Origin of the sequence: Mycobacterium sp. 3519A, assembly GCF_900240945.1 — a bacterium.
Taxonomy (GTDB): domain Bacteria; phylum Actinomycetota; class Actinomycetes; order Mycobacteriales; family Mycobacteriaceae; genus Mycobacterium.
Genome location: NZ_OESG01000013.1, coordinates 1,541,552 through 2,455,677 on the forward strand (window position 1 = coordinate 1,541,552; position 914,126 = coordinate 2,455,677).

A 914,126-nucleotide genomic window follows, 5' to 3' on the forward strand; every position below is an offset into this window, starting at 1 on the left:
ATTCCAGCAGTACGAAGGCCTCAAGGGGCAGCAACGCCGCGACACCTTGCTCAAGGATGCGAAGGCCGAAGGCGAAGTGTCGGTGTACACGTCGATGACGAGTGACGTTGCCAACGCGGTCACGAAGGCGTTCTCCGACCAGACCGGCGTCAAGGTCAACCTGTACCGCGCCGACTCGGAAACCGTGCTGCAACGCATCCTGCAGGAGGCCAGGGCCAACCACGCAGGCGCCGACGTCGTCGAAACCGACGCGCTGGAGATGGCGTCGCTGGGTAAGGAGCAACTGGTGGAGCCCTACACCGGCGAACGTCGCGACCTGGTGGGCCAGGAGGGCAAGTTCGACAACTGGACGGCCGACCGTTACAACCTGTTCGCCCCCAGCTGGAACACTACGAAAGTGCCCGCGGGCGACCAGCCGAAGTCGTGGGAAGACCTGGCCAGCCCGAAGTGGGACGGTGCGCTCGCGATGGAGCTCAACGACTACGACTGGTATCTGACGCTCTACGAGTACTGGCAGCAACACGGTAAGAGCGACGCTGACATCGACAAGATCTTCGCCGATATGGCCAATGGCGCGAAGGTGGTCAAGGGCCACACCGTGATGGGCGAAATGCTTTCGGCCGGACAGTATTCGGTGGCCGCGTCAAACTACAGCTACATCGTGCAGAAGGCGGTGAACAAGGGCGCGCCGGTGGCCTACCAACCGTTCGTGCAACCGGTGATCGCCCGTCCGCAGGGTGCCGCCCCGCTGAAATCCGCCCCGCATCCCGCCGCTGCATTGCTTTTCCAGGACTGGCTGTTCACCGAGGGCCAGCAAGTGTTCGTCGATCAGGGCCTGACCCCGTCGATCGAGCCGGCGAACCTGAAGGACCCGTTGGAAGGCATCGAGGTCATTCCCGTCGACGTCAAACAGCTTCTGGACAAGCAGAAGGAGTGGAGCGACCGCTACGAGGCCCTGCTGTCCCGAAGCGACAAGATCGGCGGCTGAGCGCCGCCCGACCCGGCCAGCCCGACGCATTGAGGTGAATACATGACGACTGCCACACCGACTCGGCCGGCCGCCCCGGCACCCTCGGTCGGTCCCGTGCCGACCGAGCCCGGCCGCTGGCGGCGCTTCCTGCCCAACACGAAGTTCCTGACTCTCGGCGTGGTGACACTCGTCATCGCATATCTGGCGCTCGTGCCGCTGTACTACCTGTTCTGGGGAACGTTCTTCGACGCAACGGGGTTCACGTTCTCGGGTTTCGAACGCGCATACGGCAACCACCAGATCTTCGACCTGGTCGGCAACTCCTTGTTGTTCGCAGTGGGGGCGGCGGCGGTGTCGCTGGTGCTCGGCACCGGGCTGGCGTATCTGAACGTTCGCACCGACGTACCGTTCAAGGCGCTGTTCTTCGCGGCATCGATCATCCCCCTGGTGATACCGGGCATCCTCTACACGATCGCGTGGATCCTGTTGGGCAGCCCCGATATTGGACTGATCAACCACTACCTGGAGCCGGTTTTCGGGCGCGCGGTGATCGACGTGTTCAGCATCTGGGGGATGATCTGGGTCGAGGGCCTGCAACTGTCGCCGATCGTCTTCCTGCTCATGGTCGCCTCGTTCCGCTCGATGGACCCGTCACTTGAAGAGTCGGCGTTGATGTCGGGCGCAGGCCGGTGGACCGTCTTCCGTAAGGTCACCGTGCCGCTGGCCCGCCCCGCGATCGTGGCCGCGATCCTGATCATGGTGGTGCGCAGCCTGGAGAGCTTCGAGGTGCCGGCACTGTTGGGTCTGCAGAATGGCACCTATGTGTTCACCAGCCGGATCTATTTCGTGCTGCGGGATTATCCGCCGGACCTGTCGGCGGCGGGCGCATTGGCGATCGGCCTGCTGATCATCGCCGTGCTCGGCGTCGCGATCTCCAACTTCGCCGGACGCGCCAGCAAGAACTACCAGACGGTGACGGGCAAGGGATTTCGGCCCCGGCCAATGGAACTCGGCAAGTGGCGGCCGGTGGCAGGCGTGCTGATCGTCGGCTATTTCCTACTGACCGTCATCGCGCCGCTGCTGGTGCTGCTGTACACCTCGCTGCTGAAGTTCTACGCGCCGCCGTCGAAGGACACGTTCAAGTCCATGACGCTGGAGAACTACCGGGCGCTGGCACACACCGCGGACGCCGTCACGGCGCTGAAGAACTCGCTGATCCTCGGGCTGTCGTCGGCGACGCTGGTGATGGCGGTGATGGCGGTGGCCGCGTGGATCGTGGTGCGCTCGAAGATCCGCGGTCGAAAGATCTTGGACGGGTTGGCTTTCATGCCGCTGGTGGTGCCCGGCCTCGTGATGGGTCTTGCGCTGAGCTTCGTCTACCTGCGCAGCCCCATCCCGATCTACGGAACGCTGTTCATCCTGCTGATCTCCTACTGCACCCGGTACCTGCCGTACGGCATGCGGTACTCGGTGACCTCGATGCAGCAGATCTCCAACGAACTGGAGGAGTCGGCGATGGTGAACGGCGCCAGTTGGTGGCAGACGTTCCGCCGGGTGCTGCTTCCGCTGCTGATGCCGGGACTGGTTGCGGGCTGGATCTACATCCTCGTCGTTTCGTTCCGCGAGCTGTCCAGTTCAATCCTGTTGTACAGCCCAGGAAACGAAGTGCTGTCCATCCTGATCTTCGAGCAGTTCGAGAACGGCCAATTCACCGTCTTGTCCGCGCTCGGTGTCGTCATGGTGCTGACGCTGGTCGTGTTGGTCACCGTCGCTTACAAGCTCGGGGCCAAGGTCGGCCTCAAGCAGGATTGATCTGGTTGGAAAGGAACTACCGACGTGCTCGAAGTCCAGAACTTGGTCAAGACGTTCGACGGTGAACGGCAGAAACGCCGGACCCGCGGGTCGGCCCCCGCCACCAACGCGGAGCCGGCAAGGGTTTTCGCTGTCAACGACGTCAGCTTCAAGGTCGAACCCGGTGAGTTGTTCACCCTGCTTGGGCCGTCGGGTTGCGGCAAGTCGACGACGCTGCGGTCCATCGCAGGCCTCGAACAACCGGATGCCGGCGTCGTCTCGGTGGGCGGCAACGTGTTGTTCGCGGCGGGTGCGGTGACACAGAAGCGGGTGAATGTGCCTGCCAACAAGCGCGGACTGGGAATGGTCTTCCAGTCGTACGCGATCTGGCCGCACATGAGCGTCTTCGAGAATGTCGCCTTCCCACTGCGGGTGCGGCCGCGGCGGCAGCGTCCCGCCAAGCGCGAGATCACCGAACGCGTGGAACGGGTGCTCGAGACCATGGAACTGCTGCAGTACGCCGACCGGCATGCCACCAAGTTGTCCGGTGGACAGCAGCAGCGGCTCGCGTTGGCGCGTGCGATCGTGATCGAGCCGTCGCTACTGCTGCTCGACGAGCCGTTGTCCAACCTGGACGCCAAACTCCGTGAGTCGCTTCGCTTCGAACTCAAACGACTGCAGCGCGAACTCGGCATCACGTCGATCTACGTCACCCACGACCAGATCGAGGCCCTGTCGCTGTCGTCGAGCATCGCCGTGATGAAGGCCGGCGAGGTGGTGCAGCTGGGCAAGCCGCGCGCCATCTACGAGAACCCGCAGAGCAAGTTCGTCGCGGAGTTCATCGGGACGTCGAACTTCATCGACGGCACCGTCGCGTCGCGAAGCGGTGACCGGCACGTCGTCGAGACGCGCGACGGCCGCCTGACACTCGAGTCGGGTGCGCACGTCGAACCGGGAACCGAGGTGGTGGTGTCCATCCGGCCGGAGGCGGTCATGCTGACCACCGACCATCCGGCAGGCGCGGAGAACGTGTGGGAAGGCAACGTCACCACCCGCGCGTTCCTCGGCGATGCGGTCGACCACGTGGTGGCTGTCGGCAAGCACGAGATCCGCGCGCGCTGCCTGCCGCACATCTCGCACGCGCCGGGAACGACGGTGTATCTGGACATGCAGCCAGGCAAGCTGTCGCTCGTCCCCGTCGACTGACCGCGAGTATGCGTGTTGCGGAAGTACTGAAAAACCGCGATTTCAACCTCTACTGGGCGGGCGTGGTGTTCTCCCAGATCGGCACCAGGGGGACCGTCGCGGCGAACCTCTACCACGTCTACCAACTGACCGGATCGGTCACCCAGACCGGGTTGGTCGGTGCCGCACAGGCCGTCGCGCTTCTGGTCTTGAGCCCGCTCGGCGGCGTGTTCGCCGACCGGTGGGACCGCCGCAGGCTGCTGCAGTGGTCCCAGGCGGTGGCGATGGTGGTGGCCGGCGGCCTCGCGGCGCTGACGCTCACCGGCCACATCGTGGCATGGCAGGTGTTGGTGTCTGTCGTGTTGACCACCGCCGCAGCGACTTTCGACCAGCCGGCCAGGCAGGCGCTGATCCCTGCGCTGGTGCCGCGCACACAGTTGCCGCAGGCGTTTGCGTTGCTCAATCCGTCGCGCGAGATCGCGGTGCTGCTGGGTCCCGCCCTGGCGGGCATCTTCATCGGCATGGCAGGCCCGGGCCTGATGTACGCGGTCGATGCGGGCACCTACGCGGTGCTGGTCGTCATCCTGCAGGTGCTGCGCGTCGCGAAACTCGAAGGAGCCGGATCGCATACCTCGGTGTGGTGGCAACTGGTCGAGGGTGCGCGATTCGTCAAGGGCCGCAAAATCATCTGGATGCTGATGTCGCTGGACCTTTCGGCGACGCTGTTCGGCGCGTACCGCGTCGTACTGCCAGCGTTGTGCGCCACGGTCTTTCATGTGGGTCCGCAGGGCTACGGTGCGCTGTCCGCCGCCCCGTCGGCGGGCGCACTGCTCGCCACGTACACGGTGTTCCGAGTGGTCGACAGGACGCAGCGGCTGGGCAGGGTGCTGCTGGTGTCGACGGTGCTGTACGGACTCTCCAATGTCGCGCTGGCACAGGCGCACCTGTTTGTGATCGCCGTCGCGGCGGGCCTGATGATCGGAGCCTTCGACGCGATGGCCACCACGATCCGCCATGCCGCCGTGCAACTCGAGACGCCCGACGAATTGCGCGGAAGGGTTTCGGCGATCTATCAGATGTCCTCGCGCGGCGGTCCGGCCCTCGGCGACACACTTGTCGGCGCGGTAGCAGGTGCACTCGGCCCCGTGACGGCGCTGACCGTCGGCGGCGCGCTCGCGGCGGTCTATGCGGGCGTCTTCGTCGCAAGGCCGAACCCGGTTCGCGCGTACCAGGGCGTCAACCAAGACGAGGACGCGACCGTGCCGACCTGACCTTGACACTCACCCAATTGGTAATACCATTAGGTCAAACTGCTTATGGAGGATGCACGTGGCCAAAGACGCAATCGTTTCCGACGCTCTGGCGAAAAAGTTCGCCACCGAAAAGGATTCGCCCTACGTGCGATGGGTTCGCGACGAGGGCCTCGACATCATCAGCGCCCACTACGTCCCCGACCTCAACACCGTTGAGCTGAAGCCGTGGGCACGCCGCGGCGGGCGCGGAGTCTTCATCAACCACGAAGCCTCGCGCACCTCCAACGACTGCTACGTGTGCGAGATCCCGGCAGGTCGCGAACTGGCACCGCAGCGGCAGCTGTTCGAAGAGATGATCCTGGTGCTGTCCGGTCACGGCTCCACGTCGGTGTGGAACGACGCCGGAGCGAAGGTGACCTTCGAGTGGGGGCCCGGCGCGATGTTCGCGATTCCGCTCAACACCTGGCACCAACACTTCAACGGGTCCGGCACCACCGCTGCCCGGTTCGTGTCGTCGACCAACCTGCCTCCGGTGATCAACCTCTACGACGAAGCCGACTTCGTGTTCAACACCGCACACGACTTCGTCGGGCGATTCGCCGGTGAGCCGGACTATTTCGCACCGAAGGACGAGCAAGACGGTCTGCTGCTGAAGACCAACTTCGTGGCCAACACCATTGACCTGCCGTTGATTTCGGCCAAGGAACGCGGCGCCGGCGGCGGACACATCCGCTTCTCGATGGCCAAGGGGTCGATGAACAGCCACATCTCGCAGTTCGGCACCGCCACCTACAAGAAGGGCCACCGGCACGGACCCGGTGCCCACGTGATCATTCTGAGCGGCCAGGGTTTCTCGCTGATGTGGCCGGAGGGCGAAGAGCCCCGTCGCTACGACTGGCAGCCGGGCACGCTGATCGTGCCGCCGAACATGTGGTTCCATCAGCACTTCAACACGGGCGCAACGCCCGCGCGCTACCTCGCCTTCAAGCACGAGGTGGTGTCGGTGCGCAACGCGCAAGGGGTTCCGAAGGCGTGGATAAGCCAGCGCATCGGCGGCGATCAGATCGATTACGCCGACGAGTCGCCGGTCGTCCGCGACACATTCGCCAAGGCGCTCGCGGAGAACGGCCTGGTGCCGAAGATGGATGAGGCCTACGCCGCCGAACTGGCCGATCTGCCGCCGAAGCCGGGCGAGCAGGTGCCGGTGGCGTCGCCGGCATGACCCACGATCCCGACCACGAACACGACGAACCCGATCTGTCGCTCGCCGACAACCCGATCTGGCAGCAGGACAACGTCACTCTGCACAGCGTCGGCATCGACATCGGCAGTTCGGGCACGCAGGTGGTGTTCTCGAGGCTGGCGCTGCGCAGACGCGGCGAGGACCTCACCAGCCGGTACGTCGTGGTGTCGAGGGACACCCTGTTCGAGTCGGAATTGGAGTTGACGCCGTACACCGACGATCTGCAGATCGACGCGGCGGCGCTGGGTCGCATGCTCGACGCGGCCTACGACGGAGCGGGACGACAACCGGAGGACGTCGACACCGGCGTGGTGATCCTGACCGGCGAGGCGCTACGCCGCCGTAATGCGGAACGGATCGCAGCGGTGGTCGCCGAGCGGGCGGGTGACCTGGTGTGCGCGACGGCCGGCCACCACATGGAGGCCATGCTCGCGGCGTACGGGTCAGGTGCGGTGCGCGCCTCGCATGACGGCTGGGAGCGCATCCTGAACATCGACATAGGCGGCGGCACAACCAAGCTCGCGATCACCGATCGCGGACGGGTACTTGCCACCGCCGCCATCCATGTCGGCGGGCGGCTGATCGCGGTCGACGGTGACACCGTCACGCGCATCGAACCGGGCGGTCGCAGGCACGCCGCCGCGGTCGGCCTCGATCTCGATCTCGGCAGCCGGGTGTCGTCGGCCGACCTGGACGCGATCGCCTCCGAAATGGCCGACCAGGTCATCGCGGCGGTGCGGGGCGAGCCGTCGGCGGGGCCGCTGTTCCTGACCGACCCCATCGCGGTGCAGGGCGTGGATGGCATCATCTTCTCCGGCGGAGTCGCGGAGTATGTGTACCACACCGAGACAAGGGATTTCGGTGACCTGGGCCGTCGGCTAGGGCTGGCGCTCGCCGAGCGCACCGACGAACTGCCCGCGCCCGTGCTGGTCGCGGCGCAACGTATTCGCGCGACAGTGCTCGGCGCGTCGGAGTACACCGTTCAACTCAGCGGGATCACCAGCTTCATCCCGGCGCCGGACAGCACGCTGCCGAGACGCAACCTGCAAGTGGCGCGGCCGGAATATACACTCGGCGAGGTGGTCGACCGCGACGCGGTGGCGTCGGCGATCGAACATCATCTGTCGATGTTCGGCCTGCACGACGCGGCGGCCGATGTGGCGCTGGCGCTGCGCTGGACCGGTACGCCGAACTACCGCCGGTTGCGTTCGTTCGCCGAAGGTGTGGTGGCGGGACTGCGCTGGCGGATGGCCAACGGGCACCCGGTCTATCTGATGATCGACGGTGATATCGCGCTTACCCTCGGCACTATCCTGCATGACGAGCTCGAGGTATCCAACGATCTGCTCATCCTCGACGGAATCGATTTACGTGACTTCGATTTCGTCGATCTGGGTCGGATACGGCATCCGTCGAACACTGTGCCGGTGACCATCAAATCGCTGGTGTTCTCGGCAAGCGAGAATCCGGCGGACCGGGCTGCCGTACTGACATGAGCGATTTGTCAACCACCGTCGCCACGGCCTGCCGCATCCTGGCCCAGCAGGGATTGGCCGCCGATGTCCTCGGCCACGTCAGCGTCCGGTTGGACGAGGACCGAATCCTGTTGCGCTGCCGCGGTCCTCGGGATCGGGGGCTGTTGTTCACCGAAACCGACGACGTTCGCGTCGTCGACCTGAACGGCCGTGGCGAGCTCGACGGCGGGTACGCGGTGCCCAACGAGTTCCACATCCACACCGAACTCTTCCGGGCCAGGCCCGACGTGCAGGCAGTGGTGCACGCCCACCCACGTGAGGTGATGGTCGCCGACCTGGCCGGGATCGGACTGCGACAGGTGTTCGGCGCCTACAACATTCCGGCGTCCCGACTGGCGCATGACGGCATCCCGGTGTACCCGCGCTCGGTGCTGGTCCGCACGCCCGAGCTGGGCAGGGCTGTCGCGGCGGCCGTTGGCAGCGCCACGGTGTGCCTGTTACGCGGACACGGCATCGTGACCGTGGGGGAGTCGGTGGAGCAGGCGACGTTGCGCGCCCTCGACCTCGTCGAGTTGGCCCGCATCACGACCGAGGTGGCAGTGCTCGGCGGTCGCCCTGCGGTGCTATCCGAGGACGACCGCCGCGAGCTGCCCGATCTGGGCTCGGTGTTCAACGACTTGTCGCGCTGGCGGCACTACGCCGGCCGGCTGGAAGTCGCCGGGCTGTCGCTATAACCCGCCGTCGGCCTTGGCCAGCGGCGCGACCCGGCGGCCCAGATAGCTGCATTCCGGCCCGTACAACAAATCGGCGACATCCGCTGCGGTCAGCGTCTTGATCAGCTGGTCGATCTGACCGGTCAGCGGCAATACCAGTCCGCCGTTCTGGGCGAGGTCGAGGACGAAATCCATGTCCTTCTCCTGCCACGTGAACCGGGTGCTGTCCCACCGGCGCAGTGTGCCGTTGTCGCCTGGACACTTCAGCAGGACCTCGCGCATACGCTGCGCGTCGACGCCGTATCGCTTTGCGATGGCCAGCGTTTCGAAGTTCGCGACGCAGTGCACCCAGTGCAGCAGGTTGTTGCAGGTCTTGGCGAGTTGGCCTGCGCCGAGCGGTCCGACATGTTCGACGCCCCGGCTGTAGCTCATCATCACCGGTCGCGCCCGCTCCACATCGGCGGCGTCACCGCCGCACAGCGACAGCAGGTTGCCGTCTTTGGCGCCCTGCGCGCCGAACACCACCGGTGCGTCGATCAGCCGGATCTCCTTCGGCTTGAAGATCGCGGCCAGCCGCTGCATGAAGTCCAGACTGTGTGTGCCCGCGACGACGACGAGTTGACCTGCCTTGCCGTGCAGCGTCAATTCCTCTGCGACGGATTCCATCTGGTCGTCGGTGCGCAGGCATGCGACGACGATGTCGCTACTGGTCGCCAGTTCGGCGAGGCCGGACGCCGGAGTCGCACCTGCGGCGGCGGCCGTCGCCAACCGGTCGGCGTCGATGTCGTAGGCGATCACGTCGAAGCCGTTGGCGACCATGTGGCCCGCCATCGGCTGCCCCATATCGCCGACGCCGATGATTCCGATCATGTAGCTGCCTTTCTGATTTGTGTCTCGTTGTGACGGGCGCTATTTGGCGGCGCCCTGCACCAATCGGGTGTAGCGGTCGTTCCATTTGTTGGCCTGATCGAGATAGGCGGGCACGTCGACGGTCACGGTCTCCACGCCCTGCAGCGGGTCGTGGTCCGTGACGACTGAGCCCAGCTGATGGCTGTCTGCGATGATCTGCTGACCTTCCGGTGAGAGCAGGAAGTCCATGAACAGCACGGCCGCCGCGGGATGCGGTGCGTTTGCGATCACGCCCGCACCGTTGGGACGCAAGACGACCGGTTGGATCGGCTTGCCCGACGGCAGCTTCCATGCGATGGGCGCGCCGTCGTCCGCCGCGGTGTCGACGTTGTGCGAGTACGCCGACGTCGTCACGTCGAACTGTCCGGCGCCGAGCAACTGCACCTGGGTGGTGTGCCCGTTGACCACCTTCGCGTTCGCCGCGATCGCCGCGAACATCTTGTCGACGTCGGCTTGCGGCATCCCCTTCTGCCGGTAGTACTGGTACATGGTGGCGTACCAGTCGTTGTCACCGACTTCGAGGCTCACCTTGCCTTTCCACGCCGGATCGGCAAGCGCCTGCACCGATGCAGGCTGCTGGCCATCGTGAACCTTGTTGGTGTTCCACGCGATCACGAACATGTTGAAGCGCGTCGCGGTCCACTTGTCGAACCTGCCTTCGGGCCGCACCTTCTCGCTCAGCGCACTCTGGTACGGATACAACGCGCCGTCACGACTCAGGCCGGTCAGCTCGGTGCCGTTGGTCTCGACGATGTCGGCGCCCTGGTGATTGGCCTTGGTCTCCTGCCCCACGCGCTGCAGGATCGACTCCGAGGTGGCCTGATAGACCTTAACGGGGATGCCGAACTTGGCGGTGAACGCGTCGACGAACTTCTGCAGCGACACGTTCGAGGTGTACAGCGACAGTTCGCCTTCCTCCTTGGCCATCTTCACCACGGCGTCGTCGAATTGCGCCCTGGTCGGCGAATTGAACTGGTCGTAAACCTTGGCCGCCTCCGTGCTGTGCGGCGGACTCCCGTCGGAGGCCGAGGGATTGCTGCCGCACGCCGCTAGCAGGCAGGCCATCGTGACAAGCGCGAGAACGGTCCGGAACATCGAGCGCCTCCCGTCTGGAATGCCGCCCGTGGCAGCACTGCGGTGTGGGCCATACGGTAATACCATTATGTGATTGCTATCACGTCCATGCCGCTCGAACAAGGCTTCGTTGACATTGGACTAACTAAAAAATAAATTGCCCATTAGGTGTCCTGAGTCACAGCGCTGATCGAGAAGGGATCCTGAAATGTCTACTCGCAAGGTCGCAATCGTCACCGGAGCGGGACGAAACATCGGGCGCGACATCGCATTGGCGCTGGGGGAGCACGGCATCGCGGTGGCCGTTGTCGACCGCGACGCCGGCCTCGCGAAAGAGGTCGCCGACGAACTCGTCGGCCTGCATGGTGACGGTTCCGCGGTGCCCGTCGCGTGCGACGTGACCGACGAGGCACAGGTGGTATCGATGGTGGCCGAAGCCGCCGAAAGCCTTGGCGGAGTGCACTATCTGGTCAACAATGTGGCCGCGACCGATCGGGGCGCCACCGTGCTCGACCTGTCGCTGCCCGAGTGGAACACGATCTTCGAAATCTGTGTCACCAGCACCTTCCTGTGCACGAAATGGGCCGCGCGGCGGATGGTCGATCAGAAGTCGGGCGGGGCGATCGTGAACATCGGTTCGACGTCGGGCTACTACGGCCGGGCCAACGCGCTGGCATACCCGATGGCAAAGAGCGCCCTGTTCGGGTTGACCAAATCGATGGCGATCCAGCTTGGCCCACATGGCATCAGGGTCAATCTGGTGGCGCCCAACCGGGCGGGCTCACCGGTCGGACAGAGCGAAATCAACCCTGCGCGTAAGACTCCCAACCTGATCGGCAGGGCCGCCGAACCCGCCGATGTGGCGCGGGTGGTTCGCTTCCTGCTCTCGGACGAGGCCGGTTTCGTCACAGGAGCCGACCTGCTGGTCGACGGTGGCGCGCTGCTCGTCGGCACCGGAAACTGAGCGGACACATCGTGACTCGACAAGCGCGGTACCGGGTGGCCACCGACACCGGCGGCACATTCACCGACTTCGTCATATACGACGCGCAGCGCAACGACTACCACATCATGAAAGTGCCGTCGACACCGGACGATCCGTCCCGCGCGGTGGTCAACGGTTTGGCGACGATGCGCAAGCGCGGCATTGCGCCCGAGCGCGTCGAGGTGTTCATGCACGGCACCACGGTCGGCACCAACGCGCTGCTCGAGGAACGTGGAGCCAAGGCCGGGCTCGCGATCACCCGGGGCTTCCGCGGCGTGTACGAGACGATGGAGCAGAGCAGACCGTACGGGCCCGCCGTCTTCGACCTCGGTTATACCAAACCCGCGATGCTGACCCCGCAGTCGCGAACGGTCGAATTGGCCGAGCGGGTGTCGTTCGACGGAGAGGTGAGCCGACCGCTGGCCGAGGAAGACATTCAGGCGGCGATCGTCGAACTCGAAGCCGCCGACGTGGAATCCGTCGCAGTGTGCTTCCTGTTCTCGTTCATGCACCCCGACCACGAGCAGCGGTTCGCCGACGCCGTACGCTTGGCGCATCCGGAGTGGTTCGTCACCACATCCAGCGACCTGCTGCCGCAGATGCGCGAGTACTACCGGTTGAGCACCACGGTGATCAACGCATACGTGTCACCTGTGCTGGCCCGGTACGTGGCTCGGCTCTCCGATGAGCTCGACAAGCTCCAGGTGGCCCCCGGCCGGCGGTTCACCATGCAGTCCAACGGGGGATCGGCCCCGTTCGCGAAGACCGGCGAACGCGGCGTGTCGACCATTTTGTCCGGCCCGGCGGGTGGAGTGACCGCCGCCATCGGCCTCGGCAGGCTCACCAGTGCCGACAACATCATCACCTTCGACATGGGTGGCACGAGTTGCGATGTCGCGCTGATCCGCGGCGGTAGCGCACTGGTCAGCGACCACAACACCGTCGACGGCCGACACCTCGCGGTGCCCATGCTGGATATCAACACCGTCAGCGCGGGCGGGGGCACGATCGCCCGCGTCGACGCTGGCGGCGGTCTGCGGGTTGGGCCGCGCAGCGCGGGCGCGGTACCTGGGCCCGCGGCGTACGGCAACGGCGGCACCGAGGCCACGGTCACTGACGCAGACGTCGTGCTCGGCTATCTGAACCCCGACTGGCTGCTCGACGGCGATCTGCGAGTCGATTCGGCCGCGGCGCACCGCGTGATCGACCGACTGGCGCAGGGTCTCGGTGTGGATCCGCTACGCGCGGCCGACGGCATAGTGCGCGTGGTCAACATCAAGATGGCGGAAGCGATCCGGGCGATCTCGACCGAGCGCGGGTTCGATCTGCGCGACTTCTGCCTCGTCCCTTTCGGCGGAGCGGGGCCGCTGCACGCCTGCCAGATCGCGATCGACCTCGGCATCCCCACCGTGCTGGTACCACCGGCGCCGGGCGCCACGTCGGCACTCGGGTTGCTGATGTCCGACGTCAAGCACGACTTCGTGCGCAGTCGGCTGTCGCCGCTGGCCGACCTGTCGGTCGGTGCCGCGAACCAGATCTTCGGCGAGATGACCGCCGAGGCGCGCAAACAGCTTGCAGCCGAGGGCTTTCCGACCGACGCCGTGCGGCTGGAGTACTTCCTCGACCTGCGCTACGCCGGGCAGGGGTACGAAAATGCGGTGCCCGTCGACAAACTGCCGATCGCACCCGGTCACCTGGCCGGCTATCGTGACGCCTTCGACGAAGTGCATCGCCAGTTCCACGGCCACGCGGCACCCGATCAACCGGTCGAGGTGGTCAGTTATCGCACGGTCGCAACCGGATTGCTGCCCGATGTCACACTGAAGGAGATGACGGTCGTCGACACACCGGTCGAAGACGCCATCGTCGGCATCCGCGCCGCTTACTTCCCGTCCGCCTCGAAGGAACCGGTCGAAGTGGATGTCTACGCGCGCAGACGATTACAACCGGGACACCGGTTCGACGGCCCGGCGATCGTCGAGCAGTACGACGCCACCACGGTGGTGTGCCCCGAGCAGACGGCGCGGGTCGACGAGTACGGCAACCTGATCATCACACGCCCGGGGAGTCGATGATGAGCACGGTCGACGCGATCGAGATCGAAGTCATCAGCCAGAGCCTGGTCGGGGTCGTCCAGCAGATGCAGAACTCACTGTTCCGCACCGGATACTCGACCATCATCCGCGAGTCGCGTGACGCCAGTTGCGCCATCCTGGACACCGCAGGCCGGGTGGTCGCCCAGCACACCGTGCTCCCACTGCATCTCGGTGCGTTCCCCGCCTCGCTGGAAGCGGTGCTCGCGGCCTATCCGATCGACCAGATGCGCGACGGCGACGCGTTCATCGTCAACCACCCCTATTTCGGCGGCAGCCCGCACGCCAGCGACATGGCGGTGATCGCCCCGATCATGCTGGCGGGCAAGGTATTCGCGTTCAGCGGCAGCATCGCGCACAAGAGCGATATCGGGGGACTGGTACCAGGCACCAACTCCGGACAAGCCAAGGAGATCTTCCACGAAGGTCTGCTGCTGCCGCCGGTGCGCTACTGCACGGCATTCGAACCCAGCACCGAAATCGAGGCGATCCTGCAGGCCAACAGCCGCACACCGCGACTGGTCCTCGGCGACCTGCGCGGGCAGGTGGGCGCCGCCCGGCTCGCGACCGAAAGGATCCGCGGTCTGTGCGCCAAGTACGGCGCGCAGACCGTCGAGGCCGCGTCCGACGGGCTGCTCACCATGACCGAGCGGCGGGTGCGCGCGGCGGTAACCGGCTGGCCCGACGGGGTGTACACAGGCAGTCGAACCTTGCACACCAAGGGAATCGAGAACGGCAGGCCCGTCACCATCAGGGTGGTCGTCACCATCGACGGCGATTCAATTCGCTTCGATTTCCGCCGCTCCGACGACCAGGTTTCCGGGCCGTACAACATCCGGCCGCCGTTGGTGCGGGCCGTCTGCTACTACGCGCTGAAGTGCCTCGTCGATCCAGATATCCCGGCCAACGGCGGTTTCGCCGCGGCGATCGACGCCGACTTCCGTCCCGGCTCCCTGCTCAGTCCGGAACTGCCCGCGCCGGTGAACACCTACATGACCGTTGCGGTGGCCACCGCAGATGCGCTGTTCGACGCGCTCGGCCAGGCGTTGCCAGCCGCCCGGATCGCCGAGAGCAGCAAGGGCACGAATGGGACGTTGTCCCATCTGATTTCGCGGCACGGCCAGCCGCAGGTGCAATACGAGTTGCCTGCAGGCGCCATCGGCGCCCGGCACGACAAAGACGGGGTGTCGGCGTCGAAGGCACACGTCGCCAACGGCACGCTGACGCCGATCGAAGTCGTCGAGAGCGAATTCCCGGTCCAACTCGAACGATTCGAGTTGGTGGTGGACTCGGGTGGGCCCGGCAGATACCGGGGCGGGTTGGGCTATGTGCGGGACTACCGCTTGCTCGGCGAGGCCCGGTTCAGCTCACGCACAGGCAAGGACCTGACGCCGCCCGCCGGGCGCGCGGGCGGCCTGCCCGGCGGCGGGTCGGCGATCCTTGTCAACCCGGGCCGTCCTGACGAGTATGAGGTGACGGTCGACGGCGGCCCAGTGGCGCTGCGGGCAGGCGATGTTCTTCGGTTAGCTCAGGCCGGTGGTGGCGGCTACGGCGACCCGTTGACGCGCCCGGTCGAGGACGTGCTGACCGACGTGCGCGAGGGTTATGTCAGCGCCGTGGCGGCCCGCTCAGACTATGGTGTCGCACTCGACATGGTCGACGGAGATATGCAGGTCAACGACGTCGAAACCCAACGGCTGCGCTTCAGCCCGACAGGGAGCCGGCCGGTTCCTATTGGCTGAGAAGTCTAATGGTATTACAATTATATTGATTGGCTTGATTGTCGACCGACGCCTTGCCGCATCCGGCGAGGACGAGGACAGCTGAGAGGGTGGACGGTGCTTAGGGCAGAGATCAATGAGCTTTTGACCCGTACAGGTCCGGGCACGCCGATGGGCGAGATGTTCCGGCAGTATTGGATTCCGGCGATGCTCGCCGAGGAGCTCCCCGAGAACGACTGCCCTCCGGTTCGGGTGAAACTGCTGAGCGAGCGGATGGTCGCATTCCGCGACAGCGACGGCCGGTACGGCTTGATCGACGAATTCTGCGCACACCGCGGCGCGTCACTGTGGTTCGGCCGCAACGAGGGCTCGGGTCTGCGCTGCCCTTACCATGGTTGGAAATACGACGTCACCGGTCAGGCCGTGGAGGTGCCATCGGAACCGGAGAACAGCAACTTCTGCGCGCACGTGAAGCTGACGTCGTACCCGTTGGTCAAGATCGGTGACGTGCTCTGGACGTACATGGGCGATCCGGAGAAACAGCCACCGCTGCCGGAGTTCGAGTTCGCACTCGTCCCGCCCGAGCAGACCTACACGTCCAAGCGCTGGCAGGAATGCAACTGGCTGCAGGCGTTCGAGGGCGGCATCGACTCCAGCCATGTGTCGTTCCTGCACGCCGGCGGGCTGAAGAGCGACCCGTTGTTCAAGGGCGCCAAGGGCAACGAGTACAACATGGGTGATCTCAAGCCCTACTTCGAGGTGGCCGACTTCGACGGTGGGCTGTTCGTCGGTGCCAGGCGCAACGCCGAGGACGACACCTACTACTGGCGTATCACGCCGTGGGTGATGCCGTGCTTCACCATGGTGCCGCCCCGCGGGGATCACCCGATGCACGGCCACTTCTGGATCCCGATCGACGACGAGAACTGCTGGGCGTACTCGTTCGACTACCACCCGGTGCGTGCGTTGACCGCCTCCGAGGTGCAAGCGATGCGCGACGGCCACGGCGTGCACAGCGAGAACATTCCCGGCACCTATCGCCCGAAGGCCAACAAGGACAACGACTACCTGATCGATCGCGAAGCGCAGAAGCGCGGGGACACGTATTCCGGTGTGAAGGGCATCGCGATGCAGGATGCGTCGCTGCAGGAGAGCATGGGTCCGATCGTCGACCGCACCAAGGAGATGCTGGTGTCGGCAGACACCGGCATCATCAAGGCCAGGCAGAAGCTGAAGAAGGCCGTCGAGGCGTTGCGGGACAACGGAACCACCCCTCCCGGTGTGGACCCGGCCCATCACAGGGTGCGGTCCGCCGCGGTGGTGTTGCCGCGGGACGCATCGTTCATCGAGGCCTGTCGCGAGGACCTGTCGGTACGCGAGGGCGTTCGGCAGTCGTCGGTATGACCGCGCGGCCGATCCTCGGCAGCAGTTGCGCCAGGGCGACCACGGCCGCCGAGATGCGCTACCGCATCGACCGGCCCATCCGCGGGCGCCAGGGCGCGCGCATCGTCGGACTGGACGCCGGTGCGGACGCAATCGTCACCCGCATCGCCGGTGAGCAGTGGGGACACGCGCGGTTCTTCTCACTGGCCGAGCCGGCTGGGCCGGTCGGCGACGCGGGTTCGGAATCGGTGGTGCTGCGGTCCGCCGACGGCGCGGTGTCCAGCCTGCTCGCCGAACTCGAAGACGCCGATGTGGTGATCATGGTGGCCACCACCGAAAGTGACACCGTGGCAGCCACCATCATCGGCGCGGCGTGCACCGTGCGCGGAATCATGACCGCAGGCTTGGTGATTGGCGAGCAGACGCTCGTCAGCGCCACGGTCGCGGCCATCCGCCCGCACGCACGCGTGCTGATGGTCAGTACCGACGAGCGCGACGTGATCGACGTGCTCACCGCTCTGCGGGCCTAGGAGGCGGCATGACCGACAAGGTGCAACTGAGCGACCTGCAGGCGATGAAGCGCGCCGGCCGCAAGATCGTCGGCGTGGTCGCGTGGGATTACCAGATGGCGCGCATCGTGGACCGCGCTGGCGTCGATCTGGTCTCGGTGGGCGACACCGTCGGCGTCAACCTGTGGGGTCAGGCCAACCCGCTGGAGATCACCGTCGAACAGATGATGGTGGTCTGCCAGGCGGTGCGCCGAGGCGTCACACGTGCGCTGGTCAGCTGCGACTTCCCGTTCGGGCCTGTGCAGGAGGGCACGAAAAGCGCTGTGCGGGCGGCGATCCGGTTCGTCAAGGAAGCCGGCGTCGACATGGTCAAGCTCGACGGCGCGTCTGAACACCTGGACGCCGTTACCGCGGTGACGCGCGCAGGCATTCCGGTGTTCGCGCAGTTCGGCATCACCCCGCAGACGTCGCTGAAGTACGGCGTCACCTACAGCGCGACGCCGAAGCCCGGCGACGTGGTGCCTGACGAGATGCTCGACGAGATCGTCGGCGAGGCAAAGCGTCTCGAGGACGCTGGAGCTGCGCTGCTGAACTTCACCAACTCCGGGCCGACCGTCGGCGCCGCTGTCGCCGAGGCCGTTTCGATACCCGTGGTGGGCGGGTTCGGCGGCGGGCCGTGGTTGGACGGCCGGATGCGGATGGTCACCGCCGCGATCGGCTACAGCGCCGACGCGCTGGATTCACCGCCGGACACCTACGCCAACGTCGCGCAGATCGTGCACGACGCGATCACCGCGTACTCCAGCGACGTGCGGTCCGCGCGCCAGATCGCGGGCGGGCTGAAGCGATGACCGCCGCCACGACCGTCGCCGACGGCATCGTGACCCGCTACGAGGAGGCGGGATCAGGTCCGCCGCTGCTGATGTTCTCACCCGGCGGATTCAACGCCAGCATGGACAGCTGGGAGACCCACGGACTGTACCGCCGCACGCGCATGCTGGCACAGCTGCGCGAGCGGTTCACCTGCATCACCTTCGACAAGCGGGAGGCGGGCCGCTCCGGCGGCCGGGTGGAACGGGTGAGCTGGACCGACTACGTCAACCAGGGCGTCGGGTTGCTCGACCACCTCGGCTACGGCCGGGTCCACATCATGGGTGCGTGTGTGGGTTGTTCCATCGCAACGCTTTTCGCGACGACGCACCGCGATCGGGTGGCGGGCATGGTGTTGTACTCGCCCGCGGGCGGCCCGCAGTACCGCCGCAAACAGCACGCCCGGTTCACGGCCCATCTTGCCTACGTCGCCGAGCACGGGCTTGCCGGCGTGGTCGCGTTGGCGGGTGCGACGGAGGCGGGGTTCTCCGACGACGGGCGGGTCGGGCCGTGGGTGTCGGTGCTGCGTAGCGACCCGGACTTCGCCGCCCGCTACGCGCAGTTCGACGCGGGCCGATACCAGACGATCGTCGCGGGCATGAGCAGGCTGCTGTTCGACCGCGACACCGTGCCGGGTGCTGAGCCGGAAGACCTTCTGGCGTCAGACGTTCCGGCGCTGATCGTGCCGGGGGAGGACACCTCGCACGCGCCGTCTGCGGCGCGTTACCTGCAGGAGTGCCTGCCCGCCGCGCAGTACTGGGACGTGCCGGTAGCCGAGCAGACCGCCGACACCGCGCCTGCGCGCGTCATCGACTTCCTTTCCTCACTTGCTCTTTGAGACATGCCGCGCGGTGCGGCCGATGTGGGTGCGCATCACGGCGGTGGCCTTCTCGACATCGCGTTTCTTGATCGCAGCGACGAACTGACGGTGTTCGCGGTTGCCGCGGATACCCATTTCGGGGTGGTCGTCCTTGACGTGCTGCAGCGACCGCAGTGTCGGGCCGTGGAACGATTCGGCCAGCATGACGATCGCCGCGTTGTGACTGGCGCGGGCGACGCGGGTGTGGAACTCCGCCGACAGCGACATCGGATAGGACCCCTTCGCCGCCGCTTCGTCGCCGCGGTCACAGATCTCGATCAGATCCGCGATGTCTTCCTCGGTGGCCCGCTCGCACACCAGCGGGATGATGCCGAGTTCGAGGATCTGCCGCGCCTCGGTGACTTCCTTGTCGGTCAGTTCGGAGAGCGCAAGCAGGTCGATGATGCCCTCGCTGAGGCGGGCGCTGGTGGGGGCGGTGACGAATGCGCCGCCGCGGGCGCCGACCTTGATGGTGACCATGCCGTTGGCCTCGAGTCCGCGCAAGGCCTCGCGCACCGTCACCCGGCTGACGCCGAACTTCTCGCCGAGTTCACGCTCGGCGGGCAACCGGTCGCCGGGTTTGAGCGAACCGTCGCGAATCAACAGACGGATCTGGTCGACGATCATCTCGGAGGCCCGCCCCGGGTTCACCCGGCTGAAGAGGCCATCTGTTGTCGCCCTGGCCGCGCTTCCCTCTGTCGTCATGGACCAATGATAAAGCCATCAGAGCAAATAGTGGGGACCTCGTATCGCCCGGCAGACGCAAACTCGCACAAATTCGCGCCGTTTGGGCGATTATGTGTCTGCTCGCCATCTCATGATTACCCGTGACGGACTGCCGACCCCGCTGCGGCACGCCATCGACCAGACGTTGGCCGCCGAACGCCTGGAAGGCTGGCGGCCGACCGACGCGCATATCGACGCGCTGACGCGGTTGGCATGCGACGAGGTGTCCTTCGACGACTACCTCGCGGCCTACCGGGACCGGCACCCGAAGGCGGCGCGGCCGGCGCGGGACTACCGGCAGATCTTCCGGCGCAACCGGAGGTACTTGATTCCGGGAACCACGGTGCTGCGCAACAATTTCGAAGTCGACTCGCAGACCGCGCTGGCCGAACTCGAATTCGTCGCCACCGCGGGCCGGATGATCGCCTGGCATCGGATGCTCGCCGACGGCGGCATCGGCATCGACGGTGTGAATGTCCGGGTCATTCACCAACACCTGTTCTCCGACGTCTACCCGTGGGCAGGCAACTACCGGGTGACCGAATTGCGGCACGGCGATTCGCTTTTCGCGTGGCAGTCGCACCTCGCGCGGCTGATGGCACTACTGGACGAAACCACCCGCGCGCTGGCGGCCAACGGCGCCGGACTCGAACCCGCCGGGCTGGCGTACCGGCTGGCCCGGCTCTACGCCGACTACAACCACATCCACCCGTTCCGCGAGGGCAACGGCAGGGCGGGCACGCTGCTGCTGCACACCATCGCGGCGCTGTGTGGCCGCACGCTCGATCTGACCGCGATCACCCGCGACGCCTGGTACGCGGCGTCGCGGGACAGCATGCCGCTTCGTCGTGACGGCAGGGCCAACCACCGTCCGTTCCTGCCGTTGTGCACCGGGGCGGTGCGCTAGCAGGCGTCGCTGCGCGATCCACGCCGTGACAGCGGTGGCCGCACCCGCTTGTGCGCGGTCAGCAGCAGGTGATCTGCCCGCTCGCGGATGCCTGCAGGTACCTGCAATTCGGAGGTCAGATCGTGAAGGAGTTGGGTCGCCAGCGTGCGGAGTCTGGTGTTGGTCTCCTGTGAGCGCCACACCAGAATGTCGAACGCACGGTCCGCCGAGATGCCGTACGTCAGCATCAACGCGCCCTTGGCCTGTTCGATGATCGCCCGGTGCTCGGTGAAATCCGCTATCGCGTCCTCGACCATGCCGGCATCGTCGACATCGCTGAGATCCACATACAGGCCCTGGCTGCCGATCACGTTGCCCATGTCGTCGATCAGCCGTTCGCCGATCACCGCCACCGGATGGATGCGGCCGCGCGTGTCGACGATCCGGTGCCGACTGGAGAACGGCCGGCCCTCGCGCGTCATCGCCTCGATGAGCCGCCGCACATGTTCGGCATCCTCCGGATGCTTGTGCGACATCACCAACGGGGTAGACGGTTGCACCTGTCCGGCCCGGTACCCGTGGATCTGCGCGACGGCGTCCGACCACTCCCAGCGATCCCCGGCGCGCAGATACCGAAACGAACCGACTCGTTCTCCCATCGGGATCATGTCGTCACGGTGACGAGGATTCTGACTGTTCAATAGTGGTCCCCCACCGTTTACGCAGGACATCGCCCACCCTCCAGGGTCCTATGAGAATCCCACCGGTGATCACCCGGAGACAGCCGATAGGCGAACAATTGCTCAGGGTTTCGTCCCGAACGCGAAGGAAAAGCCGTTGCACAGGGTCGGCTCGACCGCCTAACATCGCGGACGTGCCAAGGCGACTCGTAGTAGCAACCCGCAGCGGGGTCTGATCCTGACCGACCCCTCGCTGTGGGTCGAGCTACTACGTCGGTCACTCAATTCGATCGAGAAGACCGGCACACATGACAATCTCTTCCTCAATCTCTTCGGCAACCAACTCGTTCGCGGCCCGGGTGACCGGCCTGCTGCCACGCGGCCTGCGCCAGGAGGCCGACACGATGACTTTCGAGGCGTTCCACAACGAGTACGCGTCCAGCCAGGGACCGCTGCGGCTCGGCAATTGGCACTGCACCGATGCCGAGCGGCCGTCGTCCCGGCTGGGCCCGCACCCCCGCCACTACCAAGCCACGCTGGCGGTCGGTGACCGCATCAGCACGTCGTCGGCCGCGGCCTACGGCCCGGTCGCGGCGCTGACCGAGATGCTCTACGAACGAGGCATCGCGGTGGAAATGACGGCGTTCCACCAAGTTCCGGCCGACGGGCACACCGCGACGTTCGTGCAGGGTTCCGACGGCGCCCGGTCCGAGTGGGCGATGGGTTGGTCCGACGATCCGACGCAGTCGGCGCTGCGCGCGGTCATCGCCTGCGCGAACCGCCTTCTGACGGACGCCTAGTTTTTCCGCGCAGCCCGTCAGCGGATTGGGCGCAGCACGATCGGCATGCCGTCCAGCGGTACCGGCATCCCGCCGTAGTCGTAGCGCGGCTTGTAGCCCGGGTGCGGAAGCTCCAACCGGTACTGGCGCAAGAGGCGGTGCATGACGGTCTTGATCTCCAACTGACCGAAGACCATGCCGATGCATTTGTGCGCACCGCCGCCGAACGGCGCGAACGCGTACCGATGCTTCTTGTGCTCGGAGCGGGGTTCGGCGAAGCGCTCGGGATCGAACTTGTCCGGATTGGTCCACAGTTCGGGCAGGCGGTGGTTGAGCGACGGCCACGTCACCACATCGGTGCCTGCCGGGATGAAGTAGCCGAGCAGGTCGATGTCGCGCACCGCCCGCCGGAAGTTCATCGGCAGCGGCGTGACCATCCGCAACGCCTCGTTGATCACCAGGTCGTAGGTTTCCAGCTTCTCCAGCGCCTCGATGTCCAGCGGGCCGTCGCCGATCCGGGCCGACTCGTCGCGGCAGCGGTCCTGCCACTCCGGGTTGGCGGCCAGGTGGTAGGCCATGGTCGTCATCGTCGACGTCGACGTGTCGTGGGCCGCCATCATCAAGAAGATCATGTGCGCGACGATGGCGTCGTCGCTGAACCGCTGGCCGTCCTCGTCTTCGGCCTGGCACAGCACGCTGAGCATGTCCGTGCGCTCGTGGCCGCGCGTCTCGGCGAGGCGGGCGGAGAAGTAATTCTCCAGCGTCTTACGGGCCTCGATGCCGCGCCACCAGGTCAGCGGCTTCACCGGCTTGCGGATGATCGCGTTGCCTGCCCGCGTGGTGGTGGTGAAGGCCTGGTTGATGGTGGTGACCAGTTCCTTGTCGGTGCCTGGCTCGTGGCCCATGAACACCACGGACGCGATGTCGAGGGTGAGTTCCTTGGCGGCCGGATGGAAGAGGAATCGCGAGTCGTTGGCAACCCAGTCGTTGCCCACCACATGGCTGGCCACCGAGTCGATGTGCTCGACATAGCCGGACAGCCGTGTGCGGGTGAACGCCTCCTGCATGATCCGGCGGTGGAACATGTGCTCGTCGAAGTCGAGCAGCATCAGGCCGCGGTCGAAGAATGGTCCGATGACGGGATCCCAGGCGCGCTGAGAGAACTCTTTGTTGCGGTTGGAGAAGACGGCCTGCGTGGCGTCGGGGCCAAGCGCGGCCACCGCGGAGAGCGCCGGCGAATGGTTGTAGTGGATCGGACCGTACTTGCGGTAGATCTCCAGTGCGTAGTCGGGTCCAAGGCGGAAGAACTCGATCAGGTGGCCGATGATCGGCAAACCCGAATCGCCGGTGACCGCCTTGAGGCCGCTGCCCGCGGGTGGCTGTGCCAGCGCGAACTGTTTGAATTCGTGCTTGCGGAGCCGCTTCTCGGCCAGACCCATGCCCGGGATCGTGACGGGCGTCGGCTTCAATCGGCGCTTGGCCTGGTCAAGCAGGTAATCCTTGGTGCTGATCGTCGCCATGATTCTCCTGTCGGCAAAAAGACTGTGGCCGTTGTCACTCCGATCTTCATCCTGAATGGCAGACTTGACGCATGTCAAGTTTGAATCCGGCGCGCCGCGGATGCGAAGGTCTAGGGCGATGAGCGCCCAACCCGCCCCGCAGCAGGTCCGCCGCACCCGCGGCGACCGGCAACGTGAGGCGATCGTGACAGCCGTTCGCGAGCTACTGCAGGAGCGCTCGTTCGCCGATCTGTCGGTCAGCACGATCAGCGAACGGGCCGGTGTCGCCCGATCCGGCTTCTACTTCTACTTCGACTCCAAGTACGCGGTGCTCGCGGCGATCCTCGCCGACGCCGGCGAACTGCTCGACGAACTGACGCACCACTTCGCGCCGCGCGAGCCGGGGGAGACGCCCGCCGCGTTCGCAAAGCGCATGGTCGGGAGCGCGGCGGCGGTGTACGCCAACGACGATCCGGTGTTGTCGGCCTGCGAGGTCGCCCGCTATACCGACGCGCAGATCCGCGAGATGATGGACGACTTCTACGACAGCGTGATCGAGAAGCTCATCACCCTGCTCGAACAGGATCCCGACGCCCGCCCGATCTCCGACGACGTGCCCGCGCTGGTGCGCACGATGGCCGCGGTGACGACGATGACGCTGACGCACGACAGCACCTTCATCGGCCGCGGTCAGGATCCGGCGCGCGCCATCGACATCGTGGAGCGACTGTGGCTCAGTGCGTTCTGGCCTGACCGGTAGTCTCAGCGCCATGGCTGGCGTCTTCCGGGAAAGCGGCTTTGCGGGTAAGCGTTGTTTCATCACCGGAGCCGCCAGCGGCATCGGCCGGGCGACTGCGCTGAAGCTGGCCGCCGAGGGTGCCGAGTTGTACCTCACCGACCGTGACGCCGAGGGCTTGGAGAAGACGGTCGCCGACGCACGGGCGCTTGGCGCCGAGGTGCCCGAGTACCGGGTCCTCGACATCGCAAGCTATGACGACGTAGCCGCCTTCGCTGACCACATTCACGCAAACCACGCGCCGATGGACGTGGTGATGAACATCGCGGGCGTATCCGCTTGGGGCACAGTCGACAAGCTCACCCATCAGCACTGGAAGTCGATGATCGACATCAACCTGATGGGGCCGATTCACGTCATCGAGGCGTTCATTCCGCCGATGCTGGCCGCGCGCACCGGCGGGCACCTGGTCAACGTGTCGTCGGCGGCCGGCCTGGTCGCATTGCCGTGGCATGCGGCCTACAGCGCGAGCAAGTACGGCCTGCGCGGGTTGTCCGAAGTGCTCCGCTTCGACCTGGCCCGATACGGCATCGGGGTGTCGGTGGTGGTGCCCGGCGCGGTGAAAACGCCTCTGGTGCAGACGGTTCAGATCGCAGGGGTGGATCGCGAAGACCCGAACGTCAAGCGGTGGACCGACCGGTTCAGCGGGCACGCGGTGTCACCCGAACGCGCCGCCGACAAGATCCTCGCCGGCGTGCGTCGCAACCGCTTCCTGATCTACACCTCGGCGGACATCCGTGCGCTGTATCTGTTCAAGCGAACGGCGTGGTGGCCCTACAGCGTTGCGATGCGGCAGGCCAACGTGCTGTTCAGTCGTGCGCTGCGGCCATCCCGCGTCTAGCGCTTACCCCAGTCCCATGGCGGCGCGGTCAGCAGGCCAAGGCCTTTGACCCGCGTCTCACCGAGTTCCTTGTACAACTCGATCTCGACCACGCTGTCCCCGTCGGCGTCGGCGACCGGCACAGTGTTCAGGAACTCCAGCATCGCCCGCGAATGGGTGACCACCAGCACCTGCGTGTGCGCCGCCGCCGCGGCGATCAGCGCGGCCAACGGCCGCACCAGATCCGGATGCAGTGAGGTCTCGGGCTCGTTGAGCACCATGAGAGAAGGCGGCTGTGGGCTCGACAACGCGGCGGCCCACAACAGGAAACGCAATGTGCCATCGGATAATTCGGCGGCGCGTAGCGGACGTAACATGCCGCGCTGCTGCAACTGCAGATCGAACAGCCCGTCGCGAACCGCCACCGACAGTGTGGCACCGTCGAACGCGTCGGCCACTGCGCGCGCGAGGTCGTCGAAGCCGGCCTCGATGATGGTCTGCACCGCAGCGGCCAGGTCGCTGCCGTCGTCGGAGAGCACGGGCGTGCGGGTGCCGACGTGGGGGTGGCGCGACGGCGCGGCCGCATCGACCCGGAAACCGTCGTAGAACCGCCAGCTGCGCAACCGGTGCCGGACGGCGGCGAGTTCGGGATGTGCGCCGGGGTGCGCGTATTCGGCGAGCACGCTGCGGTACGCGGGCAGCGACCGCGTCATCTCATCGAAGCCCCTGCCGGATTCCGCACTGGCCTCCGCGTAGTCGCGGGTTCGGCGCACCAGTGTGGTGCTTGTTCGCATCACCGGACCGGCGAACACCGCTTCGCGCTTGATCTCGGGGTCGAGTGCGAACAACGATCTGTGCCCCGCCATCTGCGGCAGCCCGAGGTCCACCAGATAGCCGAAATCGTCTGAGGCGAAACCGAGTTCGAGCGACACCGGGCCGGTGCGCGTCGTGCCCTCGACCCGTCCGGTCCGGCGCGCACCGCGCAGTTGCTCCGGGCCCGCCCACAACACCGACTCCAGGCCGCCTTCGCGGGCCAGCGAGCCGATCACCTCACCGCGGCCGCAGTCGGCGAGCAATCGCAACGCCCGGTACAGCGACGACTTCCCGGTGCCGTTGGCTCCGGTGATGACCGTCAGGCCGGAAAGCGGCAGCACGATCTCGCGCAGGGAGCGGTACCCGCGAATGGCGACCGTCTGCAGCATGGGTGTTCAGTACCCGCCTTCCGGGGCATCGAGTTCCAGTCGCACGCCGAGCAGTCGGACAGGCCGGTCGAGTTCGAACTGCGCCAGCAGTTCCTGCGCGGTCCGCTTGATCGGCTCGGCGTCGGTGGTCGGTGCGGGAAGCTTGCGGATCTTCGTCCTGGTGTAAAAGGTGTTGGTGCGCACGGTGACTGCGACCCGGGTGACGACACGGCCCTGTTCGACGATCTCATCGAGCGTCTGCTGCGCCAGATCGTCCACCGCGCAAGCCATTTCGGCGCGGTCGGTGAGATCCTGTGCAAAGGTGACGACGTGGCTGCGTGAGCGGGGGACCCACGGCTCGGCGCTGACGTTCGTGTCGCCGCCGCCCTTTGCCAGTAGCAGTATCCACAGTCCGGTGGTCGGCCCGAACGTCGACGTCAGCAGCGTGGCATCGGTCGCGGCGAGGTCAGCGACGGTGGTGATGCCCAGTCCCGCAAGTTTTTTGGCGGTTTTCGGGCCGACGCCCCACAGCGCGTCGACCTCGCGGTCGCCCATCACCGCCATCCAGTTCTCATCGGTGAGTTGGTAGATTCCCGCGGGTTTGCCGAAGCCGGTGGCCACCTTCGCGCGCTGCTTGTTGTCACTGATGCCCACCGAACAGGACAACTCCGTCTGGCCGACGGCCTGCCGGATCTGTTCGGCCAGTCGCACCGGGTTCTCGACGTCGGCGCCGACGTAGGCCTCGTCCCAGCCCCACACTTCGACGGGGTGGCCGAGGTCGCGCAGCAGGTTCATCACTTCTTCGGAGGCCTCGTCATAGGCCGCGGTGTCGAGCGGCAGAAACGTCGCGTCGGGGCACTTGCGGGCCGCGGTGCGAAGCGGCATACCCGCGTGCACGCCGAACGCACGGGCTGGGTACGACGCGCACGTGACCACCTTGCGCGGTTCGTCGGGATCGCCGTTGCCGCCGACGATGATCGGCAGCCCGGCCAGTTCGGGCCTGCGACGCACCTCCACGGCGGCCTGGAACTGATCGAGGTCGACGTGCAGGATCCATCGAGGCGTCATCGGCCGCAGAGCTTGCGCGCCACGCTTTCCCACGCGTCGCCCAGTTGGTCGAGCGTCCGGCCGCGTTCGTTCAATTGGAAATGCACATAGTCGACGTCGAGCAGGGCGTGCAGTGCGTACGCCTGGGCGTCGAGGTCGCCGGTGGTGCCTGCCTGTTCGAGCAAAACCTGAATGTGCCGATGATGCAGCATCATCGGTTCGTTGAACCGCGTCAGCGGGTCGCGGTTGGCATCCGACAGCAGCGCCCGGTGGGCCACCACGAACCGCAACCGTTCCCGGCCGTAGGCAAGCAGCCGATCCAATGGGGGCGCACCGGGGCCCAGCGGCGGCGGCCCGAACAGGAAGGCCTGCTGCTGGGCCTTCTCGTCCTCGTCGAGCAGCACGATCATCAGACCGGCCCGGCTGCCGAAGCGCCGGAACAGCGTGCCCTTGCCGACGCCTGCCGCCGTGGCGATGTCATCGGTGGTGACCGCCTCGGCGCCGTGCTCGGCTATCAGGCGGCGAGCGGCGTCGAGCAGTAACGTTCGGTTGCGGGCAGCATCGCCCCGCTCCTGCGGCGCTTGATCGGTGACCGGCAACTCGCGCAGCGGGGGAGAAGCGGTCATGTTTGCAGTTTAGTTCAGGCGGAATAAATCGGACCATGGTCCGGTTGGCGCGTGCGATGATCTCCGAACTACCGAAGGGAACGTAGAGATGTCCGACGCCAAGGTGTTGGTGCTGCTGGGAAGCCTGCGCGCCGCCTCGATCAACCGTCAGTTGGCCGAGCTCGCGACCGAATCCGCCCCCGATGGCGTGCACCTGCAGCTGTTCGACCGGCTTGGTGAGCTGCCGTTCTACAACGAGGACATCGACACCGAAGACGTTGCCGAGCCGGTGCAGGCGCTGCGCGCCGCGGCCGCTGACGCCGACGCGGCGCTCGTCGTCACCCCCGAATACAACGGCACCATCCCCGGTGTGCTGAAGAACGCGATCGACTGGCTGTCGCGGCCGTTCGGCAACGGCGCGCTGAAGGGCAAACCGGTCGCGGTGATCGGAACGGCGCATGGCCGCTACGGCGGCGTGTGGGCGCACGACGAGGCGCGTAAGTCGTTCGGCATCGCCGGTGTGCAGGTGGTGGAGGATCTCAAGCTGTCGGTGCAGACGACGGCGTTCGACGGCAGACATCCCAGGGAGAACGCTCAGATCGCCGCAAATCTGCGCGATGTCGTGGGGAAGCTGGCCGCCGAGGTCGGGTAGTGCACTACTCGTGACGGCGCTGGTCCGCGCGCCGCAGCATTCGGGTATGTGCGGATTCACTCGGACTCTGTCGCTGCTGGTGCTGACGGCGACGGCCGTCTCGGGCGTCGGCAGGGCCAAGCCGGCCCCGCCCGCCCGCGCCCCGCAGACCCTTCCGCCCGGTACCCGGATCTGTGAGCCCGCCAAGGCGCGCTGTTGATTTTCGCCTTTGCTGTTACGTCACCGTGACAGTTCGCGCCGCCGGGCCTGTCGGTGGTCGGTGGTAGACCAGGGTGAGCAGCCGCGACATGACCCGAATGTGACATGCGACACGCCGGGTCAAAAGCTGGCTGACAGCTTACGACCAGGGAATTTCAAAAATGTTATTCAGAACATCTTGTATCCCTTCGCAATGTCGGACACTAGGTGTAGTGTTTCGAGCACCGACAGACCCCCACCGGTACTTGTACCTTCCAGGGTCGGCCGGAGGCCAGAAGTCCGGCGGTGTCGGTTCCCAGACGCACCGGGCAGCAGCCCCGGACGCCTGGAATTTTGGGGGCCCGAGGGCCGCTGAATTTTCAGCGACAAGCAGTAACCGACCAGTTGCCAGTCCGTCCGCAGAGGAGCCGTACCGAAGATGACGCAACCTTCGATCACCGTGTACACCAAGCCCGCTTGCGTGCAGTGCAACGCCACCTACAAGGCGCTGGACAAGCAGGGCATCGCCTACGAGAAGGTTGACATCACCCTGGACAGCGAGGCCCGCGACTACGTCATGGCGCTGGGCTACCTGCAGGCGCCCGTGGTGGTCGCAGGCAACGAGCACTGGTCGGGGTTCCGACCGGACCGCATCAAGGCCCTGTCCGGGGCGGTCGCGGCGACGGCATAAAGAAGGGGTACTCCGAGAGGCGGAAAGGAGAGGACGTCGAGATGACACCGTGCAACCTCGTCTACTTCTCCAGCGTGTCGGAGAACACCCACCGCTTCGTCGAGAAGCTGGGATTGCCCGCCATCCGGATCCCGCTGCACGGACGCATCGAGGTCGATGAGCCGTACGTGCTGGTGCTGCCCACCTACGGCGGCGGGCGCGCCACCCCGGACATCAACGACGGCGGCTACGTGCCCAAGCAGGTCATCGCGTTTCTGAACAACGAACACAACCGGTCGTTGATCCGCGGCGTCATCGCCGCGGGCAACAACAACTTCGGCGCCGAGTTCGCCTATGCGGGCAACGTGGTTTCCCGCAAGTGCGGCGTGCCGTATCTGTATCGCTTCGAACTCATGGGAACCCCCGACGACGTGGAAGCCGTCCGCGCGGGCTTGGAAGACTTTTGGAAGGACCAGACGTGCCACCAACCGTCACAGCTGCAGAGCCTGTAACGACCGACGCGCCGGGCGCGCTGCCAGGCGAGACGGACTACCACGCGCTCAACGCGATGCTGAATCTGTACGACGCCGAGGGCAGGATTCAGTTCGAGAAGGACCGCGAGGCCGCGCATCAGTACTTCCTGCAACACGTCAACCAGAACACGGTCTTCTTCCACAACTACGACGAGAAGCTGGATTACCTGATCCAGAAGGAGTACTACGAGCGCGAGGTGCTCGACCAGTACTCGCGTAACTTCGTCAAGACGCTGCTGGACCGGGCCTATGCCAAGAAGTTCCGGTTCCCGACCTTCCTCGGCGCGTTCAAGTACTACACCAGCTACACGCTGAAGACCTTCGACGGCAAACGGTATCTGGAGCGGTTCGAGGACCGCGTCGTCATGGTGGCACTGACGCTGGCTGCGGGGGACACGTCGCTGGCGGAGAAGCTGGTTGACGAGATCATGGACGGTCGCTTCCAGCCGGCCACCCCGACGTTTTTGAACTCGGGCAAGAAGCAGCGCGGTGAGCCGGTGTCCTGCTTCCTGCTGCGCATCGAGGACAACATGGAGTCGATCGGACGCTCCATCAACTCCGCGCTGCAGCTGTCCAAGCGCGGCGGCGGAGTTGCGTTGCTGCTGTCCAACATTCGCGAACACGGTGCGCCGATCAAGAACATCGAGAACCAGAGCTCCGGCGTCATCCCGATCATGAAGCTGCTTGAGGACTCGTTCTCCTACGCCAACCAGTTGGGCGCACGTCAGGGCGCAGGCGCGGTGTATCTGCACGCGCACCATCCGGACATCTACCGCTTCCTGGACACCAAGCGGGAGAACGCAGACGAGAAGATCCGGATCAAGACGCTCTCGCTGGGCGTGGTGATCCCGGACATCACGTTCGAGTTGGCGAAGAAGAACGAGGACATGTACCTGTTCTCGCCGTACGACGTCGAGCGGGTGTACGGCGTTCCGTTCGCGGACATCTCGGTGACCGAGAAGTACTACGAGATGGTCGACGACGCACGGATCCGCAAGACGAAGATCAAGGCGCGCGAGTTCTTCCAGACGCTGGCCGAGTTGCAGTTCGAGTCGGGCTACCCGTACATCATGTTCGAGGACACGGTGAACCGGGCCAACCCGATCGACGGCAAGATCACCCACTCCAATCTGTGCTCGGAGATCCTGCAGGTGTCGACGCCGTCGGTGTTCAACGAGGATCTGAGCTATGCCCAGGTGGGCAAGGACATCTCGTGCAACCTCGGCTCGCTGAACATCGCCAAGACGATGGATTCCCCGGACTTCGCGCAGACCATCGAGGTCGCCATCCGTGCGTTGACCGCGGTGAGCGATCAGACCCACATCTGGTCGGTGCCGTCGATCGAGCAGGGCAACAACGACTCTCACGCGATCGGGCTCGGGCAGATGAACCTGCACGGGTACCTGGCGCGTGAGCACATCTTCTACGGGTCCGAAGAGGGCATCGACTTCACGAACATCTACTTCTACACGGTGCTGTATCACGCGCTGCGGGCGTCGAACAAGATCGCGATCGAGCGCGGCACACACTTCAAGGGCTTCGAGAAGTCGAAGTACGCGACGGGCGAGTTCTTCGACAAGTACACCGCACAGGTGTGGGAGCCGAAGACCGACAAGGTGAAGCAGTTGTTCGCCGATGCGGGCATTCGCATTCCGACGCAAGAGGATTGGACTCGGCTGAAGGAGTCGGTGGGCAAGCACGGCATCTACAACCAGAACCTGCAGGCGGTTCCGCCGACGGGGTCGATCAGCTACATCAACCATTCGACCAGCTCGATCCACCCGATCGCGTCGAAGGTGGAGATCCGCAAGGAAGGCAAGATCGGGCGGGTGTACTACCCGGCGCCGTACATGACCAACGACAACCTGGAGTACTACCAGGATGCCTACGAGATCGGCTACGAGAAGGTCATCGACACTTATGCCGCGGCGACGCAGCACGTCGATCAGGGTCTGAGCCTGACCCTGTTCTTCAAGGACACCGCGACCACCCGTGATGTGAACAAGGCGCAGATCTACGCTTGGCGCAAGGGAATCAAGACGCTGTACTACATCCGGTTGCGTCAGATGGCCCTCGAGGGCACTGAGGTGGAGGGTTGCGTCAGCTGCATGCTGTGAGGCCGAGCTGACGTATCTCTAATTGCGAGGGAGGCTTTTAGTAATGCCTGATCTTGAAAACAATCGTGAGAGCGTTGTGTTCCGACTAACCGTTCCCGATCTGCGAAAGCGTCTGCGGCTGGCTGGGTTTCGCGGCAGTGTGCGAGCGCTCAGTGCTATAGGCGAAGTGGCGCATGCGGATCTTCTCTGCGCCGCGCTCTTCTGCTCGCATCGTGGCCCCCACGAGGTCTTCATCAATACAAACGTGACTTGCAACCATCATCACTTGACGGTCGATGTCATGGACCTCGTTAACGCTTTTGAAGAGGGGAACCTCGACCATGGATGGGACCGTAAACCTAACGGAGATGCGATGACCGGCATATTGACGCGCACTAACGCCGCTCGGGCTGGGATACCTCACAGCCAGTGGGCTTGTAACCCGTACCGCACGGGCAGTTGAGATACAGTCCCGCTGGAGCGAAGCTTCATCGGCAGCGACCCTGCGCTCGAGTTGGCCGCACGGCCGTGAGTGAAGGGGAAGCATTCCGGCGAACGACTTGACCGCGCCGAATTATTTGAACGACATGTCGAAACAACCGGGCACAACTCGTGATCATCACGTGCCACAGATGTACCTCAAGCGGTTCGCGGTGCCCCGGGGCACTTCGTCTCGCATCATTGTGGCCGACGTCTGGGACGCAACCAAAAAATTCACCACCGATGTAAAGAATGTTGGAGTTGAAACGGGGTTCTATTGGGGAACGGACCAAGAAGGTATCCCCCACCACGATATGGAGAAGTTCCTAACGGCAATAGAAGCGCTCGCAGCGCGGGCATTTCGATTCGTCCTTGATACGGGACGGTTGCCGGGCGAAGATGCTTTGCCGCCTTGGCCTTTACGCCGGGATCACCGCCGATCCCTGTCGTGGTGGATCGCTGCTCAGATTCTCAGGACGACTCGGCAACGGACTCGACTGGAACTTGGGTCTAGTTCATACATCGAGCCTCCTCGACACCTCGGCCGCGCGAATCGGCACATCAAGTTCATAGCGCAGTGGGTTGAGCCTCTGGCATCCGCCATATTTCACCGGCCGTGGGGAGTGGGTTTTAGTGATTTCTGCCTGCTCACTGGTGATGTTCCCGTCCTCGTGCTTAACGGCCAAGACGCTCATGACCAAGCGCTCGCTGCTGAATATTGGGACATTTACGTGCCTCTTGACCCACATAGATGCTTGTTCCTACCTGGAATACCGATACGTCAACTGTTCGCGCCATCGGTCGACCATCGTCTCAAACTGCACCCCGGCATTGGATTGGCTTTGAACAACGCAGTAGCGGATACCGCAGTGAAGCACATCTTTTGGCACCCCCAGCATGACCCGACTGCGCACCTTCACCTCCGCAGTCGCCGCTCTCTTGAAAAAGAGTTAGAAGCCGACTGGCTCCCGCGCTATGTCGTGAGTTACGAAGTGTTGCCGGCAGGCTCTGGAGTCGAACGAAGATGGCTTGATCAGCATCCACCGGTGCGGACAAACGACGGAAGCCAGTGCGGAGACGGATCGAAACCTGAAATCACCGAGATAGTCCAGAGGATGTCAGGCCATCTTGATCAGGCTGAGGAAGTATTTCGCCAGCTGCAAGCTCAGCGTCCGGCACCTTGAATTCGCATGTTTCCCTCGTTCGTCGCGCCGTCGCAAGTAAACCCGGCGCAACGTCAGGTGGCTAATTCTGACCCACGCTCCCGACGAGTGTGGGCTTGATACACGCAAAGCGGTCAGTATCCGTGCAAAATGTCCACACTCGCCAGTCAGCCGAACCTTCACACGTGCGGTTTGAACGTATAGGTCTCGCCATGCGCGAGGTAGACGAATTCGGTGCTGGCCGTTGAGGTCTGGGCGGCCTTCTTGAAGTCGTCGAGTCCCGACAGGAAGACCGAGAAGTCGTTGTAGTGGATCGGGATGGCGGTCTTCGGTTTCGTGATCTCGACAGCCTTGACTCCCTGCTCGCCGGTCATCGTGACAACGGTGACCAGGAAAGTGGTGCCACCGGTGTGAACCAGACCGAGGTCGATGTCGGGGTACCGGCGCGGGATCTCCTCGAGGCTGTCGACGAGCATCGTGTCACCGGTGATGTAGAGCCGGTACAGCTGATCGGAGCCCCTGCTGAAGTCGAGCAGGTGCCCGTTGACGGGCATCAACAGCCCGTCGACTTCCTCCTCGGTGGCGTGCTTGGCCGGCATGGCGGTGATGGTCAACGTGGCGTCGCCCTTGTGCACCACGAGCGATTCCCAGGTGCCGAGGGCATGGCCCTGTTCGAAGCCGAGACCGCTGAGCTTCTCCACTGCGTCGGCCGTCGAGACGATCGGCAGGTTCTTGTCGAGCTCCTGCGCGGCGACGTCGTCGAAATGATCGCCGTGGTAGTGCGACAAGACGACCAGATCGATCGGCGGCAGGTCAGCGATCTGGCAGGCGGGCTCGACCTCGCGTCGAGCCCAGACGCCGTGACCGAGATAGACGTGTTCGCCCTTGTGGAGGAACGCGGGATCGGTCAGGATCGTCAGTCCGCCGAACCGGATCAAGGTGGTGGCGTTACCGATGAAATACACCTCGCCCTGATCGAAATCCGCTGCTGCACTGCCTGTTAGCTCTAGAACATTCATCTTCGGCTCTCCTTGAGGGTGGCGCGCGACCGTTACGCGTTTTCCGGTTCGGGATCGAGATGCCGCGACCCCGATGTGGTCCCGACGGTCAGTTCGATGCGGGCCCAGGCATGGTTGCCGTACCCGCGCGGATTCCACAACGAGGCCGCGGACTCCGGCTGAAGCAGGCCGGTGTCGTCCCAGGCCCGCGCGATGACGCTCAATGGTCCGGGCTTCGCGTCCACGGTGAGCGACCAGGGCCGCCACGCCCACTGGCTTGGCGCGCGATGAAGGTTGGCCTGCTGCCAGCTTTGCCCGCCGTCAATGGAGACGTCGACTCGTGCGACGCTGTGGCCGTCGCTGGCGATCCCGTACCCCCGGATGGTCAGCGGACCGGGCGCGACCTGATCACCGTCGTCGGGAACCAGGATGTCGCAGTTGAGTTCGAGCGTGGACAGCGAAATACCCTCGCCCGGTCCCGCGGTATCGGCGTCCGCCTCGGGTGGCAGGATCCGGTAATCGAGGGCCTGAAAGTAGTTCTGCGACGGGATGGATTGCACCGTGATCGCGGTGACCCATTTGACGCTGCGGGCGCCGATGTATCCGGGGACGACGACGCGCACAGGTCCGCCGTGGGCGCGCGGTAGCGCTTGGCCATTCATCTGCCAGGCCAGCAGCACCTCGTCGGACATCGCCTTCCGCAGCGGGATGGAGCCGCCAAAGGACTGCACGGGCCGGGCCTCCTGCGCGACGTCCGGCGCTTCGAACGCCACATGCAGGCCGTCATCGTGATGGACGCCGGCCGCACGCAGGATGTCCGACAGCCGGACGCCGCGCCACTCGGCGGTGGAGATCGCACCGCGATCCCAGGGCGCCTTGCCGGGTATCGGCCGCACGCGCAGCAGCTCCGCGCGCCGGTTGCCCGCACACGCCAGCGTGGCTATCACCCAGTGTTGAGCAAATCGGGTGGTCAGGTCCTGGTAGTCCAAAGTCAGCGGCTTGTCGACCAGGCCGTCGACGGTCAGCTGCCACTCATCGATGGCGATGTCTGGAAAGGGGCCGTGATTGCGGCCGTAGAACGCGTCCACCGGAGTGATCTCACTGCTCGCCAACGCCGAGGGTGGCGGCTCGGCGTTGTACGGCAGTTGGCTGCGCACAATCATGTCGTCGCGCTTATTCCACATCTGCGCACCCCGCGTCCGGAGTGCTTGCAACCACAAGGAATTCGCTCAACATCGCGCACCGTGCCCGGCAGCTTGGTGGGAATTCCCCGCACCGCGCAGGGGAGGGGACGCGGTAGGCGGGCTTCCCACCATTGCCGGAAATCGGGTGTTCATCTCGGAGGACCTTTCTTGTTTGTCGATCTGACGGTCGGACGGCTATTCAGGCCAGGAGCTGTTGAGGATGACGTCGACGAAGTCGTCGGGGACGAAGGCTGGGTCGTAGTGCTGCAGTACGTCAGCGTTCATGACGCCAAAGGTGGTGTGCGGCCGGTGTTTTAGCCCATTGTTCAAGGCAGCGAGGAAGCTGCGTTTGAAATCCGGGCGCGGGTGCGCAGTGGTGATGGCTGCGATCGCGTCTGAAGAAAGCTGGTCGCGGCCGACGCCGACCACGTCGGTCTCGACGCCGGCCTTGACCAGAGCGATTTCGGGTTCCAGGAACTGCGTCACCCCGGGGGTGGTGTGCAACGCGATACTCAGCCACACCTTGTGGACGGCAGCGCTGTCGACGCCGCGGTGCAGCAGGAAGTCCCGCGCCGCGTTGGCGCCGTCGACTTCGAAGCGCAGCATGGAGGAGCGGTAGCGCCGGGTGAGGCCGAAGTCGTGGAACATCGCCCCGGCGTAGAGCAGTTCGGCATCTGGCTGCAGGCCGAGGCGACGGGCCTGCAGCGCGGCGAACAGATACACCCTGCGGGAGTGGTCGAACAGCACGTCGTCTTCGGAGTTGCGAATGAACTCAGTCACTTCGCGCGCCAGTGCGGTGTCGGGGATCGCCACGCCTGCAATGGTTTGGGGCGACTGAGGGGCCATGGTCAACTCTCCTTGGGTGGGGCTACATCTACAACTCTGTGCCGATTCAGCTTCACGGACCCACGGCTATTGGGACCTCTTGCCCTCAAAAAGGGACACAATGGGATACGTGGTGCAAGCCGATGCGCGTTCGCGGGTAGTGGTGGTCGTCGTTTTCGACGGGGTGACGCTGTTGGACGTCGCGGGAGCGGCGGAAGTTTTCGCCGAAGCCAACCGCTTCGGCGCGGACTATCAGCTCAGGATCGCGTCGGTGGATGGCCGCGATGTGACGACGTCGATCGGAACCCGGCTTGGTGTCACAGACAGCCTGTGGTCCATAGAAATTGCCGATACCGTGCTGGTCGCCGGCAGTGACAATCTGCCCGCGCGGGCGATCGATCCCACGCTGGTCGCTGCCGTCAAAGCGGTGGCCGGTCGGACCCGGCGTCTGGCGTCCGTCTGCACGGGGTCGTTCATCCTCGCGCAGGCCGGTCTGCTGAATGGTCGGCGTGCCACGACGCACTGGCACGAAACCCGGATACTCGCCAGGGCCTTTCCCGAAATCACCGTCGAGCCAGACGCGATCTTCGTCCGTGACGGTGATGTCTTCACGTCGGCCGGGGTGTCGTCGGGGATTGACCTCGCGCTCGCTCTGGTCGAACAGGATTGCGGCACCGACCTCGTCCGCGACGTGGCCCGCTGGTTGGTCGTATATCTGAAACGCGCAGGGGGACAATCACAATTCTCGACGCTGGTCGAGGCAAGTCCGCCGCCACAGTCCGCGCTGCGGGCGATCACCGATGCGATCGCGTGCGACCCTGCGGCGGACCACAGTGTGAAAAACCTTGCCGCGCGGGCATCTCTGAGCACGCGTCAGTTGACACGGTTGTTTCGATCCGAACTCGGAACAACCCCAGCCAGTTACGTCGAACTGGCCCGAATCGACGCCGCCCGCTCCGCGCTTGACGCAGGCCGCACCGTCTCTGAGACCGCGCATCTCGCAGGCTTCGGCAGCACCGAGAGCCTCCGGCGCGCATTCATCGCCCACCTCGGCCTCTCGCCAAGGGCCTATCGGGACAGATTCCGCACCGCCGCCCGCGACGGCGAGTCCGGCAGTCTGACGGAATCTGGGAACGAAACCGTCTGAAGTGACCGAGATCTCGTCGATTAGTTCTGCTGCTGGGTGCGGATGAGGTCCGCGGCGCGTTCGGCGATGCCGTAGACGGTTGCGGCGGTGTTGGCCGTGACTATCGAGGGCATCACCGAAGCGTCGGCCACCCGCAAGCTTGTAATGCCACGCACCCGCAACTGCGGATCGACGACAGCCATCTCGTCGCCGCCTATCCGGCACGTGCCCACGTAGTGGAAGTAGCACCGCAAGCTGAGCCGAAGGTATTCGTCCAATGCGTCGTCGGCGTCGTCGACGTGCGGTCCTGGATGGACTTCTGTGCCGCGCCACGAACCAAGAGCAGCGCCTTCGCCGATTCGGCGGGCCAACCGTAGGCCCTCGCGCATGGTCGCGACATCACGCGCGTCGGCCAGGTAATTGGGGTCCACGTGCGGCAGCGTGTCGGCGTCTGGGCCTGCGAGCCGTACGTTGCCGCGGCTGTGCGGGTTGATGGCCGAGAACAGGATGGAGTAGCCATGCTCGGGTGTCGGCAGCGTCGGCACAGGCACCGGCAGGCTGTGGAGCACGAATTGCAGGTCGGGGCTGTCCATCTCGACGCTGGTGCGGATGAAACCCATTGCTTCACCCGATGCGTTGGCCGGAATCGACGGAACGGGCCGACTGGACTGGTAGGTCACGGAAGCCAGCGGGTGGTCCTGCAGGTTGGCACCGACTCCGGGTAGCTCGAGCACGGGTTCCACACCCACTGCACGCAGGTGCTCGCTCGCGCCGATGCCGGACAACAGAAGCAACTGTGCCGACCCGATAGCTCCCGCCGCGAGCACGATTTCGCCGGTGCAGTCCACCGTTGCCGTGGTCGCACCGGCGCTGAACTCAACACGGGCGGCACGTCCGTCGACCACCACCACACGGCGCACCAACGCGTCGGTTACCACCTCGAGGTTCGACCGCTCCGTTGCCGGGGCGAGGTATGCGTCGGCGGCGCTCTGGCGCGCACCGTTCACGATGTTGAAATCCGGCCAGCCGAAGCCGATTTCAAGACCACTGCTGAGGTCGCCGGCCCGTCGGCAACCGGCTTCGACGGCGGCCTCCACCGCGGCGGCGATCATCGGATTAGGGGTAGGCGGGGTGCCTACGATCAGCGGGCCGTCGACTCCGCGGACAGCCGGGTCACCGTTCGTGGCAGTCTCCGAGCGCCGGAAGTAAGGCAACAGATCGTCGAAGCCCCACCCCAGTGCGCCGCGTCGCGTCCACGCGTCGTAGCCGGCGTGGTGACCGCGCACGAAGACGAGGCCGTTGATGCACGACGAACCACCAAGGCCACGACCGCGAGGTGTTGCGACTCGCGTACCGGTGAAGGCATTGACCGCACCACTGTCACCCCAGACAGCAACGCTTTCAAGCAATGACAACCACGCCGCAGGCACTGCCATGGCTTCCAATGGCTCTCGGGGGCCTGCCTCGATCAATAGGACATGAACGGTCGGGTCTTCGGACAGCCGCGCTGCCAATACGCAACCCGCCGTTCCGCCGCCCACCACGATGTAGTCATAACTCTGCCGTGTCGGCTCCACAGGAGGCGCTCCGTCTCTGATCGTTCGTGGCCCTGGTTTCCGGGCATATTTCACCTGTATGGAAGTAACGCGAATATGTCGGTACCCCATCTGTTGGGGACCGTGTTCCTCGTCACTGTTTCCGGCCAGCGACATGCCGTTGTCGATGGCGGAGCGCGGCCCTCATGGTTCGCTGGGCACCCTTGAATCGACCGCGGGTGGGTTCACGGATATCGCATGAAATGCAGTGATGGGCGGCGTGATTCGGTTCGATCGTCGGACCCGTGGGCTATCCGACAGGTCCTGTCGTGCCCCTTCGCGGTGGATCTGAAAGCGATGGGCGCCGCAGGGCTTTGACCGCCAATCGATGTTCGCAGCCGCCCCATTTTCGCGTTAGTCTCGGTAACGTGAAAGTCTCGGCCGCCGCCGTGCTCCGGACGTGCCGGGGAACCAGAAGATGCTTGCGCACACGACATTCCATGAGTCGGAGGGGTTCGTCCCTGCTCCGGCCTATCTCCCTTGAAAGAAGGACGTCCCCATGTCTTTCAACGATTCGTCCCTTCCACCGGTACAGCGAGAGGAGGCCGACGCCCTCGCGGCGGCAGTGGCAGGCCAGGTTCTGCTGCCGGGTGACGCGGGATACGACGACGAACGCGCCGTCTTCAACCTGAATCACGAACTGGCGCCCGCGGTAATCGTGGTCGCACAGAACACCTCCGACGTCCAGGCGGCGGTCACGTTCGCGGCGGCACAACACCGGCCGGTCCTGGTGAAGACCACCGGCCACCAGATCGTCGGCACAGCGCGCGGCGCCGTGCTGATCACGACGCACCGGATGAGTGAGGTCACCATCGACACCGTCCGTCGTACGGCCAGAGTTGGCGCCGGAACGATCTGGGCGGATGTGGTGCAGAAGGCGGCCGAAGTGGGGCTGGCACCGCTGAACGGGTCGAATCCCACGGTAGGGGTCATCGGGTACACCCTGGGCGGCGGTCTCAGCCCCACCCTTGGCCGCTCTCACGGGTACGCCGCAGATCACGTGCGCGCAGTCGACTTGGTGACCGCGGACGGCGAACTGCGGCATATCGACGCGGATTCGGACCTCGAATTGTTCTGGGCGCTGCGCGGCGGCAAGGGCAACTTCGGAGTCGTCACGGCGCTGGAATTCGACCTGTTCGCGGTGCCCCGCCTCTACGGTGGCGCGCTCTACTTCCCAGGGGAGCGCATGGCGGACGTCCTGCGAGTCTGGACCGCGTGGCACCCGACCACGCCGGAGACCATGATCTCTTCGTTCGCCGCGCTGCGCCTTCCGCCGCTGCCCGAAATACCCGAACCGCTGCGCGATGCGTTCACCGTGTCGCTACGGATCGCCTACACGGGAACGGTCGAGGATGGCGAACGGATGATTGCGCCGCTGCGGGCGATAGGTCCGGCGGTCCTGGACACCGTCGCGGACATGCCGTACGCCGACGTCGCGTCGATCCACAGCGAGCCGACCGACCCATTGCCTTACTACGAGCGCAGCATCACGCTGCGGGAGTTCCCCGAGAAGGCACAGGACAAATTGGTCGATCTCGTCGGCGCGGACTCCGACACCACTCTGTGGATCGCCGAGCTGCGTGCCCTTGGCGGCGCCTGGGACCGGCAGCCGGCGGTGCCCAACGCGGTGGCGACAAGGGGGCTGCCGTACGTCCTGCTTGGCGTCGAAGTCGGTCCACTGTCAGAGGAGCAGCGGCTCAAAGAGTCGATCGCCGGGCTGCTCGACGGCATGGCGCCGTGGCAGGGCGACCGGCGGGTGGTCAACAACCTCGCCCCCGAAGAGGCGGCCGATGCCATCGCCATCTACGGGCCGCAACGCTATGCGCGGCTCGCCGCCGTCAAGAAGACGTACGACCCGACGAATATGTTCCGCCTCAACCACAACGTCGTGCCCGCATAGCTGTTTTCAGTTGCGGTACATACGGGTTGAGTCACGGGTGCTGCGGCATTGGATGGCCCTGGCGGCGGTGCTGGTCGTCGCGGTGGCGGGATTCGCGGTGTATCGGCTGAACGGGATTTTCGGCTCGAAGGACGTCACCTCTACCCCGAGCGGGGCGGCCAATGAGATTCACCCGTTCAACCCCAAGCATGTGGTGATGGAGGTGTTCGGTCCGCCGGGCGCGGTCGCGACCATCACGTATACCGATGTCAACGCCCAACCGCAGCGGGTCGACAATGCGACGCTGCCGTGGGCCTATGACACGACCACCACCCAGCCGGCGGTGTTCGTCAACGTGTCTGCCCAGGGCGACAGTGACTCGTTGGGCTGCCGGATCAAGATTGACGACGTCGTCAAGGACGAGAGAACGGTCAACGCGTTGAACGCCTTCACTTACTGCTTGGACAAGTCCGGATGAGCCGGTGGGTGCGCCGCCTGTGTGTGCCGATCGCGTTGTTCTGGCTGGCGATCGCGGCGATCACGAACGTGTTCGTGCCGCAGTTGGAGGTGGTCGGCGAAGAGCACAACGTGGCGCTCAGTTCGCCGAGTTCGCCGTCGCTGCAGGCATTTCAGCGGATCGGCAAGGTGTTCGGTGAGTTCGACTCCGACAGTGCGGCGATGGTGGTGCTCGAGGGTGACCAGCCGTTGGGGGCCGAGGCGCACCGCTACTACGACGAGTTGGTCAAGAGGTTCAACGAAGACACCAAACACGTTCAGCATGTGCAGGATTTCTGGGGTGATCCGCTGACTGCGGCGGGTTCGCAGAGCCCGGACGGTAAAGCCGCCTATGTGCAGGTGTTCTTGGCAGGCAATCAGGGTGAGGCGTTGTCGCTGGAGTCGGTGGACGCGCTGCATCAGATCATCGCCAAAACACCTGCCCCACCGGGCATTCACGCCTACGTCGCCGGTTCGGCCGCGCAGATCGCCGACCAGTTCGAGATCGGCAACGCGAGTACTGTGCCGGTTACTCTGCTGACCGTCGCGGTGATCGCGGTGATGCTGCTGATCGTCTACCGATCCCCGGTGACGATGATCCTGGCGCTGATCACGGTGCTGGTCGAGATGTCCGCCGCGCGCGGGATCGTCTCGTTTCTGGCGAACGTGGGACTCATTGGGCTGTCAACGTATTCGACGAACATCCTGACACTGTTGGTCATCGCCGCCAGCACCGACTACGTCATCTTCCTACTTGGCCGCTACCACGAGCAGCGCAACGAGGGGGTGGACCGACAGGCCGCGTTCCACAGTATGTACCGGTCGACCTCACACGTGATCCTTGGTTCCGGTTTGACGATCGCGGGTGCGGCGTTCTGCTTGTACTTCACCCGGTTGCCGTACTTCCAGAGCCTCGGCATCCCGGCCGCGATCGGCGTGCTCGTGTCACTGGTGGCCTCCCTGACCCTTGCGCCGGCGGTGGTGGCGATAGGCAGCCGCTTCGGGCTGCTGGAGCCGAAACGCAAGACCGCCACGCGCACTTCCCGGCGGATCGGGACGGCGGTCGTGCGGTGGCCGGGACTGATTCTGGTCGGCACGCTGATGTTGGCGTTCATCGGACTGGCGGCGCTGTCGGGCTACACGGTGAGCTACGACATCGGCCAGTACATGCCGGCCAGTGCGCCGTCGAATGTGGGGTATGCCGCGGGGGAGCGGCATTTCTCGAAGGCGCGGTTGAATCCTGAATTGTTGATGATCGAGGCCGACCACGATCTGCGCAACCCGACCGACATGATCCTGTTGGAGCGGGTGGCCAAGGCGGTGTTCCACACCGACGGCATCGCCCAGGTGCAGTCGATCACCCGCCCACTCGGCACACCGCTGGACAACACCTCGATCCCGTTTCAGCTCAGCGCCAATAGTGCCGCGCAGATCAACAACCTGCCGTTCCAACAGGATCGGGCAACAGACCTGCTCAAGCAGGTTCAGGTCATCAACGACTCGATCGATGTCCTACGCCAGCAGTATGCCTTGCAGCAGCAGTCCAGCGCGATCACCCACGAGCAGAGTCAGGCGTTCGCCGACACGGTGGCCACTGCGCAAAACCTGCGCGACAAGATCGCTGACTTCGACGACTTCTTCCGGCCGCTGCGCAACTACTTCTATTGGGAGCCACACTGTTTCGACATCCCGGCGTGTTGGGCGCTGCGGTCGTTGTTCGACGCGCTCGACGGCATCAACGAGTTGACCGATCAACTGGCCAATGTCTCGGGCAGCATCGCCAAACTCGACGACTTACAGCCGAAGTTGCTGGCGCTGATTCCGCCACAGATCGCCAACCAGGAAACCAACCGCGACCTGACAATGACGAATCATGCCACGACGTCCGGGATCTACGGCCAGACCGCCAAGGCGCTGGAGAACTCCACCCAGTTGGGGGCGGCCTACAACGCCTCGAAGACCGATGATTCGTTCTACCTGCCGCCGGAGGCGTTCAGTAACCCGGAGTTCCTGCGCGGGTTGAAGCTGTTCTTGTCGCCGGATGGCAAGGCGGCACGGATGATCATCACCCACGACGTCGATCCCGCAACGTCCCAGGGCATTTCGCATATCGATCCAATCAGGCACGCAGCCCAGGAAGCGGTCAAAGGCACGCCGTTGGCGGGGTCGAAGATCTACATCGGCGGCACTGCGTCGACGTACAAGGACATCGCCGAGATGGCGCACTACGACCTGATGATCGCCGGCATCGCATCGCTGAGCCTGATCCTGCTGATCATGCTGTTCATCACCCGAAGCCTGATGGCGGCGTTGGTGATCGTCGGCACGGTGGCGCTGTCACTGGGCGCCTCCGTCGGCGTGTCGGTACTGGTCTGGCAATACCTCCTGGGTATCCAGTTGTATTGGGTGATCCTGCCGTTGTCCATCATACTGCTGTTGGCGGTGGGCTCGGACTACAACCTGCTGCTGGTGTCCCGGTTCAAAGAAGAGATCCACGCAGGCATCAACACCGGCATCATCCGGTCCATGGCGGGCACCGGGTCGGTGGTGACCGCGGCGGGACTGGTGTTCGCCGTCACCATGGCAGCTTTCATCTACAGCGATCTGCGGGCGCTCGGCCAGATCGGGACGACAATTGCGCTGGGCGTGCTGTTCGACACCCTGATCGTGCGGTCGTTCATGACACCGTCGATCGCCGCACTGCTGGGGCGGTGGTTCTGGTGGCCGCTACCGGTGCGCCAACGACCGACGCGAACGGTTACTCACCGCGGTCCACCACAAGCGGCGCGAGCATCTCGATGAGCGCCACCTTGGTCGCGCGCTTGCTGAGTCCCGAGTTGACCCGTAGCACCTCCCAGGTGTGCACGTCGCAGATGGCGACCAGTTGCGCCAGTCGGCGATTGCGCTCGGCTCTGGGCAGGCCGGCGAGAGTGTCGGAGAAAGCCTGCTCACACCATTTGCGGTGGCCCGTCCGGCCAGCGGCGAGGACATCGCGAACCGCCGGGGTGGTGGCCTCTTCGGCGAGCATCTTCAGCGTGAGTCGGCCTGAGAGTTCGTAGTTGTCAACCAGTTTGGCAACCACGTCGTCGAGGACATTGGGACGGACCCTGCCGCGGCGTTCGACCACTTCGGTGCCCAGTTCGGCGAACATGGCGGCGAACACCGCATCCTTGTCACCGAACCGGCGCAACACCGTTTGCGTCCGCACACCGGAACGGTCGGCAATGTCGGCGAGGGTGATCTCAGCGAAGGGCCTGTCGGCGAACAGTTCCCACGCGGCTTGCAGTATCGCGGTGGCAGTACGCGCCGTGCTGACGGCGCGCGCGGTCATCCGGTACGGCCGCGTGGCTCCTTTCATATAGGTGACCGTAACGCGAAAACGGGACCGACACGAACGCGCCCGACGAGTGTGGAGTCGGTACACGCGGAGCGGACAGTGACCGTGCAATGAGTCCACACTCGTCGGGGTCGCGCTAGCCCATCGCGAAGACGGGCAGGCGATCCACCCGCGTCAGCACCGAGTGCTTCGGCGGAACGCTGGGGCCGGGGCCGGCCTCCTCTAGCTTCGCCTCGTGGTCGATCCAGCATTCGCCGGTCCGTTCGTCGTAGTCGCCTCCGTAGAAGACGCAGCACACCCCGATGCCGTCGGTGTCCTGATGATCGGCGACGCATTCCCAGAAGTCGTCGCTCACCGGAGCGGCGGCCGCGTTCGCGGCGAGTCCGATGGCCAGGCCGCTCATCATCGCGGCGGCGACCAACGCTCCTCTGAAGTTCATCGCGCTATTTCCGTGAGACGTCCCGGCGTCACCCTGGGACCCTTGGGCGGGGTGACCGGGCCCGGGTTGACCGTCAGATCGGGCAGGGCGGCGGCGTCGTCAGGGACGCTTCGGAGCGGCTTGGGCTGCTCGCCACGATCCAAGCTGCACTCGTACAGGTACTGGCTGGGATCCCAGGTGCCGCCGTAGAGGATGCAGCACGTCTCCTGACCGACCTTGTCCGGATGCTCCGAAACGCAATCCGCATAGTCACTCCACGGATTGTTGTTCGGTTGCGCCTGCGCGGCCGTCGCGAATCCGACGGCGAGTCCTGTGGCAAGGGTGGCTGAAACCATCAGCCGCCGCATTGTGGTGGCGTTCATTGCTTTCTCTTTTCATGGGCGGGACCGCCTGTTTGCACTGCCGGCGGCCTGGTGCAGCCAATTTTCGGGAGATGCACCGCTCGCCGGAACGGGGCGCGCGCCGCTACCGGTCGTCCACCGGTCGGGGAAACGACGCGAAACGTGAATAGGGGATTAGGGAGCCGACGAATGGCCTGTTGTTGTACGGAAAGCGAACTCGCCTGATGCGGTCAGCGACTCGATCAGGTTCGCCCGCCACCCGGCCGACATTTGCCTGCGGCCTGAAAGCTAACAGTCAAAGGGTTAGACCAACGTTGCCTGCAGCGCGGCCGGCAACAGGAATTGCCGGAATATGCTTGCACGACAATAACTTTCGTGAATCACGTTGAGGTGTCAGCAGGTCTCCAACCGTGATACACCACTGGTGTGAATGCGCCATTTTTCAGTCGGGAACGAATCATCGCGCCACCAGGCTGGAGTCGCTGGTTGGTGCCGCCCGCCGCGTTGTCGATCCACCTGTCGATCGGCGCCGCGTACTCGTGGAGCGTGTTCAAGAAGCCACTGGAAGGCGCGCTGCACATCTCGGGCACCCTCAGCGCCCTCCCGTTCACCGTCGGCATCGTCATGCTCGGCCTTTCCGCCGCGGTCTTCGGGACCTGGGTGGACCGCAGAGGCCCGCGCGCCGCCATGTTCGTCGCGATGTGCTGCTTCTGCGGCGGGTGGCTGGTCGGCTCCGCCGGCCTGGCGCTGCACACGTACTGGTTGGTGCTGCTCGGCTACGGCCTACTGGGCGGAATCGGCTGGGGCATCGGGTACATCTCCCCGGTTTCGACCTTGATGAAGTGGTTCCCCGACAAGCCAGGGATGGCCACCGGGTTGGCGATCATGGGGTTCGGTGGTGGTGCGTTGATCGCGTCGCCGTGGTCGACGGCGATGCTCGGCCTGTTCGGCACCGCCGCGGCCGGCATCTCGAAAACCTTCCTGGTACACGGATTGGTGTACGCGGTGTTCATGTCGCTGGGGTGGTTGTTGGTGCGGGTGCCGCGATCGGACTGGAAGCCACACGGATGGACACCGGCGCCCCCGACCGTGGGCACGATGGTCTCGGTCGGCCAGGTGTCGGCCAACAACGCGCTCAAGACGCCGCAGTTCTGGCTGCTGTGGGTGGTGTTGTGCTTCAACGTGACTGCGGGCATCGGCATCCTGGAGAAAGCGTCGCCGATCTATCAGGACTTCTTCCCCGGCGGTGCCGCCGCCGCCGCGCTCGCCGCCGCCGCTGCCGGTTATGTGGCCCTGCTGTCGCTGTCGAACATGTTGGGCCGCATCGGTTGGTCAAGCCTGTCCGATGTGATCGGCCGCAAGAACGCCTACCGGATGTACCTCGGCGTGGGTGCGCTGTTGTATCTCACGCTCACGGTGATGCAGAACTCGAACAAGGTCGTGTTCCTGATCGCCACCATGCTGATCCTGTCGTTCTACGGCGCCGGTTTCGCGACCGTTCCCGCTTACCTGCGCGACCTGTTCGGCACCTACCAGGTCGGCGCGATCCACGGACGCCTGCTGACGGCCTGGTCGGTGGCGGGCATTCTGGGGCCGATCATCGTCAACGCGATCGCCGACAGCCAGGAGGCCGCAGGCAAATCCGGTCCGGCGCTGTACACGCTGTCGTTCTCGATCATGATCGCGCTGCTGGTCGTCGGCCTGGTCTGCAACGAACTGATCAGGCCCGTCAACCAGAAGTGGCATGAGCCAACCGAATCCGTTGAACCCGACGTGGCAGTCGAGGAGGCATTGCGATGACCGAGGGTGAACTCCACGAATACCAGCCCACCGTGCCCAAGGTGTACATCGCCCTGGCGTGGGCGTGGGCTGGTATCCCGTTCCTCTACGGCGTCTATGAACTGCTGATCAAGGTCACGCAGCTGTTCAAGACGGGGTAAGCGCGCCACTCGGGTAGCCAGTTATGGCACGCGACAAGCGGGCGGTTTCACGCTGTGATTGCAACAGCGGGTGGTTTTGACGGGTTTGAGAGTAGTTCGTCGAGGGTTTCGGCTGGGGTCTTCCAGCTCAGGGTTTGCCGGGGCCGGTTGTTGAGCTTGGCGGCGACGTAGTCCAGATAGTCTGCCGGGAAGATCGACAAGTCGGTGCCTTTAGCAAAGTATTGGCGCAGCAGTCCGTTGGTGTTCTCGTTGGTCCCGCGCTGCCATGGTGAGTGCGGATCACAGAAGTAGATATCTAATTCCGTCGCTGCGGCGATAGCGGCGTGATTGGCCATCTCTTTGCCTTGATCCCAGGTCAGTGTCTTACGCAGAATCGCCGGCAGCTGAGCCATTTTCGCGACGATGGCCTCTTGCACTGCCAGGGCACCGTGGTCGTCAGGCAGATGCAGCAGCAGCACGAACCGAGTCATGCGTTCGACCACGGTGCCGATCGCCGAACCCGATGCGGTGCTACCCATGATCAGGTCACCTTCCCAGTGGCCGGGTACGGCACGGTCTTCGACCTCCGGTGGACGCTCGCTGATGTTGACCATGTCGCGGATTTGCCCTCGGCGCTGGTTACCGCGTCGTTGAGGCTTGCGCAACGCCCGCCCAGTGCGTAGACATTTGTGCAGCTCACGGCGCAGATTTCCTTTACCCTGCACGTAGATCGACTGATAGATGGTCTCGTGGGACACCCGCATCTCCGCATCGTCGGGAAATTCGATCGGCAGCCGGTTGGCGATCTGTTGAGGACTGTGGTCGTCTAGCAGCCGATTCTGCACCTCAAGGTGCAACCGTTCATTGGTGGCCAGCTTGCGCGGTTTCGGGCGTCGAGCCCGCGCGTGAGCACGCGCCTGTGCGACGCCGGCCCGATACCTCGGCGTGGCATCCCAGCCGCCGTGCCGTTGCGCCCCGAACCGGTACCGCGAACGATATCGTCCACGGCAGAACGCGTTTCGGTCGATCTCACGCATGACCGTCGAGGCCGGGCGGCCCAGCCGCCTGCCGATCTGCCGAATGCTTTCCCCTCTGGCAATGCCGTCTTGAATTTCGTTACGTTCGTCTTCGCCCAGCCGCGACCACTTCCGCACACCGGTCTCATCAGGAAATTTGGGTCTCACCCCGCCAGCATCGGCAAACCAGCGCCAGCCGGTGCGCACCGACACACCGACTGCCTGCGCCGCCTCCACCACCGACGTGCCATCGCCGACATGACCCCAGAACTGACGACCAACACAGGCATAACGCGACGGACGCATCAACAACTCCTCAGCTAGGAGCCGTTGCAATCACCCCTTGAACCTGAGCCGANGCCGGGCGGCCCAGCCGCCTGCCGATCTGCCGAATGCTTTCCCCTCTGGCAATGCCGTCTTGAATTTCGTTACGTTCGTCTTCGCCCAGCCGCGACCACTTCCGCACACCGGTCTCATCAGGAAATTTGGGTCTCACCCCGCCAGCATCGGCAAACCAGCGCCAGCCGGTGCGCACCGACACACCGACTGCCTGCGCGCCCTCCACCACCGACGTGCCATCGCCGACATGACCCCAGAACTGACGACCAACACAGGCATAACGCGACGGACGCATCAACAACTCCTCAGCTAGGAGCCGTTGCAATCACCCCTTGAACCTGAGCCGATTTCGCGTGCCATAAGTGGCCGCTCGGGCGACAACGCTACTTCTTGACGGTGTGCTTCGGGCCCTGCGCCTTCTTGTACAACGCCTTGAGCATCCGGTCCCGGAACGCCGCGTTGTCGATCATCTTGATGCCCGCGTTCGCGAACTTCGGGTAGCCCAGCAGCTTGTGGAAGTAGCGGCCACGCCGGTACTCCTTGCCCCAGGCGGCTTCCATCCGCTGCGCGTAGTTGGTGAAGTCGTCGGGGCCGCCGTTCTGCAGCGCGGCGATCGCGCATTCGCCTGCGGCCAAACCGGATTCCAGCGCCTTGGAGATGCCGGCACCGGATGCGGGCTTACCCGCGCCAAGCGAGTCGCCCGTGAACAGGACGCCTGGCCGCCACGGCGGCCACGCGGTGAAGCCCATCGGCAGCCGCCACGCCCGCACGCTCTTGTTCTTCTTCAGCTCCTCGATCGGCGGCAGCTCCCAGTCCTGCGGCAGCGTGCGCAGGAACTCGCCGAGGAACTGCGTGGCGTTGATGGACTGCCAGTTCTTGTAGCTGTTGACGTAACCCAGCCCAATGTTGAACAGGCCGTTGCCCATTGGAAACACCCAGCCGTAGCCGGGCAACTGATCGCCCTGGAACGCCAGCTTCAGGTAGATGTCGAGGCTGTCGGAATCCGGCCGGTTGGCGTGCATCTCGGAGCGGATCGCGATCGCCGAGTAGCCGTTGTACTCCGAGTCGATCTTCAGCGCCCGCTTGATGGGGGAGTAGGCGCCGTCGGCCGCGATCACCGCGTCGCCGTAGACCTTCTCGCCGCTCTTGCACGTCACACCCACCACGCGGCCGTTCTCCACGATCGGCCCGGTCACCTCCGACGACTGACGCACCTCGGCGCCCGCGGACTCCGCGTGCTTGAGCAACAGCGTGTCCAGGTGCTCGCGGCTGACGGTGTGGCCGTGATCCGGCATGCCGGGCCGCTTCGGGAAGGACAGCTCCCACTGGCTCGGGCTGAACACCGTGACGCGGTTGACGCGGTGAAACTCGGCGACCTCGTGGGCCAGGCCCATCTTCTGCAGATAGCTGACCGCGCGGGCGGTCAGGCCGTCACCACACGGCTTGGCCCGCGGGAACTCGGCCTTGTCCAGAACCACCACTTTGGCGCCGGTCTGCGCGGCCTGCCACGCCGCGGCCGAGCCCGAGGGCCCACCACCTGCGATGACCAGGTCGTAACGCTGCGTCATACGTCTCTCTCGTTCTTGGGATGTCGCACGAATATTACCCAGGGTGACGGGTCGGTGTTTGGCAAGCAAATTCGGCTGGCCAGCGCGGCGGAAGCCCGTGTTGCCGGTCGGTCTGAGCAGGTCAGCGACCCTCGGGCGGTACAGTAGGCGGGTGCGACGAGGGTCCAGGTCACATTCGGCCGAGCCGGGTGTCAAGGTGGACGCCCGCAGCGAGCGCTGGCGCGAACACCGCAAGAAGGTGCGGTCCGAGATCGTCGACGCCGCTTTCAGGGCGATCGACCGGCTCGGACCGGAATTGAGCCTGCGTGAGATCGCCGAAGAGGCGGGCACCGCGAAACCGAAGATCTACCGGCACTTCACCGACAAGTCAGACCTGTTCCAGGCCGTCGGGGAACGCCTGCGCGACATGCTGTGGGCGGCGATCTTCCCGTCGATCAATCTGTCCACCGATCCCGCGCGTGAGGTGATCCGGCGCAGCGTCGAGCAGTACGTCCGGCTGGTCGACGAGCACCCGAACGTGCTGCGGTTCCTGATTCAGGGCCGCTTCGCCGAGCAGAGCGAGTCGACCATGCGTGCGCTCAACGAGGGCCGCGAGATCACGTTGGCGATGGCCAACATGTTCGACAACGAGCTGCGGGACATGGAGCTCGACGCGACCGCGCTGGAGTTGGCCGCGTACTCCGCGTTCGGCTCCATCGCCTCGGCCACCGACTGGTGGCTGGGCACCGAACAGGACAGCCCCCGCCGGATGCCGCCCGACGAGTTCGTCGCGCACCTCACCACGATCATGGTCGGGTCCATCAACGGCACCTGCGAACTGCTCGGCATCAAGATCGACGCCGACCTGCCGCTGCACGAGGGTGTGCGCCGCCGCGAGCACGTCGCCTGACGAAATTTGGGGCAGACGCCTCATGTGGTGTGGCCGTGCCGCGGCTGACCATCGGTGCATGACGAAACAACTCACCCCACAAGACACCGTTGCTGCCGTGCTGGCCAACCCGATGCTGCCCGCCGGCGACGGCGAGCGATTCGTCGGGTTCGGCATCATGGGCCTGCCGTTCGACAACGGCCACTACCTGGCTATGCGCCACATTCCCGCGACTTCGTTTGCGCCGCCCTATGTTTCGGTGTGGCATCGCGACCCGTCGTGCAACTGGACGTTCTATGCGACGACGCCGGGACAGCACAGCTGCGCCCGCTACTTCAGCGCGGCCACACCCAACCCCACCGTTCAGTGCGACATCGAGATCGACTGGCTGGGACCGTGGTCGGCGGTCATCCGGATCCCTGGCGTGCTGCACTGGACCGTCGACCTCGAGACATCGCGGGCCACCCGGGTGATGAGCAGGATCGGCGCCCGGTTGCCCGACGCGAAGTGGGCCGACCCGAACGTGTCCAGGCGGCTGAGCCGCGTCGCGCGCCGCACGTTGGGCGTTGGCGATGTCCGACTGACCGGCCGCGCCCCGAACGGGCAGTGCTACACGATGGCGCCCAAACAATTGTGGCTCGTCAAGAAGTCGACCGCAGTGCTGCACGGCCGCGACCTCGGCATCACCGGGCCGTTGCTGCGCCAGGCCCGCCTCGGCGACTTCCGGTTGCCGCAGCGGGGCATCGGGATGGTCGGCTCGGGTCACTTCGAGACGTTCGACCCTGACCGGCACCTGTCGGCCGACCGCGCCGTCTCGTTGGCCTGATCAGCACCGTTGGCGACAGCGGCGGCAACCGCTAACCTGGGAGCCGGAAATACCCGGTACCGGCGTTCCCAGGAAGGATGGGCCCAATGACGGTTGCCCCGGAGCGCGCTGCGGACACCACGCAGCAGCCCGTGCACACCCGCGCGCTGATCATCGGCACCGGCTTCTCGGGCCTCGGCATGGCCATCGAGTTGCAGCGCCGGGGCGTCGAGTTCCTGATCCTGGAGAAGGCCGACGAGATCGGCGGCACCTGGCGCGACAACACCTATCCCGGTTGCGCCTGCGACATCCCGTCGCACATGTACTCGTTCTCGTTCGAGCCGAAGCCGGACTGGAAGCACATGTGGTCCTTCCAGCCGGAGATCTTCGACTACCTCAAGGGGGTGACCGAGAAGTACGGGCTGCGCCGCTACATCTCGTTTCACTCCCACGTCGACCGTGCGCACTGGGACGACGACGAGTTGCGCTGGCACGTGTTCACCAAAGACGGCCGCGAGTTCGTCGCGCAGTTCGTCGTCTCCGGCGTCGGCGGGCTGCACATCCCGCTGATCCCCGAATTCGAGGGACTCGACGAATTCACCGGCGCTGCTTTCCATTCCGCGCAGTGGGACCACAGCGTCGACCTGACCGGTAAGCGGGTCGCGGTGATCGGCACCGGCGCCAGTGCCATCCAGATCGTGCCCGAGATCGTCAAAGACGTCGGCGCGCTGCATCTGTACCAGCGCACCCCGGCGTGGGTGATGCCGCGGCCCAACAACCCGATCCCGCAGTGGATGCGCGATGCGTTCACCAACGTACCCGGCACCAGGGCTGCCATGCGGGCGGGCATCTACTGGATCCACGAGGCCGTCGGCTTCGCGATGACCAAACAGCCCAGGCTGCTCAAAATCGGTGAGCTGATGGGCAAATGGAACATCCGGCGGTCGATCGAGGACCCCGAGTTGCGCCGCAAGCTGACGCCGAACTACCGCGCCGGATGCAAGCGCATCCTCAACTCCGACACCTACTACGTCGGCATCGCCAACCCCAAGACCGAGGTGATCACCGACAAGATCGCCCGGTTCACGCCGCGCGGCATCGTCACCGCCGACGGGGTCGAGCGCGACGTCGACGTCGTCGTCTTCGCCACCGGATTCCACGTCACCGACTCGTATACCTACGTCGACATCAAGGGGCCCGGCGGTGAGGACCTGGGGGACCGGTGGACCCGCGAAGGGGTGTCCGCGCTGCACGGCATCACGATCGCCGACATGCCGAACCTGTTCTTCCTGCTCGGCCCCAACACCGCGCTGGGGCACAACTCGGTGGTGTTCATGATCGAGTCGCAGATCCGCTACGCCGCGCATGCGATCGCCGCCGTCGACAAGGCCGGCGCGCAGGCGCTAGCGCCGACGCGGGAAGCCGCCGACGCCTACAACGCCGAACTGCAACGGCAGTTGGCGGGCACGGTGTGGAGCACCGGCGGTTGCCAGAGTTGGTACCTCGACGAGCACGGGGTGAACCGGACGCTGTGGAGTGGGATGACCTGGCAGTACTGGCTGTCGACCCGCAAGTTCAAGGCCTCGGAGTACAAGTTCCTCGGGGTCGGCAAGAGAAACTGAGGCGACACGCCAACACAAGATGTCGCGGTTCCATCTGTTGTCGCACCCCAGGGGTAGTGTCGGAAGCGCCCGGAGCCGCTGCGGCCGGCGACATCGGGCCTGAGGGGCAAATGACTTTCTGGGCGAAAAGGGGTTCTCGTGAGCGATGGCATGAAGCTGATCGACCGTGTTTCGGCCATCAACTGGAACCGTCTGCAGGACGAAAAAGACGCCGAGGTGTGGGACCGGCTGACCGGTAATTTCTGGTTGCCGGAGAAGGTGCCGGTGTCCAACGACATCCCGTCCTGGAACACCCTGACCGCGCACGAGAAGCAGTTGACCATGCGGGTGTTCACCGGCCTGACGCTGCTCGACACCATCCAGGGCACCGTCGGCGCGGTCAGCCTGATCCCGGATGCGCTGACCCCGCACGAGGAAGCGGTGTACACGAACATCGCGTTCATGGAGTCGGTGCACGCGCGCAGCTACAGCAACATCTTCTCGACGCTGTGTTCGACCGCTGAGATCGACGATGCGTTCCGCTGGTCGGAGGAGAACCCCAACCTTCAGCGCAAGGCCGAGATCGTCATGCAGTACTACAAGGGCGACGAGCCGCTCAAGCGCAAGGTGGCTTCCACGCTGCTGGAGAGCTTCCTGTTCTACTCCGGCTTCTATCTGCCGATGTACTGGTCCAGCCGGGCGAAGCTGACCAACACCGCCGACATGATCCGGCTGATCATCCGTGACGAGGCCGTGCACGGCTACTACATCGGCTACAAGTACCAGCGCGGCCTGGCGCTCGAGGACGAGGCGCGCAAGCAGGAGCTCAAGGACTACACCTACGAGCTGTTGTTCGAGCTCTACGACAATGAGGTCGAGTACACCCAGGACCTCTACGACGAGGTCGGGCTGACCGAGGACGTCAAGAAGTTCTTGCGCTACAACGCAAACAAGGCGTTGATGAACCTCGGCTACGAGGCACTGTTCCCGCGCGACGAGACCGACGTGAACCCGGCGATCCTGTCGGCGCTGTCACCGAACGCCGACGAGAACCACGACTTCTTCTCGGGTTCGGGGTCGAGCTATGTGATCGGCAAGGCCGTCAACACCGAAGACGAGGACTGGGACTTCTAGCCGGATGCCGGTGGGACACCGATCGTCTCGTCGAACAGGTCAAGCACTGCCCGCCAGGCTCGCACCGTGTGCTCCGGGTGGTAGCTGACGCCTGGCACGGTGGCCGTCTGGTGAGTGCTTCCCCCGGTGGGCAACCCGTCGGGGCCTGTTGGCTGAGCCCAGAAGGCATGCTCAGCTCCGCCGTACACGTTCACGCGCCAGTCGACCCCTGCTTCCTGGAGCGCTTGGGTAAACGTCAGGAGCTTCTCGGGGCTGCAGATCGGGTCTTCGGAGCCGGTGCACAGCAGGAACGAACCGGTCACATTCATCCAGTCCTCAGATCGGGCTGCCGGCAAGCCAGGATGTATGACGGCGACGGCCTCGAACGGCGCTCCGCTGCGAGCGAGTTCCAGCACGATACTGCCGCCTGCACCGTAGCCGAGCGCGGCGAGGTGATTGCGGTCAGCACCGGGCTCCGCGAGTAGGACGTCGAGTGCGGCGGAGCCGATGGCCCGCATCCGGTCTGCGTCTGCGAGCAGCGGCATCACCCGCGCCAGCATCGCATCCGGGTCACCGAAGAACACCCGGCCGCCGTGATAATCCATCGCCAGCGCGATGTAACCGCGCTGCGCCAAATCGTCGGCGCGGCGACGTTGGTAGTCGAGAAGACCAATTCCGTCGTGTCCGATGAGCACCGCGGGCCGGAGTTCGTCGTCCTGCGGTCGCGCCAGGTAGGCGGCCATGGTGAGACCGACTGCGTCGTAGGTGACTTCGCGCGTCGTGATCATTCACCAGACGCTATCGGGTACGCGCCTGCGCTTGCTGGGCAGCCCGACGTGAAACGCCTTCTCCTCCCGGTGTATTCGCAGCCGCAGTCGAGTGTCGGCGGGCGGGTGCGCCGAATCGCGGACAGTGCTGGCCAGCGGTGACACGATATTGACGTGGACGCAGACCTCGACAGTCGGGCGACCGCGCTGACCTGCGGGACCTGCGGCGCGCCGCATGGCCCTGCGGCGAAGTTCTGCGCCGACTGCGGGGCCCGGCTGCCGCTGGTCCGGCGTTCGGCGGAGTACAAGCAAGTCACGGTGCTGTTCGCCGACGTGGTGCACTCCATGGACATCGCCGCGGCGGTGGGAGCCGAGCGACTGCGCGAGATCATGGCGGAGGTCGCCGACCGGTCCGCGCGCTGCGTCGCGCGGTTCGGAGGCACGGTCGGCAGTTTCACCGGTGACGGCATCATGGCCATTTTCGGCGCGCCCGTGGCGTTGGAAGATCACGCGGTGCGCGCCTGCCTCGCAGGGCTGGCGATCCAAGACGATGCCAAACAGTTGGCCGTCGACGTCCGGAACCGCGACGGCATCGAGCTGAGGCTGCGGGTCGGGTTGAACTCGGGTCAGGTGATCGCCGGCGACATCGGCACCGGACCGTTTGGCTACACCACCATCGGTGAGCAAGTGGGTATGGCCCAGCGGATGGAGTCCGTCGCACCACCGGGTGGCGTGATGCTCAGCGCGTCCACCGCACGGCTGGTCGAGCACTCGGCAACGCTGAGCGAACAGGAGTTCGTAAAGATCAAGGGCGCAGGCGATCCGGTCCCCGCCCACCGGCTGCTGGGGATGGCAGACCATCACGCAACCGTCAGACGCGCGGAATCCAATCTCGTCGGCAGGCAGGCGGAATTGAAAGCGGTCGAGGAGTTGTTGGCCCGCGCGCGCGAGGGCCACGGCTCCGTGGTGCAGGTGGTCGGTCCGCCCGGCATCGGGAAAAGCCGTCTGGCACGTGAGGTTTCGGCCTTGGCGACGGCGCGCGGCGTCGACGTGTTCACCGCGCACTGCGAATCGCACACCAGCCACGTCCCGTTCTACGCGGTGGGTCAACTGCTGCGGGCCGCCAACGGAATAGCGGGGCTGGACCCGCAGACCGCCCGAGCGTCCCTGCGCAACAAGGTCACTGAGGCGGATGACGAGAGCATGCTGCTACTCGACGACCTGCTCGGCATCGCCGACCCGGCCGCCCAACTGCCCGCCATCGACCCGGATGCGCGGCGACGGCGGCTGACGGCTCTCGTCACCGCGACGTCGCTGCAGCGGGAACATGCGGCCGTCTATGTGGTCGAGGACGCGCATTGGCTCGACGTGGTCAGCGAGTCGATGCTCGTCGACCTGTTCGCCGTGATCTCGCAGACCCCGTCGCTGGTGGTCGTCACCTACCGACCCGAATACCGGGGCGCGCTGGCGACGACATCGGGCGCGCGAAGGATTGCCCTCGAGCCTCTGAGCGACGACGAAGCCGCCACCCTGATCGCCGAGTTGCTCGGCACGGATCCGACCGTCGCAGCGGTCGGCACGATGATCGCCGAAAGAGCAGCGGGCACACCGTATTTCGCCGAAGAGATCGTGCGCGATCTGGCGGAGCGAAAAGTGTTGCGCGGCAAGCCGGGCGCCTACACGTCCACGACGGAGATCGCCGACGTCAGCGTTCCCCCGACGCTGCAGGCGACGATCGCCGCGCGCATCGACCGCCTTGAGCAGTCGGCCAAGCGCACGTTGAGTGCCGCGGCGGTGATCGGCGCGCGTTTCCGCGTGGACCTGGTCACCGCCTTGGGTGTCGAGCCCGCCGTCGATGCACTGGTCACGGGCCAATTGATCGATCCTGTCGGGTCGACCGGCGAAGAGTACGCATTCCACCATCCGCTGATCCGTGCGGTGGCCTACGAATCACAGCTGAAGTCCGATCGCGCCGAACTGCACCGCCGGGTGGCCGCCGCCATTGCGGCTCGCGACCCGGAATCGGTGGAGGAGACAGCCGCCTTGATCGCAGACCATCTGGAGGCTGCGGACGATCTGCACGCGGCGTTCGAATGGCATATGCGAGCGGGAGACTGGTTGCGGCACCGCGACATTGCTGGCGCGCGGATGAGTTGGGAGCGCGCGCGGGCCGTCGCCGACCGACTGCCCGACGACGCCGACGGCCGGATGGCCATGCGCATCGCCCCACGCACCTGGTTGTGCGCGACGATATGGCGGGCCGGCGGAAGCCTGGACGACGCCTGTTTCGACGAATTGCGAGAACTGACGACCGCCGCGGGCGACAAACGGTCCCTTGTCATCGGGACCACGGGACGCGTCACGTTGCTGCAGTTCCACGGAAAGTACCGGGAGGCTTCGCGGTTGGCCTCAGAACACGTGCAGCTCCTCGATTCCATTGGTGACCGCGAGCTGACGGTCGGCCTGTTGATGACCGCGATGATCGTCAAGTGGGCGGTCGGCGAGGTGACCGAAGCCATGCAGTTGAGCCAGCGTGCCATCGACATGGCCCGTGGAGATCCGATGATGGGTAACTTCATCGTCGGCTCACCGCTGGCATTCGCGCTCGTGATGCGTGCATCGGCGCGGTGTGCGCTGGGTGTTCCCGGCTGGCGCGAAGACTTCGATGACGCGGTCAGTCTGGCCCGCGACACCGACAAGTTCACGTTCTGCGCGGTCGTCATGTTCAAGTACATCGCCACTCAGAGCTGGGCGCTGCTGGCCGATGAGGAGGCGCTGCGAGATACGGCGCAGGCACTGGAGATCGCCAGCCAGTTCGGGGACGACTTCACGCTCACCAACGCGGAATTCACCCGCGGGCTCGTCCTGGTGCGGTGCGACGGCGCCGACCGAACGCTCGGGTTCGAGCTGCTCGACAGGGCTCGTCGGGTGGCTCGCGAACACCGCAACCTCATCGTCGCCGCCTGGTGCGTCGACATCGACGTCGCGACGGAGAAGACCCGCCTCGGCGATCACGACGGTGCGATCGCGCTGTGTCGCGCCGTGCTGCAGGACGAAATCCAGGCCGGGGAGATGACGAATCGCGGATGGTGCACCGCCGTCCTTGTCCAGGCACTGCTCGGCCGAGGTGACATCGACGCGGCGCAGATCGCCATCGACGAGTTGGCGGCGATGCCTGCCGAGCCTGGATTCCTGTATCACGAGCTGCCGTTGTTGCGGTGCAACGCACTGCTGGCCAAGGCCCGCGGCGACGAGGAGCGCTACCGCGACTTCCGCGATCGGTACCGCGCTCGCGCGCAGTGGTCCGGCTTCGAGGGGCACATCGCGTTGGCCCGCGCGATGCGTTAGGCCTTACCCGTACGCTCGCGGTGTTTGCAGCCGGGCCAGCAGCACGGCCTGCGCATGCCCTCCTCCAACTCCTCCTGTGTGCGGCGGATGCGCCGCTCGCGGGTCTTCTCCTGTTTGGCGTCCTCGACCCAGCAGATGAACTCGTTGCGGGCCAACGGCGTGATGTCCTTCCACGCGGCCAGTGCCGTGGCGTTGCCGATCAGCGCCGTGCGCAGGTCCGCGGGCAGCTTGTGCACCACCCCGCCGGGTACTCGCTGGCTACTCATGCGGCCAGAGTCGAGACGGTGGCGACGATCAGTTGTTCGGCTGTCGGTGGCCGCAGACCGTCGATGCGGCCGACGAAGTAGCGCGCCGTGAGATCGTCGGGACTGACGTGCTCGGCCTCGGAAAACCCGGCCGCGCGGCACATTTCGACCATCTCCGCAGGCGCGTAGTGACTGATGAACGGCGTCCCCGAGGCAGCCGCGGCGGCCTCCACCGACTGCTGCATCTGGCGCTCGGCAGCGTCGGTCAGATCCAGCGGCAGCATGAACGTCATCGTCAGCACCGATCCGGGCGCGAACGCGGCGATCTGCCGAAGCGTGGTCTCCGTCGCCTCCCTGGTCAGGTACATGCTGACGCCCATCGACGACACCACCGCAGGGTGGTCGGTTTCGAAGCCGTTGGCCCGCAACGCATCCGGGAACGCCTCGCCGCGCTCGAAGTCGACGGGCACGAACTGCAGGTTCGGTCCCGGCGGGTAGCCGAGCTCGTTGAGCCTGCGCCGTTTCCAGTCCTGCGTGCCGGGTTGGTCGACCTCGAAGATCCGCACCGCGATATCGGGATGACGTTGCGCGAAGCTGTCCAGGCCGGCGCCGAGTATGACGTACTGTCCGACACCGGCGGCGGCGCGATCGATCACGAGGTCGTCCAGATACCGTGCGCGCGCCACGATCGAGGCGCGGAACGCGCGGGTCCCTTCCGGATCCATATCGCCGCGCGACCGCCAATCCGGATCGGGATCGGCAAGGCGCAACCCGACGGTGTCGTCGAGCACATGGGGTGGCGCGTCGAGTTCTACGTGCAGTGCGCGCCACAGCGCGGTGCGGACCGCGGTGCTGTCGGGTGCGGACGTGGTGCTCACTTCGGCGCCTGCAGCTTCCACTCGCGGCCGTCGGGGTCGCGGACGGTCATCAACCGTGTGCCCCAATGGGTGTCCTCCCACGGGCTGACCACCTCGACGGAGTCGTCGAGTTCGAATGCGTCGGCATCGGGCACCCCGAACACGAGATGTCTTCTGGTGGGCTCGGTCTCGGGCACCTCGGCGATGAACAGGTAGGGGCCGTCGCCGCAACGCAGTTGACCGGAGTTGTGGTCGGTCGCGAACTCGATCTCGCAGCCCAGCAGCTGGAAGAACTTCACCGACTTGCCCCAGTTGTGCGTCTCCAGGAACACGGCCTCGATGCCGTCAGTCGTCATTGCGCCTCCTTTGTCGGATCCGTATCGCCGGCATCGAGGTAGGTCCGCAGCGCATCGGCCACCAATGCGGACAGAGAGGACTCCGTCTCGATCGCATGGTGTTTGACCCGCCTGATCAGGCTGACCGGCAGGTACACGTTGAACTGCTTGACGTCCTCGTCGCCCACACCGATGAGGCTAGCATGCTAGTAAGCTAGGGTGGGGAGCACTTTCCCGCGGGCCACTGCCAGACGTCGCGCACCGACTGGGGTATCGGGCAGGGTGCTTCACCCGCGGCGATGGGCCCGAAGCCGGTGGCAATCGGAACCCATGTCGCTGCGGCATCCCCGCCCTTGCGGAACATCATGTAACTGTTCTCGTCTTGCAGGTTGATCTTGGCCGCCTCGGTTTTCGGCCCGGCCAACCCCGCGGCCGCGAAGTATCTGTCCTGACCGGGCACATACGCGTAGAAGGACTTCCCGGGCTGCAAACCGGTGAACTCCGACGCCGGCCGTCCGGTGAGGACCGCAGCTGCCTGGATGAGCTCAGCGCGGACATCGTCCGTCAGCGGCAGGTTCACTGCGGCGTCGTCGGCGTGGGCGGGGGAGGCAAGACTGACTGTTGCTGCGGCGGAAGCAAGCAGGACCGCGGCGAGCTGTGAGCCGTACGTCATGTCTTACAGATTGTGCCGTGCACTTTCCATGGTGAGAAGACGCAAATTGCCCCGACACGCCGAGCGTGCGGGGCAATTTGCGTCTTGTCGCGCTTAGGCGCGCTCGTGCGCGTCTTCGATGACGGTGCGGCCGATCTCCGCGTAGGCCTCCGGTTTGGCGTACCGCATCCACACCGCATATGCCAGGCCGACAACGAACACCGCCAGGATGAGGTAGGGGGCCGACTTGAACACCAGCGAGTTGGCCGCATACCCGGCGGCGAACGCGCGGTTGTCCCACAGCAGCCACACCACGTACAGCATCGCGACACCACCGATCAGCGGAGCGATCAGCGTGGTGATCACGTTGCCGGAGTGCGTCTTTCGCACCCAGAAGTACCAGATCACCGCCGCGGAGCAGATCGCCTGCACCAGCAGGATGGCGGCCGTGCCGATCAGGGCAAGCAGACCGTAGATGTTCGTGTAGGGCACCAGCGACGGCGTGTCCACCGGAACACCGTTGGCGTCAGGCACCTGCACCGCGGTGAACCCGGCGAACAGCAGCACGATCACCAACGTGATGACGGCCTGCACCGCCGAGGCGATGTGCGGCGACCCGTGCTTGCGGTGGGTGCTGCCGATGGTGGAACGCGCTGCCTTGGACGGGATTTCGCGTCCGAGGGCGTAGTGGTACCGCGACGCCGCGTTGTGGAACGCCAACGCGCACGCGAACGATCCGATGACGAGCAGGATCTTGTAGATGTCGAGCAGCACGCTGCCGAGGTTGGCCTTGACCAGCCCGAAGAACAGGTCGAGCGGCGTCGCGCTGATCGACGTGTCGACGGAGGTCTTGGCGCCGTTGCCCGCGATCACCATCGCGGAGATGAACGTGTAGAACAGCCCGAGGCCGATCACGGCGATCAGCGTGGCCCGCGGGATGATCTTCTTGGGATTGCGCGACTCCTCGCCGTAGACGGCCGTGGTCTCGAAACCGACCCACGACCAGAACGCGAAGAACAAACCGATCGCCATCGAACCCGCCGCCGCCGCGGTGCCGAACGCACCCGCGGGCAGGCTCTCGAACGCGTTGTTCAGCAGCACAGTCTGATTGAGCATGAGCCCGTCCGGGCCGCCGCCCTTGAAGATCACCGAGAACGCCAGCGCGAACAGCACGATCACCTCACTCACCAGCGTGACGCCGAGGATCGCCGCGGTCAGCGTGATGTGGAAGTGGCAGAGTGCCGCGATGATCAGGATCGCGGCGATGGCGAACACCAGCCACGGGATGTTCACTCCCAGAAGGGTGTTCACCGCGTCGTTGGCGAAGTAGGCGCAGCCGCCGATCAGCGAGCCCTCGAAGATCACGTAGGCGAACGTCGCGAGCAGGCCGCTGGCCATGCCCCAGACCTGACCGAGGCCGTGCGAGATGAAGCCGTAGAACGCACCGGTGGTGGTGATGTACTTGGCCATCGCGACATATCCGAGCGCGAACACCGTCAAGACGATGGTGGCGAACAGGAAGCCGGCGGGGGCGCCCAGTCCGTTGCCGAAGCCGACCGCGATCGGCACGTTGCCGGTCATCGCGGTGATCGGCGCCGCGTTGGCGACGGCCATGAAGATGACCGCGACGATGCCGACGGCGCCCTTCTTGAGCCCTGCGGCGGGCGCAGATGTGGTTTCGACGGCTGCGGATTCAGTTGTCACCGCGGGCCTCCTGGTTCGGATCAAGGTGCATGAGTGGCCCGCGACGCTGCAGACCGCAGAGAGCCTCGCATCCCGTCGGCGTCCCGACAACCGGAGGACACAAGCTCGTAACACAACTCCCAGCTACGGCCAAGCCCGGCCGCGACCGGGGTGGTCGCTGGCCGGGCTTGGCGAGGATCGCAATTAGCTGCGCAACGCGGCGGTGTCGATGACGAAGCGGTACCGCACGTCGCTGGCGAGCACCCGCTCGTAGGCCTCGTTGATGTAGTCGGGTGTGATCACCTCGATCTCGGGCAGCACATCGTGCTCGGCGCAGAAGTCAAGCATCTCTTGGGTTTCGGCGATGCCGCCGATCATCGAACCCGAGAGGCTGCGACGGCCCTGAGCCAGCGGGAAGACCGGCACCGGCATGGGCTTCTCGGGGATGCCGAGTTCGACCAGGGTGCCGTCGGTGGCGAGCAGGTCGAGGTAGTCGCCCATGTCGAGGTTGGCCGACACGGTGTTGAGGATCACGTCGAACCTGCCCGCCAGCTTGGTGAAAGTATCGGGGTCGCTGGTCGCGTAGTACTCGTCGGCGCCAAGACGCAGGCCGTCCTCCATCTTCTTCAGCGACTGGCTGAGCACGGTGACGTGTGCACCCAACGCGTGGGCGAGCTTGACGCCCATGTGGCCGAGGCCGCCGAGGCCGATCACCGCGACGCGCTTGCCCGGGCCCGCATTCCAGTGCCGCAGCGGCGAATACAGCGTGATACCCGCGCACAGCAGCGGTGCGGCGGCGTCGAGCGAGATGCTGTCGGGAATGCGCAACACGTAGTTCTCGTCGACGACGATGGCGCCGCTGTAGCCGCCGTAGGTCTTCTCCCCGTCCCTGCCGACCGCGTTGTAGGTGCCGGTCATGCCTTCGGCGCAGTACTGCTCCAGGCCGGCCTTGCAGTTGTCGCACTCACGACAGGAGTCGACGAAGCAGCCGACGCCGACGCGGTCGCCGACCTTGTACTTGGTCACCTCGGCGCCGACTTCGGTGACCACACCGGCGATTTCGTGCCCCGGGACCACCGGATACAGCGGTTCACCCCACTCGGACTTCACGGTGTGGATGTCCGAGTGACAGATGCCCGCGAAATGGATGTCGAACGCGACGTCGTGCGGGCCTACCTCCCGGCGCGTGATCGTGGTCTTGGTCAGCGGCTCCGTGGCTGACGTCGCGGCGTAGGCGAAAACAGTGCTCATCACAAACCCTCTTCTGGTTTCTTCACAGCCGGCGCTAAGCAGATAGCAAAGCTATGTGGGAAGTGCCGCAACAATGCGGCCCAGAGAGACCAACGGACGATTCCGGGACTGTAATCCCGGTTTTGGCTGTGAGTTAGCTCTTAAAGTCCCGGCGCGCGGAACGCCCCGTTGAACGAGGTCCGTTCATAGCGCGCTGCGCCCGCGGGTGTGTAGGGGTCGCGGTCGACGATGTCCTGCACGGCCTCGTCGGTCATGTCGCCGGTGATCAGGACCGCCCCGGACCCGTCGTCCAGCCTGCCTGCGAGCAGGATGCGACCGGCGGCCACTTCGCCTTTGAGCCATTCCAGATGGGCCGGACGGGTCTGCTCGACAACGTCGGGCGGTTGCAGATAGGTCGACCTCAATACGTGAAACACCTGCGCGACATTAGTTGATCGGAGCGTTGACCCACCTCAGGTCGGCCAGGATGCCGCGCGCGGCGACGATGCCTTCGCCCGTCTGCCACACCTCGTTGTTGACCGCGAAGACCCGGTTGTCGCGGTTGGCCGACAGCTTCTTCCACGCATCGCTGTCGAGCACCTTCGGCGCGCGGTCTTTCGCCGAGGCCGATGCGAACGAGATGTAGACGATGTCGCCGTCGGCGGCCGAGAAGTCGGGCGAATGCTCCAAATCGGTGTCGGAGATACCGATCTCCAGATATGGCTTGTCCGTAAAGCGTTGTGCCGCAGGGCGATCGACGCCGACGGCGGCGAGCACGCTGCCGGGGAAGTTGTCGGCACCGTAGACGCGCATCGTGGTGTCGGTGAACTGGACGACCGACGCCTGGAAATGCGTGGCGTCGTTGTCGGCGCCGGTCTTGTCGGCGTCCTTCTCGAAGCCGTCGACCAGTCCGTTGGCGGCGTCCAGCCGTCCGGTCGCGGCGCCCACGGTGCGCAGGTTGTCTTCCCACGTGGCGCCGGGCGGCCCGGTGAACACCGTCGGGGCGATCGCGGCCAACTGCGGATAGGCGTCCGGGGTCAGCGCCACCGACCCCAGGATCAGGTCGGGGTTCGCCGCTTTGATCGCTTCCATGTCCGGTTCGCTGCGGCTGCCCGCCGCGGGCACGTTGTGCACGACGGTGCCCAGATACGACGGCTGACTGGTGGAGCCGTCCGGCAGGGCCGCGGCCACAATCCGCGACTGCAGCCCCAGCGCGCACAGCGCGTCCAGCTGATCACCGGACAACACGACGATGCGTAGCGGATCGGCGCGCACGGTGGTGGTGCCCGCCGCGTGGCGAACCTCGCGGTCCGGTGGACCCGGGTCGAGCGGCGCGGGATCGGGCGCGCAGGACTCGTCGGGCCTGCGCTGATTGCCAAGCACCCCGGCGCTGGCGATCTTGGTGGTGCTGGTGATCACGGACTGCTCTGCCGCCGTCGTCTGCTGGTTGCCGGCCGGGGCGCTGCATCCGCTGGCCAGCGTCACCACCACGGCGGTGAGCGCAGCGGTGGCGGCGCCGACGAGGCCCATGCTCCGCCCGCTGATCAGCACGCCGCCGACCGTAACATCTGAGCCGCTCTCGGCTGGTCAGCGCGCCAGCCTCGGATCTCGCTGTGCATTTACGACAGTTTGTAGGACCCATGCCGACACGACGCCCGTCGGGGGATAGGATTCGGTCAAGACTGCGGGGATGTCCCGATCAGATGTTTGGAGGACCTGTTGGTAGCCGAAGCGCCCCCAATCGGAGAACTTGAGGCTCGCCGTCCGTTCCCGGCCCGGCTCGGCCCCAAGGGCAACCTGGTCTACAAGCTCATCACGACGACCGATCACAAGATGATCGGCATCATGTACTGCGTCGCCTGCTTCATCTTCTTCTTCATCGGCGGGCTGATGGCGCTGTTCATGCGTACCGAGCTGGCGCTGCCGGGGTTGCAGTTCCTGTCCAACGAGCAGTTCAACCAGCTGTTCACCATGCACGGCACGGTGATGCTGCTGTTCTACGCGACCCCGATCGTGTTCGGGTTCGCCAACCTGGTGCTGCCGCTGCAGATCGGCGCCCCCGATGTGGCGTTTCCGCGGCTGAACGCGTTCAGCTTCTGGCTGTTCCTGTTCGGCGCGATGATCGCGATCGCCGGGTTCATCACCCCCGGCGGCGCCGCGGACTTCGGCTGGACCGCCTACACGCCGCTGACCGACGCGATCCACTCGCCGGGCGCTGGCGGTGACCTGTGGATCATGGGTCTGGCCGTCGGTGGTCTTGGCACCATTCTCGGTGGCGTCAACATGATCACCACCGTGGTCTGCATGCGCGCCCCCGGCATGACCATGTTCCGGATGCCGATCTTCACCTGGAACATCCTGGTGACCTCGATCCTGGTGCTGCTGGCCTTCCCGCTGCTGACCGCCGCGCTGTTCGGCCTGGCCGCCGACCGCCACCTCGGTGCGCACATCTACGACCCGGCCAACGGCGGTGTGCTGTTGTGGCAGCACCTGTTCTGGTTCTTCGGCCACCCCGAGGTGTACATCATCGCGTTGCCGTTCTTCGGCATCGTCACCGAGATCTTCCCGGTGTTCTCCCGCAAGCCGCTATTCGGCTACACCACGCTGATCTACGCGACGCTGTCGATCGCCGCGCTGTCGGTCGCGGTGTGGGCCCACCACATGTTCGCCACCGGCGCGGTGCTGCTGCCGTTCTTCAGCTTCATGACGTTTTTGATCGCGGTGCCGACCGGTATCAAGTTCTTCAACTGGATCGGCACGATGTGGAAGGGCCAGTTGACGTTCGAGACACCGATGCTGTTCTCGGTCGGCTTCCTGATCACCTTCCTGCTCGGGGGTCTTTCCGGTGTGCTGCTGGCCAGCCCGCCGCTGGACTTCCACGTCACCGACTCCTACTTCGTGGTGGCGCACTTCCACTACGTGCTGTTCGGCACCATCGTGTTCGCCACCTACGCGGGCATCTACTTCTGGTTCCCGAAGATGACCGGCCGCCTGCTCGACGAGCGGCTGGGCAAGCTGCATTTCTGGCTGACCTTCATCGGCTTTCACACCACGTTTTTGGTGCAGCACTGGCTCGGCGACGAAGGCATGCCGCGCCGGTATGCCGACTACCTGCCCACCGACGGGTTCACCACGCTCAACGTCGTGTCGACGATCGGCGCGTTCATCCTCGGCGTTTCGACCATCCCGTTCGTGTGGAACGTGTTCAAGAGCTGGCGTTACGGCGAGCCGGTCATGGTCGACGACCCCTGGGGTTACGGCAACTCGCTGGAATGGGCCACCAGCTGCCCGCCACCGCGACACAACTTCACCGAGCTGCCCCGCATCCGCTCCGAACGTCCGGCATTCGAACTGCACTACCCGCACATGGTGGACCGGATGCGCGCCGAGGCGCACGTCGGCCGTGCGCACGGTCCGGAGGACGGCGACGTGACGCGGCTCGACGACGAGAACGTCCGCACCTGACCCTCTCGGGTCGTCGGGGGTAGAGGTCGAAAGGTGTCGGTGTGACCGGCTCTTCGCGCGAGCGCTCATCGCAGCCCGTTGGCTCTTCGCGCGAGCGCTCATCGCAGCCCGTTGGCTCTTCCCGCGAGCGCTCATCGCTCTTGATCACCGTCACCGGACACGATCAACCGGGTGTCACGTCGGCGTTGTTCGAGGTGCTGTCGCGCCACAAGGTCGAGTTGCTCAACGTCGAACAGGTCGTTATCCGCGGCCGGCTGACGCTGGGCGTGCTCGTGGTGGGTGCATCCGACGTGGCCGGGGGAGCGGACCTTCGCCGCGAGGTGGAGGACGCCATTCACGGTGTCGGTCTCGACGTCACGATCGAGCGCAGCGACTCCATGCCGGTGATGCGCGAACCGTCCACCCACACCATCGTCGTGCTGGGCAGGCCGATCACCGCCGAGTCGTTCGGCGTTGTGGCGCGTGAACTGGCTGCGCTCGGCGTCAACATCGACTTCATCCGCGGTGTATCCGACTATCCCGTAACGGGTTTGGAACTACGGGTGTCGGTGCCGCCGAACGGCGTGTACGAACAGTTGCAGGCCGCGATGGCGCGGGTGGCTGTAGACGAGGGCGTCGACATCGCGCTGGAGGACTACAGCCTGTCGCGGCGGGCCAAGCGGCTGATCGTGTTCGACGTCGATTCGACTCTGATCCAGGGGGAGGTCATCGAGATGCTGGCCGCCCGCGCCGGCGCGGAGGCCGCTGTCGCCGCGGTCACCGAAGCCGCCATGCGCGGGGAACTCGACTTCGCGGAATCGTTGCACCGCAGGGTCGCAACGCTGGAAGGGCTGCCCGCCGAAGTGCTCGACGACGTCGCCGACCAGATCGAGCTGACCCCTGGCGCACGCACCACGCTGCGCACGCTGCGGCGGCTCGGGTACCACTGCGGCATCGTGTCCGGCGGGTTCCGCCAGGTCATCGATCCGCTGGCACACGAGCTGAAGATGGATTTCGTCGCAGCCAACGAATTGGAGATCGTCGGCGGGAAACTGACCGGGCGGGTGATCGGCCCGGTCATCGACCGTGCCGGAAAAGCGAAGGCGCTGAGGGACTTTGCCGCTCAAGCCGGGGTTCCGATGGAGCAGACCGTCGCGGTAGGGGACGGCGCCAACGACATCGACATGTTGTCAGCGGCGGGGCTGGGGGTGGCTTTCAACGCCAAACCCGCGTTGCGGGAGGTGGCCGACGCGTCGCTGAGCCACCCGTATCTGGACACCGTGTTGTTCATCCTCGGCGTCACCCGCGGCGAGATCGAGGCCGCCGACTCGCGCGACGGTGTGGTGCGGCGCGTCGAGATTCCCGAGTAGTCCTTCCGGCGCGGTCTCGACGTGCGCTAGGCTCTGCATACAGTATTCGACGAGGAACTGAGCGCCATGACCACGCTGCTTCTGCACCATTCGTGCTTCGCCAATCATCAGACCGCACACGGGCACCCGGAACGGCCCGACCGGTACCGGGTGGTCGAGTCGGTGCTCGGTAGGCCCGAATTCGATCCGCTGGTCCGCGAAGAGGCCGAGTTGGCCGACCTGGACACCACGCGCTACGTGCACAGCAACCGGTACGTCGACGGCCTCGAGGCGGCGCGCCCCGACGCCGGCTACGTCTACCTCGACGGCGGCGACACCATGATGGAGCCGTCGACGTGGGAGGTCGTGCTGCGCGGCGTCGGTGCGACGGTGCAAGCGGTCGACAAGGTGCTGCGCGGGGAGGCGCAGAACGCGTTCGTCGCGTGTCGGCCGCCGGGCCATCACGCGGAAACCGAACGGGCGATGGGGTTTTGCCTGTTCAACAACATCAGCATCGGCGCGCGGCACGCGCAGCGACAGCATGGCCTGCAGCGGGTGGCGATCGTCGATTTCGACGTTCACCACGGCAACGGCACCCAGGAGATCATCTACAACGACCCGACCGTCCTGTACGCCTCCACGCATCAGATGCCGCTGTTCCCCGGCACCGGCGCGACCCAGGAGACCGGTGTGGGCAACATCTTCAACTCGCCGTTGGCCGCCGGCGACGGCGGCGTCGAGCTGCGCGAGGCCTTCGAAGACCGAATCCTGCCTGCGCTGGACGCATTTCACCCGGAGCTGATCATCGTGTCCGCGGGCTTTGACGCCCACGAACGCGACCCGCTCGGCTCACTGCAGATGACGGCCGACGACTTCGCCTGGGTGACGCGCGCAATCATGGAGTCGGCGGAGAAGAACTGCGACGGGCGCATCGTCGCGGTGCTCGAGGGCGGTTATGACCTTGTCGGCCTTGCGGATTCGGTGAGCGCGCACGTCGGCGAACTCATGAAGGGTTAGACCACTACCGCGCGGGACCCTGCGGCCGACGTGCCTGTCACGCTGTGCCACGCACGGGCGAGCAACTCGACGGCTTCGGCGAGTTGATCCTCCGGCAGTGTGTAGGGCACCCGGATGAACCGCTCCAATGTGCCGTCGACACCGAATCGCGGCCCCGGCGGTATCACCAGTCCGAGACGCGACGCGGCTGCCGACAATGCCGAGCTGGTGGGTGCGGGCAGCCGCACCCACAAGGACATGCCGCCGTGACTCTCGCTGGCGGTCCAATCCGGAAGATGTTGGCGCAGAAGCCTTCTCAACAACTCCCGGCGATGGCGCAGGATCTCACGTCGCTCGGAGAGCAACTCGTCTGCCTTGGCGAACATCCGCGCCGCGGCCAACTGCTCGACGATCGGCGTGCCCATGTCGACGGACGGTCGGACGGTCGCGATGGTCGCGAGCGTGGCGCGTTCGGCCCGGATCCAGCCGATGCGTAAGCCGCCCCAGAACGACTTCGACACCGACCCAACGGTGATCAGCAGGTCACGTCGCGAAGGCATGTAGGCCGCCACCGGCGGCGGCACGGGCCGGTCCAACCACATGTCGGCGATGGTCTCGTCGATGATTGTGCGCGTACGGGTTTCGGCGATGATGCCGCCCAGGCGCCGACGGTCGATCTCCGACATCGTCATGCCGGTCGGATTGTGGTTGTCGACGACGAAATAGGCCAGATTGGGCGCGAGTTGACGGACCGCCGCGTGAATCGCGTCCAGGTCCCAGCCGTCGTCGCCCAACGCGACCGGCACCGGACGCGCGCCGGACGTCGTGATCGCCGACAGCGCCCCGTGATAGGTCGGCTGCTCGACCAGCACCCGGTCGCCGGGTTGGGTGTAGGTCGCCAGGGCAAGCCCGATGGCGTGCAGCGCCCCGGTGGTCACCATGATCTCGTCGGGTTCGGTGGGTAGCCCTCTGGCGCAATATCTTTCGGCGATCGCCTCGCGCAGCGGGGCGACTCCGGTGAGTTCGACGCCGATGTCGTGCAGATATGGCATCACCTCGCGGGCGGCGTCGGCGAAGGCGTCCATCATCGCGCTCGCCGGAGCGGCCAGACAGGCCTCGGCGAGGCTGGCGGCGGGCAGGGCCACGCGGGAGACCGGCGTGCCCGCAGAGACGGGCAGCGCGGTGGTGCTCCGCGCACCGCGCCGGGCGTTGAGGTAGCCGTCGTCGCGCAACTGTGTGTAGGCGGCGGTGACGGTGGTGCGCGAGACCCGCAGCGAGTCCGCGAGTGCGCGTTCGCTGGGCAGTTGCGCTCCGACCGGAAGTCGACCGTCGATGATCAGCATGCGGATGCCGTCGGCGAGGCCCTGGTAGGCCGGCCCGCTCTGACTGGACGTGCGCCAGTTGCCCAGTTCACGGGCCAAAAGGTCCACATCGAGCGCTCTTGCGTGCATTTCTATCGACATTGCAGACCAGTCTGCCTCAACTGGCTATTGAAAAGCAAGCCAGTTGGTCGTGATCATCGGGTCATGAGGACTGATTGGATATCTCGACTGGGCTGGAAACTGGCCCGCCTTTTTGATCCGGCGGAATCCCTGCCTGCGGAATTCGTCGACCGCGACGCCGAACGCGTCCGGCAGGAATTGGATCTGATCCGGATTCGTTTCCCCCACCATGCGTAAGGCCACTCTGCGCGGCGCGGCGCTGCTGGTCGGGCTGTGCGGTTACGGCTTTTCGATGGCGGTGATGGTCCGGTCGGGCCTGGGCCTGGATCCGTGGGACGTGTTCCACCAGGGCCTGGCCCGGCACACCGGCGTGACCATCGGTGTGGCATGCGCGGTGGTCGGAGTGGTCGTGCTGCTGGCATGGATTCCGCTGCGGACCCGGCCGGGCATCGGCACTATCGCCAACGTCATCGTCATCTCGGTGACCGTCGACGCCGGGCTGTGGCTGCTGCCCGTGCCGACGTCGCTTCCGGTGCGCATCGCGATGATGGTGGGCGCGGTCGTCCTCAACGCGTTCAGCACGGTGTTGTACATCGGCGCGGCGCTCGGCCCCGGTCCACGCGACGGCCTGATGACGGGTTTGGTTGTGCGCACTGGTCTTTCGGTGCGGCTGGTCCGCACGTCGATCGAGGCGACGGTGCTGGCGGTCGGTTGGCTGCTCGGCGGCACCGTCGGCGTCGGCACGGTGTTGTACGCGATCGGGATCGGCCCGCTGGTGCAACTGTTCCTGCGCATCACGCCGAAGCGGGTGTTGGCGGTGAGCGGATGGGAGTCCGTCGCCGAGGCTGGCCGCAGGCGCGTGACAGACTCCGTCGCCGAGGCTGGCCGCAGGCGCGTGACAGACTCCGTCGCCGAGGCGTCAGGCGAACTGCGCGTCGACCCTGCGGATGTCGAAGATGTAGTCGGTCAGCATGCTGGTGAGTCCGACGGTGCCCGCCCTGTCGCCGAGACGCGCGGGAACGATCTGCAGCTTGCGGGTTGCCAGCGGGAGCGACCGGGCATACACGCTCTCGCGGATCCCGGCGATCACGTAGTCACTGCCTGCGGCGAGTTCGCCGCCGATCACCACGACGGCCGGATTGAATAGGCTGACCACGTCGGACAGGGTGTTGCCGATCAACCGGCCCGCCCGCCGGACCAGGTTCACGGCCAGCGGATCGCCCGCCACGATCAACTTGACGACGTCGGAGATCGTCGCGACCTCGCGGCCCGCACTGCGCAGGTCGCGAAGCAACGCCCAGCCGCCGGCGTACGCCTCGAGGCAGCCCGCGTTGCCGCATCGGCACACCGGCGGACCCGCATCGGCCAGCGCATCGTCGGCCGGGTTGATCTGGATGTGGCCGATGTCGCCCGCCGCGCCGTCGGCACCTCGGTAGATGGACCCGTGCGCGATGATCCCGGCGCCGATGCCGGTGGCGATCTTGACCATCACCATCGAATCGTGGTCGGCGAACTCGCTGTGATGCTCGCCGAGCGCCATCGCGTTCGCGTCGTTGTCGACCAGCGTCGGGCAGTCGAATCGCGACGCGAACCACGATCGGATCGGGAAGGCGTCCCATCCGGTCATGATCGGCGGGCTCACCACGGACGCGCTTGCGAAATCGACAGGCCCCGGCAGCGCGAGGCCGATGCCGCGGACGAAATCCGATGACAGCCTTGCTTTTTCGAGCAGCTGATCCAGCATGTCGGAGACCGAGCGCAGCCAGTTCTCGGGTCCGATGGTGATGTCGACGGGCGCGCGACGTTCGTCGCGGATCCGACCACCGAGATCGGTCAGCGCGGTGCGCACACCCGTCGCGCCCGCGTCGGCCACCAACAGCACGCCCTGGTCGTTGCGGAAGTGGAAATGGCTGGGCGGCCGACCACGCGCCGACGTCGTCTGGCCGCTGGAGATCAGCCCGGCGGTGATCAGCGTGTCCAGTCGGGTGGCGACGGTCGACCGGGACAGTCCGGTCTTCTCGATGATCTCCGCACGGGTCAGCCCACCGGCACGCCGGATCACGTCGAGCACGTGGCCGACCGACCCGCCGCCCTCGTCATCCATGCCGTACTCCCTTCGGACCATCTTTTTACCAGAACCGAGCCTCTTTTTGCTTGACACTACGCATATAGCTGGACTTGACTAGGCAGAAATCGCTGGACCTGCTCAATGAGGAGAGCCGTCATGACGTTTTCGAAAGTCACCGTCGCCCTGGTAGGTGGAGTCGCCCTGGCGCTCGCCGGATGCTCGGGCTCGTCCTCGTCGGGCGAGGCCAGCGTGGCCGCCGTCGTCAAAGGCCTCGACAATCCGTTCTTTCAGTCCATGCAGTCCGGCATCGAAAGCCAGGCGTCGGCCGACAAGACGAAAGTGACTGTGCAGGCGGCGAACTCCATCACGGACACCACGGGTCAGGCCGACAAGCTCAGCGGACTGGCAGGCCAGGACTTCAAGTGCTTCATCGTCAACCCGATCACCGGCACCAACCTGATCCAGGGCATCGCCGCGGTGTCGGCGAAGAACATCCCGATCGTCAACATCGACAGCCCGGTCGAGGAGGCCGCCGCGCAAGCGGCGAACGCCAAGATCGCGACGTACATCGGCACCGACAACTCCGACGCCGGATCGAAGGCCGCCCAGCAGATGGCCAAACTGCTACCGCAGGGCGGCACCGTCGCAATGATCGGCGGCACGGCGGGCGACGTGACCAGTGCGGCCCGCCTCGACGGGTTCAAGGCGGGCATACCGGCCAACGTGAAGATCACCACCACCGTGGCCGCGGACTGGGATCGCCAGATGGCGCTCACCAAGGCGACCGACATCATCACCGCCAACCCGGCGATCAACGGCTTCTTCGTCGCGAACGACGACATGGGGCTTGGCGTCGCGCAAGCCGTCGCCAACAAGGGCAGGACCGGCCAGATCAAGGTCATCAGCGTCGACGGCAACAAGGATGCGTTCGACGCGGTCAAAGCCGGCGGCATCGACGCTGTCGTCGCGCAGTTCCCGTATGTCATCGGCGCGATGGGGGTGGAGGCCTGTACGGCGGCAATCAACGGTAAGTCGTTGCCCGCCAAGGTGAATGCGCCCGTTCAGGTGGTGACCAAGGAGAACGTCGACGGTGCGCTGTCCTCGGCGCCGAAGCCGTCCGCGCCCTACGAGGATCCGTTCGTGGAGTTGGCGAAGTGACGGTCGCCCCGTCGATGCCGGACGTGGACGTCTCCGAGTCCGGACAACCGGCGTGGCGGCGCGTGCTCGACCCGGCGAACCTCGCGACCTGGGCTGCGCCCATCGCACTGGTCGTGCTCGCGATCGTGTTCCAGGTGCTCAATCCGACATTCCTCAGTGTCGGCAACATCGCGTCGATGCTGACGTCGGCGGCGATCCTGATCGTGCTGACGATCGGGCAGACGTTCGTGGTGGCGACGGCGGGGATCGACCTGTCGATCGCCTCGGCCATGACGCTGGCCGCCGTCGTCTTCGGGGTGGTGTTCGACGTCGGGTTGTGGCCCGCGATTCTCGCGGCGCTAGCCACGGGTCTGGTCGTCGGACTGGTCAACGGCCTGATCATCTCGCGTGGCCGCATCACCGACTTCATCGTGACGCTCGGCATGCTGTCGGCCGCCTCCGGGGCCGCGCTGATCTTCGCCGACGGCAAGCCGAAGACGATCATCAGCGCACCGCTGCTGAAACTGTCGACGGGGACGGTCGGCGTCGTCGGTTACATGTTCCTGATCGCGATTGCGCTCGCCGTCGTCGCACACATCGTGTTGTTCCACACCCGGTTCGGGACCTACGTGCTGGCCACCGGCGGCAATGCGGAAGCCGCTGCGGCGACCGGGGTTTCGACGGATCGGGTGAAGGCGGCGGTGTACACGATCGCGGGCGTGACCGCAGGCATCGCGGCGGTTCTGCTCGTCGCACGCGTCGGCGCCGCGGAACCCGCGGCCAATACCTCCTTTCTGCTCAACTCTGTCGCCGCCGTGGTGCTCGGCGGGGTGAGCCTGTTCGGCGGCCGGGCCACGATCGCGGGTCCGGTGGTCGGCGCGCTGCTGCTGACCGCTCTTGTCAACGGCTTGACGTTGCTAGGGGTTTCGCAGTTCTACCAGCCGCTGTCGGTCGGGGTCGTCGTCGTGCTCGCGGCCTTCCTCACGAGGTATCAGAAATGACTCAGCCAGACGCGCTGCTGCGCGTCACCGGTGCCACCCTGTCGTTCGGTCAGGTCCGCGCGCTGCGCGACGTGTCCATGCATGCACGCCGTGGCGAGGTCACCGCGATCGTCGGAGACAACGGTGCGGGCAAGTCGACACTGATCCGCAGCATCAGCGGGGTACATACGCTCGATGCGGGTTCGATCGAATTCGACGGCACGCCAGTGCAATTCAAGTCGCCGCACGATGCGCGCGACGCCGGCATCGAGACGGTGCACCAGAACCTGGCCCTCGTCGAGGACCTCACCGTGTGGCAGAACCTGTTCCTGAACCGCGAGATCGTGCACCAGTTGGGTCCCGTCGCCGTGTTGAACCGCAGGGCCATGCGGGCGAAGGCCGAAGAGATGGTCTCGACGTTGGCGATCAACGTGCCCGCCGTCGGGTCCCGCGTGCGCCGACTCAGCGGCGGTCAACGGCAGGCGGTATCCATCTGCCGGGCAGCGGGATTCACCTCCAAGCTGATCATCATGGATGAGCCGACCGCAGCGCTCGGTGTGCAGGAGACGGCCCGCGTCGAGGAACTGATCACCCGACTGCGCGGGGAGGGCCACGCGATCGTCCTCATCAGTCACAACTTCTCGCAGGTGTTACGACTCAGCGACGCGGTGTGGGTGATGCGCGCCGGTCGATGCGTCGCGGGCAGGCGCACCAGCGATACCGACGGCGACGAGATCGTCGCGCTGATCACCGGTGCCCGTCCCGGCGATCACCCCGAGCCATCGAAGGAGCACTCCGCATGACCAATCCCGTCGGCATCCACGCCTTGGTCTGGGTCGGTGACACCGACCCGGCCAGCGTCGACACCGCGATCTCGCAGACCGTTGCGGCAGGTTACGACCTGTTGGAGTTCTCGCTGCACGATTCAGTCAACCTCAACCGGGAGAAGGCGCGAGAGTTGTTGACCACCAACGGTCTTCAGGCCGCATGCTCGCGCGGCCTGGCCCGGGACGCCGACATCTCCAGCGAGGATCCCGCCGTCGTCGCGCGCGGCGCGGCGCTGCTGCACGAGTCGCTGCGCGTCACCCATGACATCGGCGCGACCTTGCTCACGGGTGCGCTGTACAGCGCGTTCGGAAAGGCGCCCTACCCGTTGACCGCGACCGGACGCGACAACGTGGTGGGCGTGCTGCGGGAACTGGCCGCCGAGGCCGCGCCGCTGGGAGTGACGCTCGGACTGGAGATCTGCAACCGCTACGAGACCAACGTCGTCAACACCGCACGCGACTGCCTGCGGTTGGCCGACGACATCGGCGCGGACAACGTGATCATCCATCTGGACACCTACCACATGAACATCGAAGAGGACGATCTCGTGGCCCCGGTGCACGAAGTCGGCGAGCGCCTCGGCTACGTGCACATCGGCGAGAACCATCGCGGGTATCTGGGGTCCGGGCACATCGACTTCGGAGCCTTCTTCGGCGCCCTCGTCGACATCGACTACCAAGGCCCGCTGACGTTCGAATCGTTCTCGTCGGCGGTGGTGGCGCCGGGTCTGTCCAACGACTTGGCCATCTGGCGCAATCTGTGGGACGACGGTGCAGACCTCGCGACCCACGCCCGTCGATTCATCGACGACGGTCTGCGCACCGCGCGGCAACCCCGCGCCTCGTGACGCAGACTCAGCAAGTGGAGACGGCCGATCTGCTGGCTCGCGACGCGATCGCGCTGGCGTCTGCATCGGCGCGTGCGATCCTCGGCATCGCGGGCAGCCCCGGCGCGGGGAAGTCGACACTGGTGGACGAACTTCTCGTGCGCATCCGCGCCGAGATGGGCGACGACTGGGTCGCCCACGTGCCGATGGACGGCTTCCACCTCGCCGATGCGCAACTGGACCGGATCGGTGCGCGCGACCGCAAGGGCGCGCCGGACACTTTCGATGTGGCCGGCTATGCGCATGCGCTGGAGCGGGTGCAGACCGAGGCCGACGATCCGGTGTACGTGCCCGGCTTCGACCGCACTCTCGAACAGCCGTTGGCGGCCGCACTGGTCGTGCTGCCGACCGCGCGGCTGGTCGTCACCGAGGGCAACTATCTACTGCTGGACGAGCCGCGCTGGCAGCGGGCGCGCCGCGCAATGGACGCTGTCTGGTTCGTCGCGTGCGAGGAGACCACCCGGGTCGAGCGTCTGGTCGCCCGGCACATCGAATTCGGCAAGAGCGCGCAGGCCGCCCGTGATTGGGTGGCGCGCACCGACCAGCGCAACGCGGAACTGGTCGAGGCCACCGCGGGCAGGGCGGACCGCGTCATCGCGGGAGTGACCCGCGGCTAGCGACACCCGTCGAATACGGCACGATGGTGCACGTGGCCGACGAAGTAGATGCAGCCGACCCCGACCTGCTGATCGACTTCGCCAAAGTCTCGTTACGTCGTGGCGGCCAGACCCTGGTCGGACCGATCACCTGGGCGGTGGAACTCGACGAGCGCTGGGTGGTCATCGGGCCGAACGGCGCAGGGAAGACGTCGTTGCTGCGCATCGCGGCCGCCCAGGATCACCCGTCCTCGGGCACCGCCTTCGTGCTCGGCGAGCGGCTCGGCCGCACCGACATGTCCGAGTTGCGGTCGCGGGTCGGGCTGTCGAGCTCGGCGTTGTCGCAGCGCATCCCCGACGGTGAGGTGGTGCGCGACCTCGTCGTCTCCGCCGGTTACGCGGTGCTGGGCCGCTGGCGCGAGCAGTATGACGACGTCGACTATCACCAGGCCATCGACATGCTGGAAAGCGTCGGGGCTGAGCACCTCGCCGAGCGCACCTACGGCACCCTGTCCGAGGGGGAGCGCAAGCGGGTGCTGATCGCCCGGTCGATGATGACCGATCCCGAACTGCTGCTGCTCGACGAGCCCGCGGCGGGCCTCGACCTCGGCGGGCGCGAGGAACTGCTCGCCCGACTCGAAGACCTCGCCGAGGATCCCGACTCGCCTGCGCTGGTGCTCGTCACCCACCACGTCGAGGAGATCCCACGCGGGTTCTCACACTGCCTGATCTTGTCGGAGGGCAAGATCGTCGATTCCGGTCTGCTGCCGGACACGTTGACGTCGGAGAACCTGTCAAAGGCGTTCGGGCAGTCGATCGCCCTCGACATCGTCGACGGCCGCTACTTCGCGCGTCGCACCCGCAGCAGGGCGGCGCACAGGAGAAGAGAATGACAGATCCGTTGGTGCCGCGGCCCGCGGCGACCGTGATGCTGGTGCGCGACCGGGGCCCGGGCCTCGCCCGGGGAATTGAAGTCTTTTTGATGAGGCGCCCCTCCGCGATGGATTTCGTGGCGGGCGTAATGGTTTTCCCCGGCGGCGGCGTCGACGACCGCGACCGCAACGCCGACATCGCCTGGTTCGGGCCGGAACCCGGTTGGTGGGCAGAGCGGTTCGGCGTCGAACCGGATCTGGCCGAGGCGCTGGTGTGCGCCGCCGCCCGCGAGACGTTCGAAGAGTCGGGTGTGCTGTTCGCCGGGCCCGCCGACGATCCGGACGGGATTGTCAGCGATGCGTCCGTGTACCGCGCTGAGCGGGCCGCGCTTGAGGACAGGTCGCTGTCGTTCGGCGAGTTCCTGCGCAAGGAGAACCTGGTGCTGCGCGCGGATCTGCTACGGCCATGGGCGAATTGGGTGACGCCGAAAGAGGAGCGCACCCGCCGCTACGACACGTACTTCTTCGTCGGCGCGCTGCCGGAGGGACAGCGGGCAGACGGCGACAACACCGAAACCGACCGTGCGTTCTGGACCACGCCGCAGGCCGCGCTCGACGAATTCGCCGACGGTAAGACGTTTCTGCTGCCGCCGACCTGGACGCAACTGGATTCGCTCAACGGCCGGACAGTCGCCGAGGTGCTTGCCGTCGAACGTCAGATCGTCGCGGTAGAACCGCATCTGGCCGCCGACAAGGACACCGGCAACTGGGAGATCGAGTTCTTCAACAGCGACCGCTACAACGCCGCCCGCAACCGTCGGGCACCCGACGGATACGCCTGATGAACGAGTTCGTCTCCATCCACACCAGCGATACGCAACCCGGCATCGCGACACTGTTGCTGTCCCGACCGCCCGGCAACGCGCTGACCCGCCAACTGTATCGCGAGATCGTTTCCGCGGCAGCCGATCTCGGGCAGCGCGAGGACATCAACGCGGTCATCGTGTTCGGCGGCCACGAAATCTTCTCGTCCGGTGACGATCTGCCCGAGTTGAGCACGCTGAGCGCCGACGAAGCCGAGGTCGCCGCAACGGTGTGCCGGGAGGCGGTCGATGCGCTGGCCGCCGTGCCGAAGCCGACGGTCGCGGCGATCACCGGCTACGCGCTCGGCGGTGGCCTTAACCTCGCGCTGGCCGCGGACTGGCGGGTGGCGGGGGACAACGCGAAGTTCGGCGCGACGGAGATCCTCACCGGCCGGGTACCGCAGGGCGGCACCGCCCGCCTGGCGCGCACCGCCGGCGACAGCAAGGCCAAGGACCTGGTGTTCACCGGCCGGTTCGTCGACGCCAAGGAGGCCCTGGCGATGGGTCTCATCGACGAGATGGTGGCCCCCGACGGCGTCTTCGACGCCGCGCTGGCCTGGGCGAAGCGGTTCCTGGACCATCCGCCGCAGGTACTGGCCGCCGCCAAGGCAACGTTCGACGTTTAGGCTGCCCTGTTATGACGACTATCGACCCGGTCCCCAACCCGCACGCCACCGCGGAGCAGGTCGAGGCCGCCCGACACGACTCCAAGCTGGCCCAGGTGCTGTATCACGACTGGGAGGCCGAGAGCTACGACGAGAAGTGGTCGATCAGCTACGACAAGCGCTGCGTGGACTACGCCCGCGATCTGTTCGACGCGACCGTGCCCGAAGAGGAACTGCGCAAGCTGCCGTATGACCGGGCGCTGGAGTTGGGCTGCGGCAGCGGGTTCTTTCTGCTCAACCTGATCCAGGCCGGTGTGGCGCGGCGTGGTTCGGTGACCGACCTGTCGCCGGGCATGGTGAAGGTGGCCACCCGCAACGGGGAGAACCTCGGCCTGGAGATCGACGGCCGCGTCGCCGACGCCGAGGGCATCCCGTACGACGACAACACCTTCGATCTGGTTGTCGGCCACGCGGTGCTACACCACATCCCTGACGTGGAACTGTCGCTGCGTGAGGTGGTTCGGGTGCTGAAGCCGGGCGGCCGCTTCGTGTTCGCCGGTGAGCCGACGAACGCGGGGGAGAACTACGCGCGTCCGCTCTCGACACTGACGTGGCGGGCGGTGACCAATGTGACGCGGCTGCCGGGACTCGGTGGTTGGCGTAGGCCGCAGGCCGAACTCGACGAGTCCTCACGCGCGGCCGCGCTGGAGGCGATCGTCGACCTGCATACGTTCTCGCCGGACGATCTGGAACGCATGGCCCGCAACGCAGGTGCCGTCGACGTGTCAACCGCGACGACCGAGTTCACCGCCGCGATGCTGGGCTGGCCGCTGCGCACCTTCGAGGCCGCGGTGCCGCCCGGCCGATTGGGTTGGGGCTACGCGAAATTCGCGTTCCACAGCTGGATCACGCTGAGCTGGATCGACCACAATCTGTGGCGTCGGGTGGTGCCGAAGAGCTGGTACTACAACGTGATGGTGACCGGGGTCAAGCCGTCGTAGCGTTTCGTCTCGCCGATGTCGGCTACCTGAGTTCCGACGCCGGTGCGCGGGACTTGGCGGCGGTCAGTTCGCTGCCGTTGACCGACGCGTCGTTGGTTGCCGATATCGCCTCGGCGCGAAAGCGTTTCGGCGACCGCGCCGCGGTGCTGGTGGAGACCACGCTGTTGCGGCGCAGGGCGGCCGCCAAGTTCGACGACCCGTCGCGCTGGCTGTTCACCGACGAGGCGCTGCAGCAGGCCACCGCGGAAAAGGTGGCGGTGCACCGGGCGCAACGGCTGGTCGGGTTGACCGTCCACGACGCGACGTGCTCGATCGGCACCGAGCTTGCCGCACTGCGTGATTCGGCGGCATACGTCGTCGGCAGCGACATCGATGCTGTCCGGCTGGCAATGGCCGCGCACAATGTCCCCGGCGTCGACCTGTGTCGCGCCGATGCGCTGCGACCCGTCACCCGCGACGCCGTCGTGATCGTCGACCCGGCCAGGCGCAGCGGCGGACGGCGCCGCTTCAATCCGGCCGACTACACGCCGCCCCTCGATGCGCTGCTCGACGTCTACCGAAATCGTGAACTGGTCGTAAAGTGCGCGCCCGGAATCGATTTCGACGCGCTGGCTGGACTGGGATTCCGCGGCGAGGTCGAGGTGACCTCGCTGACGGGCAGTGTGCGAGAGGCGTGCCTGTGGTCGGCAGGCCTGGCCGAAGCGACCCGCCGCGCGACGATGCTCGACACCAGCGAAACCATCACCGACGCCGACCCCGACGACTGCGAGGTGGCGGCGGCGGGCCGGTGGATCGTCGACCCCGACGGCGCGGTGGTGCGCGCAGGTCTGGTGCGCCACTACGCCGCCCGGCACGGGCTGTGGCAGCTCGACCCGGACATCGCCTACCTGTCCGGTGATCGACTGCCCGACAACGTGCGAGGGTTCGAGGTGCTCGCGGAACTGACCTACAGCGAACGGCGACTGCGCCAGGCGCTTTCGGCGCGCGACGTCGGCGCCGTCGAGATCCTGGTGCGTGGCGTCGACGTCGACCCTGACACGCTGCGGACGCGTCTGCGGTTGCGCGGCAGCAACTCCGTGTCGGTCGTCATCGCCCGGCTCGGGTCCGGGGCCGCAAGCCGGGCAACGGCATTCATTTGTCGCGCGTCCCGGTAGGCGGCCACGTACCCTGGTAGCAATGCGCCGGTGCCGAAGCCGGTGCCGGCTCGCGAGGACGTCGACGATGCGCATTCTCAGGGTGGCCGCGATTCTCGCGGCCGCTGTCCTGCCTGCCGTGCTCTGCGCCTCGCCGGTCGCGGCGCAGACCGCCTGCGCCGACCTGAACGGCACGGTCGGACCGGACGGTGTCTGCACGGTGCACGCCTCGAACGCCACCTACACGCTGGACATGACGTTCCCCAACGACTATCCCGATCAGCAAGCGCTGACGGCATATCTCACCCAGGCGCGCGACGGCTTCGTCAACGTCTCGGAGATGCCGGGGTCCTACAACCTGCCCTACGAACTCGACGCCAAGGGAACCGGATACCGCTCGGGTTCCCCGACGGCCGGAACGCAGAGCGTGGTGTTCACCATGTGGCAGAACGTCGGCGGTGTGCATCCGCAGACCTGGTACAAGTCCTTCAACTGGGACCTCGGCAAGAACGCGCCGATCACCTTCGACACCCTGTTCAAGCCGGACGCCAAGCCGCTGAACGTGATCTATCCGGCCGTCGAGCAGTATCTGCAGAAGCAGCAGGGCCTGATCGACGGCATCCCCGCCAGCGTCGGACTCGATCCCGCGAAGTATCAGAACTTCGCGCTGACCGACGATGCGCTGCTGTTCTTCTTCGGCCAGGGCGAATTGTTCGCGGAGTCGGCGGGTCCCGTCGAGGCGTCGGTGCCGCGCGCGACGGTCGCGTCGCTGTTGGCCTAACGCTCCGGCACGAAGCCGTACACCTGGCCGTCGCTGGTGGCGGTGACGACACGGCCGTCGTGGTTGACGGAGACGCCGACCGGCCAACCCGTCGCCTGGGGCAGGGGATAGGAGTTCACGGTGTGGCCGTCGGCGGGGTCGAAGACCACGAGCGCCTGGCCGGTGTCGCCCTCCTTGGCCACGGTGTAGGCGACCGCGCCGCCTGCCCGACTCGACGTGGTCAGCGGTGCGACGTCGTCGCGTGTCCACACCACCTCGGCCTTGTCGCCGCCGTCGCGGACCGCGATCAGCTTGGCGCCGGGCCCGCCGCCCGCGACGATCAGCCCGTCGGGTGACACCGACGGTGGCGTCTGCGCCAGATAGCCAAGCGGGACAGACCATTTCGCCTTGCCGTCGGCGGCGTTGAGCGCCCACAGGTGTTGGTCGCGGCCGTTGACGTACACGGTCTTGCCGTCGGCGGACAGCACCGGACTCGCGATCGGGCCCTCTCCCACCGCGTCGCTGGACCATTCGCGGCTCAGCGACGCCGGATCACCGGATCGGTAGCGAAGGCCGACCAGCACCGGAGCAGCGGCGTTCGGTTCCCACAGGTTGACGACGATGATGCCGGTGTCCAGCGAGAAAGCGGGCGCCGCGGCGACCGGGCAGCCGCGTCGCGCCGGTTGGCAATCGGCCAGCCCGCGTGCGGAATCGGTCGGATCCAGACCGGTCAGCAGGTCCAGCGTGCCGACGACCTCCCCCTTGTGCGCGTCGAACACCAGCACCTGGCCCAGATGCGTCACCACCAGCAGTTGGCCTGGCGCGAGAATCCTTGGGGTGGTGGGCATTCCGATGACCGGCCGCCGCCACCGGATCCACTGCGTCGGCGGGAAGGACAGCATGGCGCCTGGCTGGCCGACGTAGACGTTGTCGAACCCGTCGAACAGGGGACTGGACATTCCGCCGCCCTGCCACAGCCGGGTGCACCAGCGTTGCCTGCCCTTGTTGTCGGTTTCCCACACCATCAACGAACACCCGGCGGGCGATTGCGCGTTGACGGCCAGGTAGCTGCCCGAGCCGAGCGCCGCTTGCGCGCCCAGGGTGCCCTTGACCGAGCGGCGCCATTCCAGGCGCAGTCGCTCGGCGCCGGCGACCGGCGTGTAGCTGCTGTTGGCGGCGTTACCGAACTGGGCGGGCCAGCCGTCGGCGGCATGCGCCTCGACCCAGGAATCGGTGGTCCCGCAACCGGCCAGTACGCCCGTGATCAGCGCCGTTGACGCCAGCACGATCAATCGCCGGAACACTCGATCCTTCCCGTTCCTATCGTTGGGTCCACGTGAGGGTAACCGCTCGACCCGAGAGTGCTCGCGTAGGCTTTCCGGCCATGACGACGATGTGGGGCGCGCCGCTGCACAAGCGCTGGCGCGGGTCCCGGTTGCGTGACCCACGTCAGGCCAAGTTCCTGACCATCGCTTCGCTGAAATGGGTGATCGCCAACAAGGCGTACACACCGTGGTATCTGGTGCGCTACTGGCGGCTGCTGAAGTTCAAGCTGGCCAACCCGCACATCATCACCAGGGGCATGGTCTTCCTCGGCAAGGGCGTGGAGATCCAGGCGACGCCCGAATTGTCGACGATGGAGATCGGCCGGTGGGTGCACATCGGCGACAAGAACACGATCCGCTGCCACGAGGGCTCGCTGCGATTCGGCGACAAGGTGGTGCTCGGCCGCGACAACGTCATCAACACCTACCTCGACATCGAACTGGGTGATTCGGTGCTGATGGCCGACTGGGTCTACGTCTGCGACTTCGACCACAAGATGGACGACATCAACGTGCCGATCAAGGACCAGGGCATCGTCAAGGGTCCCGTGCGCATCGGGCCGGACACGTGGATCGCCACCAAGGTCACCATCCTGCGCAACACCACGATCGGCCGCGGCTGCGTGCTCGGTTCGCACGCGGTGGTCAAGGGCGACATCCCGGACTTCTCGATCGCCGTGGGCGCCCCCGCGAAGGTGGTCAAGAACCGCAAGCTGTCGTGGGAGACGTCGGCTGCCGAGCGCGCCGAGTTGGCCGCCGCGCTGGCCGACATCGAACGCAAGAAGGCCTCCCGCTAGCGTCGGCCGCGTTCACTCTGCACCTAGGCCGGCAATGTTCGAGTCGTATGCGCCCTGAGCGCAGATTCAAACGACGTCCGCCCAGTCGATGCCGAACCAGTCGGCCAGCGTGGTGCGGCCGTCGTCGGTGACCGTCAGGGCGCGTCCGCGCGGGACCCGCTTGACCCAGCCCGCATCGAGGAACCGGTCGAACATCGCGCGGCCGAGGCCGCCGGACAGGTGATGGCGCTGTTCGGTCCAGTCGACGCAGTAGCGCACGAGAGGCCGCTTCCCCGTTGGCATTTCGACGCCGATGCCGGTGAGGAACTGTCGACCGGGATCAGTCAGCTCATACGTCAGGTCGCGGCCCGGCTTGCTCAGCGCGTCGTGGCCGTCACGGTCCGGGTCATACCGCCCGTCGCCGCCGACCAGCGCCCCGCGATCCAGCAGGCTGCCCATCACCGCGACGCCGAGGCGACCCGCGACGTGGTCGTAGCAGGTGCGGGCCGCGCGCAGGCGGGCTGCTCGGGTGCCGTCACGCAGCGAGCGGACCGGCCGCGACGGCGCCAGCCGTGCCAGGTGCTCGAGCAGCGCGCCGACGTCGGGACCACAGAGCCGGTAGTAGCGGTGCCTGCCGTGCGTCTCGACGGTCAGCAGGCCTGCGGCGGTCAGCTTGTGGAGATGGCTGCTGGCCGTCGGCCTGCTGATGCCGGCCTCGTCGGCGAGCACGCTCGCAGGCAGCGCCCGGCCGTCGTCGAGGGCGAGCAGCACCTTGCACCGGGCCGGGTCGGCCAGCAGCGAGGCCACGGCGGCGATGTCGGCGTCGCCGGTGGCCGGAAGTTCGGCGGCCTCACGCATGGCTGAGCTCCTTCCGTTTCGGTGTTTCGGCCCGCGCCCAGCGCAGCGCCACCGCGGCGCCGATCAACTGCACCACGCCGCCGATCGCGACGGCTGCCTGTGCGCCTAAGGCGGCCATGGCGCTACCCAACACCGCGACACCGACAGTGATACCCACCAGACGCGCGAGGTTCACCACGCCGGAGGCCAGCCCGGCCCGCTGCAGCGGCACCGCCGCCATTGCCAGCCCGACTGCCGGGCCGGTGGTCAGTGCCAGGCCCGCGCCGGCCAGCACGAAGGACAGTTCGATCAGCCACACGTCGGCGTGCGGTCCCACCGCTGCGTACACCGCCAACCCGGACGCCATACAGGCCAGCCCGCCCGCGATCGGCAGGCGCGGCCCGGTGCGGTGCGCCAACGCATTCACGGCAGGGATGAACACCAGGTAGGTGACCGGAAGCGGCACGAACCACAACGCGGTCGCCAACGCGCTGGCGCCCCGTTGTTGTTGGAACGCAAAGCTGTTGACCAACAGCAGGCCGTAGATGCCGAAGGTCATCGTGAACGTGGCGATCAGCGCGGCGACGAGGCCGCTGCTGCGGAACAGGTCCAGCGGCAGCATCGGATGGACCACCCTTCGTTGGCTCGCGATGAACGCGGCGATGCCTGCGGCGGCGACGACAGCCAGTGCGACGGTCCACCCGGGCGTCATCGTCCGGCCTTCGACCAGCACGATGGTCAGCACGCCGAGGCCGAGCATCGCCAGCGTCTGACCGGGGACGTCGAATCGCGCCGCGTCCGGATCGCGTGATTCGGGTAGGTGGCGGTACGTCATCAGCAATGCGACGACGCCGACGGGCGCGTTCAGCCAGAAGATGTAGCGCCAACCGAGGCTGTCGGTCAGCACGCCGCCGAGGACCGGCCCGACCGCGCTGCTCAACGCGGCCGCCATCGCCCACGCCGCGGTCGCGCGTGCGCGTTCGACGGGGTCGGGGAACGCGGCGGCGGCGATGGCCAGGCCCTGCGGCAGCATCACCGCCGCGCCGACGCCCTGGACGGCGCGGGCCGCCAACAGCAGCGGCAGAGACGGTGCGAGCGCGCACATCAGCGACGCGGCGACGAACGTCGCCAGTCCGATCCGCAGCAGCGTGCGTCGGCCGAACTTGTCACCAAGCGATCCGGCGGTCAACAGGACCGCAGCGAAGGTGACGTTGTAGGCGTCGACGGTCCACTGCGCGCCGGTGATGCCGCCGCCGAGATCGTCGCGGATGGCGGGCAGGGCGAGGTTGACCGCGTTGGCGTCGATCAGGCCGACGAAAAGTCCGAGGTAGGCGGCGATCAGGGTCAACGCGCTGTCGAGGTTGAACCTTGTCGGGTGCATATCCGCACGCTAGGTGCGGAATGATTCGATGCCCGTCGAACTGTCAGCGGTGGGGCAGCGGGCGCTCGACGATGATGCGTCGCCGGTGCGGTTCGCGTTCGCGCCGTTTGGCGGCGAGGTAGACCTGGGCGGTTTCGTCGGCGACGGTGTGCCAGTCGAAGTCGTTGCTGAGCCGTTCGCGGGCGGCAATCGCCATGCGCTGCGCGGCTTCTGGATCGTCGAGCACCGCCCGCACGGCCTTGGCCAGGCCTGCGACGTCGCGTGGCGCGAACGACATGCCGGTCTGCCCGTTGATCACCGCCTCGCCGAGTCCGCCGACGTTGGAGGTGACCAGCGGGATGCCGGTGGCGGCGGCCTCCAGCGCGGCGATTCCGAACGGTTCGTAGTGGCTGGGCAGCACGCACGCGTCGGCGGTGTGCAGCAGCTGCACCAGCCCGTCGTGGTCGAGTCTGCCGACGAACGTTGTCGCCTTGGCCACCTTGTGTTTTCGCGCCTGCTCGACCAGCCAGGCCAGCTGCGTGCCGTCGCCGGCGATGGTCAACGTGGTGCCGGGGTGGGTGCGCCTGATCCGGGGCAGCGCGGCGATCGCGTCGTGAATGCCCTTCTCGTACTCGAGTCGGCCCAGATACATCAGATGCGCTGGCCCGCTTCGGGTTTGGCGACGCGCGAACGGCCACAGCGCCGCGTCGATTCCGTTGCGGATCACCCGTGTTTCGACCAGTCCCGGGCCGAACAGTTCGGTGATCTCGTCGCTCATGGACGCCGAACACGTGATCAGCGAATCGGATTCGTGTACAAGCCACGATTCGACGGCGTGTACCTGGCGGCTGATCGGACCCGACACCCAGCCCGAATGTCTGCCCGCCTCGGTCGCGTGAATCGTGGAAACCAGTGGCACGTCGAAGTATTCGGCGAGCGTGATGGCCGGGTGGGCGACCAGCCAGTCGTGGGCGTGTACGACGTCGGGGCGCCACGGCCGCTTGCGCCTGTCCTTGATGACAAGGCCTGCGCGGACCATCGAATGCCCCATCGCCAGCGTCCATGCCATCATGTCGGTGCCGAAGTCGAACTCGTGCGGATCCTGTGCGGCGGCGATAACCCGTACGCCCTCGGCGATTTCGTCGGTCGACGGGTGTGTGCTCGGGTCGGTGCCGGTCGGTCGGCGGCTCAGCACGACGACCTCGTGGCCAGCCGCGGCGAGTGCCGTCGCCAAGTTGTGGACGTGTCGACCGAGTCCGCCGACGACCACCGGCGGGTACTCCCACGACACCATCAGAACTTTCATGCGCGGCTCGCGGGGGTCATCGGGGTAACCGCCTGGCGTCGAGGGCGCCGAACAATCCGTCGGCGCGGTTCCAGCCGTCGGCGAGCCGCCGGGCATGCTCGCTGCGGCCTGATGCCAGCGCGTCGGCGATCTCGCGGGTGGCGTGCGCGTGCAGGTGCGCCCGGTAGCGGGCGTAGTCGGCGGCCGAATCCTTGCTGACCATGAAGGGCCAGTCGCTGGACACCGTCAGCAACGTCTCGCGCAGAATCTGGTCGGCGACGAAATTGCGGGCGGGCGGCGTGTCGGTCTCGCCGAGCGCCTTGTCGACGGTGGTCAACGCGGTGTCGACGACCTCACCGTTCAACTGCACCAGGTCGGCGACCTGCTCGCCCGCCCAGACCTGCCAGTCCTTGCCGGAACCCCAAGAGCTGGGCGGCAATTCGACCGGTGTGCCGACGAACCCGTCGGCGACGGCGTCGGACAGCGTGCCGACGCGCACCCCGGCCGCGGGCAGCGCGCGCAGCACCCGCTCCAGCCAGACCGGGCCCTCGTACCACCAGTGCCCGAACAGTTCGGTGTCGAACGCCGCGATCACATGCGCGGGTCTGCCGATCCGTTCCGATTCGCTGATCAGCCGGTCGCGCACCAACGCGACGAAGTCGGCGACGTGCGCGTCGACGGCGTGGTCCGCCCGCACGGGGTCATACGGCGCCTTGGCGTCCGACGGCACATTGCGGCCGGTGACGCGGGCGGGTTTGAGCCCGGTGACGTGGTCGTAGGTGTGGAAGTCGCGATACGCGGCGTGGCCGGGATAGCCGGACTTCGGCGACCAGACCCGGTAGCTGACCTGCAGATCGCGGCCGAACGCCACGACATCCGATTCGCCGACCGGGCGGCCCAGCGCCGTATCGCCGTGCAGCGACGGCCCGTCGACCATGAAGTGGCCGACACCCGCTGCGGCGTAATCGGTTTCCATGCCGGGCGCGTAGGCGCACTCCGGCGCCCAGATGCCCTTGGGCGTGTGCGCGAAGCGCTGACCGGCGTCGGCCAAACCCTCCCGCAACGCGAACTCGCGCAACCGCGGATTGAGCAACGGCTGGAACGGGTGCGACAGCGGGCCGCCGAGCAACTCGATGGTGTCGGCGTCGATCAGCGAACGCAGCAGCGGGCTGCCGCCGTGCCGCCACAGCGTGGCGAATTCGTCGAGTTCGCGTTCCGCCTCGGCGTGCTCGCGAATGCCGAACGTGCGCAACGGCTCACGCAGCGTCGTGGCCTCCAGCGCACGCAACCGCCAGTTGGCCAGCCAGTGGTGCATGCCGGACAGGCAGTACGGGTCGTCGAGTTGCGCGGTGACCACCGGCGTCATCCCCAGCGTCACCAGGTGCCGTCGGTTTTCGTCGGCGAGCGTGCGCAGCACCCGCATCAACGGCAGATAGGCCGCCGACCACGACTGGTAGAGCCACTCCTCGCCGACCGGCCAGCGGCCGTGGTGCGCCAGCCACGGTAGGTGGGTGTGCAGGACGAGGGTGAAAAGGCCCGGAGCCGGAGGGCCGGCGACATCGGAGCCCGGAGCCGGAGGGCCGGCGACATCGGATCGGGGAGCCGGAGGGCCGGCGACATCGGATCGGGGAGCCGGAGGGCCGGCGACATCAAATCGGGGCACTGAACGCGTCACGGGCGCACCGCGATTGCGACCAGGTCCAGGCTGTCGTCGATGTTCCCGTCGGCTGTCAGGTCGAAGTCGTCGATGGTCACCGACGCGACGTCGGCGAGTAGATCCGCCGGCCACGGTGCGTCGGCCAGCGCCCTGGCGATCTGGGCGTCGATGATCGACCCGCCGTGCCGGGCGTCGAGTTCGGCCAGGCCGGGACCGTGGAAGACGCCGAGCATCGACTCCATCGAAAAGCCGCCCGCCGTCAACAGTTCGGTCAATTCGGCGGCGTTGAGTTCGCGGGTGTGGAACGGGTTGATCGGGGTGTCGCGGCCGGGGGAGAAGGTGATCCGGTTGGGCGTCGACATCAGCAGCACACCGCCGGGCCGCAGCACCCGGTGACACTCGGCAACGAATTGCGCCTGATCCCACAGGTGTTCGATCACCTGGAAGTTGACCACGACGTCGACCGCGCCGTTCTCCAATGGCAGCTCGGCGAGGTTGCCGTGCCGCATCTCGACGCGCGGATAGCGGGTGCGCACGTGCGCGACCGCCGACTCGTCGTAGTCCAGCCCGATGACCCGTCGCGCCTGCTGCGCGATCAGGTCCGCGCCGTAGCCCTCGCCGCAGCCGGCCTCGAGCACGTCGCGGCCGGCGCACCGGTCGGCCAACCGGGCATAGACCACCTCATGGCGGCGGAACCAATAGTTCTCCTCCGCCAGCCCGGGAATCGTGCGTTCGCCGGTCAGGGGCAACGCAGCCCCTTTGTCCGGGGACCCAAGCGGCGGGGCCGATTCCCCGGTCGCGTTGCTTTTGCCCGCCGAACCGGTAACGAATGAGGCGCTCATTGCAAGGCAGGCTAACGCGGATCGGCCCGATGGCGAACGGTTCGCCGACTACGGGCTGCTAGAACGCAAACTTCGACCAGCTATGGTGTTCGTGCGAACCACCACAAGTTACCGGCGGGTAACATGGTGGCTGTTGCTTCAAACGTGGTAAAGCAGGCCGGTCGCCCGGTCTCTCCGAGGAGGACGAACCAGAGTCATGACGAACATCGTGGTCCTGATCAAACAGGTCCCTGACACATGGTCGGAGCGCAAGCTGTCCGACGGCGACTTCACTCTCGACCGGGATGCGGCCGACGCTGTGCTCGACGAGATCAATGAGCGTGCCGTCGAAGAGGCGCTGCTGATCAAGGAGAAGGAAGCCGCCAACGGCACCGAGTCCACTGTGACAGTGCTCACAGCCGGACCGGAGCGTGCCACCGAGGCCATCCGCAAAGCCCTGTCGATGGGTGCGGACAAGGCGGTGCACCTGCTCGACGACGGCATGCACGGCTCGGACATGGTGCAGACCGGCTGGGCGTTGGCCCGCGCGCTGGGCACCATCGAGGGCACCGAACTGGTGATCGCCGGTAACGAGGCCACCGACGGTGTCGGCGGCGCGGTTCCCGCGATCATCGCCGAGTACCTGGGCCTCCCGCAGCTCACCCACCTGCGCAAGGTGTCCGTCGAAGGCGGCAAGGTCACCGGCGAGCGCGAGACCGACGATGGTGTGTTCACCGTCGAGGCGCCGCTGCCCGCGGTGGTGTCGGTCAACGAGAAGATCAACGAGCCACGCTTCCCGTCCTTCAAGGGCATCATGGCCGCCAAGAAGAAGGAAGTGACGACGCTGACGCTGGCCGAGATCGGTGTCGAGGCCGATGAGGTCGGCGTCGACAACGCCGGCTCCAAGGTCACCGCGTCGACCCCGAAGCCGCCGAAGACGGCCGGCGAGAAGGTCACCGACGAGGGCGACGGCGGCACCAAGGTCGCCGAGTACCTGGTTGCTCAAAAGATCATCTAGCCGATAGCCCCACAGACCGAGAAAGACTCAGAAGACACATGGCTGAAGTACTTGTGCTCGTCGAGCACGCTGACGGCGCGGTGAAGAAGATCACCGCCGAACTGATCACCGCCGCCCGCAGGCTGGGTGAGCCCTCCGCGGTCGTGGTGGGCAAGCCGGGCACCGCTGCGGCGCTGACCGACGCGTTGAAGGAGGCGGGCGCCGCGAAGATCTACGTCGCCGAGTCCGACGACGCGGAGAACTATCTGATCACCCCGTACGTGGATGTGCTTGCCGCGCTTGCCGAGTCGGCCACCCCGGCCGCTGTGCTGCTGGCGGCCAGCGCGGACGGCAAGGAGATCGGCGGCCGCCTGGCCGCCCGCACCGGTGCCGGCATCCTGACCGACGTCGTCGACGTCAAGGAGGGCGGCAAGGCCGTTCACTCGATCTTCGGTGGTGCGTACACCGTCGAGGCCGAGGCCACCGGCGACACCCCGGTGATCACCGTGCGCCCCGGCGCCGTCGAGGCCGAGCCCGCCGCGGGCGCCGGTGAGGTGGTCAACGTCGAGGTGCCCGCGCAGGCCGAGAATGCGACGAAGATCACCAAGCGTGAGCCCGCCGTCGCAGGCGATCGTCCAGAGCTCACCGAGGCCACCGTCGTGGTGTCTGGTGGCCGCGGCGTCGGCAGCGCCGAGAACTTCAGCGTGGTCGAGGAATTGGCCGACTCGCTGGGTGCGGCCGTGGGTGCGTCGCGCGCCGCGGTCGACTCCGGCTACTACCCGGGCCAGTTCCAGGTGGGCCAGACCGGTAAGACCGTGTCGCCGCAGCTGTACATCGCGCTGGGCATCTCCGGTGCCATCCAGCACCGCGCAGGCATGCAGACGAGCAAGACGATCATCGCGGTGAACAAGGACGAAGAGGCGCCGATCTTCGAGATCGCCGACCTCGGCATCGTCGGCGACCTGTTCAAGGTCGCACCGCAGCTGACCGAGGCGATCAAGGCCCGCAAGGGTTAGCTTTTTCGCGCAGAGCCCCTGGACACGTCGGTGTTCGGGGGCTTTTGCGTATGCGGACCAAGACTACGGACTTTCAAGGGTTCGACCGCGGCCCCGGGAGCGTCACTGTTGACGCATGAAGATCGCAGTCATCGGGGCCACGGGCCTGATCGGTTCGAAGGTGGTCACCCTCCTCGAGGGTGACGGACAAGACGTCGTCGCGGCATCCCGCGCGTCCGGTGCGGACGTACTCACCGGCGAAGGACTGGCCGAGGCGCTCGCGGGCGCTGACGTCCTCGTCGACCTCACCAACTCGCCGTCGTTCGACGATGACCCGGTGATGGACTTCTTCACCCGGTCGTCGACAAACCTGGTCAACGCCGCCAAGCAGTCCGGCGTCGGCCATTACGTCGCGCTGTCGATCGTCGGCGTCGACGGGCTGCCCGACAGCGGCTACATGCGGGCGAAAGTGGTGCAGGAGAAGACGATCGTCGACTCCGGGCTGCCGTACACGATCGTGCGCGCCACCCAGTTCGAGGAGTTCGCCGCGGCCATCGTCGGTTCGATGGACGCCGGCGACGAGGTGCACACGCCGGACGCGTTGATCCAGCCGATCGCCGCCGACGACGTCGCCGCCGAGGTGGCCCGCGCCGCGGTCGCCGGGCCGGCGGACAGCGTCGTCAACATCGGTGGACCGCACAAGATCTCATTCGCCGACCTGGCCCGGCGGGTGCTCACCGAGCAGGGCGTCGACAAGCCCGTCGTGGTCGACCCGGACGCCACCTACTTCGGCACTCCGTTGCACCGCGACAGCCTCGTCACCGCCTGATCACATCGAATTCGACTGGAGGACAAAATGTTCGACACCGCTGAGCTGATGAACGCCATCACGACGATCCAGACCGTCAAGCCGCCCTTCATCCCCGACGACGCCGAGGTGATGACGTCGATCATCGAATGGCCTGCAGGTAGCGCGGGAGCGCCGCCGCACCGCCACCCGGGCGGCCCCTCGTTCGGCTATGTGCTGGAAGGCGAGATGCTCTTCGAGTTGGAGGGCGAGGCGCCACGGGTGATCAAAGCCGGAGAGGCGTTCTGGGAGCCGGGTGGCGACGTCATCCACTATTCCGATGCCAACAACCGCACCGATGTGGCGCTGCGGTTCCTGGTCACGATGGTCTGCACGCCGGGTGTGCCGATGCTCGTCGTCGTCGACGACGACGAACTCGAACAGCGCAAGGACCGGCGCGTCCCACGATCATGACCGAGTTCGACGATGTCGTGCGGCAACGCCGGTCCATCCGAATGTTCCTGCGCGACAAGCCCGTTCCCCGCGAACTGCTCGACGAGGCGTTCGCCCTGGCGATGCGCGCACCGTCGAACTCCAACGTGCAGCCATGGCGGGTGTTCGTCGCGTCGGGGAAGCGGCGGGACCGGCTGGTCGAGGCGCTTCTCGAGCAGGCGGCCGTCGAGTTGCCGGTGACCACCGGCATCCCGGAGAGCTACCTGCCGCTGCGCAGGGAACTCGGCGCGTTGGTCTACGGCTCGATGGGGATCTCGCGGGACGACATGGCGGGCCGGCGAGTTGCCCAGCTGCGCAACTGGGAGTTCTTCCGAGCCCCGGTGGGTGCCGTGGTGTGCATGCACCGCGACCTGGGCACGGTCGACGGCGTCGGGGTCGGCATGTTCCTGCAGACCCTGGTGCTCGCGCTGACCGAGCGCGGGCTTGGCACCTGCGTCCAGGTGTCGATCGCGGCATACCCGGAGATCCTGCGGGCGCATCTGGACATCCCCGAGGAGCTGAATGTGCTGTGCGGCCTGTCGATCGGGTATCCGGACCCGGCGTTCCCGGCCAACAGCCTCGACACCCCGCGCAATCCGGTCGAGTCGAACGTGGTGTTCCTGGATAGCTGACGACCCACGGGTCAAGTCGTCACCCAGCGCTCACGGACACGTCACCGCCGCGATGCCGTCCGGAGAGGCGGCTAAGCGAGCGTGCAGCGTATGAGCACAGCTTCCGTACTCATCGCCGCAGATCCGCCGACCTGGGCCCACACCGAAGGTAGGAGAGCAGCCGATACCCCCCGCTACACCCTGCTGTTGTCCACCGAGCCCGCCCTGATCGAGGCCGCGCAGCGGCTCCGCCACGATGTGTTCACCTCCGAGCCCGGTTTCGCGTTGGCCGGTGCCGAAGACGGCCGCGACGCCGATCGCTTCGACGAGCACTGCGATCACCTGCTGGTCCGCGAGGACAACTCCGGCGAACTGGTCGGCTGCTACCGGATGCTGCCGCCCGCGGGCGCGACCGCCGCCGGCGGGCTGTACACCGCAACGGAATTCGACGTGCGAGGACTCGACCCGCTGCGGCCGTCCCTGGTGGAGATGGGCCGCGCCGTGGTGCGCGAGGATCACCGCAACGGCGCCGTGGTGCTGCTGATGTGGGCTGGCATCCTCGCCTACCTGGACCGCTGCGGCTACGACTACGTCACCGGCTGCGTGTCCGTGCCCGTCGCGGGTCCCGCCGACGAGGCGCCGGGCAGTCGCATCCGCGGGGTGCGCGACTTCGTGCGGCGCCGCCACGCCGCACCCGCGGAGTACACCGTGCATCCCTACCTGCCGGTGACCGTGGGCGGACGCCGCCTCGACGACATCGACCCGCCGCGCCGGGTCGACGTCCCGCCGCTGATGCGCGGCTACCTGCGGCTCGGCGCGCAAGTCTGCGGGGAACCGGCGCACGACCCCGACTTCGGGGTCGGCGACTTCCCGGCGTTGCTCGACAAGCGCAACGCCGACACCCGCTACCTCAAGCGGCTGCGATCGGTAGGCGCCGCGACGGGGATGTCGGCATGACCACCGAACATCCCTGGGTGCCGCGGGCGACCTGCGACGCCAGTTGCGTGCTTGGCGACGCCACGGCCGGTCATTCGGTGGTGGTGGCGTGGCGTATCGCGGTGCGCGCGACGCTGGCGGTGCTGCTGCTGTCCGCATCGCCCCTGCTGGCCGTCCCGATGCCAGGCCGCTCACACCTGCAGCGCGGCTACTGCCGGTTGATGCTGCGCTGCCTCGGCATGCGAATCACGGTGTCCGGCGGACCCATTCGCAACCTGCGCGGCGTGCTGGTGGTCAGCGGACACGTGTCGTGGGTGGACATCTTCGCCATCGGTGCCGTCATGCCGGGCTCCTTCGTCGCCCGCGCCGACCTCATCGACTGGCCCGCTCTCGGCGTGCTGGCCCGCATCATGAAGGTCATTCCGATCGACCGGGCCAGCCTGCGGCGGCTGCCCAACGTGGTGAGCACCGTCGCGACCAGGCTGCGCGCGGGCCACACCGTCGTCGCGTTCCCGGAGGGCACCACCTGGTGCGGCCTGGCGTACGGCCCGTTCCGGCCCGCGATGTTTCAGGCCGCCGTCGACGCGGCCAGGCCGGTGCAGCCGCTGCGGCTGAGCTACCAGGATCGCGCCGGCAGCCCGTCGACGCTGGCCGCGTACGTCGGCGACGACACGCTGACGGCCTCGATCCGGCGGCTGGTCAGGGCCCGCCGCACGGTCGTCCACGTGCAGGTCGAGTCGTTGCAGCTGCCAGGAGCCTCCCGGCGGGACCTGGCGGCACGGTGCGAAGCTGCGGTGCGCGGCGACGCCTCGCGCCGCGGTCACGGCCACGCCCTGGTGGCCTGACCTCCGATTCGGGCAGGCCGGCCGATGGCCGTAGCATGGTCTGGTTATGACCTCGCCTAGGACGGTCTACCTGGATCACGCCGCCACCACCCCGATGCACCCGTCTGCCATCGAGGCGATGACGGCGGTGTTGGCGACGGTCGGCAACGCGTCGTCACTGCACGGCACGGGCCGGGTGGCGCGCAGGCGCATGGAGGAGGCCCGCGAGTCGCTGGCTCACCTGCTGGGCGCCCGGCCGTCGGAGGTGATCTTCACCGCGGGCGGCACCGAGAGCGACAACCTGGCCGTCAAGGGCATCTACTGGGCCCGCCGGGACGCCGATCAGCGGCGCAGACGCATCGTCACCACGCCTGTCGAGCACCACGCCGTGCTCGACGCGGTGCAGTGGCTCGCCGAGCACGAAGGCGCCGAGGTGACGTGGCTACCCGTCGGTGACGACGGCGCCGTCACGCCTGCCGCCCTGCGGGATGTGTTGCAGGCCAACGACGATGTCGCTCTGGTGTCGATCATGTGGGCCAACAACGAGGTCGGCACCATCATGCCGATTGCCGAACTAGCAAGTGTCGCAGCGGAATTCGACGTCCCGATGCACAGCGACGCCGTGCAGGCGGTCGGGCAGATCCCGGTGGACTTCGCGGCCAGCGGGCTGTCGGCGATGAGCATCGCGGCACACAAGTTCGGCGGTCCGATGGGTGTCGGCGCGCTGCTGCTGCGCCGCGACACCGGCTGCGTGCCGCTGCTGCACGGCGGCGGTCAGGAGCGCGACGTCCGCTCCGGCACACCGGATGTGGCAGGCGCGGTCGCGATGGCTGCCGCCGCGAAGGTGGCGATCGAGGGACTGACGGCGAACAGCGCACGGGTGCAGGCCTTGCGGGACAGGCTGATCGACGGTGTGTACTCCGAAATCGACGACGTGTACCTCAACGGCGCCACCGGTGACGGGCGGTTGCCGGGCAACACACACTTCACGTTCCGCGGCTGCGAGGGCGATTCGCTGCTGATGCTGCTCGACGCCAAGGGCGTCGAATGTTCGACGGGTTCGGCGTGCACGGCAGGCGTCGCGCAGCCGTCGCACGTCCTGCTGGCCATGGGCGCCGACCCGGCCAGCGCGCGGGGCTCGCTGCGTTTCTCGTTGGGACACACCAGCACCGAAGCCGACGTCGACGCCGTGCTGGCGGTACTGCCCGCGGCCGTCGACCGTGCGCGCCAGGCGGCGCTGGCCAGCGCGGGGGCGGCGGAACAATGAGGGTGCTCGTCGCGATGAGCGGCGGGGTCGACTCGTCGGTGGCCGCGGCGCGCATGGTCGACGCCGGGCACGACGTGGTGGGCGTGCATCTGGCGTTGTCGGCAGCGCCCGGCACGCTGCGCACCGGATCGCGTGGCTGCTGCTCGAAGGAGGATGCGGGCGACGCCCGCCGCGTCGCCGACGTGCTCGACATCCCGTTCTACGTATGGGATTTCGCGGACCGCTTCAAGGAAGACGTGATCGACGACTTCGTCTCGTCGTATGCGCGGGGCGAGACGCCGAACCCCTGCGTGCGCTGCAATGAGCGAATCAAGTTCTCCGCGTTGTCCGCTCGCGCGCTGGCGCTCGGCTTCGACGCCGTGGCCACCGGTCACTACGCCAGGCTCGCCGACGGTCGGCTGCGCCGCGCCGTCGACGCGGACAAGGATCAGTCGTATGTGCTGGGCGTGTTGACGGCCGAGCAGTTGCGGCATGCGGTGTTTCCGGTCGGCGACACCCCCAAGCCGCAGATCCGCGAGGAGGCCGCGCGCCGCGGCCTCGCCGTCGCCGAGAAACCCGACAGCCACGACATCTGCTTCATCCCGTCGGGGGACACCCGCGCGTTTCTCGGCGCGCGGATCGGTGTGCGTCCGGGAGCCGTCGTCGACGCGCGCGGCACGGTGCTCGCCGAACACGACGGCGTCCACGGGTTCACCATCGGCCAGCGCAAGGGCCTCGGCATCGCGGGCCCCGGCCCGGATGGGCAGCCGCGCTACGTGACAGGTATCGACGCGGAGACCGGCACCGTTCAGGTGGGCGACAGGTCCGCGCTGGACGTCTGGACGCTGACCGGCGACAAGCCGGTGTTCACCGCGGGTGGTGCGCCGGACGGACCGGTGGAATGCGACGTGCAGGTGCGCGCACACGGCGGTATCGCCGACGGTGTCGCCGAACTTCGCGACGGCCAATTGGTGGTCGACCTGCGCACCCCGCTCAGCGGGGTGGCGCCGGGCCAGACGATGGTGCTCTACCACCCCGATCCCGACGGCGACGAGGTCATCGCCAGCGCGACCATCACCCGCTGACCCTGGTGCCGAACGTTCCGTACCGCTCGAAAAATCGCAAGATTTTCGAGCGGTACGGAACGTTCGCGCGAAATCAGCCGGGCACGTTCGCCAGCAGGTTCGTCATCACGATGTCGGGGACGGAGTCCGGGAACGCGCACGACGTCACTTCCACCAGGACGACACTCTTCACGCGATAGTCGCGCCCGCAGCCGTTGCCCGTCCGCATCTGCAGCGAATCCGGCGTCGAACTCCAGTCGCCGACGAACATCGGGCCCAACGGCGTCGCACTGCAGCCGTCGACGAGGGCGACAAGCCCGTCGAACGCGCGCCGCGCAGTCGCCGCGTCGCGATACGCCGCGGCGCCTTCGGAGATCAGCCCACCCTCTGGCGGATACTGAAACGTCGTCTTGTGGAACTCCTCGACCTCGTGGCCGAACGTCTGCGTCTCCTCGAACACCCATTTGCATTGCGCGGGAGTGGTTTCCGCGAGCTGATCGATGTCGACGGGCAGCTTGCCGTCCATGCTCGGGACGATGGTCAGCTCGTCGCCCGCTCCGGTGATCGCGCGCATCCGTGACTGGTCGAGCATCACCGTCTCGACGTCGACCGGTGACAGCGACTCGTCGTCGATGCCGCCAATGGCCTTCACCGCGGTACCGCCGACGGTCTGGGAGCAACCCGACACGAGCAGAGCCGCCGCGCACCCGACCGCCAACGCTCTCATGCCGTGGTCCCCTTCCCGGTCGAGACTAACCGGATCGCATATCGTCAGCCGAGTGAGTGTTTTCGCCGCAGCGACCGGGATCGGGTCGTGGCCGGGCTCGTCACCGCGCGAAGCCGCCGAGATCGTGGTCGGCGAATTGCACACGCTGCCCCACCTGGTCGAGTTGCCCGCGCGCGGCGTCGGAGCCGACATGATCGGGCGTGCCGGCGCACTGCTGGTCGACATCGGCATCGACACCGTGCCCCGCGGCTATCGCGTCGCGGGCGGTCGCAGTTCCGTTGTGCGCCGCGCGGTCAGCCTGCTCGACGAGGACATCGACGCGTTCGAGGAGGCGTGGGAGAAGGCGGGCCTGCGCGGCGGGACCCGCACGGTGAAGGTGCAGGCGCCCGGGCCGATCACGCTGGCCGCGCAGCTCGAGCTGGCGGGCGGCCACCGCGCGATCACCGATGCAGGTGCGCTGCGCGACCTGGCCGGCTCGCTGGCGGAGGGCGTGGCCACGCACCGCGCCCAGCTGGAGAAGCGCCTGGAGACCCCGGTGGTGGTGCAGTTCGACGAACCGTTGCTGCCCGCGGCCCTGGCGGGCAGGCTCGCCGGGGTCACCAGTTTGACGCCGGTGCACCCAGTCGACGAGCCGGTGGCCATTGGCCTGCTCGACGACTGCGTCTCCGTGGTGGGCGGCGAGGTGGTGCTGCACAGCTGCGCGCCCGCATTGCCGTGGAAAGCGGTGCAACGCAGCGGTATTCACGCGATCTCCGTCGACGCGTCGACGCTGACCGCTGCCGATCTGGACGGGGTGGGCGACTTCGTCGACTCCGGGCGCACCGTCATGCTGGGCGTCGTCACGGCGACGGCACCCGCGACGCGACCGTCGGCGGAGGAGATCGCCAAGGCCGCGGCGGCGGTGACCGACCGCCTCGGGTTCGCGCGCTCGGTACTTCGTGACCGCATCGGCATCACGCCGGCGTGCGGGCTCGCGGGCGCCACGCCGCAGTGGGCTCGGATCGCCGTCGAACTGGCGCAGAAGGCCGCCGACGGCTTCGCCGAGGATCCCGACGCGATCTGATGCAACCAAAAGGTTGCGCATACGGGTCCGCGCCGCTAACGTGAAACGCAACCAGGAGGTTGCACATGAGTATGGATCGGATCGAAAAGGAAGTACTCCTGCGGGCCCCGCTCGAGCGGGTGTGGCGGGCCATCAGCGACGCCGACCAGTTCGGCCAGTGGTTCGGCGTCCGCTTCGACGGCCCGTTCGTCGAGGGCAGGTCGGTGACCGGGGTGATCACCCCGACGACCGTCGACGAGGACGTCGCCAGGATGCAGGAACCGCACGCGGGCACGGCGGACACGTGGCAGATCGTCGCGATCGAACCGCACCGGCGGTTGGCGTTCCGCTGGCATCCCTACCCGAGTGGCGACCAGGGGCCGACCTCGTTGGTGGAGTTCACGCTCACCGATACCGACGACGGCGTGCTGTTGCGCATCGTGGAATCCGGCTTCGACCAGATTCCCGCCGAGCGTCGGGCGGCCGCGTTCGAGGGCAACAGCGAAGGCTGGGCCAAGCAGACCGAACTGGTGAGCAAGTATCTGGCGCTCAGCGAGAAGGTGTGAGTACGTCGGCCGCAGCGATCGACAAGGCGCCGGTGTTCGACGCCCTTGGCGATCCCAACCGGCTACGCATCGTCGTCAAGCTGTGCGAGGGCGGACCCTGCTCGACGTCGCAAGTCACCGAAGTGATTCCGGTGAGCAGACAAGCGGCCACCAAGCATCTGCTGTTGCTCGCGGCGGTGGGGCTGGTCAGCAGCGAACGCAATGGCAGAGAACGCATCTGGCGGATCGAGACCGAACCGCTCGCCGAGGCCAGCGAGTACCTGACCGCGCTGTCGAAGCGCTGGGACGACGCGATCGAGCGGTTGCGCGCTTACGTCGAAAGCGAATAGTGGCGCTAACGTAAATTTGCGTTGTTTCGTCGAACGGATGGTTAGACCGGACACCGGCATGCAAGAATGCAAATCGCACGTCTGTCCAAGTCTTTGCCACTCGCGGGAGAGGAACTGTGGCCCAAGCCAACCTCCGCATTGCGGCAGGTGCCGGCCTTGTGGCCGCGTGTCTCATGGTCACCGCCCCGTGCGCGGCCATCGCCGTCGGTGACCCGGGTTCTCGGCACGGCAGCCACCGGGACAACGACAGCAGCAGCAGCAAGCGCGGCGCGGAGAGCGTCAACCCCCGCGGCAGCGGTTCTGACTACAGCGACGACAACATCAACAACGGGGCCAATTCCAGCAATGGCAGTCGCCCCTCGAGCAGGGTCGGATCGGGTCGCGAAACCGGCACGTCGCAGGAGCGACAAAGCAAGGACTTCAGTCCCAGCGCGAGCGGGCAGACCCCCAGCGCCGGACCGCAGACCAAGGCTCCGAAGGTGACGTTCGGCGACGGGCGCAGTCCCGGAATCCAGACCCGTGATCCCGGGCCGCGATGGGGTTGGCGCGCGCCCAAGCCCGCGCCGCCGCCACCGCCCCCGCCGCAGGTCATTACGATTCCGCTGAACCCGCCGACGGCACCTCCCGCGCCGCCGCACCCAGGCGTCGTCGAACAGTTGGTGGTGTCGCCGACCGCGGGAATCGCCGATCCGCTTTGGGGCCTGGCGGGGCTGCTGCTGATTCCCGCCGCGGGGGCCATCCTCGGTTACCGGCAGGCGCGCGGCGCGCACGCGGCAGCGGAACTAAGTCGCCACACGTAGATCCTTGCGCAGGATCTTGCCCGACGCGGACTTCGGGATCGCGTCGATGAACTCGACCTGACGCACCTTCTTATAGGGAGCGACCTGGCCTGCGACGAACTCCATCACCTCGTCGGCCGTCAGTTCGGCGCCGGATTGCTTGACCACGAACGCTTTCGGCACTTCCTCGCCTTCGTCGTCGTTGACCCCGACGACCGCCGCGTCGGCGATCGCGGGGTGTGACAGCAACAGGGCCTCGAGTTCGGCGGGCGGCACCTGGTAGCCCTTGTACTTGATCAGCTCCTTGAGCCGGTCGACGATGTACACGCAACCGCAGGCGTCGACCTGAGCCAAATCGCCTGTGTGCAACCAGCCTTCGTCGTCGATGGTCTCCCGGGTGGCCTCCTCGTTGCCGAGATACCCCGCCATCACGTTGGGGCCCTTGAACCACAGCTCCCCGGTCCGGCTGAGACCCTCTGCGGGAGGATCGATTTCGTCGCCGGTTTCCGGGTCGATGAGTTTGGATGCGGCGTTGGACACCGTCCAGCCGACCGAGCTCAGCGGCGCGACGGTACCCATGTTCGCCGCGCCGCCGTCGAACGGCGTGATGTGGCTGACCGGGCTCAATTCGCTCATGCCGTAGCCCTGCACCACCCGGCAGCCAAGCCGCTCGGCGACCGCGTGGCCCAAGTCGGCGTCCAGCGGCGCGGCACCGGACATCACCACCTTGAGCGACGACAGGTCGTACTCGTCGACCAGCGGATGCTTGGCCAGCGCGACGGCGACCGGCGGTGCGATGAACGCGATCGTGCACTTGTGATTCGCGATGTTGCCGAGGAATTCGCCGAGGTCGAAGCTCGGCATCACCACCAGCCGGGCGCGCGTGTGCAGCGCCGCGTTGAGCAGCACCGTCATCCCGTAGATGTGGAAGAAGGGCAGCACCGCCAACACCACGTCGTCGGCGACCATCCCGTGCAGCGGCCGGATCTGCGCGACGTTGGCCACCAGGTTGCGGTGCGTGAGCATCACACCCTTGGGGTTGCCGGTGGTTCCCGAGCTGTAGGGCAGCGCCGCCAGATGCGACGACGGCGCGAAACTCACCTCGGGGGCAGGCGCCCCGCCGGCCATCAGTTCGGCGGCGTTGGGATGGCCGGTGGTCTCCTGCCCCTCGCCGTCGAGCACCACCAGATCGGTGTCGGCCAACCCGACCGCCGCGGCGGCTTCCTTCGCCTGCGTCAACAGCGGGGTGACCGTCACCAGCATCCTGGCCTTCGAGTCGGTCAACTGCTTGGCGATGTCTTTGGCGGTGAACAGCGCGTTGATGGTGCTGGCCGTCGCGCCCGCCCGCAGGATGCCGTGGAACGCCACCGCAAAACCTGAACTGTTCGGCGACAGCAGGCCGACCACATCGCCCACCCCGATGCCGCGGCTTGCCAGCGCACCGGCGAACGCGTCGATGCGCCCGATCATTTCGCGGTAGGTGGTCTCCCGGCCCGACTTGGCGTCGACCAACGCGACGCGGTCGAGATCGGCGTCGTCGATGTCGCCGAACAGGAACTCGTAGACGCTGGTGGACGGGATGTCGACCTCGGGGAAGGGGCTGGCGAAAATCATTGGCCTCCGATCAGACTTTCGTCGAGTTGTTTGATGAGCTTCTTCGGCGCGATCAACCGGAACGACGCGTCGATGAGTTCGGCGACTTCGTCCCAGTCGATCTTCTTGCGCGCCATGAAATCCAGGCCGAGCCAGCCGAACGGACCCATGTAAGCCGGGAAGAAGAACCGAGTGTCGGCTTCGAGCGCCCTGCGGTCGCTCTCGTCGACCTTGACCAGGATCGAGTGCGGGTACTGCCGGTATTCGCCCTTGATCTCTGTCTTGGCGCTGCCGCCGTACATGACGAACATCTTCGGCGCGCAGAACACCGGCCTGCCCCACGAGATCTTCTCGTAGGCGCCCGGGAAAGCCAGGCAGATCTTGCGCACTTCCGCCAGCCCCAGGTCGTCCTCGCGGAACATGATCGGGTGCGGCATGCCGCCAGCGTAACGGCCTTGTCTGGGCACTCGGATAGCCTCACCAGAGTGAGCCCAAAGGCAACCCCGGATCCCGCGCCGGACTCGGGCGCAATCGACGTCGCGCCGGACCCGGGCGCAATCGACGTCGCGCCGGACTCGGGCGCAATCGACGCCGAGACGGTACTGGCCGAGCAAGCCGACGAAGCTCCGGACGCCGATGTGCGCCGCCGCTGGCAAGAACTCGCCGACGAGGTGCGTGAGCACCAATTCCGCTACTACGTCCGCGACGCGCCGATCATCTCCGACGCTGAGTTCGACAAGCTGCTGCGCGAACTACAGGCGCTCGAGGACGAGCACCCCGAACTGCGCACCCCTGACTCGCCGACGCAACTGGTCGGCGGTGCGGGGTTCGCCACCGACTTCACCCCCGCCGAGCACCTCGAGCGGATGCTGTCGCTGGACAACGTCTTCGCGCCGGACGAGTTGGCGGCATGGGCCGCGCGCACCAAGAGTGAGATCGGTGAGGCGGCGCACTACCTGTGCGAGCTGAAGATCGACGGCGTGGCGCTGGCGTTGGTCTACCGCGACGGCCGGCTGGAGCGCGCCGCCACCCGCGGCGACGGCCGCACCGGCGAGGACGTCACGCTCAACGCCCGCACCATCGAGGACGTGCCGGAAAAACTCAAGGCCTCCAAGGAATTTCCGCTACCCGCGGTGCTGGAGGTCCGCGGCGAGGTGTTCTTCCGGGTCGCCGACTTCGAAGACCTCAACGCCGGCCTGGTCGCCGAGGGCAAACCACCCTTCGCCAATCCGCGTAACAGCGCGGCGGGTTCGCTGCGGCAGAAGAACCCCGCGGTCACCGCGCGCCGCAAGCTGCGGATGATCTGCCACGGCCTCGGGCATGCCGAGGGCTTCAAACCCAAGACGCTGCACGACGCCTACCGAGCCCTGGCGGCGTGGGGACTGCCGGTTTCTGAGCACACCGCGCGTGTGCAGGGCATCGACGCGGTCACCGAACACATCGCGTACTGGGGTGAGCACCGGCACGACGTCGAACACGAAATCGACGGTGTGGTGGTCAAAGTCGACGAGATCGCGCTGCAGCGCAGGCTCGGTTCGACGTCGCGGGCGCCCCGCTGGGCCGTGGCCTACAAATACCCGCCGGAGGAAGCCACCACCAAGCTGCTCGACATCAAGGTCAACGTCGGGCGCACCGGGCGCGTCACGCCGTTCGCGTTCATGGAACCGGTCAAGGTCGCCGGATCCACGGTCAGCCAGGCCACCCTGCACAACGCGTCCGAGGTCAAACGCAAGGGCGTGCTGATCGGCGACACGGTGGTGATCCGCAAGGCGGGCGACGTGATCCCCGAGGTGCTCGGGCCCGTCGTCGACCTGCGGGACGGTTCTGAACGCGAATTCGTCATGCCCACAACATGTCCCGAGTGTGGCACCACGCTGGCACCGGCCAAGGAGGGCGACGCCGACATTCGCTGCCCGAACACCAGATCCTGCCCGGCGCAGTTGCGGGAGCGGGTCTTTCACGTCGCGGGCCGCGGTGCGTTCGACATCGAGGGTCTTGGCTACGAGGCGGCGACGGCGCTGCTACAGGCGGGCGTCATCACCGACGAGGGCGACCTGTTCACGCTGGGCAGTGAGGATCTACTGCGCACCGACCTGTTCAAAACCAAGAGTGGCGAACTGTCCGCCAACGGGAAGCGGTTGCTCGTCAATCTGCACGAGGCGAAAGCCCAGCCGTTGTGGCGGGTGCTGGTCGCGCTGTCGATCCGGCACGTCGGGCCCACCGCGGCGCGCGCGTTGGCCACCGAGTACGGCAGCCTCGACGCGATCATGGCGGCGTCGGAGGAGGAACTGTCCGTCGTCGAAGGTGTCGGACCGACTATCGCCGCAGCCGTCGTCGAGTGGTTCAGCGTCGACTGGCACCGCGCGATCGTCGACAAGTGGCGCGCGGCGGGCGTGCGGATGGAAGACGAGCGCGACGAAAGCATCGAACGCACGCTGGAGGGCATGTCGATCGTCGTCACCGGTTCACTGAGCGGGTTTTCCCGCGACGACGCCAAGGAGGCCATTGTCGCGCGCGGCGGGAAGGCGGCCAGTTCGGTGTCGAAGAAGACCGCCTATGTGGTGGCCGGTGATTCGCCCGGCTCGAAGTACGACAAGGCCGTCGAACTCGGGGTGCCGATCCTCGACGAGGACGGCTTCCGCCGGCTGCTGGACGCCGGCCCCGACGGCGTTTAGGCGACAGCCCTGCCGATGGCGTCGCGCGCCCGGTCGAGCAGCGATACGAACGGGCCCAACGCGAAGTTGGCCACGCCTAGTTCCACCCCTGGATGCGGATGGGTGGGGGCGATGCGCTCGGCTGCCTGCACCGCGACGGTCAGCTTCTGCAGCTCGGCCTCGTCGAGCTGCTCCTCGAGCAGTGGAAACTCTTCTGTCTCTTCGTTTTCCGCATGTGCGAGCACCGCTGCCTGCAGATGGATCAGCGCCTTGGTGAACTCGGCGGTGCCGATATCCATCTTCTCCAGTTGTGCGAGAGCCTCTTTCGCGTCGTGCTCTTCGGCGAGCCGCGCGTCGACCACCGCGTCGCCGTTCTCGATCTTGCGGCGCACACGCGGGTGAACCATCATCTCCTCGGCCGTCTCATGCACCGCGAGCAGCGTCCTCAGTCGGGTGAACGCGCGCTCGCGCTCGGCGGTGTCCGCTGCGTCGAGCGTCTCGACGAACAACTCCTTGATCGTCTCGTGTTGCGCCTTCAGATACTCGACCACGTCCTGGGCCGACGAAATCGACTGTGTCACGCGAAGAACCTCCGCTTCCAAGGTTTTTGGCTGTCCGGCGCAAGGGCTGCGCGCCGACGCAACCGATACCCGGCGCGGCGTCGCGCCAAACCGCGGCGTTTGCCGTCTGACGCATCGGGAACACAGCGGGCGAGGAAAGGGGAGCGCGATGGGAACCTGCGATACCTGCGGCAACCACTACGACAAGTCGTTCACTGTGACTTTCCATGACGGCCGCACCGCCACGTTCGACAGCGTCGAATGTGCCGCGGTGCAGTTGGCGCCCGAGTGCCAGCATTGCGGCTGCCGGATCCTGGGACACGGGATCGAGACACCCGACGGCGTGTTCTGCTGCGCGCATTGCGCGCGCAAGGACACCAACGCCGACGTCAACGACCGCTATCCGGTGCCCGCGGGCGGATAGTCAGCGCAGGATGGTCGCGATGATGCCGGCCAGATAGCCGAGCCGGGCCACCTCCGACGGCCGGAAGTGCGGGCCGCCCGGTCTGCCCAGCACCACCGCGACGCGCGGGTCACCCAGCGGCGCGGCCGCCAGGGTGGTGTTCATATCGCGCCACAGTTGCGGCACCCACTCGTCGTCGAGCGCCTTCGCGTGATCGAGCGGCAACCAGGGTGTCTCGGCTGCCTGCGTCTCGGGGGCGCCTGGGCTGCCGACCACCCGCTCCGGCCCCGATTCGGTGAGTTCGATCACCGTGCACCAGCCGACCCGAAGCACCCGAGGTGCCTCGTCGACGAGGACCTGCAGCCGCTTCTGCCTGCCGTCGGCGGCAGCGACGTGATCGATGAGCTCGAGCTCGCGATGCGCCTCGAGCAGGCCGGTGTGCGGACGGATCGCGTCGACGTAGACACCCTTGAGGTTCTCCGCCGCGGTGATCAGCATGTCCGGCATCGAACCTGCAGGTAGCTCGACCACGAGGTCGTCGATCGCGTATCCCGCGGAGCGCTCCACGACGTCGAGGGACAGGATGTCGGCCCCAACCGAGCCGAGCGCCACGGCCAGCGAGCCGAGGCTGCCCGGTCGATCCTCCAGCTGGACCCGCAGCAGATACGAAGGCACGCGGACACTGTTCCACAGCGCCGTCGGGTCAGCATTTTGGGTGATGACTAGGCTTGGCAGCCGTGTCCCAGATCTCGAGAGATGAGGTAGCCCACCTGGCGCGCCTCGCGCGCCTGGCGCTGACCGACGACGAACTCGACAGTTACGCCGGTCAGCTGGACGCCATCCTCGGCCACGTCAGCCAGATCCAGGCCGTCGACGTCACCGGAGTCGAACCCACCGGCAACCCGCTCAAGGACGTCAACGTGTTCCGACCCGACTTGGTCGAGCCGTGCCTGACTCAGGAGCAGGCGCTGGCCGAGGCGCCGAAGGCGGCCGAGGGCCGGTTCGCGGTGCCGCGGATTCTGGGGGAGGCGGAATGACCGGCATGAGTTCCGACATCGTCCGGCTCGACGCCGCCACGTTAGGCGCGAAGATCGCCGCCAAGGAGTTGTCGTCGGTCGAGGTGACCCGCGCCTGCCTGGACCAGATCGCCGAGACCGACGAGAAGTACCACGCGTTTCTGCACGTCGCGGCCGACGAGGCGTTGGGCAGGGCGGCGCGCATCGATTCGGCCGTCGCCGCGGGTGAGACGCTGCCGTCCGCGCTCGCCGGGGTGCCGCTGGCGCTCAAGGATGTCTTCACCACCACCAACATGCCGACCACCTGCGGGTCGAAGATCCTCGAGGGCTGGACGTCGCCGTACGACGCCACCGTCACCGTGCGGTTGCGCGCGGCGGGCATCCCGATCCTCGGCAAGACGAACATGGACGAATTCGCGATGGGGTCGTCCACCGAGAACTCGGCGTACGGGCCGACCCGCAATCCGTGGAACGTCGACCGGGTGCCGGGCGGATCGGGCGGTGGCAGCGCGGCGGCGCTGGCCGCATTCCAGGCGCCGCTGGCGATCGGATCGGACACCGGCGGGTCGATCCGCCAGCCCGCGGCGTTGACCGCGACGGTCGGCGTGAAGCCGACCTACGGCACCGTGTCGCGGTACGGGCTGATCGCCTGCGCGTCCTCACTGGACCAGGGCGGCCCGTGCGCGCGCACCGTGCTCGACACCGCGCTGCTGCACCAGGTCATCGCGGGCCACGACGCGAAGGACTCCACTTCGGTGGAGGCCGAGGTGCCCGATGTGGTTGCCGCGGCGCGGGCGGGGGCGTCCGGTGACCTCAAGGGCGTGCGGATCGGCATCGTCAAGCAACTCCGCGGCGAGGGGTACCAGGCCGGGGTGCTCGCATCGTTCAACGCCGCGGTCGAGGTGTTGACGAAGCTGGGCGCGGAGGTCAGCGAGGTCGACTGCCCGCACTTCGACTATTCGTTGCCGGCCTACTACCTGATCCTGCCGTCGGAGGTGTCGTCGAACCTGGCGCGGTTCGACGCGATGCGGTACGGGCTGCGCCTCGGCGACGACGGCACACACAGCGCCGAAGAGGTGATGGCGATGACGCGGGCCGCGGGGTTCGGGCCAGAAGTCAAGCGCCGCATCATGATTGGCACGTATGCGTTGTCCGCGGGTTACTACGACGCGTACTACAACCAGGCGCAGAAGGTACGCACGCTGATAGCGCGGGACCTCGACGAGGCGTACAAGAAGGTCGACGTGTTGATCTCGCCTGCGACCCCGACCACCGCGTTCCCGTTGGGGGAGAAGGTCGACGATCCGCTGGCGATGTATCTGTTCGACCTGTGCACGTTGCCGCTGAACCTGGCCGGACACTGCGGCATGTCGGTGCCCTCGGGGCTGTCGCCGGACGACAACCTGCCGGTGGGCCTGCAGATCATGGCGCCGGCGCTGGCCGACGATCGGCTGTATCGCGTCGGTGCGGCGTATGAAGTTGCCCGGGGTCCGCTGCCAACCGCGATCTGACGGGGGAGGATGGACTCATGCGAATCGGAGTTCTCACCGGTGGGGGTGACTGTCCAGGACTGAACGCGGTGATCCGGGCGGTGGTTCGCACCTGCGATGTGCGCTACGGCTCGTCGGTCGTCGGTTTCCAGGACGGCTGGCGTGGTCTGCTGGAAAACCGGCGGATCCAGCTTGCGAACGACGACCGTAACGACCGGCTGCTCGCCAAGGGCGGCACCATGCTCGGCACCGCGCGGGTGCATCCCGAGAAACTGCGCGCCGGGCTCGACCAGATCAAGCAGACCCTCGACGACAACGGCATCGACGTGCTGATCCCGATCGGCGGCGAAGGCACTCTCACCGCTGCGCACTGGTTGTCCGAGGAGAACGTGCCCGTCGTCGGGGTGCCGAAGACCATCGACAACGACATCGACTGCACCGACGTCACGTTCGGCCACGACACCGCGCTCGGCGTCGCCAGCGAGGCCATCGACCGGCTGCACAGCACGGCCGAGTCCCATCAGCGGGTGATGCTGGTGGAGGTGATGGGCCGCCACGCCGGGTGGATCGCGCTGAACGCGGGTCTGGCGTCCGGCGCGCACATGACGTTGATTCCCGAGCAGCCCTACGACGTCGAAGAGGTCTGCCGACTGATCAAGGCGCGCTTCGTCCGTGGCGATTCGCACTTCATCTGCGTGGTCGCCGAAGGCGCCAAACCCGCCGCGGGCACCATGCAATTGCGCGAGGGCGGCATCGACGAGTTCGGCCATGAGAGGTTCACCGGCGTCGCGCAGCAACTGGCCGTCGAGGTCGAGAAGCGGATCAACAAAGAGGTGCGCGTCACCGTGCTCGGGCATGTGCAGCGTGGCGGCACGCCGACGCCCTACGACCGCGTGCTCGCCACCCGGTTCGGGGTGAATGCCGCCGACGCGGCCCACGCGGGCGAATACGGGATGATGGTGTCGCTGCGCGGCCAGGAGATCGGCCGGGTGCCGCTGGCCGACGCCACGCGCCAGTTGAAGCTGGTGCCGCAGTCCCGCTACGACGACGCCGCCGAATTCTTCGGCTGAGTCCCCCTGCGCGAACAGACGCAAAGTGTGCGTTTTTTCCGGCGTGTCGGGACACTTTGCGTCTGTTCGCGCTTGGGAATCACGCGCTCTTGAAGGCTTCGCGGCGGACCATCTGCCACATCGTCGGCGTGCGCTCCGTCGTCGAGACGACCACGGTTTTGCCCGCGGCTGACGGATCGCCTGCCAACGCGATCATGTAGTCGGCCAGGTCGCTGCGGGCGGTGCAGCCGCCGATCGGATTCACCTCGCCCGCAACATAATTCGTCGGCTCCGGCAGATCGAACAGGCCCGACGGCCGGACCACGGTCCAATCCAGACCGCTGGCCCGAACGATGTCCTCCATGCGGCGTTGATCGTCGTAGGTGCTCTTGCCGATGGTGCGGGTGATCACCGGTTCGACGATGCGCAGCGACAGGGGCGTGTCGATGCGGTTCGGGTAGTGGTACGCGCCCGTCGAACTCACGACGACCAACCGTCGCACACCCGTGGCGTGCATTGCGTCGGCGATGTTGCGCACACCCACCGAATAGGTGTCGATGGGGCGGGTGCTGAACGGCACACCGAGTGTGGAGACGACGGCGTCGGCGCCGCGCACGACGTCGGCCAGTGACGAGGGTTCGCGCACATCGGCGCGGGCGACCGTCAGATGTGGATCGGCGAACGGAAAGTCGTCGGGTCGCCGGGTGACCGCCGCGACGGAATGCCCCTTGTCGAGCGCAAGGCGCGTCAGCAACCTGCCGGTCTGTCCGTTCGCCCCGAAGACGACGATGCGCATGAGTCCTCCTAATTGATCACCTGCATTTGATTATCATAATACGTGACTATCACCTGAGGGTGCTAATGTAGGGCCATGGCCGACCGCGACGCCGGAATCGCCGCGCTTCACCAGCGCATCCCGTTCCTGCTCTCGCAGCTCGGCGTGTACCTCGCCGAGGATTTCGTCCGTCGACTGGAACCGTTCGGGGTGGCGCCGCGTGCATATGCGGTGCTCAAGGCGCTCAGCGAAGACGACGGCCGGTCCCAGCGCGAGTTGTCGACGCAGCTCGGCATCCACCGCAACGTGATGGTCACGATCGTCGACAACCTGGAACGTGACGGCCTGGTCAAGCGCATGCCGCACCCCGCCGACCGGCGCGCGTTCGCCGTGACCTTGACCGACAAGGCCCGTGACCTGCTGCCTGAACTGGATGCACAGGGCAGCGCCCAGGAGGACGAGATCACCGCAGCGCTCAGCGACGCCGAGCGCAAAGCGGTGCTGCAGTACCTGCAACGGATGTCGACGGCGGCCGGGCTCACCCCTGGCGTGCACCCGAAACTGAGCTAGGCCGCTCCCACTACGATCGAGTCATGACGATCGCCGCTGCTGAACTGCTCGATTACGACGACGTCGTCGCGCGCTACGAACCGGTACTCGGCCTCGAGGTGCACGTCGAACTGTCCACCGCGACCAAGATGTTCTGCGGCTGCGCCAACAAGTTCGGCGCCGAGCCCAACACCCAGGTATGCCCGGTCTGCCTCGGCCTGCCCGGCTCGCTGCCGGTGCTCAACCAGAAGGCGGTGGAGTCGGCCATCCGCATCGGGCTGGCGCTCAATTGCGAGATCGTGCCGTGGTGCCGGTTCGCCAGGAAGAACTACTTCTACCCGGACATGCCGAAGAACTACCAGATCTCGCAATACGACGAACCGATCGCGATCAACGGCTATCTCGACGTCCCGCTCGACGACGGCACCACCTGGCGCGTCGAGATCGAGCGGGCGCACATGGAGGAGGACACCGGCAAGCTCACCCACCTCGGCAGTGAGACCGGCCGCATCGCGGGCGCCACGACGTCGCTGATCGACTACAACCGGTCCGGCGTGCCGCTGATCGAGATCGTCACCAAGCCGATCGAAGGCACCGGCGACCGCGCGCCAGAGATCGCCCGCGCCTACGTGACAGCGCTGCGTGACCTGCTGCGCGGTTTGGGCGTCTCCGATGTCCGCATGGATCAGGGCTCGATGCGCTGTGACTCCAACGTGTCGCTCAAGCCGATCGGCCAGCAGGAGTTCGGCACCCGCACCGAGACCAAGAACGTGAACTCGCTGAAGAGTGTCGAGGTGGCGGTGCGCTACGAGATGCGCCGCCAGGCAGCGGTTCTCGAGTCGGGGGGCCGGGTGGTGCAGGAGACCCGGCACTTCCACGAAGACGGCTACACCTCGCCGGGCCGCAGCAAGGAGACCGCGCAGGATTACCGCTACTTCCCCGAACCGGATCTCGAACCGGTGGCGCCCGACGCGGACTGGGTGCAGCAGTTGCGCCAGACCATTCCCGAGCTGCCGTGGTTGCAGCGCAAGCGAATCCAAGAGGATTGGGGCATCTCCGACGAGGTGATGCGCGACCTGGTCAACATCGGCGCCATCGACTTGATCACCGCCACCGTCGAACACGGCGCCTCGAGTGAGCAGGCTCGCGCGTGGTGGGGAAATTTCTTGGTGCAGAAAGCAAATGAATCAGGCGTCGAACTCGACGCGCTGCCGATCACCCCGGCGCAGGTGGCCGCGGTGGTCAAGCTGGTCGACGACGGCAAGCTGTCCAACAAGCTGGCCCGTCAGGTGGTCGAAGGCGTGCTGGCAGGCGAAGGCGAACCCGAACAGGTGATGAAGGACCGCGGCCTGGAAGTCGTGCGCGACGACTCCGCACTGCAAGCCGCCGTCGACGAAGCGCTGGCCGCAAATCCCGACGTCGTCGAGAAGATCCGCGGTGGCAAGGTGCAGGCCGCGGGCGCCATCGTCGGCGCGGTGATGAAAGCGACCAAGGGTCAGGCCGACGCCGCTCGCGTGCGCGAACTGGTGTTGGCCGCCTGCAGCTAGACGGTATGGAGGCGACTTGAGGCCGAAGGCCTCGGGCTGCAATCGGACGTGGGTTGCCGACGATGAGTGAACACTCGCATCGGTAGAGCCACAGTTGCAGATCAGGAGGCCTCCGGTGAGTTTCAACGGTACGAGTGTCGGGTTGGACGTGCATGCGCTTTCGGTGGTTGCCCATGCCGTCGATGAAGAAACGGGGCGGGTTGAGCGGGCACGGTTGTGTCCCGATCACGGCGAGATCCTGGCGTGGCTAGACCGGCTGCGAGGTCCGGTACGGGTGGCCTATGAGGCTGGGCCGACGGGGTTCGGGCTCGCGCGGGCTTTGGCCGCCGCCGAGATCGACTGCGTGGTTGCCGCGCCGTCGAAGTTGATCCGTCCTGCCGGGGATCGGGTCAAGACCGATGCCCGCGATGCCGCGCATCTGACCCGGTTACTGCGTCTGGGCGAGATCACCGCGGTCACCGTGCCCGAGGCCGACGTGGAGGCGGTGCGCGATCTGGTGCGTGCGCGTGAAGACGCGCGCGCTGATCTGATGCGAGTCCGGCACCGGTTGTCCAAACTATTGCTGCGCCACGGCCGGGTGTACTGCGGTGGGCAGGCATGGAACGGGGTGCACGAAACCTGGCTTCGTCGACAACGATTTGACGATTCCCACACCATGGCGGCATTCGACCATCACTTCGACGCCGTCTTGACGGCCACCGCCGCCAGAGCTCGTCTCGACCAGCAGATCGTCACCGTGGCAGCCTCGCCGCGCTGGGCTGACCCGGTCAATCGATTGGGGTGTCTACGGGGGATTTCGGCGCTGACCGGGCTGGCGTTGAGCGTCGAGATCGGTGACTGGACCCGGTTCACTGGCGCCTCGATCGGCGCCTACGTCGGCTTGGTCCCCACCGAGTACTCCTCGGGTGCATCCCGGGTGCAGGGCTCGATCACCAAGGCCGGCAACGCCCATGTGCGGCGATTGTTGATCGAGGCGGCGTGGCATCACCGGGCGGCCTACCGCAATCCTGGACCGACGATGCGGGCACGCTGGGCCAAGGTCGACCCGGCGCTCAAGGATCGCGGGCATGCCGGAAACCGGCGCCTGCACCAGCAGTGGTGCCGGTTCAACGAACGTAAGAAACACCACGTGGTGGCCAATGTCGCGATCGCCCGTGAACTGGCCGGCTGGTGCTGGTCACTTGCCACGCTGAACTAACAACCGCCACCGAACTTGATCGGAGTCAGCCGGTCGACGGCGAGGTAGGCGAACTGGATCTGCGTTACAGCTATGAGCCACAACAGCATTCCCCGAAGTACTGGTGTGACGCCCGTCCCTAGAGAGCAGCCACCGTTCGCACCGAACCATCGTCTTGCGGTACCCAACCCGCGCATATCAGTCTGACACCACCGTCGTTGACCAACGACCGCCGCGACACCGACTAACCCCGATCAAACGAAAGCCGCCCCGACGCAAAACCGGGGCGGCTTTCACCTGCCTATTGACAAACGGTGCCTACATATCAGCTGTACTGCCCAGGGAGGTTGGTTGGGGAAGTGTGACGACACGCTGTAGCGGTCGTTGATGGCGAAGGCCTCCTGTCGTGGGGTGGAGCTGCTACCACTTCACCGCAACTATCAGGAGGCCTTCGTGGTCCACGCTAATGCTGTTTTGACTCCTCGTGGACGCCTACTACTGGCGCGTCGCGTCGTCGAGGAGGGCTGGCCGATTGTTCGGGCCGCCGAGCACTTCCACGTGTCCTGGCCGACCGCCAAGCGATGGGCCGCGCGGTATGCGGCCATGGGCCCACAAGGCATGACCGACCGATCCAGCCGGCCGCACCGCAGCCCCACGCGCACACCCTCGACATTGGTACGAAAGATTGTGCATCTACGGTGGCGGCATCGACTCTCACCCTTAGCGATCGCCTCCCGGTTGTCGATGCCAGCCTCCACGGTGCACGCGGTGCTAGTGCGGTGTCGACTGAATCGCCTGTCGCACATTGACATTCGAACTGGTGAGATTATTAGACGCTACGAGCACGATCATCCGGGTTCGCTGATGCACATCGACGTTAAAAAGCTTGGCAACATCCCCGTGGGCGGTGGGTGGCGCTTTGTCGGCCGCGCCCAGGGCACGAAGAATCGAACTACGACTCCCGGCGCCACCCGCAACCATCGATGGCAACCGATCATGGGGCATGCCTACGTGCACACCGTCATCGACGACCACTCGCGCGTGGCCTACGCCGAAATCCACGACAACGAAACCGCCCAGACCGCCATTGGTGTCCTGCGCCGGGCAGCAGGCTGGTTCCGTATGCGCGGAGTCACCATCGAACGCGTCCTCACCGACAACGGCCCCTGCTACAAGTCCCACGCATGGCGCGACTCGTGCGCTGAACTGCAGATCGAGCACAAACGCACCCGGCCGTACCGCCCACAGACCAACGGCAAGATCGAGCGGTTCAACCGCACCATGGCCCAAGAATGGGCCTTCGCGCGCCACTACCCCAACGAACTAGCCCGACGATCCGCACTTCCAGCCTGGCTCCATACCTACAATCACCACCGGCAACACTCGGCGATCGGCAAGGTCCCGCCCATCACACGGTTGACCAACCTCCCTGGGCAGTACAGCTAGCCGCGGCCGCCAAGTAGCCGCTGTTCGACGAGGTCCGCACCGCGGGCGACGCCGCCGGTCGCCGTGAATCCCTCGGCCACCCGCCGCGCACCGGATGCCATCGACATCGCCGTCAGCACTTTGGCTTTCAACCTGCGCGCGGTCAGTCGTTTCGCGGGCAGGCGGGTGCCCGCGCCTGCCACCTCGACGCGCCTGGCGACCTCGAACTGGTCGCGGCCGTGCGGCACCACGCAGACGGGAACACCGCGTGCCAGCGCCTTCTGGGTGGCGCCCATGCCACCGTGGGTGATGGCGCAGACGGCGCGATCAAGGACCATGCCGTGCGGCACGAACTCCCGTACGACGGCGTTGGGGGGCGCGACGATTCCGTCGGGCACACCGGACGGATAGGTGGCCACCACGCACACCTGCTGGTCCGCCAGCGCCGCCATCGTGACGACCGGCAGTTGGAGGTCGTTTTGGGGATCAGACGATGTGGTGACCAACACGATCGGCTTGTCGATGTCGGTGAGCCACTGCGGCACAGCGGCCGGCGGGTCGAAGTCGCAGTGCCCGATCAGTTCGACAGCCTCACCCCAGTCCCGGTGCGGGTACTCGAACGGTTCAGCGGTCGCCACCAAGATCAGCGGTGGCCGCCTTATCCATTCATCGACGTTGCGGACCGGCTTGGCACCCGCGAGTTCCCGAACGGCGTTCACCGGCGGGAGCAAGGCCTTGTCCAGCGCCCCGGCGACGACGGGCCGCAGCGCGGTGTCGCGCAGTCGACCGAGCAGACCGGGCCAAGGCGACAGTCCTGGGCCGAATGGCGGCATGCCGCGCGAGCGCAGAAACGGTGTGAAGGGCCAAAACGACAACCACGGCACTGAGGACGTATCCGCCACAGCCGCTGCGCCCCAACAGTTTGCGTCGACAACTATCACGTCGGGCTGCACGGCGGCGATGCTGTCGCCAAGGTCGTCGACTTCATAGGTGGCCCGTTGCCCGAATCCGCCGAAGGCCGCCTGCAATGCTGCGCGGCCATTCGGCGCCATCCAATCGGTCATCGCCGTCGCTTCGATGCGCCGATCGATACCCGACGACTCGATACCGAGGCCACTTGCCACGCCGACGCCATCGGCCAAGGTCTTCAGCACGATTCGATGTCCACGGCGCTGCAGTTCTTTGAGCAGCGCAAGGATCGGAAAGAGGTTCCCGAACGCCGGCGAGGTGTACGCCAGGATCGTCGCCACGGGCTAGAGACCCTGCGCGTCGAACATGACCGTGAAGCTTATCGACCACGGGCGTCGCATTCGGGTCTTACGCTTGACGAGCACACATTTCACGACGCGGGAATCCACACATGACAGGGTCGGCGTGCCGCAGGTGCGGTAGTGAGCCACGCGCGGGCGCCCGGTTCTGCGATGCCTGCGGATCTCCGATCGCGGCGCCGGTCGACAACCACGCCGAGCACAAGCAGGTGACAGTGCTTTTCGTGGACGTGCAGCGGTCCATGGATCTGGCGGCAGCCCTGGGCCCCGAACGGCTCCGTGAGGTGATGGGCGACATCTTCAACAGGTGTGGCGCCGTCATCCAGCGGTACGGGGGCGCTGTCGAGCAATTCACCGGCGACGGGGTCATGGCATTGTTCGGTGCCCCGATTGCATTGGAAGATCACGCGATTCGTGCCTGCGTGGCCGCACTGGAGATACAGAAGGAAGCCGGTCGCCTCGCCGAGGAGGTCATGCGTCGCGACCGCATGCCGGTGGCACTGCGGGTCGGATTGAACTCCGGCGACGTGGTGTTCGGCCAAATCGGTTCGGACTCCGACAGTTACACCGCCTTCGGCAGTCCGGTCGGGATGGCGCAACGAATGGAATCGATTGCACCCGCCGGTGGCGTGATGATCAGCGAATCCACCGCTCGGCTGGTCGAACACATCGCCGTGCTCGACGAGCCCACATTGGTCAACATCAAGAACGTGGCCAAGCCGGTTCCCACCCGGCGACTGCGGGGGATGCTCGCCAGCAGGGCGGTGGCGGGCCGACGTGAGTCCACCCTCGTCGGACGCGACGACGAGATCCGATCGGTCACCAGGATCGTCGGCGAAACCATCCGAGGCAACGGATCCGTCGTCAACCTCGTCGGTCCGGCCGGGATCGGTAAGAGCCGCTTCTGTCGCGAGCTGGTGAAGATCGCGCAGGCCTCGGGGATGGAAACGTTTTCGACCTTCTGTGAATCGCATACCAGCGAAGCGCCGTTCGGCGTGGTGACGAAGCTGCTTCGCGAGATCATGCAGATCGGTGACGACGAGCGGGAATCAGGTCGAAGGTTGCTGCGCAACCGTTTTCGGGACGCCGATCGCGATGACCTGCTCCTACTGGAGGACCTCGTCGGTGTGCGCGAAGCCGCTGTCGCAGTGCCGAACGTTTCGGCGGAGGCGCGCAGGCGACGGCTGGCAGCGCTCATCGGTGCATCGGTGATGTCGCCCGATACGCCAACGGTTTATGTGATCGAAGACGTGCATTGGATCGATCCCGCCAGTGAGGCGCTCCTGGCCGACCTGCTGGCGAGCAGCCCTGCGCGCCGGGCGATGGTAGTGATCACCTACCGGCCCGAGTATGGCGGTATGCTTTCGCGGCTGCCGTCAGCGGTGGCGATCGAACTTGCCGCGCTTGACAACTCAGCTGCGTGGGAGATGACGACCGAGCTCATCGGCTCGCATCCTTCAGTAGCCGAGCTGGCGGCCAACATCATCGAGCACTCGGCCGGAAATCCCTTCTATGTGCAGGAAATCGTCAGGGAATTCGCCGAACGGAAAGTGATCGTCGGGGACCGCGGTGCATACCGCCGCCAACTCGACATCGCCGACATCAGCGTGCCTCCGACGCTGCAAGCCACGATCGGTGCCCGCATCGACCGGCTCACCCCTTCGGCGAAGCGCACGCTCAACGCGGCGGCCATCATCGGATCCCGCTTCGCCGTCGACCTGCTCGACGCCGTGCTCGGTGACACCGACGAATCCGGCCCGGCCGAACTGGCCGAGTTGGTCCACTCCGAGCTGATCGATCAGGTGGTGTTCACACCGCCTGCGGAGTATGTGTTCCGCCATCCGCTGGTCAGGACCGTCGCATATGAATCACAGCTGAAAAGCGCACGCGCACAACTGCACCGTCGCCTTGCCGCGGCGCTCGCGCATCGCCACGAGGCGGCCGCAGACGCCATCGCCGCGGTGATCGCCGGGCATCTGGAAGCGGGAGGTGACATCCGCGAAGCCTTCAATTGGCATATGCGCGCGGGGAATTGGTTCACCAACCGCGACATCGGCGCGGCCCGCGGCAGTTGGCAACGTGCGAAGGCGCTGGCCGAGGAATTGGCGGCGGAGGACACTGATCGCCGCTGGATGCGGACCGTCCCCCGCGCCCTGCTCTGCGGAAGCACCTGGCGCGCGGGTGGTGGGCTCGCCGATACGGGCTTCGAGGAGTTGCGGGCGTTGTGCACCCGAGCCGAGGACCAGGTTCCGCTCGCGATGGGGATGGCCGGATATCTGTCCCAGCTCGCGGTCGTCGGTCGCATTCGCGAGGCATCAAGTGCCGCAGCGGAATACGTCGACCTCATCGATGCGATCGACCAGCCCGGCCTCACCGTCGGCATGCTCTATCCGGCGATTCACGCCAAGTACGAAGCGGCGGAGATGGCTGACGTCGAGCGACTGGCGCGGCGCGTCATCGATCTGGCGCAGGGTGATCCCACCAGGGGCAACTTCCTGACCGGGTCTCCGTTGGCATATGCCACCGGCATGGTCGCCTCGGCCAGATGCGCTCTAGGGCGATCAGGGTGGCGGGAAGGCTTCGACCAGGCGATCGAGATCTCGCGAGTCGACCCCACCACATACGTCACGATGGTGATGTTCAAGTACGTCCTCGGCATCCCCTGCGGTGCGTTGCTCGCCGATGCGGTGGCACAACGGGATTCAGCGGAAGCACTGCACATCGCGGAACGGTGCAGTGAAGACTTCGCGCTGCACAGTGCCCAGTTGACGCGCGGCATTGTCCTGCTGGCGGCATCCGACGGCGATCGTGCGCTCGGCCTCGACCTGCTCGAGGAAGCCCGGTCCGCCGCGGTGAGCGAAGGTTTCATGATGGCGAAGGTTCCGACCATCGATGTGCAATTGGCCGCGCAGAAGGCTCGCGCCAACGATTTGGCTGGTGCCATCGAGATCTCCCGGCGGGTCATCGCCAGCCAGCAGGAAACTGGGGGAGCGCTCGATCTCCCAACGGCGACAAGCGTTCTGGTCGAGTCGCTGCTTGCCAGGGACGGGCCTGCAGACCTGGACGAGGCGTGCACGGCAGTCGAGCGGCTGGCGGCGGCGAAGGGGCCCGGCTTCACGCTGTACGAATTGCAAGTACTGCGTATGCGGGCGATGCTCGCATCGGCGCAGGGCGACGAGCAGCGGTACCGCATCCATGCCGAGCGCTACCTCGCCGCAGCGCAGGACGCACAGTTCCGCGGCCACGAAGCGTGCGCTCGTCGGATGCTCAGCTAGCCCCGGCCGTTCGCCGCAAAGCCAAGCCGCGCTAAGTGTTGTCGGCGTTGCTGCGCGGGAATCCGCCGCCCTGCGGGAACAGCGGGAAGACGACGTCGTCGAGCTTCTCCGCGTCGCCGGAGGTCTTGTTCACTGTTGCGCCCCAGACGTTGCCGTCGGGCGCCAACTGCAACGCCCACGCGTGTCCGTGCTGGTCTTGGCGGACCACCTCGGGTTCACCGGTGACCGCGCCGGTGTCCGGCGCCAACCGCACCGCCACGGTCTGTTTGGTGTTGACGAGGTTGACCAGCACTGTGCCGTCCAGCGCGGCGCAGCCCGCCACCCCCGGCCGGTCGGGCCACGTCCACACCGTGGACACCTTGGAGTCCTTGGTGATCCGCTGCAGACGGTCGGCGGTCGGGGTGCGGTCGGTGATGTACAGCGCGTCGTCCGACGGGTCGATGCACATGCCGCCGCCGGCACCCATCCCTGACAGCGCGGTCGTCGGCGGCGCCGGGTTGACCGTGGTCGGCTGTTCCAGGCGCAGCACCTTGCCCGCCAGCGAAGCGGGATCGGCGGCCTGGGCGGGATTGCCCGCGTCGCCGGTCTGCACGACCAGCGTCGTCGGGCTGGTGAAGATCAGCGCACCGGTGTTGCCGGTCGGACCTTTCGGGATGCCGGTCAGGATCGGCTTGGGGATGTCGCCGTCGGCGATGCGGATCACGCGGTTGTCGGTCGGCGTGCTGACGTAGGCATACATCAGCCGATCCTGCGAGTAGGTCGGCGACAGCACGATGTCCATCAACCCCCCGTCCCCTGACGGATCGACCGGGATGGTCAACTTGACCTTGGGTTCGGCCCTGGTGGACACCTCTTTCACGGCGCCGGTGGTCCGCTCCGCGACCAGTGCCGACTGGCTGTCGGGAAGCATGATCAACCCGCTCGTGCTCTCCAGACACCCCTGCATGACGCCGGGCGCCGGGCAGGCCTTCGGGAACGGCTTGGGCGGCAGCGGCGGCGGGGGAGGCGGTGACGACGACGGACCGGGCTTCAGTTCGGGTTCGGTCGTGAAGGGCTGCGACTGGGCCTGGTCGAAACGCGCGCAGCCGGACCCGACGAGCAACGCCGCACACAGCAGCACAATCACACCCCGCACGGGTCGGCGCTGTCTCATGCGAGCCAGGTTACGGATTGTTCGGCGATACGCGCCACGCGCGGCCGGTGAGCCGCGAATCGGGCAGCCAAAGCGCCGCGCCAATCCTCCATTCTCCGGTGACGAGCACTTACCCTGGCAATCGTGACCAGTCAACCTGATCCGCACACGTGGCAGCGCCCGGCGTCTGCGAGCCTGGTCGACCCCGAGGACGATCTTCCGACCTCGAACTACGCCGGCGACTTCGAGACCACCGCGATCCCGCGTTACGACTCGGCCAAGTCGTCATCCGGCGAGCCGTTTGGCCTGATCAGCGACCCGGAACCGCTGCCGTACGTGCAGCCGGGTGGCCGACATTCGCTCGGGGCCTACGGTGCAGAACCCGTCGAGATCGAACCCGATCTCAGCGACCGCGCGCGTGACCGGCGCGGCACCCAGGACCTCGGCCTCCTACTTCTCCGTCTCGCGGTCGGCGTGCTGTTCATCGGGCACGGGCTGCAGAAGGCGTTCGGCCTGTGGGGCGGACCCGGCTTCGACGGACTCGAACAACAACTTTCCGACACCGGCTTCAAGTACGCCGACATCCTGACCTATGTGGCGACCGGCGGTCAGATCGCCGCCGGGGTGCTGCTGGTCCTCGGGCTGTTCACGCCGGTGGCGGCCGCGGGCGCGCTGGCGTACCTGGTGACGGGTGTTCTCGCCGACGCGATGACCGCGCACGAGCAGGCCAGGTTGGGGTCGTTCCTCACCGACGGCCATGAATACAAGGTCATCCTGCTCGCGGTGGTCGCGGCGATCATCTTGATCGGGCCCGGCCGCTACGGGTTCGACGCCGGTCGCGGGTGGTCCCGCCGCCCGTTCGTGGGGTCGTTCGTCGCCCTGGTGCTGGGCATCGGCGGCGGTGTGGCGGTGTGGGTGCTGCTCAACGGCGGCAATCCGCTGTCTTAGTCGTACGGATTGGGCACCCTGCCGCCGCTGGCCTCCGTCAGCAGGGGCAGCGTCGAGAAGGTCACCGCAGGCAGTCGCAGTTCGCCGCCGTCCTTCAACTGGGCGTAGGCCCATGAACTCTTGCCGAACCGCAGGCCGGCGATGTCGTTCCATCCGACCGTCTGGCTGCCCAGCAGCGTGCGGGCGGTGACGGTGTCTCGGTCGGCCGTCGTGCGGTAGCGGACGATGAGCGCCGACAAGCCGATCGGGATGATCAGCAGCAGCACCGACCAGGACGGCAAGGCCAGGATCACGGCCAGCAGGGCCAGCGCCAGGAATCCGACGGCGAAGTGCGCCATCGGCGAGATCTTGATGACGGCCTTGGCGGTGGCGGGCGAACTCACGCCCTCAATCCTCCCATTCCGAGGCAATTTGACCAGTGACCAGTGCAGGGGCTACCGTCGACGGTTATGCAGACCCCGGCATTGCTCGTAGTAATTGGGAAGCGCGTTGATGCCGCGCTTGCCTTCTGCCGGGCATAGCAACCAGCATCGACGCGCGACCCTCGTACAGCGACCCAGCTGACGGGGGTTTTTTCTTGCCCCAACACCGATTTGAGATCCTAGAGACGACGACGGAGATAACGAGGACACCGTGAGCGCACCCACCACGCGACCGCCGGAGCAGACAAATGGCGGACACCCCGCGTCTGCTGCCGCCAAGCCAGCCCACAAGGCCGGCCCCGCGCAACCGAAACGCGTTGCACCGCATCAACTCACCGGTGCGCAAGCCGTAATCCGGTCACTCGAGGAACTCGAGGTCGACGTCATCTTCGGCATCCCCGGCGGCGCCGTGTTGCCGGTCTACGACCCGCTTTTCGACTCGCAGAAGCTGCGGCACGTGCTGGTCCGCCACGAGCAGGGCGCAGGCCATGCGGCCAGTGGCTACGCACACGCCACCGGCAAGGTCGGGGTGTGCATGGCGACGTCGGGACCCGGCGCCACCAACCTGGTCACCCCGTTGGCCGATGCGCACATGGACTCGATCCCGATGGTGGCCATCACCGGTCAGGTCGGACGCGGTCTGATCGGTACCGACGCCTTCCAGGAAGCCGACATCTCCGGTATCACGATGCCGATCACCAAGCACAACTTCCTGGTGCGCAACGGCGACGACATCCCGAGGGCGATCGCCGAGGCGTTCCACATCGCCTCGTCGGGTCGGCCGGGGCCGGTGCTCGTCGACATCCCGAAGGACGTGCTGCAGGGGCAGTGCACCTTCAGTTGGCCGCCACAGATGGACCTGCCCGGCTACAAGCCGAACACCAAACCGCACAACCGCCAGATCCGTGAGGCGGCCAAGCTGATCGCAGCGGCCCGCAAGCCGGTGCTCTACGTCGGCGGCGGCGTGATCCGCGGTGAGGCCACCGAGGAACTGCTGAACCTGGCGGAGTTGACCGGCATCCCCGTCGTGACCACGCTGATGGCCCGCGGCGCGTTCCCGGACAGCCATCCGCAACACATGGGCATGCCGGGCATGCACGGCACGGTGAGTGCGGTGGCCGCGTTGCAGCGCAGCGACCTGCTGATCGCGCTCGGCACCCGCTTCGATGACCGCGTGACCGGCAAGCTGGACTCCTTCGCCCCTGAGGCCAAGGTGATCCACGCCGACATCGACCCCGCCGAGATCGGCAAGAACCGGCACGCCGACGTCCCGATCGTGGGCGACGTCAAGGCCGTCATCACCGATCTGATCGAGGCGCTGCGCAAGGACGGCACCATCGGATCGATCAACATCGACAACTGGTGGGAGTACCTGCGCGGTGTGCAGGCCACCTACCCGCTGAGCTACGGCCCGCAGAGCGACGGCAGCCTCTCACCGGAGTACGTCATCGAAACACTGGGCAAGATGGCCGGTCCCGACGCGGTGTACGTCGCAGGCGTTGGTCAGCACCAGATGTGGGCCGCGCAGTTCATCAAATACGAGAACCCGAAGACGTGGCTCAACTCCGGCGGGCTCGGCACCATGGGCTTCGCGGTTCCCGCCGCGATGGGCGCCAAGTTCGGCCGTCCGGAGGCCGAGGTGTGGGCCATCGACGGCGACGGTTGCTTCCAGATGACCAACCAGGAACTGGCCACCTGCGCCGTCGAGGGCGCACCGATCAAGGTGGCCATCATCAACAACGGCAACCTCGGCATGGTGCGCCAGTGGCAGACGCTGTTCTACGAAGAGCGGTACAGCCAAACCGATCTCGCCACGCACAGCCACCGCATCCCCGATTTCGTGATGCTGGCCGAGGCGCTGGGCTGCGTCGGATTGCGTTGTGAGCGTGCCGAAGACGTCGAAGACGTGATCAAGCAGGCGCGGGAGATCAACGACCGCCCCGTCGTGATCGACTTCATCGTCGGCGCCGACGCGCAGGTGTGGCCCATGGTGGCCGCGGGCACCAGCAACGACGAGATCCAGGCAGCACGCGGCATCCGCCCGCTGTTCGACGATCCCCAAGAAGGACACGCCTGATGACGATGAAGACGCACACACTGTCGGTGCTCGTCGAGGACAAACCCGGCGTGCTCGCCCGCGTCGCGTCGCTGTTCTCACGGCGTGGCTACAACATCTGTTCGCTGGCCGTCGGGGCCACCGAACAAAAGGACATGTCCCGGATGACCATCGTGGTCAACGTCGAGGACTCGCCGCTGGAGCAGATCACCAAGCAGTTGAACAAGCTGGTCAACGTGATCAAGATCGTCGAACAGGAACCCGACAACTCGGTCGACAGGGAACTGGCGCTGATCAAGGTGCGGGCTGACGCCACCACGCGCAGCCAGGTCATCGAGGCAGTGAATCTTTTCCGTGCCAAAGTCGTTGATGTGTCTACGGAGTCGCTGACGATCGAGGCCACCGGTACCCCCGAGAAACTGGAGGCGTTGCTGCGAGTTCTGGAGCCCTACGGCATCCGTGAACTCGTGCAGTCCGGCGTGGTCTCGTTGTCGCGCGGCCCACGCGGTATCGGCACCGTCAAGTAAGCCCCGAATTAGAGAAGGAAAACACAGTGGCAGTTGAGATGTTCTATGACGACGACGCGGACCTGTCGATCATTCAGGGACGCAAGGTCGGCGTCATCGGGTACGGCAGCCAGGGCCATGCGCATTCGCTTTCGCTGCGCGACTCCGGTGTACAGGTGAAAGTTGGCCTCAAGGAAGGGTCCAAGTCTCGCGACAAGGTCACCGAGCAGGGCCTCGAGGTGGATACGCCCGCCGAGGTCGCCAAGTGGGCCGACGTGATCATGCTGCTGGCGCCCGACACCGCGCAGGCCGAGATCTTCAAGAACGACATCGAGCCGAATCTGGAAGACGGCAATGCGCTGTTCTTCGGCCACGGCCTCAACATCCACTTCAACCTGATCAAGCCGCCCGCCAACGTCACGATCGGCATGGTCGCGCCGAAGGGCCCCGGGCATCTGGTGCGCCGCCAGTTCGTCGACGGCAAGGGTGTGCCCTGCCTGATCGCCGTGGACCAGGACCCCAAGGGTGAGGGCGAGGCGCTCGCGCTGTCCTACGCCAAGGCCATCGGCGGCACCCGCGCTGGCGTCATCAAGACCGACTTCAAGGAAGAGACCGAGACCGACCTCTTCGGTGAGCAGGCCGTGCTGTGCGGTGGCACCGAGGAACTGGTCAAGGCGGGCTTCGACATCATGGTCGAGGCCGGCTACGCACCGGAGATGGCGTACTTCGAGGTGTTGCACGAGCTCAAGCTGATCGTCGACCTGATGTACGAGGGCGGCATCGCGCGGATGAACTACTCGGTGTCTGACACCGCGGAGTTCGGCGGCTACATCTCGGGCCCGCGCGTCATCGACGAGGGCACCAAGGAGCGGATGCGCGCAATTCTGAAGGACATTCAGGACGGCAGCTTCGTCAAGCGGCTGGTCGCCAACGTCGAGGGTGGCAACAAGGAACTCGAGGCGCTGCGCAAGCAGAACGCCGAACATCCGATCGAGGTGACCGGTAAGAAGCTGCGCGACCTGATGAGCTGGGTCGACCGCCCGATCACCGAAACCGCTTAATCAGCGATTTGTGTGCGTCCCGGAGCGCTCACCGCTCGGAAACGCACACAAGCCGCAATCAGGGGCGGCGCTCGTGGCCAGCTTTACCGTGGCTGCGGCGCCGCTCCTTCATTTCCGCTTCGAAGATGTGCCTGCGGCCCTGCTGCAACTCGTCGCGCACCCGGCGCTCGTGGTCGCGGAACACCGACCAGTAGTTGTCGTCGAAGTCCTCGACGATTTGAAACGTCCAGCGCCCGTAGAGCACGTTTCGGCCGACCACCTCTTCTTCCAGCCGGTCGGCGACGGCCTGGTGTCCGGCGTCGCGCAGCAGATCGCACGCGTCCCCGAGCAGTAGGTCCGCGCGGCCCATCAACTGGTGGAACGAGTACAGCTCACCGCGTGCCCGCTCGACCCATTCCAGGGCTTCGGACACCTTTCCCACCGCCTCGACCGTTGCATCGTCCAACCCGTCGGGACGGCTGTGCTTGTCATCTACGGATGCGCTCATGCGGTCAGGGGTACCCCCTTCGCAGAAAATGTTGCATCGATCGTGCATTGGATGGTTACAGGGCGGTCGTCGGGCTTTATCCTGTCGAGGTTGGAGAATCAGTGAGCCAGAGACCCACACGCAAGGGCGGCCGCGCGCACGACGATGCGGAGCTGCCCCGGTACACCGTCGGTGCGGTGGCCGACCGTGTCGGTGTGCCCGTGCCGACGCTGCGCAGTTGGAATCTGCGTTACGGTGTCGGTCCTGCCGGTCACAGTCCCGGCAGGCACCGCCTCTACAGCGAAGCCGACATCGCGGTGGTCGATCGCATGCGCGAAATGATCGATGCGGGCGTGAATCCCGGCAGTGCGGCACGCGCGGCGCTGGACGCGGTGGCGCCCGCCGGGCCGGACGCGGCGTCGTTGATCACCTCCGCCTTCAACCTCGATGTCGTTGCCGCGGGCCGACAGTTGGATCGCTACCTGCGTCACTTCGGGGTGGTCGAAGCGTGGGAACAGTTGGTCAGGCCCGCATTCGCCGCCATCGAAGCGCGGCAATCCGAAGGCGAGGGGTGTATCGACGTCGAACACGCGCTGTCGTGGACGGTTTCGCGATCACTGCAGCGGTTGCCCATCGTTGCCGACGACGCCCCGACGATCATCCTGGCGTGCGCCGAGAACGAAACCCACACCCTGGCGCTGGAGGCGTTGCGCGCCGCGCTTGGCGATCACGGTCGCGGTGCGCTGATGCTCGGCGCTGACGTGCCGAGCGCAGCGTTGATCGACGCCGTTGAGCGCCATAGTGAGGCGGTCACGGTGGTGCTGTGGTCGCAGACGCCGCAAACCGCGGACATGGCAACGGTGAAGGCCGTCATCGGAGCAGGCGCCCGGCTGATAATGGGCGGACCCGGTTGGGCGTCTGCGAGATTGCCGAAACAGGCGGTGCGGGTCGACAGCCTGGCGGCCGCGGTCGACCATCTGACGGGGTAGCCTGATCGCATCGATTACGCGTCGGTTGAATGGGTATATCTGCATCGTGTCTGTGACGACTGTGCGCACCGATGACGAGCAGGTGGTGTTGGTGGACGACGACGGGCGGGCGATCGGTGCCGCCGCCAAAGCCGCCGTCCACCACCGGGATACCCCGCTGCACCTGGCGTTTTCGTGTTACGTGTTCGACCCCGACGGGCGGGTGTTGTTGACGCGCCGCGCGCTTGGCAAGCGGACGTGGCCAGGGGTGTGGACGAATTCGTTCTGTGGGCACCCGTCGCCGGGGGAGAGCGTCGCGGCCGCGGTGCATCGACGCGCTCAGCAGGAACTCGGGCTGTCGCTGCACTCGGTCGAGTGTGTGTTGCCTGACTTCCGGTACCGGGCGATCGCCGCCGACGGCACCGTGGAGAACGAGATCTGCCCGGTGTTCCTTGCACACGCCGACGGCCCCGTCCGGCCGATGCCCGACGAGGTGATGGAGCACCGCTGGGTGCCGTGGGATGACCTGCGCTCGGCGGCCGGATTGCCGTGGGCCATCAGTCCGTGGGCCGTACAGCAGATTCCGCTGCTGGAGCCGTTCACTTACACGGATCGTGACCCCAGTTCATCAGCGAGTAGCGCCACGCCGACTCGTTGATGTCACCGGACGGCCGTTGCGCCAGGTGCCGATGTGCGTAGCCGACGACTTTGCGCATATGGGAATAGTCGTCGTCGGACAGATCGGACTTCTTCGACCGCAACAGTTCGATGATGCGGCGACCGCTGGCGTGCCCGGTCGACTCGTCGTTGCCGGACTTCTGCCCGACCTTCTTGGATTCCTCAGTGTCCAGCCATTTTTCGAGTTCCGCCGCGGTCATGTTCACGACGTCGTTGAAGTCTTTGTAAGTGGTCGACTTGTCGTCGGACATGATGCCTACTTGGCTCGCCGTAGTGCGCCGGGCTTGTGCACGGCGTCGCGACCGCTCTTGTCGCTGCGGACCCGGTACTGCGGCTCGTCTTTGGATGCGCGCACCGAGCGACCGGCGCTTTCGGTGTCAGAGGTGATCTTCTCTTCGACGGTTCCGGTGACGGTGCTGCCGTGACTGCGCCACTGCACCTTGTCGCCCTTCTTCAAGTTTTCGGTCATGGTGGCGGGATACCCGGCGACGCGGAAACGATTCACGGACGAGTGCGTAGCTGGAAAAGCCGCTCGGCGTATTCGAGATCGTCGCGCCACAACCTGCCGGCCGCGCGCCGCATCAGCGGAGTGATCAACGCCGCGCCGCGTAAGGCGTGCACGAATCCCGGTCTGTCCGAGTGTGCGATCACCGCCTCGAGTACCGCCGCTCTCGGCAGCCCGTCGGCACCGGGGCCCAGGGGAGTGGCATGGGTTTCCACCACACTGCCTGACCCTTCGCCGTCGATGATCCGCATGAGAATGGTGCGCGGTTCGGGGCTGGTGAATTCGGCGATCACCGGAATGCCAAGCCTGCCGATCCGGAACGTGACGGCCACCAGGAAGCGGTCGAGGTCCTCGGGCAGGTCGTCGCCCGACGGTGGGCTGCTGAGCACGTCCAGTCGCGTGAATGAGTAGGGGTGGAACCATGATCCGTGCCAGGGATCCATCCGGTTGGCGATGATGTCGCGTGGTTCGCAGGTGCCGACCAGACGCGTCACGGCGTGGATGCGATTGCCGTCGGGCCGCGCAGGCACCACCGGCATATCGGTGGGCTGCTCGCCGCCGACGTCGTCGAGTCGCACCCATGCCAGTACCCCGTCGTCGTGCGACGGTCGCGGCCGCCAGCCGAATTGGCGGCTGCCGTCGAGTCGAAGTCCGTGCCATGGGCAGATCAACGCGCCGCAGTCGATCTTGCCCGTGCTGAGATCGGCGCCGAGATGCGGACATTCGCCGGGACCGACGTGTAATGCGCCGTCTTCGCCGCGCCACGCGACAAGGTCCTTGCCCGCGACGCGAAGGCTGACGGGGTGGTTCCGGATGCTGTCGCTGTCGGCCACCGCGTACCAGTTACCGCTCGGCCGTCGCTGCGAGCGCTCCAGCGCCGCCGTGATGACGGCGGGTTGTGCGTCGCGATACGTGGGTTGCTGATGCGACCATTGCATCCGTGGCAACAGCTCGAACGGGGATGTCTTCGCCCACCGCTGCGCGAACTTGTCGACCATTTTCATTGCAGCACTCGCCTTTCCCGGCCGGCCAGGCGCCGCAGCGTGGCCGACCGACCCCGCACCGGCACCGTCTGGATGTCGTGCCCCGTCACCCCGAACCGCCGCAACAGTTCGTTGGCCGCGGCCCACCCCGTGGTCGCCGCCCGTTCCATCAGCGCCACGGGCAGATCGATCCGGATCCCGTCTCCGGCCAGCACGAGTCCGTCCCGCGGGGTGACGACGCGTGGACGGTTGGCGAAATCGCCAGGGGCGAAGCGGGGACAGTCGTTGCGGCACAGCGCCTTTTCATCCAGGATCCTGGCCGCGCGCGTTTCCGGGTAGATCTCGTGCAGCCGGGCCAGCAGCCGCTCGCCGAGACCGTCGCTCGACGTTGTCGCATAGGAATGCAGTTCGATGACAGAGCCACCCGTGCGGCGGGTCCACTCCGCGGCCTGCCGCTCGTAGCGTTCCAGCACGCTGACGTTGTCCAGGGGCGATCGCCCGCCCGTGCCGAGGAACGCAGGCCGCTCAGCACGCACCGCGCTGTCGAGCCACAGCCGGTGCACGACGAACGGTGCGGCAGTCCGCAGGTCGGCGACCTGCCGCCGCCATGCGTCGTCGCCGAGGCCCGGCGACTGCTCGACGATGCGTTGCAGGGCCGCCGTATCGGTCGCCAGCACGACGCCGTCCGCGTCGTAGGTGTGCCCGGAATCTGACTCCACCGAGAACCGGGTTCCTGCATCGACAGCGGTCACCGATTGGCCGGTATGAAACTGCACGCCAAGAGAACTCAGGTATCCCCGCAGCGGGTTCCACAGTGCGACGTCGAAGTTGTCGTTCGCGACATCGAACACCAGGCCCTCGCTGGAACCGAGAAAATAGATGTGGAACATGGTCGCGAGTTCGGCCGCGGACAGATCGCGGGGTTCGGCGAAGAAGCTCCGGGAGAACACCTCGAAGGCGAGATGGCGCGCGGCTTCCGGGAAGTTGATGTCGCGCAGAAACGACTCGGCGTCCTGGTGGTCGAGCAGGTGGTAGGTGGCGGGCACCGAGACCGCGGCCAGCGGCGCGGCGGCACGGGCGTTGAGGCGCGCCATGTCCCTGAGCCGAAAGGTCGGACTGCGCAAGGCGAAAGCGAGCGCATTGAACGGCGGGGTCTGCGGTAGGCCGCGAAACGTGTCGCGCCTGCCGTGCGCGTCGACCAACGGGTAGTCGTCGACGGGGGTCAGCATCCGCAGCGCGGGATCGACCCGGCGCAGCAGGGAACGCAGGTTGTAGTACTGCCGGAAGAACGCGTGGAATCCGCGGTTCATCGCGCCGGAGGTGCCGTCGGACAGCGGTTCGGGCCAGCCGCCGACCCGTCCGCCGAGATAGGTTTCGCGCTCGATGACCTCGACCGTGACACCGCGTTCGGCCAGTCCGGTCGCCGCCGCGAGCCCGGCGATGCCCGCGCCGACCACGACCACGCGCGGCCTGGGTGCCAGCCCAGCCGCGTCGGGGAGTCCATGGTGGGTCCGGTGGGTCACCCGGCGGGGGTCGGTCATCGCGGCGCTTCCGCGAGGAAGGTGTGCACGATGTTGCGTTGCCAGCCGGGCATCGACGCACTGCGCACGTTGACGAAGCCGTTGTCCCGCAACCGGTTTCGGAATACGGATGCGCCGTCGAATTCGTTGACGCTGCGGCGCAGGTATCGGTAGAGCGCGGCGTCGCCGGTGCGCAGGCGTCCGCTCGGGATGATGATCGCGGCGCACACCGCGTTCCATATCGCGGTGGCGACGCGCGAATCGCGCACCGAGTACTCGTGGATGGCCAGTGTGGCACCTGGCTGCAGCAGCGAACCGAACGACCGCAACTGCGCGTCGCGGTCGTCGATGTTGCGGATCAGGTAAGCGGCGAAGATGCCGTCGAACGGGCCGACGACGCCGGTATCGGTGAGGTGTTCGATGCGACTGTGCACGAAACGCACCGATTCAGGCCATGTCTTGGACCTGGCCTGAGCGAGCATGCCCGCCGAACCGTCGACCGCGACGATCTGCGCGTGCGGCGCCGCCGCCAGCAGCGCGGCCGTGGAAGCGCCGGTGCCACAACCGGCGTCGAGCAGGCGTAACCCGCGGCCGCCGTTCGGTATCCGCATCCGCTGCGCGGAAATCCGAAGGTGCGCATGGTAGCCGGGGTTGGCGCCGACCAGTTTGTCGTAGCTTGCCGCGCCTGCGTCGAACGCGCCGGGCACATCGTGGTGGGTGAGATTCATCGTGCGTCCTTCCGCGTCTGGCGTCTGCGCTGGCGTTCCCACAGCAGCAGCACCGCGGTGACCATCGCCCACCCGAACAGGAAATCCTCGACCGGGATGTCGAGCGGAAACCGAAGCCCACTGGTGTGACGGTCGTCGTAGATGACGATCGGTGCGGACAGTTTGGTCAACCACCCGTCGACGAGAATCTGGAAGCCGAACACGATCGCCATCGAGATCCAGTAGCCCGGGCGGCGGAACAATCCGGTACGCAGTAGGGCGAATTCGATGACGCACACCACGATGACCGCCAGCACGGCGGGCAACGTGTAGCCGAGTCCGGTCACGGTACGTGTTCCTCCAGTCGCTCGCTGCGCCGAGCCCAGCACAGGATCGTCTCCACCGCGTTGTAGGTGAGCAACCCGCACAGCGGTATCACCACGAAGAAGAGCAGTTCCTCGATCGGCAGGGCGCCGGGCAACTCGAGACCCGTGACGTAGCGCGGGTTGTACGTCCAGACGTGCGCAGCGATCGCCACCGCGTCCCACAGCACGAAGATCGCCGTGACCGGCAGCACCGCGGTTGCGACGCGCCGCCGCCTGCGGTAGACGCCTTGACCGAAGAACTCCAGCGGAGCCGTTATCGCCAGGCAGGCCGCCAACACGAGCAGGTACTGCCATCTGTCCATCGCTACAACCCTGCCGCCCTTGGAGTCCGCAGCCCAGCCGTCCACGCCTTGGCCAACCCGTTGGCGGCCACTTGGATTCGCCTGCCGGTGCCCACGCTGGCCCGATGGTTGAAGACGGCGAAGTCGAGTTCCTCGATGCGGTCGAGGATCTCGGAGTACAGCGTCAACGCCGCCGCGATGCAGGGCCGCGAGCGACGGGCGAGCAGCGGTATGCCCTTCTTCGCGACGTCGTAGATGCGTCGTGTCTCGGCGTGCTGCTCGGCCAGCGCCACCCGGACCCGCTTGTCGGTGCGTTGATTCCAGTGGCACCACATCAACACGTCGCGGTCGACCTGATGCGCGGCCAGTTCGTCGGCTGGGAGGTAGACGCGCCCGCGCACCAGGTCTTCGTCGACATCGCGCAGGAAGTTGGTCAGCTGGAACGCCTTGCCGAGCGCCGCGGCGTACGGTGCGGCTTCCTCGCGCGGGCACACGGTGCCGAGAACCGGAAGCATCTGCAGTCCGATCACCTCCGCCGAGCCGTACATGTACCGGTTCAACGCGTCGCGGTCGGGGTAGTCGGTCACCGTCAGATCCATCCGCATCGAGGCGAGGAAATCGTCGAACAGCCCCCACGGTATGTCATATCTGTGGGCGGTGTGTACGACTGCGGCGAGCGCGGGGTCGCCGTCGGTGGTGTCGTCCTGCACCAGCCGATTGAACAGCTGGGTGGTGAGCTGCTCCAGCCGAGCCGCCCGCTCGGCGACGGGCACCGACGGGTCGAGATCGTCGAGGATGTCGTCGGCCCGCCTGGCGAATCCGTACAGTGCGTGCACCGCCGGACGTTGGTGCGGCGCAAGCAATCTCGTCGCGAGGAAGAACGTGCGACCGTGCTCGGCGTTGAGGGTGCGACAGCGCCGATAGGCGTCCCGCAGTGCCGGATCGCGGACTCCCGCGGCATCGAGTTCGGAACTGATCATTTTCCTACCACCTGTGCTGGCCGGCGGCCGCTGACGACGCCGGTGATTCGGTCGGCAGCCAGCCGCCCGGAGATGAGAGCTGTCGGCACCCCGACACCGGGCACCGTCGAAGAACCCGCGAGCACCACGTTGTCGATGCCACGGATGGTGTTGGCGGGCCGGAACGGCCCGGTCTGGCCGAACGTGTGCGCCAGCGCGAACGGGGTGCCGCCCGCCATGCCTTGCCGCGCCCACCCTGCCGGGTCGACGACATGCAGCAGTTCGGCATCGACGCCCAACTGCGGCAGCCTGCGGGCGGCGACGTCGACGATCTGCTGCGCGTACGCCGCGCCGGTCACACCCCAATCAACTGTTCCGACAGCGGTATTGGGCGCCGGCGCCAGGATGTAAAGCAGGTCGCGGCCCGCCGGCGCGAGGCTGGGGTCGCCCGCGGTGGGCCTGGTGACCAACAACGACGGATCACCCATCACCCGTCCGTCGTCGATGATGTCGCGGAACGTCTGCTGCCATGCGTCGCCGAAAACGATCGTGTGGTGCCCGATCTCGGCGCCGGTGGCGCGACAGCCGACGTGCGCGACGACCGCCGAAGGCGCGGGCCGCAGCGGCAGCACGCGCCGCGGCACCCGCCCCAGCATGCGATATGTCTGGGGCAGTTCGGTGGTCAGCACGACCGCATCGGCGGATATCCGCTCGCCGGTATCGGTGCACACCGCACTGACCCGGCCCTGGCTGTGCTCCAGGGCCGAAACCGTTGCGCCGTAGCGGATGTCGACCCCCGCATCGGACGCCGCGGCGGCCAGCGCATCGGGAAGCGCTCGCACGCCGCCCCGCGGGAAGTACACGCCGGAGACGGTGTCCATGTACGCGATCACGGCGTACACCGCCAGCGCCCGCTGCGGCGGTACACCGGCGTAGAGCGCCTGGAACGTGAACACGCGCAGCAGACGTTCGTCGCTGATGAACCGTCGCACCATCCGGTCCCAGCGCCTGAACCCGCCGATGGCCGCCAGCCTGGCCAGCTGCGGGGTGAGCAACGACAACGGTGAATCGAAGTTGGCCCCGATGAACCCGTCGAACTCGGTCCGGTACAACCGGGCCAGCCACGACCGCAGCCGCAGATAGCCTTCCGCCTGCTGTCTGCCCGCGAAGCGTTCGATCTCCGCGGCCATGGCGTCGCGGTCGGCGTGCACGTTCAACGCGCTGCCGTCGGCGAACGACGCCCGGTACGCGGGCTCGACGGGCATCAGCGCAAGCCGCTCCGACGTGGACTCGCCGACCGCGGCGAAGGTGTCGTCGATGATGTCCGGCATCGTCAGCACGGTGGGGCCGGTGTCGAGGCGGTAGCCGTCGATGTCGAGACGGCCGACCCTGCCACCCGGATAGGGGTGCCGTTCGACGATCGTGACGGCGCGTCCGCGGCCCGCGAGGTGCAGCGCGGCCGACAAGCCGGACAACCCGGCTCCAACCACCACCACCCGATCGGTACTGCCCCCGACGGTGCGCATCAGGCTGCCCGCTCGGCGCACGCGGCGGCCATATCGGCGAGCGCAGCCCGCACCGCCACGTCGATCTGCCGGGTGTCGATCCAGTCCAGCGCCCGGTCGATACGCGAATCGATCTGCTGCTCAACCCATTCCAGCGCGCCGGACGACGCGATCAGCGACCGCCACCGCCGCACGTCGTTCTCGTCGAGCGCGTCGGCGCTCATCAGTTCGCAGAGTTGGCGGCGGGTGGTTGCGTCGGCGAGATGATGGGCGGCGACCACGACGCTGGTGGCCTTCTGTTCGGTGAGGTCTCCGCCTGCCGGCTTGCCGGTGACCGTCGACACGCCGAACACGCCCAACACGTCGTCGCGCAGCTGAAATGCCTCGCCGACTGCTTCGCCGTAGTGGCCGAGCAGCGTCACGACGGCCGATCCGCAGCCGGACAGCACCGCGCCGATCTCCAGCGGACGCCGAACGGTGTAGTTGCCCGATTTGCGGCGCGCGACGTCGAGCACGTGCGCGAGCGTCGGAAAGGCGCTGCTGTGATTGGTGAGGTCGGCGAACTGGCCGACCGCGAGCTCGGTGCGCATCGCGTCGTAGTGCGGCCACACCCGCGCCAGTGCGTCCTGACCGAGTCCGCTCTCCCGGAGCATCTGCTCCGCCCAGACCAGGCACAGATCGCCGAGTAGCACGGCCGCCGATTCGCCGAAACGCGCCGGGGAGCCCGGTAACCCGCGCTGCTGGTGCCACTGTGCGAACGCGACGTGGGCGGCCGGTCGGCCGCGACGCATGGTGGAACCGTCCATCACGTCGTCCTGCAACAAGGCGAACGCGTGCAACAACTCGAAGCTCGCGGCCGCCTGCAACGCGGTTTCGTCGTCTGCGGCGCCGCACAGCCAGCCGAGGTAGGCGAACGTCGAGCGCAGGCACTTGCCCCCGCCGACGAACTCAGCCAGCACGTCAACGGCCACGTCGATACCCGCCTGGCCGAGGTCGGTGGCGCACCGGGTGGCGACGAAATCCGCGACTGAGGCCAACACGTCGGCACGCAGTCGGTTGCGCCAGTCCGCGGCGGTACTTCCTATATGGGCTTCTTGTCGCGGTGCGGTCGGTGCAAAGTCGAGCACCTCACCCCGCGCGGAACCATCATTGCCGCCCAACGAGCCTCCTTCGACACCCCGCGGTTGATCTACCCGCCTTGCGGCGAACCAATCGGGCTGTGGGTGCTATACCCACTTTTCACCGCATCGATGCATCGGTTGTGCATCGAAAAAGTGAGGTGTCGGGTGGCTGTTAGCGCGCGAGGCGCTGGGCGACCGTGACGACGCGTTTCGCCAGGTGATCGAGCGCGTCGGTGGTGGCCTCGTCGAATGCGCTGATGTTGTCGTGGCCCGCGGTGAGGCTGACGCCATAGGGGTTGCCGTCGACGAACTTCACCGCATCGGTGTAGCCGGGCGGCACGATGATGCCGCCGAAGTGCATCAGCGTGATGTAGAGCGTGAGCAGCGTGGTCTCCTGCCCGCCGTGCGCGGTGTTGGTCGACGTGAACGCGGCGTACACCTTGTCCGCGAGCTCGCCCTGCGACCACAGGCCGCCGAGCGAGTCGAGGAAGTCGCGCAATTGCGATGCCACCGAACCGAACCGCGTCGGCGATCCGAAGATCACCGCGTCGGCCCAGACGACGTCGTCGCCAGTTGCGTGCGGGAGGTCCTTGGTGGCCTCGTAGTTCGCCGTCCACGCGGGATTGTCGGCAAATGACGCGGGATCACGCGTTTCGGCGACCGGTCGGATGCGCACCTCGGCGCCTGCGGCCTCGGCGGCCGCCGCGACGCGTTGCGCCATCGTGGTGCCATGCCCAGTGGCGGAGTAGTAGATCACGGCGAGTTTTGTCACGACACCACCCTAGGCAGGTTCGGGGCGGACCAGGGGAAGTCGATCCACCGATCGGTGCGACGCCAGACGTATTCACAGTCAACTGTCGAATGCGGCTTCTGGTACACCACAGCGCACCGGGCTTCGGCGACGTGTGCGGCGCAGAAGTCGCGCACCAACCGCAACGTCTCGCCGGTGTCGGCGACATCGTCGGCGACCAGCACCCGCGCCCCGCCGATGTCGACGGAACTGGGTACGGGCGGCAACATCACGGGCATCGGCAGTCGCTCGTTCTCGCCGGTGTAGAACTCGACGTTGGTGAGGTGGACGTTCTTGACTTCCAGCGCGTAGCCCAACGCGCCCGCCACGAACAGGCCGCCGCGCGCGATCGCGAGAATCAGATCGGGGTCGAATCCGTCAGCGGCGACGTCGGCTGCCAATTGTCTTGTCGCCGTGCCGAATTGCTGCCACGACAGCACCTCCCGAGGCGTCACGGTGACAGCCTTGGCAGCGTTTTGATACCGAACTCGCGGCGCAGCACGGTGCGCGCCGCGTAGTAACCGGCCATCCCGTGCACTCCGCCGCCGGGCGGTGTGGCCGATGAGCACAAATACACCTTGGGGATCGGTGTGCTCCACGGGTTGAGCCGCGGTGTCGGACCGGCCAGCGCGTGGAACAACGTGTTGCCGCCGACGCCGATATCACCGCCGACGAGGTTGGCGTTGTGGTCGGCCAGTCGCGCTGCGGGTACCGACCGGACCGCCACCACGACGTCCCGGAAACCGGGCGCGAACCGCTCGAAAATTCTTGTGACGGTTTCACTCTGGTCGATCGTGGAACCCGAAGGCACGTGCGCGTACGTCCATAGTGGGCGTCTGCCTTCGGCGTCGATGCGGCCGGGGTCGGCGAGGTGCGGCAACGCCGCAAGCACCATCGGCCATTCCGGCTGGCGGCCCGCGGCGACTTCCCGTTCGGCGTGCGCCATCTGCTCGCGAGTACCGCCCATATGCAGCGTCGGCGCCTCGGCCAGTCTTGGGTCGGACCACGGGATTTCGCCGGACAGCACGAAATCGACCTTCGCGACTCCCGGCCCGAACCGGTAGCGTCGCAGCGCCTTTGCGTAGCGGGCGGGTAGCCGGTCTGCGTAGATCGACAGCAGCGCAGTGGGTGCGGTGTCGAAAAGTACGACGCCCGAGGGGGGTTCGGTGATCTCCCGGCCAGACGTCAGTGTGCCGCCGTGGGCCTTCAGGTCCGCAATCAGTGCGTCGGGAATCGCCTGGCTGCCGCCGACGGGTATCGGCCAGCCGACCGTGTGCGCCAGCGTGGCCAGCATCAGCCCGGCGCCTGCCGACACCAGCGACGGCATCCGCGAAACGGTATGTGCCGCAACGCCGGTGAACAGCGCCTGAGCGTCGGCACCGGCCAGTGCCCGCCAGGCGGGCGTGCCCTGCTCGAGTAGCCGCCGGGCCACCTGGACAGCGGCGATCGGATCGGTCGGGATCGACCGTTTGTCGCCGAGCAGCAGCGCGAGAACGGCGTCGTCACGCTCGACGAGCGGGCCGAGCAGTCGCCGCCACGATGCGCCGTTGGACAATTCCGCGCAGGTGCGGTCCAGGTCGTGATAGCCCACAGCCGAGGGCTGGCCGACAAGCGGGTTCGCATACGCCACTGGTGGCACCTGGAGGGTCACCCCGCGGCCGGGCAGGTCGAACTCGGCGAGAAACGGTGAGGCCAGCGCCAGCGGATGCACCGCAGAACAGATGTCGTGCGCGACGCCGGCGAACTCCCGGTCGGGTAGCGTGCGCGCCCCGCCTCCGAGCGTGGGTTGGGCCTCGAACACCTGCACCGACAGCCCCGCCCTGGCGCAGATGACGGCGGCCGCCAGGCCGTTGGGTCCACTGCCGACGACGGTGACGTCCACCCTCGTATCTAAGCCCACTACGCTGTGTGAACGTGAGTCTTCCCGTTGTGCTGATTGCCGACAAACTGGCTGAATCGACGGTCGCCGCGCTCGGTGACCAGGTAGAGGTCCGCTGGGTCGACGGACCGGACCGACCCAAGCTGCTGGCGGCGGTGCCGGACGCCGACGCGCTGCTGGTCCGCTCGGCGACCACCGTCGACGCCGAGGTGCTGGCCGCCGCCCCCAAGCTGAAGATCGTCGCCCGCGCGGGCGTCGGACTGGACAACGTCGACGTCGACGCGGCCACCGCCCGCGGTGTGCTGGTGGTCAACGCGCCGACGTCCAACATCCACAGCGCCGCCGAGCACGCTCTGGCGCTGATGCTGGCCGCCGCGCGGGAGATCCCCGCTGCCGACGCGTCGCTGCGCGAGCGCACCTGGAAGCGGTCGAAGTTCTCCGGCACCGAGATCTACGGCAAGACGGTCGGCGTCGTGGGACTGGGCCGCATCGGCCAACTGGTGGCGCAGCGCCTCGCGGCGTTCGGCACCCACGTCGTCGCGTACGACCCGTATGTCTCGGCGGCGCGCGCCGCGCAGTTGGGCATCGAACTGCTGACGCTCGACGAGTTGCTGGCGCGGGCCGACTTCATCTCGGTGCACCTGCCGAAGACCCCGGAGACCGCCGGGCTGATCGGCAAGGAGGCGCTGGCCAAGACCAAGCCAGGGGTGATCATCGTCAACGCCGCGCGCGGGGGATTGGTCGACGAGGAGGCGCTGGCCGACGCCGTCCGGTCCGGACAGGTCCGGGCTGCGGGCATCGACGTGTTCGCGACCGAGCCGACCACCGACAGCCCGTTGTTCGAACTGCGCCAAGTCGTCGTCACGCCGCACCTGGGCGCATCGACCGCCGAGGCGCAGGACCGGGCGGGCACCGACGTCGCCGAGAGCGTGCGGCTGGCACTTGCCGGTGAGTTCGTTCCCGACGCGGTCAACGTCGGCGGCGGCGTTGTCGGTGAAGAGGTCGCGCCGTGGCTCGATCTGGTCCGCAAACTCGGCGTGCTCGTCGGTGTGCTGTCCAGTGAGCTGCCCGTGTCGCTCTCAGTTCAGGTGCGCGGCGAGTTGGCCTCGGAAGAGGTTGAGGTGCTGCGACTTTCGGCGCTGCGGGGACTGTTCTCGGCCGTCATCGAGGACCCGGTGACGTTCGTCAACGCGCCCGCGTTGGCCGCCGAACGCGGTGTGCAGGCCGAGATCAGCACGGCCACCGAGAGTCCCAACCACCGCAGCGTCGTCGATGTGCGGGCGGTGTACGCCGACGGCTCGACGGCCAACGTCGCGGGCACGCTGTCGGGGCCGCAGCAGGTCGAGAAGATCGTCCAGATCAACGGCCGCAACTTCGATCTGCGCGCTGAGGGCGTTTACCTGATCGTGAACTACGTCGATCAGCCCGGCACGCTCGGCAAGATCGGCACCCTGCTCGGCGGCGCCGACATCAACATTCACGCGGCTCAGCTCAGCGAGGACGCCGAAGGGCCCGGCGCAACCATCCTGCTGCGTGTCGACCGTGACGTACCCGCCGACGTTCGCGCCGCGATCAAAGATGCCGTCGGCGCCAAACTCCTGGAAGTGGTGGACCTGTAATGAAACTGGCGATCATTGCCGGCGACGGCATCGGCCCCGAGGTCATCGGCGAGGCGCTCAAGGTGCTCGACGCGGTGGTGCCCGGCGTCGAGAAGACGAACTACGACCTCGGCGCGCGGCGCTATCACGCCACCGGCGAGGTGCTGCCCGATTCGGTGATCGGCGAACTCCGCGGGCACGACGCGATCCTGCTCGGCGCCATCGGCGACCCGTCGGTGCCCAGCGGTGTGCTGGAACGTGGCCTGCTGCTGCGCATCCGGTTCGAACTCGACCACCATGTCAACCTGCGTCCGTCGCGGTTGTACCCGGGCGTCGAGAGCCCGCTGGCCGGCAACCCCGACATCGACTTCGTCGTCGTAAGGGAGGGCACCGAGGGTCCGTACACCGGCAACGGCGGCGCGATCCGGGTCGGCACGCCACACGAGATCGCCACCGAGGTCAGCGTCAACACCGCGTTCGGCGTCCAGCGCGTGGTGCACGACGCGTTCCGCCGCGCGCAGCAGCGCCGCAAGCATCTGACCCTGGTGCACAAGAACAACGTGCTGACCTACGCGGGCGCGTTGTGGTGGCGGACCGTGCAGGAGATCGCCGCCGAATACCCCGACGTGGAAATCGCCTACCAACACGTGGATGCCGCCACCATCCATCTGGTGACCGATCCCGGCCGGTTCGACGTCATCGTCAGCGACAACCTGTTCGGCGACATCATCACCGACCTGGCGGCCGCCGTGTGTGGCGGCATCGGGCTCGCCGCGAGCGGCAACATCGATGCCACCCGGACCAATCCGTCGATGTTCGAACCGGTGCACGGCAGCGCGCCGGACATCGCGGGTCAGGGCATCGCCGATCCGACCGCGGCGATCATGTCGGTGGCGCTGTTGCTGTCCCACGTCGGTGAACACGACGCCGCGGCCAGGGTGGACAAGGCCGTCGAGCAGCATCTCGCCACCCGGGGCGACGAAAAGCTGACCACCGCACAGATCGGCGAGCGGATCGCGGCCAGCCTCTAGACGTGGCGACGCTGTCTCGGCAGTGCTGGTTGTTCGCGATCGGGTCGACGTTGTTCGCGATCGCGACGATGCCGGGGGTGTCCGCGGTCGCAGGTGCCGGGTTGGCCAACCTGTTGTGTTTCATCGGCTCCTGGTTCTTCACCACCGCGGGCTGGATGCAGTTGGTGTTGGCCGGTCCTGTGCTGCGGATCGGCTGGCTCTCTGCGGCTACGCAATTCGCGGGCACGATCTTGTTCAACGTCAGCACCGGCGCCGCGCTGTGGGCTCACGCGGTCAAGCCGGAGCGACGCCTGGTGTGGGCGCCCGATTTCGTCGGCTCGTTGGCGTTCCTGGTGAGCGGCGCGCTCGGCGTCGTCGCGGTGACCGCCGTCGTCGGGCTCTTCGAGTTGAAAAACCGTGACTGGCAGGCCGAGTGGATCAACATGATCGGCTGCGTCGCGTTCGGCGTGTCCGCGCTGGGTGCGTTCGTCACGACGTCGGGCATCACCGAGGACGCGCTGCTCGCCAACACCGGCACGTTCGTCGGTGCCTTGTGTTTCCTGGTGGCGGCCGTGCTGATTCTTCCGCGGCGGTCTAGAAGTGCCAGTGCCGGTGATGTGTGCCCCAGTGATGCTTGACGCCACCACCGGATGCGGTGTCATCGGAGCCCGACACGAACGCCTTCGACGTGGGTGTCGACCCTTCGGTGGTCGACGCGGTACCGGTCCGCGACGAGGAGGTTGCCGACTTGTGTGACACCGACCTGGACGTGCTCGCCGCCGAAGAACGCTTGCTGTAGCCACCGTTCGGCGTCGCCTTCGCCGAGTTGCGGACGATGTGTTGCGTCGAGGCGTGGGTGTTTGCGGACGCCGACGGCGCGGCGGCAGCGGGGCCTGCCAGTGCGATGCTGAGTCCCGCGGTGGCCACCCCGATGGCGAAAAATGCTGGAACAGGCCTGCCCATACCGATCGTCTCCTTACATATGCGTCAAATAGCCTTGCGGCACAACGAATCCAACCAGCAGCCTAGAACGCTGATTTGAATTCCCTTATGCCCGAAGCGACGAAATACGTATTGGCAGTCAACTCGCAGGAGACGTTCAGCGAGCCTTCACGCGGCGTTGAATCTCTTTGATTGCAGGCCAATTGACGGTCGGCCGGGTGAGTCCGCGCTTGTCGAGATACTTCTGGGCGGACGCGCTGTTGCTTCTGAGGAATTGGACGAACGTCAATTTCGCTGGGGCATCGAATTTCGTACTCTGGAAAACCCAGTCGTCGTTCCGGCGCTCGAGGCGGCCTTTGACCTGGACCATTTTCAGGTTCCACATCTTGTCGTCGTGGCTGTGGCACAACAGGTTGGCGGGTCCCTCGACGACGCGTAGCTCCGGCGGAAAGTGCACCGGCAGCGCGCCGGTCGCGGTGTCGTAGCCGGACGTTGCGGCGCGGACGCTGACCGCGTACCCGTCCTCGTCGACACCCGTCACCACGGTCTCGGCGAATTTGGCCAACCATTTCGCGGCCTCAGCCCACATGGCGCACCCCACTGAGGTCGAGGTCCTGCGGAGCGCTCGCGAAATCACGGGTGGGCCAGAACCATCCCCGACGTGGCGTCACGTAGATCAGGATGCGCATGTAATACGACCACCACATCCGCTTGCCCAGCCACGTGCTCCACAGCGCCCCCGAGGGCTGCCGGGCGACCAAGGTTTCGGCGAGGCGCACGAAGTCCTCGTGCTCTGAGATATCGGTGACGATGCGGTCTTCGGCGGTGGCGTCACCTTGGATCAGCACCGCCGCGGGCGCGGTGACACCACTTCCGGTCGGCTCGGAAAACAACATGCTGACCTTCGGGTTGCGCCGGATGTTGAACGCCTTCTGTGGCAGTCCGATGCTGGTCGTCAGCAGAAAGCGGCCGTCGTCGAGCAATATCGGAGTCACCGGCCAGGTGACCGGCGAACCGTCACGCGAGAACGTGGTGAATTCGCACGTGAAGTACTTGTTGATGACGTCCATCGGTGACGTGGCCACGTGCGGAGCGTAACCCCGTGAAGTTGCTCAATGGTCGTTATCGACAGGAACGAGCGGCAATGCGACGAGCGGGAACAACGCGCAGACGGCAAACGCGACGGGGTAGCCGGCGGCGGTGATCAGCGCGCCGAACAACGGCGGCGCCACTCCAGCAGTGAACAACTGGCTGGTGTTCTGGGTGCCCAGCGCGCGGCCGCTCCAGAACGGTCCCGCGATCTCGGCGATGGCCGTGAACGCTAACCCGTTGTCGGACACGGTGATCACCGAGGCGATCATCATCACCGCGACGCTGATGGGTGAGTTGAGCCAGTCGGTCAGCGCCAGCAGTCCCATCGAGGCCGCAGCGCCGACCGCGATGGTGCGTATCGGACGCAGGCGCGAGCCCACCATGTCCGACCAGCGGCCCGCCGCGATTCGCCCAGCGGCGCCCAGTAATTGGGCGGCGGTCACCATCGCACCCGCCGACGCGGCCGACCAACCGCGGTCACTCATCAGCCACACCAGCGTGAACGTCCACACCAACACCTGCGGTGCCACCAGCAAGCACGACACCGCGTGGATGCGCCACAACACCGACGATCCGCGGTAGGGGTTGGCCAGGTCGGCTTCGTCGGCCTCGTGTCGTGGCGGCCGCGGCGGGTCGAGCACGGCGATCGCGCACACCACCGCCGACACCGCACAGACCACGGCCGGAAAGAGCAGCGCCACCGACACGCTGTGGCTCTCCGCCAGCCGCGGAATCACCAACGCGCCCAGCCCGACTCCCAGCGGCTGCGCGGTCTGCCGAATGCCCATCACGAGGCCGCGTTGTTGCGGCGGAAACCATCCGACGACCAACCGGCCGCTGGCCGAATTGCTGCTGGCCGCCGCCATACCGCCGAGCAACAGGAACGCGCCGACTGCGACGAGTGAGTGCACCGACGCCGCCGCGAACGCTGCGGCCGCGGTCAGCGCCGAACCCACCGCCAACACGATGCGTTCACCCACCCGGTCGACGATGTAGCCCCACGCGATCAGCGTGAGCACCATGCCGAAGCTGGGCATCGAGGACAGCAGGCCGGCTTTGGCCAGATCGAGGCCGCGTTCGGTGTGCAAGGTGGGAATGAGGAACGCCGCGCCGTTGATGAAAACGTTGGCGCACAGTGTCGCGCTGAGTGCGATGACCAACATCGACCAGCGGCGCACGGAGCTGATCGTCTCGGTGGACACCCGGACATCGTCGCACAACGTCTCAGGATGCTGAATTTGTATTCCAAATGGTGAGACGTCGGACAGGACGGGGGCGTCGCGTCAACGGCCACTAGGCTGAGGCCATGCGCCTTGGTCGAATCGCCAGTCCAGACGGAGTGGCCTTTGTCAGCATTGAGGGAAACACCGACGATCCGGCGGAGGCCGTCGCCAGGGAGATCGCCGAGCATCCCTTCGGGACGCCCGACTTCACGGGCCGCCAATGGCCGCTCGCCGACGTGCGACTGCTGGCACCGATACTCGCGAGCAAGGTGGTCTGCATCGGCAAGAACTACGCCGCGCACATCGCCGAGATGGGGGGCGGCGATTTCCCGGACCCGGTCATCTTCCTGAAGCCCAACACCGCAATCATCGGGCCGAACGTGCCGATCCAGCTGCCCGCCGACGCCAACCCGGTGCACTTCGAAGGTGAACTGGCGGTGGTGATCGGACGCCCGTGCAAGGACGTGCCCGCCGCGCGGGCGGCCGAGAACATCCTCGGCTACACCATCGGCAACGACGTGACTGCACGCGATCAACAGAAGAAGGACGGTCAGTGGACCAGGGCGAAGGGGTACGACACCTTTTGTCCCGTCGGCCCGTGGATCGTCACCGACCTCGACCCGACCGATCTGCGCCTGAGCACCGAGGTCAACGGTGAGGTCAAGCAGGACAGTCGAACGTCGCTGTTAATCCACGACATCGGCGCCATCGTCGAGTGGATCTCGGCGGTGATGACGCTGCTGCCCGGCGACCTGATTCTCACCGGCACCCCCGAGGGCGTCGGGCCCATCGAGGACGGCGACACCGTCAGCATCACCGTCGAGGGTATCGGCACGTTGAGCAATCCTGTTGTGCGCAAAGGAAAGCGATGACCGCCGCGGAAGTGAGGAGCGAAGAGAAAGTTCGAGTCAGGTTCTGTCCGTCACCCACCGGCACGCCGCACGTCGGGCTGATCCGCACCGCGCTGTTCAACTGGGCCTACGCCCGACACACCGGCGGCACCTTCGTGTTCCGGCTGGAGAACACCGACCCGCAACGCGACAGCGAGGAAAGCTATCTGGCGCTGCTGGATGCGCTGAACTGGCTCGGGCTGAACTACGACGAGGGCCCCGACATCGGTGGGCCGTACGCGCCGTACCGGCAATCCGAACGCTTCGAGATCTACCGCGACGTCGTCCAGCGGTTGCTGGACGCCGGTGAGGCATACGAGGCGTTCTCGACGCCGGAAGAGGTGGAGGCCAGGCACATCGCCGCGGGCCGTAATCCCAAGCTCGGCTACGACAACTTCGATCGCGACCTCACCGAGGAGCAGCGTGCGGCGTATGTCGCCGAGGGGCGTAAGCCTGTCGTGCGATTGCGGATGCCGGACACGGATATCTCGTGGCGCGATCTCGTCCGCGGCGACACCACTTTCGCGGCGGGCACCGTGCCCGATTTCGCGTTGACGCGCGCCAACGGAGATCCGTTGTACACGTTGGTCAATCCGGTCGACGACGCGCTGATGAAGATCACCCACGTGCTGCGCGGCGAGGACATCCTGCCGTCGACACCTCGCCAGATCGCCCTGTACCAGGCGTTGATGCGCATCGGCATCGCCGAGCGTGTCCCCGAATTCGCCCATCTGCCAAGCGTTCTCGGTGACGGGAACAAGAAGCTGTCCAAGCGCGATCCGCAGTCCAATCTGTTTCTGCACCGCGAACGCGGCTTCATCCCGGAGGGGTTGCTCAACTACCTGGCGTTGCTCGGCTGGGGTATCGCCGAGGACCGCGACGTCTTCAGCCTCGACGAGATGGTGGCCGCGTTCGACGTCGCCGACGTCAACTCCAACCCCGCCCGCTTCGACCAGAAAAAGGCCGACGCCCTCAACGCCGAGCACATCCGGCTGTTGAGCGAAGACGATTTCACCGAGCGACTGCGGGCCTACTTCGCGGAGCACGGTCACGACACCGGCCTGGACGCCGCGCAGTTCGCCGTGGCCGCGAAGCTGGTGCAGACCCGCATCGTGGTGCTGGGCGACGCCTGGGATCTGCTCAAGTTCCTCAATGACAACGACTTCGCTCTCGACGAAAAGGCGGCCGCCAAGGAACTGCGCGGCGACGCGGCCCCCGTGCTGGATGCGGCCATCGCTGCCCTCGAAGAGGTGGGGGACTGGACCACGGCCAAGATCGAAATAGCGCTGAAGGTGGCGCTGTTGGAAAATCTGGCACTCAAGCCCCGGAAAGCGTTCGGGCCGATTCGGGTGGCCGCCACCGGTGCCTCGATCAGTCCGCCGCTGTTCGAGTCGCTGGAACTGCTCGGCCGCGACCGCGCGTTGAGCCGACTGCGCGCGGGGCGGGAGCGGGCCGCCGCGGCGGCGGCGGAGGCGTGAAAAACGAGGGCAGAATCTTTGGTAGTCTGCACGTCGGCCCGATAAACAACCGGTGGCAGCCCGCCACCGATTGATCGGGTCGAAAACAGCTTATGACCTGCGGTTATAGGCGGCCAATGGGGTATGGTGTAATTGGCAACACAGCTGATTCTGGTTCAGCCATTCTAGGTTCGAGTCCTGGTACCCCAGCTGCAGTTACGGATTAGGTCGGCATGAACGCGTGCGCTATGCTGGCAATCCGGTTCTGGCCCCGTCGTCTAGCGGCCTAGGACGCCGCCCTCTCACGGCGGTAGCGTGGGTTCGAATCCCATCGGGGCTACAAAACCGGTTCTCTCCTCTTCATTCAGAGGCGGCGGGTCAACGCATCAGCGGCCGCCAACAAGTCGGCCGCCCAGCGTGCGCCGGGCCGACGGCCCATCCGATCAATCGGTCCCGAAACGGACACCGCGGCGACCACCGCACCGCCCGCGTCGCGCACCGGAGCCGACACACTGGCCACCCCTGGTTCGCGTTCCGCGGCGCTCTGCGCCCACCCGCGTTTGCGAACCTCGGCCAGCGCCCGATCGGTGAACAACGCGCCAGGCAACACCGCCTGCTGCGTCGCCGCGTCGGCGTACGCCAACAGCACCTTCGCGCCGGACCCGGCCGTCATCGGCAACCGGGTGCCCACCGGCACCGTATCCCGAAGCCCCGCAGGTGGTTCCAGCGCGGCGACACAGATCCGCGTGGTGCCTTCGCGCCGGTAGAGCTGGACACTTTCGCCGGTGATCTCGCGCAACCGCGGCAGCACCACCGCGCCAGCGGCCAGCAGCGGATCGTTGACATGCCCGGCGAGCTCCGTGAGCGCGGGGCCCAGATGCCATCGACCGTCGCCGTTGCGGCTCAGCAGCCGGTGCACCTCCAGCCCCGCGGCCAGCCGGTGGGCGGTGGCGCGCGGCAGCCCGGTGCGTTCGCACAGTTCGGCCAGCCCGCAGGGCGAGCCGGCCACCGCGTGCAGCACGCCCACCGCTTTGTCCAGCACGCCGATACCGCTATCCTGTCTCACAAGGAGATACTAGCTTCCCAGATTGTGAGATAGTCAAGTATGACCACGCCGCGCACCATGGCAGAGAAGGTGTGGGCCGACCACGTCGTCGCCCACGGCACAGGCGAGGGCGCCTCGCGCCAGCCGGACCTGATCTACATCGACCTGCACCTCATCCACGAGGTGACCAGCCCGCAGGCCTTCGACGGGCTCCGGCTCAACAACCGGACCGTGCGCAGGCCGGACCTGACCATCGCCACCGAAGACCACAACGTGCCGACCGTCGACATCGACAAGCCGATCGCCGACCCGATCTCCCGTACACAGGTCGAGACGCTGCGACGCAATTGCGAAGAGTTCGGCATCCGGTTGCACCCGATGGGCGACGCCGAGCAGGGCATCGTGCACATCATCGGGCCGCAGTTGGGATTGACGCAGCCCGGCATGACGGTGGTGTGCGGTGACAGCCACACTTCGACGCACGGTGCGTTCGGTGCACTTGCGATGGGCATCGGCACATCGGAGGTCGAGCACGTCTTCGCAACACAGACGCTTGCGCTGCGTCCGTTCAAGACGATGGCGGTCAACGTCGACGGTGAGTTGCCGCCCGGTGTCAGCGCGAAGGACATCATCCTTGCGGTGATCGCGAAAATCGGCACCGGCGGGGGCCAGGGCCATGTCATCGAATACCGCGGCAGCGCCATCGAATCGCTGTCGATGGAGGGTCGGATGACGATCTGCAACATGAGCATCGAGGCCGGTGCGCGCGCCGGCATGGTGGCGCCGGACGAAACGACGTTCGAGTTCTTGCGCGGTCGTCCGCACGCTCCGAAGGGTGCGGACTGGGATGCGGCCGTCGCCGCGTGGAGCGCGTTGCGCACCGACGAAGGCGCCGAATTCGACACCGAGGTGTATCTCGACGCCTCCACGCTGAGCCCGTTCGTGACGTGGGGGACCAACCCGGGCCAGGGCGTGCCGCTGTCGGAATCGGTGCCCGACCCCGAGCTGATGTTCGACGACGCCGAACGGCAATCGGCCGAGAAAGCGTTGGCGTACATGGATCTTCGGCCCGGTACCGCGATGCGCGACATCGCCGTTGACGCAGTCTTCGTCGGGTCGTGCACCAACGGCAGGATCGAGGACTTGCGGGTCGTGGCCGACGTCCTGCGCGGCCGCAAGGTCGCCGACGATGTGCGGATGCTCATCGTGCCGGGGTCGATGCGAGTGCGCGCGCAGGCCGAATCCGAGGGTCTCGGCGAGATCTTCACTGCCGCCGGGGCGCAGTGGCGCCAAGCCGGTTGCTCGATGTGTCTCGGCATGAACCCGGACCAGTTGGCGCCCGGCGAGCGTTGCGCGTCGACCTCGAACCGCAATTTCGAGGGCAGGCAAGGCAAGGGCGGCCGCACTCATTTGGTGTCACCCGCCGTCGCCGCTGCCACCGCTGTGCGCGGCACGCTGTCCTCGCCCGCCGACCTGACCCAGTAAGAGGAGATCGGAATGCAAGCTTTTCGCACCCACAAGGGCATCGGAGTTCCGCTGCGCCGGTCCAATGTGGATACCGACCAAATCATTCCCGCCGTCTATTTGAAGCGGGTCACCCGAACAGGTTTCGAGGATGGTCTGTTCGCCGCCTGGCGCACCGATCCGTCCTTCGTGCTGAATCTGCCGCCCTTCGACAAGGGATCTGTGTTGGTGGCGGGTCCCGATTTCGGCACCGGCTCGTCGCGTGAGCATGCCGTCTGGGCGTTGATGGACTTCGGCTTCAGGGTCGTCATCTCGTCTCGATTCGCCGATATTTTTCGCGGCAATGCGGGCAAGGCGGGCCTCCTGGCGGCGGAAGTCGCGCAAGATGATGTGGAACTCCTGTGGAAGCTCATCGAGGAGCAGCCGGGGGTGGAAATCACTGTGAATCTTCAAGATCGGAATATCGTCGCCGGAACGGTCATGGTGCCGTTCAAGATTGACGATTACACGGCCTGGCGACTGCTCGAGGGACTCGACGATATAGGCCTTACGCTGCGAAAACTCGATGAAATCGAGGCGTACGAGGCGAGCAGGCCGAGCTGGAAGCCACGCACTCTGCAGGCGTGAGGATTCGGCCGCGGCGAGCCGAAATCGCCACCTTCACCCCAGTTCTCGGAGCCCTCGGCTTCAGACCAAGGGGGGCAAGAAAGTTCGCTAGTTTCGCTTGAAATTGCGCGTGGCTCTTGGAAATCAATGGTCAATGGGTTTACCGTGTCCACTAGTCGGTCCAAAGAGGACCACTGGTTTCGGAGGTTTTGGATGAACAAAGCGGAGCTCATCGACGTACTCACGGAGAAACTGGGCTCGGATCGTCGGCAAGCAACGGCGGCGGTGGAGAACGTTGTCGACACCATCGTGCGTGCGGTGCACAAGGGTGACAGCGTCACCATTACCGGCTTCGGCGTGTTCGAGCAGCGCCGTCGTGCCGCCCGTGTCGCGCGGAACCCGCGCACCGGCGAGACGGTGAAAGTAAAGCCCACCTCCGTGCCGGCATTCAGGCCCGGCGCTCAATTCAAAGCGGTTGTCTCTGGCGCACAAAAGCTCCCGGCGGAAGGACCAGCAGTGAAGCGTGGCGTGACTGCGGGCGGAGGCGCTCGCAAGGCCGTGAAGAGAGCGGCCGTCAAGAAGGCCGTGAAGAGAGCGGCCGTCAAGAAGGCAGTGAAGAAGGCGGCCGTCAAGAAGGCTGTCAAGCGCACCGCCGCGAAGAAGGCAGTGAAGCGCGCCGCCGTCAAGAAGGCAGTGAAGCGCACCGCGGCCAAGAAAGCGGTGAAGAAGGCCGCCGCCAAGAAGGCAGTGAAGAAGGCTGCCGCCAAGAAGGTAGTGGCCAAGAGGGCCGCCGCCAAGAAGACGGCTCGGAAGGCTCCGGCACGCAAGGCTCCGGCCAAGCGTGGTGGTCGTCGCTGAATTTCGTCATCAGACACGCCGTGGGTTCTCGTGACCCACGGCGTGTCTGCGTGCGGTGAGTTCGGCGGCGCCCCGCGCACTTTGGATTCAATGGCCCGGCACCTGCCTCGAGTCGCCGCCAGACCGGCCCGACGTCAGCTTTTGACCGCGAGCGGGCTGCCGATGTGGTCGGCGGCTATCAAGTGATCGTCCGCTAAGGACAGCACCCAAACGCTGCCCTTGCGGTTGCGCGATTTGTCCGGGCGCACCCCGTCGCGCGCCGACCACCACGCGATGAGATCGGGTATCACCTTGCCCTGCGTGCAGATGACGGGCGTGCCTGACGCGGCGGCGATTTCAAGGAACCGGTGCCTGGCTGCCTTGCGGTTGTTGGCGTAGGCCTCCTCGGTCAACAACGGCTCGTCTGCGATGGTGACGCCGAGTTCCTCCGCGAGCGGTTCAAGCGTCTGATGGCAGCGCACCCTGTCCGCGGCGTAGAGCGTATCGGCACCGAACGCCAACAGCACGCCCACGAGGGACTCGGCCTGTGCACGGCCGCGCTTGTCCAGTGGTCGCTTGCGGTCGTCGCCCTTGTACCGTGACTTGCTGCCCGCGGTCCCGTGCCGCACGATCAACACGGTCTTGGTGTCGACGGGATGTTTTGCAAAGCGGCGCAACACTTTTCGGTCGTGCGGGTACTCCAGTTGCTTCATCGCCTCGGCCATCGGAAGCCACTTGAGTTCGTCGACTTCCGCGTTCGGGTTGAACTCGCCATCGCCGGCGCGGGCCGCCCAGTAGCGCACCTTCTTGACGCCTTGCTCGACGGGGTAGCTGACCGCGGCGAGTCGCCTGCCGAGGGTCGACGAGTAGCCGGTCTCCTCACGGATTTCGCGTACGGCGGTCACCGGTTCGGTTTCACCGGGGTCGACCTTGCCCTTGGGCAGTGACCAATCGTCGTAGCGCGGGCGGTGGATGATCGCGACTTCGGGCACCGACAGGTCGTCGTTGTGCCGCCAGAGCACGGCACCTGCCGCGAGTACAGCCTTGGTCGTCGGGACCGCGTCCGGGGCAACTTCCTTCGGCACCTCAACTCCTGCAGGTCATCCGACCGCCACGGGTCGCGTCGTCACGGTTACGGATGTCGGTGGCGTTCCATCAGCGACACCTGGTGGTCGCGTACGGTTGCGCCCGCGCTCGGCAACGCCGTCCAGCGCCCGTCGGTACCCAACTCCCAGCAGCGGGTCGCAGGATCCATCGTGGACTCGAACACGTCGTTCAACTGCGCGGTCAACCGCGGATCCTTCACTTGCGCCATCACTTCTACCCGGCGGTCGAGATTACGGTGCATCATGTCGGCGCTACCGATCCAGAACTCGTCGATGGCATTGAAGTGGATTATCCGCGAGTGCTCCAGGAACCGGCCGAGAATCGAACGTACGACAATGTTGTCGGAGTAGCCGGGCGCACCCGGTTTCAGCGCGCAGATGCCGCGCACCACCACCTCGACCCGCACTCCGGATTGAGAGGCGCGGTACAGAGCGTCGATCACCTGTTCGTCGACCAACGCGTTGGCCTTCATCCGGATCCGGCCCTGCGCACCGTCGCGGGTAGCGGCGATTTCGCGCTCGATGCGCTCGATGATGCCCTTGCGCACCCCGTACGGCGCCACCAGCAGATTGCGGTACGACTCCTTGCGTGAGTAGCCCGTCAGCGAGTTGAACAGATCGGTCAGGTCCGCACCGATGTCCGGCGCCGCGGTGAGCAGGCCGACATCTTCATACAGACGGGCGGTTTTCGGGTTGTAGTTGCCCGTGCCGATATGGCAGTAGCGACGAATCATCGAGCCTTCGCGGCGCACCACCAGGCAGGTCTTGCAGTGCGTCTTCAAACCGATCAGCCCGTAGACCACGTGCACACCTGCCTGTTCCAGTGCACGCGCCCACTTGATGTTGGCCTGTTCGTCGAAGCGTGCCTTGATCTCGACGAGCGCGACCACCTGCTTGCCCGCCTCGGCTGCGTCGATGAGCGCGTTGACAATCGGTGAATCACCGGAGGTGCGGTAGAGCGTCTGCTTGATCGCCAGCACGTTCGGGTCGGCGGCGGCCTGCTCGATGAACCGCTGCACGGTGGTGGAGAACGAATCGTAGGGGTGATGGACCAGCACGTCGCCGTCGCGCAGCGTGGCGAAGATGCTCTTCGGGGTCTCACGTTCACCGAACGCGGGCGGTGTCGCCGGCACGAACGGCGGATCCTTGAGTGCCGGACGGTCGACACCATAGATCTGCCACAGCGACGACAAATCCAGCAGGCCCGGCACTTCGATCACATCGCCGGGGGCGACGTCGAGTTCGCGCAACAACAATTCGAGCATGCTCTCGGTCATGTCGTCGGACACCTCGAGACGTACGGGCGAGCCGAAGCGGCGCCGCGCGAGTTCCCGTTCGAGTGCCTGCAGCAGATCCTCGTCGCGATCCTCTTCGACCTCGAAATCCGCGTTGCGCGTGATACGAAAGGCGTGATGTTCGACGACTTCGAGACCGGGGAACAGCACCGAGAGGAATGCCGCGATCAACTCCTCCATCGGAAGGAACCGCACGACATCCGAGCTGCCTTCGCGGGGAGCGAGTTCCACGAAGCGATCGACGTTGTCGGGCACCTTGACGCGAGCGAAGTGCTGGCCGCCGTCGTCGGGATGTTTTACGGTGATCGCCAAGTTGAGGCTCAAGCCGCTCACGAACGGGAACGGATGGGCCGGGTCGACCGCCAGCGGCGTCAACACCGGGAACACCTGTTCGTGAAAGTACGTCGACAGCCGCGCGCGTTCGTCGTCGTCGAGTTCGGCCCATGTGACGATGACAATGCCTTCGTCGGCCAGTGCCGGACGCACCGAGTCGAGAAAGACATGCGCGTGCCGGTCGGCGATCTGCTGGGTGCGCTCGTTGATCCGGCGCAACTGCTCACGCGGCGACAAACCGTCGGCCGACCGCACCGACAAACCCATCTCGTCGCGACGCTTCAGGCCCGCAACGCGCACCATGTAGAACTCGTCGAGGTTCGACGCGAAGATCGCGAGGAACTTCGCTCGTTCCAGCAGAGGTAATGACGTGTCGGCGGCCAGCGCCAGCACCCGGGCGTTGAAGTCCAACCAGCTCAGCTCGCGGTTGAGGTAGCGATCCTCGGGCAGCGCGTTGTCCACCGCCGGTGACGTCGCGGCGGGCGGCGACTCGGGCGCCGAGGCGACCAAGTCCGAGCTAGTGGGTCGGATCTGGGCTTCGGCTTCGGTCATGGTGTCGATAATCCCTTATCGACCAGTCACCCGGCTACCGCGATGCCCGATCCCTTCGCCAGCTGTTCACCTTGTGCGGCCGATAGCCTGCGCGGTTGCTGCGCCGACACCGAGTCGACGCGCGACGAGCAAGTCGTCGGGGGTGTCGATGTCACACCGCAGCCCAGGCCACGGCCCGGTCAGCTCGATGGCGCCTGAATGTCGATGGCGCTGAGCCGAATCAGATCCGAAGCGAGGGTCGAGCGGCACACCGAAGGCAAACAACGCCGAGGTTCCGGTGCCGTGCCGGTCGCCGACGAAGCTGCGCGGGTATTGGCGGGCGGCGGTGATCGCCTCGTCCAGTTCCTGCGGTTGCAGAGCCGGCAAATCACCCTGCAGCGCAATGATATTGGTGGTCTCCTCGCGGGTTGCGGCCTCAGCGGCGGCGATTGCGTTGTTCAGGGGGTCGCGGTGGCCCTGCGGTGTCGGGTCGACCAGCACGCGCGCCCCCAGCGAGCGCGTCGCGTCGGCGGCAACCTCGTCGGGGGTGACCACGGTGACGAAGCGCAGCGCCGAGACGGCGGATGCCGCGGTGATGGTGTCGATCAGCATGGCCAGCACCACGCTCTCCCGGGTCGCCGCCGAGAAAACAGGTGCCAGCCTGGTCTTGGCGGCGGACAACCGCTTCACGGCGATGACCAGTCCCACGTCGGCGGCGTCGCCTGTCCTGGTGCCGCTCATGAGGGCCATCCTGCCAGGAGGGGCCACCCGGGTTCAGAGGTGACGGCCGAGGCCAAAACCGACCATCGCGCTACTGTGGAGCGGTGGTCGAGGCGGCGGTGATGGGGGCCGGTGCGTGGGGGACGGCACTGGCGAAGGTCTTGGCTGATGCCGGTAACAACGTCGTTTTGTGGGCGCGTCGTCCCGAACTGGCGAATGAGATCAACGACACCCAGCGCAACACCTCCTACCTGGGCGATGTCGAACTGCCGAAGTCGATCCGCGCGACCAGCGACCCGGCCGAGGCGCTGGCAGGCGCCTGCACGGTGCTGCTGGCGGTGCCGTCGCAGACGCTGCGGGCCAACCTCGAGCAGTGGACGGGCCTGATCGGCGACGACGTCACCCTGGTGAGCCTGGCCAAGGGCATCGAGTTGGACACGTTGATGCGTATGAGCCAAGTCGTGGTTCAGGTGACCGGTGCCGACCCGTCCCGGGTGGCGGTCGTCACCGGGCCGAATCTGGCCAGTGAGATCGCCGACGAACAGCCCGCGGCCACCGTTGTGGCATGCAGTGACTCCGGCAGGGCGGTCACCCTGCAACGGGCGCTGTCGACCGGATACCTGCGGCCCTACACCAACGCCGACGTGATCGGCGCGGAAGTCGGCGGGGCCTGCAAGAACGTCATCGCATTGGCGTGCGGCATGGCGGCGGGCGTCGGACTGGGGGAGAACACCGCGGCGGCGATCATCACCAGGGGCCTCGCCGAGATCATGCGGCTGGGAATCGCGTTGGGCGCTAAACCCGCAACCATGGCTGGGCTCGCCGGCGTCGGTGATCTCGTCGCGACATGCACCTCCCCGCACTCGCGTAATCGGTCGTTCGGCGAGCGACTCGGCAAGGGCGGCACCATGGAGTCGGCCCTGCAGGCCGCAGGCGGACATGTCGCCGAGGGCGTCGCATCGTGTGAATCGATACTCGCGCTCGCGGCCAGCTACGACGTCGAGATGCCGCTCACCGATGCGGTCCAGCGGGTCTGCCACAAGGGCTTGTCGGTCGACGAGGCCGTCGCACTGCTGCTGGGGCGCAGCACAAAGCCGGAGTAGAGCCAGATGGACGGCACCTACGGCGATTCCACACGTAGCGTCAAAGCCGTTGGCTCGGAAGCGATTCCGGGTAGGCCGGTGGCGCCGCCACCGGTTCCGGCGTCGACGTACCACTTGTCGCCCGACGAGACCGAGCCGCTGGACAGCTACGGTCGCAGCTCCAACCCCACGTGGCGGCAACTGGAATCGGCGCTCGCGGAACTCGAAGGGGCCGCGACGGCGCTGACGTTCGCGTCCGGTATGGCTGCGATCACGTCGGCGCTGCGGGTGCTGGTCAAGCCGAACAGCAAGCTCGTCGTTCCGGCCGATGGTTATTACCAGGTACGCCGCTATGCCGTGGAATACCTTGCCCCGCAAGGGGTTACTGTCGTCGAAGCGCGCAGTGCCGACATGTGTGCGGCCTCCGCGGACGCCGATGTGGTGCTCGCCGAGACACCGGCCAACCCTGGACTCGACGTCGTCGATCTGCATCAGCTCGCGATGGGCTGCCGCGGCCGAGGCGCCATCCTTATCGTTGACAACACCACCGCGACGCCGCTCGGACAGCAGCCGTTGTCGCTGGGTGCCGATCTGGTGGTGGCCAGCGCGACGAAAGCCCTTTCGGGACACAGCGATCTGCTCGCCGGCTATGTGGCGGGCAGCCAGCCCGACCTGATGGCCGCGATCGAACGTGACCGGTTGTTGGCCGGACCCATCCTCGGTGCGTTCGAGGCGTGGCTCGTGCTGCGCAGCCTCGGCAGTGCCGGATTGCGATTCGAGCGACAGTGTCAGAACGCGCAGGCGCTCGCCATGATGCTGCGCGGGCATCCCGCGGTGAAGTCGGTGCGCTATCCCGGTCTGCCCGAGGACCCGTCGCATCAGATCGCCACCCTGCAGATGCGGCGCTACGGCGGACTGGTCGCCGTCGAGTTGAAAGACGCCGCCGCGGTGCGCGCACTGGTGGAACGCAGCGCGCTGCTGATCGCGTCGACCAGCTTCGGCGGCATTCACACCTCGGTGGACCGACGTGCCCGCTGGGGCGATCCGGTCAGCGACGGCTTCGCCCGGATCTCACTGGGCATCGAGGACACCGACGATCTGATCGCCGATTTCGAAGAGGCGCTGTCCGGCGATGGATGACTTCTCCGGGCGCGACGTCACATTCGCCGACCTGGAGATGTTGCTGGCGTTCGCACGTACCGAACACTTCGGCCACACCGCCGAAGAACTCGGAGTCAGTGTCGCCACGGTGCAACGGGCGATCCGGTCGCTGGAGCGCAAACTCGGCATCCCGCTGATCGAACAGACCGGCCGTCGGGTGCGGATGGTGCATGCGGGAACCGTCTTGGTCCGGGAGGCCCGTGCCGTGCTGCGAGCGAGGCAGGATGCCATTGACAGCACATTGGCAGATGCCGGCCACCCGCAGCGGCTGCTGCGGATCGCGCACACCTTCTCGCTCGGGCTGGGATTCGTCCCCGGCGTGCTCGCCGATGTGCTCGCCCTGCATCCGGGTCTGCGCTTCCGGTCTTGGCAAGGGTCGGCGACAGAAGTGGTGGCCGCGCTTTTGCGTGGAGAGGCCGACTTCGCGTTCACCTCGGTGTCGCCCAGTGAAGAAGACTTCATCGTCGAACCGCTGTTCTCCGAGTCGCTGCTGCTGGCGGTGCCTGCGGACGACCCGTTGGCGACGCTGGACAACGTATCGCTCGGCGCGGTGCGGGACCGGCCCTTCGTCGCGATGGAACTCGGGTCGAGCAGCCGCGCGCACATGGTGAACGCCTGTGCCAGAGCGGGCTTCGTGCCGCGCATCACCATCGAGGGCAACGACTTGTTCGTCGTCGAATCCATGGTGGGTGCGGGAATCGGGGTGTCCGTGGTGCCCGAGGGGATGACCGACCACCAGCACCCGCGGGTCGCGCGCATCCGGATCGTCGATCCGGCGCCCGCGGCGCGCATCGTGTTCGTGGCCTACCCGCGGGCGGGCGCCCAATATCAGAGCGTGCGTGATCTCGCCAGAATCGCGCACGAGCACGGCCGCAGGCGACAGGAATCGTTGCAGCAATTGCAATGATCTCGACGGTGAACGTCGTTGTTCGCCGGTGGCGTCGTTCATAGCGTCGATCACATGTCACCTACCGCTGTCATGCGGACCACTGAGTTCGCCGATGCGTTACTCGACGCGGCCGCCGGGCCGCTGCCCCCCGATGCGACGATTGCGGCCAAGAGGTCGATGTTCAACGTGCTGGGCACGGCGGTCGGCGCCGCGAACTCGCCCGCGGCCGAGGCGATCATCGCTGCGGCACGAGAATTGTCGGCACCTGGGCGGTCCCGAATACTCGGCCGTTCCGAGATCCTCGATGAGCACTGGGCGGCACTGTTCAGCGGAACCGCAAGCCACTACGACGATTTCGACGACACCCATCTGGCCACGGTCATTCACCCTGGCGCGGCGACGCTGGCGGTGCTTGTCGCGCTGCATGATTCAACCGGGGCGTCTGGCGAACAGTGCCTGAGGGCGTTTGCGTTCGGATGTGAGGTGCAACTGCGGATCGGCAACGCCATCTCACCGAATCACTACGACCGTGGCTGGCACATCACAGGAACATGTGGTGTCTTCGGTGCATGCGTGGCTGCTGCTTTACTGATGGGCTTGAACCGCGACCAATTGCGGGCCGCGCTTGCCGCCGCGTCGACGATGACGCTCGGCCAGCGGGAAGCGTTCGGATCGATGACCAAGCCGTATCACGCCGGAAAGGCGGCGGCCAACGGGATTCTGGCTGCGCGGCTGGGATCGCGTGGGTACACCGGCGACGCTGATCCGCTCGGTGACACCGGCGTGCTGACGATCCTCGCCGACTCGGTGGACGAGAGCCAGCTGCTCGGGTCGTGGGCCGACGGCTGGGAACTCGAACGCAACGCGTTCAAACCGTATCCGTGCGGCATCGTTGCGCATCCGGCGATCGATGCCGCGATCGACGCGTGCGGGCGCCTCACCGACCCGTCGGCGATCGAATCGGTAAAGGTGAGCTGCCATCCGCTGGTTCCCGAACTGATGGGCATCGTGCAACCCGAGGACGGGCTGCAGGCACGGTTCAGCGCGCGCCACGGGGTGGCCGTCGGATTGCTCGACGGCAAGGTTGGGCTGCGCGAGTTCTCCGACACCCGCGCCACGGCGCCCGACGTGCAACGCGTCCGCGGTGTGACCGAATTGATCCCGTCGGCCGAGATCGCCCGTGACGAAGCGAAAATCACCGTCCTGCTTTGCGACGGCGCGCAGATCGTCGCGCACGTGCCGCATGCCCGCGGCAGCCTGGCCAGGCCGCTGACCGACGCTGAACTACTCGGCAAGGTCGATGCGCTGATGGTCCCGGTACTGGGGGCCGGAATCGCCGCGAGGATCAGCCAACTCGTGGAGACCGTCGACGTATCGACGAGTTTCGCCGACATCGTCGCCGCCGCGCGGCCTCAACAGGACGGACCGGCACAGTGACGTTCACCGACCTCATCGTTGACATCGCCGTCACCGCAACACCTCCCGATCAGGCCGTGGATTCGGCGCAAAGCCAGCTCGAGCAGATCCTGGCCACGTTGCGACATGACGCCGTCGCGATCGACGATGCTCACCCCGCCGGAGGACCGTCGGCGATGAACCGCGCATGGCGGACGGTGTTTGCCACCGCGCCGATCGCCGAGGGTTGGCGCTGGCATGCGATCGGCGCCACCGTCGCAGCGCTACAGGATGTTTCAGCCCGGGACACCGCGTCGCCTGCGGCGGTGAAGGCCTTCGCAACCGGAACGGTGATCGCCGACCGGATCGCGGCGGTGCTGGAGTCGACGACCGCAGCGGACCGGTGGAGCCACCGCACCGTCGCGGGTCTGGTCGGTGCGGGCGTCGCAGCCGGACTGTTGCTGAATCTCGACGAGGCCCAACTGCGCAACACCGTCGGGTTGTGCGCGACCCAGGCGGCCGGCTTGCGCGCCGTCGACGAATCCGCGACGGCCGTCGTGCAGGTCGCCAAGGTGGCCGCCGATGCCGTCGAAGCCGCCGTGCTCGCGCGGCACGGGTTCACCTCGGCTGCCGATTCAATGAGCGGACGCAGGGGCCTCTTTGCGTTGCTGTCGCCCGATGCCGCGCCGCAGGGCGACATCGGCGTGGCCTGAACGACTTCGGCCACGAAAAGCGTTAGGAGCTCAACGATGACTCAAGCGGACAGCGGTGTCGAGTCGCCGCCCGTGGATTTGCCGCCCGATGAGCACGACCCCGCCGAATCCGAACGCTCCGTGCTGGCCACGGCGCCGCTGGCGCAGGCCGCTTTGGGGCTTGCGGCGACGGTGGTCGGCGTGGTGGCGTTCCTCGACGCGTCCGGGCTGGCGATGTTCGGCAAGCATGGCGTGCCCGGCCCGGGGATGTTTCCGACCGCACTGTCGGTCGCGGTGCTGGGACTCGGCCTGGCGCTCGTGGCGACGTCGATCGTGCGCCGCATCCGGCAAGGCCCCGCACCTGCCGGCCAACTGACTGGCGTCGGACGCCAATTCCTGCGCGCCGGAAGCGTATGGCTGGGATTGACGGTGAGCATCCCGCTGATGGGTCTGCTCGGATTCGTGCCTGCGACCATCCTGCTGATCGGCTACCTGGTACTTGTCATCGAGCGCATCCGCAGTCTGAAGGCCGTTCTGGTGATCGTGCTGGTGCCGGTCCTGGCCTATGCACTGTTCGTGCTCGTGCTGGGCGTCGAACTGCCGACTTCTGCACTGTTCGAGGGCAATTGAGGCCCCAGCGCGGCGCCATGGCGGCGCGGCGGAAAGGGAGATGATGGACGCGCTGCACAATCTGCTGGCCGGGTTCGGTTCGGCGTTCACCCCGATGAACCTGTGCTGGGTGGCCGTCGGTGTGGTGATCGGGACGTTGGTCGGCATCCTGCCCGGTCTCGGTCCGCCCGCCACGCTGGCGATCCTGTTGCCGGTGACCACCAGCCTGCCCCCGACCACCGGGCTGATCATGATGGCGGGCATCTATCACGGCGCCAAGTTCGCGGGCGCCACCACCTCGATCCTGCTGAACATTCCCGGCGAAACCTCTTCGGTGGTGCTGTGTCTGGACGGACATCCGCTCGCGCGCAAAGGACGGGCAGGACCCGCGATGGGCATGTCGGCGATCGCCGGCTTCATCGCGAGCACGTTCGGTGTCATCGCGTTGACCTTCACCGCCCCCATCGTCGCGCACGTGGCCCTTGGTTTCGGCCCGCCGGAATACGCCGCGCTGATGGCCTTCGGTCTGCTGCTGGTGATCCTGATGGCCACCGACTCGCCGTTGAAGGGATTCCTGGCGATGACCATCGGGTTGTTGATCTCGACGATCGGCATCGACATCTTCACCGGTCAGCAGCGACTGACCTTCGGGATGCCCGCGCTCTACGACGGCATCGAGTTCATCGCGATCAGCGTCGGTTTGTTCGCGGTGGGTGAGGTGCTGCTCAACGCCGAGAAGAAGATGAGCACACCGCTGTTCACGGTGCCGAAGGGCATTCGTAACCTGCTTCCCACTCGGCAGGATCTCAAGCAGTCGCGGCTGGCGATCGCGATGGGGTCGGTCTTCGGGTTCTTCATCGGCGCGCTGCCGGGCGGCGGCTCCACGGTGGCGTCCTTCCTGTCGTATGCGTTGGTGAAGCGAACCTCCAAGCATCCGGAGCGATTCGGTAAGGGCGCCATCGAGGGTGTCGCCGGTCCGGAGGCCGCCAACAACTCCGAATCCGGCGGCGCTATGATCCCGCTGCTGTCACTGGGCCTGCCCGGCACCGCAAGCACGGCGGTGATGCTGGCGGCGCTGCTGCTCTACGGGCTGCAACCCGGTCCGCTGCTGTTCACCGATCACCCCGAAATCGGGTGGCCGGTGATCGCCAGCCTCTACATCGGCAACGTCATGCTGCTGATCCTGAATCTGCCGATGATCCCGGTGTGGGTGCGGATCCTCAAGATCCCGTACTGGGCGCTGTATCCCGCGATCCTGGTGCTCGCCGCCGTCGGTGTCTACAGCGTGCGCAGCTCGATGACCGATGTGTACCTGATGGCGTTCTTCGGTCTGCTCGGTTACCTGTTCGGCAAGCTCGGTGTGCCTGCAGCGCCACTGTTGATGGCGTTCGTGCTGGGGCCGATGGCCGAGAACGCGGTGCGGCAATCACTTGTGCTGTCCGACAACGATCCGTTGATCTTCGTCGAACGGCCGATCTCGGCGACCATCTTCGCCGCCGCGATCGTCGTGGGGGTGGCGCTGCTGATCACCGGCCGCCGCCGAAAGGCGTTGCAGAACAAGGTGCTTTCCGCCGAACCAGCCGAACTCGTCGGGACGTAGGGGCGATGATGGAAGCTACGCAGTTCTCCCGTCGAAGCGTGCTGATCGGCGGTGTGGCGGCCACGTTCGCACTGGCCGGGTGCGGCCTTCAGCGCGCAGGCCTGCAGAACGGGGTACCCGGCAGGACGCAGGTCGTGGTGCACACCGGCCCGGGTGGCGGCAGTGACGTGTTCGCCCGCCAGGTCATCAAGTTGATGCAGACCGACAAGCTGATCGACAGCGCATGGCCGGTGCGCAACCAGACGGAGGGATCGGGTATCGGTGCGATGTCCTATGTCAGGGGTCGCAAGGGCCGCTCCGACACCATCGCCGCGGTGACGCCGACGTGGTTGGTGACACCGCTGACCCTGTCCGGCACGTCGGTGTCGATCTCCGAACTGCAACCCATCGCCGCGCTGCTCGTCGAACCGCAGATCGTCGCCGTGCGCGCCGACTCGCCTTATCACACCGTGAAGGACTTCATCGCCGATGCGGGGCGCAGGCCCGACGGTTTAGTCCAGGTCGGCGGCTCGATCACCGCGACGGACTCGCTGACAGGAAAAGCGCTGCAGGCGAAGACGAATACGAGTTGGAAGTTCCTGTCGTTCGCCGACAGCGGCCAGCGCATCGGGGCACTGTTGCGCAACGACGCGCAGATGATGATCGGGGCTACCACCGATTTCCTCGATCAGGTCAAGGTGGGGGCGCTGCGGTTGATCGCCACCGTGGCCGACCGCAAGGTGTCCGCGTTTCCCGAGTTGACGTCGATCAAGGAACAAGGGGTGGACGTCGGCCCACTGCCCGAGGAGTTCCGCGGTTTCGTCGGTCCGCCGGGCATGCCACAGCAGGCGCTCGCGTACTACCAAGACCGGTTCCGCACGCTGGTGAGCGCGCCCGGCTGGAATGACTTCGTGGACCAAACTGGTTCTGTCACTGAGTTTTTGGCGGCAGACAAGTTCGGTCCGTTCCTGAAACAGCAGAACGACGCGGTGGCGGCACTGGTCAGTAGCATCGGCTTGGCGGACCAATGACGGCCGTGACGCAACGGGTTGGCGGATTGACCAGCAGGCTGGCGGATTTCGCCGCGTCGCTGCGGTTCGCCGACCTGCCCGCGGACATCGTCCACGAGGCCAAACGCGCGCTGATCGACCACATCGGGGTCGCGATGGCGGCCGCCGAGCATCCCGCGGTGCATGCGATGGTCCGGGTGTCACAACGCGCGGCGGGTGCTGGCTCGCACACCGTCATCGGCCGAACGGAGAAGGCCCCGATGGCATTCGCGGCGCTGATCAACGGCTTCGCCGCGCACCTTCTCGACTACGACGACACCTTCAATCCCGGCGACACCACGGTGCACGGCAGCGCGCCGGTGTGGCCGGCGCTGTTCACCCTGGCCGAACGTGAACCGGTTTCGGGTGCCGACGTGTTGACGGCATTCGTGGCGGGCTTCGAAACCGAGTGTCGAGTCGGCAGGGCTGCCGGCGACGCCCACTACGAAATCGGCTGGCACGTCACAGGAACCGTGGGCCACCTGGGGGCCGCCGCTGCGGCGGGTCGGGTGCTCGGGTTGACGCCGCCCGTGCTCAGTCAAGCGCTCGGCAGCGCAGGCACCCAGTCCGCCGGCTTGAAGGCGGTCTACGGCAGCGACGGCAAGGCGCTACACGCAGGCAAGGCGGCGATGGACGGCCTGCTCGCGGCGATCATGGCTGACGAGGGCATCACCTCATGTGTCGACATCATCGAAGGCACACGCGGATTCCTCGACGTGATGTCCACCGGCGCTGACCCGGACAAGCTCGTCGTCGAACTCGGCACACAGTGGAATCTGCTGGCGAACGGCTACAAGGCCTACCCGAGCGGTTCGTTGACCCATCCGGCCGTGGATGTGGTGCTGGCGCTGCGCGCCGAACACGGGTTCAGCGCAAGCGATGTCGTCGGAGTGCAGGCCGCGGTGAACTCCAAGGCCGCCACGGTGACCGGAAAGGTGAACCCACGCACCGGTTTGGAAGCCAAGTTCAGCATCACCCATGCTGTTGCGGTGGCGTTGGCCGCGGCGCGGCCGCGGTTGGATCATTTCACCGACGCGGCGGCCATCGATCCCGAAATCTGTTCTCTTCGTGAACTTGTCGACGTACGCGCTGACGACTCCGTCGGGAAGCGGGCCGCCATGGTGACCGTGAACCTGTCCGATGGCCGGTCACTGGCCGGTCGCGTCGACAACAACATCGGCACACCGGACAACCCGATGACAGACGCGGAGCTGGCCGCGAAGTTCACCGACAACGCCGCCCCGCTGATCGGTACGGCGGGAGCAGCTGAATTGTTGACGACGTGTTGGAACGTCGAGAATGTGGAGGATTTCTCAGAATTGGTGCACATGACGGGTATTCGGTCGTGAACGGTGTCGCCGTTGTCACCGGCGGCGCCCGAAATCTGGGGCGGGCGATCGTGCTGGCGCTCGCCAGGGCCGGCCACGACGTCGTCGTCAACGCGCGCACGGACGTCGAGGGCGCCGAGAAGGTCGCCGCCGAGGCTCGCGAGATCGGCGTGCGGGCAATGCACGCCATGGCCGACGTCGCAGTCCCCGAACAGGTCGCGCGGATGTTCGCCGCCGCCGAGGAACTGGGACCGGTGCGGGTTCTGGTCAACAACGCCGCTGTGCGCACGCGCGTCTCCGCCTACGACGTCACCACCGCGGACTGGGAGGTGGCCCGCAGGGTGACCCTCGACGGCGCGATGCACTGTGTGTTCGAGGCGCTGCCCCGGTTGCGGTCCGCGGGGGGCGGCGCGATCGTCTCGGTCATCGGCGGCAACGCGCTGCGCGGGGACCCGCACCGGTTCCACGTGTCGGCGGCCAAATATGGGCTCGTCGGCATGACGAAGGGGTTGGCGGCCGCGTGCGCGGCCGACGGCATCACCGCCAACGCCGTCTCGCCCAGCAATATGGAACCCGGCCCGGATGCGGCCGCAGGGGAGACGCAGCGCCGCCGTGACGCCGTGGCCGCCGCCGTCGCTTTCCTGGCCTCGCCCTGCGGAGCCGACGTCACCGGCCAACTGATCGAGGTCGGCGCCCACCGATGATGCTGGCGAAAGCCCAGGTCGCCGGTGTGCGGCATGCGCCGTCCGGCCGGGCCGGTAGCCTCTCTAGGTTGTGACTGCCCAACAGCCAGCAGCTTCCGGACGCATCCGCGTCGCAGTTGTCTACGGTGGGCGCAGCTCCGAACATGCCATTTCGTGCGTTTCCGCTGGCAGCATCCTGCGCAATCTGGACCCGCAGCGCTTCGAGGTGGTCGCCGTCGGCATCACCCCCGGCGGTTCGTGGATGCTGACCGATGCCCGTCCTGAGGCACTGGCCATCACCGACGGGCGACTGCCCGAGGTCAGCGGGCAGTCGGGCACCGAATTGGCGTTACCCGCCGACCCCGGACGCGGCGGTCAACTGCTGTCCCTCGGGCAGGGCGGCGAGGTGCTCGCCGCCGTCGACGTCGTGTTTCCCGTGCTGCACGGCCCGTACGGCGAGGACGGCACCATCCAGGGCCTGCTCGAACTCGCCGGGGTGCCGTACGTCGGGGCGGGCGTGTTGGCCAGCGCCACCGGCATGGACAAGGAATTCACCAAGAAGCTGCTGATGGCCGACGGGCTGCCGGTCGGCGACCACGTCGTGTTGCGGCCGCGGCAGGACACCGTCGCACTCGACGATCGCGAACGGCTCGGCCTGCCGGTGTTCGTCAAACCCGCGCGGGGCGGATCGTCGATCGGCGTCAGCCGGGTGACCGCATGGGACCAGCTGCCCGCCGCCATCGAATTGGCCCGCAGACACGACCCGAAGGTGATCGTCGAGGCGGCGATTCCAGGACGCGAATTGGAGTGCGGCGTACTGGAATTCCCCGACGGCCGGATCGAGGCGAGCACCGTCGGCGAGATCCGGGTCGCGGGGGTGCGCGGCCGCGAGGACGGGTTCTACGACTTCGAGACCAAGTATCTCGACGACGCCGCTGAACTCGACGTTCCTGCCAAGATCGACGATGACGTCGCAGAAGCCGTGCAGCAGTTGGCCATTCGGGCGTTCAACGCCGTCGACTGCCAGGGGTTGGCTCGCGTCGACTTCTTCCTCACCGAGGACGGGCCGGTGATCAACGAGATCAACACGATGCCCGGCTTCACCACCATCTCGATGTATCCGCGGATGTGGGCGGCCAGCGGTGTCGACTACCCGACGTTGTTGGCGACCATGGTGGAAACCGCGCTCGAGCGGGGCACCGGACTGCGCTAGCCCACCGGCGCGGGATCAATCTGCTTGGCGGGCAACGATTTCGCGATGACGTCCGACACCTCTTGAATCGGTGTTGGCCCGGACCCCTGCGGCAACGTCAACGCGATATACACGGCGCGGTCGACCGCCAGCCAGGTGCTGCGGCCTTCGCCGGTGAGCTGAAACCACTGCACCTCGTCGACCACCTGCAACGCCGACCCGACGACGAACTCGGCGGGCCGGTCCAGACCGCACCGCAGGATGACCGGCTCGTCGCCCGACGTCCAGGCCGCCGTGCCGGGAGGCGCAGGCTGGACCACGGGCGCGCGATGGTAGTCACCCAGCTGTTGCGGAAGCGCGGCCAAAAGCGTCTTGCATTCGGCGCTGTCGGCTTGCGGCGCAGGCACGGGCGGAATGGGCACCGCCTGCTGTGCGGGTGGCGACTGTCGCAGCGCGGCGACGACGAGGATCGCGATGATGGCCGCGGCCGCGACGACGACCGCGGCGATCAGCAAGGCCTTCGGGGGTCCGTCGCGGGTCTCGGCGTTCACCGCCCAAACTCTAGGGGCCCGTCGAATCGGCGACCGGGCAGGTCAAGGTGCGGGTGATGCCGGCGACCTGCTGCACCTTGGGTACGACGTTGGCCTGCAGATCGGCCAGGTTGTCGGCGCCGATGCGGACCACCACGTCGTACGGTCCTGTGACGTACTCCGAGGACAACACGCCCGGTAGGCCGGCGATCTGCTTGGCGACGACCTCGGCGCGGCCCACCTCGGTCTGGATCAGCATGAAAGCCTCGACCACCCGCTGTGCCCTCCGTTTCGCTGCATAGACTCCTGGCCGCAGGGCCCAAACGTACCGCAGCCCGGGGAAGGTGACATGGCGAGCGACGACGCCGACACATTGGCCGGGGTAGGCGAGTTCGCCGTGATCGACCGGCTGGTCACCAACCGGGAGCAGCCCGCCGCGGTGGTGCTGGGGCCGGGTGACGATGCCGCGGTGGTGGTCGCCGGGGACGGCAGGACGGTGGTGTCCACCGACATGCTCGTCGAAGGACGGCACTTCCGGCTGGACTGGTCCACACCGCACGACATCGGCCGCAAGGCGATCGCGCAGAACGCCGCCGACATCGAGGCGATGGGGGCGCGGCCCACCGCCTTCGTCGTCGCGTTCGGGGCGCCCGCCGACACCGCGACGGCCAAGGCGCTCGAACTGGCGGACGGCATGTGGCACGAGGCCGGTTTGTTCGGCGCCGGAATCGTGGGCGGTGACCTGGTCAGCGCGCCGCACTGGGTGATCTCGGTGACGGTGCTCGGCGACCTCGGCGGCCGCGACCCGGTGCGCCGCGGCGGCGCGCGGCCAGGTGACACGGTGGCCGTCGCGGGGGAACTCGGTCGGTCGGCCGCCGGATACGCGCTGTGGCGCAAGGGAATTGATCGGTTCGAGCCGCTGCGCCGGCGGCACCTGACTCCGGAGCCGCCGTACGGACAGGGACGCATTGCGGCCGAGTCGGGCGTCACCGCGATGACCGATGTGTCTGACGGCTTGATGGCCGATCTGGGGCATGTGGCCGCGGCCTCGCAGGTGGGCATCGACGTGTCGAGCGCGGCGCTGTCCGCGGACCGCGATGCGGTGGCCGACGCGGCCGAGGCAGTCGCGGAGGACGCGTTGGCGTGGGTGCTCGGCGGCGGCGAGGACCACGCGCTGGTCGCGACGTTCCCCGGCGCGCCGCCCACCGGGTGGCGCCCGATCGGTCGGGTGGTCGAGGGACCTGCACGGGTACTGGTCGACGGCGACACGTGGGCCGGAAATCCCGGATGGCAGTCGTTCTGACCGGCATCGCCCGCTAGGTTGGCTACCCGTGACTGCACGTCCCCTGCATGAACTCGTCGAAGCTGGTTGGGCCGCCGCGCTGGAGCCGGTGAGCGCGCAGATCACTGCGATGGGGGAGTTCCTGCGCGCCGAGATCGCCGCAGGCAACCGCTATCTGCCCGCAGGGCCGAACGTGTTGCGCGCCTTCACGTTTCCGTTCGACCAGGTGCGGGTGCTGATCGTCGGGCAGGATCCCTACCCGACACCGGGACACGCGGTGGGGTTGAGCTTCTCGGTGGCGCCCGAGGTGCGACCGCTGCCGCGCAGCCTGGACAACATCTTCGCCGAATACGGCAAGGATCTGGGGTTGCCGCCGCCTGCCACCGGTGACCTGTCGCCGTGGGCCGAGCGGGGCGTGATGCTGCTGAACAGGGTCCTGACGGTGCGTCCGGGTAACCCGGCGTCACATCGCGGCAAGGGTTGGGAGGCCGTGACCGAATGCGCGATCCGCGCGCTGGTGGCGCGCAAGCAACCGTTGGTGGCCGTGCTGTGGGGTCGCGACGCGTCGACGCTGAAGCCGTGGCTGGAGGGCGAGGACTGCGTGTCGATCGAATCGCCGCATCCGTCGCCGCTGTCGGCGTCGCGCGGATTCTTCGGATCGCGACCGTTCAGCCGGGCCAACGAACTGCTGGAGAAGATGGGCGCCGACCCGATCGACTGGCGCCTTCCCTAGGGCGGGGTTTAGCCGCGGGTGACCTTGCCTGCCTTGATGCAGGAGGTGCACACGTTGACACGCTTCTTGTTGCCGCCCGGGTGCGTCACCGCGCGGACGGTCTGGATGTTCGGGTCCCAGCGACGGCTGGTCCGGCGATGGGAGTGCGACACCGACTTGCCGAAGCCGGGGCCTTTTCCGCAGATCTCGCAGACGGCAGCCATATCTAGAACTCCTCGAATCAGTACTTGGGGTCTGGGCCTATCGCCGAAAACCGGCGTGGGTGATCCCGACAACCTGACCAGGATACCGGCCCGACCAGGGAACACCAAAAACGCATCCACCGGCAGCAACGTTGCGCCGGGACTGTCAGCCAAGGTAGCTAGGCTGACGCGCGGGCGCCACATTTGATGGAGGTTTGCGGATGTCGGCTCGGCGGCTCGATGCCTCCGCGCTACGGGACTGGGCGCATGCCGCCGTCGGCGACCTGATTTCGCACACCGACGAGATCAACCGGCTCAACGTGTTCCCGGTCGCTGACGCCGATACCGGGACAAACATGCTGTTCACGATGCGTTCGGCGTGGGCGCAGGCCGATGCGCACGCCGACAGCGACGACGTCGTGGCGGTCGCCGCGGCGCTGGCCGCCGGCGCGCTGCACGGCGCCAGGGGCAACTCCGGGGTCATCCTGAGCCAGATCCTGCGCGGCCTCGCCGACGTGGTTGTCTCGGTCGCGGCCGACCGCGGCGCGCTGGCCGACGTCGACGGCCACATCTTCGGGGCGGCCCTGCGTCACGCGGTCGGTCTGGTGGTCGCGTCGATGGGCGAACCCGTGCCCGGCACCATCGTCTCGGTGCTGCAGGACGCGGCGGGCGCGGCCGAACATGCGGGCGGTGACGGCGCCGACCTCGCCGAGGTGGTGTCGGCGGCCGCCGACGCCGCGGCCGTCGCACTGGACAAGACGACGACGCAACTCGATGTGCTGGCCGAGGCCGGCGTGGTGGACGCCGGCGGCCGCGGGCTGCTGGTACTGCTTGACGCGATGAGCAGGACCTTGACCGGGCGGGCGCCGCAGCGACACGAATACGTGCCGTCGCCTCGCACGGCCACCGTCACGACGGCCACCGTCGCCGCGCCGCAATTCGAGGTGATGTACCTGCTGAACGGCTGCGACGCCCGCGGCGTCGAGACGCTCCGCGAGCGGCTGGATCAGCTTGGCGAATCCGTGGCCATCGCGGCGTCGGCGGGCGGTGACGGCCACTACTCGGTGCATGTGCACGCCGACGACGCCGGTGCCGCCGTGGAAGCGGCGCTGTCGGTCGGGATTCCGAGCCGCATCCAGATCACCTCACTGTCGGCCGGTTCCACCGCGCGGCCTGCCGGTGGGTGGAGTCGCGAGCGCGCGGTGCTCGCGGTCGTCGATGGTGACGGCGCCGCGGACCTGTTCGCAGGCGAGGGCGCGCACGTGCTGCGCCAGGAACCCGACGCGCCGGTGAGCGCCAAGCAACTGCTGCACGCGCTGGTCAACACCGGCGCCGCGCAGATCATGGTGTTGCCCAACGGGTACGTCGCCGCGGAAGAACTCGTCGCGGGATGCACCGCGGCGATCGGCTGGGGCATCGACGTCGTCCCGGTGCCCGCCGGGTCGATGGTGCAGGGGCTGGCCGCACTCGCGGTGCACGACGCCGAGCGGCAGGCAGTCGACGACGGCTACACCATGGCGCGCGCCGCCGCGAGCGCCCGGCACGGGTCGGTGCGGGTGGCCACCGAGGAGGCGCTGACGTGGGCTGGCACCTGTAAACCGGGCGACGGGTTGGCCATCGCGGGCGACGAGGTGCTGATCGTCGGCGCCGATATCGCCGAGGCGGCCGCGGGCCTGATCGACCTGCTGCTGGCGTCGGGCGGCGAACTGGTGACAGTGCTGACGGGTGTGGGCGTCGACGCCAGTGTCGGCGACGCCCTGCAGCTGCACGCGCACCACAGGCATCCGGGCACCGAACTGGTCACCTATCACACCGACCACCGCGGCGACGCGCTGCTGATCGGGGTGGAATAGCCGTGGCCACGCTCACCGATCGGCTGGAGTATGTCCTCGGCAAGAAGGCGGCGGGACCGCTCGAAGAGCACTTCGGCATCCGCACGGTCAACGATCTGCTGCGGCACTATCCACGGAAATACAGCGACGGGTTGACGGTGCTCGACGAGTTCGAGGAACTCGAAGAGGGTGACCACGTCACGTTCGTCGACGTCATCACCAAAGCGGAAACCAGGTGGACCAACCGCACGCCCAAGCGGGAGTACCTCGTCGTCACAATCGGTGACCGGCGCCCCAAAGTGACAGCGACGTTCTTCAACGCCAGATTCCTCAAGAAACAACTCGTCAAGGACACCCGGCTGATGCTCTCCGGCGAAGTCGGGTACTTCAAGGGCACACTGCAGCTCACGCATCCGGCGTTCTACGTTCTCGAATCACCCACTGGTGGCAGGAGCATCGGCACCAAGTCGCTGCGGACCATCGCCGACGCATCGGGTGCCAGTGGCGACGACGTTTTGTCGGTGTTCGAGCGCGAGTTCTTTCCGATCTACCCGGCCAACAGCAAGGTGCAGAGCTGGGACATCTACGCCTGTGTGCGACAGGTGCTTGCCGTGCTCGACCCCATCGCCGAGCCGCTGCCGAAATCGATTCTGCAGCAACGCAATCTGATATCCGAAGACGAGGCGTTGCGTGCCATCCACACTGCGGAGAACGCCTTGGAGCGCGAGCGTGCCGAAGCGCGGCTGACTTTCGACGAAGCGGTCGGCTTGCAGTGGGCGTTGGTGGAGCGGCGGCACGGCGAACTGGGCGAAACCGGTCCGGTCGCCGAACCGGTCAGCGGCGGACTGCTGGCCGCCATGCGTGAGCGGATGCCGTTCGAATTGACGCAGGGCCAAAACGAAGTGCTCGAGGTGCTGTCGGCCGAAATGTCGGACAGCAGACCGATGAACCGCATGCTGCAGGGGGAGGTCGGTTCTGGCAAGACCATCGTGTCGGTGCTAGCCATGCTGCAGATGGTCGACGCGGGATACCAGTGCGCGCTGCTGGCGCCGACGGAAGTCCTTGCCGCCCAACACGCCCGGTCCATCCGCGATGTGCTCGGCCCGCTGGCGATGGCCGGTCAGTTGGGTGGCGCCGAGCGCGCCACCCGCGTCGCGCTGTTGACCGGGTCGATGTCGGCCCCGCAGAAGCGGGCGGTGCGCGACGAGATCGCCGCGGGGGAGGCCGGCATCGTGATCGGGACGCACGCACTGCTCCAGGAGGCGGTGGAGTTCCAGCGGCTGGGCATGGTCGTCGTCGACGAACAACACCGGTTCGGGGTGGAGCAACGAGATCGGTTACGCGCCAAGGCTCCCGAGGGTTTGACACCGCACCTGCTGGTGATGACGGCGACGCCGATCCCGCGTACCGTCGCGCTGACCTACTTCGGTGATCTCGAAACGTCGACATTGCGTGAGTTGCCGCGCGGACGTCAGCCGATCGCGACCAACGCCATCTTCGTCAGAGAGAAGCCTGCGTGGCTGGAACGGGCCTGGCAGCGGGTCATCGAAGAAGTTCGCGCGGGTCGACAGGCCTACGTGGTGGCATCGCGTATCGACGACACCGACAAACCCGCGAAGAACGAGCAGGGTCCGCCCGCCACCACGGTGGTCAAGTTGTTCGACCAACTGCGCCACGGCCAACTGTCCGGCCTTCGCCTCGGCTTGATGCACGGCCGACTGCCCAGCGACGAGAAGGACGCGGTGATGGCCGACTTCCGGGCAGGCAACATCGATGTGCTGGTCTGCACCACCGTCATCGAAGTCGGCGTGGACGTGCCGAATGCGACGGCGATGGTCGTCGTCGACGCCGACCGGTTCGGCATCAGCCAACTGCACCAGCTTCGCGGCCGCATCGGCCGCGGTCAGCATCCGAGCCTTTGCCTGCTGGCCACCCAGCTGCCGGAATCGTCGAAAGCCGGGGCCCGGCTGAAGGCGGTGGCGGGCACGTTGGACGGCTTCAAGCTCGCCGACCTCGACCTCGAGGAGCGCCAGGAAGGAGATGTGTTGGGCTACAGCCAATCCGGGCGGCCCATCACGCTGCGTTTCCTGTCGTTGTCCAAACATCTGGAGATCATTCTCGCCGCGCGCGAGTTCTGCTTGCAGTTCTACGAACAACAGCCGGCGCATCCTGGGATGGCGGTGCTGGCCGCGCCGTTCACCAACGCCGACCGGGTCGAGTTCCTGGACAAGACGTGAGTCGGGGCAGGCTGGTCTGGCTGGCGCTCGTCGTCGTGTTGGCGGTGGTGGTCGCCGTCCAGACGGTGACGGCCACCGACCGGAGCTCGTTCGTCGCGGAGGCCGACATACCCACCGTGGCACCGGGTGTCGACGTGCTTGCCGGCATCCCGGTCGTGCCGATACGGATCCGCAGCCACGACTACCGCCGCGACGCGTTCGGCGACTCCTGGACCGACGACAACTCCGCACCCGGCGGGCACAACGGCTGTGACACCCGCAACGACATCCTCGACCGCGATCTGACCGACAAGACGTATGTGTCGATCAAGCGGTGCCCCACCGCCGTCGCCACCGGCACGCTGCACGACCCGTACACCAACGACACCATCGCGTTCACGCGTGGCGCGCAGGTCGGCGCGGCGGTGCAGATCGACCACATCGTCCCGTTGGCGTTCGCGTGGGACCTCGGCGCCCGCGCCTGGACACCGGACGTGCGGTTGCGCTTCGCCAACGACCCCGCGAATCTGCTTGCGGTCGAAGGGCAGGCCAATCAGGACAAGGGCGACAAGGAACCGGCGGTGTGGATGCCGCCGAACGTCGCGTTTCGCTGCCAGTACGCGATGCAGTTCATCGCGGTGTTGCGCGGCTACGCGCTGCCGATCGATGCGCCGTCCGCGCAGGCGCTGCGGCAGGCCGCGGACACCTGCCCCAAGGGCTGACCCTTTTCCGGCGAGCAGACGCAAAATTGCCCAATTTCGCCGAAAAATAGGCGATTTTGCGTCTGCTCGCGGTGCACAGACTAGGGCACCTTGGGTTTGATCTCCTCGATCACCCACTGCAGGTAGTCCAGGTAGGCGTCGACGTCGGGCACCGGCGGAATCGGCACACCGGTGATCGTGACACCCAATTCGGAGAACCAGCCGAGTTGGTCGACGATCTCGTCGGCGCTCATGCCCGGCCGCTGGGTGGGGTCGTCGACGACGACGTGGCCCTCACCGATCTGCGACACCCCGAGGCCGTACAGCACCTCGAACGGCCTGCCGTCGTAGCCGGGTTGCGACTTGATGAAGTCGAGCTTCGCCGGTATCTCGGCGGGCGGCGTCAGCCACGGGAACCACCCCGACGCATACTTGGCCGCTCGTTTCAGCATCGGCTCGGCGTCACCGCCGATCCAGATCGGCACATGCGGCTTCTGAACCGGCTTCGGTTCGAAGGTCACGTCTTTGAAAGAGACGTACTTGCCGTCGAATTCCGGGGTGTCGCTGGTCCACAACTCGATGATCGCCGCGAGGTATTCGTCGGCCATCCGGCCCCGCTCACGGAACGGCACGCCGAGGACCTTGAATTCCTCGGCGTCCCAACCCACCCCGAACGTGACACCGATGCGACCATTGCTCATCCAGTCGGCAGTGGAGATGGCCTTGGCCATCACCACCGGGTGCTGCACCGGCAGCAACGTGACGCTGGAGACGAGCCGAATGCGTTGCGTCGCACCGGCCAGGAAGGCCTGCGCGACGGTGGAGTGGAAGTAGTGCGGCCCGGACAGTTCGACGTGGGAGTTCGACACCACGAAGTGTTCCGGGATCGGGATCATGTCGTAGCCGAGTTCTTCCGCGCGCCTGGCGACCCTGATCTGATCGGCGCCTGTCACGTCGGCCTCGAAGGGTTGCGCCAGCGCCATGACGCGGGCGGTGTTGGGCATCGTCAGGGAAAACTTCATGGCGCACTGTGCCTTTCGATCGACGCGACCTTGTCAGCCAATCGGCCTGCCTTCTTGCGGGGGAGGTGTCCGGCCTCGACCATCCAGCGGATGGTGTCGGTGAACGTGTCGTCGGGGCAGCGGAACCGCAGGCCCGACGTTGCGTAGAAGCGGCTGGAATCCGCAGGCGGCCACTGCGTGTTGATGGCCATCGCTTCGGCGGAGATCTGAGTGTCGAAGGGCACCAACGTCTTCACCGCGTCCGCGGCGACGCCCACCGCACGCAGCACCCGCGCAGGAACGCGGGGACTGAACAGCCGCCTGCCCAGCACCGCCTCGAGGTGCCGCCGCAGATCGTCCCAGGGCAAGAAGTGGCCGCCGACGATATAGCGCGCGTCCTCGAAATCAGCGGCGAGCGGATGTTCCAGCAGCCACACGTGCGCGGCGGCGAGGTCGCGCACATCTACACATTGAAATCCGGTTGTGCTGCGCGGCAGCGCCTTTCCGACGAACGTCGGCAACGCCCGGTTGGCCGCACTCAGTTTGGGATCGTCAGGGCCGATGACTGCCGTCGGATAGGTGATCTGCAGCGGCGTGCCGCGGCGCTGGAATCCGCGGGCGACGACTTCGCTGTCGCGCTTCGACCTCGCATAGGGGTCGCACACGTCGGCCAGCGGAGTGTCCTCGTCGACGCGCGGTGCCCCCGGGTGGAAGAACACCATGACGCTGGAGACGTAGACGAGGTTGCGGATGCCCGCCTCGCACGCCGCGCAGAGCACCGCCGTGGTCCCCCCGACGTTGGTGTCGTACATCTCGCGCGCCCTGCGGGGGTCGACGGACACCGTTGCGGCGGCGTGCAAGACGGCGTCGCAACCGGCCATCGCGCGGGTCAGCGCGCCGGTGTCACCGAGACTCGCAGTGACGCAACACGAGATATGGCGCCCGCGCGCATCGAACCAGGCGCGCGCGGCCCCCTCGTCACGGACCAACAACCGCAATTCGTGGCCCGCTGCGAGCAGCGCCAGCGCGCTGTGGGCGCCCACGAAACCCGTCGCTCCGGTGCAGAAGACCTTCATGCGGTGCCGATCCGTAAAGCTGCTTCAGATGCCTCCTCAGCAATCGTGATCGCGCGCAGAAGCGCCGAATAGAGTAAGCGCGTACTCGTATTCGGGGCCGGGAAAACCGGTTACGTACCCGTGTAGGTCTCGGGGTCCGGACGGAAGCGGGTGCCGTCGTCGAGGCCGTTCAGCGTGGCCATCTGCTCCTCGGTCAATTCGAAGTCGAACACCTCGAGATTCGACTTGATGCGCTCCGGGTTCGACGAGCGGGGGATGACGACGTTGCCGAGCTGAATGCTCCAGCGGATCAACACCTGTGCGGGAGTCTTGCCGTGTGCCTCGGCGACGCCTGCGATGGTCGGATTGTCCAGCAGCTTGCCGACGCCCAGCGGACCGTAGGCCTCGGTCACGATGCCGTATTCGGCGTTGATCCTCCGCAGCTCCGCCTGGTTGAGCAGCGGGTGCAATTCGATCTGGTTGATCGCCGGGGTGAAGAAGGACAGGTCGATGACGTTGGACAGATGCTCTTCGTGGAAGTTGGCCACGCCGATCGACCGGGTGTCGCCGTCCTCCCTGCGCTTCATCATCCCGCCCCAGCTGTCGACGTACTTGCCCTGCTCGCCTGCGGGCCAATGGATGAGGTAGAGGTCGACGTAGTCCAGGCCGAGCCGCTCGAGGCTGGCCGTGAGCGCGTCCTGCGACGACTGGAAGCCCAGATCAGGCGTGGCCAGCTTCGTCGTGACGAACAGCTCCTCACGCGGCACGCCCGAGGAGGCGATGGCCCGGCCGACGGCTTCCTCGTTGCCGTAGGCCGCCGCGGTGTCGATCAGCCGGTAGCCGGCCTCCAGCGCCGCCGTCACCGCCTGCTCGGTCTGCGCATCCGATAATTCGCCGACCCCGAGGCCGATCACCGGCATCGTGTTGTCGTCGTTGAGCGTGACAGTGGGAATCGCAGCCGGCGTCATAACACCTATCCTGTGAAGTTGAATGTCCTTGGATCGGGACCCAGTCGCGTTCCGTCGCCGAGCGAAGAGATGGACGCCATGTCCTGCTCGCTCAGCTCGAAATCGAACACGTCGAAGTTACTCACAATTCGCTCGGGGGTCACCGACTTCGGGATGACTATATTGCCGAGTTGGATATGCCACCTAATCAGTACCTGGGCTGGCGTTTTGCGGTGGCTGTCGGCGACGCCCGTCACCGTCGCGTTGCTCAACAGCGATCCCTGCCCGAGAGGGCTCCACGCTTCGGTCGCGATGCCCAGTTGAGCATGCACCTCACGCAACTCCTGTTGCTGCAGCAGCGGATGCAGTTCGATCTGGTTGACCGAGGGCACGATCCCGGTGGCGTCGATCAGGATCCGCAGGTGTTCGGGCTCGAAGTTGCTCACCCCGATCGACCGGATGCGGCCCTGGTCGCGGAGGTGGGCGAAGGCCTTGAAGGTGTCGACGAACGCGTTCTTCGCGGGCATCGGCCAGTGGATCAGGTACAGATCCAGGTAGTCCATCCCGAGGCGTTCCATGCTGGCGTCGAACGCGGCAAGCGTGCTGTCGTAGCCCTGGTCGGCGTTCCACAGCTTGGTGGTGACGAAGACGTCTGCTCGCGGCAGACCGGATGCCGCGACCGCCTTACCGACCTCGCGCTCGTTGAAGTAACCTGCGGCCGTGTCCACGTGGCGATACCCGGCCTCCAGCGCGGTCGCGACGGCACGCTCCGTTTCTTCCGGCGGCGTCTGCCAGACACCAAGCCCCACCTGAGGCATCGAAGTTCCGTCGTTGAGCGTGATCAAGGGAGCAGCCATGACTCAAAGTCTGCCAGCACCGGCGACGGCCCGCGTCGCGGCGCGGCCCGCCAAGCCGCCGATCGTCAACGCGGTCGCCGCCGCCACGTTGCGGGCACTGCCCCGGACCCCGGATGCGGTGAAACGCGTTCTGCTGGGCGGGCGTTCGATCACGATCGACGGCAACACGCTGGACACGACGCTGCAGTTGTTGCTCGCCGGGATGACGGTCACCGGCCTCAACCGTCTCATCGCCGACCCGGACGTCGCGGTGGCGAGGGCACAGTTGCGCGTCACCGCCGCCGGCTTCAAGCAGAACATCCCCGTCGCGTCGGTGACCAATCTCTCGATTCCCGGGCCTGCCTGCCCGATCGGCGCGCGGCATTACCGGCCCGTCGACGGTGACGGCGAACCGTTGCTGGTCTTCTATCACGGCGGCGGTCAGGTCATCGGCGACCTCGACGTGTACGACGACGTGTGCCGGCTCATCTGCCGCGACGGCCGGCTGCACGTGTTGTCGGTGGATTACCGCCTCGCGCCCGAGCACAAGGCGCCCGCCGGATCCGACGACGCCTACGCCGCGTTTCGATGGGCCCTCGATCACGCCGGCGCACTGGGCGCCGACCCGGGCCGGGTGGCCGTCGGTGGTGACAGCGCAGGAGGCAACCTCGCCGCCCTGGTGTCGCTGCGGGCGCGCGACGAGGGCGCCCCGTTGCCGGCGTTGCAGTTCCTGCTCTATCCGGTGACCGATTACAGCGGCGACACCCGCTCCAAGACACTGTTCGCCGACGGGTTCTTCCTGACCAAGCACGATCTGGACTTCTGCAGGAAGCAATTCCTGGACGGCGCCGCCGTCGACGCCACCGATCCGCGGGTCTCTCCGCTGCTCGCCGACGACTTCTCCGGTCTGCCGCCCGCACTGCTGCTGACCGCGGGCTTCGACCCGCTGCGCGACGAGGGCAGGCAGTACGCGGACGCGCTGCGTCAGGCTGGTGTGCCGGTCGATTTCCGCGAGTTCGGTTCCCTCGTTCACGCATTCGCCAATTTCTTCCCGCTCGGCGGCGGCAGCGCGGCGGCGATGACCGAAACCGTCTCTGCCCTGCGGGCTCATCTCGCCCGCGCCTGAAATCCCCGCTGTACGCCGCCGGTACTCTTGACCCGTGGCGACCAAACCCAAGAAACAAGCCAGCTACGACCTGAAGGCGGCCGACCGCAAGCGCAACCTGGCGATCCAGATCGGGCTGACCTCGATCGTGGTGATCTTCGCCGTCGTGCTGGTGGGCTACATCGTCTTGTCCAACGACAAGAAGCCCCAGTCCGGTGAGACCAAGGCCGTCCGCGTGGCGTCGAGCAACGTCATCAAGAAGGAAGGCAGCGACGATCCCAAGGTCGTGCTGTCCATGTACGAAGACTTCCTCTGCCCGCACTGCGGCGTGTTCGAGCAGCAGTTCGGGCCGACGGTGAACAAGCTCATCGACACCGGTGCGGTGGCCGCCGACTACTACATGGTCGCGATCCTCGACCGCCAGGGTGACGGCTATTCGTCCCGCGCCGCGAACGCCGCCTATTGCGTCGCCGACGAATCCAACGAAGCCTTCCGCCGGTTCCACGCCGCGCTGTTCGCCCAGCAGCCCCAGGAGGGCGCGGCCTCGTATCCGGACAACGCGCGGCTGATCGAGATCGCCCGTCAGGCCGGTGTCACAGGCAAGGTGCCGGACTGCATCAACAAGGGCCGCTACACCGAGATGGCGCAGGGCCTGGCCCAGGCCGCGGGGATCCAGGCGACGCCGACCATCAAGATCAACGGGGAGGAATACTCGCCGACGACGCCCGATGCGTTGGTCGCCAAGGTCAAGGAGATCGTCGGCAACGTGCCCGGTCTCGACGGCGCCGCACCGCCCGCCCAGGCTCCCGCACCAGCACAGGCTCCGGCACCCGCGCCATGACCGCGACCGCGCCTAGCGACGTCGAGCCGACCCCGGCCGCGGCGGATCCGCCGAACCGGGTGCCGGTGCGCAGGGCGAGTGCGGTCTGGATCCTGATCGCGGGCGTGGTCGGCCTCGCCGCAGCGCTCACGCTGACGGTCGAGAAGATCGAAATCCTGATCAACCCGGCCTACGTCCCGTCGTGCAGCATCAACCCCGTCCTGTCGTGCGGTTCGGTGATGGTCACCCCGCAGGCGTCGGCGTTCGGCTTCCCCAACCCGCTGATCGGCATCGTCGCCTTCACGGTCGTGGTGGTGACCGGGGTGCTCGCGCTGGCGAATGTGCGGCTGCCGCGCTGGTACTGGGCGGGCCTGGCGGGCTGCACGCTGCTGGGCGTGGTGTTCGTGCATTGGCTGATCTTCCAGAGCCTGTACCGCATCGGCGCGCTGTGCCCGTACTGCATGGCGGTGTGGGCGGTGACCATCACGCTGTTCTGCGTGGTCGCCTCGATCGCGCTGCAACCGCTGCAGTCGAATGCGGTCGCCAGGGTGGTCTACACGTGGCGGTGGTCGCTGGTCGCGCTGTGGTTCACCGCGCTGATCCTGATGATTCTGGTGCGCTTCTGGGACTACTGGTCCACCCTGCTCTGACCGCGGGACATCACAGCGCCGCAGGGCGATAGGGTCAGCAGGTGATTTCGAAGGTCTTGGTTGCCAACCGCGGGGAGATCGCGATCCGCGCGTTCCGGGCGGCCTACGAGATGGGCATCGCGACGGTAGCGGTATATCCGTACGAGGATCGCAATTCGCTGCATCGGCTCAAGGCCGACGAGTCGTATCAGATCGGTGAGAAGGGCCACCCGGTCCGGGCGTATCTGTCGGTCGACGAGATCGTCCGGGTGGCCCGCGAGGCCGGCGCCGACGCGATCTATCCGGGCTACGGCTTCCTGTCCGAGAATCCCGACCTCGCCGCCGCATGCGCCGCCGAGGGCATCACGTTCGTCGGGCCCGGCGCCGAGATCCTGGAGTTGGCGGGCAATAAGGCGCGGGCGATCGCGGCGGCCAGGGCGGCGGGGTTGCCGGTGCTGAATTCGTCGGCGCCGTCCGGGTCGGCCGACGAGTTGATGGCGGCCGCGCAGGACATGGACTTCCCGCTGTTCGTCAAGGCGGTGTCGGGTGGCGGTGGGCGCGGGATGCGGCGCGTCGCCGACCCGGCGTCGCTGCCGGAGGCGATCGAGGCCGCCTCGCGGGAAGCCGAGTCGGCGTTCGGCGACCCGACGTTGTATCTCGAGCAGGCGGTGATCAACCCGCGGCACATCGAGGTGCAGATCCTGGCCGACACGCACGGCAACGTGATGCACCTGTTCGAACGCGACTGCAGCGTGCAGCGTCGGCACCAGAAGGTCATCGAACTCGCGCCAGCGCCGAACCTGCCCGACGAGTTGCGCACCCGGATATGCGCCGACGCGGTGGCGTTCGCCCGCCAGATCGACTACACCTACGCGGGCACCGTCGAGTTCCTGCTCGACGAGCGCGGCCACTACGTGTTCATCGAGATGAACCCCCGGATCCAGGTCGAGCACACCGTGACCGAGGAGATCACCGACGTCGACCTGGTCGCCAGCCAGATGCGTATCGCCGACGGTGAGTCGTTGGAAAGCCTTGGGCTGAGCCAAGATTCGCTGCAGCTGCACGGTGCTGCGATGCAGTGCCGGATCACCACCGAGGATCCCGCCAACGGTTTCCGGCCCGACACCGGCCGGATCACCGGCTACCGGACGCCGGGCGGGGCGGGGATCCGACTGGACGGCGGCACGCATCTGGGCGCCGAGATCAGCGCGCACTTCGACTCGATGCTGGTCAAGCTGACCTGCCGGGGCCGGGATTTCTCCACCGCGGTGGCCAGGGCGCGCCGCGCGCTGGCCGAGTTCCGGATCCGCGGGGTGTCGACGAACATCCCGTTCCTGCAGGCGGTGGTCAACGACGCCGACTTCCGCGCAGGCCGCGTCACGACGTCGTTCATCGACGAGCGGCCCTATCTGCTGACTGCGCGCACACCGGCCGACCGCGGTACCAAGATCCTGAACTATCTCGCCGATGTCACGGTCAACCAGCCGCACGGCGCGCGGCCGTCGACGATCTACCCGCACGACAAGCTGCCGCAGACCGATCTGGACGCGGCGCCGCAGCGCGGCAGCAAGCAATTGCTCACCGAACTCGGGCCCGACGGCTTCGCCCGGTGGATGCGTGACTCGAAATCCGTCGGCCTCACCGACACGACGTTCCGCGACGCGCACCAGTCGCTGCTGGCCACCCGGCTGCGCACCACCGGCCTGCTGATGGTCGCGCCCTACGTCGCAAGGATGACCCCGCAGCTGTTGAGCATCGAGTGCTGGGGTGGCGCGACTTACGATGTGGCGCTTCGGTTTTTGAAGGAAGACCCGTGGGAGCGGCTGGCCGCGCTGCGCGAAGCGGTGCCCAACATCTGCCTGCAGATGCTGTTGCGGGGGCGCAACACCGTCGGCTACACGCCGTACCCGGAGACGGTCACGCACGCGTTCGTCCAGGAGGCCACCGCCACCGGCATCGACATCTACCGCATCTTCGACGCGTTGAACAACGTCGACTCGATGCGGCCCGCGATCGACGCGGTGCGCGAAACCGGAACTGCGGTAGCCGAAGTCGCGATGAGCTACACCGGCGATCTGTCCGACCCCGGCGAGAATCTCTACACGCTGGACTACTACCTCAAGCTGGCCGACCAGATCGTCGAGGCGGGCGCGCACGTGCTGGCGATCAAGGACATGGCGGGGCTGCTGCGGCCACAGGCCGCCCATCAGTTGGTCACCGCGCTGCGCAGCCGTTTCGATCTGCCGGTGCACGTGCACACCCACGACACCCCCGGCGGACAGTTGGCCACGTATCTGGCGGCATGGCAGGCCGGTGCGAACGCCGTCGACGGCGCCTCGGGACCGCTGGCGGGCACCACCAGCCAGCCGTCGCTGTCGTCGATCGTGGCGGCCACCGCGCACACCGAATACGACACCGGGGTGTCGCTGTCGGCGGTCTGCGATCTGGAGCCGTACTGGGAGGCGCTGCGAAAGGTGTACGCGCCGTTCGAATCCGGGATTCCGGGGCCGACGGGGCGGGTGTACACCCACGAGATCCCCGGCGGGCAGCTGTCGAATCTGCGGCAGCAGGCCATCGCGCTCGGGCTCGGTGACCGGTTCGAGGAGATCGAGGCCAGCTACGCCGCCGCCGACCGTCTGCTGGGCAGGCTGGTCAAGGTGACTCCGTCGTCGAAGGTGGTCGGTGATCTTGCGTTGGCGTTGGTCGGGGCGGGGGTCACCGCCGACGAATTCGCCGCCGACCCAGCGAAATTCGACATTCCGGATTCGGTCATCGGTTTCCTGCGCGGTGAGCTCGGGGATCCGCCGGGCGGCTGGCCGGAGCCGCTGCGCACCAAGGCGTTGGCCGGGCGGCCACCGGCCAAGCCGACCGAGGAACTGTCCGCCGAGGACGAGGCGGCGCTCAACCAGGCGGGCCCGACGCGGCAGGCCGCGCTGAACCGGTTGTTGTTCCCCGGCCCGACAAAGGAATTCGAGGCGCACCGGGAAACCTACGGCGACACCACGAGCCTGTCGGCCAACCAGTTCTTCTACGGCCTGCGCCAGGGTGACGAGCATCGGGTCAAGCTGGAACGCGGCGTCGAGTTGTTGATCGGACTCGAGGCCGTTTCCGAAGCCGACGAACGCGGGATGCGCACCGTGATGTGCCTTCTCAACGGCCAGTTGCGGCCGGTGGTCGTGCGCGACCGCAGCATCGCCAGCGACATCCCGGCCGCGGAGAAGGCCGACCGCGCCAACCCCGACCACGTCGCGGCGCCGTTCGCCGGTGTGGTCACCGTCGGCGTGTCCGACGGCGATCAGGTCGAAGCCGGGCAGACCATCGCCACCATCGAGGCGATGAAGATGGAGGCCGCGATCACCGCACCCAAGGCAGGCAAGGTGAGTCGGGTCGCGGTGTCGGCCACCGCGCAGGTCGAAGGCGGTGACCTGCTGGTGGTGGTCAGCTGACCCGCATTGTCGCCGGCGCGTTCGGCGGTCGGCGAATCACCGTGCCGCGCACGGGAACTCGGCCGACCGCCGACCGGGTGCGCGAGTCGCTGTTCAACGTGCTCACGTCGCGCATCGATTTCTCGGGCGCCGCGGTGCTCGACCTCTACGCGGGCTCAGGTGCGCTCGGACTCGAGGCGCTGTCCAGGGGCGCGGCGTCGGCGGTGTTCGTCGAATCCGACGCCCGCGCCGCGGCGGTCATCGCTGCGAACATCGCCGCGCTCGGCGCGCAGTCCGCGGACGTGCGCCGAGGACCGGTCGCATCCGTGTTGGCAGGCGGCGCACCGCGGGCGGTGGATCTGGTGTTCGCCGACCCGCCGTACGACGTGCCTGCCGCCGACATCGAGGCGATCCTGACCGGACTGGACACCGGGGGATGGGTGCGCGGCGGCACCGTCGTCGTCGTGGAACGCGCCACGTCGGGCCCGGAGCTGGTCTGGCCCGACGGGTGGCAGCCGTGGCCGTCGCGTCGCTACGGCGACACCCGCATCGAGTTGGCCGAGCGCAGCTAGCCGACCCCTGTAGCGTCTTCGAGCATGAGTGGCGCCGTCTGCCCAGGCTCGTTCGACCCCGTCACCCTCGGTCATGTCGACATCTTCGAGCGCGCGGCCGCTCAGTTCGACGAGGTCGTGGTCGCGGTGCTGGTCAATCCCAACAAACAGGGCATGTTCAGCCTCGACGAGCGCATCGCGATGATCGAAGAGTCGACGTCGCACTTGCCCAACCTGCGGGTCGAGTCGGGCCAGGGATTGGTGGTCGACTTCGTCAAGGCCCGCGGACTGACCGCGATCGTCAAGGGTCTGCGCACCGGCACCGACTTCGAATACGAACTGCAGATGGCCCAGATGAACAAGCACATCGCAGGCGTGGACACGTTTTTCGTCGCGACCACGCCGCGGTACTCGTTCGTGTCGTCGTCGCTGGCCAAAGAGGTGGCCACGCTCGGCGGCGACGTCTCCGCGCTGCTGCCCGAGCCGGTCAACGTGCGCCTGCAGGACAAGCTGAACGCGCAACGCAAGGGTTAATTTCGGTCCTCCGCGGGTACGTGTGAGGTGGCGCTCAGCCCCTTTGCGCCCAGTCAAACCCACGAATAGCGGAGGTGTATCGCCGTGGTCGAAACATTCGTTCAGTCGACGGACGACGTCGTGAAGTTCCTCAAGGACCAGCACAACCTGATCAAGGACATGTTCGAGGAGGTCTTCTCGGCATCCGAGCCGAAGGCCCGCGAGAAGGCGTTCATGGACTTGCGGCAATTGTTGGCGGTGCATGAGACGGCCGAGGAAATGGTGGTGCACCCGCGGGCGCGGCGCGAAGTCACCAACGGCGACGAGATCGTCGACGCCCGGTTGGCAGAGGAGCACGAGGCCAAGAAACAGCTGTCCAAACTGGAGAGCATGGACGTCTCGTCCAAGGAGTTCATCGACGAACTGACGAAGTTCCGCGACGCCGTGGTCGACCACGCCGAACACGAAGAGAACGAGGAGTTCAACAAGCTTCAGCGCGAGTTGGACAAAGACGACCTCGGCAGGCTGGCCAAGGCGGTGCAGGCAGCCGAGGCAATTGCGCCGACCCGCCCGCACGCCGGTGTCGAGTCGGCGAAGATGAACTTTGCTGCGGGGCCGTTCGCCTCGATGCTCGACCGGGCCCGTGACGTGATCAAACAGGCCACTTCATAGTGTGCTGAACCCGACCGAAACCGTCCGCCACCTCGGGGGTGCGGGCGGTTTCGGCTTTGCCGGGCGCCTGCGGGGAAGCGCGATCGCCGCATGTTGACATAATGTCGGCAAAGCAATTCAGACGGGAGTTGCGGCCTGGGGGAGCGCAGGCGCAGCAAAAGGGTCGAGCACGACACACCGGCCCGGAAGCTGAGTCACACGGGTAACACCAGGCACACTAGTAACTGTCAACTACGCCTGGAGGGTGTTGCCGTGTACCGAGTGTTTGAAGCGCTGGATGAACTGGGCGCGATTGTCGAAGAAGCCCGCGGCGTGCCGATGACGGCCGGCTGCGTGGTGCCCCGCGGCGATGTCCTCGAACTGATCGACGACATCAAGGACGCAATACCCGGCGAACTCGACGACGCGCAGGACGTGCTCGACGCCCGCGACGGGATGCTGCGCGAAGCCAAGGAGCACTCCGACCAGATGGTGGCCACGGCCACCGCCGAGGCGGATTCGTTGATCAACCATTCGCGCGCCGAAGCCGACCGGCTGCTCGCCGACGCGAAGGCGCAGGCCGACCGGATGGTGGCGGAGGCCCGTCAGCACAGCGAGCGGATGGTGGCCGAAGCCCGCGACGAGGCCCAACGCGTTCTCGCGACCGCCAAGCGCGAGTACGAAGCCAGCACCGGGCGCGCGAAGACCGAGGCCGACCGGCTGATCGAGAACGGCAACCTCGCCTACGAGAAGGCCGTCCAGGAAGGCATCAAGGAGCAGCAGCGGCTGGTGTCGCAGACCGAGATCGTGCAGACCGCGACGGCGGAGGCCACCCGACTGGTCGATTCGGCCCACGCCGAGGCCGACCGGTTGCGCGGTGAATGCGATATCTACGTCGACAGCAAGCTCGCAGAGTTCGAGGACTTCCTCAACGGCACCATCCGGTCGGTGGGTCGCGGACGGCATCAGCTGCGCACCGCGGCGGGCACACACGACTACGCCGCACGTTAGCCGGCCGTCGTCGCCGTAGAATCCACATCCATGGCGACGCATGCGAAGGCGAAGGCGCGCCGCGCCTCACGGTCGCCGCTGGTCATCAACATCTCTCGGCTCGGCCGCCGGCCCGGTTCGATGATGACGTTCAACGAATCGGTGCCCAGCCCCTCGCGCATCGGTCTGGACTTGATCGGGATCGACGAGGGCGCCCCGCTGACGCTGGAGCTACGCATCGAATCGGTGTCCGAAGGGGTGCTGGTCAGCGGGACGGTGTCGGCGCCGACGGCCGGTGAGTGCGCGCGCTGCCTGACCGCGATCACCGGCGACGTGGAAATCCAGCTCACCGAGCTGTTCGCCTACCCCGACAGCACCACCGACGAGACCACCGAGTCCGACGAGGTCGGGCGCGTCGGCGCGTCGGGTGAGCCCGACACCGTGGATCTCGAGCAGCCGATCATCGATGCGATCGGGCTGGCGCTGCCGTTCTCACCGCTGTGCGGACCCGACTGTGTGGGGCTGTGCCCGCAGTGCGGGGTGCCGCTGGCCACCGCGGAGCCGGGTCATCACCACGAGCAGATCGACCCACGGTGGGCCAAGCTGGCCGGGCTGCTGGACCAGGACGAGCCGTGACGGACCGGGGACCGCTGCTCAAAGCCTTGGGTGTGGACCTGCCCGCCGAATTGCTGACCATCGCGCTGACGCACCGCAGCTACTCATACGAGAACGGCGGACTGCCCACCAACGAACGCCTCGAGTTCCTCGGCGATGCCGTGCTCGGCCTGACCATCACCGAGGAGCTCTACCACCGCCATCCGGACCGCTCGGAGGGCGATCTGGCCAAGCTGCGCGCCAGCATCGTCAACACCCAGGCCCTGGCCGACGTCGGACGCCAGCTCTCCGACGACGGCCTTGGCGCGTACCTGTTGTTGGGCAAGGGCGAGGAACATTCCGGCGGGGCCGACAAGTCGAGCATCCTGGCCGACGGTGTCGAATCCCTTTTGGGCGCAATCTATTTGGAGCACGGCATCACCGTCGCGCGGGAAGTGATCATGCGGCTGTTCAGCACGCTGCTCGACACCGCCCCGACGCTGGGCGCTGGCCTGGACTGGAAGAGCAGCCTGCAGGAGCTGACCGCGTCGCGGGGCATGGGAGCGCCGTCGTACGTGGTGACCTCCACCGGCCCCGACCACGACAAGGAGTTCACCGCGACGGTGGTGGTCGCCGACGTCGAATACGGCAAGGGCGTCGGGCGGACGAAGAAGGAGGCGGAGTTGAAGGCCGCCGCCGCGGCGTGGACCGCGCTGTCCGCCTCCGGTGTCGATGCCTGAGCTGCCCGAGGTCGAGGTCGTCCGGCGCGGTTTGGCGGCCCACGTGACGGGCCGGACCATCACCGCGGTGCGGGTGCACCATCCGCGCGCGGTGCGCAGGCACGAGGCGGGCCCCGCTGACCTGACTGCTCGACTGCTCGACGCCCAGATCACCGGCACCGGGCGGCGCGGTAAGTACATGTGGCTGACGCTGGAGGACGGGACGGACGAGCCTCTCGGGCGAGGAGAATTGGGCACGGCGTTGGTGGTGCATCTCGGCATGAGCGGGCAAATGCTGTTGGGGGAGGTGCCCAACGAGAACCACTTGCGGATCGCGACACTGCTCGACGACGGCACCGCGCTGAGCTTCGTCGACCAACGCACATTCGGCGGCTGGATGCTCGCCGACCTCGTCACCGTCGACGGCACCGACGTGCCGGTGCCCGTCGCGCACCTGGCCCGCGATCCGCTCGACCCTCGGTTCAACCGCGACGGTGTCGTTACGGTGTTGCGCCGCAAGCATTCTGAGATCAAGCGTCAGCTGCTGGACCAGACTGTGGTGTCGGGCATCGGCAACATCTACGCCGACGAGGCGCTGTGGCGCGCGCGGGTCAACGGTGCGCGACTGGCGTCGTCGTTGTCACGGGCGAAGCTGGGCGAACTGCTCGACGCCGCTGCGGAGGTGATGACCGACGCGCTCGGTGAGGGTGGTACGTCGTTCGATTCGCTGTACGTCAACGTCAACGGCGAATCCGGCTACTTCGACCGGTCGCTGGATGCCTACGGCCGCGAGGGTGAGCCGTGCCGGCGCTGTGGCGCGGTGATGCGGCGGGAGAAGTTCATGAACCGGTCGTCGTTCTACTGCCCGAAATGCCAACCGCGCCCGCGGGTCCGCCGGGAATAAGCTGCCGCGACAGACCGTGTTTGTACGTAGACACGCCGTGAATGCGTGGCATTTTGCGGTCTTTCGCGAGGAAGAGGAGACATGACGGAACTGTGGGTTGAGCGCACCGGCGTGCGCAGCTACACCGGGCGCAGCACGCGCGGCGCGGAGGTGCTCGTCGGCAACGAGGACGTCGACGGCGTCTTCACGCCCGGCGAGCTGATGAAGATCGCGCTGGCCGCGTGCAGCGGGATGGCCAGTGACGCGCCGCTGCGTCGACGCCTCGGCGACGACTACAAGACGACGATCAAGGTGTCCGGCGCCGCCGACCGCGACCAGGAGCGCTACCCGCTGCTCGAGGAGCGCATGGAACTCGACCTGTCCGGATTGTCTGCCGACGAGGTGGCGCGGGTACTCACGGTCGTCGAGCGGGCGATCGATCAGGTGTGCACGGTCGGCCGCACGCTGAAGTCTGGGACCAAAGTGACGTTTGAGGTCGGTGATGCAGGAGTTAGCTGAGGTACGGCTGACGGCATGGGTGCACGGCTATGTCCAAGGGGTCGGGTTCCGGTGGTGGACCCGCGCCCGGGCATTGGAACTCGGCCTGGTCGGATACGCCTCGAACAGGCCCGATGGCCGCGTCCAGGTGGTCGCCCAGGGCCCTCGGGAGGCCTGCGAACGGCTGCTTGACCTGCTGCAAAGCGGCAACACCCCCGGTCGCGTCGACAAAGTCATCGCCGACTGGTCAGAACCTGGCGACTCGCTTCAGGGGTTCACCGAACGTTAGCCTCCGCGGCGGTAGTGTGGCGCGTTGTGCACCTCAAGAGTCTGACGCTGAAGGGCTTCAAGTCCTTTGCCGCACCCACGACTCTGCGCTTCGAGCCCGGGATCACCTGCGTGGTCGGTCCGAACGGGTCGGGCAAGTCGAATGTCGTCGACGCGCTCACCTGGGTGATGGGTGAGCACAGCGCCAAGACGCTACGTGGCGGCAAGATGGAAGACGTCATCTTCGCCGGGACGTCGTCGCGTGCCCCGCTGGGCCGCGCCGAAGTCACCGTGACGATCGACAACTCCGACAACTCTCTGCCGATCGAGTACTCCGAGGTGTCGATCACCCGCCGGATGTTCCGCGACGGTGGAAGCGAGTACGAAATCAACGGCAGCAGTTGCCGTTTGATGGATGTGCAGGAGTTGCTCTCCGACTCGGGCATCGGCCGCGAGATGCACGTCATCGTCGGGCAGGGCAAGCTCTCGGAGATCCTCGAGTCGCGGCCGGAGGACCGGCGGGCGTTCATCGAAGAGGCCGCGGGCGTGCTCAAGCACCGCAAGCGCAAGGAAAAGGCGGTCCGCAAGCTGGATTCGATGTCGGCCAACCTGGCCCGGTTGACCGACCTGACGACGGAGTTGCGCCGCCAGCTCAAGCCGCTCGGCAGGCAGGCCGAGATGGCCCGGCGCGCCCAGACCATCCAGGCCGATCTGCGCGACGCCAGGCTCCGGTTGGCCGCCGACGACCTGGTCACCCGCAAGGCCGAGTTCGACAACACCGACCAGGCCGAGACCACTCTGCGCCGCGAACACGACGAGGCCGCGGCGCTGCTCGACGCCAAGACCGTCGAACTCAATGCGCACGAGGCGGCGGTCACCTCGCTCAGCGAGCGCGCCGATGCGGCGCAGCAGACGTGGTTCCGGCTGTCGGCGCTCGCCGAACGGGTCAGCGCGACCGTGCGCATTGCCACCGAGCGCGCGCAACACCTCGAGGGCGAGCCGGACGTGTCCACCGGTCCCGACCCCGACGAGCTCGAGGCGCAGGCCGATGAGGTCGCCGAACAGGAGCGGCGGCTGCTCGCCGAGCTGACCGAATCGCGGGCACACCTGGAGTCGGCGCGCGCCGAGCTCACCGAATGCGAGCGCGTGGCCGCCGAGGCCGAACGGGCCCATCTGGCCGCCGCCCGTGCAGAAGCCGACCGCCGAGAAGGCTTGGCGCGCTTGGCAGGACAGGTCGACACCATGCGCACCCGCGTCGAGTCGATCGACGAGACGGTGGCGCGGTTGACGGGCGGCATCGAGGAGGCCGCGGCCAAGGCGCAGCAGATGCAGGCCGAATTCGAGACCGTGCAGAGCCGCGTCGGTGAACTCGACGCCGGCGAGGTGGGCCTCGACGAACACCACGACCGCACGGTGGCCGCGCTGCGACTCGCCGACGAGCGTGTCGCCGAACTGCAGGCCGCTGAACGCGCCGCCGAACGGCAGGTCGCCTCGCTGCGGGCCCGCATCGAAGCGTTGTCGGTCGGGCTGGACCGCAAGGACGGCGCCGCCTGGTTGCAGCAGAACCACAGTGGCGCAGGCATTTTCGGGTCGATCGCCGACCTGGTGAAGGTGCGCTCCGGCTACGAGGCGGCGGTGGCCGCCGTGCTGGGCGCCGCCGCGGACGCCCTCGCCGCGGAGAACTTCGGCGCGGCGCGGTCAGCCGTCGCGGCGCTGAAGGAATCCGACGGCGGCCGGGCGGCCATCGTGCTGAGTGACTGGCCGCATCACCCGACCCCGCGCGACCCGTTGCCGTACGGCGCGTCGTGGGCCGTCGACCTGGTCGAGGCGCCGTACCGGCTGCAGGGCGCGATCACCGCGATGCTGTCCGGTGTGGCGGTGGTGGCCGACCTCGCCGCCGCACTGGACCTGGTCGCGTCGCGGCCGCAACTGCGCGCTGTCACCAGCGACGGCGATCTCGTCGGCGCAGGCTGGGTCAGCGGCGGCTCGGACCGCAAACCCAGCACGCTGGAGATCACCTCCGAGGTGGAGAAGGCCCGCGCCGACCTGGCCGACGCCGAGCGCCAGTCGGCCGAGTTGTCCGCCGCGCTGTCGGGCGCGCTGACCGAACAGGCCGCCCGCCAGGACGCGGCCGAGCAGGCGTTGGCCGCGCTCAACGAATCCGACGCTGCGATCTCGGCGATCTACGAACAACTCGGCAGGCTCGGGCAGGACGCCCGCGCGGCCGACGACGAGTGGCAGCGGCTGATCCAGCAGCGCGACGAGTTGGAGGCGGGTCGCAACCGCACCGTCGAGGAACTCGCCGAACTCGAGCAGCGGCTGCACAACGCGCAGCAGGAGCCGACTTTCGAAGCCGAGCCCGTCGACCGGCAGGCGTCGATGGCGGCGGCGGAGCATGCACGCGCATTCGAGGTGGAGGCGCGGCTGGCGGTGCGCACCGCCGAGGAGCGCGCGAACGCTGTTCGGGGGCGGGCGGATTCGCTGCGCCGGGCGGCGGCGGCCGAACGCGAGGCGCGGCTGCGGGCCCAGCGTGCACGCGAAGCCCGCGAGCACGCCGCGGCGGTCGCGGCCGCGGTCGCGGAGTCGGGACGCCTTGTCGCGCAACGCTTGAGCGCGGCGGTCGGTGTCGCGTCCCGCGCCCGCGACGAGGTCGCCGCCGAACGTCAGCACCGCGCCGGCGCGCTGACCAAGACGCGGGAAGAAGTCAACGAGCTGTCCGCGAAGATCGCCTCGATCACCGACGCGCTGCACCGCGACGAGGTGGCCAAAGCCCAAGCGGCGCTTCGCATCGAGCAACTCGAGGCCACCGTCCTCGAACAGTTCGGGATGGCGACCGCCGACCTGATCGCCGAGTACGGGCCCGACGTCCCGCTGCCGCCGTCCGAGCTGGAGATGGCGGAGTACGAGCAGGCGCGTGAACGCGGCGAGCAGGTGACCGCGCCCGCGCCGATGCCGTTCGACCGGCCCACCCAGGAGCGGCGCGCCAAGAAAGCCGAACGTGAGCTCAACGAACTGGGTCGCGTCAATCCTCTTGCGCTGGAAGAGTTTGCGGCGCTGGAGGAGCGCTACAACTTCCTGTCGACTCAGCTCGAGGACGTCAAGGCGGCGCGTAAGGACCTGCTCGACGTCATCGCCGACGTCGACGAGCGCATCCTGCAGGTGTTCGCCGAGGCCTACGCCGACGTGGAGCGCGAGTTCCAGACGGTGTTCGCCTCGCTGTTCCCCGGCGGCGAGGGACGGCTGCTGCTGACCGATCCCGACGACATGCTGACCACCGGCATCGAGGTCGAGGCGCGGCCGCCCGGTAAGAAGATCAAGCGGCTGTCGCTGCTGTCCGGCGGCGAGAAATCGTTGACCGCGGTGGCGATGCTGGTGGCGATCTTCCGGGCCCGGCCTTCACCGTTCTACGTGATGGACGAGGTCGAGGCGGCGCTCGACGACGTGAACCTGCGCCGGCTGCTCGGGCTGTTCGAACAGCTGCGGTCGCAGTCGCAGCTGATCGTCATCACGCACCAGAAGCCGACGATGGAGGTGGCCGACGCGCTGTACGGCGTCACGATGCGCGACGACGGCATCACCCAGGTGATCAGTCAGCGCATGCGCGGGCAGGAGCTGGTCGGCGCCGCCGCGTCCGCCAACTGATCACTGGATTTTGGTGACCCCGCGGCGGCGTAGCGCGGCCAGATTCGCCGCGCCGCACCCGTGCAGGCACACCAGCAGTTCGTCGATGAACCGCTGCAGCCAATCAGCAACGGCCGCAGGCGATTCGATGGCAGGCGCCAGCAGTGGCCTGGCCACCGCGACCGCGTCGGCGCCCATGGCCAACGCCTTCGCCGCGTCCATTCCGGTGCGGATGCCGCCGGACGCGACGATCGACACGTCGGGCAGCATGTGGCGCACCTCGACCAGTGCCTCGGCGGTGGGGATGCCCCACTCGGCCAGTGCGGGGTAGCGGATTTCGCCGTACCGGACGAACTGCTCGACCCGCGCCCACGACGTGCCGCCCGCGCCTGCCACGTCGACGGCGGCGATGGGGGAGTCGACCAACTCCGCGGCCGCGGCCGCCCCGATGCCGTGGCCGACCTCCTTGAGCATCACGGGGAAGCCGATCGAGCCCGCGATGTCACGCAACCGCGCCACCGATCCGGAGAAGTCGGTATCGCCCTCGTGCTGCATCGCCTCTTGAAGTGGATTGGTGTGCACCGCAAGGGCATTGGCGCCGACGTGATCCAGCGCCGTTACGAGATCCGGCGCCATCACCGCGTTCAGCTGAGCCAGCCCGATGTTGCCGATCAGCAACACATCCGGGGCCACGTCGCGCACCCGGAACGACGACGACGCCGCGCCCTTGTCGAGCATGATGCGCTGCGACCCGAGCATCATGCCGACGCCGAGTTGCTGCGCCGCCACCGCCAGATTGCGGTTGATGGTTTCGGACAGCTCGGCACCGCCGGTCATCGCGCCGATCAACACCGGCGCGCGCAACGGCACACCGAGGAATTCGGTGGACAGATCGACGCTGCCGAGATCCGTCTGGGTCAACGCGTTGTACGGCAACCGGTAGCGCTCCAGGCCGGTGGTGACCGACTGGAAATCGACCGCCTCGGACAGGCACACGTCGATGTGCCGTCGTTTGCGGGTTTCCATCCCGCCGGGGTCGACGGTCACCGGCTGTGCCCCCTGAGACAATGGCGTCGTGTCTGAAGCTGTGTGGATCGCAATCGCGGTCGTTGCCGTTCTGCTCGTGGTCGCGCTGGTCGTCGGGCTGGTGCGGTACCGGCGCCGACGCATCAATCTGTCGTCTGCAGACACTGCCACGCCCATCGACCGCTCCGGCGGATATACCGCGTCTTCGGGTATCACGTTCACCCAGTCGGCACCGGCGGAGCCTGCCGAGCGCATCGACACCAGCGGCTTGCCCGCCGTCGGCGATGATGCCACCGTTCCGCGGGATGCGCCGAAGCGGCCCATCGCCGACGTCAAGCTGCCTGAGCCGGCCGTAGAGCCGGTAGCGCCCGCCGAGCCTGCCCCCGCCCCGGCCGAGGAGATCGCCCCGATTGACGGGCGCCTGGACCGGCTGCGCGGTCGGCTCGCCAAGTCGCAGAACACGCTGGGCCGCGGCATGCTCGGCCTGCTCGGCGGCGGCGACCTCGACGAGGAGTCCTGGGAGGCCGTCGAGGACACCCTGCTGATCGCGGACCTGGGGCCCGTCGTCACCGAATCGGTGGTGTCGGCCCTGCGGTCGCGGATGGCCAGCAGCCGGGTACGCACCGAGGCCGACGCCAAGGCCGTCGTGCGCGAGGTCCTCATCGAACAGCTCCAGCCGCAGCTGGACCGGTCGATCAAGGCGCTGCCGCACCACAACAAGCCGTCGGTACTGCTGGTCGTCGGCGTCAACGGCACGGGCAAGACGACGACGGTCGGCAAGCTGGCCCGTGTGCTGGTCGCCGACGGCCGCCGCGTGGTGCTCGGCGCCGCCGACACGTTCCGCGCGGCGGCGGCCGATCAGCTGCAGACCTGGGCTTCCCGGGTGGGTGCGGAGGTGGTGCGCGGCGCCGAGGGCGCCGATCCCGCGTCGGTGGCGTTCGACGCCGTCGACAAGGGCATCGACACCGGCGCGGACGTCGTCGTCATCGACACCGCGGGCCGGCTGCACACCAAGACCGGTCTGATGGACGAACTGGGCAAGGTCAAGCGCGTCGTGGGTAAGCGAGCAGAGGTCGACGAGGTGCTGCTGGTGCTCGACGCGACGATCGGCCAGAACAGCCTGCCGCAGGCGCGGGTGTTTGCCGAAGTCGTCGACATCACCGGCGTGGTGCTGACCAAACTCGACGGCACCGCCAAGGGCGGCATCGTGTTCCGCGTGCAGCAGGAATTGGGCGTGCCCGTCAAACTCGTCGGTCTCGGCGAAGGCCCCGACGATCTTGCTCCTTTCGAGCCCGCCGCCTTCGTCGACGCGCTGCTCGGTTAACGCGCAGCCGCGAAAACCGCACGACGTAACACCGGTGAAACGTCGTCGGCCAATCCGTTCACACGAGCGAAACACCGCGGCGTCTTAAACGAAACAACCACTCAGCAAAGTCTTGGACCAGGTCAACGGTCGCAAAAAACGTTGCGGCCGTGGCATGTCGAAGGAGGGAACTGCGAGTGGATGGATTTCCGATCCTCGGTATACCGGACACCGGTGATACCGCATGGATGCTGGCAAGCGCAGCGCTTGTCTTGCTGATGACGCCGGGACTGGCCTTCTTTTACGGAGGCATGGTCCGAGCACGAGGCGTCCTCAACATGATCATGATGAGCGTCAGCGCCATGGGTGTCGTCACGGTGTTGTGGTCGCTGTACGGGTACTCGGTGGCCTTCGGCAACGACGTCGCCAACCTGTTCGGCAACCCGACCCAGTACTGGGGTCTCAAGGGCCTGATCGGCGGCACCTACCTGCAGTTGGACTCTGCTGATCCCGCCGTGTCGATTCCGCTGGCAGGGACCATCCCGCAGACCGTCTTCGTCGCGTTCCAGTTGATGTTCGCGATCATCACGGTCGCGCTGGTCTCCGGCGCGGTGGCCGACCGGATGAAGTTCGGCGGCTGGCTGTTGTTCGTGGCGCTGTGGGTCACGGTGGTGTACTTCCCGGTGGCGCACTGGGTGTTCGCGTTCGACGGCTCCACCGCCGAGCACGGTGGCTGGATTGCCAACAAGCTCAAAGCAGTTGACTTCGCGGGTGGTACCGCGGTGCACATCAACTCCGGCACCGCCGGCCTGGTGCTCGCCATCATCCTCGGCAAGCGCCTCGGCTGGCCGAAGACGCCGATGCGGCCGCACAACCTGCCGTTCGTGATGTTGGGCGCCGGTCTGCTGTGGTTCGGCTGGTACGGCTTCAACGCCGGTTCGGCCGTCGGCTCGAACGGCATTGCCGGGGCGACGTTCATCACTACCACCATCGCGACAGGGACGGCGATGCTTGGCTGGCTGCTCACCGAGCGCATCCGTGACGGCAAGGCCACCTCGCTGGGCGCCGCGTCCGGCATCGTGGCGGGCCTCGTCGCGATCACGCCGTCCTGCTCGTCGGTCAACGTGGTCGGTGCGATCGTGGTCGGGTTGTGCGCAGGTGTGATCTGCGCGCTGGCCGTCGGCCTGAAATACAAACTGGGATATGACGATTCGCTCGACGTGGTCGGCGTGCACCTGGTTGGTGGTCTGGTCGGCACACTGCTGGTGGGTCTGGTCGCGACGGCTGAGGCACCCGCGGCGGTGAAGGGCCTGTTCTACGGCGGCGGTTTCGACCAGTTGTGGCGTCAGGCCGTCGGTGCCGGGGCGGTTCTGCTCTATTCCGCCGTGGGTACCGCTATCGTGGCCTTGATCGTGAAATACACCATCGGGCTGCGGATTAGCGAGGAGGACGAGTCGTCAGGCATCGATGAGGCCGAACACGCGGAAACCGGATACGACCTCGCCGCGGTCAGTGGTGGCAGCTCGGTACTGGCCCGTCACGGCGCGGAGGGATGAGGAACATGAAGCTGATTACTGCGATCGTCAAACCGTTCACGCTTGAAGACGTCAAGACCGGCCTCGAACAGACGGGTATTCTCGGAATGACCGTCAGCGAGGTTCAGGGCTACGGCCGCCAGAAGGGTCACACCGAGGTGTACCGCGGCGCCGAGTACTCGGTCGACTTCGTGCCAAAGGTGCGGGTCGAGGTCGTCGTCGACGACTCCGCCGTCGACAAGGTGGTGGACGTCATCGTCCAAGCCGCTCGGACCGGGAAGATCGGTGACGGCAAGGTGTGGGTCAGCCCCGTCGACACCGTGGTCCGGGTGCGCACCGGGGAGCGGGGGGCCGACGCCCTTTGAGCCGCATGTGAAATGAGTCGTCGTCTCCCGGAACTACACCGTGAGCGTTGATGGGTAAAGCCGGGAGAGGACTCTAAATGGCAAGTCAGACACCAGGTCCCGCCGCCGGTGCGCCCAGATGGGTGGCACCGGCGGCGGGCTCGTCTCGTCCGGCGACCGATCTGGTGGCCGCCTGCGAGAAGCTGCTCTCCGGTAAAGCGCGGCAACTCGATTCGGCCGCACTCCGTGACGCCCTGTTGGACCTGCACGATTTCTGGCTGACCACCAAGGCCACCGAGATCGGGATCACCGCAACGAGCGGGTTCGCGATCGTCGCGACGGGCGGGCTCGGCCGCGGCGAATTGTTGCCGTTCTCCGACCTCGACCTGATGCTGCTGCACGACAACATGCCGCGCGAAACCGTCAGCCAGGTCGCCGAGCTGTTGTGGTATCCGTTCTGGGACGCCAACATTCGCATCGACCACAGTGTGCGCACGGTGCCCGAGGCGCTGAAGGTCGCGGGCGAGGACATCTCCGCGGGCCTCGCGATGCTGGAGGCGCGCCACATCGCGGGCGACTCGGACCTGTCGTCGCTGTTGATCAGCGGGGCCCGTCGGCAGTGGCGCACGGGAATCGCCTCGCGTTTCGACGAACTCGTCGCCCACACCGAGCAACGGTGGGAACGCAGTGGGCAGATTGCCCACCGCGCCGAGCCCGACCTCAAATGTGGCCGCGGTGGTCTGCGCGACGTGCAACTGCTCAACGCGCTGGCCATCGCGCAACTCGCTGACGTGTATCCCAGTCGCTCGCTGGCCTCACCGACGGGCACGCTGGGCGAGGCGCATCTCGCGCTGCTCAACGTGCGCACCGAACTGCACCGGGTATCCGGTCGCGGTCGCGAACTGCTGTTGGCCCAGCATGCCGACGAGATCGGCGCCGCGCTGCACATCGGGGACCGATTCGACTTGGCGCGCACACTGTCTGATGCCGCGCGCACCGTCAGCTACTACGTCGACGCGGGGTTGCGCACGGCCGCGAATGCGTTGCCGCGCCGCGGGTTGGCGGCGTTCAAGCGTCCGGTGCGCCGTCCGCTCGACGAGGGAGTGATCGAGTACGCGGGCGAGGTCATCCTGGCCCGCGACGCGCGCCCGGAGCGCGATCCCGGCCTGATCCTGCGGGTCGCCGCCGCATCGGCGACGACCGGGCTGCCGATCGCGGCGTCGACGCTGGCTCGGCTCACCGAGACCGCGCCGGAGTTGCGCACGCCGTGGCCGAGGCAGGCGCTCAAGGATCTGCTGGTGATGCTGGCCGCGGGCCCGAACGCGGTGGCTACCATCGAGGCGCTGGACCGAACCGGGTTGTGGGGCAGGCTCTTCCCGGAGTGGGGTGCTGTGCGTGACCTGCCGCCCCGCGACGTGGTGCACATCTGGACTGTCGACCGTCATCTGGTCGAAACAGTCTCGCGGGCAAGCGCTTTCACCACCCGGGTGTCGAGGCCGGATATGTTGGTGCTCGGCGCGCTGTGCCACGACATCGGTAAGGGTCGCGGCGGGGACCACAGCATCATCGGTGCCGAACTGGCCACGCAGATCGGCACCAGGCTGGGGCTGTGGCCGTCTGATGTCGAACTGCTGTCGAAGGTGGTGCGCCACCACCTGTTGCTTCCCCACACCGCGACGCGGCGAGACCTACAGGATCCGAAGACCATCGAGGCCGTGGTGGAGGCGCTCGACGGCGACCCGGTGTTGCTGGAACTCCTGCACGTACTTGCCGAGGCGGATTCGCTTGCCACCGGACCCGGTGTGTGGGGCGACTGGAAGGCGTCGCTGATCGGCGATCTGGTTCGGCGCTGCCGGATGGTGATGGCGGGCGAACCGCTGCCAACGCCGGATCCCATTGAGCCGCGGTTCATTTCGCTGGCCGCCGACGGCGGCGTGCACGTCGAGATGACGCCAGGCGACAGCCCGCACATCTACAACCTGACGATGGTCGCGCCGGATGTCCGGGGTCTGCTGTCGAAGGCCGCGGGTGTGCTGGCGCTCAATTCGCTTCGCGTGCACTCCGCGTCGGTGAACGGGCACGAGGGTTCGGCGATCAACACGTTCGTGGTGTCACCGCATTTCGGTTCGCCGCCCGCCGCCGAACTGTTGCGCCAGCAGTTCATCCTGGCGTTGGAGGGTGAACTCGACGTGCTGGCGTCCTTGGACAAGCGGGACAGGGACGCGGTGCAGCACGGCACCACCCGGGCGGGACAGGTGCCCGACGCGGTGCCGATCAACCATGCGACCGCGCCGCCGAAGATCCTGTGGTCCGACGGCCCGCAGGCGGGGGAGTCGGTTGTGCAGATCCGTGCCACCGACCGGGCCGGGCTGCTGGCGAGGTTGACCGCGATCTTCGAGCGCGACGGGGTCGACATCGCATGGGCGAAGGTGACCACGCTGGGCTCGTCGGTGGTCGACGTCTTCGCGATCACCGTTGCGGGCTCGATGCGCGAGGAACTGGAGCGGGACCTCTACGCGGTGCTGCCGGCACCGGCGCCGGCGAAACCGGTATCGGAAGCCAGTTAGGCTTGACAGCGTGTTTGAATCGCTGTCCGACCGGTTGACCGGCGCCCTGCAGGGGCTGCGTGGCAAGGGCAGGCTGACCGACGCCGACATCGACGCGACCACCAGAGAGATCCGGCTGGCGCTGCTCGAGGCCGACGTCTCGCTGCCTGTGGTGCGCGCGTTCGTGGCCCGCATCAAAGACCGCGCCAAGGGCGCCGAGGTCTCCGGTGCGCTGAACCCGGCCCAGCAGGTCGTCAAGATCGTCAACGACGAGCTGATCGGCATCCTCGGCGGCGAGACCCGTCAACTCGCGTTCGCGAAGACGCCGCCGACGGTGATCATGCTCGCCGGTCTGCAAGGTTCCGGTAAGACCACGCTGGCCGGCAAGCTGGCGAAATGGCTACGGGACCAAGGAAATACGCCGCTGCTCGTGGCGTGCGACCTGCAGCGGCCCGGCGCGGTCAACCAGCTGCAGATCGTCGGTGAGCGCGCCGGTGTTCAGGTGTTCGCACCGCATCCCGGGGTGTCGACGGAGGGCTCCGAAGCGGCCGGCCACGGCGATCCGGTGGCGGTGGCTGCCGCGGGCCTGGCCGAGGCCAAGGCCAAGCTTTTCGACGTCGTCATCATCGATACCGCGGGCCGGTTGGGCATCGACGACGAGCTGATGAGCCAGGCCGCCGCCATCCGCGACGCCGTCGACCCCGACGAAGTGATCTTCGTGCTCGACGCCATGATCGGCCAGGACGCCGTCACCACGGCAGAGGCGTTCCGCGAAGGCGTCGGCTTCACCGGCGTGGTGCTGACCAAGCTCGACGGCGACGCCCGCGGTGGCGCCGCGTTGTCGGTGCGCGACATCACCGGGGTGCCCATCCTGTTCGCGTCCGCGGGCGAGAAGCTCGAGGACTTCGACGTCTTCCACCCCGATCGGATGGCCAGCCGCATCCTGGGCATGGGCGACGTGCTCACCCTGATCGAGCAGGCCGAACAGCATTTCGACGCGCAGAAAGCCGAGGAGGCCGCGGCCAAGATCGGCTCGGGCGAGCTGACCCTCGAAGACTTCCTCGAGCAGATGCTCGCGATCCGCAAGATGGGCCCGATCGGCAACCTGCTCGGCATGCTGCCAGGAGCGGGCCAGATGAAGGATGCGCTGGCCGCGGTCGACGACAGCCAACTCGACCGGGTGCAGGCGATCATCCGCGGGATGACGCCCGCCGAGCGTGCCGACCCGAAGATCATCAACGCCTCCCGTCGGCTGCGCATCGCCAACGGATCCGGCGTCACCGTGTCGGAGGTCAACCAGCTCGTCGACCGGTTCTTCGAAGCGCGCAAGATGATGTCGCAGATGGCCGGTCAGATGGGAATGCCGTTCGGCCGCAAGGGTTCTTCGCGTAAGGCGGCGAAGAACAAGAAGAAGGGGCAAAAGGGCCGCAAAAAGGTGGGTGGTCCGACGCCGCCGAAGGCGCGCAATCCGTTGGGCGCCGCAGGCATGCCTGCCGGGTTCCCCGACCTGTCGAACATGCCCAAGGGTCTCGACGAGCTGCCGCCGGGTCTTGCCGACATCGACCTGTCGAAGTTGAAGTTCCCGAAGAACTGAGTGCGGGCGAGGTCATCGCGATGGACGACGCATTGTTGCTGCAGCACCGCGACGAGCGCGGCGTCGTCACGCTGACGCTCAATCGGCCGAAGGCTCTCAACGCGCTGTCGGAGTCGATGCTCGCGGCGCTCGGTGAGGCTTTCGACGGGCTCGCCGACGACGAGTCGGTACGAGCCGTGGTGCTCGGCGCGTCAGGCCGGGCCTTCAGCGCAGGCCACGACCTGAAGGAAATGCGCGCCGAGCCGTCGCTCGAGTACTACCAGCGGCTGTTCGCGCAGTGCTCGGCCGTGATGCTCGGGATCCGTCGCCTACCGGTGCCGGTGATCGCCAGGGTGCAAGGTCTTGCCACCGCAGCGGGCTGCCAGCTCGTCGCCATGTGCGATCTGGCGATCGCGAGCAGCGACGCGCGCTTCGCCGTCAACGGCGTCGACGTCGGATTGTTCTGTTCGACGCCGGGCGTCGCGTTGTCCCGCAACGTGCCGGCCAAGGCCGCCTTCGAGATGCTGGTCACCGGCGACTTCATCTCGGCCGAGGAGGCCTGCGCGAAGGGTCTGGTGAACCGTGTCGTGACGCCCGACGCGCTCGACGATGAAATCGAGGCACTGGTCACGCGAATCGTCGCGAAGCCGCGCGTCGCGCTCGCGCTGGGTAAGAGCCTGTTCTACCGCCAACGTGAAGAAACGATCGAGTCTGCGTATGAGGATGCCGGTGCGACGATGGCCTGCAACATGATGGACCCGAGCGCGCTGGAAGGCGTGCAGGCTTTCATCGAGAAGCGTCCGCCGAACTGGTCAACCACCTAGCGTGCGGCTACATGTGCGCGGCCGCGGGCTCCCGGACGGGGAGCCGGTCGAGTGGTGGATCGTCGACGGCGTATTGAGCGCCGAACCGGTCAGTGACGCGGAGACCATCTTCGGTGCTGACGGGGCTGGTGGATGGGTGCTGCCCGGGCTGGTCGACGCGCACTGCCACGTCGGCCTGGGCCAGGACGGCGAGGTCCCGCTGGACGAGGCCGTCGCGCATGCCGAGACCGAACGTGACGTCGGCGCGCTGCTGCTGCGTGACGCCGGGTCGCCGACCGACACCCGCGGCTTCGACGACCGCGACGACCTGCCCCGCATCATCCGTGCCGGCAGGCACCTGGCCACGCCGAAGCGCTATCAGCGCGGATTCGCCCTCGAGTTGGAGGACGAATCGCAGTTGCCCGACGCGGTCGCCGAGCAGGCCCGCTGGGGCGACGGCTGGGTCAAGCTGGTGGGCGACTGGATCGACCGGGAGACCGGCGACCTGGCGCCGCTGTGGTCCGACGACATCCTCAAGCAGGCAATCGACGCCGCCCACGACAACGGCGCCAGGGTCACCGCCCACGTGTTCAGCGAGGACGCGCTGCCCGGCCTGATCAACGCGGGCATCGACTGCATCGAGCACGGCACCGGACTGACCGACGAAACCATCGAGTTGATGGTCGAGCACGGCACCGCGCTGGTGCCGACGCTGATCAACGTCGAGAACTTCCCCGGCATCGCCGCCGCGGCGCAGAAGTACCCGACCTACGCTCGGCACATGCGCGACCTCTACGCCAGTTGCTATCCGCGGACCAGCGCCGCGCTTGACGCAGGGATTCCGATCTACGCGGGCACCGACGCAGGCAGCACGGTGGCGCACGGCCGGATCGCGGACGAGATCGAGGCGCTCAAGCGCATCGGGATGAGCCCGACCGAGGCGCTGGGCGCCGCATGCTGGACAGCTCGAGAGTGGTTGGGGCGTCCCGGAATTCAGCACGGCGCGTCGGCCGATCTGGTGTGTTACGACGACGATCCGCGCTCCGGCGCCGAAGTGATCAACAATCCCGCCCGCGTCATCCTGCGGGGCCGCGTTTTCTAACGCTCACCGGTATTGGCTGAAGCCCCAATCCAGCAGGCCGATCGCCTGGCCGTACATGTCGCCGTCGCCGTACATCTGCACGACGACGAGACGGTGGCCGTTGCGCTGGGCGGCCCCGACGAACGTCTGTTGCGCGAGGTTGGTGAACCCGGTCTTGCCAACGAGGGTGCCGGGGTAGCGCTTGAGCAACTGGTTCTGGTTGGCGATGGTCTTCGGCCCGTCGTCGGTCGGGAACAGCGACGACGGTTGACGCACGATCGCGGCGAAGGCCGGATAGCGCAGGGCGGCGCGGTAGATGAGGGCCAGGTCGTACGGCGTCGTGATCGACTCCATCCCCGGGCCGTCGAGGCCCGACGGCGAGGATGCGTCCGTGTTCCGAGCGCCCAGCGCGGCGGCCTTGGCGTTCATCCGCGCAACGGCGGACTGGTAGCCGCCGAGGCCCTCGGCGAGCGTGTTGGCGGCGTCGTTGCCCGACACCAGCAGCAGGCCGTCGAGCAACTGCCGCACGGTGTACGGCCTGCCCGCCTTGACCCCGACGCACGAACACTCCACGTCGGTGTTCGCGGGCGCCGCAGTGATCACCGCGTTGAGCGGGAGCTGGTCCAGCACCACCATCGCGAGCAACGCCTTGATGGTGCTGGCCGGTGCGTGCGGCTGATATGGGTTGCGGGAGGCCAGGATTCGACCGTTGTCGAGGTCGGCCAGCAGCCATGCCTGCGCGGGTCCCTGGGGAAGATCGACCGCGCCTGCCGGTTGGATACCCGGCTCAGAGGCTGCCGGGGCGGCGACCAGTACGGCCGCGGACAGCGCGATGCTCCACGCGGCCAATAACTTTCGCACGGCCGCCGAGCGTACTCAGCTCGTTCGCCGGTGAGGTCTCGGATGCGTTGCGATTGCGCAACTCAAAGCGTGCCGATGCCTGCGCCTGGGCTCTGGGCGAAGCCCCAGTCCAGAAGCCACGACGCTTGATCCCAATACGTCGGACCGCCTTCTTTGATCAGCCCGTACATCATCGCGATCACCAGTCGTCGACCGCCGCGGTCGGCGGCCGCGACGAACGTCTTCTTGGCCGCATCGGTGAACCCGGTCTTTCCGCCGATCGCGCCGGGGTAGCGGTGCAGCAGTTCGTCCTCGTTGACCAGTTGCTTGTCGCCCGCACCGGAGGGGAACATCGCCGTCGGCTGCGCAGTGATCTGAGCGAACGTCGGGTTGGCCATCGCGGCGCGGAAGATGATCGCAAGGTCACGCGGGGTGGTGGCACCCGATCCGGCGGGCCCGTCCAACCCGGACGGTGTCGTGGCGTGGGTGTTCACCGCGCCGAGCGACGCGGCCTTGGCGTTCATCTTCGCGACGGCCGCGTCGTAACCGCCGATCATGTCGGCCAGCGCGTTGGCGGCGTCGTTACCCGACGCCAGCAGCACCGCGTCGAGCAGTTGGCGCGCCGTGTAGGTGCCGCCCGGCTTGATGCCCACGCAGTTGCACTCGACCTGCGTGTCGGCCGCGGTGCCGACCACCGTCGCCTCGAGGTTGGGCAACTCCTCCAGCGCGGTCAGCGCCAGCAGCGTCTTGATCGTGCTCGCGGGCGGGTGCGCGACGTCCATGTCGCGGCCTGCCAGCACCTGTCCGGTGTCCATGTCGGCCACGATCCAGGCAGGCGCGGGACCGTCGGGGATCGGCACGCTGCCCACCGGTTGGATGTCCGCGTCGGCCGCGGCAACCGGCATGACCGACAGCGTGACCAGACTCAGGCAGGCGGCCAGCGCCGTGACGAATCTCCCCATGGAGTCTGCAGCCTAACCGGGCCGCTTCATCGTGTTCAATCGACGCATGCTGAGCCTGGAGGAGATCTCGGACCGGTTCGAGATCCAGCAGTTGCTGATCGATTATTCGACGGCGATCGACAGCCGACGCTTCGACGATCTCGACCGGGTGTTCACCCCGGACGCCTACATCGACTACCGGGCGATGGGCGGCATCGACGGTCATTTCCCCGAGGTGAAGGCGTGGCTGGCGGACACGCTGCCGAAGATCTTCGCCTCGCATGCGCACATGCTCGGCAACTTCGACGTGCGCATCTCCGGTGATACCGCGTCCTCGCGCACCTTCTGCTTCAACCCGATGGTGTTCGCGGGAGACAACAATCAGGTGATGTTCTGCGGGCTGTGGTACGTCGACGACTTCGTCCGCACCCCCCAGGGCTGGCGCATGAGCCGGCGCGTCGAGGAGAAGTGCTTCGACAACGTGGTCTAGTCACCCCTCTGGCGTGCTAGGGCCGCTTTCGACATCACGGCTGTGGAATCGGGCATTCCGGTGTCAGCCACGACCCTGGTGTCGATTTCGGCCATGGGACCGCGGGTCGGTGTTCCTAGGTGGGTCGCCTGCCGATGAGCAGATAGCGCGGTATTGGCTTGTCCTCGATCCGGCGCTCCTCGACCTGCAGGCCTGATTCTGCAAGTGCCGCGGCGATTTCGGCGACTGGGCGGATGGTGAACCCGTGCTTGACGAACGGTAGTCGCGCCATCACGTCCGGATCACCGATGCCGACCACCGCGCGGCCACCGGGCCTCAGTACACGGGCGAGCTCGGCGCACGCCACGTCGAGCTCGGAGATGAAGTACACGGTGTTGACGGTGATCAGCGCGTCGAGGACACCGTCCTCGAGCGGAAGCTCGATCAGCGACCCGTGCGCCAACCGCAGCCGACTGTCACCGCCGAACGCCGACCTGGCTCTGCGCAACATGTCGTCGGCGATCTCGATACCGTGCACGACGCCGTCCTCGCCGACTGCGGTCAACAACAGTTGCAGGCCGGCGCCGCCGCCGAAACCGATGTCCGCGGCGACGTTTCCGCGCTGGATCTCGGCCGCATCCACAGCCGCGGCGATGGCTTTCGAATTGCCGCGGTTGAGCGATCGCGCGACGAACGGACTCAGGATGCCGTGTGGGCGGCCCAACTGTCCGGCCACCACCGCCAACATTCGCTCATGTAAGGACGTCATGGTTTGTCATCTCAGCACTCGGTGCATCGCCCTCTTGATCGGATCCGACAGATACACGGAGACGAACACGTTGAAGATGTCTTCGCGTCCAGTCCTTGGTGTCCAGGTAGCGGCAGCACCGCGCCTTCAACTGCTTGATCGCCTCGATCTCCATCAGGGCGGTGGCATCGTCCATAGCCGAAGCGTGACACGATTTCCGCTGGGAGCGGCTGTTCTGGCACAATGAGCGGCTGTCTGCCATGCGACTACGGCTGCATGGCGGTCACACACGTAAGGCAAAACCGGATCCGGGCATCCCGCCCGCGATCGCCGAATTGCAGCGTGGCAACCACAGGAGATCGTTTCATCATGGCTGTCAAGATCAAGCTCACCCGGCTTGGCAAGATCCGCAACCCCCAGTACCGCATCGCCGTCGCCGACGCGCGCACCCGCCGCGATGGCCGCGCCATCGAGATCATCGGCCGCTACCACCCGAAGGAAGAGCCGAGCCTGATCGAGATCAACTCGGAGCGGGCCCAGTACTGGCTCGGCGTCGGCGCCCAGCCCACCGAACCGGTGTTGCAGCTGCTGAAGATCACCGGCGACTGGCAGAAGTTCAAGGGTCTGCCCGGCGCGGAGGGCACGCTGAAGGTCAAGGAGCCCAAGCCGTCCAAGTTGGATCTGTTCAACGCCGCGCTCGCCGAGGCTGAGGGCGGACCGTCCACCGAGGCCACCACGCCCAAGAAGAAAAAGGCTCCGGCCAAGAAGGCCGCCGAGAAGGCCGAGGCCGCTGAGGCTGAGGCCCCCGCTGAGGCTGAGGCGCCGGCCGAGGCTGCCGCTGAGACCACCGAAAGCTGACCGCGGCCATGAGCTCTGTCGTCGTTGACGCCGTCGAGCATCTGGTCCGCGGGATCGTCGACAATCCCGACGATGTCCGGGTCGACATGGTGACCAGTCGTCGCGGCCGCACCGTCGAGGTGCATGTGCATCCCGACGACCTCGGCAAGGTCATCGGCCGCGGTGGTCGCACCGCGACCGCGCTGCGCACGCTGGTCGCCGGGATCGGCGGCCGAGGCATCCGCGTCGACGTGGTGGACACCGACCAGTAAGGGTCGTATGGACCTGGTAGTCGGGCGGGTCGTCAAAGCGCACGGCGTCACCGGCGAAGTGGTCGTCGAGATTCGCACCGACGACCCCGATACCCGCTTCGCGCCTGGTTCGACGCTGCGCGGCAGGCCATCTCGCGGTGGTCGCGAAAGCCGGTACGTCATCGAGTCGGTCCGCGACCACGCCGGACGGCTGCTGGTGCGGCTGGCCGGGGTGACCGATCGCGATACCGCGGATTCCTTGCGGGGCACCGTATTTCTCGTCGACTCCGCCGACCTGCCGCCGATCGACGATCCCGACGAGTTCTACGACCACCAACTCGAAGGGCTGCACGTGGTGACCACCGCAGGCGTGGCCGTCGGCTCGGTGGCAGAGGTATTGCACACCGCGGCAGGCGAATTGCTGTCGGTGCGAAACGACGACGGTGAGGTGCTGGTGCCGTTCGTCAGCGCCATCGTGACGTCGGTGTCGCTGGCCGACCAGACGATCGTGATCGACCCGCCCGAGGGCCTGCTGGAGCTGGGCTGACATGCGAATTGACGTCGTCACGATCTTCCCGGGTTATCTGGATCCGCTGCGACAGTCGTTGCCCGGCAAGGCGATTGAGGCGGGCATCGTCGACGTCGCGGTACACGATCTGCGCCGGTGGACACACGACGTGCACAAGTCCGTCGACGACTCGCCGTACGGCGGCGGTCCAGGCATGGTGATGAAGGCACCGGTGTGGGGCGAGGCGCTGGACGAAATCTGTTCGGACGAAACGCTGTTGATCGTTCCGACCCCGGCGGGACGACTGTTCACACAGGCCGACGCGCACCGCTGGAGCACGGAGAAGCATCTGGTGTTCGCATGCGGCCGATACGAGGGCATCGACCAGCGGGTCATCGACGACGCGGCACGCCGGATGCGTGTCGAGGAGGTGTCGATCGGCGACTACGTGCTGCCTGGCGGTGAATCGGCCACGCTCGTGATGATCGAGGCGGTGGTGCGCCTGCTGCCCGACGTGCTCGGCAATCCCGCGTCGCACCAACAGGATTCGCATTCGAACGGGTTGCTGGAGGGGCCGAGCTACACCAGGCCGCCGAGTTGGCGCGGCCTTGACGTGCCCGAGGTGCTGCTGTCGGGTGACCACGCGAAGATCGCGGCGTGGCGCCACGAGCAGGGACTGCAGCGGACGCGGGAGCGCCGCCCCGACCTGCTGGACTAGATGTACTGACCACGGACGTTGGTGACGGCGTGGTGAGGTGACAAGACGAAGACCTCCGAGTGGAGTGCGAGCTGTCTAGGAACGCTCACCGATCTCGGAGGTCTTCGTGGTTCACCGTAATGCCCCTCTGTCCGAAACCGGTCGTCTGCGGCTGGCTCAATGCGTCGTCGATGACGGGTGGTCGCGTCGTCGCGCGGCTGAACGCTTCCAGGTGTCGGTGACCACCGTCTGTCGGTGGGTGGATCGCTATCTCGAGCTGGGCGAGGCCGGGATGGCCGACCGCAGCTCACGGCCGCATCACAGCCCCAATCGCACGCCGGTACGGACAGAGCGGCGCGTCATCGGGGTGCGTGTCACCCGACGGTGGGGGCCGGCCCGGATCGCCTACCTGCTGCGGTTGAACGTCTCCACGGTGCACAACGTGCTGCGCCGTTACGGCATTGCCAAACTGCGTTGGCTCGACCGCGCGACCGGGCGCGTGGTGCGGCGCATGGAATCGGCCGCATGTGGTGATCTCGTGCACGTCGATGTCAAGAAGCTGGGCAAGATCCCCGCCGGCGGCGGTTGGCGCATGCTGGGCCGGCAGGCAGGTAAGCACAACACGCAAGCCGATAAGAGTTCGGGACGGCGCAGTAAGTACCGCAATCCGGTGCGGGGCTACCACTTCCTGCACACGGCTCTGGACGCGCATTCGCGGCTGGCCTACTCCGAGATGCTGGCCGACGAACGCAAGGAGACCGCGTCCGAGTTCTGGGGACGCGCCAACGCATGGTTCATCGAGCAAGGAATCATTGTTCAAAAGGTGTTGACCGACAACGGATCCTGCTACCGGTCACACGCCTTCCGCAAGGCGCTGGGCGACGACATCGAGCATCGCCGCACACGGCCGTATCGGCCGCAGACCAACGGGAAGGTGGAGCGATTCCACCGGACCCTCGCCGATGAGTGGGCCTACGCCCGGTTGTACACCAGCGACGAACAGCGCTGCCAGGAGTACCCACGGTGGCTGCACAACTACAATCACCACCGCGGCCACACAGCACTCGGGGGTCAACCACCAGCCAGCCGTGTACCTAACCTCTCAGGTCAGTACAACTAGATCCGGCCGCCCGGGAACATCGTCTTGACGGCCTGGGTGATCGTGTTGCGCGCGGTGACGTCGTCGACGGGCTGCATCGAGGCGATGGCCATCACGTACCGACGGTCGGGTCCGACCACGCCGGTCGACCAGTGCACCCAATTGGCGCCGTTCCAACAGCAGAACCAGCCCTGCTTGACGGCCACCGGCTCGGCGAACAGCCCCTCGGGGATCCCGAACCGCTGCGGATAGATCCCGCCTGGCTGAGTGCCGTCCGGCGCAGTGGGCGTCGACGCTGCCAGGTTGGCCATGATGAGGTTGGCCCGCTCCGGGGGCAACCCGCCCTTACCGGACAGCAGCTTGTCGTAGTACTCGACGAGGTCGGCTGTCGTGCTCGTGGTGTTGAACCACCGCCCGTTGTACGGCGTCGAGGTCGACGCCAAGCCGTAGCGCGCGGTGACCCGCGAGACGATCGCGCTGCCGCCGCTGCGATTCCAGAAGACCTCGGCGGCGCTGTCGTCGGAAGACCGCAGCATCGCGTCGAACGCCTGCCGGTCGGCGGGGGAGAGCTGGGTCTGGCCCTGAGCCTCCTGCAGCAAGAGGTCGTCGGCGATGAACAGCTTGACCACCGACGCGATCGGCATCGCCTCGCCGTTGCCGTTGGACAGGATCTGCCCGGTGTTGCGGTCGAGAACGGTGATCGTGATGTCGGCGCCGGCCTTCGAGGCCTCGGCGGTGGCCTGCCGGATGCGGTCATCCAGGCCGGTGAACGTCGCGGCGGGCTCGTCGGGCGGCGACTCCGGCAGCGGCGCCCTGGTGCCCATCGGCGCGACGACCGTCAGTTGCGGCGGCGCGGACTCGGCGGAGTCGCCGTACACCTTTGCTTCACAACCAGCGATCAGGGGGACCGCAACGACGACAGCTGCGGTCGCCGTGACCAGTTTCGGCGGCCGCCCTCGCATGGTCCTCCTTGCCGATTTGTCACCCCCTGACGGTGGTCAAGCCTAGCCGCTGACCGTACTCAGCGTATGGTTAGTTGGCCTTGGCGTTTCGGGGGTCGGCCGTGACGATTTCAGGGATCGACGCCGATCTGGCACAATTGAGCAGTTGTCCGCGCAGGCCCAGTTTGCCCGCCGCGCGACGCCCCAGATAGGCCCGACAGACCGGCTCGGCGACGCGTCACCTCGTGACCCACTGTCCGCAGCCGCCAACAACAAGGAAGTGTCTCCGATGAACACGCTGGACTTCGTCGATCAGACGTCGCTGCGCGACGACATTCCGGACTTCGGCCCCGGCGACACCGTCAACGTGCACGTCAAGGTCATCGAGGGCTCCAAGGAACGCATCCAGGTGTTCAAGGGTGTCGTTCTTCGCCGCCAGGGCGGCGGCGTCCGCGAGACCTTCACCGTGCGCAAGGAAAGCTACGGCGTCGGCGTCGAGCGCACCTTCCCCGTGCATTCGCCCAACATCGACCACATCGATGTCGTCACCCGTGGTGACGTGCGCCGCGCCAAGCTGTACTACCTGCGCGAGCTGCGTGGCAAGAAGGCCAAGATCAAGGAGAAGCGCTGACTTCGCGCATCGGAGTCTGATCCTTGGAAAGCGACGAGCGCGGCGGTGAGCGCCGTGCTGGCTACCCTGATGCGGTGACCGACTCTACGGACCCTCAGGACTTGACTTCTGATCCTTCGCCCGAGACCGCCGAATCGGTCACCGACGAAACAACGGAAGAACCCAAGAAGCGCGGCGCGCTGCGCGAAGCGGCGATCCTGATCACCATCGCGGTGGTCCTCTACTACGTCATGCTGACGTTCGTCGCGCGGCCGTACCTGATTCCGTCCGAGTCGATGGAGCCCACGCTGCACGGCTGCACAGGCTGCACGGGCGACCGGATCATGGTCGACAAGGTCACCTACCGGTTCAGCACGCCGGAGCCCGGCGATGTGATCGTGTTCAAGGGCCCGCCGAACTGGAACATCGGCTACAAGTCGATCCGCTCCAAGAACACCGCGGTGCGCTGGGTGCAGAACGCGTTGTCGTTCGTCGGTTTTGTGCCGCCCGACGAGAACGATCTCGTCAAACGGGTCATCGCGGTGGGCGGGCAGACCGTGCAGTGCCGCGCCGACACCGGACTGACCGTCGACGGCAAGCGGCTCGACGAGCCGTACCTGGATCCGACGACGATGATGGCCGACCCCAAGCTGTATCCGTGTCTGGGTCCCGAATTCGGCCCGGTGCACGTGCCGGAGGGCAGGCTGTGGGTGATGGGTGACAACCGCACGCACTCGGCCGATTCGCGTGCGCATTGCGGCAATACGCCCGAAGCCGCCCAACAGGGCCTCATCTGCACGGGCGACCCGATGCCGGGCACCGTGCCGGTGGACAATGTCATTGGAAAGGCACGGTTCATCGCCTGGCCACCGTCGCGGTGGGGTGGAGTCCATGCGGTGAACCCGCAGACTCAGTAGCTCACTAGGGGGAACCTGCTCTTGCCGGCGACATGGCCTCCGCGAACGGTGATCCGGAAGTCCTCGGGCCTGCGCACCCTGGAGTCCGCGCTGTACCGTGGCGGGCTCGGCCCGGTGGCGGGTGTCGACGAGGTCGGCCGCGGCGCATGCGCGGGCCCGCTGGTGGTCGCCGCGTGTGTGCTGGGACCCAACCGGTTGGAGAGCCTATCGGCGCTCGACGACTCCAAGAAGCTCAACGAGAAGGAACGTGAGCGGCTTTTCCCGCTGATTAGCCGCTACGCGCTGGCGTATCACGTGGTGTTCATCCCGTCGGTCGAGGTCGACCGACGCGGAGTGCACGTCGCCAACATCGAGGGCATGCGCAGGGCGGTGGCGGGCCTGTCGGTGCGGCCCGGGTATGTGCTTTCCGACGGGTTCCGGGTACCCGGTCTGCCGATGCCGTCGCTGCCGGTGGTCGGTGGTGACGCGGCCGCGGCGTGCATCGCGGCGGCCAGCGTGTTGGCGAAGGTGAGCAGGGACCGGCTGATGGTGAAGATGGAATCAGAGCATCCCGGCTATGGATTCGCCGACCACAAGGGCTACAGCACCCCGGCCCACAGCGCCGCATTGGCCGAACTCGGACCGTGCAGCGAACACCGCTATTCGTTCATCAACGTGCGGCGGCTGGTGGCGGTCGAAGGCGAGCTGGTACCGGACGATGCGCTCGACTGGGAACCCGAGCAGCAGAGCCAACTGGGGTAGGGGAGAATGGACTCGATCGATATGAAGGACAGCTGAGCAGATGAGTGCCGAAGATCTCGAGAAATATGAAACCGAGATGGAGCTCTCGCTCTACCGCGAATACAAGGACATCGTCGGGCAGTTCAGCTACGTCGTTGAGACCGAGCGGCGGTTCTACCTGGCCAACAGCGTGGAGCTCGTGCCACGCAACTCCGACGGCGAGGTCTACTTCGAGCTCCGGCTGGCCGATGCCTGGGTGTGGGATATGTACCGGCCCGCCCGCTTCGTCAAGCAGGTGCGGGTGATCACGTTCAAGGACGTCAACATCGAAGAGGTCGAGAAGCCCGAACTGCGGCTGCCCGAATAGTCACCCGAATGCGCCGCTGGGGATGGTCAGCGGCAGGTCGACCGAGCTGAGCAGGCCGGGCCGGGCCGCCACCACGTACGGGATGGCGTTGACGACGCGCATCGCGGTCGCCACCATGGCGCCGGCCCCCGACGTCATGCTCTCGATGCCCGCGCTCCTGCGGTCGCGCACGGTGGCCGTCATCGTGCAGTCGATGTCGGGTTGGCCGGTGATCACCACCCGGTAGCCGAGGGCGCCCGGCAGGGTGGGCCAGTCCGGGGCGACGTCGGGTGCGAGCCGGGTGACGTGTTCGATGACGATCGCCTCGCGTCCGTCGACCACGCCGATCGCCTGCATGCGCAGTGCACCGCAGGTGCCCGCTTCGACGGTGCCCATCGACACCTGAAGCGTCCGATCCGTCACCGCGCGGTCCAACGTCTCGCGCACCTGAAGCACCTGCACGCCCAAGGCGTCTGCCACCATGCGGATCTGGCCCTGCCACTCGCCTGCGATGGCGCCGGGGAAGCCGATCCACGGCTGATAGTCGAGTGGGCGGCCGAATCCGAGTGCGTCGCTCATGATGTCGGGCACCCCGTAGTCGTCGTACAGGCCGATCTCGTACGCGTGGATCTTCTCGATCCGCGACGACTGGGTCGTCAGCACGAGTGGCAGGTAGTCGGCGGCGAATCCCGGTTCGATGCCCGACGCGTACAGCGACACCTGGCCGTCCGCGGCGGCCTGGGCGAGTTGGTCGCGCCATTCGGCGGGTTCGTAGGCGTGCGGATTCACCAACCGGGTGGTGCTGGTGGTGACCACGTTGATGCCTGCGCGCAACAGTTTGACGTAGTCGGGTATCGCGAGCGCGTCGCGTTCGGGTCCGCTGGCCGCATACACCACGCAGTCGGGTCGCAGCGCGATCAGCGCATCGGCGTCGGTGGTGACCGCGAGACCGATCGGCTCACCGTTGGCAAGCTCGCCTGCGTCCTTGCCGTTCTTTTCGGGGGAATGCACCCAGACGCCGACCAGATCGAGGTTCGGCCGTTGATGGATGGCGCGGATGGCGATCGATCCGATGCCGCCCGTGGCCCACACGACGACGCGATGGCGTTGCGCCATGGCTCCTCCTCCGAGCGCTGATAAAAGCAATCACTATTAAACCAGAACAAATTTTAGGTTAGAGTGCGCTTTGATGTTCACGCTGCGTTTCGACATGCGGCTGTCCCAGACTGCCGCGACCGAGCTCTACGCCGCCGCCGTCGACATGTGTGCGTGGGCCGAGACGCGAGGCGCGGTGATCGCGGTGCTGTCAGAGCATCACGCGACCGAGGACGGGCACCTGCCCGCACCGCATCTGATGGCTGCGGCTTTGGCGGCCCGCACAAGGCATCTGGCGATCCTGCTGGCCGCCGTGCCGATCACCTTCTGGGACCCGGTTCGACTCGCCGAGGAGATGGCCGTGCTGGACATCCTCAGCAACGGCCGCATCTCCTTCGCGTTCGGCATCGGCCACCGCCCCGAAGAGTACGAACACTTCGGCATCGAGATGCATCAGCGCGGCAAGCTCGCCGACGAATCCCTGGCACTGCTGCTGCGACTGCTGCGCGGCGACCCGGTCGACCACTGCGGCAGGCGAATTCACGTCGCGCCGGCACCAGTGACACCCGGCGGTCCCGCCATTCTGATCGCCGGAGGCAGCAGGGCGGCGGCGCGGCGGGCGGCGAGGTTCGGCCTCGGGTTCATCTCGCAGACGGATGCGCCGGGCCTTTCGGAGTACTACGAGTCGCAGTGCCGAACCTTCGGGAATGCGCCGGGGCCGGCCCAGTTCCCCGTCTCCGGCGCTCCCACAGTGGTTTTCGTCGCCGACGACGTGGACGCCGCGTGGCATGAGCTGGGCCCCTACCTTCTGCGTGACGCGGTGATGGCGGCGTCGTACCGGCCCGGCGACGACTCGGTGGCCAGCATCTCGCGTGCGGACAGCGTGTCGGCTCTGCGTGAGGCGCAGGGGCCGTACCGCATCTTCACCATCGACGAGGCGGCCGCCTACGTCCGCGGCGGCTGGCCGCTTCCGCTGCACCCGCTGTGCGGCGGTGTACCGCCCGAGGTGGCGTGGCCCTACCTCGAACGTGCGGTGATGGCGAGCGAGCGCGCGTGACGCCGCTGCGCACCGTGGTGTGGTCGACCGGTGGTGTCGGGTCGATCGCGGTGGACGCGATCCTGCGACGACCGGACCTCGACCTTGTCGGCGTCTGGGTGCATTCTGCCGACAAAATCGGCAGGGACGCAGGCGAACTGATCGGTGCTGCGCCGGTCGGCGTTACGGCCACCAACGACGCCGACCAACTCATCGCCTCCAAACCGGATTGCGTCGTGTATGCCGCCAGCGGACCGGAACGGGACGCCGCCGCAATACCCGACTACCTGAGGCTGCTGTCAGCCGGAATCAACGTGGTGTCAACGAGTTCCACCAGCCTGGTGTACCCGCCCGCGTTCTACTCGCCGGCCTGGCGTGACCAGTTGGACGAGGCCGCGCAGGCGGGAAACGCATCGTTCTACGCATCGGGTGTGTTCCCTGGCTTCGGATCGGATCAGTTGGCGCTGCTGCTGACCACCCAGTCCAAGTCGATCCGAACGCTCAAGGTGACCGAGGTGGCGCTGAACGACCACTATCCGGTGGCGGACGTGATGCGCAACGGCATGGGTTTCGGTCATCCGCTCGACTTCGAGCCGATGCTGCAGACCCCGGGCTTCATCGAAATGGCCTGGAGTGCACCGATCCATCTCATGGCCGCCGGGCTTTCAGTCCACGTCGACGAGGTGCGCGGGTCGCTGGACCGTCGTCTCACCGACAGGGACATCGAGGTGGCCTTCGGGACGATCGAAGCTGGGACGTGCGGTGCGGTGTGCACGCGCGCGGCTGGTGTGGTCAACGGCCGTGAGGCGATCGTCGTCGAACACATCATCAGGATGGCCCGCGACGTCGCACCCGACTGGCTGTCCTCGGAGTTCGATGCCACGTACCGGGTCGACATCGAGGGGGATCCCGACATTCACTGCTCGATGAACCTCGGCGAGGCCGAGGGCCACGGGGCGGGCCGTGCTGCGATGGCCGCCACCGCGATGCGCGTCGTCAACGCGATCCCCTACGTGGTCGAGGCACCCGCGGGGCTGCTCAGCAGCCTCGACATGCCGAACACGTTGCCCCGCTACGCATTCGACTGAGCCAGGAGGAGCGAATGTATTCGATCAGGTTCGCGTGGCCGTATCGGAAACGCGTCGGTGCGGTCGTCCTTCCCGCAGCCGCGACGAAAGGGAACTGATGTGACGGATACCAACGCGGTCGAGGTATATTACGACCCTTTCGATTTCGACATCGACGACAACCCGCATCCGACGTGGAAGCGGATGCGCGACGAAGCCCCGCTGTATCACAACGAGAAGTTCAACTTCTATGCCATGAGCCGCTATGAGGACGTTGCCCGCGAACTTCCGAACTTCCATACCTACCGCTCGGGCCGCGGCACCACCATCGACGTGATCATGAGCGGCATCGAGGTGCCGCCGGGGGTGATCCTGTTCGAGGACCCGCCGTTGCATGACCTGCACAGGCGTCTGCTCTCGAGGGTTTTCACACCGCGCCGGATGGAGGCGATCGAACCGCTGGTGCGCCAGTACTGCGTCCGTGCGCTGGACCCGCTGATCGGTTCGGGCCGATTTGATTTCATCGAGGATCTCGGTGCGCAGATCCCGATGCGCACCATCGGTTATCTGCTCGGCATTCCCGAGAGCGATCAGGAGCAGATTCGGGACTCAACCGGTCGGGCGCTCGGGCTGAAGGACGGAACGTTTCGGACGGTCGCCGCGGAGGCGTTCGAGAACAGCTATCAACTGTTCGCCGAGTACATCGACTGGCGTGCCGACCACCCGTCGGACGACCTGATGACGCAATTGCTGAACGCCGAGATCGAAGACGACGGCACACTTCGGCCGTTGACCCGCACCGAGGTGCTCACCTACACCAGCATGATCGCCGGCGCGGGCAACGAGACGACCACGCGGCTGATCGGCTTCATCGGCCAACTGCTGGCCGAACACCCCGACCAACGCCGCCAACTGATCGACGACTTCGCGTTGATACCCCGGGCCATCGAGGAGGTGCTGCGCTACGAGGCGCCCTCGCCTGTGCAGGCCCGCTACGTCGCCCACGACACGCAATGCCGCGGCGAAACCATCCCAGAAGGCTCGGTCATGTTGTTGCTCAACGGATCTGCCAACCGGGACGAGCGACACTTCCCGGACGCCGACCGCTTCGACATCCACCGCGTCGGTGCGCACCTGTCGTTCGGGCAGGGCCTGCACTTCTGCCTGGGATCGGCGCTGGCACGGATGCAGGCGCGGGTGGCGACGGAGGAGATCCTCACCCGCTGGCCGGAATGGCAGGTCGACTACGACAACGCGGCGATGGCGCACACGTCGAGTGTGCGTGGCTGGGGAAAGCTACCCGTCACGATCGGATAGTCATCTGCCGCGGTCGACAACGCCACGCAGAGAGGTGTCGCGGACGTGAATCAACGACGCCCGCGTGCCGAGTTCGTGCAGGATGTTTTCCGGGATCCATCCGACGCCGATGACCGACCGCGACAGCATTTCGTTCGACGGGCTGTCGATGGTGATCTCACCCGCTTTGATGCCCTGAGCCAGCAGGGATTTCATCTGCTTGACCCGTTTGGAGAACAGCCAGCCGATGTTCGGGGTGTTCGGCGGCGACTGCCGCATCCACGCCAGCTGGATACGGAATTCGTCACCGAATCGAGCCAACACGTTGGTGTTCACCCAGGACAGCGCGTCCAACTTCTCGATCGCCGATGAATCGGAGCGCAACACATTCGTCCAGCCAAGTGCCACCTTCTCGCCGAAGGACTGCATGATCGAGGCGAGCAGTTCCTCCTTCGAACCGATGAGTCGGTAGACGGTGCCGGTGCCCAACCCCGCCGCGGCGGCGATGTCGCGAATCGTCGTGACCTCGTAGCCCTTACGACCGAACTCCGCGCGAGCCACCGCGCGGATGTGCGCGCCCTTGTCGTCGGCGTCGTCGTCGGTGTCGTGCCAGGACTGCACCACTTCGTCGGCGGCCACGAACGCCTTCGAGGAGTCGAGTTGTTCGTCGGTCGGTGGGACGGTGGCCAGGCCCTCCAGCAGGATTCGGCACAGCAGCGCGGCGGCCTTCGGCGCGCTGGCGTTGTAGCGGATCACGTCGAGGCCGACCTGCAGCATGGTCTGGACGATTCGATCCGCCAGCACCGGCAGTTCGACGTCGGGCCGCAGATAGCCGCTCCACCTGGCGGCGCGCAGCGTCTGCACCATCGCCTGTAACACGGCGGTGGGCCGTTGCTGGGCGAGTGCCGTCAGTTCCGGGTTGGATCGGGGGCCTTCGTAGAAGGTCATCTGCATGGCGGCGCCGTGTGTCACCGCGCACTGAGCGATCGCCGAACCGAGGTCGACGATGCGGTCGAAGGCGGACAGCGAGGTCGGGTCGTCCAACCTGCTCTGCGCCTGCTCGGCGATCCGGTCGAGGTCGGCGTGGTAGCGCCGGAGCAACTCGACGAGGATGGCCTCCTTGGATTCGAAGTGGTGATAGAGGCTGCCCGGCAGGATGCCTGCCGCGTCCGCGATCTCCTGCAGTGACGTGCGCAGCCCGGAACTGGCGATCAACGAGGCTGCGGTTTGGAGGATTTCGGTGCGCCGGGTGCCGTCATCGTACGAGTGCCCGGCGTGGGCCGCGAGGTCAGCTTTCGGCGTCATGCGACGGCGCCCCACAGCACCCTCAAGCCCCGGCTCCCGTCCATCGGTTTGGTCGAACCGACCCAATGTTTGGTTAAACGCTACCAGAACGGGCCATGCTGGCAGCCCCTCCGAGTTGCCGTATGCGCCGGTAGATGGCCTGCGCACGCGAGTCATGGACCGACGGCCGCCCGTTCTGCCATACGTCGTTCACGGCGTGCCGCCTTCCCAGGTGTCGAAGGCGACGACTTCCTCGATGGGCCGACGGGCGGCGGGTGTGAAAGTCACGCCGGGCCGCAACCGGCCTACGGGAAGTAGACAGCCTTGAACGTACGTCTCGGGGATGTGGAGCATGTCTCGGACGGTCTTCTCGTGCGTCAGGTGCAGTGTCGTCACACAGGTTCCGTATCCGCGGGAGTGGAGGGCCAGCGCGAAGTTCCACACCGCCGGGAATATCGATCCGTACACCGTGGCCTGGAAAAACGACTCGTCACCGTCGACACGTGGCAGATAGGGCTCGTAGCAGGGGATCACCAGCACAGGCACGTTCGCCATGTTTTCCACCAGCCATTCGGTGGACGACATGATTTTGGCGCCGGGCATATCCGGGGGGATCTGGTCGGCGATCAGGGAGCCGCCAACCCGCTGCAGGTAGGCGTCGCGGTAGAGCGCAGCGAGTTCTGCGCGACGCGACTCATCGGTGATTACCAGCCACCGCCAGCTCTGTTGGTTGGAACCGTTGGCCGCCTGCATCCCGATCCGCAGGCACTCCATGAGGTCCCCGCGGTCCACCGCGGCGTCAAGGTCGAGGCTCTTGCGTGCCGACCGTGTCGAGGTCAGGAGTTGGTCGATGTTCACGCGAGGATCCCAAGGCGCTCGGTGACGGAGAAAACCTCTTCGTAGATGGAGCCGGGAACGGTGAACGGTTGCGTCGCAGAGATTTCACGCATGTGCGTCGCGATGTCGTCCGGGGTGGGGACGTCGTGGGAGTCCGCCAGCCAGCCATGGCCCAAACCGACGAACACCCGCGCGAACCGGCCTGCGCACGCCGAGAAGTTCTGGTGGCTTGAGTGACAGGCGCTGCTGGCCAGATACACCACAAGAGGCGCGACCAGTTCGGGTCGGATCGCCTTGAAGAATCCGTTTTCCTCGAGCACTTTAGGGTCGCCGAGCGTCTCGGTCACCATTCGGGAGATGCCGAACGGCAGCACTGTGTTGGCGAGAATTCCGTGCGGTTCACCTTCGAGTGCGATCACGTTCGTCATCCCCACCAGGCCGGCCTTCGCCGCGGCGTAATGCGCCTCGAGGTGTTGCCCGAACATGCCTGCCGACGAGGCGATGAACACGAAGCGGCCGTAGCCCTGCGCCTTCATCGTCCGGTACGCGGGTTGCGATAGATAGAAGCCGCCGTCCAGATGCACCCGCAGCATCCGGCGCCAATCGTCCGCGGACAGTTCGTCGAACGGCACGCTCGTGAAGATGCCGGCGTTGCTCACCACGGCGTCGAGGCGGCCGAACGCATCGAGTGCGGTCTGCACGATGGCCTGCCCGCCCGCCGCGCTGTCGACCGAGTCGTGCGAAGCCACCGCGGTGCCCCCCGCGGCGGTGATCTCGTCGACGACCAGTTGGGCGACGCCCGCGTCGGCACCGTCGCCTGCCATTGAGCCACCGAGGTCGTTGACCACGACAGAGGCACCGCGCCTTGCCAACTCGAGCGCGTATTCGCGGCCGAGTCCGCGGCCTGCGCCCGTGACGACAGCAACCTGCCCGGTGAAGTCGATCATGTCCCCTCCAATGATTGACGGGCGGTGGTGCCGGACTCTACGTTGGAACAGATATTTGGTCAACGATGAAGGAGGCCGGTGCAGGGCCTGGGCACGGTCGACGAGGATGACGGCCCGCAGCGGCTGGCGATGCTGGCGTCTGCGCTGGCAGGCCGCACCGTCGTCGTGGCGCCTGCCGCGCCGGGCGAACCGGCGTGGACCGACGGCGTCACGGTGTTCGTCGACGCGGCGGCGGATGCCCGGGCGCAACTCGAGTCGGTGACTGTGCAGGCGTCCCTGCTCGCGAGCGGGGGACTGGACTCTGATGTGGTGCGCAGACTGGTCAGGCATCGGGCCCTGACCCGGCGGTACCTCGCGGTCGAGGGTCAACGCGCACTAGCGGTGAACGACGACCTGCTGCCGTATTCCGTCCGAACGATGATCGATTTCGACCTCGCGCTGCGGGCCGATTCACCCGCCGGATCGCTGGAACTCGCCCGCGGGAAGAACATCGCCGATCCGCCCGCGAGCTTCGGCGTCATCAAGCCCCGCAATCTGCTTGGCGCGCATGCCGGCGTCGCGCAAGCAGACGGTGGTGCCATACATCAAGCGCGCCGCAACCCGACAAAAGATCTCGCCGACCTCGACGACGAATCCGACGACGCGGACGACGACTACCAGGATCCATTCTCCAGTCCGGTCGGCGGCGGTGGCGCGATCGGAAAACTGTTGCAAGGCATGTTGAACCGGGTCAGACAGCTGAACGGCAGCGGCCCTCCCGGCGCCGACACGCCAACGCATCGTTCGCACAACGGCATTCGTGGCGCTGGAATCGTGACCTCGACCTCGAGGCTGACGGAAGCCGACGACACCGGCGACAGCGAGGCCGACGGCAGGAAGTATCCCGAGTGGGACGTACACCGCAGGCGCTACAAGCGCGACTGGTGCACGGTCAACGAGGTCGATGCTCCGGTCGACGGACATCCGTTGGCGCACCCCGATGTCCACGCGCTGCGCCGTCCGCTGACCCGTCTCGGGATCGGGTTGGATCGCTGTCACCGCCAGGCGCAGGGTGACGATATCGACGTCGATGCGGCGGTCGAGGCACGGGTCGAGTTGCTGGCCGGATCGGCCCCCGACGAAGCCGTCTACGTCGACAGCCTGCGACGCCGACGCGACCTTGCGGTGCTCGTGCTGCTCGACGTGTCCGGATCATCCTCCGAGGCAGGAACTTTCGGTCAAACAGTGCACGAACAGCAGCGAGAAGCCGCTGCTGCCCTGACGGTCGCGCTGCACGAACTCGGCGATCGCGTCGCGCTGTACGCCTATCAGTCACAGGGCCGGGATGCGGTGCACATGCTGCCGGTGAAGCGGTTCGACGACAACATCAACGCACTCGTGATGCAACGCCTCGGCAGCCTCGTGCCAGGCTCGTACTCCCGGCTTGGCGCCGCGATCCGTCATGGCACCGCGATCATCACCGAAAAGGCGGGCACCTCGCGCCGGCTGCTGGTGGTGCTGTCCGACGGGTTGGCCTACGACCACGGATACGAACGTGACTACGGCGCCGCCGACGCGCGACGCGCGCTTGGCGAGGCCCGTCGCCGCGGAATCGGTTGCCTGTGCCTCACGATCGGCGCGGCCACCGACAGCGGCGAGTTGGGCAAGGTGTTCGGCAGCGCCGCGCACGCGTCGATACCGAAGCCGCGGCAACTGGCCGACGTCATCGGGCCGCTGTTCCGCGCCGCGCTGCGCAGCGCGGACCTGCGACGCAGGGTGTTATGAGACGGTCAGTCTTGAACCAAACATCTGTTCCGCGTTACTGTGCTGGGAAGCGAATCCACGGAGAGGATGCGATGCCGGTGAAGCCGCCGCGCCCGTATTACGTGCCAGTTGGCAACGAGGAGCAGGTCTTCAAGGCCGCGTACCGGCAGGGGTTGTCCATCGCGCTGAAGGGTCCGACCGGCTGTGGGAAGACGCGGTTCGTCGAGGCGATGGCGCACGATCTGGACCGCCCGCTTGTCACCGTCTCCTGTCACGACGATCTGACCACCGCCGACCTCGTCGGGCGCTTCCTGTTGCGTGGCGGCGACACCGAATGGGTCGACGGTCCGCTGACGCGTGCCGTGCGCGACGGTGCGATCTGCTACCTCGACGAGGTGGTGGAAGCCCGTCAGGACACCACGGTGGTGCTGCATCCACTGTCCGACCACCGACGGCAACTGCCGATCGAGCGGTTGGGGGAGACGCTCGAGGCGGCACCCGGCTTCTGCCTCGTGGTGTCGTACAACCCCGGCTATCAGAGCGTGCTCAAGGACCTCAAGGACTCGACTCGGCAACGGATGGTCGCCATCGAATTCGGTTTCCCCACACCGGATGTCGAGGAGAAGATCCTCGTCAACGAGGCGGGTATCGGACATGAGCGGGCCGCCGAACTGGTCCGGCTCGGACAGGCCATCCGTCGGCTTCAAACCGGTGGCCTGCGTGAAGTGGCCTCGACGCGTGTGCTGATCGCCGCGGGCCAACTGATCGCCGAGGGGTTGAGCCCGCGCGACGCCGCCCGTGCGGCCATCGCAGGCCCGCTCACCGACGACGCAGGCGTCACACGTGGACTTCTCGAAATGATCGACGCCTACCTGTCCGCCGACTCACCCACCGACTGACGCAGCCCACCCACGGAGGCCGGATGTCCTACGAGAGCACAGCCGAACCGATCAAGGTCGGATACCTGATGGATTTCACACTGCCACCGGGTTTCCCGGAGGAACTGTCGGCGTCCTTCACCCAGACCTTCGACCTGGTCTTCGAGGAGGCGCACTCCGAGGGTCTGATGGACCGCCCTGTGCAGATGATCTACCGCGAAGTGGAAGGCCTGCCCAAGGGTTCGGTCAAGGCGGTGATCGACGCGTACGGCGAACTCGTCGACGAGGGCTGCCTGGTCGTCTTCGGTCCCAACATCACCGACAACTGTGTCGCGGTGCGCGAAGCCATCGAAGAACGTTTCAAGGTGCCCGCCATCAGCGTCACCGGCACCGACGACTGGCTGGGCGAATGGACGTTCGCCTTCCCGCAGGGCTCGATGACCGACGAGCCGATCTTCCTGGCGGATCTGGTGGCCAAGCGCGGGCTCAACGAGATCGGCGCGCTGGTCGAACAGAATCTGATCGGCGAAAGCTACCTGAGGAACCTGCGAAGTGCGTGTGCGCGCAAGGGTATTCGGATCGTCGCCGAGGCCGCCATTGCGCAGACGGCGCAGGACATCAGCGAGGCCGTGAGCACACTGCACGAGGCCAAGGCGCAGGCGATCGTGCACCTGGGCTTCGGCTTCGGCATCGTGTTCATCAACCCGGCCCTGGAGGCCGTCGGTTGGGATCCGCCGCGGTTCACCACCACCGCCTTCCAGAACGCATGGGTGAACCCGATCATGTGGAACGCGTTTCTCGGCTGGATCGGAGTCGACCAGTACGACGAGAACAACCCGGTTGGCCAGGCCTGGCTGGACCGGTATGCGAAGCGGTACAACGGCAGTCGGCCCGAATACTGCGTGTCCGTCGTTAACCACGACGTCGCCGCCACGCTGGTGCGGGCCTTCACCGACGCACATCCGCTCAGCCCGCGCGGCGTCAAGGAGGCGCTGGAGCGGGTCAAGATGATGCCCGCCGCATCGGGGGCGCCGGGAACCCGTGTGTCGCTGGGTAAGTGGACCCGGCGGGCGTGGATGGGATCCGGCTACCTGGTGGCGAGGACGCTCGACCCGGACGGCATCAATTCCCACTTGGTCGACCGCTTCGGGGAGGACTGAGAATGACCACACAGGGCGAACTGGAGACCACTACCGCCCCGTCAAAGCCGAAGACCGGCCCGAACTGGGGCCGCGTCATCGCGCTGCTCGCGTGGCTGGGCTTCCTCGGACTGTTCGCCGCGGTGGGACGTACCGACGTCGATCCGCGGGTGGCCAATCCGAACGTCGAAGGGCGCCCCCGTCCGGTGGGGTTCCTGACGTCGTTCGACCACTGGCAGATCATTCCTCAGGTGGGCGCCGTGATCATCGTCGTGGTGTTCACCGTCGCCTTCATCCGCGGTTGGCGGAAGAACCCGGGCAGTCCGGTGCTGCTGATGGTGCTGTGCACCACGCTGATCGTGTGGCAGGACCCGATCATGAACTGGTCGCCCTACGCGGTGTACAACCCGATGCTGCTGCACTGGCCGGAGAACTGGCCGCTGATCATGATGTCGCCTACCGTCGAACCCTTCATCGTGTTCGGCTACGTCCTGTTCTACTTCGGGCCATACTTTCCCGGCATCTGGATCCTGCGCAAGTTGCAGGCCAAACGCGGGCCCGAAGCGTTCGTCTCCCGCCACCCGCTGATCAGTTTGGGCGCGCTGGTGCTGGTGATCGGCTTCATCTTCGACGCCATCCTGGAAGTCAGCCTGGTGCGCACCGGGCTGTACATCTATTCGCAGACGATTCCGTTCGGAACCTTGTTCCCGGGCAGCACCTTCCAATTCCCGTTGATCTGGGAGTCGCTCTCGGTGACCTTCGTGATGATCCCGGCCGCCATCCTCGTCTACCGCGACGACACGGGAAAGTCGGTGGCGGAGAAGCTTGCCGCGAAAGCCAAGTTGTTCCCGACGAAGCCGGTGTTCGGCACCTTCCTGGTGATGTTCGCGATCATCAACGTGTCGTACTTCGCCTACGGCGGTTGGTTCTGGGCGATCAAGGCCAGCGGCCTGGCGACCTCGGTCGCATGCCCGTGGCCCTATCCGGAGGCCAAAGTGTATGACCCGCAGGGCTATTACCGGGCGAATGGAGCCGAGGGGCCGTACTCGGTGGGCAAATGGGCCACCTGGCAGCAGGGCCCGTTCCGCAACACCGACGTGGAAGTCGGTTCGAAGAGCAATCGCTGCGCCAGCGAAGGCACCAATGGCTGACGGTCGTACCGTCGTCATCACCGGCGCGTCACGTGGCCTCGGCTTCGCGTCCGCTTGCCACTTGTACAGGCAGGGGTGGCGCGTCGTCGCCGCGATGCGGTCCGTCGATGCGGGCATGGAGCGTCTGCGTGAGGCGATCGGCGCCGGCACCGGTGACCCACGGCTGATCGGGGTTGCGCTCGACCTCACCGATTCCGCATCGGTCACCGCGGCCGCCAAGACGATCGACGAGTCGATCGGCGCGCCCTACGCGCTGGTGCACAATGCAGGCATCTCGGCGGCCGGGATGCTCGAGGAGACTCCGCTGAGCGTGTGGGAACGCATGTTCGCGACGAACATCTTCGGCCCGGTCGCGCTGACCAGAGCACTTCTGCCGGGTTTGCGGGAGGCGGGCCGCGGCCGTATCGTGCTCATCTCGAGCGCTGCCGGTGTGCGCGGAATGCCTGCCACCGCACCCTATTCCGCGGTCAAGGGCGCGCTCGAACGCTGGGGCGAAGCGATGGCAGGCGAAGTCGCCCCGTTCGGTATCGGTGTCACCGTCCTGGTCACCGGCACCTACGACACCGAGATCATCACCGATGCAGGCACCACGGACACCCGTGAACTGGACGGCCCGTACGCCGCTCATCACCGCACCATGGACAAGCGCGGTCGGGCGATGATGAAACGCGCCGCCAAATCACCGGACGAATTCGCCGCGGGCCTCGCCAAGGCCCTCGACGACAAGGCGCCCTATGCCAAGCACGCGGTCGGCGTTGATGCGCGAATGCTGTTGGTCGCCAATCGGTTGTTGCCGAGTTCCGGTCTGCATCACATGACGCGGTTACTGATGGGGATTCCGCGCTTCGGCGCGCTGCGAGGAAGCGAGAAGCATGTCTGACGTCGCATTCGAGACCAAGATGATGATCGACGGCAAGCTCGTCGACGGTGAGGCGGGCACCTTCACCAACATCAACCCGGCGACCGAAGAGGTGCTCGGTGAGGTCGCCGACGCGTCGAAGGCCGATATGCACCGCGCCATCGACGCCGCCCGCCGCGCGTTCGACGAGACCGACTGGTCGACCAACCACGCGTTCCGGCAGCGCTGTCTGCTGCAACTGCACGACGCCATCGAGGCCGAGAAGGAACAGTTGCGTGAGGAACTCATCCTCGAGGTGGGCTGCCCACGCGCGGTCACCTACGGCCCGCAGTTGGACGCCCCGCTGGCGGACGGGCTGAGGTATCCGGCCCGGCTCATCGACGAATACCCTTGGGAGACCTCACTTGGCGACACGGTGGTGTCGCTCACCGGGGTGAACACCACGCGCAAGGTCTGGCGCGAACCCGTCGGTGTGGTCGGTGCGATCGTGCCGTGGAACTTCCCGTTCGAGGTCACCATCCAGAAACTCGGGCAGGCACTCGGGACAGGCAACACCGTCGTGTTGAAACCGGCGCCGAACACGCCGTACAACGCGACCAGGTTGGGCCGGTTGATCGCCGAGCAGACCGATATCCCTGCGGGCGTGGTGAATGTGGTGACCGCGTCGGACCATTTCGTCGGCGAAGAGTTGACGTTGTCGCCGAAAGTGGACCTGATCTCGTTCACCGGGTCGACCGTCGTCGGCAAGCGGATCATGGAAAAAGGCGCGGCGACCATGAAGCGCCTGTTCCTCGAATTGGGCGGTAAATCGGCAACGATCGTCCTGGAAGACGCCGACTTCGCGATGGGCTGCATGATCGGCATCGGGGCCTGCATGCACGCGGGCCAAGGCTGCGCGATGCCCACCAGGATGCTGCTGCCGCGGTCACGCTACGACGAAGGTGTCGAGATCCTGAAGGGCATCTACCAGGGCATCGCCCCCGGCGACCCGCAGGACCCCGCGGTGATCTGCGGGCCGGTCATTTCTGACAAGCAGCGCAGTCGAATTCGGGGCTACATCGCCAAGGGCGTCGAGGAAGGCGCCAAACTCGTCGTCGGCGGGGCGGAGACGCCGGACGGCATGGACAAGGGCTACTTCGTCAAGCCGACGCTGTTCGTCGACGTCGACAACTCGATGACCATCGCGCAGGAGGAGATCTTCGGTCCGGTGCTCGTCGTGATCCCGTACACCGACGAGGACGACGCCGTGCGAATCGCGAACGACAGCCAGTACGGGCTGGCAGGCAACGTCATGGCGGGAACCCTCGATCGCGCGCTGGCCGTCGCAAAACGGTTGCGCGCCGGGTTCATCGGTCTCAACGGCACCGCCGGATACGGCGCCGACACGCCGTTCGGTGGTTACAAGGCAAGCGGTGTCGGGCGCCAGAACGGTGTCGCCGGGTTCGACCAGTACACCGAAGTCAAGTCCGTCGCTTACCCCGCTCAGTGAAGGAGTAGTTCGTGCAGTTGTTCGATGATCTCGAGGACTTCGGAGAATTCGACGATTTCGTGTCCGGCGATGTGCGGGATCCGTACACCGAGCTTGCCCGACTGCGGCGCGAGGAACCCGTGCAGAAGATCGAGATCCCCGGCATCCCCGGCCAGGAGGGCAAGCCGATCTTCATGGTGTACCGCTACGAGGAAGCCCAGCAGATGCTGCGGGACAACGAGACGTTCTCGTCGTCGATCATCATCCAGGCGTTCGGCGATGTCTTCGGTAAGCACGTGATGCTCGGCATGGACGAACCCGAGCACGGCAGGCACCGGGCGCTGGTGTCGAAGGCGTTCTCGCAGAAGGCGTTGGCGCGCTGGGAGGACGACCTGGTCGGCAAGGTGGGCAACGCGCTCATCGACCGCTTCGTCGACCGCGGTAGCGCAGATCTGGTGAAAGAGTTCAACTTTCCCTATCCCACGCTGATCATCGCAGGCCTGCTTGGCCTGCCGCAGGAGGACTACGCGCAGTTCCAGAAGTGGTCGATTTCGCTGCTGTCGTTCACCGTCAACGCCGAGCGGGGGCGGCAGGCATCGCAGGCACTGGCGGAATATTTCACGCCGATCCTGGCGGCGCGCCGTGAGGATCCGCGCGACGATCTGATCAGCGGGCTGGCCGCGGCCGAGATCGACGGGGAGAAGCTGTCCGACGAGGAGATCTTCTCGTTCTTGCGGCTGCTGCTGCCCGCCGGCGTCGAAACCACCTACCGGGCGCTGGGCAACCTGTTGTTCGGGCTGCTGTCCAGCCCCGATCAGCTCGCCGCGGTCCGCGCCGACCGGTCGCTGTTGCCGCAGGCGATCGAGGAGGCGGTGCGGTGGGAGCCGCCGCTGATCATGATCACCCGGGTAGCCACCAGGGACACCGAACTCGGCGGGGTGAAGATCCCGGAGGGCTGTTCGGTGATGCCGGTGCTGGGCGCCGCCAACCGGCAGGACGAGCGTTACGCCGACCCGGACAAGTTCGACATCTTCCGTGACGTCAAACCGAATATCGGTTGGGGACACGGTGTTCACGTCTGCCTCGGCATGCACCTGGCACGGCTGGAGATGCGGGTGGCGCTGAACCTGCTGCTCGACCGTCTGCCGAACATGCGGCTCGATCCCGCGGGCGACGATCCCTACATCCGCGGTCAGGCATTCCGCTCGCCGACATCGGTGCCCATCCTGTTCGACCCAGTCCCCGCGCGAGCAGACGCAAAACTGCCCTGAAAGCGGGAAATTCAGGCAGGTTTGCGTCTGCTCGCGCAAGAAGGAGAGTGCTTCGTGACCGACTTCGACACCGTCGATTTCTTCACCGATGAGTCCCTCGTCGGCGACCCGTACCCGTACTTCGACCACCTGCGGTCGAAATGCCCTGTCACACAGGCGACACCGTTCAACGTCCTGACGGTCACCGGCTACGACGAGGCGCTGGCGGTCTACAAGGATCCGGCGTTCTCGTCGTGCGTGTCGGTGGCGGGCCCGTTCTCCGGCATGCCATTCGGACCTGGCGAGAGCGACGACGTCACCGAGCTGATCGAGCAGCACCGGGCGAACGTCCCGATGGCCGAACACATCACGTCGCAGGACCCGCCTCTGCACACCAGGACGCGCGGTCTGCTGAACAAGCTGATCACGCCCAAGCGCCTCAAGGAGAACGAGGACTTCATGTGGCGGCTGGCCGATCAGCAGCTCGACACCTTCATCGACCGGGGGTCGTGTGAGTTCCTCGAGGATTACGCGAAACCGTTCTCCCTCCTGGTGATCGCGGATCTGCTCGGCGTGCCGGCCGAGGACCACGAGGAGTTCCGCGCTGTGTTCGCAGGTGAACTCGTGGGCCAACTCGGTGAAGAGGCGCCGACGACGCACAACCCCCTGCAGTGGCTGAACGAGAGGTTCTACGGCTACATCGAGGAGCGTCGGCGCGAACCGCGGGCGGACGTGCTGACCGAACTCGCGCAGGCCAAACACGAAGACGGGTCGACCCCCGACATCGAGGACGTGATGAACCTGTCGACGTTCCTGTTCGCCGCGGGCACCGAGACGACCACCAAGCTGGTCAGTTCGGCGGTGCGGATCATCGCTGAGAATCCCGACTTCGAGAAGACGTTGCGCGAGGACCGCGGCCGGATTCCGGCGTTCCTCGAAGAGACGCTGCGGGTGGAAAGCCCTGTCAAATCACACTTCCGGATGGCGCGCACCACCACCACAGTGGGCGACGTCGAGGTGCCTGCGGGCAGCACCGTCATGGTGCTGCCGGGCGCGTGCAATCGCGACGAGCGAAAGTTCGCCGATCCCAACGTGTTCAACCCGGACCGGCCGAACGTGCGCGAGCAGATCGCGTTCATCCGCGGTGTGCACTCCTGTCCGGGCGCCCCGCTGGCGCGCGCAGAAGGCCGGATCTCGCTGAACCGGATTCTCGACCGGATGGCCGACATCACGGTCTCCGAGGAGCATCACGGCCCGGCCGACGACCGTCGCTACACCTACGAGCCGACGTTCATCATGCGCGGGCTCGCCGAACTACACATCACGTTCACACCGGTCACCTAGGCCGGCGAGCAGACGCAAAATGTCCCGACACGCCGACGAAAAAGGACACTTTGCGTCTGCTCGCGAGGGAACGCGAGAGAGGAAATCCAGCACATGACCGGACGACTCGAGGGGAAGGTCGCGTTCATCACGGGTGCGGCGCGGGGCCAGGGCCGCGCGCACGCGATCGCGATGGCCAAAGAGGGCGCCGACATCATCGCCGTCGACATCTGTCGCGACATTCCGTCCAACCCGTATCCGTTGGCGACGCCCGACGACCTCGCGGAAACCGAGCGTTCGGTGAAAGAGGTCGGGCGCCGCGTGGTGGCCAGAATCGCCGACGTGCGCGAGCGCCACGAGTTGCGTGACGCCGTCGAGGCGGGACTCGCCGACCTCGGCAAAATCGACATCGTGCTGGCGAACGCCGGCATCCTGCCGATGGCCATGGGGCGGCCGCATGACGCGATGTCATTCGTCGACGCCAGCGACGTCGACCTGCTCGGCGTGATGAACACCGTCGCGGTCACCATCCCGCATCTGCCCGACGGGGCGTCGGTCATCATCACCGGTTCGACCGCAGGAATGATCCGCGGCACCACCGACAACCCGAACATGGGTCCCGGCGGCCGGGGTTACGGCTGGAGCAAACGGGTGCTGATCGAATACGTCGAAGAGATGTCGATGGCGTTGGCCGACAGGATGATTCGGGTCAACGCGATCCACCCGACCAACTGCAACACCCACCTGCTGCAGAACGACGGCATGTACAGCATGTTCCGGCCCGACCTGACCCAGGCGGGTAAGCAGGCCACCCGGGAAGACGCCGAGCCGTTGTTCACGCTCTTCCAGGCGATGCCCATCCCGTACATCGAGCCGCAGGACGTGGCCAACCTCGCGGTGTTCCTGGCCAGCGAGGAGAGCCGGTACGTCACGGGTCAGCAGATTCGCGTCGACGGCGGGTCACTTCTCAAGTGGCCCAACGGGCCTGGGGGATAGCCGCCCGCTCAGTCGGGGCGGTGCAGGAACCCGTACAGCGTCGCCTGGACGAGTTCGTCGACGATCGCCTTGCGTGACGGCTGCTTGGCGCCGAAGAACGTCGACCGCATCGCCACCATGCCGACGATCATCGCCACGGTGGAGTGCGCGGGCAGGTCCGGGTGGCTCGAGTGCATCCCGCGAATCTGCATGCCCTCCGCGCTGATCCGGCTGAGCACGGTGAGCGCCCGCCGGATGTCGGCGATGCCCGCGCTCTCGATCTCCTCGTCGCTGAGACTGTCGGATGCGACGAGGGTCAGCAGTAGGCCGCGATGCTCGACGAGCACGTCGTAGAGTCGGCCGACGAACTGACGCGCCAATTCCTCCTCATCGGTTTCCTCGGGGACGACCGCCTGCCACGTCTGCCCGAACTCGTCGACGAAGGTCGTGAACGGCAGCACCAGGGCCTCGCGGAACAGTCCTGCCTTCGAGCCGAAGTGCCGGAACAGCAGGTATTCGCTGACGCCGGCCGCCTCGGCGATCTCCCGTGTGGTGGTGCTGCGGTAGTCAAGACGCGCGAAGAGCTCGCGGGCGGCGTCGAGCAGCAGTCTGCGCGGCTCGCCGCGGGGCCTGCGGGCCTGCGAACGTCGCGGGGGCATGGACATTGACGATAGCCGTCGCGCTTGACCTGGCACTTAGAATAGTGTGCACTATTAGACGCCGGATGGCCGGAAGGAACGTCGTGGGTCAACTCATCATGCTCGGCGCCCTGTTCGGGCTGATCGGGCTGATCTTCGCTGCGGTCATCTATTTCGACCCCGAAGCGCGGGGTGGCGACGACCGGTGAACACCGAGTTGACGCCGCTGCTGGCGGCGGCCGTCACCTTCGGGTGGCTCAGCGGCATCGTCTTCGTCGTCGCAGGGATCTATCTGAGCGTTCGGCGTGGCCGCCTGCACCCACTGCTGCTGCTGTGCATCTCGGCGATCTCGTTCTCCTGGATCGAGGCGCCGTATGACTGGGCGATGTACGCACAGTTTCCGCCCGCGCTGCCGCGCATGCCGTCGTGGTGGCCGCTGAACATGACGTGGGGCGGGCTGCCCTCATCGGTGCCGTTGGGCTACATCGGCTACTTCTGCATTCCAGCGGTCGTCGGCGCGGCGTTGGGGCGTCGGCTCAGCGCGCGATTCCACTGGCGTAGGCCGATCACCCTGCTGATCGTGGGCCTGCTCGTCGGCTTCTGCTGGGCGCTGCTGTTCAACGGCGGCCTCGGGGCGCGACTCGGAGTCTTCTACTACGCCTACGTGATTCCCGGTCTGGGACTCTTCGAGGGCACCCTGCACCAGTACCCGATCTACGACGCGATAGCGATGGGCATCCAGATGATGGTGTTCACGTATCTGCTGGGCAGGACGGACTCCCAGGGCCGCAACGTCATCGAGATGTGGTCCGACAGGGTCGGCAAGACCAGGGTCCGGTCGTCGATCCTGTCGGTCGTCGCCGTGATCGTCATCGGAAACCTGCTCTACGCCGCTGTTTTCGCGCCACATCTGGTGACAAAACAGCTGGGTTTGGTGACCTCAGGGCCGGATGTGCAACTGTTCCCCGGGGTGCCGAACCAGCCGCGCTGAGCCGTCAGGGCCGAACGTGAGCTTGTGATTGATATTTCGCGAAAAACTCGAACACAACTTCACGTTCGACGCCGCGGAGATGTGACGGCGGCCGCGATCGCCGCCGCAGAGCGGTCGATGTCCTCGTCAGTGGTTGCCCAGTTCGAGATCGACACGCGCAGAACATATTCGCCGTTCCAGGTGGTGCCGCCGAGCCAGCACGTCCCGTCACGCTGAACCGCGGCGACGGCGGCACGGTTGGCGTCGTCGCGGCCGGGCAGTCGGACCAGCACCTGATTGAGCACCACGTCGTTGAGCACCGCTGCGCCGGGAACAGCGGCCAGCAGGCCGGCCATTCGACGGGCCTGCGCACAGTTGCGCTCCACCATCTCCGCGATGCCCGCGCGTCCCAACGAGCGGATCGCCGCGTAGATAGGGATCGCCCTGGCACGACGCGAACTCTCCGGCACGAAATTGGTGCCGTCACGCTGGCCCGGATCGGCGACGAGGTAGGGCCCCGCCAGGCTCATCGCGGCCACGTGCGCGTCCTGATCCGCGACGATCGCCATCGCGCTGTCGTAGGGCACGTTGAGCCACTTGTGCGCGTCGACGGCCCATGAGTCGGCGCGCTCGACGCCGACGGTCAGCGGCCTGACGGCCGGCGCGGCGGCGGCCCACAGGCCGAACGCGCCGTCGATGTGCAGCCACGCGCCCTGTTCGGCGCACGCGTCGGCGATCGGCCCGAACGCGTCGAACGCGCCGGTGGCCACATTGCCTGCCTGTGCGCACACGATCGTCGGTACGTCGTTGGCCGCCAATGCTTTTGCCAACGCCTCCGGATCCATCCGGCCCTGCTCGTCGGCGGGTAGCCGGATCGCGGTGTCGGCACCCAAACCCAGCAGGCGCAGCGCCGTGTAGATGGTCGCGTGCGCCTGCTCACCGCACAGCACGCGGACGGCCGGTGCGCCAATCAGCCCGTCGCGCTCCACATCCCAACCGTGCCGGGACAGGACGGCGTTGCGCGCGGCGGCCAGACACGTCGTGTTCGCGCCCTGCCCACCGGTGACGAATCCGACGCTGGCAGTGCCGGGGAGTCCGAGCAACTCGAGCGTCCACGCCGACGTGATCTCCTCGATGGCGGCGGCGGCAGGCGACAGCGAATGGAATGCGGCGTTCTGGTCCCAGGCCGACGCCAGCCAGTCGGCGGCCAACGCGGCGGGCAGTGTGCCGCCGATGACGAACCCGAAATGTCGCGGACCCGCGGTCGCCACCAGGCCCGGTTCCGCGCCGACAGCCAGCGCGTCGATGACCGCGTCAGGGTCCTCGCCGCGGTCCGGCAGCGGTCCGCCGAGACGGTCGCGGACGGCCGACGCGTCGGCACTGGCGGCCACCGGTCGGTCGTCGAGTGTGCTCAGGAACGACTCCGCGTGTGCTGCGGCGGCGCGGAGGCCGGCGGTGCGGTCGGGCATGGGCAAAACCTACCCCGCACCGATGTATAGCCCGGAATATGTAGTTTGACGGTGCCTTCAATTTCCGGAAGCGCGACGGAACACTGGTCATCCAGGGTGGGAACTCCAGATCTGTTGCCACACAGAACTATTGGCGACAAGTGCACGGGACGCCCGAGCATGTCGAGATCGCCAACGAGCCGGCGGGCTACCTGTGAATTTGCTGTCAGGCACTTCGGATTGCCGCTATATAGGGCACATGATATAGATACCGTGTGCAACAACAGCCTGGTCAGGCAGACGCCGGCGATTGCGTCGGCGAGCTGTTGGATCAGGCGATGGATCTCACCGCGCGATTTCTCAGCGACCGCGCCGAGTTGAGCGCATCGGCGGCATTCGTGTTGAACAGGGTCTGTCGGGAAGGCCCGGTACGGCTCACCGCCCTCGCAGCCAGGGAAGGCGTCAGCCAGCCGTCGATGACACAGCTGGTCCAGCGGCTCGAAAAGCTGGGGCTGGTGGCCAGGCTCGCGGATCCCGACGACGGGCGCGCCGCGCTCATCGGAATAACCGAGGACGGTCAGGCGCTGCTGACTGATCGGAAGCAATTGCGCCGTGAGCGCCTCAAGGCGTTGATGGCGACGCTCACCCCGGAAGAGGAGTCTGCTTTGTGGCTTGCCGCCCGCGTAGCGCTTCCCACGCTGCACCGGCTGGCCGCTAACGCGGGCTGTCCGGCAGACGATGCTGCGGTGGACTCGGCGGCCACACGAAAGGTGTTCGGGTGAAGGTTGTTCCGGCCGGGCGCGTGCTGAAACGCGCGTGGCTCCCGATACTCCTGATCGTGGTGCTGGCCGTGTCGGGGCTGGTCGTGTCGCGGCTGCACAAGATGTTCGCGTCGCAGGATCTGAACGCCGGCGCGGGCGCTGGTATCGAGATCGTCCAGTTCAACCCGAAGATCATGGTCTACGACGTCTACGGCTCACCCGGAACGACCGCCCAGATCAGTTATTTCGACCCGGACGCGAACGTGCACACGATCACCGCGTCGCTGCCGTGGTCCGTCACGCTCTCGACCACGTTGCCGACGGTCAGCGCCAATCTGATGGCACGCACCGACGGCGACCAGATTGGATGCCGCGTCACCGTGAATGGAGTCGTCCGTGAGGAGCAGTCCGCCGATGGCATCAACGCCCAGACGTACTGTCTGGTGAAGTCCGCATGACCGGCCTGACAACCAGGCACGAGAAGCGGCCAGTGCTCGCGCACAGCCTGCGGGTCCTGGCGGTGCCGATCATCCTGTTCTGGGTCGTGGTCGCCGTCCTGGTGAACGTGCTTGCGCCGCAACTGGAAATCGTCGGCGAGCTGCACTCGGCGCCGATGGCTCCGGAAGACGCGCCGTCGATGGTCGCGATGAAACGGATGGGCGCCAACTTCAAGGAGTTCGACTCCAACAGCACCATCATGGTGGTGGTCGAGGGGCAGAAGCCGCTCGGTCCGGATGCGCACGCCTACTACGACGAGATCATCCGCAAGCTGCGCCAGGATCCCGTGCACATCCAGCACATTCAGGATTTCTGGGGCGACACCCTGACCGCGGCCGGCGCGCAAAGCGCCGACGGCAAGGCCTCCTACGTAATGCTCAACCTCGCCGGCGAGCAGGGCCAAACCCTGGCCAACGAAGGTGTGGAAGCCGTCCGCAAGGTCATCGAGGAGACGAAAGCGCCGCCGGGAGTACAGGCTTACGTCGCGGGCCCGGCAGCGCTGACCGACGACCTGCACGTGATCGGCAACGCCAGCCTTGCGCAGATCACGTTGTTCACGTTGGTCGCGATCGCGTTGATGCTGCTGATCGTCTACCGGTCGATCGTCACCACGCTGATCCAGCTGTTCCTGACGTTCATCGGGCTGCTGACCGCTCGTGGCGTGATCTCCGTGCTCGCCATGCACGGCGCATTCGGGCTGACGACGTTCGCGGGAAACATATTGACGATGCTGGCGATTGCCGCGGCGACCGACTACGGCATCTTCATCTTCGGACGTTATCGCGAGGCGCGGGCCTCCGGTCTCGACCGGGAAGACGCGTACTACACCACATTCAAATCCGTCGCACCCGTCATCGTGGGTTCGGGCCTGACCATCGCCGGGGCAACGTACTGCCTGAGTTTCGCGCGGTTGCCGTATTTTTCGACGATGGGGGCGCCCGTCGCGATCGGCATGGTCGTGGTGGTGGCGTCGGCGGTCACCTTAGGGCCTGCGGTGCTGTTCCTCGGCAGCCGCGTCGGTCTGTACGAATGGAAACGCCCGCCGAAGGGCCGATTCTGGCGACGCGTCGGCACCATCGTGGTGCGTTGGCCCGCACCGGTGCTGGTGGCCAGCGGCTTCGTGGTGCTGATCGGGTTGGTCGCCGTCCCGGGTTACAAGCCGGCGTACAACGACCGCTATTACCTGCCCGCCGACGCCCCGACCAACATCGGATTCGCCGCAGCCGACCGGCATTTCACCGAAGCGCGGATGAACCCCGACATTCTGATGGTCGAAGCCGACCACGATATGCGCAACCCGGCCGACATGCTGGTGTTGAACAAGATCGCCAGCAATGTGATGCACACCGAAGGCATCGCGATGGTGCAGAGCATCACCCGGCCGTTGGGAATCCCGATCCAGCACAGCTCGATTCCGTTCCAGACGAGCATCTCGGGACAGACCAACAACATGAACCTGCCGTTCCAGCGGCAACAGTTGGCCGATCAGCTCAGGACGATCGACGAGACGAACAAATCGATCGCCATTCTCGAGCAGCAGTACCAGCTCTCGCTCGAGCAGACCAGGCTCACCCAGGACTCGGCGGCCAAATCGCAAGACCTGCTTGCCACTACCGAGAAATTGCGCGACAACATCGCCAACTTCGACGACCAGTTCCGGCCGATCCGCAACTACTTCTACTGGGAACCGCACTGTTTCGACATCCCGTTGTGCGCCGCGACCAGGTCGCTGTTCGAATCCCTCGACGGGATCGACGAAGTGACCGACCAGACGGGTGCGGTGCAGGTCAACACCGACCAACTCGCGGACCTCGCACCGAAACTGACTGCGCTGCTTCCGCAGACGATCGCCTCGATGAAGGCCAGCAGGGACCTGTCGTTGGCGTCGTACAACTCGCAGAAGGCCCTGCTCGACCAGTTGGAGGCCTCCAACGACACCGCGCTGGCGATGGGCCAGGCCTTCGACGGGGCGAAGAACGACGACCTGTTCTTCCTGCCACCCGAGGCGTTCGACAACCCGGACTTCAAACGCGGTCTGGTGATGTTCCTTGCGCCGGACGGCAAGTCGGCGCGGATGTTCATCACGCACGAGAGCGATCCCGCGACCGTCGACGGCATCAAACGGGTGGAAGGCGAGCGCAAATCCGCCCAAGAGGCGCTGAAGATGTCGTCGTTGTCGAACGCGAAGATCTATCTCGGTGGCGTGGCCGCCACGTACAAGGACATGGCCGACGGCGCCAGGTACGACTTGATGATCGCGGTGGTGTCCTCGCTGACGCTGATCTTCATGATCATGCTGATCCTGACCCGAAGCGCGGTGGCGGCACTCGTGATCGTCGGCACCGCAGCCAGTTCCATCGCCGCGTCCTTCGGCATCTCGGTGCTGCTCTGGCAGGACCTGTTCGGCATCCAGGTGCAGTGGCTGGTGATGCTGATGTCGGTCATCATCCTGTTGGCTGTCGGGTCGGACTACAACCTGTTGCTGGTGTCGCGGTTCAAAGACGAGATCCACGCGGGCCTGAAGACCGGCATCATCCGCTCGATGGCGGGCACCGGTGGTGTGGTCACGTCGGCGGGTCTGGTGTTCGCGGCCACCATGGCGGCGATGATGGGCAGCAAGCTGATCGTGTTGGCGCAGATGGGTTCGACCATCGCCATCGGTCTGCTGGTCGACACGTTCGTCGTCCGCTCGTTCTTGATGCCGTCGATCGCGACGCTGCTGGGCCGGTGGTTCTGGTGGCCGCAGGTGGTGTACCCGCGCGGCGACTACCACTTCCTGCCGCCGCAGCCGCGACGCACGGCCAAGGACGATCCGGACACCGTGGCGCTGCCGGCGCAGGGTTAGCCGAGGCGTTCGGTGATGGCGGCCGCTACGGCCAACAGACGGTCGTCCTCACCGTGTGGCAGCGAGGCCATCAACCCGACGGTGGATCGCCCGTCGGGTCCGGACAGCGGCAGGCTGATGCTGCACATACCCAGGTAGCTCGTCACCATGGTGGTCCGCAGGGTGCTCGCATTGCGGGCGTCGTAGCGGTCGTTCGAGCCGAGCACCTCGTCGAGTCGCGGCGGTTCATGACGCACGGTCGGGCAGAGCAGGACAGCGCCTGCGAGTTCGGCACTGAACAACCGACGCAGTGACGTCATCCCCGAGCGGACCGCGGTCACCGTTGTCGAGGTGGCGGCGTTTTGCGCGAGTCGGCGCCTGGTCGCCGACGAAAGCTCGGCGGCGATGCGGCCGTAGTTCGCGTATGCGTCCGCGCCGACGATGGTGCCGTGCGCGTCCATGAGTCGTTGGGCCTCTGAGAGGCTCGTCAGCGGCGCGGTGTCGATGGCGAATCCGTTGTCGCGCAACACGTCGACGGCGGCGTCGAACGATTGTCGTACGCCGGTGGCGCATTCGTCGACCCATTCGCCGGCAGGTACGACGGCGCGCATCTGGGCGTGCCCGATGTCGTTACGCGGCGCTACGGCAAGCAGTCGATCCAGCGCCGCAACGCGCTCGACCGTATCGGCCAGGATCCCGACACAGTCCAGCGTTGGGGACAGCGGCACGAAATCGTGGGGGCCGTACCGATGTTTACTCGCCCGGAACCCCACGCAACCGCAGAACGCTGCCGGCACTCGAACCGACCCGGACGTATCGGTGCCGACCGCGAGCGGAACCACGCCTGCCGCAACGGTCACCGCCGCGCCCGCCGAGGAGCCACCAGGTACCAGCGCCGCGTCGTTGGGGTTGAGCGGCGTGCCGAAGTGCTCGTTGACACCGAGGCCGGAGAATGCGAACTCGCTCAGGTTGGTTTTCCCGACGCAGACCAGGCCGAGGTCGCGTCCGCGTCGCACCAACCTGCTGTCCCGTGCCGCAACCGGGTGGGCGCGGCGGGACGCGGATCCGGCCGTGGTGACGGTGCCCTCGACGTCGAACACGTCCTTCCATGTGATCGGCACGCCATCCAAATCGCTTCGGGCGCAGCGGTAGTGATCGCTGGTCGCGGCGTCGGCGCGGGCGCGTTCGGCGGTGACCATGATCATGGCCGAGCGCACGGCAGGATCGCGCGACCGCAGCAATGCTTGCTCGCAGCGCTCTTCCGCCGTCGTCATCGCGGCAGCTCGTCGGCGAGCAGCGTGCCCGCGACCGCCGCGCTTGGCGCCGGAGCGGACGTCTCGGACAGGGAGCGTCCGCGGGTCTCTTCGCCGAGCAACACGGTCACCGCGAGGCCGACGATGTTCACGCCTGCGAGCAACCACATCACCCCGGGTAGGCCGCTTCCTGTCAACACCATCGGCAGCACAAATGTACTCACCGCGGATCCGACACGGCTGATCGCGACCACGGTGCCGGTCGCGGTGGCGCGAACGGCCGTCGGGAACAGCTCGTTGGGATAGATGATCTCGATGAAATTGCATGCGCCGGAGGTGATTGCGTACACGGCAAGCGCCGCGAACAGCACGCCGGCGGGTGCGCCGGGAACGACGGCCATCAGGGTGAACGCCGCGCTCATGACCACGAAGGTCCAGATCAGCAGGGGCTTGCGGCCGATCTTGTCGACGAGCAGGAGGCCGGGGATCCCGCCGACCAGGAACAGCGCGCTGATGATCAACTCGGCCAGGTAGATGTTGTCGTGACCGATGCCGATTTCGCCGATGATGTCCGGGCCGAACGTGTAGATCGCGAACAGCGGTATGACATGTGCGGTGAAAAACACTCCGACAAAGACGACGCGGCGTAGATAGGTGCCCCGAAAGATCGTCGCGTAGCGCGTCGGCGCCTGTTCGTCGGGGAGGTCGGCGATGCTGGCCGACGGGCCCCAAACACGTTGACATACCTGCTGTGCTTCCGCTGTTCTGCCCTTGCTCAGCAGCCACCGCGGCGACTCCGGCGTGCCCGCGCGCATCAACAGGGTGATGATGCCGAACACCGCTGGGCTTGCGAGCATCCACCGCCACGCGCCGGGTCCCAGTGCGCAGAGCGCCCACCCGACTGCTGCCGCCGCGGCGGCGCCGCCCGCCCACACCACGAACAACGAGCCCAGCAGCCGGCCGCGGTATCTGCTGGGAATGAACTCGGCCAGCAGCGAACTGGCGATCGGATAGTCGGCGCCGATGGCAACTCCGAGCAGGAACCGCAACACCACCAGTTGCCACGCCTCGGCGGCGAAAGCCGACAGAACCGAAACGATCACCAACGCGGACAGATCAGCGACATACATGACCTTGCGGCCCACCCGGTCGGTGACGTAGCCGAAGACAAGTCCTCCGATGAAGATGCCCACCAGCGCCGCGGCGCCGATCAGCCCCACATCGACTGTGCCGAGCGCCAATTGAGGCTTCATCGTGACCAGCGCGATCCCGATGATGGTCAGGGCGTAACCGTCCAGGAATGGACCGCCCGCGGAGAAGAACGTCAAACGTTTGTGGAATCCGGTGAGGGGGCTGTCGTCGATCAACGAGGTGCTCGCCATGATGGCTCCTATCGGTTGGGCAACGGACTGATACGAGCGAACTGGGCCGCTATCCGGCCAAGCGGATCCACCAACGCGACGTCGATGCGACCGTCTTGTCCCAGGACGCGGCGTGCGACGTGGAATGCCAGGACTTCGCCGACGACCAGCCGGTCGGTGCCGGGCTGAGATGTGCTGTGCAGACGGCATTCCAGGCTGATCGGCGCTTCGGCGACACGGCAGGGTCGGACGCGCCGGGATGCGACGGCGGTGAGGCCGGCGAGCGCGAACTCGTCGACATCCGCGTCGAACGACTCACTGGTCAGATCTACGGCGGTGGCCTGTGCCGACGGGGCGATGTTGACGACGAACTCGCCGGTGGCCTCGATGTTGGCAGCGCTGTCCTTCAGCACGCCGCCGTCGAGGTACTCGAGGCTGAGCAGCACCATCGGCGGCTCGGAGGAGACCACGGTGAAGAAGCTGAACGGGGCGAGGTTGTTCACGCCGTCGGCGCTCACCGTCGAGGTCCATGCGATGGGTCGCGGGACAACGCTGGCTTTCAGCAGGCCGAAGGCCTTAGCCGCGGTGACGTCACGGGCGTCGAGGTAGAGCTCGTCAAGGGGCATGGCGGTCTTTCGACGTGGGGTTGTGACCGCGAACACTATGGCGTCCGAAACGCTGCGGAAATAGAGAAACGCCCATCGAATTGCCCATCTCGATGTAGGAAGCTCCATTGCCTCGGTCTGCCGCGCTCCGTTGAATACAGGGCATGGAGATGACGAACAGCACCAACGGCCGGACCGTGGTACCGGCGAGCGAGGGCCGCGCGGTAGCCCTGCGCGCAGGTCAACAGGTCCGCGTGGTCGACGTCGAGGGCGGACAGGTCGGCGATGTCTTCGCGTTCGCCGCCGACGCTCCCGCCGAGCATCTCAGCGCCTCGCACACCCGCACCCATACGAGTCGACTCTTTCCACGCATCGGGGAAGGGTTCGTGACCAATCTGCGCAGGCCCATCCTCACGCTGGTCGACGACACCTCACCAGGCGTGCATGACATGTTGATCGCGGCGTGCGATCCGCAACGCTACGCGGGTCTCGGCGCGCCGGGACACGCCTCGTGTGCGGACAACCTGCGAACTGCGCTGGCGGACATCGGGTTACACACCGACGTCGTTCCGCAGCCTGTCAATGTCTTCATGGCCATCCCGGTGGCGGCGGACGGCGCGCTGAACTGGTTGCCTGCCGCCAGCCGGCCAGGGGACGCGATCACCTTCGCCGCCGCGATGGACTGCGTATTCGTTCTCTCGGCATGCCCACAAGACCTCAACACCATCAACGGTGCGCATCCAACTGCAATGGAGATCGAGATCCTATGAAAACCACTGCCACTCAAACACATTCCGCCCTCTCGGCGTACCGGATCGGGCACCTGCAGCTGACCAATCGGTTGGCGGTGGCGCCGATGACCCGCGTCTCGGCGGCGCCCGGCGGCACACCGACCGCCGAGATGGCGCAGTACTACCGCGAATTCGCCGTCGGCGGGTTCGGCCTCGTCATCAGCGAGGGTACATACACAGACATCGCCCATAGCCAGGGCTATCTGAATCAGCCGGGCCTGGCCACCGATCGGCACATCGGCGGGTGGCGCACGGTCACCGAGGCGGTGCACGCGGCGGGCACCCCGATTATCGCCCAGCTCATGCACGCCGGGGCGCTCTCCCAAGGGAATCCGTATTCGACGGAAACGATTGCTCCGTCAGCCGTGGTGCCGACCGGACAGATGCTCGAGGAGTACGGGGGAGCGGGGCGGTGGCCGCTTCCGCGTGAAATGACCGCAACCGACATCGATTCGGTCGCCAGCGGGTTTGCAGCCGCGGCGCAACGGGCGCAGTCGGCGGGGTTCGACGGCGTGGAGGTGCACGCCGCCAACGGATACCTGCTCGACCAGTTCCTGACGCTGTACACGAACACGAGAACCGATTCGTACGGCGGCAACCTGGCGAACCGGCTTCGGTTGACGGCGCGCATCGTGGCCGAGATCCGCCGCCGAACCGGCCGTGACTTCGTGACCGGGGTGCGGCTGTCGCAGACCAAGGTCAACGACGTGAGCTACCGGTGGCCCGGCGGCGCCGACGACGCGCGGGAGATATTCTCGACGGTCGCCGAAGCCGGTGCCGATTATCTCCACATCGCCAGTGAGGGACGGAATTTCATCGACACCGCCCGCTTCCCCGACGGGCGCACCATCACCGCGGTGGCCAGGCAGGCGACCGGGCTACCGGTGATCGCCAACGGCGGTATGCACGCCCTCGAGCAGGCCGCCGAGGTGCTCGACGGCGGCCACGCTGACGTGCTTTCGATCGGGCGCGGCGCGTTGGCGAACCCCGATCTGCCCAACCGGATGGCCAACGGGCTCCCGTTCGACGAGTTCGACCACGCGATGCTCACGCCGATGGCCACCATCTCGAACGTGCGGGCCTGGCGCGCCGGACGCTGACTAGCCGAGGGCGTCGGCCTCCAGGGCCAGGAAGAGGTCGACCCGGTCTTCGAGTCTGGTGACGTCGCGTCCGGTGAGATCAGCGATTCGACTGACCCTGTTACGCAACGTATTCACGTGAATGTAGAGCTCGGCGGCGGTGCTGGACCAGTGGCCGTCGTTCGCCATGAAGGTACGCAACGTGCGTTCGAGTTCGGACGCGTTCTGCTCGTCGTGCGCTCGCAGCGGGCCGAGGACGTCGTCTGCGAAGCGGCGCAACACCCCTCGGTCGTGCAGCCCGAGCAGCATGCGGTGAGTGCTGACATCTGCGAACGTGGCGACGCGTGATTCCCGTGACGGGTGCCGCCGCAGCGCGTGGCACGCCTCCCGCGATCGGATGAGTGGTTCGCGAAGCGCGCCGGAGTTGGCCGCGGGTTCGCCGACACCGATGACGGTGCGATCGCCCGGATAGCGTTTTGCGAGCACGCCGACGAGTTGCTCGGCCAAGCCGACGACATCGGGCGCCTTGTAGCCGAACACGACCACGGTATCGCGGCTGCCCGCGGCGACCACGGCCGGGATTCCGCGATCAGAGAAGAACCGTTCGATTTCGTCGGTCGAACCCGGCGGACGGATCCGGTCCTGCCCGACGATCAACGTGATGACCGCCAGTTGACCGGACGGATCAATCCCGAAGGCGCGCAACCGCTCAGGCACTTCCGCGGCACGCGCTCCGCCTGACAGGATCATCTCCAGCAGCTCGCTGGAGAACCGCGACTCGATGGCTTGCAGCGCTTGTTGTTTCGCGACCTCCATGCTAAGGAAGCGGGCCGCCTGTTCGAGCGCTTCACGCTCGGTCGGGCGGAGCTGGTTGTACGGCCGCAGGCAGAACAGACCAGCGTCGATGTCACCCATCGCACCCTCGACCAGGAACAGGCAGGCCGCGCCTGCCGAGGGCAACTCGAGCTCCAGCGGAGGTGGTCGGCGTGCGAGCGCGTCGGAAGCGACCCGAAGTTGGTCGGCGTCGACGTGCGCCACGGTGCCCGCCAGGCGACGCCCCATCCGGTCGGTCACCAGCAGCGGCAGATCATGGTCGCGCCGCAACACCTCGATGACGCCGTCGGCGCCGCCGCCGCGAGATATCGACGTCGCGAGCGCGTTGCCGCGGCGAACCAGCCCGACGAGGGCCTCCTGGCGCGCTTCACCCTGAATCTTGGCCGCCGCCTGAGTGATCGCGGTGAAGGGCACAGTGATCGACACCGACGCAAGCGGAAGATCGGCGGCCTTGCAGGCGTCGACGAGATCTGTTGGGACGGTAGGGGTTTGCTCGGTCAAACCGAAGATGACACCGGCGGCACGGGCCCGCAACAGTGACGTGACAAATGAGTCGGCATCGACGGTGCTCCGCCACAAACCGTTGGTGAGAACCAACTCGGTTTCCCGGATGTACGGCGACGGGTCGGGAAGCTCGGTGTTGTGCAGCCACAACACCTCTTTCTGCGCGGCGTCGGACGACCCCGGTACCAGCAGGGTCAGCTCGAGGGTTTCGTCGCTGATCAGCGCCGCCAAGCTCAGCATCGGCGCACTGTCTTTGCGAAGTAGACCCGCCGAAACCCGTCCTCGACGCCGCGGCCCGTTTCCCGATAGCCGTGGCGCGGATAGAACGTGAGGTTCTCGGTCATCGCCTCGTTGGTGTACAACCGCACCTCCGGCCGCCCTAGTTCGGCGGCGTCGCGTTCGGCGCGGTCGAGCAGCAGCTTGCCGTAGCCGCTGCCCTGGGCACCCGGCGCCACGGCGATCATCTCCAGCAACAGGTGGTCGCCGCGGTCTTCGGTCACGAGTGCACCGACAACGGCGCCGTCGTCTTCGAGCGCCCACACCCGCGCCGTGTCGAGAACCGCGGCGTAGTCGGTGGTCATCGGTGCCGGCGTCCTGCCGATGCGCTCGACGTACTTGACGTACGCGTCGGCGATCAGTTGTGCAACGGCCGCCATGTCGGCCGCGGTGGCTCGCCGTATCGACGTCCCACTCATGCGCGTCAGCATAGGGTGGACCCGTGCGCTCAACGCCGAAGTGCTGGCTCACCGACATGGACGGCGTGCTCGTCCGCGAAGAACACGCCCTTCCCGGCGCCGCCGAGTTCTTGCAGCGCCTGGTCGAGCGGGAGCGGCCGTTTCTCGTCCTCACCAACAACTCGATCTTCACGCCGCGCGACCTGTCCGCCCGGCTGAAGCGCTCCGGGCTGACGGTGCCCGAGGAGTCGATCTGGACCTCCGGCCTGGCCACCGCGGCGTTTCTCGACGCCCAACAGCCGGGCGGGTCGGCCTACGTGATCGGCGAGGCCGGGCTCACCACTCCGCTGCACCAGGTGGGCTACACGCTGACCGACATCGAACCCGACTACGTCGTGCTCGGCGAGACGCGGACGTACTCCTTCACCGCGATCACCAAGGCGATCCGGCTGGTCCTCGGCGGCGCGCGGTTCATCGCCACGAACCCCGACGTCACCGGGCCGTCCACAGAGGGGCCGCTGCCCGCCACCGGTTCGGTGGCCGCGATGATCACCAAGGCCACCGGCCGCGAGCCGTACTTCGTCGGCAAGCCGAACCCGATGATGTTCCGCAGCGCGCTCAACCGCATCGAGGCGCACTCCGAGAGCACCATGATGATCGGCGACCGGATGGACACCGACGTCGTCGCCGGAATCGAAGCTGGCCTGGACACGATCCTGGTGCTCACCGGATCGACCACCGTCGCCGACATCGAGCGCTATCCGTTCCGGCCCGGTCGGGTGCTGGACTCGATCGCCGACTGCATCGAACTGGTTTGATACCCGTCGAACTCGCGCCCGAGGTGCATGCGTCGTTGCGTGCCATGCCCGACCGCGGCACGGCGCTGCCCCGATCTCACAAAGGGGTGCTCAAGAATTCGATCGCCGGCGCGGTGCGGCGACTGTTCGACGGCACCCTGCCCGCGGGCGTCCGGCCGTGGGACCTGCCCGCGCTGCAGCGGCGGGCAGCCGAACTGGGTGAGGTGTCGGCCGCGCGTGCGGTCTCCGTCGACGAGAACGCGTTGGTCGCTGAATTGCTGCCTGCCGGTCAGCGGATCGTGTTGCGCGGCGTCGACGACGGCTGGCGGCTGGTGCGGTTCGTCGACGGCGATGACGTCAGCCTCCGGCCCGAAACCACGTTGCGCGTCGACCTGTGCGGTTCGGCTCCCGATTCGGTGCTCATCGCGATGGGTGTCAACAAGCCGGCCGACGTCGGACTGGAAGTGGTGTCCGAATACCTGGGCCAGGGGGAGACCGAGACGCGGCATCGCTACCAATGGACCGACGGCGGCAGGTCGATCCTGGCCGAAGAGATCAAGAACGAGATTTACGACGGCGCCACACCTTCGACGTCCTATGTTCGGGGAGTGATCGTGGAAGGCGACCGCGGCGTGCTCCTGACGGGCAGGGGTGACACCGCCGTGCTGATCGAGGGCTGACGTCGTGGCCGATATCGAACTGATCGGAGTGCCGTTCGACGGTTACGGGCGGCCCGGTCATCAGGCGCGCGCAGCCCAGGCGCTGCGTGCGGCGGGGCTTCGCGACGCCTTCGACCACCACCATGTCATCGACGACGACGACCTCGTGCTGCCCGGCCCGGATCCGGCCCGCGGCGAGGCGACCAGCCTGATCAACGAACGCGCGCTGCTCGCCATGACCGATGCCCTCAACCGCAAGGTCTCCGAAGTGGTGAACGCGGGCCGGTTCCCGTTCGTCTACGGCGGCGACTGTTCGACGCTGCTGGGGATCGTGACAGGCCTGCGCGATCACGTCGGCGACGTCGGCCTGGTGTTCATCGACGGCCACGAAGACACCATGCCGCTGGATGTTTCGGAGGACGGCGAAGCGGCCAACGCCGAAATCGGGCTGCTGCTGGGGCTGACCGGTCGGCTGCTCGCCGGTGAACTCGGCGACCGGCTACCCGCACTGCGGCCCGAGCAGTTGGTCATCCTGGGCCCACGCGACGACGACTGGCGACGACAGTTCAACGTCGGCAGTCTCGCGGATTCGGACGTGTGGCTGGCCCCTCTGGCCGAGGTCGCCGACGATCCAGTCGCGGCGGGTCGCCAGGCGATCGCGCAGTTGTCGAACCGCGTCGACAAGTGGTGGCTGCACATCGACCTCGACGTGCTCGATCCCGTCGAGTTCACAGCGCAGGGTTTGCCGGACGTCGACGACGAACCCGGCGGCCTGACCTGGGATCAGCTCACCGACCTGGTCTCGGCGCTGTTCACCGGGTCCGCGCTATGCGTGGGCGGCAGCCTCGCGATCTACGATCCCGACCAGGACCCCGACGGTTCGGGTGCGTCGCAGATCGTGTCGTTCATCCGGAATGTGTTGGTACGCCCGACGATTAGTCCCTAGGAGCCCGGTTGGCTGAGCCGATCGATGAGTATTTCACCACGACCATCTCCGCACTCACCGCACAGGAGCGGTCGCCGGGCGATGTTGCGCGCGCGGACGAAATCCTGAGCCTGTTCGACGCGCAACTCGGCAGCAGGCACCTCGATCTGGCTGCTCGGTGGCTGCGGTCAAAAGGCAAGGGCTACTACACCATCGGCTCGTCGGGGCACGAGGGCAACGCGGCAGTCGCCGCGGCGCTTCGTCCGACCGATCCGGCGTTGCTGCATTACCGCTCCGGTGCTTTCTTCCTGGCCCGTGCCGCTCAGGTCGAGGGGTCGGATCCGTTGCGAGACGTGCTGCTCGGCGTGGTGGCGGCCACCGAGGAACCGATTGCGGGCGGCAGGCACAAGGTGTTCGGCCGCCACGACCTGAACATCATTCCGCAGACCTCGACGATTGCGTCGCACCTGCCGCGGGCAGTCGGCGTCGCGTTCTCCATTGCGAGGACAAGGAAACTCGGCGTCTCCTGCGCGTGGCCCGGCGACGCCGTGACAGTGTGCAGCTTCGGTGACGCCTCGGTGAACCACTCGACCGCGGTCGGAGCCATCAACACCGCACTGCATTCGGCGTATCAAGGGGTGCCGATGCCGCTGCTGTTCGTCGGCGAGGACAACGGCATTGGGATCAGCGTCAAGACACCTCGGCGGTGGATCGAGCACACCTACGGAAACCGCGACGGGCTACAGTATTTCGCCGCCGACGGGTGGGATGTGACGGCGACGCTCGACGCCGCGGCTGCGGCCGCCGCCTGGGCACGCGCCCACCGCCGCCCCGCTTTCCTGCATTTGCGGATGGTGCGGCTGATGGGTCATGCAGGCTCCGACTACGAACCGGCCTACCGCAAGCCCGAGGAGGTGGCCGCTGACTTCGAGCGAGATCCGGTGCTGTGCACCGCGTTGGCTTTGATCGATGCCGGGGTGCTGACGCCGCAGCAGGCGCTCGACCGCTACGAAGCCAAACGGGCCGAGGTGGCCGACATCGCCGGCGAGGTCGCGGACCTGCCCCAGCTCGACAGCGCGGCGGCGGTGATGAAGCCGCTGCAGGACAGCCTCGACGAGGCCGCGGCCGCGTCGCCTGCCTCACTGGTGGCGACGGTGCGCTCAGGTGAGCCGGATGCGCCGCTGACCCTTGCGTTGGCGATAAACCGTGCGCTGCACGACATCCTGGACCGCTATCCGGAGGCGATCATCTTCGGCGAGGACGTCGCCCGTAAGGGCGGGGTGTACGGGGTGACGCGCGGACTTCTCGGCAAGACGAGTTCCGCGCGGGTGTTCGACACGCTCCTCGACGAACAGTCCATCCTCGGCCTCGCGCTGGGCGGCGGGGTGTCAGGGCTGCTGCCGATCCCGGAGATCCAATACCTCGCCTACCTACACAACGCCGCCGACCAGATACGCGGCGAAGGTGCGACGCTGCAATTCTTTTCCAATCGGCAGTACCGCAACCCGATGGTGGTGCGGGTGGCCGGCTACGGATATCAGAAGGGATTCGGCGGGCACTTCCACAACGACGACTCCATCGCGGCGATCCGTGACATCCCCGGTGTGGTCATCGCGTCACCGGCGCGCCCCGACGACGCCGCGGCGATGCTGCACACCTGTGCCGCTGCGGCGAAGGCGGCCGGTGCGGTGTGCGTCTACCTCGAACCGATCGCGCTGTACCACACCAGGGATTTGTATCGAGACGGTGACGACGGATGGCTCGCGCCGTATCCCGAGGCGGGGGTGCCGATCGGCCGCGCCCGCACCTACGGCGACGGCACGGACCTGACGATCCTGACGTTCGGCAACGGGTTGCGGATGAGCCTGCGGGTGGCACGCAAGCTGGACGTGCTGCGCATCCGCGCGAGGGTCGTCGACCTGCGGTGGCTGGCGCCGCTGCCGGTCGGCGACATGATGCGCGAGGCCAACGCCACCGGGCGGGTGCTGATCGTCGACGAGACCCGCGCGGCCGGCGGCGTCGGCGAAGGTGTGCTGGCGACGTTGCTGCAACAGGGCTATGCCGGTGCTGTCGACCGGGTGGCCAGCAAGGACAGCTTCATTCCGTTGGGCGACGCGGCCCTTGAGGTGTTGCTGTCAGAGGACGAAATCGAGGCTGCGGCGGTCAAATTGGCCCGCTAACCGCCACTGTCAATACCCCTCGCCGGGGCTGGTGCGGTCATATGCTTGCCGAATAAGTGCGCCGGGACCTACGGGGAGGACTCGGGTGACGGCTACGGGGGTGGTGTGCGCGGCGTGTGGTGCGGAAGCATCCCGGGCCGGCGCCCGGTTCTGCGACGCCTGCGGGTCTGCGCTCAACCCGCCCGATGCGCACGCTGAGTACAAACAGGTGACGGTGCTGTTCGCCGACGTGGTGCGCTCGATGGATCTGGCGGCGGCGCTGGGCGCGGAACGGTTGCGCGAGGTCATGACGGCGCTCGTCGAGAGTTGCGCGGCGGTGGTCCAGAACTACGGCGGCACGGTCGACAAATTCACCGGCGACGGCATCATGGCGGTGTTCGGGGCACCGATCGCACTCGAAGACCATGCGGTCAGGGCGTGTCTGGCCGCGCAGGACATGCAGAGGACCACCCAGGTGCTCGCCGCGGAAGTCGACCGACGTGACGGAGTCACGCTGCAGATACGCATCGGGCTGAACTCGGGCGAGGTCATCGTCGGCGAAATCGGTTCCGGCGCTTTGGGTTACACCGCCATTGGCGACCAGGTGGGGATGGCTCAGCGGATGGAATCCGTCGCTCCGCCCGGCGGCGTGATGGTCAGTGAGTCGACCGCACGGCTGGTGGCCAGTTCCGTCGTCCTCGATGCACCGGAGACCGTGCACATCAGGGGTTTCGACGAACCGGTGGCGGCGCGAAAGCTGTTGCAGACCGGGCCGCAACAAGAGTTGGGTCCGCGAGCCGTCACAAGCTTCGTCGGCCGACGCTGGGAGATGGCGGCGATCGAAGGTGTGCTGGACCGCTCCGTCGAGGGGCACGGCAGCATCATCAACATCGTGGGACCGGCGGGCATCGGTAAGAGCCGGATCGTCGCCGAGACGTCGGCGCTCGCCTCCAGCCGTGGCATTCCGGTGTTCTTCACGTTTTGCGAATCACATGCGAGGGAGGTCCCGTTCCAGGCGGTCAGCCGGTTGTTGAGGGCCGCCTTCGGGATCGAGCAGTTCGCAGACGACGAGGCGGCGCGTTCGAGCCTGCGCGCCCGAGTCGCCGGTGCACAGGACGAGGACCTGGTCCTCCTCGAGGATCTGCTCGCGATACGCGAACCGGGCCGGCCGCCACCCGATATCGACCCCGACGCCCGTCGGCGACGGCTGACAGCGTTGGTGAACGCCGCCTATCTCGCGCAGTCGACACCGTCGGTGTACGTCGTCGAAAACGCACACTGGATCGACCCGGCGAGCGAATCATTGCTCTCCGAATTCCTTTCGGTCGCACCGCAAACCTCCTCGCTGGTGGTGATCACGCACCGACCCGAATATGTCGGCACGCTGAGCAAGACGCCTGGGGCGCAGACGATTGCCCTTGCGCCGCTCAATGATTCCGAGTCCACGACGCTGATCGGCGAACTGTTGGGTACTGACCCGTCGGTGGCCCGGCTGACCAAGCAGATCGCCGAGCGGGCGGGTGGCAACCCGTTTTTCGCCCAGGAGATCGTGCGCGATCTCGCCGAGCGGCGCGTACTGCTCGGCGAGCGGGGCGCGTACGTATGCCCCGATCCCGCAACGGAAGTCAGTGTGCCCGCCTCATTGCAGGCGGCTATCGCGGCCCGCATCGACCGGCTTGACGACGTCGCCAAACAGACGTTGAACGCGGCCGCCGTCATCGGCCTGCGCTTCGACGCCGACATGCTCGCGGCGTTGGTCGACGAAACAGCGCTCGGCGACCTGGTGCGAATGGAATTCATCGATCAAGTGCGGTTCACCCCACGTCCCGAGTACGCGTTCCACCATCCGCTGATTCGCACCGTCGCCTACGAGTCGCAGCTCAAGGCGGACCGCGCAGTGTTGCACCGGCGGCTGGCCACCGCCATCGAACAACGCGATCCCGACGCCGCGGACGAGAACGCGGCCCTGATCGCCGAACATGTGGAAGCGGCCGACGATCTTGTCGGTGCATATCGCTGGCACATGCGTGCGGGCGGGTGGCTGACCATCCGCGACACCTTGGCCGCCGACGCCTGTTGGCGCAAAGCGCGACAGGTGGCCGACCGATTGCCCGCCGACCATCCGGACCGAACGGCGATGCGGATTGCGCCCCGCACCTTGTTGACCGGCGGTGCCTGGCGTGTCAGAGGCAGCGGCGCCGAAGTCAACTTCGACGAGTTGCGGGACCTGTGCGAGGAAGCGGGCGACAAGCGGTCATTGGCCATCGGGATGACAGGTGTGGTGATGAAGCACGCCCTCAACTCCCAATATGAGGATGCGTCGCGTCTGGCTGCCGAGCACACCCGGCTGTTGGACGCGATCGACGATCCGGAGCTGATCGTCTCGCTGTCGATCGCGGCGGCCGTGGCCAAGTACGGGGCGGGTGAACCCGACGAGGCGTTGCGGTTGGCGCAGCGCGTCATCGACCTGGCCGGCGGCGATGCGGCCATGGGCAGTCTGTTCTTCGGGTCGCCGTTGGCGCTCGCGATCATGCTTCGCGGGTGCATCCGAAGTGGACTCGGCATACCCGGTTGGCGTGCTGATTTCGACGAGTCGATGGCGATGGCGCGGGGCACCGACGCCGCGACACGCGCCATCGTGCTCTTCTACATCTGTCTGATCGGCATTCCGTACGGAGCGATGCGATCCGACAAGACTCTGTTGACCGAAACCGCCGAGACGCTCGACCTTGCCGGGCGGTCGGGCGCGGAGACCACGCTCAGCTGCGCCAGGGGGGCGCACGGTATGGCCCTGGTGCATCGCGAGTCCCCTGAGCGCGAAGAGGGCCTCGGGCTGCTCGAGCAGGTTCGGGAAGAGACGCTTCGTGAGCGCTTCAGCCTTCCGGTGTTGTCGTACATCGACGTCGAAGTCGCGCGGGTGAAGGCGGAGTGCGGCGAACTCGACGAAGCCATCGACATCGTTCGCCCCTACGCACGGCGGGAACGGGGCGAGGTCGGGATATTCGGATTGGCCGTGTGGGTTCTGGTGGAGTCACTCCTTCGCCGTGATGGCAGCGCCGGGGTGGACGAAGCCGAGCACGCGGTGACAGATCTGGCGTCCATGGCGGCCGGCCCTGGCTTCGCGATATTCGAGGTTCTGGTGGTGCGTCTGCGCGCGTTGCTCGCGCTGGCGCGTGGCGACGAGCCCGCCTACCGGGACCTCGTGGCTCGCTACCAGGCGATGTCGAAATCGCACGGTTACGAGGGCCACCTGGCAATGGCCGCGACGATGTAGATCAGCCAGTCCTTACACTTGGCCCGGTGACTGGCACACCCTCTCCGACCCAGCCGCTGGCCGGGGTCCGGATCGTCGAGATCTCCAGCTTCGTCGCGGTGCCGCTGGCGGGGATGACACTGGGTCAACTGGGCGCCGAGGTGATCCGCGTCGACCCGATCGGCGGCGCCGCCGACTATCACCGCTGGCCGGTCACCCGCGACGGCGACAGCATCTACTGGGCCGGGTTGAACAAGGGCAAGCGTTCGGTGGCCGCCGACTTCCGTTCGGCCGAAGGCCAGGACCTGGTGCAGCGGCTGATCTCGGACGCAGGCGTGTTGATCACGAACGTCGCTGGGCGGGAATGGCATTCGTACGACACGTTGACCCGGTTGCGGCCAGACCTGATACACGTCGAGGTGTCCGGCCGCGCCGACGGCGGCACCGGCGTCGACTACACCGTCAACGCGGGCATCGGCTTCCCGATGGTGACCGGGCCCGCCGAACTCGCCACCCCGGTCAATCACGTGCTGCCTGCCTGGGACGTCTCGTGCGGGCTCTACGTGGCGTTGGCCGTCGTGACCGCGTTGCGTCACCGCGACGCGACCGGGCACGGGCAACGGGTCAGCATTCCTCTGGAGAACGTCGCACTGGCGACGGCAGGCAACCTCAGCCTGTTCACCGAGGTGATGGTGAACGGCACCGCCCGCGAGCGCATCGGCAACTCGGTGTACGGCCAGTACGGCCAGGACTTCCTCAGCAGCGACGGGGTGTCGTTCATGATCGTCGCGCTCACCAATCGGCATTTCCGCGATCTGTCCGAACTCACCGGCACCACCAAAGCCGTTGCCGCGCTGGCCGACACGCTCGGCGCCGACTTCACCGACGAGGGCGAGCGGTACCGCCACCGCGACGCGCTGTCCGGTCTGTTCAGCGAGTGGTTCGCCCGGCACACCGCAGAGGAGGTCACCGCCGCCTTGTCCGCGACTTCGGTGTTGTGGGAGCGCTACCGCACGTTCGCCGAGACCGCCGTCGACGCCAAGGTGACCGCCAACCCGCTGTTCAACCGCGTCGAGCAACCGCGCATCGGTGCGTATCTGGCGCCGGGTCTGCCGGTGGAGATCGACGGTGCCTATCCGCCCGCGGTGCCCGCACCGGCACTCGGCGACGACACCGCCGCGGTGCTCGGCGAATGGCTGGGGATGACCGCCGACGAGATCGACGGGCTGACCGCCTCGGGCACCGTCGCATGAGCGCGCTGTCCGAACTCCTCGACGTCGCCGCGGGCGCCACCGCCGACACCTGGATCGGGCCCGCCAGCGGACCGGCCGGAAAGCGGTCCTATGGCGGGCAATTCGCCGCGCAGAGCCTGGCCGCCGCGTGGCGCACCGTGGCCGACGACCGGCCACCGACCAACATGCATCTGCAGTTTCTGCGCGGCGGCGAGGCCGGTGACCCCGTCGAGTACACCGTGACCCGGGTGTTCGACGGCAGGACCGCGGCGGCCCGGCGCGTCGACTCCCATCAGAACGGTCGCCTGTTGACCACGACGACGGTGTCGTTCGCCGCGGAGCTACCGGGCCCGGAGCACGGACAGCGTCCGCAGCTGCCGGGCGATCCGGAGACGTTGCCGCGGACCGGGCCTGCCGGGCCCGCACCGTCGATGCCGCTCGACGAACTCGACATCCGCATCGCCGACGACACCGTCGACGGCGAGTTCGTCCGTCGATTGTGGTGGCGCGCAACCGTTGCGCTTCCCGACGAGCCCGCCGTGCACACGTTGGTCGCGGTGTACGTCACCGACGTCTACATGATCGACCCCGCGCTCCAGGTGCATGGGCATTCGATGCAGGCCCGCACGCACCGCAGCGGCACCACCGACTCGTCGATCTGGTTTCATCGGCACGTCCGCGCCGACGAATGGAATCTGCTGGAGTGCCGGTCACCCGCCGCGGCGCGCGGACGCGGTGTCGTGACCGCCAGCTGGGTCCGATCCGACGGCGCCATCGCGGCCACCATGACCCAGGAGGGTCTGATCGCGGAGCGTTAGTCCTCTACCGGTGCGGCGAGACTACGGTTTCTGACGGAAATCGGGCCGGAATCCGTCATAAAGCGTAGTTTCGGCGAGATTTGGGCTCGCAGCCTCGTCACCAGATACGTGGCCGCGATCCCGACGACGATGGATGCGACGACGCCGAGCAGGCGGTGCTCACCGAACAACGGGTACACCTGGAAGTGCGTCAGGTAGATGTACAGCGACGCCTCCGCGACGACACCGGCGAGGGCCGTGGCGACCGGGGGACAGCGCAGCGCGGGCAACCAGATCAACAGGGCAAACCCGGCCAGCACCAACAGCTCTCGTTCGGTGCGGTCGAAGTAGCCGTACATGCTGATCGCCAGCACCACGCTCACCGCCGCGCGTTGCGCGATGGTCGTCGCCTTCGAGGCGGCCCAGCCGACCGCGAAGAACCAGAACGTCAGCACGGTGAACCACGCGTCGTTGCCCAGGTGCAGGCCGAGGACGTCGTAGCGCAGCGCCAGGCCGGCGGCCAGGAACGTCACCGCGACGGCGAAGGGCCGCTGTCGCTCCCACCGGTCGACCGCGGGCAGCCAGCACAGCACCGCGAGCGCCACCAGGATCCACACCAGCACTTCGACGAACCACAGTCGGCCCGCGGTCATGCTGTCGTGCGGGCCGAGGAACTTGTTGGCCAGCAACAGGTTTGTGGGGGTGTAGTCGTCGGTGATCATCAACGCGATCACGATCCAGGCCAACGCAGGGCCCGCGATCCAGGCAATCGTGTTGCGCAGATGCCGAACCCGGTCGGCGCGCGGCACCGGCGTCAGGCAGAACCGGCCGAAGTTGTAGCCCGCGATGCCGAGCAACAGATGCGCGCCGCCCCACAGTTCGAAAAGTCCGGCGTGCGAGCCGACGATGAGCAGTATCGCGACCGCGCGCAGCGCGACGGTGGTCTCAAGGGTGGCCCCCCACCACGGCCGCCTGCGCTGCGTCTGCGTCGGCGTGGCCTCGAGTTCGCGCAGCGGAAGCCGTTGCCAATCGGCGGGCAGCCGACCAAGCGTGCGTTCCAGCCGCACCGACATCGTCACGTAGGACAGCGAGTTCCCGCCGAGGTCGACGAAGCTGGCGTCGGGGTCGATACGGTCGGCGTCGACGTGCAGCACGTCGGCGAACACCTCGCGCAGGCTGGTGGGATGCCCGGTGTCCGACGGGCGGGCGAGTTGGCGCACCGCCTGATAGTCGGGCTTGCCGGACGGCAGCATCGGCAGTTCGTCGACGGCGACGACCTTGACGGTGCCTGCGGGGACACCAGCCGCCGCGGCCGCCACCTGCTGCACCTGCGTGCGGTCGCCGCCCGCGACGGCCACCGCGAGAACGTCGTCGACGTCGGTGCAGAACGCCGTCACGCCGTGCTCGGACAGCGCCGCCTCGATGCGTTGCAGGTCGATGCGCAGCCCGAACATCTTCACGAATCGGCTGGTGCGGCCGATCACTTCGTACAGCCCGTCGGCGTTGCGCCGGGCGAGGTCGCCGGTGTGCAACGCCTCGACGGTCTTGCCGAGCGCGAGGTCGGCGGGCCGGTGCGCGTAACCCAACATGACGTTGGGCCCCCGGTACACCAGCTCACCGGACGGCTCGATGGAGAACGTGCCGCCGGGAATCGGCTGCCCGATCGCCGCGGGGTGGGTGGCGGCGAGTTGCGGTGGCAGATAAGCCATTCGGGCGGTGGCCTCCGTCGCCCCGTACATCACGTACAGGTCCCAGCCCATCGACCGCCCGAGTTCGGCGAAGAAGCGGACACGCTCGGGCGGCATCCGGCCACCGGCCTGGGTGAGGTAGCGCAGATGCGGCAGATCCAACGTCTGCGTGCCGACGTGTTCGAGTAACTCGAACGTGTAGGGCACACCCGCGAGCGACGTGCCGCGGTGCCTGCGGAACAGTTGCCAGAACTCGTCGTCGACGACCGAGCGATCCGTCAGGATCAGCCCGGCGCCGCGCAGTAGGTGGCTGTGGATCACCGACAGTCCATAGCAGTAGGACATCGGCAGAGTAGTTGCCGCCCTGTCGGTTTCGGTGATGTCAAGGTAGTCGGCGATGGCCTCGGCGTTGCTGATCAGGTTTCGGTGGGAGAGCCGGACCAGCTTGGGTGAGCCGGTGGTGCCGGACGTGGACAGCAACAGCGCGAGGTCGTCGTGCAGGCGATGAGGTCCGCCGCGATGGTGGATTCCGTGAGCGTCGATGACGATGCCGGGCTCATATGTGCGCAGTATCGCGGTGTTCTCGCGCCGCGCATCGACCGGCAGTACCACGTGCCCGGCTGCCATCGCCGCCAGGTAGTGAACCAAAGTGGCTGTCTCGTTGCGGGCTTCGAGCATGACCACCTGACGCGGGCGGTCCAGGTCTGCGGCGGTGTCCTCGACCGCGTCGGCGAGTTGCCGATAGGACAGCTGCTGGGTTTCGGTGAGCACGGCGGCGTTGTCGCCGTGGGCGCGAAGGTGGTCGAGGAGTCGGCTCATGTGAGCACGATCCCGGTGCCGACCACCTCGATCCGCACCTTGGCGTCGATGGCGGGCGGGCTGAGGCTGTGCTGCCTGACGATGAGCGGTGCGGTGTCGCCTGCCGGGTCGATGGTCAACAGCACGTCGTGGCCGAGGAATTCGGTGGCGATCACCGTGCCGACACCGTCAATCCCTTCGCTGTCCGAAACCACTGTTGCGACAAGCTGTTCGGGCCGCAGCATCAGGGTGCCAGCGCCGTCCTCGGCGTCTACCGGCACACGGCCGAGAGCACACTCGGCGATCCGCGACGACACCGTGCACGGCAGCGCGATGCAGTCGCCGAGGAATTCTGCGGTGAACCGGTCGGCGGGTTGCCGGTACACCTGTTGCGGGCTGCCGACCTGGGTGAAAAGCCCGTCGCGCATGACCGCGACCTGGTCAGCGATCGACAGCGCCTCCTCCTGGTCGTGGGTGACCAACAGCGTCGTCACACCGGCGTCGGTGAGCAGTCCGGCGACCGCCTTGCGAGTCGACGCGCGCAGGCCGGTGTCCAGCGCGCTGAACGGTTCGTCCAGCAGCATCAGCACGGGGCGGCGGGCCAGCGCACGCGCCAGTGCGACACGCTGTTGTTGACCCCCGGACAGTTGATGCGGGCGCCGCGACGCGTACGACGCATCGAGCGACACGGTCTCGAGGAGTTCGTCGACGCGTCGACGCGCGGCGGCGCGCCCGGTGCCGCGCAGTCCGTACGCGATGTTCTGCCCGACGGTCAGGTGCGGGAACAGCGCGCCATCCTGCGCGACGTAGCCGACGCTGCGACGGTGCGGCGCCACCGCATTGCGCTCGCCCGCCACCTGGCGTCCGTCGATGGCGATCGTTCCCGCGTCGGGTGTTTCGAATCCCGCGATCAGCCGCAACAGCGTGGTTTTACCGCAGCCCGATGCACCGACCACGGCGGTGGTGCTGCCCGGTTCGACGTCGAGATCGACGCCGTGCAGCACCGTGTGACCGTTGAAGGTCTTGGCGAGTCCGGTGATCTGCAGGACGGGGGTCACAGCGCGGCCACCTTCGTCGACTGGCGAAACAGCACGATGGTCACCGGGATGGCGAGCACCACCAGGACAAGCGCGTATGGGGCAGCGGCCGCGAAGTCCAACTCGCTGGCGAACGACCAGAACCGCATCGACAGCGTGTTGGTCCCGGTCGGGGCGAGCAGCAGTGTCGCCGTCAATTCCGTTGCCACAGCAACGAATACCAGTGAGGCGGCGGCCGCGGCCGCTGGTGCGGTGAGCCGCAGTGTGACGCGCAGGAAGGTGGCCGTCGGTGAGCTGCCGAGCGACCGTGATGCCTCTTCGAGGCTGGGCGGCACCTGGGCGAGTCCGGCGCGCACGTTCACCAGCGCGCGCGGCATGAACAGCAGCACGTAGGCGAACACGATCAGCGCGACGCTCTGGTACAGCGGGCGGGCCAGGTGGATGGTGACGGTGACGAGGGCCAGCGCGGTGACGATGCCCGGCAGCGAACCGGTGACGTAGTTGGCGCCCTCGACGATGCGGGCGAGCGCACCGCGCGACCGCACGGCCACCCATGCGACGGGAAACGCCAGCACCGTGGTCAACACGGCCGCCAGCGCCGCCAGTCCGACGGTTTGCCCGAGCGCAGTGGCGATGTCGTCGACCACCCAGACCTGCCCACCGCCGATCCACAGCCAGCGCACGATCGTCCACACCGGCACCCCGAGCGCGAGGACGGCCACCGCCGCGAGGGCGGCTTGGGCGGCTAACATGCTGCGGCCCAACCGGATCGGCGTGGCCAGGCGTGGCGCACCGGCGCCGACGCGGGAAAACCGGGCGGAGCCGCGGGCCAACGCTTCGGCCACCAGCAGCACCAGGCACAGCAACACCAACACACCGGCGAGCATGCTGCCTGCCGCGCCGTCGAACGTCACCTGGAACTGCTGGAAGATCGCGACGGTGAAGGTGTCGAACCGCACCATCGCGAATGCGCCGAACTCGGCGAGCAGATGGATACCGATCAACAAGCCGCCGCCGAGAATCGCAAGCCGCAACTGCGGCAGCACGACCCGGAAGAAGACTCCCGTCGAGTCGGAGCCGAGCGCCCTCGCCGACTCCTCGATAGCGGGGTCGAGTCGCCGCAGCGTCGCGGCCACCGGCAGGTACATGAACGGAAAGTACGACAACGTCGACACCAACACCCCGGCCCACACCCCGTGCGCCGACGGGATGACACCCACCCACGCGTAGCTGTTGATGAACGCGGGGACCGCGAGGGGCGCGACGAACAGCGGACGCCAGAACATTCGGCCCGGCAGATCGGTGCGTTCCACCAGCCACGCGACGCCGACCCCGATTACCACGCACAGTGGCACGGTGATCGCCACCAGCGCCACGGTGTTGAACAGCAGTTCACCGACCCTGGGCCGGACGACCAGGTCGTAGGCCTTCGTCGGCCCGATCGACAGCGCGGCCCACCCGACGTACCCCAGCGGGATCAGGGTCGCGGCCACCAGCACCGCGACCGTCGCGGTGACCAGCGGCCCCGGCCGCGAAGCCTTGTCAGGCCGCGCGGCGGGCGCCGTAGGGCGCGACAGGGTCTGGGGAGCGACCACCTATAGCAAACCAGCCTTCGTCATCAGGTCCGTCACCTTCTGGGCGTCAAGCGTGGTCGGGTCCACAACCGGTGCCTGCAGGTCGGCCAGCGGCACCAGCGCGGGGTTCGCGGGCACACCGGAGGCCACCGGATACTCGAAGGACGTACCCTTCTCCAGCACCTCCTGGCCCTCCTTACCGGTGATGAACTTGAGGAACTGTTGCGCCTCCTGCGCCTTCTTGCTCGACTTCAGCACACCGCCGCCGGACAGGCTGACGAACGCGCCGGGATCGGTGTTCTTGAAGTAGTACAGCGACGTATTGCCGCTCTGTTCTTTGGTTTTCGCCTGGTCGCGGAACCAGTAGTAGTGGTAGATGATGCCGCCGTCCACCTCGCCGGCGTTGACGGCCTTCATCGTCGCGATGTTGTCGTTGTAGGTCACCGCGTTGGCTTTCATCCCGGCCAGCCATTGCGCGGTGGCGGCTTCGCCCTTGAGTTGCAGCAGCGCGGCGACGATGGCCTGGAAGTCGGCCTTGGTCGGCGCTCCGCCCCAGCGGCCCTTCCACGCGGGCTGCTGCAGGTCGAGCATCGACTTGGGCAGTTGGTCGGGCTTCAGCTTGGCCGTGTTGTAGACGAACACCGTGGAACGCGCGGCGACACCGGTCCACTTGCCGCTGGCCGGGCGGTATTGCGGCGGCACCTGCTTGATGGTCTCCGGATCCAGGTCGGCGAACAGGCCCGCCTTTTCGACGGCGGCCATCGCGGGGGAGTTCTCGGTGAGGAAGACATCGGCGGGCGACTTGTCGCCCTCGGCCACCAACTGGTTGCCCAGTTCGGTGTCGCCGCCCTGACGGTAGGTGACCTTGATGCCGGTCGCCTTGGTGAACGCGTCGATCCACTCCTTGGTCAGCGACTCGTGCTGGGCGTTGTACACCAGCAACTCGTCCTTCTGATCCGATCCCGAGCAGGCGGTCGAGCCCAGCACGAGGGCGAGGGCTGCTGCCGCTGCCGCGATCCGGCCCCAACGTCGTCGCATCCAGCAGGTCCTTCCGTAGGTAAGTGGAGCTTTACCTAAGGAACCTACCCTGCATCGACATCCGATCCGACGCTGTGGTGTCAGGTTTCTGCGACGCTGTCCGGTGCTGCGCACAGCTGTTGCTCGTCGACGCCGAAAATGCATCACAGCAGACTTCGAGGAATTCTTACGGTTCGCCTGACCAGGCATGGTGTCGCCGCGCCGGGGGTAACACTGCCTACATGAGGTTGTCAGCTACTGCCGTGCGCCGCGGCCTGTTCGGCGCATTCACCACATGCGCGCTCGCGGCCGCGACGGTTGGCATCCCGGCCGCAGGCGCACAGCCCGACTGCACCGCGAGCGGTTTCGCCCATGTCGCCTCCGGGGTGCTCAACAACGCGGGCGGGTGGCTCGATGTCCACCCGGACGCCAACAACGTGCTGACGGCGGCGGGCATGCAGGGAGCCGGCGCCGAGCAGTCGGTGCGTGATTACTTCGTCGCACATCCACAGGAGTTTCAGGAGCTACGCGGGATCGCGGCGCCGCTGATCGATATGCAGCACGGCTGCGGCGCGGCGATTCAGCCGATGCAGATCGCCGCGCTGTATCAGGCGCTGTCCCAATCGGGTGCGCCGATGTAGCGCTCACATTCGGCCGTAACGGCTGCGCACAAAGCTGTAGGCGCCGAAGGCGGCGATGCCGAGTGCGGCGACGATCAACAGCACCTTCCCGAACGGGGCGTGGCCCAGCGTCTTGACGGCCGCGTCGAAGCCCGTGGCCTTCGACGGGTCGGCCTGCAGGGTGGCCACGATGACAAGAACCCCCGCGCCCGCCAGCACGATGCCCTTGGCGACGTAACCGGCGACGCCGACGGTGGTGACCGCGGTCCCGCCGTGCACGCGTAGATCTTTGAAGAACTTCTTGGTCGCTCCCTTGTAGACGTGGTAGCCGCCGACGACAATGAGCCCCACCGCGACGGCGATGAGAACCGCTTTGCCCCAACCGGATTGCATCATCTGCGCGCTCAACCCGGCATTCTGCTCACTGCTCTGCTGGCCGCGGCCCATCGCAAAACGCGCCGCGGAGAACGCGATTGCGAAGTTCACGGCGGCAAGGCCGAGGGATTTCGCGCGCTTCCAGGCGGGGGTGTCGTCCTGGTACGGCCCAGCGCCCTCGCCGGGTTTGGCGCCGACGATCGACTCGGCGACGCGCCACAAGCCGAGCGCTACCAGTCCTGCCGCGGCACACCAGAGGATCACCGCGCCGCCCGTATGGCCGGCCAGGGTGGCCAGTGCACCGGACTGGTCGGCGTTGCCGCCTGAGCCGAACGCGATCTGGGCGATGATGAACGCGACGATGAGGTGAAGCACCCCGCTGACGGCGAATCCGGCGCGGGCCGCGTACTCGAAGGCGTCGCTGTTGGTTGCCCTGTGGACCGCGCCGTGCACGGAGTTGTCGACCATGGCGCCTCGTATACCCCAATTTTTACGCCGCCGAAACGGCACGCCGGGCAACTGTGGATGAGTTTGCGTCGGGGGATGAGCGTCCGCAGTTGTCGGTGCCGGCACAGAAAGTGGCGATATGACGACGTTGACACGTGCCGAACTCGGCGCACTCGGCGAGCAACTGGCCGTCGACCACTTGACCGCGCTGGGGCTGCGCGTGCTGTGCCGCAACTGGCGGTGCCGATATGGCGAGCTGGACGTGGTCGCTGCTGACGATGCCGCCCGCACCGTGGTGTTCGTCGAGGTGAAGACGCGCACCAGCGACCAGTTCGGCGGCGTGTCCGAAGCCGTGACGCCGACGAAGCTGCGCAGGCTGCGGCGCCTCGCCGGGCTGTGGCTCGCCGCCCAGGATCGGCATTGGGCTGCGGTGCGCATCGACGTGATCGGTGTGCGCATCGGCCGCACCAGAACCCCGGAGATCACCCACCTCCAGGCGGTGGGCTGATTGCGCTGACGGGCTGCGAGTAACCGAATAGCCTCATCGGACTCGCCCCGCACAACCGAAGACGAGGAGCCGCGGTGTCCGACGCGATCGAGCGACTGATGGAGAGCAATCTGCTGCGTGTCTTCAACGAGCGTGACGCCGATCGCCGCAGGGCCGCGATCGCGCAGACCTACTCGCCTGACGTCCGGTGGACCGACGATGAGGGCGTGTCCGTCGGCCACGAGGCGCTCGACGCGAAGGCGCAGGCGCTGCAGGACGGGCAGTTGGCCGGGTTGTCGTTCGTCAAGGCCGGGCCGGTCTATCAGACCCGTGGATTCGGTTATCTCGCATGGAATGTCGTGGCGCCGGGAACCGATGCCCCGATAGTGACGGGCTTCGACGTCGCGCTCGTGCACGACGAGCTCATCACCGATCTGTTCACCATCGTCACCGCAGCCCCGCACTGACGCGACGGCTCGGCTTGGCGGTTGTGGATAACCACGATCCGAGCAGCCGCCCCGCCCCGAAATTGTCGGTGGCCCGGCCGAGCCTGAGGCCATGGACAGCGATAGGGAACCAGAGCCGTCGACACGCACCGAGACGCGCACGGGAGTGGGCTGATGGCACTCGGGCGCGCCTACTCGGTGGCAATGCGGGGCCTCGACGGCCAGATCGTCGAGATCGAAGCGGACATCAGCTCCGGGCTGCCCGGTGTGCATCTCGTCGGTCTGGCCGATGCCGCGTTGCAGGAGTCGCGGGACCGGGTCCGCGCCGCGATCACCAACTGTGATCACGAATGGCCGAAGACGCGGCTGACGCTGGCGCTCTCGCCTGCGACGCTGCCGAAAATGGGTTCGGTCTACGACCTGGCGCTGGCGTGCGCGGTGTTGTCGGCCAACGGCAAGAAGGCGTGGGGGCGGCTCGAAAAGACCGTGCTGCTGGGTGAATTGGCGCTCGACGGCCGGGTGCGGCCGATCAATGGCGTGCTGCCTGCGGTGCTGGCGGCCAAGCGGGAAGGCTGGCCCACCGTCGTCGTTCCGGTCGAGAACCTCGCCGAGGCCAGCCTGATCGACGGCGTCGACGTGTGGGGTGTGCGCACGCTGAAGCAGCTGTACAACTGGTTGCGCGGCGCCACCGTCCTCGAGGGCAGGATCGATGCGGTGTCGCCGGTCCCGGAACCCGCCGTCGACCTGGCCGATGTGGTCGGGCAGACGCACGCCAGGTACGCCGTCGAGGTGGCCGCGGCGGGTGCCCATCACCTGATGATGACCGGCCCACCCGGGGTGGGGAAAACGATGCTGGCGCAACGCCTTCCGGGTCTGCTGCCGCCACTGTCGGAAGGTGAGTCGCTGGAGGTGACGGCCATCCACTCGGTGGCGGGCGTGCTGCCGGGAAGCACGCCGCTGATCACCCAGGCACCGTTCGTGGCGCCGCATCACACCTCCAGCGTCGCCGCGCTGGTCGGCGGCGGGTCGGGGCTGGCGCGGCCCGGCGCGGTCAGTCGCGCGCATCGGGGTGTCTTGTTTCTCGACGAGTGCGCCGAGATCGGGGTCAGTGCGATGGAAGCGCTGCGGACTCCGTTGGAGGAAGGCGAAGTTCGGCTTGCCCGCCGGGACGGTGTCGCATGCTATCCGGCGCGTTTCCAGCTGGTGCTCGCCGCCAACCCGTGTCCGTGCGCGCCAGCGGATCCGAAGGACTGCGTGTGCCCGTCGACGGTCAAACGCCGGTATTTGGGCAAGCTGTCCGGGCCGATGCTGGATCGGGTGGACCTGCGAGTCGAGATGCACATGGCGCGGGCGGGAGCGTTCGCCGCCGGGGACGGTGAGTCGACGACAGTGGTCCGCCAGCGAGTCGCGGCCGCGCGCGCGGTTGCCGCAGAACGGTGGCGGCCGTATGGGATTCGGACCAATGCGGAAGTCAGCGGTGCGCTGCTGCGAAGGAACTTTCGGCTCGGCTCAAACGCGATGAAACCGCTGCAGATTGCGCTCGATCGTGGCTCGCTGAGCATCCGCGGCGCGGACAGGACGCTGAGAGTCGCGTGGACACTTGCCGATCTGGATGGGCTGACGTCACCGGGACCCGATCAGGTCAGCACGGCGCTGAGTTTCCGACGAGGTGGGGGGATGCGATGACCGATCCGAGGCTGCGTGCCGTGGCGTATCTGTCCCGGGTGGTCGAACCGCCGTGCCCGCAACTCGCCGCGTTGGTGGCCGGCGTCGGGCCGGTCGAGGCCGCCGAGCGGGTGAAGCGGCGGGTCGTGGGTGACGACCTGTTGCGGCTCACCGAGGCGCGCTATGAGATTGATTGTGCTGCAGAAGATCTCGAGGTGTTGGACCGCTTGGGTGGTCGGCTGATCACCGAGGAAGACGACGAATGGCCGCTGCTGGCGTTCACGGCGTTCAACGGCATCGATACGACGAAGCGGCCGGAGGGTCGCCCGCCGCTGGCGTTGTGGGTGCTGGGTCCTGCGCGGCTCGACACTGTGGCCGAGCGCGCCGCCGGCATCGTCGGCACCCGTGCGTCCAGTGCGTACGGTGAGCATGTCGCAGGGGAGTTGGCGGCCGGTCTCGCGGAGCGCGATGTAGTGGTGGTGTCCGGCGGCGCCTACGGCATCGACGGGTCGGCCCACCGCGCCGCGCTGGCCGCCGACGGATTCACCGTCGCGGTGTTGGCCGGCGGCATCGACGTGCCCTACCCGGCGGGCCACGCGGACCTGTTGCGGCGGATCGGCCAGGAGGGCCTGTTGGTCACGGAGTATCCGCCGGGCCTGCGCCCGCAGCGGCACAGGTTCTTGACTCGCAACCGGCTTGTCGCAGCGTTGTCGGGGGCGACGGTGGTGGTCGAGGCCGGGGCGCGAAGTGGCGCGGCCAACACCGCGGCGTGGGCGACGGCGCTGGGTCGCGGCGTGTGCGCGGTGCCGGGGCCGATCACGTCGTCGACGTCCGTCGGATGCCACGTGCTGTTGCGCGGCGGCGCCATTTTGGTCACCCGCGCTGACGAGGTGCTCGAACTGGTCGGCCGGGTGGGTGAATTGGCGGCCGACCCGCAGCGGCCGACGTCGCGTCTGGACGGGCTGGCGCCCAACGAACTGCGGGTCTACGACGCGTTTCCGGCCCGCGGCGCGCGCACCGTCGAGCAACTTTCCGTCGCATCGGGTTTGCCACCGACACAGTTGCTGGGCCCGCTTTCGATGCTTGAGATCTCAGGTCTGGTCGTCAGCCAAGGTGGACGGTGGAAACGGGCTCTCCGGTAAGTTGACTCCATGCACAGCGCGACGAGCAGGATCGTTGCCCGCATAGCCACCGTCGTCCTGCTCGTTGCGGCGATGACGGTCGTCGGAGGACGGGCGGTGACCGCTGGGGCGGTCACCCCGCCTGCGGACGGGTACGGATTCGGCGTCGGCGCACCGATGACCTACATGAGCAACGCCGATGCCGACCGCGAACTCGACGCCGTCGCCAAGACCAGCGCCACCTGGCTGCGGGTGCTCATCGACTGGCATCTCGTCGAACCGATGCCGGGCGCCTACAACTGGGGCTACGTCGATCACTGGGTCGACGGCGCGCGGCAGCGCGGCCTCAACGTGCTCGGGTTGATCGCCTACACCCCCGATTGGGCGAGGGCGCCGGGAAGTTATTTCAGCGCACCGCCCGTCGATCCCAACACGTTCGCCGCATTCGCCGAGAAGGTGGTGCAGCGCTACCGCGACCGGATCTCCAACTGGGAGGTCTGGAACGAGCCGAACGTGCCGTTGTTCTTCGGGCAGGTGCCCGACCGCGCGGCCCGCTACACCGAACTGCTCAAGACCGCCTATCCGGCGATCAAGGCGTCGCAACCGAACAGCACGGTGATCGCCGCGGGTCTGAGCCGCGCGTGGGCGCCCGACGATCCGCCTGCCTTCGTCAAGGCGATGTACGAACTCGGCGCGAAGGGATCCTTCGACGCCATGGCGATGCATCCCTACGTGTATCCCAATGGGCTGGGTGTCGACGACCACAACGGGTGGTCCGACGTGCAACGGGTGCACCAGTTGATGGTCGCCAACGGCGACGGCGGCAAGAAGATCTGGATGACCGAGATCGGTGCGCCCACCAGTGCGCCGTCGGCGGCGGGTGTGAGCCAGGACGAGCAGGCTCGGCAGATCACCGATGTGTTGTGGAAGGCGGCCGAGTCGGGGTTCAGCGGTCCGGCGTTCATCTTCTCGATCCGCGACATCGACACCGCCGACCGGGACAACGAGCAGGACAACTTCGGTGCGCTGTTGACCTCCGATTGGCAACCCAAGGCCGCGGCGGCGGTGCTGGCCAGGTAGGACACCGCAGGCTCGGCCGCCCTCGTATCCTCGGTGAGGTTGGCTAACGAGTCTGGAGGAACAGTGGCAGGGCGACCGTTGAACACGTTCGAAGTGGTGCGCACCGAGCAGTTGACCCCGCACCTGATCCGCGTCGTCCTCGGCGGTGCCGGCTTCGACACGTTCGTCCCCAACGAATTCACCGACTCCTATGTCAAGATCGTGTTCGTCAACGACAACGTCGACGTCGCCGCGCTGCCGCACCCACTGACAATGGACAGCTTCAACGACCTGCCCGCCGAACTACGGCCGACGGTGCGCACCTACACGGTGCGCCGGGTCGACCCAGAGCGCAGGGAGATCGCCATCGACTTCGTCGTGCACGGCGAGCACGGCGTGGCGGGGCCGTGGGCGGCATCGGCCACCCCGGGCCAAGCCGCCTACGTGACGAACGCCAACGGCGCGTACTCGCCCGACCCCGCGGCCGACTGGCACCTGTTCGCGGGCGACGAGGCGGCTGTCCCGGCCATCAGCGCCGCGCTGGAAGCGTTGCCCGACAACGCGATTGGGCAGGTGTTCATCGAGGTCGCCGGACCCGAGGACGAGATCGCGCTGAAAGCGCCGTCCGGTGTCGAGGTGCGGTGGATCTACCGCGGCGGCCGGGCCGACCTGGTGCCCGAGGACGTCGCGGGCGACAACGCGCCGTTGATCACGGCGGTCAAGGAAGCCGCCTGGCTGCCTGGGCAGGTGCAGGTCTTCATCCACGGCGAGGCGCAGGCCGTCATGCACAACCTGCGGCCCTACATCCGCAAGGAACGCGGCGTCGAGGCCAAGTGGGCCGCGTCGATCTCCGGCTACTGGCGGCGCGGCCGCACCGAGGAGACGTTCCGGCAGTGGAAGCGCGAGCTGGCCGCGGCGGAAGCGTCCGCCTAGAACCAACCGGCCTTCGCGTCCACCGTGGTGCGGTCCAGGCTGGCCAGCAGGTCGAACTGCGGACCGGTCTTCGGTAGCTCGTAGGCGTAAAAGTATTGCGCCGCAGCACGTTTGCCGTCATAGAAGTCGCCATGATGATCGCTCGCGGCGATCAACTGCTCCAGCCACATCCACGCCACCACCACATGTCCTGCCGCCTCCAGATAGGCGGTCGAGTTCGCGAGCGTGACGGCGACGTCGCCGGCGGCCCACAGCGTCGCGGTCACGTCGACCAACCGCTGCACCGCCCGGCGCAACTGCTCGGCGTAGCCCGCGGTGCTGTCGGACTGCAGTGCGCGGTCGACGGTGGCGGTGATCCGCTCGGCCAGCAGCGTCAGACCCGCACCGTCCTGCATGACCACCTTGCGGCCCAACAGATCCAAGCCGTGAATGCCGTGCGTGCCTTCGTGGATCGCGTTGAGCCGATTGTCGCGGTAGCACTGCTCGACGTCGAACTCCTTGGTATAGCCGTAGCCGCCGTGCACCTGGATGGCCAGGCTGTTGGCTTCCAGGCACCACTGCGACGGCCAACTCTTCGCGATCGGCGTCAGCACCTCGAGCAGTAACCGGGCGCGGTCGCGATCGGCCCCGACGCTGGTGCGCCCCTCATCCACCAGCATCGCGCAATACAGGCCGAGCGCGAACGCGCCCTCGACATAAGACTTCTGCGCCAACAACATTCGCTTGACGTCGGCGTGCTCGATCAACGCCACCGGCGCCCGCGCCGGATCCTTGTCACCGACCGGACGGCCCTGGACGCGCTCCTTGGCGTACTCGACCGAGGCCAGGTAGCCCGCGTAGCCGGTGGCCATCGCCTGCAGTCCCACCGCCATTCGCGCCTCGTTCATCATGTGGAACATGTAGGCCAGGCCCTTGTGCACCTCGCCGACCAGATAGCCGACCGCGCCTGCCTCTTCGGCGGGTTGGTGCGTGCCGTCGCCGAAGTTCAGCAGCGCGTTGGTGGTGGCGTGGTTGCCCATCTTGTGGTTCAGGCTGACCAGCGCGACGTCGTTGCGGGTGCCGTCGGGCAGGAACTTCGGGACGACGAACAGCGAGATGCCCTTGACACCCGGTCCGCCGCCCGGCGCCTTCGCCAGCACGAGGTGCACGATGTTCTCGGTCAGTTCGTGATCACCGCCGGTGATCCACATCTTGGTTCCGGTGATCCGGTAGGTGCCGTCGGCGGCGGGAACGGCCTTGGTGGTGATGTCGGCCAGCGACGAACCCGCGTCGGGTTCCGACAGGCACATGGTGCCGAAGTAGCGGCCCTCGAGCATCGGGCGGACCCAGGTGTCGATCTGCTCCTCGGTGCCGTACTCCACCAACAGGTTGGCGTTTCCGACGGTCAGGAAGGCGTACGACGTCGTGCTCGGGTTCGCGGCACGGAAGAACGCCATGGACGCCTGCGCGACCACCATCGGAAGCTGCATGCCGCCGACCGCCTCGTCGAAGGAGCCCGCGATCAGGCCGGCTTCGCCGAAAGTGTCGAGTGCGTCCTTGATCTCGTCGATCAACACGACCTTGCCGTCGGGCCCGACCGTCGGCTGGCTCTGGTCGCCCTTCTTGTTGTGTGGCGCAAAGCATTTCGTCGCGATGTCGGCCGAAAGATCGAGTACGGCGTCGAAGGTGTCGCGGGAGTGTTCGGCGAAGTGGTCGCGCTTGGTCAGTTCGACGACGTCGAGCCACTCGTAGAGCAGGAAGTCGACGTCACGTCGCGAGAGGAACTCCGCCATGTCGGGGACAGCCTTTCGTCACATTAGCGATCGCTCATTTTATGAGCGCTCGCTAATAATGCGCCGACCGTGGTCGGAAGTCAAATACGTGTAGGATCCCGACCGTCATGACCATCGATCGAGCTGCGGATTCAGCTGCGGCGGAACGTATGCGGCGCGCCGCGATAGAAGCCTTCGCGGAATCCGGCTACGGCGGCAGCTCGACCAGGCAGATCGCCAAGCGGCTCAACATGAGCGCGACGGCGATGTATCCGCACTACCGCTCCAAAGAAGAGCTGCTCTACGCCATTGCGCTGGAGGGCCACAGCAGCCTGTTGGCCGCGCTGAAACGGGCCGACGATCCCGCCGCCGCCTTCACCGAACGACTGCGGGCGGTGGTGGCGGCGTTCGCGTCGTGGCACGCCGAAAACCACAAGCAGGCACGCGTCGTGCAGTACGAACTGCACGGCCTGACCCCGCCGCACTACCGGACCATCGCGCCGCTGCGCCACCAGGCCACCGACGTCATCACCGAAATCGTGGCGGGCGGTGTGGCCGCGGGCGAATTCGACGTCGACAACGTCGACGAGGTGGTGATGGCGATCTCCTCGCTGTGCGTGGACGTGTGCCGGTGGTTCCCGTCGCGCCAGCACCGCGACGCGCAGAAGCTGGGTCAGGTGTACGCGGGAGTGGCGCAGCGGATGGTTCGGTGACCGGATCCTGGCGCGGGCTGGCACGCTAGGCCCATGGCATTCGGCGATTACCAGTTCGAGATCTACCTGCAGGGCCTGTCGGGCATCGTGCCGTCGTTTCCGATGTCGTTCGCGGAGTGGGAGGCCAAGGCGCAAGCGGCGATGCCGCCGTCGATCTGGTCGTACGTGGCGGGCGGCGCCGGGGACGAGCGCACCCAGCGGGTGAATCGGACGGCGTTCGACAACTGGGGTCTGATGCCGCGGATGTTCAATGCGCAGCGCGAGCGCGACCTGTCGGTGGAGGTGTTCGGCCTGACCCTGCCGTCACCGGTGTTCATGGCGCCGATCGGGGTGACCGGCATCTGCTCACAGGACGGCCACGGCGATCTCGCGACCGCGCGGGCCGCCGCGCGCACCGGTGTGCCGATGGTCGTCTCGACGTTGACCGAGGATCCGCTCGAAGACGTTGCGGCCGAATTCGGCGACACCCCAGGCTTTTTCCAGCTGTACACGCCGACCGACCACGACCTGGCGGCCAGCTTCGTGCAGCGCGCCGAGGCGGCCGGCTACAAGGGCATCATCGTCACGCTGGACACCTGGGTGCCGGGTTGGCGGCCGCGAGACCTGTCGACGTCGAACTTCCCGCAACTGCGCGGCCGCTGCCTGGCGAACTACACCAGCGACCCGGTGTTCCTGGCCGGCCTGCCGCAGACACCGCAGGAGAATCCGCAAGCCGCGGTGCTGCGCTGGGTGTCGCTGTTCGGCAATCCACTGACGTGGGACGACCTGCCGTGGCTGCGGTCGCTGACCGAACTGCCGCTGATCGTCAAGGGCATCTGTCACCCCGACGACGCCCGCCGTGCCCGCGACGCGGGCGTCGACGGCATCTACTGCTCCAACCACGGCGGGCGTCAGGCCAACGGCGGGATACCCGCCATCGACTGCCTGCCCGGCGTGGTGGCCGCCGCCGACGGACTGCCCGTGCTGTTCGATTCCGGCATCCGCAGCGGCGCCGACATCGTCAAGGCATTGGCGCTTGGCGCGACGGCCGTCGGCGTCGGCAGGCCGTACGCCTATGGGTTGGCCATCGGCGGCGAGGACGGCGTGGTGCACGTGCTGCGCTCGCTGTTGGCCGAGACCGACCTGATCATGGCCGTCGACGGCTATCCCACGCGCAAGGATCTGACACCGGAGGCGCTGCGGCGCGTCACCTGAGGCTGCGCGCCCAGGTCTGCGAGGGTGGGGGAGTGGACGCAGTGCTCGAGGAGTTCGACGAGTACCTCGCGCTGCAGCGTGGCCGCTCGGAGCACACGCGTCGGGCATATCTGGGCGACCTGCGGTCGTTGTTCGACTTCCTCGCCGAGCAGGTGCCCGGCGGCGGTTTGGACAGGTTGAGCCTGCCGCTGCTGCGGTCCTGGCTCGCCACGCAGGCGTCGGCGGGCGCGGCGCGCACCACGCTGGCGCGGCGCACGTCGGCGGTGAAGACCTTCACGGCGTGGGCGATGCGACGCGGCCTGTTGGCCACCGATCCCGCCACCCGGTTGCAGATGCCGAAGGCGCGACGGACCCTGCCGTCGGTGTTACGCCAGGATCAGGCTCTCGACGCCATGACGGCCGCGAAATCCGGTGCGCAGCAAGGCGATCCGCTCGCCCTGCGGGACCAGCTGATCGTTGAGTTGTTGTACGCCACAGGTATTCGCGTCAGCGAACTCTGCGGGCTCGACTTCGACGACGTCGATGAGTCCCGGCGGCTGCTGCGCGTCCTCGGTAAGGGCAACAAGCAGCGGACGGTCCCGTTCGGTGAACCGGCGCAGGCGGCGCTGACCGCCTGGCTGCGGGACGGACGACCGGCGCTGGCCACCGCGGATTCGGGGCCTGCGCTGCTGCTCGGCGCGCGCGGCCGTCGGCTCGATCCGCGGCAGGCCCGCACCGTCGTGCATCAGACCGTCGCCGCGGTCGACGGCGCGCCCGATATCGGCCCACACGGGTTGCGGCACAGCGCCGCAACCCATCTGCTCGAAGGCGGCGCCGACTTGCGGGTGGTGCAGGAACTGCTCGGCCACTCGACGCTGGCCACCACGCAGTTGTACACACACGTCACCGTCGCCCGGTTACGGGCCGTCCACGACCAGGCCCACCCCCGCGCCTAGGGCGCGGCCGAACGTGAACTTGTGTGCGAGATTTCCGCGGATTTTCGAGCACAAGCTCACGTTCAGCGAAGGAGGGCGATGACTTTGGCGATGTCCGGCATCGCTGACTCGCGGCCGACCCACTCGTCGAACACCGTCCAATAGCTCACCCCGAACTGCTGCCGGCGCGCGACGAGCGCCTCGGCCATCTGCTCGTGGGTGCCGAGCAGGACGAACGGCGAGTCGAGCACGAACTCCGGCGAGACGCCGCCGAACAACGCGGCCAGTTCTGCCGCCGAGGCCTCGCGGTCGTCGGTGTGCACCACGAACTGAATCAGCGCGTTCAGTTCGACGGCGTCGAACCTGTCGCCCGCGGCGTCGCGGACCACCGCGACGCGGTCCTTCAACCCGGCCGCGTCGAAGTGGGTGAGGTTGACTTTCGTCGCGTCCCGGTTGTGGCTGAAGCCCGCGAGCCCGGCGATGTCGGCGACCCGTCCCGCCAACTGCAGCACCCGGGTTCCGTTGCCGCCGATCAGCAGTGGCACCTGCACGTCCGGTGCGGCGACCAGTGCACCGGCCGCGGCGCGCACACAGTAATGCGCGCCGTCGACGTCGACAGCCTCACCAGCCAGCAACGGCCGAATCACGTCGACCGCCTCGATGAGCCGGTCGACGCGTGTGCCGGCGGGGTCGAATCGCAGTCCGGCGGCGTCGTATTCGGACTTCATGTGGCCTGCGCCGAGGCCCAATTCGAAACGCCCACCGGAAACGGCGGCGACGGTCGCGGCTTCGCGCGCGGTCTCGACAGGATGGCGCAGGTCGTTGTTGAGCACGAGCGTGCCCGTGTGCAGACGGTCGGTGGCCGCCGCAGCGGCCGTCGCACCCGCAAACGGCGAGATCGATGCCACGAGGTGATCGGGGATGGTCAGCACGTCGAATCCGGCGTCCTGCACCGACTTTGCGAACGCGCCGAATTCCGTGCCGCGGGGCAGCGCGGTGTGCAGACCGAAGCGAAGCGGGCGGGAGCGGTGAGCGTCGGAGGTCATGTGTCCGACGGTAGGCCCGTCAGCCGTGCAGAGGCTTGAGCCGGACCGGCGTGCTGATCACCAGGCCCAGCGGGTCGACGTAGTCCGCCCGCGACGCCGCGCCCCACATCGCGCCCCAGTGCAGACACGCGGGCGCGCATCCGGCATGGCCGGTATCGAGCCTGCCGATCACCGTGCCCGCCTCGACCCGTTGGCCCGGCCGCACCGACGGCCGCACCGGCTCGTAGGTGGTTCGCAGGCCGCCGGGATGCCCGATCGACACCAGCGGCCTGCCTGCCAGCTCACCGGCGAACACGACCGTGCCCGCCGCGGCCGCATAGACGGGCTGGCCCGGCGTCGCCGCCAGGTCGACGCCGCGATGGCCGGGGTTCCAGTTCGGTGAGGGCGCGTCAAACGCCCGCAGCACCGCCGGTCGGGGCCGCAGCGGCCACTGCAGCCTGCCGCCCTCGGCCGAGGCCGAAACCGGGGCGGACACGAGCAACGTGACGACCATCGGGACGATCCATCGCATTCGACCAGCTCAGCCGGTCGCAGGCGACGTCCGCCAGGGCGTAGTCGCGATCTGTGGACCGCAGGCCCGCTGTGGAAAAAGCACCCCTGTCCAGCGTGTAAACTGCTAACCGCAGCTCGCAGAGCGGGCTGACTTCGCGTGTCTACACATGACCCGGTTCCACAAGGTCATATCCGGATGCCGTCGGTCCCTCTCCGGAGGGTTCGGCATCTGAGCAGGCACCAGGGCTCGGCGTCACCCGGCGCCGCGCGGCAACCGACAACAAAAGGAAATGGCAACTCATGGCTGTTGTGACCATGAAACAGCTGCTCGACAGCGGCACCCACTTCGGGCACCAGACCCGTCGCTGGAATCCCAAGATGAAGCGGTTCATCTTCACCGACCGCAACGGCATCTACATCATCGATCTGCAGCAGACGCTGACCTACATCGACAAGGCGTACGAGTTCGTCAAGGAAACCGTCGCCCACGGCGGCAGCATCATGTTCGTCGGCACCAAGAAGCAGGCGCAGGAGTCCATCGCCGAGGAGGCGACCCGCGTCGGCATGCCATACGTGAACCAGCGCTGGCTCGGCGGCATGCTCACCAACTTCTCCACCGTGCACAAGCGGCTGCAGCGCCTCAAGGAACTCGAGGCGATGGAGCAGACCGGTGGCTTCGAGGGTCGCACCAAGAAGGAAATCCTGATGCTGACCCGCGAGAAGAACAAGCTGGAGCGGTCGCTCGGCGGTATCCGCGACATGCAGAAGGTGCCGTCGGCCATCTGGGTCGTCGACACCAACAAGGAGCACATCGCCGTCGGTGAAGCGCGCAAGCTGGGCATCCCGGTCATCGCGATCCTCGACACCAACTGCGACCCCGATCAGGTCGACTACCCGATTCCGGGTAACGACGACGCGATCCGGTCGGCCGCGCTGCTGACCAAGGTCGTCGCCTCCGCGGTCGCCGAGGGCCTGCAGGCCCGCGCCAACGTGGGCCGCGACGGCGACAAGGCCGAGGCCGAAGCGGCCGAGCCGCTCGCCGAGTGGGAGCAGGAGCTGCTGGCCGGTGCCACGGCGTCGACGGAGACGGCTGGTGGCGAAACCCAAACCGAACCCACCGAGTCTTCCTAGAAAGGCTGAACATTGGCGAACTACACCGCTGCCGACGTCAAGCGGCTTCGGGAGCTGACCGGCGCCGGCATGCTCGACTCCAAGAACGCTCTGGTCGAGGCCGACGGCGACTTCGACAAGGCCGTCGAACTGCTGCGCATCAAGGGGGCCAAGGACGTCGGTAAGCGCGCCGAGCGCGCGACCGCCGAGGGCCTGGTGGCCGCCAAGGACGGTGCGCTGATCGAACTGAACTCCGAGACCGACTTCGTCGCGAAGAACGCCGAATTCCAGGCGGTCGCGGATCAGATCGTCGCGGCGGCCGCCGCCGCCAAAGCCACCGACCTCGAAGCGCTCAAGGCCGCCAAAGTCGGTGACACGACCGTCGAGCAGGTCATCGCGGATCTGTCCGCGAAGATCGGCGAGAAGCTGGAACTGCGCCGGGTGGCCTACTTCGACGGCACCGTCGAGACCTACCTGCACAAGCGGGCCTCGGACCTGCCGCCCGCGGTCGGTGTGCTCGTCGAGTACCAGGGCCCCGACAAGGAGGCCGCGCACTCGGTCGCCCTGCAGATCTCAGCGCTGAAGGCCAAGTACCTGACGCGTGAGGATGTGCCGGAGGACATCGTCGCCAACGAGCGCCGCATCGCCGAGGAGACGGCCCGTAACGAGGGCAAGCCCGAGCAGGCGCTGCCCAAGATCGTCGAGGGCCGCGTGACCGGCTTCTACAAGGACGTCGTGCTGCTCGATCAGCCGTCGGTGTTCGACAACAAGAAGACGGTCAAGGCGCTGCTCGACGAGGCGGGCGTGACCGTCACCCGGTTCGTCCGGTTCGAGGTCGGTCAGGCGTAGCCAGGCGAACCACGCGCGAAGGCCCTCGGGAAACCGGGGGCCGTTTGCGTTGGCAACCGCAGAAGCGGTACGACTTGGTACCGTCGGTGCATGAATCGCATCCATGCCTTCGGCGGCCAATTCTCCTCGGATGCCCTTGGCGACCACGACGCCGTCGGACTTGTCGAGAAACTGCGGGCGGGCGAGGTGTCGCCACGGGAGTTGGTCGAGGCCGCGATCGCCCGCACCGAGGCCGTCAACCCGACCTTGAACGGGCTGGCGTTCGAGGCGTACGACCGGGCACGGGCCAGGGCCGACGTGCGGCGACCGCACGGCGGCTACTTCGACGGCGTGCCGTCGTTCATCAAGGACAACGTGGCCGTCGAGGGCATGCCGACGATGCAGGGCTCCGACGCGTGGGAGCCTCGCCCGCTGCCTGCCAACGGTGCATGGGCCAAGCTGTTCCTCGGCACCGGCCTTGTCCCGCTGGGTAAGACGCAGATGTCGGAGTTCGGGTTCAGTGCGGCGGCCGAGCATCCGCGCATCGGTCCGGTGCGCAATCCGTGGAATCCGGAGCGCACCGCCGGTGCCTCGTCGTCGGGATCCGCAGCGTTCGTCGCGGCGGGCGTGGTGCCGATGGCGCACGCGAACGACGGGGGCGGCTCCATTCGAATCCCGGCGTCCTGCAACGGATTAGTCGGCCTGAAACCGACACGCGGGCGGCTGCCGCTGGACAAGGAGACCGCCCAAATGCCGCTGCACCTCGTTGCGAACGGCGTGGTGACCCGCTCGGTGCGCGACACCGCCGCGTTCCTGCGCGAGGCCGAACGCATCTATCGCCACCCCAAGTTGCCCGCGATCGGTAATGTCACCGGACCTGGCTCGCAGCGGCTGCGCATTGCGTTCTGCACGAAATCGATTGTCCGCGACGTCAGTCCGGAGATGCGCGAACTCACGTTGAAGACGGCGTCGCTGCTGGAGGAACTCGGGCACACGCTCACCGAGATCGACAACCCGGTACCCCGCCGCTTCAAGGACGAATTCCTCACGTACTGGGCGTTTTTGGCGTTCTCCATTGTCCGAGGCGGACGGCGGATGTTCGGCCCCAGCTTCGACCGCAGCAAGCTGGACAACCTGACGCTCGGCCTGGACCGGCTGGCGGCCAGGAATCTGCACAAGGTTCCGCTGGCGATCGCGCGGTTGTCGCGCTCGCGCCGGCTCACCCAGCGGCTGTCCGGCGAGTTCGACATGGTGCTGATGCCGACGCTGGCCGAGGACACCCCGCCCGTCGGCTACCTCGACCCCACCGCCGACTACGACCAGATCATGGACCGGCTGCTGGAATGGGTGGCCTTCACCCCGTTGCAGAACGCCACCGGCGATCCCGCGATCTCGCTGCCGCTCGGCGAATCCGCGTCAGGGATGCCCGTCGGCATGATGCTGTCGACGGTGTGGGGCGGGGAATCCCGGCTGCTGGAACTGGCATATGAGCTCGAGGAGGCGCGGCCCTGGGCCAAAATCCAGTCATGACCCGCGACTACGTCCTCGACCAGGGTTTCACCCAGGAGCGCGCCAGGCTGGCCGGCATGGAAGCGCTGTGGGATCCCGGCAGTCAGGCACTGCTCGACGAACTCGGCATCGGCGCGGGCACCGAGTGCCTCGAGGTCGGTGCGGGCGGCGGGTCGATGGTCGAGTGGATGGCTGCTCGCGGCGCCCACGTGACGGCGATCGACATCGACACCCGGTATATCGACCACCTGGCGTCGGATTCGATCACCGTGCGCCGCATCGATCTTCGCTCCGATGAGCTGCCGCAGTCCGAATACGATCTGATCCACGCCCGGCTGGTCCTCGAGCACCTCGCCGATCGCGAACGCATTCTCGGCCGATTGGTCGCCGCGCTGAAACCCGGTGGCTGGATGGTGGTCGAGGACTACGACTGGACCAGCTACGGATTCGAGGACGGCACCCGCGGGCACAGCGAGATCGGCGACGCGATATTCGATTTCATGACGTCGGCGGGGTTCGAACGTGACTACGGCCGCCGGGTGGTCAGTGACTTGGAAGCCGCCGGGCTCACCGAGCTCCGCGGCGAGGGGCGCGCAAGGCTGATCGACTCGACCTCACCCGGCTTCGCTTTCTTCCGGTTGACGTTCGAAAGCCTGCGGGAAGCCCTTGTGAAGTCCGGACGGCTGTCCGCCGAACAAGCCAAGGCCGCGGACAGCGTCTTCGCGGAAAATCGGCGGATGCTCACGCCGATGATGATCGCCGGGATCGGCAGGCGGCCCTGACGGCGCAATAGCGCCGTAACGACAACGCGGCTGTCTTAACGCTGTGGACATGCTGCGCAGCTTTGAGTGAAACTTTTCGGCACGACCATCCCTGCTGTGGAGACCATCCAGGTCGGTTCACCGGCGATCGCCACCGCCCCCGGTAACACCTTCGTGTGCCTCGTCCGGTTCGCGTTGGCGAACATCCGTCGCAGGCCAGAACGGTTCGCGCTTGCCGTGCTCGGCATCGCACTGGCGATCGCATGCGTGACGGTGGTGCGCACCATCTCGGCCAGTTTCGCGATCACCGGGGCGGATTCGGTGACCGACGTGTTGGACGGCGCGCAGTTGTGGGCGGTGCCCGCCGCGGGCATCCACTACGACAGCAACGCGCAGGCTCTGGTCGCCGACGGTGCCGCGCCCGCCATCACCGTGCCGCCGGGATGGACCGCGACCCGGGTCATCTCCGGGGTCACCGAGATCAACGGCAGCACGGTCTCGCTGCGCGGCAACGACGAAATACCCAGTGGCCAAGCGAGGTTCGGCACAGCAGTAGCCGATCGACTGGATCTGCAACCAGGCGACCGGGTGGCAGTCGGCGGGCGGGATCTGGTCGTCGGCGTCGAAGGCAGCGGGCAGTCGGTGACCGTGGCGACGCCGCTTGCCCGGTCGGTGGTCGGTGACAACGCCTGGTGGACGATCGTCGCCCCGCCCGGCGACGAGAAGCGGCGCGACCTGGGGCAGACCTTCGGTGACGCGGTCGATGTGCCGTCGACGTCGGACCCGTCGGTCAAACCGGACCCGACCGGCCGCGGCCTGATCTACGACACCGTCGGCGGTTCCGGGCCGTTGACGTTCGAGCAGAAGTTCTCCGCGCTGTTCTCCGGCAAGGTGACCAGTTCGACGCTCGGCCTCATCTCGACGATCGGGTTGGGCCTCGGATTCGTCATCGCGGTGTCGTCGTTCTTGGCGGCCGTGCAGGAGCGACGGCGCGAGTTCGGCATCATGTCCAGCATCGGGCTCGCCGACGAAGTGCTCTACTTCTTCCTCGTCGAATCGGGCATCGTGTTCCTGGCGGCCTACCTGGTCGGTGTGCTCGGCGCTGGAGCTGCTGTGGCGCTGGTGATTCCGGGGATCGCGACACCGACGGCCTGGCTGCAGGCCGCAGGTATGGTCGCGGCTTTCCTGCCCGCGATGGCGATCGTCGGCGCGCTGGTGCCCGTGCACCGGCTACTGCAACAACGGCCCGTCTCACTATTGGGAGACAGGTGATGATGCGACACGGCTTGTCCTACGGGTGGTTGGCTGCGCGACGGCGCATCGCCGAAATGGTGCTACCCGTCATCACGACGGCGACGGGCGCCTTCCTCGTGGTGATCGTGTTCGGCATGTCCGACGGGATTCGCGCGCAGTCGGCGTCACTGGGGCACGCCGACGAGATCGGCCGCGCCGTCGTGCTGATCGCCGTCACCGTGCTGCTGGTGGGCGTGGTCGAGGTGGCGGTGGCGACCACCCGCACCGTCGCCCATCGCACACGTGAACTCGGCGTGCTCGGCGCCAACGGTGTGCCGCGCGCGCCGGTGGTCGCGGCGTTGCTGGTCGAGCCGGTGATCGCTGCGGTGCTCGGCGCGGCGGTCGGGGCGTTGCTCGCCGCGGTGACCGGGTTATTGCTCGGCACGGTCGGTTTGGCGGCCACCGGAGTGTCGGTTGAGGGGTTGACGCTCGGCGCGGCGATCGCGTTCGTCGTGAGCGTCGTCGCGGCACTGGCCACCAGCATCGTGCCCACCTGGCGCGCCGCGTCGCGGCCGCCGATCCGATCGCTGACCGCAGGAGTCTGACGATGACCGCTATCGACGAAACCGCCGACACCACCGCCGCGGCGCAGGACCGCGCGCCCGTCATCGAGATCTCGGACGTATGGAAGCTGCACAAGCTCGGCGACGAAGTGGTTCGCGCGCTGGTGGCCGCCGAGTTGAAAGTCATGCCAGGAGAATTCGTCTGTCTGATGGGGCCGAGCGGCAGCGGGAAGTCGACGCTGCTCAACATCATCGGTGGACTCGACCGGCCCACCAAGGGCAGCGTCAGGCTGGCGGGTCGTGACACGTCGCTGCTGACCGAGAGCCAGTTCGCCGCGTTGCGTCACGACACCATCGGGTTCATCTTCCAGAGCTACAACCTGATCCCGTTCCTGTCGGCGGTGGAAAACGTCGAACTGCCACTGATGTTCGAGCCGTACGACCGCAAATCGCTGCGCAAGCGGGCGCTGGAACTGCTCGAACTCGTCGGTCTCGGGCACCGGGTGCACCACCAGCCGACCAAGATGTCAGGCGGCGAACAGCAGCGCACGGCGATCGCGCGCTCGCTGATCAGCAACCCGACGCTTGTGCTTGCCGACGAACCGACTGCCAATCTGGACCACCGCACCGGGGAGACGGTGGTGCGCATGCTGCGCGACCTGTGTTCCACGCTGGGCGTCACCGTGGTCGCCAGCACGCACGACCCCACGGTGGCCGACGAAGCGAGCCGTGTCGTCCGCATGAAAGACGGACAAATCGTCAACTGATCCAACGGCATTGGAAAGAGATTCGCATGACCCAAGAACTGGAAGCGGCGCCGGCGCGCGACAAGCTCCTGACCACCGAACTCGTTCCCGAACAAGTACTGCCGAAGGTGATGACGACCTTCGGTTTGGTCGCCACCTACGTGTTCATCATCTGCTGGCTCACCGGTTCGTCGGTGATGGCGGCGGGCGGTTGGACCGCGATCCCGATGTGGGTGCTGGGCATCATCACCTTCCTGGTGCCCGCCGGCATGGCGGTCGCCGAACTGGGCAACCTGTGGCCCGGTGAAGGCGGCGTGTACATCTGGGCCACCCGCACCATGGGCGAAACCTGGGGCTTCGTCGGCGGCTACCTGTCGTGGATACCGGTGATCCTCAACGCGGCGTCGTCGCCGGCGATCGTCCTGCAGTTCGTGCTGCTGGCATTCCACGCGCAGCTGGGTCTGACGTTGAGCATCATCCTGCAGTTGGTGATCCTCTGGGGCGTGATCGGCCTGGCACTGGCGAAACTCGCTGCCAATCAACGCATCATGAACGTCGTGTTCGTGGTGTACGGGGCGCTGACCCTCGTCATCTTCGTCGCAGGCCTGACATATGCGCTGAAGAACGGATCGGCGACACCGTTCACCGCACACGCCGCGCTGGTGCCCGACTTCGCAGGCGCCGGATTCCTGTACGGCACCGTGCTGCTGTACCTGCTGGGCGTCGAGACGCCCTACAACATGGGTGCGGAGTTCCTCTCGGTGCGCAAGAGCGGCCCGAAGATGGTGGTGTGGGGTTCGGCCGCGCTGGTGGTGATCTACCTGCTGACCACCCTGGGCACGATGATGGTGCTGCCCGGTGACCAGATCGACCCGGTGACCGGTGTGATCGGCATGCTGGGCACGGCAGCACCAAAGGGTGTGATGGAAGTCTGCGCAATCGTGTTGGCCGGCATCATCTTTGTCGCGCTGATGACCTACCAGGTCACCTACTCGAGGCTGATCTTCGTCTCCGGTCTCGAGCGTCACCTGCCGCGCATCTTCACCCACCTGAACCCGCGCACCCGCAACCCGGTGACCGCCGTGCTGATCCAGGGTGTGCTGTCGTCGCTGATCCTGGTCGGGTTGTACTCGCAGAGCAGCATGGCCAATGTCACGATCTTCATCCAGGGCGGGCTTTCCACGGTCTGGCTGATCTCAGGATTCTTCTTCCTGTTCCCGGTGATCATCGCCAGGAAGAAGTACGCCGATCGCTATGCCAGCGAACAGTTCTGGCGGATTCCCGGCGGCGCCGTCGGTGTCTGGATCACCGTCATCGTTGGCACGCTGGGCACCATCGGCGGCGTGTACTACTCGTTCGCCAAGTCGTGGATTCACGATGTGCCGGACAGTACCTGGATGATGTGGACCGGCAGCATCTCGGTCGGCATGTGCGTCCTCGGTGCGCTCGTCTACATCTTCGGTCGCCGCTCGGCGGCCAAGGTCAGCCAGGAAGACGCCCTGGCCCATCTGGCGGTATTGGAATTGAAGGACGAAGCCAAATGACAATGGAAAGCACCGTGCCAGGCACGGACGCGACCGACTGCCCGTCCCGGTATCCGCTCGACCCGTTGACCGGCGCCGAGATTCAATCCGCGGCCGCGGTGATCACCGACTCCGAATACGCCACGCCCACATTGAAATTCGTGATGATCCAGTTGGCGGAACCGGGCAAGCCCGCCGACCTGACGTTCGACGGCGACGTCGAGGTGCCGCGGCGGGCGTTCGTGACGATGTACGACGGCGCAGCCAAGCTGGTGTACGAGGCGGTCGTCGACCTCACCGCGCGGGTCATCGACTCGTGGAACGCCGTGCCCGGCAGGTTCCCGTCGTATCTGGTCGAGCACATGGCCGGCGTCGAAGAGGTGGTGCGGGCCGACCCGCGGTGGCAGGAGGCGATGCGCAAGCGCGGTGTCACCGATTTCAGCCTGGCCATGATCGACCCGTGGCCGGCAGGTTATTACGGCGCAGGCGATCACTACGACAACTCACCGCTGATCTGCCGGCCGTTGACGTTCGTGCGTGCCGCGCCCTCCGAGCACGGCTATGCGCGACCGGTGGAGGGTCTGATCGTCACCTTCGACCTCGACGCCATGAAGGTGATCGACATCGAGGATCACGGGGTGGTGCCGCTGCCGCCGACCGCGGGCAATTACGCCGAGAAGTTCATGTTCGACGCGAACAACCGCCCGGCGTTCACGCACTTCCGCGACGACGTCAAACCCATCGAGATCACCCAACCCGACGGACCCAGCTTCACCGTCGACGGCTGGAAGGTGCAGTGGCAGAAGTGGTCGATGCGGGTGGGCTTCAACCCGCGTGAAGGCATCACGCTGCATGAGATCACCTACACCGACCGCGGGCAGACCCGCCCGATCATCTACCGGGCGTCGCTTTCGGAAATGGTGGTGCCGTACGGCGATACCGCGCCGACGCACTGGAACAAGAACGTCTTCGACATGGGTGAGGTCGGCATGGGGTTCTCGGCGAACCCGCTGACGCTCGGCTGCGACTGCCTCGGTGAGATCTACTACTTCGACGGCACGGTCAACGACTCGTCGGGCAACGCGGTCACCATTCCGAACGCGATCTGCATGCACGAGGAGGACTACGGGATCTCCTGGAAGCACACCGATTTCCGGACCGGTGAGGTCGAGGTGCGGCGGGCCCGGCGGCTGGTGATCTCGATGATCTGCACCGTCGGCAACTACGAGTACGGGTTCTTCTGGTACTTCTACAACGACGCGTCGATGGAGGTCGAGGTCAAGCTCTCCGGCGTGCTGACCACCGGTGCGGTGCAGGACGGTGAGGAGCCGCGGTGGGGAAAGCTGGTGGCGCCCAACATCTACGGCCCGAACCATCAACACTTCTTCAGCTTCCGGCTGGACATGAGCGTCGACGGCGCGAACAACAGCGTCTACGAGGTCGACTCGATCCCCGAACCCGATCCGGAACTGAACCCGCATCACAACGCGTGGGTCACCCGCGACACCCTGGTCGCGTCGGAGGCCGAGGGGGCGCGGGACTGGGATTGGTCGAAGGGCCGCCACTGGAAGATCGCCAACCCGTCGAAGCGCAACGAATTGGGCAGTCCAGTGGCGTACAAGCTGACGCCGCGAGACGTCGTGCCGGTGATGGTGCAGGAAGGTTCCTACATCTACGACCGCGCCCGGTTCGTGCAGCACAACCTGTGGGTGACCCGCTACGACCCGGCGGAGAAGTTCGCGGCGGGCGACTACATGTACCAGTCGCCCGATGCTCAGGGCCTGCCGCAGTACATCGCCGACGACGCGCCGTTGGAGGACACCGACGTGGTGCTCTGGTACACCGTCGGCGCGCACCACGTGGTGCGGCCTGAGGATTGGCCGGTGATGCCGTGTGCGTACACAGGATTCCATCTGAAGCCCGTCGGCTTCTTCGACGGGAATCCGGCGCTCGACATTCCGCCGTCACCGCCGGCGGCGTGCCACCACCACTAGCGCACCGGGGTCAGCGGCGGGTTGCCCGCCAGCACCGCTGCGGCGTTGTCGATGGCCAGAATGCCCATCGCGTCGCGTGTCGCCTCACCGGCGCTGGCGATATGCGGCGTGACAACGAGGTTCGGCGCGTCGAGTAGTGCAGGGTTGACGTCTGGTTCGCCTTCGAAGACGTCCAGTGCGGCGCCCGCGATACGGCCCGCGGTGAGTGCCTCGACGAGCGCGGCTTCGTCGACGACACCGCCGCGTGCGGTATTGATCAGGTAGGCAGTGGGTTTCATGGCTGCCAGGGCCGCGGCGTCGATCAGGTGTCGGGTTTCAGGCGTGAGCGGGGTGAGCACGCTGACGACGTCGCTTTCGGCCAGCAGGGTCGGGTTGTCGACGAACGCGACACCGTCCTCCGCGGTCCCGGGTTCACGGCTGCGCGCCGACGCGATGACCGTCATGTCGAATGCCTTGGCGCGCTTGGCGACTGCGCGTCCGATGCGGCCGTAGCCGAGGATGCCCAGCGTCGCGCCTGCACTGATGTCGAGGCCGACGAGCATGCGCGGCCCCCACACCCACGACTGTCCCGAGCGCAGGAACCGGTCACCCTCGGCAACCCGCCGAGTGGCGGCGAGGATGAGCGCGAAGGTGAAATCGGCGGTCGCGCGATCGAGTACGCCAGGGGTGTTCGTGACGACGACACCGGCGGCCCGTGCGGCGGCGATGTCGATGTTGTCGTAGCCAACAGCCACATTCGCGATGACCTTCAACTGGTCGCCCGCAGCGGCCAGCAGCGCGGCATCCGCGCGCTCGGTGAGCGTGATGACGGCGGCATCGGCCCCGGCGATGCCCGCCTCCAGTTCGGCGCGGCTCGGCGGATCCTCGTCGCCCACCCGCACGTCGATGCCGAGCGAGTGCAGATGCGCCATCGCGCGGTCAGTCAGCAGCCGGGAGACGTAGATCATCGCTGTCCTAGATCGGGTCGGTGCCGAGCGCGACGAGGATGCGCTTGAACTCGCGCCGTTCCTCGTCGCTCAGGTTGGTCATCAGTCGACGCTCCGCGGCGCGCACCCCGTCGTCGGTGCGCTCGAGCAGTTGCTCCCCGTCGCGGGTCAGTTGCGCGGGCAGCGAGCGCCCCGACGACACGCTGGCCGGCCGAACCACCAGGCCGCGGTCCTCGAGGCCGCGCAGCACCATGTTCATCGCCTGCGGCGAGACGTTCAGTGCGCGGGCCAACTCGGCGTTGGAATGCCCGGGATACTTCGACAGCACCCGCATGCACAGGTACTCCGGAAACGCCACGTTCAACGGTTCGAGGACGCTCGCCGTCACGTCGGCTTTCAACGGAAGCAGCACGCGGTGCAGCAGATAACCCAGTGGCTCGTCCTCGAGGCTGTCGCTCATATCAACCATATTGACACATATCAAGCCGGTTGATATACCGGACGCATGACGCAACCGACGCAAGATCTCTTCGAAAACGCATACAAGGGCGAGGCCGAGCAGCTCGGATTCGGCGCCAAGCCACCGTGGAGCATCGGTGAACCGCAGCCGGAGATCGCGGCCCTGATCGAGCAGGGCAAGTTCCATGGCGACGTGCTCGACGTCGGCTGCGGCGAGGCCGCCGTCGACCTGTATCTGGCGGAGCGCGGGTTCACCACGGTCGGACTGGACCTCTCGCCGACGGCGATCGAACTCGCCAAGGCCGAGGCGGCCAAGCGCGGCCTGACCAACGCCAGCTTCGCGGTCGCCGACATCAGCGCGTTCGGCGGCTACGACGGCCGGTTCGGCACCATCGTCGACTCGACGCTGTTCCACTCCATTCCGGTCGAGGCGCGCGAGGGCTATCAGGAGTCCATCGTGCGCGCCGCCGCACCGGGAGCGTCGTACTTCGTGCTGGTGTTCGACCGTGCCGGCCTGCCCGAGGGTCCCGCCAACCCGGTCACCGAGGACGAACTGCGTGCGGTGGTGTCGAAGTACTGGACGATCGATGAGATCCGACCCGCCCGTATCCACGCCAACTTCCCAGGCAGCATCGAGGGCACACCGCTGCCGTTCGGCGACGTCCGCGACGAGGGCAACGGCCGCAAGTCGGTGCCCGCCCACCTGTTGACCGCGCACCTGCCCGAAAGCTGATCCGCCACGCGCCGCCGACCCCATAGCGGCTTTTGGGCCGCTATGGGGCAGGATTAGGTGCGATCACAGCCGAGGATTTCGAAGGAGTCGGATGGCGGACCCGACTAGCCCCAACGGCAACGAACCATCACTGATCCGGCCGATGTACTCCCGCGTGCTGCTCAAGCTCGGCGGCGAGATGTTCGGCGGCGGGGAAGTGGGCCTGGACCCGGACGTCGTGCACCAGGTGGCCCGGCAGATCGCCGAAGTGGTCCGCAGCGGGGTGCAGGTCGCGGTCGTCATCGGCGGCGGCAACTTCTTCCGCGGCGCGCAGTTGCAGCAGCGCGGCATGGAGCGCAGCCGCAGCGACTACATGGGCATGCTCGGCACCGTGATGAACAGCCTTGCGCTGCAAGACTTCTTGGAGAAGGAAGGCATCGCGACGCGGGTGCAGACCGCGATCACCATGGGTCAGGTCGCCGAGCCGTACATCCCGCTGCGGGCCCGCAGGCACCTGGAGAAGGGTCGCGTGGTGATATTCGGGGCCGGCATGGGCCTGCCGTACTTCTCCACCGACACCACCGCCGCGCAGCGGGCGCTGGAGATCGGCGCCGAGGTGGTGCTGATGGCCAAGGCGGTCGACGGCGTCTTCACCGCGGACCCCCGCGTCGACCCCGACGCGCAGTTGCTCACCGCGATCAGCCACCGCGAGGTCATCGACCGCGGCCTGAAGGTCGCCGACGCCACCGCCTTCAGTCTGTGCATGGACAACGGCATGCCGATCCTGGTGTTCAACCTGCTCACCGACGGCAATATCGCCAGGGCGGTGGCAGGTGAGAAGATCGGAACACTGGTCACCACCTGACAAGGAGTCACCTTGATCGACGAAACCCTCTTCGACGCCGAGGAGAAGATGGAGAAGGCGGTGTCGGTGGCGCGCGACGACCTGGCGTCGATCCGCACCGGACGGGCCAACCCCGGCATGTTCGCCCGCGTCAACGTCGACTACTACGGCTCGATGACACCCATCACCCAGCTGTCGAGCATCAACGTTCCCGAAGCCCGCCTCGTCGTGATAAAGCCCTATGAGGCCAACCAGTTGCGCAACATCGAGGACGCGATCCGCAACTCGGATCTCGGGGTCAATCCGACCAACGACGGCAACGTCATCCGGGTCGCGATCCCGCAGTTGACGGAGGAGCGTCGCCGCGACCTCGTCAAGCAGGCCAAGGCCAAGGGCGAGGACGCGCGAGTCACCGTCCGCAACATCCGTCGCAAGGCGATGGAGGAACTGCACCGCATCAAGAAGGACGGCGAGGCAGGCGAGGATGAGGTGGCCCGCGCCGAGAAGGACCTCGACAAGACCACGCACACTTACACCGCTCAGATCGACGAGTTGGTCAAGCACAAAGAAGGCGAGCTGCTGGAGGTCTAGTGACCGAACAGCACGCGACTCCCGTGGCAGACACTGACGCCGGCCCGACCGAGCCGCCCAAAAAGACATCCCGCGCAGGCCGAGACCTACCCGCGGCGATCGGCGTCGGCGTCGTGCTCGGCGGCATGGCGATCGCGGTGCTGTTGTTCGCGCCGATCGGCTGGCTGCCCGTGCTGTCGGTGTTCATTCCGATCGCCACGCACGAGGTCATCCGGCGGCTGCGGGAGGCGGGCTACGACCTGCCCGCGATACCGCTGTTGCTCGGCGGGCTGGCGATGATCTGGGGGACGTGGTTCGGCCCGGCTGGGCTGCTGGGCGCCTACGGCGGGACGCTCGTCGTTTGCATGGTGTGGCGGCTGCTCGGCCAGGGGCTGCGCGAGCAGCCGGTGAACTATTTGCGCGACATGTCGGCCACCGTGCTGCTCGCGACGTGGGTGCCGCTGTTCGCCAGCTTCAGCGCGCTGTTGATCTTCCAGGACCACGGCGGCGTCAGGACGTTCACCGTGATCGCGACGGTGGTGTTCGCCGATATCGGCGGCTATGTGGCCGGCGTGCTGTTCGGCAAGCATCTGATGGCGCCGGCCATCAGCCCGAAGAAGTCGTGGGAGGGGCTGGGCGGGTCGTTGGTGTTCGGTATCGCCGCCGCGGTCCTTTCGGTGACGTTCCTGCTGGATCGGCCGGCGTGGGTCGGCGTGCCGCTTGGGCTGATGTTGGTGATCACCGGGGTGCTCGGCGATCTGGTGGAGTCGCAGGTCAAGCGCGATCTCGGCATCAAGGACATGGGCACGCTGTTACCTGGTCACGGGGGCATCATGGACCGGATCGACGCGATGCTGCCGTCCGCTGTCGCCGGTTGGATCGTCCTGACGCTGCTGGCGTGACACCCGGGCGTTGAGCCAGCAGGCGGCCGCGCCGACCACGAGGCCGACCGCGATTCCGATGTCCGGTCGTTGCCCCAGCATCAGCCACGACAGCAGGCCGGCGACAGCGGGAATGACCGCGAACAGCATCGCGACCGCCGCGGCGCCGTAGTTGTTGATCGCGCGCACGTAGAGCGTCATGCAGAGCGTGGCGTTGAGGAGGACGACGGCCGCGACCGCGCCTGCCGCCTTCCACGGGTCGGTCACGGTGAAGGGCGTGACGGTGGCGAGCACCGCGACGGGCAGCAGGGCGATGCCGTTCTGGAGTGCCGAGGTGGCACGGAAGTCCACCCCGGAGCAGAACCGCTGCTGGTAGACCCCGCCGGCCGCGAGGCTGAGCAGCGCGACGAGGAGCAGCAGCACGACGGTGTCGACGCCGCCGATGGTGATCAGCCGTCCCGCGCAGGCGGCCAGCACCGCGAGGACGCCGAGGACCAGAGCGCCTGTTCGCGCCCAGGTCAGGCCTTCGCCGAGGAACAGCGTCGCGAGCACGGCGGTGACGACGGGATTCATCGAGATGACGACGGCGCCGAGCACCGCGGGCGCGCCGTGCATCAGAGCCAGGTACAGGCAGATGAACTGCAGCGCGTTGGTGAGCAATCCGGCGATCAGGACGTGGACGAGGGTGCGGCCAGTGGGCCAGGTCACACGGGAGAGCAGGGCCCATGCCGAGAGGATGGCGCCCGCGAGCGCGAACCGGAAGAGCAGTACCGCCATCGGCGACATCGCTGAAACAGCAAGTGCGCCAATGGGATAGCCGAGCGCATAGAAGAACGTCAGGTTCGACGCGGAGCGCAGCGGCATCGGGGGCAGGGGCATGGTTCCCATGGTTGCGATCAACGCCTGTCATCGCCAATCAATTTCGGTCCGCTGCTGATGCGATACTGGCTGTACATGTCTTTACCTCTCGTCTTTGATGCCCCGCGACGTGCGATGCCGCCGCGGCACCTTGCTGACCTCGACGAAGCGGGCCGGGCGGCCGCCGTCGCGGAGCTGGGCCTGCCCGCGTTTCGCGGCAAGCAGCTGGCGAATCAGTACTACGGGAGGTTGATCGCCGATCCGCAGCAGATGACCGACCTGCCTGCGGGGGTGCGCGATCAGGTAACGTCGGCGTTGTTCCCGCGGCTGTTGACTGCGGTGCGGGAGATCGAGTGCGACGCAGGCGAGACGCGAAAAATGCTGTGGCGGGCGCTGGACGGCACGACGTTCGAATCGGTGCTGATGCGGTATCCGCAGCGCAACACGGTGTGCATCTCGTCGCAGGCGGGCTGCGGTATGGCGTGCCCGTTCTGCGCGACGGGGCAGGGCGGGTTGACGCGGAATCTGTCGACGGCGGAGATCCTGGAGCAGGTGCGTGCTGCGGCGGTGGAGTTGCGGGACCGCGACGGGGACGGGATCGCGCGCCCCGCGCGCAGCGGCAGGTTGTCGAACATCGTGTTCATGGGCATGGGGGAACCGCTTGCCAACTACAACCGGGTGGTGGCGGCGGTGCGCAGGATCACCGAGGCGCCGCCGCATGGTTTCGGGATTTCCGCGCGGTCGGTGACGGTGTCCACGGTGGGCTTGGCGCCCGCGATCCGCAAGCTGGCCGACGAACGACTGGGTGTGACGTTGGCGTTGTCGCTACATGCGCCGGATGATGAACTGCGGGACACGCTGGTGCCGGTGAACAATCGGTGGAAGGTTGCCGAAGCGCTCGAGGCGGCACGGTATTACGCGGACGTGACGGGGCGGCGGGTGTCGATCGAGTACGCGTTGATCCGCGACGTCAACGACCAGCCTTGGCGCGCAGATCTGTTGGGCAAGCGTCTGCACGGGGCGCTGGGGCCGCTGGCGCATGTGAACGTGATTCCGCTGAACCCGACGCCAGGCAGTGAGTGGGACGCCAGCCCGAAGCCGGCGGAACGAGAGTTCGTGAAGCGGGTGCGGGAGCACGGGGTGTCGTGCACGGTGCGCGATACGCGGGGCCGCGAAATCGCCGCGGCCTGTGGACAGTTGGCGGCCGAGGGCTGAGCGTCGGGCCGTCCGGAGCCACTTGTGAAAGTGCCCACGTACTGAGCGACAGTTGCGGCCGGTTTCCGGACCCACTTGTGAAAGTGCCCACGTACTGAGCGACAACTCGAGCTCATAGCCGGAAACCGCGAAACCACAGGGGTTTCGCCGCGGCACGCATGGTGATCACACGCGTGTAGATCCGGTGCTCGGTGCCGCGTGGTACGAACCCCGGGCCATAGAGCCCCCGCGCGATCCGACGGACCCTGCCGCGCCGCCGCTCCCACCGCAGCGCGTCCGACACTTGCTTCGATGCACGTCCCGGAATCTCGAATCCCTGCCACTCCAAGGCTTCGATGAGCTCGTCGACCGTAGTAGGGCCGTGCTGCAACAAATACATCGTCAGCGCATACCGAAGTTCTATGCCCCGCAGAACGTGCCTGGTTTCCATTGCCGAACCGTGGCACGCACATCCGACAGATCCGGCGTTGTCGCTCGGTACGTGGGCATTTTTACATGTGGGTTTGCGCAGCGTTGGGTGTCGATGTGTGTGGCAGCGGGCGTTGTCGCTCGGTACGTGGGCATTTTTACATGTGGGTTTGCGCAGCCTCCGCCGGCGCATTCAGAAACCACACATTCTCCTCACGCAACCGTCGACTGCGCCACCCGTCCGGCGTCCGCACCAACTCATGGTGGCAGTAACCACCGCACGAACTCAGCGACGCCATCTCCGGTAACTGCATCGGGTTGTAGAACATCGTCCGCACCGTCGCCGTATCACCGTCGACAACGCTTTCGATGTTCGTGATGTAGTGCCGTGAACCAGTCCACGACCTCGTCTCGGCTTCCCACGACCGCACCCGCGGACGCATAGTCGATCTCCGCCTCGTCGGTCAATCCGGCATTCCGATCGTCTTGGCCTCCAGGTACTCCTTGTACCCTTCCTCGCCGTTGCGATAGCCCAGCCCGCTCTGCTTCGTCCCACCGAACGGGCTGCCAATACCGAAGTGGCTCTTGCCATTGATCGTCACATTGCCGGTCCGCATCCGCTTGGCCACCTCGAACGCCCTGTCCACGTCGGCACTGCTGACCTCACCCGACAGCCCATAGATCGTGTTGTTCGCGATCGCGACCGCCTCGTCGTCGCTGCCGTACGGCGTCACCGTCAGCACCGGCCCGAAGATCTCCTCCTGCGCCACCTTCGAATCCGGGTCGACGTCAGCCAACAGCGTCGGCTGCACGTAGTAACCCGTCGGCAAATGCTCCGGCACACCGCCGCCCGTCACCAGTCGCGCCCCCGCGTCGATGCCGCTCCGGATCAGCCCGAGCACCTTCTGCCGTTGCGTCTCGCTGATCTGCGGCCCTTGCATATTCCCCGGCGTCCACGGATCGCCCATCGGGAAGTTCTCCATCGCGCTCTTCAGTATCGCCAGACCTTCGTCATAGCGGCTGCGCGGCAACAAGATTCGGCTCGGCAAGATACAGCTCTGGCCCGACATCACGCACGCCATCATCGCCGCCAACGGCAGCGCCGAATTGAAGTCCGCATCGTCGAGCACGATGTGCGCCGACTTTCCGCCCAACTCCAGCAGCGTCTTCTTCACCGTCGACGCCCCCGCCGCCAGGATCGCCCGCCCCGTCGCCGTCGAACCCGTGAACGTGATCATGTCGACCCGCGGGTCCGCCGACAAGGCCGCGCCCACCTCGTTCGCATTCGACACCACGACGTTGAACACCCCGGCCGGAATATCGGTCTCCTCCGCGACGATCCGGCCGTACTCGCTGCCCGACCACGGGGTCAGTTGCGCCGGCTTCAACACCACCGTGTTGCCCGCCATCAGCGCAGGCACCGTCTCGGCCACGTTGAGATAGAACGGCACATTCCACGGCGTTATCGCCCCGATCACCCCGACGGGCTCATAGTGGATCTTGCGCCGCGCCGGACCCAGCGGCGTCTCGTGCAGCCCGTTGTCGACCAGGTACTCGAACGCACGACCGTGCTCGGCCCAGTGCTTGACCTCCTCGATCGGGCTCTCGATCTGACTGCCCGTGACGGTGACCGGACAGCCCACCTCGGTGATCAGGACCCGGCGCAGTCGCTCCTTGTTGCGCTCCAGCGCCTCGTGCAACTGCGTCAGGCAGTGATAGCGGAACTCCAGATCTCGCGACCAGTCCGTCTCGTCGAAGGCGCGCCTGGCCGCTCCGACGGCCCGTGCCATGTCCGCGACCGTCCCATCGGTCGCCTGGCCGACCACCTGCTCAGACGCTGGATGAACGACGTCGAATGTCGCCTTGCTGCTTGTGATCTGCAATTCGCCGTCAATGAGCATCCGCTCGTCGCCTGCCAGCACGCCGGATTCCGTCTGCACTCCCGTCATGGCAGACAGCTTTACAAACTATCGGCGAAGTGTCACCCGTTCTGTTTGATTCCGGCCGCATGCCGCAGCTGCGCCAGGAACTGATCGCCGTCGTCGCTGCGCACGATGTAGTGCGATACCGCGACCCGGATCGCCGTCGCCGCCTTCACCGCCCCGTTCGGGCCAGGCATCAGCTTCTGCAGGCGGGCCCGCATCACCGGGATGATCCTGCTCAACTGGGCGATGACGACCTCGGGTTCGATGTCGACCAACCGCACCCCTGAGTACGACTGCTGATACTCGACGATGAACCGCAGCGCCGCGTCCAGCTTCTCGGTGCCCCGCAGCCCCGACGTGGCCCGGCTGATGCCCCCGTCGAACATCTCGCGCTCGAAGACGCCGAACGCGTCGAGCAACTCACCCTTGGACGCGAACCACCTGTACAAGGTGGGCCGCGACACGCCGGCCTGCAGCGCGACCTCCGAAAGACTCAGCTTGGTCTGACCGCTGCGGCCGAGCACTTCCGCGGTCGCGACAAGGATCCGGTGCCGCGTCGAAGTGTCCTCGACGGCGCCGGATGCGTCGGGTAGCGGTTCGTTCACGTCCGAGACCTCACTCGTGTGGTGTGCACATCCTAAATGGTGCACCGGTTGCGATAAGCGAACCCGGCCGACAAGCGCCACGGCGGCGATACGTTGTACACCGTGTCCGGACCGCTGGATGGTGTCAAGGTCGTCGAACTCGGCGTCTGGGTCGCCGGTCCCGCCGCGGCAGGAATTCTCGCCGACTGGGGTGCCGACGTCGTCAAGATCGAACCACCCGACGGCGATCCCGCACGCACATTCGGTCGCATGCTCGGCATCGAAGACGGCAGCAGCCCGCCGTTCGAGATGGACAACCGCAACAAGCGCGGCGTCATGCTCGACCTCGGCAGCGACGACGGTCGCGCCACCGCATTCGAATTGCTCAGCGGCGCAGATGTTTTCCTGACCAACATCCGCCCCGGCGCACTGACGCGGATCGGGTTGGACTTCGACACCGTCGCTGCCAGCAACCCCGGACTGGTCTACGGGTTGATCACCGGATACGGCCAAGACGGGCCCGATGCCGACCGGGCTGCCTACGACGTCGCCGCGTTCTGGGCGCGAGCGGGGTTGGCGCACTTGCTGACTCGCCCAGGTGACACGCCGCCCTTTCAACGCGGCGGCATGGGCGACCACTCGGCGGGCATGACGCTGGCCGCCGCGGTGTGCGCTGCGCTGGTCGCGCGAACGCGAACCGGCAAAGGCCAACTGGTCAGCACGTCGCTGTATAGGCAGGGCGCGTACACGATCAGCTTCGACCTCAACACCTTCCTGATGACCGGCCATGCCATCGCCATCGGCCAGCGCGAGAACATGGCCAATCCCTGCATGAACAACTACACGGCAGGCGACGGGCGGCGGTTCTGGATCGTCGGCCTGCAGGGCAGTCGGCACTGGCCGTCGCTGTGCCGCGTCGTCGGCCGACCCGACTGGTTGACCGATCCCCGGTTCGAATCGGCACACGCACGCGCCGCCAACGCAGGCGAACTCGTCACCGCGCTCGACGAGATCTTCGCGACCAAACCGCTCGAGGAATGGGCGAAAGTCTTTGCCGCAGAACCCGAATTCTTCTGGTCACCGATCAACTCCATCGAAGACGTGGTGGCCGACGAGCAGTTCCACGCAGCGGGCGGGATCGTCTACGTACCCGACGGGCAAGCCGGTGTGCCGATGGTGGCGACGCCCGCCGACTTCCACGGCACCCCGTGCGCACCGCGTTCTGCGGCGCCTCGACTCGGTGAACACACCGACGAGGTGCTCGCCGAACTCAAGGCGCGTGATGCTTGACGCCCGCGGCGTGTCGAAGCTGGGCCAGGAAGTCGGCGTCGTCGTCGCTGCGCACCAGGTAGTGCGAGACCGCCACCCGCACGGCGGTCGCGACCGCAAGCGCTGGATCCGGGTCGGTCGCCAGTCGTTCCAGCCGCGCCCGCATCAACGGAATGACCCGCGCCAGCCGCCTGATGACCTGCGCGGGTTCGATGTCGATCATCCGCAGCCCGGGATAGGACTGCTGGTACTCGACGATGATTCGCAGCGCCGCATCCAGTCGCTCCGACGCGGGCAGGTCGGCGGTGGCTTTGGTAACGGCGCTCTCGTAAAACTGCCGCTCCCACACCACGAACGCGTCGAGCAGATCTCGCTTCGAAGCGAACCAGCGGTACAGCGTCGGCCGTGACACGCGCGCCTGCAGCGCCACCTCCGACAGGCTCAGCTTCGACATGCCGTGGCTGCCGAGCACCTCGGCGGTGGCGGCCAGGATCCGCTCGCGGCTGGAGTTGTCCGCCGACGGCATCGTCATAGCTTTACAAAATTTCACCGAAGTGTCACGCTGTTTCCGTGACAGCTGCAGCGGTGCAGGCGCGTGAGTACAGCCCGATCGACATCACATCACACGACTTCTGGAGTCAGCCCTTCGCGCAGCGTGACGAGTCGTTCGCCCGGCTTCGCGCCGGCCACGGCCTGTCCTGGCACCGGCCGTTTCCGTCGATGTTCCCGATGGAGGAGCCGGGCTACTGGGCGCTGACGCGACGCGCCGATATCGCCTACGTCAGCCAGCACCCGGAATTGTTCACGTCGGCCCAGGGCGTGGCGCTGGATCCGATGCCCGCCGAGATCCAGCACTTCGCGTCGTTCTTCCTGACCATGGATCCGCCGCAACACACCACCTATCGGCGCCTCATCAGCTCGGCGTTCACCCCACGCAATGTGCGCCAGATCGAGGAGCAGATCCACCGCAACGCGGTCAGCATCGTCGACGACCTTGTCGGTGCGGGCGACGTCGACTTCGTCGAGGCGTGCTCGGCACGACTGCCGATGGTGACCATCATGGAGATGGTGGGCGTTCCGAAGGCCGACCAGCCTGCCGTGGCGAAGGCCGCCGAGAAGCTGTTCGGACTCAGCGACGACGAGTACAGCTCGCTCGAGGAACGCGCGCAGGACACCGTCAACGAGATCATGCTGCTCAACACCACGGGACAGGAGTTGGCCAAGTTTCGGCGCAACAACCCCGGCGACGACTTGATGACCAGCATCGTCAACGCCGAAGTGGACGGCCACCGGTTGACCGACGAAGAGATCGGCGCCTTCATGCTCCTGCTGGTGTCCGCGGGTAACGACACCACCAAACAGGCGACCACGCACGCGATGATGGCGCTGGCCGAGAATCCCGACCAACGCGATTGGCTGACGGACGATTTCGACAACCGGATCGGGCAGGCCGTCGAGGAGTTCGTCCGGTACGCCTCGCCGGTCCTGCAGTTCGCGCGCTTCGTCACCCAGGACACCGAGATCAACGGGCAGCCGGTCAGTGCCGGCGACAAGGTCGGCTTGTTCTACTGTTCGGCGAACCGCGATGAGGCGGTGTTCGACGAGCCACACCGATTCAACGTGCAGCGTTCGCCGAATCCGCATCTCGGCTTCGGCGGCGGCGGCCCCCATTTCTGTCTTGGCAATCAACTCGCGAGGACCGAACTGCGAAACCTGTTCCGCGAGTTGCTCACCCGCCTCACGACGGTCGAGTTCGGTGAGCCCGACCTGCTGCACAGCAGCTTCGTGCACGGCGTCAAGCGTGTTCCTGCGTTCGTCCAATAGGAGACATCATGCGGGTCGAAGTCGACCTCGATAAGTGCACAGGACACGGCATCTGCGAGTCGATCGCCGACGACGTGTTCGAGGTGCAGGACGACGGCACCGTGCTGATCCACGACCATGACCGCCCGGCGTCGGATCGTGAACGAATGCAGCGGGCGGTCACGCAATGCCCTGCAGCGGCTTTGCGGTTGGTCGATTAGCGACCAGGCATCGGGCGCACCAGCACGGACTGCTGGATCCCGCCGACCGCTCCTGTCTCGTCGAACAGTGTGCCGATCGTCGTGCCGATGCCGTCGGGTCCGTAGTTGGTCTCCGCGCGGAAGCCGGTCCACTCGCCCTCGGGGATTCGGTGCAGGTGGACGACGAGGTCGGTGTTCATGAATGTCCAGCGTCTGATGTCGATCTTCGTGCCAATTCCGTTGGCGCAGTCCGCCACAGCGAACAGCCGTTCCAGCGATGTCATCGCCTCGCCCTTGACCAGGTCGACCTGCGGACGGATCCAGGATTCGCCGGGGCCCTCGCTCATCGGCTTGGTCAGCCACCGCCAATCCAGGCTGTGCACGTAGTTGGGGTCCCAGTCCTTCTTCATGTCCCGGCTCCACGCGTCCGCGATCGGGCGTAGCGGTGGTGCCGGTGCATCGACCAGCCCCGCGGTGTCCAGTGTCTTCAGCCGCCATCCGCTGGCCTTCGCGACGGGCCGCGGCTCACCGTCGGGGCCTGTCGCCAGCATGTCCGCGCTGACCAATTCAATCTGCTTGCCGGACCGCTCGATTCGTGAGCGCACCCACAGGTCGCCGTCGGTGGGAACACCGCCGAGCAGGTCGACCAGCACCCGGCTCAACCGGGTGTCGTCGCGCTGCTCGCAGCGTTCCAAACCCCGTACCAGTAACGCCGATACCGGCGCCGCGTGCTGGATCGCCGCCGACCACGTACTGCGGACCATGTCCGTCGCTACGAATTTTTCCCCGAGTTTGTCTGTCGCATCGATCAATTCGTAGTACGAGTCGCTCACGGCAGGCCGGCTCCTGGGATGTCGACGGTGGTGGCGTCCAGCCGCGCGAGTTTCGTCCCCACCAATCGGTCCGGATAGGCGCTCGTGGTGGACAGCATGAACAGCGTGCGACGTTCCGGCCCGCCGAGCATGCACGCGATCGCGGTCCGGTCACCGATTGGGACGCGATCGGTTACGGTGCCGCCCTCGACGATCCGATCGAACTGGTGCGCCAACGTCATCGAGGTCCACACTCCGCCCTCGGCGTCCAGGCAGATGCCGTCGGGTGGCCCGTCCAGGCTGTCGGCGAAAACCTTTCGGCCCGACAGCGAACCGTCGGCGCCGATCGTGAACGCCGTCAAGCGCCTGCCGATCGACTCGGCCACGATCAGCGTCGTGCCGTCCGGGGTGATGACCATTCCGTTGGGGAAATCGAGGTCGTCGGCGACGACGGTCGCGGTGTCATCGGGGTCGACGCGCACAATGACGCCGCCCTCGTAGGCCTGCGATCCGACGTACGCGCGTCCGATGCCGTCGATCACCATGTCGCCGAGGTTCGCGGGCACGATGTCGGACAGGTCGATGACGGTCGATACGGTGTCGCCGTCGTAGCGCAGCACCTGGCGGCGCTCGGTCGACGCGATCATGAGCGACCCGTCCGGCCGGAAGCCGAGACCCGACGGGGCATGCCCGGCCAACGGCAGCTTGGTCATGTCCCCATGCAGGTTGACCGTGTGCACCGCCTCGCCGAGCATGTCGGAGAACCACAGCAGTCCCTCGAACCACCTGGGCCCCTCGCCGAAGCAGAAACCATTGGCCAGCGGCGTCAGCGTCGTACCTTTACAAATCACGCCATAAGTGTCACGCTCGCAATGTGCCACTGTCAACCACCTGCGGCCTTTGGTGAGCATGAAGCGCTACCACGGCCACACCCTCCTCTACCTTCACGAGACCATCGACCTGGGCTCGGGGCGCAGTGATCGCTTCACCGAAGTGTTCAGCGACGTCTACCACCCGATGATGGAAGATCTTGGCGCGCGACTGTTCGCGATCTGGGAGACGACGCCGTACAACGGGCACTGGCCTCAGGTGACGATCATCTGGGAGATCGACGCGTTCGCCGACTACTCACGCATCGGCAAGGCGCAAGCGCGCGGTGGCAGCCACGAGGCGTCCGCTGAGAAGTGGGCGGCATTCCTGTCGGAGATCGGCGCTTCCGGCGAGGGGCGAATCATGTACGCCGGTGCGAGCAACAAAACCCTCGCCCAACTCACGGAGTTGAAGTTCGGGGCCGGCCTGGTGATCCAGGAGATCATGCAGACCAAGCCAGGCCGGCAGGACGACTACATCCGCGAACTCGAGCGGCTCTACGTGCCGTGGTCGGAGCGGACCGGAAAGCGCTGGCTAGGCTCGTTCATCACGACGTTCCGCTTCAACGAGGTGATCCACTACTGGGCGCTCGATGGTGACTGGGACTGCTTCGCCAACCACTACCCGTCGTGGAAAGACAGCCCACCCGCCGAGATCGTCACCTGGATGAGCGTCGCCCCGGCGCTGCGCGACGGCTGGGAGGATTCGATCCTGCAGGCCCTACCTCCATCGCCGCTGCAGTGAACTCACCTGTGATGCAGGAGTTTTCGTACGATCCGTTCGATCCGGCGGTGATGGCGGATCCGCTGTCGTACTACCGGGCGTTGCGAGACGACTATCCGGTGTACTACATCGATAAGTGGGACACGTATGCGTTGTCGCGGTTCGCCGACATCTGGGGTGTCCTCGAGATCAACGACGGCACCTTCGTCGCGTCGGAGGGGACCCTGCCGGCCGCTACGGTTTTGGGTCAGCGCAACGACGGTCCCGTACCCGATCCGCCGCTGCACCCGATGCCGTTCCACGCGAACTTCGATACCCCGATCTATGACGGTGTGCGGCGGTGCACTTCGGGCCCGTTCCGGCCGAAGTCCGTTTCGCAGCTGGCCGACCGGATCCGCACTCTGGCCAACGAACGGCTCGACGAGTTGCTGCCGCGCGGGTCGTTCGACCTGACGCAGGAGTATGGCGGGATCGTCGCCGCATCAATCGTGTGCGAGTTGCTCGGCCTGCCAGTCGATCTGGCGCCAGAGGTGTTGGCGTCTGTCAATGCTGGCAGCCTGGCGCAGCCCGGCAGTGGGGTGGAGGTCGCCAACGCCCGGCCCGGTTACCTGTCGTACTTGATCCCGTTGGTGGAGCAGCGACGTGCCAACCCGGAGCAGACGATTGTCGACAACCTGATCGGCTACCGACTGCCCGACGGTTCGGCGTTCAACGATGTCGAAGCGGCCACCCAGATGCTCGGCGTGTTCATCGGCGGGACGGAAACCGTGCCGAAGATCGTCGCGCACGGACTGTGGGAACTCGGCCGCTGGCCGGATCAACTCGCCGCGGTGCGTGCCGACCTCGACGCGAACGTGCCTGTCGCTCGTGAAGAGATGATCCGCTATTGCGCGCCCGCGCAGTGGTTCGCCCGCACGGTCCGCAAGCCATTCACCATTCACGGCACCACGATCCAACCGGGCCAACGGATCATCACGCTGCTCGGGTCGGCCAACCGCGACGAGCGTGAGTACGTCGATCCCGACGAGTTTGTCTGGAACCGCAAGATCGAACGCCTGTTGGCCTTCGGCCGCGGCCAGCATTTCTGCCTCGGCGTCCATCTCGCGCGCATGGAGATCGCGATCATGGTCGCCGAATGGCTCAACCGCGTCGACGACTGGCAGATAGACGAGGACGCCGCGTCGCGGCCGCCGTCGAGTTTCCAGTGGGGCTGGAATAACCTTCCGGTGGAGGTCTGACGGTGTGGTCATACCGGCTCGTCGCACCGTACACCTTTGAGCGATCGGATATTCCGGACAAGACGCCGGAAAGCCTTGACGACGGTCAGGTCCTGCTGCGGTTCGTCGCCGCAGGTGTGTGCGGCAGCGACCTGCCCGGCTTCCGCGGCGCCAAGGGCAGGCTGCCCGGCGACACCGGGGTCAGCGCCGCTGAGCTGGACGGCTTCCCGATCCACGAGGTGGTCGGCGAGGTCATCGCCAGTAGGCACTGCAACCATGCTGTCGGTGATCGCGTCGTCGGGTGGGCGTCGGGTTTCGACGGGCTGATGGAATATGTCGTGACCGACGGCGACGGCCTGGCTCCGTTCGAGCCGGAACTGCTCCCGCAGCACGCCGTCGCACTGCAGCCACTGGCATGTGTGCTCTACGCGCTGGAACAACTGCCTGCCCTCGACGGCAGTCATGTCGCGGTGATCGGGCAGGGCTCGATCGGGCTGTTGTTCTCCTATGCGGCAAAGACTCTCGGGGCCCGGCATGTGACGGGCGTGGATCCGGTGGACCGCGACGAGATCGGCAAGCAGTTCGGTGTCGACACCATCGTGCGCGCCACCAGCGACCGCTGGGTGAGCCACCTCGACACCAGCGACCGCCCCGACATCGTGATCGAGGCGGTCGGCCATCAGGTCGCGACGCTGGGTCATGCCGTGGCGGCAGCGGCGTTCGGCGGCACCGTCTTCTACTTCGGCGTGCCCGACGACGACAGCTACCCGATCAGCATGCGGACTATGTTGCGCAACAACCTTACGCTGAAATCCGGTGTGACGCTGGACCGCAGGCGCATGCTGGAGTCGGCGAACGAGTTCGCGCGTATGCACCCCGAGTTGCTCGGCGCGTATGTCAGCCACACCTTCGGCGTCGACGAGGTACAGGCCGCGTTCGAGTTGGCCTGCAAGCCGGATCCCGAACGCATCAAGATCGCGATCGTCGCATGACACCGAGCAGACTGCAGCACGCGCTGGCCGCCAAACCACAGGTGTGGGGTGGCTGGGTGGTCGGCCCGACCCTCATCGGGCCGGAGGAATTCGCCGCCGCGGGATACGACTATGTCGGATTCGACGTCCAGCACGGCTATCTCGATGATGCCGATGTCGCCGTGACCCTGCGCCGGTTGGAGCACGTCCCGATCGCCACGGCAGTGCGGTTGCCGTCGGCAGACCCCGCGCCGATCGGCCGAGTGCTCGACGCCGGCGCCGACGCGGTCATCGTCGCGATGGTCGAATCCGCCGATCAGGCCGCGGCCGCGGTCGCCGCCACCCGATACGCCCCGGCCGGGGTGCGCAGCTTCGGTCCGCTACGAGCCAGCCTCGGCCTCGACCCCTCCGCACTCGAATCGCGGGTGAGCGTGTTCGCGATGATCGAAACCACACCGGGATTGGCCGCGGCGGCCGAGATCTGCGCTGTGCCAGGGCTGACCGGCGTCTATGTCGGGCCCGCCGACCTCGCGCTCTCGCTCGGTGTCGGACCGGCCGACATGTGGACCGACGCCGAGGTCAGCGCCGCGATCACAGACATCGGAAGAACCGCAACGGCGGCGGGATTGGTGGCCGGCATCCATGCCAGCACCGGCACTCGCGGCAAAGCCTTGGGGGACGCGGGCTTTCAGATGATCACCCTGGCATCCGAATCGCAGGCACTGCGGCGCGGCGCCGCCGCTCACCTCGGCGAAGCGACAGGGCAGTCATGACAACGGATCGGATCGCGTTGGTGACGGGTGCGGCGCGCGGCCAGGGCGCGGCGATCGTGACCCGCTTGCGCACAGACGGATTCCGCGTCGCGGCGTGCGACGTGCTGGAGAGCGAGGCCGGTGACGACGACGTCATCGCGCTACCGCTCGACGTGACCGACCCCGAGCAGTGGGCCGCGGCCGTCGCCGCGACCGTCGAGCGGTTCGGCGCCCTGACCACGTTGGTGAACAACGCCGGCGTGTTGCACCGCGCCTCGCTCGCCGACGAGACGCCCGCCGGGTTCGAAGGCAGTTGGCGGGTCAACTGCCTCGGACCGTTCCTCGGGATCCGCGCCGCGCTACCGCATCTGCGTGACGCTGAGGGTGCCGCCATCGTGAACACCTGCAGCACCGGCGCCATTCGCGCTTTTGCGAACCATGCTGCCTACGGGTCGGCGAAGTGGGCGCTGCGCGGTTTGACGCAGGTCGCCGCGGCCGAGTTGGCGGCATCGGGCATCCGGGTGAACGCGGTGTTCCCCGGGCCCGTCGCGACGCCGATGCTCGATGACGCGACGCAGACGCGACTCGCCGAGCGGTCGGTGCTGGGACGGTTGGGAAAGCCGACGGAGATCGCCGACGCCGTCGCGTTCCTGGTGTCCGAGCAGGCGTCCTTCATCACCGGATCCGAACTCGTCGTGGACGGAGGCCAATGCCTTCAGATCGGATGAGCTTGTCGGTGGGCATCATCGGCGCGGGCCCCGGCGGCCTGGCGCTCGGAATTCTGTTGCGCAGGGCTGGCTTTCGTGACTTCACCATCTTCGACCGCGAGGACGGCGTCGGCGGGACCTGGCGCATCAACACCTATCCCGGCCTGGCCTGCGATGTGAAATCGCACCTGTATTCCTATTCGTTCGACCTGAACGCCGACTGGTCGCGGCTGTGGTCGGCGCAGCCGGAGATCTTGGCGTACTTCGAGCGCTGCGCAGAGCGGTATCGGCTCGGCCCGCACCTGCGCCTGGCCACCGAGATCACCGCCGCGCGGTGGAACGGCACGGAGTGGCAGCTGACGGCGAGCAGCGGCGAGCAGTTCACCTTCGATGTCGTGGTGTCGGCCATCGGCCTGTTCACCCAGCCGGTGCTGCCGGATCTCGTTGAGGCCGAACCGTTCACCGGCACGCTGATGCATACGGCGCGTTGGGACCACAGCGTCGACCTGCGCGGTGCCAGGGTCGCGGTCCTCGGCACCGGGTCGACCGCCGCGCAGTTGGTGCCCGAGGTGGCCAAGGTGGCCAAGCAGGTGTACTCCGTGCAGCGCTCACCCACGTGGATCCTTCCGAAACCCGACCGGCCCTACACCGACCGGGAGAAGTGGATCTTCGCCCACGTGCCGTTCGCGAAGAGGATCTACCGCACGCGATTGTGGCTGCGCAGCGAGTCCAACATCGCCGTGATCGAGAACGGCAGCGACAAGACGCACGAGTTCAAGAGCATCGCGCTGCGGACGCTGGAATCGACGGTGCCCGACGAGACGTTGCGCCGCAAGCTGACTCCTGATCATCCGTTCGGCTGCAAGCGACTGGTCTTCGCAACGGACTATCTGCAGGCGTTGACACAACCGCACGTCGAGGTGGTGTCGAGCCCGGCCCGGACATTGCGGGCCAGGTCGCTGGTGACCGAGGACGGCACCGAACTCGACGTCGACGTCGTGTTGTGCGCCACCGGTTATGCGGCGGCCGACTACCTCGGCCAGATCGACGTCGTCGGCGAACGCGGGGTGACCCTGCGGGAGACGTGGCGCGACGGCGCATACGCCTATCTGGGCATGGCGGTGCCCGGATTTCCCAACTTCTTCATGCTCTATGGACCGAACACCAACGTCGGGTCGAACAGCGTGATCTTCATGCTCGAAGCGCAGGCCCGCTACATCATGCGGGCTCTGAAAAAGCTGCGCCGCAGTCGTAAGTCGTACATCGCGGTGCGGCCCGCGGTGATGTCAGCCTTCCTCGCCAAGGTCGACGGATGGATGCAGGGCACCGTGTGGCTGACGCGGTGCAGCAACTACTTCCGCGCCGCCAACGGTCGGGTGGTCACGCAGTGGCCGCGCAGTGCCCGCGTCTTCTGGGCGATGACGCGCAGGTTCAAACCGGCCGACTACACGTTCGACGCCGCGATCGGGGACGTGGCACCGAGTCAGGTGGATGCCGCATGGTCGAAGAGCGTCTAGACCCCGCGCTGCGGCAGTTCGCGGCGGCCCGCACCGATCTGTCCGCCGGTGTGTTGGGCGTCGTGCGTGATTCGCTCAACCAGCGCCGGGCGGAGGCCGCCAGGCACGTCAACACCGTGGGTGTCGAAATCGAAGAACGGCAGGTCGGATCGATCGGCGTGCGCATCTACCGTGGGGGAGCGGCGCCCGCGCCTGCGGTGATCTATTGCCACGCAGGGGCATTCGTCCTCGGTAACCTCGACACCGACCATCGGCAGTGCGTCGAGTTCGCTAGGCGCGGGCGGTGCACGGTGATTTCCGTGAACTACCGGTTGGCACCCGAGGAGCCGTATCCCGCCGGACTCGACGACGCGGCCGCCGTGCTGGCGTGGGCGGCCGACAACGGAACGAACCTCGGCATCGACCCGAGCCGCCTCGCGGTCGCGGGCAGCAGCGCCGGTGGCGCGTTGGCGGCGTTGCTGGCACAACGCGGGGCGGTCCCCGTGGTGTTCCAACTGCTGCACCAGCCGGTGCTCGACGACCGGCCGACGCCGTCGAAGGACGAATTCGTCACCACACCGGGCTTCGATGGTCCCGCGGTGACCCAGATGTGGCGGCACTACCTTGCCGGGGCCGCGGTGCCCGATGCAGCCCCTGCGCGCACCGATGAATTGACCGGGGTGGCAAGCGCCTTCATCAGCTGCTCGGAGCTGGACCCGTTGCGCGACGAGGCCGTCGACTATGCGCTGCGGCTGATGTGGGCGAGCGTCGCGACCGAGTTGCATGTCTTCGGCGGAACATGCCACGGATTCGACTCGCTGCTACCAGACTGGGAAACGAGTCAGCGGCTATTCGAACTACAGGGTGTCGCGCTGCGACGAGCACTCCACGAAAGGGAGCCGAGTTGGATTTCGCGCGCGTAGAACTGTCCGACGAAGACCAGGCCTTTCGGGATGAGCTCCGGGCATTCCTGGCCGCCATCGTGGCCGACGACGTCATCGCCCGCGACCGGGAGACCGGCGAGAACTTCGACGAGGGCGTACATCTCGCGCTGGGCGACGCCGGATATCTGGCTGCCGATTTCAAGGACGAAGCCGACGGCGGCTTCAACAGGCTGCGTCGTCGCATCTGGAGCCTCGAGATCGGGCGTGCGCACACCCCATGGTTCCACTGGGGCACCACGGCGATGGTGGCGCGGGCGGTCGAGGGGTACGGCTCACCAGAACTGAAGGCGGAGGTGTTGCCGAGAGTGCTGTCCGGCCACGTCCGGCTGTGCCTTGGCTATACCGAACCCGAGGGCGGATCGGATGTCGCGACCTGTAAGACACGCGCGGTGCGCGACGGTGAGGGCTGGATCATCAACGGCTCCAAGATGTTCACGTCGAACGCGCACAACGCGCAGTACGTCTACCTGATCACCAACACCGACCCGGATGCGCCAAAACACAAGAGCCTGACGATGTTCCTCGTCCCACTCGACAGGGCGGGCGTGGAGATCCAACCGATCCGCACGGTCGACGGCGACCGCACCAACATCACCTACTACAGCGATGTCCGCATCGAGGACAAATATCGCATCGGCGACGTCAACAGCGGGTGGAGTGTGCTGCGGGACGCGCTGAACGACGAGCACGGCACTGTCGAGCGCGGCGACGACGGCCTGCAGAAGCTCGCCGCGATGACCGAACACCTGCTGTTGTTGGCCGAGGCCGTCGACCACGTGGCGGCCCGTGTCGGCGACGACGACGCGGTGCGATATCGACTGGGCCGCAGCATCGCCAGGATGGAAGCGGCGATGAGCACACCCGACATGTTCGGCCGGGTGGCGATCGCGCAGACCATGCGCGACGTCGCGCCGGAACTGATGGACATCATGGGCACGGCCGCGGCGCTGTCACACGAGCCTGCCGAATACATCTTCCGCCTCGCCGGGCCGACGGGCATCTACGGCGGCACGTTGGAGGTGTTCCGCAACATGATCGCCCAGCACGCGCTCGGGTTGGGCAGGCCGCGTTACAGCTGAGCGATCACGTCGGAGGCCAGCAGTTCGAGTGTTTCGTCAGATCCGCGGTCGTGGGTGAACAACACGATCTGGCCGAAGCCCATGCGGTGCAGCTGGTGTAGGCGGTCGACGATCGCGGGCGGCGTGCCGATCAGCCCGCCCTCGCGAAGGCCGAATGCCGGTACGCCGAACCGCTTTTCGGCCAGCTCGCGAACCGCTGGCAGCGATGCGTCATCGGGGGCAAGCGCCATCACCGCCTCGACCGACAGCACGATGCTCGCCGGGTCGCGGCCGATGTCGTCGCACAGCGCGCGCAGCACCGACACCTTGTGCTCGAGTTCACCCAACGCGTACGTGGGGACGTTCCACACGTCGGCGTAACGCGCCACCAGCGGCAGCGTGTACTTCTCGCCGACCCCGCCGACGACGATCGGCGGCCGCGGTTGCTGCACCGCGCCGGGTTTGACCGGCATGTCGCGAACGGTGAAATGCTCGCCGGTGAAGTCGATTACCTCGTTCGCGAAGGCCTGATGCAGGATTTCCAGCGTCTCGCCGAGCTTCTCCGAGCGTTCGCGAAACGATCCCCAGTGCAGTCCGGCCCTGTCGTGCTCGTCCTCGATGGACCCGCTGCCGATGCCGAGTCGAAGCCGGCCGCCCGAGATCTGGTCGAGTGTGGTCGCCATCTTCGCCAGCACCACCGGATGGCGAAACTGGTTGCACAACACCATGTGCCCGACACCGATGCGGTCGGTCCTGCTGAGCAGCGCGGTGGCCAACGTCCACGCTTCCATCGACGGGTAGCCGGGCGCGCCGGGCCCGTACAGGTGGTCGTATAGCCACAGCGAGTCGACGCCGAGCGCGTCGCAGCGTTGCGCCCGGTGCAGGATCTGCTCGTAGGTGAAACCCATCTGCGGCAGGTAGACGCCGATCTCCGGCTTGGTCATGGGCCTGTCACCTCTTCCGGTACCTGCACTCTGTACATTCGGTGATCCGCATGGTAACGACATTCTCAGGAATCGAGAAGACTGTTCTAGGGCGGAGCACCCGGATGAAGTTCACGTTCACGCACCCGATGCACAGCCATCCGTACAACCCGGAGCTGGTCACCGGGTCAGGGATCGCGACCGTGGCCGCTGCGGCGGAGGCGGCGGGGTTCGACGGGTTCGGGTTCACCGATCACCCGGCGCCGACGCAGCGGTGGTTGGAGTCGGGCGGGCACGACGCGGTCGACCCGTTCGTGGCGATGGGTTTCGCGGCGGCGCACACGTCGACGCTGCGGTTGATTCCGAACATCGTGGTGTTGCCGTACCGCAACCCGTTCGTGGTGGCGAAATCGGGCGCGACGCTGGATCTGCTGTCGGGCGGCCGGTTCACCCTCGGCGTCGGCGTTGGATACCTCAAGCGGGAGTTCGCCGCGCTCGGTGTCGATTTCGACGAGCGTGCGCAGTTGTTCGACGAGGCGTTGGAGGTGATCCGCGGCATCTGGACCACCGATGACTATGCGTACGAGGGGAAGCATTTCACCGCAACGGGAATCACCGCGCATCCGCGGCCGGTGAGCGATCCGCACCCGCCGATCTGGATCGGCGGCAACACCGCTGCCGCGCGCAGGCGGGTGACCACCCACGGCGACGGTTGGTGCCCGTTCCCGGCGCCCGCCGTGCTGGCGCGGACGGCGCGCACCGCCCCGATGGATTCGGAGACGCTCGGCGGCGGCATCGACGATCTGCGCCGTCGCCTGGAGGCGGCGGGCCGGGATCCCGTGACGGTCGATGTCTGCTTCACCAATGCCGAGGGCGGAAGTCCCGGCGCCGACGACTTCAACGCCGACGCCTATCTCGGCGGAGTGGAAAAGCTTGCCGCACTGGGGGTTACCTGGCTGCAAGTCGGTTTGCCGGGGGACAGCCTGGCACATGTGCTCGAGACCATCGAACGGTTCGGCAAGTCGGTCATCGCCGCGGGCGGGTGAACGTAGCCCGGCGTCACTGGATCCGAACACGCCCTGCACAATCAAAGGAGAGTGCCCAGCACGTCCGCGATAGATCGGGGTTGACCTTGAAACTGGCGTTGAGGAGCGAAGATGCTGCCTTCCGCGAGGAACTGCGCGAACTGTTCACCACCGAGATACCGGCCGAGATCCGGGACCGGGTGCGGGCAGGCCACCCGCGGTTTCCCGACGACATGGTGACCAGCCAGCGGATCCTCAATGCCCACGGGCTGGCTGTGCCGAACTGGCCGGTGGAGTGGGGCGGCAAGGACTGGACGCCGTTGCAGCGGCAGATCTGGATGGACGAGCTGCAACTGGCTTGTGTGCCGGAACCGCTGGCGTTCAACGCCAAGATGGTCGGCCCGGTGATCGCCCAGTTCGGCTCGCAAGAACTCAAACAGCGGTTCCTGCCGCCGACCGCCAACCTGGACATCTGGTGGTGCCAAGGCTTTTCCGAGCCGGAGGCGGGGTCCGACCTTGCCTCACTGCGCACCACCGCGGTGCGCGACGGCGACACCTACGTCGTCAACGGCCAGAAAACGTGGACGACGCTCGGCCAGTACGCGAACTGGATCTTCCTGCTCGCCAGGACCGACCCGAATGCCCCCAAGAAGCAGGCAGGCATCTCGTTCCTGCTGGCCGACATGTCGACGCCGGGCATCACGCTGCGACCGATCAAGCTGATCGACGGCAGTTACGAGGTCAACGAGGTGTTCTTCGAAGACGTCCGGGTGCCTGCGGACCAACTCGTCGGCGAGGAGAACCAGGGCTGGACGTATGCGAAGTTCCTGCTCGGCAACGAGCGCACCGGCATCGCCCGGATCGGCACCACCAAGGTGTGGCTGGCGCAGGTGAAGGAACGGGCCGGCGCCCTGCTCGAAGACCCGCTTTTCGCGGCCCGGGTCGCCGAGGTGGAGAACCAACTGCTGGCGCTGGAGTTGACGCAGATGCGCGTCACCCGCACCTCGGATGACGGCACGCCGAACCCCGCATCGTCGATCCTGAAACTGTGCGGCAGTCAACTGCAGCAGGCGGTGATGGAGCTTCTCGTCGAGGTGGCCGGGCCCGATGCGCTGCCGTTCGGGGCCGGCGACGACATCGACACGCCGGTGTGGGCGCAGGAAGCCGCGCCGAGGTATCTCAACTTCCGCAAGACGTCGATCTACGGCGGCACCAACGAGGTGCAACGCAGCATCATCGCGTCGACGATTCTGGGATTGTGAGCGAGAGCATGGACTTCGACCTGACCGAAGAGCAGCAGCTGTTGCGGGACACGACTCGTGAATTGCTGTCGCGCAGTTACGATATCGAGCGCCTCAACAAGGTGGCCGACACCGATCTCGGCTGGAGCCGTGAGGTGTGGAACCAACTCGCCGAGGTGGGGATTCTCGGCCTCGGTTTCGATCCGAGTGAATCCGGTCAGATCGAGATCATGGTCGTCGCCACCGAGATCGGTAGGCGGTTGGCCCCGGAACCGGTGTCGCACGCCGCGCTCGTCCCCGGTGCACTCGTTGCCGAACTGGGCAACGAGCAGCAGAGGCAGATGCTCGACGACGTCGCGTCGGGCGGCACGTTGTTGGCGTTCGCGCATCTGGAACCGGGCATGCGCCGCCCGTCGGACAAGATCGGCAGCACGGCGCAGCTTTCCGACCGGTGGACCGTCACAGGGCGCAAAAACCCTGTGCTGGCAGGTGATTGCGCCGACGTCCTGGTCGTCAGCGCGAAGTTGCCCGACGGCGGCGTCGGGCTGTTCCTCGTCGAGGGGGTGAACGCGCAGCGGCGGGCCTATCGAACGTTCGACGGCCAGCGGGGCGCCGACATCCACCTCGATTCCACCGCCGCCGAACCGCTCGGCGATGGTGGGAACGCAGGCGAACACATCGTGCGGGCGGTGATCCGTTACCAGTCGGTGCTGTGCGCAGAAGCTGTCGGGGCGATGGAGGAGGCGCTGCGGCTGACCACCGAATACCTCACCAGCCGAAAGCAATTCGGGGTGACCCTGAACAAGTTCCAGACGCTGACGCAACGCGCTGCGGACATGTACGTGTCACTCGAGTTGGCGCGCAGCATGAACTTCTACGCCGCGATGTCGATAGCCGACGGCACCTTCGACCCGGTGATCGCCGCACGCGCGAAACTGCAGATCGGGCGGTCGGGACGACACATCGCGCAGGAGGCGATCCAGATGCACGGCGGTATCGGGATGACGGCCGAATACCCGGTCGGCCATTACGCCGCCCGGCTCACCGCGATCGGCAACACGCTGGGCACCACCGACGACCAACTGCGCACGCTGATCGGCAACATGCGCTGACCTTTGCGGCGCGAACGTTCCGTACCGCTCGAAAAATCGGCAAAATTTCGAGCGGTAAGGAACGTTCGGCGGCAACGCCGATATGCGACTTGCAGGATCAGCACGGGCGCGGGATCGGGTCGGCGGCGTTCCAGGCGACCGAAGACGATCCCCAGTGCGTCAACTCGGTTGCTTGTTCGTTCACGTGCAGATGTCGAGGCGGCGTCGCGAACGTCGCATACGGGCGACAGCGGATTACCAGGCGGTCCTCACGTTCGGCCATTCCTTGGACGAATGGCCGGGCTTCTTCACCAGCCTGCTGTCCGGACATCCGCCAGCCAACGCCCATCATCACGTCGGTGGTGAGCTCGGGATCACGATCGATGACGGCGTCGGCATATACCTGCAGAAAGGAGAATGGCCAGCGCTCGTCAAGCACACACAGACTCACTTTTCCGTCCCGCGCAACGGCGTTCGCTTTCGCCCGTCCGGCCATGGTGGAGACGAGGAGCTCGTCGTCATCGGTGGGTACGTAGTAGACGATCGACATCGCCGGTCCGTCGTGGCGACGGCGGTAGCCGAACACGCACGTCCGGTGCGTGCGGACGAACTCGCGCCGCTCCGAGGGAAGCATGTCGCGAATCGCCAGGCGGAGTGAAGGCTTCGGAAGCCGGTGGTAACAGGTTCAATTGGGTTCCTTTCAACTGCGATTGAAGATTTAGAGGTTGAGCGACAGCGGCGTAGGTGGCCCGGCGGCCAACACGACAACGGCGATGGCGAGCGCCGCCGTGAGGACGGCCGGCGCCATGGCCAGGACGTTGTCCCGTGCCCTGACGTGGTAGCCGATAGCGCCAGCCATCAGCAGACACACGGCGGCACCGGTGACGACCGAAAGCGCTGGAATGGCTATGCCGAGCAAGAGGCCGACGGCGGCTCCCACCTGAGCTAGGCCGATCATCCGTTCCAAGGCGACGCTGACGCCCAGATGCTCGGAGCTGGCGCGGACAAAGCTGAGCTGTAACGCCTTTGGTGCTCCAGTGACGGCCATCTCCACTGCCAGTAGAACAGAGAAAACGATGAAAGCGATATGCATGGCACTCCTATGCGGCGATCAGCTTGAGTGGCAGGTGCTGATGGCGATGGATGACGTTGTTGATCGCCCATGTCGGCGACCCGGTGACCTCGATGCGGTCCACCCGGTCGATGAGCGCGCGCAGCATGGCCGTCGTTTCCAACCGGGCCAATGCCTGACCGGCGCAGGCATGGGCGCCCTGCCCAAAGCCGATGTGCCGGCCGGCGTCGCGACGGATATCAAACACGGCAGGTTTGTCCCACTCGCGTTCATCGCGGTTTGCCGACGCGTACATCACCAGGACGCGGGCACCGGCCTCTATTGTCACGCCGCCGATTTCGGTCCTCTGGCTGGCGCGACGTGCGAACGCCCGCAATGGCGGTTCGTACCGGACGACTTCATTGACAGCGTTCGGCATCAGTCCAGGGTCATCTTTGAGCAGTTGCCATTGGTCGGGGTGGTTGGCGAACAAGTACAACGCATTGCTGATGGCGCTCATTGTGGTGTCAATGGACGGGGCGAGATAGTCGACCATCAGTGGCGGGCACTCGCGATGCGCCAGCTTTCCTTCATCGGCGGCGATCAGCAGTTCATGTGCCATGCTGCCTTCGAGGACGGTGCGTTCGCGCACGATGCGGCGCGCGAAACGCAGCATCCGCAACGCGCCGGGGATCGCTTTGATCGCTTGCCAGTTGAGCGGACCGAGCACGTCGAAGGTCGCCCCGGCCCATTCGATGAGGTGATCGCGTTGGTCACGGGGCCAACCGATCAGATCGGGCACCACAGCCAGCGGGAGCGCAGCTGCCAGGTCATTGACGCCGTCGATCTCTCCGCCCTTCAGTGCAGCATCGACGACGGCGGCTGCCATCGAGTCCACGCCGTCGCTTACGGCGCGCAGCGCTCGCGGCAGCATCCCGTGTGCGAGGAGCCTGCGTCGCTGATCGTGTTCTGCGCCATCGCTATTGAGTGTCGTGCCGCGGGACAAGCGGTTGGAGATGCGATTGAGGGCTACCCCCTCACCTGACAGGAAGGTTTTGTCATCGCGCAGCACTGACTTGCACTCGCTGTAGCGCGGCAGCGCGTACACCTTGTGCCGCGCCAACCACACCACCGGGCCGAGATCGCGCAGCCGCTGATAGTGCGGGTAAGGATCCACAATGGTCTCGACTGAGTAGATGTCTGCTCTGTAGACCGGAACACCGGCCGGCGTGCGACGCATCCGTACTCCTTTGTTGGTGTGGAAGGAAGACATCAGAACCTGCCTGAGGTTTGGAACCGGGGCACGGCTGCGCACAGCGCGCTCAAATCTCTGTCCGCACGCATGACGGTGCGATCGGGTCGGATGATCGCAGCGGTGGCACGCCCACGGCGCAGCCAACGAGCCAGCTCGCTGCCGGGTGGGGCGACGTGAAGGACAACGCCCATTTCGTTGAGCGCGGCCTGCTGAAATGCGAGCGGTCGCGTCGTGGTGACAATCGCGAAGCCGATTCCCAACACGGTGTCGAGCCGGTCTCCATCCACTACAACGGGATTCGGGCACAAGCTGCCGGCTAGTTGCCAGGGGCGTCGCGCTCCACGGACCAACGAGGATCGGCGCAGCGGGGGCGTTCGACTCTCGACGAGCTTGTCGCGCAATCCAGGGACCAAGTGCAGACGCGGGACGACCAATCGGCGGATCACATTGCCGACGTCACCGCCAGCGGTCATGGCCCAACCCATGCTCAACGCCATGCCGATCATGAAGCGGGTGTGCGGTTTTCGTTCCTGCTCGTAGGTCTCGAGGGCGCTGGATAGCAGCTCGCCGTTCAGCACCCCTGCAAGCTTCCACGCCAGGTTCATTGCGTCGCGCAGCCCGGCACCCATGCCCTGTCCGATGAACGGCGGCGTGAGGTGGGCGGCGTCACCCAGGAGGAAAACGTTGCCCCGGCGCCACTGCTCAGCGAATTTGGCGCGGAAGGTGTACTCGGCGACGCGGAGCAGCGTCAGATCCGCGGGTAAGACCCGGCCGGTCCACGGTGTGATGAGCGGGCGCAGTCCATCGAGAGTGCCGAAGCCGTCTGCGGTTTCGCCCGGCAGCAATTGAAATTCCCACCGGTAGCGGGTCTCGCCGATGCGCATGTAGGTCGCCGCGCGGACCGGATTGCATACCTGGTGGACACCTTCCCACTGCCCGAGGTCGGCGCTCGTTTCGATATCGGCGACCAGCCAGCGCTGGTCGAACTCCAAGTCGCGCATGCGGGCGCCGATACGAGACCGCACCACGCTGTTGGCACCGTCACACCCGAGCACGTAGGCCGTTTCGACGACATGCGTCGCCCCGTTCGAGCGATCGTTGTACGTCACCAAAACTCGGCCGTGCCCATTGTCGACGATGTCGGTGACCTCGACATCGCCGCGCAGCTCCGCGCATGGGTAGTGCTTGAGATTCGAACGTAACAGCGCTTCGAGGTCAGGCTGGTCGAACATGTTCGCCTGCGGGAACCCGTGGACGCTGTGTGCCGGGTTGCGCTGGAATTCAGCCAGTACCCGCGTTGTGTTGTCGAGCAATCGCAACCCGAGGGCGGGCCGCGAGATGGCGGCGAACTCGTCGGCGATGCCGAGACGCGCCAGGATCCGGTAGATCTCGTCATCCAAATGCACCGCACGCGGCTGTGGATACACGGAGGTCCAGCGGTCGAGGACCAGGCATCGGATGCCATACTGCGCCAGCAGGGTAGCCGCGGTGACGCCCGTCGGCCCGGCGCCGACGATGACGACGGGAAAGGTGGTCACGACGTCTGCTCGAGGCGGGTTGACATCGGGTACCGGCCGAGAGTGTCCTCGACTGCCGCGCGGTCGGCGCAAAGATTGAGGGTGACAGTGACCACGGGGGACCCGTCTTCGACCACCGTCGCGATCGATTCGATTCCGGCGTGGTCGGCCAGGGCGTCGGTAGCGGCGGCGTATGCGGCGTCGGCGCGCAGCGGCAGTTTGTAGAGCTTGCCGACGGCCGTGACCGGCAACGTATCAATGATGGTGACACTCTTGGGCGCTGCGGCCTTGTCGGCGACATGCTCACTGGCCCAGATGCGTAACTGGTCACCGGTGATCGTGCACTCCGGCGCGAGGGTCACGTATGCGACCGGGATTTCGCCCGCATGGCTGTCGGGGCGGCCTACCGCTGCCGCACCCGTGACATAGGGATGTCGGAGCAGGGCGTCCTCGATGGTGGCTGGGTCGATGTTGTGACCACCGCGGATGATCAGATCCTTCGCCCGGCCGTTCAGATGGATGAAGCCCTCGGAGTCGATCCACGCGAGATCCCCGGTGTCAAGCCATCCGTCGACGAGTTTGCCTTGCCCGTCGATTGCGAAACCGTCACTACCGCAAGCGGCTACATATCCGGGAAATACAGTCGGCCCGCTGATGAGAAGGCTTCCGACCTCGCCGACGGGAAGGTCATGCCAAGATCCGTCGGCGTCGATGCGCACGGTCTTGACTTGTTGGTAGGGGAGCCGCTGACCGACCGATCCTTGGCGCTGGACATCGGGGAAGCTGCGTGCGCTGGCGCACGTCGCCTCGGTCAGGCCATAACCCTCGAGCAGTCGAATACCGGTGTGCGCTTCGAAATCCCGTCGCACGGAGACGGGTAGCACGGAGGCGCCGACCAAGGCAAAGCGCAGGCTGGAGATATCTGCGTCGACAGCGCACTGCGCCAAGACACCGTAGACGGTTGGCACGGCACTCATCGAGGTGATGGCGTAGCGCTGCACGATCTTCCAGAAGTAGGCATACAGCGCCGGGTCCCGATACCCGAGTGGGCCTGCCCAGATCACCTCCTGACCGCGCAGCATCGGCGCAAGCAGGGTGACGACGAGCGCGTTGACGTGAAACAGCGGCAATGCCGCGAAGATCTTTGCGTTCTCGTCGAGGACGGAGTTGGCCGCGATCATCCACGCGTCGGCTACCTCGTTGGCGTGGGTGTGCGCGGCCAGCTTCGGCGCACCCGTCGTGCCACCAGTGTGAAACAGCGCGGCCAAATCGTCTGTCGCAGGCGGCTTCCCATAGAACGCTGACCCGTCATAAGTTGCCGCCATCGCGATTCCGCCGGTTCGAGGAAGAGGCAGGACCCTGTCAACGACCCCGGCGCTGGCGAGATGTTGCGCGGTTTCCCAGCTGTCGGCATCCAGTTCGGGTGACGCGGCGATCAGCACCCGCGCACCGGAGCGCCTCAGAAGTTCCGTGATGTGGTCCGCGGACAGGCCACTATTGAGCGGCGCGGCGATGCCGGCCAGCTGGGCCGCCAACGTGGCGGTGATCAGTGCATCACAGTTGGGAGCGAGCAGTGCGACGGCATCGTTACGCCCTACGCCGATGTCTCGCAACAGATTCGCAGCCTTGTGCACGTCGGAAAGCAGCACACCGAAGGTACGATGCGTCGCGTCCTCCCAGTTGGTCGCGTCACGAAGGACTGTCACTGCGGTTTGGTCTGGCCAGAGTGTCGCTGCTCGTGATAGCAGAGCGTAGGTCGATTCAGGTAAGCCTCTCTGCGCCAAAGGAATCGACTCGATCTCTTTGAGATCGGACGGGGTGATGTAGCGGGGCCAGAGCAGGTCGGTCACGCGTACCTCACGACCGTGCGCTGCGTGCCGAGATCGACGGTGCCGTCGTCGGTGGCCACGGACAGTTCGACCACGTCGCCGTGCTGCAGGTACTTGTCGTTCTTGGCTTGCTGCTTGAAGAACGCGTTCCACTTGACCGTCGGCGGCAGCAGCGAGCTGATCGTCTGGACGATCTTCGGAGGCGCGCTGAGCGCAGTACCGACTGGCGTTCCGGTCATGATGAGATCGCCGGCGCGGAGGTCCTGGAACCGTGCGAGTGATCGCAGTGTTTCCAGAGGCTGGTAGATCATATCGCCGTCGACGAGCATGTCCTGCCGCAGTTCTCCGCTCACCCGCGTTTGCAGTCGCAGATCGCCGAAGCGCTTCAGCTCGTCGGCATCGAGTAGTACCAGAGCAGGACCGACGGGGGTGAACGTCGGGTACGACTTCGCTTCGTAGAACTGGGTTTGCGGGAGCTGGATATCCCGGGCCGAAACATCGTTGGTGACAACAAGGCCCGCGATGTAGTCGTTGAGGTTCGACTCGCCGATCTCGGTCCCGACAGGGATGTCGCGGCCTATCACCAGACCGATCTCCACCTCGTAGTCCAGGAACTTGACGTGGGACGGCTTGACGATGTCGTCGAACGGTCCGCTGATGGACGCGGACGCTTTGCGAAAGAAGGTCAGTGGAATGGTCTTCGGGTCCATGCCTGCGTCGGTGACATGAGAGACGAAGTTGGTCATCTGCGCGACGACGCGACACGGCGCCGTCACGGGGGAGAGCAGGTCGAGGCTGTCGACGGCCACGGTGTCCGAATCGTGGGTGGCCGCTTCAATGGCTGCCCGGTCGGCCAACAGCTCGCCGGTCGTGGCTGCGGTGGTCTTGATTTTCGCTGCGCCGACGGGTGTTTGGACCCACCAGGCGTCGACGGTACGCAGGACGGAAATGGTCATGAGGTGGCTACTTTCAGGAGGCCGATGAGGCGGTTGATGTTGAATTCGTTGTCATCCCGTAGCGCCGCGATCATCGACCGGGCTTCGTGAGGGATCGATCGTGGATCGGTGCCGAGGAAATCCTTGCTCGCCCGTGGGCCCCACTGGGCGAGGCCCGAGGCGGTGAACGGTGCCCACCCCGGTTCTAGGGTCGAGTCGAACCTGTCGCCGTCGGCGAAGTGCTCGACCATGAAGCCGTCTGGGTCGCGCCAGTAGTCGAACAACTGGCTGCCCTGGATGTGGCGGCCGATTCCCCAGGAGCGGAAATACCCTCGCTCTCTGAGGTATTCGCCACCGGCGGCCAACGCGTCGAGATCGCATACCTGATACGCGGAATGCACGTACCGGTTCGCCGGTCCGAGTGCGAGCGCCAAAGTGTGGTGGTCGGTCGGCGTCGCCCCGCGATCACAACGCATGAAGCTCATCGTCGGCCCACGGTCGCGTTGGCCCGGGTAGTAGAGAAAGTCGCTGACGATCATGCCGAGGTTGTCGAGATACCAGTCCAGCGTTTCGATGTACCGCGTGGTTTGCAGTACGAGGTGCCCGAGTCGCTGCACCTTGGTGGGTTCACGAGGCGGACGCTGTGTGGTGTTGACCCGCCGTATGTCGTGTCCGACGTTGAAGATTTGCGGGGTTTGGGCGGGCAATGCATCGAGCGGATGCATGCCCGCGACCACGTGCACAGGAACGCCACTCGGGTCGAGCAGGTCGACCGTCACCCCGCCGATCGCGTCTGGCAGTGGCGCGACGCGCGCGCCAGTCGCGTTAGCCAGGCGCAGCAGGTCCGCCTCGTCCTCGGCCGTGTAGGCGGCTCCCAGGAATCGGGTGCTGGAGCCGCGTCGAACAATCACGCAAGGCGCGCCGGCGTCCGTGCCGCGGAGCAGTAACTGGTTCGAGGTCCGCAGCACGGTCGCGAACCCGAACGCGTGGGCAAAGGCCTCTGCCCGGTCCAGGTTGGGCTTCTCGAACACCAGCCAGGCGATGTCGGCAACCTTGATCACCGGGTTCGGTGACCGGCCGCGATGCTCGCCCTTGCGGCCACCGTCCTCGCTGTGCAGCTGATTATGAGCTCCGACCAGGTCATTCACCGAGGGCTCCTCTCTGACTGACGAAATCGTCACATACGACACAACGCTCAGTCAATACATTCTGACGAAATCCTCAAAACTGAGAAGATCTGCTATGGTGTCGTCGTGACCCCGGGGGACGAACCGGTCAACCGGCTGGAACGGCGCAAGCAGCGCACCCGCGCAGCGCTGATCCGTGCGGCGCAGGCATTGATCGCGGCGGGGAAACTCAACGTGCCGGTGCTCGAGATCACCCAGGCGGCGGACGTCGGAATGGGGTCGTTCTACAACCATTTCGACAGCAAGGAAGAACTGTTCGAGGCGGCGGTCGCCGATGTGCTCGACAACCACGGCGCACTGCTTGATCAGCTCACTGAAGCGATCGATGATCCCGCAGAGACATTCGCCTGTAGCTTTCGGTTGACCGGCAGGCTGTTTCGGCGCAGGCCTCAGGAGAGTCAGATCCTGCTCGTCAACGGTCTCAACCTGATGTGGTCAGAGCGGGGTCTTGCTCCGCGCGCGTTGCGGGACATCGAATTGGCCACCGCGGCAGGGCGATTCACGGTCGATGACCCCAAACTGGCGTTGGCGGTCGCCGCAGGCGCCTTGTTGGGACTCGGCAAGCTGCTGAAAGAGGAACCGGAGCGCGACGATGCCGCAGCGGCCGACCGGGTGACCGAAAATGTGCTGCGGCTGTTCGGGCTCCCCGCCGATGAGGCACACGAGATCTGTCAGCGCCCACTTCCCGACATCGCCACGTCCTGACTCGCGGAGGCGCGAACGTTCCTTACCGCTCGAAAAATCGGCAAAATTTCGAGCGGTAAGGAACGTTCGGCGACGGGGGCGAGGCTAGAACGCGGCCTCGGGCAACGTCATGATGTCGTTGTCCAGATGCTCGATGATGCCGCGGACCGCCGCGAGGTTCGGCAGCATGTTGGCGGCGAAGAACGACGCGGTCGCGATCTTGCCCCGATAGAACGCATCGTCACCCTTGGCGGCCGCCAGTGCGGCGCGGGCCACGTTGGCCTGCACCAGCAGACGCCACCCGATGATCAGGTCGCCGACGGCGAGCAGATACCGCACCGAAGCGAGGCCGACTTTGTAGATCTCCGTTGGCTGTTCGGCCGCCGCCATCAGATAGCCGGTCATGATCGCCGTCATCGCCTGGACATGCTCCAGTGCGGTGCGCAGTTGTGCGGCCTGCGTTTTCAGCTCGGCGTCGCAAGTGTCGATCGTCTTGGTGATCTGCGCCGCCACGTGGGCCAGCGACTCGCCACGGTCGCGAACGATCTTGCGGAAAAACAGGTCCAGCGCCTGAATTGCGGTGGTGCCCTCGTACAGCGAGTCGATCTTGGCGTCGCGGATGTACTGCTCGATCGGGTAGTCCTGAAGGAAACCCGATCCGCCGAGGGTCTGCAGCGACTCGGTCAGCAGCTCGTAGGCCCGTTCGGAACCCACACCCTTGACGATCGGCAACAGCAGATCGTCGACACGGTGGGCCATCTCCGGGCTGGCACCCGAAACCAGGTGCGCCACATCGTCGTCCTGATGCGCGGCGGCGTAGAAGTACAGTGCCCGCAAGCCCTCGGCGTACGCCTTCTGGGCCATCAGGCTGCGACGTACGTCCGGGTGGTGGAGGATCGTCACCCGCGGCGCCGACTTGTCGGTCATCTGGGTCAGGTCAGCGCCTTGGACCCGCTCTTTCGCGAACGCCAGCGCGTTGAGATAGCCGGTCGACAGTGTGCCCGCCGCTTTGACGCCGATCGTCATCCTGGCGTTCTCGATGACGGTGAACATCTGCGCGATGCCGTTGTGGACGTCCCCAACCAGATAGCCGACAGCCGGAACGCCGTGCGCGCCGAACGTCAATTCGCATGTGGGGGAGGACTTCAGCCCCATCTTGTGCTCGAGCCCTGTCGCGAAGACACCGTTGCGCGGACCGAGTTCGAACGTCTCGGGGTCGAACAGGTACTTCGGCACGTAAAACAGGCTCAGGCCCTTGGTCCCCGGGCCCGCGCTCTCGGGGCGGGCCAGCACCAGATGGAAGATGTTTTCGGCGGTATCGCCGACGTCACCACCGGAGATGAACCGCTTGACGCCTTCGATGTGCCAGGTGCCGTCGGGTTGCGCGATGGCTTTCGCCCGGCCCGCGCCGACGTCGGACCCCGCGTCGGGCTCGGTCAACACCATGGTCGCCGACCAGCCACGCTCGATACCCGCTGCTGCCCAGCGCTTCTGCTCGTCGTTGCCCTCGACGTACAACGCCCGCGCCATCGCCGGACCCAACGCCCACCAGAACGCGACGGACGGGTTGGCGCACAGCAGCATCTCGTTGATCGCCCACACCAGGGGTGCGGGTGCGTGCACTCCGCCGATCTCCTCGGGAATGCTGACCCGCCACCACTCCGAGTCCTTGATGGCCTGAACCGATTTCGCCAACTCACCCGGCACGCTGATGGTGTGGTGCTCCGGATCGAAGACGGGCGGGTTCCGGTCGGCTGCGGCGAAGGATTCCGCCACCGGACCCTCCGCGAGCCGAGCGACCTCGTCGAGCATCGTGCGTACCGTGTCCGCATCGAGATCGCCGTAGCCGCCACCGGCGAGTACCTCGTCGATGTTCAGCACCTCGAACAGGTTGAACTCGATGTCACGGACATTGGCGATGTAGTGGCCCAACGCAGTTCCTTCCGGTTTAGCAAACTGCAAAAAGTGTGGCTGAGCGGGGAAAACGTACGCAACCGTAACCAGGCGCAACCTACGGTGACGGAACCGTAGGGTCTGAGGTCGCCGACGACGATGTGACCGGTGTCACACCTGGCCGGGCAGCTCGGCGGCCACCTCCGCGCGCGTGTCGTCGAAGCTGAGAAAGTCCTTGATGGGCATGCACTCCGGCGGCGGATCCTGATAGCTCCACGCCACGTCTTCCACGACGGTGTCGCCGACCGCGGCCGCCCAGTACGTCGCGTAGCCCTTGTAGTTGCAATAACTGCTTGTCCCGGTCCGTCGCAGCAAGTCGGTGCGGACGAGAGCTGGATCAACATAGAGCCGAGGGGTCAGCGCGGTTTCGAAGACGACCGTGGTGTCTGCGGTGTCGACGAGTGTCACGCCTCCGACGATGACCCGGAGCCGCCGCCGGGACGGGCGGCAATCGACCCGGTGGTACGGGTTCGGCGGGTAGTGGACGAGCTGACGCCCCTCCTCGAACCAGGTGTCGACGGCGTCCCACGGCACGTGGACATATCCCGGCGCGTGCGGTTCGGGCCGGCCCGCGAGGTGGCCGACTTCTGCTGCGGGAAACACGTAGCTGAGCGGGTGGCCGCGTCGGTGCACCAGCAACGCCCGCTCGGTATCGATGACCGTCTGTCCGGCGCGGATGGCCTGTACACGTCGCGGATGCGGTTCGACGAACACCACATCCTCGGGCAGCGGCGAGGAGAACCATCCTGCGGGATCTTCGCTGAGCGGACCACGGCCTGCCACGAGACTCATGCCCTCAAAATACGTGACTACGAGTGTGGTGGTGTTGCTGGGCGCGATCAATACCCGCCAGTCATGGCTCCTAACCCGAATATGCGATGCCGAACTGTTCGGTCGTTGATGAACGTCGAACCCGCACAGTCCATTTCAATTCATGTCAGTTTGCTTCACGGAAGATCTACGCAAAGCGGTGCGTATTAGTAAGTACCGTTCCCCGGCCTGTATCCGTCAACTGCAAGCCGGGGACGGCACAAATACTCGGTGTACCAATATTGTTCGGATCTCGACGACGAATTGAGAGCGTTATCCAAGAAATAGACGAAGGTCTTCTCGGACATTACGAGCAGCGACGCCTCACAAATAGAGTCAGGGCCGAGAATGCGCCACGAGATCTGCGGATGCCGGAGCCGATCATCGCTGCGACGACAAATGACGTTGTGGGGCTGCGCCTTACCGTGTATGGCACCTGTGCCGTGGTCGTACTCGGGTGCCTCGCCCTGGTAGCAGTCGTCCTCCGCTGAGAGCCAGTCAATCCTTGTGCTTACCTGATATCGAGATGTCAGTGTTCTGGAGATTGTCGATCACTCACTGCGGAGGTGTGTGATATACCTCGTTTTCCGACGCGTGACTGAAGCGTTTGGTTGTGCCGTGCGTTAGCCCCGTTATGACGAGCGCATTGGTGTTGGGGGCGAGCATGAGCGGATTGCTTGCCGCCCGAGTACTTTCCGACTTCTACGAAACGGTCTCGGTGGTAGAACGCGATGCGCTTCCCGCGGGTCCGAAGATGCGAAAGGGTGTACCCCAAGCCAGTCATGCCCACGTCCTGCTTACCCGAGGCGCCGATACTCTGGCCGAGCTGTTCCCGGGGCTGCTCGACGAGCTCGATGCAGCCGGTGTGCCGAAGTGGGATGACGGGGATCTGTCGCGGCGCGATATTCGGGTAGGAGCTCGCCAGCTGAGCAGGCACGGGCGAATGCGCCGTCCGTTGCGCGATTATCGGCCGAGTCGTCCGCTGTTGGACGACGTCGTTCGTCGACGTGTCCGTGCCATCGCGAATGTCAGGTTTTTCGAGCGCCACGAAGTCGTTTCGTTGACCTCGAGCACAGACAACGGTCGTGTGACCGGCGCCGTCGTCGCCAACCGCGCGGCCAACGAAACGTCGAGAATTGCAGCAGACCTGGTTGTCGATGCGACGGGGCGCGGGTCGCGGACACCGGTGCTCCTTGAACAACTCGGTTATCGGCGACCCGCCGAGGATGAGTTGATGATCCGACTCACCTACACCAGTCAATGGTTTCAAATCCCGCAGGGAACCATGCCCGTCGACGTCGCCGGTGTCTTCCCGGAGGCCGGCCATACCAGCGGGTTCGCCCTGCTGGAAAACGAGGGGGACCGGTGGGGCCTCTCTGTCGGCTCGACGGGGGGCAACGAGCCGGCCGAGGATTGCGCCGCCCTCCTGTCGTTCATCGAGGACATCGCGCCGCCCGACGTGCTGGATGCGCTTCGGGCGGCGAAGCCGGTCGGCAGCGTCAGCAAGCACCGCGTGCCGTCGAACCGGTGGCGGCGGTACGACAAGATGCGGAGAATCCCGGACGGGTTCGTCGTGATCGGGGACGCGTTCTGCAGTTTCAACCCCGTCTATGGCCAAGGCATGACCATCGCCGCGTTGGAAGCCGTCACGCTCAGGGACTGTCTGCGGCGGGGGCGATCGCAATTGCCGCAACGGTATTTTCGTGCGACTGGGAAGCTGGTCGGTGCCGCCTGGCGGACCGCCGTGTCGTCGGATTTGAGTCTGCCCGGAGTGACCGGCCCCCGACCACTCTCGGTGCGGTTGGCAAACGCGTACCTCGAGCGCCTGCTGACCGCGGCCGAATCCGACCCGGCGGTCACCGAACAGTTCCTGAGGGTCGCCGGGATGGTCGACTCCCCGGTGCGGTTACTGCACCCAGTGATGATCCTGCGTCTGCTGATGGGTCAACGCCGACCCGTTGAGCGCCGGCCTGACTGCCGCCCGGTGACATTTGTCACGCAACCATGAACACGTGCGACGGCGTTTGAGATGAGGTGGGACCTATCGTTGCGTCGTCAAAATTGGCTGTTTGCCAGTGGGATTCAAACCGAAGACGGAGCGCTGTGAGGCGGTAGCGGCTCGTCATCCACCACCATCAGGCCCGAATGAGAGAGACATGCAGGCGCAGGAATCGCAAACCCCACCAAACTCTGTGGCCGATGTACTGGCCCGCGCCGCAAGGCGCCACGGCGACAAGACCGCGTTCGTTTACAGCCGCGATGGTGAATCCGAATCCGCGCACATCACGTATCGCCAGCTCGACGACAGGGCGCGCGCGATCGGATCTGCGCTTCGGCAGCGCGATACGGTCACCGGCACTGCGCTGGTTCTGTGCCCCTCGGGCCTCGACTTCATCGCCGCCATCTTCGGCTGCTTCTACGCGGGAACCGTTGCGATACCGTTGCATCCGCCGATTCACAGCCGGCTGATGTCCCGGGTCGCGTCCATCATGGCTGACGCCAACGCCGGCTTCGTGCTCACGACGGCGGAGGTGCAAAGTGAACTGAAGCCCGTCATCGACGAAATGCCCGATGGCGCTTCTCTGCAATGGTGCGCGGTCGACACCGATGTGACATACGGCACCGCTGAGGAACTGGTCCTACCTGAGATTGACGCGCAGGCAACGGCGTTCATCCAGTACACGTCGGGCTCGACGGGCACACCCAAGGGTGTCCAGCTGACTCACGGCAATCTGCTCGCCAACCTCAAGGACATGCACAGACTGGTGCGCGGCGACGATGTGCGGTTGGTGAGTTGGCTGCCAATGCATCACGACATGGGCCTCATCGGCGCAACGTTCGAAGTCCTCTACGCCGGGGGCACCGGCTTCCTCATGCCGCCGTCGGCGTTCATCCAACGCCCGATGCGTTGGCTCGAGATGATCGCCCGCTATCGCGCCGACGTCAGCGTGGCCCCCAACTTCGCTTATGACCTGTGCGTTGAACGCAGCACTGCCGAGGAGCGGGCCGAGCTCGACCTGTCCCACTGGACCGCCGCGCTCAGTGGCGCGGAACCGGTCCGCGCGGCGACCATGCAGCGCTTCGCGGAGGCCTTCGCCCCTGCGGGTTTCCGGCAGCAGGCGTTCTGCCCGGTCTACGGCCTGGCGGAGGCGACCCTGCTGGTGTCCGGCGAATCAGACCGTGCCACGGCACCGACCGTTCGGCACATCGACAAAACCGCGCTGCGGGACAACCGAATCACTTCGGTGCCATCCGATCACGTGAACGCCACGTCGATCGTGGGTTGTGGCCCCGCGGATGCAAGCCAAGAGATCATCGTCGTCGACCCGGTCACCCGCACCCGCTGTGCCCCAGACGAAGTCGGGGAGATCTGGGTCGCAGGGCCGAATGTCGCATACGGCTACTGGGGCAAGGCCGCCGAGACAGAGGAGTCGTTCAAAGCGCATACGGCCGACACAGATGACGGGCCTTATCTGCGCACCGGAGACCTGGGGTTCCTCGCCGCCGATGCGGAGCTGTTCGTCACAGGCCGGCTCAAAGACGTGGTGATCATCCGGGGGCGTAACTACCATCCCACCGACATCGAACTCACTGTGCAGCAGACACATCCGGGCCTGATGAACGGACGCGGCGCCGTGTTCTCGGTCGCTCCGGAGTCGGGACCCGAGCAGCTTGTCGTCGTACAGGAGGTCGATCGCCAACAGATCGCCGATGCCGACACCGACAAGGTGATCGCCGCGATCCGCACCGCCATCACCGCCGAGCATCAAATTCAGCCGCACACGGTACTTTTGGTGGACGTGCTGAAGATCCCGACCACATCGAGCGGGAAGATTCGCCGTAGCACCTGCAAACAGGAATTCGTCGATGGCCGGCTCGTGCCCTTCGCGTCGTGGCGGGCGCCGGAGCCCGGTCACCGCCCGAGTGTCACGGCACCAGCGGCTGAGTCGCTCGAACAGACCGGGCGCAGTGCCGAGGAGATCCAGGCCTGGTTCGTAACGCAACTCGCCGCGGACTTCGGGCTCACACCGACCGAGATCGACATCACCCAACCATTCGCGGCGTACGGCCTCGACTCGGTGCGGTCGATTCAACTGATGAAGGCACTGGAAACATGGATCGGGCGCGAGTTGTCGCCGACTCTGGCCTACTCCTATCCGACGATCGAGACACTCGCCGATCACCTGGCATCCGATGCGCCGCGCGCCGAACAGGCGCCCATCGAGCCTGCGCGCCCCTTCGACGCCGACGAACCCATCGCGATCATCGGAATCGGTTGCCGCTTCCCAGGAGCGTACGGGCCATCGGCGTATTGGCGGATGCTGTGCGAAGGTGTGGACGCGGTAGGGAAAGCCTCTGAAAGCCGTTGGGAAGAAACCGGTCTCGCGGCTGAGACCCGGGGCGGCTTCCTCGATCAGGTCGACCAGTTCGACGCCGCATTCTTCGGCATCTCGCCGCGGGAAGCCGCCCGCATGGACCCGCAGCAGCGGCTGCTACTGGAAGTGGCATGGGAGGCGCTCGAGGACGCCGGGCAGGTGCCGGACGAATTGGCAGGGAGTCGCGTCGGCGTGTTCACCGGCATCTCCGCCAACGAATACCAGCACCTGTCGATGCTCCGTCCGGATCTCACTGACGCCTACAGCGGGACCGGCACCTCGATGAGCATCGCCGCCAACCGACTCTCCTACAGCTTCGACTTCCGCGGGCCGAGTATGTCGGTCGACACCGCGTGTTCGTCATCGCTGGTCGCCGTTCATCTCGCATGCCGCAGTCTGCGCGACGGCGAATCCACTATCGCGCTCGCCTGCGGCGTGAACGTCATGCTGACGCGTGAACCGCACGCCAGCTTGTCGAAGGCCGGGGTATTGGCGGCGGACGGGCGCTGTAAGACGTTCGACTCCCGCGCCGACGGCTGGGTCCGTGGCGAAGGCGCAGGCGTCGTCGTCCTCAAGCGGTTGAGTTCCGCTCTGGCCGATGGAGATTCGATCTACGCGGTGATACGCGGTAGCGCGGTCAACCAGGACGGGCGGACGAACGGTTTGATGGCGCCCAGCGGGCAGTCGCAGGAAAGCGTCCTCGCCGACGCCTACCGACGCGCAGGCCTGTCGCCCAGCGTGGTGCAGTACGTGGAGGCACAGGGCACGGGCACCCTCGTCGGTGACGCCGTCGAGGCGGATGCCCTCGGCGCAGTGTTGGCCGAGGACCGGGCACCCGACGAGCCCTGCATGATCGGCTCGGTCAAGACGAACATCGGCCACCTGGAGGCCGCCTCGGGCATTGCGGGATTCATCAAAGTCGCTCTGGCCCTGCAGCATCGAACAATTCCGCCGACACTGAACTACTCGCAGCCCAATCCGAACATCCCCTTCGACCGGCTGAAATTGCGGGTTGCAGCGCGCCTCACGCCGTGGCAGGGCAGCGGCCGGGCAGTCGCGGGCATCAGCGCGTTCGGCTTCGGTGGCACCAATGCACACGTCGTGCTGGCCGAGGCGCCGCAGCTCTCAGTGACGAACACGGCCGACGACAGCACGGATGACCACGTCCAGGTGCTGCCGCTGTCCGCCCGCTCACCCGAGGCCCTCGTCGAACTAGCGAAGCGGTACGCAACGGCTCTCGCCGATGGAGCTCCGATCGCTGACCTCTGCTACACCGCAGGCGTTCGACGCGCCCACCACGATCACCGGTTGGCTGTGGTCGGCGGGACGCGCGACGAAATGCTGGCAGCACTGACCGCGTACGGAAACGGGCTACCTCATGCCGGTGTGTCGACCGGGCGACGTCGTCCGGACCGGCGACCGAACGCGGTCTTCGTGTTCAGCGGCGAGGGATCGCACTGGTGCGGCATGGGCAGGCAGCTCTACGCGCAGGAGCCCGCCTTCAAAGATGCGCTGACGTCGGCTGACCGCGCGTTGCGGCCACACCTCACGCGCTCCGTGCTCACCGAGCTGCTCGCCGATCGCCGCGACGGCTTTCTCGACGACGTGGATACCGCCGGGGCGGCCGTCTTCGCGTTTCAGGTGGCGCTGACGGGTCTGTGGCGGTCATGGGGGATCGAGCCCTCAGCGGTGATCGGTCACAGCATGGGCGAGGTAGCTGCGGCACACGCGGCAGGCGTGTTGAGTCTGGAGGACGCCGCCCGGTTGATCTGCGTGCGCACGCGCCTTGTCCGGCGCACGAGTGATCGGGCGGCGCGCGCTGAACTCAACGAGGTACTGGACGACCTTTCGGTGCGGCCCGCGAAGGTTCCTGTGTACTCCAGCGTGACCGGAGACGCACTGGCCGGTCAGCTGCGCGACGACACCCATTGGATGGCGAACCTCAGTGCGCCCGTGCGCATCTCGACAGCCGTCCGCGGGCTGGCCGAACGCGGCCATGACACGTTCGTGGAGATCAGCCCGCACCCGTCGATCGGCGACGCGCTGCCGTCTGTTCGCCTCGGCGAATCCGAACGCGCGACCATGCTGACATCGCTTGCCAACCTGTACACCGCCGGACACTCGGTGGCCTGGGAGCCGCTACACCCATCGGGCTGCCGACCGGTCGCTGCACCGACCTACCCGTGGCAGCGCCAACGGTTCTGGCTGGGCGGCACCGACGCGACCACCGCGACAATCGAACAACCGGATGTGGAGGTCCCGGAGCCGGAAGTCGGCCTGGTCGCCGCACTGGGCTGCGCCAACGAGCGTGAACGCCAACGACTCCTGACGGAATACCTGCGTGACCACGTCGCGGCCAGAATCGATACGGCGCCGTCACGCCTCGACGTCGAGCTGCCGCTGATCAGCTTCGGGATCGACTCTCTGATCGCTGCGGAACTGCGCGCACAAGTCGAGTGCGACACCGGCGTCGTGGTGCCTCTCGCCACGCTGCTGGACGGGCCAAGCATCGCCGGGTTGGCCAACTGGCTCGCCGCCGCTTTTCCCGAGGCGGGCCGACGGCAGGCGACCGCTGACTTGACAACCGGGACAGAGGATTTCAGCGATACACGGTGGAGCGATTTGCTCACGCAGGTGGAAGAAGTATCAGACGACGACGTCGATGCCCTACTCCGCGAGATATTGAATGTTGGTGAGGTTGATAATGACAGAGACTATCGGGCGTGACGTCGACATCGCGGACCTGTCCGCTGATGAAAAGCGGGCCCTGCTGTCGCGGTTGTTGCGGGAACGTGTCGAGTCGTCCGCGGCAACGCATCCGCTGTCTTTCGGGCAGCGTTCGTTGTGGCTGCTCGAGAACCTCTCGCCGGGCAGCCCCGCACACATCATCACGTATACGGGTCTGATCAGCGGCCGACTTGACGTAGCTGCGCTGGAACGTGCCGCTCAGGCCCTGGTCGATCGAAATGCCATCTTGCGCACCACTTATGGCGTGCGTGGCGGGCAACCGGTACAGCGAGTGCACCCACGTTGGCGGTTGACGATGGCTCGACAGGACCTCGACCCCGGCGAGTACGGGCTGCAAGACTGGCTGCGTCGGGAAGCATACCGCCCCTTCGACCTCGAAACCGGGCCGGTGTTCCGGCTCACCCTGCTCAGGCGAGGGCCGCAGGACCACATCCTGGTCCTGGCCATCCATCACATCGCAGTCGACTTCTGGTCGCTCGATATCCTGCTCGACGAGCTTCGCCTGCTCTACGCCGCGCAGTTCGGCGCAGAGGCACCCGACGCGTGTGCGCAGAGTTACGCCGAGCATGCCCGCAGGCAGAACCGCGCGCTAGAAGGTGAATACGGGGACCGCCTTTGGAAGTATTGGCGTGAGCAGCTTTCCGGTGAACTGCCGGTCACCAACCTGCCGACCGACCGACCGCGGCGGCAGGCGCAGACCTATCGCGGCGCGGTACACCATTTCACGATCGACGCCGAACTCACCGCCGCGGTGAAGGAGATCGGCCGCCGCACGGGAGCGACGCCGTACATGACCCTGCTCGCCGCGTACGCCACTCTGCTGCACCGCTACAACGGCCAAACCGACCTGCCGATCGGATCCCCGTTCGCCTGCCGGGAATCCGCAGCGATCCAGGAACTCGTCGGCTACCTTGCCAACCCGTTGGTCTTGCGCGCCGATATGAGCGGCGACCCGACATTCGCCGCCCTTCTTGCCCGCATCAAGCAGACGGTGCTGGGCGCGCTGGAACATCAGGAGTATCCGTTCAGCTTGCTGTTGGAGCGGCTGCACCCGGTCCGGGATCCGAGTCATGCACCGCTGTTTCAGGTCAGCTTCGCGTGGGAGCAGATCCGTCGTTTCCGGGGTGCGGATCAATCCGCCGGTGCGAATTCGCTGAGCCTGACGTCGATCCAGATCGGCCAGGGCGGTGCGCTGAGCGATCTGATGATGATGATGGGCGAGTTGGACGGACACCTGATCGGCGCGTTGCAGTACAACACCGACCTCTTCGACGACGCCACCATCGAGCGCATGTCCGGACACTTCACCACACTGCTGCGCGGTGTCGTGGCCGACCCCGACAAGCGGTTGTCGGAGCTGCCACTGCTCACCGACGCCGAGTCGCGGGACCAGCAGGCATGGAATCAGACACAAGTCACTTACGATGCCCCTGAGTGCCTACACGAGTTGGTCGCGCAAGCGGCCAACCGCCATCCGGCTGCGGTGGCGGTGTCGTTCGAGGACCGTCAACTGACTTACCGCGAACTCGACCGGCGCGCCGACGCGCTGGCGCACCGGCTGCAGAGCCTTGGCGTCGGCCCGGACACCCTCGTCCCGGTCCTCGTCGACCGCTCGGAGGATCTCGTCATCGCCCTGCTCGCCGCGCTCAAGGCCGGTGGCGCGTTCATGCCCCTCGACCCGGCGCAGCCGGCGAATCGCATTGCGACCATGCTGTCGGGTGCGCCGGGTGCGCCCGTCTGCCTCACCCAGCAACGCCATCTCGACAGGCTGGCCGGCTTCACCGGTGAACCGGTATGCCTCGACGCCCTGTCACCGTCGCTGTCCGAACAGGCCAGCCCGTCTTCGGTTGGCGTGACGGGGCGCAACCTGGCCTACGTCGTTCACACATCGGGGTCCACCGGCACGCCCAAGGGTGCGTTGATCACCCACGGCGGCATCCGGAATCGGCTGCTGTGGATGCAGCAGGCCGACCCGCTCGGCGTCGGCGACCGCGTGTTCCACCAGACGCCGGTGGCCTTCGACGTGTCGTTGTTGGAGATCTTCTGGCCTCTGATCGCGGGCGCGCAGATCGTCATCGCAAAACCCGACGGACACACAGACGTCGAGTACGTCGCCAACAGCATCGCTGAAAAGCAGATCACCGCGGCCTTTTTCGTACCCACTATGTTGCGGTCGTTCCTCGCCCAACCGGCGGCGAAAGAATGCGTCGCGCTGCGTCACGTGTCGTGCGGCGGCGACATAGTGCCCTACGAGCTCACGCAGCGATTCCACGCCACCGTGAACGCCGAGTTGTGGAACGAATACGGTCCCGCCGAGGCGGCCGTCACGGCCACCTATTACCACTGCAAGCGGGGCGCGGCGGGGCCATCGGTCCCGATCGGCAAGCCAATCGCCAACGTGCACGTTTATCTCCTTGACGCACAACGGCAACCGGTGCCCGTCGGCGTCATCGGCGAGCTCTACATCGGCGGCGCCGGCGTCGGGCGCGGCTATCTCAACCGGCCCGACGCGACGACCGCGAACTTTTCGCCCGATCCGTTCGCCGGAGGAGACGGTCAGCTGATGTACCGCACCGGCGACCTGGCGCGGTACCTGCCCGACGGCAACATCGAGTACGTCGGACGCCGCGACGACCAGGTGAAGGTCCGCGGCGTACGAATCGAATTGGGGGAGATCGAGGCCGCACTGGCCAAGCACCCCGCTATCCGGGACAACGCGGTGGTGGCCGGGCCTGACGACCGTGGGAACACGCGGCTGATCGCACATCTGGTCGCGGGCGACCAGGATCGACCCAGCACCACTGACATGCGCCTGTTCCTGCGCGACCAGTTGCCCGCATCCATGGTGCCTGCGGTGTTCTGCTACACCGAGGCGCTGCCAAAGACGCCGGGCGGCAAAGTGGATCGCCGCGCCTTGGTGGCGGCGGCCGCCGCCGCGCCGACCCCCGACCGCGAGTTCGTCGCGCCACGTACACCCGCGGAGACGATCCTGGCGGGAATCTGGTCCGAGGTGCTCGACGTGGAAAACGTTGGCATACACGACGATTTCTTCGCGCTCGGCGGATGCTCGACCCACAGCATGGAGGTCACCGTCAAGGCCAAGGCGGCAGGCATCCCGTTGACGCCGGAAGCGGTGTTCGTGTGCGGCACGATCGCCGAACTTGCCGCCCAACACGGCGGCGGCTCAGACGAAGCCGCCGCAGAAGCCGCCGCAGAGCCGGTCACGACGCTGGGCGGCAGCACGGTGATCGAGAGCATCGGCACGTACCTACCCGCCGAAATCGTCTCCACAGAGGCAGTTGTCGCCGGATGCACGGCAGAGGTCGGGATCCCGCTCGGGCGCCTGACCGGCATCCTGAACAGGCGCGTCGTCGGGCCGGGCGAATACGCGAGCGACCTTGCCCGGCAGGCGATCGACGACTGCCTGGCGCGTTCGAGCCACGAACCGGAGGACATCGATCTGATCATCGCGTGCAACACCTCTCGACACGACGGACCGGAATTCCGGGCCGTGTTCGAGCCGGGAATCGCAGTGCGACTGCGAGACCGCTGCGGCCTGACCAACGCGCTTGCCTTCGACATCAGCAACGCCTGTGCCGGGATGTGGACCGGCATCACCGTCGCCGACGCCTACCTGAAGACCGGTCAGATCCGGCGCGCGATGGTGGTCAGCGGCGAGTACATCAGCCATCTTGCCGAGACGGCGCAGAAGGAGATCGAAGGCCCGATGGACCCGCGGCTGGCATGCCTGACCCTCGGCGACGCCGGTGCCGCGGTGATCTTGGAGCGCAGCGCCAACGACCGCATCGGTTTTCACGACATCGACATGGCCACGCTGGGCGCGTACAGCAGGCTGTGCGTGGCCAAACCCAGCGAGGGGCTGCACGGCGGCGCGGTGATGGTCACCGATTCCATCGCGGCGACCGTCGTCGCGGTCAAGGCGGCGGTACCGTACGTCGCCGAGGTGATGCGGCGGCATGGGTGGCGGCCGCAGAGTGCCGACCACCTGCTGATCCACCAGACATCTGAATCGTCGCTCAGGGATGCGATGCTCGCGATCAACCGGGAGTTCGGGAAGAGCGCCGCCCATCCGGGTAACACGATCTTCAACCTGGCTGAGCGGGGCAATACCGCAAGCACATCGCACTGGGTGGCGCTGAAAGATCACATCCTCAACAACCGCATCCAATCAGGAGATCGCACGGTGTTCGGTATCAGCGGATCCGGGCAGACTGTCGGCGCGGCACTGTACACATTTGACGATCTACCCGACCGGCTGCGCCAAGGCCGCAAAAGCCGTAGGACACAAAGTGTTACGGCACCACGAAATGCGGATCTTCCCGCGACGCCACGGGTGCGGATCGCAGGTGTGGGCAGGGTTCCCGCCGACACGGCGGAAACTGGATCGGTGGCGAACGCCGTACACGCCGCCAAGTCGTGCCTCGAGAACGCCCGACTCGAGCCGGCACAGCTCGGCCTGCTGATACACGCCGGGGTGTACCGGGACGAGTTCATCGGCGAACCGGCGATCGCTACGTTCATCGCCGGCGACATCGGCGCCAATGACGACATCCAATCCGCCGAAGGCGCAAAGACTCTGGCTTTCGACGTGTTCAACGGTGCAGTCGGTTTCCTCAACGCCTGCCAGGTCGCCGCTCAGATGGTCGGCGGAGGGAAAGTCGAGAACGCGATGGTGGTGACCTCGGAGACGGAGAACAACGCCGCAGACGGTGAACACCAACTGCTTGGCGTCCAACAGACCGGATCCGCCGTTGTGCTCAGCAGGAGCGACGATGCGGTCGGGTTCGGCAGATTCGTGTTCCGTTACGATCCCGAACACGCCGACGCGCTGACCACGTACACCCGGCAGGCCGGCGGCCGAACCTGGCTGCAGATCGACCGCGAACCCAAACTCGCTACCCACTATTTGGACCTGGTGCCCGCCGCCGTCGAAGAACTGCTGGAGCTGGAGAACCTGGACCGCTCGGATATCAAGGTGGTGGTTCCGCCGTTCCTGCCGGTCGACGACCGCACGGAGCTGGCCCACCGCATCGGCATCGACAGCGCGCGGTTCGTTGAATTCGACGGTGAGGGCGATCCTTTCACGTCATCGGTGCCCCAGGGCATCGAGCGTGCGGTGCGCGAGGGCCTGGCGGAACCGGGCGACATCGGCCTGATCGTGACAGTCGGTTCGGGCCTGCAGGTCGGTGCCACCACGTACCGGTTCTGAGGTTCTTGTGACGCTATCCACTCCAACAGGCACCTCGCCGCCGGGACCAAACGGAAACGGCGTATCTGCAGGTGCTGTCATCGAGGTACGCGACCTGCGAAAGTCGTTCGGCCGCAGCGACACCGAGACACAGATCCTCAAAGGCATCGACCTGCAGATTCTCCCGGGGGAGTTCGTGGTGTTGATCGGCCCGTCCGGGTCGGGGAAGTCGACTCTGCTCAGCATCCTCGGCCTGCTCGAACCACCGTCCAGCGGCGACGTTCTGGTGAACGGGCGCAGTGTGAGCCAGCTTTCGCGACGGCAGCTGGCCCGCCTGCGGGGCACCAAGCTCGGATACGTCTTTCAGTCGTTCAACCTTCTTGCAGGTCTGTCCGTTGCCGAGAACGTGATGCTGAGCGGTCTGCTCACCGGCCGCTCCGGGTCCGCGCAACACCGGCGTGCGATCGAACTGCTGGATCAATTCGGGTTGGCAGGCAAGGCGAAACGGGTGCCCGCCGAGCTGTCCGGAGGGGAGCAGCAGCGGGTGGCGATCGCGCGGGCGTTGTTCTCCAAGCCCGACGTCATCCTCGCCGACGAGCCCACAGGGAACCTGGACACCCGAAACGGACAAAACGTCATCGAGGTTCTCGAGCAGTTGAACCGCGAGGGGCAGACCATCATTCTGGTCACCCACGACCTGTCGATTGCCGAGAAGGCGCCCCGGCTCATCTCGTTTCGGGACGGTCGCATCGAAAGCGATATCGCGTCGCGCAACGGCGCCCCGATCGTGGTGACCGAGCGGATCGGGCCCTAGCGTGGCGGGTCGACAGCTGGCTGCGGCGCTGAGCGTCCTTCGGATCATCAATCTGCGGGCGCTGCGCCGACACAGCTTTCGCGCGCTGTTGGCCGCCGTGTCGCTGGGCGGCGGTGTGGCCGTCGTCGTCGCCGTGATGATCGAGGCCACCAGCGTCAGCGACGCCGTCCACGATGTGGGCTACCGGATCGCCGGGCCGGCCCCGCTGCGGGTCGTCGGTGCCGCCGCGCAAGGCGGCATCGACGCGCAGGCGATCGCGAAGGTACGCGGGATACCCGGCGTATCGGCGGCGGCTCCCGTCATTCGCGCGGTGACGCTGGCGCGGACCGGGAACCGCGACGACTACGTGCTGACCCTCGGAATCGACTGCACCGCACGGTGGATCATCGACCCCGCCGTCTGTCCGCCCGGCCGATCAGAACCGCCGGTGCCCGCCACCTCGACGACATTCGCGACAGCGGCCGATCACCCGACGACATTGGTGACCGACCAGGGCCAGCTGCGGCTGACCGGTGTACTGCACACTTCTCAACTCGACACCGTCAACAACGGTCTCGCGGTGGTGCTACCGCTGAGCGCCGCGAAAGCACAATTCGCCAGGGGCGACCGGGTCGATCTGCTCTATGTCACCCTGGTCGACGATTCGAAGGCAGCACAGATTCAGGCGCAGATTCGCACCGCGCTGGGACCGGGTTACAGCGTGCTCACCCGAAGCGACCCCGACGCCGGAATCGACGTGAACGCCGCGCTGCTTCCGTTGCTGGCGATCTTCGCGCTGATCGCGGTGGGAGTGGGCGTCATCCTGATCGCGCAGATCACCCGGCTTTCGGTCGAGGAGCGCCGGCATGAGGTCGCAGTGGCCGCGGCGCTCGGCGCCTCGCCGCTGGCCACGGTGACGGGATTCCTCGCCGAAGCCGCCCTGCTCGGGGCGCTCGGGTCGGCTGTCGGGGTGCTCGCAGGCATCGGCATCGCCTATCCCGTCGTCGCGCATGCCAGCGCACTGACGCAGGTCTTCCTCGGGGTGAACGTGTCGGTGGTGATCCACCCGTGGATCCCCGCGGTCGGGGTGGCGATGGGCGTGCTGTTGGCCGTCCTTGCCGCCACCCTACCCGGCCTGTCGGTGTTGAAAACCGCGATCGCGTCTGAACTTTCCGGTCGTGCGCCGCAGCTGAACATGGACTCCCGCAGCATCTGGCCCAAGGCGGCGGGACTGCTGATCGTCGGGGGCGCCGGAGTCGCCGCTACCGAGATCACGACGCGGTCGGGTGGCCTGCAGCAATGGCAGGCTGGCGTCGCCAGCGCCGCGGTCGTCTTGGCCATCGTCGGATTACTCTCGGCTGCAGCGTATTTGAGCGCCCAGCTGATAACCCTGCTGCGCGTGCCGCAGAACCGGGCGGGGGGCGCCACGCTGCGGGTGGCGCTCACCGGCCTTCGCGCTGATGCGTCACGCACGACGGCGATGGCCGGCGCGGTCGCCGTGCCGGTCGTGGTCGCGTCGGTACTGTCCTCGTTTCTCGTCGGAATCAGCAGCAGCTCCGAGGTCCTCGCCAAGTCGCAGGCCACCGGTCGGCTGGTCGCCACCACCTCCCGATTCAACAATTGGCAGGGACTGGACTCGGGGTTCTCCCCGGAGACGATCACCAAACTGGCTTCACTGCCGGGAGTCGGGCATGTCGAGCGGATGGAGGAGATCCAGGTATCGCTGGCCGACGGAGCATCGGCGTATGTGCGCGCCGAAGATGATCCGGCGCTGCCGTTCCCCACGGTGGCGGGAAAGCCTCAGCAAGACGCGATGCACGCCGACGAGCTCATCGTGGGCAGCACCCTCGCCCGCGACGAACACCTTCGCGTAGGTGACTCGATGCGTCTCGGGACGGGAACCAGTGCGCACACCATGGTCGTCGGCTCCATCGTCGCCACCCCCGAACTGGGTGGTCGGCGCATCTATATGCCGTTCGCGACCGCGCAGGAGATCTACGGCTCGCACCCGGCGGGCCTGGTTCGCGTCGTGCCGGACAACGGCGTCCCGGTCCAGCAGATCGCCGACGAGATCCACTCCGCTGCCTTCAATCAGCCTGTCAAAGTGGTGAATTCGGCCGGCTACCGCGATGAGATCGCCGACGGCGCCAACAATTTCCTGGTGCCGCTGAATGCGCTCGAGTACGGGCTTCTCGCCATCGCGTTCATCTCGGTGTCGGCCACGCTGCTGCTCGTCGGACTGCGCAGGCAGCGTGAAATGGCCCTCATCCAAGCGCTTGGCGCGACCAAATCGAAGGTCTTCGCCATCACCACTGTCGAAGCGATTGTCGCTGGCGCGGTAGGTGCCGGCTTCGGTGCGGTGCTCTCCGTCGCCATCACCGAGGCGGTGCGGCGGGCGGCCGTCGTCGTCGTGGGTTCATTGAGCCCGTTGAGCTTTCCGTGGCCGGAAGCGATCAAGTATTCCGTGTTCGCCGCGGCCGCCGCAGTCGTCGCGGCGGTCGTACCCGCCTGGAAGAACACTCAGGCGGCGCCCGCGACAGCGCTGCGCGATGAGTGAGCTGACCCCATGAAACTTCCTGACAGCGACCACTTTTCGCACCATTGGCTGATCCACGACTTCACACGGGATTTTCGATTCGAGGGGGTGTGGGCCCTGCCAACGCCTGGCGGCCATGACGACTTCCCGCGATTGGTTCGGATCTTGACCGGCTTCGACGAGGCCCGCAGACCGGGTTCACTGGTCGGCGCACTGTTCGCGATACGCGAGGCTGTCGGCCGAATGTTCGGCTGGGACGGCAAGCTCGACGGCAGCGGCAGGCCGAGTCTGCGTCGACGGCTGCCCGCGGAGTTGGCCGCCGATCCGCAGGCAGTGACCCTGCCGATGGGTTTCGTGCCGCTGTACCAGACGGACAGCGAATGGGCGGCCGAGCTGATCAACAAAACCGTGCACGGCGTCGTCCACGTCGGCTGGACACAGCGCGGGCCGGGGGACTACCGCGGTCAGATCGCGATGTTGGTCAAGCCCAACGGATTTCTCGGCCGCGCTTATCTCGCAGCGATCGCGCCATTTCGGTACCTGATCATCTACCCGCGGCTGCTGAGCTGGGTGGGCCGGAAATGGTCGACCGCTGCCGCATGAATCACAAGGAGACGCAATGGTTTCGCCCACGCCGCTTCGGGTCCTGGTCGTCGGCGCAGGCGTCGGCGGTGTTTCCGTCGCGCGAGCACTGTTGAGCGACGGGCACGACGTCACCGTCGTCGAACGGCGCAAAGACATGCGGCCCGGCGGCGGCTCGGTGACGATCTGGCCCACCGGGTCGACGGTGCTCGCACAGCTCGGCGTCGACATGGACGGGGTTGGTCAGCGGCTGTCGTCGGCTGAGATCGCCACATCGACCGGTCGGAGCGTGATGACCATCGACCTGGCGTCGGTGGCGGATCGGCTCGGCGGGGCCGTCCGGCAGGTGCCCCGGCGCGTGCTGCTCGACCGCCTGCTGGACGGCTTTCCCGGCGACCGCATCCGCTGCAATGCCCGAGTCGTCGAAGTGCTGGACCACGCCGCCGGGGTGCAGGTGCGCTTCGAGGACGGCGGCAGGGCCGACGCGGATCTGGTGATCGGCGCCGACGGGCTGCATTCGATGGTGCGGGACGTCATCGGTGCGCGAACTGCGAAGCCGACCGGCTGGTGCAGCTGGCAGGGGATGAGCACGCTGCCGGGCGTGGTCGAACAGGACGTCGCCGTGCAGATGATCGGCGCGTGCGGCAACGTCGGCCTGTGGCCGGCGGGCGGCTCGGATGTGCAGTGGTGGTTCGAGATGCCCTGGTCGCGGGATTTCGTCAGACCGGCCCGCCCCATCGAGATGATTCGCGCGAACTTCGGCGGATGGTCCGATGCCGTCGACCGGGTACTCGCCACGTTGACCGACGATGACCTCGCCGATTCCCCCTTCCCCCATTTCCGGCACCGGATACCGCGTCCGACGCGTCGCGGGGCTGTGACGCTGCTCGGCGACGCGGCGCACACGATGCCGCCCATCCTCGCGCAGGGCACCAATCAGGCGCTGCTCGACACGATGGTGTTGCGCAAGGCGCTGTCGACCACCCGCAGGGACGATTTGTGTCGCGCATTGCGGTGGTATGAGCGGACCCGGCGGCGCCCACTCAATGCGGTGTCCTGGGTGACGTCGCGTCAGCAGCCGCAGAGTGAACCCGTGCTGCGGCTGGCAGCGCGGATTCCGGATTCCCTTGCGACGCGGGCGATGACGAAGTTCCTCCAGCTGACAAGCCACCGTGACGTCGCCGCCGAACTCAGCCACCCGCCCGCGTCCCATTCGCGCGCCAGCTGAACGGGCCCCGTTCGCGCTGCAAAATCGAACCTTTACAGATCATGGCAAAACTGTCACGCTCTACGGATGGCAACCCGCTCCTACATCGCTGACGGCAAGACCACCGCGGGTGGCAGGGTGCTGCGGTATCAACTCGACGTCGTCGCCAACACCGCCCAAGACGTGCTCCAGTCCGCGGGCGGATGGTTGTGCGACCGCGCGCGCGCCGGATGGGATGTCAACGTGATGGTGGCGACGGGGGACACCCGATGCCTGACGATCCTCGGAGCCACGGCACTCGAGTGGACCGACGGTGTTCTGTCGACGGCGGCCGGCGGGACGCTGGCCGTCAGCGCCGACCTGCTGGCCGCCGACCCGGGTGTGCGCGCCGAGGTGAGCCGCGTGTTGAAGCGGGGAGACACCGAGGTGATCGTGTGGGGTGCGCGGTGGCCGACCGAATTGGGCAGGGCGGCGGACGCGGTGATGCACCGGGTCAGCACGGCCGCACGGGCCTTCAAATCGCATGCGCTGCTGGCCGCGGGCCTTGTCGCCACGGACGGCGGCGCGACCGAGGAGCTGTTTCGGGTCGAGACGAAATCAGTCCGCGCGCTGCACTCCGTCTGAGGTAGCTCTACCGGATCCAGCCCCGGCGGCGCAGCCACCAGTCACGTGCGACCACGACGAGAATCAGGATCGCAAACCCGATGAGGAACCCGTCCTCGACGTGGCCGACATGATTGCCGCGCAGCATCGCCAGCATGAACACGGCCGACAACAGCCCACCGATCTGGATGGCCTTGTGGTTCTCCTTCGACCAGCCCCACTCCGCGGAGGGCACATCTTCGACGTCGACGCCGGTGTGTCGGTCCACCTCGGTGCTGGCCACGGTTGCTCCTCACGGTCTTGGGCGAATCTGCAGACATTCTGGCACAGGGCTCGGGTGACTATCCGACCTGGCTGTAGCGCCGCAGCGCCTCCTTGCGTTCGGCGGCGTGATCGACGATCGGGTCGGGGTAGTCGCCGTCGTCGATCTCAGGCACCCACCGTCGAACGTAGGCACCCTCCGGGTCGAACTTGGCTGCCTGCGTCGTCGGATTGAAGACCCGGAAGTACGGCGCGGCGTCGGTGCCGCAGCCTGCCGCCCATTGCCACCCGTGTTGGTTGTTGGCCATGTCGCCGTCGACCAACTGCTCGAGAAACCACCGGGCGCCCCATTGCCAGGGCAGGTGCAGATCCTTGACCAGAAACGACGCCACGATCATGCGCACCCGGTTGTGCATCCATCCCGTCGCGGCCAGCTGGCGCATACCGGCGTCGACGATCGGATAGCCCGTCCTGCCTTCTTTCCACGCGGTGAACAGCGTGTTGTCCTCGTCGACTTCGATGCGGTCGAACGCCTTGTTCCAGTTCCACCACGCGCTGTCGGGCCGTTCGCCAAGCACGGTGGCGTAGAAGTCACGGAACGCCAATTCGCGAAGGTAGGCCTGTGCGCCCTTGCCGCGACCCAGATCGACGACCATGGTGCGGGGGTGGATGGTGCCGAACTTCAGGTGTGCCGACATCCGGCTGGTGCCGTCGAGGTCGGGCCGGTTGCGGTCCTCGGCGTAGGTATTCAACGCGCCCGCAACGAATTTCGCCCACTGTGCGCGGGCCGCCGTCTCGCCGGCGGGCAGGTCCAACGTCGTCCCTGGATCGGGGATGTCGACGCCGCCGGCCACGTCGGTCGGGTCGATCCAACGCGCGGAGTCGGCACCGGAGTTGGCGGGCTTGCGCCAACCGTGTCGCCGCCAGGCCTCGTAGAACGGGCTGAAGACCCGGTACGGCGAGCCGTCGCCCTTGGTCACCCGCCCCGGCGACACGAGGTACGGCGAACCCGACTCCTCCAACGCGATATCGCCAAGCGCGTCGCGGACCGCGTCGTCGCGGCGTCGGCCGAACGGTGTGTACTCCGCCGACACATGTGCCGACGTTGCGCCGATCTCGTTGGCCAGCTGAGGAATTCGTTGTTCGGGGCGGCCGCGGGTGACCAGCAGTCTGCCGTCGAGGCGGTCCCGAATGTCGCGCAGCGCGTCGTACAGGTACTGCAAGCGGCGCGGGCCGGACGACGCCTCGAGCCGTGGATCCAGCACGTAGCAGGCCAGCACCTCGCCGTCGACGGCCGCGGCGTCGAGCAGCGCGGGCAGATCGGACAGCCGCAGATCGCGTCGAAACCACAACAGTGCGGGCATCCATTGAAGCTGCCCGAATTTCGGGTTGAAGAAACAAGATGCAGTTTTGGAGCGGCACCCCGTTCATGCAGACGACGGAGATTCTCGGGTGGTGCGGATGTTCGACGAGGCCGGCTACGACGGGCTGATCTGCTCTGACCACTTGATATATCCCCGCCAGCTGTCCTCGCCTCATCCCGATTCGCCGACGGGGCGGCCTGGGTGGGCACCCGAAACGCCGTGGCCGGACAGCTGGGTGCTGATCGGCGCGATGGCGGCGGTGACGCGGCGGCTGGAACCGCCGACGCCCGATCTGTACAAACGCGCCGAAGACGCAGGCATCACCGCGGTGATGGCTGCGCCGTGGATGGGCGCGGAACTGCCCGCCGGAGGTGTGGAGCGCTATCGCGAACCCATCGAGCGGTTCGCCGAAACGGTCATCGCCAAGGTGCGCGGGTAAATATCGTTGGCTTCGTGGCTAATTCGTCAGATGAGGCGGTTCGGGAACTCGTGCAGTGCCTGTACGCAGCGGTCGACAGGCGCGACTGGTCGACGGTCGAGGCGTTGGTGTCGCCCCGGTTGGTGGTTGAGGTGGATAGCTCGGAGCCGTCGAGTTGGCAGGCGTGGCGCGCCGATCTGGAAGAGTTCACCCGCGCATTCCCGGATGGCCATCACGCCATCGAAGAAGTGCTCGTCGACGGCTCCCACGGCATATCGCGATTCCGGTTCACCGGCACGCACACCGAAGAGTTCCGCGGGATCGCGCCGACCGGGGTCAAGGTGTCGGTCGCGGGCATTCACATCGACCGCTTCCAGGGCGACATGCTGGTCGCCCACCGCGGCCAACTCGACCTGTACGGCTTGCTGGAGCAGCTGAAAGCCACCTCTGCGTCAGACTGACACTTGATGTGACGTCAAAATGATGTCACCATGACGTCATGGATCTTCAGCCGTACGTGGACGGCGTACGCCACGAGTTGTCGGTGGCGGCCGCCGTAGGGGGACCGGATGCCGAAGCGCTCGCCGAGCGGCTGACCGCACCGCTGGAGTCGGCCATCCGGCTGGCCCTGCTGGAGGCGTTGTCCGAGGCGGCCGAGCAGATCACCCGCGAACTGGCGCCGGGGTCGGTCGATGTCCGGTTGCGTGGACGCGACCCGGAGTTCACGGTGTCGTCGGGCACGGTTCAGGAGACGCCTGCGGTCGTGGTGCCGGAATCCGACGACGACGGCGGCACGTGGCGGGTGACGCTGCGGCTGCCGGAGCACTTGCGAACCCGCGTCGACACGGCCGCGCGCGGCGACGGGCTGTCGGTCAACGCGTGGCTCGTTCGTGCCGTCACCGCCGCCCTCGGCGGACCACGACGGCCGCGCGGCGAGTCCGGTAAGCACTTCAGCGGCTGGGTCCGCTGATCCAACACCACCGATCAGGAGGAGCTATGCCGAAATTCGAAACCCCACAACCGATCACCGCGACGGTGGAGATCTCGGCCGGGTCGGTGCACCTGGTCGCCAGTGAGCGCGACGACACGGTTGTCGAGGTGCGACCCCGTGACGAATCGCGCAGTCACGACGTCAAGGCCGCCGAACAGGTGCGCGTCGACTTCACCAACGGCGCCCTGCTGGTGTCGAGTCGGCGCGGATTCTCGTTCCCGCGCAGGGGCGCGGTGATCGTCGACATCGCGTTGCCGTCCGGTTCGCGGCTCAATGCGGCGGTGGCGGCGGCGGACATCACGGCCGACGGCGCGTATGCCGACTGCAAGTTCGCGTCCGCGAGCGGGGACGTCGAGGTCGGCACGGTGCTGGGAAATCTCAAGGCGGACAGCGCGTCCGGCAGCGTCACAGCGGCCGACGTCACCGGGTCGGTATCGGTGTCGACGGCGTCCGGCGACGCCGTGATCGGGAGACTCGACGGCGACATGAAGTTCCGCGCAGCCAGCGGATCGCTGGCGGTCACGCTACTGCGCGGACAACTCAGCCCGCAGACCGCGTCCGGGGACGTCAATGTCGCACACGCCGTCAGCGGCGGCGTTTCGGCGCAAACCGCCAGCGGCGACGTCGTCGTCGGGATCGCCGAAGGCACCGCGGCCAAACTCGACGTGCACACCCGATCGGGTGAGGTCCGCAACGCGCTGACGCAGTCGGACGGCCCGGCGGCGGGCGACGAGACGCTCATCGTGCATGCGCAGACCGCATCCGGTGACGTCGTGGTGCAGCGCGCCTCTCAGGCGGGGCCGGTCACGATCAGCTGATGTCCCGCGGCCAGCCGGATGACGAATTCCCGCATGCCCCAAGGCTGCTCAACCGGGGCGGACACGACATCCGCGTCCGCTTCGGTCGCGCGGCGGCACCCCGCGTTCCATCGACGTCGATACCGACGTCGATGGACCCACCGAGGCTAGTCGCTGGCGTCGAACCGAAACACCTTCAGCCGCCCCGCCAGTGCCGCGAATTCTTCGGGGGCGCCGTCGCGGACCAGGCCCGCGCGTTTGGCGAACCCGACGCCGACGGGCACCTTGACCGCGAAAGCCCGCAGCACAGGACGGGATTGCGCGGCGTCGAGTTCGACGATCTTCACGCGCCGCGATCTGCGTCCGCGTGACAGCGTGCCCTCGCCGGCCGCTCGGGCGTTGGACGCCCAGTCGGCGCCCGGATAACCGGCCACCACATAAAGATCACCGTCGTGCTCGAACGGCGTCATCGGGGTGCTGCGCGGCTTTCCGGTCTTGCGGCCGGGCACGGTCAGCACCATCGCAGGGCCGGTGGGGATGCCGAGCTTCTGCACAGCCATCATGAATTTGTTCATCGGCTTGAGGTAGCGCGGCGGATGCAACTCCGACATTCTCTGTCTCCCTTTCTATTTGAAGAGTTCCCTATGCGCGGACACGGCATCGGCGAACGTCGAGGGCGGCCTGCCGAGGATCTTCTCCACGTCGTGCGTGACCAACGCCGGCTTGTCGACGGTCGCTTCGAGGAACGCCAGGTAGGCGTCGGCGAACTCGGGTGAGAAGCCGATCGCCGTGAACCGTTGCCGCACCAGGTCGGCGGGCACTTCCCGGTAGCGCAGCGGTCGTGACAGCACCGACCCGATCACGTCGACGAGTTCGGCGTTGGTGAACGCCTGCGGGCCGGTCAACAGAATCCGCTGCCCGACAAGGTCGTCGGTGAGCAACGCCGTGGCGGCAACGGCAGAAATGTCTTTCTCGACGATCGGTGCGGTCGACGCGGTCGCGTACGGCCCGTTGACCACGTCGCCCGCCTGGATCTGCGGCGCCCACATGCCGAAGAAGTTGGTGGCGAAAACCGTTGGGCGAAGGCTCACCCACTCGAGTCCGGAGCCGACAGCGAGCTGCTCGACTTCCTTGTTGCGGTCGCCGCGAAAACGTGACGGTTGGCGCGCGAAGTCGTCGTCGGCGTTGATGGCCGACAGGGCAACCAGGCGGGTGACACCGTGATCGCGCGCCTGCTCGACGAACGACTCGAGGTGATCACCGAGCGCACGCGAGTTGAGGAACACGGCCGTCGCACCCGCAAGACCCTCGGCCGCGGTGCGCACCGCCGCGACGCCGTCGGGCAAGCGCGCGCCCGACTGCCGGGTGACGGCGCGCACCTCGACGCCTGCTGCTGCGAGTTCATGGACCAGAGGGCGGCCGACGTTGCCGGTTGCGCCCGTGACGAGAATTGCGTTCATGAAGACAAGGACGACGTCGCGCGACGGAAAGTTACACAGCCGCCGCTGTAACTTTTCCGGCCCGCGTTTCGTCACTACTTCATGGGCCCGATAGACGCCGCGGTGCGCAGCCACCGCCCGTACCTGGTGAACCTCGCGTATCAGATGCTCGGCGACGTGGGCGAGGCGGAGGACGTCGCGCAGGAGGCGCTGCTTCGGCTCTCGCGCGCGTCGCAGGTCGACGATGTGCGTGCCTGGCTGACCGTCGTCGCGGGGCGGCTCTGCCTGGACCAGATGCGGTCAGCGCGGGCCCGTCACGAACAACCCGACGAGGTGGGTTTGCGTGTGCCCGTGGCACGCGACGCCGACCCGGCCGATCGGGTCACGCTCGACGATGAGGTCCGCGGCGCGCTGCTGGAAGTGCTACGCCGGCTGAGTCCCGCTGAGCGGGTGGCGTTCATCCTGCACGACGTTTTTCAGATGCCGTTCGAGGAGATCGCCGCGACGGTGGGCAGGCCTGTCGGCACCTGCCGGCAACTGGCGCGGCGGGCCAGGGCCAAGTTCGCGGACTCGTCGCTGCGGCCGTCCGACGTCACCGCCGTCGAGCACAGGATCGTCACCGAGAAGTTCATCACCGCGTGCGCCAACGGCGATCTGGAATCGCTGACCGCGGTGCTGGATCCGACGGTATGGGGCGTGGCGACGTTCGTCGGCGGCGGGCCGCCGCAAATCAACCACGGCCGGGATGCGGTGGCGCCCAACCTCCTTCGGTTCCTGGGCACCGGCTTGACTCTGGTCACCGGGCCTGCCGGGGAGGTGCTCGGCTACGCGGGCCGCGCGCTGTCGGTGGTGTTGATGTTGACCGTGCGCGACGGTCTTGTGGTCAAGATCGAGGCGACCGTCGATCCGTCGGCGGCTACCCGGCGTTGACCGGGTGCACCAGCACGGGCTGATCGCGATACAACTGCGGAAACTGTTGGCGCAGTTGGTCGAGCTTCGGCATGTCGTAGGTCGCGATGTACAGCGCCGTCGGATGTTCGCTCAGGTAGTCCTGGTGGTAGTCCTCGGCGGGAAAGAAGCCCGAGTCGCGCGTCGTCTGGGTGACCACTGGTGCGTCGAAGACCTTCGCCTGGTTGAGTTGCGCGATGTAGGCGTCGGCAACCCGCTGCTGCACGTCGTTCTGCGGGAAGATCGCCGACCGGTACTGCGGTCCGGTGTCGGGGCCTTGCCGGTTCATCTGCGTCGGATCGTGCACGGCCGCGAAGAAGATGTGCAACAGCTGGCCGAACGTCACCTGGCTGGGATCGTAGGTAATGCGCACGGATTCGGCGTGGCCGGTGGTGCCCGTCCCCACCGTTTCGTAGTGGGCCGTCGACGCGTCGCCGCCCGCGTAGCCGGAGGCCGCGGCCGACACCCCCTTCACGTGCTGGAAGACTCCCTGAACGCCCCAGAAGCAGCCGCCCGCCAACACCGCGGTCTCGTTGGCGCCCGGCTGGCCCACAGGCTCATCGACGGTGGGGCCGGGAACGTCGACCGATGCGTTCGCGCGCAGCGAGGGCTCCACGCCGATCTGCAAGGCCAGCAGCGCCGCGCCGAACGCGACGACCAGCGTCAGGACTGCGAGGCCGCGCGCTTTGGAGCTCACATGTCGAGGCTAGTGTCGACGGCGGCCGGAGACCGGCGGGATTTCCTTACTGAAGTGTGACAGTGCCGCTCACCCATAGGTGAACGAGAAGGCCTGCAGCCCTTCGCTCAACTGGACCTCGACCGTCGCCCGGTGCACCTCGTCGTCGCCGACCAGCTGGCGCAATGTGGGCGGACCACTGACCGGGATCTGCCTGGACTCGCCGTCGCGGGTCACGGTCACCGTGCCTGTGCCGCCGACGACCAGGTACACATTGCGGGCGCGGTAGTTCAGTGTGATGCCTGCACCCGATCCGTCGGCCGTCGCGCCCTGGTAGTCCAGTTTCCAGCCGCCCGTGAGTGCGAACGTGTCGTCGGGCAGTCGGGCCGGGTACTCGAATGTGGCCTCGCCCTCGTCGTAGCTGCCGGTGCCTCCGTAGTTGACCACCTTGCCGACGCCCAGGTAGGTCTCCGGGGTCAGACCGGTTGGGGGAGTGGTGTCGGCAGCCTCGGTCGGGGCGGGCAGCGTGACATCCGGACGGGCATCCGAAAGTAGTTGCCGGATCAGCGTTTCGGTCTGCGCGTAGTCGCCCTCGCCGAATTTGATGTGGCGGACGGTGCCGGTGGCGTCGATCAGATACTTGGCCGGCCAGTAACGGTTGCGGTAGTTGGTCCATGTCGCATAGTTGGTGTCCAGCGCGACCGGATAGGTGATGTTCAGGTCGCGGGCGCCGCTGGCGACGTTGCGCGGTTCACGCTCGAATGCGTACTCGGGTGTGTGCACGCCGATCACCTCGAGGCCGGCGTCCTTATAGGCCCGGTACCAGTCGACGATGTGCGGGATCGCGCGCTGGCAGTTGATGCACGAGTAGGCCCAGAAATCGACGATGACCACTTTGCCGCGAAGCGTTTTCAGGTCGACGGCCGCACCGTTGGGGGTATTGAGCCAACCGGTGATGCCTTTGATGTCGGGCGCGGTGCCACAGCTCTCCAATCCCGGTGCACCATTGGTGCAGTTGGCCAAGTCCTTGTTCTGGTCGTTGACCAGACCGCCGAGGTTCAGTTTCTCGCGGAGTTGCTCGTCGCCGCCGACGGTCTCCTGCAGCTTGGCGGTGTAGTCGGGGATGGTGCGTTGCAGCGCGGCAGGCAGGTTGAACACCAGCGCCACCGCCAGCAGGATCGTGACAACGCCTGCGGCGACGCGGATTTCGCGTTGGCGCTCGCGGAATGCCGCGACCCGTTCAGCGACGCGACGGCCTGCTAGCGCGAAGAACAGCAGCGGCAGCGCCGCGCCCACCGCGAACGACACCGTCAACGCCACCGTCGGCAGCCCGATCGTGTCCGTCGCACCGGCGATAACGATGGCCGCGAGCACCGGGCCCGCGCACGGCACGTACAGCACGCCCAACGCCAGACCGAGCCCGAAACCGCTACTGCCGGAACCGAACTGCTTCTGCGGCAGCCGTGAGAACGGTTTCTCCAGCAGCGCTTCGAATTTCGGGAAGATCAGCCCGACGCCGATGGCCACCAGTGCCGCCAGCGCCACCCAGCGGATCGCGTCCTGCGGCAGCCGCAGCAGCGACAGAAGTGCCGAACCGATCAGGGTGACAACCGAGAAGCTCAGCACCAGACCGGCGATCACGCGGTACGGCCTGGCCTTCGCGCCGTCGCTTTGAGTTCCGGAGAAGAAGATCACCGGTAGCACGGGAAGGATGCACGGCGAGATGCCGGTGATCAAGCCGCCGAGAAAGCCGATCAGGATGAGGGTGAACATGGCGGGGCACTCGCTTTCCATGGCGCGAGCAGACGCAGAAACGGGTAAATCTGGGGCGGATCGTACGTTTCTGCGTCTGCTCGCGGGGCTGGGTGACCGGTAGGCCTAGGCGGCCGGGGGCATCAGGACCGTGTCGATCAGGTACACGGTCGCGTTGGCGGTGCGGACGCCGCCGCACACCACGCCTGCGTTGTTGACCTTCAGGGTGTTACCCATGCCGCTGACGTCGACCTGACCGCCCTGCACGGTCTTGTGCATGCCGACGACCTGGGTGGGGCTGGCCTGACCAGGCACCACGTGATAGGTGAGGATGCTGCTCAGCAGGTTCGAGTCGGTCTTCAGCTTCTCGATGGTGGCCGGGTCGATCTTGGCGAACGCGGCGTCGGTCGGGGCGAACACCGTGAACTGACCACCGTTGAGGGTGTCGACCAGGTTCACGTCGGGGTTGAGCTTGCCCGACACCGCTGCGGTCAACGTGGTGAGCAGCGGATTGTTGCTCGCCGCCACCGCCACCGGATCCTGCGCCATACCGGTCACCGAGCCGGGGCCGGTGGGGTTCTGCGCGGCGTAGTCGGCGCAGCCCGGTCCGACCAGGCCGGCGCCGGGATCGACGGGCTGATCCATCGGCGCCGCCATCGCGGACGACGACGGGTTCGCCGGTTCGGCGGGTGCCGCGGTGGAAGTGTCGTTCGAACACGCCGACAAACCGAAAACCGCGACCGCGGCCAGGCCCGCCACCGATAGTGCTTGACGGTGAATAACATTCATGACGCTCTCGCTCCCTTGTCGTGACGGGCGTGGTGCCCGCGCTCTGCACTGACACCAAGGATTCGGAGCGCGCCCCGGCACGGATGGGTCACGTCACATTTGCGTCCCTTTTCCACTGCGACCAGACGCAAAGTGTTCCGTTTCTTCGGCGTGTCGGGACACTTTGCGTCTGCTCGCGGGGAGAAGTCGCCGCTGAGAAAGGGCGGCGCGGCACAATGAACCAGTGAGCAGAACCCGCGTGCTGATCCTCGGCAGCACCGGCTCGATCGGCACCCAGGCGCTGGAGGTCATCGCCGCCAACCCCGACCGCTTCGAGGTCGTCGGGCTGGCGGCGGGCGGCGGCAACCCCGGCCTGCTGGCCCAGCAGCGCGCGCAGACCGGGGTGACCAACATCGCCGTGGCGGACGCGGCCGCCGAGGTCGGCGACGTCACCTACGCCGGAGCGGACGCCGCCACGCGACTCGTCGAGAACACCGAAGCCGACGTCGTGCTGAACGGCCTCGTCGGCGCCCTCGGGCTGGCGCCCACGCTGGCGGCGCTGGCCTCCGGCGCCCGGCTCGCGCTGGCCAACAAGGAGTCGCTGGTCGCGGGCGGCCCGCTGGTCCTCAAGGCGGCCAAGCCTGGCCAGATCGTGCCGGTCGACTCGGAGCACTCCGCGATGGCGCAGTGCCTGCGCGGCGGCACCCCCGACGAGGTGGCCAAGATCGTGCTGACCGCGTCCGGCGGACCGTTCCGCGGCTGGCCCGCCCACAAGCTCGAGGACGTCACCCCCGAGCAGGCCGGCGCGCACCCCACCTGGTCGATGGGCCCGATGAACACGCTGAACTCCGCGTCGCTGGTCAACAAGGGGTTGGAGCTGATCGAGACCCACCTGCTGTTCGGCATCCCGTACGACCGGATCGACGTCGTCGTGCACCCGCAGTCGATCGTGCACTCGATGGTGACGTTCACCGACGGCTCGACGCTGGCCCAGGCCAGCCCGCCGGATATGAAACTGCCGATCGCGCTGGCGCTGGGCTGGCCCGCGCGCGTCGCCGATGCCGCCCTGGCCTGCGATTTCTCGACCGCGTCGAGCTGGGATTTCGAGCCGCTCGACAGCACCGTGTTCCCGGCCGTCGACCTGGCGAAAGAGGCGGGCACGAGGGGCGGCTGCCTGACCGCGGTCTACAACGCCGCCAACGAGGAAGCCGCCGCAGCCTTCCTCGACGGCCGGATCCGCTTCCCGTCGATTGTGCGAACGATTGCCGAGGTCCTGCGCGCTGCCGACCAGTGGGCCGCCGAACCCGCTACCGTGGAAGACGTACTCGATGCGCAACGCTGGGCCCGCGACCGGGCAAAGAGCGTAGTTTCCCGGGAGGTCGTCACCACCAAATGATCATGTGGATCATCGGCGTCGCGCTGTTCGCGCTCTTCATCCTGGTGTCGGTGGCGCTGCACGAATGCGGGCACATGTGGGCCGCGCGCGCCACGGGGATGAAGGTGCGCCGCTATTTCGTCGGGTTCGGCCCGACGCTGTGGTCGACGCGTCGGCCCAACAAGCTCGGCCACACCGAATACGGCGTGAAGGCCGTGCCGCTCGGCGGCTTCTGCGATATCGCGGGCATGACCGCGATCGACGAGATCGCCCCCGAGGACGAGCGCTACGCGATGTACCGGCAGAAGACCTGGAAGCGGGTGCTGGTGCTGTTCGCAGGGCCGGGCATGAACTTCGTCATCGGCCTGGTGCTCATCTACGGGATGGCGCTGATCTGGGGGCTGCCGAACCTGCATCCGCAGCCGGCGGCCTACGTTGCCGAAACGTCTTGTGTGGCACCGCAACTCAGTAAAGACCAGATGGGCAAGTGCGAGGGCATCGGGCCCGCCGCCGCCGCCGGGATCAAGGCAGGCGACATCATCGTCAAGGTCGGCGACAAGGACGTCAGCAATCCCGACGAGATGGTCGACGCGGTGCGCGCGCTGACCGGTCCGACGCAGTTCGTGATCGAACGCGACGGCAAGAAGTTCACCACCATGGTCGACGTAACCCGCACCCAGCGTTGGACGTCGAAAGACGCGCAGGGCCCGACCACCGTGGCCGCGGTCGGCGTCTCGGCCTCCGAGTTCGGTCCCGTCAAATACCAGCACTTCAACCCGGTGACCGCCGTGCCGGGCACGGTCGCGTTCACCGGTGACCTCGCGGTGGAACTGGGCAAGTCGCTGGCGAAGATCCCCACCAAGATCGGCGCGCTGGTGCACAGCATCGGCGGCGGGCAGCGCGATCCCGACACCCCGATCAGCGTGGTGGGCGCGTCGATCATCGGCGGCGACGCCTTCGAACACGGCTACTTCATGGCGTTCTGGTTCTTCCTCGCCCAGTTGAACTTCGTGCTCGGCGCCATCAACCTGGTGCCGCTGTTGCCGTTCGACGGCGGCCACATCGCGATTGCCGTGTTCGAGAAGATCCGCAATATGATCCGTAGAGCGCGCCGCATCGACGCGGCGCCGCCGGTCAACTACCTCAAACTGATGCCGGCCACGTACGTGATCCTCGTCTTCGTCATCGGCTACATGGCGCTCACGGTGACCGCTGACTTCGTCAACCCGATCAGACCTTTCCAGTAGGAGAACCCAAATGTCGTCCGGCCCCACAATCGGATTAGGCATGCCGGCACCCCCGGCGCCGACGTTGGCGCCGCGCCGCAAGACCCGCCAGTTGATGGTCGGCAATGTCGGCATCGGCAGCGAGCATCCGATCGCGGTGCAGTCCATGTGCACCACCAAGACCCACGACGTCAACTCCACGCTTCAGCAGATCGCCGAACTGACCGCATCGGGCTGCGACATCGTCCGGGTGGCCTGCCCGCGCCAGGAGGACGCCGACGCGCTGAGAGAGATCGCCAGGCACAGCCAGATCCCGGTGATCGCCGACATCCACTTCCAGCCGAAGTACATCTTCGCCGCCATCGACGCAGGCTGCGCCGCGGTGCGGGTAAACCCGGGCAACATCAAGGAATTCGACGGCCGGGTGAAAGAAGTCGCCAAGGCGGCGGGTGACGCGGGCATCCCGATCCGCATCGGTGTCAACGCGGGCTCGCTGGACAAGCGGTTCATGGAGAAGTACGGCAAGGCCACCCCCGAAGCACTGGTCGAGTCGGCGTTGTGGGAGGCGTCGCTGTTCGAGGAGCACGGCTTCGGCGACATCAAGATCAGCGTCAAGCACAACGATCCGGTGATGATGGTCGCGGCCTACGAGCAGTTGGCCGCGCAGTGCGACTATCCGCTGCACCTCGGCGTCACCGAAGCGGGCCCGGCGTTTCAGGGCACCATCAAATCGGCGGTCGCGTTCGGTGCGTTGTTGTCGCGGGGCATCGGCGACACCATCCGGGTGTCGCTGTCGGCGCCGCCGATCGAAGAGGTCAAGGTCGGCAACCAGATCCTGGAATCGCTGAACCTTCGGCCGCGCTCGCTGGAGATCGTGTCCTGCCCGTCCTGCGGGCGCGCGCAGGTCGACGTCTACACGCTGGCCAACGAGGTCAGCGCGGGCCTGGAGGGCATGGACGTTCCGCTGCGCGTCGCGGTGATGGGCTGCGTCGTCAACGGTCCCGGCGAAGCGCGCGAGGCGGACCTCGGCGTCGCATCCGGAAATGGCAAGGGGCAGATCTTCGTCAAGGGTGAGGTCATCAAGACCGTGCCCGAGGCGCAGATCGTCGAGACGTTGATCGAAGAGGCCATGCGAATCGCGGAGGAGCGTGGTGACGAAACATCTGCCAGCGGTACGCCGGTTGTGACCGTAAGCTGAGCATGACCCTGTGAGGAGGGTCACCAGCCCCAGGATCGGTTAGAAAGAGCGCCCATGTCGGCTCCGCCGCTATTCCGCCTCGTCGACGACCGTCGGGTGTCGGTGGTTCATGACGCCGCGGCCGTGCGCCAGGTGCTCGACGACGATCCCGTCGGTTCCTGCATGGTGGCGTCGCGGGTCGCCGAACACGGTGTGGAGCCGTCGGCCATCGGCGGTGAACTCTGGACGCGTCGGCGGGTCAGCGAGTCGCTGTGCTTCGCAGGGGCGAACCTGATCCCGCTGCGCGGTGAGCTCACCGATCTGAACGCGTTCGCGGACAAGGCCATGAGCACCGCGCGGCGCTGCTCGTCGCTGGTGGGCCGCGCCGAATACGTGATGCCGATGTGGCGGCGACTGGAGCAAGCCTGGGGTCCGGCGCGCGATGTGCGCGAACAACAACCGTTGATGGCGTTGGCCACCGCGCCGCAGTCGCCGATCGACCCGGCGGTGCGCCCGGTGCGCGTCGACGAGCTCGACGCCTATCTGGTGGCGGCCATCGACATGTTCATCGGCGAGGTCGGCGTCGATCCGCGGATCGGCGACGGCGGGCGCGGCTACCGGCGTCGCGTCGCGGGCCTGATCGCCGCGGGCCGGGCGTGGGCCCGGTTCGAGCGCGGTCAGGTGGTGTTCAAGGCCGAGGTCGGCTCGCAGTCGCCGTCGGTGGGCCAGATCCAGGGTGTCTGGGTGCATCCCGATTACCGCGGTCGCGGGCTTGGCACCGCGGGCACCGCGACGCTGGCTTCGGCGGTGGTGCGCGGCGGCCGCGTCGCAAGCCTGTACGTCAACGACTTCAACACCGTCGCCCGCGCCACCTACGCGCGCATCGGTTTCCAACAGGTCGGCACCTTCGCGACCGTCCTTCTGGACTAGCGTCTGGCGGTATGACCGAGCACGACAACAAGATCGAACGCAGAGAGATCGCTCGTGCGATGGTTCGCGCGCTCGACCGCCGCCACGAGTTGCTCGATGCGGTCGTCGAATCGCAGGACTACGACGCCGCCATCGAGGCGATCGCGCGGCTGGTGGGCACGACGCCGGTGGCTGCCGAGGCGGTGCTGCGGCTGTCGTTCGACAGGCTGACGAAGGTGTCGCGGGACAGGATCGCCGCAGAACTGGAGGATCTGAACAGTCAGCTGACGTTCATCGCAGAACCGCCGGCCGTGCCGGGCCAGAACCTGGTGCTGCGGCCGTTCGCAGCGGACAAGGACCGCGACATCTTCGCCGCCCGCACCGACGACGTGCGCGCGGCAGGCGACGGCTCCGGTGCGCCGCCCGGTGATCTCGACGACGAGATCCGCGCCGCGCTGCGTCGCGTCGACGCCGAAGAAGCGGCGTGGCTGGTGGCCATCGACGGCTCGGAGAAGGTCGGCATGGTGTTCGGCGAGCTGTCCGGCGGTGAGGTCAACGTCCGGATCTGGATCCACCCCTCTTACCGCAAGCAGGGGTACGGCACGGCGACGCTGCGCAAGTCGCGCTCGGAGATGGCCGCGTACTTCCCCGCGGTGCCTCTGGTGGTCCGCGCACCCGCCGCGGGGCCCTGACCCAGCAACTGCTGTTGCCTTTGCAAGCAGCCGGCGCGGCCGCACGAGAGGGTCGTCGAACCGGTTGGTGATCGCCTACGCTGGGCGCAGCGACGGGTCGGTCATCGCCTCCGCAGACTTAGCCGACTGACCCGTCAGCGACTGGGGGTCAGGTATGTCGGCGCAGTCACCACAGTGGATCGCCACTGCGCGTCTGTTGCGACGAACGGGGTTCGGCACGTCGGGGCCGCGCGTCGACGCGGTCGTCGGGCAGGACTGGTCGACCTACCTCGACACGCTGCTCGACGCGGACCCGGATTCCGATCCAGGGGCCGTCGCCACACCGATGCCCGTCTTTCCGCCGGCGCCCGGCTGGCCGGATCAGTTGGTCGGCGACGAGTTGTCGGCGGCATTGCTGGCGCGTGACAACCTGATCTCCTCCCAGGCGACGGAACTGGCGCACTGGTGGGTGCGCCGCATCGCTGCGGTGCACGAACCGATCCACGAGAAGCTGACGCTGGTCTGGCACAACCACTTCGCCACGTCGACGGCCAAGGTCCGCTACGCCACGTACATGGCTGCCCAGAACCAGAAGTTGCGCACTCTGAAGCTCGGTGACTTCCGCACGCTGGCCTACGCGATGCTGACCGACGCCGCCATGCTGTCCTGGCTGGACGGTAAGGACAATGTCGCGGAGTCGCCGAACGAGAACCTGTCGCGCGAATTCATGGAGCTCTTCACCCTCGGCGAGGGCAACGGGTACACCGAGTCGGACGTCAAAGAGGGCGCCAGAGCGTTGACCGGCTGGACCGTCGCACCGGACGGACAGACCAAAGTGGTTGCTGACAAACATGATTCGCAGACGAAGACGGTGCTGGGGCAGACCGGGAACCTGGACGCCGAGGGGTTCTGCGATGCGGTGCTGAACCATCCGGCGTCGGCCAGCTACGTCGCGACCAGGCTGTGGAAACAGTTGGCATCGGACTCCCCGCCGTCGCCGCAGACACTCGCCCGCCTCGTCAGCGCGTACGGCCCCGACCGCAATCTCAAGGCGCTGACCAAGGCGATCCTGCTCGACCCGGAATTCGTCACCGCCTCGTCGGTGAACAATCCGATGGAGTGGCTGCTCGGCGTGGTCCGCACGCTCGAACTGACGCTGGACAGCGACGCAGAGGCAGGCACGGCCTTCGACATCTTGACCGTGCTCGGCCAAAAGCCGCTCTACCCACCGGATGTCGCGGGATGGCCGCAGGGCCGCGCATGGGTGTCGACCGCGAGCATCACGTCCCAGACCTGGGCGGTCGGGAAACTCGCCGACCGCGGCGACCTCTCGGTGATCGAAGAGGCGGGCAAGAACGACCGCATCGACGCCGCGGGCTATCTGATCGGCGTCGGCGCGTGGACGGATCAGACGGTCGCGGGGCTGAAACCCTTCGCCAAGAACCCGAGAGCGCTCTTCATGGCATCAGTCAACACACCCGAATACCTGACGACGTAACGGATTCACATGGCAGAGATCAATCGTCGAAAGTTCTTGACCGCCAGCATCGGGGTGGGCGCGGCGGGCCTGCTTGCCGGCGCGGCGTCGTGTAGCTGGTTGGATCTGCAGCGGGCCGCCGAGCGGGCCCAGCTGCCCGACGGGGCGGGCGTGCTGGTGATCGTCACGCTCTACGGTGGCAACGACGGGCTGAGCACCGTTATCCCATTCGCAGACAACGCTTATCACGATGCGCGGCCTGACTTGGCTTATGCCCCAGAGGAAGTGATACCGATCGACGATCAGCTGGGCTTCAACCCGGTGCTGAAGGGCCTGCACAAGCTGTGGGACGAGCAGAAGCTGGCGATCGTGCGCGGCGTGACGTATCCGAAGCCGTCGCGCAGTCATTTCCGGTCGATGGACATCTGGCAGTCGGCGTCGCCGCTGGAATCGGTGCCCACCGGTTGGATAGGCCGCTGGCTGGACGCCACCGGCGATGACCCGGTCAGGGCGATCAACATCGGCGCCGTGCTACCGCCGATGGCGGTGGGGGAGAAGTACACCGCTTCGGCGTTGGCCCGCGACATGTCACCGCTGCCCGCGGAGGTGGTGGCCGCGCTGGACACCGTTGGCGTCGACGACCCACGCGACACCGCGGCGATGACCGCGATTCGTACCGCCTACCGCTCCAGCCGGGCCTTCGGCTCGGCGCTCGAACCCGTCATCGTCAGCGGCGACACCGCCGTATCGGGCGGCACCAACGTGGGCGGTCTCACCAGTGCCGACCTCTACGGCAAGAACACGCTGGCGGCCCAACTCAACGTCGTGAGCAGATGCGTCAAAGCGGCGGTGCCCAGCCGGGTCTACATGGTCTCGCTCGGCGGTTTCGACCTGCACACCGACGAACGCGAGTCACAGCAGCAGCTGCTGAGCGTCGTCGACGAGGCGCTGACCCCGTTCCTGCGCGAGATGCGCACCGATCCGCACGGCAAGGACGTCGTCGTCATGGTGTATTCGGAGTTCGGCCGCCGAGTCAGGGCCAACGCGTCGTACGGCACGGACCACGGCACGGCGGGCCCGGTGTTCATCTGCGGTCAGCCGGTCAAGGGCGGCTTCTACGGGGAGCAACCCAGCCTCACCGACTTGGACGACGGCGACCTCAAGGGCGACACCGATTTCCGCGACATCTACCACGAACTGCTGGTGCACACGATCGGCACCGACCCGGAGCCGGTGATCGGTCCCGGCCGCCGGGATATCGGTTTCCTCGGCTGAGACGCACGGTGCGCCTCCGCCGCTTTGAGGTCTCGGATTCGTAACATCAGCCTCAATGGCAACTTGGCTCTCAACTGCAACACGGGCGGCGAGTCTGCTCACCGCCGCCGCGCTGGTCGCCTCGCTCAACGCGTGCACCCCGAAACCGAACGGACCCGAACCGACCGCGCAGAAGTTCTTCGCTGCGCTGGCGACCGGCGACACCGCGACCGCCGCCGAGTTGGCCGATAAACCGGCCGACGCGCGCGCCGCGTTGAACGAGGCCTGGGCCGGGCTGCAGGCGCAGCACCTGGACGCCCAGATCCTCGGCTCGAAGTGGGCCGACGACACCGGCAGCATCACCTACCGCTACACCTGGCATCTGCCGAAGAACCGGACGTGGACCTACGACGGGCAGCTGAACATGGTCCGCGACGAGGGCAAGTGGGAGGTCCGGTGGAGCGCCACCGGCCTGCATCCCCGACTCGGCGAGCACCAGACCTTCGCGCTACGCGCCGACCCGCCGCGCAGGGCGTCGGTCAACGAGCGCGGCGGCACCGACGTGCTGGTGCCCGGCAACCTGTATCACTATGCGCTGGACGCGAAATCGGCAGGCGCCGCGCTGATGCCGACGGCGAGGGCCGTGGTCGACGCGTTGCGGCCGTTCGACAACACCTTGGACCCGCAGCGGTTGGCGGAGCAGGCCAGTTCGTCGAAGGAACCGATGAGCCTGATCACGCTGCGGCAGGCCGACCACGATCGCGTTGCAGCCGCGATCGGGTCGCTGCCTGGTGTGGTGATCACCCCGCAGGCTGAACTGTTGCCGACCGACGACACGTTCGCACCCGAGATCGTCAGCGAGGTCAAGAAGGCGGTGGTCGACGAACTCGACGGCGAGGCCGGCTGGCGGGTGGTCAGCGTCAACCAGAACGGGGTGGACGTCGACGTGCTCAACGAGGTGCCGGGGGCTCCGGCGCCGTCAGTCACCATCAGCCTGGACCGGTCGGTGCAGAACGCGGCGCAGAACGCGGTCAACACCACCGGTAAGAAGGCGATGATCGTCGTGATCAAACCGTCGACCGGCGAGATCCTGGCCGTCGCGCAGAACGGCGCCGCCAACGCCGAGGGGCCACTGGCCACCACCGGCCTGTATCCGCCCGGCTCGACGTTCAAGATCGTCACCGCCGGGGCGGCGATCGAGCGCGATATGGCGACGCCGAACACCCTGCTGGGCTGTCCCGGCACCTTGGACATCGGCCACCGCACCGTGCCCAACTACGGCGGCTTCGACCTCGGCGTCGTGCCGATGTCACGGGCGTTCGCCAGTTCGTGCAACACCACGTTCGCGGAGTTGGCGAGCAGGATGCCGCCGCGCGGTTTGACGATGGCCGCCGCACAGTACGGGCTTGGTGCCGACTATCAAATCGAGGGCATCAACACGCTGACCGGGTCGGTGCCGCCGACGGTCAACCTCGCCGAGCGCACCGAGGACGGCTTCGGCCAGGGCAAGGTCCTGGTCACCCCGTTCGGGATGGCGTTGGCGGCCGCGACGGTCGCGGCGGGCAAAACCCCTGTGCCGCAACTGATCGAGGGCAGGCCGACGGTGGTCACCGGCGACCAGGGCCAGATTACGCAGAAGATGCTCGACGGGCTGCGGCCGATGATGCGGTTGGTGGTCACCAACGGCACCGCCAAGGATCTCGCCGGTTCGGGCGACGTGCGCGGCAAGACCGGTGAGGCCGAGTTCGACGGCGGTTCGCATTCGTGGTTCGCCGGCTACCGCGGCGATATGGCGTTCGCGGCGTTGATCGTCGGCGGCGGGTCCTCGGAATACGCGGTGCGGATGCTGCGGGGCATGTTCGACCAACTGCCGCCTGACTACTTGGCATGACACGACGGTCCATTCGTGCGCCGAGACTGCGGCCAGATCGCAAAACCGAAGCGATCCGCGATCTCTGCGCAGTCTCGGCGGGCTGTTTGGCGCGCACGCCGCAGCGGTACCGTTGGTAGCGGCTATGGCGGAGATCAACGGCGAATACACGATGCGCATCTCGGACGCGGATCGCAACGGCACGCTGCGCCGACTGCACAACGCCGTGGCGCTGGGCCTGATCGACATCGAGGAGTTCGAGGAACGCTCCGCGCTGGTGTCGCAGGCACGGCTGCGGACCGACCTCGACGCGCTCGTCGGCGACCTACCGGGGCCTGGCGCCATCGTCACCACCGCCACCGACCGCGTCGAGTTGCGCGGCGTGCTCGGCTCGCTGAAGCGCCAGGGCGAGTGGATCGTGCCCACCCGGCTGGCTTTGCACCGGCGGATGGGCTCGGTCGACCTGGACCTGACGCGGGCCCGCTTCGCAGGCCCGATCGTGGTCATCGAACTGGATTTGAAGTTCGGCGGCTTGGACATCCGGCTGCCCGACGGCGCCAGCGCCTCGATCGACGACGTCGAGGTCAACGTCGGCAGCGCACACGACCACCGCAAGGACGCTCCGGCCGAGGGCAATCCGCACGTGATCCTCACCGGCAAGGTGGTCTGCGGGTCCGTCGACGTCCGCGGGCCGCGCCGGTCGTTGCGGCTGGGCCGCTTCGACCGTCGTTAATGCCGAAACAGCTGCGACCCGATGCGGGCCAGCCGGTCCCAGCCGGCGGGGCGGCCGACCAGCTTGCCGATCAGCGGTGTGGAGTCGAAGTACGAGAACCGCTCGGCGATCAGGCCGTTGGCGAAGGTGAAGCGGTCGATGGCATCCCACGCGATCGGCTTGCCGCCGTACGTTCCGCTCAACGTGAATTCGATGAACACCTCGTGTTTGCCGTGCCCGACCCGGTGCACGTCGGCGTGCAGGTCGGGGATCAGCGCGAACAGCCGCTGAAACGACTCGCGGCAGGCAGCCTTGCCGCGCAGTGTGCCCATCATCGGCTGGACCAGCACGATGTCGTCGCTCCACAACGCCTCGTGCTTGGCCAGATCCGGAGTCCGCCAGGTGTCGGCGAACCGCTCGGCGAATTCCGTCGCGAACTGCTGGTCAACCTCGTCGTTGGTCATGGCATCCGAATCTAGCGAGACGACCCCGCTACGCTGGCGTCATGCCTGTTCGCACTGCACTTCGCCCTGGTGTGCTGTCACCGACGCTGCCGGTGCCGCGCTCGATCGAGCCGCCGGAGTATGTGTGGAAGCCGACGGTACAAGAGGGCAGCGAACCCTGGGTGCAGACGCCCGAGGTGATCGAGAAGATGCGCGTCGCGGGCCGCATCGCGGCGGGTGCGCTGGCCGAGGCGGGCAAGGCCGTCGCCCCCGGCGTCACCACCGACGAACTGGACCGCATCGCGCACGAGTACATGATCGACCACGGCGCCTACCCGTCGACGCTGGGCTACAAGGACTTCCCGAAGTCGTGTTGCACCTCGCTGAACGAGATCATCTGCCACGGCATTCCGGACTCGACGGTGATCGAGGACGGCGACATCGTCAACATCGACGTCACCGCCTACATCGACGGCGTGCACGGCGACACCAACGCGACGTTTTTGGCGGGCGACGTCTCCGAGGAGCACCGGCTACTCGTCGAGCGCACCCATGAAGCGACGATGCGCGCGATCAAGGCCGTCAAGCCGGGCAGGCAGCTTTCGGTGATCGGGCGGGTCATCGAGTCGTATGCAAACCGGTTCGGCTACAACGTCGTTCGCGATTTCACCGGGCACGGCATCGGCACCACGTTCCACAACGGTCTGGTGGTGCTGCACTACGACCAGCCCGCCGTCGAGACCGAGCTGGAGCCCGGGATGACGTTCACCATCGAGCCGATGATCAACCTCGGCTCGCTGGACTACGAGATCTGGGACGACGGTTGGACCGTCGCCACCAAGGACAAGAAGTGGACCGCGCAGTTCGAACACACGCTGGTGGTCACCGACGACGGCGCGGAAATTCTGACGGTCGCCTAATGGCGCGAGCAGACGGAAACTCGCATGATTGCGCTTCAAAATGTGCGAGTTTGCGTCTGCTCGCCGGAGAAAAGTGACCGGCGCGCTGCTGGTGGCCGGCACCACGTCGGACGCCGGCAAGTCCATGGTCGTCGCGGGGCTGTGCCGGCTGTTGGCGCGCAAGGGCATTCGCGTCGCGCCGTTCAAGGCGCAGAACATGTCGAACAACTCGGCGGTCACTGTCGAGGGCGGCGAGATCGGCCGCGCGCAGGCCATGCAGGCCCGCGCCGCGGGCCTGGCGCCGAGCGTGCGGTTCAACCCGATCCTGCTCAAGCCGGGCAGCGACCGCACGTCGCAACTGGTGCTGCGCGGTCAGGTGGTCGACACGGTCGGCGCGGGCGACTACTTCCGGCACCGGGACCGGCTGGCCGGGGTGGTGTCCGACGAATTGCAGTCGCTGCGAAGCGAATTCGATGCTGTCATCTGCGAAGGCGCCGGCTCGCCCGCGGAGATCAACCTGCGTGCAACCGATCTGGCCAACATGGGCTTGGCGCGCGCCGCGGAACTGCCCGTCGTCCTGGTCGGCGACATCGACCGCGGCGGACTGCTGGCCCACCTGTACGGCACCGTCGCCGTCCTGGAACCCGACGACCAACGGCTCATCGCCGGCTTCCTGGTCAACAAGTTCCGCGGCGAGGAGGCCCTGCTCGCCCCCGGCCTCGACCAGTTGCAGCAGTTGACGGGCAGGCCGACCTACGGCGTCATTCCGTACGCCGACGGGCTGTGGTTGGACACCGAGGACTCGCTGTCGGTGCACGGCGTGCTGGGCGTGCCGCAACCGCCGCGGGGCAGCGACTGGCTGCGGGTGGCCGCGCTCCGGTTACCGCGCATCTCCAACTCCACCGACGTCGAGGCGCTGGCCTGCGAGCCCGGCGTGCTGGTGCGGTGGGTGACCGAGGCCGCCGACCTGGCCGACGCCGACGTGGTGGTGCTGCCCGGCAGCAAGGCCACCGTCTCCGATCTGCAGTGGCTGACGCAGCGCGGTCTGGCCGACGGGATCCGCGCGCACGCCGCACACGGTAAGGCGGTGCTCGGCATCTGCGGCGGCTTCCAGATGCTCTGCACACAGATCGACGACCTGGTGGAATCCAAGGCAGGTGTGGTCGAAGGACTCGGCCTGCTCGACGCCGACATCGCGTTCGCCCCCGATAAGACGTTGCGGCACTGGGAATCTCCGCTGCGCGGCTACGAAATCCACCACGGCCAACTGCAGCGGCACACCGAGCAGGACTGGCTGTCGGTCGGCATCCGGCGCGGCCACGTCTACGGCACGCACTGGCACGGGTTGATGGACAACGACGCGGTGCGACGTGAGTGGCTGGCCGACGTCGGAAAGCCCGGATTCGTCGTCGCCGACGACGTCGACGTGGCGGCCCGCCGCGATGCGCAACTGGACCTGATGGCCGACCTGCTCACCGCGCACACCGACGTCGACGCGATCCTCGCACTGCTCGACCACGGTCCGCCGCGGCGACCGACCGTCGTCACGACGCTGCAGGGCTGACCACGTCGCCGTGCCCGGCGCGCACCTTCTCACCTGGCATCGCGCACGACGCCCGCGTCACCAGCGACACCGGCAGCACCGTGCGCCTGCGCAGCCGCTTGGCCGGCTGGTCCAGGCGCGTGAAGAGCCGGTCTGCGGCGAACCGACCCATCTCGTCGCCGTCCTGATGGATGACCGTGACGGCCGGGTTCAGCGCAGCGGCTGTCGGGAAGTCGCCGAAGCCGACCAGCCCGATGTCCTTGCGGCGCAACGTCTGCAACGCCGTCACCACGGCGATCGTGACACGCGCATTGGAGGAGAACACCGCGCTCGGCGGGTCGCCGACCGCGAGCATCCGACGCAGTTCGGCCGTCAGCGTCGCTTCGTCGATGGACCCGACGTGCACCAGTTCGGCACGTTGCGGCAGCCCGGCTTCGTCGAGCGCCTGCGCTAAACCCTTGAGCCGCAGCAGCCCGGTCACGGTGTCGTCGCCCATGAACGCGATGGTGCGGTGGCCGTGCGAAATCAGGTGCCGCGTCGCGTCGTATCCTCCGCCGACGTCGTCCTGCAACACCGTGTCGGCTGACAGTCTGCCTGGTTCCCGGTCGACGAACACCAGCGGTGTGCGCTGCTGCCACGGCCGCAGATAGGACATGTCGCGGCCGACCGGGCAGATGATCATGCCGGCCACCTGTCGCTTCAACACGGCCTCGATCGACTGCTGTTCGTGCGACGGTTCCCACCCTGCGCCGGTCACGATGACCGCGACACCGCGGCGACTGGCCTCGCGCTCGACGGCGCCGATGATGCTGGCGAAGAACGGGTCCGCCACACCGGGCACCGCGACACCGATCGCGGCGTCGCGCCCGCTGCGGAACGTGACGGCAAGCATGTTGGGCACGTACTGGAGGTCGGCGATGGCGCGCTCGACACGATCCCGGACGTCGGCGGAGACATAGCGGTCGTTGTTGACCACGCGCGAGACCGTCTTGGTGCTCACGCCTGCCCGCTCGGCAACGTCGCGCATGGTCGCCATCGCGCATCCTTTCGCGGTCGGTCAGCGGCCAGTATGTCACCGATGTCAGACCGGAGGGCACGGATTCTCTGACACCGGTGACATAGCCGGGAATATGGCGTACTGTCCGGCGTGACCCAGGTAACAGACCCGAAGAGGCCACGACGACCGTGCAACCACAACTGCTGCCGCCCAACGTGGTACGGCATTGGTACGCGGGCGGCCCCGCGCTGGCGGCGTGGCGGGGGCTGCCGCCGGTCGGCGACCATTCGCCGGAGGAGTGGATCGGCGCGACGGTGTCTCGCTTCGGCGAACCCGACCTGGGACCGGCTCGGTTGGCCGACGGCACGCTACTGCGCGACGCGGTGTGCGCGGACCCGCTCGGCTGGGTGGGCCGCGACGACGGCGACCCCGGCGACGTCGGTGTCCTGGTGAAGCTGTTGGACGCGGGCCAGCGGCTCCCGGTGCACGTGCACCCCACCCGCGACTACGCCACCCACCATCTGGGCTGTGTGTACGGAAAGACCGAGGCCTGGTACATCCTGGAGGCCGCCGCCGACGCCGCGGTGTGGGTCGGCTGGCGCGAAACCGTCAGCCCGCAGCGGCTCGGCGAGTTGGTCGAGGCCCAGGACTCCGACGCGATGCTCGAGCTCATGCACCGGGTGCCGGTGCGGCCCGGTGACGGTGTGCTGGTGCCGGGCGGTACGCCGCACGCGATCGGGGCAGGCATCCTCCTGGTCGAGGCGCAGGAGCCGACCGACCAGTCAATCCTGTTGGAACGCAACAACACCACCGCTTCGGACGACGAGGTGTTCCTCGGCCTGCCCCGCGACGTCGCGTTGTCGGCAGTGGACAGCACGGCCGTCACCGATGTCGACACACTGCGACGGCACACCGGCTCACACGTCGCCGGACTCGCCGAGGTGCTACCCGAAGCGGCGACACCGTTCTTCCGGATGCAGCTACTCACCGCCGGTGTCGAGATGCCCGCCGGATTCGCCGTCGCCGTGGCGCTCTCCGGATCGGGGTCAGTCGTCCCCACCGCCGGTGAGGCCGTCGCGGTGCGCGCGGGCAACACGCTCGTCGTACCCGCCTGCTCGGGCGTCTGGCACACCGAGGGGGGCGTCCGACTGCTGGTCTGCCGGCCGGGCGAGTCATGGCCCCCCCAACGCACACCGAACGCCTCGGAGGACACGGCATGACCGCACTGTTGGAAGCGCGCGGCCTGTCGCGCAGCTTCGGCCACGTCCGCGCGCTGGATGGCGCGGATTTCGACGTGACGCCCGGCGAGATCGTCGGCCTCATCGGCGACAACGGTGCGGGCAAGTCGACGCTCATCAAGGCGCTGTCGGGCAACCTGGATCTCGATGACGGCCAGATCTTCTTCGAGGGCAATCGAGTCCGGCTGTCGGGGCCCCGGCACGCCGAGGAGCTCGGCATCGAGGTGGTGTACCAGGATCTGGCTCTCGCACCGCATCTGAACCCCGTGCAGAACGTGTTTCTCGGCAGGGAGATCGCGCGTCGGGGACTCCTCGGATACCTCGGCTTCATGGACGAGAAGGAGATGCGTCGCCGCGCGACCGAATCGTTCGCTGAACTCGGCGCGACGGTGAAATCACTGTCCTCGGCGGTCGGTTCGATGTCGGGCGGCCAGCGACAGGGGATCGCGATCGCCAGGGCGATGGCATGGGCCAGAAAGGTGCTGATTCTCGACGAGCCCACCGCGGCGCTGGGCGTCGTCCAGACCAAGAACGTGCTCGAGTCCATGAAACGGGTGCGCGACAAGGGGATTGCAGTGGTGTTCATCAGCCATTCGATGCCCCATGTGCTCGAGGTGTGCGACCGTATTCAGGTGCTGCGGCTCGGCAAACGGGTGGCCACGTATCCGGGTCGACAGACCACCGTCGAGGAACTGGTCGGGGCGATGACCGGCGCGCTCGACGCCCGGGAAGGTGTCGCATGAGCGCGCGGCGAGGAGCGGAGGCGGACCGCAAATGAGCACGGTCGAGAAACCGGTCGTGCGCAACGATGCCGACGACCCGGACCGCGAGCAGTCAATCCTGAAGCGGGTGGCCGGATTACAGGCCTTCTGGATCCTCGGCGTGCTGATCGTGATCTGCCTGGTTTTCACCGTGCTGGCCGGTGACCGCTTCCTGTCCACCGGCAACTTCTCGCTGATCTCCCAGAACGTCGCCGTGTGGGCGGTGCTCGGGGTCGGCATGACGTTCGTGATCATCACGTCGGGCATCGACCTGTCGGTCGGCTCGGTGCTGGTCTTCGCGTCCGTTGTGTCGGCGAAGGTGATGGAGGCGATGGGCGAGGCTGGACCCGGCGTCGCGGCCGCCGGCCTCGTCGTTGCCGTCGTCGGCGGTATGGCGTGGGGCATCATCAACGGCATCCTGGTCGCCGTGGCCAAAGTGCCCGCGCTGATCGTGACCCTCGGTACCTTGTCGGTCGCACTCGGTCTGGCGCAGGTCCTCACCGGCGGCATCGACATCCGGTCGGTGCCAACCGAACTGACCGACTTCAGCGCCTACACCAAAATTCTCGGCATCCCGGGCTTGCCGTTCGTCGCCCTGGTGGTCGTCGTGCTCGGCGGAATCTTGTTGCACAAGACCAGGTTCGGCCGCTACACCTACGCAATCGGGTCGAACCAGGAGGCGGCGCGGCGCACCGGCATCAAGGTCACCCGCCACCTCGTGCTGGTCTACGCGCTGGCGGGCACGTTGGCCGGTGTCGGCGCGATTCTCACTCTCGCCCAGTTCGGCACCACCACGATCGCCGGGCAGTCGCTGACCAACCTCAACGTGATCGCGGCGGTGGTCATCGGCGGCACCTCGATCTTCGGCGGTGAGGGCAGCATCTTCGGCACGGTCGTCGGCCTGTTCATCCCTGCGGTGTTGCAGTCGGGGTTCGTGATCATCGGGGTGCAGCCGTTCTGGCAGGGAGTCGCCGTCGGCACGGTGCTCATCGCCGCGGTGTACGTCGACCAGTCCCGGCGTGCGGCCGCGATGCGCGGCGCCCGCTCCCGAAGTTTCGTCACACGCAGAACGCAACGAAAGGAACGCCAGTGAACCGAAAGCGAGCGTTGGTGGTCGCAGGAACATTCGGGGCGGTTGTCCTCGCGCTGTCGTCCTGCACATCGTCCAAACCGGAATCCTCGAATTCGGGCGAGGCAGCCGACGGCGCGCAAGAGGCGGCGGCGACCACCGTGACCGCACCGGCGAAGGCCGGTCGCGAGTACAACATCGCGCTCCTGCAAGGTGTTTCCGGCGACCAGTTCTACATCACGATGCAGTGTGGCGCGCAGGAGGAGGCGGCCAAGCTGGGTGTGAAGGTCACGACACAAGGCCCCCAGAAGTTCGACCCGACGTTGCAGAAGCCGATTCTCGACTCGATCGTGGCCGCAAAGCCGGACGCGCTACTGGTCGCACCCACCGACGTGCAGGCCATGCAACAGCCGCTGCAGCAGGCGGCCGCCGCCGGCGTCAAGGTGGTACTCGTCGACACCACCACCACCGACCCGTCGTATGCGGTGTCCGAGATCGCCAGCGACAACGAGGGCGGCGGCCGAGCGGCTTTCGAGGCGATCAAGAAGTTGCGCCCGGAGGGCGGCAAGGTGATGGTGATGAACATCGATCCCGGGGTCTCGACGACCGACGCCCGCGCCAAGGGATTCGAGGACGCGGTCAAGGCTGACAGCAAGTTTCAATATGTCGGCGTGCAGTACAGCCACAACGATCCGGCGACCGCCGCGCAGTTGATCGGCGCTCAGTTGCAGAAGGATCCCGACCTCGTGGGCGTCTTCGCCACCAACCTCTTCTCGGCCGAGGGCTCGGCAACCGGCGTGCGGCAGGCGGGTAAGAGCGGCCAGGTGCAGGTGGTCGGATTCGATGCCGGGCCTAATCAGATGCAGGCCCTGCGAGAGGGCACTGTGCAGGCGCTCGTCGCGCAGGATCCCGGGCTCATCGGCAAATTCGGCGTCGACGAGGCGGTGACGGCGCTGGAGGGCGGCAAGAACACCAAGAAGGTGCAGACCGGCTTCACGATCATCACGCGGGAGAATCTCGACGGCGAAGGCGGTTCAGCGGCGTACAAGTCCAACTGCTAAGCGGCGGTGACGACGTCGAGCAGATGTGAAACCACATCGGCGACAGCATCGCGGGCGGCACGCAGCGGCTTACGCGGATCGACTCCGTCGGCCAGCGCCGCCCGCAATCCGCCGGTGTACGCGACGTTGAGCGCGGTGCCGATATTGACCTTGACGATGCCGGCTCGCACTGCCGCGCGCAGCGTGTCGTCGGGAACACCCGAGGAGCCGTGCAGCACAAGCGGAATCGACAGGGCGTCGCGCAGCACCGCGATCAACTCGAGGTCCAGCGTCGCCGTCTGGTCGGTCATCGCGTGTGAACTGCCGACCGCGACGGCGAGCGCGTCCACCTGGGTGGCGGCGACGAAGTCGACCGCCTGCTGCGGGTCGGTGCGTATGCCGGGTGCGTGCGCGCTGCTGACCTGAGTGCTCTTGCCGCCGACGTAGCCGAGTTCGGCTTCCACCGCGAGGCCGTCTCCGTGCAGCCGGTGGGTGGCCTCGGCGGTGATCGCGACGTTGCGGTCGTAGGAAAGCGCGCCGGCGTCGACCATCACCGACGAGAACCCGGTTCGTGGGGCGTCCTGCCACAGGGCGGCGGACTCGACATGGTCGAGGTGCAGGCCGACCGGCACGGCGGCTTCGCCGGCCAACGCGGCCAACGCCGCCGCCAACGGTGCGACGCGGTTGCCGTGGAACTTCACGGTGTTCTCGCTGACTTGCAGGATCACCGGTTCACCGCCTCGCTCGGCACCGGCGATGATGCCCTCCGCGTGTTCGAGTGTGATCACGTTGAAGGCGGCGACGCCGATCCCCCGCGAGCGGGCGCCGTCGACGAGGGCGGCAGTGCGGGCCAGCGGCATGGCGCTCCTACTTGACGGTTCTCCAATCAGACGCAACCATATCCATGCAAATCCAACACCGCAATGTCACCGACGATCGGAGCGTCATGACAGCCTTCGCCGGTCTCGACGTCGGCACCACGGCGGTCAAGGCGGTGGTGTACAGCGACGATGGCGCGGTGCTGGGCGCCGGACGTGCGGCGACGCAGTGGGACGTCGGCCCGCACGGCACCCAAACCGATGCCGAGGTGCTGTGGCGCAGCGCGCTGACCGCGCTGTGTGACGCAGCGACGGCCGCGCAGGTGCCGGTGGCCGCCGTCGGCATCACGAGCATGGGTGAGTCCGGCGTCCTCACGGACGCGCGTGAGCGGCCGCTGGCCCCGGTGATCGCCTGGCATGACGACCGCGACGGCGAGCAGGTCGCCGACCTCGTCGCGCAGATCGGGGCACAGGCCTTCGGCGGTATCGCGGGAAAGCCTGCGCGCGGGCAGTTTTCGTTGACCAAGCACCGTTGGCTGCTCGAACACGAGCCGTCCGCGCGCACCGCGACGAGACGATTCGACATCGCCGGCTGGGTCGTGCGCCGCCTCGGCGGCGACGCCGTCATCGAGTTGTCGCTGGCCGGACGCACCGGCTGGCTCGACGTCGCCGCCCGCGACTGGTGGGACGACGCGCTCGCGTGGTCCTGGGCCACCCGCGCGCTGATGCCGCCGCTCGTCGCGGCGGGTGAGCCGGTCGGCAGCGTCACGACCGACGAGGTGACCCCGTTACTGCGCGGCGCCGTGCTCACCCTCGCGGGCCACGACCACCAGGCGTCCGCGCTCGGCGCGCGCGCGACCGGTCCTGGCCACGAACTCGATTCGTCGGGCACCGCAGAAGCGTTGGTGCGCACCATTTCTCACCCACCAAGCCGAGCCGATGCGGCTCGCCTCGCCGCCGCCGGCATCACCACCGACCCGAGCATCGAACCCGATCACTGGACGTTGCTCGGCGGCACGGAGGGCGGGTTGGCGCAGAACCGCGCGCTGGAGTTGCTCGGTACGCCCGTCGACGGCCTGGCGGCACTGGACGCCGACGCCGAACACGCTCCGCTCGGGAGGGTTGTCGTCGGCGGCCTTGGCGCCGAGGCGCTGACCCTCGGCGGGATCGCGGGCGGAGTAGGGCCGGGCGAGGTGTGGAAGGCGGTCGTCGCCGCCGCCGCGGACGAGGCGCTGGCGCTGCACCGCGCCATGGACGACGTCGTCGGGTCCGCGGTGCGTGTCGTCGTCACCGGCGGGTGGCGGCACAGCGCAGAAGTCATGCGCGCCAAGCGCGCCCGCTGGCCCGCGCTCGAGGTGTCGAGCCTCGACGAAGCCGGCACACTGGGCGCCGCGACGCTCGCCGCACGGGCCGTGGGCGCGATCGAACGCGACGACCATCTGGGCGCGCCGTGACCCCGCCCGGACGGACGTGGTTCGCCGACGAACGGCACGCCGAGGTGCTGCGGATGCTCGCCGCCGAGCGGCGCGTCGAAAGTTCCGAGCTGGCACGGCGTTTCAACGTCAGCGCCGAGAGCGTCAGGAAGGACTTGGCTCTGCTCGAAGCCCGCGGGCTGCTGCGTCGGGTGCATGGTGGTGCCGTTCCCCACCGCCGCCACAGCGAAGAACCTGCCGTCGGCACCCGCACCGAGAACGCCACGCAGAAGTCGGCGATCGCGAAACACGCACTGCGTCTGGTGCCCGACGGTGGCTCACTTCTGCTCGACGCCGGGTCGACCACGCTGCGGCTCGCGGAGATCCTGCCCGCCGACCGCGACCTCGCCGTCTACACGAACGCGCTTCCGCTGGCGTCGGTCCTACTGCAGCGCGGCATCGCCGTCGTCAGCCTCGGCGGACGGTTGCGGCCGCAGACCGGGGCCGCTGTCGGACCACTGACCATAGCGGCTCTCGGCGACATCAACGTCGACGTCGCGTTCCTTGGCACCAACGCGCTGTCATTGGAGCGCGGGCTCACCACGCCGGACGCCGACGAGGCTTTGATCAAGCGCGCGATGCTCGCCGCCGCCCGACAACGCGTATTTCTGGTCGACTCAAGCAAATTCGGCCGCGAAAGCCTCGCCAAGCACGCCGATCTCGACGACGTCGACGTCCTGGTGACCGACGCGGCCCTCGACGCCGTGCATCGCGAGCGACTGCTGCGCCTCGAGGTGACGGTCGAGGTGGCCCGATGATCACCACCGTCACCGCCAATCCGAGTCTGGACCGGACCCTGCATCTGTCGCGGTTGCAGCCCGGACAGGTCAACCGCGCCGCTTCGACGATGCTGGAACCCAGCGGCAAGGGCGTCAACGTCGCACTCGCCCTGCACGGCGCCGGCGTGCCGGTGCGCGCGGTGCTTCCGGTCGGCGGCAGCGCGGGCGACGAGATCGTCACGCTGCTCGACGGTCTCGGCCTCGACCACCTCGACGTGCCGATCGCCGGGTCGTTGCGCTCGAACGTCACCCTGGTGGAAGCCGACGGGCGGACCACCAAGGTAAACGAGCCGGGTCCGCGGCTGTCCGACGCCGAGGCCGAAGCGTTGTGCACGACGTCATTGGCGACACCGGGGGACTGGGTGGTGTGGGCAGGCAGCCTTCCCGACGGCTTCACTGTGCAGCGGCTCGCCACCGCGATCGCGGCGGCCAGGGCAGCAGGCCGACGAGTCGCGCTCGACTGCTCCGGTCCGCCGCTGGCACAGGTGCTGGCGCACGCAGGTGGCGGATTGCCGGATCTGGTGAAACCGAACGCCGAGGAACTCGCCGAGGTGACGCATCGAACGCTGCGCACGCTCGGCGAAGCGGTCGACGCGGCCCGCGCGCTGCATGCGCGCGGCGTGCGGACCGTCCTTGTCAGCCTCGGGGCGGACGGGGCGCTGCTGGTCGACGCGGACCTGCCCCGCCCGCTGCACGGCACCGCACCCGTGCGGCGGGTCGTCAACACCGTCGGTGCGGGCGACGCGTTGTTGGCCGGCTGGCTGGCCGCCGCGCACGCCGGGGCGTCGAGCGAGGACGCGTTTGCCAACGCGCTTCGCTTCGGCGCCACCGCCGTCGAACACGAGGGCACGCTGCTCGGTGTGCCCGACCCGCACCGAACCGTGTCGATCGCGCAGGCGCAGGCGCACACGCCACTCAGCTGACGGCGGGCCGCCCGAGCTGCGTATCATCAACGCCGACAAGCACTTTGACGTGTTCGCCGCTGGACGACAACGCATATGCCTCCGCGGCACTGGCCAGCGGCACCTGGGCGGTGACGATCTCGTCGACGTTCACCGCGCCCCCGGCGAGCAGGCGGATCGACTCGGCGTAATCCCGTGGTAGGTAGGTGGCGCTGCCCTGGATGCGGATCTGGTGATCCTGAACGATCGCCAGTGGGATCGCGACGTCGCCGGTCGGCACACCGACGATCACGACGGTGCCGCCCTTGCTCGCCATTTCGACGGCGGCGCGCACTGTGGACGCGACCGCGACGCAGTCGAACACCACGTCTGCACTTTCGCCGAGGGCGTAGCGGGCCTGTGTCACGACGTCGGCGGCCGCCGCGTCGAGCGCGACGTCGGCGCCGAGACGCGTCGCGCGGTCTCGCTTCGACGGCAGCGGATCGGTGATCACGACGCGTCTGGCGCCGTGTGCGCGTACGACGGCCAGCACTAGCAGACCGATGGTGCCTGCCCCGAGGATGACGACGGCTTTGTCGCGCACGTCGCCCGCGATCCGCACGGCGTGCACCGGCGTGGACAACGGTTCGATCAGCGCGGCGGCCCGGTAGTCGAGGCTGTCGGGGATGACGTGGACGCGGTCGGCAGGGATGGTGAAGAAGTCGGCCATGCCGCCCTGCTCGTACCCGCACCCGAAGAAACGCAGGTTCTCGCAGAGGTTCTCGGCGCCGTTGCGGCACTGCTTGCACGCCCAGCACGGCAGGTCGGGCTCGACGGTCACCCGCGCCCCGACGTTGACGCTGTCGACGTCCTCACCGCGTGCGGCGACCACGCCGACGACTTCGTGACCCGGGTGGTAAGGCAACGCGATGAACGGGTGGCGGCCGTGTGCGGCGTGGGTGTCGGAGCCGCACACCCCCGAGACCACCGAGCGCACGAGCACCTCGGCGGGCAGCGGGCTTGGTGTCGGGGAGTCGACGACGTCGATGGAATCCGCCGAGACGACTACGCGGCGCATCCGCTCTGGGACATCCATGACTTCAGAAATTACCCGTCGGCCCGGACAGCAGGCCGTCGGCGGCGACGTGAAGCCGGGTGCCGTCGAAGCGGACGCCGCGCAGGTCGGCGACCGCGAGCGTCACGGGCGCTTCCACCGCGGCGGACCCGACACCGATAACGGTGGGCACGCCCGCGCTCCGCGCCGAAGCGATGCCGGCGGGTGCGTCCTCGACGACCGCGCATCGCGCGGGAGCGATCCGCAGGCGCTGCGCGGCGGCGAGATACGGGTCGGGGAACGGCTTGCCCTTGTTGACGTCCTCACCGGTGATCAACACGGCGGCGGTCGGAAGTTCCGCCGAGGCCATCCGGGCGGTGGCCAGTGCGCGATTGCCCGACGTGACGACGGCCCAACGCCCGCCGGGGCACGAGGCTAGTAGCTCACGCGCACCTGGGATCGCGCGGACGTCGGTGGCGGTGTCCAGTTCCAGCTGCTTGAGTTCGGCTGCCGCCTTGGCGACTTCACTTGCGTCGCCGATCAATTCGGCGACGAGGTCGTTGATGCGCCGGCCGTGCTCGATGTCACGATGGAAGTCGAACCCTGGCGCCCAGCGGGTGGCCCACTGGTTCCAGGCGACCGCCGCGGCGTCGTGCGAGTCGACCAGCACGCCGTCGCAGTCGAGGAGAAGCCCGTCGACGTCGAAGCTCACTTGGCTCGCCACGGAGGCAGGCTATCCGACACCGTGTGATGATGAGGCGTGGCTGATATGACCGGCCGTGCGGTGCTGGTCACCGGCGCCAGCGGCGGCATCGGCGCCGCGACGGTGCGCAGGCTCACCGGTCGCGGCGCGACGGTGTACGCCGCAGGACGCGACGAGGCGAAGCTGACCGTGCTGGCCGCCGAGACGGGTGCCCTGCCGGTGGTGTTCGACCTGACGAGTGAGGACGAGATCCGGGCCGCGGTATCGGGCCTGCAGTTGTGGGGCGTGGTGAACTGCGGCGGTTTCGGCGGTGAGATCGCCACCCCGCAGGACACCGATATCGTGGTGTTCGACAAGGTGATCGCGATCAACGCGCGCGGCAGCCTGCTGGTGATCAAGCACGCGACGCCGGGGATGATCGCGCGCGGCGCAGGCGGGTCGATCGTGAACGTGTCCAGCCAGGCCGGCCTGGTGGCGTTGCCGGGCCACGTCTCGTACGGCTCGTCGAAGGCGGCGCTGGACAACATCACCCGGGTGGCTGCCCTGGAGTTGGGCAAACACCGCATCCGCGTCAACTCCGTCAACCCCACCGTGGTGATGACCGACATGTCGGCGTCGTACTGGGGGCGTGCAGACGTCGGACCACCGTTCTTGGCGCAGATGCCGCTGGGCCGATGGGCCACCGAAGACGAGATCGCTGCGCCGATCTGCTTCCTGCTCAGCGACGACGCCTCGATGATCACCGGCGCCTGCCTGCCGGTCGACGGCGGGTACAGCTGTCGTTAGCGCCGGTAGCCTGGCCGTATGACCAGGCGGCACGCGGCAGCGGTGTTGGCGCTGCTGCTCGGCGCCGTGCTGACCGGCTGCGGGCACACCGTCACCGGGACGGCGACATGGCCCGGCGCCCGGCTGGAGAAGGTGGTGCTGACCGCGGCGGATTTCCCGCCCGGCGTCCAGTTCGACCGCATCATCCGTCCGGCGGGGCAGCCCGACGGCGCAGGCGGGCCGCCCGCCATGCTGTCGAATCCCGAAGGTTGCTCGGACGGGCTCACCCGCGCCATCGCCGACTCGGCCGAACGCGGGCCGGGCAGCGCGGCCGAGTACGTGGTCGGCTACGACGGGGCGCGGATCGTGATGACGGTGTTGACGTGGCCGCTGGACCTCGACCGGCTGGCCGCCACCGCGGAGCGCTGCGCGCACTTCCAGACTTTCTTCGACACCGCGATGCCCGGCATCCCGATGACCACACTGCGGCTGGACACCCCGCGCCACGATGCGCTGGTCTACGAGCAGACCATGCGGCTGGGCGACGAATCCACCAGCGCGTACTTCTCGTTCGAAAACATCGGGCGGATGGGCGTGTTCGGCGTCGCGTTCCCCACACCGAACCCGTCGATCGCCGTCAAAGCCGCGCTGCCGCAGACGTTTCTGGAGATCACGGCGAAACAGGCCGAGCGCGCCGAGGCCAGCTAACAGGGCGAAAATCGGCCCGCTGGGCGGTCCTGTCGCTGTAGCGTGGCCCAATGCCCTCCACCATGGTCACCGTCGACGGCTTCGGGGTGCCGATCGACGTCGCAGGCCCGGACAAGGGGTCCGTCGTGGTGGTTCTCGGCGCCGCGCATCACGCGCCGTCGGCCTATGACGCGGTGTGTCAGCGACTGCACACCGCATCGCTGCGGACCGTTGTGATCGGCCCGGATCCGCGGCTGACCGCCAAGTCGGTGGTCGGCATCCTCGACGCCCTCGACGTCCGGTGGGCGCTGCTGGTCGGCGACCGCATTGGCGGCGAGCTGGCGTGGGAGCTGGCCGCCACCCGGCTGGACCGGTTCATCGGGCTGGTGGTGATCGACCGAGGACATCCGCGCGTCGCCGACCCCACCGGGGTGATCCGCGACGAGCACTGCCCGCCGGTCGAGATGAACACCACCGCGCTGGTCAGCACGCCCGCCGCGCGGGCCGTCGCGAAGGCCAGCCAGCGCTATGTGTACGGCGACTTCCGGCTCGTCGACCTGCTCGGCAGGCGCAACGCGCAGGAGTCCACGGCGCAGCTGGCCGCCGAGATCGTGATGCGCACCAGCGTCTGGTAGCCGGCTACTGCTGCGGCTGATCCGGCGTCCACGCCTGCGGCAACGCCGGACTCTGCGGGAACAGGAAGTCGATGAACGCCTGCGCGGTCGGCTGCGGCTCGTGGTTGGCCAGGCCCGGCCGCTCGTTGGCCTCGATGAACACGTACTCGGCGCCGGTGACGTCGGGCACGAGCAGGTCGATGCCGGTCACCGGTATCCCGATGGCCTCCGCGGCGGTCACCGCGACCGCGCACAGCTCGGGGTTCACCTCCGCGGTGACGTCGTGGATGGTGCCGCCCTGATGCAGGTTCGCGGTGCGCCGAACACGCAACCGGGTGCCTTCCGGCAGCACGTCGGAAAACGACCAGCCCGCTTCGGCCACCGTCGCCTCGGTCACCTCGTCCAGCGGGATGCGGGACTCGCCGCCGGTGGCCGCGGCGCGGCGCCTGCTCTGCGCCTCGATCAACTCGCGCACGGTGTGATGCCCGGTGCCGATCACTTCGGCCGGCCGACGCAGCGCCGCGGCGACCACCTTGTGGTCGATCACCACCAACCGCAGATCGTCGCCCAGCGCGCGCTGCTCGATCAGCACGTCGGGATGTTGTTCACGTGCGCGTGCCAGCGCCGCGTCGAGTTCCGCACGGCCGTCGATGCCGACGGTGATGCCCTTGCCCTGCTCACCGCGGGTGGGCTTGACCACGACGTCGCCCACCTCCTCGAGGAACACGTAATCCTCCTCGTCAAAGGTGGCCAGCCTGCCCTTGGCAACGGCGATGCCAGCCTCGGCGACCAGGCGACGGGTCAGCCGTTTGTCGTCACAACGCGCCATCGCCACCGCGGAGGTGAACTCCGACAACGACTCTCGCGTCACCACGCTGCGGCCGCCGTGCGTCAGCCGCATCTCACCGGCCTCCGCGTCGAGCACCTCGACCCAGATGCCGCGGCGCATGGCCTCGTCGGCGATGATGCGGGCGTACGGGTTGAGGTCGTCGACGGTCTCCGGCGGATGTGTGAACAGCGGCTCGTTGATCGCGTTCTTACGCTTGACCGCCATCACGGGCACGCGGGTGAATCCGAGCTTCTCGTAGAGCGAGATCGCAGCGGTATTGTCATGTGCCACCGACAGATCCATGTAGGCGCGGCCGCGGTCGCGGTAGATCTCAGCCAGCGCGCCGGTCAGCGCCGCGCCGACGCCGGGCAGGCTCGACGTGGGGTCGACGGCCAGCGTCCACAGGCTCGAACCGTTCTCCGGGTCGGAGAACAACCGCTTGTGGTCGACGCCGGTGACGGTACCGACGATAGTGCCGTCGTCGTCGCGGACGGCGACCAGATAGTCGACCGCATCGCGGTGCAGGTGGTTGTCCCAGATGACGTCGACGGGCGCCGACACCATTCCGCAGCGCAGGTATACGCGGTTCATCGCGTCGGCGTCCTCGGCACGCTCGAGGCTGCGCACCGTGAACCCGGTGGGCGAAACCGGTTGCTGCTCTTCGGTGAACCGCAGCCGGTAGGTGTGGCTCGGGTCGATGAACAGTTCGGCGGGGGCCAGCGCGACGAGCACCTGCGGTTCGCGGGCGTACATGCAGATGTCGCGCCTGCCGCGGCCCTCCTGCCGCAGCACCTCGGCGAGTTTCTCCGGGTCGGCGAAGGTCTGACCGAAAACCAGACGGCCCCAACCCAATTCGACGACGACATCGTCTGCCATCGCGTCGACCATGTGCTGCGGCGACGCGTCGTGCAACCCGAGGGTGATGGCTTCGGAATGGTTGGGATCCAGCGCGGTCATGCTGCTGCCCCCGTGATGCCGTGCCGCTGCAACCACAGTTCCAGCAGCGCGATCTGCCACAACTCGTTACCGCGCAACGGGGTCAGCCTGCCGTTGGGGTCGGCGAGCAGGCGCTCGACGGCCTCGGGACGGAATAGGCCGCGCTCCTTGGCGGCGGGCGCGTACAGCGCGTCACGGACCAGATCCAGGTACGGGCCCTCCAGGTGCGTCAGCGCAGGCACCGGGAAGTAGCCCTTCGGTCGGTCGATCACGTCGGCCGGAATCACCTTGCGCGCAGCCTGTTTCAGCACGCCCTTGCCGTCGTGCGCGGTCTTCAGTTCGGGCGGGCAGGTGGCGGCCAGTTCGACGAGTTCGTGGTCGAGGAACGGCACCCTGCCTTCGAGTCCCCACGCCATGGTCATGTTGTCGACACGCTTGACCGGGTCGTCGACCAGCATCACAGTGGTGTCCAGTCGCAGCGCCCGGTCGACACCGGTCGCCGCGCCCGCCCGCGCGAAGTGTTCGGTGACGAACTCCTCGCTGGGATCGCCGTAGGTGCCGTCTGGTCGGCGACGTATCGCCTCAGTCAGATAGCTTGGCGCCACGATCTTCTCGTAGCCCGACCGGTCGCGGTCGAAGAACGCCGCGCGGTAGCTGGCCACCGACTCCGGCACCGAGGTGGCGTGTGCCATCGGGGGATACCAGTGGTAGCCGGCGAACACCTCGTCGGCGCCCTGCCCGGACTGGACGACCTTGACGTGCTTGGCGACTTCCTGGCTGAGCAGGTAGAACGCCACGCAGTCGTGGCTGACCATCGGTTCGCTCATCGCGCCGATGGCCCCGTCGAGCGCAGGCAACATCCGGTCGGTGCCGATTCGGATCTGGTGATGATCGGTGTCGAACCGCTCGGCGATGATGTCGGAGTACTTGAACTCGTCGCCCTGCACGCCGCCGACGGATTCGAACCCGATCGAGAACGTCGCCAGGCCGTGCTGGCCCGCCTCCGCCAGCAACCCGACGATCAGGCTGGAGTCCACGCCGCCCGACAGCAGGCAGCCCACGGGCACATCGGCCACCAGGCGACGGTCCACGGCCACCCGCAGCGATTCCAGAACCGCATCTTCCCAGTCACGTTCGGACCAGTCGGCACGGTCGTCGCGCCTGCTGAAGTCGGGTTCCCAGTAGGTAGTGGTGGTGCAGCGGCCATCGGGCTCGATCGCCACCAGCGTCGCGGGCGGCACCTTGGTCACCCCGCGCAGGATGGTGCGCGGTGCCGGCACGACCGAGTGGAACGTCATGTAGTGGTGCAGCGCGACCGGGTCGATGCGGGTGTCGACATCACCGCCGGCCACCAGCGCGGGCAGTGCGGACGCGAACCGGATGCGCTTGGCGTCCTGGGTCAGATACAGGGGCTTGATGCCGAGCCGGTCGCGCCCCAGCAGCACCCGGCCGCTGTCGCGCTCGACGATCGCGAACGCGAACATGCCGTAGAGGCGGTCGACGAACCGGTCACCCCAGTGGTGGTAGGCCTTGAGCAGCACCTCGGTGTCACTGTGCGAGAAGAACCGGTAACCGTGGTCGGTCAGCTCGCGCCGCAGCTGCTGGTAGTTGTAGATGCAGCCGTTCCACGCGACGGCCAGCCCCAGGTCGGAGTCGACCATGGGCTGCGCGCCCGCTTCGGACAGGTCGATGATCTTCAGGCGTCGATGGCCGAGGGCCACTCGGCCCTGCGACCACACGCCTGCCGCGTCGGGACCCCGTGCCGTCATCGCCTCGGCCATGGCCGAGACCGCGCTGACGTCCGGTGTCAAGCCATCAAGACGCACTTCGCCGGTGGCACCACACACTCAGCCCAACCTACCCCGTTCCCGGTGGGGCTAAACGTGCGCCTGTGAATCGGCTAGGAGACGCCTTCCAATTCGTCGCCGGTTTCGTCGACCTGCTTGATCGGCCCGGTGAACCAGTTCTTCACCGAGGCGTGCCAGTAGATCCACAGCAGGATCAGCACACCGCCGACCAGCAGCGGGGTGTAGTTGACGAACTTCCATTCGAACGCGTCACCCCAGGGCACACCGCCGGATGAGGTGGGGAACATCGCGACCACGGAGGTGATCAGGATCTCGATGATCGCAACCGGCGCCATCCACTTCCAGTGCCTGCCCAGGTTCCAGCTGCCCTGCTCGAACGAGTCGCCCGCCTTCCACCGGTAATAGATCGGCACCGCGAAGCAGAGGTAGAGCCCGACCACGCCGATGGACACCACCGCGAAGAACGCGACCGGGACGGGGGCGCCGTTGATGTCGACCTCGACCAGGGCGGGCAGGGTGATGACGGCCGCGAGCACCGCGGTCACGATCACGCCGTTGGCGGGCACCCTGTTTTTGTTGACCGCTGACCACAGCTGATGGCCGGGCACCGCGCGGTCGCGGCTGAACGCGAACAACATCCGCGACGCGCTGGTCTGGCACGCGGTGGTGCAGAAGAACTGGCCCGCCGTGGAGATGAGCAGGATCAGTGCCACCCACTTGGAACTCATCGCCTGGGTGAAGATCGTCACCACGGCGCCGCCGCCCTTGGACACGCCGTCGGCGTCCTGCACCGCGAATAGGAAGGACAGCAACAGGATCCAGCCGCCGATCGCCGAGTAGAAGATCGACTGCCAGATGCCCTTGGCCGCCGCATTCGCCGCGCTCTTGGTCTCCTCGGACAGGTGCGCGGACGCGTCGTAGCCGGTGATCGTGTACTGCGTCAGAATCGCCGCGATCGGCAGCACGAACAGCAGGAAACCCCACCCGGACGTCGAGCCGCCGAACATGCCGCTGTTGTTGATGGTCTTGGCGAACACATCACCGAAGCTGGCGTGTTGCGGGGGCAACGCCCACAGCAGCGCGATCACCACCGCCGCGCCCGCGACGTGCCACCACACCGAGATGTTGTTGATGATGGCCAGCAGGTGGCTGGAGAAGATGTTGATCAGCGCGGAGATCGCCAGGATCACCACGAACAGCAGGAACGTGCGCCGCAGGCTGTAGCCGGCCAGCCAGGTCTCGCTGAACGTGCCCAACGTGAGGTCCAAAAACGTCGCGCAGCCGTAGGCCACGGACGCCAGGATCGCGATCAACCCGATCAGGTTCAGCCAGCCGGTGTAGAACCCGGCCTTGACTCCGCCGAGTTTGCTTGCCCACCAATAGATTCCGCCGGAAGTCGGGAAGGCCGAAACGAGCTCGGACATGCACAGGCCGATGATCAGGATGAAGACCGAGATGAGCGGCCAGCCCCAGGCGATCGCGGCGGGGCCGCCGTTGTTCCAGCCCAGTCCGAATGACGTGAAGCAGCCGGCCAGGATCGAGATGATCGAGAACGAAATGGCGAAGTTGGAGAAGCCCGACCAGGACCGCTGCAACTCCTGCACGTAGCCGAGCTTGGCGAGGTGCCGCTCGTCGTCATTCAAATGCTCATGGCCCTCTGGCACGACGGTTCTCCTTCAGGGATCTGAGGCGAGCAGGTTCCCTAGGGACAATAGGCCGCTATTGGTCTGGCGTCCTACCTTTGGAGATGACGGCCGCGTAAAACTTGCCCACGAGAGCAATCGCAGGTCGACTAGCTGGCGTTTTGGGTGTTTCCGAACTGTCTCCCTGTCGATATTGACGTGCGCATTCGCCCTCATTATTGTCCAAGTTGTCTGACAACTTGCGCCAAATTGCCAAGGAGGGCGCCATGGCGGAGAACAAGCGGGCAGTCGGATCGGTCACCTATCGGGACGCAGAACACGGTTATTTCGAGCGGCGCAAGCTGCGCAGGCACGCCGCGTTCTGGTCGCTGTGGGCGCTCGGCGTCGGCGCAGTGATCTCGGGGGATTTCTACGGCTGGAATGTCGGCCTGGACGCCGGCGGCTTCGGCGGCCTGCTGATCGCGGGCGTGATCATCACGGTGATGTATTACGGCCTGTGCTACAGCATCGCCGAGATGTCGCCTGCGTTGCCGCACACGGGCGGCGCGTACTCGTTCTCGCGGTCCGCGATGGGGCCGTGGGGCGGTTTCATCACCGGTCTCGCCGAGAACATGGAATACGTCATCACCCCCGCGGTGGTGGTGAGTGCGATGGGATTCCTGTCCCACGACATCGTCGTCGAGCTCGTCGCGACCGACGGATGGTGGAACAGCCCCGTGTTGTGGGCCGCGGTGTTCTACATCATCTTCGTCGGCATCAACATCATGGGCATAGAGATCACCATGCGCTTCACCGTGGTGATCACGGTGTCGGCGCTCGCCATCCTCGGATTCTTCTATCTCGCAGTACTTTTCTCCGGCAAGTTCGACTTCAGCCTGCTGACCAACATCCCGCCGGAGGAGGGCGGCAGCAGTTTCCTGCCGAAGGGCATCGCGGGTATCTTCCCCGCCCTGCCGTTCGCGATCTGGTTTTATCTGGCGATCGAGGAACTGCCGCTGGCCGCTGAGGAATCGCACGATCCGAAGCGCGACATCCCACGTGCGACGATCTGGGGTCTGAACACGCTGGTGCTGTTTGCGATACTGACCCTGTTCCTGAACACCGGTGTCGGGGGCGGCGCGGCGGCCATCGGCACCTCGGCGACGCCGTTGTTCGACGGGTTCAAGGCGGTGTTCGGCGACGGCACCGGTGCCGCGGTGCTGGCCACCATCGGATTGATCGGGCTGATCGCGAGCTTCTTCACGATCATCTACGCCTACGGGCGCAACACCTATTCGCTTTCTCGCGCAGGCTATTTCCCGCAGGTGTTGTCGATCACCCATCCGAAACGGCACACCCCGTACGTCGCGCTGATCGCAGGCGCGATCGTCGGGTTCCTGCTCGTGTGGCTGATGTACCTGCTCGGCCAGAGCGAGAATGCGCTCGCCGGCAAGATCGTCGGTGCGCTGCTGTACATGGCCGTGTTCGGCGCGGTGATCTCCTACTTCATGCAGTGCATGTCGTTCATCATGTTGCGGCGCAAACTGCCGAACATCGAACGGCCGTACCGCAGTCCGTGGGGCGTCGGCGGTGCCGCCGTCGCGGGATTCATCGCGCTCGTCGCACTGATTTCGCTGTTCTTCAACGCCGACTACCGGCCCGGCGTGGTCGGCACGCTGGTCTACTTCGTGATCGGCCTGCTCTACTTCGCGATCGTGGGCAGGCACAAGCTGGTGCTCTCACCTGAAGAGGAGTTCGCGCTGTCGCACGGGCAGTACGGCGTGAATCTCGACAAGGAGGGCTACGGCGCGATGTCGGCGACCGAGATCAAGACCGACGACACGAAGTCCACGTCAGCGTGAGCTGAGGCGTGCCGTGTCCCTGGTCCTGGGAGTCGACGTCGGCTCGCAGAGCATCAAGGTCGTCCTCGTCGACGAGAGTGGCGACGTGATCTCCACCGGCGCGGCCGCCCTGAGCATGACCCATGCGCACGACGGCTGGGCCGAGCAGGACCCGCAAAGGTATTGCACCGCACTGCGAGACGCCGTGTGCGCGGCGACGGCCGAGGTCGATTCGTCGCGGGTGACGGCGATCGGCCTCGGCAGCCAGGTCGACGGTGTGGTCGCCTGCGATGCCGACGGCGCGCCGCTGCGAGGCGCGATCATCTGGCTGGACAAGCGGGCCACCGAGCAGTGTGACCAACTGGTGGCCGCGGTCGGCGAGGAGGCGTTGGCCGAGCGGACGGGCCTGGTCGCCGACGCCTCACACAGCGCACCGAAGATGATGTGGATCCGCGACCACGAACCCTCGGTGTGGCAGCGCACGGCGACGCTGGCGCCCGTCGGGTCGTATCTGCTGCATCACCTGACCGGTATCCACGCCCAGGACGCCGCCAACGCGTCGTCGACCATGGTGTATGACGTCAGCCGCGGTGACTTCGACGAAATGCTGTGCACCGCAGCAGGTCTGGATTCGTCGATGTTCGCGCCGGTGCGCCGGTCCACCGATGTGGCAGGCACGCTGCTGCCGGACGTGGCTGCGGATTTCGGGCTGTCCCCGGCATGCGAGGTCGTCGTCGGCACCGGTGACGAGCACGCCGCGTCGGTGGGTGCAGGCGCGATCGAGTCCGGTGTGGTCGTCGACGTCACCGGCACCGCCGAACCGGTGACCACGGCGTCCGACGCTCCGGTGCGCGACCCGCTGGGCCTCGTCGAGACGCACGGTCATGCGGTGCCCGGTGCCTGGCTGATCGAGAATCCCGGATTCGTCAGCGGCGGAAGCACTCTCTGGCTGGCCGGGCTGCTCGGGGTGCCGCAGGCCGACGTCTTCCCGTTGGCCTGCACCGCGCCCGCGGCCAGTGCAGGGGTGCTGTTCCTGCCCGCGCTGTCCGGGGCGACGGCGCCGCGGTGGAACGACAAGATGCGGGGTGGGCTGCTCGGCCTTGCGATGAACCACACCCCGGCGCATATCGCCAGGGCGGTGCTCGAGGGATGCGCATACGCGTTGCGCGACATCGTCGAACGCCCCGACGCGATGGGGCTGGGCCGTGGCGAGGTCCGCATCGTCGGCGGCGGTGCGCGCGACAACCTGTGGGCGATGATCAAAGCCAGCGTGCTGGGCAGGCCGGTGCGCCGGGTGCTGACCGAGGAGGCCACCGCGGTCGGGGCCGCGATGGTCGCCGGCGTCGGCACCGGGTTCTTCGCCGACTTCACCGCGGCGTCGAGCGCTGTCCGACTCGCCCCAACCGCGATCGAACCCGACCCGGAGGCGTGCAAGACCTACGCGGAGGCCTACCAGCGCTACCTGGCCGCGTTCGACGCTGTCGAATCGGCGCTGGGATGATCACTGTTCCCGACCCGGCGAAGCTGCTGGCTGATCTGCGCACCGCCGGTCACGACGGGCTGCCCGAGGTCGACGTCCGGATCGGAAAGTCGGTGTTGAACACCGCAATCGCCGACAGCATCGACAGGTTCGTCGGCAGGGAGCCGTTGATCCTCAGCGACGGCGGACCCTACCGCACACCGGACGGGCCGGTGGTGGATCGGCTCGCGAACCACCTCGGCTGCCGCGTGGTGCAACTCGGCACCGGGACGGTGAAGGCCGACGAGGAGACCGTCGACCGGGCCGTCGGCGAGGTGGGCGAACACCGGCTGCTGATCTCCGTCGGATCGGGGACGCTCACCGACATCGCGAAGGTCGCCGCGCAACGCACCGGCAACCACCACGTCGCGGTCCAAACCGCGTGCAGCATCAACGGTTTCATCGCCGACCGCAGCGTGCTGGTGATCGCGGGTGCCAAGCGCACCGTGCGGTCGCGGTGGCCCGACGTGCTGGTCGCCGACACCGACATTCTGGTTGCGGCGCCATGGCAATTGAATCTGGCTGGGGTGGGCGACCTTTCGACGGTGCCCAACGCGGTGGCCGAGTGGCGGCTGGCCGCCCGGCTGGGGCACGGCCCGCCGTACACCGCGGCCGTCGTCGACGACGTGCTCGCGGCGGGCCCGACCCTGCCCGCGCTGGCCCGCGCGGCACGCGACGGCGAACCTGACGGAATCGCCGATCTGGCAAGGCTGCTGGCGGTCAGCGGCCTTTCGATGGGCATCGTCGGGTCGACGGCGCCCGCGTCGGGCACCGAGCACGCGGTGTCGCATCTGATGGAGATGGCGCGCGGCCGCCAGGGCAGGCCTGCCGCGGCGCACGGGATGCAGGTCACGGTCGCGACCAGGTTGGCGGTGCGGGTCTGGCAGTTGGTGGACGCCACGATCCGCTCCGGAGACGCGAAGGTGCAGGTTCCCGACGAGGCGACAAGCCGCGATGCCGTCGCACGCGCATTCGCCGACTTCGACCAGCAGACCGCCGAGGAATGCTGGACGGCGTACTCGGCCAAGCGCGAATGGTTGCTGGCGCACCAATCCGCGGTCGAGACGGTGATTTCCGAGTGGGACGAGTTCTCGCGGTCGCTGGTGCTGGCCTCGCCGGAGGAGTTCGACGAGATCGGCAGGGCCAGCGGGTTGCCCAGCCGGGCGCAGGACCTCGGCGACGGCTACGACGACGAGCTGTTGTGGTGGGCGTTGCGGAATTCGCATCTGCTGCGGGAACGGATTTCGATCACCGACCTCGCCGACCTTCTCGGCGTGTGGTCGGACGACACGGCGCGGTCGATCGTGGCCGACGCCGCCAACGCAACCGGATAGGAGCGCTGCCGTGTCCAACTTCGTGTTCATGCTGACCCACGGCGACAGGACCGTCGAACACGCCGCCGATGTGGTGCCGCAACTGGCAGACACCGGACTGCGGTACATCGGGTTCAAAGATGTCGGCGCCGACGCACCGCGACAGCGGGCGTTGACGGCACTGGCCCACGACGCCGGGTTCGAGGTGATGCTGGAAGTGGTGTCGACCAGTAAGGAGGAGGAGTTGGCGTCGCTGCGTGCGGCGGCCGCGGCAGGCGTCGACTGGGTGCTCGGCGGCACGCACGCCGCCGAGGGGGCCGACATCGTGCCCGACACCGTGCGCTACTGCCCGTTCCCAGGAAGGGTCGTCGACCATCCGAGCGTGCTGCTGGGCAGCATCGACGAAATCGCGTCAGACGCCGAAAGGCTCACGGCGATGGACCATGTCAGCGGACTGGATCTGTTGGCGTACCGTCATCCGACCGCCGATCACGAGGCGTTGATCCGTGCGGTGGTCGCGCGTTCGCGCGGCACGGTGATCGTGGCCGGGTCGATCGCGAGCATCGACCGTGTGCTGGCCGTGCGCGAGGCAGGCGCGTGGGGCTTCACCATCGGCAGTGCGATATTCGACGGCATGCTGCCCGGCGCACCGTCGGTGCCCGATCAGGTGCGCGGTGTGCTCGCGGCGGCCACCGCCGACGCCGCCGGGACGAGCCGGACGTAGGCTTTTGCCCGTGTCCGGCCGAACCCTGCTTGCCGACCGGTTGCGTGATGAGCTGCTGGCGGAGATCTCCGGTGCGCAGTTGCAGCCGGGGGCGAAGCTGCCGACCGAGGGCGAACTGGCCAAGCGGTTCAAGGTATCTCGCGCGACGGTGCGAGAAGCGGTCCGCGGACTGGTGGAAGCCGGGTACGTCACCCGGCGTCGTGGTTCGGGCAGTTACGTCACCGAGCGTCGCAGGATGCCGCACGGCTTGGACTCGACGCTGAGCTACCTCGCGATGATCGAGACGGCGGGCGCGCACGCCGGGATGCGTGTTCTCGCGGCCGCCTTCGAACAGAGCTGTGGGGACGACGCGCCGCTGCAACTGCGACCCGGTGAAACTGTGCTGGCGGTCGAACGGGTGCGTACCGCCGACGACCAACCGGTGATCTACTCGCTTGATCGCATCCCGGCCCGGCTGTTGCGCCCCGGCCTCGATCTGACCGAGCTGGACCCGTCGCTGTTCGCGTTGCTCAGCTCCTGCGGCCACGCCGCCGACCACGCAACCGCGACGCTGCGGGCGGTCGCCAGCACCAGCCACACCGCGAAGGTGCTCGGGATCCGGCGGGGCAGGCCGCTGCTGTACATCGAGGAGATCGACTACGGCCGCGACGGCACGCCGGTGATGCTGTCGCGGGAGTGGCACGTGTCCGAAGCCTTCGACGTGCGGATCAACCGCAGGGCGACCAGTGTCCGCGCATCCACGGCATAGGCAGAAATCTATTGGTCGGGTAACCTACCTTTAGCGTGAGAATTCGGTAAATCTCCAAGGTCAGGCAGGCGGGAGGCGGTTTCCAATGGTTGACTTCTCGTCATGACTGGCATGCTGTCGCAATCAGAGCTCGAGTCGCTGGTCGCAGCGGGCGACATCGACACCGTCATCGTGGCGTTCTGCGATATGCAGGGCAGGCTGACCGGTAAGCGGGTGTCGGCCCGGCTGTTCGTCGAGGACGTCGCCGCCCATGGGTGCGAGTGTTGTAACTATCTGCTGGCGGTCGACGTCGACATGAACACCGTCGACGGATATGCGATCTCGAGCTGGGAGACCGGCTACGGCGACATGGTGATGACGCCGGACTTCGCCACGCTGCGGCTGATTCCGTGGCTGCCCGGCACCGCGCTGGTGATGGCGGACCTGTCGTGGACCGACGGCACGCCGGTGACGCAGGCGCCGCGCAGCATCCTGAACCGTCAGATCGACCGGCTCGCGGAGAAGGGCCTGGTGCCCTACGTCGGCACCGAACTGGAGTTCATGGTGTTCGACGACGGCTTCCGCGAAGCATGGGCGAAGGGATACCGCGGGCTGACCCCTGCCACCGACTACAACGTCGACTACGCGATGTTGGCGTCGACGCGAATGGAGCCGCTGCTGCGCGACATCCGGCTCGGCATGGAGGGCGCCGGAATGTACTGCGAGGGCGTCAAAGGCGAATGCAACTACGGCCAGCAGGAGATCGCGTTCCGCTACGACCATGCCCGGCTGACGTGTGACAACCACACCATCTACAAGAACGGTGCCAAGGAGATCGCCGACAAGCACGGCAAGAGCCTGACGTTCATGGCGAAATTCGATGAGCGCGAGGGCAACAGCTGCCACATCCACATCTCGCTGCGCGGCATTGACAACGAGGGCCGGCCTGGTGTTCCTGTGTTCGCCGACGACCAGGATGAACTCGGGATGTCGCCGATGTTCCGCAGCTTCATCGCGGGACAGTTGGCCACCATGCGGGAGCTGACGCTGTTCTACGCGCCGAACATCAACTCCTACAAGCGGTTCGTCGAGGGCAGCTTCGCGCCGACGGCGATCGCGTGGGGTCTTGACAACCGCACGTGTGCGCTGCGCGTCGTCGGCCACGGACACGGGATGCGGATGGAGAACAGGGCGCCTGGCGGCGATGTGAACCAGTACCTCGCCGTGTCGGCGCTGATCGCGGGTGGACTGTACGGTATCGAACGCGAGTTGGAGCTGCCGGAAGCGTTGGAGGGCAACGCCTATACATCCGGTGCGGAGCGGCTGCCGACCACGTTGGCCGAAGCGGCGGCGCTGTTCGCCAAGTCCGAGGTGGCGCGGGAGGCGTTCGGCGACGACGTGGTCGAGCACTACTTGAACAACGCGCGGGTGGAACTCAACGCGTACAACAGCGCGGTGACGGATTGGGAAAGGGTGCGCGGCTTTGAACGCCTTTGACGCGAGAAGCGAAGGCGGATCGCGCAGATACAGACCTGTCATCGGTCTCACCACCTATCTGCAGCAGGCACAGACCGGCGTGTGGGATGTGCGGGCCAGCTTCCTGCCCGCGATCTACTTCGAAGGGGTCAACCTGGCCGGGGGAGTCGCCACGCTGCTACCGCCACAGCCGGTCGATGCCGACATCGCCTCGCGGATCCTCGACGGGCTGGACGGGCTGATCATCACCGGCGGCCGGGACGTCACCCCGGAAAGCTATGGCCAGCAACCGCATCCGGCCACCGACGAGGCGGTGGCGGACAACCGGCAGCGCGACGCGCTGGAGTTCGCGTTGGCCGAGGGGGCCATCCGGCGCGGCATGCCGCTGCTGGGCATCTGCCGCGGCGCGCAGGTGATCAACGTCGCGCTCGGCGGCACGCTGCATCAGCACCTGCCCGACGTCATCGGCCACACGCATCACCAGCAGGGCAACGCGGTGTTCTCGACGTCGGCGGTGCGCACCGTGCCGGGCACCCGGTTGGCGTCGCTGATCGGCGAGTCGTCGGATGCGCAGTGCTATCACCATCAGGCGATCGACCGGCTCGGCGAGGGACTGGTCATCAGCGCACAGGACAGCGACGGCGTGATCGAGGCCGTCGAGATCCCCGGTGACAACTTCGTTTTGGCGGTGCAGTGGCATCCCGAGGAACGGCTTGATGATCTACGGCTGTTCGCCGCGGTGGTGGAGGCGGCGGCGGCATATGCAAAGGAGAAAGTGGACGCGTGACTTCATCTGACGTGATCAACCCGGCGACCGAGGAGGTGCTGCGCACGGTCGAGCAGACTTCTGAGGCGGAAGTCGACGACGCGGTCGCGCGCGCCAAGGCGGCACAGCGAAAGTGGGCGGCGCTCGCCCCCGCCGAGCGGGCGGCGGCGCTGCGGGCGTTCGCCGCGACGGTGGACGCGCATGTGGGTGAGCTCGCGGAGTTGGAGGTCGCCAACTCCGGGCATCCGATCAGCAACGCGGAATGGGAGGCGGGCCACGTCCGCGATGTGCTGCAGTACTACTCAGCGGCACCGGAACGGTTGTCCGGCAAGCAAATTCCGGTCGCGGGCGGGCTGGACGTCACGTTCAACGAACCGCTCGGTGTCGTCGGCGTCATCACGCCGTGGAACTTCCCGATGACGATCGCATCATGGGGTTTCGCGCCGGCGCTGGCGGCGGGCAACGCGGTGCTGGTCAAACCGGCCGAGTGGACGCCGTTGACCACTATCCGGCTCGGTGAACTCGCGGTGGACGCCGGCCTGCCCGCCGACCTGTTCCAGGTGCTGCCCGGTAAGGGCTCGGTGGTGGGGGAGCGTTTCGTCAGCCATCCCGACGTCCGCAAGATCGTGTTCACCGGGTCCACCGAGGTCGGCACCCGCGTGATGGCGGGCGCGGCCGCGCAAGTCAAGCGCGTCACCCTGGAGTTGGGCGGCAAGAGCGCGAACATCGTGTTCGACGACTGCGACCTGGAGAAGGCCGCGGCGACCGCGCCGTACGGTGTGTTCGACAACGCCGGGCAGGACTGCTGCGCGCGCAGCCGGATCCTGGTGCAGCGCAATGTCTACGACCGGTTCATGGAACTTCTCGAACCGGCCGTCAAGGGCGTGGTGGTCGGTGACCCGAGGAACAAGGACACCGAGATGGGGCCACTGGTGTCGAAGCCGCACTGGGAGACGGTCGCGTCCTACGTGCCCGACGATGCACCAGTGGCGTTCCGCGGTGAGGCCCCGTCAGGCGCGGGCTACTGGTTCCCGCCGACGGTGCTGACCCCGTCGCGCACCGACCGCACCGTCACCGAGGAGATCTTCGGCCCGGTGGTGACGGTGCTGCCGTTCGACGACGAGGCCGACGCGATCGCGCTGGCCAACGACACCCCGTACGGGCTGTCGGGGTCGATCTGGACCGACAATCTGTCGCGGGCGTTGCGCGTCTCGCGTGCGGTGGAATCCGGCAACCTGTCGGTGAATTCGCATTCGTCGGTGCGCTACAACACGCCGTTCGGCGGTTTCAAACAGTCGGGACTGGGCCGCGAACTCGGCCCCGACGCGCCGCTGTCCTTCACCGAAACTAAGAACGTCTTCTACGCGATCGGAGATGCCTGATGGACCTGACCCAACGACTGGCCGGCAAGGTCGCGGTCATCACCGGCGGCGCCAGCGGTATCGGATTGGCCACCGGGCGGCGCATGCACGCCGAGGGCGCGACGATCGTAGTCGGGGACATCGATCCGACGGCGGGTAAGGCCGCGGCGGACGAACTCGACGGATTGTTTGTCCCCGTTGACGTTTCCGACGAAGCGGCGGTCGACAACCTGTTCGACACGGCCGCCGACACCTACGGCTCCGTCGACATCGCGTTCAACAACGCGGGCATCTCCCCGCCCGAGGACGACGTCATCGAGACGACCGAATTGCCTGCCTGGCAGAAGGTGCAGGACATCAACCTCAAGTCGGTGTACCTGTCCTGCCGGGCGGCGCTGCGGCACATGGTGCCCGCCAAGAAGGGTTCGATCATCAACACCGCGTCGTTCGTGGCGGTGATGGGCTCGGCGACATCGCAAATCTCCTATACGGCGTCCAAGGGCGGCGTGCTGGCGATGTCACGTGAGCTCGGAGTCCAGTACGCGCGCAGCGGTATTCGCGTCAACGCGCTGTGCCCGGGGCCGGTCAACACCCCGCTGCTGCAGGAGTTGTTCGCCAAGGATCCCGAGCGCGCCGCACGACGTCTGGTGCACGTGCCGATGGGCCGGTTCGCTGAACCCGAGGAACTCGCCGCGGCGGTGGCGTTTTTGGCAAGCGACGACTCGTCGTTCATCACCGGTGCCACCTTCCTGGTCGACGGCGGCATCAGTGGCCACTACGTGACGCCGATGTGATGTCGGTCGACCCGGACGTTCCGCTGGCGAGTGAGGCATTGCTGCGTCCGGTGCGGCCCGGGAATCCGTTCGAGGACACCGTGGAACGGCTGCTGCAGACCATCAGGCTCGGTGTGCTGCAGCCCGGCGAATCGCTGCCGCCCGAACGGGAACTGGCGGCCAAGCTCGGCGTCAGTCGCGACACGGTGCGCGAAGCCATCAAATCGCTGGCCGACGCCGGGTACCTGGTGTCGCGGCGCGGCCGATATGGCGGCACGTTTTTGGCCGACGAACTGCCACGGCACACCGACGCCCCGCGCGTCTCCCGCGAGGAGATCGACGACGCGCTGCGCCTGCGCGAGATCCTCGAGGTGGGCGCCGCGCGGATGGCGGCCAGTCGCACGCTGACCGCCGCGGAACGGGAGGTGCTGTGGTCGCGGCTGTCCGATGTGCGCGGCGCGCCGCCGGACGACTATCGGCGGCTGGACTCTCGGCTGCATCTGGCCATCGCTGAGGCGGCCGGTTCGCCGTCGCTGGTTCCGCTGGTGGCCGAGAACCGGATGCGGCTCAACGCGTTGCTCGACCAGATTCCGTTGTTGCCGCGCAACATCGCGCACTCCGACGAACAGCATGAGGCCATCGTGGTCGCAATCCTCGCCGCCGATGCCGACGGTGCGGCTGCGGCGATGCGGGCACACGTCGCGGGTTCGGCCGCGCTGCTGCACGGCTTCCTGGACTGACTGGGCGCGAGCCCGGTCTGCTCGCGAGGGACGGGGGTCAGGCCTCGCTTGCTGTTCGCCGCACGACGCGGTCGAAGACCAGATCCCATGCGGAGTCCTTGGCCGATGCGATGGCGCCGACAAGCACGGCGTCCTCGCCGAGATGCCCGCCGACGATATCGGGCACGACCGGAATGGTGGTTGCCAATTCGCGGCGGATCGGCTCGGCCAGCAGGTCTGCATTGAGTCCGATGCCGCCTGCCAACACGATCACGCCAGGGTCCAGCACGGCGGTGACGATCGAAACCACCTGTGCGAGTTTGGCAGCCTCGTCAGCGACGACGCGCAGAGCCAGCTCATCGCCTCGTCTTGCAAGGTCGAAGACCGCCTTCGCCGACCGCACGTCGCGCAGTCCGGCGTCGTTGGCGGCCGAAACCACCGCCTCGGCGGCCGCCGCGGTCTCCACAGGCCCCGGGCGGTGTTGGGCTACTCCGGCGGGCACCCGGTCGAACGGCAGATCGGCGATCTCGCCCGCCGCGCCGTGCGCACCGCGGAAGAGGTTGCCGTTGAGCAGCACACCCATCCCGATGCCGGTGCCGACGGTCAGACACGCGACCACGTCGACGCCCTGTGCCGCACCGCGGGCGTGCTCGCCGACCACGGTGAGATTCGCGTCGTTCTCGACAATCACTTCCGAACCACCGGCGCTCAGTGCTTCGACCAACTCACCGAGCAACCCCCTGCGCTCCCAGCCTGGCAGGTTCGGCGCGCGGTGTACCGAACCTGTCGCAGGATCCGGAATCCCTGGTGTACCAACCACACTCACCACGATGTCGCCCGGTTTCAGCCCGGCTTCGGTGATGGCGTGTTCGACCGATGTGCACGCGGTGCGCAGCAGCGCGGTGCCTGAGCGACTCCTGTTCGGCTGGTCGACGCGGCTCACGACGGACCCGTCGAGGTCTGCGACCGCAACGCGGATCATCCGGCGTCCGATGTCGACACCGACGATGTGCCCCGCGTCAGGGGCGGTTCGATAGATGACCGCGGCGCGGCCAGGCCCTGATGCGCTCCGACCGATCGCGCGCACCAGGCCGTGCTGCTCCAAGTCCAGCAACGCTTGGCCCACTGTGGGTTTCGACAGTCCGGTGTCGTTGGCGATCTGAGGTCGGGTGGCCTCGCCGTACATACGGAGCCGCTCCAGCACCAGTCGCTGGTTCAGCGCGCGCATGCTCGCCGGTGTCCCCGCCTGCGGCGCTACGTGACCCACCACCGTGTCCGTCTCCGTTCCAGTCGCAGGGAATTTACACACCGACGCTTCCAGACGCGGCGATTCTATGTTAAGAAACTTTCCTAACAAACCAAGGAGGCGTCGTGAGTTCCCCATCCCTCAGCTCAGCGGCGGTGTCCGGGCAGCCCGCGCTCGAACGCAAGATCGGCCCGGTGCAGGCCACAGCCATCAACATGACGCAGATGTGTGGCATCGGCCCGTTCGTCACCATTCCCGCAATGGTCGCGACGTTCGGTGGACCCGAGGCGATGTTCGGATGGATCATCGGCGCGATCCTGGCGCTCGCCGACGGCCTGATCTGGGCCGAACTCGGCGCGGCCATGCCCGGTGCCGGCGGTACCTACATCTACCTGCGCGAGGCGTTTCAGTACCGCACTGGTCGGCTGATGCCTTTCCTCTTCGTCTGGAGCGCAGTGCTTTTCATCCCGCTGATCATGTCGACAGGCGTGATCGGGTTGGTGCAGTACCTGGGCTACCTCATCCCTGGCGTGACCGACGCCGACGGCAACACCGGTCTGGGGAAGATCATCGGAATCGGCATCACGCTGGTGATCATGGTGGCGTTGTTCCGCAAGATCGGGCAGATCGGCAAGCTGACCACGGTGCTGTTCGTCATCATGCTGATCGCGGTGCTCAGCACGATCGTCGCCGCGTTCACCCACTTCGACGGCGCGCAGGCGTTCGCGTTCACGCCGGGGGCGTTCGGGAGTCACGGCACGTTCTGGGCGGGTCTCGGCGCGGGCCTGATCATCGCGATCTACGACTACCTCGGGTACAACACCACGGCGTATCTCGGTGCCGAGGTGCGCGATCCGGGCCGCACCATCCCGCGCTCGATTGTGTTCTCGATCGTCGGCATCATGAGCCTGTATTTCCTGCTGCAGGTCGGCGTGCTGGGTTCCGTTCCGCTCGAGGAGTTGAAGACCGCGACCTCGGTCGCGTCCACGGTGCTGGAGCAGGCCTGGGGATCGGGCACCGCGCAGGTGATCACCGTGCTGATCGTGGTGGCTGCCATCGGTTCTGTGTTCGCCGGACTGCTCGGCGGGTCGCGCGTCCCGTTGGAAGCCGCCCGCGACAAGGTGTTCCTGCCGGTCTATGGCGAACTGCACGCCAAACTGAAGCTACCGACCGCCGGCGTGCTGACGATGGGCGTGATCACGATGATCGGCTCGCTGTTCACATTGACCACCATCATCAACGCGGCGGTGGCGACGCTGGTCATCATTCAGTCGTTGGCGCAGGTGGCGGCAATCATCGTGTTGCGTCGTCGGCAGCCGAATCTCGTACGCCCGTACCGCCAATGGCTGTACCCGGTGCCGACCGTCGTCGCGCTGATCGGGTGGGTGTACATCTATGTGTCGGCCAGCTGGCTGTCGATCGGCCTGTCCGTAGGCTGGATTGCTCTGGGCGCCATCGCATTCCTCATCTACGCCAGGGCCGAGCACACGTGGCCGTTCGGGCCGAAGGAGATCAAGGAAGCCTTCGCCTCGTAGCGGTGTGCTAGGGCGCAGCGGAGAGGCTGCCGTCGGGCTCGACATGCACGGTGCCGGTCTCGTGGCTGCCCGGCGTCTCCGGCATCACATGTCGCCCTTCTGGGGCGCGGCGCCGCAGGACGTACAGCAGACCCCCGAGCGCCAGCACACCGGAGACGATCGCCGCAGGCCACATCAGAACCTCGGCCAGCCAGACGCGCCGCTGAATCCTGACCATCCGCCGTGGCGCATCTCGCAGCCGGGCCAACTTGTTCATGCACCTGATATGCCCGGCCAGGGGTCGGTGAAAACGCGAACACCGTCGCGAATCCGACGTTCCGCGGCGTTGTCCAGTGAATGGATTCCGGGCCGCTTCGGCGTTAATCAAGATGTGGGTGAGTCGCAACGCCCCGACGTTCCTTCTCCGGAAGGCAGTTCGCCCTGGCTGGTCAGCCTGTTCGAGCTTTCGCCAGATCTGATGTGCCTTGGTATCGATGGCTACTTCAGATTGGTGAATCCGGCATTCGAGCGAACGTTGGGGCACAGGATGGAGGACTTCCTCTCGCGCCCGATGCTCGATTTCGTCCACCCCGACGACGTGGAGCGCACACGCGCTGCGTTCACGGTGCTTGCGCGCGGGGATGAATTGCGCCAGTTCGAGAATCGCTGCATCTGCCGGGACGGTTCCGTTCGTTGGCTGCAGTGGAACTGCCGCCCTCAGCCCGACGCAAACGGTCTCATCGCCGCAGCGGCCCGGGACATCACGGACAGTGTGCGACGAGTGGAGCAGGCCGCGTTGCGCAAGGTCGCGACGGTCGTGGCGCATGGCGCCGCCCCGGGCGAGGTATTCATCACCGTGGCGGCCGAGATCGCGGACTTGCTAGGCGCCGACTTGACACTGGTAGGCCGCTACGAACTCGACGCATCATTCACCTACCTCGCCGCCGGCGGAAGCGTGCAGGCGCCGTCGCTGCTGAAGGATCGGCTGAAGTTGGGAGGCGAGAACCTCGCGACGAAGATCAGAGATAGCGGCAGGCCGGAGTGGATGAGCTACGCCAACGCGAGCGGGCCGATCGCGGGGTTCGCCCACCGAAACGGGTTGCGAAGCGCAGTGGGGACGCCGATCCTCGTGGACGGCCGGATTTGGGGCGCGATGTTCGCCTGCTGGACACAACACCGTGAAATCCCGACGGAGACGATGGAACGGCTGTCCCAGATCACCGAGTTGGTCGCCGCAGCTATCGTGAACGCCCAGACGCGCGCTGCCCTGATCGAATCCCGGGCGCGCGTAGTCGCTGCAGGAGATGCCAGTAGGCGTCGGATCGAGCGCGACCTTCACGACGGTGCACAGCAACGGCTGGTGGCCCTGGCCCTCAAGATGCGCTCGCACGAAGCCGAGGTCCCACCAGAGCTCACAGACTTGTTCCGCGACGTGGCGTCCGGGCTCGAAGACGTCCTCAACGAGATCCGTGAACTATCCCGCGGTATCCACCCCGTCGCGCTGTCACGTGCGGGGCTGGCATCGGCGTTGCGGACGCTCGGAGACCGCGCCCCGCTGCCAGTCGAAGTCGCCGTGCGGATCTCCAAACGTCCTGCGGAGCGAATTGAGATCGCGGTCTATTACGTTGTCGCTGAAGCGCTGACGAACGTCGCCAAACATGCGCAGGCTGCGCGCGCCGTCGTCGAGGTGGACGGGACTGATGGACTCATCCGCGCCGTCGTATCAGACGACGGCATCGGCGGAGCCGATTTATCCCGAGGCTCAGGACTTCTCGGCCTCCGCGATCGCGTCGAGGCACTGAACGGGACCATGACGGTGAGCAGTTCGCCATCGGGTACGACGCTGGTCGTCGAACTTCCGACGGCCGGCGACTGATCGCGGTGGGACCGATGACGGGCGAGAGGGCCTAGGCACCGCTCCGCCGTCCGATTCCCATCGCTGCAACGCGGTTACCTCGGGCACCTAGTTCACCTCCGCGCTGTGCATGCCGTACGGCACGGCGCGCAGCAACGTGACGGTCAGCGTGACGCCGCTGGGCAACGTGTAGGAACACCGCTGGCCGACCCGGGCGCCCGCGATGGCCGCGCCGAGCGGCGACTGCACGGAGTACACCTCCATATCGCCGTATTCGGCGCCGCGGACACCGAGCAGGAACGTCTCGGTATCGCCGGTGTCGTCGTAGCGGATGGTGACGACCATGCCGGGTTCGGCGACCCCGTCGTCGGGTGGATCCTCACCGACGACCGCGTTGAGCAGCAGATCGTGAATCTGTTGGATGCGGGACTGCCAACTGCGCTTCACCGCGGCGGCGTTCTCGTCGGTGTCATCGTCGACCGATCCCGCTGACAGTTGCCGAAGGGTCGCCAGCTCGCGATGCAGGCGCTCGTAGGCCTGCGGTGAAATCCAAACACGTTGTGTCGCAGTCATTGATGACTCCTTTCCAAGATGAGAGGTTGTCGCCAGGGGCGGGCCCAGCCATCAGCGCCGCCCCTGACGACTCGCGAGCCCCTCAATGGGGGCCAGGTTCGAAATGCTCAGCGGCCGACCCGGCGCAGCGGGTCGAATTCGCGCAAGCTCTCGGGTTGTTTTCCGGTGGAAATCTGTTCTGCCAGTAGGCGTCCGGTTACCGGGCCGTGTGCCAGCCCCCACATGCCGTGCCCGCCTGCGACGTAGACTCCGCGCGACACTTCGCCGATCAGCGGCCTGCCGTCGGGGGTGACCGGGCGGGAACCCACCCAGATGTCGCTGCGCTCGTCCCACCGCACGCCGTCCAGCAACGGGCTGGCCGAGGCGACGATCGCGCCCACCCGGTCCGGTATCACCGGCGCGACGGGGTCGCGGAACTCCATGGTGCCCGCCACCCGCAGCGCACCGTTATATGGCGTGCACGCCACCCGCACGTCCGGCAGATAGATCGGGCCGAGGACGGGGCGGTCGACGGGCACGGTGAACGAATAGCCGCGACCCGCCTGCACGGGCACGCGGACTCGACCCCCCGCCAATCTCGGAAGCCATGCGCCAGTGGCGATCACGGCCGCGTCGGCGGTCAACGGCGCGCCGCCGCGCGGGTACACCTTGACACCGTTGCCCGAACTGAACACCCCGTTGACTTCCAGCGTCCGTATCGGCGCTCCGCGCTCCGTGACCGCGCGGCCGAGGGCGTGAACGAAGCGGCCGGGGTCGACGAATCGTTGCCCGTTGACGTTCAGCGCGGCGGTGATCGCCCGCGACGCGAGCGGCACGTGGTCGCGCAGTGCTGCACCGGACAGGGCCGTGACATCGATTGTCTGGCCTGCCTTCTCGAGCTGACGAAGCTCTCGCAGCATGTGCTCGGCTTCGTCTGTAGTGCGGAACAAGGCGGTGATCGGGGCATCGGTCACCGGCGCGTCGACACCGTTGGCGACGAGGACGTCGAACGCTTCTACGCAATCCTCGTTGAGTGGGACACCCGCCCGTACCGCCCGATTCCACGACGACCGCCTGCAGTTCAGGGCGAACTGCATCAAGAAGACCGCTAGTGACGAGTCGGTGGTGAGAGGGATGTGCAGCGGGGACGACGAATCCAGCAGCGCACGCAGTCCGTAACGCAGCACCGCGGGCGAGTTCAACGGAATCGTCAAGGCCGGCGAAACCCATCCGGCGTTGCCCCACGACGCGCCCGCCGCCACTCCGCTGCGGTCGACGACCGTCACCTCGATCCCGCGCTCCTGCAGGAACCACGCCGTCGACAACCCGACGATGCCCGCGCCGATCACGATCACCGATCGCGGCCCGCCGTCGATGCGTTCGGCGCCGGCCATCACAAACCTCCCTCGTTGAAACTTCATTGCTCCCGACCTACCAGCGAGCCAGGCGAAACCGCGTGTCGTACCGCGAAGCCGCATCGCTTGGCCCGGTCTCCGTCAGGCCGATGTGCTCGCGTCGTCGGTAACCGATCACACCGAGCGCCGTGATCAACGCGCCGACGACCCAGGCCGTCATGGCCAGGTCGTGGGTGACGAATCCACCGACCCATGGCGAGACGAACAACGCGGCTCCGATGATCGCCAGCGTGACGAAGTCGTAGGTCGGATCGACCGCGAGCAACGACCATAGCGCGACCACAGCTGCCAGTCCGCCAAGACCGATCAGCACCGCTGTCCCTGTCGTCGGGACCGGCATCGCAACTCCGCGAAGAACACCGACAAGGCCGACTGCCAGTGCCGCCCGCCCGATCCACGACTTGCCTCGATCCACCACCGTCATCTCCCATCACACTTCGTCTTGATTCCAGGGTGGGGGAGACGCAGACAGGCAGGCTTGCCCGGGCCGGACAATGACACCCGCGCGCTTTGTTCGGTTCCGACAACCGTCGACAGGGACCGTCAGGGGGTGTCGACGGCCGCCAGTTCGATCATCATCGCCAACCGTTTTTTGGCGTCGTCCAGTGGAAGGCTGGTGATCTCGCTCATCTTGCGCAACCGGTACCGCACGGTGTTTTCGTGCACCCCCAACCGCTTGCCTGCCGCGACAGGATCGCCCTGAGCCTCGAGCCATGCCCGAAGGGTCACGACGTAATCGGTGGCGTTCTCGCGGTCGTGGCGGCGCAACTCGGCGACGGGGCCACGGTCCGGTGCGCGACCCGACCGGGCCGCCGTACGCAACCGTTGCAAGAGGATGTCGTCCCAGGACTCGTCATACGCGGGCGGCGGTGTGCCCGTCGCGCACCCAACATGTAGGGCCAAGCACTCGTCGGCCTCCTGGCGCGCCGCGACGAGGTCGGCGATTCCGGTAGGGCCACTGATTCCGGCCAGCGTCGTCGCGCCGTCTGGCAGCGCCGCGTGCAGACCCGCGACCCACCGCCGGGCCGTCTCCGACTGTTCGCCAGGCAACACGGTGTACACCGTGTTGCCTGCCAGCGCGCTGCGTCCGGGTCGAGACCAGCCGAAACCGGCGGTGGCACGGTCGAATGCCAGCAGCAGGGCGGCATCCCGGTCGGCTCCGATGACCGCCTGCAGCGCGATCACGCGCAACAGACCCCGCGGCAGCCCCAGTCGGCTGGCCGCGGTGGCCGCATCCGCGCTGCCCTCCAGCAACCGGATCACCAGGTCGGACTCCACTTGGCGTTCCAAATCGGCACTCGCGCGTGACCGCAACAGATGCAGCGCCACGGTGCGCGCCCCGTCGGCCAACGCGGTGAGCGCGTCGCCCTGCAGCGGCGCGCCGCACGCCACCCACACCGACCCGATCAGTTCACGACCGGAGCGCACCGCCACCACCATCCGCCCGGTCACACCGTGATCGGAGTCGGGTCCGACGAACAGCGGTTGATCAGAGGCGGCCAGATGCGCGGAAACCCCTTGGGCATCGAAGAATTCGCGCAGCCGTGCAGGCGCCTGACGATCCAGGATGGTCTGCACTCGCGCCGGGTCGGCGTGTCGTTGCATCCGTGAATACGCGAGAACCCTCGTCAGCCTGTCCTCGATGGTCACTGCGCCGCCGGTGGCCTCCGCGAGGCTGTCGGCGAGCGCGAACAAGTCTGTTGGGCCGCGGCCGGATTCGGTTTCCCGGCCCTCCAGCACCAATCCGTAGACGACGGCGGCCAACTCGCTCCACGACATCGCGGGGTCCACCACCATCACAGCCACACCCTCGGCCAGGCCTTCGAAGGCGCTGTCCTCGTCGTCGCCGCGGAACAACACCACCACCGCATGCGCTGCGGCCGCCCACCGCACCGCCTCCTTCACGGTGCGGGCGCCGACACCCAGCAGCACGTCGCCGACATCGACGCGATTCTCGGTGCGTTCGTGCAGGATGACACTGCGCAATTCCGTGCTGCGCGGTATCGGGCAGAACCTCAGCCGAACACCGAAGTTCCCCAGCACGTTGACCAGGCGGTCCAAGGTGACCACAAGCTTCGAGCCTAGCCACCTGAGTAGTTGCGCCGTCTGATCCGGTCGAGGGATTAGCCTTGACGAATGACGCACTCCGGTGATCAGACGACGGTGCGGCGGGCATCGACGGCCCTCGCCGACGTCGACACCTCCGGTTGGGCGCAACGGTTCGACCTGCTCTCCGATCCGAACCGGCTGGAAATTCTGCTGGTCCTGCACCGCGCTCCCGGCATCTGCGTCGGCGACCTCGCGGCGGTGCTCGGCCGGTCGGAGAACGCCGTCTCCCAGGCGTTGCGGGTGCTCAGGCAGCAGGGGTGGGTATCCTCGACGCGCGTCGGCCGGCTGGTCAGCTACCGGCTCGAGGACGAAATCGTGCACGACCTGCTGCACCGGATCGGCGCCCGGCACGGCTGAGGCCTTAGGTTATGCGCGTGTTGACGATGGCTGATCCGCTGCTCGCGGATCGCCCCGACTTGGCCGATTCCGGAGAGCCCGCCCATACCAGGATCGGCGGCTGGCTCGAGAAGCTGATCGTGTCGCGCCGGTTGGCGCCCGGCGACAAGCTTCCCGCCGAGGTGGAGATCGCCAACGCGCTCGGCGTCAGCCGGATGACGTTGCGCCAGGCGCTCAGTGCCATCGAAGCCAAGGGGCTCATCGACCGCAGGCGCGGCCGGTTCGGCGGAAACTTCGTCGCCGCACCGAGATTCGAGTTCGACCATGCCAGCCTGCCCGGCTTCACCGAGCAGATGCGCCGCATCCACGTCCAGGCGGGCGCCCAGGTGCTGCGGGCGACGACCCGCCGCGCAGGCACCGACGTCCGGCAGGCACTGGGCCTCGCGCGCGGCGCACAGGTGCACGAGATCCTGCGCGCCCGACTGGCCAACGGTGAGCCGATCGTGCTGGAGGAGGCGTATCTGCCCGCCGCGGTCTTTCCCGGCCTGCTGTCCGCCGACCTCACCGGCTCGCTGTACGCGGCGATGCGTGACTATGGCGCATCCCCGTACTCGGCCGACGAGGAACTCGAGGCGACACAGGCCAACGACCAGCAGGCCGAGATTCTGGGCGTCGCACCGGGCAGCCCGCTGTTGTTGATCACCAGAACGTCGTTCACCGACGACGGTGTCGCGGTCGAATTCTCCCGCGACTACCACCGCTCCGACCGGGCCCGCATCCGCATCAAGTCGCGGGTGGAACCGGGTTCGCCTGCCCGCGACGCCAGCGGATGAGCGGCGTTTCGATCAGCGCGGGGGACAGCGCGGTGACGATGGCGGGCGCCGCGGCGGTCAACTCGGAGCCGGGATCGGCCGCGCACACCGCGATACAGTGCATGCCCGCCGCCACCGCCGCCCGCACGCCGGGCACCGAGTCCTCGAACACCAGCACATCGCCGGGGCTGCGGCCGAGTTCGGCCGCCGCGGAAAGGAAGCCCTCCGGATGCGGTTTGCCGTTGGCGACGTCTTCTTCCGCGATCACAAAGCTGATCCACTCGCCGGTGGGGCTGGCGGCGAGCACCGCCTCGACGTCGTCACGCTGCGCGCCGGTGACAATGCCCACCGGTATGCCGTTGTCCACCAACAGTTTCACCAAATCGGCCGCGGCAGGTCCGATCGGGTTGTGGTCGGCCACCTGCTGCTTGTACGCGCCCTGCCGCAGCCGCAGCAGCTCGGCCACCTCGGCGTCGGTGCCGCGGCCGTGCAACCGCACCGCGTGCTCGATGATCTCCCTGTCGCTGCGCCCGAGCAGGTCGCGGCGGTAGTCCTGCGCCGTCATCGCCCAGCCGAGGTGGGCCCGAAACAGCTCGCGGAAGATGTCGAACAGGATGTGCTCGTCGTCGGACAGCGTGCCGTTGAAGTCGAACACCACCGCGGGCCGGTCACTGCGCAACCACGTGTCGATGACTACAGAGGCCGGCGGCATGGCAATAGTCTAGACCTTTAACCGAGCCGGCGTTACAGTGAACCGATGCCGTTCCCGTCGACCGACGCGCAACTCGACGCGCTGCTGGACGAGATCCCGGCGCTGGCCGGTCGGCCGCGGCAACTGCAGGAACTGTCCGGCGGGCTGACGAACTGCAACGTCAAGGTCACCACGCCGGGCGGCGTCTACGTCGCCCGGTGCGTCGACACCTCCAACAACTTCCTGGCCATCGACCGCGATGACGAGTACCACAACTCCGTTGCCGCCGAGCGGGCGGGCGTCGGCGCCCCGGTGATCGACTACCGCCCCGACCTCGGCATCCTGCTGCTGGGCTACCTGAACGGAAAGACGTTGTCCAACGCGGACTTTCAGCGCCCTGAGGTGCTCGCGAAAGTGGCCGCGGGTTGTCGCGCACTGCACTCGGGACCGCGGTTCCGCAACCGCTTCGACATGTTCGAGCGGCAACCGTCGTATCTGAAGACCGTGCTCGACAACGGGTTCAAGATGCCGTCTGACTATCTGGAGTACGCGGACACCTTCTGCCGGATCCGCGACGCGCTGAGGGCCATCGATCAGACCACCGTCCCGTGCAACAACGACCTGCTCGCGGAGAACTTCATCGAAGACGGCGAGCGGGTGTGGATCATCGACTACGAGTACTCCGGAAACAACGATCCGTGCTTCGAACTCGGCAACACCTGGGCGGAATGCGGGCTGACCACCGATCAGCTCGACGACCTCGTCGCCACGTACTACGGCCGCAGGCTGCGGCACAAGACCGCGCGGGCCCACTTGCAGGGCATTGTCGGCAGGTACGGCTGGACATTGTGGGGCTGCATCCAAAGTGCCACCAGCGCACTCGACTTCGACTTCTGGAGTTGGGGGATGCAGCGCTACGAGGCCGCCGTCGCCGAATTCACGAGCCCGCACATCGACCGCCTGCTCGAAGACGCCCACGCAGAAGACTGAGGATCACATGGCCACCCCTTCGGTTCCCGACCGCGCCCACGTCGTCATCATCGGCGGCGGCGTCATCGGCACCAGCGTCGCCTATCATCTGACCAAGCTCGGCATCACCGACGTTGTGCTGCTCGAACAGGGCCAATTGTCGTGCGGCACAACGTGGCACGCCGCGGGGCTGGTGGGTCAACTGCGCGCGTCGGAAAGCGCGACCCGGTTGGTGCAGTACTCCACGCAGCTCTACGCCGAACTTGAAGCCGAGACCGGGCTTTCGGCGGGCTACAAGCAGTGTGGGGGAGTGACGGTCGCGCGCACCGAGGACCGGATGATCCAGTTGCGGCGCACCGCCGCCAACGCCGCCGCGTTCGACATGGAATGCGAGCTGCTCACCGGTGAAGAGGCGCTCGAGCACTATCCGGTGATGCGCGTCGACGATCTCGTCGGAGCGATCTGGCTGCCCGGCGACGGCAAGGCCAACCCCACCGACCTGACCTTCGCGCTGGCCAAAGGCGCCAGGATGCGTGGCGCTCGCATCATCGAAAAAGTCAGAGTCACAGACGTTCTCACCGCCGGCGGCCGTGCCACCGGCGTCCGCACCGAGCACGGCGACATCGAGGCGGAAATCGTCGTCAACTGCGCCGGCCAGTGGGCCAAACAGGTGGGCGCGATGGCCGGCGTCAACGTGCCCCTGCATTCGGCCGAGCACTTCTACGTGGTCAGCGAGCACATCGACGGTGTGCACCCCGATCTGCCGATCCTGCGTGACCCGGACGGCTACACGTACTTCAAGGAGGAGGTCGGCGGCCTGGTCGTCGGCGGCTTCGAACCGGAAGCCAAGCCGTGGGTGGCGCCCGACGCGATTCCCTACCCGTTCGAATTCCAACTCCTGGACGAAGATTGGGACCACTTCGAGGTTCTGATGAACAGCGCACTGCTGCGCATTCCCGCCCTCGAGGCGACGGGTATCAAGAAGTTCTACAACGGACCGGAGAGTTTCACCCCCGACAACCAGTTCATCCTCGGCGAAGCGCCCGAGGTCGCCAACTTCTTCGTCGGCGCCGGGTTCAACTCCGTCGGGATCGCGACCGCAGGCGGTGCCGGCCGTGCCTTGGCGGAGTGGATCGTCAACGGCGCGGCGACCAGCGATCTGACGGGCGTCGACATCCGCCGGTTCGCGCCGTTCAACGGCAACAACCGGTGGCTGCGTGACCGGGTCGCCGAGGTGCTCGGCATCCACTACGAAATCCCGTGGCCCAACCGCGAAATGACCACCGCCAGACCGTTCCGCCGGTCACCGGTACATCACCTGCTGCAAGCCGCGGGCGCGAACTTCGGCAGCAAGATGGGCTGGGAGCGGGCCAACTTCTTCGCGCCCGACGGCGTGGAGCCCACGATCGAATACACCTGGGGCAAGCCGAACTGGCTGCCGTGGTCGGCCGCCGAGCAGGCCACCACCCGCACGGGCGTCACGGTGTTCGACCAGACCTCGTTCTCGAAGTACCTGCTCGTCGGGCGCGACGCCGAGACGGCGCTGCAGTGGCTGTGCACTGCCGACGTGGCCGTCGACATCGGCACGTCGGTCTACACCGGAATGCTCAACGCGCGGGGCACCTACGAGTCCGACGTCACCGTCACTCGCACCGGCGCCGAGGAATACCTGATCGTGGCCAGCGCGGCTACCACCGAACGCGATAAGGACCACATCCGAAAAAGCCTGCCCGACGGTGCGAACGCCGCACTGGTCGACGTGACCTCGGCGTACGCGGTGTTCGGCGTGATGGGGCCGAAGTCCCGGGATCTGTTGTCCTCGCTCACGTCGGCTGACCTCTCCGACGACGGGTTTCCGTTCGGCACCAGCCGACTGATCTCGCTCGGCTACGCCACCGTGCGGGCCACCCGGATCACGTACGTCGGCGAATTGGGTTGGGAGCTCTATGTTCCCGCGGAGTTCGCCGTCGGCGTGTACGAAGACCTGATCGAAGCGGGCGCGGGCCGCGGCGGCTACTACACGATCGAGTCGCTGCGCCTGGAGAAGGGGTACCGCGCGTTCGGCAGGGAGCTGACCCCGAGCGAGAACCCGGTCGAGGCCGGTTTGTTGTTCGCGTGCAAGCTGAAATCGGATATCGGGTTCCTCGGCCGTGAAGCCGTCGAGAAGGCCAAGGCCGAAGGCCCGCGCAAGAAACTGGTGGGCTTCAAGGTGGATTCGCCCGACGCCATGCTGTGGGGCGGCGAGTTGGTCATCCGTGACGGCGAGGTCGCCGGCCAGGTGACGTCCGCGGCGTGGGGCGAGACGACCGGGTCCTGCGTCGGGCTGGCGTATCTACGCGCGTCCGACAATTCGGTCGTTACCATCGACTGGATCAACGCGGGCAGCTACCAGGTGAACGTGGGCGGCCAGTTGTATCTGATCTCGGTGTCGACCAAGCCGCTCTACGACCCCACCAACGCGCGCATTCGCCCATAACAAGACGGCAGCTTCGGTAAAGCTATAGCGTGTGACGACCGAATTTCGCGACGGTGCCGCCGATAACGCGCATGCGTTGCATCGCACACTGCTCGCGGCGGGAAACCTTCTTTACTGCAGAACGGCTGCCAACGCTTGCGTGTCGGGCAAAATGCGCTCCTCGACAAGCTTGCCCCAAACGACACGAGCGAATGTCGTGCTGCGATAGACCACCCGCTCGTCCTGCATCGCGACGTAGCGAGTGGCTACCCGCGTAGACCACGGGGGGCCCTCGACAACCATGTCTTCCACTTCGAAGCGCAGTCGTGGTAAGCGGTGGAAAAGTTGGTTGCGCAGCCATGCGCGGAGCTCGTCGGAACCCCGTAGATCAGCTGCGAGGGGATGGTCGCCTAAGAAGACGAAGTGGACGTTTTCCGCGAGTGGTAGTTCATCAATACGCTGATCAGATAGTCGCTGCCAACTTGCGGGGGCCTGCTTGCGTACCAACCACTGGTAGATCATTGAGCGACCGTACGTTGACTTGCGAAGTGTTGACCGCGCATCAATGGATTTGTGCCAGGACCTCAGTTGCGGGTACAAGCCCATACCGGCTGGCAGCTATGTTCGGGGCGCCCACAGGCCTACCCCGCCTACCTTCTCGATTGTGATGCGAGTCAGGTATCCGGGCGGTGCGTCGGGCGGCGGGAAATCAGTGTCGGGGCCGAATATCGTTGTGGCGATATCGTCGAGCAGTTCTGGAGCACCGCCCTCCTCGACGCGCGCCGTGCCCTTGATCGACAGGTAGGGCGTCTGCGGCCCACTGCGGTCGGTGGAGACGATGGTCACCGCGACGCGGGGATCACGTCGGATGTTGCGGATCTTCTGATGCTCCAGCAGGTGAGCGGTGACAAGCTCATCGCCGCCGTCGGCTGTACGCTGCACCGCCACCCAGACCACGCTGACTTGCGGGCTGCCGTTGCGATTGATCGTCACCAGTGTTGCCGGGCCGGACCCGAGGAGTTGGCGTGCGCTGTCGTCGAGTTTCATGATGTTCATTGCGTTCTCCTGATTCACGTTTTTGGGCATCTGCTTTTCATCCATAGGACGAAGAGGCAGTGCGTAATCCGACAGCCTGACCGTGTCGACGCCCTGGATCGCGACTCACTTGCTTTGCTGACAGAGTGGCGTGTGGAACGTCGAGTATCTGTTGGTCACGGCCACCAAGCGCCGACCCGTTGGCATGATCATCTGAACATCTAGACAGATGAACGGACGACGGCATAGGCTCGCCCCATGACCGTCGTCGAACAGCCTGAAATCAAGCGATTCGACCGTACGGACTGGACCACGATCACCGCGATGGGCGGCGTGGTCTCCGCGCTGCACCTGTTCGGCTGGGGTGTGCTGGTCTTCGGGGTGGCGCCGCAGCACATCACCCTGGGATCGGCCGGGGTGTTCGGCGTCGGACTCGGTGTGACCGCGTACCTGCTCGGGGTGCGCCACGCCTTCGACGCCGATCACATCGCCGTCATCGACAACACCACACGCAAGTTGGTGGGCGAGGGCACCAGGTCGCTGTCGGCGGGATTCTGGTTCTCGCTGGGGCATTCCAGCGTCGTGTTCGGGCTGGCGTTCCTGTTGGCCATCGGCGTGCGCGCGGTGGTGGGGCCGGTGCAGGACGAGGGTTCGCCACTGCTGCAGACGCTCGGCCTCATCGGCTCACTGGTGGCAGGCACCTTCCTGATCCTGATCGGGCTGTCGAACCTGTTCGCGGCGGTGGGCATCGCCAAGGTGTTCCGCCGGATGCGCAGCGGCGACCTCGACGAGGCCGAACTCGAGCGGCAACTCGCCAGCCGCGGGTTTCTGGCCAGGATCTTCGCCCGGGTGATGCGCCGGGTCAGCAAGCCGTGGCACCTGTACCCGGTCGGCCTGCTGATGGGCCTCGGCTTCGACACCGCAACGCAGGTGGCGCTGCTGGTGCTCGCCGCGGGAACGGCGGCGTTCACGCTGCCCTGGTACGCCATCCTGGTGTTGCCGGTGCTGTTCGCCGCGGGCATGAGCCTGTTCGACGCGGTCGACGGCATCCTGATGTCGCGGGCCTACGGGTGGGCGTTCCTGCAGCCTGTCCGCAAGGTGTACTACAACCTCACCGTGACGGTGCTGTCGGTGATCGTCGCGCTGGTGATCGGCGTCATCCTGCTCTCGGGTCTGGTGGCCGAGCGGTTCGGCATCCACTCGGGTCCGCTGGCCGCGATCGCGTCGGCGAACCTCGAGTTCGTCGGCTTCATGATCGTCGGGCTGTTCCTCGCGGCATGGTTGATCGCCGTGGCGGTGTGGCGCTTCGGGCAGGTCGAAAAGCGTTGGGCCGCAGCCCTGGACTAGTGGCGTTTCGACGGCGGCCACGGCGGCTCGCCGCATAGCGCCAGCAACGCGTTCTCGACCACCTCGGGCAACGCCGGGTGGATCCAGTACTGGCCGCGGGCCATGTCCTGAGCCGGCAGGTCGAACGCCATCGCCTGGACGAGGGGCTGAATCAGCGACGACGCCTGGTGTCCCATGATGTGCGCGCCGAGTAGCAGCCCGGTGTCATCGTCGACGATGATCTTCGCGATGCCGGTGGTGTCCTCCATCGCCCAGCCGTACGCCACGTCACCGAAGTCCTGGACCTTCACCTTGATGTTGAAACCCTTTGCCCTGGCCTCGTTTTCGGTGAGCCCGACGCTGGCGATCTGCGGTTCGGTGAACACCGCTGACGGCACATACCGGTGGTTCGACGGCATCAGCGCCTCGGTGTCGTCCCAGCCCTGCAACAGGTTGTGCTTGACGACGCGGGCCTCGTGGTTGGCTACGTGCTTGAGTTGATAGTCCGACGACACGTCGCCAAGCGCGAAGATGTTGCGTGCCGAGGTGCGTTGGAACTGATCTACCACCACCTGACCGCCCGCGTTCACCTTCACACCCGCGTGTTCGGCGTCCAGCAGATCGCCGTTGGGCACCCGGCCAGTCGCCACCAGCAGCACGTCGCCGCGCACCGTCGAGCCGTCCGTGCACCGGATCTCCACCCCCTCGCCGACTGCGCGGGCGTCGGCCAGCTCATGGTGGTTGCGGATCTCCCACTTGCGGCTGGCGAGGTCGGTGAAGCGCATCGTGATGTCGTCGTCGTGCCCGCGCAGCAGCGAACTGCCGCGGATCAACATCGTCACCCGGCTGCCGAGCGACGAAAAGACATGGGCGAACTCACAAGCCACGAATCCGCCGCCGATGATGACGAGGTGTTCAGGCACCTCGGCGATGCGCATGATCGTGTCGCTGGTGTGGTGCGGTACCCCGCATTCGGCCACCGCGTCGGGCACCACGGCGCGGGACCCGGCGGCGATCACCACCTGATCGGCGGTGAACTCGTCGCCGTCGTCGGTGCGCAACGCGTAGCGGCCGTCGGGCAGCGTCGGCCGGAACCTGGTGTGGCTGGCGAACACCTGCACGTTCGGTGAGGACCGGCGGTAGTTCTCGCCGCCGAGCGCGATCGGGTCGATGCGGCCGAACACCCGCGAGACGATGTCCGTCCACCGCACCGCGTCGACGTGTGCGTCGACGCCGAATCGCGCTGACTCCCTGGCGCTTCCCGCGACATCGGCGGCGTAGACGAACATCTTCGTCGGGATGCAGCCGACGTTGAGGCAGGTGCCGCCGAAGGTGCCCTGTTCGCAAATCGCCACCCGCTTGTCGGCGTAGCGCTCGTCGAGAATCGAGTTACCCGAGCCGGTGCCGATGATCGCGATGTCGAAATGGCTCATATGATCACCCTCGTTCGGATCGGGTTGGTGCATCGGTGGTTTCGGCCAGATACCAATCCAGCCACTGGTCGAGTGCCCGGTACGCCGCTTGCCGCGACTCGGGCACCGACAGGAAGACGTCGTGCTTGGCGTCGGCGATCGGCACGATCGTCGAGTGGTTGCCGATGCAGCCCGCCCAGCGCGCGATCTGCCTGACGTCGAGCACCGCGTCGCCGCGCTGGATCTTGTCCGGATCCCTGGCTTCGCGCACGCTGCGGTCGGACCGCAGGATCAGGTTGGGCACGCCGACGTCGAGACCGCGATGCAACCTGGCGTGCGCCCGGCGGATCGCGTGCAGCCAGCCGAACGTGACGGGGAACCCGCCGATCGGCTTCCACGCCAGGTTGTAGTCGAATTCGCCGCCGTACTCCCGGTGCAGCGTCGCGCCGTAACCGCCCTCTGTCGGCGACCTCAGCACCCGCGTCTTGCGGACCCGGGAGATGGCGCCGATCACGGCGCCGGTGGGCGCGGCGCGCAGGATCGCGGGGCCCTGCAGATCCAGCCACGGACTGTTGAGGACCAGACCGGCGATGTGCCGCCTGGCGGTGTCACCGCGGCGCCGCACCCGGTCCAGCCACAGCGCGACGACGAGGCCGCCGGTGGAGTGCCCGTTGACCAGGATGGCGGCCTTGGGCGACTCCCGCGCGATCACGTCGAGCGCCTGCTCGAGTTCGTCGTCGTAGCGGGCCAGGTCGGTGGTGAAGTGCGGCGTCTGGCCCTCGCGCCACGACCGCCCGCACTTGTTCAGGTCGAGCGCGTAGACGGCGAAGCCTCTGGCGGCGGCGTGGTCGGCCTGGTCGGTGTTGAAGAAGTAGTCGGTGAACCCGTGCACCAGCAGCACGGCGTGTTTCGCGGACGGGTCGGCCTCGCCGCGGCGCACCAACGTGGCGACCAGGTGGCCCTCGCCGTCCGGATCCGGGCCGAGCTGAAACGTCTGCTGCCAATAGCCAGGCAGCACGTCGGGCTCCCATCCAGGCACAACAGCCACCTTAACGGCGCGCCCGGATCGACCCGGGCCGACTCCGGCGGGATAGCCTGAACAGCGATGTCTGACCCGAAGACCGCACAGACCGACGTCGTGCTGGTAGGCGCTGGCATCATGAGCGCCACGCTGGGCGCGCTGTTGCGGCAGGTGGCGCCGGATTGGTCGATCACCCTGGTCGAGCGGTTGGACGCGGCGGCGGCCGAGAGCAGCTACGCGTGGAACAACGCGGGCACCGGGCACGCCGGGCTATGCGAGCTGAATTACACGCCGGAACGCCCGGACGGTTCGATCGAGATCAGCAAGGCGGTCCAGGTCAACGAGCAGTTCCAGGTGACCCGGCAGTTCTGGGCGTACGCCGTGGAAAACGGGCTGCTGCCCGACGCCCGCAGCTTTCTGCACCCGATCCCACACGTCAGTTTCGTGCGCGGCGCAGGACCCGTCGGCTACCTGAAACGGCGGCACGACGCGCTCGTCGGCAATCCGCTGTTCGCCTCACTGGAGCTGATCGAGGACCGCGACGAATTCGGCAGGCGGCTACCGCTGATGGCCCAGGGCCGCTGTGCTGCCGAGCCGATCGCGCTGGCCTGGGCGCAGGACGGCACCGACGTCGACTTCGGGGCGCTGTCGCGACAGCTCATCAGCCACGGCGCCGTACAGGGCATGGCCACTCTGTTCGGCCACGAAGTGCGACGTCTGGAACAGCAGTCCGACGGCAGCTGGACACTTACGGTCGCCAACCGCCGTACCGGGGAGACGCGAAAGTGCAACGCCAAGTTCGTGTTCGTCGGCGCGGGTGGCGGCACGATAGGGCTGTTGCAGAAGTCGGGCATCGCCGAATCCGCCGGGTTCGGGGGTTTTCCGGTCGGGGGGGCGTTCCTGCGCAGCGACCGGCGCGCGCTGACCGCCGCGCACCGCGCCAAGGTGTACGGCATGCCGCCGCCGGGGGCGCCGCCGATGGCCGGCTCCCATCTGGACGCCCGGGTGATCAACGGCAAGCCGTGGCTGGTGTTCGGGCCGTTCGCCACCTGGTCACCGAAGTTCTTGAAGCACGGCAACCCGACCGATCTGCCGCTGTCGGTGCGGCCGAACAACCTGATGCCGATGGTTACCGCGGCCGCGTCGCAGACCAAGTTCGTCAAGTATCTGATCGCCCAGCTGGTGCAGCCGGATTCCGAACGGGTGCATGCGCTGCACGAATTCATGCCCGGCGCAGTCGATTCCGACTGGCAGCTGGAGGTGGCCGGACAGCGGGTGCAGGTGATCCGTCGGGTCAAGGGCGGGCGCGGCGTGTTGGATTTCGGCACCTCGGTGTTGGCTGCCGCCGACGGCACGATCGCCGGGCTGCTGGGTGCCTCGCCGGGCGCGTCGACGGCGGTGCCTGCGATGCTCGACGTCATGGCGCGCTGTTTTCCCGACCGCTATCCGACGTGGTTGCCCAAGCTCAAGGAGATGGTGCCGTCGCTCGGCACCGCATTGTCGAATGAACCGGCGCTGTTCGAGGAGGTCTGGTCGTGGGGCACCAAGGTACTGAAATTGAATGAGTCGGTGACGGCCCGATGACGGTTGCGCTGCGCCGCAGTTGGGCCAAGGACCTGGACGCCGCGACGCTCTACGAGCTGCTCAAGCTGCGCGTCGAGGTGTTCGTCGTCGAGCAGGCCACCCCGTATCCCGAGTTGGACGGCCGCGACCTGGACGCCGAAACCCGGCACTTCTGGTTGGAAACGCCCGACGGCGAGGTCATCTCGACGCTGCGGCTGATGGAGGAGCATCCGGGCGGGCACAAGGGCTTCCGCATCGGGCGGGTCTGCACCAAACGCGGCGCCCGCGGCCACGGCCACACCAACCGGCTGCTCCAAGCCGCTTTGGCGGAGGTCGGCGACTATCCGTGCCGCATCAACTCGCAGACCTATCTCGAGGAGATGTACGGCAGGCACGGTTTCGTCCGCGACGGTGAGGAGTTCCTCGACGACGGCATCCCGCACGTGCCGATGATCAAGGCGGGCGTGCACACGTGACTCCGGGCTATCCGTTCAGTGCGATCGTCGGCCATGAGCGGCTGCGGTTGGCGCTGCTGTTGTGCGCGGTGCGACCGGAAATCGGCGGTGTGCTGATCCGCGGCGAGAAGGGCACCGCGAAGTCGACGGCGGTCCGCGCGTTGGCGCATGTGCTGGCCGACATCGACGGCGCGGCATTGGTCGAATTGCCGATCGGCGCGACCGAGGACCGGGTGGTCGGGTCGCTGGATCTGCAAAAGGTGCTGCGCGACGGGGAGCACGCGTTCTCCCCGGGGCTGCTGGCCCGCGCGCACGGCGGCGTGTTGTACGTCGACGAGGTCAACCTGCTGCACGACCATCTGGTCGACGTGATTCTCGATGCCGCCGCGATGGGGCGGGTTCACGTTGAGCGCGACGGCGTTTCGCACAACTACGAGGCCCGGTTCGTGCTCATCGGCACGATGAACCCCGAAGAAGGCGAACTGCGACCGCAGCTTCTCGACAGGTTCGGGTTGACCGTCGATGTGCATGCCTCCCGCGACGTGGAGGTGCGCGCCGAGGTGATCCGGCAGCGGATGGCGTTCGAGGCCGACCCCTTGGGATTCGCCGAGCGCTATGCGGGCGCGGACGCCGAGTTGGCCAGCCGCGTCGCCGATGCGCGTGCGCGGGTGGCGTCAGTGTCGTTGCCGGACAGCGAATTACGCCGCATCGCGGCGCTGTGCGCGGCGTTCGACGTCGACGGCATGCGCGCCGATTTGGTGGTGGCGCGCACGGCCGTCGCGCACGCGGCCTGGCGGGGCGCCGATACGGTGGGCGAAGAGGACATCCGGGTGGCGGCCGAACTGGCGCTGCCGCACCGGCGGCGGCGTGACCCGTTCGACGACCCGGGACTGGATCAGGGCCAACTCGACGACGCGATGGCCCAGGCCAGTGAAGCGGCGGACGAGCCGGAGCCTGACCCGGATCCTTCTCCCGGCGGGGGCGAGTCGATTTCTGGTCCCGAAGATTCTGCGCCGCAAGGTAATTCGAATTCCGTCACCCGGCCGAGCGGCGCGCCGTCGGCGGTGTTCCGGACCAGGGCGCTGGTGGTGCCCGGCGTCGGCGACGGTGCGCCAGGCCGTCGGTCGCGGGCGCGCAACCGCACCGGTAAAGCGGTCTCGGCGACGGCGGATTGGGATGCGGGGCACGGCGTGCACGTGTTCGGAACGCTGTTGGCCGCGGCGGGTCGCCAACGGGCGCCGGGCAGACTGCGACCGCAAGCACAGGATGTGCGACGGTCGATACGGGAAGGCCGCGAAGGCAATCTCGTCATCTTCGTCGTGGACGCGTCGGGGTCGATGGCGGCGCGCGACCGGATGTCGGCCGTCGGCGGGGCGACGCTGTCGCTGTTGCGCGATGCGTACCAGCGCCGCGACAAGGTCGCGGTGATCACGTTCCGGCAGCAGGACGCCAAGTTGTTGCTGCCGCCGACGTCGTCGGTGCACATCGCGAGCAGGCGACTGGCACGGTTCGACACCGGCGGGAAAACGCCGCTGGCGCAAGGCCTGCTGGCCGCCCGCGACGTGGTCGTGCGGGAGAAGGCCCGCGACAGGGCGAGGCGCAGCCTTGTCGTCGTACTCACCGACGGGCGCGCGACGGGTGGACCCGATCCGCTGGGCCGCGCGCGGACCGCCGCAGACCTGCTGGTCGCTGAGGGAGCGGCAGCCGTCGTGGTGGACTGTGAAACCTCCTATGTGCGACTGGGTTTGGCGGAGCAGCTGGCCCGCCAGCTCGGTGCGCCTGCGGTGCGGTTGGCGCACCTGCGCGCCGACGCACTCACCGACGTCGTGCGCACTGCCGCGTAAGGAGACCGCGATGCCACAGGGTCAACCGCTCACCGTCCCCGACGACGGCCTGACGACACGCGTCCGTCGCAATGCGCCGCTGCTGGCGGTGCACACCGGCGCGGGCAAGGGCAAGTCGACCGCGGCGTTCGGCATGGCGCTGCGGGCCTGGAACCAGGGCTTTGACGTCGCGGTGTTCCAGTTCGTCAAGAGCGCGAAGTGGAAAGTCGGCGAGGAGGCCGCATTCCGGGAGTTGGGCCGGTTGCACGACGAGCACGGGGTCGGCGGGCCGGTCGAGTGGCACAAGATGGGCTCGGGGTGGTCGTGGTCGCGGAAACACGGCAGCGACGTCGACCACGCCGCGGCCGCCGCCGACGGGTGGGCCGAGATCGCGCGCCGGCTCGCCGAGCAGCGGCACGATTTCTATGTGCTCGACGAGTTCACCTATCCACTGAAGTGGGGCTGGGTGTCCGTCGACGAGGTGGTTTCCACGCTGACGTCGCGGCCAGGCACCCAGCACGTGGTGATCACCGGTCGCGATGCGCCGCAGCAGTTGCTCGACGCCGCCGATCTGGTGACCGAGATGACCAAGGTGAAGCACCCGATGGACGTCGGCCGCAAGGGTCAGAAGGGCATCGAGTGGTGAGTTCGGCCTGCGCGTTTCCCTGCGCGAGCAGACGCAAAATGTCCCGACACGCCGAGAAAATGGGACACTTTGCGTCTGCTCGCGAGAAGAAGGTGACGTGAGTACGCCTGCGGTGGTCATCGCCGCGCCCGCGTCGGGCAGCGGAAAGACCACTGTCGCAACGGGTTTGATGGGCGCGCTGCGGCGCGCCGGGCGCCGCGTCGCGCCGTTCAAGGTGGGCCCGGACTTCATCGACCCCGGCTACCACGCGCTGGCTGCGCTGCGACCCGGGCGCAACCTGGACCCGGTGCTGGTGGGGGAGCAGCTGATCGGCCCGCTGTACCGGCACGGCAGTGCGGATGCCGACATCGCCGTCGTCGAGGGCGTGATGGGCCTGTTCGACGGCCGCATCACCGACAGCGCGACGGCCCAGGGGTCCACCGCGCACGTCGCCGCGCTGCTGGGCGCGCCGGTGGTGCTGGTGGTCGACGCCAGAGGCCAGAGCCACAGCATCGCGGCGCTGCTGCACGGCTTTTCGACGTTCGACCAGTCAATCCGCATCGCGGGGGTGATCCTCAACCGCGTCGGCTCGGCGCGCCACGAGGAGGTGCTGCGGCAGGCGTGCGAGCACGCAGGCGCGCCAGTGCTGGGCGCGATTCCGCGCGCCGACGAACTGGCTGTCCCGTCGCGACACCTGGGCCTGGTCACCGCCGTCGAACACGGCGAGCAGGCGCGGGCCGCGGTCGACGCGATGACCGAACTCGTGGGCAGACACGTCGACCTCGCGGGCATCGCCGCGGTGGCGGCGAGCAGGGTGACCGATGCGCCGTGGCAGCCCGATGTCGCCGATCCGGTGGCCACGGTCGTCACCGTCGCGCTGGCGGCGGGCAGGGCATTCTCCTTCGGCTACACCGAACACGGCGAACTGTTGCGGGCCGCAGGCGCCGACGTCGTCGAATTCGACCCGTTGGCCGATCCGCTGCCGCCGTCGACCGACGCGCTGGTCATTCCTGGCGGATTTCCCGAGCAGTTCGGCACGGACCTGTCGGCCAACGATGTTGTCCGCCAACAGATCCATCACCTGGCCGCGAGCGGCGCCCCGATCCAGGCGGAATGCGCGGGCCTGACGTATCTGATCGACGACCTCGACGGGCACCCGATGTGCGGCGTGCTGGCGGGGTCGGCGCGGTTCACCGATCGGCTGACCCTGGGCTACCGGGAGGCCGTCGCGGTCACCGACTCGGCGCTGCACGCTGTCGGCGAGCGTGCCATGGGGCACGAATTCCACCGCACCACAGTCACATTCGACGACAGCTACCCGCCGGCGTGGGTTTTTGCCGGCGGTGTCCGCGACGGCGCCGTCGACCGCGGCGTGCACGCGTCGTATCTGCACACCCACCCGGCAGCGCATCCGCATGCGATATCCCGCTTCGTGGCCACGGCGGCAACCTCTAAGCTCGCCGGGTGAGTTCCGCGCACGCGAGGGGCGAGATGACCTCGGAGAACGCCTACCTCGTCGGCCTGCGCCTGGCCGGCAAGAAGGTCGTGGTCGTCGGGGGTGGCACGGTGGCGCAGCGCCGCCTGCCGCTGCTGATCGCCAACGGCGCCGACGTGCACGTCGTCACCCGCACCGCGACCCCGGCCGTCGAGGGTATGCCCGGAATCACGTTGACGCTGCGGGAGTTTCGCGATGGCGACCTCGACGACGCGTGGTATGTGATCGCGGCCACCGACGATCCGGCCGTCAACGCCGCCGTCGTCGCCGAGGCCGACCGCAGGCACATCTTCTGCGTCCGCGCCGACATCGCCCGTGGGGGCACCGCCGTTACACCCGCATCATTCGAATACGAGGGGTTGTCCGTCGGGGTGCTGGCCGGCGGTGAGCACCGCCGCTCGGCGGCCATCCGGTCGGCCATCCACGAGGCGCTGCAACAGGGGGTCATCACCGCCGAGGCGCCCGGGGCCGTGCACGGCGGCGTCGCGCTGGTCGGCGGCGGACCCGGTGACCCGGAGTTGATCACCGTGCGGGGCAGGCGACTGCTGGCGCACGCGGACGTCGTCGTCGCCGACCGGCTTGCCCCGCAGGAACTGCTGGCCGAACTGCCGCCGCAGGTCGAGGTCATCGATGCCGCGAAGATCCCGTACGGCCGGGCGATGGCGCAGGACGCGATCAACGAGGTGATGATCGAGCGGGCCAAGGAGGGCAAGTTCGTCGTCCGGCTCAAGGGCGGGGACCCGTTCGTGTTCGCGCGCGGCTACGAGGAAGTGATCGCGTGCGCAGAAGCCGGGATTCCGGTCACCGTCGTGCCGGGTGTGACGAGTGCCATAGCGGTTCCCGCGCTGGCCGGCGTTCCGGTCACACATCGGCACGTCACGCATGAATTCGTGGTGGTCAGCGGCCATGTTGCGCCCGACCACCCCGAATCGTTAGTGAATTGGAATGCGCTGGCCGCGCTGTCCGGGACGATCGTGTTGCTGATGGCCGTCGAGCGCATCGAGTTGTTCGCCAAGGTGTTGTTGGAAGGCGGTCGACCTGCGGATACGCCGGTGCTCGTGGTGCAGCACGGCAGCACGTCCGCTCAGCGAACTTTGCGTGCCACGCTTTCCGACGCCCCGGAGCGGATCCGCGAGGAGGGCATCAGGCCCCCGGCGATCATCGTGATCGGCTCCGTCGCGGCCTTCGCCGGATAAAGGATTCTTAAGATTACTGTAAGGTAACCAGCTATGACGGCTCTCAATGACGCAGAGCGAGCTGCCATCCGTCGTGATGCCGAAGGTGGGGCTAACAGGGGGCTTCCGATAAACGTGGACCACTCTGGGCTCGAGCAAACAGGCAGGTCCCCGGCTTGGCTACCCTCGCGGCGGTTCGTCGCCGCGGTGATCGCGATCGGCGGCATGCAACTGCTCGCCACCATGGACAGCACCGTCGCGATCGTCGCGCTTCCTAAGATTCAGGACGAGCTGAGCCTGTCCGACGCCGGACGCAGCTGGGTGATCACCGCCTACGTGCTGACCTTCGGCGGGCTGATGCTGCTCGGCGGCCGACTGGGCGACACCATCGGCCGCAAGCGCACGTTCATCGCAGGCGTCGCGCTGTTCACCATCGCCTCGATCCTGTGCGGGCTGGCGTGGAACGAGGCCACCCTGGTCACCGCCCGACTGCTGCAGGGCGTCGGCGCGGCGATCGCGTCGCCGACGGCGCTGGCACTGATCGCGACCACGTTCCCGAAGGGGCCCGCGCGCAACGCCGCCACCGCGATCTTCGCCGCAATGACCGGCGTCGGCTCGGTGATGGGACTGATCGTCGGCGGCGCGCTGACCGAGGTGTCCTGGCGGTGGGCGTTCCTGATCAACATCCCGATCGGCCTGCTGATGATCCAGTTGGCCCGCACCACGCTTCGCGAGACGCACCGCGAGCGGCTGAAGCTCGACGCCGCAGGCGCCATCCTGGCGACGCTGGCGTGCACGTTCGCGGTGTTCGGCTTCTCGATGGGCCCCGAACACGGCTGGCTCAAGCCGTTGACGGTGGGCTCCGGACTCGCCGCGCTGACCTTCTTCGTCGCGTTCCTCTACGTCGAGCGCACCGCCGAAAACCCGGTCGTGCCTTTCGAACTGTTCAAGGAGCGCAACCGGGTGGCGACGTTCGCCGCCGTCTTCCTCGCAGGCGGCGTGATGTTCACGCTGACCGTGCTGATCGGCCTGTACGTGCAGGACATCATGGGCTACAGCGCATTACGCGCAGGCGTCGGCTTCATCCCGTTCGTGATCGCGCTCGGCATCGGGCTGGGCCTGTCGTCGCATCTGGTGTCGCTGTTCCCGCCGCGGGTGCTCGTGATCGCTGGCGGCGTGCTGGTGCTCGGCGCGATGATCTACGGCTCGACGCTCAACGGCGGCATCCCGTACTTCCCGAACCTGGTGGTGCCCATCGTGGTCGGCGGGTTCGGCATCGGCATGATCGTCGTCCCGTTGACCGTGTCGGCCATCGCCGGAGTGGGCTTCGACCAGATCGGCCCGGTGTCGGCGATCGCGTTGATGCTGCAGAACCTCGGCGGGCCGGTCGTGCTGGCAGTGATCCAGGCGGTCATCACATCGCGCACGCTGTATCTCGGCGGCACCACCGGACCGGTGAAGAACATGGACAGCACGCAACTGCACGCCCTGGATCAGGGCTACACCTATGGTCTGCTGTGGGTGGCCGCGGTCGCGGTGATCGTCGGCGCGGTGGCACTGTTCATCGGCTACACCTCCGAGCAGGTGGCGCATGCGCAAGAGGTCAAGGACGCGATCGATTCCGGAGAGCTCTAGCGGCTTGTGCGCGTTTTCGAGCGCTGAGCGCGCCTGAAGGTGCTCAAATCGCCAATCGGTAGGCTGGCAAGCCATGTCTGCCGGGGAGTCAACTGAACGCTCCACGGCGCCCCTGTCCTCTTCGGTGCTGGGCATCGCGATCATCGCGATCACCGGCATGCAGCTCATGTCGACGCTCGACGGCACCATCGTCATCGTCGCGCTGCCGCGGATGCAGGCCGAGTTGGACCTCTCCGACGCCGCCAAAAGCTGGGTCATCACCTCCTACGTCTTGGCGTTCGGCGGACTGCTGCTGCTTGGCGGGCGGGTCGGCGACGCTATCGGACACAAGCGGGCATTCCTGTCCGGTGTCGGCGTGTTCACGATCGCCTCGCTGGTGTGCGGGCTGGCCACCGAACCCGTCACGCTGATCGTGGCCCGCGCGGTGCAGGGCGCAGGCGCCGCGGTGGCCGCCCCGACCGGCCTTGCGCTGATCGCCACGACCTACGCCGTCGGCCAGGCCCGCAACAGAGCGCTCGCGATCTCGGCGGCGATGCAGGGCATCGGGTCGGTGCTCGGCCTGGTACTCGGCGGGGCGCTCACGGTGATCTCGTGGCGGTTGGCGTTCCTGATCAACGTGCCGATCGGCATCGCGATCATCACCATCGCGGTGCTGCGGTTGGGCGAGACGCATCACGAACGACTCAAGCTCGACGTCACGGGCGCGCTGCTGGCCACCCTGGGCTGCACGTCGGCGGTGTTCGTGTTCACGCAGGGGCCGCCGCGCGCGTGGGTCGACCCGTGGGTGATCGGCGCAGGCATCGCGTCGGCGGCGTTCTTCATCGCGTTCCTGATCGTCGAACGCACCGCCGAGCATCCGATCGTGCCGTTCTCGGTGTTCGACAACCGCAACCGGGTGATGACGTTCGTCTCGCTGTTCCTGGCCGGCGGGGTCCTGCTGACGCTGACCGTGATGATCGGCCTACTGGTGCAGGACGTGCTCGGCTACTCGGCGCTCAAAGCAGGTATCGGCTTCATCCCGTTCGCGATCGCGTTCGGCATCGGCAGCGCGGTGGCGGCCCGACTTGCGCCGCGGATCGCACCGCGCTGGCTGATCATCGGCGGCGGCGTGTTCGTGCTCGCCGCGATGCTCTACGGTTCGACGCTCGACCGCAGCATCCCGTACTTCCCTGACCTGTTCGCGCCGATCGTCGTCGGCGGATTCGGCATCGGGATGATCGCGGTCATCCTGCCGCTGTGCGCGGTGGCGGAGGTGGGTCCGCGGGAGATCGGACCGGTGTCGTCGATCACGCTGATGGTGCAGAACCTCGGCGGCCCGCTGGTATTGGTGGTGATCCAGGCCGTACAGACGTCGCGCACGCTGTGGCTGGGCGGCACCACCGGACCGGTCAACGACATGACGCCCGCGCAGTTGGACGCCCTGGGCCACGGCTACACCTATTCGCTGCTGTGGGTCGCGGGCATCGCGGTGATCGTCGGTGTGGCCGCATTCTGGATCGGCTTCTCCGCGCGCCAGATCGCCACCGCGCAGCACACCCGCGACGCGGTAGAGGCCGGCGAGCTGTGAGCGACGACGACGCACGGCCGACACGGCAGCAGATCTCCGATGCCGTCGACCCGGCAGGCTGGTGTCTGATCCTCGGCGCGCTGTACACCGAGGTGCCTGCGCCGACACTCGCCGAGGCCAGCGACATTGCCGCACTTGCGGTTTCGACGACGGGCGCCGACGGCCAAGGGCATCTGAGCATCGACATCCGCGCCGACCGCACCGTGCTGCGGTTGCAGTCCGCCGACGACTGCCGGGTCACCGGCCGCGATATCCGGTTGGCCCGTGAGGTGTCGACGGCCCTGGCCTCGCGCGGGTGGCAGGCAGCGCCCGGCGCCGTGCAGGCGTTCGAAATCGCGATCGACGCGTTGGACATCGAACGGCTGCGACCGTTCTGGAAGGCGGTCACCGGCTACGTCGACGAACCCGGTTCCGAACTGAACGCGGCGCTGATCGATCCCGCGGGCCGGGCACCGGCCATCTGGTTCCAGCAGATGGATTCGCCTCGGCCGCAACGCAATCGGATCCACCTCGACATCGACGTCCCGCACCGGGCCGCCCAAACGCGCATCGACGCGGCGATCGCCGCGGGCGGCAGGCTGCTCTCCGACGCGGCGGCGCCGGCGTTCTGGGTGCTCGCCGACGCGGAAGGCAATGAAGCATGCATCTGCACCTGGCAGGGACGTGACTGACACGGCAGCGCGCCGCGCACTTCTGCTCGGGCTCGGCGTGCTGGTGTTGCAGTTGGCGTTCATCCTGTCCTGCATCGGCGCGCTGCACGCGCCACGGCCGCACCGGATCCCGGTGATCGTGGTCGCGCCGCAGGACGTGAGCCGCCAGGTCGCCGACCAGTTGAACGCGATACCGGGGCAACCGCTGCAGGCCAGCGCCTCCGACGACGTGCGGGTCGCGCTTGCGTCGCTGCGCGCAGGCCAGGCCGCGGGGGTGTACGTGGTCAGTGCCGCCGACATCCACGACTTCGCGGCGGTGGCCTCCGCCGCAGGACCGTCGGTGGCGTCGGCGGTGGAAGACCTGTTCGACACCGCGGCCAAAGTCCACGGCCGGACGGTGTCGGTGCACGACGCCGTGCCACTCGATGCGGGCGATGCGGGCGGTCTCACCGGCTTCTATCTGGTCATCGGCTGGGTGGTCGGCGGCTGCCTGTTCGCGGTGGTGGTCGGCGCCGCGGTGTGGCGGCTGGCCGCGGCGCTCGGCTACGCGCTGGCGTCCGGGATCGGCGGTGCGGTGATCGCCGACATCCTGGTGGGCGCGATCGACGGCCACTTCTGGCAGGTCGCAGGAATCGGTGTGCTGGTGACACTTTCGGCCGCGACGGCGACGCTGGCGCTGCAGACGCGGTTCCGGCTCGTCGGCATCGGGCTGGCCGCGGTGATTTTCGTGATCCTCGGTGTTCCTTCGGCGGGCGGTGCGTCCCCGCCGCCGCTGCTGCCGCCGTTCTGGCGGGCGATCGGCGGTGTGCTGCCCAACGGCGCGGGCACCGACGCGATCCGGCGGATCGTGTACTTCGACGCGAACGGCCTCACTCACCCGATCGTCGTGCTGGCAGTGTGGATCGTCGCGGGTGTCGTCCTTGAGGTCGTGTTGCGCAACTCGAAAGCTGTTGCGACACAGGGGTGATCACGACTCCTGGTCGACCAGGTCGAACACCGTGACGGCATGGCTGAACGGTTCCGGCGTGACGCCCATCGGGCCGAACGGATGATCGAGCACATAGACGAGATACAGCAGCAACCCGAGCAGGACCGTGACTGCACTCACCAGGAGCATATGAGCGCGATCGTTCGTGAGCCGCATGAAGCTGGTGAGCGTGATCAGCAGCGCACTGCCGAAGAGCAGGGAACACCACAGCAGCGGAGGTATTCGCGGTTTGGAGTTCAGGATTCGTGCGCTGCGGTCGCTCGCCAGCACGGACAGCTCGCTGAGGAACTGCGAATTGATCGGGCTCGCTGTCGAACCGGTTTGCGGTCCGCCCACGATGCGATACATCTCCGTGAGCGCGGTGCGCGCCGAGTTGTTGATCTCGCTGAACTGCTCCTTGCCCCACCTCGGGCCCTGCAGCCCCTCGGCGTAGGTGCGCAGTTGTTCGCGCACTTGCGACTGCTCCGGCTGCGGCATCGCGACGGTCTGGCGGTACAGGGTCGTCAACGCCGACGCCTCGTTGGAGACGTTCACCTGTGCGGTGAGGAACTGCTGCCATCCGACGACGACGGTGAAGCCGAGCAGTGCACCGTAGACGAGGCCGGTGACCGTCAGGAACGGGGACAGCACTGAGTTGTGCTCCGGTCCGGTGCCACGGGCCAGCACGCGGTCGGACAACCGCACGCCGAGGATCGCGATCAGCACCGCGACGGCGAGAACCGCCACCAACAACAGCCATGCGCCGAGCAGTCCGAAGTCGCCCATCGGTGCAGAATCCCCCAGATAGTGCCGTGCCACACCCGAATGTGCCGAAAGGCTGGGGTCAGTAAGGTGATCGGCTGTGATCACCCGCATGTCCGAGCTGTTCCTGCGCACCCTGCGTGACGACCCCGCCGACGCCGAGGTGCCCAGCCACAAGCTGCTGATCCGGGCCGGCTACGTCCGCCCGGTCGGCCCAGGGCTCTACAGCTGGCTGCCGCTCGGCCTGCGCGTCCTGCGCAAGATCGAGAACATCGTGCGCGCCGAGATGAACGCCATCGGCGGACAGGAGATTCTGTTCCCCGCGCTGCTGCCCAAGGGGCCCTACGAGGTCACCAACCGGTGGACCGAGTACGGCGACGGCGTGTTCCGGCTTCAGGACCGGCGCAAGAACGACTACCTGCTCGGCCCGACGCACGAAGAGTTGTTCGCGCTGACGGTCAAGGGGGAGTACAGCAGCTACAAGGACTTTCCGGTGCTGCTGTACCAGATCCAGACGAAGTACCGCGACGAAGCCAGGCCGCGCGCGGGCATCCTGCGCGGGCGCGAGTTCCTGATGAAGGACTCGTACTCCTTCGACGTCGACGACGCCGGACTCGAGGCCGCCTATCAGCGGCACCGCGACGCATACCAGCGGATCTTCGCCGAACTGGGCGTGCGCTACGTGATCGTCTCCGCGGTGTCCGGGGCGATGGGCGGCAGCGCATCGGAGGAATTCCTGGCCGAAAGCGAGATCGGCGAGGACACCTTCGTGCGGTGCCTGGAATCGGGCTACGCCGCCAACGTCGAAGCCGTGGTGACCGCGGCGCCCGACCCGCTGCCGATCGAGGGCCAGCCCGAGGCCAAGGTGTACGACACCCCGAACACCCCGACCATCGCCACGCTCGTCGAGTGGGCCAACACCGCGCTGGACCGCGAGGTGACCGCCGCCGACACCCTGAAGAACGTCGTCCTCAAGACGCGCCAACCCGGCGGCGACTGGGAACTGCTCGCGATCGGGGTGCCCGGCGACCGGGAGGTCGACGAGAAACGGCTCGGGGCCGCGCTTGATCCCGCCGAGTACGCGCTGCTCGAAGACGCCGACTGGCCCAAGTACCCGTTCTTGGCCAAGGGCTACATCGGCCCGAAAGGGTTGCTGGCCAACGGAGTTCGCTATCTCGTCGACCCGCGGGTGACCGACGGCACGTCGTGGATCACCGGTGCCGACGAACCCGGCAAGCACGTGGTGGGCCTGGTCGCCGGACGCGACTTCGTCGCCGACGGCACCATCGAGGCGGCCGAGGTGCGCGACGGCGACCCGTCACCGGACGGGGCGGGCCCGCTGGTGTCGGCCCGCGGCATCGAGATCGGCCACATCTTCCAGCTCGGCCGCAAGTACACCAACGCGTTCGAGGTCGACGTGCTCGGCGAGGACGGCAAGCCGGTCCGGTTGACCATGGGGTCCTACGGCATCGGGGTGTCGCGGCTGGTGGCCGTGATCGCCGAACAGCACCACGACGAGCTGGGCTTGCGGTGGCCGTCGTCGGTGTCGCCGTTCGACACGCACGTGGTGATCGCGAACAAGGACGAGGCCGCGCGGGCAGGCGCCGCCGAACTGGCCGAGGCGTTGGACGGGCTGGGCGTCGAGGTGTTGCTCGACGACCGGCAGGCCTCGCCCGGGGTGAAGTTCAAGGACGCCGAACTGCTCGGCGTGCCGTGGATCGTCGTGGTGGGCCGCGGCTGGGCCGACGGTGTCGTCGAGTTGCGCAACCGGTTCACCGGCGAGACGCAGCAGATCCCGGTCACCAGCGCGGCGGCCGACATCGCGGCGGCGTTGGCGTCGTAACTACTCGCTGCCGCCGGGGAACGCCACGGTGATCGGCGAGATGCCGAGCACCTTGCTCCACTGGGCGGCCCGCACCGCGCACTGCGTCAGCGCGGTCACCCCGAAGGATCGGGTCTTCTCGTCGGTCGCCTGCTCCACCACGGCGCGCCACGCGACCGCGGCGTCCTCTTCCATCCGCACCGCGAGATTGGCGGCGGCAGTGGGGTTGTCGACTTCGGTCGGCAGCTGGTAGCCGGCGGCAGGCAGCGGCGGATCGATCGAGCGGGCCTCGAGTATCGCGATGGCAGCCTCGCGGCGGTCCCGGTGCTCGGCCATCGCGTCGGAGACCAGGTCGTTGACGTCGGGCGTGGAATGCGCCGACACCAACCCGTAGCCGTAGATCGTCGCGTGCTCGGTGGCGATCGCGTCGAACAGCGCACCGTCCGCCGCGTTGGACGGCCGCCCCGGTGCGGCGGGCTCGGCGGCCCGCGATGAGGTCGTCGTGGTCGTGGTGGTGGGCGTGGTGGTGGTGGGCTCCGGAGACGTCATTGCGCTGCCTTCGCCGGGGCCAGTGCGACGGTGTAGGCCGCGGTGCAGGAAGCGGCGATCGAGGCCAGCAGACCGGCGCGATAGCCGGATTGTTTGGCCGCCAATTCGGTGGCGGCGTCCGCCGACTGACGCAGCGCCGCGATCACATCCGCGGTCGTGGGCGCTTTCGCGTCGGCCGCTGCGGTGGTGGTCGTGGTCGTCGTCGCGGTCGGCGCCTTGCTGCCTGCCATCCGGACCAGCTCGTCGGACAACGCCTGCGCATGCGCGGCGCGCTCGGAAGCGACCGCTGTCAGCGCCTGCGCAGCCGGGGGCGGCGGTGTGGCCGACGCGGCGTCGGTGGCCAGTTGACTGTCGGCGCGCGCCCGGTCGACTTGCGCGGCGAGTTCGGCGACCTCAGCAGGCGGCGGCGGCTCGCCGCACGCGGCGACGGCGCCGCCAAGCAACGCCAGCATCACGGCCCCGAACAACATCTGACGTCTGCTCACGGTCGGCGGCGGGCTCGGCACGTGCAACATCCTGCCATTTCCCGCGGTCTGTGCATTCGCTGCACGCCGCTGCGCGTTTGCCGCGTGCGGCCGCTGCGCTGGCGTATCGTTGATAGACGGTTCCAAGCTGCGCCGCGCGGAATCGTGTCCGGACAACTCAAGATGAGGAGCTCGCCGTGACGGAGCGGTCTGCGGGATTACCGTCGCAGAAACAGGTGATCGAGCTACTCGACGGAGAGTTCGCGCAAGCGGGCTACGAGATCGAAGACGTGGTGATCGACACCGCCGCGCGCCCGCCAAGGATCACCGTCGTCGCCGACGGCGATGAACCCCTCGATCTCGATTCGATCGCCGCGCTGTCGCGCTCGGCGTCCGCTGCGCTGGAGCGCGTCGACTCGCCGCCCTACGTGCTGGAGGTCACCTCGCCAGGCGTCGACCGCCCCCTGACCACTGAGAAGCATTTCCGCCGCGCACGCGGCCGCAAGGTCGAGGTCACGCTCTCCGACGGCTCGCAACTGACCGGGCGACTCGGCGAATTGCGCGACGGCACTGTGCGACTCGTGGTTCGCGAGGGCGCGAGGGCCGATTTCTCGGTGCGTGAGCTTCCTGTCGACGCGATCACCAATGCCATTGTGCAGGTTGAGTTTTCGCCGCCAAACCAGCGCGAGCTGGAGTTGGCGGGGCAACGGGGGAAGGAGGCTTCAGCGTGAACATCGACATGGCGGCGTTGCACGCCATCGAGGCCGACAAGGGCATCTCCGTCGACGTCGTCGTGGAAACCATCAAGTCAGCGCTGCTGACCGCATACCGGCACACCGAGGGCCACGAAGCCGACGCCCGCATCGACATCGACCGCAAGACCGGTGTGGTCAAGGTGATCGCGCGGCAGACCGACGACGACGGCAACGTCATTCACGAATGGGACGACACCCCAGAGGGTTTCGGCCGCATCGCGGCGACCACCGCTCGCCAGGTGATCCTGCAGCGACTGCGCGACGCGGAGAACGAGAAGAACTACGGCGAATTCTCGGCCCGCGAGGGCGACATCGTCGGCGGCGTCATCCAGCGCGATGCCCGCGCCAACGCCCGCGGTCTGGTGGTGGTCCGGATGGGCAGCGAGACAAAGGGGTCCGAGGGCGTCATCCCGGCGGCTGAGCAGGTCCCCGGCGAGCGTTACGAGCACGGCGACCGGCTGCGCTGCTACGTCGTCGGCGTCACCCGCGGCGCCCGTGAACCGCTGATCACGCTGTCGCGCACACATCCGAATCTGGTGCGCAAGCTGTTCTCACTGGAGGTGCCCGAGATCGCCGACGGGTCCGTCGAGATCGTGGCCGTGGCCCGCGAGGCCGGGCACCGCTCGAAGATCGCGGTGACGTCGCGGGTGCCAGGGCTGAACGCCAAGGGCGCCTGCATCGGTCCGATGGGCCAGCGGGTCCGCAACGTGATGAGCGAGTTGTCGGGGGAGAAGATCGACATCATCGACTACGACCCCGACCCCGCGAAGTTCGTCGCGAACGCGTTGTCGCCGGCCAAGGTGGTCTCGGTGTCGGTCATCGACGAGGCGGCCCGCGCGGCACGGGTCGTTGTGCCTGATTTCCAGCTGTCGCTGGCGATCGGCAAGGAGGGCCAAAACGCCCGACTGGCGGCCCGGCTGACCGGTTGGCGCATCGACATCCGCAGCGACGCGGCCCCAGCCCCCGGGCCCGATACCGAGTCGGGCAAGGCTCGAGGCGCGGTTCACGACGGCTGAGCCGAGCCGCCCGAACGGCGTAAGTCAGCCGTCGGCGCCGTTGTTGCCGTTGACGCCGGTGCCGTTCGGGGTGACACCCTTACCACCTTCGCCGCCTTTGCCACCGGGTGATCCGCCGTTGCCGCCGTTACCGCCAACAGCGCCTTTGTTGCTGTTGCTCTGGGCAGTGCCGCCTGCGCCACCTGCGCCGCCGCCGCTCGTGGCGTCCGTGTTACCGCCCTTGCCGCCTTTGCCACCTTGTGCGAGGCCGTCGGCGACGGCGCCGCCGCCCTGACCGCCCTGACCGCCCTGACCGCTCTGGCTGTTGCCGCCCGCGCCACCTTTGCCACCCGTGCCCGTGCCGGTTCCCAGCAACGGGTCGCTTCCGGTGCCGGTGCCGCCTTTGCCGCCGTTTCCGCCGCCGCCTGCTCCGAACCCGTCGCCGCCCGCGCCGCCTGCGCCGCCTGTCCCGTCCGCCCCCCGGCCCACCGCATTGCCGCTGCCACCGTTGCCGCCGTTGCCGCCGAAACCTCCGCGCAGGTCGACGCCATCGCTTCCTGCGCTGCCGGTGCCTGCGGCCCCGCCGGTACCAGCGGCGCCACCGGAGCCGCCCTTACCACCGGGAGCGCCGTTACCGCCGTCGCCGCCGTTGCCTCCGACAGCGCGTGGGCCTGATTGATTTGCGCCGTCGGCGCCATCACCGCCGTCGCCGCCGGCCCCTGACGTGCCGCCGTTCCCGCCTGAGCCGTTTGCGCCTGCCGCGCCGGAAATCACGCCGGCACCAGGCTTACCGCCGTTGCCGCCGTTGCCCCCGTCTCCGCCGTTGCCACCGACCTGGCCGTCAGCGCCGTCGGCGCCCGGTGTCGACCCCGCTTGTCCGGTAGCGCCGTGCGCTCCGTTGCCACCTCTGCCGCCTGACGCGCCGTTGCCGCCGTCCCCGCCGTTGCCGTCGGCACCCGCCTGGCCGGGATTGGCCCCCGCGCCGCCAGCACCGCCGGTTCCGCCTCCGCCGCCTGCGCCGCCGTCGCCACCGTCCTGACCGGCTTCACCGTCACCACCCGGCGTCGTCGCGTTGGGGCCGTTGGCTCCGTTGACGCCGTCGCCGCCCCGGCCGCCGTTTGCGCCGGCCCCGCCGTTGCCGCCGTCGCCGTCTGTTCCTGCCGCACCGGGATTGGCCCCCGCGCCGCCCGCGCCGCCGTGGCCTCCGTTGCCGCCTGCCCCACCGTTGCCACCGTTTTGGCCGTCGATGCCGTCGGCGCCCGGTGTCGACGGGGTCCGTCCGGCGGCACCGTCGGCCCCAGCGCCGCCGTCACCGCCGCGTCCGCCGACGCCGCCCGCACCGCCGTTGCCGTCGGCGCCGGCTTTCCCTTCTGTGGCCCCGAGGCCGCCCGCGCCGCCGCGACCACCGGCGCCCCCGGCGCCGCCGTCGCCACCGTCCTGACCTCCGCCACCCGTGCCACCCGGGACAGTCGCGTCGGCGCCGTTCGCGCCATTGCCGCCCGCGCCTCCGGTGCCGCCGTCACCACCGGCGCCGCCAGTGCCGCCGGCGCCCGTCCGACCGTGCACACCGAGTCCAATGGCGGCGCCGCCGGCACCCGCGTCCCCGCCGTCCCCGCCGTTGCCGCCATCTCCGCCGTGCTGACCGGCAGCGCTCGGGAGCGTCGTATCCGCACCGTCGCCGCCATAACCCCCGGCGCCTCCGGCGCCGCCGGCTCCACCCGTGCCGCCGTTACCGATCCACTGCCCTCCGGCGCCGCCGCGGCCCCCGGCACCGCCGCGCCCGCCATTGGTCGCGAGCTCGGTGCTGCTGGCGTCGGCGCCTGCCACGCCGTCGCCACCGGCCCCGCCAGTTCCGCCGTTGCCGATCAGGCCGGCGTTGCCGCCGTTGCCGCCGGCTTGTCCCGGAGCACCCTTACCACCGGCTCCGCCATTGCCGAACAGCCCGCCATTGCCGCCGTTGCCACTGGCCACGTCGGGGTCGGTGCTGCTGTAGCCCTTGCCGCCGTTGCCGAACAGCAAGCCGCCATTTTGGCCGTTCGGGTGTTCTGCGGTGCCGTTTGCGCCATTGCACACCAACCCGCACGCGTTCCCGAATCCGCCGAACAAACTGTTGGGCGTCGGAGCCAGGAAACTATTACCGATCAGGTTGCTGCCGTTGCGGTTGCCGTCGCTGTTGCTGCCGTTGAGCAACCACCATTCCGTATTTGTGGAAGGCGATTGCGGCACCAATGCTGAATCGACCGACGCCAACTGTATTGCCACCGTCGGCGACTCCTGACCACTCGAAAGTGCGATAAGCATGAGGCCGGCTCCGATCGTCGCTGTCCCTGCGACGCCGGTGGCAAGAACTGGGTAAAAAGCCTTCTGTGCAGAAATGGACTTGCGATACTCGAACATGGAGAACCTCCTGTTCCCACCGGGGCGAGGTACTTGCGAACGCAAACACATTGAACACAAGGAAATTGGTTGAAGGGCCGATTTCTGAAAATTGGTGACGCGAATGGATCGATTTCGCATAGCAAAGCTGACATTTACGCGCGCGTCATTAATTGGCGCGCAGCGGCATTTGCTGGGTGGCTTCAGCCCGATCAAAGCCCGTATCCGGCGTTCGCCCTGCGACGACGCATGGCAGATGTGCTGAGGTGCGCGCTGGCGGACCAGCAGGCACCCCAGGTAGAGCCGTTTCTTTTCGTAAGCAGTGGGACGGTAGACTCAGCTGTGATCCAGCGCGAGACTTCGGCTACTGAGGCCCGTTCCGCCACTGACACCCCCCGGGGACCGGTGCGGACGTGCGTCGGCTGCCGAAAGCGAGAGCTGGCCGTCGAACTGCTTCGGGTAGTCGCCGTCGACGGGAATGGTGAATACGCCGTGACCGTTGACCCAGCGAGAAAGCTGCCGGGGCGGGGTGCGTGGTTGCATCCCGAGCAGGCGTGTCTTGACGCAGCAATTCGGCGGCGAGCATTCGTCCGAGCGCTGCGGATCGCCGGTTCACCGGACATCACCGCGGTGGTAGAGCACTTCAAAGCAGTTGAGGCGCTTGATACACCCGGCAAGAGAACAGGTAGCGAAGAACATGAGCACACCGTGAAGTCCCGATGACCATGCGTCATAGCTAACCCGAGGCGCGGCGCCTACCACCGCTGTCGCCTCTCAGACAGGAGATGTAGTGGCAGGTAAGGCCCGTGTACACGAGTTGGCCAAGGAACTCGGTGTCACCAGCAAGGAAGTTCTCGCCCGGCTGAGCGAACAGGGCGAGTTCGTCAAATCCGCGTCCTCCACCGTGGAGGCCCCCGTCGCGCGTCGTCTGCGCGAATCGTTCGGCGGCTCGAAGCCCGCCGCCGAGAAGGTCCCGGCCGCAGGCAACGGCGCGCCCGCCAAGGCCGCAGAGCCGAAGGCGTCGCCCGCGAAGCCGGCCGCCCCCAAACCCGCGCCGCCCGCGCCGCCGGCAGCACCGGCGGAGCCCGAGGTCGCACCGCCGCCCGCGGCTGCCGCGTCGGCGCCACCCGCGCCGCCGACACCGGCCCGGCCTGCCGCCCCGACTCCGGGCGCAACCCCAGGTCCGCGGCCCGGCCCGACGCCCGGCGCGCCCAAGCCCGCAGCGCGCACCCCGCGCGTGGGCAACAACCCGTTCTCCTCACAGCAGCCGGTCGACCGGCCGATTCCCCGCCCGCAGGCGCCGCGTCCCGGCGCCCCGCGGCCGGGTGCCCCTCGACCCGGCATGTCGCCGGGCAACATGCCGCCGCGTCCAGGCGGACCCCGCCCGGGTCCCGGCGCGCGTACCGGCGGCCCCCGTCCCGGCCCCGGCGGTCGCGGTCCCGGTGCAGGCACCGGTGGTCGTCCCGGCGGTGGTGGCGGCGGCGGTAACTACCGCGGCGGCGGCGCCGGTGGCGGAGCCGGTGCACCCGCGGGTGGCGGCGGTGGTTACCGCGGTCGCCCGGGCGGCGGTGGCCGCCCAGGTCAACGCGGCGGCGCGGCAGGTGCGTTCGGTCGTCCCGGTGGCGCGCCGAAGCGTGGCCGCAAGTCGAAGCGGGCGAAACGCGCCGAATACGAGAACATGCAGGCGCCGGTCGTCGGTGGTGTGCGGCTGCCGCACGGCAACGGCGAGACCATCCGGCTGGCCCGCGGCGCATCGCTGAGCGACTTCGCCGAGAAGATCGACGCCAACCCGGCCTCGCTGGTGCAGGCGCTGTTCAACCTGGGCGAGATGGTGACCGCCACGCAGTCCGTCGGCGATGACACGCTCGAACTGCTCGGCAGCGAGATGAACTACAAGGTGCAGGTCGTGTCCCCGGAGGACGAGGACCGCGAACTGCTCGAGTCGTTCGACCTCACCTACGGCGAGGACGAAGGCGGCGAGGAGGACCTCGAGACCCGTCCGCCGGTGGTGACCGTCATGGGCCACGTCGACCACGGCAAGACCCGACTGCTGGACACCATCCGTCAGGCCAACGTCCGCGAGGAAGAGGCAGGCGGCATCACCCAGCACATCGGCGCCTACCAGGTCGAGGTCGACCTCGACGGCACGATCCGGCCGATCACCTTCATCGACACCCCGGGTCACGAGGCGTTCACCGCCATGCGTGCCCGCGGCGCGAAGGCCACCGACATCGCGATCCTGGTGGTCGCCGCCGACGACGGCGTGATGCCGCAGACGGTGGAGGCGCTCAACCATGCGCAGGCCGCGGAAGTGCCAATCGTGGTGGCGGTCAACAAGATCGACAAGGAAGGCGCGGATCCGCAGAAGATCCGCGGGCAGCTCACCGAGTACGGGCTGATCCCCGAGGAGTACGGCGGCGACACGATGTTCGTCGACATCTCGGCCAAGGCGGGAACCAACATCGAGGCCTTGCTCGAGGCAGTGGTGCTGACCGCCGACGCCTCGCTGGATCTGCGGGCCAACCCCGATATGGAAGCCCAGGGCGTGGCGATCGAAGCGCACCTGGACCGCGGTCGCGGCCCGGTGGCCACTGTGCTGATTCAGCGCGGCACGCTACGCGTCGGCGACTCGGTGGTGGCAGGCGACGCCTACGGCCGCGTGCGCCGCATGGTCGACGAGCACGGCGACGACGTCGAGGCGGCGCTACCGTCGCGGCCGGTGCAGGTCATCGGCTTCACGTCGGTGCCGGGCGCCGGTGACAACTTCCTCGTCGTCGACGAGGACCGCATCGCCCGCCAGATCGCCGACCGGCGCAGTGCGCGCAAACGCAACGCGCTGGCCGCCCGCAGCCGCAAGCGGATCAGCCTCGAGGACCTGGATTCGGCGCTGAAGGAAACCAGTCAGCTCAACCTGATCCTCAAGGGCGACAACGCCGGTACGGTCGAGGCGCTCGAGGAGGCCCTGCTGGGCATCCAGGTCGACGACGAAGTCGAGCTGAGGGTGATCGACCGCGGCGTCGGTGGCGTCACCGAGACCAACGTCAACCTGGCGTCGGCTTCGGACGCGATCATCATCGGCTTCAACGTCCGCGCCGAGGGCAAGGCCACCGAGCTGGCCAACCGCGAAGGCGTGGAGATCCGCTACTACTCGGTGATCTACCAGGCCATCGACGAGATCGAGAGCGCGCTCAAGGGCATGCTCAAGCCGGTCTACGAAGAACGCGAACTCGGCCGCGCCGAGATCCGCGCCATCTTCCGGTCGTCGAAGGTCGGCAACATCGCCGGCTGCCTGGTCCAATCGGGCATCATCCGCCGCAACGCGAAGGCGCGGCTGCTGCGGGACAACGTCGTGGTCGCGGAGAACCTCACCGTTTCGTCACTGCGCCGCGAGAAGGACGATGTCACCGAGGTCCGCGAGGGCTACGAATGCGGTCTGACGCTGACGTACTCCGACATCAAGGAAGGCGACGTCGTCGAGACGTACGAGCTCGTGGAAAAAGAGCGTGGGTAGGAGCGTCGATTAAATGGCCGACCCCGCACGGGCGAAACGGCTTGCCAAGCGCATCTCCACCCTTGTCGCCTCGGCGATCGAGTACGAGATCAAGGATCCTCGGCTGGCCGGCGTCACCATCACCGACGCCAAGATGACCGGCGATCTGCACGACGCCACGCTGTACTACACCGTGATCGGCCGCAATCTGGAAGACGAGCCGGACTACGCCGGGGCGGCGGCCGCGCTGGAGAAGGCCAAGGGCGTTCTGCGAACGAAAGTGGGCGCAGCGCTCGGGGTGCGGTTCACCCCGACGCTGGCCTTCGAACGCGACACCGTGCCGGATGCGGCACACCGGATGGAAGATCTGCTGGCGCGCGCGCGTGCCGCAGATGAGGATTTGGCAAGAGTTCGGCAGGGTGCCAAGCACGCCGGCGACGAAGACCCGTACCGTAAGGGCGGGGCCGAGGGTTCGGGCGGGGACTTGCACGACGAGCTTGACGCTGAGGACACCGGTGACCGCAATCGACAAGATGACTGACGCCCCGCCTGTCACGGGGATGCGCGTCGACGCGCACCAAGCAGCCAAGCTGCTCGACGCGGCCGCCACCGTCAGCGTGGTGTGCCACATCTATCCCGACGCCGACACCATCGGCGCGGGGCTGGCGCTGGCATTGGTGCTCGAACAGACGGGCAAGTCGGTCGAGGTGAGTTTCGCCGCGCCCGCGCTGCTGCCCGAATCGCTGCAGTCGCTGCCCGGCGGGCACCTGCTGGTCCACCCGGACGCGATGCCCCGCGACGCGGACCTCGTCGTCACCGTCGACATTCCGAGCGTGAACCGGCTCGGCGCACTCGGCGAGCTCGCCGACCCGGGCCGCGAGGTGTTGGTCATCGACCACCACGCCTCCAACCAATTGTTCGGCACCGCCAACTATGTGGACCCGTCGGCCGACTCGACCACGATGCTGGTCGCCGAGCTGCTCGACGCCTGGGGCAAGCCGATCGACATCGATGTCGCGCACTGCCTGTACGCCGGGCTGACCACCGACACCGGATCGTTCCGCTGGGCCAGCGCCCGCGCGCACCGGCTGGCCGCCCGGCTGGTGGAGCTCGGGGTGGACAACGCCTCGATCAGTCGCACACTGCTGGACACGCATCCGTTCGCTTGGCTGCCCATGCTGTCGCGGGTGTTGGCCTCGGCGCAGCTGGTTCCCGAAGCGGCCGGCGGTCGCGGACTGGTGTATGCCGTTGTGGGACACCAGGAATGGGCCAACGCGCGGCCCGAGGAAGTCGAGAGCATCGTCGACATCGTGCGCACCACCCAGCAGGCGGAGGTGGCCGCGGTGTTCAAGGAGATCGAGCCGGGCCACTGGTCGGTGTCGATGCGGGCCAAGTCTCTCAACCTCGCGGAAATCGCGAGCGCGTTCGGTGGCGGTGGCCATCCGCATGCCGCGGGGTACTCGGCCACCGGATCCGTCGACGACGTCGTCCGGGCGCTGTACACCGCTCTTGGCTGACGCGGTGATTCCGGCCACCGGCCGCCGGATAGCCGCGTTGGCGTTCCCCGCGTTGGGGGTGCTCGCCGCCGAACCGATCTATCTGCTCTTCGACATCGCGGTCGTCGGGCGGTTGGGCGCCCTGGCGTTGGCCGGCCTCGCGATCGGCGCGCTGGTGCTGGCCACGGTGAGTTCGCAGATGACGTTTTTGTCCTACGGCACCACCGCGCGCTCGGCGCGGTTCTTCGGTGCGGGCGACCGCGCGGCGGCGGTCGGCGAGGGTGTGCAGGCCACCTGGCTGGCGCTGGGGTTGGGTGCGGCGATCGTGGCGGCGGTGCAGGCCGCCGCGGTGCCGTTGGTGTCCGCGCTGGCGGCGGGCGGCGAAATCGCCGACGAGGCAATGCCGTGGATCCGGATCGCGATCTTCGGTGTGCCCGCCATCCTGGTCTCGGCGGCGGGCAACGGCTGGATGCGCGGCGTGCAGGACACCGTACGTCCGCTGCGTTACGTCGTCGTGGGCTTCGGGTTGTCCGCGGTGTTGTGTCCGCTGCTGGTGTACGGCTGGCTCGGCCTGCCGCGGCTGGAGTTGGCCGGGTCGGCGGTCGCCAACCTGGTGGGGCAGTGGTTGGCCGCCGTGTTGTTCATCCGCTCGCTGCTCGCCGAGGGGGTGCCGCTGCGCTTACAGCCTGCGGTGCTGCGGGCGCAGGTGGTGATGGGTCGCGACCTGGTGCTGCGCACGTTGGCCTTCCAGGCCTGCTTCGTGTCGGCGGGCGCGGTGGCCGCCCGGTTCGGCGCGGCCGCCGTCGCGGCACACCAGGTGGTGCTGCAGTTGTGGAATTTCCTTGCGCTGGTGCTTGATTCGCTGGCGATTGCCGCGCAGTCCCTGGTTGGCGCGGCGCTGGGCGCGGGCCAGTTGGCGCACGCGAAGTCCGTCGCGTGGCGGGTGACGATCTTCTCGACGCTGGCCGCCGCGGTGCTGGCTGGCGTTTTCGCGGTCGGGGCGTCGGTGTTCCCGAGCGTGTTCACCGACGACCGGTCCGTGCTCGCTGCGATCGGGGTGCCGTGGTGGTTCATGGTGGCCCAATTGCCGGTCGCCGGAATCGTATTCGCACTCGACGGGGTGCTGCTGGGTGCGGGCGACGCGAAGTTCATGCGCAACGCCACGTTGATCAGCGCACTGGTCGGGTTCCTGCCGTTGATCTGGCTTTCGCTGGCGTTCGGCTGGGGTCTGCTCGGAATCTGGTCCGGGCTAAGCACTTTCATGGTGCTGCGGCTGGCCTTCGTCGGCTGGCGCGCGTTCTCCGGGCACTGGCTGGTGCCCGGCACGGTCTAGCCGCCGTCACAACCGGCTCCCCGCGGGCGGCAACACCGCGAACCCCGCCAAGATCGTCGCGACGTCGTGTTCGGACTTCGCGCTGTCGGGTGCCGCGGTCGTCACCAGCGTGACCAGGCAGGTCTGGTCGGCGCCCTCGGCCACCACCACCAGCTGAGTGGCGGGCGCGCCGTGCCGTCCGCCGACGGCCTGATTGGTGACGGCCAGCGTCTCGGCGGGCCGCCCGCAGACGGTGCTGGCGGTCGCCCGCACGGTCATCGACAGGTCCTTGGCGGCGAGCATGTCCTCCAGCTGAGCCCGGTAGTCGTCGAAGATGATTCGCACATCCAGATCGGGGATTGGCTCCACCGTCACGACTGCGACCTCCTGAGGGCGCTGTCCGTCGCCGGTCGCGATGGCGAAACGAACGGATTCGTCGACTTCGTCGAGTTCGGTGGTGGGCCGCCACCCCGACGGCTGCGGTATCCGCAGCCGCGGTTCGGTGTCGCCGGCGGCCGGAATGTCGAGCATCGGCGCGTCGACGTCCGTGCATTCGCTCGCGGTGGCGGTGAGCGCGACCGGCTCGGCGACCTTGGCGTCGGATCCTGCGACGCAGGCGCTCAGCGGAATCATCAACCCAACCAGTGCGGCGGGGATGAAGACCTTCTTGAGGGTCTGAATGCTCGGCATGAACTGCTCCTTCGTCGACTGGCTGGCGTTGCGGGCGTGGATGGTGCTGTGCGTCATCGGATTTGCCGGGCCGGGGCCAGGGCGCGGTGAGTGTCGATGGCCACCGCACCGAAGGCCAGGTACGCCAACCCGAAGAACACATGCGGCAAGTCGGTGAACAGTTCGGCGCGAAACTCGTTGTGCACCGCGGCGGCGTACAGATCGCGAAGCCAGACGATCGACCAGACAAGGGTCAACACTGCGCCGATGCACACGCAGATACCGCCCAGCACTGCGAGCCCTCGGCGGCACGTCTTCGCGAACCGCTCATGAGTGCCCGACCGGCTCTTCTTCGTGCTCCACAGCGCGGTCGTCCGGCCAATCCAGCCCGATTGCACGCGTCGCGCCTCGGTCCTCATGCGCCCGGCCCAGTACAACAAGGCGACCGACAAGATCAGATCCCAAACGGCGGTTGTCACGTAGTGCTCCTATCTCGGTGGTCTCGAGCTGGCCTTTCACAGGTAGGAGCGCCGTCGCGGCGGCATGCTGACACTTTTTCGCGAGGAGGTTTCCTCCCAGTCGGCAGCAAATTCACCAACCTTGCGCGTGACGTCCTCAGCTGCTCCAATTGGTGAGGGAGTTGCCTGGCAGGAGGCGTAATGACCGCGATTCCTGACTGGAACCTTGTCGATCCGCGCAACACCGACGCCGAACTGGTGAGCGGCAGTGTCGCGGGCGACAAAGCGGCGTTCGCCCAGATCTATGACCGCTACGCCGATCGGCTTTACGACTTCTGCGTCGGCATGCTGCGCGACCGTGACGGCGCCGCCGACTGCGTGCAGGACACCTTCTGCCTGGCCGCGACGCGCCTGGTCCAACTGCGTGACCCCGACAAGCTGCGGCCCTGGCTGTATTCGATCGCCCGCAACGAAGCGCTGCGCCGGCTCCGGCAACAGCGCCGCGAGACACCGACCGACGAGTTACCCGACGTCCAGTCCGAGGACGCCGGACCGGACACCGTGGCCGCCCGCACCGAACTCGCCGAGATGCTGGCCGAGGCCGCCGGCGGGTTGTCGGACCGTGACCGTGCGGTGTTCGACCTGGCGTATCGCCACGGCCTCAACGGTTCCGACCTCGCCGACGCGCTCGGGGTTACGCCGGCCACCGCCAACACCATCGTCAAGCGGTTACGCGGCACGATCGAACGGTCACTGGGTGCGCTGCTGGTGGCCCGGCGCGTGCGCGGCAGGGCGGGCAACTGCCCAGAACTCGACCAGATGCTGGCCAACTGGGACGGCCAGTTCACCGTGCTGATGCGCAAACGGATTTCTCGGCATATCGAGTCGTGTCCCAATTGCGACGACGAGCGACGACGCCTGGTCAGCCCGGCCGCACTGCTCGGCGCCGCACCGGTGTTCATCCCCGCGCCGGAGTGGTTGCGCGACAAGACACTTGGCGACATCCAGCTCGTCTCGCACGACAGCGCGATGAGCGGTCGAACCCCACACAAGCGTCGCTGGGCGGTAGCGGTCGCGGTGGTGCTCGCCGTACTCGGCGGCTCGGCCGCGCTGACATTGGCCTGGCTGAACAAGGATCCGGTGGCGATCATCCCCGCCGAGGTCAGCGAGCCATCGCCGCAACCCGTCGTCGAAAAACCCGCGCCGCCCAGCCCTGTGCCGCCACCGCCCGTCGTGCAGCCGCCACCACCACCGCCGGTGGTGCCGAATTCGCCTGCGCCACCGAGCCAGTCACCGACCTACGAACAGCCGCCCGCCGAGGCGCCCGCGCCGACCGCGGTTGAGCCACCCGACGCCGCGCCGCCGTCCCAGAAGCCACCGATGTCGTTCAGCCCGACCGTGATAGCTCCGCGCCCCGGCCCGCCGACCCCTGGCGGCAACGACGACGGCGGCGGTACGAGGACCGGCGGAAGCAGGGTCGGCGGCGCGTGAACCTCGGCTAGGGCACAGCCGACCCGCCCGGCGACGGGGCGGCGAGGTCGCCCGGACCTGTGAAGTCACCACCCGGCGGCGGTGGTGGCGGGGGCAACGGCCAACGCGGTAAGGGCTGGCTCTGGCGTCAGCTCTGGAACCGATTGCGGCACAACAGATGTGGGTGGCGCCACCCGCGGCGTCCACTGCGGCGGCGGTGGTGGGGTGACGGGCACGGACGGTGGCACCTCGATCACCGGCGGCGCGGGCATCGCAGGCGGGCGCACTGCCTCGCTGACCGTGATCGGCGGCGGGACGGTCGTGGCCGGTTGCGTGTTCACCCAGGCGACGGCCAATGCCGCCGCGGCGAGCAGCGCCACCACGAACGCCGCGACCGGCGCCCGTGGACCGCGCCTGTCCCGTTTGCCGCCAAGAGGTTTCGTCGCCGACGTCAACTCGATCTCGCTGAGCGTGCGCTCACGCAGCCACTGCGGCGCGGGGATGAACGCCGGGGCCGCCCCGAGCAACGCGGCGGGGGTGACCAGCCGCCGACGCTCCTCGTCGCAGCTCGCGCACGACTCGATGTGACGCGAAATGCGTTTGCGCATCAGGACATTGAAATGGCCATCCCAACCGTCGAGGATCCCGGCGAGCTCACCGCAGCCGCCGTTGCTGCGCACCCGCCGCGACACCAGCAGCGCACCGAGCGACCGTTCGATGGTGTCGCGCAGCCGCTTGACGATGGTGTTGGCGGTGGCAGGCGTGACGTCCAGGGCGTGCGCCAGATCGGGTCCGCTGAGACCGTGCCGAAACGCCAGCTCCAACACGGAGCGGTCGCGGTCCGACAGGCCGCCCGCGGCGGCGGCGATCAAATCGGCGAGTTCGGTTCGCGCGGCCAGGGTGTCTGGACCCGCGTCATCTGAAGCCATATCGGGCAGCTCTTCCGAGGGTGTTTCGCGCCGACGCCCGCGGATGCGGCGCAGCGCCTCGTTACGGGCGATCGAATACAGCCAGGGACGCAACTTGTCCGGGTCGCGCAACTGGGGCAGCCGCGTCGCGGCGATGCAGAACGTGTCCTGCACGCAGTCCGCCGCGCCGTCCCGGTCGGCCAGCATGCCGGCGCAGAAATCGTGCAGCCGGTCGGCGTAGCGGTCGTAGAGCTGCGCGAACGCCGTCCGGTCGCCCGCTGTGGACGCCCGAACCAGGTCCCCGTCGGTTCCGGACGGCTCCACGATCTCCCAATGCGGTACTGCGGTCATCACACCGACCCCCTACTCCGATGGCGCTACGGCTTGACCGGGGCCTGCAGGCCGACATCGGGCAGGCTCGGCGGTTGCGGCTTCGGGTCCGGCTTGGGCGCGGGCGCCAACGGCAGGTCCGGCGTCAGATCCGGCTTCGGCTTCGGCGGATCCGGCAACTTGAAGCCCAGATCGTCCGGCACCGGCGGCACCGGGTCCGGCGGTTCGGGCTGCGGGTCCTCGGGCTCCGGGGTCGAATCGTCCGGCTTGGGCGGCAGCGGGGGATAGTCCGGAACCGGGGCCGGGGTCTCGACGACCGCGGTGTCCTGCGCGGGCGGCGTGGCGACGGCGGCCGGTGCGCGCGCAGGTGCGGGTGCGACGATGACCGGTGCCTGCTGCGGTACTGGTGCGGGTGCAGGCGCCGGAATGCTCGGCCCGACCACGACCGCACGCTCGTGCGCCGGTGTGACGATCGGGGGTTGTGACGAGTCGCCGAAGTCGAACAGCGTGACACCCAGCACGGCGCCGCCGATGACGCCGGCCACCAGCGCCGCGGCGAGGATGGCCCGCTTCGGTTGCGGCCTGCGCTCCTGAACTATGTGCGGATCGGCCGGTGGGAAGCCGTAGCGGACCTCCCGCTCCGGCTGGCCGAGTTCGCTTGACGCCCACGCGGCGGCGATGGTGGCGGTGTTCGGATCGGTGGCGGTCATGATCGGTTCCTTGGTCTGCGTGCGCTGCCCCGATTGGGCCGCGGTTACAGGTAGGAGCACCGAGCGGGCGCCACTCTGACAATTTTTCGAACAGGATTTTTCGGGGAGGCTGCTAGCCGACCCTGGCGATCACCGCCCAGCCGAAGTCGTTGGTCTTGACCGCGACGTCGCCGAAGCCCGCCGCCGCCAACCGGTCCGGCAGCGACGCCGGATCGATCGGGTTGTAGATGTCGTCCTCGTGGTGGGCCTTCAGCGCCTCGTCGGCGTGGCTGTCGCTGGCCACCAGCGCGGCACCCGGCCGCAACACCCTGGCCACTTCGGCGAACAGCCGGTCCTGCAGTTCGGCCGTCGGGACGTGATGCAGCATCGTGAAACATGCCGCGCCGGAGAAGCTGTCGTCGGTGTAGGGCAGGTTCGTCGCATCGCCGTGCACGATCTGCACCGACGGCACTTGCGCGAACCGCTCGGTCAGCATCGCCGCGAGGTCGCCGTCGATCTCGACCGCCGTGAGCCGCGGCGCCGACTGGCTCAGCACGTCGGTCGTCGCGCCGTAGCCGGGCCCGACCTCGAGCACGTTGTCGCCCAGCGTGGTCTCACCCAATGCCCACGGCAGGATGATCTCCCGGATGGTTTGGCGCCATTCGTCGCTGCCGCACGCCTCATGTGCCTTGTTCATCGGACCTGCGCCCTTCCCCGCTGCAGCACGGCTTCGCGGTTGGCGGCGATGTCGTCGCCGGTCGCCGAGTTCATCCACTGCTTGGCCGACGTCGCCTCGATCCACAGTCCCGCGTCGGTCTGCGCGGCGTCGATGCGATGGTAGGACGCCAGCAGCGCGCGCACGGCTTGCTGATTGTTGCCCACGATCGACGCCGCGACCCGCCGCGCCGTCGGCAGCAACTCCTCGTGCGGCACCACCTCGGTGACCAGGCCCGCCCGCAGCGCGTCGGCCGCGGACAGGTAGTCACCGGTCAGGCTCATCCGGCGGGCCAGCCCGACGCCGACCTTCTGCGGCAGCCGCACGGAAAGCCCCCACGTCGGCAGCAGCCCGACCCGGGCGTGCGTATCGGCGAACCGGGCCTGCTCGGAGGCGATCAGGATGTCGCAGTACAGCGCGATCTCCAGGCCGCCGGTCACCGCGGCGCCGTTGATCGCGCCGATCACCGGCTTACTCATCGGCGGCCACTGCGGCGAGATGTCCGGCAGCTGCGACGTGTCGCCGAGCTCCTTGAGATCCAGGCCCGCACAGAACACCGGGTCCGCGCCGGTCACGATCACGACGTCGACGTCCGCATCGGCCTGTGCGTCGCGCAGCGCAGTGAAGAACTCCCTACGGAGTTGGGCCGATAACGCGTTGCGTGACTGCGGTCGGTTCAGCGTCAGGGTCCGCACGCGGTCCTCGGTCTCGATGAGCAGAATCTTCTCAGCCATGCAAGCAACCTATCGTGGGGGCATGTGCCGAAATATCACCGAGTTGCGCGGCCTGGAGCCGGCGGCCACCGCCGAGGAGATCGAGGCCGCCGCGCGGCAATACGTCCGCAAGGTCAGCGGCATGACCCGCCCGACGGGCGCCAACGTCGAGGTTTTCGAGACCGCGGTCGCCGAAGTCACCGACGTGACCACCCGGCTGCTGACGGGGCTCGCACCACGACGGCAACCGCCGAAGACCGTGCCGCCGCTGCGGCGCCCCGAAGTGCGTGCGCGGCTGAACCTGACATGACTCCGCAGGCGCTCAAGGAGTGGAGCGCCGCGGTGCACGCGCTGCTCGACGGCAGGCAGACCGTGCTGCTGCGCAAGGGCGGCATCCACGAAAAGCGGTTCGCGGTGGCGGCTTCCCGCTTCCTGTTGTTCCCGACGGTGGCGCACAGTCACGCCGAGCGGGTGCGGCCCGAACACCGCGACCTGCTCGACGCCGCCGCCGCCGACAGCACCGACGAGGCGCTGGTGCTCCGCGCGGGCGCGAAAGTCGTTGCCGCCGTTGAAGTCAACCGGCCTGACGCGCTCGACGAGATCGCGCCGCTGCACATCTGGACCGCCGACTCGGTGAAAACAGACCGCATCGACTTCCGACCCAAACACCGCCTCACCGTGCTCGTCGTCCAGGCCAGCCCGCTGGCCGAACCGGTGTCATTGCCCCGCGCCCCCGAATACGCGGGCTGCAAGAGTTGGGTGCCGCTGCCGGTCGACCCGGCGTGGGCCGACCCGGTGCACGACGACGCCGCGCTGGCCGAGATCGCCCAGCGGGTGCGCGACGCCGTCGGCTGAGTCACCGCGGCGGATGCGGCCCCGCCGGTAGCACCAGCCGCGACGTGCCGCCGTCGCCGAGGTGCACCGTGTGCGTCGCCGCCGCCAGCCGCCGACCGCTGAGCACCGGTTCGCCGGTGCCGAGATTGCGGACGAACCGGGGATGCGATCCGCCCGCGATGATCACCCGGATCCGCGATCCCGCGGGGAAGCGGTGGGCGATCGCGTCCAGTTCGATCCGGACGTTGCGCGAATCCGGTGTGTTACAGAGGTATCCGTCGCTGACGTTGCGGGACCGGCCCCGCGCGTCCACCTGGCTGAGCCGGACGAACAGGTCGTTGTAGGAGTTGTCGCAGGAGTGCGACAGCTGCATCACCGGCGTCCCGACGACGTAGAGGTCCGCAGGCAGCGGTGCGCTGGTGAACGTCAGCACGTCGGCGCGCTCGGCAAGTCGAGTGTCGTTGCGGTAGCCGCCTTCCGGGGCCAGCAGCCGACCACCGACGGTGGGCGTCGGGTCGCCGGGATAGAACGTGAAACTCTTCGGCGGGGTGTTCTGGTCGGGGGCGGCGCTGCCGAGGTGGCCGGCGGGCCGCAGATACAGCACATGCTCCGGCATCTCGGGCGGCCAATCGTCGAAGTCCTGCCAGCCGTACCCGTTGAGGTGAAACCGCACCGGTTTGCGTGCCACGCTGCGGGTGCCCGCTACGTGAGCGTCCAACCAGCCCAACGATTCTCGGAAGACGGTCGCGGCGCCCTTGGTCATCATCTGGGTGTGATTCCACGGTCCGACGGTGAGCGCGACCGGAACGTCACGCTCACGCAGGCGGCGGTACTGCGTCAGCGTCTGCTCGAGGAACAGGTCCTGCCAGCCGCTCAGCAGCAGCACCGGGACCTCGGTGCGGTCCAGCGCCTGATGCAGTTGCAGCGGCGCCCAATGCGGGTCGTCGTACTCGGGATGCTCGAGCCACGACTCGAACCACGGGGCGCCGGTGCCAAGCAGTCGGCGGGCTGATTCGCCGAGGGGCAGCCCGCGGGTGGCCTCGACCAGTGCCCGTCGCGCCCTGATCTGCCGGACGAGGGCGGCGATGTTGCGCGGCTCCTCCTGGTGGGCGACCATGTCGGACCAGCCGAGGAAGTCGGTGAGGCCGAATGAGCCGGTGCCCCAACGTGGTCCGCTGAGGTCGTGGGGTCCCACGGTGATGACCGCTGCAGCCATCTCCGGCGGCGGATCGGTGAGCAGCGCCCACTGGGTGAAGCCCAGGTAGGAGATCCCGATGGTGGCGAACGAACCGGTGAACCACGGCTGATCGCGCAGCCACGCCGCGGTATCGGCGCCGTCGGAGATCTCGTTGACCATCGGATTGAATTCGCCGCCGGAGCCGAACGTGCCTCGCACACTCTGGAACACCACGTGATAGCCGCGGGCCGCGTAGACGTGCGCGTAGAGCGCCGAGAACGGCCAGCCGCGGCCGTACGGGCCGCGCAGTAGAAGCGTGCCCGCCGGATGGGCCGTCGCGGGTTCGTAGTGGTCGGCGATCAACTCGACCCCGTCGCGCATGGGCACCCGCAGGCCGCACTCGACGCGGTACTCGGTGGTGTGCGGCGGCAGGTCGAGCAGGCTGCTCATGGCGCGGCCGGTGAGCCGCTTGAGTCGGGAGACGACGGGAGAAGACGAGGTGCCGGTGCTTACTGCGGTCACCTAACAAAGGCTAGTACTTGTAGAAATTGCTCAGCTCACGGCCGCGCTGCAGGTTGGTCTGCAGGCAGTCGACGTCGTCGGCGGAGTACTTCGGCGAGTAGAACAGCGTCTGCTGGATGACGCCGTAACTGGTCTTGTAGGCGATCCCACACGTGATCCACCAGCGGTCGTTCCAGTCGGTGGGCTTCATCACCCAGTACTGCGCGGCCCGGTGGCCGTTGACGTCCAACTCGAGGGCGTCGGGCGGCAGCGTCGCCTCGTAGGTGCGCCAGACGAACGCTTCGACCGTCATCTGGTAGTTGCCCGCGTCGTAGTGGCAGCGCAGCCCGTCTTCGTGGGCTGGCGGGGTGAACGCCAGGCCGATCCGCTGCACGACGTCGAGCGGGATGTCCTCGCAGGGATCGAACGGCCGCGGGTTCACGGTGTCGATGACGGGCCACTTGATGGACGTCTCGACATTGGTCATCGGGATATCGGTGGCGTCGACCCGCACGGGGCCGACGGGACCGCTCTGCCAGACCACGATCACCGCCGCGACCAGCGCACACAGTGCCGACAGGACGCCCAGTCTGGCGGCCATCCAACCCCCTTGCATCGTGGCGGCGGGGCCGCCGGCGTCGTCCGACCCTGCCGGGGAGTGTAGCCGTCCGCCCCAGCGCCCAGGTCGGGAAACGAGAACATGTTCTAGTTGCCGAATCAGGGCACCACGCTAGCGCAAGTACGCTGGTCGGTTGTGACACGAGACGGCCGCCGACCCACGCTCTGGGCGATCAGCGACCTGCACACCGGTCACACCGGCAACAAGCCGGTCACGGAGTCCTTGCATCCGTCGTCGCCCGACGACTGGCTGATCGTCGCCGGGGACGTCGCCGAACGCACCGACGAGGTGCACTGGAGCCTCGACCTGTTGCGCAAGAGGTTCGCCAAAGTCATCTGGGTGCCGGGCAACCACGAGTTGTGGACCACCAACCGGGACCCGATGCAGATCTTCGGCAAGGCGCGCTACGACTACTTCGTCAACATGTGCGACGAGATGGGCATCATCACGCCCGAGCACCCGTTTCCGGTGTGGACCGACGAGGGCGGCCCGGCCACCATCGTGCCGATGTTCCTGCTCTACGACTACACGTTCCTGCCGCAGGGCGCGGCGACCAAGGCCGAGGGGCTGGCCATCGCCCGCGAGCGCAACGTCGTCGGGACCGACGAGTTCCTGTTGTCCTCAGAGCCCTACGCCACCCGCGACGCGTGGTGCCACGACCGGGTGGCCTACACCCGCAAGCGCCTCGACGATCTGGACTGGATGGACTCCACGGTCCTGGTGAACCATTTCCCGCTGGTCCGTGAGCCCTGCGATGCGATGTTCTATCCGGAGTTCGCGATGTGGTGCGGCACCACCGCGACCGCCGACTGGCACACCCGCTACAACGCCATCTGCTCCGTCTACGGCCATCTGCACATCCCGCGCACCACGTGGTACGACGGCGTGCGGCACGAGGAGGTGTCGGTCGGCTATCCGCGGGAATGGCGGCGCCGCAAGCCATATCGATGGCTTCGGCAGATCCTGCCGGACCCGCAATACGCTCCCGGGTACCTCAACGAGTTCGGCGGCCACTTCCAGATCACCCAGGAGATGCGCGAGCACGCCGAGAAGGTGCAGGAGCGCATCAGGACGCGGCAGCCATGACGACGGCGCCGTTGCTCACCGTGGTGCTGCCCGGCGCCTCCGGGGCAGACGCTCTGGCGGCCGCCGAACTGTACGACGACCCACCGGAATTGGCGCCGCTGCCAGAAGAGGAGCCGCTGATCGCCAAGTCGGTGGCCAAGCGGCGCAACGAATTCGTCACCGTTCGCTACTGCGCCCGCCAGGCGCTCGGCGAACTCGGGGTGGCGCCGGTGCCGATCCTCAAGGGGGACAAGGGCGAACCGTGCTGGCCCGACGGCATCGTCGGCAGCCTGACCCACTGCACGGGCTTTCGCGGCGCGGCGGTCGGCAGAACCGGTGCGGTGCGGTCGGTGGGCATCGACGCCGAACCGCACGACGTGCTGCCCAACGGAGTGTTGGAAGCGATCAGCTTGCCTGCGGAGCGCGCCGAGCTGGCGACCATGCCGACAGATCTGCACTGGGATCGAATCCTGTTCTGCGCCAAGGAAGCCACCTACAAGGCGTGGTTCCCGCTGACCCATCGCTGGCTGGGTTTCGAGGACGCCCACATCACGTTCGATGTCGATGAAACCGGCACCGCAGGGGTCTTCGAATCGCGCATCCTCATCGACCCGGCCGCCGAACACGGACCGCCGCTGCAGACGCTGTCGGGACGTTGGTCGGTTCGCGACGGCCTCGCGCTGACGGCGATCGTGCTGTGACCGAAGCAGGTCTGGTCGTCGTCGACAAGCCCGCAGGTGTCACCAGCCATGACGTGGTGGGCCGCTGCAGGCGGATCTTCGGCACCCGCAAGGTGGGCCATGCGGGCACCCTCGATCCGATGGCCACCGGCGTGCTGGTCGTCGGAATTGAAAGGGCCACAAAGATTCTCGGTCTGTTGACCGCGACGGACAAAGCGTATGCCGCCACCATCCGGCTGGGCCAGACCACCTCGACCGAGGACGCCGAAGGTGAGCTGCTGCAGTCCGTCTCGGCTCGTGAGGTGACCGATCGGCAGATCGCCGACGCGATCGCCGCGCTGCGCGGTGAGATCGCTCAGGTGCCGTCGGCGGTCAGCGCCGTGAAAATCGGCGGCAAGCGGGCGTATCAGCTCGTCAGGGAGGGGCAGACCGTCGAACTCGCGGCACGCAACGTCCGCATCGAGAGGTTCGACGTGCTGGCCGTTCGTCGGCACGGCGACCTGGTCGACGTGGACGTCGAGGTCGAGTGCTCCAGCGGCACCTACATCCGCGCACTCGCCCGCGACGTCGGCGTCGCGTTGGGGGTCGGTGGTCACCTCACCGCGCTGCGCCGCACCAGGGTCGGCCGGTTCGGGCTGGATCAGGCCCGCACCCTCGACGAACTGGCCGAGCGTCCGCAGCTGAGCTATTCGTTGGATGCCGCCTGCCTGCAGTCGTTTCCGCGCCGGACCCTGACCGACGCCGAGGCCGAGGACACCCGGCACGGCAGGGCGCTGAAACCGGCCGGCATCGACGGGGTCTACGCCGCGACGACCGCCGACGGGCAGGTCCTGGCGTTGTTGACCGACCACGCCACCCGCACCAAGTCGGTGGTAGTGCTACGCCCGGCGACGCTGTGAGAGGTTTGATCAGGCCCGCCTTATCAGCCTAGGCTGATAATCATGTCCGCCGACACACGCGCCGAGGACGTGGCCAGGGCGCTGTTGCTGTGCGTGGGCCTGCTGCGGCGACGGCTGCGGCAGATCCCCGTCACCGACGAGCTCAGCTTCCCTCAGACCGCGGCACTGGGCAGGCTCGACCGCTGTGGTCCCGCGACGGCGGCAGACCTCGCCCGCCAGGAACAGATCAGCCCGCAGTCGATGGGTGCGACGCTGGGCGAACTCGAGACCCGCGGCTTCGTCAAGCGGCAGCCGGACCCCGCTGACGGCAGGCGAATCCTGTTGTCGCTGAGCGCCGCAGGCAGGCGCGCGCTCAACCGGCGGCGCAACGCGCGCGTGGAACAGCTCGCCAATGGCCTCGCCGAGTTCACCGACGCCGAACTCGAGCAGCTCGCGGTCGCCGCGCCCCTGATCGAGCGACTGGCGTACCACCTCTAGATGGCCACGGACCAGCTCGAGGCGACGACCCGCGACAACTACCGGTGGGTCGCGCTGACCAACACCACCGCGGCGGTGTTCATGTCCGCGCTCGACGGGTCCATCGTGATCATCTCGCTGCCCGCGATCTTTCGCGGTATCCATCTCGATCCGCTGGCGCCGGCCAACATCGCCTATCTGCTGTGGATGATCATGGGCTACCGGCTGGTGCAGTCGGTGCTCGTCGTCACCCTCGGCCGCATCGGCGACATGTACGGCCGGGTCCGGGTCTACAACTTCGGCTTCAGCGTCTTCACGGTCGCGTCGATCCTGTTGTCGTTCGACCCGTTCAGCGGCGCGGCGGCCGCGCAGTGGCTGATCGGCTGGCGACTGCTGCAGGCCGTCGGCGGGTCCATGCTGACGGCGAACTCGGCGGCCATTCTGACCGACGCCTTCCCGCCCGACCGGCGCGGTTTCGCGCTCGGCTTCAACCAGGTGGCCGCGTTGGCAGGCCAGTTCATCGGCCTGGTGGCGGGCGGCCTGCTGGCGGCATGGGACTGGCGGGCGGTGTTCTGGGTCAACGTGCCGGTCGGGGTGTTCGGCACCGTGTGGGCTTACCGGCGGTTGCGCGACAACGGCGAACGCCACCGCGGACGCATCGACTGGTGGGGCAACATCACTTTCGCAATCGGACTCTCCGCGGTGCTGGTCGCGATCACCAGCGGGATCCAGCCTCACGGCGGACACACCACCGGTTGGCACAGCCCGTTCGTGCTGACCGCGCTGGCGGCCGGGATACTCCTGCTGATCGCGTTCGTCGTGATCGAAACCCGGGTCGCCGAACCGATGATCCGGCCCAGCCTGTTCCGGATCCGCGCGTTCACCGCAGGCAACATGGCGACGCTGGCCGCGGCGCTGGCGCAGGGCGGCCTGCAGTTCATGTTGATCATCTGGCTGCAGGGCATCTGGTTGCCGCTGCACGGGTACGACTACGCCGAAACACCTTTGTGGGCGGGCATTTTCATGCTGCCCCTGACCGCGGGCTTCCTGGTCGCCGGACCCGCCGCGGGCGCGCTGTCGGACCGCTTCGGTGCGCGCGGTATCGCGTCGACCGGCATGCTGGCGTTCGGGCTCAGCTTCGTCGGCCTGCTGCTACTGCCGATCAACTTCCCGTACTGGGCGTTCGCACTGCTGATCGGGCTCAACGGAATCGGCAGCGGCATGTTCGCGGCGCCGAACACGTCGGCGATCATGGGCAGCGTGCCGCCCGAAGAGCGCGGTGTGGTGTCAGGTATGCGTGCGACGTTCCAGAACAGCGGCACCGCGCTGTCGATCGGGGTGTTCTTCTCGTTGATGATTGTGGGCCTTGCTCACACGCTGCCCTCCGCGTTGACCACCGGCCTGCAGGACCAGGGTGTGCCGAACGCCGTCGCCGACCAGGTCGCCGCGCTGCCGCCGGTGTCGACGTTGTTCGCCGCGGTGCTGGGCGTCAATCCGCTCGAACACCTGCTTGCGCCAAGCGGAGTGCTGACGCACCTGCCCGCCGACAACGTCGCCACGATCACCGGCGGAGAGTTCTTCCCGCACCTCATCTCGGATCCGTTCCATCACGGACTGATCGTCGTGTTCGGCGTCTCGATCGCCCTCGCCGTGCTGGCCGGTGTGGCCTCGCTGGCTCGCGGGCGCGCGCCCCGCGGCTAGCCGACCACCCAGATCGCTTCTGCCGCAGGGCTTCCCAAGTCCACGGTGACTTCCGCGTCGCCGGCGGTTTCGGGATTGTTGACCGCGACGGAGATCATCCCGGCGAAATCGCGCCTGGCCACCACCCGCAGCCGGGAGTCCAGGCTGATGCCCACAGTGTCGAAGTAGCGCAACATCTCCGGATCGGCGTCGGAGATGCGGGCCACCGTGCCGGAGTCGCCGTCGCGGCACACCGAAAGTTGCCGCGCGTCGGGTGTCGGCACCTGACCGTCCTTGGCCGGGATCGGATCGCCGTGCGGATCGCGGGTCGGATGCCCCAGCTTGGCGTCGATGCGGTCCAGCATCCGGTCCGACACCGCGTGCTCGAGCACCTCGGCCTCGTCGTGCACCTCGTCCCAGCTGTAGCCGAGTTCGCGGACGAGGAACGTCTCCATCAACCGATGCCTGCGCACCATCGCCAGCGCGGCCGCCCTGCCCGCGTCGGTCAGCGTGACGGCGCCGTACTTCTCGTGATCAACCAGCCCCTGATCGGCGAGCTTGCGGATGGATTCCGAGGCGGTGGAGGCCGACACGCCGATCCGCTCGGCCAACAGCTTGGTGCTGACCTTCTCCAGCGACCACTCCTGAGCGGTCCAGATGACCTTGAGATAGTCCTGAGCAACCGTGGTCAGGTCACGGGGATCGGGTTCAGGACTCACGGTTGCAAAGTTTAGGCAATCTTCACCTGATCCGGTGGTCCAGCGGAGCCGGCTGCGTCGGTGCGCCGTAGGCTAGCTGCTGTGCAGCGCTGGCGGGGGCAGGAAGACATCCCGACGGACTGGGGCCGATGCGTGGTCACCATCGGCGTGTTCGACGGTGTACATCGCGGGCATCAGGAACTGATCAATCACGCCGTGAAGGCAGGCCGCACCCGCGGCGTCCCTTCGGTGCTGATGACCTTCGACCCGCATCCGATGGAGGTCGTGTTCCCCGGCAGCCATCCCGCGCAGCTGACCACGCTGACGCGGCGCGCCGAACTGGTCGAGGAAATGGGCATCGACGTGTTTCTGGTGATGCCGTTCACCACCGACTTCATGAAATTGACCCCGGACCGCTACATCCACGAGTTGCTGGTCGAGCACCTGCATGTGGTCGAAGTGGTGGTGGGGGAGAACTTCACGTTCGGCAAGAAGGCCGCGGGCAATGTCGAAACGCTGCGCAAGGCCGGTGAGCGGTTCGGGTTCGCGGTGCAGGGCATGTCGTTGGTCAGCGAGCACCACCAGAACGAGGACATCACGTTCTCATCGACCTACATCCGGTCCTGCGTGGACGCCGGCGACGTGGTGGCGGCCGCCGAGGCGCTCGGCCGCCCGCACCGGGTGGAGGGTGTGGTGGTCCGCGGCGAGGGCCGCGGCCAGGTGCTGGGCTTCCCGACCGCCAACGTGGCGCCGCCGATGTACTCGGCGATTCCCGCCGACGGCGTGTATGCCGCCTGGTTCACCGTGCTGGGCCACGGCCCCATCACGGGCAGCGTCATCCCGGGGGAGCGGTATCAGGCCGCGGTGTCGGTGGGCACCAACCCAACGTTCTCCGGGCGCACCCGCACCGTGGAGGCGTTCGTCCTCGACACCAGCGCCGACCTGTACGGCCAGCATGTCGCGGTGGATTTCGTGGCCCGGATCCGCGGCCAGGAGAAATTCGACCGGGTCGAGGATCTGGTCGCGACGATGGGTGAAGACACCGAGCACGCCCGCACGATTCTGTCCGCGACGTGACCCGCTGCTAGACTTCCTGCCGACCTGGCGTGTGCTGCAGTTCGCGGTGGCCCGCCTAGAAAATTGTCGCGGACCGATTTGATGGAGTTATTTCGTGGCGCTCACTGCCGAACAGAAGAAAGACATTCTGGGCCAGTACGGCCTGCATGACACCGACACCGGTTCGCCGGAGGCGCAGGTCGCGCTGCTGACCAAGCGCATCTCGGATCTGACCGAGCACCTGAAGGTGCACAAGCACGACCACCACTCACGTCGTGGGCTGTTGCTGCTGGTCGGGCGCCGTCGTCGGCTGCTCAAGTACGTCGCGCAGGTGGATGTCGCGCGGTACCGGTCGCTGATCGAGCGGCTGGGTCTCCGCCGCTGAGCGGCGAATGGACTCACGCGCTGAGCGGCGAATGGACTCACGCGCTGAGCGGCGAATGGACTCACGCGCTGAGCGGCGAATGGACTCACGCGCTGAGCGGCGAATCGAAATCCAGCGGCTGACTAATTGGGCCGGGTTTTGGCGTTGAAGTCCGTGTGACCCAACCCGCATACGTTCTAGGCAGCGACGAACCCGAGATCACTCGGCTACAGGCGCAGGCCGCGATCCTGGCTGAACCGACGGCACTGCTGCTGCAGCGAGGTGGCATCCGGCCAGGCATGCGGGTGCTTGACCTTGGCAGCGGTCCCGGCGACGTCGCTTTCCTCCTCGCCGAAATGGTCGGCCCGCACGGTCGGGTGGTCGGCGTCGAGCGGGATGAGGCGCAAGTGGCCGCCGCCAACCAGCGTCGCGATGCGCTTGGATTGGACAACGTCGAGTTTCGCCAGGATGACGTGCGCAGCTTCGTCGACGATGAGCCCTTCGACGCAGCTGCCTGCCGGCTGCTCCTGCTGCATCTGCCCGACGCGCTCGATGTCCTTGCCCACCACCAACGCAACCTTCGCCAAGACGGTGTTTTCCTCGCGATCGATTTCGACACCGGTGGTTTGCGCACGTTGCCCGAGGTCGAGTTGTATTCGACCCTAACGGGGTGGCTGACGGCTGCGTTCGACTATGCGCACGCTGATCTTCGCGTCGGCATGCGCCTTCCGGTGCTTCTTCACCAGGCGGGTTACCGCGATATCGAGTCGCTGGGAGTGCAGCTCTACTCGTCGCCGGCCAACCTCCTATTGGCCGAGCACCTGGTCGGGGTGGTGAGCGCGATGAAAGACGCGATCGTCGCCTCCGGCGCCGCAACCGAGGAAGAGATCGGCCTGGACACGCTTGCGCAACGGTTATCAGCTGAGATCGCCGCCTCGAACGCTGTCATCACCATGCCGACCGTGGTCGGCGGCTGGGCGCGCCGTCCCTGAGCCACTGATTTCGGCGGCGTACCTGCGGCAAGGTAGGATGGCTTCGTTCGCCAGCCGTTTCGGCGCGAACGATCGGTGCGGTTCTCGCAGTTCCGCGAGCATCGCTCCCGCGTCTCATATCGGACAGTGTCTGGCCCAAGACGTGCCTGAGCGAGCGCGGTCTTCGGTAGTGGCTGCCGGGTGGCAACCCCGACAGCTTCGATCGATGGCCGTAGCCGCATCCAGGTCGGTGCTTCACCCGCTGTGACGACGCAAAACAGCTGAACAGTGAATGCACTGAACCAAGAGAGGCCATACGGACACCCATGTCTGTAGTCGAAATTGAAGACGGCGTGTACGAATCCACCGCCGTGATCGACAACGGGAGCTACGGCACCCGCACCATCCGCTTCGAGACCGGGCGACTCGCCCAACAGGCCGCAGGCTCAGCCGTTGCCTATCTCGACGACGAGACCATGCTGCTGTCGGCGACCACCGCCAGCAAGAACCCTAAAGACCACTTCGACTTCTTCCCGTTGACCGTCGACGTGGAGGAGCGCATGTACGCCGCAGGGCGCATCCCCGGCTCGTTCTTCCGTCGTGAGGGGCGCCCGTCCACGGACGCGATCCTGACCTGCCGACTGATCGACCGGCCGCTGCGCCCGTCGTTCGTCGACGGCCTGCGCAACGAGATCCAGGTTGTGGTGACCGTTTTGTCGCTGGACCCACAGGAGCTCTACGACGTCGTCGCGATCAACGCGGCGTCGATGTCCACCCAACTGGCCGGTCTGCCGTTTTCCGGTCCGATCGGCGCCGTGCGCGTCTCGCTGATCGACGGCACCTGGGTGGCGTTCCCGACCGTCGAGCAGGGCGAGAAGGCCGTGTTCGACATGGTGGTCGCGGGCCGCGTCCTCGAAGATGGTGACGTCGCGATCATGATGGTCGAGGCCGAGGCCACCGAGAACGTCATCGAGCTCGTCGCCGGCGGCGCGCAGGCGCCGACGGAATCCGTTGTCGCCGAAGGCCTCGAGGCCGCCAAGCCGTTCATCAAGGCACTGTGCGCCGCCCAGCAGGAGTTGGCCGACCGCGCCGCCAAGCCGACCGGCGAGTACCCGGTCTTCCCCGACTACGCGGAAGACGTCTACTACTCCGTCGCCTCGGTCGCGACCGACGCGCTGTCGGAGGCGCTGACCATCGCGGGCAAGAACGAGCGCAACGACCGCACCGACGAGATCAAGGCCGAGGTGCTCGAGCGGCTGGCCGAGCAGTTCGCGGGCCGCGAGAAGGAGATCGGCGCTGCGTTCCGGTCGCTGACCAAAAAGCTTGTGCGCCAACGCATCCTGACCGACCACTTCCGCATCGACGGTCGCGGCATCACCGATATCCGCGCGCTTTCCGCCGAGGTGGCCGTGGTGCCGCGGGCGCACGGCAGCGCGCTGTTCGAGCGCGGCGAGACCCAGATCCTGGGCATCACCACCCTCGACATGATGAAGATGGCCCAGCAGATCGACTCGCTTGGACCGGAAACCAGCAAGCGCTACATGCACCACTACAACTTCCCGCCGTATTCGACCGGTGAGACCGGTCGCGTCGGTTCGCCCAAGCGCCGCGAGATCGGCCACGGCGCACTGGCCGAGCGGGCGCTGGTGCCGGTGCTGCCCAGCATCGAGGAGTTCCCGTACGCCATCCGGCAGGTGTCGGAAGCGTTGGGCTCCAACGGTTCCACGTCGATGGGGTCGGTCTGTGCGTCCACGCTGGCGCTGCTGAACGCCGGTGTGCCGTTGAAGGCACCGGTCGCCGGCATCGCGATGGGCCTGGTCTCCGATGACGTCGAGACCGAAGGTGGCGGCACCGAGCGCCGGTTCGTCGCGCTGACCGACATCCTCGGCGCCGAGGACGCGTTCGGCGACATGGACTTCAAGGTCGCGGGCACCAAGGACTTCGTCACCGCGCTGCAGTTGGACACCAAGCTCGACGGCATCCCGTCGCAGGTGCTGGCAGGCGCGCTGAGCCAGGCCAAGGACGCGCGGCTGACCATCCTCGAGGTGATGGCCGAGGCCATCGACACCCCCGATGAGATGAGCCCGCACGCTCCGCGCATCACCACCATCAAGGTGCCGGTGGACAAGATCGGCGAGGTGATCGGGCCCAAGGGCAAGATGATCAACTCGATCACCGAGGAGACCGGCGCGCAGATCTCCATCGAGGACGACGGCACGGTGTTCGTCGGCGCGTCCGACGGGGTGTCCGCGCAGGCCGCGATCGACAAGATCAACGCCATCGCCAATCCTCAGCTGCCCAAGATCGGCGAGCGGTTCCTCGGAACCGTGGTCAAGACAACCGATTTCGGTGCCTTCGTGTCGCTGCTGCCGGGACGTGACGGGCTGGTGCACATCTCCAAGCTCGGCAAGGGCAAGCGCATCGCCAAGGTCGAGGATGTGGTCAAGGTCGGCGACAAGCTGCGCGTGGAGATCGCGGACATCGACAACCGCGGCAAGATCTCACTGGTGCTGGTCGCCGAGGAAGAGACAGCGGACACTGCAGCAGATACCGCGGACACCGCCGCCGAGGCACCCGCGGACGCGCCCGCCGATGCCGCGACCGCCAGCAGCTAGGTCCCGGGCGCTGCATCGCGGCGCCGGCGCCGACAAATCGTCGGACGTCGTGCGCCGCAGCACGTTGCCCGGTGGCCTGCGAGTTGTCACAGAGTTCATTCCCGCGGTGCGTTCGGCATCGGTCGGTGTGTGGGTCGGCGTCGGATCGCGCGACGAGGGCCGCACGGTGGCCGGCGCCGCGCACTTCCTGGAACACTTGCTGTTCAAGGGAACTCCGAAACGCACGGCGGTCGACATCGCCCAGGCGGTCGACGCTGTCGGCGGTGAACTGAACGCGTTCACCGCCAGGGAGCACACCTGCTACTACGCCCACGTGCTCGACACCGACCTGGCGTTGGCCGTCGACATGGTCGCCGATGTGGTGCTGCGCGGCCAGTGTGCGGGCGAGGACGTCGAGGTCGAACGCGACGTCGTGCTCGAGGAAATCGCGATGCGCGACGACGACCCCGAGGACACCCTCGGCGACCTGTTCCTGTCCGCGATGTTCACCGACCATCCCGTCGGCCGTCCCGTGATCGGCAGCGTCGAGTCGATCTCGGCGATGACCCGCGCGCAACTGCATTCGTTTCATGTCCGCCGCTACACCCCGGAACGGATGGTCGTCGCGGTGGCAGGCAACGTCGACCACGACGAGGTCGTGGCGCTGGCGCGGGAACACTTCGGGCCCAGCATGGTTCGCGGTCGACGACCGGTGCCGCCGCGCAAGGGCACCGGCCGGGTGAGCGGGAGACCGACACTGCGGGTGGTCAATCGCGACGCCGAGCAAACCCACCTGTCGCTCGGGGTACGCACCCCAGGCAGACACTGGGATCACCGGTGGGCGCTGTCGGTGCTCAACACCGCGCTGGGTGGCGGCCTGAGTTCGCGTCTGTTCCAAGAGATCCGGGAGATGCGCGGGCTGGCGTACTCGGTGTACTCGACCATCGACACGTTCTCGGACAGCGGGGCGTTGTCGATCTACGCCGCATGTCAACCTGAGCGGTTCGACGAAGTGGTCCGGGTGACCACCGAAGTGCTCGAAACGGTTGCGCGCGACGGCATCACCGAATCCGAATGCCGAATCGCCAAGGGGTCCATGCGCGGCGGACTGGTGCTCGGCCTCGAAGATTCGGGTTCACGGATGAACCGGATCGGCCGCAGCGAACTCAACTACGGCGAACACCGCAGCATCGCGCACACGCTGAACAAAATCGACGCGGTCACTTTGGACGAGGTCAACGCCGTCGCGCACCAACTGCTGTCGCGTCCTTTCGGTGCCGCAGTGCTGGGCCCGCATCGGTCGAAACGGTCTCTGCCGCAGCCGCTTCGGCACATCGCGGGCTGACCGGTAACCTGGGCCCGATGACCGGACTGTCTCGGCGCTCGGCGCTGCTCGGTGGACTGGCACTCGCGGCCGCGGCCGCATCGACGCCGAAAAGCGCGCTGGCCCAGCCGCCCGTCGCGGATCGGATCGCGGCGCTGGAGCGACGCCACAACGCCTACATCGGTGTGTTCGCCGTCGACCTCGTCGGCGGCCGGTCGTTCTCGCATCGCGGCCAGCAGCCCTTCGCCATGTGCTCCACTTTCAAGGCCTACGCCGCGGGGCTGGTGCTGCAGATGGTCGAGCAGGGTCAGCTGACGCTGGATCAGCAGGTGTTCGTCGACCCGGCAGGCGTCGTCGCCAACTCGCCGCGGACCGAGCCGAGGGCAGGCGGCAGCATGACTCTCGACGAGCTGTGCCAGGCCGCGCTGCAGGTCAGCGACAACACCGCGGGCAACCTGCTGCTGACCACCATCGGCGGGCCGCCGGCCGTCACGGCCTTCGCGCGCAGCATCGGCGACCAGGCCTCGCGGCTGGACCGCTGGGAGACCGAACTGAACTCCGCGATCCCCGGCGACCCGCGCGACACCAGCACGCCCGAAGCGCTCGGCGGCGGATATCGCACCCTGCTGACCGGTGCGGCGCTCGCTCCGCCGCAACGACAGCAACTCGAGGACTGGATGCGGGCGAACGAGACGTCGAGCATGCGGGCGGGCCTGCCCCAGGGGTGGACGAGTGCCGACAAGACCGGCAGCGGGGACTACGGCACGGCCAACGACGTCGGCATCGCCTACGGTCCCGAAGGTCAGCGGCTGCTGCTCGCGATGATGACGCGATCGCAGCTCAGCGACCCACAGGCCGCGAGTATGCGGCCGGAGATCGGTGAGCTCACCTCGCTGCTGGTACCCGAACTGCTTGCATAGGCGGCAAGTTCGAGGGAAACACCTGATTCCTCCGCCGCCCCTTCTGCAATACCTTTTTGCGAGGCAGTCGGGTCCTGCCTGCTATCGACCGGGCAAACGGGGGGAGCGATACACGTTGGCCATCGAAACAATTGCGATCCACCGCGATATGGACAGCCGTCATGCACCGCGCGCGACAGCGCACAATGGCACGGCCGCGGTAGCGGTGATCGACGAACACGACGCCATCCACGCCGCAGTGCAACTGTGGTGCCATCAGGCGCAGCCGCCGATTCCGTTCGCGGGTAACTACTTTTCGGCTGATCAATTCCTCGCCGAGCACCCGTCCGCACCCGCGGTCGGCCCCGTCGTGCTCGAACTGCAGAAATACCGCAACGGCGTTGACTTCTCCGCGCTCGATCGCATCGTTTCGCGACGGCATCGGGTAATCGTCTACTCGCACTTCGCAACTGACGAGGTGATCCTGACGGCGTTGGACCGCGGCGCGGTCACCTACCTGACCAAGGCGGAGAGCAAGGAACACCTGATCGACGCGATACGGGCGGCCGGGACGGACACCCCCTACGTGGGTCCAAGGATGGCGCTGGCGATGATCAACGACAGCACCGTCGGCCGTGCGAATCTCGCGCCGCGGGAGAAGGAAGTGCTCGTCGCCTGGTTCCGCACCGAAAGCAAGGATCTGGTTGCGCGCCAGTTGCAGATCGCGCCGACCACCGTCCGGACGCATCTGCAGCGCGTGCGGGCCAAGTACGCGGCCGTGGGGCGGCCAGCCACCACCAAGGCCGCGCTGGTGGCGCGTGCCATCCAGGACGGCATCGTCAGCGTCGACGACATCTAGCGGCAGCGCAGCAAAACTGACAGTTGCTGCCAAAACAGCAGTTCAGAAATAGCCATCAGCACGTCTAACCAGTTGCCTGCGTCGACGGGGAGGCCAGTTCGCGAAGCCTAGACGGCGTCTCGGTGTGACCCGTGTGTCCTTCGGCATGGGCATCGGGGCCGCGCTACAGCCCGCGCGAAGGCATGCGATTCGAGCAACATCCTGAGGATGGCGACCGAGCCGCCCGACAACCCCTCGCAGCCGGGCGACCGGCCTCCTTTCACATCCGGTTCAGCGGTGTCCGCGTTAGCCGCTGATACCGCAGTCTCTTCTCTGTGGTGGGAGTTTACCGTTCGGTGCCGTCCCGGTGTACTGAGAGCCTATGTCCTGATGCCCCAGTTCACACGAGTAGAGCACTACTTGTCTCCGCTCGTGTCGAATCTTGCACGATCGTCGACAGCAAATATAGGGCCATTGGTCCCGACCTCTGAAGTCGAGGTCAGCGACAGGCTGGGCGCGGGGGCGGCTATGTTTCGTTGGATGGATAGCGCGCGGGGTCGAGCATCGCGCGACGGGCGTTGCTGTCGATGTGGTCGATGAGTTGCTGGGATCGTCTCGGCGGCCACAATGACAAACCCGGGCACCGCTGATTGCGGCGCCCGGGTTCGCGGGGGTGAGAAGCGTCAGGCCAGCACTGAGGCCGGGTCGGTGAACGGTAGGTCGAGATCGGCCGCCACCTGCTCGGAGAGCAGTGCGCCCTCGTGCGTGGACAGGCCCTTGGCCAGCGAGGCATCGGCCTTGCAGGCCGCCTGCCAACCCTTGTCGGCCAACTTCACCACGTACGGCATGGTGGCGTTGGTCAATGCGTAGGTCGACGTGCGGGGCACCGCGCCCGGCATGTTGGCCACGCAGTAGAACAGCGTGTCGTGCACGGCGAACGTCGGGTCGTCGTGGGTGGTCGGCCGCGAATCCTCGAAGCAACCGCCCTGGTCGATCGCGATATCGACCAGTACTGCACCCGACTTCATCTGAGCGACAGTCGAATTCGTCACCAGCTTGGGCGCCTTCGCGCCCGGCACCAATACGGCGCCGATGACCAAGTCTGCCTGCTTGACCGCTTCCTCCAGATCCAACCTCGACGAGTAGCGGGTCTCGATGGCGCCGCCGTACTCGGCGTCGATCTTGCGCAGAATGTTGATGTTGAGGTCGAACACGGTGACGTGTGCGCCCATACCCCAGGCGACGGCAGCGGCGTTGTCGCCTGCCATTCCGCCGCCGATCACCACGACCTTGGCCGGAGCGACACCGGGGACACCGCCCATCAGGACGCCGCGACCGCCCTGGGTGCGCATCAGGTGGTACGCGCCGACCTGTGCCGACAGACGCCCGGCGACCTCGCTCATCGGAGCCAGCAGGGGCAGCGCTCCGTCGGCGGTCTGCACGGTCTCGTAGGCGATCGACGTGGTGCCGGACGCGAGCAGTGCATCGGTGCACGGCTTGGACGCCGCGAGATGCAGGTAGGTGAAGAGTGTCTGGCCCTTGCGCAGTCGTGAGTATTCGGCCTCGATCGGCTCCTTGACCTTGAGCAGCAGTTCGGCTTCTTCCCAGACCTGGTCCGCGCTGTTGATCAGCTGCGCACCCGCGCGCTTGAAGTCGGCGTCGGTGATGGCTGAGCCTTCGCCGGCACCGGACTGGACGATCACCTCGTGACCGCGGTGGACCAGCTCGGCGACGCCGGCCGGGGTGATGGCGACGCGGTATTCGTTGTTCTTGATCTCGGTCGGGATTCCGACGCGCATGACGGCTCCTAAAAAGTCCAGTTGGATAGGTAAATTGTGAAGAACTTTCGATGTGATGGCAATAACTCCGTTGACAATTCGATAAGATCGCGTCATGTCTGAAGGATCGACGAAAACTGTGCCCTCGCCGGCCCGGCCGTCGAAGGATGTTCGGCCGGTGGAGATCGACGACGTCGATCGGCGCATTCTGACGGCCCTGCACGCCGATGCGCGGATGTCGAACAGCGCGCTCGCCGACCTCGTGGGCGTCGCCGCGTCGACCTGCCATGGCAGGGTGCGCCGCCTTCAGGAGTTGGGCGTGATCCGCGGCTTCTATGCCGATATCGATCCGGCCGCGCTCGGATTGACGCTGCAGGCGATGATCTCCGTCAGCCTGCAGTCCAACGCCCGCGGGAAGATTCGCAATTTCATTCAGCACATCAGGACTCGGCCGCAGGTGATGGACGTGTACTTCCTGGCAGGGGCGGACGACTTCATCCTGCATGTCGCGGCGCGTGACACCGACGATCTGCGCGCGTTCGTGGTGGAGAACCTCAACGCCGACGCCGACGTGGCGGGCACCCAGACGTCGCTGATCTTCGAACATCTGCGTGGCGCCTCGCCGCTGTAGCTTGGAATCGTGCTGCACGGACGGGCGGCGGAGCTGGGCCAGATTCGACAACTGCTCGCCGCTGCCCGCGCCGGGCACAGTTCGATGCTGGTGCTCGCGGGCGAGACGGGCAGCGGTAAGACCGCCCTGCTGGAACATGCGGCTTCGGCAGCCGAGGACTTCCGGGTATTGCGATGTGCCGGAGTCGAATCCGAGTTCGAACTGCCGTTCGCGGCGCTACATGTGCTGCTCCGCGACTGGCTGACCCGACTGGCCGTGTTGCCACCCCCGCAGGCGACGGCATTGCAGTCCGCGTTCGGGTTGATCGACAGTCCCGGCGCCGACCGCTTCTTGACCGGGTTGGCCACCCTGACGCTGCTCTCCGAGGCCGCGGCGGAGCAGCCGCTGCTGTGCCTGATCGACGACGCCCAGTGGGTGGACCGCGAATCGCGGGAGGCGCTGCTCTTCGCGGGTCGGCGGCTTGGCGAGGAAGGCGTGGTCGTGTTGTTCGCGGTGCATGAGCACACGACGACGGACTTGCGCGGGCTGCCGATGATGGCGGTCGGCGGTATCGATGACTCGGCCGCCGCGGGGTTGATCGCCGAGCACGCGGCGGACCTCACGCCGCAGACGCGTGACCGATTGATCGCGGACGCGCGCGGAAACCCGTTGGCGCTCATCGAGTTCGCCGCCGCCGCAGGCGCCGGGCAGCTCACCCCCGCCGCACCGCCGATGGCCGCGCACCGGGTGCTCGACTCATTCGGTTCGCAGGTCGACCGGCTGCCGCCGACCACCAGGCTGGCCCTGTTGTTGGCGGCGGCGGAGGGGACCGGTGAGCTCGGGTCCGTGCTTGGTGCGGGACGTCGGCTAGGGCTGGGGCTCGAGGACTTCGAATCCGCCGAGCGCCGCCGCCTGGTCCGCGTCGGTGATGATGTCGTCGCGTTCCGGCACCCGTTGATCCGTTCGGCGGTCTATCAGCGCGCGCCCGCCGCCGATCGCGTTGCGGTGCATCGTGCGCTCGCCGATGCGCTTGGGGGACACGATGATCGGCGCGCCTGGCACCTCGCCGCCGCGGCGGAAGGATTCGACGACGAGGCCGCAGACGGGCTGGAAGCCGCCGCGCTGCGGGCCGACCGGCGCGGCGGATACGCGGCCAGCGCCGCCGCGCACGAACGGGCGGCGCAACTGACCGCAGACCGGCTGGTGCGCGGCGACCGACTGACCGCCGCCGCGATGAGCGCGCGCGACTCTGGTCAGCTACCCCGCGCCGCCGCGCTGGCACACGAGGCGTCTGCATTGACCGAAGATGCCAGGGCGTTGGCCAAGCTGGCCTGGGTCAGGGCCCGACTGGAGTTCGAACGCGGCACCCCCCGGCACGCGTCGGAGATGGTGCTGGCGGGTGCCGAGACGGTGTACGGCTGTGATGCCGAAGAGGCAGCCCGAATGCTGATCGAGGTGGTCCGGATGGCCTATTTCGCCGATGCCGCACCGCAACTCGGCCGTACCGCTGAGCTGATCGACGCGGTGCCACTGGCCGCCGATCATCCGCTGCGTCCGATGCTGGCGGCCAGCGCGATCCTTGCCCGGTTGCAGTCCGGCGAGCCCGACGACCAGATTCCGCCGCTGCCACCCGCGGTGCGCGCGATCCAGCCCGAACAGCTGGGAATGACGGTCGGCAATCTGGCCGTCCACCACGCGTTTCTGCTGATGGTCATCGGTGACGCCGACGAGGCGTTGGCACAGACCGAACGAATGCTGGTCGAAGCCCGCGCCCGCGGGCTGATCGGAGGATTGCCGCACATCCTGTTGCAGCATGCACAGGCGGCATTGGTCAGCGGCCGGCTCCGTGAGGCGTTGCGCGCCGCGAACGAGGGCGTGCAGATCGCAGAGGACACCGGCCAATTGCATTCTGCGGCGAACCTGCGCGGGGTCGTCGCGAGGATCACCGCGATGACCGGCGACGAGCAGACCTGCGTCGCATTGGCGCGAGAAGCGATACACGTTGGTACGGAACGGCATTCGTCCAGCGTCGGGTTGGCGGTACTCGCGCTGGCGGTGTTAGAACTCGGATACGGACGGTATTCGGCAGCGCTCGAGCGGCTGGCGTCGCTGCCCTCACTTCTGCGTCGGCATCCCACGTTCGCCTACCTGTCGCCGCCGGAATGGGCCGAGGCCGCGGCGCGCAGCGGGCAGCCCGAACGCGCCGCGGAGATGATGACGGCCTACCTGGCGTGGGCGACCCATCGCGACAGCCCCGTAGTCGGAGCCAACGTGCACCGCTGCCGCGCGCTGCTCGGACCCGACGACGAAGCAGAAGCTCACTACCGGGCGGCGATTCGGCTCTATGACGGCATCAACCGGCCGATGGCCAGGGCCCGCTGCGAACTGCTCTACGGGGAGTGGCTACGACGCATGCGGCGACGGTCGGAATCGCGCGAACCACTGCGCGGTGCGTTGCGGGTCTTCGACCGGATCGGTGCGCGGTCGTGGGCTGAACGCGCGCGGGCCGAACTGCGAGCGACCGGCGAGACCGTCGCTGCGCTCTCAGAACCCGGCGGCGCGCAACTGACCCCGCAGGAACTGCAGGTCGTGCGGCTTGCCGCGGCCGGTCTGTCCAACCGGGACATCGGGGCGCAGTTGTTCATCAGCCCGCGCACCGCCGGCTACCACCTGTACAAGGCATTCCCGAAGCTCGGCGTCGCGGGCAGGCACGAACTGGCCTCGCTCGACCTGTCCGCCAATACAGTCATCTGACAGATTCGGCGCCGGGCGTGCACCCGTCATGGTTGCCGCATGAAGTTCGGAGTCGACGTCCCCACATGCCTGGCCGGGATGGCGTACCCGGTGCCGTTCGCGACCGCAGACGACGTAGTCCGGATCGCAGTCGAGGCCGAGCAACTCGGCTATCACGAGGTGTCGGGCAACGATCACCTGAGCACCCAGCGGTTCGTCCGGGAGGCGTGGCGCCAGCCGCCCGACTACTTCGAACCGTTGATGATGCTGGCCACCATCGCGGCCAAGACGTCGGTGGTGCGACTGGGCACGGGCATTCTGGTGCTGCCGATGCGCGAGCCGGTGCTGCTGGCCAAGCAGGTCGCCACGCTGGACCACATCAGCGGCGGTCGTGTCACGCTGGCCGTCGCCGCGGGCGGATATCGCGACGAATTCGAAAGTGTGGTACCGGATCTCGCCGATGCGTCGCGCATCGACCTGATGGCCGAGGGCATCGAGTCGTTGCGGATCCTGTTCGAGCGGCCGCGATCCACCTACGAAGGGAAGTACCGCCGTTTCGTCGACGTCGAGTCGTATCCGAAGCCTGTGCAGGACCCCCTGCCGATCTTCTCCGGCGGCAACGGCAACGGTGCGCTTGCGCGGGCAGGTGAGCGCTGCCAGGGCTGGCTACCCGCGAAGATCGGTCCCGCGGAGATCGCCGCGGGCCGTGCCGAGGTGGCGGCGTATGCCCGTGCGGCGGGCCGTGATCCGGCGGCGGTGACGATCGGTCTGCAGACGGTTGTCTGCATCGCCGACACAGCGGACGAGGCGCGGGATCGGTTGGAACGCTCCACGTTCGATCTGTTTCGCCGGTCGCTGAAGGACACCATGATGAAGGGTGTCGACCTGGACAAGTACCTGGCCGACAACCTCATCGGCACTCCGGACGACGTCTGCGCCAAGGTGGTTGCCTTCGCTGAGGCCGGCCTGGACGGCTTCTTCGCGACGCTGTTCGTCGCCGACACCGTCGACGAAATGGTCGACCAGATGCGGCTTTTCGCGCGGTACGTGCTGCCTGCCTTCGGTGACATGACGTAACGAGAAGGCGCCCCCACCGAAGTGGGGGCGCCGACTCGATAGTTGAGGCGTCAGCCGTCCGAGCCGTCGGAGCCGCTGCCGCCGCTCTTGCCGGTCGAGGATCCGCCCTCGCCGCCGGTGCCGCCGTGGTTACCGACGCCGCCGGCACCGCCGTCGCCGCCGGTGCCGCCGGTGGCCTTGCCGCCGGTGTTGTTGGTGCCGGTGGTCGCCGCCCCGCCGGAGCCGCCGTCGCCACCGTTGCTGCCGATGCTGCCGCCGGTGCCGCCGGTACCGCCGCTGCCGCCGGTGGCGTCACCCGAGCCCGTGTGCAGGGTGGTGTTGCCGGACGTGGGCGCCGCCCGCACCGCCATCGCCACCGTCACCGAGGACAATGCCGCCGTTGCCGCCGTCGCCGCCGGAGCCTGCCGTGCCCGCCACCACAGCGGAGGCGCCTCCGCCGCCACTGCCGCCGCTGCCGATCAGGATGCCGCCGTTACCACCGTCGCCACCGTCGGCCGTTCCCACCAGGCCGGTGGCGCCGCTACCGCCGTCACCAATCAAGCCCGAGTGGCCACCGTTGCCGGTGGTCGGGTCGCTGTCGGTGCTGACGACCGACGAACCGCCGTTGCCGAGCACCAGGCCGGAATCGCCGCCATTGCCGCTGAGCGACAAGCCGCCGCTACCGATCAGCACTGCGCCGTTGCCGCCGTCGCCGGTGCCCGAGATCCCGCCGTTGCCGAGGACGATGCCGGCGTTGCCGCCGTCGCCAGTGGCCGAGATGCCGCCGTTGCCAAGCAGCAGCCCGCCGTTGCCGCCGTCCGCGCCGGCAGCGGTCGCAGTACCGCCGTTGCCGATCAACAGGCCGCCGTTGGTGGCGGTGCCGTCGGGATTGGTGGTGCCGTTACTGATCAGCGGCGTCACGATCGGCGCCAGCGGGGCCAACGGCGAGGTCGGCGCGACCAGCGAGTCCACCGTCGTCGTCACGATCGGCGTGGCCACCGTCGGCACGGCCGTCACGACCGGCACGGCCGTCGACACGACGTCGGACACCGTCGAAACAACCGGCGCCACCACCTTCTTGACCAGCGAGCCGAGCAGGCCGCCGAGGCCGGTCAACTGCACGTCCTGCGGCGCTGCTGTCGGCGGGGTGGCCGGGGTGACCGCGGCGGTCAGCGCAGCGGCGCCGCCGCCGCTCGCCAGCACACCCGCGGCGAGATACGTGGTTACTTTGAGCTTCCTTGAGGTGTTCTTCGTGCTGTGTTTGGCCATCGCCCCGGAATACCTTTCGTTGCCGATTGCAGTTCTGCTCTCTGGACAGCTAATAGATCTAGGTCAGCGAGCAACATAATGCCACTAATAATCTGATTGCCATAGCAAAATCAGGAAGATTTTTTCGGCGTGCGGTGCAAGACGCAGTTTCACCTGAGCATCGGGCCTTCTGTGGAGCGTTGGTTGGCTAACCACACGTGTCTAGCAGCTATGGTGGCAGGTCCCGTGCGGAGCGTCTTTGGGAAACAAGATCGAGTTGATCTTGAATGGCGTTTCGCAGCGCAATGTTCCCAAGTGTAGAAATCGACGGAAACGCAAATAACAGCAACTTGCCTGGCAAAGATTCACAGGCATCTCGCAGCGCGGTCCGCCAATTGCCCGTCGCACCGCTGTTGTAACGGATGCGCCAAGCCGGCACACAGCACTTCGACACGCACTTCGTCGAAAGGAAGACCAATGCAGGTGTTCATGCCGATCATCACCGGCGCAGTCGCCGCCGCCGCCCTGAGCCTGGCCGGTACCGCGGCAGCGGCACCGTCGGGTGCACCCGACGCCTCGCAGACGATCGGACAACTCCAGGCCCGCGGCTTCGACGTGATCGTCAACAAACTCGACGCCGCACCCCTGCACCAGTGCGTCGTCAATTCGGTGCGGCCCGGGCACACGTTCTCCCGGATGGATTCCGGGGCGCCCGGCGCGATGGACGACATCGTCACCACAGTCACTTCGATGACCGTCTACGTCGACGTGGCGTGCTGAACCGCGGCAGGGGGTGACCACGCTGGCGGGAGCTAGGGTAGGCCCATGCGAGTCGGAGTACTGGGCGCCAAGGGCAAGGTCGGCGCGACGATGGTTGCGGCCGTCGAGTCCGCCGCCGACCTCACGTTCACTGCCGGAGTGGACGCCGGCGACCCGCTCACCCTGTTTTCCGACAGCCAAACCCAGGTCGTCATCGACTTCACCCATCCCGACGTGGTGATGGACAACCTGAAGTTTCTGATCGACAACGGGATTCACGCCGTCGTCGGCACCACCGGGTTCACCGACGAACGGCTGAACCAAGTCAACGACTGGATCGACAGCACACCCGGCAGTGCCGTGCTGATCGCCCCGAATTTTGCCATCGGCGCGGTGCTGTCCATGCATTTCGCCAAGCAGGCGGCGCGCTTCTTCGAATCCGCCGAAGTCATCGAACTGCACCATCCGCAGAAGGCCGACGCGCCGTCGGGCACCGCCGCCCGCACCGCCCGTCTCATCGCGGAGGCGCGAAAAGGCTTGCCGCCCAACCCCGATGCCACCAGCACCGGCATCGAAGGTGCGCGTGGCGCCGATGTGGACGGCATCCCGGTGCACTCCGTGCGGTTGGCCGGCCTGGTCGCGCATCAGGAAGTGCTGTTCGGCACGCAGGGGGAGACCCTGACGATCCGCCATGACAGCATGGACCGCACGTCGTTCGTTCCCGGCGTGCTGCTCGCGGTGCGCACAATCGGTGCACACCCCGGTCTCACAGTCGGGCTCGAGCCCTTCCTCGACTTGACATGAGCGACGGGGCGCGCGCGTTGCGCATCCAGCTGCTGATCGGCTTCATGTGCGTGGCCCTGGTCGTCTACTTCCTCATGCTGGGCCGAATTGCGATGGCGTTCATCACTTCCGGCCGCCCGGCCGCGATCGGCCTCGGCATCGCGTTGATGGGGCTGCCGCTGATCGGCATCTGGGTGATGGTCAGCACGCTGCGCGCCGGTCTGGCCCACCAGCGATTGGCCCGCATCGCCAAGGACGAGGGCATGGAACTCGACGTCAGTTCGCTGCCGCGGATGCCGTCAGGGCGGATCGAGCGCGACGCCGCCGACACGCTGTTCGAGACGGTGCGCCACGAAGTCGAAGACCATCCCGGCGATTGGCGGCGCTGGTATCGACTGGCCCGCGCATACGACTACGCCGGTGACCGCAGCCGGGCCCGCGAGACCATGCGCAAGGCGGTCGAAATGCAGGAACGCGAGCGCCAACAGTGAAGACGCTGCTGCTGATCCACCACACACCGTCGCCGTACATGCAGGAGATGTTCGAGGCGGTGGTCAACGGCGCCACCGATCCCGACATCGAAGGCGTCGAGGTGGTTCGGCGGCCTGCGTTGACGGTGTCGCCCGCCGACGTGCTGGCGGCCGACGGCTATCTGCTCGGCTCGCCGGCGAATCTCGGCTACATGAGCGGCGCACTCAAGCACGCGTTCGACGTCTGCTACTACCCGTGTCTGGACACCACGCGCGGCAGGCCCTTCGGTCTGTACCTGCACGGCAACGAAGGCACCGAAGGGGCCGAGAACGGCGTCACGGCGATCACGACCGGGCTCGGTTGGGTGAAAGCCGCTGCGTACGTTCGGGTGTCAGGCAAGCCGAGCAAAGACGATCTGCAGGCGTGCTGGGAACTCGGTGCGACGGTGGCCGCTCAGTTGATGGACTGAGCGCGCCCGTTTCCCTGATCGGCGTGCACACCTGGCGGTATCGTCGGTGGGCCAACGTCTTCGAGGGGTGAGGTGGAGGTCGATGGGGGAGAAGGCCACACACTCGAAGCGGACCGCGCGTCATCCGATGGGGCCGAGCGACATCGCCCAGGCCGCACTGTTCGCCGACATCCTGTCCGCCGAAATCGCCACCCTGCGGGCCCAGCTGCGCAAGGCGGAGAAGCAATGGGACCATCGCCGCGATCGCAGCCGCGGCGAGGTCGAGACGCCTGCCCGGCTGATCCGGCTGCGGGAGCAATTGACTGAGGCACGGCGGCTCGCCGCCCGGCTCCGCAAGCTGCCAACCCCTACAGTGTGACGTCATGCGGACCGCGTTTCATGAGCAGCTCGACGCGCTAGCCGCCGACATCGCCGACATCTGCGGGATGGCGGGCACGGCGATGGAACGCGCGACGCAGGCCCTGCTGCAGGCGGACCTGGTGCTGGCCGAGGACGTCATCTCGACACATGAGGCGTTCGCGGCGCGGATCAGGAAGGCCGAGGAAGCGGCGATCACGGTCCTTGCGCTGCAGGCGCCGGTGGCAGGCGACCTGCGTTTGGTCGTCAGTTCGTTGTCCAACCTCGCCGACGTCGACCGGATGGGTGCGCTCGCATTGCACGTCGCCAAGTTGACGCGCCGCCGCCACCCCGCGAAGGCGTTGCCTGAGGAGGTCAACGGCTACTTCACCGAAATGGGGCGGATCGCGGTCGACATCGGCAACAGCGTGAAAGACGTTGTGCAGTCCGGTGATCCGGATCGGGCGGCGCAGCTCGACGATGACGACGACGACATGGACAACCTGCACCGGCACCTGTTCACCGTGCTGATGGACCGCGAGTGGAAACACGGGGTGGCCGCCGCCGTCGACGTGACGTTGCTGGGCCGCTACTACGAACGGTTCGCCGACCACGCCGTCGAGATCGGCCGCCGCGTCATCTTCCAGGCCACCGGTCAACCGACGGAATAGGACAGCACATGCCCGGAATCGCCGAACTCGCGTTGGGCGCAGCGCCGATCGCCGGCGGAGCCTTGTTGGGTGTCGCTGCGGGAAACCTCAAGCCGCCGGACGTCCGCGGCAACATCGTCAAGGACATGGACCTGCTGGAACGGATTCCCGTCGAACAAGCCGAACTCAGGGCGCGCCTGAAAGACAGCATCGATCGACGGATAGATGCGCTCATCAAGGCAGACGAGCGCAGCCGCGAACTGCGCATCGCGGCCATGTCCTACAGCGGCAACTGGCGCGACATCGTCGTGTTCGTCTGCGCCGTGCTGTTCACGATCGTCTGGTGGAACGTCAGCCACAGCCGGGCCAACTGGCTGGTGATGTTCGTCGTGATGATCATCGTCTCGGTCGTCGCAGGCATCTATGCGGGCCGCGGCCTGTTACGCGTCGTCCGCCGGTTGCTGCACCGCAACGACGCAGGCGAATGACTCAATTGGGCAGTGCCGACGCGAACAACTCCTGCAGCGCGATCCAGTGCCGCTCGGCGGCGGCCTCGTCGTAGGGCGCGTTGTCGGGCACGGCGAAACCGTGTGCGGCCGGATAGAACTCGACCGTGTGCGTGACGTTGGCCGCTGTCAGCGCCTTGTCCAGCGTCTCGGCCTGTTCTGCGGTGAACGACGCGTCGTTCTCGGCGCCGGCGACATAGACGGTCGCCTTCATCCGGTCGGCGAGCAGGTGGGGGCTGTTCGCGTCGTCGGTGACCAGGCCACCGCCGTGGAACGACCCGGCGGCGGCCACCCGATCGGGCAACTTGCCCGCGACGATCACCGACGTGCGTCCGCCCATGCAGTATCCGCAGACACCGAAGGCGTCGCCCTTGACCTCGGGTCGCGAGGCCAGGAAGTCGAAGAACGCGGACGCGTCGGCGGCCATCATGTCGGGCGTGATGCTGCCGATCATCCCGAACAAGCGCTTGCGCTCGCTCTGGTCGGAGAACACGGTTCGCATATCGAACGGCTGCCAGTCGCCGTGGCGGTAGTAGACGTCGGGCAGCAGCACGGCGTGGCCGTAGCCGGCCAGGCGGTCGGCCATCTCCTGAAAGGTGGGCCGGACGCCGCCGGCGTCGACGTACATCACGACAGCCGACCAGGGGCCGGGGCCGTTGGGGGTGTGCAGGGTCACGGGGCAGGCGCCGTCGGGAGTGGTGACGGTGGCGGAGATGGTCGGCATGGCTTCCGTTCTACTCGCCGGGCCTCGACGTAAGCTGAGCGACGTGCCCATCGCCACGCCGTACGAGGATCTGCTCCGGCTGGTGCTCGAGCGCGGCACCCCGAAAGCGGACCGCACCGGCACCGGCACCCGCAGCCTGTTCGGCCACCAGATGCGCTACGACCTGTCGGCCGGCTTCCCGTTGATCACCACCAAAAAGGTGCACACCAAGTCGATCGTCTACGAGTTGCTGTGGTTTCTGCGGGGCGACTCCAACGTGCGTTGGCTGCAGGACCGCGGCGTCACGATCTGGGACGAATGGGCCAGCGAGACAGGCGATCTGGGTCCGGTGTACGGCGTGCAGTGGCGGTCGTGGCCCACGCCGTCGGGTGAGCACATCGACCAGATCAGCGCGGCGGTCGAATTGCTCAGGGCCGATCCGGACTCGCGGCGCAACATCGTCTCGGCCTGGAACGTCGGCGAGATCCCGCAGATGGCGTTGCCGCCGTGCCACGCGTTCTTCCAGTTCTACGTCGCCGACGGGAGGCTGTCCTGCCAGCTGTATCAGCGCAGCGCCGACCTGTTCCTCGGCGTGCCGTTCAACATCGCCAGCTACGCGCTGCTCACCCACATGATGGCCGCGCAGGCCGCCCTCGAGGTGGGCGAGTTCATCTGGACCGGCGGCGACTGCCACATCTACGACAACCACGTCGAGCAGGTCACCGAACAACTCAGTCGCCGGCCGCGGCCATACCCGGAACTCGTTCTGGCGCCGCGTGATTCGATCTTCGACTACACCTACGACGATATCGTCATCAAGAACTACGACCCGCATCCGGCGATCAAGGCGCCCGTCGCTGTATGACTCTCGGCGCCGAACGTGAAGATTTGCTCGAAAATTCGACGGAAAATCGCGCACAAGCTCACGTTCGCCAGCTCGGGCTGATCTGGGCCCAGTCGACCTCGGGTGTGATCGGTCGCGACGGCGGCATCCCGTGGCGGCTGCCCGAGGACCAGGCCCGGTTCAAGGAGCTGACCCTCGGACACACCGTGGTGATGGGGCGGCTGACGTGGGAATCGCTGCCCGCGAAGGTGCGCCCGCTGCCGGGCCGGCGCAACATCGTCGTCACCCGGCAGGCCGACTACGCCGCCGACGGCGCGCAGGTGGTGCAGACGCTGGACGGCGCGCTCGGCGACGACGCGGTCTGGGTGATCGGCGGCGCGCAGATCTACGCGCTGGCGCTGCCCGCCGCGACCCGGTGCGAGGTCACCGAGGTGGAGATCGACCTGCCGCGCCGGGACGCCGACGCGGTGGCGCCGGTGCTCGACGAGACCTGGATCGGCACCAGCGGGGAGTGGCTCACCAGCGCCTCAGGGCTGCGCTACCGGTACCACAGCTACAGCCGCTAGAGCGGTTGTCGGTGGCGTACTGCAGGATGACGAGGTGCCGACCAGACTGACGGCCGCCCAGGCGCGCCGTATCGCCGTCGCCGCGCAGGGCTTCACCGAGCCCAAGCCGCGCGGGCCCGTCACCCGCGCGCACCTGCGGCGGCTCATCTCGCGGATACAGGTGCTGCAACTGGACTCGGTGTCGGTGGCGGTGCGCGCCCACTATGCACCGGTGTTCAGCAGGCTCGGGCCCTATGACCGCACCGTGCTCGACCGCGCGGCCTGGAGCCACTCGGCTCGGTCGCCACGCCTGCTGGTGGAGTACTGGGCGCACGAGGCGGCACTGATGGCGGTCGACGACTGGCCGCTGCTGCGTTGGCGGATGCGCGAATACACCCACGGCCGCTGGGGCACCCACATCGTCAAGGACAACCCGAAGCTCGTCGAGGACGTCATCGCGGCGGTCAAGGAGATCGGGCCGTCGACCGCCGGGCAGATCGAGGCCCACCTCGGTGCCGCGCAACGCGGCCGCAAGGGGCCGTGGTGGGACCGCAGCGACACCAAATGGGTGACCGAGGCGCTGTTCGCCGCGGGCGTGCTGACCACGGAGACCCGTGTCGGCTTCGCGCGCCACTACGATCTGGTGGAGAACGTGCTGCCACCGGAGGTGGTGGCCCGCCAGGTCGACGACGAGCAGGCGGTGCGTGAACTCACGATGAGGGCCGCCACAGCGTTGGGCGTTGGCACCGAAACCGACATCCGGGACTACTTCCGGCTGTCGCCCAAGCTGTCCAAACCGGCGATCGCCAAACTCGTCGCGGACGGTGCCCTCGAAGAGGTCGAGGTCGCCGGCTGGACCGCCCCGGCGTATCTGCCTGCGGGACAGGGGATTCCGCGGCGGGACCGCGGAACCGCGCTGCTCTGCCCGTTCGACCCGCTGATCTTCTTCCGGCCGAGGGTCGAGCGGCTGTTCGGCTTCCACTACCGCATCGAGATCTACGTGCCGGCGCCGAAACGCCAATTCGGTTACTACGTCTGGCCGTTTCTGCTCGACGGCCGACTCGTCGGTCGCGTCGACCTGAAGGCCGAGCGCGCCCGCGGCGCGCTGCACGTCGTCGGCGCGTTCGCCGAACCCAACCAGGACAAGTCGCGGGTGGCCGAGGCGCTGGCCGGGCAACTGCAGACGATGGCGTCCTGGCTGGAGCTGTCCGACGTCACCGTCGCCGCCAACGGCGACCTGTCCAAGCAGCTACGGGCGGCCGTCAACCGGCTGTGAACAGCCGGGCCGGCTCACCGCAGTGCGCCCTCGGCGTTCGGTTGTCCCTCGCCGGGCACCGCCGACTCTCCGCTGAATTTTGGCACGCCGCGGCCGCGCACCTTGTTCACGATGAACACTCCCGCGCCGACGCACAGCCAGACCAGCCCGCCGACCTTCGCGAGGTAGTCCGCGTTGAACAGCACGTAGCCGATGATCAGGAAGCCGAGCGTCGGAACCACCAGATGCAGCAGGTAGTTCTTCGACTTCTTGCGTCCGATGTAGTACCAGATGACCGACACGTGCAGCAGGCAGAAGGCAAACAGCGCACCGAAATTCACCAGCGACGAGATGAGCTCGATCTGCCCGACGAAGAACAGCACCAGCACCACGCTGATCGCGCTGACCACCAGGATCGCGGCCATCGGCACCTGACGCGCGCTCACCTTCGACAAGAAACTCGGCAACTGCCGGTCGCGACTCATCGAGTACAGCAGTCGACTGGTCGCCGCCTGCGCGGCCATCGCGTTGGCGAAACCGACAGCGAGCACGTTCACGACGAAGAACGCGTTCATCCACCCGGTGCTCGACGCCGCCTCGACCAGTTTGAAGAACGCGTTGCCCGCTTCGTCGTCGCTGAACGACGACCGCCCACCTGCCAGCAGGCTGGCCAGCCACGTCTGCCCGATGAACAGGAACGCCACGATGAACAGCGCGCCGACCATCGCCTTGCCCGCCGGGTTGCGATCACCGGTGGATTCCTCCGCGAGTGTCGAAATACCGTCGAAGCCAAGGAAACTCAGCACGGCGATGGACAATGCAGCCGCCAGTAGCGGCGCGCTGACAGTTTCCGGATTCCAGATCGGCGTGGTGCTCCAATGCACATTGGGCAGCCGTTCGCCGCTGATGGCGCGCACCGCGATCACGACGAAGATCGCCAGGAAAGCCAATTCCAGCGCCAGGAAGACACGGTTGGCCATCTTCAGCGAATCGACACCGAGCAGGTTGATCACGGTGTTGACGGCGACGAACAGCAGCGCCCACACCCACCGCGGGGTGCCGGGGAACAAGCCGATCATCGACTCCGCCGCCAACACGTACAGCAGCGTCGGCACCAACAGATAGTCGAGCAGAATCGCCCAGCCCGCGAAAAAGCCGACGCCCGAATGGATTCCGCGGCCCACGTAGGCGAACACCGAACCCGCCAGCGGGAACGACTTCGCCATCTGCGCGTAGGCCAACGCGGTGAACACCATCGCCACCAGGCCGATCAGATAGACCAGCGGCACCATGCCTTTGGCGCTGTTGTAGACGACGCCGAAGATCGTCCACGGCGCGATCGGCACCATGAACACCAGCCCGTACACCAGCAGATCGAAGGTCGATACCGATCGGTGCAATTCCTGCTTGTAGCCGAAGGATTCGAGCGTGCGCTGATCGGCCATGACCGTCCTATCCGAAGGTGAGAGTGGGTGGGGGCTGGAGGTTAGCTGCGGGCCGAGGCGTCGCGCGCGGCGTCGTGGCTGGCCAGGAAGTCGCCGACGACGGCGCGGAACTCTTCGGGCTTCTCGAGGTGCGAGCAGTGGCTGGTGTCGGGGAACACGTGGCTGCGCGCGTCGGGGATGAGCTCGGCGTAGGGCTGCCAGGCGGCGGGCACCGCCTCGTCGAACTCGCCCGCGATCACCAGCGCCGGCGCGGTGATCTGCGGCAGCCGGTCGATGATCGTCCAGCCACGCAGAGTGCCCAGCACGTAGAACTCGTTGGGCCCGTTCATGGTGTGGTAGACCGTCGGCTCGGCCTCCATCTGGGTGATGGTGTCGACCAGGTCCTGCGGCATCGGGTCGACCCGGCACAGGTGCCGCAGGTAGAACTCGTTGGTGGCCTGTACGTACTCCGGATCGCCGTAGTTGCCGGTCTCCTCGTGGCGGGTCAGCGCCGCCTGGGTCTCGGCTGGCAGTTGGGCCCGCAGTTGCGCGCAGCCCGCCATCCACAGCTCCATCGACGCGGGCGAATTGCAGATCGCCAGCGAGGCGAGCCCCTGCGGTTGGCGGACCGCGATCTCGGCGCCCAGCATGCCGCCCCAGGACTGGCCGAGCACGTGGTACTCGTCGATGCCCAGCGCGGTGCGCACGGCGTGGAACTCCTCGACGAACAGGTCCGGGGTCCAGAAGTCGGCGGGCGCGTCCGGGAGATGGCTGCTGTTACCGCAGCCGATCTGGTCGTAGTGGATGACCGTCCGCCCGGTCTCCGCGGCCAGGCCGGCGATGTTGCGCACGTAGTTGTGCGCCATTCCCGGGCCGCCGTGCAGCACAAACAGCGGCAGGGCGCCCTCGCGCGCGTCGTCGGGTGCGGTGATCTGCACCCAGGTTTCGTGGTCGCGGAACGGCACCGTCCTGGTCGTCGAAGTCATGGCGGACAGCATGGACCCGTAAAGGTCTCATGACAAGACCATTGATCGAGATTTAACATTTCCGCCATGGCGCACATCGGTGCATCCGCGACCCCGGGTTTGCTCCAGCAGCAGCTGGACAGCTCATCCCGGGTCGACGAGATCACCGACCGGCTGATCACCGCGATCGCGATCGGCGAGTATCTGCCCGGCGCTCGGCTACCGGTGGAACGGGATCTCGCCGCGTCGCTGGGGGTCGGCAGGATGACGGTGCGGGCCGCGCTGGCGCGGTTGCTGGACCGCGGCCTCATCGAAACCCGGCGCGGTCGCGGCGGCGGGTCCTATGTGCTCGACCAGTGGCCCGAGTCGTCGACCGACGCGGTGGGCCGCACCCTGCGCGCGCGACTCGACGACCTGCGCGACCGCTGCGACGCGATATGCCGTCTGCAGGGCACCGTCTGTCGCGCAGCAGCGGAGTCCAGGTCCGAGTACGACATGTCGGTGCTGCGCACCCGTTTCGAGGCGTACCGGACCGCCGACAGCGGGCTTGCCGCGCAGCAAGCCGACAGCAGATTTCATCTGGCGATCATGGATGCCGCCCACAACGACGTCCTCAAACAGGTGCTGCTCGACCTGAAAGCCACCGTCAGCATCGGTTCACCCGCACACCCCTGGGGTGAGCCAACGACCATGCGCAGCATGGAATTACGCGCGCTGCGGGAGCACGAGCAGTTGGTGCAGGCGATCGCCGACGGCCGCGGTGACGACGCCGAGCATCTGGCACGTCATCACGGCGCGATCGACTTCGAGCTCATCACCACCGCGATGCACCGCGCGGGCGTGCTCACCGACTGACGCCGTCGCTTTCGAACTCGGGCGGACGATCGTCACCGCGCGAGAACGACAGGCTGGCGCTTTGCAGCACCACGACGAGCGTGCAGACCAGCACGAGCACCTTGGCCTGGTTGGCCCCGATGTGGGCGCCGACGGAGAGTCGGCCCAGCATGGCCGTGCGCCACACCGCGTAGGCGACGAGCGCGAGGCTGGTGTAGGGCAGGTAGGTCAACGCCGTCGACACCACCCTGGTCACAGTGGCGCTCAGACCCTGCGGCGGTTCGGTGGCCCGCCGCCAGCGGAACCCGATCAGCCACATCGCCAGGCAGAGTGCGAACACCGTCGGTATCAACCACGTCATCACGTTGTGCGCGAAGTTCCACAGCGACGCGCTGGCGTCGGTCCAGCCCGGGGCCAGCGATTCGTGCGGCCCGACCGGCTGCTGCGGCGGGTTGGCCAACGACAGCGCGAGCTCGTCGAGGCTGGCGACGATGAAGGAGACCACGACGGGCGGCGCGAGCACCGCGACGATGAAGCGGAAGTGCACACCCAGCGTGGCCGCTGAAATCAGTTGCACCGCACCGAAAAGCAGTGTGTAGACCGAGAAATGGAAGGCCACCCCGGCGAGCACTTCCTTCGACAACGCCCGGCCGCTGATGAGCGCGCAGCCCTCTTCGCCCGACAGTAACGAGAACAGCGTCGCCGCAGTGATCAGGCCGACGCAGGCGCTGCCCAACGCGGTGAGGAAGCGGTTGTCCTGACGGTGCTCGATCGCGGCGTCGATCGCGCCGTCCCGCCGGTGCTGGCGGTTCAACACGAGCATGATGGCCAGGAACGCGAAGCCGGCCAACACCCCGGCGAGCCCGGAGTAGTTGCTCGCGGCCTGGGAGAAGTCGAATTGCATCCACAAGTCGCAGGAGGACGCCTCACGCAGAAAATGGATGCCGACCATGAATCTCCAGCTAACAGGTTGGAGTACCTCGACCGCGCAAACGTAGCAGGTGACGGGCGTCGCCGGTGCGCATTGCCGCCGGATACTGTGTGCTCGTGGCCGAGACCGCGCCGCTGCGCGTGCAACTGATCGCCAAGACCGACTTCTTGGCGCCGCCGGACGTGCCGTGGAGCACGGATGCCGACGGCGGCCCGGCGCTGGTCGAGTTCGCCGGGCGGGCCTGCTACCAGAGCTGGTCGAAGCCCAATCCGAAGACCGCTACCAACGCGGCTTACCTGCGGCACATCATCGACGTCGGTCACTTTTCGGTGCTCGAGCACGCGTCGGTGACCTTCTACATCACCGGCATCTCGCGGTCATGCACGCATGAGCTGATCCGGCATCGGCATTTCTCGTATTCGCAGCTGTCCCAGCGGTTCGTGCCCGAACACGACGCGCAGGTCGTCGTGCCGCCGGGGATGGAGGACGACGAGGAACTGCAGACCATTTTCACGGCCGCCGCCGACGCCAGCCGCGCCACCTACACCGAACTGCTGGCCAAATTGGAGGCCAAGTTCGCCGATCAGCCGAACGCGGTGCTGCGCCGCAAACAGGCTCGACAGGCTGCGCGTGCGGTGCTGCCCAACGCGACCGAGACGCGCATCGTTGTGACCGGGAACTACCGGGCCTGGCGGCATTTCATCGCGATGCGGGCCAGCGAGCACGCCGATGTGGAGATCCGCCGGCTGGCCATCGAATGCCTGCGCCAGCTGATCGACATCGCGCCGCAGGTGTTCTCAGACTTCGAGATCTCCGAGCTTGCTGACGGGACAGAGGTGGCGACGTCGCCGCTAGCCACGGAGGCGTAGCCGGAGCTGGCCAGACCTGAGCCACGGAGGCGTAGCCGGAGCTGGCCAGACCTGAGCCACGGAGGCGTAGCCGGAGCTGGCCAGACCTGAGCCACGGAGGCGTAGCCGGAGCTGGCCAGACCTGAGCAACGGAGGCGTGACGGGGCCGGGCGTATATAGCTACGGAACGCTGAGGTTGAGCGGGTAATCTTGGTGCCCGTGAGTACCAGCGGAATCGACGTGACCACCCGATTGGGCACCGTGCTGACGGCGATGGTCACGCCGTTCAAGCCCGACGGGTCGCTGGACACCGACGCCGCGGCCCGCCTCGCCACCCACCTCGTCGACGCAGGCTGTGACGGCCTGGTGCTGTTCGGCACCACAGGGGAGTCGCCGACCACCACCGACGACGAGAAGCTCACGCTGCTGCGGGCGGTGCTGGAGGCGGTCGGTGACCGGGCCCGGATCGTCGCAGGCGCGGGCAGCTACGACACCGCGCACAGCGTGCGTCTGGCCAAGCAGTGCGCGGCCGCTGGCGCGCACGGCCTGCTGGTGGTCACCCCGTACTACTCGCGGCCACCGCAGGCCGGGTTGGTCGCCCACTTCACCGCGGTGGCCGACGCCACCGATCTGCCGGTGATTCTCTACGACATCCCGCCGCGCTCGGTCGTGCCGATCGAATGGGACACCATCCGCACGCTCGCCGAGCATCCGAACATCGTTGCCGTCAAGGACGCGAAGGGCGATCTGCACGGCGGCGGACAGATCATCGCCGAGACCGGGCTGGCGTACTACTCGGGTGACGACGCGCTGAACCTGCCGTGGCTGGCGATGGGTGCGGTCGGCTTCGTCAGCGTCTGGGGGCATCTGGCCGCGGGCCAGCTGCGAGACATGTTGTCGGCGTTCGTCTCTGGCGATGTCGCGACAGCCCGCAAGATCAACGTCACGCTCGGGCCGCTCAGCGGGGCCCAGGCCAGACTCGGCGGCGTCACACTGGCCAAGGCGGGGCTGCGCCTACAGGGCATCGAGGTCGGTGATCCGCGGTTGCCTCAGATTCCGGCCACCGAAGAGCAGATCGAGGCGTTGGCGGCCGATATGCGTGCCGCCGCGGTGCTGCGCTAGTGAACGAAGAACTCAAGCCGCCGGGGCCACTGGCTCCTGGCGGTCTGCGGGTGACCGCGCTCGGCGGCATCAGCGAAATCGGCCGCAACATGACCGTTTTCGAGCATCTGGGCAGGTTGCTGATCGTCGACTGCGGCGTGCTGTTTCCCGGTCACGACGAGCCCGGTGTCGACCTGATCCTGCCCGATCTGCGCCACGTCGAGGACCGCCTCGACGACGTGGAGGCGCTGGTGCTCACGCATGCGCACGAGGACCACATCGGCGCAATTCCGTTCCTGCTCAAGTTGCGTGCCGACATTCCGGTGGTCGGCTCCAAGTTCACGCTCGCGCTGGTGGCGGAGAAGTGCCGCGAGCACCGCATCAAGCCCGTGTTCGTCGAGGTCGACGAAGGCCAGAGTTCGCGGCACGGTGTGTTCGAGTGCGAGTACTTCCACGTCAACCATTCGATTCCGGGTTGTCTGGCGATCGCGATACACACCGGCGCAGGCACCGTGCTGCACACCGGCGACATCAAGCTCGACCAACTGCCGCTGAACGACCGGCCGACCGACCTGCCGGGTATGTCGCGGCTTGGCGACGCCGGGGTGGACCTGTTCCTCTGCGACTCAACGAATTCCGAGATTCCCGGGGTCGGCCCGTCGGAGAGCGAGATCGGGCCGAACATGCATCGGCTGATCCGCGGCGCCGAAGGCCGGGTCATCGTGGCGTGCTTCGCCTCCAATGTGGCGCGGGTGCAGCAGATCATCGACGCATCGGTGGCGCTGGGCCGCAAGGTGTCGTTCGTGGGCCGGTCGATGGTGCGCAACATGGGCATCGCCAGGGAACTCGGTTATCTCCGGGTCGACACCGACGACGTGATCGACATCGGTGCCGCGGAGATGATGGCGCCCGAGCGGATCACGCTGATCACCACCGGCACGCAGGGTGAGCCGATGGCGGCGTTGTCGCGGATGTCGCGTGGTGAGCATCGCAGCATCACCCTGACCTCGGGTGACCTGATCATCATGTCGTCGTCGCAGATCCCCGGCAACGAGGAAGCGATTTTCGGTGTCCTTGACGCGTTGGCCAAGATCGGGGTCCGGGTCGTCACCAACGCCCAAGTGCGGGTACATGTTTCGGGCCACGCCTACGCGGGTGAGCTGCTGTTTCTGTACAACGCGGTACGCCCTCGCAACGTGATGCCGGTGCACGGGACGTGGCGGATGCTGCGCGCAAACGCGAACCTGGCCGAGCGAACGGGTGTCGATCCGCAGGCGATCATGCTGGCGGAGAACGGCGTCAGCGTCGACCTGGTGGCGGGCAGGGCGTCGATCGCGGGCGCGGTGCCCACCGGCAAGATGTTCGTCGACGGATTGATCACCGGTGACGTCGGCGACGCGACGCTGGGCGAGCGCCTCGTGCTGTCGTCGGGTTTCATCGCGGTGACGGTGGTGGTGCGCCGTGGCACCGGCAAGCCCGCCGCACCCGCGCATCTGCATTCGCGGGGCTTCTCAGAGGATCCGAAGGCCCTTGAGCCGGTGGCCCGCAAGGTGGAGGCTGAGCTGGAAGCCCTTGCCGCCGAGCGCATCACCGAGACAACGCGGATCGCACAGGCGGTCCGCCGCGTCGTCGGCAAGTGGGTGGGGGAGACCTACCGCAGGCAGCCGATGATCGTGCCGACGGTCATCGAAATCTGACGGGATTCTCAGCCGAGGCCGGGTGGTGGGGCCGGTTCGAACGTCTGGGTGACGACCCCCGGCTGCAGCGCGGGTCGGCCGTGCTGCAGGGCCAAGCCGGCACAATCATAACTCGAGTAGAGGTACTTACCGTCCTTGTCGTAGTACCTGGTCTCGGTCCATTCGCCGCCAGCCAGACTGCAGCAGAGCCGCTTGTTCGACCCGCGGCCGACGCATTCCTCGTAGGAAGCCTTGCTGCCCACGGGTGCCGCGCACGCGGTCGCTGGGTGTACGACAGCGCTGCCTGCCACTATGGCCGCCGCGAGGACGAGGGCCGCCAGTACCAGTCGGGGCCAGAGTGATCTCATGATTTGTCTCCTGGTTGGTTGCTCGGCACCCGCGTGACGGGAGATATTGCGGGCGAGAGTGTTTGGACTACGAGGCCCGGCGGTACCCGTACGATCCGGGGCGGAGGATCGCAGCGCGGTGCTTGTCCGGGCTGCTGCTCGTGCCACACACCGCCGAATGAGATGCAGCATTGGCGCACCCCGTAGTACCAGCTGACGTAGTCGTCCTCGCGTTGGGCCTCATAGCCTTCCGCGCAGTTGTTGAATGCCGCCTGATCCCACTGCCGGGCCTGCGCGGTGGTGATCGGTAGAGCACCGACGACGCCGGCGCCCAGCGTGCTCGCCGTCGCAAACACGATTGCGGCGATGAATTTCACGATTGACATGGTCGGTTCCTTCCGGGGATGACCAACGGGACGTTGAGGTCGCAGCCGCCGTGAGCCGAGTGTGTCCAGGCGTCCAGGCATGCCATGGATTTCCAGATCCGCCTGCGCGCCGACCATCCGCATGAGCAGGCCGCGACGTTGCTTCCGATGTGCGACCGGTAGACCGTCGTGCACCCGAGTGCACGCATCAGTGGCGCGGTGTCCATGCGTGTCATGTCAGCAATAGTCGGCAGCGCCGACCCGCGACAAAACGGGCGTCGCGCCCGTACCCGCGCAACGCCGTTAGGGATTACCGCGAACGCGACCGACTAGGGGATTAGGGGCTAGGCCTTTTCCGCGTACGCGGTCCACTCGAGCTGCGAGGCACCCAGCTTGCGACCGGTCGGGCGGATGTAGGTGCGCAGGTAGTAGTCCGGTCCGGCCTGCTCGACCAGCCGCCAGCCGTACTCGGCGACGAAATCGGCGACCGCGTCGGGATCCAGCCCGAACCGCCACACCTGCCGGCGCCGACGGAAACGTCTGTAGAGGATTTCGGCGCCGTACATGTTCACCCCGTCGATGAAGTCCTTGCGGACATAGGTGAACACCAGACGGCTTCCCTTGGCCACGCCCCGCAGCGCGACCATTGTCGCGCGAACCGCATCCTCGGTCAGGTACTGCGTCACGCCCTCCCAGATGAAGAACGTGCGTGCATCGGGGCGGTAACCGTGCGCCGTCAGCGTGCCCACCAGGTCGTCGCGCTCGAAATCCAACGGCACCAGGTGAACCGATGCAGGCACCCCGCCGATCGCCCGCTCGACGGCGGCGCGCTTGCGCTCGATGTTGACGCCGAGATCGACCTCGAAGACCGGAAGGTTGCTGCGACGTGCGAGACGACAGGCCCTGGTGTCCATGCCCGCGCCGAGGTCGACGACGGCGTCGATGTCACCCAGGATTTCGTCGAGCTTGTCGTCGATGAACCGCTTCCTGCACGCGATCAGCGACCACGAACCGGGCACCGCGCGCTCACCGGCCGCGATCGTCAGGCGACGCAGCACCGGCGCGCGCATCGCGCGGACGACGGCGCGTTGACCGGCGGGCAGGAACGCCAGCGCCAGGTCGTCGAACACCAAGCGTCGGTCCGGCGGCTCGAACTGCTCGATCGCCGCCTGCGCCATCGGGCCGAAGGCGGTCTGGGCGGCCGGATTTCGCGTCATCGTCAGCGTTTGTTGACGTACCCCGCGTCGACCGGCAATGTCACACCGGTGACGTAGCGCGCCTCGTCGGACACCAGCCATGCGACCGCCGCCGCGATGTCCTCCGGCTGGAGTATCTGGACCGGCATCGCATTGCCCATGTCCGGCGGCCGCTCCGACTGTGCGATCACGTTGGCCAGCCACTGGCGAGTGTGGTCGTTGTCGATCATCGGGGTGAGCACCCCGCTGGGGTGAATCGAGTTGACCCGAATACTGTGCGGCGCAAGGTGATTGGCGTAGGCCCGCATCAGTCCGACGATACCGTGTTTGGCCGCGGTGTAGCCGAGCGAGCCCGGGTCGCCGCCGCCGATGCCGACCAGGCCCGCCGCCGAACTGATCAGCACGATCGACCCGCCGTCGCCCTGTTTGATCATCGTGGGCATCGACACCTCGACTGTGTTGTGTACCCCGGTCAGGTTGACGTCGATGACGTCTCGCCAGCCCTGCGCCCCCGACTCCATCGGCGCGATGCCGGCGTTCGCCACCACGATGTCGAGCCTGCCCAACGCGTCGACGCCGGACTGCAACACCGATGCCAGCGCCGCCTGATCGCGAACGTCCGCCTCGGCCGCGACGATTCGGGCGCCGGTGTCCTCGACGAGTTTGACGGTGGCGGCCAGATCGTCGGCGGTGGCCATCGGATAGGGCACCGAAGCGATCTGGTCGCAGATGTCGACTGCGATGATGTTCGCGCCGTCGGCGGCCAACCGGATCGCCTCGGCGCGCCCCTGACCACGGGCAGCGCCGGTGATGAACGCGACTTTGCCTGCCAGGGAAGGCATTACGGTCGCAGCTGACCCTTGCTGGGATCGCCGGCGACGACCGGCTGCAACACCTTGATGTCTGGTGCGCCGTCGAGGAGCTCACCGATGGTGCCGAACAGGGTGGCGACCGCGGGCGCGGCGCTGTGCGTCTGCAACGCGTCCGCGTCGGCCCACTGCTCGACGAAGACGAATGTGCCGTCGGCTTCGTGCAGCGAGTACAGATCGCAACCGGGCTCGGAATGCACCGCCTCGATGGCCTGTGTGCACGCGTTGCGGACCGCGTCCACCGACTCGGGCTTGGCTTTCATGGTGGCGACGACGGTGACGGGCATGGGACTCCTCGCTGAGTGCGGCTGGACGGTTGCCTAGCCTACCTACAAGGTTTTGCAGCGGTCAGGCCACGTCGACCCATACCGTGATCCCCGCGGCGACGACGGCCAACAGTGCGAGCAGGACGGTGTCGACGGTGCCCAAGCGCGTCGGGTCCGCTCGGCCGATGCGTAGTTCCCTGGCGATCAGGAACAGCGGGAAGGTCACGCTGATCGCGATCGCCAGGCCGCCCACGATGTACGCCCACACGTATCTGACGCCGTGCTTGCGCGCCTCGATCACCATCAGGATGGCGGCGGCGAGGAAGAACAGCACGATGTCGACGGTCAGCGACCGCGAGGCAGGGTTGACTTTTGAGTCGCTGAAGAAGTCGAGCAGGAAGCCGCCCGGGTTGTCGAAGTAGGCGACGTTTTGGCTCCAGGTGGCGATCAGGGCCGCCGCGGCGATCACGCCGTAGACGGCGCACAGCACCTTGCTGGATGTCGGGAGGGCTGTTTGGGCCTGTGAAGTGGTCATTTCGGCACCGTAGGGCGTCACAGCGACTCAATCGATACGTTTCTGTGACCCGTGTGGCAGATGGTGAATATGTGGCTGATGCGACTAGGCTGGGAGGCATGCCAAGTAAGACCGCTGCCCGCTCCGGAGCCCGTTCGAGCAGGTCAAAGGCTGGTGCGCGGAAGGGGCCGCGTCCGGCGGCCCGCCGCAAGCCGGCCCCGCGGCGCAACCAGTCGGCGGTGTCGTCGGCCGGGGCGACCGTCGGTCGGGGAGTGCGCGCCGGCTGGTTGATGCTGGCCAAGGGCGCCGGCTCGACCGCCCGCTCCGTGGGCCGGGCCCGCGACCTCGAGCCCGGGCACCGCCGCGACGGCATCGCGCTGGCCCTGCTGGGCATCGCGGTGGTGATCGCCGCCAGTTCGTGGTTCGACGCCGCGCGCCCGGTCGGCGCGTGGATCGACTCGTCGCTGCGTCTGATGATCGGGTCGGCCGTCGTGCTCGTCCCGCTGTTGCTCGGCGCGATCGCCGTCGTTCTGATGCGCACCGAACCCGATCCCGACGCGCGTCCGCGGCTCATCCTCGGCGCGGCGATGATCGCGCTGCCCACCCTCGGGCTCTGGCACCTGTGGGCGGGCTCGCCGATGGATCCGGCGGGGCGTCAGCATGCGGCGGGGTTCCTCGGCTTCGCGATCGGCGGGCCGCTGTCCGACGGGCTGACGGCGTGGATCGCGGCGCCGCTGCTGTTCATCGCCGCGCTGTTCGGGCTGCTGCTGGTGACCGGCACGACCATCCGCGAGGTGCCGTCGACGGTGCAGCGGATGTTCTCCACGCGGGCGTTCCACGACGAGTACGACGACGACTACGAAGAGGACGAGCCCGGCAGCGATCAACAGGCCGAGGACTTCTCGGACGGCTATTACGACGACCCGTCGGCGTACGGGGGCGAAGAGGCGCCGTCGTGGCCCGGCGGAGCCGCAGGGGCGGCGACATTCAACGGCGGCACGCCGATGGAGAACTACCCGCTCGACGACGAGGCGCCCACGGTGCCCGAGCCTGCGGTCAAGCCGCGCAAGAAGAAGCCGGCCAAGAAGCAGGCGATCGTGATGGACCGGGTGGTCGACGGTCCGTACACGCTGCCGTCATTGGACCTGCTGATCGCAGGCGATCCGCCGTTGCGCCGCAGCCCCGGCAACGACCGGATGATCGAGGCCATCACCGAGGTACTCAACCAGTTCAAGGTGAACGCCGCGGTCACCGGCTGCACCCGCGGGCCGACCGTCACCCGCTACGAGGTCGAACTCGGCCCCGGCGTCAAGGTCGAGAAAATCACTGCGCTGCAACGCAATATCGCCTACGCGGTGGCCACCGAGAGCGTGCGAATGCTGGCGCCGATTCCCGGCAAGTCCGCCGTCGGCATCGAGGTGCCCAACGTCGACCGCGAAATGGTCCGACTCGCCGACGTGCTGACCGATCCGTCCACCCGCGGCGATCACCACCCGCTGGTCATCGGGCTCGGCAAAGACATTGAGGGCGAGTACATTTCGGCCAACCTCGCGAAGATGCCGCACCTTCTGGTGGCCGGTTCGACCGGTTCGGGTAAGTCCAGCTTCGTCAACTCGATGCTGGTGTCCCTGCTGGCCCGGGCCACCCCCGAAGAGGTCAGGATGATCCTGATCGACCCGAAGATGGTGGAACTCACTCCGTACGAAGGCATTCCGCACCTGATCACGCCGATCATCACGCAGCCCAAGAAGGCCGCTGCGGCGCTGGCGTGGCTGGTCGAGGAGATGGAGCAGCGTTACCAGGACATGCAGGCGTCGCGGGTGCGTCACATCGACGACTTCAACAAGAAGGTGCGCTCCGGTGAGATCACCGCACCGCTGGGCAGTCAGCGCGAATACCGGCCGTACCCGTACATCGTCGCGATCGTCGACGAGCTCGCCGACCTGATGATGACGGCGCCCCGCGACGTCGAGGACGCCATCGTCCGGATCACGCAGAAGGCGCGCGCCGCGGGCATTCACCTGGTGCTCGCCACCCAGCGGCCGTCGGTCGACGTGGTCACCGGCCTGATCAAGACGAACGTGCCGTCCCGGCTGGCGTTCGCGACGTCGTCGCTGACCGACAGCCGCGTGATCCTGGATCAGCAGGGCGCCGAGAAGCTGATCGGCATGGGCGACGGGTTGTTCCTGCCGATGGGCGCGAACAAGCCGCTGCGCCTGCAGGGCGCGTTCATCACCGACGAAGAGATCCACGCCGTCGTCCAGGCCTGCAAGGACCAGGCCGAGCCCGAGTACACCGAAGGCGTCACCAACGCCAAGACCAACAGTGAGCGCACCGACGTCGACCCGGACATCGGCGACGACATGGACGTCTTCCTGCAGGCGGTCGAGCTGGTGGTGTCCAGCCAATTCGGCTCGACGTCGATGCTGCAGCGCAAGCTGCGGGTCGGCTTCGCCAAGGCGGGCCGGCTGATGGACCTGATGGAGACCCGCAACATCGTCGGGCCCAGCGAAGGCTCCAAGGCGCGCGAGGTGTTGGTCAAACCCGACGAGCTGGCGGGCACGCTGGCGTTGATCCGCGGCGGGGCCAACGCCGACGGCGGCGACGACGCCGACGACGAGGAAGAGGAGTGACAAACCGCTAGAGCGTCAACAACATTCGGGTGTTGCCCAGGATGTTGGGCTTGACGTAGGACAGGTCGAGGAACTCCGCGACACCGGTGTCGTAGGACCGGCACATCTCCTCGTAGACCTCCGCGGTGACGGGCGTGCCTTCGATCTCCTTGAACCCGTGCCTGGCGAAGAAGTCGACCTCGAAGGTGAGCACGAAGATCCGCTGCAGGTGCAGTTCTCTGGCCACGTCGAGGAGTCGGTCCACGATCGCATGCCCGACGCCCTGGCCCCTGACCTTCGGGTGCACAGCGATGGTGCGGATCTCACCCAGGTCCGACCACAACACGTGCAGCGCGCCGCAGCCGAGCAGTTCACCGTCGGCCTCGGCGATCCAGAACTCCTGGACGGCCTCGTAGAGCGTGACGAGGTTCTTCTCCAGCAGGATCTTGCCGGAGTAGATGTCGACGAGCGCTTTGATGGCCGGAACATCGGACGTACGGGCACGTCGAACGACAACCCGCTCAGGCGCTCCGTTCACACGTGCGAGGGTATCGGTTCTGCCAACCGATATTCTGTTGCGGTGTCGGGCCAACCCCATATCGATCCGGCGGTCCCGCGCGCCCGCGTTGCGAATATCGCGAACGTACTCACCGGTGTGCGGATGGTGTTGGTCCCGGTGTTCCTCGTGTTGCTCTTCGTCGGCGACGGCCATGAAACATTCTGGCGGATAGCCGCATTCGTCGTCTTCGCGGTCGCCGTGATCACCGACAGGTTCGACGGCGCGCTGGCCCGCAGCTACGGAATGGTCACCGAGTTCGGCAAGTTGGCAGACCCGATCGCCGACAAGGCGCTCATCGGAGCGGCGTTGATCGGGTTGTCGATGATCGGCGATCTGCCCTGGTGGGTGACCGTGGTCATCATGGCCCGTGAGATCGCAATCACCGTGCTGCGGTTATCAGTGCTCCGCCACGGCGTCATACCGGCCAGCCGCGGTGGCAAGCTCAAAACCCTCGTCCAGGCCGTCGCGATCGGCCTGTTCGTGTTGCCGCTGTCGGGCGCATGGCTGACCGGTGCGTGGGTGGTGATGTACGCCGCCGTCGTGTTGACCGTGCTGACCGGCGCGGATTACGTCGTTTCAGCAGTCAGGGACTCGCGTGGACGACCCACTGGTTAGCGACGACGCTCGCGCGCTGGTCGCCGATCTGACCGTCCGCAGGCAGAGCGTTGCCACCGCCGAGTCGTTGACCGCGGGCCTGCTCGCAGCCACGCTGGCCGGGGTTGCGGGCGCCAGCGTGGTGTTGCGCGGCGGCCTGGTCACCTACATCGAAGACACCAAGATTTCGCTGGCCGGGGTCGCGCCACAGCTGCTGGACGCGGTCGGCCCCGTGGCCGCACCCACCGCGCGGGCCTTGGCCGTCGGCGCCAGGCAGCGGTGCGGCGCCACCTGGGGGGTCGGCCTGACCGGGGTGGCGGGACCCGACCCGCACGGCGGGCACCCGGTGGGCACCGTCTTCCTCGGCCTCGCAGGACCCGTCGACACCGAGGTGGTGGAGTTGGCGTTGACCGGCTCACGCTGGGACATCCGGCTGGCCGCGGTCACCGAGGCCATCGCGAGGCTGCGGGCACTCGTCGAATCGCAGAACTGATCTTCGGTCGGCGGGAACCAACCGGTAGGCGTTGGCGTTGCCCTAGTAACGGAGCCCAGGCGAGGGAGGAAATCGATGACGGCATTGCTGCGCGAGGTGATCGGCGACGTGTTGCGTCGTGCCCGCACCGAGCAGGGCCGCACCCTGCGTGAGGTGTCCGACACCGCCCGGGTCAGCCTCGGCTACCTCTCCGAGGTGGAACGCGGCCGCAAGGAGGCGTCGAGCGAACTGCTCAACGCTATTTGCGGCGCCCTGGACATTCCGCTGTCACAGGTGCTCGCCGACGCGGGCGACGAGATGGCTCGCGAGGAACTGGCCGCCCTCACGCGCGCCAGCGCGGCCAACATCGACGTCGCCACCAAGGTGGTCATCCCGCAGGTCGTGTCGATGGCGGTTGCCTGAGCCGCAAATCGGTCGCACAGGGTGTGGTGATCTGCGCGAAACCGATAAGTTGGCACTGAGCACACACAACGACATGAAGGCGGAAGTGATCTGATGGCCAATCCGTTCGTCAAGGCGTGGAAATACCTGATGGCGCTGTTCAGCTCGAAGGTCGACGAGTACGCCGACCCGAAGGTCCAGATTCAGCAGGCCATCGAGGAGGCTCAGCGCCAGCATCAGGCACTGTCCACGCAGGCGGCGCAGGTGATCGGCAATCAGCGTCAGCTGGAGATGCGGCTCAACCGCCAGCTCGCGGACATCGAGAAGTTGCAGGTGAACGTCCGCCAGGCGCTGACGCTGGCCGACCAGGCCACCGCCGCCGGTGACGCCGCGAAAGCCACCGAGTACAACAACGCCGCCGAGGCGTTCGCCGCGCAGTTGGTGACCGCCGAGCAGAGCGTCGAGGACCTCAAGACGTTGCACGATCAGGCGCTACAGGCCGCCGGCCAGGCCAAGAAGGCCGTCGAGCAGAACGCGATGGTGTTGCAGCAGAAGATCGCCGAGCGCACCAAGCTGTTGTCTCAGCTCGAGCAGGCAAAGATGCAGGAGCAGGTCAGCGCGTCGTTGCGGTCGATGAGCGAGATCGCCGCACCGGGCAACACCCCGAGCCTCGACGAGGTGCGCGACAAGATCGAGCGCCGCTACGCCAACGCGATGGGCGCCGCCGAACTCGCGCAGAACTCGGTGCAGGGCCGGATGATGGAGGTCCAGCAGGCCAGCGTGCAGATGGCAGGCCATTCCCGGCTCGAGCAGATCCGCGCCTCCATGCGCGGTGAGCAGTTGCCAACCGGCGGCACCGCGGCAGGCGCACCCGCGACTCCAGCCACCAACCAGCAGGCGACACCGGAAAACCCGCTGTCGCAGTAACTTTCGTAGGGCAGGGCAGTGAACACACGCACGGGACGGCCGGAAGCGTGGCGCACGCTGGTGCAGCGCGGGGTGGACACCGCCGCGGAGTGGACCGACGTGTTGGCCGAAAAGCTCAACGCCGCAGCGGATCCGCGCGCCAAGCTGCTACGCAAGCGGCGGTGGGCGTTGCGGCTGACCGTGTTCTTGACGGTGTCCACGCTGTTCTGGATTGCCGTCACGGCGCTGCTGGCGTCGTGGAGCACGCCGGCGTGGGCGCTGTTCATCCCGGCGCCGATCGCGGTCGGTGCGGCGTTCCTGGCGACGCTGGCGTTCGCGCGCTACCGCTGGCTGCGTGGCGAACCGCTGCCGCCGCCGCGGGGCAGGCGACTGCCGCCGTGGGGCTCCGCCGCCCGCCAGCCGATGGCCGCTCTTGCCGCCTCCGAGCGCGGATTGGTCAACCTGCTGGGCGTTTTGGAGCGCGGCCGGATGCTGCCAGCCGACGAACTGCGCGAGTTGAAGGTGGCGGCCAACCAGACTTCCGCCACGATGGCGGCCACCGCCAACGAAGTGGTGTCGATGGAGCGGACGGTCAGATCAGCGCCGCAGTCGCGCCCGCATCTCGCGCCGACGATCGCCGCGTTCACCGCTCAGCTGGACCACGGGGCCCGGCAGTACAACGAGTTGGTCACCGCCGCAGCGCAACTCGTGTCGGCAGCCAACACCGGGTCGATGTCCAGCTCGCCGATGTCGCAGCAGCGGTACCGCGACGAGTTGTCCAACGCCACCGACCGGCTGATGGGTTGGGCGCAGGCGTTCGACGAACTCGGCAGGCTTCGCGGGGCCTAGACGTCGTGTGAGCTCGACGGCCCTGACCGGGGGCCGTACTTCGCGATGTACGCGTCGTGAATGTGCGCGTCCTTCTGACGTTTCAGCTCGTCGGCCAGCGCCGGGTCGAGGCCGTGTTTGCGCAGCATGTGCCTGCGCCACACCTTGTTCAGGGCGTGCGAGAACATCACGAACGGGATCAGGATGGGCGCCGTCATCGACAGATGTACGACGAACGTGGTCGGGATGAACCAGAACGGCACCATCAACAGGAACGCCGGGATGAAGACCCGGACCATCATCCTGGCCGTCGCGCCCTTGCCTGCGAGGTCGTGGCGAACCCAGTCGCGCATCGAGTCGGGCAGTCGCCGACCGTAGCAGTAGCCGATGTACTCGAACAGGTTCGGTTTGGTCCGGGTGGTTCCGGAAGCTCCAGCGCTCATCTCAGTGTCTGCCTCAACGATGGAAATACGGTTGCCGCGAGACCTCGCAGCGTGCCCTTGGTGATGTCCCAGAGGTCGAAGTAGTCCCGCCACAACGTGATTCGGCCCGCGTACACCTCGAAAACCCCGCACACCCAGAACTGGGTACGCAGCGGGCCGATGATCAGGGCGTCGGTGCGCTCGGTCATGACGGTGTTGCCGTCGGCGACGATGCGGTGGATCTTCACCTCGAACCCGACGCGGCCGTGCCCGCTGCGCAGGATCTTCATCAGCCGGTGCCGCCCCCGCACGGTGGCCCAGCCGACGTTGTGCCACGCGATGGTGTCGGCGAACGCCGCCTCGACGGTGTCGTAGTCCTCGTCCTGCAGGGCGTAGAGAAAGGTTTCGACGGTGCGGGCGTTGTCGACGCCCGAACTCACCCCGGAAGCCTGGTCGGTCATGGCAGCCAGCCTAATCCCCGGCGGCTGTGGCAGGGTAAGCGCGTGCGGGTCGCCGTGGTTGCCGGGCCGGATCCCGGGCACGCTTTTCCTGCCATTGCGCTGTGCCTGAAGTTCGTGGCCGCGGGCGACACCCCGACGCTGCTCACGGGCCCGCAGCGGTTGGAGGCAGCCCGCCGTGCGGGGGTGCACGCGGTCGAACTCGAAGGGCTCGACCCCACCTCGGTAGACGACGACAGCGATGCCGGGGCGAAGATCCACCAGCGGGCCGCCCGGATGGCGGTGCTGAACGCGCCCCTGCTGCGTGATTTGGCGCCTGAGCTGGTGGTCTCCGATGTGATCACCGCGTGCGGCGGCTTGGCCGCCGATCTGCTGGGGCTGCCGTGGGTCGAGCTCAACCCCTCTCCGCTGTACCGGCCGTCGAAGGGGCTGCCGCCGCTGGGCAGCGGCCTGGCTCCTGGCGTCGGGTTGCGCGGCAAGACGCGCGATGCCGTGATGCGGGCGCTGACCGCCCGGTCCTGGCGGCGGGGGCTGCGGCAGCGGGAGGCGGCTAGAGCCGAAATCGGTTTGCCCGCCCGCGATCCCGGGCCGCGGCGGAGGCTGATCGCGACGTTGCCGGCGCTCGAAGTTCCGCGGCCGGACTGGCCGGAGGAGGCCAAGGTGGTGGGCCCGCTGCATTTCGAACCGACCGACGCGGTGCTGCAGGTGCCCGCGGGCGCCGGCCCGCTGCTGGTGGTGGCGCCGTCGACGGCCGTGACGGGTGCCGGCGGTCTGGCGGAGATGGCGCTCGAGACGTTACGACCGGGGGAGACGCTGCCCGACGGCGCCCGGATCGCCGTGTCCCGGCTGGGCGGACCCGACCTGGCCGTGCCGCCGTGGGCGGTGGTCGGGATGGGCAGGCAGGACGAACTGCTGGCGCACGCCGATCTGGTGATCTGCGGGGGTGGCCACGGACTGGTGGCCAAGGCACTGCTCGCGGGTGTGCCGATGGTGGTGGTGCCGGGCGGCGGCGATCAGTGGGAGATCGCGAATCGTCTTGTGCGCCAAGGTAGTGCGCAGCTGGTCCGGCCGTTGACCCCGGAATCGCTGGTGGCCGCTGTCGGTGCGGTGTTGTCGTCGCCGCGGTACCGTGACGCGGCTCGGCACGGCGGGGCGAGCATCGCCGACGTCACAGATCCGGTACGGGTGTGCCATGAAGCGCTTGCGTCGTCGGCGTAAATTGGTCGCGTGCGGTTGACCGAATTCAACGAACTCGTCGAAGGCCAGTTCGGGCCGGTGCGCGGCGCATCGATGCTCGTCGACCACGCGTTGTCGGGATTCGGGGGCCGCACCGCGGCCCAGGCCATCGAGGACGGCGTCGACCCGCGCGACGTCTGGCGTGCGCTGTGCGCGGACTTCGACGTCCCGCGCGACCAGTGGTGATCTGTGTGCGTCGCTCCAAAACGTGCACAGATCGCTAACCCAACGTCGTGCGCATCAACATCACGCTGTAGTTGGACCACAGCGACAACGTGAAGTAGAGGTCCTGCCCGCTGGACCATGGATGGATGTACGGGGCATATATGCCGCCGGGAACGGCTGTCGACGCCACGACGGTCGCCGGCTTACTCCATGGGCCCTCCGGCTTGTCCGCGGTCCGCATCACGACATTGCTGACGGTGTCGGTGTAGAGCATCACGAATTTCTTGAGGAAGTCGTTCCAGGCCACCGACATCTCACTGCCGGGGGCCCAAACCACTTGTATCGCAAGGAATGGCATGTTCTTCAGCCATCCGAACGGTGTGTAGTACTCGTAGGCGGATAGGTCAGCCACCGAACTCTCCGCCACCCGCGACAGGAACGGTGCACCGCCGCGGCCCGGAGTCGTCCCGTACGCGTACACGTAGCCGTTGGCGCGTAGATATGCGCCCATCTGGAAGTTCTGGTAGCCCCACACGAACGGAACGTTCGGCACCGAGTTGAACCAGGCCGGTCGAATACTCGACGTGGGCACAGTCCAGTTCTCGCCGTTGTCGGTGGACGCGGCGACGGCCGAGAAGTTGGTCGACCACTGTCCGGGGCTGCCCCAACTGCTTACCGACATGAAGTTCACGTATTGGGTTGTGCCGACGGATATTCCGGCTGTCGGAATGATTGTGACCTCTGTGGCCGCGAGGTTGAGGCTGGCGACCACCTGTCGGGAGAAGTTCGGCATCGGACGATTGGGGTCGACGGGAGAGCCCGCATAGATGTTGTTGAATCGTGCGTCGGGGATGTCCATACCGTCGGCCAGGTTGCGGTCCGCACTGCGGAAAAGCGTATTCTTCCGCCACTCCTGATCGGCGGCACTGCAGTCGCCGAAGGTATCCCCGAACGCGATCAGCACCTGGTTGTTGGGGCCGGATTGCCCGTTGTCCCAGATGATTCCGAGGTCTGCGCCGGATATCCGGAACCGGCTGGAGGACTGCGTATTCGGTCCGGTGATCCAGCCTGCGGTCGATGCTTTGGCGACTTTGGGTGCCGGTGCGGGCAGGATGTTGGGCGCGACACCGTCCACGGTCGTCTTGGCGGGGTCGGCGTTGGGACTCGTTCGGCCCAACAGGATGGACGGCATGCGCCCGATCGGCAGGTGCAGGACGGGCAACTTGGGCAGACTCGGGATCGTTAGCCTCGGTGCTGTCGATTGCGTCGACGGGCCGGCACTCGAGGGTGTGCAAGGGTCGGCAGCGGCGGTTGGGATCACCGTCAACGAGGCGATCACGATAACGGTGGTTGCATTAGCAACCATCGCTGATGCAAGTCGGGCTCCAGCGAGCATGTCACCTTCCGGCAATTACGCGACGTCAGCGAAGTGCGTTGACGTAGCCTGTGACGATAGTGACGGAAGTGACAATTTGGACTGCCCGATCGTCGGTCGATAGCAGCCCGATACCGTGTCGCGATCTACCCGTTAGCGTCCCGCGCGCCGACGGTCACGAACCTTTCGGCGGAATCGCTAGTCTGTCGACGTCTTGCGGCCCTCGTAGGGCGGCACTTCGGGTTCGACGTCGCGCGGCGGCTCGTTGGTGAAGCCCGTCTCGAAGTCGGGCTCACCCTCTTCGCCGTATTGGGGTACGGACCGATCGCCCTCGTATGCGCCGGACGGCCGGTCTGCGGGCCCGCCGGACGGCTCGTCTGATCCGGTGTCCCGCGATCCTTTTTCCTCTGGCTTGGTCATGGCAACTCCTCACAGTGACCTGTGCAGTGGTTACCCCCGCCGCGCCGCCTACAAGCGCTTCGTCAGCGCTGGCCCAACAACTGCGCGGTCTCGCGGTGCAGCCTGCCGAAGTTGTAGTAAGCCGCGCACGCGCCCTCCGGCGACACCATGCAGGTGCCGATCGGCGTCTCCGGCGTGCAGGCGGTGCCGAACACCTTGCACTCCCACGGTTTGATCACGCCCTTGAGCACTTCACCGCATTGGCATGCCTTGGGGTCGGCGACCCGAACGCCGGGCATGTCGAATTTGCGTTCGGCGTCGAACTCCGCGTAGTCGGGGTGCACCTTCAGCGCGCTCTGCGAGATGAATCCCAGTCCGCGCCACTCGAAGTGGGGCCGCAACTCGAACGTCTCGGCCATCAGCTTCAACGCCTGTGTGTTGCCCTCCGGTCGCACCACCCGGGTGTACTGGTTCTCCACCTCGCACCGGCCGTCGCGGATCTGCTGCAGCAGCATGTGCACCGAGGCCAGGATGTCGAGCGGCTCGAATCCGGCCACTACCATGGGTTTTCCGTACACCTGCGGCACAAACCGGTACGGCCGCAGGCCCACCACGGTGGACACGTGGCCCGGCCCGAGGAATCCCGACAGCCGCAGATCGGGCGACTCGAGGATGGCCTTGATCGGCGGCACGATCGTGACGTGGTTGCAGAACACGCTGAAGTTGCGCACCCCCATCGCGCGCGCCCGGACAAGCGTGACCGCGGTCGACGGGGCCGTCGTCTCGAAGCCGACCGCGAAGAACACCACGTGCCGGTCGGGGTTGTCCAGCGCTACCTTGAGTGCGTCCAGCGGCGAGTACACGAACCGCACGTCGGCGCCGCGGGCCTTGGCCTCGATCAGGTTTCCCCTCGACCCGGGCACGCGCATCATGTCGCCGAACGTGGTGAAGATCACGCCGGGTTGTTCGGCCAGCCACATCGCATCGTCCACCCGGCCCATCGGAATCACGCATACCGGGCAGCCGGGTCCGTGCACCAGCTCGACCGTTTCGGGCAGCAGGTGTTCGATGCCGTGCCGGTAGATGGTGTGCGTGTGGCCGCCGCACACCTCCATGAACTTGAACTCGTCACCGCCGGCCAACTCGGTGATCGATTTGACCAACGCGCGCGCCGCGGCCGGGTCGCGGAATTCGTCGACGAACTTCATGTCAAGCCTCTCAAGCGATTTCGGATTCGTTGAACGCGTCGATCTCTTGCTGATAGTTCTCGCCCATCTTCTGCACCTGGTCGAGCGTCAGCGCCGCCTCGCGCTCGTCGATCTTCGCCATCGCGAAGCCGACGTGCACCAGCACCCAGTCGCCGACCTGCAGGTTGTCGTCGGCGAGTAGGCGCACGCTGATGGTGCGCCGGACCCCGTTGACGTCGACCTTGGCCAGCGATTGTTCGGCGTCGACGATGTCGACGACCTGGCCCGGTATTCCAAGACACATGGCCGGTCTCCTCTCAGCAGATCCGGGGCAGCGGGTCGCCAACGAGCATGTCGACGATCCGGCTGCCGCCGAAAGACGTTCTCAGCGCGACGATCCCGGGCGGTTCGGGCACAATCTCGCCGACCACCGCGGCGTCGGCGCCTTGCGGATGTTCGCGCAGCGCGGCCACCGCCACGTCCGCCTCCTCAGCGGCGACTATCGCGACGAACTTGCCCTCGTTCGCCACGTACAGCGGGTCGATGCCGAGCATGTCGCAGGCTCCGAGCACCTGCGGTTGCAAGGGCAGCGCGGCCTCGTCGAGGATGACCGCGAACGGGCGGTCCTTCACCAGTTCGTTGGCGACGGTGCCGACGCCGCCGCGAGTCGCATCGCGCATCCACCGCGTGGACGGTGCTGCAGCGCACAGGATTTCGACGAGTTCATGCACCGGCGCGGTGTCGGACGCGATATCGGCGTCGATGGCCAGGTCGCCACGGGCCAGCATGACGGCCATCCCGTGTTCGCCGATGGTCCCGGACAGCAGCACCTTGTCGCCGGGCACGACGCTTTCTCGGGACAACTGCCTGCCGTCGGGGATCACGCCAACGCCCGCGGTGCAGATGTAGACGCCGTCGGCGGCGCCCTTGCCCACGACTTTGGTGTCGCCGGTGACGATCTGCACGCCGGCATTGGCCGCGGCCTCGCTCATGTCGGCGACGATCTCGCGGAGTTCGGCGATCGGAAACCCTTCCTCGATGACGAACGCCGCCGACAGCCATTGCGGCCTGGCGCCTGACACCGCGAGGTCGTTGATGGTGCCGTGCACCGCGACGTGGCCGACGGAGCCGCCAGGAAAGCGCCGCGGGGAAACGACATACGAGTCGGTCGAGAAGGCGAGTCGTTCGCCCGACGATGTGCGTAGCGCCGCGGCATCGCCGAGTTGTTCGAGTTCGTCGTTGCGGAACGCCTCGAGGAACACCGCGTCGACGAGCGCGGCCGACGACTTGCCACCCGCGCCGTGCGCGAGCGTCACCACGTCGTCGAGCAGCCGCGGTCTGCGCTGGCGAAACTTGTCGATCCGTTCCAGCACCCGGTCTTCGCGGTCTGCGGTGGTGCTCATGCGCGTGCCCCCGACATCGGGCGCGCCATGTGCTCCTGGGTGACCGACCACAACCGGTACCCGAGCATCGCGTGGCTTTCCTGAATGCGGTGAATGCTCTGCGAATGCACCGTGTAGCAGAAGTCGAATTCGTCGGCGGCGGCCATCCTGCCGCCATCGTGTCCGGAGAACCCGATGGTCAGCAGCCCGCGCCGCTTCGCCTCGCCGATCGCGGTCATCAGGTCTTCGGAGTTGCCCGACGTGGACAATGCGATGGCCACATCGCGATCCCGTGCGTGCGCGATGATCTGGCGCTTGAAGATCAGATCGAACCCGACGTCGTTACCCAGCGCGGTCACCACCGCTTCGTCGGCGGCCAGCGACCACGCCGCCACCGGGCGGCCGCGCGCAGGCCGACTGAACAGCGTCGCCAGCGTCGCGGCGTCGGTGGAACTGCCACCGTTGCCGAGCGTGTAGAGCCTGCCGCCGCGTAGGAACCGCTCTGCGGCCGCAATACCCGCCGCGGTCAGCGCGTCCGAGTACTCGTCGAGCGAGTCCTGTTGCAGCCGTGCGCTTTCAGCGGCCTTGCCGCGGGCTGACGCGGCCAGGTCGTCGAGCAGGCTGGTGGCGTCGCTCTCCTCGGAGTCGATGAACGGATACAGAAAACCCGTGTTCTCGTGAGTCGTCATGCGTTGACCTCCAGACGTGTGATCGCCGCTCCGGCGTGGACCAGGATCAGGTCGTTGACCCGCGCCTCGCCGAGGATCGTGGTGTCCACCCACTCCTCACCGCCTGCGGTGCGCACGAGCGCCTGGCCGTCGACAGGCTCGAGCACCACTTCGCCCAATCGCCCCTCGTCGCTGCACGTCACGCACACCTCTTCTGCTGCTTGCGGTTTGAGCAGTCCTGGGTGTTCGAAGCAGACATGGGTGAGCTCCCACAGCAGGTGATACATCAGCACGAAGGTGCCCGTGGCGGGCACCATCGGGTCGTCGGAGTCGATCCACAAGACGTGGTCGGCCGCACCCGCGGGCGGTCGCGGCCCCGAACCGATCCACAGCGTGAGCACACCCCACGCGGGTGCGCGCCGCATCGCGTCGACGACCGCGGGCTGGTCCGCGGACGCCACCGCGATCAGCAGATCACCCGGCTGACTGGCGACCCTGGCCTGCGCGACGGGGTCCGGGTCGACCAGCGCCACGGACGGCAGCGCCCGTTTACCCACGATCACCGGATGGACGAACTCGACGGCGACATGGTGGGCGTGCGGCTCCCACTGCGGCGCGATCACCCACAACGTGGCGCCGTCGTGGAATCTGCGAGCCAAATCCAGTGCTGCGGCGGCCAGGTCGGCGGACAACTCGACGCCGATGTACGACCCCCCGAGTTGCGTCGTCGTCATCTTCGCTCTCCCCTCAAACTGTTCACCACGTCGAGCGTGGCCGATGTGGCGGATTCCAATGCGGTGCACTGGTCATCGGTGAGCGTCTGGCACACCCAATTCCAATGCGCGGCAACGATCGACCCCCGCTCGGGAGTGTCGGTCAGAGTCAACCCACCCTTGCGCCACTGCACCCGCTCGGGTTGCGGCGGACCGAGGGTGAGCATCCCGCCGGCGAATCGCAGCGGCGGCGACGCGATCACCACCCGGTCGCCGTCGACCGATTCGACGGTTCCCCAGCGGATCCGGCAGTCCTGCATCACGCCAAGCGCCGTCGCGGGATCGCGGTCGAGGAACCGCAGCCACGGATACACCACGAACACGTGGAAACTGTGATGCGCCAACACACCCGGGCCAGGCATGACCGCATCGAGCAGTCCGGTGACCTGCCCGGTGAACGATGCGCGCAGCGTTGCCAGCAGATCGGTGGGATCCACCTTCGCCAGCGCCGGGCCGCCCACCCAGTAGCTACCGACGATCTCGTCGTCGAGGGGATCGCAGACGCCGACCGCGTCGGCGATGACCGACAGGTAGGGCCAGGCGCCGTCGAACTCCCTGGCGTGTGCGGCCAACCCGGATGCGTCGCCGCCCGCAGGCCCGCAGTAGCCGAGCTCGTTCGGCGGATAGGCGTACTGCTCGAACAACGTCATCCGCTGGTACCCACCATCAGTTGGCCCAACGCGATACCGCCGTCGTTGGGTGGCACCGCGCGGTGCGTGATCGCGTCGATTCCCTCGGCCTGCAAGCTATCCAACGTCAACTGCAGCAGCAGCGCGTTCTGGAACACCCCGCCGGACAACGCGACGGTTGGTGCGGCGTCACGTGCCGCGACGGCAATGGCGACGATCAGGTCGGCGACGGCGCGATGGAACCGAGCACCGATCACGCCTGCAGGGACGCCGGCGCGCCGGTCGCCGACCACCGCGCGGAGCACGGGTCGCGGGTCGATCACGTCGTCGCGCACATCGAAGGCGTAGCCGCCCGCGCCGCAGTCGACGCCACGGGACAGGCCCTCCAACTCGATGGCCGCCTGGGCTTCGTAGGCCACCAGCTGCCGTACGCCGATGAGCGCGGACACCGCGTCGAACAAACGGCCCATGCTGGAGGTCGGCACACATCCCAGGCCGGTGTCGAGTTGGTGTTGCAGCACTCGTTGCTCGTCGGCCGGGCATGCGGCCACCGGCGGTAAGTCCTCGTCCCAAGGGATTTCAGCGGACCACAAGTGGGCGAGCGCCATCCGGTACGGCCGTAACACGCTGACATCGCCGCCGGCGAGCGGTACATACGACAGGTGTGCCAGCCGTCGGTAGCCCTTGTAGGTGGCGAGCAGCACCTCGCCACCCCACACCGCCGCGTCTGGTCCGTAGCCCGTCCCGTCGAACGCGAAACCGAGCACCTGCTGCGACTCGTCGAGGCCGTGTTCGGCCATCACCGCGGCGATGTGCGCGTGGTGGTGTTGCACGGTCCGCACGGGCAGGCCCGCGGCGTTGCGGTGCGCCCACGCGGTCGACCGGTACAGCGGATGGGCGTCGGCCACCAGCATTTCCGGTTCGACGGCGGTCAGTTCGCGCAAGTGCCGCTGCGCGGCATCGAAGGCGGACAGCGTCGCCAGGTCGTCCATGTCGCCGATGTGCTGGCTCAGCCACGCGTACTTGCCGTCGGCGACGGCCATCGTGTTCTTCAGGTCCGCCCCGACCGCCATGGTGGGCGGCACCGCGACCGGGAGCGCGATCGGCAGTGGCGCGTACCCGCGGGACCGCCGGATCGCCAACTCCTGGGTGCCCACCACTCGCACCACGGAGTCGTCGCACGGCACCAGGATCTCCCGATCGTGCCACAACCAGCCGTCGGCCAGTTGGGAAAGCCGCTGGCGCGCATCGTCGTCGGTGAAGCAGATCGGTTCACTCGCCAGATTGCCCGACGTCATCACCAGCACACGAGGGCCGTCCGGGTCGCCGGGCAGCCCGAACAGCAGCGTGTGCAGCGGCGTGTAGGCGGTCATCACGCCGAGGTCGGGATTGCGCGGCGCCACCGCATCGGCGACCGCTGCACCATGCCGACGCGGCATCAGCACGATCGGCCGCTGCGGCCCTGTCAACAACCGCGCCGACGCATCGTCGACGTGCGCGACGGCACGCGCCGTGGCCAGGTCGGGGACCATCACCGCGAACGGCTTGTCGCCGCGCCGCTTTCGCCGCCGCAGTTCGGCGACCGCCTGCTCGTCGCCGGCGTCGCAGGCCAGGTGGTAGCCGCCGACACCCTTGATCGCCAGGATGCCGCCGGAACGCAACAGGTGCCGCGCCGACACCAGGGCGTCGTCGCCGTCGGTCACCCGGGAGTCGTCGGTGTAGCGCAGTTGCGGCCCGCAATTCGGGCAGCACACCGGCTGGGCGTGGAACCGTCGGTCGGTGGGATCGGTGTACTCCCTGGCGCATTCGGCGCACATCGGGAATTTCGCCATCGTGGTGGTGGCGCGGTCGTAGGGCAGGCCGGCGATGATCGTGAAGCGGGGGCCGCAGTTGGTGCAGTTGATGAACGGGTGGCGGTAGCGCCGGTCGGTCGGGTCGCGCAATTCGGCGGCGCAGTCGGCGCACATCGCGACGTCGGGGGAGGCCAGTGTGCGGCCACCGCCTGCCCGCGTGGTATCGGCGATGGTGAACCCGGTGCCACCGACGAGCGGGATGTCCTGACTCTCAATCGATTCGATGACCGAGAGCGGCGGTGGGCTGTCGCGTAGCCACACCAGGAAGCGCTCGAGGTCTGTCGTGTCGCCCTCGATCTCGATGACGGCACCGGTGGTGTCGTTGCGTACCGACCCTGACAATCCCAGGGCGGCCGCGCATGCGTAGACGAACGGGCGGAAGCCGACTCCCTGGACCACCCCGTGCACGCAGACACGCAACCGGCGCCGGGTGGTCATGGCGACGTCTCGGTTTCGCGGGCTCTGCCCATCAGTTCCAAGCCCTCCATCGCCGCGTCGGCGCCCGCTTTGTCGGTCTTTTCGACGACGAACCCCATGTGGATGATCACCCAGTCGCCGGGCTCGAACGTCTCCTCCGGCAACATCCCCACGTTGACCTTGCGTTGCTCACCGGCGACGTCGACCAGGGCGAGTTGGTCGCCGTAGCCCTCCAACATGCGGATGACGCGGCCCGGAATGCCAAGGCACATGTTCAGCCTCCCTTCACCGGTGCGAGCAAGCGGCCCAGTACGTCTTCCAGCGCGTGCACGGCGTCCGGAATGGCAGCGGCAACCTCATCGGAAAGCCCGATGCCTTCGTCGACATTCGCGGCTTCGCAGCCGATCACCACGGTGTACGGCGGTGTGCCGCCCAGCGCGTTGAGGCTGGCGAACACCGCCCCGGGGTCCATCGCGTGTGCATCCAGACCGGTGGTCGCGGTGAGGCTTTCGTGGTCGGCCTCGAACACGTGGATGGTGCCCGGTGCGCCGCGACTGGGGATCGCGTCGATCAGGATCAGCGCTTCGCAGCCGTCGATCAGGTCGTAGGCCAGGTGCATGCCCTTGATGCCGTAGTCCACCAACTCGACGCGCGGACCCGCGAGCCGATGCGGGACGTGGCGCATCACCTCGGGGCCGAAACCGTCGTCCCCGAGGAAGATGTTGCCGATCCCGGCTACCAGAATCCGAGACGTGAGAACACCTCGTTCACAGTCACATCCGACGCATCTTCATGTACCGGCGCGCGTCCGGGATGTTGACGAGACCGACGACCACACCTGCGACGACGACGGCTGCGATGACGGCCACGGCGACCCATCCCACTACGTCCATGTCGAACTCCTTTCGTCGAGTGGTTCCACTTCATCGGGTGCGAAGTACAGGTAGCGGCCGTAGGCGTCGTGCAGGTCGGCGGCCGGGTCGTCCTCGAGGACGACGCCGACGTGCCGGTCGCCGTCGACGTCCTCGTGCACCGAGGCGACCCGCGCGACCCTGTCGGCGTAGAAGAGGTCCTGGGCATCGGCTCGCCGCGACGGATGCAGCCGCACCCTGCTGCCGCGGCTCACCCGTCTGCCGTTGACCACGATCGCGTCAAGGTCCGGGCGAACCGCGTTGTCCGCCTTCGGGTCCCACCAGTCCATGTCCGCGGGAACCTCGGGTATCAGCCCATGCGGATCGCGCAGCACGCCGTGCAGATCCAGCATGGCCTCCGGTGACATCGCGTCGCAGCGGTCGATGATCTCAGCGGCACGCGGATCGGTGGCGCGGGCCTGCGCCTTCTCCTCTTCGGTCATGGTCATGACCCGCAGCGTGAGGATCTCGTCGATCTCCGTGGAGTCGTACAGTGCGCCCTTGCTCTGTTCGGCGATCTCGGGATGGTCGTAGAGGATGATCGGGGAGACCAGGACGAGGTCCCGGGTATCCGGTGGGCCCGCGAGCACAGGGAAGCACCGGTGATGCCGGCAGCGCGCGGCGGCAGCGGCCGCGGAATCGGGTGGTTCCAGCAGCGATACGAACTCGCCGCCGGTCACCGCCACAAGCAGATGGGTGCCGATCAGCGACGTCGCGATCGCGTCGTCTTTGTCGGCCGCGGGTGCGGCGGTGTTGCGCACGGCCAGCGAGACTCGCACCAGGTCGCCGTCGGCCTCGGCGGAGACGTCGAGTTGGCCGTGCAACGCGCGGCGGGTGCGCACCAGCCTGCCCCCGTCGACGTGCTCGATGTCCGTCCCCGCGGGCACCGAAATGTCCACGGTGCGGGGCAGACTGGTGAGCGGCAACGGGGGGATGGCGATTTCGCATTCGACGGCCTCGTCCCAGGTGAGCCATTTCGTGCCAGCAGCGTCCCGGTGCTGCAGTTGCAGGAACCGCACCAGCCCTGACAGGACCGGACTGCCGGTCGGGCGCACCAGCACCTGCGCGGACAGGGCGTCCTCCTCGCCGATGCCGGTGGACGCTGCGCCCTGCGGTCCCAGCACACCAAACTGCCAGCGCGACTGGTTCTTTCCTGAGGTGGCCCGGTACGGATACAGCAGATACCCCTCGTAGAGCACCGCATCGGCGACGGCGCGGGCATGGTCCCAGGCGGCGGTCATGAGAGCTCCCTGGCAGCCGAGTTCTGCGCCAACAGCGAGGCGATGGCCTCGTCGAAGCCGAGCAGGCCGCGCGCCGAACGGTAGGCGGCCAGCGCATCGATGGTGTCGCGGTGCAACCGCAGCCATCCCGTGTTCGGGAAGTGCTGCCGAATCAGATCGCGCCACACCGACACCGGCATGTCGTAGCGCTCCTCGCGGTCCCACGGCACCTGCTGGACAGTGAAGCCGTTGCTGCCGCGCTCGAAAACCGTTCCGCTGAACAGAAATTGCAGCGGTATGGCGCCGTCGCGCAGCGCGTGCAGGTACTTCGACGCCGCCACCTCGAAGTCGTAGGTGCATTCCAGCGGCAGCTGCACCTGGGTGGTACCGGTGAAACCCGGCACCATCGCGGCCGCGTGCTGCCACAGGAACGAGTGCTGGGTGGCGGCCCAGCGGTTGCGCGGCCCGAACAGGTCCACCAGTTCGGCGCCCTCGTCGTCGGAATACTGGCGGCGCGACGGCTCGATGCGGACCTGACAGCGCAGGGCGATCGCGTGTACATCGGCGACCGATGCGATGCCCACCCGCGCCATCAGGATCGGCGTCCCCGCATAGGGTTCCGGCGTGACGTCGACGACGGCGAAGGTGATGTCGGTCATGTCGCCTCGACCACCTTGCTGCGGCGCTCGAGACGTTCGAAGAACTCGTCGACATATCTGCGCGCATCTTGTCCGCCGTCGACCCCCCGCCACAGCATCCGTAGTGTGCCGACGAATTCGTAGCAGGCGTCGATCGGCACCAGAAAAGCCTGCGGTTCGGCGGATTCGTGTTCGGGTACCCGAACCAGCAGCGCTTCGGTGTCCTGGGCGATGGCGTCCACCCGGGGATCGGCGGTGCGAATGTCGTTCCACGCCCGCAGATCCAGTTCGGATTCGGTGGCGCCTGCCGGCCCGGGATAGAACGCCACGGTCCGGCCCAGCGTCGAGTTGTGGAAGAAGAACGCCAACCCGACCGGGATCTGCAACGCCTCCCAGGCTCGGCGGTCGAGCGCGAAATCGTCGAACGCCAGGTAGCGGTCGGGGATGGCGCGATAGCGCAACTCGGCCGCGGTGTCGGTGAACAGCAGATAGCAGCCGCGGCAGACGCACATCAGTTGTCTGCCTTCCAGATTCACCACATGCTGATGCTCGTCGGCGATGGCCTCGGCGCACATCTCGCACCGTTCACCGGCGGCCTGAGGCGCTCCGCGGCCGGCACGGATCCGGGCCAGCACGTCCACCACGTCGCCGTCCATCAGGCCACCACCTCACCGACGGCCATCGACAGCACGCCGTCGCGCACCAGCACCGGCAGCGGATCGAGATGGCAGTCGCCTCCCACGCCTGCGCCCGCGTGCACGGCGTCGAAGGCTGCACCGCACGCCGGACAGTGCAACACCGAACCACGCAGTGGCGCGCCGGCCATCGCACCGAAGCAACTGGGACACCGGTCGCGGTAGGCGAACACGTCATCCCCGATCCGGCACGCCAGCGCGGTGACGCCGGCGACCCGGAAGCCGCCGACTTCACCGTCAGCCAGTTCGGCCAGTTCCGGGACGGGCTGCCACCGATGTCCGTTGCCGTGCACCCGGTGTAGCAGCGCCTCGGCCGGAATGACGCCCGCGGTGGGATCTGTCTCTGGTGCAACCACTTTGATCGCGGTGATCTCGGGTGCGGCGGCGCGCACTGCATCCTCGACCGCCAGTTCCAGCGTCACCGACGACGACGGACAACTCTTGCAGCTGCCCTGGAACTGAAGCCGAACCACGCCGTCCTCGACGCCGAGCAGTGACACGTCGCCGCCGTGCGACCCGAGGTAGGGCCGCACACTGTCCAGCGCGTCGGACACCCGTCGCGACACGTCGTGCGGATGGAGACCGTGCACCAGCAGCAGGCTGGCCACCAGGTCGTCGGCCGCAAACCGGTCCGCCAGTACCGGATCCGCGGCCAACGCCACGTCCATCATCCGCTCCAGCACCGCGCCGTACAGGTCGGTGACTTCACGGACCAGTTGTTCGGCGCGTTCCCGCGCGACCGCGCCGCCCGAGGACGACGCGTCGAGCAGGGTTTGGATTCGCTCGCCCGCTGTGCGCCACTGCGCGTCGTCCTGGGAATCGGTGAGACCTGGCAGTGTCGGCGGGGCCATACGCTATTCCCCGGTCAGCGATTGGGTGGGGGAGTGCAGCAGATCCAGTGATTTACCCTTGCCGAGGTACATGTGCACCCCGCACGGCAGACATGGATCGAAGCTGCGCACCGTGCGCATGACGTCGATGCCCTTGAAGTGCTCCCTGTCGTTCTCCTCGAAGATCGGCTGGCCCTGCACCGCATCCTCGTACGGGCCCGGAGTGCCGTAGCTGTCGCGTGGATTGGCGTTCCATGGCGTCGGGGGATACGGGTGGTAGTTCGCGATCTTGCCGTCGCGAATCACCATGTGGTGGGACAGCACGCCGCGCACCGCCTCGGTGAAGCCGCATCCGATGCCCTCGTCGGGCACCTCGAAGCGCTCCCACGTCTTGGTGCGGCCCGCGCGGATCTCGGTCAGTGCCTTCTCCGCAAAGTGCAGCGCGCACGCCGCGGCGTAGGCCTGGAAGTAGGTCCTGGCCCGGTTGCGTTCCAGTGTGTTGCTGCCGTACTGCGGCACCTTCCACTCCAACGACACCGGGCCTTTGAGCGCGGTCTTCGGCAGGTTGATCTGTACGCTGCTGCCGGTGGCCTTGACGTAGCCGATGTCCACCAGGCCGGCGAGCGCGGTGGCCCACAGCCGGGCCAGCGGACCGCCGCCGGTGTCCAGCGCCAGGTGGTCCTTGCCGTCGAACCACCGCGGCGACATCACCCAGCTGTACTTGTCGTCGAAGTCACGCTTCTGCGGGCGCGGGTTGGTGTGCTGGTTCCACGGATGGCGCCGGTCGATCGGGTTGCCGAGCGGGTCGGTCTTGACGAACATCTCCTGATCGGTCCAGTCGTCGTAGTAACTGTGGCCCAACAGGATCCGGATGCCGAGGTTGATGTCCACCAGTGAGTGGGTGTGCAGCTTGCCGTCGATGACGATGCCGGGTGTGACGAACATCGCGTCGCCCCAGCGCTCCATGTCCTTGTAGGCGAAGTTGCACACTTCAGGATCCTGGAACGAACCCCAGCAGCCCAGCAGGGTGCGCCGCAGCCCGACCTGGTCGTAGCCGGGCAGCGCTTCGTAGAAGAAGTCGAACAGGTCGTCGTGCATCGGCACGACCGACTTCATGAACTCCACATACCGCATCAGCCGGGTCATGTAGTCCGTCATCAACTGCACCGTGGCGGTGGTGCCGATGCCGCCGGGATACAGCGTCGACGGGTGGACGTGCCTTCCCTCCATGAGGCAGAACATCTCTCGCGTCCACCGGCTGACTTGCAACGCCTCCCGGTAGAACTCCCCGGTGAACGGGTTGAGCGCGCGCATGATGTCGGCGATCGTCCGGTAGCCGTGCATGTCGGCGTGCGGTGCCTGGGTGTTCTCGGCCTTGGCCAGCACACTCGGATTGGTCTCCGACACCATCTTCTCGCAGTAGTCCACGCCGACCAGATTCTCCTGGAAGATGTTGTGGTCGAACATGTATTCCGCGGCCTCACCGAGGTTGATGAGCCACTCACCGAGGTGCGGGGGTTTCACCCCGTAGGCCATGTTCTGGCAATAGCACGAACAGGTGCAGTGGTTGTCGCCGCAGATACCGCAGATGCGGCTGGTGATGAAGTGCGCGTCGCGAGGATCCTTGCCCTTCATGAAGATCGAATAGCCGCGGAAGATCGACGACGTGCTGTGACACTCGACGACCTCCCTGTTTTCGAAGTCGATCTTGGTGTAGATGCCAAGGCTGCCGACGATGCGGGTGATGGGATCCCACGCCATCTCGACCAGTTGACCGGGATCGCGCTTCACATGTGACGGCTCGGGGATGGTCGTTGTCATCGAAGTGTTCTCTTTCGTCTAATGAGCAGCGCTACAACGTATGTCGTAAACACGCGCGGCGGCCCGAAGGGCCGGCACCTACCAGGTGCGGGTCGCTCCGGTTTCGAGTTTCGTGCCGCGATGCCGCCACTTCGGTTCCTTGTCCACGGTGCGCCCCGTGACCTGGCGAAGGCTGCGGATGACCGAGCCGTATAACCCCGATGCGGTGGTGGACACCTTGCCGCCGGGCGGCTCGTCCATGAACGGCATGAACTTGTCCGGGAAGCCGGGCATCGTGCACCCGATGCAGATGCCGCCGACGTTCGGGCAGCCGCCGATGCCGTTGATCCAGCCCCGTTTCGGCACGTTGCATTTGACGACGGGTCCCCAACAGCCCAGTTTGACAATGCATTTCGGCGATCCGTACTCGGTCGCGAAATCGCCCTGCTCGTAATAGCCTGCACGGTCGCAGCCCTCGTGCACGCTGGCGCCGAACAGCCACTTGGGCCGCAGCGCGTCGTCCAGCGGAATCATCGGCGCCTGATCGGTCGCCATGTAGAGCAGATACGTCAGCGTCTCGGCGAGATTGTCCGGATGGATCGGGCAGCCCGGCACACAGACGATCGGGATGCCTGCCTTGCTCTTCCAATCCCAGCCGAGGTAGTCGGGCACACCCATGGCGCCCGTCGGATTCCCCGCCATCGCGTGGATGCCGCCGTAGGTGGCGCAGGTGCCGACAGCGACGACCGCGGTTGCCTTCGGCGTCAACCGGTCCAGCCATTCGCTTGTCGTCATCGGCTGTCCGGTCGCGGGGTCGTTGCCGAACCCGCACCAGTAGCCCTCGTCCTTGATCTGCTCATTTGGAATGGACCCCTCGACAACGAGAACGAACGGGTCGAGTTCACCCCGGTCGGCCTTGAAAAACCATTCCAAAAAATCGTCAGCGCCCCCAGCGGGTCCGCACTCGAAATCGATCAGGGGCCAGTGGACGGCGATCTTGGGCAGCCCGGGAAGCGCGCCGAGCGCGATCTCCTCGATGCTGGGTTGGGTGGCGGCAGTCAACGCCACCGAATCACCGTCACAACTCAAGCCCGCGTTGATCCAAAGAACGTGAATCAACGCCTCTTCCGCTTTGACTGCTGCTTCGCTTGGCATGCGTAACAGCTTTCTCGGGGCCGGGGCTGGCGGCTCCCGTAGCAGGAACAAGCGGCGCCGATTTCTTCAGCACCAAACCTGGGTTTACTCCCGGCCGAATGTCTTGTCAACGGGTCTTAGGGACATTAGACGTTGTTTGCCAGAACCCCGATTTCCGTGCGGATCCAGTCGTACCATGCGTCCAGTCCCTCGCCGCTCGTCGCGGAAACCGGCAAGATTTCCACGCACGGGTTCACAGACCGCGCGAAACCGAAACACGTTTCAAGATCAAAGTTTACGTACGGAACAAGATCGATCTTGTTGATCAGCACCAGTCCCGCGGCGGCGAACATGTGCGGGTACTTCAACGGCTTGTCGTGACCTTCGGTCACCGAGATCACCACGACTTTGCTGCGCTCACCGAGATCGAACAGCGCCGGGCACACCAGATTGCCGACGTTCTCGATGAAGAGCAACGACTGCGGGTCGGGTTTCAAGGCGTGAAGTGCGCGGTGAACCATGTCGGCGTCGAGGTGACAGCCAGCGCCGGTGTTCACTTGGACGGCGCGCGCGCCCGCGGCCCGAATTCGCTCGGCGTCGAGCAGCGTTTCCTGGTCGCCCTCGATGACGGCGACGGGATGGTTGCCGCCAAGCTCGCGAACGGTGCGTTCGAGCAGTGTGGTCTTGCCTGCGCCCGGTGAACTCGTCACGTTCAGCGCGAGGATCGCCCGTTCGGCCAACCACTGCCGGTTGTGTTCGGCGATCTCATCGTTTCGTGCGAGCACCTTCTGCTCGAGCGTGATGGTCTCGGTGTGAGGAACGTGGTCGTGCGGGTGCGGGTCGCCGGCGACCGTGACGGTCGCACCGTCGTCGCCGCACCCGCATGTCGCGCACATGTCAGCTCACTTCCATCGACAGGATTCTCAGGTCTCGTCCCGCGAGCACCTCGACATCAGCGCTGCCGCAAGGGCACAACAGGATCAGGTCCGGTAGTTCGAACGTCTGACCGCAGGTGCGACAGCGAGCGGCGCCGGGCTGGACGGCGAGGTCGAGGCGGGCGCCGTCGGCGACGGTGCCTTCGGTGGCGAGGTCGAAACAGAACCGCATCGCGTCGGGCACAACCGCGCACAGGGCGCCGACTTCGACCTTGACGCTGTGCACATGGCGACCCGCGGCGTGCTCACACACCGCGTCGACGACACTCTGCGTGATCGCCATCTCGTGCATGTCGGTCCGTTCTGGCCGGATGACTCACGATAGGACTCGTGTCGGGGACGGGTCCAGCGATCCGGTCAAGCCGTGACTTCTGCGAACACCCGCTGGAGGAATTCGACTTGATCCGCCTTGGCTTTCGGATCGTGGTAGATCGCGAAGTGTCCGTAGGGGTAGCGGCGCAATTCACCGCGGGGCGCCCGGTGCGCCGCCTTGATCGTCGACCCCGGCGGTGTGGTGGTGTCGTCTTCGCAGACGCAGACCAGCAGTGGCATCGCCAGTCGCGCGGTGCCGCGCCCGGGCCGGTAGAACGGGAATCGCAGCATCAACCGGGCAGCGAACTCGTTGCGCCACAGTGAATTCGGCGGCACGATCGCTTCGAAGCCGGGTTTGGCGTCGGGCTCGGTCATCGCTGCGAAGGTGCCGGGCGCCCCGCCTGCGGGCACCAGGAGGGGCGGGGGGCCGCGCCATGCCCGCCACTGGTCTCGCAGCCCGAGAAGCAGGAGACGGGCGCTGGTTTTCGGTGGCACTTTCATCATGGCGGGGGTGGGATCGGGGAACGGCGCCCGGGCGATCACCGCCCCGACACGGGGGTCGCCTGCCGCGACGGCCAGCACATGACCGCCGCTGAACGACGAACCCCACAACACGATTCTGTCGGGGTCGACGCCGTCGAGTCGGCGGGCCCAGGCCACGACCGCGCGGTAGTCGTCGTGCTGGCGGCCGATGTCGAGCAGTTGGCGCGGTTCGCCGGTCGACGCGCCGAAGTGCCGGTAGTCGAACACGACGACGGCGAACCCGGCATCGCGGAACGCCTCGGCGTAGGCGGGCAGTCCGTCGTCGCGGGTGGCGGAGAACCCGTGTGCCATCACGACGCAGGGCACGGCGCCGTCGGTGGCCTCGGGCCGGTAGAGATAGGCGGCGATCTGCTCGCCGCGGTAGGGGATGCGGACGTCAGCTGGTGCGGGCATAAGGGCGAATCTATCCCCGCGGCGGTCCGTACGGCGTGTCTTCTTGAATCGAACAGGTGTTCGTCTACTGTGAGCAGTGTTCGACGGCTAGATGCTGGTCAGGCCGACTTGTCGGTGGCGGCCTCTAGCGTCACGGCCAACTGATCGACCACCGATCAACCGAACAGCTGACTAGGACGGAGAGCACCCCATGGCGCAGGCACCGGATCGCGAGAAAGCCCTCGAACTGGCACTCGCACAAATTGAGAAGAACCACGGCAAGGGCTCGGTGATGCGGCTCGGCGAGGAGGTGCGTCAGCCGATCTCCGTCATCCCCACCGGGTCGATCGCCCTGGACGTGGCGCTCGGCATCGGCGGGCTGCCGCGCGGCCGGGTCGTCGAGATCTACGGCCCGGAATCCTCCGGTAAGACCACCGTCGCGCTGCACGCGGTGGCCAACGCACAGGCCGCGGGCGGCATCGCGGCGTTTATCGACGCCGAGCACGCGCTGGATCCGGAGTACGCCAAGAAGCTCGGGGTGGACACCGATTCGCTGCTGGTGTCCCAACCGGACACCGGGGAGCAGGCGCTGGAGATCGCCGACATGCTGATCCGGTCCGGCGCAATCGACATCCTGGTCATCGACTCGGTGGCCGCGCTGGTGCCGCGCGCGGAAATCGAGGGTGAGATGGGCGACAGCCACGTCGGTCTGCAGGCCAGGTTGATGAGCCAGGCGCTGCGGAAGATGACTGGCGCGCTGAACAATGCGGGCACCACCGCCATCTTCATCAACCAGCTCCGCGAGAAGATCGGCGTGATGTTCGGAAGTCCTGAAACGACAACGGGCGGAAAGGCTTTGAAGTTCTACGCCTCCGTCCGGCTGGACGTCAGGCGAATCGAGACGCTGAAGGACGGCACCGACGCGGTCGGTAACCGCACCCGCGTCAAGGTCGTCAAGAACAAGGTGTCGCCGCCGTTCAAGCAGGCCGAGTTCGACATCCTCTACGGCAAGGGCATCAGCAAGGAAGGCTCGCTCATCGACATGGGTGTCGAGCACGGCTTCATCCGCAAGTCCGGCTCCTGGTTCACCTATGAGGGCGAGCAGTTGGGCCAGGGCAAGGAGAACGCCCGCAACTTCTTGCTGGAGAACGTCGACGTGGCCAACGAGATCGAGAAGAAGATCAAGGAAAAGCTCGGCATCGGTGCCGACGTGACAGCCACCCCGACCGGCGATGACGTCCTGCCCGCCCCAGTCGACTTCTGAGGCGCCCGCGCCCAAACGTGAGGAGCAGGCGCACGACCTCTGTCTGCGCCTGCTCACCGTGCGGGCACGCACCCGCGCCGAACTCGAAGGGCAGTTGGCCAAGCGGGGCTACCCCGACGACGTCAGCGGGCGTGTGCTCGACAGGCTCGCCGAGGTCGGCCTGGTCGACGACGCCGACTTCGCCGAGCAGTGGGTGCGCTCGCGACGGGCCAACGCGGGAAAAGGCAAGCGCGCGTTGGCCGCTGAGCTGCGCAACAAGGGTGTCGACAACGACGTGATCACCGCGACGCTCGCCGATATCGACGCCGGAGCGGAACGCCAGCGCGCCGAGCAACTGGTGCGTGACAAGCTGCGCCGGGAGAAACTCGTCGACGGCGACGACGCCAAGGTCGTGCGGCGACTCGTCGGGATGCTGGCTCGCCGCGGCTACAGCCAGTCGATGGCGTTCGACGTGGTCAAGGTCGAACTCGCCGCCGAACAGGAACGTCGACGCGTCTAGCGCGAGCACGGCATACTTGCGCAGATGCTGCTCTCCGCCAAGCTCGCGCCGACGTTCGATTACCCGGTGCTGCAGGAGTTCTGGACACGCGCCGACGAGTTGGGCTTTCACTCGGTGGCCAACTACGACCACTTCTACGGGTTGACCGACCACACCGACCCGACGTTCGAAGCGTGGACGTCGTTGGCGGCCATGGCGGCGGTCGTGCGGCGTGCGCGGGTGAGCTGTCTGGTCAGCGGGGTGTTGTACCGCAACCCGGCGGTACTGGCGAAGATGGCGGTGACGGTCGACCACATCAGCGGTGGCCGACTGGATTTCGGCCTCGGCGCGGGCTGGCATGAGGAGGAGCACCGCGGCTACGGGCTCGACTTCCCCGGCCCGGGTGTGCGCGTCGGCATGCTCGACGAGGCGCTCACGATCATCCGCAGGCTGTGGACCGAGGACAGGGTGACGTTCGACGGCAGGTACTACCGCGTGCACGACGCGCTGTGCAATCCGAAGCCGCTGCAGCGACCGCATCCACCGATCGTCGTCGGCGGTGAGAAGCCCAAGATGTTGCGCGTCATCGCCCGGCACGCCGACGAATGGAACGTGCCAAGCCATGGCGATGTCGCGTTGTGGGCCGAGACCAGCGCACGCCTCGACGACGCGTGCGCGGAGGTCGGTCGCGATCCCGCCGAGATCCGGCGCTCGATCCAACTGTTCGTTCGGCCTGCCGAGCCGGGGCATCTCGAAGAGCAGTTGGCGCATCTTCCCGAGCTGGTGGACCGCGGCTGCGAGCACGTGGTGCTGTCGTTCTACCAGCCGCCGACCGGGCAGCAACTCGAGCGCTGCGCCGAGTTCCTGTAGCTCAGATGGTGCCGCCGGCACCCGCCCCGAACGAGCCCTGCGTGACCGGCTGGATGTGCATCGGCTCGGGACCGCGGCGCGATCGGCGCATCCGGCCTTCCAGCCACGTCGCGAACCAGGACAGCGAGAAGTTCACCGCGATCATCAACACCGCGATGACGATCAGCGCGGGAACGTAGTTGCCGTAGGCGGATCCGACCTGGGTGCCCTGGCGCACCATCTCCAGGAAGGTGATCTGGTAGCCGATCGCGGTGTCCTTGAGGACGACCACCATCTGCGAGATCAGCACCGGCAACATCGACGTGATGGCCTGCGGCAGCAGGATCGACCGCATGGTCTGCCCCCACCGCAGCCCCAGCGCGGACGCGGCCTCGGACTGCCCGCGGGGCAGCGCGTTGACCCCGGCCCTGACGATCTCGGCGATCACCGCGCCGTTGTACAGCGTCAGTCCGGTGATCACACCCGCCAGCGCCAGGTGCTTGGACGGGAACACGTCATACGTCGCATACAGGAAGTAGGCGAAGATCATCATGATCAGCACCGGCACCGCGCGGAAGAACTCCACGAACACCGACGCGGGCCAGCGGATCGCCGGGTGAGTGGACAGCCGGCCAACCCCCAGCAGGAAGCCCAGCGCCAACGCCAGCACGATCGACACCGCGGCCGCGGTGAGCGTGCCCTGCACACCCGGCAGGATGTAGGTCTTCCACAGGTTCGCGGTCAGGAACGGCTCCCACTTCGCCGCGGTGAGTTGGCCCTTGGACTGCAGCTTCGAATACACCACCCACAGCACCAGCAGGGTGACGATCACCGTCACGATCGACACGATGCGGTTGCGGACCAACGCCCGCGGTCCAGGCGCGTCGAACAGAACCGACGATCCACTCATCAGCGCGCCACCGCCAACCGTTTCCCGAGCCAGCCGAAGAACAACCCCATCGGCAGGGTCAGGATGACGAACCCGAACATGAAGATGGCGCCGATGGAGAGCAACGCCGCCTCGTTCTCGATCATCTCCTTCATCAGCAGCGCCGCTTCCGCCACGCCGATTGCCGATGCGATCGTGGTGTTCTTGGTCAACGCGATCAGCACCGAACCGAGGGGGTTGATCACCGCGCGAAAAGCCTGCGGCAGCAGGATCATTCGCAGGTTCTGCCCGAACGTCAACCCGAGTGAACGCGCGGCCTCCGCCTGGCCGAGCGGCACGGTGTTCACCCCGGAGCGCACCGTCTCACAGACGAATGACGCTGTGTAGACCACGAATCCGAGCACCGCCAGCCGAAAGTTGCTGTCCTCGATCGATGTCGGCGACTTCGAGTCCACCAACGTGATGCCCAGCGTCTGCGACAGGCCGAACGAGCAGAACAGGATGATCAGCGTCAGCGGAGTGTTGCGGACCACGTTGACGTAGGCCGTGCCGATCCAGTTGAGCATCGGAACTGGCGAAAGCCGCATGGCCGCCAACAGGGTACCCAGGATCAGCGCCCCGACGGCCGACAGCGCCGTCAGCTGGATGGTCGTCCAGAACGCTCCAAGGACGTCGTAGGAACTCGTGCCGAAACGAATCACCTGGCGCCTTTACCGGGTCAGCAGGCGGCGGGAGTCGGCGGTGTCGGAGCGGCCAGACCGGCGGGGCCGAGGTTCTTGTCCCACGCGGCCTTCCACGCGCCGTCGGACTCCATCTTCTTGATCGCGTCGGTGATCTTGGTGCACAGCTCGGTGTCACCCTTCTTCAAACCGATGCCGTAGTTCTCCTCGGAGAACGGCTTGCCGACGATCTTGAAGACACCGGGGCTCTGCGCGGCGTAGCCGGCCAGGATCACCTCATCGGTGGTCACCGCATCGATGGCGCCGTTCTTCAGCGCCTCGATGCAGGCCGAATAGGTGTCGTACTGCTGCAGCTGGACGCCGGGGTACTTGTCCTTGATCCGCTGCGCAGGCGTGGAGCCGGACACCGAGCACAGCTTCTTGTTGTTCTGCAGCGACTCGGGGCCGGTGATGTCGGAGTTGTCGGCCTTGACCAGCAGGCTCTGCCCGGTGACCAGATACGGTCCGGCGAAGCTGACCTTCTCCTTGCGGGCATCGGTGATCGAGTAGGTCGCGGCGATGAACTTGACCTGGTCGTTCTGGATCAGCGTCTCGCGCTGACCGGACGGCGATTCCTTCCACTCGATCTTGCCTTCGTCGTAGCCGAGCTCCTTGGCGACGTACTTCGCGACGTCGACGTCGAACCCGCTCATCGTCCCGTCGGGATTCTTCAGGCCGAGGCCGGGCTGGTCGAACTTCGTGCCGATGACGATCTTGTCGCCGCCGCCGCCCCCGCCGCCACCACAGGCCGTCGCAGCGAACGGCAGGGCGATTGCGAGTGCGACGACACCGATGGCACGCACTGAGATGGACCGCATGTTTTTTCGTTCCTTTCGCGGGGTTAGTGCTTCAGGATCTTGCTGAGGAAGTCTTTGGCTCGGTCGGACTTCGGATTCTCGAAGAAGTCGGCCGGCTCGGCCGACTCGACGATCGCACCGTCGGCCATGAACACCACGCGGTTGGCGGCGCCTCGGGCGAATCCCATCTCGTGGGTGACCACCACCATGGTCATGCCGTCCTTCGCCAACCCGGTCATGACGTTCAGCACCTCGCTGATCATCTCCGGGTCCAGCGCGCTGGTCGGCTCGTCGAACAACATCACCTTCGGGTTCATCGCCAGCGAGCGGGCGATCGCGACGCGCTGCTGCTGTCCGCCCGAAAGCTGTGCCGGGTACTTGTCGGCCTGGTTGGCCACCCCGACCCGCTCGAGCAACTCCATGGCCTTCGCGCGCGCCTTGTCCTTGGACACCTTGCGCACCTTCATCGGCGCCAGCATGACGTTGTCCAGAATTGTCTTGTGCGCGAACAGATTGAAGGACTGGAACACCATCCCGACGTCGGAGCGCAACTGGGCCAGCTTGCGACCTTCGGCGGGAAGCACCTCGCCGTCGATCGCGATGGTGCCCTCGTCGATGGGTTCGAGCCGATTGATGGTGCGGCACAACGTGGACTTCCCCGACCCGGACGGCCCGAGCACGACGATCACCTGTCCGCGATCGACCTCCAGGTTGATGTCCTTGAGCACATGGAGGCTGCCGAAGTGCTTGTTGACGCCCTTGATAGAGATCATCGGCACGCCTGAGGGAGTCGATTTCACCACTTCCGCATCGGTCCCCGTGGCTTCCATGGGTGCAGACATTACCCAGGGAATGCCCAGCTTGCCTGGAACTCGCGAATCCACTCCGATCACCATGTCGGCACGTCCGTACCATGGGTCCGTGACTTCAGTGGTGGCGCAGCAGGCGACGGCAGGCTCTGCTGTTCGCTCGTCGGCGCGCACCTACCAGGTCCGCACCTATGGCTGCCAGATGAATGTGCACGACTCCGAACGGCTGGCCGGGTTGCTGGAAGCGGCGGGTTATGAGCGCGCGGCCGACGGATCCGACGCCGATGTGGTGGTGTTCAACACCTGCGCCGTGCGCGAGAACGCTGACAACAAGCTGTACGGAAACCTGAGCCACCTCGCGCCGCGCAAGCAGACCGACCCCGATATGCAGATCGCCGTCGGCGGCTGTCTGGCGCAGAAGGACCGCGACACCGTGCTGTCCAAGGCGCCGTGGGTCGACGTCGTGTTCGGCACCCACAACATCGGGTCGCTGCCGACGCTGCTCGAACGGGCGCGCCACAATCGCAAGGCCCAGGTCGAAATCGTCGAAGCCCTTGAGGAATTCCCGTCGGCTTTGCCTGCGGCCCGCGAATCCGCCTACGCCGCTTGGGTTTCCATCTCCGTCGGTTGCAACAACACGTGCACGTTCTGCATCGTGCCCGCGCTACGCGGCAAAGAGGTCGACCGCGGACCGGGTGACGTGCTGGCCGAAGTGCAGACCCTCGTCGATCAGGGCGTGCTCGAGGTGACGCTGCTCGGTCAGAACGTCAACGCCTACGGTGTCTCGTTCGCCGACCCGGAGCAGCCGCGTGACCGCGGCGCGTTCGCCAAGTTGTTGCGCGCCTGCGGCCGTATCGACGGCCTCGAGCGGGTCCGGTTCACCTCGCCGCACCCCGCCGAGTTCACCGACGACGTGATCGAGGCGATGGCGCAGACACCGAATGTCTGTCCGACGCTGCACATGCCGCTGCAATCCGGCTCCGACCGGATCCTGCGCGCCATGCGGCGGTCCTACCGCGCCGAGAAGTACCTCGGCATCATCGACCGCGTCCGGGCGGCCATCCCGCACGCCGCGATCACCACCGATCTGATCGTCGGGTTTCCCGGCGAGACCGAAGCAGACTTCGCGGCCACCCTCGAAGTGGTTGAGCGGGCCAGGTTCTCCAGCGCGTTCACCTTCCAATACTCGAAGCGGCCAGGTACCCCCGCCGCCGAGTTGGCCGACCAGCTGCCCAAAGCCGTTGTCCAGGAACGCTATCAGCGGCTCATCGAACTGCAGGAGCGCATCTCGCTAGAGGAGAACACCGCCCAGATCGGGCGCACCGTGGAACTGCTGGTGGCCACCGGCGAAGGACGCAAAGACGCCAGCACCGCCCGCATGTCGGGGCGGGCCCGCGACGGCCGGTTGGTGCACTTCGACCCCGCGGGCCTCGACATCCGGCCCGGCGACGTGGTCACCGCCACCGTCACCGGCGCCGCGCCGCATCACCTGATCGCCGACGGGGGCCCGCACTCGCACCGGCGCACCAGGGCCGGCGACGCACACGCGGCGGGGCGCAAACCCCGCACCGGTGTGGGAGCCGAAGGGTCGGCGACATCCAGCGTGGGCCTTGGCATGCCCGCCGTCGGCATGCCTGCGCCGCAGCCGACTTCCTCCGGGTGTGCCCGTTGACCTCCGGTAAAGACAACAACGGCAAGTTCGACGAGTTCAAGGGTGATCTGGAGGCGGCCGAACGCCGGGTGGCGCGTGAAATCGACCCTGGCGCACGAGCTTTGGCGCTCGCCATCGCCGTGTTCGTGCTACTGCTGACGTTCATCCTCCCGCACACCGGCAGCGCGAGAGGCTGGGACGTGCTGGTGGGCGACAACGCGGCGATCGCCAACGGCATCGCGCTGCCGTCACGGGTGTTCGTCTGGTTCGCGCTGGTGTTCGGCGTCGGCTTCTCCATGCTGGCGCTGCTCACCCGGCGCTGGGCGTTGGCGTGGATCGCGCTCGCCGGATCGACGGTCGCCTCGTTCACCGGCCTGCTGGCGGTGTGGTCGCGGCAGACCGCCCCCGCAGACGGTCCCGGCCCCGGCATCGGCCTGATCATCGCCTGGCTCGCGGTCATCACGCTGGCGTTCAACTGGGCACGCGCGGTGTGGGCGCGCACCGCGCTGCAACTCGCGGCCGAGGAGCAGCGCCGTCAGGACGCCGCCAAACGTCAGAACAAGAAGTTGATGGACACCATCAACGACGACGACAGCGACACCGACGACGACACCGACGACGGGCCGCCGAAGACCCAACCTCAATGACGCTGCGCTGAGGGTGCAAAAGTGCCTACAGCGCACGCCCTGAGCGCAGAGTCAACGCCCAAGACGCCGAAGACCTAGGCCCGCTTGCCCAACGCCTGCGCCGCCGCGTCGGCCCACTGCCGCCACTGTTCGGCGTTGGCCCGCGCCTCCTCGGCGTCCTTCGTCCGTCCGGCCGCCTGCGCCTTCTCCGCCTGCCGCTCGTATTGCTCTGCGCGAGCACGGAATTGGTCCGCCCTGGCCTGCGCCTCGGGATCGACGCCGCCGGTAGGCGCGTCGCGCACCTTCTTCTCGATGGCACGCAGTCGGCGTTCCAACTCGGCGCCCCGCTCGCGGGGCACCTTGCCGATCGCGTCCCACTTATCGCCGATCGCGCGCAGCGCCGCCCGCGCGGCTTCCAGGTCGGAGGTGTCGACCTTCTCGGCCTCGGCCAGCAGCGCCTCCTTGGCTTCGGCGTTCGCGCGCAATTCCGCGTCGCGCTCGGAACTGGCCGCGTTGCGGGCTGAGAAGAAGATGTCCTGCGCGGCCTTGAACCGCTGCCACAGCGCGTCGTCGACGTCTTTGGCGGCGCGGCCCGCCGCCTTCCACTCGGTCAACAAGTCGCGGAACGCGGCACTGGTCGGGCCCCAGTCCGTCGAGCCGGACAGTTCCTCGGCGCGTTCACACAACGCCTCCTTGGCCTGCCGCGCGCCTGCGCGTTCGCGGTCCAGTTCGGCGAAATGCGAACCGCGGCGGCGGTTGAAGGTCTCGCGAGCCGTCGAATACCGCTTCCACAACGCGTCGTCGGTCTTGCGGTCCAGCCCGCTGATCGTCCGCCATTCCTCGAGGATCTCGCGCAACCGGTCGCCGGCGACCTTCCACTGCGTCGAATTGGCCGCGATGTCCTCGGCCTCGACCGCCAACGCCTCCTTGCGGGCCGTCTGCGCGGCACGGAACTCGTCGCGCTTGGCCCGCTCCGCCTGCGCGGCCTCGTCGGCGTGTTCGACGATCGTGCCCAACCGGGCCGCCAACGCGTCGACGTCACCGAGCACATGGGCCTCCGGCAGCGTCTCGGCGAGCGCGGCCGCGGCGGCCCTGATCTTGCGCGCGTCGCCCGTGCCGGACTCCAACCGGCGCTCCATCAGCGCCACCTCGGTGTGCAGATCGTCGAAGCGACGGCCGAAGTGCTCGAACGCCGCCTCGGGATCACCGGCCTGCCACGAGCCGATCACCCGTTCACCGGCGCCGGTGATCAGCCAGACGGTGCCGTCGGGGTCGACGCGGCCGAACCGGTGCGGATCGCTCGCCGCGGGCACGGCGACCGTCGGCGTCGGATGCGGCCCCGGGCGGGGCGCCGGCCGCGGCGGTCCTGGCCGGGGTACGGGTTTGGGGACGGCGGACTGACCGCCCTGCTCGCTGGTCGTCATCTGGCGTTACCTCGACCCTCCGCGCGGGAACCCGCGCACCTGCCGCGCGACGCGGCGCCTGATAGCTCGACCGCTATTCAAACAGGTCGGGGCGGCACGTGCCCACGGCTTTCGCGATGCTGTTGCCTACGCTCGTGCCAACACGGAGGGGAGGCCACCGATGCACAAGGCGGATATCGCCGCCCTGCTCGCCCTCGGCGCTGCGTTCTTCATCGCGATCGGCGATGTCGTCCACCAGCGTTCGGCGCACGAAGTCACCGACGAACCGGTCAGCCACCTCGACCTGTTCCTGCGTCTGCTGCGCGACCGGCAGTGGTGGTTGGGCAGCATCGTCGCGGCCGTCGGGTTCGCGCTGCAAGCCGCCGCGCTCGGCTTCGGATCGGTGCTGTTGGTGCAGGCGCTGCTGGTCACGTCGCTGCTGTTCGCGCTGCCGATCAACGCCAGGCTGTCGCAGCGGCGGGTGACGCGCTGGGAGTGGATGTGGGCGGTGCTGCTGGCGCTCGCGGTCGCGGTGATCGTGACCGTCGGCAATCCGACCGAAGGCCACTCCAGGGCGTCGCTCGAGACGTGGACGGTCGTGGTCGCCGTGCTCGGTCCCGCACTGGTGCTCTGCGTGGTGGGCGCGCGGATCTGGTCGGGACCGACCAGCGCGGTGCTGCTGGCCCTGGTGTCCGGCGCGCTGTGGGGGGTGTTCGCGGTGCTGACCAAGGGCGTGGTGGACCGCCTCGACCACGGTGTGTGGGTGCTGCTGCGGACGCCGGAGTTGTACGTCTGGGCGCTGGTCGGCATCGCGGGCACAGCGTGGCAGCAGTCGTCGTTCCGGGCAGGCGCGTTGACCGCGTCGTTGCCGACGATGACCGTCGCCGAACCGCTGGTCGGGTCCGTGCTGGGCATCGTGGTGCTCGGCGAGGCGCTGCGACCGGGCGATGCCGGGTGGCTGACGTTGATCGCAGCGGTGGTGGTGATGGTGGTGGCGACGGCCGCGCTGGCCCGCGGCGAGGCGGCCGGTGCCACCAAGCAACCGGTGTGAGCACTACCTTGGTGGCGTGCTGAGCGCCATCGCGATCGTTCCGTCAGCACCCGTATTGGTTCCCGAACTCGGCGCAGGCACCGCCGACGAACTCGCCGACCTGCGTCGCGCGGTGCTGGCCGCCGCGAAGGCGCTGCCGTCGACCTGGATCGCCGTCGGCGCCGACGCCGCCGACACGGTGCTGGGTCCCGACAGCGCGGGCACGTTCGCCGGATACGGCGTCGACCAGCGCGTCGCGCTGTCGCCCGACGCCGGGGCCCCGACTGCGCTGCCGTTGTGCGCGTTGATCACCGGCTGGATCCGCGACCAGGCGGCGCCCGACGCCCGCGCGCAGGTGCGGGTCTACGACGCGGGACACGACGTCGACACCGCGCTGGCTCACGGTCGGGCGTTGCGCGCCGAGATCGACGAAAACCCCGACCCGGTCGGCGTTCTCGTCGTCGCCGACGGTGCGCACACACTCACCCCGCCCGCGCCCGGCGGATACGACCCCGACTCGGTCGCGGTGCAGGCCGCGCTCGACGACGCGCTGGCCGCAGGCGACGCCGACGCGCTGAAACGGCTGCCCGATGCGATCGTCGGCCGCGTCGCCTACCAGGTGCTGGCCGGACTGGGCGGCCCCCGGTCGGCCGCCGAGTTGTATCGCGGGGCGCCCTACGGTGTCGGATATTTCGTCGGTGTCTGGCAGCCATGAGACCGATCGCGATCATCGGCCCGACCGGCACCGGCAAGTCGGCGCTGGCGCTGACCGTCGCCGAGGAGGTCGGCGGGGAGATCGTGAACGCCGACGCGATGCAGCTGTACCGCGGCATGGACATCGGCACGGCGAAGCTGCCGCAGGCGGAGCGCCGCGGCATCCCGCACCATCAGCTCGACGTCCTCGAGGTCACCGAAACGGCCACGGTCGCCCGCTACCAGCAGGCCGCGGCCGCCGACATCGAGGCGATCGCCGCCCGCGGCGCGGTCCCGGTGATCGTCGGGGGCTCGATGATGTACATCCAGTCGCTGCTCGACGCGTGGTCGTTCCCCGCCACCGATGCCGCCGTGCGCGCCAAATGGGAGGGCCGGCTGGCCGAGATCGGGGTGGGCGCCCTGCACCGGGAACTGGCCCGCGTCGACGCCGACGCCGCGGCCTCGATCCTGCCGACCGACGGCCGCCGCATCGTGCGGGCCCTCGAGGTCGTCGAGTTGACGGGGCAGCCGTTCGCCGCGTCCGCGCCGGTGATCGGTGCGCCGCGCTGGGACACCGCAATCGTCGGATTAGATTGGGACACAACTGTTCTCGATGAGCGACTGGCCCAACGCACCGACAAGATGTTCGCCGAGGGGCTGGTCGACGAGGTGCGCGGATTGTTGCGGCAAGGGCTGCGCGACGGGGTGACCGCGGCCCGTGCGCTCGGCTACGCCCAGGTGATCGCCGACCTCGACGCGGGTGGGGACGGGTCGGCGGCCCGCGAGCCGACGTTCTTCGCCACCCGCCGCTACGTCCGCCGTCAGCGCTCCTGGTTCCGCCGCGACCACCGCATCACCTGGCTGGACGGCGGCGCCCCCGACAACGTCGAGCGCACGCTGCGGATATGGCGGCACGTATCCTGAACTCGTGGAATTCGCCAAAGGCCACGGCACGCAGAACGACTTCGTGCTGCTGCCGGACCCCGACGGCAGGCTGTCGCTGACGCCGGCCGGGGTGGCCGTGCTGTGCGACCGGCGTCAGGGCCTCGGCGCCGACGGGGTGCTGCGGGTGACCAGGGCCGGTGTCGCCGGACTCGACCGACTGCCCGAAGGGGTGGCGGCCGACGACTGGTACATGGACTACCGCAACGCCGACGGGTCGGTTGCGCAGATGTGCGGCAACGGGGTTCGGGTGTTCGCTCACTACCTGCGGGCCAGCGGCCTGGAGAGCCGCGACGAGTTCACCGTCGGCTCACTGGCGGGTCCGCGTCCTGTGGTGCTGCACCGGTGGGACGACACCACCGCGGACGTCACAGTCGAAATGGGCAAGACCAACCAACTCGGCACGGGGGAGGCCATCGTCGGCGGACGGCCGTTCGCCGGTCTGGCGGTCGACGTGGGCAACCCGCACCTGGCGTGCGTCGATGCGGACCTGACGGTCGACGAACTCGCCGCGCTGGACGTCGCGGCGCCGGTGTCGTTCGACAGCGGGCAGTTTCCCGAAGGCGTCAACGTCGAGGTTTTGACCGCCCCACACGGGTCAGCGGTGTCGATGCGGGTACACGAACGGGGTGTCGGAGAAACCCGCTCGTGCGGCACCGGGACGGTCGCGGCGGCGGTCGCGGCGCTGGCGTACGAGGGTGCCACCACCGGCACACTGCTGGTGCGGATACCCGGCGGCGAGGTCACCGTCACCGTCACCGACGCCAGCAGCTTCCTGCGCGGCCCCTCGGTGCTGGTGGCGCGCGGCGAGGTGGCCGAGGAATGGTGGCGCATTGCGCAGCGTTAATTCGGATGCAGGCGCACAGTCGACCGTGCAACTCTGTAATCACTTATGACCCATCCCGATTCTCGTTTCCACGACGCCCCCAGCGCGGGTGAGCTCGCACTCGAAGACCGCACGGCACTGCGCCGCGTGGCCGGTTTGTCGACCGAACTGGCCGACGTCTCCGAGGTCGAGTACCGGCAGCTGCGGCTGGAACGCGTGGTGCTCGTCGGCGTCTGGACCGAAGGCAGCGCCAAGGACGCCGAAGCCAGCCTCGCCGAATTGGCCGCCCTCGCCGAAACCGCGGGCTCGGAGGTGCTCGAGGGGCTGATCCAGCGCCGCGACAAGCCCGACGCCTCGACCTACATCGGCTCGGGTAAGGCGCAGGAGCTGCGCGAGGTCGTGCTGGCCACCGGCGCCGACACCGTGATCTGCGACGGCGAGCTGAGCCCCGCGCAGCTGACCGCGCTGGAGAAGGCGGTCAAGGTCAAGGTCATCGACCGCACCGCGCTGATTCTCGACATCTTCGCCCAACACGCCACCAGCCGGGAAGGCAAGGCGCAGGTGGCCTACGCGCAGATGGAGTACATGCTGCCCCGGCTGCGCGGCTGGGGTGAATCGATGTCCCGGCAGGCCGGCGGGCGCGCGGGCGGCGCAGGCGGCGGCGTGGGTACGCGCGGTCCCGGTGAGACGAAGATCGAGACCGACCGCCGTCGCATCCGCGAGCGGATGTCCAAGTTGCGCCGTGAGATCAAGGACATGAAGCAGGTCCGCGACACCCAGCGCAGCAGGCGGCGGGCCAGCGACGTGCCGTCGATCGCGATCGTCGGGTACACCAACGCGGGGAAGTCCAGCCTGCTGAACGCGCTGACCGGCGCCGGCGTGCTCGTCGAGAACGCGTTGTTCGCCACGCTCGAACCCACCACGCGGCGTGGGGAATTCGCCGACGGGCGGCCGTTCGTGCTGACGGACACGGTCGGGTTCGTCCGGCATCTGCCGACGCAGTTGGTCGAGGCGTTCCGCTCCACGCTGGAGGAAGTCGTCGACGCCGCGCTGCTCGTGCACGTGGTGGACGGCTCCGATGTGAATCCGCTGGCGCAGATCAACGCGGTGCGCCAAGTGGTCAACGAGGTGGTTGCTGACCACGACGGCAAGCCGGCACCAGAACTGTTGGTGGTCAACAAGATCGACGCTGCAGACGGCCTCACGCTGGCCCAGCTGCGCAGTGCGCTGCCGGACGCGGTGTTCGTGTCCGCGCGCACCGGCGACGGCCTGGAGCGCCTGCAGCAGCGGATGGCCGAGTTGATCGAACCGACCGACAAGGTGGTCGACGTGACCATTCCGTACGACCGCGGCGACCTGGTCAACAAGGTGCACGCCGACGGCCGCGTCGACGCCACCGAGCACACCGCCGACGGCACCAGAATCAAGGCCCGCGTGCCGATTCCGTTGGCCGCGAGCCTGCAAGAGTTCGCGACGTTCTAAGTGGCGTTCGACGTCGTCGAAGCGTCCATCGCCGATCTGCGCGGCGCACTCGACTCGGGTCGGGTGACCGCCGTCGATCTGCTGGAAAGCTATCTGGACCGCATTGCGGTCTATGACCATGCCGGGATTCGGTTGAACGCCGTCGTCGTGATGAACCCGCAGGCCCGCGCCGACGCCGAGGCGTCCGACCAACGCCGGTCCCGCGGCGAAACGCGCGGCCCGCTGGACGGCATTCCCTATACGGCCAAGGACAGTTATCGGGCCCGCGGTCTCACCGTCGCGGCGGGCAGTCCGGCCTTCGCGGACCTGGTGGCGCAGCAGGACAGCTTCGTCATCGAGCGGTTACGCGATGCCGGCGCCGTGCTGATCGGGCTGACCAACATGCCGCCGATGGCCAACGGCGGCATGCAGCGCGGACTCTACGGACGCGCCGAAAGCCCGTACAACGCCGACTATCTCACCGCTGCCTTCGCGTCGGGTTCCTCCAACGGGTCCGGCACCGCCACGGCGGCGTCGTTGTGCGCGTTCGGCATCGGCGAGGAAACGTGGTCGTCCGGTCGCGCTCCGGCGTCCAACAACGCGTTGTGCGCGTACACGCCGTCGCGCGGCATCATCTCGGTCCGCGGTGGCTGGCCGCTGGTGCCGACGATGGATGTCGTTGTGCCACATACCAGGACGATGGCCGACATGTTCGAGGTGCTCGACGTGATCGTCGCCGACGATCCGGTGACGCGCGGCGACTTCTGGCGCAGCCAACCGTGGGTGGCGTTGCCGCGGCCCAGCCAGGTGCGGCCCGCGTCGTATCGGCAATTGGCCCCAGCCAGCCTCGGGAGACGGCGATTCGGTGTGCCGCGCATGTACATCAATGCCGACCCGGACGCGGGGACCGCCGAACGGCCCGGCATCGGCGGCCCGACCGGACAGCGCATCGAGACGCGACCGTCGGTGCTGGCGTTGTTCGAAGCGGCGCGACGCGATCTGGAGGCGGCAGGCGCCGACGTCGTGGAGGTCGACTTCCCGGTGGTCAGCAATTACGAAGGCGACAGGCCGGGCGCGCCAACGATTTTCACCCGCGGCCTGGTCAGTCCCGACTATCTGGCCAGGGAATTGCTCGACCTGAGCGCATGGGCGTGGGACGACTTCCTCGCCGACAACGGCGACCCGCACCTGCACCGGTTGGCCGACGTGGACGGCGCGCGGATCTTCCCGCACCCGCAAGGTGCGCTGCCCGACCGCTACACCGGGTTCGACGACGACATCGCGAGCTATCCCGCGCACGTCAGAAACCACCCGGTCGAGTCCTTCCTCGACATCCCGGACCTGGCGGACGGTGTGCGCGGCCTCGAGCAGACGCGGCGCCTGGATCTCGAAGACTGGATGGACGGTCTGGGCCTGGACGCGGTGATCTTCCCCGCGGTCGCCGACGTCGGCCCGGCGAACATGGATGTCGACGAATCGTCGGCCGACCTGGGGTGGCGCAACGGTGTGTGGGTGGCCAACGGCAACCTGGCGATACGCCACCTCGGCATTCCGACGGTGACCGTGCCGATGGGCACCATGGCCGACATCGGCATGCCGGTGGGGCTCACGCTGGCCGGGCGCGCCTACGACGATGTCGCGTTGTTGCGGTTCGGCGCCGCGTTCGAGGCGACCGGCACGCGGCGGACGTCACCGGCGCGCACATAGCGCAGCGAATCCGGTTTGCCCGCATTTGCCGAGTAAATAGACGGTCACGTCAGTTAGTAGCTACTTAGCCGCGTTTGCATCGTTGACGCATGCGAAAAACAGCGGTTCTAGCTCGGGTTTTCGTGGTTGACACGCCGTTCATCCGGGTAGTGATGAGGGCGAGCGGAGGAGTATGTCAAAGCAATCAGAGGTTGCCGACGCTGATCGCGGAGTCTGGGTGTACGCGATCGGGCGCGCCGAGGACGCTGCGGAGCGGGCAGCGAGCCTGTCCGGGGTGGCCGGCGAACAGGTCCGTGCGGTCGTGGCGGGCGGCCTGGCCGCCGCCGTCGGGACGGTGAACCTCGAGGAGTTCAGGGGAGCGCGACTGCGCCGCACCTTCGAGGACGTCGACGTGTTCGCCCCCAAGGCGCGAGCGCACAACGCGATCGTCAGCGCCTTCCGTCGCGGCGGGCCGGTGATTCCGGTGCGGCTGGGCACCATCTACCGCGACGACCGGCGCGTCAGCCAACTGCTGCTGAACGAGCACGACGACATGGTGGCCGCGCTGCGCCGGGTCTCGGGGCGTGACGAGCTCGGCGTCAAGGCATACGCCGATCCGAGAAGCCTGGCGCTGCAGGGGGATCTGGTCAACTCGGAGGCGACCGACCCCCTGTCGCGTGTGCCCTACCTGTTGCGCAGGAGACGGCAACTGGCCGCGCAGCAGGAGGGCTACCGGTTGGCGTCGGCCGAAGCGGACCGGGTACACGCGATGTTATTGCGTTGCGCCGTCGACGGTAAGCGCAAACCGCCATTGGAGAAGCATGTCACGAACAAGGGACCGTGGACGTTGCTCAACGGCTCGTATCTGGTGGACAAAGACGTCGTCGGATTGTTCATGGAGACCGTGACTGCGCTCGAAAGGTCAACTGCCAGAATCAGACTCGAAGTAACGGGGCCGTGGCCGCCGTATTCGTTCGCCGACGATCTGGTTGCGATCTGACCCCAGGCGAAAGGCGCAAGGCACCCCTCGGGTTCGCCTTGCGCCTATCGCGGTCCGGTGTCAGCGCTGTTCGGCTTCCTGGCGCTTCTCAGCGGTCTTGGCTGCGGCGCGGGCACTTTCGGCCTCGGCCTCTTTCTGAGCGGCATTGCGCTGTGCGTCGGCCTTGTCCTGCTGGGCCTGGCCCTCGCGGTAGAGATCGTCGCGGCCAGCGACTGCGCCGAGCACCTCTTTGGCCTTACCCTTCACACCCTCGACAACGCCTTTGACGGCTTCCTCGGGTCCACTGTTGTTCTTGTCCGACATGGCAGGTTCCTCCCTGTCAATCCGATGGTGACTGCGGAGTTCCCAATCGAAGCGCTTTGCCAAACATCGGCGTGCGTTAGCTCACACGGTGTCGAGCAAATCTTCCGCCGCGGCGGCCATCACTTTCCGCGCCAGTTCAGCCTTGAGCTCGTCGAGGCGCGCCTCCTGCGCCTCGGTGCGGGCCTGATTGCGGGCGAGATCGATGAACTCGTCGGTGACGAAGCCGTCGCGCAGCAGCAGGGCGACCGTGCGGCCACCCACCTCGACTTCGAACACGAAGTCTTCCAACAGTCGGCCGCGGTCCCCACGCACCAGGTTCCGGTCGATGAGGTAGCGGCCGTCGGACACCGCTCGGGTGACCGCCTCGAATCCGTCGCGCGCACCGGGACCTCGAAAGGCGGTGCGTATCTTGACCGATCGACGATCGGGCACAGCGCCGGGGGAGAGCACGGCGAAGGCGCGCTGCAACACCTTGAACGCCATGGCAACGCCTGCGGGGGAGTGCGGTCCGTGGTAGCGCATCATGTCGTCGAACGTGAAACTCAGTGTCTTGCCACGTTCCTCGACGATGATCGCCTCGGTCATCGATCGACGATCACCGGCGGCTCGTGGGCGCGCACCGGCGGGAGCGGGCCGGTGAACTTCTCCACCTGCACCAGCACGTGCGCACCGGTACAGCCCTGGGCGAGGGCCGATGTGCCGATGTCGTCGGTCAGCACGTTCGGATTACCGTGCACACACATGGCGTCCGGGTCGGCGGGATCCTCCGGATCGAACCACGCCCCGGTCGACAGTTGCACCACGGCGCGGCGCAGCCGGTCGTCGGTCACCACGCCGGCGAGACAGGCGCCGCGATCGTTGAACACCCGCACCACATCCCCATCGGCCAGGCGACGCTCTGCCGCGTCGGCTGGATGCATCCGAATCGGTTCGCGCCCTTGTACTTTCGAGGCGGTGCTGACCGCGCCGATGTCGAGCTGACTGTGCAGCCGGGTCGCGGGCTGGTTGGCCAGCAGATGCAGCGGATACCGGGCCGCCCGAGCGCCGCCGAGCCATTCGGACGGCTCGAACCACGCCGGGTGGCCGGCGCAGTCGGCATAGCCGAAGGCGTCGATGTCGGCGGAAAAGATCTCGATGCGCCCGCTCGGGGTGTTCAGCCGGTGCGTTTTCGGGTCGGCGCGAAAGTCGGCCAGCAGCGTCAGACCGTTCTGGGTGGGCAGCCGTAGTCGCCCCATCGCCCAGAACTCGTCGAATGTCGGCACCCCGAAATCCAGTCCCGTCGCCCACTTGTCGTACATGTGCGCGAGCCACTGCCTGGCGGTGCGGCCCTCGGTGAACTGCTCGCCGAAGCCGAGCGCGTCGGCCAGCGCGGCGAAGGTGGTGTAGTCGTCGCGGGACTGCGCATAGGGTTCGACCAGTTTGGGCATCGCCATCAGGACCGGGTCGTTGCGGGACCCGGAGTAGTCGTCGCGCTCGTAGGCGGTGGTTGACGGGACGACGATATCGGCATGTTTCGCCATCGCAGTCCAGTACTGCTCGTGCACCACGACGGTGTCGACGCGGCCGAGCGCGCGCCGCAACCGCGGAATGTTCTGGTGGTGATGAAACGGGTTGCCGCCCGCCCAGTACACCAACTTGATGTCGGGATAGGTCAGGCGGCGCCCGTTGTAGTCGAACTGTTCGCCGGGGTGCAGCAGCATGTCGCTGACAGCTGCGACCGGGATGAACGTCTGCACCGGATTGGGGCCCTGCGGCAAGGCGGGCAGCCCGAAACGCAGTGGCGGCAGCCCCGGTTCGTTCATCGAGCCGTAGCCGTGCCCGAAACCTCCTCCCGGAAGGCCGATCTGGCCGAGCATCGCGGCCAGCGTCAGTCCCATCCACGGGGCCTGTTCGCCGTGCCGGATCCGTTGCAGCGACCAACTGACGGTGACGATCGTGCGCTGCGCGGCCATCCGCCGCGCCAGCGCGGTCAGGTCGTCGGCGGCCAGCCCGCAGATTTGCGACGCCCATTGCGGCGATTTCGCGACGCCGTCGTCGAGGCCGAGCAGATAGCGCTCGAAACGGTCGTAGCCCGTGCAGTAGGTGTCCAGGAACTCGCGGTCGACGAGCGACTCGGTGGCCAGTACATAGCCGAGCGCCAGCATCACGGCGACATCGGTGCCGGGCACCGGAGCATGCCATTCACAGTCGCCCTCGACGTCGTCGCGCAGCGGCGAGAACGACACGATGCGTCCGCCGCGGTCACGGAACCGTTTTAGCGCGGCGCGGGCCGGGTGACCGGTGGTGCCGCCGTGATTGGTGCCGGTGTTCTTCAGCGCCAGGCCGCCGAAACAGACCAGCAGATCGGTGTTTTCGACGATGACGTCCCACGCGGTGGAGCGCTTGAACAGATCGTCGTGGGTGCCGACCACCCGTGGCATGATGACACCGGTGGCGCCGAGGCTGTAGGAGTGTCGCGAAAACGTGTATCCGCCAAGAAGTTTGAGAAATCTGTGCACTTGGCTCTGCGCGTGGTGGAAGCGGCCCGCGCTGCCCCAGCCGTAGGAGCCGCCGTAAATCGCCTCGTTGCCGTGTGTGTCGACGCCCCGCCGCAACTCACCGGCGAGCAGATCGGTGAGTTCGTCCCATGAGACGGCGACGAACTCGTCGGCACCGCGGCGTGTCGTCGGACCGGGGCCGTCGCGCAACCAGCCGCGCCGGACCGCAGGCGTGGCGATTCTGGCGCGATGCCGGATGGCGCCGGGCAGGTTGCCGAGCAGCGGGGACGGATCGGTGTCGCCGTCGAGTGGGGTGACGGTCGCGATGTCGCCTGCCCCGATCGCCGCGGAGAAGCCGCCCCAGTGAGCAAGGCTCGTCCGGGCATAGATCATGCCGCGAATTCTAGGGCGCTGGCCTGTGCGCCCGAATCGCCGAAACGGACGTTTCGCAGGGAAAGTGCGAGTCGACGTCTGCAAAACGTCGATGTCGGCGAAGCCCAGCCGGCCCAGGCCTCGCCCAACCATCCGGTTGGGTGGGGTACGGTACCGGTAACAGCCCGTACCAACTCATGGAGGTCCGCCATGGGCAGCGTCGTGAAGTACGACCGCACCCTGTTCGAACCGGAACACGATCTGTTCCGCGAGTCCTACCGCGCCTTCCTCGACCGGCACGTCGCGCCGTACCACGAGGAGTGGGAGCGCGACAAGATCGTCGACCGCGGGGTCTGGCTCGAGGCGGGTAAGCAGGGCTTCCTCGGCATGGCCGTGCCCGAGGAGTACGGCGGCGGCGGCAACCCCGACTTCCGCTACAACGTGATCGTCACCGAGGAGACCACCGCTGGCCGGTACAGCGGCATCGGCTTCGGCCTGCACAACGACGTCGTCGCGCCGTATCTGCTGCGCCTGGCCAACGACGAACAGAAGGCGCGCTGGCTGCCGAAGTTCTGCACCGGCGAGATCATCACCGCGATCGCGATGACCGAACCCGGCACCGGAAGCGACCTGCAGGGCATCAAGACCCGCGCGGTCAAGGACGGCGATCACTACATCCTCAACGGCGCAAAGACGTTCATCACCAACGGCATCAACGCCGATCTGGTGATCGTGGTCGCCTGCACCGACCCTGACAAGGGCGCGATGGGGTTCTCGCTGCTCGTCGTCGAGCGCGGCATGGAGGGATTCGAGCGCGGTCGCAAACTCGACAAGATCGGTCTCGACGCCCAGGACACCGCGGAACTGTCGTTCACCGACGTCAAGGTGCCTGCCGAGAATCTGCTCGGCGAGGAGGGGCAGGGCTTCATCTACCTGATGCAGAACCTGCCGCAGGAACGGATCGGCATCGCGGTGATGGCCGCCACGGCCATGGAAGCGGTGCTCGAGGGCACGCTGCAATACACCAAGGAACGCAAGGCTTTTGGCCGCCCGATCGGCAGCCAGCAGAATAGCCGTTTCCTTCTCGCCGAACTCGCGACCGAGGCCACCGTCGTGCGAATCATGGTCGACGAATTCATCAAACTGCACCTCGAGGAAAAACTAACCGCGGAGCAGGCGGCGATGGCGAAGTGGTATTCCACCGAAAAGCAGGTTCATCTCATCGACCGCTGCCTGCAATTGCACGGTGGCTACGGCTACATGCGTGAATATCCCGTCGCCAAGGCATATCTCGACTCACGCGTGCAAACAATCTACGGGGGCACGACGGAGATCATGAAAGAGATCATCGGCCGCAGCATGGGCGTTTAGCGGCCCATGCCATGAACCCAGCATGGGCGTTTAGCGGCCCATGCCATGAGCCCAGCATGGGCGTTTAAGCGGGGCTAAATCGCGGGTATCTACCGCGCGCCAGGTATTTTCTCCTCCAACGTCGGCGATGTTCCTTGGTAATCGACGTCTGCTGACGCAGAGTTGACGGACGCGATGACCAACGAAGGACATCGCGCCGATGGCGGGAGGGTTGATGAAGGGCCTGCGGAGCGCTCGCCGCACAGGGTTGGGCCGGCTGGCGGTCGGGTTGCTCGCCGCCGCCGCGCTCGTCTCGGCGGCACCCAGCGCATGGGCGACTCCTCAAGACGATGCCGACGCCGCGATCACCGCCGCCTGGCAGGCCGCGGGCGGGGACACCGGCCCGCTCGGCCCGAAGGACGGCGGCGTTTATCCGGCCGGTGACGGCTTCGGTCAGAACTTCCCCGGCGGCAAGATCTTCTTCACCCCCGCCACCGGCGCCCACGTGATGACGGGCGCGATCCTGGACAAGTACATGTCGCTGGGTGGGCCCGCCGACAGCGATCTCGGGTTCCCGACCATCGACGAGGGCGCCGGGAAGGCCGAGGGCAGCCGCAACACCACGTTCAGCGCGCCGGACAATCCGGTCATCTTCTGGACGCCCGACACCGGCGCGCGGGTCGTCCGCGGACCGATCAACGCCGCATGGGACAAGCTCGGCGGCTCGGCAGGCCAGCTCGGGGTGCCCAGCGACGACGAGACGTACCGCGGCAATCTGGTGACGCAGAAGTTCACCGGTGGCGAGGTGACCTACGACAGGAAGGCGAAGACCTTCACCACGGTGCCGCCCGAGCTGGCCGGCCAACTCGCCGATCTGCAAATCCCCGACGACCCGACGTCGGCGATCAACGCGGCGCGGCGCGCCGCCGGGGGGCCGCTGGGCCCGCTGGGCGCCGCCCAGGGCGAGCCGTACAAGATCGGCGCTGACGGGCTCGGCCAGAACTTCGCGGGCGGCAAGATCTTCTACAGTCCGGCGACGGGTGCGAACGTCGTCACCGGTCAGGTGCTGGCGAAATACGAAAGCGTCGGTGGACCCCAGGGCGATCTCGGCCTGCCCACCTCCAGTGAGGACGACGGCGGCCTGCCCAACAGCCGGATCAGCACGTTCTCCGCCAAGGACGAGCCGGTCATCTTCTGGACCCCCGACTACGGCGCCGTCATCGTCCGCGGGCCGATGAACGCCGCATGGCAGAAACTGGGCGGCGCCACGGGCCCGTTGGGTGCCCCCGTGGCCGACCAGACCGGCAGTGGCAACGTGACCACCCAGCGGTTCAGCGGCGGCGTGGTGTCGTGGGATCGCGCCAAGAGATCGTTCAGCACTGAGCCCGCCAATCTGGCCTCGCAACTCACTGGGCTGCAAGTGCCCGGCCTGGACGCGCCGCAGGCGCCACCCGCGAACCCCCAGGCCTCGGAGACCAAGGGCAGGAACTGGTTCACGTGGAGTTGGTGGTGGCTGCTGGCCATCATCCCGGTGCTGGTGTTGATCGGGCTGGTGGCTTTCGCGGCCATGCGGAACCGACGCGGCGGGCGCGACGACGACGTCTTCGACGCCGAGGACGACGAGTTCGGCGCGCCGCACGACGACCAGTCCGCCGAGCTGTTCAGCGCGCGCTACGCCCAGGAGGGCCAGCCGACGCCGGGCAGCCCGTGGGAACCCCCGCACGCCCCCGAGCCAGAGTCCGACGACGAAGCCGATACCACCAGGGAACCGGCGACGACACCGGACGCCGTGGAAGCCCTTGCGGCGCAAGAGGATCAAGACGATACCGACGAGGTCGACACCACGCCGACGCAGGTGCCCACGTCGGCCCAACGCGATCCGCTGACCGACACCGGACGGCACGCCCGCATCGAGGTCGACGAGCCGTCGCCCAACGGCACCGCATTGCATCTGCCGCTCGACGATCCCGGTGAGGCCCCCGACGGCTACCCGATCAAAGCCGACACCCGAACCGGGTTGTACTGGGTGCCGGGCAGCACGCTCTACGACGAGGCCCGCGCCGAAATCTGGTTCGTCAGCGAAGAACTCGCCCGCACCAACGGGTTCGTCCGCGCCAACTAGCCCGCTAGATCTTGCGGATTACCGTGACGACCTTGCCGAGCACGGCCGCATCGTTGCCGGGGATCGGGTCGAACGCGGGGTTGTGCGGCATCAGCCACACCTGACCGCGGGTGCGCTTGAACGTCTTGACCGTGGCCTCGCCATCGATCATCGCCGCGACGATGTCGCCGTTGTCGGCCACGTTCTGCTGACGCACGACCACCCAGTCGCCGTCGCAGATGGCCGCATCGACCATCGAGTCACCGACCACCTTGAGCAGGAACAGCGACCCCTCGCCGACCAGTTCCTTCGGCAGCGGGAAGACGTCCTCGACGGCCTCTTCGGCCAGGATCGGCCCGCCCGCGGCGATGCGGCCGAGCACCGGCACGAAGGTCGGCTCCGGTAGCGCGTCCGATCCGGCGACGTCGGTGGCGACGATCGAGGTGACGCCGTCGTCGGCACCCCGCACGTCGACGGCCCGTGGCCGATTCGGATCGCGTCGCAGGTAGCCCTTGCGTTCCAGGGTGCGCAGTTGGTGCGCCACCGAGGACGTGGACGTCAGGCCGACGGCATCGCCGATCTCCCTGATGCTCGGCGGGTAGCCGCGACTGGTCACCGATGCGCGAATGACCTCGAGAATGGTGCGTTGACGTTCGGTCAGGCCCGTGTCGAGCCCCCGTCGCCCGCCTGTGCTTTCCGTGCCGTCCGAAGTGCCCGTTTCGTCACCCATGGCGCCGAATGTAGTCCGTGCCGGGCCAAGAATCAAACATGTGTTCGACGCGTGTCGCGGTTCTCCGCAGGTGCCTGGTAGGAACCGCAGTCGGTCGCCCGGATTTGTCGGACCCCTGTCCTATCGTTTGGCAACAGTTCGATCACACGTTCTATCAATCGAACACATGAGCGAGTATGTTCGAACACAGGAGCGAACGAAGCGGAGCGGAAGGCAGGCAGATGACCATCCTCGACACCCGAGAAATTCAGACGGATTCGGTGTGCAGGCCGGTGGCCCGGCCCGGCTACCGAGTGGCCGATGCCCGGCGGCGGCCGCGGTCGAACCGGCCGGCCACCGCGCCGATGCGCTACCGCGGCACCGGTGTGCTGATGTCGCGGGCGTCGCATCGCAGGCGCCCCATCACCCCAGCGACCACGGTGTTTCTCGCGCTCGTCGCGGCGGGCATCACCGTTTGGCTGGGTCTGGTCGCCCAATTCGGCGGCGTCTCGGGTGCCGATGCGCCGGTGCCGGCCCGGCTCGCGGTGATTCAGGTGCAGACGGGGGAGACGCTTGCCCAGGTCGCGCACCGGGTCGCCCCCGACGCGCCGGTCGCCGACGTGGTGGATCGCATCCGTGAGCTCAACCAGTTGGACTCGGCGGCGCTCGACGCCGGCCAGACCCTCATCGCCCCGGTCGCGTGACCGCGGGTGCTACCGGTGAAAGGTTCTGCCGCTCAACGCCTTCGGTAGACCCGTCGGCGGTGGCGGGCCGAAACACAGCGGTGCTGGGTCCCGGTGGCGGCACGCAGGTACGCTCGAAGAGGTTCGAGGTAGCTGTTTGTCGTCGCGGCGAAGGAGCGGTGATGCACTGTCCGTTCTGCCGTCATCCCGATTCCCGGGTGGTGGATTCCCGCGAAACCGATGAAGGCCAGGCCATCCGGCGGCGCAGGTCGTGCCCGGAGTGCGGTAGGCGATTCACCACCGTCGAGACCGCGGTGCTGGCGGTCGTCAAGCGCAGCGGCGTCACCGAACCGTTCAGCCGCGAGAAGGTCGTCCGCGGTGTGCGGCGGGCATGCCAGGGTCGGCAGGTCGACGACGATGCGCTGAACCTGCTCGCGCAGAAGGTGGAGGACGCGGTCCGCGCCACCGGTTCCCCCGAGGTGCAGAGCCACGAGGTGGGGCTGGCCATTCTCGGCCCGCTGCGCGAACTCGACGAGGTCGCCTATCTGCGGTTCGCGTCGGTGTACCGATCTTTCGAATCGGCAGAAGACTTCGAGCGGGAGATCGAGGCGCTGCGGGCGGCGCGCACCATCCCCGCCAAGAGTTGACCGTCAGTCGATCTGCTTGACGCCGTCGTTGACGACGCGGCCCGCGATGCGCACCCAACCCTCAGGGCTCCATCGGGTCTCGATGACCGAGCCCTTGCCCTGCAGGATGTACAGGTCGCGGCTGAGGTAGTCGGTGATGCGCACCGCCGCGGCCCCGGTGGCTTCGTCCTCGGGCACGCCCAGATTCGCGGCGAACATCCGCGACCGGATCGCGCCGCGGTCGCGGTCGAGCCACGTCCACAGATAGTTCTGGATGTCGTCGGGGTAGTCGTCCGGGTCGGCGGCGAACAGTTCCTCGGTCGACGCCAGGTCGTAGATCGCGAACTCCGGCGCCCATTCCGAGCGGGCGCTGACGGCGGTCACGTCGCCCTCGTAGGTCACCTGCACGATTCCGGCGGGCACCCGCAGCGTGTGCACCGGCGTGCCGCGATCGCGCAGCCACCACGACGCGCCCACGGTCGGATGCCCTGCGAACGGCAACTCCGTGGCCGGTGTGTAGATGCGGGCCTGCGCCGAGGTGCCGCCTTCGCTCGGCACATCGATGAATATCGTTTCGCTGTAACCCAATTGGGTGGCTATCCGCTGCCGCTCGGCAGGCGCAGCCTGGCTGGCGTCCACGACGCCAAGCGGGTTGCCGTAGTTGCCGTCCTGGTCGGTGAAAACGCGCAGCACTGTCACGTCGATGGCCATAGGCCGATGCTACGTGGCGGCGATCACGTGGCGCTGCGCTCGTCGGCGCCCATCGCGTCGAGGACGGCGACCCGGGTGTCGACGGGTCCGGAGAGGGTGTCTTCGCTGATGCCGGCGCGCAGTAGGCCGCGCAGGTAGTCCTGGTCGTACACCGCCGGATCGGTGGAATCGATGAACTTCTCGACGACTTCCACGAAGCGGTCGGGATCGTCATGGAACGGGAAATGGCCGGAACCCTCGAAGATCTCCAGCTGAGAACCGGGCATCGCGGCGTGCGCCATGTGGGCGTGGCTCACCGGGATCACCGAGTCATGGCTGCCCCAAATCAATTGCACGGGAACGGATTGGGTCAAATAACATCGGTCCAGCATGGTGACCACCTGACCGCGCCAGTCGACCACGGCGCGCAGTGTGCGTGCAAACGCCGACGAGGCGGTCGGTTCCGGCAGATCGGCCAGAATCCGCAGTACGTCCGGCAGATCCCGGCCGAGGCCGGTGGAGCCCAGCACACCACCGGCGATGCGGCCCGTCGCCTGCAACGCGGGCAACACCAACGGCAGGCGCAGCAGCGCCAGCGCCTCGCTGGCCATCGGCAGCGACGCGAGCCGCAACGCGATGTTGACGTCCTTGGTCACCCCGCCCGCGCCGACAAGAATCAGCCGATCGACCAATTGCGGGAACTGGTAAGCGAATTGCATTGCTACGCCGCCGCCCAGCGAATGGCCGACCACCGTGACGTTGTCGACGTCGAGCACCGACAGCAGGTCGCGCATGCCGTTGGCGTAGGCGGCCACCGAGTAGTCGGCGCGCGGTTTGTCGGACTGGCCGTGCCCCAACAGGTCGGGCGCGATGACGGTGAACCGCTGTGCCAACTTGGTCTGCACCGTGCTCCACGTGGTGGAGTTGTCGCCGATGCCGTGAATCAACAACAGCGCCGGCCCGGAACCGGCCACCCGGAACGCGCGCCGGTATCCGTGGATGGTGCGGAACTGCAATGACGGCGTCAGTTCCCGCACCGAGCGTAGGTTCGCCTTACGCGCGGTCATTGCGACAACTTAGCTAACGATCCTGAAGCTCGCTATGCGGAGTCGTCGTCTTGGCGTTTGTCCGCCTGTTGGGCAAGGAACCGCTCGAACTCGGCGCCGAGTTCGTCGCCGCTTGGCAGATCCTCGTCGCGCGCCAGCAGCGACCGGTTCTCCTGGGCGGCGACGAAGGCGTCGTATTGGCGTTCCAGCGCCTCCACCACTTGCGCGACTTCGCTGCTGGCCTCGACCTGCTCGTTGATCTTGTCGTGGACCTCGGCGGCGGCCTGCGCCAGCCCCGCCAGCGGGAGTTGCAGGGAGGCGCTCCTGGCGACTTCGGCAAGCAGCGCCTCGGCGGCGGTCGGATAGTCCGTCTGCGCCAGATAGTGAGGCACGTGCACGGTGAACCCGACGACCTCGTGTCCGTGCTGGGCCATCCGGAACTCCAACAGGTTGGACACGCTGCCCGGCACCTGCACCTCGCCGACCCACGGCGTGTGCTCGGAGATCAGCTCCTTGTCGTTGGAGTGCGCCGTCATCGTGATCGGGCGGGTGTGTGGCACGGCCATCGGGATGGTGCCCAGGCCGATCACCCGCCGCACCCCGAGCCGCTCGGCCAGTAGCCGCACAGCGGTGATGAACCGCTCCCAGCGCAGGTCCGGTTCCATCCCCGCGAGCAGCAGGAACGGTGTTCCGACGCTGTCGTGCAGCGCGTACAGGTTGAGTTCGGGCTCCTCGTATGCGGTGAAGTGGTCGGTCTTGAACGTCATCAGCGGCCGGCGCGACCGGTAGTCGAGCAGTTCGTCGATGGCGAACGAGGCGACCAACTCGGTGTCGAGGTTGTTCTTCAGGTATTGCGCCGCCAGCCGGATCGCATGTCCGGCATCGGAAAAGCCCTCGAGCGCGTGGATCATCACCGGCCCGCTGCCGTCCGGCAACGACAACTGCGGTGCCGGGAATTCCAGCTCGTACATCCCGGTCTGTTCGGGCTGGTAGTGCTGTTCTGGTCGATCGGCGTTCTCAGCCATTGCTCCTCCTGCCCTCAAGTGTCGCGCATTTCGCCGCGAATGCGATTGCGGCCCTCGCAAATGTTCGAACACAACCGCACCGATCTGGCATTCCGGCAGGGATGCCCGCGCCGGACACGCATCAATCGACTTGTGCGAAACATTTGCCGCCCCAGCGTGCCGTAGATCACCAGGATGCGCGCGGCCGCGGTCGGGCAAGATCGTTGCTCATGCGCTTCTCCGCGGCAGGCCGGGCCTCGCTGGTGACGGTTCTGCTGGTATCGCTGGGTGCGGCGTGTGCCAAGCAGCAGGCGGTGGTTCCGTCGGTCCCGGCCGCTACCGAATCCGCGGGCGTGGCCGTGCAGGCGCCGCCGACGGCGCAACCGGTGCCCCCGGATCCGAGGGTCGGCGCGGTGTTCCTGGGGGCCAGCACGTTGCACACCTGCACCGGCGGCGTGCTCGACTCGGCGGCCGGGGATCTGATCATCACCGCCGCGCACTGCCTGGCCGCAGGCACCGACACCACGTTCGTCGCCGGTCTGAAGGATTCCGCTGCCCCCGAGGACATCTGGCATGTCGACGCGGTCTACCTCGATCCCCGTTGGGTGCAGAACCAGGACACGATGGCCGATTTCGCGATCGCGCGGGTGAGCCGCGATGCGGGCGGGTCGGTGGAGGCGCAGGCCGGCGGCGGCCTCAAGGTGGCGGCGGCGCCCAAGCCGGGCACCGTCATCAGCGTCAGCGGATACGGGATGGGTGTCGGCGGCGGCCCGGTCGGCTGCCGGACGCCGACCGTGCCCGACACGAAAGGGTTTCCGGCGGTCGACTGCGCCGAGTTGGTCGACGGCCTCTCAGGCGCGCCGTGGATCGACGGCTCCTCGGTCGTCGGCGTGATCGGCGGGCTCAACGGCGGGGGCTGCGCCAACGAAAGCATCTCGTATTCACCGCCTTTCGGCGATGCGGTCAAACAGTTACTTGTCCGCGCCGAGGCGAGCGGGCCTGGGGATCCAGCGCCGACGGCGTTCGACGACCAATGCGGCTAGCTCTTGAACTGGTTCAGTGCCCGCAGCTTGTTCATCACGTCGAGCGCGGCCACCTTGTAGGCCTCCGAGAACGTCGGGTAGTTGAACACCGCATCGACGAGGTATTCGACCGTACCGCCACAGCCCATCACGGCCTGGCCGATGTGCACCATCTCGGTGGCGCTGGTGCCAAAGATGTGCACGCCCAACAACTTCAGGTCCTCGGTGGACACCAGTAGCTTGAGCATGCCGTAGGAGTCGCCTGCGATCTGGCCGCGCGCGAGTTCGCGGTACCGGGACACACCGACCTCGTACGGGATCGCGTCTTTCGTCAGGTCGACCTCGGTGGCGCCGACGTAGGACACCTCCGGAATCGAGTAGATGCCGATCGGCTGCAGTTCGGGCATGCAGGCGCACGGTTCGCCGAACGCGTGATAGGCCGCGAGCCGACCCTGGTCCATCGACGTGGCGGCCAGCGCGGGGAAACCGATCACGTCGCCGACGGCGTAGATGTGGTCGACCTTGGTCTGGAAGTTGTCGTCGACGAAGATCCTGCCTCGGTTGTCGGCCTCCAGTCCGGCGTTGGCCAGGTCCAGGTGGTCGGTTTGGCCTTGGCGCCCAGCGGAATACATCACCGTCTCGGCCGGGATCTGCTTGCCGCTGGCGAGTGTGGTGACGGTGCCCGCCGCGCCGACGTCGACAGCGGTCACCTCTTCGCCGAACCGGAACGTCACCGCCAAGTCGCGCAGGTGGAACTTCAGCGCCTCGATGATCTCCGGATCGCAAAATTCCAGCATGTTGTCGCGCTTTTCGACGACGGTGACCTTCGTGCCGAGCGCGGCGAACATCGACGCGTACTCGATGCCGATCACGCCGGCGCCGACTACCACCATCGTGGCGGGCAACGACTTCAGGTCGAGGATGCCGTCTGAGTCCAGCACCCGTTCCTCGTCGAATTCGACACCGGTCGGACGGGCCGGTTTGGTGCCGGTGGCGATGACGATGTGCTCGCCGGTGACGGTGGTGCGCTCACCGCGGGTGGGCTCCTCGACCAGCACCGTGTGCGCATCGACGAACCGGCCGTGGCCCTGGATCAGGTCGATGCGGTTGCGCATCAACTGCGACCGCACGACGTCCTGTTCCTTGCCGATGACGTGCTGGGTGCGGGCCAGCAGATCGGCGGGGGTGATCTTCTCCTTCACCCGATAGCTCGCGCCGTACAGTTCGCGCTGGCTCATGCCGGTGAGGTAGACGACGGCCTCGCGCAGGGTTTTCGACGGAATGGTCCCGGTGTTGACGCAAACCCCGCCGAGCATCCGGCCGCGCTCAACGACGGCGACCGACTTGCCGAGCTTCGCCGCCGCGATCGCGGCTTTTTGCCCGCCGGGACCCGAACCGATCACGACGAGGTCGTACTCAACCATGGCACCCATAGCAACAAGGTCTACGCCGCTTGCGGCCCGTTCGCACGCTGACCGGCGTCAACTTTCCGTGAATATTTGTCCGTCGCAGCGGCGCACAGGTTTATCCCCAGGCCCGAGTTGATCCACAACCTCGGCCCCCACGCGATCTTCGCGGGCCGTCGTGACGGAAACGCCTGAGACCTTGTCGCCATGACGACATCGCAATCGCACGACTTTCACCTCAACCGGCCCGGTGTGTTGATCGCGGCCCTGCCCGCTGTGCTCGGCTTCGTGCCGGAAAAATCCCTCGTGCTCGTGACGGTCGACCGCGGAGAGATGGGATGCGTTATGCGCGTTGACCTTTCCGAGGAATTGCCGGACGAGCTCACGCACCTCGCCGAGGTCGCCGCGGCGGCCAAACCCGACTCGGCGATCGCGGTGATCATCGACGAAAGGGGCGTGAGCTGCCGGTTGTGCAACGACGGGTACCGCGAGCTGGCTGACGCCCTGGCCAGCGCGCTGGCCGCCGAGGGCATCGAACTGCTGGCGGCCCATGTCGTCGGCCAGGTTGCTGCGGGTGCGCGCTGGCACTGCGCCGACGGCTGCGGCAACACGGGCACCGTCGAAGACCCGTCATCGTCGCCGCTGGCGGCGGCCGCCGTGCTCGACGGGCGCCGGCTTTATGCCCGGCGGGCTGAACTGCAGGAGGTGATCGCCGTGGCCGACCCGGCCCGGACCGACGCGCTCGCCGACGCCATCGAGACCCGGGCATCCGAGTCGGGGGAGCGACCGGAGGCGGCCGCACGGGCAGACGTCGAGGCCACCATCGCGGCGGCGGCGGCAGTGGCCGACGATGCCGGTCTGGACGACGACGACCTGGTCCGATTGGCGGTGGCGCTGGCCGATCTGCGGGTACGCGACACGCTGTACGCGCTCGCGATCGCCGCGAACGCCGGGCAGGCGGAGGATTTGTGGGCGCTGTTGTCGCGCACGCTGCCGGAGCCCTGGCGGGTCGAGGCTCTCGTGCTGCTGGCGTTCTCGGCCTACGCGCGCGGCGACGGACCGCTGGCCGGGGTGTCGCTGGAGGCTGCGCTGCGCATCAACCCGGCGCATCGAATGGCGGGCATGCTCGACACCGCCCTGCAGTCGGGGTTGCGGCCCGACAAGATCCGCAGTCTGGCGGTCACGGGATACCGGCTGGCGGAGCGGTTGGGCGTGCAATTACCGCCGATGCGCGCACCGCGCAGGCGCGCCGGATGAGGTTACGGGTCAGACCTTTTCGACCTTCACCGCATGCGCCATATGGTGGGGGAGTTCGACCTGCTCGTGGCCGGGGATCACGATCATCACGCCACCGTGGTCGTTCGCCTCCACGGTCACCCTGGCATTGGGCACCACGCCGGCCTCCTTGAGCCGTGAGATCAACTCCGTATCGCCCTGGACGTGTTCGGTGAGCTGACGCACAACGACCGCGACCGGCATCCCCGACGGCAGTTCGGTCAGCCGCACCAGATTGATCTGGTCGTTGGCCAAGTCGTCGACGCCGAGTTCGGACAGGCCTGGGATGGGGTTGCCGAACGGCGACGTGGTCGGATTGTTGAGCACCTGCACCAGCCGACGCTCGACGTCCTCGCTCATCACGTGCTCCCAGCGGCAGGCCTCGGCGTGCACTTCCTCCCACGGCAGCCCGATCACGTCGACCAGCAGCCGCTCGGCCAGGCGATGCTTACGCATGACGGAGATGGCCAGGGCACGGCCCTTGTCGGTCAGCTCCAGGTGCCGGTCACCGGCGACATGCAGCAGCCCGTCGCGCTCCATCCGGGACACGGTCTGGCTGACGGTGGGACCGCTCTGCTCCAGACGCTCCGCGATGCGCGCACGCAGCGGCACCACGCCCTCTTCTTCGAGGTCGTAGATGGTCCGCAGGTACATCTCGGTGGTATCGACAAGATCGTTCATTAGGCAACCCTCCGTCACGCCAGAGTCTACCGGCCAAGCTGGGAAAACTGTGCCCCACACGGCAACGACCCCGCCGGTGGGGGGCCCGGCGGGGTCGTTAGTCGGTAGCTAGCTTGCGTATGAGCGAAGCCGGTCGGCGCGTTCGCCGTTGCGCAGCTTGGCCATCACCTCGCGCTCGATCTGGCGGACCCGCTCGCGGGACAGCCCGAACAGCTTGCCGATCTGGTCGAGGGTCCGCGGCTGGCCGTCGTCGAGGCCGAAGCGCAGCCGGATCACCTGCTGCTCGCGCTCATCGAGGGTCGCCAGCACGTGCCGGATGTCGGTGTGCAGCAACTCCGAGATCACGGCGTTCTCGGCGGACATAGCCTCGGCGTCCTCGATGAAGTCGCCCAGCGGGGCCTCCTCGTCGCTGCCGACCGGCATGTCCAGGCTCACCGGGTCGCGGCTGTGCTCCAGCAGGTCGGCGATCTTCTCCGCCGGGATGCCCGACTCCGCGGCCAGTTCCTCGTCGGTGGCCTCGCGGCCGAGGTTCTGGTGCATCTCGCGCTTGATCCTGGCCAGCTTGTTGACCTGCTCGACAAGGTGGACCGGCAACCGGATGGTCCGGCTCTGGTCGGCCATACCGCGGGTGATCGCCTGACGGATCCACCAGGTGGCGTACGTCGAGAACTTGAATCCCTTGGTGTAGTCGAACTTCTCCATCGCGCGGATCAGACCCAGGTTGCCCTCCTGAATCAGGTCCAGCAACGGCATGCCGCGTCCTGTGTAGCGCTTCGCCAGCGACACCACGAGCCGGAGGTTGGCCTCCAGCAGGTGGCGGCGAGCAGCCTCGCCGTCGCGGACGACCGCAGCGAGATCGCGTTTGCGGTTCTCGCCCAAGCGCTTCCGCGTGTCGAGCAGATGCTGCGCGTAAAGGCCTGCCTCGATGCGCTTTGCGAGCTCGACCTCGTCGGCCGCGTTGAGCAAGGCCGTTTTGCCAATGCCGTTCAAGTACACGCGCACGAGGTCAGCGGCCGGGCTTTGGGCGTCCAGGTCGGAGTCGACGCGGGTGGTGGTGGCATTTGCCATGACGGCCTCCTGATCGGGTCGATCTGTCATGAGCTACAACGCCCACGTGCCGCTAAGAGTTCCCACCCGACGCCGGGATCACACCTTCTGATCTGCGGTTTTTCCCGCCCGACCTGAGAATGTCCTTAGAAAAGAGACAGAAGCGTCTCAGCTGGGGACATCGCGGGGCGGATCGCCGCCGTCCGGTTGCGGCGCCGGGTGCACTCCGCGTTCCAGCGCGGGCCGCTCGGCCGTCGGGAACAGCGGGATGCGGCGCTGCGCGTCGTAGCGGCGCGGCTCCTCGGCCTTCCGCGGCGGCCGGTCGTTGGCGATCAGCACAGCCATCCACGGCAGCGGGATCGACAGCACCAGGATTCCGAGGGAGATGAGGCCGTTGTGCCAGATGCCGTACGCGACCGCGGCGAGGATCAGCGCGGGCACCCGCCAGAACATCAGCGTCAGGTACCTGCGCACCCGCGCGCGGTGTTCCTCCTCGTAGGGGATCGCGGCGCGGGTGATCAGGACAGGCCTGCCGTCGTCGTCGAAACTCAGCTCAGGGCCGTGTTTCATATCTTCACTGTTTCATACTCGCCGTCCTGTGTACGTGGCGGATTCCCGACAGGCAGAATGTGAAACCGCGGACGTGAGGAGCAGAGGGGCAGAATAGAAAGATGCGAACCCAGACGATCGAGCGCACCGACACCGACGAACGCGTCGACGACGGGACCGACAGCGATACTCCCAAGTACTTCCACTACGTGAAGAAGGACAAGATCGCCGAGAGCGCCGTGATGGGTACCCACGTCGTCGCGCTGTGCGGTGAGGTGTTCCCCGTGACGCGGGCGGCCAAGCCCGGCTCGCCGGTCTGCCCCGAGTGCAAGCGCATCTACGAGAAGCTCAAGAAGTAGCTTCGTCGCCCCGACGCCGCCCGGTCGCTATTGGCTTGTCGCCGTGCGGGTTACGGACCTCACCGCAGGCAATCCGTCACAGCCGGCCTCCTCGTCATGGCCGGGCGGTGGCGTTCGCCGAACTTCGAGCGACCCCTCGCCTGAAAGCGCCATTCTTTCAGCAAATTCTCTTGCGAGTAAAAATTTCGGGATAGACAATTTTTGCTGAAATAACGTACATGGGCTTTAGCCGTCAATTTGGTAGACAAATACTGCATACAAGCTGTGTAATCGCTGTTCAACACGCTGAGGCCGGTCAAAGCCAGCGGCTTGTCTATCAACTTACTTTTGAGTAATGTCGCTCTGGCGGCTGATACGTTGGGCATCAATTCCGATTTCTAGCAAAGGAGTTGTCATAGGCGGCTTCGCTCCGCGGGCCAGCACATCACATCCGACGATCCGCCGTGACACACGACTCTCTGCAGTGCAGATCGCAATGAATCAAGCCGTGTTGCGTTCGGCTGCAGGCTTTTTGGGCCCTACGGCCAAAGAATCACGCGAGGACTCGTCGGCGAGGCCTCTAGTTCGACACAGTGAGGCGTTGACACGTGGTAGAAATCGCGATCGTCGGTATCGGATGCCGGTTTCCCGGTGGGGCGGCCAGTCCGGAGCAGTTCTGGGAGTTCCTCGTCAACAAGGGCGACGGCGTCGTACCGATTCCGCGCGACCGCTGGCGCGTCGAGGAGTACTACGACCCTGACCCGGAAGCTCCTGGCCGGATGTACACCAAACACGGTGGCTTCCTGCAGGATTCGTTGTGGGAATTCGACCCTGACTTCTTCGGCATCAGTGCGCGCGAAGCCTCCGTCATGGATCCGCAACAACGGTTACTCCTGGAAGTCGCCTGGGAAGCCTTGGACGATGCCGGATTAGCGGGCCGTGTGGCGGGCCGCCCGATCGGCGTATACGTCGGCGGATTCACCAATGACAGTGTGATGTCCCGCGTTTCGGATCAGGCCCGGCCGTTCATCGGTGCGCACACCCCGACCAGTGCGTCGTTCACCCTGCTGTCCAACCGGATCTCGTTCGCACTGGACTTACTCGGGCCGAGCATGACGATCGACACCGCGTGTTCCTCGTCGCTCGTGGCGATGCACCAAGCGACACAGGCCATCGCCCGTGGCGAATGCGAAATGGCACTCGTCGGCGGCGTCAGTGCGATGCTGCAGCCGGAGACCTTCATCTCAATGTGCAAGGGCCGCTTCCTGTCCCGAGACGGGCGCTCGAAGAGCTTCGACGCGTCGGCTGACGGCTACGGTCGCGGCGAGGGCGCGGGCGCGGTGCTGCTCCGCCCTCTGGAGGAGGCGCGACGAAGTCGGGACCGCATCTACGCGGTGGTGCGTGGCACCGGGTCGAACCAGGACGGCCGGACCATCGCCATCACGGTGCCCAATCCGGTGTCGCAGGCCAACCTCGCCAAGCGGGTCGCCGCGGAAGCGGGAATCGATCCGGCCGCCGTCGGCTACGTGGAAGCCCACGGGACCGGCACCGCGGTCGGTGACCCGCTGGAACTCAAGGCGCTCGGTGAGGCGTACGGGAATGTCGGCAACCGCCATACCGACCTCGTCGTCGGATCGGTGAAAGCGTCCATCGGGCACACGGAGGCGGCGGCCGGAATCGCCGGCGTGATCAAAGCCGCGCTCAGCGTGTACCACCGCACCATCGCCCCCCAAGCCTGGTTGGAAAGGCTCAACCCCGAGATCCCGTTCAACCAGTTGCGGCTGCGCGTCCCCACCGAATGCGAACCGTTCCCCTCCGCCTACGACAAAGCGATCGTCGCGGTGAACTCCTTCGGATACGGCGGCACCAATGCCCACGTGATCCTCGAGGAAGCGCCCCACCAGCAGGACACTGCTCCGCGCGACGTCGAACCGCTGCACCTGTTTCCGGTGTCCGGCCGCAACGAAGCGGCTGCCCGCGTGGTCGCAGGCGCGCTCGCAGATGTCGTGGCAACCTGCTCGGACATCGATCTGCTCACCGAGGCGGCGTGGACGCGACGGGCCCACCACATGACCCGCAAGGCGTTCGCCTTCACCGACGCCGACGATCTGCAACAGCAGTTGCGTGAATTCGCCGACGGGCAGGGCAGGGCAGAGGCCCGCGTCTCGAGTAGCGACTGCCGCCCCGTTTTCGTGTTCAGCGGCATGGGCCCGCAATGGTGGGCGATGGGCCGCGGCCTGCTGTCGGCCGATGGCCCGTTCGCCAGGACAGCGCGGGAGATCGACGAAGCATTCCAACCGATCTCGGGCTGGTCCATCGTGGCGGAACTGCTCCGCGACGAGTCGGAGTCCCGGATCTCCCAGACCGAGTTCGCGCAACCGGCGAACTTCCTGGTGCAGGTCGGTCTGGTCGCAGAACTGGCCGCGGTCGGAGTTCACCCGAGCGCTGTCGTCGGCCACAGCGTGGGTGAAGTGTCCGCGGCCTATGTATCCGGCGCCCTGAGCCTGCACGACGCGCTCACGGTGAGCTATCACCGGGCGCGCCTGCAAGCGACTACCGAAGGCACCGGCGGCATGCTCGCGGCGGGCCTTTCCGAAGACGCCGTCGCCGAATGGCTGCCCACCGACGGCAGTATCTCGATCGCCGCGGTCAACAGCCCGTCGGCCGCCACCCTCGCCGGGCCGCACGGCGCCCTGGACGAACTCCACGAAAAACTCGACTCCGCAGGCATATTCGCGCGCAAGCTGCGAGTCGGGGTGCCCTATCACTGCCACCTGATGGATCCGATTCTCACCCGGATCACCACGGAACTGTCGACGCTGCATCCGGCGGTGCCGGCATTGCCGCTGTATTCCACGGTCACGTCGAGGCGGGTTGTCGACGCGAGCTGGGGTGGCGACTACTGGCGCGACAACGTCCGGCAACCGGTCCGTTTCGCCGAGACCGTCAATGCGCTGGTCGCCGACGGCCATTCGGTCTTCCTCGAGGTCGGCCCGCACCCTGTGCTGTCCGGGAACATGCGCGAGATCTTCGTCCGGGCAGGCAAAGTCGCCGCCGCGATACCCACCCTGAGCCGCGACAAGGACGACGCCCGCAGCATGATGGACGCGTTGGCAGCCTTGTATGTCGCGGGCGCGCTCGACACTTCGACGTGCCCGGGCGTCCGGGATGCGACTGCCACACCTCACGTCGGCCTGCCCCGGTATCCGTGGCAGCGGCAGCATCTCTGGGTCGAGCCGGACGGAGTTCGCCGCAAGCGCCTCGGTAGTGCAGGGGAGTACCCGCTGCTGGGCGCACGCACCACCGCGGCCGTCGACGAATGGCAGTTCGAATTGTCGGTGGAGCGTCTGCCGTGGCTGAACGACCATGTCGTCGACGGTGTCGTGGTGCTGCCGGGCGCCGCGTACCTCGACGCGGCGCTCAGCGCGGCGGCGGCGCGCACCGGGCGCACGGACCTGGCACTGGAAGACATCCGGTTTCGGTCACCGCTGGTCGTCGCCAAACATTCGATACCGGTCGTCCAGTTCACCGTCGAGCCGACCACCCGCCGCTTCACGATTCGATCCCGCAACGTCGACTCCGACCTGTGGACGGTCAACTGCACCGGCCGGTTGGTGGAGGCACCCCTCGACGGCGTCAAGGTCGACGTCGGCGTGCTGGGCGAGGCCGAATCGGTGGACGGCTCCGACCTGTACAACGCGCTGGCGTTGCGCGGCCTCGCGTACGGGCCCGCATTCCGTTGCATCGCGCGGGCACGATTCGGCGACGACGCCGTGCGTGCCGACCTCGACCTGTCGGCGCTGACCGAGCTGGGCCACGTCGCGCACCCGGCGGCCGTCGACTCCGCCCTGCAATGCGTGGCCGTACTCGCGGCGTCCGGTTCGACGGCCGGTGCCGTCATTCCCTCGGCGGTGGGCGCTGTCCGCCGTTACGGGCCGATCCAGGACGACGCCGTCGTCCTGGTGCGCAGCCGCAGCCGCGATCCGCTGCTGGTCGACATTGTCATCGCAGACCAATCCGGCTCGGTGGCAATGGAATTGGGGTCGGTGGAATTCAAGCCGGTCGCCCCGCCCGCACCGGTCACCGACCAGCTGAACAGGCTGTTCTACGAGCCGGTATGGGAACTGGCTGACGACCGGGACCTGCTCGACGCCGCGCGGGAAGCGGCGCTGGCGACGTCGGTGGTGGTGAGCTTCGGCGACCAGGCGTCCCCGCGGATTCGTGCACTGGCCACAGAGTCCGGCAATACCACGCTCGTCGTCGTCGACGACCCGACCGACGATGCCGCCACCGGACGCATTCGCGACGCCCTCCTTGCGGCGATGTCGACCGCAGGCGCAGACGGGGTCCGCCTGCTGGCGATCGCCTCCGGCGCATGGACTCCGGAGCAGAACACGTTCGGCGCCATCGCCGTTGCCCGCGCTGCCGAGTTCGCCGCGGCGGCTCACAAGACCGCCGACACCGACTCGGGCGACCAGCCCACAATGTTGCGCGGCGTGCTGGTGACCGAAAACGCATTCTGTCTACCGGGCGAAGTCGAGGGCGCCGACGTCGCCGTCGCACCGCTGGTGGGTGCGCGGCGGTCGCTGGCCAACGAGCAACCCGGCCTGCAGTGGCGCCTGGTCGACGTCGGAGCGGATGTCACCGACGAGCTCATCAGTGCGGAACTGGTGACCACAGGCGTTTTCGCCTCGGACACCGCCGATGAGATCGCACTGCGCCACGGCGCGAGATGGCTCATCCGGTTGCGCGCGAACCTATCCGACCACCTCGCCGCGCGCAACGAAGCGCGCCCGCTCACCGGTCCCGACGTGTCCTACGCGGTGGAGACTCCGGCCACCAAGGCGCTGTCCGATCTCGCGGTGCGGGAAACCGACCGCGTCGATCCGGGACCAGGACAGGTCGAGGTCCGCATGGAGGCACTGAGCGTCAACTACAAGGACCCGCTCAAGGTGATCGGCGTACTGACCGAAAAGGAGCTCGCCGGAACATATTTCGGCACCGCTTTGGGGTTGGAGGGAGCCGGCACGGTGGTTCGGGTCGGGCCCGGGGTCACCGATATCGCGGTCGGCGACAAACTCGCCGTCGGGGCGCTCGACATGATGCGCCGCTACCTCACCATCGATGCCGATGCCGGCAACACCAGCAAGGTGCCCAGCACGCTCGACGCCGCACACTGCAGCTCGACGCTGCCCCTGCTGAGCGCCGAATACGGTCTGATCGAACTCGCGAAGGTGCAAGCAGGCGAGACCGTGCTCATCCACGGTGCCGCGGGAGGCATGGGCCTTGGTGCGATACAGGTCGCGAAAGCCCTTGGCGCACAGGTGATCGCCACGGCCAGCACCGAGGAACGCCGCGCAGCGGCGGTGGCCGCGGGAGCCGACCACGCCATCGGATCACGCACGGTGAACTTCGTCGACGACGTGATGCAGCTGACCGAGGGACGCGGCGTCGACGTCGTCTACACCTCGGCGCCAGGCGAGATCGGTGCCCAGAACTTCCGGGTGGCTTCGGAATTCGGTCGCATCGTCGATATCGGCAAGGCTGACATCTACGGCGGCGGAACACTCGACCTGGCACCTTTCGACCGCAACCTGTCCTACTTCGCGGTCGATATGGACCGCATGCTCCGGTACAAGCCGGCGCTGGTGCGCTCACTGACCCAGCGGGTGCTCGATCGGCTGACCGAAGGCGTCTACCACTATCTGCCCTATACGAGCTATCCGGTGAGCAGAATCTCCGAGGCGTTCGAGGCAGCGGCGCGATCGCGCCACATCGGCCGGGTGGTGCTCGACCTGGAAGCCGAGACGCAGCCGATGGTGCGTCCCCAGATCCCAGCATTCCGGGTGTCTGCGGCGGCCAGCTATCTGGTGACGGGTGGTTTCGGCGCCTTCGGTCTCGCGACCGCCAAATGGCTCGTGGCCGAAGGCGCGCGCCATCTGGTGCTCCTCGGCCGTCGCGGTCCGACAAGTGATGTCGCGCACAGCCATCTCACCGAGTTCGCCGCGGCCGGCGTCGACGTGGTCGTCGAAACCGTCGACGTCGGCGACTACGACGCGGTGCTCGCGGCGACCACCAGAGCGGACCGGCCGGACGCGCCGTTACGCGGCATCTTCCACACCGCCGGACTCGTCGACAGCCGTCCGATATTCGAGATCACCCCTGACCGCCTGCAGGACGTTTTTCGTCCCAAGGTCGTCGGCGGCTGGAACCTGCACCGTGCGGTCGAGGCGATCGGCGCGCAACTGGACGCGTTCGTGTTGTACTCCTCGATCAGCGCTCTCGTCGGCGGAGCCCCGCAGGTCTCGTACTCGGCGGCCAACGCGGCGTTGGATGCCCTGGCGGCCACCCGACACGCCATGGGACGGCAGGCCATCTCGCTCAGTTGGGGTGCGATGGGCGGTGGCGGCATGGCGGAAGCCTCTGCGGAATCCGTTCGCTATCTGGCACTGTTGGGCTTCAGCCCGGTCCAGATGGATGTCGCCATGGACTACCTTCGCGAATGCCTGGTGCTGGGAATCCCGCATGCCGCGGTGATGAACATCGATTGGTCGGAATGGGCCATGGTGAACGGGCCCGGAACGCGCAACCCTCGACTGGTCGAACACATCGCCGCGGCCACTGCAGGCAAGACAGGGGTGACGGCGCTACGAGCCGAGATCCTGGCACTCGCCGAGGAAGACCGCCCCGCCGTCCTGACGCACATTCTCGCCGAACAACTCGCGGAGGTGATGGGGGTGTCCAGTGACGCGATCGATGTACAGACCGCGTTGCCCGACCTCGGGCTTGATTCGCTGATGGGGGTCGAGTTCGCCGCCCGGATCGCACGCACATTGGGCGTCGAGTTGTCGGTGCTCGAATTCGGCAGGGCCACCGGCCTTTCGGCCATCGGCGCGCACCTGGCCGCACGACTGGCTGAGCCCGCGCAGGAGGCTGCACGCGTATGACCACCGACCCCCGCGAGCTCGCCCGCGACCTGCTGGCCCGTTCGGAAGGCGCACGGGCCGCTGCTCCGGCGACCGTGGTTTCGGCCCGGGTGAACAGCACCCAGACCATTGCGAGGCCGAACACCTCCTTCGTGGACCATCCCGACGTGGTGCGTGTGCGCGACGTGTACGGCCGGCTCGCCGAGATGTACCGTGCGGCGGACCTGACCAACCCGCTGTTCGAGCCGCACCGCGGCTCCAACGGTTCGACCGTGCAGCAGGCCGGCCGACGGCTGATCAATTTCAGCAGCTTCAGTTATCTCAACCTCGCCGCGGACTCGCGGGTGCACGCGGCCGCCAAGAAGGCGATCGACGAGTATGGCACCTCGGCGTCGGCCAGTCGCATCGTGTCGGGCGAGATCGCGTTGTACGACGAACTCGAGACTCGGCTGGCGCAGCGCTATGACGTCGACGCGGCGGTGATCACGCCCAGCGGCTACCTCACCAACGCGTCGGTCATCGGCTACCTGCTGGGAACCAAAGACGTCGCGGTCTGCGACGCTCTCGTCCACAGCAGCGTGGTCTCCGGTACCCGATGGGCCGGCTGCAAACGGTTGACGTTCCGCCACAACGATCCAGACTCTCTGGAGGCGGTCCTGAAGATGTCCCGCGGCAGCTTCTCCAGGGCGCTGGTGATCGTCGAGGGCTGCTACAGCATGGACGGTGACATCGCCCGGTTGCCGGACATCATCGAGGTGGCCCGCAGGCACAGCTGTTCCATCATGATCGACGAGGCGCACTCGCTCGGTGTCCTCGGCGACAGCGGGGGCGGTATCCGCGAGCATTTCGGCCTCCCGGGTGACGCCGTGGACGTCTGGATGGGGACGCTGTCGAAAGCGCTTGGCAGCGTTGGCGGATTCGTTGCGGGCAACGCCGAGTTGATGCGCGCGCTGAAGTACGCGGCCCCGGGCGTCAGCCTCTTCGCTACCGGCGCAGCCCCGGCCACGATCGGAGCGGCGCTCGAAGCGCTCAACATCATCGAGTCCGAACCGCAGCGGGTCGGACGTCTGCGACGCAACGGTGAAACGTTGCGCACGCTGGCCCGATCACACGGGTTCGACACCGGAACATCCGATGGAACCCCCATCGTCCCAGTCATTTTCGGCGACGTCGCGCGTGCCGGGCTGGCCTCGCTGCGGATGGCTCAGGAAGGAGTCAACGTGCCGGTCATCGACGCCCCGTCGGTCCCGGCGGGGCAGGAACGATTGCGCTTCTGCGCCAACAGCGATCACACGGACGAGCAGATCGAGTACGCCATGACCACCCTTCGCACGATCGTCGACAGCCTGTGAACGACACCATCGTGGTGCGCGACGCGGGTTATCGTGACGTCGACGCGATGACCCAAGTGCTGGCCGCGGCTTTCGCCACCGACGATCCCATCGGCGAGTTTCTGTTCCCTGATCCGGGCGTGCGCGCCCGCAGGGAGCCCAAGATGCAGGCCGCGATGATTCGTCACCGGTTCCTGCCGCAGGGCAATGCCCTCGTTGCTCTCATGGGAGATCGCGTCGTTGGCACTCTGCTCTGGGACGGCAGCGAACCCAAGCCGCGCCCGATCCATGCGGTGCTCGGCGGTATCGCCCTGCTCGGCGCGATGGGCACCCGGGTGTCCGCCGGGATGACGCTGGACGCGATGTTCGCCGAGTTCGACCCCGGTCGGCCGCACAACGTGGGCGTGTATCTCGGGTGCGCTCCCGATGTCCAGCGACGCGGCGTCGGTCGCGCGCTACTGAAAGTCCTTCTTGCCCGGTGCGATAGAGACGGTCGGCCCCTGTACCTGATGTGCAAAGACGGCAACGTCGACTACTACCGGGGTATCGGCTGGGAGCTCGTCGACCGACCGCGGTTGGGACATGACGGGCCGGTGGTCAATGTCATGGTCCGACCGCCCGAGTGATGGAGTCGCTTGGCCGAATCGTCACCCGCCACGCACCCTGGGTGGTGCTGATCTGGCTGCTGGCCACGTGCGCGGCGAACCTTGCCGTGCCGCAGATCGAGCACGTCGTCCGCGAACACGCCAAGCCCTTCTTCGCATCGGACAGCCCAGCGGTGAGCGCGGCGGTCCAGATGGGCAGGGACTTCGACGACTCCACCACCAACAACGTCGCCTATGTGGTGCTGGAGAGTTCGGCGCCCATCGGCGACGCCGACCACCAGTACTACCAGCATCTGGTCGACTCGCTGCGTGCCGACCGCGCTCACGTCGAATCGGTGATGGACCTGTGGTCGGACCCCTACTCGGCTGCCATCGCCGAGGGATCGGATCACCGCGCGGTGACCATGCTGGTCCGACTCTGCGGCGATATCGGAGACGCGCAAGCGACCGCAGCCGTTGCCGCCGTGCGACATACGCTCGATCAGCTGCCGCGGCCCGCCGGTCTTCAGGTCCGTCTCAGCGGACCCGGCGCCACCGTCGTTGATGAATTCGCCTCCATCGCAAACCGACTCATCACCATCACCATCGTCACGGTGATCGTGATCGCCATGCTGCTGCTCGCCGTCTACCGGTCGGTGACGGTGTGCGCCGTGGTGCTCACCACCATCGGGCTGGCTCTGGCCGCGGCGCGTGCCCTGGTGGCAGCGCTGGGTCAGGCCGGTGTTGTCGAGGTCTCGACGTTTTCGGTCTCACTGATGGCGGCGATGGTCCTCGGGGCAGGCACCGACTACACCATCTTCATCATCGGCCGCTATCACGAACAGCGCCGCCGCGGCGTCGCCAGCGAAGTCGCACTGCAGAATTCGTACGCACGCACCGCACCGGTGCTGATCGCGTCGGCGTCGACCGTCGCGATCGCACTGTGTTGCCTGGTGTTCACCAAGATCGGATTGCTGCGCAGCGCAGGCATTCCCTGCGCAATCGCCATCGCGGTCACCGCCCTTGCCTCACTGACCCTCACGCCGGCACTGCTGAAAATCGCGGCGTGGCGCGGACTGTGCGAGCCGACGCGATCGCACAGCGTGCGCCGCTGGCGGCGGCTTGGCACCGCGATAGTGCGTTGGCCTGCACCGATTTTCGTCTCTGCCAGCGTGCTTCTGTTGGTATGCGCGGTGCCCGCACTCGGCCTGCGGTTGAGCTACGACGAGCGCGCGGGCCAGCCCCGATCGTCGGATTCCAACCTCGGATACCAGGCCGCGGACCGTCATTTCCCTGCCAACAGCCTGCTCCCTCAGTATGTGTTGATCGAGACCGATCACGACATGCGCAACCCGGCGGGGCTGATCGCGATCGAAGGTGTCACCCGCCACCTCATGGCGATACCCGGAGTGCGCGCGGTGCAGTCCGCGAGCAGGCCGACCGGAGCGCCCCCTCCCGGCGCCGCGCTCACCGACCAGGCGGGGCTCATCGGTCGTCAGATCAAGGACGGAATGTCTTCGCTCCAAACCGCACTGGACAGCATCGACAGGACCGAGACGACTCTGTCCCAACTCTCCGACGCCCTGCAGCAGCTGAACACCGGCCTGGCGGGCACCGTCGACGGTCTGCAACGGATCAACGCCGGGGCGCAGAACACCAAGAACGGTGCAACCGGGTTGCACGGCATCACCGATTCCATCTCCGAGGAGCTCACGCCGCTGCGCGACTTCGTCGGTGCCACACCGGACTGCGCCACCAACACCATCTGCGCACTGGTCGACCGCGTGATCGTTCCGGTGGACGCGGCCGTGACGAGCACTCAACAACTCGAACAGGGCACCACGCAACTCGTCGACGGATCCGACCAGGCGGCCCATGCGCTGGCCACGGCCACCACGGCGATATCGACGACACGCGCGAAAATGAGCCAGGCGCGCCAGGTGATCACGTCACTGAGCCTGAACACCGGATCCGCGCTACCCCAATTCAGTCAACTCGCCGACTATCTGACCGCGCTCGCCGCGGACTTCGCAGGTAGCCCGGACCGCGGCTTCTACCTTCCCGAGGCTGCCCTGCGCGACCCTGGATTCCAACGCGCGGCCCGGCTGCTCTTCTCACCGGACGGTCACGCAACGAGGCTGCTCGTATTCACCGAAGGCGACGCATGGAGCCAGTCGGCCGCCGACCAGACCGCGCGCATCCGATCCGCCGTTCACGAAGCCACCAAGGAAGGAACGCTGCGCCACAACGTCGTGCGCATCACCGGTGTCGGGGCCTACACGTCGGATCTGCAGAAGACCCTGGCCCGCGATATGGCTTTGCTCGTGACGGTCGCGCTGGCTTTGATCTTCGTGGTCGCGTTGTTGCTCATCCGCAGCCCGGTCGCGGCCATCACCGTCGTCGCCACCGTCGGTCTGTCCTACCTGTCGGCGCTCGGCGCCACCGTCGCGATCTGGACGGGTCTGCTCGGGCAGCACATCCATTGGGCGGTGCCGCCGTTGGCGTTCGTCGCGCTCGTCGCGGTCGGCACCGACTACAACCTGCTGATGACCGCCCGGCTCAAGGAAGAGGCGCCCGCAGGTCTCAAGACCGGTATGGTGCGCGCCTTCGCAGGCACCGGCGGCGTGGTCACCACCGCAGGAGTGGTGTTCGCCCTCACCATGCTCGGCCTGCTGGCCAGCGGCGTCAGCAGCATCGCCCAGATCGGAACCGCCGTTGGCATCGGCTTGATCATCGACACCCTGGTGGTTCGCGCGCTGATCTTCCCGGCCCTGGCCCGGCTGCTGGGCCGATGGTTCTGGTGGCCGCAGCTGCAGCCGGCGCTCCGACCCCCCCGAACCGAGCGCACGCCCTAGGGAGCTTCGTCGGCCGCCGACGCCGTCGTCGCCGCGGGCCGTGCGGGCATGGCGCCATTGCCGTTGAGCGACTCGGCCTTCTCCTCCAGCCACCACCGGAACCGCTTGGCGTGGGTGACCGGCGCGGGCCACTCCTCCTCGATCGCCGCGTTGAGTTCGGCGCCGAGCATGATCGCGAACCCGAGGAAGAAGGCGAACAACAGGAACGCGATCGGCGTCGCGAGCGCGCCGTAGGTGTAGCCGGTGCTGGTGATCCAGGTCAGATAGACCCGCAGCCCGAAGGTGGCGATCAGAAACACCACCGCGGCGAGCACCGACCCGATGAGCAGCCGATGCGAGGGCAGCGGCTTGGGCAGCGACACCCGGTAGAGGACGTTCACGGCCAACACCAGGCCCAAGAACATCACCGGGTAGTAGCCGTACGCCAGCGCGTTGTCCCAGCTGTCAGGGAGGTACTCGGCGACCTTGCGCGGCCCGAGAGCGAGGAACGGGGCCGACACGATCGCGCCGACGAGCATCACCACGTACAGGCCGAGCGCGTAGAACCGCTGCCGCACCGGATGCCGCAGCGGTGTCTGATCGTGTGCCTCGGTGATCGAGTCGACGAACGCGGAGATCGCCGACGAGCCCGCCCACAACGAGATGACGAACCCGAGAGAGACCACCTCGCCACGGGCACCCCTGACGATGTCGTGCACGGTGGGCGCGATGATCTCGCTGACGACGTTGCGCGAGAAGAACCTGCCCGCCGTGCTGATCAGCTGCTCCTGAATGGTCGGCAGCGTGTCAGGGCCGAACAGCGGCGCGATGTACGCCAGGCTCCCAAGCATCCCCAACAGCAGGGGAGGCAGGGACAGCGCACACCAGAACGCCGCCTGCGCGGACTCCGAGAAGATCGAATCGTCCCAGCTTTTCGACAACGTCCGCCGAACGATATGACCGATGTGGTGACGGGACGGCGGTACCGGTAGCGGCTGTGACTGGTCACTCATGACCAGTCCAGCATTGCCTATTCGGTGCTACGGCTCCAGCGGGCTGACTTCGATGACCGCTGCCAGCTCGACCAGCTTGGCCTCGTGCTCGTTCGCGTGGTGCTGGCAGAACAGCAACTCGGCACCCGAGGGAAGCTTTGCGCGTACACGTGCGGCCGCTCCGCAGCGATCGCAGCGGTCAGCCCTGGTGAGTTCGGGACTGGTGAGCGTTGCGTTCATGGCGACCTCCGTAATGCTTCGCGTATATCCACTGTCTCAGACGTTTTCGGTTCCGGCCTTGTTCCCCGACTGTTTACGGGTGTGTCGTGTCTCACGGTTGCGTCGATTTGCAGCGGGTGCAGGCTGGCGGTATGCAAACCGCTCCCGGCGTCCTGGTCCACCTGTGCAGCAACGATGACTGGGAGGTCGGACAGCGGTTAGGCGCGCTGCGTCCGGAGTCGCTGGAAACGGTCGGTTTCGTCCATCTGTCGGCGCCTGAGCAGGTGCATCTGCCGGCCAACCGGCTCTACGCCGGTCGCACCGATCTGGTGCTGTTGCGCATCGACGCGGCACGGCTGTCCTCTCCGGTTCGCTGGGAGCCTGGTGTCCCGACCGATCCTGCTGGCATGGTGTTCCCTCATCTGTACGGAGAATTACCCGTTCACGCTGTGATAAACGTCACGCCCTACGTGCCGGACGAAACCGGCCGGTTTGGGGCGCTAACGGGTTAGCGGTCCACGTACGCATCGGCCTCGATCTCGACCATCAGGTCCTGGGCGATGAGCGCCGACACCTCCACCATGGTGGTGACCGGGCGGATGTCGCCGAAGAACTCGGCGTGCACCGCGCCGACCTCCCGCCACAGCGCGATGTCGGTGACGTACATCCGGGTGCGGACCACGTCGGTCAGCGACGCGCCGGCCTCCTGCAGCGCAATGCCGATGCGGCGCAACGCATCTCGTGCCTGAGTGGCGGCATCCGGGCCCGCTCCGGTGGTGCCTGCCACCGCGATGTACGGGCCCGTGCGGACCGCGCGCGAGTAGCCGACGAACGACTCGTACTCCGTGCCGGAGGCCACCGTTTGGCGCTGCGTCATCCGTACAAACTAGCGGCGCGGGCCGCCGGTGCAAGAGGTTTACACTTCGGTCGTTGACTGACAACTTAGACTCACTCTCCGTGGGTATTTTGTTGGGCTTCGCGCCGTGGATCGTCTACTGGGTGCTTGTCGGCAACGTTCCCTTCACGACGGCGGTGTTGGTCGCGCTCGCGGTCGCCGTGTTGTCGTTCGTGGTCGGGCGGATCAGGGGAGCGCCGGGCCGAACACTCGAAATCGGCGCGGTCGCAACGTTTTTGGTCCTCACCGCATTGACGTTCGCGGTGAGTCAGTCGTTCATGGAGCGGTGGATCCAGCCGCTGAGCAACGTCGGGATCTTCCTGGTCGCGTTGGTCAGCGCGCTGATGGGCAGGCCGTTCGTGCGTGAGATCGCCGAAGTGGACCAGCCGAAGGAAGTGGTCGAGAGCGACCTGTTCCGTCGCATCACGTCGCTGCTGACGTGGATCTGGATCGCGGCCTTCGCCGGCATGACGGTGTCCTCGGCGATCCCGCCGATCGTGCAGGGCGACGCGACGATCCTCGACACCAAGACCCCGCTGTCGTTCGTCTGCTACTGGGTCCTTCCGTTCTCGTTCCTCGGGTTGGCCGCGCTGGCGTCGAAGGTGCTGCCAGAGAGAATGGTGCCGCCAGAGGAGGACATCGTGCGCAAGACGACGTTCGTCGCCTTCGCCGAGGCCGAGATCGATCAACTGATGTATCTGGCCACCGAACACGCCAACCGTGAGGTCGGCCCGGGCAAGGAGGCCTACGACATCAGGATCGGCAGCAAGGGTGTGCCGTTGGTCGGCGACGAGACCCGCGAGTCGTGGCCGTCGACGTACAAGGTGCGCGACAAGAGGCGCTGACACAGCCGCGTCACAGACACGCCGGGCCACGGAATAAACCGCGCGACGGCGCCGTCGCAGGTCGTATGACACGACCGATCCGCATCGCCGCCCAGATTCCGCCCGCCGCGACACCCACCTACGCGGCGTGGCGCGACACCATCCTGCGCGCGGAAGACCTGGGCACCGACGCCATCCTCGGCTACGACCACTTCCTGGTCCCCGCGGTCACCGGTCGAGACAAGAACGGGCGGCCCATCACCGACCCGAACCCGCCGGTGCAGAACAACTTCGAGGCCTGGACCGCGCTGGCGTCCTGGGCGGAGATCACCAGTCGCGCCGAACTGGGCCTGCTGGTCGGCGGCGCGGGATTCCGCAATCCCGACCTGGTCGCCGACATGGCCCGCACCATCGACCACATCAGCGGCGGCCGCCTTATCCTCGGTCTCGGCGCCGGGTGGTACGAACCGGACTACACCGAATACGGCTACGAGTACGGCACGGTGTCGTCGCGACACGAGTTGTTCATCGATGCGCTCGAGCGCATCGAGAACCGGTTACCCAACCTGATGCCGCCGCCGCTGCGCAAGATTCCGGTGTTGATCGGCGGCGGCGGCGAGAAGAAGACGATCCCGGCCGCCGCACGGTTCGCCGACATCTGGCACACCGGCGGCGAATTGGACCTGTTCGTGCGCAAGACCGCGATCCTCGCCGCAGAGGCCGCCAAGATCGGACGCGACGACACCGAGATCGAACGCGCCGTGTCGTGGGTCAGCACCGAGACAGCGGACGGCTACGCCGATGCCGGCGCCACGATGTTCACCGTGTCGGTGTTCGGTTCGCCGGACGGATACGACCTGGCGGAGTTGAAAGCCGCTCTGGCGTGGCGTGATTCGCGGGGCTGATCAGATCGGGACGGCTTCGACGATCGATATCGGATTGGCCGTGTGCACGACGCGGTCCAGCCGGAATCCGGCCCGGGCCAACAGCTTCTCCCATTCGGCCTGAGTGCGTTCCCTGCCGCCGACGGCGATCAGCATCTCGAGATCGATCATCAAGCCCAGATCTGAGGTGGAGCGTTCCGGCAGAACGCTTTCCAACAGCAGCAGCTTGCCGCTGGCTGGGATTGCGCTGCGGATGTTGGACAGGATCTTCAGTGCGTCGTCGTCGCTCCAGTCGTGCAGGATCTGCTTCATCAGATATGCGTCGCCGCCGTCGGGCACCGAGTCGAAGAACGAACCGCCGACCACCTCGCAGCGCGCGGCGACACCCGCCTTGGTGAGTTCTCCTCCGGCGCCGTCCACCACGGCGGGCAGGTCGAAGAGCACGCCGCGGGCGGCCGTCGCCTTCGACAGGATCATCGCGAGCAGCCTGCCGTGCCCGCCGCCGACGTCGACGATGCGGCGGAAGCCGCTGAAGTCGTAGGCCGCGAGCACCGCGTAGATGGCGAATTCGCTGCCCGCCGTCATCGCGTTGTTGAACGCCGACGCGAGATCCGGGTCGGTTTCGACGTATTCGAAGAACGGCATGCCGCGCAGCATGTCCACCGACGGCTTGCCGGTCTGCACCGAGTACAGCAGGTTGCCCCAGTCCTCCCAGCGCAGCGGATGGCCGAAGAACAACGCGAAGTCACGCACCGAACCGGGGGTGCCCGTCCTCAGCGCCTTGCCGATCGACGTCAGCTTGAAGGTGTTGTCGGCGCGGTGCCGAAACACACCGCGCGATGCCAGCGCACGCATCAACCGGTAGGTCGCATCGGTGTCGGTGCCCACACGGCGGGCCACTTCGGTCGCCGACAGTGCACCGTCGGCCAACTGGTCCGGGATGCCGAGTTTCACCGCGACGTAGATCGCCTGCGTGGTCCATCCGCCGGTCAGCAATTCGAGCGTGTTGACCGCTCCAGGCGCGAGTAGACGACTCAACTGCTGGGTGGCGGAGCGAACCGCGTTGAGGGCGCGGACAACCGGAACGGGCGGGATCATCGGAGGCTTTTCAGGCACGGCGAGACCTTACCCTTTCAGCAACCTCACAGGAACATCCGCCCCGCGGCGTGTTACTGCTGTTCGAGTCGGTCCATCATCGCGACGGCGGTTTTGATCCGCTCGACGCCCTTGTCCCGGTAGGACACCACGGTGTTGGCCTGCTCCTGGGTCATGGCGGGATTGACCGTCACGCATTCGCGGTCGAAGTCGCGGAAGTGTCCGACGGCTTCCCTGAGCACCGTCGTCACGTCGTCGTCGGGGGAGGGCAGTTCCTGCTCCAGCCTGCTCACGCCGTCGGCGAACGACCGGCAGGCGTTCTGGGCGCCTGCGTAGTCGTCGGTGCGCACCGCCCCTTCGAACCAGGCCATCGCATCGTTCATCTTGTCGATGGTCGGCTGGGCCTGATTGCGCCATGCCTTCAGCGTGTCGGCATGCGACGGCCCGCTGGGTTCCGTTGACGAACAGGCGGTCAACGCGGCCAGCAGCGCGGCGACCGCGATGACGCGCACAGGTGAAACGCGAATGGCTAGTCCAGGTAGTCGCGCAGCACCTGAGAACGGCTGGGGTGGCGCAACTTTGACATCGTCTTCGACTCGATCTGCCGGATCCGCTCACGGGTGACGCCGTACACCTGACCGATCTCGTCGAGCGTGCGCGGCTGACCGTCGGTGAGGCCGAACCGCAACCGCACCACGCCGGCTTCGCGCTCGGACAGCGTCTCGAGCACCGACTGCAGCTGATCCTGAAGCAGCGTGAAGCTCACCGCGTCGACCGCGACAACCGCCTCGGAGTCCTCGATGAAATCGCCCAGCTGCGAATCGCCTTCGTCGCCGATGGTCTGGTCCAGCGAGATCGGCTCACGCGCGTACTGCTGGATCTCCAGCACCTTCTCCGGCGTGATGTCCATCTCCTTGGCCAGCTCTTCGGGAGTGGGTTCGCGACCCAGATCCTGCAGCAGCTCACGCTGGATGCGGCCGAGCTTGTTGATCACCTCGACCATGTGCACCGGGATGCGGATGGTGCGGGCCTGGTCGGCCATCGCGCGGGTGATCGCCTGCCGGATCCACCAGGTGGCGTAGGTGGAGAACTTGTAACCCTTTGTGTAGTCGAACTTTTCGACCGCACGGATCAGGCCGAGGTTGCCTTCCTGGATGAGGTCCAGGAACGCCATGCCGCGGCCGGTGTAGCGCTTGGCCAGCGACACCACCAGACGCAGGTTGGCTTCGAGCAGGTGGTTCTTGGCGCGGTCGCCGTCGCGGCAGATCCACATCATGTCGCGGCGCTGCGCAGCGGGCAGCTTCTCGCCCTTTTCGGCCAGCTCGGCCATCAGCTGGGTGGCGTACAGGCCCGCTTCGATGCGCTTGGCCAGCTCGACTTCTTCCTCGGCGTTGAGCAGCGCGACCTTGCCGATCTGCTTGAGGTACGCGCGCACCGAGTCGGCCGATGCGGTGAGCTCGGCGTCCTTGCGGGCCTGCCGCAGCGCCTCGGACTCCTCTTCGTCCCAGACGAAGTCGCCGGAGGCCTTGTCCTTCTCGCTGGGCTCGGCGATCTCGTCGTCCTCGGTCGCCGCAGCGCCCTTGGCGGCAGCGGCCTTGGGCTCCGCCCCTTCCTCGGCGCTGTCGTCGTCGGCGGCTTCCTCTTCGCCTGCCTCGTCGTCGACCTCGAGGTCCTCCAGGTCGAGATCCGCGTCCTCGAGGTCCTCGCCGGGCTCGGCCTCGAGATCGTCGTCGCTCTCGATCTCTTCGGTGAGATCTTCGTCGACAGTGCCCTCGGGCGAAGTGGCCTTCTTGGCGCGAGTACGCGGGGCCGGACCGTCGGCCTTGGCCTTGGCAGCCTTGGCGGGCGCCTTGGTGGCCTTCGCGGCCTTGGTGGCCCGCTTCGCGGGCGCAGCGCCATTGGCCGACTTCACCGCGGTCTTTTTGGCGGGGGCCTTGGTAGCGGTGCGCTTCACCGGCTCATCGGTTGCCGGGCGTGCCTTTGTCGCTGCCACGTACACCCTTTCGATCTTGCAATTTTCGACGGGCACGGTCGTGCACCATCGAAAAGCGTCGGCTATGTCGAATATTGGCGGTTGATCTCGCCGCTATCCGGATGCGGCCGCCGTCGACCATTGTAACGACTGTGTGAGGTACCGCCGTGTTGAGCGGCAAATTTGGCGCGTCGGTCGGTGCGCTACTTGGCGGTAGCGGTGACGTCGACGTCAGCGGCCATCGCAGCGCCGACGATGCCAGCGGTGTTCTGCAGTGCGGCGGCCACCACGGGCGTCCGGTTCTTCAACAGCGGAATCCACTTGTCGGCCTTGCGGCTGATGCCGCCGCCCGCGATGAACAGGTCGGGCCAGATCGCGTTTTCGATTGCAATGAGCACGCTGGTCACCTCTTTTGTCCAGCGCTCGTAGCTCCAGCCCTTCTTTTCCTTGATCGACGACGCCGCGCGGTGTTCGGCCTCTTTACCGCCGACCTCGATATGACCGAACTCGGTGTTCGGCAGCAGCACGCCGTTGTGGATGACCGCGGAACCGATCCCGGTGCCGAAGGTGAGCAGCACGATCACCCCGGAGTTGTCCCTGCCCGCGCCGAACTTCTCCTCGGCAAGGCCGGCGGCGTCCGCGTCGTTGAGCACCGTGACCTGTTGGCCATCGAGCGCGGACGCGAATGCTTCCCGCACATTCACCCCGAGCCAGCGCTTGTCGACGTTGGCCGCCGTGCGCACGATGCCGTCGGTGATGACGCCGGGATAGGTGACGCCGAGTTTCTCGGTCCAGCCGAATTCCTTGACCACCGCGGCGACGGTCTTGGCGACCGAATCCGGAGTCGCCGGTTGCGGGGTCTCCAACTTGAAGCGGTCGCCGATCAACTTCCCGGTGTCCAGGTCGACGATGCCGCCCTTGACCCCGCTTCCGCCGACGTCGATGCCGAATCCTCGGCGTTGGGCGCCACCGCCGTTGGTGCTGGGGTCGGCGGCGGCTGGTTCGGTCGCGGTCATGAGCGCTCCTAAGGCGGGCAGGTCGGACGCGCCACACACATTAGTAGCTCCGGAATGTGCTGCGATGGACGAGTGACGGAAAATGACACCGATTTCCTTGAGTTGCGCTCGGTCGCGGAGCGATTGGCGGGGGAGGCCGCCGACTTCGTCCGCCGCCGCCGCGTCGAGGTGTTCGGAAATCCTGCGCCCGACGCCGCTGCCACCGTGCGGACCAAGAGCACACCCACCGACCCTGTCACCGTCGTCGACACCGAAACCGAGCGACTGCTGCGCGACCGGTTGGCAGAACTGCGTCCCGGTGAGGACATCCTCGGTGAGGAGGAAGGCGGTGCGACCGGCTTACGGAAGGGTCTGACCTGGGTGCTCGACCCGATCGACGGCACGGTGAACTTCGTCTACGGCCTGCCTCAGTACGCGGTGTCGGTGGGGGTGCTGCGCGACGGCACCCCGATCGCGGGGGCGGTGGCCGATGTTCCCGGCAAGACGCTGTTCTCGGCGGCGCGGGGGCACGGCGCGCGAATGCTGCGCGACGGCGTGACCACCCCGCTGAGGTCGAGCGCGGCCGTGGACCTGTCAATGTCGTTGATAGGCACCGGGTTCTCGTACGCACCGGACCAACGGGCGCGTCAGGCCCAGGTGCTGGCCAGGCTGCTGCCCGCGGTGCGCGATGTGCGACGGATGGGCTCGGCCGCGCTGGATCTGTGCATGGTCGGGGCGGGCCAACTCGACGGCTACTACGAGGACGGCGTGCACTTGTGGGACTGGGCGGCGGGCGCGCTGGTCGCCGCCGAGGCCGGCGCGGTCATGCGGCTACCCACCGCCGACGGCTCGAGCGGCTTCATCGCGGCCGCCGCGCCCGGTATCGCCGACGCGCTGATGGCCGCCCTCGGTGATCCGTTCTGACGCGAATCCCGTTGCACCCCAACGGGTTCAGCAGGCAGCCGAGTGGATCTTCTTCAGCAGCGCCGGGTCCGCGGCCTGGGTGGCGTCGGGGCGCAGGCTGGCCAGCACCGCGTCGATGTCGTCGCTGTGGGTCAGCTCGGTGAACTCGGTGCCGATCGCCAGGTCGACGGTGTTGTCGGTGCGCTGATCCTGGAACAGCTCGGTGCACGGAGCCACCAGCCACACCGCCGCGGCGGCGGCGCGCCCGGACGGACCGAACCGGATCTGCCCCTGACATTCCAGCCGCGCCTTGACGTACACGGTGTCGTTGGCCGCGGCCGGGTCGGCGAAGCCGAGGTCGCGAAGTTCGCCCGCCACCTCGGCGGCCTGGCCGCCCTGGCCGCTGGCGTTGAGGACGCGGATCTTGGCGTCGGCCAGCTTGGCGGGCGTCACATCGGTCATATCGGCGCGCGTGACCTGCTCACCGAGCTGCGGCGCGGGGGCCGACGGATCAGCGGGCGGCGGCGGATTGCAGACCGTGGCTTCGCGGATGTCCGGCGGTCGGCTCAGCGCCATCACCCAGACCAACAGCGTCACCACCGCGAGGGCGACGAACAGCAATATCCCGGGCAGGTAATTACGCCGGCGGAACGGTCGACCGCGTTTGTCGAACGCGGTGCCCTCGGTGATTTGCGCGACCACGCCTGCACTCTAAGGCCAAAGACAGGGGGCCCTTCCTGCGGCGACATCTAGACTGTGACATAAATCACACTGGAACGGGTATCAGAACGGGCACGAATCGTTTGGGGAATGCGTTCGACGCTGGTACAAAGCTCTGCTGCAAGGTCTGACGGAGGGGACAAGACATGGCTACCGATTACGACGCCCCGCGGCGCACCGAGACCGACGACGTTTCCGAGGATTCGCTCGAGGAACTGAAGGCGCGGCGTAACGAGGCCCAGTCCGCGGTTGTGGACGTCGACGAGTCCGAATCCGCCGAATCCTTCGAGCTGCCGGGCGCCGATCTGTCCGGCGAGGAATTGTCTGTGCGGGTGATCCCGAAGCAGGCCGACGAGTTCACATGCTCGAGCTGTTTTCTGGTGCATCACCGCAGCAGGCTGGCCAGCGAGAAGAACGGCGTGATGATCTGCACCGACTGCGCGGCCTGAGCGGAACTCAAGCGCGCAGCGCGGCCAGCACTCGGTCGGGATGACGGCAGCTCACCAACCAGTACGGCGTCGGATCGTCGGGATCATCGAGGACAAGAAGAACCATGGGGCCGACCCATGCCCGGTGCACCACATAAGCGGCGGGGTCCAGCTGTCGGCCCAGCGCGGCCGACTTGGCGGTCTTGGGCACTTCGGCCGACCGCGTGATCACGCTGACGGGCAGGTGCGCACCGCCGGCCCACAACTCGGTCTCGCCGTCGGTGCTGACCACCTTGACCTCGATCCTGCCGAACCACAGCAGCAGGACCGCGGCGACGGGCAGCAAAACGGCGAACGGCACCCAGTTGGGCAGCGATTGCACGCCCTGATTGACCTCGAGCGCGATCAACGCGGCGAGGCCGAAGCCGGGTGGCCACCACCACCAGGGCACGCGCAACCGTTCGCGGTAGCGCACAGTTTGCGCCGTGGCGCGCGTGTCGGACACGCGGCCAAGAGTAATCTCTGACGTCGTGTCCACCTCTCTGGCGGTCGTGCGCCTTGATCGCGATCTGCCGATGCCCAGCCGAGCCCACGACGGCGACGCGGGCATCGACCTGTTCAGCGCGCTCGACGTCGAACTCGCGCCCGGTCAGCGGGCGCTGGTGCCGACCGGTATCGCCGTCGCCATCCCGCACGGCATGGTCGGGCTCGTCCACCCGCGCTCGGGTTTGGCTGCGCGCGTTGGGCTTTCGATCGTCAACAGCCCCGGCACCATCGACGCGGGCTACCGCGGTGAGATCAAGGTGTCGTTGATCAACCTGGATCCCGAAACACCGATCCTGGTGAACCGGGGTGACCGGATCGCCCAGCTGTTGGTGCAGCGGGTCGAGTTGCCCGAACTGGTCGAGGTGACGTCATTCGACGAGGCCGGATTGGCCGACACATCCCGTGGCGACGGTGGCCACGGTTCCTCCGGCGGACATGCGAGTTTGTGATGGCATTCGGAAAACACAGGAACGACGACGACGACAGCGCTGTTGACAGCACTGTCGACGAGGACCTGACGGGTGATCCCGTCGACGAGGAACTCGAGGGTCCGTTCGATGTCGACGACTTCGACGACGCCGCGACCGCGGCGCAGGGCCGGTTGGATCTGGGCTCGGTGCTGATCCCCATGCCGGAAGCCGGCCAGGTGCAGGTCGAACTCAACGAGGCGGGGGTGCCCAGCGCGGTGTGGGTGGTCACGCCCAACGGCCGGTTCACCATCGCCGCCTACGCCGCGCCCAAGTCGGCGGGGCTGTGGCGCGAGGTCGCCACAGAGCTGGCCGACTCGCTGCGCAAGGAGGGCGCCCAGGTCAGCATCGAGGACGGGCCGTGGGGCCGCGAGGTGGTCGGCGTATCGAAGACCGAGCAGAATCAGCAGGCAGGCGTGGTCCGGTTCATCGGTGTCGACGGCTACCGGTGGATGATCCGGTGCGTGGTCAACGGCCCGCAGGACCGCATCGCGGCGCTTGCCGCGGAGGCGCGAAATGCGTTGGCGGACACTGTCGTTCGGCGTGGCGACACGCCGCTGCCGGTCCGAACGCCGCTGCAGGTGCAGTTGCCGGAACCGATGGCGGCCCAGTTGCGCGCCGCCGCCGAACAGGCGGCCCAGCAGCAGATGCAGCAGGCCCAGCAGCTTCAGCAGCAGCCGCCGCAGCCGGCAGCGCGGCGCAGTGAACTTGGCTCGGCGATGCAGCAGTTGCGCACCATCACCGGCGGCTAACTCTGCGATTTGTGTGCGTTTCGGAGCGCTCACCGCGCATCGACGCACACAAATCACTCGATGTCGGCCAACGCGGCCACGCATGCGGCACCCAACACGCCGGGGTCCTCACCCATCTCGACGAGCGTGACGGTGCGCAGGGCGGCGCGCGGTGCGGCTGCCACCCACTCGAACCCGACCTCCACCGGGTGGATCGGATCGTCCGTCGCTGACGCCACGCCCATCGGCACGGTGAGACCCGCCAACTGCCCGCACGTCGGTGCGACATAGTGGGCCGCTTCCTCCATCGCATCCGGCAAAGCGGGCCACTGACCGACCCAGGACCGGGTCAACTCGTCGGCCAGCCACGCCGGACTCGACGCCCGCATCTGTGCGGTCGCGGACGCCAGGCCGTCGCGGCGCAGCATCTCGGCCGAGTGCCTTGCAGCCAGCGCCGCGGGTGCGGCCTCCGGTTCGCCCGTCCACGCGGGCAGCGCGGCCAGCACCGCAACGGCGTGCCCGGGATGCGCCAGCGCCCACTCCGCTGCCACCGCCGCGCCGATGGACACCCCGCCGACCGCGATCGCACCGCCACGCGAGGCGTCGTGAAGCGCGTCACGGTAGCCGTCGATGAGCCGGTCCGGTTGCGGCGACGGCGTCACAACCACCGCGCCGACATCGTGCAGAGCACCGGAAAACGCCCGGTAGACGTAGTCGTCGTCGGATCCGGTACCCGGCAGCAGGACCGTCGTGACACCGCGAAGATTGACCGCCATCAGATGATCGTCTCCCGTTCACCACCTCGTCGGCGTGGCGACCCACCCCTACGTGGCATATCGGAACCAAGAGGTCTACCGTGGCGTTGGATTGGGTAGATCCATGGTGGATCTGCAAAAGTCAGGAGAGGCCATGGCTACGGCCGAAGGGTATCTTCGCCGGCTCACCCGTCGGTTGACGGAAGACCCGGAGCAACTCGACGTAGAAGAGCTCACCGACGAAGCCGCCAGTACAGGCGCCCAAAAGGCGATCGACTGTCAACGCGGCCAGGAAGTGACAATGGTCGGCACCCTGCGCAGCGTGGAGTGCAACGGCAAAGGCTGCTCGGGCGGCGTCAAGGCCGAACTTTTCGACGGCACCGATACGGTGATGCTGGTGTGGCTCGGCCAACGCCGCATCCCCGGCATCGAATCCGGACGCACCCTGCGGGTGCACGGCCGGGTCGGCAAGCTCGACAGCGGCGTCAAGGCGATTTACAACCCCCATTACGAGATTCAAAAGTGAGCGACCCCGGACCTGAACCGGGGAAGCAACCGAAGGCGAACGCAGTCCTCGAACAGATGGGCGGCGTGAGTGGCCTCATCTATTCCTCGTTGCCCGTCGTGGTCTTCGTCCCCGTCTCCACCACCCTGGGCCTGATTCCTGCCATTGGCGCCGCGCTCGGCGTGGCGGCGCTGATCCTGATCTGGCGGCTGATCCGCCGCGAATCCGCCCAGCCTGCGATCTCCGGCTTCATCGGCGTCGGCGTCAGCGCGCTGATCGCGTACATCGTCGGCGCCTCGAAAGGCTACTTCCTGCTCGGCATTTGGATGTCGTTGTTCTGGGCCGTGGTGTTCGGGGTGTCGATCCTCATCCGGCGACCCGCCGTCGGCTACATCTGGGGTTGGGTGAACTCCCACGACCGGGACTGGCGCGGCCTGCGCAAGGCGGTGCTGGCGTTCGACCTCGCGACATTCGTCTGGGTCCTGGTGTTCACCTCGCGCTTCGTGGTGCAGCAGCACCTCTACGACTCCGACCAGACGGGCTGGCTCGGGGTGGCCCGCATCGCGATGGGATGGCCGCTGACCGCGGTGGCGGCGCTCGTCACGTATCTGGCCATCCGCGCCGCCCAGCGCGCGCTGCACGCCCACGATGCCCGACAACCCGCGACGACCACCGAGGAACACGGGGACCTAGCGCAACCCGATGCCCACCAAGGCGGATAGCGACAGACCGCTCATCGCGGTCGCGGTGCTGGCTTCGTTCGTCGCGTTCCTCGACGGTTCGGTAGTCAATCTGGCCCTGCCGGCGATCAGCCGCGAATTCAGCGGTGGCCTCGCGCTGCAGCAGTGGGTGGTCGACGGCTATCTGCTCACCCTCGGCGCGTTGATCCTTGTCGCAGGGGCGATTTCGGATCAGTTCGGCAGACTCGCGGTGCTGCGGATGGGCATCGTCGTGTTCGGGGTGGCGTCGGTGCTGTGCGCGCTCGCGCCCAGCGGCTGGGTGCTGATCGCCGCACGGTGTCTGCAGGGCGTCGGCGCGGCGTTTCTGGTGCCGAGCTCGCTGGCGATGATCAACGCGCGGTTCTCCGGCGCCGCCCAGGCCCGGGCCATCGGCACGTGGACGGCGTGGACCGGCACCGCGTTCGTGATCGGTCCGCTGCTGGGCGGTCTGCTGGTCGATGCCGTCGGCTGGCGCTGGATCTTCGGGGTCAACATCGTCCCGTTGGTGGCCACGCTGTACCTGACCACCAGGCTGTCGCGACCCGAAACCGCGGACCGGTCCGCGCGCGTCGACGTGATCGGCGCGCTGCTCACCGCCGTCGGCCTTACCGGTGCCGTGTACGGGCTCATCGAAGGGCAGCGGCTCGGCTTCGGCCATCCTCAGGTCGTCGCGGCCCTGGTGATCGGGTTGGGGTGCCTGGCGGTGTTCCCGTTCTGGGAGCGCCGCTGCCCGCATCCGATGATGCCGCTGCACATCTTCGCCGCACGCAACTTCGCGGTGGGCAACCTCGCGACGGTGTTCCTTTATGCGGCGGTGTCGCTCGGCACGTTGATCGTCGCGCTGTTCCTGCAGGAGGCGGCGGGCCTATCGGCGACCCAAGCGGGGCTGGCCACGCTGCCCATCCCGGTGCTGTCGTTCCTGCTGGCCCGCCGGTTCGGCACGCTTGCCGGTGTGCACGGGCCGCGGCTGTTCATGGCGGGCGGTCCGCTGATCGCCGCGGCGGGCTACCTCTGGATGACCATGGCGGGGGAGCCATTCGACTTCTGGACGCAGATGTTGCCGGGGCTGGTGGTGTTCGGTCTCGGACTGTCGATCACGGTGTCGCCGCTGACGGCGGCGATCCTGGCCGCCGTCGACCCGGCGCAAAGCGGCATCGGTTCGGCCATCAACAATGCCGTGGCCCGGATCGCGGGCCTGATTGCGATCGCATTCACGGGCGTAATTCTCGGCGGCACAGTCGATTTCGCGGGATTCCGGCATGGCGCACTGGTGACGGCGACGCTGTTCGTAGTGGCCGGAGTGGTGTCCGCGATCGGCATCTCCAACGCGCAATGCGACTACGACAAAGTCGCTGCCGAAGACGCGGCCTACTTGCAGCGCTGAACCTCAGCGCGTGGCGCGCGGGTGCAGCAGCAGCTCCCGCAGCGCTTCCTCGACGTCGGTGGTGGCCACGAACAACAGCTCGTCGCCGCCTTCCAGCGGCTCGTCGGACTCGGGCACGATCACCCGAGGGCCACGCAGAATCGTCACCAACGCCGCATCGCGCGGCAAGTCCAGCCGCTTGACCGGCTTGCCGCCCCACGGCGTGTCGTCGGGCAGCGTGATCTCGACGAGGTTGGCCTGGCCCTTGCGGAACTCCATCAACCGCACCAGATCGCCGACGGCGACGGCCTCCTCGACGAGCGAGGCCAACATGCGCGGCGTGGACACCGCGACGTCGACGCCCCAGTTCTCGTCGAACAGCCACTCGTTGCGCGGATCGTTGGCCCTGGCCACCACGCGCGGCACGGCGAACTCGGTCTTGGCCAGCAGGCTGACCACCACGTTGACCTTGTCGTCGCCCGTCGCGGCGATCACCACGTCGAACTCCTCGAGCTTGACCGACTCCAGCAGGCTCAACTCGCACGCGTCGCCAAGACGCCAATGGGCGGCGGGAATGGCGTCGACGTCGATGTGGTCGGGGTTGCGCTCAAGCAGCGTGACCTCGTGGGTCTCGACCAACTCGCGGGCGATGGATCTCCCGACGGCACCCGCTCCGGCAATCGCGACCTTCATCGCCGCCGCTCCTCCATGTCGTCACGGACGCGCTTCATGCCGACTCCACGTCCTCACTCGGCGGCAGCGCCGCGATCGCCAGCGCCTCGGCGATGTGCCCGGCGATGGCCGCCATGTACACCTGATCGCCGGCCTGGATGACCGTCTTGGGGTCGGGCAGCAGGCCCGCGCCGAACCGGATCATGAACGCCACCCTGGCGCCGGTGGCGCTCTCCAGTGCGGTGATCCGGTGCCCGACCCACTCCTCGTGCAGGGCAAGCTCGGTGACGCCGACGTTGCCGGTCGGATCTCGCCACTTGGTGGTTTCGGTCTCCCGGGTCAACACGTTGAGCAACCGGTCGGTGGTCCACGGCACGGTGGCCACCGTCGGGATGCCCAGCCGTTCGTAGACGGCCGCGCGCTTGGCGTCGTAGATGCGGGCCACCACGCGTTCGACGCCGAACGTCTCACGGGCCACCCGCGCCGAGATGATGTTGGAGTTGTCGCCCGACGACACCGCAGCGAACGCGCCCGCCTCCTCGATGCCCGCCCGCAGCAGGACATCGCGGTCGAAGCCCATGCCCAACACCCGCTCACCCGGGAACTCGGGGGACAGACGATGGAAGGCCGTGCTGTCGCGATCGATGACAGCCACATCGTGGCCGATCCGGGCCAGGCTGTCCGACAACGACGCGCCAACCCGGCCGCACCCCATGACCACTACCCGCACCTGACAGTCCTTTCCGGCATGTCTGTGGCGAACCTGCGCAAGGGAGAACGCTACCGCTTTCCGACGGCTGATGGCCGTCGGGCTTACTCTTGGCTCTCGTGTCCAAGCTTTCGACCGCTGCGCGCCGGTTGGTCCTCGGCAGGCCGTTCCGCAGCGACAAGCTCGCCCACACGCTCTTACCCAAGCGCATCGCGCTGCCCGTGTTCGCCTCCGACGCGCTGTCATCAGTCGCCTACGCACCGGAGGAAATCTTTCTGGTGCTCTCCGTCGCCGGGCTGACGGCCTACTCGATGGCCCCGTGGATCGGCCTCGCCGTCGCCGCGGTGATGCTCATCGTCATCGCCAGTTACCGGCAGAACGTGCACGCCTACCCGTCCGGCGGCGGCGACTACGAAGTGGTCACCACCAACCTGGGGCCCACTGCCGGGCTGACGGTGGCCAGCGCGCTGTTGGTCGACTACGTGCTGACCGTCGCGGTCTCGATGTCCTCGGCGATGGCCAACATCGGCTCGGCGATCCCGTTCATCAACCACCACAAGGTGCTGTTCGCGGTCGTCGCGATCCTGCTGCTGGCATCGATAAACCTCAGGGGCATCCGGGAATCCGGTACCGCGTTCGCAATTCCCACCTACGCGTTCATGATCGGCGTGTACGTCATGCTGGGCTGGGGGCTGTTTCAGATCCATGTCCTCGGCGACCCGTTGCGCGCCGAATCCGCGAGCTTCGAGGTGCACTCCGAGCACGGTCAGGTGCTCGGGTTCGCGATGATTTTCCTTGTCGCCCGGGCGTTCTCGTCGGGCTGCGCGGCGCTGACCGGTGTCGAAGCGATCAGCAACGGAGTGCCCGCGTTCCGGAAACCCAAGTCCCGCAACGCCGCGACCACGCTGTTGATGCTCGGGGTCATCGCGGTGTCGTTGTTCATGGGCATCATCATGCTGGCCAAGGAGACCGGCGTGAAGATCGCCGACACCCCCGAGCAGCTGGTCGGCGCCCCGCCCGGTTACCACCAGAAGACGCTGATCGCACAGCTTGCCGACGCGGTGTTCCACAACTTCCCGATCGGGTTGTACCTGATCGCCGGCGTCACCGCGTTGATCCTGATCCTGGCCGCCAACACCGCGTTCAACGGCTTCCCGGTGCTGGGATCGATTCTGGCCCAGGACCGTTATCTGCCACGCCAACTGCACACCCGCGGCGACCGGTTGGCGTTCTCCAACGGCATCCTGTTCCTCGCACTGGCCGCCATCGCGTTCGTGGTCGCGTTCCGCGCCGAGGTGACCGCGCTGATCCAGTTGTACATCGTCGGGGTGTTCGTGTCGTTCACGCTCAGCCAGATCGGCATGGTCCGGCACTGGACCCGGCTGCTGCGCACCGAGACGGATTCCGCGGCGCGTCGGCACATGATGCGGTCGCGGGTGATCAACACCATCGGCTTCGTCTGCACCGGCACCGTGCTGATCATCGTGGTGGTGACGAAGTTCGTCGCGGGCGCATGGATCGCGATCCTGGCGATGGGCGCGCTGTTCGTCATCATGAGAATGATCCACAAGCATTACGACACCGTCTCCCGGGAACTCGAAGAGCAGGCCGAGGAACAGGGCGACGACATGGTGTTGCCGAGCCGCAACCACGCCGTGGTGCTGGTGTCGAAGCTGCATCTGCCCACCAAGCGTGCGCTGGCCTACGCCAGGGCCACCCGACCCGACGTGCTCGAGGCCATCACGGTCAGCGTCGACGACGGGGAGACCCGCGAGTTGGTGCATCAGTGGGAGGACAGCGACATCAGCGTGCCGCTGAAGGTGATCGCTTCGCCCTACCGCGAAATCACCCGTCCTGTCCTCGATTACGTGAAACGGGTCACCAGGGAGTCGCCTCGCACCGTGGTCACGGTGTTCATCCCGGAGTACGTCGTCGGGCATTGGTGGGAGCAGGTGCTGCACAACCAGAGCGCGCTGCGGCTCAAAGGCAGACTGCTGTTCATGCCGAACGTGATGGTGACTTCGGTGCCGTGGCAACTGAGTTCGTCGGAGCGGCTCAAGACGTTGCAGCCGCACGCCGCGCCCGGTGATATCCGCAGAGGTTTCCTGGATTGAGCACCGAAGGCGAGCGCAGTCGAGCCGAGCCGACTAGCACAGACGACGACGAACCGCCGCCATGGCCGGAGGACCTGACACTGACCACCGGGGCACCGGCCAACGGCGGTAGCTGTGTGGCGCGCCATGACGGCCGGGTGGTGTTCGTGCGCTACGCACTGCCGGGTGAGACGGTCAGGGTGCGAGTGGTGGGGGACCACGGATCGTATTGGCACGCAGACGTTGTCGAGGTGATCGAGCCGTCGGCCGACCGCATCGACTCGCTGTGCCCGATCGCCGGTGTCGACGGTGCCGGCTGCTGCGATCTGGCGTTCGCCGATCGGGACGCCACCCGCAGGCTCAAAGGCGAGGTCGTGGCCAACCAGCTGGCCCGGCTCGGCGGCTATCAATGGCGCGACGAGGACTCCGCCGTCGCCGAACCGGTCGGCACCGGTGAGCCGACCGGCTGGCGCACCCGGGTGCGTCTGGACACCACGGCAGAGGGCCGGGCGGGTTTTCACCGCTATCACAGCTCCGAACTGGTCACCGAACTGAACTGCGCGCAGCTGCCGACGGGGATGCTCGACGGCATCAACGACTGGGTGTGGCCGCCGGGCGCCCAATTGCACGTGGCGATCGACGACGACGGCGAACGGCACGTCGTCCAGTCGGGCCCGCGGACCGGGCGCAAGACCACGACGCTGGTGGCCGAGGGTCGCTACGAGGCCCTGCAGCGGGTCGGTGAGCGGGTGTGGCGGGTGCCGGTGACGGCGTTCTGGCAGGCGCATCGTGACGCGGCGACCACCTACAGCCGGCTGGTGGCGGACTGGGCCCAACTCGCGCCGGGCATGACGGCGTGGGACTTGTACGGCGGCGCAGGCGTTTTCGCCGCGGTGCTGGCGGAAGGTGTCGGCGAGGGCGGCAAAGTGGTCACGGTGGACACCTCGCGCGGCGCGTCGCGGTCGGCGCGCGCGGCGATGAGCGACCTCGGCTGGGTGACGGTGCTGACCGACTCGGTGCGCAGAGCCCTGATGTCGCAGATGGCGCACACCGGCCGCGCCGATGTCGCGGTCCTGGATCCGCCGCGGTCGGGCGCCGGTCGCGATGTCATCGACCTGCTGGCCGCCGCCGAAGTGCCACGCGTGATCCACATCGGTTGCGAGGCCGCGTCCTTCGCCCGCGACGTCGGGCTCTACCTCGGCGCCGGGTACAGCGTGGAGGGCCTGCGGGTGTTCGACTCGTTCCCGCTGACCCACCACGTCGAATGCGTCGCGGTTCTGACTCGCTGATTTGGGTACCCGCCCCGTCATGGTGGACAACGGGCAAAACGCTAAGCAAGAACAACTCGACGGCGTACGCGTCAGCCGGGAGACGGGCTACCTGACTACCCAGCAGGGGGTTCGGGTGGACCACACCGACGACTCACTGACCGTCGGCGAACGCGGCCCCACTCTGCTGGAGGACTTTCACGCCCGCGAGAAGATGACCCATTTCGACCACGAGCGCATCCCTGAACGGGTCGTTCACGCCCGCGGAGCGGGTGCCTACGGCTACTTCGAACCGTACGACGATTCGCTCGCCGAGCACACCGCGGCGAGGTTTTTGACCACGCCGGGTAAGCAGACGCCGGTGTTCGTCAGGTTCTCGACGGTGGCCGGGTCTCGCGGGTCGGCCGACACGGTCCGTGATGTGCGCGGGTTCGCGACGAAGTTCTACACCGAGCAGGGCAATTACGACCTCGTCGGCAACAACTTCCCGGTGTTCTTCATCCAGGACGGCATCAAGTTCCCCGATTTCGTGCATGCGGTCAAACCGGAGCCGCACAACGAGATTCCACAGGCGCAGTCGGCCCACGACACGCTGTGGGACTTCGTCTCGCTGCAGCCGGAGACGCTGCACACGATCATGTGGCTGATGTCGGACCGGGCGCTGCCGCGCAGCTATCGGATGATGCAGGGCTTCGGGGTGCACACCTTCCGTTTCGTCAACGACAAGGGCGAAGGCACGTTCGTCAAGTTCCATTGGAAACCGAAACTCGGTGTGCATTCCCTTGTTTGGGACGAATGTCAGAAGGTCGCAGGCAAGGATCCCGACTTCAATCGGCGTGATCTGTGGGAGGCGATCGAGTCCGGCGACTTCCCAGAGTGGGAACTGGGCGTCCAGTTGGTTCCCGAAAGTGACGAGTTCAACTTCGACTTCGATCTGCTGGACGCGACGAAACTCATTCCGGAAGAACTGGTTCCGGTTCGACCGGTGGGCAAGATGGTGCTCAACCGCAACCCGCAGAATTTCTTCGCAGAAACCGAGCAGGTCGCCTTCCACACCGCCAACGTGGTGCCCGGTATCGACTTCACCAACGACCCCCTGCTGCAGTTCCGCAACTTCTCCTATTTGGACACGCAGCTGATCCGGCTCGGCGGGCCGAATTTCGCGCAGTTGCCGGTCAACCGGCCGCTCGCTGATGTCCGCAACAACCAGCAGGACGGCTACGGCCAGCATGCAATACCGCAGGGCAGGAGTAGTTACTTCCCCAACACGCTGGGCGGCGGCTGCCCGGCGCTGGCCGACGAGGGCGTGTTCCGGCACTACACCGAGAAGGTCGACGGCCACAAGATCCGCCAGCGCGCCAAGAGCTTCACCGACCACTACAGCCAGGCGCGGATGTTCTGGAAGAGCATGTCGCCGGTCGAGGCCAAGCACATCGTCGCCGCGTACGCATTCGAACTGGGCAAGGTCGAGACGCCCGAGATCCGCGCCAGGGTGGTCGACCAGCTCAACCTGGTCGACCATGAACTGGCGAGCGGCGTCGCGGCCAAGCTCGGACTGCCCGCACCGGCCGAGGAGCCGGTCGACGACAAGATGCCCGCATCGCCTGCGCTTTCGCAGCTGAACACCGCCACCGACAGCGTCGAAACCCGCAAGGTCGCGGTGCTGGCGGCAGACGGCGTCGACGCGAAAGGCGTCGAACGACTGACCAGGGCACTCGAACAGCGGGGCGCGGTGGTCGAGGTCTTGGCCCCGGTCGCCGGCGGAACGTTGACGGGTGGATCGGGCGGCGAGGTGGCCGTCGACCGCGCCATCACCACCATGTCGTCGGTGCTCTACGACGCGGTGGTGGTGCCGTGCGGTCCGCAGTCGGTGGAAACGCTGTCCGGCGACGGCTACGCGATGCATTTCATCACCGAGGCTTACAAACATCTCAAGGCCGTCGCCGCTTTCGGCTCAGGGGTGGATCTGCTGCGCAACCTCGGCATCGCTGAGCACCTGGCCGACGACACCGACATTGTCGTGTCCACCGGCGTCGTGTCGACCGCGGCGGCCGCCGACGACCTCACCGACGAGTTCGCCGACGCGTTCGCAACCGAACTCGCCAAGCATCGCGCATGGGACCGGGAGACCGACCCGGTGCCTGCCTGAGGTCATGCAGACTTTCTTGCCGTACGCCGAATTCACTGCGACGGCAAGGGTGCTCGACAACCGCCGCCTCGGTAAGCAGCGGGTGGAGACCATCCAAGTGGTCCGCGCGCTGACGGTGGCCGGGTACGGCTGGCGGCATCACCCCGCCGCGGCGATGTGGGCCGGATACGAAGAGGCGCTGGTCCGCTACGGGCTCGACATCTGCGCGGTGTGGTGCGAACTCGGCAACGCCGACACCTGTGCGACGACGCTGCTCGCCGACCTGACGCGTGGCACCGGAGTTTCGGCGCCACGCGATCAGGCGGCGTTGGGGGCCGCGGGGGAACTGCCGCCGTGGCTGGGTGATCACGCCTTCCACCGCAGTCACCAATCGGCGCTGCTGCGGAAGGATCCGGCCCACTACCGGCCGGTCTTCGGTGACGTGCCCGACGATCTGCCGTATGTGTGGCCGGCATCCGACCGGCCACGACGCATACCGCTGTAGATCAGTGCGTGCTGACGATCCGCTCAGCCGTGTGCGGGCCGAACTCGTTGGCCACCTCGGTGACCGAGTTGGCCGGAAACCCGCCGCGGCGGGCATGCTCCCGGATGGTGTCCTCGTCCTCGGCTTCGTGTACGCAGTAGATCTTGTCGCCTGCCACATAGCTGGTGATCCAGCGATACGGCACGCCGAGCGATGCCACGACGTCGTTGGACTTCGCGGCAATGCCCGCCAACTGCTCTTCGGTCAGCTCGCTGGCTCCGGGGATCTGCCGCTCGATCAGAAAGCGCTTCATCGTTGTCTCCTGTCTTGATCGACGTTCCGCGACCATGCGCCGCGGCTGAGACAACGTTCGGCCACCCCGGCCGCCCGGGCATGGGGGGAAGTTACCCATCTTTGCGGAGACGGGTATATTCGCTGCTCAGAGCGGCGCTCGCCCCGTTAGCATCGGTCACTGTGAAGCTCATCGAGCGCACCGACGAACTCGGCAGGGTGCAAGCCAGGGCCGACTACGCGCGTGCGGGGCGCGGCGGGATGTTGATCGTCAGCGGGGAGTCCGGTGCGGGCAAGACGTCGTTCGTCGAATCGTTCGTCGACGGGTGGATCCGTGACGAACGTCTGCTGTGGGGCGTCTGCGATCCGCTGCCGACCCCGCGTCCCCTCGGCCCCATCCACGACCTGTCACCCGCGCTGGCGCCCGCCAGCAGGGAGCTTCTCGAACACAGCGATGCGCCCTACGACATCTTCTCCGCGTTGCACGACGACTTGTGCACCGCGCCTTCGATTTTCGTGCTCGACGACCTGCAGTGGGCCGACCAGGGCACCATCGACCTGTTGCGGTTCGTGCTGCGCAGAATCGCGCAGACCCGCTCGCTGATCATCGGGATCATTCGCGACGACGAGGTAGGGGCCAACCATCGCATGCGCGAACTGCTCGGCGACGTGGCCCGGTCGCCGCGCGCCGAATCTTTGACCATCCCGCCGCTGTCCCTGCAGGCCGTCGAATCCCTCGTCGGCGAGCGCAGCGTCGATCCGGCATGGCTGCACGACATCACCGGGGGCAACGCGTTCTTCGTGTGCGAGATGCTCGAACACCACGGCGACGACCTGCCGACCACCGTGCGCGACGCGGTGCTCGCGCGCACCTCCGGGCTGGACCCCTCGGCGTGGGATCTGCTGAACCTGCTGACCTGCTCGCCGGGCGTCATCCCGGACTATCTGCTGGTCGATCTGGGCGTCACGCTGCCTGCCTCGCGGGCGCTGGCCGAGGCGGGCCTGATCCGCAGGAGCCCGCGCGGCGTCGCCTTCCGCCACGACCTGTGCCGACTCGCGATCCGCAGCGTGATCCCGGCCGGTGCCGAACCGCGACTGCATCGCCGGTTGATCGACGCCTACGAGGCCACCGGTCACGTCGACCCTGCGGTGTTGACCCACCACGCGCTCGGCGCGGGCGACATCGACAGGATCCGGCGGTACGCCGGAGAAGCGGGCACCACGGCGGCGCGCTCGGGCGCCCACAGCCAGTCGACCGAGTTCTTCACGATCGCGCTCGAGCGGGGCGGCCCGTTGCAGCCGCAGGCCGAGGCGGAATTGCTCGAGCAGCTTGCGTGGGAGTACTACCTGACCGACCGGCTGGCCGACGCGATCTCCTCATGTCACCGTGCGATGCGGATCCGCCAGGTGTTGGGCCAGCCCGCCGCGGTCAGCGCCAACCACCACTCGCTGGCCGTCTACCAGTGGTACAACGCCGACCGCGGGCAAGCGGAAGGCCATGCCAGCCAAGCGATGTCGGTGCTGCACCCAGACGCCGACGACGCCACGCAGCTGGTGCAGCTTGGCCACGCGTTCGCGATGCAGGCGTACCTCGCCGTGCAGGCGACCGAACTGGACCGGGCCAAGGCGTTGGTCGCGCGCGCCCGCGAAGTCGCCGACAAGACCGGCGATACCGATTTGGGGATCCGCGTCCGGCTGATCGATAACTACGCGGTGCTGCTCAATGGCGACGAGACCGGGCGCGACGAAATCATGGCGATCCTCAATTCGGCGCCCACGCACATCGACGAGTTGTATTCCGGTGGCTGGAGCAACATCACCTACTTCGACGTGGAGCAGCGCAGGCTCGACGTCGCCGCCGAACTGCTCGATGTCAGCATCCCGCTGATGCACGAACACGACCTCCCGATCTGTCGGGTGTGGCAGATGGGTTCGCGCGCACGGCTTCAACTGATGGTGGGGGACTGGGACGACGCGGCGGCCGACGCCGCGCGGCTGCTGGAGTTTCCGAGTGCCCCGCTGGCCAGGACGTGGCCGTCGCTGATCCGCGCGGTGGTGGACATGCGCAAGGCTGGGACCGCAGGCCCCTTACTCGACGACGCGTGGACGCTGGCGTGCCGGTTCGCCGAGCCGATCCGGATGTTGCCCGTCGCCGCCGCGATCGTCGAAAAGTCCTGGCTCACAGGAGAACCCGACGAGCGTATCGCCCAGTGTCGCGAGTTACTGTTGGGCGGGCCGGTCACCGGGTTGGAATGGTCGCGCGGTGAGTTGGCGGTCTGGTTGCGACGGCTGGGCGACGACGTCGACGTCGTCGGGGTGGCCGAACCGTATCGACTGCTGCTGGACGGGGCCTACGAGGCCGCGGCCGACGGCTTCCATCGTCGTTCGATGCCGTACGACGCCGCGCTCGCGCTGGTCGACTCCGGCGACGCTGCCCATGCGTCGCGCGCGTTGGACATCCTGGATCGGCTCGGCGCCGACGCGGTGGCCGGGAAAGTGCGCCGCGCCCTGCGGTCGAGGGGCATTTCGGTGGTGCCCGCCCGTCGGCGCGCGACGACGCTGGCCAACCCCGCCGGGTTGACCACCCGCCAGACCGAGGTGCTGCGTCTGCTCGACGACGGCCTGACCAACGCCGAACTCGCGGAACGGCTGTATCTGTCGGTCAAGACCGTCGACCATCACGTGTCGGCGATTCTGACGAAACTGGACGTCACGAAGCGCCGAGACGCGGTGCGGAAAGCGCGTGAATTAGGCCTGCTGGCCTAACGTGTGCCCCAGTTGTATTGCTGCTTCAGTGTCTTCAGGTAGACCAGGGTTTCGGCGAGATAGACGCCTGGCAGTGTGCGGATCTCGGTGTTGAGGATGTCCAGTAGCTCCGCGTCGTCTTCGCAGACCACCTCGACCACTACGTCGAATCGGCCCGCGGTCACCACGACGTAGTCGATGGCGTCGACCTCGGTGAGCTTTTCGGCGACCTGCAGGCTGTCACCGGAGCAGCAGATGCCGATCATGGCCTCGCGTCCGAAGCCGAGTTCCGTCGGGTCGGTGACCGCGACGATCTGCATCACGCCGCCGTTCATCAGGCGCTGCACCCGCTGCCGGACCGCGCCCTCGGAGATGCCGATCTCCTCGGCGATGGCCGAGTAGGAGCGCCGCCCGTCTTGCTGCAGCGCGCTGATGATGGCCTTCGAGACGTCGTCCAGCGGTGGCCGTTGGGCCGCATCGCCGATATCAGCCATGGCTCCGATTGTGCACGGCCGCCGCGGGTTCGGCGGCTATTCGGATCTGCTCGTGTCGCTAGGACCCGGCGAAGTGCCGCTGCAGACGGCGGTGCCGGTGGCCGAACAATGCTCGGAGCCCCGCTGCGACGATCGGCGTGGCAGGGCGAAGCGGCACCCGCAACTGGAAGGTAATACGGTCGTGCACAACGGTTTTCGATGTTCCGTCGGGATCCACGGAGCGCTGGTGACGCCACTGACGCATGCTCAGCATCGTCGACTGCTCGTCGAAGCTGCGGCCCGGCTGCAGTTCTGCGATGGTCAACCGGTCGTAGTCGAACGGCAGCACGCCGAACAACCGCAGCCAGGCCCGTCCGATCGGGACGCCGACCGGCACGTTGTCGACAGTGAGGCCGTCGGCTGCGCGCGGCATCGTCATGGTCATCCACGGTCGCACCTCGTCGTTGATGCCCTCTGGCGTGACCACCCGCGCCCAGACCTGGTCGGCCGGCGCGTCGATCACGCTCCGCCGTTCGATGATCATGACAGTTCACGGTAGCCCGCCGGATTGGGTCGCGGGGCGCTACGTCGCGCGCGCAATCAGCCGAAGACGAAGTACCGCAGCCAGAGATAGAGCGCTGAAAGCACAATGGACACCATCGTGATCAACGCGCCCTTGCGGGTGAACTCCCAGAAGGAGATCGGATAATCTGCGCGACGGGCGATTCCAAGCATCACGACGTTGGCGCTCGCCCCGACCGCGGTGAGGTTGCCGCCGAAGTCCGCCCCGAGGGCCAGCGCCCACCACAGCGCGTGGGGGTGCGCCATGTCAGGCATGCTGGCCGCCAACTCGCTGACGATCGGCGTCATCGTCGCGGTGAAGGGGATGTTGTCGATCACCCCGGACACCGGTGCGGAGACGCCGAGAATCAACATCACCGTCAGTAGCCCGTTTCCCTGCGTGATCTCGGTTGCCGACCGTGCCAGTTCGTCGACGACGCCGGTCTTCACCAGCGCGCCGACCATCACGAACAGTCCGACGAAGAACAGCAGCGTCTCCCACTCCACGCCCGCGAGATAGTCGCGTCGCTCCAAGCCTGAGATCAAAATCAGAATGCCCGCACCCAGCAAGGCGACGATCGACGGCGCGATGTGAAACACCGAATGGCCGATGAACGCGGTGAAGACGAGCGCGAGGACGACGCCGCTCTTGATCAGCAGCCGTGGGTCACGGATGGCTTCCCGTTCCACCAGTGACATCACGTCGGCCGCGCGGGCGGGGTCGACGTCGAACGAACCACGGAACACGATCGGCAGCAAAGCGATGAACGCAATGATGACGATGATGACGATCGGCGTCATGTGGACGAGAAAGTCGTTGAACGTCAAACCTGCTCGACTCGCGATGATGATGTTCGGAGGATCGCCCACCAAGGTCGAGGCGCCACCGATGTTCGACGCGAGAACCTCTGCGATCAGGAAGGGCACCGGGTTGATGGCGAGGCGGTCACACACCAGCAGCGTGACGGGAGCGATCAACAAGATCGTTGTCACGTTGTCCAACAACGCCGATGCGAACGAGGTGACCAACACCAGCAGGATCATGATCCGCAGCGGCGAACCCTTTGCGCGTTTGGCCGCCCAGATCGCCACGTATTCGAAGACCCCGGTCTGCCGCAGCACGCTGACGATGATCATCATGCCGAAGAGCAAAAAGATGACGTCCCAGTCGATCCCGGTCTCGTGCGAATAGAAAACGTCCTCGGACTCGACGATGCCGAGAGCCACGATGATGCCGGCACCGAAGAGCGCGACCAATGTCTTGTTGATGCGGTCGCTGGCAATCAGCGCGTACGCGACCACGAAGACGGCGATCGCGATGACAGTCGTCAATGGACTAGTGCCTCAACGCCGCGTCCAGCAGACGTGACGCGGTGACGACCCCGTGCAACTCGCCATCCTTCATCACAGCAACCAGTGGACTCTTGTAACGCGCCATGATCGCGGCGACTTCGATGATCGTGTCATCCGCGTTCGCGGGAGGCACGTCGGTGAGGTGTTCAGGCAGAACATCGGCGACCGTCTTGTTGCCGAGCTTGTCCGCGGCGCGATCGGCCACCGATTCGTTGATCACGCCGGCCAGCGACGGGTCGTCCTGAACGTAGGTGGGCACGATGAACCGCACCACCTGCGACGCCGGTAGCACGGCAAAGGGATGCCCGGACTCATCGGTGACCAGGATCCCCGGCAGACGGTGCTCGGCGAGCATGCGCGCCGCCTCTAACGCGTTGGAGTCGACGGTTACCACCGGGAAGTCCTCGGCCATGTCCTCGGCGTGCATATCAGCACCTTACGACCGTGCACAACGGCGCCGGAGATGCGTTCACGGAAGCCCTTTCGCGAGTTGGACAACTACTTGCCGACCAGACTTCCCGGCGCACCGAACAGAAATGTACCGGGGTGCCGAACGAAATCAACAGCAATTTGAACCTGGTAGGTTGGGCTCTGGGTGTGCCGGGAAGCCTGGTCGGCGTTTTGTCTTCGATAGCCGACCCCGGAGCATGCCTGTGAACACCTCCTTTAGACCCGCCGACTTCGCCTGCACGGCAATGAATTTCGCGGCGCGATGAGTACTCCGCTTCGATTGCTGACACGCGGCTCGTGGTCGGAAACGCAACGGTTTTCCGAGATACTTCGCAAGGAGACCGTCGGTGGCACGCTGCTGCTTGTCGCGGCGGGTGCCGCGCTGGTGTGGGCGAACTCGCCGTGGGCCAGCGCCTACCGCACCGTGTCGGAATTCGCGATCGGGCCGCAATCCCTACATCTGCGCCTCTCCGTTTCGGCGTGGGCGGCCGACGGGCTGCTCGCCATCTTCTTCTTCGTCGTCGGGCTCGAACTCAAGCGCGAGTTCGTCGCGGGCGATCTGCGCGATCCGCGCCGCGCCGCACTGCCGATCGCTGCTGCCATCGGCGGCATGGTGGTGCCCGCCGCGATCTTCATCGCCATCACCCTGGTGGCAGGCGAGCCCGAGCACCTCGACGGCTGGGCGGTGCCGATCGCCACTGATATCGCGTTCGCGCTCGCGGTGCTCGCGGTCCTGTCGACACACCTACCCACCGCGCTGCGGACCTTCCTGCTGACCCTCGCTGTCGTCGACGACCTGCTGGCCATCACCGTCATCGCCGTCTTCTACACCGACCATCTGGCGGTCGGCCCCCTGGCGCTGGCGCTGGTGCCGATCGCCCTGTTCGGGCTGGCCGTGCAGCGCGGTTTCGGGCGGTGGTGGCTGCTGGTGCCGCTGGCCGTGGCGGCCTGGACCCTGGTGCACGCCAGCGGCGTGCACGCGACGGTCGCGGGCGTGATCCTCGGTTTCACCGTCCCGGTGCTCGGCGACAACGGTCGCGCGGAGAAGTTCGAGCACCAATTGCGACCGCTGTCCGCGGCCGTCGCCGTGCCCGTGTTCGCCTTCTTCGCCGCGGGGGTGACGGTCGGCGGCTGGTCCGGCCTTGGCGGCTCGCTGCTGCATCCGGTCACTGACGGTGTGATCGCCGGCCTGGTGATCGGTAAGCCGCTCGGGGTGTTCGGCACGGCGTGGCTGCTGGCCAGATTCACGCACGCGGCGCTCGACGAGGATCTGGCATGGCGGGACGTGCTCGGCGTGTCGCTGCTCGCGGGCATCGGCTTCACCGTGTCGCTGCTGATCGGTGAACTGGCGTTCGGTCACGGCACCCCCGCGGGCGACGATGTCAAGATCGGGGTGCTGGCCGGGTCCGTCGTCGCAGGTGCGCTGGCGGCGGTCGTGTTGTTGAGTCGCAACGCGGCCTACCGGCGTATCGAGGCGATCGAGACTGCGGACACCGACCACGACGGCGTGCCCGACATCTACCAGTCTCGATACGACTGAGCCACTGACCCGTGGCTACACTGGCCTAATGCTTGAACAGATCCGCGGCCCCGCTGATCTGCAGCACCTCTCCCAGTCGCAGTTGAGCGATCTGGCGCAGGAAATCCGCGAATTTCTGATCCATAAGGTCGCTGCAACCGGTGGGCATCTCGGTCCGAACCTCGGTGTGGTGGAACTCACCCTCGCCCTGCATCGCGTGTTCGACTCGCCGCACGATCCGATCATCTTCGACACCGGCCACCAGTCCTACGTGCACAAGATGCTGACGGGCCGCAGCCACGACTTCGACTCACTGCGCAAGAAGGGCGGCCTGTCCGGTTACCCGTCGCGCAGCGAGAGCGAGCACGACTGGGTGGAATCCAGCCACGCCAGTGCGTCGCTGTCCTACGCCGACGGCCTTGCCAAGGCCTTCGAGCTGTCCGGGCACCGCAACCGGCACGTGGTCGCTGTGGTCGGCGACGGCGCGCTGACCGGCGGCATGTGCTGGGAGGCGCTGAACAATATCGCCGCGGCCAGGCGGCCCGTCGTGATCGTCGTCAACGACAACGGCCGCAGCTATGCGCCGACCATCGGCGGTTTCGCCGAGCACCTGGCCGGGCTGCGGCTGCAACCGGGCTACGAGAAGGTGCTCGACGAGGGCAAGCGCGCGCTGCGCGGGGTGCCGCTCGTCGGTGAGCTCTGCTACCAGTGCCTGCACAGCGTGAAGGCGGGCATCAAGGACGCGCTGTCGCCGCAGGTGATGTTCACCGACCTCGGCCTGAAGTACGTCGGCCCCATCGACGGCCACGACGAGCACGCGGTCGAGACCGCGCTGCGCCAGGCACGCAACTTCAAGGCGCCGGTGATCGTGCACGTGGTCACCCGCAAGGGCATGGGCTATCCGCCCGCTGAGAACGACGAAGCCGACCAGATGCACTCGTGCGGCGTGATCGACCCGGAGACCGGGCTGGCCACCTCCGTGCCGGGGCCCGGGTGGACGTCGGCGTTCTCCGATGCGCTGATCGGCTACGCCAGTCGGCGACGTGACGTGGTGGCGATCACCGCCGCGATGCCAGGGCCGACTGGCCTGACGTCGTTCCGGCAGCGGTTCCCGGACCGGTTCTTCGACGTCGGCATCGCCGAGCAGCACGCGATGACGTCGGCGGCGGGTCTGGCCATGGGCGGGATGCACCCGGTGGTCGCCATCTACTCGACGTTCCTGAACCGGGCATTCGACCAGGTGATGATGGACGTCGCGCTACACAAGCTGCCGGTCACCATGGTGCTGGACCGCTCCGGGGTCACCGGCCCCGACGGCGCCAGCCACAACGGCATGTGGGACCTGTCGATGCTGGGCATCGTGCCGGGCATGCGGGTGGCCGCGCCGCGTGACGGCGCGCGGCTACGCGAGGAGCTCGGCGAGGCGCTGGACGTCGACGACGGTCCCACCGCCATCCGGTTCCCGAAAGGCGATGTCGGCGAAGACATTCCGGCGCTCGAGCGGCGCGACGGCGTCGACGTGTTGGCGCTGCCCGCGGACGGGATGTCGGACGACGTGCTGCTGGTCGCGGTCGGCCCGTTCGCGGCGATGGCGTTGGCGGTCGCCGAGCGACTGCGCAACCAGGGCATCGGCGTGACGGTCGTCGACCCGCGGTGGGTGCTGCCGGTGCCGGAGGCTCTCGGCGAGTTGGCCCGCGGGCACAAGCTCGTGGTCACCGTCGAGGACAACGGCGTCGCGGGCGGCGTCGGCGCGGCGGTGTCGGGTGCGCTGCGGCGCGCGGAGATCGACGTCCCGTGCCGCGACCTCGGCTTGCCGCAGCAGTTCTTCGACCAGGCGTCGCGCGGTGAGGTGCTGGCCGATGTCGGCCTGACCGATGCCAACATCGCCCGCCGGATCACCGGTTGGGTGGCGGCGCTGGGAACCCGCGCGGCAGAGCCCGCGGTCAGCGAGCACCTCGACTAGCTTTCGGTCGCCCAGTGGCCAGTTATCACACGGATTTCGCTGGCGGTTTCACGCTGTGATTGCAACAGCGGGTGGTTTTGACGGGTTTGAGAGTAGTTCGTCGAGGGTTTCGGCTGGGGTCTTCCAGCTCAGGGTTTGCCGGGGCCGGTTGTTGAGCTTGGCGGCGACGTAGTCCAGATAGTCTGCCGGGAAGATCGACAAGTCGGTGCCTTTAGCAAAGTATTGGCGCAGCAGTCCGTTGGTGTTCTCGTTGGTCCCGCGCTGCCATGGTGAGTGCGGATCACAGAAGTAGATATCTAATTCCGTCGCTGCGGCGATAGCGGCGTGATTGGCCATCTCTTTGCCTTGATCCCAGGTCAGTGTCTTACGCAGAATCGCCGGCAGCTGAGCCATTTTCGCGACGATGGCCTCTTGCACTGCCAGGGCACCGTGGTCGTCAGGCAGATGCAGCAGCAGCACGAACCGAGTCATGCGTTCGACCACGGTGCCGATCGCCGAACCCGATGCGGTGCTACCCATGATCAGGTCGCCTTCCCAGTGGCCGGGTACGGCACGGTCTTCGACCTCCGGTGGACGCTCGCTGATGTTGACCATGTCGCGGATTTGCCCTCGGCGCTGGTTACCGCGTCGTTGAGGCTTGCGCAACGCCCGCCCAGTGCGTAGACATTTGTGCAGCTCACGGCGCAGATTTCCTTTACCCTGCACGTAGATCGACTGATAGATGGTCTCGTGGGACACCCGCATCTCCGCATCGTCGGGAAATTCGATCGGCAGCCGGTTGGCGATCTGTTGAGGACTGTGGTCGTCTAGCAGCCGATTCTGCACCTCAAGGTGCAACCGTTCATTGGTGGCCAGCTTGCGCGGTTTCGGGCGTCGAGCCCGCGCGTGAGCACGCGCCTGTGCGACGCCGGCCCGATACCTCGGCGTGGCATCCCAGCCGCCGTGCCGTTGCGCCCCGAACCGGTACCGCGAACGATATCGTCCACGGCAGAACGCGTTTCGGTCGATCTCACGCATGACCGTCGAGGCCGGGCGGCCCAGCCGCCTGCCGATCTGCCGAATGCTTTCCCCTCTGGCAATGCCGTCTTGAATTTCGTTACGTTCGTCTTCGCCCAGCCGCGACCACTTCCGCACACCGGTCTCATCAGGAAATTTGGGTCTCACCCCGCCAGCATCGGCAAACCAGCGCCAGCCGGTGCGCACCGACACACCGACTGCCTGCGCCGCCTCCACCACCGACGTGCCATCGCCGACATGACCCCAGAACTGACGACCAACACAGGCATAACGCGACGGACGCATCAACAACTCCTCAGCTAGGAGCCGTTGCAATCACCCCTTGAACCTGAGGCTTGTTCGCGTGACATAACTGGCCACTGAGCGACGCTGGGACCCTAGGTGGGCTGCGCAGATGGATGCTGAGCTCGAACGCTGGAAGTCCGGTGGACAGTACTTCGACTATCTGGGTTTCGACATCTTCTACCGGACGGCGGGCCAGGGCCCGCATCTGCTGCTCATCCACGGCTATCCGTTCAACACGTGGGACTGGGCGCCGTTGTGGGACAGGCTGACCGAGCGTTTCACCGTCGTCGCTCCGGACATGCTCGGCATGGGCTTCTCGGCCAAACCCGTCGCCTACGGGTACACGGTGCACGACCACGCCGACATGCACGAGGCGCTGTTGGCGCACCTGGGCGTCGGCTCGGCCCATGTGCTGGCTCACGACCTCGGCGACTCCGTCGGCCAGGAACTGCTGGCCCGTCAGCAGTTCGACGAGCGCGCCTACGGTGCGCTGCAGATCGAATCGATCACCTGGCTCAACGGCGGCCTGTTCAACGAGGCGTATACGCCCCGGTTGATGCAGAAGCTGATGTCGCGAACACCGTTGGGCGACATCCTGAGTCCGCTGCAGGGCAGTCAGCTGTCGCGGCGTCTGATCGAGCCGACGATCAACGAGATGTTCGGCCCCAACACCAAACCGACGCGGCGGATGCTCGACCTGTTCCACGAAATACTGGAGTACAACGACGGAAAACGCGTGCTGCACAAGGTCGGTCGGTTCGTCACCGACCGCTACGCCCACCGCAATCGGTGGGTGCGCGCGATGCGGGAGACGGCGGTGCCGATGCGGTTGATCGACGGCCCCGTCGACCCGAACTCGGGCAGGCACATGGCGCAGCGCTACCTCGAGGTCATCCCCAATCCTGACGTCGTCATGCTCGACGACACGATCGGGCACTGGCCGCAGATCGAGGCGCCCGATGCGGTGTGGGAGGCGTTCGTGACGCACATCGATCGCGTCACCTCGTAGCGCGAGCAGGGCCCAGCTCGCCGTCGAAGTCAGGCGGTCGCCGTGTACGAGCGCGCCCCGACACCGGCCAGCGCGCCGCCGTCGACGATCAGGTACTCGTCGCGGATCGGCCGACCGGTGAAGTAGCTCTCCAGGATCTCGCGGGTACCCGCCGCATACCGGGTCTGCGCGGACAACGACGACCCCGAGATGTGCGGCGTCATGCCGTGATGGGGCATCGAGCGCCACGGGTGGTCCGCCGGTGCCGGCTGCGGGAACCACACGTCGCCCGCATAGCCCGCGAGTTGGCCACTTTGCAGCGCGCGCACGATGGCGTCGCGGTCGCATATCAGCGCCCGCGCGGTGTTGATCAGGTACGCGCCGCGTTTCATCGTGCCGATCAGTTCGTCGTTGAACAGGCCACGCGTCTCCGGATGCAGCGGCGCGTTGATGGTCACGACGTCGAGGTGCGGCACCATGTCGCGGACCGTCGGGTGGTAGGTCAGGTTCAGCTCGGCCTCGACCTCGGCGGGCAACCGGTGCTTGTCGAAGTAGTGCAGGTGCACATCGAACGGGGCGAGTCGGCGCAGCACCGCCAGCCCGATCCGGCCCGCCGCGACGGTGCCGACGTGCATGCCCTCCAGGTCGTACGAGCGCTGCACACAGTCGGCGATGTTCCAGCCCCCGTCGAGGACCCATTTGTACGACGGCAGGTAGTTGCGCACCTGCGACAGGATCATCATCACGACGTGCTCGGCGACGCTGATGCTGTTGGAGAACGTGACCTCGGCGACCGAGATGCCTGCCTTGATCGCGGCGTCCAGGTCGACATGGTCTGAGCCGATGCCCGCGGTTATTGCGAGTTTGAGCTTCGGTGCCCGCGCGATCCGCTCCTCGGTGAGGTAGGCCGGCCAAAAAGGTTGGGAGATCACAATTTCCGCGTCCGCCAGATGCTGGTCGAATTCGGAGTTCTTGCGGTCCTTGTCGGAGGTGACGACCAACTCGTGGCCGAGGTCTTCCAGGTAGCGCCGCAAGCCGAGTTCGCCGGACACGCTGCCCAGCAGCGTGCCTGGCGTGAAGTCGATCGCCGATGGTGTCGGCAGCGACTGTCCGTCGGGATATGCGTCGAGGTGGGGAAGTCCGTCACGGGGGAAGCTGGTCGGGTAGCCGTCGACGGGATCGTCGTAGAGCACGCACACCACTTTGGCCATTGGTCGATTACCTTTCTTGAAGATGCTGCTGAGTGCGATGCGGCCACGCAACCGCGCGGCCGCGAAATAGCCGTGTCGACAACCATTTTCGATGTTCACTGGCGACGATGCTGACGCTAACAACGGGATAGCGGTGCAGACAATAGCCTGGTGTTTGCCATCTGACATGGTGTGATAGGCGAGCGCTATCATTGCACCCGTGCACGGTGAGGTGTCGATCCAACAACTCGAATATCTGGTGGCGCTCGCGCGCGAGCGGCATTTCGGCCGCGCGGCAGCGGCCTGCCACGTGAGCCAGCCGACGTTGTCCGTCGCGATCCGCAAGCTCGAGCACGAATTGGACGTCGTGATCGTGTTGCGTGGACAGCGCTTTGAGGGCTTCACCGCCGAGGGGCAGCGGGTGATCACCTGGGCGCATCGGATCCTGGCCGAACGAAGCGAGTTGCTGGCGGACATCGAGCGGATGCGCGGCGGCTTGACCGCGACGGCCAGGATCGGCGCGGTCCCCACGTCGGTGCCCGCCAGTCCGTTGGTGACCGGGCGGTTCCTGCAACGGTATCCGGGTGCGACGGTGCAGGTGGAGTCGATGCCGTCGCGGGAGATCGCCCGGCGACTGGGGGAGTTCGAGTTGGATGCGGGCCTCTCCTACCTGGACTCCGAAACACCACCTGGCACAAGGCATGTCGAGTTGTACCGGGAGCGCTACGTATTGGTGGCGCCCGCGACGCATCCGTTGATGGAACAGGACGAGGTGCGCTGGTCGGAAGCGGCGGACCTACCGCTGTGCGCGCTCACGCCGTCGATGCGCAACCGTCGGATCATCGACGCAAACATGGCTGCCGACGGCGTTCAGTTCCGCCCAGTGGTGGAGGCGGACACGGTGGCGGCGATCTATGCGCACCTGAAAACCCTGCAATTGGGCAGCGTGGTCGCACACACCTGGCTGGACGCGTTCGTACTGCCGGAGGGGCTGGCGCAGCGGCCGATGGTTGCTCGTCAACCGGGGCCTGCCGTCGGCCTGATCGTGCTCGACCGTGAGCCCAATTCCCTGGTGGCCGAAGCGCTTTTCGCCGCGGCGACGGAAGCGGGCGCCACCTCCTAGTGCGCACTTCCTAGCGCGAGCAGACGCAAAGTGTCCCATTTTCTCGGCGTGTCGGGTCACTTTGCGTCTGCTCGGCGTCAAGCGGTGAGCCGCACCCGGCTGACCACTTCCAGCTCACCTGACGCGGTGGGCTGCTCGAAGACGACCTCGGCGTCGAGGCCCGAGATCCGCAACACGGCGATGGTGTTGCCGAACAGCGGACCGCAGACATCGGTCCACGTGACAGGCAACGACGACGCTCCTCGACGACGCGCCCACCGCCGCATCACCGGCGCAAGCCGGTGTGACCACCCGATTTTGAACGCCGGTTTGACGTAGGGGGGCACCTTGTTGTGCACCGGCGAGCAGACGACCTGATGCACCGTCGCGTCGGACGCCGCGGCCAATTGCGCGCGCGCGACGTAACTGTGGTGGACGTCGCCGGAGAGCACGGTGACGGTCGCCGGTCCGCCGGGATGCGTTGCCACCCGGGCGATCATCTCGGTCAGCCGCACAAATGACTTGAAGAACGCCGCCCAATGCTCGAAATCGGCTGCCTGGCGGATTGATTCGGCCAACTTGCCGCGCCAGCCGCCCCGGTCGGCGGCGATCTCGTTCACCGTCTCCAAATCCGACAGCACCGGCGGCAACAGCCACGGCACCGACGAGCCGAGGATCAGGTGGTCCAGCTCGTCAAGCCCGTCGGCGGCCTGCGCCTCGAGCCAGCCGAACTCCCGCTCGCCGATCATCATGCGCATCCCGGAGTCCAGAATCCGGCCGTTGCGGCTGTCCATCATGAGGAACCGGCTGCGGCCGAGGTCCCATCGAAAGCTGAACCGGACGCCCTTGTTCGCGTCGACCTCGGCGTCCGCGCGGTCGGCCAGTTCGACCAGCGCCGGCCAGATGTCGCCGTCGATGTCGCGCAGCCGCCGGTAGTCCTCGTCCGCGGCCAGTTCCGCGGGGCTGAGGTTGCCGAGATGCTGGTACACCCAGTACGACGCCAAACCGGCGCGGATCCGGTCTCGCCACCAGGGCTGCTTGTTCATCTCCGCCCGCCACGCCGCCGATGTGTTCCAGTCGTCGCGGATGTCGTGATCGTCGAAGATCATCGCGGTGGGCACCGTCGACATGATCCAGCGGATCTCCGGATCACCCCACGAATGGCAGTACAGCTGTTCGTACTCGCCGAACGTGACGACCTCCTCGGGCGGCCGTTTCGCGTGTGTGCGCCTGCGGCCCGCGATGTGCCTGCGGGCCTCGGGCGTGAGCTCGTCGGCGTACACCTGGTCTCCGAGCAGGATCAGCATGTCCGGCCATTCATCCATCGGCTGGCCGGCCATCCGGTCGGCGTAGCAGTCGAGCGCGTCGTCGCCGAGTTCCTCGTCGATGTCGGCCACCCCGGTCTTGGGGTATCGGCAGGAGCCGAAGACGGCGCGCAACCGGTGTGCGGAGTCGCCGCCGCGCGTCCGGATCACACTCGGCGGAAACCGCGAATCAGGCGGCGGCCACACCTGCTCGCCGTCGATGCTGACCTGGTACGGGGTCGTGGAATCCTCGGCCAGGCCGGTCACCGGGACGAGGGCGTAGTGGTGACCCTGGACCTCGAATGTCCTTGCTGTGCAACCGAGCACCGTCACGGTGGCGGCCTGATCGGTCTGCACCCACACCTGCGCAGTCGTGTCGTCGACGTGTCGGAGCACGGGACCGAGAAGCAGCGCCACCGACCCAGATTAGGCACCTGCGCCGCGGGCCGGGCCCGTTACGACTGCTCGCGATCAGGATTGAGTGCCTCGGCAAGCACCGGGTCGGCGAGTTCGCGTTGCCATGGCCTGGCCCCGGCATCGCGCAGGAAGGCGTCGACCGCCGCGATGGTATCGGCGGCGGGTTGCCAGTCCCAGCACAGCCGGCGGACGACCTCGGGGGAGACCAGGTTCTCCGGTGGCACCGAAACCCGTTGGGACAGTTCGTTGAGCGCGGCTCTGGCCGCCTCCAGCCGGGCAGCCGCCTCGGGTTTGCGCCGAGACCAGCGCGACGCGGGCGGCGGGCCGTTGGACGGCTCCTGCGCCTCGGGAGGCTCCGTGGTCCTGGCGCGGGCGAGCGCGTCCAGCCACACCTGCGCGCTGCGGCGTTGCCGGGTGCCGCCGAACACCGGCAGTTCGGTCAGCTTCTCGATGGTGTCCGGGTTGACGGTCGCGGCGTTGATGATCGCCGAGTCAGGCAGGATCCGCCCGGGCGCGATGTCGCGGCGGCGGGCGATGTGATCGCGGGTCACCCACAACTCCCGAACGGCGGCCAGCGCCCGCGGATTGCGCACCTTGTGGATGCCCGACGTGCGCCGCCACCGGTCCCGTCGCGTCGGTGACGGTTCGAAGGTGCGCTCGAACTCGAATTCCTGTTCGGCCCAATCGGTTTTACTTTGTTCAGCCAACACGGCGGCGATCGCGTCGCGCAGGTCGAGCAGCACCTCGACATCGAGCGCGGCGTAGTTCAGCCAGTCATGCGGCAGCGGGCGCTTCGACCAGTCGGCCGCGCCGTGGCCCTTCATCAACTGCAGGCCAAGCAGCCGTTGCACCATCGTCGCCAGGTTCACCCGGTCGTAACCGGCCAGCCTGCCTGCCAACTCGGTGTCGTAAAGCTTCGGCGGCCGCAGGCCGATCTCGGCCAAACACGGCAAATCCTGATCGGCCGCGTGCAGCACCCATTCGTCGGTCGCCAGCACCGCTGCGACCGGGGCCAGCGTCTCGACCGGGTCCCCGCCGTGGTTCACCGGGTCGATCAGCACGCTGCCCGCACCGGCGCGGCGGATCTGCACCAGGTAGGCGCGGTTGGAATACCGAAAGCCCGACGCTCGCTCGGCGTCGACCGCGAAGGGGCCGTGGCCGGACGCCAAAAGATCTGCGGCTCTTGCGATTTCGTCGCGACTGACCGACAGCGGTGGTACGCCGTCCCGTGGCGCGAGCAGCGGTGTGGCCTCAGCCTCCTGCGCCTCGGCGGCCTGTTCGGGGTCCGCCATCGTCAGGCGCGCGTGCGGGAGCTCAGATCGGTGACACCGGCCGGCGGCAGGCCCGCAGCGTGCTCGAGCACCGCGCAGAACGCCTGCACGTGGGGGCCCAGCTCAAGCGTCGTCGCGGTCCACGAGGCGCGCAGTTCGAGCTGATGCGCGCGCGGCGGCCCGGAGATGTCGCCGAAGCGCACCGACGTGGTGGCGGTGACCGTACCGCCCAGCGCGGTGAGGTGCTCGGCCCGCGACTCGAGCGCCTCGACCAGCCAGCTCCACGCCACGTCGGGCAGCAGCGGGTCGAGGGCCTCGCTGGGATCGAGGTCGGCCTGGATGTAGGCGACCAGCCGCATGGTGCCGTCCCACGCGTCGGCGCCCTCGGGATCGTGCAACAGGATCAGCCGGCCGAACGCGTCGCCTTCGGACCGCTCGGGGACGATGGCCGTCTCAGGGTGTCTGACTTCGGCGCCCAACGCATAGCTGAACGGCGCCAGCCGCTGCGGCGGGCGAATCGGGCCGAGCTCGATTTCCGGTCGCACGGTGGTGGCATTCATCGCCGCCACCGCTTCACGGAACTGAGCCGGTTCGGCGGTGGTCATGCCGTTTGACGCTAGACCATATTGGCTGGTCTGTGCGCAGGCGCGCCGATTTTGTGCCCGAGCTGATCATGGTCTGGGCTGTTGCTGTGCCGACGTGTGAAAAGCCGCTGAACAGGCATGGCAGCATTGAGACCGATGACGAACCGCCGCACGCTGCCCGAGTCGCCGTATCTGGCCGCAGCCACCGGCCGCAAACCCAGCCGGGTGCCGGTGTGGTTCATGCGGCAGGCAGGCCGCTCGCTGCCTGAGTACCGCGCTCTGCGGGCCAAGAACACCATGATGCAGGCCTGCTTCGATCCCGAGTTGATCACCGAGATCACCTTGCAGCCGATCCGTCGGCACGGGGTCGACGCAGCAATCCTGTTCTCCGACATCGTCGTGCCGCTGCGGGCCGCCGGGGTCGAGCTCGACATCGTGCCCGACGTTGGGCCGGTGATCGAACACCCGGTCCGCAGCATCGCCGATGTGAACGCGATCAACGGCCTTGAGCCGCAACAGGTCGCACCCGTCGCGCAGGCGGTGTCGCAGTTGCTGACCGACCTGGGCGACGTCCCGCTCATCGGGTTCGCAGGCGCGCCGTTCACGTTGGCTTCCTATCTGGTCGAAGGCGGACCCAGCAAACACCATGAGCGCACCAAGGCGATGATGCTGGGGGACCCGGGAACCTGGCATGCGTTGATGACGGCGCTGACCGACATCACGATCGCGTTCCTGCAGACCCAGCTTGATGCAGGCGTGGACGCCATCCAGGTGTTCGATTCCTGGGCGGGCACGCTGTCGCTGGCCGATTACCGCAGCTACGTGCTGCCCCACAGCAGCAGGGTGTTCGCCGCGCTCGCCGGCGCCGGGGTGCCGATGACGCACTTCGGGGTGGGCACCGCCGAATTGCTCGGCGCCATGTCGCAGGCAGGCGCAACCGTGGTGGGAGTCGACTGGCGAACGTCGCTGACCGACGCCGCCGCCCGCGTCCAACCCGGCACCGCCCTGCAGGGCAACCTCGACCCCGTCGTGCTGCTTGCCGGGTTCGACGTGGCCCAGACCGCCGTGCGCGCCGTCGTCGAGGACGGTCGGCGCGCCGTCGACGCCGGTGCCGCCGGCCACGTGTTCAACCTCGGCCACGGTGTACTGCCGGGCACGGACCCGTCGGTCATCACCGACGTCGTCGCGTTGGTGCACTCGCTATGACAACGTCGTATGCCGTTGTGGGGGGCGGGATTTCGGGTCTGGTCGCGGCCTACCGGCTGCGGGTCGCCTGGCCCACCGCGACCATCACCGTGTTCGACCCTGCCGATCGGCTGGGGGGCGTGCTGCGCACCGAACGGATCGGCGGCCAGCCGCTGGACGTCGGCGCCGAGGCATTCATCGCGCGACGGCCCGAGGTGCCTGCGCTGCTGGCCGAACTCGGCCTGGCACACCGGCAGATCGGCACCACCGGAGTCCGGCCGCTGATCTACAGCCAGCAACGGCTGCACCCGCTGCCTGCGGCCACCCTGCAGGGCATTCCGTCGCAGCCGCAGGCGCTGGCGGGGCTGGTCGACGACGCCACGATCGGCGTGATGCTCGACGAACCCAACCGGCCGTTCGTCTGGCAGCCAGGCGCCGACCCGTCGGTGGCCGACCTGGTCGGGGACCGATTCGGCGGCCAGGTGGTGACTCGGTCGGTGGATCCGCTGCTCGCCGGGGTGTACGCGGGCTCGGCAGCCACCATCGGCGTGCGGTCCGCGGTTCCGACGCTGGCCGCCGCGCTGGACCGGGGGGCAAGGAACCTGACCGAGGCGGTGCGCGACGCGCTTCCGCCGCCCTCGACGGGGTCGGTGTTCGGTGCCGTCGAGGGCGGATACGCCGTCCTGGTCGACGAGCTGGTGCGCCGGGCGGGCATCCAGTGGGCTCAGGTGACCGTGGAGCGGGTCGACCGGGCGCCGCGGGGCTGGGAGTTGGTCGACGACGAGGGGCAACACTGGCCCGCCGACGCGGCGGTGCTGGCCGTGCCCGCGCCGCGGCTGCCGCGGCTGATCGAGGGGGTGGCTCCGCGAACGGCGGCCGCCGCGCGCCGCATCGAGGTGGCCTCCACCGCGCTGGTGGCGTTGGGCTTGCCAGGCGGAACCCCGCTGCCGGAACAGTCCGGCGTGTTGGTGGCCGACCGGAATCCGGTGCAGGCCAAGGCGATTACGTTGTCAAGCCGCAAATGGGGGCGGCGGGGCAACGTCGAACTGGTTCGGCTGTCGTACGGCCGGTTCGGCGACCAGGTGGCCAGGAATACCGGCGACGAGGACCTGTTGGAGTGGGCGTCGCGGGATCTGGCCACGGTGTTCGGGGTCACCGTCGAACCGGTCGACTGCCATGTGCAGCGCTGGATCGACGCGATGCCCCAGTACGGGCCCGGCCACCAGCACGTGGTGGCCGAACTGCGGGCCGGTCTGCCGCCGACGCTGGCGGTCGCGGGCGGCTATCTGGACGGCATCGGGGTGCCCGCCTGCGTGGCCGCCGCCACACGGGCGGCCGCGTCGCTTGTCACCGCGCGCGTGGCACGATAGACCGTATGGCCAAGCTGGATTTCGACGAGCTCAACGCGACCATCCGCTACCTGATGTTCTCGGTGTTCGCGGCGCAACCGGGCGTCCTCGGAGACGACCGCGGGGGCGTGGTCGACGAGATGACGACGTTCCTCAAACAGCAGGAGGAGCGCGGCGTCGTGGTCCGCGGCATCTACGACGTCGCGGGCATGCGCGCCGACGCCGACTTCATGTTCTGGACCCACGCCGAGACGGTGGAGGCGCTGCAGGCGACCTATTCGGACTTCCGGCGGACCACCGCGCTGGGCCGGGCCAGCACGGCGGTGTGGAGCAGCGTCGCGCTGCACCGCCCTGCCGAGTTCAACAAGAGCCACATTCCCGCGTTCCTCGCCGGTGAGGAGCCCGGCAACTACGTCTGTGTGTATCCGTTCGTCCGGTCCTACGAGTGGTATCTGCTGCCCGACGAGGAGCGCCGCCGCATGCTGGCCGAGCACGGCATGGCCGCCAGGGGTTACAAGGACGTGCGGGCAAACACGGTGCCCGCCTTCGCACTCGGCGACTACGAGTGGATCCTGGCGTTCGAGGCGCCCGAGCTGTACCGCATCGTGGACTTGATGCGCGACTTGCGGGCCACCGACGCCAGGCGACACACGCGCGAAGAGACCCCGTTCTTCACCGGTCCCCGCGTCGGGGTGGAAGAGTTGGTCAACAAACTCCCGTAACTTCTCCGCCGGAAGGACTCCAGTTGTCTGAGGCCAAGACTGGACGAGACTTGCTGTTCGACGCGTTGCAGACCAAAGGAACGGCATTCACCCACGAAGAACGGCGCAAGTACGGACTGCTGGGACTGTTGCCGACCGCGGAAAAGACGCTGGAGCAACAGGTCCAGCACTCGTGGAACGAGTTCTCCACTCGCCGTGAGGGTCTCGACAAACACATCTACTTGCGCGCGCTGCAGGACCGCAACGAGACGTTGTTCTACCGCCTGCTGCGGGACAACATCGCCGAGACCATGCCGATCGTGTACACCCCGACCGTCGGTGAAGCATGTCAGCGCTTCAGCGAAATCTATCGGCGGCCGCGGGGGCTGTTCGTGTCGTACCCGGATCGGGCCGAACTGCGTGAGGTGCTTCGCAACCGGCCACATCGCGAAGTCGACGTGATCGTGGTGACCGACGGGCAACGCATCCTTGGCCTCGGCGACCAGGGCATCGGCGGGATGGGCATCCCGATCGGGAAGCTGTCGCTGTACACGCTGATCGGCGGAATCGACCCGGCGCGCACACTTCCGATCGTGCTCGACGTGGGCACCGACAACGTCGAATTGCTGGAAGACCCACAGTATCTCGGGTGGCGGCACCGGCGGATCGACGACGACGAGTACTACGCATTCATCGACGAATTCGTCGAGGCGGTGCACGACGAGCTACCCAATGTGCTGCTGCAGTGGGAGGATTTCGCGACGGCGCACGCGCTTCCGATTCTGCAGCGCTACCGCGACAAGTTGCTGACGTTCAACGACGACATCCAAGGCACCGCGGCCGTGACGCTCGGTGCGTTGCACGGCGCAGCGAAGGTGGCAGGCCGCCCGGTGTCGCAACAGCAGGTCGTGATGCTGGGCGCGGGTTCGGCGGGCATCGGCGTGCTCGACATGGTGCGGCGCGAGATGGTCGCCCAGGGTCTGTCGGAAGCCGAAGCAGCCGAACGGATCTGGGTGGTCGACGTGGTGGGATTGCTCACCGACGACCGCACCGACCTGTCCCCGGAACAACGCAAGTTCGCGAAACCCGCGAACGTCGTCGCAGGCTGGGGTCTGTCCGGCCCAGCGCAACTGGCCGACGTGGTTCACCACGTCGACGTCGGGGTACTGCTCGGGTTGTCCACGGCTGCAGGGGCTTTCACCGAAGACATCGTGCGTGAGCTCGCCGGCAAGACGGAGCGGCCGATCATCTTCCCGTTGTCGAACCCCACCAGCCGCGCCGAAGCGCACCCGGCGGAACTGGATGCGTGGACTGACGGGCGGGCGTTGATCGCCACGGGTTCGCCGTTTGCTCCGCTGCACCGCGACGGGGTGGAGCGGCCAATCGCCCAGTGCAACAACGTCTATATCTTCCCGGCGATGGGCCTTGCCGTCACCGCGGCGCAAGCCACCCGGGTGACCGACGAGATGATGCGTGTCGCCGCAGCCGCACTCGGCGACGAATCACCCGCGCTGGTGGATCCACACCTGCCGCTACTGCCCGCCTGGGCGGACGTCCCCGCGGTGGCGGTCCGGATCGCGCATGCAGTGGGACTGCAGGCGATCGCCGACGGAGTGGCTCCGCATCGCACTGCCGAACAACTCAACCAGCGAATCGCTGAGGTTCGGTGGATCCCGGAGTATCGCAGCTGAATTTGCTACGGCGTTGTTGCACAGCGCCTTAGGGCTTCCTGAACGCTGTGAACGGTGCGCATAGTCGATTCGCATCCCGCCGTCAGGGTGAGTCCAGTTTTGCGGCGTTGACTGGAATTACAGTCAACGAGGGGAGCAAGACAGCGATGAAGCTCAAATCGGTTCACCGATTGCGGTTGTGTGCCGCGGTGGTTGGTAGCGGCGCCCTGATCGTGCTGGGTGGCGGGGCGGTGATCTACACCCAGGGCGCCGACGTCACCGCGGCCGGAAACTCAAGCGCCGCCACCACGTCGACGCCGCCGTCGAAGCCGGCGATCACCAAGGCGGTGCCCGCCATCACCGGCCCTGCGCCCCTGTACGCGGGGGAGGGACCTGACTCGAACCCCCAGGCACCAATCCCGTAGCCCGCGCGCGGGCCAACCGCCTCATCCGCGCCGACATCGGTTGCGACCGGACCCGCTGCGGCCACCAGAACCACGGGCCGAGCAGCGCCGCAATCGACGGTGTCATGAAGGCGCGAATCACCAATGTGTCGAACAGCAGCCCGAGGCCGATGGTGGTGCCGATCTGGGCGACAATCACCATGGCGCTCACCGCCATCGACATCATGGTGAAGGCGAAGACCAGTCCCGCAGCGGTGACGACTGAGCCGCTGCCGCCCATGGCGCGGATGATGCCGGTGTTGATCCCGGCAGGGATCTCTTCCTTCATTCGCGCCACCAACAGCAGGTTGTAGTCCGCGCCGACGGCCAACAGGATGATCACCGCCATCGCCATCACCATGAACTCCAGCTGGATGCCCAACAGGTGCTGCCAGAACAACACCGACAGGCCGAACGACGCGCCCAGCGACAGCACCACGGTGCCGACGATGACGGCCGCGGCCACGACACCGCGCGTGATGAGCAGCATGATGATGAAGATCAGGGTCAGCGCGGCGACGCCTGCGATCATCAGGTCGTATCGGTTGCCGTCCTCCATGTCCTTGAATGTCGATGCGGTGCCGCCGATGTAGACCTGTGAGCCTTCCAGCGGGGTGCCCTTGATGGCCTCGAACGCGGCATTCTTGATGGCGTCGATGCGCTTGATGCCGTCGGCAGACAGCGGGTCTTCCTCGTGGGAGATGATGAACCGGACGGCGTGGCCGTTGGGGGAGATGAAGTTGTCCATCCCACGCTGAAAGTCCTTGTTCTGGAAGATCTCTGGCGGCAAGTAGAAGGTGTCGTCGTTCAACGAGTCGTTGAACGCGTCCCCCATCGCGGTCTGGTTCTCGTTCATCTCGTGCTGCTGATCCTGCATGCTCGACTGGCTGGACTGCATGCTCAGCATCATGTCGCGCGCGTTCTTCATCGTTTCGATCGTCGGCGGCATCGTCGCGATCATCTGCGGCATGAGTGCGTCGAGTTTGTTCAAGTCGGGCAGCAGACCCATGAAGTCGTCGGTCATGGTGTCGACGCCGTCGAGCGCATCGAAGGTCGACCGCAGCGACCAGCAGACCGGGATGTTGAAGCAGTGCGGTTCCCAGTACAGATAGTTACGAATCGGCCGGAAGAAGTCGTCGAAATCGGATATGTGGTCCCGCAATTCGGCGACATCGACGGCCATCTGGTTGGACTTGCCGACCATGCTGTGTGTCGTCGCGCTCATCTGTTCCATCAGCACGATCATCCGGTCCATCGTGTCGACGGTCTTCTGCATGTCGTTGGCCTGCACCTTCATCAGGGCCATCACGTTGTTCATGTAGTCGCGGTTCATCTCCTGGAAGGTGCCGCTCATGCTCATCTGCGCCGGAATCGTGCTGAACTTGATCGGCTTGCCCTCGGGCCGCGTGATCGCCTGCACCCGGCCGATGCCTGGCACCTTCGTCACAGCTTTGGCGATCCGCTCGATCACCAGGAAGTCCGCCGAGTTGCGTAAGTCGTGATTGGTTTCGACCAGCAGCATTTCGGGGTTCATCCGGGACACTGGGAAGTGCCGTTCTGCCGCTGCGAAGCCCTGGTTGGCGGGCAGATCGGCTGGCAAATATTTGCGGTCGTTGTAGCTGGGTTCGTAGCCGGGAAGGGTCAGCAGGCCGATCAGCGCGAGGAAGACCGTCATGGTCAGGATCCACCCCGGCCATCGGACGATGGCCGCCCCCAACCGACGCCAGAATCGGATTCGCATGGCGCGCTTGGGTTCCAGCAATCCGAACCGGCTTGCGACGGTGATCAGCGCGGGGCCCAGCGTCAGCGCCGCGAACACACCGACGACCATGCCGACCGCGAGCGGGACACCGAGCGTCTGAAAGTAGGGCAGCCGGGTGAACGACAGGCAGAACGTCGCGCCCGCGATCGTCATACCCGAACCGAGCACCACATGGGCGGTGCCGTGAAACATCGTGTAGAAGGCCGATTCTCGGTCCTCGCCGACTGTGCGTGCCTCCTGATATCGGCCGATCAGGAAGATCGCATAGTCGGTGGTGGCCGCGATCGCAAGCGTCACCAACAACTGGGTGGCGAACGTCGACAGCCCTATCAGGTCGTGATAGCCGAGGAACGCGACCACACCGCGGGTCGCCGACAATCCCAGCATCAGCATCAACAGCACCAGCACGACCGTGAAGATCGAGCGGTAGAAGAACAGCAGCATGGTGATGATGACGAGGATCGTGACGATCTCGATGGTGCGGATGCTGCTGTTGCCCGCCCGCTCCTGATCGGCCTGCATCGCGGGACCGCCGGTGACGAAGACCTTGACGCCGGGCGGCGGGGGCAAACTCTCGACGAGCTTTTGCACTGCGGCGACCGACTCGTTGCCGAGCGCCTCGCCCATGTTGCCCGCCAGGTAGACCTGCACGTAGGCGGCCTTGCCGTCCTCGCTCTGCGCACCTGCCCGCGTCAGCGGGTCACCCCAGAAGTCCTGGATGTGCTGCACGTGTTTCTTGTCGGCCCGCAGCTTGGCGATCATCTCGTCGTAGAAGCGGTGCGAGTCCGGGCCGAGAGGCTTGTCGCCCTCGAGCACGATCATGGCCGAGCTGTCGGAGTCGAACTCCTCGAAGACCTTGCCGATCCGCATCATCGCGGCGACCGACGGCGCTTCCTTCGGAGACATCGACACCGACCGCATCTCGCCGACGACCTCGAGCTGCGGCACGGCCACGTTCAGGAAAACGATCAGCGCGAGCCAGCCGAGGATGATCGGGACCGCCAACCGGCGGATCCACTTCGCTATGCCGTGTCGCGGTGGCTTGGCCGCGGCGGGTGCGGGGGCGATAGTCGGAGTGCTCAACACCGTCCTTGGGGGTTGGTTTGGGCCTAGTCAACCAGATCCCGTGCCATATTAGTTAGCTCCATTTCGGACCGTTCGAGGCCGGTCGGCGGCCGATTTGCGCTCTGACCGGCGCGTTAAGTTAGTCGGCCTATCCTCGGCGGCATGACTGCTCCGTCAGATCCGAACCGCTTCGACGAGATGTATCGCGACGAGCGGACGTCGCACGGCCTACCGGCCGCCACGCCGTGGGACATCGGCGGGCCGCAGCCCGTCGTGCAGCAACTGGTGGCGCTCGGCGCGATCAAGGGCGAGGTGCTCGACCCCGGCACCGGGCCCGGCCACCACGCGATCCACTACGCATCGAAGGGGCTGTCGGCCACCGGCATCGACGCATCGCCCGCGGCCATCGAACGCGCCAGGCAGAACGCCGCCAAGGCCGGCGTTTCGGTCGACTTCCGAGTGGCCGACGCCACCAAGCTCGAGGGTCTCGACGGTCGGTTCGACACCGTCGTCGACTGCGCCTTCTATCACGTGTTCAGCGACGCGCCCGAACTGCAGCGGTCCTATGCGCAGGCCCTGCACCGGGTCACCAAGCCCGGCGCGCGGCTGTTCATGTTCGAGTTCGGCGCGCACAACGTCAACGGCTTCAAGATGCCGCGGTCACTGTCGGAGGACGACTTCCGCCAGGTGTTGCCGCCCGCGGGGTGGGAGATCACCTACCTGGGGCCGACGACGTATCAGGGAAACATCAGCCTGGAGACGTTCGAGATGATGGCGGCGCGCAACCCGGAGGCGGCCGAGCAGATAGCTCCGCTGGTGGAACGCATCCGTGTCATCGAACCGTGGTTGACCGACGGGCGGATGCACATGCCGTTCTGGGAAGTGCACGCCGCCCGCGTCGACTGACCCGCAGCCCCCTATTGCCGCGAACGTTCCGTACCGCTCGAAATTTCGGCCTCAGGTTCAAGGGGTGATTGCAACGGCTCCTAGCTGAGGAGTTGTTGATGCGTCCGTCGCGTTATGCCTGTGTTGGTCGTCAGTTCTGGGGTCATGTCGGCGATGGCACGTCGGTGGTGGAGGCGGCGCAGGCAGTCGGTGTGTCGGTGCGCACCGGCTGGCGCTGGTTTGCCGATGCTGGCGGGGTGAGACCCAAATTTCCTGATGAGACCGGTGTGCGGAAGTGGTCGCGGCTGGGCGAAGACGAACGTAACGAAATTCAAGACGGCATTGCCAGAGGGGAAAGCATTCGGCAGATCGGCAGGCGGCTGGGCCGCCCGGCCTCGACGGTCATGCGTGAGATCGACCGAAACGCGTTCTGCCGTGGACGATATCGTTCGCGGTACCGGTTCGGGGCGCAACGGCACGGCGGCTGGGATGCCACGCCGAGGTATCGGGCCGGCGTCGCACAGGCGCGTGCTCACGCGCGGGCTCGACGCCCGAAACCGCGCAAGCTGGCCACCAATGAACGGTTGCACCTTGAGGTGCAGAATCGGCTGCTAGACGACCACAGTCCTCAACAGATCGCCAACCGGCTGCCGATCGAATTTCCCGACGATGCGGAGATGCGGGTGTCCCACGAGACCATCTATCAGTCGATCTACGTGCAGGGTAAAGGAAATCTGCGCCGTGAGCTGCACAAATGTCTACGCACTGGGCGGGCGTTGCGCAAGCCTCAACGACGCGGTAACCAGCGCCGAGGGCAAATCCGCGACATGGTCAACATCAGCGAGCGTCCACCGGAGGTCGAAGACCGTGCCGTACCCGGCCACTGGGAAGGTGACCTGATCATGGGTAGCACCGCATCGGGTTCGGCGATCGGCACCGTGGTCGAACGCATGACTCGGTTCGTGCTGCTGCTGCATCTGCCTGACGACCACGGTGCCCTGGCAGTGCAAGAGGCCATCGTCGCGAAAATGGCTCAGCTGCCGGCGATTCTGCGTAAGACACTGACCTGGGATCAAGGCAAAGAGATGGCCAATCACGCCGCTATCGCCGCAGCGACGGAATTAGATATCTACTTCTGTGATCCGCACTCACCATGGCAGCGCGGGACCAACGAGAACACCAACGGACTGCTGCGCCAATACTTTGCTAAAGGCACCGACTTGTCGATCTTCCCGGCAGACTATCTGGACTACGTCGCCGCCAAGCTCAACAACCGGCCCCGGCAAACCCTGAGCTGGAAGACCCCAGCCGAAACCCTCGACGAACTACTCTCAAACCCGTCAAAACCACCCGCTGTTGCAATCACAGCGTGAAACCGCCGGCGGAAATTCGAGCATTACGGAACGTTCGGCCCTGGGATTAGGTCGCCGGGACCAGCCGCAGCGAGATCGAGTTGATGCAGTAGCGCTGGTCGGTGGGCGTCGGATAGCCCTCGCCCTCGAACACGTGGCCGAGGTGGCTGTGGCAGTTGGCGCACAGCACCTCGACGCGATGCATGCCTAGCGAGTCGTCGGCGCGCAGGATCACCGCGTCGGAGTCGGCCGGGTCGAAGAACGACGGCCAGCCGCAGTGCGACTCGAACTTCTCGCTGCTGCGGAACAACTCGGCGCCGCAGGCCCGGCACTCGTAGACGCCTTCGGTCTTGGTGTCGGTGTATTCACCGGTGAAGGGCCGCTCAGTGCCGGCCTCGCGAAGGACGTGGTACTCCTCGGGGGTCAGCTTGTTGCGCCACTCGTCGTTGGTGAGCTGCAGTTTGGGGGCCGGTGTGGTCATGACTCAACGCTAGCTCGCTTTGCGACATAGGCGAATGCCGCGGCCTCGTCCGTCACGTCGAATTCACGCTTTAGGGTCATCTGTGAGTTGCGGAACTCGACCACAATGAGCCGCGTCCACGTATAGGGCTCGCCGTCGCGGCCGACGGCCTCGCGCTCGATGCGGTTGACGCAGCACGCGGACGATACCCACAACAGGGCTGAGAGCCATGTTCGCGACATGGCGGCTGTGGCCGCCGAGCTGTTCAAGGTGATTAGCCACTCGGTCTGGGCCTCACCCGCTTCGGCGAAACCTGCACCCTCGCCCGCGTAATAGCGACGCTCCAGCTCCCGATAGGCGCCTTCGAAATCGTCGTCGTCAAAGCGGCCCTCGTAGACGAACCGGCCATGCTCGTCGACCTCGTGCACGATCAGATACGACGTCTCGAACCCGGAGTCGTTCGACCAGCGAGTCCAGCCGAGATGCAGGCCCTCACCCCGGACCGCGAGGCTGCGGCCCTCGAACCGGTCGTACTGCTCCAAGATGCGCTGCTGGGCCGTCCGTACGTCGTCGATCGGCGGGCCGCCGAGCCGCCGTCGGTCGTCATACGTGAACTGCTCGGCATACATAGCGGCCGCGGCGGCGCTGTCGCGCGCTTGCATCCGCCGTTTCGCGGCATCCCACGTCAGCTTGGCCCGATTCGTGACTGCCAACCGGCATGCGGTGGTCCGCGCCTTTTCCTCAGCGTAGGCGAACGCCGCCTCTTCGTCGTCGATGTCGAATTGGCAGGAGAACGCCAATCGGCCGTCGCGTGCCTCGGTCACGAAGATCCGCGTCCAGCTGTACTCTTCACCGTCTTTGCCGACGGCCTCGCGTTCCTGCCTGGACACGAAGCACGTCGGCGAGAGCGGACACACGGCCGAACTCCATGTCCGAACCGACGCCATCATCTCAGCGAGCTGTTCCAGACTGGCGCAAACTTCGGCGAGCGAACCATCTGAAAACGCCGAACCGGACCGGTTCTCCAGCCACGCGTCCGGCGTTGCGAGCTCACCTGTGAGCCGGTCGAACTCGCCTCGATTCAATGCCACCATCCACTCGGTTCGCAAAGCCCCCGACTCGGCGAACGCCGCGCCTTCGCCCGCGTGATAGCGGCGTTCGAGTTCGCAGTAGGCGCTTACGAAGTCGTCCTCGTCGAAGCGGGCCTCGTATTCGATGCGTCCGTCGTCATCGATTTCTTGGACATGCAGATGGCTCGTCGCGTTTCCGGCATCATCCGCCCAGCGGCTCGAGAAGAAAAGCAGACGTTGCCCTCGAACAGCGATCGTCCTCATCTCAAAGTGATTATATTGAGCAAGGATTCGCGCCATCGCTGCGCGAGAGTCGCCGAGGGGAGCGCCGGCCAGTCGTCGGCGGTCGTCATAGGTGAATCCGTCGGATAGGCACTTCAGCGTGGCTTCCAGATCGTTGGCGTTCATCGCCGCGACCAATGTTCGCATGGTCCGGCTCGCCCGGTTGGCGACCGTTAGTCTGCTGGTGCTCGCCCGCATCAGTTCGTCGGCGTAGGCCAACGCCGCCTGCTCGTCGTCGATGTCGAATTGGCACAAGGTGGTCGCTTGACCGTCGCGGATCTCGCTGACGTAGATCCAAGTCCACCTGTACTGCTCGCCGTCTCGGCCGAGGGCCTCCCGCTCAGAACGGGTGACACAGCAGGTTGGTGACAGCCAGCAAATGACGGAATGCCATTGCCGCGCGCGCGTGACCATCGAAGACAGTTCCTCGATGCTGGCGCGGAACTCTGCAATCGAGCGATCGGGAAAGACTGACTGCGAACGATTCTCGAAACGCATACCGGGCGTCGTGAGTTCTTCGAGCATTCGGTCGAAATCGCCTCGGTTGTAGGCCATCACATAGTCAGTGGCCACGGCGCCGGCCGCGGCGAATGCCGCGCCCTCGCCTGCGTAGTAGCGGCGTTCGAGTTCGCGATAGGCGCTCTCAAAATCGTCCTCGTCAAAGCGGCCGTCATAGACCACCCGGCCGTCGCCGTCGAATTCGTGCACATGCAGATACGTCGTCTGGTTGCCCGTGGTGTCCGACCAACGGCTCCAACTCAGTTCGAGACGTTCGCCGCGCACAGCCAGTACCCGCATCTCGAAATCGCTGTACTGGTCCAGGACACGCGCGACGGCCGCACGCATGCCTGCGTGGTCTGTTACCGGATCACCGGCGAGGCGACGCCGATCTTCGTACACGAACTGGTCCGCGTAGATCGCCATCAGCGCATCGATGTCACGGTTCCGCATCGCCTGCCAGGCAAGCTCATTGGTTCTACTGGCCCGATTGGTCATCGCCACCCGCGACCTCGACGCTCGGACCCGCGCCTCGGCATATGCGAACGCCGACGACTCGTCGGTGACCTCGAACTCGCACATCGACCCGAGTCGGCCCTGACTGACCTCGATCACAATCAGCCGTGTCCACGCGAATTTCTCAGCGTTTGGCCCGACGGCCTCCCGATCGACCCGAGTGACGGCGCAGGCAGGCGACAGCCAGCAGATTGCCGACGTCCACATGCGGGCAGAGGTGACCATCTCATTGAGTTGTCCGAAGGCCGCCCGCAGGTCGGTCAGTGAGCGGTCGGGAAAGCCAGACATAGTGCGGTTTTCCACGCGCATGTCCGGTGTCAGCAACTCACCGAACACCCGGTCGAAGTCGCCGGCGTTGATGCGCATCGTGACTTCCGTCGAGGCGGCCGTTCCTGTCGCGAATTCTGCGCCTTCGCCTGTGGCATAGCGACTTTCGAGCTCGCGGTAGGCGCCTTCGAAGTCGTCCTCGTCGAAGCGGCCCCAATAGTCGACCTGCTCGGGATTGTCGACCTCGAACACGTTCAACGTCGTCGATTCGTTACCGGCGTCATCGGACATGTGGATCCAGCGCAACTCGAGGCGCTCGCCACGGACGGCCAGTGTGCGCCACTTTATGTATGGGTACTGGTCGCGAGCGCGCTCGGCAGCCGCGCGTATCCCCGAGACACCCATCACCGGGTACCCGCCGAAGCGCCGCCGGTCGTCATAGGCGAAATGGTCCGAGAAGTCGGCGACCGCGCCGTCGACGTCGCCAGTGCGGTACGCCTGCCACACCGCATCGAGTTTCTCGCTTGCCCGATTCCGCACCGCCAGTCGCGACGCCGCCACCGGTTCGACACTCAGAGGGGCGGCCTGGTCGACGGGCCGGCCCAGGCCTGAAGCGACTTCCTTGGCTGCGTACAACCGGTCAGCGTCCGCACGGGCAACGCTGCTGCCCTTGCCATCTCCGGCAGCCTCGAGCACGCGACTCAGCACCAGGCAGGCCTCGGCGTGGTCGAGCACCAGGTCGGTTCCCGCGGCGACGGCCACCGCATCGCGCGCCATCACGGCGGCCTCATCGTACCTGCGCTGGGCGGCGAGGATCTCGGCGCGCGCTGCGCGCCAGGCGATCGCGGTCTTCAGGTTGCGGCCCGCGAGGCGCTCGCTTTCCGTGGCGTACCGGTCGGCTTCGTCGACCCGACCCTGCGCCAGCACAGATCGAGCGAGCAACGCCGCGGCCTGGCCGGCGTCAGCGCCGACGCCGAGCGCGTCCAGACCTTCCAGGGCGGTCCGGAAGTGGGGCTCGGCGGCGACGAAGTCGCCCTGCATCGACTCGATGATGCCGGCGAACAGTTCGGTTTCCATCAGCCCGTGCCGCAGGCCGAGGTCGGCGACCACCTGGCGGGCGTCGGCGAGCATCGTGCGCGCTTTGTCCGGCCGACCGCGCAACATCTCCAGCACCGCAAGGCACCGCAACGACGTGGCCTCCAGTGAGGGTGCGGCCGTTGTCATTCGCTGCATCCGGACCACGTCCAGGCACCGGCCGCCCGCCTTCGGCACCGGGCTTGGCCCCCACAGCGCCGCGCTGGGGGCGGCGCCCAACGCGGCCGTGATCTGTCGATGATCCGCACTTCGCCGCGCCGCGATGAGCGCTTCGAAGAGGTCGACCTCGCAATCGCCGATCCGACCGAGACGGGCCCGTGCGCCGGCCCGGACGCGATGCGCCTTGGCCAGCCCCGCTGCATCGTTGCGGCGGCCGAATTCGTCGATCGCACTCTGCAGGCGTTCGTCCACCTCGAGCAACCGCTCGGGCTCGGTGTACACCAGGAACTGACACCGGTAGCAGATTGCCCACGGCGCCAACGTATCTCCGGATATCCGGTCCAGTTCGTCGACGAGCGGCGCTCCCGCCGCCACGTCGCCCGCGGACAGGAAGGCCTCGCAGCCGATGAGCAGCAACTCGGCGTGCACCGCGTCGTCGGCGGCCGCCAGCGCTGCGCCTCGGGCGGCCTGAGTTCCGGCCGACACCAATTCGTCGCGGTCGAGGGCACGTCTGGAGGAAACGGCGTACCGACGGGCGGCGCGCAACGCGAGCTCGCGGCAATGCGCCTGCGGCGAGCCGAGTTCGGCTCGATACGAGTGTGCGGCCTCCAGATGCCGGGCGATCATCTCGTCGGCGTCGAAAGCCGCGCTGGGCCCGCCCGCATCCACCCAGTCGGCAAGCCGCTCATGCAGATCCGCTCGGTCCGACTTCAGGAGCCGACGGTAGGCGACGTCCCGGATCAACACGTGGTGGAAGCGCCAAACCGGCTCGTCACCGATGTACGACCCGCTCGGTTGCACCAGCTCGAGTAGACGAAGCCGGTTGAGCGACAACATGACTCCGCGCAAACCGCCGGCGAGCGCGCCGACAGCCGCGGGGGAGAAGTCGCTGCCGACCACCGACGCGACTTCGAGGATGCGCCGATCGGTGGCGTCGAGGCGTTCCAGCCGCGACGCCAGCAGCGCCTGAATGGTCGGCGGAATGGAGATGGCGTCGACATCGATGGTGAGCCGCCACCCGCTCGGCTGTTCGACGAGCACTCCGTCGTGTACGAGCATGCCGATCAACTCGCGGAGGAACAGCGGATTACCACCGGTCGACGACGGCAGCCTTCCCAGGAGGTCGCTCGGTAGGGCGGTCGTTCCCAGCACCTTGACCACCAGTTCCGCGGTGTCTGCCGCGTCCAGGCCGTCGAGATGGACCGCTTCTGCCACCCACCGGCTGGCGGTCACGAGATCGGGTCGCATCTCGCGAAGCTCGGGCCTGGCGAGGGCCAGCACCAGCACGGGCGTCTCCTGCACCCACTCGACGAGATGCTCGATGAAGTCCAGCAGCAGGGCGTCGGCCCATTGGATGTCGTCGAAGACCACCAGCACCGGCGCGTCAGCGGCCAACACCTCGATGAGCCGGCGCAGCGCCCAGAAGTTCTCTTCGACCGAGCCCGCTACACCGGTGGCCAGACCGTTGAGGTCGCGCAGGAGTCGGTCGCGCTCGGGAATGTCTGCGGGAACATCGCTTTTGAGATCGTGGTCGCGGAGCGTCTCGATCAGCGGGGCGAGCGCGACCGTTCCTTCGATGTCGCAGCGCGCCTCGACGACACGGGCGTCGCTTCGAGCCGCGATGAACTCGGCGGCCAATCGGCTCTTGCCGACGCCGGGATCGCCGACGACGGTGACCATTCGCGCCGCGCGTGCAGTGATGGCGTCGTCGAGGACGGCCACCAGTCGCCGCATCTCATCGGACCGTCCGACGAACGGCGCGGTGTCGGTCTCCGAGCGGCGGCCGAGCCATCGGTACACCGCCACCGGCGCGGTGCGGCCCTTCACCGGCACTTCGCCGAGCGCTTCGTAGGTGTGCCGGCCGCGGGTCGAGCGCCACGTCTCCTCACCGACCACGACGTGGCCGCGCGGACATTCGGCCTCCAGTCGGGCGCCGACGTTCAGCGCATCGCCGACCAGGTCGGCGTCGCCGGCCCCGACGACGACCTCCCCGGTGTTCACGGCGACGCGCAGCGCCAGGTCGACACGGTGGGTGGCGGCCACCCGCTCGGCAAGGTCGACGAAGCGCTCCTGCAGATCGACCGCGGCTTCCACGGCGTGGGCGGCGTCGTCGGGTCCGATCTCGGGGACGCCCCAGACCGCCATGAACCCGTCGCCGATGTACTTCGTGACGCCGGCGCGGTGCCGTCGCGCGGTCGACCGCAGCAGGTCGTGGTAGCGACCGATGACTTCGCGGGCAGTTTCGGCGTCGACTTTCTCCTCGAAACCGGTCGACCCGGCGAGATCGGCGAACATGACGGTCACGGTCTTACGTACCGGACCCACATCCGGAACATCCTGTGCCACGGTGCTTTCCAGGGGCGCTCCGCAGCCGCGGCAGAAGCGGGCGGTCGCGCTGGCCTCCACGCCACATGTCACACAGACGCGGGCCATTGACGCGCCGCACCCCTCGCAGTACCGGGCGTCCTCTTCATTGGCGGTACCGCATGCCGCGCACCGACGGCGCTGTTCGACCATGGTCAGTCCGGCCTCAGCGAGAAGCCGTCGTGGTCCTCGATCGCCGTGACGGCGCGGTCGAGCATCGAGTGGAGCAGATTCAATTGGCGGTCGTTGGCGATGTCGATTCGGCCAGCGCCGATCACCGGATAGCTGAAGCACCACGCGGTGGCCAGCCGGTAGTCGTGACGCAATTGTTCTGCAGGGTAACCGATTCCGTGCTCAGCAAGACGCTCGGTGTACCGTTGCAGCAGCCGGTCCTCGCAGCTGCGCCTGGTATCGGCGGTGAGGCTCTGGCTCAGGAAGTAGCCGACGTCGTAGGCGCCGCGACCTTTCGCGGTGAGCTGCCAGTCCAACGCCGTCAGCGGTGGGTCGTCGGCTTCGACGGCGAAGAACAGTTGGTCAAGCCGCAGATCGCCGTGCAGGAAGGTGCGCGGCGGACGTGTCAGCTCGGTCAGTAGCCACGGTATCAGCGACGGCATTCGCTCACCGAAATCCCGTGCTGCAGAGGATAGTTCGGCTCCGACGCGGTCGAGGAAAACCGGCCAGCCCGCCGTGAAGTTGCTGACCGCCACTTCCGGGAACGGTCCGGTGTTGTACGGCGTCAACCAGGACAGCGACTCCAGGCGATCGTTGTGCCACCAGTGGGCGTGGTGTCGGGCGATGGCGTCGATGACGATCTCGGCGTCCGCCGCGGCGCATCCGACGGTCTGGTCGGCGGTCCGAAGCCTCTGCAGGTCTTCGAGCACCAGGACGAAGTCGTGCGTGGCGTCGTCGAAGGCTGCGAAATACGGCCTTGCCGGCGGTAGCGGATTCGCAGTGCCGATCTGTTCGTAGAACCGCACTTCGCGTAGATAGAAGTCGGCCGCTTCGCAGATGTACTTGCGGGCTCGGGTGTCCAGCGTCGGCAGTTTCACGACAACCGACGCCGGCAGGTCGGGGTCGCCGTCGAGATGAGCGCGGAACAACCGGCCGAGTAGTCCGATGCCGATCGCGATCTGCTCGACTTCGCACGCGCGGACGTCGGCCTGTAACGCGTCGCTGAGCCACGCAGGCGTCATGGTAAGGGGATCGACGGGAATAGTCGGCATACGCATCGCCCCCCTTGCGGCGCCCCCCAAAGCGAATCAATCGTACGAGATGACGGGGCCATCGGGACCGTTACCGCGCACGCCGTCGTTGTGTTGGCAAAGAACGTTCTTTAACGAGCAGACGCAAAAGTCCCTATGTGGGTCCAGCTCGCGCCGCTCGAGTAGGCCATTTGGCCGATGTTTCCCCGCGCCCGCAGCCTCATGCTGGCTAACATGAGCCAGACCGACTGGAGCGACCTTGGCATGACCGATCTACTGCCAACGGGCATGGTGACGTTGCTTCTTGCCGACGTCGAAGGCTCCACGCGGCTTTGGCAGAGCCAGTCCGAAGAGATGACGAACGCGGTTGCCCGCCTCGACGTGGTACTCGCCGACATCGTCGCCAAGCATCACGGCGTTCGTCCCGTCGAACAAGGCGAAGGGGACAGCTTCGTGCTCGCGTTCGCCCGCGCCAGCGATGCGGTGGGGTGTGCATTAGATCTGCAGTTGACGCCGCTGGCGCCGCTGCGACTGCGCGTCGGCGTGCACACCGGCGAGGTGCAGTTGCGCGACGAAGCCAACTACATGGGTTCGACGATCAACCGCACTGCGCGGCTGCGGGATTTGGCCCACGGTGGCCAAACGGTGCTGTCCGGGGTGACCTACGAGATGGTGGCGGAGCGACTTCCGGACGGGGCGTGGGTGCGTGAGCTCGGTTCTCATCCGCTGCGGGATCTACCCCGTCCCGAGCGGGTGGTCCAGTTGTGTCATCCCGACCTACACAACGAGTTCCCGCCGCTGCGGGTCACGAACGTCGCTTCAGCTCACAATCTTCCGGCGCAACTCACCAGTTTCGTCGGCCGCAGCGCTCAAATGGCCGCTGTCCGAAGCCTTCTCGACGAGAACCGGTTGGTGACATTGACCGGTGCCGGCGGTGCAGGCAAGACTCGGTTGGCGATCGAAGTCGCAAGCCAACTCCCTGTTCCCGATGGGGTCTGGTACGTCGACCTGGCGCCGATCACACATCCCGAAGTGGTCCTTGTCGCGATGGCGCGCGCACTGGGATTGCCTGACCAACCGGGCCGCTCGACCGACGACACACTGATTCGCTTCATCGGTGACCGGCACCTGCTGATCGTGCTCGACAACTGCGAGCACCTGCTGGATGCCTGCGCGTCGGCCATCGGGACGCTCCTCGGCGCGTGCCCGGAATTGAAACTGTTGACGACCAGTCGTGAACCGCTTGGGATTCCGGGCGAAGTGACGTTTGTCGTGCCGTCGCTGTCGCTTGAGGACGAGGCGATCCAGCTGTTCATTGACCGGGCACGTCGTGCGCAGCCGGAATTCATGGTCACCGAAGACAATGCCGCGACGCTGGGCGAGATCTGCCGACGGCTCGACGGTATGCCGCTGGCCATCGAACTGGCCGCGGCGCGGGTGCGGGCGCTGACGCTCGACGAAATCCTGGACGGGCTGCACGACCGCTTCCGACTGCTGACCGGCGGTGCGCGCCGGGCGGTGCGACGTCAGCAGACGCTGCACGCGTCGGTGGACTGGTCGCATGCGTTGTTGACCGACGCTGAGCGCGCGTTGTTCCGTCGATTGGCGATGTTCCTCGGCGGGTTCGGCCTGGAGGCCGCGCACGCCGTCGCCGGTGACGACGGAGTGGAGCGCTACCAGGTGCTCGACCTACTCAGCCTGCTTGTCGACAAGTCGCTTCTGACAGCTGAAAACGTTAGCGGCAGAACGCAATACCGATTGCTGGAAACCATGCGGCAATATGCCCTGGAGAAGCTCGGCGAATCGGGTGAGACAATCGAGATCGGCAACCGCCACCGCGACTACTACACCGCGTTGGCCGCCGGGCTTGATTCACCGAAGGGCGTCGGCGATGCGCAGCGCCTGGAGCATGTGCAAGCCGAGTTCGACAACCTCAGGGGCGCGTTCGCCTGGAGTCTCGAGAACGACGAGAGCGAACCCGCCCTGCGCCTCGCGACGTCACTGTTACCGCTGTGGTTTTCTCGGTGGCGCAATCGTGAAGGTCTTGCGTGGCTCGCGGCCGCACTTGCCGCAGAGGCGCCGCAGGATGATCCGGCGCGGGTGCGAGCGCTTGCCTACCAGGGCATGCTGCAGTGCTTCACCGGAGTCGCCGAGGGTGAACAGATCGTCGACGAGGCGCTCAACCTGGCGCGGCAGACGGGAGACTCCGACGTCATCATCAGCGCCCTCGTCGCGCACGGTGTGGGCCACGCCCAGAACGCTGATGTAGCCGCAGCCGATTTTCGCGAGGCCGCCGCTCTCGCACGCGAACTCGACGATCGGTGGCGACTTAGTCAAGTTTTCGGGTGGCAGGTGATGGCGGCGATGGCAGTAGGAGATCATGCTGCCATCGAAGCGGTGGCGCAGGAAGGTAGCGCTCTCGCCGACGCGATCGGGGACGGCTACACCGCGCGGATATGCCGACTGGCTGTCTGCAACGCTCACACGTTCCGAGGGGAGGTCAGGCAAGCGGTCGAGAAACTGCGTGATGCACTCGCAGAAGCCGCGGCGGCGCGCGATCCGTTCTGCCAGTTGACCGCCCAGCTGAACCGTGTCTTCGCGTTGGCTTGGCAGGGCGACGTGGACCGAGCGCAAGAGGTGCTGGATGTGCTCCTCAACTTCCGGGTCTCTCTCGGCGACCTCGTCGACCGCGTCGTGCACTCGGGGATAGGGCTTGTCAAGCAGGCGGCGGGCGACGCTGTTGCGGCGCGCGAGGCCTACGCAGTGGCACTGCAGCGCACGCCACTGACACCCCAGACGGTGTCCACATATGTGGTTGCGCCGTTACCGCTGTTGGCCTGTGAAGAATTCACGGCGGCCCGCCGTCTAGCGGACGAAGTCGTGGCAGCGTCGACGGGTATCTCACTGGTAGCGGGGTTAGCGGCACGGGCGCGCGTCGCCCTCGCGCAAGGCGAACTCGAACAGGCCGAGCGCGACGCCCGCGAGGCGTTGGCGCTCGGCGCCGAACGCCACGGCTATGTGATGATTCCCGACGCGTTCGAAGCTCTCGGCTACCTCGCGGGCGACGCGGGTAGTTACCGGGAAGCAGCACGACTGTTCGGGATGGCCGACGCCGCCCGGCGGCAGACGGGTATCAGTCGATTCAAAATATTCGAGGCTGACCATGTGACGCGGCTCGCTGGTGTCCGAGACAGCCTGGGGGAGGATGACTTTCAAGCGGCATGGGACGAGGGCGCAACGCTGACCATCGAGGAGGCGATCGCCTACGTCGGCCGAGGCCGCGGTGAACGCAGGCGGCCGACGAAGGGCTGGGACTCGCTGACCCCGACAGAACTCGACGTAATCCGGCTGGCCTGTGACGGCCTGGGCAACAAGCAAATTGCCACCCGGCTCTTCGTGTCGCCGCGTACCGTGCAGGCGCACCTGTCGCACGTCTACTCGAAGCTAGGTGTCACCTCACGTGTGCAACTGGCGCAGGAGGCCAGCAGACACTAAGCCGGCACCGGCTCCTTCTGCTTCACCCACACCGGGTCGATGCCGTCGTCGAGGCGGCCGTCGGCCTTGGCGTCGAGATAGCGGAAGTAGAGCACGCTGAACACCACGATGAGCATCAGACACCAGCCGTAGGTGAACTTCATGTACTCCAAGTACCGCCCGGTCGTCGGCCAGTGACCGAGCAGCCACCGGTCGGCGCTCATGAACCCGTAGATCGCAAGCCACGCAGGCCAATTGCGGATCACCGAGTTGGGTAGCACCACCGTCATCAGGAACGGGAACAGCATCATCGAGTAGTAGCCCTGGCCCAGCGACAGCACCAGATACGACGTGATCAGCAGCACGCCCGATGACGTCGCCATCCAGAACAGCGGGTCGCGGGTGCGGTAGTAGCGGTACAGCAGCCACAGGCTGACCACGGCCAGCGCCAGGAACGCGAAGCGCAGCAACAGGATCAGCCACGGTGGCAGACCGTAGTAGGTGCCGTTGCCGTCGATCGAACTGTTGAAATAGTCGCGCGTTTTGAAGATGTACCGCAGCGTGCCGGTGACGAAGTTCATCGGGTCGGCGACCAACGGCCACGCGACCGCGTTGAAAATCAGCGGCATCAGGAACGCGGTCACCAGCGCGCGCCACTGCCGGTTCAGCAGCGGCAGCAACAGCAGCGGCCCCAGCAGCGGTTTGACCACCAGCGTCAGCCCGATCGCCACCCCGGCCCACCACTGGTGGTTGACCTTGCCGTCGAGCAGCCACCGGAAGAACAGCACCTCCAGCAGCAGGATGCAACCGTTGATGTTGCCGAAAACCAGTGTGTTGACCACGCTTTCGGTGCAGAACATCGCGACGAGCAGCGCCGGCAACGCCACCGACGTCCACGAGAATTTGAACAACTGCACCAGCAGAACCGCCGCGATGATGATCGCGATCGTGTTGAACGTGATGAACCAGTAGCGCGACGCGTCGACGGGCAGGTAGCCGAACGGCGCCATGATCAGCGTCCCACCCGGCGGATACAGGTAGTGCGGGTCCACGTAATCGAAGTGCTCGTTGTAGATGTCCCAGCCCTTTTTGAAGTTGACGACCGCGCGGTACACCGGACCGTAGTCATCGGTGATGTAGCCGTTGGTGGCCAACACGTAGCTGCGGTGGATGATCATCAGGATCGCCACCGGCCACAGGATGGACCGCAGCACGACTGCGACGCTTGGCGCTGAGGTTCGGGGCGCGAACGCCTTCAACAGGCCGGTTCGAATGGAGTCAAGAGCCGCCACCAGCGCACCGTACACCGATCAACCCGCAGGCCCGTGTCAGGCCGGGCAGTAGGTGTCGGTGGGTGGCAGGTTACCGCTATTGAGGTAGCCGATCACCGGCGGCAGCGCGCACTCCGAGTAGATGCTGGCGCCGTGCCCGATGCCCTGCCACATCACCCGCTTGCTGGTGGTGCCCGCGTTGATCATGGTCGCGCCGACCGCCGCCACGCCCTCGTTGCCGACGATCGGATCGTTCTGCACGCCAAGCAGCATCACCGGGATCTTCAGGTTCTTCGGGTCCTGCGGCGCCGAACCGCTCGGCCAGTTCAAGCACTTGACCAGGCTGAGCGCGCCGACGGCCCCGAACTGCGGATAGAGCTTGGGCCAGGCGACCACCAACTCGCGGACCCGGTCCGGGGTCGGCCGGTTCAGCGCGTCGCTGCAGCCGTTGACGAACTGGCCGTCGGTCTGGCGCAGGTTCTCGGCGGCGGTGATGAGGTTGGTCATCTGGTTCGTATCGCCGGCCCGCGCCGCCGCGACGGCCGCAGCCAGGTCGTTACCGGAGTTGACGCGGTCGCCTCGCGGATAGGCCAGCGCCGTCGAAATCGCGTCGGCGACCGCCGACACCGACGCGCCGCCCGGCCCGCCGCCGTTTCGTGCCGAATCCAGCAGCGCGTCGATCGCGCCCTTGGGATCCGGCGCCAGCGGGCAGTTGGTGGCCAGACATTGCGCGGCCCAGGCGTCCAACGCGGCCTGTTCACCCTTCACCCGCTGCTCGGTCGCGGCCTCGGCTGCGATGCCCAGCGGCAGCGGCGAGTCCAGCACCAGCCGGGCCACCTTGTTCGGATGCGAGCCGGCGTACGCGAGTGCGACCTGCGCGCCGTTGCCGACACCCAACAGCGCGATAGTCGGCACGTCCCAGGTGCTGCGCAACCGCTCGATGTCCTCGGCGGCGTGCGAGTTGTCGTATGCGGAGTCGCCCGGCGCGATGGTATCGGTGCAACTGGTGGTGGCAGTCTGCGTGATCGCGCCGAGGTTGGCGACCGGGTCGTCGCCGGACTGGAACTGCGCCTGGTCGATCATCTCCTGGCGGTCGTAGAGGTCGCGGCAGTCCAGTGCCCCCGACATGCCGGTGCCGCGGCGGTCGACCGCCACGATCGGATGCGACTTGAGCACGTCGGCGCCGGCGCGGTTCAGCCACACCGGTAACTGCGTCGACGACGGCAGGTCCGATCCGGTGGTCATCACCAGCGGCCCGGCATCCTTGGGCGTCTGCACGGACGTGGCCCGCACGACGCCGATGCTGACCGTTCCGGTGGCGCCGTTGATCGGGTCGAGGTCGGCGTCATAGCTGGCGCAGTCCAGCTTCACCCCGGGAATCGCCTGGACGGCGGCCTCGCTGAATACGCGTGACGTGCAGTCGCGCCACGACAGGTCGTTCTTCGGCGCCTCGATCGGCGGCGGGCCGGACGCCGCCTTCGTGGTCTGTGGCGCCCCCTGAGGATGCGCACCCGCGTCGGTGGCGTAGCGGGGATTGGCGGCAAGGCCTGGTGCGCACGCGGCGACGAAGGCCAAGGCGGTTGCCAGGCTCATGGCCTGGGCGAGGTGACGACGCCGACGCATGCCGACCAGGGTACTGATGGTTGGGTCACACCCCTTTGACGTAGCGGGTGTAGAGGTAGCCGTCGTCGTCGGTGAGCAGATGGGTGCGACGCATCCTGGTGCGCACCTGGCCCGGACCGGTGGCGATGCGCTGGGCCGCGCCGCCGACGAGGATCGGCGCGATGGTCAGGCACAGCTCGTCGAGCAGACCGTCTGCGATCAGCGAGCCGAGGAACAGCGGACCGCCCTCGGACAGCACTCGGTACAGGCCGCGGTCGGCGAAGATGTTCAGCACGGTGGCGCCGTCGACGCTGTCTGACTGCGGACCTGACGCGTCGATGACCTCGGCCACCGAGCCGAGTCTGCGCCGCGTGGCATCGACGGACCGGCCGCTGGTCAGGATCAACGGCGGCACCTCGGTGCGGGTGAACAACAACGCCGCCGGGTCCAGGTCGCCGGACTGGGTGACGACGGCGATCGGCGGCACCTCGGCCTGGCCGCGGCGCTGCCGCTGCTGTCGAGCGGAGACCGATAGCTGCGCGCCGGAGTAGTTCTCGACACGCACTGTGGCGGCGCCGACCAGGATCACGTCGGCGGCGTGCCGCATCAGCGCGAAGACCGCACGATCCCCGGCGCCGGCGAGCCCACCGGCCTTTCCGTCGTCGGTGGCGCCGCCGTCCAGGCTCGCGATCATGTTGCCGCGCACCCAACACGACTGAAGACCGTCGGGATAGGCGTAGAAGTCGGCGAGTCGTCTCTCGTCCACCGATTCGGTGGAGCCGAGCACTGTGAGCTGTATCCCGGCAACGTCGGCAGGCATACGCAGAATTGCAGCACGTCGCTAAGGTGCGTGCATGCACGGGTCCAGCGGGGTGGCGCATCTGGTCGATCGGCACCCCAGCGTCACACCCGAGCGTTTGATCGCCCAGTTGATTCCGCCGCCGACATTCTCCGACGTCAGCTTCGAGACCTACAAACCCGATCCCGCCGAGCCGACGCAGGCGTCGGCAGTGCAGGCCTGCCGGCAGTTCTGCGAGCAGGCCGTCGAGCGGCGGGCGGGCAAGAAGAAACTCTTCGGCAGGCGCGAGACGCTGCCCGGGGTGGGCATCTACCTCGACGGCGGGTTCGGCGTCGGGAAGACGCATCTGCTGGCGTCGTCGTATTTCGAGCTTCCCGGGCCCAAGGCATTCGCGACGTTCGGCGAGATGACGCAACTGGCCGGGGTGTTCGGCTTCGTCGAATGCATCGAGCTGCTGGCCGATTACACCGCGGTGTGCATCGACGAGTTCGAGCTCGACGACCCGGGCAACACCACGCTGATCTCGCGGCTCCTCTCGGAGTTGGTGGCGCGCGGGGTGTCCGTCGCTGCGACGTCGAACACGCTGCCCGATCAGCTCGGTGAGGGCCGCTTCGCCGTGCAGGACTTCTTACGTGAAATCCACGCGCTGGCAAGCATTTTCACGTCGGTGCGGATTGACGGGCCGGATTACCGGCACCGCGACCTGCCGCCCGCACCCGTGCCGCCGAGCGATGCGGAAGTCGCGTCGCGGGCCGCCGCGGTGCCGGGCGCGACGCTCGACGATTTCGACGCGCTGTGCAAGCACCTGGCGACCATGCACCCGTCGCGCTATCTGACCCTGATCGAGGGTGTCACCGCGGTGTTCATCACCGGGGTGCATCCGATCGACGATCAGAACGTCGCGTTGCGGTTGGTGTCGCTGACCGATCGGCTCTACGACGCGGGCACTCCGGTGGTGGCGTCGGGCACCAAACTGGACACCATCTTCTCCGCGGAGATGCTGGCGGGCGGTTTCCGGAAGAAGTATCTGCGGGCAACGTCGCGCCTGTTGGCGTTGACAGCGGCCGGCCAAACTGCCGGCCAGACTTCCGGCGAGCAGACATAAACTCGCACAAACTTCGGCGAAAATGTGCGAGTTTGCGTCTGCTAGCGCTGGGAACGCTAGGGGAGTGGGCGCACCATCACGTAGTCGTTCTCGACGCCGGCGCCCAACTGAAATGTCTTGGTGCCGTTCACGGTAAACCCGTGCTTGGCGTAAAACCGCTGCGCGCGCCGGTTCTGCTGGTTGACACCCAGCCACACGCATTTCGCATCGTGTTCGGCCGCGTACTGCACTGCCGCGGTCATCAGCGCCGCGGACACGCCCGCGCCGTGGCTGTCGGCCAGCACGTAGATCTTGGACAGCTCGACGGCGGGACGCAGCGTCACCGCCCGCTGCACATCGTCATCGTCGGGCACGCCGCGAATCAGCATGGCGTAACCCGCAATTCGGTCCTCGAAGCGTGCCGCCAGCACTGCCCGGTCCGGATCGGCCAGGTACTCCCGGAACCGGGCCTGCGAGAGGTTCTCGGCGATGAAGGCCGCGATGTTCTCCTGCGTCGCCTCGGGTGGGCAGGCCAGCGGGAACGTGACGGCGGCGACATCGGCCAACTCGGGCAGGTCGGCCTCGACGGCCGCGGTGACGTCAATCGACACGGCTCTACGGTAGCGGTGCCCCCGGCTGCCACAGATTCCACTGCGCCAGGTGCGTACCCGTCGACGGGTTGATCAACACGACGTTGGTCACCAGCGCGCGGTACACCTGCCAGTAGACCGCGCCGTTGACCGTCGACCCCGGCGGCGCGTTCGTCAGCGCGTGTTCCAGAGAGTCGGGCGCATCGGTGTGCTTGGGCACATACGCATCGGCGTACGGGGTGACCCCGTTGAACGCGAACGCGACCGCCATCGCGTACGGGTTGGGCGCCTGGATGGTGTGGATGGTGATCGGCGCCTTCCACGGGCCGCCCTGGTTGATCCACCGCGGCGAACCGGTCGCCACGTAGCCCGGCGGCGGGGGATCGACCGGCAACACGTCATGCACGGTCACGTCGGCCACGATGCCCTTGAACTCGACACGCAGCGTCTGGCCGATGTTGCCGATCGGCGTGCCCTCCGCCGAGGCAGGGGGAGCCGAGAAACCGACGACGGCCGCCAGCAGGGCGACGAGGAGCACGAGGCAGCGGCGCATCAACGCATGATGGCACAAACTGAAACGTGTTACAGCCAGTTGGGCGTCAGGACGCCGCGACCCCGAGGCCGCCGACCTTGTCGATCCGGATGCGGGTGAGCAGACCTTCCGGGGCGTTTGGCGGCGGGAAATGCTCGTCGCTGCCGAGCATCACCCTGGCCAGTTTCTTCAGCAGCGCGGGCGCGCCGCCTTCGACGATGCGCGCGGTCCCGGTGATCGCCAGGTAGGGCGTCTGCTGACCCGGGTGCTTGGTCGACAGGATCGTGACGGCCACCCGCGGGTCGCGGCGGATGTTGCGGGTTTTCTGGTACTCGTGCAGGTGCGCGGCGACCAGTTCGTCGCCGTCGGGTGTCGATTCCAGAGCCACCCAGACGACGGTGGCCTGCGGGCTGCCGTCGGGGTTGATCGTGACAAGTGTCGCGTCGGTGCCCTCGCCGATGAGTTCGCGGGCGGCGTCGTTGAGTTTCATGACCTACATCTACCGTCGGGCCCGCGTATTCATTCCCGCCGTCAGGCGGCCTCGAGATCCAGCAGTGTCGACTTGGCCACCGGCCCGCCGACATACTGGCCCGTCGCCCCGTCCGACCGCACGACGCGATGGCAGGGGATCACCACCGGCAGCGGGTTGTGTGCGCACGCCGTGCCGACGGCACGGACCGCCTTCGGGTTTCCGATCGCGGCGGCCACCGTCGCATAGCTCTCGCGGTGGCCGTAGCCGATCTCGCGCAAATGTTCGATCACGTTGCGGCGGAAGCCGTCTGCCAGCCGCAGGTCGACGGGCACGTCGAAGGCGGTGCGCTGCTTGGCGAAATATTCGTCGATCTGCCGCGCCACGGCGTCCAACCGTGCCGGTGCGCGCAGCACCCGCGGGCTGATCCGTTCGGCGAGAGCGTGCAGCACCGCGTCGTGCCCTTCGACGTCATAGGCCACCCGGACCAATCCGGCGGTGGTGGCCGCCAGCAGCAGCGTGCCCACCGGGGTGTCGAGGGTGCGGTAGGCGATGTCGAGCAGATCGGCGGCGTCGGCGTCGCGTTCGAGCCGCTGGTGCAGCCGGGTCAGCGCGCCGTCGTCGGCGGCCAGCTCGTCAAAAAGGTTGGCGGTCATGCTGTTTCGTCCTCGCGATAGTACTTCCGGAGAGTCTTGAGTCCGTCGGCGGCGGCTCGGCGCGCGGCGTCGGGGGAGTTGCCGAGCAGTTCGGCGATTTCGGCGAACGGCAGGCCCGCGATGTGGTGGTAGGCCAGCGCCTGACGTTGTTTGGCCGGTAGCCGCTGCAGCGCGGCCCACAGGTCGGGGTCGCGCGCCGCGGGATCAGCGTGGGCGGCGGGACGTTCGGGCAGGGTGTCGGTGGGCGTGGGGCGCCGCGAGCGGGCGCGCCCGACGTCGACGGCGCGGCGGTGGGCGATCGTGACCAGCCAGGCCTCGACGTTGGCGTCGGCGGGCAGCTCCGGGTACGCGCGCAGCGCCGAAAGGAACGTCTCCGACCAGGCGTCCTCGGCGTCGGTAGGGCCGAGGACGGCCCGGCAGACGCGCAGCACGGTCGCCCCGTGCTCGGCCACCACGTCCTCGAACGGTCGCACCCTCACATCATGAAGACGTCGCGACGGTCGCGGACGTGAGATCAGCCTTTCGTCAGCGACTCGAGTGCGGCCACCAGTTCGCGCTCGAAGCGGTCCCGGTCGACACCGACCCGGTGCAGCGTGCCGTCGTCGTCCTCGACTTCATACAGTGCCAGCAGAATGTGTTCGGTGCCGACGTAGTTGTGGCCCAACCGAAGTGCTTGGCGGAAGGTCAGTTCCAACGCTTTCTTGGCCTGTCCGTTGAACGGGATCAGGGTGGGCACGTTGTCGGCGCGCGGCGGCAGCGTGATGGCCTTGATCACGGTGTCGGCGTCGATGCCCTGCCCGGCCAGCAGCTTGGCGGCCAGGCCGTCGGGGTCTGCGAACAGGCCGAGGACCAGATGGTCGGTGCCGATCTCGTTGTTACCTGCTTCGCCCGCCTTGTTCTGCGCGACGACGATCACGTTGCGGGCGCGGGGCGTGAATCGGCCGAACCCGGCATTCGGGTCCAGTAACGCGTCCGCCTTGGGCACGAACCGCTTCTGGGCGGCCTGCTTGGTCACCCCCATGCACTTGCCGATCTCGGTCCACGAGGCGCCGGACTTGCGGGCTTGGTCGACGAAGTGGCCGATCAGGTGGTCGGCGATGTCGCCGAGGGCGTCGGCGGCGATGACCGCGTCGGTGAGTTGATCGAGCGGTTCGTCGTGGGCCGTCTTGATCGCGGTGATGAGGTCGTCGAGGCGGACGGGGTTGGTGATTTTGACTGGCTCGGTCATGCCGTCAACTCTAGGTTGACGGTTGCGGTTCGTCAACCTTTGGTTGACGGTCCGCGGGCGGCGAGGAAGCCGGTTTGGGATGGCGGTCTCCGGGTATCAGACGGCTAATGCGGAACCATGTCGAACACTCTGCTGCGCAGCCTCGCACGCTGCGCCGGGCAATCGCGTTCATCCACGAAAACGCTCACCGGGACATCGGTCTGAGCGACATCGCGGCCGCCATCAACGTCACCCCGCGGTCGGTGCAATACACGTTTCGTCGTCATCTCGGTACGACGCCGCTGGAGTATCTGCGCAAAGTCCGCCTCGACAGGGCGCATCGGGATCTGCTGGCCGCCGACCCGTCCGTGGACACCGTGATGGCGATCGCCGGGCGTTGGCGGTTCAGCCACGCGGGCCGGTTCAGCATCGCCTACCGCGAGGCGTTCGGGACTCCGCCGAGTCGAACGCTGCGCGGCGCATAACGGCGGTTACCGCGGGAAGAAACCCTCACGGGTGAAGAAGCCTGGCTGCCAACCTTGGCCGCCGAGGCACAGCAACGGACGTCCGTCGGGAGCCTGGGCCGCGGCTTGCGGCTTCGGGCACGGCGAGCCGACCTCTTGCACGCCGAACAATTCGTACGTCGACACCCAGAACCCGGTGTAGACCGGCGGCCACTGGTTCTCGATCCACCGGCATTGCAGGGCCTCGCCGCCGGGGCCGCGGCCAAAGGTGAACAACTCCATGTTGTCGCACGGCGCGCTGAGGTGGGCGTCGTAATTCATGCCCGGCACGTCGTTGTCGTAGTGCGTGGGTTTGTCGAAATACATGTTGTCGCCGTTGTCGGCGAACGCGGCCGGTGCCGTGCTGAGCGCGGCGCCCGCGATCGCGGCGGCGGCGAGAAGTACACGAATCATGTCCCACCCTCTGGTCGTCGTGACCGGTTGGTCTCCGCGAAGCCTAGCGGTTGCGCTCTTGCCGGTGAACAGTTTCCGGCTGGTCAGCGGACGACGACGTCGAGAGGAATGTCGAACCGCTCGTGGCTGCCGTCGAGCCGGAAGCTGTAGACATGTCGGCCTCCGCCGGGCTCCACCGGAAGCGCCAACTGGGTGAGCACCATGAATTTCATGGCGCTGGGCAATTGGAAACTCGTCGACCAGGCCGGCGCCCAACGCTGACCCGTCGGGCCCAGTGCGTCGACGTGCAGGGTGTAGTGGCTGCCGATGTCGCGGCGCCGGGTGTCGCACAGCACGACGCAACTCGACTGGAAGCTGGTCGCGCCGGCGGGGACGGTGGTGCTCGCCCAGAAGCCGCCCTCGACGTTGAGCATGTCGTCGACGACCTCGGCCTTGTTGGCGAAGAAGGCTCCCGCTAGCCGCATGTCTGTCGAAATTACCCGAAGTGGCAGCAAACAATCGGGTGAACCGGGTGGGGTTACAGCAGGAAGACGAGAACGACGGCCAACCCCGCCGCGACGGCGAGCGCGCCCACGATCCACACCACCGCGAAACTCGGCCGCTCGGGTGCGGTTTGGTTGAAAAAGCATTCACCCGGATGGTGGCAGTCGCACTGGCGGGGACAGCCGTAGGGCTTCATGTGTGCTCCAGGCGATCAGACCAGTCGAGTCCATTCTGGACGCAAGGCCTGAGCGGACGCGACAAACACGTGGTTCGTTGCCAAACTGTGGCGCGTCGGCCGAATGTGCTTGCGACGTATGCGATTGTGAATCGTCTGCGGTGCGGGCCGTCAAGCGTCCTACGTCTCACGCGATGTTCGCAGCAGACTGTATTTGCGGCATTTCTGGCACATGAACGTCACTCCCGGCGGGGTGTCGTTCGGGATCTGGTCAGCGGAGTGCAACTGCTGCACCATGGTGAAGCCGCAGTGTCCGCACAGGAGGTGCACGTCGCCATGCGGAGGCGCGTACACGGACGGGTCGTCGCCGTCGATTTCGATCACGACCCGGGTTCGTAATCGGGACTTGCGTGAAGAGGTTCTAGCTCGACGTCGGGCATAGCCTCGGCCAAGCATTCCGGACGGGTGCTGGGCTACAGCCCTCAGAAACAGGGCCTGAGCTGCGAAAACTGTGGTGCGCGATACTGGGATTGAACCAGTGACCTCTTCCGTGTCAGGGAAGCGCTCTCCCGCTGAGCTAATCGCGCGGGTCCAACATGGAGGTGGAGACGGGAATCGAACCCGTGTGCACGGCTTTGCAGGCCGTTGCCTCACCACTCGGCCACTCCACCGCTGGGGTTGATGCGACTGCACCTCGAGCGGATGACGGGATTCGAACCCGCGACCCTCACCTTGGCAAGGTGATGCGCTACCAACTGCGCTACATCCGCGCGCCACGAACGACACGTCGCCCGTCGCGAAGCACGACGATAGTCCACCAAAGTGTGGCCGCACAAATCCGTGATCATCGGCGGTCAGAACAGCCGGTACGGCTCGCCGGACATCCCCACCCGTTAGTCACGACGGGGAGCTCTCCGAGCGCAGCGGTGTGGTTAACGAATTCGGGTTGCGAGTCCCCGCGTGCTAGTCTTCGACGTCGTTCGACCTGTTCGGTCGGGCTCCCCGGTCTCGTAGCTCAGGGGGAGAGCGTCCGCCTCACACGCGGAAGGTCACTGGTTCGATCCCAGTCGGGACCACAATACAAAATCCCAGCTAGAGGGCCCGCTTTTCAGCGGTCATGGTCGCCTGCTCTGAAGCCAACTGAGGCGGTTCACGGCCAAGGTAGGGCCAGAATTCTCAAGCGTTCGTCGGACTGCCGGTCGTCGAGTGCGTCTAAAGCTGAAGCGACTTCGTCGACTTCGTCGTCGTGGAAATCGGCGTAGATGTGTGCGGTCACCGTAATCGAGGCGTGCCCATCGTCTTCTGTCGCGGCCGCAGATCGGCTCCGGGCCCCGGCGCGCCAAAGATGCGTAGGTGTGTAGAAGATCGTGCACCCGCAGCGTTGGGCCCCCGATCTCGACCATGGCTTGGCGCGGCAGCCCGAGCCGAGAACTCAGCGGTGAGGTAGTCGCCGGCCTGCCGACGACTCGGGGTTGCCCTCGACGAGCTTGCCGCCCACTTGGGTGACCGCCTAATCACATGCCGGTATAAGCGAGCAGAGTGACCACATCGCCTTGGCTGCGACAGGCGAGGGTGAGCGCAGTGGTCAGGTAGGTGTGTGTGGTCGGGTGCAAGGGTGGAAACTTTCTGCGGGCGGCGGGATTTCGGCCGAGGGCTGCCCTTCGGCGGCGGCGTGGACCAGGCGCAGTCTGGTTTCGCGGCGATTGATACCCATGGGCGGTCTCTGCGAACAAGTTTGTGCCACAGAGTGTTTCACGGCGCACCGACAAGAATTCGAGTAGCGGTGGCTCACACACGGTCGGATGCAGTGCCATAGCGGGTTTCCCTCGCAGCGCGATGGCTGGTACCCCGGGGGTGTGCAATTGGCCGGCGAGCCACGGCAGCGCCGCGCGTAGCGCATAGGCTGCGAACGGCCAGTCGTGTCGGCCGGGCAGTTCCATCACCGAGCACGCGATACCGTGGGCGGCGCCCAGCGTCGCCAGCGCGGCTGCTGCGCGGTCCTGGCCCTCGGGGTTGGCCGCATCGCGGTTGTCTGCGCCGATGTCAGGGGAGCCGACCTCGAAAAGCCCTGATACTGCACGATATTGGCCGTGCCTTGCGATCACCGTCGCTGGGTCGAAGCCGGCCCACGCGTCGGCGTCGCCGCCGAACAATCGAGTGATGGTCTGGGTCTTGTCACCCGAGTTGGGCCCGACACCGACATTGGAGATCATGTATGGCACCACGTCTTTGGTGAGATGCAAAGAGGCGTTGCCGCGGGGACCATTGACGCATTCGGTGTCGTTGCCGAATGCGCCGGTGGGATCGACGAAGACAAATACCGGTGCGTTGCCTCCGTGTATCGCCACGAACTCGTCGACGGTTTGCACCGCCCCGCCGGCGCGCAGCCAGTCGGCGGGGCTGTTCAGCTGGGCACCGATCATCATCACTGTCGGTATGCGCGGCGGTGGGTCGGCGGCGAACCATGCGGGCACGCCTGGTCGGTTCTGAAGCCAGTGCCGGAAGACACGCTCGGCCAGCCGATTGGCGACGACGGCGCGGGCCTGCCGCTGGTGGAATTGCAGTTACACCGGTCGGCCTGAGGCCCCCGAAGCGGGGAACGGCGGACAGGTGAGGTTCGCATGCAGTTCAGAGTCTCGACCCGTCAGCTTGCGCATCGTGCCGTCTGAACTTGGACAACTCCGCCGTCGCACACCGGGAATCGGCTCAGCTGCTGTGCGGGGGCAAAGCGGTCGCCTCGGCGGACGCCCTTTGGTAGCGAAGCTCATCGGCGTACATTTGTTCGTCACTCGGGTACAGGTCCGGGGTCGCTGTCATGAATTCCTCGCTGGCCGAGAATCGAGCCAGCGACGCTTGGGCTAAACCGATCGATACCAACGGCCGGGCAAACACAGCGCTGGTGACGTATCCCAATGCAACGGCCCACCGATTCGCGTTACGGGGTATTGCGTATAGGTGATACAGCCGGGTAACCAGCTTCGCGGCGAAACCGGACAACTGAATGTTCAGCGGATTTGCCACAGCGAACCCGGGGCCCAAGTCGACAACAGTTCCCAGGTCGCGGTGCCGGTACTTGCGTGCTCTGCCATGGCCCAGACTGGCGGCGACGTTTCGGGCGAGGACTTTGCCCTGCCGGTTTGCATGTTGTGCTGTTGGCGGCGTTATCTTCCCCGGGTTTGTGGCATCGGGTACCGCCGCGGCGTCACCGCCGGCGTAAACGCCTTCGAAGCCGGGCACCTGCAGATCCGATCCGACCTTGAGTCGGCCCTTTTCGGTGGGCAGCCCCGTCGCCGCGATGAGTGGACTCGCGACCACGCCTGCGACCCATGCGACGGTGTAGGTGCCGATGCGGGTCCCGTCGCTGAGAACAACATGATCGGCCGCAACGCGGGAAAGGGTGACACCGGTGAGGATCTGCACGCCGCGTCCTCTCAGCACGTGCTCGGCTCGCGCGGCCAACTCGGGGCCGAGTTCGGGCATCAACCTGCCTGAGCGTTCGATGAGTATCAACCGGACATCGCCGGGCTCGAATCTGAAGTCGTGTGCCGCCACCGCGGCCATCGCGCAGAGTTGTGCGATGAGTTCCGTTCCGGAATAGGAAGATCCCACGACCACAATCGTTTTGCGTGCGTTCGCGCGTTCACGGTCACTGTCGATGCGCGCCAGTTCGAACTGCTCGATGATGTGGTCGCGCAAGTAGAGCGCCTGTGATATCGACTTAAGGCCGCGGGCATGTTCGGCCAATCCCGGAATGTCGAACAGGCGGCTGATCGAGCCGGGCGTCAGGACGAGCCGATCCCAGGAGAGCTCGTGGGTAGTGTTCTCCTGGTCGCGACAGTGCAGCGAACGTGCAGACAAGTCCACCGAATCGACATACGCCCGAAACACCCGGACCCCTGGCAGTATGTCGATCAAGGGCACCGTCGCGAAGCGCGGGTCGATTGCCCCACCGGCGACTTCGGGCAACAGCGGTGTGTACAGCAGGTAGTCGACGGGCGAGATCAGGGTCACGGTCGCGTCGGCGCGGTGCCGCTGCAGCAGCTTGCTCAGTCGGCGTGCGCATTCGAATCCGGCGAATCCGCCACCGACGATCAGAATTGAGGATGGCCTGCCCATGGCCTCTTCGCGCTGGCGGCTTTTGATCGAACCGGAACGCGTCCGGGCTATACGCATGTGAACTCCCTTGGTCGCGGGGCTTCGGCTGGGACTGACGCTCGAGCGTTTGCTGCGGTGCGGCGTGCACGGCGAGCCGTGGCGCCGGCGTCGGCGTGTCGTCGGGGCTGCCTAGCGAACCGCTGCGTTTCTGTGGTCGAGCCTGTCGTCGCGTCGGGTGTCTGTCATCACCCGGTGGGCAAGATCGCCCGGGTGATTGTGGTGCGGGTAGATGAGTGCGCCGATTCCTACGATTCGTTTCACCGCGCGAGGGATTCGACGCGCCACGACTAGGTCGGGAAACAGCGGGAACACAGTAGTTCGGACAAAGGAGACGCAGATGCCCCGCAGCAGGGACCCCGGATCACGCGCGGTTGACGCGGCACGCCGCGCCGCCGAGCTACGCCAGCGACCCGACGACGCCGACGCGCCCCAGCCCCTCAGCCCAGACGACGTCGAAGAAGCCGTGCGCGCCGCCGACGAGGCCCGCATCGCCGCCGCCCACTCCGCTCAATCGGCCGCGCGCAGTTTCGAAAAGACAGCAGAACTCCATGAACGCGTCTCGCAGGTGGAGGTCAAAACCATCGATCAGGGTGCCAGTCGCGCTGACGTGCACCACGAGTCGGTGGCCTTCCACCGCGAATCGGCAATCGAGGACCGCAAACTCGCTGAGCAGAAGCGCGAGGAGGCCGCGGCCGACGAGGAGCCTGGCCTCTGATCCAGCCGAGGCCGCGCACTCGGCGGCGAGTTCAGTGGTCCTCGACACCAGGGTCTTTGTGCTCTGCTCATCGCGAAGGTGAGTCGCCATTGTGGAGCCATGAACGCACATTTCCCAGACGTCGAGACCATCCGGTCCGCCCTTTTGCTGGCCGCCCGGGCTCCGTCCGTGCACAACTCGCAGCCGTGGCGGTGGCGGGTGGGGGACCAGAGTCTGCATCTGTACGCCGACCCGGACCTGCAGCTGCGACACACCGACCCTGACCGCCGAGACCTGATGCTCAGTTGCGGCGCCGCGTTGAACCACTGCGTCGTCGCTTTCGCCGCGCTGGGGTGGCAGTCGAAGGTCCACCGACTGCCGAATCCCGACGACGAGCATCATCTGGCAGCGGTCGAGCTCTACCGCTACCCGGCCAACGAGATCGATGTGACTCTGGCCGCGGCCATTCCACGGCGCCGCACCGACAGACGTCACTACAGCGCATGGCCCGTGCCCCAGGGCGACATCGCACTGATGGCCGCCAGGGCGGCGCGCGCGGGTGTCACCCTGCGCCGAGTCGAGGGGCTCGACCATCTCAAAGACCTTGTCTCCGAAGCCGCTGTCCGCCATGCCAACGATCAGGAGTATCTGGCCGAACTGGCGGCCTGGAGCGGCAGGTACGGCGCTACGGCGGGCGTTCCCGCGCGAAGCACCCCGGAACCCGCCCCGGCTGCGCGGATTCCCGCGCGTGCCTTCGCCGGTCCCGCACTGGCGCAGACCGCCGACGTCGATCCCGCGGAGGACAACGCGGTGGTCATCGCCTTGGGCACCGCCGAGGACGACGACCTTTCGCGGTTGCGCGCAGGCGAAGCCACCAGCCTGGTGTTGCTGACGGCGACCGCACTGGGATTGGCCAGCTGCCCGATCACAGAGCCGTTGGAAATCGACGAAACCCGCGCAGCGGTGCGAGCCGACGTATTCGGCGACGACGAATATCCCCAGATGCTGCTGCGGATCGGCTGGGCCCCTGTCAACGCCGATCCGTTGCCGTCGACACCGCGGCGTGGTTTAGCCGAATCAGTTGTGCGACTTGACGGCTCAGCGTTCGGCTAGTGCGTCTCTGCGGTCAGGCCGACGGTGACGTGTAACACCGAGCCATCGAGGCGCCGTGTGCATGGCCACCCGAGGTCTGCGAGCACCTGCAGCATCAGATGGTTCTCCCAGAGCACTTCTGCAACGAACTGGCGAATTCCGTCGTCTTTGGCGATTCGGCCGAGTTGACGCAGCAGCGCCGTACCGACGCCACGAAGGTGCTGCGCGTGGGCCACCACCACGGCCACTTCGGCTTCATCCGGCGTCGAGGTGCAGACAACATAATTGGCTACGCCCAATAAATGCCCGGCTCCAAATGCGCCGAGGGAGTACTGGCCAGTCCTCGGTACGGTCAACGATTTCGCCCAATCGGCGAGGTGCGCCGGGTGCATCGCGAAAAACCGGAAGTAGCGCTCCTGGTCGGTCAATGTCTCGTACAGACTCACCACGTCCTCTGCATCGTCCGGTCGCAGCCCGCGCAGTGAGATCACCGAACCGTCAACAAGTTCCGCCGTACACGCGTTGTCGACCCGTTGTTCGCTCATGAGCCCGACGCCACACCCCTCATCACCCGGCAGCCTGTCGTATCGAGGCTATTGCGTTGAACCATGCGGAACCAGGGCCATTGGTCTCTGGGTGGCGCTGCGGTGACATCGGTCTACCGCGGGAGGGCCATTGGGCCCTAAAACTGCGTGCCTGTGAGGGTCCAAGATCGACATATCACACAGCGCATCTGTGACTCGAGGAGACGTCATGGACACCTTCACGATCGGCTCGCTGAGCCCGTGGTGGCTGCGAGCCCTCGTTCGGGGTAACCCACTGCTGCGCCGCAGCGATCGCATCGAGGCGTTCGTGCTCGTCCTCGCCGTCCTACTCGCGATTGTCGCGATACCGGTCGCGGCCGCCGTCGGTACTTCGGTTCACGAGGAGCGCTTGCGACTGTATGCCGAGCAGGCGCAGACCAGGCATCAGGTGATGGCGAACGCGGTCGGAGAGGGCCAGGTCGTTCCGAACCATCGAAGTGTCGCATTCGTGGCCGAGGCGACATGGACTGACGCTGGAATTCCGCATCAGGGTGTCGTTCCTTGGTCGGGTAAGGCCGAAATCGGTGATAAGCAGAGAATTTGGGTCGACGACCATGGCGACTACGTGGGTCCGCCGTCATCGCCGGGCCGCGCCACCGCGGAGGCGGTCGCGGTTTCGTTTCTGATTTTGCTCGGCGTTGTTGAATTGGCCGCGGCCTCAGTGCATCTGATCCGGCGTCGACTCGATGACAGGCGATTCGCGCTGTGGGAGCGCGAGATCAACGAATTTCAGGACAACGACGGTCCGAGGAGGCACACGTCATGACGCAGGAAACTCCAATGAACGGGACTCACAACGGAATCGTCGTCGGTGTGGACGGTTCACCGGCCGCCCGCGTCGCGGTGGACTGGGCTGCCAGGGAAGCATCGGCACGCCAGGTTCCGCTGACGCTGATCCATGTCATTCCCTGGGCCACCTTGGGGATGTGGCCGGAATTGCCTATGCCCGCCGATCTCGCGACGCAATTCGACCGGCAGGGGCACGACATTCTCAGCGCTGCAAACCAAACGGCGGTGGAGGCAACCAGGGGCTCGCAGCCGATCCAGGTCAGTACGGAGCTGACCACCGACGGTGTCGTGTCGACGCTCGTCGAGCGGTCCAAAGGCGCCGACCTGGTCGTCGTCGGATGCCGCGGACTCGGCGCCATCTCGCGACGTTTGCTAGGTTCCGTGAGCTGGGGTCTCCTTCACCACTCCCACTGCCCGGTGGCCGTGATCCACGACGAGGATCCCTTGATGCCTACTCCCGCAATGGCGCCCGTTGTCGTGGGAATCGACGGCTCACAGGCATCTGAGAAGGCCACCGCGATCGCGTTCGACGAGGCTGCTCGCCGCGGCGTGGAACTCGTGGCGGTCCATGCGTGGAGTGACGCCGCGGTCGATGAATTTCCGGGTCTCCAGTGGTCTGATCTGGAGAAGCGAGCTGAAGAGGCGTTGGCAGAAGCGTTGGCCGGGTGGCAGGAGCGCTATCCCGACGTGGCTGTCCGACGCGTCGTCGTCATGGCTCGACCGGCGCATGAGCTCCTGAAGTATTCAGAGTCAGCGCAACTGACGGTCGTCGGGAGCCACGGCCGCGGCGGGTTCGCCGGAATGTTGCTGGGTTCGGTCGGCGCGGCGGTTGCCGAATCGGCCCGCATGCCGGTGATCGTCGCGCGTCCGTCGTGACGGTCACTGCTCAGGCTGGCGGTGCGATTTCTCCAACTTGGAGATGAACACCGCGGCCTGCGTCCGCCGTTCCATACCGAGCTTCGCCAACAGCCGGGAAACGTAATTCTTGACTGTTTTCTCGGCGAGGAACATCCTCGCCGCGATCTGCTTGTTGGTCAGGCCCTCGCCGAGCAGGTCAAGCAGGACGCGTTCCTGTTCGCTGAGACCCGACAGCGGATCGGAATGTTCAGCGGCTCCACGAAGTTTGGCCATCAGCGCCGCGGCAGCTCGGTTGTCGAGCAGCGACCGGCCCGCGCCGACCTCTTTGATGGCCCGGGCGAGTTCCATGCCCTTGATGTCCTTCACCACGTATCCGCTTGCGCCGGCCAAGATCGCGTCGAGCATGGCCTCGTCGGAGGTGAACGACGTCAACATCAGACAGCGCAGATTCGGCATCCGCGACAGCAGGTCTCTGCACAGTTCGATGCCGTTGCCGTCGGGCAACCTCACATCCAACACCGCGACATCTGGCTGAAGCGCTGGGATACGGGCGAGCGCCTGGCTGACCGAGCCGGCTTCGCCGACTACCTCGAGTTCGGAATCTTCTTCCAGGAGGTCGACGAGTCCACGCCGCACCACCTCGTGATCGTCAACGAGGAAGACTTTGACCACGCAACGGCCCTCCGTAGTTGTTCCCGGAACCGGAAAGGTACCGCTCACAATACGTGCTGCCTTTCGCAGATCAGCACGGAACACTGAGCCTCGTTCAGTGCCGCATGGCCTGGCGGACTCAACAGCGCGGAAACGCCGTGCGGGCGTTCACGCCCCACCACCAGCAGCTGGATCGAGTTTGCGTTCTTGGCCAGGTAACCCAATGTGTTTCCGTGGACCGCCGTCGTACGTACGTCGAGCTTGGGATAGCGCTTCCGCCAATGCGCGAGACGTCGGTCGAGCTGTGCCCGCGCGAGCCTGCTGTTCTTGACGACAGCATCGCCGTCGCGCACGTCGGTGAAGCGTGATTGCCAGGTAGTCAACACCCGTAGCGGGGCGCGGCGGAGTTGCGCTTCCTCGAGCGCCCGCCGCAGCACACCATCACTGGCTTCCGAGTCGTCGACCTCGGCCACCACCCACTGCTGTCCGCCGCAGTGTGGATCGTGATTCGCGACGACGGCGACAGGGCAGTGCGCGGACGCCGCTAGCGCCGATGCGGTCGACCCCACCGCGGTGCTGGTGAACCCCATCGAACCGACGCACACCATGGCGGCCCGACGCGATGCGCGGCGCAGCGCGCGCGTCGGCTGGTCCTGCAATATCTCGACTTCGATTTTGACCGGCTTGTCGGTCGACTCGACCGCCGTGAACGCTTGCCGCACGGCTACTTCGGCCGTGGCGAGCTCACGTGCCGCGTCCTGGGTGTCGGCACCGGTAGAGGCTGGGTCGATGGCGTACACGAGCCGTAGCGGGATATCCCGGCTGACCGCCTCGTCCACCGCCCAGAGCGCGGCGTCGACCGCCTGCCGTGAACCGTCGATGCCGACGACGACGGCACGCGACGGTGAGCTCTCGTCTTGCATGGTTCTGACGCTATCGACGTTGTGTCCGAACGCAGAGAGGCGAAAGTCCCTTGTCCGCGGCCGTCAGTCCGCGGTGCGCACCTCGAATACCTCGTCGACAGGTCGTCGCGGGGTCGGTGGTGGCACGTCTTCGATGGACGGGGCCCGGCCGATGCGGATCAGGACCTGGGGCGTGATGTCCTGCGTACTGTGACCGATGAGTTCCGCGACGATGTCTCGGCTTGCCGGCACCTCGGTGATGTGGGTGAGTGTGCAGGTGGCCAGGCCTACCATGGCGGCGTCGAGCAGCACGGCGGAGAGCATCTCACCGCACTCGAGCACGCTGTGCGGCGTGTTGTCGTACGTCGACAACGCTGCGACCTTCGCGTGGTCTTCGTCGACCTCCGGTCGCCGCTCGCGGTGATGCGTTACGGGGAACGAGCGGCCGACGTCGACGCGGTCGCTTTCGGCCGCCGATACCAGCGAACTGCGGGGGATACCTTCGGACAGGGCGAATCCCGCTGTCCACCATTCGAGTTCGGCGTGATACGACGAGTCGTACAGGCGCAATGACTCCGTGAGCTGCGACGCCTCCGCGAGTTCCGAACGGCGGTCGTCGGGAATCACGTCGATTCGTACGCGGTCCGAGCGGACGGTGTCGTGCAGCGCCGGTTCGAAGGTGTCCCAGTCCGGCGGTGGTGCAAACGGAAGTCGATCGGTGCGCCGCAGCAGAATCGCGTTCGCGCGCTGACGGTGTCCGTCGGTGACGTATTCAAGTGGGGTGAACTCGATGGACGCCACGTGCAAGAGGTTGTTGGGGTTGGGAAATCGTTCGACATGCGCGACGAAACCCGCGGCGGCCATGGCCACCCGAAGGTGGTCGAGGACGGCGCCACAGGCCATCAACGTCTCCCGGCCCGAGGCATCGGTGGCCCGGGGGACCCGGTATGGATCGGCGAAGAGATGCAGGGCGGTTCCCTCGAGCACCCACCGCCACGGTTGACTGTTGTGAAGCGACGGTGCGCGGCACGCCAGCCGGACGGCTTTTCTGATGATCTCGGTGTCAACCATCGTGGCAGGCATCAGGACCTCCGCTTTCTGTACTGCCCTCACTCTCGGTCTTCGGCGATCCGCAAACCAGGGCCAATGGTCCCGAGGGCGAGGTCTTCGGACCCTTGGTATGCGTCACCCCGGTTGGCAGGCTTGGCCACATGCCGGCGACAGTGAGCGCTTCGGATCAGGCCGTCGCCACGGCGGGCGGCCTCGACGCCCAGGTGCGCGAGACCCACACCGGACTCGTGTTTCTCGTCGGTGACAAGGTCTACAAGGCCAAGAAGGCCGTAGTGACCGACTTCCTCGACTTCAGCACGTCCGCCGCCCGCGAACACGCGTGTGCGAAGGAAGTGGCTCTCAATCGGCGCCTGGCCCCGGACAGCTATCTGGGCATCGCACACTTCCACGGCTTGGGCGATGAAGCGGCCGAGCCCGTCGTCGTGATGCGCCGCTATCCCGACGACGCGCGGCTGGCAACGCTGGTCACCAACGGCCAGCCGGTGCATCACCACCTCTGCGTCATTGCCGAGATGCTGGCCCGCTTCCACGAACATGCAACGCGGGGTCCCGCGGTCAACGCCGAAGGTACCGCGCGTGCAGTGTCGGCGCGGTGGCAGCAGAATCTGGTCGAGTTGCAGCGGCACGCTGCCGATATCGTTCCAGCAGAACAGGTCTCGGAAGTAGCCCGGTTAGCCACCCAGTTCGTTTCGGGACGGGTGTCGCTGTTCGAGCATCGAATTGCAGACCGCCGCGTCGTCGACGGGCACGCGGATCTGTTGGCAGACGACGTCTTCTGCATGCCCGACGGACCGGCCCTGCTCGACTGTTTGGAGTTCGACGATCGCCTGCGTTACGTCGACGGCGTCGACGACGCCGCTTTCCTGGCGATGGATCTGGAGTTCTTGGGGCGAAAAGAGCTTGGTGACTACTTCCTCGACGAGTACGCTCGGCGCGCGGACGACCACGTGCCCGGCACACTGCGAAATTTCTATATCGCCTACCGCGCCGTGGTTCGGGCGAAGGTGGACTGTATTCGGGTGGCACAGGGAAATCCGGACGCACGCAGCGATGCTCTCCGGCACATCGACATTGCACTTGACCGCATGAGAGCAGCGACCGTACGCCTCATCCTGATTGGCGGGGGGCCAGGGACCGGAAAGACGACTTTGTCTCATGGATTGGCCGAATGCATTGATGCCGAGGTCATTTCGACTGACGACGTTCGACGCGAACTGCAGCATTCCGGTGTCATCAGCGGACAAGCAGGCACCCTCCACGACGGTTTGTACACACCCGAGAATGTCGCGATCGTTTATGACGAAGTGTTGCGGCGAGCGCGACAGTCGCTTGCCAACGGAAGATCGACGATTCTCGACGGTACTTGGCGCGACTCGCGCCAACGTGACCGGGCGCGTGAACTAGCCCGGGCAATGGCGGCATCGATATCAGAATTCACGTGTTCGGTACCGACATCGGTGGCTTCGGAAAGGATCGAGAAGCGGCCAACCTCCACCTCGGACGCGACGCCGCAGATCGCCGTCGCGCTGGTCGACCCCGAAACGGCGGCCTCTGAGGGTATCCACATCGATACCAGTCGACCGCTGTCTGAATCCGTCGCAGAGGCGCAACGTCATGTCGCATGGTGACGAAGGCGACGGCAGTCGCACTGCGGAGAACCAGGTTGTGGTCGGCGTCGACGGTAGCTACACGGCGATCGGAGCGGCGCGATGGGCGGCCGCGGTTGCGGTGAAACTCGATGCTGCACTGCATATTGTCCATGCCAGGGCGCCGGTCGAGCACAACCTCTCCGATGCCGGCGCATATCTCCGGGCGGCCGATATGGAAGCCGAACACGAGTCAGCCACAGCGATTCTCAAGTCTGCCAAACACGCGGCCGAAGCCGACCACGACAACCTGCAGATCATCACCAGCGAGGTCGAAAGACACGCCGACGAGGCGCTGACCGAACTGAGCAGGACCGCGAGGCTCATTGTGCTCGGCAGCGACGAAATCTCACTCGGCACGGCGATCATGGTCGGTTCTACCACGTTGTCAGTGGCTACACATTCGACATGTCCAGTGGTCGCGTGGCGCGGCGAGGTGTCGGCTCCGACAAGTCAACCCATCGTGCTGGGTATCGACCACGATCACGACAGTCGAGTCGCCGTCACGGCGGCGTTCGAGTTCGCGCATCGCCTCGGCGTCGGGATCATCGCGGTTCATACATGGTCGACACGACGACCGGCCGGCGACGTCTCGATTCCGTTCCTGATCGACTGGAAACAGCTGGAAGATGATGAGCGACAGCATCTTTCCGACAGCATTGCCCCGTTGATAAAGCTCTATCCCGACGTTGCCGTGACTCAGATCGTGGATCTGGACGGCCCGAGCAGGGCGCTGCTCAGACGTGCGAAGGCGGCACAGTTGATCGTCGTGGGCAGCCGGGGCAGAGGCCTGCTGAGCAGCGCCTTGCTGGGCTCCACTGGACTCAATCTGCTCCACCACTCGACGATTCCGGTGATGATCTGTCGCTCATCAGAAGGACATGACGGATAGCCGGGTCCGACTGCCGCTGGGCGACGGTCCTCAGAGCTGGGGACCTTAGGCTCTGCCGGTACCGTCACCACTGCCGCACAGTGTTGTCATGGAGCATCTTTCGACCCTCGACGCCGGATTCCTCGAGGCAGAGGACTCAGACCGACATATCAGCCTGGCGGTGGGCGGGGTGTCGATCATCGAGGGACCGATGCCCGACTACCAAAAGCTGACGGCGGCCATTGCCGAGCGGGTCCTCAAGGTGCCCCGGTTCAGCCAGGTGCTCCGCACGCATCTTCTCGATCTCGGCTCTCCTGAGTGGGTGACCGATCCGAATATCGATTTTTCGCACCATATCCACCGCGCTGCCCTTCCACAGCCCGGTGACGACAAGACATTGTTCCGCTTCATCGCGGACGTGATGGAGCGTCGGTTGGATCGAGAACGACCGCTATGGGAATGCTGGCTCGTCGAAGGGCTTGCCGACGGCCGGTGGGCGATGTTGATGAAGATCCACCATTGCATCGCCGACGGCATCGCGACGATGCACATACTCTCCGGATTGAGCGATTCGGGTGAAGGCGATACGTTCGCCACCGAGATTCGCGCGGCGAATGAAGACGAGACCAAGCCGTTCAATCTGCCATCGTTGAGCCTTAATCCGCTGGACTGGGCGAACGGATTGTGGCGTTTCGCGACGAGTGCCACCGGCGCGGCGGTGCTGGCGATCGAAGGTGCAGTCGAACTCACCGCAGGCTTGATACGTCCTGCCGCACCGTCGTCGCTGGCTGGTCCGGTGACGACGATGCGGCGCTACAGTGCGGCGCACGTGAGCCTCAACGATGTCGCCGAGATACGGCACAAGTTCGGCGTAACACTCAACGATGTTGCCTTGGCGGCGATCACGGCCAGCTACAGGTCCGCGCTGGTGCGAAGGGGCGAGCAGCCGCGTCGCAACTCGCTTCGCACACTCGTTCCGGTATCCATGCGGTCAAACGATGCCAAAGATGTGGCCGATAACCGGGTGTCGATAATGCTTCCGTTTCTTCCAGTCGACAAAGAAGACCCGGAAGAGCAGCTAGGTGCGGTACATCGCAGGCTGACGAGAACAAAGTCCAGCGGCCAGCGTCAAGCCGGTGGGGTCTTCGTCGCGGCCGTCAATGTCATGCCGTTCCCGTTGACCGCCTGGGCGGTTCGCGCGTTGACCCGCTTGCCCCAACGAGGTGTCGTGGCGTTGGCGACCAACGTGCCGGGCCCACGCCGGCGCTTACGAATCATGGGCCGGGAAGTATTGTGCGTGCTGCCGGTTCCCCCCATTGCCCTGCAGCTACGGACGGGAATAGCAATTGTCAGCTATGGCGACGAACTCGTGTTCGGAATCACCGCGGACTATGACACCGCACCGGACGTCGATGAGCTTGCCCGCGGTATTGAAGAGGGCGTGGCGCGTCTGCGGCAGTTGGCGTCGTAGTCCGATTGCGCGGCGCATCCGCGGATCAGTTCTCCCCAGATCGCGATGATCGGGGAGTCACTTGTCGCGGACTCGCGCAGCCCGCTTGCCAATTCAACCAACTCTCGACATACCTGGCCGAGACTCATCCCGGTTTGGTTCACCGCGCAAGCAATCTCGTCGAAGGCTTGGCGCTCTGTGCAATGACGCAAGCCCATCAATACCCCGATCGCCATGTCGATCGCACGGCGGGACAACGTGTCGGCATTCGTGCTCATCTCGTATCCTCCCCGCTCGCCAAGGTACGGCATGGCCCGTTTGGCTCGTAGGGTCATTCGGCCCCGGACCGGCGGCCGATGGACCGCGTCTGTCGAGAAGGGGCGTCAAGTTTTCCGAAGGCGGCCAGAGTTCCGCGTTCCGATGACCGCCCATACCACCTTGCCGTCGTTCGTGGGATGGCTGCCCCATGCGTTCGACAACTCCGAAACCACGCCCAGGCCCGTGAAGGCATTGGTGCCTTCGACCGGTTCATGTCGCACTGCGGGACGAGTGCTCCTGTCGGCTACCGCGATGGTGAACTGGCCGGCGGCGCACTCGAGGCGTATCCGCGGGGCGCTTCGGGTGTGCGCGAGAACGTTGCGTACGAGTTCCGTCGCAATGGTTTCGGCGGCTTCGATGTACTCAGGGTGGCCCCACCGTGTGAGCGATCGGCGGACCAGGTCCCTGGCCAGTCCTTGACTTGCGGTGTGTCGCGGCAATTCCTGCGAAACCCTCAATCGGTGAGCGTGTGGTGCCTCCGCACCGGTCGCCATTGCGTCCACAGCGGCCTGCACAGAAGAAAAGATACCGAGGTAGCGGGCAATTCCGTTGTGGTGCAGAACGCGGCGCACGTCCGGGATTGTGCTGAGTACGCAGATCCTCACCCCCGGCCAGTCATCGACCAGCCATTGCGCGCTGGTGAGGACCGACCATGCGGATGCGACCGGAACGACGAGCCGGTCGACGTTGACGAGCACAGCCCGCGGTTGCTCGGCCGCCGCCTTGAGCAAGGCCGCGCGCAGAGTCAGATACGAACGGGAGTCCAACACCCCGACCGGCGACACGAGGATGTTCGTGTCACCGACCGTTTCGGCGCGAAGCTGCAACTCGCGCGCACTGCTATCGGAATGCGTCAATGAATTTCCTTGGCCGCTTAAGCCTACGGGTCGCGCAGCCCTTTGCATGGGGCTGTGAGCAATTTCGAAGCCAGGTATTTGACTGGTCAAATCCTGGCAACGGGAAGGCCCAATGGCGCGGTTTCAAGGACCAACGCCTCCTGGTTGCCGGTGCGACAGCGTCTTAACGTCACCGGCTTAGGAGGTGGTCGAAATGCCTGAAGAACTTGCGCACACAGGACTCGTGGTCGGAGTGGACGGGTCCCCCTCATCCGTTGCGGCCGTACGTTGGGCAGCGCGGGAGGCAGCGATGCGAAATATCTCGCTTCTGCTCGTCCACGCCGCGCCCGCCCCGCCAGAGGCCATGTCTCCTGCGATGGTGTGGCCGGCGTCAGCGCGCACCGCCGCTGAGCTGGACGAGCTGCAAGGACAATGGGGCCGAGAGGTACTCGACAAAGCGATGCGCATCGTCCAAGACGCGGCCCCGGACCTTGAGCCGAGGGCGGTCGCCACGGAACTGGTGCACTCCGCGCCGGTGCCGACGCTCGTTGACCTCTCCAAGGATGCGCACCTCGTGGTGGTCGGTTGTCGGGGACGTGGTGCGCTTCGGCGCGGCCTGCTCGGCTCCGTGAGCAGCGGCTTGATGCACCACGCGCGCTGCCCAGTCGCGGTCGTCCACAACGAGGTGCCATCGGAGCTGAAGTCGGAGCGTTTACCCGTCCTCGTCGGCATCGACGGATCCCCGGCTTCAGACCTGGCCACCGATGTCGCCTTCGACGAGGCGTCGCGGCGCGGCGTCGACCTGATCGCACTGCATGCGTGGAGTGACGCCGAAGTCTCCAGTGTGCCGAGCCTTGAATGGTCCGCCCGCGAAAAGGCGGCGGATGAAATCCTTGCCGAGCGTCTCGCGGGCTGGCAAGAGCGCTATCCCGACGTCAGTGTCCATCGGGTCGTGGTATGGGACCAGGCCGCCCGCAGGCTCCTCGAGGAATCAGAGTCGGCTCAGCTCGTTGTCCTCGGCAGTCACGGACGCGGCGGATTTGCCGGAATGGTACTGGGATCGGTTAGTTCGGCGGTGGCGCAGGCGGCCCGCACTCCCGTCATCGTCGCGCGCCAACGATAAGGGCGAGTAGAGATAGCCATGACAAGCAAGCCAATCGTGGTCGGCATCGACGGTTCTGAGGCGGCCATCAAGGCTGCGGAGTGGGCGACCGATGAAGCCATCAACCGCAACGGACCGGTGCGGTTGATTTACGTGATGAAGGCCAACCATCCTTCGATGGAGGCGTATCAACTGGATCTGGAGTCGGCTGAAACCGCGCTTCGCGCAGCACAATCAGCAGTGGAGGCCATCGGCAAGCCGGTCAAAATCGAAACCGTCATCGAATCAGGGCTTCCCAGCGTGAAGCTGATCTCCGCCTCAGTGGATGCCGACATGGTCTGCGTAGGCAGCACGGGAATCGGCAGCTATGCACGGGCATTGCTGGGCTCCACTGTGGCTGACGTCGCGGAGAAGGCGCGTTGCACTACAGCGGTGATTCGTGCCAGTGATGAGCAACCCCGAGCCGACATCAACTGGGTGGTGGTCGCATTGAACGATGATCCCGACAACGGGGCCGTCGCTGACTTCGCGATGGGTGAGGGGGCGCTGCGGAAAGCACCCGTGCTCGCCATCGGGACGGAATTGCAGCATCTGGACCATGCGTTGGAGCGCCGAGTCGAAATGCTGAGGCGTCGCAACCCCGACGTTCATGTCTACCCGGTTGCCACCGAGGAGGACATCGCTGGCTTTCTCGAGGACAATCTCGAGCGCGTGCAGCTCGTCGTCATCGGCGGCTCGGACGCCGACGAAGTGGCGCGAATCGTTGGGCCGCACGGTCATCCGGTCTATCGGCACGCCCAGTCGTCCGTGGTGGTCGTGCGCGGCTAGGTGTACCCGGACCGGACGTTCGTAGCAGGCGTGTCGGCTTGATGTGAGGAGAACCCCCGGGTGGGGTGTGGCTTGTCTAGGTCCACCACCGTCCGGAGGTTCTCGTGTCCCACCGTAATGCCCGTACTACGTTTCATGGCCGCCTGCTGATGGTGCGCCGCTATCAATCAGGCTGGGCTAAGGCCCATATCGCCAAAGCGATGGGAGTGTCACGCAAGTGCGTGCACACCTGGATAAGCCGGTTTGAGTCCGAGGGCGAAGCCGGGCTTGCTGACCGGTCATCGCGGCCGCACACGACCCCGACCCGCACGCCACGTGGCGTTGAGAACCAGATCGTGGCCTGGCGCCGGCGCCACCGCTGCGGTCCGGACGAAATCGGCGCCAAGCTCGGGGTGTGCGCCCGCACGGTGTCGCGCGTACTGAACCGGCGCCATGTGCCCTACTTGCGTGACTGCGACCCGATGACCGGTCAGGTAATCCGCGCCTCGAAGTCCACTGCCATTCGATACGAACGGGACCGGCCAGGCGAACTGGTGCACATGGATGTCAAGAAACTTGGCCGCATCCCCGACGGCGGTGGATGGCGAGCGTATGGGCGAGGACGCGCTCCGGATCGAGAACGCAAGCATGGCAACGGATTCGACTTCGTTCACTCACTTGTCGATGATCATTCCCGGCTCGCCTACTCCGAGATCTTGCCCGACGAAAAAGGCGCCACCTGCGCAGGCTTCCTGCGACGCGCGGCAGCCAACTTTTCCAGCCACGGCATCACCACCATCGAGCGGGTGATGACCGACAACGCGTGGGCCTACCGCTACTCACTGCGCGAAGTCTGTGCAGAGATCGGCGCCCATCAGGTCTTCATCAAACCGCACTGCCCCTGGCAAAACGGCAAGGTAGAGCGCCTCAACCGCACCTTGCAGACCGAATGGGCCTACCGACAGACCTTCGCCACCAACGCCCAACGCGCCGCAGCCCTTGCACCCTGGCTCAACTACTACAACACTCAACGCCGCCACAGTGCACTCGGTGGCCTACCACCCATCAGCCGACTGTGACCAACCTACTGTCCGGGTACAGCTAGNCAGCCACGGCATCACCACCATCGAGCGGGTGATGACCGACAACGCGTGGGCCTACCGCTACTCACTGCGCGAAGTCTGTGCAGAGATCGGCGCCCATCAGGTCTTCATCAAACCGCACTGCCCCTGGCAAAACGGCAAGGTAGAGCGCCTCAACCGCACCTTGCAGACCGAATGGGCCTACCGACAGACCTTCGCCACCAACGCCCAACGCGCCGCAGCCCTTGCACCCTGGCTCAACTACTACAACACTCAACGCCGCCACAGTGCACTCGGTGGCCTACCACCCATCAGCCGACTGTGACCAACCTACTGTCCGGGTACAGCTAGGCGGTGAGGAAGCTCTTGTTGATGATGTCGCGAGCGGCTCTCAGGTGTAGGTCCACTTGATCAAGACCGGCGGAGAACTCGCCGACGTAGCTGTTCAGTGAGCCACTCGCCGCCGCGAGACACATGTGTGCGGCCTCGTGTGCGTCGTTGATGGCCGCGTCGATTTCAGCGGTGAGGTCGGGGTCTGGCGTCGGCATATGCGCGCGCAGGGCGACGATCCCGGCGTCATGTAGCTGCTGACAGGACTTCTCCAGCGCAGCCTCGTCGATGCGCTTGATTCCCTCTCGCGTGTCGTCCACGGCACCCTGGAGTGCATCGAAGTGTTCTCGCGCCCCCGACCACCATTGCTGTACTTTCGCGACTTCGGTAGTCGTTGGCGTCGCGGCAATCTCAGTATCAGAGCGGTTTGTGACGAGGACCCCGAGGACGGTCGCCAAGACGACTGCGGCGACGATACTGGCCGCGATGATCGCCAACCATATGCGCGTTGACAAGGGACGCCGCTCGGCATCGACCATCAGCGCGTCGCAAACTGCGCACAGCTCTTGATTCTTCGGGTTCCTGTGCCCATTAGGACATTTCGCCATCAGCTCGTGTCCTTACTCGCTGCGGACCACGACCACGGGGGCCTTCGCTGACTGGGCCACCGTAGAGCTGACAGAACCGAGCAGAAGGCCTGGGAATCCGCCGCGACCGCGACTTCCGACGACGACTAATTGGGCTTGTTGGGACTCTTCGACCAGCCAGCGAGCGGGTCGATCGCACACGATGCGCCGCCGTACGGTCACGTCCGGATACTGTTCCTGCCAGCCGGCCAGGCGTTCGGCGAGTATCTCGTGGCCCTCGTCCTCGTATTGGTGCCAGTCCATTCCCAGCACAGGAAAGACGCCGACGTCGCTCCAGGCGTGCAGGGCCACCAATTCGACACGCCGTCTCGACGCCTCCTCGAACGCGAACGCGGTGGCCTTCTCCGACGCCGGTGACCCGTCGATACCGAGCAGGACCGGTGATGTGTGGTCGGCCGACTGCGCTTCGTCGAGATGGACGATCACCACAGGGCACCGCGCATGATGAACCACGCCGCTGCTCACCGAACCCAACACCGCTCGCCCGAACGCTCCCAGGCCGCGGCTACCCACGACGATCATCTCCGCCGTCTTCGTGGCGTGGACGAGTGCGGGCACCGCGTAGTCGTGCAAAATCTCGGTGCGAACTTCCGGCGACTTCGATTCACCGCGAGCGGTTTGCAGCATCTTCTGTCCTTGTTCGAGGATCTGGCGCGCGTTGTCCTCCTGCCATTCGTTGAACTCGGCTTGCAGCGAGCGAACCGGCCAGCTGGTCACGACCGGAACAACTACATGAGCCAACGTGACGCGCATATCGCGGAGTTCGGCTTCCTGCGCCGCCCATCGGACGGCGGCGTCCGATTCGGGCGATCCGTCGACTGCGACCAAGATTCCGTATTTCGTGGCCTGTGCTGTCATTTCGTGTTCCTTTGTCGAGAATCAGTCGGTGTCAATCACTTCTTGGAATTGCGGACCGTGAGGTAGGTGGTCAGCACGATCATCAACGCGACGATCGTCGCGATCAGCACAGCAGCAGTCGGCCAGTCCATGGTGTGTCCTCCCCATCGGGCATCGGCTAGCGCCAGTGACGATGTCGAAGCTAGGAGGTGGCAGCTCCGTCGAGCAGGGTCGTTGGTCCCTGCGTCGGATGTCAGTGGTCCCGAGCAGGTGATGACGTGCGGCAGGTCTTTCGCCTCTGTCGGACCGTGGATGCGGCGACCACGATGACGCTGTAGTGAGAACGCGAGAAAAGGAAGATCATGATGTTCTGGTACGACCACGACATGAGTTGGTGGGGTGCCGCCGGAATGGGCATTTCAATGGTGCTGTTCTGGGTGCTCATCGTGGCGGGCATCGTCGCTCTGGTCATGTATCTGACCGTTGGGCGGACGACCAGGCCGTCTCCACCGTCGCCCAGCTCTCCCGAACAGATCCTGGCCGCGCGGTTCGCTCGCGGTGAGATCAGCGAAATGGAGTTTCGGGATCGCCTCGCTGTTCTGCACGAGCACGCTCATTAGCACCGGCGGGCCGTGAACAGGTGCATCGCTGCTGCGGCGGCACCGCGCTCATCACACTGTCGACGTGTTGACCGCATCCATTCCAGCCGGTCTTCCCGCACACCGGGCACTGCACTGGATAACACATTGCTCCTCGTTCGGAAGTTCGCGTTGGTTAGATCTATCCGCGAAATACGCTGTGGTTCAACCTGTTAGGTAAGTGCGTGCTGGGTGACCCACGCGTTGTAGCCGCCGGCCAGATCCCACACCTCTTCGAAACCCAGTGTTCGCAACAGTGACGCGGCCACGCTGGAGCGCCAACCGCCGGCGCAGTGCACCACGATCGGCCTGTCTTTCGGCAGCATGTTCTGCCGGTTCCGCAGCTGGGCCAGCGGAATGTTGGTCGAGCCGGGAATGCGGCCCATTTCGACCTCGCCCGGGTTGCGGATGTCGACGAGGACGACCGCATCCTCGGCAAGTAGGCCGTCGAGTTCGGTCGGGGAGATGCGCGTTGAGCTCTGAACGAGATCGCCCAGTTCAGTCGGGAACTCGCCGCCTCGGTGCACGTTCAGATAACCGACGGCGTTGTCCGAGCCGACCCGCGACAGCCGCAATGCGGCGTCCTGCTCGTCGCCCGGATAGGTGATCAGCGCGATTTGGTCGCCGATCTCGGCGACCATTCCACCGGTCTCGGCGAACCGCCCGTCGAACCCGACGTTGACCGAACCGCGCAGATGTGCCGCGGCGAAGTCCTCGACGCTGCGCGCATCCAGCACGCGCACACCGTCTCTCAATGCTTGTCGGATCTGCGCCGGGTTCATCGCCGGGATCCGGCGGGCCGGTGCGAGCAGCGGGTGCACACGCTTGTTCATTGCCGCGTCTGCCGAGAAGTACGCCGGTACCGCGGGCTGTCCGTGCGTGATCATCTCGACGAACTGCGCCTCGCTCATCGGCTGCACGGACGGGTTCTCGCGGCGCTGTTCGCCGATGGTGGAAGTCAATTCGGTCGACAGGTTCTTGCCGCACGACGATCCGGCGCCGTGCGCGGGCATCACCGTCACCTCGTCGGGCAGCTTCAGTAGCTTGTCGTGGATCGTGTGGTACATCGCCCGCGCAAGATCACTGGTCGAACTGTCACCGATGTTGACTAGATCGGGCCTGCCGACGTCGCCGATGAACAGGGAGTCACCCGTCAACACCGCCGTGGGGCGCTCGCCGGGGTGCTCGCGCACGACCACGCTGATCGATTCCCAGGTGTGCCCTGGCGTGGACAGGATCTCCAGGTCGACCTGGCCAAGTGAGATGTGCTCCCCATCGGCGAGGCGCCGGATCGGATAGTCGGTCTCGGCGGCCTCGCCGAATCCGATCCACGCCCCGGTCGCCGCGACCAGTTCGAGGTGTCCCGAGACGAAGTCGGCGTGGAAGTGGGTGTTGATCACCCCTTCTATTGTCAGCCCGAACTTCGCGGCGTCGGCGAGGTACTCGTCGATGTCGCGGCGGGGGTCGACAACGACTGCACGGCCCGTCGTTTCGTCTCCGACGAGATACGACGCGTGCGACAGGCACTCGATGTAGTACTGCTCGAGAATCATCGGTTCTTCCTTCTCGTTACTCGGGTACTCCACTTATTTTGTGGATACCCCTCCGGGTATGTCAAGTACCCTAGGGGGTATGTCTATTCCCCCCCTTGAGAATACACCGGGGGGTATGTATAACTGTAACCAAAATATACCCCTAAGGGTATATCCAGAAGAACCGGAGGCCCTGATGACAACACCAGCCATCCATCCAACTGACCTGCGTGCGCTGCTGAACTCCGCGGCGCGGCCTCGGGTAATAGACGTGCGGACACCAGGGGAGTTCGACACTGTCCACCTGGCCGGCGCCTACAACGTCCCGCTCGACCTGCTACGCGAGCACCGCGACGAAATCCTGTCGCACCTGGACCAGGATGTGGTGCTGGTGTGCCGCACGGGGCAACGCGCGACTCAAGCCGAGGAGACGCTGCGCAGAGCCGGCCTGACCAACGTGCACGTCCTCGACGGCGGAATCACCGCCTGGGAGGCAAAGGGCTTCGCGGTCAACCGGGGCGCTCAGCGCTGGGACCTGGAGCGTCAGGTGCGACTCGCCGCGGGCCTGATCGTGGCGGTGAGCATCTTGGCCAGCATCGTCATCCCCGGCGCCAAATGGGTGGCCTTCGCGATAGGAGCGGGCCTGTCGTTCGCGGCGCTGACCAACACCTGCGCGATGGGCATGTTGCTCGCTCGGCTTCCGTACAACCGTGGCGCCACTTGTGATCTGCGCACGGTCGTCGCGCAACTCGTCGACGCCCCGGACGCGCGCCGGAGCAGGCTGTCATGATCGCGCTCACTGTCGCCCTGGCGGTGCTCGTCGGCGTCTCCCTCGGCCTGTTGGGCGGCGGCGGCTCGATCCTGACCGTCCCGTTGCTCGCGTACGTCGCCGGAGTGGACGCGAAGGAGGCCATCGCCACCTCGTTGCTCGTCGTCGGAATGACGAGCGCCGTCGGTGCCGTCTCGCATGCACGTGCGGGGCGGGTGCAGTGGCGCACCGGTCTGATGTTCGGCGCCGCGGGCATGGCAGGCGCGTATGCCGGCGGACTGCTGGCGCGCTTCATTCCTGGCACGGTGCTGCTTATCGGATTCGCAGTGATCATGATCGCGACCGCGGTGGCAATGGTGTGGGGCCGCAGAGACATCGAAGCCGAATCGGTCCAATCGCTGCCCGCGGCCAAGATCGTGGTACTTGGGTTGACCGTCGGTCTCGTGACCGGCTTGGTGGGCGCAGGCGGCGGCTTCCTGGTGGTGCCTGCGCTCGCGCTGCTTGGCGGAATGTCGATGCCCGTCGCCGTGGGTACCGCATTGGTGGTGATCGCCATGAACTCAATCGCGGGACTGGCCGGTCATCTGACCACCGTCCACATTCACTGGGCGCTTGCCGCCGCCGTCACGGCCGCCGCGCTCATCGGCACACTGGTGGGAGCCCGGCTGACCGCCCTCGTGAATCCCGCCGTGCTGCGCAAGGCGTTCGGCTGGTTCGTCCTGGTGATGGCTTCGGTCATCCTCGGCGAGGAGGTGCACCCGCTGCTCGGCGTCACCGCCGCCGGATTCACTGCGGCGGCTGGCGGCATCACGTTTGCGTGCGCGCGATACGCGCACTGCCCGCTGCGTCGGATCGCCGCCAGACACAGCGTTGCCGCCGGGGTGACGTGACAGGTGAGGAATACCCCGGCGGGTACCATCGTTGCCAGGCTTGGAAAGGAGTGGCTCCATGGTTGGTGATGAAGACGCCATCGCAGCGGTGCTCAATAGGCTGCGGCGCGCGCGAGGGCAACTCGATGGCGTGATCTCGATGATCGAACATGGCCGCGATTGCAAGGACGTAGTGACTCAACTGGCTGCGGTGTCGCGTGCACTGGATCGCGCCGGCTTCAAAATCGTCGCAACAGGCTTGCGGGAGTGCGTGACCGGAGAGGCTGCCGACGGCGCCAAGCCGATGAGCGAAGCCGAGTTGGAGAAGCTGTTCCTGGCGCTCGCCTGAGAGAGAGTCGACATGGGTATCGCAGTAGCCGCTGCATTACACACTTCCTTCGACGATGCCGTCCGGCACACCAGGGATGCGCTCGCCGAGCAAGGCTTCGGGGTGCTCACCGAGATCGACGTGAAGGCGACCTTGAAAGCCAAACTCAACGAGGACATGGAGGACTACCTGATCCTCGGCGCATGCAACCCATCGTTGGCGCATCGTGCCGTGAGCATCGACCGCCAGATCGGGTTGTTGTTGCCGTGCAACGTCGTGGTCCGGGCCGACCCGAACGAGAGTGGCACGGTGTTCGTCGAGGCGATGGATCCTCAAGTGCTCGTCGATGTTACGGGTGAGGCAGAACTTCGCCCGGTAGCCGACGAGGTCGGCGAGAAACTGCGAGCGGCCATCGACTCGTTGACAGTTTCTGCGGGCAACTGAGCTAAGGTGTACGAGTTGCCGCGCGTTGCTCGACGTAACGGACAACATCGCTGAGAGTCCGCAGGGAGCTGTAGTCCGACTCCGGAATGTCGACGTTCAATCGCTTGTGGATACCGATCAGGAAGTTCAGCCAGTCCATCGAGTCGATGTCGACCTGGTCTCGCAGCAGCGTGTCATCGTCGATGGCGTCGGCTTCGACCTCGGGGGCGATCGTCGTCAACACTGACAGGATCTCGCGACGAATATTGTTGTTTGTCATCATCTTTCGGTCATTTCTCTAGAAGTTCGGGCTGCTGCAGCAGCTCGTTGACGGCTGCGAGGAACAGCGCGCCACGGTGGCCGTCGCTGGCTCGGTGGTCGGCCGCCAACGTGGACTGAACCGTTGTGACGATGCGGATTCCGCCGTCGACGGCACGGACTCGTTGTGCCGGTTTACCGAAACCCACGAGTGCCACCTGCGGTGGATAGATCACGCCGAACACCGTATCGACGCCCTGATCGCCGAGATTGGTGACCGTGATCGACGGATCGGACATTTCTGAACTGCGCAGCGACCCGGCGCGGGCACGCGCGACCAAATCAGACAGATCGCTCATCAATTCGGCGAGGTTCTTCTCCGGCACATCGTGAATCGCCGGTGCGACGAGGCCGCCGCCGCGCAGCGAAATGGCCACGCCCACATGAACTTCACTCGCCGACTCAAAGCGGTCCTCACGCCAGAAGCCGTTGAACTCGCCGAATCGTTGCGCAGCGAGCGCGACCGCTTTCAACTGCAGCACCGCGGGTAGCACGCGATCGGTGATGGAGCGCTGCGCATTGCGTCCGGCCAACCACGCCGACGCGGTATCCATCGGGATCTCGTCGGCCAGGTAGTAGTGCGGGATCTCCCTCTTCGATCGGCTCATTGCCGCGGCGATGGACCTGCGCATCTCGGTGGCGCGATCCGCCGTCGTCCGTTTAGGCTCGGGCGCCTTGGTTTTCGTCGCCGCGGCCCCGGCGTGCTCGACATCGCTGATCGTGACGGCGCCCTGCGGGCCTGTTCCGGTGACGTCTTCGACGTCGATGTGGAGCGACGCGGCGAGACGCCGCGCGGCGGGGGAGACCCATCGGCGGTGCCGAGGATGAGGTTGGGGGCCCGCGGCCGGAGCCGGCTGGTTAGCCGCCTCCCCCTTTGGCTCGACGACCGCGGGCGTCTTGGTTGATTTGTGTCGGCGTTTACGCGGGGTCTGTGCTGTCTCGCCCGGTTCGAGCAGCGTCGCCAGAACCGTTCCTACTTGCACGGTTTCGCCGATCGGAACGACTAGTTCACCAACGGTGCCCTCATGCCAGCACTCGACCTCGACCGCGGCCTTGGTGGTCTCGACAACGGCGACCACCTGACCGCGGGTGACTGGATCACCGGGTTTGACGAGCCATTCGTTGAGCGTCCCTTCGTCCATATCGGAGCCAAGGGCAGGCATCTTGAATTCGATCATGGTTTTTCGCCCACCACGCTGTGCACTGCAGTGACGACCTTGTCCGGCTGGGGCAATGCCGCCTGCTCCAGGTGTTTGGCATACGGCATCGGCACCTCGGCGCTACATACGCGAGCGATCGGCGCGTCCAGCTCGAAGAAGGCGTTCTCGGCGATGCTCGCACTCACCTCAGCCGCGAGACTGCCTGTGCGCCAGGCCTCATCAACGATAACGGCGCGATGGGTCTTGCTGATCGACCCGAAGATGGTGTCTGTATCCAGCGGACGCAGCACCCGCAGGTCGATCACTTCACAATCGATTCCTGCCAACGACAGCTCGTTGGCCGCATCGAGCGCCTTGGCGACGCAGCCGCCGTATGCGATCAGCGTGACGTCGGATCCTTCGCGGCGGACCGCGGCATGCGAAATGTCGGTGGCGGAAAGGGAGTCCGCGTCGGTGGAGGTGTTGTAGAGCTGGACGTGTTCGAAGATCACCACCGGATCAGGATCGGCCAAGGCGGTGCCGATCATCCCGTACGCGTCTTCCACAGTGGCGGGCGCGACGACCTTGATGCCCGGGATGTGCGCATACCAGCATTCCAGGCTGTGCGAGTGTTGAGCGGCAAGCTGACGGCCGGCGCCGGTGGCCATCCGCACCACCAGCGGCACCGAGAACTGACCGCCCGACATATGCCGCAGTGCCGCAGCGGTGTTGACGATCTGGTCCAGGGCCAGGAGGCTGAAGTTCACCGTCATGATCTCGACGATGGGACGCAACCCGCCGAGTGCGGCGCCGATGCCCACGCCGACGAACCCCAACTCGGACAGTGGCGTGTCACGCACCCGCTCGGGGCCGAATTCCTCCAGCAAACCCTTTGACGCCGCATAGGTTCCGCCGTATCGGCCGACATCCTCACCCATCAGGATGACGCGAGGGTCGCTGCGCAGGGCATCGCGTAGAGCGTCGTGCACGGCGCTGCGATAGGTAGTCTTCATTTCACTGTCTCCGCGGTAGGAGTGAGGACGTCACGGGCCAAATCGTCGACGCTTTCCCACGTTCCGGCCTCGGCGAAGGCGACGGCGTCAGCGAGCTCCTTGTCGGCCTCCGATTCGATGGTCGCGATGTCGGCGGACGTGAGTGTGCCGTCCTGGAGGCACTTGTCACTGAAAAGTGCGATGGGATCGCGTTTGCGCCACTCCGCGACTTCTGTCTTCTCGCGATACAATTCCGGGTCGAACATCGAGTGCGCTCGGAATCGATATGTGCGGAACTCGATGAAGAATGGACCGCCAGCCGTCCGGATGTGGTCGGCACCCTGTCGCGCGGCCTCGTGGCAGGCGATCACGTCCATCCCGTCGACGGCCAGCGTCGGGACCTTGTAGGCCGCCGCCTTCGCGCTGAGGTCGGTCTGCGACTGCGCGCGGTCCAACGCGGTGCCCATCGCGTACAGATTGTTTTCGCAGCAGAACAGGACGGGCAGATGCCACAGCGCGGCCATGTTCAACGACTCGTGAAACGCTCCCTCGGCCACTGCGCCGTCACCGAAGTAGCATGCGGTGACCCGGTTGTAGTGCTGCATCGCATCGGCCAGCCCCAGTCCGACGGCTAATGGCAAACCACCAGCGACGATCGCGTTGCCGCCGTAGAAGCGCGTGTCGGCGTCGAACAAGTGCATCGATCCGCCGCGCCCACGTGAGCACCCTTCCTGCTTGCCGAACATCTCGGCCATGATCGACGTCATGGGCATACCGCGAAGCAGCGCATGCGCATGCTCTCGATAGGTGGCGACGACCGCATCCTCTGGGGTAAGAGCCCGCAACGACCCCGCCGCGACCGCCTCCTCGCCGACGTAAAGATGTAGGAAGCCGCGGATCTTGGTCTCGCCGTAGAGTTCTGCGCACTTCTCTTCCATGCGGCGGACCCGGACCATATCGGAGAGAAGCTGCACCGCAAGGGCATGATCGGTCATGACGGCACCGCCTCCGGGTCGGGTTCGCTGGCGGTCTCGACGGTCGATGTATCTCCCTCGGGAAGACCGAGTTCGCGGGCCTTCAGCAGCCGCCTCATGATCTTTCCGCTGCGCGTGTGCGGCAGCGAGTCGACGAATTCGATCTCCTTGGGCGCCACGGTTGCGCCCAGGCGTTTACGGGCGTGGCCGAGGATTTCCAACCGCAACTCATCGCTGGCGGTGAACCCGTCCTTGAGCGTGACAAAGGCTTTCACCAGTTCCCCGACGGTCGGGTCGGGTTTGCCGATGACCGCCGCCTCGGCGACCGCCGGATGGTCGGTCAGCGCGTTTTCCACCTCGAAGGGCCCGATCAGGTGTCCGGCCGACTTGATGACGTCGTCGGAGCGGCCGACGAACCAGAAGTAGCCGTCGGCGTCCCGTTTGACGAGATCACCCGTGAGGTAGAGGCCGTTGGCAAACGACTTGCGGTAGCGCTCTTCTTGGTGGAGGTAGTCCCGGAACATCGACGGCCAGCCGGGTTTGAGCGCGAGCTCGCCCTCGATGTCGGGCTCGTCGATGACCGACACCGTGCCGTCCTGATGGCGTCGCACCACGTAAGCGTCGACGCCCGGCAGCGGCCGCCCCATCGAGCCGGGCTTGATGTCGAAGGCCGGCGTGTTGGCGATCATGATGCCGCCGGTCTCCGTCTGCCACCAGTTGTCGTGAATCGGCAGCCCCAGCACCCGTTTTCCCCACCACACTGCTTCCGCATTCAACGGTTCACCGACGCTGGCGATGAATCGCAACTTCGGGAAAGTGAATTGCGCCGCAAGCTCCGGACCGGCTTTGATCAGCATGCGGATCGCTGTCGGGGCGGTGTACCAGACGCTCACCCCCTGGGTCTGCAGTATCCGGTACCACCGCTCGGCGTCGAACTCGGCTTCGTCCACGATCGACGTGACTCCGTGCAGCAGTGGCGCGATCACCCCATATGACATGCCGGTCACCCAGCCGGGATCCGCCGTGCACCAGTAGATGTCGTCCGCGTGGAGGTCGAGTGCATACAGTCCGGTCAGATAGTGCATTTTGACCGCACCGTGTACGTGTATGGCCCCTTTCGGAGTGCCGGTGGTGCCGCTGGTGAAGTGAAGTAGCGCAGGGTCTTCGGCCGTGGTGGGTTCGATCGGTGCGTTGTCGTCGGCGGCATCCATCCAATGCCAGAAGTTCAGAGTTCCGCGTGCGTCATCGTGGTCTTTGTGATCGTCGATGACGAAGATGTGCTCAACTGTGGGCAGTTTGTTACGGATCTTGTCGATCTTCTTCTGGTAGATCGCCTTGGTGGTGATGAGCACCCGGGCCTCGCCAATGTTCAGTCGTGTCGCGATCGGCTCAGGCCCGAACGCCGAGAACAGGGGCGATACCACGCTGCCGTTGCGCAACGCGCCAAGGATGCTGATGTACAGCTCGGGTGAGCGGCCCATCAGTGTGAAGACGCGGTCGCCCTTGTTGATCCCCAGCGCGCGCAGCACGTTGGTGAACCGCCTCGACAATCTGCCGAGCTCGGCATAGCTCAGCTCGCGAGTTGACACTGCGCCGTCCCACCCTGTCGCAGACACGAACCGCAGCGCTGTGCGGGATGCGTTGGCCCTGGTGGTATGCCGATCGACGGCTGCGTACGCGATATTGCACTTCCCGGATCCCATTCCGATGCACGGGTTGGGCGCCGTCGACCAATCGAAAGTCGCGCGAGTTTGTTCGTAATCAATCAAGTTCGGGGCGATTCGCCAATCGTCGGCCGTCTTGTAGATCACCGTCATGGTGAGCTCCTAGTTGTTCGGCGCCGGCAGAGTTCCGTTGCGCAGAGCGGCGCCGATGTTGGCCATGATCCGTTCCAGTAGCGCGTTATATGCGGAACCGTCGTTTATCAGCTCGATGGGTCCGTAATGGACGAGGAAAGCGTCGACGCGCCTGTCTATCGGCCAATCGGAGTAGGTCGGACCGGTGAACTCGGAGCGAAGGAATCGCCACGCGATGATCTCGAGTTCCTCCCGATTCAGTTCCTCACGGTAGGTCGGCGTCATTGTGTCGTCCCTTTCGTCATGTGCAATGTCCTCATGGTTTTCCAGCCGAATCGATGTTGATAGAGACGAAAGTCACCTGCGCCCCTGGCAGTCGTCCCGATCACGGCGCGCCGACGGCCGGTGGCCTGGTGAGATGCCAAAAGTCCCTTGCTTCGGATCCGGTCGGCCCTGTGCCGCCGGCTTTTGTCGCGAGCAACATCCGGTCATGACCACTGACACGTTGAGGCCGGTCCGAGACGTCGTGCGCTCGTTCAACAAACACGTGCTCAATCCGGTGATGTTGCGCTTCGCAGGACATGAGCACTTCTATGCCGGGGTGATCCGCCATACCGGACGCCGGTCGGGGAGGAGCTACGCCACCCCTGTGGTGATCGACCCGACAGAAGACGGGTTCATCCTGCCGTTGCCGTACGGCACTCAGGTCGACTGGTTGCGCAACATGCTCGCTGCCGGCAAGGCCTCGGTGACGGTCGGTGGGCACACATCCGATGTTGTCGAGCCCGAAGTCATCGACGCGTCTACCGCTCTGCCTGAGCTGTCCGAGCGGCATCGACGCTCATTCGCGCGGTTGGGCATTCGGAATTTCGTCAAAGTGAGGCGGGCCAAATGACCTTTGACAGTTTGCGCACCGAGACCGAACGCTTTCGAACCCTCGCCACCGCACAGGGCCCCTTCGTCTCCGTGTATTTCGACGATTCGCGTAACAACGCGGATCCGCAAGGGCAGCTCGAAGCGATCTGGCGGGATCTGCGCAAGCAACTCGAAGACCTCGGAGCCGACAAAGACATGATCGCGGTGGTGCGGCAAGGCATATTGGACGGCCACCCCGCGATCGGACGGCAAGGCCGCGGCATCATCGCGACCCGCCGCGAGTTGCTGGTCAACGAGCACCTGTCGCGCCCACCACAGGCAACCATCGTCCGAATGTCCGAATACCCGTACGTCATGCCGCTGGTGGAGCTCGCTGGGCGACATCCGCAGTACCTGTTCGCTGCCGTCGACCACCTTGGCGCCGATATCACGATCCATCGGGATGACACGATCTCCCGCGACACTGCCGGCGGCGGCGGCTATCCAGTGCACAAGCCGGCGACCGCGGGATGGAACGGCTACGGGGATGTGCAGCATTCAGCCGAGGAAGCGATGCGGATGAACGTTCGTGCAGTAGCTGATCGCATCACTGACCTGGTCGAGAAATCCGATCCCGAACTCGTTTTCGTCTGCGGGGAAGTTCGTGCACGGACCGACGTCCACACCGCGCTGCCCGAGGCCATTCGGAAGCGAGTTGTGCAGTTGCATGCCGGAGCGCATGGGCATCGAGTCCGTGAAGAAGAGATCCGCGATCGGATTGACGAGGCCTTCCGGCAATACAGGCAACGCAGAGTCGCCGAAATCGCCACTCGGCTGGAGTCGGAGACGAAGCGCCACTCGGGATTCGCCGCGGAAGGTCTGGAGGTGGTGTGTGCGGCACTGCGTGAGGGAGCCGTCGACATCCTGGTCGTCGCCGATCTGGGAGATGCAACCGTCGTCACGGGGGAGGAGCGCACTACCATCGCCCCGGATGCCGACGCGCTGTCCGAACTCGGCGAGGCGCCACGGCGGTTGGTGCGCGCCGACGAAGCGGTACCCCTCGCGGCGATCTGCGTTGGCGCATCGATAATCCGGATCGACGGAATCGACTGTGCCGATGGAGTGGCCGCTCTGCTGCGGTATGCGCCGAATGACATGCCTGAACCTGGTCCAGCACGCGAGTCGGCCCTCCAATGACTGCGCACGAGGACTTCGACGACCGGCTCGAAGATCAGCTCGAGGCACGCATTGAGGCGTTGGCCGAGCGGCATCGGCAACTCGCACAACGACATGAGCAACTGGCCCACAGGCATCGAGAACTCGATCAGCGCAGGCAAGAACTCGAGGCGCACACACCCGTAACGCACCTCGACGCCGAAGAGGCTTCTCAGCAGGCCGAAGCCGGGCACAGGCTCGCCGACGACGCACACCGGGCCGCGGCTGCCTGCCACGCGGCCGCAGCCATTGCGCACCAGCTTGCTGCGGAATCCCACGAGCTGGCTGTCGTTGAGGGATTGGGCGACGCCGACGCGCATCGCCGAGCTGCCGAGGAGCACCGCGAAGCGGCATTGCGCGATCTCGAACGTGCGGAGGCGCAACGGCGTAAAGCTGAATCGCTACCAACGACCTGACGAACTGTCAGGACCGGGACTTGCGGTCGCCCAGTTGTATTGCGCCGCTTCCTGCGTGCCGAACTGCTCGAGTCCGGGTGACTTCGGTCCCTAGCCGCAGACGCTGCCGGCGAAGAGACTGAGTCCACAGGTGTATCGCTCGCAGTGGAAGGAAGAAACAGTGAACCGCGAAGTGTGCAAATTCTTCTCCGGGTCCTTTGCCGCGCTCGCTTACGCGCACGCGGCCTATGCGGTGGCGACATCGACTGGCGCCATCAACGAACCTGTTTTCCTCGGCAGACGTTGGGGCGTCGGTTATATGTGGACGGAAGCTGTGGTGTACTCGGCGGCGAGCCTGGCACTCGGCTACGTGGGCTGGAAGGCCAAACCGCGACAGCAGCTGGAGACGTCAGCACCTCCCGCGACGGACGGTCAACGTGCCGACGCGGATGAAGAATTGCATCCCGTATCGGGTTGACGGGGTGTCCGGTAGCGGTATGCCGTCGCGCAGGCTGCTTGACCAGCTGCGTGACGAGCGTGGGCGCAGCGTTGTCCTGGTATCGCACTGCCTGTTGAACGAGAACACCCGGTATGCGGGCGGGGCGACCCGGCCGGGGGCGGTGGCCGAGATCGTCGACGAATTGATCGCAGCCGGCCACGGCATACATCAGATGCCGTGCCCCGAGCGCCTAGCCTGGGGCGGCGTCCTCAAGCGCCACACCGCAAAGCTTTACAGCTCGAAGGGCAGGCTGCGTTATGCGGCGCGCGCCGGTCTGCTCAGCGTCTTCGTCCTATGGACCAAGGTGATCTACCTCCGTCTGGCACGGCAGATCGGTCGCGATGTCTGCGACTACCAACGGTCCGGCTTCACGGTCGCAGGCATGGTCGGGGTCGGCGCGTCGCCGTCCTGCGGCGTCTCCAAGACGCTTGATCTGAGGTTCTCGCTCGAGGTCGTGGCCGCCTGCCCGGCTGCCGCGTTGACCCGCGATGTCATGAACGAACGAGCGGTCATCGGCTGCCAGCGCGAAGGGCAGGGCCTGTTCGTCAAGGCGCTCGATCGTGAATTGAGGCGCCGCGGACTCGGGGTGCCTGCGTTCGAACATGACCTCATCGCAGAACTGCGTGGGCGCCGCCAAGATGTGTTGGCGACGGGGCCACTGCGAACGCTAGGAGCGCCGCCGTGACCTTCGTTGGATTGGCCTGGGACGTGTATCGGACGGCTCGCGAGGGGTCGGAGGGAATAGCACGACGGCAGCAGTGTCGGCTCGACGATATCGTCGGCTACGCGCGCGCTCAATCGCTGTACTACAAGTCGCTCTATCGCCTTCTACCCGAGCATGTTTCGGATATTCGGCAACTACCCGTCGTCAACAAGGCGGACCTGATGAGTCATTTCGACGACTGGATGACCGACCCGGCGGTCACAAAATCGCGGGTGGAGTCCTTCCTGGCTGATCCCGCCAACATCGGCCGCGACTTCCTGAACCGGTATGTCGTCTGCACCACCTCTGGCTCGACAGGGGTTCCGGCCATACTGCTCTGCGACAGTGAGGCGTTGGCCGTTTACAACGCGTTGGGCTATATCCGTTCTCTGCCGGCGTCGCTTCTCACGCCGCGACGCATGTGGGCTCTGGTGCGCGGAAGGGGGAGACTGGCGGCGGTTTTCGTCGCGGGGGGCCATTTCTTGGGCAACGTGATGATGGCGCGACGTAGCCGAAAGATGCCGTGGCGCCGCAAGACACAACGCATCTTCTCCGCATCCGAGCCGCTGGACGAGTTGGTCGCAGACCTCAACGACTTTCAGCCCGTTGTGCTCGGCGGCTATCCGAGCGCCCTCGGACTATTGGCCCATGAGCAGCAAGCGGGCCGATTGCGCATCCATCCGATACTGGTCAACGCCGCCGGGGAGACCCTGTCGTCCCAGAAGCGTCGGTCAATAGCCGCAGCGTTCGGGTGCTCAGTCGGCAACTACTACGGATCTTCGGAAGCCGTTGGCTTGACCCACGAGTGCGCCGCGCAGCATCTGCACGTCAACAGCGACTGGTACATCCTCGAACCCGTCGACACCGAGAACCGTCCGGTCGCACCGGGAGAACTCTCCGACGACGTGCTGGTAACCAACCTTGCCAATAAGATTCAGCCCATCATCCGATACCAGCTGGGGGATCGTGTCGCGATCAACCCTGCCACCTGTGCGTGCGGAAGCCCATTCCCGCAGATCGAGGTCGACGGGCGCGCGGACGACGTACTGAATTTCGCCACACCACAGGGCGAACGAATCCGCATCCTGCCGTTGGCGTTCGCGACGGTGGCAGAGGGAACGCCCGGCGTTGCGAACTGCCAGTTGATTCAGCGCGGGCCGTCGACCCTCATCGTGAGGATGGGAGCACAAGACGATGCCGACGCCCTAGCGGTCTGGACTTCGTTGCGCAAGCGGTTGGAAGACTTCCTGGCAACGCAGGGTGTAACGACGGTCGTGATCGACAGGGCCGACGAACCGCCCGCACTTCATCCGCGTAGTGGAAAGTTTCGGCAGGTGTACGCCGACCTCTTGCCCAGATCGGAGGCCGATCATGTTGACCATTGAATCCCGAGTCCACGTCCGTGGCCTGACAGCAGAAGAAGTCATCAGTTTCTTACTCAACTGCACTGACTCCGAATACCAGAAGTGGTGGCCGGGCACTCACTTTCAGCTGCATACGCTCCGCGTCGGTGCCCCCGATCATGTCGACGATGTCGTGTTGATGGACGAGATGATCGGTTCACATCATTTACGGCTGGCTGCTGTGGTCGTGGAAGTCGAACCGGGGCGAAAGGTTGTGTGGCGTATGAAAAAGGCGATCAGGCTGCCTGCGCGATTGACCTTGGATCTGACGGATCAGCACGACGGTGTTGAGATACGCCATTCGATTACCGTGGGCTGGAGAAGCCGTGGCCAGCTGTTTGATCCGCTGTTCCGGCTCTACTTCACGCCTCGCTTCGCGGCCGCCATGGACGCGCATGTGAAAACGGAGTTCCCGCGCCTGGGAAACCTGCTGCACCCGCCTAACCCGCTTCCGGTTGATCGTCGGTGAGGACGAAGTAGTTCTCCTCCTCTTCGAGGAAGTGCAGGCGCAGCACCGCGTACAGCCCGTACAGGCAGGCCAGCAGATCCTCCACTTGGTCCGGTTGTATTGCACCACTGTCCTGCGCGAGCCTGATGTGGGTGGCGATCCGATCGGACAGTCGCTGGATCTCGGCGTGGGTTCGGCTCATCGGCGCCGTCGCTTCGTCGCTGCCGAGCGGCCGTGCCAGGGCCGGGTAGAGCTCTGTTTCCTCAGCCTGTTCGTGCGGCAGAATCTGCTCGGTCAGGAAGGTGTTGGCGCGCACCAATGTCTCGAGTGCAACCGTGTCGGCCCCGGCGGCGAGCCGGTCGGCGGCGTCGCGCAGCAGTGCGAGTGTGTCGCGCATTTCGTCGTGTTCAGCCGCGAAACGCCGCAGCATCTCTTCGGTTTCGGCCGGCAACAGAATCTCGATGTCAGGATTCCCTCGCAGTGCACGCAGTGCGTTCAGAATGACTGCGACGTCGATGCCCTCCTGCAACAACGCGCCGGCGGCCGGCGGCAACCAACCCAGCGCCGCAATCACCATCGCGACCAATGACAACACCATGCCAACCGCAGCGCTCTGCACCGCAATCCGTCTGGACCACCGTGCGATGTCCATCGCGTCCGCGAGTCGGTCCAACCGGTCGGTGGTCAACACGATGTCGGCAGCCTCCGACGACGCAGTCGTCCCGCGCGCACCCATCGCGACACCCACTGTCGCCGCGGCCAACGCGGGAGCGTCGTTGACTCCGTCGCCGACCATCACAGTGGTCGCACGGGCCCGTTCGGTGCGGACCGCTGCGACCTTGTCGGCCGGACTCTGCTGTGCATAGACCTCGTCAAGCCCGAGCACCGTGGCCACCTCGCGGGCCGGCTCGGCGCGATCGCCAGTCAGCATCACCAGGCGATTCAGCCCGGCGGCCCGCAAGCGGCGAATAGTGCGGGGAGCAGTGCGCCGCAACGGATCCCGCAGCAAAACGGCACCGATCAGCGCGCCGTCGACGGTAACCCAAGCGACGGCCGCCGAGTCAAGGCTGGCGCGGTTCATCGCTGCGCGCGCCCAACCCGCGTCGATCTCCTCGTCGAGCACCTTGCCGACGTGAACGCGGTGGTCGGCGACCGTGGCGGTCACGCCGCGGCCTGCCTCTTCACTGACCTCCGTGGGGAGCAGCAGTCGCAGTCCGCGCGCCAGCGCTTCGGTGACAATTGCCTCGGCCAGCACGTGTGGCGACATCTGGTCAACTGATGCGGCGAGGCGAAGTACCTCGGTGGTGTCATGTTCTGGTGAAGCCAGAATTTCGACTACTTTCGGCTGGCCCATGGTGAGTGTGCCGGTTTTGTCCATCACCAGAGTCGTTGCATGACCGAGGTTTTCCAGGGCACCTCCGCTGCGGATCACGACACCGTGACGCGACGCGCGTGACAGCCCCGAAACAATGGCTACTGGCGCAGCCAGTAGCAGGGGACACGGTGTCGCCACGACCAGGACGGCAACCGCGCGCACGGCGGAGCCGCTGGCCAGCCAGGCACCGCCTGCGATCAGTAACGCCAAAGGCAGGAACCACGCTGCGTAACGATCCGCCAGTCGGACTATCGGGGCGTTTTCCGCTCCTGCTTGTTCGGCCAGTCGCACGATGCCGGCGTAGGTGCTGTCTGCCGCTGTCGCCGTTGCCCGCAGCTCAAAAGCATTGCCTGCATTGACCACGCCGCTGCGGACCGGTTCGCCGGGGGCGCGCTCGACCGGCAGCGATTCGCCTGTCAGCACCGATTCGTCCAACACTGCAGGTTCGTCTCGGATCCGGCCGTCGACGGGCACCACCTCGCCGGGCGCGACGACCAGCACATCGTCGACGAGCACCTCGTTGAGCGGTATCACGGTGACGGCGGCACCGACGCGCCGCCGCGCGAATCGTGGCGCGTGCTCCAGCAGGGCACGCAGATCGTGGGTGGCTCGGCGTTCCGCCGCCGCTTCCAGTGCGCGCCCGCTGGCGAGCATCACCGCGATCAACGCCCCGGCGACGTACTCGCCGACGAACAGCGTGCCGAGAAGCGACAGTACCGCGATCACGTCTACACCGGCCCTGCCGCGCCGCAGGGCAGCGAGGACCCACAGCACCGCAGGAATCAGCGCAACCAGTGTGCCGGCGATCCAGCACCAGTCGGCAACATCGCGGTAGCCGGTCAGCCAGGCGATCCCGCCCGCGGCGAGCGCACCGACGGTGAGCACGACAAGCGTGGACACGGCCAACAGTCGGTGCGAAATCCGTTCTTCGATCGACATTCGACCTCCTACGTCGGTGACGGCAGACGTCCCGGATGGCTGAACCTGGCGGCGCGCCGATGGATGCGATGTGCCCGCCCGCGGGTGCGGTGTGGCTGGCCGGCCAGTCGCATCGGTTCGGCGTAGAACGCCGTCTTCGTGAGCTCGACGAGAACGAGATAGATGACCGTGAGACCCACCAGCGCCGCGAAGAATTGCCAGGGGAGCGCGATGAAGCCGAGCCGGTGCGACAGCGGCGACAGCGTCAGCGCGATACCGACTGCGACCACCGCGAAGGCGGCCAGCGTCAGCACGGTACCGGGTCGGCTGCGGAGAAACGGCACCCGACGCGTGCGGATCGCGAAGATGATCAGCGTCTGTGTGGCGAGCGATTCCACGAACCAGCCGGTGCGGAACTGCGCCGGCCCCGCGTGCAAGACACCCAGCATCAGACCGAAGGTGAGGAAGTCGAACAATGAGCTGATCGGGCCGAAGGTCAGCATGAAGCGCCGGATGAACGCGATGTTCCAATGCGATGGGGCATGGAGCTGCTCGTCGTCGACCCGGTCGGTCGGAATCGCCAGCTGGGAGCTGTCGTACAACAAGTTGTTCAGCAGGATCTGGCTGGGCAGCATCGGCAAGAAAGTGAGCACCGCCGAGGCCGCTGCCGCGCTGAACATGTTGCCGAAATTGCTCGATGTGCCCATCAATACGTACTTGATGGTGTTGGCGAAAATGCGTCGACCCTCAGCCACGCCAGCCGCGAGCACGCCGAGGTCCTTTTCGAGCAGGACGACGTCGGCAGCATCCTTGGCCACGTCTGTCGCGGTGTCCACAGAGATTCCAACGTCCGCCGAGTGCAGCGCCAAGGCGTCATTCACGCCGTCGCCGAGAAAACCGACCGATCTTCCTGTGCGTCGCAACGACGAGATCAACCGGGCTTTCTGCTCCGGCGACATCCTGGCGAAGATTGTCCCATCACGGGCCGCGATATCGAGTTCGGCATCATCCATCTGGTCAAGGGCTGCGCCGGTCAAGGTTCCCTTCGAAACCAAACCGAGTTCGGTGCAGACAATCTCGGCCACCAGAGGGTTGTCACCCGTTGCCACTTTGACTTCGATGCCCAGCGCCGCCAACTGGGCCAAGGAGTCACGAGCAGCCGCCTTGGGATTGTCAGCGAACACAAGGAAGCCGTCGAGCGTCAGCGCGCACTCGTCGCTAGCCGTCAGTGTCGTCAAACCGGGCGCGCCCTTGCTGGCGACGGCGACCACCCGTCTGCCCGCAGCGAACAGCGCTGCCAGCGTCTGCTGGGCACGGTCCGGCGTATCGACGCACCGGGCCAGCACCTGTTCGGGAGCGCCTTTGGTGATCAGTGTTCGGTCGGCCGCCTCCTCGACGACGACAGTAGTGGCCCTGCGGGTGTGGTCGAAAGGCATCATCGCGACGCGGGCGACACCCCGGATACCCGGTCGACCCTCCCACAGCGCGGCATCCATCTCGTTGGAACTCGTACCGCCCGCCTCCACGTCGACGTCGGTGGCCATGAGACCTTGGCGCAGAACCGAATCCGATTGACGGCCTGTCGGATCGATCGCCTCGATGAACCTGATGCGCCCGTCGGTCAGCGTGCCGGTCTTGTCCGTAATGAGGATGTCGATGTCACCGAGGTCCTCGATGCAGACCAGTCGCTTCACGAGCACCTTGAGTTGCGCGAGCCGACGTGACCCGGCGGCGAGGCTGGTGCTCACGACGGCAGGAAGGAGTTGCGGAGTGATCCCAACGGCGATGGCGAGGCCAAACAACGCGGAATCGATGAGGGGCCGTCGCAACAGCAGGTTGATGGCGATGATGACGACGGTCAGAGTGAGGGCCACGCGCAGCAACAGGTACGAGAAGCGGCGAAGCCCGCTCTGGAATTCGGTTTCCGGTTGGTGCTCACCCAATCCCGCCGCGATGCGGCCGAACTCGGCACTGGCGCCGGTGGCGTACACCACGGCGGTCGCTTCGCCCGCGCTGACCACGGTGCCCATGAAGGCCAGGTTGTTGGCGTCGGCGAGCGCCACATCGCCCGCCGTCGAGTCGACCGATTTCTCGGTGGCGGTGGACTCGCCGGTCAGAATGCTCTCGTTGCACTCGAGGCCGTTGACTTCGACCAGCCGGACATCGGCGGGGATGAGCTGGCCCAGCTCGAGCTGGATGACGTCGCCGGGCACCAGAGCATTGACGTCCACCTTGGTCAGGCGGCCGTCACGGCGCGCCACCGCGTTGTGGTGAACACGTGAATGCAGCGCCGCCGTCGCGCGTTCGGCACGGTACTCGTTGACGAAACTCAGCGCGATGCTGACCAGCAAGATGATGCCGATGATCACCGCCTGAGTGCTGTCTCCCAGGAAGAACGACAGCACGGCCGTCACCGCGAGCAGACCGAGCACCGCATTGTTGAGTTGGCGCATCAGGATCGCAGCCGCACTGACCCGATGGCTGCGAACCGAATTCGGGCCGTAGCGGGCCAATCGCGCCTCGGCCTCTGCTGTCGAGAGCCCGTCTGCCGAGGTGTTCAGCCAGTTCATCACGTCGGCGAGGGAGGCTGCGGCGACGTGTTGTTGGTCGACAGCCTTCTCGCCGAGAGCCGTCGTCACGGTGACTTACCGTGCCGATTCCAGGAGCAGGCGCCGTTCGGCGGCTGCGATGGTCCGCCGAGCGGCACCGAGGGCATCGGGGTTCACCGACACCGACGTGATACCCATTCGGACCAGGTGTTCGGCGAAGGCCGGCTTCGTCGACGGCGCCTGACCACACAGCGAGGACGTGATCCCGAATTTGCGTGCGGTGGCGATGATCTGGCCGATGGCATCGAGCACCGCGGGGTCGGATTCGTCGAAAAGCTCTGCGCAAATGTCGGAATCGCGGTCGACTCCGAGGACCAGTTGGGTCAGGTCGTTGCTGCCGATGGATACACCGTCGATGCCCATCCCGATGTACTCGGGCAGCCAGTGCACCACCGACGGCACCTCGGCCATCACCCAGCGATGAAGTCCACGTTGGCGGCCAAGCGGGCTCGCGTCGACCAACGCCAGACATTCCTCGAGCTCCCACCGGGTGCGCACGAACGGAATCATCAAGTGCACATTCGGCGACTGTTCCCGCACCCGCGCCAGAGCTTGCAGTTCGAGTGCGAACAGGTCGGGTTCCTTGATGTAGCGGTAACAGCCCCGGTAGCCGATCATCGGGTTGTGTTCCTCGGGCTCGAAGGACTCGCCACCCTTGAGGCCGCGGAATTCGTTGGTGCGGAAGTCCGTTGCGCGGTACACGACCGGACGCGGCGCGAACGCAGCGGCGATCCGGCCGACCGATGCCACCATTCCGTCAACGAGCAGGTTCTGCTCGCCACTGGCCATGAGATCCCGAGGATGACGCCCACCGAGCGCCTCGGTCAACATGAACTCGGCGCGCAGCAGGCCGACCCCGTCAGGACCCTGCGCCGCAACAGCTTCCGCCGTGTCCGGCATGGCCAGGTTCACATACACCTTGGTGCCCGTCACCTCCGCCTGGAGCGCCGGTTCGCGCCGCTCGGTAACGGCCGCGACCGGCGTCGGTGTCAGCACCCCTGACACCACTCGGCCGTGGCCACCGTCGACGGTGACCGTCGTACCATCGTGCAAATCCCGAGTGGCACTGCGTGTTCCGACGACACACGGCACCCCCAACTCGCGCGCTACGATCGCGGCGTGACACGTCATGCCGCCCGTGTCGGTCACCAACGCCGCCGCCCGGCGGATCGTGGGCAACCAATCGGGATTGGTCATCTGCGCGACCAGGATCTCGCCCGCCATCAACCGGTCGCCCTCGTCAGGGTTGCCCAGCACGCGAACCTTGCCAGACGCAATTCCTGGGGCGGCGGCGAGCCCACGGGCCAGCACCGCATGCTTCTCCGATGACGGCGCGGTCAGATGGCGCAGCGTCGTGATCGGCCGCGCCTGCACGAGGTAGGTGTTGCCCTTCGAAATCGCCCACTCGGTGTCCTGCGGGCATCCGTTGTGTTGTTCGGTAGCGATCGCGAGTTCGGCGATGCGCCGAAGCTCACCGTCGTCGAGAACCCTCGAATCGGCCTGCGCGGCGTCGAGGTCTACCCGCGTGTCGTGCCCGTCAGGACCCCGCACGATCTTGAACGCCTTGTGCCCCAGCCTGACGTCGAGCACGTCGAGCGTCTCCTTCGACACGATGTAGGTGTCGGGCTCGACCTCGCCGGACACCACGACCTCGCCGAGCCCGAACGCGCCTTCGATGACCACGCGGTCCTCAGCGCCGTTGCTCGGGTCGGCGGTGAATGCCACACCCGCTTTCTCGGAGTCGATCATCTGTTGGACCACGACGGCCATGGCGGGATCACCGGTGAAGTCCCTGCTGGCGCGGTAGGTGACCACCCGAGGGCTGAACAGCGACATCCAGCACCGGAGCACCGCATCGATCAGGCCCTCTTCGCCGCTGACGTTGGTGATCGTCGCGTTCATTCCCGCGAACGACGCGTCGCGGCCATCCTCACCGGTGGCCGAGGAACGGACCGCGACCACCGTGTTCGACCCGAGTCGGCGGTGTGCGGCAAGGATCTCGTCGCGGATCGCCTCGGTCACCCCCGCCTTCTGCACAAGAGCTTGCATCCGCTCGCACAACTCGGGCAGACGCGTCGGGTCGGCGGTCAAGGCCTCCCGATGAAGCTTGCTGAGCTCGCCGTCGACGCCACCCTCCCGCATCGAGTGGCGGTAGCAGTCGCGCAGCAGCACGAAGCCGGGGGGCACCGGAAGCTTTTCCGCGACCATCTCGCCCATGTTCGCGCCCTTGCCGCCGGCCTCCTCGGCATCGGTGATTCGCAGCGTCGAGATGTCCCGCACGTAGGTGTCGCTTCGCATGACACCAGCCTTTTGCATCGCGTCGCGCACACGTAGCGCCCGAGGACCACACCCCACGCGCTGAAGGTCACGAATGCGTAGGGCACAAAGTCCCAATCTGTTCACGTGGGACTTCGGTCTCTATCGCGCAGGCCGGCCGGGTAGTCGGATCGACGGCATGGAGCAAACGACCGGGCCGACCATCGTCACCCTGACGATGAACCCCGCACTGGACATCAGTACCAATGCCGATGTCGTCCGCGCCACCAACAAGATCCGATGCGGCGCCGCACGCTACGACGCCGGAGGTGGCGGCATCAACGTCGCGAAGGTGGCCCACGTCCTGGGCGAGTCGGTATCGGCGGTGTACGCGGCGGGTGGTACGACCGGGCAGGTGCTGACCGACCTGCTGGTCGCCGACGGCGTTCCGGTCCGGCGCGTCGACATCACCGCCCCGACCCGAGAGAACTTCACGGTCAACGAGGTCAGCACGGGCCTGCAGTACCGGTTCGTGCTTCCTGGGCCGTGCCTGAGGTTCGAGGAACAACAACAGTGCCTCGCTGAACTCCGCGATGCGGCGGCATCAGCCAAATACGTGGTGGCCAGTGGGAGTCTGCCGCCGGGCGCGCCGGTGAACTTCTATCAGCAGGTGGCGCTGATTTGTCGTGAGCTGGGCACACCGCTGGTGCTCGATACATCGGGGGGCGGGCTGCGGCACATCACCTCCGGTGTGTTCCTGTTGAAGGCGAGCCTGCGCGAGCTGACAGAATGCGCTGGGCGAGAACTCGTCTCGGAAGCAGAACAACTGGCCGCGGCGCACGAAATCATCGACTGCGGCCAGGCGCAGGCCGTCGTGGTATCGCTCGGCTCCGAAGGCGCACTGTTGACCACGGCACACGAGAGTCTGCGCTTTCCCGCCATTCCCATGCGGGCGCTCAGTGGGGTGGGTGCCGGCGACGCGATGGTCGCCGCGATCACGGTGGGTTTGAGCCGAGGCTGGCCGCTGAGCACGTCAGTGCGCTACGGAATCGCCGCGGGCGCCGCCATGCTGATGACGCCCGGCACCCAGCCATGCACGCGGGCCGACGCAGAACGACTCTTCGAAGTCGCCGAGCACCCAGTCGATCTCGAGGCAGTCCGTCACCCTGGCGTCGAGGGAGCGTTCGTCTGATGACCGCGACGGTCACCATCGACCCACGGCTGCACGACGCCGTCCTCTTCGACCTGGATGGCGTGGTCACCGACACCGCTTCCATCCATGCCGCGGCATGGTCGGCCATGTTCAACGAGTTCCTCGAGCGTCGGCCCGATAATGCCGACGAAAACAAATCGCCGTTCACCGATGACGACTACCGGCACTTCGTGGATGGTAAGCCGCGCTACGACGGCGTCGCGGACTTCCTTGCGTCGCGGGGGATTTCGCTGCCGACGGGCGATGCCTCGGATAGCACCGCAGACACAATATGCGGACTCGGGAATCGTAAGCAACAACTCTTCCTCGAGCTGTTGAAGGCCGGGGTTCCCGCGTTCGAGTCGACGATCGCGCTCGTGCGGAGGCTGTCAGAAGCCGGGGTTGCGACGGCCGTCTACTCGGCGAGCCGCAACTGTGAGCAGGTGCTCGACGCCGCAGGTCAACGCGATCTGTTCGGTGTGCGCGTCGACGGACTGACCGCCGATGCACTTGGCCTACCCGGTAAGCCCGATCCCGCCGTGCTCACAGAAACCGCGCGCCGCCTGGGCGCCGTCCCTGAGCGAACCGTCGTCGTCGAAGTCGCCGAGTCCGGGGTGGAGGCTGGTTGCAGAGGCGGGTTCGCGCTCGTCATCGGCGTCGACCGCACGGGGCAAGCCGAGGCTCTGAGGCGCCACGGCGCCGATGTCGTGGTTTCCGACCTCGGCGCTGTGCGCGTCCGCACCGGCGACAAACGATTGTCGACACTGCCGAACGCACTGGATTCCTACGGTCAGTTGGTCGGCGTCGTCAATGGTCGACAACCGGTGGTATTTCTTGACTTCGACGGCACGCTCGCCGAAATCGTCTCCGACCCGGACGCGGCCGTCTTGATTGACGGCGCAGCCGATGCCCTTGCGAACTTGGCGGCTCATTGCCCAGTCGCGATACTGAGCGGTCGAGATCTCGCCGACATCCGCGAGCGGGTCGGCCTCCCGGGCCTCTGGTATGCCGGCAGCCACGGATTCGAGCTGATCGGCCCGGACGGCAGTCGCCACGACAATGACTCTGCGGCAGCCGCCGTCGGTGTGTTGGAGCGGGTAGCCGACACCTTGCGTCAGGAACTCGAGCACATCGCCGGCGCGCGGGTCGAACACAAGCGTTACGCCGTTGCGGTGCATTACCGCAACGTTGCACAAGACGACGTTGCCGAGGTCATCGCCGCCACACATCGACACGGACACCGCGCAGGTTTACGGGTAACCGGCGGCCGCAAAGTCGTTGAGCTGCGACCGGATATCAAGTGGGACAAAGGTACTGCACTAGCGTGGATTCGCGGTCACATCGAAGCGACGGCGCGGGTGCTTCCGATCTACGTCGGTGACGACCTCACCGACGAGGACGCCTTCGATGCCGTCGCGTTCAACGGCCTCGGGATCGCCGTCCGCCACGACGAGGACGGCGACAGGCCAACGGCAGCGCAGTACACACTCAACAGCCCAACCGAGGTCCGCGAGTTCCTGCGCCGCGGAGGGAACTGGCTGGCGTACGAGGCGCAGACGTCTGACGTGGCGTGGACTTTCGATTTCGATTGCTATGAACCAGCACAGGAGAAACTGCGCGAAGCGCTGTGCACGCTCGGCAACGGCTACCTCGCCACCAGGGGCGCCGCGCCCGAGGTGAAAGCGGGACAGGTGCATTACCCTGGTACCTACGCCGCCGGTGTCTACAACCGCCTTGGTGACCTCGTAGCCGGCACCAAGGTCGAGCACGAGAGCCTGGTCAACCTGCCCAACTGGCTTCCTTTGACGTTCCGCATCGACGGCGGCGACTGGTTCGACGTCGACGCGGTCGAATTGCTGGACTATCGCCAAATCCTCAACATTCGCGAGGCGGTGCTCACTCGCGAACTGCGCTTCCGTGATGATGCCGGCCGCATCACGAGGCTCACTCAGCACCGATTCGTCACAATGAATCAAGCTCACGTGGCCGCCCTCGAGACGACAATTCTCGCTGAGAACTGGTCGGGCGCAATCGACATCCGCTCGGTGCTCGACGCCAACGTATGCAACCGCGGGGTGGAACGCTATCAGGGGCTGGCGGGAGATCACCTGGGGTCGCTGCGCAAACGTGAGCTCACCGAGAATTCGGTGCTACTGACGGTTGAGACACGACAGTCACAGATTCCCATCGCGTTGGCTGCCCGAACCACCGTGTGGCGCGGCGAGACCCCCGCCGCCGCGAAGTACCGACTGGTCGATGACGAATTCGAGATCGGCCACGAGATCTTCGTCGAAGTGACGGAGAACCAACCGACGACCGTTGAGAAAGTCGTTACGGTCGTGACCGGGCGTGACGTCGCCACGTCGGAACCCGCTGCCGGAGCCGAACGTCGGCTGGGCCGGCAGGGCCGGTTCGGTGAGATAAGGAACCTCCACGTTCTCAGCTGGGCGCACATTTGGGAGCGGCTGTCCATCGAATTCGAAGGGCACGCAGACGAATTACGTATCCTGCGGCTGCATTTGATGCATCTACTGCAAACGGTCTCGTACCACAGCGAGGATCTCGACGTCGGTGTGCCGGCCCGCGGTCTGCATGGTGAAGCGTATCGAGGCCACGTGTTCTGGGACGAACTGTTCATCTTCCCGGTGCTGAATTTCCGATTCCCGACCATCACGCGGGCATTGCTGCGATATCGGTACCGCCGGTTGATCGAGGCGCGTCGCGCGGCGAAGCTGGCCGGCTACGCCGGCGCGATGTTTCCGTGGCAGTCAGGCAGCGACGGGCGTGAGGAAAGCCCCGAATTGCATCTCAATCCGCGTTCGGGGCGATGGCATCCCGACGCCAGTCAGCGTGCGCACCACATCGGGATTGCTGTTGCCTACAGCGCCTGGCAATTCTACGAAGTCACGGGCGATCTGGCGTACCTGATCGACTATGGAGCAGAGCTGATCGTCGAAATCGCCCGATTCTGGGTCAGCAGAACAGTTTACGATGAAGCGGCAGACCGTTACGGTATCCACGGTGTGATTGGCCCCGACGAATTCCACTCGGGATACCCGGACCGGCCGTACGAGGGTATCGACAACAACGCCTACACCAACGTGATGGCGGTCTGGGTGATCCTGCGGGCCATCGACGTGCTCAAGGCCCTGCCGCTACCCAACCGCATCGACCTGCGTGAGAAGCTGCACCTGACCGATGCCGAACTCGCGCAATGGGACCATGTCAGCCACCGGATGTTCGTGCCGTTCCATGACGGGGTGATCAGCCAGTTCGAGGGTTATCACGAACTGGCGGAATTGGATTGGGACGCCTACCGGGCGCGGTACGGTAACATCCAACGCCTCGACCGCATCCTGGAAGCCGAGGACGATGACGTCAACCGGTACAAGGCCTCCAAACAGGCCGATGTGCTGATGCTGTTGTATCTGCTGTCGTCGGACGAATTGCGCGAGCTGCTGGATCGGCTGGGTTACGACTTCGACACCGACCAGATCCCGACGATGGTCGACTACTACCTGGCGCGCACCTCGCACGGTTCGACGCTGAGTGCCGTCGTGCACTCATGGGTGCTCGCTCGTGCCAATCGCGGTCGCGCGATGGAGTTCTTCCGCGACGTGCTGAAGTCAGATGTCGACGACATCCAGGGCGGCACCACGGCGGAGGGGATTCATCTCGCCGCGATGGTCGGCAGCGTCGACCTCGTACAGCGCTGCTTCACGGGATTGGAGATCCGCGGCAACCGCATCGTGCTTGCGCCACATTGGCCGGAATCGCTTGGTGCACTGGGATTTCCCATTCATTACCGCGGCCACCACCTACACGTGCGGGTGAGTGGACGCGGCGCAGAGGTCAGCGTCGGGCCACAAGATGTGCCGCCGGTGCTGATCGAATGTCGTGGACGTGTCGAGGAGGTTGTTGCGGGCCGGACGATCCGGTTCCCGGACGGATTCGATGACGAGCTTCCCGGCCCGCGGCAGAACGGTTAACCCTGGCGTGCCACGATGACCGGCGTACGAACGGATTGGACGACTGCGGCGCTGACCGAGCCCAGCGCCATTCCCGCGAACCCGCCGCGACCGTGGCTACCCACCACAACCAGTTGCGCCGCGTCGGCCTGTTCTACGATCTGCCGTGCTGGCCGATCGCATACGACATGGCGGTGCACTGTCACGTCCGGATAGCGCTCCTGCCACCCGCCGAGGCGCTCCGCCAGGACCTCGTGTTCAGGGGTTTTGATCAGCGCCCAATCCAACCCGGGGAACTCGACCGCGGTGTCGCTCCACGCGTGCACGGCGATCAAATCGACACGGCGGCGAGACGCTTCGTCGAACGCGATCGCCGTTGCCAACTCCGAGACAGGGGACCCGTCGATGCCGACGACCACGGGCGCCTGCGCAGCGTGTGGCATCGCCGGGGCCTCGTCGTGGACGACCGCGACCGGGCAGTGTGCGTGCTGGAGCAGCGCGGAACTGACCGAGCCCAGTAACGCGCCGAGGGCCCCGACGCCACTGCGACCCACCACGACCATCTCTGCGTCCTTCGACATGTCGACGAGTGTGGGAATGATGGCCGAGTAGTACATTTCGAAGTCGATCCGTACGGAATCGCTGTCCTGAGCGGCTTCTTCGGCGATCCGCACCGCGTTCGCGAGGAGTTCACGGCCGTGTTGTTGTTGCCACGTGCCGAAGCCGCGGGGCGCCGGAGTATGCGACCACATGGTGCTCAGCCCGGTTGCAACGTGGACCAAGGTCAGCGACACGTGCCGCATCGCCGCATCCCGTGCGGCCCAGTCGATCGCGGCCTTCGATGCCGCCGAACCATCGACGCCGACGACAATGCCTGGACGGTCAATCGAAGTGGACATGCGTTGACGTTAGAGTCATCGGCCCGGGTGGAGCAGGGGCCATTGGTCCCATCCCACACCGGCAATGGGCCCATCGGGGAAGGACCCTGGGCGGCCGTTGGAAACACGAAACACGCGCCAAAGGCCGCGCGGCGATCGTGCCTTCGCCCCTACGCGGCCGACCGGCCGGGTTGATCTGATGGGACACATAGGTTTCGACGAGGAGGCGACGATGAGGTTTCCCAAGATGACGAGCCTGGCGCAGCCTCGACAGTTGACATCGACGACCTACCAGATCACCGACTGCCTTCATCAGGAACGCACGGCGCAAGTGTCCGTCGAGGACATCGCACCGACGGTCTCGGCGTGGCTTGCAGAACTCGGTGCGCACAGCCCGTTGGTCGAGGTCCTGGCGCGAATGGTGCGTGATGGCGACTGGAGCGCGACCCACGCCATCTCGGAGCTGTTGTCCATCGATGTTGCCGTGGCGGCGTAGCGCCGGCTCACCTCTCCGCGACAGCGTGGCACAAATGATCAACGAACCAATCGGACGCCAGCGCCGCCACTTGTGAGCGCGTCGGTTCAGGTCCAGCACGGTGCGGTCACGCCCTCCGACGATCAGCAGCGTTGGGACGATGACGTTCGCCAACGCGCGGCCCGCGAGATCGGGCCGACCGCCACGGGATACCACCGCATGCACGTTCACTCGCGGATCCGTTGCTGCGACCAGCGCCGCGCCCGTGCCGGTGCTCGCTCCGAAGTAGCCGATGGGCAGCGACGTGGTGTCTGGCTGGGCGGTCAGCCAGCGGGTCACGTCAACGAGCCGGCCGGCCAGCAGTTCAATGTCGAACACATTGGCGCGGTTGCGTTCTTCTTGCGGGGTCAACAAGTCGAACAGCAGAGTAGCCACGCCCGCCCGGTTCAAGACCTCCGCGACGTAGCGATTGCGCGGGCTATGCCGGCTACTTCCGCTGCCGTGCGCGAAGACCACTATGCCCTTGGGTTTTCCGGGATTGTCAGGTGCCCTCCGACCGTCACGTGGCCGGCCGTCACCCGGACTTCGCCATCGCGCAGCGGGGGGTCATCGGTCGCGTCGGCAGCGGTGGCGTCGGCGAAATCGTTGCGAGCGCAATCGATCAGCGCGACCACTTCCTCGTCGGCGGTCTGGGTGAAGTGGCGGTAACCCTGTCCAACGGCGAAGAAGAATGCCGGCGTCTGCAGGCACACCACGTCATCCGCATAACCAGCGAGACTTTCGCCGATGTCGTCGGGACCGATCGGTACGGCCAGAACCACCCTGCGCGCTCCGCGTGCGCGGGCGACCAGACATGCCGCCTTGGCGGTCGCACCGGTGGCGATGCCGTCGTCGACAATGATCGCTGTCCGGCATCACGCCGATCGTCAAAGATCTTCATCTCGTTGCCTCCACCGCTACGCGGGTCGACCGGACTCGCTGACTGTCGCCGAATCGTCCACCAGCCCCGACTGCAGTAGCGCGGCGTCGACGAACTGCTGCACGGGCCGGGACTCCAGGAATCCGGTGTGGCCGCCCTGGTACCAGGCGATCTCGGGCCTGCCCCAGTGTTCCCACAGGCGGATGGCCTGCTCGCGCGGATGAACAACCCGGTCGGCGACGCCCGCGTAAATGAAGCGACCTTGCAGCGGCACGCGCGGGTCCAGCGACAGGGGAGACACCATGCGCCCGATCGGCTCGGCCAGCGCCACCGTCTTACGGCGGGGATCGCCATCGCGGAACGCCGCATGGCGACCCAGGAGCCCGATCAGGTCGGCCACCGGGACACCGAGGAGCGCGCACGTCAGCCCATCGTCGATGCTCGCGACAAGCGACGCCACGTACCCGCCGAGCGAGATGCCATACACGCCGATCGGCGATTCCGGTTGCTGCGACCGTATCCAGGACAGCAGTCGCCTGATGTCCCACACCGCCTGCGCCGCGGCGTGCACGTTGTCCATCACGTCCTCGGCGGGAAACGTCACACCCCTTGGCAGGCCCCGTCCCCGGGGACCGTGCATCGGAAGGACCGGCAAGACGACATTGAGGCCGAGATCGTTGTGCAGGTGCCACGCCCGAAACACCATCAGGTCGAGGGCTGCGCGGCCCATCTCCGCGCCGTGAACGCAGACCAGCCAGGGGCGATTCTCTTTATGTCGCAACATCAACGCGTAGACGCGTTGGTTGGCGGTGTAGCCCAGCCAGCGCTGCCTGCCCGGTTCGCCGCGGCGCGGGACGTAGTCACTTTCGAAGAAGATGCGTTCGTAGGAACGCCTGCCCGCCTTCACGTGTCGAACGGCAACGTCGGTCAGCGCTGCTGGTCTGGCGAAGAATCGCGCCGGGCTGTCCAGCCATCCTCTGCGTCCGTAGAAGTCCAACGCCGCCCCCACCTCAGCATCGATGCGTCCGAACGCGGGCGCATCGCTGATCGGCCTGCGCGCCCGCAAGCCAAGGAGGATGATCTCGTCTCGAAAAGCGTGCGCGGCGAGCGCGAGTGATGGCCGCGCGATCGGCAACTCACGGACTCCGCCTTTGAGATAATCGCGCCACGATTGGGCGTAGAAGGTGCCGGTATGGGTGAACGGGCCCACCACGGCTGAAAGCGCGGCCGCGCCAGGAGGCCGACGACCCGGAGGGCTCGGTCGTTGCTGGCTCGCGTCGTCGCGGTCGTCAGCCGCCATGCTCGGTGACGGTACGGCGCCCAGGGCCGTGCGCAATAGGGCCGTCATCCGTGCGTCCTAGGGCCGTTTGACCATCTGTGTTCGGGACCAAGGCCTTTAGCCGGGTGACGGGTCGCCTCTTACCGTCATCGAAGGTCCTCGATGGCGGAAGGGGAAGCGCCATGTCCAAACAGATCTCGCCCCACGGCGTCGTGGTGGGCGTCGACGGGTCCCCGGGATCCCACTCGGCGGTGCGGTGGGCGGTTCGGGAAGCGTCGATGCGCCACAATCGGCTGACCGTCGTTCACATTGCCGACTCCTTATCCGTTGCGGCATCGACGCTGGCATGGCCCGGAGGCCGAATTCCTCAGGAAGTTCTCGAGATTCAAGAAAACGATGCGCGCAGGGTCGTCGCCGATGCGATGGAGGTCGCCCGTGCGACCGCGGTGAGTTCCAGTCGTCCCGAGATCAACAGTGAGCTGGTGTTCGGGCGGCCGATCCCGACCCTGGTCGACATGTCAAAGGACACCCACATGATGGTAGTGGGCTCTCGCGGGCGTACCGCCCGGCATCGGCGGTTGCTCGGGTCCGTCAGCACGGGGTTGCTCCATCACGCTAATTGCCCGGTCGCCATCGTTCACGACGAGGTCCAGTCGTCGGCTCAACTTCCGGTGCTCTTCGGGATTGACGGCTCGCGGGCATCGGAGCTCGCAACGCAGATCGCGTTCGACGAAGCTTCCTGGCGCGGTGTCGATTTGGTGGCTCTACACGTGTGCAGCGACGCCGACATCGATCGCCTCTACGACGTGGACCCTTCGCCGGCGAGAGCTGAGGCCGACAGGGCTCTCGCCCAGATCTTGGCGGACTGGCAGAAGCGGTATCCGGAGGTCGTCGTGCACCGCGTCGTCGAGTTCTCCCGCCCTGTCCGGCATCTGCTCGACTACTCGGACAGGGCCCAGCTGATCGTTGTCGGCAGCCATGGCCGAGGCGGGTTTGCCGGCATGCTGCTCGGATCAGTGAGCACCGCCGTCGCGCAGGAAGCCAACATCCCAGTGATCGTCGCAAGTCAGCATTAACGGGAAATGGTCTGCTGGCCGCTAGGCGGACGTCTGATTGATCAGTCGCGGATTTCGCTTCTGGCAGGCGCCTCCCACCCGAGTTCCTGCCGTGCCGACGACTATCTCGACGATGTCATTGAGCGATCCGATGACGGCTTCATGACCCGTGCTTACAGCGAAGTCGCACGCGGCTTGAACCTTCGGACCCATTGATCCCGTGGGAAATTCAAGCTCGGCAAGCTCCGCGGGGCTTATCTCACCGAGCCGCTCTTGGTCAGGGGTGCCCCAATTCGTATACACCCCGTCGACGTCGGTGGCGATGACCAAGAGGTCGGCATTGAGCTCCTTCGCGAGTAGCGCGGCGGCGAGGTCCTTATCGATGACGGCTTCTACGCCTCGCAGTTTGCCGTCTTCGTCGTACCTCGTCGGGATTCCGCCCCCGCCCGCGCAGACCACGATGGTGCCTTGCTCGACGAGCGCCCGTATTGGCCGAATCTCGAAGATCCGTTTGGGTTTCGGGCTGGGCACCACTCTTCGGAAGTGCTCCCCATCAGGTGCGATGGTCCAACCGCTGACCGCCGCGAGACGCTCGGCAGTTTTTGCATCGTAAACCGGCCCGATCGGTTTGGTGGGGTGACGGAAAGCGTCGTCGCTCGGATCGACTTCGATCATCGTCAAAACGGTGGCCAGCGACTGCTCGGCGGGCAGCAGATTGCCCAGCTCCTGCTCGATGACATAGCCGATCATCGCTTCGGTCTGCGCGCCGAGAACGTCGAGGGGATACGGCGCGACATCGTGGTACGCCGCGGCCTGCAGCGCCAGCAGGCCAACCTGGGGACCATTTCCGTGCGCGATGACGATCTCGTTGCCGGGCACTACTTCGGCGATCCGCTCGGCGGCGACGCGAACGTTGGCGCGCTGGTTCTCTGCGGTCATCGGCTGACCGCGCCGCAGCAGCGCGTTGCCGCCAAGGGCGATGACGATCCTCATCGGTCAGCCCAGTGCCGCCACGAGGACGGCCTTGATGGTGTGCATACGGTTCTCAGCCTGCTCGAACGCGATGTTGGCCGGCCCCTCGAAAACATCGTCGGTGACTTCGATCCCGTTGGCCAGGTGCGGGTATCGCGCCGCGATCTCGGCGCCCACCTTCGTCTCGCAGTTGTGAAAGGCCGGGAGGCAATGCATGAACTTCGCCCGCGGGTTACCCGTCGCAGCCATCAACTCGGTGTTGACCTGAAACGGGAGCAACATCTCGATACGTGCTGCCCATGTCTCGATCGGCTCGCCCATGGACACCCACACGTCGGTGTAGACGAAGTCGGCCCCATGCACGGCCGTGCGCGGATCATCGGTGATGGTGATCCGGGCTCCGGACGCCAGCGCGAAGTCTTGGCACATCTTCACGTGGTCCTCACCGGGCCACAATGCTTCGGGTGCACCGATCCGTACGTCCATCCCGAGCTTGGCGCCGATCAGCAGCAGCGAATTGGCGACGTTGTTGCGGCCGTCACCGACGAACGCAAAGCTGATGTCGGTCAACGGCTTCGGACAATGTTCCGTCATGGTGAGCACGTCGGCCAGCATCTGGGTCGGATGAAACTCATCGGTGAGTCCGTTGAACACCGGCACGCCCGCGTACTGCGCCAGTTCTTCGACGATCTCCTGACCGGCGCCGCGGTACTCGATTGCGTCATACATCCGGCCGAGCACCCGTGCAGTGTCCTTCATCGACTCTTTGTGACCGATCTGCGACGAGGCGGGATCGATGTACGTGACATGGGCACCTTCGTCATAGGCGGCGACCTCGAATGCACAGCGGGTGCGCGTCGACGTCTTCTCGAAGATCAGCGCGATGTTCTTACCGAGCAGGCTCTGTCGAGCGACCCCGGAATACTTCGCCCGCTTCAGATCCCGGGCCAGGTCGAGCAGGTACAGCAGATCCCGGTCGGTGTGATGGACCAAGCTGAGCAGGCTGCGATTTCGAATGTTGAGTGGCATTGCGGCCTTCCTTAGGTGTAGAGCGGATCACGCAGGATTGGGCAGGTCATGCAGCGGCCACCACCCCTGCCGCGGCCGAGTTCGCTGGCGGTGATGGTGACCACTTCGACTCCCGCCTTGCGCAGCGCGGTGTTGGTGAGGATGTTGCGGTCGTAGCCGATGACGACGCCCGGTTCGACTGCCACTACGTTGTTGCCGTCGTCCCACTGCTCGCGCTGGATGCCGTAGACATCGCCTGCCGTCGCCACGACGCGGAAATCCACACCGACGGCTTCGCCAATCGTGGCGATCAACCCCTTCGGCTCCCGGCGGATGTCGAGTCCGGACGCCGTGCTGTCATCGGGGCGCAGGGTGAAGGGCACGATCCCGTCCACGATCGGCGCGTACGCCGTGACGAGGTCGTAGTCGCAGAAGGTGAACACCGTGTCCAAATGCATTGCTGCACGGGACTTGGGCAGGCTCGCGACGATCACCCGCTCGGCGGCGCCGGCGGCGAACAGGTTGCGTGCCACCTGGGTGATCGCCTGATGAGATGACCGTTCGCCCATGCCGATCACCACGGTGCCGTTGCCGATCGGCATCACATCGCCGCCCTCCAGCGTGGCGTTGCCGTGGTCGCGTGCGACGCCTTCTGCATCGCCGAGCCAGATGTCGAACTTCTCGTCGGCGAATGCGGGGTGGAACTTGTAGACGGCCGTGGTCAGCAGCGTCTCCTGTCGACGGGCCGGCCAGTACATCGGGTTCAGTGTGACCCCGTGGAAGATCCACGAGCTGTTGTCGCGCATGAACTGTGTGTTGGGCAGCGGCCGTAGCACGAAGCCCGCGGGATCCAGCTCACGGAAGGCTGACAGAAACGTTCCTGCCACCTCGTCGGGCACATCCTGGTAGGCCACGCCGCCGATCAGAAACTCGGCGAGGCGGTCCGCGGGGAGCTCGGCCAGCCATCCCCGGATGTCATGACGCAGTCCCGAACCCACCACATCATCGGTGATTTTGCGGTCCAGCAGCCAGTTTCGGGCGTCGGGCACGGTAAGCACGTTGGCGAGCAGGTCCTGCAGCTCCAGGACTTCCACACCGCGGTCGACCATCTTCGCGACGAAATCGAAGTGATCTCGGCGCGCCTGCTGCAACCAGATCACGTCGTCGAACAGCAGCTCGTTGCAGTTCTCCGGAGTCAGGCGCTGGTGCGCCAGCCCAGGCGCGCACACCATCACCCGCCGAAGCCGACCCGCCTCCGACCACACTCCCAGTCGAGACTCGTTGCTGCTCACGGTGGTTCGCCCGGTCACAGGACCGACAGATGTCCGGTGGCCATCAGCAGCACCGCGGCCGCCGAGGTCAACGCGACGACCGTCACGACAGCCGACTCTGCCTTGGTGAATGCGGGCAACCGGCTTTCCCGGCGGGCCCAGACGTAGAGAACGGTGCCCGCGAGATAGAAAAGCGCGGCTATCAGCAGGTACTGCCACCCGCCTGCGTAGACCAGCCAGACGGCATAGCCCAGAGCGACCACTCCGACGATGAGGTCACGCGCCCTGCCACGACCCTGTTCGTACGTCTCGCCGCGCACGGCAAGCAGCACCTGATAGGCGGCCGACCACAGGTAGGGCAGCAGAATCAAGGACGTCGCAAGGTACACCAGATTTGTGTACGTACTCGCGTTGGCCAGGGTCCACAGCAAGAGCGCCTGAACACACAAGTTCGTCAACCAGAGCGCAGTCGCCGGTGCGCCGTGCTTGTTCTCTCGTGCCAGCGCCTTGGGCATCACGTGCTCGATCGCGGGCAGGCGCAGGATCTCGACACACAGCATCACCCAGGCGATCAGCGCGCCCAGCAGCGACACCACCAGACCGATCGAGATGAACGCGGCGCCCCAACTGCCGACCTCACTCTCGAGCACACCGGCCATCGACGGATCCGGGATGCCTGCCAGGTCCGCCTGTGCCACCAAGCCGTATGACAGCAGATTGACCAGAAGCAGCAGGGCCAGCACCCCCGCGAATCCGAGTACAGTGGCTCGGCCGACGTCGGTGCGCTTGGCGGCGCGTTGGGAATAGACGGCGGCACCCTCGATGCCAATGAACACCCACACGGTCACCAGCATCATGTTCTTCACTTGAGTCATGGTGTCGCCCAACGGCGCACCGTCGATCTGGGTGGCCTTGCCCCAGAAATCCGCGGTGAACAGACCGGCCTTGAATCCGACTGCGGCAATCGCGATGAAAACCACGATCGGGACGACTTTGGCGACTGTGACCATGACATTGACGAATGCGGCCGTCTGGATCCCGCGCAAGGTCATACCGTGCACGATCCACAGCACGATTGAAGCGCCGATGATCGCGGGAACGGTGGCACCGCCCTCGAACTGGGGGAAGAAGTAACCGAGGGTCGAGAACAGCAGCACAAGGTAGGCGACGTTGCCGACCCAGGCGGACATCCAGTATCCGAAAGCCGACGTGAAGCCGATGTAGTTTCCGAAGCCGGCGCGGGCGTACCCGTAGACGCCGCCGTCGACATCCGGCTTGCGCGTCGCCAGGGTCTGAAATACGAAGGCCAACATCAGCATTCCGACCCCGGTGACCACCCAGCCGATGAGCAGCGGGCCCGGCGCGGCACTGGCGGCCATCTGCGACGGCAGCGCGAAGATGCCGCTTCCGATCATCGATCCGACGACGATCGCGGTCAGGGCTGCCAGACCGAGACCGGCTTTCGGCATGGCCCGGCGGGCTTTCGGAGGTGGTGGCGCAATTGTCTCGGACATCGTTGTCTCCCCGTTCGGTTCGCGAGGCCGCTGCTGTTGCCTCGTGTGACTGACGCTATGGGCGGGGACTGGCAGCGCTGAGGAGTCTTTGGTCCTCGATCGTTCGGCGTAAGTCCCAGTCGATTCGGGCGGGCGATCAGCGAATCTGCAGCACGTCCGCGATATTGCGTCGGGGTGTCGGGGCGGGCAGCGAGCCGGTTTCAGGCACGGAGCCGACGCGGATCAGCGCCTGCGGTTCAGCGCGACGTCCTATGAGTCTGCGCACGATCTCACGACTGGCGTGCAGTTCGATCATGTGCGTCAAAGTGCAGGTCGCATAACCGGCGGCGGTGCATTCCAACAGCACGCGGGACAGCGCTTCACCACACCGCAGCGTGTTTTCCCGGCTGTCGTCGTAGGTCGACAGCACCAGGACAATGGAGTGGTCACGGTCCACCTCCGGTCGCCGGTCGCTGTCTGCGTAGGTCGGGAAGTCGCGGGCCACGTCGACGCGCGATGCCTCGGCGCGGGAGGGCAGCGCACCCGATGGGATGCCGTCCGTCGCCGCGGAATGGCGCGCCCACCAGAGCAATTCGAATCGGTACGACGCGTCGCCGAGGCGGTGTTCCTCGCTGCGGCGAGACGCATCGGCGAGCGCCGGCCTGCCGCTGTCGTCGATTACATCGAGATAGGTGGCGCTCTGGTGTAGCAGGGCACGGACCTTCGGTTCGGTCTCCTTCCACGAATCGGGGGAGTCGAACGCCAACCGATCCGTGCGTCGAGTTGAAATCGCTTGAGCCAGCAGTCGGACATGCTCGGTGGCACTGTGGAACCGCTGGAAGCTCACCGCCGCGAGGAGATCGTGATCTCGTTGATCGGGAAACCTCTCGATGGTCGTGCCCCATCCAGCGGCAGCCGCGGCCACTTGCAGATGATCGAGGACGGCGCCACAGCTGAGAATCACTTCGCGGCCCGTGCTGTCGGTATGTTGACCGACTCGGGTGTGGTCGGCGAACAGCTTCAAGATCCCGTTTTCGAATGTCCACCGCCACGGCTGACTGTTGTGTAACGACGGCGCCCGACACGCGGGTTCGACAACGGCGGTCACCTGTCCGGTGGTGATCGTGTCCGTTGAGGTGGCTGGCTCGGCCATGCTGCCCTCCTTAGGGCGTTGATCAAATTGAGCGGATCCGTCTGTTCGATACTCACGAGACGGTGTGACCTGTGCCAGGGACTCAAGTCCTTCAATCGCGGCCAAAGGTCGTAGCAGGGAGATTCCGCTTGTGACGGCGACCAATGTCGGTCGATCCGGGGACTTTCGGCTCTGCGCCTACCTCGCCGCGTCGATCACGATCAGAATGATTTTCGCAGGCATGAGCTCTAGCAGAAAGACCGGACATCATGAGTACCAGGAGTTTTCACGCATCCGAAAAGGCAGTGGAGGTCGTGTCATGGGACCCGGTGGATCACACCGATCTGCCCGGTTTCGCGCATGGACTGACCCGCTACGGGAGCCACTGGATGGATGTGGGGATCTCGGTGATTCCGGTGGGGGTGGACGCTCTGGAGGCTCTCGAGGCGGTTTTCGCCCGGTTGCGCGAAGTGGTTGCCACGGAGACACCGGACGTGGAGTACTTCACCGTCGATCTTCGTGTTGCGTCACGGACCGCACCGCGACGCCCTGACGTCAGGGATCGGGCCGCCCTGCCGGCGGGTGACTGATTCACTCGTGCCGCGCGACGAGCACCGGAGTCCGAGCTCCGTGCACGACAGCGGAACTCACCGAACCCAACAGCATGCCTGCGAATCCGCCCCTGCCACGGCTGCCCACCACCACCAGCTGCGCTGACTCGGCCAGCTCGAGCAGATGCCGGGCCGGTTGGTCGCGTACCACCACCCGTCTGACGGCAACATCGGGATACTTCTCCTGCCAGCCGGCGAGGCGTTCGGCCAACGTTTCCTCGGCGTCACCGACAATATCCGGCCACGGAATCGGTGTGCGCGCAGGCCAGTCGGCGTCACTCCAGGCGTGCATGGCCACCAATTCGGTTTCGCGCCATGAGGCTTCCTCGAAAGCCAGCGCCGTCGCGCACTCCGATGCTCGCGAACCGTCCACACCAAGAACGATTGGAGCGCGGTCGCCCCTGCGTGGCGCGTGTCCGTGCAAGACGGCGACGGGGCAATGCGCGTGGTGGACCAGTGCGGTGCTGACCGAACCCAACAATGCGCGGCCGAGGGCGCCCGCACCTCGGCAACCGACCACCACCATGTCCACCTGTTTCGTGATGTCGACCAACGTGGGGACAAGCGGTCCATACGGAGTCGCGGCCCTGATCTCGAGGTCGGCCTTACCGGCGCTGTTGCGCACGGTGCGCTCGGCACTCGTGATGATCAGATCGGCTTGTTCGTTCTGCCACGAGCCCAGGTCCGCGGGTAGCGAGTCCCATCCTCCTGACCAACCGCTGATCAGAGGGCTGATCACGGTCACGATGGTGAGCGGTTCGTTACGCATCACCGCCTCGTCGACGGCCCACTGCACCGCAACATCGGCGTCCGGTGAACCGTCGACACCCACGACGATTCCGTTCGACGGCATATCCTCAGACATCTCAGCTCCCTTTTCCCTCACGCCGCGTGCGGCAGATGGTCGGATGGGTTTTCGTCAACTCGGCTGCTTGCGCATTTCGAGTACCTCGTCGACCGGTCGGCGCGGTGTTGTCGTAAATGCGCTTTGCGGCCCGGCAGGTGGCTGCCCGATCCTCACCAGCAACTGCGGCAGTCCGTGCTGACCGGTGAGCTTGCGGACGACTTCTCTGCTGGACGCAAGTTCTGTCATGTGCGTCAGGGTGCAGGTCGCAAGGCCCGCGGCGGTGCACTCGAGCAATAACGCGGACAGCGCCTCGCCACACCGCAGGACGTCAAGCCGGGCATCTTCGTGGTGGGTGGACAGCACGACGATCTTGGAATGATCCACACCCGTAACGCCCGGCGCTTGCTGGCTCGACGTCGTCGGGAAGTCACGCGCCACATCGACAAGTGCTGCGGTCGTCGTCGAAACGAGCGCGTCCCTGGGAACACGTTCGTGTGGATCGGAAGAAGACGTCCACCAACTCAACTCAGCCTCGTAGGACGGATCGTTCGCCCGAATTTCTTCGGTGAGCCGAGACGCTTCCGCCAGCCGGGGACGCGCACCGTCAAGCACGACATCGAACATCACCTGATAGGGGATCATCGCTTGGCGCAGTTTGACTTCGAAGCGTGTCCAATCCGACGGCAGCCCGAATGGGCGCCGGTCCGTGTGGCGCCACCGAATCGCATCGGCTCGGAGCCGGCTCGTTTCGGTGATGCCGACGGCTGTTCGACGGAACTGCATTCTCGCCACGTGGTATGGCGCGTCCTGATCTGGGAACCGCTGCACATTTGTGTTCCAGCCGGCGATGGCCATCGCGAGAACCAGATGGTCAAGTGCCGCACCACAGCTCAAGGTGATCTCCCGACCCTGCGGGTCCGCCGCGGGCATGAGTCGACCCTCATCGGCGAACAGATCGAGGGTGGTTCCGTCGGTGATCCATCGCCACGGCTGGCTGTTGTGGAACGACGGCGCCCGGCACGCCAACTCGACGGCGTCTCGGATTACGTCGAATCCAGGCGTCTGCTCTGTCATGATCGGCTCCCACTCTCGGCGTTCATGACGGTAGCGATGCGTCGTGACTGACGGAGGAGTCGTTGGTCCTTTGTTGGGGGCCGACAATCATCGACTTTGTGTTGGAAAAGAGGACCTTCAGCCCTGTCGATGCCGGCGCCGCAGATGGTCAGATTCGAAGACCAGACAGATGACGTTACCTACCCTGACGTCGGGAGAATCATGGCTCAAACGGTATCCGCACCGAGCGAAGCAGACTGGACGGTGGTCATTTCAGTCCACGAACGTGCCGGCCGGACTGAGGCGATCGCGAAGTTGCAGTACGGCGACCACGAGTCGGTCGGTGTCGGCCTGTCGCGGCTCAGTGCGGGCGAGCACGGCTTCGCGGGTGTGGGCAGTCAACTTGCTGTGGCACGGGCGCTATCAGATCTGGCGCGTCACTTGACCGTGTGACGTTGTCGGGTCTGAACTTCGGCGATGATCGCCTGCACTACCGTGGGCACGGCCGCGGCTACTGCTGGTGAGAGGCCGACGCCGTGCTCGATGCTTTCGACGTCAACTGTGAACACAGCTAGCTTTGACGGGACCCGGTTGACCGCCCGACCCAGTGCAAGAGTCTGGGGCAGACCGAATCCGTGAGAACTCACGACCGCCGGCTCGTGGCCGTCTGTCGGCATCCAGCGCCGTATGGTGCCCGGCGTCCCGTTTTCGGCAACGGCGGCGTCTATCACGACACACAGGTCGACGTCGGTCCACGCATCGAGAATCGATGCCGGCTCGCCGGTTGCCGTCACCGCGTGTACGCCTGGCAGCCGTCGCGCTGAGAGCACTGCTGCGACGGCTGGGCCCACACCATCGTCACAGCGGAATTCGTTGCCGATGCCGATCACGACGACGTCTGCGTTCATGTGCGGTCGATGGTCAGGGTGAGGAAGTGCGCCGAGCAGGAGATGCACGGATCGTGGTTACGAATCGACTTCTCGCACAGCGATGTCAACGTCGCGTCGTCCAGCGTCAGGTTGGCTCCGACGAGTTGAGCCATTTCGTGTTCGATTGCGGCCTGGTTCTGGGCGGTAGGCGGGACGATTGTCGCGGATCGGACCAGGTGGTCGTCGCCGATCTCGTAACGGTGGTAGAGCAGACCTCGCGGCGCCTCACTGACGCCGTGTCCGACACCAGCGCGGGCAGGCACGTCGACGAAGGGCCGTTCGGGACGCTCGTATTCGGTGATGATGCGAAGCGACTCCTCGACCGCATAGACCACTTCCACTGCACGGACGAGGATGCTGCGGAAGGGATTCCGGCACACCGGACCAAGACCAGCCGCGGTGGCGGCCTCGCGCGCGACGGGCGACAAGGTAGCTGCGTTCAGCGAATACCTTGCCAGCGGACCGGTCAGGTAGCGGTGCCCATCCAAGGTGGCGTGTAACGCGGTCGAATGTTTGACCTGCGTCTCCATCACGTGATCGCTGAAGGCAGCGATGTCGAAGGACGGGCCGTCGCTGCGTTTGATCGTGCCGTCGTGGACGGGATACACCTCGCCGTCAGCCAGGGAAAGCAGCTCATGGTCGAATTCGACGTCAGGGAACTCGAATTCGGCCACCATGCTCAGCGTATCGAGGGCGTGGTCGAGCGTGTGACGCAGCATCTCTGCGAGCGGCTCGAGGTCTCGTTTGTGGGGTACCGAATAGAAGCCTCCGAGCCGGACATTGACGGGATGGATGGCGCGCCCACCGATCTGTTCCATCAACCGGTTGCCGGCTTTCTTTATCGCCAGGCCGCGCTCGATCAATTCCGGCCGGTCCTTAGCCATGGTTATTCCGTCCGGATAACCGAGGAAGTCCGGTGCGTGCAAGAGAAAAATGTGCAGGGCGTGGCTGTGGATCCACTCCCCGCAGTACAGCAGTCGGCGCAGGGCTGCCAACTCCTCAGGAAGGGTTACCCCGCAGGCATCCTCGATCGCGTTTGATGCGCTCACTTGGTAGGCGACCGGACAGATGCCGCACACCCGCGCGGTGATGTCGGGCGGCTCAGTGTAGGCACGGCCCCGCAGAAAGGCTTCGAAAAACCGTGGCGGTTCGTAGATGTTGAGCTCGACACGGTCCACGGCACCGTCGCTCAGGGTGACGTGTAGGGCGCCTTCCCCTTCGACGCGGGTCAGCGCCCCGACCGAGATGGTGCGAACTTCTGGGTTCACGAGTCATTCCGTTTCGTGGCGAATTCGGCGACGTTGAATGTCGAGAACACCCGCTCGACGTCGTCGGCTGCCATCCCGTCGCGACGCAGCACCGGGATCAGCGCCGCGGTGTTCGGTGTCTCGGCAGGGCCGAAGCAGCCGTAGCAGCCTCGGTGGTACGACGGACACAGGGCGCCGCAACCAGCATGAGTGACGGGCCCCAGACACGGAATACCCTCCGACACAACGACACACGTCACACCGCGGAGTTTGCATTCGGTGCATACGGTCTTCGCGGGCAGCCGTGGTTTGCGTCCCACCAACAGGGCAGCGAGCGTGTCCAGCAGCTGGCCGCGGTCGATCGGGCAGCCCTGCAACTGGTAGTCGACCGTGACATGAGCGGCCGCAGGCGTGGAGGTGGCCAAGGTGTCGATGAAGTCCGGCTTGGCGTAGACAACCGAGGCGAACTCGTCGACGTCGGCGAAATTCCGCAGGGCCTGGATGCCGCCCGCGGTCGCGCACGCACCGATGGTCACCAGAGTCTTCGACTGTGCCCGGATCTCCTTGATCCGGCGCTCGTCGGCAGCGGTGGTGATCGAACCCTCGACCAACGACACATCGTACGGTCCAGCCATGACGGCGCTGGACGCTTCGAGGAACGTCGCGATCTGCACCTGACCCGCGATGGCGAGCAGTTCGTCCTCGCAGTCGAGCAGGGTGAGCTGGCACCCGTCGCACGATGCGAACTTCCATACCGCCAAGGTAGGAACGGACATCTACAGCTCCTTGACTGTCAGCAGTGGCTCAGCGACGTCGTAACCGACCACCGGGCCGTCCCGGCAGAGCAACAGCGGCCCCAACTGGCAATGTCCGCACCAGCCGATCCCGCACTGCATATTGCGTTCGAGCGACACGTGAATAGCATTGGCCGGTACGCCTTTTCGGATCAGCTCGGCGGCGCTGTTGCGCATCATCGACTCGGGACCGCAGAGAAACGCGGCGGTGTCCGCGGGTCTGAGCGGGAGCCGCCGCAGTGGCTCGGTGACGAAGCCGACCTCACCGGGCCAGCCCTGCACCGGCACGTCGACGGTCAGGTGCACGTCGATGTCATCGCGTCCGGCCCAACTCTGCAGTTCCTCGCTGAACAGGAAGTCGTCGCGCGAGCGGGCCCCGGCGATCAGCGTCACCCGTCCGAAGCCGTCCCGGCCCGCCAGCGCACCGAGGACGACGGGCCGCAGCGGGGCCAGGCCGACTCCGCCTGCGACGATGACCAGGTCACGGTCGAGCGCGTCGAACAGACCCCAGTTCGTGCCGAACGGCCCCCGCATGCCGATCACCGTGCCGGGTTGCGCGTCATGCAGCGCCCGACTGACGGCTCCCACGGCGCGGATCGTGTGGGTGACGGTCTCATCGTCGGCGGACGGCACACCGCTGACCGAGATGGCGATCTCACCGACTCCGAACGCGTACATCATCATGAACTCGCCCGGCAGCGCAGGCGGCAACGGTTCGGCCACCGGTTCCAGCCGAAGCGTCGCGGAGTCTCGGTTCTCGCGGATCCTGCTGCGGACACGGTAGGGCACCGGGGTCATTGCCGACGATGTCGCGGTCCGCGTGACCGTTTCACTCATCGTGCTGCTCCGCAAGGTCAGCCAACACGTTCATTTCTTCGGTGATGTCGATTCCGGTGGGGCACCACGCGATACAGCGGCCACAGCCCACGCAGCCGGAGGTGCCGAACTGGTCGTGCCAGGTGCCGAGCTTGTGGGTGATCCAGTGTCGGTACCGGGATGGCGCCGATTGGCGGACGCTTCCTTCGTGGATGAATGTGAAGTCGAATTCGAAGCAGGACGCCCAACTCGCCCACCGTTCGGCGTGGTCGCCAGTCAGGTCGGTGACGTCCTCGACGCTCGTGCAGAAGCAGGTCGGGCACGCCATTGTGCAGTTGCCGCACGTCAGGCACCGACTGGCGACCTCGGCCCAATGAGGAGATTCGCGGGATTCGATCAGCAGCTCACGCAGATCACCGGGGGGCATCGCCCGTCCCATGTGCTGCGCCGCTTGCGCGACATCGGCTCGCGCAGAGGCGACTTCGACGTCCTCGGCCTCGCGGTGCGGCAGCCCCGCCAGCACCTCGGCGCCGCCAGGGCTTCCGACATCCACTAGATAGCTGCACTGCTCACCGCTGATGCGTTCGGTCAGCGCAAGGTCGTAGCCGGCGCCGACCGCCGGGCCGGTGTTCATCGATGCACAGAAACAGAGGCCGCCGGGCTCGGTACAGTTCACCGCCACGACGAAGACGTGCGCCAGACGGCTCACGAACCCCTGATCGGGGTGTGCGCCCTTGCCGAGGACACCGTCGAGTACGGCAATCGCTGCCAGGTCGCAGGCCCGCACCCCGATGAACGCATGCTTCGCAATGTCCTCCGTCGGGGTCGCATCGGAACTCCAGAGTCGTTGCCGCGGCGGGTGCAAGAACTGTTTCCATGACTGAGGGCCTGCCGAGTGCCCGAAGAGGGCACTGTCGTTGCGGCGGCGTAGCCGGTAATGACCGGGGCCGACGTCGACGCCCCAGCCGCGCGGCAGCTCGTCGGCCGACGTCAGCTCGGTGAGCACGATCGCGTTGTCCGACAGCGTCGGCCCGACTACCCGGTACTCGCGGTCGATCAGGGTCGCCACGAGTTCTTGCAATCCCGCGGCATCGATCACCGCACTGCACATCGCCTCATCGTGCTCCCGGTTGGTCGGCGATACACGGTCTTTGGGTCCCCTAGATGAGTGCCAAAAGTCCTTCAGGTGCCCGATGGACGTCATTCATGGGACTTCTGACCGTATTTTTCCGGCTGTTGCCGTCGGTAACGTCGCTCACATGTCCGAACAGACTCAACCGGTATCGATCCTGTCGGAGACCGAGTCGTGGCAGCTGCTTTCGAGCGTCTCGCTCGGCCGACTCGTCACGAGCGTCGACGGTGAACCGGCGATCTTTCCCCTCAACTTCGTCGTCGAGCACCGCACCGTGCTGTTTCGCACCGCAGAGGGCACCAAGCTGGTCAGCGCGGCGATCAACAACCGCGTGCTGTTCGAGGCTGACGATCATGGTGTGACGGGCGGTTGGAGCGTCATCGTCAGGGGACAGGCGCGCATTCTGCGCACCGACGAAGAAATCGACGAGGCCGAACGGGCGCAGCTACTTCCCTGGACGGCGACGGTCAAGCAGCATTACGTGCGCATCCGTCCCCTGAGCGTCACTGGAAGGCGGTTTGCGTTCGGTTCCGAGCCTGACCGCGAATTGTCTCGGCCGCATCCGGTTGGCTCTGTACCCGACCCTCCGCCCGGCGTTTGATGCCGAGCAGTATGCCTCTGATCAGAAACGCCTTCGCGGGACCGGCGAGTTCGATCGTCAGTATCTCGCCGGGGTTTCGCAATCGCGTTCGGGTGCGGACCAGTAGCCGGCAGCGATCCTCCCAGTGCGGAAGCAGGTGGAAGGACCAGACGGTGTCGAAGGGCCGATACGGGGCGGGGGCGCGCAAGACGATCGACTGCTGGTCGACGACCTCGACGACATCCATCGAGAACCCGTCGCGCAGGCCCATCCAGCCCGTGGGCGCCAAGCGCACTCGGTCACCCGGATCGAGCTGTTGCCATTCCGGGTGGATGCGGTCGGCATTGTGATAGTCGAGGCCGACTAACTTCTCCAGCGTTTCGTAGCTGTACAGTCCGCCACGGTCCTGACCCATCTGGACCAACCATGGCCACACCTCGCTGGCCGATGCATGGATCCACACGCCTTCGGTTGTCTGATCGACAGGTCCGCGCAGGTGTTCGTCGCCGAGCAGGCTCATGCGGCACTCTTCCTTCGTCGTGCCCCAGTTGCGGTAGTACCTGCGTGCTGCATAGAGCACCGCCGCTGCCGCCGCTGTCCGGATCATCTTGGTACTCATGCCGCCAACCTTCCGCTTCGCGTGCGGGCACTGATAGGGCCGGTGGTCCCTTCCTCGGCGTCACCGACGAACGGCCTTCCGCCGTGGGACTTCGGCCCCTACCCGCGACCAGCGGCGGTGTAGTCCGATTCAGTCGGAAGATCAACTGTTTCAAGGAGGCATGATGAACAGACTTCCGACACAACATCGTCCGCGATACCTCTTCCCGGAATTCAGTGATCTGTTAGCGGGATTTCCGGCATGGACGAACCTGCGCCCGGCATTCGGCAACCATGTCATCCGCATCGAAGACGAGATGAAGGATGGCAGTTACGAGTTGCGCGCCGAAATCCCAGGCGTCGACCCGGCGACAGATGTCGACATCACAGTCCGCGACGGCCTGTTGACGATCAAAGCCGAGCGCAGTGAGAAGAAGGAGACCAATGGGCGGTCCGAATTCTCGTACGGCTCACTGATGCGTTCAGTCACCTTGCCCCCTGGCGCGGACGAGGACGCCATCAAGGCCAGTTATGACAAGGGAATTTTGACCGTGTCGGTGCCGGTGACCCAGGCTGCACCCGCCGAAAAGCACGTTCCGGTCGAAGCGGCTAAGTAACCCTCCCAGCGGGTGGTTCCAGACTGGAGGGTCTGGAACCACCTCTTCGACGTCTCGTTCGCGAAACATCAGGAGCTGCAGTGAAAAACAAGAACCACGTGCGCAAAACATGGACCGTCACTGTCTTGATCGACGAGCGCGGCGCGGAAACACGGGCCACTGCACGATTGCATTGGCGCGACCAGGAAGTCGTCGGTGTCGGGGTGGCCAAGCTGAATCCGGCGGACCGTTACTTCGCGGCGATCGGCGATGAACTTGCCGCGGCCCGAGCACTATTCGATGCCGCGAAGCAAGTGATGGCAGTGACTGAGGACGATATCGAGAACGTCACGGACGAACCCGTGACATTCCGGCGCTGGACGGGCGCCGGACTACCGATCGGAGCAGAGCAATGACTCGCGCCCGCGGGCTGACCAGAAGCGCGCCCCGACAAATCTTTCGCAACCGCCGTGAGGCAGGGAAGGTGCTGGCGAATCTGCTGGGTGCGTACCGCGGCCGCGAAGGAGTCGTCGTACTGGGTTTGCCCCGCGGCGGAATCCCGGTTGCATGGGAAGTGGCTGCCTCCCTGGCCGCCCCGTTGGATGCGTTCGTCGTCCGCAAGCTCGGAGCGCCCGGCCACGAAGAGTTCGCTGTGGGGGCCGTGGCGACCGGCGGACGCGTTGTGGTCAACGACGACCTTTTGCGCGGGCTTCGCGTTACGCCGCAACAACTTCGGGCTGTTGCCGAACGCGAAGGACGCGAGCTCATCCGTCGTGAGGCCGCGTACCGGGGTGGCCGGCCACCTGTCGACGTCGCCGGCAAGACAGTGATCCTTGTCGACGACGGCCTTGCGACGGGTGCCAGCATGGTTGCCGCCATTCAGGCCCTGCGTGAACAGGATCCGGCCGAGATCGTGGTAGCGGTGCCGGCCGCCCCGGAGTCGACTTGCCGCGAGTTGGCAGGCATCGTCGACGACGTAGTCTGCGCATCAATGCCAACGCCCTTCCTCGCGGTGGGGGAGTCGTTCTGGGATTTCCGCCAAGTCAGTGACGAAGAAGTGCGCGAGCTCCTCGCCACGCCGACGACCGGGATGGCGACGGCGCGGATTCGAATCGCGGAGACGCCGGCAGAGATTCTCGATCGAACAGCGGTCGACGCACCAGGTGGCGTGCCGCCACGCGACGCACTCGAGGAGATCGTGGGCGATGCACGGATCGTCATGATCGGCGAAAGTTCGCACGGGACACATGAATTCTATGAGGCACGCGCTGAAATCACGAAGTGGCTGATCGAGGAGAAGGGATTCTGCGCCGTCGCTGCCGAGGCAGACTGGCCGGACGCATACCGCGTCAACCGCTACGTGCGCGGGCAGGGTGGTGATCGGTCGGCGACCCAAGCCTTGAGCGGCTTCGAACGCTTCCCCTCCTGGATGTGGCGCAACGTCGTGGTACGGGATTTCGTCGACTGGCTCCATTCACACAACGCGCACCGGCGCCAGCAGGGAGCCCGCCAAACCGGCTTCTACGGACTGGATTTGTACAGCCTGCATCGGTCGATGCAGGAGGTCATTGCATATCTCGACAACGTCGACCCCATGGCTGCCGAGCGAGCGCGCAAGCGCTACGCGTGCTTCGATCACACGTCGGCTGACGACGGGCAGGCGTACGGATTCGCCGCGGCATTCGGTGCCGGGTTGTCATGCGAACGTCAGGCCGTCGAGCAGTTGGTCGAGATGCAGCGCGACGCAGCCGAACACGTCCGTCGCGACGGGTTGCTCGCCGAAGACGAGCAGTTCTATGCACAGCAGAATGCGCAGACCGTGCGAAATGCGGAAGTGTATTACCGGTCCATGTTCAGCGGTCGAGTGACGTCGTGGAACCTTCGGGACCAACACATGGCTGCCACGCTGAACGCGTTGCTCACCTACCTGGACCGGCGCGGGGGACCCGAGCCGGCTCGAATCGTGGTCTGGGCGCACAACTCTCACGTCGGAGACGCGCGTGCCACCGAGGTCAGCGCCGATGGACAGCTCACGCTTGGACAGTTGGCGCGCGAACGCTACGGCGACGATGCCCGGCTGATTGGTTTCACCACGTTCACCGGCACCGTGACCGCGGCCAGCGAGTGGGGCGCGATCGCCGAACGCAAGGCCGTTCGGCGAGCCTTGAACGGAAGTGTCGAGGAGCTGTTCCACGAGACCGGCAGGCAGGAGTTCCTGGTGTCGCCGATGGTCAGTCACGCGGCAGCAGAACCACTCGACGCGGTTCGACTGGCACGCGCCATCGGCGTGATCTACCTGCCGACCACCGAACGGCAGAGTCACTACTATCACGTCCGCCCGAGCGAGCAGTTCGACGCGATCATCCACATCGACCACACCCGCGCCCTGGAGCCGCTCGAGGTGACCAGCACATGGGCTGCGGGCGAGAACCCGGAGACTTATCCGACCGGCTTGTGACGTCGTCTACGGCCGGTGCGGTGGAACCCGGTACAGAGCGGCTCCCGCAACGATTCCGGCGCCTGCGGCGACCAGCAGAACCCGGTCGCCCGGCCGGACTCGGTCGGCGGCGTGGTGAAACGCTGCGGCCATGGACGCCGTGTGAATGTTCCCGTTCTCGGCCACGGTGATTTGGTCCTCGGCCACCCCGAGTTGCGCCGCGAGTTCGACTCGGTAGCGGCGCCGGTTGGGGGCAGCGACGATCGCGTCGACGTCATCGAGCCCAAGCCCGGCCTCGCGAAGGCATTGGTCGACGACGTGTCCGGCCGCGAGCGCGAACCGGCGGTCGATCGCATCGGTTTCGGCGAACCTCAGCACGTTGTGGCCGTCAATGAGACCGACTGTGGCATTGCAGGTTTCGCCGTCATCGAGGTCGTTGACCCAATGCACACGCTGTAATCCGAAGTCGTCGTCGGTCCAGCCGCAGAGCACGGCTGCTCCTGACGGCGAGAAGGGAAATTTCTCACTCATACCGCGGCCGGGATCGGCGTCGCTGGTCACGATGAGGGCGCAATCCACGGCACCCGATTTGAGGAAGCCGTCGACAATCTGTAGGGCCGTGAGCATTCCGCAGGCGCCATTGGAAATGTCGAACGAGAACGTGCCATGCGTGTCTGAGTGTGGATCCTCCGGATTGGCTCCGATGTCTTTCTGGATCAATGCTGCAAGGGCAGGCTCGCCAAGATTGCGATCGCGGTAGACGCCTGCGTTGACGAGCAAGTCGACGTCGTGCGGGTGCTTGCCTGCGTTGGTCAGGCAGCTGCGTGCGGCCCTGACGGCGACACGAAGCGCGCTGTGGTGATCGCGCCAGCCGCCGCGGCTGAGGCAGACCTGATCAATCCGAGTGGCCATAGCGATTCACCAATTCCTCGTCCAGCGTCACCAGCACCACGCCGATCTCCAGCCCGGACGCCAGCGCGATCAACGCCACCGTCTCGCCGGGCAGGATATGCCTGGATTCGAGTTCCTCGACGAGGGCAACGGTGTGGGTCGTCGACGCGGTGTTCCCATATCGGTCAACGGTTATCACCGCGTCATGGCGTGGGGTGTCGCCGAAGGAGGCCGCCATCTGCGCCATGCCTTTTTTGATCGCTCTGGCCGAAGTCTGATGGGTGATCACGTGATCGATGTCGTGTATCGAAATGCCCACCGCATCGAGCACTTCGTGCAACAGCAGGGGAGTATTCGACATGGCCGCCTGGTGAATTCCGCGGGCGTCGGTGAACATTCGGGCCGCGGGTTCATGGCCCTTTGGGTAGGCGAGGCACAACCGGCTGTAGTCGGCAACCGTCGTGAATCCGGCAAGGGTGATGCCTGCTGATCCGGGTTCGGCACGTTCGAGCAGCAACGCGGCCCCCGCGTCGCCCAGCGTCAGCGAGGCGAGTTCCTTGCTCATGATGCTGCGGATGTGGCGGGCGGCGTTTTGGCCCAGCTGGGAGATGTACTCGCCGCTGACGACAAGCACACGCTGGGCCGCGCCCTGGCGAATCCAGTTGTTGGCCACCGTGACACCGGTCAGCATGCCCGCGCACGCATTCGACACGTCGAAGGTCATCGCGTTGGTGGCGCCGATCGCGCGGGCGACGAAGCTGCTCATCGTCGGCTCGAGCCATTGAGTCAGGCCCCCGCGGAATTTCGTGATGCTGCAACTGATGACCACATCAATCGACGACGCGTCGCGCTGCGCCTTGTCCAGACAATTCAACGCCGCCGTCGTGGCGAGGCTGTAGGAGTCTTCGTCACCGACCGACACGCGTCGCTCCCGAATCCCCGTCAACCGCTCGAGGTCGATATGGGTGTGGTGGCGCGTCGTGGCCATCAACTCGGCAGTGCTCAGGTGCGTAGGAGGCAAATGCCGTCCCGCTCCGGCCAGCCGGGTGCGAAACGGCGCAGACGTTCCCCCCACCGTCGGATCCATCACCAGCCATTGGGTGCGCATCGCGCAATCGTGCGCCGTCGTAGGCCCCCGCGATAAGTGCGCTTTGGGCCTCGTCGGAGGGGACCTTGGACCCTTCGCGGTGTCGCACCCCGATTCCTACCGTCGGTGCATGGGCAGGCAACGCTCTTGGTTAGCCGGATTGATGGCCGCGGTTGGTGTCATCGAGCTCTACGAAGGCAGGGTGCGGCCTTGGATGTACCGGTGGGGCGCCACCGACGAAGAAGTGGCGCTACAGCTTCCCGGCGACGAATTGATGGAGGCGACGACCCCGAGGACGACCAGAGCCATCACCATCGATGCCGCCGTCGACGAGGTGTGGCCATGGCTGGCACAGCTCGGCGAGGACCGCGGCGGGTTCTATAGCTACTCCTGGCTCGAGCGGGTAGCCGGCGCGAATATCCGAAATGCGAACGCCGTACACCGGCAGTGGCAGGACGTGCGCCGTGGTGACTCGGTCTGGCTGGCACGGCGCTACGGCGGCGTGGCTCGTCTGGTGGTGGCCGCGGTCAAACCGAACTCGTATCTGCTGCTGATGTCGCCCGACGATTTCGACCGCGTGCAACACGGAGCCAAGGCTATCGGGGCGTGGGGCTTCTACCTGCACGAAAACCGCGGCTGGACGCGGCTGTTGGTGCGCGGCTGCGGCGGCGCCGTCGGGCATGCGGCTTTTGATCTTCCGCACTTCGTGATGGAGCAGAAGATGATGCGAGGCATTCGGCACCGTGCCGAACTGTTGCGCCGCGATCACGTGAACGCGTTCGCGCGGTATCAGCATCGCGGCCGCCGCGAATCCGTCGAACTCGTCAAATAATCGCCGGAACACTTCGCTTCACGGCTTGCCCGGTGCAACGATGAGCGTGTGACCGACCCCGTCGAGTCGGGCGTTGAAACCGGCATGCGCCCGCTTCGCGACACGCTGTCTCAGCTGCGGCTTCGCGAGCTGCTGAGCGAGGTACAAGACCGCGTCGAACAGATCGTCGAGGGGCGCGACCGCCTCGACGGTCTGCTGGACGCCATGTTGGTGGTCACCTCGGGTCTGGAGCTGGACCAAACCCTTCGCACCATCGTGCACACCGCCATCGAACTGGTGGACGCTCAATATGGAGCTCTTGGCGTCCGTGGGCGCGACCATGAATTGATCGAGTTCATCTACGAGGGCATCGACGAGGAGATGCGCGAGAAGATCGGGCATCTGCCTGAGGGCCGGGGAGTTCTCGGCGTCCTCATCGACGATCCCAAGCCCATCCGGCTGGACAACATCGCCCACCACGCGGCGTCGGTGGGGTTTCCGCCCAACCACCCCCCGATGCGGACCTTCCTCGGTGTACCCGTGCGTATCCGCGACGAGGTTTTCGGCAATCTGTACCTCACGGAGAAGGCGAGCGGTCAGCCGTTCAGCGAGGACGACGAGGTCCTGGTTCAGGCCCTCGCGGCGGCAGCGGGCATCGCCATCGACAACGCACGCCTGTATCAAAAATCCAAGACGCGGCAGTCCTGGATCGAAGCCACCCGTGACGTCGGGACGCAATTGCTCTCCGGCACAGATCCGGCCAGGGTGTTTCGCCTGGTCGCCGACGAGGTGCGAACGCTCAGCGGCGCCGAAGTGACGCTGGTGGCCGTTCCAGCAGATCCTGACGTCCCGGCGAACGAAGTCGACGAACTACAGGTCACCGCGACATCCGGCGACGGTCCGGCGACGCAACTGGTGTCCATTCCGGTCGAGGGAACATCGGTTGGCGCGGCGTTCGTCGATCGCGTTCCCGGTCGGTTCGACCGCTTCGACCTCGTTGCCGGTGAACCTGCGTCGACGGGCCCGGCGCTGGTGTTGCCGCTACGGGCGACGGACGCCGTTGCGGGCGTTCTCGTCGCCCTTCGCGGCGCCGGAGCGCAACCCTTCAGCGACGAAGAACTCGACATGATGGCGGCGTTCGCCGATCAGGCCGCCCTGGCGTGGCAGCTGGCGAGCGCGCAGCGGCAAATGCGTGAACTCAGCATCCTGACCGACCGCGACCGTATCGCGCGAGACCTGCACGATCACGTCATCCAGCGCCTCTTCGCCGTCGGGCTGTCCCTGCAAGGGGCCATCCCTCGCGCGCGGATACCCGAAGTGCAACAACGGCTTTCAGCCTGTGTTGACGATCTGCAGGAAGTGATACAGGAGATCCGTACTGCGATATTCGACCTGCACGGCGCGTCGTCGGGGTCGACTCGGCTGCGTCAGCGTCTTGACGAAGCGGTGGCCCAGTTCGCCAGCCCGGACGTCCGGACCACGACGCAATTTGTCGGCCCGCTTTCGGTGGTGGACGCCACGCTGGCCGACCACGCCGAAGCTGTCGTCCGGGAAGGTGTCAGCAACGCCGTCCGACACGGCAAGGCCACCACGCTGACGGTGAGTGTCACGATCGCGGACGACCTGATCATCGAAGTCGTGGACAACGGCTGCGGCATCCCCTGCGAAATCACCGGCAGCGGCCTGACCAACCTGCAGAAGTGCGCCCAGGACGTCGGAGGCACATTTGCCATCGACAGCGCCGCCGACCGCGGAACCAGGCTGCGGTGGTCGGCGCCACTGCAGTAGGTCGAATGGGTCGCGCGTCGACGACCAAAGGCCCTAATGGGAGCGTGCGTGGTCCGGATAACGTGCGGTCATGCGCGATGACGACAAGCCCGTCGTGGTGGGTGTCGACGGATCGGCGGCCGCGCTCAACGCCCTGAGATGGGCATTGACAGAGGCGGTGTTCCGCCAGGCTCCGATCCGATTGGTGCACGCCGTGCCCGAGCGCCCGTCGGCCGGGCGTGTCGCCGACTGCACAGACGTCGTGCTGCTCACCGCCGAAGACGCGATCTCGGAGGTGGGAAAGCCCGTCAGGCTGGAACTCCGGCGGACGGTGGGGGAGCCGGCTGAGGTGCTCATCGCGGAATCGTGCAACGCCGCGATGGTGTGCGTCGGCGAACCCGCGCCGGCGAACGGGAAGATGTTCGGTGCGACCGCCGTCGCGCTGATGGAGCACGCCCGCTGCCCGGTGGCAGTGATTCGCACGGGCGCCGACGGACGCCCGCACGATGACGGCGTCATCTCCGTCGTGCTGGACGACCAACCGGACAATGACGCGCGCGTGCACCTCGCGATGCAGGAAGGGCGTCTCCGGAAAGCGGCAGTGCGACAAGTGGATCGACGGGTCGACAGTTGGATCCGCCGCTATCCGGACGTGCCGGTCGAAGTCGTTGCCGCAGGCACCGGTCGGCAGTATCGCCGGTCGGCCGGCGACGGCGCGGGCGTTCAACTGGCGGTGGTCGGTGCGGCGGATGCCGCCGCGGCCGCCACACTGACCATGCCGAATTGCCATCCCATCTTGGGGTATCCGGACTGTTCGGTGCTGCTGGTCCGCACCTAGCGGCGCCGGCGCCAGAGCACCAGCGCGACGATTGCAGCACCGACCACCACTGCGATGATCGGCGCGCCGACTTTCGGCTGGGTCGCCACCCGGCCCACGTCGTGCGTCGTGTCGACGACGCGCTGCTTGGTCTCGGTGGCCTTGTCCTTGGCGCGCTGTTTCACGTCCAATTTCTCCGACAGCGCTCCGACGGTGTCGCCCAACTCTTTTCGAGTGCGTTCGATGTCGGCCTGAATGTCTTCGACGCCGGCGTCGGGGCCGGGCTCCTGCGGTATCGGGTCAGGCTGTGCCATGGCGCGCATCCTTGATCTCTTGTATGTCTGCCTTCACCGTCTCGACGGTTCGCGGCGCCGCCGGGGTGACCTCCTTGGCCTGGCTGCGTCCGAAGAGCGCGGCAATGCCCGCGGCGAGGAACAACACCGCGCCGACGATCAGCGCGGCAGCCCACACCGGCAACACCAGTGACAACGCGGCAACCGCGGCGGCGATGACGACGGCCGCACCGAAGAACGCGAGTAGACCCGCCACGCTGAACAGGCCGGCGCCGATGCCCGCGTGTTTGGCGGATTGTTGGAATTCCTTCTCCGCAAGCCGCATCTCGTCGCGGATCAGCCGCGACACCTGTGACGACAGCTGGCCCATCAATTCACCGATCGTCGGGTCCGCGGTCTGCTTCGACTCGACACTCATCACATACCAACCCCTGTCCTTGTCCGTGACCTCCCTACTCAGTGATGCCCAACCACGCGGAGCCGAAACCCGATGACGGGTCGGCCTCGACGTGGCATCGGTTGGATAACTCCGAATACGCGGTGGCGAAGCAGCGCTTGGCTTTTCAAGATCGTTGCACGTCAACGGGTTTTGCGGGATCTCGAATCCGAACGTCACCATTTGGACACAGTGTGGTGCGCCGGGGCGCGCCGCCGACGTTGGCTGCTGATAATTAACGTCGTCGTTCAACACGACTTCTGTACGGCACGCGGCTTTGCCGCACCACCTGAAAGCCGAATGGCTGAGCGCGAATGAAGGGTTCGATGTCGATGACGATCTTTGATCGATTCACCGTCACAGTAGTTGCTGCAGGCGCTGGATTGTGCAGTGCCGCGATGGCGTTGAGCCCGCAAGTGGCGGCCGCCCCGTTGGTCACCGGCGGCGAGGATTATGCATGCCTGCAGTCGTCGGCGGGCGCGGGTCCCGCTGGCGGTGCGGCACCGGCAGCGGCAGCAGGGGCAGGCGCCGCATGCGCGCCCAGCGCGCCGCTGTCCGAGATGGCCGGTGTTCCGATGGCGCTGCCGGGTCCGGTTCCCGTCGCGGCGCCGGTGCCCGTCGGCGCTCCGGTGCCGGTCGGCGCCCCGGTGCCCCTCGGTGCTCCGGTGCCGGTTGGCGCCCCGGTGGGCGGGCTGCCGGTGGGCGCCCCGATTCCCGTCGGCGCCCCGCTGGCCGGCGGTGCGCCGCTGGTCGAGATGGCCGGCACCGGCAAGGGCGCTCCGACGGGTCCGCCACCTCCTGGTGCGCCTGTGGACGGTCAGCCGATCATCCCCGGCCCGACAGGCTGACCGCGCACCCATCCTGAACCGGGTTCGGCCCGGCGGCGAGTATCGATCCGCCGCCGGGCCGAAACATGTTGGCCGAGCTTTGTTGGGGAATTCGCGTCAGTTCGGCACTGCGCGGGGAACCTCGATGCTGTTCTCCTGCACGATGATCGGGTCGCCCACGTTGGCGGTGTTGAAGTACCACTCGGCGTCCTCGGTGCTGAGTCCGACGCACCCGTGGCTGGTGTTCTCGTAGCCGAGCGAGTTGACCGCCCACGGCGCCGAATGCACGAAAAGGCCACGGCGAGTGAAGCGTACGGCGTATTCCACGTCTAATAGGTATCCGTCGGGATCGTCGACGGGTATGCCGACGCTGCTCGAGTCCATCATCACGTCGCGTTCCTTCGACAGCACCGTGTAGGTGCCGACGGGCGTCGGATACTCCGGTCTGCCCATCGACGCCGGGAACACGCCGGGCTCGCCGAAATGCGGCCGATGATGTGGTGCGGGCAGTTCGGGCGGCGGCCCCGCGTTCACGCCGTCGACGGTGACCGTGAAGGTGTGGTCGGAGATGCTGGCGACCCCGATAACGGCTGGGCCCGTTTGGAATTCGGTCTTGAAGCCGCCTACCGACAGGGCCACCGTGCTGTGCGCAGGCCAGAACCGGTCAGGCAGCCATTGCACGACGCGGTTGTCGAGCCAGTCGAACTTGCCCGTCATCGCGGGAGTGGAGGTGATGTCGATCGCGCGTTCCGCCGCGTGCTTGTCGAGCACCGGCGAGTTGAACGTCACCACGACAGGGTGCGCCACCCCGACCACCTGGCCGCGCGCCGGTTGCACCGACGCGATCGCAGGCTTGAGCAACGGATTCGCCGCAGGGGCAGGAACGTTCGTCCGGTTCGCGACCGCCATGCTGGCGTCGGCAGGCCCGGCGGCCACTACCGCATTGATCCCGAGTACCGCAAGAACACACAGCGCAACCCCACGCATGTCTTTTGATTCCTTTTGAAATAACAACAGTGTTAATTAGATCGTAGGGTGCCGCGCGGAGTTCGATGTGTAGGTGCGCGTTGGCATTTCGGTCAAGGATCCATCACGCTTTGGCCACGGCGGATAACTGTGGCGGCGAGCAGCTAGTTGTCCTTGGCCTTCGTGACGAGGTCGGTGGCCACCTGGACCAGCGGCACATTCGAGTCCTGCGAAAGCTTCCGCAACACCTCGAACGCCTGCACCGCGTCGACGCCGTAGCGTTCCATGATCATGCCCTTCGCCTGACCGATCGTGTCCCGACTGGCCAGCGCGCGCTTGAACTGTTCTTCGCGCCGCGCCGAATTCCACGCCACCGAGGAATGTGCGGCGAAGACCCGCCCGATATCGCGCGATGAGTCGTCGAACGCGTTCGATCGCTCGGCATAGACGTTGAGCGCACCCATGGTTTCGTCGGCGATGAACAACTGAAACGCCATGATGGCCCGAATCGGCGTCTGCTCCAGCGCATCCCGGCGGTAGCTCGGGAACCGGTCATCGGTCTCGAGGTCCGCGACGTGCACGATCTTCTCTTCCCACGCGGCGGTCAGGCACGGGCCTTCGCGATGGCGTTGCTGAATCTCGTCGAGCAAGATCGGCCACTTGTGCGTCGCGGCGGGGGTGTCGATGTGTTTCGCGTTGCGGGTGACCGTGATGCCCGCATAGTCGGCGCCAGGGATCTCGACCGCGGCGTGTTCGACCAGTTCGTCGAGCACTGTGTCGGCGTCCGCATCCGACCGGCTGTGAAGCGCCTGCACCAGTTCAGCAATGCGAAGGTGGGTAGCCTCCACGTCGCCTCGGTCGTTCAATGTCACCCCTCGATCTTCCGTCAATTCGGGGCCGACTTACAACGCCCGCAGATACCGGTCGGTGACGACCCGCTGAATCACCGACGTGACGGGCGAGCCGAGCCTGCTCCACCACGTCGCGTGCCGCGAGAACGCGGTCACTTCCGCGTGTACCTCGTCGGTGGCCGGGTCGTAGCGCACCATGAAACGTTCCTCACCGCTTTCCGCGTGCCCCGGCAGCGTCCCGTAGGCGAACCCGCGCAACTCCGGCTCGTCGACCACGTACACCACGCGGCATGGCGCAACGACCGGGCCCAGGTGCACCATCACGTCCGCTCCCGTGGCGGCCACCTCGCTGGTCGCATCGACGCGCAGACCGGCGCCGCGCAGCATGCCCCATCGCATGCCTGCGGCGGCCGCGTCCTCGAACCGTCGCCGCCCCCGCCCGATCACTGCCGACTTCTCTACGTGGTGGTATCCGTCGGGTAACGGGCCCGCCGTGGCCCCCACTTCGGGGTACGTCAACGGCAGCCCCGCGAGGTCCAGCAGCTTCACAAGGACACTTTCTCATCGCGGGCGTACGGTCTGTGCAATGACCACGCAAAGCATCGCGCACGCATCCGGAACGTTCACCCTCGGCGGTGATCTCACGGTCAATCGTCTCGGCTTCGGCGCCATGCGCCTCACCGGAAAGGGTGTCTGGGGTCCGCCCGCGGATCACGACGAATGCATCCGGGTCTTGCGCCGCGCCGTCGAGCTCGGCGTCAACTTCATCGACACCGCGGACTCGTACGGGCCGTACGTGTCCGAGGAGCTGATCCGCGAGGCGCTGCACCCGTACGACGGTGTGGCCATCGCGACGAAGGCAGGCCTGCTGCGCACCGGGCCGGACGAATGGCCGCCGCTGGGCTTCCCCGCGTATCTGCGCCAGGAATGCGAGATGAGCCTGCGCCGGCTCGGCGTCGACACCATCGATTTGTTCCAATTGCACCGGATCGACCCCAAGTTTCCCGCCGAAGACCAGATCGGCGAGCTGGTGAAGCTGCAGCAGGAGGGCAAGATCCGCCACATCGGACTGTCCGAGGTGAACGTCGACCAACTCAAGGCAGCGCAGCAGACCGCCACCATCGTGTCGGTGCAGAACATGTACAACATCACCGTCCGCTCGGCCGAGCCGGTGCTCGACGCGTGCGAAGCCGACGGCATCGGGTTCATCCCGTGGTTCCCGCTGGCGGCCGGACCGTTGGCCGCGCCAGGCGGCCCGCTGCAGCGCATCGCCGACGAGCACCACGCGACCCCGTCGCAGCTGGCTCTGGCCTGGCTGTTGAAGCGCTCGCCGGTGATGCTGCCGATCCCCGGCACGTCCAAGGTCGCGCACTTGGAGGAGAACGTGGCGGCCGCGGAGATCGAACTGTCCGACGCCGAGTTCGACACGCTGAGCAAAGCCGGGTCCGCCGACGGCTGAGCCAGGCAATACGGTGACCGGGTGGCCTACGCACAGGAGCATCGCGGCGGAGACTTCAGCCCAGCCGAGCCCACCGCCCACGGCGGACCCGACTACGGCCGCTTCGTCGAGGCCGTCCGCACGCTGCAGGACCATGCTCGCGCCACGGACGCGCCCGACGACGTGATCACCAAGGCCGCCGACCTGATCGAGGCCGCCTCCAACCTGTTGGCGCCCTATGACGCGGACGAGTGGTCGTCACCGTCGGGCCGCCGGATGGACCTGCCCAACCGGGGCAGCGTGTTGGGCATCCCGGGGGAGTACCACAAGACCGACGACGGCCGAGTCGCAGGCAGCGTCCGCTTCCGGCGTTTCCACCTCGGCCGCAACGGAGCCGCCCACGGCGGATGCATCGCGCAACTGTTCGACTCGCTGCTCGGCTACACCGCGTTCCGGCTGACGCAGAGCCTGTATCAGCGCACCGCCTTCCTGCACGTCGACTACCGCAAGATCGTGCCGATCGAGACGGAACTGCAGGTCGACGCCGGGGTGGACCGCGTCGACGGCCGCAAGATGTTCATCTCGGGCCGGGTGCTCGACGGGGACACCGTGCTGGCCGAGGCCAACGCGCTGTTCGTCAAGCTGAACCCGGGGCAGCCGTGAAGCCGTCAGAGGTCAAACGGCGCTGGGCGCGGTGGCGTGACCGACTGCGCGACCGCCCGCGCGTCGAGTTCGGCTACCGCATCGGCATCGCGGTGGTCGGGCTGGCGGTCCTCGGCGTCGGCATCCTCGCGATCCCGTACCCCGGGCCGGGCTGGGCCATCGTGTTCGTCGGCCTCGCGATTCTGGCCACCGAATTCGACTGGGCGCGACGGCTGCTCGCCTACACGCGGACCCGTTACGACACGGCGATGGGCTGGTTCAAGGCGCAGGGACTGTGGGTGCAGCTGCTCGGCGCGGCCTTCACGGCCGCCGTGGTGCTCGCCACCCTGTGGTTGCTCGGCGCGCTCGGTTGGGCCGCCGGGCTGGTCGGTATCGAGGCCAGGTGGCTGCGCAGCCCCATTGGCCTGGGGGCATGACCACCGGCCCCGATAGCATGGTCGCGTTCAGTGCAGACCTGCACACCGCCCGTTTCACCGAAAGTTTGGAGAGTCACCGATGAGCGCGCCCGCCAGCCCCGCCCTAGCAGCCCCGATCCGGGTCGCTGCCGGGACCACCGCCGGGGCAGCGGTCCGGGAGGCGGGCCTGCCGAGCCGCGGCGCCGTAGACGCCATCGTGGTCGTGCGCGACGCCGACGGCCGACTGCACGACCTGTCGTGGACGCCGGATACCGACGTCGAGGTGACGCCGGTGCCCGCCAACACCGACGAGGGCCGCAGCGTGATCAGGCACTCGACCGCGCACGTGCTCGCGCAGGCCGTGCAGGACATGTTCCCCGAGGCCAAGCTCGGCATCGGGCCGCCCATCACCGACGGCTTCTACTACGACTTCGACGTGCCCCGCGCATTCACGCCGGAGGATCTGCAGGCGCTGGAGAAGCGCATGCGCCAGATCGTCAAGGAAGGCCAACTGTTCTCGCGGCGGGTCTACGCCTCCAAAGAGGAAGCCTGCGAGGAACTCGCCAACGAGCCGTACAAACTCGAACTCGTCGACGACAAGTCCGGCGACCCCGACGTGATGGAGGTCGGCGGCGACGAGCTCACCGCCTACGACAACCTCAATCCCCGCACCCGCGAACGCGAGTGGGGTGATCTGTGCCGGGGCCCGCACATCCCGACGACACGCTACATTCCGGCGTTCAAGCTGACCCGCAGCTCCGCGGCATACTGGCGCGGCGACCAGAACAATGCCAGCCTGCAACGCATCTACGGCACCGCGTGGGAGTCGCAGGAGGCGCTGGAGGCACACCTCGAGTTCATCGAAGAAGCGCAGCGGCGCGACCATCGCAAGCTCGGCGCCGAACTGGACCTGTTCAGCTTCCCCGACGAAATCGGTTCCGGCTTAGCGGTTTTCCACCCCAAGGGTGGCATCATCCGCCGCGAACTCGAGGACTACTCGCGGCGCAAGCACATCGAGGCCGGCTACCAGTTCGTCAACAGCCCGCACATCACCAAGGCGGAGCTGTTCAAGATCTCCGGCCACCTCGACTGGTACGCCGACGGCATGTTCCCGCCGATGCACCTCGACGCCGAACTCAACGAGGACGGCACGGTGCGCAAGCCCGGCCAGGACTACTACCTCAAGCCGATGAACTGCCCGATGCACTGCCTGATCTACCGGTCGCGCGGGCGGTCGTATCGCGAACTTCCGTTGCGGCTCTTCGAGTTCGGCACGGTCTACCGCTACGAGCTGTCCGGCGTCGTGCACGGGCTGACCCGGGTGCGCGGGTTGACCATGGACGACTCCCACATCTACTGCACCCGCGACCAGATGCGCGACGAGCTGACCTCGCTGCTGCGGTTCATCCTCGAACTGCTCGGTGATTACGGGCTGAACGACTTCTACCTCGAGCTGTCCACCAAGGATCCGAAGAAGTCCGTCGGCTCGGACGAGTTGTGGGAGGAAGCCACCAACGTGCTGGCCGAGGTCGGCGCGGCGTCGGGCCTGGAGTTGGTGCCCGATCCGGGTGGCGCGGCGTTCTACGGCCCCAAGATCTCGGTGCAGGTCAAGGACGCGCTCGGCCGCAGTTGGCAGATGTCGACCATCCAGCTGGACTTCAACTTCCCCGAACGCTTCGAGCTGGAGTACACCGCCGCGGACGGCAGCAGGCAGCGGCCGGTGATGATCCACCGCGCGCTGTTCGGGTCGATCGAGCGGTTCTTCGGCATCCTCACCGAGCACTACGCCGGCGCGTTCCCGGCGTGGCTGGCGCCCGTGCAGGTGGTCGGCATCCCGGTGGCCGACGACCACATCCCGTACCTCAACGGCCTTGTCACGCAACTGAAGTCGCACGGCATCCGGGCCGAGGTCGACGCCAGCGACGACCGGATGGCCAAGAAGATCGTCAACCACACCAACCAGAAGGTGCCGTTCATGCTCGTGGCGGGGGACCGCGACGTCGAAGCCAACGCGGTCAGCTTCCGTTTCGGCGACCGCACCCAGGTCAACGGCGTGCCGCGGGAGGACGCGATCGCCGCGATCGTCAAGTGGATCTCCAGTCGCGAAAACGCCGCTCCCACAGCCGAACTGCTCGAAGTAGGCACGACCAAGTGAGTGACCCCGACGACCGGACGATCGTTGACCACGGCGTCGGTGAACCCGACCACCTGCAGCGGTTGTGGACACCGCACCGGATGACCTACATCGCCGAGGCGCCGATGAAGGGGGGTTCGGCGGCGTCGGCCGAGCCGTTCACCGACATCCCCAGGATGCCCGACGAAGAAGGGCTGATGGTGGCCCGCGGCGAACTGGTGTACGTCGTGCTCAACCTCTATCCCTACAACCCCGGCCACTCGATGGTGGTGCCCTACCGGCGGGTGTCCGAACTCGAAGACCTCACCCCCGCGGAGAGCGCCGAGCTGATGGCGTTCACGCAGAAGCTGATTCGGGTGATCAAGTCGGTGTCTCGTCCGCACGGATTCAACGTCGGCTTGAACCTCGGCAGCTCGGCGGGCGGGTCGCTGGCCGAGCACCTGCACATGCATGTGGTGCCGCGGTGGAGCGGCGACGCGAACTTCATCACGATCATCGGCGGCTCCAAGATCGTTCCGCAACTGTTGCGTGAGACCCGCGAGCTGCTGGCGACCGAGTGGGCAAAGCAGCCGTGAGCAACTTCTACCTGATGACCCGCGCGGCGTACGCGAAGTTGTCGACGCCGGTCGCCAAGGCTGCGCTGCGGGCGGGCTTCACACCCGACAGCATCACGATTCTCGGCACCGCCGGGACGGTGTTGAGCGCGTTGACGTTGTTCCCGATCGGCGAATTGTGGTGGGGCGGCGTCGCCGTGTGGTTCTTCGTGCTCGCCGACATGCTCGACGGGGCGATGGCACGTGAACGCGGGGGCGGCACCCGGTTCGGGGCGGTGCTGGACGCCGCCTGCGACCGCATCGGCGACGGCGCGGTGTTCTGCGGCCTGCTGTGGTGGGCGGCGTTCGGGATGCAGAGCACCTCGCTGGTGGTGGCCACGCTGATCTGCCTGGTCACCTCGCAGGTCATCTCCTACATCAAGGCCCGCGCCGAGGCCAGCGGGCTGTCCGGTGACGGCGGGATCATCGAGCGGCCCGAACGGCTCATCATCGTGCTCGTCGGGGCGGGATTGTCCGGCCTGTTCGGCCTGCCGTGGCTGCTGCATATCGCGATGTGGCTGCTGGCGGTGGCCAGCCTGGTGACCGTCGGGCAGCGCATGCACAGCGTGCGCACGTCGCCGGGCGCGATGGACCGGCTGACGAAATCCGAGGCGGCCAACGGCGACAAACCCGAGGCGACCCAGCCGTGATCCCGTTCGGGGGGCAGATCAGCGATCTGGGTTACGCCACCGGGTGGCGGCTGGTGCGGGCCATGCCGGAGTTCGTGGCGCGCAACGCATTTGACGCGGGCGCGCAATACGCGGCCCGCGGCGGCGGACCCACACAGCTGCGCAAGAACCTGGCCCGTGTCATCGGCACCACGCCAGAACAGGTGCCCGACGAGCTGATCCGTGCTTCGCTGTCCTCCTACGCGCGGTACTGGCGGGAGGCGTTCAGGTTGCCCTCGATGGATCTGAAGAAGCAGGGCGAACTGCTTGACGCCTACTTCGAGGGGAAGGAGCACATCGCGGCCGCGCTGGATGCGGGCCGGGGTGCGATCATGGCCCTGCCGCACAGCGGCAACTGGGATATGGCCGGGGTCTGGCTGGTCTGGCGACACGGCACCTTCACGACCGTCAACGAGCGCCTCAAGCCCGAATCGCTGTACCACCGGTTCATCGCCTACCGGGAGAGCCTCGGGTTCGAGATGCTGCCGTTGACCGGCGGTGAGCGGCCGCCGTTCGAGATCCTCACCGAACGACTGCGTGCCGGTCGTCCCGTCTGCCTGATGGCCGACCGCGACCTCAGCCGCAACGGCGTCGAGGTCGACTTCTTCGGGGAGCCCACCCGGATGCCCGCCGGCTCGGCCAAGCTGGCCATCGAGACGGGCGCGGACCTGATGGCGGTGCACTGCTGGTTCACCGAACGCGGGTGGGGGTTAACCATCAGCGAACCGCTGGACACCTCGTCCGGCGACGTCACCGTCATCACCCAGAAGTTGGCGGACCACTTCGCGGCCAACATCGCCGCCCACCCGGCCGACTGGCACATGATCCAGCCGCAGTGGATAGCCGACCTTTCCGACGAGCGTAGGGCGAAACTGGAGTCCCGGTGATGAGCGCTCGCGCGAAGAATGGACCGTAATGCGTATCGGCATGGTCTGCCCGTATTCGTTCGACGTCCCCGGCGGCGTGCAATCGCACGTCCTACAACTGGCCGACGTGATGCACCGCGGCGGTCACGACGTCAGCGTGCTGGCGCCCACTTCTTCTGACGCGCATGCCTCACTGCCCGACTACGTCGTCTCCGGCGGCAAGGCGGTGCCCATTCCGTACAACGGCTCGGTGGCCCGGCTGCGGTTCGGCCCCGCCACCCACCGCATGGTCAAGCGGTGGCTGGCCGACGGCGACTTCGACGTGCTGCATCTGCACGAGCCCAATGCGCCCAGTTTGTCGATGCTGGCGCTGAACATCGCCGAGGGCCCGATCGTCGCGACCTTCCACACCTCCACGACAAAGTCGTTGACGCTCAGCGTCTTCGAGCCGATTCTGAGGCCGATGCACGAGAAGATCGTCGGCCGGATCGCGGTGTCGGATCTGGCGCGGCGCTGGCAGATGGAGGCGCTCGGCAGCGACGCGGTGGAGATCCCCAACGGGGTGGACGTGGGGTCGTTCGCGCATGCGCCGCTTCTCGACGGCTACCCGCGACCGGGCAAGACGGTGCTGTTCCTGGGGCGCTTCGACGAGCCGCGCAAGGGCATGGCCGTGCTGCTCGGCGCGCTGCCCGCGCTGGTGGAGCGGTTCGCCGACGTCGAGATCCTGATCGTCGGCCGCGGCGACGAGGACGAACTTCGGGAGAACGCCGGCAAACTGGCCGGGCATCTGCGCTTCCTCGGCCAGGTAGACGATGCGCAGAAGGCGTCGGCGATGCGCAGCGCCGACGTGTACTGCGCCCCGCACCTCGGCGGCGAGAGCTTCGGCATCGTGCTCGTCGAGGCGATGGCGGCGGGCACCCCGGTGGTCGCCAGTGACCTCGACGCGTTCCGCCGGGTGCTGGTCGACGGCAAGGCGGGCCGACTGGTGCCGGTCGACGACCCGGCGGCGTTGGCCGGCGGAATCGTCGAGGTGCTGGAGAACGACGCGCTGCGGGCCGGCTATGTCGCCGCAGCCACCGAGGCGGTGCGGCGCTACGACTGGTCGGTCGTCGAACGGCAGATCATGCGGGTCTACGAAACCGTGGCGGGCGCGGGCACGAAGGTCAAGGTGGCGAGTTGATCACGTGGGCAGTGGTCGTCGCGCTGGCGCTGCTGGTCGTCGTGTTCCTGTTGATCGCCGCGTGGGCCTACCAGACCGCGCACCGACTGGACCGGCTGCACGTGCGCTACGACCTGTCGTGGCAGGCACTCGACGGTGCGCTGGCCCGCCGTGCGGTGGTGGCGCGCGCCGTCGCAGTCGAGGCGTACGCAGGCAGTCCGGACGGCAAGCGGTTGGCGGCCCTTGCCGACGCGGCGGAGCGGGCGCCGCGCACGGGGCGCGAGGCTGCCGAGAACGAGCTCTCGGCAGCGCTGGCGCTCGTCGATCCGGCGTCGCTTCCGGTGGCCATGGTCGCCGAGCTCGCCGACGCCGAGGCACGGGTGCTGCTCGCCCGCCGGTTCCACAACGACGCCGTCCGTGACACGCTGGCGCTGCGGGAGCGGCCTGCGGTGCGCATCCTTCGGCTCGGCGGAACCGCGGCGCTGCCAAGCTATTTCGAGATCGCCGAGCGCGCGGAGGTCGCGCCGCCGGAGGTCGGATGGCGGTGACACTGCGCACGTCTGCCCGGGTGGTTCTGCTCGACGAGGACGGTGCGGTGCTGCTGTTCTGCGGATCGGACCCCGCCACCTCCGACGCGCCGCGGTGGTGGTTCACCATCGGCGGGGCGGTGGAACCAGGGGAGGCGCTGGCTGATGCCGCGGCGCGGGAACTCGCCGAGGAGACCGGCCTGCAGGTGATGCCCACCGAACTCGTCGGTCCGGTCTGGCGGCGTGAAGCGGTGTTCGAGTTCGACGGCGCCGTGATCCATAGCGAGGAATTGTTCTTCGTCCACCGCACCAGCCGCTTCGAGCCGGCGACTAGTGGTCACACGGAGCTGGAGCGCCGCACGATTCACGGTCACCGCTGGTGCGATGCGACAATGATCGACGAACTGGTCGCCAAGGGCGAAACTGTGTACCCGCTGCAGCTAGGCGAGCTTCTCGACGACGCGAACGTGCTTGCCGACATGCAGAGCGGTACACGCGAACGGCAGCTGCAAGCCATCCGCTGATGTGCGGATTCAATGCATTTGCCGCCCCCTCTAGACTGGATCAGTAGCAATTGGAGGAGATAACAGTGGATACCGCAGCTGGATCGAACGGGTCGGCCAACAGCCAGACCGGGACGGCGCGGGTGAAGCGCGGCATGGCCGAGATGCTCAAGGGCGGCGTGATCATGGACGTCGTCACCCCCGAACAGGCCCGCATCGCCGAGGGCGCAGGCGCTGTTGCTGTCATGGCACTGGAGCGGGTGCCCGCCGACATCCGCGCGCAGGGCGGGGTGTCGCGGATGAGCGATCCCGACATGATCGAGGGCATCATCTCCGCGGTCACCATCCCGGTGATGGCCAAGGCGCGCATCGGGCATTTCGTCGAGGCGCAGATTCTGCAGAGCCTAGGCGTGGATTACATCGACGAGTCCGAGGTGCTGACCCCGGCCGACTACACCCACCACATCGACAAGTGGAAGTTCACCGTGCCGTTCGTGTGCGGTGCCACCAACCTCGGCGAGGCGTTGCGCCGTATCACCGAGGGGGCGGCGATGATCCGCTCGAAGGGTGAGGCGGGCACCGGGGACGTGTCCAACGCGACCACGCACATGCGGCAGATCGGCGGTGAGATCCGTCGGCTGACGTCGCTGTCCGAAGACGAGTTGTACGTGGCGGCAAAGGAATTGCAGGCGCCCTACGAACTCGTCGTGGAAGTGGCCAGGGCGGGCAAGCTGCCGGTGACGCTGTTCACCGCAGGTGGCATCGCCACGCCTGCCGATGCGGCGATGATGATGCAGCTCGGTGCCGAGGGCGTGTTCGTCGGTTCGGGCATCTTCAAGTCCGGCGACCCCGCGGCCCGGGCGGCGGCGATCGTCAAGGCCACCACTTTCTACGACGACCCCGACGTGCTGGCCAAGGTGTCACGCGGGCTGGGGGAGGCCATGGTCGGCATCAACGTGGAGGACATCGCGGCCCCGCACCGGCTCGCCGAACGCGGCTGGTAAGGCCACCGCGATGAGCCGCTCGGGCGAAGAGCCAAAATAACCGCATGGCGATCGAAGAGATCCTCAACCTCGAGCAACTCGAGGTGAACATCTACCGCGGAAGTGTCTTCAGCCCCGAATCCGGCTATTTCCAGCGCACTTTCGGCGGTCATGTGGCGGGCCAGTCGCTGGTGTCGGCGGTGCGCACGGTCGACGATCGCTTTGCGGTGCATTCGCTGCACGGCTATTTCCTGCGGCCGGGCGACGCCAAGGCGCCGACGGTCTTCATCGTCGAACGCCTTCGCGACGGGGGGTCGTTCGTCACGCGGCGCGTCAACGCCATCCAGCACGGCGAAACGATCTTCTCGATGTCGGCGTCGTTCCAGAGCGACCAGAGCGGCATCGAGCATCAGGACGCGATGCCGTACGCGCCGCCGCCGGACGACCTGCCCGGGTTCATCTCCAAGGGCGGAGCGTTCGACGACGCGGGCTTCGCCCAGTTCGCGGAATGGGATGTGCGCATCGTGCCGCGCGATCAGATGAAGCTGCTGCCGGGGAAGGCGTCGCAACAGCAGGTGTGGTTTCGGCATCGTGATCCGCTGCCCGACGACCCGGTCCTGCACATTTGCGCGCTGGCCTACATGAGCGACCTCACGCTGCTGGGCTCGGCCCAGGTCAACCACGTCGAAGAACGTCCGCACCTGATGGTGGCGTCGCTGGATCACGCGATGTGGTTCATGCGGCCGTTCCGGGCCGACGAATGGCTGCTCTACGACCAGTCATCGCCGTCAGCGTCGGGTGGCCGCTCGCTGACGCAGGGCAAGATCTTCACCCAGACCGGGGAGATGGTGGCGGCGGTGATGCAGGAGGGGCTGACCCGCTACAAGCGCGACTACCAGAAGCCATGAGGACACCGCACGTCGGCGTGCTCGCCCTGCAGGGCGACACCCGCGAACACCTGGCGGCGCTGCGCGAAGCCGGCGCCGAGGCGACGACCGTCCGCCGGGTTTCCGAACTCGAGGCTGTCGATGCGCTGGTGATACCCGGTGGCGAGTCCACCACGATGAGCCATCTGCTGCGCGAGTTCGAACTGCTCGAGCCGCTGCGGGCGCGACTCGCCGAGGGCATGCCCGCCTACGGGTCGTGCGCCGGGATGATCCTGCTGGCCACCGAGATCCTGGATGCCGGCGCCGCAGGCCGTGCGGCCGTCCCGCTGAAAGCCATCGATATGACGGTGCGCCGCAACGCTTTTGGACGTCAGGTCGATTCGTTCGAAGGGGACTTCCCGTTCGAGGGTCTCGACGATCGCGTGCACGCGGTGTTCATTCGGGCGCCGTGGGTGGAACGGGTCGGCCCCGAGGTCGAGGTGCTGGGCCGGGCCGCCGGTCACATCGTCGCGGTTCGGCAGGGCCGCGTGCTGGCGACGGCGTTCCACCCCGAGATGACCGGCGACCGTCGCATCCACAAGCTCTTCGTCGAGATGCTGTGATCCGCGTCACAATACTCTGTTTATGGAATGACCGGTACGAAATACCGCTTGCATGAGGCATGACCACACCACAGATCACTGCATTCGTCACTGGAGCCAACCGCGGACTGGGTAAGCGGTTCGCCGAACAACTCGTCGCGCGCGGCGCCAAGGTGTACGGCGGCGCTCGGCGCCCCGAGACCGTCGACGTGCCCGGGGTCATCCCCGTCCAACTCGACATCACCGATCCCGAATCCGTCGCCAGGGCAGCGGCATTGGCGACCGACGTCAACGTGCTGATCAACAACGCAGGCATCTCCACCGGTGCGACCCTGCTGACCGGGTCGCTCGACGACATGCGCCTGGAGATGGAGACCCACTTCTTCGGCACGCTGTCCGTCACGCGTGCGTTCGTTCCGGTCATCGAAGCCAACGGCGGCGGATCGATCCTGAACGTGCTGTCGGTGTTGTCGTGGCTCCATGCGCCGGTGTTCGGCGCCTACTCCGCGGCCAAGGCGGCGGGCTGGGCAATGACCGATGCGATCCGACAGGAGCTTGCTCCTCGCGGAATCCACGTCACGTCCCTGCATGTCGGATTCATGGAGACCGACATGGCCGCGCACGCCCCGGCGGATCAGAAGGGCGATCCGTCCGTAGTCGCGAAACTCGCGCTGGACGGCTTGTTCGAGGGTGAGCCGGAGATCCTCGCCGACGACCTGACGCGCAATGTGAAGGCTCAGCTGTCCGCCAGCCCCGAACGGCTCGTGGGCGCTGAGTAGGGCACAGGAAGCAGCACACGCGATGACGAATGGATCGTGTTCACGCTGCTGTTGCCCACATTGGCGTGCCGGAAGCTCATGATTGCCGGTACCGACGGGTCCTGATCGTCACTGTTGAGCACCAGCCGGACGCGATGACCCGCCTTGAAGCGACGGGCGTTGGGCACCAACGGGATTCGGTAGACGACATCTTCTCCGATCGGTACGGCCTGCGCGGTACGGCAAGGCAACACCGGAGATCCGGACGCACTGGCCGCCTCGTCGACCTCACGCAGACTGGCCCGAAGCCAGCCGGCTGTCACGTCAGTGATGGTGTCGTCGGGGGAGACGTCCTGCAGCGTCACAATCCATGCCGTGTCCGACGCGGTCGCGGCCGCGACGAGTCGTAACTCGATCTCGCCCACCATATCCAGTGCATCATCGAGCGGCTCGCTCGTCCACGTCAGCGTCGACGGCGGATCGATAGGGCTGGGGTTGGCCCGGTTCAGGCCCGCGCCCAGCACCATGTATTCGCGGCCGCCGGGTTCACCTTCGTCGTGGGACAGCACGCCGTCGGCGCGCAGGGCAAATTCGCGATGCGTCCCCCGCGGAGGCCACGACTCCGCGGTGTGCCATCCGTCGGAGCCCGGCAGTGCGTACCGCACCGGCTCGCCGTCGAGGATGCCGGTGTCCCGGCCCTTCAGCCAGTGGTCGAACCAGGCCAGCGCCTCTACGTGCAGGCTCTCCCACGGCCAGGTCAACCCATAGCGGTCGAGCATGCCCATGCGCACATTCGGGTTGTCCGCCAAGGCTTTCCACGCCACAAATGTTGACGGCAGGTGCAGCGGAACGTTCTCCCAGTCGCAGCCGAGGTAGACCGGAATGTCGATCCGACCGAGCAGCGGGGTGAGATCCCGTTCGTCCCACCACTCGTCACGCAGGGGATGCTTGACAGCGGCGTTCAGCCAAAGCTCGTCCCACGGATGCGGGTTGTGAGGCAGCTTCAGCAACTGACGCATCATCACGAGAGAAGCCTCGCCGTTCATCGTCGCGAACTTGCGGTGCAACGGCGGCGTCTGAAGCACCTTGCGCGCAAGCTCGAGGGGCAGGCTGCGCCAGAAGTCGTCGCTGCGGGCGGATGTGAGTCCGATCATCGACAGAAACGGTGTGACGAACCCCGAGCTCAGCAGGCCGTGGTGCACCGCGCCCTCGTACAGATCGGCGGTGGCGGCGACTGGGAAGATCGCCTTCAAGTGCGGTGGGCGCTCTACCGCGGCTTCGAGCTGTGTCATCGCGAAATAGCTGATGCCGATCATGCCCACGTTGCCATCGCACCACGGTCGGGCGGCTACCCACTCTACGAGGTCAAACATGTCCGAGCGCTCCTGCGCGTCGAAGAACCCGAACTCGCCGCCGGAATCCCCGGTCCCGCGTAGGTTCGCGATGACGTGGGCATAACCGCGAGGCACCCAGAAGTCGGTGACACCGGCCTCGATGAACCCCATCGGTGCGCCGAGGTTTTGGATCTGGCGCGGGTAGGGCGACGCGGCGATCAGCGCCGGGAAACGTCCGTCGGCGTCGGGCCGGTGAACGTCGGACATGAGTGCGATCCCGTCGCGCATGGCGATCGCGACGTTGTTGTCGTGGTGGACGCCGTACCGCGGCTCACTGAGATTGCGGTAATCGCGTCCTGTAGTCTGCGGGCCGTTGAGCCGCCTGGTCATGGTGCAACGCTACGTTGAACGGTCGATCAATCCGGGGCGATGCGACGATGCGGTGTGCCGCCTTGCGGCCCAGGCTCCACAATTCGCAGATGACGATGATCGAGGTCGAGCCTCAGCCGCGGATCGACACACTGGTCCGCCTGGCCGACGGCGGCGAGGCCCGACAAACCGAGTACACCGGCACCGCTTGGTTCGACGGCAAACCAGTGGTGTCCGGCCCAATGCTGAGGAGAGCGCCTAACGCGCCGCGGGGGATCAGGATGCCGAATGTCCAGGCCTCGTTCTTCCTCCCGGACTGCCTGGCCTACCAACGGGCGGTACTCGGCACCGCGACACTCACCGTTTCGATGGTGTTGCAGGCGTCGGGCGAGATCGGCGCCGTTGTCGACGCGGCCGCCACCTTCACCGACGACCCATCAGGCGCCCCAACCTGGATTCAGGTGCACGTCAATGGCCACCTGGGGTGGCCTGCAGGCGTCGGCTACCGCGTTGTGGCGCTGACCCCGCCAGACGCGGTTCGATAGCAGGTAAACGTCCACGTAGACTCGATGATCGGACTCACCACGCAAGAAAGAGAGCAGTACCTGCATGAGCGGCCATTCCAAGTGGGCCACCACCAAGCACAAGAAGGCTGTGATCGATGCCCGCCGCGGCAAGAACTTCGCGCGGCTGATCAAGAACATCGAGGTGGCCGCGCGCGTCGGTGGCGGTGACCCCGCCGGTAACCCCACGCTGTATGACGCCATTCAGAAGGCCAAGAAGAACTCGGTGCCCAACGACAACATCGAGCGGGCCCGGAAGCGTGGCGCCGGCGAGGAGGCCGGGGGCGCCGACTACCAGGCCATCACCTACGAGGGCTACGGCCCCAACGGAGTGGCGGTGCTGATCGAGTGCCTGACCGACAACCGCAACCGGGCCGCTGGCGAGGTGCGCGTCGCGGTCACGCGCAACGGCGGCAACATGGCCGACCCCGGATCGGTGTCGTACCTGTTCTCCCGCAAAGGCGTGGTGACACTGGCCAAGGACGGGCTCACCGAGGACGATGTGCTGACCGCGGTGCTCGAAGCCGGTGCAGAAGAAGTCAACGATCTCGACGACAGCTTCGAAATCATCTGTGAGCCAGGCGATCTCGTCGCGGTACGGACCGCGCTGCAAGAAGCCGGCATCGACTACGAGTCGGCGGAGGCCAGCTTCCAGCCGTCGGTGAGCGTGCCCGTGGACCTCGAGGGTGCCCGCAAGGTGGTCAAGCTGATCGACGCACTGGAGGACCTCGACGACGTGCAGGACGTCTTCACCAACGTCGACATCCCCGACGACGTCGCCGCGCTCCTCGACGAGGAGTAGTGACCACCAACAAAGCGGTGGTCGAGCGGTTCCACCATGCCGCGAACACCGGCGATATGGCCGTGTTGGCCAACATCATCGACGAGGTCGTCCACCCCGACGCGGTGATCCGCACCCCGTTGCCCATCGACACGGCGGGCCCCGAGGCGCTCAAGCAGATCTGGGCGGCGTTGTTCGCGATCTATCCCGATATCCACCTGACGCTCGAAGACGTGATCGGCGAGGAAGACAAGGTCGTGACCAGGACGACGGTCACCGGCACCCATCGCGGCCCGTTCATGGGCGTCGCGCCCACCGGCAGGGCTGTGACCTACAACGAGATGTTCCTCTTCCGCTTCGCCGACGGCCGCATCGTCGAAACCTGGGGTGTCGTCGACGTCTACGCGCAGATGAAGCAGATCGGCGTGATTTCTTAAGCTGATACGGCCGGTGCGCGGGTGCGTCCGGATGTCGTGCGGGTTCCGGCCCATAGGCCGATTGCCACCAATCCGACGAGGACCGCGCCCGTGCCGAACACGGTGAAATCGAACGATCGCGCGCTTGGCCAACCCGCTTGTGCCCGGGCCGAGCCTGCGAAGAAGGGCACGATGAGCAGGACGCCCACGCCGAGAAGCCCCTCGGCCAGCACGACTTTCGGGAAGTGTTTGGCTGCCACGGCCAACAGTGTCGCGCGATCGTCGGCTTCACGAGCCGACCGGATCTTGGGCAGTAACACTCGGGTGTTATACCCGCCGCCGGCCAACATCCCGAGAACCAGAACGAGTTTGACCGCGAGATAACGACCGTACGGTGTAGTCAACAGTTGCACCGGCGAGCCGACATGTGTCCACGCCAGCCAGGAACCGCTCACCACGATCATGCCGACCGCCCATAGCGCCACCGTGCTGTATCGAACCCAGACCGAACCCCAGTCCTCCGACAGTTGTACTGTTGCCGCGTTCTCAGTTCTGGTCAGCAGACCGACGACGGCCAGCACGATCAGTCCGCCAACCCACGCCAACACGCCTGCGAGATGCACTGATGTGAGAACCGCATTGGCGACACCGTTGGCGTTGACTCCGCCGAGTGGAATGTTCGGGACGAGGGCCGTGAGCACGGTCAGCACGATCACCGCGGCCGCTGCCCTGCGGGATGATTGTCGTGACATCGAGATCAGCGCCAGCACCAGAAGCAAGTAGACGCCCGTCTGAATCAGCGCCACCTGGCCGACACCGATGGAACTGCCATGTGACGGCGCAGCCATGATGAAGCTGATGAGCTCGCGCGGGTCGAGCGCGCCGGCGATACTCGTCTTGACCGATTTGGCGGCCGCAGCAACGAAATTGATGACTGCCGTCACTGCGACGAAAGCCGCAACCGGGACTCCCAGCCGAAACGCCTTTCGCAATAGCACACCTGGAGCAGTGGGAGCTAGGTAGGCGGCGAGCAGACCAGCGCCGCCTGCCACCGACAACCCCAGGTAATACAGCGCGCCGGCCACTACCTGTGCGGCCGGGGGCGTCGGAGGGGCGGATGCGGCGAGGATAGTCGTCAACACCCTGTGAACCTATGGGCCGCACCTATGAGTTGACTGTGGCGGTGCTAGCTTGTCGCTGTGTCACGCCGGATACACGCTGACGGGAATCGCCGAATAGCGCGTCATCCCGGTCACTGCATCGATGTCGTCCTTGCTCGTCAACACGTTGACGTTCGCCCCTGCGTGGCCGTGCGGGACCGACACGGCGCCGCGGCGCATCGACGCGTCCACCCTGGCGATGCCGGTCATCTCACCGTGGTCCGTTCGCACGACCAACGCCTGATCGTCGGCGACGCCCGCCGCCGCGGCGTCGTCCGGGTTCAGCATGATCTCGGGGGCTTCGCCGAGGAACTCCAGCTGCGCGTTGAGACGCCGCAGTTGTCGCCGCGGCACCAGCATCAACGGAGCCGGCTCACGCAACGTGTGCAACTGCTCGACGAGCACCTGGGGCGCCAGCCGCCAGCCGCCCACCCTTTCGATGTGCCGGTCCACCCACTGTGCAGGTAGCTCGTGTTCGACGGCGGCCCAACCAGTTTCGACGAGGTCGTCGTAGGGCACGCGGCCGCCAGCGCCCAGCTGCGCAAGCATCGCATCGTCGCCGGCTGCGGTGTCGGCCAGATCGTGGCCGAGTCGGCGGCCGATCTCCGCCAACACCCACCACATCGAACGGCGTTGTCCCACAGGCTCAACCACGGCGTCGGTGTGCTGCGCCGACACCCGCGGACACAGGAAATCCCACAGCGTCACGTCGGGCCGCTCCAGTTGACCCTTCGTGGGCAGCACGTGCGTCGACAACGCCGTGGTCTCGTTCGGCAGGATCTCGGTGGTGGCCAACACGTCGAGCTTCGCCAGTGCGGGCCGCAGCGATCCGGCGTCGGGGAACGCGGTGAGCAGGCTGCCGCCGAGGTTGAGGAACGCGCGGATGTTGCCCGCGTCGATCTCGTCGGGCACCGCGGCGCACGGCCACTCCCGCAGAAACGCCTGCGTCTCGGGGCGGCTGCGCGGGCCTGGGCCGAACCGGCCCTCCGGCGGCGTGATCGGCAGGTCGAAGCTCTCGAGTTGGTAGCCGAACCCCGGATGGAACCACATCCCGCCGGGGCGGTTCATCGAATCGGTCAGCACCAGCAGCGCCCACGAAAGCCATTGCGTGACATTGGCGCTCGGAGACATCGTGACACCCGTGCCGGTGTCGACGGCGATGCGGCCTGCCCTGCGCACCGCGTCCAGCAACTGTTGCAGGTCGTACTCGGCGACATCGGCGACCGCCGCCGCATGCTGGGCGGTGAACGGATCGACCGCGGCCGCCAGCGCGTCGACATCCTGCGCGGCGGCCTTGACGCCCTCGCTCAGCACTTCCCGTACCAGATAGGCGAGCACCGCGTAGTCGGTGCCTGGCCGCGGCGCGAGGTGATGATCGGCCATGCGTGCGGTCTCGGTCCGGCGCGGGTCGACCACCCACACCTCGGCATGCCTGGCCAGATCGCGCATGACGCCGCGCGGATTCGGCATCCCGACGCTATGGCCATGGGAGACAACGGGATTGCTGCCGATGAAGATCGCAAGCGTGGCGTTGTCGTAGTCCGGCCTTGCGGTCAGCGCCGCCGAACCGCCCATCAGTTCCGACATCAGCACCTTCGCGGTGCCGTCAATGGTCAGCGGGCTGAACTTGGCGGGCGTGCCGATTGCAGCGTGCAACTGTTGCGCCACCCGGTAGCCGACCGCGTCCATGCCGACGCCGGTGCCGAAGTTGATTCCGACGGACGCGGGCCCGTATTTGTCGATGATCTGGCGTAGCCTGGCGCCGAGGTCGTCGAGGCAGGCCTCCCAGGTGGTGTCCTGCAGCGCGCCGTCGACCCGCATCTGCGGGCGCTCCAGGCGGTCCGGGTGGTGGTGAATCTGCGGCAGCGCACGGCCCTTCGGGCAGGTGTAGCCACGCGAGAACGGATGATCCCCGTCGCCGTGCACCGCGACCACCCGGTCGTCGTCGATGTCGACGAGGATGCCGCACACCGATGTGCAGACCCGGCAGAAGCTGCGCACCGTTCTCACGGTCGGAGAACGTTACTCTCAGCGGGTCAGGAACGCCCCGATTTCCCGCGCCGTCTGCTCGGGCTGATCCAGCATCACCAATACGTTGGCATCGTCGACGTAGCGCAGTGTGCCGCCGGTGAGGTCGGTCAGGCGTGCGGCGTGTGCGTCCGGCATCACCGGGTTGTGGCTCCACAACACCAGTGCGTCGCCGTGAAATTCGGACAGCCGCTCGGTGGCCCGGATCAGGTCTGCGTCGTCGAACTTGGTGCGGCAGTACTTGACGAGGTCGCGCCGGATACGGCTGTCGGCCAGGCCTGCCGCCAGCCACTGGTCAACGATGTCTTGGGGGACAGGCCTTTTCGCCATCTGGCCGAACATCAGCCACTGCCTGCGCAGCCAACCGATTCTGAGTTGACGCATCGCCAGCGACACCGTCATGGTGTTGCGACTGGCCAACCATGCGACCTTGCCGGGCAGGCCGGGCGGAAAGTTGTCGAACGCCTCCGACGGGCAGATCACCAGTTGCCCAACGCGTTTGTCGCGCCCCGCATCGGTCAGGAAGAGCGGCCCACCCCAGTCGGAAACCACCAGGGTCACGTCGTCCAGACCCACCGCATGGAGGAAGTCACCGACGATGTCGACCATCCCGCGCAGGGTCAGGTCGGCGTCCTCGCGCATCGGGATGCGGTGCCCGCCCAGTGGCAGCACCGGCAGCAGATAGCGGAAGCCGGGCGGCATCAGCGGCAGAGCCAGGTTCCACTGCGCGTCGTTCATCAGCAGGCCGTGCAACAGCACGACCGGGCGACCGTCAGGATCGCCCTCCTCGCGGTATTCGATCGTTCCGGCGGAAACCTCGACGGAGTTCATGTTGACCTTCCGGATTAGAACGTTGATTCTAGAACGTATGCTCTAGTCTGTGGCCGGGAGGCGAGAATGGCAAGGTCCACCAAGGAATCGATCCTGACCGCGGCGGCGGAGTTGATGCGGCACAAGGGCTACGGCGCGGTCGGCATGAAGGACATCGCCGAGGCCTCCGGCGCGCCGATCGGCTCGCTGTACCACCACTTCCGCGGCGGCAAGGTGCAGATCGCCCGTGAGGCGCTGATCAACGCAGGCGCCGCCTACGCGCTGCTGATCCCGTCGATCGTCGACGAGCACACCGACCTCGGTGAGGCCATCGACGCGGTGTTCACCCAGGCCGCCGACGACATGGCGGGCACGGGCTTCGCGAACATGTGCCCGGTGGCCAGCGTCGCCGCCGAGGTCGCCGACACCGTCGAGGAACTCCGCAAGGCCTCGGCGACCGTGTTCACCGCGTGGGTCGACGGCGGCAGCGCGTACTTCGCGTCGCGCGGTCTCGACGAGTCGCAGGCCCGCCAGGTCACCCTGTCGCTGATCGGTGCGCTGGAAGGCGCGTTCGTGCTGGGCCGCACGCTGCGCAGCACCGAACCGCTGCTGGCGGCCGGTCGCGCGCTGTCCCCGCAGTACCGCGGCGTCGCGCTGGCCGCCAAGATGTCGGCATGGCAGTAGTCGTAGACCCGCACGGTAAGGCCTGGTCGGTGCGCCGCGATTGGTGGCCGTTTCCCGGCGATCTACTGGACTTCACCGACCTGATCGAAATCGTCATCGGCCTGCTGTTCGTGGCGCTGTGGCCGTTCTGGCTGCTGACGAAGTTCCTCGGAGCCCGCTGGGTCGTCGTGATCGAGCGCGACGGCCACGAAGTGGGACGCGAACTGGTCCGCGGCGGACGCAAAGCGAAGGCGCGTATCAACGACATCGCCCTGCAGATCGCCAAGGGTGACCGTTCCGGCAGCTACACGATCTGATGCGTGTCTTCCCCGATCTCGTCACCGCATCCCGTTAAGCTCTCGAACAGGTGTTCACAGAAGGGGCTGACGTGCGTGTGATGGGAGTCGACCCCGGGCTGACCCGCTGCGGGCTGTCCGTGATCGAGGGCGGCCAGGGCCGCCAGGTCACCGCGCTCGATGTCGACGTGGTGCGCACCCCGTCTGACGACCCGCTGCACCGGAGGCTGCTCACCATCAGCGACGCCGTCGAATACTGGATGGACACCCATCACCCCGACGTGATCGCGATCGAGCGGGTGTTCTCGCAGCAGAACGTCTCGACGGTGATGGGCACCGCGCAGGCTGGCGGCGTAATCGCGCTGGCCGCCGCGAAACGCAACATCGACGTGCATTTCCACACGCCCAGTGAGGTCAAGGCCGCGGTGACCGGCAACGGCAACGCGGGCAAGGCGCAGGTCACCGCGATGGTCACCAAAATCCTTGCGCTGCAAGCCAAACCGACGCCTGCCGACGCCGCCGACGCGCTGGCGCTGGCCATCTGCCACTGCTGGCGGGCCCCGATGATCGCCAGGATGGCGGCGGCGCAGGCGCTGGCCGCCGAGCAACAACGTAAGTACAAGGCCACGTTGAAGGCCAAGGCGAAGGCGGCACGATGATCGCATCCGTTCGCGGGGAAGTCCTCGACATCGCACTCGACCACGTGGTGATCGAAGCGTGCGGCGTCGGCTACAAGGTGATGGCCACCCCGACCACGCTGGCGACGCTGCACCGCGGCAGCGAGGCCCGCCTGATCACCGCGATGATCGTGCGCGAGGACTCGCAGACGTTGTACGGCTTCGCCGATGCCGACGCGCGTGATCTGTTCCTGACGCTGCTCGGGGTGTCCGGGGTGGGCCCGAAGATCGCGCTGGCCACGCTGGCGGTCTACGACGCGCCCTCGCTGCGGCAGGCGTTGGCCGACGGTGACGTCACCGCGCTGACCCGGGTGCCGGGCATCGGCAAGCGCGGTGCCGAGCGCATGGTGCTCGAACTGCGTGACAAGATCGGCCCCGTGCATGCGTCGGGCGCCGTGGCGCTCAACGGTCATTCGGTGCGCGGGCCGGTGGTGGAAGCGCTTGTCGGCCTTGGCTTTGCCGTCAAGCAGGCCGAGGAGGCCACCGACAAGGTGCTGGCCAACGAGCCGGAGGCCACCACGTCCAATGCGCTGCGGTCGGCGCTGTCCATGTTGGGTAAGAAGTGAGCCGGTTCGAAGACCCCGAATTTTCGGAGGAACCCGAGGACCGTGAGGTCTCGCCGGCGCTGACCGTCGGCGAGGGCGACATCGACGCCAGCCTGCGGCCGCGGACACTGCGCGAGTTCATCGGACAACCGCGGGTGCGCGAGCAGTTGCAACTCGTCATCGAGGGCGCCAAGAATCGCGGCGGCACACCGGATCACATTCTGCTGTCGGGTCCGCCGGGTCTCGGCAAGACGTCGCTGGCGATGATCATCGCCGCCGAACTCGGTTCGTCGCTTCGGGTCACGTCGGGTCCGGCGCTGGAACGCGCGGGCGATCTGGCCGCCATGCTGTCCAACCTCGTCGAACACGACGTGTTGTTCATCGACGAGATCCACCGCATCGCCAGGCCCGCCGAGGAGATGCTGTATCTGGCCATGGAGGATTTCCGGGTCGACGTGGTGGTCGGCAAAGGCCCCGGCGCCACGTCGATTCCGCTCGAGGTGGCGCCGTTCACCTTGGTCGGGGCCACCACCCGCTCCGGCGCGCTGACCGGGCCGCTGCGCGACCGGTTCGGCTTCACCGCACACATGGATTTCTACGAGCCGGCCGAGTTGGAGCGGGTGCTGTCGCGGTCGGCGGGCATCCTCGGCATCGAGTTGGGCGCCGACGCGGGCGCCGAGATCGCCCGCCGCTCGCGCGGCACCCCGCGTATCGCGAACCGGCTGCTGCGCCGCGTCCGTGACTACGCGGAGGTGCGTGCCGACGGCGTGATCACCCGCGACATCGCCAAGGCGGCGCTCGAGGTGTACGACGTCGACGAGCTCGGCCTCGATCGGCTCGACCGTGCCGTATTGTCCGCGCTGACACGTAGTTTCGGTGGCGGCCCCGTCGGGGTGTCGACGCTGGCCGTCGCGGTCGGCGAGGAAGCCACCACCGTCGAAGAGGTGTGCGAGCCGTTCCTGGTACGCGCGGGCATGGTCGCCAGGACACCGCGCGGGCGGGTCGCAACCGCCCAGGCGTGGACGCATCTCGGCATGACACCGCCCAGCGGGGTCAACGGCCTGGGTCAGGCCGGACTGTTCGACTAGGAGGCGGAATTGTTCTATGCCGGTTTGGTTTTCGCGGGTCTCGCGGCCCTGCTACACGTGTACATCTGGGTGATGGAGTCGCTGACCTGGACGTCGCCGCGCACCCGCGCAACGTTCGGCATCTCTGCAGAAGAAGCGGCGGCCACCAAGGAACTGGCGTTCAACCAAGGGTTCTACAACCTGTTCCTGGCGATCGTGACGGGCACCGGCCTGGTGCTCGCGGTCGCCGACCATCACGACGCCGGGTTGGCGCTGATCTTCGCAGGCGCAGGGTCGATGCTGGCGGCGGCCGTTGTGCTGCTGGTGTCGTCACCGGACAAGGCGCGTGCGGCGATCACGCAGGGGATCCTGCCGTTGATCGCGGTCGTGTTGGTCGGGCTGTCCCTGGCGCTCTAGTCCAGGCGCACGGGGTCGCCGGTCCGGATCTGTCCGTCGTCGAGGACTTCCAGGTATGCCCCGGCGCATGGCAGCACTCCGAGCCCCGAGGTGTCGACGCGGTTCTCGGCCGCGGGCGTGCGAAGCGCGTGCGGGGCGCGCGGTAGCGGGCCGTGTTCGAGCGTGGGTATCGCACAGCGAGGCGTCGCGCCCATCACCCGCATCCGCACCCCGCCCACCGTCAAAATGCGGTCGGTCCAATCGTTTTCGGCGTACGCGGGAAACCCGGCGGGGGTCTCGATCACGATGTTCGGGCGGTAGCGCAGCGATTCGGTCCCGATCCGCTCGACGGTGGCGGTGGTGATCGCGTGCAACGGGGCCAGATCGGTGAACGAATCACCCGGCGTCGCCTGACCGATCTCCAGCAGCGGCGCGTCCACTTCGGCATCCTCGCCGAGGTCGAGCACTTGGTCTGGATCCGCGCGTTCCAGCGCGGCTCCTTCCGGCCGGTGGTCCACCAGTCGTACCCGCCGGTGCAGCAGCGCGGACAGCGCGTCGTCGGCGCCGTCCTGATCGGTCGCGGTGGTGACACCGTCGGGCAGCGCGATGCGCACCCGGCCGTCGACAGTGCTGGCGTGGCATTGCAGCAGCGCCCGCCACAACCGGGCCTGCTTGGCGCTGGCGACTCTGCCGGTGGTTTCGTCCAGCAAGGCGAACCGTCGGTCGCCCTCGGCGCCTCGTGGGTCGACCGACAAGGTGGTGACGGTCTCGCCGAGCATCGATTTGACCGGGTAGCGGTGCAGGCTTCCGACGTGCATGACTACGACATATACCCGACAGTGCGGTTTCTCGCGCGAAGAGGGCGGAGCGCGCGAGAATCCGCACTGCCGAGCGGGATCAGAGCAGTCCGAGCAGCTGCAGATCGGTGATGTATTTGACGATGACGTCCCGCGACACGTGCGGAATGTCTTTGTCGGGACCGATTTTCGCGTCCTGCACGGCGGTGCGGAACCGGTCGGTCGGGGCGATGGACCCGCGGATCGGCGGCTGCGGATGCTGATAGTTGTGCAGCAGCGGAAGCAGCGAGGCCTGGCGCTGCCGCTCGGGCAGGGCCCGCATCGCGGTGTCGAAACGCTGCAGCCAGCCGGCGTAGTCGCCGACCCGCCGCACACCGAACCCGGCGTCGATGAGCCAGTCGACGTACTCGTCGAGCCCGATGCCGTCGTCGTACGGGTTCATCACGTGATACGTCTCGAACCCTTCGGTGACGTGCACCCCCAGCGTGGAGATCGCCTCGGCGATGAACTCCACCGGCAGGCCGTCGTAGTGCGCCCGTTGCCGGTTGCCCTCGGCGTCCAGTTCGTAGAACGAGTCGGGCGCGATCCCGGTGGCGACCAGGCTCAGCATCAGCCGGGTGAACATGTCGGGCACGTTGAGTTGGCCGGCGTAGGTGGTGTCGGCGAGGATCATGTCGCAGCGGAACACCGAAACGGGAAGGCCGCACAGGTCGTTCGCCTCGCGCAGCAACACCTCACCCGCCCACTTGCTGTTGCCGTAGCCGTTGGCGTAGGTGTCGTCGACCTTGCGGGTGGCGCTGTAGACGCGCACGTCGCCGTCCTCAGTGAACTGGCCGGGCTCGATGCCCGCACCCACACCGATCGTCGACACGTAGATGTACGGCTTCTGCTTCGTGGTGAGCGCGATGCGGAGCAGTTCGGCGGTGCCGACCGCGTTCGGCCCGAACAGCTGGCTGTACGGCAGCACGTGGTTGACCAGCGCGGCGGGGTCGACGATCAGGTCGACGGTGTCGGCCAGCCGCTGCCAGGTTTCCTGATCCAGGCCGAGGTTGGCTTCACCCTTGTCGCCTGCGATCACCTCGAGGTGGTCGGCCGCCAAATCCTGGTAGTGGCGCAGCAATTCGGCGTCACCGCTGTCGAACGTCTGGTCCAGCCGGTCACGCGCGGCGGCGTCGTCCTTGGCGCGTACCAGGGCGATCACCTTGCCGTCGACCAGGTCCATCCGTTCCAGCCATTCCAGCGCCAGATAGCGGCCCAGGAATCCCGTTGCGCCGGTGAGCAGTACGGTGCGCACCTCGCTGCTGGGGCCTGGCAGTGACGGCGCTGCCGACAGGGTCTTCGCGTCGATGAACTTGTCCAGCGTCAGATCACTGGCGTGCACCTCCGCGGCGTCTCGGCCGTGCACCGATGCGAACGTCGGCCGCTTGCTGCCCGGTTGCCGTTCGGCCTCGATGTAGGCCGCCAGCGCAGCCAGGTCGTTGGCGGGGCTGACGATCACGCCGACGGGCACCTCGATGTCGAAGATCTCGTGCAGCAGGTTGGCGAATGTCAACGCCGACAGCGAATCTCCACCCAGATCGGTGAAGTGCGCGTCGGGCGCCAGGTCGCTTGACGCGGCGCCGAGCAGCGCGCCTGCCGCGCGGCTGATCGTCTCAAGCACCGGACGATCGGCGCCATTGCGGCGCAGCTCCCGCAGTTCGTTGGCCTGGCTGTCCGCCAAGTCCGTGTAGAGCTGTTCAAGTCGGTCGCGGTAGTGCTCCTTGACCTTCGGCCGCGCGAGCTTGCGGATACCGGTCAACAGCCCGTTCTCGAGCGTGAAAGGTGTTGTCTCGATGATGAAGTCGCGCGGAATCTCATACGACTGCAGGTTCGCGGCCCTGGCCACGTCCTGCAGGGATTCGCTGATCAGCGGCTTGAGCTCGTCTTCGGACCAGCGTGCCAGCGCCTCCGGGGTGGGCACGATCACGGCGAGCAGATACGACCGCGCACTGTTGCCGTAGACGAAGATCTGCCGCACCAGCGGGCTATCGCCGAACACCGCCTCCAGCTTCGCCACCGTGACGAACTCGCCCTGGGACAGCTTGAGCACGTTGTTGCGCCGGTCCACATACTCCAACTGGTCGGGACCCAACTCGGCGACGATGTCGCCGGTCCGGTAGTAGCCGTCGGCGTCGAACACCTCCGCGGTGACCTCGGGCCGCTTGTAGTAGCCGGGGAACATGGTCTCGGACTTGACCAGCAGCTCGCCGCGGGGATACGGGCGGTCGGTGCTGAAGTAGCCGAGATCGGGCACGTCGACCAGCTTGTAGTCGGTCACCGGCGGGCGTTGCACCTGACCGTCGACGAAGACGGCGCCGGCTTCCGTGGAGCCGTAGCCGTCCGTCAGATGGAGGTCCAGCAGCGATTCGACGAACGTCTTCATCTCGTCTGAAATCGGCGCCGATCCGGTCATCGCCGAAACGAACCGTCCGCCAAGGAGATTCTGGCGGAGGTCGGCGAGGACGTCGGCTTCGACCGCCCAGCGGTCTGCGCCGTCGGAAGCGCGCTTGTCGACCTCGCTCTGGTAGTGCTGATACACCATGTCCCAGATGCGCGGGACGAAGCTCAGCTGGGTCGGGCGGACCAACGCCAGATCCTCGAAGAAGGTCGAAAGATCGCTTCTGGCAACGAAATACCCGGTGCCGCCCGCGCCGAGGGTGGCGTAGAGGATGCCGCGGCCCATCATGTGGCTCATCGGCATGAAGTTCAGGGTGATCGACGGCGTGGCGCCCTTGTTGCCCCACATCGCCGTGGTGGACCGGCGCCACGAATTCTTGACCGCGCTGGTGAGGTACATCGCCCCCTTGGGGGTGCCGGTGCTGCCGGAGGTGTAGATGAGCAACGCCAGGGCGTCGTCGTCGCCGGAGTCGAAGGACGGAGGTGACGACAGCGCACGGCCGCGGGTCATCACATCGGCCAAAGTCTCGATGACAACCGGAGTTTCGGCGAGTCGAGCGGTCGCGGCTGCGAGCGCCTCACGATGGTCGTCGGATTCGGCGTGGTAGTCGAACACCACCAGTCGCTCCGGCAGATGGCCGGTGAGCATGAGTTCGACGGCGTCGTCGAGGAAATCGACACTCGACGCGATTGCCACCGGTTCGGTCTCGGCCGCGATGGGCCGCAGTTGGGTCACCGGGGCACTGGTCTGGAGCGGCACCGAGACGGCGCCGAGATGCAGCAACGCCATGTCGATGGTGGTGTAGTCGATGCTGGTGAACCCGAGGATCGCGACGCGGTCGCCCGGTTGCACCGGGCTGTGCGTCAACGCGGCGGCGACGGCGTTCACGCGGTCGGACAACTCGCGGTAGGTGATGGTGTCGAAGCGGGGGAGCAGCGACACCGAGGTGCGACCCGTCGCCGGGTCGGCGACGAACTCGACGGCGCGCTGGCCGAGCGCCGGGCGGTCGGCATAGCCGTCGAGCACGGTCCGCACTATCTGGGGCAACCGCAGATCGGACGCTTCGATCGCGTGGGCGACGGACTCGCTCGGTCGAGCGTCGGCGAACTGCTGGTCAGTGGCATATAGATCGGAGATGCGGCTCTCGAGCCGCTCCTCCTGGGTAACAGTCGACATCAGTAATCCTCAGCAAATCGCAGGAAGTGTTGGCGCAACACCGCGCCTTATTGAAAATACGTTAGCGGAGCTAACATTATTCCGCTGTGAGCTGTCAGTTCCCTGTGAACGCTGTGAACGGCGTCACCGGATGGCGGGAACGGCGGCGGCAGGCGCTGAGCGTCCTGCGAGCACCTCGACGGCGTCGACAGGATCCGGGACCGCGATGAGCAGATCGCGTGTCGCGGTCAGCGCTTGCGGTGACGGCGTGATGCCGCCGACAGCGTCGGCGAGGTCGAGCATGTGCACGGTCGCTTCCATCAGCGCGACCTCGGCCACTACGGCCAGCGTCGTGCTGCCCGCGACGGGATAGGTGATCGTGGTGTGTGCGGACATCGGTGTGGCGCACAGGATTTCGGCTGACTCGAGGAACCGGGTCACGGCAGCGTTCGGCGTCAGCTCTGCCGCCTCGGTCGCCGCGCGTTCGGCGATCGCGCCCGCCGAGGTGTGGGCGATGCCGCCGGGAGCGTTGAAGCGGCGCAGCAGCTCGGCGGCGTCGGTGACGGCAGCCGGTCCGTCCGTGCGAGCCGCCACGAGCGCGTCGAACATCGCGCGGTCAGGGCAGACATGCGCCACCGGACCCTGCACGTCCCACGGCTGACATCGCGTTACGGTCGCCCATTGGTCCGTGGTGAGTTCGGCGCACCGGCGGGCCCATCGCTGCCAGGCATCGGCCAGAGTGTCGCGAACGGCATCCTCGTCGAGGCGCATCTGCCCAGCCTATCGGCGGAGATATTGACGGTTATGCAGGCGTCGACGGGGGTATCCGCCCGAAAGACTGAGGAGGAAAGCCATGACTGACACGCGTGTTCGGCCCCGCGGTGGGCGGATGACGATGCCGCGGAGCCGCGGCGCGATGAGCGGGTTCCTGCTGATGTTGTTGGGCGTGTGGGGGGCGCTCATCCCGTTCGTGGGGCCGTACTTCGATTTCGCGTTCACGCCGGACCAGGAGTGGTTCTGGACGACGCAGCGAGGGTGGCTGGAGGTGCTGCCCGGCGCCGCGACGGCGCTTGGCGGTCTGCTGCTGCTCGTATCAGGTAATCGCGCGACGGCGATGTTGGGCGGTTGGCTGACGGTGCTCGCGGGCGCCTGGTTTGTCGTCGGACGCGCGCTGGCCGGGCCGTTGGGCATCGGTGACGTCGGCGCCCCCGCGGCGAGCACCGAGACCAAACGGGTGTGGTTGGAGCTGGCCTACTTCTACGGCCTCGGCGCGCTGATCATCTTCCTCGGCGCTCTGGCGCTGGGCAGGTTGTCGGTGCGCAGTGCGCGCGACATTGCCTACGCGCAACGTGACGTCGCCGCATACGACGAACGGCCGGTGGCCAACTACAGCGACGCCGGTGCGGTTGCGGCCCCTCCGCCCAATGACGAGGTGACGCAGATCCAGCCGACGGGCACCACAACCGCCGAACCGCCGCGCCGCGGTTGGCGAAGTATGTTCTCCAGCGGCGGACATAGGCCAGCACACCGCTAGTTGCGCGCCCCAAATCCCAGCGAACAGACGCAAAGTGACCCGACACGCCGAGAAAAAGGGGCACTTTGCGTCTGTTCGCGCAGGGGAGAAGTCAGCCCCGGTAAGCGACCGGGGGTTCGGTTCGGCGCACAGCTTCCTGGGCCAGTTGCACACGCGAGGTGAGCCCGACCTTGTTATAGACGTGACGCAGATGCGACTGCACTGTGCGCGGTGAGACGAAGAGCCTCGCGGCGATGTCTTTGTTCGGCAGTCCTTCGCCGACCAGGCGCACGACGTCGAGTTCGGTCGGCGTGAGTGAGTCCCATCCGCTCGACGGCCGCTTGCGTTCGCCCCGGCCCCGGAGCGCGTAGGCGATCGCCTCGTCGGTGGACATGGCGGCACCTTCGGCCCAGGCCGCGTCGAAGTCGTTGTTGCCTAGCGCGTTTCGTAAGGACGCGACGGTGGCATCGTGATCGGCGTCGAAGATCGGTAGGCGAACGGATCCCATGCTGGTCCGCAGGGCGTCGGCCGCACCCAGTAACCGACACGCTTCATGATTCCTGTCTGCTCCGGATGCCAGTTGTGCCAACCATTCGAGAGCGTCGGGGATGTGCAACTTCGCATCTGTGTCGGCGGCGGAGGCGAGTCCCGCGTGCAAATCGGCTTCAGCGAGCCGTGAATCGCCGAACGCCATCTTGATCCGTCCTCGTATCACAAGTGCGACAGATATCCAGCATCCTTTCGCCGTCGTGAGGACGGTGTCGACGAGGCCAAGCGCCGTCGTGCTTTCACCGGCGCCCAGCGCCGCAAATGCCAGCCAGAAGGCGTTCACCGAGTTGTAGAGATTGGTGATGGTCGGCAGCGCCTCCTGGCAGGCGTCCCAAGCGGCCGCCACGTCGCCGGCGGCGAGGTGGGCGAGGGCGATATTGGGTAGGCAGGCGCTCTCGAAGTATTCGCCGATCTCCGGTGCGCCCTGACACGACGCGGCGATCGCGCTGCCGGCGCCGACGGCGTCTCCCAGGAACGACAGAATTATCGACTCGGACATCAGCCCCGTCATCTCGGAAAGAAGATCGCGGGTGTCCCTGGCCTCCCTTTTCACCGCGCGTGCTTCCGCGAGGGCCCCCGCAGGGTCGCCGACGAACAAGCGTGCGCCCGCGATGTAGATGCCCCATGCATTCGTCGTCAGTCGGTCGCCGATGCGTCGCGCGAGTTCACGTCCTTCGCTGGCGGTGAGCACGCCCTGTAGATCGCCGGTGACGAAAAGCGCCCGATAGGACTGCCTTTCGAGCACCTGGCTCAGCCGCCACAGATCTCCGCAATCTCCCGCCAACTCGGCCGCCTCGACGAAGTACGGCGCAGCCGCTTCGGCGTCGTAGAGGACGACGCATCCGCGAGCCACCAGAGCGCGGATCAACAGTGCATGGTCTCCAATGTCGCGGGCAGTGGTCAACGCCTCGTCGACCCGTTCGATGTTCGGCGAATGCAGCGATCCGTACCAGGAGTCGAGTAGCGCTTTGTCGGCGAAACCTCTCACGCGCGCTGTCGGCGACGCAGAGTTGGCCGCGGCTTCGTCTTCGAGTACCGCATCGATCCACGCCAGACCTTCGCGAATGCGGCCCTGCTGCAACCACAACGGCTGCAGGAACGATGCGAGCTCCAAAGCTTCAGTCATCTCGCTGTTTTCGTAGCTCCACGTGTAAGCGGCGCGGAGATTGTCCATTTCGACCAGCGCGTGAGCTATTCGCTGTTGGTGGCCGCTGGTTGCGGGAGCGTCCAGCGCCTTCGCCACAGCCTGGTAGTGATCGCGGTGTCGACTGCGAACCGCGTCGGCCTCGCCTGACTCGCCGAGCTTCTCCAACGCGTACTGACGGACCGTCTCCAACAATCGATACCGGGTTCTGCCACTGGCGCTTTCGGCGACTACCAGTGACTTGTCGACCAGCAGGCTGAGCTGGTCTAGCACCTGAAATCGTTCTACCTCCGTAGCGCCCGCGACGGCTTGCGCCGCGTCCAGGGTGAAACCGCCCATGAAAACCGACAATCGCCGGAACATAACGCGTTCAGGCTCTGTCAGAAGCGCGTGCGACCAGTCGACGGATGCGCGCAAAGTCTGCTGCCGCCGCACGGCAGTGCGTGCGCCGCCCGTCAGAAGCCGGAACCTGTCGTGCAAACTGTCGACTATCTCCTCGAGCGAAAGCGCGCGCACTCGTGCCGCGGCGAGTTCGATGGCCAGCGGCATGCCGTCGAGGCGGCGACAGATTTCCGTCACGACGGCTCGGTTGGTCTCCGTGACGCTGAAGTCCGGTCGGGCGCGACGCGCCCGATCGGCGAACAACTCGATAGCCTCACTATCTAGAGATAGCGACGGCACTTGCCAATTCACCTCGCCGGCCACCATCAGGGGTTCACGACTCGTCGCGAAAACAGCGAGATTCGGGCAGCCGGCGAGCAGATCATTGGCCAGTCCCGCGCATGCCGCCAGGAGATGCTCACAGTTGTCCAACATGATTAACATTCGTCGATCACGGATGGAGCGAAGCACGGTCTCGGTGATCGAACGGCCGGGCTGGTCCGGTAATCCCAACGTCCGGGCGACAGTCAGCGGGACGACCTCGGCGTGGGTCAGTGGGGCGAGATCCGCGTAGCAAACGCCGTCGGGGAACGCTTCCGTCAGCTGCGCTGCAACCTCGATCGCCAAGCGGGTCTTGCCAGCGCCGCCCGCGCCGGTCAAGGTCACCAATCGGTTTTCAACCACGATGGACCGAATTTCGGCGACCTGGGGTGCGCGACCGACGAAGGTGGTCAGCTGTCTCGGGAGATGTTGCCTCACAGTAGCTTTCGCACTGCGCAGTGGCGGAAAATCGTTGCAAACATCGGGATGGCACAGCTGCGCGACGTGCATTGGGCGGGGCAGATCGCGCAGCGGATGACTGCCGACATCAGTCAGCCACGCGTCTGCGGGCAGCCTGTCTTCCACCAATTCCTGTGTGGCAGATGACAGTACGGTTTGGCCACCGTGCGCTAAATCGCGCAGTCGTGCCGTCTTGTTGATCGTCGAACCCGCGTAGTTGCCCTCGTCGCGCAACTGCACTTCACCGGTGTGCAAGCCGATGCGCAACTTGATCGGTGCCAAAGGTGACCGCTGCAGTTCCAGCGCGCAGGCCACCGCGTCACTGGCCCGCGCGAAGGCCGCCACGAAGCTGTCCCCCTCACCCTGCTCGACAGGTCGCACGCCGCCGTGTTCGGCGATCAGTTGCGATGCGGTCCGGTTCAGTTGCTCGACCGCGGCCGTCATCGCCGACGGCTGTGACTCCCACAACTGCGTGGAACCTTCCACGTCGGCGAGCATCAGCGTCACCGTTCCGGTCGGCAACAACTCCGTCACATCGAGGTCGCTCCAGTCCGTTTCGCTCACACTTGCCACGATGCGGTCCCGGACCCCCGGGAACATCCGCCGTATGGCGCATTTTTCCCGGTAAGACCTGGCTGCGCCCGCGGAATCTGCGATTGAGTCGCTCGAATTGCGCCCCCGAGCGCCCAGATCTACGCCTCAGGGCCGATGGTCCGATGACGCACAGCGCCGATAGTGAGTCACAGAGGGAGGGTCAAATGGCTACCACCGACGACATCTGCGCACAACTGGGCGTGCCGCCCAAGGACTGGCACCTGTTCGCCCGCTGGACCGCCGAGTCGTTGAGCTCGAAAGCGCTCGACGAACTTCGCGCGTACGTCGACGTGATGATCGCCAGTCGGTGCCGCACGCCGGGCTCCGACCTGCTGTCCAAGCTGATCGAAGACGGCATCGACGGTGAGGACCTCACGGTCGACGAGGTGCACGCCGCCGTCGCTGCGATGCTGACCGCTACACCTCGGCGTGAGCCTCCGCGCGAACAGACGCAAAGTGACCCGACACGCCGAGACAAAGGGACACTTTGCGTCTGTTCGCGCAGGGGAGGAGTTACCCGGTGTAGGCCATGACGTGCTTGATGCGGGTGTAGTCCTCGAAGCCGTAAGCCGACAGGTCCTTACCGTGCCCGGACGACTTGAAACCACCGTGCGGCATCTCGGCGACCAACGGGATATGCGTATTGATCCACACGCAGCCGAAGTCGAGCGCGGCCGAAACCCGCAGTGCCCGTGACACATCGCGCGTCCACACCGACGACGCCAGCCCGTACTCCGTGCCGTTGGCCCACTGGATGGCCTCCTCCTCGTCGGAGAACGACTGCACCGTGATGACCGGGCCGAAGATCTCGTTCTGGATCAGCCGGTCGTCCTGACGCAGCCCGCCGATGACCGTCGGCTCGACGTAGAAACCCTTGTCGCCCTGGCGCTGTCCACCGACTGCGACCTTGGCATGCGACGGCACTTCGCCCAGGAAGCTCAGCACGCGCTCCAGCTGATTGGCGTTGTTCACCGGCGGGACCCAGGCGTCCTCGTCGTCTGCCGGCTTGCCGTACGTCGTCGTCGCGTTGCGCGCCTGCTCGGCGAGCGCATCGGTCAGGTCGGACGCCACCGACGCCCGCGCCAGCACGCGGGTGGCCGCCGTGCAGTCCTGGCCCGCGTTGAAGTAGCCGGCGGTCGCGATTCCCTCAGCGGCACTGGCGATGTCGCTGTCGTCGAACACGATGACCGGCGCCTTGCCGCCCAACTCCAAATGGGTGCGCTTCAGATTTCCGCCAGCGCTGACCGCCACCGCGCGCCCCGCAGCCACCGAACCGGTGATCGACACCATCTCCGGTGTCGGATGCGCGACCACCGCCGCACCCGTATCCCGGTCGCCGCAAACGACATTCAGCACGCCGGGCGGGAAGTGCCGCGCCGCGATCTCGGCGAGCATCACCGTGGTGACCGGCGTGGTGTCGCTGGGTTTGATGACGACGGTGTTGCCCGCCGCCACAGCGGGAACGAACTTCCAGATCGCCATCATCATCGGGTAGTTCCACGGCGCCACCTGGCCGACCACGCCGACCGGTTCCCGGCGGATCCACGACGTGTGGTTCTCCATGTACTCGCCGGCCGACTTGCCCTCCAACATCCGCGCCGCGCCCGCGAAGAACCGGATCTGGTCGACCATCGGCGGGATCTCTTCGGCCATGGTGACGTGGTTGGGCTTGCCGGTGTTGCGGCCTTCGGCCTCAACGAGGGCCTGCGCGTTCTTCTCGACGTCGTCGGCGAAGTCCAGCAGCGCCTTCTGCCGGTGCGACGGCGTGGTGCGCTTCCAGTCGGCGAACGCCTTCGACGCCGCGGCGTAGGCGTTGTCGATGTCGGCCTGGTTGGAGATCGGCGCGGTGGCGTATTCCTCACCGGTCGTCGGGTCGACCAGTGGCATGGTCGCGCCGCTCACGGAGTCGACGAGTTCGCCGCCGATGAAATTCTGAACCTTGGTCATTGCAACTCCTGTCTTTCAGAGGTCGGCCAGAACGAGAGCGAGGACGTCGAGGCCTTCGATGAGCAATTCGTCGCTGATGGTCAGCGGCGGCAGGAAACGCAGCACGTTGCCGAATGTGCCGCAGGACAACACGATTACGCCGGCGGTGTGGCAGCCGACGCACAGCTTCATGGTCAGCTCCGGGTCGGGATCCAGCGTGCCCGGCTTGACCAACTCCATGGCGATCATCGCGCCGCGGCCGCGCACGTCGCCGATGCGGTCGTTCTCCGCCTGCAGCCGACCCAACCGGTCCTTCATCAGGACCTCGATCTCGCGGGCGCGCTCGACCAAGCCGTCGGACTCAATGGTCTCGATGGTGGCCAGCGCCGCTGCGCACGCGACCGGATTGCCGCCGTAGGTGCCGCCCAACCCGCTGACGTGGGGCGCGTCCATGATCTCGGCGCGCCCGGTGACCGCCGACAGCGGCATGCCGTCGGCGATGCCCTTGGCGGTGCAGATCAGGTCGGGTTCGATGCCTTCGTGTTCGCAGGCGAACATCGCGCCCGTGCGGGCGAACCCGGTCTGCACCTCGTCGGCGATGAACACCACGTTGTTCTTGCGGCACCAGTCCAGCAGCGCGGGCAGGAAACCGTCTGCGGGGACGATGAATCCGCCCTCACCCTGGATCGGTTCGATGATCACCGCGGCCAGATTGTCGGCGCCGACCTGTTTTTCGATGACCGAGATCGCCCGCTTGGCCGCCAGCTCGCCGTCGGTGGCGAGCTCCTTGCCGTATTCCGCGTCGCGGAACGGGTAGGACAACGGCGCCCGGTAGATCTCCGGCGCGAACGGGCCGAAGCCGTGCTTGTACGGCATGGACTTGGCGGTCAGCGCCATCGTCAGGTTGGTGCGGCCGTGGTAGGCGTGGTCGAAGGAGACCACCGCCTGCTTGCGCGTGTAGGTCCTGGCGATCTTGATCGCGTTCTCGACGGCCTCCGAACCGGAGTTGAACAACGCCGACCGCTTCTCGCCGCTGCCCGGGGTCAACCGGTTGAGGTGTTCGGCCACCGCGACGTAGCCCTCGTACGGCGTGATCATGAAGCAGGTGTGGGTGAAGTTGGCGACCTGCTCCTGGACGGCCTGAACCACCCGCGGCGACGAGTTGCCGATCGTGGTGACGGCGATGCCGGAGCCCAGGTCGATCAACCGATTGCCGTCGACGTCCTCGACGATGCCGCCGAACGCTCTGGCCGCATAGACCGGCATCGTGTTGCCTATGCCGCGCGACACCGCGGCGGCCTTTCGTTCGATCAGCTGCTGCGATCGGGGCCCCGGAATCGAGGTGGCGAGGTAGCGGCTTTGCTCGAGACTGCTCAATGGAAGCTCCTGATTACGGTTGGGTTCGACGAATGCCGCGTCGCCGTCTGAGCCTAGTCGCATGACGCACTGATCCGTCGAAAACTAAGCCATCTGAAACCGGAACCATCGGTCTTACATGCCAAACGCAACGGATTCCGTTGCCTTGACGTTAACTGGGCGCGGCGAATGGTGGGGGGTTCGGTCTGCGGCGTCGGCAATGGCACACTGGTCAAAGACGAGGCCCCTGACCTGCGGTCTGGGCGCCGTGATGCAAAACCGACACGAAAGACAATTGCCGCCATGGGCGAACTGACCCTCTTCCTGCCCCTATTCATCATCTTGGGCGCGTTCATGTTCTTCGCGTCGCGGCGCCAGAAGAAGGCGATGCAGGCCACCATCGACCTGCACAATTCGCTGAAGATCGGCGATCGCGTGCACACCACCTCCGGCCTGCAGGGCACGATCACCGGGATCACCGACGACAACGTCGAACTGGAAATCGCGCCGGGCGTCGTCACCACCTGGATGAAGCTGGCGGTGCGCGACCGCATCGCCGACGACATCGACGACAGCGACGACGACAGCACCGATCTCGACTACGAGGCCCGCGAATCGAGCGCCACCGAGATCACCGAGAGCCCGAACACGAAGACTGACGGCTGAAGACTCAGCGCAAGCACGTACCCTTTGCGGTGCTGACGAACTGATCTCGAAGGAGACCCTGACAACGTGGCATCGTCTTCGGCGCCGGTGCACCCTGCCCGCTACCTAGGGCTTTTCTTGGTGTTGCTCATCGGTGCCTACCTATTGGTCTTCCTCACCGGCGACAAGCAGGCGAAACCCAAGCTCGGTATCGATCTGCAGGGCGGCACCCGCGTCACGCTGACCGCGCGCACCCCGGACGGCTCGCCGCCCACCCGCGACGCGCTCAACCAGGCGCAGCAGATCATCAGCGCGCGCGTCAACGGCCTCGGCGTGTCCGGGTCCGAGGTCATCATCGACGGGTCCAACCTGGTGATCACGGTGCCGGGCAACGACAGCAGCGAAGCTCGCAACCTCGGCCAGACGGCGCGGCTGTACATCCGGCCCGTCATCCACGTGATCCCGGCTCAGGGCAAGGCTCCGCAGCCTCCGACCGAGGCGCCGCCGGGCGCGCCGCCGCCAGGGGCGCCTGCCCCGGGTGCACCCGGATTGCCGGGTGGCATCCCGCCGATCGCGCCCGCCGAACCGGGCGCGCCGGTCTCACCGCCCTCGCCGGCTGAGCAGGCACCGGCGCCCGCCGAGCAGGCGCCGCCACCGCCCGCCGAGCCGGCACCGCAGCCCCGTCCGTACCCCCAGGAGCCGCCGCCCACTCCGGCGCCTCCACCGCCGCCCGCGCCTGGTGCGCCGCCGGCACCTGCCCCGCCGAAGGAGCAGACGCTCGCGCAGCGGATCGCCGACGAGAAGCAGTTGCGGCAGAGCACCGATCAGCAGATCCAGATTCTGGCTCTGCAGTTCCAGGCGACCCGCTGTGACCAGGAGGACGTGCTCGCCGGTAACGACGACCCGAACCTGCCGTTGGTGACCTGCTCGCAGGACGGCAAAGAGGTCTATCTGCTCGACAAGGCGATCATCAAGGGTGAGCAGATCAAGAACGCCGACTCGGGACTCGACCAGCAGCGCGGCGAGTACGTCGTGACGGTCGAGTTCAACGACGAGGCGTCGAAGATCTGGGCCGACTTCACCGCAGCCAACGTCGGCACCCAGACCGCGTTCGTGTTGGACTCCAAGGTGGTCAGCGCACCGCAGATCCAGGAAGCCATACCCGGCGGACGCACCCAGATCACCGGTCAATTCACCGCCGATTCAGCGCGTCAACTGGCCAACGTTCTGAAATACGGCTCACTGCCGCTGTCATTCGAGTCGTCGGAAGCCGAAACCGTCTCGGCGACACTGGGTTTGACGTCGCTTCGGGCTGGTCTGATCGCGGGTACGATCGGGCTGGCGCTGGTGCTGGTGTATGCGCTGCTGTACTACCGCGTGCTCGGGCTGCTGACCGCGTTGTCGTTGGTCGCTTCCGGCGCAATGGTTTTCGCGATCCTGGTGCTGCTCGGCAGATACATCAACTACACGCTCGACCTGGCTGGTATCGCGGGTTTGATCATCGGTATCGGCACCACGGCCGACTCGTTCGTGGTGTTCTTCGAACGCATCAAAGACGAGATTCGCGAGGGGCGTTCGTTCCGCTCGGCGGTGCCACGCGGTTGGGCCAGGGCTCGTAAGACGATTCTGTCCGGCAACGCGGTGACGCTGTTGGCGGCGGTGGTGCTATACGTCCTCGCGGTCGGTCAGGTGAAGGGCTTCGCGTTCACCTTGGGCCTGACGACGATTCTCGACGTCGTCGTGGTGTTCCTGGTGACCTGGCCGCTGGTGTACCTGGCGTCGAAGTCGCCGACGCTGGCCAAGCCGTCGCTCAACGGGCTTGGCGCCGTGCAACAGATCGCACGCGAACGCCGGGCGGCCGCACACGCGACGGGACGGGATAAGTGATGGCGTCCAAACATTCATCCGAGGTGACCGACTCCGCTGCGGTCGAGGCACTCGATCTCGAAGCCGCCGCGGCCGATGCGCCCAAACACGGGTTCTTCGTCCGCCTCTACACCGGCACCGGAGCGTTCGAGGTAATCGGGCGCCGCAAGCTGTGGTACACGATCAGCGGCCTGATCCTCGCGGTCTGCATCGCGAGCATGGTGCTGCGCGGCTTCACGTTCGGCATCGACTTCGAGGGCGGCACCAAGGTGTCGATGCCCACGGCGGGCGCCAACGGCACGATCACCGTGCAGCAGGTCGAAGACGTGTTCAGCAAGACCCTGGGCAAGAGCCCGGAGTCGGTCGTCGTCGTCGGCAACGGGCCGTCGGCCACCTTGCAGGTCCGCTCGGAGAAGCTGAGCAACGACGAGACCGAAAAGCTCGGCACGGCGCTGTTCGATGCGTTGCAGCCCAAGGGATCCGACGGCAAGCCCAGTAAGCAGGCCATCAGCCAGTCCGACGTTTCCGAGACCTGGGGCGGTCAGATCACCAAGAAGGCCCTGATCGCGTTGGTGGTCTTCCTGGTGCTGGCGGCCGCCTACATCACCGTGCGCTACGAGCGCTACATGGCGGTGTCGGCACTGGCGACGCTGGTGTTCGACCTGGTGGTCACCGCAGGTGTGTACTCGATCGTCGGATTCGAAGTCACCCCGGCCACGGTCATCGGTCTGCTGACGATCCTCGGCTTCTCGCTCTACGACACGGTCATCGTGTTCGACAAGGTCGAGGAGAACACGCACGGGTTCGAGCACACCGCCCGTCGCACCTTCGCCGAACAGGCCAACCTGGCGGTCAACCAGACGTTCATGCGGTCGATCAACACCAGCCTGATCTCGGTGCTGCCGATCGTGGCGCTGATGGTCGTCGCGGTGTGGCTGCTGGGCGTCGGCACGCTCAAGGACCTGGCGCTGGTGCAGTTGGTGGGCGTGATCGTCGGTACGTACTCGTCGATCTTCTTCGCCACCCCGCTGTTGGTGTCGCTGCGCGAGCGCACCGATCTCGTGCGCACCCACACCAGGCGGGTGCTCAACAGGCGCAAGCCGACCAGGGCCACCGAAGAGGTGACCGACAGCGCACCTGAGCAGGTGGCGGCGGTGGCCGCCAAGCCGGCGCCGGAGAAGCCTGCACCTGGATCGAAGCCTGTCCGGCCAACCGCGAGCCGCACCGGGCGCCCGTCGGGTAAGCGAAGCACCCGCGGGCGGTAGCCGATGACGGTCCGGAGCCGAAGCGTCATCGCGGCGGCCGTGCTGTCGTTGGTTGGCGGGTTGGGCCTGTCGGGCTGCGGCAGCAGCACCGCCGACAGCATCGACTACGCCGTCGACGGCCTGCTGGTCACCTACAACACCAACACCGTCGCGGGCGCCGCGTCCGGTGGGCCGCAGGCCTTCGCGCGGGTGCTGACCGGCTTCAACTACCACGGCCCCGACGCCCAGATCATCGGCGACCACGATTTCGGCACCATCTCGGTGGTGGGCCGCGCCCCGCTCGTGCTCGACTACGAGATCAACGCCAACGCGGTGTATTCCGACGGCAAACCGATCACCTGCGACGACATGGTGTTGGCATGGGCGTCGCAATCCGGGCGGCTGCCGGGATTCGATGCCGCCAACCGTGCCGGCTACAGCGACATCGCGAAGGTCGACTGTGCGCCAGGCCAGAAGAAGGCGCGCGTCACGTTCGCCCAGGACCGCGGTTTCGTCGACTACGGCCAGTTGTTCGACGCGACGTCGATGATGCCGTCGCACGTGATCGCCGACGAACTGGGTCTTGGCGACGGGGGAGTCACCACCGCCGTCCTGAACAACGACGGCCCGACGGTCGAGCGGATCGCCCAGGTGTGGAACAACACCTGGAATCTGACCCCCGACACGTTCGACGCCAAGCGTTTCCCATCGTCGGGCCCGTACAAGATCGACTCGGTCAACAAGGACGGCTCCGTCGTCCTGGTCGCCAACGACAAGTGGTGGGGCGCCAAAGCTGTCACCAACAAGATCACCGTGTGGCCGCGCGGTGCGGACATCCAGGACAAGGTCAATCAGGGCGCCTACGACGTCGTCGACGTGGCGGCGGGCTCGTCGGGGACGCTGAACCTGCCCGACGACTATGTGCGCACGGACACGCCGTCAGCAGGCATCGAGCAACTCATCTTCGCGCCTCAGGGCCCGCTGGCCGCGGTGCCTGCGCGTCGAGCGCTCGCGCTGTGCACGCCGCGTGACGTGATCGCCAAGAACGCCTCGGTGCCGATCGCCAATTCGCGACTCAACCCCGCATCCGAGGACGCGTTCAGTTCCGCCGAGGGCGCGGTGGAGTCCGGACAGTTCGCGGTCGCCAACCCCGACGCCGCCCGCGCCGCACTCAACAACCAGCCGCTGACCGTGCGCATCGGATACCAGAGCCCCAACGCCCGCCTGGCCGCTACGGTGGGTGCGATCGCGAAGGCGTGCGCGCCGGCGGGAATCACCGTGCAGGACGCGGCGGCCGCCGATATCGGCCCAACCAGCTTGCGGGACAACAAAATCGACGTGCTGATCGCCAGCACCGGCGGCGCCGCGGGCAGCGGCTCGTCGGGTTCCTCGGCGATGGACGCCTACGATCTGCACACCGGAAACGGCAACAACCTGTCCGGGTACAGCAACGAGCGCATCGACGGCATCATCGCGTCGATCGCTGTCACATCCGACCCGAAGGAAGTCGCCCGACTGCTGGGTGAGGGCGGATCGATTCTGTGGGGTGACATGCCGACACTGCCGCTGTACCGCCAGCAGCGCACGCTGCTGACGTCGAAGAAGATGTACGCGGTGAGTAGCAATCCGACTCGGTGGGGTGCGGGGTGGAACATGGACCGTTGGGCGCTGGGATCATGACGGAGATCGCTGATCTGGTCGCGTCGCTGACCCGCGAGGTGCCCGACTTTCCCGAGCCGGGCATCCAGTTCAAGGACCTCACGCCGGTGCTGGCGGACGCGCGGGGGCTGGACGCGGTGTCGGAGGCGCTGGCGGCCGTCGCGCACGGGGCCGACCTGGTGGCCGGGGTGGACGCCCGCGGGTTCCTGATCGGCGGCGCCGTTGCCGTCAAGCTCGGCATCGGGGTGCTGGCGGTCCGCAAGGGCGGCAAGTTGCCGCCGCCGGTGATCCGCGAGACCTACAACCTCGAGTACGGCACCGCCACGCTGGAGGTGCCCGCAGAGGGCATCGAACTGGCAGGCCGGAACATCGCCATCATCGACGACGTTTTGGCTACAGGAGGCACGGTGGCCGCCACTGCGAAGCTGCTGCGCACCGCGGGCGCGAACGTGACGTGTGCCGCGGTGGTTCTGGAGCTGGCTGCGCTGCGGGGCCGCGACCTGCTCAAACCGCTGCCGGTCAGCAGCTTGCACACGGTCTGAGGGCTATCCTCGAAGTCTGACTCGATATGGGAGGTGACCATGGCTGACGATCCCGGTACGGGTCAGGCCGTGCAATCGCCACCTGCAGCGTCGTTGCCCGAGACGCAGCCGATCGAGATTCCGAAAACCTCGACCAGCGCGTCGCGGCGGGTGCGGGCCAGGCTTGCCCGCCGGATGACCGCACAGCGCAGCGCCGTCAACCCGGTGCTGGAGCCGCTGGTCGCCGTGCACAAGAGTTTCGTCCCGAAAGCCAATCTGGCGTTGTTGCAGAAGGCCTACGAGGTGGCCGAGCAGCGGCACGCCGACCAGATGCGGCGCTCCGGCGACCCGTACATCACGCATCCGCTGGCTGTCGCGAACATTCTGGCCGAGTTGGGCATGGACACCACGACCCTGGTCGCCGCGCTGCTGCACGACACGGTCGAGGACACCGGCTACACGATGGAACAGCTGACCGCCGACTTCGGCGAGGAGGTCGCGCACCTCGTCGACGGCGTCACCAAGCTGGACAAGGTGGCGCTGGGCACTGCGGCCGACGCCGAAACGATCCGCAAGATGATCATCGCGATGGCCCGCGACGGCCGGGTCCTGGTGATCAAGGTCGCCGACCGGTTGCACAACATGCGCACCATGCGTTTCCTGCCGCCGGAGAAGCAGGCGCGCAAAGCCCGCGAAACGCTGGAAGTGATTGCGCCGCTGGCACATCGGCTGGGCATGGCGACGGTCAAGTGGGAGCTCGAGGACCTGTCGTTCGCGATCCTGCACCCCAAGAAGTACGAGGAGATCGTTCGGTTGGTCGCAGACCGGGCGCCCTCGCGTGACACCTACCTGGCCAAGGTGCGCGACGAGATCGTCAACACGCTGACCGCGTCGAAGATCAACGCGACCGTGGAGGGCAGGCCCAAGCACTACTGGTCGATCTACCAGAAGATGATCGTCAAGGGCCGCGACTTCGACGACATCCACGATCTGGTCGGCGTGCGCATTCTGTGCGACGAGATCCGCGACTGTTATGCCGCTGTGGGCGTGGTGCATTCGCTGTGGCAGCCGATGCCCGGACGGTTCAAGGACTACATCGCGCAACCCCGGTTCGGGGTTTACCAGTCGCTGCACACCACTGTGGTGGGTCCGGAAGGGAAGCCGCTGGAGGTGCAGATCCGCACCAAGGACATGCACAACACCGCGGAGTACGGCATCGCCGCGCACTGGCGCTACAAGGAGACCAAGGGCCGCAACGCGCCTCATCCGCATGCCGCCGCCGAGATCGACGACATGGCGTGGATGCGTCAGCTGCTCGACTGGCAGCGGGAAGCCGCCGACCCCGGCGAGTTCCTCGAGGCGCTGCGCTACGACCTTGCGGTGCAGGAGATCTTCGTGTTCACCCCGAAGGGCGATCTGATCACGCTGCCCGCCGGGTCGACTCCGGTCGACTTCGCGTACGCGGTGCACACCGAGGTCGGTCACCGGTGCATCGGCGCCAGGGTCAACGGCAGGTTGGTCGCGCTGGAGCGCAAGCTCGAAAACGGGGAAGTAGTCGAGGTTTTCACGTCGAAGGCGCCGAATGCGGGACCATCGCGGGACTGGCAGACGTTCGTGGTGTCGCCTCGCGCGAAGGCCAAGATCCGGCAGTGGTTCGCCAAGGAACGCCGCGAGGAGGCGCTGGAGTCCGGTAAGGACGCGATCGCCCGTGAGGTACGTCGCAGCGGACTTCCGTTGCAGCGCTTGATGAATGCCGAGTCGATGGCCGCGCTGGCCCGCGAACTGCGCTACACCGACGTGTCGGCGCTCTACACCGCGGTGGGCGAGGGACACGTCTCGGCGCGGCACGTCGTGCAGCGGCTGGTGGCCCAACTCGGCGGCGACGACGAGGCCGCCGACGAGCTCGCCGAACGCTCCACCCCCGCGACCATGCCAGTTCGGCAGCGCACCAATGACGACGTCGGTGTGGCCGTGCCGGGAGCGCCGGGGGTGCTGACGAAGCTGGCCAAGTGCTGCACACCGGTGCCCGGCGACAACATCATGGGCTTCGTCACCCGCGGCGGTGGCGTCAGCGTGCACCGCACCGACTGCACGAATGCCGCGTCGCTGCAACAACAGTCGGAGCGGATCATCGACGTGCAGTGGGCCCCGTCGCCGTCGTCGGTGTTCCTGGTGGCCATCCAGGTCGAGGCGCTCGACCGGCACCGCCTGCTGTCCGATGTGACGCGGGTCCTGGCCGACGAGAAGGTCAACATCCTGTCCGCCTCGGTGACGACGTCCAACGACCGCGTCGCGATCAGCCGGTTCACCTTCGAGATGGGCGACCCGAAGCACCTCGGCCACGTGCTCAACGTGGTGCGCAATGTGGAGGGGGTGTACGACGTCTACCGGGTCACTTCTGCGGCGTGAGTTTGCTTTGTCTGCGATACTGCGGCGATGCGCGCTGCTTTGCTGATTTCGATTGCTTCGTTGGCGTTGGCGCTGGCCGGGTGTGGTTCGACGATCAAGCCCGATAGGGCCGCGGAGACGGTCAACGACTTCGTCTCGAAGCACACCGGCTTCAAGCCGACCGACACGACGTGCCCATCGGACGTTGCCGCCGAGGTGGGCGAGAAGTTCGACTGCCACTTCACCGGGCCCGACGGGAACTACACGGCCCATGTCGAGGTGACGAAAGTCGACGGCGACGATGTGCTGTTCAACATCCAGTCGAAGCGGGACTGAGCGTCAGCCGATGCGGGCTGATTTGATCGTCACGTCGGCAACCGGCTTGCCATCCTGGCTGCCGTCCGCGACGCCCGCGGCGGCCACCTTCTCAAGCGTCGCCAATCCGGCGTTGTCGATGGTGCCGAACACCGTGTAGGTCGGCGGCAGCTGAGAATCCTTGTACACCAAGAAGAATTGGCTGCCGTTGGTGCCCGGCCCGGAGTTGGCCATCGCCAGCGTGCCGCGCGGATAGAGCAGCGGCACCTTCAGCGCAGGATCGGCCAGTCGGTACTGGTTCGTCGGATACTCGTTGGGAAACCGGTACCCGGGCCCACCCGTACCGCTGCCGGTCGGATCGCCGCACTGCAGCACACCCAGCGCAGCCGACGTGGTCAACCGGTGGCATGCGGTGTTGTCGAAGAACCCCTGCCTCGCCAGGCTGGCGAAGTTGTTCACCGTGCACGGCGTCTTGCTGTTGTCCAGCGTCAGGCCGATGGCGCCCTGGGTGGTGACGACGGTGGCCGGTATGGTCGCGGGATCCCTTGGGATGCGGCCGTTTTGGGGCGGCTGCACCGGTTTGCTCGCCGGTTCCGTTGTCGCCGGGTACTGGCAGTTGGAGCCGAGCGTCTTCGGCGGGTCGAACGGCGGCAGGTTGTTCACCGCAGGCGACGGGGCCGCCGTGATGCCGGGATAGTCCGCGGTGAGCCCGTCCAACGACTCGAGTTCCCGCGAGACGCGGACGATGAAGATCGCGCTCAGCACCACCACCAGCACGGTGAGCACCGTGATCAGGTACCCGATCACTAACCCCGCGACGGCCAGCCCGCGGCCCTCTTCACCTGTCCTGCGGATCTGCGACAGCGAGATGTGGCCGAAGACCACGCCAAGCGGTGCGAACAGGAACGCGCAGACCAGTGACGCGATGGCCAGCCCGTTGGTCGGCCGCGGCGGGGGATAGCCGTAATACCCGTACGGTGGCGGACTGGTCATACCGCGGTGTCAGTCCAGTTGGATCGATTTGATCGTCACGTCGTCCTTCGGTTTGCCGTCCTGGCCGCCGTCGGCGGTGCCTGCCGCGGCGATCTTGTCCAGTGTCGCCAGCCCGGTCTGGTCGATGGTGCCGAACACCGTGTAATTGGGCGGTAGCTGCGAGTCCTTGTAGACCAGGAAGAACTGGCTGCCGTTGGTACCGGGACCGGCGTTGGCCATCGCCAGCGTGCCGCGCGGATACTTCACCGGCTGTTGCAGCTTGGGATCGTCGGGCTGGAACTGGTTGGTCGGGTACTCGTTCGCGAACTGGTAGCCGGGGCCGCCCGTGCCCTGCCCCGTCGGGTCGCCGCACTGCAGCACCGCCAGCCCCGGGGAGGTGGTCAGCCGGTGGCACGGCGTGTCGTTGAAGTAGCCCTGCTGCGCGAGGCTTGCGAAGCTGTTGACGGTGCACGGCGACTTCGCGTTGTCCAACTGCAGCCCGATGTTGCCCTGGTTGGTCGCCATGCTGGCGCTCACCTGCGCCGGGTCGGTCGGGACCTTGCCGGTGCGCGGCGGCTTGTTCGGCTTGCTCGCCTTGTCCTGGGTCGCCGGGTACTCGCAGTTGGCGCCAAGGTCCGCGGGCGCGACGAACGCGGGCAGATCGCCAGGCGCCGACGGTGCCGCGCTGGCGGGCGCGGCCGAGGTGGTCGTCGCCGCCGACGCGGTCTGGCTGTCGGAGTCCTTCTTGGTGATGACGACGGTTGCCACGACGGCGCCGATCACGACGATCGCAGCGACCACCGACCCGACGATCGTGTAGAGGCGACGTCTGCGTTCCCTCGCGGCTCGGCGCTCGAGCTGACGTTCGAGCTTGCGCTTCGCTGTTGCCCGCCGTTGTTCGTTGGTCGGCACCGCCGGTGTCCTCCTCGTGGTCTGCTCGGTCGGCAACGAGTGTGCCAGCAATTGCTGAATGCGGGGGTCGCGACCCACGTGAACAGGAAATGGGACACTGGACGCCGTGTTGATCACCGGCTTCCCGGCAGGCATGTTGGCGTGCAATTGCTACGTGCTGGCCAAACGCGCCGGCGCCGACGCGATCATCGTCGACCCCGGGCAGCGGGCCATGGGGCGACTGCAACAGATCCTCGACGAGCACCACCTCACACCTGCGGCGGTGATGCTGACCCACGGCCACATCGACCACATCTGGTCGGCGCAGAAGGTGGCCGACATGTACGGCTGCCCGGCCTACATCCACCCCGACGACCGGTTCATGCTGACCGACCCGATCAAGGACTTCGGCCCCCGACTGGCCCAGCTCGCGTTCGGTGCGCTGTTCCGGGAACCCAAACAGGTCGTTGAGCTGGACCGCGACGGCGACAAGGTAGATGTGGGTGATGTGACGGTGACCGTCGACCACACCCCGGGGCACACCCGTGGTTCCGTGGTGTTCCGCGTCTCGGACGGCCCGGAAGAAGTGGTGTTCAGCGGCGACACCCTGTTCCGTCAGTCGGTGGGCCGCACGGATCTACCTGGCGGCAGTGGCCGCGACCTGCTCGGCTCGATCATGACAAAACTGTTGGTGCTCGACGACGACACCGTGGTACTACCGGGACACGGCGACAAGACCACGATCGGCTTCGAACGCCGCACCAACCCGTTCCTCGAAGGCCTTACCTAGTGACCGACTTTCAGGCGCCCAAGGGCGTCCCGGATTATCTCCCGCCCGATTCGGCCCAGTTCGTGGGTGTGCGCGACGGCCTGCTCGACGCCGCGCGGCGCGCAGGCTACGGCGACATCGAACTGCCGATCTTCGAAGACACCGCGCTGTTCGCCCGCGGCGTGGGCGAGTCCACCGACGTGGTGTCCAAGGAGATGTACACGTTCGCCGACCGCGGCGATCGGTCGGTGACGCTGCGACCGGAGGGCACCGCAGGCGTGATGCGCGCGGTGATCGAGCACGGCCTCGACCGCGGCCCGTTGCCGGTGAAGCTGTGCTACGCCGGGCCGTTCTTCCGCTACGAGCGCCCGCAGGCCGGGCGCTACCGGCAACTGCAGCAGGTCGGTGTCGAGGCGATCGGCGTCGACGATCCCGCGCTGGACGCCGAGGTGATCGCCATCGCCGACGCGGGCTTCCGCTCACTGGGGCTCGACGGCTTCCGGCTGGAGATCACCTCCCTGGGCGACGACACCTGCCGGCCGCAGTATCGGGAACTGTTGCAGGACTTCCTGTTCAAACTCGACCTCGACGACGAAACGCGCCGGCGCGCCGAGATCAACCCGTTGCGGGTGCTCGATGACAAGCGACCCGCGATGCGCGAGATGACCGCCGATGCGCCCGTCATGCTCGATCACCTGTCCGATGTCGCCAAACAGCACTTCGACACGGTGCTCGCGCACCTCGACGCGTTGGGCGTGCCGTATGTGATCAACCCGCGGATGGTGCGCGGGCTGGACTACTACACCAAGACGACGTTCGAGTTCGTGCACGACGGCCTCGGCGCGCAGTCCGGGATTGGCGGCGGCGGCCGCTACGACGGGCTGATGCGTCAGCTCGGCGGAAAAGACTTGTCCGGCATCGGGTTTGGTCTCGGCGTCGACCGGACGTTGTTGGCGCTGCGGGCGGAGGGCAAGACGGTCGGCGGGACGTCGCGCGTCGACGTGTTCGGGGTGCCGCTGGGGGACGCGGCCAAGCTCACGCTCGGTGTGCTGGCGGCGCGACTGCGGGCGGCCGGGGTTCGCGTCGACCTGGCCTACGGCGACCGTGGCGTCAAGGGCGCGATGCGCGCCGCCGACCGCTCCGGTGCGTCCATCGCGTTGGTCGCCGGTGACCGCGATATCGAGGCAGGCACCATCGGGGTGAAGAACCTCGCGACGGGTGAGCAGGTCGACGTCCCCGTCGACGCCGTGTTGCCAGAGGTGCTGTCCCGCCTCAGCCGCGGCTAGCCCGCTGAGGGCCCGCCGAGCGACCGTGTTCGCACGGCGACGCGCCGCGAATTTGTGTACAAAGGCGGTCGCTCGGGGAAGGCTGACGGCCATGTCGCTGATCGCGCTCGAGGAGCATTACGCGTGGGACCCCGCCAGTGCAGGCAACGTCGTGGCGACCTGGCTGGAATCGAACAATCCCGTCGGTCATGCGCGGTTGTATGACCGCGGCCCGCTGCGGCTGGAGCAGATGGACGCCGCAGGCATCGACTTCCAGATCCTGTCGTTGTTCGACCCAGGGGTGCAGGACGAGACAGATGTCGCCACGGCCGTCGACCTGGCGCGCCGTGCGAACGACGACCTCGCCGAGACCGTGCGTGGAAATCCAAGCCGGTTCGGCGGTTTCGCCACGATGGCGACGCAGGATCCGCAGGCTGCGGCCGCCGAGTTCGAGCGCGCGGTCACCGAACTCGGTCTCGTCGGCGGATTGATCAACGGGCACTGCCAGGGCCGCTACCTCGACGACCCGGCATACGAAGCGCTGTTCGAGCGCGCCGAACAGTTGGGTGCGCCGATCTACCTGCATCCCACGACGCCGCACTCCGCTGTGATGGACGCGTGGTTCGCCCCGTACGTCGACGACGGTCTGCACCTGGCGTCGTGGGGTTTCGGGGTGGAGACGGGAACACATGTGCTGCGGCTGATCTACTCGGGCTTGTTCGACAAGTTTCCTCGGCTGCAGATGATCATCGGCCACCTCGGCGAGATGCTGCCGTTCGCCGCCTACCGAATCGACCGCTACTACGGGCTCGGCGGCTCGAATTCGGGGCAGCGGTTGCGCCGCCTACCTTCGGACTACCTTCGCAGCAATGTCCACATCACGACCAGTGGCAACTTCTGCCCGCGGGCCTTCGCCTGCACGCTCGACGTGATGGGTGCCGACCGGGTGATGTTCTCGGTGGACTATCCGATGGACGACAACCAGGCAGGCGCCGAATTCCTGCAGACGTATCCGATGGCCGACTCCGAGCGCCGGAAGGTCAGCTCCGAGAACGCGATCGCGCTGTTCGGTGAGCGCCTGCCCGCGCATCTGGGCGCCTAGAGTTCGAACACCTGCCCGTCGCGCGCCACCGTGACCTTCCCGGAGTAATTCTTGGCAACGGCGTCGGTCCAGTCCGAGTCGGGCAGGTCGGTAGGCGAATAGTGGCTGAGTATCACATGTTTGGCGTTGGCCGCGGCGCCCACCTCACCGACCTGCTCTGCCGAGGTGTGCGAGTTCTGCAGGTAGTTCGGCGGAAACCTGTTGTGGTAGTAGGCGTCGTCCAGACTGAACTGTGCCTCGTGCACCAGGATGTCGGTATCGCGGGCCAACGCAACGAGGTTGTCGGACTTCGTGGTGTCGCCCGAGAACGTGACCGAGAACCCGGATTTCTTCAGATCGAAGCGGAACGCGAACGCGGGATACACGTCGTAGTGCGAAACCAAAGTCGCGGTGACGCTGACGTTGTCGTCGGACATGACGGGAAACGGCGCCGTTGCGGGCGAGCGGTTCAGGTAGTCCGAGCCGGGTGGCACCGCGATCTCCGTGACCTTCGCGAGGTCGGCTATGTCGTCGATCCCCATGTCGCGGATGAAGATGTTGTTGGTGTAGGCGAACGCCTGCTGCAGCGCGCGCGTCGTGGCGGCCAGTCCCGGCGTCGGATCCTGCGGTGCGATGGTGGCCGGTGCCGGATTGCCGACGCGGCTTGGCGGCAGGCCGCCCGCGGGCCCGGGGCCGTACACCGCCACCGGCGCTTTGCCTTTCGACGCCGTGTACCCACCGGAGAGGAAGAAGCTGAAGTAGTCGACGATGTGGTCGGTGTGCAGATGCGTGATGAACAACGCCTTCAGCTCGTCGAACCGCAGTCCCGCGTTGGTGAATGCGTTCAATGAACCCAGGCCGCAGTCGATCTGGTACACGGCGGTGCCCACCTTCAGCGCCGACGAGATACCCGTCTTGTTCGGCACCGGGGGTGGACCGGCCTGGACGCCGAGAGTGATCAGCGCATCGTCGGGCAGCCCGGCAGCGGGTTTCTCAGGAGCCGCCGAACTGCACGCCGAGGTGCTGAGCACCGCGCCGCCGATGACCGCCGACATCGAGGCCGCCAGCATGGAGCGGCGGGACAGCGCGTTCGATGCGGTTGTGCATCCACAACCGTCGGGTTCCGACACGGTTCAGCCTTGCCGCACGGCCGCGGCCAGCACGTCGTCGATGTTGCCGATGCCGCCGTCGAACGGGTTGCCGCGCTTGAGCACGTGTGTGCCGCCCGGCGTCATCGCAACGAGTTTCGGTGAACTCGAACCGATTTGCATCTTGCGTGCGAAGTGCACCTGATCCAACGGCACCACCGCGCCACCGCCGTAGCTGAAGATGCCAAGCTTGCGGTCGATGACCGCGACCGGGCGGCACTCGTGCAGTGGCTGCTTGCGGCGGCGGCGGATTCTGCTGATCACCGCGTACGTCGCCGCCGCGAAGACGACGCCGCCGGCTAGAAACGCCGCGCCCAGCGCGCTCGACGGCTCCCCGGAGACGAGCGCGACGATGCCGAAGCCGCCGACCACGAGCGCCAGCACGCCCAGCACGAACGCCAGTGTGGTCAGCGCGCCCGTGCAGCGATCGAAGACGAGTACTCGGCGGCCGTCATCCGTTACGACGAGACCGCCCGTGTCGGCCAGCGTTTGCGGTGGCTGTGGTGTGCTCACGTATTGCAGCGTGCATGCCGTCGTCGGCGGGCGTGGGCAAATTCGCAGAGTTGGGTCGAGTGTCCTCGCGGCGAAGTGTGAACGCCATCCGTGACAGCATGCCGTCACGCAACGTCAGGGTGTGCAGCAGCACCGCGCTGACGTGTGCGGCGATCACCACCACCAACAGGTATGCCAGCAGCGAATGTGTCTGCCGGAGAATGAAATAGAGGTTGGCGTCGAACGGGGCGATCCGGGGCAGGTGCAGCGACCCGAACACCTCGATCGGCTTGCCGGTGGCCGACACCATCGCCCATCCGACGAGCGGCTGCGCCAGCAGCAGCGCGTACAGCGCCAACTCGGAGCCGACCACCAGCTTGTGCTCGAACCAGCCGACGGTGTCCGGCAGTTTCGGTGGGCGGTGAGTGAACCTGTTCGCGATCCGGGCGACGACGATGACGAGGACGATGATGCCGAGGGTCATGTGAATGGCGCGCAGCGCCGCGTAGGCGCCGATAGCGTTGACCATGACGAACCCGATCAGCAGCATGGCGAAGACCAGGAGTGCGGTCAGCCAGTGCAGGATCCGCGTCCGCAGCGGGTAACGCGCCGGGGCGGTCACGGTGCGACCTCGTCGACCTGAACGGCGGACTTCGACTTCGGCTCACCGGCGCGTGCCCGGTACGACGCCGCGTACACCGCGGACCGTGCGCTCAGCAGCGGGTCGCCCGACGGCTCGATCCCGTCCGGCAGCACCAGGGGGTCGAAGTTGACGTCGCGGGCGTTGCCCGGTGCCTCCGTCTCGATCTTGGTCAAGGTCAGCACTCCCGCATCGATGGTGCGACGATCACTCGGCCACGGCAGCGTGGCGTCGTTGACTGGATCATTCGGCTGGCCGACCGTCAGGATCAGCCGCCATTGCAGCGGACCGCTTTTCAGCTGCCGGACGAGTGCGTCGAACAGCGAGTTGGTGGTGCCCGGGTGCGGCGCCAGCGCCGCCTGCATCGGAACGAACGCCCACCGCACCGGTGTCCGCTTACCGCTGTCGTCGACGAAGTAGAACGTGACCAGGCTGCTGAAGGTGCTGTCGGCGAAACCGGTGGTCGGTGGATGTTGTTTGACGATCGCCATGGCGGCAACCGTCTCCGGATGTGCCTTGTTGAAGGCGGCCATCACCGCGGGATCGGGCTTGCCGGTCGTCGGGTCGTTCTTCGATGCCAACAACCGGTCGTAGAAGCCCTGCGGTGAATTGTCAAGGAAAACCGGAAGATTCAGCAAGGCCATCCGCCACTGGGTGGCGTCCGGGAAGGTGAACGCCAACCCCAGACCGCGGGCCGCCCCCGGCGCGTCCGCCATCATCGGATTGCCGCCGCTGAGCGAAAACCGTCCGATCACCGGCGTCTGGCCGCGCGTGAAAACGGCCGCCTTCGACAGTTCGCGCCCGCTGCCGTTGCTGTCGAAATGGCCACTGACGACGACGCCCTTGGCATGATTTCGCCGGAAGCCCGGATGTAGGCCGAATACCTTGCGGAAACCTTCCATGAAGGTCTCGCGAGTCAACGAACTCTGTGGGCCGATCCACTTGTTGGCATATGCGACGGCGCCCAGATCAACAGCTAAGAACGCGCCGACCGCGCCGATGCCGAGAAGAATCGAACGCCGGCTGAGTTGGGTCACTACCCCCTTAACGCATCGACCTCGTGATCCGTTCAGTGCTGTGAGGCAAGTCACAAAAAGCTAGTATCGCCGCAGGTCGGGGATGCGAATACCGCCCCCGTCGGCGTCGGCAGCGCCCTATTCTGTGGTGCATCGGGGTTGGGGGCCCCGGATCGGCGGTACTGGCGTGAAGACATCTTCGGTGGCCTGCCCTGCATGCCGCAGGGACTTGCGGGCGGATGCGAAATTCTGCGATGCGTGCGGCACCCCGACTTCGACTGCCGTCGAACCCGCCGAGTACAAGCAAGTCACCGTGCTGTCCGCCGACGTGGTGCGCTCGATGGACATCGCGGCCACGGTCGGTCCCGAGCGGCTCCGCGAGATCATGGCCGCCCTCGTCGACCGCTGCTCACGCGTCGTGGATCGCTACGGCGGAACCACCGACAAGTTCACCGGCGACGGGATCATGGCGCTGTTCGGGGCGCCAGTGGCGTTGGAAGACCACGCGTTTCGGGCATGCCTGACCGCGCTGGCCATTCAGGACGAGGTGAAGGACCTCGCTGACGAGGTGAAGCGGCGCGACGGAGTCGACCTGAGTTTGCGCATCGGATTGAACTCCGGAGCGGTGATTGCAGGACAACTCGGCACGACTCCTTTTGGCTACACCGCGGTCGGCGAACAGGTGGGGATCGCGCAGCGGATGGAGTCGGTGGCCCCGCCCGGCGGCGTGATGCTCAGCCAGTCCACCGCACGCCTGGTGCAACACGGAGCGACGTTGGACGCGCAGCAACTGGTGCACGTCAAGGGCCGAGAGGAACCACTACCCGCGCACCGGCTGCGCGAAGTCACGCTGCACCACGGCCGGGCGGCCGCTGCGGAAGTGCCGCTGGTGGGTCGCAGGCGCGAGATCGCCGAAACGACCGCAGTTCTGGACAAGGCCATCACCGGCGCCGGTGGAGTTCTGCGGATCGTCGGGCCTGCCGGTATCGGCAAGAGCAGGCTGGCTCGCGAGACGGTCGCGGCGGCCACCGCGCGCGGGGTGCCCGTGTTCTCGACGTTCTGCCAATCGCACGCCCGCGGTATCGCGTTTCACGCCGCGACCGGTCTGCTGCGCGCGCTCTTCGGTACCGGCGGCGTTGCGCCGGACCAGACGCGGGCCCGCATCAGAGCGTTGTTGTCCGATGCCGAGGACGAGGATCTGCTGCTGCTCGAAGACCTGCTGGGCATCGGGGAGCCTGATGCGAGGGCTGCCGAACTCGACGCAGATGCTCGCCGTCGGCGACTGCGGCAGGTGGTCAGGTCCGCCGCGCTGGCCCGCGCGACGCCGACCATCTACCTGATCGAGGATGCCCATTGGATCGACGACGTGAGCGAGTCGTTGATCGAGGCACTCTTCTCGGTCCTCCCGCAGACTCGTTCACTTGCGTTGCTCACTCACCGACCCGAATACCGCGGCGTCCTGGCCCGGACGCCCGGCGAGTGCACGATCCGCCTGCTTCCGCTCGAAGGTGAGGACGTCCCGCTGCTGACGGCCGAACTGTTGGGCGACGACCCGTCGGTGACTTCGCTGGCTGCCCAGGTGGGGGACCGGTCGGCAGGAAATCCGTTCTTCGCCGAGGAGATCGTGCGCGATCTGGTCGAACGCGGTGTTCTGCGCGGTAACCGCGGCGCGTACGTCTGCCGTGTGGACGCCGCCGACATCACTGTGCCTGCCACCGTGCAGGCCACCATCGCCGCGCGCATCGACCGCGTCAGCCCGGCAGCCAAACGAACGTTGCACGCGGCGGCCGTGATCGGTTCGCGCTTCGACGCCGGCCTGCTCGCATTCGTCGACCCCGACGCCGCACTCACGGATTTGGTCGAAGCCGAACTCGTCGAGCCGGTGACCGCTTTTCGGCCAGACGAGTACGCTTTCCGCCATCCGCTGATCCGTGCCGTCGCCTACGAATCGCAATTGATCGCGGACCGGTCGGAACTGCATCGGCAGGTCGCCGAGGCCATCCAACAGCATCAGCCGTCGGCCGACGAGAATGCCGCGCTGATCGCATCCCACCTGGAAGCCGCGGGCGAATTACCCGCGGCGTTCGGTTGGCACATGCGGGCCGGGGCGTGGCTGACGAACCGTGACATCGGCGCGGCGCGGGCCAGTTGGCAACGCGCCCGCGAAATCGCGGACAGATTGCCGGACGACGCAGCGGACACCGTGCCGATGAGAATCGCCCCGCGCACGCTGCTCTGCGGCTACGCATGGCGCGCAGGCGGTAACGGTGTCGACGCCAGCGGCTTCGACGAATTACGCGAACTAGCCGGCGGCGAAGGCCATGTGATATCCAGCGTGATGGGCACGTCTGGCATCCTCGTCGCGATGACGCTCAACCACCGGCTTCGCGAACTGGTCTCGCTCGCACCGGATTACATTCACGTGCTCGAGTCAACGGCGGACCCCGCATTGATCCTGCTGATCAACACCGCGAGCCATGGAATGTTCCTCGCGGGTCGAATCACGCAGGCGCTGGCCTTGTTTCAGCGCGCGATCGACGTCGCGGACGGCAACGCCACGCTCGGCAACTTCTTCTTCGAATCACCATTGGCGTGGGCGCTCACCCTGCGCGGAGTCACACGTTGCAGCCTCGGGGAGGCCGGATGGCACGAGGATCTGCACGCCGGGGTCGCCATGGCGCGCGAAGTACAGGGCATAACGCGGGCCGCTGTCGTCGCCGGTGGCTACGTGCCCGCCGTCCTGAATGGTGTGCTGGCGGTGGATGCGACGTTACTGGCGGACACCGACGAAACCCTGCGGGCCGCCGAACGCTCCGGCGACGATGTGAGTCTGGCGTGGGCGCGAATCACCCACGGCATCATGCTCGTGCGGGTGAATGCCGCTGACTCCGCCGGTATGAGTCTCCTCATGAAGGGGCGCCAACAGGCGTGGCGGCACGGCGACCTGCTGACGGCGACCATGGCCGATGTTCAACTCGCCGAATACAAAGCGCGCGCAGCGGAATTGGACGCGGCGATCGAGATCGCCAGGGCAACGACTGCGCACCTCGTCGAGTGCGGCGAAGTGCTCTTCCGCGGCCCGGCGACGGTGGTGCTGGTGGAGGCCCTGCTGCAACGAGGCGCCGGGCGCGATCTGCAGGAGGCGCACGCGGTCGTCGACGAGCTGGCGGCATGCACAGTCCATCCCGGGTTCGTGCTGTACGAGTTGGCGCTGCTGCGATCCCGTGCGGCGTTGGCGCGCTTCCGCGGTGACCGACAGGGGAACGCGGAACTCATGCAGCGGTATCGCGAGATGACGGTCCGGCTTTCCGCGCAGCTATAAGCACATCGGCGTCAGATCGCCATCGCGGCGCGGACGTCAGCCTCCGACGACGAACCTCCTACGCCCGAGGACGTGACGCGGCCCGATTCCAGGATGTAGTAGCGCTGCGCGGACTCGAGGGCGAAGCCGATGTGCTGCTCGACCAACAGCACTCCCAGGTCGCCGCGCTTCGTCAACTCCGTGATCGCCGCTTCGATTTCGGCCACCACCGACGGTTGGATGCCTTCGGTCGGCTCGTCGAGGATCAGGCACCTGGGGCTGGTGATCAACGCCCGCGCGATCGCCAACTGCTGCCGCTGGCCGCCGGACAGCAGACCGGCCCGTCGCGTCAGCAACTCCTTGAGCGCGGGGAACAGGTCGAGTTGCTCGTCGATCAACTGCTTGCCGTTCTTGCGTCCGTCAGCGACGACTTGGAGGTTCTCGGCGGTCGTCAACTGACCGAACGACTGCTGGCCCTGCGGCACATACGCCAACCCGCGGGCCACCCGCGCGCTCGGCCGCAGCTTCGTGATGTCGTCGCCGTCGAAAAGTACTTTGCCCGCCGTGCATTTCAACAGACCTACAGCCGCGCGTAACAGTGTGGTCTTGCCCGCACCGTTATGGCCCATCACCGCGGCAACGCCTTCGGCGGGCACCTCGAGGCTGACCCCATGGATGACCTCCGAGCGGCCGTAACCGCTGCGCACGTCCACAAGCTGAAGCATTACGAAATCCCTTCTGCGCCTGCGGCCGCCGTGCCCAAGTAGACCTCCTGCACCTTCGGGTTGGCCTGTACCTCGGCCACCGACCCTTCGGCGATCACCTGTCCACGGGCCAGCACGGTCACCGACGTCGCGAACGCTCGCATGAAATCCATATCGTGTTCGACGACGACCACCGTTCGTTCGCCGCCGATGCGGCGCAACAGGTTTCCGGTTTCTTCGCGCTCTTCGTGGCTCATGCCTGCGACCGGCTCGTCGAGCAACAACACGTCGGCGTTCTGCACCAGCAGCATGCCGATCTCCAGCCACTGCTTCTGACCGTGCGCCAACACCCCCGCAGGCTTTTCCGCCAGATCCGTCAACCCGGTGATGTCGAGAGCTTCCTCGATCGCGGGCAGTATCCCCTTACGCCGCCGCAGCAGCGTCCACGCGGACCGGCCGGCACCGGCGGCGATGTCGAGGTTCTGCAGCACGGTCAGCTGCTCGAAAACGCTTGCCGTCTGGAAAGTCCGGCCGACACCGGCCCGAGCGATCTGGTGCACCTTCTTGCCGAGCAACTCGACGCCGGACTTGTTCACCGACCCGGTTGCGGCGACCAGTCCGGTGATCGCGTCGATGACGGTGGTCTTGCCCGCGCCGTTGGGGCCGATCAGGAATCGCAGGTCACCCTGGAAGAGCGTCAGGTCGACATCGCTGACCGCCTTGAACCCGTCGAAATCGACTGTCAAACCCCTGACTTCGAGGTACTGGCTGCCCATGCCGACGTTGCCGCCCTCGACCGGTTCCACCGTCGAACCGGTCATGCGCGCGCCTCGACTTTCTCGGCGTCCGATTCGACGTCAGAACCGGGAACCGACTTGGGTTCGTGCGATGGTGTCGGCTTGCGCTCGCGCCACCGTTTGAACAACGCACCGACTCCCGCCAGTCCGGCGGGGAAGAAGCCGACGACGACGATGAACAGCAAGCCCTGGGCGTAGGTCCACTCCGACGGAAATCGTTCGGAGAACAGGGTTTGCGCCCACGCCACACCGACGGCGCCCAGCACGGGCCCGAGCAGCGTGGTGCGCCCGCCGATCGCGACGCCGATCAGGAACACGATGGACGGCAGGATTCCGACCTGCGAAGGCGCCATGAAGCCCACGATCGGGGCGAACAGCGCGCCCGCGATGCTCGCGAAGAAGGCGGCGACGGTGTACGCGACCACCTTGATGTTGGCAGGGTCGTACCCGAGGAACCGCACCCGCTCCTCGCCGTCGCGCACCGCAACCAACAGTTCCCCGTAGCGGCTGTACATCAGCTGACGCACGATCGCGACGACGATCAGCAGCACACCCGCCGCGATGAAGTACAGCATCCGCTTGTTCGCCGGATCCTTGAGCGCGAATCCGAAGAAGGTACGGAAGTTGGTCAAGCCGTTGCTGCCACCCAGGCTCGTCTGGCCGACGAGCAGGATCGCCAGCGCCGCGGCCAGCGCCTGCGACAGGATCGCGAAGTAGGCGCCCTTGACCCGACGCTTGAACACACCCAGCCCCAGCGCCGCTGCGATCGCAGTCGGCACCACCGCGATGGCGAGCAGTGTGAACGCGGGGGAGGCGAATGGCTCCCAATACGCGGGCAGCGCACGGACGCCGGCGATCTGCATGAAGTCCGGCACACTGGTGCCGCGCAACTGCGCGTCGGCGATCTTCAGGTGCATCCCCATCATGTAGCCGCCGAGCCCGAAGAACACGCCCTGGCCCAGCACCAGCATTCCGCCGCGGCCCCAGGCCAACCCGATGCCGACCGCGACGATGGCAAAGCACAAGAACTTGCCGAGCAGGCTGAGCCGGAACTCGGATAGCACCGCAGGCGCCACCGCGAACAGCAGCACCGCCGCGATACCGAATCCGGCCCAGGTCTGCCAACGGCCGAGAATTCTCACGCGAGACTCCTTGTCCTAACGGTGAACAGGCCCTGGGGGCGCACCTGCAGAAAGACCACGATGATCACGAAGACGATCACCTTGGCCAGCGATGCCGTTGTGCTGTATTCGATGAACGAGTTCAGGAAGCCGAGCGCGAACGCCGCGATGACCGTGCCCTTGATCTGGCCGAGACCGCCGACCACGACCACCAGGAACGCGTCGATCAGATAACTCTGACCGATGGTCGGACTGGTCGAACCGATCAGCGTCAACGCCACACCGGCAACCGCCGCCAGCCCGGAACCGATGAAAAACGTGGTGATATCGGTGGTCCGGGACGAGATGCCGCTAGTCTCGGCCAGATCGCGGTTCTGCACGACTGCCCTGATTCGCCGCCCCATCGGGCTGAGCTTGAGCACAGCGGCCAACGCCGCCACACAGATCACCGCCAGCACCAGGATGAAGATCCGGCTCTTCGGTACGACTGCGCCGAGGATCTCGACACCGCCCGACAACCAGCCTGGCGCAACGACATTGACCGCGGGTGCGCCGAAGATGTCACGGGCCACCTGCTGCAGGACCAGCCCGACGCCGAACGTGACCAGCAGCGTGTCCAGCGGCCTGGTGTACATCCGGCGGATCAGGGTGACTTCGAGCAGCGCGCCCATCGCACCGCCGACCACGAATCCGATCACGAGTGAAATCAGCAGTGACAGACCGGCGCTCGATACGACTTGTTGCACCACGTAGGCCGTGTAGCAGCCGGCCATGATGAACTCGCCGTGCGCCATGTTGATGACGCCCATCTGCCCGAACGTCAGAGACAACCCCAACGCAGCCAACAACAGGATCGAGCCGAGGCTCAATCCCGTTGCCAGCTGTCCGATCAGGACCTCCATCTCAGCTCGACAGGCCCGCAGCCCACGGGTACGTCTTGAGGTAAGGGTCCGGCTTGATCGGGCCCGGCGACTGCCAGACCGTGTAGATCAGGCCGTCGGGGTGGATCTCGCCGATGCGAGCGGTCTTGGTGATGTGGTGGTTTTCGCCGTCGATCGTCACCAGGCCCTCGGGGGCGTCGAACGTGACGCCGCCGCAGGCATCTTGAATCGCCTTGACATCGAACGACTTCGCCTTCTCGACGGTGTTCTTCCACAGATAGACCGAGACGTACGCGGCTTCCATCGGGTCCGAGGTGGGCTTGTCCTGGCCGTACTTGTCCTTGTAGGCCTTGACGAACGCCTTGTTCACCGGATTGTCGACCGTCTGGTAGTAGTTCCACGCGGTCAGCTGGCCTTCGATGTTCTTGGCGCCGATGCCGGTCACTTCCTCCTCGGCGATCGACACCGAGACCACCGGCATCTTCTGCGGCGTCAGGCCCGCGTTGGTGTACTCCTTGAAGAAGGCGACGTTGGAATCGCCGTTGAGAGTGTTGAACACCGCCCCGGCGTTGGATCCGCGGACCTTGTTGACGATCGTCGAGAAGTCTGTTGAGCCAAGCGGTGTGTAGTCCTCGCCCTTGATCTCGATGCCGTTGGCGGCGGCGTACGCCTTGATGATCCGGTTGGCGGTCTGCGGGAAGACGTAGTCGCTGCCGACCAGATACAGCGACTTGATGCCCTTTTCCTTCAGGTAATCGAGGGCGGGCACGATCTGCTGGTTGGTGGTGGCCCCGGTATAGAAGATGTTCTTCGACGACTCGAGACCCTCGTATTGCACCGGGTAGTACAGCAGCGAGTTGGAGCTTTCGAACACCGGCAACATCGCCTTGCGGCTCGACGACGTCCAGCCGCCGAACACCGCCGCGACACAGTCGCTGGAGATCAGCTTCTGGGCCTTCTCAGCGAACACGGTCGGCTCCGACGCGCCGTCCTCGCCGACGAGCTGGATCTGCTTGCCCAAAACGCCGCCCGCGGCGTTGATCTGCTCGACGGCCAGATCGATCGCATGCCGCACGGTGACTTCTGAGATCGCCATGGTGCCCGACAGCGAGTTGAGTGCGCCGATTTTGATGGTCGGTCCCGAGGTGTCCACACACGACGCGGCGTTTGCCGAGTCCGACTCGGTCGCCTTGCTTCCGCAGCCGGACAGCAACAAGCTCGTCGCGGCGAGGACGCTTCCCGCAGCTAAAGCCGACCGTCTCAACGAAGTGCGTCGCGGTAGTCGCATGGGCAGCCTTTCTAGGTGTCAGCAGCGCTCATCCGCTGATGAGCGTCGGGTTGAAGCGCAGAAGTGCAGACGCCCCAGGGGTGTCAAATCGGGACGTTAGATCGCCTCTGTTTCTGCGAAATTTCTGCGTGTGACGAACGGATTAACCTGTCGACGCGGCCGAGGTCGTTTGCCGTTTACCGAGTCGGACGTTGCTGCGTGGTTGCCCGTGTAACGATCCGGTACCGTGCCGCGATGTGACGGACATGCGAACAGCGACAAGGGTTGGGGCGGCGCTTCTCGTGGCGGCCGCCGGGATTGCGGTAAGTGGTGGCATCGCGAGCGCTGAGCCGGCCGGACACCAGGTGCGGTACACGCTGACGACCGGCGGGCCCGCGGACTTCGACCTCTTCTATCTGACGGCTCAGCCGCCGAGCAAGGACGCCTACAACGCCGACGCGTACTCCTACGTGAAGAAGGAAACGGTGAACGTCGGCCCCGGCGCGCCGTGGGTCTTCGAAACCACGCTCGCCGACCCGCAGTGGGCGATCTTCACCGTCAGCAGCACCACGCACGGCGGACAGGCCGCGCCGAATCCGCACTGCGAGATCGCCGTCGACGGCCAGGTGGTCGTGCAGCAGGACGGCCCGTACAACCTGCAGTGCAAACTCGGACAGTGGTGAGGTAGCCGCCTACGGCGCCACCCGGCGGTTGTGCACGTCGACCACCACCATGGCTGCGTCCAACAACGGCGTGTCGAGGTGATGCGCGCGGGCGACCTCGGCGAGATCCGCGAACACGCCCATCTCTATCGGGCGACCGGCCCGCAGGTCGCGGAACATGGACGGCCCGAACTTCGACGACGGGTCCGTGACCACGGCGTCCAGATTGTTGCGGACCTCGTCCGCGAGCGGGTGGCCCTCGGCCGCCGCGATCGAGGACACTTCGGCCAGCACCCGACGGGCCAACGCGACGCCGCCGTCGGCGCGGGCGATCGGTCCTATCTCGGCGCCCACGAGGCAGGTGAGCACCGCCGCGGACATGATGAACGCGAACTTCTCCCACATGGCACCGCGGATGTCGTCACGGACCGCGACCGCGACGTCGGGAGCCTCCAGTTCGGCCCGGGTGCGTTTCAGCCCGTCCGCGTCGTCGCCGTCGAGCGCACCGATCTGAATGTCGATACCGGGCACGACCACGTCGATGACGCCGTCCGCGGACAACGATGCGTGCAGTCGGGCCGCCGCGCCGAGCGCGCGACGGCCGAACGCCGCAGTCAGCAGCGAGAGATGGCCGATGCCGTTGACGATCGGCACGATCCTGGTGTCGGGGCCGACGGCAGGCAGGACGTCGTCGATCGCCGATGCGACGGCGCTGGCGCGCACCGCGACGACGATGACGTCGTATGTGGTGTTCAGGTCGGCGGCGGTGACGGCGTTGACGTCGACGGTGCGGACGTCGGTGCCGTGGCGCGACCGTAATCCGCTCTCGCGCAGTCGCGCCAGCGTGTGGGCGTGAACCAGAAAGGTGACGTCGCGGCCCGCGGCGAGCAACCGGTCGCCGATGTACCCGCCGCCCGCTCCGGCGCCGACCACCAAGACGGTCATGCTCTGACCGCCCGCACGAACGAGGCGACCGCAGCGCCGATTTCGTCGGGGCTGTCCTCTTGCAGGAAGTGGATGCCGGGCACGGACACCTCGGTCTGGTTGGGCCAGGTACGCACGAAGTCCAAAGCGCGGCCGCGGATCAACGCGCCTGGTTCGCCCTTGACGAACAGTTTGGGAACATCGCACTGCGACAGCCACTGGCCGTAGTCGGTGACAGTGGCGACCACATCGGCGGGCTCGCCCTCGATGGGGATGTTGCGCGGCCAGGTCAGTGTCGGTCTGCGGTCCTCGCCCGCGCTGCGGAACGGTTCGCGGTAGTGCGCCTTCTCCTCGTTGGTGAGCTGACGCTTGATGGACGCTGGCAGCACCGCCTCGACGAACATGTTCTGCTCCAACACCATCGACTCGCCGTCGGGGGAGCGGAAGCCCTGGAACACGCTGCGCATCGGACCTGGGAAGTCCGACCACTCGATCGGCATCGCGACGGCTTCCATGTAGGCGATGCCCGCCACCCGGTCCCGGTGCCGGTTGGCCCAGTCGAAGCCGAGCGCCGAACCCCAGTCGTGCAGCACGAGAATCACCTTGTCGCCGAGATCCAGTTCGTCCCACAACGCGAACAGATAGTCGCGCTGTTCGGCGTAGTGGTAGCGGTCGGGGCCGGAGTCGTCGAGCTTGTCCGAGCCACCCATCCCGATCAGATCGCAGGCGATCAGTCGGCCCAGCCCTTCCACGTGCGGCATCACGTTGCGCCACAGGTACGACGACGTCGGGTTGCCGTGCTGGAACACGATCGCGTCACCCTGGCCCTCGTCGATGTAGGCCATCCGCTTTCCGTTGATCTGCTTGTACCGCAACTGCCCGTACGGTTTCGCTCCCGGCACTGAAATCCTCCTCGATTCGATTTCCTGTCAACGGTTTTCGCGGCGATCAAGCCACATGCGGTATCCGCAGGCCGCTCAGAACGTGCGGCAGCGGGCCGCAGTGCAGCACGCCGAGGCGCTGTGTGGCGCGGGTGAGGGCGACGTAGAGGTCGGCCGCCCCGCGCGGTCCCTCGGCGAGGATGCGCTCAGGCTCGACGACCAGGACCGCGTCGAACTCCAGTCCCTTCGTCTCCGATGCGGGAACTGTGCCGGGCACACCGGGCGGACCGATCACGATGCTGGTGCCCGGCATTTCCTTCTCGGCCTGCACGAATTCGTCGATGGCAGAGGACAGTTCACTTTCACCGACATGCTTGGCCCAAGGCTGGGCGCCGGATGCGCGGACGGACTCCGGCGGTTGCACGCCGGGCGCGAACTCTTCGAGCAGTGCGGCGGCGATCGCCATGATCTCGGCCGGGGTGCGGTAATTCACCGACAGCGGCCGGTACAGCCAGCGGCCCGGCACGTACGGTTCGAGCACGCTGTCCCACGACGTCGCGCCTGCCGCCGCCCTGCGTTGGGCAAGGTCGCCGACGATCGTGAAGGACCGGTTCGGGCACCGCCGCATCAGCACCCGCCACTGCATCTGCGACAGTTCCTGGGCCTCGTCGACCACGATGTGCCGGTAGGTCCAATCCCGGTCCGCGGCAGCACGTTCGGCGAGTCCCCGGTAGTCGCGTTCGGCGAAGCGGTCGGCCAGATCCTCGGCGTAGAGGAGGTCGGTGGCCAGCAGTTGGTCCTCGTCGTCCATCAGATCTTCGCGGCCGACCATCAGATCCAGCACGCCCTCGGCGAACGCGGCATCGGCCTTGCGGTCACGTTCGGCTTCGTCGTCGGGCAGCTTGGCCCGCCCCAAGAGGTCGAACAGCTCGTCGAGCAGGGCGACGTCCGGCACCGTCCACGCGTCGCCCTTGGCGCGGTGCAACGCCGGATCGGCGCCTGCGGCCTGCAACCGGTCCGGTGATTCGTACAACTCCGCCAGCAGCGACTCAGGCGTCAGCAATGGCCACAGGTCGTCGAGCGCGGCGATGAACTCCGCGGTGTCGGTGAGTTCGGCGAGCAGATCCGCGCGCATGTTCTCCCACGCCTGGCCGTCCTCTCGAGTGAGCCAGCCGCGGCCGATCAACGCGATGGCCCGTTCGGTGAGCACCCACGTCACGATGTCGCTGAACACCGCGCGGGCCTCGTTGTGCGGCAGGCCGCTTGCGCGCGCCTCCTCGATTGCCCACTCGGCGATCTCGGCGTCCATGCGCATCGTGACGTCTTTCAGCGGGATCCGGATCGGCTCGTCCGGCAGTCGCTGCCGGTCGGCCACCGCGGCGGCGAGCACGTCGAGCATCACCGTGGAGCCCTTCACCTGCGCGACGTACGGTTCGTCCTCGGCCGTGACGTGCAGCCCCGGGACCAGGTCGCCGGGCGTCATGAACACGACGTTCGTCTCGCCCAGCGAGGGCAGCACGCGGCCGATGTGGTTGAGGAAGGCCGCGTTCGGGCCGACCACCAGCACCCCGTGCCGCTCCATCTGCTCACGCTGCGTGTACAGCAGGTAGGCGACGCGGTGCAGCGCCACCACGGTCTTGCCGGTGCCGGGCCCGCCCTCGATCACCAGCACGCCGGGATGGTCGAGTCGGATGATCTCGTCCTGTTCGGCCTGAATGGTCGCGACGATGTCGCGCATGCCCTCGCCGCGCGGGGCGTTGACCGCCGCCAGCAGCGCTGCGTCGCCGCGCGCGCCGCGACCGGGCCTGCCGAACACCTCGTCGGTGAAGTCGACCAACCGGCGCCCGAGACTGTGGAATTGCCGGCGCCTGCGCATGTTCTCGGGGTTGGCGGCGGTGGCAACGTAAAACGCCCGCGCCGCCGGTGCGCGCCAGTCCAACAACAACGGCTGGTAGTCGTCGTCGGCATCGAAAAGGCCGATGCGGCCGATGTACGACGGGTCGCCGTCAAGGCTGTCCAACCGCCCGAAGCACAGTGCGTGGTCGACGACGTTCAGCCGGTTCATCTCCCGCGCCAGCGCACGGACCCCGGCGTCGCGCTCCACAAGCGGCAGGCCGTCTTCCCGCAGCGCAGCGCGGTAGGCGTCCTTGACGCGCGTTCGCTCGGCGTCGAGTCGCGCGTAGAGCCCGTCGAGGTAGCTCTGCTCGGACTGCAGTTCGTCTTCGTAGGACACGTGCCTCTTTTCCTGATCTCTGGCCTCCATCCGGCCCATATCGAAGGTAGGGGAGGATTTTGAGGCATGCCCCCGACCTTGCCGCAAGCCCCCACCCGCGTTATACGGTTGAAAGGGCATCAGGCCGACACACTCGAGTAATTACCTTGACATCATCTCGAACAAGCGTTCGAATGGTGGGGTGCGGTGGGATCGGCAGGGCGTCAGCGTCGACGACGGCGCCTTGCCGGGTCTGCAACGCATCGGCTTTGTGCGCAGCGTCCGCAGCCCCCAGTTCGAGGGCATGACGTTTCACGAGATTCTCTGCAAAAGCGCGCTGAACAAGGTGCCCGCAGCGTCGATGTTGCCGTTTCGGTACACGGTGAACGGCTACCGCGGGTGTTCGCACGCCTGCCGGTACTGCTTTGCGCGGCCCACCCACGAGTACCTCGATTTCGACTGCGGCACCGATTTCGACACCCAGGTGGTGGTGAAGACCAACGTCGCCGAGGTGCTGCGGCGCGAACTGCACCGCAAGACGTGGCAACGCGAGACCGTTGCGCTCGGTACCAACACCGACCCTTATCAACGCGCCGAGGGCCGCTACGCGTTGATGCCGGGCATCATCGGTGCACTTGCGGAGTCCGGCACACCGTTCTCCATCCTGACCAAGGGCACGCTGCTGCGTCGCGATCTGCCGTTGATCACCCAGGCCGCGGAAGCCGCCGAGGTCAGCGTCGCGGTGTCGCTGGCGGTCGGCGATCCCGAGTTGCACAAGGACGTCGAGCCCGGAACCCCAACGCCGCAAGCGAGATTGGGGCTGATTTCCGCCATCCGCGAAGCGGGTCTGGAGTGTCACGTGATGGTCGCGCCGGTGTTGCCTCGGTTGACCGATTCGGTCGAGCACCTCGACGGGCTGCTACGCCAGATCGCGGAGGCGGGGGCCACGGGTGTGACGGTGTTCGGTCTGCATCTGCGCGGTTCGACGCGCGGCTGGTTCATGGCGTGGTTGGCGAAATCGCATCCCGAACTCGTGCGGGAGTACCGCGAGTTGTACAGGCGCGGAGCGTATCTGCCGTCCGACTACCGGAAGATGCTGCACGACCGGGTGGCGCCGCTGGTGGCCAGATACGGGTTGGTCCCCGACCGTCGGTCGTTCCGCGCGGCTGAGGCGGCGGTGCCGCCACCGCCGGCCGAGGTCCTGCAGCCGACCCTCTTCTAGCGCGAGCAGACGCAAACTGTCCCAAATCGTCGGCGTGTCGGGGCATTTTGCGTCTGCTCGCGGGAGGAACGGTCAGGTCTTGTTGCGCTTCACCTGGTTGAACGGCACACCGCGGTCGGCGGCGTACTCGCGGGGGAAGCCCAAAATGCGTTCGCCGATGATGTTTTTCGCGATCTCGGTGGTGCCGCCGCCGAGTGCGCTCGCCTGCCGCGACAGGTACCGGTCGCCGTAGCGGATCAGGTCGTCGCCGCCATCGACCACGCCGGCGCTGCCCGTGATGGCCAACACGGTGTCGATCTCGAGGTGGTGGATCTCGGCGTGCGTGACCCGGATGATCGAACCCGCTGCGGGTGGCAGCGATCCGTCGAGGACGCCGTGGTACACGTGGTCGATCAACTGGTCGCGTACCGCCCGGTGCACCAGCGCCCGGCCCGCGAGAGCGCGGAGTCGCTCGTTGTCCGCCTGCCCCAACGTGGCCAGCAGCGACACGTAGTCGATGGGCACATCCGATTTGCCTTCTGCGCCAATGCCGCTGGCGAACTCGGAGCCGCCGCCCACCGCGCGCCGCTCGTGGTAGAGCTGCCGCGACGCCACCTGCCAGCCGTCGTTGACCTCGCCGACGACGGCGTCGTCGTCGAGTTCGAGGTTGTCGAAGAACTCCTCGCAGAACTCGACCGATCCGTTCACCTGCTTGATCCGCCGCAGGGTGATGCCGGGGCTGTTGATCGGCACCAGGAACATCGTCAGGCCCTCGTGCTTGGGCACGTCCCAGTTGGTGCGGGCCAGCATCAACCCGTAGTCGGCCGCGAAAGCGCTTGTGCTCCAGGTCTTCGCACCGTTGATCACCCACTTGCCGTCCTTGCGGTCGGCGCGGGTGATGACGCCCGCCAGGTCCGATCCGCCGCTCGGTTCCGAGAGCAGCTGGACCAGCACCTCTTCGCCGCGCAGCACCGCCGAGATGTGCTTGCGCTTCTGCTCTTCGGAGCCGGTGTCGAGAATCGTTGCGGCGCAGATGGTGAACGTCGGCGTGTTGAGGATGACCGGCATCTCGTAGTTGCGGGACTCGTTGTCGAACGCCTTCTGGTAGGCGATCGGGAGGCCGAGGCCGCCGTACTCGCGGGGGAAGCAGATTCCCGCGAAGCCACCGGCATAGAGCTTCTTTTGCAGCTCACGCGCGCGCCGCCACGGTTCCTCTTCGCCGCGGTCGTGTTCGGGCGGATTGGCCGGGTCGATGCGCGGCATGTTGTCGGCCAGCCACGCCCGGGCGCGAGCGGCGAACTCGTCGACCGATTCCGTGTGGGCTGGGGCAGACGCGGTTTCGGTCATGACGCGGCCCCCAGCTCGGTGAGACGGTAGACCCGCAGATTGTGTTCCTCCGGTGTGCCGAACATCGACCGGTACAGCGTGGCCCGGCGCAGGAACAGGTGCAGGTCGTGTTCCCATGTCACCCCGATACCGCCGTGCAACTGCACGCAGTCCTGCAGCATGCCCGGAGCATGTTCGCCCACATAGGATTTCGCCACACTGACCGCCATTTCGGCACCCGGTGAACGCGCAGCCACCGCCGCCACCGCGGCGTTGGTGGTCGCGCGGCAGGACTCGAACCAGATCTTGAGGTCGGCGTACTTGTGCTTGAGCGCCTGATAGGAGCCGATCGGGCGGCCGAACGAATGCCGGTCGAAACCCCACTGAATGGTGAAGGCCAGCACGGTGTCGAGAATGCCGACCACCTCGGCGCACTGCAGCACCTGCGCGATCTGACTTTGCCGCGCCACGATCCCTGGCGTCTGCTCGACAGTGCCGACCACCGCGGACTCGTCGACCTCGACGCCGTCGAAGTACACGCGGGCATAGCTTTTGACCATGTCGATCGAGCGTTGCGGCTCGACGCGCACCCCGGCCGCGTCCGTCGGGACCAGGAACTGACGCACCGCGCCGTCGCATTGTGCGACGACCATCAGCACCGCACTTTGAAGTCCCGCCTCGACGCGATCCTTGACACCGTCGATCCGGTAACCGTTCTCGGTTCTGGTCGCCGTGGTCTGCGCGTCCAGCGGAGCCCATTGCTTGCCAGGCTCATACACCGCCCACGACCCGACGACCTCACCCGACACCAACAATTCGATTGTGTCGGTGTGGTTTTCGGGTGCCTCGGCGAGACCGGCCAGCACGGTACTCACCGGGTGCAGCGGACCGGGGGCCACGGTCCTGCCTGCCAACTCGGCGACGAGCGCCAGATCGGCCACCCCGTCCCCGGATACGCTGCCACCGCCGAGATCTTCGGGCACCAGCAGACTGGTCCAACCGAGTTCGGCGGCACGCCGCCACCAACCCGAGTCGAACGAGATGCCAGCATTGTGCAGGTCCCGCAGTCGGCTCAGCGAGGCTTCCTTCTCCAGGAACGACTGGGTCGTCGAGGCGAACAGCAGCCGTTCCGGATTTGCGTCGTCGGTCATGTGATCCGTTCAGGCGGGAATGACAAGAGGCGGCACGTCGGGGTTGTGGACGATCGTGTTCTCGACCTTGAACAGGTCGATCATGTTGCCGCCCATCACCTTTCGCTGACCTTCCCCGTCCAGGCCCTGCAGGTCGTCGACCAGATGGGTCGGTTCGGCCAAGCCTTCGGGATGCGGCCAGTCCGATCCGAAGATGATCCGGTCGATCCCGCACAACTCGGCCATCTTGGCGAAATCGTCCTCCCAGAACGGCGCGACGTAGACGCCACGCTTGAAGGCCTGCACGGGATCCTCGGGGAACGCCTGCGGCATCTTCTTGTACGTGTTCTCGAACTGCTTGAACAGGTAGGGCACCCAGTCGGCGCCGTTCTCGATCGACAGGATCCGCAGGTCGGGGTTGCGGGTCAGCGCGCCGTGACACACCAGCGCCGCCATCGAGTCCTCGATCGGCCGCTTACCCATGGCGACCATCCGGAACGCGGTCGGTTTGAACGGCAGGAACTCGTCGGCAGGCTCCCAGTCGTTCAGGTACTCGGCGTATCCGGAGTCCGACGCGTGCATCGACACCGGGATACCCGCCTTGACGCACGCATCCCAGAACGGGTCGAACTCCTCGGTACCGAACGACCGGGTGCCACGCATACCGGGCACCGGCGCGGGACGGACGAGCACCGTCTTGGCGCCGCGCTCCAGGCACCACTCGAGTTCCTCGAGGGCGCGGTCGACGATCGGCAGCGTGATGACCGGCGTGGAGAAGATCCGGTTCTCGTAGTTGAACTGCCATGTCTCGTACATCCATTCGTTGAGCGCGTGGATGACGTCGTGGATCAGCTCGGGGTCGTCCTTCATCCGCTCTTCGACCAGGCTGGCCAGCGTCGGGAACATCAGGGAATAGTCGAGTCCCAGCCCGTCCATCACCTCCAGACGCGCCGCGGGTTCGCGGAACGCGGGGATCGCCTTCATCGGCTTGCCCATCACCTCGCGGAAGCTCTTGCCGCCGCTGCCGTGCCGGAAGTATTCCTCCTGTGCGCCCGGACGCGCGACGACCTCGAAGGTGGGGTTCGGGATGTAGTCGCTGACCTGATTGCGGACCATGATCTTGGTCCGGCCGCGCACCTCGATGTAGTCGATGACGTTCTTGCGGTGGTCCGGCAGGAACTTGGTCAGAGCTTCTTTCGGCTCGTAGAAGTGGTTGTCGGCGTCGAACACCGGATACGGAAGCTTGCGGGCCATTTCCGCCTCCTGGAAGTCTCGTTTTGCTCTGGTGGTAATGACATTACCACGGCTGGACCAGCGAAAACACCAGCCCGAGTCGAAGTGGTATCGCGCAGGTCAGCGGGGGTCGGCCTGGCCGCGCAGGCCGCCGATGCAGAACTGGTAGATGTGGTCGGCGGTGATCGGGACGCCGTTGAGTTCGGCGCCGAGCACCTGCAACCGCATCGCGCCGAGCGCCGATTGCATGATCAGCGCGGCGGTGGCGTCGACATCGATTCCACCGCGGAAGACACCGTCGGCGATACCGCGGTTGATGATGTCCTTGATCAACTCGTGCAACGGCGACAGCACGCGCGCGTACTCGCCGGGCAGTGTCTCGGCGAGGCGGTCGTTGTACGAGGTCAGTCCGCGGTTGACCCTGTCCTGGGTGGTCGACTCGGCCGGCGTGCAGATGCGGTCGATGAGCACCCGTAGCGCCGCGGCCGGCTTCAACCCCGCGGTGTCCTCGCGCCACTTTCGCGTCGACTCGGACATGATCTTGTCGATCAACGCCAGCAGCAACTCGTCCTTGGTCGAAAAGTGTTGGTAGAAGGAGCGCAGCGAGGTCTTGGACCGTTCGACGACCTCGAGCACCGTGAAGTCGGTGCGGCCGGTCTCGCCGAGAATCGCCAGCGCCGACTTCATGAAGCGGCGCTCCCGGGGTTCGGTGTCGACGCCGGCGGCGTCGGGAGTCCGTCCGCTCGACTTCGCCATGGTAATGACGTTACCGCTTTTGCAGAAGCTCGGTTACTGTTCCGTGCCATGACGACAGACTCTGCGCAGACGTGGACCGTTGCCGGACTTCTCGACCTGTTCGACGTCCAGCAGGACGGGGGGAACCGGTTCGTCGCCGCGACCGGGCCCGCCGGTGAGGACGAGCGCCAGGTGGTGGAGGGCACGCAGGTGCTCGCACAGGCGATCGTCGCGGTGGCCAAACGGTTCCCGGACAAGTCGGTGCGTTCGGTGTCCGCGGTGTTCGCCCGCGCCGTGATGGTCGGGGCCGGGCCGGTCGAGTTGGAGATCGACGTGGTCAGTGAAGGCCGTTCGACCGCGACGGCGATCGTCGCGGCCAAGCAGAACGGTAAGCGGTGCATCACGGCGACGGTGCTGGCCGATGTGCCGACCGCCGACGTCATCCGTCATCATCTTCCGCGCCCCGACGTCGCGGGACCCGATGATGCGAACGTCTCGCCAATGCCGATGGACGGCAGGCAGTTGCGCCTGGTCGACGTCGTCGACGTGAACAGTCCCGACGAGGTGGGGCCGCCCGAACTGTACGCGTGGCTGCACTACGACCCGATCCCGTCACGCGACGAGCTCGCCAAGGCGCTGATCGCGTATTTCACTGGCCACCTAGGGATTTCGACGACCATGCGGGCGCATGAGGGGATCGGCACCGCCCAGGCGCATCTGACCGTGTCGACGGCGCCGATGACGGTGACGGTGAGTTTCCACGAACCTGTCCGCTGGGACGACTGGATTCTCTACTCGCACGAGAGCACACAGGTCGGTGCGGGCATGTCCTATGTGCGCGGCGCGGTGCACACGCAGGAGGGCGAGTTGATCGCCTCCTTCACGCAGGACGCGTTGATCCGCCCGCTGCGCACCACCGACACCGCGATCAAGGAACAGTCCCGCCTCTAGCGTTCTCTGCTCGCCGGGGGAGGGTCAGCCGTTGTCGACGTCGTGGGCGTGGTGAACGATGTCGTGCAGATGGTAGACGGCGATGGTCGCGACGGTGAATTCGCTTCCGTTGCTCCGCAATCCGCGACGTGACCACGCGTCGGCAGGCACGTTGTCGTAGGTGTCGGCCACAATGCTTGCGGCATCGAACAATTCGGTCGCGACGGTGGCCGGGTCCTGCAATGCGTAGTCGTCAGCGATCGCCGTCTCGTCCTGGTCCCAGTTCGGAAACTGCGGTTCGTCCTCGGCGAGCATCAACTGAACGCGGTGATCGAAGATGCGGTGCACATCGCGGACGTGGCAGCCGTATTCCAGCGGGGACCACACGGCGGGCTGTCTGCGCTGCGCTGCGCCGGGTTCGCCGAGGCGCCGCAGCCAGTCCGTCGCGTCGGCGCGGATCCGGTCAGCGACCTGCGAGTGGTGCACCGCGGCGGGATCGAAGCCGCACTCCGGGCACGGGCGGGCCAACACCCAGGTCCAGTCCTTGGTGTCGGGTTCGATGGGTTCGGTGGTCACGTCACAAGTGTGGCAGCCGCTGCGCAATCGGTATCGCTATCTGATTCGCCAGGTCATGCTTGTCCGCCGTCGAGCAGTGCGGACCTGAGCACGTCCAGCGGCAACCCACCGAGATCCAGCGCGCGGTTGTGGAACTCCCGCAGCGGCAGGTGAGGTGCGACGATCTCGTCGCGCAGTTGCTGCCAGATGCGTTGTCCGATCGCATACGACGGCGCCTGACCAGGCCAACCCAGATAGCGGTCCAACTCGAAACGCAGATTCTCCTCGGCCATCGCACTGTGCGATTGCAGGAACACCCACGCCCGATCGGCATCCCACCGGCCGCCGTCCGGTGCGGTGAGCCCGCAGTGCACGCCGATGTCGAGCACCACGCGCGCGGCCCGGAAGCGTTGCGCGTCCAGCATTCCCATCCGGTTTCCGGCATCGTCGAGCCAACCGAGTTCGGCCATCAACCGCTCGGCGTACAGCGCCCATCCCTCGCCGTGACCCGACACCCAGCAGCCCATCCTGCGCCACCGATTCAAGCGGTCCGCAGACGCCACCGCGCGGCCGACCTGCAGGTGGTGACCGGGCACGCCTTCATGGAACACCGTGGTGGTTTCCTGCCAGGTGCGGAAGGTGTCCACACCGGGCGGCACCGACCACCACATCCGTCCCGGTCGACTCAGGTCCTCCGACGGCCCGGTGTAGTAGATGCCGCCGGTGTGCGTCGGGGCGATCCGGCACTCGAGCGTCCGCAACGCAGGCTCGATGTCGAAGTGCGTCTTGGCCAGCGATTCCACGGCGCGATCGGAAAGATCCTGCATCCAAGCCTGCAGTGCATCGGTGCCATGCACCAGATAACGAGGTTCGTCGTCGAGTCGACGCAACGCGTCGCTGACCGACGCCCCTGGGTACAGTCGGTCGGCGATCGATTCCTGCTCGGCAACAATGCTTTCCAGCAGCCGAAGGCCCCACTCGTACGTCTCGTCCAGGTCGACCGACGTCCCCAGGAACTGCCGCGACAGCAGTTGATACACCTCACGGCCGAACGCATCTTCCTGCCGCGCGTGCGGGGCGATCTCGTCACGCAGTACGGTGGCGAGCCCTGCGTACGCGTCGGCGGCAGCGGACGCATGCTGCTGCAGTTCCGCGTGCAGCACAGCGTTGTTCGGCGCCGCGTCGGCCACCATCTCGACGAACAACTGCTGGATCTGGGCCGCCTGTTGGATGCAGCGCGCGACCTGTCGGGCCGCGGGCGCACGCCCGGCCGCCACCGCCGCGCGCAGTGCGTCGGCGTAACCGGCCGCCCGGGTGGGTACTTTCGACATCCGCTTGCCGATCAACGCCCAGTCGTCGTCGGTGTCGGTGGCCATCAGATCGAACACGTCGCGCATCGACTGCAGCGGCGACGCGATCACGTTGAGTTCGCCGACATCCAACCGCGCGTCGTGCAATTCGATCTGAAGGCCGAGTCGCTCCCGCATCGCGGCGATCGTCACCCGGTCGACCTCGTCGGCGGCGGTCACTCCGTCGAGTTCGCGCAGCGCCGCGCGCGCCGCGTCCACCCTCGCGTCGACACCGTCGGGGGAGTAGTCCGTGATCTCGTCGTCGTGGCCGAGGATGCCCATTTCTGTTGCCGCGCAGGGATCCAACGACGCGAACGTGTCGAGGTAGCGTTCGGCGACGGCATCGACGGCCGTTGGCGGCCTAGCCAAGGTTGTTCGTCGCGAAGGTGTCGCACTTGTTGGGGTCGCCGGTCTGGTAGCCGACGGTGAACCACTTCTGCCGCTGCGCCGACGACCCGTGTGTCCACGATTCCGGGTTGACCCGGCCGGTGGCCTGCTTCTGGATCCGGTCGTCACCCACCGACGACGCTGCCGACAGCGCATCGGCAATGTCCTTGTCGCTCAACGGTTCAAGGTACGGCACGCCGGTGCTCTCCTGTTTCGTGATCGCTGCGTAGTGCGCCCACACGCCGGCGTAGCAGTCCGCCTGGAGTTCGGTGCGCACCCCGGCGCCGGTGGCACCCTCCGGATCGCGTTGTGCGCGGCCCAGAATGCCCTGCAGATTCTGCACATGGTGACCGTACTCGTGGGCCACCACGTACTCCTGCGCGAGCGGACCGCCGCTGGAACCGAATTGGTCGACGAGCACCTGGAAGAAGTCGGTGTCGAAGTAGGCGGTTCGATCCACCGGACAGTAGAACGGGCCGACGGACGTGTCGGCGGGGCCGCAGCCGGTCTGCACCGAGCCGTGGAACAACACGGTGTGCGGCGGGGTGTAGCCGCGAAGCAGCTGCTGCCACACGCCGTCGACGGAGTTCGTCGTCGCCGCCACCCGGCATTCCACGAATTTGTTGGCGTCAGCTCCGGTCTTGCAGTGGCTCAGGTCGTAGCCCGGCGCCTCGACACCGCCGGTGTCGATCTGCTGTTGCTGGGGCACGACAGAACTGGGATCGACACCGAGAAACAGCGCGAGCACCACGATGATCAAGCCACCCAGCCCGCCGCCGATCGCGATGCCGCGGCCTGGCCCGCGGCCGCCGCCGGTGGAGATGTTGCTCGTGTCGATCTGCATACCCTCGTTGAAGGTCATCGCACCGCTCCGTCTCCTTGTCCACCCAGGTCTGCCCAGCTTCGCACACTACGATTTGGGCGTGGCAGTCCTTGCCGGACATTCGATCATCGCGCACACCGGCCTTGGAGATCTGCGCGGCACGACCGAGGCCGGGGTGGGCGTCTGGCGCGGCGTGCCGTATGCGGAGCAGCCGGTCGGCGAACGTCGTTTTCTGGCGCCCGCGCCGCTGCAGCCGTGGACCGGTGTGCGCGACGCGGTCGAACACGGACCGCTGCCGCCGCAGAGCAAGTCGTTCGTCGGCGGCGGTCGCGACGATCCGAAGGTGCGCGACGAGGCCTGTCTGACGCTGCAAGTCTGGTCGCCCGACACAAGCGGCTCGCTGCCGGTGATGGTGTGGATCCCCGGCGGTGCATTCGTCTACGGGGCTGGACAGTTCCAGCTCTACAACGGGTCGCGGCTGGCCGCCAACGGGAACGTCGTCGTGGTCAACATCACCTACCGGATCGGAGTCTTCGGCGGCTTCGAACTGTCCTCTCTCGGTGACGGGTTCGACGACAACCTCGCGCTGCGCGACCAGATCGCCGCGCTGCAATGGGTTCGGGACAACATCGCGGCGTTCGGCGGCGACCCCGACCGGGTGACGGTGTTCGGCGAATCGGCGGGTGCGACGTCGGTGCTCGCGCTGCTGGCCAGCCCGGCGGCCGACGGACTGTTCCACCGCGCGATCGCCCAGAGTCCCGCACTGCCGCTGATCGCCGACCGCGACCTGCGGGCGAGGCGGGCGCACGAATTCCTGAAGCGGCTAGGCGTGCGCCCGGCCGAGGTGAAGGCGTTACCGCAGCGGCAACTGCGCCGCGCCGCGGGCCTGCTGCAGCTCAAGAGCGCGTCGACGACGCCGACGCTCGCCTACGGCTTGACCTACGGTGTCGACCTGCTGCCGAACCATCCCGTCGATGCGGCGCGGGCGGGCACGCTGGCGCGGATGCCGCTGATCATCGGCACCAACAGCCATGAGGCGTCGATGTTCGCCTGGACCAAACCGCCGATGCTGCCCACCACCGTCGGATCCATCGACGCCTACCTCGACCGCGTCGCCCCCGATGCCAAGGACCGAGTGCTCGCCGCGTATCCGGACTATCCGCGTCGGCGGGCGTTGGTGGCGTTCGGATCGGATTGCATGTTCGGCGTGCCGGCATGGGCGTTCGCCGACGCGTACAGCGCCCATGCGCCGACGCACATGTACCGGTTCGACCATTTCGGTTGGAGCCTGCGGGTTCTCGGCCTCGGCGCCACTCATGGCAGCGAGATCGTGCACATTCAGCACAGCTACGCCTCGTTCATCGGGCGCAAGTTGCACCCGTTGGGCCGGCGGCTGCAGCCACCGGTCGGCAGGCGCATGCAACGTGCCTGGCTGGACTTCGCTGCGCAGATGTCCGGGGAGATCCATTGGTCCAGCGGACACGACTGGCCGGTCTACGACACTGCGCACCGCTACACCCGCATCATCGAGACGGCGCGCGACTCGGTCGTCGAGGATCCCGACGCGGACCGCCGCAAGGCGTGGGCGGCCTTGTACTAGGTTGCGCCGAAACGGCATTCCGGCACGCCTCTACTCGAACTTTCCGTGCTGGAATGCCGTTTCGGCGCAGCCACTTACCTTCAGTGGCAGGACGCGCCGTGGCAGATCGTCTTCTTGCCGCCACCTATCGCGTCCGCGCGACCGCCGGAGGTCGCCACGGCGGTGTTGTTGTCGCCCGTCCCCGAGTACGCCATGCTGCCCTCGTTGACTGCGGTGGCCTTGTTGTTGTTGCCATTGGATGCTCGGGCGAATCCGCCGTTGATCGCGGTGGCGCTGAGGTTCGTTCCGTCATTCACCGACGCGAATGTGCCGCCACCGCCGACTGCCTTCGCGGAGCTGTTGCTGGCTGAGCCGAAAACGAAAGCGTCCCCGCCGTTTACGGCAATCACTTTGTTACCGGACCCGCTCTGGGTGTTGATACCGGACTCGCTCCGATTCGCCTGGGTTCCGCCGACCGCGACCGCGACGTTGTGATCGCCCACCGCACCGGAATTCGCCGAGCTGAAGCCCTTCTGCACCCGTTGGGTGCCGTTGACGGAGACCGACACACTCGCATTCCCGGAGTCACTCGTCGACCCGGCGGTCGCCGGCTTGGCCCACGCGGCCGGCGCGGCAACCCCCAGCGCCAGCAGTGGAGAACCGACCCCCACGGTTACGGCTGCCAATACTGCCTTTTTCATCAAATCTCCTCTCAGTGCCGCGCTCCGTCGAGTCAGCATATTAGCTAGGAGTAGCTAATATGCGCGCAACTTCGTGGAAAACAGCACACGCGGAGGGATCTTGAAGCTTGCTGTTACCGGGCGACCGCATGCCGAGGCGCGCCGGGACGCCGGGGGCTTCATAGCCGTCGCCCAGTGAGACCACGAGCAGATCTGCGCCGAAACGGTATTCCAGCACGCCTCTACTCGAACTTTCCGTGCCGGAATGCCGTTTCGGCACCAGGAGTAGATGTCTAGCCGGGGCCGTCGCTGGCCGCGGCCAAGATCGGCACCAGCACTTCGCTGATCGGGGCCGCGATGCCGTACGCGGCGGCCTTGCGCAGCACGACGCCGTTGCGGATATCCCACTCCAGCGCGCGACCCGCCTGACGATCGGTCAACATCGACGTGGTGATGTCGGGCGGCCCCTGCGCCAGCATGCCGACGATCTCGTCGATCACCCGCTCGTCGAGGTGGGCGCCGTCGGCCCGCGCCACGGCAAGGCATTCGGCCAGATAGCGGCGGCCCAGCGCGGCCACGTCGTCGCGGCGGAAGATGCCCGCGCGCCGCCCAGACAACACCATGAGGCCGACCACCGCGTTGACCAGCAGCTTGCGCCACGCGGCAGTGACGAAGTCGGGGTCCAACTCGACCGTGACGCCTGCCCCGCGTAACAACTCGGCGAGCGTCGCCGCCGCCTCGGTGTCCGGCAGCACCAGCCGAGGTTGCGTACGCACCCGCACCCAGCGCTGCGGTTGCACCTCCGACGAAACCCAGATCGCCGCGGGCACCACCGTCGACGACGGGCAGAACCGGCCGACCCGCTCGACCTGTTCGACGCCGTTCTGCAGCGCGCACACGATCGTGTGGTCATCGCACAGCCGCGCCAACCAGTCGCCTGCCTGTTCGTTCTGGGTGTCCTTGACCGCGATGAACACCACGTCGACCGTCTCGTCGGCGTCGGCGGGATCGGTGTGCACCGGACCGGGGAGCACAATCGGCTCGCGGTCGTCGGGCCGCACCTCGATCTCGTCGCGCCCGGTGCGCCCGCACAGCAGGACCGAATGACCCGCGGCGTGCAGATATGCACCGACGGTCGCGCCGATTGCGCCGGGTCCGATCAAAGCGATGCTCATGCCCACGGGGGCCAAGCTACGCCCCACTACACTGTGGCAGTCCTGTCGTCAGGCCTTTCCCAGGGAGTTTTTGTGCTGCGCACACATGCCGCCGGTTCGCTGCGGTCCACCGATGCCGGACAGAAGGTGACCCTCGCCGGCTGGGTGGCGCGTCGCCGCGACCACGGCGGCGTCATCTTCATCGACCTTCGCGACGCCTCCGGGGTGTCGCAAGTGGTGTTCCGCGAGGGCGACGTGCTGGCCGCGGCGCATCGACTGCGCGCAGAGTTCTGCATCGCCGTGGACGGCGTCGTCGAGGTCCGCCCGCAGGGCAACGAGAATCCGGAAATCCCCACCGGCGACATCGAGATCAACGCGACGACGCTGACCGTGCTGGGGGAGAGCGCGCCGCTGCCGTTCCAGCTCGATGAGACCGCAGGCGAAGAGGCCAGGCTGAAATACCGCTACCTGGATCTGCGCCGCGAGGGTCCTGGTGCGGCAATTCGCTTGCGCTCCAAGGCGAATGCCGCCGCGCGCGCGGTGCTGGCCGACCACGACTTCGTCGAGATCGAAACCCCGACGATGACGCGGTCGACGCCCGAGGGCGCGCGCGACTTCCTGGTGCCTGCCCGACTGCAGCCGGGCTCGTTCTACGCGCTGCCGCAGAGCCCGCAGCTGTTCAAGCAGCTGCTGATGGTCGCGGGCATGGAGCGCTACTACCAGATCGCCCGCTGCTACCGCGACGAGGACTTCCGCGCCGACCGGCAACCGGAATTCACCCAGCTCGACATGGAGCTCAGCTTCGTCGACACCGAGGACGTCATCGCGATCTCCGAGCAGATCATCAAGGCGCTGTGGGCGCTGATCGGCTACGACGTGCCGACCCCGCTGCCGCGCATGACCTACGCCGACGCGATGCGGCGCTACGGCTCGGACAAGCCCGACCTGCGGTTCGGACTGGAACTCGTCGAGTGCACCGACTACTTCTCCGACACCGCGTTCCGCGTGTTCCAAGCGCCCTACGTCGGCGCCGTCGTCATGCCGGGCGGTGCATCGCAGCCGCGCCGCACGCTCGACGGCTGGCAGGAGTTCGCCAAGCAGCGCGGGCACCGCGGGCTGGCCTATGTGCTGGTGGGCGATGACGGCGAACTGGGCGGCCCGGTGGCCAAGAACCTGTCCGACGCCGAGCGCGACGGGCTGGCCGCGCATGTCGGCGCCTCGCCCGGCGACTGCATCTTCTTCTCGGCGGGCCCGGCCAAGTCGTCGCGGGCGCTGCTCGGCGCCGTGCGCATCGAGATCGCCAAGCGGCAGGAGCTGATCGATCCGAACGCCTGGGCGTTCACCTGGATCATCGACCCGCCGCTGTTCGAACCCGCCGACGAGGCCACCGCGCACGGCGACGTGGCCGTGGGCTCGGGTGCGTGGACCGCGGTGCACCATGCGTTCACCGCCCCCAAGCCGGAGTTCGAGGACAGCATCGACACCGATCCCGGCGCGGTGCTGGCCGACGCCTATGACGTGGTGTGCAACGGCAACGAAATCGGCGGCGGCTCGATCCGTATCCACCGCCGCGACATCCAGGAGAAGGTGTTCGCGGTGATGGGCATCGACAAGGCCGAGGCCGAGGAGAAGTTCGGATTCCTGTTGGAGGCGTTCACCTTCGGCGCACCGCCGCACGGCGGCATCGCGTTCGGATGGGACCGCATCAACGCGCTGCTGTCGGGCATGGACTCGATCCGCGAGGTGATCGCGTTCCCGAAGTCGGGCGGCGGTGTCGACCCGCTCACCGGTGCGCCCGCGCCGATCACGCCGCAGCAGCGGAAAGAATCCGGGATCGACGCACGGAGCCGCTCTGGCGGCGACATCAGGGCAGGGAGCCGCTCTGGCGGCGACATCGGGGCAGGGAGCCGCTCTGGCGGCGACATTGAGCCTGGGCCGGAGGCCAAGGCCTAGGCGAGTTCAGGGGTCCGCGCCGCCACGAAGAACCCGCGCAGCGCGTCGGCAACCTGCCCGCGTATCGGCGCACCCGAGAGCACGATGTCCACCATCGTCAACGACGTGTGGGTGTGACCGCGTGCGGCGATGTGTTCGGTCGGCACCCCCGCGGCGGTGAGGGCGGCGGCATACGCCCGGCCGTCGTCGCGTAGCGGATCGAATTCGGCCGACACGACGATCGCGGGCGGCAGTCCGGACAGATCAGCCGCGCGCAGCGGCGCCACGCGGGGATCGCCGCGGTCCGCCTCGTCGACATAGTGGTCGTAGAACCACGTCATCAACGGTGTCGTCAGACCGTAGCCGTCGGCGTTCTCCCGGTACGACGCGAGCGCGGTGCTGCCGCTCGTCACCGGTGCCAACAAGGCTTGCCCGGCGATGTGGGGCCCGCCGGCGTCGCGCGCGAGTTGGCAGACCACCGCGGCCAGTCCGGCGCCTGCGCTCCAACCCGCGACCGCGAGTCGGCCTTCGCGGCCGCCGAGGGATTCGGCGTTGTCCGCGGCCCATCGCAGCGCGGCCATCGCGTCGTCGACCGCGGCGGGGAAACGGTGCTCGGGTGCATGCCGGTAGTCCGCCGAGACGACGACCGCGTCGCTGCGCACACAAAGGTCGCGGCACAGCGGGTCATCCGCAGTCGCGTTGCCGATGACCCAACCGCCGCCGTGGAAGTACAGCACCACGGGGTGCGGGCCTGGCGTCGGTGGCCGGTACAGCCGGTAGGCGAGCTCACCTGTGGCGCCGGGGAATTCACCGTCGACGAGCTCGCCGACGTCCGGCCCAGGCGGCCGCTCGGCCAGCGTCTGCAGATAGAACGCGCGGGCGTCGGGCGCCGACATCGACTCCAGCAGCGGCAGATTCAGCGCCGCGATCTCCATCAGGACCATCTCGACGTCGGGCTGCAACCGGCGCACCACGCCGTCGTTGCACTGCGACCCGTTCGGGCCGGACAGCGTGAAGCCAAGATAGTCGCGGGCCGCCACTTCGTCACAACTGGCGCGGTAGAAGTCGACCCCGGCACAGTACGGCAGGAACACCCGCGGCTTGCCGGGCACGTTGGCGCCCATGTACCAGGAGTTGGCGGTGGGGAAGAGGGTGATGTCGGCGCAGTCGTTGACGTGCTGGACCCACCCTGCCTCGGCTGTTTCGGTGGGTTCGATGACATCGAAACCGGTTGTGGTCAAATGGTCGACGCAGTCCAGCACCCAGTCCACGTGCTGTTCGATCGAGACAGTCATGTTCGACAGCACCGAGGGGCTTCCTGGCCCGGTGATCAGGAACAGGTTGGGGAACCCGACGGTGGTGAGCCCGAGGTAAGTCCGTGGCCCGTCGGCCCATTTGTCCTTGAGCGCCTTGCCGTCACGCCCCCTGATGTCAATCGCCGTGAGGGCACCGGTGACGGCGTCGAAACCGGTTGCGAACACGATGATGTCGACGGGGATGGTCTCATCGGCGGTCTCGATTCCGGTTTCGGCGATCTGCCGGATCGGGTGCTTGCGAATGTTGACCAGACGCACGTGCGGCAGGTTGTAGGTCGCGTAGTAGTCGGTGTCAAGACACGGTCGCTTTGTGCCGATGGGGTATTCCGTCGGGCACAGCTCTTGTGCCGTCTCGGGATCCTCGACGATGTCGCGGATCTTGTTCCGGACGAACTCGGCGAATTCGTGGTTGGCCGCGGGATTGCTCAGCACGTCGGCGAATACGGTGAACGACTCCAGCAGCAGCCCCCACTCCCAGACCTGTTCATAGCGCTGTAGGCGCTCAGCCTCCGAGACACTGAACGTCGGCGTGATGTTCCGCTCCTTCGGGATGCCGTTCGGCGACACCTTTGCCGCGGCGCGGTATTCCGCCTCGTTCTCGAGCTGCGCGAGCATCTCGTCGGTGACCGGTCCGTTGTGCGCCGGAATGCAGAACGTCGGAGTGCGCTGAAATACCAGCACGTGCTGCGCGTCCTTCGCGATGACCGGAATCGACTGCACCCCAGAGGAACCCGTGCCGATCACCGCCACCCGCTTGCCGGTGAAGTCGACAGGATCATGCGGCCAGCGACTGGTGAAGTACACCTCGCCGGCGAATCGGTCCAGCCCGTCGATCTCCTGCGGCTTCGGCACGGACAGACAACCCGTGGCCATCACGACGAAACGCGCCGTGAGCTCGTCGCCTGCGTCGGTGCGCACATGCCACAGCGCGGATTCCTCGTCCCAGCGCGCCTGCTGCACTCGGGTGGAGAACGTGATGTGGCGCCGCAGGTCGTGCTTGTCGGCGACGTGGTTCAGATACCGCAGGATTTCGGGTTGGGTGGCGTACTTTTCCGACCACTGCCACCCGCTGCGCCAGTCGGGATCGAAGCTGTACATGTAGTCGATGCTGGGGATGTCGACCCTGGCACCGGGATAACGGTTCCAGTACCACGTACCGCCGAGATCGTCGCCCGCTTCGAAGATGCGAACCGACTGGCCGGTCCGGCCCAACCGGTAGGCAAGGTAGAGACCCGCGATCCCCGCGCCCACGACGACGACGTTTACATCGGGTGTCCGGGTTGTATCGGTCATCCATCGATGATCTCGTCGCAGCGACCTGCTGTACCGAGTACGGCAATACTCGATCGAAATAGAGTCGCCCCTCGCCGGCGTTGAGCGCAGCGTGACGTCATCGATGAATGCGCAGCAGTGGCAGGATCTAAACGCTCCCATCGCGGAGGAGTTCCGCAGCAACGAGGGTCGGGTGGGAGGCCGGTTCGAGGGCATCGATCTGCTTCTGCTCACCACCACCGGTGCGAAATCGGGTCAATCGCGACTGGCGCCGCTGGCCTACTTCACCGTCGACGGCAAGCTGATCATCGTGGGCTCGAAGGCCGGGTCCGACGCGAATCCCGACTGGGTGCACAACCTTCGGGCCAATCCGCGGGCGCGCGTCGAGATCGGCGCTGACGCATACGATGTGGTCGCGCGTGAACTACCCGCCGAGGAGCGTGACGCGACGTATCCGAAGATCGTCGCTCAGAGAGCGGACTTCGGTGAGTACCAGGAGCGCACCTCCAGGGTGATCCCGCTGTTCGAACTGCAGCGAGGCTGACCACCGGACCCGTCGCGAGGTAGCTTCATGCGTCATGACCGAGATTCCTGACGCCGAGGCCATGAAGGCGTTCAACAAGAACATCGTCGACGAGTTCCGCGCCAACGGCGGCGTGGTCGGTGGGCCCTTCGAAGGCGCGACGCTGCTGTTGCTCACGAGTACGGGGGCCAAGTCGGGTCAGCCGCGGCTGGCGCCGCTGGCCTATTTCAGCATCGACGGGAAGATGATCATCGTCGGCTCGAAGGCAGGCGCCGACACCAATCCGGACTGGGTGCACAACCTTCGGGCCAACCCGCGGGCGCACATCGAGGTGGACACCGACGCATACGACGTCGTGGCGCGTGAGCTGACGCCGGCCGAACGCGACGAGACGTATCCGAAGATTGTGGCGCTGGCGCCCGGTTTCGGTGAGTACCAGGACAAGACCAGCCGAGTCATTCCGCTGTTCGAACTGCAGCGGGCCTAGACGGTATGGAGGCGACTTGAGGCCGAAGGCCTCGGGCTGCAATCGGACGTGGGTTGCCGACGATGAGTGAACACTCGCATCGGTAGAGCCACAGTTGCAGATCAGGAGGCCTCCGGTGAGTTTCAACGGTACGAGTGTCGGGTTGGACGTGCATGCGCTTTCGGTGGTTGCCCATGCCGTCGATGAAGAAACGGGGCGGGTTGAGCGGGCACGGTTGTGTCCCGATCACGGCGAGATCCTGGCGTGGCTAGACCGGCTGCGAGGTCCGGTACGGGTGGCCTATGAGGCTGGGCCGACGGGGTTCGGGCTCGCGCGGGCTTTGGCCGCCGCCGAGATCGACTGCGTGGTTGCCGCGCCGTCGAAGTTGATCCGTCCTGCCGGGGATCGGGTCAAGACCGATGCCCGCGATGCCGCGCATCTGACCCGGTTACTGCGTCTGGGCGAGATCACCGCGGTCACCGTGCCCGAGGCCGACGTGGAGGCGGTGCGCGATCTGGTGCGTGCGCGTGAAGACGCGCGCGCTGATCTGATGCGAGTCCGGTACCGGTTGTCCAAACTATTGCTGCGCCACGGCCGGGTGTACTGCGGTGGGCAGGCATGGAACGGGGTGCACGAAACCTGGCTTCGTCGACAACGATTTGACGATTCCCACACCATGGCGGCATTCGACCATCACTTCGACGCCGTCTTGACGGCCACCGCCGCCAGAGATCGTCTCGACCAGCAGATCGTCACCGTGGCAGCCTCGCCGCGCTGGGCTGACCCGGTCAATCGATTGGGGTGTCTACGGGGGATTTCGGCGCTGACCGGGCTGGCGTTGAGCGTCGAGATCGGTGACTGGACCCGGTTCACTGGCGCCTCGATCGGCGCCTACGTCGGCTTGGTCCCCACCGAGTACTCCTCGGGTGCATCCCGGGTGCAGGGCTCGATCACCAAGGCCGGCAACGCCCATGTGCGGCGATTGTTGATCGAGGCGGCGTGGCATCACCGGGCGGCCTACCGCAATCCTGGACCGACGATGCGGGCACGCTGGGCCAAGGTCGACCCGGCGCTCAAGGATCGCGGGCATGCCGGAAACCGGCGCCTGCACCAGCAGTGGTGCCGGTTCAACGAACGTAAGAAACACCACGTGGTGGCCAATGTCGCGATCGCCCGTGAACTGGCCGGCTGGTGCTGGTCACTTGCCACGCTGAACTAACAACCGCCACCGAACTTGATCGGAGTCAGCCGGTCGACGGCGAGGTAGGCGAACTGGATCTGCGTTACAGCTATGAGCCACAACAGCATTCCCCGAAGTACTGGTGTGACGCCCGTCCCTAGAGAGCAGCCACCGTTCGCACCGAACCATCGTCTTGCGGTACCCAACCCGCGCATATCAGTCTGACACCACCGTCGTTGACCAACGACCGCCGCGACACCGACTAACCCCGATCAAACGAAAGCCGCCCCGACGCAAAACCGGGGCGGCTTTCACCTGCCTATTGACAAACGGTGCCTACATATCAGCTGCCCGCGCTGCACTTTGCTTACCACCCCATGAGTCGCAAAGAACGCAGCAAATATAGGGAAACAACTGATTCCTGTGTGTAGGTCTGGGCGTAGCTTATGAAATCACCGTCACCTAACCGTTCTTCACATGACGTGAGATGGACCCGACGGTCGACTTCGCGAAGCGAGCTAACAGATGAGAACGAAAGACATTGTTTCTGCGGCCATGACTGCAGCACTGGCCACACTCGCAGTCACCTTCGCCTCAACGCCGATGGCCAACGCCGATCCCGGTGGCCCGGCGTGTTTGACGCCGTCCGGCGCAGCGTGCGCCCCGCCCGAAGCCGGCTGTGTGAACCCAGACAACGGCCTGCCCTGTAGTTCCAGCCTCGCTGACGTCAACGCGGCAATCAGGAAGGAATTGAACTCGGTCCTCGGCGGTGGCCTGCTGGGCGGCGGCTAGGCAGCCCTTGCGTAGGGAGTTCGAACGGCGCGCGGTTATCGTTGACGAAGTCCTCGACGGTGTTCAGCGGCGCCCGAGGATGGTCGGCGCCGTATCGGTGATACCGGCCAGGCGGCCCTCGTGTTGGTCGATTGTCACGGCCCCGAAGTGCCTGAGCTTGGCGGTGTCGTCGGCGATGCCGAGCAGGTCGAGGAACGTCGATACGGTGGTTCGTTCGAACGGCAGGTCCCTGCCGAGCACCCGGCCGACCTCTGCGGCCGGTTCCTGGTGGCTGTATTCGACGGCTTGATGGTGAAGATTGCACTCAGGGTCGTGAAAGGCACCAGATCACGACCCTGAGTGCAATGGGGGGGCAAGCCTTAGAGGCGCTCGATGATGGTTGCGTTGGCCATGCCGCCCGCCTCGCACATCGTCTGCAGCGCATACCGTCCGCCGCGCTGCTCCAGCGCGTTGACCATCGTGGTCATGATGCGCGCACCGCTGGCACCCAGAGGGTGGCCGATCGCGATCGCGCCGCCGTTGACGTTTGTCTTCGCCAGGTCGGCGCCAGTGTCCACCGCCCAGGCCAGCACGACGGGCGCGAACGCCTCGTTCACCTCGAACAGGTCGATGTCACCGATCGTCAAACCCGCTCTCTGCAAGACCTTTTCGGTTGCGGGGATGACACCGGTCAACATGTAGAGCGGGTCCGAGCCGACGACGGTGGCCGTGTGGATGCGGGCCAGCGGGCGTAGACCGAGGCGGCGTGCCACTTCGGTGGTGGTGATCAGCACGGCCGCGCTGCCGTCGGACAGCGGGGACGAGTTGCCCGCGGTGATCTCCCACTTGATCTGCGGGAAACGCGCCTCGTATGCGGGGTTGTAGAACGCCGGCTTCAAACCGGCGAGCGTGCCGACGCTGGTACCGGGACGAATGATCTCGTCGGTGGCGAGCCCCGCGATCGGCGCTAGTTCGTTGTCGAACCGGCCCTCTTTGGTTGCAGCCGCGGCCTTTTCGTGACTGCCAGCCGAGAACTCGTCGAGTTGCTGACGGGAGAATCCCCACTTCGCGGCGATCAACTCGGCGCTGATGCCCTGCGGCACAAGCCCTTCCGGGTAGCGCTGCGCCATCTGACCGAACGGGTCACTGCCCGGCAGCACACTCGAGCCCATCGGGACCCGGCCCATCGACTCCACGCCTGCGGCGACGACGATGTCGTAGGCGCCCGAGATCACGCCCTGCGCGGCGAAGCTGATCGCCTGTTGGCTGCTGCCGCATTGGCGGTCGACGGTCGTGCCCGGCACCGCCTCGGGGAAGCCCGCGCCCAGTAGCGCGTTGCGGGCGATGTTGACGGCCTGGTCGCCCACCTGGGTGACCGCGCCTGCGATGACGTCGTCGATCTGCGCCGGATCGATGCCGGTCCGGTTCACCAGTTCCTTCAGGCTGTGCGCCAGCAGGTCGACGGGCAGCACGTCGTGCAGTGCGCCGCTCGCCTTGCCCTTTCCGATCGGGGTACGTACCGCACCGACGATGACCGCGTCGCGGCCCACATATCCGGCCATTTCCGCCTCCTGAACTCCCCACTGAGTATTGCTCGCTATATCCAGCTATAACACCTAGGTATAGTGATAACAACCCAGAAAAGGAGTGACGTGCATGACAGTGCTGCAGGGGCGGCTCGCCGACCGCGACACCTGGTCGGCGGTTGGGCACTGCCCGATCGAGAAGACGATGGCGTTGGTGGGCACCAAGTCGGGGATGCTCATCATGCGGGAGGCGTTCTACGGCACCACCCGCTTCGAGGACTTCTGGCGCCGTATCGGCGTCACCAAGGCCGCGGCCTCGGCCCGGCTGACCGAACTCGTCGACGCCGGACTACTGGAGCGAAGGCCCTACAAGGAACCGGGCCAGCGTCGGCGCGACGAGTACGTGCTCACCGAGGCCGGACTGGATTTCATGCCGGTGGTGTGGGCGATGTTCGAGTGGGGGCGGCGGCACCTGCCGGAGAGTCCGTCGCTGCGGCTTGCCCACCGGGATTGCGATGCCGAGGCCACCGTCGAGATCCGCTGTGCGCACGGACATCAGGTGCCCGCCGACGAGCTCGTGGTCCGGCTCGCTCAGTCGGTGAAGCAGTAGGAATCGCTCGACGCGTCACCGCCCTGCAACCGGGTCTGGTGCACCCGTAGGCCGCGAAAATCGTTGCCGTTGGGAAAGAACGCGGGGTCGGGAACGAGTCCGCCGCCGTCGACGTCGGCGTCCAGTTTGGCCATCCACGCGCCCACACCGTCGGGGTAGAAGACCTCGTCCCACGCCGCATACAGCGAATTGGTGGCGTAGATGCGCCTGCCGTCACGGCTGATCTCGATCATCTGCGGCCCGCCTGCCAGACGGAGGTCCGGATCGGCGGGATGCGGTTCGCGCCGCACCACACCGCCGAGGCGAACAGATGCCGTCTCGCGAGGATGGAACGGGTCAGCGACGTTGAACTGTTTGAGTTCGCCAGTACCCCAACATGATACGTAGAGCCAACGATCGTCGACCGAGAGGTCGATGTCGGACACCAGCGGCGGGACCGCGCCGAACGGTTGCAACGCAGGTGGAAGGTCGTCGACGGCGGCGGGTTCGGCCGGGATGGTGATCACCTTCTCGACGGCCCACGCGTCGTCTGACCGGTGCCACAACCAGACCGACGCCGACAGATCCTCGACGCTGATCACCACCCCCGCGAAGCCCCATGTCTTCGTCGGGTCGTGCGCGGGTCGCAGTTCAAGCACCATCTGATGCTGGTCGCCCAGGTCGATGCGCTGGGTCAAGGTGCGGTCGGACATGCTCCAGAAGTTCAAGTGGTGTCCGAACTTTCGCCCGAGCAGATCCTCGGGGTTCAGGCCGTTCTCGATCATCGACGGCGAGGCCCACTCGGAGGTGATCACGGTGTCCTGGCGCAGATGCCACCAGACGTCGTAGGCGAAGAACTGCTCACCGCGGTCCTTCTCCCACGGTCCGACGACCTCGAACGTGTCGTGGTCGAGCAGTGCGACGCCGCCAGGCCCGTCGTCGCCGTTCGGTCCGCCGAGCGCGGACATGAAGATGCCGCCCGGCCCGCAGTGCACGGTGTGCGGGCGGGAGTAGCCGGCCTTGGCCGCGAGCTCGTCTGCGCCAATGGTGTGCGCCAGCACCGGGTTTCGCGGGTCCGGTTGGGTATCGAGCACGTAGGTGTTCGACGACCGGATGCCAGGGACCACAAGGTAGCGCCGCTCGATGGAATGCCCGTCGTGGCCCTCGTGGCACAGCGCGCTCGAGCAGGCGTTCCAGCCGAAGTGGTGCAGTTCGTTGCCCGCTGTCGGAAGCTCGGACCAGCCGACCACGCGACCGTACGACGACGAGGACGAGTCGCAGTCCACGACGGCGAGCGCATCTTTCGCCTGGCCCGCTGGATCGAATGCGACAACATAGGCAAGCTGCTCAGGCGCCGCGGCGATGGCGGCCCCCGGGCTGCGGTAGAAGGTGGGGTCAGTTGCAGCCATGTCTGCAGATCATCCTCCGCGCCGCTGACGTTGGGGTAAAAATCGACGGTTGACCGTCGTGACTACGACGCCGACAGTCGGATGATCGGGATGGTTCGGCCGCTGACGGCCGCCCGGCCGCGGTAGTCGGGAAAGAGCGGGTAAATGCGGTCGGCACGCGCCCACAGTCGGACCAGCTCGTCTGGGTCGCGGACTTCGGCGGCCGTCATCGCCACGGCACCGTCGCCAACACCGACGTGAACGTGCGGATTGGCCTTGAGGTTGTGATACCACGCCGGGTGTCGGTCACGCCCGAAGCTCGAGGCGACGACGATGACGTCATCGCCGTCACGGAAGAACAGCACCGCGGAGGTGCGAAGAACACGTGACTGGGCGCCGACCGTGGTCAACAAGGTCGACGGCAGCATGAGGGCCATGCCGAGGTGTCCGCGCGTGACGCGCATCAGCCACGGATCGACCTTAGGAGCGATGTTCAACGCAATCCATCGCCCGGCGGTCGTCCCGAGAAATGCCGTGTAGAGGCGAGCCCCTAAGCCGAGATGGTCCGGGTCGGCCATGAGCACGTTTCCTTCGCTAGAGAGTCGCGTAAATGCCACGACGACAACGTCTCTCGCTTCTCGACCAGTCCGCGACGGCCATCCGCGCGGGTTATGGGCGCTATCGACAGATTGCATAGGAGCCTTGCACGACCCGCGTCATGTCTGCAGTTGTTCAGATCAGAGAAAGGAGATCATGGACATCAGAAGTTCAGTTGCCTTCGTCACGGGTGCCAACCGCGGTCTGGGCCTGGCCTTTGCTCATGCGCTACGTGCCCGCGGCGCGCGGCGCGTCTACGCCGGAATGCGAAACCCCGAACCGCTCGACGACCCGTCGATCGTGCCGGTGCGACTTGACGTCACCGATCCTGAGACGGTCGAGTTGGCGGCCGAGATGTGCTGCGACGTCACATTACTGGTCAACAACGCCGGCATCGGGGTGGTGAACCAGGGCGCGCTCGATCCCGCTTTTGTCGACGTCGCCCGCCGAATGTTCGAAACCAATTTCTATGGGATGGTCCACACCAGTCAGGCATTCGCGCCGGTGATCGTCGGCAACGGTGGAGGTGCGGTCATCAATGTGCTGTCCGACGCCACATGGTTCGCACGGCCGCTGGTCTCCGCATATTCGACCACGAAGTCGGCGGCGTGGAGCTTTACGAACGCGCTGCGGCTCGCGCTACGCGATCAAGGTGTTCTGGTGGCCGCGTTGCACGTCGGATTCGTCGACACCGACATGGCCCGCGGAATCGATGCGAAGAAGTCGGATCCACGCGTCTTGGCGGAGACTGCACTCGACGGTGTCGAGAACGGTCAGGAAGAAGTGCTCGCCGACGAACAGTCGCGTCTGGTCAAGAGCACTCTGTCGGCTGCGGGGTACTACCTTTCTCCGCCGGAGATTGGATGACGCAGCCTGCGCCAAAAGGTGTTGACCAGCTCGGCGTACTCGTCGGCGGCGTCCTCCCACGCGAAGTGACCAGTGTCGAGAAAAGTGAGGTCACCGTTGGGCAGGCTGGCCGCAAGAAGTTCAGCATCCTCCGACGGCGCAAACGGGTCACGTCGGGCGGCGATGATCCTCACTGGTGTCGATACGTCGGCCAGCAGGTCGCGCAGGACTGTCAACTCGGCCGGGTAGCTCTGCATGTATTTCAGTGATTCCACGAAGCGGACCCCCTCGTACGAACATCGGTAATCGTCGCGGATTTCAGTGGGAAGTTCATACCGCTCGATCAGCGAGAGCATCCGGTCGAGAAGGTGTCGCGAGTCGCCGATGCGGCCGTCATCGGGCGGCTGCGAGCCGGCGAAGAGCTCATCCGGTTCTGGTCGACGTGGGGATGCGCCGCTGATGACAAGGCTGCGAAGCCGCCCCGGATGCCTGGCGGCGGCGAAAAGCAAAGCTGCTGTGCCGCTGCCGGGCCCAACGGCGTGTGGACGGTCCAGCCCTAACATATCGATCACTCGAATGATGAACTCCGCCATCGCCGCTGGCGATAGCAGCGACGGACGGCGCTCGGAGCGGCCGAATCCCGGCAGGTCGATCGCCGTGAGTTGAACGTCCTCGCACAGGCACGCCCATACCGGTTGGAACGCCAACACGCTCTCCGGCCACGGGCTCAACAGCAACGCCTGTTCGCCGCGGGGCGGGGTCTCGGCGACGCGGATCGCCAGTCCGTCGATGGTTCGGTAGCGAAGCTCCATCGGGATGTTGAACCACTTCGTCACTGGCAGTACCCTTCCGACCGGGCTTACCAGTGTCTTCCCCGTCGACGAAGCTTCGCATCCGCCATCGCACAGTCATGTCGACCTTCAGTCGTGGTGGCGGTTTCGTGTTTCCACTTGACTGGGGGACAGGACGTGGGTCAGTTCCGCGCGTGACCGGATGCCGAGCTTGGAGAACACCTTGCGAAGGTGGTACTGGACTGTGCGCGGACTGATGAACAATTGGACGCCGATTTCGGGGTTGGTCAATCCATCCCGAGCGAGCCGAGCCACCTGCAGTTCCTGGGGTGTGAGCTCATCGTGCGCCGTGGTCTTACGCTTGCGCGCAGTCTCACCGGTGGCGAGCAACTCCCGACGCGCCCGCTCGGCGAACCCGTCGACCCCCATAGCGGTGAACATTTCGTCGGCAGTATGAAGGGCGGTGCGCGCTTCGACCCGCCTGTTCTCACGGCGCAGCCATTCGCCGTAGAGAAGGTGGCCGCGCGCAAGTTCGGCAGCCACATTGGTCTGGCCGAGCTGCGCGAGGGATTCGCGGTAATAGCGTTCGGCCGCTCGCCCATTGGCGAGCAGCGCGCGCAGGCGCGATTGGATGCCCGATAACCAAGCGGTGGAGTTCACGCGGATCCGGTCCGAGACGTAAGTCAACGCCACAGTGATCACGTCCACGTCTCCCGTGCGGGAAGCCGCTTCGGACAGTTCCGGGATGACGAAGGCCGAGAATCCGACGTGGTCGCTGTCGAAAACCCGGCGGGCGGCGACAAGAGCCTCCTCATGCCGGCCCAAGCCGTTGTAGAGCACCGATCGCGCGTACTCGGCGAAGTCGGCGACTTTACACAATCCACTCTCGGTAGCGGACGCCTCGGTAGCCCGAATCAGTTCCGACGCCGACTGCTCATGGCCACGCCAGGCAGCCATCAACATGTCGATGAAAGTCAGCGGCGGATTTCCCGTCGCATCGGCTACCAGCCGACCTTCGTCGATCACCAGGCCCGCGGTGGCAAACTCGCCACGCAGCAGATACGTCCACGCCAGGTACTGCAGCGCGAACTGGAGGTACACCGGCGCCCCGGTGCGACGGGCGAAATGGACGAGCCCCAAAGCCAGTTCGTGCCACGCTTCTGCATCCCACAGCTCCGCGGCGAGAGCAGCGGTCACTTTCGAGCGAGCGAGCGGGAGCCACAAACCGGCGTCGTCGCGTGCATCGTCGGCGAGAATCAATCGGATGGCGTGCGCGAGCATCGGCGCACCCGCCTGATAACCGTCGGTGTACAGGGTCGCGAGCGCATCGAGCAACACATCGACTGTCCGCGGCGGCTGGATGCTTGGGGGACTTGCACGTGCCGCCGCCGCGGTCTCACGCATACCGCCGGGGCCGTCGAGATCGGCGAGCCACATCGTCGCGTCGAGAGCCTGCAGTCGCACTTCTCGTGTCAGCTCAGGACTGAGGGGCGCGAACAGCGCTGCCGCGCTTTGCAGATAGCGAGCCGCATCTCGGACTCGGAGTTGATCGAACGCGATCTCCCCGCGCAGGTATTGCGCCTGTGCCAGCTGCATGTCGTCGAGCGGCACACCGTCGGTGGCGACCAGCAGTCCGAGGGCGGCATCGAGCGCCCCGGCGTCACGTTTGGCCTTGGCGGCGGCCAAAGTACGGCCGCCGCGGCGCGCGGGTTCAGGGGTAAGCGCCGCCGCGCGTTCCAGAAAGGCGGCGGCGGCGGCCAACCCGCCCCGGCTTTGAGCGCGGTCGGCGGAGCTCTCGAGTTCTTCGGCGACGGCTTCATCCGGCCCCACGGACGCCTGCGCCCGATGCCAAGCACGTCGATCCGGATCCACCCGGGAGTCGGTGGCCTCGGCCAATGCCCGATGAATGGCCTGTCGATCGGACAGCGAGGCCGATCGATACGCCGCCGACCGAACCAACGGATGGCGAAACTGCACCCGCGTGCCGACTTCGAGAAGACCAGCATCCAGCGCAGGTAGCGCGGCGTCGGCGTCGACGCCAAGCAGAGATGCTGCACTCCACAGCAGGGACGGATCGCCCACCGGGTCCGCCGCAGCCAACTGCACGAAACGGACCGCCGCTTCGGGTAACAGCTCGAGGCGGCGCCGAAAGCTCGCCTCGATTCGGCCCGAAAGCGGGATCAGCCCGGGCAATGTGAAACCTCCGGCCAGTTCCGCGGGTGTGACGCCTCGAGTGAGTTCGAGTAGCGCCAACGGATTGCCACGAGTCTCGGTCACGATCTGGTCGCGTACGTGGGGATCAACGGGGGCCGTGAGTACGGAATCGAGCAGCACCCGTGCTTCCTCAACCGCCAACCCGTCAACCTTCAACTCCGGCAATCCGGACAACTCGTCGCTCGGCGTCCTCGACGCGAAGACGAGGCCAACGGACTCGGCACCCAACCGGCGCGCCACGAATGCCATGACCTGTTTCGACGCGCTGTCGAGCCACTGTTCGTCGTCGACCACGCAAATGATTGGCTGCTCGTCAGCGGCCGTGGAGAGTAGGGTCAACGCGGCCAGGCCAATGAAAAATCTGTCGGATTTCGCCGCGGCACTGAGGCCGAACGTGGTTTCGAGTGCCTCGCGCTGAGGCTGCGGCAAGACATCGAGCCTGCCGGTGATCGGTGCCAGTAGCTGATGCAGCCCGGCAAAGGCCAGCTCCATCTCTGCTTGTACACCGCCCGCGTGTAGCACGAGGCAGCCGGTCGCCTGCTCGACCAGCGCCTCCAACAACACCGTTTTGCCCACACCGGGCTCACCGCTGACTACCAGTACCTGGCTTTGGCCGGAGCGGATCGCCCCGAGAAGTTCGCCGAGTGCGCGCATTTCGCTTCGTCGGCCGATCAACCCGACGGCAGGAACACCAAGACTCCCGGCCATTTCCCCGCCGACGGTACACGTTCACCGGCTGTACAGGCTGGCGAGTGGCGGACTCGAATGACCCGCCCGCGCCAACACACTCGGTTCCTACGGGGATGTTTCACGGGCCCCCAGCCACGGCGCCGTCAAGCACAGCAGGGCGTTCCACATGGAGAGAACGATGATGCACACGATCTTGGGCATGCTGTTGGTTTCGCCTGCCATGTTCGCCGGTGTCGGATACACGTTGGTATCGAGGCGGCCATGACCGCAGACAGCTCGGACATCGCATTAGAGGCGAGCGAAACCGCGCTCATGCCAACGACGTTGCGAATGCAACCATCCCAACCACTGTCGCCGAGCGAAAAGATCCCGGTGCCACACCAGCGCGAATCTCGGCGACGCGTTCGGCTGTCGCGCGGCAGCCACTCCACCGGGCCGTCGGCACCTGATGACGCTTCGACAGTCGGGTTCCTCACTCCCGCCAGATTGGAGGCCTTCCTCGCGGTAGCCGAGGAAGGCGGTTTCTCCGTCGCCGCGCGAAGACTTCACGTCAGTCAACCCGCCCTTTCTCAAACGATAGGTGCGCTGGAGGATTACCTCGGCGTGAAGCTCTTCGTGCGCGCAAAATCCGGCGTGCACATCACGATGGCGGGACGTGCCCTCCGGTCGGAGGCGCGCGCAGTCCTTGCCAAGCACCACCAACTCCGGCGGGTGATGGCGGGCTACACGATCGAGGGCGGAGGCGTGATCCGACTGGGGATTCCGCTGTTGCTCGGTGCCGACGTGCTGCGCGCGCTTGCCCAGTTCGCGGGAGGCGACCGCCCAACGCGGGTCGAACCGCGCCACCACCAATCGATGTCTGGCCAGCTCGAAGACTTGCGTACCGGTGCCCTCGACGTGATCTTCGTGAGGGAACGCCCGGTTGGCGAAGAGTTCGACGCGGTGTTGGTGGCGCGCGAGACTCTTGGAGTCCTGCTGGCAACGGATTTGGCGGCGCAGGTTGCCGACGCGAGCGGCGTTCGCCTTGAGGCTCTGCGCGGACTGCAATGGTTCAACTGGCCCAGGGCGAGCAGCCCCGCTTGGCATGACGAACTGGCGGGCATCCTGCGTGGCCACGGAGTCGACATCGGCTCGGTGGACGGCGAAGGCGAGTTCGCGATTCCCTCCGTGATGCTGGCCGCCGTCGGTTCACGGCAGGCTTTCGCGCTTGTTCCCCGGCATAGCGTGCCGTCGGTCTCAGACACCGTCGTCTGGGCGCCGATCGCAGGTCATTCTGTGGTGCAACGAACCTGGGCCGCGTGGCGTGCTACTTCGCGTCGCCGCGATATCGCGCAACTCATCACCACACTCGATGCGCCGGGCGACGACGAATGACCGAAAAGTTCGAGACACACCAGTGCTTTCAACGTGACGTTCTGCCACTGCTGGACCGGCTTCACCGCCAAGCCCTTCGGTTGACACGCAACCACGCGGACGCAGAAGATCTTGTACAGGACACGTTGGCCAATGCGTATGCCGCGTTCGCATCCTTTCAGCAAGGCACCAACCTCATTGCGTGGTTGCGCCGCATCATGACCAACGCTTACATCAGTTCTTACCGCAGAAGCCAGCGCAGGCCGCAGTATCCCGTCGATGACATCACCGACGCGCAACAGTATGCCGAGAGCCGACACTCCTCTTCCGGGTCGCCATCGTCAGAAGAGCTTGCGCTGAACATGCTGCCGGACAGCGAGATTCAAACAGCCATGCAGGCATTGCCCGAACATATCCGGGCTGTGGTCTACTACGCCGACGTCGAAGGTCTCCGACGCTCGGACATCGCCAAGATCATGAACACTCCGCACGGAACCGTCATGTCACGGCTATATCGCGGGCGCCGAAGGCTGCAGAAGGCGCTCGGAAAGATCGACGAATCCGGTTGTCGATCAACGTGAGTTGTCGCCTATTCGTCCCGATTATCACTGTTATCACGAGTCTGAATCGCAATGTGGACGTGGTGTCAGCCGGCGCTTGTTTTACCCAAATGCACGGCGTCCAAGGAAAGGACCACCTATGAGCACCACGTCGACCACCCTGAAACTGGCTCGGTTGCTTCCTGTTTCGACGATAGACACCGTCGCTGCCCTCCTCGGTAGATACGGTCTGGTTGTCGTGATCGGATGGATCGGAGCCTTGAAATTCGCCGATTTCGAAGCGCATCAGATACAGCCGCTGGTCGCGAACAGTCCGGCCATGGGTTGGCTGTACCAGATTTTCCCCGTCTACACCTTCTCGGCGTTGTTGGGCGCGTTCGAGATCACCGCCGCAGTGTTGGTCGCGATCAAGCCCATAGCCCCACGAATCTCCATCGCAGGCAGCCTGATGTCGATCGTGCTGTTCCTTGCCACGGTCAGCTTCCTGTTCAGCACGCCCGGCGTGAGCGAGCCGGCAGGTGGTGGCTTTCCCGCTTTGTCGCTCACCGGCGAATTCCTTCTGAAAGACATTCCGCTGCTTGGCCTCTCCTTCTGGACGCTCGCAGATTCCATCCGGGCCGCCATGCGTCAGCACCTCCGCTAGTCGGTGTTTCGCAGGAAGCTCCTCGAGTTCGGCCACGTCGTTCTTGGTCAGCCGAACCAGCACCGCGGGGTAGCCGTCATAAGCGGGTCGTCCAACCGCCCATCACATCTGCCCAAGCCTGGCTACTGTGCCGGACATGCTGCATTTGCGGGTGATCGCGCCGACCGAACTACGCGAATCGGTCATCGAACTGCTGACCGAGAACCCCGGCGTGACGCATCTGGTCGTCCACCGCGGGGCGGCGCTCGACCCGCACGGCGACGAGATCACCGCCGACATCGCCAGGGAGTCGGCCAACGAGGTCATCGACGGTCTCAAACGGCTGCGGGTCAAGGAACGCGGAGCGATCACCCTCGACGTCGTCGACACGGTGCTGTCGACCCGCGCTTACCGCGCCGAGGACGAGGCCGCGGGCGATCCCGCCGACGCCGTGGTGTGGGACGAACTGGCCGCCCGTACCCGGGAGGAGTCCACGCTCAACGTCGCCTTCCTGACGTTCCTGTGCCTCGCGTGCCTGATCGCAGCGGTCGGGGTGGTCACCGATTCGCCCGTCACCGTGGTCGGCGCGATGGTGGTGGGGCCGGAATTCGGACCATTGGCGGCGCTTGCCGTCGCGCTGGTGCGCCGGCGGGCCTACCTCGCGCGGCGCGCCGCCGTCGCGTTGTTGGTCGGCTTCCCGGCGGCGATGCTCGTCACGGCCCTCGGCGTGCTAGGCGGGGAGGCGCTCGGCTGGATCACGCTGGAAAGCACCCGCCAGCTCTCCGAGGTCGACTTCATCTTCCGGGTCGGGCCGCTGTCGTTGGTCGTTGCCCTGTTCGCGGGCGCGGCGGGCATGTTGTCGTTGGTGTCGGCGAAATCCGCTGCGCTGGTCGGAGTTTTCATCTCGGTCACCACGGTGCCCGCCGCGGGATTCGCCGTCGTCGCGGCCACGGTCGGCGACTGGTCGATCGCGGCGCAGTCAGCCGCCCAGCTGGCCGTGAATCTGGTCGGCATCGTCGTGGCAGGCGTGTTGGTGTTGTGGGTGCGTCAGCTCGCCGATCACCGTCAACAGGCACGAGCGCGGACAGTGTGATGTGATCGCACCGTGGGCATAAAGGTGGCGCTGGAGCATCGCACCAGCTACACATTCGACCGGCTGGTACAGGTGTACCCGCACGTGATTCGGCTGCGTCCGGCCCCGCATTCACGCACGCCGATCGACGCCTACTCGCTGACGATCGAACCCGCCGACCACTTCATCAACTGGCAGCAGGACGCGTTCGGCAACTTCCTGGCGCGGGTGGTGTTCCCGAACCGGGCCCGCAGCCTGACCATCACGGTCGGCTTGATCGCCGACCTGAAGGTGATCAACCCGTTCGACTTCTTCATCGAGGACTGGGCCGAACACTGGTCTGGTTCGGCTGGCTTCGAATACCCCAAGGCGCTCGCCGAAGATCTCAAGCCGTACCTGCGACCGGTCGACGAGGACACGGAGGGGTCAGGCCCCGGCGATCTGGTCCAGGCGTGGGTGAAGAACTTCGCCGTCGCACCCGGCACCCGCACCATCGACTTCTTGGTCGCGCTCAACCGCGCGATCAACGCCGACGTCGGCTACAGCGTGCGGATGGAACCCGGGGTGCAGACCCCGGATCACACGCTGCGCACCGGGATCGGCTCGTGCCGCGACTCGGCGTGGCTGCTGGTCTCGGTGCTGCGCCAACTCGGGCTGGCCGCCAGGTTCGTGTCCGGCTATCTGGTCCAGTTGACCTCCGACGTGGAGGCGCTCGACGGGCCGTCGGGGCCTGCCGCCGACTTCACCGATCTGCACGCCTGGGCCGAGGTGTACATCCCCGGCGCCGGCTGGATCGGGCTCGACCCGACGTCGGGGCTTTTCGCCGGCGAGGGCCACATTCCGTTGTCGGCGACGCCGCACCCCGAATCGGCGGCCCCGATCACCGGCGCGACCGAGCCGTGCGAGACGACGCTGGACTTCTCCAATCTCGTCACCCGCGTGCACGAAGATCCCCGAGTCACGTTGCCTTACACCGACGCGGCGTGGGGCGCGATCTGCGCGTTGGGCACCACGGTGGACGAGCGGTTGACCGCAAAAGACGTCCGACTCACCGTCGGCGGCGAGCCGACATTCGTGTCGATCGACAACCAGACCGACCCGGAATGGACCACGGATGCCGACGGCCCGCACAAGAGGGAGCGAGCGTCCGTCTTGACGGCCCTGCTGAAGAAGGTGTGGGCGCCGCAGGGCTTGGTGCAGCGCAGCCAGGGCAAGTGGTATCCCGGAGAACCGTTGCCGCGCTGGCAGATTGGGTTGATCTGGCGTGACGACGGTCAGCCGCTGTGGACCAACGAGGCACTGCTGGCCGATCCGTGGGCAGACGCCGAACCGCAGGCGCTCGCACCGGATGCGGGCCGCCAGCTGCTGACGGCCATCACCGACGGGCTCGGGCTGCCACCCTCGCAGGTGCGGCCGGCCTACGAGGACGCACTGGGCAGGTTGGCGGCCGCGGTGCGCAGGCCCGACGGCGAACCCGTCGCGGGCGCAGACGATTTGGCCGACGACACAGCCGCAGCGCGCGCGGCGCTGCTGGCACGCCTCGACGAGCCCGTCACCGAACCGGCCGCCTACGTGCTGCCGCTGCACCGCCGCGACGACGACTCCGGGTGGGCCAGCGCGGACTGGAAACTGCGTCGGGGCCGCATCGTGCTGCTCGAAGGCGACTCACCGGCCGGGCTGCGGCTGCCGCTGGACTCGATCAGCTGGCATCCGCCGCGGCCGTCGTACGACGCCGACCCGTCGCCCCGCCGCGAGGAGTTGCGGGTCGACATCGAACCGGCTGCCGTCGTGGAGGACGCCGACGGCGCGCCCACCACCGCGATGGTCGCCGAAATCCGCGACGGACACCTCTATCTGTACCTGCCACCCACCGAGCGGTTGGAACACTTCGTCGACCTAGTCGCCCGGGTCGAGGCCGCCGTGGCCAAAGTCGACTGTCCCGTCGTGATCGAGGGCTACGGGCCGCCGCCGGATCCGCGGGTCCGCTCGATGACGATCACGCCCGACCCCGGCGTCATCGAGGTCAACGTCGCCCCGACGGGCAGCTTCGCCGAACAGCGACAGCAATTGGAGACGCTCTACGAAGAGGCGCGTCAGGCCCGGTTGTCGACCGAATCGTTCGACGTCGACGGCACGCACGGCGGCACCGGCGGCGGCAACCACATCACCCTTGGCGGTCCGACGCCCGCCGATTCGCCGCTGTTGCGCCGCCCCGACCTGCTGGTCTCGCTGCTGACCTACTGGCAGCGCCATCCGTCGCTGTCCTATCTGTTCGCGGGACGGTTCGTCGGAACGACGTCACAGGCGCCGCGCGTCGACGAGGGCCGCGCCGAGGCGCTCTACGAACTCGAGATCGCCTTCGCCGAAATCGCCCGGCTCACCGGCTCCGCAAGCGTCGCTTCGTGGATCACCGACCGCGCCCTCCGCCACCTCCTCACCGACATCACCGGTAACACGCACCGCGCGGAGTTCTGTATCGACAAGCTCTACAGCCCCGACAGCGCGCGCGGCCGCCTCGGTCTGCTGGAACTGCGCGGCTTCGAGATGCCGCCGCATTTTCAGATGGCGATGGTGCAGTCGCTGTTGGTGCGGTCATTGGTGGCCTGGTTCTGGGACGAACCGCTGCGCGCCCCGCTGATCCGCCACGGCGCCAACCTGCACGGCCGATATCTGTTGCCGCACTTCCTGATTCACGACATCGCCGACGTTGCCGCCGACCTGCGGGCGCACGGCATCAACTTCGACACCAGCTGGCTGGACCCGTTCACCGAGTTCCGGTTCCCGCGCATCGGCACCGCGGTGTTCGACGGAGTCGAGATCGAACTGCGCGGCGCGATCGAACCATGGAACGTGCTCGGCGAGGAATCCACCGCAGGCGGCACCGCCCGCTATGTCGACTCGTCGGTGGAGCGGATCCAGGTCCGGCTGATCGGCGCGGACCGGCACCGCTACGTGGTCACCGCCAACGGGTATCCGATCCCGTTGCTGGCCACTGACAATCCCGACGTCCAGGTCGGCGGGGTGCGGTTCCGGGCATGGCAACCGCCAAGCGCGCTGCATCCGACCATCACCGTCGACGGGCCGCTGCGGTTCGAGTTGGTCGACACCGTGACCGCGACCTCGCGTGGCGGTTGCACCTACCACGTGTCCCACCCGGGCGGCCGCGCGTACGACAACCCGCCGGTCAATGCGGTGGAGGCCGAATCCCGCCGCGGCCGCCGGTTCGATGCCACCGGCTTCACCGCAGGCAAGGTCGACATGTCTGACATCCGCGAGAAGCAGGCCCGCCAATCCACCGATGTGGGCGCGCCGGGCATCTTGGATCTGCGCCGGGTGCGTACCGTTTTGCAGTGATGGCTCTACCCGCGCCGAACACCCACGACATCGACAACCTGCTCGCCCGGTACCGCGCCGTGCGTTCTCAGCAGGCGCTTTTCGACGTCCGCGGTGAGCGCGCCAGCACCGGCTACGACGAATTCGTCGACCCGGCAGGCAATGTCCGCCCCGCCTGGCAGGAGCTCGCCGAATGCGTCGGCGAGCGTGGCCGCGACGGCCTGGACCAGCTGCGCTCCGTCATCCGCAGTTCGGTCGACAACGACGGCATCACCTACATCGAGGTCGACAGGCACGGCGACGCGGTGACCAACGGCGACGGCGCCGCGGAACCGGGGCCATGGCACCTCGACGCGCTGCCGCTGGTGCTCTCGGCGACCGACTGGGACACCCTGGAAGCCGGTCTGGTGCAACGGTCCCGGCTGCTGGACGCGGTGCTGACCGACCTGTACGGGCCCCGCCAAGCGATCAGCAGCGGCGTGCTGCCGCCCCAGCTGCTGTTCGCCCATCCCGGTTACGTCAGGGCCGCCCGCGGCATCGAGGTGCCCGGCCGTCACCAGCTGTTCCTGCACGGCTGCGACGTCAGCCGGTCCGCCGACGGCGGGTTCCTGGTGAACGCCGACTGGACGCAGGCGCCGTCCGGCGCGGGCTACGCGTTGGCCGACCGGCGCGTGGTGGCACACGCGATCCCCGACCTCTACGAGCGGATCGGCCCTCGGCCCGCATCGCCGTGGGCGCAGGCGCTGCGACTGGCGCTGATCGACGCCGCGCCGGAGTCCGCTGAGGAACCGGTGGTCGTGGTGCTCAGCCCGGGCATCCATTCCGAAACGGCGTTCGACCAGGCCTACCTCGCCAGCGTGCTCGGTTTCCCGCTGGTGGAAAGCGCCGACCTGGTGGTGCGCGACGGCAAGCTGTGGATGCGGTCGATGGGCACGCTCAAGCGCGTCGACGTGGTGCTGCGCCGCGTCGACGCCGAATACGTCGATCCGCTTGACCTGCGGGCAGATTCGCGGTTGGGCGTGGTGGGACTGGTGGAGGTGTTGCGCCGCGGCGCGGTCACGGTGGTGAACACCTTGGGCAGCGGCATCCTGGAAAGCCCTGGGCTGCTGCGGTTTCTACCGGAGTTGGCGGAGCGGTTGGTCGGTGAGACACCGCTGCTGGAGACGACGCCGATGTACTGGGGTGGCATCAACACCGAGCGCTCGCATCTGCTGACCAACCTGTCGTCGCTGTTGATCAAATCTGTCACCGGCGGCAAGACGATCGTCGGACCGGCGTTGTCGTCGGCGCAGCGCAAGGAACTGGGCACGCGCATCGAGGCCACCCCGTGGCAGTGGGTGGGCCAGGAACTGCCCCGGTTCTCGACGGCGCCGAGCGACTTCTACCCGGGCGGTCTGTCGTCGGCCAGCGTCGGCATGCGGTTGTTCACCGTCTCGCAGCGCGGCGGTTACGCGCCGATGATCGGCGGCCTGGGTTACCTGCTGGCGCCTGGCCATGCCGCGTACCGGTTGAACAGCGTTGCAGCCAAGGATATTTGGGTGCGCAGCCCGACGCGTGTCACCGTCGAGACGCCGCCAAGCCCGATCGATCTGGCTCCGGTGACGCCGAGCCCGATCCGCGCCGTTAGTTCGCCGCGGGTGTTGTCCGACCTGTTCTGGATGGGCCGCTACGCCGAACGTGCGGAGAACATGGCCCGGCTGCTCACCGTCACCCGTGAGCGCTACCACGAATACCGGTATCGCCGCGAGATGGAAGGCAGCGAATGCGTACCGGTGCTACTGACCGCGCTCGGACACATCACGGGCACCGACACCGGTGCGGGCGGCGACTACGCGGAGATGGTCGCGACGGCCCCGAGCACGCTGTGGTCACTGACCGCCGACCGGCAGCGGTCCGGCTCGCTGGCGCAGTCGGTGGAGCGGCTCGGGCTCGCGGCCCGCGCGGTGCGCGACCAGATGTCCAACGACACCTGGATGGTGTTGGCTGCGGTCGAGCGGGCGCTGCTACACGCCTCGGAATCGCCGCCCGAATCGCAGACCGAAGGGGAGGCGTTCCTGTCGTCGACGAGCAATCTGACGCTGGCAGGGATGTTGGCGCTGTCCGGTGTCGCGGCCGAGTCGATGGTGCACGACGTCGGGTGGACGATGATGGACATCGGCAAACGCATCGAGCGTGGGTTGGCGTTGACCTCGCTGCTGCGCGTGACGTTGACGACGGTGCGCAACCCGGGTGCTGAGCAGACCATCACCGAGTCGACGCTGGTGGCCTGCGAATCCTCGGTCATCTACCGGCGGCGCACCCTGGGCAAGGTTAGTGTGGCTGCTGTGGCGGACCTGGTGTTGTTCGACACCGAGAACCCCCGCTCGCTGGTCTATCAACTCGAGCGACTGCGGGCAAACCTGAAGGCGTTGCCCGGATCATCCGGCTCGTCGCGGCCCGAGCGACTGGTCGACGACATCGCGACGCGATTGCGCCGCCTCGATCCCGCCGAACTGGAAGAGGTCGCCGACGGCACTCGGGTCACGCTGGCCGACCTGCTCGACGGGATACACCGCGACCTGCGCGAGCTGTCGCGCATCATCACCGCCACACATCTGTCGCTGCCGGGCGAGATGCAACACCTGTGGGGCGCTGACGAATTCAGGGTGGTGCCGTGACGGACGGGCCTGTCGCGTCGGGATCGAGCCGGTGCTATCAGATCTCACACAGCACCGTGTACCGCTACTCGGACGACGTCACGAGCTCCTACGGCCGCGGCTTTTTGATTCCGCGGGACTCGTCGCGCCAGCGCTGTCTGTCGCATGAGCTGATAATCGAACCGGAGGCCGCGGACAGCTCCACCAGCCGCGACGGCTACGGCAACATCAGCTCGTACTTCCACGTCACCGAGCGCCATCGCACGCTGTCGATCACCAGCAGATCGATCGTGGAGGTGGACCCGCCAGCGCCGGAGCTCTACAGCGCCGGGTCCGCCCGCGCGCCGTGGGAGATCGCGCGGCCCGTCGGTGCCGACGGTGCACTTGCGACCGAGTTCACCCTCGACCTGCAGCCGCCCGAGATCACCGATGAGTTACGTGCCTACGCCGCACCGAGTTTCGAACCGGGTCGGCCGCTGATCGACGTGCTTCGCGACCTGACGTCGCGGATCTACTCCGACTTCACCTACCAATCCGGATCGACCACGGTGTCGACGAAGGTCAGCGAGGTTTTGGCGGCCAGGGAAGGGGTATGTCAGGACTTTGCGCGGCTGGCCATCGCCTGTCTGCGTGCCAACGGGTTGGCGGCCAGCTACGTATCGGGGTACCTGGCCACCGACCCGCCGCCTGGAAAGGAACGCATGATCGGCATTGACGCGACACACGCGTGGGCGTCGGTGTGGACGCCGCAGAATCAATGGCTCGCATTGGATCCCACCAACGACCAGATGGTCGATGAGCGCTATATCTTCGTCGGGTTCGGCCGCGACTACGCGGATGTGCCGCCGTTGCGCGGCATCATCTTCACCGACGCGGAGAGCAGCGTGATCGACGTGTCCGTCGACGTCGCGCCGTACGAGGGCGGGATGCTGCGTGCGTGACTTCCTCTGCCCGAATTGCGGGCAGCACCTGGCCTTCGAGAACTCGGTCTGCCTGAATTGCGGCAGCGCGCTTGGCTTCTCGCTGGACGACATGGCCCTGTTGGTGATAGCGCCCGGCCAGGAGAGCGACCATGCCGGCGCAGTGGATGCGGGGGAGTACCAGCTGTGTGTGAACCTGCATCTGGCCGAATGCAATTGGCTGGTGGAGAAGGGTCCGGTCGCCCGGCTGTGTGCTTCGTGCGCACTGACCCGGACCCGGCCCAACGACGCGGACACCAAGGCGCTGGCGGCGTTCGCCGCGGCGGAGAAGGCCAAGCGCAGACTGATCGCCGAACTCGTCGAACTCAAGCTGCCGATCGTGGGCCGCGACGAGGACCCGGAGTACGGCCTGGCGTTCGACCTGCTGTCCAGCGAGCAGGAGAAGGTATTCACCGGCCACCACAACGGTGTCATCACGCTGGACCTTGCCGAGGGCGACGATGTGCACCGCGAGCAACTGCGGGTGGCGATGGACGAGCCCTACCGCACGCTGCTCGGTCACTTCCGCCACGAGATCGGCCACTACTACTTTTACCGGCTCGTCGAGCCGTCGGAGGCGTACGCGGCGCGGTTCCGTGAACTGTACGGCGATCCCGACGCCGACTACCAGGCCGCGCTGGACCGGCATTACCAGGAGGGCGCGCCGACGGGCTGGGAGGACGACTACGTGTCGTCCTACGCGACAATGCATCCCGCCGAGGACTGGGCTGAGACATTCGCCCACTATCTGCACATCCGCGACACCCTGGATACCGCGGCGGCGTTCGGCTTCGCACCCGCTGCGGCCACCTTCGAGCGTAAGCAGCTGGGGCCAAGCGGTTTTGACGCGATCATCGACATGTGGCTGCCACTGTCGTGGGCGCTCAACATGATCAACCGGTCGATGGGTAAGGAAGACCTCTACCCGTTCGTGCTGCCTCCCGCGGTGCTGGAGAAGATGCGGTTCATCCACACCATCATCGACGAACTCGGCACTTGAACTGCCGCCAACTACTCGCGGGCGTCCGTGTCTGTACACGACACGCCGCGAAATTCCGTCGAAAAGGGGTCGCTCGCCGGAATGAGGTCAACGCCAGGGGTCAGGGCAATCTGCACAGGAAAGCCTTCCCGCGCGGCGAGAGCCGGTAACCCACGTCGAGGCTGATGGTCAGCCCGAGTCCCTTGAGCTGACGCACCCGACGCTTGAACCGCGGCACGTCCAGCCCGACGCGAGCGGCCAAGTCCGGTGCCCGCACCGCCTCGTTACCGCCGATCATCTCCAGATAGTCACGCGTCCAAGGGGTTTCGGCAGCATCATCCCAGCGCGCGAGGCGTGCGGCGATCGCAGCGACGTCGGCATCGGACAATCGGTCGTCGGCCGCCAGTTCCGGTCGCTCGTCGGGACCCAGATACGACACCGTCATCACATACGTGTGCTTGGCCGGTCGGCGGTCGAGGTCCTTCTGCGCGGTCCTTGCATCCGGGTACCCGGCGGCGTGCGCTTGCGCGGCGGTCACCCGATAGCTGCCCGGATACTCGGCGACGTCGTCGATGCGAATCGTTCCGGCCACGGTGCGCTGCGTCCCGCCCGCCTTGGCCCGCGGCGCGTCCCACCGTCGCAACACGAGTGTGATGTCACCGTTTGCAATGCCTTCCGCCGTGTCGCGATTGAGCAGCACGCGTGTGACCCTACGATCGCTCGGTGGCTGATCGCTATGGCATCGATGTTCTCGCCAACAATCCGCACCGCAAGCCCCGCTCCACCGAGCGGCCGGTCGAAATCGGCATGGTGGTCGAGGACGCCCAGACCGGATACGTGGGCGCGGTGGTGCGCGTCGAATACGGCCGGATGGAACTGGAGGACCGCAACGGCCACAGGAAGCCGTTCCCGATCGGGCCCGGCTATCTGATCGACGGGAAGCCGGTGATCCTGACCGCACCGAAGAACAAGGCAGCCCCAGCCCCGGCACGCACCGCATCCGGGTCGGTGGCCGTGCAGACGAAGGCCAGGGTGGCGCTGGCCAGCCGGATCTACGTCGAGGGACGCCATGACGCCGAGCTCGTCGAGCAGGTGTGGGGCGACGACCTGCGTGTCGAGGGCGTGGTCGTCGAATACCTCGGCGGCGTCGACGATCTCGTCGGCATCGTCGAGGAATTCCAGCCAGGCCCCGGGCGTCGACTCGGCGTTCTCGTCGACCACTTGGTGGCCGGTTCCAAGGAGGCGCGTATCGCGGACGCCGTGCGCCGCGGTCCCGGCGGCGCGCACACCCTGGTGGTCGGCCACCCGTTCATCGACATCTGGCAGGCCGTCAAACCTGCGCGGCTCGGCGTCTCGACGTGGCCAGTGGTGCCGCGAGGCACGGACTGGAAGCACGGCGTGTGTCAGGCGCTCGGCTGGCCGCATAGCCAGCAGGCCGATATCGCCAGGGCATGGCAACGGATCCGCGGCCGGGTACGGGACTGGAACGACCTCGAGCCCGCGCTGATCGGCCGGGTCGAGGAACTGATCGACTTCGTGACGGCGGGCGCTTAGCCGAGCGCGTGGCCGGTGGTGCTGTCGACGTGGTCGGGGATGTCGTCGTGACGGTCGCCGGTCGACGAGGTGCCGCGGGGTTCGAACATCAGGATCGAGGCACCAGGCGACGACGGCTTGTGCTCGGTGCCCTTCGGCACGACGTACGTGTCGCCCTGGCGCAACACCACGGTTGACTCCCCGCCATTCCCATCCCGGACGGCGACGTGGAATTCGCCGTCGAGGACGAGGAAGAACTCGTCGGTGTCCTCGTGTACGTGCCACACGTGATCACCCTTGGTATGGGCGATCCGGACGTCGTAGTCGTTGATACTGGCGACGATCCGCGGGCTGTAGATGGCGTCGAATGATGCGAGCGCTTCGGCCAGATTGATCGGCTTGGTGGTCACCAGTCGATCGTATGTCCGGCGACCGTGGTATTCCTGAACAGTGTCCGACGGTCTGTTCGACGTCCCAGGCGAGGCGAGCGCCAGTGCGGGCGGCCCCGTCGGCGCGTCGGCGCCGTTGGCGGTCAAGATGCGCCCGGCCAGCCTCGACGAGGTGGTCGGGCAGGACCACTTGCTCAAGCCGAATTCACCGCTGCGCCGGATGGTCGAAGGCTCGGGCGCGGCATCGGTCATCCTGTACGGCCCGCCCGGCACCGGGAAGACCACGCTGGCGTCGCTGATCTCGCAGGCCACCGGCCGCCGGTTCGAGGCGCTGTCGGCGCTGTCGGCAGGCGTCAAAGAGGTCCGCGCCGTCATCGACATTGCCCGTCGCGCGGCGGCGCACGGTGAGCAGACGGTGTTGTTCATCGACGAGGTACACCGGTTCTCCAAGACCCAGCAGGACGCGTTGCTCTCCGCGGTCGAGAACCGGGTCGTACTGCTGGTCGCCGCTACCACCGAGAACCCGTCGTTTTCCGTCGTGGCGCCGCTACTGTCGCGGTCACTGATCCTGCAATTGCAGCCACTCGACAGTGATGCGGTGCGCACCGTGGTGCGCAGGGCGATCGAGGATCCGCGAGGCCTCGGTGGTCAGGTCGACGTCACCGAGGACGCGGTTGATCTGCTGGTGCAGTTGTCGGCTGGCGATGCGCGACGCGCGCTGACCGCGTTGGAGGTGGCCGCCGAGGCGGGGGAGCAGGTGACGGTCGCGACCATCGAGCAGTCGTTGGACAAGGCCGCGGTGCGCTACGACCGCGACGGTGATCAGCACTACGACGTGATCAGCGCGTTCATCAAGTCGGTGCGCGGCTCTGACGTCGACGCGGCGCTGCACTACCTGGCCCGCATGCTGGTCGCGGGGGAGGATCCCCGGTTCGTGGCGCGGCGGTTGATGATCCTGGCCAGCGAGGACATCGGGATGGCCGACCCGACAGCGCTGCAGACCGCGGTCGCCGCCGCGCAGACTGTGCAACTGATCGGCATGCCGGAGGCACAACTGACGCTGGCCCACGCCACGGTGCACCTGGCCACCGCCCCGAAGTCGAACGCCGTGACGACGGCGCTGGGTGCCGCGATGAACGACATCCGCAACGGCAAGGCCGGCCTGGTGCCCCCTCATCTGCGCGACGGCCACTACTCCAGGGCCACCAAACTGGGCCACGCCGTCGGCTACAAGTACAGCCACGATGACCCCGATGGTGTTGTGCCGCAACAGTATCCACCCGATGAGCTGGTGGGTGTGGACTACTACCGGCCCACCACCCATGGTGTCGAACGCGAGATCGCCACCAGGCTCGACAAGCTGCGCGCCATCATCCGCAAGAAGCGCTGAAACGACCTCTTGACAGCCACCTCACAGCCTTCTACCTTGTTATTCAACCAAAACATTGATCAAAGACAAGGTTGATAATTGGAGGACGGGGACGATGCAGACGCCTGGCTGGACCGCGCCTTCATGGCGTTGGCTGACCCGGTGCGGCGCGCGATCGTGGCGCGACTGTCCCGAGGGCCTGCCACGGTCAACGAGTTGGCTGCTCCGTTCGACATCACCAAACAGGCTGTGTCCAAACACATTCAGGTGCTCGAGCAGGCGGGCCTGGTCACCAGGACTCGCGACGCGCAGCGCAGACCCGTCCACCTCGACGCGGCCGCGCTGGAGCGGATGACCGCATGGATCGACCGGTACCGACTCGACGCCGAACGCAGCTACCGCCGGCTCGACGCTCTGCTGGCGGCGATAACCGACAAGGAAGGAACCGACAGATGACCAACCCGCTCAACCTCAACGCCCCGGTCGACACCCTGGCCATGGAGTTCACCCGCGAGTTCGACGCTCCGGTTGAGGCGCTGTTCCGCGCGCACGCCGAACCGGATCTGGTCAAGCAGTGGCTGGGTCCTCGGGACCTCGAGATGACGATCGAGCACTGGGAGTTCAAGACCGGCGGCGGATACCGCTATGTGCACAAGGCCGATCGCGGCGAGTTCGGTTTCAACGGCGTGTTCCACAAGGTGCGGGACAACGAGTTCATCATCCAGACCTTCGAATTCGAAGGGGCACCGGACATGGTCAACATCGAGTTCATGTGGTTCGAGGATCTCGGTGGCGGCCGCAGCAGACTGCGCGGCCGGTCGATCTGTCCGACCATCGAAGCGCGTGACGGTCTGCTGTCGTCGGGCATGGAGGGCGGCATGGCGGAGGGCTACGAAAAGCTCGACGAGCTGCTGGCGACGCTGTAGATGGACTGGACTCTCGAAGTCGTGGTGGTGCCGGTCGGCGATGTCGACCGGGCCATCGCGTTCTACCGCGATCAGCTGGCTTTCAGCTTGACCACGACACCCGGGCCGGTGCGCAGCGTTTCGCTCAACTCACACCGCCGGGCTCGCTCAAAGGCCTACAGCTGGTCGTCGCCGACGCTTATCGGGCCAGGGAGCAGTTGGTCGCGCGCGGTGTGGCGGCCGGCGACATCGAAGTCATCGACGAACGCGACGGGGGCACGCTGTTCGGATTCGCCGACCCCGACGGCAATTCGTGGGTGGTGCAGCAGATCAAGGCGCGGGCTCAGTGAGTCGGCGGCGTCAACATCAGTTCGCGGAAGTAGTCCTCGAAACCGCCTCCGGAAGTGACGCCCGAAACGCTTCAACCGACCCCAGACAGCGACGATCCCGGCCGGTGGGGGCCAGCCGGGATCGCCGGGGGTGCGGCTAGCGCAGTAGACCGGAACGCCTGCCGCCCATGACGCCGGTGCGCCTGCGACCCATCAACGCCGACACGAGGGCGACGCCGATGGCCGCGACGACCACCTGGCACAGAAGTTCGATCCAATCGATGCCCGCCGTCGCGGTGGGAAGGCCGAGCGCGCGGGCGATCGCCGTGCCGATGAAGGCCGACACGATGCCCACCAAGATCGTGACGAGCATGCCGATCGGCTGCTTGCCGGGAACCAGCAGTCTGCCGAGCACGCCCACCACGATGCCGATCAGAATCGCGGTGATTACACCTGTAATGGTCATTGTTCCTCCAGGGCTCTAGGGTGCAGCTGAAATACCCCGGCCGTTCCTCGAATAAACGCGTGCGTCAATCAGCGCTTGTACAGGTCAGACCATCTCCGGCACCCGAAGGTGGGCGATCGCGAGCTCGAATTCGCAGACGTCGATGATGTCGGCCCCCAGTTCCCTGGTCCGGGCATTCCGCAGCTCCCGCGCTTGCTCGCGGTTGCGCTCCATGGCTTCCCGGCTGTCGAACGTCGCGGTCGAAACGGCACGCCCTGAGCGGTTCATCAGGAAACTTGCGCTGCAGAATCCCTCGAGGCCCTCCAGTGACGGCAACACCTCGGTCCGGTAGAACTCCATGGCGCGATTGGACTGGTCCGGCGGGATTTTCAGCCAGGTGACCCGTGCGCAGGCGCCGTTGTCGGCGTGGTGGTCGCGGTGCAACACGCCGATTTCCCAGGTCTCGGCCGTCGGGTCGCTGCCACCGAAGACCGTGGCGGCCCGGTCACGAATCAGCCCGACCTGCTGGGCGCTGGCCCGTTCGGCGTCCTCCGTCTGCCACGCGCTGGTGGCGATGCACCGACCCGAGTCCCTGTCGACCAGAAGCGATAGCCCGACGAACCCTTCCATCCCGGCGAGCGCAGGCATCACTTCGTCGCGCACGTGAGCGATTCCCGCGTCGATGCATGACGTTTGCGCCTGAATAGTGGTAGTGCGTGCGTGCACGATCCACCCCCGATCGGTGTTGGGGCGGCGCCCCGGTGGCGCCACCGGACCGCTTTCAGAATCCTCTCGTTGAACAGGGGTTTCAATGGTTTCGGCGGCATCAAAACGGGGATGTTTGGGTTCGCAAACGGACGGTCCGTAGGGTGGTTTCGTGGACACGAAGTCGCACGTGCTCGAGGTCGACACATCGCGCCGACGGACCGTCGACGTCACCGACGCGGTCCGCTCGTTCTGCCGCGGCCACGGGGACGGGTTGTGCAACGTCTTCGTGCCGCACGCCACGGCGGGCGTGGCGATCATCGAGACCGGCGCGGGCTCCGACGACGACCTCGTCGACGCGCTGGAACGGTTGTTGCCGCGCGACGACCGCTACCGTCACCGGCACGGGGCGCCGGGACATGGCGCGGACCATGTGTTGCCCGCGCTGGTGGCACCGTCGATCACGGTTCCCGTGCAGGGCGGCGAACCGCTGCTCGGCACGTGGCAAAGCGTCGTCCTGGTCGACCTGAACCGGGACAATCGGCAGCGGCAGGTGAGGTTGACGTTCGTCGGCGGAGCCGCTTAGGCGGCGACATGGAAGCAGGAGCCGCTTAGGCGGCGACATGAAAGCAGGAGCCGCTTAGGCACTTGCCGCCGCGCCGGTTCGTTGACTTGTCAGCGCGACAACGACGACCGGTACTGTAGTGCGGTCGCATAGTCGCAGGTGACGTCAAGACTTCTGAATAGATGAGGCAGTAGGAACGTGCAAACACACGAGATCAGGAAGCGCTTCCTCGATCACTTCGTGAAGGCAGGACACACCGAGGTGCCCAGCGCCTCGGTGATCCTCGACGACCCCAACCTGCTGTTCGTCAACGCGGGCATGGTGCAGTTCGTGCCCTACTTCCTGGGACAGCGCACCCCCCCGTATGCCACGGCGACCAGCATCCAGAAGTGCATCCGCACGCCGGACATCGACGAGGTGGGCATCACCACCCGGCACAACACCTTCTTCCAGATGGCCGGCAACTTCTCGTTCGGCGACTATTTCAAGCGCAGGGCCATCGAGTTGGCGTGGACCCTGCTGACCAACCCGGTAGATGAGGGCGGCTACGGCTTCGACCCCGAAAGGCTCTGGGCCACGGTCTATTTGGATGACGATGAGGCTGTCGGACTGTGGCAGGAGGTCGCGGGGCTGCCTGCTGAGCGCATCCAACGGCGCGGCATGGCCGACAACTACTGGTCGATGGGCATCCCCGGGCCGTGCGGTCCGTCGTCGGAGATCTACTACGACCGCGGCCCGGAGTTCGGTGTCGAGGGCGGTCCGGTCGCCAATGAGGACCGCTACATCGAGATCTGGAATCTCGTGTTCATGCAGAACGAACGCGGTGAGGGCACCAGCAAGGAGGATTTCGAGATCCTCGGCCCGTTGCCGCGCAAGAACATCGACACCGGCATGGGCGTCGAGCGGGTGGCGTTCCTGCTGCAGGGTGTGCACAACGTCTACGAGACCGACCTGCTGCGTCCGGTGATCGATACGGTGGCGGCCCGCGCGCCACGCGGCTACGACGTCGGCAACCACGATGACGACGTCCGCTACCGGATCATCGCCGACCACAGCCGCACCGCGGCGATTCTGATCGGCGACGGGGTGAGCCCAGGCAACGAAGGCCGCGGCTACGTGCTACGACGCCTGCTTCGCCGGATCATTCGCGCGGCGAAACTGCTGGGCGTCGACGACCCGGTCATGGCGGACCTGATGGCGACGGTGCGCGACGCGATGGGGCCGTCGTACCCCGAACTCGTGTCCGACTTCGATCGCATCCAGCGCATCGCCGTCGCGGAGGAGACCGCGTTCAACCGCACGCTGGCCTCGGGTTCCCGGCTGTTCGAGGAGGCCGCGCGTGCGACGAAGGCTTCGGGATCCGATAAGTTGTCCGGCCGCGACGCTTTCACGCTGCACGACACCTACGGCTTCCCGCTCGAGCTGACTCTCGAGATGGCCGCCGAGGCCGACCTGTCCGTCGACGAAGAAGGCTTCCGGAGCCTGATGGCCGAACAGCGCAAACGCGCGAAGGCTGACGCCGCGGCGCGTAAACAGGCCCACGCCGACCTGTCCGAATACCGGGAACTGGTCGATGCCGGGCCGACGGAGTTCACCGGGTTCGACGAATTGACCTCCGAGGCAAGGATTCTCGGCATCTTCGTCGACGGCAAGCGAGTGCCCGTCGTCACGCATGCCGGACGCGAGGGTGCCCAGGAGAGGGTCGAACTCATTCTCGACCGCACGCCCTTCTACGCGGAGTCCGGCGGTCAGATCGCCGACGAGGGAAGCATCAGCGGAACTGGCGCCTCCGGCGCGGCGAAGGCTGCCGTGTCCGACGTCCAGAAGATCGCGAAAACCCTGTGGGCTCATCGCGTCAACGTCGAATCCGGTGAATTCGTCGAGGGCGACACCGTCATCGCCGCGGTGGACCCGCGCTGGCGGCACGGTGCGACGCAGGGCCATTCGGGCACCCACATGGTGCACGCAGCACTGCGACAAGTGCTGGGTCCCAACGCTGTCCAGGCGGGTTCGCTGAACAGGCCGGGCTATCTACGGTTCGACTTCAACTGGCAGGGCGCCCTGACCGATGACCAGCGGACCCAGATCGAGGAAGTGACCAACGAGGCGGTCGAGGCCGACTACGAGGTGCACAGTTTCACCACCGAACTGGACAAGGCCAAGGCGATGGGTGCGATGGCCCTGTTCGGCGAGAACTATCCCGACGAGGTCCGGGTTGTCGAGATCGGCGGGCCGTTCTCACTGGAACTCTGCGGCGGTACGCACGTCGAGAGTTCGGCGCAGATCGGTCCGGTGACCATCCTCGGCGAATCGTCCGTCGGTTCGGGGGTGCGCCGCGTCGAGGCTTATGTGGGCTTGGACTCGTTCCGCCATCTCGCGAAGGAACGCGCCCTGATGGCGGGTCTCGCGTCCACGCTGAAGGTTCCTTCGGAGGAGGTGCCCGCCCGGGTGGCCAACCTGGTCGAGCGCCTGCGGGCCGCCGAAAAGGAGCTCGACAGGATGCGGCTGGCAAACGCGCGCGCAGCCGCAGCGAATGCCGCCGCGGGTGCAGAGCAAATCGGTAAGGTGCGTGTCGTGGCGCAGCGCATGGCCGGCGGAATGTCTGCGGCGGATCTGCGCACGCTCGTGGGCGACATCATGGGCAAGCTGGGCAGCGACCCCGCGGTGGTCGCGTTGATCGCGGAGGGCGAGAACGACACCGTGCCGTTCGTGGTCGCGACCAACGCGGCCGCGCAGGACCTCGGGCTGGCGGCCAACGAGTTGGTCAAGCAGTTGGGCGCGGCGGTGAACGGCCGCGGGGGCGGCAAGGCCGATCTGGCACAGGGTTCCGGTAAGGGGGCGGCGGGCATCGACGCGGCATTGGCCGCGCTGCGCGCAGAGATAGGCCGGAGCTGACCGGTGGCCGATACCGACAGCCGTCTTCCGGATCGGCCGGGGGACAATCTTGCGCCCCCTGATCCCGGGCGCGGGCGACGACTCGGTATCGACGCGGGCACGGCCCGGATCGGGGTGGCGGTGAGCGATCCCGACGGGATTCTGGCCACCCCGGTGGAGACGGTGCAGCGGGACAAGAGGAACAAGAACGGCAAACACATGCGCCGGCTCGCGCAGTTGGCCGACGAGTTGGAGGCGGTCGAAGTGGTGGTGGGGTTACCGCGCACCCTCGCGGACCGGGCCGGCTCCTCAGCCAAGGACGCTATCGAGTTGGCCGACGAGCTTGCCCGGCGCATCGCGCCGACACCGGTGCGGCTGTCCGACGAACGGTTGACAACCGTTGTGGCGCAACGGTCTCTGCGTGATGCGGGTATCCGGGCCAAAGGGCAGCGGGTGATGATCGATCAGGCCGCAGCGGTAGGAATCTTGCAGAATTGGTTGGACCAACGGCGCTCCGCTTCGCGAGCGAGTGAACTCGGTGCCGGGCACGGAGAGGTCGGGGATGACTGACAACCACTGGGGCCGCGACCGGGCCGAACCCGTGGCGGTTGGACCGCCGCGGCGCCGTGCGTCGCGGGCGGACCGGATCCGCGAAGCGCGCACCAAGCGCAAGCGGCGGGTCGCCACCGGCTTCGCGCTCGCGTTGCTGATCGTGGTGGTCGTCGGCGCGGTGTTCCTGGGTTCGAAGATGTGGCATTCGCTGTTCGGTGGCAGCAACGACTACACCGGCGACGGCGTCAACGATGTGGTCATCCAGATCCGCGACGGCGACTCGACCACCGCGATCGGCAAGACCCTCGAAGACCACAAGGTGGTGGCGACGGTGAAGGCGTTCGTCACCGCGGCGCAGGGCAACTCGGCGATTTCGGCCATCCAGCCCGGCTTCTACAAGGTACGCACCGAGATACCGGCTTCCAATGCCGTTGCCCGACTTGCCGATCCGCAGAACAGGGTCGGCAAGCTCGTGATACCCGAGGGGCGCCAACTCGACGACGTCCAAGACGTCAAGACCAACGCCGTCACCGACGGCATCTTCGCCCTGATCTCGAGGGCCACCTGCGTGAATCTCGACGGCGACCGGCACTGCGTCGCGACGGACGATCTGAAGAAGGCGGCCGGGAGTGCGGCGCCGTCCGCGCTTTCGGTCCCCGACTGGGCGATGAGTGCGGTCACCGGGATGGGCAACGATCACCGGCGGCTGGAGGGGCTGATCGCGCCTGGCACCTGGAACATCGATCCGTCCGCGTCCGCGCAGGACATCCTGTCCACGCTGATCGGAGCCAGCGCGACGCAGTACGCGCACGGCGGCCTGCTCGACACCGCGAAAGCCATGAACATGTCGCCGTATCAGATCCTCACGGTCGGCTCGTTGGTGCAGCGCGAATCCACACCCGAGGACTTCGCGAAAGTGGCGAGGGTCATCTACAACCGTTTACAGGAGAACCGGACGCTCGAGTTCGACTCGACGGTGAACTACCCGTTGGATCGCATCGAGGTGGCCACCACCGACGGGGACCGCGCGCTGCACACATCGTGGAATACCTATGTGCGGCCCGGCCTTCCGGCCACGCCGATCTGCTCGCCCGGGCAACCCGCACTGTCTGCCGCCGAGCAACCGGCGCCAGGGGACTGGCTGTACTTCGTGACCGTCGACATGCAGGGCACGACGTTGTTCACCCGTGACTACGACCAGCACCTCGCGAACATCGAATTGGCCAGACGCAACGGTGTCCTCGATTCCGCCAGATAGGGGCCGCAAGGCTGCGGTCCTCGGATCGCCGATCGCGCATTCTCGGTCACCGCAACTGCACCTGGCCGCCTATCGCGCGTTGGGGCTGACCGACTGGACCTACGACCGCATCGAATGCACGGCTCAGCAATTGCCGTCCTTGGTGGCCGGTTTCGGCCCGGAATGGGTCGGCCTCTCGGTCACGATGCCGGGTAAGTTCGCCGCATTGCGGTTCGCCGACCAACGCACTGCGCGCGCGGAACTCGTCGGCTCGGCCAACACACTGGTGCGGACGGACTCGGGTTGGCGGGCCGACAACACCGACGTCGACGGTGTGAAGGGGGCCCTGGGGCCGGTGACCGGAGACGCCGCGGTGCTGGGTTCGGGCGGCACCGCGCCCGCCGTCGTCGTCGGCCTCGCCGAGCTTGGCGTGCAACGTATTTCGGTGGTGTCGCGCAGCGAGGCGAAGGCGGCGCCGCTGCTCGCGCTCGGGTCGGAGGTGGGCGTCGAAATCCGCTGGGCGGCACTCGGGACGGCGGTGGCGGCGGACGTCGTCGTCAGCACCATCCCGGCCGACGTGGCGGCGGGGTACGCGGAGACCGTCGCGACGCCGGTGCTGCTCGACGCGATCTACGAACCGTGGCCGACTCCACTGGCGACGGCCGTCGAAGCCGCGGGTGGCCGGGTCGTCGGGGGATTGCAGATGCTGCTGCACCAGGCGTTCGCTCAGGTCGAGCAGTTCACCGGTCTGCCCGCGCCGGTCGAGGCGATGCGGGCGGCGCTGGAGGGCTAACCGGCGACGGGTCGAGTTTCGCTGTGCGCCAACCGGTCTCGCGCTGTATGCACCGCACCGATGCTCGCGACGGTGACCAGTACGATCGCGGCATAGCCGGTCGCCGCCAGGTGCTGGCCGAGGACCAGCCAGCCCGCGACCGCCGCCACCACCGGTGAGATGCAGGTCAGGATCGCGAACGTCTCCGCAGGCAGCCGGCGCAAGGACACCAGCTCAAGCGAGTAGGGGATCACCGAGGACATCAGCCCGACGACCACCCCGAGGCCCAGCACCTGCCATCCAAGCGCACTGTCGACATCGACCGCTGCCGCGGCGAACGGCAGCGTGACCGCGGCGCCGATCGCGGTCGCGATCGCGAGCCCGCTGAGTCTGGGGAAGTCCGACCCGGCCCGCGCGGTCGCCAGGATGTAACCGGCCCAGCTGGCTCCGGCGCCAACTGCGAACGCGAGTCCCGCTGGGTCCAGGTGACCCACCCGGACGCCGGTCAGGCTGAGCGTCGCCACGCCCGAGAGCGCCAGCAGGGCCCACAACCAAGCCGTCGGACGTCGACTCACGATCACTGAAAGCGCCAGTGGACCAAGGGATTCAACCGTGACCGCGATACCGAGAGGAATTCTGGTCAGCGCGTTGTAGAAGCACACGTTCATCACCGTCAAGGTCGCGGCCAAACAGGCCGCCGACAACCACGCCCGTCGGGAGAGACCTCGCAGTCGTGGGCGGACCGCGACGCACAGCACCACACCCGCGACGAGGAACCGGACGAACACGGCGCCGATCGCGCCCAGCGCCGCGAACAGACCGACCGCGAACGCGGCACCGACCTCCTGGCTGGCCGCCGCCACCACGACCAGCAGCGCCGGCCCAATTGGTGACTGTCGGTGCACGGAACCGACGTTAGCCTCGATGCATGGGGGCGGGGATGGCCGGTGTCGGCGTAATGGTGTGGGTGACGGTGCTCAGCGTCTACGACGTGCGCTCACGACGACTACCGAACTGGTTGACGTTGCCGGGCGCCGTGGTGATCCTCGCGGTGGCGGCGCTACACGGTCGCGGTGCCGCAGCGGCGCTCGGTGCGGTGACGCTGTTCGCCGTCTACGCCGTGGTGCACGTGGTGGCACCCGCTGCGATGGGCGCAGGTGATGTGAAGCTGGCCATCGGGATCGGGGCGTTGACAGCAGCTTTCGGTCGCGATGTGTGGCTGTTGGCGGCACTTGCCGCGCCAGTGTTGACCGCTGTGCTGGCCGTCGTGGTGCTGCTGCACCGAGCGGGCGGATCGGTGCCGCACGGGCCGTCGATGTGTGTGGCCGCGGTTTCGGCGGCGGCGCTTGCCGTGTTCTGAAGCTATGCCTGCGACGATGGCCGCGCTGATTCGCCAGCCTCGCGAATCGGTTGGTCCGCGCCAGCGCGGGCCTGGCCGAAGCTCGGCAATCCGGTCGGGCCCGAGGCGGTCACAGGCTCGTGCAGCGGCGCGGTGGGGCGGGAATCTGAATAGTCGAGGTCCGCGTAATCGCCTTGTTGAGAGGCGCGTTGGCTGCGTTGCGCGCGTGCTGTGGCCCGCGCGTCCGCCTGCGCTTGACCATATCCGGCCCGTTGGACTTGCTCGGGCGGTGCAGGCTGCGCATGCTGGGTGTAGTAACTGCGCACCGCCTGGTTGTAGTAGTCCACATACGCTTCGTAGCCGGCTGCGTCGGGCTGCCCGGCGGACTTGGGCGCCACCAGAAGCGCAGCAGCGGCCGCGATCGCCTGCAGCGCGTTGAGCACCACGATCACGGTCAACGCCCACCCGGCGTCGCCTGCCGCCAGCAAGTTGGACAGCGCGTCGAGGAACCCCATGGTCGCCAACACCGCGATGGCCAGAGACAGCGGGCCGCGTCTGGCGAGCAGACCGAACATCGCGCACAGCGCGGCCAGCGTGGCGAACCGGACGTCCCATCCGACCGTTTCCGGCCCATCGGCCACCGGACCGAAGTTGAACACGTATGTGGCAAGGCCGAGTACGGCTATCGCGATGTAAAGGTTTCGCGGCAGCGAACTTTCGGCCTCCTGCCGTTGGGTCGGATACGCCGGTTGGTAGGCCGAGTGGTAGTCGCGGGTTCCTGGCGAGTACACCACGCTCCACACGCTAGCGCACCGAACGCGGATCAGTCGATGCAGTTAGCCGACGCCTTGATGTAGCGCATCTCGTCGTCGGTGGCGACCATCGTCACGATGGCGGAACCTGCCCGCGTGCTGACCTTAACTGTGGCATCGGCCAGCGAAACCAATTCCAGTGCGACATCGGACGCGTTGGACACCGCTGTATTCGGTGCGGCGACAACCATACTGGTGACTCCCGCACGTACCGGTCGATCGGGCACACCGTCGAACATCTCTACTGAATAATTGCGTTCCGCCCCTGCCTGGATGGTGCCGCGGTTGAAGTCGGCGACCCACAGCAGATCGTGGTCGTCGACCTCCTCCACCATCGCGCGCCACAGGCCGGGGCGGCGGCTGTGCACCAGCACCCGTGCGCCCAGCGCCAGCGAGCGCAGCACGGCTTGCTGGGCGAGATGGAGCGTGCCCGCGATCTCGACTCGGCCGATCTGCGGGCCGAACAGCGGAAGCGCGACGGCCCTGCCTTCTTCGTCGGCGCCGATGACCTGGCCACATCCGGACGCTGGCACGGCGAGATCGCGCAGGTCGATGTCGCGGTGCGCGTACGCCCAACGCTCGACGCCGCGAGAAGGTGCGGAAATCGGCAGGCTGCACGCCAGCGCGGAGAACTGATATCCGTGCAAACGCGTCAGGCCCGGCAGCTTGTCGGGTACGCCGAAGTCGCTGTCGAACCGGGCCAGGCCGCGAACCCGTACCAGGTCCGCCTCGTCACCCTCGCGCAGCGACAAGCACACCGTCGTCGAATAGCTGGGGACCGTCCACAGCACGCCGAGGCCGGCGGTGGTGAGCATGTCTGCGTTGACCGCGAAGCTGCACAACCGGAATCGGCCGTCGCGGCAGGTGTCCCAGTCCTCCTGCAGTGTCGCGAGGGTGACGCCATCGCTGAGTTGGTTGGTTGCCAGCGCGATTCCGCTGGCGTTGAGAATTCGCGGCCGAAGTCCGGCTTCGGTGAGACGGTTGGCCACGCGGCGCGTCGCTGTCACGGCGGTGCGCAGGATGCCGTCGCGGTCGCCGCCACGTCGGTTGACTGCCTCTGCACGCCGTGACGGATCGAAACGCACGGCGACCCAGACGCTGCGGTGCGCAATGGCGGGCAGCGGTCCGAGCACCGCGTCGTACACGGCCGCCACCGCCGTGTGTCCCGAGGATCGGGCGCCCTGGCTGATGACGTCGATCGAGTCGAGTGTGATGTCGAACTGCTGCAGGCAGTCGACGAGCGCCTGGATCGGCACCATGTCGCCCGACACCGTCATGCCGGGCTCCATCACCGTCAGAGCCTGCGGATTCTCGTCGATTTTGATCAGCGACAGCAGAGTGGCGCCGTCCCAGCGGAATCCGATCTGCGCGCCGTCGGCGGTGGGCGCGTCGAACGGTTCCGTCAATTGGGACGCACCAACGCGTCTGCGCCGATCGATCAGAAACCCGAACCGCCGACCGATTGCCCGCGGCGCCGTCCTGCCCCGAACCGGGACAACCAACAGCAAACCCACGACGAGGCCGACAGCGCCGCCCTGCCAGCCCGGTACGCCCGAGATCAACGCGACCGCAACGCCAACCGCCACCGCGATCTCGACAGCGAGCAGATCGGCCAACGGCACGAACCGTTGCCAGCCGACACCTACCGCGGTGCGCAGGCGGCGGGATCCAGTCCCGGTGTCGCCGTTCTTGGAGTTATTGGAAAGGACAACTGCCGCAGCATGATTCACTTGACGTGACACACCCTTTCGGTGCACGCCTCTGCCGATGTGGATGGGAGCCGTTATGCCAGCGCAAGTTACCACGCGTGCGCAGGTCAACGGGTACCGGTTTCTGATCCGGCGCCTGGAGCATGCGCTGATCCGCGGTGATTCGCGGATGATCCATGACCCGATGCGAGGTCAGATGCGTGCGCTGATCGTCGGTTTGGTCATTGCTGTGGTGATCACCGCGGGCTGCGGGGTGATGGCGTTCTTCAAACCCGCGCCGAACATGGGTGACGCGCAGATCCTGCTGAGCAAGTCCAGCGGCGCCACCTTCGTGCGCATCGGTGACCGCGTGCATCCGGTGCTCAACCTCGCCTCCGCACGGTTGATCGTCGGCAAGAACGACAGCCCCAAGGACGTCGACGACAAGTTCCTCAACGCCGTGCCTCGCGGCCCGATGGTCGGCATCGTCGGGGCGCCTGCCAGCATTCGCGGAGCGGACGATCTCTCGATGTCGTCGTGGACGGTGTGCGACACGTTGCAGACGCCAGCCGCCACCGAAACCACCGGTATCACCACCCTGCAGACCACGGTGCTCGCCAACGATCCCACGCTGGACCGCGACATCCGTGCCGCCGACCCGGCGCACGCGGTCCTCACCGAGGTCGGCGGCACGACCTACCTTGTCTACGACGGGGTTCGGGCACCGATCAATCTGTCGGATGCGGTGGTGGTCAACGGACTTCATCTGCAGGGCGCGCAGCCGCGGCCGATGTCGTTGGGGGTACTTAATGCGTTTCCACTGGTTGCCCCCATCACTGGAGTGAGTGTCGATGGGGTGGGTCAGCCCAGCGCGGTGATCGGACCCGATTACCCGATCGGGTCCATCGTCAAGACCGACGACTCACGGGGCGAGCAACTCTACGTCGTGCTGCGCGACGGTTTGCAGCCCATCTCGTCGGCGACGGCGGACATCATCAGATACGGCGACTCCGATGCGCGCCGTGGCTCGGCGCGCCAGATCGCCGCTGCGGTCGTTGCGGGCGTGCCGATCGTGCATCAGCTGCCGGTCGACCACTACCCGACGGTGTCGCCCCAGATTGTGTCGGCCGTGACGGATCCGGTGGTGTGCATGGGATGGCAGCGGGCCAATGCTGCCGCCCCGGGCACGGTACGCCTGCTGGTCGGCAATAGGCTTCCGGTACCGGCCGGGGCCGAGACGGTGCGGCTGGCCACCACCGACGGTAGCGGGCCCGGTCTGGATTCGGTGTACCTCACCCCTGGCAGCGGCGAATACGTACAGGCGACGGGAGCAGAGCCGGGCAGCCGCTCGACCGGTCCGCTGTTCTACGTGTCGGACACCGGAATGCGTTACCACATCAAAGATTTGCCGACAGCTGCGGCGCTTGGCGCGGTGGGCGTCAAAGCACCGGGTCAGACCGCAGAGTCGCCGCAACTGGCGCCATGGCCGGTGTTGGCTCTGCTGCCGCCAGGTCCGGAGCTGTCGCAGGAGGCGGCGCTCGTCGCCCACGACGGAATGGCGCCGGACCCGCACAGTGTCGCTGTGCCAAGCAGCTAGATGCGCAGTTCGCGAAAGAATGCGTAGAGCCGGACAATCCAGAAGCACAACGGGAACAGCGACCCTACGGCGATGTATTCGATGATCTCGACGCGGCGCCGCATGACGGGGGAGAACTCGAGGCGTGGCGCGACAAGGCCGCAGGCCACGACGAGCGCCAGCAGGACGATCAGCGCGACAGCCGAACGCAGTTGCCAACCCGGCACATTCAGCGCGACTTTGACGATGACGACAATTGTGATGGCCAAGCCACCGCCGATGAGGGTGGCCGACTGGATTAAGTCGTGATGAGCACGGCCGCGAAGACACAACACCGTTGCCACCGCGAACGCGAAAGTCGTTCCCTGCCAGAAAAAGCCGTTGGTGACATCGACGGCCAAGTAGCTGCCCGCCCCCGCAGCAAGTGCAGCGGCCACGAGGATGCCGGTGAGGTACTCGTTCGCGCGTCGGACGCGGTGCGCCAGGCCCTCCTCCGTCGGGATGATCTGCTTACCCACCGCATTGACGCCCTCGACAGTTGTGCCGCCCTGGGTTTCGATGTCGTCGAGTGGTTCGCCTGCCGTCGGCACGCGCGGGATCGGCAGCTTGGACAACAGGATCGTCACCCGTGGCGCCATGTAGACGACGATGACTGCGACCGTCCCCAATATCGCTCCGACGGCGCGCGGTTGCGGATCCCACAGCAGCGACGCTGTGGCGCTGAGTCCGCCGAACACGCATACCGCGACGATGCCAGTGAGTAGGCCGCGCCCGGTGCCCGAAATGAGAAGCACCAGAAACGCACCCAGTGCGGTGAGCGCGAACGACATCGGCAGCGACGTCACGCCGAAGCCGTCAGGCACCAGATAAAGTGAGCCGGCGAATACGAGCGGGGCCGATATCGCGGCCATCCAAGCTGAGCGCAAAGCCATCGAAGGCCGATACGCCATTACCCACGCCGACGCCATTCCGATGCCGCCGAGCGCGAACAACCCAACCGGCACCACCGCATTGCCTGCCCAACGGGGAACCAACGCGGCCAACGTCAGCGACGCGGCGAGAGCGGCGACGAAACTCGTCAATGCGGCCGCGTTGCGTGTCACCCAACCCAGCACGGCCGGTTCGCCGCGCGCGAGTGAATCGTCGACGTCGTCGAACAACACCGTGCTGACCGAACGGCCGATCTCCTGGATGGTGAGCAGGTCGCCGTCGTAAATCCCGGCCTCGTCCAACGACCGGTTCGGGTCGATCGGTTCGCCGCCGAACCGCGACAGCGTCCATTTACCTACGGAGTCGTCAAATATGACGTCAGCCAACGGGTCTCGCGCGGTCGTCTGATCGTTCGCTATGTCGATGACATCATTGATGAATTCGGAGATAGGGACGTTGGCGGGCAAGCCGACATCTATGCTGAGGCTGCCGACTGCCAAAGTCAGACGGCTCAGGTCCTGTTCGGACTCGGAATCAGAATCCAGGCCCGGCAACGACGGCGGTACAGTCAAACCCTCTCGGTCTCCTGCGCAAAGGGATTGCTCGGCAGTGACATTACTCAGGACAATACAGAGCGCGGCAACAAAGCCGGACTTGCGATTTTTCGGGAGCAGGGTTTGAGCACGCAGGGTTTCGTGCGCCGCCTTCGGGTGGTACCGCCGCGGATGCCGGGCGGCGAAGTCAATCTCGCTGCGCCGCCTGAAGTTCCGCGCGCAATCCCCAGCAACCTCGTGATGAAGCTGATGCCCTTCGTGATGATCGTCGCTGTCATCGGGATGATCGCCCTGATGATCACGGTCGGCGGCCGCGACATGACGAAGAACCCGATGTTCCTGCTGTTCCCGATGATGATGATCATGTCGATGGCCGGCATGTTCATGGGTGGCGGCGCTCGCACCGGCAAGGCGGCCGCGGAACTCAACGAAGAACGCAAGGACTACTTCAGCTACCTCGCCAATCTGCGCGACGAGTCAGACGAGACCGGCAGCCAGCAGCGCACCGCCCTCGAATGGAGCCATCCCGACCCGCGCGCCCTGGCCGATGTGGTGGGCACCCGCAGGATGTGGGAGCGCAGACCGACCGACGCGGATTACTGCCATGTGCGCGTCGGGATAGGAACCCACCGGTTGGCGACGCGCCTGCTCGCCCCGGAAACCGGCCCGCCAGAAGACCTCGAACCGGTGTCGACCGTCGCGCTGCGCCGGTTCGTCAAGACTCATTCGGTCGTGCACGCACTTCCGACCGCGGTGTCGCTGCGCGCGTTTCCCACCGTCACCTTCGAGGGCGACCGCGGCCAGGTGCAGCAATTGGTCCGCTCAATGGTGCTCGAGTTGTGTACCTTTCACGGGCCGGACCATGTTCAGGTCGCGGTGGTCACGGCCAATCCGGACGGCGAGAACTGGAGTTGGGTCAAGTGGCTGCCGCACGCACAGCACCACTCCGTTCGCGACGGCATGGGTGCGATGCGCCTGCTCTTCCCGACGTTGGAGTTGCTGGAGACATCGCTGGCGGCTGATCTGGCCGAGCGGGGACGTTTCACCCGCAACGCCGCGCCGACTCCCGGGCTGCGACAACTGGTCGTGGTGCTCGACGACGGATACGTCAGCGGAGACGAACGGTTGGTCACCGACGCGGGCTTGGACAGTGTGACGCTGCTCGATCTCAATGGTCCCCGCGACGGCGCAATCGCACGACGCAGTCTGCAGTTGGTGGTCGAAGGGGAGGATGTCGCCGCACGCACCGCCGTCGGAGTAGAGCGGTTCGCCACCCCCGACGCCATCACCATCGCCGAAGCGGAGTCCACCGCGCGACGGATCGGTCGGTTCCGTCCGGCCAACGCCGCACACATCGTCAGCCTGGAAGCCGAGTCACGCGCCGCCGACCCCGGCCTGATGGCGTTGCTGAAGATCCCCGACGCCGCCGAGATCGACCCCGAGAAGGTATGGCGGCCCCGGTCGGCACGTGAGCGGTTGCGGGTGCCGATTGGCATCACCCCAACCGGTCAACCGCTGGAACTCGACATCAAGGAATCCGCCGAGGGCGGAATGGGTCCCCACGGGTTGTGCATCGGCGCAACAGGTTCCGGGAAATCGGAGTTTCTGCGGACCCTGGTGCTGTCGATGATCACGTCGCATTCGCCGGAGGCACTGAACCTCGTGCTCGTCGACTTCAAAGGTGGCGCGACGTTTCTGGGACTCGAGGGGGTGGCGCATATCGCGGCGATCATCACCAATCTCGAAGACGAGTTGACCATGGTCGATCGCATGCGCGACGCGCTGGCCGGTGAGATGAACCGCAGGCAGGAACTGCTCCGTTCTGCAGGAAATTTCACGAACGTCGGCGAATACGAGCGCGCCAGGGCCAACGGCGCCGACCTCGATCCGTTGCCCGCCCTTTTCATCGTGGTCGACGAGTTCTCCGAACTGCTGTCGCAAAAACCCGACTTCGCGGAGTTGTTCGTGATGATCGGCCGGCTCGGCAGGTCGCTACACATCCATCTGCTGCTTGCCTCTCAGCGCCTCGAAGAGGGCAAGCTACGTGGCCTCGATTCGCACCTGTCCTACCGGATCGGCCTGAAGACGTTTTCGGCCGGTGAATCGCGAAGTGTGCTCGGCGTGCCCGACGCCTATCATCTGCCGAGCGTTCCCGGCTCCGCGTTCTTGAAATGCGATGCCTCAGAACCGATTCGCTTCAACACCAGTTATGTCTCAGGGGAGTACGTCAAACCGCGAGGTCCGTCGCGGGGGCGCAGGACGCACCTGGGTGTGTTGGCGCCCAAGCTGTTCACCGCCTCGGTGGTGAAGAAAGACCCAACGCCCCCGGTGCCGGTGGAGTTGCAGGTCGTCGAGCCCGAACCGGCACAGCCATCGGGTCCGACCAAGACCACGTTGCTCAACATGGTGGTGAGCCGACTGCGCGGTCACGGCCGACCGGCGCATGAAGTGTGGCTGCCTCCACTGGAAGAGAGCCCCGCGGTCAACGACCTCCTGCCGGACGCGCAATGGCAAGCGCCGCAGAACATCAACGGACAGCTGTGGATACCCATCGGCGTGGTGGACCGGCCCTACGACCAACGCCGCGACATCCTGACTGTCGATCTCTCCGGTGCTCAAGGCAACATCGCGGTCGTCGGCGGACCGCAGTCGGGCAAGTCGACGGCGCTCCGTACGCTGATCGTCAGCGCCGCCGCCACGCACACCCCCGAGCAGTTGCAGTTCTACTGCCTGGATTTCGGTGGCGGAACGCTGACGAGTCTGGCGAAGCTGCCTCATGTCGGCGGCGTGGCGGGCCGGATGGACTCCGACGCGATCCGTCGAACCGTCGCCGAGGTCGCAGGTCTGCTGCGAGCCCGCGAGCAGCGATTCCGCGACCTCGCCATCGAGTCCATGCGCGACTTCCGACAGCGCAAAGCGGAACTGGCCAAGCTGCCACCCGAAGTGGCCTCCCAGGATCCGTTGAGTCAGGACAACTTCGGCGACGTGGTACTGGTCGTCGACGGATGGGCGTCGATCAGAAGCGATTTCGAGTCCCTTGAACAGACATTGCAGTCGCTGGCCATCCAGGGGTTGTCGTATGGAATCCACCTGGCCATCTCGGCATCGCGTTGGATGGAGATCCGTCCAGCCGTCAAGGACATGCTCGGTACCCGGATCGAGTTGCGGCTGGGAGATCCCATCGACAGCGAAGTCGGCAGGCGATCGGCCGAGCTCGTTCCGATCGGGCGGCCGGGCCGGGGAATCAACGCCGAAAAGCTGCACATTCTGACGGCGCTACCACGGCTGGATTCCAGTTCCGGAGTCGACGACCTGCCCGCCGGGGTCGCGGCCGCCGTCGAAATGGTGCGCGCTCACTACGACACCAGGGAAGCGCCCCGGGTGCGGATGTTGCCCCACGACGTCGACCGCGATGCCGTGATCAGCGCGGCCCGACACCTCGGCCCGCTGAGCAAGTCGCGAATCGCCATCGGAATCAACGAAGACGAATTAGCGCCCGTCATCGTCGATTTCGACAGCCAACCCCATCTGGTGGCTTTCGCCGACAGCGAATGCGGTAAGACCGGGTTGCTCCGCAACATCGCCGCCGGGGTGATGGAGAACGCGACGCCGTCCGAAGCCAAGATCATCCTGGTCGATTTCCGGCGCACGATGCTGGGGGTCATCACCGACGAGTACCTCGGTGGCTATGCGACGGCGCCGCAGTCGTGCGCGGATCTGATGACAGCGCTCGCCGGTGCGCTCAGGGACCGGTTGCCACCCGACGACATCACCCAGCAGCAGCTCAAGGAACGGTCGTGGTGGACTGGCCCTGAATTGTTCGTGCTCATCGATGATTACGACCTGATCGGCGGTGGCTCCTTGAACCACCCGCTGCTGCCGTTGGTCGAATACCTGCCGCAGGCCCGCGACATCGGTCTTCGTGTCGTGATCACCCGTCGCAGCGGCGGCGCGGGAAGGGCGATGATGGATCCGATCATCGGCAGGCTGAGGGATCTGTCCTGCAATGGTTTGGTGATGAGCGGAAGCAAGGAGGAAGGCGGGCTGTTCGGCGGGTACAAGGCCACGGCGATGCCGCCGGGGCGCGGAATGCTGGTGTCACGCTCCATGAAGAGCGGCGTCATTCAATTGTCGAGGATGCCCGACCTATGACCGGGATCGGTGAACTGCACAGCGTCGAGGTCGTTTCCGCGGTGCCGGACCAATTTCGCGTATCCGTGCTCGGTGAGAACACCCAACTCGACGTCGCGGTACCCGCGGATGTCCCCGTTGCCGCGTTCCTGCCTGAACTCGCGCAGATGGTCGGCTCACGTCAGGCGCGTCGCGACGACGAAGTCGCCCATCGCGACGAGCGGCGCACGTTCTGGGTGCTCAGCCGCGTCGCCGGCGATGTCTCATTGGCGCCCAACGAAACCCTGCGCGAAGCGGGGGTTTCCAACGGCGAGTTGCTGCGCATCTCGGCTCGACGCGCGCTGTCGCCCCCGACGCTCTACGACGACGTGGTCGATGCCGCGGCGCGCCTCAACAGAGCCGCCTACGCGGCGTGGAATCCAACGGCCGCCAAGGTGATGGCGTTTGCAGGGCTCTGGCTGGTTTCTGCGGTGTGGGTGATCTTCTTGAGTGCCGACGCACTGGCGGCGCACCGCACGCCGCTGGCCATCGGTGCGGGCTTCATGACGGTGGCCATGGTGGTGGCCGCGGCGGTCGTGCACCGTGTGCTGAACATCATCGACATCGCCGTTGCCACCGGGTGGGCGGGACTGGCGACGACGACTGCTCTGGTTTGGCTGTTCGCGAGGCCCTGGGGCGCAACTGGTCTCGCGATCGGCTGCGCGGCCCTCTTGGTCGTGGCAGGGGTGTACTACCGGGTGATCGGCACGGGCCATTGGGCCTACATCGCCGCTGCCGTGATCTTCGCCTTCGGCGCCGCCGCGCTGACCGGTCGCGCGTTGGATGGCCGCACCGACGTTATCGCGTCGGTCACGGCGATCATCACCGTGCTGACATGCCTGGCGGTACCGGCGATGACGCGAAAGTGGGCCCGATTGCCGACGTCGGCGCCTGGCGGGCGGTCCGGTGACGACGACCCGTTCACGCCGTCGGAGGTGGCCGACTCGGCTGAGATACCGACCGCGGAACAGGTCCGGGATCGGGTGCGCGCGGTGGAGTTGACGCGCTCCGGTCTGCTGGCGGGTCTGGCAGTCGTCGCGGTGGCCAGCGCTACGGTGTTGCTGAACACGCGAACGGAGTTGTCGGCGTTCATTTTTGCGTTGGTCTGCGCCGCAGTGCTCGCATTGCGCAGCGTCGCGGCGCCGACCTGGTTCGAGCGCGGTGCGACATCGGTGCCCGCTCTCGCGCTGACGTTGATCGCCTGCGTGCAAGCGCAGTCCGGCGCGGCGCCGCTGCGGTACGCGGGTGTCGGCGTGTTGGCGACGGTCATGGTGCTCGCGGTGCTCGCCGGTTCCGTCGTCTCGCGCGGTAGCCGGATATCGACTGCGCTGGCGTACCTGGACTACCTCGCGGTGGCCGCGCTCGTGCCGCTGGCTCTATGGCCGCTCGGCGTCTACGACCGCCTGGGTCTGTGATGGCCATCTGGCGGCCATTTTCGGGCTTGGCCTGCGTTGCCGCGCTGGTCGTTGGCTCGTCTCTGGCGGCACCTCCCGCGGCTCATGCGATCACCCCGCCCGTCGTCGATCCGGGTCCGCCGCCCACTGGGCCGGTGGCTCCGCTGGATCCGACCGAACTGAAGGCGATCTGCGGCATCCCGACCGGTGTCCTGCCCGCCACCGATTTCCGGAAGCAGACCAGCGCGGACGCGATGCTCGATTACCGCGCCGCCTGGCAATTCTCCACCGGGGCGGGACAGAAGGTCGCGGTGATCGACACCGGGGTGAACCGTCATCCGCGGTTGCGCGCATTGGAGGCTGGCGGTGACTATGTCTCGAACACCGACGGGCTGCAGGACTGCGATGCGCACGGCACATTGGTCGCCGGAATCATCGCGGCCGCGCCGTCGCCGGATGACAGTTTCGCAGGGGTGGCCCCTGACGCGACGATCTTGTCGATTCGGCAAAACAGCGGTGCCTTCGGCATTCAGGGCAGCGGCGGCAGCTCGAAGGACGATCCGAATGCCACGTCGACCGGCTATGGCAACACCCAGACCTTGGCGTTGGCCATCACTCGTGCTGTCGACCTCGGCGCGACGGTGATCAACATGTCTGAGGTCGCATGCGCACCCGTATCCGCGGGCTTGGACGACGCCGCGGTCGGCCGCGCGGTGCGCTACGCGTTCGAACGCAATGTGGTGGTGGTCGCCGCGGCAGGCAACTTCAACACACAGAGCATGTGCAATACACAGAACGTGATGACCGATCCCAACCAACCGTTGAGCAAAGGCTGGGACACTGTCGGCACCATCGCCAGCCCCGCGTGGTTCGAAGACTACGTGCTGACGGTCGGTGCGGTGACGATGTCGTCGGCGCCTGCCGAATTCAGTTTGCACGGGCCGTGGGTCGCGCTTGCGGGGCCGGGGGAGCGGATCACGTCGCTCGACCCGAACGGACCCGGTTTGATCAATGCGCAGATCGGTCAGCAGGGATTGGCGCCGCTGAACGGCACCAGCTTCGCCGCGCCGTTCGTCGCCGGAGTGGTGGCCCTGATCCGGTCGCGGTTCCCCGAGCTAACCGCCGGGCAGGTGATGGACCTGATCAAGCGGACCGCGCGCACTCCCGGCGAAGGTCCGAATCCTGCCACCGGTTACGGCGTCGTCGATCCCATCGCCGCGCTGACATATCAACTGACGCCGACGAAAACCGGTCCGGGACAGGACGCCGGGACGCCGATAAGCGGTCCGCCGCAACCGGATCCCGGCAACGTGCGGGCGCGCATGATCGTGCTCTGTGCCACGGCGCTCAGTGTCGCGCTGATGGCAGCGGCGGCCGCACTTGCCGCAGTCCGTCGACGCAGGCACTGAGCGCTACGTACGATCGGAGACAACATGATGCCGGAACCGACGCCGCCGAACGACTTCGACGAGATCGAGTCGCGCGCCGCGGCGCTGCAGGAACGGATGGCGGCACGACGAACTCAGCCCAACAGCGAGCACGAGTCGTCACCGCCGGCCGAGCAGATCGCGCCGCGCCGTTTGCCGTTGCCTCCGTGGCAGGTGTCCAATTCGGTGTTGCCCAGACAAATCAACGGCGATTCCGGTCGCGATGACACGGCTACGCGGCAAACCCGACGCGCCGACGATGCCGTCGATGAGCTGGCCGAGGACACCGAGATCGCGCAAACAGCACCGCCGCAACAGGACTGGCGGCCCGAACCGGACACTGCGATGTATCAGCAGCCGAGTCCGCCCGTTCCACCGTTGCCGCCCCCGCCGGGTTGGCTGCTGCCGCCACCGCCACCGGGTTGGATGCCGCCCCCACCGCCGGGTGTGCCCACGGAGATGCATCGTGCACCGCAGGGCTTTCGCGTGCCGCCACCCGCGCTGGACCAGGTTCCGATGGTCGAGCGAACCCGCGGCGTGCCGCAATCGGGTTGGCGCCGGGCCTTGCATCGCGCCAGCGGTGGACGCATCAATCCCGGTGAGTCACGCAAAGAGCGGGAGAGAGAAGACCTGCTCGCGATGATCCGGCAGCCGATCGCGGGCGATTTCCGTATCGCCGTGCTGTCGATCAAGGGCGGGGTCGGAAAAACCACAACCACACTGGGTCTGGGGTCGGCGCTGGCCATGGTTCGCTCGGACCGAGTCATCGCGGTCGACGCCAACCCGGACCGCGGCACACTTGGGGAACGAGTCAGCGACGCGTCGACCGAATCGACCGTGCGTGACCTGCTCTCGGATCCGAACATCAACCGCTACGCGGACGTGCGAAGCCACACCAGGATGGCGGGCAGCCGCCTTGAGGTGTTGGCCAGCGAGCAGGAGCCCGCGGTTTCAGAGGTTTTCGGCGAGACCGACTACCGGCGCACCATCGACATCCTGCGGCACTACTACAACATCATCCTGACCGATTGCGGCACCGGCATCATGCATTCGGCGATGTCGGGTGTGCTCGACCTGGCACATGCGATCGTGCTGGTGAGCTCGCCGGCCATGGACGCCGCGCGCAGCGCATCGGCGACTCTGGACTGGTTGATGCAGCACGGTCACTCGGCGCTGGTACGTGAAGCACACGTGGTGCTCAGCTCATCGCGGCCTGGTTCCGCGGCAATGAAACTCGACAAGGTCTACGAACACTTCGAAGCTCGCTGCCGCTCCATCCACCACATCCCGTTCGACCCACATCTCGCCGAGGGCGCGGACATCAACTTCAGTTTGCTGAATTCGCAGACTTATCAGGCATATCTGGAGTTGGCCGGGGCCGTCGCCCAGAAGTTCCCCCGTGTGCGCGGCGGACGTCACCGTCAGTGACGCGTCCGTCAACGCACACCCAACACCTGTCACCGTTGCCACGCTTACTGTCGGCAAACACCGCGGCGTGACAATACTCGTGCCGAATGAAACGCCGTGTGGCTCAACGAAATCGGCGTCACCACCATCGAGCGAATAAATCGTTGACCTGCAGCAAGGCCCGTGCGAAGGTTGAACGGTTGGATGTGCAACCAAATGCCCGCCGGCCGTTAATTGCCGCAGACGTAAAGGCGCCGTGACATTTTCGTGGTCGAGGAGGACGCGGTATTGAACAACGATGAGCTGCGTCACGAGATGACTGAAGTGCTCGCCCTCGTCCAGGAACAGATGGCCGATCTCGCTGCGATGGAGCAGAAGCGGGCCGCGTTGACAGCTACGGCCGTCACCGCCGACGGCATGGTCGAAGTGACCGTCAATGCGCAAGGTCAACTGGTGAAGACGGTGATCGACGAGGCGTATCTCGACGATCACGAATTCGACGAACTGGCCAATCACATCACTCAGGCCGCGCAGGAAGCGGCGGGCAACGCGGCACGGCAGATAACCGAACTCCTGGCCCCGATTGGCGAACGCCGCAAAAGACTTCCCCCGCTGTCCGACATCGTGGACGGCGCCCCCGACCTACGGGACCTGGTGCCCTCGTGGTCCCAGCCCGTCGCCGCGACGGGTCCGCGGCAACAGCACGATGACGACGATGGCAGGGAAGACAGCGCATTTCCCACGGTGAGGAGATGAATCGATGGCCGACTTCCTCGGAGTGACACCGCCCGAGCTGCGCGCGACATCAGAACACCTATATGACGTCAGCAACAGGATGAAGGAGGTCCTGGCCACATTGCGGGAACGGCTGGCTGCCGAAGGAGTCGCGTGGGGTGACGATGAAATGGGGGAGCAGTTCGCCGACGGGCCGGGTGGCTATCTGTCCCAGCTGAAATGGGTGGACGGGTCGGTCGGCGCCAAAACTGATCTGCTCGATTACTATTCGCGTGCCTTGAAAGGTGCAGCGGACTCCTTCGAGCGCAACGACCGGCCCTAGGTTCGACGGCTCGGTGCGGCACATCGCCGCACCGCCGCACCTGGTTCTCCATGGGCGATATCCCGTTTCCCCCGGAACTGCAATGGGTGTCATATCTGGCAGGGGGGGCTTGGCCGCAAGGCAGTGAAACCCGCATGGGTCGCATCGGCGAGCACTTCGCCACTACTGCCAGCGAGCTGCAGGATCTCATACCGGATCTGAACCGGGTTCGAGACGAAACGCTTTCGGTTCTCTTCGGAGATACCGCGACGGCGGCAGACGATCAATTCTCCATGTTGTTCGACGGCGATTACTCGGTCGACAAGCTCTCACAAGGCACTTCAGCGCTGGGAAGTGGAGCGCAGGACCTCAGTGTCCAGATCGAGTACAGCAAGCTGTCGATCATCGTGGGCCTGGCACTCGCCGCGGTCGAGATCAGTTGGTGTTTGGCGAACTCGCCGGAAACGGGCGGCGCCTCGTTGAGCTGGATACCGCCTATCGAGTGGACGACGATGACCTCGATCCGTCGACTTGTGACGACGGTGTTGGAGAACATCGCAAAAAAGCTCGTCCAGATGCTCAAAGACACGACGATCAAAGATCTCATCCATCACGGAACCAGGGAAGCGTTCCAGGAACTGGCACAGGGGCTGGCGCAAGAGGGCATCACCCAGGGCATCCAGGTCGGAGAGGGGCGGGCGAAGTGGCGGCCAGACCTGTTCCGCCAGAACGCAATCGCGTCATTCGCCGGCGGCGCTGCAGGTGGCGGTACTGCGTTGCCCACTGGTCATTTCCTCGGCAGGGCGGAGAGCAAGCTCGGCCGTGCCACCAAGGGCATGACCACGATGTTCACGGCGGGCATCTCCGGAAACGTCGCGGGCACCGCGGTGGTGGGCGGTGATTTCGACACTATCGCGGTGATCGCTGGTTCGGCCGGTTCGAGCATCGGCGGGGTCAAGGGCCTCGGGCACGGCAGCCACGGCGAAAACGAGTCGAACACCCCTGGCCGCGGAGAGCCACCCCCTGCGGATCCTCGGCCCGAGGGCAGTCGAACACCCGACACACCGATCGACCCACTCGACGATTCGGAATCGCAGGACGGTGACTCCCCGGAGTCCGAACGCAGGCCCGATACATCAGCAGTCAACGGAAACGGTCATGCCGCCGCCCAGGGTGGCAGGACTGCACGGGTATCGGATTCATCCTCGTCTGGCGCCGCACCTGCCGCTGCGAAGCAGACCAACGGTGTTGCAGCACAGAAGGATTCGTCTGCATCAACACCGCCAACCACCGGTGAGGACCGGTCGGACAGCGATACCGACGGTGCAGCACACGACGGGGATGCTCCGAAGCGGACCCCGGATGAGGTTGCCTCACCGAGTCATACGCCCGAGGGGACGCGCCAGGTCGACCCCGACACCGTCAACGAACCCACAGGCCACCGCCCATCTGCCGCCGATCCGATCACGGGGGAGACGCCTCCCGCGCAACACGCGCATGCGCCGGAGGTGGCGGCGCATACCGATCCCAGCCAATCGGCCGTCGACCCGGTCACTGCACCTTCGACCGACGCCGCGTCCGTCGTCGATCCGGTGGTGCCCAGTGACACGAGCCCGTCTATTGCGGCCACACCCTCCGCGGTACAGGGAGCACCCGCGGCCGCGGCGCCGTCGGCAACGTCTCCTGCGCACACATCGTCGTCCGCGGCAGCGCCGCCGACGCACAACCCCACTCAAGCAGCCGCGCCTACACCTAAACAGACTGGGCCAGAACGCATTCAGGCTACACCGACACCTTCCGCGTCGACGTCGGAGGCGTCGAGTGTGAAGCCGCCTGCCGCCCGCGTCCAAGACACCACCGCCGCCAAGGCGAAGCCGAGTGCACAACCGTCGGATGGTGAACAGGCTCCGGTTGCGCGGTCCACGACATCCGAACAACCCGGGCCGGTGCCCGACGTCGGGCCGGCGACGTCGGACACGAATGGGTCCGCGCCGCGTCGCGCCGACTGTGTCGACCGTGTCGCGCAGGCCCTCTCGCGGCGCCATGGGAGGCCCATCCGGCTCGCACCGTTCTCGACAGCCGAAGGTGCCCCTGCTCGGGTGCTCTACGAAACCTTCCGCTCACGAGCAGAATTCGCGAGCTACCGCAAGATCGCGAGAACCCTGCAAAGACTCGGCCCGGGTTCGTCGGCGATCGTGACCTCATCGTGGGCCGGCGGCCCGGGGCGGGGCGGCCATGCCTACCTCGCAATCAACGAAGGCGGTCGCATCTATCTCGACGACCCCTTCACAGGGGCGCGGACCGGTTGGCCGCCGCACTGGGGGCGCGATGCGGTGTCCCGCGTCGCGGTCGGCTACTTGCACCCCGACGGCAGTGCGCGTCACGAACTCGGTTCGGCTCCACGAGATCTCGCAGCCGCGATCGCTGTGGGCGATGTCCAGGGCCATCCGGGCGGAGCCGACCACGACGCCGGCGCACGGTGGCGTGACGTCACGCCGCAGCGTCGTTTGGCCGACGATGCGTTGACACGACGTGGTGTGCGCAGCGCGGGTGAACTCCGCAATCCGCTCGGGTTGATGGAAGCTGCAGACGAGCGCGCCCGACAGAACACCACTTGGTGGAACGAGCTGTCGGGCGACGAACAACGCGCACTGCTCGACATCTACCCGCATGAGATCGGCAACGCAGAAGGCATTCCCGCTTCGGCGCGGCACGAGGCCAACACCCGCGCACTGGATCAACAGCGCAGGGAACTGCAAGACTGGCGCGATCGCGGTCACCGACTCACCCGGTTCCAGCGACACGAACTCGCGCGCCTCGAGCGCGTACAGCACGCCCTCGACCGCGCAACGGTGATGGCGGACGAGGCGGGGGTCGGTCGACCGCAGTTGCTGGCCTTCGACTCTGGTGCGTTCGGCGGTTCGGGGCGTGCCGTGGTGAGCTTTGGCGCCGATCCTTACAAGGCCGACTTGGTGGCCTGGCACGTGCCCGGTCAAGGCATGACAGTCGATCAGGTCGGGCCCTGCATGGGCGACGCGCTGAACCACTTGCGCTCTATCCGCGCGGAGGATTCATCCGTTTCGGCGTCAACCATCGCGTGGATCGGCTACGACACCCCCAGCGGCTGGAATTCCTGGCGCGCTGCAGGGCACACGCTGGCCCGGGAGGGCGCCAAGATCCTCTACAGCGACGTCCGGTCGTTCAACGCTGCTCGTGACACGTTGGCCGGCGACGGCAGCCACTTCAGCAACAACCACATTTTCGCCCATTCGTACGGGTCCACGACGGCCAGCTACGCGGGTCAGGATGGGCGGCTGGCGAACGACATTCGCACGATGACACTCGCCGGCTCGCCCGGTGTCGGACCGCTGCGGCACGCGAGTGACTTCGGCATAGGCGCCGACAACGTCTTCGTCGCATCATCGTCGCGCGACCCGTTCACCGCGTTGGGCGGGCGAAGACCCGGGTCGTTGGGCCGGATCTTCGGCCTCGGACTGGGCATGGACCCGGCGATGGAGTCCTTTGGCGCGCATCGGGTCACGGCCGAGTTCTCGGGTGCATTAGACCACCGTGGAACCCGCTTCACTCACAATTCGTACTTCCGGTTCGAGGACAGGGGTACCGATCCGCCGGTGCGCAGCGAGTCGCTGGCCAACTTCGGACGGATCGCGACCGGCCATGTTGAAGACCGGGTCGATACCGAGGCCCACCGCACTATCGACGAACGACCTCGGCGACACCTCGGCGGGACCCGGGAACGCACAGTCGAACCCGCTGCCGAACGGCCCCTTGACCTCGACGGCGACACCGAACGGCACCGTGGCGCCCGTGGCCTCGTCAATCCGCGGTGGCGTGGCGAACAGACCAGCGAGCACCCCGCCAGTGGTGAACACGCGCTCGATCACGACGGTCATTCCCCGGAGCCGATAGCGCCGCTAGACACCCGCAGCGACGAGGACATCGCCAATGATCTGTTGCGGGACAGAGGAATATCCGCCGACGATCTGGTGAATCCGTACAGGGACAAAGACCCCGCCTTGGCCGATGCGCGGGCACGTCAGAACGCTGCCTGGTGGGCCGGGCTGACGGAGAACCAGCGTGGGGCGCTGGTTCGCGCGTATCCGCAACAGGTCGGCAGCGCCGAGGGCATCTACACCGAGCACCGCGACGCGGCGAACCGGGCGACATTCAAGACCTATCGCGATCGGGCCGACGAGATCCAGGAGAAGATCAACCGGGGCGAGCAACCCAGCAAGGAAGAGCTGAAGTTCCTGCGGCGGGTCAACAAGATCGACACCGCGCTGCGCAACGGTGAAGCCGCGGCTGCGCGGGCGGGAGTCGGCGGTCCGAAACTGCTCTACTTCGATCCGCTGGAGTTCGGCAGGGACGGACGGGCCATCGTCAGTTTCGGCGAAGACCCTTACAAGGCAGCGAACGTGGCGTGGCTGGTGCCCGGTTTCGGGACCACGATCGACAAGCTGGACGTCAACATGCGCAATGCGCTCAACCTCTTGCAGTCCGCGCTGAGGGAGAAACCGAAACTGTCCGCGTCGACGATCGCCTGGATCGGATACGACGCGCCCAATGACATGGCCACCCCGCGGGTCGCCCGGTCCAAGTTGGCGCGCGACGGAGGCGAGATTCTCTACAGCGACATTCGGGGATTCAACGCTGCTCGCGACACCTGGGCCGGCGATGGCAGCCAGTTCAAGGGCAACCACATATACGGGCATTCTTACGGCTCGACCACCACAAGCCATGCCGGCTACGGCGGACGACTGGGCGAGCACGTCACCACGATCACGTTGCTGGGATCCCCCGGTGCAGGCGACCTCACACACGCCAGCGACTTCGGACTCGAGCCAGGCAAGGTGTTTGTCGCGTCGTCGTCGTGGGATCCTGTCACCGCCTTCGGCGGCCGGACAGCCGGCGAGAGAGTTCGGATCCTTCACGATCGCTTCGGCCTTGGCCTCGGCATGGATCCCGCGATGAAATCGTTTGGTGCAGTGCGTGTTAGAGCGGAGTTCCCGCTCGCCTGGAACCGCAAAGACACCGTCGGCACCCACACCGCGTACTACCAGTACGTGGATCCGGGCACGCATCCTGGAGTGCGCAACGAGTCGCTCGCCAACTTCGGCCGCATCCTGGCAGGGAAGCACGACGCAGTGCGCGAAGAGGCCTACCGCACCGTCGACGAGTCCGGGCGCCGCACCGGCACCAACGAACCCGCGGCGGGTCGGCAGTTGCATCTCGAAGGTGGCGTCGGTCCAGAACACTCGCGGGGCCGTGAGAAGCTCTTCTTGTTCAACCCTCGGTGGCGTGCCGCCGACGCAGGCGAGACCCGCCGCCTGGCCGACCTGCTCAAGACGTTCAAGTTGTCTGACGGGGATGACGTCCCGGCGGATCTGCCGATTGATCAGATCCAACGGACCATCGACCCCGAACTCGCGCGGATCGCACGGGATTTGTTGGGCCACCGGGTACCGCCCGTGGCGGCCGACCAACTGGTCAACCCACTTCACCAGCCCGGGGTCGCCGATGCGCGCGCGCGTGCGAACGCCAAGTGGTGGGGCCAGCTGAACGAGACCCAGCGCCACGCCCTGGTTCACACGTATCCGAACGAGATCGGAAACGCCGAAGGCATCGATGCGGCGGACCGTGACGCCGCCAACCGCGAAATGGTCGGCCTCTTCCGCAAGCGCGCCGCCGCGGTGCAAGCGAAAATCACCGAGGGCGAGACGGTGTCCGACCGTGATTTCGCTTTTCTGCTTCGGATGAACAAGTTCGACACTGCGCTCGAGAACGCGAAAGTGGCGGCCAACCGGGCCGGCTTCGACCGCCCCTTCCTGCTTGCCTTCGACCCACCCGCGTTCAAAGGTGATGGGCGCGCGGTGTTGAGCTTCGGTGACGACCCGTACACCGCGAAGTCGGTGTCCTGGTACGTGCCCGGCGTGGGTGCACAGATGGACAGGCTCGACTATTGCGCGCACGCTGCGCTCAACATCCTGCAGTCCGCCCGGCATGAGAACTCGAAGTTGTCGGCAGCGTCGATCGCGTGGATCGGTTATGACGCGCCCAATGGGATGAACACCTGGCGTGCGGCAGGAAAATCGCTGGCGCGTCAGGGCGGCAACATCCTCTACAGCGACATCCGGGCGTTCAACGCCGCACGCGACACGATGGCCGGCGACGGCAGCCGTTTCAGCGGCAACCACATCTTCGGCCATTCCTACGGGTCGACCACGACCAGTTTCGCCGGAGAAGGTGGCCGGCTGGCGCGGCACGTGCAAACGATCACGCTGATCGGCTCGCCCGGGGCGGGCCCGATTCGGCACGCAAGCGGTTTCAAGATCGGCGACAACGTCTACGTCGCGTCTTCGTCAGTGGACCGAATCGCCCGACTGGGCGGTCTGACACGCACCTCCGACGGGCGCATTCTCGGTTTGGGTCTTGGCACCGACCCGGCGATGAAGTCATTCGGCGCGAAGCGGATCACCGCGGAGTTCCTTCCGGAGATGAACCGGAAAGACACCACCGGGACTCACAACGCGTACTTCGACTTCTTGGAGACAGACGGTCCGCGCAGATGGCTGGTCACCCCGCACTCGCCGATCCGAACCGAAGCGCTCGCCAACCTCGGCCGCATCGCGTCGGGGCATACCGAACGACTTCGCTTCGAAGACCACCGTAGCGTCGATCGGAGCGGACACCGAGTGGAGCCGGCCGAAGGCCGACGGCTGCACCACGACGACGCCAACACGCGTTCTGCAAACACGGACTCCCCGCCGGGCGATGGCCATCGTCGCTTCAAGCTGTTCCGAAAACCACTCACTGCCAACGACTGTGGGCCGCGGGTCCTCGACGAGCTTCGGTCGTTGTATCCGCACCGCAGATTCCGGTTGCGCGTCGATGCCTCGCCCAGTGGTGTTCCGGCCCGGCATCTTTTCCTGGCCGCCAGGTCGGGTTCGCGATTCGCCACCTACGACGAGGTCGCTCGGCAGCTGCAAGAGCTCGGCCGCGGCTCGTCTGCGCTGTTGGTGTCGCGTTGGAGCGGTGACGGTCGCGGCGGGCACGCATATCTCGCAATCAACACCGGCGACGAGATCGTGCTCTACGATCCGCACACCCAGGAGCGCTCCGGCTGGCCTCCCCATTGGGGCCAGGATGCGGTCGCGCGCACGGCCGTCGGATACCTGAAGCCGAACGGCAGGCCGCTCGACCCGCACGATCTCGATACTCGGAAGCTGGGTGCCGCCGACACCATCGGCCGAGTCAAGGGCATGCCCACCGACGGCTCGCTGCACGATGCGCTGGCGCAACGTGTCCCGCCGGTGTCGCCTGGCGAGTTGCGAAATCCCGTCGCTTCCCCGGAAGAAGCATCCGCGCGGGCGCGTGCAAACGCCACCTGGTGGAAGGGATTGTCCGACACCCAGCGGCAGGACCTGATCGACGAATACCCCGACGACATCGGCAATTCCGAGGGTATTCCCGTCGAATCCCGAGACGAGGCCAACCAGGGCGTGCTGCGACGGCTTCGGGTCGAGGCCGATCTCATTCGAACCAGGATCGACGAGTTCGGCCACCCGAGCCGCGCGGACAAGAATTTCCTGGATCGCGTCGACCGGATCGACTTGGCGGTCCGTAAGGCGACCGCGGACGCCGCGGCGGCAGGATTGCCCCCACCAAGGCTGTTGGCTCTCGACCTCTCTGAGTTCAGCGGTCGGGGGCGCGCGGTCTTGAGCTTCGGCGAGGATCCCTACCACGCCGAGAAGGTGTCGTGGCACAGAGCCACCGAACACGTCGAGCGACTCGGCAGGGTCGTGCGGCCCGCGCTGCAGCAGTTGCACGCCGACCACCGGCAGACTGGGTCTGCCGCCGCCGTGGTCTGGGTGGGCGACGAGTCGAAGTCGCCGGGCGCACTGCACAGCGACGTCGCAGCGTTCCACACGGCGCGCCAGGCGCTTTCCCTGGCCGAGACGGGCGACCAGTTCACCGGCAACCGCGTCTACACCGTTCACCCGGTATCGACCACGGAGACCGCGGCCGACCTCTGGGTGCCGCGCGACGAAGGCAGTCTGGTCGTCGCACACCGGGGCGCCTCCCACGAGTTCCCCGAGCAGACGCTGGCCGCGTACAAGGAAGCGCTGCGCCAGGGCGCCGACGGCCTCGAGTGCGACATCCGACTGACCAAGGACGGGCAACTCGTCTGCATCCACGACAAGCGGATCGATCGGACATCGAACGGCACCGGACGCGTCCGCGACATGACACTGGCCGAACTGCAGCAGTTCGACTTCGGCAGCCGTCATCCCAGTCACGAACTCGGGGATGCCCAGGGCGACACCGGAATTCTCACGCTCGACGAGTTGCTGCAGCTCGTCAAGGGGCACGAAAAGCCGGTCACCCTCTTCATCGAAGCCAAGGAGCACGGCGGCAAACTGGAACGCGAGCTGGTTGCGCTGCTGAATCGACACGGCCTCGCCAACCCCGCATCACCGGCTCAAGCCCGTGTGGCCGTCATCTCGTTCTACCCCGACGCGATCTGGCGGGTACACCGGGCCGCGCCCGACGTTCCGACGGTGCTGTTGGGGTCGACCGCCCGACACCTGGCGCCACACGTCGGAGCCAGCGCCATCGGTCCTTCGATCGCGACGCTGCGCGCCCATCCCGAAATCGTCGACATCGCGGCGCGACAGGGCCTGACCACATACTGCTGGACGGTCAACGGCGAGAACGATGTCCAGTTCGCGCGCGATCTCGGCGTCGGCTGGATCGCCACCGATCATCCCGGCCGAACCAGCGGCATCGTGCACGGCGATCCGACCGAGCCTGCGGCCCAGTACCCCGCAGAGCCCCACACCGGGACTTCCGCCCAGGACGCCGCAGAACATGCGGCTGTCGAGGCGCGCCATGCTCGCGCAGTCGCGGATGCGGCACTGGCGCATCGAATACCGCCGGTACGGCCGGACGAGCTGCGCAATCCACTCGGGCCCGCAGAAGAGTCCCGGGCCAGAGCGCGAAACAACGCCGCCTGGTGGGATCGACTGGCCGAAGACCAGCGGCAGGCCTTGATCAAGTCGTATCCTCACGACATCGGCAATGCCGAGGGCATTCCGGCCGCGGCGCGACATGACGCCAATCACCGTGTCGTACAAGAACTTCGCGATCGCGCCGACCATGTGCAGTCCAAGATCGACGATGGTATTCGGCCGACCCGTGCCGAACGCAAGTTGTTGCGGCAGGTGAATCGTCTCGACCTGGCACTGCGGAAAGCCACTGCCGATGCTGAACGTGCCGGCGTCGGCGAACCGCAGCTTCTTGCGTTCGATCCCGCCGAGTTCGGCGGTGACGGGCGCGCCGTGCTCAGCTTCGGTGCGGACCCCTACAAGGCGGACTCGGTGTCCTGGCATGTGCCCGGCGTCGCCACCACCGTGCATTCGCTCTTCGGGTTCTACACCGAGTGCGCGCTCAATCACCTGCAGGCGACGCTGGCGGAGAATCCGAACGCGTCCGCTTCCTCGATCGCATGGATCGGTTACGACACCCCGAGCGGTCTGGGAATTCTGCGTGCCGCGGGGCACAAGCTCGCGCGCACCGGCGGCGACCTCTTGCACAGCGACATCACCGCGTTCAATGCCGCCCGCGACGTGATGGCCGGCGATGGCAGCCATTTCAGCGGAAATCACATCTTCGGCTATTCGTACGGTTCGACCACGACCGGCTACGCCGGGGAAGGCGGTCGGCTGGCGGGGGAGATCACCACCGTATCGTTGGTCGGCTCGCCGGGCGCCGGGCCGATCCGGCACGCCGAAGCCTTCGGCATCGGGGCGGATCACGTTTTCGTCGCGTCCTCGTCGAGAGACCTCGTCACCGCGCTCGGTGGCCGAACACCGCACTCGTCAGGGCGAATTCTGGGCATCGGACTCGGTGTCGACCCCGCCATGGATCACTTCGGCGCGCAACGCATCGCCGCGGAGTTCCCGCCCGCCCGCAATCAACTGTTGACCGGCGGCACCCATCATGCCTATTACCTCAACACCGACACCGGCAGCCGGGTCCGCAGTGAATCGCTGACCAACCTCGGCCGGATAGCCGCGGGAAACCACGAGCAGATCAGTCACGAAGCCCACCGCAGCGCCGATGGCTGGCGCACCTCCGAGCCCGCCGCGCACCGATCCGAGCAGCGGATCTGGAACCCGCGCTGGCGCGACGGCCAGCAGCAAGACGCACGCACTGACCCGGATTTCATTCGGCGACAAGACGAGTACCGCGCACAAGACCCGGCCAATCGTCACGTCGATACCCGCTATGCCGACCCGCTCGGCGACGTTGTCGACAATCCGACGCAGGACGGCGTCAACCGACTGGCGCGTGATCTCTCCGGAACGTACGGGCCCTACCGCATCCAACTCGGCGGCGAGGTCGTCAACGGCGAAGTGCTGTTGACCGGACATATCTTCCACGGTGACACGGAGATCGGAACCATCCAGCGTTCCTTCTACCGCGCCGCCGACGGCAACCTCGTTGCCGACCACCTGGGCCTGGTCATCAGAGAAGAACTCGACAACGTGCGCTTGCGCGGCCGAGGGTTCTCCAAAGCACTGTCCGCGGAGTTGGAGCGCTACTACGTGCATTCCGGCGTGGATCGGATCGGTTTGCACACCCACGACCTCGGCGGCTTCGCGTGGGCTCGTCGCGGTTTCACCTGGGACCCCAATCCGCGCGCGATGCAACGGACATTCGATGCGATCAAGGGCTCGGTCAACCGGCTGAGAGACCACGTCGGTCCGGAGGCCCGGGCTGCCCTCGACAACGTTGTGCGGCAGCTGGATCCGACCAACCCGCGACTGCCCGAGCCCATCGACGTCGCGAACCTCGCTACCCCCGACGAACCGGAATTGGGACGGCGGCTCCTGGACGGTCTGGCTTCGCGCCGGGACGGCACGGGCTTGGATCTGGTCAAGTACATGCCTCGTGAGACACATGTGCGGCCGCCCAACGGTTTCGGAGCGCGGCTGAAGCGATTGTTCCGATTGGGCGGCGATCCGCGGCCGGATCAGGATTGCGCACATCGGGTGGCCGACGAGTTGTCGACGAGGTACTACGGGCGCGACTTCACGCTCCCGGCGGCGCGTTCGCACATGGGTACCCCCGCGTGGACCTTGTTCGAAACCGCCCGCGCCCGGGCAGAGTTCGCGCGCTACGACGACGTGCCCGGCAGGCTTCGCGCGTTGGGTGACGGCTCGTCTGCGATTCTGGTGTCACGCTGGGCCGGTGGGCGCGCCGGCGGCCACGCCTATCTCGCCGTCAACGACGGCGGCGAGATCTATCTGCACGACCCGGACACCGGTGAACGGTCGGCCTGGCCGCCGCACTGGGGGGAAGACGCGGTCAGCCACACGGCCGCCGGATATCTCAAGCCGGACGGCAGCCCCGAGTACGAACTCAACGCTGACCCGCTGCAACAACAACTCGCCGACGCCGATCTCGTCGGTGACGTTCGCGGACACCCGGGTGACTCCGAATTCATGCGGCGCCAAGCGGACTACCGCGCACAGGACCTGACAATCCGTCACGTGGACACCCGCTACGCCGAACCGCTCGGCGACGTGGTGGATGACAGGGCCGACGGCATGGCAGCCGCCCGCAGGCTAGGCGATGACTTGTCGGGTGTGTACGGGCCGTACCGAATCCGCTATGACGAGGTCTTCAAATTCGACAACGAAGTCAGACTGTCCGGCGACATCTATCACGGCGACACGAAGATCGGCAGGAGCGGATGGATCTTCCACCGAGCGCCGGACGGCCACCTCGTGGTCACCAACAGCGGGCTGGTCATCGACGCGAAATTCAAGAGCCTTCGCGGACAAGGGTTTTCGCGCACGCTCACCTCTGAGCTCGAGCGGTACTTCGTGCAGTCCGGCGTGGATCGCATCGAGTTGCACACCCACGACAAGGGTGGCTACGCGTGGCCGCGGATGGGCTACACCTGGCATCCGGGTTCCCGCGAGTTGCACGAGTCGATTGACCAGGTGAGGTCATCGGCCATTCGATTGAAGGAGGTGGTCGGCGCTCCGGCGAGGGCGGTGCTCGACGACATCATGCAGCGGTTGGACCCGAACCATCCGCGACTGCCGGAACCGAGCGAACTGGCGAATCTCACCGCTGCCGGAGAACCCGAGTTGGGCAGACGACTGATGGAGGGCAGTTCCCGCCTCAACCACGGTCTGAACCTCGTCCGGTACATGCCCCGCGACGTGGCCGACGGCGCAACCGCTCAATCGCACCGTGGTTTCGGGGCCCGGTTGCGGCGGATGATCGGTATGGGCCGCCACGACCAGTCGGATCAGGATTGTGCGCACCAGGTCGCCGACGAACTGTCGGCGATCTATCGGGACCACGGCCGTGACTTCCGGGTCGCCACTGCACGCTCGCCGATGGGAACACCCGCATGGGCGTTGTTCGACGCCATCAACGCCAGACCCGAATTTGCGACCTACGCCGACGTGACGGCGAAGCTGCGTCCCGGCTGGACGGCGGTTCTGACGTCGCGCTGGGCCGATGGCCGCAGCGGCGGCCACGCCTATCTCGCCGTCCACGACGGGCACGAGATCTCGCTGTACGACCCGCATACCGGTGAGCGGTCGGGATGGCCGCCGCATTGGGGTCAGGACGCTGTGGGCCGTACGGCGGTCGCCTACCTCAAGCCCGCCGGCAGCGCAGAGTACCCGCTGAATGACAGTCCGCTGCACCGGCACCCCGCGCCCGCCGATGCGGTGGGGGATGTGCGTGGGCATCCGTCCGATCCCGACTTCGTGCGGCGCCAGGAGGAATATCGGTCGCAGGATCCGGCCACTCGCCGAGTCGATTCCCGCTATGCCGACCCACTTGGCCCTGCCGTCGACAGTGCGTCGTCGGCAGGTGCCGGCCGACTGGCCGAAGACCTCTCCGGCGTGTACGGACCGTACCGCCTCGAGCTGGAGGGCCTTCGACGTGGGCCGGCGCAGAGCCTGCAAGACGGCGGCCGGCCGCGAGTCGTCATCGAGGGAGCCATCTTCGACGGCAATCGCGATATCGGCGATGTCGCTTGGTCTATCTACCGCGATGACGACGGCAGCCTCGTCGCCCACCACGAGCTGTACGTCGGCGTGGATGATTTCCGCGGATGGGAGTTCTCCAAAGCGCTCAACGAGGCGTTGGCGCCCTACTATGTGCGCAACGGCGTCGACCAGATAGTGACCACGACTCTCGGCGAGAGTGCATATGCGGCAGCCGATCTCGGGCATACCTGGGATCCCGATCCGGAGTCGCTGCAAATCTCGCTCGACCACGTCAAGGAATCTGCTCGGCTGTTGTCGGCCAGCCTCGACGACGAGGCCAGGGCCGTGCTCGATCAGATCGTGCAGCGGTTGGAGCCCTGGCACCCGCGGTTGCCGGAGCCCGCTGACCTGGCGCACCTGACCACGTTCGGCGAACCGGAGCTGGGCCGTCGTCTGTTGGAGGGCACGGGATCGACTCCCGATGGGACCGGCAGCGGACTGAACTACGTCAAGTACCTGTGGAGCGAGCGACTGCAGTCCGACCAAAACTGCGCCAGCTGGGTGGCAGAAGCACTCTCGGATAGATACGGCACCCCGGTTTCACTCGATACGCCGCCGGCGGCTGAGGGTGTCGCAGCCCGGGCGTTGTTCGAAGCGGCCGGATCCCGCGCTGAATTCGCCACGTACGACGAGATCGCGGCACGGTTGCTCCAGATGGACCCCGGCAAGCCGGGGGAGCCGGGTCCGGCGGCGATCGTGGTGTCGTCCTGGGCGGGTGGCGAATCTCGCGGCGGGCACGCCTATTTGGCGGTCCGCGACGGCGACCGGATTTCCCTCCTCGATCCGTTCACCGGTGAACGTTCGGGTTGGCCACCCTTCTGGGGTGAGAGCGCGGTGTCGCGTACGGCCGTCGGCTTTTTCACCTCCGAGGGCCTGCCAGCGCAGCAGCTCGACGGCAGCGCGCACGAGTTGGCCGCCGCCGACGCTGTCGGCGACGTTCGGGGCCACCCCGACGATCCGGAGTTCCTTCGCCGGCAGGCGGATTACCGTGCCCAGGATCCCACCAGCCGCACGGTGGACACCCGCTACGCGGAACCGCTCGCCGACATCGTCGACAACGCGCCCGACCTGGCGAGAGTCCGCCAGCTCGCCGACGATCTCAGCGGCGTGTTCGGGCCTTACCGCGTCGAGCAATTCAGAGCGGAAGTGTCGCTGTCGAACGAGGTGATCGTCGGCGGCCACATCTTCAGCGGTGACGAGTATGTCGGTTTCATGCAGCGGACCTTCGTCCGCGACGTCGACGGGCACCTGGTCGCCCATCACAACGTGGTGGAGATCGACCAGGAACGGTTCAAGTTCAAAGGATTCTCCCGGGCCCTTTCGGCTCAGCTCGAGGCGTATTACGAGCGTTCCGGCGTGGATCGCATCGAATTGCGCACCGAGCAGGACGGTGGCCATGTCTGGGCGAAGCGCGGGTTCACCTGGAACACCGATCCGGCCAAGCTGCGAGAATCCCTGCAGAGCGTCAAGGACGCTGCAGACAGGCTGTACAACTGGGTCAGTGATGACGCGAAGGCGCTCCTTCGGCGGACGGTTGCACGACTGGACCCCGCCCATCCCCGCCTGCCAGAGCCCGCTGAGCTAGCAGCCCTGGCGGTAGCAGACGAACCCGATCTGGGCCGTCAACTGATGTACGGCACACAGTGGCACGGGGTCAAACATCTGCGTGGTGCTGCCACTGAGTCAACCACGCTGTTGCACAGTGAATCCGATGCCACAGTGGGTCGGAGTGTCGAAGACGGCGCGGAACTTCGCGGCGCCAACTGTGCGCATCTTGTCGCCCACGAACTGTGGGAAATGTACGAGCTCGAAATCGAACTCGACCCGCCTACCGCTTCCGGTGTGCCGGCCCGCGCGTTGTTCGAAGCCGCAGGGACCACCGCCCAATTCGCCACCTATGACGAAGTGGCCAATGAGCTGCGACGGCTCGGTCCCGGGTCTTCGGCGATACTGGCGTCGCGGTGGGCCGGTGGCCGTCAGGGCGGCCACGCGTATCTCGCAGTCAACGTGGGTGGCGACGTCTTCCTCGTCGAATCCCACAGTGGCCGACAACTGGGCTGGCCGCCCTACTGGGGTGAAGACGCCGTCGCCCGGACTGCCGTCGGCTATCTGGACCCTGACGGCGTGCCCCCGCCCGGGCACGAGCTGACCCCCGACATTCCGCTGCGACTCCAACTGGCCGACGCAGCTGCCATCGGCGACGTCCAGGGTCTGCCGACCGATGGCGTCACCGCGCACGCCGACGCCCCAGGAGGAAGATATCCGTCGCCGGACGACGTGGAGCTTGCCGAGTTCCGCGACCGGATCGGGCAATTGGATCCATCGACCATGACGACCGAGGCAATCGCCGACGCGCTGTATCAGCCGGTGCCGATTGATGACGTCACGGGGTTCTACGAGGGCCGGGTCTCCGGATTCAAGACGGGCGAGGTGATCCGGGCGCAGCACCACGTCGCCGACAGTAGGGACAACGCGGTCTTCGTATCCGCCGACATCGCGAATCTCCGCGGTCTCAACCAGGCGTCTGCCGACCGGGTCGAAGCCAACGCCCACTTCTCTGCCCTGGCCGGCATCTTCCATGCCGGACTTGTGGATTCAGGGGCCGACGTGGTGCCGATGCGCGTCGGGGGAGATGAGTTGGCCGCGATCGTCGTCGGTGACATCGACGAAGAGACCATTGATTCGGCGGTGGAGGCGATCCGGGCTCGGGTCCAGGAATACGCTCGACAGCACAACCTGTCCGACATCCCACACCCGAAGCACCCGGGACAACCGGAATACAACGGCGTCGGACTACATATCGGCCACGCCGACGTGCTGCCCGGCCTGGACGTCCGCGACGTCTTCAACCTCGCGGATCTCGGTGTGGACGAGAGCAAGACGAGGAGGAGCGATGTCGCAGGAGGACCGGGACGAGCGACTGGGGCTGACGGGGCTGAACCCGGAGGAGCGGGCGCGGCGCATCGAGGAGCTGCAACGCGAACTGACTCAGAAGCAGCGGGCCGCGCGGGCGAAGTTGGAGGCCGCACGGGCACAGAAGGAGAAGCCGGACGGTCGCTAGCCAGCCGAGTCCGATACCAACAGCCCGAGGAACTCAAACGCGCCGCATTCCTCGAACAGGCGGCCCGCATCGACCGCGACGCGGCGCCGGAAGCCCTTCTCGCCCTGCGCGAATCGCTGCGCACCGACGAGGTGTCCGGTTTCTACGACGGCCGCGCCGCCGCGTTCAAAACCGGTGAAGTGGCTCGGGCTCGCCAGTGGGCGGCCGAAACGGGCGGGACGGGATTCCTGCTGTCGGCGCAGATGGACAATCTGTCCGGCCTCAACCAGCACACACAGAACCGGGCCGAGGTCGCCAACGCGCATTACCGAGCCATCACGGAAATCTTCCGCACCGAGATCGAGGCGACAGGGGCGACGGTCGTTCCGATGAGGACTGGCGGCGACCGGTTCGACGCGATCGTCGTCGGCAGGCTCGACCCTGCCGAGGTGGACGCCGCCATCGCCGCGATCAACGACAAGGTCGCCGCGTACACCGCGCGTGAGGGCCTGTCCGACATCGCCAATCCCTCGAACCCCGAGCAACGCGGCGTCTCCCTGCGCTTCGGCTATGCCGACATCACCGCCCATCGCGACGTCGAGGGCATCGTCCAGTCTGCGGAGCGGCAGATGTTCGGGCGCAACGACTCCGGTGATCCCAGGCGGGTACCGGTGCTCGAGCCCGACGTCGAGATCCCGACGCCCCGACAGCCGGCTGCCGCCGAAGACCTGCCGTCCCCACGGACGCAGGAGGAGTATCGGGCACAGGATCGAACGACTCGCACCACCGACACCCGGTTCGCGGAACCACTCGAAGATGTCCTCGACAACTCCGCAGACCAGCGCACGGTCGATCAATTTGCCGAGGATTTCTCCGGTGTGTATGGGCCCTATCGCGTCGCGTTCCGGGCGGAAGGTGATGGGGACGTCTTCCTCTCAGGCGTGATCTTCCGCGGCACCAGCCCCATCGGCGAAGTTCAGCTCGATTTCTTCCGGGATCCCGACGGCGCGCTGGTAGCAAGCGTCGACTGGATCGAGATCTTCAACGACAAGCTGCGACAGGCGGGCTTCTCCCGGTCACTCATCAGTGAACTGGAGCGCTACTGCCGCAGCTCCGACGTGACCCAAATCCGGCTCGCCACCCAGAACAACGGCGGAATCGCCTGGGCAAGAACGGGCTTTACCTGGGATCGTGAACCGGAGCGACTGGAGAAATCGCTCGACAGCATCAAGGCCTCGGCGCAACGACTGCGAAGCGAACTCACCGGTGATGCTCGCACGGTACTCGACGGAATCGTCGACCGCCTGGATCCGAACCGCTCCGACGTACCCGAGCCCAAATTCCTCACCGAGCTCACGACGCGCGACGTCCCCGATCTGGGCAGTCGTCTGATGGATGGCACTGAATGGTTCGCGGTCATGAATCTTCAGGCCGCTGACAACCACGTCCAAGTGAGCCCCGAGAACGTCTTCGCGCGGGCGCAGGACGAGTACCGCGGGCAGGACCGCGCCGCCCGCGTCGTCGACACTCGCCACGCCGACCCACTCGGCGACGTCGTTGACAACATCGACGATGTCGCGAGAGTCAGACAACTCGCCGCTGACCTCTCAGGTGTGTACGGGCCCTACCGCGTCGAACTGGCCGTGTCGGTCAGTGATCTGGAAGTGAACGGCAAGGTGGTCGTCCGCGGCGAGATACTTAAAGGCGCCAAACCGATTGGCGTCATCTCGCACAGCTTCTTCCGCGATGTTGACGGCAAGCTGGTCGCTCACCACGATCTCGTGACGATCCGTGATCCCAACCTCCGGCAGAAGGGCTTCTCCAGCGCTCTGTACTCGGAACTCGAGCGGTACTACGTGCGCTCAGGCGTCGACCGTATCGAACTGCTGACCGCGGAAAAGGGCGGGTTCGTGTGGGCTCTTCGTGGCTTCACATGGGACCCAGACCCGGGCCGCCTGCGTCGCTCGCTCGACAGCATCAAGGAATCGGCACAGAAGTTGAGGGACGTTGTCGGTCCCCAGGGCCGAGCGGCAATCGATGACGTTGTGCGGCAATTGAATCCCAGGAACCCCCGACTTCCCGAGCCGCGGGGCTTGGCAGCCCTTGCCACCGCTGACGAGCCCGAGTTAGGTCACAAACTGCTCGAAGGTACGCATTGGCGAGCAGTCCGTCACTTGCCGACCGCGGATGTAGATGTGCGGTCGCACAGCGGTCTCGGTGCACGGCTCAAACGGTTGTTCCACTTGGGCGGAAGGCCTCGGACCGACCAAGATTGTGCGCACGCGGTGGCCGACGAATTGTCGGCCATATACCGGGAGCAGGGTCGGGAGTTTCGTCTCGCACCGTCGCGTTCGCCGATGGGGACACCTGCCTGGGCGCTTTTCAAAGCCGCAGGGACACAAGCGCAGTTCACGGATTACGACAAAGTGACGGAAACGCTGCGTCCCGGCTGGACGGCGATCCTGACGTCGCGCTGGGCTGACGGGCGCAGCGGCGGCCACACCTATCTTGCGGTGCACGACGGGGTCGGCGTGTATCTCTACGATCCCGAGACCGGACAGCGTTCTGGTTGGCCACCCCATTGGGGTGAAGACGCCGTGGCGCGGACTGCCGTCGGCTATCTCGATGAAAACGGCATAGCCGTCCACCCACTGGGTGATGTGCCCCTGCAGCTTGACCTGAAGGCAGCCGATGTGATCGGCGACGTGCAGGGCCACCCCGTCGAAGGCGGTGCGCAGCAGCAGTTCGCCGAAGAGGCGCTGTCGCAGCGGATTCCGCCAGTGTCGGCCGCGGATCTGGTGCATCCAAGTGGTGCCGCTGAGTTGGCGGTCGAGAGGGCGCGTGCGAATGCGATCTGGTGGCGCGGGCTGAGCGACGATCTGCGACAGGCCATGACTGCCGACCATCCGGAGGAGATCGGCGGCGCCGAGGGCATCCCGGGTGCTGTCCGCCACGACGCGAACATGCGTGTGCTTCAGGATTGGCTGCGCCATCGCGATCAACTACAGGCCAGGCGCGATGCCGGATTCCGGTTGGGCTTTGCCAGGCAGCGGGAGCTGGATTTCCTCAACAACGTCGACCACGCGCTGTTGCGAGGTGCTGATGCCGCCCGACAGGTGGGAGTTGACGGGCCGTACTTACTGAGATTCGACCCATCGGCATTCGGCGGCAACGGAATCGCCGTTGTTGGCTTCGGCGTGGACCCGTACCTCGCGGAGTCGGTGTCGTGGCATATCCCTGGACGCGGAATGACGATAGAGCAACTCGGTGCCGGCATGGGCTCTGCGCTCAACCAGCTGTCGTCCAGCCTGATCGAGAACCCGACAGTGTCGGCCGCCTCGATCACCTGGATCGGCTACGACACGCTCGCCGAGGGTGCGTCGCGCATCGGCGGCGACCGTCTCTACAGCGACATTCGCGCGTTCAACGCCGGTCGTGATGCGTGGGCGACCGACGGCAGTCACTTCACCAATAACCACCTGTTCGGACATTGCCAAGGGTCGACCGTCGTCGGGTATGCGGGGGAAGGTGCACGGCTTGACCGGGCCGTCCGCTCGGTAGTCCTGTTCGGCTCGCCGGGGATGGGCCCGATCAACCACGCACGCGAGTTCGGTCCCGGGATCGACGTGTATGTCGCGGCCTCCTCGGTCGATTCGTTCACCTGGGAGGGTGGCCGCACACCAGGCTCCAGGGGATCTTTCCTGGACGGTTTCGGCGTCGATCCGGCAATGGAATTCTTTGGCGCCCAGCGGGTGACGGCAGAATTCCAGTTGAACCGGATGTCGAGGGCGGGGGAGTACGACTACCACAACTCGTACTACAAATTCGACGACAAGAGCGTCGGTCAACGCAGCGAACCATTGGCGAACTTCGGCCGCATCGGCGCCGGGCATGGGGAGCGAATCGCCCACGAACGGCACCGCACGATCGTCGATCTGTCCGGCGAGACGCGGATTCACGAACCGGCAGCCACGCGGTCGGCGGTGGTGGATTCTGGGCGACCGCAACTCGACCCGGCCGACAACTGTGCCTACGGGGTTGCCGGACTGGTGTCGACGAGATATTCGAGAAGCGATATCCGGATCGACGTACAGCCTGCACCGACCGGGGTGCCGGCGCGCGCGTTGTATGAAGCCCTCGGGTCACGTGCGGAGTTCATGGACTACACGCGGGTGGCCGAGACGTTACGCCCTGGCTGGTCAGCGATATTGACGTCGACGTGGGCAGGCGTTCGGCACGGTGGGCACGCGTATCTGGCGGTCAATGACGGCGGCACGATCTACCTCGTCGACCCGCGAACCGGAAGACAGTCGGGCTGGCCGCCGTACTGGGGTGAGCGGGCGGTCGCGCAGACGGCTGTTGGATTCCTCGACGAGAACGGCGACCCTGTGCACCGCCTCGATGGCAGCCCTGACGAGCTGGCGTCCGCGGATACCATCGGCGACGTTCAAGGAGGGCCGACCGATCCCGCCAGCCAACTCGGATTGCCGGATTACGAGCCCCGGTCGCTGTCAGACGTCGATGCCCACACGGTGTACACGCACGGTGAACATCGGATGCGCGAGCTCAACGATCAACTCCTGCGCGAGGGTGTGAACGCCGAGGACCGTGCCAAAATCCTGTTCGAGCAACGGAACTCACTACGCGCATGGACGCGTGACCTGATGAGTAACCAGACGACGGCCGCGGTCCTCGCCGCCCACGAGGGCAACCACTCCTTCGCCGATCTCGTAGCCCGCCATGAGGAACGGGGCTTGACCGGCGACGCGGTCTTCGAGGCCATCATCGAAACCGCAACTCATAGTCGGTTTGCGCCGGGCACGTTGTCGGATGTCGAAACCAGCGCCGTGTACCGGGAATTCGAAGACCGGATGCGCGAGTTCAACGAGCGGCTGACGCACGAGGGCGTGTCGGTGGAAGAACGCGCGAGAAAACTATCGGAAGTGCGGAACTCTCTCCGAGCATGGACGCGGGAACTGATGAGCAACCGCGTCGGGGCCGAGTTCCTCGCATCGCACGAGAGCACTCGCTCGTTTGACGATCTCGTCGCCAGGAATGAGGCGAAGGGGCTTGTCGGCGACGACGTGTACGAGGCCATCATTCACACGGCGATCAACAGCCACTACGGGCTGGGCACCCTGGACAGCTTCGAAACACGAACGGTGTACACGAACGCCGAACTGCTCATGCGCCAGCTCAACGAGCGACTCATCGATGCAGGCGCGAGCATCGAGGAACGTGCGCGGATCATGTCGGCGCTGCGGGCGTCCGTGCGAACGTGGACACGTGAACTCATGGCTGACCGAGTTCAGGCGGAGACCCTGCACACCAAGGAACGCAATCCCAGTTTCGAGGACTTGGTGGCCAAGGAACGCGCGAGGGGGCGCGAAGGCGACGAGATCTACCAGGCGATAATCGAGAGCTCCACGCGCAGCCGCCCCAGCGTCAACGAATTCTTCGGCATCGACCCTGACAACCCACCCCCGTTGCCCCCGATGCGAGGTGGAGGCTGATAATGACCCAACCCAGGAGTGATCATCATATGAGCGAGAAGCAGCCGCTCACGCCGCTGCGGTACGACCAGAGTGGCCTGCGGGGAAAGCGTGCACTAGTCCTCGTAGACGAGCCGACGGATGAGATTGACTGGCCCGCGGATCTACCGGCCGGGACCAAGATGGTCGTGATACTTGACGACACCCCGAACCCGCATCACACGCTGCTCGTCCACCCTGTCGACGACGCCGACAGGACCGCACTTGTGGTCTATGACCAGTTGGCGCTTTGCGAGGAGGAGTGATGGACCCACGTCGGATCGAGCTCAACCGGACGCATAGCCGGGAAATGGGTTTGCTGTTCAACCGGTTCCTCGATGCGCATCCCGACGTCGAATCAGAAGTGGACGGCGAGCAGATGACCGCCGAACAAGAGGCGGCGTGGACTGCATTCAGCGCTGAGCTATTCGCTCGGCATCAGGCGGAGCGTTCCGCGCTCGCCGACCAGATCGAGGCCGAACAACGGTCGCAGCGCGATGACCAACGCACAGGAGGTTAGTTAGCAATGGAAGCGACGCAGGCGATCGCGTTGGTATCGGACTGGATCCGGTCCCGCGGTCTCGACTATCCGACGGAAGGCCTGGCAGCCGACCGCTTCGAGGCGGGTTGGAGTGTTTATGCGCCGGTAGAGGTCGACGAAAGCGACCCGATGGCGTTCCTGGACATGCCGGTTGGGCGGTCGGTGTTCCTGATCGGCGACTCGGGGCGGATCGAGGAGGTGTCGTCGTCCGTTCCCCCGCAGCAGGCCGTCGATCAGTTCATGGCCCGCGAGCGCGTTGCCACCCCCGCGCCGCCGTCGCGCGACGGCTCTGATGACGCCGAGTTCATGGCCGAGTTCGAGCGGCAATTCCGGGAGGCCGCCGGCGGCGACTCGGACGCCGTCGCGGACTTCACTATCCTCGACGCCCCTCCCGGCGCCGAGCAGGTGCCGCCCGAGGAGCAGGCCACGGCGGAAGAGGCGTCGCGACTGATCGAGCCGATCGTCCAGCAGTTGGCCCAGCTGGGACCGGCCGGCTGGGAGGAATTCTCGGCGGAGTTCGCGTTCACCGTCACCGCACAAGTCGCCCAACTGCGGTTCTGGTCGGCCGACCGGACAGGGCTTGTCCCAGTGCCCCAGTCGATTGCGGACCTTGTCCGCAGGCAACGAGAGGTTGCGGCTCGGATGCCGGCCGGTCCGTGGTGGCGGCTGCTGCTGAATGTGACCAACGATGGCGAGACCACCATTGACTACGACTATGGCGACGAGCCGTTCCCCGACGACCAACTGTTGGCGCCCGAGCACTACCGCAGCGACCTGGAAGCCTATCCGCGCGAGCGTATTCCGGTGTGGCTCGCTGGCTACGTCGCCGGACCGGAGGCCCAGAGCAGACAGCCGCACCAGGCCGCCGCGGCCTCGGCGAGCGGGCAAGCGGCGACCCCCGCCAACGAATTGCCGTCGCTGCGCGACCTGTGGGCGCGATGGGCGGTGGTGTCGGCGGCCTACGCAGGCATCGGATCGCAGTGGGGACCGCGGATGTATCCTGGGTATGCCTGGTATGAGAGCGACCGCCGCAGTGGCTCAACGCTTTTCGTGCTGCCGGGGGACCGAGCGGTGCTATCCGGAGGGAAGTGGAACTCCGAGCTCCTGGATGCCGCCTACAACGGCGGTGAACCGCTGCCGGACCTCTACGCGGGCGCTCCCGCCTGGGTTACCGACAGCGTGCTCAACACCCGAGTTCGCAACGGGCTGCTGTCATTCTGCTATTGGTGGGTGAACGGCCAGTGGTTCCGCGGCGGCATCGACACGTCCGGAGAGCTCGACGTTGCGCTCCCGCTGATCCACACCCCGGAAGAGACTGTCCAGGCGATGACGAGCTTCACCGGCCCCGGCAGAGAGGACGAGTGTGAAGCGCTGCTGACCGCGGCGCTCAACCACAGCGCGACCACCGCCGACGTCGAAGCGGTATTCGGTGACACACCCGATGCCGATGTCGCCACGGCGATCAACCAACTGAGTATGGCGGGGTTGCTCCGGGAGTGACCCCGGGTCGCCCCGGCGCCGAACCCGTTAGAGCCCCGGCATCTGCATGGGCTGCCGGGGGCGGGGAACCCGCCGGGGTGCCGGTCCGCCGTTCGGATTTGTGCTCTCGGGCTTCTCGGTGGCGTAGGACGTATCGTCGACGTGCAGGTCGGGTTGCTCGCCGTCCTCCGGCGCCCCCACCACGGGGACTGCCGCTTCGGCGTCGCCGATGACGTCCTTGCCATTCTTCTTGCGCCGCAACGCCTTGTTGACTTGGTGGCCCTTGCCGTTCTGATCGCCGCCCCGTTGGCCCGCGGCGGGAGCGCCTGCACCTGGGCTGCCTGCACCATTGGCCAGGCCGGCTCCAGCGGCGGCCGCGGGTACTTTTGCCGCGGCGGTGGCCGGCGCGGTCGTAGGCGTGGCGTTCGCCAATCCTTTTGGCATGGCTCCGACGCCGCCGACTCCTCCTGCACCCTTTCCGGCGCCACCACCGCCGCCGAGGCCTTGGGGTCCGAGCCCAAGCACACCCTCCGGCGGACCCTGTGGCGCACCAAGATTGGGGTCGCCCAGACCTTGTCCTGCGCCTTTAGCCGCATCCAGAGCCTGGCCCAGCGCGTCTTTGCCTGCATTCAATCCTGCATCCATCGCGGACTTGAGCGGGTCGGTGAGGCCGCTCAGTCCGTCCTGTCCCGTCGACTTGGTGGGATCGGTGGTCTGGTTGCTGGGCACTTTGGGATCCGGAATCTTGGGATCGTCAATAGCCTTGATCCCCTTGGTGTTCGGCAGATCAGTCGACATCTTGGGGAGACCCGGGCCGCCGCCAGGACCCACACCTGGTCCGCTGCCTGGACCCGGTCCTGTGCCCGGTCCGTTGGGGTCACCCGAAGGCTTCTTGTACGTCATGTCGGGCGCGGGCGGTAGGATCGGAAAATTGTCCGTCACCGTCAGGATGGCGCCGTTGTAGATGTCGCGAAAGCGGCGCACCGCTTCTTGGTATGCAGTGACGGACCGTTTTAGTTCTTGCATCTGGTCGTACGCCGTCGATGCTGCGACGTAGCCGTCGCTGTTATTGCGCAGTCGCCCGCTATCGTCGAGGTGATATCTCGCGTTGAACGAGTCGATTTCGTTGTTGAGTCCTACAAGGTTGAAGTCACCCTTCTTGAACAGATCGTCGCCGCTGGGGAATCCAGTCTTGACCTTCGTGAATGCTTCGTTGAGTACCTTCAGGCGATTCGAGATCTCGTCCGAGACGGGGGTGAAGTCGTAGATCGACGTCTTGGTGACCTGTTGTGTCGCCGCCTCTGCGGCCTCTGCGCTTACGCCTGACCAACTCCCGGAGATATGCTGTTGCACCAGTTTCTTGAAGGTTTCCGATTCCTTTTTGAGGGCTTCCCCATCCGTCTTCCAGTGATCAGCTAGCTCCGTCATCGTCGAAGGCTCAAGCTTTTCCTGTTCTTCATGCATGAATTGGAAGGTCTTGTCTTCCCAATTAAGAGCTTTCGCGCCGTGCAGTGCCGCGCTGACATCCTGGTATGTGTCGTCGTCGGAGGTGAGCCCGGGGATCTGACCAAGCTTGATGCTGTCGGGCTGATACGGTTTGACTTCGTCGTTCGACTCGAGCTTGTCGACGTCAATCAGATTGCCCTTGTCATCGACTAGGGCGTGGCTTTCCTTGGTGCCGGCCCAGCCGGGATCATAGATCCAAGAACTGTCGTACTCACCACCAAGAGTTGCACCCAGGTAGTTACCGAACCCGCTCATGCTCGACTACTTTCCACTCGACCGTGCAACTAGTCGCCCTCGTGCTGAATCGCGTTTGTCGCGTCTTCGGCTGTCTTCTTCAGATCCTGTGTTTGAGATAGCTGTTCCTTGAGGTAGGCCGTCAGTGCTGAACCGCGCGAATTGAAAGCCTTCTGCACGATGACGGCCAAATCGTTGGTGCCATAACCCGATGTGTCGTCGAGAGCATCGTTGATGAGCGTCTGCAGGCTCGTCTCGTAGTCCTCGAACGTGCTTTTGACCGCTGGAAACGCGTTCTTATCGAGATAGAGTTGCTTCTCACCGGTAGCTTTGTCGAGCGCTCCCCATGGGTTGGTCATGATCCTCCTGTCGATTGTCGCTGAATAATCACAGTGCCACGTTGAACGGAACCGTTACTTCGTCTTCGATGCGAATCAGGATTGCTGCCGAGTTGACGAAGTGCCCCGCTGAATACAACATGATCAGATCGCCGCTCTTGGCTACCTTTTGGTTCATCAAGTAGGCGAGATTGACGCAGAAGTCAGACACCGTCAGGTGCCCGAAACGGGCGGCGTAGGAGTGCAGGCCGGGCGTGGGTCGCAACCCTGCCTGCTTCGCGAGCATGTCGGTGACCTGTTTTGGTTCGATGAACGACGGTGCGAACCAGTCGATATCTGCGGGGTTGACGGCCGCGCGCTGATAGCAGTCGACCACGGTACTGATCGCGATCCGAAAGCTGGCCATCGCGTTGTCTGCGACCGCGCCGGGATTTCGCCGCTCGTACCCTTCGAATCGGGAGGCCCAGTCCGCCAACGTCGGAAACGTCGGATCATCGATTCCGTGATCAGTCGCGCTGCGTATCATGTCGGCCGACGGATTGTGGGAACGCGCTGAGGCGGCGAGGATTCGGGCGAAGCCTGCATGTCTGTTCAACACGGCGCAAAAACCGCTGTCGCCCAACATCGAGCCCTCGGTCGCCGGGTTGGCCGCGTACTCGTAACGGTCGAAATAGAAGATGCTGTCGCCGCCCGTCACCATCGCGTAGTCGCCGGCCCAGCCCGCCTCGAGCACCGCGTCGGCGAGCATCACGCCGAACAGCCCGCCGGAGCAGAACTGCCGGATTTCCGTGGCCGCACCGGCGGTCTTTCGGCCGAGGACCGACTGTTGCAGCGAATTCTGAATCGGCCAGAAGTGCTCGCCTTGGTAGAGGGTTCCGCAGTGAAACGAGGCGGCCATGCTGCTTGCAGCATGCGACAGCACTGAGGTGTCCAATTGGCGTGCCGCTGCTTCCACCATCTCGTGGACCGACTCCGACGGTGTTCTCGACAGGTGCCGAGGGTTTCCGTGCGAATCTGTACCGTCCGGGACGTAAGCCGAAACGACGCTAAGAAAGGCCATCTGAGTCTCGGCTTGACGCTGCGGTGGTGAGTGATTCCGCCACCTTCAATTGGAGCTGCTCGACCTTCTTGAACGTGTCAAGTAGATTCCGGACGGTTGCGGGAATGATCTGGAAAGCGTACGTTCCCTCGTTCACCAGATAGGCGCCGTCATCGGCGACGTTGATCAACGTCAGGTGCTGTGGGTTGCGAAGTTCATAGTCCATTGTGAAGTCGGCGGACCCGCTCAGCAGTATCGATGCCGTTATGTTCGCTCCGCGAAGGACTTCCTCCGGCGAATCGTCCTCGACGCGCGCTTGCCGACGAGCCTTCACGCCTGGCTTGTAGTCGGGCAGCGCCTCGATGACCACCTGCGGAAAATCAACGTTCACACAACCGATGATCTGAATATCGCCGCCGAAGAGAACCTCGTCACTGGGATCTTGCGTGATGACAGCGCAGTATCCATTTGTTCCAATCATCGCGAAGAGGCGGTAGAGCCGGAGTCCGGCGCCATCTTCGATGTGACCGAATCCGTGCATCATGAAAGCCGGGAAGCGAAGTGCCTCGAGAATCCGCAGGCGGTTGGGCGTCAGGTCGGCACGCTGCCGGGCAAGCGCCGCCTTGCGGTCGGCGTCCACCTCGTACATGTACTTTCGCCCGCGAATACGGTACGCGAGTGGGAACGGTAGATGATCCAGACCAAGCGCCTCCCATACACATCTGAAGTCGAAGCCGGTCAGGAACCAAGGCTCGACGTCATGGCGCAACGGCGCTACGTCGTCGGTGATCACAGCGAACTGCCTTTTCCGATGCCGAAACTGCGGCCAGATCGTCCGATCCCGAATTTCGGAGCGCTGGCCGCAGTCTCGGCGTGTGGTTGGCTCAGAAGCCGCCGGCCAGATGGTGGTCGAGCGCCTTCGCGTCGTCCTGCGATTGGTTGCCGCCGTGCCGGGTCTGCGTGATTTCGTTGAGGACGTTGTCCATCATCTGCGAGATCTCGATGTGCTTCTGTTGCAGCGTGGCGGCGGCGTCGCCTTCGTACACGCCATTCAGGGCGGTGAACACCTTGTTCACTTCGTCGCGCAGCGCCTGCGCGTCGTTCGTCCGTCCCTGGATGTCGTCCAGCGATGCGAAGTTGGAACCGTAGTCGTACCGAATGGTTTCGTCCATGGTCACTTCTCTCTTCTAGTTGGAATCGTGGCTGACCAGTGTCTGGATGTCGCTCTTGCCTTTTTCGGCGACATGCGTCAACTGGTTGATGACGTAGTTGAAGTCGTCGTGGTGCTGGGTCATGATGCCGCGGAACGTCGCCGCCCTGCCGCCCTGCCAGGAACTCCCGGTCATGGTCTCGGTGGTGTCCAAGATCCGGCCGGCCAGCGTCTTCAGGTTGTACATCGCCTCGTCGACCTGCTGGATCCGCCGCTGGGCTTCCGTCGGGCTGAGATGGAGCGTCATGAATTCTCCTCGGATGAGTGTGGAAATGAGTTCGGATCTAAGAGCAATTCGAGACTAGAGCTCCTCCCATCTCTCGGCGGAAAGCTCGACAAGCTGGCCGATGGCCTGCCGGATGGCATGGTCGGAGCCGGCCTTGAGGGTCGTCCACAACTGGCCACTCGGTGATGCGCTCGGCGCGCCCACGATGCGACCACGCTTGGTGTAGAACACACCAACGGCGGTGGGGCGGCGGGAGATCCGGCCTTCGGCGTCGTCAAGGGCGTAATACACGATCTCTGCGAACGCCTGCCGCGCCGCCAACGCCGATCCGAGCAGGATCGCGGTGCGGGCGTCGGCGCCGAGGGCGCGGATGCGGTCGGACAGCAGAGCCGAGTCGTGCGTGCCCGACAGGGCATCGGCGGCCGCCTCGAGCGGTGCACCGACCGGATTGATGTCGGCGGCGGGAGAGGCGGGCAGTTGCCGCAGCAATGCGCCGGCCGCCTGCGCCAGGGTTGCTTGGCCCCCGATCGCCTCGATGACCACCTTGCCGTCCACCCGAAGCGCGGAGATGCACTGTGCGCCATGGCGTATCACTGCGACGCGGGCGATGCCGTCGGGGGTGACGAGGCGCATCGCGAGTTCGCGATCCGGTCGTTGCAGCGCCCGGATGAGCGGCACGATCTCGGCAGTCACCTCGCCGTCGGCGATCAGTCCACGCTCACTCAGTGACCGGGTGGCATGGTCGATAGCGGCGCCCATCTCCGTCTCGGTGGCGTGCCGTGGCCTCAGCGCCAATACGACCGGTAGCGCCTGGACTCCCAGTCGCGAGGCGATGACCTGCATTTCGTCATCAGTGATGACGAAATGCGAAGACAGCGACGCGGTCACAGCTTCAACTCCCGGTCAACCCCGATGACCGGGGGAGCGACCCAGCCGTTGTCGACCTGCTCGAGTGCGCCCGCGGGCTCCTCGGCGAAGCCTTCCGGTTGCGGCTGGTCGGGTACCGCGAGTTCGTCGAACACCGCGGTATTCGGTCCCCAACTGACGTTGGACACCGTGAACGGTGAATCGTTCTGTTCGGCAGCAGGCAGCCACGCTTGACCCGAATCCGTCAGTGCCGCACCGGGTTCGCCTGCGCCTTCGAGCGTCGCGGCAGGTTGCGTCGATTCGTAGTCGCCGCGGTGATCACCGCCGCGGCCCATCGCCCCCATCGGACCGTAGGGCGTGCCACCCATTCCAGCGGCACCTGAACCGCCGGCAGCGGCGAAAGTGGTCTTCTGCAGTGCCTTGGCATCGGCGGTCGATTTGACCTCGTTGGGCAGCATCGGCATCAGCGGCACCGCAGGCGCGCCGCCCCCTGCGGCACCTGAACCGCCCGCCGCGCCACCGGACCCGCCACTGCCCCCGCCCCGCTCGGCACCCAGCGCGTTGCCCTTCGACACCTCGGGAGGTACCGGTTGCTCCCACGGTTGGGCGAGTGGCGCGACAGCATCTTCGTATTGCGTCATCACGGCCGCGGCATTGGCTTGGTCGGCGGTCGCCGCTTCGTCGAATTCGGCGAAATTCCCGGTCAGAATCGCGCCGTTGTAGGCCGCGAGCGAGGCCATCATGTCCTGCGCCGCCTTGGCTTCCACGGCCTCGGACACGCTGGGCATGGCAAGCACCGCGACCGTGTTGGCGACCGCGGCCTCTTCGGCCCGCTGACCGTTCCCGGCCGCGGAGAGGCTGGCGGCCTGCAGCCACTTGGCGAACTCCTCGAGGCGTTGTACCGCCGCGTTGGACGCCTGACTGTCCCACACGGTTTTCAGCCGCGTCACGAGCTTGTCGAAATCGGTTGAGATAGCCGCGAATTCGTTCGCCACCCGAATCCACGCGGCACCGGCCTCACCCACCGAGGCCGGTCCAGGTCCGTCTGTCAGATCGCGCGCCAGCTGCTCCGTGCTGCGCGATTCCCAGACGACGTTGGTGAAACCCACTAGCTGATGAAGTCCTGTTCAGCGGCGACGACGTTGTCCGAGTGGCCGCGCAGCGTCGCAGCGACTTCGCGCATCTCGCCCAACCCCTTGTCCGCTGCGGTACCGAACGAGGTGTGAACTTCGTTGAGAGTGCCCGCAACCCGCTGCGAGACCTCGTCCCGCGCCGACGGGGTGACGGTCAGGTTGACCGCCTCGTCGGCCAGCACCCGCTGTGCCCGGTCGGCGAGTTCGTCGAGGTGACGGCTGACGTCGGCCACCTCGTCAGGCTGGATCGACATCCCTGCGCTATCGGCCATTTCAATTCTCCTTACTCATCGCTAGATCCGAAGTTCTACATCAGGAGACTCAGAGGGATCGGCCTCACCGAGTACCGGGGGGGCCGCCGTACCCAGATCGCCGACGATCTCGCCACCCTGGTCGGAAGTGTGCAGAAAGGCCGCCGCCGTGTGGTTGTTCGACGAGTTGTTCGCACCCTGCCCGGCCATTGCGCCATACGGCGCTCCGCCGCCCATCATGCCGCCGGAGCCACCGACTCCACCGACCGACGCCGCCCGTACTGAATGTGGTGTCGCAGCGGGTGTTTCGGGCTGAACCATGGCCGACGACGCGATCGACCGCGGTCCGAGCGCTGCGGCGCCGCCACCGCCGACCCCGCCCACCGCCTGCTCCACCGCCTGCGCCCAGTCCGCCCGCCGGGGCCGGCCCTCCGACGGCCGCGCCCGCAGCATCGACAGCGGGATCGGTGGCTGCCTGTTGGGCGGCTTGGCTCGCCGCCGAGGCCGCACCCGTGCCCGCTTGGATCCCGGCCTGAGCCCCCTTCATCGCCATCGACATCAACGGCGACGCCATGCTCGCCATCGACGCGGACGAGGCCAACTGCGGTGCGGCGGTCACGTCCACCGGCGCACCCGTCGCGGTCACCTGTGCGGCCTGAGTGCCCAACGACGACTGCAGTTCCGTCATCACCTCCGCGGTCGAGGCGATGGCCTTGTTGGCGGCGGCAATCGCGGCCGCCCAACCCCACGGGAAGATGATGTTGGGGCCGATCGCGGCCATGGTGGCCTGAAACTCGGCGATGATTTCGATCAGCCGTACCCGTGCCTGGGCGACATCGGCGGCCGCCGACGTGAGATTGCCCTTCAGCGCGTCGGATTGGGCACCGACCTTCGATCCGTCCTCGATCGCGGTCTCCGTCTTGGCGGCAGCTTTGGTCCCGGCGTCGCCTTTCCACGCGTCGTCGACGGAGGCAAGTGACTGTTTCAACGGGGCGTTCGTCGACTGGAACGCTTGCGAGATGCCTTGCAACATCGCCGTTGGGTCCACGCCGTCGAACAGACCGCTGCCCAACGTGCCAAGCGCATCGGTGACCGGGCTGATCAGCGCGCTCGGATCCACCGGGCTGGCCTGGGGTTGGGCCGCCTCCGGCTGACCCTCCGGCGGCGGAGCGCCTTCCTCCGGTTTCGGTTCGGCAAAAGGTGGCAACCCGAGCCGTTCCAAAATTTCCTTGACTGGCAAATTCAAATAATCTTGCAGACTTTGCTCTTGCGCATGGATGACCGGCGTTGGGTCATAGCCGGGCATGTACTGAGCTAGCTGGCCGGTCGGGTTCACCGGCTGCGGAGGCAAAAGTGCGGCCATGCTGCCGCCGACTCAGGCGCTATCGCTGGCGACGATGGCGGACTGCGACGCGTCAGTGGCGGCACTGACGCCGGCGTGTACCCCGCCGACGAGCAGTGTGCCCGCCAAATTGTTTGACTGCGCAGGGCCATACGCCATCAAGAACGTCGCGCCGATAGGGCCGAGCGCGGCCGCCGCGGCTTGGAGCATCGCCGCAGAGTCAGCCGATCCGGCGGTCGTGATCGCCGCGGACGCGGCTTCGTTGGCTGCTGAGAACGCCTCCATGCCCGGAGGGACGGCGGCAAAAAGCTCACCCATCGTGTCAGTGCCTTCCTGGCTCGGTGCTTTTGATGCGTCTGCACCAGACCAACAAACTATAGCGGCGAAGACCGACAGCAGCTAACTCTTTTTCGGCGCAAATACAATCATCAAAATTGACGAGCAAACAAGTTGAATGCATTCAAATAGCTGAGCAAAGTTCCGCTTGCGCCCTATCGCGGCTCAACCGACCGACTACCTCGAAAAACGTCCGCCAGTGGTGAAGCCACATTCTTTGCCATCTTCGCGCATGGGCGCGAAACGGTCGGGGCGCCAATGGTGTTGACGCGTGTCGGAGGGGCCAACGCGGCCTCGGTGGGCGAACCTACGGTTACGGAAATCGCGAGAGGTCACACGTCGTGCGAAATGAAATTGTCGGGGCCGTAACAAGATTCGGCGCGCAAACTTGCTGAGCCCTCGGCAAAGGTTACACCCAAGCTGAAAACTGTTGCGGCATCGTGCGGTTAGTTGGACCTGCGGCAAACTTCACACCGCACTAGTCGCAAATTCCAAAAAGCCCCGCCATCTGGTGCGTCACCGTCCGCTGATGGTACTGGCAAACGGCCCGGTATACGTGGGGCAACGTCAGGTCTGTTGACGCTCGAAAGTGCCGCCGTCCCAACGTGTTAGGGGTGCCTGTTGTAGCTCCGTCATGCGGCGGCCGAACTCTTCGGACAGAAATCCCTGGCGGTCGGCGGCGACTTTCGCGGCCGCTGCAGCGGTCTCGACGATGAGCTTGGCGAGTCCATCGGCTCCGAGCGTGTGGGCGTTGGGACCGAGCCACAACCCCGTCATCGCGCCGTAGCCGTCGACTTCGACGCTGACATTCTGGTCGCGACTGGTGACCCGCGCCGAGATGGATTGGCAGTGTTCGTCCATCGCGGCGACCAGGTCGCGCTGTTTGGCGATGCGGGCGATCAGCGAGTCGGCCAGTCCCGTCACACCGACCTCCTCCAGCTGGTCGGCAACTCGTCCTCCTCGACTGCTGCCTGTGCTTCGGCCTCGGCGAGATCTTGCTCGGTGGCCAACCGCAGGCTATGGATAGCCGCTGCGCTGAAACCTTTTTCGGCCAGGTCACGGCGGCGCTCGACCTGCGCGCGGGTCGCCGAAAGCCGGCACAGCGCCATGATTTCGCGGGCGAGTTGTTCGGGTGGCTTCTTCAGCTCGACCGGATCGAGCCGAAGCGCAACCGGTAGGCCGCGTTCGGTAGTGAGCACCGACATCGACCCGCTCGGAGATTGCACCGGCTTCTGCGTCATGCTTGGCCTCCTCGACCACCAAACTTAGTACAATCGCGGGCGTCCGTACGGTGCCTGGCGAGACGGAAGTATTGTGCGAAATACTCGTAACCACCGCACTTTTTCGTTCGGATCCGAATGGCCCGGGCCTCGCGTCTGACCGCGCAGTGAGGAGACAGGTCACCGCCGATGAATGGCAGCACTGACGCCCAACGGGTGTTCGATGCCGGTGTGCTATCGCTCGGCATTCCGATTGACGGCCTTGAAACCGACCGCGACATCGCCTACGCGGCGCTGGCGTTCAAACGCGCAACCGAGTACGACCCGGACATGTGCGATGCCTGGCTGGGCCGGGCCGCCGCGGGGGAGGCCACCCCGGAAGTCATCTACCACCTGTACCGAACCAGCAACATCTCACTGTTTCGTGAGCAGCGCCGTCTGGGTCTTGCGGCGCGGGCGTTGTCGGGGCGCTTCGAGACCGGCCTGTACCTCGACTACCCGCTGAGCACCAAAACGGAGATGTGGCTTGCGTACGCAGCGAGCATGATCACCACCAAGGACTTCAACGAGGCGGAACAGGTTCTCGACGAACTGGACAAGTTACGCATGTCGATGCCAGGTGGGGACCCGGATTCGGCACCGATTTGCGCCTACATCCGTGGCGTCCTGCACTTCACCACTCAGCGCTGGCCGGATGTGCTCACCGCACTGAGCAATTCGGCGTCGTTCACCGATCAGTATCTCGCGGCCGGAGCGCATCTGATGGTGGGTTCGGCCTGCGCACAGATGGGGTTGTTCGGCGAAGGGATTCGGCGACTGGATCAGGCGATCGCGGGACCGATTCCGGCGGCGCGCCGCGCGGCCGAATTCTGCAAAGGCCTGACGTTGCGCGAGATGGGCAACGAAGAAGAAGCGCGGGTGATCTTCGAACGCATCTACAGCGAGGAACCGGGCTTCGAGGCGAACGCCGCCGCGCTGCGGGACCCGAAGTATCGGTTGATCATCACCACCAAGGAGATGATCGACTCGCGCACCGACCGGTGGGATCCGGCCAGCGCCCCCAGCGCCGAAGACCTGATGGGCGACGACCTGTCCGAGCGCGGTAACGAGTACCTTCGCGCGGCGCAAGAGGAGTTGGACCGCCAGATCGGCTTGGCGGACGTCAAACTGCAGGTGGCCAAGCTGAAGTCGACGGCGATGCTGGCCAAGGTCCGCGGCGACAAAGGACTCAACGCCGCGTCGCGCACGTTGCACCTGGCATTCACCGGCCCGCCCGGCACGGGTAAGACCACGATCGCCCGCGTCGTCGCTCAGACATATTGTGGCCTCGGACTTTTGCGCACACCGGCGGTCGTGGAGGCCAAGCGAAGCGATTTCGTCGGTCAGCACCTCGGCAGCACCGCGATAAAAACCAACGCACTGATCGACTCGGCGATGGATGGCGTGCTGTTCATCGACGAGGCATACACACTGATTCAGACGGGACTCTCCGGCGGTGACGCGTTCGGTCGCGAGGCGGTGGACACGCTGCTGGCCCGGATGGAAAACGACCGTGACCGGCTGGTCGTCATCATCGCGGGCTACGACGCCGAGATCGACCGGTTCCTCGCCTCCAACGAGGGCCTGGCGTCGCGCTTCCCGAAACGAATCCGGTTCAGCTCGTACAACGCACTCGAGCTTGCAGACATCGGCCGCCTGATCGCCCGTACCCGCGACTCCGAACTGTCGGACGCGGCCTACGAGGAACTCGTCGCGGCGGCGACCTCGCTGTGCCAAGGCGAATCACTCGATTCGACGGGACAGATGCGGCGTGCCATCGATCTGGCCGGTAACGGACGGTTCGTTCGTAACGTGATCGAGGCCGCCGAGGAGGAACGCGAATATCGGCTTTCGGAAAGCCACGGCATGAATCTGCAAGAGCTCGACGAAGCCCAACTGATGCGCATTGAACTCCCCGATATGCAGGCTGCGCTCAAGCAGGTGCTGGGCATGCTGAGCACAAACTGAACGGATTGACGATGACGCAACCGTTTAACGAGCCCGACACCGCACCCCTGCGGGTGCAGTCGCTGCATCCGCCCGAGGAGACTCCGTTCACCAGTGCCGCCGCCAACCGGCCCCGCGCGCTGGCGCCGACCAACAGCGAGTTGGGGCTGGTGCGCACCCGACCTGCACCGAAGAAGGGATGGCGCAAGGCAATCCATCGCGCAACGGGGTTGAACCCTGGCGAATCCGCCGAGGAGACGACCCACCGGGCGATCGTCGACCGGGTCAACCAGCCGCTTCGTGGGGGACCGTTCACCATCGCGGTGTTGTCGCAGAAGGGTGGTGTCGGCAAGACCACGACCACCGTCGGCCTCGGGGCCACGCTTGCCGCGATCCGCGGAGACCGTGTCATCGCGATGGACGCCAACCCCGACTTCGGCACGCTGGCCCAGCGCGGGCCTGACGAGACCGATTCCACGGTGCGCGATGTGTTGTTCGACGACAACATCATTCGGTATTCCGATATGCGGCGGCACACCTCGCAGAACTCGAGCCGGTTGGAGATCCTGGCCTCCGAACGCGACCCGGCCACCTCAGAAGCGTTCTCCGCAGCCGACTATCGCGGCGTCCTCCGCGTGCTGCAGCGGTTCTACAACATCATCCTGACCGACTGCGGCACCGGGCTGGTGCACTCCGCCATGGAGGGGGTGCTGGCCGAATCCGACATGGTCGTCATTGTCGCGTCGCCCGCCATCGATTCGGCGCGCAGCGCGCTGGCGACCATGGATTGGCTCGAGCGGCAGGGGTTCGCACACCTGGTACCCGGCGCCACGGTGGTGTTCAGCGCATCACGGCAAGGTGCACTGGGTCTGGACATGGACAAGTTGTCCCGTCACTTCTTACCCAGTGTGCGATCGCTGCACGTCGTGCCCTTCGACGATCATCTGGCCGAGGGGTCCGAGGTCGACCTGGACAAGCTGAGCAGGCAGACCCGGCAGGCGTTTTTGGAACTCGCCGCAGGCATCGCCGACGGCTTCGCGGCGCTCGGCTCAGGGCGGGTCGCAACTCACGGCCGGAAGGTGCCGCGGTGATACGTACTGCCGACGTACTCCTTCGAGCCGACCGTGCGCGACAGCGGCGTGTGGACGGTGCCGTCGGCAACTGACATCTGCGCTATCGTCTCGATGTCGAAGCGCGGTCGCCAGCCCAGTTCCGCTCGCGCCTTGGCGTTGACGTAGACGCGGTCAAGCTGGGACGGGAAGCGCCACCCGCGCTGGGCCCAGGCTGCGGCGGCCATCGGCGCGCGGCGGTTGAACACCGGGGGCGCATCAGTTCTCAACTGCGGCAGATCTTCTCGCTCGAACGGTGTGGTCGCCGAGATGACAAAGTGCCCGAACCCGAGTTGCGGCGCCCTGTCGGCCGCGAGGAGATGCGCATCGACCGCGTCTTCGAGGGCGACCCGGCGTGAGGCGTACTCGTCGGCTTTGACGTTGTCGTCACCGCGCCCCTCGTGTGCGTGTGGCGCATCGTCGGGCTCTGGAAAGAAGCGCGCGACGCGCAATACCACACACGGCAGTCCTTGGTTACGAAATGCCAACTGGCACAGATCTTCTGCAGCCGCTTTGGTGACGCCGTAGATGTTCTTGGGCACGGCCACGACCGACTCGTCAATCCATGCTGCGGGCTCGCCGGCGCGTGGAACCAGTGCGTCGCCGAAAACCGTTGTCGACGAGGACATCACAAAAGCCTGCACGCCCGCATCGACCGCCGCGTCAAGCAGCGTCAGCGTGCCTGAGACATTGGTGTCGACAAAGGCCTGGCGGGGGAGAAACGCCAACTGCGGTTTGTGCAGTGTCGCGGTGTGCACCACCACGTCGACTCCGGCCATCACCTCGCGGACGAGGCCGGTGTCCGTGATCGACCCGAGGGCGCTTGTCCACTCCGATGGCCTGATGTCCAGGCCGACCACGTCGCGGTTGCGCTCACGCAGGGCGCGCACGAGACCCTCGCCGAGGTGGCCGGAACTTCCGGTGACCAGGATCCGCATGGTCTGCACTCTGCCATCGAATGGGCAGAAGAAGCACTTGCATACTTGGGGTAGGTTACTACATACTCGAAGTATGCAAATGACAAGCCAAGATCTGACAGCCGTCTCGCAGCGCTACTTCGCCGCGTGGGCAGCGCGCGATCCCGACGCGATCGTCGCCCTGCACACCGAGGACACCCAGTTCTGGACGCACCTGGGCGCCGGACCCGTCCGAGGCCGCGACGCTGTGCGTGCGGCCTTCGCGGAGATCTTCGAGCAGTTCCCCGAATTCACCTGGGAGACATATCGCGTGCTGTACGGCGACGACCACTGGATCCTCGACTGGGCGCTGATCTCCGGCGACATCCGCTTCGATTGCCTCGACGTCGTCAACGTCTCACCCGACGGGCTGGTGGTGCGCAAGGACACGTTCGTCGACGCGATGCAGCTGCAGGCCGCGGTGACCGCATGACCACCGCGACACCGGTCGACCAGCTGCCGCTCGTCACCGCCCTGTCCGTGACGCACTTGTTCGACATGCATGTCGATCTGCAACCCGCGCAACTGATTCCGACGCCCGTCGGCGCGCGGATGACGTTCATCACGAACGGTGGCGTGATCGAAGGGCCCAAGCTGCGCGGTGAGCTGTTGCCCGGCGGCGGCGACTGGTTGACCGTCGGCACGGACGGCACGGGACGCGTCGACGTCCGGGCCACCCTGCGCACGCACGACGGCGCGCTGATCCACTACGAAGCGCGCGGCATCATCAAGATCCCGGCCGACGGTGTACAACGGCTGGCCGCAGGCGAAGTGCTGCCGTTCGCCGACACCTACGTCCGCACCACGCCGACATTCGAAACCAGCGACCAGCGTTACGCGTGGCTGTCAGAACTGGTCGCGGTCGGGTACAACATCTTGTCGCCCAATCACATCGACTACCGGGTCTACCAGGTGCTGTGAGACAGGAAAGGCTTGCGCGCCAATCGAATCGGGTGGTGCGTCGCTGGCCGCGGGGGCAGCGCGCGCTGGGTCGGTGGCATGCCCGGCTCTACCGGATCACCGGTGGGCGGGTGCTGCCACGCTGGTTCGCGGGCGCACCGGTGCTAGTGCTCGAAACCGTCGGCAGACGAAGTGGGCAGAAGCGCGCGACACCGGTGCTGTACCTGCGCGAGGGCGACGCGCTCGTCGTCCTCGCCGCGAACGCAGGCGCGGACCGGACTCCCGCCTGGTGGCTCAACCTGAGGCAGGCCGGGTCCGGCGAAGTCGTGGTCGGCAGCAGACGCATGCGGGTGCGGCCGCGGCTGTTGTCGGGCGCCGAGCGCGACCGGCTCTGGCGGGCGTTCGTCGACATGTACCCGCAGGCCGAGTACTACACCCGCTTCACCCGTCGCACGCTGCCGCTGATCGTGTTGCAACCGGAAGGCACATGAGCACCGGCTATGGTCAGGCCGTGGCGACGAAGGTGGCGAGACGAACTCAGGCCGAGCGCACCGAGGCGACCACCACCGCGCTCGTCGACGCGGCCCGCGCACTGTTCGCGCGTGACGGGTTCGACGCCACCTCTCTCGACGCCGTGGCGGCCAGGGCCGGTGTGACCAAGGGTGCGGTCTACCACCACTTCGCAGGCAAGCGGCAACTGTTCGAGGCCGTCTTCAGCCGCGAGGTTGAGCGCGTCGCGACACCGCTCGCGGCCGCCTACGGACGCAAGAAGGATCCGTGGGACGCGTTCGCGGCCGCATGCCGGGCCTTCCTCGACGAATGCCTGGACCCAGGGCTGCAACGCATCATGCTGCTCGACGCCTCCGCCGCGATCGGCTGGGAGCAGATCCGCCAACTGGAGTCGCCGCTGCTGGACATGATGGAGCTGGGCATCTCGCGCGCCGCCGAAGCAGGCCGGATCGCGCCGCGCAAGCCAGGCCCACTGGCCCACTTCTTATATGGGGCGCTCTGCGAAACCGCGATGATCGTCGCCCGTGCCGACGACCAGAGGTCCGCCCATCGCGACGCGGTCGTCGAGATCGGCCGGGTCCTGGAGGGCCTGGCGATCGGCTGATTCGGGGCTCGCGGCCCGACGTGCGAAAATGGGTCGCGTGTTGCGATGGACTACAGCTGGTGAATCCCATGGTCGCGCGTTGGTCGCCGTGGTCGAGGGCATGGTCGCCGGCGTCCACGTCACGAGCGACGACATAGCGGGTCAGCTGGCCCGCCGCCGCCTCGGCTACGGCCGCGGCGCCCGGATGAAGTTCGAACAAGACCAGGTCACCATGCTTGCGGGCGTGCGCCACGGGGTCACCCTCGGCGGTCCGGTGGCGATCGAGATCGGCAACACCGAGTGGCCCAAGTGGGAAACCGTGATGGCCGCCGACCCGGTCGACCCGAGCGAACTCGACGTCGCGCGCAACGCGCCGCTGACCAGGCCGCGACCGGGCCACGCCGACTACGCGGGCATGCTGAAGTACGGCTTCGACGACGCCCGCCCCGTGCTCGAACGCGCCAGCGCCCGCGAAACCGCTGCCAGGGTGGCCGCAGGAACCATCGCCCGCGCGTTCCTGAAGGAAGCGCTCGGTGTCGAGGTGGTGTCGCACGTCATCTCGATCGGCGCATCCAAGCCGTACGACGGGCCGCCGCCGGTGGCGTCGGACCTGGCCGCCATCGACGCGAGCCCGGTCCGGGCGTTCGACGAAGAGGCCGAGAAGCTGATGATCGCCGAGATCGAGGCGGCCAAGAAGGACGGCGACACGCTCGGCGGCGTGGTCGAGGTGGTCGCCCACGGGCTGCCCGTCGGTCTCGGGTCGTTCACCAGCGGCGACAACCGGCTGGACAGCCAGTTGGCCGGCGCCGTGATGGGCATCCAGGCGATCAAGGGCGTCGAAATCGGCGACGGCTTCGAAACCGCTCGCAGGCGCGGCAGCGTCGCGCACGACGAGATCTACCCGGGACCTGACGGCGTGATGCGGTCGACGAACCGGGCCGGCGGCCTGGAGGGCGGCATGACCAACGGCCAACCGCTGCGGGTGCGCGCCGCGATGAAGCCGATCTCCACGGTGCCGCGGGCGCTGGCCACCGTCGACATGACCACCGGCGAGGAAGCCGTCGCGATTCATCAGCGCTCCGACGTCTGCGCGGTGCCCGCCGCCGGTGTGGTCGTCGAGACCATGGTCGCGTTGGTGCTGGCGCGCGCCGCGCTGGAGAAGTTCGGCGGTGACTCGCTGACCGAGACCCGGGCCAACATCGAGACCTACCTGCGTGCGGTGGCGGAAAGGGAGCCGGCTACCGAACCGGCACAGGCGTCGAGCTGATGGCGCCCAAGGCCGTGCTGGTCGGACTGCCCGGTTCGGGCAAGTCCACGATCGGGCGTCGGCTGGCCAAGGCGCTGGACCTGCCACTGCTGGACACAGATGCCGCGATCGAGGAGACCACCGGCCGCACCATTGCCGACATCTTCGCCACCGACGGGGAGAAAGAGTTCCGGCGCATCGAAGAAGAGGTCATCCGGTCGGCGCTGCAGACCCACGACGGCGTGCTGTCGTTAGGCGGCGGCGCGGTCACCACCGCCGGTGTGCGTGAAGCCCTGGCCGGACACACCGTGATCTATCTGGAGATCAGCGCCGCGGAGGGGGTGCGCCGCACCGGTGGCAGCACCGTGCGGCCGCTGCTCGCAGGTCCCGATCGCAGCGAGAAATTCAAAGCCCTGATGACAGAACGGGTTCCGCTGTACCGGCGGGTCGCCACCATGCGGGTCAACACCAATCGCCGCAATCCGGGTGCGGTGGTGCGCCACATCGTCGAGCGCCTCGAGAATCCCGACGCGCCACGCCAACAGCGTCGTCGTCGCCGCAGGCCGCCGTGGCGGCGTGGGCCGTCGTCGCTGACTGCCGAACCAAGCAATGACACCCCGCCAACGCCCGCGGCCGTCGCCGCCCGAAACATGAAGGGACACCGTGACTGAGCCGGTGACCGTCGACGTCCACGTCGAACCGCCGTATCCCGTCATCATCGGGACCGGCCTACTCGGTGAGCTCGAGCGAGTTCTCGCGGGCAGGCACAAGGTGGCCGTGCTGCACCAGCCGGTGTTGGCGCAGACCGCGGAGGCGATTCGAAAGACGCTGTCCGACAGCGGTATCGACGCTCACCGCATCGAGATCCCCGACGCCGAAGGCGGCAAGGAATTGCCGGTGGTCGGGTTCATCTGGGAAGTGTTGGGCCGCATCGGGATCGGCCGCAAGGACGCGCTCGTCAGCCTCGGCGGGGGAGCGGCCACCGACGTCGCCGGCTTCGCCGCAGCCACCTGGCTGCGCGGAGTGGACATCGTGCACGTGCCGACCACGCTGCTGGGCATGGTCGACGCGGCGGTCGGCGGTAAGACCGGCATCAACACCGACGCGGGCAAGAACCTGGTCGGCGCATTCCACCAGCCCGCCGCGGTGCTCGTCGACCTGGCCACATTGGAGACGTTGCCGCGCAACGAGATCGTCGCGGGGATGGCGGAGATCGTGAAGGCCGGTTTCATCGCCGATCCGGTGATCCTCGACCTGATCGAAGCCGACCCGCAGGCCGCGCTCGACCCGTCCGGCACGGTGCTGCCGGAACTGATCCGGCGCGCGGTCGCCGTCAAGGCCGAGGTCGTCGCGGCCGACGAAAAGGAATCGCAGCTGCGCGAGATCCTCAATTACGGCCACACGCTCGCCCACGCGATCGAGCGGCGAGAGCGCTATCAGTGGCGGCACGGCGCCGCGGTCTCGGTCGGCCTGGTGTTCGCCGCCGAATTGGGCAGGCTGGCAGGGCGTCTCGACGACGACACCGCCAATCGGCACCGGTCGATCCTCGCCTCCCTGGGCCTGCCCGTCAGCTACGACGCCGATGCGCTGCCGCAATTGCTCGAATACATGGCGGGCGACAAGAAGACGCGGGCGGGCGTGCTGCGGTTCGTGGTCCTCGACGGCCTCGCCAAACCGGGACGCCTCGAGGGACCAGATCCGTCGTTGGTGGCGGCCGCGTATGCGGAGGTGGCGTCATGAAGTTTCAGACCGTGCTGGTGCTCAACGGGCCCAATCTGGGCCGGCTCGGCCGCAGAGAGCCTGAGGTCTACGGCAGCACCACGCACGACGAGTTGGTGGCGCTGATCGAGCGTGAAGCCGAGGCCTTGGGCATGAAAGCCGTTGTGCGGCAGAGCGATAGTGAAGCCGACCTGCTGACCTGGGTGCACGCCGCAGCCGATGCGGGCGATCCGGTGGTGCTGAACGCGGGGGCGCTGACGCACACGTCGGTGGCGTTACGCGATGCCTGCGCGGAACTGACCGCGCCGCTGATCGAGGTGCACATCTCCAATGTGCATACCCGCGAGGAGTTCCGGCGCCATTCGTATCTCAGCGCGGTGGCCACCGGCGTCATCGTCGGCCTCGGGGTGCAGGGCTATGTACTGGCCCTGCGGTATCTGGCCAGCCTCGACTAGGGCTGTTCCTCGCGACGCACCTCGGTAGTCTCGTCGGCGCCGCCGTCATGGCGCACCGCCGCGAAGACGTCGGTGTCGGCGCGGTCCTCATCGGTGACCGAGGTGCCGTGGTGGCGCGACGGTTCGGGGGCCTTGCGGTCCACCATCCAGCGTCCGAGCGCGACGCCGGCGATCGCGAACAGGAACACCACCAACGCCGTGAACGCCGCGAACGTGGTGACTTCGTTGAGCAGCCCTTCGACGTAGAGGCTCTTGTAGAACAGCGAGATGAACCACGCCACCGCACCGCTCACCACACCGGCGAACAGACCGGCCAGCAGCCAGGTCATCGCCAGATCGCCGCGGCGGTCGGGGTCGGGATTGGCCCGGGCGTCGGCCCGGCCGTCGGAGATGCCCCAGATGAACACGGCGATGGCGAACAGCACGACCAGCACGACGCTGATCAATCCCGCCTTGGTCTCCCACGCGTTGATCATCGCCCCCTGCAGCAATCGCACGATCACCATCAGGGCCGCGAACACCAGTCCGCGCAGTAACCACTTGCTCATGCCTCAACTCCTCCTCGCCCCGATCTCGGAGCTCATGGGGCCACACCTTAGCGAGTAGGTTCTCTAACTGTGACTATTTCACAGCGCCGGGACCGTCTGCGGCAACGGCTTGCGGACGCCGAACTCGATGCGATGCTGGTGTCAGACCTGGTCAACGTCCGTTACCTGTCCGGCTTCACCGGGTCGAACGCCGCGCTGCTGATCCGAGTCGACAGCGAAACGCCGGTGCTTGCCACCGATGGCCGCTACCGCACGCAGGCCGCGCAGCAGGCGCCCGACGCGGAGATCGTGATCGAACGGGCCTGCGGGCCGCATCTGGCCGCGCGCGCGGCCGAGGACGGCGCGCGGCGGGTGGGCTTCGAAAGCCATGTGGTGACGGTCGACGGGTTCGCGATGCTGCGCAAGGCGGCGGGCGACCACGTCGAGTTGGTTCGGGCGGCGGGCACCGTCGAGGCGCTGCGCGAGGTCAAGGACGCCGGTGAGATCGCCCTGCTGCGGCTGGCCTGTGAAGCGGCCGACGCCGCGCTGACCGACTTGGTCGACCGTGGCGGGCTGTGCGCTGGCCGGACAGAGAAAGAGGTGGGCCGCGAACTCGAATCGCTGATGCTCGACCACGGCGCGGACGGGGTGTCGTTCGAGACCATCGTGGCCGCGGGCGCCAATTCGGCGATTCCGCACCACCGACCGACGGATGCGGTGCTGGCCGCCGGGGACTTCGTCAAGATCGACTTCGGCGCACTGGTCTGCGGTTACCACTCCGACATGACCCGAACCTTTGTGCTGGCGCCCGCCGCGCAGTGGCAGCGCGACCTCTATGAACTGGTCGCCACGGCGCAGCAGGCGGGCCGTGACGCGTTGGTCCCGGGCGCCACGCTCAAAGATGTGGACAGCGCTTCGCGGCAGGTGATCGCCGACGCCGGGTACGCCGACAACTTCAACCACGGCCTCGGCCACGGCGTCGGACTACAGATCCACGAAGCGCCGGGGATCAGCGCGTCGGCCGCCGGTACACTGCTTGCTGGCTCTGCGGTCACCGTGGAACCAGGTGTCTATCTGCCCGACCACGGCGGCGTCCGCATCGAGGACACGCTGGTCGTGGGCAGCGACCCCCATAAGGCCCCCGACTTACTCACCCGGTTCCCCAAAGAACTGGCGATCCTTTAAGAGGAGACAACCGAAAGTGGCAACGACCGCTGACTTCAAGAACGGCCTGGTCCTGCAGATCGACGGCCAACTGTGGCAGATTGTCGAGTTTCAGCACGTCAAACCCGGCAAGGGCCCGGCATTCGTCCGGACCAAGCTGAAGAACGTGCTGTCCGGCAAGGTGGTCGACAAGACCTACAACGCCGGCGTGAAGGTGGAGACCGCCACCGTCGACCGGCGTGACCACACCTATCTGTACCGCGACGGGTCCGACTTCGTGTTCATGGACTCTCAGGATTACGAGCAGCACCACCTGCCCGAGTCGCTGGTCGGCGACGCCGCCAAGTACCTGCTGGAGAGCATGCCGGTGCAGATCGCGTTCCACGACGGCGCACCGCTCTACCTCGAACTGCCGGTGACCGTGGAGCTGGAGGTCACGCACACCGAACCGGGTCTGCAGGGCGACCGGTCCAGCGCGGGCACCAAGCCCGCGACCGTCGAGACCGGTGCCGAGATCCAGGTGCCGCTGTTCATCAACACCGGCGACAAGCTGAAGATCGATTCCCGCGACGGCAGCTACCTCGGTCGCGTTAATGCCTGACGGCATTGGGAGCCGGGTGAATGCCTGACCGCAAAGGCGACTCCGGCCGAACTGGTCGGCCCGCCGACCGTGGCCGAACTGGTCGGCCCGCCGACCGTGGCCGCCATCAGGCCCGCAAGCGCGCCGTCGACCTGCTGTTCGAGGCCGAGGCGCGGGGGCTGACCCCGGCGGAGGTGGCCGAGGCGCGAAATGCCTTGGCGAAGAAGGAATCCGACGTATCACCACTGAACCCGTACACGGTCACGGTGGCACGCGGCGTCACCGAGAACGCTGCGCACGTCGACGATCTCATCTCGGCGCATCTGCAGGGCTGGACCCTGGACAGGCTCCCCGCCGTCGACCGGGCCATCCTGCGGGTGGCGGTGTGGGAGTTGCTGCACGCCGACGACGTGCCCGAACCGGTCGCCGTCGACGAGGCGGTCGAACTGGCCAAACAGTTGTCGACCGACGACTCACCGGGTTTCGTCAACGGCGTGCTCGGCCAGGTGATGCTGGTGACGCCGCAGATTCGGGCGGCGGCGGCAGCGATACGGGGTACCGGCGGAGATTCAGTGGGCAGCTGATGGGCGTACCGCAGGATTGGGCACCGTATTCCAGTCTCGAAGAGGCGGCCCGCGTATACCTGCGTGATCCCGAACTGGCGTTGGACCAGATCCGCTCGGTCATCGACCTTTCGGCGATCAAGTCGTTCATCATGTCGCGCGGCTCCAGCGAGGAGTCGTGGGGTGAAGCCGTGTGGCAGGAGGTCGTGCTCACCGACGGCGTGCGGCTGATCATGTGGCGCGCCGACGATGAATTGGCCGGCACCGACGACCGGGAACGCCGAGTGCTCAATGCGTCGGTGCGGACGATTCTGCTGTCGACGATCACCGACCACGTATTGACGGCGGAGTACGAGGTGCTCGGCGACGACACCCGCAGACTGTCGGAGGTGCGGTTGCGGATGTACACCCAACTGGTCACCCGGTCGCGGCAGAAGTCGGCCACCGAAACCGACATCTACTGCGAGTCGTTTCGCTACTACAAGTCCGTCGACGACGGCGGCCTGGCCCAGATGCAACGCCTCCTGCAGTTCGGTCGCGTGCTGTCGCGGTGCATGCAGTAACTGCTGTGTCTTGAGTTCCCCGCGAGGCTGCACTTATCGCGGGAACGTGCGAGTGGACCGCACGGTAACTACAGTCTCGGCGCGACGGGGTTCCGCTCAGCGCGATTGAAACTCGGCTGCGGGAAACGACTGGCGCAATAGCGCCGCGGGCCGTTCTTTTGCCTGGTGATCGCCAGTCGGCGGTGGCGCAATCAGTGCATCCGCGCCGACGTCGCGATGGGCGTGCTGCGCCGGCCCCGCCCGCCCTCTTAGCGTGCTTGACGTGTCAGCTGAGCCGACGCCGATCAAGCGGCCCCGCGCGGATCGTGCGCGTCAGGTCGCCGATGTGCTGCGGCAACAGATTCACGGCGGCACCTACGACGACGGGCTGCCCGCCGAAGCCGAGTTGGCCGCCGAGTTCTTCGTGTCCAGGAACACGATTCGCGAGGCCCTCGGGGTGCTCAAGAACGAAGGCCTGATCGACCGCGGCCGTAAGGTCGGCACGCACGTCGCGGTCCGCAAGTACGACCACGGCCTCGACGCCCTCGTCGGTTTGAAGGAAACCTTCAAGGACTACGGCGAAGTGCGCAACGAGGTGCGCGCGGTGCTGCATCTGGCCGCGCCGCCCGCGGTCGCCCGCCGACTGCGCCTGGAGCCCGGTGCGCAAGTGGTCTTCATCGAGCGGCTTCGCTATCTCGGCGATCTGCCGTTGAGCCTCGACCTGACCTACCTGGCGCCCGATATCGCTGCCGAGGTGCTCGAGCACCCGCTGGAGACCAACGACGTGTTCGCGCTCATCGAGCAGGTCAGTGGGCAACGGCTCGGCTCGGCAACGCTTGCACTGGAGGCGGTTTCGGCCGATCCGCATTCCGCGGCGACGTTGCAGGTCCCCGACGGTGCCCCGCTGCTGATGCTGGAGCGGCTCACCAGCCTCGATGACGGCAGACCCGTCGACCTCGAGTACATCCGGATGCGCGGTGACCGAATCACCATGCGCGGCAACCTGATCAGGAGCGAACCATGACTCTGGTGAACCAACGCGCCGACGTACCCGTGACCATCGACGAGTCCCTGTGTATCGAGGGCTGCACGTTGTGCGTCGACATCTGTCCACTCGACTCGCTGGCGATCAGCCCGGACAACGGTAAGGCGTACATGCATGTCGACGAGTGTTGGTACTGCGGGCCCTGCGCCGCCCGCTGTCCCACCGGCGCCGTCACCGTCAACATGCCCTACTTGATCCGCTGAGGACCCCACACATGAAGAAGCTTCATCTCCGGCTCGTCGCCCTGGCCGCCGGCCTCACCGTCGCGGCCACCGGATGCTCGCTGGACTCGGCGAGTCAGTCATCCGGCAACGTGGTCAACGTCGTGATCGGCTACCAGTCGAAGACCATCAACACCGTCACCGCAGGCACGCTGTTGCGCGCGCAGGGATACCTCGAGCGCAGGCTCAACGACATCACCACCCGCACCGGCACCAAGTACAACGTGACGTGGCAGGACTACGACACCGGTGCGCCGATCACCGCGCAGATGGTCGCCGAGAAGATCGACATCGGTTCGATGGGGGACTACCCGATGTTGATCAACGGTTCCAAGACCCAGGCCAACGACCGCGCCCGCACCGAGATGGTCTCGGTGACCGGGTACAACCCCAAGGGCGCGCTGAACATGGTTGTGGTGGCCCCCAATTCGCCCGCTCAGAAACTCACCGACTTGAAGGGCCAGAAAGTCTCCGCCAGTGTCGGGTCGGCGGGGCACGGCATGCTCGTGCAGGCGCTGGCCAAGGCCGGAGTCGATCCGAAGACCGGGGTCGAGGTGCTCAACCAGCAACCGCAAGTCGGTGCGTCGGCACTGGAATCCGGTCAGGTGCAGGCTCTTTCGCAGTTCGTCGCGTGGCCGGGACTGTTGGTGTTCCAAGGCAAGGCCAAGCTGTTGTACGACGGCGCCGAGCTGAACTATCCCACCCTGCACGGGGTCGTGGTGCGACGGGCCTATGCGGCTGAACATCCGGAGGTGCTCGACGCCTTCCTGCAGGCCCAACTGGACGCCACCGACTTCCTCAACACCAAACCGTTGGAAGCGGCGAAGATCGTCGCCGACGGCAGCGGACTGCCGCAGGAAGTCGTCTATCTGTACAACGGGCCCGGCGGTACGTCGTTCGACACCACGCTCAAACCGTCGCTCATCGAGGCGCTCAAAGGTGCTGTGCCGTACCTGAAGTCGATCGGCGATTTTGCCGACCTCGACGTTGCGGGGTTCGTGCAGGATGCGCCGCTGAAGGCAGCCTTCGCCGAGCGCAACCAGGACTACGGCAAGGCCGTCGCCGACGCCGCGAACCCGTCGGTGCTCGGCGGCACCGACCCGGTCTGCCACGCCCCGGTCAACGATCCGGCCAAAGCCAGTGAACTGTGGCTGGACGGGGCGACGACCACACAGGCCGCGTCGAATCCGACCTGCCTGTTGAAGGCCGTCCGGGACGCGACCGCGAAGGGGTCGAAGGTCCGCGCGGCCTACGTACCCGACACCGAACTGGGCACGCGCTGGTTCGCCGACAAGGCGGCCTGGGTGCGTGACGGCCAGAACTATCTGCCGTTCGGCACGCCTGCAGGCGCGCAGCGCTACGTCGCGGCGCATCCCGGCACTGCCGTGGTGGATTACGAGCAGGCGTTGGTGGGGGCGGTATGACCACCACTGATGCTGTGCCGGGCGTACTCGAAACATCGGTCGCGCGTCCGGTGGTGCGACGCCCGAGGCATGCGTCCCAATGGCGCCGCCGTTTGATCCGGCTGGCTTCAGTCATCGCCGCCATCGGGCTCTGGCAACTGCTCACCGCCAATCACATTCGGGTGTGGCTGCGGTTCGACACGCTGCCGACGGTCACCGAGATCGCAATGGCGTTCCTCAATCGCCTTGGTACACAAGAGTATTGGCTTGATCTCGGGCAGTCGCTGATCCGCATTCTGACCGGCTTCGGGCTCGCCGCGGTGATCGGTGTGGTCACCGGAATCCTGTTGGGTCGGTCGGCGGCGTTCGCCGACGTCTTCGGTCCGCTGACCGAATTGGCCAGGCCCATCCCGGCGATCGCAATGGTTCCCGTCGCGATCCTGCTGTTTCCGACCGATGAGGCCGGAATCGTGTTCATCACGTTCCTGGCCGCCTACTTCCCGATCATGGTCAGCACCCGCCACGCCGTGCGCGCGCTGCCGACCATATGGGAGGACTCGGTCCGCACCTTCGGCGGCAACTCGTGGGATGTGCTGCGCCGCGTGGTGTTACCCGGCATCCTGCCCGGCCTGTTCGGCGGTCTGTCGGTCGGCATGGGGGTGGCCTGGATCTGCGTGGTGTCGGCCGAGATGATCTCGGGGCGCCTCGGTGTCGGCTACCGGACCTGGCAGGCCTACACGGTGCTCAACTATCCCGACGTGTTCGTCGGCATCATCACCATCGGCGTGCTCGGCTTCGGAACGGCCGCCGCCGTTGAACTGATCGGCAGGCGTGCCACCCGCTGGTTGCCCCGCGCTGAGGAGAATGCTCGATGACGACGGCTGTGGCCCAGGGCCTGCGGCTGGAACTCGACGACGTCCGGCTGTCCTACACCGGAGCGCCGGTCGTCGACGGGCTCAGCCTGACGGTGCAACCGGGCGAGATCCTGGTGCTGACCGGACCGTCGGGATGCGGCAAGTCGACGGTGCTGCGAGCGCTCGCCGGCCTGCTGCGTCCGGACGCCGGCCGGGTGCTGGCCGACGGGCAAGAGGTCACCACCACCTCGCGCGACCGTGGCATGGTGTTCCAGGACAGCGCGCTGTTGCCTTGGCGCACGGTGCGTTCCAACATCGAACTCGCGCTGCAACTGCGCGGCGAGCCACGCGCTGAGCGGCGCAAGCAGGCGCAGCGTTGGATCGAGGAAGTCGGACTGACCGGTTTCGGAGACTATCTGCCCAAGAGCCTGTCGGGCGGTATGCGCCAACGCGTACAGCTGGCACGTGGGCTTGCCGGTGCCCCGAGGGCGGTGATGATGGACGAACCGTTCGCCGCGCTGGACACCCAGACCCGGGCCGCCATGCAGCGGCTGCTCATCGACACCTGGCGCGCACACCCGACGACCATCGTCTTCGTCACCCACGACGTCGACGAGGCGCTCATCCTCGGCGACCGGGTCGCCGTGCTTGGCCGCGTCGGCCAACCGGTGCGCGCCGTCATCGACGTACCGGAACCGCGCACCGACCAGGTCGGTCGGCAAGCGCTCCGGGCGGAAATCATCACGGCCCTTGATCACTCATGATGCAGATACCTGAACTGGCCGACACGGCTCGGCTCGATTGCGATGTGCTGGTGATCGGCGGCGGCACAGCGGGCACCATGGCGGCATTGACCGCCGCCGAGCACGGCGCCCGAGTCCTGCTGCTGGAGAAGGCGCATGTGCGCCACTCGGGGGCGCTGGCGATGGGCATGGACGGCGTGAACAACGCCGTCATCCCCGGCAAGGCCCGGCCGGAGGACTACGTCGCCGAGATCACCAGGGCGAACGACGGAATTGTCAACCAGCGCACCATCTATCAGACCGCGACACGCGGCTTCGCCATGGTGCAGCGCCTGGAGCGCTACGGCGTCAAGTTCGAGAAGGACGAACACGGCGAGTATGCGGTGCGCCGAGTGCACCGCTCCGGCTCCTACGTGTTGCCTATGCCCGAAGGCAAAGATGTCAAGAAGGCGTTGTACCGCGTGCTCCGGCAACGGTCGATGCGCGAGAAGATCACGATCGAGAACCGGCTGATGCCGGTTCGGGTGCTGACCGACGACCTGGGCGAGCGGAGCGACGGGACAAAGCAGCGCAGGGCCGTCGGTGCCGCCGCACTCAACTCCCGCACCGGCGAATTCGTCGCCGTCGCCGCCAAGGCGGTCATTCTCGCGACCGGCGCCTGTGGACGCCTCGGCCTGCCCGCGTCGGGCTATCTGTACGGCACGTACGAGAACCCCACCAACGCCGGTGACGGCTACTCGATGGCCTATCACGCAGGCGCCGAACTGTCCGGCATCGAATGCTTCCAGGTCAACCCGCTGATCAAGGACTACAACGGGCCCGCCTGCGCGTACGTGGCGAACCCGTTCGGCGGTTACCAGGTCAACGCGCTCGGCGAGCGGTTCGTCGACTCGGACTACTGGTCGGGTCAGATGATGTCCGAAGTGAAACGGGAGATCGAATCGGCACGCGGCCCAATCTATTTGAAGGTGTCGCACCTGCCGGACGAGACGCTGACGGCGTTGGAGAACATCCTGCACACCACGGAACGGCCCACCAGAGGCACGTTCCACGCGAACCGCGGGCACAATTACCGCACCCACGACGTCGAGATGCACATCTCCGAGATCGGTTTGTGTAGCGGCCATTCCGCCTCGGGGGTGTGGGTCGACGAACACGCCCGCACCACCGTGCCCGGCCTGTACGCGGCGGGCGACCTGGCGTGCGTCCCGCACAACTACATGATCGGCGCGTTCGTCTACGGCGACCTGGCTGGAGAACACGCCGCATCGACGCTGGCAAGCGTGCAGGCGCCAAGGGAACTTCCGGAAGATCAGCTCAAGGAGGCGCACGAACTGGTCTACCGCCCGCTGCGTCAGCCTGACGGCCCACCGCAACCGCAGGTGGAATACAAACTCCGCCGATTCGTCAACGACTACGTGGCACCGCCCAAGACGGCGACCAAGTTGTCGATCGCCGTGCAGACCTTCGAGCGGATGCACGATGAGATCGCGGAGATGGGTGCCACCACACCGCACGAACTGATGCGCGCTGTCGAGGTGTCGTTCATCCGCGACTGTGCGGAGATGGCCGCCCGCTCGTCGCTGACCAGAACCGAATCACGGTGGGGGCTCTACCACGACCGTGCCGACATCCCGGATCGCGACGACGAGCAGTGGCGTTACCACCTGAACCTCCGCAAGAGCGCCGATGGCTCGATGGAATTCCTGAAGCGGCCCGTCGCCCCGTATTTCGTGCCGGTGCCCGGCCTCGAACACCTACCGTCCGACGATCCGGTGCAGCACGTCGACCAACCTGGGATCGCCGCCGGAAAGGCGCCCGCCACCACCACGTCACGCGTGCACGCCGCCGGTCCCAGCCAGCCGCCGTCGCCGCGGATCGTGGAAGTGCTTGCGCTGGAGTCACCTTCGGTCGCCGACCTGGACGGCTATCTGGCTGACTCCGATCCCGGTGTGCGCCGGACCGCGGTCGCAACGCTGGTCGAGAATCTGCCGGACGGCTACGCCGGCGCACTGTTCACCGCACTCGGTGACGGCGACGCGGAGGTGCGCCGCATCACCGCGGACAGTGTGCGCGAGCTGGTCGAGGTGTTGCCGTCGCCGGAAGTGGTTGCGGGACAATTGGATTCCTCTGATCCGGTGGTTCGTGCTGTCGCGGTGTACTTGCTCAGCGCCCGCAGGGCCGGCGAGCGGGAGCAGTACCGGCGCGGGCTGGCCGATACCGACCATCGGGTGCGCATCGAAGCCGTGCGGGCGCTGGTCTCTGTGGACGACGCCGTCGGGGTGGCCGCCGCGGCGGGTGACGACAATCGCGAGGTCAGGATCGCGGCTGCCAACGGGCTTGCCACTCTGCGCGCAGGCGCCGACGCAGTGCGCCAGTTGGTCGGCGACCGTGACCCGCTGGTGCGTTCGGCGGCGCTGTCGGCGCTCGGCGCCGTGGGTTGCGGCGAGGACGATCTGCCCGAGGTGCGGCGCGCGATCACCGAGCCGGCATGGCAGGTGCGGGAGGGCGCGGCCAGGGCGCTGGCCGGAGCGGATCCTGCCGTCGCCGTGCCGACGCTGGCGGGCCTGCTCGCCGACCAGCACCTCGATGTGCGGAAGGCGGCCGTCCTCACCCTGAGTACGTGGGCGGGCGCCGACTCTGCGGCCCGCGACGCGCTGCAGGTCGCACTCGACGACGCCGACGCCGACGTCCGGGCGTACGCAAGGAAGGCCCTTGCGGCTAGCTGAGTTGGTTGACCACCGCCGCGGTGTCCAGCCAGACGTTCTCCCGGCTGATCAACCCGTCGCGGAATTCGAAGATGTGCAGGATGCGGAAGCTGATCCGCCGACCATGCCCAGGCATCCCCAGCATCGAACCAATTACCGCGCCCGTCATTTTTTGTTCGAGGATCATCGTGTCGTCGGCGAAATAGCGGTGCAGTACTTCCTCTGCCTCTGCTCGGAAGTTGGCCGTCAACTCGTCGTAAAAGGCTCTGGCGCCGTCCTTCCCGTGGTGCGGGCTGCCTGGGAATCCGACGACGTCATGCTCGACGTCGTCCGTATACACGGAGATCGCGGTGTCGACGTCACCCGCGCCCTCGGCGCGGATGTGCCGGGAGACCAGTTGCTCCATCGCACTGTGGTCCATGAAAGTTGTATATACGTTGTGGGCAACCCGGTAACGCCTTCTAGGCTAAATCGGTGCGATTTGCGTGGCCCTTGACGGGCCGCACCGAGGAGATGCAGACGATCGCAGCCGCGATCGCCGATCCCGCTGTCGCCGGGATAGTCGTGCACGGTGCGGCGGGGGTGGGAAAAAGCCGAATCGCGAGGGACGCCCTGCAGGCAGCGGCTGCCGAGGGCTGCGAAATCCGCTGGGCCGTCGGCACGTCTGCGGCCAAGGCGCTGCCGCTGGGCGTGTTGGCCGCATGGGCTGATTCGTCATCGTCTGACAGTCTGGAGCTCGTCCGGGGTGCAATCGAATCACTGACTGCCGCGCCGCCGCATACGCCCGTGATCGTCGGGGTGGACGACGCGCATCTCGTCGACAACCTGTCCGCGTTCGTCGTTCATCAGATAGTGCAGCGAAGGGCTGCCAAGGTGGTCCTCACGGTGCGTGACGGCGAGCCGATTCCCGATGCGATACAAGACATTTGGCGTGTCGCGCAGTTTGACCGGCTCGACCTGCAGCCGCTGTCCATCGACGAGACGTCGGCGCTTCTGGCGGCAACGCTGGCTGGGCCCCTCCACGCGGAAGCCGCGCTACGGCTGTGGCGGCTCACCCGTGGCAATGCGCTTTATCTGCGCAACATCGTCGAACGCGAGATCGAAGACGGCCGACTGGCTTTGCGGGACGGCGAGTGGCAATGGTTCGGTGACGCGGTGCTACCGCCCGGCCTTGTCGAACTGATCGATTCCCGGATGGGTCGACTGCCGGCAGCGGTAAGTGACGTCGTCGACGCGCTCGCCGTCGGCGAACCGCTCGAACTCGGCGCCCTGACCAGGATCACCGACGCCGCAGCCATCGAGGATGCGGATACTCGCGGCCTCATCACGCTGAACGACTTCGACGGCCGGATCGAGGTCCGGATCGCGCACCCCCTCTACAGTGAGGTCCGCAGAAAACGGGCGGCCGCCACCCGGCTGCGTCGGCTGCGCGGCCTGGTCGCCACCGAACTCGCCGCGTGCGACGATCGCGACGACATCCAGGTACTGGTTCGCCGCGCTTCCTTGAGCCTGGAGTCCGATTTACGCCCTGACGCGGATCTTCTGATCAAAGCGGCGCGTGGTGCCCTTTGGCTTGTCGGTGTGGACTCGTCGAGCCAACTGACGAGTGCGGCATCTTGGGGCGATCGGCTGGCGCGCGCCGCTGTCGCAGCGGGAGGTGGCGCCGAAGCCCATTTCATTCGGGCATACGCGCTGTCGTGGCTCGGCCACGGGGAAGACGCCGAAGAGGTCCTCGAGAACATCCCACACAGCGAGGTGGCTGGCGCCGACCAGGCCAGACGCGCGTTCCTGCAGGGGTTCAACCGACTTTTCGCTCTCAAGGATCCCGAAGGGGCACGACGGCTCGTCGACGACGCGGCGCATACCGTGCCGCCTGGCGCACAGGGTTACATCGAGGCCTTTCGATGCGTGTACGCGGCCGCGATGGGAGCGATGACCGCGGTAAACGCGCCGACGTACGACTGGGATTTCGGCCGCCTGCCCGACACGGTCGCGGCGCGGGTGACGGCGTGGGCGGTCACTGTCGCCCGCGGTGAAGCGGGTCGCACGACCGAGGCGGTGGCGACCGCAGTCGCCGGATATCCCATTCCGATGCGGTCGTTCGTCATCATCACCGACGCTCACGTCACCGCTTTGGTGCTGGCGGGTCGGATCGCCGAAGCCCAGAAGGTGGCGGATCTGCTTCGGGGAAGGGCGAATGAAGCTCTCGCCGTCACGCAGCCGTACATCGCGGTCATCGGCGCTGTAGCGGGGCGTGCCGCACTTGGCGCGGGCTTGCTGCGTGAGGCGCATTCCCTCCTGCACGATCGGCTGGTCGAGACGTACCCTGGCATGGCCAACGGCTGGGGTTATCGATGCCAGATCTCGCGGACGATGACGATCGCGATGCGTGGGATTGCTTCGGAGGCATCGCGGGCGATGGCCGCGCTCGAGGAGCGACGACATCCGGCCTGGCGGTACCTGGACTACGAGTACGCGCTGGCGCGTGCATGGGTGGCTGCTGCGCAGGAGGCTGTCAGCACTGCCGTCAGCGAGGCGTTACGGGGTGCCGAAACAGCAAGGCGCAACGGGCAGTTCGCCGCCGAAGTGATGTGCCTGCAGATTGCGGCACAATTCGGGGATTGCTCTGGGGAGGCGCGCCTCGTTGACTTGGCGAACATCGTGGAAGGCCCGCGCGCCGGACTGGCTGCTCGCTTCGCGCACGCGTTGTCTGGCAGCGACGCTGCCGAACTACTCGCGGTGTCACAGGACTTCGAAGAGATCGGCGATCTGATCGCGGCGATGGATGCCGCGGCGTACGCATCCCTGGCTCATCGCGAAGCGGGCCGCAGGGGGTCGGCGTTGACGTGTTCGGCGCGCGCCAATGAACTGGCGCACCAGTGCGGTGACGCCAGTACGCCAGTGCTTCGCAGGGCGGTCACGTCGTTGCCGTTGAGTGAGCGCGAACGCGAGGTCGCCGCGTTGATCGGCCTCGGGTTGTCCTCGAGCGCGATCGCCGAGCGGTTGACGCTTTCGGTGCGCACCGTGGAGGGACACATCTACCGGGCGATGGGCAAGACCGGCGCCGCTGACCGGGAGGAACTGGCCGCGATGCTGTTCGCCAGCCACGCGAGTGGGCGGGAAATGACGCCCGAGAAAATCGAGTAGACGGCTACTCACTGCCTGTCCCGGAAGTCGGCGCAAGCTGATGGGGTGGCCGATGAACTAACTCCACACGAGCGGGCACTGCGCAAGCTCCCGCTCCCGTACTCCCTGGCGCTGAGGTTGCGAGACGCGGGCGTCGCGCCCGAAGTCGTCAGCGAATACGTCGGCGTCGAGGTGCAGGCCCTCGAGGGCGTATACCGCATCGCGGAGGCCAAGCTCAGCGCCGCACAGCAGTGCGGTCAGACGTCCGCGTAGTCCGGCAACGCGATGGCGTCGGCGGTGGTGAACCACTTCTTCTCGGCGATGGGCCGGAACGGCCAGCGCTGCATCCACTTCATCACTTGCGCGGTGATCGCGATGTCGCTGGCCGACTTCGGCAGGTAACCGTCGATGCCGTTGGGCAAGTCCTGGCACCGGTCGATGTAGGGCCGCATCACCGACTCATATCTGCTCAACGCCACCGGAATCCGGTCGGCGTCCAGCGATGCGGCAGGCCCGAGTTCACCCGCCAACACGTACGCGCCCACCAACGCAAGGCTGGTGCCCATCCCGCTCAGCGGTGAGGCGCAGTAACCCGCATCACCGACCAGTGTGACGCGGCCCTGCGAGATGGTCGGCATGTGCACTTGACTGAACGAGTCGAAGTAGAAGTCGTCCGCCGTCTCGGCGGCCGCCAGCAGCGCATCGGACTGCCAGCCTGCGCCTGCGAAATGCCGTGCCAGCAGTGCCCGTTGCTCGTCGGAGTTGCGACGGTCGTAGGCGATGGGTTCGGAGCGGAACGCGAGCCCGGCCTTGCACAGCGCCGGATCGTGCGAGGGGCGCATCGAGGCATTGAGACCCGGGGCCTGATACATCAGATACCAGCCGTCGAGGCCGACGGTGTCGGGTGCGGTGAACCACGCGTTGTACCCGCCGAGCGGTTTGACGAACTGTTCCTCGGGGCCGAAGGCCAAGCGCCGCACCGCCGAATGAGGCCCGTCGCACCCGACGACCAGATCGGCCGACACCGTCGAGCCGTCAGTCAGCGCGGCGGTCACCGCATCAGCGCCCTGATCGAGTTGCTCGATGCGGGTGCTGAAGCGGTATTCCGTTTGGTCTTTCGTCGCTTGGTACAGCACGTCGACGAGGTCGCCGCGCAGGATCTCGAGCTTGGACACCAACCCGTTCCCGTTGAACGCGGTGACTGGCATCTCGGCGCGCCGACTGCCGTCGGCTTTGATCCATGCGACGCCGCGCTGGTCCAGCGAGCGCTGCCGCATCTGCTCGATCAGCCCCATCCGGCTGACCACATCGCCGCCCGCACCGCGCAGGTCGACGGTCTGGCCGCCGGGGCGAATGCCGTCGGCGAGTTCGACGACGGTCACCTGGTAGCCACGATTGGTGAGCCAGAACGCCAGTGCAGGCCCGGCGATTCCGGCTCCACTGATCAGGATGGACGGCATTTAGATTTCGAGGGCTTGGTACGTGCGGCGGACGAACTTCGGTTGTGTTGACTGCAGTTTCAGCAGCGCGGTGTTGCCCGCGACCGCGGCGGCCGCATCGGCGCCGAAGTCCGGCAGATTCTGGATCAGGTAGATCAGGATCAGGTCCTGGCTCGGATCGGCCTGCCACCACGTGCCGTACGCGCCGGGCCAACTGAAAGTGCCGAGACCGCCGGGGCCGAACAGCTGACGGGACCTGGCGGGGTCGGTGACCACCGACAAGTTCAGCCCGAATCCGCGGCCGATCCAGAACGGCATGCCGAGGAACGGATGTTGCTTCTGTTCGTCGGTCAGCCGGTCGGTACGCATCGACCGCACGGACTGCTCGGACAGCACCCGCACACCGTCGAGTTCCCCGCCCGCCAACAGCATTCGGGCGAAGCGCAGATAGTCGTCGGCGGTGGAGAACAGGTTCGCACCACCCATGCAGAACGGTGGCGGCGCGATGGGGGGTGGCCCCATCGCGTCGTGGCTGAGGGTGTCGTCGTCCTCGAGCTTGTACATGGTGGCGGTGCGGCCGCGGTTGCGGGCCGCCACGAAGAACGCGGTGTCCGCCATCTTCAGCGGCTCGAAGATCCGCTCCGCCAGCACGTCCTGCAGGATCTTGCCTTCGATGCGTTCCAGCAGGATGCCCAACACATCGGTGGCGTTGCTGTAGGTCATCCGGTCGCCGGGCTGATGCTGCAGCGGCAGTGCCGCCACCTCGGCCAGCCAGCGCTCCGGGTTCTGCCGCGGCGAAATCTTCGAATAGGCCTTGGCCAGTGGACCGGTCACCGAGAAGAAATAGGCAAGCCCGCTGCGGTGGGTCATCAGATCGTCGACGGTGATCTGTCGGCGCGCGGGGTGCGTCTTGTCGAGCGGGCCGCCCGGGCTGTCGAGCACCCGCATGTCCGCGAGTTCGGGCAGCCATTTGGCGACGGGATCGGTCAGGGCGAGCTTGCCCTCGTCGATCAGGCTCATGGCCGCTGCGACCGTCACGGGTTTGGTCATCGACGCGATACGGAAGATGGTGTCGCGCCGCATCGGCAGGTTGGCGTGCACGTCCCGGTGGCCGAGCTCGTTGACCTGGAGGACCTCGCCAGAGCGCCAGACCAGCGTGACGGCCCCGGCCAGGAAACCGGCATCGATGGATTCGCGGATGGACGCCTGGTTGGTGTCAAGCTTCATCGGCGTCAGCGTACCCAGGGGCAATTCGAGTATGCGACTACCTAATCCCGATCGCCGCCCGCGGCAGACGATGGTTGCGCGGCGCTCACTGCCGTTTCGCAGCCTGACTTGGGAGGTGGGCATGATGGGTTACGCCAGGTATGTCGGTCGAGTCGGCGGGTTGGCAGTGGCACTAGGGGTCGGGATGGCCGTCGCGACCACACCCGCGTTTGCCGATCCGTCTGATTCCGAATCGACGACGTCGACGACGTCGTCGTCATCGGAGGCGAAGGCGCTGGATTCCAAGGCGGACGAGCCAAAGACCGCCGACGAGCCAAAGGTCGCCGACGAGCCGACGGACACCGACAGCACCACCGCAACCAAGAAGGCCACCGCGACCTCACCGGCCAAGGACAAGAAGTCGGGTTCGGACAAACCCAATGCGGCCAGGACGGCGAAGAAGCCGAAGCGAGTCAAGCCGAGCACACCGTCGGCCGGCGACGACACCGATGACCGGTCGGCGACCAGCAATGCCTCGGTAGCCCCGCGCAAGTCGCAGCCGGCAGACCCGCCGGCACCGACCGGTAAGCCGGTCTCCGACACGGCGCCCGCGCCGGTGTCGACGACGTTGCAAGCCGTGACGGTGCAGGACGCGCCGAAGGTCGATCCGGCGCCGAAGCCGGAGCTGACGCCGATGGCGTCGAATCTGCTTGCGGCCGTCGGGCTGGACTCATCGGCCGACGGTGACACTCCCGAGGTACCCGGCGAGTCGCCGCTGCTGTTGGCCGGTCTGGCGGCGTTGCGGCGGCAGACGCAGAAGGAGTCCGTCGACGACGTTGGCTTCTCGAAGGTGGCGGACGACCGGGCGCAGACGAGCTTGATGGTGGCCGCCGCGGCGGTGAACTCCGCACCGACGGCGGCCCCGGTCGTGGGCGTACCCGATCAGGCCACCGGCGCAGTGGTTGTCGCGATGAACGCGACTGATGCCGAGGGCAATTCACTGTCGTACGTCGTGACCGGTCAGCCCACCGGGGGCTCCGTCGAGGCGCTGAGCAGCGGCCAGTTCCGGTACACGCCGACGGTGGCGTCGCGACTGGCGGCGGCGTCGACGTCGACACCGGATTTCGACTCGTTCACGGTCACAGTCAGCGACGGCCAGGGCGGCGTCACGCCGGTCACCATCACGGTCCCGAAACTGCCTGCGGTGTGGGCAACTCAGGCGTCGGCGTCGAACGTGACGGGCAGCAAGCCATACGGGGTGGCGTTGGTGGGGGACCTCGCTTATGTGGCGAATCAGGGCACCAACACCGTGACGGTGGTCAACACGAAGACCGGTGCTGTGGTTGGTAGTCCGATTGTGGTTGGCACTGCGCCCACTGGAGTGCTGGCCAACGCCGACGGCTCCAGGGTCTACGTGACCAACCGGACCAGCGGGACGGTGTCGGTGATCGACACCGCGAACAGGGCGGTCACATCGGTGAAGGTGGGGTCAAGCCCAGAGTTCATGACGCTCAACGAGAATGGCACCAAGCTGTATGTCACCAACTACGGTTCCAGCAGTGTGTCGGTGATCGAAACGTCCACGTTCAAAGTCCTCGACGTCAATCCGTCGACCACGACTGTCGATGCGATCAAAGTGGGCGCCTATCCGCGAGGAATCGCGTTCACGACGGTCAACGGCCAGCCCCGGCTGTATGTGGTGAGCCGTGCAGGCAATTCGGTGTCGGTGGTCGATCTCAACACCTACAAGCTCATCGACGCCAATCCGTCGACGACGACGGTGGATTCGATCAAGGTCGGGTCCACGCCGGAGATGATCGCGATCCGCGACGGCTACGCCTATGTCACCAACTACGGGTCGAACACCGTCTCGGTGATCAACGTCACCACCAACAAGGTCGAGGGGGCGGCGATCGCGGTGGGTTCCAGGCCTGCCGGGATCACGGTGAGCCCGGACGGCAGCCTGCTGTACGTGGCCAACGGTAACGACACGGTCAGTGTGATCAACGCCAAGACCCGTTCGCTGGTGAGCACCGTGCAGATCGACACCGCGCCGGAGACCAACTACCACATCGTCGCTGTCCGCGCCGACGGCAGCCTGGTCGTCACCGACATGGCCGACAAGGCCGTCCGTGTGGTCAAGCTCAACCGCGGTAACACCGCACCGGTGGCGATCAGCGATCCCACTGTGGGGGCGGCGGACTCGAACGGCGCGATCACCGGTTCGGTGAACATCAAGGACTGGGACGGCGACACGCTCACCTACAACGCCATCAGCGGGCCGAGCAGGGGCACGCTGACATTCAACCCGGCGGCGGGTACTTACACATACACACCGACTCAGGCGGGCCGCGACGCCGCTGCCCAAAATCCCGGCCTGACAGACACATTCACCATTCGTGCTACTGATCCTGCTGGAGCCTACAGGGACACCGCTTCGATCATTGTGACGATCCTGCCGTCGGTGATCTCGGGGCAACCGAGCGCAGCCCCGTACCGAAGCGTCGATCCGTTGACCGGTGAAATCCGTGGGCCAGTGGGTGTAGTCGGAAGTGGCCTGAGCTATACGGTCGTCGGCGCACCTACCAACGGTTCGGTGAGGATCACGTCACAAGGCGACTTCGTCTACAACCCAACTTTGGCGACCAGGCTGGCGGCCGATCTGACCTCCGGACCAGACACCGACAGCTTCACGGTGAAAGTCACCGGCGCGCAGATGAATCAAACGGTAACCGTGACGGTGCCTGTCGCACCGGCCCGCATCACAGTGGACAGCCAGTTCGCGCCCACGCTCGGGACCTCGCCCGCAGGTGTCGACATGAATTATCGGCGAGCCTGGATTGTGAATCAGGCCGATGGCACCATGTCGATAATCGAGGTGCCACACGGTTACACGGTGGCCACTCTCCCAGTCGGGACATCGCCGACGTCGGTCGCGTGGGACTTCGATTACGCCTGGGTCACCAATCAGGGATCCAATACCGTCTCAGTCATCGACCTTGTTTACAACCCAGGCGCAACGCAGACGCTGTCGGGTTTCAACCAGCCCTCGGACGTTCTGCTCGACTACCCTGGCATCGTCTTCGTGTCCAACAAGGGCAATGGCACGGTGGTTGCCGTCCACCCGCAGACCAAACAGGTGCTGCGAACCTTCCAGGTCGGGCAGAGTCCGACGAAGATGGCGCTCACCGGCGCCCACATCTACGTCGCGAACTCCGGCAGCAATTCCGTGTCGATGATCGACCTGGAAACGAACACGGTGAGCGCGCCGATTTCGGTGGGCGTCAACCCAACTGGACTGGCGGTCAGCCCCGACGGCAAACGGGTGTATGTAAGCAACCAAGGCTCGAGTACGGTGTCGGTGATCAACGCGGTCACCAATACTGTCGTGGGCTCGCCGATCGCCGTGGGAGTGCAGCCAACGAGTGTCGTGGTCAGCCCGGACGGCAGCCTGGTCTACGTCGCCAACAGCGACGACACGGTGTCGGTGATCGACACCCGGACAAATTCGGTGATACGTACGGTGGCGATCGACCCGAATCCCGAAATCGGTTCGCATTCCATGGCGTTGAGTCAGGCATCGAATTATCCGTACCGCGACGACGACCGGATCTACGTCACCGACGCGGTCGACCGTACGATGCGGGCACTGGCGATCACGCCGTCGCCCGCGCCGCAACTGCCGGCCACCACGACGGAGGTCACCACTGGCAGCGCCCCGGGGAGTGTGGCGGTGGTAGGCAACTACGCATATGTCGTCAACGCCGGCACCAATACGGTCGCCAAGATCGACACCACCACCAACACCGTCGTCGGAGGTCCGGTGGTAGTCGGAACGTGGGCGACGTCGATTGCGGCGAGCCCGACGACGCACGAGGTCTTCGTCGCCGACTACTACGACAACAAGGTGTACGTGATCGATACCAACACCGATACGGTCGTGCGTGCCATCGACGTACCCGTTTCGCAATACGAGTACGCGGAATGGTGGAATGGCTTGACCGGCATCAAGTCCAGCCGGGATGGCCGCCGACTCTTCGTCACCTCGGCGGACAACAATCTCACGGTGATCGACACCGCGAGCAACACAGTGGTGGGAATAGTGACGGCCGGCGCGGACATGGAAGTCAGCGCGAACGGCAGCTTGCTCTACCTGACCACTGGTGGCGACGCCATCTCGGTGTACGACACGGCGACGATGGCGCCGGTCGGGGAAATCCATGTCGGCCCTTACCAATACGACGGATCCCGGCAAATGGCGATCAGTGCCGACGGAAAAATGGCGTACGTGACCACCAGCGTGGTGGTCGTCGAGCCCGTCGACTTCTACCACACCGATCAAGATGTCATCAGGGACAACAACAACAATTTGTGGCGGGTCTACGGCAGATACGACGCGGTGTCGGTGATCGACATCGACCCGGCCAGCCCGAAGTACAACACCGAAATCGCGAGCATCCCCGTGGTCGGCGGCGCCGGCGATATCGCCGTCAACTCCGACGGCAGTCGTGTGTACGTCACCGCTACGGACGGCAAGACGGTCACCGTGGTCGATCCCAACACCAGAACCGTGCTCGGGTCGGTGACCACGAACCAGACCCCGTACGGCTACCAGATGGTCGCTGTGGGCGGCAACGGCACGCTCTACTTGACGAACGGGTTCGACAGCAACGTGTACGCGGTAACGCTCGGTTCGCTCAACGTGTAGCCGTCCGCGAGTGCTAAGCTCGCCGGCGAAGTTCGACGTCCTTTAACGATCCGTCCAGAGAGGCGGAGAAGGAGGTCAGGGTCACTTGGGCGCTCATGCAGCCTCATCAGGCACCGACCGGGAGCTGATGTCCGCAGCGGACGTCGGCCGGACCATCTCCCGCATCGCCCACCAGATCATCGAGAAGACCGCGCTCGACGGCTCCGATGCGCCGCGCGTCATCCTGCTCGGCATCCCGACCAGGGGCGTCACGCTGGCAACGCGACTGGCGGGCAAGATCGAGGAATTCGCAGGCGTCACCGTTCCGCATGGGGCGCTGGACATCACGCTCTACCGCGACGACCTCGACTTCAAGCCCCCGCGTCCGCTCGAGGACACCTCGATCCCCGCGGGCGGCATCGACGGGGCGCTGGTGATCCTCGTCGACGACGTGCTCTACACCGGACGGTCGGTCCGCTCGGCGTTGGATGCCCTCCGCGACATCGGCAGGCCGCGCGCCGTGCAGCTTGCGGTGCTGGTCGACCGCGGACACCGCGAACTGCCGCTGCGCGCCGACTACGTGGGCAAGAACGTGCCCACCTCCCGAGCCGAGAACGTGAAGGTCCGGCTCTCCGAAGATGACGGCCACGACGGCGTATCCATCGCACCTCAGGGGGGGCCTCAACGATGAAGCATCTGCTGTCCGCGGGCGACCTGTCCCGCGACGACGCGCTGGCGATCCTCGACGACGCCGACCGCTTCAGCCAGGCGCTGCTCGGCCGTGAGGTCAAGAAACTGCCGACGCTGCGCGGCCGCACCATCATCACGATGTTCTACGAGAACTCCACCCGCACCCGGGTCTCGTTCGAGGTCGCAGGCAAGTGGATGAGCGCCGACGTGATCAACGTCAGCTCGTCGGGTTCCTCAGTCGCCAAAGGGGAATCGCTGCGCGACACCGCGCTGACGCTGCGCGCCGCAGGCGCCGACGCGCTGATCATCCGCCACCCCGCATCCGGGGCGGCGCAGCAACTCGCCGAGTGGACTGCCCCTTCCGGCGCCGATGGGACCGGTCCGGTGGTGATCAACGCGGGCGACGGCACCCACGAACACCCGACCCAGGCCCTCCTTGACGCGCTGACCATCCGGCAGCGGCTCGGCACCATCGAGGGCAAGCGGGTGGTGATCGTCGGCGATGTGCTGCACAGCAGGGTGGCGCGGTCGAACGTGCTGCTGCTGGCCACGCTCGGGGCCGAGGTGGTGCTCGTCGCGCCGCCCACGCTGCTGCCCGTCGGGGTGGCGGACTGGCCTGTCACCGTCTCGCACGACCTTGACGCGGAACTGCCGATCGCCGACGCGGTGCTGATGCTGCGCGTGCAGGCCGAGCGGATGAACGGCGGCTTCTTCCCGTCCGCCCGCGAGTATTCGGTGCTCTACGGGCTCTCGGAGAAGCGCCAGGCGATGCTGCCCGGCAACGCGGTGGTGCTGCATCCCGGGCCGATGGTGCGCGGCATGGAGATCGCGTTCTCGGTGGCTGACTCCACGCAATCGGCTGTGCTGCAACAGGTTTCCAACGGCGTGCACATCCGGATGGCGGTGCTCTTCCATCTTTTGGTCGGCGCAGAGGAGGCGGTCGGCGTATGAGCGTGTTGATTCGCGGGGTGCGACTCTACGGCGAGGGTGACCGCGTCGACGTGTTGACCGCCGACGGCCAGATCGCCGAGATCGGGCCCGACCTGACCCCGCCCGACGACGCCGACGTCTTCGACGCCACCGACCAGGTGCTGCTGCCCGGCTTCGTCGACCTGCACACGCATCTGCGGGAACCGGGCCGGGAATACGCCGAGGACATCGAAACCGGTTCGGCGGCAGCGGCTTTGGGCGGCTACACCGCGGTGTTCGCGATGGCCAACACCAACCCGGTGGCCGACAGCCCCGTCGTCACCGACCATGTCTGGCACCGCGGTCAGCAGGTCGGCCTCGTCGACGTGCACCCCGTCGGGGCGGTCACGATGGGTCTGGAGGGTAAGCAGCTCACCGAGATGGGATTGATGGCCGCGGGTGTCGGCCGGGTGCGGATGTTCTCCGACGACGGCGTCTGCGTGCACGACCCGCTGATCATGCGCCGCGCCCTGGAGTACTCGACGGGTCTTGGCGTGCTGATCGCCCAGCACGCCGAGGAACCGCGCCTGACGGTCGGGGCCGTCGCGCACGAGGGTCCGATCGCCGCCCGGCTCGGGCTGGCCGGGTGGCCCCGCGCCGCCGAGGAGTCGATCGTCGCGCGCGACGCCCTGCTGGCCCGCGACGCAGGCGCCCGGGTGCACATCTGCCACGCGTCCACCGCGGGCACCGTCGAGCTGCTCAAGTGGGCGAAATCACAAGGGATTTCGATCACGGCGGAGGTCACTCCGCATCACCTGCTGTTGGACGACAGCCGGCTGGCCAGTTACGACGGCCGCAACCGGGTCAACCCGCCGCTGCGTGAGGCGTCCGATGCCGCGGCGCTGCGTCAGGCGTTGGCCGACGGGGTGATCGACTGCGTCGCCACCGACCACGCCCCGCACGCCGAACACGAGAAGATGTGTGAGTTCGCGCACGCGCGACCCGGCATGCTCGGGCTGCAGACCGCGCTGTCCGTCGTGGCCGAGACGATGGTGCGGACCGGGTTGTTGACGTGGCGCGACGTCGCCCGGGTGATGAGCGAGAACCCTGCGCGCATCGTCGGATTGCCCGACCAGGGCAGGCCCCTGGAGATCGGTGAGCCTGCCAATCTGACCGTCGTCGACCCCGACGCCACCTGGACCGTCGAGGGCGTCGCGCTGGCCAGCCGGTCGGACAACACCCCTTATGAATCGATGGAGTTGCCTGCGGCCGTCACGTTGACGCTACTGCGCGGCAAGGTGACGGCGCGGGACGGGAAGAGCCCGGCGTGAACGGCGAGCGAGTAGCGCAGGCGGATCGCGCATGAACACCGGCACGCTCGTCACGATGCTGGTGATCGCTGCCGTGTTGGCGGTGCTGATCGCCTTCGCGATCCGGCAAATGATGCGCGGGTGGCTGCGCCGGGCCCAGCGGCAGGCACAATTGATTGGCACCTTGCCGCAGCTACCGGATACCGTCGGTCCGGCGTTGGTCCCCCCGACCAAGGGTCTCTACGTCGGCAGCACGCTGGCGCCCAGTTGGCTGGACCGCATCGCGGTCGGCGACCTCGGGTATCGCGCCAAGGCAGTGCTGACCCGCTACCCCGAAGGAATCATGTTGCAGCGCATCGGAGCCGGACCGATCTGGATACCCGACGACGCGATCGAGACGATCCGCACGGAGAAGGCACTGGCAGGCAAGGTGATCACGCACGAGGGCATCCTGGCCATCCGGTGGCGGTTGCCATCGGGCGCCCAGATCGACACCGGGTTCCGCGCCGACAACCGCGACGACTACTCCAAGTGGCTGGAGGGCGCGGCATGACGTCGAAGGCGGTGCTCGTCCTCGAGGACGGCCGGATCTTCACCGGCGTGCCGTTCGGCGCGGTCGGGCAGACGCTGGGTGAGGCGGTGTTCTCCACCGGCATGTCCGGCTACCAGGAGACGTTGACCGACCCGAGCTATCACGGGCAGATCGTCGTCGCGACGGCACCGCAGATCGGCAACACCGGATGGAACCACGAGGACGCCGAAAGCCGCGGCGACAAGATCTGGGTGGCGGGCTACGCGGTGCGCGACCCGTCGCCGCGGGCGTCGAACTGGCGGGCCACCGGCACGCTCGACGAGGAACTGGTCCGGCAGGGCATCGTCGGCATCGCGAGCATCGACACCCGCGCGGTGGTGCGGCACCTGCGCAGCCTGGGCTCGATGAAGGCCGGCGTGT

849 protein-coding genes, 6 tRNA genes and 15 pseudogenes (2 of these 870 running past the window's edge) are annotated in these 914,126 nt (G+C 66.6%); 507 read left to right on the forward strand and 363 right to left on the reverse strand.

Going from position 1 to position 914,126, the window contains the following annotated elements; translation table 11 throughout:
* The 7 genes in view from C1A30_RS15305 to C1A30_RS15335 are tightly spaced (at most 52 nt apart) and all read left to right on the forward strand, a layout consistent with a single transcriptional unit that may run on beyond the window.
* Positions 1-988 carry the 3' portion of an ABC transporter substrate-binding protein gene (locus tag C1A30_RS15305; RefSeq protein WP_101949092.1) on the forward strand. It extends 119 nt beyond the left edge of the window, so only the last 988 of its 1,107 coding nucleotides appear in the window; its start codon lies beyond the left edge, outside the window; the stop codon is at positions 986-988.
* 42 nt (positions 989-1,030) lie between these two features.
* Entirely contained in the window at positions 1,031-2,782 is a 1,752-nt protein-coding gene (locus C1A30_RS15310; protein ID WP_101949093.1) for an iron ABC transporter permease, read from the forward strand.
* 24 nt (positions 2,783-2,806) lie between these two features.
* Positions 2,807-3,967 (forward strand): ABC transporter ATP-binding protein, encoded by a 1,161-nt coding sequence (locus C1A30_RS15315; protein WP_101949094.1) that lies wholly within the window; start codon positions 2,807-2,809, stop codon positions 3,965-3,967.
* Between the two features lie 8 nt (positions 3,968-3,975).
* The gene (locus C1A30_RS15320) at positions 3,976-5,217 is read left to right on the forward strand and encodes an MFS transporter (RefSeq protein WP_101949095.1); all 1,242 of its coding nucleotides are present in this window, start codon (positions 3,976-3,978) and stop codon (positions 5,215-5,217) included.
* A 52-nt stretch (positions 5,218-5,269) separates the two neighbouring features.
* Positions 5,270-6,421 carry an ethanolamine ammonia lyase-activating protein gene (locus C1A30_RS15325; RefSeq protein WP_101949096.1) on the forward strand — a complete coding sequence of 384 codons (1,152 nt, stop codon included), beginning with the start codon at positions 5,270-5,272 and terminating at the stop codon, positions 6,419-6,421.
* A complete protein-coding gene (locus tag C1A30_RS15330) occupies positions 6,418-7,938 on the forward strand; it encodes an ethanolamine ammonia-lyase reactivating factor EutA (protein ID WP_101949097.1) in 1,521 nt (506 codons plus the stop codon). The genes C1A30_RS15325 and C1A30_RS15330 overlap by 4 nt, the downstream gene beginning before the upstream one ends.
* Entirely contained in the window at positions 7,935-8,651 is a 717-nt protein-coding gene (locus C1A30_RS15335; RefSeq protein WP_101949098.1) for a class II aldolase/adducin family protein, read from the forward strand. The genes C1A30_RS15330 and C1A30_RS15335 overlap by 4 nt, the downstream gene beginning before the upstream one ends.
* Here the strand turns inward: C1A30_RS15335 and C1A30_RS15340 are convergent.
* Together C1A30_RS15340 and C1A30_RS15345 are read right to left on the reverse strand one after the other, a co-directional pair.
* Entirely contained in the window at positions 8,646-9,500 is an 855-nt protein-coding gene (locus C1A30_RS15340; RefSeq protein ID WP_101949099.1) for an NAD(P)-dependent oxidoreductase, read from the reverse strand. The two genes, C1A30_RS15335 and C1A30_RS15340, sit on opposite strands and share 6 nt — an antisense overlap.
* Before the next feature lie 39 nt (positions 9,501-9,539).
* Complete coding sequence (locus tag C1A30_RS15345; protein WP_160112752.1) at positions 9,540-10,634, reverse strand: ABC transporter substrate-binding protein; 1,095 nt, start codon at positions 10,632-10,634, stop codon at positions 9,540-9,542.
* A 187-nt stretch (positions 10,635-10,821) separates the two neighbouring features.
* On the opposite strand from C1A30_RS15345, the gene C1A30_RS15350 reads away from it, so the two are divergent.
* The 7 genes from C1A30_RS15350 (at position 10,822) to C1A30_RS15380 (ending at position 19,012) form a co-directional block, all read left to right on the forward strand.
* Positions 10,822-11,577: an SDR family NAD(P)-dependent oxidoreductase gene (locus C1A30_RS15350; protein WP_101949101.1), complete on the forward strand. Its 756-nt coding sequence runs from the start codon at positions 10,822-10,824 to the stop codon at positions 11,575-11,577.
* Between the two features lie 11 nt (positions 11,578-11,588).
* Positions 11,589-13,673 (forward strand): hydantoinase/oxoprolinase family protein, encoded by a 2,085-nt coding sequence (locus C1A30_RS15355; protein WP_101949102.1) that lies wholly within the window; start codon positions 11,589-11,591, stop codon positions 13,671-13,673.
* Positions 13,673-15,433 carry a hydantoinase B/oxoprolinase family protein gene (locus C1A30_RS15360; RefSeq protein WP_160112753.1) on the forward strand — a complete coding sequence of 587 codons (1,761 nt, stop codon included), beginning with the start codon at positions 13,673-13,675 and terminating at the stop codon, positions 15,431-15,433. Before C1A30_RS15355 ends, C1A30_RS15360 begins: the two co-directional genes overlap by 1 nt.
* Positions 15,434-15,556: 123 nt before the next feature.
* On the forward strand, positions 15,557-16,816 hold the full coding sequence (locus C1A30_RS15365; protein WP_235009917.1) for an aromatic ring-hydroxylating dioxygenase subunit alpha: 1,260 nt from the start codon (positions 15,557-15,559) through the stop codon (positions 16,814-16,816).
* Positions 16,813-17,325, forward strand: a complete 513-nt coding sequence (locus tag C1A30_RS15370; protein WP_235009919.1) for a 3-methyl-2-oxobutanoate hydroxymethyltransferase — start codon at positions 16,813-16,815, stop codon at positions 17,323-17,325. The genes C1A30_RS15365 and C1A30_RS15370 overlap by 4 nt, the downstream gene beginning before the upstream one ends.
* Positions 17,326-17,333: 8 nt before the next feature.
* Entirely contained in the window at positions 17,334-18,155 is an 822-nt protein-coding gene (locus C1A30_RS15375) for a 3-methyl-2-oxobutanoate hydroxymethyltransferase (RefSeq protein WP_101949105.1), read from the forward strand.
* Positions 18,152-19,012, forward strand: a complete 861-nt coding sequence (locus tag C1A30_RS15380; RefSeq protein WP_101949106.1) for an alpha/beta fold hydrolase — start codon at positions 18,152-18,154, stop codon at positions 19,010-19,012. Before C1A30_RS15375 ends, C1A30_RS15380 begins: the two co-directional genes overlap by 4 nt.
* Here C1A30_RS15380 and C1A30_RS15385 read toward each other — a convergent pair.
* A complete protein-coding gene (locus C1A30_RS15385) occupies positions 18,998-19,738 on the reverse strand; it encodes a FadR/GntR family transcriptional regulator (RefSeq protein WP_101949107.1) in 741 nt (246 codons plus the stop codon). The two genes, C1A30_RS15380 and C1A30_RS15385, sit on opposite strands and share 15 nt — an antisense overlap.
* Positions 19,739-19,850: 112 nt before the next feature.
* Between C1A30_RS15385 and C1A30_RS15390 the strand changes: the two genes are divergently transcribed.
* A complete protein-coding gene (locus tag C1A30_RS15390) occupies positions 19,851-20,666 on the forward strand; it encodes a Fic family protein (protein WP_101949108.1) in 816 nt (271 codons plus the stop codon).
* On the opposite strand, the gene C1A30_RS15395 is transcribed toward C1A30_RS15390, so the two are convergent.
* Positions 20,663-21,313 (reverse strand): PAS and ANTAR domain-containing protein, encoded by a 651-nt coding sequence (locus C1A30_RS15395; RefSeq protein ID WP_101949109.1) that lies wholly within the window; start codon positions 21,311-21,313, stop codon positions 20,663-20,665. The genes C1A30_RS15390 and C1A30_RS15395 overlap by 4 nt on opposite strands.
* A 320-nt stretch (positions 21,314-21,633) precedes the next feature.
* On the opposite strand from C1A30_RS15395, the gene C1A30_RS15400 reads away from it, so the two are divergent.
* Positions 21,634-22,125: a homocitrate synthase gene (locus C1A30_RS15400; protein ID WP_101949110.1), complete on the forward strand. Its 492-nt coding sequence runs from the start codon at positions 21,634-21,636 to the stop codon at positions 22,123-22,125.
* A 17-nt stretch (positions 22,126-22,142) separates the two neighbouring features.
* On the opposite strand, the gene C1A30_RS15405 is transcribed toward C1A30_RS15400, so the two are convergent.
* On the reverse strand, positions 22,143-23,624 hold the full coding sequence (locus C1A30_RS15405; protein ID WP_200828270.1) for a cytochrome P450: 1,482 nt from the start codon (positions 23,622-23,624) through the stop codon (positions 22,143-22,145).
* A 118-nt stretch (positions 23,625-23,742) separates the two neighbouring features.
* Between C1A30_RS15405 and C1A30_RS15410 the strand changes: the two genes are divergently transcribed.
* Together C1A30_RS15410 and C1A30_RS15415 are read left to right on the forward strand one after the other, a co-directional pair.
* Entirely contained in the window at positions 23,743-24,363 is a 621-nt protein-coding gene (locus C1A30_RS15410) for a TetR/AcrR family transcriptional regulator (protein ID WP_101949111.1), read from the forward strand.
* A gap of 10 nt (positions 24,364-24,373) precedes the next feature.
* Positions 24,374-25,240 carry an SDR family oxidoreductase gene (locus C1A30_RS15415; protein WP_101950224.1) on the forward strand — a complete coding sequence of 289 codons (867 nt, stop codon included), beginning with the start codon at positions 24,374-24,376 and terminating at the stop codon, positions 25,238-25,240.
* Here C1A30_RS15415 and C1A30_RS15420 read toward each other — a convergent pair.
* Genes C1A30_RS15420 through C1A30_RS15430 form a run of 3 tightly spaced genes read right to left on the reverse strand, consistent with a single transcriptional unit; the run spans position 25,237 to position 28,073 of the window.
* Positions 25,237-26,421: an AAA family ATPase gene (locus C1A30_RS15420; RefSeq protein WP_101949112.1), complete on the reverse strand. Its 1,185-nt coding sequence runs from the start codon at positions 26,419-26,421 to the stop codon at positions 25,237-25,239. The genes C1A30_RS15415 and C1A30_RS15420 overlap by 4 nt on opposite strands.
* Positions 26,422-26,427: 6 nt before the next feature.
* Entirely contained in the window at positions 26,428-27,468 is a 1,041-nt protein-coding gene (locus tag C1A30_RS15425) for a DNA polymerase IV (protein WP_101950225.1), read from the reverse strand.
* Positions 27,465-28,073 (reverse strand): TetR/AcrR family transcriptional regulator, encoded by a 609-nt coding sequence (locus C1A30_RS15430; RefSeq protein WP_101949113.1) that lies wholly within the window; start codon positions 28,071-28,073, stop codon positions 27,465-27,467. The genes C1A30_RS15425 and C1A30_RS15430 overlap by 4 nt, the downstream gene beginning before the upstream one ends.
* An 88-nt stretch (positions 28,074-28,161) precedes the next feature.
* On the opposite strand from C1A30_RS15430, the gene C1A30_RS15435 reads away from it, so the two are divergent.
* From C1A30_RS15435 to nrdE, 5 genes are all read left to right on the forward strand, one after another.
* Entirely contained in the window at positions 28,162-28,704 is a 543-nt protein-coding gene (locus C1A30_RS15435) for an NADPH-dependent FMN reductase (protein WP_101949114.1), read from the forward strand.
* Positions 28,705-28,714: 10 nt separating this feature from the next.
* Positions 28,715-28,903: a hypothetical protein gene (locus tag C1A30_RS35400; RefSeq protein WP_142392614.1), complete on the forward strand. Its 189-nt coding sequence runs from the start codon at positions 28,715-28,717 to the stop codon at positions 28,901-28,903.
* Positions 28,904-29,320: 417 nt separating this feature from the next.
* Positions 29,321-29,572: a redoxin NrdH gene (locus C1A30_RS15445; RefSeq protein WP_067797047.1), complete on the forward strand. Its 252-nt coding sequence runs from the start codon at positions 29,321-29,323 to the stop codon at positions 29,570-29,572.
* Positions 29,573-29,613: 41 nt separating this feature from the next.
* Positions 29,614-30,063 (forward strand): class Ib ribonucleoside-diphosphate reductase assembly flavoprotein NrdI, encoded by a 450-nt coding sequence (nrdI, locus tag C1A30_RS15450; RefSeq protein WP_101949116.1) that lies wholly within the window; start codon positions 29,614-29,616, stop codon positions 30,061-30,063.
* On the forward strand, positions 30,030-32,201 hold the full coding sequence (nrdE, locus tag C1A30_RS15455; RefSeq protein ID WP_101949117.1) for a class 1b ribonucleoside-diphosphate reductase subunit alpha: 2,172 nt from the start codon (positions 30,030-30,032) through the stop codon (positions 32,199-32,201). The genes nrdI and nrdE overlap by 34 nt, the downstream gene beginning before the upstream one ends.
* 85 nt (positions 32,202-32,286) lie before the next feature.
* Here the strand turns inward: nrdE and C1A30_RS15460 are convergent, their stop codons facing one another.
* Entirely contained in the window at positions 32,287-32,523 is a 237-nt protein-coding gene (locus C1A30_RS15460) for a hypothetical protein (protein ID WP_101949118.1), read from the reverse strand.
* 217 nt (positions 32,524-32,740) lie between these two features.
* On the opposite strand from C1A30_RS15460, the gene C1A30_RS15465 reads away from it, so the two are divergent.
* A complete protein-coding gene (locus tag C1A30_RS15465; protein ID WP_142392615.1) occupies positions 32,741-33,844 on the forward strand; it encodes a DUF4238 domain-containing protein in 1,104 nt (367 codons plus the stop codon).
* 158 nt (positions 33,845-34,002) lie between these two features.
* Here C1A30_RS15465 and C1A30_RS15470 read toward each other — a convergent pair whose 3' ends face one another.
* From C1A30_RS15470 to C1A30_RS15480, 3 genes are all read right to left on the reverse strand, one after another.
* On the reverse strand, positions 34,003-34,842 hold the full coding sequence (locus C1A30_RS15470) for an MBL fold metallo-hydrolase (RefSeq protein WP_101949120.1): 840 nt from the start codon (positions 34,840-34,842) through the stop codon (positions 34,003-34,005).
* A gap of 32 nt (positions 34,843-34,874) precedes the next feature.
* Complete coding sequence (locus tag C1A30_RS15475) at positions 34,875-36,005, reverse strand: sulfite oxidase (RefSeq protein ID WP_101949121.1); 1,131 nt, start codon at positions 36,003-36,005, stop codon at positions 34,875-34,877.
* A 195-nt stretch (positions 36,006-36,200) separates the two neighbouring features.
* The gene (locus tag C1A30_RS15480) at positions 36,201-36,851 is read right to left on the reverse strand and encodes an HD domain-containing protein (protein WP_101949122.1); all 651 of its coding nucleotides are present in this window, start codon (positions 36,849-36,851) and stop codon (positions 36,201-36,203) included.
* Positions 36,852-36,960: 109 nt separating this feature from the next.
* Between C1A30_RS15480 and C1A30_RS15485 the strand changes: the two genes are divergently transcribed.
* Positions 36,961-37,977, forward strand: coding sequence for a GlxA family transcriptional regulator (locus C1A30_RS15485; RefSeq protein ID WP_235009921.1), 1,017 nt, complete (start codon positions 36,961-36,963; stop codon positions 37,975-37,977).
* A 20-nt stretch (positions 37,978-37,997) separates the two neighbouring features.
* On the opposite strand, the gene C1A30_RS15490 is transcribed toward C1A30_RS15485, so the two are convergent.
* Positions 37,998-39,533 carry a GMC family oxidoreductase gene (locus C1A30_RS15490; protein ID WP_235009923.1) on the reverse strand — a complete coding sequence of 512 codons (1,536 nt, stop codon included), beginning with the start codon at positions 39,531-39,533 and terminating at the stop codon, positions 37,998-38,000.
* A 517-nt stretch (positions 39,534-40,050) separates the two neighbouring features.
* Between C1A30_RS15490 and C1A30_RS15495 the strand changes: the two genes are divergently transcribed.
* Genes C1A30_RS15495 through C1A30_RS15505 form a run of 3 tightly spaced genes read left to right on the forward strand, consistent with a single transcriptional unit; the run spans position 40,051 to position 44,727 of the window.
* Positions 40,051-41,451: an FAD-binding oxidoreductase gene (locus tag C1A30_RS15495; protein WP_101949124.1), complete on the forward strand. Its 1,401-nt coding sequence runs from the start codon at positions 40,051-40,053 to the stop codon at positions 41,449-41,451.
* A 52-nt stretch (positions 41,452-41,503) separates the two neighbouring features.
* Complete coding sequence (locus tag C1A30_RS15500; RefSeq protein ID WP_101949125.1) at positions 41,504-41,908, forward strand: MmpS family transport accessory protein; 405 nt, start codon at positions 41,504-41,506, stop codon at positions 41,906-41,908.
* Positions 41,905-44,727, forward strand: coding sequence for an RND family transporter (locus tag C1A30_RS15505; protein ID WP_101949126.1), 2,823 nt, complete (start codon positions 41,905-41,907; stop codon positions 44,725-44,727). The genes C1A30_RS15500 and C1A30_RS15505 overlap by 4 nt, the downstream gene beginning before the upstream one ends.
* Here the strand turns inward: C1A30_RS15505 and C1A30_RS15510 are convergent.
* The 3 genes from C1A30_RS15510 to C1A30_RS15520 all read right to left on the reverse strand — a co-directional run bounded on the left by C1A30_RS15510 (position 44,684) and on the right by C1A30_RS15520 (position 46,063).
* Positions 44,684-45,283 carry a TetR/AcrR family transcriptional regulator gene (locus C1A30_RS15510; protein ID WP_101949127.1) on the reverse strand — a complete coding sequence of 200 codons (600 nt, stop codon included), beginning with the start codon at positions 45,281-45,283 and terminating at the stop codon, positions 44,684-44,686. The two genes, C1A30_RS15505 and C1A30_RS15510, sit on opposite strands and share 44 nt — an antisense overlap.
* Before the next feature lie 115 nt (positions 45,284-45,398).
* Positions 45,399-45,701 (reverse strand): hypothetical protein, encoded by a 303-nt coding sequence (locus C1A30_RS15515; protein WP_101949128.1) that lies wholly within the window; start codon positions 45,699-45,701, stop codon positions 45,399-45,401.
* Positions 45,698-46,063, reverse strand: a complete 366-nt coding sequence (locus tag C1A30_RS15520; RefSeq protein ID WP_142392616.1) for a hypothetical protein — start codon at positions 46,061-46,063, stop codon at positions 45,698-45,700. The genes C1A30_RS15515 and C1A30_RS15520 overlap by 4 nt, the downstream gene beginning before the upstream one ends.
* A gap of 405 nt (positions 46,064-46,468) precedes the next feature.
* On the opposite strand from C1A30_RS15520, the gene C1A30_RS15525 reads away from it, so the two are divergent.
* Positions 46,469-47,842 (forward strand): OFA family MFS transporter, encoded by a 1,374-nt coding sequence (locus C1A30_RS15525; protein WP_101949130.1) that lies wholly within the window; start codon positions 46,469-46,471, stop codon positions 47,840-47,842.
* Positions 47,839-47,982 (forward strand): hypothetical protein, encoded by a 144-nt coding sequence (locus tag C1A30_RS35790; protein ID WP_156752130.1) that lies wholly within the window; start codon positions 47,839-47,841, stop codon positions 47,980-47,982. The genes C1A30_RS15525 and C1A30_RS35790 overlap by 4 nt, the downstream gene beginning before the upstream one ends.
* Before the next feature lie 47 nt (positions 47,983-48,029).
* Here the strand turns inward: C1A30_RS35790 and C1A30_RS15530 are convergent, their stop codons facing one another.
* From C1A30_RS15530 to C1A30_RS15540, 3 genes are all read right to left on the reverse strand, one after another.
* A complete protein-coding gene (locus tag C1A30_RS15530) occupies positions 48,030-49,283 on the reverse strand; it encodes an IS30 family transposase (protein ID WP_235009817.1) in 1,254 nt (417 codons plus the stop codon).
* Between the two features lie 10 nt (positions 49,284-49,293).
* On the reverse strand, positions 49,294-49,611 hold the full coding sequence (locus C1A30_RS36350; RefSeq protein WP_101949131.1) for a helix-turn-helix domain-containing protein: 318 nt from the start codon (positions 49,609-49,611) through the stop codon (positions 49,294-49,296).
* A gap of 88 nt (positions 49,612-49,699) precedes the next feature.
* Positions 49,700-50,884: an NAD(P)/FAD-dependent oxidoreductase gene (locus C1A30_RS15540; RefSeq protein WP_101949132.1), complete on the reverse strand. Its 1,185-nt coding sequence runs from the start codon at positions 50,882-50,884 to the stop codon at positions 49,700-49,702.
* 151 nt (positions 50,885-51,035) lie between these two features.
* Here C1A30_RS15540 and C1A30_RS15545 point away from each other — a divergent pair, with 151 nt between their 5' ends.
* From C1A30_RS15545 to nrdF, 4 genes are all read left to right on the forward strand, one after another.
* The gene (locus C1A30_RS15545) at positions 51,036-51,773 is read left to right on the forward strand and encodes a TetR/AcrR family transcriptional regulator (protein ID WP_101950227.1); all 738 of its coding nucleotides are present in this window, start codon (positions 51,036-51,038) and stop codon (positions 51,771-51,773) included.
* Positions 51,774-51,831: 58 nt separating this feature from the next.
* Positions 51,832-52,578, forward strand: coding sequence for a hypothetical protein (locus C1A30_RS15550; protein WP_101949133.1), 747 nt, complete (start codon positions 51,832-51,834; stop codon positions 52,576-52,578).
* Between the two features lie 86 nt (positions 52,579-52,664).
* Entirely contained in the window at positions 52,665-54,179 is a 1,515-nt protein-coding gene (locus tag C1A30_RS15555) for an NAD(P)/FAD-dependent oxidoreductase (protein WP_101949134.1), read from the forward strand.
* 150 nt (positions 54,180-54,329) lie between these two features.
* Complete coding sequence (nrdF, locus tag C1A30_RS15560) at positions 54,330-55,292, forward strand: class 1b ribonucleoside-diphosphate reductase subunit beta (protein ID WP_101950228.1); 963 nt, start codon at positions 54,330-54,332, stop codon at positions 55,290-55,292.
* Here the strand turns inward: nrdF and C1A30_RS15565 are convergent.
* On the reverse strand, positions 55,289-56,059 hold the full coding sequence (locus C1A30_RS15565; protein WP_101949135.1) for a dienelactone hydrolase family protein: 771 nt from the start codon (positions 56,057-56,059) through the stop codon (positions 55,289-55,291). The two genes, nrdF and C1A30_RS15565, sit on opposite strands and share 4 nt — an antisense overlap.
* 153 nt (positions 56,060-56,212) lie before the next feature.
* Here C1A30_RS15565 and C1A30_RS15570 point away from each other — a divergent pair, with 153 nt between their 5' ends.
* Entirely contained in the window at positions 56,213-59,386 is a 3,174-nt protein-coding gene (locus tag C1A30_RS15570) for an adenylate/guanylate cyclase domain-containing protein (protein WP_255413222.1), read from the forward strand.
* Here C1A30_RS15570 and C1A30_RS15575 read toward each other — a convergent pair.
* The 9 genes from C1A30_RS15575 to C1A30_RS15615 all read right to left on the reverse strand — a co-directional run bounded on the left by C1A30_RS15575 (position 59,383) and on the right by C1A30_RS15615 (position 65,939).
* Positions 59,383-59,652 carry a YdeI/OmpD-associated family protein gene (locus tag C1A30_RS15575; protein WP_101949136.1) on the reverse strand — a complete coding sequence of 90 codons (270 nt, stop codon included), beginning with the start codon at positions 59,650-59,652 and terminating at the stop codon, positions 59,383-59,385. The genes C1A30_RS15570 and C1A30_RS15575 overlap by 4 nt on opposite strands.
* Complete coding sequence (locus C1A30_RS15580) at positions 59,649-60,509, reverse strand: class I SAM-dependent methyltransferase (RefSeq protein ID WP_200828272.1); 861 nt, start codon at positions 60,507-60,509, stop codon at positions 59,649-59,651. Before C1A30_RS15580 ends, C1A30_RS15575 begins: the two co-directional genes overlap by 4 nt.
* Positions 60,506-60,844, reverse strand: coding sequence for a VOC family protein (locus C1A30_RS15585; RefSeq protein ID WP_101949138.1), 339 nt, complete (start codon positions 60,842-60,844; stop codon positions 60,506-60,508). Before C1A30_RS15585 ends, C1A30_RS15580 begins: the two co-directional genes overlap by 4 nt.
* Positions 60,841-61,011 carry a ribbon-helix-helix domain-containing protein gene (locus C1A30_RS15590; protein WP_101949139.1) on the reverse strand — a complete coding sequence of 57 codons (171 nt, stop codon included), beginning with the start codon at positions 61,009-61,011 and terminating at the stop codon, positions 60,841-60,843. The genes C1A30_RS15585 and C1A30_RS15590 overlap by 4 nt, the downstream gene beginning before the upstream one ends.
* Before the next feature lie 26 nt (positions 61,012-61,037).
* A complete protein-coding gene (locus tag C1A30_RS15595; protein ID WP_101949140.1) occupies positions 61,038-61,496 on the reverse strand; it encodes a hypothetical protein in 459 nt (152 codons plus the stop codon).
* A 93-nt stretch (positions 61,497-61,589) separates the two neighbouring features.
* Positions 61,590-63,179 (reverse strand): APC family permease, encoded by a 1,590-nt coding sequence (locus tag C1A30_RS15600; protein WP_101949141.1) that lies wholly within the window; start codon positions 63,177-63,179, stop codon positions 61,590-61,592.
* 183 nt (positions 63,180-63,362) lie between these two features.
* Entirely contained in the window at positions 63,363-64,409 is a 1,047-nt protein-coding gene (locus C1A30_RS15605; RefSeq protein WP_101949142.1) for an NAD(P)-dependent alcohol dehydrogenase, read from the reverse strand.
* Positions 64,410-64,549: 140 nt separating this feature from the next.
* Positions 64,550-64,825: a YciI family protein gene (locus C1A30_RS15610; RefSeq protein ID WP_101949143.1), complete on the reverse strand. Its 276-nt coding sequence runs from the start codon at positions 64,823-64,825 to the stop codon at positions 64,550-64,552.
* A 10-nt stretch (positions 64,826-64,835) separates the two neighbouring features.
* Complete coding sequence (locus tag C1A30_RS15615) at positions 64,836-65,939, reverse strand: iron-siderophore ABC transporter substrate-binding protein (protein ID WP_200828273.1); 1,104 nt, start codon at positions 65,937-65,939, stop codon at positions 64,836-64,838.
* A gap of 168 nt (positions 65,940-66,107) precedes the next feature.
* Between C1A30_RS15615 and ctaD the strand changes: the two genes are divergently transcribed.
* From ctaD to C1A30_RS15635, 3 genes are all read left to right on the forward strand, one after another.
* A complete protein-coding gene (gene ctaD, locus C1A30_RS15620; protein WP_101950230.1) occupies positions 66,108-67,853 on the forward strand; it encodes a cytochrome c oxidase subunit I in 1,746 nt (581 codons plus the stop codon).
* A 140-nt stretch (positions 67,854-67,993) separates the two neighbouring features.
* Positions 67,994-69,202, forward strand: coding sequence for a phosphoserine phosphatase SerB (serB, locus tag C1A30_RS15630; RefSeq protein WP_101949145.1), 1,209 nt, complete (start codon positions 67,994-67,996; stop codon positions 69,200-69,202).
* A 66-nt stretch (positions 69,203-69,268) separates the two neighbouring features.
* The gene (locus C1A30_RS15635) at positions 69,269-70,198 is read left to right on the forward strand and encodes a histone deacetylase family protein (RefSeq protein WP_101949146.1); all 930 of its coding nucleotides are present in this window, start codon (positions 69,269-69,271) and stop codon (positions 70,196-70,198) included.
* Here C1A30_RS15635 and C1A30_RS15640 read toward each other — a convergent pair.
* Positions 70,195-71,640 (reverse strand): PLP-dependent aminotransferase family protein, encoded by a 1,446-nt coding sequence (locus tag C1A30_RS15640; protein ID WP_101949147.1) that lies wholly within the window; start codon positions 71,638-71,640, stop codon positions 70,195-70,197. The two genes, C1A30_RS15635 and C1A30_RS15640, sit on opposite strands and share 4 nt — an antisense overlap.
* A 63-nt stretch (positions 71,641-71,703) precedes the next feature.
* Between C1A30_RS15640 and C1A30_RS35795 the strand changes: the two genes are divergently transcribed.
* Positions 71,704-71,856 (forward strand): hypothetical protein, encoded by a 153-nt coding sequence (locus C1A30_RS35795; RefSeq protein WP_200828274.1) that lies wholly within the window; start codon positions 71,704-71,706, stop codon positions 71,854-71,856.
* Positions 71,849-72,472 (forward strand): annotated as a pseudogene (locus C1A30_RS15645) (YitT family protein); the annotation flags it as partial. The gene C1A30_RS35795 and the pseudogene C1A30_RS15645, both read left to right, overlap by 8 nt.
* A gap of 66 nt (positions 72,473-72,538) precedes the next feature.
* Here the strand turns inward: C1A30_RS15645 and C1A30_RS15650 are convergent.
* The gene (locus C1A30_RS15650) at positions 72,539-73,723 is read right to left on the reverse strand and encodes an ROK family transcriptional regulator (RefSeq protein ID WP_160112754.1); all 1,185 of its coding nucleotides are present in this window, start codon (positions 73,721-73,723) and stop codon (positions 72,539-72,541) included.
* 120 nt (positions 73,724-73,843) lie between these two features.
* On the opposite strand from C1A30_RS15650, the gene C1A30_RS15655 reads away from it, so the two are divergent.
* The 11 genes from C1A30_RS15655 to C1A30_RS15705 all read left to right on the forward strand — a co-directional run bounded on the left by C1A30_RS15655 (position 73,844) and on the right by C1A30_RS15705 (position 83,369).
* Positions 73,844-74,845 carry a substrate-binding domain-containing protein gene (locus tag C1A30_RS15655; protein ID WP_101949149.1) on the forward strand — a complete coding sequence of 334 codons (1,002 nt, stop codon included), beginning with the start codon at positions 73,844-73,846 and terminating at the stop codon, positions 74,843-74,845.
* The gene (locus C1A30_RS15660; RefSeq protein WP_200828275.1) at positions 74,842-75,825 is read left to right on the forward strand and encodes an ABC transporter permease; all 984 of its coding nucleotides are present in this window, start codon (positions 74,842-74,844) and stop codon (positions 75,823-75,825) included. Before C1A30_RS15655 ends, C1A30_RS15660 begins: the two co-directional genes overlap by 4 nt.
* Positions 75,822-76,607, forward strand: a complete 786-nt coding sequence (locus C1A30_RS15665; RefSeq protein WP_101949150.1) for an ATP-binding cassette domain-containing protein — start codon at positions 75,822-75,824, stop codon at positions 76,605-76,607. Before C1A30_RS15660 ends, C1A30_RS15665 begins: the two co-directional genes overlap by 4 nt.
* Positions 76,604-77,479: a sugar phosphate isomerase/epimerase gene (locus C1A30_RS15670; protein WP_101949151.1), complete on the forward strand. Its 876-nt coding sequence runs from the start codon at positions 76,604-76,606 to the stop codon at positions 77,477-77,479. Before C1A30_RS15665 ends, C1A30_RS15670 begins: the two co-directional genes overlap by 4 nt.
* 14 nt (positions 77,480-77,493) lie before the next feature.
* Positions 77,494-78,135, forward strand: a complete 642-nt coding sequence (locus C1A30_RS15675) for a nucleoside/nucleotide kinase family protein (RefSeq protein WP_101950232.1) — start codon at positions 77,494-77,496, stop codon at positions 78,133-78,135.
* 32 nt (positions 78,136-78,167) lie between these two features.
* Positions 78,168-79,007 carry an ABC transporter ATP-binding protein gene (locus C1A30_RS15680; protein WP_369974129.1) on the forward strand — a complete coding sequence of 280 codons (840 nt, stop codon included), beginning with the start codon at positions 78,168-78,170 and terminating at the stop codon, positions 79,005-79,007.
* Positions 79,004-79,828, forward strand: a complete 825-nt coding sequence (locus C1A30_RS15685; protein WP_101949153.1) for an NUDIX hydrolase — start codon at positions 79,004-79,006, stop codon at positions 79,826-79,828. Before C1A30_RS15680 ends, C1A30_RS15685 begins: the two co-directional genes overlap by 4 nt.
* Entirely contained in the window at positions 79,828-80,475 is a 648-nt protein-coding gene (locus C1A30_RS15690) for an enoyl-CoA hydratase (RefSeq protein ID WP_101949154.1), read from the forward strand. The genes C1A30_RS15685 and C1A30_RS15690 overlap by 1 nt, the downstream gene beginning before the upstream one ends.
* 11 nt (positions 80,476-80,486) lie before the next feature.
* The gene (locus C1A30_RS15695; RefSeq protein WP_101949155.1) at positions 80,487-81,455 is read left to right on the forward strand and encodes a class I SAM-dependent methyltransferase; all 969 of its coding nucleotides are present in this window, start codon (positions 80,487-80,489) and stop codon (positions 81,453-81,455) included.
* Positions 81,389-82,609, forward strand: a complete 1,221-nt coding sequence (locus C1A30_RS15700; protein WP_160112755.1) for a class I SAM-dependent methyltransferase — start codon at positions 81,389-81,391, stop codon at positions 82,607-82,609. The genes C1A30_RS15695 and C1A30_RS15700 overlap by 67 nt, the downstream gene beginning before the upstream one ends.
* Positions 82,610-82,676: 67 nt before the next feature.
* Positions 82,677-83,369, forward strand: coding sequence for an esterase (locus tag C1A30_RS15705; RefSeq protein ID WP_101949156.1), 693 nt, complete (start codon positions 82,677-82,679; stop codon positions 83,367-83,369).
* Here the strand turns inward: C1A30_RS15705 and C1A30_RS15710 are convergent.
* Complete coding sequence (locus C1A30_RS15710) at positions 83,366-84,652, reverse strand: PQQ-binding-like beta-propeller repeat protein (RefSeq protein ID WP_101949157.1); 1,287 nt, start codon at positions 84,650-84,652, stop codon at positions 83,366-83,368. The two genes, C1A30_RS15705 and C1A30_RS15710, sit on opposite strands and share 4 nt — an antisense overlap.
* A gap of 80 nt (positions 84,653-84,732) precedes the next feature.
* Here C1A30_RS15710 and C1A30_RS15715 point away from each other — a divergent pair, with 80 nt between their 5' ends.
* On the forward strand, positions 84,733-85,470 hold the full coding sequence (locus C1A30_RS15715; protein ID WP_101949158.1) for an acyltransferase: 738 nt from the start codon (positions 84,733-84,735) through the stop codon (positions 85,468-85,470).
* Positions 85,471-85,536: 66 nt separating this feature from the next.
* Here the strand turns inward: C1A30_RS15715 and C1A30_RS15720 are convergent, their stop codons facing one another.
* The 5 genes from C1A30_RS15720 to C1A30_RS15740 form a co-directional block, all read right to left on the reverse strand.
* Positions 85,537-86,307, reverse strand: a complete 771-nt coding sequence (locus tag C1A30_RS15720; protein ID WP_101949159.1) for a helix-turn-helix transcriptional regulator — start codon at positions 86,305-86,307, stop codon at positions 85,537-85,539.
* Positions 86,300-87,667: an MFS transporter gene (locus C1A30_RS15725; RefSeq protein WP_101949160.1), complete on the reverse strand. Its 1,368-nt coding sequence runs from the start codon at positions 87,665-87,667 to the stop codon at positions 86,300-86,302. The genes C1A30_RS15720 and C1A30_RS15725 overlap by 8 nt, the downstream gene beginning before the upstream one ends.
* A gap of 43 nt (positions 87,668-87,710) precedes the next feature.
* Positions 87,711-88,952 carry a glycosyltransferase family 4 protein gene (locus C1A30_RS15730; RefSeq protein ID WP_200828276.1) on the reverse strand — a complete coding sequence of 414 codons (1,242 nt, stop codon included), beginning with the start codon at positions 88,950-88,952 and terminating at the stop codon, positions 87,711-87,713.
* A 16-nt stretch (positions 88,953-88,968) separates the two neighbouring features.
* The gene (locus C1A30_RS15735; protein ID WP_101950235.1) at positions 88,969-90,450 is read right to left on the reverse strand and encodes a glycoside hydrolase family 57 protein; all 1,482 of its coding nucleotides are present in this window, start codon (positions 90,448-90,450) and stop codon (positions 88,969-88,971) included.
* 152 nt (positions 90,451-90,602) lie between these two features.
* On the reverse strand, positions 90,603-91,430 hold the full coding sequence (locus C1A30_RS15740; RefSeq protein ID WP_235009926.1) for a bifunctional 2-polyprenyl-6-hydroxyphenol methylase/3-demethylubiquinol 3-O-methyltransferase UbiG: 828 nt from the start codon (positions 91,428-91,430) through the stop codon (positions 90,603-90,605).
* Positions 91,431-91,626: 196 nt separating this feature from the next.
* Here C1A30_RS15740 and C1A30_RS15745 point away from each other — a divergent pair, with 196 nt between their 5' ends.
* From C1A30_RS15745 to mnmA, 9 genes are all read left to right on the forward strand, one after another.
* Positions 91,627-92,427 (forward strand): electron transfer flavoprotein subunit beta/FixA family protein, encoded by an 801-nt coding sequence (locus tag C1A30_RS15745; protein WP_101949161.1) that lies wholly within the window; start codon positions 91,627-91,629, stop codon positions 92,425-92,427.
* Positions 92,428-92,465: 38 nt separating this feature from the next.
* The gene (locus C1A30_RS15750; protein ID WP_101949162.1) at positions 92,466-93,422 is read left to right on the forward strand and encodes an electron transfer flavoprotein subunit alpha/FixB family protein; all 957 of its coding nucleotides are present in this window, start codon (positions 92,466-92,468) and stop codon (positions 93,420-93,422) included.
* Between the two features lie 115 nt (positions 93,423-93,537).
* On the forward strand, positions 93,538-94,230 hold the full coding sequence (locus tag C1A30_RS15755) for an SDR family oxidoreductase (RefSeq protein ID WP_101949163.1): 693 nt from the start codon (positions 93,538-93,540) through the stop codon (positions 94,228-94,230).
* A gap of 27 nt (positions 94,231-94,257) precedes the next feature.
* Positions 94,258-94,662: a cupin domain-containing protein gene (locus C1A30_RS15760; protein ID WP_101949164.1), complete on the forward strand. Its 405-nt coding sequence runs from the start codon at positions 94,258-94,260 to the stop codon at positions 94,660-94,662.
* Positions 94,659-95,312, forward strand: coding sequence for a nitroreductase (locus C1A30_RS15765; protein WP_101949165.1), 654 nt, complete (start codon positions 94,659-94,661; stop codon positions 95,310-95,312). Before C1A30_RS15760 ends, C1A30_RS15765 begins: the two co-directional genes overlap by 4 nt.
* Positions 95,313-95,402: 90 nt before the next feature.
* Entirely contained in the window at positions 95,403-96,248 is an 846-nt protein-coding gene (locus C1A30_RS15770; protein WP_101949166.1) for a GNAT family N-acetyltransferase, read from the forward strand.
* Positions 96,245-97,072 (forward strand): 1-acyl-sn-glycerol-3-phosphate acyltransferase, encoded by an 828-nt coding sequence (locus C1A30_RS15775; RefSeq protein ID WP_101949167.1) that lies wholly within the window; start codon positions 96,245-96,247, stop codon positions 97,070-97,072. Before C1A30_RS15770 ends, C1A30_RS15775 begins: the two co-directional genes overlap by 4 nt.
* Before the next feature lie 46 nt (positions 97,073-97,118).
* Complete coding sequence (locus C1A30_RS15780) at positions 97,119-98,318, forward strand: cysteine desulfurase family protein (protein ID WP_101949168.1); 1,200 nt, start codon at positions 97,119-97,121, stop codon at positions 98,316-98,318.
* Positions 98,315-99,382: a tRNA 2-thiouridine(34) synthase MnmA gene (mnmA, locus tag C1A30_RS15785; RefSeq protein ID WP_101949169.1), complete on the forward strand. Its 1,068-nt coding sequence runs from the start codon at positions 98,315-98,317 to the stop codon at positions 99,380-99,382. The genes C1A30_RS15780 and mnmA overlap by 4 nt, the downstream gene beginning before the upstream one ends.
* Positions 99,383-99,455: 73 nt before the next feature.
* On the opposite strand, the gene C1A30_RS15790 is transcribed toward mnmA, so the two are convergent.
* On the reverse strand, positions 99,456-100,088 hold the full coding sequence (locus tag C1A30_RS15790) for a sensor domain-containing protein (RefSeq protein WP_101949170.1): 633 nt from the start codon (positions 100,086-100,088) through the stop codon (positions 99,456-99,458).
* Between the two features lie 52 nt (positions 100,089-100,140).
* Between C1A30_RS15790 and C1A30_RS15795 the strand changes: the two genes are divergently transcribed.
* The 4 genes from C1A30_RS15795 to C1A30_RS15810 all read left to right on the forward strand — a co-directional run bounded on the left by C1A30_RS15795 (position 100,141) and on the right by C1A30_RS15810 (position 102,825).
* The gene (locus tag C1A30_RS15795) at positions 100,141-101,151 is read left to right on the forward strand and encodes a methionine synthase (RefSeq protein ID WP_101949171.1); all 1,011 of its coding nucleotides are present in this window, start codon (positions 100,141-100,143) and stop codon (positions 101,149-101,151) included.
* Positions 101,152-101,216: 65 nt separating this feature from the next.
* Positions 101,217-101,696: an SRPBCC family protein gene (locus tag C1A30_RS15800; protein ID WP_101949172.1), complete on the forward strand. Its 480-nt coding sequence runs from the start codon at positions 101,217-101,219 to the stop codon at positions 101,694-101,696.
* Positions 101,693-102,025, forward strand: a complete 333-nt coding sequence (locus C1A30_RS15805) for a helix-turn-helix transcriptional regulator (protein WP_101949173.1) — start codon at positions 101,693-101,695, stop codon at positions 102,023-102,025. Before C1A30_RS15800 ends, C1A30_RS15805 begins: the two co-directional genes overlap by 4 nt.
* A gap of 158 nt (positions 102,026-102,183) precedes the next feature.
* Positions 102,184-102,825 carry a hypothetical protein gene (locus C1A30_RS15810; protein ID WP_160112756.1) on the forward strand — a complete coding sequence of 214 codons (642 nt, stop codon included), beginning with the start codon at positions 102,184-102,186 and terminating at the stop codon, positions 102,823-102,825.
* On the opposite strand, the gene C1A30_RS15815 is transcribed toward C1A30_RS15810, so the two are convergent.
* A complete protein-coding gene (locus tag C1A30_RS15815; protein ID WP_101949175.1) occupies positions 102,808-104,418 on the reverse strand; it encodes a 4-coumarate--CoA ligase family protein in 1,611 nt (536 codons plus the stop codon). The two genes, C1A30_RS15810 and C1A30_RS15815, sit on opposite strands and share 18 nt — an antisense overlap.
* Entirely contained in the window at positions 104,415-104,834 is a 420-nt protein-coding gene (locus C1A30_RS15820) for an MmcQ/YjbR family DNA-binding protein (RefSeq protein WP_101949176.1), read from the reverse strand. Before C1A30_RS15820 ends, C1A30_RS15815 begins: the two co-directional genes overlap by 4 nt.
* Before the next feature lie 165 nt (positions 104,835-104,999).
* On the opposite strand from C1A30_RS15820, the gene ligA reads away from it, so the two are divergent.
* Positions 105,000-107,072 (forward strand): NAD-dependent DNA ligase LigA, encoded by a 2,073-nt coding sequence (gene ligA / locus C1A30_RS15825; protein ID WP_200828363.1) that lies wholly within the window; start codon positions 105,000-105,002, stop codon positions 107,070-107,072.
* On the opposite strand, the gene C1A30_RS15830 is transcribed toward ligA, so the two are convergent.
* Complete coding sequence (locus C1A30_RS15830; RefSeq protein WP_200828277.1) at positions 107,069-107,632, reverse strand: hemerythrin domain-containing protein; 564 nt, start codon at positions 107,630-107,632, stop codon at positions 107,069-107,071. The genes ligA and C1A30_RS15830 overlap by 4 nt on opposite strands.
* Before the next feature lie 148 nt (positions 107,633-107,780).
* On the opposite strand from C1A30_RS15830, the gene C1A30_RS15835 reads away from it, so the two are divergent.
* On the forward strand, positions 107,781-108,035 hold the full coding sequence (locus C1A30_RS15835; RefSeq protein ID WP_101949178.1) for a hypothetical protein: 255 nt from the start codon (positions 107,781-107,783) through the stop codon (positions 108,033-108,035).
* Here the strand turns inward: C1A30_RS15835 and C1A30_RS15840 are convergent, their stop codons facing one another.
* Entirely contained in the window at positions 108,036-108,689 is a 654-nt protein-coding gene (locus tag C1A30_RS15840) for an amino acid-binding protein (RefSeq protein ID WP_101949179.1), read from the reverse strand.
* A 62-nt stretch (positions 108,690-108,751) separates the two neighbouring features.
* Between C1A30_RS15840 and gatC the strand changes: the two genes are divergently transcribed.
* Genes gatC through C1A30_RS15855 form a run of 3 tightly spaced genes read left to right on the forward strand, consistent with a single transcriptional unit; the run spans position 108,752 to position 111,590 of the window.
* Positions 108,752-109,051 carry an Asp-tRNA(Asn)/Glu-tRNA(Gln) amidotransferase subunit GatC gene (gene gatC / locus C1A30_RS15845; RefSeq protein WP_101949180.1) on the forward strand — a complete coding sequence of 100 codons (300 nt, stop codon included), beginning with the start codon at positions 108,752-108,754 and terminating at the stop codon, positions 109,049-109,051.
* A gap of 5 nt (positions 109,052-109,056) precedes the next feature.
* Entirely contained in the window at positions 109,057-110,541 is a 1,485-nt protein-coding gene (gene gatA / locus C1A30_RS15850) for an Asp-tRNA(Asn)/Glu-tRNA(Gln) amidotransferase subunit GatA (RefSeq protein WP_101950238.1), read from the forward strand.
* Between the two features lie 17 nt (positions 110,542-110,558).
* Complete coding sequence (locus tag C1A30_RS15855) at positions 110,559-111,590, forward strand: ATP-dependent 6-phosphofructokinase (protein ID WP_067802143.1); 1,032 nt, start codon at positions 110,559-110,561, stop codon at positions 111,588-111,590.
* A gap of 79 nt (positions 111,591-111,669) precedes the next feature.
* On the opposite strand, the gene C1A30_RS15860 is transcribed toward C1A30_RS15855, so the two are convergent.
* The gene (locus C1A30_RS15860) at positions 111,670-112,365 is read right to left on the reverse strand and encodes an NAD(P)-dependent oxidoreductase (protein ID WP_101949181.1); all 696 of its coding nucleotides are present in this window, start codon (positions 112,363-112,365) and stop codon (positions 111,670-111,672) included.
* A gap of 75 nt (positions 112,366-112,440) precedes the next feature.
* Between C1A30_RS15860 and C1A30_RS15865 the strand changes: the two genes are divergently transcribed.
* The 4 genes from C1A30_RS15865 to C1A30_RS15880 all read left to right on the forward strand — a co-directional run bounded on the left by C1A30_RS15865 (position 112,441) and on the right by C1A30_RS15880 (position 117,063).
* The gene (locus C1A30_RS15865; RefSeq protein ID WP_101949182.1) at positions 112,441-112,914 is read left to right on the forward strand and encodes a MarR family winged helix-turn-helix transcriptional regulator; all 474 of its coding nucleotides are present in this window, start codon (positions 112,441-112,443) and stop codon (positions 112,912-112,914) included.
* A 23-nt stretch (positions 112,915-112,937) separates the two neighbouring features.
* Positions 112,938-114,440 carry an Asp-tRNA(Asn)/Glu-tRNA(Gln) amidotransferase subunit GatB gene (gene gatB, locus C1A30_RS15870; RefSeq protein ID WP_101949183.1) on the forward strand — a complete coding sequence of 501 codons (1,503 nt, stop codon included), beginning with the start codon at positions 112,938-112,940 and terminating at the stop codon, positions 114,438-114,440.
* A 115-nt stretch (positions 114,441-114,555) separates the two neighbouring features.
* Positions 114,556-115,638: an IS110 family transposase gene (locus C1A30_RS15875; RefSeq protein WP_200828278.1), complete on the forward strand. Its 1,083-nt coding sequence runs from the start codon at positions 114,556-114,558 to the stop codon at positions 115,636-115,638.
* Positions 115,639-116,070: 432 nt separating this feature from the next.
* Entirely contained in the window at positions 116,071-117,063 is a 993-nt protein-coding gene (locus C1A30_RS15880) for an IS481 family transposase (RefSeq protein ID WP_101950239.1), read from the forward strand.
* On the opposite strand, the gene C1A30_RS15885 is transcribed toward C1A30_RS15880, so the two are convergent.
* Positions 117,060-118,292 (reverse strand): glycosyltransferase, encoded by a 1,233-nt coding sequence (locus C1A30_RS15885; protein WP_101949185.1) that lies wholly within the window; start codon positions 118,290-118,292, stop codon positions 117,060-117,062. The genes C1A30_RS15880 and C1A30_RS15885 overlap by 4 nt on opposite strands.
* 110 nt (positions 118,293-118,402) lie before the next feature.
* Here C1A30_RS15885 and C1A30_RS15890 point away from each other — a divergent pair, with 110 nt between their 5' ends.
* On the forward strand, positions 118,403-121,585 hold the full coding sequence (locus tag C1A30_RS15890) for an adenylate/guanylate cyclase domain-containing protein (protein ID WP_101949186.1): 3,183 nt from the start codon (positions 118,403-118,405) through the stop codon (positions 121,583-121,585).
* Between the two features lie 31 nt (positions 121,586-121,616).
* Here C1A30_RS15890 and C1A30_RS15895 read toward each other — a convergent pair whose 3' ends face one another.
* On the reverse strand, positions 121,617-122,738 hold the full coding sequence (locus C1A30_RS15895; RefSeq protein WP_101949187.1) for a sorbosone dehydrogenase family protein: 1,122 nt from the start codon (positions 122,736-122,738) through the stop codon (positions 121,617-121,619).
* 123 nt (positions 122,739-122,861) lie between these two features.
* Between C1A30_RS15895 and C1A30_RS15900 the strand changes: the two genes are divergently transcribed.
* Positions 122,862-123,665, forward strand: coding sequence for a DoxX family protein (locus tag C1A30_RS15900; protein WP_101949188.1), 804 nt, complete (start codon positions 122,862-122,864; stop codon positions 123,663-123,665).
* Here the strand turns inward: C1A30_RS15900 and C1A30_RS15905 are convergent.
* The gene (locus C1A30_RS15905) at positions 123,662-124,003 is read right to left on the reverse strand and encodes a PH domain-containing protein (RefSeq protein ID WP_101950240.1); all 342 of its coding nucleotides are present in this window, start codon (positions 124,001-124,003) and stop codon (positions 123,662-123,664) included. The two genes, C1A30_RS15900 and C1A30_RS15905, sit on opposite strands and share 4 nt — an antisense overlap.
* Positions 124,004-124,298: 295 nt before the next feature.
* Here C1A30_RS15905 and C1A30_RS15910 point away from each other — a divergent pair, with 295 nt between their 5' ends.
* From C1A30_RS15910 to ilvC, 3 genes are read left to right on the forward strand one after another with little or no spacing between them, the layout of a single operon-like run.
* On the forward strand, positions 124,299-126,164 hold the full coding sequence (locus tag C1A30_RS15910) for an acetolactate synthase large subunit (protein ID WP_101949189.1): 1,866 nt from the start codon (positions 124,299-124,301) through the stop codon (positions 126,162-126,164).
* Positions 126,164-126,670, forward strand: a complete 507-nt coding sequence (gene ilvN, locus C1A30_RS15915; RefSeq protein ID WP_101949190.1) for an acetolactate synthase small subunit — start codon at positions 126,164-126,166, stop codon at positions 126,668-126,670. The genes C1A30_RS15910 and ilvN overlap by 1 nt, the downstream gene beginning before the upstream one ends.
* A gap of 38 nt (positions 126,671-126,708) precedes the next feature.
* Positions 126,709-127,710, forward strand: coding sequence for a ketol-acid reductoisomerase (ilvC, locus tag C1A30_RS15920; protein ID WP_200828364.1), 1,002 nt, complete (start codon positions 126,709-126,711; stop codon positions 127,708-127,710).
* Positions 127,711-127,768: 58 nt separating this feature from the next.
* Here ilvC and C1A30_RS15925 read toward each other — a convergent pair whose 3' ends face one another.
* Positions 127,769-128,197: a hypothetical protein gene (locus C1A30_RS15925; RefSeq protein ID WP_101950241.1), complete on the reverse strand. Its 429-nt coding sequence runs from the start codon at positions 128,195-128,197 to the stop codon at positions 127,769-127,771.
* 101 nt (positions 128,198-128,298) lie between these two features.
* Between C1A30_RS15925 and C1A30_RS15930 the strand changes: the two genes are divergently transcribed.
* Together C1A30_RS15930 and idi are read left to right on the forward strand one after the other, a co-directional pair.
* The gene (locus C1A30_RS15930; protein ID WP_235009928.1) at positions 128,299-129,165 is read left to right on the forward strand and encodes a MerR family transcriptional regulator; all 867 of its coding nucleotides are present in this window, start codon (positions 128,299-128,301) and stop codon (positions 129,163-129,165) included.
* Between the two features lie 46 nt (positions 129,166-129,211).
* The gene (gene idi / locus C1A30_RS15935) at positions 129,212-129,802 is read left to right on the forward strand and encodes an isopentenyl-diphosphate Delta-isomerase (RefSeq protein ID WP_235009930.1); all 591 of its coding nucleotides are present in this window, start codon (positions 129,212-129,214) and stop codon (positions 129,800-129,802) included.
* On the opposite strand, the gene C1A30_RS15940 is transcribed toward idi, so the two are convergent.
* The 13 genes from C1A30_RS15940 to C1A30_RS16000 all read right to left on the reverse strand — a co-directional run bounded on the left by C1A30_RS15940 (position 129,744) and on the right by C1A30_RS16000 (position 140,461).
* The gene (locus tag C1A30_RS15940; protein WP_101949193.1) at positions 129,744-130,073 is read right to left on the reverse strand and encodes a DUF3140 domain-containing protein; all 330 of its coding nucleotides are present in this window, start codon (positions 130,071-130,073) and stop codon (positions 129,744-129,746) included. The genes idi and C1A30_RS15940 overlap by 59 nt on opposite strands.
* Positions 130,074-130,078: 5 nt before the next feature.
* Positions 130,079-130,291: a DUF2945 domain-containing protein gene (locus C1A30_RS15945; protein ID WP_101950243.1), complete on the reverse strand. Its 213-nt coding sequence runs from the start codon at positions 130,289-130,291 to the stop codon at positions 130,079-130,081.
* A 32-nt stretch (positions 130,292-130,323) separates the two neighbouring features.
* Positions 130,324-131,331 carry a DUF5914 domain-containing protein gene (locus C1A30_RS15950; protein WP_101949194.1) on the reverse strand — a complete coding sequence of 336 codons (1,008 nt, stop codon included), beginning with the start codon at positions 131,329-131,331 and terminating at the stop codon, positions 130,324-130,326.
* Positions 131,328-132,851: an FAD-dependent oxidoreductase gene (locus C1A30_RS15955; RefSeq protein ID WP_101949195.1), complete on the reverse strand. Its 1,524-nt coding sequence runs from the start codon at positions 132,849-132,851 to the stop codon at positions 131,328-131,330. Before C1A30_RS15955 ends, C1A30_RS15950 begins: the two co-directional genes overlap by 4 nt.
* Positions 132,848-133,558, reverse strand: coding sequence for a class I SAM-dependent methyltransferase (locus tag C1A30_RS15960; protein ID WP_101949196.1), 711 nt, complete (start codon positions 133,556-133,558; stop codon positions 132,848-132,850). The genes C1A30_RS15955 and C1A30_RS15960 overlap by 4 nt, the downstream gene beginning before the upstream one ends.
* Entirely contained in the window at positions 133,555-133,884 is a 330-nt protein-coding gene (locus C1A30_RS15965) for a lycopene cyclase domain-containing protein (RefSeq protein ID WP_101949197.1), read from the reverse strand. Before C1A30_RS15965 ends, C1A30_RS15960 begins: the two co-directional genes overlap by 4 nt.
* A complete protein-coding gene (locus tag C1A30_RS15970; protein ID WP_101949198.1) occupies positions 133,881-134,225 on the reverse strand; it encodes a lycopene cyclase domain-containing protein in 345 nt (114 codons plus the stop codon). Before C1A30_RS15970 ends, C1A30_RS15965 begins: the two co-directional genes overlap by 4 nt.
* Before the next feature lie 2 nt (positions 134,226-134,227).
* The gene (locus tag C1A30_RS15975; protein WP_101949199.1) at positions 134,228-135,184 is read right to left on the reverse strand and encodes a phytoene/squalene synthase family protein; all 957 of its coding nucleotides are present in this window, start codon (positions 135,182-135,184) and stop codon (positions 134,228-134,230) included.
* Positions 135,181-136,689 carry a phytoene desaturase family protein gene (crtI, locus tag C1A30_RS15980; RefSeq protein WP_101950244.1) on the reverse strand — a complete coding sequence of 503 codons (1,509 nt, stop codon included), beginning with the start codon at positions 136,687-136,689 and terminating at the stop codon, positions 135,181-135,183. The genes C1A30_RS15975 and crtI overlap by 4 nt, the downstream gene beginning before the upstream one ends.
* A complete protein-coding gene (locus C1A30_RS15985) occupies positions 136,689-137,753 on the reverse strand; it encodes a polyprenyl synthetase family protein (RefSeq protein ID WP_235010080.1) in 1,065 nt (354 codons plus the stop codon). The genes crtI and C1A30_RS15985 overlap by 1 nt, the downstream gene beginning before the upstream one ends.
* A gap of 208 nt (positions 137,754-137,961) precedes the next feature.
* Positions 137,962-138,561, reverse strand: a complete 600-nt coding sequence (gene wrbA / locus C1A30_RS15990; protein WP_101949200.1) for an NAD(P)H:quinone oxidoreductase — start codon at positions 138,559-138,561, stop codon at positions 137,962-137,964.
* The gene (locus C1A30_RS15995) at positions 138,558-139,034 is read right to left on the reverse strand and encodes a phosphoribosyltransferase (protein WP_101949201.1); all 477 of its coding nucleotides are present in this window, start codon (positions 139,032-139,034) and stop codon (positions 138,558-138,560) included. The genes wrbA and C1A30_RS15995 overlap by 4 nt, the downstream gene beginning before the upstream one ends.
* Positions 139,031-140,461, reverse strand: coding sequence for an NAD(P)/FAD-dependent oxidoreductase (locus tag C1A30_RS16000; RefSeq protein ID WP_200828279.1), 1,431 nt, complete (start codon positions 140,459-140,461; stop codon positions 139,031-139,033). The genes C1A30_RS15995 and C1A30_RS16000 overlap by 4 nt, the downstream gene beginning before the upstream one ends.
* A 32-nt stretch (positions 140,462-140,493) precedes the next feature.
* Between C1A30_RS16000 and serA the strand changes: the two genes are divergently transcribed.
* From serA to C1A30_RS35625, 4 genes are all read left to right on the forward strand, one after another.
* On the forward strand, positions 140,494-142,077 hold the full coding sequence (serA, locus tag C1A30_RS16005) for a phosphoglycerate dehydrogenase (protein WP_101950246.1): 1,584 nt from the start codon (positions 140,494-140,496) through the stop codon (positions 142,075-142,077).
* Complete coding sequence (locus tag C1A30_RS16010) at positions 142,077-143,087, forward strand: 3-isopropylmalate dehydrogenase (RefSeq protein ID WP_101949203.1); 1,011 nt, start codon at positions 142,077-142,079, stop codon at positions 143,085-143,087. Before serA ends, C1A30_RS16010 begins: the two co-directional genes overlap by 1 nt.
* A gap of 68 nt (positions 143,088-143,155) precedes the next feature.
* Positions 143,156-143,704, forward strand: coding sequence for a hypothetical protein (locus C1A30_RS16015; protein ID WP_235010082.1), 549 nt, complete (start codon positions 143,156-143,158; stop codon positions 143,702-143,704).
* Positions 143,705-143,721: 17 nt separating this feature from the next.
* The gene (locus C1A30_RS35625; protein ID WP_160112757.1) at positions 143,722-143,865 is read left to right on the forward strand and encodes a hypothetical protein; all 144 of its coding nucleotides are present in this window, start codon (positions 143,722-143,724) and stop codon (positions 143,863-143,865) included.
* Between the two features lie 300 nt (positions 143,866-144,165).
* On the opposite strand, the gene C1A30_RS16020 is transcribed toward C1A30_RS35625, so the two are convergent.
* From C1A30_RS16020 to C1A30_RS16030, 3 genes are read right to left on the reverse strand one after another with little or no spacing between them, the layout of a single operon-like run.
* Positions 144,166-144,597: a hypothetical protein gene (locus tag C1A30_RS16020; protein ID WP_101949205.1), complete on the reverse strand. Its 432-nt coding sequence runs from the start codon at positions 144,595-144,597 to the stop codon at positions 144,166-144,168.
* Positions 144,587-145,093 (reverse strand): pyridoxamine 5'-phosphate oxidase family protein, encoded by a 507-nt coding sequence (locus C1A30_RS16025; RefSeq protein ID WP_235009932.1) that lies wholly within the window; start codon positions 145,091-145,093, stop codon positions 144,587-144,589. The genes C1A30_RS16020 and C1A30_RS16025 overlap by 11 nt, the downstream gene beginning before the upstream one ends.
* 27 nt (positions 145,094-145,120) lie before the next feature.
* Entirely contained in the window at positions 145,121-146,302 is a 1,182-nt protein-coding gene (locus C1A30_RS16030) for an MFS transporter (RefSeq protein WP_200828280.1), read from the reverse strand.
* 104 nt (positions 146,303-146,406) lie between these two features.
* Between C1A30_RS16030 and C1A30_RS16035 the strand changes: the two genes are divergently transcribed.
* From C1A30_RS16035 to C1A30_RS16050, 4 genes are all read left to right on the forward strand, one after another.
* Positions 146,407-147,195, forward strand: a complete 789-nt coding sequence (locus C1A30_RS16035) for a fumarylacetoacetate hydrolase family protein (protein ID WP_101949206.1) — start codon at positions 146,407-146,409, stop codon at positions 147,193-147,195.
* Positions 147,192-148,691, forward strand: a complete 1,500-nt coding sequence (gltX, locus tag C1A30_RS16040; protein ID WP_101949207.1) for a glutamate--tRNA ligase — start codon at positions 147,192-147,194, stop codon at positions 148,689-148,691. Before C1A30_RS16035 ends, gltX begins: the two co-directional genes overlap by 4 nt.
* 117 nt (positions 148,692-148,808) lie before the next feature.
* Positions 148,809-148,880: transfer RNA gene (locus C1A30_RS16045), tRNA-Gln, on the forward strand.
* A 57-nt stretch (positions 148,881-148,937) separates the two neighbouring features.
* Positions 148,938-149,010, forward strand: a tRNA-Glu gene (locus C1A30_RS16050).
* A gap of 24 nt (positions 149,011-149,034) precedes the next feature.
* Here the strand turns inward: C1A30_RS16050 and C1A30_RS16055 are convergent.
* Positions 149,035-149,736 carry an IclR family transcriptional regulator gene (locus C1A30_RS16055; protein WP_101949208.1) on the reverse strand — a complete coding sequence of 234 codons (702 nt, stop codon included), beginning with the start codon at positions 149,734-149,736 and terminating at the stop codon, positions 149,035-149,037.
* 39 nt (positions 149,737-149,775) lie between these two features.
* Here C1A30_RS16055 and leuC point away from each other — a divergent pair, with 39 nt between their 5' ends.
* The 3 genes from leuC to C1A30_RS16070 all read left to right on the forward strand — a co-directional run bounded on the left by leuC (position 149,776) and on the right by C1A30_RS16070 (position 152,643).
* Complete coding sequence (gene leuC, locus C1A30_RS16060) at positions 149,776-151,200, forward strand: 3-isopropylmalate dehydratase large subunit (protein ID WP_101949209.1); 1,425 nt, start codon at positions 149,776-149,778, stop codon at positions 151,198-151,200.
* Between the two features lie 12 nt (positions 151,201-151,212).
* The gene (leuD, locus tag C1A30_RS16065; RefSeq protein ID WP_101949210.1) at positions 151,213-151,806 is read left to right on the forward strand and encodes a 3-isopropylmalate dehydratase small subunit; all 594 of its coding nucleotides are present in this window, start codon (positions 151,213-151,215) and stop codon (positions 151,804-151,806) included.
* A 192-nt stretch (positions 151,807-151,998) separates the two neighbouring features.
* Positions 151,999-152,643: an HU family DNA-binding protein gene (locus C1A30_RS16070; RefSeq protein WP_101949211.1), complete on the forward strand. Its 645-nt coding sequence runs from the start codon at positions 151,999-152,001 to the stop codon at positions 152,641-152,643.
* A 134-nt stretch (positions 152,644-152,777) separates the two neighbouring features.
* Here C1A30_RS16070 and C1A30_RS16075 read toward each other — a convergent pair whose 3' ends face one another.
* The 3 genes from C1A30_RS16075 to cofC form a co-directional block, all read right to left on the reverse strand.
* Positions 152,778-153,707: an NUDIX hydrolase gene (locus C1A30_RS16075; protein ID WP_101949212.1), complete on the reverse strand. Its 930-nt coding sequence runs from the start codon at positions 153,705-153,707 to the stop codon at positions 152,778-152,780.
* Between the two features lie 47 nt (positions 153,708-153,754).
* Positions 153,755-155,908 (reverse strand): RNA degradosome polyphosphate kinase, encoded by a 2,154-nt coding sequence (locus tag C1A30_RS16080; protein WP_101949213.1) that lies wholly within the window; start codon positions 155,906-155,908, stop codon positions 153,755-153,757.
* A 66-nt stretch (positions 155,909-155,974) separates the two neighbouring features.
* Positions 155,975-156,628 carry a 2-phospho-L-lactate guanylyltransferase gene (cofC, locus tag C1A30_RS16085; protein ID WP_200828281.1) on the reverse strand — a complete coding sequence of 218 codons (654 nt, stop codon included), beginning with the start codon at positions 156,626-156,628 and terminating at the stop codon, positions 155,975-155,977.
* Between the two features lie 101 nt (positions 156,629-156,729).
* Between cofC and C1A30_RS16090 the strand changes: the two genes are divergently transcribed.
* The 11 genes from C1A30_RS16090 (at position 156,730) to C1A30_RS16140 (ending at position 168,287) form a co-directional block, all read left to right on the forward strand.
* The gene (locus tag C1A30_RS16090; protein ID WP_101950249.1) at positions 156,730-157,710 is read left to right on the forward strand and encodes an NAD(P)H-dependent glycerol-3-phosphate dehydrogenase; all 981 of its coding nucleotides are present in this window, start codon (positions 156,730-156,732) and stop codon (positions 157,708-157,710) included.
* A gap of 6 nt (positions 157,711-157,716) precedes the next feature.
* Entirely contained in the window at positions 157,717-158,829 is a 1,113-nt protein-coding gene (locus C1A30_RS16095) for a cystathionine gamma-lyase (protein ID WP_101949215.1), read from the forward strand.
* Positions 158,822-159,757 carry a LysR family transcriptional regulator gene (locus tag C1A30_RS16100; RefSeq protein ID WP_101949216.1) on the forward strand — a complete coding sequence of 312 codons (936 nt, stop codon included), beginning with the start codon at positions 158,822-158,824 and terminating at the stop codon, positions 159,755-159,757. The genes C1A30_RS16095 and C1A30_RS16100 overlap by 8 nt, the downstream gene beginning before the upstream one ends.
* A 54-nt stretch (positions 159,758-159,811) precedes the next feature.
* Complete coding sequence (locus C1A30_RS16105) at positions 159,812-161,176, forward strand: MmgE/PrpD family protein (RefSeq protein ID WP_235009933.1); 1,365 nt, start codon at positions 159,812-159,814, stop codon at positions 161,174-161,176.
* Positions 161,173-161,847, forward strand: coding sequence for an MmgE/PrpD family protein (locus tag C1A30_RS16110; protein WP_101949218.1), 675 nt, complete (start codon positions 161,173-161,175; stop codon positions 161,845-161,847). Before C1A30_RS16105 ends, C1A30_RS16110 begins: the two co-directional genes overlap by 4 nt.
* Positions 161,848-161,883: 36 nt before the next feature.
* Positions 161,884-162,456, forward strand: coding sequence for a tripartite tricarboxylate transporter TctB family protein (locus C1A30_RS16115; protein WP_101949219.1), 573 nt, complete (start codon positions 161,884-161,886; stop codon positions 162,454-162,456).
* A 43-nt stretch (positions 162,457-162,499) separates the two neighbouring features.
* A complete protein-coding gene (locus tag C1A30_RS16120; RefSeq protein WP_101950250.1) occupies positions 162,500-164,035 on the forward strand; it encodes a tripartite tricarboxylate transporter permease in 1,536 nt (511 codons plus the stop codon).
* An 8-nt stretch (positions 164,036-164,043) separates the two neighbouring features.
* A complete protein-coding gene (locus C1A30_RS16125) occupies positions 164,044-165,045 on the forward strand; it encodes a tripartite tricarboxylate transporter substrate binding protein (protein WP_160112758.1) in 1,002 nt (333 codons plus the stop codon).
* A gap of 5 nt (positions 165,046-165,050) precedes the next feature.
* Positions 165,051-166,412, forward strand: coding sequence for an MmgE/PrpD family protein (locus C1A30_RS16130; protein WP_160112759.1), 1,362 nt, complete (start codon positions 165,051-165,053; stop codon positions 166,410-166,412).
* Positions 166,409-167,095, forward strand: a complete 687-nt coding sequence (locus C1A30_RS16135) for an SDR family NAD(P)-dependent oxidoreductase (protein WP_160112760.1) — start codon at positions 166,409-166,411, stop codon at positions 167,093-167,095. The genes C1A30_RS16130 and C1A30_RS16135 overlap by 4 nt, the downstream gene beginning before the upstream one ends.
* Before the next feature lie 70 nt (positions 167,096-167,165).
* Complete coding sequence (locus tag C1A30_RS16140) at positions 167,166-168,287, forward strand: D-alanine--D-alanine ligase family protein (RefSeq protein WP_101949223.1); 1,122 nt, start codon at positions 167,166-167,168, stop codon at positions 168,285-168,287.
* Here the strand turns inward: C1A30_RS16140 and C1A30_RS16145 are convergent.
* Both C1A30_RS16145 and C1A30_RS16150 read right to left on the reverse strand, forming a co-directional pair.
* Positions 168,284-168,817, reverse strand: a complete 534-nt coding sequence (locus C1A30_RS16145; RefSeq protein ID WP_101949224.1) for a DUF3515 domain-containing protein — start codon at positions 168,815-168,817, stop codon at positions 168,284-168,286. The genes C1A30_RS16140 and C1A30_RS16145 overlap by 4 nt on opposite strands.
* Before the next feature lie 10 nt (positions 168,818-168,827).
* Complete coding sequence (locus C1A30_RS16150) at positions 168,828-169,070, reverse strand: Lrp/AsnC family transcriptional regulator (RefSeq protein ID WP_101949225.1); 243 nt, start codon at positions 169,068-169,070, stop codon at positions 168,828-168,830.
* A gap of 75 nt (positions 169,071-169,145) precedes the next feature.
* On the opposite strand from C1A30_RS16150, the gene C1A30_RS16155 reads away from it, so the two are divergent.
* Together C1A30_RS16155 and C1A30_RS16160 are read left to right on the forward strand one after the other, a co-directional pair.
* Complete coding sequence (locus C1A30_RS16155; RefSeq protein ID WP_101949226.1) at positions 169,146-170,099, forward strand: thiamine-phosphate kinase; 954 nt, start codon at positions 169,146-169,148, stop codon at positions 170,097-170,099.
* Between the two features lie 28 nt (positions 170,100-170,127).
* Entirely contained in the window at positions 170,128-170,811 is a 684-nt protein-coding gene (locus tag C1A30_RS16160) for a uracil-DNA glycosylase (RefSeq protein WP_101949227.1), read from the forward strand.
* A gap of 8 nt (positions 170,812-170,819) precedes the next feature.
* Here the strand turns inward: C1A30_RS16160 and rpmB are convergent, their stop codons facing one another.
* Positions 170,820-171,014, reverse strand: coding sequence for a 50S ribosomal protein L28 (rpmB, locus tag C1A30_RS16165; protein ID WP_101949228.1), 195 nt, complete (start codon positions 171,012-171,014; stop codon positions 170,820-170,822).
* Between the two features lie 200 nt (positions 171,015-171,214).
* Here rpmB and C1A30_RS16170 point away from each other — a divergent pair, with 200 nt between their 5' ends.
* From C1A30_RS16170 to C1A30_RS16180, 3 genes are read left to right on the forward strand one after another with little or no spacing between them, the layout of a single operon-like run.
* Complete coding sequence (locus tag C1A30_RS16170) at positions 171,215-172,846, forward strand: DAK2 domain-containing protein (protein ID WP_101949229.1); 1,632 nt, start codon at positions 171,215-171,217, stop codon at positions 172,844-172,846.
* A gap of 2 nt (positions 172,847-172,848) precedes the next feature.
* Positions 172,849-175,062 carry an ATP-dependent DNA helicase RecG gene (gene recG, locus C1A30_RS16175; RefSeq protein WP_101949230.1) on the forward strand — a complete coding sequence of 738 codons (2,214 nt, stop codon included), beginning with the start codon at positions 172,849-172,851 and terminating at the stop codon, positions 175,060-175,062.
* A complete protein-coding gene (locus C1A30_RS16180; RefSeq protein WP_101949231.1) occupies positions 175,059-175,763 on the forward strand; it encodes an HNH endonuclease family protein in 705 nt (234 codons plus the stop codon). The genes recG and C1A30_RS16180 overlap by 4 nt, the downstream gene beginning before the upstream one ends.
* A gap of 80 nt (positions 175,764-175,843) precedes the next feature.
* Here the strand turns inward: C1A30_RS16180 and C1A30_RS16185 are convergent, their stop codons facing one another.
* From C1A30_RS16185 to C1A30_RS16200, 4 genes are all read right to left on the reverse strand, one after another.
* Positions 175,844-176,764: a TIGR03619 family F420-dependent LLM class oxidoreductase gene (locus C1A30_RS16185; protein WP_101949232.1), complete on the reverse strand. Its 921-nt coding sequence runs from the start codon at positions 176,762-176,764 to the stop codon at positions 175,844-175,846.
* The gene (locus C1A30_RS16190; RefSeq protein WP_101949233.1) at positions 176,761-177,819 is read right to left on the reverse strand and encodes an NAD-dependent epimerase/dehydratase family protein; all 1,059 of its coding nucleotides are present in this window, start codon (positions 177,817-177,819) and stop codon (positions 176,761-176,763) included. The genes C1A30_RS16185 and C1A30_RS16190 overlap by 4 nt, the downstream gene beginning before the upstream one ends.
* Positions 177,820-177,929: 110 nt before the next feature.
* A complete protein-coding gene (locus C1A30_RS16195) occupies positions 177,930-178,766 on the reverse strand; it encodes an aldo/keto reductase (RefSeq protein WP_101949234.1) in 837 nt (278 codons plus the stop codon).
* A gap of 5 nt (positions 178,767-178,771) precedes the next feature.
* The gene (locus tag C1A30_RS16200) at positions 178,772-179,602 is read right to left on the reverse strand and encodes an aldo/keto reductase (RefSeq protein WP_101949235.1); all 831 of its coding nucleotides are present in this window, start codon (positions 179,600-179,602) and stop codon (positions 178,772-178,774) included.
* Between C1A30_RS16200 and C1A30_RS16205 the strand changes: the two genes are divergently transcribed.
* The 14 genes from C1A30_RS16205 (at position 179,601) to smc (ending at position 194,868) form a co-directional block, all read left to right on the forward strand.
* A complete protein-coding gene (locus tag C1A30_RS16205; protein ID WP_101949236.1) occupies positions 179,601-180,707 on the forward strand; it encodes an alpha/beta hydrolase in 1,107 nt (368 codons plus the stop codon). The genes C1A30_RS16200 and C1A30_RS16205 overlap by 2 nt on opposite strands.
* Positions 180,708-180,741: 34 nt before the next feature.
* The gene (locus C1A30_RS16210) at positions 180,742-181,527 is read left to right on the forward strand and encodes a thioredoxin domain-containing protein (protein ID WP_101949237.1); all 786 of its coding nucleotides are present in this window, start codon (positions 180,742-180,744) and stop codon (positions 181,525-181,527) included.
* The gene (locus C1A30_RS16215) at positions 181,524-182,156 is read left to right on the forward strand and encodes a vitamin K epoxide reductase family protein (RefSeq protein ID WP_101949238.1); all 633 of its coding nucleotides are present in this window, start codon (positions 181,524-181,526) and stop codon (positions 182,154-182,156) included. The genes C1A30_RS16210 and C1A30_RS16215 overlap by 4 nt, the downstream gene beginning before the upstream one ends.
* A 41-nt stretch (positions 182,157-182,197) precedes the next feature.
* Positions 182,198-185,581 carry a pyruvate carboxylase gene (locus C1A30_RS16220; RefSeq protein ID WP_101949239.1) on the forward strand — a complete coding sequence of 1,128 codons (3,384 nt, stop codon included), beginning with the start codon at positions 182,198-182,200 and terminating at the stop codon, positions 185,579-185,581.
* On the forward strand, positions 185,578-186,132 hold the full coding sequence (gene rsmD, locus C1A30_RS16225) for a 16S rRNA (guanine(966)-N(2))-methyltransferase RsmD (protein WP_101949240.1): 555 nt from the start codon (positions 185,578-185,580) through the stop codon (positions 186,130-186,132). The genes C1A30_RS16220 and rsmD overlap by 4 nt, the downstream gene beginning before the upstream one ends.
* A 24-nt stretch (positions 186,133-186,156) precedes the next feature.
* Positions 186,157-186,645 carry a pantetheine-phosphate adenylyltransferase gene (gene coaD / locus C1A30_RS16230; protein WP_101949241.1) on the forward strand — a complete coding sequence of 163 codons (489 nt, stop codon included), beginning with the start codon at positions 186,157-186,159 and terminating at the stop codon, positions 186,643-186,645.
* Positions 186,646-186,729: 84 nt separating this feature from the next.
* The gene (locus C1A30_RS16235; protein ID WP_101949242.1) at positions 186,730-187,296 is read left to right on the forward strand and encodes a hemerythrin domain-containing protein; all 567 of its coding nucleotides are present in this window, start codon (positions 186,730-186,732) and stop codon (positions 187,294-187,296) included.
* A gap of 252 nt (positions 187,297-187,548) precedes the next feature.
* Positions 187,549-188,286, forward strand: a complete 738-nt coding sequence (gene sepIVA, locus C1A30_RS16240; RefSeq protein WP_101949243.1) for a cell division protein SepIVA — start codon at positions 187,549-187,551, stop codon at positions 188,284-188,286.
* A gap of 30 nt (positions 188,287-188,316) precedes the next feature.
* Positions 188,317-188,901 (forward strand): DUF177 domain-containing protein, encoded by a 585-nt coding sequence (locus tag C1A30_RS16245; RefSeq protein ID WP_101949244.1) that lies wholly within the window; start codon positions 188,317-188,319, stop codon positions 188,899-188,901.
* Positions 188,898-189,599 carry a ribonuclease III gene (gene rnc / locus C1A30_RS16250; protein ID WP_101949245.1) on the forward strand — a complete coding sequence of 234 codons (702 nt, stop codon included), beginning with the start codon at positions 188,898-188,900 and terminating at the stop codon, positions 189,597-189,599. The genes C1A30_RS16245 and rnc overlap by 4 nt, the downstream gene beginning before the upstream one ends.
* Positions 189,592-190,482 carry a bifunctional DNA-formamidopyrimidine glycosylase/DNA-(apurinic or apyrimidinic site) lyase gene (gene mutM, locus C1A30_RS16255; protein ID WP_101949246.1) on the forward strand — a complete coding sequence of 297 codons (891 nt, stop codon included), beginning with the start codon at positions 189,592-189,594 and terminating at the stop codon, positions 190,480-190,482. Before rnc ends, mutM begins: the two co-directional genes overlap by 8 nt.
* A gap of 81 nt (positions 190,483-190,563) precedes the next feature.
* Positions 190,564-190,980 (forward strand): OsmC family protein, encoded by a 417-nt coding sequence (locus tag C1A30_RS16260; protein WP_101949247.1) that lies wholly within the window; start codon positions 190,564-190,566, stop codon positions 190,978-190,980.
* On the forward strand, positions 190,964-191,248 hold the full coding sequence (locus C1A30_RS16265; RefSeq protein ID WP_101949248.1) for an acylphosphatase: 285 nt from the start codon (positions 190,964-190,966) through the stop codon (positions 191,246-191,248). Before C1A30_RS16260 ends, C1A30_RS16265 begins: the two co-directional genes overlap by 17 nt.
* 26 nt (positions 191,249-191,274) lie before the next feature.
* Complete coding sequence (gene smc, locus C1A30_RS16270; RefSeq protein ID WP_101949249.1) at positions 191,275-194,868, forward strand: chromosome segregation protein SMC; 3,594 nt, start codon at positions 191,275-191,277, stop codon at positions 194,866-194,868.
* On the opposite strand, the gene fni is transcribed toward smc, so the two are convergent.
* Positions 194,869-195,873: a type 2 isopentenyl-diphosphate Delta-isomerase gene (fni, locus tag C1A30_RS16275; protein WP_101950251.1), complete on the reverse strand. Its 1,005-nt coding sequence runs from the start codon at positions 195,871-195,873 to the stop codon at positions 194,869-194,871.
* A gap of 49 nt (positions 195,874-195,922) precedes the next feature.
* Between fni and ftsY the strand changes: the two genes are divergently transcribed.
* The 7 genes from ftsY (at position 195,923) to C1A30_RS16310 (ending at position 205,079) form a co-directional block, all read left to right on the forward strand.
* Positions 195,923-197,197, forward strand: coding sequence for a signal recognition particle-docking protein FtsY (ftsY, locus tag C1A30_RS16280; RefSeq protein WP_101949250.1), 1,275 nt, complete (start codon positions 195,923-195,925; stop codon positions 197,195-197,197).
* A 176-nt stretch (positions 197,198-197,373) separates the two neighbouring features.
* The gene (locus C1A30_RS16285) at positions 197,374-198,732 is read left to right on the forward strand and encodes an ammonium transporter (protein WP_200828283.1); all 1,359 of its coding nucleotides are present in this window, start codon (positions 197,374-197,376) and stop codon (positions 198,730-198,732) included.
* Positions 198,733-198,737: 5 nt separating this feature from the next.
* The gene (locus C1A30_RS16290) at positions 198,738-199,076 is read left to right on the forward strand and encodes a P-II family nitrogen regulator (RefSeq protein ID WP_003881099.1); all 339 of its coding nucleotides are present in this window, start codon (positions 198,738-198,740) and stop codon (positions 199,074-199,076) included.
* Between the two features lie 77 nt (positions 199,077-199,153).
* On the forward strand, positions 199,154-201,622 hold the full coding sequence (locus C1A30_RS16295) for a [protein-PII] uridylyltransferase (RefSeq protein ID WP_101949251.1): 2,469 nt from the start codon (positions 199,154-199,156) through the stop codon (positions 201,620-201,622).
* Positions 201,623-201,632: 10 nt separating this feature from the next.
* Positions 201,633-203,195, forward strand: a complete 1,563-nt coding sequence (ffh, locus tag C1A30_RS16300) for a signal recognition particle protein (protein WP_101949252.1) — start codon at positions 201,633-201,635, stop codon at positions 203,193-203,195.
* 35 nt (positions 203,196-203,230) lie between these two features.
* A complete protein-coding gene (locus tag C1A30_RS16305; protein WP_235009935.1) occupies positions 203,231-203,998 on the forward strand; it encodes an enoyl-CoA hydratase in 768 nt (255 codons plus the stop codon).
* Position 203,999: 1 nt separating this feature from the next.
* Positions 204,000-205,079, forward strand: coding sequence for an amidohydrolase family protein (locus C1A30_RS16310; protein ID WP_101949254.1), 1,080 nt, complete (start codon positions 204,000-204,002; stop codon positions 205,077-205,079).
* A gap of 3 nt (positions 205,080-205,082) precedes the next feature.
* On the opposite strand, the gene C1A30_RS16315 is transcribed toward C1A30_RS16310, so the two are convergent.
* Both C1A30_RS16315 and C1A30_RS16320 read right to left on the reverse strand, forming a co-directional pair.
* Complete coding sequence (locus C1A30_RS16315) at positions 205,083-205,919, reverse strand: D-alanyl-D-alanine carboxypeptidase family protein (protein WP_101949255.1); 837 nt, start codon at positions 205,917-205,919, stop codon at positions 205,083-205,085.
* 62 nt (positions 205,920-205,981) lie between these two features.
* Entirely contained in the window at positions 205,982-206,860 is an 879-nt protein-coding gene (locus C1A30_RS16320; protein WP_101949256.1) for a D-alanyl-D-alanine carboxypeptidase family protein, read from the reverse strand.
* A gap of 46 nt (positions 206,861-206,906) precedes the next feature.
* Between C1A30_RS16320 and C1A30_RS16325 the strand changes: the two genes are divergently transcribed.
* Positions 206,907-207,329: a nuclear transport factor 2 family protein gene (locus C1A30_RS16325; RefSeq protein ID WP_101949257.1), complete on the forward strand. Its 423-nt coding sequence runs from the start codon at positions 206,907-206,909 to the stop codon at positions 207,327-207,329.
* 115 nt (positions 207,330-207,444) lie between these two features.
* Here C1A30_RS16325 and C1A30_RS16330 read toward each other — a convergent pair whose 3' ends face one another.
* Positions 207,445-208,077 (reverse strand): methyltransferase domain-containing protein, encoded by a 633-nt coding sequence (locus C1A30_RS16330; RefSeq protein WP_101949258.1) that lies wholly within the window; start codon positions 208,075-208,077, stop codon positions 207,445-207,447.
* An 88-nt stretch (positions 208,078-208,165) separates the two neighbouring features.
* Positions 208,166-208,252, reverse strand: a pseudogene (locus tag C1A30_RS36065) (nuclear transport factor 2 family protein); the annotation flags it as partial.
* 173 nt (positions 208,253-208,425) lie between these two features.
* Between C1A30_RS36065 and rpsP the strand changes: the two are divergent.
* The 5 genes from rpsP to C1A30_RS16360 all read left to right on the forward strand — a co-directional run bounded on the left by rpsP (position 208,426) and on the right by C1A30_RS16360 (position 211,469).
* A complete protein-coding gene (rpsP, locus tag C1A30_RS16340; protein WP_101949259.1) occupies positions 208,426-208,914 on the forward strand; it encodes a 30S ribosomal protein S16 in 489 nt (162 codons plus the stop codon).
* 8 nt (positions 208,915-208,922) lie between these two features.
* Entirely contained in the window at positions 208,923-209,165 is a 243-nt protein-coding gene (locus C1A30_RS16345; protein WP_003881089.1) for an RNA-binding protein, read from the forward strand.
* 7 nt (positions 209,166-209,172) lie between these two features.
* The gene (gene rimM, locus C1A30_RS16350) at positions 209,173-209,691 is read left to right on the forward strand and encodes a ribosome maturation factor RimM (protein WP_101949260.1); all 519 of its coding nucleotides are present in this window, start codon (positions 209,173-209,175) and stop codon (positions 209,689-209,691) included.
* 1 nt (position 209,692) lies between these two features.
* Positions 209,693-210,370 (forward strand): tRNA (guanosine(37)-N1)-methyltransferase TrmD, encoded by a 678-nt coding sequence (trmD, locus tag C1A30_RS16355; RefSeq protein WP_101949261.1) that lies wholly within the window; start codon positions 209,693-209,695, stop codon positions 210,368-210,370.
* A gap of 106 nt (positions 210,371-210,476) precedes the next feature.
* Positions 210,477-211,469 carry an IS481 family transposase gene (locus C1A30_RS16360; RefSeq protein WP_101949262.1) on the forward strand — a complete coding sequence of 331 codons (993 nt, stop codon included), beginning with the start codon at positions 210,477-210,479 and terminating at the stop codon, positions 211,467-211,469.
* Here the strand turns inward: C1A30_RS16360 and C1A30_RS16365 are convergent.
* Positions 211,466-212,410, reverse strand: coding sequence for a hypothetical protein (locus C1A30_RS16365; RefSeq protein ID WP_101949263.1), 945 nt, complete (start codon positions 212,408-212,410; stop codon positions 211,466-211,468). The genes C1A30_RS16360 and C1A30_RS16365 overlap by 4 nt on opposite strands.
* Positions 212,411-212,678: 268 nt before the next feature.
* Here C1A30_RS16365 and rplS point away from each other — a divergent pair, with 268 nt between their 5' ends.
* From rplS to C1A30_RS16385, 4 genes are all read left to right on the forward strand, one after another.
* Positions 212,679-213,020, forward strand: coding sequence for a 50S ribosomal protein L19 (rplS, locus tag C1A30_RS16370; RefSeq protein ID WP_064351209.1), 342 nt, complete (start codon positions 212,679-212,681; stop codon positions 213,018-213,020).
* Positions 213,021-213,121: 101 nt separating this feature from the next.
* Positions 213,122-213,916, forward strand: a complete 795-nt coding sequence (gene lepB / locus C1A30_RS16375; protein ID WP_235010085.1) for a signal peptidase I — start codon at positions 213,122-213,124, stop codon at positions 213,914-213,916.
* A 21-nt stretch (positions 213,917-213,937) separates the two neighbouring features.
* Positions 213,938-214,657 carry a ribonuclease HII gene (locus C1A30_RS16380; protein WP_101949264.1) on the forward strand — a complete coding sequence of 240 codons (720 nt, stop codon included), beginning with the start codon at positions 213,938-213,940 and terminating at the stop codon, positions 214,655-214,657.
* 40 nt (positions 214,658-214,697) lie between these two features.
* The gene (locus tag C1A30_RS16385) at positions 214,698-215,003 is read left to right on the forward strand and encodes a DUF2469 domain-containing protein (protein ID WP_064398671.1); all 306 of its coding nucleotides are present in this window, start codon (positions 214,698-214,700) and stop codon (positions 215,001-215,003) included.
* Here the strand turns inward: C1A30_RS16385 and C1A30_RS16390 are convergent, their stop codons facing one another.
* Positions 215,004-216,098 carry a dihydrodipicolinate reductase gene (locus C1A30_RS16390; RefSeq protein WP_101949265.1) on the reverse strand — a complete coding sequence of 365 codons (1,095 nt, stop codon included), beginning with the start codon at positions 216,096-216,098 and terminating at the stop codon, positions 215,004-215,006.
* A gap of 73 nt (positions 216,099-216,171) precedes the next feature.
* On the opposite strand from C1A30_RS16390, the gene C1A30_RS16395 reads away from it, so the two are divergent.
* The 3 genes from C1A30_RS16395 (at position 216,172) to C1A30_RS16405 (ending at position 219,497) form a co-directional block, all read left to right on the forward strand.
* On the forward strand, positions 216,172-217,134 hold the full coding sequence (locus tag C1A30_RS16395) for an LLM class flavin-dependent oxidoreductase (RefSeq protein WP_101949266.1): 963 nt from the start codon (positions 216,172-216,174) through the stop codon (positions 217,132-217,134).
* Positions 217,131-218,201 carry a dihydrodipicolinate reductase gene (locus C1A30_RS16400; protein WP_101949267.1) on the forward strand — a complete coding sequence of 357 codons (1,071 nt, stop codon included), beginning with the start codon at positions 217,131-217,133 and terminating at the stop codon, positions 218,199-218,201. The genes C1A30_RS16395 and C1A30_RS16400 overlap by 4 nt, the downstream gene beginning before the upstream one ends.
* 99 nt (positions 218,202-218,300) lie before the next feature.
* A complete protein-coding gene (locus tag C1A30_RS16405; protein ID WP_101949268.1) occupies positions 218,301-219,497 on the forward strand; it encodes a cytochrome P450 in 1,197 nt (398 codons plus the stop codon).
* Here C1A30_RS16405 and C1A30_RS16410 read toward each other — a convergent pair whose 3' ends face one another.
* From C1A30_RS16410 to C1A30_RS16420, 3 genes are all read right to left on the reverse strand, one after another.
* Complete coding sequence (locus C1A30_RS16410) at positions 219,498-220,781, reverse strand: TetR/AcrR family transcriptional regulator (RefSeq protein ID WP_101949269.1); 1,284 nt, start codon at positions 220,779-220,781, stop codon at positions 219,498-219,500.
* A gap of 189 nt (positions 220,782-220,970) precedes the next feature.
* Positions 220,971-221,618: a nitroreductase family protein gene (locus tag C1A30_RS16415; protein WP_101949270.1), complete on the reverse strand. Its 648-nt coding sequence runs from the start codon at positions 221,616-221,618 to the stop codon at positions 220,971-220,973.
* Entirely contained in the window at positions 221,615-222,544 is a 930-nt protein-coding gene (locus C1A30_RS16420) for an SDR family NAD(P)-dependent oxidoreductase (protein ID WP_101949271.1), read from the reverse strand. The genes C1A30_RS16415 and C1A30_RS16420 overlap by 4 nt, the downstream gene beginning before the upstream one ends.
* Before the next feature lie 129 nt (positions 222,545-222,673).
* On the opposite strand from C1A30_RS16420, the gene C1A30_RS16425 reads away from it, so the two are divergent.
* From C1A30_RS16425 to C1A30_RS16465, 9 genes are all read left to right on the forward strand, one after another.
* Positions 222,674-224,308, forward strand: coding sequence for a nitric oxide reductase activation protein NorD (locus C1A30_RS16425; protein WP_101950254.1), 1,635 nt, complete (start codon positions 222,674-222,676; stop codon positions 224,306-224,308).
* A gap of 71 nt (positions 224,309-224,379) precedes the next feature.
* Positions 224,380-225,186, forward strand: a complete 807-nt coding sequence (locus C1A30_RS16430; protein WP_101949272.1) for a CbbQ/NirQ/NorQ/GpvN family protein — start codon at positions 224,380-224,382, stop codon at positions 225,184-225,186.
* A 23-nt stretch (positions 225,187-225,209) separates the two neighbouring features.
* On the forward strand, positions 225,210-226,325 hold the full coding sequence (locus C1A30_RS16435; RefSeq protein ID WP_101949273.1) for an ABC transporter substrate-binding protein: 1,116 nt from the start codon (positions 225,210-225,212) through the stop codon (positions 226,323-226,325).
* A gap of 2 nt (positions 226,326-226,327) precedes the next feature.
* Positions 226,328-227,455 (forward strand): spirocyclase AveC family protein, encoded by a 1,128-nt coding sequence (locus C1A30_RS16440; RefSeq protein WP_101949274.1) that lies wholly within the window; start codon positions 226,328-226,330, stop codon positions 227,453-227,455.
* The gene (locus C1A30_RS16445; RefSeq protein ID WP_101949275.1) at positions 227,448-228,335 is read left to right on the forward strand and encodes an SDR family oxidoreductase; all 888 of its coding nucleotides are present in this window, start codon (positions 227,448-227,450) and stop codon (positions 228,333-228,335) included. The genes C1A30_RS16440 and C1A30_RS16445 overlap by 8 nt, the downstream gene beginning before the upstream one ends.
* Entirely contained in the window at positions 228,328-229,803 is a 1,476-nt protein-coding gene (locus tag C1A30_RS16450) for an aldehyde dehydrogenase family protein (protein ID WP_101949276.1), read from the forward strand. The genes C1A30_RS16445 and C1A30_RS16450 overlap by 8 nt, the downstream gene beginning before the upstream one ends.
* A gap of 11 nt (positions 229,804-229,814) precedes the next feature.
* Positions 229,815-231,053, forward strand: a complete 1,239-nt coding sequence (locus C1A30_RS16455) for a cytochrome P450 (protein WP_101949277.1) — start codon at positions 229,815-229,817, stop codon at positions 231,051-231,053.
* Between the two features lie 54 nt (positions 231,054-231,107).
* On the forward strand, positions 231,108-232,376 hold the full coding sequence (locus C1A30_RS16460; RefSeq protein ID WP_101949278.1) for a cytochrome P450: 1,269 nt from the start codon (positions 231,108-231,110) through the stop codon (positions 232,374-232,376).
* Positions 232,377-232,469: 93 nt separating this feature from the next.
* The gene (locus C1A30_RS16465; RefSeq protein ID WP_101949279.1) at positions 232,470-233,351 is read left to right on the forward strand and encodes a mycofactocin-coupled SDR family oxidoreductase; all 882 of its coding nucleotides are present in this window, start codon (positions 232,470-232,472) and stop codon (positions 233,349-233,351) included.
* A gap of 8 nt (positions 233,352-233,359) precedes the next feature.
* Here the strand turns inward: C1A30_RS16465 and C1A30_RS16470 are convergent, their stop codons facing one another.
* The gene (locus C1A30_RS16470; RefSeq protein WP_235009937.1) at positions 233,360-233,989 is read right to left on the reverse strand and encodes a TetR/AcrR family transcriptional regulator; all 630 of its coding nucleotides are present in this window, start codon (positions 233,987-233,989) and stop codon (positions 233,360-233,362) included.
* 184 nt (positions 233,990-234,173) lie between these two features.
* On the opposite strand from C1A30_RS16470, the gene C1A30_RS16475 reads away from it, so the two are divergent.
* Complete coding sequence (locus C1A30_RS16475) at positions 234,174-234,959, forward strand: spirocyclase AveC family protein (RefSeq protein WP_101949281.1); 786 nt, start codon at positions 234,174-234,176, stop codon at positions 234,957-234,959.
* Positions 234,960-235,018: 59 nt separating this feature from the next.
* Here the strand turns inward: C1A30_RS16475 and C1A30_RS16480 are convergent, their stop codons facing one another.
* Positions 235,019-236,407 (reverse strand): pyridoxal-dependent decarboxylase, encoded by a 1,389-nt coding sequence (locus C1A30_RS16480; RefSeq protein WP_101949282.1) that lies wholly within the window; start codon positions 236,405-236,407, stop codon positions 235,019-235,021.
* Between the two features lie 254 nt (positions 236,408-236,661).
* On the opposite strand from C1A30_RS16480, the gene C1A30_RS16485 reads away from it, so the two are divergent.
* From C1A30_RS16485 to C1A30_RS16495, 3 genes are read left to right on the forward strand one after another with little or no spacing between them, the layout of a single operon-like run.
* Complete coding sequence (locus tag C1A30_RS16485; protein WP_235009938.1) at positions 236,662-237,168, forward strand: MarR family winged helix-turn-helix transcriptional regulator; 507 nt, start codon at positions 236,662-236,664, stop codon at positions 237,166-237,168.
* Positions 237,165-237,605 (forward strand): MmpS family transport accessory protein, encoded by a 441-nt coding sequence (locus C1A30_RS16490; RefSeq protein ID WP_200828285.1) that lies wholly within the window; start codon positions 237,165-237,167, stop codon positions 237,603-237,605. Before C1A30_RS16485 ends, C1A30_RS16490 begins: the two co-directional genes overlap by 4 nt.
* Complete coding sequence (locus C1A30_RS16495; RefSeq protein WP_101949283.1) at positions 237,602-240,490, forward strand: RND family transporter; 2,889 nt, start codon at positions 237,602-237,604, stop codon at positions 240,488-240,490. Before C1A30_RS16490 ends, C1A30_RS16495 begins: the two co-directional genes overlap by 4 nt.
* On the opposite strand, the gene C1A30_RS16500 is transcribed toward C1A30_RS16495, so the two are convergent.
* From C1A30_RS16500 to C1A30_RS16510, 3 genes are read right to left on the reverse strand one after another with little or no spacing between them, the layout of a single operon-like run.
* Positions 240,487-241,743, reverse strand: a complete 1,257-nt coding sequence (locus tag C1A30_RS16500) for an amidase family protein (RefSeq protein WP_101949284.1) — start codon at positions 241,741-241,743, stop codon at positions 240,487-240,489. The two genes, C1A30_RS16495 and C1A30_RS16500, sit on opposite strands and share 4 nt — an antisense overlap.
* Positions 241,740-243,104 (reverse strand): MFS transporter, encoded by a 1,365-nt coding sequence (locus tag C1A30_RS16505; protein ID WP_101949285.1) that lies wholly within the window; start codon positions 243,102-243,104, stop codon positions 241,740-241,742. Before C1A30_RS16505 ends, C1A30_RS16500 begins: the two co-directional genes overlap by 4 nt.
* 8 nt (positions 243,105-243,112) lie before the next feature.
* The gene (locus tag C1A30_RS16510; protein WP_101949286.1) at positions 243,113-243,709 is read right to left on the reverse strand and encodes a flavin reductase family protein; all 597 of its coding nucleotides are present in this window, start codon (positions 243,707-243,709) and stop codon (positions 243,113-243,115) included.
* A 143-nt stretch (positions 243,710-243,852) separates the two neighbouring features.
* On the opposite strand from C1A30_RS16510, the gene C1A30_RS16515 reads away from it, so the two are divergent.
* Together C1A30_RS16515 and C1A30_RS16520 are read left to right on the forward strand one after the other, a co-directional pair.
* The gene (locus C1A30_RS16515; protein ID WP_101949287.1) at positions 243,853-244,458 is read left to right on the forward strand and encodes a DUF1989 domain-containing protein; all 606 of its coding nucleotides are present in this window, start codon (positions 243,853-243,855) and stop codon (positions 244,456-244,458) included.
* Complete coding sequence (locus tag C1A30_RS16520; protein WP_101949288.1) at positions 244,455-245,579, forward strand: NADH:flavin oxidoreductase; 1,125 nt, start codon at positions 244,455-244,457, stop codon at positions 245,577-245,579. Before C1A30_RS16515 ends, C1A30_RS16520 begins: the two co-directional genes overlap by 4 nt.
* On the opposite strand, the gene C1A30_RS16525 is transcribed toward C1A30_RS16520, so the two are convergent.
* Together C1A30_RS16525 and C1A30_RS16530 are read right to left on the reverse strand one after the other, a co-directional pair.
* A complete protein-coding gene (locus C1A30_RS16525; RefSeq protein ID WP_101949289.1) occupies positions 245,580-247,136 on the reverse strand; it encodes a helix-turn-helix domain-containing protein in 1,557 nt (518 codons plus the stop codon). It lies immediately after the preceding gene.
* Complete coding sequence (locus C1A30_RS16530; RefSeq protein ID WP_101950257.1) at positions 247,130-247,591, reverse strand: GNAT family N-acetyltransferase; 462 nt, start codon at positions 247,589-247,591, stop codon at positions 247,130-247,132. The genes C1A30_RS16525 and C1A30_RS16530 overlap by 7 nt, the downstream gene beginning before the upstream one ends.
* 23 nt (positions 247,592-247,614) lie before the next feature.
* On the opposite strand from C1A30_RS16530, the gene C1A30_RS16535 reads away from it, so the two are divergent.
* The 7 genes from C1A30_RS16535 to C1A30_RS16565 all read left to right on the forward strand — a co-directional run bounded on the left by C1A30_RS16535 (position 247,615) and on the right by C1A30_RS16565 (position 257,413).
* Positions 247,615-248,388 carry an HAD-IIA family hydrolase gene (locus C1A30_RS16535; protein ID WP_200828286.1) on the forward strand — a complete coding sequence of 258 codons (774 nt, stop codon included), beginning with the start codon at positions 247,615-247,617 and terminating at the stop codon, positions 248,386-248,388.
* Positions 248,385-249,047 (forward strand): hypothetical protein, encoded by a 663-nt coding sequence (locus C1A30_RS16540; protein ID WP_101949290.1) that lies wholly within the window; start codon positions 248,385-248,387, stop codon positions 249,045-249,047. Before C1A30_RS16535 ends, C1A30_RS16540 begins: the two co-directional genes overlap by 4 nt.
* A gap of 4 nt (positions 249,048-249,051) precedes the next feature.
* A complete protein-coding gene (locus C1A30_RS16545) occupies positions 249,052-249,972 on the forward strand; it encodes an arginase family protein (protein WP_101949291.1) in 921 nt (306 codons plus the stop codon).
* A gap of 8 nt (positions 249,973-249,980) precedes the next feature.
* Entirely contained in the window at positions 249,981-252,131 is a 2,151-nt protein-coding gene (locus C1A30_RS16550; RefSeq protein WP_101949292.1) for a thiamine pyrophosphate-dependent enzyme, read from the forward strand.
* Between the two features lie 85 nt (positions 252,132-252,216).
* Complete coding sequence (locus C1A30_RS16555) at positions 252,217-255,384, forward strand: adenylate/guanylate cyclase domain-containing protein (protein WP_101949293.1); 3,168 nt, start codon at positions 252,217-252,219, stop codon at positions 255,382-255,384.
* 26 nt (positions 255,385-255,410) lie between these two features.
* Complete coding sequence (locus C1A30_RS16560; protein ID WP_101949294.1) at positions 255,411-256,616, forward strand: CoA transferase; 1,206 nt, start codon at positions 255,411-255,413, stop codon at positions 256,614-256,616.
* Positions 256,613-257,413 carry an acyl-CoA thioesterase II gene (locus C1A30_RS16565; protein ID WP_101949295.1) on the forward strand — a complete coding sequence of 267 codons (801 nt, stop codon included), beginning with the start codon at positions 256,613-256,615 and terminating at the stop codon, positions 257,411-257,413. The genes C1A30_RS16560 and C1A30_RS16565 overlap by 4 nt, the downstream gene beginning before the upstream one ends.
* Here C1A30_RS16565 and C1A30_RS16570 read toward each other — a convergent pair.
* Genes C1A30_RS16570 through C1A30_RS16585 form a run of 4 tightly spaced genes read right to left on the reverse strand, consistent with a single transcriptional unit; the run spans position 257,410 to position 263,527 of the window.
* Positions 257,410-259,899, reverse strand: coding sequence for an AMP-binding protein (locus C1A30_RS16570; protein ID WP_101949296.1), 2,490 nt, complete (start codon positions 259,897-259,899; stop codon positions 257,410-257,412). The two genes, C1A30_RS16565 and C1A30_RS16570, sit on opposite strands and share 4 nt — an antisense overlap.
* Entirely contained in the window at positions 259,896-260,936 is a 1,041-nt protein-coding gene (locus tag C1A30_RS16575) for an ABC transporter ATP-binding protein (protein ID WP_101949297.1), read from the reverse strand. Before C1A30_RS16575 ends, C1A30_RS16570 begins: the two co-directional genes overlap by 4 nt.
* Positions 260,933-262,510, reverse strand: a complete 1,578-nt coding sequence (locus C1A30_RS16580) for an iron ABC transporter permease (RefSeq protein WP_101949298.1) — start codon at positions 262,508-262,510, stop codon at positions 260,933-260,935. Before C1A30_RS16580 ends, C1A30_RS16575 begins: the two co-directional genes overlap by 4 nt.
* Entirely contained in the window at positions 262,511-263,527 is a 1,017-nt protein-coding gene (locus C1A30_RS16585; RefSeq protein ID WP_101949299.1) for an iron ABC transporter substrate-binding protein, read from the reverse strand. It abuts the gene before it with no gap.
* A 221-nt stretch (positions 263,528-263,748) separates the two neighbouring features.
* On the opposite strand from C1A30_RS16585, the gene C1A30_RS16590 reads away from it, so the two are divergent.
* On the forward strand, positions 263,749-264,147 hold the full coding sequence (locus C1A30_RS16590) for a heme-binding protein (RefSeq protein ID WP_101949300.1): 399 nt from the start codon (positions 263,749-263,751) through the stop codon (positions 264,145-264,147).
* A 3-nt stretch (positions 264,148-264,150) separates the two neighbouring features.
* Here the strand turns inward: C1A30_RS16590 and C1A30_RS16595 are convergent, their stop codons facing one another.
* On the reverse strand, positions 264,151-264,969 hold the full coding sequence (locus C1A30_RS16595; protein WP_101949301.1) for a DUF1206 domain-containing protein: 819 nt from the start codon (positions 264,967-264,969) through the stop codon (positions 264,151-264,153).
* Between the two features lie 118 nt (positions 264,970-265,087).
* On the opposite strand from C1A30_RS16595, the gene C1A30_RS16600 reads away from it, so the two are divergent.
* From C1A30_RS16600 to C1A30_RS16625, 6 genes are all read left to right on the forward strand, one after another.
* The gene (locus tag C1A30_RS16600; RefSeq protein WP_101949302.1) at positions 265,088-265,456 is read left to right on the forward strand and encodes a YraN family protein; all 369 of its coding nucleotides are present in this window, start codon (positions 265,088-265,090) and stop codon (positions 265,454-265,456) included.
* Between the two features lie 74 nt (positions 265,457-265,530).
* A complete protein-coding gene (locus tag C1A30_RS16605) occupies positions 265,531-265,902 on the forward strand; it encodes a nuclear transport factor 2 family protein (RefSeq protein WP_235009940.1) in 372 nt (123 codons plus the stop codon).
* Positions 265,903-266,055: 153 nt separating this feature from the next.
* Positions 266,056-267,567: a YifB family Mg chelatase-like AAA ATPase gene (locus C1A30_RS16610; RefSeq protein WP_101949303.1), complete on the forward strand. Its 1,512-nt coding sequence runs from the start codon at positions 266,056-266,058 to the stop codon at positions 267,565-267,567.
* Entirely contained in the window at positions 267,564-268,688 is a 1,125-nt protein-coding gene (dprA, locus tag C1A30_RS16615) for a DNA-processing protein DprA (protein ID WP_101949304.1), read from the forward strand. The genes C1A30_RS16610 and dprA overlap by 4 nt, the downstream gene beginning before the upstream one ends.
* Before the next feature lie 9 nt (positions 268,689-268,697).
* Positions 268,698-269,747, forward strand: coding sequence for a hypothetical protein (locus tag C1A30_RS16620; protein ID WP_101949305.1), 1,050 nt, complete (start codon positions 268,698-268,700; stop codon positions 269,745-269,747).
* A 63-nt stretch (positions 269,748-269,810) separates the two neighbouring features.
* Positions 269,811-270,659, forward strand: a complete 849-nt coding sequence (locus C1A30_RS16625) for a siderophore-interacting protein (RefSeq protein WP_101949306.1) — start codon at positions 269,811-269,813, stop codon at positions 270,657-270,659.
* Here C1A30_RS16625 and C1A30_RS16630 read toward each other — a convergent pair.
* Entirely contained in the window at positions 270,656-272,431 is a 1,776-nt protein-coding gene (locus C1A30_RS16630; RefSeq protein WP_101949307.1) for an acyl-CoA dehydrogenase, read from the reverse strand. The genes C1A30_RS16625 and C1A30_RS16630 overlap by 4 nt on opposite strands.
* 107 nt (positions 272,432-272,538) lie before the next feature.
* Between C1A30_RS16630 and C1A30_RS16635 the strand changes: the two genes are divergently transcribed.
* The 3 genes from C1A30_RS16635 to C1A30_RS16645 are packed head-to-tail and all read left to right on the forward strand — an operon-like array spanning position 272,539 to position 275,252.
* The gene (locus tag C1A30_RS16635) at positions 272,539-273,123 is read left to right on the forward strand and encodes a TetR/AcrR family transcriptional regulator (RefSeq protein ID WP_101949308.1); all 585 of its coding nucleotides are present in this window, start codon (positions 272,539-272,541) and stop codon (positions 273,121-273,123) included.
* Positions 273,124-273,156: 33 nt separating this feature from the next.
* Positions 273,157-274,317: an alpha-hydroxy-acid oxidizing protein gene (locus C1A30_RS16640; RefSeq protein ID WP_101949309.1), complete on the forward strand. Its 1,161-nt coding sequence runs from the start codon at positions 273,157-273,159 to the stop codon at positions 274,315-274,317.
* 32 nt (positions 274,318-274,349) lie between these two features.
* Positions 274,350-275,252, forward strand: a complete 903-nt coding sequence (locus C1A30_RS16645) for a tyrosine recombinase XerC (protein WP_101949310.1) — start codon at positions 274,350-274,352, stop codon at positions 275,250-275,252.
* 62 nt (positions 275,253-275,314) lie between these two features.
* Here the strand turns inward: C1A30_RS16645 and C1A30_RS16650 are convergent, their stop codons facing one another.
* Together C1A30_RS16650 and C1A30_RS16655 are read right to left on the reverse strand one after the other, a co-directional pair.
* On the reverse strand, positions 275,315-276,277 hold the full coding sequence (locus C1A30_RS16650) for a TIGR03621 family F420-dependent LLM class oxidoreductase (RefSeq protein ID WP_101949311.1): 963 nt from the start codon (positions 276,275-276,277) through the stop codon (positions 275,315-275,317).
* A gap of 19 nt (positions 276,278-276,296) precedes the next feature.
* Positions 276,297-276,788: a M23 family metallopeptidase gene (locus C1A30_RS16655; RefSeq protein ID WP_101949312.1), complete on the reverse strand. Its 492-nt coding sequence runs from the start codon at positions 276,786-276,788 to the stop codon at positions 276,297-276,299.
* Between the two features lie 281 nt (positions 276,789-277,069).
* Here C1A30_RS16655 and rpsB point away from each other — a divergent pair, with 281 nt between their 5' ends.
* The 9 genes from rpsB to C1A30_RS16700 all read left to right on the forward strand — a co-directional run bounded on the left by rpsB (position 277,070) and on the right by C1A30_RS16700 (position 287,036).
* Positions 277,070-277,900 (forward strand): 30S ribosomal protein S2, encoded by an 831-nt coding sequence (rpsB, locus tag C1A30_RS16660; protein ID WP_101949313.1) that lies wholly within the window; start codon positions 277,070-277,072, stop codon positions 277,898-277,900.
* A gap of 12 nt (positions 277,901-277,912) precedes the next feature.
* Entirely contained in the window at positions 277,913-278,728 is an 816-nt protein-coding gene (gene tsf / locus C1A30_RS16665; protein ID WP_101949314.1) for a translation elongation factor Ts, read from the forward strand.
* A gap of 90 nt (positions 278,729-278,818) precedes the next feature.
* Positions 278,819-280,237, forward strand: coding sequence for an amidase (locus C1A30_RS16670; protein ID WP_101949315.1), 1,419 nt, complete (start codon positions 278,819-278,821; stop codon positions 280,235-280,237).
* The gene (locus tag C1A30_RS16675; protein WP_101949316.1) at positions 280,234-280,998 is read left to right on the forward strand and encodes a bifunctional 2-polyprenyl-6-hydroxyphenol methylase/3-demethylubiquinol 3-O-methyltransferase UbiG; all 765 of its coding nucleotides are present in this window, start codon (positions 280,234-280,236) and stop codon (positions 280,996-280,998) included. Before C1A30_RS16670 ends, C1A30_RS16675 begins: the two co-directional genes overlap by 4 nt.
* 96 nt (positions 280,999-281,094) lie before the next feature.
* Positions 281,095-282,249: an ABC transporter permease gene (locus C1A30_RS16680; RefSeq protein ID WP_200828287.1), complete on the forward strand. Its 1,155-nt coding sequence runs from the start codon at positions 281,095-281,097 to the stop codon at positions 282,247-282,249.
* Positions 282,249-282,815: an ABC transporter permease gene (locus tag C1A30_RS16685; protein WP_101949318.1), complete on the forward strand. Its 567-nt coding sequence runs from the start codon at positions 282,249-282,251 to the stop codon at positions 282,813-282,815. Before C1A30_RS16680 ends, C1A30_RS16685 begins: the two co-directional genes overlap by 1 nt.
* A 2-nt stretch (positions 282,816-282,817) precedes the next feature.
* Positions 282,818-283,540, forward strand: coding sequence for an ABC transporter ATP-binding protein (locus tag C1A30_RS16690; RefSeq protein ID WP_101949319.1), 723 nt, complete (start codon positions 282,818-282,820; stop codon positions 283,538-283,540).
* A 26-nt stretch (positions 283,541-283,566) separates the two neighbouring features.
* Positions 283,567-285,063, forward strand: a complete 1,497-nt coding sequence (locus C1A30_RS16695; RefSeq protein WP_200828288.1) for an APC family permease — start codon at positions 283,567-283,569, stop codon at positions 285,061-285,063.
* Positions 285,060-287,036, forward strand: coding sequence for a primary-amine oxidase (locus C1A30_RS16700; RefSeq protein WP_101949320.1), 1,977 nt, complete (start codon positions 285,060-285,062; stop codon positions 287,034-287,036). The genes C1A30_RS16695 and C1A30_RS16700 overlap by 4 nt, the downstream gene beginning before the upstream one ends.
* Here the strand turns inward: C1A30_RS16700 and C1A30_RS16705 are convergent.
* Entirely contained in the window at positions 287,033-287,983 is a 951-nt protein-coding gene (locus tag C1A30_RS16705) for a D-glycerate dehydrogenase (RefSeq protein WP_101949321.1), read from the reverse strand. The two genes, C1A30_RS16700 and C1A30_RS16705, sit on opposite strands and share 4 nt — an antisense overlap.
* 7 nt (positions 287,984-287,990) lie before the next feature.
* Entirely contained in the window at positions 287,991-288,431 is a 441-nt protein-coding gene (locus C1A30_RS16710) for a MarR family winged helix-turn-helix transcriptional regulator (RefSeq protein ID WP_200828289.1), read from the reverse strand.
* Positions 288,432-288,467: 36 nt separating this feature from the next.
* On the opposite strand from C1A30_RS16710, the gene C1A30_RS16715 reads away from it, so the two are divergent.
* The 4 genes from C1A30_RS16715 to C1A30_RS16730 all read left to right on the forward strand — a co-directional run bounded on the left by C1A30_RS16715 (position 288,468) and on the right by C1A30_RS16730 (position 291,449).
* Positions 288,468-289,154: a class I SAM-dependent methyltransferase gene (locus tag C1A30_RS16715; RefSeq protein ID WP_101949323.1), complete on the forward strand. Its 687-nt coding sequence runs from the start codon at positions 288,468-288,470 to the stop codon at positions 289,152-289,154.
* Between the two features lie 91 nt (positions 289,155-289,245).
* Entirely contained in the window at positions 289,246-289,998 is a 753-nt protein-coding gene (gene pyrH, locus C1A30_RS16720; RefSeq protein ID WP_067799761.1) for a UMP kinase, read from the forward strand.
* A gap of 12 nt (positions 289,999-290,010) precedes the next feature.
* Positions 290,011-290,568: a ribosome recycling factor gene (gene frr, locus C1A30_RS16725; protein WP_067799758.1), complete on the forward strand. Its 558-nt coding sequence runs from the start codon at positions 290,011-290,013 to the stop codon at positions 290,566-290,568.
* Complete coding sequence (locus tag C1A30_RS16730; protein WP_101949324.1) at positions 290,568-291,449, forward strand: phosphatidate cytidylyltransferase; 882 nt, start codon at positions 290,568-290,570, stop codon at positions 291,447-291,449. Before frr ends, C1A30_RS16730 begins: the two co-directional genes overlap by 1 nt.
* On the opposite strand, the gene C1A30_RS16735 is transcribed toward C1A30_RS16730, so the two are convergent.
* Entirely contained in the window at positions 291,360-292,316 is a 957-nt protein-coding gene (locus C1A30_RS16735) for a DMT family transporter (protein ID WP_235009942.1), read from the reverse strand. The genes C1A30_RS16730 and C1A30_RS16735 overlap by 90 nt on opposite strands.
* Positions 292,317-292,382: 66 nt before the next feature.
* Between C1A30_RS16735 and rlmN the strand changes: the two genes are divergently transcribed.
* Positions 292,383-293,501, forward strand: coding sequence for a 23S rRNA (adenine(2503)-C(2))-methyltransferase RlmN (gene rlmN / locus C1A30_RS16740; RefSeq protein ID WP_101950262.1), 1,119 nt, complete (start codon positions 292,383-292,385; stop codon positions 293,499-293,501).
* Between the two features lie 112 nt (positions 293,502-293,613).
* On the opposite strand, the gene C1A30_RS16745 is transcribed toward rlmN, so the two are convergent.
* From C1A30_RS16745 to C1A30_RS16760, 4 genes and pseudogenes are all read right to left on the reverse strand, one after another.
* Positions 293,614-293,931: a hypothetical protein gene (locus C1A30_RS16745; RefSeq protein WP_101949325.1), complete on the reverse strand. Its 318-nt coding sequence runs from the start codon at positions 293,929-293,931 to the stop codon at positions 293,614-293,616.
* A 136-nt stretch (positions 293,932-294,067) separates the two neighbouring features.
* Positions 294,068-294,461: pseudogene (locus C1A30_RS16750) on the reverse strand (nuclear transport factor 2 family protein); the annotation flags it as partial.
* Positions 294,374-295,858, reverse strand: coding sequence for an aldehyde dehydrogenase family protein (locus C1A30_RS16755; protein WP_101949326.1), 1,485 nt, complete (start codon positions 295,856-295,858; stop codon positions 294,374-294,376). The gene C1A30_RS16755 and the pseudogene C1A30_RS16750, both read right to left, overlap by 88 nt.
* Positions 295,859-295,890: 32 nt before the next feature.
* Positions 295,891-296,439 (reverse strand): TetR/AcrR family transcriptional regulator, encoded by a 549-nt coding sequence (locus C1A30_RS16760; protein ID WP_067799885.1) that lies wholly within the window; start codon positions 296,437-296,439, stop codon positions 295,891-295,893.
* A 102-nt stretch (positions 296,440-296,541) separates the two neighbouring features.
* On the opposite strand from C1A30_RS16760, the gene C1A30_RS16765 reads away from it, so the two are divergent.
* The gene (locus C1A30_RS16765) at positions 296,542-297,708 is read left to right on the forward strand and encodes a CaiB/BaiF CoA-transferase family protein (RefSeq protein WP_101950263.1); all 1,167 of its coding nucleotides are present in this window, start codon (positions 296,542-296,544) and stop codon (positions 297,706-297,708) included.
* On the opposite strand, the gene C1A30_RS16770 is transcribed toward C1A30_RS16765, so the two are convergent.
* A complete protein-coding gene (locus C1A30_RS16770; protein WP_101949327.1) occupies positions 297,689-298,219 on the reverse strand; it encodes a TetR/AcrR family transcriptional regulator in 531 nt (176 codons plus the stop codon). The two genes, C1A30_RS16765 and C1A30_RS16770, sit on opposite strands and share 20 nt — an antisense overlap.
* Positions 298,220-298,257: 38 nt before the next feature.
* Here C1A30_RS16770 and C1A30_RS16775 point away from each other — a divergent pair, with 38 nt between their 5' ends.
* Both C1A30_RS16775 and C1A30_RS16780 read left to right on the forward strand, forming a co-directional pair.
* Positions 298,258-299,511: a cytochrome P450 gene (locus C1A30_RS16775; protein WP_101949328.1), complete on the forward strand. Its 1,254-nt coding sequence runs from the start codon at positions 298,258-298,260 to the stop codon at positions 299,509-299,511.
* Positions 299,512-299,519: 8 nt separating this feature from the next.
* Positions 299,520-299,711, forward strand: coding sequence for a ferredoxin (locus C1A30_RS16780; RefSeq protein WP_101949329.1), 192 nt, complete (start codon positions 299,520-299,522; stop codon positions 299,709-299,711).
* Here C1A30_RS16780 and C1A30_RS16785 read toward each other — a convergent pair.
* Positions 299,708-300,523, reverse strand: a complete 816-nt coding sequence (locus C1A30_RS16785) for a thioesterase family protein (RefSeq protein WP_101949330.1) — start codon at positions 300,521-300,523, stop codon at positions 299,708-299,710. The genes C1A30_RS16780 and C1A30_RS16785 overlap by 4 nt on opposite strands.
* Positions 300,520-301,353: an SMP-30/gluconolactonase/LRE family protein gene (locus tag C1A30_RS16790; RefSeq protein ID WP_235009944.1), complete on the reverse strand. Its 834-nt coding sequence runs from the start codon at positions 301,351-301,353 to the stop codon at positions 300,520-300,522. The genes C1A30_RS16785 and C1A30_RS16790 overlap by 4 nt, the downstream gene beginning before the upstream one ends.
* A 58-nt stretch (positions 301,354-301,411) precedes the next feature.
* Between C1A30_RS16790 and C1A30_RS16795 the strand changes: the two genes are divergently transcribed.
* The 8 genes from C1A30_RS16795 to C1A30_RS16830 are packed head-to-tail and all read left to right on the forward strand — an operon-like array spanning position 301,412 to position 309,261.
* The gene (locus C1A30_RS16795) at positions 301,412-302,116 is read left to right on the forward strand and encodes an NIPSNAP family protein (RefSeq protein ID WP_101949332.1); all 705 of its coding nucleotides are present in this window, start codon (positions 301,412-301,414) and stop codon (positions 302,114-302,116) included.
* An 11-nt stretch (positions 302,117-302,127) separates the two neighbouring features.
* Positions 302,128-303,333 (forward strand): cytochrome P450, encoded by a 1,206-nt coding sequence (locus C1A30_RS16800; RefSeq protein ID WP_101950264.1) that lies wholly within the window; start codon positions 302,128-302,130, stop codon positions 303,331-303,333.
* 2 nt (positions 303,334-303,335) lie between these two features.
* Positions 303,336-304,304, forward strand: coding sequence for a zinc-binding dehydrogenase (locus tag C1A30_RS16805; RefSeq protein ID WP_101949333.1), 969 nt, complete (start codon positions 303,336-303,338; stop codon positions 304,302-304,304).
* Positions 304,301-305,056: an HpcH/HpaI aldolase/citrate lyase family protein gene (locus C1A30_RS16810; protein WP_101949334.1), complete on the forward strand. Its 756-nt coding sequence runs from the start codon at positions 304,301-304,303 to the stop codon at positions 305,054-305,056. The genes C1A30_RS16805 and C1A30_RS16810 overlap by 4 nt, the downstream gene beginning before the upstream one ends.
* Complete coding sequence (locus tag C1A30_RS16815; protein ID WP_101949335.1) at positions 305,053-305,763, forward strand: SDR family NAD(P)-dependent oxidoreductase; 711 nt, start codon at positions 305,053-305,055, stop codon at positions 305,761-305,763. Before C1A30_RS16810 ends, C1A30_RS16815 begins: the two co-directional genes overlap by 4 nt.
* Entirely contained in the window at positions 305,745-307,259 is a 1,515-nt protein-coding gene (locus tag C1A30_RS16820) for an NAD(P)/FAD-dependent oxidoreductase (protein WP_101949336.1), read from the forward strand. The genes C1A30_RS16815 and C1A30_RS16820 overlap by 19 nt, the downstream gene beginning before the upstream one ends.
* A complete protein-coding gene (locus C1A30_RS16825) occupies positions 307,241-308,161 on the forward strand; it encodes an alpha/beta hydrolase fold domain-containing protein (protein WP_101949337.1) in 921 nt (306 codons plus the stop codon). Before C1A30_RS16820 ends, C1A30_RS16825 begins: the two co-directional genes overlap by 19 nt.
* Positions 308,143-309,261, forward strand: coding sequence for an acyl-CoA dehydrogenase family protein (locus C1A30_RS16830; protein ID WP_101949338.1), 1,119 nt, complete (start codon positions 308,143-308,145; stop codon positions 309,259-309,261). Before C1A30_RS16825 ends, C1A30_RS16830 begins: the two co-directional genes overlap by 19 nt.
* Here C1A30_RS16830 and C1A30_RS16835 read toward each other — a convergent pair.
* Positions 309,252-310,184, reverse strand: a complete 933-nt coding sequence (locus C1A30_RS16835) for an LLM class flavin-dependent oxidoreductase (RefSeq protein ID WP_101949339.1) — start codon at positions 310,182-310,184, stop codon at positions 309,252-309,254. The genes C1A30_RS16830 and C1A30_RS16835 overlap by 10 nt on opposite strands.
* Before the next feature lie 104 nt (positions 310,185-310,288).
* Here C1A30_RS16835 and C1A30_RS16840 point away from each other — a divergent pair, with 104 nt between their 5' ends.
* The 3 genes from C1A30_RS16840 (at position 310,289) to C1A30_RS16850 (ending at position 313,541) form a co-directional block, all read left to right on the forward strand.
* On the forward strand, positions 310,289-311,209 hold the full coding sequence (locus tag C1A30_RS16840; protein ID WP_101949340.1) for an LLM class F420-dependent oxidoreductase: 921 nt from the start codon (positions 310,289-310,291) through the stop codon (positions 311,207-311,209).
* Between the two features lie 86 nt (positions 311,210-311,295).
* Positions 311,296-312,450: an acyl-CoA dehydrogenase family protein gene (locus C1A30_RS16845; RefSeq protein WP_101949341.1), complete on the forward strand. Its 1,155-nt coding sequence runs from the start codon at positions 311,296-311,298 to the stop codon at positions 312,448-312,450.
* Between the two features lie 8 nt (positions 312,451-312,458).
* The gene (locus tag C1A30_RS16850) at positions 312,459-313,541 is read left to right on the forward strand and encodes an acyl-CoA dehydrogenase family protein (protein WP_101950265.1); all 1,083 of its coding nucleotides are present in this window, start codon (positions 312,459-312,461) and stop codon (positions 313,539-313,541) included.
* A 97-nt stretch (positions 313,542-313,638) separates the two neighbouring features.
* On the opposite strand, the pseudogene C1A30_RS16855 reads toward C1A30_RS16850, so the two are convergent.
* The 7 genes and pseudogenes from C1A30_RS16855 to C1A30_RS16885 form a co-directional block, all read right to left on the reverse strand.
* Positions 313,639-314,209, reverse strand: a pseudogene (locus C1A30_RS16855) (pyridoxamine 5'-phosphate oxidase family protein).
* A 29-nt stretch (positions 314,210-314,238) separates the two neighbouring features.
* The gene (locus tag C1A30_RS16860) at positions 314,239-314,613 is read right to left on the reverse strand and encodes a DoxX family protein (protein WP_101949343.1); all 375 of its coding nucleotides are present in this window, start codon (positions 314,611-314,613) and stop codon (positions 314,239-314,241) included.
* Between the two features lie 7 nt (positions 314,614-314,620).
* A complete protein-coding gene (locus tag C1A30_RS16865; protein WP_101949344.1) occupies positions 314,621-315,811 on the reverse strand; it encodes a cytochrome P450 in 1,191 nt (396 codons plus the stop codon).
* A gap of 32 nt (positions 315,812-315,843) precedes the next feature.
* Complete coding sequence (locus C1A30_RS16870) at positions 315,844-317,364, reverse strand: bifunctional 3-(3-hydroxy-phenyl)propionate/3-hydroxycinnamic acid hydroxylase (protein ID WP_101949345.1); 1,521 nt, start codon at positions 317,362-317,364, stop codon at positions 315,844-315,846.
* Positions 317,361-319,193: an AMP-binding protein gene (locus C1A30_RS16875; protein WP_101949346.1), complete on the reverse strand. Its 1,833-nt coding sequence runs from the start codon at positions 319,191-319,193 to the stop codon at positions 317,361-317,363. Before C1A30_RS16875 ends, C1A30_RS16870 begins: the two co-directional genes overlap by 4 nt.
* A complete protein-coding gene (locus C1A30_RS16880) occupies positions 319,190-320,128 on the reverse strand; it encodes a fumarylacetoacetate hydrolase family protein (protein ID WP_101949347.1) in 939 nt (312 codons plus the stop codon). Before C1A30_RS16880 ends, C1A30_RS16875 begins: the two co-directional genes overlap by 4 nt.
* Complete coding sequence (locus C1A30_RS16885; protein ID WP_101949348.1) at positions 320,125-321,255, reverse strand: VOC family protein; 1,131 nt, start codon at positions 321,253-321,255, stop codon at positions 320,125-320,127. Before C1A30_RS16885 ends, C1A30_RS16880 begins: the two co-directional genes overlap by 4 nt.
* Positions 321,256-321,360: 105 nt before the next feature.
* On the opposite strand from C1A30_RS16885, the gene C1A30_RS16890 reads away from it, so the two are divergent.
* On the forward strand, positions 321,361-321,999 hold the full coding sequence (locus tag C1A30_RS16890; RefSeq protein ID WP_101949349.1) for a TetR/AcrR family transcriptional regulator: 639 nt from the start codon (positions 321,361-321,363) through the stop codon (positions 321,997-321,999).
* 84 nt (positions 322,000-322,083) lie between these two features.
* Here C1A30_RS16890 and C1A30_RS16895 read toward each other — a convergent pair whose 3' ends face one another.
* Together C1A30_RS16895 and C1A30_RS16900 are read right to left on the reverse strand one after the other, a co-directional pair.
* Positions 322,084-323,910, reverse strand: coding sequence for an acyl-CoA dehydrogenase (locus C1A30_RS16895; RefSeq protein WP_101949350.1), 1,827 nt, complete (start codon positions 323,908-323,910; stop codon positions 322,084-322,086).
* Between the two features lie 132 nt (positions 323,911-324,042).
* The gene (locus tag C1A30_RS16900) at positions 324,043-324,723 is read right to left on the reverse strand and encodes a DUF427 domain-containing protein (RefSeq protein WP_101949351.1); all 681 of its coding nucleotides are present in this window, start codon (positions 324,721-324,723) and stop codon (positions 324,043-324,045) included.
* Between the two features lie 652 nt (positions 324,724-325,375).
* On the opposite strand from C1A30_RS16900, the gene C1A30_RS16905 reads away from it, so the two are divergent.
* The 8 genes from C1A30_RS16905 to C1A30_RS16940 all read left to right on the forward strand — a co-directional run bounded on the left by C1A30_RS16905 (position 325,376) and on the right by C1A30_RS16940 (position 342,816).
* Positions 325,376-326,749 carry an NAD(P)/FAD-dependent oxidoreductase gene (locus C1A30_RS16905; RefSeq protein ID WP_101949352.1) on the forward strand — a complete coding sequence of 458 codons (1,374 nt, stop codon included), beginning with the start codon at positions 325,376-325,378 and terminating at the stop codon, positions 326,747-326,749.
* Between the two features lie 148 nt (positions 326,750-326,897).
* Complete coding sequence (locus tag C1A30_RS16910; RefSeq protein WP_235009948.1) at positions 326,898-331,844, forward strand: type I polyketide synthase; 4,947 nt, start codon at positions 326,898-326,900, stop codon at positions 331,842-331,844.
* On the forward strand, positions 331,822-337,095 hold the full coding sequence (locus C1A30_RS16915; protein ID WP_101949354.1) for a non-ribosomal peptide synthetase: 5,274 nt from the start codon (positions 331,822-331,824) through the stop codon (positions 337,093-337,095). Before C1A30_RS16910 ends, C1A30_RS16915 begins: the two co-directional genes overlap by 23 nt.
* Before the next feature lie 7 nt (positions 337,096-337,102).
* Positions 337,103-337,888, forward strand: coding sequence for an ABC transporter ATP-binding protein (locus C1A30_RS16920; protein WP_101949355.1), 786 nt, complete (start codon positions 337,103-337,105; stop codon positions 337,886-337,888).
* Between the two features lies 1 nt (position 337,889).
* Complete coding sequence (locus C1A30_RS16925; protein WP_101949356.1) at positions 337,890-340,424, forward strand: ABC transporter permease; 2,535 nt, start codon at positions 337,890-337,892, stop codon at positions 340,422-340,424.
* A 9-nt stretch (positions 340,425-340,433) separates the two neighbouring features.
* Positions 340,434-341,006 (forward strand): DUF2867 domain-containing protein, encoded by a 573-nt coding sequence (locus C1A30_RS16930; RefSeq protein WP_101949357.1) that lies wholly within the window; start codon positions 340,434-340,436, stop codon positions 341,004-341,006.
* 16 nt (positions 341,007-341,022) lie between these two features.
* Positions 341,023-342,213, forward strand: a complete 1,191-nt coding sequence (locus tag C1A30_RS16935) for an NAD(P)/FAD-dependent oxidoreductase (protein WP_101949358.1) — start codon at positions 341,023-341,025, stop codon at positions 342,211-342,213.
* 66 nt (positions 342,214-342,279) lie between these two features.
* Positions 342,280-342,816 (forward strand): hypothetical protein, encoded by a 537-nt coding sequence (locus C1A30_RS16940; RefSeq protein WP_101949359.1) that lies wholly within the window; start codon positions 342,280-342,282, stop codon positions 342,814-342,816.
* A gap of 7 nt (positions 342,817-342,823) precedes the next feature.
* On the opposite strand, the gene C1A30_RS16945 is transcribed toward C1A30_RS16940, so the two are convergent.
* On the reverse strand, positions 342,824-343,078 hold the full coding sequence (locus tag C1A30_RS16945; protein WP_101949360.1) for a DUF2631 domain-containing protein: 255 nt from the start codon (positions 343,076-343,078) through the stop codon (positions 342,824-342,826).
* Positions 343,079-343,136: 58 nt separating this feature from the next.
* Entirely contained in the window at positions 343,137-344,420 is a 1,284-nt protein-coding gene (locus C1A30_RS16950) for a deoxyribodipyrimidine photo-lyase (RefSeq protein ID WP_101949361.1), read from the reverse strand.
* 97 nt (positions 344,421-344,517) lie between these two features.
* Here C1A30_RS16950 and C1A30_RS16955 point away from each other — a divergent pair, with 97 nt between their 5' ends.
* Genes C1A30_RS16955 through C1A30_RS16970 form a run of 4 tightly spaced genes read left to right on the forward strand, consistent with a single transcriptional unit; the run spans position 344,518 to position 346,647 of the window.
* Positions 344,518-344,859: a hypothetical protein gene (locus tag C1A30_RS16955; RefSeq protein WP_369974130.1), complete on the forward strand. Its 342-nt coding sequence runs from the start codon at positions 344,518-344,520 to the stop codon at positions 344,857-344,859.
* 14 nt (positions 344,860-344,873) lie between these two features.
* Positions 344,874-345,299: an ester cyclase gene (locus C1A30_RS16960; protein ID WP_101949362.1), complete on the forward strand. Its 426-nt coding sequence runs from the start codon at positions 344,874-344,876 to the stop codon at positions 345,297-345,299.
* A gap of 38 nt (positions 345,300-345,337) precedes the next feature.
* Positions 345,338-345,808, forward strand: a complete 471-nt coding sequence (locus C1A30_RS16965; protein WP_101949363.1) for a histidine kinase — start codon at positions 345,338-345,340, stop codon at positions 345,806-345,808.
* Positions 345,809-345,834: 26 nt separating this feature from the next.
* Complete coding sequence (locus tag C1A30_RS16970; RefSeq protein ID WP_101949364.1) at positions 345,835-346,647, forward strand: DUF4097 family beta strand repeat-containing protein; 813 nt, start codon at positions 345,835-345,837, stop codon at positions 346,645-346,647.
* Between the two features lie 146 nt (positions 346,648-346,793).
* Here C1A30_RS16970 and C1A30_RS16975 read toward each other — a convergent pair whose 3' ends face one another.
* Together C1A30_RS16975 and C1A30_RS16980 are read right to left on the reverse strand one after the other, a co-directional pair.
* Positions 346,794-347,237, reverse strand: coding sequence for a nitroreductase family deazaflavin-dependent oxidoreductase (locus C1A30_RS16975; protein WP_101949365.1), 444 nt, complete (start codon positions 347,235-347,237; stop codon positions 346,794-346,796).
* A gap of 15 nt (positions 347,238-347,252) precedes the next feature.
* Positions 347,253-348,086, reverse strand: coding sequence for an NAD(P)H-binding protein (locus C1A30_RS16980; RefSeq protein WP_101949366.1), 834 nt, complete (start codon positions 348,084-348,086; stop codon positions 347,253-347,255).
* A gap of 81 nt (positions 348,087-348,167) precedes the next feature.
* Here C1A30_RS16980 and sigI point away from each other — a divergent pair, with 81 nt between their 5' ends.
* On the forward strand, positions 348,168-348,995 hold the full coding sequence (gene sigI / locus C1A30_RS16985) for an RNA polymerase sigma factor SigI (protein ID WP_101949367.1): 828 nt from the start codon (positions 348,168-348,170) through the stop codon (positions 348,993-348,995).
* Here sigI and msrA read toward each other — a convergent pair.
* From msrA to C1A30_RS17000, 3 genes are all read right to left on the reverse strand, one after another.
* On the reverse strand, positions 348,982-349,710 hold the full coding sequence (msrA, locus tag C1A30_RS16990) for a peptide-methionine (S)-S-oxide reductase MsrA (protein WP_101949368.1): 729 nt from the start codon (positions 349,708-349,710) through the stop codon (positions 348,982-348,984). The genes sigI and msrA overlap by 14 nt on opposite strands.
* Before the next feature lie 69 nt (positions 349,711-349,779).
* Positions 349,780-351,462 carry a cytochrome c biogenesis protein DipZ gene (locus C1A30_RS16995; RefSeq protein ID WP_101950266.1) on the reverse strand — a complete coding sequence of 561 codons (1,683 nt, stop codon included), beginning with the start codon at positions 351,460-351,462 and terminating at the stop codon, positions 349,780-349,782.
* Positions 351,463-351,567: 105 nt separating this feature from the next.
* On the reverse strand, positions 351,568-352,230 hold the full coding sequence (locus C1A30_RS17000; RefSeq protein WP_101949369.1) for a fasciclin domain-containing protein: 663 nt from the start codon (positions 352,228-352,230) through the stop codon (positions 351,568-351,570).
* A 223-nt stretch (positions 352,231-352,453) separates the two neighbouring features.
* On the opposite strand from C1A30_RS17000, the gene dxr reads away from it, so the two are divergent.
* From dxr to C1A30_RS17045, 9 genes are all read left to right on the forward strand, one after another.
* Positions 352,454-353,605: a 1-deoxy-D-xylulose-5-phosphate reductoisomerase gene (dxr, locus tag C1A30_RS17005; protein WP_101949370.1), complete on the forward strand. Its 1,152-nt coding sequence runs from the start codon at positions 352,454-352,456 to the stop codon at positions 353,603-353,605.
* Positions 353,605-354,831, forward strand: coding sequence for an RIP metalloprotease (locus tag C1A30_RS17010; protein WP_101950267.1), 1,227 nt, complete (start codon positions 353,605-353,607; stop codon positions 354,829-354,831). Before dxr ends, C1A30_RS17010 begins: the two co-directional genes overlap by 1 nt.
* Before the next feature lie 10 nt (positions 354,832-354,841).
* Entirely contained in the window at positions 354,842-356,008 is a 1,167-nt protein-coding gene (gene ispG / locus C1A30_RS17015; RefSeq protein ID WP_101949371.1) for a flavodoxin-dependent (E)-4-hydroxy-3-methylbut-2-enyl-diphosphate synthase, read from the forward strand.
* Positions 356,009-356,062: 54 nt separating this feature from the next.
* On the forward strand, positions 356,063-356,917 hold the full coding sequence (locus tag C1A30_RS17020) for a GNAT family N-acetyltransferase (protein WP_101949372.1): 855 nt from the start codon (positions 356,063-356,065) through the stop codon (positions 356,915-356,917).
* A gap of 11 nt (positions 356,918-356,928) precedes the next feature.
* Entirely contained in the window at positions 356,929-357,588 is a 660-nt protein-coding gene (locus tag C1A30_RS17025) for a GNAT family N-acetyltransferase (RefSeq protein ID WP_101949373.1), read from the forward strand.
* 154 nt (positions 357,589-357,742) lie between these two features.
* Entirely contained in the window at positions 357,743-359,065 is a 1,323-nt protein-coding gene (locus C1A30_RS17030) for a DUF1800 family protein (RefSeq protein ID WP_101949374.1), read from the forward strand.
* A gap of 9 nt (positions 359,066-359,074) precedes the next feature.
* Complete coding sequence (locus C1A30_RS17035) at positions 359,075-360,319, forward strand: DUF1501 domain-containing protein (RefSeq protein WP_101949375.1); 1,245 nt, start codon at positions 359,075-359,077, stop codon at positions 360,317-360,319.
* 55 nt (positions 360,320-360,374) lie between these two features.
* Positions 360,375-362,189: a penicillin-binding transpeptidase domain-containing protein gene (locus C1A30_RS17040; RefSeq protein WP_101949376.1), complete on the forward strand. Its 1,815-nt coding sequence runs from the start codon at positions 360,375-360,377 to the stop codon at positions 362,187-362,189.
* Positions 362,190-362,313: 124 nt separating this feature from the next.
* A complete protein-coding gene (locus C1A30_RS17045; protein WP_101949377.1) occupies positions 362,314-362,901 on the forward strand; it encodes a DUF1707 domain-containing protein in 588 nt (195 codons plus the stop codon).
* On the opposite strand, the gene C1A30_RS17050 is transcribed toward C1A30_RS17045, so the two are convergent.
* The gene (locus C1A30_RS17050; protein ID WP_101949378.1) at positions 362,898-363,344 is read right to left on the reverse strand and encodes a nuclear transport factor 2 family protein; all 447 of its coding nucleotides are present in this window, start codon (positions 363,342-363,344) and stop codon (positions 362,898-362,900) included. The two genes, C1A30_RS17045 and C1A30_RS17050, sit on opposite strands and share 4 nt — an antisense overlap.
* Positions 363,345-363,385: 41 nt before the next feature.
* Here C1A30_RS17050 and map point away from each other — a divergent pair, with 41 nt between their 5' ends.
* Positions 363,386-364,243 (forward strand): type I methionyl aminopeptidase, encoded by an 858-nt coding sequence (map, locus tag C1A30_RS17055; protein WP_101949379.1) that lies wholly within the window; start codon positions 363,386-363,388, stop codon positions 364,241-364,243.
* A gap of 73 nt (positions 364,244-364,316) precedes the next feature.
* Positions 364,317-365,786: a cobyric acid synthase gene (locus C1A30_RS17060; RefSeq protein ID WP_255413226.1), complete on the forward strand. Its 1,470-nt coding sequence runs from the start codon at positions 364,317-364,319 to the stop codon at positions 365,784-365,786.
* Here the strand turns inward: C1A30_RS17060 and C1A30_RS17065 are convergent.
* The gene (locus C1A30_RS17065; RefSeq protein ID WP_101949381.1) at positions 365,767-366,801 is read right to left on the reverse strand and encodes a LacI family DNA-binding transcriptional regulator; all 1,035 of its coding nucleotides are present in this window, start codon (positions 366,799-366,801) and stop codon (positions 365,767-365,769) included. The genes C1A30_RS17060 and C1A30_RS17065 overlap by 20 nt on opposite strands.
* 149 nt (positions 366,802-366,950) lie before the next feature.
* Between C1A30_RS17065 and C1A30_RS17070 the strand changes: the two genes are divergently transcribed.
* Genes C1A30_RS17070 through C1A30_RS17085 form a run of 4 tightly spaced genes read left to right on the forward strand, consistent with a single transcriptional unit; the run spans position 366,951 to position 370,891 of the window.
* Positions 366,951-367,982, forward strand: coding sequence for a class I mannose-6-phosphate isomerase (locus C1A30_RS17070; protein ID WP_101949382.1), 1,032 nt, complete (start codon positions 366,951-366,953; stop codon positions 367,980-367,982).
* Positions 367,979-368,743 carry an ATP-binding cassette domain-containing protein gene (locus C1A30_RS17075; protein WP_101949383.1) on the forward strand — a complete coding sequence of 255 codons (765 nt, stop codon included), beginning with the start codon at positions 367,979-367,981 and terminating at the stop codon, positions 368,741-368,743. Before C1A30_RS17070 ends, C1A30_RS17075 begins: the two co-directional genes overlap by 4 nt.
* A gap of 31 nt (positions 368,744-368,774) precedes the next feature.
* A complete protein-coding gene (locus C1A30_RS17080; protein ID WP_101949384.1) occupies positions 368,775-369,854 on the forward strand; it encodes an ABC transporter permease in 1,080 nt (359 codons plus the stop codon).
* The gene (locus C1A30_RS17085) at positions 369,851-370,891 is read left to right on the forward strand and encodes an ABC transporter substrate-binding protein (RefSeq protein WP_101949385.1); all 1,041 of its coding nucleotides are present in this window, start codon (positions 369,851-369,853) and stop codon (positions 370,889-370,891) included. Before C1A30_RS17080 ends, C1A30_RS17085 begins: the two co-directional genes overlap by 4 nt.
* Here the strand turns inward: C1A30_RS17085 and C1A30_RS17090 are convergent.
* Positions 370,888-371,730, reverse strand: a complete 843-nt coding sequence (locus C1A30_RS17090; protein WP_101949386.1) for a class II fructose-bisphosphate aldolase — start codon at positions 371,728-371,730, stop codon at positions 370,888-370,890. The genes C1A30_RS17085 and C1A30_RS17090 overlap by 4 nt on opposite strands.
* Positions 371,731-371,816: 86 nt before the next feature.
* Here C1A30_RS17090 and C1A30_RS17095 point away from each other — a divergent pair, with 86 nt between their 5' ends.
* The 3 genes from C1A30_RS17095 to C1A30_RS17105 are packed head-to-tail and all read left to right on the forward strand — an operon-like array spanning position 371,817 to position 374,862.
* On the forward strand, positions 371,817-373,142 hold the full coding sequence (locus tag C1A30_RS17095; protein WP_101950269.1) for an L-fuculokinase: 1,326 nt from the start codon (positions 371,817-371,819) through the stop codon (positions 373,140-373,142).
* Positions 373,139-373,918 (forward strand): DeoR/GlpR family DNA-binding transcription regulator, encoded by a 780-nt coding sequence (locus C1A30_RS17100; protein WP_235009950.1) that lies wholly within the window; start codon positions 373,139-373,141, stop codon positions 373,916-373,918. Before C1A30_RS17095 ends, C1A30_RS17100 begins: the two co-directional genes overlap by 4 nt.
* Positions 373,915-374,862, forward strand: coding sequence for a 1-phosphofructokinase family hexose kinase (locus tag C1A30_RS17105; protein WP_101949387.1), 948 nt, complete (start codon positions 373,915-373,917; stop codon positions 374,860-374,862). Before C1A30_RS17100 ends, C1A30_RS17105 begins: the two co-directional genes overlap by 4 nt.
* On the opposite strand, the gene C1A30_RS17110 is transcribed toward C1A30_RS17105, so the two are convergent.
* Positions 374,855-375,916, reverse strand: coding sequence for a zinc-binding dehydrogenase (locus C1A30_RS17110; RefSeq protein ID WP_235009952.1), 1,062 nt, complete (start codon positions 375,914-375,916; stop codon positions 374,855-374,857). The genes C1A30_RS17105 and C1A30_RS17110 overlap by 8 nt on opposite strands.
* A 4-nt stretch (positions 375,917-375,920) precedes the next feature.
* Positions 375,921-376,598 (reverse strand): HAD-IA family hydrolase, encoded by a 678-nt coding sequence (locus C1A30_RS17115; RefSeq protein ID WP_101949389.1) that lies wholly within the window; start codon positions 376,596-376,598, stop codon positions 375,921-375,923.
* 45 nt (positions 376,599-376,643) lie between these two features.
* On the opposite strand from C1A30_RS17115, the gene C1A30_RS17120 reads away from it, so the two are divergent.
* Genes C1A30_RS17120 through C1A30_RS17130 form a run of 3 tightly spaced genes read left to right on the forward strand, consistent with a single transcriptional unit; the run spans position 376,644 to position 378,664 of the window.
* Positions 376,644-377,363, forward strand: coding sequence for an SDR family oxidoreductase (locus C1A30_RS17120; protein ID WP_101949390.1), 720 nt, complete (start codon positions 376,644-376,646; stop codon positions 377,361-377,363).
* An 18-nt stretch (positions 377,364-377,381) separates the two neighbouring features.
* On the forward strand, positions 377,382-378,050 hold the full coding sequence (locus tag C1A30_RS17125) for a hypothetical protein (RefSeq protein ID WP_101949391.1): 669 nt from the start codon (positions 377,382-377,384) through the stop codon (positions 378,048-378,050).
* 50 nt (positions 378,051-378,100) lie between these two features.
* On the forward strand, positions 378,101-378,664 hold the full coding sequence (locus C1A30_RS17130) for an alpha/beta fold hydrolase (RefSeq protein WP_101949392.1): 564 nt from the start codon (positions 378,101-378,103) through the stop codon (positions 378,662-378,664).
* Between the two features lie 4 nt (positions 378,665-378,668).
* Here the strand turns inward: C1A30_RS17130 and ngg are convergent, their stop codons facing one another.
* From ngg to C1A30_RS17145, 3 genes are read right to left on the reverse strand one after another with little or no spacing between them, the layout of a single operon-like run.
* Complete coding sequence (gene ngg / locus C1A30_RS17135) at positions 378,669-380,429, reverse strand: N-acetylglutaminylglutamine synthetase (RefSeq protein WP_101949393.1); 1,761 nt, start codon at positions 380,427-380,429, stop codon at positions 378,669-378,671.
* Positions 380,426-382,255: an N-acetylglutaminylglutamine amidotransferase gene (locus C1A30_RS17140; protein WP_101949394.1), complete on the reverse strand. Its 1,830-nt coding sequence runs from the start codon at positions 382,253-382,255 to the stop codon at positions 380,426-380,428. Before C1A30_RS17140 ends, ngg begins: the two co-directional genes overlap by 4 nt.
* A gap of 53 nt (positions 382,256-382,308) precedes the next feature.
* The gene (locus C1A30_RS17145; RefSeq protein ID WP_101949395.1) at positions 382,309-383,880 is read right to left on the reverse strand and encodes an amino acid permease; all 1,572 of its coding nucleotides are present in this window, start codon (positions 383,878-383,880) and stop codon (positions 382,309-382,311) included.
* Between the two features lie 245 nt (positions 383,881-384,125).
* Between C1A30_RS17145 and C1A30_RS17150 the strand changes: the two genes are divergently transcribed.
* The 10 genes from C1A30_RS17150 (at position 384,126) to C1A30_RS17195 (ending at position 395,078) form a co-directional block, all read left to right on the forward strand.
* On the forward strand, positions 384,126-385,700 hold the full coding sequence (locus C1A30_RS17150) for an amino acid permease (RefSeq protein ID WP_101950270.1): 1,575 nt from the start codon (positions 384,126-384,128) through the stop codon (positions 385,698-385,700).
* A 13-nt stretch (positions 385,701-385,713) separates the two neighbouring features.
* Complete coding sequence (locus C1A30_RS17155) at positions 385,714-387,180, forward strand: FGGY-family carbohydrate kinase (protein WP_101949396.1); 1,467 nt, start codon at positions 385,714-385,716, stop codon at positions 387,178-387,180.
* Entirely contained in the window at positions 387,177-388,532 is a 1,356-nt protein-coding gene (locus C1A30_RS17160) for an iron-containing alcohol dehydrogenase (RefSeq protein WP_101949397.1), read from the forward strand. Before C1A30_RS17155 ends, C1A30_RS17160 begins: the two co-directional genes overlap by 4 nt.
* Positions 388,533-388,542: 10 nt before the next feature.
* Positions 388,543-389,235, forward strand: a complete 693-nt coding sequence (locus C1A30_RS17165; protein WP_101949398.1) for a 1-(5-phosphoribosyl)-5-((5-phosphoribosylamino)methylideneamino)imidazole-4-carboxamide isomerase — start codon at positions 388,543-388,545, stop codon at positions 389,233-389,235.
* A 10-nt stretch (positions 389,236-389,245) separates the two neighbouring features.
* On the forward strand, positions 389,246-389,983 hold the full coding sequence (locus tag C1A30_RS17170) for a GntR family transcriptional regulator (RefSeq protein WP_160112761.1): 738 nt from the start codon (positions 389,246-389,248) through the stop codon (positions 389,981-389,983).
* A 102-nt stretch (positions 389,984-390,085) separates the two neighbouring features.
* Positions 390,086-391,459, forward strand: a complete 1,374-nt coding sequence (locus tag C1A30_RS17175; protein WP_101949400.1) for a glutamine synthetase family protein — start codon at positions 390,086-390,088, stop codon at positions 391,457-391,459.
* Positions 391,446-392,225 carry a gamma-glutamyl-gamma-aminobutyrate hydrolase family protein gene (locus C1A30_RS17180; protein ID WP_101949401.1) on the forward strand — a complete coding sequence of 260 codons (780 nt, stop codon included), beginning with the start codon at positions 391,446-391,448 and terminating at the stop codon, positions 392,223-392,225. The genes C1A30_RS17175 and C1A30_RS17180 overlap by 14 nt, the downstream gene beginning before the upstream one ends.
* Positions 392,222-393,586, forward strand: a complete 1,365-nt coding sequence (locus tag C1A30_RS17185; protein WP_101949402.1) for an aldehyde dehydrogenase — start codon at positions 392,222-392,224, stop codon at positions 393,584-393,586. Before C1A30_RS17180 ends, C1A30_RS17185 begins: the two co-directional genes overlap by 4 nt.
* A complete protein-coding gene (locus tag C1A30_RS17190) occupies positions 393,583-394,359 on the forward strand; it encodes a 3-oxoacyl-ACP reductase (protein ID WP_200828369.1) in 777 nt (258 codons plus the stop codon). The genes C1A30_RS17185 and C1A30_RS17190 overlap by 4 nt, the downstream gene beginning before the upstream one ends.
* A complete protein-coding gene (locus C1A30_RS17195; protein ID WP_101950271.1) occupies positions 394,359-395,078 on the forward strand; it encodes a FadR/GntR family transcriptional regulator in 720 nt (239 codons plus the stop codon). Before C1A30_RS17190 ends, C1A30_RS17195 begins: the two co-directional genes overlap by 1 nt.
* A gap of 37 nt (positions 395,079-395,115) precedes the next feature.
* On the opposite strand, the gene C1A30_RS17200 is transcribed toward C1A30_RS17195, so the two are convergent.
* Positions 395,116-396,324: an ROK family transcriptional regulator gene (locus C1A30_RS17200; protein ID WP_101950272.1), complete on the reverse strand. Its 1,209-nt coding sequence runs from the start codon at positions 396,322-396,324 to the stop codon at positions 395,116-395,118.
* Between the two features lie 104 nt (positions 396,325-396,428).
* On the opposite strand from C1A30_RS17200, the gene C1A30_RS17205 reads away from it, so the two are divergent.
* Positions 396,429-397,838 carry an APC family permease gene (locus C1A30_RS17205; RefSeq protein WP_101949404.1) on the forward strand — a complete coding sequence of 470 codons (1,410 nt, stop codon included), beginning with the start codon at positions 396,429-396,431 and terminating at the stop codon, positions 397,836-397,838.
* Between the two features lie 7 nt (positions 397,839-397,845).
* On the opposite strand, the gene C1A30_RS17210 is transcribed toward C1A30_RS17205, so the two are convergent.
* A complete protein-coding gene (locus C1A30_RS17210) occupies positions 397,846-398,094 on the reverse strand; it encodes a hypothetical protein (RefSeq protein WP_101949405.1) in 249 nt (82 codons plus the stop codon).
* Between the two features lie 114 nt (positions 398,095-398,208).
* Here C1A30_RS17210 and C1A30_RS17215 point away from each other — a divergent pair, with 114 nt between their 5' ends.
* Positions 398,209-399,693: a PAS domain-containing protein gene (locus C1A30_RS17215; protein WP_160112762.1), complete on the forward strand. Its 1,485-nt coding sequence runs from the start codon at positions 398,209-398,211 to the stop codon at positions 399,691-399,693.
* 87 nt (positions 399,694-399,780) lie between these two features.
* Here C1A30_RS17215 and C1A30_RS17220 read toward each other — a convergent pair whose 3' ends face one another.
* The 4 genes from C1A30_RS17220 to C1A30_RS17235 all read right to left on the reverse strand — a co-directional run bounded on the left by C1A30_RS17220 (position 399,781) and on the right by C1A30_RS17235 (position 403,709).
* Entirely contained in the window at positions 399,781-400,245 is a 465-nt protein-coding gene (locus tag C1A30_RS17220) for a GreA/GreB family elongation factor (RefSeq protein ID WP_101949407.1), read from the reverse strand.
* Between the two features lie 107 nt (positions 400,246-400,352).
* Positions 400,353-401,618 carry an FAD-binding oxidoreductase gene (locus C1A30_RS17225; RefSeq protein WP_101949408.1) on the reverse strand — a complete coding sequence of 422 codons (1,266 nt, stop codon included), beginning with the start codon at positions 401,616-401,618 and terminating at the stop codon, positions 400,353-400,355.
* Between the two features lie 37 nt (positions 401,619-401,655).
* On the reverse strand, positions 401,656-402,063 hold the full coding sequence (locus C1A30_RS17230) for an SPW repeat protein (protein WP_101949409.1): 408 nt from the start codon (positions 402,061-402,063) through the stop codon (positions 401,656-401,658).
* Between the two features lie 119 nt (positions 402,064-402,182).
* Positions 402,183-403,709 carry a CdaR family transcriptional regulator gene (locus tag C1A30_RS17235; RefSeq protein WP_101949410.1) on the reverse strand — a complete coding sequence of 509 codons (1,527 nt, stop codon included), beginning with the start codon at positions 403,707-403,709 and terminating at the stop codon, positions 402,183-402,185.
* 66 nt (positions 403,710-403,775) lie between these two features.
* Here C1A30_RS17235 and C1A30_RS17240 point away from each other — a divergent pair, with 66 nt between their 5' ends.
* Together C1A30_RS17240 and C1A30_RS17245 are read left to right on the forward strand one after the other, a co-directional pair.
* Complete coding sequence (locus C1A30_RS17240; protein WP_101949411.1) at positions 403,776-404,105, forward strand: metalloregulator ArsR/SmtB family transcription factor; 330 nt, start codon at positions 403,776-403,778, stop codon at positions 404,103-404,105.
* Between the two features lie 11 nt (positions 404,106-404,116).
* A complete protein-coding gene (locus tag C1A30_RS17245) occupies positions 404,117-404,917 on the forward strand; it encodes a GntR family transcriptional regulator (protein WP_101949412.1) in 801 nt (266 codons plus the stop codon).
* On the opposite strand, the gene C1A30_RS17250 is transcribed toward C1A30_RS17245, so the two are convergent.
* Positions 404,868-405,608 (reverse strand): HAD family phosphatase, encoded by a 741-nt coding sequence (locus C1A30_RS17250; protein ID WP_101949413.1) that lies wholly within the window; start codon positions 405,606-405,608, stop codon positions 404,868-404,870. The two genes, C1A30_RS17245 and C1A30_RS17250, sit on opposite strands and share 50 nt — an antisense overlap.
* 45 nt (positions 405,609-405,653) lie before the next feature.
* On the opposite strand from C1A30_RS17250, the gene C1A30_RS17255 reads away from it, so the two are divergent.
* Together C1A30_RS17255 and C1A30_RS17260 are read left to right on the forward strand one after the other, a co-directional pair.
* Positions 405,654-406,577, forward strand: coding sequence for a choline kinase family protein (locus C1A30_RS17255; RefSeq protein ID WP_101949414.1), 924 nt, complete (start codon positions 405,654-405,656; stop codon positions 406,575-406,577).
* 7 nt (positions 406,578-406,584) lie between these two features.
* Entirely contained in the window at positions 406,585-409,032 is a 2,448-nt protein-coding gene (locus C1A30_RS17260; RefSeq protein WP_101949415.1) for an FAD-dependent oxidoreductase, read from the forward strand.
* A gap of 111 nt (positions 409,033-409,143) precedes the next feature.
* Here the strand turns inward: C1A30_RS17260 and C1A30_RS17265 are convergent, their stop codons facing one another.
* Both C1A30_RS17265 and C1A30_RS17270 read right to left on the reverse strand, forming a co-directional pair.
* A complete protein-coding gene (locus C1A30_RS17265) occupies positions 409,144-409,533 on the reverse strand; it encodes a nuclear transport factor 2 family protein (protein ID WP_160112763.1) in 390 nt (129 codons plus the stop codon).
* Positions 409,534-409,629: 96 nt separating this feature from the next.
* On the reverse strand, positions 409,630-410,067 hold the full coding sequence (locus C1A30_RS17270; protein WP_101950273.1) for a PPOX class F420-dependent oxidoreductase: 438 nt from the start codon (positions 410,065-410,067) through the stop codon (positions 409,630-409,632).
* 237 nt (positions 410,068-410,304) lie between these two features.
* Between C1A30_RS17270 and C1A30_RS17275 the strand changes: the two genes are divergently transcribed.
* Entirely contained in the window at positions 410,305-411,393 is a 1,089-nt protein-coding gene (locus tag C1A30_RS17275) for a HoxN/HupN/NixA family nickel/cobalt transporter (RefSeq protein WP_101949417.1), read from the forward strand.
* On the opposite strand, the gene mtr is transcribed toward C1A30_RS17275, so the two are convergent.
* The gene (mtr, locus tag C1A30_RS17280; protein WP_101950274.1) at positions 411,390-412,805 is read right to left on the reverse strand and encodes a mycothione reductase; all 1,416 of its coding nucleotides are present in this window, start codon (positions 412,803-412,805) and stop codon (positions 411,390-411,392) included. The genes C1A30_RS17275 and mtr overlap by 4 nt on opposite strands.
* 4 nt (positions 412,806-412,809) lie before the next feature.
* Positions 412,810-413,823 (reverse strand): alpha/beta hydrolase, encoded by a 1,014-nt coding sequence (locus C1A30_RS17285; RefSeq protein WP_101949418.1) that lies wholly within the window; start codon positions 413,821-413,823, stop codon positions 412,810-412,812.
* Positions 413,824-413,889: 66 nt separating this feature from the next.
* Between C1A30_RS17285 and mqo the strand changes: the two genes are divergently transcribed.
* From mqo to C1A30_RS17335, 10 genes are all read left to right on the forward strand, one after another.
* A complete protein-coding gene (mqo, locus tag C1A30_RS17290; protein ID WP_101949419.1) occupies positions 413,890-415,389 on the forward strand; it encodes a malate dehydrogenase (quinone) in 1,500 nt (499 codons plus the stop codon).
* Positions 415,386-415,844 carry a GNAT family N-acetyltransferase gene (locus C1A30_RS17295; RefSeq protein ID WP_101949420.1) on the forward strand — a complete coding sequence of 153 codons (459 nt, stop codon included), beginning with the start codon at positions 415,386-415,388 and terminating at the stop codon, positions 415,842-415,844. The genes mqo and C1A30_RS17295 overlap by 4 nt, the downstream gene beginning before the upstream one ends.
* Positions 415,841-417,667: a magnesium chelatase subunit D family protein gene (locus C1A30_RS17300; protein WP_101949421.1), complete on the forward strand. Its 1,827-nt coding sequence runs from the start codon at positions 415,841-415,843 to the stop codon at positions 417,665-417,667. Before C1A30_RS17295 ends, C1A30_RS17300 begins: the two co-directional genes overlap by 4 nt.
* 10 nt (positions 417,668-417,677) lie before the next feature.
* Entirely contained in the window at positions 417,678-418,292 is a 615-nt protein-coding gene (gene cobO / locus C1A30_RS17305) for a cob(I)yrinic acid a,c-diamide adenosyltransferase (protein ID WP_101949422.1), read from the forward strand.
* Positions 418,293-418,389: 97 nt separating this feature from the next.
* On the forward strand, positions 418,390-419,739 hold the full coding sequence (locus C1A30_RS17310; RefSeq protein ID WP_101949423.1) for a cobyrinate a,c-diamide synthase: 1,350 nt from the start codon (positions 418,390-418,392) through the stop codon (positions 419,737-419,739).
* Positions 419,740-419,762: 23 nt separating this feature from the next.
* Positions 419,763-420,962, forward strand: a complete 1,200-nt coding sequence (gene cobA / locus C1A30_RS17315; RefSeq protein ID WP_101950275.1) for a uroporphyrinogen-III C-methyltransferase — start codon at positions 419,763-419,765, stop codon at positions 420,960-420,962.
* A 33-nt stretch (positions 420,963-420,995) separates the two neighbouring features.
* Positions 420,996-422,576 (forward strand): MFS transporter, encoded by a 1,581-nt coding sequence (locus C1A30_RS17320; protein ID WP_101949424.1) that lies wholly within the window; start codon positions 420,996-420,998, stop codon positions 422,574-422,576.
* A gap of 73 nt (positions 422,577-422,649) precedes the next feature.
* Complete coding sequence (locus C1A30_RS17325) at positions 422,650-424,143, forward strand: MFS transporter (RefSeq protein WP_101949425.1); 1,494 nt, start codon at positions 422,650-422,652, stop codon at positions 424,141-424,143.
* A complete protein-coding gene (locus C1A30_RS17330; RefSeq protein WP_101949426.1) occupies positions 424,140-424,814 on the forward strand; it encodes a VOC family protein in 675 nt (224 codons plus the stop codon). The genes C1A30_RS17325 and C1A30_RS17330 overlap by 4 nt, the downstream gene beginning before the upstream one ends.
* Positions 424,807-425,760, forward strand: a complete 954-nt coding sequence (locus tag C1A30_RS17335; protein WP_101949427.1) for a DUF3533 domain-containing protein — start codon at positions 424,807-424,809, stop codon at positions 425,758-425,760. The genes C1A30_RS17330 and C1A30_RS17335 overlap by 8 nt, the downstream gene beginning before the upstream one ends.
* Here the strand turns inward: C1A30_RS17335 and C1A30_RS17340 are convergent, their stop codons facing one another.
* Entirely contained in the window at positions 425,761-426,546 is a 786-nt protein-coding gene (locus C1A30_RS17340; RefSeq protein ID WP_101949428.1) for a DUF4239 domain-containing protein, read from the reverse strand.
* Positions 426,547-426,622: 76 nt separating this feature from the next.
* Here C1A30_RS17340 and C1A30_RS17345 point away from each other — a divergent pair, with 76 nt between their 5' ends.
* Complete coding sequence (locus tag C1A30_RS17345) at positions 426,623-428,365, forward strand: proline--tRNA ligase (RefSeq protein WP_101949429.1); 1,743 nt, start codon at positions 426,623-426,625, stop codon at positions 428,363-428,365.
* Here C1A30_RS17345 and C1A30_RS17350 read toward each other — a convergent pair whose 3' ends face one another.
* Positions 428,366-428,893: a ferritin-like domain-containing protein gene (locus C1A30_RS17350; RefSeq protein ID WP_101949430.1), complete on the reverse strand. Its 528-nt coding sequence runs from the start codon at positions 428,891-428,893 to the stop codon at positions 428,366-428,368.
* Entirely contained in the window at positions 428,890-429,408 is a 519-nt protein-coding gene (locus C1A30_RS17355; protein WP_101949431.1) for a hypothetical protein, read from the reverse strand. Before C1A30_RS17355 ends, C1A30_RS17350 begins: the two co-directional genes overlap by 4 nt.
* A 146-nt stretch (positions 429,409-429,554) precedes the next feature.
* Here C1A30_RS17355 and rimP point away from each other — a divergent pair, with 146 nt between their 5' ends.
* Together rimP and nusA are read left to right on the forward strand one after the other, a co-directional pair.
* Positions 429,555-430,088 (forward strand): ribosome maturation factor RimP, encoded by a 534-nt coding sequence (gene rimP / locus C1A30_RS17360; protein ID WP_101949432.1) that lies wholly within the window; start codon positions 429,555-429,557, stop codon positions 430,086-430,088.
* Positions 430,085-431,128, forward strand: a complete 1,044-nt coding sequence (nusA, locus tag C1A30_RS17365) for a transcription termination factor NusA (RefSeq protein ID WP_101949433.1) — start codon at positions 430,085-430,087, stop codon at positions 431,126-431,128. Before rimP ends, nusA begins: the two co-directional genes overlap by 4 nt.
* A gap of 24 nt (positions 431,129-431,152) precedes the next feature.
* On the opposite strand, the gene C1A30_RS36435 is transcribed toward nusA, so the two are convergent.
* Positions 431,153-433,297 carry a PGRS repeat-containing protein gene (locus C1A30_RS36435; RefSeq protein WP_160112764.1) on the reverse strand — a complete coding sequence of 715 codons (2,145 nt, stop codon included), beginning with the start codon at positions 433,295-433,297 and terminating at the stop codon, positions 431,153-431,155.
* Between the two features lie 435 nt (positions 433,298-433,732).
* Here C1A30_RS36435 and C1A30_RS17385 point away from each other — a divergent pair, with 435 nt between their 5' ends.
* The 5 genes from C1A30_RS17385 to C1A30_RS17405 all read left to right on the forward strand — a co-directional run bounded on the left by C1A30_RS17385 (position 433,733) and on the right by C1A30_RS17405 (position 439,802).
* Positions 433,733-434,206 carry a YlxR family protein gene (locus C1A30_RS17385; RefSeq protein WP_369974131.1) on the forward strand — a complete coding sequence of 158 codons (474 nt, stop codon included), beginning with the start codon at positions 433,733-433,735 and terminating at the stop codon, positions 434,204-434,206.
* A gap of 67 nt (positions 434,207-434,273) precedes the next feature.
* Positions 434,274-436,994, forward strand: a complete 2,721-nt coding sequence (infB, locus tag C1A30_RS17390) for a translation initiation factor IF-2 (protein WP_101949435.1) — start codon at positions 434,274-434,276, stop codon at positions 436,992-436,994.
* A gap of 13 nt (positions 436,995-437,007) precedes the next feature.
* Positions 437,008-437,514 carry a 30S ribosome-binding factor RbfA gene (gene rbfA, locus C1A30_RS17395; RefSeq protein WP_101949436.1) on the forward strand — a complete coding sequence of 169 codons (507 nt, stop codon included), beginning with the start codon at positions 437,008-437,010 and terminating at the stop codon, positions 437,512-437,514.
* Entirely contained in the window at positions 437,489-438,490 is a 1,002-nt protein-coding gene (locus tag C1A30_RS17400; protein WP_369974132.1) for a bifunctional oligoribonuclease/PAP phosphatase NrnA, read from the forward strand. The genes rbfA and C1A30_RS17400 overlap by 26 nt, the downstream gene beginning before the upstream one ends.
* The gene (locus C1A30_RS17405) at positions 438,483-439,802 is read left to right on the forward strand and encodes an MATE family efflux transporter (protein ID WP_101949438.1); all 1,320 of its coding nucleotides are present in this window, start codon (positions 438,483-438,485) and stop codon (positions 439,800-439,802) included. The genes C1A30_RS17400 and C1A30_RS17405 overlap by 8 nt, the downstream gene beginning before the upstream one ends.
* 6 nt (positions 439,803-439,808) lie before the next feature.
* On the opposite strand, the gene C1A30_RS17410 is transcribed toward C1A30_RS17405, so the two are convergent.
* Both C1A30_RS17410 and C1A30_RS17415 read right to left on the reverse strand, forming a co-directional pair.
* Positions 439,809-440,528 (reverse strand): LpqN/LpqT family lipoprotein, encoded by a 720-nt coding sequence (locus tag C1A30_RS17410; protein WP_101949439.1) that lies wholly within the window; start codon positions 440,526-440,528, stop codon positions 439,809-439,811.
* Positions 440,525-440,929, reverse strand: a complete 405-nt coding sequence (locus C1A30_RS17415; RefSeq protein WP_101949440.1) for a hypothetical protein — start codon at positions 440,927-440,929, stop codon at positions 440,525-440,527. Before C1A30_RS17415 ends, C1A30_RS17410 begins: the two co-directional genes overlap by 4 nt.
* A 180-nt stretch (positions 440,930-441,109) precedes the next feature.
* On the opposite strand from C1A30_RS17415, the gene C1A30_RS17420 reads away from it, so the two are divergent.
* Positions 441,110-442,399, forward strand: coding sequence for a sigma-70 family RNA polymerase sigma factor (locus C1A30_RS17420; RefSeq protein WP_101949441.1), 1,290 nt, complete (start codon positions 441,110-441,112; stop codon positions 442,397-442,399).
* A 65-nt stretch (positions 442,400-442,464) separates the two neighbouring features.
* On the opposite strand, the gene C1A30_RS35800 is transcribed toward C1A30_RS17420, so the two are convergent.
* The 4 genes from C1A30_RS35800 to C1A30_RS17445 form a co-directional block, all read right to left on the reverse strand.
* Entirely contained in the window at positions 442,465-443,637 is a 1,173-nt protein-coding gene (locus tag C1A30_RS35800) for an RNA polymerase sigma factor (RefSeq protein WP_200828291.1), read from the reverse strand.
* A 26-nt stretch (positions 443,638-443,663) separates the two neighbouring features.
* Positions 443,664-444,326 carry a hypothetical protein gene (locus C1A30_RS17435; RefSeq protein ID WP_142392619.1) on the reverse strand — a complete coding sequence of 221 codons (663 nt, stop codon included), beginning with the start codon at positions 444,324-444,326 and terminating at the stop codon, positions 443,664-443,666.
* Between the two features lie 112 nt (positions 444,327-444,438).
* The gene (locus C1A30_RS17440) at positions 444,439-445,002 is read right to left on the reverse strand and encodes a class I SAM-dependent methyltransferase (protein ID WP_101949443.1); all 564 of its coding nucleotides are present in this window, start codon (positions 445,000-445,002) and stop codon (positions 444,439-444,441) included.
* Complete coding sequence (locus C1A30_RS17445; protein ID WP_101949444.1) at positions 444,999-445,754, reverse strand: enoyl-CoA hydratase; 756 nt, start codon at positions 445,752-445,754, stop codon at positions 444,999-445,001. Before C1A30_RS17445 ends, C1A30_RS17440 begins: the two co-directional genes overlap by 4 nt.
* Before the next feature lie 22 nt (positions 445,755-445,776).
* On the opposite strand from C1A30_RS17445, the gene C1A30_RS17450 reads away from it, so the two are divergent.
* Together C1A30_RS17450 and C1A30_RS17455 are read left to right on the forward strand one after the other, a co-directional pair.
* Complete coding sequence (locus C1A30_RS17450) at positions 445,777-446,043, forward strand: DUF2277 domain-containing protein (RefSeq protein WP_101949445.1); 267 nt, start codon at positions 445,777-445,779, stop codon at positions 446,041-446,043.
* Positions 446,040-446,588 (forward strand): DUF1802 family protein, encoded by a 549-nt coding sequence (locus tag C1A30_RS17455; protein WP_101949446.1) that lies wholly within the window; start codon positions 446,040-446,042, stop codon positions 446,586-446,588. Before C1A30_RS17450 ends, C1A30_RS17455 begins: the two co-directional genes overlap by 4 nt.
* Before the next feature lies 1 nt (position 446,589).
* On the opposite strand, the gene C1A30_RS17460 is transcribed toward C1A30_RS17455, so the two are convergent.
* On the reverse strand, positions 446,590-448,266 hold the full coding sequence (locus C1A30_RS17460) for a CocE/NonD family hydrolase (RefSeq protein ID WP_101949447.1): 1,677 nt from the start codon (positions 448,264-448,266) through the stop codon (positions 446,590-446,592).
* Between the two features lie 10 nt (positions 448,267-448,276).
* Positions 448,277-448,846, reverse strand: coding sequence for a DUF3558 domain-containing protein (locus C1A30_RS17465; protein ID WP_101949448.1), 570 nt, complete (start codon positions 448,844-448,846; stop codon positions 448,277-448,279).
* Positions 448,847-448,999: 153 nt separating this feature from the next.
* Here C1A30_RS17465 and C1A30_RS17470 point away from each other — a divergent pair, with 153 nt between their 5' ends.
* Genes C1A30_RS17470 through C1A30_RS17490 form a run of 5 tightly spaced genes read left to right on the forward strand, consistent with a single transcriptional unit; the run spans position 449,000 to position 453,665 of the window.
* Positions 449,000-449,950: a metallophosphoesterase gene (locus C1A30_RS17470; RefSeq protein ID WP_101949449.1), complete on the forward strand. Its 951-nt coding sequence runs from the start codon at positions 449,000-449,002 to the stop codon at positions 449,948-449,950.
* Complete coding sequence (locus C1A30_RS17475) at positions 449,947-450,630, forward strand: 4'-phosphopantetheinyl transferase (RefSeq protein WP_101949450.1); 684 nt, start codon at positions 449,947-449,949, stop codon at positions 450,628-450,630. The genes C1A30_RS17470 and C1A30_RS17475 overlap by 4 nt, the downstream gene beginning before the upstream one ends.
* Entirely contained in the window at positions 450,627-451,508 is an 882-nt protein-coding gene (gene truB, locus C1A30_RS17480; protein ID WP_101949451.1) for a tRNA pseudouridine(55) synthase TruB, read from the forward strand. The genes C1A30_RS17475 and truB overlap by 4 nt, the downstream gene beginning before the upstream one ends.
* Positions 451,509-451,550: 42 nt before the next feature.
* Positions 451,551-451,985 (forward strand): MarR family winged helix-turn-helix transcriptional regulator, encoded by a 435-nt coding sequence (locus C1A30_RS17485; RefSeq protein WP_101949452.1) that lies wholly within the window; start codon positions 451,551-451,553, stop codon positions 451,983-451,985.
* A complete protein-coding gene (locus C1A30_RS17490) occupies positions 451,986-453,665 on the forward strand; it encodes an MFS transporter (RefSeq protein ID WP_101949453.1) in 1,680 nt (559 codons plus the stop codon).
* On the opposite strand, the gene mntR is transcribed toward C1A30_RS17490, so the two are convergent.
* Entirely contained in the window at positions 453,662-454,363 is a 702-nt protein-coding gene (gene mntR / locus C1A30_RS17495) for a manganese-binding transcriptional regulator MntR (protein ID WP_101949454.1), read from the reverse strand. The genes C1A30_RS17490 and mntR overlap by 4 nt on opposite strands.
* Before the next feature lie 81 nt (positions 454,364-454,444).
* On the opposite strand from mntR, the gene C1A30_RS17500 reads away from it, so the two are divergent.
* From C1A30_RS17500 to C1A30_RS17530, 7 genes are all read left to right on the forward strand, one after another.
* Positions 454,445-455,419 carry a bifunctional riboflavin kinase/FAD synthetase gene (locus tag C1A30_RS17500; RefSeq protein WP_200828292.1) on the forward strand — a complete coding sequence of 325 codons (975 nt, stop codon included), beginning with the start codon at positions 454,445-454,447 and terminating at the stop codon, positions 455,417-455,419.
* A 94-nt stretch (positions 455,420-455,513) separates the two neighbouring features.
* On the forward strand, positions 455,514-455,783 hold the full coding sequence (rpsO, locus tag C1A30_RS17505) for a 30S ribosomal protein S15 (protein ID WP_043407856.1): 270 nt from the start codon (positions 455,514-455,516) through the stop codon (positions 455,781-455,783).
* 155 nt (positions 455,784-455,938) lie between these two features.
* The gene (locus C1A30_RS17510; RefSeq protein ID WP_160112765.1) at positions 455,939-456,754 is read left to right on the forward strand and encodes a class I SAM-dependent methyltransferase; all 816 of its coding nucleotides are present in this window, start codon (positions 455,939-455,941) and stop codon (positions 456,752-456,754) included.
* 305 nt (positions 456,755-457,059) lie between these two features.
* Positions 457,060-459,348 (forward strand): polyribonucleotide nucleotidyltransferase, encoded by a 2,289-nt coding sequence (locus tag C1A30_RS17515; protein WP_101949457.1) that lies wholly within the window; start codon positions 457,060-457,062, stop codon positions 459,346-459,348.
* Positions 459,326-460,672: a pitrilysin family protein gene (locus tag C1A30_RS17520; RefSeq protein ID WP_101949458.1), complete on the forward strand. Its 1,347-nt coding sequence runs from the start codon at positions 459,326-459,328 to the stop codon at positions 460,670-460,672. The genes C1A30_RS17515 and C1A30_RS17520 overlap by 23 nt, the downstream gene beginning before the upstream one ends.
* Before the next feature lie 17 nt (positions 460,673-460,689).
* Positions 460,690-461,571, forward strand: coding sequence for a class A beta-lactamase (bla, locus tag C1A30_RS17525; protein ID WP_101949459.1), 882 nt, complete (start codon positions 460,690-460,692; stop codon positions 461,569-461,571).
* A 115-nt stretch (positions 461,572-461,686) separates the two neighbouring features.
* A complete protein-coding gene (locus C1A30_RS17530; protein ID WP_369974133.1) occupies positions 461,687-462,409 on the forward strand; it encodes a LuxR C-terminal-related transcriptional regulator in 723 nt (240 codons plus the stop codon).
* 662 nt (positions 462,410-463,071) lie between these two features.
* Here C1A30_RS17530 and ald read toward each other — a convergent pair.
* Complete coding sequence (ald, locus tag C1A30_RS17535) at positions 463,072-464,187, reverse strand: alanine dehydrogenase (protein ID WP_101949461.1); 1,116 nt, start codon at positions 464,185-464,187, stop codon at positions 463,072-463,074.
* Positions 464,188-464,281: 94 nt separating this feature from the next.
* Between ald and C1A30_RS17540 the strand changes: the two genes are divergently transcribed.
* The 3 genes from C1A30_RS17540 to C1A30_RS17550 are packed head-to-tail and all read left to right on the forward strand — an operon-like array spanning position 464,282 to position 468,586.
* Positions 464,282-464,797, forward strand: coding sequence for an Lrp/AsnC family transcriptional regulator (locus C1A30_RS17540; protein WP_101949462.1), 516 nt, complete (start codon positions 464,282-464,284; stop codon positions 464,795-464,797).
* A 9-nt stretch (positions 464,798-464,806) separates the two neighbouring features.
* Entirely contained in the window at positions 464,807-467,530 is a 2,724-nt protein-coding gene (locus tag C1A30_RS17545; protein ID WP_101949463.1) for a helix-turn-helix transcriptional regulator, read from the forward strand.
* Between the two features lie 39 nt (positions 467,531-467,569).
* On the forward strand, positions 467,570-468,586 hold the full coding sequence (locus C1A30_RS17550) for an LLM class flavin-dependent oxidoreductase (RefSeq protein WP_101949464.1): 1,017 nt from the start codon (positions 467,570-467,572) through the stop codon (positions 468,584-468,586).
* 50 nt (positions 468,587-468,636) lie between these two features.
* On the opposite strand, the gene C1A30_RS17555 is transcribed toward C1A30_RS17550, so the two are convergent.
* Positions 468,637-468,948, reverse strand: a complete 312-nt coding sequence (locus C1A30_RS17555; protein ID WP_142392620.1) for a hypothetical protein — start codon at positions 468,946-468,948, stop codon at positions 468,637-468,639.
* A complete protein-coding gene (locus tag C1A30_RS17560) occupies positions 468,878-469,834 on the reverse strand; it encodes a hypothetical protein (RefSeq protein ID WP_101949466.1) in 957 nt (318 codons plus the stop codon). The genes C1A30_RS17555 and C1A30_RS17560 overlap by 71 nt, the downstream gene beginning before the upstream one ends.
* A 456-nt stretch (positions 469,835-470,290) precedes the next feature.
* Here C1A30_RS17560 and C1A30_RS17565 point away from each other — a divergent pair, with 456 nt between their 5' ends.
* The 7 genes from C1A30_RS17565 to C1A30_RS17595 all read left to right on the forward strand — a co-directional run bounded on the left by C1A30_RS17565 (position 470,291) and on the right by C1A30_RS17595 (position 473,769).
* Positions 470,291-470,593, forward strand: a complete 303-nt coding sequence (locus tag C1A30_RS17565; protein WP_101949467.1) for a hypothetical protein — start codon at positions 470,291-470,293, stop codon at positions 470,591-470,593.
* Between the two features lie 45 nt (positions 470,594-470,638).
* Positions 470,639-471,376: a 4-hydroxy-tetrahydrodipicolinate reductase gene (gene dapB, locus C1A30_RS17570; protein WP_101949468.1), complete on the forward strand. Its 738-nt coding sequence runs from the start codon at positions 470,639-470,641 to the stop codon at positions 471,374-471,376.
* Positions 471,373-471,846, forward strand: coding sequence for a tetratricopeptide repeat protein (locus C1A30_RS17575; RefSeq protein WP_101949469.1), 474 nt, complete (start codon positions 471,373-471,375; stop codon positions 471,844-471,846). Before dapB ends, C1A30_RS17575 begins: the two co-directional genes overlap by 4 nt.
* Positions 471,847-471,884: 38 nt before the next feature.
* A complete protein-coding gene (locus C1A30_RS17580) occupies positions 471,885-472,295 on the forward strand; it encodes a flavodoxin family protein (protein WP_369974163.1) in 411 nt (136 codons plus the stop codon).
* An 82-nt stretch (positions 472,296-472,377) separates the two neighbouring features.
* The gene (locus tag C1A30_RS17585; protein ID WP_101949471.1) at positions 472,378-472,653 is read left to right on the forward strand and encodes a hypothetical protein; all 276 of its coding nucleotides are present in this window, start codon (positions 472,378-472,380) and stop codon (positions 472,651-472,653) included.
* Between the two features lie 4 nt (positions 472,654-472,657).
* A complete protein-coding gene (phoU, locus tag C1A30_RS17590; protein ID WP_101949472.1) occupies positions 472,658-473,302 on the forward strand; it encodes a phosphate signaling complex protein PhoU in 645 nt (214 codons plus the stop codon).
* Positions 473,303-473,310: 8 nt separating this feature from the next.
* Positions 473,311-473,769 carry a hypothetical protein gene (locus C1A30_RS17595; RefSeq protein WP_101949473.1) on the forward strand — a complete coding sequence of 153 codons (459 nt, stop codon included), beginning with the start codon at positions 473,311-473,313 and terminating at the stop codon, positions 473,767-473,769.
* Between the two features lies 1 nt (position 473,770).
* Here the strand turns inward: C1A30_RS17595 and C1A30_RS17600 are convergent, their stop codons facing one another.
* Positions 473,771-474,511 (reverse strand): dienelactone hydrolase family protein, encoded by a 741-nt coding sequence (locus C1A30_RS17600; RefSeq protein WP_101949474.1) that lies wholly within the window; start codon positions 474,509-474,511, stop codon positions 473,771-473,773.
* A gap of 43 nt (positions 474,512-474,554) precedes the next feature.
* Between C1A30_RS17600 and C1A30_RS17605 the strand changes: the two genes are divergently transcribed.
* Genes C1A30_RS17605 through C1A30_RS17615 form a run of 3 tightly spaced genes read left to right on the forward strand, consistent with a single transcriptional unit; the run spans position 474,555 to position 477,155 of the window.
* On the forward strand, positions 474,555-475,355 hold the full coding sequence (locus tag C1A30_RS17605) for a thymidylate synthase (RefSeq protein WP_101949475.1): 801 nt from the start codon (positions 474,555-474,557) through the stop codon (positions 475,353-475,355).
* A 23-nt stretch (positions 475,356-475,378) separates the two neighbouring features.
* Positions 475,379-475,900, forward strand: a complete 522-nt coding sequence (locus C1A30_RS17610) for a dihydrofolate reductase (RefSeq protein ID WP_235009954.1) — start codon at positions 475,379-475,381, stop codon at positions 475,898-475,900.
* Between the two features lie 34 nt (positions 475,901-475,934).
* Complete coding sequence (locus C1A30_RS17615) at positions 475,935-477,155, forward strand: winged helix-turn-helix domain-containing protein (protein WP_101949477.1); 1,221 nt, start codon at positions 475,935-475,937, stop codon at positions 477,153-477,155.
* A gap of 14 nt (positions 477,156-477,169) precedes the next feature.
* Here the strand turns inward: C1A30_RS17615 and C1A30_RS17620 are convergent, their stop codons facing one another.
* Positions 477,170-478,579, reverse strand: coding sequence for an APC family permease (locus C1A30_RS17620; protein ID WP_101949478.1), 1,410 nt, complete (start codon positions 478,577-478,579; stop codon positions 477,170-477,172).
* 41 nt (positions 478,580-478,620) lie between these two features.
* Positions 478,621-479,544 carry a proline iminopeptidase-family hydrolase gene (locus tag C1A30_RS17625; RefSeq protein ID WP_235009956.1) on the reverse strand — a complete coding sequence of 308 codons (924 nt, stop codon included), beginning with the start codon at positions 479,542-479,544 and terminating at the stop codon, positions 478,621-478,623.
* A gap of 66 nt (positions 479,545-479,610) precedes the next feature.
* On the opposite strand from C1A30_RS17625, the gene C1A30_RS17630 reads away from it, so the two are divergent.
* The gene (locus C1A30_RS17630; protein WP_101949480.1) at positions 479,611-480,378 is read left to right on the forward strand and encodes a FadR/GntR family transcriptional regulator; all 768 of its coding nucleotides are present in this window, start codon (positions 479,611-479,613) and stop codon (positions 480,376-480,378) included.
* Here the strand turns inward: C1A30_RS17630 and C1A30_RS17635 are convergent.
* Complete coding sequence (locus tag C1A30_RS17635; RefSeq protein ID WP_101949481.1) at positions 480,368-481,309, reverse strand: hypothetical protein; 942 nt, start codon at positions 481,307-481,309, stop codon at positions 480,368-480,370. The two genes, C1A30_RS17630 and C1A30_RS17635, sit on opposite strands and share 11 nt — an antisense overlap.
* A gap of 95 nt (positions 481,310-481,404) precedes the next feature.
* Between C1A30_RS17635 and thyX the strand changes: the two genes are divergently transcribed.
* From thyX to C1A30_RS17650, 3 genes are all read left to right on the forward strand, one after another.
* The gene (thyX, locus tag C1A30_RS17640) at positions 481,405-482,157 is read left to right on the forward strand and encodes an FAD-dependent thymidylate synthase (protein WP_101950277.1); all 753 of its coding nucleotides are present in this window, start codon (positions 481,405-481,407) and stop codon (positions 482,155-482,157) included.
* Between the two features lie 198 nt (positions 482,158-482,355).
* A complete protein-coding gene (dapA, locus tag C1A30_RS17645; RefSeq protein ID WP_101949482.1) occupies positions 482,356-483,258 on the forward strand; it encodes a 4-hydroxy-tetrahydrodipicolinate synthase in 903 nt (300 codons plus the stop codon).
* Positions 483,258-484,934 carry a ribonuclease J gene (locus C1A30_RS17650; RefSeq protein ID WP_101949483.1) on the forward strand — a complete coding sequence of 559 codons (1,677 nt, stop codon included), beginning with the start codon at positions 483,258-483,260 and terminating at the stop codon, positions 484,932-484,934. Before dapA ends, C1A30_RS17650 begins: the two co-directional genes overlap by 1 nt.
* Before the next feature lie 8 nt (positions 484,935-484,942).
* Here C1A30_RS17650 and C1A30_RS17655 read toward each other — a convergent pair whose 3' ends face one another.
* The 6 genes from C1A30_RS17655 to C1A30_RS17680 all read right to left on the reverse strand — a co-directional run bounded on the left by C1A30_RS17655 (position 484,943) and on the right by C1A30_RS17680 (position 488,491).
* Entirely contained in the window at positions 484,943-485,281 is a 339-nt protein-coding gene (locus C1A30_RS17655) for a hypothetical protein (RefSeq protein ID WP_142392621.1), read from the reverse strand.
* A complete protein-coding gene (locus C1A30_RS17660) occupies positions 485,278-485,646 on the reverse strand; it encodes a hypothetical protein (protein WP_142392622.1) in 369 nt (122 codons plus the stop codon). Before C1A30_RS17660 ends, C1A30_RS17655 begins: the two co-directional genes overlap by 4 nt.
* 323 nt (positions 485,647-485,969) lie before the next feature.
* Entirely contained in the window at positions 485,970-486,842 is an 873-nt protein-coding gene (locus tag C1A30_RS17665) for an SAM-dependent methyltransferase (protein WP_101949486.1), read from the reverse strand.
* A 2-nt stretch (positions 486,843-486,844) separates the two neighbouring features.
* Positions 486,845-487,663, reverse strand: coding sequence for a mycofactocin-coupled SDR family oxidoreductase (locus C1A30_RS17670; protein ID WP_101949487.1), 819 nt, complete (start codon positions 487,661-487,663; stop codon positions 486,845-486,847).
* The gene (locus C1A30_RS17675; protein WP_101949488.1) at positions 487,663-487,977 is read right to left on the reverse strand and encodes a putative quinol monooxygenase; all 315 of its coding nucleotides are present in this window, start codon (positions 487,975-487,977) and stop codon (positions 487,663-487,665) included. Before C1A30_RS17675 ends, C1A30_RS17670 begins: the two co-directional genes overlap by 1 nt.
* A gap of 61 nt (positions 487,978-488,038) precedes the next feature.
* The gene (locus tag C1A30_RS17680; protein ID WP_101950278.1) at positions 488,039-488,491 is read right to left on the reverse strand and encodes a DUF2834 domain-containing protein; all 453 of its coding nucleotides are present in this window, start codon (positions 488,489-488,491) and stop codon (positions 488,039-488,041) included.
* Here C1A30_RS17680 and C1A30_RS17685 point away from each other — a divergent pair.
* Positions 488,455-491,103, forward strand: a complete 2,649-nt coding sequence (locus C1A30_RS17685; protein ID WP_369974134.1) for a DNA translocase FtsK 4TM domain-containing protein — start codon at positions 488,455-488,457, stop codon at positions 491,101-491,103. The genes C1A30_RS17680 and C1A30_RS17685 overlap by 37 nt on opposite strands.
* Before the next feature lie 7 nt (positions 491,104-491,110).
* Here the strand turns inward: C1A30_RS17685 and C1A30_RS17690 are convergent, their stop codons facing one another.
* Entirely contained in the window at positions 491,111-491,620 is a 510-nt protein-coding gene (locus C1A30_RS17690) for an amino-acid N-acetyltransferase (RefSeq protein WP_101949490.1), read from the reverse strand.
* Positions 491,621-491,662: 42 nt separating this feature from the next.
* On the opposite strand from C1A30_RS17690, the gene pgsA (C1A30_RS17695) reads away from it, so the two are divergent.
* The 5 genes from pgsA (C1A30_RS17695) to C1A30_RS17715 all read left to right on the forward strand — a co-directional run bounded on the left by pgsA (C1A30_RS17695) (position 491,663) and on the right by C1A30_RS17715 (position 494,864).
* Positions 491,663-492,256: a CDP-diacylglycerol--glycerol-3-phosphate 3-phosphatidyltransferase gene (gene pgsA, locus C1A30_RS17695; protein WP_101949491.1), complete on the forward strand. Its 594-nt coding sequence runs from the start codon at positions 491,663-491,665 to the stop codon at positions 492,254-492,256.
* Positions 492,237-492,728, forward strand: coding sequence for a CinA family protein (locus tag C1A30_RS17700; RefSeq protein ID WP_101949492.1), 492 nt, complete (start codon positions 492,237-492,239; stop codon positions 492,726-492,728). The genes pgsA (C1A30_RS17695) and C1A30_RS17700 overlap by 20 nt, the downstream gene beginning before the upstream one ends.
* A gap of 75 nt (positions 492,729-492,803) precedes the next feature.
* Positions 492,804-493,130: a transcriptional regulator ClgR gene (clgR, locus tag C1A30_RS17705; RefSeq protein ID WP_101949493.1), complete on the forward strand. Its 327-nt coding sequence runs from the start codon at positions 492,804-492,806 to the stop codon at positions 493,128-493,130.
* A gap of 93 nt (positions 493,131-493,223) precedes the next feature.
* Complete coding sequence (gene pspA / locus C1A30_RS17710; RefSeq protein WP_101949494.1) at positions 493,224-494,036, forward strand: phage shock protein PspA; 813 nt, start codon at positions 493,224-493,226, stop codon at positions 494,034-494,036.
* Positions 494,037-494,054: 18 nt separating this feature from the next.
* A complete protein-coding gene (locus C1A30_RS17715; RefSeq protein WP_101949495.1) occupies positions 494,055-494,864 on the forward strand; it encodes a hypothetical protein in 810 nt (269 codons plus the stop codon).
* Here C1A30_RS17715 and C1A30_RS17720 read toward each other — a convergent pair.
* Both C1A30_RS17720 and C1A30_RS17725 read right to left on the reverse strand, forming a co-directional pair.
* Positions 494,861-495,286, reverse strand: coding sequence for a DUF5313 domain-containing protein (locus C1A30_RS17720; protein ID WP_101949496.1), 426 nt, complete (start codon positions 495,284-495,286; stop codon positions 494,861-494,863). The genes C1A30_RS17715 and C1A30_RS17720 overlap by 4 nt on opposite strands.
* Entirely contained in the window at positions 495,283-495,726 is a 444-nt protein-coding gene (locus C1A30_RS17725; protein WP_101949497.1) for a limonene-1,2-epoxide hydrolase family protein, read from the reverse strand. Before C1A30_RS17725 ends, C1A30_RS17720 begins: the two co-directional genes overlap by 4 nt.
* Before the next feature lie 42 nt (positions 495,727-495,768).
* Between C1A30_RS17725 and C1A30_RS17730 the strand changes: the two genes are divergently transcribed.
* The gene (locus C1A30_RS17730; RefSeq protein WP_101949498.1) at positions 495,769-496,941 is read left to right on the forward strand and encodes a glycosyltransferase; all 1,173 of its coding nucleotides are present in this window, start codon (positions 495,769-495,771) and stop codon (positions 496,939-496,941) included.
* Between the two features lie 9 nt (positions 496,942-496,950).
* Positions 496,951-497,145: a DUF3046 domain-containing protein gene (locus C1A30_RS17735; RefSeq protein ID WP_101949499.1), complete on the forward strand. Its 195-nt coding sequence runs from the start codon at positions 496,951-496,953 to the stop codon at positions 497,143-497,145.
* Between the two features lie 34 nt (positions 497,146-497,179).
* Here the strand turns inward: C1A30_RS17735 and C1A30_RS17740 are convergent, their stop codons facing one another.
* From C1A30_RS17740 to C1A30_RS17835, 20 genes are all read right to left on the reverse strand, one after another.
* On the reverse strand, positions 497,180-498,346 hold the full coding sequence (locus C1A30_RS17740) for a DUF4185 domain-containing protein (RefSeq protein ID WP_235009958.1): 1,167 nt from the start codon (positions 498,344-498,346) through the stop codon (positions 497,180-497,182).
* Positions 498,347-498,697: 351 nt separating this feature from the next.
* A complete protein-coding gene (locus C1A30_RS17745; protein WP_235009960.1) occupies positions 498,698-498,919 on the reverse strand; it encodes a hypothetical protein in 222 nt (73 codons plus the stop codon).
* A 62-nt stretch (positions 498,920-498,981) separates the two neighbouring features.
* A complete protein-coding gene (gene hypD / locus C1A30_RS17750) occupies positions 498,982-500,106 on the reverse strand; it encodes a hydrogenase formation protein HypD (RefSeq protein WP_101949501.1) in 1,125 nt (374 codons plus the stop codon).
* 10 nt (positions 500,107-500,116) lie between these two features.
* Positions 500,117-500,389 carry a HypC/HybG/HupF family hydrogenase formation chaperone gene (locus tag C1A30_RS17755; protein ID WP_101949502.1) on the reverse strand — a complete coding sequence of 91 codons (273 nt, stop codon included), beginning with the start codon at positions 500,387-500,389 and terminating at the stop codon, positions 500,117-500,119.
* Between the two features lie 13 nt (positions 500,390-500,402).
* A complete protein-coding gene (hypE, locus tag C1A30_RS17760; protein WP_101949503.1) occupies positions 500,403-501,488 on the reverse strand; it encodes a hydrogenase expression/formation protein HypE in 1,086 nt (361 codons plus the stop codon).
* Complete coding sequence (locus tag C1A30_RS17765; protein ID WP_101949504.1) at positions 501,485-502,156, reverse strand: SIS domain-containing protein; 672 nt, start codon at positions 502,154-502,156, stop codon at positions 501,485-501,487. Before C1A30_RS17765 ends, hypE begins: the two co-directional genes overlap by 4 nt.
* Complete coding sequence (locus C1A30_RS17770) at positions 502,153-502,869, reverse strand: HypC/HybG/HupF family hydrogenase formation chaperone (protein WP_101949505.1); 717 nt, start codon at positions 502,867-502,869, stop codon at positions 502,153-502,155. The genes C1A30_RS17765 and C1A30_RS17770 overlap by 4 nt, the downstream gene beginning before the upstream one ends.
* Positions 502,866-503,558: a DUF6390 family protein gene (locus C1A30_RS17775; protein ID WP_101949506.1), complete on the reverse strand. Its 693-nt coding sequence runs from the start codon at positions 503,556-503,558 to the stop codon at positions 502,866-502,868. Before C1A30_RS17775 ends, C1A30_RS17770 begins: the two co-directional genes overlap by 4 nt.
* Positions 503,555-505,828: a carbamoyltransferase HypF gene (gene hypF / locus C1A30_RS17780; protein ID WP_101949507.1), complete on the reverse strand. Its 2,274-nt coding sequence runs from the start codon at positions 505,826-505,828 to the stop codon at positions 503,555-503,557. The genes C1A30_RS17775 and hypF overlap by 4 nt, the downstream gene beginning before the upstream one ends.
* Positions 505,825-506,079, reverse strand: coding sequence for a HypC/HybG/HupF family hydrogenase formation chaperone (locus tag C1A30_RS17785; RefSeq protein WP_101949508.1), 255 nt, complete (start codon positions 506,077-506,079; stop codon positions 505,825-505,827). Before C1A30_RS17785 ends, hypF begins: the two co-directional genes overlap by 4 nt.
* Before the next feature lie 2 nt (positions 506,080-506,081).
* Entirely contained in the window at positions 506,082-506,552 is a 471-nt protein-coding gene (locus tag C1A30_RS17790; protein ID WP_101949509.1) for a hydrogenase maturation protease, read from the reverse strand.
* Positions 506,553-506,690: 138 nt separating this feature from the next.
* Positions 506,691-507,959 carry a hypothetical protein gene (locus tag C1A30_RS17795; protein ID WP_101949510.1) on the reverse strand — a complete coding sequence of 423 codons (1,269 nt, stop codon included), beginning with the start codon at positions 507,957-507,959 and terminating at the stop codon, positions 506,691-506,693.
* Positions 507,956-508,597: a DUF6084 family protein gene (locus C1A30_RS17800; protein WP_101949511.1), complete on the reverse strand. Its 642-nt coding sequence runs from the start codon at positions 508,595-508,597 to the stop codon at positions 507,956-507,958. Before C1A30_RS17800 ends, C1A30_RS17795 begins: the two co-directional genes overlap by 4 nt.
* Positions 508,594-509,232 carry a DUF5947 family protein gene (locus C1A30_RS17805; protein WP_101949512.1) on the reverse strand — a complete coding sequence of 213 codons (639 nt, stop codon included), beginning with the start codon at positions 509,230-509,232 and terminating at the stop codon, positions 508,594-508,596. Before C1A30_RS17805 ends, C1A30_RS17800 begins: the two co-directional genes overlap by 4 nt.
* Positions 509,232-510,122 (reverse strand): NifU family protein, encoded by an 891-nt coding sequence (locus tag C1A30_RS17810; RefSeq protein WP_101949513.1) that lies wholly within the window; start codon positions 510,120-510,122, stop codon positions 509,232-509,234. The genes C1A30_RS17805 and C1A30_RS17810 overlap by 1 nt, the downstream gene beginning before the upstream one ends.
* Positions 510,123-510,125: 3 nt before the next feature.
* Positions 510,126-511,922, reverse strand: a complete 1,797-nt coding sequence (locus C1A30_RS17815; RefSeq protein ID WP_101949514.1) for a nickel-dependent hydrogenase large subunit — start codon at positions 511,920-511,922, stop codon at positions 510,126-510,128.
* Positions 511,923-512,000: 78 nt separating this feature from the next.
* A complete protein-coding gene (locus C1A30_RS17820; RefSeq protein ID WP_101949515.1) occupies positions 512,001-513,056 on the reverse strand; it encodes a hydrogenase expression protein HypE in 1,056 nt (351 codons plus the stop codon).
* 125 nt (positions 513,057-513,181) lie between these two features.
* The gene (gene hypB, locus C1A30_RS17825; RefSeq protein ID WP_101949516.1) at positions 513,182-513,931 is read right to left on the reverse strand and encodes a hydrogenase nickel incorporation protein HypB; all 750 of its coding nucleotides are present in this window, start codon (positions 513,929-513,931) and stop codon (positions 513,182-513,184) included.
* A 1-nt stretch (position 513,932) separates the two neighbouring features.
* Positions 513,933-514,262: a hydrogenase maturation nickel metallochaperone HypA gene (locus tag C1A30_RS17830; RefSeq protein ID WP_067798670.1), complete on the reverse strand. Its 330-nt coding sequence runs from the start codon at positions 514,260-514,262 to the stop codon at positions 513,933-513,935.
* A 65-nt stretch (positions 514,263-514,327) separates the two neighbouring features.
* On the reverse strand, positions 514,328-515,218 hold the full coding sequence (locus C1A30_RS17835) for an alpha/beta hydrolase (protein WP_101949517.1): 891 nt from the start codon (positions 515,216-515,218) through the stop codon (positions 514,328-514,330).
* A 190-nt stretch (positions 515,219-515,408) separates the two neighbouring features.
* Here C1A30_RS17835 and recA point away from each other — a divergent pair, with 190 nt between their 5' ends.
* Genes recA through C1A30_RS17850 form a run of 3 tightly spaced genes read left to right on the forward strand, consistent with a single transcriptional unit; the run spans position 515,409 to position 517,809 of the window.
* Complete coding sequence (recA, locus tag C1A30_RS17840; RefSeq protein ID WP_101949518.1) at positions 515,409-516,461, forward strand: recombinase RecA; 1,053 nt, start codon at positions 515,409-515,411, stop codon at positions 516,459-516,461.
* Positions 516,430-516,960: a recombination regulator RecX gene (recX, locus tag C1A30_RS17845; RefSeq protein WP_101949519.1), complete on the forward strand. Its 531-nt coding sequence runs from the start codon at positions 516,430-516,432 to the stop codon at positions 516,958-516,960. The genes recA and recX overlap by 32 nt, the downstream gene beginning before the upstream one ends.
* A gap of 24 nt (positions 516,961-516,984) precedes the next feature.
* Positions 516,985-517,809 carry a TIGR03560 family F420-dependent LLM class oxidoreductase gene (locus C1A30_RS17850; protein WP_101949520.1) on the forward strand — a complete coding sequence of 275 codons (825 nt, stop codon included), beginning with the start codon at positions 516,985-516,987 and terminating at the stop codon, positions 517,807-517,809.
* 1 nt (position 517,810) lies between these two features.
* Here C1A30_RS17850 and C1A30_RS17855 read toward each other — a convergent pair whose 3' ends face one another.
* From C1A30_RS17855 to C1A30_RS17870, 4 genes are read right to left on the reverse strand one after another with little or no spacing between them, the layout of a single operon-like run.
* On the reverse strand, positions 517,811-518,698 hold the full coding sequence (locus tag C1A30_RS17855) for an amino acid ABC transporter permease (RefSeq protein ID WP_101949521.1): 888 nt from the start codon (positions 518,696-518,698) through the stop codon (positions 517,811-517,813).
* On the reverse strand, positions 518,698-519,378 hold the full coding sequence (locus C1A30_RS17860) for an amino acid ABC transporter permease (protein ID WP_101949522.1): 681 nt from the start codon (positions 519,376-519,378) through the stop codon (positions 518,698-518,700). The genes C1A30_RS17855 and C1A30_RS17860 overlap by 1 nt, the downstream gene beginning before the upstream one ends.
* Before the next feature lie 17 nt (positions 519,379-519,395).
* Complete coding sequence (locus tag C1A30_RS17865) at positions 519,396-520,214, reverse strand: glutamate ABC transporter substrate-binding protein (RefSeq protein ID WP_101949523.1); 819 nt, start codon at positions 520,212-520,214, stop codon at positions 519,396-519,398.
* Between the two features lie 23 nt (positions 520,215-520,237).
* Positions 520,238-520,966 (reverse strand): amino acid ABC transporter ATP-binding protein, encoded by a 729-nt coding sequence (locus C1A30_RS17870; protein ID WP_200828371.1) that lies wholly within the window; start codon positions 520,964-520,966, stop codon positions 520,238-520,240.
* 121 nt (positions 520,967-521,087) lie between these two features.
* Between C1A30_RS17870 and miaB the strand changes: the two genes are divergently transcribed.
* Both miaB and C1A30_RS17880 read left to right on the forward strand, forming a co-directional pair.
* The gene (miaB, locus tag C1A30_RS17875) at positions 521,088-522,674 is read left to right on the forward strand and encodes a tRNA (N6-isopentenyl adenosine(37)-C2)-methylthiotransferase MiaB (RefSeq protein WP_255413230.1); all 1,587 of its coding nucleotides are present in this window, start codon (positions 521,088-521,090) and stop codon (positions 522,672-522,674) included.
* Positions 522,671-523,300: a hypothetical protein gene (locus C1A30_RS17880; RefSeq protein WP_101950280.1), complete on the forward strand. Its 630-nt coding sequence runs from the start codon at positions 522,671-522,673 to the stop codon at positions 523,298-523,300. Before miaB ends, C1A30_RS17880 begins: the two co-directional genes overlap by 4 nt.
* Positions 523,301-523,374: 74 nt before the next feature.
* On the opposite strand, the gene C1A30_RS17885 is transcribed toward C1A30_RS17880, so the two are convergent.
* On the reverse strand, positions 523,375-524,703 hold the full coding sequence (locus tag C1A30_RS17885; protein WP_101949525.1) for a DUF349 domain-containing protein: 1,329 nt from the start codon (positions 524,701-524,703) through the stop codon (positions 523,375-523,377).
* Between the two features lie 160 nt (positions 524,704-524,863).
* Here C1A30_RS17885 and C1A30_RS17890 point away from each other — a divergent pair, with 160 nt between their 5' ends.
* The 7 genes from C1A30_RS17890 (at position 524,864) to C1A30_RS17920 (ending at position 532,320) form a co-directional block, all read left to right on the forward strand.
* Positions 524,864-525,733, forward strand: a complete 870-nt coding sequence (locus C1A30_RS17890; RefSeq protein WP_101949526.1) for a DMT family transporter — start codon at positions 524,864-524,866, stop codon at positions 525,731-525,733.
* A gap of 16 nt (positions 525,734-525,749) precedes the next feature.
* The gene (locus C1A30_RS17895) at positions 525,750-526,427 is read left to right on the forward strand and encodes a hypothetical protein (protein WP_101949527.1); all 678 of its coding nucleotides are present in this window, start codon (positions 525,750-525,752) and stop codon (positions 526,425-526,427) included.
* A complete protein-coding gene (miaA, locus tag C1A30_RS17900; RefSeq protein ID WP_101949528.1) occupies positions 526,424-527,329 on the forward strand; it encodes a tRNA (adenosine(37)-N6)-dimethylallyltransferase MiaA in 906 nt (301 codons plus the stop codon). The genes C1A30_RS17895 and miaA overlap by 4 nt, the downstream gene beginning before the upstream one ends.
* A 4-nt stretch (positions 527,330-527,333) precedes the next feature.
* The gene (gene dapF, locus C1A30_RS17905) at positions 527,334-528,194 is read left to right on the forward strand and encodes a diaminopimelate epimerase (RefSeq protein WP_101949529.1); all 861 of its coding nucleotides are present in this window, start codon (positions 527,334-527,336) and stop codon (positions 528,192-528,194) included.
* Between the two features lie 45 nt (positions 528,195-528,239).
* On the forward strand, positions 528,240-529,655 hold the full coding sequence (hflX, locus tag C1A30_RS17910) for a GTPase HflX (RefSeq protein ID WP_101949530.1): 1,416 nt from the start codon (positions 528,240-528,242) through the stop codon (positions 529,653-529,655).
* Positions 529,656-531,341 carry an amidase gene (locus C1A30_RS17915; RefSeq protein ID WP_101949531.1) on the forward strand — a complete coding sequence of 562 codons (1,686 nt, stop codon included), beginning with the start codon at positions 529,656-529,658 and terminating at the stop codon, positions 531,339-531,341. It abuts the gene before it with no gap.
* Between the two features lie 172 nt (positions 531,342-531,513).
* A complete protein-coding gene (locus tag C1A30_RS17920) occupies positions 531,514-532,320 on the forward strand; it encodes a GvpL/GvpF family gas vesicle protein (RefSeq protein ID WP_101949532.1) in 807 nt (268 codons plus the stop codon).
* Between the two features lie 60 nt (positions 532,321-532,380).
* Here the strand turns inward: C1A30_RS17920 and C1A30_RS17925 are convergent, their stop codons facing one another.
* From C1A30_RS17925 to C1A30_RS17935, 3 genes are all read right to left on the reverse strand, one after another.
* Positions 532,381-532,623 (reverse strand): CsbD family protein, encoded by a 243-nt coding sequence (locus C1A30_RS17925; RefSeq protein ID WP_101949533.1) that lies wholly within the window; start codon positions 532,621-532,623, stop codon positions 532,381-532,383.
* An 81-nt stretch (positions 532,624-532,704) separates the two neighbouring features.
* Positions 532,705-533,208 carry a hypothetical protein gene (locus C1A30_RS17930; RefSeq protein ID WP_101949534.1) on the reverse strand — a complete coding sequence of 168 codons (504 nt, stop codon included), beginning with the start codon at positions 533,206-533,208 and terminating at the stop codon, positions 532,705-532,707.
* Positions 533,205-535,493: a molybdopterin guanine dinucleotide-containing S/N-oxide reductase gene (locus C1A30_RS17935; RefSeq protein WP_101949535.1), complete on the reverse strand. Its 2,289-nt coding sequence runs from the start codon at positions 535,491-535,493 to the stop codon at positions 533,205-533,207. Before C1A30_RS17935 ends, C1A30_RS17930 begins: the two co-directional genes overlap by 4 nt.
* Positions 535,494-535,682: 189 nt before the next feature.
* Here C1A30_RS17935 and C1A30_RS17940 point away from each other — a divergent pair, with 189 nt between their 5' ends.
* Together C1A30_RS17940 and C1A30_RS17945 are read left to right on the forward strand one after the other, a co-directional pair.
* Positions 535,683-536,843 (forward strand): acyl-CoA dehydrogenase family protein, encoded by a 1,161-nt coding sequence (locus C1A30_RS17940; RefSeq protein ID WP_101949536.1) that lies wholly within the window; start codon positions 535,683-535,685, stop codon positions 536,841-536,843.
* A gap of 214 nt (positions 536,844-537,057) precedes the next feature.
* Complete coding sequence (locus C1A30_RS17945) at positions 537,058-538,944, forward strand: LGFP repeat-containing protein (protein WP_101950281.1); 1,887 nt, start codon at positions 537,058-537,060, stop codon at positions 538,942-538,944.
* A gap of 4 nt (positions 538,945-538,948) precedes the next feature.
* On the opposite strand, the gene lexA is transcribed toward C1A30_RS17945, so the two are convergent.
* Positions 538,949-539,653 carry a transcriptional repressor LexA gene (gene lexA / locus C1A30_RS17950; RefSeq protein ID WP_101949537.1) on the reverse strand — a complete coding sequence of 235 codons (705 nt, stop codon included), beginning with the start codon at positions 539,651-539,653 and terminating at the stop codon, positions 538,949-538,951.
* Between the two features lie 221 nt (positions 539,654-539,874).
* On the opposite strand from lexA, the gene C1A30_RS17955 reads away from it, so the two are divergent.
* Complete coding sequence (locus C1A30_RS17955; protein WP_101950282.1) at positions 539,875-540,336, forward strand: LysM peptidoglycan-binding domain-containing protein; 462 nt, start codon at positions 539,875-539,877, stop codon at positions 540,334-540,336.
* A gap of 161 nt (positions 540,337-540,497) precedes the next feature.
* Positions 540,498-540,962, forward strand: coding sequence for a transcriptional regulator NrdR (nrdR, locus tag C1A30_RS17960; RefSeq protein WP_101949538.1), 465 nt, complete (start codon positions 540,498-540,500; stop codon positions 540,960-540,962).
* 3 nt (positions 540,963-540,965) lie between these two features.
* Here the strand turns inward: nrdR and C1A30_RS17965 are convergent, their stop codons facing one another.
* The 3 genes from C1A30_RS17965 to C1A30_RS17975 are packed head-to-tail and all read right to left on the reverse strand — an operon-like array spanning position 540,966 to position 543,702.
* On the reverse strand, positions 540,966-541,652 hold the full coding sequence (locus C1A30_RS17965) for a PhzF family phenazine biosynthesis protein (RefSeq protein WP_101949539.1): 687 nt from the start codon (positions 541,650-541,652) through the stop codon (positions 540,966-540,968).
* 23 nt (positions 541,653-541,675) lie between these two features.
* Entirely contained in the window at positions 541,676-542,698 is a 1,023-nt protein-coding gene (locus tag C1A30_RS17970; RefSeq protein WP_101949540.1) for an alpha/beta fold hydrolase, read from the reverse strand.
* Positions 542,699-542,730: 32 nt separating this feature from the next.
* Positions 542,731-543,702 (reverse strand): proteasome assembly chaperone family protein, encoded by a 972-nt coding sequence (locus C1A30_RS17975; RefSeq protein WP_101949541.1) that lies wholly within the window; start codon positions 543,700-543,702, stop codon positions 542,731-542,733.
* Positions 543,703-543,911: 209 nt separating this feature from the next.
* Between C1A30_RS17975 and C1A30_RS17980 the strand changes: the two genes are divergently transcribed.
* Positions 543,912-544,724, forward strand: coding sequence for a serine protease (locus C1A30_RS17980; protein ID WP_101949542.1), 813 nt, complete (start codon positions 543,912-543,914; stop codon positions 544,722-544,724).
* On the opposite strand, the gene sthA is transcribed toward C1A30_RS17980, so the two are convergent.
* Positions 544,721-546,127 carry a Si-specific NAD(P)(+) transhydrogenase gene (gene sthA, locus C1A30_RS17985; RefSeq protein WP_200828372.1) on the reverse strand — a complete coding sequence of 469 codons (1,407 nt, stop codon included), beginning with the start codon at positions 546,125-546,127 and terminating at the stop codon, positions 544,721-544,723. The two genes, C1A30_RS17980 and sthA, sit on opposite strands and share 4 nt — an antisense overlap.
* A gap of 189 nt (positions 546,128-546,316) precedes the next feature.
* Between sthA and C1A30_RS17990 the strand changes: the two genes are divergently transcribed.
* Positions 546,317-547,366, forward strand: a complete 1,050-nt coding sequence (locus tag C1A30_RS17990) for a DUF4192 domain-containing protein (protein ID WP_101949544.1) — start codon at positions 546,317-546,319, stop codon at positions 547,364-547,366.
* A 9-nt stretch (positions 547,367-547,375) separates the two neighbouring features.
* Here the strand turns inward: C1A30_RS17990 and C1A30_RS17995 are convergent, their stop codons facing one another.
* The 3 genes from C1A30_RS17995 to C1A30_RS18005 all read right to left on the reverse strand — a co-directional run bounded on the left by C1A30_RS17995 (position 547,376) and on the right by C1A30_RS18005 (position 549,682).
* A complete protein-coding gene (locus C1A30_RS17995; RefSeq protein WP_101949545.1) occupies positions 547,376-548,065 on the reverse strand; it encodes a metal-dependent transcriptional regulator in 690 nt (229 codons plus the stop codon).
* Between the two features lie 108 nt (positions 548,066-548,173).
* Positions 548,174-549,133, reverse strand: a complete 960-nt coding sequence (sigB, locus tag C1A30_RS18000; protein ID WP_067798578.1) for a sigma-70 family RNA polymerase sigma factor SigB — start codon at positions 549,131-549,133, stop codon at positions 548,174-548,176.
* Between the two features lie 147 nt (positions 549,134-549,280).
* A complete protein-coding gene (locus C1A30_RS18005) occupies positions 549,281-549,682 on the reverse strand; it encodes a DUF3099 domain-containing protein (RefSeq protein WP_101949546.1) in 402 nt (133 codons plus the stop codon).
* 101 nt (positions 549,683-549,783) lie between these two features.
* Between C1A30_RS18005 and C1A30_RS18010 the strand changes: the two genes are divergently transcribed.
* The 5 genes from C1A30_RS18010 to C1A30_RS18030 all read left to right on the forward strand — a co-directional run bounded on the left by C1A30_RS18010 (position 549,784) and on the right by C1A30_RS18030 (position 561,695).
* Positions 549,784-550,020 carry a DUF3039 domain-containing protein gene (locus tag C1A30_RS18010; RefSeq protein WP_041313890.1) on the forward strand — a complete coding sequence of 79 codons (237 nt, stop codon included), beginning with the start codon at positions 549,784-549,786 and terminating at the stop codon, positions 550,018-550,020.
* A gap of 587 nt (positions 550,021-550,607) precedes the next feature.
* Complete coding sequence (locus C1A30_RS18015) at positions 550,608-556,946, forward strand: type I polyketide synthase (protein WP_235009963.1); 6,339 nt, start codon at positions 550,608-550,610, stop codon at positions 556,944-556,946.
* Positions 556,943-558,277 carry an aminotransferase class I/II-fold pyridoxal phosphate-dependent enzyme gene (locus tag C1A30_RS18020; protein WP_101949547.1) on the forward strand — a complete coding sequence of 445 codons (1,335 nt, stop codon included), beginning with the start codon at positions 556,943-556,945 and terminating at the stop codon, positions 558,275-558,277. Before C1A30_RS18015 ends, C1A30_RS18020 begins: the two co-directional genes overlap by 4 nt.
* On the forward strand, positions 558,274-558,882 hold the full coding sequence (locus C1A30_RS18025; protein ID WP_101949548.1) for a GNAT family N-acetyltransferase: 609 nt from the start codon (positions 558,274-558,276) through the stop codon (positions 558,880-558,882). Before C1A30_RS18020 ends, C1A30_RS18025 begins: the two co-directional genes overlap by 4 nt.
* Entirely contained in the window at positions 558,882-561,695 is a 2,814-nt protein-coding gene (locus C1A30_RS18030; RefSeq protein ID WP_101949549.1) for an RND family transporter, read from the forward strand. The genes C1A30_RS18025 and C1A30_RS18030 overlap by 1 nt, the downstream gene beginning before the upstream one ends.
* On the opposite strand, the gene C1A30_RS18035 is transcribed toward C1A30_RS18030, so the two are convergent.
* Both C1A30_RS18035 and C1A30_RS18040 read right to left on the reverse strand, forming a co-directional pair.
* Entirely contained in the window at positions 561,692-562,687 is a 996-nt protein-coding gene (locus C1A30_RS18035) for a YihY/virulence factor BrkB family protein (RefSeq protein WP_101949550.1), read from the reverse strand. The two genes, C1A30_RS18030 and C1A30_RS18035, sit on opposite strands and share 4 nt — an antisense overlap.
* Positions 562,688-562,714: 27 nt before the next feature.
* The gene (locus C1A30_RS18040; RefSeq protein ID WP_101949551.1) at positions 562,715-562,906 is read right to left on the reverse strand and encodes a hypothetical protein; all 192 of its coding nucleotides are present in this window, start codon (positions 562,904-562,906) and stop codon (positions 562,715-562,717) included.
* Between the two features lie 131 nt (positions 562,907-563,037).
* Between C1A30_RS18040 and C1A30_RS18045 the strand changes: the two genes are divergently transcribed.
* Positions 563,038-563,397 (forward strand): DUF952 domain-containing protein, encoded by a 360-nt coding sequence (locus C1A30_RS18045; RefSeq protein WP_101949552.1) that lies wholly within the window; start codon positions 563,038-563,040, stop codon positions 563,395-563,397.
* On the opposite strand, the gene C1A30_RS18050 is transcribed toward C1A30_RS18045, so the two are convergent.
* Positions 563,394-563,762: a RidA family protein gene (locus tag C1A30_RS18050; protein WP_101949553.1), complete on the reverse strand. Its 369-nt coding sequence runs from the start codon at positions 563,760-563,762 to the stop codon at positions 563,394-563,396. The genes C1A30_RS18045 and C1A30_RS18050 overlap by 4 nt on opposite strands.
* Before the next feature lie 80 nt (positions 563,763-563,842).
* On the opposite strand from C1A30_RS18050, the gene C1A30_RS18055 reads away from it, so the two are divergent.
* Both C1A30_RS18055 and C1A30_RS18060 read left to right on the forward strand, forming a co-directional pair.
* Positions 563,843-564,625, forward strand: a complete 783-nt coding sequence (locus C1A30_RS18055; protein ID WP_101949554.1) for a hypothetical protein — start codon at positions 563,843-563,845, stop codon at positions 564,623-564,625.
* Between the two features lie 65 nt (positions 564,626-564,690).
* A complete protein-coding gene (locus C1A30_RS18060) occupies positions 564,691-565,509 on the forward strand; it encodes an LLM class F420-dependent oxidoreductase (RefSeq protein WP_101949555.1) in 819 nt (272 codons plus the stop codon).
* On the opposite strand, the gene C1A30_RS18065 is transcribed toward C1A30_RS18060, so the two are convergent.
* From C1A30_RS18065 to ppgK, 4 genes are all read right to left on the reverse strand, one after another.
* Positions 565,510-566,586, reverse strand: coding sequence for a methyltransferase (locus C1A30_RS18065; protein ID WP_101949556.1), 1,077 nt, complete (start codon positions 566,584-566,586; stop codon positions 565,510-565,512).
* Positions 566,587-566,657: 71 nt separating this feature from the next.
* Positions 566,658-567,095 (reverse strand): hypothetical protein, encoded by a 438-nt coding sequence (locus tag C1A30_RS18070; RefSeq protein WP_101949557.1) that lies wholly within the window; start codon positions 567,093-567,095, stop codon positions 566,658-566,660.
* A 17-nt stretch (positions 567,096-567,112) separates the two neighbouring features.
* Positions 567,113-568,576: an RNA polymerase sigma factor gene (locus C1A30_RS18075; RefSeq protein ID WP_101950284.1), complete on the reverse strand. Its 1,464-nt coding sequence runs from the start codon at positions 568,574-568,576 to the stop codon at positions 567,113-567,115.
* Between the two features lie 182 nt (positions 568,577-568,758).
* Positions 568,759-569,571 carry a polyphosphate--glucose phosphotransferase gene (gene ppgK / locus C1A30_RS18080; protein ID WP_101949558.1) on the reverse strand — a complete coding sequence of 271 codons (813 nt, stop codon included), beginning with the start codon at positions 569,569-569,571 and terminating at the stop codon, positions 568,759-568,761.
* A gap of 54 nt (positions 569,572-569,625) precedes the next feature.
* On the opposite strand from ppgK, the gene C1A30_RS18085 reads away from it, so the two are divergent.
* Positions 569,626-570,474: an inositol monophosphatase family protein gene (locus C1A30_RS18085; RefSeq protein WP_101949559.1), complete on the forward strand. Its 849-nt coding sequence runs from the start codon at positions 569,626-569,628 to the stop codon at positions 570,472-570,474.
* A 27-nt stretch (positions 570,475-570,501) separates the two neighbouring features.
* On the opposite strand, the gene cei is transcribed toward C1A30_RS18085, so the two are convergent.
* Entirely contained in the window at positions 570,502-571,155 is a 654-nt protein-coding gene (gene cei / locus C1A30_RS18090; protein ID WP_101949560.1) for an envelope integrity protein Cei, read from the reverse strand.
* A 164-nt stretch (positions 571,156-571,319) separates the two neighbouring features.
* On the opposite strand from cei, the gene C1A30_RS18095 reads away from it, so the two are divergent.
* Complete coding sequence (locus C1A30_RS18095; RefSeq protein ID WP_024445904.1) at positions 571,320-571,622, forward strand: DUF4193 domain-containing protein; 303 nt, start codon at positions 571,320-571,322, stop codon at positions 571,620-571,622.
* A 7-nt stretch (positions 571,623-571,629) separates the two neighbouring features.
* On the opposite strand, the gene C1A30_RS18100 is transcribed toward C1A30_RS18095, so the two are convergent.
* A complete protein-coding gene (locus tag C1A30_RS18100) occupies positions 571,630-572,106 on the reverse strand; it encodes a DUF3093 domain-containing protein (RefSeq protein WP_101950285.1) in 477 nt (158 codons plus the stop codon).
* 25 nt (positions 572,107-572,131) lie between these two features.
* Here C1A30_RS18100 and dut point away from each other — a divergent pair, with 25 nt between their 5' ends.
* The gene (gene dut, locus C1A30_RS18105) at positions 572,132-572,596 is read left to right on the forward strand and encodes a dUTP diphosphatase (RefSeq protein ID WP_101949561.1); all 465 of its coding nucleotides are present in this window, start codon (positions 572,132-572,134) and stop codon (positions 572,594-572,596) included.
* Entirely contained in the window at positions 572,596-573,366 is a 771-nt protein-coding gene (locus C1A30_RS18110; protein WP_101949562.1) for a DUF3710 domain-containing protein, read from the forward strand. The genes dut and C1A30_RS18110 overlap by 1 nt, the downstream gene beginning before the upstream one ends.
* A gap of 53 nt (positions 573,367-573,419) precedes the next feature.
* Here C1A30_RS18110 and C1A30_RS18115 read toward each other — a convergent pair whose 3' ends face one another.
* Positions 573,420-574,121: a hypothetical protein gene (locus tag C1A30_RS18115; protein ID WP_101949563.1), complete on the reverse strand. Its 702-nt coding sequence runs from the start codon at positions 574,119-574,121 to the stop codon at positions 573,420-573,422.
* A gap of 133 nt (positions 574,122-574,254) precedes the next feature.
* On the opposite strand from C1A30_RS18115, the gene C1A30_RS18120 reads away from it, so the two are divergent.
* From C1A30_RS18120 to C1A30_RS18130, 3 genes are read left to right on the forward strand one after another with little or no spacing between them, the layout of a single operon-like run.
* On the forward strand, positions 574,255-574,626 hold the full coding sequence (locus tag C1A30_RS18120) for an OB-fold nucleic acid binding domain-containing protein (RefSeq protein ID WP_101950286.1): 372 nt from the start codon (positions 574,255-574,257) through the stop codon (positions 574,624-574,626).
* Positions 574,623-575,327: a DUF3159 domain-containing protein gene (locus tag C1A30_RS18125; protein ID WP_235009965.1), complete on the forward strand. Its 705-nt coding sequence runs from the start codon at positions 574,623-574,625 to the stop codon at positions 575,325-575,327. Before C1A30_RS18120 ends, C1A30_RS18125 begins: the two co-directional genes overlap by 4 nt.
* Positions 575,308-576,708: an MFS transporter gene (locus C1A30_RS18130; protein ID WP_101949564.1), complete on the forward strand. Its 1,401-nt coding sequence runs from the start codon at positions 575,308-575,310 to the stop codon at positions 576,706-576,708. Before C1A30_RS18125 ends, C1A30_RS18130 begins: the two co-directional genes overlap by 20 nt.
* A 3-nt stretch (positions 576,709-576,711) precedes the next feature.
* On the opposite strand, the gene C1A30_RS18135 is transcribed toward C1A30_RS18130, so the two are convergent.
* Together C1A30_RS18135 and C1A30_RS18140 are read right to left on the reverse strand one after the other, a co-directional pair.
* The gene (locus C1A30_RS18135) at positions 576,712-577,380 is read right to left on the reverse strand and encodes a TrkA family potassium uptake protein (protein WP_101949565.1); all 669 of its coding nucleotides are present in this window, start codon (positions 577,378-577,380) and stop codon (positions 576,712-576,714) included.
* Positions 577,381-577,414: 34 nt separating this feature from the next.
* On the reverse strand, positions 577,415-578,089 hold the full coding sequence (locus C1A30_RS18140) for a TrkA family potassium uptake protein (RefSeq protein WP_101949566.1): 675 nt from the start codon (positions 578,087-578,089) through the stop codon (positions 577,415-577,417).
* A 98-nt stretch (positions 578,090-578,187) separates the two neighbouring features.
* Here C1A30_RS18140 and C1A30_RS18145 point away from each other — a divergent pair, with 98 nt between their 5' ends.
* The 4 genes from C1A30_RS18145 (at position 578,188) to C1A30_RS18160 (ending at position 584,062) form a co-directional block, all read left to right on the forward strand.
* Positions 578,188-580,182, forward strand: a complete 1,995-nt coding sequence (locus C1A30_RS18145; protein WP_101949567.1) for an APC family permease — start codon at positions 578,188-578,190, stop codon at positions 580,180-580,182.
* Positions 580,183-580,256: 74 nt separating this feature from the next.
* The gene (locus C1A30_RS18150) at positions 580,257-581,450 is read left to right on the forward strand and encodes a class I SAM-dependent RNA methyltransferase (RefSeq protein WP_101950289.1); all 1,194 of its coding nucleotides are present in this window, start codon (positions 580,257-580,259) and stop codon (positions 581,448-581,450) included.
* 19 nt (positions 581,451-581,469) lie between these two features.
* Positions 581,470-583,578, forward strand: coding sequence for a catalase (locus tag C1A30_RS18155; protein ID WP_369974135.1), 2,109 nt, complete (start codon positions 581,470-581,472; stop codon positions 583,576-583,578).
* Between the two features lie 4 nt (positions 583,579-583,582).
* Complete coding sequence (locus C1A30_RS18160) at positions 583,583-584,062, forward strand: MSMEG_6728 family protein (RefSeq protein ID WP_101949568.1); 480 nt, start codon at positions 583,583-583,585, stop codon at positions 584,060-584,062.
* A 1-nt stretch (position 584,063) separates the two neighbouring features.
* Here the strand turns inward: C1A30_RS18160 and C1A30_RS18165 are convergent, their stop codons facing one another.
* Positions 584,064-584,354: a DUF4242 domain-containing protein gene (locus C1A30_RS18165; RefSeq protein WP_101949569.1), complete on the reverse strand. Its 291-nt coding sequence runs from the start codon at positions 584,352-584,354 to the stop codon at positions 584,064-584,066.
* Between the two features lie 161 nt (positions 584,355-584,515).
* On the opposite strand from C1A30_RS18165, the gene C1A30_RS18170 reads away from it, so the two are divergent.
* On the forward strand, positions 584,516-587,098 hold the full coding sequence (locus C1A30_RS18170; protein ID WP_101949570.1) for a helix-turn-helix transcriptional regulator: 2,583 nt from the start codon (positions 584,516-584,518) through the stop codon (positions 587,096-587,098).
* Here the strand turns inward: C1A30_RS18170 and C1A30_RS18175 are convergent.
* Genes C1A30_RS18175 through C1A30_RS18190 form a run of 4 tightly spaced genes read right to left on the reverse strand, consistent with a single transcriptional unit; the run spans position 587,095 to position 589,891 of the window.
* Positions 587,095-587,571 (reverse strand): Lrp/AsnC family transcriptional regulator, encoded by a 477-nt coding sequence (locus C1A30_RS18175; protein ID WP_101949571.1) that lies wholly within the window; start codon positions 587,569-587,571, stop codon positions 587,095-587,097. The two genes, C1A30_RS18170 and C1A30_RS18175, sit on opposite strands and share 4 nt — an antisense overlap.
* A gap of 58 nt (positions 587,572-587,629) precedes the next feature.
* Complete coding sequence (locus C1A30_RS18180; protein ID WP_101949572.1) at positions 587,630-588,094, reverse strand: hypothetical protein; 465 nt, start codon at positions 588,092-588,094, stop codon at positions 587,630-587,632.
* A gap of 56 nt (positions 588,095-588,150) precedes the next feature.
* Positions 588,151-589,443 carry an SLC13 family permease gene (locus C1A30_RS18185; protein WP_101949573.1) on the reverse strand — a complete coding sequence of 431 codons (1,293 nt, stop codon included), beginning with the start codon at positions 589,441-589,443 and terminating at the stop codon, positions 588,151-588,153.
* A 4-nt stretch (positions 589,444-589,447) separates the two neighbouring features.
* Positions 589,448-589,891 (reverse strand): CBS domain-containing protein, encoded by a 444-nt coding sequence (locus tag C1A30_RS18190; RefSeq protein ID WP_101949574.1) that lies wholly within the window; start codon positions 589,889-589,891, stop codon positions 589,448-589,450.
* Positions 589,892-590,176: 285 nt separating this feature from the next.
* Here C1A30_RS18190 and nhaA point away from each other — a divergent pair, with 285 nt between their 5' ends.
* Positions 590,177-591,454, forward strand: coding sequence for a Na+/H+ antiporter NhaA (nhaA, locus tag C1A30_RS18195; RefSeq protein ID WP_101949575.1), 1,278 nt, complete (start codon positions 590,177-590,179; stop codon positions 591,452-591,454).
* A 28-nt stretch (positions 591,455-591,482) separates the two neighbouring features.
* On the forward strand, positions 591,483-593,396 hold the full coding sequence (dxs, locus tag C1A30_RS18200; protein ID WP_101949576.1) for a 1-deoxy-D-xylulose-5-phosphate synthase: 1,914 nt from the start codon (positions 591,483-591,485) through the stop codon (positions 593,394-593,396).
* Between the two features lie 48 nt (positions 593,397-593,444).
* On the opposite strand, the gene C1A30_RS18205 is transcribed toward dxs, so the two are convergent.
* Positions 593,445-594,698 (reverse strand): IS30 family transposase, encoded by a 1,254-nt coding sequence (locus tag C1A30_RS18205; protein ID WP_235009817.1) that lies wholly within the window; start codon positions 594,696-594,698, stop codon positions 593,445-593,447.
* A 109-nt stretch (positions 594,699-594,807) separates the two neighbouring features.
* Between C1A30_RS18205 and C1A30_RS18210 the strand changes: the two genes are divergently transcribed.
* On the forward strand, positions 594,808-595,707 hold the full coding sequence (locus tag C1A30_RS18210) for an alpha/beta fold hydrolase (RefSeq protein ID WP_101949577.1): 900 nt from the start codon (positions 594,808-594,810) through the stop codon (positions 595,705-595,707).
* Positions 595,708-595,736: 29 nt separating this feature from the next.
* Here the strand turns inward: C1A30_RS18210 and C1A30_RS18215 are convergent, their stop codons facing one another.
* A complete protein-coding gene (locus tag C1A30_RS18215; RefSeq protein ID WP_101950290.1) occupies positions 595,737-596,897 on the reverse strand; it encodes an NAD-dependent formate dehydrogenase in 1,161 nt (386 codons plus the stop codon).
* Between the two features lie 199 nt (positions 596,898-597,096).
* Between C1A30_RS18215 and C1A30_RS18220 the strand changes: the two genes are divergently transcribed.
* Positions 597,097-597,999 (forward strand): LysR family transcriptional regulator, encoded by a 903-nt coding sequence (locus C1A30_RS18220; protein WP_101949578.1) that lies wholly within the window; start codon positions 597,097-597,099, stop codon positions 597,997-597,999.
* A 77-nt stretch (positions 598,000-598,076) separates the two neighbouring features.
* Here C1A30_RS18220 and C1A30_RS18225 read toward each other — a convergent pair whose 3' ends face one another.
* The 3 genes from C1A30_RS18225 to C1A30_RS18235 are packed head-to-tail and all read right to left on the reverse strand — an operon-like array spanning position 598,077 to position 601,575.
* Positions 598,077-599,699, reverse strand: coding sequence for an alkaline phosphatase D family protein (locus C1A30_RS18225; protein WP_101949579.1), 1,623 nt, complete (start codon positions 599,697-599,699; stop codon positions 598,077-598,079).
* A 38-nt stretch (positions 599,700-599,737) separates the two neighbouring features.
* Complete coding sequence (locus C1A30_RS18230; RefSeq protein ID WP_101949580.1) at positions 599,738-600,991, reverse strand: ribonuclease D; 1,254 nt, start codon at positions 600,989-600,991, stop codon at positions 599,738-599,740.
* A gap of 2 nt (positions 600,992-600,993) precedes the next feature.
* Positions 600,994-601,575, reverse strand: a complete 582-nt coding sequence (locus C1A30_RS18235; RefSeq protein WP_067798456.1) for a DUF3000 domain-containing protein — start codon at positions 601,573-601,575, stop codon at positions 600,994-600,996.
* A gap of 135 nt (positions 601,576-601,710) precedes the next feature.
* On the opposite strand from C1A30_RS18235, the gene hemE reads away from it, so the two are divergent.
* Genes hemE through C1A30_RS18255 form a run of 4 tightly spaced genes read left to right on the forward strand, consistent with a single transcriptional unit; the run spans position 601,711 to position 606,480 of the window.
* Entirely contained in the window at positions 601,711-602,760 is a 1,050-nt protein-coding gene (hemE, locus tag C1A30_RS18240; protein WP_101949581.1) for a uroporphyrinogen decarboxylase, read from the forward strand.
* Positions 602,757-604,109 carry a protoporphyrinogen oxidase gene (locus tag C1A30_RS18245; protein WP_101949582.1) on the forward strand — a complete coding sequence of 451 codons (1,353 nt, stop codon included), beginning with the start codon at positions 602,757-602,759 and terminating at the stop codon, positions 604,107-604,109. The genes hemE and C1A30_RS18245 overlap by 4 nt, the downstream gene beginning before the upstream one ends.
* 5 nt (positions 604,110-604,114) lie before the next feature.
* Entirely contained in the window at positions 604,115-604,810 is a 696-nt protein-coding gene (hemQ, locus tag C1A30_RS18250) for a hydrogen peroxide-dependent heme synthase (RefSeq protein ID WP_101949583.1), read from the forward strand.
* A 23-nt stretch (positions 604,811-604,833) separates the two neighbouring features.
* Positions 604,834-606,480 (forward strand): NAD-dependent malic enzyme, encoded by a 1,647-nt coding sequence (locus C1A30_RS18255; protein ID WP_101949584.1) that lies wholly within the window; start codon positions 604,834-604,836, stop codon positions 606,478-606,480.
* A gap of 336 nt (positions 606,481-606,816) precedes the next feature.
* Here C1A30_RS18255 and C1A30_RS18260 read toward each other — a convergent pair whose 3' ends face one another.
* Positions 606,817-609,747, reverse strand: coding sequence for an RND family transporter (locus C1A30_RS18260; RefSeq protein WP_235009967.1), 2,931 nt, complete (start codon positions 609,745-609,747; stop codon positions 606,817-606,819).
* A gap of 144 nt (positions 609,748-609,891) precedes the next feature.
* Between C1A30_RS18260 and C1A30_RS18265 the strand changes: the two genes are divergently transcribed.
* Positions 609,892-610,635 carry a class I SAM-dependent methyltransferase gene (locus C1A30_RS18265; protein WP_101949585.1) on the forward strand — a complete coding sequence of 248 codons (744 nt, stop codon included), beginning with the start codon at positions 609,892-609,894 and terminating at the stop codon, positions 610,633-610,635.
* Between the two features lie 98 nt (positions 610,636-610,733).
* The gene (locus C1A30_RS18270; RefSeq protein WP_235009817.1) at positions 610,734-611,987 is read left to right on the forward strand and encodes an IS30 family transposase; all 1,254 of its coding nucleotides are present in this window, start codon (positions 610,734-610,736) and stop codon (positions 611,985-611,987) included.
* Between the two features lie 46 nt (positions 611,988-612,033).
* On the opposite strand, the gene msrB is transcribed toward C1A30_RS18270, so the two are convergent.
* The 4 genes and pseudogenes from msrB to C1A30_RS18285 form a co-directional block, all read right to left on the reverse strand.
* On the reverse strand, positions 612,034-612,447 hold the full coding sequence (gene msrB, locus C1A30_RS18275) for a peptide-methionine (R)-S-oxide reductase MsrB (RefSeq protein ID WP_101949586.1): 414 nt from the start codon (positions 612,445-612,447) through the stop codon (positions 612,034-612,036).
* Entirely contained in the window at positions 612,444-618,659 is a 6,216-nt protein-coding gene (locus C1A30_RS18280; RefSeq protein ID WP_235010095.1) for an AAA family ATPase, read from the reverse strand. Before C1A30_RS18280 ends, msrB begins: the two co-directional genes overlap by 4 nt.
* A 30-nt stretch (positions 618,660-618,689) precedes the next feature.
* Positions 618,690-618,830 (reverse strand): annotated as a pseudogene (locus tag C1A30_RS36075) (zinc ribbon domain-containing protein); the annotation flags it as partial.
* Between the two features lie 2 nt (positions 618,831-618,832).
* On the reverse strand, positions 618,833-619,870 hold the full coding sequence (locus C1A30_RS18285) for an ecdysteroid 22-kinase family protein (RefSeq protein ID WP_235009968.1): 1,038 nt from the start codon (positions 619,868-619,870) through the stop codon (positions 618,833-618,835).
* A gap of 243 nt (positions 619,871-620,113) precedes the next feature.
* On the opposite strand from C1A30_RS18285, the gene C1A30_RS18290 reads away from it, so the two are divergent.
* Positions 620,114-623,374: a LuxR C-terminal-related transcriptional regulator gene (locus tag C1A30_RS18290; protein ID WP_235009969.1), complete on the forward strand. Its 3,261-nt coding sequence runs from the start codon at positions 620,114-620,116 to the stop codon at positions 623,372-623,374.
* Here the strand turns inward: C1A30_RS18290 and aftC are convergent.
* From aftC to C1A30_RS18305, 3 genes are read right to left on the reverse strand one after another with little or no spacing between them, the layout of a single operon-like run.
* Positions 623,371-624,660, reverse strand: a complete 1,290-nt coding sequence (gene aftC, locus C1A30_RS18295) for an arabinofuranan 3-O-arabinosyltransferase (protein WP_101949589.1) — start codon at positions 624,658-624,660, stop codon at positions 623,371-623,373. The two genes, C1A30_RS18290 and aftC, sit on opposite strands and share 4 nt — an antisense overlap.
* Positions 624,661-624,681: 21 nt before the next feature.
* Complete coding sequence (locus C1A30_RS18300; RefSeq protein WP_101949590.1) at positions 624,682-626,247, reverse strand: alpha/beta hydrolase; 1,566 nt, start codon at positions 626,245-626,247, stop codon at positions 624,682-624,684.
* 25 nt (positions 626,248-626,272) lie between these two features.
* Positions 626,273-627,046, reverse strand: coding sequence for a pyrimidine reductase family protein (locus C1A30_RS18305; RefSeq protein ID WP_101949591.1), 774 nt, complete (start codon positions 627,044-627,046; stop codon positions 626,273-626,275).
* A 34-nt stretch (positions 627,047-627,080) separates the two neighbouring features.
* Here C1A30_RS18305 and zapE point away from each other — a divergent pair, with 34 nt between their 5' ends.
* A complete protein-coding gene (gene zapE, locus C1A30_RS18310; RefSeq protein WP_101949592.1) occupies positions 627,081-628,130 on the forward strand; it encodes a cell division protein ZapE in 1,050 nt (349 codons plus the stop codon).
* 56 nt (positions 628,131-628,186) lie between these two features.
* Here zapE and C1A30_RS18315 read toward each other — a convergent pair whose 3' ends face one another.
* The 6 genes from C1A30_RS18315 to C1A30_RS18340 are packed head-to-tail and all read right to left on the reverse strand — an operon-like array spanning position 628,187 to position 631,584.
* Positions 628,187-628,720, reverse strand: a complete 534-nt coding sequence (locus C1A30_RS18315) for a GNAT family N-acetyltransferase (RefSeq protein WP_101949593.1) — start codon at positions 628,718-628,720, stop codon at positions 628,187-628,189.
* A gap of 4 nt (positions 628,721-628,724) precedes the next feature.
* A complete protein-coding gene (locus C1A30_RS18320) occupies positions 628,725-629,252 on the reverse strand; it encodes a hypothetical protein (RefSeq protein WP_101949594.1) in 528 nt (175 codons plus the stop codon).
* 46 nt (positions 629,253-629,298) lie between these two features.
* Positions 629,299-629,721, reverse strand: coding sequence for a PPOX class F420-dependent oxidoreductase (locus tag C1A30_RS18325; protein ID WP_101949595.1), 423 nt, complete (start codon positions 629,719-629,721; stop codon positions 629,299-629,301).
* 41 nt (positions 629,722-629,762) lie between these two features.
* The gene (locus C1A30_RS18330) at positions 629,763-630,356 is read right to left on the reverse strand and encodes a methylated-DNA--[protein]-cysteine S-methyltransferase (RefSeq protein WP_101949596.1); all 594 of its coding nucleotides are present in this window, start codon (positions 630,354-630,356) and stop codon (positions 629,763-629,765) included.
* Complete coding sequence (locus tag C1A30_RS18335) at positions 630,353-630,835, reverse strand: RNA polymerase sigma factor (protein WP_235009971.1); 483 nt, start codon at positions 630,833-630,835, stop codon at positions 630,353-630,355. The genes C1A30_RS18330 and C1A30_RS18335 overlap by 4 nt, the downstream gene beginning before the upstream one ends.
* Positions 630,836-630,870: 35 nt before the next feature.
* Positions 630,871-631,584 (reverse strand): Clp protease N-terminal domain-containing protein, encoded by a 714-nt coding sequence (locus C1A30_RS18340; protein WP_101949598.1) that lies wholly within the window; start codon positions 631,582-631,584, stop codon positions 630,871-630,873.
* 107 nt (positions 631,585-631,691) lie between these two features.
* Here C1A30_RS18340 and C1A30_RS18345 point away from each other — a divergent pair, with 107 nt between their 5' ends.
* Positions 631,692-632,048: a helix-turn-helix domain-containing protein gene (locus tag C1A30_RS18345; protein WP_101949599.1), complete on the forward strand. Its 357-nt coding sequence runs from the start codon at positions 631,692-631,694 to the stop codon at positions 632,046-632,048.
* Between the two features lie 6 nt (positions 632,049-632,054).
* Here the strand turns inward: C1A30_RS18345 and C1A30_RS18350 are convergent, their stop codons facing one another.
* The 7 genes from C1A30_RS18350 to C1A30_RS18375 form a co-directional block, all read right to left on the reverse strand.
* Positions 632,055-632,480 (reverse strand): hypothetical protein, encoded by a 426-nt coding sequence (locus C1A30_RS18350; protein ID WP_101949600.1) that lies wholly within the window; start codon positions 632,478-632,480, stop codon positions 632,055-632,057.
* Between the two features lie 83 nt (positions 632,481-632,563).
* Positions 632,564-632,944: a hypothetical protein gene (locus C1A30_RS18355; RefSeq protein WP_101949601.1), complete on the reverse strand. Its 381-nt coding sequence runs from the start codon at positions 632,942-632,944 to the stop codon at positions 632,564-632,566.
* A 53-nt stretch (positions 632,945-632,997) separates the two neighbouring features.
* A complete protein-coding gene (locus C1A30_RS35635; protein WP_160112766.1) occupies positions 632,998-633,159 on the reverse strand; it encodes a hypothetical protein in 162 nt (53 codons plus the stop codon).
* Positions 633,160-633,318: 159 nt separating this feature from the next.
* A complete protein-coding gene (locus C1A30_RS18360; RefSeq protein ID WP_101949602.1) occupies positions 633,319-633,522 on the reverse strand; it encodes a hypothetical protein in 204 nt (67 codons plus the stop codon).
* A 128-nt stretch (positions 633,523-633,650) separates the two neighbouring features.
* A tRNA-Val gene (locus C1A30_RS18365) sits at positions 633,651-633,725 on the reverse strand.
* A 10-nt stretch (positions 633,726-633,735) separates the two neighbouring features.
* A tRNA-Cys gene (locus tag C1A30_RS18370) sits at positions 633,736-633,809 on the reverse strand.
* Between the two features lie 26 nt (positions 633,810-633,835).
* A tRNA-Gly gene (locus C1A30_RS18375) sits at positions 633,836-633,908 on the reverse strand.
* Positions 633,909-634,142: 234 nt separating this feature from the next.
* Here C1A30_RS18375 and C1A30_RS18380 point away from each other — a divergent pair.
* Positions 634,143-634,214, forward strand: a tRNA-Val gene (locus C1A30_RS18380).
* Between the two features lie 732 nt (positions 634,215-634,946).
* Here C1A30_RS18380 and C1A30_RS18385 read toward each other — a convergent pair.
* A pseudogene (locus tag C1A30_RS18385) lies at positions 634,947-635,609 on the reverse strand (esterase family protein); the annotation flags it as partial.
* 235 nt (positions 635,610-635,844) lie between these two features.
* A complete protein-coding gene (locus C1A30_RS18390; protein ID WP_101949604.1) occupies positions 635,845-637,254 on the reverse strand; it encodes an NAD(P)/FAD-dependent oxidoreductase in 1,410 nt (469 codons plus the stop codon).
* 376 nt (positions 637,255-637,630) lie between these two features.
* On the opposite strand from C1A30_RS18390, the gene C1A30_RS18395 reads away from it, so the two are divergent.
* Complete coding sequence (locus tag C1A30_RS18395) at positions 637,631-638,008, forward strand: hypothetical protein (RefSeq protein WP_235009973.1); 378 nt, start codon at positions 637,631-637,633, stop codon at positions 638,006-638,008.
* 99 nt (positions 638,009-638,107) lie between these two features.
* Positions 638,108-639,100 carry a nitroreductase family protein gene (locus C1A30_RS18400; protein ID WP_101949605.1) on the forward strand — a complete coding sequence of 331 codons (993 nt, stop codon included), beginning with the start codon at positions 638,108-638,110 and terminating at the stop codon, positions 639,098-639,100.
* On the opposite strand, the gene C1A30_RS18405 is transcribed toward C1A30_RS18400, so the two are convergent.
* The gene (locus C1A30_RS18405) at positions 639,097-639,624 is read right to left on the reverse strand and encodes a GNAT family N-acetyltransferase (RefSeq protein WP_101949606.1); all 528 of its coding nucleotides are present in this window, start codon (positions 639,622-639,624) and stop codon (positions 639,097-639,099) included. The genes C1A30_RS18400 and C1A30_RS18405 overlap by 4 nt on opposite strands.
* A 208-nt stretch (positions 639,625-639,832) precedes the next feature.
* On the opposite strand from C1A30_RS18405, the gene C1A30_RS18410 reads away from it, so the two are divergent.
* Together C1A30_RS18410 and C1A30_RS18415 are read left to right on the forward strand one after the other, a co-directional pair.
* Positions 639,833-640,429, forward strand: a complete 597-nt coding sequence (locus C1A30_RS18410) for a hypothetical protein (protein WP_101949607.1) — start codon at positions 639,833-639,835, stop codon at positions 640,427-640,429.
* Positions 640,430-640,443: 14 nt separating this feature from the next.
* Positions 640,444-641,328 (forward strand): universal stress protein, encoded by an 885-nt coding sequence (locus C1A30_RS18415; RefSeq protein WP_235009975.1) that lies wholly within the window; start codon positions 640,444-640,446, stop codon positions 641,326-641,328.
* 3 nt (positions 641,329-641,331) lie between these two features.
* Here C1A30_RS18415 and C1A30_RS18420 read toward each other — a convergent pair whose 3' ends face one another.
* The 3 genes from C1A30_RS18420 to C1A30_RS18430 form a co-directional block, all read right to left on the reverse strand.
* Entirely contained in the window at positions 641,332-641,982 is a 651-nt protein-coding gene (locus C1A30_RS18420) for a response regulator transcription factor (RefSeq protein ID WP_101949609.1), read from the reverse strand.
* A gap of 44 nt (positions 641,983-642,026) precedes the next feature.
* Entirely contained in the window at positions 642,027-642,884 is an 858-nt protein-coding gene (locus tag C1A30_RS18425) for a universal stress protein (RefSeq protein WP_101949610.1), read from the reverse strand.
* Positions 642,885-642,947: 63 nt separating this feature from the next.
* Positions 642,948-643,946: an NAD(P)H nitroreductase gene (locus tag C1A30_RS18430; protein ID WP_101949611.1), complete on the reverse strand. Its 999-nt coding sequence runs from the start codon at positions 643,944-643,946 to the stop codon at positions 642,948-642,950.
* Positions 643,947-644,074: 128 nt separating this feature from the next.
* Between C1A30_RS18430 and C1A30_RS18435 the strand changes: the two genes are divergently transcribed.
* The 3 genes from C1A30_RS18435 (at position 644,075) to C1A30_RS18445 (ending at position 647,922) form a co-directional block, all read left to right on the forward strand.
* Entirely contained in the window at positions 644,075-645,562 is a 1,488-nt protein-coding gene (locus C1A30_RS18435) for an AAA family ATPase (RefSeq protein ID WP_101949612.1), read from the forward strand.
* Positions 645,549-646,472: a universal stress protein gene (locus C1A30_RS18440; RefSeq protein ID WP_101949613.1), complete on the forward strand. Its 924-nt coding sequence runs from the start codon at positions 645,549-645,551 to the stop codon at positions 646,470-646,472. The genes C1A30_RS18435 and C1A30_RS18440 overlap by 14 nt, the downstream gene beginning before the upstream one ends.
* A gap of 88 nt (positions 646,473-646,560) precedes the next feature.
* The gene (locus C1A30_RS18445; protein WP_101949614.1) at positions 646,561-647,922 is read left to right on the forward strand and encodes a wax ester/triacylglycerol synthase family O-acyltransferase; all 1,362 of its coding nucleotides are present in this window, start codon (positions 646,561-646,563) and stop codon (positions 647,920-647,922) included.
* Here C1A30_RS18445 and C1A30_RS18450 read toward each other — a convergent pair.
* On the reverse strand, positions 647,841-648,236 hold the full coding sequence (locus tag C1A30_RS18450) for an ANTAR domain-containing protein (RefSeq protein WP_369974136.1): 396 nt from the start codon (positions 648,234-648,236) through the stop codon (positions 647,841-647,843). The genes C1A30_RS18445 and C1A30_RS18450 overlap by 82 nt on opposite strands.
* 48 nt (positions 648,237-648,284) lie before the next feature.
* On the reverse strand, positions 648,285-649,076 hold the full coding sequence (locus C1A30_RS18455; RefSeq protein WP_142392623.1) for an ATP-binding protein: 792 nt from the start codon (positions 649,074-649,076) through the stop codon (positions 648,285-648,287).
* Between the two features lie 193 nt (positions 649,077-649,269).
* Between C1A30_RS18455 and C1A30_RS18460 the strand changes: the two genes are divergently transcribed.
* The 4 genes and pseudogenes from C1A30_RS18460 to C1A30_RS18475 all read left to right on the forward strand — a co-directional run.
* Positions 649,270-650,178 (forward strand): universal stress protein, encoded by a 909-nt coding sequence (locus tag C1A30_RS18460; RefSeq protein WP_101949616.1) that lies wholly within the window; start codon positions 649,270-649,272, stop codon positions 650,176-650,178.
* 18 nt (positions 650,179-650,196) lie between these two features.
* Entirely contained in the window at positions 650,197-650,985 is a 789-nt protein-coding gene (locus tag C1A30_RS18465) for a universal stress protein (RefSeq protein WP_101949617.1), read from the forward strand.
* Between the two features lie 104 nt (positions 650,986-651,089).
* The gene (locus C1A30_RS18470) at positions 651,090-652,043 is read left to right on the forward strand and encodes an IS481 family transposase (RefSeq protein WP_101949618.1); all 954 of its coding nucleotides are present in this window, start codon (positions 651,090-651,092) and stop codon (positions 652,041-652,043) included.
* Between the two features lie 55 nt (positions 652,044-652,098).
* A pseudogene (locus C1A30_RS18475) lies at positions 652,099-652,371 on the forward strand (integrase core domain-containing protein); the annotation flags it as partial.
* A 22-nt stretch (positions 652,372-652,393) separates the two neighbouring features.
* On the opposite strand, the gene C1A30_RS18480 reads toward C1A30_RS18475, so the two are convergent.
* Positions 652,394-652,915, reverse strand: a complete 522-nt coding sequence (locus tag C1A30_RS18480) for a hypothetical protein (RefSeq protein ID WP_101949619.1) — start codon at positions 652,913-652,915, stop codon at positions 652,394-652,396.
* Between the two features lie 81 nt (positions 652,916-652,996).
* On the reverse strand, positions 652,997-653,881 hold the full coding sequence (locus C1A30_RS18485) for a universal stress protein (protein ID WP_101949620.1): 885 nt from the start codon (positions 653,879-653,881) through the stop codon (positions 652,997-652,999).
* A gap of 341 nt (positions 653,882-654,222) precedes the next feature.
* Between C1A30_RS18485 and C1A30_RS18490 the strand changes: the two genes are divergently transcribed.
* On the forward strand, positions 654,223-654,480 hold the full coding sequence (locus C1A30_RS18490) for an SHOCT domain-containing protein (RefSeq protein WP_101949621.1): 258 nt from the start codon (positions 654,223-654,225) through the stop codon (positions 654,478-654,480).
* Here C1A30_RS18490 and C1A30_RS36080 read toward each other — a convergent pair.
* The gene (locus C1A30_RS36080; RefSeq protein ID WP_101949622.1) at positions 654,425-654,607 is read right to left on the reverse strand and encodes a hypothetical protein; all 183 of its coding nucleotides are present in this window, start codon (positions 654,605-654,607) and stop codon (positions 654,425-654,427) included. The two genes, C1A30_RS18490 and C1A30_RS36080, sit on opposite strands and share 56 nt — an antisense overlap.
* Before the next feature lie 64 nt (positions 654,608-654,671).
* Positions 654,672-656,051, reverse strand: coding sequence for an MBL fold metallo-hydrolase (locus tag C1A30_RS18500; RefSeq protein ID WP_101950294.1), 1,380 nt, complete (start codon positions 656,049-656,051; stop codon positions 654,672-654,674).
* 175 nt (positions 656,052-656,226) lie between these two features.
* Between C1A30_RS18500 and C1A30_RS18505 the strand changes: the two genes are divergently transcribed.
* The 4 genes from C1A30_RS18505 to C1A30_RS18520 are packed head-to-tail and all read left to right on the forward strand — an operon-like array spanning position 656,227 to position 658,440.
* Positions 656,227-656,820 carry a rhodanese-like domain-containing protein gene (locus C1A30_RS18505; protein ID WP_200828295.1) on the forward strand — a complete coding sequence of 198 codons (594 nt, stop codon included), beginning with the start codon at positions 656,227-656,229 and terminating at the stop codon, positions 656,818-656,820.
* The gene (locus C1A30_RS18510; RefSeq protein WP_101949624.1) at positions 656,817-657,689 is read left to right on the forward strand and encodes a sulfite exporter TauE/SafE family protein; all 873 of its coding nucleotides are present in this window, start codon (positions 656,817-656,819) and stop codon (positions 657,687-657,689) included. Before C1A30_RS18505 ends, C1A30_RS18510 begins: the two co-directional genes overlap by 4 nt.
* 58 nt (positions 657,690-657,747) lie before the next feature.
* On the forward strand, positions 657,748-658,017 hold the full coding sequence (locus C1A30_RS18515; protein ID WP_101949625.1) for a metal-sensitive transcriptional regulator: 270 nt from the start codon (positions 657,748-657,750) through the stop codon (positions 658,015-658,017).
* 12 nt (positions 658,018-658,029) lie between these two features.
* The gene (locus tag C1A30_RS18520) at positions 658,030-658,440 is read left to right on the forward strand and encodes a DUF302 domain-containing protein (protein WP_101949626.1); all 411 of its coding nucleotides are present in this window, start codon (positions 658,030-658,032) and stop codon (positions 658,438-658,440) included.
* A 1-nt stretch (position 658,441) separates the two neighbouring features.
* Here the strand turns inward: C1A30_RS18520 and C1A30_RS18525 are convergent, their stop codons facing one another.
* Genes C1A30_RS18525 through C1A30_RS18550 form a run of 6 tightly spaced genes read right to left on the reverse strand, consistent with a single transcriptional unit; the run spans position 658,442 to position 663,923 of the window.
* Positions 658,442-658,699 carry an acyl carrier protein gene (locus C1A30_RS18525; protein ID WP_101950295.1) on the reverse strand — a complete coding sequence of 86 codons (258 nt, stop codon included), beginning with the start codon at positions 658,697-658,699 and terminating at the stop codon, positions 658,442-658,444.
* A gap of 10 nt (positions 658,700-658,709) precedes the next feature.
* Complete coding sequence (locus C1A30_RS18530; protein WP_101949627.1) at positions 658,710-659,915, reverse strand: dihydrolipoamide acetyltransferase family protein; 1,206 nt, start codon at positions 659,913-659,915, stop codon at positions 658,710-658,712.
* Complete coding sequence (locus tag C1A30_RS18535) at positions 659,912-660,889, reverse strand: alpha-ketoacid dehydrogenase subunit beta (protein WP_101949628.1); 978 nt, start codon at positions 660,887-660,889, stop codon at positions 659,912-659,914. The genes C1A30_RS18530 and C1A30_RS18535 overlap by 4 nt, the downstream gene beginning before the upstream one ends.
* On the reverse strand, positions 660,886-661,863 hold the full coding sequence (gene pdhA / locus C1A30_RS18540; RefSeq protein ID WP_101949629.1) for a pyruvate dehydrogenase (acetyl-transferring) E1 component subunit alpha: 978 nt from the start codon (positions 661,861-661,863) through the stop codon (positions 660,886-660,888). The genes C1A30_RS18535 and pdhA overlap by 4 nt, the downstream gene beginning before the upstream one ends.
* A complete protein-coding gene (gene acsA / locus C1A30_RS18545; protein ID WP_101949630.1) occupies positions 661,860-663,659 on the reverse strand; it encodes an acetate--CoA ligase in 1,800 nt (599 codons plus the stop codon). The genes pdhA and acsA overlap by 4 nt, the downstream gene beginning before the upstream one ends.
* Before the next feature lie 9 nt (positions 663,660-663,668).
* Positions 663,669-663,923 carry a hypothetical protein gene (locus C1A30_RS18550; protein ID WP_101949631.1) on the reverse strand — a complete coding sequence of 85 codons (255 nt, stop codon included), beginning with the start codon at positions 663,921-663,923 and terminating at the stop codon, positions 663,669-663,671.
* 205 nt (positions 663,924-664,128) lie between these two features.
* Here C1A30_RS18550 and C1A30_RS18555 point away from each other — a divergent pair, with 205 nt between their 5' ends.
* The 7 genes from C1A30_RS18555 (at position 664,129) to C1A30_RS18585 (ending at position 669,177) form a co-directional block, all read left to right on the forward strand.
* The gene (locus C1A30_RS18555; RefSeq protein ID WP_101949632.1) at positions 664,129-664,533 is read left to right on the forward strand and encodes a nitroreductase/quinone reductase family protein; all 405 of its coding nucleotides are present in this window, start codon (positions 664,129-664,131) and stop codon (positions 664,531-664,533) included.
* Positions 664,530-665,690, forward strand: coding sequence for a hypothetical protein (locus tag C1A30_RS18560; RefSeq protein WP_101949633.1), 1,161 nt, complete (start codon positions 664,530-664,532; stop codon positions 665,688-665,690). Before C1A30_RS18555 ends, C1A30_RS18560 begins: the two co-directional genes overlap by 4 nt.
* Entirely contained in the window at positions 665,687-666,124 is a 438-nt protein-coding gene (locus C1A30_RS18565; RefSeq protein ID WP_235009977.1) for a hypothetical protein, read from the forward strand. The genes C1A30_RS18560 and C1A30_RS18565 overlap by 4 nt, the downstream gene beginning before the upstream one ends.
* Before the next feature lie 160 nt (positions 666,125-666,284).
* Positions 666,285-666,581 carry a hypothetical protein gene (locus C1A30_RS18570; RefSeq protein WP_101949634.1) on the forward strand — a complete coding sequence of 99 codons (297 nt, stop codon included), beginning with the start codon at positions 666,285-666,287 and terminating at the stop codon, positions 666,579-666,581.
* A complete protein-coding gene (locus C1A30_RS18575) occupies positions 666,553-667,287 on the forward strand; it encodes a 2-thiouracil desulfurase family protein (RefSeq protein ID WP_101949635.1) in 735 nt (244 codons plus the stop codon). Before C1A30_RS18570 ends, C1A30_RS18575 begins: the two co-directional genes overlap by 29 nt.
* An 11-nt stretch (positions 667,288-667,298) precedes the next feature.
* Positions 667,299-668,690, forward strand: coding sequence for a phenylacetate--CoA ligase family protein (locus C1A30_RS18580; protein ID WP_235009979.1), 1,392 nt, complete (start codon positions 667,299-667,301; stop codon positions 668,688-668,690).
* Positions 668,677-669,177 carry a hypothetical protein gene (locus C1A30_RS18585; protein ID WP_101949637.1) on the forward strand — a complete coding sequence of 167 codons (501 nt, stop codon included), beginning with the start codon at positions 668,677-668,679 and terminating at the stop codon, positions 669,175-669,177. Before C1A30_RS18580 ends, C1A30_RS18585 begins: the two co-directional genes overlap by 14 nt.
* On the opposite strand, the gene C1A30_RS18590 is transcribed toward C1A30_RS18585, so the two are convergent.
* The 3 genes from C1A30_RS18590 to ppsA are packed head-to-tail and all read right to left on the reverse strand — an operon-like array spanning position 669,149 to position 676,356.
* Positions 669,149-671,470 carry a heavy metal translocating P-type ATPase gene (locus tag C1A30_RS18590; RefSeq protein WP_101949638.1) on the reverse strand — a complete coding sequence of 774 codons (2,322 nt, stop codon included), beginning with the start codon at positions 671,468-671,470 and terminating at the stop codon, positions 669,149-669,151. The genes C1A30_RS18585 and C1A30_RS18590 overlap by 29 nt on opposite strands.
* 8 nt (positions 671,471-671,478) lie before the next feature.
* Positions 671,479-674,088, reverse strand: coding sequence for a magnesium-translocating P-type ATPase (gene mgtA / locus C1A30_RS18595; RefSeq protein WP_255413232.1), 2,610 nt, complete (start codon positions 674,086-674,088; stop codon positions 671,479-671,481).
* A gap of 6 nt (positions 674,089-674,094) precedes the next feature.
* Positions 674,095-676,356, reverse strand: coding sequence for a phosphoenolpyruvate synthase (gene ppsA / locus C1A30_RS18600; RefSeq protein WP_101950298.1), 2,262 nt, complete (start codon positions 676,354-676,356; stop codon positions 674,095-674,097).
* Positions 676,357-676,513: 157 nt separating this feature from the next.
* Here ppsA and C1A30_RS18605 point away from each other — a divergent pair, with 157 nt between their 5' ends.
* Together C1A30_RS18605 and otsB are read left to right on the forward strand one after the other, a co-directional pair.
* Positions 676,514-677,506: a 1-phosphofructokinase family hexose kinase gene (locus tag C1A30_RS18605; RefSeq protein WP_200828296.1), complete on the forward strand. Its 993-nt coding sequence runs from the start codon at positions 676,514-676,516 to the stop codon at positions 677,504-677,506.
* Positions 677,506-681,495, forward strand: a complete 3,990-nt coding sequence (otsB, locus tag C1A30_RS18610) for a trehalose-phosphatase (RefSeq protein WP_101949639.1) — start codon at positions 677,506-677,508, stop codon at positions 681,493-681,495. Before C1A30_RS18605 ends, otsB begins: the two co-directional genes overlap by 1 nt.
* On the opposite strand, the gene C1A30_RS18615 is transcribed toward otsB, so the two are convergent.
* Complete coding sequence (locus C1A30_RS18615; protein ID WP_101949640.1) at positions 681,492-682,373, reverse strand: universal stress protein; 882 nt, start codon at positions 682,371-682,373, stop codon at positions 681,492-681,494. The genes otsB and C1A30_RS18615 overlap by 4 nt on opposite strands.
* Before the next feature lie 211 nt (positions 682,374-682,584).
* On the opposite strand from C1A30_RS18615, the gene C1A30_RS18620 reads away from it, so the two are divergent.
* Positions 682,585-682,848: a hypothetical protein gene (locus tag C1A30_RS18620; RefSeq protein ID WP_101950300.1), complete on the forward strand. Its 264-nt coding sequence runs from the start codon at positions 682,585-682,587 to the stop codon at positions 682,846-682,848.
* A 7-nt stretch (positions 682,849-682,855) separates the two neighbouring features.
* On the opposite strand, the pseudogene C1A30_RS18625 reads toward C1A30_RS18620, so the two are convergent.
* Positions 682,856-683,738, reverse strand: a pseudogene (locus C1A30_RS18625) (phosphoribosyltransferase); the annotation flags it as partial.
* A 45-nt stretch (positions 683,739-683,783) separates the two neighbouring features.
* Positions 683,784-685,046, reverse strand: coding sequence for a S9 family peptidase (locus tag C1A30_RS18630; RefSeq protein WP_101949641.1), 1,263 nt, complete (start codon positions 685,044-685,046; stop codon positions 683,784-683,786).
* Positions 685,047-685,207: 161 nt separating this feature from the next.
* Here C1A30_RS18630 and C1A30_RS18635 point away from each other — a divergent pair, with 161 nt between their 5' ends.
* Positions 685,208-686,101: a universal stress protein gene (locus C1A30_RS18635; protein WP_101949642.1), complete on the forward strand. Its 894-nt coding sequence runs from the start codon at positions 685,208-685,210 to the stop codon at positions 686,099-686,101.
* Between the two features lie 21 nt (positions 686,102-686,122).
* Here C1A30_RS18635 and arcC read toward each other — a convergent pair whose 3' ends face one another.
* The 5 genes from arcC to C1A30_RS18660 form a co-directional block, all read right to left on the reverse strand.
* Positions 686,123-687,073, reverse strand: a complete 951-nt coding sequence (gene arcC, locus C1A30_RS18640; RefSeq protein WP_101949643.1) for a carbamate kinase — start codon at positions 687,071-687,073, stop codon at positions 686,123-686,125.
* A 3-nt stretch (positions 687,074-687,076) separates the two neighbouring features.
* The gene (locus C1A30_RS18645; protein ID WP_101949644.1) at positions 687,077-688,081 is read right to left on the reverse strand and encodes an ornithine carbamoyltransferase; all 1,005 of its coding nucleotides are present in this window, start codon (positions 688,079-688,081) and stop codon (positions 687,077-687,079) included.
* An 11-nt stretch (positions 688,082-688,092) separates the two neighbouring features.
* Positions 688,093-689,352, reverse strand: coding sequence for an arginine deiminase (locus tag C1A30_RS18650; RefSeq protein WP_101950301.1), 1,260 nt, complete (start codon positions 689,350-689,352; stop codon positions 688,093-688,095).
* Positions 689,353-689,366: 14 nt separating this feature from the next.
* The gene (arcD, locus tag C1A30_RS18655; RefSeq protein ID WP_101949645.1) at positions 689,367-690,845 is read right to left on the reverse strand and encodes an arginine-ornithine antiporter; all 1,479 of its coding nucleotides are present in this window, start codon (positions 690,843-690,845) and stop codon (positions 689,367-689,369) included.
* A 136-nt stretch (positions 690,846-690,981) separates the two neighbouring features.
* Positions 690,982-691,977, reverse strand: coding sequence for an NAD(P)H nitroreductase (locus C1A30_RS18660; protein WP_101949646.1), 996 nt, complete (start codon positions 691,975-691,977; stop codon positions 690,982-690,984).
* 248 nt (positions 691,978-692,225) lie between these two features.
* Here C1A30_RS18660 and C1A30_RS18665 point away from each other — a divergent pair, with 248 nt between their 5' ends.
* Entirely contained in the window at positions 692,226-692,546 is a 321-nt protein-coding gene (locus C1A30_RS18665; protein ID WP_142392624.1) for a hypothetical protein, read from the forward strand.
* A 1-nt stretch (position 692,547) separates the two neighbouring features.
* On the opposite strand, the gene C1A30_RS18670 is transcribed toward C1A30_RS18665, so the two are convergent.
* A complete protein-coding gene (locus tag C1A30_RS18670; protein ID WP_200828297.1) occupies positions 692,548-693,432 on the reverse strand; it encodes a universal stress protein in 885 nt (294 codons plus the stop codon).
* A gap of 54 nt (positions 693,433-693,486) precedes the next feature.
* Positions 693,487-694,488 carry an NAD(P)H nitroreductase gene (locus C1A30_RS18675; RefSeq protein WP_101949649.1) on the reverse strand — a complete coding sequence of 334 codons (1,002 nt, stop codon included), beginning with the start codon at positions 694,486-694,488 and terminating at the stop codon, positions 693,487-693,489.
* 243 nt (positions 694,489-694,731) lie between these two features.
* Between C1A30_RS18675 and C1A30_RS35640 the strand changes: the two genes are divergently transcribed.
* A complete protein-coding gene (locus tag C1A30_RS35640) occupies positions 694,732-694,920 on the forward strand; it encodes a dsRBD fold-containing protein (RefSeq protein WP_160112767.1) in 189 nt (62 codons plus the stop codon).
* Here the strand turns inward: C1A30_RS35640 and C1A30_RS18685 are convergent.
* From C1A30_RS18685 to C1A30_RS18705, 5 genes are read right to left on the reverse strand one after another with little or no spacing between them, the layout of a single operon-like run.
* Complete coding sequence (locus C1A30_RS18685; RefSeq protein WP_101949651.1) at positions 694,905-695,375, reverse strand: hydrogenase maturation protease; 471 nt, start codon at positions 695,373-695,375, stop codon at positions 694,905-694,907. The genes C1A30_RS35640 and C1A30_RS18685 overlap by 16 nt on opposite strands.
* Positions 695,372-696,664 carry a Ni/Fe hydrogenase subunit alpha gene (locus tag C1A30_RS18690; RefSeq protein WP_101949652.1) on the reverse strand — a complete coding sequence of 431 codons (1,293 nt, stop codon included), beginning with the start codon at positions 696,662-696,664 and terminating at the stop codon, positions 695,372-695,374. The genes C1A30_RS18685 and C1A30_RS18690 overlap by 4 nt, the downstream gene beginning before the upstream one ends.
* Positions 696,661-697,419 (reverse strand): oxidoreductase, encoded by a 759-nt coding sequence (locus C1A30_RS18695; protein WP_101949653.1) that lies wholly within the window; start codon positions 697,417-697,419, stop codon positions 696,661-696,663. Before C1A30_RS18695 ends, C1A30_RS18690 begins: the two co-directional genes overlap by 4 nt.
* Complete coding sequence (locus C1A30_RS18700) at positions 697,420-698,274, reverse strand: FAD/NAD(P)-binding protein (RefSeq protein ID WP_101949654.1); 855 nt, start codon at positions 698,272-698,274, stop codon at positions 697,420-697,422. It lies immediately after the preceding gene.
* Positions 698,267-699,364 carry a 4Fe-4S dicluster domain-containing protein gene (locus tag C1A30_RS18705; RefSeq protein ID WP_200828298.1) on the reverse strand — a complete coding sequence of 366 codons (1,098 nt, stop codon included), beginning with the start codon at positions 699,362-699,364 and terminating at the stop codon, positions 698,267-698,269. Before C1A30_RS18705 ends, C1A30_RS18700 begins: the two co-directional genes overlap by 8 nt.
* A 148-nt stretch (positions 699,365-699,512) precedes the next feature.
* Here C1A30_RS18705 and C1A30_RS18710 point away from each other — a divergent pair, with 148 nt between their 5' ends.
* On the forward strand, positions 699,513-699,986 hold the full coding sequence (locus C1A30_RS18710; RefSeq protein WP_101949655.1) for a pyridoxamine 5'-phosphate oxidase family protein: 474 nt from the start codon (positions 699,513-699,515) through the stop codon (positions 699,984-699,986).
* Here the strand turns inward: C1A30_RS18710 and C1A30_RS18715 are convergent.
* Entirely contained in the window at positions 699,889-700,584 is a 696-nt protein-coding gene (locus C1A30_RS18715; protein WP_101949656.1) for a hypothetical protein, read from the reverse strand. The genes C1A30_RS18710 and C1A30_RS18715 overlap by 98 nt on opposite strands.
* A 160-nt stretch (positions 700,585-700,744) precedes the next feature.
* Here C1A30_RS18715 and C1A30_RS18720 point away from each other — a divergent pair, with 160 nt between their 5' ends.
* The 3 genes from C1A30_RS18720 (at position 700,745) to C1A30_RS18730 (ending at position 703,616) form a co-directional block, all read left to right on the forward strand.
* Entirely contained in the window at positions 700,745-701,179 is a 435-nt protein-coding gene (locus C1A30_RS18720) for an Hsp20/alpha crystallin family protein (protein WP_200828299.1), read from the forward strand.
* 80 nt (positions 701,180-701,259) lie between these two features.
* Positions 701,260-701,574: a dsRBD fold-containing protein gene (locus C1A30_RS18725; protein ID WP_101949657.1), complete on the forward strand. Its 315-nt coding sequence runs from the start codon at positions 701,260-701,262 to the stop codon at positions 701,572-701,574.
* Entirely contained in the window at positions 701,571-703,616 is a 2,046-nt protein-coding gene (locus C1A30_RS18730; protein ID WP_101949658.1) for an erythromycin esterase family protein, read from the forward strand. The genes C1A30_RS18725 and C1A30_RS18730 overlap by 4 nt, the downstream gene beginning before the upstream one ends.
* Positions 703,617-703,622: 6 nt before the next feature.
* Here the strand turns inward: C1A30_RS18730 and C1A30_RS18735 are convergent, their stop codons facing one another.
* Entirely contained in the window at positions 703,623-704,507 is an 885-nt protein-coding gene (locus C1A30_RS18735) for a 3-oxoacyl-ACP synthase III family protein (protein WP_101949659.1), read from the reverse strand.
* Positions 704,491-705,594 (reverse strand): 3-oxoacyl-ACP synthase III family protein, encoded by a 1,104-nt coding sequence (locus C1A30_RS18740; RefSeq protein ID WP_101949660.1) that lies wholly within the window; start codon positions 705,592-705,594, stop codon positions 704,491-704,493. Before C1A30_RS18740 ends, C1A30_RS18735 begins: the two co-directional genes overlap by 17 nt.
* A 109-nt stretch (positions 705,595-705,703) precedes the next feature.
* Between C1A30_RS18740 and C1A30_RS18745 the strand changes: the two genes are divergently transcribed.
* The 3 genes from C1A30_RS18745 to C1A30_RS18755 all read left to right on the forward strand — a co-directional run bounded on the left by C1A30_RS18745 (position 705,704) and on the right by C1A30_RS18755 (position 708,989).
* Positions 705,704-706,405 (forward strand): hypothetical protein, encoded by a 702-nt coding sequence (locus C1A30_RS18745; protein ID WP_101949661.1) that lies wholly within the window; start codon positions 705,704-705,706, stop codon positions 706,403-706,405.
* A gap of 48 nt (positions 706,406-706,453) precedes the next feature.
* Positions 706,454-708,172, forward strand: a complete 1,719-nt coding sequence (locus C1A30_RS18750; RefSeq protein ID WP_369974137.1) for a GAF domain-containing protein — start codon at positions 706,454-706,456, stop codon at positions 708,170-708,172.
* A gap of 70 nt (positions 708,173-708,242) precedes the next feature.
* Complete coding sequence (locus C1A30_RS18755; RefSeq protein WP_101949662.1) at positions 708,243-708,989, forward strand: universal stress protein; 747 nt, start codon at positions 708,243-708,245, stop codon at positions 708,987-708,989.
* Here the strand turns inward: C1A30_RS18755 and C1A30_RS18760 are convergent.
* Together C1A30_RS18760 and C1A30_RS18765 are read right to left on the reverse strand one after the other, a co-directional pair.
* On the reverse strand, positions 708,986-709,282 hold the full coding sequence (locus C1A30_RS18760; protein WP_101950305.1) for a DUF3618 domain-containing protein: 297 nt from the start codon (positions 709,280-709,282) through the stop codon (positions 708,986-708,988). The two genes, C1A30_RS18755 and C1A30_RS18760, sit on opposite strands and share 4 nt — an antisense overlap.
* Positions 709,269-709,679, reverse strand: a complete 411-nt coding sequence (locus tag C1A30_RS18765; RefSeq protein WP_200828300.1) for a phage holin family protein — start codon at positions 709,677-709,679, stop codon at positions 709,269-709,271. The genes C1A30_RS18760 and C1A30_RS18765 overlap by 14 nt, the downstream gene beginning before the upstream one ends.
* 350 nt (positions 709,680-710,029) lie before the next feature.
* Here C1A30_RS18765 and C1A30_RS18770 point away from each other — a divergent pair, with 350 nt between their 5' ends.
* A complete protein-coding gene (locus tag C1A30_RS18770; protein WP_101950306.1) occupies positions 710,030-710,545 on the forward strand; it encodes a hypothetical protein in 516 nt (171 codons plus the stop codon).
* Positions 710,546-710,641: 96 nt separating this feature from the next.
* Here C1A30_RS18770 and C1A30_RS18775 read toward each other — a convergent pair whose 3' ends face one another.
* The 3 genes from C1A30_RS18775 to C1A30_RS18785 form a co-directional block, all read right to left on the reverse strand.
* A complete protein-coding gene (locus tag C1A30_RS18775; protein WP_101949664.1) occupies positions 710,642-711,511 on the reverse strand; it encodes an Ig-like domain-containing protein in 870 nt (289 codons plus the stop codon).
* A gap of 143 nt (positions 711,512-711,654) precedes the next feature.
* Complete coding sequence (locus C1A30_RS18780; RefSeq protein WP_200828373.1) at positions 711,655-712,356, reverse strand: GAF and ANTAR domain-containing protein; 702 nt, start codon at positions 712,354-712,356, stop codon at positions 711,655-711,657.
* A gap of 36 nt (positions 712,357-712,392) precedes the next feature.
* Positions 712,393-712,890 carry a DUF1990 domain-containing protein gene (locus tag C1A30_RS18785; RefSeq protein ID WP_101949666.1) on the reverse strand — a complete coding sequence of 166 codons (498 nt, stop codon included), beginning with the start codon at positions 712,888-712,890 and terminating at the stop codon, positions 712,393-712,395.
* Between the two features lie 37 nt (positions 712,891-712,927).
* Here C1A30_RS18785 and C1A30_RS18790 point away from each other — a divergent pair, with 37 nt between their 5' ends.
* The 13 genes and pseudogenes from C1A30_RS18790 to C1A30_RS18850 all read left to right on the forward strand — a co-directional run bounded on the left by C1A30_RS18790 (position 712,928) and on the right by C1A30_RS18850 (position 724,517).
* On the forward strand, positions 712,928-713,800 hold the full coding sequence (locus C1A30_RS18790) for an aldo/keto reductase (RefSeq protein ID WP_101949667.1): 873 nt from the start codon (positions 712,928-712,930) through the stop codon (positions 713,798-713,800).
* Between the two features lie 21 nt (positions 713,801-713,821).
* Entirely contained in the window at positions 713,822-714,442 is a 621-nt protein-coding gene (locus tag C1A30_RS18795) for a PaaI family thioesterase (RefSeq protein ID WP_101949668.1), read from the forward strand.
* Positions 714,439-714,858 carry a TIGR02611 family protein gene (locus tag C1A30_RS18800; RefSeq protein ID WP_101949669.1) on the forward strand — a complete coding sequence of 140 codons (420 nt, stop codon included), beginning with the start codon at positions 714,439-714,441 and terminating at the stop codon, positions 714,856-714,858. Before C1A30_RS18795 ends, C1A30_RS18800 begins: the two co-directional genes overlap by 4 nt.
* A 79-nt stretch (positions 714,859-714,937) precedes the next feature.
* Positions 714,938-716,992, forward strand: coding sequence for a threonine--tRNA ligase (gene thrS / locus C1A30_RS18805; protein WP_101949670.1), 2,055 nt, complete (start codon positions 714,938-714,940; stop codon positions 716,990-716,992).
* Positions 716,989-717,546: an HIT domain-containing protein gene (locus C1A30_RS18810; RefSeq protein ID WP_101949671.1), complete on the forward strand. Its 558-nt coding sequence runs from the start codon at positions 716,989-716,991 to the stop codon at positions 717,544-717,546. The genes thrS and C1A30_RS18810 overlap by 4 nt, the downstream gene beginning before the upstream one ends.
* A complete protein-coding gene (gene pgsA, locus C1A30_RS18815) occupies positions 717,543-718,214 on the forward strand; it encodes a phosphatidylinositol phosphate synthase (protein WP_101950307.1) in 672 nt (223 codons plus the stop codon). The genes C1A30_RS18810 and pgsA (C1A30_RS18815) overlap by 4 nt, the downstream gene beginning before the upstream one ends.
* A complete protein-coding gene (locus C1A30_RS18820; RefSeq protein ID WP_101949672.1) occupies positions 718,211-719,119 on the forward strand; it encodes a phosphatidylinositol mannoside acyltransferase in 909 nt (302 codons plus the stop codon). The genes pgsA (C1A30_RS18815) and C1A30_RS18820 overlap by 4 nt, the downstream gene beginning before the upstream one ends.
* Before the next feature lie 28 nt (positions 719,120-719,147).
* Positions 719,148-720,278 carry a glycosyltransferase family 4 protein gene (locus C1A30_RS18825; protein WP_101949673.1) on the forward strand — a complete coding sequence of 377 codons (1,131 nt, stop codon included), beginning with the start codon at positions 719,148-719,150 and terminating at the stop codon, positions 720,276-720,278.
* A pseudogene (locus C1A30_RS18830) lies at positions 720,275-721,308 on the forward strand (NUDIX domain-containing protein). Before C1A30_RS18825 ends, C1A30_RS18830 begins: the two are co-directional and overlap by 4 nt.
* A gap of 134 nt (positions 721,309-721,442) precedes the next feature.
* Positions 721,443-722,291: a pyridoxal 5'-phosphate synthase lyase subunit PdxS gene (gene pdxS, locus C1A30_RS18835; RefSeq protein WP_235010101.1), complete on the forward strand. Its 849-nt coding sequence runs from the start codon at positions 721,443-721,445 to the stop codon at positions 722,289-722,291.
* Between the two features lie 44 nt (positions 722,292-722,335).
* On the forward strand, positions 722,336-723,178 hold the full coding sequence (gene tesB, locus C1A30_RS18840) for an acyl-CoA thioesterase II (RefSeq protein ID WP_101949675.1): 843 nt from the start codon (positions 722,336-722,338) through the stop codon (positions 723,176-723,178).
* The gene (gene pdxT, locus C1A30_RS18845) at positions 723,175-723,759 is read left to right on the forward strand and encodes a pyridoxal 5'-phosphate synthase glutaminase subunit PdxT (RefSeq protein ID WP_101949676.1); all 585 of its coding nucleotides are present in this window, start codon (positions 723,175-723,177) and stop codon (positions 723,757-723,759) included. The genes tesB and pdxT overlap by 4 nt, the downstream gene beginning before the upstream one ends.
* A 59-nt stretch (positions 723,760-723,818) precedes the next feature.
* Positions 723,819-724,517, forward strand: coding sequence for an SDR family oxidoreductase (locus C1A30_RS18850; RefSeq protein ID WP_101949677.1), 699 nt, complete (start codon positions 723,819-723,821; stop codon positions 724,515-724,517).
* On the opposite strand, the gene C1A30_RS18855 is transcribed toward C1A30_RS18850, so the two are convergent.
* Positions 724,475-726,220: a CocE/NonD family hydrolase gene (locus C1A30_RS18855; RefSeq protein ID WP_101949678.1), complete on the reverse strand. Its 1,746-nt coding sequence runs from the start codon at positions 726,218-726,220 to the stop codon at positions 724,475-724,477. The genes C1A30_RS18850 and C1A30_RS18855 overlap by 43 nt on opposite strands.
* A gap of 89 nt (positions 726,221-726,309) precedes the next feature.
* On the opposite strand from C1A30_RS18855, the gene C1A30_RS18860 reads away from it, so the two are divergent.
* From C1A30_RS18860 to C1A30_RS18870, 3 genes are all read left to right on the forward strand, one after another.
* Entirely contained in the window at positions 726,310-726,744 is a 435-nt protein-coding gene (locus tag C1A30_RS18860) for a hypothetical protein (protein ID WP_101949679.1), read from the forward strand.
* 64 nt (positions 726,745-726,808) lie between these two features.
* Positions 726,809-727,564, forward strand: coding sequence for a YebC/PmpR family DNA-binding transcriptional regulator (locus tag C1A30_RS18865; RefSeq protein ID WP_101949680.1), 756 nt, complete (start codon positions 726,809-726,811; stop codon positions 727,562-727,564).
* A complete protein-coding gene (locus C1A30_RS18870) occupies positions 727,564-727,980 on the forward strand; it encodes an ester cyclase (protein ID WP_235009980.1) in 417 nt (138 codons plus the stop codon). Before C1A30_RS18865 ends, C1A30_RS18870 begins: the two co-directional genes overlap by 1 nt.
* Here the strand turns inward: C1A30_RS18870 and C1A30_RS18875 are convergent.
* Genes C1A30_RS18875 through C1A30_RS18885 form a run of 3 tightly spaced genes read right to left on the reverse strand, consistent with a single transcriptional unit; the run spans position 727,977 to position 731,978 of the window.
* Entirely contained in the window at positions 727,977-729,101 is a 1,125-nt protein-coding gene (locus tag C1A30_RS18875) for a copper resistance D family protein (RefSeq protein ID WP_142392625.1), read from the reverse strand. The genes C1A30_RS18870 and C1A30_RS18875 overlap by 4 nt on opposite strands.
* A gap of 60 nt (positions 729,102-729,161) precedes the next feature.
* Positions 729,162-731,129, reverse strand: coding sequence for a molybdopterin-dependent oxidoreductase (locus C1A30_RS18880; protein WP_101949682.1), 1,968 nt, complete (start codon positions 731,127-731,129; stop codon positions 729,162-729,164).
* Between the two features lie 18 nt (positions 731,130-731,147).
* Complete coding sequence (locus C1A30_RS18885) at positions 731,148-731,978, reverse strand: alpha/beta fold hydrolase (protein WP_101949683.1); 831 nt, start codon at positions 731,976-731,978, stop codon at positions 731,148-731,150.
* A 66-nt stretch (positions 731,979-732,044) separates the two neighbouring features.
* On the opposite strand from C1A30_RS18885, the gene C1A30_RS18890 reads away from it, so the two are divergent.
* The 6 genes from C1A30_RS18890 (at position 732,045) to C1A30_RS18915 (ending at position 735,622) form a co-directional block, all read left to right on the forward strand.
* A complete protein-coding gene (locus C1A30_RS18890; protein ID WP_101949684.1) occupies positions 732,045-732,641 on the forward strand; it encodes a TetR/AcrR family transcriptional regulator in 597 nt (198 codons plus the stop codon).
* Entirely contained in the window at positions 732,632-732,937 is a 306-nt protein-coding gene (locus tag C1A30_RS18895) for a hypothetical protein (RefSeq protein ID WP_101949685.1), read from the forward strand. Before C1A30_RS18890 ends, C1A30_RS18895 begins: the two co-directional genes overlap by 10 nt.
* Before the next feature lie 71 nt (positions 732,938-733,008).
* Positions 733,009-733,575 (forward strand): crossover junction endodeoxyribonuclease RuvC, encoded by a 567-nt coding sequence (gene ruvC / locus C1A30_RS18900; RefSeq protein ID WP_101950309.1) that lies wholly within the window; start codon positions 733,009-733,011, stop codon positions 733,573-733,575.
* Entirely contained in the window at positions 733,572-734,159 is a 588-nt protein-coding gene (ruvA, locus tag C1A30_RS18905; protein WP_101949686.1) for a Holliday junction branch migration protein RuvA, read from the forward strand. Before ruvC ends, ruvA begins: the two co-directional genes overlap by 4 nt.
* Positions 734,156-735,226 carry a Holliday junction branch migration DNA helicase RuvB gene (ruvB, locus tag C1A30_RS18910; protein WP_101949687.1) on the forward strand — a complete coding sequence of 357 codons (1,071 nt, stop codon included), beginning with the start codon at positions 734,156-734,158 and terminating at the stop codon, positions 735,224-735,226. The genes ruvA and ruvB overlap by 4 nt, the downstream gene beginning before the upstream one ends.
* 9 nt (positions 735,227-735,235) lie before the next feature.
* On the forward strand, positions 735,236-735,622 hold the full coding sequence (locus tag C1A30_RS18915) for a DUF1304 domain-containing protein (protein WP_101949688.1): 387 nt from the start codon (positions 735,236-735,238) through the stop codon (positions 735,620-735,622).
* On the opposite strand, the gene C1A30_RS18920 is transcribed toward C1A30_RS18915, so the two are convergent.
* The 3 genes from C1A30_RS18920 to C1A30_RS18930 all read right to left on the reverse strand — a co-directional run bounded on the left by C1A30_RS18920 (position 735,619) and on the right by C1A30_RS18930 (position 740,761).
* Positions 735,619-736,419: an MOSC domain-containing protein gene (locus C1A30_RS18920; protein WP_101949689.1), complete on the reverse strand. Its 801-nt coding sequence runs from the start codon at positions 736,417-736,419 to the stop codon at positions 735,619-735,621. The genes C1A30_RS18915 and C1A30_RS18920 overlap by 4 nt on opposite strands.
* A 79-nt stretch (positions 736,420-736,498) precedes the next feature.
* Positions 736,499-740,011 carry a carboxylic acid reductase gene (gene car, locus C1A30_RS18925; protein ID WP_101949690.1) on the reverse strand — a complete coding sequence of 1,171 codons (3,513 nt, stop codon included), beginning with the start codon at positions 740,009-740,011 and terminating at the stop codon, positions 736,499-736,501.
* Positions 740,012-740,134: 123 nt separating this feature from the next.
* Positions 740,135-740,761 carry a maleylpyruvate isomerase N-terminal domain-containing protein gene (locus C1A30_RS18930; protein ID WP_101949691.1) on the reverse strand — a complete coding sequence of 209 codons (627 nt, stop codon included), beginning with the start codon at positions 740,759-740,761 and terminating at the stop codon, positions 740,135-740,137.
* An 82-nt stretch (positions 740,762-740,843) separates the two neighbouring features.
* On the opposite strand from C1A30_RS18930, the gene C1A30_RS18935 reads away from it, so the two are divergent.
* Positions 740,844-741,524: a hypothetical protein gene (locus C1A30_RS18935; protein ID WP_101949692.1), complete on the forward strand. Its 681-nt coding sequence runs from the start codon at positions 740,844-740,846 to the stop codon at positions 741,522-741,524.
* Between the two features lie 91 nt (positions 741,525-741,615).
* Here the strand turns inward: C1A30_RS18935 and C1A30_RS18940 are convergent, their stop codons facing one another.
* Positions 741,616-744,957 carry a LuxR family transcriptional regulator gene (locus tag C1A30_RS18940; protein WP_101949693.1) on the reverse strand — a complete coding sequence of 1,114 codons (3,342 nt, stop codon included), beginning with the start codon at positions 744,955-744,957 and terminating at the stop codon, positions 741,616-741,618.
* A 158-nt stretch (positions 744,958-745,115) separates the two neighbouring features.
* On the opposite strand from C1A30_RS18940, the gene C1A30_RS18945 reads away from it, so the two are divergent.
* On the forward strand, positions 745,116-745,484 hold the full coding sequence (locus C1A30_RS18945) for a hypothetical protein (protein ID WP_200828302.1): 369 nt from the start codon (positions 745,116-745,118) through the stop codon (positions 745,482-745,484).
* Here the strand turns inward: C1A30_RS18945 and C1A30_RS18950 are convergent.
* On the reverse strand, positions 745,465-746,898 hold the full coding sequence (locus C1A30_RS18950) for a gamma-aminobutyraldehyde dehydrogenase (RefSeq protein WP_101949694.1): 1,434 nt from the start codon (positions 746,896-746,898) through the stop codon (positions 745,465-745,467). The genes C1A30_RS18945 and C1A30_RS18950 overlap by 20 nt on opposite strands.
* A gap of 15 nt (positions 746,899-746,913) precedes the next feature.
* Entirely contained in the window at positions 746,914-748,254 is a 1,341-nt protein-coding gene (gene gabT / locus C1A30_RS18955) for a 4-aminobutyrate--2-oxoglutarate transaminase (RefSeq protein ID WP_101950310.1), read from the reverse strand.
* Between the two features lie 282 nt (positions 748,255-748,536).
* Here gabT and yajC point away from each other — a divergent pair, with 282 nt between their 5' ends.
* The 7 genes from yajC (at position 748,537) to C1A30_RS18990 (ending at position 756,892) form a co-directional block, all read left to right on the forward strand.
* Positions 748,537-748,899, forward strand: coding sequence for a preprotein translocase subunit YajC (gene yajC / locus C1A30_RS18960; protein ID WP_101949695.1), 363 nt, complete (start codon positions 748,537-748,539; stop codon positions 748,897-748,899).
* A gap of 66 nt (positions 748,900-748,965) precedes the next feature.
* The gene (gene secD, locus C1A30_RS18965; protein ID WP_101949696.1) at positions 748,966-750,765 is read left to right on the forward strand and encodes a protein translocase subunit SecD; all 1,800 of its coding nucleotides are present in this window, start codon (positions 748,966-748,968) and stop codon (positions 750,763-750,765) included.
* The gene (secF, locus tag C1A30_RS18970; protein WP_101949697.1) at positions 750,765-752,009 is read left to right on the forward strand and encodes a protein translocase subunit SecF; all 1,245 of its coding nucleotides are present in this window, start codon (positions 750,765-750,767) and stop codon (positions 752,007-752,009) included. The genes secD and secF overlap by 1 nt, the downstream gene beginning before the upstream one ends.
* Positions 752,010-752,012: 3 nt before the next feature.
* Positions 752,013-753,668 carry an ABC transporter substrate-binding protein gene (locus C1A30_RS18975; protein ID WP_101949698.1) on the forward strand — a complete coding sequence of 552 codons (1,656 nt, stop codon included), beginning with the start codon at positions 752,013-752,015 and terminating at the stop codon, positions 753,666-753,668.
* The gene (locus C1A30_RS18980; RefSeq protein WP_101949699.1) at positions 753,665-754,189 is read left to right on the forward strand and encodes an adenine phosphoribosyltransferase; all 525 of its coding nucleotides are present in this window, start codon (positions 753,665-753,667) and stop codon (positions 754,187-754,189) included. The genes C1A30_RS18975 and C1A30_RS18980 overlap by 4 nt, the downstream gene beginning before the upstream one ends.
* A gap of 39 nt (positions 754,190-754,228) precedes the next feature.
* Positions 754,229-756,577, forward strand: coding sequence for a bifunctional (p)ppGpp synthetase/guanosine-3',5'-bis(diphosphate) 3'-pyrophosphohydrolase (locus tag C1A30_RS18985; RefSeq protein ID WP_101950311.1), 2,349 nt, complete (start codon positions 754,229-754,231; stop codon positions 756,575-756,577).
* A 27-nt stretch (positions 756,578-756,604) separates the two neighbouring features.
* Positions 756,605-756,892 (forward strand): DUF4333 domain-containing protein, encoded by a 288-nt coding sequence (locus tag C1A30_RS18990; RefSeq protein WP_101949700.1) that lies wholly within the window; start codon positions 756,605-756,607, stop codon positions 756,890-756,892.
* A gap of 3 nt (positions 756,893-756,895) precedes the next feature.
* On the opposite strand, the gene C1A30_RS18995 is transcribed toward C1A30_RS18990, so the two are convergent.
* Together C1A30_RS18995 and C1A30_RS19000 are read right to left on the reverse strand one after the other, a co-directional pair.
* Positions 756,896-757,864 (reverse strand): peptidylprolyl isomerase, encoded by a 969-nt coding sequence (locus C1A30_RS18995; protein ID WP_101949701.1) that lies wholly within the window; start codon positions 757,862-757,864, stop codon positions 756,896-756,898.
* A gap of 9 nt (positions 757,865-757,873) precedes the next feature.
* Positions 757,874-758,755, reverse strand: coding sequence for a peptidylprolyl isomerase (locus C1A30_RS19000; RefSeq protein ID WP_101950312.1), 882 nt, complete (start codon positions 758,753-758,755; stop codon positions 757,874-757,876).
* 106 nt (positions 758,756-758,861) lie between these two features.
* Between C1A30_RS19000 and C1A30_RS19005 the strand changes: the two genes are divergently transcribed.
* The 3 genes from C1A30_RS19005 (at position 758,862) to C1A30_RS19015 (ending at position 761,870) form a co-directional block, all read left to right on the forward strand.
* Positions 758,862-759,524 (forward strand): MBL fold metallo-hydrolase, encoded by a 663-nt coding sequence (locus tag C1A30_RS19005; protein WP_101949702.1) that lies wholly within the window; start codon positions 758,862-758,864, stop codon positions 759,522-759,524.
* Positions 759,524-760,789 (forward strand): histidine--tRNA ligase, encoded by a 1,266-nt coding sequence (gene hisS / locus C1A30_RS19010; protein ID WP_101949703.1) that lies wholly within the window; start codon positions 759,524-759,526, stop codon positions 760,787-760,789. The genes C1A30_RS19005 and hisS overlap by 1 nt, the downstream gene beginning before the upstream one ends.
* Before the next feature lie 91 nt (positions 760,790-760,880).
* A complete protein-coding gene (locus tag C1A30_RS19015) occupies positions 760,881-761,870 on the forward strand; it encodes an amidohydrolase family protein (protein ID WP_101949704.1) in 990 nt (329 codons plus the stop codon).
* Here C1A30_RS19015 and C1A30_RS19020 read toward each other — a convergent pair.
* The 4 genes from C1A30_RS19020 to C1A30_RS19035 all read right to left on the reverse strand — a co-directional run bounded on the left by C1A30_RS19020 (position 761,867) and on the right by C1A30_RS19035 (position 765,166).
* Positions 761,867-762,919, reverse strand: coding sequence for an MBL fold metallo-hydrolase (locus tag C1A30_RS19020; protein WP_101949705.1), 1,053 nt, complete (start codon positions 762,917-762,919; stop codon positions 761,867-761,869). The two genes, C1A30_RS19015 and C1A30_RS19020, sit on opposite strands and share 4 nt — an antisense overlap.
* 63 nt (positions 762,920-762,982) lie before the next feature.
* Complete coding sequence (locus C1A30_RS35805; protein WP_200828303.1) at positions 762,983-763,510, reverse strand: hypothetical protein; 528 nt, start codon at positions 763,508-763,510, stop codon at positions 762,983-762,985.
* A complete protein-coding gene (locus C1A30_RS19030) occupies positions 763,449-764,111 on the reverse strand; it encodes a cytochrome b (protein ID WP_101949706.1) in 663 nt (220 codons plus the stop codon). Before C1A30_RS19030 ends, C1A30_RS35805 begins: the two co-directional genes overlap by 62 nt.
* A complete protein-coding gene (locus tag C1A30_RS19035) occupies positions 764,108-765,166 on the reverse strand; it encodes a catalase family peroxidase (RefSeq protein ID WP_235009982.1) in 1,059 nt (352 codons plus the stop codon). Before C1A30_RS19035 ends, C1A30_RS19030 begins: the two co-directional genes overlap by 4 nt.
* A gap of 166 nt (positions 765,167-765,332) precedes the next feature.
* Here C1A30_RS19035 and C1A30_RS19040 point away from each other — a divergent pair, with 166 nt between their 5' ends.
* The gene (locus C1A30_RS19040; RefSeq protein ID WP_235009984.1) at positions 765,333-768,467 is read left to right on the forward strand and encodes an adenylate/guanylate cyclase domain-containing protein; all 3,135 of its coding nucleotides are present in this window, start codon (positions 765,333-765,335) and stop codon (positions 768,465-768,467) included.
* A gap of 11 nt (positions 768,468-768,478) precedes the next feature.
* On the opposite strand, the gene urtE is transcribed toward C1A30_RS19040, so the two are convergent.
* Genes urtE through urtA form a run of 5 tightly spaced genes read right to left on the reverse strand, consistent with a single transcriptional unit; the run spans position 768,479 to position 773,237 of the window.
* Positions 768,479-769,171 carry an urea ABC transporter ATP-binding subunit UrtE gene (gene urtE / locus C1A30_RS19045; RefSeq protein WP_101949708.1) on the reverse strand — a complete coding sequence of 231 codons (693 nt, stop codon included), beginning with the start codon at positions 769,169-769,171 and terminating at the stop codon, positions 768,479-768,481.
* Complete coding sequence (urtD, locus tag C1A30_RS19050) at positions 769,171-769,971, reverse strand: urea ABC transporter ATP-binding protein UrtD (protein ID WP_101949709.1); 801 nt, start codon at positions 769,969-769,971, stop codon at positions 769,171-769,173. Before urtD ends, urtE begins: the two co-directional genes overlap by 1 nt.
* Positions 769,968-771,089 (reverse strand): urea ABC transporter permease subunit UrtC, encoded by a 1,122-nt coding sequence (gene urtC, locus C1A30_RS19055; RefSeq protein ID WP_101949710.1) that lies wholly within the window; start codon positions 771,087-771,089, stop codon positions 769,968-769,970. Before urtC ends, urtD begins: the two co-directional genes overlap by 4 nt.
* Positions 771,086-771,970, reverse strand: a complete 885-nt coding sequence (urtB, locus tag C1A30_RS19060; RefSeq protein WP_101949711.1) for an urea ABC transporter permease subunit UrtB — start codon at positions 771,968-771,970, stop codon at positions 771,086-771,088. The genes urtC and urtB overlap by 4 nt, the downstream gene beginning before the upstream one ends.
* A 1-nt stretch (position 771,971) precedes the next feature.
* Positions 771,972-773,237, reverse strand: a complete 1,266-nt coding sequence (gene urtA / locus C1A30_RS19065) for an urea ABC transporter substrate-binding protein (protein WP_101949712.1) — start codon at positions 773,235-773,237, stop codon at positions 771,972-771,974.
* A 245-nt stretch (positions 773,238-773,482) separates the two neighbouring features.
* Between urtA and C1A30_RS19070 the strand changes: the two genes are divergently transcribed.
* Positions 773,483-773,899: a hypothetical protein gene (locus C1A30_RS19070; RefSeq protein WP_101950315.1), complete on the forward strand. Its 417-nt coding sequence runs from the start codon at positions 773,483-773,485 to the stop codon at positions 773,897-773,899.
* 9 nt (positions 773,900-773,908) lie between these two features.
* On the opposite strand, the gene C1A30_RS19075 is transcribed toward C1A30_RS19070, so the two are convergent.
* The 3 genes from C1A30_RS19075 to helR are packed head-to-tail and all read right to left on the reverse strand — an operon-like array spanning position 773,909 to position 777,916.
* Positions 773,909-774,823: a 2-dehydropantoate 2-reductase gene (locus C1A30_RS19075; protein ID WP_101949713.1), complete on the reverse strand. Its 915-nt coding sequence runs from the start codon at positions 774,821-774,823 to the stop codon at positions 773,909-773,911.
* Positions 774,820-775,704: a haloalkane dehalogenase gene (locus tag C1A30_RS19080; RefSeq protein WP_101949714.1), complete on the reverse strand. Its 885-nt coding sequence runs from the start codon at positions 775,702-775,704 to the stop codon at positions 774,820-774,822. The genes C1A30_RS19075 and C1A30_RS19080 overlap by 4 nt, the downstream gene beginning before the upstream one ends.
* A gap of 46 nt (positions 775,705-775,750) precedes the next feature.
* The gene (helR, locus tag C1A30_RS19085; protein WP_235009986.1) at positions 775,751-777,916 is read right to left on the reverse strand and encodes an RNA polymerase recycling motor ATPase HelR; all 2,166 of its coding nucleotides are present in this window, start codon (positions 777,914-777,916) and stop codon (positions 775,751-775,753) included.
* A gap of 181 nt (positions 777,917-778,097) precedes the next feature.
* On the opposite strand from helR, the gene C1A30_RS19090 reads away from it, so the two are divergent.
* The gene (locus tag C1A30_RS19090; protein ID WP_101949715.1) at positions 778,098-779,117 is read left to right on the forward strand and encodes an Rv2578c family radical SAM protein; all 1,020 of its coding nucleotides are present in this window, start codon (positions 778,098-778,100) and stop codon (positions 779,115-779,117) included.
* 72 nt (positions 779,118-779,189) lie between these two features.
* Here C1A30_RS19090 and C1A30_RS19095 read toward each other — a convergent pair whose 3' ends face one another.
* From C1A30_RS19095 to C1A30_RS19110, 4 genes are all read right to left on the reverse strand, one after another.
* Positions 779,190-780,443, reverse strand: coding sequence for an acyl-CoA dehydrogenase family protein (locus C1A30_RS19095; protein ID WP_101949716.1), 1,254 nt, complete (start codon positions 780,441-780,443; stop codon positions 779,190-779,192).
* Entirely contained in the window at positions 780,440-781,573 is a 1,134-nt protein-coding gene (locus C1A30_RS19100) for an acyl-CoA dehydrogenase family protein (protein ID WP_101949717.1), read from the reverse strand. The genes C1A30_RS19095 and C1A30_RS19100 overlap by 4 nt, the downstream gene beginning before the upstream one ends.
* Positions 781,574-781,582: 9 nt before the next feature.
* Positions 781,583-782,806, reverse strand: coding sequence for an amidohydrolase family protein (locus C1A30_RS19105; RefSeq protein ID WP_101949718.1), 1,224 nt, complete (start codon positions 782,804-782,806; stop codon positions 781,583-781,585).
* A 99-nt stretch (positions 782,807-782,905) separates the two neighbouring features.
* Positions 782,906-783,541 carry a TetR/AcrR family transcriptional regulator gene (locus C1A30_RS19110; RefSeq protein WP_101949719.1) on the reverse strand — a complete coding sequence of 212 codons (636 nt, stop codon included), beginning with the start codon at positions 783,539-783,541 and terminating at the stop codon, positions 782,906-782,908.
* A gap of 48 nt (positions 783,542-783,589) precedes the next feature.
* Between C1A30_RS19110 and C1A30_RS19115 the strand changes: the two genes are divergently transcribed.
* Positions 783,590-784,471 (forward strand): acyl-CoA thioesterase II, encoded by an 882-nt coding sequence (locus C1A30_RS19115; RefSeq protein WP_101949720.1) that lies wholly within the window; start codon positions 783,590-783,592, stop codon positions 784,469-784,471.
* 24 nt (positions 784,472-784,495) lie between these two features.
* Here C1A30_RS19115 and C1A30_RS19120 read toward each other — a convergent pair whose 3' ends face one another.
* The 3 genes from C1A30_RS19120 to C1A30_RS19130 are packed head-to-tail and all read right to left on the reverse strand — an operon-like array spanning position 784,496 to position 787,603.
* Complete coding sequence (locus C1A30_RS19120; RefSeq protein WP_200828305.1) at positions 784,496-785,026, reverse strand: DinB family protein; 531 nt, start codon at positions 785,024-785,026, stop codon at positions 784,496-784,498.
* Positions 785,027-785,079: 53 nt separating this feature from the next.
* Positions 785,080-786,723, reverse strand: coding sequence for a DUF885 domain-containing protein (locus C1A30_RS19125; protein ID WP_101949722.1), 1,644 nt, complete (start codon positions 786,721-786,723; stop codon positions 785,080-785,082).
* Complete coding sequence (locus C1A30_RS19130; protein ID WP_101949723.1) at positions 786,716-787,603, reverse strand: neutral zinc metallopeptidase; 888 nt, start codon at positions 787,601-787,603, stop codon at positions 786,716-786,718. Before C1A30_RS19130 ends, C1A30_RS19125 begins: the two co-directional genes overlap by 8 nt.
* Positions 787,604-787,664: 61 nt before the next feature.
* Between C1A30_RS19130 and C1A30_RS19135 the strand changes: the two genes are divergently transcribed.
* Positions 787,665-789,164: a carboxylesterase/lipase family protein gene (locus tag C1A30_RS19135; protein WP_101950317.1), complete on the forward strand. Its 1,500-nt coding sequence runs from the start codon at positions 787,665-787,667 to the stop codon at positions 789,162-789,164.
* A gap of 80 nt (positions 789,165-789,244) precedes the next feature.
* Here C1A30_RS19135 and C1A30_RS19140 read toward each other — a convergent pair whose 3' ends face one another.
* Together C1A30_RS19140 and C1A30_RS19145 are read right to left on the reverse strand one after the other, a co-directional pair.
* Complete coding sequence (locus C1A30_RS19140; protein WP_142392626.1) at positions 789,245-789,844, reverse strand: hypothetical protein; 600 nt, start codon at positions 789,842-789,844, stop codon at positions 789,245-789,247.
* Between the two features lie 272 nt (positions 789,845-790,116).
* Entirely contained in the window at positions 790,117-790,998 is an 882-nt protein-coding gene (locus C1A30_RS19145; RefSeq protein ID WP_101949725.1) for an oxidoreductase, read from the reverse strand.
* A 72-nt stretch (positions 790,999-791,070) separates the two neighbouring features.
* Here C1A30_RS19145 and aspS point away from each other — a divergent pair, with 72 nt between their 5' ends.
* Positions 791,071-792,930 carry an aspartate--tRNA ligase gene (gene aspS / locus C1A30_RS19150; protein WP_235009987.1) on the forward strand — a complete coding sequence of 620 codons (1,860 nt, stop codon included), beginning with the start codon at positions 791,071-791,073 and terminating at the stop codon, positions 792,928-792,930.
* Here aspS and C1A30_RS19155 read toward each other — a convergent pair.
* Positions 792,927-795,518, reverse strand: a complete 2,592-nt coding sequence (locus tag C1A30_RS19155; RefSeq protein ID WP_101949726.1) for an FAD-dependent oxidoreductase — start codon at positions 795,516-795,518, stop codon at positions 792,927-792,929. The genes aspS and C1A30_RS19155 overlap by 4 nt on opposite strands.
* Before the next feature lie 103 nt (positions 795,519-795,621).
* Between C1A30_RS19155 and C1A30_RS19160 the strand changes: the two genes are divergently transcribed.
* The 4 genes from C1A30_RS19160 (at position 795,622) to C1A30_RS19175 (ending at position 798,458) form a co-directional block, all read left to right on the forward strand.
* Entirely contained in the window at positions 795,622-796,041 is a 420-nt protein-coding gene (locus tag C1A30_RS19160; RefSeq protein ID WP_101950318.1) for a nitroreductase family deazaflavin-dependent oxidoreductase, read from the forward strand.
* Positions 796,042-796,075: 34 nt separating this feature from the next.
* On the forward strand, positions 796,076-796,507 hold the full coding sequence (locus tag C1A30_RS19165) for a nitroreductase family deazaflavin-dependent oxidoreductase (protein WP_101949727.1): 432 nt from the start codon (positions 796,076-796,078) through the stop codon (positions 796,505-796,507).
* Positions 796,508-796,622: 115 nt separating this feature from the next.
* The gene (locus C1A30_RS19170; RefSeq protein ID WP_200828306.1) at positions 796,623-797,705 is read left to right on the forward strand and encodes an IS110 family transposase; all 1,083 of its coding nucleotides are present in this window, start codon (positions 796,623-796,625) and stop codon (positions 797,703-797,705) included.
* A 516-nt stretch (positions 797,706-798,221) separates the two neighbouring features.
* Positions 798,222-798,458 (forward strand): hypothetical protein, encoded by a 237-nt coding sequence (locus C1A30_RS19175; protein ID WP_101949729.1) that lies wholly within the window; start codon positions 798,222-798,224, stop codon positions 798,456-798,458.
* Positions 798,459-798,521: 63 nt separating this feature from the next.
* On the opposite strand, the gene C1A30_RS35645 is transcribed toward C1A30_RS19175, so the two are convergent.
* Both C1A30_RS35645 and C1A30_RS19180 read right to left on the reverse strand, forming a co-directional pair.
* Positions 798,522-798,698, reverse strand: coding sequence for a hypothetical protein (locus C1A30_RS35645; RefSeq protein WP_160112768.1), 177 nt, complete (start codon positions 798,696-798,698; stop codon positions 798,522-798,524).
* A gap of 119 nt (positions 798,699-798,817) precedes the next feature.
* On the reverse strand, positions 798,818-799,999 hold the full coding sequence (locus C1A30_RS19180) for an acetyl-CoA C-acyltransferase (RefSeq protein WP_101949730.1): 1,182 nt from the start codon (positions 799,997-799,999) through the stop codon (positions 798,818-798,820).
* A 94-nt stretch (positions 800,000-800,093) separates the two neighbouring features.
* Here C1A30_RS19180 and C1A30_RS19185 point away from each other — a divergent pair, with 94 nt between their 5' ends.
* On the forward strand, positions 800,094-800,573 hold the full coding sequence (locus C1A30_RS19185) for a helix-turn-helix domain-containing protein (RefSeq protein WP_101949731.1): 480 nt from the start codon (positions 800,094-800,096) through the stop codon (positions 800,571-800,573).
* On the opposite strand, the gene C1A30_RS19190 is transcribed toward C1A30_RS19185, so the two are convergent.
* Positions 800,555-801,961, reverse strand: coding sequence for a selenium-binding protein SBP56-related protein (locus C1A30_RS19190; RefSeq protein ID WP_101949732.1), 1,407 nt, complete (start codon positions 801,959-801,961; stop codon positions 800,555-800,557). The two genes, C1A30_RS19185 and C1A30_RS19190, sit on opposite strands and share 19 nt — an antisense overlap.
* Before the next feature lie 62 nt (positions 801,962-802,023).
* Positions 802,024-802,518: a nitroreductase/quinone reductase family protein gene (locus C1A30_RS19195; RefSeq protein WP_101950319.1), complete on the reverse strand. Its 495-nt coding sequence runs from the start codon at positions 802,516-802,518 to the stop codon at positions 802,024-802,026.
* A 175-nt stretch (positions 802,519-802,693) separates the two neighbouring features.
* Here C1A30_RS19195 and C1A30_RS19200 point away from each other — a divergent pair, with 175 nt between their 5' ends.
* Positions 802,694-803,404 carry an SDR family oxidoreductase gene (locus C1A30_RS19200; protein ID WP_101949733.1) on the forward strand — a complete coding sequence of 237 codons (711 nt, stop codon included), beginning with the start codon at positions 802,694-802,696 and terminating at the stop codon, positions 803,402-803,404.
* Here the strand turns inward: C1A30_RS19200 and C1A30_RS19205 are convergent.
* Both C1A30_RS19205 and C1A30_RS19210 read right to left on the reverse strand, forming a co-directional pair.
* A complete protein-coding gene (locus C1A30_RS19205) occupies positions 803,377-804,219 on the reverse strand; it encodes an alpha/beta fold hydrolase (RefSeq protein WP_101949734.1) in 843 nt (280 codons plus the stop codon). The two genes, C1A30_RS19200 and C1A30_RS19205, sit on opposite strands and share 28 nt — an antisense overlap.
* A gap of 84 nt (positions 804,220-804,303) precedes the next feature.
* Positions 804,304-807,096, reverse strand: coding sequence for a LuxR family transcriptional regulator (locus tag C1A30_RS19210; protein ID WP_101949735.1), 2,793 nt, complete (start codon positions 807,094-807,096; stop codon positions 804,304-804,306).
* 468 nt (positions 807,097-807,564) lie between these two features.
* Between C1A30_RS19210 and C1A30_RS19215 the strand changes: the two genes are divergently transcribed.
* The 8 genes from C1A30_RS19215 (at position 807,565) to C1A30_RS19250 (ending at position 818,613) form a co-directional block, all read left to right on the forward strand.
* A complete protein-coding gene (locus C1A30_RS19215) occupies positions 807,565-808,452 on the forward strand; it encodes a LysR family transcriptional regulator (protein WP_235009989.1) in 888 nt (295 codons plus the stop codon).
* The gene (locus C1A30_RS19220; RefSeq protein WP_101949736.1) at positions 808,449-809,012 is read left to right on the forward strand and encodes a sigma-70 family RNA polymerase sigma factor; all 564 of its coding nucleotides are present in this window, start codon (positions 808,449-808,451) and stop codon (positions 809,010-809,012) included. Before C1A30_RS19215 ends, C1A30_RS19220 begins: the two co-directional genes overlap by 4 nt.
* A gap of 118 nt (positions 809,013-809,130) precedes the next feature.
* Entirely contained in the window at positions 809,131-809,634 is a 504-nt protein-coding gene (locus C1A30_RS19225) for a YkgB family protein (protein WP_101949737.1), read from the forward strand.
* Between the two features lie 136 nt (positions 809,635-809,770).
* Positions 809,771-810,706, forward strand: a complete 936-nt coding sequence (locus C1A30_RS19230) for a DUF389 domain-containing protein (RefSeq protein ID WP_101949738.1) — start codon at positions 809,771-809,773, stop codon at positions 810,704-810,706.
* Between the two features lie 12 nt (positions 810,707-810,718).
* Positions 810,719-814,039, forward strand: a complete 3,321-nt coding sequence (locus C1A30_RS19235) for a DUF2126 domain-containing protein (protein ID WP_101949739.1) — start codon at positions 810,719-810,721, stop codon at positions 814,037-814,039.
* Positions 814,039-816,675, forward strand: a complete 2,637-nt coding sequence (locus tag C1A30_RS19240; RefSeq protein ID WP_101949740.1) for a circularly permuted type 2 ATP-grasp protein — start codon at positions 814,039-814,041, stop codon at positions 816,673-816,675. Before C1A30_RS19235 ends, C1A30_RS19240 begins: the two co-directional genes overlap by 1 nt.
* Entirely contained in the window at positions 816,672-817,595 is a 924-nt protein-coding gene (locus tag C1A30_RS19245) for a transglutaminase family protein (protein WP_101949741.1), read from the forward strand. The genes C1A30_RS19240 and C1A30_RS19245 overlap by 4 nt, the downstream gene beginning before the upstream one ends.
* On the forward strand, positions 817,588-818,613 hold the full coding sequence (locus tag C1A30_RS19250; RefSeq protein ID WP_101949742.1) for a putative zinc-binding metallopeptidase: 1,026 nt from the start codon (positions 817,588-817,590) through the stop codon (positions 818,611-818,613). The genes C1A30_RS19245 and C1A30_RS19250 overlap by 8 nt, the downstream gene beginning before the upstream one ends.
* Before the next feature lie 100 nt (positions 818,614-818,713).
* Here C1A30_RS19250 and C1A30_RS19255 read toward each other — a convergent pair whose 3' ends face one another.
* Complete coding sequence (locus tag C1A30_RS19255) at positions 818,714-819,292, reverse strand: hypothetical protein (RefSeq protein WP_101949743.1); 579 nt, start codon at positions 819,290-819,292, stop codon at positions 818,714-818,716.
* Positions 819,293-819,315: 23 nt separating this feature from the next.
* Here C1A30_RS19255 and C1A30_RS19260 point away from each other — a divergent pair, with 23 nt between their 5' ends.
* Positions 819,316-820,146 carry a DUF3097 domain-containing protein gene (locus C1A30_RS19260; RefSeq protein ID WP_101949744.1) on the forward strand — a complete coding sequence of 277 codons (831 nt, stop codon included), beginning with the start codon at positions 819,316-819,318 and terminating at the stop codon, positions 820,144-820,146.
* Here the strand turns inward: C1A30_RS19260 and C1A30_RS19265 are convergent.
* Entirely contained in the window at positions 820,143-820,535 is a 393-nt protein-coding gene (locus C1A30_RS19265; RefSeq protein ID WP_101949745.1) for a cupin domain-containing protein, read from the reverse strand. The genes C1A30_RS19260 and C1A30_RS19265 overlap by 4 nt on opposite strands.
* 40 nt (positions 820,536-820,575) lie before the next feature.
* Here C1A30_RS19265 and C1A30_RS19270 point away from each other — a divergent pair, with 40 nt between their 5' ends.
* The 4 genes and pseudogenes from C1A30_RS19270 to C1A30_RS19285 all read left to right on the forward strand — a co-directional run bounded on the left by C1A30_RS19270 (position 820,576) and on the right by C1A30_RS19285 (position 823,138).
* On the forward strand, positions 820,576-821,904 hold the full coding sequence (locus C1A30_RS19270) for a replication-associated recombination protein A (protein ID WP_101949746.1): 1,329 nt from the start codon (positions 820,576-820,578) through the stop codon (positions 821,902-821,904).
* 123 nt (positions 821,905-822,027) lie between these two features.
* Entirely contained in the window at positions 822,028-822,339 is a 312-nt protein-coding gene (locus tag C1A30_RS19275) for a helix-turn-helix transcriptional regulator (protein WP_101950321.1), read from the forward strand.
* Positions 822,336-822,809 (forward strand): SRPBCC family protein, encoded by a 474-nt coding sequence (locus C1A30_RS19280; RefSeq protein ID WP_101949747.1) that lies wholly within the window; start codon positions 822,336-822,338, stop codon positions 822,807-822,809. Before C1A30_RS19275 ends, C1A30_RS19280 begins: the two co-directional genes overlap by 4 nt.
* Positions 822,810-823,138, forward strand: a pseudogene (locus C1A30_RS19285) (VOC family protein).
* A 136-nt stretch (positions 823,139-823,274) separates the two neighbouring features.
* On the opposite strand, the gene C1A30_RS19290 reads toward C1A30_RS19285, so the two are convergent.
* Together C1A30_RS19290 and C1A30_RS19295 are read right to left on the reverse strand one after the other, a co-directional pair.
* Positions 823,275-823,583, reverse strand: a complete 309-nt coding sequence (locus C1A30_RS19290; RefSeq protein WP_101949748.1) for a GlsB/YeaQ/YmgE family stress response membrane protein — start codon at positions 823,581-823,583, stop codon at positions 823,275-823,277.
* Positions 823,584-823,667: 84 nt separating this feature from the next.
* Entirely contained in the window at positions 823,668-824,288 is a 621-nt protein-coding gene (locus tag C1A30_RS19295) for a hypothetical protein (RefSeq protein WP_101950322.1), read from the reverse strand.
* Between the two features lie 169 nt (positions 824,289-824,457).
* On the opposite strand from C1A30_RS19295, the gene C1A30_RS19300 reads away from it, so the two are divergent.
* From C1A30_RS19300 to C1A30_RS19320, 5 genes are all read left to right on the forward strand, one after another.
* Entirely contained in the window at positions 824,458-824,853 is a 396-nt protein-coding gene (locus tag C1A30_RS19300) for a secondary thiamine-phosphate synthase enzyme YjbQ (protein ID WP_200828376.1), read from the forward strand.
* Between the two features lie 177 nt (positions 824,854-825,030).
* Entirely contained in the window at positions 825,031-827,727 is a 2,697-nt protein-coding gene (gene alaS, locus C1A30_RS19305; RefSeq protein ID WP_101949750.1) for an alanine--tRNA ligase, read from the forward strand.
* Between the two features lie 3 nt (positions 827,728-827,730).
* Complete coding sequence (ruvX, locus tag C1A30_RS19310; protein ID WP_101949751.1) at positions 827,731-828,276, forward strand: Holliday junction resolvase RuvX; 546 nt, start codon at positions 827,731-827,733, stop codon at positions 828,274-828,276.
* Complete coding sequence (mltG, locus tag C1A30_RS19315) at positions 828,269-829,516, forward strand: endolytic transglycosylase MltG (protein ID WP_101949752.1); 1,248 nt, start codon at positions 828,269-828,271, stop codon at positions 829,514-829,516. Before ruvX ends, mltG begins: the two co-directional genes overlap by 8 nt.
* A complete protein-coding gene (locus tag C1A30_RS19320; protein ID WP_200828377.1) occupies positions 829,503-830,288 on the forward strand; it encodes a shikimate dehydrogenase in 786 nt (261 codons plus the stop codon). The genes mltG and C1A30_RS19320 overlap by 14 nt, the downstream gene beginning before the upstream one ends.
* On the opposite strand, the gene C1A30_RS19325 is transcribed toward C1A30_RS19320, so the two are convergent.
* Positions 830,285-831,172 carry a DMT family transporter gene (locus C1A30_RS19325; RefSeq protein ID WP_101949754.1) on the reverse strand — a complete coding sequence of 296 codons (888 nt, stop codon included), beginning with the start codon at positions 831,170-831,172 and terminating at the stop codon, positions 830,285-830,287. The genes C1A30_RS19320 and C1A30_RS19325 overlap by 4 nt on opposite strands.
* A 23-nt stretch (positions 831,173-831,195) precedes the next feature.
* Between C1A30_RS19325 and C1A30_RS19330 the strand changes: the two genes are divergently transcribed.
* Positions 831,196-831,627: an A24 family peptidase gene (locus C1A30_RS19330; RefSeq protein ID WP_101949755.1), complete on the forward strand. Its 432-nt coding sequence runs from the start codon at positions 831,196-831,198 to the stop codon at positions 831,625-831,627.
* Positions 831,628-831,629: 2 nt separating this feature from the next.
* Here C1A30_RS19330 and C1A30_RS19335 read toward each other — a convergent pair whose 3' ends face one another.
* Both C1A30_RS19335 and eccE read right to left on the reverse strand, forming a co-directional pair.
* Entirely contained in the window at positions 831,630-832,400 is a 771-nt protein-coding gene (locus C1A30_RS19335) for a DUF5336 domain-containing protein (RefSeq protein WP_101949756.1), read from the reverse strand.
* Positions 832,401-832,429: 29 nt separating this feature from the next.
* On the reverse strand, positions 832,430-834,148 hold the full coding sequence (eccE, locus tag C1A30_RS19340; RefSeq protein ID WP_235009991.1) for a type VII secretion protein EccE: 1,719 nt from the start codon (positions 834,146-834,148) through the stop codon (positions 832,430-832,432).
* A 55-nt stretch (positions 834,149-834,203) separates the two neighbouring features.
* On the opposite strand from eccE, the gene eccB reads away from it, so the two are divergent.
* On the forward strand, positions 834,204-835,703 hold the full coding sequence (gene eccB, locus C1A30_RS19345) for a type VII secretion protein EccB (protein WP_101949757.1): 1,500 nt from the start codon (positions 834,204-834,206) through the stop codon (positions 835,701-835,703).
* On the opposite strand, the gene eccD (C1A30_RS19350) is transcribed toward eccB, so the two are convergent.
* Complete coding sequence (gene eccD, locus C1A30_RS19350) at positions 835,700-837,079, reverse strand: type VII secretion integral membrane protein EccD (protein WP_235009993.1); 1,380 nt, start codon at positions 837,077-837,079, stop codon at positions 835,700-835,702. The two genes, eccB and eccD (C1A30_RS19350), sit on opposite strands and share 4 nt — an antisense overlap.
* A gap of 210 nt (positions 837,080-837,289) precedes the next feature.
* On the opposite strand from eccD (C1A30_RS19350), the gene eccCa reads away from it, so the two are divergent.
* The 12 genes and pseudogenes from eccCa to C1A30_RS36100 all read left to right on the forward strand — a co-directional run bounded on the left by eccCa (position 837,290) and on the right by C1A30_RS36100 (position 870,312).
* The gene (gene eccCa / locus C1A30_RS19355; RefSeq protein WP_200828307.1) at positions 837,290-841,318 is read left to right on the forward strand and encodes a type VII secretion protein EccCa; all 4,029 of its coding nucleotides are present in this window, start codon (positions 837,290-837,292) and stop codon (positions 841,316-841,318) included.
* Positions 841,315-842,751 (forward strand): type VII secretion integral membrane protein EccD, encoded by a 1,437-nt coding sequence (eccD, locus tag C1A30_RS19360; RefSeq protein WP_101949760.1) that lies wholly within the window; start codon positions 841,315-841,317, stop codon positions 842,749-842,751. The genes eccCa and eccD (C1A30_RS19360) overlap by 4 nt, the downstream gene beginning before the upstream one ends.
* Positions 842,751-844,139, forward strand: coding sequence for a type VII secretion-associated serine protease mycosin (mycP, locus tag C1A30_RS19365; protein WP_101949761.1), 1,389 nt, complete (start codon positions 842,751-842,753; stop codon positions 844,137-844,139). The genes eccD (C1A30_RS19360) and mycP overlap by 1 nt, the downstream gene beginning before the upstream one ends.
* A gap of 321 nt (positions 844,140-844,460) precedes the next feature.
* Positions 844,461-845,585: pseudogene (locus tag C1A30_RS19370) on the forward strand (MinD/ParA family protein); the annotation flags it as partial.
* Between the two features lie 246 nt (positions 845,586-845,831).
* A complete protein-coding gene (locus C1A30_RS19375) occupies positions 845,832-846,320 on the forward strand; it encodes a YbaB/EbfC family nucleoid-associated protein (RefSeq protein WP_235009995.1) in 489 nt (162 codons plus the stop codon).
* Positions 846,321-846,324: 4 nt separating this feature from the next.
* A complete protein-coding gene (locus tag C1A30_RS19380) occupies positions 846,325-846,621 on the forward strand; it encodes a WXG100 family type VII secretion target (RefSeq protein WP_101949763.1) in 297 nt (98 codons plus the stop codon).
* Positions 846,622-847,445: 824 nt separating this feature from the next.
* A pseudogene (locus C1A30_RS36085) lies at positions 847,446-853,715 on the forward strand (alpha/beta hydrolase); the annotation flags it as partial.
* 939 nt (positions 853,716-854,654) lie between these two features.
* Positions 854,655-855,398, forward strand: a pseudogene (locus C1A30_RS36090) (glycerophosphodiester phosphodiesterase); the annotation flags it as partial.
* 561 nt (positions 855,399-855,959) lie between these two features.
* Positions 855,960-868,253 (forward strand): annotated as a pseudogene (locus C1A30_RS36095) (toxin glutamine deamidase domain-containing protein); the annotation flags it as partial.
* 29 nt (positions 868,254-868,282) lie between these two features.
* Positions 868,283-868,537: a hypothetical protein gene (locus tag C1A30_RS19390; RefSeq protein ID WP_142392627.1), complete on the forward strand. Its 255-nt coding sequence runs from the start codon at positions 868,283-868,285 to the stop codon at positions 868,535-868,537.
* On the forward strand, positions 868,537-868,791 hold the full coding sequence (locus C1A30_RS19395; RefSeq protein ID WP_142392628.1) for a hypothetical protein: 255 nt from the start codon (positions 868,537-868,539) through the stop codon (positions 868,789-868,791). The genes C1A30_RS19390 and C1A30_RS19395 overlap by 1 nt, the downstream gene beginning before the upstream one ends.
* Before the next feature lie 6 nt (positions 868,792-868,797).
* A complete protein-coding gene (locus C1A30_RS36100) occupies positions 868,798-870,312 on the forward strand; it encodes a hypothetical protein (protein WP_235009996.1) in 1,515 nt (504 codons plus the stop codon).
* Positions 870,313-870,339: 27 nt separating this feature from the next.
* Here the strand turns inward: C1A30_RS36100 and C1A30_RS19405 are convergent, their stop codons facing one another.
* The 13 genes from C1A30_RS19405 to C1A30_RS19465 all read right to left on the reverse strand — a co-directional run bounded on the left by C1A30_RS19405 (position 870,340) and on the right by C1A30_RS19465 (position 880,014).
* Complete coding sequence (locus C1A30_RS19405; RefSeq protein WP_101949767.1) at positions 870,340-872,052, reverse strand: hypothetical protein; 1,713 nt, start codon at positions 872,050-872,052, stop codon at positions 870,340-870,342.
* Between the two features lie 29 nt (positions 872,053-872,081).
* Entirely contained in the window at positions 872,082-872,390 is a 309-nt protein-coding gene (locus C1A30_RS19410; RefSeq protein ID WP_101949768.1) for a hypothetical protein, read from the reverse strand.
* A 28-nt stretch (positions 872,391-872,418) separates the two neighbouring features.
* Positions 872,419-873,267 (reverse strand): 3-oxoacyl-[acyl-carrier-protein] synthase III C-terminal domain-containing protein, encoded by an 849-nt coding sequence (locus C1A30_RS19415; protein WP_160112769.1) that lies wholly within the window; start codon positions 873,265-873,267, stop codon positions 872,419-872,421.
* Positions 873,268-873,415: 148 nt separating this feature from the next.
* Entirely contained in the window at positions 873,416-874,201 is a 786-nt protein-coding gene (locus tag C1A30_RS19420; RefSeq protein WP_101949770.1) for an ESX secretion-associated protein EspG, read from the reverse strand.
* Between the two features lie 91 nt (positions 874,202-874,292).
* The gene (locus tag C1A30_RS19425; protein ID WP_101949771.1) at positions 874,293-874,580 is read right to left on the reverse strand and encodes a hypothetical protein; all 288 of its coding nucleotides are present in this window, start codon (positions 874,578-874,580) and stop codon (positions 874,293-874,295) included.
* 15 nt (positions 874,581-874,595) lie between these two features.
* Positions 874,596-874,865, reverse strand: a complete 270-nt coding sequence (locus C1A30_RS19430; protein ID WP_101949772.1) for a hypothetical protein — start codon at positions 874,863-874,865, stop codon at positions 874,596-874,598.
* Positions 874,866-874,919: 54 nt separating this feature from the next.
* On the reverse strand, positions 874,920-875,732 hold the full coding sequence (locus C1A30_RS19435; RefSeq protein ID WP_101949773.1) for an ESX secretion-associated protein EspG: 813 nt from the start codon (positions 875,730-875,732) through the stop codon (positions 874,920-874,922).
* A complete protein-coding gene (locus C1A30_RS19440; protein WP_101949774.1) occupies positions 875,729-876,820 on the reverse strand; it encodes a PPE domain-containing protein in 1,092 nt (363 codons plus the stop codon). The genes C1A30_RS19435 and C1A30_RS19440 overlap by 4 nt, the downstream gene beginning before the upstream one ends.
* Positions 876,820-877,116: a PE domain-containing protein gene (locus C1A30_RS19445; RefSeq protein ID WP_101949775.1), complete on the reverse strand. Its 297-nt coding sequence runs from the start codon at positions 877,114-877,116 to the stop codon at positions 876,820-876,822. The genes C1A30_RS19440 and C1A30_RS19445 overlap by 1 nt, the downstream gene beginning before the upstream one ends.
* Before the next feature lie 64 nt (positions 877,117-877,180).
* Positions 877,181-878,335: a hypothetical protein gene (locus C1A30_RS19450; RefSeq protein WP_142392630.1), complete on the reverse strand. Its 1,155-nt coding sequence runs from the start codon at positions 878,333-878,335 to the stop codon at positions 877,181-877,183.
* Positions 878,336-878,470: 135 nt separating this feature from the next.
* Positions 878,471-878,755, reverse strand: a complete 285-nt coding sequence (locus C1A30_RS19455; protein WP_101949777.1) for a hypothetical protein — start codon at positions 878,753-878,755, stop codon at positions 878,471-878,473.
* A 585-nt stretch (positions 878,756-879,340) separates the two neighbouring features.
* Positions 879,341-879,697 (reverse strand): YbaB/EbfC family nucleoid-associated protein, encoded by a 357-nt coding sequence (locus tag C1A30_RS19460; protein WP_101949778.1) that lies wholly within the window; start codon positions 879,695-879,697, stop codon positions 879,341-879,343.
* The gene (locus tag C1A30_RS19465) at positions 879,694-880,014 is read right to left on the reverse strand and encodes a hypothetical protein (protein WP_101949779.1); all 321 of its coding nucleotides are present in this window, start codon (positions 880,012-880,014) and stop codon (positions 879,694-879,696) included. Before C1A30_RS19465 ends, C1A30_RS19460 begins: the two co-directional genes overlap by 4 nt.
* A 168-nt stretch (positions 880,015-880,182) precedes the next feature.
* Here C1A30_RS19465 and eccA point away from each other — a divergent pair, with 168 nt between their 5' ends.
* Positions 880,183-882,000, forward strand: a complete 1,818-nt coding sequence (gene eccA, locus C1A30_RS19470; protein WP_101949780.1) for a type VII secretion AAA-ATPase EccA — start codon at positions 880,183-880,185, stop codon at positions 881,998-882,000.
* Between the two features lie 11 nt (positions 882,001-882,011).
* A complete protein-coding gene (locus C1A30_RS19475; protein WP_101949781.1) occupies positions 882,012-883,070 on the forward strand; it encodes a MinD/ParA family protein in 1,059 nt (352 codons plus the stop codon).
* Here the strand turns inward: C1A30_RS19475 and C1A30_RS19480 are convergent.
* Positions 883,046-884,035 carry an NAD-dependent epimerase/dehydratase family protein gene (locus C1A30_RS19480; RefSeq protein WP_369974138.1) on the reverse strand — a complete coding sequence of 330 codons (990 nt, stop codon included), beginning with the start codon at positions 884,033-884,035 and terminating at the stop codon, positions 883,046-883,048. The genes C1A30_RS19475 and C1A30_RS19480 overlap by 25 nt on opposite strands.
* 70 nt (positions 884,036-884,105) lie before the next feature.
* Between C1A30_RS19480 and C1A30_RS19485 the strand changes: the two genes are divergently transcribed.
* The 8 genes and pseudogenes from C1A30_RS19485 to aroQ all read left to right on the forward strand — a co-directional run bounded on the left by C1A30_RS19485 (position 884,106) and on the right by aroQ (position 889,457).
* Positions 884,106-884,477, forward strand: coding sequence for a nuclear transport factor 2 family protein (locus tag C1A30_RS19485; protein WP_101949782.1), 372 nt, complete (start codon positions 884,106-884,108; stop codon positions 884,475-884,477).
* Positions 884,474-884,965: a DUF3237 domain-containing protein gene (locus C1A30_RS19490; protein ID WP_101949783.1), complete on the forward strand. Its 492-nt coding sequence runs from the start codon at positions 884,474-884,476 to the stop codon at positions 884,963-884,965. Before C1A30_RS19485 ends, C1A30_RS19490 begins: the two co-directional genes overlap by 4 nt.
* A gap of 35 nt (positions 884,966-885,000) precedes the next feature.
* Positions 885,001-885,435, forward strand: coding sequence for a nitroreductase/quinone reductase family protein (locus C1A30_RS19495; protein WP_160112770.1), 435 nt, complete (start codon positions 885,001-885,003; stop codon positions 885,433-885,435).
* Complete coding sequence (locus tag C1A30_RS19500; RefSeq protein ID WP_200828309.1) at positions 885,432-886,058, forward strand: TetR/AcrR family transcriptional regulator; 627 nt, start codon at positions 885,432-885,434, stop codon at positions 886,056-886,058. The genes C1A30_RS19495 and C1A30_RS19500 overlap by 4 nt, the downstream gene beginning before the upstream one ends.
* Positions 886,059-886,095: 37 nt before the next feature.
* Complete coding sequence (gene aroC / locus C1A30_RS19505) at positions 886,096-887,304, forward strand: chorismate synthase (protein WP_101950327.1); 1,209 nt, start codon at positions 886,096-886,098, stop codon at positions 887,302-887,304.
* A pseudogene (locus tag C1A30_RS19510) lies at positions 887,304-887,810 on the forward strand (shikimate kinase); the annotation flags it as partial. The gene aroC and the pseudogene C1A30_RS19510, both read left to right, overlap by 1 nt.
* A 136-nt stretch (positions 887,811-887,946) precedes the next feature.
* Positions 887,947-889,023 carry a 3-dehydroquinate synthase gene (aroB, locus tag C1A30_RS19515; protein WP_101949786.1) on the forward strand — a complete coding sequence of 359 codons (1,077 nt, stop codon included), beginning with the start codon at positions 887,947-887,949 and terminating at the stop codon, positions 889,021-889,023.
* Positions 889,020-889,457 (forward strand): type II 3-dehydroquinate dehydratase, encoded by a 438-nt coding sequence (gene aroQ, locus C1A30_RS19520; RefSeq protein ID WP_101949787.1) that lies wholly within the window; start codon positions 889,020-889,022, stop codon positions 889,455-889,457. The genes aroB and aroQ overlap by 4 nt, the downstream gene beginning before the upstream one ends.
* Here the strand turns inward: aroQ and C1A30_RS19525 are convergent.
* Positions 889,454-890,005, reverse strand: a complete 552-nt coding sequence (locus C1A30_RS19525) for a B-4DMT family transporter (protein ID WP_101949788.1) — start codon at positions 890,003-890,005, stop codon at positions 889,454-889,456. The two genes, aroQ and C1A30_RS19525, sit on opposite strands and share 4 nt — an antisense overlap.
* Positions 890,006-890,074: 69 nt before the next feature.
* On the opposite strand from C1A30_RS19525, the gene C1A30_RS19530 reads away from it, so the two are divergent.
* The 10 genes from C1A30_RS19530 (at position 890,075) to C1A30_RS19575 (ending at position 899,828) form a co-directional block, all read left to right on the forward strand.
* Positions 890,075-891,169 carry a Xaa-Pro peptidase family protein gene (locus tag C1A30_RS19530; RefSeq protein ID WP_101949789.1) on the forward strand — a complete coding sequence of 365 codons (1,095 nt, stop codon included), beginning with the start codon at positions 890,075-890,077 and terminating at the stop codon, positions 891,167-891,169.
* A 16-nt stretch (positions 891,170-891,185) separates the two neighbouring features.
* Positions 891,186-891,749 carry an elongation factor P gene (gene efp, locus C1A30_RS19535; protein ID WP_101949790.1) on the forward strand — a complete coding sequence of 188 codons (564 nt, stop codon included), beginning with the start codon at positions 891,186-891,188 and terminating at the stop codon, positions 891,747-891,749.
* A 20-nt stretch (positions 891,750-891,769) separates the two neighbouring features.
* On the forward strand, positions 891,770-892,312 hold the full coding sequence (gene nusB / locus C1A30_RS19540; protein WP_101949791.1) for a transcription antitermination factor NusB: 543 nt from the start codon (positions 891,770-891,772) through the stop codon (positions 892,310-892,312).
* Complete coding sequence (locus tag C1A30_RS19545) at positions 892,312-892,854, forward strand: hypothetical protein (protein WP_101949792.1); 543 nt, start codon at positions 892,312-892,314, stop codon at positions 892,852-892,854. Before nusB ends, C1A30_RS19545 begins: the two co-directional genes overlap by 1 nt.
* Positions 892,855-893,107: 253 nt before the next feature.
* Positions 893,108-893,857 carry a GntR family transcriptional regulator gene (locus C1A30_RS19550; RefSeq protein ID WP_369974139.1) on the forward strand — a complete coding sequence of 250 codons (750 nt, stop codon included), beginning with the start codon at positions 893,108-893,110 and terminating at the stop codon, positions 893,855-893,857.
* Entirely contained in the window at positions 893,854-894,081 is a 228-nt protein-coding gene (locus tag C1A30_RS19555) for a ferredoxin family protein (RefSeq protein WP_101949794.1), read from the forward strand. Before C1A30_RS19550 ends, C1A30_RS19555 begins: the two co-directional genes overlap by 4 nt.
* Positions 894,082-894,092: 11 nt before the next feature.
* Positions 894,093-895,523, forward strand: coding sequence for an ABC transporter substrate-binding protein (locus C1A30_RS19560; RefSeq protein ID WP_101949795.1), 1,431 nt, complete (start codon positions 894,093-894,095; stop codon positions 895,521-895,523).
* On the forward strand, positions 895,520-896,377 hold the full coding sequence (locus C1A30_RS19565; protein WP_101949796.1) for an ABC transporter permease: 858 nt from the start codon (positions 895,520-895,522) through the stop codon (positions 896,375-896,377). Before C1A30_RS19560 ends, C1A30_RS19565 begins: the two co-directional genes overlap by 4 nt.
* Positions 896,374-897,120 carry an ABC transporter ATP-binding protein gene (locus C1A30_RS19570; protein WP_101949797.1) on the forward strand — a complete coding sequence of 249 codons (747 nt, stop codon included), beginning with the start codon at positions 896,374-896,376 and terminating at the stop codon, positions 897,118-897,120. The genes C1A30_RS19565 and C1A30_RS19570 overlap by 4 nt, the downstream gene beginning before the upstream one ends.
* The gene (locus C1A30_RS19575; RefSeq protein WP_200828310.1) at positions 897,117-899,828 is read left to right on the forward strand and encodes a fumarate reductase/succinate dehydrogenase flavoprotein subunit; all 2,712 of its coding nucleotides are present in this window, start codon (positions 897,117-897,119) and stop codon (positions 899,826-899,828) included. The genes C1A30_RS19570 and C1A30_RS19575 overlap by 4 nt, the downstream gene beginning before the upstream one ends.
* On the opposite strand, the gene C1A30_RS19580 is transcribed toward C1A30_RS19575, so the two are convergent.
* A complete protein-coding gene (locus C1A30_RS19580; RefSeq protein ID WP_235009998.1) occupies positions 899,821-900,228 on the reverse strand; it encodes a nuclear transport factor 2 family protein in 408 nt (135 codons plus the stop codon). The two genes, C1A30_RS19575 and C1A30_RS19580, sit on opposite strands and share 8 nt — an antisense overlap.
* Before the next feature lie 53 nt (positions 900,229-900,281).
* Here C1A30_RS19580 and C1A30_RS19585 point away from each other — a divergent pair, with 53 nt between their 5' ends.
* Both C1A30_RS19585 and C1A30_RS19590 read left to right on the forward strand, forming a co-directional pair.
* Complete coding sequence (locus tag C1A30_RS19585) at positions 900,282-902,954, forward strand: helix-turn-helix transcriptional regulator (protein ID WP_101949798.1); 2,673 nt, start codon at positions 900,282-900,284, stop codon at positions 902,952-902,954.
* 45 nt (positions 902,955-902,999) lie between these two features.
* Positions 903,000-903,206 carry a hypothetical protein gene (locus C1A30_RS19590; RefSeq protein ID WP_101949799.1) on the forward strand — a complete coding sequence of 69 codons (207 nt, stop codon included), beginning with the start codon at positions 903,000-903,002 and terminating at the stop codon, positions 903,204-903,206.
* Here the strand turns inward: C1A30_RS19590 and C1A30_RS19595 are convergent.
* Together C1A30_RS19595 and C1A30_RS19600 are read right to left on the reverse strand one after the other, a co-directional pair.
* Positions 903,191-904,393, reverse strand: a complete 1,203-nt coding sequence (locus tag C1A30_RS19595) for an FAD-dependent monooxygenase (protein WP_101949800.1) — start codon at positions 904,391-904,393, stop codon at positions 903,191-903,193. The two genes, C1A30_RS19590 and C1A30_RS19595, sit on opposite strands and share 16 nt — an antisense overlap.
* Positions 904,394-905,599 (reverse strand): serine hydrolase, encoded by a 1,206-nt coding sequence (locus tag C1A30_RS19600; RefSeq protein WP_101949801.1) that lies wholly within the window; start codon positions 905,597-905,599, stop codon positions 904,394-904,396. It abuts the gene before it with no gap.
* Between the two features lie 124 nt (positions 905,600-905,723).
* Between C1A30_RS19600 and C1A30_RS19610 the strand changes: the two genes are divergently transcribed.
* The 6 genes from C1A30_RS19610 to carA all read left to right on the forward strand — a co-directional run.
* Positions 905,724-910,286: a beta-propeller fold lactonase family protein gene (locus tag C1A30_RS19610; protein ID WP_142392631.1), complete on the forward strand. Its 4,563-nt coding sequence runs from the start codon at positions 905,724-905,726 to the stop codon at positions 910,284-910,286.
* 85 nt (positions 910,287-910,371) lie between these two features.
* On the forward strand, positions 910,372-910,956 hold the full coding sequence (gene pyrR, locus C1A30_RS19615; protein ID WP_101949803.1) for a bifunctional pyr operon transcriptional regulator/uracil phosphoribosyltransferase PyrR: 585 nt from the start codon (positions 910,372-910,374) through the stop codon (positions 910,954-910,956).
* Positions 910,953-911,906 carry an aspartate carbamoyltransferase catalytic subunit gene (locus tag C1A30_RS19620; RefSeq protein WP_101949804.1) on the forward strand — a complete coding sequence of 318 codons (954 nt, stop codon included), beginning with the start codon at positions 910,953-910,955 and terminating at the stop codon, positions 911,904-911,906. Before pyrR ends, C1A30_RS19620 begins: the two co-directional genes overlap by 4 nt.
* Complete coding sequence (locus tag C1A30_RS19625) at positions 911,903-913,195, forward strand: dihydroorotase (protein WP_101949805.1); 1,293 nt, start codon at positions 911,903-911,905, stop codon at positions 913,193-913,195. Before C1A30_RS19620 ends, C1A30_RS19625 begins: the two co-directional genes overlap by 4 nt.
* Positions 913,196-913,226: 31 nt before the next feature.
* Positions 913,227-913,727, forward strand: a complete 501-nt coding sequence (locus C1A30_RS19630; protein ID WP_101949806.1) for a transporter — start codon at positions 913,227-913,229, stop codon at positions 913,725-913,727.
* Positions 913,724-914,126 carry the 5' end (the start) of a glutamine-hydrolyzing carbamoyl-phosphate synthase small subunit gene (carA, locus tag C1A30_RS19635; RefSeq protein WP_101949807.1) on the forward strand. The gene runs 719 nt beyond the window's last position, so only the first 403 of its 1,122 coding nucleotides appear in the window; its start codon is at positions 913,724-913,726; the stop codon falls past the right edge of the window. The genes C1A30_RS19630 and carA overlap by 4 nt, the downstream gene beginning before the upstream one ends.

What these genes read in the sequence shown, in the direction of transcription:
- C1A30_RS15520 (WP_142392616.1), bottom strand. Translation starts at nt 46,063, where the DNA reads ATGAACGCCACCACAATGCGGCGGCTGATGGTTTCAGCCACCCTTGCC.
- C1A30_RS16825 (WP_101949337.1), top strand. Translation starts at nt 307,241, where the DNA reads ATGGTCGAAGAGCGTCTAGACCCCGCGCTGCGGCAGTTCGCGGCGGCC.
- mycP (WP_101949761.1), top strand. Translation starts at nt 842,751, where the DNA reads ATGGCCATCTGGCGGCCATTTTCGGGCTTGGCCTGCGTTGCCGCGCTG.
- hypD (WP_101949501.1), bottom strand. Translation starts at nt 500,106, where the DNA reads ATGAAGTTCGTCGACGAATTCCGCGACCCGGCCGCGGCGCGCGCGTTG.
- C1A30_RS15495 (WP_101949124.1), top strand. Translation starts at nt 40,051, where the DNA reads ATGTCTTTCAACGATTCGTCCCTTCCACCGGTACAGCGAGAGGAGGCC.
- C1A30_RS18325 (WP_101949595.1), bottom strand. Translation starts at nt 629,721, where the DNA reads ATGAAACTCAACGACGCCGCCCGCGAACTCATCGGCGAGGGCACCGAC.
- C1A30_RS17520 (WP_101949458.1), top strand. Translation starts at nt 459,326, where the DNA reads ATGCCGCGACCGCCAGCAGCTAGGTCCCGGGCGCTGCATCGCGGCGCC.
- C1A30_RS16010 (WP_101949203.1), top strand. Translation starts at nt 142,077, where the DNA reads ATGAAACTGGCGATCATTGCCGGCGACGGCATCGGCCCCGAGGTCATC.
- C1A30_RS18085 (WP_101949559.1), top strand. Translation starts at nt 569,626, where the DNA reads ATGTGCTGCGATGGACGAGTGACGGAAAATGACACCGATTTCCTTGAG.
- fni (WP_101950251.1), bottom strand. Translation starts at nt 195,873, where the DNA reads ATGGAAACCCGCAAACGACGGCACATCGACGTGTGCCTGTCCGAGGCG.
- C1A30_RS16850 (WP_101950265.1), top strand. Translation starts at nt 312,459, where the DNA reads ATGGACTTCGACCTGACCGAAGAGCAGCAGCTGTTGCGGGACACGACT.
- C1A30_RS19580 (WP_235009998.1), bottom strand. Translation starts at nt 900,228, where the DNA reads ATGGACCACAGTGCGATGGAGCAACTGGTCTCCCGGCACATCCGCGCC.
- C1A30_RS18430 (WP_101949611.1), bottom strand. Translation starts at nt 643,946, where the DNA reads ATGCCTGCCACGATGGTTGACACCGAGATCATCAGAAAAGCCGTCCGG.
- C1A30_RS15540 (WP_101949132.1), bottom strand. Translation starts at nt 50,884, where the DNA reads ATGACGCAGCGTTACGACCTGGTCATCGCAGGTGGTGGGCCCTCGGGC.
- C1A30_RS17980 (WP_101949542.1), top strand. Translation starts at nt 543,912, where the DNA reads ATGCGCTTCTCCGCGGCAGGCCGGGCCTCGCTGGTGACGGTTCTGCTG.
- C1A30_RS17630 (WP_101949480.1), top strand. Translation starts at nt 479,611, where the DNA reads ATGGCGCACATCGGTGCATCCGCGACCCCGGGTTTGCTCCAGCAGCAG.
- C1A30_RS19445 (WP_101949775.1), bottom strand. Translation starts at nt 877,116, where the DNA reads ATGGCCGATAGCGCAGGGATGTCGATCCAGCCTGACGAGGTGGCCGAC.
- C1A30_RS17120 (WP_101949390.1), top strand. Translation starts at nt 376,644, where the DNA reads ATGACCGGCCGTGCGGTGCTGGTCACCGGCGCCAGCGGCGGCATCGGC.
- C1A30_RS18445 (WP_101949614.1), top strand. Translation starts at nt 646,561, where the DNA reads ATGGAGCATCTTTCGACCCTCGACGCCGGATTCCTCGAGGCAGAGGAC.
- C1A30_RS18350 (WP_101949600.1), bottom strand. Translation starts at nt 632,480, where the DNA reads ATGATTCGTGTACTTCTCGCCGCCGCCGCGATCGCGGGCGCCGCGCTC.
- C1A30_RS15945 (WP_101950243.1), bottom strand. Translation starts at nt 130,291, where the DNA reads ATGACCGAAAACTTGAAGAAGGGCGACAAGGTGCAGTGGCGCAGTCAC.
- C1A30_RS17670 (WP_101949487.1), bottom strand. Translation starts at nt 487,663, where the DNA reads ATGCCTTCCCTGGCAGGCAAAGTCGCGTTCATCACCGGCGCTGCCCGT.
- C1A30_RS19075 (WP_101949713.1), bottom strand. Translation starts at nt 774,823, where the DNA reads ATGACCGTCTTGGTGGTCGGCGCCGGAGCGGGCGGCGGGTACATCGGC.
- ald (WP_101949461.1), bottom strand. Translation starts at nt 464,187, where the DNA reads ATGCGCGTCGGAATCCCGACCGAGATCAAGAACAACGAATACCGCGTC.
- C1A30_RS15960 (WP_101949196.1), bottom strand. Translation starts at nt 133,558, where the DNA reads ATGAATCTCACCCACCACGATGTGCCCGGCGCGTTCGACGCAGGCGCG.
- C1A30_RS18505 (WP_200828295.1), top strand. Translation starts at nt 656,227, where the DNA reads ATGACAACACCAGCCATCCATCCAACTGACCTGCGTGCGCTGCTGAAC.
- C1A30_RS15725 (WP_101949160.1), bottom strand. Translation starts at nt 87,667, where the DNA reads ATGCACCCGACAAGGTTCAACCTCGACAGCGCGTTGACCCTGATCGCC.
- C1A30_RS19175 (WP_101949729.1), top strand. Translation starts at nt 798,222, where the DNA reads ATGACTGCAGCACTGGCCACACTCGCAGTCACCTTCGCCTCAACGCCG.
- C1A30_RS17435 (WP_142392619.1), bottom strand. Translation starts at nt 444,326, where the DNA reads ATGACCGCCACCGATCCGAACACCGCCACCATCGCCGCCGCGTGGGCG.
- thrS (WP_101949670.1), top strand. Translation starts at nt 714,938, where the DNA reads ATGAGCGCGCCCGCCAGCCCCGCCCTAGCAGCCCCGATCCGGGTCGCT.
- gatA (WP_101950238.1), top strand. Translation starts at nt 109,057, where the DNA reads ATGAGTTCCGACATCGTCCGGCTCGACGCCGCCACGTTAGGCGCGAAG.
- C1A30_RS18290 (WP_235009969.1), top strand. Translation starts at nt 620,114, where the DNA reads ATGAGCCAGACCGACTGGAGCGACCTTGGCATGACCGATCTACTGCCA.
- C1A30_RS17450 (WP_101949445.1), top strand. Translation starts at nt 445,777, where the DNA reads ATGTGCCGAAATATCACCGAGTTGCGCGGCCTGGAGCCGGCGGCCACC.
- C1A30_RS19610 (WP_142392631.1), top strand. Translation starts at nt 905,724, where the DNA reads ATGGGTTACGCCAGGTATGTCGGTCGAGTCGGCGGGTTGGCAGTGGCA.
- C1A30_RS17465 (WP_101949448.1), bottom strand. Translation starts at nt 448,846, where the DNA reads ATGGCCGCCAGACTGGGCGTCCTGTCGGCACTGTGTGCGCTGGTCGCG.
- C1A30_RS16965 (WP_101949363.1), top strand. Translation starts at nt 345,338, where the DNA reads ATGGATCTTCAGCCGTACGTGGACGGCGTACGCCACGAGTTGTCGGTG.
- C1A30_RS18590 (WP_101949638.1), bottom strand. Translation starts at nt 671,470, where the DNA reads ATGTCGATCGAAGAACGGATTTCGCACCGACTGTTGGCCGTGTCCACG.
- C1A30_RS18355 (WP_101949601.1), bottom strand. Translation starts at nt 632,944, where the DNA reads ATGCGGCTAGCGGGAGCCTTCTTCGCCAACAAGGCCGAGGTCGTCGAC.
- C1A30_RS17240 (WP_101949411.1), top strand. Translation starts at nt 403,776, where the DNA reads ATGACGCACTCCGGTGATCAGACGACGGTGCGGCGGGCATCGACGGCC.
- C1A30_RS19415 (WP_160112769.1), bottom strand. Translation starts at nt 873,267, where the DNA reads ATGGCCGCCTCGTTTCACTGCGGAACCCTCTACCAAGGCGAGCACTTC.
- C1A30_RS17820 (WP_101949515.1), bottom strand. Translation starts at nt 513,056, where the DNA reads ATGCCAAGCGAAGCAGCAGTCAAAGCGGAAGAGGCGTTGATTCACGTT.
- C1A30_RS16570 (WP_101949296.1), bottom strand. Translation starts at nt 259,899, where the DNA reads ATGAGCCGACTCCTCGACCACCTTCGCGCCCACGGCGACAACGCCGCC.
- C1A30_RS16345 (WP_003881089.1), top strand. Translation starts at nt 208,923, where the DNA reads ATGAGCTCTGTCGTCGTTGACGCCGTCGAGCATCTGGTCCGCGGGATC.
- C1A30_RS18235 (WP_067798456.1), bottom strand. Translation starts at nt 601,575, where the DNA reads ATGACCACCGCCGAACCGGCTCAGTTCCGTGAAGCGGTGGCGGCGATG.
- C1A30_RS16655 (WP_101949312.1), bottom strand. Translation starts at nt 276,788, where the DNA reads ATGCGATGGATCGTCCCGATGGTCGTCACGTTGCTCGTGTCCGCCCCG.
- C1A30_RS18210 (WP_101949577.1), top strand. Translation starts at nt 594,808, where the DNA reads ATGGATGCTGAGCTCGAACGCTGGAAGTCCGGTGGACAGTACTTCGAC.
- C1A30_RS16390 (WP_101949265.1), bottom strand. Translation starts at nt 216,098, where the DNA reads ATGGCGCAACGCCATCGCGTCGTCGTGTGGGCCACGGGCGGCATCGGA.
- C1A30_RS17410 (WP_101949439.1), bottom strand. Translation starts at nt 440,528, where the DNA reads ATGACGCACAGCACCATCCACGCCCGCAACGCCAGCCAGTCGACGAAG.
- C1A30_RS17795 (WP_101949510.1), bottom strand. Translation starts at nt 507,959, where the DNA reads ATGACCGCCGCCTGGGACCATGCCCGCGCCGTCGCCGATGCGGTGCTC.
- C1A30_RS16935 (WP_101949358.1), top strand. Translation starts at nt 341,023, where the DNA reads ATGGTTTCGCCCACGCCGCTTCGGGTCCTGGTCGTCGGCGCAGGCGTC.
- C1A30_RS18995 (WP_101949701.1), bottom strand. Translation starts at nt 757,864, where the DNA reads ATGACCAGTCCGCCACCGTACGGGTATTACGGCTATCCCCCGCCGCGG.
- C1A30_RS18675 (WP_101949649.1), bottom strand. Translation starts at nt 694,488, where the DNA reads ATGACAGAGCAGACGCCTGGATTCGACGTAATCCGAGACGCCGTCGAG.
- C1A30_RS16745 (WP_101949325.1), bottom strand. Translation starts at nt 293,931, where the DNA reads ATGGAAACCAGGCACGTTCTGCGGGGCATAGAACTTCGGTATGCGCTG.
- C1A30_RS15605 (WP_101949142.1), bottom strand. Translation starts at nt 64,409, where the DNA reads ATGAGCACTGTTTTCGCCTACGCCGCGACGTCAGCCACGGAGCCGCTG.
- C1A30_RS18895 (WP_101949685.1), top strand. Translation starts at nt 732,632, where the DNA reads ATGGCAGTAGTCGTAGACCCGCACGGTAAGGCCTGGTCGGTGCGCCGC.
- C1A30_RS15320 (WP_101949095.1), top strand. Translation starts at nt 3,976, where the DNA reads ATGCGTGTTGCGGAAGTACTGAAAAACCGCGATTTCAACCTCTACTGG.
- ilvN (WP_101949190.1), top strand. Translation starts at nt 126,164, where the DNA reads ATGACGATGAAGACGCACACACTGTCGGTGCTCGTCGAGGACAAACCC.
- C1A30_RS16630 (WP_101949307.1), bottom strand. Translation starts at nt 272,431, where the DNA reads ATGGCGGAGTTCCTCTCGCGACGTGACGTCGACTTCCTGCTCTACGAG.
- leuD (WP_101949210.1), top strand. Translation starts at nt 151,213, where the DNA reads ATGCAAGCTTTTCGCACCCACAAGGGCATCGGAGTTCCGCTGCGCCGG.
- C1A30_RS19455 (WP_101949777.1), bottom strand. Translation starts at nt 878,755, where the DNA reads ATGGGTGAGCTTTTTGCCGCCGTCCCTCCGGGCATGGAGGCGTTCTCA.
- C1A30_RS18045 (WP_101949552.1), top strand. Translation starts at nt 563,038, where the DNA reads ATGCAAACCGCTCCCGGCGTCCTGGTCCACCTGTGCAGCAACGATGAC.
- dapB (WP_101949468.1), top strand. Translation starts at nt 470,639, where the DNA reads ATGCGAGTCGGAGTACTGGGCGCCAAGGGCAAGGTCGGCGCGACGATG.
- sigI (WP_101949367.1), top strand. Translation starts at nt 348,168, where the DNA reads ATGGGCCCGATAGACGCCGCGGTGCGCAGCCACCGCCCGTACCTGGTG.
- ispG (WP_101949371.1), top strand. Translation starts at nt 354,842, where the DNA reads ATGTCGTCCGGCCCCACAATCGGATTAGGCATGCCGGCACCCCCGGCG.
- C1A30_RS18500 (WP_101950294.1), bottom strand. Translation starts at nt 656,051, where the DNA reads ATGATTCTCGAGCAGTACTACATCGAGTGCCTGTCGCACGCGTCGTAT.
- C1A30_RS15815 (WP_101949175.1), bottom strand. Translation starts at nt 104,418, where the DNA reads ATGATTTTCGCCAGCCCCTTCCCCGAGGTCGACATCCCGTCCACCAGC.
- C1A30_RS16440 (WP_101949274.1), top strand. Translation starts at nt 226,328, where the DNA reads ATGACCACACAGGGCGAACTGGAGACCACTACCGCCCCGTCAAAGCCG.
- C1A30_RS19545 (WP_101949792.1), top strand. Translation starts at nt 892,312, where the DNA reads ATGGGCGTACCGCAGGATTGGGCACCGTATTCCAGTCTCGAAGAGGCG.
- rlmN (WP_101950262.1), top strand. Translation starts at nt 292,383, where the DNA reads ATGTCTTTACCTCTCGTCTTTGATGCCCCGCGACGTGCGATGCCGCCG.
- C1A30_RS16930 (WP_101949357.1), top strand. Translation starts at nt 340,434, where the DNA reads ATGAAACTTCCTGACAGCGACCACTTTTCGCACCATTGGCTGATCCAC.
- C1A30_RS16385 (WP_064398671.1), top strand. Translation starts at nt 214,698, where the DNA reads ATGAGTGCCGAAGATCTCGAGAAATATGAAACCGAGATGGAGCTCTCG.
- rpsP (WP_101949259.1), top strand. Translation starts at nt 208,426, where the DNA reads ATGGCTGTCAAGATCAAGCTCACCCGGCTTGGCAAGATCCGCAACCCC.
- C1A30_RS18660 (WP_101949646.1), bottom strand. Translation starts at nt 691,977, where the DNA reads ATGGCCGAGCCAGCCACCTCAACGGACACGATCACCACCGGACAGGTG.
- phoU (WP_101949472.1), top strand. Translation starts at nt 472,658, where the DNA reads ATGCGGACCGCGTTTCATGAGCAGCTCGACGCGCTAGCCGCCGACATC.
- sthA (WP_200828372.1), bottom strand. Translation starts at nt 546,127, where the DNA reads ATGGTTGAGTACGACCTCGTCGTGATCGGTTCGGGTCCCGGCGGGCAA.
- C1A30_RS17855 (WP_101949521.1), bottom strand. Translation starts at nt 518,698, where the DNA reads ATGAGTGGATCGTCGGTTCTGTTCGACGCGCCTGGACCGCGGGCGTTG.
- C1A30_RS18095 (WP_024445904.1), top strand. Translation starts at nt 571,320, where the DNA reads ATGGCTACCGATTACGACGCCCCGCGGCGCACCGAGACCGACGACGTT.
- C1A30_RS16860 (WP_101949343.1), bottom strand. Translation starts at nt 314,613, where the DNA reads ATGCATATCGCTTTCATCGTTTTCTCTGTTCTACTGGCAGTGGAGATG.
- C1A30_RS18320 (WP_101949594.1), bottom strand. Translation starts at nt 629,252, where the DNA reads ATGCGCCGCTGCCTCGTGCTCCTCGTCGCCCTGCTGGCGGCCGTCGTC.
- C1A30_RS17560 (WP_101949466.1), bottom strand. Translation starts at nt 469,834, where the DNA reads ATGGCCAAACACAGCACGAAGAACACCTCAAGGAAGCTCAAAGTAACC.
- C1A30_RS17110 (WP_235009952.1), bottom strand. Translation starts at nt 375,916, where the DNA reads ATGGATGTCCCAGAGCGGATGCGCCGCGTAGTCGTCTCGGCGGATTCC.
- C1A30_RS36100 (WP_235009996.1), top strand. Translation starts at nt 868,798, where the DNA reads ATGGAAGCGACGCAGGCGATCGCGTTGGTATCGGACTGGATCCGGTCC.
- C1A30_RS18510 (WP_101949624.1), top strand. Translation starts at nt 656,817, where the DNA reads ATGATCGCGCTCACTGTCGCCCTGGCGGTGCTCGTCGGCGTCTCCCTC.
- C1A30_RS18450 (WP_369974136.1), bottom strand. Translation starts at nt 648,236, where the DNA reads ATGACCCTACGAGCCAAACGGGCCATGCCGTACCTTGGCGAGCGGGGA.
- C1A30_RS16185 (WP_101949232.1), bottom strand. Translation starts at nt 176,764, where the DNA reads ATGAAGTTTTCCCTGACGATGCCCAACACCGCCCGCGTCATGGCGCTG.
- C1A30_RS16950 (WP_101949361.1), bottom strand. Translation starts at nt 344,420, where the DNA reads ATGCCCGCACTGTTGTGGTTTCGACGCGATCTGCGGCTGTCCGATCTG.
- C1A30_RS15925 (WP_101950241.1), bottom strand. Translation starts at nt 128,197, where the DNA reads ATGAGCGCATCCGTAGATGACAAGCACAGCCGTCCCGACGGGTTGGAC.
- C1A30_RS19630 (WP_101949806.1), top strand. Translation starts at nt 913,227, where the DNA reads ATGAACACCGGCACGCTCGTCACGATGCTGGTGATCGCTGCCGTGTTG.
- map (WP_101949379.1), top strand. Translation starts at nt 363,386, where the DNA reads ATGCCTGTTCGCACTGCACTTCGCCCTGGTGTGCTGTCACCGACGCTG.
- C1A30_RS15690 (WP_101949154.1), top strand. Translation starts at nt 79,828, where the DNA reads ATGAACGAGTTCGTCTCCATCCACACCAGCGATACGCAACCCGGCATC.
- C1A30_RS17420 (WP_101949441.1), top strand. Translation starts at nt 441,110, where the DNA reads ATGACCGCGATTCCTGACTGGAACCTTGTCGATCCGCGCAACACCGAC.
- C1A30_RS19575 (WP_200828310.1), top strand. Translation starts at nt 897,117, where the DNA reads ATGATGCAGATACCTGAACTGGCCGACACGGCTCGGCTCGATTGCGAT.
- C1A30_RS17745 (WP_235009960.1), bottom strand. Translation starts at nt 498,919, where the DNA reads ATGACCAAGCCAGAGGAAAAAGGATCGCGGGACACCGGATCAGACGAG.
- C1A30_RS16035 (WP_101949206.1), top strand. Translation starts at nt 146,407, where the DNA reads ATGCGCCTTGGTCGAATCGCCAGTCCAGACGGAGTGGCCTTTGTCAGC.
- mtr (WP_101950274.1), bottom strand. Translation starts at nt 412,805, where the DNA reads ATGAGCCATTTCGACATCGCGATCATCGGCACCGGCTCGGGTAACTCG.
- C1A30_RS17230 (WP_101949409.1), bottom strand. Translation starts at nt 402,063, where the DNA reads ATGACGGTGGTGGATCGAGGCAAGTCGTGGATCGGGCGGGCGGCACTG.
- C1A30_RS15955 (WP_101949195.1), bottom strand. Translation starts at nt 132,851, where the DNA reads ATGACCGACCCCCGCCGGGTGACCCACCGGACCCACCATGGACTCCCC.
- C1A30_RS16260 (WP_101949247.1), top strand. Translation starts at nt 190,564, where the DNA reads ATGACGGAACTGTGGGTTGAGCGCACCGGCGTGCGCAGCTACACCGGG.
- C1A30_RS16205 (WP_101949236.1), top strand. Translation starts at nt 179,601, where the DNA reads ATGACTCAAAGTCTGCCAGCACCGGCGACGGCCCGCGTCGCGGCGCGG.
- C1A30_RS17885 (WP_101949525.1), bottom strand. Translation starts at nt 524,703, where the DNA reads ATGACGACCAGCGAGCAGGGCGGTCAGTCCGCCGTCCCCAAACCCGTA.
- C1A30_RS17440 (WP_101949443.1), bottom strand. Translation starts at nt 445,002, where the DNA reads ATGAACAAGGCACATGAGGCGTGCGGCAGCGACGAATGGCGCCAAACC.
- C1A30_RS18940 (WP_101949693.1), bottom strand. Translation starts at nt 744,957, where the DNA reads ATGTTCCCGGGGGTCCGGGACCGCATCGTGGCAAGTGTGAGCGAAACG.
- dxs (WP_101949576.1), top strand. Translation starts at nt 591,483, where the DNA reads ATGCTTGAACAGATCCGCGGCCCCGCTGATCTGCAGCACCTCTCCCAG.
- C1A30_RS19200 (WP_101949733.1), top strand. Translation starts at nt 802,694, where the DNA reads ATGGACATCAGAAGTTCAGTTGCCTTCGTCACGGGTGCCAACCGCGGT.
- C1A30_RS18215 (WP_101950290.1), bottom strand. Translation starts at nt 596,897, where the DNA reads ATGGCCAAAGTGGTGTGCGTGCTCTACGACGATCCCGTCGACGGCTAC.
- C1A30_RS15775 (WP_101949167.1), top strand. Translation starts at nt 96,245, where the DNA reads ATGACCACCGAACATCCCTGGGTGCCGCGGGCGACCTGCGACGCCAGT.
- C1A30_RS19220 (WP_101949736.1), top strand. Translation starts at nt 808,449, where the DNA reads ATGACCGAAAAGTTCGAGACACACCAGTGCTTTCAACGTGACGTTCTG.
- miaA (WP_101949528.1), top strand. Translation starts at nt 526,424, where the DNA reads ATGAGACCGATCGCGATCATCGGCCCGACCGGCACCGGCAAGTCGGCG.
- C1A30_RS15665 (WP_101949150.1), top strand. Translation starts at nt 75,822, where the DNA reads ATGACTCAGCCAGACGCGCTGCTGCGCGTCACCGGTGCCACCCTGTCG.
- C1A30_RS18165 (WP_101949569.1), bottom strand. Translation starts at nt 584,354, where the DNA reads ATGAAGCGCTTTCTGATCGAGCGGCAGATCCCCGGAGCCAGCGAGCTG.
- C1A30_RS19190 (WP_101949732.1), bottom strand. Translation starts at nt 801,961, where the DNA reads ATGGCTGCAACTGACCCCACCTTCTACCGCAGCCCGGGGGCCGCCATC.
- C1A30_RS16675 (WP_101949316.1), top strand. Translation starts at nt 280,234, where the DNA reads ATGACCCGCGACTACGTCCTCGACCAGGGTTTCACCCAGGAGCGCGCC.
- ppsA (WP_101950298.1), bottom strand. Translation starts at nt 676,356, where the DNA reads ATGCGAAGCGACACCTACGTGCGGGACATCTCGACGCTGCGAATCACC.
- C1A30_RS16120 (WP_101950250.1), top strand. Translation starts at nt 162,500, where the DNA reads ATGGACGCGCTGCACAATCTGCTGGCCGGGTTCGGTTCGGCGTTCACC.
- C1A30_RS15970 (WP_101949198.1), bottom strand. Translation starts at nt 134,225, where the DNA reads ATGGACAGATGGCAGTACCTGCTCGTGTTGGCGGCCTGCCTGGCGATA.
- C1A30_RS15790 (WP_101949170.1), bottom strand. Translation starts at nt 100,088, where the DNA reads ATGAGAGCGTTGGCGGTCGGGTGCGCGGCGGCTCTGCTCGTGTCGGGT.
- C1A30_RS18110 (WP_101949562.1), top strand. Translation starts at nt 572,596, where the DNA reads ATGGCATTCGGAAAACACAGGAACGACGACGACGACAGCGCTGTTGAC.
- C1A30_RS16450 (WP_101949276.1), top strand. Translation starts at nt 228,328, where the DNA reads ATGTCTGACGTCGCATTCGAGACCAAGATGATGATCGACGGCAAGCTC.
- C1A30_RS15740 (WP_235009926.1), bottom strand. Translation starts at nt 91,430, where the DNA reads ATGAGCGCCTCATTCGTTACCGGTTCGGCGGGCAAAAGCAACGCGACC.
- C1A30_RS15730 (WP_200828276.1), bottom strand. Translation starts at nt 88,952, where the DNA reads ATGAAAGTTCTGATGGTGTCGTGGGAGTACCCGCCGGTGGTCGTCGGC.
- C1A30_RS17355 (WP_101949431.1), bottom strand. Translation starts at nt 429,408, where the DNA reads ATGTTGCACGTGCCGAGCCCGCCGCCGACCGTGAGCAGACGTCAGATG.
- C1A30_RS15895 (WP_101949187.1), bottom strand. Translation starts at nt 122,738, where the DNA reads ATGAGACAGCGCCGACCCGTGCGGGGTGTGATTGTGCTGCTGTGTGCG.
- C1A30_RS15865 (WP_101949182.1), top strand. Translation starts at nt 112,441, where the DNA reads ATGGCCGACCGCGACGCCGGAATCGCCGCGCTTCACCAGCGCATCCCG.
- trmD (WP_101949261.1), top strand. Translation starts at nt 209,693, where the DNA reads ATGCGAATTGACGTCGTCACGATCTTCCCGGGTTATCTGGATCCGCTG.
- C1A30_RS16770 (WP_101949327.1), bottom strand. Translation starts at nt 298,219, where the DNA reads ATGACGATGCCGTCGGCGGACAACTCCAGCCGCGAGCGGATCCTGGCC.
- C1A30_RS17160 (WP_101949397.1), top strand. Translation starts at nt 387,177, where the DNA reads ATGATCACTGTTCCCGACCCGGCGAAGCTGCTGGCTGATCTGCGCACC.
- C1A30_RS18715 (WP_101949656.1), bottom strand. Translation starts at nt 700,584, where the DNA reads ATGAGTACCAAGATGATCCGGACAGCGGCGGCAGCGGCGGTGCTCTAT.
- C1A30_RS16320 (WP_101949256.1), bottom strand. Translation starts at nt 206,860, where the DNA reads ATGGGGAGATTCGTCACGGCGCTGGCCGCCTGCCTGAGTCTGGTCACG.
- C1A30_RS19275 (WP_101950321.1), top strand. Translation starts at nt 822,028, where the DNA reads ATGGCGTTGGCTGACCCGGTGCGGCGCGCGATCGTGGCGCGACTGTCC.
- C1A30_RS15345 (WP_160112752.1), bottom strand. Translation starts at nt 10,634, where the DNA reads ATGTTCCGGACCGTTCTCGCGCTTGTCACGATGGCCTGCCTGCTAGCG.
- car (WP_101949690.1), bottom strand. Translation starts at nt 740,011, where the DNA reads ATGTCGACTGTTACCCAGGAGGAGCGGCTCGAGAGCCGCATCTCCGAT.
- C1A30_RS15860 (WP_101949181.1), bottom strand. Translation starts at nt 112,365, where the DNA reads ATGCGCATCGTCGTCTTCGGGGCGAACGGACAGACCGGCAGGTTGCTG.
- C1A30_RS16190 (WP_101949233.1), bottom strand. Translation starts at nt 177,819, where the DNA reads ATGAAGGTCTTCTGCACCGGAGCGACGGGTTTCGTGGGCGCCCACAGC.
- C1A30_RS16735 (WP_235009942.1), bottom strand. Translation starts at nt 292,316, where the DNA reads ATGGGAACCATGCCCCTGCCCCCGATGCCGCTGCGCTCCGCGTCGAAC.
- C1A30_RS15705 (WP_101949156.1), top strand. Translation starts at nt 82,677, where the DNA reads ATGCGCATTCTCAGGGTGGCCGCGATTCTCGCGGCCGCTGTCCTGCCT.
- C1A30_RS17775 (WP_101949506.1), bottom strand. Translation starts at nt 503,558, where the DNA reads ATGACGTTGTTCGAGCAGTACGCCTATCCGCCGAACGAGCTCGGCTAC.
- C1A30_RS17320 (WP_101949424.1), top strand. Translation starts at nt 420,996, where the DNA reads ATGACGGCTCTCAATGACGCAGAGCGAGCTGCCATCCGTCGTGATGCC.
- C1A30_RS35800 (WP_200828291.1), bottom strand. Translation starts at nt 443,637, where the DNA reads ATGACCGCAGTACCGCATTGGGAGATCGTGGAGCCGTCCGGAACCGAC.
- C1A30_RS17075 (WP_101949383.1), top strand. Translation starts at nt 367,979, where the DNA reads ATGACCGCACTGTTGGAAGCGCGCGGCCTGTCGCGCAGCTTCGGCCAC.
- C1A30_RS16155 (WP_101949226.1), top strand. Translation starts at nt 169,146, where the DNA reads ATGGCGAGCGACGACGCCGACACATTGGCCGGGGTAGGCGAGTTCGCC.
- rpsB (WP_101949313.1), top strand. Translation starts at nt 277,070, where the DNA reads ATGGCTGTTGTGACCATGAAACAGCTGCTCGACAGCGGCACCCACTTC.
- C1A30_RS15420 (WP_101949112.1), bottom strand. Translation starts at nt 26,421, where the DNA reads ATGCTGCAGACGGTCGCCATTCGCGGGTACCGCTCCCTGCGCGAGATC.
- nrdF (WP_101950228.1), top strand. Translation starts at nt 54,330, where the DNA reads ATGAAGCTGATCGACCGTGTTTCGGCCATCAACTGGAACCGTCTGCAG.
- C1A30_RS15515 (WP_101949128.1), bottom strand. Translation starts at nt 45,701, where the DNA reads ATGAACTTCAGAGGAGCGTTGGTCGCCGCCGCGATGATGAGCGGCCTG.
- nhaA (WP_101949575.1), top strand. Translation starts at nt 590,177, where the DNA reads ATGAGTACTCCGCTTCGATTGCTGACACGCGGCTCGTGGTCGGAAACG.
- C1A30_RS18005 (WP_101949546.1), bottom strand. Translation starts at nt 549,682, where the DNA reads ATGAAACACGGCCCTGAGCTGAGTTTCGACGACGACGGCAGGCCTGTC.
- cofC (WP_200828281.1), bottom strand. Translation starts at nt 156,628, where the DNA reads ATGAGCGGCACCAGGACAGGCGACGCCGCCGACGTGGGACTGGTCATC.
- C1A30_RS15670 (WP_101949151.1), top strand. Translation starts at nt 76,604, where the DNA reads ATGACCAATCCCGTCGGCATCCACGCCTTGGTCTGGGTCGGTGACACC.
- C1A30_RS16610 (WP_101949303.1), top strand. Translation starts at nt 266,056, where the DNA reads ATGGCACTCGGGCGCGCCTACTCGGTGGCAATGCGGGGCCTCGACGGC.
- urtB (WP_101949711.1), bottom strand. Translation starts at nt 771,970, where the DNA reads ATGGAGGTCCTGATCGGACAGCTGGCAACGGGATTGAGCCTCGGCTCG.
- C1A30_RS18330 (WP_101949596.1), bottom strand. Translation starts at nt 630,356, where the DNA reads ATGACCGCCAACCTTTTTGACGAGCTGGCCGCCGACGACGGCGCGCTG.
- C1A30_RS18390 (WP_101949604.1), bottom strand. Translation starts at nt 637,254, where the DNA reads ATGGGCAGGCCATCCTCAATTCTGATCGTCGGTGGCGGATTCGCCGGA.
- C1A30_RS16195 (WP_101949234.1), bottom strand. Translation starts at nt 178,766, where the DNA reads ATGACGCCGGCTGCGATTCCCACTGTCACGCTCAACGACGACAACACG.
- C1A30_RS16585 (WP_101949299.1), bottom strand. Translation starts at nt 263,527, where the DNA reads ATGCGACGACGTTGGGGCCGGATCGCGGCAGCGGCAGCAGCCCTCGCC.
- C1A30_RS18730 (WP_101949658.1), top strand. Translation starts at nt 701,571, where the DNA reads ATGACTCGCGCCCGCGGGCTGACCAGAAGCGCGCCCCGACAAATCTTT.
- C1A30_RS18180 (WP_101949572.1), bottom strand. Translation starts at nt 588,094, where the DNA reads ATGATCATCGAACGGCGGAGCGTGATCGACGCGCCGGCCGACCAGGTC.
- C1A30_RS16975 (WP_101949365.1), bottom strand. Translation starts at nt 347,237, where the DNA reads ATGTCGGAGTTGCATCCGCCGCGCTACCTCAAGCCGATGAACAAATTC.
- C1A30_RS17975 (WP_101949541.1), bottom strand. Translation starts at nt 543,702, where the DNA reads ATGGCTGAGAACGCCGATCGACCAGAACAGCACTACCAGCCCGAACAG.
- hemQ (WP_101949583.1), top strand. Translation starts at nt 604,115, where the DNA reads ATGGCCAAGCTGGATTTCGACGAGCTCAACGCGACCATCCGCTACCTG.
- C1A30_RS17995 (WP_101949545.1), bottom strand. Translation starts at nt 548,065, where the DNA reads ATGAACGATCTTGTCGATACCACCGAGATGTACCTGCGGACCATCTAC.
- C1A30_RS16700 (WP_101949320.1), top strand. Translation starts at nt 285,060, where the DNA reads ATGACAATGGAAAGCACCGTGCCAGGCACGGACGCGACCGACTGCCCG.
- C1A30_RS19525 (WP_101949788.1), bottom strand. Translation starts at nt 890,005, where the DNA reads ATGAGCAAGTGGTTACTGCGCGGACTGGTGTTCGCGGCCCTGATGGTG.
- C1A30_RS15415 (WP_101950224.1), top strand. Translation starts at nt 24,374, where the DNA reads ATGGCTGGCGTCTTCCGGGAAAGCGGCTTTGCGGGTAAGCGTTGTTTC.
- C1A30_RS17600 (WP_101949474.1), bottom strand. Translation starts at nt 474,511, where the DNA reads ATGCCGACCATCTCCGCCACCGTCACCACTCCCGACGGCGCCTGCCCC.
- C1A30_RS18415 (WP_235009975.1), top strand. Translation starts at nt 640,444, where the DNA reads ATGAACGGGACTCACAACGGAATCGTCGTCGGTGTGGACGGTTCACCG.
- C1A30_RS18745 (WP_101949661.1), top strand. Translation starts at nt 705,704, where the DNA reads ATGGGCAGGCAACGCTCTTGGTTAGCCGGATTGATGGCCGCGGTTGGT.
- C1A30_RS17830 (WP_067798670.1), bottom strand. Translation starts at nt 514,262, where the DNA reads ATGCACGAGATGGCGATCACGCAGAGTGTCGTCGACGCGGTGTGTGAG.
- C1A30_RS17260 (WP_101949415.1), top strand. Translation starts at nt 406,585, where the DNA reads ATGGCCACCCCTTCGGTTCCCGACCGCGCCCACGTCGTCATCATCGGC.
- C1A30_RS15890 (WP_101949186.1), top strand. Translation starts at nt 118,403, where the DNA reads ATGACAGGGTCGGCGTGCCGCAGGTGCGGTAGTGAGCCACGCGCGGGC.
- C1A30_RS18740 (WP_101949660.1), bottom strand. Translation starts at nt 705,594, where the DNA reads ATGCGCACCCAATGGCTGGTGATGGATCCGACGGTGGGGGGAACGTCT.
- C1A30_RS17540 (WP_101949462.1), top strand. Translation starts at nt 464,282, where the DNA reads ATGTCTGAAGGATCGACGAAAACTGTGCCCTCGCCGGCCCGGCCGTCG.
- ruvA (WP_101949686.1), top strand. Translation starts at nt 733,572, where the DNA reads ATGATCGCATCCGTTCGCGGGGAAGTCCTCGACATCGCACTCGACCAC.
- C1A30_RS19290 (WP_101949748.1), bottom strand. Translation starts at nt 823,583, where the DNA reads ATGACCATTACAGGTGTAATCACCGCGATTCTGATCGGCATCGTGGTG.
- C1A30_RS18040 (WP_101949551.1), bottom strand. Translation starts at nt 562,906, where the DNA reads ATGAACGCAACGCTCACCAGTCCCGAACTCACCAGGGCTGACCGCTGC.
- C1A30_RS18060 (WP_101949555.1), top strand. Translation starts at nt 564,691, where the DNA reads ATGACACGACCGATCCGCATCGCCGCCCAGATTCCGCCCGCCGCGACA.
- C1A30_RS15585 (WP_101949138.1), bottom strand. Translation starts at nt 60,844, where the DNA reads ATGACGACTGACGGCATCGAGGCCGTGTTCCTGGAGACGCACAACTGG.
- C1A30_RS16685 (WP_101949318.1), top strand. Translation starts at nt 282,249, where the DNA reads ATGATGCGACACGGCTTGTCCTACGGGTGGTTGGCTGCGCGACGGCGC.
- C1A30_RS16795 (WP_101949332.1), top strand. Translation starts at nt 301,412, where the DNA reads ATGAAGCGCTACCACGGCCACACCCTCCTCTACCTTCACGAGACCATC.
- C1A30_RS18565 (WP_235009977.1), top strand. Translation starts at nt 665,687, where the DNA reads ATGACTGCGCACGAGGACTTCGACGACCGGCTCGAAGATCAGCTCGAG.
- C1A30_RS18020 (WP_101949547.1), top strand. Translation starts at nt 556,943, where the DNA reads ATGACCACCGACCCCCGCGAGCTCGCCCGCGACCTGCTGGCCCGTTCG.
- rplS (WP_064351209.1), top strand. Translation starts at nt 212,679, where the DNA reads ATGAACACGCTGGACTTCGTCGATCAGACGTCGCTGCGCGACGACATT.
- C1A30_RS15595 (WP_101949140.1), bottom strand. Translation starts at nt 61,496, where the DNA reads ATGACGTACGGCTCACAGCTCGCCGCGGTCCTGCTTGCTTCCGCCGCA.
- C1A30_RS15310 (WP_101949093.1), top strand. Translation starts at nt 1,031, where the DNA reads ATGACGACTGCCACACCGACTCGGCCGGCCGCCCCGGCACCCTCGGTC.
- C1A30_RS17725 (WP_101949497.1), bottom strand. Translation starts at nt 495,726, where the DNA reads ATGACCGACCAGGCTTCCGGGGTGAGTTCGGGCGTCGACAACGCCCGC.
- C1A30_RS15330 (WP_101949097.1), top strand. Translation starts at nt 6,418, where the DNA reads ATGACCCACGATCCCGACCACGAACACGACGAACCCGATCTGTCGCTC.
- C1A30_RS18645 (WP_101949644.1), bottom strand. Translation starts at nt 688,081, where the DNA reads ATGCCACTCAACATTCGAAATCGCAGCCTGCTCAGCTTGGTCCATCAC.
- C1A30_RS19130 (WP_101949723.1), bottom strand. Translation starts at nt 787,603, where the DNA reads ATGACCTTCAACGAGGGTATGCAGATCGACACGAGCAACATCTCCACC.
- C1A30_RS18920 (WP_101949689.1), bottom strand. Translation starts at nt 736,419, where the DNA reads ATGCACGTCGGAAGCCTGCACCGCTACCCGGTCAAATCGATGCTCGGC.
- C1A30_RS16755 (WP_101949326.1), bottom strand. Translation starts at nt 295,858, where the DNA reads ATGACGGGAGTGCAGACGGAATCCGGCGTGCTGGCAGGCGACGAGCGG.
- C1A30_RS15390 (WP_101949108.1), top strand. Translation starts at nt 19,851, where the DNA reads ATGATTACCCGTGACGGACTGCCGACCCCGCTGCGGCACGCCATCGAC.
- C1A30_RS16265 (WP_101949248.1), top strand. Translation starts at nt 190,964, where the DNA reads ATGCAGGAGTTAGCTGAGGTACGGCTGACGGCATGGGTGCACGGCTAT.
- C1A30_RS17685 (WP_369974134.1), top strand. Translation starts at nt 488,455, where the DNA reads ATGTCGGGAGGGCTGTTTGGGCCTGTGAAGTGGTCATTTCGGCACCGT.
- C1A30_RS18305 (WP_101949591.1), bottom strand. Translation starts at nt 627,046, where the DNA reads ATGCCTGCCGACGTTGCCGGGATACAGCTCACAGTGCTCGGCTCCACC.
- C1A30_RS18130 (WP_101949564.1), top strand. Translation starts at nt 575,308, where the DNA reads ATGCCCACCAAGGCGGATAGCGACAGACCGCTCATCGCGGTCGCGGTG.
- C1A30_RS17210 (WP_101949405.1), bottom strand. Translation starts at nt 398,094, where the DNA reads ATGAACAAGTTGGCCCGGCTGCGAGATGCGCCACGGCGGATGGTCAGG.
- C1A30_RS16595 (WP_101949301.1), bottom strand. Translation starts at nt 264,969, where the DNA reads ATGGTCGACAACTCCGTGCACGGCGCGGTCCACAGGGCAACCAACAGC.
- C1A30_RS18440 (WP_101949613.1), top strand. Translation starts at nt 645,549, where the DNA reads ATGTCGCATGGTGACGAAGGCGACGGCAGTCGCACTGCGGAGAACCAG.
- C1A30_RS18490 (WP_101949621.1), top strand. Translation starts at nt 654,223, where the DNA reads ATGATGTTCTGGTACGACCACGACATGAGTTGGTGGGGTGCCGCCGGA.
- C1A30_RS16715 (WP_101949323.1), top strand. Translation starts at nt 288,468, where the DNA reads ATGACGCAACCGACGCAAGATCTCTTCGAAAACGCATACAAGGGCGAG.
- C1A30_RS17245 (WP_101949412.1), top strand. Translation starts at nt 404,117, where the DNA reads ATGCGCGTGTTGACGATGGCTGATCCGCTGCTCGCGGATCGCCCCGAC.
- C1A30_RS16325 (WP_101949257.1), top strand. Translation starts at nt 206,907, where the DNA reads ATGCTGAGCCTGGAGGAGATCTCGGACCGGTTCGAGATCCAGCAGTTG.
- C1A30_RS19210 (WP_101949735.1), bottom strand. Translation starts at nt 807,096, where the DNA reads ATGGCCGGGAGTCTTGGTGTTCCTGCCGTCGGGTTGATCGGCCGACGA.
- C1A30_RS18685 (WP_101949651.1), bottom strand. Translation starts at nt 695,375, where the DNA reads ATGAACGCAGACGTCGTCGTGATCGGCATCGGCAACGAATTCCGCTGT.
- C1A30_RS18775 (WP_101949664.1), bottom strand. Translation starts at nt 711,511, where the DNA reads ATGCGTGGGGTTGCGCTGTGTGTTCTTGCGGTACTCGGGATCAATGCG.
- C1A30_RS17130 (WP_101949392.1), top strand. Translation starts at nt 378,101, where the DNA reads ATGCCCTCCACCATGGTCACCGTCGACGGCTTCGGGGTGCCGATCGAC.
- C1A30_RS18890 (WP_101949684.1), top strand. Translation starts at nt 732,045, where the DNA reads ATGGCAAGGTCCACCAAGGAATCGATCCTGACCGCGGCGGCGGAGTTG.
- C1A30_RS18425 (WP_101949610.1), bottom strand. Translation starts at nt 642,884, where the DNA reads ATGCAAGACGAGAGCTCACCGTCGCGTGCCGTCGTCGTCGGCATCGAC.
- C1A30_RS19430 (WP_101949772.1), bottom strand. Translation starts at nt 874,865, where the DNA reads ATGACGCTCCATCTCAGCCCGACGGAAGCCCAGCGGCGGATCCAGCAG.
- C1A30_RS16495 (WP_101949283.1), top strand. Translation starts at nt 237,602, where the DNA reads ATGACCGGCCTGACAACCAGGCACGAGAAGCGGCCAGTGCTCGCGCAC.
- C1A30_RS16510 (WP_101949286.1), bottom strand. Translation starts at nt 243,709, where the DNA reads ATGCCCCTTGACGAGCTCTACCTCGACGCCCGTGACGTCACCGCGGCT.
- C1A30_RS18985 (WP_101950311.1), top strand. Translation starts at nt 754,229, where the DNA reads ATGGCTGACGATCCCGGTACGGGTCAGGCCGTGCAATCGCCACCTGCA.
- C1A30_RS15470 (WP_101949120.1), bottom strand. Translation starts at nt 34,842, where the DNA reads ATGAATGTTCTAGAGCTAACAGGCAGTGCAGCAGCGGATTTCGATCAG.
- C1A30_RS16620 (WP_101949305.1), top strand. Translation starts at nt 268,698, where the DNA reads ATGCACAGCGCGACGAGCAGGATCGTTGCCCGCATAGCCACCGTCGTC.
- C1A30_RS18790 (WP_101949667.1), top strand. Translation starts at nt 712,928, where the DNA reads ATGACCACGCAAAGCATCGCGCACGCATCCGGAACGTTCACCCTCGGC.
- gltX (WP_101949207.1), top strand. Translation starts at nt 147,192, where the DNA reads ATGACCGCCGCGGAAGTGAGGAGCGAAGAGAAAGTTCGAGTCAGGTTC.
- C1A30_RS17515 (WP_101949457.1), top strand. Translation starts at nt 457,060, where the DNA reads ATGTCTGTAGTCGAAATTGAAGACGGCGTGTACGAATCCACCGCCGTG.
- C1A30_RS19475 (WP_101949781.1), top strand. Translation starts at nt 882,012, where the DNA reads ATGACGCAACCGTTTAACGAGCCCGACACCGCACCCCTGCGGGTGCAG.
- C1A30_RS15530 (WP_235009817.1), bottom strand. Translation starts at nt 49,283, where the DNA reads ATGCGTCCGTCGCGTTATGCCTGTGTTGGTCGTCAGTTCTGGGGTCAT.
- C1A30_RS16480 (WP_101949282.1), bottom strand. Translation starts at nt 236,407, where the DNA reads ATGCCCGACCGCACCGCCGGCCTCCGCGCCGCCGCAGCACACGCGGAG.
- C1A30_RS16330 (WP_101949258.1), bottom strand. Translation starts at nt 208,077, where the DNA reads ATGACGTCCTTACATGAGCGAATGTTGGCGGTGGTGGCCGGACAGTTG.
- C1A30_RS18885 (WP_101949683.1), bottom strand. Translation starts at nt 731,978, where the DNA reads ATGAACTCCGTCGAGGTTTCCGCCGGAACGATCGAATACCGCGAGGAG.
- C1A30_RS16590 (WP_101949300.1), top strand. Translation starts at nt 263,749, where the DNA reads ATGAGGTTGTCAGCTACTGCCGTGCGCCGCGGCCTGTTCGGCGCATTC.
- C1A30_RS18695 (WP_101949653.1), bottom strand. Translation starts at nt 697,419, where the DNA reads ATGTCCGTTCCTACCTTGGCGGTATGGAAGTTCGCATCGTGCGACGGG.
- mqo (WP_101949419.1), top strand. Translation starts at nt 413,890, where the DNA reads ATGTCTGACCCGAAGACCGCACAGACCGACGTCGTGCTGGTAGGCGCT.
- C1A30_RS16515 (WP_101949287.1), top strand. Translation starts at nt 243,853, where the DNA reads ATGGAGATGACGAACAGCACCAACGGCCGGACCGTGGTACCGGCGAGC.
- bla (WP_101949459.1), top strand. Translation starts at nt 460,690, where the DNA reads ATGACCGGACTGTCTCGGCGCTCGGCGCTGCTCGGTGGACTGGCACTC.
- C1A30_RS17680 (WP_101950278.1), bottom strand. Translation starts at nt 488,491, where the DNA reads ATGACCACTTCACAGGCCCAAACAGCCCTCCCGACATCCAGCAAGGTG.
- C1A30_RS15480 (WP_101949122.1), bottom strand. Translation starts at nt 36,851, where the DNA reads ATGGCCCCTCAGTCGCCCCAAACCATTGCAGGCGTGGCGATCCCCGAC.
- C1A30_RS17595 (WP_101949473.1), top strand. Translation starts at nt 473,311, where the DNA reads ATGCCCGGAATCGCCGAACTCGCGTTGGGCGCAGCGCCGATCGCCGGC.
- C1A30_RS18245 (WP_101949582.1), top strand. Translation starts at nt 602,757, where the DNA reads ATGACAACGTCGTATGCCGTTGTGGGGGGCGGGATTTCGGGTCTGGTC.
- C1A30_RS16525 (WP_101949289.1), bottom strand. Translation starts at nt 247,136, where the DNA reads ATGCTGAGCTTGGCGGCGCTGATCAGCGACGAAACCCTCGAGCTGACC.
- C1A30_RS18395 (WP_235009973.1), top strand. Translation starts at nt 637,631, where the DNA reads ATGCCCCGCAGCAGGGACCCCGGATCACGCGCGGTTGACGCGGCACGC.
- C1A30_RS19110 (WP_101949719.1), bottom strand. Translation starts at nt 783,541, where the DNA reads ATGGCGAAGTCGAGCGGACGGACTCCCGACGCCGCCGGCGTCGACACC.
- C1A30_RS16955 (WP_369974130.1), top strand. Translation starts at nt 344,518, where the DNA reads ATGTTCGACGAGGCCGGCTACGACGGGCTGATCTGCTCTGACCACTTG.
- C1A30_RS16880 (WP_101949347.1), bottom strand. Translation starts at nt 320,128, where the DNA reads ATGACCATTTCCGTCCTGCGTACCGTCGACGCCTGGTGGGTCCAAACA.
- C1A30_RS18190 (WP_101949574.1), bottom strand. Translation starts at nt 589,891, where the DNA reads ATGCACGCCGAGGACATGGCCGAGGACTTCCCGGTGGTAACCGTCGAC.
- C1A30_RS17550 (WP_101949464.1), top strand. Translation starts at nt 467,570, where the DNA reads ATGAAGTTCGGAGTCGACGTCCCCACATGCCTGGCCGGGATGGCGTAC.
- C1A30_RS15565 (WP_101949135.1), bottom strand. Translation starts at nt 56,059, where the DNA reads ATGATCACGACGCGCGAAGTCACCTACGACGCAGTCGGTCTCACCATG.
- C1A30_RS19600 (WP_101949801.1), bottom strand. Translation starts at nt 905,599, where the DNA reads ATGAAGCTTGACACCAACCAGGCGTCCATCCGCGAATCCATCGATGCC.
- C1A30_RS18615 (WP_101949640.1), bottom strand. Translation starts at nt 682,373, where the DNA reads ATGTCCACTTCGATTGACCGTCCAGGCATTGTCGTCGGCGTCGATGGT.
- C1A30_RS17270 (WP_101950273.1), bottom strand. Translation starts at nt 410,067, where the DNA reads ATGAACATCATGAAACTCGACGACAGCGCACGCCAACTCCTCGGGTCC.
- C1A30_RS15395 (WP_101949109.1), bottom strand. Translation starts at nt 21,313, where the DNA reads ATGATCCCGATGGGAGAACGAGTCGGTTCGTTTCGGTATCTGCGCGCC.
- C1A30_RS35635 (WP_160112766.1), bottom strand. Translation starts at nt 633,159, where the DNA reads ATGAAGCCCTACGGCTGTCCCCGCCAGTGCGACTGCCACCATCCGGGT.
- C1A30_RS18935 (WP_101949692.1), top strand. Translation starts at nt 740,844, where the DNA reads ATGACTGACACGCGTGTTCGGCCCCGCGGTGGGCGGATGACGATGCCG.
- C1A30_RS16365 (WP_101949263.1), bottom strand. Translation starts at nt 212,410, where the DNA reads ATGCGAGGGCGGCCGCCGAAACTGGTCACGGCGACCGCAGCTGTCGTC.
- C1A30_RS15510 (WP_101949127.1), bottom strand. Translation starts at nt 45,283, where the DNA reads ATGAAAGGAGCCACGCGGCCGTACCGGATGACCGCGCGCGCCGTCAGC.
- C1A30_RS19570 (WP_101949797.1), top strand. Translation starts at nt 896,374, where the DNA reads ATGACGACGGCTGTGGCCCAGGGCCTGCGGCTGGAACTCGACGACGTC.
- C1A30_RS16780 (WP_101949329.1), top strand. Translation starts at nt 299,520, where the DNA reads ATGCGGGTCGAAGTCGACCTCGATAAGTGCACAGGACACGGCATCTGC.
- C1A30_RS16900 (WP_101949351.1), bottom strand. Translation starts at nt 324,723, where the DNA reads ATGAGTCTCGTGGCAGGCCGTGGTCCGCTCAGCGAAGATCCCGCAGGA.
- C1A30_RS17720 (WP_101949496.1), bottom strand. Translation starts at nt 495,286, where the DNA reads ATGAGCGCTGGAGCTTCCGGAACCACCCGGACCAAACCGAACCTGTTC.
- C1A30_RS16410 (WP_101949269.1), bottom strand. Translation starts at nt 220,781, where the DNA reads ATGACGCCGAAAGCTGACCTCGCGGCCCACGCCGGGCACTCGTACGAT.
- C1A30_RS17325 (WP_101949425.1), top strand. Translation starts at nt 422,650, where the DNA reads ATGTCTGCCGGGGAGTCAACTGAACGCTCCACGGCGCCCCTGTCCTCT.
- C1A30_RS16430 (WP_101949272.1), top strand. Translation starts at nt 224,380, where the DNA reads ATGCCGGTGAAGCCGCCGCGCCCGTATTACGTGCCAGTTGGCAACGAG.
- C1A30_RS16915 (WP_101949354.1), top strand. Translation starts at nt 331,822, where the DNA reads ATGACAGAGACTATCGGGCGTGACGTCGACATCGCGGACCTGTCCGCT.
- C1A30_RS16465 (WP_101949279.1), top strand. Translation starts at nt 232,470, where the DNA reads ATGACCGGACGACTCGAGGGGAAGGTCGCGTTCATCACGGGTGCGGCG.
- C1A30_RS17585 (WP_101949471.1), top strand. Translation starts at nt 472,378, where the DNA reads ATGGGGGAGAAGGCCACACACTCGAAGCGGACCGCGCGTCATCCGATG.
- C1A30_RS16820 (WP_101949336.1), top strand. Translation starts at nt 305,745, where the DNA reads ATGCCTTCAGATCGGATGAGCTTGTCGGTGGGCATCATCGGCGCGGGC.
- C1A30_RS17765 (WP_101949504.1), bottom strand. Translation starts at nt 502,156, where the DNA reads ATGACGACTCACGAGAACACGGGTTTTCTGTATCCGTTCATCGACTCC.
- dprA (WP_101949304.1), top strand. Translation starts at nt 267,564, where the DNA reads ATGACCGATCCGAGGCTGCGTGCCGTGGCGTATCTGTCCCGGGTGGTC.
- C1A30_RS19410 (WP_101949768.1), bottom strand. Translation starts at nt 872,390, where the DNA reads ATGACCAACCCATGGGGAGCGCTCGACAAAGCTACCGGTGAGAAGCAA.
- C1A30_RS15500 (WP_101949125.1), top strand. Translation starts at nt 41,504, where the DNA reads ATGGCCCTGGCGGCGGTGCTGGTCGTCGCGGTGGCGGGATTCGCGGTG.
- C1A30_RS17800 (WP_101949511.1), bottom strand. Translation starts at nt 508,597, where the DNA reads ATGACCGACATCACCTTCGCCGTCGTCGACGTCACGCCGGAACCCTAT.
- C1A30_RS18155 (WP_369974135.1), top strand. Translation starts at nt 581,470, where the DNA reads ATGGTGGACAACGGGCAAAACGCTAAGCAAGAACAACTCGACGGCGTA.
- pdxS (WP_235010101.1), top strand. Translation starts at nt 721,443, where the DNA reads ATGGCCGAGATGCTCAAGGGCGGCGTGATCATGGACGTCGTCACCCCC.
- C1A30_RS18700 (WP_101949654.1), bottom strand. Translation starts at nt 698,274, where the DNA reads ATGAGTGAAACGGTCACGCGGACCGCGACATCGTCGGCAATGACCCCG.
- C1A30_RS19145 (WP_101949725.1), bottom strand. Translation starts at nt 790,998, where the DNA reads ATGAGCATCGCTTTGATCGGACCCGGCGCAATCGGCGCGACCGTCGGT.
- pdhA (WP_101949629.1), bottom strand. Translation starts at nt 661,863, where the DNA reads ATGACCGATCATGCCCTTGCGGTGCAGCTTCTCTCCGATATGGTCCGG.
- C1A30_RS17385 (WP_369974131.1), top strand. Translation starts at nt 433,733, where the DNA reads ATGGCAGATGTGCTGAGGTGCGCGCTGGCGGACCAGCAGGCACCCCAG.
- C1A30_RS15765 (WP_101949165.1), top strand. Translation starts at nt 94,659, where the DNA reads ATGACCGAGTTCGACGATGTCGTGCGGCAACGCCGGTCCATCCGAATG.
- C1A30_RS15855 (WP_067802143.1), top strand. Translation starts at nt 110,559, where the DNA reads ATGCGAATCGGAGTTCTCACCGGTGGGGGTGACTGTCCAGGACTGAAC.
- nrdI (WP_101949116.1), top strand. Translation starts at nt 29,614, where the DNA reads ATGACACCGTGCAACCTCGTCTACTTCTCCAGCGTGTCGGAGAACACC.
- C1A30_RS16695 (WP_200828288.1), top strand. Translation starts at nt 283,567, where the DNA reads ATGACCCAAGAACTGGAAGCGGCGCCGGCGCGCGACAAGCTCCTGACC.
- C1A30_RS16470 (WP_235009937.1), bottom strand. Translation starts at nt 233,989, where the DNA reads ATGCCCCCGCGACGTTCGCAGGCCCGCAGGCCCCGCGGCGAGCCGCGC.
- C1A30_RS16200 (WP_101949235.1), bottom strand. Translation starts at nt 179,602, where the DNA reads ATGGCTGCTCCCTTGATCACGCTCAACGACGGAACTTCGATGCCTCAG.
- gatB (WP_101949183.1), top strand. Translation starts at nt 112,938, where the DNA reads ATGACGATCGCCGCTGCTGAACTGCTCGATTACGACGACGTCGTCGCG.
- C1A30_RS17635 (WP_101949481.1), bottom strand. Translation starts at nt 481,309, where the DNA reads ATGGTCGGCATCCATTTTCTGCGTGAGGCGTCCTCCTGCGACTTGTGG.
- C1A30_RS16970 (WP_101949364.1), top strand. Translation starts at nt 345,835, where the DNA reads ATGCCGAAATTCGAAACCCCACAACCGATCACCGCGACGGTGGAGATC.
- C1A30_RS16905 (WP_101949352.1), top strand. Translation starts at nt 325,376, where the DNA reads ATGACGAGCGCATTGGTGTTGGGGGCGAGCATGAGCGGATTGCTTGCC.
- zapE (WP_101949592.1), top strand. Translation starts at nt 627,081, where the DNA reads ATGCACGGGTCCAGCGGGGTGGCGCATCTGGTCGATCGGCACCCCAGC.
- acsA (WP_101949630.1), bottom strand. Translation starts at nt 663,659, where the DNA reads ATGACGGTGATCTACAAGACGGCCGACGATTGGCGAATCGCCCCGAAC.
- C1A30_RS19115 (WP_101949720.1), top strand. Translation starts at nt 783,590, where the DNA reads ATGACGACAGACTCTGCGCAGACGTGGACCGTTGCCGGACTTCTCGAC.
- C1A30_RS15370 (WP_235009919.1), top strand. Translation starts at nt 16,813, where the DNA reads ATGACCGCGCGGCCGATCCTCGGCAGCAGTTGCGCCAGGGCGACCACG.
- arcC (WP_101949643.1), bottom strand. Translation starts at nt 687,073, where the DNA reads ATGAGGATCGTCATCGCCCTTGGCGGCAACGCGCTGCTGCGGCGCGGT.
- C1A30_RS17030 (WP_101949374.1), top strand. Translation starts at nt 357,743, where the DNA reads ATGTCGGCGCAGTCACCACAGTGGATCGCCACTGCGCGTCTGTTGCGA.
- C1A30_RS17225 (WP_101949408.1), bottom strand. Translation starts at nt 401,618, where the DNA reads ATGGCCGGCGCCGAACGCATCGACGGCGGGCCGCGATCGGTGATCGTG.
- C1A30_RS16565 (WP_101949295.1), top strand. Translation starts at nt 256,613, where the DNA reads ATGAGCGCGCTGTCCGAACTCCTCGACGTCGCCGCGGGCGCCACCGCC.
- C1A30_RS17125 (WP_101949391.1), top strand. Translation starts at nt 377,382, where the DNA reads ATGACCAGGCGGCACGCGGCAGCGGTGTTGGCGCTGCTGCTCGGCGCC.
- C1A30_RS19155 (WP_101949726.1), bottom strand. Translation starts at nt 795,518, where the DNA reads ATGACCGATACAACCCGGACACCCGATGTAAACGTCGTCGTCGTGGGC.
- hypB (WP_101949516.1), bottom strand. Translation starts at nt 513,931, where the DNA reads ATGTGCGCGACATGCGGGTGCGGCGACGACGGTGCGACCGTCACGGTC.
- C1A30_RS18410 (WP_101949607.1), top strand. Translation starts at nt 639,833, where the DNA reads ATGGACACCTTCACGATCGGCTCGCTGAGCCCGTGGTGGCTGCGAGCC.
- C1A30_RS17675 (WP_101949488.1), bottom strand. Translation starts at nt 487,977, where the DNA reads ATGCCCGTCACCGTCGTCGCCACCATGAAAGCCAAGCCCGAGTCGGTG.
- C1A30_RS18770 (WP_101950306.1), top strand. Translation starts at nt 710,030, where the DNA reads ATGACGATCTTTGATCGATTCACCGTCACAGTAGTTGCTGCAGGCGCT.
- C1A30_RS18950 (WP_101949694.1), bottom strand. Translation starts at nt 746,898, where the DNA reads ATGACCAAGGTTCAGAATTTCATCGGCGGCGAACTCGTCGACTCCGTG.
- msrB (WP_101949586.1), bottom strand. Translation starts at nt 612,447, where the DNA reads ATGACCACACCGGCCCCCAAACTGCAGCTCACCAACGACGAGTGGCGC.
- C1A30_RS15685 (WP_101949153.1), top strand. Translation starts at nt 79,004, where the DNA reads ATGACAGATCCGTTGGTGCCGCGGCCCGCGGCGACCGTGATGCTGGTG.
- recA (WP_101949518.1), top strand. Translation starts at nt 515,409, where the DNA reads ATGGCGCAGGCACCGGATCGCGAGAAAGCCCTCGAACTGGCACTCGCA.
- C1A30_RS15640 (WP_101949147.1), bottom strand. Translation starts at nt 71,640, where the DNA reads ATGTCGATAGAAATGCACGCAAGAGCGCTCGATGTGGACCTTTTGGCC.
- C1A30_RS15555 (WP_101949134.1), top strand. Translation starts at nt 52,665, where the DNA reads ATGACGGTTGCCCCGGAGCGCGCTGCGGACACCACGCAGCAGCCCGTG.
- C1A30_RS19020 (WP_101949705.1), bottom strand. Translation starts at nt 762,919, where the DNA reads ATGCTGGCGGCCTCGATGTCGGCGGTCATCGGCGGCGCGGTGCTCAGC.
- C1A30_RS35795 (WP_200828274.1), top strand. Translation starts at nt 71,704, where the DNA reads ATGAGGACTGATTGGATATCTCGACTGGGCTGGAAACTGGCCCGCCTT.
- C1A30_RS17150 (WP_101950270.1), top strand. Translation starts at nt 384,126, where the DNA reads ATGGCGGAGAACAAGCGGGCAGTCGGATCGGTCACCTATCGGGACGCA.
- C1A30_RS17275 (WP_101949417.1), top strand. Translation starts at nt 410,305, where the DNA reads ATGACCGTCGTCGAACAGCCTGAAATCAAGCGATTCGACCGTACGGAC.
- C1A30_RS19160 (WP_101950318.1), top strand. Translation starts at nt 795,622, where the DNA reads ATGAATGCGCAGCAGTGGCAGGATCTAAACGCTCCCATCGCGGAGGAG.
- C1A30_RS16215 (WP_101949238.1), top strand. Translation starts at nt 181,524, where the DNA reads ATGACCGCGACCGCGCCTAGCGACGTCGAGCCGACCCCGGCCGCGGCG.
- C1A30_RS17025 (WP_101949373.1), top strand. Translation starts at nt 356,929, where the DNA reads ATGACCGAGCACGACAACAAGATCGAACGCAGAGAGATCGCTCGTGCG.
- C1A30_RS16995 (WP_101950266.1), bottom strand. Translation starts at nt 351,462, where the DNA reads ATGTTCACCCTCATCCTGATCGGCTTTCTCGGCGGCTTGATCACCGGC.
- C1A30_RS15425 (WP_101950225.1), bottom strand. Translation starts at nt 27,468, where the DNA reads ATGACGCCTCGATGGATCCTGCACGTCGACCTCGATCAGTTCCAGGCC.
- C1A30_RS18485 (WP_101949620.1), bottom strand. Translation starts at nt 653,881, where the DNA reads ATGACAGCACAGGCCACGAAATACGGAATCTTGGTCGCAGTCGACGGA.
- C1A30_RS19330 (WP_101949755.1), top strand. Translation starts at nt 831,196, where the DNA reads ATGGGGGCGGGGATGGCCGGTGTCGGCGTAATGGTGTGGGTGACGGTG.
- C1A30_RS18575 (WP_101949635.1), top strand. Translation starts at nt 666,553, where the DNA reads ATGAAGAATTGCATCCCGTATCGGGTTGACGGGGTGTCCGGTAGCGGT.
- C1A30_RS15375 (WP_101949105.1), top strand. Translation starts at nt 17,334, where the DNA reads ATGACCGACAAGGTGCAACTGAGCGACCTGCAGGCGATGAAGCGCGCC.
- lexA (WP_101949537.1), bottom strand. Translation starts at nt 539,653, where the DNA reads ATGGGTGACGAAACGGGCACTTCGGACGGCACGGAAAGCACAGGCGGG.
- C1A30_RS18550 (WP_101949631.1), bottom strand. Translation starts at nt 663,923, where the DNA reads ATGACGCCGACCTACCGTGAGGAACTGAATCGGGAGGAACTCGAGATC.
- C1A30_RS16910 (WP_235009948.1), top strand. Translation starts at nt 326,898, where the DNA reads ATGCAGGCGCAGGAATCGCAAACCCCACCAAACTCTGTGGCCGATGTA.
- C1A30_RS16500 (WP_101949284.1), bottom strand. Translation starts at nt 241,743, where the DNA reads ATGACGACGGCGGAAGAGCGCTGCGAGCAAGCATTGCTGCGGTCGCGC.
- C1A30_RS18620 (WP_101950300.1), top strand. Translation starts at nt 682,585, where the DNA reads ATGAGGTTTCCCAAGATGACGAGCCTGGCGCAGCCTCGACAGTTGACA.
- C1A30_RS19465 (WP_101949779.1), bottom strand. Translation starts at nt 880,014, where the DNA reads ATGACGCAGAAGCCGGTGCAATCTCCGAGCGGGTCGATGTCGGTGCTC.
- cobO (WP_101949422.1), top strand. Translation starts at nt 417,678, where the DNA reads ATGCCACAGGGTCAACCGCTCACCGTCCCCGACGACGGCCTGACGACA.
- C1A30_RS17105 (WP_101949387.1), top strand. Translation starts at nt 373,915, where the DNA reads ATGATCACCACCGTCACCGCCAATCCGAGTCTGGACCGGACCCTGCAT.
- C1A30_RS17045 (WP_101949377.1), top strand. Translation starts at nt 362,314, where the DNA reads ATGGCGGAGATCAACGGCGAATACACGATGCGCATCTCGGACGCGGAT.
- eccA (WP_101949780.1), top strand. Translation starts at nt 880,183, where the DNA reads ATGAATGGCAGCACTGACGCCCAACGGGTGTTCGATGCCGGTGTGCTA.
- C1A30_RS15550 (WP_101949133.1), top strand. Translation starts at nt 51,832, where the DNA reads ATGACGAAACAACTCACCCCACAAGACACCGTTGCTGCCGTGCTGGCC.
- C1A30_RS18120 (WP_101950286.1), top strand. Translation starts at nt 574,255, where the DNA reads ATGGCTACGGCCGAAGGGTATCTTCGCCGGCTCACCCGTCGGTTGACG.
- C1A30_RS15975 (WP_101949199.1), bottom strand. Translation starts at nt 135,184, where the DNA reads ATGATCAGTTCCGAACTCGATGCCGCGGGAGTCCGCGATCCGGCACTG.
- C1A30_RS15835 (WP_101949178.1), top strand. Translation starts at nt 107,781, where the DNA reads ATGGGAACCTGCGATACCTGCGGCAACCACTACGACAAGTCGTTCACT.
- C1A30_RS16290 (WP_003881099.1), top strand. Translation starts at nt 198,738, where the DNA reads ATGAAGCTGATTACTGCGATCGTCAAACCGTTCACGCTTGAAGACGTC.
- hemE (WP_101949581.1), top strand. Translation starts at nt 601,711, where the DNA reads ATGACGAACCGCCGCACGCTGCCCGAGTCGCCGTATCTGGCCGCAGCC.
- C1A30_RS15460 (WP_101949118.1), bottom strand. Translation starts at nt 32,523, where the DNA reads ATGGTCGAGGTTCCCCTCTTCAAAAGCGTTAACGAGGTCCATGACATC.
- C1A30_RS17625 (WP_235009956.1), bottom strand. Translation starts at nt 479,544, where the DNA reads ATGACTTCGACGACCAGGACGGTGCCGTTCCGCGACCACGAAACCTGG.
- C1A30_RS16445 (WP_101949275.1), top strand. Translation starts at nt 227,448, where the DNA reads ATGGCTGACGGTCGTACCGTCGTCATCACCGGCGCGTCACGTGGCCTC.
- C1A30_RS18050 (WP_101949553.1), bottom strand. Translation starts at nt 563,762, where the DNA reads ATGACGCAGCGCCAAACGGTGGCCTCCGGCACGGAGTACGAGTCGTTC.
- C1A30_RS17080 (WP_101949384.1), top strand. Translation starts at nt 368,775, where the DNA reads ATGAGCACGGTCGAGAAACCGGTCGTGCGCAACGATGCCGACGACCCG.
- mutM (WP_101949246.1), top strand. Translation starts at nt 189,592, where the DNA reads ATGCCTGAGCTGCCCGAGGTCGAGGTCGTCCGGCGCGGTTTGGCGGCC.
- C1A30_RS16015 (WP_235010082.1), top strand. Translation starts at nt 143,156, where the DNA reads ATGCCGGGGGTGTCCGCGGTCGCAGGTGCCGGGTTGGCCAACCTGTTG.
- C1A30_RS36080 (WP_101949622.1), bottom strand. Translation starts at nt 654,607, where the DNA reads ATGTGTTATCCAGTGCAGTGCCCGGTGTGCGGGAAGACCGGCTGGAAT.
- C1A30_RS18635 (WP_101949642.1), top strand. Translation starts at nt 685,208, where the DNA reads ATGTCCAAACAGATCTCGCCCCACGGCGTCGTGGTGGGCGTCGACGGG.
- C1A30_RS16800 (WP_101950264.1), top strand. Translation starts at nt 302,128, where the DNA reads ATGCAGGAGTTTTCGTACGATCCGTTCGATCCGGCGGTGATGGCGGAT.
- arcD (WP_101949645.1), bottom strand. Translation starts at nt 690,845, where the DNA reads ATGTCCGAGACAATTGCGCCACCACCTCCGAAAGCCCGCCGGGCCATG.
- C1A30_RS15755 (WP_101949163.1), top strand. Translation starts at nt 93,538, where the DNA reads ATGAAGATCGCAGTCATCGGGGCCACGGGCCTGATCGGTTCGAAGGTG.
- C1A30_RS17090 (WP_101949386.1), bottom strand. Translation starts at nt 371,730, where the DNA reads ATGCCGCTGGCCCGCACTGCCGCCCTCGTCGACGGCGCCCGCTCGCGG.
- C1A30_RS19140 (WP_142392626.1), bottom strand. Translation starts at nt 789,844, where the DNA reads ATGAAAAAGGCAGTATTGGCAGCCGTAACCGTGGGGGTCGGTTCTCCA.
- C1A30_RS17565 (WP_101949467.1), top strand. Translation starts at nt 470,291, where the DNA reads ATGCAGGTGTTCATGCCGATCATCACCGGCGCAGTCGCCGCCGCCGCC.
- C1A30_RS17810 (WP_101949513.1), bottom strand. Translation starts at nt 510,122, where the DNA reads ATGGCCCCGCCGACACTGCCAGGTCTCACCGATTCCCAGGACGACGCG.
- C1A30_RS17340 (WP_101949428.1), bottom strand. Translation starts at nt 426,546, where the DNA reads ATGGGCGACTTCGGACTGCTCGGCGCATGGCTGTTGTTGGTGGCGGTT.
- C1A30_RS17475 (WP_101949450.1), top strand. Translation starts at nt 449,947, where the DNA reads ATGACGACGGCGCCGTTGCTCACCGTGGTGCTGCCCGGCGCCTCCGGG.
- C1A30_RS18975 (WP_101949698.1), top strand. Translation starts at nt 752,013, where the DNA reads ATGACGGTCCGGAGCCGAAGCGTCATCGCGGCGGCCGTGCTGTCGTTG.
- recX (WP_101949519.1), top strand. Translation starts at nt 516,430, where the DNA reads ATGACGTCCTGCCCGCCCCAGTCGACTTCTGAGGCGCCCGCGCCCAAA.
- C1A30_RS17655 (WP_142392621.1), bottom strand. Translation starts at nt 485,281, where the DNA reads ATGAGATCACTCTGGCCCCGACTGGTACTGGCGGCCCTCGTCCTCGCG.
- C1A30_RS17620 (WP_101949478.1), bottom strand. Translation starts at nt 478,579, where the DNA reads ATGGCCGATCAGCGCACGCTCGAATCCTTCGGCTACAAGCAGGAATTG.
- leuC (WP_101949209.1), top strand. Translation starts at nt 149,776, where the DNA reads ATGACCACGCCGCGCACCATGGCAGAGAAGGTGTGGGCCGACCACGTC.
- C1A30_RS18865 (WP_101949680.1), top strand. Translation starts at nt 726,809, where the DNA reads ATGAGCGGCCATTCCAAGTGGGCCACCACCAAGCACAAGAAGGCTGTG.
- C1A30_RS17890 (WP_101949526.1), top strand. Translation starts at nt 524,864, where the DNA reads ATGCACAAGGCGGATATCGCCGCCCTGCTCGCCCTCGGCGCTGCGTTC.
- clgR (WP_101949493.1), top strand. Translation starts at nt 492,804, where the DNA reads ATGACGGCATTGCTGCGCGAGGTGATCGGCGACGTGTTGCGTCGTGCC.
- hflX (WP_101949530.1), top strand. Translation starts at nt 528,240, where the DNA reads ATGACCCATCCCGATTCTCGTTTCCACGACGCCCCCAGCGCGGGTGAG.
- C1A30_RS15715 (WP_101949158.1), top strand. Translation starts at nt 84,733, where the DNA reads ATGACGACGATGTGGGGCGCGCCGCTGCACAAGCGCTGGCGCGGGTCC.
- C1A30_RS19280 (WP_101949747.1), top strand. Translation starts at nt 822,336, where the DNA reads ATGACCAACCCGCTCAACCTCAACGCCCCGGTCGACACCCTGGCCATG.
- C1A30_RS17265 (WP_160112763.1), bottom strand. Translation starts at nt 409,533, where the DNA reads ATGATCTACCAGTGGTTGGTACGCAAGCAGGCCCCCGCAAGTTGGCAG.
- C1A30_RS16420 (WP_101949271.1), bottom strand. Translation starts at nt 222,544, where the DNA reads ATGATCGACTTCACCGGGCAGGTTGCTGTCGTCACGGGCGCAGGCCGC.
- C1A30_RS15575 (WP_101949136.1), bottom strand. Translation starts at nt 59,652, where the DNA reads ATGAGTAGCCAGCGAGTACCCGGCGGGGTGGTGCACAAGCTGCCCGCG.
- C1A30_RS18990 (WP_101949700.1), top strand. Translation starts at nt 756,605, where the DNA reads ATGCGCGCTGCTTTGCTGATTTCGATTGCTTCGTTGGCGTTGGCGCTG.
- C1A30_RS16840 (WP_101949340.1), top strand. Translation starts at nt 310,289, where the DNA reads ATGAAGTTCACGTTCACGCACCCGATGCACAGCCATCCGTACAACCCG.
- C1A30_RS16105 (WP_235009933.1), top strand. Translation starts at nt 159,812, where the DNA reads ATGTCACCTACCGCTGTCATGCGGACCACTGAGTTCGCCGATGCGTTA.
- C1A30_RS17445 (WP_101949444.1), bottom strand. Translation starts at nt 445,754, where the DNA reads ATGGCTGAGAAGATTCTGCTCATCGAGACCGAGGACCGCGTGCGGACC.
- mltG (WP_101949752.1), top strand. Translation starts at nt 828,269, where the DNA reads ATGACTGACAACCACTGGGGCCGCGACCGGGCCGAACCCGTGGCGGTT.
- C1A30_RS18765 (WP_200828300.1), bottom strand. Translation starts at nt 709,679, where the DNA reads ATGAGTGTCGAGTCGAAGCAGACCGCGGACCCGACGATCGGTGAATTG.
- C1A30_RS18405 (WP_101949606.1), bottom strand. Translation starts at nt 639,624, where the DNA reads ATGAGCGAACAACGGGTCGACAACGCGTGTACGGCGGAACTTGTTGAC.
- C1A30_RS16090 (WP_101950249.1), top strand. Translation starts at nt 156,730, where the DNA reads ATGGGGGCCGGTGCGTGGGGGACGGCACTGGCGAAGGTCTTGGCTGAT.
- C1A30_RS18135 (WP_101949565.1), bottom strand. Translation starts at nt 577,380, where the DNA reads ATGAAGGTCGCGATTGCCGGAGCGGGTGCCGTCGGGAGATCCATCGCC.
- C1A30_RS17000 (WP_101949369.1), bottom strand. Translation starts at nt 352,230, where the DNA reads ATGAATGTTATTCACCGTCAAGCACTATCGGTGGCGGGCCTGGCCGCG.
- C1A30_RS17050 (WP_101949378.1), bottom strand. Translation starts at nt 363,344, where the DNA reads ATGACCAACGACGAGGTTGACCAGCAGTTCGCGACGGAATTCGCCGAG.
- C1A30_RS16690 (WP_101949319.1), top strand. Translation starts at nt 282,818, where the DNA reads ATGACCGCTATCGACGAAACCGCCGACACCACCGCCGCGGCGCAGGAC.
- sigB (WP_067798578.1), bottom strand. Translation starts at nt 549,133, where the DNA reads ATGGCAAATGCCACCACCACCCGCGTCGACTCCGACCTGGACGCCCAA.
- C1A30_RS18265 (WP_101949585.1), top strand. Translation starts at nt 609,892, where the DNA reads ATGACTGCTCCGTCAGATCCGAACCGCTTCGACGAGATGTATCGCGAC.
- C1A30_RS16940 (WP_101949359.1), top strand. Translation starts at nt 342,280, where the DNA reads ATGGCAACCCGCTCCTACATCGCTGACGGCAAGACCACCGCGGGTGGC.
- C1A30_RS19195 (WP_101950319.1), bottom strand. Translation starts at nt 802,518, where the DNA reads ATGGCCGACCCGGACCATCTCGGCTTAGGGGCTCGCCTCTACACGGCA.
- hypF (WP_101949507.1), bottom strand. Translation starts at nt 505,828, where the DNA reads ATGACCACCCGGCGCCGGTTGCGTGTCTGCGTGCACGGGGTGGTCCAG.
- C1A30_RS15360 (WP_160112753.1), top strand. Translation starts at nt 13,673, where the DNA reads ATGAGCACGGTCGACGCGATCGAGATCGAAGTCATCAGCCAGAGCCTG.
- C1A30_RS16600 (WP_101949302.1), top strand. Translation starts at nt 265,088, where the DNA reads ATGACGACGTTGACACGTGCCGAACTCGGCGCACTCGGCGAGCAACTG.
- C1A30_RS16635 (WP_101949308.1), top strand. Translation starts at nt 272,539, where the DNA reads ATGACCATCGATCGAGCTGCGGATTCAGCTGCGGCGGAACGTATGCGG.
- C1A30_RS19620 (WP_101949804.1), top strand. Translation starts at nt 910,953, where the DNA reads ATGAAGCATCTGCTGTCCGCGGGCGACCTGTCCCGCGACGACGCGCTG.
- C1A30_RS19070 (WP_101950315.1), top strand. Translation starts at nt 773,483, where the DNA reads ATGCGAACAGCGACAAGGGTTGGGGCGGCGCTTCTCGTGGCGGCCGCC.
- C1A30_RS15505 (WP_101949126.1), top strand. Translation starts at nt 41,905, where the DNA reads ATGAGCCGGTGGGTGCGCCGCCTGTGTGTGCCGATCGCGTTGTTCTGG.
- C1A30_RS17770 (WP_101949505.1), bottom strand. Translation starts at nt 502,869, where the DNA reads ATGACGACGACGCAACTCGGGGGGTCGTACATCGGCGTCGAGTTGTCC.
- C1A30_RS19180 (WP_101949730.1), bottom strand. Translation starts at nt 799,999, where the DNA reads ATGGCCGGATATGTGGGCCGCGACGCGGTCATCGTCGGTGCGGTACGT.
- C1A30_RS17970 (WP_101949540.1), bottom strand. Translation starts at nt 542,698, where the DNA reads ATGACCGCGCGTAAGGCGAACCTACGCTCGGTGCGGGAACTGACGCCG.
- C1A30_RS18525 (WP_101950295.1), bottom strand. Translation starts at nt 658,699, where the DNA reads ATGACAAACAACAATATTCGTCGCGAGATCCTGTCAGTGTTGACGACG.
- tesB (WP_101949675.1), top strand. Translation starts at nt 722,336, where the DNA reads ATGGCGATCGAAGAGATCCTCAACCTCGAGCAACTCGAGGTGAACATC.
- C1A30_RS16650 (WP_101949311.1), bottom strand. Translation starts at nt 276,277, where the DNA reads ATGACCTCCGACGCTCACCGCTCCCGCCCGCTTCGCTTCGGTCTGCAC.
- C1A30_RS15340 (WP_101949099.1), bottom strand. Translation starts at nt 9,500, where the DNA reads ATGATCGGAATCATCGGCGTCGGCGATATGGGGCAGCCGATGGCGGGC.
- C1A30_RS16705 (WP_101949321.1), bottom strand. Translation starts at nt 287,983, where the DNA reads ATGATCTACGTCTCCCGGCTGCTGACTGACCGCGCGATGGCGCATCTG.
- ngg (WP_101949393.1), bottom strand. Translation starts at nt 380,429, where the DNA reads ATGACCGCGCTGGATCCCAACCATTCCGAAGCCATCACCCTCGGGTTG.
- C1A30_RS17785 (WP_101949508.1), bottom strand. Translation starts at nt 506,079, where the DNA reads ATGTGCCTTGGCATTCCGGGCCGCGTCATCCGCATGTTGGAGGGCTAC.
- C1A30_RS16815 (WP_101949335.1), top strand. Translation starts at nt 305,053, where the DNA reads ATGACAACGGATCGGATCGCGTTGGTGACGGGTGCGGCGCGCGGCCAG.
- C1A30_RS17870 (WP_200828371.1), bottom strand. Translation starts at nt 520,966, where the DNA reads ATGATCTCTATCAAGGGCGTCAACAAGCACTTCGGCAGCCTCCATGTG.
- C1A30_RS16070 (WP_101949211.1), top strand. Translation starts at nt 151,999, where the DNA reads ATGAACAAAGCGGAGCTCATCGACGTACTCACGGAGAAACTGGGCTCG.
- C1A30_RS17930 (WP_101949534.1), bottom strand. Translation starts at nt 533,208, where the DNA reads ATGACCGAGGCGATCATCGTCGAGGAACGTGGCAAGACACTGAGTTTC.
- C1A30_RS18010 (WP_041313890.1), top strand. Translation starts at nt 549,784, where the DNA reads ATGCGAACCCAGACGATCGAGCGCACCGACACCGACGAACGCGTCGAC.
- C1A30_RS19390 (WP_142392627.1), top strand. Translation starts at nt 868,283, where the DNA reads ATGAGCGAGAAGCAGCCGCTCACGCCGCTGCGGTACGACCAGAGTGGC.
- C1A30_RS17955 (WP_101950282.1), top strand. Translation starts at nt 539,875, where the DNA reads ATGACCATCCTCGACACCCGAGAAATTCAGACGGATTCGGTGTGCAGG.
- rpmB (WP_101949228.1), bottom strand. Translation starts at nt 171,014, where the DNA reads ATGGCTGCCGTCTGCGAGATCTGCGGAAAAGGCCCCGGCTTCGGCAAG.
- C1A30_RS19485 (WP_101949782.1), top strand. Translation starts at nt 884,106, where the DNA reads ATGACAAGCCAAGATCTGACAGCCGTCTCGCAGCGCTACTTCGCCGCG.
- C1A30_RS19405 (WP_101949767.1), bottom strand. Translation starts at nt 872,052, where the DNA reads ATGAGCGGGTTCGGTAACTACCTGGGTGCAACTCTTGGTGGTGAGTAC.
- C1A30_RS18760 (WP_101950305.1), bottom strand. Translation starts at nt 709,282, where the DNA reads ATGGCACAGCCTGACCCGATACCGCAGGAGCCCGGCCCCGACGCCGGC.
- C1A30_RS18030 (WP_101949549.1), top strand. Translation starts at nt 558,882, where the DNA reads ATGGAGTCGCTTGGCCGAATCGTCACCCGCCACGCACCCTGGGTGGTG.
- C1A30_RS18205 (WP_235009817.1), bottom strand. Translation starts at nt 594,698, where the DNA reads ATGCGTCCGTCGCGTTATGCCTGTGTTGGTCGTCAGTTCTGGGGTCAT.
- C1A30_RS18400 (WP_101949605.1), top strand. Translation starts at nt 638,108, where the DNA reads ATGAACGCACATTTCCCAGACGTCGAGACCATCCGGTCCGCCCTTTTG.
- C1A30_RS19395 (WP_142392628.1), top strand. Translation starts at nt 868,537, where the DNA reads ATGGACCCACGTCGGATCGAGCTCAACCGGACGCATAGCCGGGAAATG.
- C1A30_RS18035 (WP_101949550.1), bottom strand. Translation starts at nt 562,687, where the DNA reads ATGAGTGACCAGTCACAGCCGCTACCGGTACCGCCGTCCCGTCACCAC.
- C1A30_RS18345 (WP_101949599.1), top strand. Translation starts at nt 631,692, where the DNA reads ATGCGGAACCATGTCGAACACTCTGCTGCGCAGCCTCGCACGCTGCGC.
- C1A30_RS19015 (WP_101949704.1), top strand. Translation starts at nt 760,881, where the DNA reads ATGTCGCTGATCGCGCTCGAGGAGCATTACGCGTGGGACCCCGCCAGT.
- C1A30_RS15405 (WP_200828270.1), bottom strand. Translation starts at nt 23,624, where the DNA reads ATGGCGACGATCAGCACCAAGGATTACCTGCTTGACCAGGCCAAGCGC.
- C1A30_RS15335 (WP_101949098.1), top strand. Translation starts at nt 7,935, where the DNA reads ATGAGCGATTTGTCAACCACCGTCGCCACGGCCTGCCGCATCCTGGCC.
- C1A30_RS18850 (WP_101949677.1), top strand. Translation starts at nt 723,819, where the DNA reads ATGACCACACCACAGATCACTGCATTCGTCACTGGAGCCAACCGCGGA.
- C1A30_RS15410 (WP_101949111.1), top strand. Translation starts at nt 23,743, where the DNA reads ATGAGCGCCCAACCCGCCCCGCAGCAGGTCCGCCGCACCCGCGGCGAC.
- C1A30_RS15800 (WP_101949172.1), top strand. Translation starts at nt 101,217, where the DNA reads ATGAGTATGGATCGGATCGAAAAGGAAGTACTCCTGCGGGCCCCGCTC.
- C1A30_RS18755 (WP_101949662.1), top strand. Translation starts at nt 708,243, where the DNA reads ATGCGCGATGACGACAAGCCCGTCGTGGTGGGTGTCGACGGATCGGCG.
- pspA (WP_101949494.1), top strand. Translation starts at nt 493,224, where the DNA reads ATGGCCAATCCGTTCGTCAAGGCGTGGAAATACCTGATGGCGCTGTTC.
- C1A30_RS17485 (WP_101949452.1), top strand. Translation starts at nt 451,551, where the DNA reads ATGTCCGCCGACACACGCGCCGAGGACGTGGCCAGGGCGCTGTTGCTG.
- C1A30_RS16020 (WP_101949205.1), bottom strand. Translation starts at nt 144,597, where the DNA reads ATGTGGGCTGAGGCCGCGAAATGGTTGGCCAAATTCGCCGAGACCGTG.
- C1A30_RS15635 (WP_101949146.1), top strand. Translation starts at nt 69,269, where the DNA reads ATGACCACGCTGCTTCTGCACCATTCGTGCTTCGCCAATCATCAGACC.
- C1A30_RS17040 (WP_101949376.1), top strand. Translation starts at nt 360,375, where the DNA reads ATGGCAACTTGGCTCTCAACTGCAACACGGGCGGCGAGTCTGCTCACC.
- C1A30_RS17965 (WP_101949539.1), bottom strand. Translation starts at nt 541,652, where the DNA reads ATGGCCATCGACGTGACAGTGCTGCGCGTTTTCACCGACCAGGACGGC.
- mnmA (WP_101949169.1), top strand. Translation starts at nt 98,315, where the DNA reads ATGAGGGTGCTCGTCGCGATGAGCGGCGGGGTCGACTCGTCGGTGGCC.
- C1A30_RS17580 (WP_369974163.1), top strand. Translation starts at nt 471,885, where the DNA reads ATGCAGGAGATGTTCGAGGCGGTGGTCAACGGCGCCACCGATCCCGAC.
- C1A30_RS18435 (WP_101949612.1), top strand. Translation starts at nt 644,075, where the DNA reads ATGCCGGCGACAGTGAGCGCTTCGGATCAGGCCGTCGCCACGGCGGGC.
- C1A30_RS18710 (WP_101949655.1), top strand. Translation starts at nt 699,513, where the DNA reads ATGTCCGAACAGACTCAACCGGTATCGATCCTGTCGGAGACCGAGTCG.
- C1A30_RS17220 (WP_101949407.1), bottom strand. Translation starts at nt 400,245, where the DNA reads ATGACTGCGACACAACGTGTTTGGATTTCACCGCAGGCCTACGAGCGC.
- C1A30_RS16520 (WP_101949288.1), top strand. Translation starts at nt 244,455, where the DNA reads ATGAAAACCACTGCCACTCAAACACATTCCGCCCTCTCGGCGTACCGG.
- C1A30_RS19560 (WP_101949795.1), top strand. Translation starts at nt 894,093, where the DNA reads ATGAAGAAGCTTCATCTCCGGCTCGTCGCCCTGGCCGCCGGCCTCACC.
- C1A30_RS15940 (WP_101949193.1), bottom strand. Translation starts at nt 130,073, where the DNA reads ATGTCCGACGACAAGTCGACCACTTACAAAGACTTCAACGACGTCGTG.
- C1A30_RS18855 (WP_101949678.1), bottom strand. Translation starts at nt 726,220, where the DNA reads ATGACCAGGCGGCTCAACGGCCCGCAGACTACAGGACGCGATTACCGC.
- C1A30_RS19425 (WP_101949771.1), bottom strand. Translation starts at nt 874,580, where the DNA reads ATGGACGAAACCATTCGGTACGACTACGGTTCCAACTTCGCATCGCTG.
- C1A30_RS17490 (WP_101949453.1), top strand. Translation starts at nt 451,986, where the DNA reads ATGGCCACGGACCAGCTCGAGGCGACGACCCGCGACAACTACCGGTGG.
- C1A30_RS18300 (WP_101949590.1), bottom strand. Translation starts at nt 626,247, where the DNA reads ATGCGTCGGCGTCGTCACCTCGCCCAGGCCATGAGCCTGGCAACCGCC.
- C1A30_RS16425 (WP_101950254.1), top strand. Translation starts at nt 222,674, where the DNA reads ATGCTGGCGTCTGCGCTGGCAGGCCGCACCGTCGTCGTGGCGCCTGCC.
- C1A30_RS17195 (WP_101950271.1), top strand. Translation starts at nt 394,359, where the DNA reads ATGTCGGTCGACCCGGACGTTCCGCTGGCGAGTGAGGCATTGCTGCGT.
- C1A30_RS18530 (WP_101949627.1), bottom strand. Translation starts at nt 659,915, where the DNA reads ATGATCGAATTCAAGATGCCTGCCCTTGGCTCCGATATGGACGAAGGG.
- pyrH (WP_067799761.1), top strand. Translation starts at nt 289,246, where the DNA reads ATGGCGGACCCGACTAGCCCCAACGGCAACGAACCATCACTGATCCGG.
- ppgK (WP_101949558.1), bottom strand. Translation starts at nt 569,571, where the DNA reads ATGACCGCGACCGAACCAGCCGCCGCCGACCCCAGCACCAACGGCGGT.
- C1A30_RS16670 (WP_101949315.1), top strand. Translation starts at nt 278,819, where the DNA reads ATGAATCGCATCCATGCCTTCGGCGGCCAATTCTCCTCGGATGCCCTT.
- C1A30_RS17035 (WP_101949375.1), top strand. Translation starts at nt 359,075, where the DNA reads ATGGCAGAGATCAATCGTCGAAAGTTCTTGACCGCCAGCATCGGGGTG.
- C1A30_RS18560 (WP_101949633.1), top strand. Translation starts at nt 664,530, where the DNA reads ATGACCTTTGACAGTTTGCGCACCGAGACCGAACGCTTTCGAACCCTC.
- C1A30_RS16435 (WP_101949273.1), top strand. Translation starts at nt 225,210, where the DNA reads ATGTCCTACGAGAGCACAGCCGAACCGATCAAGGTCGGATACCTGATG.
- C1A30_RS15650 (WP_160112754.1), bottom strand. Translation starts at nt 73,723, where the DNA reads ATGGATGACGAGGGCGGCGGGTCGGTCGGCCACGTGCTCGACGTGATC.
- C1A30_RS15430 (WP_101949113.1), bottom strand. Translation starts at nt 28,073, where the DNA reads ATGACCGCTTCTCCCCCGCTGCGCGAGTTGCCGGTCACCGATCAAGCG.
- C1A30_RS16080 (WP_101949213.1), bottom strand. Translation starts at nt 155,908, where the DNA reads ATGACCGAAGCCGAAGCCCAGATCCGACCCACTAGCTCGGACTTGGTC.
- C1A30_RS15380 (WP_101949106.1), top strand. Translation starts at nt 18,152, where the DNA reads ATGACCGCCGCCACGACCGTCGCCGACGGCATCGTGACCCGCTACGAG.
- cobA (WP_101950275.1), top strand. Translation starts at nt 419,763, where the DNA reads ATGACCTCGGAGAACGCCTACCTCGTCGGCCTGCGCCTGGCCGGCAAG.
- rbfA (WP_101949436.1), top strand. Translation starts at nt 437,008, where the DNA reads ATGGCCGACCCCGCACGGGCGAAACGGCTTGCCAAGCGCATCTCCACC.
- C1A30_RS16170 (WP_101949229.1), top strand. Translation starts at nt 171,215, where the DNA reads ATGTCGGCTCGGCGGCTCGATGCCTCCGCGCTACGGGACTGGGCGCAT.
- C1A30_RS19105 (WP_101949718.1), bottom strand. Translation starts at nt 782,806, where the DNA reads ATGGCCCGCAAGCTTCCGTATCCGGTGTTCGACGCCGACAACCACTTC.
- C1A30_RS17575 (WP_101949469.1), top strand. Translation starts at nt 471,373, where the DNA reads ATGAGCGACGGGGCGCGCGCGTTGCGCATCCAGCTGCTGATCGGCTTC.
- C1A30_RS17455 (WP_101949446.1), top strand. Translation starts at nt 446,040, where the DNA reads ATGACTCCGCAGGCGCTCAAGGAGTGGAGCGCCGCGGTGCACGCGCTG.
- C1A30_RS17990 (WP_101949544.1), top strand. Translation starts at nt 546,317, where the DNA reads ATGACGACATCGCAATCGCACGACTTTCACCTCAACCGGCCCGGTGTG.
- eccD (WP_101949760.1), top strand. Translation starts at nt 841,315, where the DNA reads ATGACCGGGATCGGTGAACTGCACAGCGTCGAGGTCGTTTCCGCGGTG.
- C1A30_RS17250 (WP_101949413.1), bottom strand. Translation starts at nt 405,608, where the DNA reads ATGCCGCCGGCCTCTGTAGTCATCGACACGTGGTTGCGCAGTGACCGG.
- C1A30_RS16505 (WP_101949285.1), bottom strand. Translation starts at nt 243,104, where the DNA reads ATGGCGAGCACCTCGTTGATCGACGACAGCCCCCTCACCGGATTCCAC.
- C1A30_RS19185 (WP_101949731.1), top strand. Translation starts at nt 800,094, where the DNA reads ATGACAGTGCTGCAGGGGCGGCTCGCCGACCGCGACACCTGGTCGGCG.
- C1A30_RS17295 (WP_101949420.1), top strand. Translation starts at nt 415,386, where the DNA reads ATGACGGTTGCGCTGCGCCGCAGTTGGGCCAAGGACCTGGACGCCGCG.
- C1A30_RS18340 (WP_101949598.1), bottom strand. Translation starts at nt 631,584, where the DNA reads ATGACCGAGCCAGTCAAAATCACCAACCCCGTCCGCCTCGACGACCTC.
- C1A30_RS15745 (WP_101949161.1), top strand. Translation starts at nt 91,627, where the DNA reads ATGACGAACATCGTGGTCCTGATCAAACAGGTCCCTGACACATGGTCG.
- C1A30_RS15760 (WP_101949164.1), top strand. Translation starts at nt 94,258, where the DNA reads ATGTTCGACACCGCTGAGCTGATGAACGCCATCACGACGATCCAGACC.
- C1A30_RS18270 (WP_235009817.1), top strand. Translation starts at nt 610,734, where the DNA reads ATGCGTCCGTCGCGTTATGCCTGTGTTGGTCGTCAGTTCTGGGGTCAT.
- secF (WP_101949697.1), top strand. Translation starts at nt 750,765, where the DNA reads ATGGCGTCCAAACATTCATCCGAGGTGACCGACTCCGCTGCGGTCGAG.
- nusB (WP_101949791.1), top strand. Translation starts at nt 891,770, where the DNA reads ATGCCTGACCGCAAAGGCGACTCCGGCCGAACTGGTCGGCCCGCCGAC.
- C1A30_RS18465 (WP_101949617.1), top strand. Translation starts at nt 650,197, where the DNA reads ATGACAAGCAAGCCAATCGTGGTCGGCATCGACGGTTCTGAGGCGGCC.
- C1A30_RS16095 (WP_101949215.1), top strand. Translation starts at nt 157,717, where the DNA reads ATGGACGGCACCTACGGCGATTCCACACGTAGCGTCAAAGCCGTTGGC.
- C1A30_RS19500 (WP_200828309.1), top strand. Translation starts at nt 885,432, where the DNA reads ATGAGCACCGGCTATGGTCAGGCCGTGGCGACGAAGGTGGCGAGACGA.
- C1A30_RS19595 (WP_101949800.1), bottom strand. Translation starts at nt 904,393, where the DNA reads ATGCCGTCCATCCTGATCAGTGGAGCCGGAATCGCCGGGCCTGCACTG.
- C1A30_RS19490 (WP_101949783.1), top strand. Translation starts at nt 884,474, where the DNA reads ATGACCACCGCGACACCGGTCGACCAGCTGCCGCTCGTCACCGCCCTG.
- C1A30_RS18665 (WP_142392624.1), top strand. Translation starts at nt 692,226, where the DNA reads ATGAGTACCAGGAGTTTTCACGCATCCGAAAAGGCAGTGGAGGTCGTG.
- C1A30_RS17850 (WP_101949520.1), top strand. Translation starts at nt 516,985, where the DNA reads ATGCTGCTCTCCGCCAAGCTCGCGCCGACGTTCGATTACCCGGTGCTG.
- C1A30_RS19565 (WP_101949796.1), top strand. Translation starts at nt 895,520, where the DNA reads ATGACCACCACTGATGCTGTGCCGGGCGTACTCGAAACATCGGTCGCG.
- C1A30_RS17805 (WP_101949512.1), bottom strand. Translation starts at nt 509,232, where the DNA reads ATGGACGGCGACGTGGTGGACGTGCTGGCCCGGATCCGTGCCGGCCGC.
- C1A30_RS18175 (WP_101949571.1), bottom strand. Translation starts at nt 587,571, where the DNA reads ATGGCTGATATCGGCGATGCGGCCCAACGGCCACCGCTGGACGACGTC.
- ilvC (WP_200828364.1), top strand. Translation starts at nt 126,709, where the DNA reads ATGTTCTATGACGACGACGCGGACCTGTCGATCATTCAGGGACGCAAG.
- C1A30_RS18480 (WP_101949619.1), bottom strand. Translation starts at nt 652,915, where the DNA reads ATGGTCGATGCCGAGCGGCGTCCCTTGTCAACGCGCATATGGTTGGCG.
- C1A30_RS18860 (WP_101949679.1), top strand. Translation starts at nt 726,310, where the DNA reads ATGACGATGATCGAGGTCGAGCCTCAGCCGCGGATCGACACACTGGTC.
- C1A30_RS16245 (WP_101949244.1), top strand. Translation starts at nt 188,317, where the DNA reads ATGGCGACGCATGCGAAGGCGAAGGCGCGCCGCGCCTCACGGTCGCCG.
- C1A30_RS18065 (WP_101949556.1), bottom strand. Translation starts at nt 566,586, where the DNA reads ATGATCCCGCCCGTTCCGGTTGTCCGCGCCCTCAACGCGGTTCGCTCC.
- C1A30_RS16125 (WP_160112758.1), top strand. Translation starts at nt 164,044, where the DNA reads ATGGAAGCTACGCAGTTCTCCCGTCGAAGCGTGCTGATCGGCGGTGTG.
- C1A30_RS16115 (WP_101949219.1), top strand. Translation starts at nt 161,884, where the DNA reads ATGACTCAAGCGGACAGCGGTGTCGAGTCGCCGCCCGTGGATTTGCCG.
- C1A30_RS19380 (WP_101949763.1), top strand. Translation starts at nt 846,325, where the DNA reads ATGGCCGACTTCCTCGGAGTGACACCGCCCGAGCTGCGCGCGACATCA.
- eccB (WP_101949757.1), top strand. Translation starts at nt 834,204, where the DNA reads ATGCCAGCGCAAGTTACCACGCGTGCGCAGGTCAACGGGTACCGGTTT.
- C1A30_RS15950 (WP_101949194.1), bottom strand. Translation starts at nt 131,331, where the DNA reads ATGAAAATGGTCGACAAGTTCGCGCAGCGGTGGGCGAAGACATCCCCG.
- C1A30_RS15475 (WP_101949121.1), bottom strand. Translation starts at nt 36,005, where the DNA reads ATGTGGAATAAGCGCGACGACATGATTGTGCGCAGCCAACTGCCGTAC.
- otsB (WP_101949639.1), top strand. Translation starts at nt 677,506, where the DNA reads ATGACCGCGACGGTCACCATCGACCCACGGCTGCACGACGCCGTCCTC.
- C1A30_RS18980 (WP_101949699.1), top strand. Translation starts at nt 753,665, where the DNA reads ATGACGGAGATCGCTGATCTGGTCGCGTCGCTGACCCGCGAGGTGCCC.
- C1A30_RS18705 (WP_200828298.1), bottom strand. Translation starts at nt 699,364, where the DNA reads ATGTGCAGTGCGGTGATCGATGCCGCGGGATTGCAAGAACTCGTGGCG.
- C1A30_RS18160 (WP_101949568.1), top strand. Translation starts at nt 583,583, where the DNA reads ATGCAGACTTTCTTGCCGTACGCCGAATTCACTGCGACGGCAAGGGTG.
- C1A30_RS16530 (WP_101950257.1), bottom strand. Translation starts at nt 247,591, where the DNA reads ATGAGTGGGACGTCGATACGGCGAGCCACCGCGGCCGACATGGCGGCC.
- C1A30_RS15820 (WP_101949176.1), bottom strand. Translation starts at nt 104,834, where the DNA reads ATGCCGCACCCGATCATGTTCCGCGAGGACGACCTGGGGCTGGCGGAA.
- C1A30_RS15720 (WP_101949159.1), bottom strand. Translation starts at nt 86,307, where the DNA reads ATGCGTGAGGCCGCCGAACTTCCGGCCACCGGCGACGCCGACATCGCC.
- C1A30_RS15905 (WP_101950240.1), bottom strand. Translation starts at nt 124,003, where the DNA reads ATGGCGCACTTCGCCGTCGGATTCCTGGCGCTGGCCCTGCTGGCCGTG.
- C1A30_RS19095 (WP_101949716.1), bottom strand. Translation starts at nt 780,443, where the DNA reads ATGACCGAAACCGCGTCTGCCCCAGCCCACACGGAATCGGTCGACGAG.
- C1A30_RS17935 (WP_101949535.1), bottom strand. Translation starts at nt 535,493, where the DNA reads ATGATCTATGCCCGGACGAGCCTTGCTCACTGGGGCGGCTTCTCCGCG.
- C1A30_RS18520 (WP_101949626.1), top strand. Translation starts at nt 658,030, where the DNA reads ATGGGTATCGCAGTAGCCGCTGCATTACACACTTCCTTCGACGATGCC.
- C1A30_RS17255 (WP_101949414.1), top strand. Translation starts at nt 405,654, where the DNA reads ATGCCGTTCCCGTCGACCGACGCGCAACTCGACGCGCTGCTGGACGAG.
- C1A30_RS17175 (WP_101949400.1), top strand. Translation starts at nt 390,086, where the DNA reads ATGACTGGCATGCTGTCGCAATCAGAGCTCGAGTCGCTGGTCGCAGCG.
- C1A30_RS17065 (WP_101949381.1), bottom strand. Translation starts at nt 366,801, where the DNA reads ATGGCGACCATGCGCGACGTTGCCGAGCGGGCAGGCGTGAGCACCAAG.
- C1A30_RS15325 (WP_101949096.1), top strand. Translation starts at nt 5,270, where the DNA reads ATGCACGTGGCCAAAGACGCAATCGTTTCCGACGCTCTGGCGAAAAAG.
- C1A30_RS18230 (WP_101949580.1), bottom strand. Translation starts at nt 600,991, where the DNA reads ATGGCGGACCCCGAACAGGCCGCCGAGGCGCAGGAGGCTGAGGCCACA.
- urtA (WP_101949712.1), bottom strand. Translation starts at nt 773,237, where the DNA reads ATGCGACTACCGCGACGCACTTCGTTGAGACGGTCGGCTTTAGCTGCG.
- C1A30_RS19555 (WP_101949794.1), top strand. Translation starts at nt 893,854, where the DNA reads ATGACTCTGGTGAACCAACGCGCCGACGTACCCGTGACCATCGACGAG.
- C1A30_RS19225 (WP_101949737.1), top strand. Translation starts at nt 809,131, where the DNA reads ATGAGCACCACGTCGACCACCCTGAAACTGGCTCGGTTGCTTCCTGTT.
- C1A30_RS16865 (WP_101949344.1), bottom strand. Translation starts at nt 315,811, where the DNA reads ATGCGTCGCACGCCGGCCGGTGTTCCGGTCTACAGAGCAGACATCTAC.
- C1A30_RS16810 (WP_101949334.1), top strand. Translation starts at nt 304,301, where the DNA reads ATGACACCGAGCAGACTGCAGCACGCGCTGGCCGCCAAACCACAGGTG.
- nrdR (WP_101949538.1), top strand. Translation starts at nt 540,498, where the DNA reads ATGCACTGTCCGTTCTGCCGTCATCCCGATTCCCGGGTGGTGGATTCC.
- crtI (WP_101950244.1), bottom strand. Translation starts at nt 136,689, where the DNA reads ATGCGCACCGTCGGGGGCAGTACCGATCGGGTGGTGGTGGTTGGAGCC.
- C1A30_RS17865 (WP_101949523.1), bottom strand. Translation starts at nt 520,214, where the DNA reads ATGCGGTCCATCTCAGTGCGTGCCATCGGTGTCGTCGCACTCGCAATC.
- C1A30_RS19165 (WP_101949727.1), top strand. Translation starts at nt 796,076, where the DNA reads ATGACCGAGATTCCTGACGCCGAGGCCATGAAGGCGTTCAACAAGAAC.
- C1A30_RS18285 (WP_235009968.1), bottom strand. Translation starts at nt 619,870, where the DNA reads ATGACGCCTGCGTGGCTCAGCGACGCGTTACAGGCCGACGTCCGCGCG.
- C1A30_RS16710 (WP_200828289.1), bottom strand. Translation starts at nt 288,431, where the DNA reads ATGGTTGATATGAGCGACAGCCTCGAGGACGAGCCACTGGGTTATCTG.
- rimM (WP_101949260.1), top strand. Translation starts at nt 209,173, where the DNA reads ATGGACCTGGTAGTCGGGCGGGTCGTCAAAGCGCACGGCGTCACCGGC.
- C1A30_RS17660 (WP_142392622.1), bottom strand. Translation starts at nt 485,646, where the DNA reads ATGTCAATCGTGAAATTCATCGCCGCAATCGTGTTTGCGACGGCGAGC.
- C1A30_RS18930 (WP_101949691.1), bottom strand. Translation starts at nt 740,761, where the DNA reads ATGCGCCTCGACGAGGATGCCGTTCGCGACACTCTGGCCGATGCCTGG.
- C1A30_RS18735 (WP_101949659.1), bottom strand. Translation starts at nt 704,507, where the DNA reads ATGGCCACTCGGATTGATCAGGTCTGCCTCAGCCGCGGCGGCTGGCGC.
- C1A30_RS15655 (WP_101949149.1), top strand. Translation starts at nt 73,844, where the DNA reads ATGACGTTTTCGAAAGTCACCGTCGCCCTGGTAGGTGGAGTCGCCCTG.
- C1A30_RS15435 (WP_101949114.1), top strand. Translation starts at nt 28,162, where the DNA reads ATGTCCGACGCCAAGGTGTTGGTGCTGCTGGGAAGCCTGCGCGCCGCC.
- C1A30_RS19625 (WP_101949805.1), top strand. Translation starts at nt 911,903, where the DNA reads ATGAGCGTGTTGATTCGCGGGGTGCGACTCTACGGCGAGGGTGACCGC.
- C1A30_RS16395 (WP_101949266.1), top strand. Translation starts at nt 216,172, where the DNA reads ATGTTCACGCTGCGTTTCGACATGCGGCTGTCCCAGACTGCCGCGACC.
- C1A30_RS17835 (WP_101949517.1), bottom strand. Translation starts at nt 515,218, where the DNA reads ATGCCCGCACCAGCTGACGTCCGCATCCCCTACCGCGGCGAGCAGATC.
- C1A30_RS18670 (WP_200828297.1), bottom strand. Translation starts at nt 693,432, where the DNA reads ATGTCTGAGGATATGCCGTCGAACGGAATCGTCGTGGGTGTCGACGGT.
- miaB (WP_255413230.1), top strand. Translation starts at nt 521,088, where the DNA reads ATGTCGGCACGTCCGTACCATGGGTCCGTGACTTCAGTGGTGGCGCAG.
- C1A30_RS19100 (WP_101949717.1), bottom strand. Translation starts at nt 781,573, where the DNA reads ATGACCGACGACGCAAATCCGGAACGGCTGCTGTTCGCCTCGACGACC.
- C1A30_RS15445 (WP_067797047.1), top strand. Translation starts at nt 29,321, where the DNA reads ATGACGCAACCTTCGATCACCGTGTACACCAAGCCCGCTTGCGTGCAG.
- C1A30_RS16100 (WP_101949216.1), top strand. Translation starts at nt 158,822, where the DNA reads ATGGATGACTTCTCCGGGCGCGACGTCACATTCGCCGACCTGGAGATG.
- coaD (WP_101949241.1), top strand. Translation starts at nt 186,157, where the DNA reads ATGAGTGGCGCCGTCTGCCCAGGCTCGTTCGACCCCGTCACCCTCGGT.
- C1A30_RS18515 (WP_101949625.1), top strand. Translation starts at nt 657,748, where the DNA reads ATGGTTGGTGATGAAGACGCCATCGCAGCGGTGCTCAATAGGCTGCGG.
- C1A30_RS18555 (WP_101949632.1), top strand. Translation starts at nt 664,129, where the DNA reads ATGACCACTGACACGTTGAGGCCGGTCCGAGACGTCGTGCGCTCGTTC.
- C1A30_RS15750 (WP_101949162.1), top strand. Translation starts at nt 92,466, where the DNA reads ATGGCTGAAGTACTTGTGCTCGTCGAGCACGCTGACGGCGCGGTGAAG.
- C1A30_RS18945 (WP_200828302.1), top strand. Translation starts at nt 745,116, where the DNA reads ATGGCTACCACCGACGACATCTGCGCACAACTGGGCGTGCCGCCCAAG.
- C1A30_RS16980 (WP_101949366.1), bottom strand. Translation starts at nt 348,086, where the DNA reads ATGAACGCAATTCTCGTCACGGGCGCAACCGGCAACGTCGGCCGCCCT.
- yajC (WP_101949695.1), top strand. Translation starts at nt 748,537, where the DNA reads ATGGGCGAACTGACCCTCTTCCTGCCCCTATTCATCATCTTGGGCGCG.
- aroQ (WP_101949787.1), top strand. Translation starts at nt 889,020, where the DNA reads ATGAAGTTTCAGACCGTGCTGGTGCTCAACGGGCCCAATCTGGGCCGG.
- C1A30_RS18630 (WP_101949641.1), bottom strand. Translation starts at nt 685,046, where the DNA reads ATGGCGGCTGACGACCGCGACGACGCGAGCCAGCAACGACCGAGCCCT.
- urtE (WP_101949708.1), bottom strand. Translation starts at nt 769,171, where the DNA reads ATGCTTCAGCTTGTGGACGTGCGCAGCGGTTACGGCCGCTCGGAGGTC.
- hypE (WP_101949503.1), bottom strand. Translation starts at nt 501,488, where the DNA reads ATGAGCACCACCGCAGACCGCGAAGACCGGGTGCTGGAACGGATCGAC.
- C1A30_RS17920 (WP_101949532.1), top strand. Translation starts at nt 531,514, where the DNA reads ATGTCAAAGCAATCAGAGGTTGCCGACGCTGATCGCGGAGTCTGGGTG.
- C1A30_RS19240 (WP_101949740.1), top strand. Translation starts at nt 814,039, where the DNA reads ATGGCTCTACCCGCGCCGAACACCCACGACATCGACAACCTGCTCGCC.
- C1A30_RS18825 (WP_101949673.1), top strand. Translation starts at nt 719,148, where the DNA reads ATGCGTATCGGCATGGTCTGCCCGTATTCGTTCGACGTCCCCGGCGGC.
- C1A30_RS35790 (WP_156752130.1), top strand. Translation starts at nt 47,839, where the DNA reads ATGACCGAGGGTGAACTCCACGAATACCAGCCCACCGTGCCCAAGGTG.
- C1A30_RS18535 (WP_101949628.1), bottom strand. Translation starts at nt 660,889, where the DNA reads ATGAAGACTACCTATCGCAGCGCCGTGCACGACGCTCTACGCGATGCC.
- C1A30_RS15770 (WP_101949166.1), top strand. Translation starts at nt 95,403, where the DNA reads ATGAGCACAGCTTCCGTACTCATCGCCGCAGATCCGCCGACCTGGGCC.
- C1A30_RS15385 (WP_101949107.1), bottom strand. Translation starts at nt 19,738, where the DNA reads ATGACGACAGAGGGAAGCGCGGCCAGGGCGACAACAGATGGCCTCTTC.
- C1A30_RS15400 (WP_101949110.1), top strand. Translation starts at nt 21,634, where the DNA reads ATGACAATCTCTTCCTCAATCTCTTCGGCAACCAACTCGTTCGCGGCC.
- C1A30_RS18115 (WP_101949563.1), bottom strand. Translation starts at nt 574,121, where the DNA reads ATGGCGGTCAATCTTCGCGGTGTCACGACGGTCCTGCTGCCGGGTACC.
- urtD (WP_101949709.1), bottom strand. Translation starts at nt 769,971, where the DNA reads ATGACCGGTTCGACGGTGGAACCGGTCGAGGGCGGCAACGTCGGCATG.
- C1A30_RS17815 (WP_101949514.1), bottom strand. Translation starts at nt 511,922, where the DNA reads ATGACAACGACCATCCCCGAGCCGTCACATGTGAAGCGCGATCCCGGT.
- C1A30_RS15350 (WP_101949101.1), top strand. Translation starts at nt 10,822, where the DNA reads ATGTCTACTCGCAAGGTCGCAATCGTCACCGGAGCGGGACGAAACATC.
- C1A30_RS19230 (WP_101949738.1), top strand. Translation starts at nt 809,771, where the DNA reads ATGCTGCATTTGCGGGTGATCGCGCCGACCGAACTACGCGAATCGGTC.
- C1A30_RS18720 (WP_200828299.1), top strand. Translation starts at nt 700,745, where the DNA reads ATGATGAACAGACTTCCGACACAACATCGTCCGCGATACCTCTTCCCG.
- C1A30_RS17925 (WP_101949533.1), bottom strand. Translation starts at nt 532,623, where the DNA reads ATGTCGGACAAGAACAACAGTGGACCCGAGGAAGCCGTCAAAGGCGTT.
- C1A30_RS15780 (WP_101949168.1), top strand. Translation starts at nt 97,119, where the DNA reads ATGACCTCGCCTAGGACGGTCTACCTGGATCACGCCGCCACCACCCCG.
- C1A30_RS17095 (WP_101950269.1), top strand. Translation starts at nt 371,817, where the DNA reads ATGACAGCCTTCGCCGGTCTCGACGTCGGCACCACGGCGGTCAAGGCG.
- C1A30_RS15695 (WP_101949155.1), top strand. Translation starts at nt 80,487, where the DNA reads ATGACGACTATCGACCCGGTCCCCAACCCGCACGCCACCGCGGAGCAG.
- C1A30_RS18460 (WP_101949616.1), top strand. Translation starts at nt 649,270, where the DNA reads ATGCCTGAAGAACTTGCGCACACAGGACTCGTGGTCGGAGTGGACGGG.
- C1A30_RS17755 (WP_101949502.1), bottom strand. Translation starts at nt 500,389, where the DNA reads ATGTGTCTTGGAATACCGGGCCAGGTCGTCGACATCGTCGACGCCGAA.
- C1A30_RS18605 (WP_200828296.1), top strand. Translation starts at nt 676,514, where the DNA reads ATGGAGCAAACGACCGGGCCGACCATCGTCACCCTGACGATGAACCCC.
- C1A30_RS17940 (WP_101949536.1), top strand. Translation starts at nt 535,683, where the DNA reads ATGGGCAGCGTCGTGAAGTACGACCGCACCCTGTTCGAACCGGAACAC.
- C1A30_RS16835 (WP_101949339.1), bottom strand. Translation starts at nt 310,184, where the DNA reads ATGACCAAGCCGGAGATCGGCGTCTACCTGCCGCAGATGGGTTTCACC.
- C1A30_RS16640 (WP_101949309.1), top strand. Translation starts at nt 273,157, where the DNA reads ATGGCATTCGGCGATTACCAGTTCGAGATCTACCTGCAGGGCCTGTCG.
- C1A30_RS17020 (WP_101949372.1), top strand. Translation starts at nt 356,063, where the DNA reads ATGTCGGCTCCGCCGCTATTCCGCCTCGTCGACGACCGTCGGGTGTCG.
- pdxT (WP_101949676.1), top strand. Translation starts at nt 723,175, where the DNA reads ATGAGGACACCGCACGTCGGCGTGCTCGCCCTGCAGGGCGACACCCGC.
- C1A30_RS17350 (WP_101949430.1), bottom strand. Translation starts at nt 428,893, where the DNA reads ATGACGTCTCCGGAGCCCACCACCACCACGCCCACCACCACGACCACG.
- C1A30_RS16295 (WP_101949251.1), top strand. Translation starts at nt 199,154, where the DNA reads ATGGCAAGTCAGACACCAGGTCCCGCCGCCGGTGCGCCCAGATGGGTG.
- C1A30_RS18585 (WP_101949637.1), top strand. Translation starts at nt 668,677, where the DNA reads ATGTTGACCATTGAATCCCGAGTCCACGTCCGTGGCCTGACAGCAGAA.
- C1A30_RS17665 (WP_101949486.1), bottom strand. Translation starts at nt 486,842, where the DNA reads ATGACGCGAAATCCGGCCGCCCAGACCGCCTTCGGCCCGATGGCGCAG.
- C1A30_RS17945 (WP_101950281.1), top strand. Translation starts at nt 537,058, where the DNA reads ATGAAGGGCCTGCGGAGCGCTCGCCGCACAGGGTTGGGCCGGCTGGCG.